Origin of the sequence: Roseomonas marmotae (assembly GCF_017654485.1) — a bacterium.
Taxonomy (GTDB): domain Bacteria; phylum Pseudomonadota; class Alphaproteobacteria; order Acetobacterales; family Acetobacteraceae; genus Pseudoroseomonas; species Pseudoroseomonas marmotae.
The window spans coordinates 2,727,625-3,565,232 of the sequence record NZ_CP061091.1 but is presented as its reverse complement, the minus strand read 5'-3'; the positions used below and the strand labels follow the sequence as shown (position 1 = coordinate 3,565,232).

At 69.1% G+C, this 837,608-nt stretch carries 793 protein-coding genes, 7 tRNA genes, 7 pseudogenes and 3 riboswitches (1 of these 810 running past the window's edge); of the genes and pseudogenes, 404 read left to right on the top strand and 403 right to left on the bottom strand.

From position 1 onward, the window contains the following. Nucleotides 1–180: 180 nt before the first annotated feature. The 10 genes from rpsT to IAI58_RS16850 form a co-directional block, all read right to left on the bottom strand. Complete coding sequence (rpsT, locus tag IAI58_RS16895; RefSeq protein ID WP_207444719.1) at nucleotides 181–459, bottom strand: 30S ribosomal protein S20; 279 nt, start codon at nucleotides 457–459, stop codon at nucleotides 181–183. Between the two features lie 127 nt (nucleotides 460–586). After that, entirely contained in the window at nucleotides 587–1,363 is a 777-nt protein-coding gene (locus tag IAI58_RS16890; RefSeq protein WP_207444720.1) for an enoyl-CoA hydratase, read from the bottom strand. An 80-nt stretch (nucleotides 1,364–1,443) separates the two neighbouring features. Further along, nucleotides 1,444–2,286 (bottom strand): bifunctional DNA-formamidopyrimidine glycosylase/DNA-(apurinic or apyrimidinic site) lyase, encoded by an 843-nt coding sequence (gene mutM / locus IAI58_RS16885; protein WP_207444721.1) that lies wholly within the window; start codon nucleotides 2,284–2,286, stop codon nucleotides 1,444–1,446. Nucleotides 2,287–2,328: 42 nt separating this feature from the next. Continuing rightward, nucleotides 2,329–2,724: a hypothetical protein gene (locus IAI58_RS16880; protein WP_207444722.1), complete on the bottom strand. Its 396-nt coding sequence runs from the start codon at nucleotides 2,722–2,724 to the stop codon at nucleotides 2,329–2,331. A 4-nt stretch (nucleotides 2,725–2,728) separates the two neighbouring features. Further along, nucleotides 2,729–3,028 carry an ElaB/YgaM/YqjD family protein gene (locus IAI58_RS16875; RefSeq protein WP_207444723.1) on the bottom strand — a complete coding sequence of 100 codons (300 nt, stop codon included), beginning with the start codon at nucleotides 3,026–3,028 and terminating at the stop codon, nucleotides 2,729–2,731. Nucleotides 3,029–3,069: 41 nt separating this feature from the next. Beyond that, the gene (locus IAI58_RS16870; protein WP_207444724.1) at nucleotides 3,070–3,267 is read right to left on the bottom strand and encodes a hypothetical protein; all 198 of its coding nucleotides are present in this window, start codon (nucleotides 3,265–3,267) and stop codon (nucleotides 3,070–3,072) included. A 74-nt stretch (nucleotides 3,268–3,341) separates the two neighbouring features. Beyond that, the gene (locus IAI58_RS16865; protein WP_207444725.1) at nucleotides 3,342–5,123 is read right to left on the bottom strand and encodes a sensor histidine kinase; all 1,782 of its coding nucleotides are present in this window, start codon (nucleotides 5,121–5,123) and stop codon (nucleotides 3,342–3,344) included. A gap of 65 nt (nucleotides 5,124–5,188) precedes the next feature. Further along, nucleotides 5,189–5,398 (bottom strand): NepR family anti-sigma factor, encoded by a 210-nt coding sequence (locus IAI58_RS16860; RefSeq protein WP_207444726.1) that lies wholly within the window; start codon nucleotides 5,396–5,398, stop codon nucleotides 5,189–5,191. After that, a complete protein-coding gene (locus IAI58_RS16855) occupies nucleotides 5,398–5,928 on the bottom strand; it encodes a sigma-70 family RNA polymerase sigma factor (RefSeq protein WP_237182127.1) in 531 nt (176 codons plus the stop codon). Before IAI58_RS16855 ends, IAI58_RS16860 begins: the two co-directional genes overlap by 1 nt. 315 nt (nucleotides 5,929–6,243) lie before the next feature. Further along, entirely contained in the window at nucleotides 6,244–6,744 is a 501-nt protein-coding gene (locus IAI58_RS16850; protein ID WP_207444727.1) for a sigma-70 family RNA polymerase sigma factor, read from the bottom strand. 80 nt (nucleotides 6,745–6,824) lie between these two features. Here IAI58_RS16850 and IAI58_RS16845 point away from each other — a divergent pair, with 80 nt between their 5' ends. Then, nucleotides 6,825–7,553, top strand: coding sequence for a PhyR family response regulator anti-anti-sigma factor (locus IAI58_RS16845; RefSeq protein ID WP_207444728.1), 729 nt, complete (start codon nucleotides 6,825–6,827; stop codon nucleotides 7,551–7,553). A 282-nt stretch (nucleotides 7,554–7,835) separates the two neighbouring features. Further along, complete coding sequence (locus tag IAI58_RS16840; protein ID WP_207444729.1) at nucleotides 7,836–8,003, top strand: DUF1328 domain-containing protein; 168 nt, start codon at nucleotides 7,836–7,838, stop codon at nucleotides 8,001–8,003. 74 nt (nucleotides 8,004–8,077) lie between these two features. Here the strand turns inward: IAI58_RS16840 and IAI58_RS16835 are convergent, their stop codons facing one another. From IAI58_RS16835 to IAI58_RS16820, 4 genes are read right to left on the bottom strand one after another with little or no spacing between them, the layout of a single operon-like run. After that, the gene (locus IAI58_RS16835) at nucleotides 8,078–8,887 is read right to left on the bottom strand and encodes a transporter substrate-binding domain-containing protein (protein ID WP_207444730.1); all 810 of its coding nucleotides are present in this window, start codon (nucleotides 8,885–8,887) and stop codon (nucleotides 8,078–8,080) included. A gap of 35 nt (nucleotides 8,888–8,922) precedes the next feature. Further along, complete coding sequence (locus IAI58_RS16830) at nucleotides 8,923–9,705, bottom strand: amino acid ABC transporter ATP-binding protein (protein WP_207444731.1); 783 nt, start codon at nucleotides 9,703–9,705, stop codon at nucleotides 8,923–8,925. Continuing rightward, nucleotides 9,689–10,342 (bottom strand): amino acid ABC transporter permease, encoded by a 654-nt coding sequence (locus tag IAI58_RS16825; protein WP_207444732.1) that lies wholly within the window; start codon nucleotides 10,340–10,342, stop codon nucleotides 9,689–9,691. The genes IAI58_RS16830 and IAI58_RS16825 overlap by 17 nt, the downstream gene beginning before the upstream one ends. Before the next feature lie 11 nt (nucleotides 10,343–10,353). Beyond that, nucleotides 10,354–11,037: an amino acid ABC transporter permease gene (locus tag IAI58_RS16820; protein WP_207444733.1), complete on the bottom strand. Its 684-nt coding sequence runs from the start codon at nucleotides 11,035–11,037 to the stop codon at nucleotides 10,354–10,356. Nucleotides 11,038–11,203: 166 nt separating this feature from the next. Here IAI58_RS16820 and IAI58_RS16815 point away from each other — a divergent pair, with 166 nt between their 5' ends. Further along, complete coding sequence (locus tag IAI58_RS16815; protein ID WP_207444734.1) at nucleotides 11,204–11,968, top strand: FadR/GntR family transcriptional regulator; 765 nt, start codon at nucleotides 11,204–11,206, stop codon at nucleotides 11,966–11,968. 77 nt (nucleotides 11,969–12,045) lie between these two features. Further along, nucleotides 12,046–12,969, top strand: coding sequence for a 5-dehydro-4-deoxyglucarate dehydratase (gene kdgD / locus IAI58_RS16810; RefSeq protein WP_207444735.1), 924 nt, complete (start codon nucleotides 12,046–12,048; stop codon nucleotides 12,967–12,969). A gap of 44 nt (nucleotides 12,970–13,013) precedes the next feature. Here kdgD and IAI58_RS16805 read toward each other — a convergent pair whose 3' ends face one another. From IAI58_RS16805 to IAI58_RS16785, 5 genes are all read right to left on the bottom strand, one after another. Next, nucleotides 13,014–14,990, bottom strand: coding sequence for an alpha/beta hydrolase domain-containing protein (locus tag IAI58_RS16805; RefSeq protein ID WP_207444736.1), 1,977 nt, complete (start codon nucleotides 14,988–14,990; stop codon nucleotides 13,014–13,016). Between the two features lie 95 nt (nucleotides 14,991–15,085). Beyond that, nucleotides 15,086–15,526, bottom strand: a complete 441-nt coding sequence (locus IAI58_RS16800; protein WP_207444737.1) for a GNAT family N-acetyltransferase — start codon at nucleotides 15,524–15,526, stop codon at nucleotides 15,086–15,088. Beyond that, nucleotides 15,526–16,953, bottom strand: coding sequence for a metalloprotease TldD (gene tldD / locus IAI58_RS16795; RefSeq protein WP_207444738.1), 1,428 nt, complete (start codon nucleotides 16,951–16,953; stop codon nucleotides 15,526–15,528). The genes IAI58_RS16800 and tldD overlap by 1 nt, the downstream gene beginning before the upstream one ends. Further along, complete coding sequence (locus tag IAI58_RS16790; protein WP_207444739.1) at nucleotides 16,950–19,217, bottom strand: sensor histidine kinase; 2,268 nt, start codon at nucleotides 19,215–19,217, stop codon at nucleotides 16,950–16,952. The genes tldD and IAI58_RS16790 overlap by 4 nt, the downstream gene beginning before the upstream one ends. An 8-nt stretch (nucleotides 19,218–19,225) precedes the next feature. After that, nucleotides 19,226–20,323, bottom strand: a complete 1,098-nt coding sequence (locus IAI58_RS16785; RefSeq protein WP_207444740.1) for a COX15/CtaA family protein — start codon at nucleotides 20,321–20,323, stop codon at nucleotides 19,226–19,228. Between the two features lie 159 nt (nucleotides 20,324–20,482). On the opposite strand from IAI58_RS16785, the gene IAI58_RS16780 reads away from it, so the two are divergent. Genes IAI58_RS16780 through IAI58_RS16765 form a run of 4 tightly spaced genes read left to right on the top strand, consistent with a single transcriptional unit; the run spans nucleotide 20,483 to nucleotide 22,902 of the window. Then, the gene (locus tag IAI58_RS16780; protein ID WP_207444741.1) at nucleotides 20,483–21,250 is read left to right on the top strand and encodes a glycosyltransferase family 2 protein; all 768 of its coding nucleotides are present in this window, start codon (nucleotides 20,483–20,485) and stop codon (nucleotides 21,248–21,250) included. Beyond that, on the top strand, nucleotides 21,247–21,951 hold the full coding sequence (locus tag IAI58_RS16775) for a TVP38/TMEM64 family protein (RefSeq protein ID WP_207444742.1): 705 nt from the start codon (nucleotides 21,247–21,249) through the stop codon (nucleotides 21,949–21,951). Before IAI58_RS16780 ends, IAI58_RS16775 begins: the two co-directional genes overlap by 4 nt. A gap of 46 nt (nucleotides 21,952–21,997) precedes the next feature. Beyond that, nucleotides 21,998–22,552, top strand: coding sequence for a Smr/MutS family protein (locus IAI58_RS16770; protein WP_207444743.1), 555 nt, complete (start codon nucleotides 21,998–22,000; stop codon nucleotides 22,550–22,552). Continuing rightward, a complete protein-coding gene (locus IAI58_RS16765; protein WP_207444744.1) occupies nucleotides 22,549–22,902 on the top strand; it encodes a helix-turn-helix domain-containing protein in 354 nt (117 codons plus the stop codon). The genes IAI58_RS16770 and IAI58_RS16765 overlap by 4 nt, the downstream gene beginning before the upstream one ends. An 85-nt stretch (nucleotides 22,903–22,987) precedes the next feature. On the opposite strand, the gene typA is transcribed toward IAI58_RS16765, so the two are convergent. Both typA and IAI58_RS16755 read right to left on the bottom strand, forming a co-directional pair. After that, on the bottom strand, nucleotides 22,988–24,817 hold the full coding sequence (typA, locus tag IAI58_RS16760; RefSeq protein WP_207444745.1) for a translational GTPase TypA: 1,830 nt from the start codon (nucleotides 24,815–24,817) through the stop codon (nucleotides 22,988–22,990). A 288-nt stretch (nucleotides 24,818–25,105) separates the two neighbouring features. Continuing rightward, entirely contained in the window at nucleotides 25,106–25,369 is a 264-nt protein-coding gene (locus IAI58_RS16755) for a hypothetical protein (RefSeq protein WP_207444746.1), read from the bottom strand. A 353-nt stretch (nucleotides 25,370–25,722) separates the two neighbouring features. Between IAI58_RS16755 and IAI58_RS16750 the strand changes: the two genes are divergently transcribed. Further along, nucleotides 25,723–26,127, top strand: a complete 405-nt coding sequence (locus IAI58_RS16750) for a DUF3775 domain-containing protein (protein WP_207444747.1) — start codon at nucleotides 25,723–25,725, stop codon at nucleotides 26,125–26,127. A 31-nt stretch (nucleotides 26,128–26,158) separates the two neighbouring features. Here IAI58_RS16750 and IAI58_RS16745 read toward each other — a convergent pair whose 3' ends face one another. Continuing rightward, a complete protein-coding gene (locus IAI58_RS16745; protein WP_207444748.1) occupies nucleotides 26,159–26,902 on the bottom strand; it encodes a DUF1194 domain-containing protein in 744 nt (247 codons plus the stop codon). Between the two features lie 302 nt (nucleotides 26,903–27,204). Here IAI58_RS16745 and IAI58_RS16740 point away from each other — a divergent pair, with 302 nt between their 5' ends. The 3 genes from IAI58_RS16740 to IAI58_RS16730 all read left to right on the top strand — a co-directional run bounded on the left by IAI58_RS16740 (nucleotide 27,205) and on the right by IAI58_RS16730 (nucleotide 29,440). Continuing rightward, nucleotides 27,205–28,035 carry a HesA/MoeB/ThiF family protein gene (locus tag IAI58_RS16740; protein WP_207444749.1) on the top strand — a complete coding sequence of 277 codons (831 nt, stop codon included), beginning with the start codon at nucleotides 27,205–27,207 and terminating at the stop codon, nucleotides 28,033–28,035. Nucleotides 28,036–28,070: 35 nt separating this feature from the next. Then, nucleotides 28,071–28,427, top strand: a complete 357-nt coding sequence (locus IAI58_RS16735) for a hypothetical protein (RefSeq protein ID WP_237182882.1) — start codon at nucleotides 28,071–28,073, stop codon at nucleotides 28,425–28,427. Nucleotides 28,428–28,852: 425 nt separating this feature from the next. Further along, nucleotides 28,853–29,440 (top strand): SH3 domain-containing protein, encoded by a 588-nt coding sequence (locus tag IAI58_RS16730; protein WP_237182881.1) that lies wholly within the window; start codon nucleotides 28,853–28,855, stop codon nucleotides 29,438–29,440. Between the two features lie 4 nt (nucleotides 29,441–29,444). Here IAI58_RS16730 and IAI58_RS16725 read toward each other — a convergent pair whose 3' ends face one another. From IAI58_RS16725 to hisF, 6 genes are all read right to left on the bottom strand, one after another. Beyond that, a complete protein-coding gene (locus tag IAI58_RS16725) occupies nucleotides 29,445–30,074 on the bottom strand; it encodes a LysE family translocator (protein ID WP_207444750.1) in 630 nt (209 codons plus the stop codon). Between the two features lie 17 nt (nucleotides 30,075–30,091). Next, nucleotides 30,092–31,468, bottom strand: coding sequence for a chromate efflux transporter (gene chrA, locus IAI58_RS16720; RefSeq protein WP_207444751.1), 1,377 nt, complete (start codon nucleotides 31,466–31,468; stop codon nucleotides 30,092–30,094). Between the two features lie 175 nt (nucleotides 31,469–31,643). Continuing rightward, nucleotides 31,644–32,495 (bottom strand): SirB1 family protein, encoded by an 852-nt coding sequence (locus tag IAI58_RS16715; protein ID WP_207444752.1) that lies wholly within the window; start codon nucleotides 32,493–32,495, stop codon nucleotides 31,644–31,646. 62 nt (nucleotides 32,496–32,557) lie between these two features. Continuing rightward, nucleotides 32,558–32,950: a histidine triad nucleotide-binding protein gene (locus tag IAI58_RS16710; protein ID WP_207444753.1), complete on the bottom strand. Its 393-nt coding sequence runs from the start codon at nucleotides 32,948–32,950 to the stop codon at nucleotides 32,558–32,560. An 18-nt stretch (nucleotides 32,951–32,968) separates the two neighbouring features. After that, entirely contained in the window at nucleotides 32,969–33,526 is a 558-nt protein-coding gene (locus IAI58_RS16705; RefSeq protein ID WP_207444754.1) for a phosphoribosyl-ATP diphosphatase, read from the bottom strand. Between the two features lie 3 nt (nucleotides 33,527–33,529). Beyond that, nucleotides 33,530–34,309 (bottom strand): imidazole glycerol phosphate synthase subunit HisF, encoded by a 780-nt coding sequence (gene hisF / locus IAI58_RS16700; RefSeq protein WP_207444755.1) that lies wholly within the window; start codon nucleotides 34,307–34,309, stop codon nucleotides 33,530–33,532. Between the two features lie 150 nt (nucleotides 34,310–34,459). Here hisF and IAI58_RS16695 point away from each other — a divergent pair, with 150 nt between their 5' ends. Then, nucleotides 34,460–35,536, top strand: coding sequence for an AGE family epimerase/isomerase (locus IAI58_RS16695; protein ID WP_207444756.1), 1,077 nt, complete (start codon nucleotides 34,460–34,462; stop codon nucleotides 35,534–35,536). A gap of 4 nt (nucleotides 35,537–35,540) precedes the next feature. On the opposite strand, the gene IAI58_RS16690 is transcribed toward IAI58_RS16695, so the two are convergent. Beyond that, nucleotides 35,541–35,741, bottom strand: a complete 201-nt coding sequence (locus IAI58_RS16690) for a hypothetical protein (protein ID WP_207444757.1) — start codon at nucleotides 35,739–35,741, stop codon at nucleotides 35,541–35,543. Nucleotides 35,742–35,851: 110 nt separating this feature from the next. Then, on the bottom strand, nucleotides 35,852–36,958 hold the full coding sequence (locus IAI58_RS16685) for a DSD1 family PLP-dependent enzyme (protein WP_207444758.1): 1,107 nt from the start codon (nucleotides 36,956–36,958) through the stop codon (nucleotides 35,852–35,854). Between the two features lie 171 nt (nucleotides 36,959–37,129). Here IAI58_RS16685 and IAI58_RS16680 point away from each other — a divergent pair, with 171 nt between their 5' ends. Further along, entirely contained in the window at nucleotides 37,130–37,990 is an 861-nt protein-coding gene (locus IAI58_RS16680) for a DMT family transporter (RefSeq protein ID WP_207444759.1), read from the top strand. A 192-nt stretch (nucleotides 37,991–38,182) separates the two neighbouring features. Continuing rightward, the gene (locus IAI58_RS16675; RefSeq protein ID WP_208775996.1) at nucleotides 38,183–38,782 is read left to right on the top strand and encodes a LysE family transporter; all 600 of its coding nucleotides are present in this window, start codon (nucleotides 38,183–38,185) and stop codon (nucleotides 38,780–38,782) included. On the opposite strand, the gene IAI58_RS16670 is transcribed toward IAI58_RS16675, so the two are convergent. The 8 genes from IAI58_RS16670 to IAI58_RS16635 form a co-directional block, all read right to left on the bottom strand. Further along, a complete protein-coding gene (locus IAI58_RS16670) occupies nucleotides 38,772–39,044 on the bottom strand; it encodes a hypothetical protein (protein ID WP_207444761.1) in 273 nt (90 codons plus the stop codon). The genes IAI58_RS16675 and IAI58_RS16670 overlap by 11 nt on opposite strands. Nucleotides 39,045–39,114: 70 nt before the next feature. Next, a complete protein-coding gene (gene pgmG, locus IAI58_RS16665; RefSeq protein ID WP_207444762.1) occupies nucleotides 39,115–40,527 on the bottom strand; it encodes a phosphoglucomutase/phosphomannomutase PgmG in 1,413 nt (470 codons plus the stop codon). A 23-nt stretch (nucleotides 40,528–40,550) separates the two neighbouring features. After that, a complete protein-coding gene (locus IAI58_RS16660) occupies nucleotides 40,551–41,855 on the bottom strand; it encodes a UDP-glucose dehydrogenase family protein (RefSeq protein ID WP_207444763.1) in 1,305 nt (434 codons plus the stop codon). Between the two features lie 10 nt (nucleotides 41,856–41,865). Next, nucleotides 41,866–42,735, bottom strand: a complete 870-nt coding sequence (gene galU / locus IAI58_RS16655; RefSeq protein WP_207444764.1) for a UTP--glucose-1-phosphate uridylyltransferase GalU — start codon at nucleotides 42,733–42,735, stop codon at nucleotides 41,866–41,868. 182 nt (nucleotides 42,736–42,917) lie between these two features. After that, nucleotides 42,918–43,607, bottom strand: coding sequence for a J domain-containing protein (locus IAI58_RS16650; RefSeq protein ID WP_207444765.1), 690 nt, complete (start codon nucleotides 43,605–43,607; stop codon nucleotides 42,918–42,920). Then, entirely contained in the window at nucleotides 43,604–44,305 is a 702-nt protein-coding gene (locus IAI58_RS16645; protein ID WP_207444766.1) for a vWA domain-containing protein, read from the bottom strand. Before IAI58_RS16645 ends, IAI58_RS16650 begins: the two co-directional genes overlap by 4 nt. A gap of 86 nt (nucleotides 44,306–44,391) precedes the next feature. After that, nucleotides 44,392–46,665: an NADP-dependent malic enzyme gene (locus IAI58_RS16640; protein ID WP_207444767.1), complete on the bottom strand. Its 2,274-nt coding sequence runs from the start codon at nucleotides 46,663–46,665 to the stop codon at nucleotides 44,392–44,394. Between the two features lie 85 nt (nucleotides 46,666–46,750). Then, a tRNA-Leu gene (locus tag IAI58_RS16635) sits at nucleotides 46,751–46,833 on the bottom strand. Between the two features lie 71 nt (nucleotides 46,834–46,904). On the opposite strand from IAI58_RS16635, the gene lipB reads away from it, so the two are divergent. Together lipB and IAI58_RS16625 are read left to right on the top strand one after the other, a co-directional pair. After that, nucleotides 46,905–47,594, top strand: a complete 690-nt coding sequence (lipB, locus tag IAI58_RS16630; RefSeq protein ID WP_207444768.1) for a lipoyl(octanoyl) transferase LipB — start codon at nucleotides 46,905–46,907, stop codon at nucleotides 47,592–47,594. A gap of 79 nt (nucleotides 47,595–47,673) precedes the next feature. Further along, on the top strand, nucleotides 47,674–48,732 hold the full coding sequence (locus tag IAI58_RS16625) for an Ldh family oxidoreductase (RefSeq protein ID WP_207444769.1): 1,059 nt from the start codon (nucleotides 47,674–47,676) through the stop codon (nucleotides 48,730–48,732). Nucleotides 48,733–48,752: 20 nt separating this feature from the next. Here the strand turns inward: IAI58_RS16625 and IAI58_RS16620 are convergent. Further along, nucleotides 48,753–48,827, bottom strand: a tRNA-Val gene (locus IAI58_RS16620). Between the two features lie 119 nt (nucleotides 48,828–48,946). Here IAI58_RS16620 and IAI58_RS16615 point away from each other — a divergent pair. Continuing rightward, entirely contained in the window at nucleotides 48,947–49,825 is an 879-nt protein-coding gene (locus tag IAI58_RS16615) for an N-formylglutamate amidohydrolase (RefSeq protein ID WP_207444770.1), read from the top strand. A gap of 51 nt (nucleotides 49,826–49,876) precedes the next feature. After that, nucleotides 49,877–50,440 carry a DinB family protein gene (locus IAI58_RS16610; protein ID WP_207444771.1) on the top strand — a complete coding sequence of 188 codons (564 nt, stop codon included), beginning with the start codon at nucleotides 49,877–49,879 and terminating at the stop codon, nucleotides 50,438–50,440. Nucleotides 50,441–50,742: 302 nt separating this feature from the next. On the opposite strand, the gene ahpD is transcribed toward IAI58_RS16610, so the two are convergent. Both ahpD and IAI58_RS16600 read right to left on the bottom strand, forming a co-directional pair. Next, nucleotides 50,743–51,276, bottom strand: a complete 534-nt coding sequence (gene ahpD / locus IAI58_RS16605; RefSeq protein ID WP_207444772.1) for an alkylhydroperoxidase, AhpD family — start codon at nucleotides 51,274–51,276, stop codon at nucleotides 50,743–50,745. Nucleotides 51,277–51,436: 160 nt separating this feature from the next. Further along, on the bottom strand, nucleotides 51,437–52,009 hold the full coding sequence (locus IAI58_RS16600; protein ID WP_207444773.1) for a peroxiredoxin: 573 nt from the start codon (nucleotides 52,007–52,009) through the stop codon (nucleotides 51,437–51,439). 128 nt (nucleotides 52,010–52,137) lie between these two features. Between IAI58_RS16600 and IAI58_RS16595 the strand changes: the two genes are divergently transcribed. The 6 genes from IAI58_RS16595 (at nucleotide 52,138) to IAI58_RS16570 (ending at nucleotide 57,984) form a co-directional block, all read left to right on the top strand. Continuing rightward, nucleotides 52,138–53,100: a hydrogen peroxide-inducible genes activator gene (locus IAI58_RS16595; RefSeq protein ID WP_207444774.1), complete on the top strand. Its 963-nt coding sequence runs from the start codon at nucleotides 52,138–52,140 to the stop codon at nucleotides 53,098–53,100. A 29-nt stretch (nucleotides 53,101–53,129) separates the two neighbouring features. Next, the gene (gene ykgO, locus IAI58_RS16590) at nucleotides 53,130–53,255 is read left to right on the top strand and encodes a type B 50S ribosomal protein L36 (protein ID WP_007003646.1); all 126 of its coding nucleotides are present in this window, start codon (nucleotides 53,130–53,132) and stop codon (nucleotides 53,253–53,255) included. A gap of 150 nt (nucleotides 53,256–53,405) precedes the next feature. Further along, entirely contained in the window at nucleotides 53,406–54,857 is a 1,452-nt protein-coding gene (locus IAI58_RS16585) for an FAD-linked oxidase C-terminal domain-containing protein (RefSeq protein ID WP_207444775.1), read from the top strand. After that, nucleotides 54,854–56,056 (top strand): FAD-binding protein, encoded by a 1,203-nt coding sequence (locus IAI58_RS16580; RefSeq protein ID WP_207444776.1) that lies wholly within the window; start codon nucleotides 54,854–54,856, stop codon nucleotides 56,054–56,056. Before IAI58_RS16585 ends, IAI58_RS16580 begins: the two co-directional genes overlap by 4 nt. A 318-nt stretch (nucleotides 56,057–56,374) precedes the next feature. Next, complete coding sequence (glcF, locus tag IAI58_RS16575) at nucleotides 56,375–57,688, top strand: glycolate oxidase subunit GlcF (RefSeq protein WP_207444777.1); 1,314 nt, start codon at nucleotides 56,375–56,377, stop codon at nucleotides 57,686–57,688. Nucleotides 57,689–57,825: 137 nt separating this feature from the next. After that, complete coding sequence (locus tag IAI58_RS16570; protein ID WP_207444778.1) at nucleotides 57,826–57,984, top strand: hypothetical protein; 159 nt, start codon at nucleotides 57,826–57,828, stop codon at nucleotides 57,982–57,984. A 115-nt stretch (nucleotides 57,985–58,099) separates the two neighbouring features. On the opposite strand, the gene IAI58_RS16565 is transcribed toward IAI58_RS16570, so the two are convergent. From IAI58_RS16565 to IAI58_RS16545, 5 genes are all read right to left on the bottom strand, one after another. Next, on the bottom strand, nucleotides 58,100–59,050 hold the full coding sequence (locus IAI58_RS16565; RefSeq protein WP_237182103.1) for a diacylglycerol/lipid kinase family protein: 951 nt from the start codon (nucleotides 59,048–59,050) through the stop codon (nucleotides 58,100–58,102). A gap of 5 nt (nucleotides 59,051–59,055) precedes the next feature. Next, entirely contained in the window at nucleotides 59,056–59,439 is a 384-nt protein-coding gene (locus IAI58_RS16560) for a hypothetical protein (protein WP_207444779.1), read from the bottom strand. A 139-nt stretch (nucleotides 59,440–59,578) separates the two neighbouring features. After that, complete coding sequence (locus IAI58_RS16555; RefSeq protein WP_237182104.1) at nucleotides 59,579–60,559, bottom strand: TIM44-like domain-containing protein; 981 nt, start codon at nucleotides 60,557–60,559, stop codon at nucleotides 59,579–59,581. 126 nt (nucleotides 60,560–60,685) lie between these two features. Next, nucleotides 60,686–63,262: an HWE histidine kinase domain-containing protein gene (locus IAI58_RS16550; RefSeq protein ID WP_207444781.1), complete on the bottom strand. Its 2,577-nt coding sequence runs from the start codon at nucleotides 63,260–63,262 to the stop codon at nucleotides 60,686–60,688. Further along, on the bottom strand, nucleotides 63,255–63,860 hold the full coding sequence (locus tag IAI58_RS16545; RefSeq protein ID WP_207444782.1) for a biliverdin-producing heme oxygenase: 606 nt from the start codon (nucleotides 63,858–63,860) through the stop codon (nucleotides 63,255–63,257). The genes IAI58_RS16550 and IAI58_RS16545 overlap by 8 nt, the downstream gene beginning before the upstream one ends. A gap of 209 nt (nucleotides 63,861–64,069) precedes the next feature. On the opposite strand from IAI58_RS16545, the gene IAI58_RS16540 reads away from it, so the two are divergent. From IAI58_RS16540 to IAI58_RS16485, 12 genes are all read left to right on the top strand, one after another. After that, nucleotides 64,070–65,251 (top strand): patatin-like phospholipase family protein, encoded by a 1,182-nt coding sequence (locus IAI58_RS16540; RefSeq protein ID WP_207444783.1) that lies wholly within the window; start codon nucleotides 64,070–64,072, stop codon nucleotides 65,249–65,251. Between the two features lie 86 nt (nucleotides 65,252–65,337). Next, entirely contained in the window at nucleotides 65,338–65,796 is a 459-nt protein-coding gene (locus tag IAI58_RS16535; RefSeq protein WP_207444784.1) for a YccF domain-containing protein, read from the top strand. Between the two features lie 2 nt (nucleotides 65,797–65,798). Next, nucleotides 65,799–67,115, top strand: a complete 1,317-nt coding sequence (locus IAI58_RS16530; protein ID WP_207444785.1) for a flavin monoamine oxidase family protein — start codon at nucleotides 65,799–65,801, stop codon at nucleotides 67,113–67,115. Beyond that, complete coding sequence (locus IAI58_RS16525; protein WP_207444786.1) at nucleotides 67,105–68,196, top strand: ABC transporter permease; 1,092 nt, start codon at nucleotides 67,105–67,107, stop codon at nucleotides 68,194–68,196. Before IAI58_RS16530 ends, IAI58_RS16525 begins: the two co-directional genes overlap by 11 nt. Next, a complete protein-coding gene (locus IAI58_RS16520) occupies nucleotides 68,196–69,125 on the top strand; it encodes an ABC transporter ATP-binding protein (RefSeq protein ID WP_408906179.1) in 930 nt (309 codons plus the stop codon). Before IAI58_RS16525 ends, IAI58_RS16520 begins: the two co-directional genes overlap by 1 nt. A gap of 3 nt (nucleotides 69,126–69,128) precedes the next feature. After that, a complete protein-coding gene (locus tag IAI58_RS16515) occupies nucleotides 69,129–70,148 on the top strand; it encodes an MlaD family protein (protein ID WP_207444787.1) in 1,020 nt (339 codons plus the stop codon). Between the two features lie 8 nt (nucleotides 70,149–70,156). Further along, nucleotides 70,157–70,780, top strand: coding sequence for an ABC-type transport auxiliary lipoprotein family protein (locus IAI58_RS16510; protein ID WP_207444788.1), 624 nt, complete (start codon nucleotides 70,157–70,159; stop codon nucleotides 70,778–70,780). A 126-nt stretch (nucleotides 70,781–70,906) separates the two neighbouring features. Continuing rightward, nucleotides 70,907–71,575, top strand: coding sequence for a hypothetical protein (locus IAI58_RS16505; RefSeq protein WP_207444789.1), 669 nt, complete (start codon nucleotides 70,907–70,909; stop codon nucleotides 71,573–71,575). Nucleotides 71,576–71,648: 73 nt separating this feature from the next. After that, nucleotides 71,649–73,319, top strand: a complete 1,671-nt coding sequence (locus tag IAI58_RS16500; protein ID WP_207444790.1) for a formate--tetrahydrofolate ligase — start codon at nucleotides 71,649–71,651, stop codon at nucleotides 73,317–73,319. Between the two features lie 4 nt (nucleotides 73,320–73,323). Next, nucleotides 73,324–74,523 (top strand): tetratricopeptide repeat protein, encoded by a 1,200-nt coding sequence (locus tag IAI58_RS16495; protein WP_207444791.1) that lies wholly within the window; start codon nucleotides 73,324–73,326, stop codon nucleotides 74,521–74,523. Nucleotides 74,524–74,691: 168 nt separating this feature from the next. Next, nucleotides 74,692–75,141 (top strand): flagellar biosynthesis repressor FlbT, encoded by a 450-nt coding sequence (locus IAI58_RS16490; protein WP_207444792.1) that lies wholly within the window; start codon nucleotides 74,692–74,694, stop codon nucleotides 75,139–75,141. Nucleotides 75,142–75,224: 83 nt separating this feature from the next. Next, complete coding sequence (locus IAI58_RS16485) at nucleotides 75,225–75,464, top strand: hypothetical protein (protein WP_207444793.1); 240 nt, start codon at nucleotides 75,225–75,227, stop codon at nucleotides 75,462–75,464. A 180-nt stretch (nucleotides 75,465–75,644) separates the two neighbouring features. Here IAI58_RS16485 and ggt read toward each other — a convergent pair whose 3' ends face one another. Further along, nucleotides 75,645–77,336, bottom strand: coding sequence for a gamma-glutamyltransferase (gene ggt, locus IAI58_RS16480; protein ID WP_207444794.1), 1,692 nt, complete (start codon nucleotides 77,334–77,336; stop codon nucleotides 75,645–75,647). A gap of 225 nt (nucleotides 77,337–77,561) precedes the next feature. Between ggt and IAI58_RS16475 the strand changes: the two genes are divergently transcribed. Both IAI58_RS16475 and IAI58_RS16470 read left to right on the top strand, forming a co-directional pair. After that, entirely contained in the window at nucleotides 77,562–78,986 is a 1,425-nt protein-coding gene (locus IAI58_RS16475; RefSeq protein ID WP_207444795.1) for an AMP-binding protein, read from the top strand. A 50-nt stretch (nucleotides 78,987–79,036) separates the two neighbouring features. Continuing rightward, entirely contained in the window at nucleotides 79,037–80,488 is a 1,452-nt protein-coding gene (locus IAI58_RS16470; RefSeq protein WP_237182880.1) for a DHA2 family efflux MFS transporter permease subunit, read from the top strand. A gap of 48 nt (nucleotides 80,489–80,536) precedes the next feature. On the opposite strand, the gene IAI58_RS16465 is transcribed toward IAI58_RS16470, so the two are convergent. The 3 genes from IAI58_RS16465 to rpsU form a co-directional block, all read right to left on the bottom strand. After that, nucleotides 80,537–83,626: an efflux RND transporter permease subunit gene (locus IAI58_RS16465; RefSeq protein WP_207444796.1), complete on the bottom strand. Its 3,090-nt coding sequence runs from the start codon at nucleotides 83,624–83,626 to the stop codon at nucleotides 80,537–80,539. 9 nt (nucleotides 83,627–83,635) lie between these two features. Beyond that, complete coding sequence (locus IAI58_RS16460; RefSeq protein ID WP_237182105.1) at nucleotides 83,636–84,763, bottom strand: efflux RND transporter periplasmic adaptor subunit; 1,128 nt, start codon at nucleotides 84,761–84,763, stop codon at nucleotides 83,636–83,638. A gap of 223 nt (nucleotides 84,764–84,986) precedes the next feature. Continuing rightward, nucleotides 84,987–85,190 (bottom strand): 30S ribosomal protein S21, encoded by a 204-nt coding sequence (gene rpsU / locus IAI58_RS16455; RefSeq protein WP_007006360.1) that lies wholly within the window; start codon nucleotides 85,188–85,190, stop codon nucleotides 84,987–84,989. Nucleotides 85,191–85,406: 216 nt separating this feature from the next. Between rpsU and def the strand changes: the two genes are divergently transcribed. The 3 genes from def (at nucleotide 85,407) to IAI58_RS16440 (ending at nucleotide 87,242) form a co-directional block, all read left to right on the top strand. Further along, nucleotides 85,407–85,964, top strand: a complete 558-nt coding sequence (def, locus tag IAI58_RS16450; protein ID WP_207444797.1) for a peptide deformylase — start codon at nucleotides 85,407–85,409, stop codon at nucleotides 85,962–85,964. Continuing rightward, entirely contained in the window at nucleotides 85,961–86,548 is a 588-nt protein-coding gene (locus IAI58_RS16445) for a COQ9 family protein (RefSeq protein ID WP_237182106.1), read from the top strand. Before def ends, IAI58_RS16445 begins: the two co-directional genes overlap by 4 nt. A 184-nt stretch (nucleotides 86,549–86,732) precedes the next feature. Next, nucleotides 86,733–87,242, top strand: coding sequence for a hypothetical protein (locus IAI58_RS16440; RefSeq protein WP_237182107.1), 510 nt, complete (start codon nucleotides 86,733–86,735; stop codon nucleotides 87,240–87,242). 164 nt (nucleotides 87,243–87,406) lie between these two features. On the opposite strand, the gene IAI58_RS16435 is transcribed toward IAI58_RS16440, so the two are convergent. From IAI58_RS16435 to IAI58_RS16420, 4 genes are all read right to left on the bottom strand, one after another. Further along, the gene (locus tag IAI58_RS16435; RefSeq protein WP_207444799.1) at nucleotides 87,407–88,522 is read right to left on the bottom strand and encodes an OmpA family protein; all 1,116 of its coding nucleotides are present in this window, start codon (nucleotides 88,520–88,522) and stop codon (nucleotides 87,407–87,409) included. Between the two features lie 169 nt (nucleotides 88,523–88,691). Beyond that, complete coding sequence (locus IAI58_RS16430) at nucleotides 88,692–89,822, bottom strand: 5-(carboxyamino)imidazole ribonucleotide synthase (RefSeq protein WP_207444800.1); 1,131 nt, start codon at nucleotides 89,820–89,822, stop codon at nucleotides 88,692–88,694. Beyond that, the gene (gene purE, locus IAI58_RS16425; protein ID WP_207444801.1) at nucleotides 89,819–90,322 is read right to left on the bottom strand and encodes a 5-(carboxyamino)imidazole ribonucleotide mutase; all 504 of its coding nucleotides are present in this window, start codon (nucleotides 90,320–90,322) and stop codon (nucleotides 89,819–89,821) included. Before purE ends, IAI58_RS16430 begins: the two co-directional genes overlap by 4 nt. Nucleotides 90,323–90,415: 93 nt before the next feature. Beyond that, entirely contained in the window at nucleotides 90,416–90,616 is a 201-nt protein-coding gene (locus IAI58_RS16420) for a YdcH family protein (protein ID WP_207444802.1), read from the bottom strand. Between the two features lie 237 nt (nucleotides 90,617–90,853). Between IAI58_RS16420 and IAI58_RS16415 the strand changes: the two genes are divergently transcribed. Then, nucleotides 90,854–91,024 carry a YdcH family protein gene (locus IAI58_RS16415; RefSeq protein WP_207444803.1) on the top strand — a complete coding sequence of 57 codons (171 nt, stop codon included), beginning with the start codon at nucleotides 90,854–90,856 and terminating at the stop codon, nucleotides 91,022–91,024. An 87-nt stretch (nucleotides 91,025–91,111) separates the two neighbouring features. On the opposite strand, the gene IAI58_RS16410 is transcribed toward IAI58_RS16415, so the two are convergent. After that, on the bottom strand, nucleotides 91,112–91,684 hold the full coding sequence (locus IAI58_RS16410; RefSeq protein ID WP_207444804.1) for a DUF1013 domain-containing protein: 573 nt from the start codon (nucleotides 91,682–91,684) through the stop codon (nucleotides 91,112–91,114). 181 nt (nucleotides 91,685–91,865) lie between these two features. On the opposite strand from IAI58_RS16410, the gene IAI58_RS16405 reads away from it, so the two are divergent. The 4 genes from IAI58_RS16405 (at nucleotide 91,866) to fzlA (ending at nucleotide 99,831) form a co-directional block, all read left to right on the top strand. Continuing rightward, a complete protein-coding gene (locus tag IAI58_RS16405; protein ID WP_207444805.1) occupies nucleotides 91,866–92,846 on the top strand; it encodes a complex I NDUFA9 subunit family protein in 981 nt (326 codons plus the stop codon). Between the two features lie 203 nt (nucleotides 92,847–93,049). Then, the gene (locus tag IAI58_RS16400) at nucleotides 93,050–94,492 is read left to right on the top strand and encodes an NAD(P)-dependent oxidoreductase (RefSeq protein WP_207444806.1); all 1,443 of its coding nucleotides are present in this window, start codon (nucleotides 93,050–93,052) and stop codon (nucleotides 94,490–94,492) included. A gap of 14 nt (nucleotides 94,493–94,506) precedes the next feature. Next, nucleotides 94,507–99,045: a glutamate synthase large subunit gene (gene gltB, locus IAI58_RS16395; RefSeq protein ID WP_207444807.1), complete on the top strand. Its 4,539-nt coding sequence runs from the start codon at nucleotides 94,507–94,509 to the stop codon at nucleotides 99,043–99,045. A 117-nt stretch (nucleotides 99,046–99,162) separates the two neighbouring features. After that, nucleotides 99,163–99,831: an FtsZ-binding protein FzlA gene (fzlA, locus tag IAI58_RS16390; protein WP_207444808.1), complete on the top strand. Its 669-nt coding sequence runs from the start codon at nucleotides 99,163–99,165 to the stop codon at nucleotides 99,829–99,831. Between the two features lie 4 nt (nucleotides 99,832–99,835). Here the strand turns inward: fzlA and IAI58_RS16385 are convergent, their stop codons facing one another. Continuing rightward, nucleotides 99,836–100,699: a tetratricopeptide repeat protein gene (locus IAI58_RS16385; RefSeq protein WP_237182108.1), complete on the bottom strand. Its 864-nt coding sequence runs from the start codon at nucleotides 100,697–100,699 to the stop codon at nucleotides 99,836–99,838. A 102-nt stretch (nucleotides 100,700–100,801) separates the two neighbouring features. Between IAI58_RS16385 and IAI58_RS16380 the strand changes: the two genes are divergently transcribed. Then, nucleotides 100,802–101,668, top strand: coding sequence for a Rossmann-fold NAD(P)-binding domain-containing protein (locus tag IAI58_RS16380; RefSeq protein ID WP_237182109.1), 867 nt, complete (start codon nucleotides 100,802–100,804; stop codon nucleotides 101,666–101,668). Here IAI58_RS16380 and IAI58_RS16375 read toward each other — a convergent pair. Both IAI58_RS16375 and IAI58_RS16370 read right to left on the bottom strand, forming a co-directional pair. Further along, nucleotides 101,588–102,391, bottom strand: coding sequence for an alpha/beta hydrolase (locus IAI58_RS16375; protein WP_207444811.1), 804 nt, complete (start codon nucleotides 102,389–102,391; stop codon nucleotides 101,588–101,590). The genes IAI58_RS16380 and IAI58_RS16375 overlap by 81 nt on opposite strands. Beyond that, complete coding sequence (locus tag IAI58_RS16370; protein ID WP_207444812.1) at nucleotides 102,388–103,521, bottom strand: fumarylacetoacetate hydrolase family protein; 1,134 nt, start codon at nucleotides 103,519–103,521, stop codon at nucleotides 102,388–102,390. Before IAI58_RS16370 ends, IAI58_RS16375 begins: the two co-directional genes overlap by 4 nt. A gap of 132 nt (nucleotides 103,522–103,653) precedes the next feature. Between IAI58_RS16370 and IAI58_RS16365 the strand changes: the two genes are divergently transcribed. The 5 genes from IAI58_RS16365 to IAI58_RS16345 all read left to right on the top strand — a co-directional run bounded on the left by IAI58_RS16365 (nucleotide 103,654) and on the right by IAI58_RS16345 (nucleotide 108,892). Next, entirely contained in the window at nucleotides 103,654–104,991 is a 1,338-nt protein-coding gene (locus IAI58_RS16365) for an ABC transporter substrate-binding protein (RefSeq protein WP_207444813.1), read from the top strand. A 91-nt stretch (nucleotides 104,992–105,082) separates the two neighbouring features. Then, nucleotides 105,083–105,997 (top strand): carbohydrate ABC transporter permease, encoded by a 915-nt coding sequence (locus IAI58_RS16360; protein ID WP_237182110.1) that lies wholly within the window; start codon nucleotides 105,083–105,085, stop codon nucleotides 105,995–105,997. Beyond that, nucleotides 105,994–106,812, top strand: a complete 819-nt coding sequence (locus IAI58_RS16355) for a carbohydrate ABC transporter permease (protein ID WP_207444814.1) — start codon at nucleotides 105,994–105,996, stop codon at nucleotides 106,810–106,812. Before IAI58_RS16360 ends, IAI58_RS16355 begins: the two co-directional genes overlap by 4 nt. A 50-nt stretch (nucleotides 106,813–106,862) precedes the next feature. Continuing rightward, nucleotides 106,863–107,993, top strand: coding sequence for a glycosyltransferase family 4 protein (locus IAI58_RS16350; RefSeq protein ID WP_207444815.1), 1,131 nt, complete (start codon nucleotides 106,863–106,865; stop codon nucleotides 107,991–107,993). Next, nucleotides 107,990–108,892, top strand: coding sequence for a glycosyltransferase family 9 protein (locus IAI58_RS16345; protein ID WP_207444816.1), 903 nt, complete (start codon nucleotides 107,990–107,992; stop codon nucleotides 108,890–108,892). Before IAI58_RS16350 ends, IAI58_RS16345 begins: the two co-directional genes overlap by 4 nt. A 25-nt stretch (nucleotides 108,893–108,917) precedes the next feature. Here the strand turns inward: IAI58_RS16345 and lpxK are convergent, their stop codons facing one another. From lpxK to IAI58_RS16330, 3 genes are read right to left on the bottom strand one after another with little or no spacing between them, the layout of a single operon-like run. After that, the gene (gene lpxK, locus IAI58_RS16340; protein ID WP_207444817.1) at nucleotides 108,918–109,907 is read right to left on the bottom strand and encodes a tetraacyldisaccharide 4'-kinase; all 990 of its coding nucleotides are present in this window, start codon (nucleotides 109,905–109,907) and stop codon (nucleotides 108,918–108,920) included. Continuing rightward, nucleotides 109,907–111,256 (bottom strand): 3-deoxy-D-manno-octulosonic acid transferase, encoded by a 1,350-nt coding sequence (locus IAI58_RS16335; protein WP_207444818.1) that lies wholly within the window; start codon nucleotides 111,254–111,256, stop codon nucleotides 109,907–109,909. The genes lpxK and IAI58_RS16335 overlap by 1 nt, the downstream gene beginning before the upstream one ends. Further along, nucleotides 111,253–111,942 (bottom strand): lysophospholipid acyltransferase family protein, encoded by a 690-nt coding sequence (locus IAI58_RS16330; RefSeq protein WP_207444819.1) that lies wholly within the window; start codon nucleotides 111,940–111,942, stop codon nucleotides 111,253–111,255. The genes IAI58_RS16335 and IAI58_RS16330 overlap by 4 nt, the downstream gene beginning before the upstream one ends. A 119-nt stretch (nucleotides 111,943–112,061) precedes the next feature. On the opposite strand from IAI58_RS16330, the gene IAI58_RS16325 reads away from it, so the two are divergent. Next, nucleotides 112,062–113,147 carry an AbrB family transcriptional regulator gene (locus IAI58_RS16325; protein WP_207444820.1) on the top strand — a complete coding sequence of 362 codons (1,086 nt, stop codon included), beginning with the start codon at nucleotides 112,062–112,064 and terminating at the stop codon, nucleotides 113,145–113,147. Nucleotides 113,148–113,189: 42 nt separating this feature from the next. On the opposite strand, the gene IAI58_RS16320 is transcribed toward IAI58_RS16325, so the two are convergent. After that, the gene (locus IAI58_RS16320; RefSeq protein WP_207444821.1) at nucleotides 113,190–114,062 is read right to left on the bottom strand and encodes a LysR family transcriptional regulator; all 873 of its coding nucleotides are present in this window, start codon (nucleotides 114,060–114,062) and stop codon (nucleotides 113,190–113,192) included. Between the two features lie 99 nt (nucleotides 114,063–114,161). On the opposite strand from IAI58_RS16320, the gene bla reads away from it, so the two are divergent. Continuing rightward, on the top strand, nucleotides 114,162–115,058 hold the full coding sequence (gene bla, locus IAI58_RS16315; protein WP_207444822.1) for a class A beta-lactamase: 897 nt from the start codon (nucleotides 114,162–114,164) through the stop codon (nucleotides 115,056–115,058). 10 nt (nucleotides 115,059–115,068) lie between these two features. On the opposite strand, the gene IAI58_RS16310 is transcribed toward bla, so the two are convergent. From IAI58_RS16310 to rplU, 8 genes are all read right to left on the bottom strand, one after another. Beyond that, nucleotides 115,069–115,521 (bottom strand): 23S rRNA (pseudouridine(1915)-N(3))-methyltransferase RlmH, encoded by a 453-nt coding sequence (locus IAI58_RS16310; RefSeq protein WP_207444993.1) that lies wholly within the window; start codon nucleotides 115,519–115,521, stop codon nucleotides 115,069–115,071. Between the two features lie 14 nt (nucleotides 115,522–115,535). Next, nucleotides 115,536–116,651, bottom strand: coding sequence for a ribosome silencing factor (rsfS, locus tag IAI58_RS23495; protein ID WP_408906180.1), 1,116 nt, complete (start codon nucleotides 116,649–116,651; stop codon nucleotides 115,536–115,538). 96 nt (nucleotides 116,652–116,747) lie between these two features. Then, a complete protein-coding gene (locus IAI58_RS16300; protein WP_207444823.1) occupies nucleotides 116,748–117,347 on the bottom strand; it encodes a nicotinate-nucleotide adenylyltransferase in 600 nt (199 codons plus the stop codon). A gap of 11 nt (nucleotides 117,348–117,358) precedes the next feature. Next, nucleotides 117,359–118,624, bottom strand: a complete 1,266-nt coding sequence (locus IAI58_RS16295) for a glutamate-5-semialdehyde dehydrogenase (RefSeq protein ID WP_408906181.1) — start codon at nucleotides 118,622–118,624, stop codon at nucleotides 117,359–117,361. Nucleotides 118,625–118,646: 22 nt separating this feature from the next. Next, entirely contained in the window at nucleotides 118,647–119,762 is a 1,116-nt protein-coding gene (proB, locus tag IAI58_RS16290; protein ID WP_207444824.1) for a glutamate 5-kinase, read from the bottom strand. After that, nucleotides 119,759–120,772, bottom strand: coding sequence for a GTPase ObgE (gene obgE, locus IAI58_RS16285; protein ID WP_207444825.1), 1,014 nt, complete (start codon nucleotides 120,770–120,772; stop codon nucleotides 119,759–119,761). Before obgE ends, proB begins: the two co-directional genes overlap by 4 nt. A gap of 95 nt (nucleotides 120,773–120,867) precedes the next feature. Further along, complete coding sequence (rpmA, locus tag IAI58_RS16280; RefSeq protein ID WP_207444826.1) at nucleotides 120,868–121,137, bottom strand: 50S ribosomal protein L27; 270 nt, start codon at nucleotides 121,135–121,137, stop codon at nucleotides 120,868–120,870. A gap of 26 nt (nucleotides 121,138–121,163) precedes the next feature. Beyond that, on the bottom strand, nucleotides 121,164–121,481 hold the full coding sequence (gene rplU / locus IAI58_RS16275) for a 50S ribosomal protein L21 (protein ID WP_207444827.1): 318 nt from the start codon (nucleotides 121,479–121,481) through the stop codon (nucleotides 121,164–121,166). Nucleotides 121,482–121,714: 233 nt separating this feature from the next. Between rplU and IAI58_RS16270 the strand changes: the two genes are divergently transcribed. Then, nucleotides 121,715–121,804, top strand: a tRNA-Ser gene (locus tag IAI58_RS16270). Between the two features lie 254 nt (nucleotides 121,805–122,058). Here the strand turns inward: IAI58_RS16270 and IAI58_RS16265 are convergent. Further along, nucleotides 122,059–122,592, bottom strand: a complete 534-nt coding sequence (locus tag IAI58_RS16265) for a MarR family winged helix-turn-helix transcriptional regulator (protein WP_207444828.1) — start codon at nucleotides 122,590–122,592, stop codon at nucleotides 122,059–122,061. Next, on the bottom strand, nucleotides 122,589–123,989 hold the full coding sequence (locus tag IAI58_RS16260) for a Rieske 2Fe-2S domain-containing protein (RefSeq protein ID WP_237182879.1): 1,401 nt from the start codon (nucleotides 123,987–123,989) through the stop codon (nucleotides 122,589–122,591). The genes IAI58_RS16265 and IAI58_RS16260 overlap by 4 nt, the downstream gene beginning before the upstream one ends. A gap of 201 nt (nucleotides 123,990–124,190) precedes the next feature. Between IAI58_RS16260 and IAI58_RS16255 the strand changes: the two genes are divergently transcribed. Genes IAI58_RS16255 through IAI58_RS16225 form a run of 7 tightly spaced genes read left to right on the top strand, consistent with a single transcriptional unit; the run spans nucleotide 124,191 to nucleotide 130,798 of the window. After that, nucleotides 124,191–125,171: a PDR/VanB family oxidoreductase gene (locus IAI58_RS16255; RefSeq protein WP_207444830.1), complete on the top strand. Its 981-nt coding sequence runs from the start codon at nucleotides 124,191–124,193 to the stop codon at nucleotides 125,169–125,171. Nucleotides 125,172–125,173: 2 nt separating this feature from the next. Beyond that, entirely contained in the window at nucleotides 125,174–126,421 is a 1,248-nt protein-coding gene (locus IAI58_RS16250) for a Gfo/Idh/MocA family oxidoreductase (RefSeq protein WP_237182878.1), read from the top strand. Continuing rightward, nucleotides 126,393–127,376 carry a Bug family tripartite tricarboxylate transporter substrate binding protein gene (locus tag IAI58_RS16245; protein WP_207444831.1) on the top strand — a complete coding sequence of 328 codons (984 nt, stop codon included), beginning with the start codon at nucleotides 126,393–126,395 and terminating at the stop codon, nucleotides 127,374–127,376. The genes IAI58_RS16250 and IAI58_RS16245 overlap by 29 nt, the downstream gene beginning before the upstream one ends. 12 nt (nucleotides 127,377–127,388) lie before the next feature. After that, nucleotides 127,389–127,577 carry a hypothetical protein gene (locus IAI58_RS16240; protein ID WP_207444832.1) on the top strand — a complete coding sequence of 63 codons (189 nt, stop codon included), beginning with the start codon at nucleotides 127,389–127,391 and terminating at the stop codon, nucleotides 127,575–127,577. 12 nt (nucleotides 127,578–127,589) lie between these two features. Beyond that, nucleotides 127,590–128,579 carry an ABC transporter substrate-binding protein gene (locus IAI58_RS16235; protein WP_207444833.1) on the top strand — a complete coding sequence of 330 codons (990 nt, stop codon included), beginning with the start codon at nucleotides 127,590–127,592 and terminating at the stop codon, nucleotides 128,577–128,579. Between the two features lie 23 nt (nucleotides 128,580–128,602). Further along, the gene (locus IAI58_RS16230; RefSeq protein ID WP_207444834.1) at nucleotides 128,603–129,790 is read left to right on the top strand and encodes a hypothetical protein; all 1,188 of its coding nucleotides are present in this window, start codon (nucleotides 128,603–128,605) and stop codon (nucleotides 129,788–129,790) included. A 24-nt stretch (nucleotides 129,791–129,814) separates the two neighbouring features. Continuing rightward, the gene (locus tag IAI58_RS16225; protein ID WP_207444835.1) at nucleotides 129,815–130,798 is read left to right on the top strand and encodes a Bug family tripartite tricarboxylate transporter substrate binding protein; all 984 of its coding nucleotides are present in this window, start codon (nucleotides 129,815–129,817) and stop codon (nucleotides 130,796–130,798) included. Nucleotides 130,799–130,851: 53 nt separating this feature from the next. Here the strand turns inward: IAI58_RS16225 and IAI58_RS16220 are convergent, their stop codons facing one another. From IAI58_RS16220 to aceA, 7 genes are all read right to left on the bottom strand, one after another. Continuing rightward, nucleotides 130,852–131,748, bottom strand: a complete 897-nt coding sequence (locus IAI58_RS16220) for an alpha/beta fold hydrolase (protein WP_207444836.1) — start codon at nucleotides 131,746–131,748, stop codon at nucleotides 130,852–130,854. A gap of 67 nt (nucleotides 131,749–131,815) precedes the next feature. Then, a complete protein-coding gene (locus IAI58_RS16215) occupies nucleotides 131,816–132,727 on the bottom strand; it encodes a hydroxymethylglutaryl-CoA lyase (protein WP_207444837.1) in 912 nt (303 codons plus the stop codon). Further along, the gene (locus IAI58_RS16210; RefSeq protein WP_419555842.1) at nucleotides 132,724–134,745 is read right to left on the bottom strand and encodes an acetyl/propionyl/methylcrotonyl-CoA carboxylase subunit alpha; all 2,022 of its coding nucleotides are present in this window, start codon (nucleotides 134,743–134,745) and stop codon (nucleotides 132,724–132,726) included. The genes IAI58_RS16215 and IAI58_RS16210 overlap by 4 nt, the downstream gene beginning before the upstream one ends. Nucleotides 134,746–134,753: 8 nt before the next feature. After that, on the bottom strand, nucleotides 134,754–135,545 hold the full coding sequence (locus tag IAI58_RS16205) for an enoyl-CoA hydratase/isomerase family protein (RefSeq protein ID WP_207444839.1): 792 nt from the start codon (nucleotides 135,543–135,545) through the stop codon (nucleotides 134,754–134,756). Nucleotides 135,546–135,555: 10 nt separating this feature from the next. Then, nucleotides 135,556–137,163: a carboxyl transferase domain-containing protein gene (locus IAI58_RS16200; RefSeq protein ID WP_207444840.1), complete on the bottom strand. Its 1,608-nt coding sequence runs from the start codon at nucleotides 137,161–137,163 to the stop codon at nucleotides 135,556–135,558. A gap of 671 nt (nucleotides 137,164–137,834) precedes the next feature. Further along, complete coding sequence (locus IAI58_RS16195; RefSeq protein WP_207444841.1) at nucleotides 137,835–137,993, bottom strand: hypothetical protein; 159 nt, start codon at nucleotides 137,991–137,993, stop codon at nucleotides 137,835–137,837. A gap of 11 nt (nucleotides 137,994–138,004) precedes the next feature. After that, nucleotides 138,005–139,330: an isocitrate lyase gene (gene aceA / locus IAI58_RS16190; protein ID WP_207444842.1), complete on the bottom strand. Its 1,326-nt coding sequence runs from the start codon at nucleotides 139,328–139,330 to the stop codon at nucleotides 138,005–138,007. Nucleotides 139,331–139,466: 136 nt separating this feature from the next. Here aceA and IAI58_RS16185 point away from each other — a divergent pair, with 136 nt between their 5' ends. Further along, entirely contained in the window at nucleotides 139,467–140,879 is a 1,413-nt protein-coding gene (locus IAI58_RS16185; protein WP_207444843.1) for a helix-turn-helix domain-containing protein, read from the top strand. A gap of 48 nt (nucleotides 140,880–140,927) precedes the next feature. On the opposite strand, the gene IAI58_RS16180 is transcribed toward IAI58_RS16185, so the two are convergent. Then, nucleotides 140,928–141,965 carry a zinc-dependent alcohol dehydrogenase family protein gene (locus IAI58_RS16180; RefSeq protein WP_207444844.1) on the bottom strand — a complete coding sequence of 346 codons (1,038 nt, stop codon included), beginning with the start codon at nucleotides 141,963–141,965 and terminating at the stop codon, nucleotides 140,928–140,930. A 726-nt stretch (nucleotides 141,966–142,691) separates the two neighbouring features. On the opposite strand from IAI58_RS16180, the gene IAI58_RS16175 reads away from it, so the two are divergent. Further along, a complete protein-coding gene (locus IAI58_RS16175) occupies nucleotides 142,692–143,681 on the top strand; it encodes a quinone oxidoreductase family protein (protein WP_207444845.1) in 990 nt (329 codons plus the stop codon). A 21-nt stretch (nucleotides 143,682–143,702) separates the two neighbouring features. Here IAI58_RS16175 and IAI58_RS16170 read toward each other — a convergent pair whose 3' ends face one another. The 10 genes from IAI58_RS16170 to IAI58_RS16125 all read right to left on the bottom strand — a co-directional run bounded on the left by IAI58_RS16170 (nucleotide 143,703) and on the right by IAI58_RS16125 (nucleotide 153,867). Further along, entirely contained in the window at nucleotides 143,703–144,923 is a 1,221-nt protein-coding gene (locus tag IAI58_RS16170) for an MFS transporter (protein ID WP_207444846.1), read from the bottom strand. A gap of 211 nt (nucleotides 144,924–145,134) precedes the next feature. Continuing rightward, nucleotides 145,135–146,313: a lactonase family protein gene (locus tag IAI58_RS16165; RefSeq protein WP_207444847.1), complete on the bottom strand. Its 1,179-nt coding sequence runs from the start codon at nucleotides 146,311–146,313 to the stop codon at nucleotides 145,135–145,137. A 184-nt stretch (nucleotides 146,314–146,497) separates the two neighbouring features. Beyond that, nucleotides 146,498–147,508, bottom strand: a complete 1,011-nt coding sequence (locus IAI58_RS16160) for a Bug family tripartite tricarboxylate transporter substrate binding protein (protein ID WP_237182877.1) — start codon at nucleotides 147,506–147,508, stop codon at nucleotides 146,498–146,500. Between the two features lie 52 nt (nucleotides 147,509–147,560). Then, the gene (locus IAI58_RS16155) at nucleotides 147,561–148,253 is read right to left on the bottom strand and encodes a 4-carboxy-4-hydroxy-2-oxoadipate aldolase/oxaloacetate decarboxylase (RefSeq protein WP_207444849.1); all 693 of its coding nucleotides are present in this window, start codon (nucleotides 148,251–148,253) and stop codon (nucleotides 147,561–147,563) included. Next, nucleotides 148,250–148,978 (bottom strand): PIG-L deacetylase family protein, encoded by a 729-nt coding sequence (locus IAI58_RS16150; protein ID WP_207444850.1) that lies wholly within the window; start codon nucleotides 148,976–148,978, stop codon nucleotides 148,250–148,252. Before IAI58_RS16150 ends, IAI58_RS16155 begins: the two co-directional genes overlap by 4 nt. Before the next feature lie 11 nt (nucleotides 148,979–148,989). Continuing rightward, the gene (locus IAI58_RS16145) at nucleotides 148,990–149,856 is read right to left on the bottom strand and encodes an amidohydrolase family protein (protein ID WP_208775995.1); all 867 of its coding nucleotides are present in this window, start codon (nucleotides 149,854–149,856) and stop codon (nucleotides 148,990–148,992) included. Between the two features lie 16 nt (nucleotides 149,857–149,872). Beyond that, entirely contained in the window at nucleotides 149,873–150,865 is a 993-nt protein-coding gene (locus tag IAI58_RS16140; protein ID WP_207444852.1) for a Bug family tripartite tricarboxylate transporter substrate binding protein, read from the bottom strand. Between the two features lie 58 nt (nucleotides 150,866–150,923). Continuing rightward, the gene (locus tag IAI58_RS16135) at nucleotides 150,924–151,805 is read right to left on the bottom strand and encodes an NAD(P)-dependent oxidoreductase (protein WP_208775994.1); all 882 of its coding nucleotides are present in this window, start codon (nucleotides 151,803–151,805) and stop codon (nucleotides 150,924–150,926) included. 15 nt (nucleotides 151,806–151,820) lie between these two features. Next, nucleotides 151,821–152,711 (bottom strand): ABC transporter substrate-binding protein, encoded by an 891-nt coding sequence (locus tag IAI58_RS16130; RefSeq protein WP_207444854.1) that lies wholly within the window; start codon nucleotides 152,709–152,711, stop codon nucleotides 151,821–151,823. 148 nt (nucleotides 152,712–152,859) lie between these two features. Continuing rightward, complete coding sequence (locus IAI58_RS16125; RefSeq protein WP_207444855.1) at nucleotides 152,860–153,867, bottom strand: LysR family transcriptional regulator; 1,008 nt, start codon at nucleotides 153,865–153,867, stop codon at nucleotides 152,860–152,862. A 542-nt stretch (nucleotides 153,868–154,409) separates the two neighbouring features. On the opposite strand from IAI58_RS16125, the gene IAI58_RS16120 reads away from it, so the two are divergent. After that, complete coding sequence (locus IAI58_RS16120) at nucleotides 154,410–154,676, top strand: hypothetical protein (protein ID WP_207444856.1); 267 nt, start codon at nucleotides 154,410–154,412, stop codon at nucleotides 154,674–154,676. Between the two features lie 95 nt (nucleotides 154,677–154,771). Then, nucleotides 154,772–155,134 carry a hypothetical protein gene (locus tag IAI58_RS16115; protein ID WP_207444857.1) on the top strand — a complete coding sequence of 121 codons (363 nt, stop codon included), beginning with the start codon at nucleotides 154,772–154,774 and terminating at the stop codon, nucleotides 155,132–155,134. A gap of 70 nt (nucleotides 155,135–155,204) precedes the next feature. Here IAI58_RS16115 and IAI58_RS16110 read toward each other — a convergent pair whose 3' ends face one another. Together IAI58_RS16110 and IAI58_RS16105 are read right to left on the bottom strand one after the other, a co-directional pair. After that, a complete protein-coding gene (locus IAI58_RS16110) occupies nucleotides 155,205–156,116 on the bottom strand; it encodes a polysaccharide deacetylase family protein (RefSeq protein ID WP_207444858.1) in 912 nt (303 codons plus the stop codon). A 22-nt stretch (nucleotides 156,117–156,138) separates the two neighbouring features. Beyond that, nucleotides 156,139–157,155 carry a ketopantoate reductase family protein gene (locus IAI58_RS16105; protein WP_207444859.1) on the bottom strand — a complete coding sequence of 339 codons (1,017 nt, stop codon included), beginning with the start codon at nucleotides 157,153–157,155 and terminating at the stop codon, nucleotides 156,139–156,141. Between the two features lie 113 nt (nucleotides 157,156–157,268). Between IAI58_RS16105 and IAI58_RS16100 the strand changes: the two genes are divergently transcribed. The 3 genes from IAI58_RS16100 to IAI58_RS16090 all read left to right on the top strand — a co-directional run bounded on the left by IAI58_RS16100 (nucleotide 157,269) and on the right by IAI58_RS16090 (nucleotide 159,804). Continuing rightward, nucleotides 157,269–157,955, top strand: a complete 687-nt coding sequence (locus IAI58_RS16100; protein WP_207444860.1) for a GntR family transcriptional regulator — start codon at nucleotides 157,269–157,271, stop codon at nucleotides 157,953–157,955. 4 nt (nucleotides 157,956–157,959) lie between these two features. Beyond that, a complete protein-coding gene (locus IAI58_RS16095) occupies nucleotides 157,960–158,718 on the top strand; it encodes an SDR family NAD(P)-dependent oxidoreductase (RefSeq protein WP_207444861.1) in 759 nt (252 codons plus the stop codon). Between the two features lie 69 nt (nucleotides 158,719–158,787). Then, nucleotides 158,788–159,804, top strand: a complete 1,017-nt coding sequence (locus IAI58_RS16090; protein WP_207444862.1) for a Bug family tripartite tricarboxylate transporter substrate binding protein — start codon at nucleotides 158,788–158,790, stop codon at nucleotides 159,802–159,804. A 52-nt stretch (nucleotides 159,805–159,856) separates the two neighbouring features. Here the strand turns inward: IAI58_RS16090 and IAI58_RS16085 are convergent, their stop codons facing one another. After that, entirely contained in the window at nucleotides 159,857–160,927 is a 1,071-nt protein-coding gene (locus tag IAI58_RS16085; RefSeq protein ID WP_207444863.1) for an NAD(P)H-dependent flavin oxidoreductase, read from the bottom strand. 109 nt (nucleotides 160,928–161,036) lie between these two features. Then, nucleotides 161,037–161,864 (bottom strand): ABC transporter substrate-binding protein, encoded by an 828-nt coding sequence (locus IAI58_RS16080; protein ID WP_207444864.1) that lies wholly within the window; start codon nucleotides 161,862–161,864, stop codon nucleotides 161,037–161,039. Between the two features lie 108 nt (nucleotides 161,865–161,972). On the opposite strand from IAI58_RS16080, the gene tsaB reads away from it, so the two are divergent. After that, a complete protein-coding gene (gene tsaB / locus IAI58_RS16075; RefSeq protein WP_207444865.1) occupies nucleotides 161,973–162,638 on the top strand; it encodes a tRNA (adenosine(37)-N6)-threonylcarbamoyltransferase complex dimerization subunit type 1 TsaB in 666 nt (221 codons plus the stop codon). Further along, nucleotides 162,635–163,084 carry a ribosomal protein S18-alanine N-acetyltransferase gene (gene rimI / locus IAI58_RS16070; RefSeq protein WP_207444866.1) on the top strand — a complete coding sequence of 150 codons (450 nt, stop codon included), beginning with the start codon at nucleotides 162,635–162,637 and terminating at the stop codon, nucleotides 163,082–163,084. The genes tsaB and rimI overlap by 4 nt, the downstream gene beginning before the upstream one ends. Here rimI and IAI58_RS16065 read toward each other — a convergent pair. After that, complete coding sequence (locus IAI58_RS16065) at nucleotides 163,059–163,301, bottom strand: sulfurtransferase TusA family protein (protein ID WP_208775993.1); 243 nt, start codon at nucleotides 163,299–163,301, stop codon at nucleotides 163,059–163,061. The genes rimI and IAI58_RS16065 overlap by 26 nt on opposite strands. 149 nt (nucleotides 163,302–163,450) lie before the next feature. Between IAI58_RS16065 and IAI58_RS16060 the strand changes: the two genes are divergently transcribed. From IAI58_RS16060 to hemW, 11 genes are all read left to right on the top strand, one after another. Further along, nucleotides 163,451–163,894: a Ros/MucR family transcriptional regulator gene (locus IAI58_RS16060; RefSeq protein ID WP_207444868.1), complete on the top strand. Its 444-nt coding sequence runs from the start codon at nucleotides 163,451–163,453 to the stop codon at nucleotides 163,892–163,894. A 228-nt stretch (nucleotides 163,895–164,122) separates the two neighbouring features. Then, entirely contained in the window at nucleotides 164,123–164,611 is a 489-nt protein-coding gene (locus tag IAI58_RS16055) for a Fur family transcriptional regulator (protein ID WP_237182138.1), read from the top strand. After that, nucleotides 164,608–165,408, top strand: coding sequence for a GNAT family N-acetyltransferase (locus IAI58_RS16050; RefSeq protein WP_207444870.1), 801 nt, complete (start codon nucleotides 164,608–164,610; stop codon nucleotides 165,406–165,408). Before IAI58_RS16055 ends, IAI58_RS16050 begins: the two co-directional genes overlap by 4 nt. A 95-nt stretch (nucleotides 165,409–165,503) precedes the next feature. Then, nucleotides 165,504–166,442, top strand: coding sequence for a lysophospholipid acyltransferase family protein (locus IAI58_RS16045; protein ID WP_207444871.1), 939 nt, complete (start codon nucleotides 165,504–165,506; stop codon nucleotides 166,440–166,442). Between the two features lie 224 nt (nucleotides 166,443–166,666). Next, nucleotides 166,667–168,043, top strand: a complete 1,377-nt coding sequence (gene miaB / locus IAI58_RS16040) for a tRNA (N6-isopentenyl adenosine(37)-C2)-methylthiotransferase MiaB (protein ID WP_207444872.1) — start codon at nucleotides 166,667–166,669, stop codon at nucleotides 168,041–168,043. Between the two features lie 47 nt (nucleotides 168,044–168,090). Next, complete coding sequence (locus IAI58_RS16035) at nucleotides 168,091–169,179, top strand: PhoH family protein (RefSeq protein WP_207444997.1); 1,089 nt, start codon at nucleotides 168,091–168,093, stop codon at nucleotides 169,177–169,179. Continuing rightward, entirely contained in the window at nucleotides 169,176–169,715 is a 540-nt protein-coding gene (gene ybeY, locus IAI58_RS16030) for an rRNA maturation RNase YbeY (protein WP_237182112.1), read from the top strand. The genes IAI58_RS16035 and ybeY overlap by 4 nt, the downstream gene beginning before the upstream one ends. Further along, a complete protein-coding gene (locus IAI58_RS16025; protein ID WP_207444873.1) occupies nucleotides 169,712–170,608 on the top strand; it encodes a hemolysin family protein in 897 nt (298 codons plus the stop codon). Before ybeY ends, IAI58_RS16025 begins: the two co-directional genes overlap by 4 nt. A gap of 97 nt (nucleotides 170,609–170,705) precedes the next feature. Beyond that, complete coding sequence (gene lnt, locus IAI58_RS16020) at nucleotides 170,706–172,226, top strand: apolipoprotein N-acyltransferase (protein ID WP_237182876.1); 1,521 nt, start codon at nucleotides 170,706–170,708, stop codon at nucleotides 172,224–172,226. A 149-nt stretch (nucleotides 172,227–172,375) separates the two neighbouring features. Beyond that, nucleotides 172,376–172,831, top strand: a complete 456-nt coding sequence (locus IAI58_RS16015; RefSeq protein ID WP_207444874.1) for a helix-turn-helix domain-containing protein — start codon at nucleotides 172,376–172,378, stop codon at nucleotides 172,829–172,831. A 47-nt stretch (nucleotides 172,832–172,878) separates the two neighbouring features. Further along, nucleotides 172,879–174,051 (top strand): radical SAM family heme chaperone HemW, encoded by a 1,173-nt coding sequence (gene hemW / locus IAI58_RS16010; protein ID WP_207444875.1) that lies wholly within the window; start codon nucleotides 172,879–172,881, stop codon nucleotides 174,049–174,051. 4 nt (nucleotides 174,052–174,055) lie between these two features. On the opposite strand, the gene IAI58_RS16005 is transcribed toward hemW, so the two are convergent. Both IAI58_RS16005 and IAI58_RS16000 read right to left on the bottom strand, forming a co-directional pair. Beyond that, the gene (locus tag IAI58_RS16005; RefSeq protein WP_207444876.1) at nucleotides 174,056–175,171 is read right to left on the bottom strand and encodes a hypothetical protein; all 1,116 of its coding nucleotides are present in this window, start codon (nucleotides 175,169–175,171) and stop codon (nucleotides 174,056–174,058) included. A gap of 74 nt (nucleotides 175,172–175,245) precedes the next feature. Further along, a complete protein-coding gene (locus tag IAI58_RS16000) occupies nucleotides 175,246–176,379 on the bottom strand; it encodes a DUF4336 domain-containing protein (protein WP_207444877.1) in 1,134 nt (377 codons plus the stop codon). A 149-nt stretch (nucleotides 176,380–176,528) separates the two neighbouring features. On the opposite strand from IAI58_RS16000, the gene IAI58_RS15995 reads away from it, so the two are divergent. Then, a complete protein-coding gene (locus tag IAI58_RS15995; RefSeq protein ID WP_207444878.1) occupies nucleotides 176,529–177,608 on the top strand; it encodes a glycosyltransferase family 2 protein in 1,080 nt (359 codons plus the stop codon). On the opposite strand, the gene IAI58_RS15990 is transcribed toward IAI58_RS15995, so the two are convergent. Genes IAI58_RS15990 through IAI58_RS15980 form a run of 3 tightly spaced genes read right to left on the bottom strand, consistent with a single transcriptional unit; the run spans nucleotide 177,605 to nucleotide 179,739 of the window. Continuing rightward, nucleotides 177,605–178,615 carry an alpha/beta fold hydrolase gene (locus tag IAI58_RS15990; RefSeq protein ID WP_207444879.1) on the bottom strand — a complete coding sequence of 337 codons (1,011 nt, stop codon included), beginning with the start codon at nucleotides 178,613–178,615 and terminating at the stop codon, nucleotides 177,605–177,607. The genes IAI58_RS15995 and IAI58_RS15990 overlap by 4 nt on opposite strands. A 27-nt stretch (nucleotides 178,616–178,642) precedes the next feature. Next, nucleotides 178,643–179,005 carry an Atu4866 domain-containing protein gene (locus tag IAI58_RS15985; RefSeq protein ID WP_207444880.1) on the bottom strand — a complete coding sequence of 121 codons (363 nt, stop codon included), beginning with the start codon at nucleotides 179,003–179,005 and terminating at the stop codon, nucleotides 178,643–178,645. After that, nucleotides 179,005–179,739 (bottom strand): SDR family oxidoreductase, encoded by a 735-nt coding sequence (locus IAI58_RS15980; RefSeq protein WP_207444881.1) that lies wholly within the window; start codon nucleotides 179,737–179,739, stop codon nucleotides 179,005–179,007. The genes IAI58_RS15985 and IAI58_RS15980 overlap by 1 nt, the downstream gene beginning before the upstream one ends. 171 nt (nucleotides 179,740–179,910) lie before the next feature. Here IAI58_RS15980 and IAI58_RS15975 point away from each other — a divergent pair, with 171 nt between their 5' ends. Both IAI58_RS15975 and IAI58_RS15970 read left to right on the top strand, forming a co-directional pair. Next, on the top strand, nucleotides 179,911–180,816 hold the full coding sequence (locus IAI58_RS15975) for an AraC family transcriptional regulator (RefSeq protein ID WP_207444882.1): 906 nt from the start codon (nucleotides 179,911–179,913) through the stop codon (nucleotides 180,814–180,816). Nucleotides 180,817–180,899: 83 nt separating this feature from the next. Continuing rightward, the gene (locus tag IAI58_RS15970) at nucleotides 180,900–181,757 is read left to right on the top strand and encodes an aspartate dehydrogenase (protein ID WP_237182875.1); all 858 of its coding nucleotides are present in this window, start codon (nucleotides 180,900–180,902) and stop codon (nucleotides 181,755–181,757) included. 21 nt (nucleotides 181,758–181,778) lie between these two features. On the opposite strand, the gene IAI58_RS15965 is transcribed toward IAI58_RS15970, so the two are convergent. After that, nucleotides 181,779–182,264, bottom strand: a complete 486-nt coding sequence (locus tag IAI58_RS15965) for a hypothetical protein (protein WP_207444883.1) — start codon at nucleotides 182,262–182,264, stop codon at nucleotides 181,779–181,781. Between the two features lie 278 nt (nucleotides 182,265–182,542). On the opposite strand from IAI58_RS15965, the gene IAI58_RS15960 reads away from it, so the two are divergent. Further along, a complete protein-coding gene (locus IAI58_RS15960; RefSeq protein ID WP_207444884.1) occupies nucleotides 182,543–183,034 on the top strand; it encodes a Mut7-C RNAse domain-containing protein in 492 nt (163 codons plus the stop codon). On the opposite strand, the gene IAI58_RS15955 is transcribed toward IAI58_RS15960, so the two are convergent. After that, the gene (locus IAI58_RS15955; protein WP_207444885.1) at nucleotides 183,031–184,611 is read right to left on the bottom strand and encodes an alpha-amylase family glycosyl hydrolase; all 1,581 of its coding nucleotides are present in this window, start codon (nucleotides 184,609–184,611) and stop codon (nucleotides 183,031–183,033) included. The genes IAI58_RS15960 and IAI58_RS15955 overlap by 4 nt on opposite strands. A 76-nt stretch (nucleotides 184,612–184,687) precedes the next feature. Here IAI58_RS15955 and IAI58_RS15950 point away from each other — a divergent pair, with 76 nt between their 5' ends. Continuing rightward, a complete protein-coding gene (locus tag IAI58_RS15950; RefSeq protein ID WP_207444886.1) occupies nucleotides 184,688–186,352 on the top strand; it encodes an alpha-amylase family protein in 1,665 nt (554 codons plus the stop codon). A 101-nt stretch (nucleotides 186,353–186,453) separates the two neighbouring features. Continuing rightward, nucleotides 186,454–187,035, top strand: coding sequence for a class I SAM-dependent DNA methyltransferase (locus tag IAI58_RS15945; RefSeq protein ID WP_237182874.1), 582 nt, complete (start codon nucleotides 186,454–186,456; stop codon nucleotides 187,033–187,035). Here IAI58_RS15945 and IAI58_RS15940 read toward each other — a convergent pair. The 6 genes from IAI58_RS15940 to IAI58_RS15915 all read right to left on the bottom strand — a co-directional run bounded on the left by IAI58_RS15940 (nucleotide 187,019) and on the right by IAI58_RS15915 (nucleotide 193,693). After that, nucleotides 187,019–187,972, bottom strand: coding sequence for an aliphatic sulfonate ABC transporter substrate-binding protein (locus tag IAI58_RS15940; RefSeq protein WP_207444888.1), 954 nt, complete (start codon nucleotides 187,970–187,972; stop codon nucleotides 187,019–187,021). The two genes, IAI58_RS15945 and IAI58_RS15940, sit on opposite strands and share 17 nt — an antisense overlap. Nucleotides 187,973–188,015: 43 nt before the next feature. Next, on the bottom strand, nucleotides 188,016–188,723 hold the full coding sequence (locus tag IAI58_RS15935; protein WP_207444889.1) for an ABC transporter ATP-binding protein: 708 nt from the start codon (nucleotides 188,721–188,723) through the stop codon (nucleotides 188,016–188,018). Continuing rightward, nucleotides 188,720–189,535 carry an ABC transporter permease gene (locus IAI58_RS15930; protein WP_237182873.1) on the bottom strand — a complete coding sequence of 272 codons (816 nt, stop codon included), beginning with the start codon at nucleotides 189,533–189,535 and terminating at the stop codon, nucleotides 188,720–188,722. Before IAI58_RS15930 ends, IAI58_RS15935 begins: the two co-directional genes overlap by 4 nt. Nucleotides 189,536–189,580: 45 nt before the next feature. Beyond that, a complete protein-coding gene (locus tag IAI58_RS15925; protein WP_237182113.1) occupies nucleotides 189,581–190,906 on the bottom strand; it encodes an LLM class flavin-dependent oxidoreductase in 1,326 nt (441 codons plus the stop codon). Nucleotides 190,907–191,005: 99 nt separating this feature from the next. Next, nucleotides 191,006–192,622, bottom strand: a complete 1,617-nt coding sequence (locus IAI58_RS15920) for an AMP-binding protein (RefSeq protein WP_207444890.1) — start codon at nucleotides 192,620–192,622, stop codon at nucleotides 191,006–191,008. A 174-nt stretch (nucleotides 192,623–192,796) separates the two neighbouring features. Then, complete coding sequence (locus IAI58_RS15915; RefSeq protein WP_272877190.1) at nucleotides 192,797–193,693, bottom strand: lipid kinase; 897 nt, start codon at nucleotides 193,691–193,693, stop codon at nucleotides 192,797–192,799. Nucleotides 193,694–193,849: 156 nt separating this feature from the next. On the opposite strand from IAI58_RS15915, the gene IAI58_RS15910 reads away from it, so the two are divergent. Continuing rightward, the gene (locus IAI58_RS15910) at nucleotides 193,850–194,623 is read left to right on the top strand and encodes a phosphatase PAP2 family protein (protein ID WP_237182115.1); all 774 of its coding nucleotides are present in this window, start codon (nucleotides 193,850–193,852) and stop codon (nucleotides 194,621–194,623) included. Nucleotides 194,624–194,640: 17 nt separating this feature from the next. Then, a complete protein-coding gene (locus tag IAI58_RS15905) occupies nucleotides 194,641–195,366 on the top strand; it encodes a DUF72 domain-containing protein (protein WP_207444892.1) in 726 nt (241 codons plus the stop codon). Here IAI58_RS15905 and IAI58_RS15900 read toward each other — a convergent pair. Beyond that, nucleotides 195,356–196,249 carry a LysR family transcriptional regulator gene (locus tag IAI58_RS15900; protein ID WP_207444893.1) on the bottom strand — a complete coding sequence of 298 codons (894 nt, stop codon included), beginning with the start codon at nucleotides 196,247–196,249 and terminating at the stop codon, nucleotides 195,356–195,358. The two genes, IAI58_RS15905 and IAI58_RS15900, sit on opposite strands and share 11 nt — an antisense overlap. Nucleotides 196,250–196,353: 104 nt before the next feature. On the opposite strand from IAI58_RS15900, the gene IAI58_RS15895 reads away from it, so the two are divergent. The 3 genes from IAI58_RS15895 (at nucleotide 196,354) to mntR (ending at nucleotide 199,065) form a co-directional block, all read left to right on the top strand. Further along, nucleotides 196,354–197,439 (top strand): 4-oxalomesaconate tautomerase, encoded by a 1,086-nt coding sequence (locus tag IAI58_RS15895; protein ID WP_207444894.1) that lies wholly within the window; start codon nucleotides 196,354–196,356, stop codon nucleotides 197,437–197,439. Nucleotides 197,440–197,472: 33 nt separating this feature from the next. Continuing rightward, nucleotides 197,473–198,450 (top strand): Bug family tripartite tricarboxylate transporter substrate binding protein, encoded by a 978-nt coding sequence (locus IAI58_RS15890; RefSeq protein WP_207444895.1) that lies wholly within the window; start codon nucleotides 197,473–197,475, stop codon nucleotides 198,448–198,450. A gap of 150 nt (nucleotides 198,451–198,600) precedes the next feature. Next, nucleotides 198,601–199,065 (top strand): manganese-binding transcriptional regulator MntR, encoded by a 465-nt coding sequence (mntR, locus tag IAI58_RS15885; protein ID WP_207444896.1) that lies wholly within the window; start codon nucleotides 198,601–198,603, stop codon nucleotides 199,063–199,065. Here mntR and IAI58_RS15880 read toward each other — a convergent pair. The 9 genes from IAI58_RS15880 to IAI58_RS15840 are packed head-to-tail and all read right to left on the bottom strand — an operon-like array spanning nucleotide 199,062 to nucleotide 208,792. Beyond that, entirely contained in the window at nucleotides 199,062–200,243 is a 1,182-nt protein-coding gene (locus tag IAI58_RS15880) for a PP2C family protein-serine/threonine phosphatase (protein ID WP_207444897.1), read from the bottom strand. The two genes, mntR and IAI58_RS15880, sit on opposite strands and share 4 nt — an antisense overlap. Before the next feature lie 10 nt (nucleotides 200,244–200,253). After that, nucleotides 200,254–202,809: a chemotaxis protein CheA gene (locus tag IAI58_RS15875; protein ID WP_207444898.1), complete on the bottom strand. Its 2,556-nt coding sequence runs from the start codon at nucleotides 202,807–202,809 to the stop codon at nucleotides 200,254–200,256. A gap of 3 nt (nucleotides 202,810–202,812) precedes the next feature. Beyond that, on the bottom strand, nucleotides 202,813–203,496 hold the full coding sequence (locus tag IAI58_RS15870; RefSeq protein ID WP_207444899.1) for a response regulator: 684 nt from the start codon (nucleotides 203,494–203,496) through the stop codon (nucleotides 202,813–202,815). A gap of 4 nt (nucleotides 203,497–203,500) precedes the next feature. Then, nucleotides 203,501–204,538: a chemotaxis protein CheB gene (locus IAI58_RS15865; protein ID WP_207444900.1), complete on the bottom strand. Its 1,038-nt coding sequence runs from the start codon at nucleotides 204,536–204,538 to the stop codon at nucleotides 203,501–203,503. Further along, nucleotides 204,535–205,650 carry a chemotaxis protein CheW gene (locus IAI58_RS15860; protein WP_207444901.1) on the bottom strand — a complete coding sequence of 372 codons (1,116 nt, stop codon included), beginning with the start codon at nucleotides 205,648–205,650 and terminating at the stop codon, nucleotides 204,535–204,537. The genes IAI58_RS15865 and IAI58_RS15860 overlap by 4 nt, the downstream gene beginning before the upstream one ends. Next, the gene (locus IAI58_RS15855; protein ID WP_207444902.1) at nucleotides 205,650–206,447 is read right to left on the bottom strand and encodes a CheR family methyltransferase; all 798 of its coding nucleotides are present in this window, start codon (nucleotides 206,445–206,447) and stop codon (nucleotides 205,650–205,652) included. Before IAI58_RS15855 ends, IAI58_RS15860 begins: the two co-directional genes overlap by 1 nt. Before the next feature lie 7 nt (nucleotides 206,448–206,454). Continuing rightward, nucleotides 206,455–206,784, bottom strand: coding sequence for an STAS domain-containing protein (locus IAI58_RS15850; protein ID WP_207444903.1), 330 nt, complete (start codon nucleotides 206,782–206,784; stop codon nucleotides 206,455–206,457). A 30-nt stretch (nucleotides 206,785–206,814) separates the two neighbouring features. After that, nucleotides 206,815–207,231, bottom strand: coding sequence for an ATP-binding protein (locus IAI58_RS15845; protein ID WP_207444904.1), 417 nt, complete (start codon nucleotides 207,229–207,231; stop codon nucleotides 206,815–206,817). Further along, a complete protein-coding gene (locus IAI58_RS15840) occupies nucleotides 207,215–208,792 on the bottom strand; it encodes a methyl-accepting chemotaxis protein (RefSeq protein ID WP_207444905.1) in 1,578 nt (525 codons plus the stop codon). The genes IAI58_RS15845 and IAI58_RS15840 overlap by 17 nt, the downstream gene beginning before the upstream one ends. A 266-nt stretch (nucleotides 208,793–209,058) precedes the next feature. On the opposite strand from IAI58_RS15840, the gene IAI58_RS15835 reads away from it, so the two are divergent. Genes IAI58_RS15835 through IAI58_RS23325 form a run of 3 tightly spaced genes read left to right on the top strand, consistent with a single transcriptional unit; the run spans nucleotide 209,059 to nucleotide 215,326 of the window. Beyond that, nucleotides 209,059–210,330, top strand: a complete 1,272-nt coding sequence (locus IAI58_RS15835; RefSeq protein ID WP_207444906.1) for an NHLP bacteriocin system secretion protein — start codon at nucleotides 209,059–209,061, stop codon at nucleotides 210,328–210,330. After that, the gene (locus IAI58_RS15830) at nucleotides 210,330–212,471 is read left to right on the top strand and encodes an NHLP family bacteriocin export ABC transporter peptidase/permease/ATPase subunit (RefSeq protein WP_207444907.1); all 2,142 of its coding nucleotides are present in this window, start codon (nucleotides 210,330–210,332) and stop codon (nucleotides 212,469–212,471) included. Before IAI58_RS15835 ends, IAI58_RS15830 begins: the two co-directional genes overlap by 1 nt. Then, nucleotides 212,468–215,326 carry an ATP-binding cassette domain-containing protein gene (locus IAI58_RS23325; protein ID WP_207444908.1) on the top strand — a complete coding sequence of 953 codons (2,859 nt, stop codon included), beginning with the start codon at nucleotides 212,468–212,470 and terminating at the stop codon, nucleotides 215,324–215,326. Before IAI58_RS15830 ends, IAI58_RS23325 begins: the two co-directional genes overlap by 4 nt. A gap of 4 nt (nucleotides 215,327–215,330) precedes the next feature. Here IAI58_RS23325 and IAI58_RS15820 read toward each other — a convergent pair whose 3' ends face one another. Both IAI58_RS15820 and IAI58_RS15815 read right to left on the bottom strand, forming a co-directional pair. Further along, a complete protein-coding gene (locus tag IAI58_RS15820) occupies nucleotides 215,331–215,522 on the bottom strand; it encodes a hypothetical protein (RefSeq protein ID WP_207444909.1) in 192 nt (63 codons plus the stop codon). A gap of 51 nt (nucleotides 215,523–215,573) precedes the next feature. Continuing rightward, complete coding sequence (locus IAI58_RS15815) at nucleotides 215,574–216,707, bottom strand: patatin-like phospholipase family protein (protein ID WP_207444910.1); 1,134 nt, start codon at nucleotides 216,705–216,707, stop codon at nucleotides 215,574–215,576. Nucleotides 216,708–216,996: 289 nt separating this feature from the next. Between IAI58_RS15815 and IAI58_RS15810 the strand changes: the two genes are divergently transcribed. The 6 genes from IAI58_RS15810 (at nucleotide 216,997) to IAI58_RS15785 (ending at nucleotide 224,639) form a co-directional block, all read left to right on the top strand. After that, nucleotides 216,997–217,203, top strand: coding sequence for a hypothetical protein (locus tag IAI58_RS15810; protein ID WP_207445005.1), 207 nt, complete (start codon nucleotides 216,997–216,999; stop codon nucleotides 217,201–217,203). Between the two features lie 80 nt (nucleotides 217,204–217,283). Continuing rightward, on the top strand, nucleotides 217,284–217,649 hold the full coding sequence (locus IAI58_RS15805) for an SPW repeat domain-containing protein (RefSeq protein ID WP_207444911.1): 366 nt from the start codon (nucleotides 217,284–217,286) through the stop codon (nucleotides 217,647–217,649). A 51-nt stretch (nucleotides 217,650–217,700) separates the two neighbouring features. Beyond that, nucleotides 217,701–219,170, top strand: a complete 1,470-nt coding sequence (locus IAI58_RS15800; RefSeq protein ID WP_207444912.1) for a protein adenylyltransferase SelO — start codon at nucleotides 217,701–217,703, stop codon at nucleotides 219,168–219,170. Nucleotides 219,171–219,221: 51 nt separating this feature from the next. Beyond that, nucleotides 219,222–219,983, top strand: a complete 762-nt coding sequence (locus IAI58_RS15795; RefSeq protein ID WP_207444913.1) for a histidine phosphatase family protein — start codon at nucleotides 219,222–219,224, stop codon at nucleotides 219,981–219,983. Beyond that, entirely contained in the window at nucleotides 219,980–220,864 is an 885-nt protein-coding gene (locus IAI58_RS15790) for an NAD(P)H-hydrate dehydratase (protein WP_207444914.1), read from the top strand. The genes IAI58_RS15795 and IAI58_RS15790 overlap by 4 nt, the downstream gene beginning before the upstream one ends. Nucleotides 220,865–221,414: 550 nt before the next feature. Then, nucleotides 221,415–224,639: a DEAD/DEAH box helicase gene (locus IAI58_RS15785; RefSeq protein WP_207444915.1), complete on the top strand. Its 3,225-nt coding sequence runs from the start codon at nucleotides 221,415–221,417 to the stop codon at nucleotides 224,637–224,639. Between the two features lie 3 nt (nucleotides 224,640–224,642). Here the strand turns inward: IAI58_RS15785 and IAI58_RS15780 are convergent, their stop codons facing one another. From IAI58_RS15780 to IAI58_RS15765, 4 genes are read right to left on the bottom strand one after another with little or no spacing between them, the layout of a single operon-like run. Further along, nucleotides 224,643–225,797, bottom strand: a complete 1,155-nt coding sequence (locus tag IAI58_RS15780; RefSeq protein ID WP_207444916.1) for an NAD(P)/FAD-dependent oxidoreductase — start codon at nucleotides 225,795–225,797, stop codon at nucleotides 224,643–224,645. Further along, nucleotides 225,797–226,519 (bottom strand): methyltransferase domain-containing protein, encoded by a 723-nt coding sequence (locus tag IAI58_RS15775; protein ID WP_207444917.1) that lies wholly within the window; start codon nucleotides 226,517–226,519, stop codon nucleotides 225,797–225,799. The genes IAI58_RS15780 and IAI58_RS15775 overlap by 1 nt, the downstream gene beginning before the upstream one ends. Continuing rightward, complete coding sequence (locus IAI58_RS15770) at nucleotides 226,516–227,592, bottom strand: type III polyketide synthase (protein ID WP_207444918.1); 1,077 nt, start codon at nucleotides 227,590–227,592, stop codon at nucleotides 226,516–226,518. Before IAI58_RS15770 ends, IAI58_RS15775 begins: the two co-directional genes overlap by 4 nt. Nucleotides 227,593–227,651: 59 nt before the next feature. Then, nucleotides 227,652–228,530 (bottom strand): MBL fold metallo-hydrolase, encoded by an 879-nt coding sequence (locus tag IAI58_RS15765; protein ID WP_237182871.1) that lies wholly within the window; start codon nucleotides 228,528–228,530, stop codon nucleotides 227,652–227,654. Between the two features lie 463 nt (nucleotides 228,531–228,993). On the opposite strand from IAI58_RS15765, the gene IAI58_RS15760 reads away from it, so the two are divergent. The 3 genes from IAI58_RS15760 to IAI58_RS15750 are packed head-to-tail and all read left to right on the top strand — an operon-like array spanning nucleotide 228,994 to nucleotide 231,232. Then, nucleotides 228,994–229,740 (top strand): hypothetical protein, encoded by a 747-nt coding sequence (locus IAI58_RS15760; protein ID WP_207444920.1) that lies wholly within the window; start codon nucleotides 228,994–228,996, stop codon nucleotides 229,738–229,740. Continuing rightward, a complete protein-coding gene (locus tag IAI58_RS15755; RefSeq protein WP_207444921.1) occupies nucleotides 229,740–230,132 on the top strand; it encodes a phage holin family protein in 393 nt (130 codons plus the stop codon). Before IAI58_RS15760 ends, IAI58_RS15755 begins: the two co-directional genes overlap by 1 nt. Next, a complete protein-coding gene (locus IAI58_RS15750; protein ID WP_207444922.1) occupies nucleotides 230,129–231,232 on the top strand; it encodes a DUF3618 domain-containing protein in 1,104 nt (367 codons plus the stop codon). The genes IAI58_RS15755 and IAI58_RS15750 overlap by 4 nt, the downstream gene beginning before the upstream one ends. Nucleotides 231,233–231,334: 102 nt before the next feature. On the opposite strand, the gene IAI58_RS15745 is transcribed toward IAI58_RS15750, so the two are convergent. Further along, complete coding sequence (locus IAI58_RS15745; protein WP_207444923.1) at nucleotides 231,335–231,844, bottom strand: ferritin-like domain-containing protein; 510 nt, start codon at nucleotides 231,842–231,844, stop codon at nucleotides 231,335–231,337. 136 nt (nucleotides 231,845–231,980) lie between these two features. On the opposite strand from IAI58_RS15745, the gene IAI58_RS23320 reads away from it, so the two are divergent. From IAI58_RS23320 to IAI58_RS15730, 3 genes are all read left to right on the top strand, one after another. Beyond that, nucleotides 231,981–232,400: a helix-turn-helix domain-containing protein gene (locus IAI58_RS23320; RefSeq protein WP_207444924.1), complete on the top strand. Its 420-nt coding sequence runs from the start codon at nucleotides 231,981–231,983 to the stop codon at nucleotides 232,398–232,400. A gap of 61 nt (nucleotides 232,401–232,461) precedes the next feature. Continuing rightward, nucleotides 232,462–232,629: a hypothetical protein gene (locus IAI58_RS15735; protein WP_208775991.1), complete on the top strand. Its 168-nt coding sequence runs from the start codon at nucleotides 232,462–232,464 to the stop codon at nucleotides 232,627–232,629. A gap of 153 nt (nucleotides 232,630–232,782) precedes the next feature. Then, nucleotides 232,783–233,190, top strand: coding sequence for a hypothetical protein (locus tag IAI58_RS15730; RefSeq protein ID WP_208775990.1), 408 nt, complete (start codon nucleotides 232,783–232,785; stop codon nucleotides 233,188–233,190). A gap of 22 nt (nucleotides 233,191–233,212) precedes the next feature. On the opposite strand, the gene IAI58_RS15725 is transcribed toward IAI58_RS15730, so the two are convergent. Both IAI58_RS15725 and IAI58_RS15720 read right to left on the bottom strand, forming a co-directional pair. Continuing rightward, on the bottom strand, nucleotides 233,213–234,229 hold the full coding sequence (locus IAI58_RS15725; RefSeq protein ID WP_272874733.1) for a LacI family DNA-binding transcriptional regulator: 1,017 nt from the start codon (nucleotides 234,227–234,229) through the stop codon (nucleotides 233,213–233,215). Nucleotides 234,230–234,358: 129 nt separating this feature from the next. Next, nucleotides 234,359–234,670 (bottom strand): hypothetical protein, encoded by a 312-nt coding sequence (locus IAI58_RS15720; RefSeq protein WP_207444927.1) that lies wholly within the window; start codon nucleotides 234,668–234,670, stop codon nucleotides 234,359–234,361. Between the two features lie 179 nt (nucleotides 234,671–234,849). On the opposite strand from IAI58_RS15720, the gene IAI58_RS15715 reads away from it, so the two are divergent. Next, entirely contained in the window at nucleotides 234,850–235,290 is a 441-nt protein-coding gene (locus tag IAI58_RS15715; RefSeq protein ID WP_207444928.1) for a MarR family winged helix-turn-helix transcriptional regulator, read from the top strand. An 83-nt stretch (nucleotides 235,291–235,373) separates the two neighbouring features. Next, nucleotides 235,374–236,234 (top strand): alpha/beta fold hydrolase, encoded by an 861-nt coding sequence (locus IAI58_RS15710; protein WP_207444929.1) that lies wholly within the window; start codon nucleotides 235,374–235,376, stop codon nucleotides 236,232–236,234. Between the two features lie 4 nt (nucleotides 236,235–236,238). Here the strand turns inward: IAI58_RS15710 and IAI58_RS15705 are convergent, their stop codons facing one another. After that, the gene (locus IAI58_RS15705) at nucleotides 236,239–237,273 is read right to left on the bottom strand and encodes a LacI family DNA-binding transcriptional regulator (protein ID WP_207444930.1); all 1,035 of its coding nucleotides are present in this window, start codon (nucleotides 237,271–237,273) and stop codon (nucleotides 236,239–236,241) included. Nucleotides 237,274–237,543: 270 nt separating this feature from the next. Here IAI58_RS15705 and IAI58_RS15700 point away from each other — a divergent pair, with 270 nt between their 5' ends. The 5 genes from IAI58_RS15700 to IAI58_RS15680 are packed head-to-tail and all read left to right on the top strand — an operon-like array spanning nucleotide 237,544 to nucleotide 241,892. Further along, on the top strand, nucleotides 237,544–238,521 hold the full coding sequence (locus tag IAI58_RS15700) for an ABC transporter substrate-binding protein (protein ID WP_207444931.1): 978 nt from the start codon (nucleotides 237,544–237,546) through the stop codon (nucleotides 238,519–238,521). A 2-nt stretch (nucleotides 238,522–238,523) separates the two neighbouring features. Next, nucleotides 238,524–239,288 (top strand): ABC transporter permease, encoded by a 765-nt coding sequence (locus IAI58_RS15695; RefSeq protein WP_207444932.1) that lies wholly within the window; start codon nucleotides 238,524–238,526, stop codon nucleotides 239,286–239,288. Then, the gene (locus IAI58_RS15690; protein WP_237182116.1) at nucleotides 239,285–240,100 is read left to right on the top strand and encodes an ABC transporter ATP-binding protein; all 816 of its coding nucleotides are present in this window, start codon (nucleotides 239,285–239,287) and stop codon (nucleotides 240,098–240,100) included. The genes IAI58_RS15695 and IAI58_RS15690 overlap by 4 nt, the downstream gene beginning before the upstream one ends. Then, nucleotides 240,097–240,906 (top strand): ABC transporter permease, encoded by an 810-nt coding sequence (locus IAI58_RS15685; protein ID WP_207444933.1) that lies wholly within the window; start codon nucleotides 240,097–240,099, stop codon nucleotides 240,904–240,906. The genes IAI58_RS15690 and IAI58_RS15685 overlap by 4 nt, the downstream gene beginning before the upstream one ends. Next, on the top strand, nucleotides 240,903–241,892 hold the full coding sequence (locus IAI58_RS15680; protein WP_207444934.1) for a DUF6282 family protein: 990 nt from the start codon (nucleotides 240,903–240,905) through the stop codon (nucleotides 241,890–241,892). The genes IAI58_RS15685 and IAI58_RS15680 overlap by 4 nt, the downstream gene beginning before the upstream one ends. A gap of 21 nt (nucleotides 241,893–241,913) precedes the next feature. Here the strand turns inward: IAI58_RS15680 and IAI58_RS15675 are convergent, their stop codons facing one another. The 5 genes from IAI58_RS15675 to IAI58_RS15655 all read right to left on the bottom strand — a co-directional run bounded on the left by IAI58_RS15675 (nucleotide 241,914) and on the right by IAI58_RS15655 (nucleotide 246,454). Then, nucleotides 241,914–243,221: an LLM class flavin-dependent oxidoreductase gene (locus IAI58_RS15675; RefSeq protein ID WP_207444935.1), complete on the bottom strand. Its 1,308-nt coding sequence runs from the start codon at nucleotides 243,219–243,221 to the stop codon at nucleotides 241,914–241,916. Beyond that, complete coding sequence (locus IAI58_RS15670; RefSeq protein ID WP_207444936.1) at nucleotides 243,218–243,784, bottom strand: cysteine hydrolase family protein; 567 nt, start codon at nucleotides 243,782–243,784, stop codon at nucleotides 243,218–243,220. The genes IAI58_RS15675 and IAI58_RS15670 overlap by 4 nt, the downstream gene beginning before the upstream one ends. A gap of 4 nt (nucleotides 243,785–243,788) precedes the next feature. Continuing rightward, a complete protein-coding gene (locus IAI58_RS15665) occupies nucleotides 243,789–244,580 on the bottom strand; it encodes an ATP-binding cassette domain-containing protein (RefSeq protein WP_207444937.1) in 792 nt (263 codons plus the stop codon). Nucleotides 244,581–244,613: 33 nt separating this feature from the next. Beyond that, on the bottom strand, nucleotides 244,614–245,501 hold the full coding sequence (locus IAI58_RS15660; protein ID WP_207444938.1) for an amino acid ABC transporter permease: 888 nt from the start codon (nucleotides 245,499–245,501) through the stop codon (nucleotides 244,614–244,616). Between the two features lie 71 nt (nucleotides 245,502–245,572). Further along, nucleotides 245,573–246,454 carry a transporter substrate-binding domain-containing protein gene (locus IAI58_RS15655; RefSeq protein WP_207444939.1) on the bottom strand — a complete coding sequence of 294 codons (882 nt, stop codon included), beginning with the start codon at nucleotides 246,452–246,454 and terminating at the stop codon, nucleotides 245,573–245,575. A gap of 922 nt (nucleotides 246,455–247,376) precedes the next feature. Here IAI58_RS15655 and IAI58_RS15650 point away from each other — a divergent pair. The 3 genes from IAI58_RS15650 to IAI58_RS15640 are packed head-to-tail and all read left to right on the top strand — an operon-like array spanning nucleotide 247,377 to nucleotide 252,126. Continuing rightward, nucleotides 247,377–249,257 carry a PrkA family serine protein kinase gene (locus IAI58_RS15650; protein ID WP_408906182.1) on the top strand — a complete coding sequence of 627 codons (1,881 nt, stop codon included), beginning with the start codon at nucleotides 247,377–247,379 and terminating at the stop codon, nucleotides 249,255–249,257. A 33-nt stretch (nucleotides 249,258–249,290) separates the two neighbouring features. Next, nucleotides 249,291–250,589 carry a YeaH/YhbH family protein gene (locus IAI58_RS15645; protein ID WP_207444941.1) on the top strand — a complete coding sequence of 433 codons (1,299 nt, stop codon included), beginning with the start codon at nucleotides 249,291–249,293 and terminating at the stop codon, nucleotides 250,587–250,589. Nucleotides 250,590–250,605: 16 nt separating this feature from the next. Then, on the top strand, nucleotides 250,606–252,126 hold the full coding sequence (locus IAI58_RS15640) for a SpoVR family protein (protein ID WP_207444942.1): 1,521 nt from the start codon (nucleotides 250,606–250,608) through the stop codon (nucleotides 252,124–252,126). Between the two features lie 32 nt (nucleotides 252,127–252,158). On the opposite strand, the gene IAI58_RS15635 is transcribed toward IAI58_RS15640, so the two are convergent. From IAI58_RS15635 to IAI58_RS15600, 8 genes are all read right to left on the bottom strand, one after another. Continuing rightward, nucleotides 252,159–252,920, bottom strand: coding sequence for a lytic transglycosylase domain-containing protein (locus tag IAI58_RS15635; protein ID WP_207444943.1), 762 nt, complete (start codon nucleotides 252,918–252,920; stop codon nucleotides 252,159–252,161). 121 nt (nucleotides 252,921–253,041) lie between these two features. Further along, nucleotides 253,042–253,350, bottom strand: a complete 309-nt coding sequence (locus IAI58_RS15630; protein ID WP_207444944.1) for a hypothetical protein — start codon at nucleotides 253,348–253,350, stop codon at nucleotides 253,042–253,044. Between the two features lie 174 nt (nucleotides 253,351–253,524). After that, a complete protein-coding gene (locus tag IAI58_RS15625; protein ID WP_207444945.1) occupies nucleotides 253,525–254,685 on the bottom strand; it encodes an acyl-CoA dehydrogenase family protein in 1,161 nt (386 codons plus the stop codon). Nucleotides 254,686–254,803: 118 nt separating this feature from the next. Further along, complete coding sequence (locus IAI58_RS15620; protein ID WP_207444946.1) at nucleotides 254,804–255,778, bottom strand: ABC transporter substrate-binding protein; 975 nt, start codon at nucleotides 255,776–255,778, stop codon at nucleotides 254,804–254,806. Between the two features lie 2 nt (nucleotides 255,779–255,780). After that, complete coding sequence (locus IAI58_RS15615) at nucleotides 255,781–256,947, bottom strand: LLM class flavin-dependent oxidoreductase (protein WP_207444947.1); 1,167 nt, start codon at nucleotides 256,945–256,947, stop codon at nucleotides 255,781–255,783. Next, nucleotides 256,947–257,678, bottom strand: a complete 732-nt coding sequence (locus tag IAI58_RS15610) for an ABC transporter ATP-binding protein (RefSeq protein WP_207444948.1) — start codon at nucleotides 257,676–257,678, stop codon at nucleotides 256,947–256,949. The genes IAI58_RS15615 and IAI58_RS15610 overlap by 1 nt, the downstream gene beginning before the upstream one ends. 5 nt (nucleotides 257,679–257,683) lie before the next feature. Next, nucleotides 257,684–258,523 carry an ABC transporter permease subunit gene (locus IAI58_RS15605; RefSeq protein WP_208775989.1) on the bottom strand — a complete coding sequence of 280 codons (840 nt, stop codon included), beginning with the start codon at nucleotides 258,521–258,523 and terminating at the stop codon, nucleotides 257,684–257,686. Nucleotides 258,524–258,791: 268 nt separating this feature from the next. Further along, nucleotides 258,792–259,292 (bottom strand): Lrp/AsnC family transcriptional regulator, encoded by a 501-nt coding sequence (locus tag IAI58_RS15600; RefSeq protein WP_207444950.1) that lies wholly within the window; start codon nucleotides 259,290–259,292, stop codon nucleotides 258,792–258,794. Nucleotides 259,293–259,513: 221 nt separating this feature from the next. Between IAI58_RS15600 and IAI58_RS15595 the strand changes: the two genes are divergently transcribed. Together IAI58_RS15595 and IAI58_RS15590 are read left to right on the top strand one after the other, a co-directional pair. Continuing rightward, entirely contained in the window at nucleotides 259,514–260,140 is a 627-nt protein-coding gene (locus tag IAI58_RS15595; RefSeq protein WP_207444951.1) for a TetR/AcrR family transcriptional regulator, read from the top strand. Between the two features lie 193 nt (nucleotides 260,141–260,333). Then, nucleotides 260,334–261,782, top strand: coding sequence for an ABC transporter substrate-binding protein (locus tag IAI58_RS15590; RefSeq protein ID WP_237182946.1), 1,449 nt, complete (start codon nucleotides 260,334–260,336; stop codon nucleotides 261,780–261,782). A 9-nt stretch (nucleotides 261,783–261,791) separates the two neighbouring features. Here the strand turns inward: IAI58_RS15590 and IAI58_RS15585 are convergent, their stop codons facing one another. Then, nucleotides 261,792–262,544, bottom strand: a complete 753-nt coding sequence (locus IAI58_RS15585; RefSeq protein ID WP_237182869.1) for a TetR/AcrR family transcriptional regulator — start codon at nucleotides 262,542–262,544, stop codon at nucleotides 261,792–261,794. Between IAI58_RS15585 and IAI58_RS15580 the strand changes: the two genes are divergently transcribed. The 4 genes from IAI58_RS15580 to IAI58_RS15565 all read left to right on the top strand — a co-directional run bounded on the left by IAI58_RS15580 (nucleotide 262,525) and on the right by IAI58_RS15565 (nucleotide 267,744). Beyond that, nucleotides 262,525–263,649, top strand: coding sequence for an efflux RND transporter periplasmic adaptor subunit (locus tag IAI58_RS15580; protein WP_207444954.1), 1,125 nt, complete (start codon nucleotides 262,525–262,527; stop codon nucleotides 263,647–263,649). The genes IAI58_RS15585 and IAI58_RS15580 overlap by 20 nt on opposite strands. A gap of 10 nt (nucleotides 263,650–263,659) precedes the next feature. Then, nucleotides 263,660–266,827, top strand: coding sequence for an efflux RND transporter permease subunit (locus tag IAI58_RS15575; RefSeq protein WP_207444955.1), 3,168 nt, complete (start codon nucleotides 263,660–263,662; stop codon nucleotides 266,825–266,827). A 156-nt stretch (nucleotides 266,828–266,983) separates the two neighbouring features. Further along, nucleotides 266,984–267,424, top strand: a complete 441-nt coding sequence (locus IAI58_RS15570; RefSeq protein WP_207444956.1) for a MarR family winged helix-turn-helix transcriptional regulator — start codon at nucleotides 266,984–266,986, stop codon at nucleotides 267,422–267,424. A gap of 158 nt (nucleotides 267,425–267,582) precedes the next feature. Beyond that, a complete protein-coding gene (locus IAI58_RS15565) occupies nucleotides 267,583–267,744 on the top strand; it encodes a hypothetical protein (RefSeq protein WP_207444957.1) in 162 nt (53 codons plus the stop codon). A 156-nt stretch (nucleotides 267,745–267,900) separates the two neighbouring features. On the opposite strand, the gene IAI58_RS15560 is transcribed toward IAI58_RS15565, so the two are convergent. Then, nucleotides 267,901–267,976: transfer RNA gene (locus IAI58_RS15560), tRNA-Ser, on the bottom strand. Nucleotides 267,977–268,115: 139 nt separating this feature from the next. Here IAI58_RS15560 and IAI58_RS15555 point away from each other — a divergent pair. The 3 genes from IAI58_RS15555 (at nucleotide 268,116) to IAI58_RS15545 (ending at nucleotide 270,774) form a co-directional block, all read left to right on the top strand. Then, nucleotides 268,116–269,378, top strand: coding sequence for a tyrosine-type recombinase/integrase (locus IAI58_RS15555; protein ID WP_208775987.1), 1,263 nt, complete (start codon nucleotides 268,116–268,118; stop codon nucleotides 269,376–269,378). A 155-nt stretch (nucleotides 269,379–269,533) separates the two neighbouring features. Beyond that, complete coding sequence (locus IAI58_RS15550; RefSeq protein ID WP_208775986.1) at nucleotides 269,534–270,481, top strand: ATP-binding protein; 948 nt, start codon at nucleotides 269,534–269,536, stop codon at nucleotides 270,479–270,481. Beyond that, nucleotides 270,475–270,774 carry an STAS-like domain-containing protein gene (locus IAI58_RS15545; protein WP_208775985.1) on the top strand — a complete coding sequence of 100 codons (300 nt, stop codon included), beginning with the start codon at nucleotides 270,475–270,477 and terminating at the stop codon, nucleotides 270,772–270,774. The genes IAI58_RS15550 and IAI58_RS15545 overlap by 7 nt, the downstream gene beginning before the upstream one ends. Nucleotides 270,775–270,821: 47 nt before the next feature. Here IAI58_RS15545 and IAI58_RS15540 read toward each other — a convergent pair whose 3' ends face one another. Both IAI58_RS15540 and IAI58_RS15535 read right to left on the bottom strand, forming a co-directional pair. Then, on the bottom strand, nucleotides 270,822–271,238 hold the full coding sequence (locus IAI58_RS15540) for a DUF2513 domain-containing protein (RefSeq protein ID WP_208775984.1): 417 nt from the start codon (nucleotides 271,236–271,238) through the stop codon (nucleotides 270,822–270,824). A gap of 237 nt (nucleotides 271,239–271,475) precedes the next feature. After that, entirely contained in the window at nucleotides 271,476–271,685 is a 210-nt protein-coding gene (locus tag IAI58_RS15535; protein WP_208775983.1) for a helix-turn-helix transcriptional regulator, read from the bottom strand. A gap of 501 nt (nucleotides 271,686–272,186) precedes the next feature. Between IAI58_RS15535 and IAI58_RS15530 the strand changes: the two genes are divergently transcribed. The 15 genes from IAI58_RS15530 to IAI58_RS15460 all read left to right on the top strand — a co-directional run bounded on the left by IAI58_RS15530 (nucleotide 272,187) and on the right by IAI58_RS15460 (nucleotide 284,022). Then, nucleotides 272,187–272,384, top strand: a complete 198-nt coding sequence (locus IAI58_RS15530) for a hypothetical protein (protein WP_208775982.1) — start codon at nucleotides 272,187–272,189, stop codon at nucleotides 272,382–272,384. Between the two features lie 150 nt (nucleotides 272,385–272,534). Then, nucleotides 272,535–272,807 (top strand): hypothetical protein, encoded by a 273-nt coding sequence (locus tag IAI58_RS15525; protein WP_208775981.1) that lies wholly within the window; start codon nucleotides 272,535–272,537, stop codon nucleotides 272,805–272,807. Continuing rightward, entirely contained in the window at nucleotides 272,804–273,004 is a 201-nt protein-coding gene (locus IAI58_RS15520) for a hypothetical protein (RefSeq protein ID WP_208775980.1), read from the top strand. Before IAI58_RS15525 ends, IAI58_RS15520 begins: the two co-directional genes overlap by 4 nt. A gap of 351 nt (nucleotides 273,005–273,355) precedes the next feature. After that, nucleotides 273,356–274,051 (top strand): MerR family transcriptional regulator, encoded by a 696-nt coding sequence (locus IAI58_RS15515; protein ID WP_208775979.1) that lies wholly within the window; start codon nucleotides 273,356–273,358, stop codon nucleotides 274,049–274,051. Between the two features lie 48 nt (nucleotides 274,052–274,099). After that, nucleotides 274,100–274,387 (top strand): hypothetical protein, encoded by a 288-nt coding sequence (locus IAI58_RS15510; RefSeq protein WP_208775978.1) that lies wholly within the window; start codon nucleotides 274,100–274,102, stop codon nucleotides 274,385–274,387. Next, nucleotides 274,387–274,539, top strand: a complete 153-nt coding sequence (locus IAI58_RS15505; protein ID WP_208775977.1) for a hypothetical protein — start codon at nucleotides 274,387–274,389, stop codon at nucleotides 274,537–274,539. Before IAI58_RS15510 ends, IAI58_RS15505 begins: the two co-directional genes overlap by 1 nt. Nucleotides 274,540–274,696: 157 nt before the next feature. After that, nucleotides 274,697–275,020 (top strand): hypothetical protein, encoded by a 324-nt coding sequence (locus IAI58_RS15500; RefSeq protein WP_208775976.1) that lies wholly within the window; start codon nucleotides 274,697–274,699, stop codon nucleotides 275,018–275,020. Between the two features lie 14 nt (nucleotides 275,021–275,034). After that, nucleotides 275,035–277,611, top strand: a complete 2,577-nt coding sequence (locus IAI58_RS15495) for a DUF927 domain-containing protein (RefSeq protein WP_208775975.1) — start codon at nucleotides 275,035–275,037, stop codon at nucleotides 277,609–277,611. A 568-nt stretch (nucleotides 277,612–278,179) separates the two neighbouring features. Continuing rightward, entirely contained in the window at nucleotides 278,180–279,448 is a 1,269-nt protein-coding gene (locus IAI58_RS15490; RefSeq protein WP_208775974.1) for a phage portal protein, read from the top strand. After that, nucleotides 279,441–279,974, top strand: a complete 534-nt coding sequence (locus IAI58_RS15485) for an HK97 family phage prohead protease (RefSeq protein ID WP_208775973.1) — start codon at nucleotides 279,441–279,443, stop codon at nucleotides 279,972–279,974. Before IAI58_RS15490 ends, IAI58_RS15485 begins: the two co-directional genes overlap by 8 nt. Next, a complete protein-coding gene (locus IAI58_RS15480) occupies nucleotides 279,974–281,158 on the top strand; it encodes a phage major capsid protein (protein WP_208775972.1) in 1,185 nt (394 codons plus the stop codon). The genes IAI58_RS15485 and IAI58_RS15480 overlap by 1 nt, the downstream gene beginning before the upstream one ends. Nucleotides 281,159–281,171: 13 nt before the next feature. Beyond that, complete coding sequence (locus tag IAI58_RS15475; protein ID WP_208775971.1) at nucleotides 281,172–281,564, top strand: hypothetical protein; 393 nt, start codon at nucleotides 281,172–281,174, stop codon at nucleotides 281,562–281,564. Between the two features lie 2 nt (nucleotides 281,565–281,566). Beyond that, nucleotides 281,567–281,998 carry an HNH endonuclease gene (locus IAI58_RS15470; protein WP_208775970.1) on the top strand — a complete coding sequence of 144 codons (432 nt, stop codon included), beginning with the start codon at nucleotides 281,567–281,569 and terminating at the stop codon, nucleotides 281,996–281,998. Nucleotides 281,999–282,007: 9 nt separating this feature from the next. Next, nucleotides 282,008–282,412 carry a phage terminase small subunit P27 family gene (locus IAI58_RS15465; RefSeq protein ID WP_208775969.1) on the top strand — a complete coding sequence of 135 codons (405 nt, stop codon included), beginning with the start codon at nucleotides 282,008–282,010 and terminating at the stop codon, nucleotides 282,410–282,412. Continuing rightward, on the top strand, nucleotides 282,409–284,022 hold the full coding sequence (locus tag IAI58_RS15460) for a terminase large subunit (protein WP_208775968.1): 1,614 nt from the start codon (nucleotides 282,409–282,411) through the stop codon (nucleotides 284,020–284,022). The genes IAI58_RS15465 and IAI58_RS15460 overlap by 4 nt, the downstream gene beginning before the upstream one ends. Here the strand turns inward: IAI58_RS15460 and IAI58_RS15455 are convergent. From IAI58_RS15455 to IAI58_RS15445, 3 genes are all read right to left on the bottom strand, one after another. Beyond that, entirely contained in the window at nucleotides 284,019–284,363 is a 345-nt protein-coding gene (locus IAI58_RS15455; protein ID WP_208775967.1) for a trypco2 family protein, read from the bottom strand. The genes IAI58_RS15460 and IAI58_RS15455 overlap by 4 nt on opposite strands. A gap of 92 nt (nucleotides 284,364–284,455) precedes the next feature. Next, nucleotides 284,456–284,532 (bottom strand) — tRNA-Arg (locus IAI58_RS15450). Nucleotides 284,533–284,601: 69 nt separating this feature from the next. Then, entirely contained in the window at nucleotides 284,602–285,960 is a 1,359-nt protein-coding gene (locus IAI58_RS15445) for an amidase (RefSeq protein ID WP_207445813.1), read from the bottom strand. Between the two features lie 206 nt (nucleotides 285,961–286,166). Between IAI58_RS15445 and IAI58_RS15440 the strand changes: the two genes are divergently transcribed. The 4 genes from IAI58_RS15440 to IAI58_RS15425 all read left to right on the top strand — a co-directional run bounded on the left by IAI58_RS15440 (nucleotide 286,167) and on the right by IAI58_RS15425 (nucleotide 290,081). Then, the gene (locus IAI58_RS15440; RefSeq protein ID WP_207445812.1) at nucleotides 286,167–287,012 is read left to right on the top strand and encodes an NAD-dependent epimerase/dehydratase family protein; all 846 of its coding nucleotides are present in this window, start codon (nucleotides 286,167–286,169) and stop codon (nucleotides 287,010–287,012) included. Beyond that, nucleotides 287,012–287,848 carry an aldose epimerase family protein gene (locus tag IAI58_RS15435; protein ID WP_207445811.1) on the top strand — a complete coding sequence of 279 codons (837 nt, stop codon included), beginning with the start codon at nucleotides 287,012–287,014 and terminating at the stop codon, nucleotides 287,846–287,848. The genes IAI58_RS15440 and IAI58_RS15435 overlap by 1 nt, the downstream gene beginning before the upstream one ends. Before the next feature lie 42 nt (nucleotides 287,849–287,890). Next, a complete protein-coding gene (locus tag IAI58_RS15430) occupies nucleotides 287,891–289,030 on the top strand; it encodes an FAD-dependent oxidoreductase (RefSeq protein ID WP_272874797.1) in 1,140 nt (379 codons plus the stop codon). A gap of 70 nt (nucleotides 289,031–289,100) precedes the next feature. Continuing rightward, complete coding sequence (locus tag IAI58_RS15425) at nucleotides 289,101–290,081, top strand: lysozyme inhibitor LprI family protein (protein ID WP_207445809.1); 981 nt, start codon at nucleotides 289,101–289,103, stop codon at nucleotides 290,079–290,081. Between the two features lie 58 nt (nucleotides 290,082–290,139). Here IAI58_RS15425 and IAI58_RS15420 read toward each other — a convergent pair whose 3' ends face one another. The 4 genes from IAI58_RS15420 to fabI form a co-directional block, all read right to left on the bottom strand. Continuing rightward, nucleotides 290,140–290,328, bottom strand: coding sequence for a hypothetical protein (locus IAI58_RS15420; RefSeq protein ID WP_207445808.1), 189 nt, complete (start codon nucleotides 290,326–290,328; stop codon nucleotides 290,140–290,142). An 11-nt stretch (nucleotides 290,329–290,339) separates the two neighbouring features. After that, the gene (locus IAI58_RS15415; RefSeq protein ID WP_207445807.1) at nucleotides 290,340–290,561 is read right to left on the bottom strand and encodes a hypothetical protein; all 222 of its coding nucleotides are present in this window, start codon (nucleotides 290,559–290,561) and stop codon (nucleotides 290,340–290,342) included. Between the two features lie 28 nt (nucleotides 290,562–290,589). After that, nucleotides 290,590–290,778, bottom strand: coding sequence for a hypothetical protein (locus tag IAI58_RS15410; RefSeq protein WP_207445806.1), 189 nt, complete (start codon nucleotides 290,776–290,778; stop codon nucleotides 290,590–290,592). A 99-nt stretch (nucleotides 290,779–290,877) separates the two neighbouring features. Further along, nucleotides 290,878–291,726 carry an enoyl-ACP reductase FabI gene (fabI, locus tag IAI58_RS15405; protein WP_207445805.1) on the bottom strand — a complete coding sequence of 283 codons (849 nt, stop codon included), beginning with the start codon at nucleotides 291,724–291,726 and terminating at the stop codon, nucleotides 290,878–290,880. 153 nt (nucleotides 291,727–291,879) lie between these two features. On the opposite strand from fabI, the gene pdxH reads away from it, so the two are divergent. The 8 genes from pdxH (at nucleotide 291,880) to IAI58_RS15365 (ending at nucleotide 299,665) form a co-directional block, all read left to right on the top strand. Beyond that, nucleotides 291,880–292,476 (top strand): pyridoxamine 5'-phosphate oxidase, encoded by a 597-nt coding sequence (gene pdxH / locus IAI58_RS15400; RefSeq protein WP_207445804.1) that lies wholly within the window; start codon nucleotides 291,880–291,882, stop codon nucleotides 292,474–292,476. Then, on the top strand, nucleotides 292,473–293,939 hold the full coding sequence (locus IAI58_RS15395) for a bifunctional aminoglycoside phosphotransferase/ATP-binding protein (protein ID WP_208775966.1): 1,467 nt from the start codon (nucleotides 292,473–292,475) through the stop codon (nucleotides 293,937–293,939). Before pdxH ends, IAI58_RS15395 begins: the two co-directional genes overlap by 4 nt. Before the next feature lie 82 nt (nucleotides 293,940–294,021). Next, the gene (locus tag IAI58_RS15390; protein WP_208775965.1) at nucleotides 294,022–295,623 is read left to right on the top strand and encodes an ABC transporter substrate-binding protein; all 1,602 of its coding nucleotides are present in this window, start codon (nucleotides 294,022–294,024) and stop codon (nucleotides 295,621–295,623) included. Nucleotides 295,624–295,634: 11 nt separating this feature from the next. Continuing rightward, a complete protein-coding gene (locus tag IAI58_RS15385; RefSeq protein WP_207445801.1) occupies nucleotides 295,635–296,741 on the top strand; it encodes an ABC transporter permease in 1,107 nt (368 codons plus the stop codon). Beyond that, nucleotides 296,742–297,650: an ABC transporter permease gene (locus IAI58_RS15380; RefSeq protein ID WP_207445800.1), complete on the top strand. Its 909-nt coding sequence runs from the start codon at nucleotides 296,742–296,744 to the stop codon at nucleotides 297,648–297,650. It begins immediately after the preceding gene. A gap of 8 nt (nucleotides 297,651–297,658) precedes the next feature. Then, on the top strand, nucleotides 297,659–298,507 hold the full coding sequence (locus IAI58_RS15375; RefSeq protein WP_207445799.1) for an ABC transporter ATP-binding protein: 849 nt from the start codon (nucleotides 297,659–297,661) through the stop codon (nucleotides 298,505–298,507). After that, nucleotides 298,504–299,250 (top strand): ABC transporter ATP-binding protein, encoded by a 747-nt coding sequence (locus IAI58_RS15370; protein WP_419555808.1) that lies wholly within the window; start codon nucleotides 298,504–298,506, stop codon nucleotides 299,248–299,250. The genes IAI58_RS15375 and IAI58_RS15370 overlap by 4 nt, the downstream gene beginning before the upstream one ends. 115 nt (nucleotides 299,251–299,365) lie before the next feature. After that, nucleotides 299,366–299,665: a hypothetical protein gene (locus IAI58_RS15365; RefSeq protein ID WP_208775964.1), complete on the top strand. Its 300-nt coding sequence runs from the start codon at nucleotides 299,366–299,368 to the stop codon at nucleotides 299,663–299,665. Between the two features lie 228 nt (nucleotides 299,666–299,893). On the opposite strand, the gene IAI58_RS15360 is transcribed toward IAI58_RS15365, so the two are convergent. Next, nucleotides 299,894–300,340 carry a MarR family winged helix-turn-helix transcriptional regulator gene (locus IAI58_RS15360; protein ID WP_207445797.1) on the bottom strand — a complete coding sequence of 149 codons (447 nt, stop codon included), beginning with the start codon at nucleotides 300,338–300,340 and terminating at the stop codon, nucleotides 299,894–299,896. A gap of 282 nt (nucleotides 300,341–300,622) precedes the next feature. Here IAI58_RS15360 and IAI58_RS15355 point away from each other — a divergent pair, with 282 nt between their 5' ends. The 4 genes from IAI58_RS15355 to IAI58_RS15340 all read left to right on the top strand — a co-directional run bounded on the left by IAI58_RS15355 (nucleotide 300,623) and on the right by IAI58_RS15340 (nucleotide 304,936). Continuing rightward, the gene (locus tag IAI58_RS15355) at nucleotides 300,623–301,648 is read left to right on the top strand and encodes an SDR family oxidoreductase (protein WP_207445796.1); all 1,026 of its coding nucleotides are present in this window, start codon (nucleotides 300,623–300,625) and stop codon (nucleotides 301,646–301,648) included. Nucleotides 301,649–301,825: 177 nt separating this feature from the next. Continuing rightward, the gene (locus IAI58_RS15350) at nucleotides 301,826–302,314 is read left to right on the top strand and encodes a tripartite tricarboxylate transporter TctB family protein (protein ID WP_207445795.1); all 489 of its coding nucleotides are present in this window, start codon (nucleotides 301,826–301,828) and stop codon (nucleotides 302,312–302,314) included. 4 nt (nucleotides 302,315–302,318) lie between these two features. Beyond that, nucleotides 302,319–303,830, top strand: coding sequence for a tripartite tricarboxylate transporter permease (locus IAI58_RS15345; RefSeq protein WP_207445794.1), 1,512 nt, complete (start codon nucleotides 302,319–302,321; stop codon nucleotides 303,828–303,830). Between the two features lie 110 nt (nucleotides 303,831–303,940). Continuing rightward, nucleotides 303,941–304,936, top strand: a complete 996-nt coding sequence (locus IAI58_RS15340; protein WP_207445793.1) for a tripartite tricarboxylate transporter substrate binding protein — start codon at nucleotides 303,941–303,943, stop codon at nucleotides 304,934–304,936. Between the two features lie 89 nt (nucleotides 304,937–305,025). Here the strand turns inward: IAI58_RS15340 and IAI58_RS15335 are convergent, their stop codons facing one another. After that, nucleotides 305,026–305,217 carry a hypothetical protein gene (locus IAI58_RS15335; RefSeq protein ID WP_207445792.1) on the bottom strand — a complete coding sequence of 64 codons (192 nt, stop codon included), beginning with the start codon at nucleotides 305,215–305,217 and terminating at the stop codon, nucleotides 305,026–305,028. A gap of 86 nt (nucleotides 305,218–305,303) precedes the next feature. Here IAI58_RS15335 and IAI58_RS15330 point away from each other — a divergent pair, with 86 nt between their 5' ends. Then, a complete protein-coding gene (locus IAI58_RS15330; RefSeq protein WP_207445791.1) occupies nucleotides 305,304–305,828 on the top strand; it encodes a metallophosphoesterase family protein in 525 nt (174 codons plus the stop codon). Nucleotides 305,829–305,845: 17 nt separating this feature from the next. Here the strand turns inward: IAI58_RS15330 and IAI58_RS15325 are convergent, their stop codons facing one another. The 7 genes from IAI58_RS15325 to IAI58_RS15295 form a co-directional block, all read right to left on the bottom strand. Further along, a complete protein-coding gene (locus IAI58_RS15325; RefSeq protein WP_207445790.1) occupies nucleotides 305,846–306,103 on the bottom strand; it encodes a hypothetical protein in 258 nt (85 codons plus the stop codon). A gap of 58 nt (nucleotides 306,104–306,161) precedes the next feature. Then, the gene (locus tag IAI58_RS15320; RefSeq protein ID WP_237182868.1) at nucleotides 306,162–307,637 is read right to left on the bottom strand and encodes a sensor histidine kinase; all 1,476 of its coding nucleotides are present in this window, start codon (nucleotides 307,635–307,637) and stop codon (nucleotides 306,162–306,164) included. Next, nucleotides 307,634–308,314 (bottom strand): winged helix-turn-helix domain-containing protein, encoded by a 681-nt coding sequence (locus tag IAI58_RS15315; RefSeq protein WP_207445789.1) that lies wholly within the window; start codon nucleotides 308,312–308,314, stop codon nucleotides 307,634–307,636. Before IAI58_RS15315 ends, IAI58_RS15320 begins: the two co-directional genes overlap by 4 nt. Nucleotides 308,315–308,605: 291 nt before the next feature. Further along, nucleotides 308,606–308,926 (bottom strand): hypothetical protein, encoded by a 321-nt coding sequence (locus tag IAI58_RS15310; protein WP_207445788.1) that lies wholly within the window; start codon nucleotides 308,924–308,926, stop codon nucleotides 308,606–308,608. Nucleotides 308,927–309,057: 131 nt separating this feature from the next. Next, nucleotides 309,058–311,310, bottom strand: a complete 2,253-nt coding sequence (uvrB, locus tag IAI58_RS15305) for an excinuclease ABC subunit UvrB (RefSeq protein WP_207445787.1) — start codon at nucleotides 311,308–311,310, stop codon at nucleotides 309,058–309,060. Between the two features lie 101 nt (nucleotides 311,311–311,411). Beyond that, nucleotides 311,412–312,302, bottom strand: a complete 891-nt coding sequence (locus IAI58_RS15300) for a DMT family transporter (RefSeq protein WP_207445786.1) — start codon at nucleotides 312,300–312,302, stop codon at nucleotides 311,412–311,414. A gap of 94 nt (nucleotides 312,303–312,396) precedes the next feature. Beyond that, entirely contained in the window at nucleotides 312,397–313,206 is an 810-nt protein-coding gene (locus IAI58_RS15295; RefSeq protein ID WP_207445785.1) for a ferredoxin--NADP reductase, read from the bottom strand. Nucleotides 313,207–313,300: 94 nt separating this feature from the next. Here IAI58_RS15295 and IAI58_RS15290 point away from each other — a divergent pair, with 94 nt between their 5' ends. Together IAI58_RS15290 and IAI58_RS15285 are read left to right on the top strand one after the other, a co-directional pair. Beyond that, nucleotides 313,301–314,005 carry a GNAT family N-acetyltransferase gene (locus IAI58_RS15290; protein WP_207445784.1) on the top strand — a complete coding sequence of 235 codons (705 nt, stop codon included), beginning with the start codon at nucleotides 313,301–313,303 and terminating at the stop codon, nucleotides 314,003–314,005. A gap of 47 nt (nucleotides 314,006–314,052) precedes the next feature. Continuing rightward, the gene (locus tag IAI58_RS15285) at nucleotides 314,053–314,670 is read left to right on the top strand and encodes a DUF2239 family protein (protein WP_207445783.1); all 618 of its coding nucleotides are present in this window, start codon (nucleotides 314,053–314,055) and stop codon (nucleotides 314,668–314,670) included. Here IAI58_RS15285 and thiS (IAI58_RS15280) read toward each other — a convergent pair. Further along, complete coding sequence (thiS, locus tag IAI58_RS15280; RefSeq protein WP_237182259.1) at nucleotides 314,654–314,866, bottom strand: sulfur carrier protein ThiS; 213 nt, start codon at nucleotides 314,864–314,866, stop codon at nucleotides 314,654–314,656. The two genes, IAI58_RS15285 and thiS (IAI58_RS15280), sit on opposite strands and share 17 nt — an antisense overlap. A gap of 65 nt (nucleotides 314,867–314,931) precedes the next feature. After that, complete coding sequence (locus IAI58_RS15275) at nucleotides 314,932–315,678, bottom strand: hypothetical protein (protein WP_237182258.1); 747 nt, start codon at nucleotides 315,676–315,678, stop codon at nucleotides 314,932–314,934. Between the two features lie 149 nt (nucleotides 315,679–315,827). Between IAI58_RS15275 and IAI58_RS15270 the strand changes: the two genes are divergently transcribed. From IAI58_RS15270 to aat, 7 genes are all read left to right on the top strand, one after another. Further along, nucleotides 315,828–316,160: a four-helix bundle copper-binding protein gene (locus IAI58_RS15270; RefSeq protein ID WP_207445781.1), complete on the top strand. Its 333-nt coding sequence runs from the start codon at nucleotides 315,828–315,830 to the stop codon at nucleotides 316,158–316,160. Between the two features lie 140 nt (nucleotides 316,161–316,300). Beyond that, on the top strand, nucleotides 316,301–316,756 hold the full coding sequence (gene aroQ / locus IAI58_RS15265; protein WP_207445839.1) for a type II 3-dehydroquinate dehydratase: 456 nt from the start codon (nucleotides 316,301–316,303) through the stop codon (nucleotides 316,754–316,756). A 45-nt stretch (nucleotides 316,757–316,801) separates the two neighbouring features. Then, nucleotides 316,802–317,278: an acetyl-CoA carboxylase biotin carboxyl carrier protein gene (accB, locus tag IAI58_RS15260; RefSeq protein WP_207445780.1), complete on the top strand. Its 477-nt coding sequence runs from the start codon at nucleotides 316,802–316,804 to the stop codon at nucleotides 317,276–317,278. A gap of 10 nt (nucleotides 317,279–317,288) precedes the next feature. Next, nucleotides 317,289–318,632, top strand: a complete 1,344-nt coding sequence (gene accC, locus IAI58_RS15255) for an acetyl-CoA carboxylase biotin carboxylase subunit (RefSeq protein ID WP_207445779.1) — start codon at nucleotides 317,289–317,291, stop codon at nucleotides 318,630–318,632. Nucleotides 318,633–318,770: 138 nt separating this feature from the next. After that, nucleotides 318,771–321,425 carry a bifunctional lysylphosphatidylglycerol flippase/synthetase MprF gene (gene mprF / locus IAI58_RS15250; RefSeq protein ID WP_207445778.1) on the top strand — a complete coding sequence of 885 codons (2,655 nt, stop codon included), beginning with the start codon at nucleotides 318,771–318,773 and terminating at the stop codon, nucleotides 321,423–321,425. Nucleotides 321,426–321,430: 5 nt separating this feature from the next. After that, a complete protein-coding gene (locus IAI58_RS15245) occupies nucleotides 321,431–322,147 on the top strand; it encodes an AcvB/VirJ family lysyl-phosphatidylglycerol hydrolase (protein ID WP_207445777.1) in 717 nt (238 codons plus the stop codon). 51 nt (nucleotides 322,148–322,198) lie between these two features. Continuing rightward, nucleotides 322,199–322,855, top strand: a complete 657-nt coding sequence (gene aat / locus IAI58_RS15240) for a leucyl/phenylalanyl-tRNA--protein transferase (protein ID WP_272877180.1) — start codon at nucleotides 322,199–322,201, stop codon at nucleotides 322,853–322,855. A 93-nt stretch (nucleotides 322,856–322,948) separates the two neighbouring features. Here the strand turns inward: aat and rpsD are convergent, their stop codons facing one another. Further along, nucleotides 322,949–323,566, bottom strand: coding sequence for a 30S ribosomal protein S4 (gene rpsD / locus IAI58_RS15235; protein ID WP_207445776.1), 618 nt, complete (start codon nucleotides 323,564–323,566; stop codon nucleotides 322,949–322,951). Between the two features lie 238 nt (nucleotides 323,567–323,804). Between rpsD and IAI58_RS15230 the strand changes: the two genes are divergently transcribed. After that, on the top strand, nucleotides 323,805–323,972 hold the full coding sequence (locus IAI58_RS15230; protein WP_237182866.1) for a hypothetical protein: 168 nt from the start codon (nucleotides 323,805–323,807) through the stop codon (nucleotides 323,970–323,972). Nucleotides 323,973–324,119: 147 nt separating this feature from the next. Here IAI58_RS15230 and IAI58_RS15225 read toward each other — a convergent pair whose 3' ends face one another. Further along, the gene (locus IAI58_RS15225; RefSeq protein ID WP_207445774.1) at nucleotides 324,120–325,979 is read right to left on the bottom strand and encodes an ABC transporter ATP-binding protein; all 1,860 of its coding nucleotides are present in this window, start codon (nucleotides 325,977–325,979) and stop codon (nucleotides 324,120–324,122) included. A gap of 188 nt (nucleotides 325,980–326,167) precedes the next feature. On the opposite strand from IAI58_RS15225, the gene IAI58_RS15220 reads away from it, so the two are divergent. Together IAI58_RS15220 and IAI58_RS15215 are read left to right on the top strand one after the other, a co-directional pair. Next, nucleotides 326,168–327,226, top strand: a complete 1,059-nt coding sequence (locus IAI58_RS15220) for a glycosyltransferase family 4 protein (RefSeq protein ID WP_207445773.1) — start codon at nucleotides 326,168–326,170, stop codon at nucleotides 327,224–327,226. 322 nt (nucleotides 327,227–327,548) lie between these two features. Then, nucleotides 327,549–328,094, top strand: a complete 546-nt coding sequence (locus IAI58_RS15215) for a GNAT family N-acetyltransferase (RefSeq protein WP_207445772.1) — start codon at nucleotides 327,549–327,551, stop codon at nucleotides 328,092–328,094. A 14-nt stretch (nucleotides 328,095–328,108) separates the two neighbouring features. Here IAI58_RS15215 and IAI58_RS15210 read toward each other — a convergent pair whose 3' ends face one another. The 8 genes from IAI58_RS15210 to IAI58_RS15175 are packed head-to-tail and all read right to left on the bottom strand — an operon-like array spanning nucleotide 328,109 to nucleotide 339,282. Then, nucleotides 328,109–330,010, bottom strand: a complete 1,902-nt coding sequence (locus IAI58_RS15210) for a response regulator (RefSeq protein WP_237182286.1) — start codon at nucleotides 330,008–330,010, stop codon at nucleotides 328,109–328,111. Between the two features lie 2 nt (nucleotides 330,011–330,012). After that, nucleotides 330,013–331,719 carry a response regulator gene (locus IAI58_RS15205; protein ID WP_207445771.1) on the bottom strand — a complete coding sequence of 569 codons (1,707 nt, stop codon included), beginning with the start codon at nucleotides 331,717–331,719 and terminating at the stop codon, nucleotides 330,013–330,015. Then, the gene (cheB, locus tag IAI58_RS15200) at nucleotides 331,716–332,795 is read right to left on the bottom strand and encodes a chemotaxis-specific protein-glutamate methyltransferase CheB (RefSeq protein ID WP_237182256.1); all 1,080 of its coding nucleotides are present in this window, start codon (nucleotides 332,793–332,795) and stop codon (nucleotides 331,716–331,718) included. The genes IAI58_RS15205 and cheB (IAI58_RS15200) overlap by 4 nt, the downstream gene beginning before the upstream one ends. A 2-nt stretch (nucleotides 332,796–332,797) precedes the next feature. Continuing rightward, complete coding sequence (locus IAI58_RS15195; RefSeq protein ID WP_237182255.1) at nucleotides 332,798–335,017, bottom strand: hybrid sensor histidine kinase/response regulator; 2,220 nt, start codon at nucleotides 335,015–335,017, stop codon at nucleotides 332,798–332,800. A gap of 24 nt (nucleotides 335,018–335,041) precedes the next feature. Further along, nucleotides 335,042–336,709: a methyl-accepting chemotaxis protein gene (locus IAI58_RS15190; protein ID WP_207445769.1), complete on the bottom strand. Its 1,668-nt coding sequence runs from the start codon at nucleotides 336,707–336,709 to the stop codon at nucleotides 335,042–335,044. A 4-nt stretch (nucleotides 336,710–336,713) separates the two neighbouring features. Next, nucleotides 336,714–337,286: a chemotaxis protein CheW gene (locus IAI58_RS15185; protein ID WP_207445768.1), complete on the bottom strand. Its 573-nt coding sequence runs from the start codon at nucleotides 337,284–337,286 to the stop codon at nucleotides 336,714–336,716. Between the two features lie 2 nt (nucleotides 337,287–337,288). Continuing rightward, complete coding sequence (locus IAI58_RS15180) at nucleotides 337,289–338,752, bottom strand: CheR family methyltransferase (RefSeq protein WP_237182254.1); 1,464 nt, start codon at nucleotides 338,750–338,752, stop codon at nucleotides 337,289–337,291. Next, nucleotides 338,752–339,282: a chemotaxis protein CheW gene (locus IAI58_RS15175; RefSeq protein ID WP_207445835.1), complete on the bottom strand. Its 531-nt coding sequence runs from the start codon at nucleotides 339,280–339,282 to the stop codon at nucleotides 338,752–338,754. The genes IAI58_RS15180 and IAI58_RS15175 overlap by 1 nt, the downstream gene beginning before the upstream one ends. Nucleotides 339,283–339,428: 146 nt before the next feature. On the opposite strand from IAI58_RS15175, the gene IAI58_RS15170 reads away from it, so the two are divergent. Both IAI58_RS15170 and IAI58_RS15165 read left to right on the top strand, forming a co-directional pair. Then, the gene (locus IAI58_RS15170) at nucleotides 339,429–339,974 is read left to right on the top strand and encodes a histidine phosphatase family protein (RefSeq protein ID WP_207445766.1); all 546 of its coding nucleotides are present in this window, start codon (nucleotides 339,429–339,431) and stop codon (nucleotides 339,972–339,974) included. Nucleotides 339,975–340,009: 35 nt separating this feature from the next. Further along, nucleotides 340,010–342,166, top strand: a complete 2,157-nt coding sequence (locus tag IAI58_RS15165) for a malate synthase G (protein WP_207445765.1) — start codon at nucleotides 340,010–340,012, stop codon at nucleotides 342,164–342,166. A gap of 84 nt (nucleotides 342,167–342,250) precedes the next feature. On the opposite strand, the gene IAI58_RS15160 is transcribed toward IAI58_RS15165, so the two are convergent. Genes IAI58_RS15160 through IAI58_RS15150 form a run of 3 tightly spaced genes read right to left on the bottom strand, consistent with a single transcriptional unit; the run spans nucleotide 342,251 to nucleotide 344,285 of the window. Beyond that, the gene (locus IAI58_RS15160) at nucleotides 342,251–342,586 is read right to left on the bottom strand and encodes a DMT family transporter (protein WP_207445764.1); all 336 of its coding nucleotides are present in this window, start codon (nucleotides 342,584–342,586) and stop codon (nucleotides 342,251–342,253) included. Beyond that, nucleotides 342,583–343,545, bottom strand: a complete 963-nt coding sequence (locus IAI58_RS15155) for a glycosyltransferase family 2 protein (protein WP_207445763.1) — start codon at nucleotides 343,543–343,545, stop codon at nucleotides 342,583–342,585. Before IAI58_RS15155 ends, IAI58_RS15160 begins: the two co-directional genes overlap by 4 nt. Before the next feature lie 23 nt (nucleotides 343,546–343,568). Further along, on the bottom strand, nucleotides 343,569–344,285 hold the full coding sequence (locus tag IAI58_RS15150) for a class I SAM-dependent DNA methyltransferase (RefSeq protein ID WP_237182252.1): 717 nt from the start codon (nucleotides 344,283–344,285) through the stop codon (nucleotides 343,569–343,571). A gap of 127 nt (nucleotides 344,286–344,412) precedes the next feature. Here IAI58_RS15150 and IAI58_RS15145 point away from each other — a divergent pair, with 127 nt between their 5' ends. Genes IAI58_RS15145 through IAI58_RS15135 form a run of 3 tightly spaced genes read left to right on the top strand, consistent with a single transcriptional unit; the run spans nucleotide 344,413 to nucleotide 348,023 of the window. After that, the gene (locus tag IAI58_RS15145; protein ID WP_207445761.1) at nucleotides 344,413–346,050 is read left to right on the top strand and encodes a hypothetical protein; all 1,638 of its coding nucleotides are present in this window, start codon (nucleotides 344,413–344,415) and stop codon (nucleotides 346,048–346,050) included. A 45-nt stretch (nucleotides 346,051–346,095) separates the two neighbouring features. Next, nucleotides 346,096–347,061, top strand: coding sequence for a DMT family transporter (locus IAI58_RS15140; RefSeq protein ID WP_237182865.1), 966 nt, complete (start codon nucleotides 346,096–346,098; stop codon nucleotides 347,059–347,061). Then, nucleotides 347,058–348,023, top strand: coding sequence for a DMT family transporter (locus IAI58_RS15135; RefSeq protein WP_207445760.1), 966 nt, complete (start codon nucleotides 347,058–347,060; stop codon nucleotides 348,021–348,023). The genes IAI58_RS15140 and IAI58_RS15135 overlap by 4 nt, the downstream gene beginning before the upstream one ends. 21 nt (nucleotides 348,024–348,044) lie before the next feature. Here the strand turns inward: IAI58_RS15135 and IAI58_RS15130 are convergent, their stop codons facing one another. Beyond that, the gene (locus IAI58_RS15130; RefSeq protein WP_207445759.1) at nucleotides 348,045–349,277 is read right to left on the bottom strand and encodes a hypothetical protein; all 1,233 of its coding nucleotides are present in this window, start codon (nucleotides 349,275–349,277) and stop codon (nucleotides 348,045–348,047) included. Between the two features lie 207 nt (nucleotides 349,278–349,484). Between IAI58_RS15130 and IAI58_RS15125 the strand changes: the two genes are divergently transcribed. The 3 genes from IAI58_RS15125 to folE all read left to right on the top strand — a co-directional run bounded on the left by IAI58_RS15125 (nucleotide 349,485) and on the right by folE (nucleotide 351,621). After that, on the top strand, nucleotides 349,485–350,378 hold the full coding sequence (locus tag IAI58_RS15125; protein ID WP_207445758.1) for an MBL fold metallo-hydrolase: 894 nt from the start codon (nucleotides 349,485–349,487) through the stop codon (nucleotides 350,376–350,378). Between the two features lie 100 nt (nucleotides 350,379–350,478). Continuing rightward, nucleotides 350,479–350,889: a Co2+/Mg2+ efflux protein ApaG gene (gene apaG, locus IAI58_RS15120; protein ID WP_207445757.1), complete on the top strand. Its 411-nt coding sequence runs from the start codon at nucleotides 350,479–350,481 to the stop codon at nucleotides 350,887–350,889. 90 nt (nucleotides 350,890–350,979) lie between these two features. Then, nucleotides 350,980–351,621 carry a GTP cyclohydrolase I FolE gene (folE, locus tag IAI58_RS15115; RefSeq protein ID WP_207445756.1) on the top strand — a complete coding sequence of 214 codons (642 nt, stop codon included), beginning with the start codon at nucleotides 350,980–350,982 and terminating at the stop codon, nucleotides 351,619–351,621. Nucleotides 351,622–351,637: 16 nt separating this feature from the next. On the opposite strand, the gene IAI58_RS15110 is transcribed toward folE, so the two are convergent. The 6 genes from IAI58_RS15110 to IAI58_RS15085 form a co-directional block, all read right to left on the bottom strand. After that, nucleotides 351,638–352,027 (bottom strand): RidA family protein, encoded by a 390-nt coding sequence (locus IAI58_RS15110; protein WP_207445755.1) that lies wholly within the window; start codon nucleotides 352,025–352,027, stop codon nucleotides 351,638–351,640. Next, nucleotides 352,024–352,746, bottom strand: coding sequence for a hypothetical protein (locus IAI58_RS15105; protein ID WP_207445754.1), 723 nt, complete (start codon nucleotides 352,744–352,746; stop codon nucleotides 352,024–352,026). Before IAI58_RS15105 ends, IAI58_RS15110 begins: the two co-directional genes overlap by 4 nt. Before the next feature lie 77 nt (nucleotides 352,747–352,823). Continuing rightward, nucleotides 352,824–353,786, bottom strand: a complete 963-nt coding sequence (gene hslO, locus IAI58_RS15100) for an Hsp33 family molecular chaperone HslO (protein WP_237182864.1) — start codon at nucleotides 353,784–353,786, stop codon at nucleotides 352,824–352,826. Nucleotides 353,787–353,988: 202 nt separating this feature from the next. Continuing rightward, complete coding sequence (gene ubiM, locus IAI58_RS15095; protein ID WP_207445753.1) at nucleotides 353,989–355,173, bottom strand: 5-demethoxyubiquinol-8 5-hydroxylase UbiM; 1,185 nt, start codon at nucleotides 355,171–355,173, stop codon at nucleotides 353,989–353,991. Between the two features lie 142 nt (nucleotides 355,174–355,315). Then, on the bottom strand, nucleotides 355,316–356,260 hold the full coding sequence (argF, locus tag IAI58_RS15090; protein ID WP_207445832.1) for an ornithine carbamoyltransferase: 945 nt from the start codon (nucleotides 356,258–356,260) through the stop codon (nucleotides 355,316–355,318). An 8-nt stretch (nucleotides 356,261–356,268) separates the two neighbouring features. After that, complete coding sequence (locus IAI58_RS15085) at nucleotides 356,269–357,474, bottom strand: aspartate aminotransferase family protein (protein WP_207445752.1); 1,206 nt, start codon at nucleotides 357,472–357,474, stop codon at nucleotides 356,269–356,271. A 168-nt stretch (nucleotides 357,475–357,642) separates the two neighbouring features. On the opposite strand from IAI58_RS15085, the gene IAI58_RS15080 reads away from it, so the two are divergent. The 5 genes from IAI58_RS15080 (at nucleotide 357,643) to IAI58_RS15060 (ending at nucleotide 363,519) form a co-directional block, all read left to right on the top strand. Then, nucleotides 357,643–358,254 (top strand): hypothetical protein, encoded by a 612-nt coding sequence (locus tag IAI58_RS15080; RefSeq protein ID WP_207445751.1) that lies wholly within the window; start codon nucleotides 357,643–357,645, stop codon nucleotides 358,252–358,254. A 206-nt stretch (nucleotides 358,255–358,460) separates the two neighbouring features. Beyond that, nucleotides 358,461–360,074: an ABC transporter substrate-binding protein gene (locus IAI58_RS15075; RefSeq protein ID WP_207445750.1), complete on the top strand. Its 1,614-nt coding sequence runs from the start codon at nucleotides 358,461–358,463 to the stop codon at nucleotides 360,072–360,074. Nucleotides 360,075–360,083: 9 nt separating this feature from the next. Further along, nucleotides 360,084–361,061: an ABC transporter permease gene (locus IAI58_RS15070; protein WP_207445749.1), complete on the top strand. Its 978-nt coding sequence runs from the start codon at nucleotides 360,084–360,086 to the stop codon at nucleotides 361,059–361,061. Further along, nucleotides 361,061–361,891: an ABC transporter permease gene (locus IAI58_RS15065; RefSeq protein WP_207445748.1), complete on the top strand. Its 831-nt coding sequence runs from the start codon at nucleotides 361,061–361,063 to the stop codon at nucleotides 361,889–361,891. Before IAI58_RS15070 ends, IAI58_RS15065 begins: the two co-directional genes overlap by 1 nt. Further along, entirely contained in the window at nucleotides 361,888–363,519 is a 1,632-nt protein-coding gene (locus IAI58_RS15060; RefSeq protein WP_207445747.1) for an ABC transporter ATP-binding protein, read from the top strand. The genes IAI58_RS15065 and IAI58_RS15060 overlap by 4 nt, the downstream gene beginning before the upstream one ends. 7 nt (nucleotides 363,520–363,526) lie before the next feature. Here IAI58_RS15060 and IAI58_RS15055 read toward each other — a convergent pair whose 3' ends face one another. Further along, nucleotides 363,527–364,273 carry a DUF6270 domain-containing protein gene (locus IAI58_RS15055; RefSeq protein ID WP_207445746.1) on the bottom strand — a complete coding sequence of 249 codons (747 nt, stop codon included), beginning with the start codon at nucleotides 364,271–364,273 and terminating at the stop codon, nucleotides 363,527–363,529. A gap of 286 nt (nucleotides 364,274–364,559) precedes the next feature. Between IAI58_RS15055 and IAI58_RS23080 the strand changes: the two genes are divergently transcribed. Then, entirely contained in the window at nucleotides 364,560–365,336 is a 777-nt protein-coding gene (locus tag IAI58_RS23080) for a PEP-CTERM sorting domain-containing protein (RefSeq protein ID WP_237182250.1), read from the top strand. Nucleotides 365,337–365,386: 50 nt separating this feature from the next. On the opposite strand, the gene IAI58_RS15045 is transcribed toward IAI58_RS23080, so the two are convergent. Further along, nucleotides 365,387–365,650 (bottom strand): DksA/TraR family C4-type zinc finger protein, encoded by a 264-nt coding sequence (locus IAI58_RS15045; RefSeq protein WP_207445745.1) that lies wholly within the window; start codon nucleotides 365,648–365,650, stop codon nucleotides 365,387–365,389. Between the two features lie 188 nt (nucleotides 365,651–365,838). Then, a complete protein-coding gene (locus IAI58_RS15040) occupies nucleotides 365,839–366,837 on the bottom strand; it encodes a Bug family tripartite tricarboxylate transporter substrate binding protein (RefSeq protein ID WP_207445744.1) in 999 nt (332 codons plus the stop codon). 268 nt (nucleotides 366,838–367,105) lie between these two features. On the opposite strand from IAI58_RS15040, the gene IAI58_RS15035 reads away from it, so the two are divergent. Continuing rightward, a complete protein-coding gene (locus tag IAI58_RS15035; protein ID WP_207445743.1) occupies nucleotides 367,106–367,516 on the top strand; it encodes a hypothetical protein in 411 nt (136 codons plus the stop codon). A gap of 34 nt (nucleotides 367,517–367,550) precedes the next feature. On the opposite strand, the gene rnhA is transcribed toward IAI58_RS15035, so the two are convergent. The 3 genes from rnhA to ispH are packed head-to-tail and all read right to left on the bottom strand — an operon-like array spanning nucleotide 367,551 to nucleotide 369,967. Further along, complete coding sequence (gene rnhA / locus IAI58_RS15030) at nucleotides 367,551–368,030, bottom strand: ribonuclease HI (RefSeq protein ID WP_207445742.1); 480 nt, start codon at nucleotides 368,028–368,030, stop codon at nucleotides 367,551–367,553. Continuing rightward, a complete protein-coding gene (locus tag IAI58_RS15025) occupies nucleotides 368,020–368,994 on the bottom strand; it encodes a homoserine kinase (RefSeq protein ID WP_207445741.1) in 975 nt (324 codons plus the stop codon). The genes rnhA and IAI58_RS15025 overlap by 11 nt, the downstream gene beginning before the upstream one ends. A 1-nt stretch (nucleotide 368,995) precedes the next feature. Then, nucleotides 368,996–369,967, bottom strand: coding sequence for a 4-hydroxy-3-methylbut-2-enyl diphosphate reductase (gene ispH, locus IAI58_RS15020; RefSeq protein WP_207445740.1), 972 nt, complete (start codon nucleotides 369,965–369,967; stop codon nucleotides 368,996–368,998). A gap of 112 nt (nucleotides 369,968–370,079) precedes the next feature. Between ispH and IAI58_RS15015 the strand changes: the two genes are divergently transcribed. The 5 genes from IAI58_RS15015 (at nucleotide 370,080) to IAI58_RS14995 (ending at nucleotide 376,096) form a co-directional block, all read left to right on the top strand. Next, nucleotides 370,080–370,637 (top strand): hypothetical protein, encoded by a 558-nt coding sequence (locus IAI58_RS15015; protein ID WP_207445739.1) that lies wholly within the window; start codon nucleotides 370,080–370,082, stop codon nucleotides 370,635–370,637. A gap of 191 nt (nucleotides 370,638–370,828) precedes the next feature. Continuing rightward, nucleotides 370,829–370,930: riboswitch (glycine riboswitch) on the top strand. A gap of 4 nt (nucleotides 370,931–370,934) precedes the next feature. Further along, nucleotides 370,935–371,016: riboswitch (glycine riboswitch) on the top strand. Nucleotides 371,017–371,074: 58 nt separating this feature from the next. After that, entirely contained in the window at nucleotides 371,075–372,172 is a 1,098-nt protein-coding gene (gcvT, locus tag IAI58_RS15010; protein ID WP_207445831.1) for a glycine cleavage system aminomethyltransferase GcvT, read from the top strand. Nucleotides 372,173–372,184: 12 nt separating this feature from the next. Continuing rightward, nucleotides 372,185–372,559 (top strand): glycine cleavage system protein GcvH, encoded by a 375-nt coding sequence (gene gcvH / locus IAI58_RS15005; RefSeq protein WP_207445738.1) that lies wholly within the window; start codon nucleotides 372,185–372,187, stop codon nucleotides 372,557–372,559. After that, nucleotides 372,559–375,447, top strand: a complete 2,889-nt coding sequence (gene gcvP, locus IAI58_RS15000; RefSeq protein WP_207445737.1) for an aminomethyl-transferring glycine dehydrogenase — start codon at nucleotides 372,559–372,561, stop codon at nucleotides 375,445–375,447. Before gcvH ends, gcvP begins: the two co-directional genes overlap by 1 nt. Nucleotides 375,448–375,523: 76 nt before the next feature. Then, a complete protein-coding gene (locus IAI58_RS14995) occupies nucleotides 375,524–376,096 on the top strand; it encodes an NUDIX hydrolase (protein WP_207445736.1) in 573 nt (190 codons plus the stop codon). Nucleotides 376,097–376,126: 30 nt separating this feature from the next. Here IAI58_RS14995 and IAI58_RS14990 read toward each other — a convergent pair whose 3' ends face one another. After that, entirely contained in the window at nucleotides 376,127–377,251 is a 1,125-nt protein-coding gene (locus tag IAI58_RS14990) for a DNA topoisomerase IB (protein ID WP_207445735.1), read from the bottom strand. 85 nt (nucleotides 377,252–377,336) lie between these two features. On the opposite strand from IAI58_RS14990, the gene IAI58_RS14985 reads away from it, so the two are divergent. The 4 genes from IAI58_RS14985 (at nucleotide 377,337) to IAI58_RS14970 (ending at nucleotide 380,571) form a co-directional block, all read left to right on the top strand. Then, nucleotides 377,337–377,789, top strand: coding sequence for a GNAT family N-acetyltransferase (locus tag IAI58_RS14985; protein WP_207445734.1), 453 nt, complete (start codon nucleotides 377,337–377,339; stop codon nucleotides 377,787–377,789). Nucleotides 377,790–377,860: 71 nt separating this feature from the next. Continuing rightward, nucleotides 377,861–378,796, top strand: coding sequence for an alpha/beta hydrolase family protein (locus IAI58_RS14980; protein ID WP_207445733.1), 936 nt, complete (start codon nucleotides 377,861–377,863; stop codon nucleotides 378,794–378,796). Then, a complete protein-coding gene (locus tag IAI58_RS14975) occupies nucleotides 378,796–379,422 on the top strand; it encodes a ribonuclease HII (RefSeq protein WP_207445732.1) in 627 nt (208 codons plus the stop codon). The genes IAI58_RS14980 and IAI58_RS14975 overlap by 1 nt, the downstream gene beginning before the upstream one ends. A 21-nt stretch (nucleotides 379,423–379,443) precedes the next feature. Further along, a complete protein-coding gene (locus tag IAI58_RS14970) occupies nucleotides 379,444–380,571 on the top strand; it encodes a site-specific DNA-methyltransferase (protein WP_408906191.1) in 1,128 nt (375 codons plus the stop codon). Nucleotides 380,572–380,581: 10 nt separating this feature from the next. Here the strand turns inward: IAI58_RS14970 and IAI58_RS14965 are convergent, their stop codons facing one another. Continuing rightward, the gene (locus IAI58_RS14965; protein WP_207445731.1) at nucleotides 380,582–380,833 is read right to left on the bottom strand and encodes a DUF3072 domain-containing protein; all 252 of its coding nucleotides are present in this window, start codon (nucleotides 380,831–380,833) and stop codon (nucleotides 380,582–380,584) included. 284 nt (nucleotides 380,834–381,117) lie between these two features. Here IAI58_RS14965 and IAI58_RS14960 point away from each other — a divergent pair, with 284 nt between their 5' ends. Both IAI58_RS14960 and IAI58_RS14955 read left to right on the top strand, forming a co-directional pair. Beyond that, on the top strand, nucleotides 381,118–382,293 hold the full coding sequence (locus IAI58_RS14960) for a zinc-dependent alcohol dehydrogenase (RefSeq protein WP_207445730.1): 1,176 nt from the start codon (nucleotides 381,118–381,120) through the stop codon (nucleotides 382,291–382,293). 15 nt (nucleotides 382,294–382,308) lie between these two features. Continuing rightward, on the top strand, nucleotides 382,309–382,827 hold the full coding sequence (locus IAI58_RS14955) for a hypothetical protein (RefSeq protein ID WP_237182248.1): 519 nt from the start codon (nucleotides 382,309–382,311) through the stop codon (nucleotides 382,825–382,827). 13 nt (nucleotides 382,828–382,840) lie between these two features. Here IAI58_RS14955 and IAI58_RS14950 read toward each other — a convergent pair whose 3' ends face one another. Beyond that, nucleotides 382,841–383,899, bottom strand: coding sequence for an A/G-specific adenine glycosylase (locus IAI58_RS14950; protein ID WP_207445729.1), 1,059 nt, complete (start codon nucleotides 383,897–383,899; stop codon nucleotides 382,841–382,843). Between the two features lie 92 nt (nucleotides 383,900–383,991). On the opposite strand from IAI58_RS14950, the gene IAI58_RS14945 reads away from it, so the two are divergent. The 9 genes from IAI58_RS14945 (at nucleotide 383,992) to IAI58_RS14905 (ending at nucleotide 394,593) form a co-directional block, all read left to right on the top strand. Continuing rightward, complete coding sequence (locus IAI58_RS14945; RefSeq protein WP_237182863.1) at nucleotides 383,992–384,438, top strand: DUF721 domain-containing protein; 447 nt, start codon at nucleotides 383,992–383,994, stop codon at nucleotides 384,436–384,438. A 93-nt stretch (nucleotides 384,439–384,531) separates the two neighbouring features. Further along, complete coding sequence (locus tag IAI58_RS14940) at nucleotides 384,532–385,164, top strand: DsbA family protein (RefSeq protein WP_207445727.1); 633 nt, start codon at nucleotides 384,532–384,534, stop codon at nucleotides 385,162–385,164. Between the two features lie 134 nt (nucleotides 385,165–385,298). Beyond that, nucleotides 385,299–389,303 carry a chromosome segregation SMC family protein gene (locus IAI58_RS14935; RefSeq protein ID WP_207445828.1) on the top strand — a complete coding sequence of 1,335 codons (4,005 nt, stop codon included), beginning with the start codon at nucleotides 385,299–385,301 and terminating at the stop codon, nucleotides 389,301–389,303. Between the two features lie 229 nt (nucleotides 389,304–389,532). Next, complete coding sequence (locus IAI58_RS14930) at nucleotides 389,533–391,881, top strand: putative bifunctional diguanylate cyclase/phosphodiesterase (protein ID WP_207445726.1); 2,349 nt, start codon at nucleotides 389,533–389,535, stop codon at nucleotides 391,879–391,881. Between the two features lie 103 nt (nucleotides 391,882–391,984). Continuing rightward, nucleotides 391,985–392,281: an AtpZ/AtpI family protein gene (locus IAI58_RS14925; RefSeq protein ID WP_207445725.1), complete on the top strand. Its 297-nt coding sequence runs from the start codon at nucleotides 391,985–391,987 to the stop codon at nucleotides 392,279–392,281. Nucleotides 392,282–392,320: 39 nt separating this feature from the next. Continuing rightward, nucleotides 392,321–393,076 (top strand): F0F1 ATP synthase subunit A, encoded by a 756-nt coding sequence (locus IAI58_RS14920; protein WP_207445724.1) that lies wholly within the window; start codon nucleotides 392,321–392,323, stop codon nucleotides 393,074–393,076. An 88-nt stretch (nucleotides 393,077–393,164) separates the two neighbouring features. Next, nucleotides 393,165–393,392, top strand: a complete 228-nt coding sequence (locus IAI58_RS14915; protein ID WP_076959667.1) for an ATP synthase subunit C family protein — start codon at nucleotides 393,165–393,167, stop codon at nucleotides 393,390–393,392. A 64-nt stretch (nucleotides 393,393–393,456) separates the two neighbouring features. Further along, on the top strand, nucleotides 393,457–394,062 hold the full coding sequence (locus IAI58_RS14910) for a F0F1 ATP synthase subunit B family protein (RefSeq protein WP_237182862.1): 606 nt from the start codon (nucleotides 393,457–393,459) through the stop codon (nucleotides 394,060–394,062). 24 nt (nucleotides 394,063–394,086) lie between these two features. Then, nucleotides 394,087–394,593, top strand: coding sequence for a F0F1 ATP synthase subunit B family protein (locus IAI58_RS14905; RefSeq protein ID WP_207445723.1), 507 nt, complete (start codon nucleotides 394,087–394,089; stop codon nucleotides 394,591–394,593). Nucleotides 394,594–394,681: 88 nt separating this feature from the next. Here the strand turns inward: IAI58_RS14905 and IAI58_RS14900 are convergent, their stop codons facing one another. From IAI58_RS14900 to IAI58_RS14885, 4 genes are all read right to left on the bottom strand, one after another. Then, nucleotides 394,682–395,458: an alpha/beta fold hydrolase gene (locus tag IAI58_RS14900; RefSeq protein WP_207445722.1), complete on the bottom strand. Its 777-nt coding sequence runs from the start codon at nucleotides 395,456–395,458 to the stop codon at nucleotides 394,682–394,684. 116 nt (nucleotides 395,459–395,574) lie between these two features. Continuing rightward, the gene (locus IAI58_RS14895; RefSeq protein WP_207445721.1) at nucleotides 395,575–396,462 is read right to left on the bottom strand and encodes a 2-dehydro-3-deoxygalactonokinase; all 888 of its coding nucleotides are present in this window, start codon (nucleotides 396,460–396,462) and stop codon (nucleotides 395,575–395,577) included. A 75-nt stretch (nucleotides 396,463–396,537) separates the two neighbouring features. Continuing rightward, nucleotides 396,538–397,413: an ABC transporter permease gene (locus IAI58_RS14890; RefSeq protein WP_207445720.1), complete on the bottom strand. Its 876-nt coding sequence runs from the start codon at nucleotides 397,411–397,413 to the stop codon at nucleotides 396,538–396,540. Next, the gene (locus tag IAI58_RS14885; RefSeq protein ID WP_207445719.1) at nucleotides 397,403–398,221 is read right to left on the bottom strand and encodes an ABC transporter ATP-binding protein; all 819 of its coding nucleotides are present in this window, start codon (nucleotides 398,219–398,221) and stop codon (nucleotides 397,403–397,405) included. Before IAI58_RS14885 ends, IAI58_RS14890 begins: the two co-directional genes overlap by 11 nt. 202 nt (nucleotides 398,222–398,423) lie before the next feature. Here IAI58_RS14885 and IAI58_RS14880 point away from each other — a divergent pair, with 202 nt between their 5' ends. Together IAI58_RS14880 and IAI58_RS14875 are read left to right on the top strand one after the other, a co-directional pair. Further along, nucleotides 398,424–399,878, top strand: coding sequence for an NAD(P)H-hydrate dehydratase (locus IAI58_RS14880; RefSeq protein WP_237182244.1), 1,455 nt, complete (start codon nucleotides 398,424–398,426; stop codon nucleotides 399,876–399,878). Nucleotides 399,879–400,301: 423 nt separating this feature from the next. Next, nucleotides 400,302–401,696, top strand: a complete 1,395-nt coding sequence (locus IAI58_RS14875; RefSeq protein ID WP_207445718.1) for a malonyl-CoA decarboxylase — start codon at nucleotides 400,302–400,304, stop codon at nucleotides 401,694–401,696. 28 nt (nucleotides 401,697–401,724) lie between these two features. On the opposite strand, the gene IAI58_RS14870 is transcribed toward IAI58_RS14875, so the two are convergent. From IAI58_RS14870 to IAI58_RS14825, 10 genes are all read right to left on the bottom strand, one after another. Continuing rightward, on the bottom strand, nucleotides 401,725–402,207 hold the full coding sequence (locus tag IAI58_RS14870) for an RNA pyrophosphohydrolase (RefSeq protein ID WP_207445717.1): 483 nt from the start codon (nucleotides 402,205–402,207) through the stop codon (nucleotides 401,725–401,727). Between the two features lie 5 nt (nucleotides 402,208–402,212). Next, complete coding sequence (locus IAI58_RS14865; protein WP_207445716.1) at nucleotides 402,213–403,223, bottom strand: divergent polysaccharide deacetylase family protein; 1,011 nt, start codon at nucleotides 403,221–403,223, stop codon at nucleotides 402,213–402,215. 13 nt (nucleotides 403,224–403,236) lie between these two features. Further along, nucleotides 403,237–404,619, bottom strand: coding sequence for a S41 family peptidase (locus IAI58_RS14860; protein ID WP_237182243.1), 1,383 nt, complete (start codon nucleotides 404,617–404,619; stop codon nucleotides 403,237–403,239). Between the two features lie 162 nt (nucleotides 404,620–404,781). Next, a complete protein-coding gene (locus IAI58_RS14855; protein ID WP_207445714.1) occupies nucleotides 404,782–406,140 on the bottom strand; it encodes a murein hydrolase activator EnvC family protein in 1,359 nt (452 codons plus the stop codon). Next, entirely contained in the window at nucleotides 406,140–407,684 is a 1,545-nt protein-coding gene (gene gpmI, locus IAI58_RS14850; protein ID WP_207445713.1) for a 2,3-bisphosphoglycerate-independent phosphoglycerate mutase, read from the bottom strand. The genes IAI58_RS14855 and gpmI overlap by 1 nt, the downstream gene beginning before the upstream one ends. A gap of 190 nt (nucleotides 407,685–407,874) precedes the next feature. Beyond that, nucleotides 407,875–408,240, bottom strand: a complete 366-nt coding sequence (locus IAI58_RS14845) for a hypothetical protein (protein WP_207445712.1) — start codon at nucleotides 408,238–408,240, stop codon at nucleotides 407,875–407,877. 49 nt (nucleotides 408,241–408,289) lie between these two features. After that, nucleotides 408,290–408,763, bottom strand: a complete 474-nt coding sequence (ybaK, locus tag IAI58_RS14840) for a Cys-tRNA(Pro) deacylase (protein WP_207445711.1) — start codon at nucleotides 408,761–408,763, stop codon at nucleotides 408,290–408,292. A gap of 45 nt (nucleotides 408,764–408,808) precedes the next feature. Continuing rightward, on the bottom strand, nucleotides 408,809–409,636 hold the full coding sequence (locus IAI58_RS14835; protein WP_207445710.1) for an ABC transporter permease: 828 nt from the start codon (nucleotides 409,634–409,636) through the stop codon (nucleotides 408,809–408,811). Further along, nucleotides 409,633–410,565, bottom strand: coding sequence for an ABC transporter permease (locus IAI58_RS14830; protein WP_207445709.1), 933 nt, complete (start codon nucleotides 410,563–410,565; stop codon nucleotides 409,633–409,635). Before IAI58_RS14830 ends, IAI58_RS14835 begins: the two co-directional genes overlap by 4 nt. Continuing rightward, nucleotides 410,562–412,220 (bottom strand): peptide ABC transporter substrate-binding protein, encoded by a 1,659-nt coding sequence (locus tag IAI58_RS14825; protein ID WP_207445708.1) that lies wholly within the window; start codon nucleotides 412,218–412,220, stop codon nucleotides 410,562–410,564. The genes IAI58_RS14830 and IAI58_RS14825 overlap by 4 nt, the downstream gene beginning before the upstream one ends. 834 nt (nucleotides 412,221–413,054) lie before the next feature. Here IAI58_RS14825 and IAI58_RS23315 point away from each other — a divergent pair. Continuing rightward, nucleotides 413,055–415,193: a DUF4214 domain-containing protein gene (locus IAI58_RS23315; RefSeq protein WP_272874785.1), complete on the top strand. Its 2,139-nt coding sequence runs from the start codon at nucleotides 413,055–413,057 to the stop codon at nucleotides 415,191–415,193. Nucleotides 415,194–415,410: 217 nt separating this feature from the next. Continuing rightward, a complete protein-coding gene (locus tag IAI58_RS14800) occupies nucleotides 415,411–415,668 on the top strand; it encodes a DUF2171 domain-containing protein (protein ID WP_207445825.1) in 258 nt (85 codons plus the stop codon). A gap of 51 nt (nucleotides 415,669–415,719) precedes the next feature. On the opposite strand, the gene IAI58_RS14795 is transcribed toward IAI58_RS14800, so the two are convergent. Further along, nucleotides 415,720–417,081: an Nramp family divalent metal transporter gene (locus IAI58_RS14795; protein ID WP_207445707.1), complete on the bottom strand. Its 1,362-nt coding sequence runs from the start codon at nucleotides 417,079–417,081 to the stop codon at nucleotides 415,720–415,722. A 137-nt stretch (nucleotides 417,082–417,218) separates the two neighbouring features. Next, the gene (locus tag IAI58_RS14790; protein WP_207445706.1) at nucleotides 417,219–417,944 is read right to left on the bottom strand and encodes an orotate phosphoribosyltransferase; all 726 of its coding nucleotides are present in this window, start codon (nucleotides 417,942–417,944) and stop codon (nucleotides 417,219–417,221) included. Nucleotides 417,945–417,998: 54 nt separating this feature from the next. Between IAI58_RS14790 and IAI58_RS14785 the strand changes: the two genes are divergently transcribed. Together IAI58_RS14785 and IAI58_RS14780 are read left to right on the top strand one after the other, a co-directional pair. Further along, nucleotides 417,999–418,943, top strand: a complete 945-nt coding sequence (locus IAI58_RS14785; RefSeq protein WP_207445705.1) for a mitochondrial fission ELM1 family protein — start codon at nucleotides 417,999–418,001, stop codon at nucleotides 418,941–418,943. 53 nt (nucleotides 418,944–418,996) lie between these two features. Next, entirely contained in the window at nucleotides 418,997–420,190 is a 1,194-nt protein-coding gene (locus tag IAI58_RS14780; RefSeq protein ID WP_207445704.1) for a hypothetical protein, read from the top strand. Nucleotides 420,191–420,201: 11 nt separating this feature from the next. On the opposite strand, the gene paaI is transcribed toward IAI58_RS14780, so the two are convergent. Beyond that, on the bottom strand, nucleotides 420,202–420,648 hold the full coding sequence (paaI, locus tag IAI58_RS14775; protein WP_207445703.1) for a hydroxyphenylacetyl-CoA thioesterase PaaI: 447 nt from the start codon (nucleotides 420,646–420,648) through the stop codon (nucleotides 420,202–420,204). A 99-nt stretch (nucleotides 420,649–420,747) separates the two neighbouring features. Here paaI and paaX point away from each other — a divergent pair, with 99 nt between their 5' ends. The 6 genes from paaX to paaE all read left to right on the top strand — a co-directional run bounded on the left by paaX (nucleotide 420,748) and on the right by paaE (nucleotide 425,417). Next, nucleotides 420,748–421,608, top strand: a complete 861-nt coding sequence (gene paaX, locus IAI58_RS14770) for a phenylacetic acid degradation operon negative regulatory protein PaaX (protein ID WP_207445702.1) — start codon at nucleotides 420,748–420,750, stop codon at nucleotides 421,606–421,608. An 88-nt stretch (nucleotides 421,609–421,696) separates the two neighbouring features. Continuing rightward, a complete protein-coding gene (paaA, locus tag IAI58_RS14765) occupies nucleotides 421,697–422,707 on the top strand; it encodes a 1,2-phenylacetyl-CoA epoxidase subunit PaaA (protein WP_207445701.1) in 1,011 nt (336 codons plus the stop codon). A 12-nt stretch (nucleotides 422,708–422,719) separates the two neighbouring features. After that, the gene (gene paaB, locus IAI58_RS14760) at nucleotides 422,720–423,007 is read left to right on the top strand and encodes a 1,2-phenylacetyl-CoA epoxidase subunit PaaB (RefSeq protein WP_207445700.1); all 288 of its coding nucleotides are present in this window, start codon (nucleotides 422,720–422,722) and stop codon (nucleotides 423,005–423,007) included. Between the two features lie 24 nt (nucleotides 423,008–423,031). After that, nucleotides 423,032–423,808 carry a 1,2-phenylacetyl-CoA epoxidase subunit PaaC gene (gene paaC / locus IAI58_RS14755; RefSeq protein WP_207445699.1) on the top strand — a complete coding sequence of 259 codons (777 nt, stop codon included), beginning with the start codon at nucleotides 423,032–423,034 and terminating at the stop codon, nucleotides 423,806–423,808. 5 nt (nucleotides 423,809–423,813) lie between these two features. Then, the gene (gene paaD / locus IAI58_RS14750) at nucleotides 423,814–424,311 is read left to right on the top strand and encodes a 1,2-phenylacetyl-CoA epoxidase subunit PaaD (protein WP_207445698.1); all 498 of its coding nucleotides are present in this window, start codon (nucleotides 423,814–423,816) and stop codon (nucleotides 424,309–424,311) included. A gap of 11 nt (nucleotides 424,312–424,322) precedes the next feature. Next, the gene (gene paaE / locus IAI58_RS14745; RefSeq protein ID WP_237182241.1) at nucleotides 424,323–425,417 is read left to right on the top strand and encodes a 1,2-phenylacetyl-CoA epoxidase subunit PaaE; all 1,095 of its coding nucleotides are present in this window, start codon (nucleotides 424,323–424,325) and stop codon (nucleotides 425,415–425,417) included. A gap of 3 nt (nucleotides 425,418–425,420) precedes the next feature. On the opposite strand, the gene IAI58_RS14740 is transcribed toward paaE, so the two are convergent. The 3 genes from IAI58_RS14740 to paaG form a co-directional block, all read right to left on the bottom strand. Further along, nucleotides 425,421–425,843, bottom strand: a complete 423-nt coding sequence (locus IAI58_RS14740) for a YciI family protein (RefSeq protein WP_207445696.1) — start codon at nucleotides 425,841–425,843, stop codon at nucleotides 425,421–425,423. A 161-nt stretch (nucleotides 425,844–426,004) separates the two neighbouring features. Continuing rightward, nucleotides 426,005–427,321 (bottom strand): phenylacetate--CoA ligase PaaK, encoded by a 1,317-nt coding sequence (gene paaK, locus IAI58_RS14735; RefSeq protein ID WP_207445695.1) that lies wholly within the window; start codon nucleotides 427,319–427,321, stop codon nucleotides 426,005–426,007. 25 nt (nucleotides 427,322–427,346) lie between these two features. Continuing rightward, nucleotides 427,347–428,138 carry a 2-(1,2-epoxy-1,2-dihydrophenyl)acetyl-CoA isomerase PaaG gene (paaG, locus tag IAI58_RS14730; protein WP_207445694.1) on the bottom strand — a complete coding sequence of 264 codons (792 nt, stop codon included), beginning with the start codon at nucleotides 428,136–428,138 and terminating at the stop codon, nucleotides 427,347–427,349. Between the two features lie 211 nt (nucleotides 428,139–428,349). Between paaG and IAI58_RS14725 the strand changes: the two genes are divergently transcribed. Next, on the top strand, nucleotides 428,350–430,443 hold the full coding sequence (locus tag IAI58_RS14725) for a 3-hydroxyacyl-CoA dehydrogenase NAD-binding domain-containing protein (protein ID WP_207445693.1): 2,094 nt from the start codon (nucleotides 428,350–428,352) through the stop codon (nucleotides 430,441–430,443). Nucleotides 430,444–430,465: 22 nt separating this feature from the next. Continuing rightward, on the top strand, nucleotides 430,466–432,505 hold the full coding sequence (gene paaZ / locus IAI58_RS14720) for a phenylacetic acid degradation bifunctional protein PaaZ (protein WP_207445692.1): 2,040 nt from the start codon (nucleotides 430,466–430,468) through the stop codon (nucleotides 432,503–432,505). Nucleotides 432,506–432,549: 44 nt separating this feature from the next. On the opposite strand, the gene IAI58_RS14715 is transcribed toward paaZ, so the two are convergent. Beyond that, nucleotides 432,550–433,326, bottom strand: coding sequence for a 2-keto-4-pentenoate hydratase (locus IAI58_RS14715; RefSeq protein WP_207445691.1), 777 nt, complete (start codon nucleotides 433,324–433,326; stop codon nucleotides 432,550–432,552). A 182-nt stretch (nucleotides 433,327–433,508) separates the two neighbouring features. Between IAI58_RS14715 and IAI58_RS14710 the strand changes: the two genes are divergently transcribed. Both IAI58_RS14710 and IAI58_RS14705 read left to right on the top strand, forming a co-directional pair. Then, nucleotides 433,509–434,456 carry an isoaspartyl peptidase/L-asparaginase family protein gene (locus tag IAI58_RS14710; RefSeq protein ID WP_207445690.1) on the top strand — a complete coding sequence of 316 codons (948 nt, stop codon included), beginning with the start codon at nucleotides 433,509–433,511 and terminating at the stop codon, nucleotides 434,454–434,456. A gap of 6 nt (nucleotides 434,457–434,462) precedes the next feature. Beyond that, the gene (locus IAI58_RS14705; protein WP_207445689.1) at nucleotides 434,463–435,710 is read left to right on the top strand and encodes an NAD(P)/FAD-dependent oxidoreductase; all 1,248 of its coding nucleotides are present in this window, start codon (nucleotides 434,463–434,465) and stop codon (nucleotides 435,708–435,710) included. 120 nt (nucleotides 435,711–435,830) lie between these two features. On the opposite strand, the gene IAI58_RS14700 is transcribed toward IAI58_RS14705, so the two are convergent. Next, entirely contained in the window at nucleotides 435,831–437,147 is a 1,317-nt protein-coding gene (locus IAI58_RS14700) for a ferredoxin reductase family protein (protein ID WP_237182861.1), read from the bottom strand. 378 nt (nucleotides 437,148–437,525) lie between these two features. Beyond that, nucleotides 437,526–437,996 (bottom strand): Lrp/AsnC family transcriptional regulator, encoded by a 471-nt coding sequence (locus IAI58_RS14695; RefSeq protein ID WP_207445687.1) that lies wholly within the window; start codon nucleotides 437,994–437,996, stop codon nucleotides 437,526–437,528. Nucleotides 437,997–438,183: 187 nt separating this feature from the next. On the opposite strand from IAI58_RS14695, the gene IAI58_RS14690 reads away from it, so the two are divergent. Both IAI58_RS14690 and IAI58_RS14685 read left to right on the top strand, forming a co-directional pair. After that, entirely contained in the window at nucleotides 438,184–440,280 is a 2,097-nt protein-coding gene (locus IAI58_RS14690) for a transketolase C-terminal domain-containing protein (protein ID WP_208775963.1), read from the top strand. Nucleotides 440,281–440,291: 11 nt separating this feature from the next. Then, on the top strand, nucleotides 440,292–441,485 hold the full coding sequence (locus tag IAI58_RS14685; protein ID WP_237182240.1) for a dihydrolipoamide acetyltransferase family protein: 1,194 nt from the start codon (nucleotides 440,292–440,294) through the stop codon (nucleotides 441,483–441,485). An 18-nt stretch (nucleotides 441,486–441,503) separates the two neighbouring features. Here IAI58_RS14685 and IAI58_RS14680 read toward each other — a convergent pair whose 3' ends face one another. The 5 genes and pseudogenes from IAI58_RS14680 to IAI58_RS14660 form a co-directional block, all read right to left on the bottom strand. Further along, a complete protein-coding gene (locus tag IAI58_RS14680; protein ID WP_207445684.1) occupies nucleotides 441,504–442,472 on the bottom strand; it encodes a tripartite tricarboxylate transporter substrate binding protein in 969 nt (322 codons plus the stop codon). A 382-nt stretch (nucleotides 442,473–442,854) separates the two neighbouring features. Continuing rightward, nucleotides 442,855–443,343 (bottom strand): annotated as a pseudogene (locus tag IAI58_RS14675) (ABC transporter ATP-binding protein); the annotation flags it as partial. Further along, nucleotides 443,340–445,130: a branched-chain amino acid ABC transporter ATP-binding protein/permease gene (locus tag IAI58_RS14670; RefSeq protein WP_207445682.1), complete on the bottom strand. Its 1,791-nt coding sequence runs from the start codon at nucleotides 445,128–445,130 to the stop codon at nucleotides 443,340–443,342. The gene IAI58_RS14670 and the pseudogene IAI58_RS14675, both read right to left, overlap by 4 nt. 3 nt (nucleotides 445,131–445,133) lie before the next feature. Further along, the gene (locus IAI58_RS14665) at nucleotides 445,134–446,174 is read right to left on the bottom strand and encodes a branched-chain amino acid ABC transporter permease (RefSeq protein WP_237182860.1); all 1,041 of its coding nucleotides are present in this window, start codon (nucleotides 446,172–446,174) and stop codon (nucleotides 445,134–445,136) included. A 41-nt stretch (nucleotides 446,175–446,215) separates the two neighbouring features. After that, entirely contained in the window at nucleotides 446,216–447,367 is a 1,152-nt protein-coding gene (locus IAI58_RS14660) for an ABC transporter substrate-binding protein (protein WP_207445680.1), read from the bottom strand. A gap of 231 nt (nucleotides 447,368–447,598) precedes the next feature. On the opposite strand from IAI58_RS14660, the gene IAI58_RS14655 reads away from it, so the two are divergent. The 4 genes from IAI58_RS14655 (at nucleotide 447,599) to mtgA (ending at nucleotide 450,716) form a co-directional block, all read left to right on the top strand. Further along, complete coding sequence (locus tag IAI58_RS14655) at nucleotides 447,599–448,228, top strand: TetR/AcrR family transcriptional regulator (protein ID WP_207445679.1); 630 nt, start codon at nucleotides 447,599–447,601, stop codon at nucleotides 448,226–448,228. Nucleotides 448,229–448,369: 141 nt separating this feature from the next. Continuing rightward, complete coding sequence (locus IAI58_RS14650) at nucleotides 448,370–449,314, top strand: YihY/virulence factor BrkB family protein (protein ID WP_207445678.1); 945 nt, start codon at nucleotides 448,370–448,372, stop codon at nucleotides 449,312–449,314. A gap of 86 nt (nucleotides 449,315–449,400) precedes the next feature. Beyond that, nucleotides 449,401–450,033 carry a thermonuclease family protein gene (locus IAI58_RS14645; RefSeq protein ID WP_207445677.1) on the top strand — a complete coding sequence of 211 codons (633 nt, stop codon included), beginning with the start codon at nucleotides 449,401–449,403 and terminating at the stop codon, nucleotides 450,031–450,033. Next, nucleotides 450,033–450,716, top strand: coding sequence for a monofunctional biosynthetic peptidoglycan transglycosylase (gene mtgA, locus IAI58_RS14640; protein ID WP_207445676.1), 684 nt, complete (start codon nucleotides 450,033–450,035; stop codon nucleotides 450,714–450,716). Before IAI58_RS14645 ends, mtgA begins: the two co-directional genes overlap by 1 nt. 51 nt (nucleotides 450,717–450,767) lie before the next feature. On the opposite strand, the gene IAI58_RS14635 is transcribed toward mtgA, so the two are convergent. The 6 genes from IAI58_RS14635 to IAI58_RS14610 form a co-directional block, all read right to left on the bottom strand. Further along, complete coding sequence (locus IAI58_RS14635) at nucleotides 450,768–451,376, bottom strand: hypothetical protein (protein WP_207445675.1); 609 nt, start codon at nucleotides 451,374–451,376, stop codon at nucleotides 450,768–450,770. 109 nt (nucleotides 451,377–451,485) lie between these two features. Further along, nucleotides 451,486–451,830 carry a hypothetical protein gene (locus IAI58_RS14630; protein ID WP_207445674.1) on the bottom strand — a complete coding sequence of 115 codons (345 nt, stop codon included), beginning with the start codon at nucleotides 451,828–451,830 and terminating at the stop codon, nucleotides 451,486–451,488. Nucleotides 451,831–451,893: 63 nt separating this feature from the next. Continuing rightward, nucleotides 451,894–453,993 carry a hypothetical protein gene (locus IAI58_RS14625; RefSeq protein ID WP_207445673.1) on the bottom strand — a complete coding sequence of 700 codons (2,100 nt, stop codon included), beginning with the start codon at nucleotides 453,991–453,993 and terminating at the stop codon, nucleotides 451,894–451,896. Then, nucleotides 453,993–456,734: a DUF4159 domain-containing protein gene (locus tag IAI58_RS14620; protein ID WP_207445672.1), complete on the bottom strand. Its 2,742-nt coding sequence runs from the start codon at nucleotides 456,732–456,734 to the stop codon at nucleotides 453,993–453,995. Before IAI58_RS14620 ends, IAI58_RS14625 begins: the two co-directional genes overlap by 1 nt. Nucleotides 456,735–456,741: 7 nt before the next feature. Further along, nucleotides 456,742–457,632, bottom strand: a complete 891-nt coding sequence (locus IAI58_RS14615; protein ID WP_237182239.1) for a DUF58 domain-containing protein — start codon at nucleotides 457,630–457,632, stop codon at nucleotides 456,742–456,744. After that, nucleotides 457,625–458,629: an AAA family ATPase gene (locus IAI58_RS14610; RefSeq protein WP_207445671.1), complete on the bottom strand. Its 1,005-nt coding sequence runs from the start codon at nucleotides 458,627–458,629 to the stop codon at nucleotides 457,625–457,627. Before IAI58_RS14610 ends, IAI58_RS14615 begins: the two co-directional genes overlap by 8 nt. Before the next feature lie 139 nt (nucleotides 458,630–458,768). Between IAI58_RS14610 and IAI58_RS14605 the strand changes: the two genes are divergently transcribed. Together IAI58_RS14605 and IAI58_RS14600 are read left to right on the top strand one after the other, a co-directional pair. Continuing rightward, on the top strand, nucleotides 458,769–459,440 hold the full coding sequence (locus IAI58_RS14605; RefSeq protein ID WP_419555856.1) for a DUF1285 domain-containing protein: 672 nt from the start codon (nucleotides 458,769–458,771) through the stop codon (nucleotides 459,438–459,440). Next, nucleotides 459,437–460,063, top strand: a complete 627-nt coding sequence (locus IAI58_RS14600) for a CoA pyrophosphatase (RefSeq protein ID WP_237182859.1) — start codon at nucleotides 459,437–459,439, stop codon at nucleotides 460,061–460,063. Before IAI58_RS14605 ends, IAI58_RS14600 begins: the two co-directional genes overlap by 4 nt. Before the next feature lie 91 nt (nucleotides 460,064–460,154). On the opposite strand, the gene IAI58_RS14595 is transcribed toward IAI58_RS14600, so the two are convergent. Next, entirely contained in the window at nucleotides 460,155–460,394 is a 240-nt protein-coding gene (locus IAI58_RS14595) for a CsbD family protein (protein WP_207445669.1), read from the bottom strand. A gap of 144 nt (nucleotides 460,395–460,538) precedes the next feature. Here IAI58_RS14595 and IAI58_RS14590 point away from each other — a divergent pair, with 144 nt between their 5' ends. The 6 genes from IAI58_RS14590 to IAI58_RS14565 all read left to right on the top strand — a co-directional run bounded on the left by IAI58_RS14590 (nucleotide 460,539) and on the right by IAI58_RS14565 (nucleotide 467,008). Further along, nucleotides 460,539–461,735 carry a CCA tRNA nucleotidyltransferase gene (locus IAI58_RS14590; RefSeq protein WP_207445668.1) on the top strand — a complete coding sequence of 399 codons (1,197 nt, stop codon included), beginning with the start codon at nucleotides 460,539–460,541 and terminating at the stop codon, nucleotides 461,733–461,735. An 87-nt stretch (nucleotides 461,736–461,822) separates the two neighbouring features. Then, nucleotides 461,823–462,695 (top strand): SDR family oxidoreductase, encoded by an 873-nt coding sequence (locus IAI58_RS14585; RefSeq protein ID WP_207445667.1) that lies wholly within the window; start codon nucleotides 461,823–461,825, stop codon nucleotides 462,693–462,695. Nucleotides 462,696–463,005: 310 nt separating this feature from the next. After that, on the top strand, nucleotides 463,006–464,328 hold the full coding sequence (locus IAI58_RS14580; protein WP_207445666.1) for an MFS transporter: 1,323 nt from the start codon (nucleotides 463,006–463,008) through the stop codon (nucleotides 464,326–464,328). A gap of 69 nt (nucleotides 464,329–464,397) precedes the next feature. Further along, entirely contained in the window at nucleotides 464,398–466,155 is a 1,758-nt protein-coding gene (locus IAI58_RS14575) for an ABC transporter ATP-binding protein (protein WP_207445665.1), read from the top strand. A gap of 4 nt (nucleotides 466,156–466,159) precedes the next feature. Beyond that, on the top strand, nucleotides 466,160–466,564 hold the full coding sequence (locus IAI58_RS14570; RefSeq protein ID WP_207445664.1) for a lysozyme inhibitor LprI family protein: 405 nt from the start codon (nucleotides 466,160–466,162) through the stop codon (nucleotides 466,562–466,564). Nucleotides 466,565–466,600: 36 nt separating this feature from the next. Further along, nucleotides 466,601–467,008 carry a GFA family protein gene (locus IAI58_RS14565; protein WP_207445663.1) on the top strand — a complete coding sequence of 136 codons (408 nt, stop codon included), beginning with the start codon at nucleotides 466,601–466,603 and terminating at the stop codon, nucleotides 467,006–467,008. Nucleotides 467,009–467,012: 4 nt separating this feature from the next. Here the strand turns inward: IAI58_RS14565 and IAI58_RS14560 are convergent, their stop codons facing one another. Both IAI58_RS14560 and hemF read right to left on the bottom strand, forming a co-directional pair. Beyond that, nucleotides 467,013–467,681, bottom strand: a complete 669-nt coding sequence (locus tag IAI58_RS14560) for a tyrosine-protein phosphatase (protein WP_207445662.1) — start codon at nucleotides 467,679–467,681, stop codon at nucleotides 467,013–467,015. Nucleotides 467,682–467,727: 46 nt separating this feature from the next. Further along, nucleotides 467,728–468,594 carry an oxygen-dependent coproporphyrinogen oxidase gene (hemF, locus tag IAI58_RS14555; protein WP_207445661.1) on the bottom strand — a complete coding sequence of 289 codons (867 nt, stop codon included), beginning with the start codon at nucleotides 468,592–468,594 and terminating at the stop codon, nucleotides 467,728–467,730. Nucleotides 468,595–468,854: 260 nt separating this feature from the next. Between hemF and petA the strand changes: the two genes are divergently transcribed. The 5 genes from petA (at nucleotide 468,855) to guaD (ending at nucleotide 473,797) form a co-directional block, all read left to right on the top strand. Beyond that, complete coding sequence (petA, locus tag IAI58_RS14550; protein ID WP_207445660.1) at nucleotides 468,855–469,430, top strand: ubiquinol-cytochrome c reductase iron-sulfur subunit; 576 nt, start codon at nucleotides 468,855–468,857, stop codon at nucleotides 469,428–469,430. A 13-nt stretch (nucleotides 469,431–469,443) separates the two neighbouring features. Then, entirely contained in the window at nucleotides 469,444–470,715 is a 1,272-nt protein-coding gene (locus IAI58_RS14545) for a cytochrome b (protein ID WP_207445659.1), read from the top strand. Nucleotide 470,716: 1 nt separating this feature from the next. Continuing rightward, the gene (locus IAI58_RS14540; RefSeq protein ID WP_207445658.1) at nucleotides 470,717–471,490 is read left to right on the top strand and encodes a cytochrome c1; all 774 of its coding nucleotides are present in this window, start codon (nucleotides 470,717–470,719) and stop codon (nucleotides 471,488–471,490) included. Between the two features lie 97 nt (nucleotides 471,491–471,587). Beyond that, nucleotides 471,588–472,478 (top strand): S-methyl-5'-thioadenosine phosphorylase, encoded by an 891-nt coding sequence (locus tag IAI58_RS14535; RefSeq protein ID WP_207445657.1) that lies wholly within the window; start codon nucleotides 471,588–471,590, stop codon nucleotides 472,476–472,478. Nucleotides 472,479–472,483: 5 nt separating this feature from the next. Then, nucleotides 472,484–473,797, top strand: a complete 1,314-nt coding sequence (guaD, locus tag IAI58_RS14530) for a guanine deaminase (RefSeq protein WP_207445656.1) — start codon at nucleotides 472,484–472,486, stop codon at nucleotides 473,795–473,797. A 10-nt stretch (nucleotides 473,798–473,807) separates the two neighbouring features. Here the strand turns inward: guaD and IAI58_RS14525 are convergent, their stop codons facing one another. Continuing rightward, nucleotides 473,808–473,969: a hypothetical protein gene (locus IAI58_RS14525; protein ID WP_207445655.1), complete on the bottom strand. Its 162-nt coding sequence runs from the start codon at nucleotides 473,967–473,969 to the stop codon at nucleotides 473,808–473,810. Between the two features lie 6 nt (nucleotides 473,970–473,975). Further along, complete coding sequence (locus IAI58_RS14520; protein ID WP_207445654.1) at nucleotides 473,976–474,638, bottom strand: dienelactone hydrolase family protein; 663 nt, start codon at nucleotides 474,636–474,638, stop codon at nucleotides 473,976–473,978. A gap of 81 nt (nucleotides 474,639–474,719) precedes the next feature. Between IAI58_RS14520 and IAI58_RS14515 the strand changes: the two genes are divergently transcribed. Further along, complete coding sequence (locus tag IAI58_RS14515) at nucleotides 474,720–474,920, top strand: DUF4169 family protein (RefSeq protein WP_207445653.1); 201 nt, start codon at nucleotides 474,720–474,722, stop codon at nucleotides 474,918–474,920. A 7-nt stretch (nucleotides 474,921–474,927) separates the two neighbouring features. Here the strand turns inward: IAI58_RS14515 and IAI58_RS14510 are convergent, their stop codons facing one another. The 5 genes from IAI58_RS14510 to IAI58_RS14490 form a co-directional block, all read right to left on the bottom strand. After that, nucleotides 474,928–476,763: a hybrid sensor histidine kinase/response regulator gene (locus tag IAI58_RS14510; protein WP_207445652.1), complete on the bottom strand. Its 1,836-nt coding sequence runs from the start codon at nucleotides 476,761–476,763 to the stop codon at nucleotides 474,928–474,930. Between the two features lie 123 nt (nucleotides 476,764–476,886). Next, the gene (gene ychF / locus IAI58_RS14505; RefSeq protein ID WP_207445651.1) at nucleotides 476,887–477,981 is read right to left on the bottom strand and encodes a redox-regulated ATPase YchF; all 1,095 of its coding nucleotides are present in this window, start codon (nucleotides 477,979–477,981) and stop codon (nucleotides 476,887–476,889) included. A gap of 52 nt (nucleotides 477,982–478,033) precedes the next feature. After that, nucleotides 478,034–478,441 (bottom strand): hypothetical protein, encoded by a 408-nt coding sequence (locus IAI58_RS14500; RefSeq protein ID WP_207445650.1) that lies wholly within the window; start codon nucleotides 478,439–478,441, stop codon nucleotides 478,034–478,036. A 3-nt stretch (nucleotides 478,442–478,444) separates the two neighbouring features. Then, complete coding sequence (pth, locus tag IAI58_RS14495) at nucleotides 478,445–479,017, bottom strand: aminoacyl-tRNA hydrolase (RefSeq protein ID WP_207445822.1); 573 nt, start codon at nucleotides 479,015–479,017, stop codon at nucleotides 478,445–478,447. Between the two features lie 18 nt (nucleotides 479,018–479,035). After that, nucleotides 479,036–479,683 carry a 50S ribosomal protein L25/general stress protein Ctc gene (locus IAI58_RS14490; RefSeq protein ID WP_207445649.1) on the bottom strand — a complete coding sequence of 216 codons (648 nt, stop codon included), beginning with the start codon at nucleotides 479,681–479,683 and terminating at the stop codon, nucleotides 479,036–479,038. 255 nt (nucleotides 479,684–479,938) lie between these two features. Here IAI58_RS14490 and IAI58_RS14485 point away from each other — a divergent pair, with 255 nt between their 5' ends. Beyond that, nucleotides 479,939–480,958, top strand: coding sequence for an extracellular solute-binding protein (locus IAI58_RS14485; RefSeq protein ID WP_207445648.1), 1,020 nt, complete (start codon nucleotides 479,939–479,941; stop codon nucleotides 480,956–480,958). Nucleotides 480,959–480,977: 19 nt separating this feature from the next. Then, on the top strand, nucleotides 480,978–482,687 hold the full coding sequence (locus IAI58_RS14480; protein ID WP_207445647.1) for an ABC transporter permease: 1,710 nt from the start codon (nucleotides 480,978–480,980) through the stop codon (nucleotides 482,685–482,687). Here the strand turns inward: IAI58_RS14480 and IAI58_RS14475 are convergent. From IAI58_RS14475 to rfaD, 10 genes are all read right to left on the bottom strand, one after another. After that, complete coding sequence (locus IAI58_RS14475; protein WP_207445646.1) at nucleotides 482,684–483,280, bottom strand: histidine phosphatase family protein; 597 nt, start codon at nucleotides 483,278–483,280, stop codon at nucleotides 482,684–482,686. The two genes, IAI58_RS14480 and IAI58_RS14475, sit on opposite strands and share 4 nt — an antisense overlap. Next, complete coding sequence (locus tag IAI58_RS14470) at nucleotides 483,277–483,900, bottom strand: glutathione S-transferase family protein (RefSeq protein ID WP_207445645.1); 624 nt, start codon at nucleotides 483,898–483,900, stop codon at nucleotides 483,277–483,279. The genes IAI58_RS14475 and IAI58_RS14470 overlap by 4 nt, the downstream gene beginning before the upstream one ends. A gap of 70 nt (nucleotides 483,901–483,970) precedes the next feature. After that, nucleotides 483,971–484,453 (bottom strand): GNAT family N-acetyltransferase, encoded by a 483-nt coding sequence (locus IAI58_RS14465; protein WP_207445644.1) that lies wholly within the window; start codon nucleotides 484,451–484,453, stop codon nucleotides 483,971–483,973. Then, complete coding sequence (locus IAI58_RS14460; protein WP_207445643.1) at nucleotides 484,453–485,385, bottom strand: ribose-phosphate pyrophosphokinase; 933 nt, start codon at nucleotides 485,383–485,385, stop codon at nucleotides 484,453–484,455. Before IAI58_RS14460 ends, IAI58_RS14465 begins: the two co-directional genes overlap by 1 nt. 159 nt (nucleotides 485,386–485,544) lie before the next feature. Continuing rightward, complete coding sequence (locus tag IAI58_RS14455; RefSeq protein ID WP_207445642.1) at nucleotides 485,545–486,375, bottom strand: shikimate 5-dehydrogenase; 831 nt, start codon at nucleotides 486,373–486,375, stop codon at nucleotides 485,545–485,547. A 38-nt stretch (nucleotides 486,376–486,413) separates the two neighbouring features. Further along, a complete protein-coding gene (locus IAI58_RS14450) occupies nucleotides 486,414–487,427 on the bottom strand; it encodes a hypothetical protein (protein ID WP_207445641.1) in 1,014 nt (337 codons plus the stop codon). A gap of 71 nt (nucleotides 487,428–487,498) precedes the next feature. Beyond that, the gene (gene pgeF, locus IAI58_RS14445; RefSeq protein ID WP_207445640.1) at nucleotides 487,499–488,269 is read right to left on the bottom strand and encodes a peptidoglycan editing factor PgeF; all 771 of its coding nucleotides are present in this window, start codon (nucleotides 488,267–488,269) and stop codon (nucleotides 487,499–487,501) included. Further along, nucleotides 488,266–489,276: a class I SAM-dependent methyltransferase gene (locus tag IAI58_RS14440; RefSeq protein ID WP_207445639.1), complete on the bottom strand. Its 1,011-nt coding sequence runs from the start codon at nucleotides 489,274–489,276 to the stop codon at nucleotides 488,266–488,268. The genes pgeF and IAI58_RS14440 overlap by 4 nt, the downstream gene beginning before the upstream one ends. Then, a complete protein-coding gene (lgt, locus tag IAI58_RS14435; RefSeq protein ID WP_207445638.1) occupies nucleotides 489,273–490,082 on the bottom strand; it encodes a prolipoprotein diacylglyceryl transferase in 810 nt (269 codons plus the stop codon). Before lgt ends, IAI58_RS14440 begins: the two co-directional genes overlap by 4 nt. 14 nt (nucleotides 490,083–490,096) lie before the next feature. Beyond that, nucleotides 490,097–491,089, bottom strand: coding sequence for an ADP-glyceromanno-heptose 6-epimerase (gene rfaD, locus IAI58_RS14430; RefSeq protein WP_207445637.1), 993 nt, complete (start codon nucleotides 491,087–491,089; stop codon nucleotides 490,097–490,099). 187 nt (nucleotides 491,090–491,276) lie between these two features. Between rfaD and IAI58_RS14425 the strand changes: the two genes are divergently transcribed. After that, entirely contained in the window at nucleotides 491,277–491,666 is a 390-nt protein-coding gene (locus IAI58_RS14425) for an accessory factor UbiK family protein (protein ID WP_207445636.1), read from the top strand. Between the two features lie 54 nt (nucleotides 491,667–491,720). On the opposite strand, the gene IAI58_RS14420 is transcribed toward IAI58_RS14425, so the two are convergent. Continuing rightward, nucleotides 491,721–492,056: a hypothetical protein gene (locus tag IAI58_RS14420; protein ID WP_207445635.1), complete on the bottom strand. Its 336-nt coding sequence runs from the start codon at nucleotides 492,054–492,056 to the stop codon at nucleotides 491,721–491,723. Nucleotides 492,057–492,178: 122 nt separating this feature from the next. Beyond that, nucleotides 492,179–493,510, bottom strand: coding sequence for an adenylosuccinate lyase (gene purB / locus IAI58_RS14415; protein ID WP_207445634.1), 1,332 nt, complete (start codon nucleotides 493,508–493,510; stop codon nucleotides 492,179–492,181). Between the two features lie 125 nt (nucleotides 493,511–493,635). Here purB and IAI58_RS14410 point away from each other — a divergent pair, with 125 nt between their 5' ends. The 3 genes from IAI58_RS14410 (at nucleotide 493,636) to IAI58_RS14400 (ending at nucleotide 495,724) form a co-directional block, all read left to right on the top strand. Next, nucleotides 493,636–494,280, top strand: a complete 645-nt coding sequence (locus IAI58_RS14410; RefSeq protein ID WP_207445633.1) for a TerC family protein — start codon at nucleotides 493,636–493,638, stop codon at nucleotides 494,278–494,280. A 191-nt stretch (nucleotides 494,281–494,471) separates the two neighbouring features. Further along, complete coding sequence (locus IAI58_RS14405) at nucleotides 494,472–495,101, top strand: YjbE family putative metal transport protein (RefSeq protein WP_207445632.1); 630 nt, start codon at nucleotides 494,472–494,474, stop codon at nucleotides 495,099–495,101. Between the two features lie 8 nt (nucleotides 495,102–495,109). Further along, the gene (locus IAI58_RS14400; protein WP_207445631.1) at nucleotides 495,110–495,724 is read left to right on the top strand and encodes a hypothetical protein; all 615 of its coding nucleotides are present in this window, start codon (nucleotides 495,110–495,112) and stop codon (nucleotides 495,722–495,724) included. 9 nt (nucleotides 495,725–495,733) lie between these two features. On the opposite strand, the gene IAI58_RS14395 is transcribed toward IAI58_RS14400, so the two are convergent. The 4 genes from IAI58_RS14395 to IAI58_RS14380 form a co-directional block, all read right to left on the bottom strand. Further along, nucleotides 495,734–496,138, bottom strand: coding sequence for a hypothetical protein (locus IAI58_RS14395; RefSeq protein WP_207445630.1), 405 nt, complete (start codon nucleotides 496,136–496,138; stop codon nucleotides 495,734–495,736). 21 nt (nucleotides 496,139–496,159) lie between these two features. Then, nucleotides 496,160–497,152, bottom strand: a complete 993-nt coding sequence (gene moaA / locus IAI58_RS14390; RefSeq protein ID WP_207445629.1) for a GTP 3',8-cyclase MoaA — start codon at nucleotides 497,150–497,152, stop codon at nucleotides 496,160–496,162. Nucleotides 497,153–497,231: 79 nt separating this feature from the next. Further along, nucleotides 497,232–497,990 (bottom strand): sulfite exporter TauE/SafE family protein, encoded by a 759-nt coding sequence (locus IAI58_RS14385; RefSeq protein WP_207445628.1) that lies wholly within the window; start codon nucleotides 497,988–497,990, stop codon nucleotides 497,232–497,234. A gap of 3 nt (nucleotides 497,991–497,993) precedes the next feature. After that, complete coding sequence (locus IAI58_RS14380) at nucleotides 497,994–498,161, bottom strand: DUF3553 domain-containing protein (RefSeq protein WP_237182237.1); 168 nt, start codon at nucleotides 498,159–498,161, stop codon at nucleotides 497,994–497,996. Between the two features lie 121 nt (nucleotides 498,162–498,282). On the opposite strand from IAI58_RS14380, the gene IAI58_RS14375 reads away from it, so the two are divergent. From IAI58_RS14375 to IAI58_RS14350, 6 genes are all read left to right on the top strand, one after another. Next, the gene (locus tag IAI58_RS14375) at nucleotides 498,283–498,855 is read left to right on the top strand and encodes a histidine phosphotransferase family protein (RefSeq protein ID WP_207445627.1); all 573 of its coding nucleotides are present in this window, start codon (nucleotides 498,283–498,285) and stop codon (nucleotides 498,853–498,855) included. Between the two features lie 79 nt (nucleotides 498,856–498,934). Next, nucleotides 498,935–501,511, top strand: a complete 2,577-nt coding sequence (locus IAI58_RS14370; protein ID WP_207445626.1) for a hybrid sensor histidine kinase/response regulator — start codon at nucleotides 498,935–498,937, stop codon at nucleotides 501,509–501,511. Between the two features lie 12 nt (nucleotides 501,512–501,523). Next, nucleotides 501,524–502,036 (top strand): chemotaxis protein CheW, encoded by a 513-nt coding sequence (locus IAI58_RS14365; RefSeq protein ID WP_207445625.1) that lies wholly within the window; start codon nucleotides 501,524–501,526, stop codon nucleotides 502,034–502,036. Between the two features lie 11 nt (nucleotides 502,037–502,047). Then, nucleotides 502,048–502,440, top strand: a complete 393-nt coding sequence (locus tag IAI58_RS14360) for a response regulator (protein WP_207445624.1) — start codon at nucleotides 502,048–502,050, stop codon at nucleotides 502,438–502,440. Next, nucleotides 502,437–503,534 (top strand): chemotaxis-specific protein-glutamate methyltransferase CheB, encoded by a 1,098-nt coding sequence (gene cheB, locus IAI58_RS14355; protein ID WP_207445623.1) that lies wholly within the window; start codon nucleotides 502,437–502,439, stop codon nucleotides 503,532–503,534. The genes IAI58_RS14360 and cheB (IAI58_RS14355) overlap by 4 nt, the downstream gene beginning before the upstream one ends. Next, nucleotides 503,531–504,352: a CheR family methyltransferase gene (locus IAI58_RS14350; RefSeq protein WP_207445622.1), complete on the top strand. Its 822-nt coding sequence runs from the start codon at nucleotides 503,531–503,533 to the stop codon at nucleotides 504,350–504,352. The genes cheB (IAI58_RS14355) and IAI58_RS14350 overlap by 4 nt, the downstream gene beginning before the upstream one ends. A gap of 111 nt (nucleotides 504,353–504,463) precedes the next feature. Here IAI58_RS14350 and ctrA read toward each other — a convergent pair whose 3' ends face one another. From ctrA to IAI58_RS14335, 3 genes are all read right to left on the bottom strand, one after another. Continuing rightward, a complete protein-coding gene (ctrA, locus tag IAI58_RS14345) occupies nucleotides 504,464–505,219 on the bottom strand; it encodes a response regulator transcription factor CtrA (RefSeq protein ID WP_207445621.1) in 756 nt (251 codons plus the stop codon). A gap of 386 nt (nucleotides 505,220–505,605) precedes the next feature. Continuing rightward, nucleotides 505,606–506,778, bottom strand: coding sequence for an acetyl-CoA C-acetyltransferase (locus IAI58_RS14340; protein WP_207445620.1), 1,173 nt, complete (start codon nucleotides 506,776–506,778; stop codon nucleotides 505,606–505,608). Nucleotides 506,779–506,835: 57 nt separating this feature from the next. After that, on the bottom strand, nucleotides 506,836–508,077 hold the full coding sequence (locus IAI58_RS14335; RefSeq protein WP_207445619.1) for an alpha/beta fold hydrolase: 1,242 nt from the start codon (nucleotides 508,075–508,077) through the stop codon (nucleotides 506,836–506,838). A gap of 461 nt (nucleotides 508,078–508,538) precedes the next feature. On the opposite strand from IAI58_RS14335, the gene phaR reads away from it, so the two are divergent. The 3 genes from phaR (at nucleotide 508,539) to dctP (ending at nucleotide 511,003) form a co-directional block, all read left to right on the top strand. After that, on the top strand, nucleotides 508,539–509,162 hold the full coding sequence (gene phaR, locus IAI58_RS14330) for a polyhydroxyalkanoate synthesis repressor PhaR (protein ID WP_207445618.1): 624 nt from the start codon (nucleotides 508,539–508,541) through the stop codon (nucleotides 509,160–509,162). 115 nt (nucleotides 509,163–509,277) lie between these two features. Beyond that, complete coding sequence (locus IAI58_RS14325; RefSeq protein ID WP_419555784.1) at nucleotides 509,278–509,739, top strand: helix-turn-helix domain-containing protein; 462 nt, start codon at nucleotides 509,278–509,280, stop codon at nucleotides 509,737–509,739. A 133-nt stretch (nucleotides 509,740–509,872) separates the two neighbouring features. Beyond that, nucleotides 509,873–511,003, top strand: coding sequence for a TRAP transporter substrate-binding protein DctP (gene dctP, locus IAI58_RS14320; protein ID WP_207445617.1), 1,131 nt, complete (start codon nucleotides 509,873–509,875; stop codon nucleotides 511,001–511,003). Here dctP and IAI58_RS14315 read toward each other — a convergent pair. Further along, complete coding sequence (locus IAI58_RS14315) at nucleotides 511,000–512,400, bottom strand: amidase family protein (protein ID WP_207445616.1); 1,401 nt, start codon at nucleotides 512,398–512,400, stop codon at nucleotides 511,000–511,002. The genes dctP and IAI58_RS14315 overlap by 4 nt on opposite strands. 172 nt (nucleotides 512,401–512,572) lie before the next feature. Here IAI58_RS14315 and IAI58_RS14310 point away from each other — a divergent pair, with 172 nt between their 5' ends. Beyond that, nucleotides 512,573–513,001, top strand: a complete 429-nt coding sequence (locus IAI58_RS14310) for a hypothetical protein (RefSeq protein WP_207445615.1) — start codon at nucleotides 512,573–512,575, stop codon at nucleotides 512,999–513,001. A gap of 2 nt (nucleotides 513,002–513,003) precedes the next feature. Here IAI58_RS14310 and IAI58_RS14305 read toward each other — a convergent pair whose 3' ends face one another. Beyond that, nucleotides 513,004–513,459 (bottom strand): TlpA family protein disulfide reductase, encoded by a 456-nt coding sequence (locus IAI58_RS14305; protein WP_207445614.1) that lies wholly within the window; start codon nucleotides 513,457–513,459, stop codon nucleotides 513,004–513,006. A 99-nt stretch (nucleotides 513,460–513,558) separates the two neighbouring features. On the opposite strand from IAI58_RS14305, the gene argH reads away from it, so the two are divergent. Both argH and lptM read left to right on the top strand, forming a co-directional pair. Next, nucleotides 513,559–514,959 carry an argininosuccinate lyase gene (argH, locus tag IAI58_RS14300; RefSeq protein WP_207445613.1) on the top strand — a complete coding sequence of 467 codons (1,401 nt, stop codon included), beginning with the start codon at nucleotides 513,559–513,561 and terminating at the stop codon, nucleotides 514,957–514,959. Beyond that, nucleotides 514,956–515,093 carry an LPS translocon maturation chaperone LptM gene (gene lptM / locus IAI58_RS14295; protein ID WP_207445612.1) on the top strand — a complete coding sequence of 46 codons (138 nt, stop codon included), beginning with the start codon at nucleotides 514,956–514,958 and terminating at the stop codon, nucleotides 515,091–515,093. The genes argH and lptM overlap by 4 nt, the downstream gene beginning before the upstream one ends. Here the strand turns inward: lptM and IAI58_RS14290 are convergent. Next, nucleotides 515,062–515,592 (bottom strand): 2'-5' RNA ligase family protein, encoded by a 531-nt coding sequence (locus IAI58_RS14290; protein WP_207445611.1) that lies wholly within the window; start codon nucleotides 515,590–515,592, stop codon nucleotides 515,062–515,064. The two genes, lptM and IAI58_RS14290, sit on opposite strands and share 32 nt — an antisense overlap. Before the next feature lie 98 nt (nucleotides 515,593–515,690). Between IAI58_RS14290 and lysA the strand changes: the two genes are divergently transcribed. Continuing rightward, a complete protein-coding gene (gene lysA / locus IAI58_RS14285; protein WP_207445610.1) occupies nucleotides 515,691–517,031 on the top strand; it encodes a diaminopimelate decarboxylase in 1,341 nt (446 codons plus the stop codon). Continuing rightward, nucleotides 517,031–519,619, top strand: coding sequence for a TIGR02302 family protein (locus IAI58_RS14280; RefSeq protein WP_207445609.1), 2,589 nt, complete (start codon nucleotides 517,031–517,033; stop codon nucleotides 519,617–519,619). The genes lysA and IAI58_RS14280 overlap by 1 nt, the downstream gene beginning before the upstream one ends. Here IAI58_RS14280 and mdoH read toward each other — a convergent pair. The 7 genes from mdoH to IAI58_RS14245 all read right to left on the bottom strand — a co-directional run bounded on the left by mdoH (nucleotide 519,578) and on the right by IAI58_RS14245 (nucleotide 527,508). After that, a complete protein-coding gene (gene mdoH / locus IAI58_RS14275; protein WP_237182858.1) occupies nucleotides 519,578–521,242 on the bottom strand; it encodes a glucans biosynthesis glucosyltransferase MdoH in 1,665 nt (554 codons plus the stop codon). The two genes, IAI58_RS14280 and mdoH, sit on opposite strands and share 42 nt — an antisense overlap. A 56-nt stretch (nucleotides 521,243–521,298) precedes the next feature. Beyond that, nucleotides 521,299–522,390, bottom strand: coding sequence for a malate/lactate/ureidoglycolate dehydrogenase (locus IAI58_RS14270; RefSeq protein ID WP_207445607.1), 1,092 nt, complete (start codon nucleotides 522,388–522,390; stop codon nucleotides 521,299–521,301). A 10-nt stretch (nucleotides 522,391–522,400) separates the two neighbouring features. Next, complete coding sequence (locus IAI58_RS14265) at nucleotides 522,401–523,147, bottom strand: SDR family oxidoreductase (RefSeq protein WP_207445606.1); 747 nt, start codon at nucleotides 523,145–523,147, stop codon at nucleotides 522,401–522,403. Next, complete coding sequence (locus IAI58_RS14260; RefSeq protein WP_207445605.1) at nucleotides 523,144–524,244, bottom strand: ABC transporter ATP-binding protein; 1,101 nt, start codon at nucleotides 524,242–524,244, stop codon at nucleotides 523,144–523,146. The genes IAI58_RS14265 and IAI58_RS14260 overlap by 4 nt, the downstream gene beginning before the upstream one ends. 10 nt (nucleotides 524,245–524,254) lie before the next feature. Continuing rightward, nucleotides 524,255–525,151, bottom strand: a complete 897-nt coding sequence (locus IAI58_RS14255) for a carbohydrate ABC transporter permease (RefSeq protein WP_207445604.1) — start codon at nucleotides 525,149–525,151, stop codon at nucleotides 524,255–524,257. Between the two features lies 1 nt (nucleotide 525,152). Then, complete coding sequence (locus IAI58_RS14250) at nucleotides 525,153–526,082, bottom strand: carbohydrate ABC transporter permease (protein ID WP_207445603.1); 930 nt, start codon at nucleotides 526,080–526,082, stop codon at nucleotides 525,153–525,155. A gap of 73 nt (nucleotides 526,083–526,155) precedes the next feature. Then, nucleotides 526,156–527,508 carry an ABC transporter substrate-binding protein gene (locus IAI58_RS14245; protein ID WP_207445602.1) on the bottom strand — a complete coding sequence of 451 codons (1,353 nt, stop codon included), beginning with the start codon at nucleotides 527,506–527,508 and terminating at the stop codon, nucleotides 526,156–526,158. A 200-nt stretch (nucleotides 527,509–527,708) separates the two neighbouring features. Between IAI58_RS14245 and IAI58_RS14240 the strand changes: the two genes are divergently transcribed. The 10 genes from IAI58_RS14240 to IAI58_RS14195 all read left to right on the top strand — a co-directional run bounded on the left by IAI58_RS14240 (nucleotide 527,709) and on the right by IAI58_RS14195 (nucleotide 534,810). Beyond that, nucleotides 527,709–528,686, top strand: coding sequence for a threonine ammonia-lyase (locus IAI58_RS14240; RefSeq protein ID WP_207445601.1), 978 nt, complete (start codon nucleotides 527,709–527,711; stop codon nucleotides 528,684–528,686). Beyond that, nucleotides 528,686–529,318: a DUF1345 domain-containing protein gene (locus IAI58_RS14235; protein WP_207445600.1), complete on the top strand. Its 633-nt coding sequence runs from the start codon at nucleotides 528,686–528,688 to the stop codon at nucleotides 529,316–529,318. The genes IAI58_RS14240 and IAI58_RS14235 overlap by 1 nt, the downstream gene beginning before the upstream one ends. Beyond that, a complete protein-coding gene (locus IAI58_RS14230) occupies nucleotides 529,315–530,217 on the top strand; it encodes a bestrophin family protein (protein WP_207445599.1) in 903 nt (300 codons plus the stop codon). The genes IAI58_RS14235 and IAI58_RS14230 overlap by 4 nt, the downstream gene beginning before the upstream one ends. A 220-nt stretch (nucleotides 530,218–530,437) precedes the next feature. Beyond that, complete coding sequence (locus IAI58_RS14225) at nucleotides 530,438–531,499, top strand: ABC transporter ATP-binding protein (RefSeq protein WP_207445598.1); 1,062 nt, start codon at nucleotides 530,438–530,440, stop codon at nucleotides 531,497–531,499. After that, nucleotides 531,496–532,413, top strand: coding sequence for an ABC transporter ATP-binding protein (locus IAI58_RS14220; protein WP_207445597.1), 918 nt, complete (start codon nucleotides 531,496–531,498; stop codon nucleotides 532,411–532,413). The genes IAI58_RS14225 and IAI58_RS14220 overlap by 4 nt, the downstream gene beginning before the upstream one ends. Nucleotides 532,414–532,451: 38 nt before the next feature. Continuing rightward, a complete protein-coding gene (locus tag IAI58_RS14215) occupies nucleotides 532,452–533,030 on the top strand; it encodes a DUF4893 domain-containing protein (RefSeq protein WP_208775962.1) in 579 nt (192 codons plus the stop codon). Between the two features lie 80 nt (nucleotides 533,031–533,110). Further along, entirely contained in the window at nucleotides 533,111–533,332 is a 222-nt protein-coding gene (locus tag IAI58_RS23615) for a GFA family protein (RefSeq protein WP_208775961.1), read from the top strand. 97 nt (nucleotides 533,333–533,429) lie between these two features. Continuing rightward, nucleotides 533,430–533,654 (top strand): hypothetical protein, encoded by a 225-nt coding sequence (locus IAI58_RS14205; protein WP_208775960.1) that lies wholly within the window; start codon nucleotides 533,430–533,432, stop codon nucleotides 533,652–533,654. A 121-nt stretch (nucleotides 533,655–533,775) separates the two neighbouring features. After that, the gene (locus IAI58_RS14200) at nucleotides 533,776–534,240 is read left to right on the top strand and encodes a PaaI family thioesterase (protein WP_207445594.1); all 465 of its coding nucleotides are present in this window, start codon (nucleotides 533,776–533,778) and stop codon (nucleotides 534,238–534,240) included. Between the two features lie 60 nt (nucleotides 534,241–534,300). Further along, nucleotides 534,301–534,810, top strand: a complete 510-nt coding sequence (locus IAI58_RS14195) for a pyridoxamine 5'-phosphate oxidase family protein (protein ID WP_207445593.1) — start codon at nucleotides 534,301–534,303, stop codon at nucleotides 534,808–534,810. Between the two features lie 61 nt (nucleotides 534,811–534,871). Here the strand turns inward: IAI58_RS14195 and IAI58_RS14190 are convergent, their stop codons facing one another. From IAI58_RS14190 to gloB, 4 genes are read right to left on the bottom strand one after another with little or no spacing between them, the layout of a single operon-like run. Beyond that, a complete protein-coding gene (locus tag IAI58_RS14190) occupies nucleotides 534,872–535,477 on the bottom strand; it encodes a class I SAM-dependent methyltransferase (RefSeq protein WP_207445592.1) in 606 nt (201 codons plus the stop codon). Continuing rightward, nucleotides 535,474–535,926, bottom strand: coding sequence for a cupin domain-containing protein (locus tag IAI58_RS14185; protein WP_207445591.1), 453 nt, complete (start codon nucleotides 535,924–535,926; stop codon nucleotides 535,474–535,476). Before IAI58_RS14185 ends, IAI58_RS14190 begins: the two co-directional genes overlap by 4 nt. Beyond that, entirely contained in the window at nucleotides 535,926–536,519 is a 594-nt protein-coding gene (locus IAI58_RS14180; protein WP_207445590.1) for a glutathione S-transferase family protein, read from the bottom strand. The genes IAI58_RS14185 and IAI58_RS14180 overlap by 1 nt, the downstream gene beginning before the upstream one ends. 13 nt (nucleotides 536,520–536,532) lie before the next feature. Further along, entirely contained in the window at nucleotides 536,533–537,264 is a 732-nt protein-coding gene (gene gloB / locus IAI58_RS14175; RefSeq protein ID WP_207445589.1) for a hydroxyacylglutathione hydrolase, read from the bottom strand. 83 nt (nucleotides 537,265–537,347) lie between these two features. Here gloB and IAI58_RS14170 point away from each other — a divergent pair, with 83 nt between their 5' ends. Further along, nucleotides 537,348–538,124 carry a class I SAM-dependent methyltransferase gene (locus IAI58_RS14170; RefSeq protein ID WP_207445588.1) on the top strand — a complete coding sequence of 259 codons (777 nt, stop codon included), beginning with the start codon at nucleotides 537,348–537,350 and terminating at the stop codon, nucleotides 538,122–538,124. A 9-nt stretch (nucleotides 538,125–538,133) separates the two neighbouring features. On the opposite strand, the gene dmeF is transcribed toward IAI58_RS14170, so the two are convergent. The 4 genes from dmeF to IAI58_RS14150 all read right to left on the bottom strand — a co-directional run bounded on the left by dmeF (nucleotide 538,134) and on the right by IAI58_RS14150 (nucleotide 543,512). Further along, complete coding sequence (gene dmeF / locus IAI58_RS14165; RefSeq protein WP_237182236.1) at nucleotides 538,134–539,102, bottom strand: CDF family Co(II)/Ni(II) efflux transporter DmeF; 969 nt, start codon at nucleotides 539,100–539,102, stop codon at nucleotides 538,134–538,136. A 4-nt stretch (nucleotides 539,103–539,106) separates the two neighbouring features. After that, complete coding sequence (locus IAI58_RS14160) at nucleotides 539,107–540,165, bottom strand: alpha/beta hydrolase (protein ID WP_207445587.1); 1,059 nt, start codon at nucleotides 540,163–540,165, stop codon at nucleotides 539,107–539,109. Between the two features lie 118 nt (nucleotides 540,166–540,283). Further along, the gene (locus IAI58_RS14155) at nucleotides 540,284–540,571 is read right to left on the bottom strand and encodes an RNA-binding S4 domain-containing protein (RefSeq protein WP_207445586.1); all 288 of its coding nucleotides are present in this window, start codon (nucleotides 540,569–540,571) and stop codon (nucleotides 540,284–540,286) included. 10 nt (nucleotides 540,572–540,581) lie between these two features. Next, complete coding sequence (locus IAI58_RS14150; RefSeq protein ID WP_207445818.1) at nucleotides 540,582–543,512, bottom strand: helicase-related protein; 2,931 nt, start codon at nucleotides 543,510–543,512, stop codon at nucleotides 540,582–540,584. A gap of 208 nt (nucleotides 543,513–543,720) precedes the next feature. Between IAI58_RS14150 and IAI58_RS14145 the strand changes: the two genes are divergently transcribed. Together IAI58_RS14145 and IAI58_RS14140 are read left to right on the top strand one after the other, a co-directional pair. Further along, nucleotides 543,721–544,890 (top strand): MFS transporter, encoded by a 1,170-nt coding sequence (locus tag IAI58_RS14145; RefSeq protein WP_207445585.1) that lies wholly within the window; start codon nucleotides 543,721–543,723, stop codon nucleotides 544,888–544,890. Nucleotides 544,891–544,998: 108 nt separating this feature from the next. Continuing rightward, nucleotides 544,999–546,762: a histidine kinase famiy protein gene (locus tag IAI58_RS14140; protein ID WP_207445584.1), complete on the top strand. Its 1,764-nt coding sequence runs from the start codon at nucleotides 544,999–545,001 to the stop codon at nucleotides 546,760–546,762. Nucleotides 546,763–546,798: 36 nt separating this feature from the next. Here the strand turns inward: IAI58_RS14140 and IAI58_RS14135 are convergent, their stop codons facing one another. Continuing rightward, entirely contained in the window at nucleotides 546,799–547,968 is a 1,170-nt protein-coding gene (locus IAI58_RS14135; RefSeq protein WP_207445583.1) for a M20/M25/M40 family metallo-hydrolase, read from the bottom strand. 75 nt (nucleotides 547,969–548,043) lie between these two features. Here IAI58_RS14135 and IAI58_RS14130 point away from each other — a divergent pair, with 75 nt between their 5' ends. Together IAI58_RS14130 and IAI58_RS14125 are read left to right on the top strand one after the other, a co-directional pair. Next, the gene (locus IAI58_RS14130; protein WP_207445582.1) at nucleotides 548,044–548,835 is read left to right on the top strand and encodes a hypothetical protein; all 792 of its coding nucleotides are present in this window, start codon (nucleotides 548,044–548,046) and stop codon (nucleotides 548,833–548,835) included. After that, entirely contained in the window at nucleotides 548,835–549,566 is a 732-nt protein-coding gene (locus IAI58_RS14125) for an aspartate/glutamate racemase family protein (protein ID WP_237182235.1), read from the top strand. The genes IAI58_RS14130 and IAI58_RS14125 overlap by 1 nt, the downstream gene beginning before the upstream one ends. Nucleotides 549,567–549,572: 6 nt before the next feature. Here the strand turns inward: IAI58_RS14125 and IAI58_RS14120 are convergent, their stop codons facing one another. The 10 genes from IAI58_RS14120 to hisI all read right to left on the bottom strand — a co-directional run bounded on the left by IAI58_RS14120 (nucleotide 549,573) and on the right by hisI (nucleotide 556,778). Beyond that, the gene (locus tag IAI58_RS14120) at nucleotides 549,573–549,917 is read right to left on the bottom strand and encodes a cupin domain-containing protein (protein WP_237182857.1); all 345 of its coding nucleotides are present in this window, start codon (nucleotides 549,915–549,917) and stop codon (nucleotides 549,573–549,575) included. Continuing rightward, nucleotides 549,914–551,059, bottom strand: coding sequence for a lipid-A-disaccharide synthase (gene lpxB / locus IAI58_RS14115; protein WP_207445581.1), 1,146 nt, complete (start codon nucleotides 551,057–551,059; stop codon nucleotides 549,914–549,916). The genes IAI58_RS14120 and lpxB overlap by 4 nt, the downstream gene beginning before the upstream one ends. Beyond that, on the bottom strand, nucleotides 551,056–551,946 hold the full coding sequence (locus IAI58_RS14110; protein WP_207445580.1) for a carbon-nitrogen hydrolase family protein: 891 nt from the start codon (nucleotides 551,944–551,946) through the stop codon (nucleotides 551,056–551,058). The genes lpxB and IAI58_RS14110 overlap by 4 nt, the downstream gene beginning before the upstream one ends. Then, complete coding sequence (locus IAI58_RS14105) at nucleotides 551,943–552,533, bottom strand: GNAT family N-acetyltransferase (RefSeq protein ID WP_207445579.1); 591 nt, start codon at nucleotides 552,531–552,533, stop codon at nucleotides 551,943–551,945. The genes IAI58_RS14110 and IAI58_RS14105 overlap by 4 nt, the downstream gene beginning before the upstream one ends. A 49-nt stretch (nucleotides 552,534–552,582) precedes the next feature. Continuing rightward, the gene (locus IAI58_RS14100; protein ID WP_207445578.1) at nucleotides 552,583–553,290 is read right to left on the bottom strand and encodes an SDR family oxidoreductase; all 708 of its coding nucleotides are present in this window, start codon (nucleotides 553,288–553,290) and stop codon (nucleotides 552,583–552,585) included. A 13-nt stretch (nucleotides 553,291–553,303) separates the two neighbouring features. After that, nucleotides 553,304–553,945 carry a single stranded DNA-binding domain-containing protein gene (locus tag IAI58_RS14095; protein ID WP_207445577.1) on the bottom strand — a complete coding sequence of 214 codons (642 nt, stop codon included), beginning with the start codon at nucleotides 553,943–553,945 and terminating at the stop codon, nucleotides 553,304–553,306. A gap of 100 nt (nucleotides 553,946–554,045) precedes the next feature. Then, the gene (locus IAI58_RS14090; protein ID WP_207445576.1) at nucleotides 554,046–554,696 is read right to left on the bottom strand and encodes a GOLPH3/VPS74 family protein; all 651 of its coding nucleotides are present in this window, start codon (nucleotides 554,694–554,696) and stop codon (nucleotides 554,046–554,048) included. Nucleotides 554,697–554,792: 96 nt separating this feature from the next. After that, on the bottom strand, nucleotides 554,793–555,278 hold the full coding sequence (locus IAI58_RS14085) for a GNAT family N-acetyltransferase (RefSeq protein WP_207445575.1): 486 nt from the start codon (nucleotides 555,276–555,278) through the stop codon (nucleotides 554,793–554,795). Nucleotides 555,279–555,292: 14 nt separating this feature from the next. After that, a complete protein-coding gene (locus tag IAI58_RS14080; RefSeq protein ID WP_207445574.1) occupies nucleotides 555,293–556,351 on the bottom strand; it encodes a CobW family GTP-binding protein in 1,059 nt (352 codons plus the stop codon). Further along, entirely contained in the window at nucleotides 556,329–556,778 is a 450-nt protein-coding gene (gene hisI, locus IAI58_RS14075) for a phosphoribosyl-AMP cyclohydrolase (RefSeq protein ID WP_207445573.1), read from the bottom strand. The genes IAI58_RS14080 and hisI overlap by 23 nt, the downstream gene beginning before the upstream one ends. A 35-nt stretch (nucleotides 556,779–556,813) precedes the next feature. Here hisI and IAI58_RS14070 point away from each other — a divergent pair, with 35 nt between their 5' ends. Further along, nucleotides 556,814–557,347, top strand: a complete 534-nt coding sequence (locus tag IAI58_RS14070) for a Fur family transcriptional regulator (RefSeq protein ID WP_207445572.1) — start codon at nucleotides 556,814–556,816, stop codon at nucleotides 557,345–557,347. 39 nt (nucleotides 557,348–557,386) lie between these two features. On the opposite strand, the gene glgX is transcribed toward IAI58_RS14070, so the two are convergent. The 5 genes from glgX to IAI58_RS14045 form a co-directional block, all read right to left on the bottom strand. Continuing rightward, nucleotides 557,387–559,537, bottom strand: a complete 2,151-nt coding sequence (gene glgX, locus IAI58_RS14065; RefSeq protein ID WP_207445571.1) for a glycogen debranching protein GlgX — start codon at nucleotides 559,535–559,537, stop codon at nucleotides 557,387–557,389. A gap of 150 nt (nucleotides 559,538–559,687) precedes the next feature. Further along, nucleotides 559,688–560,893: a cystathionine beta-lyase gene (gene metC, locus IAI58_RS14060; protein ID WP_207445570.1), complete on the bottom strand. Its 1,206-nt coding sequence runs from the start codon at nucleotides 560,891–560,893 to the stop codon at nucleotides 559,688–559,690. Then, nucleotides 560,893–561,735 carry a sulfurtransferase gene (locus tag IAI58_RS14055; protein WP_207445569.1) on the bottom strand — a complete coding sequence of 281 codons (843 nt, stop codon included), beginning with the start codon at nucleotides 561,733–561,735 and terminating at the stop codon, nucleotides 560,893–560,895. Before IAI58_RS14055 ends, metC begins: the two co-directional genes overlap by 1 nt. A 5-nt stretch (nucleotides 561,736–561,740) precedes the next feature. After that, on the bottom strand, nucleotides 561,741–562,469 hold the full coding sequence (locus tag IAI58_RS14050; RefSeq protein ID WP_237182234.1) for an alanyl-tRNA editing protein: 729 nt from the start codon (nucleotides 562,467–562,469) through the stop codon (nucleotides 561,741–561,743). Continuing rightward, complete coding sequence (locus IAI58_RS14045) at nucleotides 562,457–563,098, bottom strand: NUDIX domain-containing protein (protein WP_207445568.1); 642 nt, start codon at nucleotides 563,096–563,098, stop codon at nucleotides 562,457–562,459. The genes IAI58_RS14050 and IAI58_RS14045 overlap by 13 nt, the downstream gene beginning before the upstream one ends. A 39-nt stretch (nucleotides 563,099–563,137) precedes the next feature. Here IAI58_RS14045 and IAI58_RS14040 point away from each other — a divergent pair, with 39 nt between their 5' ends. Then, nucleotides 563,138–564,112: a DMT family transporter gene (locus tag IAI58_RS14040; protein WP_207445567.1), complete on the top strand. Its 975-nt coding sequence runs from the start codon at nucleotides 563,138–563,140 to the stop codon at nucleotides 564,110–564,112. Nucleotides 564,113–564,118: 6 nt separating this feature from the next. Here the strand turns inward: IAI58_RS14040 and IAI58_RS14035 are convergent, their stop codons facing one another. From IAI58_RS14035 to IAI58_RS14020, 4 genes and pseudogenes are all read right to left on the bottom strand, one after another. After that, a complete protein-coding gene (locus tag IAI58_RS14035) occupies nucleotides 564,119–565,390 on the bottom strand; it encodes an MFS transporter (protein ID WP_207445566.1) in 1,272 nt (423 codons plus the stop codon). A 94-nt stretch (nucleotides 565,391–565,484) separates the two neighbouring features. Next, nucleotides 565,485–565,928, bottom strand: a complete 444-nt coding sequence (locus IAI58_RS14030; RefSeq protein WP_207445565.1) for a GNAT family N-acetyltransferase — start codon at nucleotides 565,926–565,928, stop codon at nucleotides 565,485–565,487. 5 nt (nucleotides 565,929–565,933) lie between these two features. After that, a pseudogene (gene parA, locus IAI58_RS14025) lies at nucleotides 565,934–566,599 on the bottom strand (ParA family partition ATPase); the annotation flags it as partial. 4 nt (nucleotides 566,600–566,603) lie between these two features. Further along, nucleotides 566,604–567,746 carry an MFS transporter gene (locus IAI58_RS14020; protein ID WP_237182856.1) on the bottom strand — a complete coding sequence of 381 codons (1,143 nt, stop codon included), beginning with the start codon at nucleotides 567,744–567,746 and terminating at the stop codon, nucleotides 566,604–566,606. Between the two features lie 189 nt (nucleotides 567,747–567,935). Between IAI58_RS14020 and IAI58_RS14015 the strand changes: the two genes are divergently transcribed. After that, entirely contained in the window at nucleotides 567,936–568,349 is a 414-nt protein-coding gene (locus IAI58_RS14015; RefSeq protein WP_207445563.1) for a rhodanese-like domain-containing protein, read from the top strand. Between the two features lie 26 nt (nucleotides 568,350–568,375). On the opposite strand, the gene IAI58_RS14010 is transcribed toward IAI58_RS14015, so the two are convergent. The 3 genes from IAI58_RS14010 to IAI58_RS14000 all read right to left on the bottom strand — a co-directional run bounded on the left by IAI58_RS14010 (nucleotide 568,376) and on the right by IAI58_RS14000 (nucleotide 569,301). Next, complete coding sequence (locus tag IAI58_RS14010; protein WP_207445562.1) at nucleotides 568,376–568,735, bottom strand: hypothetical protein; 360 nt, start codon at nucleotides 568,733–568,735, stop codon at nucleotides 568,376–568,378. Next, entirely contained in the window at nucleotides 568,732–569,034 is a 303-nt protein-coding gene (locus IAI58_RS14005; protein WP_207445561.1) for a hypothetical protein, read from the bottom strand. Before IAI58_RS14005 ends, IAI58_RS14010 begins: the two co-directional genes overlap by 4 nt. Nucleotides 569,035–569,100: 66 nt before the next feature. Beyond that, nucleotides 569,101–569,301 carry a hypothetical protein gene (locus IAI58_RS14000; RefSeq protein WP_208775959.1) on the bottom strand — a complete coding sequence of 67 codons (201 nt, stop codon included), beginning with the start codon at nucleotides 569,299–569,301 and terminating at the stop codon, nucleotides 569,101–569,103. A gap of 151 nt (nucleotides 569,302–569,452) precedes the next feature. On the opposite strand from IAI58_RS14000, the gene IAI58_RS13995 reads away from it, so the two are divergent. After that, nucleotides 569,453–570,583, top strand: a complete 1,131-nt coding sequence (locus IAI58_RS13995; protein WP_207445559.1) for a mechanosensitive ion channel family protein — start codon at nucleotides 569,453–569,455, stop codon at nucleotides 570,581–570,583. A gap of 53 nt (nucleotides 570,584–570,636) precedes the next feature. Then, the gene (locus IAI58_RS13990; protein ID WP_207445558.1) at nucleotides 570,637–572,970 is read left to right on the top strand and encodes a mechanosensitive ion channel family protein; all 2,334 of its coding nucleotides are present in this window, start codon (nucleotides 570,637–570,639) and stop codon (nucleotides 572,968–572,970) included. Here IAI58_RS13990 and IAI58_RS13985 read toward each other — a convergent pair whose 3' ends face one another. Beyond that, nucleotides 572,971–574,176, bottom strand: coding sequence for a TIGR03862 family flavoprotein (locus IAI58_RS13985; protein WP_207445557.1), 1,206 nt, complete (start codon nucleotides 574,174–574,176; stop codon nucleotides 572,971–572,973). A gap of 100 nt (nucleotides 574,177–574,276) precedes the next feature. Between IAI58_RS13985 and purU the strand changes: the two genes are divergently transcribed. Then, nucleotides 574,277–575,140, top strand: a complete 864-nt coding sequence (gene purU, locus IAI58_RS13980; RefSeq protein WP_207445556.1) for a formyltetrahydrofolate deformylase — start codon at nucleotides 574,277–574,279, stop codon at nucleotides 575,138–575,140. Between the two features lie 3 nt (nucleotides 575,141–575,143). On the opposite strand, the gene IAI58_RS13975 is transcribed toward purU, so the two are convergent. From IAI58_RS13975 to IAI58_RS13945, 7 genes are all read right to left on the bottom strand, one after another. Then, nucleotides 575,144–575,986: a PhzF family phenazine biosynthesis protein gene (locus tag IAI58_RS13975; RefSeq protein ID WP_207445555.1), complete on the bottom strand. Its 843-nt coding sequence runs from the start codon at nucleotides 575,984–575,986 to the stop codon at nucleotides 575,144–575,146. 18 nt (nucleotides 575,987–576,004) lie between these two features. Continuing rightward, nucleotides 576,005–577,828, bottom strand: a complete 1,824-nt coding sequence (locus tag IAI58_RS13970) for a CocE/NonD family hydrolase (RefSeq protein ID WP_207445554.1) — start codon at nucleotides 577,826–577,828, stop codon at nucleotides 576,005–576,007. After that, nucleotides 577,825–578,349, bottom strand: a complete 525-nt coding sequence (locus tag IAI58_RS13965; protein WP_207445553.1) for a GNAT family N-acetyltransferase — start codon at nucleotides 578,347–578,349, stop codon at nucleotides 577,825–577,827. The genes IAI58_RS13970 and IAI58_RS13965 overlap by 4 nt, the downstream gene beginning before the upstream one ends. Then, nucleotides 578,346–579,923: an ABC transporter substrate-binding protein gene (locus IAI58_RS13960; protein WP_207445552.1), complete on the bottom strand. Its 1,578-nt coding sequence runs from the start codon at nucleotides 579,921–579,923 to the stop codon at nucleotides 578,346–578,348. The genes IAI58_RS13965 and IAI58_RS13960 overlap by 4 nt, the downstream gene beginning before the upstream one ends. 74 nt (nucleotides 579,924–579,997) lie before the next feature. After that, entirely contained in the window at nucleotides 579,998–581,302 is a 1,305-nt protein-coding gene (locus IAI58_RS13955; protein ID WP_207445551.1) for an NAD(P)/FAD-dependent oxidoreductase, read from the bottom strand. Between the two features lie 89 nt (nucleotides 581,303–581,391). Next, a complete protein-coding gene (locus IAI58_RS13950; RefSeq protein ID WP_207445550.1) occupies nucleotides 581,392–584,559 on the bottom strand; it encodes an efflux RND transporter permease subunit in 3,168 nt (1,055 codons plus the stop codon). A gap of 3 nt (nucleotides 584,560–584,562) precedes the next feature. After that, nucleotides 584,563–585,738, bottom strand: coding sequence for an efflux RND transporter periplasmic adaptor subunit (locus tag IAI58_RS13945; protein ID WP_237182855.1), 1,176 nt, complete (start codon nucleotides 585,736–585,738; stop codon nucleotides 584,563–584,565). 150 nt (nucleotides 585,739–585,888) lie between these two features. On the opposite strand from IAI58_RS13945, the gene IAI58_RS13940 reads away from it, so the two are divergent. The 5 genes from IAI58_RS13940 to IAI58_RS13920 all read left to right on the top strand — a co-directional run bounded on the left by IAI58_RS13940 (nucleotide 585,889) and on the right by IAI58_RS13920 (nucleotide 591,144). After that, nucleotides 585,889–586,545: a TetR family transcriptional regulator gene (locus tag IAI58_RS13940; protein ID WP_237182854.1), complete on the top strand. Its 657-nt coding sequence runs from the start codon at nucleotides 585,889–585,891 to the stop codon at nucleotides 586,543–586,545. Between the two features lie 305 nt (nucleotides 586,546–586,850). After that, on the top strand, nucleotides 586,851–588,185 hold the full coding sequence (locus IAI58_RS13935) for a TolC family outer membrane protein (protein WP_237182853.1): 1,335 nt from the start codon (nucleotides 586,851–586,853) through the stop codon (nucleotides 588,183–588,185). A 211-nt stretch (nucleotides 588,186–588,396) separates the two neighbouring features. After that, complete coding sequence (locus IAI58_RS13930; protein ID WP_207450185.1) at nucleotides 588,397–589,497, top strand: ABC transporter substrate-binding protein; 1,101 nt, start codon at nucleotides 588,397–588,399, stop codon at nucleotides 589,495–589,497. After that, on the top strand, nucleotides 589,497–590,342 hold the full coding sequence (locus IAI58_RS13925; RefSeq protein ID WP_207450187.1) for an ABC transporter permease: 846 nt from the start codon (nucleotides 589,497–589,499) through the stop codon (nucleotides 590,340–590,342). The genes IAI58_RS13930 and IAI58_RS13925 overlap by 1 nt, the downstream gene beginning before the upstream one ends. Before the next feature lie 13 nt (nucleotides 590,343–590,355). Beyond that, the gene (locus IAI58_RS13920) at nucleotides 590,356–591,144 is read left to right on the top strand and encodes an ABC transporter permease (protein ID WP_207450189.1); all 789 of its coding nucleotides are present in this window, start codon (nucleotides 590,356–590,358) and stop codon (nucleotides 591,142–591,144) included. A gap of 4 nt (nucleotides 591,145–591,148) precedes the next feature. On the opposite strand, the gene IAI58_RS13915 is transcribed toward IAI58_RS13920, so the two are convergent. The 3 genes from IAI58_RS13915 to IAI58_RS13905 form a co-directional block, all read right to left on the bottom strand. Continuing rightward, nucleotides 591,149–592,057, bottom strand: a complete 909-nt coding sequence (locus IAI58_RS13915; RefSeq protein WP_207450190.1) for a dienelactone hydrolase family protein — start codon at nucleotides 592,055–592,057, stop codon at nucleotides 591,149–591,151. Nucleotides 592,058–592,061: 4 nt separating this feature from the next. Continuing rightward, complete coding sequence (locus tag IAI58_RS13910; RefSeq protein ID WP_207450192.1) at nucleotides 592,062–593,051, bottom strand: Bug family tripartite tricarboxylate transporter substrate binding protein; 990 nt, start codon at nucleotides 593,049–593,051, stop codon at nucleotides 592,062–592,064. A gap of 199 nt (nucleotides 593,052–593,250) precedes the next feature. Continuing rightward, a complete protein-coding gene (locus IAI58_RS13905) occupies nucleotides 593,251–594,369 on the bottom strand; it encodes an NAD(P)/FAD-dependent oxidoreductase (RefSeq protein ID WP_207450194.1) in 1,119 nt (372 codons plus the stop codon). Nucleotides 594,370–594,457: 88 nt separating this feature from the next. Between IAI58_RS13905 and IAI58_RS13900 the strand changes: the two genes are divergently transcribed. Beyond that, on the top strand, nucleotides 594,458–596,269 hold the full coding sequence (locus tag IAI58_RS13900) for an ATP-binding cassette domain-containing protein (protein ID WP_207450202.1): 1,812 nt from the start codon (nucleotides 594,458–594,460) through the stop codon (nucleotides 596,267–596,269). Between the two features lie 22 nt (nucleotides 596,270–596,291). Beyond that, on the top strand, nucleotides 596,292–596,606 hold the full coding sequence (locus tag IAI58_RS13895) for a hypothetical protein (protein ID WP_207450205.1): 315 nt from the start codon (nucleotides 596,292–596,294) through the stop codon (nucleotides 596,604–596,606). 13 nt (nucleotides 596,607–596,619) lie between these two features. On the opposite strand, the gene IAI58_RS13890 is transcribed toward IAI58_RS13895, so the two are convergent. From IAI58_RS13890 to IAI58_RS13880, 3 genes are read right to left on the bottom strand one after another with little or no spacing between them, the layout of a single operon-like run. After that, the gene (locus IAI58_RS13890) at nucleotides 596,620–597,294 is read right to left on the bottom strand and encodes an RraA family protein (protein ID WP_207450207.1); all 675 of its coding nucleotides are present in this window, start codon (nucleotides 597,292–597,294) and stop codon (nucleotides 596,620–596,622) included. Between the two features lie 13 nt (nucleotides 597,295–597,307). Continuing rightward, complete coding sequence (locus IAI58_RS13885) at nucleotides 597,308–598,282, bottom strand: Bug family tripartite tricarboxylate transporter substrate binding protein (RefSeq protein WP_207450209.1); 975 nt, start codon at nucleotides 598,280–598,282, stop codon at nucleotides 597,308–597,310. Further along, entirely contained in the window at nucleotides 598,282–599,250 is a 969-nt protein-coding gene (locus IAI58_RS13880; RefSeq protein ID WP_207450211.1) for a tripartite tricarboxylate transporter substrate binding protein, read from the bottom strand. The genes IAI58_RS13885 and IAI58_RS13880 overlap by 1 nt, the downstream gene beginning before the upstream one ends. A 130-nt stretch (nucleotides 599,251–599,380) precedes the next feature. Between IAI58_RS13880 and IAI58_RS13875 the strand changes: the two genes are divergently transcribed. The 3 genes from IAI58_RS13875 (at nucleotide 599,381) to IAI58_RS13865 (ending at nucleotide 602,590) form a co-directional block, all read left to right on the top strand. Then, nucleotides 599,381–600,403 carry a LacI family DNA-binding transcriptional regulator gene (locus IAI58_RS13875; RefSeq protein WP_207450213.1) on the top strand — a complete coding sequence of 341 codons (1,023 nt, stop codon included), beginning with the start codon at nucleotides 599,381–599,383 and terminating at the stop codon, nucleotides 600,401–600,403. A 31-nt stretch (nucleotides 600,404–600,434) separates the two neighbouring features. Further along, nucleotides 600,435–601,244: an aspartate dehydrogenase gene (locus IAI58_RS13870; protein WP_207450215.1), complete on the top strand. Its 810-nt coding sequence runs from the start codon at nucleotides 600,435–600,437 to the stop codon at nucleotides 601,242–601,244. 65 nt (nucleotides 601,245–601,309) lie between these two features. After that, nucleotides 601,310–602,590: a M20/M25/M40 family metallo-hydrolase gene (locus IAI58_RS13865; RefSeq protein WP_207450217.1), complete on the top strand. Its 1,281-nt coding sequence runs from the start codon at nucleotides 601,310–601,312 to the stop codon at nucleotides 602,588–602,590. Here the strand turns inward: IAI58_RS13865 and greB are convergent. Then, nucleotides 602,579–603,124 (bottom strand): transcription elongation factor GreB, encoded by a 546-nt coding sequence (gene greB, locus IAI58_RS13860; RefSeq protein ID WP_207450219.1) that lies wholly within the window; start codon nucleotides 603,122–603,124, stop codon nucleotides 602,579–602,581. The genes IAI58_RS13865 and greB overlap by 12 nt on opposite strands. A gap of 293 nt (nucleotides 603,125–603,417) precedes the next feature. Here greB and IAI58_RS13855 point away from each other — a divergent pair, with 293 nt between their 5' ends. Beyond that, a complete protein-coding gene (locus IAI58_RS13855) occupies nucleotides 603,418–605,007 on the top strand; it encodes a sensor histidine kinase (RefSeq protein ID WP_207450222.1) in 1,590 nt (529 codons plus the stop codon). Between the two features lie 74 nt (nucleotides 605,008–605,081). On the opposite strand, the gene clpA is transcribed toward IAI58_RS13855, so the two are convergent. The 3 genes from clpA to IAI58_RS13840 all read right to left on the bottom strand — a co-directional run bounded on the left by clpA (nucleotide 605,082) and on the right by IAI58_RS13840 (nucleotide 608,893). Beyond that, a complete protein-coding gene (clpA, locus tag IAI58_RS13850) occupies nucleotides 605,082–607,430 on the bottom strand; it encodes an ATP-dependent Clp protease ATP-binding subunit ClpA (RefSeq protein ID WP_207450224.1) in 2,349 nt (782 codons plus the stop codon). A 181-nt stretch (nucleotides 607,431–607,611) separates the two neighbouring features. After that, nucleotides 607,612–608,058, bottom strand: a complete 447-nt coding sequence (clpS, locus tag IAI58_RS13845) for an ATP-dependent Clp protease adapter ClpS (protein WP_237182633.1) — start codon at nucleotides 608,056–608,058, stop codon at nucleotides 607,612–607,614. A 286-nt stretch (nucleotides 608,059–608,344) separates the two neighbouring features. Then, nucleotides 608,345–608,893 (bottom strand): phasin family protein, encoded by a 549-nt coding sequence (locus tag IAI58_RS13840; protein ID WP_207450226.1) that lies wholly within the window; start codon nucleotides 608,891–608,893, stop codon nucleotides 608,345–608,347. 338 nt (nucleotides 608,894–609,231) lie between these two features. On the opposite strand from IAI58_RS13840, the gene IAI58_RS13835 reads away from it, so the two are divergent. Continuing rightward, nucleotides 609,232–610,515 carry a D-alanyl-D-alanine carboxypeptidase family protein gene (locus tag IAI58_RS13835; RefSeq protein ID WP_237182634.1) on the top strand — a complete coding sequence of 428 codons (1,284 nt, stop codon included), beginning with the start codon at nucleotides 609,232–609,234 and terminating at the stop codon, nucleotides 610,513–610,515. A 143-nt stretch (nucleotides 610,516–610,658) separates the two neighbouring features. Continuing rightward, a complete protein-coding gene (locus tag IAI58_RS13830; protein ID WP_207450228.1) occupies nucleotides 610,659–611,144 on the top strand; it encodes a CREC-EF hand family protein in 486 nt (161 codons plus the stop codon). Between the two features lie 87 nt (nucleotides 611,145–611,231). On the opposite strand, the gene IAI58_RS13825 is transcribed toward IAI58_RS13830, so the two are convergent. Continuing rightward, nucleotides 611,232–611,306, bottom strand: a tRNA-Val gene (locus IAI58_RS13825). Between the two features lie 110 nt (nucleotides 611,307–611,416). Here IAI58_RS13825 and IAI58_RS13820 point away from each other — a divergent pair. Further along, nucleotides 611,417–612,262 carry a DUF3108 domain-containing protein gene (locus IAI58_RS13820; RefSeq protein ID WP_237182635.1) on the top strand — a complete coding sequence of 282 codons (846 nt, stop codon included), beginning with the start codon at nucleotides 611,417–611,419 and terminating at the stop codon, nucleotides 612,260–612,262. Here the strand turns inward: IAI58_RS13820 and gph are convergent. Next, nucleotides 612,148–612,822, bottom strand: coding sequence for a phosphoglycolate phosphatase (gene gph, locus IAI58_RS13815; protein WP_207450237.1), 675 nt, complete (start codon nucleotides 612,820–612,822; stop codon nucleotides 612,148–612,150). The two genes, IAI58_RS13820 and gph, sit on opposite strands and share 115 nt — an antisense overlap. Before the next feature lie 128 nt (nucleotides 612,823–612,950). Here gph and glmU point away from each other — a divergent pair, with 128 nt between their 5' ends. The 3 genes from glmU (at nucleotide 612,951) to IAI58_RS13800 (ending at nucleotide 616,772) form a co-directional block, all read left to right on the top strand. Continuing rightward, nucleotides 612,951–614,276, top strand: a complete 1,326-nt coding sequence (glmU, locus tag IAI58_RS13810) for a bifunctional UDP-N-acetylglucosamine diphosphorylase/glucosamine-1-phosphate N-acetyltransferase GlmU (protein ID WP_207450266.1) — start codon at nucleotides 612,951–612,953, stop codon at nucleotides 614,274–614,276. Next, a complete protein-coding gene (gene glmS / locus IAI58_RS13805; protein ID WP_207450239.1) occupies nucleotides 614,276–616,099 on the top strand; it encodes a glutamine--fructose-6-phosphate transaminase (isomerizing) in 1,824 nt (607 codons plus the stop codon). Before glmU ends, glmS begins: the two co-directional genes overlap by 1 nt. Before the next feature lie 244 nt (nucleotides 616,100–616,343). Further along, nucleotides 616,344–616,772, top strand: a complete 429-nt coding sequence (locus IAI58_RS13800; RefSeq protein WP_207450241.1) for a hypothetical protein — start codon at nucleotides 616,344–616,346, stop codon at nucleotides 616,770–616,772. A 19-nt stretch (nucleotides 616,773–616,791) separates the two neighbouring features. Here IAI58_RS13800 and IAI58_RS13795 read toward each other — a convergent pair whose 3' ends face one another. Then, nucleotides 616,792–616,944 carry a DUF3309 family protein gene (locus IAI58_RS13795; protein WP_207450243.1) on the bottom strand — a complete coding sequence of 51 codons (153 nt, stop codon included), beginning with the start codon at nucleotides 616,942–616,944 and terminating at the stop codon, nucleotides 616,792–616,794. A 226-nt stretch (nucleotides 616,945–617,170) separates the two neighbouring features. On the opposite strand from IAI58_RS13795, the gene IAI58_RS13790 reads away from it, so the two are divergent. Next, the gene (locus IAI58_RS13790) at nucleotides 617,171–618,649 is read left to right on the top strand and encodes an NAD-dependent succinate-semialdehyde dehydrogenase (RefSeq protein WP_272874879.1); all 1,479 of its coding nucleotides are present in this window, start codon (nucleotides 617,171–617,173) and stop codon (nucleotides 618,647–618,649) included. Nucleotides 618,650–618,670: 21 nt separating this feature from the next. Here the strand turns inward: IAI58_RS13790 and IAI58_RS13785 are convergent, their stop codons facing one another. Then, nucleotides 618,671–619,201, bottom strand: a complete 531-nt coding sequence (locus tag IAI58_RS13785) for a rhodanese family protein (protein WP_207450245.1) — start codon at nucleotides 619,199–619,201, stop codon at nucleotides 618,671–618,673. Beyond that, nucleotides 619,198–619,527, bottom strand: a complete 330-nt coding sequence (locus IAI58_RS13780) for an ArsR/SmtB family transcription factor (RefSeq protein WP_207450247.1) — start codon at nucleotides 619,525–619,527, stop codon at nucleotides 619,198–619,200. The genes IAI58_RS13785 and IAI58_RS13780 overlap by 4 nt, the downstream gene beginning before the upstream one ends. 126 nt (nucleotides 619,528–619,653) lie before the next feature. On the opposite strand from IAI58_RS13780, the gene gorA reads away from it, so the two are divergent. Beyond that, the gene (gorA, locus tag IAI58_RS13775) at nucleotides 619,654–621,015 is read left to right on the top strand and encodes a glutathione-disulfide reductase (RefSeq protein ID WP_207450249.1); all 1,362 of its coding nucleotides are present in this window, start codon (nucleotides 619,654–619,656) and stop codon (nucleotides 621,013–621,015) included. A 4-nt stretch (nucleotides 621,016–621,019) separates the two neighbouring features. Beyond that, the gene (locus IAI58_RS13770) at nucleotides 621,020–621,964 is read left to right on the top strand and encodes an alpha/beta hydrolase (RefSeq protein ID WP_207450251.1); all 945 of its coding nucleotides are present in this window, start codon (nucleotides 621,020–621,022) and stop codon (nucleotides 621,962–621,964) included. Here the strand turns inward: IAI58_RS13770 and IAI58_RS13765 are convergent. The 4 genes from IAI58_RS13765 to cysS all read right to left on the bottom strand — a co-directional run bounded on the left by IAI58_RS13765 (nucleotide 621,961) and on the right by cysS (nucleotide 626,531). Further along, nucleotides 621,961–623,547 (bottom strand): ABC transporter substrate-binding protein, encoded by a 1,587-nt coding sequence (locus IAI58_RS13765; RefSeq protein ID WP_207450253.1) that lies wholly within the window; start codon nucleotides 623,545–623,547, stop codon nucleotides 621,961–621,963. The genes IAI58_RS13770 and IAI58_RS13765 overlap by 4 nt on opposite strands. A 68-nt stretch (nucleotides 623,548–623,615) precedes the next feature. Next, nucleotides 623,616–624,452: an RNA methyltransferase gene (locus IAI58_RS13760; protein ID WP_207450255.1), complete on the bottom strand. Its 837-nt coding sequence runs from the start codon at nucleotides 624,450–624,452 to the stop codon at nucleotides 623,616–623,618. Between the two features lie 75 nt (nucleotides 624,453–624,527). Beyond that, the gene (copM, locus tag IAI58_RS13755; RefSeq protein ID WP_207450257.1) at nucleotides 624,528–624,884 is read right to left on the bottom strand and encodes a CopM family metallochaperone; all 357 of its coding nucleotides are present in this window, start codon (nucleotides 624,882–624,884) and stop codon (nucleotides 624,528–624,530) included. A 213-nt stretch (nucleotides 624,885–625,097) separates the two neighbouring features. After that, nucleotides 625,098–626,531, bottom strand: a complete 1,434-nt coding sequence (cysS, locus tag IAI58_RS13750) for a cysteine--tRNA ligase (RefSeq protein WP_207450259.1) — start codon at nucleotides 626,529–626,531, stop codon at nucleotides 625,098–625,100. Nucleotides 626,532–627,142: 611 nt separating this feature from the next. Here cysS and IAI58_RS13745 point away from each other — a divergent pair. Next, complete coding sequence (locus IAI58_RS13745) at nucleotides 627,143–630,211, top strand: carbohydrate-binding domain-containing protein (protein WP_208775957.1); 3,069 nt, start codon at nucleotides 627,143–627,145, stop codon at nucleotides 630,209–630,211. A gap of 76 nt (nucleotides 630,212–630,287) precedes the next feature. Here IAI58_RS13745 and IAI58_RS13740 read toward each other — a convergent pair whose 3' ends face one another. Further along, nucleotides 630,288–631,871, bottom strand: a complete 1,584-nt coding sequence (locus IAI58_RS13740; protein ID WP_207450104.1) for a hypothetical protein — start codon at nucleotides 631,869–631,871, stop codon at nucleotides 630,288–630,290. A 1,355-nt stretch (nucleotides 631,872–633,226) separates the two neighbouring features. Between IAI58_RS13740 and IAI58_RS13735 the strand changes: the two genes are divergently transcribed. Further along, a complete protein-coding gene (locus tag IAI58_RS13735) occupies nucleotides 633,227–633,646 on the top strand; it encodes a helix-turn-helix domain-containing protein (RefSeq protein ID WP_207450106.1) in 420 nt (139 codons plus the stop codon). A gap of 245 nt (nucleotides 633,647–633,891) precedes the next feature. Here IAI58_RS13735 and IAI58_RS13730 read toward each other — a convergent pair whose 3' ends face one another. Genes IAI58_RS13730 through IAI58_RS13710 form a run of 5 tightly spaced genes read right to left on the bottom strand, consistent with a single transcriptional unit; the run spans nucleotide 633,892 to nucleotide 640,189 of the window. Next, nucleotides 633,892–635,001: a glycosyltransferase family 4 protein gene (locus IAI58_RS13730; RefSeq protein ID WP_207450108.1), complete on the bottom strand. Its 1,110-nt coding sequence runs from the start codon at nucleotides 634,999–635,001 to the stop codon at nucleotides 633,892–633,894. Beyond that, on the bottom strand, nucleotides 634,998–636,167 hold the full coding sequence (locus IAI58_RS13725) for a glycosyltransferase family 4 protein (protein WP_207450110.1): 1,170 nt from the start codon (nucleotides 636,165–636,167) through the stop codon (nucleotides 634,998–635,000). Before IAI58_RS13725 ends, IAI58_RS13730 begins: the two co-directional genes overlap by 4 nt. Beyond that, nucleotides 636,164–637,252: a GNAT family N-acetyltransferase gene (locus IAI58_RS13720; protein ID WP_207450112.1), complete on the bottom strand. Its 1,089-nt coding sequence runs from the start codon at nucleotides 637,250–637,252 to the stop codon at nucleotides 636,164–636,166. The genes IAI58_RS13725 and IAI58_RS13720 overlap by 4 nt, the downstream gene beginning before the upstream one ends. Next, entirely contained in the window at nucleotides 637,236–637,979 is a 744-nt protein-coding gene (locus IAI58_RS13715; RefSeq protein ID WP_207450114.1) for a YdcF family protein, read from the bottom strand. The genes IAI58_RS13720 and IAI58_RS13715 overlap by 17 nt, the downstream gene beginning before the upstream one ends. A 2-nt stretch (nucleotides 637,980–637,981) precedes the next feature. Continuing rightward, on the bottom strand, nucleotides 637,982–640,189 hold the full coding sequence (locus IAI58_RS13710; RefSeq protein WP_207450116.1) for a glycosyltransferase: 2,208 nt from the start codon (nucleotides 640,187–640,189) through the stop codon (nucleotides 637,982–637,984). Between the two features lie 65 nt (nucleotides 640,190–640,254). Here IAI58_RS13710 and IAI58_RS13705 point away from each other — a divergent pair, with 65 nt between their 5' ends. Beyond that, nucleotides 640,255–641,304 (top strand): GNAT family N-acetyltransferase, encoded by a 1,050-nt coding sequence (locus IAI58_RS13705; RefSeq protein WP_207450118.1) that lies wholly within the window; start codon nucleotides 640,255–640,257, stop codon nucleotides 641,302–641,304. 140 nt (nucleotides 641,305–641,444) lie between these two features. On the opposite strand, the gene IAI58_RS13700 is transcribed toward IAI58_RS13705, so the two are convergent. The 3 genes from IAI58_RS13700 to IAI58_RS13690 all read right to left on the bottom strand — a co-directional run bounded on the left by IAI58_RS13700 (nucleotide 641,445) and on the right by IAI58_RS13690 (nucleotide 646,108). Further along, the gene (locus IAI58_RS13700; RefSeq protein ID WP_207450120.1) at nucleotides 641,445–643,004 is read right to left on the bottom strand and encodes an oligosaccharide flippase family protein; all 1,560 of its coding nucleotides are present in this window, start codon (nucleotides 643,002–643,004) and stop codon (nucleotides 641,445–641,447) included. Nucleotides 643,005–643,007: 3 nt separating this feature from the next. After that, nucleotides 643,008–644,930, bottom strand: coding sequence for an asparagine synthase (glutamine-hydrolyzing) (asnB, locus tag IAI58_RS13695; protein ID WP_207450122.1), 1,923 nt, complete (start codon nucleotides 644,928–644,930; stop codon nucleotides 643,008–643,010). A 206-nt stretch (nucleotides 644,931–645,136) separates the two neighbouring features. Further along, nucleotides 645,137–646,108 carry an NAD-dependent epimerase/dehydratase family protein gene (locus IAI58_RS13690; protein ID WP_207450124.1) on the bottom strand — a complete coding sequence of 324 codons (972 nt, stop codon included), beginning with the start codon at nucleotides 646,106–646,108 and terminating at the stop codon, nucleotides 645,137–645,139. A 269-nt stretch (nucleotides 646,109–646,377) separates the two neighbouring features. On the opposite strand from IAI58_RS13690, the gene IAI58_RS13685 reads away from it, so the two are divergent. Both IAI58_RS13685 and IAI58_RS13680 read left to right on the top strand, forming a co-directional pair. Further along, a complete protein-coding gene (locus IAI58_RS13685) occupies nucleotides 646,378–647,367 on the top strand; it encodes a glycosyltransferase family 2 protein (protein ID WP_207450126.1) in 990 nt (329 codons plus the stop codon). Between the two features lie 190 nt (nucleotides 647,368–647,557). After that, the gene (locus IAI58_RS13680; protein WP_207450128.1) at nucleotides 647,558–648,559 is read left to right on the top strand and encodes a glycosyltransferase family 2 protein; all 1,002 of its coding nucleotides are present in this window, start codon (nucleotides 647,558–647,560) and stop codon (nucleotides 648,557–648,559) included. 83 nt (nucleotides 648,560–648,642) lie between these two features. Here the strand turns inward: IAI58_RS13680 and IAI58_RS13675 are convergent, their stop codons facing one another. From IAI58_RS13675 to IAI58_RS13650, 6 genes are all read right to left on the bottom strand, one after another. After that, nucleotides 648,643–650,721, bottom strand: coding sequence for a hypothetical protein (locus IAI58_RS13675; RefSeq protein ID WP_207450135.1), 2,079 nt, complete (start codon nucleotides 650,719–650,721; stop codon nucleotides 648,643–648,645). Further along, the gene (locus IAI58_RS13670) at nucleotides 650,718–651,959 is read right to left on the bottom strand and encodes a glycosyltransferase family 4 protein (RefSeq protein ID WP_237182631.1); all 1,242 of its coding nucleotides are present in this window, start codon (nucleotides 651,957–651,959) and stop codon (nucleotides 650,718–650,720) included. The genes IAI58_RS13675 and IAI58_RS13670 overlap by 4 nt, the downstream gene beginning before the upstream one ends. Before the next feature lie 146 nt (nucleotides 651,960–652,105). Then, nucleotides 652,106–654,937, bottom strand: a complete 2,832-nt coding sequence (gene prsT / locus IAI58_RS13665; protein WP_207450137.1) for an XrtA/PEP-CTERM system TPR-repeat protein PrsT — start codon at nucleotides 654,935–654,937, stop codon at nucleotides 652,106–652,108. Nucleotides 654,938–654,950: 13 nt separating this feature from the next. Next, on the bottom strand, nucleotides 654,951–656,360 hold the full coding sequence (gene prsR / locus IAI58_RS13660; protein ID WP_207450139.1) for a PEP-CTERM-box response regulator transcription factor: 1,410 nt from the start codon (nucleotides 656,358–656,360) through the stop codon (nucleotides 654,951–654,953). After that, entirely contained in the window at nucleotides 656,357–658,408 is a 2,052-nt protein-coding gene (gene prsK / locus IAI58_RS13655) for an XrtA/PEP-CTERM system histidine kinase PrsK (RefSeq protein ID WP_207450141.1), read from the bottom strand. Before prsK ends, prsR begins: the two co-directional genes overlap by 4 nt. Further along, nucleotides 658,405–659,661, bottom strand: a complete 1,257-nt coding sequence (locus IAI58_RS13650) for an exopolysaccharide biosynthesis polyprenyl glycosylphosphotransferase (RefSeq protein ID WP_237182632.1) — start codon at nucleotides 659,659–659,661, stop codon at nucleotides 658,405–658,407. Before IAI58_RS13650 ends, prsK begins: the two co-directional genes overlap by 4 nt. A 489-nt stretch (nucleotides 659,662–660,150) precedes the next feature. On the opposite strand from IAI58_RS13650, the gene IAI58_RS13645 reads away from it, so the two are divergent. The 11 genes and pseudogenes from IAI58_RS13645 (at nucleotide 660,151) to IAI58_RS13595 (ending at nucleotide 673,067) form a co-directional block, all read left to right on the top strand. Next, nucleotides 660,151–660,720, top strand: a complete 570-nt coding sequence (locus IAI58_RS13645; protein ID WP_237182626.1) for an XrtA/PEP-CTERM system exopolysaccharide export protein — start codon at nucleotides 660,151–660,153, stop codon at nucleotides 660,718–660,720. A 3-nt stretch (nucleotides 660,721–660,723) separates the two neighbouring features. Next, entirely contained in the window at nucleotides 660,724–662,250 is a 1,527-nt protein-coding gene (locus tag IAI58_RS13640; protein WP_207450156.1) for an XrtA system polysaccharide chain length determinant, read from the top strand. After that, complete coding sequence (locus IAI58_RS13635; protein ID WP_207450158.1) at nucleotides 662,247–663,155, top strand: AAA family ATPase; 909 nt, start codon at nucleotides 662,247–662,249, stop codon at nucleotides 663,153–663,155. Before IAI58_RS13640 ends, IAI58_RS13635 begins: the two co-directional genes overlap by 4 nt. Nucleotides 663,156–663,201: 46 nt before the next feature. Further along, entirely contained in the window at nucleotides 663,202–664,866 is a 1,665-nt protein-coding gene (locus tag IAI58_RS13630; RefSeq protein WP_207450160.1) for a TIGR03016 family PEP-CTERM system-associated outer membrane protein, read from the top strand. 12 nt (nucleotides 664,867–664,878) lie between these two features. After that, nucleotides 664,879–665,847, top strand: coding sequence for an AAA family ATPase (locus tag IAI58_RS13625; protein ID WP_207450162.1), 969 nt, complete (start codon nucleotides 664,879–664,881; stop codon nucleotides 665,845–665,847). Further along, on the top strand, nucleotides 665,844–666,722 hold the full coding sequence (locus tag IAI58_RS13620) for an XrtA system polysaccharide deacetylase (protein WP_207450164.1): 879 nt from the start codon (nucleotides 665,844–665,846) through the stop codon (nucleotides 666,720–666,722). Before IAI58_RS13625 ends, IAI58_RS13620 begins: the two co-directional genes overlap by 4 nt. Beyond that, the gene (locus IAI58_RS13615) at nucleotides 666,719–667,753 is read left to right on the top strand and encodes a FemAB family XrtA/PEP-CTERM system-associated protein (RefSeq protein ID WP_207450166.1); all 1,035 of its coding nucleotides are present in this window, start codon (nucleotides 666,719–666,721) and stop codon (nucleotides 667,751–667,753) included. The genes IAI58_RS13620 and IAI58_RS13615 overlap by 4 nt, the downstream gene beginning before the upstream one ends. A gap of 14 nt (nucleotides 667,754–667,767) precedes the next feature. Continuing rightward, nucleotides 667,768–669,015: a TIGR03087 family PEP-CTERM/XrtA system glycosyltransferase gene (locus IAI58_RS13610; RefSeq protein WP_207450168.1), complete on the top strand. Its 1,248-nt coding sequence runs from the start codon at nucleotides 667,768–667,770 to the stop codon at nucleotides 669,013–669,015. Then, nucleotides 669,012–670,508, top strand: a complete 1,497-nt coding sequence (gene xrtA / locus IAI58_RS13605; RefSeq protein ID WP_207450179.1) for an exosortase A — start codon at nucleotides 669,012–669,014, stop codon at nucleotides 670,506–670,508. The genes IAI58_RS13610 and xrtA overlap by 4 nt, the downstream gene beginning before the upstream one ends. 256 nt (nucleotides 670,509–670,764) lie before the next feature. Then, nucleotides 670,765–671,517: a PEP-CTERM sorting domain-containing protein gene (locus IAI58_RS23070; RefSeq protein ID WP_237182627.1), complete on the top strand. Its 753-nt coding sequence runs from the start codon at nucleotides 670,765–670,767 to the stop codon at nucleotides 671,515–671,517. Between the two features lie 219 nt (nucleotides 671,518–671,736). Then, a pseudogene (locus IAI58_RS13595) lies at nucleotides 671,737–673,067 on the top strand (IS701 family transposase). Nucleotides 673,068–673,092: 25 nt separating this feature from the next. Here the strand turns inward: IAI58_RS13595 and IAI58_RS13590 are convergent. After that, nucleotides 673,093–673,899 carry an IS5 family transposase gene (locus tag IAI58_RS13590; protein WP_208775912.1) on the bottom strand — a complete coding sequence of 269 codons (807 nt, stop codon included), beginning with the start codon at nucleotides 673,897–673,899 and terminating at the stop codon, nucleotides 673,093–673,095. Nucleotides 673,900–674,182: 283 nt separating this feature from the next. On the opposite strand from IAI58_RS13590, the gene IAI58_RS13585 reads away from it, so the two are divergent. Beyond that, nucleotides 674,183–674,887 carry a PEP-CTERM sorting domain-containing protein gene (locus IAI58_RS13585; protein ID WP_237182192.1) on the top strand — a complete coding sequence of 235 codons (705 nt, stop codon included), beginning with the start codon at nucleotides 674,183–674,185 and terminating at the stop codon, nucleotides 674,885–674,887. 310 nt (nucleotides 674,888–675,197) lie between these two features. Next, nucleotides 675,198–677,051: a dihydroxy-acid dehydratase gene (ilvD, locus tag IAI58_RS13580; protein ID WP_207445273.1), complete on the top strand. Its 1,854-nt coding sequence runs from the start codon at nucleotides 675,198–675,200 to the stop codon at nucleotides 677,049–677,051. Nucleotides 677,052–677,119: 68 nt separating this feature from the next. On the opposite strand, the gene otnC is transcribed toward ilvD, so the two are convergent. From otnC to IAI58_RS13535, 9 genes are all read right to left on the bottom strand, one after another. Then, nucleotides 677,120–677,752, bottom strand: coding sequence for a 3-oxo-tetronate 4-phosphate decarboxylase (gene otnC / locus IAI58_RS13575; protein ID WP_207445274.1), 633 nt, complete (start codon nucleotides 677,750–677,752; stop codon nucleotides 677,120–677,122). A gap of 80 nt (nucleotides 677,753–677,832) precedes the next feature. After that, a complete protein-coding gene (locus IAI58_RS13570) occupies nucleotides 677,833–679,236 on the bottom strand; it encodes a GntP family permease (protein WP_207445275.1) in 1,404 nt (467 codons plus the stop codon). 58 nt (nucleotides 679,237–679,294) lie between these two features. Further along, nucleotides 679,295–680,254 carry a D-erythronate dehydrogenase gene (denD, locus tag IAI58_RS13565; RefSeq protein ID WP_207445276.1) on the bottom strand — a complete coding sequence of 320 codons (960 nt, stop codon included), beginning with the start codon at nucleotides 680,252–680,254 and terminating at the stop codon, nucleotides 679,295–679,297. 13 nt (nucleotides 680,255–680,267) lie between these two features. Then, nucleotides 680,268–681,044 carry a DeoR/GlpR family DNA-binding transcription regulator gene (locus IAI58_RS13560; RefSeq protein ID WP_207445277.1) on the bottom strand — a complete coding sequence of 259 codons (777 nt, stop codon included), beginning with the start codon at nucleotides 681,042–681,044 and terminating at the stop codon, nucleotides 680,268–680,270. Between the two features lie 8 nt (nucleotides 681,045–681,052). Next, nucleotides 681,053–681,832 (bottom strand): 2-oxo-tetronate isomerase, encoded by a 780-nt coding sequence (otnI, locus tag IAI58_RS13555; RefSeq protein WP_207445278.1) that lies wholly within the window; start codon nucleotides 681,830–681,832, stop codon nucleotides 681,053–681,055. A 14-nt stretch (nucleotides 681,833–681,846) separates the two neighbouring features. Beyond that, nucleotides 681,847–683,103, bottom strand: coding sequence for a 3-oxo-tetronate kinase (otnK, locus tag IAI58_RS13550; protein WP_207445279.1), 1,257 nt, complete (start codon nucleotides 683,101–683,103; stop codon nucleotides 681,847–681,849). A 2-nt stretch (nucleotides 683,104–683,105) separates the two neighbouring features. Further along, nucleotides 683,106–684,014 carry an L-threonate dehydrogenase gene (gene ltnD, locus IAI58_RS13545; protein ID WP_207445280.1) on the bottom strand — a complete coding sequence of 303 codons (909 nt, stop codon included), beginning with the start codon at nucleotides 684,012–684,014 and terminating at the stop codon, nucleotides 683,106–683,108. Nucleotides 684,015–684,370: 356 nt separating this feature from the next. Further along, nucleotides 684,371–685,873, bottom strand: coding sequence for an ABC transporter substrate-binding protein (locus IAI58_RS13540; RefSeq protein ID WP_207445281.1), 1,503 nt, complete (start codon nucleotides 685,871–685,873; stop codon nucleotides 684,371–684,373). A 26-nt stretch (nucleotides 685,874–685,899) separates the two neighbouring features. Further along, nucleotides 685,900–686,622 carry a DUF1028 domain-containing protein gene (locus IAI58_RS13535; RefSeq protein WP_207445282.1) on the bottom strand — a complete coding sequence of 241 codons (723 nt, stop codon included), beginning with the start codon at nucleotides 686,620–686,622 and terminating at the stop codon, nucleotides 685,900–685,902. Nucleotides 686,623–686,850: 228 nt separating this feature from the next. Here IAI58_RS13535 and IAI58_RS13530 point away from each other — a divergent pair, with 228 nt between their 5' ends. Then, nucleotides 686,851–687,861, top strand: coding sequence for an aldo/keto reductase (locus tag IAI58_RS13530; protein WP_207445283.1), 1,011 nt, complete (start codon nucleotides 686,851–686,853; stop codon nucleotides 687,859–687,861). A gap of 130 nt (nucleotides 687,862–687,991) precedes the next feature. On the opposite strand, the gene IAI58_RS13525 is transcribed toward IAI58_RS13530, so the two are convergent. The 4 genes from IAI58_RS13525 to IAI58_RS13510 form a co-directional block, all read right to left on the bottom strand. Then, nucleotides 687,992–688,765, bottom strand: coding sequence for a response regulator (locus IAI58_RS13525; protein WP_207445284.1), 774 nt, complete (start codon nucleotides 688,763–688,765; stop codon nucleotides 687,992–687,994). After that, nucleotides 688,762–691,245, bottom strand: a complete 2,484-nt coding sequence (locus tag IAI58_RS13520; protein WP_207445285.1) for a DAHL domain-containing protein — start codon at nucleotides 691,243–691,245, stop codon at nucleotides 688,762–688,764. The genes IAI58_RS13525 and IAI58_RS13520 overlap by 4 nt, the downstream gene beginning before the upstream one ends. 2 nt (nucleotides 691,246–691,247) lie before the next feature. Further along, entirely contained in the window at nucleotides 691,248–692,264 is a 1,017-nt protein-coding gene (locus tag IAI58_RS13515; protein WP_207445286.1) for a cytochrome-c peroxidase, read from the bottom strand. Nucleotides 692,265–692,526: 262 nt separating this feature from the next. Further along, the gene (locus IAI58_RS13510) at nucleotides 692,527–693,522 is read right to left on the bottom strand and encodes a LysR family transcriptional regulator (protein ID WP_207445287.1); all 996 of its coding nucleotides are present in this window, start codon (nucleotides 693,520–693,522) and stop codon (nucleotides 692,527–692,529) included. A 207-nt stretch (nucleotides 693,523–693,729) separates the two neighbouring features. Between IAI58_RS13510 and IAI58_RS13505 the strand changes: the two genes are divergently transcribed. After that, nucleotides 693,730–694,476 (top strand): PP2C family protein-serine/threonine phosphatase, encoded by a 747-nt coding sequence (locus IAI58_RS13505; RefSeq protein ID WP_237182852.1) that lies wholly within the window; start codon nucleotides 693,730–693,732, stop codon nucleotides 694,474–694,476. 34 nt (nucleotides 694,477–694,510) lie between these two features. Here the strand turns inward: IAI58_RS13505 and IAI58_RS13500 are convergent, their stop codons facing one another. The 8 genes from IAI58_RS13500 to tssK all read right to left on the bottom strand — a co-directional run bounded on the left by IAI58_RS13500 (nucleotide 694,511) and on the right by tssK (nucleotide 706,104). Further along, entirely contained in the window at nucleotides 694,511–695,842 is a 1,332-nt protein-coding gene (locus IAI58_RS13500) for a serine/threonine-protein kinase (RefSeq protein ID WP_207445289.1), read from the bottom strand. A 6-nt stretch (nucleotides 695,843–695,848) separates the two neighbouring features. Then, on the bottom strand, nucleotides 695,849–696,721 hold the full coding sequence (locus IAI58_RS13495; protein ID WP_207445290.1) for a Tll0287-like domain-containing protein: 873 nt from the start codon (nucleotides 696,719–696,721) through the stop codon (nucleotides 695,849–695,851). Beyond that, complete coding sequence (locus IAI58_RS13490; RefSeq protein ID WP_207445291.1) at nucleotides 696,721–697,791, bottom strand: peptidoglycan-binding protein; 1,071 nt, start codon at nucleotides 697,789–697,791, stop codon at nucleotides 696,721–696,723. The genes IAI58_RS13495 and IAI58_RS13490 overlap by 1 nt, the downstream gene beginning before the upstream one ends. A gap of 134 nt (nucleotides 697,792–697,925) precedes the next feature. Further along, on the bottom strand, nucleotides 697,926–698,678 hold the full coding sequence (gene tagF / locus IAI58_RS13485) for a type VI secretion system-associated protein TagF (protein WP_207445292.1): 753 nt from the start codon (nucleotides 698,676–698,678) through the stop codon (nucleotides 697,926–697,928). Beyond that, nucleotides 698,675–702,214, bottom strand: a complete 3,540-nt coding sequence (gene tssM / locus IAI58_RS13480) for a type VI secretion system membrane subunit TssM (protein ID WP_207445293.1) — start codon at nucleotides 702,212–702,214, stop codon at nucleotides 698,675–698,677. The genes tagF and tssM overlap by 4 nt, the downstream gene beginning before the upstream one ends. 14 nt (nucleotides 702,215–702,228) lie before the next feature. Beyond that, nucleotides 702,229–703,530 carry a type VI secretion system protein TssL, long form gene (gene icmH, locus IAI58_RS13475; protein WP_207445294.1) on the bottom strand — a complete coding sequence of 434 codons (1,302 nt, stop codon included), beginning with the start codon at nucleotides 703,528–703,530 and terminating at the stop codon, nucleotides 702,229–702,231. After that, nucleotides 703,520–704,788, bottom strand: a complete 1,269-nt coding sequence (gene tagH, locus IAI58_RS13470; protein WP_207445295.1) for a type VI secretion system-associated FHA domain protein TagH — start codon at nucleotides 704,786–704,788, stop codon at nucleotides 703,520–703,522. Before tagH ends, icmH begins: the two co-directional genes overlap by 11 nt. Beyond that, complete coding sequence (tssK, locus tag IAI58_RS13465; RefSeq protein WP_207445296.1) at nucleotides 704,767–706,104, bottom strand: type VI secretion system baseplate subunit TssK; 1,338 nt, start codon at nucleotides 706,102–706,104, stop codon at nucleotides 704,767–704,769. Before tssK ends, tagH begins: the two co-directional genes overlap by 22 nt. Nucleotides 706,105–706,349: 245 nt before the next feature. On the opposite strand from tssK, the gene tssA reads away from it, so the two are divergent. From tssA to IAI58_RS13415, 10 genes are all read left to right on the top strand, one after another. Further along, nucleotides 706,350–707,315, top strand: coding sequence for a type VI secretion system protein TssA (gene tssA, locus IAI58_RS13460; protein WP_207445297.1), 966 nt, complete (start codon nucleotides 706,350–706,352; stop codon nucleotides 707,313–707,315). A 64-nt stretch (nucleotides 707,316–707,379) separates the two neighbouring features. Then, entirely contained in the window at nucleotides 707,380–707,916 is a 537-nt protein-coding gene (gene tssB, locus IAI58_RS13455) for a type VI secretion system contractile sheath small subunit (RefSeq protein ID WP_207445298.1), read from the top strand. Further along, nucleotides 707,913–709,409 (top strand): type VI secretion system contractile sheath large subunit, encoded by a 1,497-nt coding sequence (gene tssC, locus IAI58_RS13450; RefSeq protein WP_207445299.1) that lies wholly within the window; start codon nucleotides 707,913–707,915, stop codon nucleotides 709,407–709,409. The genes tssB and tssC overlap by 4 nt, the downstream gene beginning before the upstream one ends. A gap of 43 nt (nucleotides 709,410–709,452) precedes the next feature. After that, nucleotides 709,453–709,983, top strand: a complete 531-nt coding sequence (locus IAI58_RS13445; RefSeq protein ID WP_207445300.1) for a type VI secretion system tube protein Hcp — start codon at nucleotides 709,453–709,455, stop codon at nucleotides 709,981–709,983. 60 nt (nucleotides 709,984–710,043) lie between these two features. Beyond that, nucleotides 710,044–710,550, top strand: coding sequence for a type VI secretion system baseplate subunit TssE (gene tssE / locus IAI58_RS13440; RefSeq protein WP_207445301.1), 507 nt, complete (start codon nucleotides 710,044–710,046; stop codon nucleotides 710,548–710,550). Next, on the top strand, nucleotides 710,550–712,433 hold the full coding sequence (tssF, locus tag IAI58_RS13435) for a type VI secretion system baseplate subunit TssF (protein WP_207445302.1): 1,884 nt from the start codon (nucleotides 710,550–710,552) through the stop codon (nucleotides 712,431–712,433). The genes tssE and tssF overlap by 1 nt, the downstream gene beginning before the upstream one ends. Then, on the top strand, nucleotides 712,433–713,488 hold the full coding sequence (gene tssG, locus IAI58_RS13430) for a type VI secretion system baseplate subunit TssG (protein ID WP_207445303.1): 1,056 nt from the start codon (nucleotides 712,433–712,435) through the stop codon (nucleotides 713,486–713,488). The genes tssF and tssG overlap by 1 nt, the downstream gene beginning before the upstream one ends. After that, nucleotides 713,485–716,100: a type VI secretion system ATPase TssH gene (gene tssH / locus IAI58_RS13425; RefSeq protein WP_207445304.1), complete on the top strand. Its 2,616-nt coding sequence runs from the start codon at nucleotides 713,485–713,487 to the stop codon at nucleotides 716,098–716,100. The genes tssG and tssH overlap by 4 nt, the downstream gene beginning before the upstream one ends. A 21-nt stretch (nucleotides 716,101–716,121) precedes the next feature. Then, nucleotides 716,122–718,188 carry a type VI secretion system Vgr family protein gene (locus IAI58_RS13420; protein WP_207445305.1) on the top strand — a complete coding sequence of 689 codons (2,067 nt, stop codon included), beginning with the start codon at nucleotides 716,122–716,124 and terminating at the stop codon, nucleotides 718,186–718,188. A gap of 247 nt (nucleotides 718,189–718,435) precedes the next feature. After that, nucleotides 718,436–719,227 carry an alpha/beta fold hydrolase gene (locus IAI58_RS13415; protein WP_207445306.1) on the top strand — a complete coding sequence of 264 codons (792 nt, stop codon included), beginning with the start codon at nucleotides 718,436–718,438 and terminating at the stop codon, nucleotides 719,225–719,227. Nucleotides 719,228–719,526: 299 nt separating this feature from the next. On the opposite strand, the gene IAI58_RS13410 is transcribed toward IAI58_RS13415, so the two are convergent. Further along, a complete protein-coding gene (locus tag IAI58_RS13410) occupies nucleotides 719,527–720,315 on the bottom strand; it encodes an SDR family oxidoreductase (protein WP_207445307.1) in 789 nt (262 codons plus the stop codon). A gap of 101 nt (nucleotides 720,316–720,416) precedes the next feature. Here IAI58_RS13410 and IAI58_RS13405 point away from each other — a divergent pair, with 101 nt between their 5' ends. Together IAI58_RS13405 and IAI58_RS13400 are read left to right on the top strand one after the other, a co-directional pair. Then, complete coding sequence (locus tag IAI58_RS13405; RefSeq protein WP_207445308.1) at nucleotides 720,417–720,593, top strand: hypothetical protein; 177 nt, start codon at nucleotides 720,417–720,419, stop codon at nucleotides 720,591–720,593. Nucleotides 720,594–720,659: 66 nt separating this feature from the next. After that, nucleotides 720,660–721,097, top strand: a complete 438-nt coding sequence (locus IAI58_RS13400) for a winged helix-turn-helix transcriptional regulator (protein ID WP_207445309.1) — start codon at nucleotides 720,660–720,662, stop codon at nucleotides 721,095–721,097. Here the strand turns inward: IAI58_RS13400 and IAI58_RS13395 are convergent. The 5 genes from IAI58_RS13395 to IAI58_RS13370 form a co-directional block, all read right to left on the bottom strand. Then, nucleotides 721,077–722,003, bottom strand: a complete 927-nt coding sequence (locus tag IAI58_RS13395) for a response regulator transcription factor (protein ID WP_207445310.1) — start codon at nucleotides 722,001–722,003, stop codon at nucleotides 721,077–721,079. The genes IAI58_RS13400 and IAI58_RS13395 overlap by 21 nt on opposite strands. A gap of 2 nt (nucleotides 722,004–722,005) precedes the next feature. After that, nucleotides 722,006–723,622: a GMC family oxidoreductase gene (locus IAI58_RS13390; protein WP_207445311.1), complete on the bottom strand. Its 1,617-nt coding sequence runs from the start codon at nucleotides 723,620–723,622 to the stop codon at nucleotides 722,006–722,008. Between the two features lie 903 nt (nucleotides 723,623–724,525). Continuing rightward, nucleotides 724,526–725,311 (bottom strand): alpha/beta fold hydrolase, encoded by a 786-nt coding sequence (locus IAI58_RS13380; protein WP_207445312.1) that lies wholly within the window; start codon nucleotides 725,309–725,311, stop codon nucleotides 724,526–724,528. Between the two features lie 43 nt (nucleotides 725,312–725,354). Further along, nucleotides 725,355–726,191 carry an alpha/beta fold hydrolase gene (locus IAI58_RS13375; RefSeq protein WP_207445313.1) on the bottom strand — a complete coding sequence of 279 codons (837 nt, stop codon included), beginning with the start codon at nucleotides 726,189–726,191 and terminating at the stop codon, nucleotides 725,355–725,357. A 266-nt stretch (nucleotides 726,192–726,457) separates the two neighbouring features. Then, nucleotides 726,458–726,886, bottom strand: coding sequence for an Ohr family peroxiredoxin (locus IAI58_RS13370; protein WP_207445314.1), 429 nt, complete (start codon nucleotides 726,884–726,886; stop codon nucleotides 726,458–726,460). A gap of 148 nt (nucleotides 726,887–727,034) precedes the next feature. On the opposite strand from IAI58_RS13370, the gene IAI58_RS13365 reads away from it, so the two are divergent. From IAI58_RS13365 to egtD, 5 genes are all read left to right on the top strand, one after another. Then, nucleotides 727,035–729,614, top strand: coding sequence for an ATP-binding protein (locus IAI58_RS13365; protein WP_207445315.1), 2,580 nt, complete (start codon nucleotides 727,035–727,037; stop codon nucleotides 729,612–729,614). 403 nt (nucleotides 729,615–730,017) lie between these two features. Beyond that, on the top strand, nucleotides 730,018–730,848 hold the full coding sequence (locus IAI58_RS23490; protein WP_207445316.1) for an LLM class flavin-dependent oxidoreductase: 831 nt from the start codon (nucleotides 730,018–730,020) through the stop codon (nucleotides 730,846–730,848). A gap of 76 nt (nucleotides 730,849–730,924) precedes the next feature. After that, entirely contained in the window at nucleotides 730,925–731,701 is a 777-nt protein-coding gene (locus IAI58_RS13355; protein WP_207445317.1) for a GntR family transcriptional regulator, read from the top strand. Nucleotides 731,702–732,133: 432 nt separating this feature from the next. Next, complete coding sequence (gene egtB, locus IAI58_RS13350) at nucleotides 732,134–733,342, top strand: ergothioneine biosynthesis protein EgtB (RefSeq protein WP_207445318.1); 1,209 nt, start codon at nucleotides 732,134–732,136, stop codon at nucleotides 733,340–733,342. Next, on the top strand, nucleotides 733,339–734,298 hold the full coding sequence (egtD, locus tag IAI58_RS13345; RefSeq protein WP_207445319.1) for an L-histidine N(alpha)-methyltransferase: 960 nt from the start codon (nucleotides 733,339–733,341) through the stop codon (nucleotides 734,296–734,298). Before egtB ends, egtD begins: the two co-directional genes overlap by 4 nt. A 297-nt stretch (nucleotides 734,299–734,595) precedes the next feature. On the opposite strand, the gene IAI58_RS13340 is transcribed toward egtD, so the two are convergent. From IAI58_RS13340 to IAI58_RS13315, 6 genes are all read right to left on the bottom strand, one after another. Next, nucleotides 734,596–738,492, bottom strand: coding sequence for a hypothetical protein (locus IAI58_RS13340; RefSeq protein ID WP_207445320.1), 3,897 nt, complete (start codon nucleotides 738,490–738,492; stop codon nucleotides 734,596–734,598). A 45-nt stretch (nucleotides 738,493–738,537) separates the two neighbouring features. Continuing rightward, a complete protein-coding gene (locus tag IAI58_RS13335) occupies nucleotides 738,538–739,254 on the bottom strand; it encodes a hypothetical protein (protein ID WP_207445321.1) in 717 nt (238 codons plus the stop codon). A 109-nt stretch (nucleotides 739,255–739,363) separates the two neighbouring features. Further along, a complete protein-coding gene (locus tag IAI58_RS23485) occupies nucleotides 739,364–740,179 on the bottom strand; it encodes an alpha/beta fold hydrolase (RefSeq protein ID WP_207445322.1) in 816 nt (271 codons plus the stop codon). Between the two features lie 97 nt (nucleotides 740,180–740,276). Continuing rightward, the gene (locus IAI58_RS13325; protein ID WP_207445323.1) at nucleotides 740,277–741,998 is read right to left on the bottom strand and encodes a hypothetical protein; all 1,722 of its coding nucleotides are present in this window, start codon (nucleotides 741,996–741,998) and stop codon (nucleotides 740,277–740,279) included. Nucleotides 741,999–742,536: 538 nt separating this feature from the next. After that, nucleotides 742,537–743,706: an MFS transporter gene (locus IAI58_RS13320; protein ID WP_207445324.1), complete on the bottom strand. Its 1,170-nt coding sequence runs from the start codon at nucleotides 743,704–743,706 to the stop codon at nucleotides 742,537–742,539. Beyond that, the gene (locus tag IAI58_RS13315; protein ID WP_207445325.1) at nucleotides 743,703–744,260 is read right to left on the bottom strand and encodes a TetR/AcrR family transcriptional regulator; all 558 of its coding nucleotides are present in this window, start codon (nucleotides 744,258–744,260) and stop codon (nucleotides 743,703–743,705) included. The genes IAI58_RS13320 and IAI58_RS13315 overlap by 4 nt, the downstream gene beginning before the upstream one ends. Nucleotides 744,261–745,161: 901 nt before the next feature. On the opposite strand from IAI58_RS13315, the gene IAI58_RS13310 reads away from it, so the two are divergent. From IAI58_RS13310 to IAI58_RS13300, 3 genes are all read left to right on the top strand, one after another. Then, nucleotides 745,162–746,742, top strand: coding sequence for an ABC transporter substrate-binding protein (locus IAI58_RS13310; protein WP_207445326.1), 1,581 nt, complete (start codon nucleotides 745,162–745,164; stop codon nucleotides 746,740–746,742). 90 nt (nucleotides 746,743–746,832) lie between these two features. Then, nucleotides 746,833–748,293, top strand: a complete 1,461-nt coding sequence (locus tag IAI58_RS13305) for a M81 family metallopeptidase (protein WP_207445327.1) — start codon at nucleotides 746,833–746,835, stop codon at nucleotides 748,291–748,293. A gap of 122 nt (nucleotides 748,294–748,415) precedes the next feature. After that, complete coding sequence (locus IAI58_RS13300; protein WP_207445328.1) at nucleotides 748,416–748,775, top strand: transposase; 360 nt, start codon at nucleotides 748,416–748,418, stop codon at nucleotides 748,773–748,775. Between the two features lie 24 nt (nucleotides 748,776–748,799). Here the strand turns inward: IAI58_RS13300 and IAI58_RS13295 are convergent, their stop codons facing one another. Then, on the bottom strand, nucleotides 748,800–749,759 hold the full coding sequence (locus tag IAI58_RS13295) for an FkbM family methyltransferase (RefSeq protein ID WP_207445329.1): 960 nt from the start codon (nucleotides 749,757–749,759) through the stop codon (nucleotides 748,800–748,802). A 232-nt stretch (nucleotides 749,760–749,991) separates the two neighbouring features. Between IAI58_RS13295 and IAI58_RS23480 the strand changes: the two are divergent. The 3 genes and pseudogenes from IAI58_RS23480 to sctB form a co-directional block, all read left to right on the top strand. Continuing rightward, a pseudogene (locus IAI58_RS23480) lies at nucleotides 749,992–750,123 on the top strand (hypothetical protein); the annotation flags it as partial. 143 nt (nucleotides 750,124–750,266) lie between these two features. After that, complete coding sequence (locus IAI58_RS23390) at nucleotides 750,267–750,476, top strand: SMR family transporter (RefSeq protein WP_336512699.1); 210 nt, start codon at nucleotides 750,267–750,269, stop codon at nucleotides 750,474–750,476. A 71-nt stretch (nucleotides 750,477–750,547) separates the two neighbouring features. Further along, nucleotides 750,548–751,120: a type III secretion system translocon subunit SctB gene (sctB, locus tag IAI58_RS13280; RefSeq protein ID WP_207445330.1), complete on the top strand. Its 573-nt coding sequence runs from the start codon at nucleotides 750,548–750,550 to the stop codon at nucleotides 751,118–751,120. Between the two features lie 238 nt (nucleotides 751,121–751,358). Here the strand turns inward: sctB and IAI58_RS13275 are convergent, their stop codons facing one another. Together IAI58_RS13275 and IAI58_RS13270 are read right to left on the bottom strand one after the other, a co-directional pair. Next, nucleotides 751,359–752,081, bottom strand: coding sequence for an alpha/beta hydrolase (locus IAI58_RS13275; protein ID WP_207445331.1), 723 nt, complete (start codon nucleotides 752,079–752,081; stop codon nucleotides 751,359–751,361). Between the two features lie 122 nt (nucleotides 752,082–752,203). Next, on the bottom strand, nucleotides 752,204–753,532 hold the full coding sequence (locus IAI58_RS13270) for a DUF445 domain-containing protein (protein WP_237182197.1): 1,329 nt from the start codon (nucleotides 753,530–753,532) through the stop codon (nucleotides 752,204–752,206). Between the two features lie 118 nt (nucleotides 753,533–753,650). Between IAI58_RS13270 and IAI58_RS23305 the strand changes: the two genes are divergently transcribed. The 6 genes from IAI58_RS23305 to uraH are packed head-to-tail and all read left to right on the top strand — an operon-like array spanning nucleotide 753,651 to nucleotide 758,201. Beyond that, complete coding sequence (locus IAI58_RS23305; RefSeq protein WP_272874751.1) at nucleotides 753,651–753,782, top strand: hypothetical protein; 132 nt, start codon at nucleotides 753,651–753,653, stop codon at nucleotides 753,780–753,782. Then, nucleotides 753,779–754,510: a metal ABC transporter ATP-binding protein gene (locus tag IAI58_RS13265; RefSeq protein ID WP_207445332.1), complete on the top strand. Its 732-nt coding sequence runs from the start codon at nucleotides 753,779–753,781 to the stop codon at nucleotides 754,508–754,510. The genes IAI58_RS23305 and IAI58_RS13265 overlap by 4 nt, the downstream gene beginning before the upstream one ends. Then, entirely contained in the window at nucleotides 754,510–755,382 is an 873-nt protein-coding gene (locus tag IAI58_RS13260) for a metal ABC transporter permease (RefSeq protein WP_207445333.1), read from the top strand. The genes IAI58_RS13265 and IAI58_RS13260 overlap by 1 nt, the downstream gene beginning before the upstream one ends. A 39-nt stretch (nucleotides 755,383–755,421) precedes the next feature. Further along, entirely contained in the window at nucleotides 755,422–756,369 is a 948-nt protein-coding gene (locus IAI58_RS13255) for an aldo/keto reductase (RefSeq protein ID WP_207445334.1), read from the top strand. A 60-nt stretch (nucleotides 756,370–756,429) separates the two neighbouring features. Then, nucleotides 756,430–757,854 (top strand): FAD-dependent oxidoreductase, encoded by a 1,425-nt coding sequence (locus tag IAI58_RS13250; RefSeq protein WP_207445335.1) that lies wholly within the window; start codon nucleotides 756,430–756,432, stop codon nucleotides 757,852–757,854. Then, complete coding sequence (uraH, locus tag IAI58_RS13245; protein ID WP_207445336.1) at nucleotides 757,851–758,201, top strand: hydroxyisourate hydrolase; 351 nt, start codon at nucleotides 757,851–757,853, stop codon at nucleotides 758,199–758,201. The genes IAI58_RS13250 and uraH overlap by 4 nt, the downstream gene beginning before the upstream one ends. On the opposite strand, the gene IAI58_RS13240 is transcribed toward uraH, so the two are convergent. The 3 genes from IAI58_RS13240 to IAI58_RS13230 are packed head-to-tail and all read right to left on the bottom strand — an operon-like array spanning nucleotide 758,186 to nucleotide 760,414. Beyond that, nucleotides 758,186–758,911: an SOS response-associated peptidase gene (locus tag IAI58_RS13240; protein WP_207445337.1), complete on the bottom strand. Its 726-nt coding sequence runs from the start codon at nucleotides 758,909–758,911 to the stop codon at nucleotides 758,186–758,188. The two genes, uraH and IAI58_RS13240, sit on opposite strands and share 16 nt — an antisense overlap. Nucleotides 758,912–758,915: 4 nt before the next feature. After that, the gene (locus IAI58_RS13235; RefSeq protein ID WP_207445338.1) at nucleotides 758,916–759,248 is read right to left on the bottom strand and encodes a DHCW motif cupin fold protein; all 333 of its coding nucleotides are present in this window, start codon (nucleotides 759,246–759,248) and stop codon (nucleotides 758,916–758,918) included. Continuing rightward, the gene (locus tag IAI58_RS13230) at nucleotides 759,245–760,414 is read right to left on the bottom strand and encodes a M20 aminoacylase family protein (protein ID WP_207445339.1); all 1,170 of its coding nucleotides are present in this window, start codon (nucleotides 760,412–760,414) and stop codon (nucleotides 759,245–759,247) included. Before IAI58_RS13230 ends, IAI58_RS13235 begins: the two co-directional genes overlap by 4 nt. Nucleotides 760,415–760,539: 125 nt before the next feature. Here IAI58_RS13230 and IAI58_RS13225 point away from each other — a divergent pair, with 125 nt between their 5' ends. Next, on the top strand, nucleotides 760,540–761,241 hold the full coding sequence (locus IAI58_RS13225) for an extensin-like domain-containing protein (protein ID WP_207445340.1): 702 nt from the start codon (nucleotides 760,540–760,542) through the stop codon (nucleotides 761,239–761,241). A 179-nt stretch (nucleotides 761,242–761,420) separates the two neighbouring features. Here IAI58_RS13225 and IAI58_RS13220 read toward each other — a convergent pair whose 3' ends face one another. From IAI58_RS13220 to IAI58_RS13205, 4 genes are all read right to left on the bottom strand, one after another. Further along, a complete protein-coding gene (locus tag IAI58_RS13220; protein WP_207445341.1) occupies nucleotides 761,421–762,734 on the bottom strand; it encodes a hypothetical protein in 1,314 nt (437 codons plus the stop codon). Next, a complete protein-coding gene (locus IAI58_RS13215; RefSeq protein WP_207445342.1) occupies nucleotides 762,712–763,212 on the bottom strand; it encodes a hypothetical protein in 501 nt (166 codons plus the stop codon). The genes IAI58_RS13220 and IAI58_RS13215 overlap by 23 nt, the downstream gene beginning before the upstream one ends. A 721-nt stretch (nucleotides 763,213–763,933) precedes the next feature. Further along, the gene (locus IAI58_RS13210) at nucleotides 763,934–764,242 is read right to left on the bottom strand and encodes a putative quinol monooxygenase (protein WP_207445343.1); all 309 of its coding nucleotides are present in this window, start codon (nucleotides 764,240–764,242) and stop codon (nucleotides 763,934–763,936) included. A 23-nt stretch (nucleotides 764,243–764,265) separates the two neighbouring features. Beyond that, a complete protein-coding gene (locus tag IAI58_RS13205) occupies nucleotides 764,266–765,888 on the bottom strand; it encodes a GMC family oxidoreductase (protein WP_207445344.1) in 1,623 nt (540 codons plus the stop codon). Nucleotides 765,889–766,706: 818 nt separating this feature from the next. Here IAI58_RS13205 and IAI58_RS13200 point away from each other — a divergent pair. Next, nucleotides 766,707–767,792 (top strand): alpha/beta fold hydrolase, encoded by a 1,086-nt coding sequence (locus IAI58_RS13200; RefSeq protein ID WP_207445345.1) that lies wholly within the window; start codon nucleotides 766,707–766,709, stop codon nucleotides 767,790–767,792. Nucleotides 767,793–767,878: 86 nt separating this feature from the next. Here the strand turns inward: IAI58_RS13200 and IAI58_RS13195 are convergent, their stop codons facing one another. From IAI58_RS13195 to IAI58_RS13180, 4 genes are all read right to left on the bottom strand, one after another. Further along, the gene (locus IAI58_RS13195) at nucleotides 767,879–768,286 is read right to left on the bottom strand and encodes a DUF6525 family protein (protein ID WP_207445346.1); all 408 of its coding nucleotides are present in this window, start codon (nucleotides 768,284–768,286) and stop codon (nucleotides 767,879–767,881) included. Nucleotides 768,287–768,745: 459 nt separating this feature from the next. Next, on the bottom strand, nucleotides 768,746–769,078 hold the full coding sequence (locus IAI58_RS13190) for a hypothetical protein (protein ID WP_207445347.1): 333 nt from the start codon (nucleotides 769,076–769,078) through the stop codon (nucleotides 768,746–768,748). An 811-nt stretch (nucleotides 769,079–769,889) separates the two neighbouring features. Next, complete coding sequence (locus IAI58_RS13185) at nucleotides 769,890–770,540, bottom strand: hydrolase (RefSeq protein ID WP_207445348.1); 651 nt, start codon at nucleotides 770,538–770,540, stop codon at nucleotides 769,890–769,892. Nucleotides 770,541–771,166: 626 nt separating this feature from the next. Beyond that, nucleotides 771,167–772,021: an SDR family oxidoreductase gene (locus tag IAI58_RS13180; protein WP_207445349.1), complete on the bottom strand. Its 855-nt coding sequence runs from the start codon at nucleotides 772,019–772,021 to the stop codon at nucleotides 771,167–771,169. Between the two features lie 188 nt (nucleotides 772,022–772,209). Between IAI58_RS13180 and rplM the strand changes: the two genes are divergently transcribed. The 11 genes from rplM to IAI58_RS13125 all read left to right on the top strand — a co-directional run bounded on the left by rplM (nucleotide 772,210) and on the right by IAI58_RS13125 (nucleotide 782,698). After that, on the top strand, nucleotides 772,210–772,680 hold the full coding sequence (gene rplM, locus IAI58_RS13175; protein ID WP_207445350.1) for a 50S ribosomal protein L13: 471 nt from the start codon (nucleotides 772,210–772,212) through the stop codon (nucleotides 772,678–772,680). Nucleotides 772,681–772,684: 4 nt separating this feature from the next. Further along, a complete protein-coding gene (gene rpsI / locus IAI58_RS13170) occupies nucleotides 772,685–773,179 on the top strand; it encodes a 30S ribosomal protein S9 (protein WP_207445351.1) in 495 nt (164 codons plus the stop codon). A gap of 130 nt (nucleotides 773,180–773,309) precedes the next feature. Continuing rightward, nucleotides 773,310–774,266 carry an N-acetyl-gamma-glutamyl-phosphate reductase gene (gene argC, locus IAI58_RS13165; RefSeq protein ID WP_207445352.1) on the top strand — a complete coding sequence of 319 codons (957 nt, stop codon included), beginning with the start codon at nucleotides 773,310–773,312 and terminating at the stop codon, nucleotides 774,264–774,266. 6 nt (nucleotides 774,267–774,272) lie between these two features. Next, nucleotides 774,273–774,812: a gamma carbonic anhydrase family protein gene (locus IAI58_RS13160; protein WP_207445353.1), complete on the top strand. Its 540-nt coding sequence runs from the start codon at nucleotides 774,273–774,275 to the stop codon at nucleotides 774,810–774,812. Nucleotides 774,813–774,832: 20 nt separating this feature from the next. Continuing rightward, entirely contained in the window at nucleotides 774,833–775,330 is a 498-nt protein-coding gene (locus tag IAI58_RS13155; RefSeq protein WP_207445354.1) for a hypothetical protein, read from the top strand. A gap of 62 nt (nucleotides 775,331–775,392) precedes the next feature. After that, nucleotides 775,393–775,980, top strand: a complete 588-nt coding sequence (locus IAI58_RS13150) for a hypothetical protein (protein ID WP_207445355.1) — start codon at nucleotides 775,393–775,395, stop codon at nucleotides 775,978–775,980. Nucleotides 775,981–776,049: 69 nt separating this feature from the next. Beyond that, complete coding sequence (locus tag IAI58_RS13145) at nucleotides 776,050–778,020, top strand: methyl-accepting chemotaxis protein (RefSeq protein ID WP_208775956.1); 1,971 nt, start codon at nucleotides 776,050–776,052, stop codon at nucleotides 778,018–778,020. Nucleotides 778,021–778,113: 93 nt separating this feature from the next. After that, complete coding sequence (locus IAI58_RS13140; RefSeq protein WP_207445357.1) at nucleotides 778,114–779,709, top strand: ABC transporter substrate-binding protein; 1,596 nt, start codon at nucleotides 778,114–778,116, stop codon at nucleotides 779,707–779,709. Nucleotides 779,710–779,823: 114 nt separating this feature from the next. After that, nucleotides 779,824–781,605, top strand: a complete 1,782-nt coding sequence (locus tag IAI58_RS13135; RefSeq protein WP_207445358.1) for an SLC13 family permease — start codon at nucleotides 779,824–779,826, stop codon at nucleotides 781,603–781,605. A gap of 244 nt (nucleotides 781,606–781,849) precedes the next feature. After that, complete coding sequence (locus IAI58_RS13130) at nucleotides 781,850–782,056, top strand: cold-shock protein (protein ID WP_207445359.1); 207 nt, start codon at nucleotides 781,850–781,852, stop codon at nucleotides 782,054–782,056. 438 nt (nucleotides 782,057–782,494) lie between these two features. After that, a complete protein-coding gene (locus tag IAI58_RS13125) occupies nucleotides 782,495–782,698 on the top strand; it encodes a hypothetical protein (RefSeq protein WP_207445360.1) in 204 nt (67 codons plus the stop codon). A 15-nt stretch (nucleotides 782,699–782,713) separates the two neighbouring features. Here IAI58_RS13125 and pdxY read toward each other — a convergent pair whose 3' ends face one another. Then, a complete protein-coding gene (gene pdxY, locus IAI58_RS13120) occupies nucleotides 782,714–783,574 on the bottom strand; it encodes a pyridoxal kinase PdxY (RefSeq protein WP_207445361.1) in 861 nt (286 codons plus the stop codon). A 175-nt stretch (nucleotides 783,575–783,749) separates the two neighbouring features. Between pdxY and rpmE the strand changes: the two genes are divergently transcribed. The 4 genes from rpmE to IAI58_RS13100 all read left to right on the top strand — a co-directional run bounded on the left by rpmE (nucleotide 783,750) and on the right by IAI58_RS13100 (nucleotide 787,558). Beyond that, nucleotides 783,750–783,980 (top strand): 50S ribosomal protein L31, encoded by a 231-nt coding sequence (gene rpmE / locus IAI58_RS13115; RefSeq protein ID WP_207445362.1) that lies wholly within the window; start codon nucleotides 783,750–783,752, stop codon nucleotides 783,978–783,980. A 206-nt stretch (nucleotides 783,981–784,186) separates the two neighbouring features. Beyond that, nucleotides 784,187–784,669, top strand: a complete 483-nt coding sequence (locus IAI58_RS13110) for an Hsp20 family protein (RefSeq protein ID WP_207445530.1) — start codon at nucleotides 784,187–784,189, stop codon at nucleotides 784,667–784,669. A gap of 110 nt (nucleotides 784,670–784,779) precedes the next feature. After that, a complete protein-coding gene (locus IAI58_RS13105) occupies nucleotides 784,780–785,940 on the top strand; it encodes an MFS transporter (RefSeq protein ID WP_207445363.1) in 1,161 nt (386 codons plus the stop codon). 250 nt (nucleotides 785,941–786,190) lie between these two features. Further along, nucleotides 786,191–787,558 carry a DEAD/DEAH box helicase gene (locus tag IAI58_RS13100; RefSeq protein ID WP_207445364.1) on the top strand — a complete coding sequence of 456 codons (1,368 nt, stop codon included), beginning with the start codon at nucleotides 786,191–786,193 and terminating at the stop codon, nucleotides 787,556–787,558. 49 nt (nucleotides 787,559–787,607) lie between these two features. Here the strand turns inward: IAI58_RS13100 and IAI58_RS13095 are convergent, their stop codons facing one another. Beyond that, the gene (locus IAI58_RS13095) at nucleotides 787,608–789,473 is read right to left on the bottom strand and encodes a PHA/PHB synthase family protein (protein ID WP_207445365.1); all 1,866 of its coding nucleotides are present in this window, start codon (nucleotides 789,471–789,473) and stop codon (nucleotides 787,608–787,610) included. Nucleotides 789,474–789,677: 204 nt separating this feature from the next. Between IAI58_RS13095 and IAI58_RS13090 the strand changes: the two genes are divergently transcribed. From IAI58_RS13090 to IAI58_RS13065, 6 genes are all read left to right on the top strand, one after another. Further along, on the top strand, nucleotides 789,678–790,247 hold the full coding sequence (locus IAI58_RS13090) for a hypothetical protein (RefSeq protein WP_207445366.1): 570 nt from the start codon (nucleotides 789,678–789,680) through the stop codon (nucleotides 790,245–790,247). Nucleotides 790,248–790,324: 77 nt separating this feature from the next. Continuing rightward, a complete protein-coding gene (locus IAI58_RS13085; RefSeq protein ID WP_207445367.1) occupies nucleotides 790,325–791,548 on the top strand; it encodes an LL-diaminopimelate aminotransferase in 1,224 nt (407 codons plus the stop codon). After that, nucleotides 791,545–792,837: a homoserine dehydrogenase gene (locus IAI58_RS13080; protein WP_207445368.1), complete on the top strand. Its 1,293-nt coding sequence runs from the start codon at nucleotides 791,545–791,547 to the stop codon at nucleotides 792,835–792,837. The genes IAI58_RS13085 and IAI58_RS13080 overlap by 4 nt, the downstream gene beginning before the upstream one ends. A 38-nt stretch (nucleotides 792,838–792,875) precedes the next feature. Beyond that, the gene (gene glpX / locus IAI58_RS13075) at nucleotides 792,876–793,856 is read left to right on the top strand and encodes a class II fructose-bisphosphatase (protein WP_207445369.1); all 981 of its coding nucleotides are present in this window, start codon (nucleotides 792,876–792,878) and stop codon (nucleotides 793,854–793,856) included. Beyond that, nucleotides 793,846–795,642 (top strand): single-stranded-DNA-specific exonuclease RecJ, encoded by a 1,797-nt coding sequence (gene recJ, locus IAI58_RS13070; protein WP_207445370.1) that lies wholly within the window; start codon nucleotides 793,846–793,848, stop codon nucleotides 795,640–795,642. The genes glpX and recJ overlap by 11 nt, the downstream gene beginning before the upstream one ends. Nucleotides 795,643–795,736: 94 nt before the next feature. Then, nucleotides 795,737–795,812: transfer RNA gene (locus IAI58_RS13065), tRNA-Glu, on the top strand. Between the two features lie 450 nt (nucleotides 795,813–796,262). On the opposite strand, the gene IAI58_RS13060 is transcribed toward IAI58_RS13065, so the two are convergent. Further along, the gene (locus IAI58_RS13060; protein WP_207445371.1) at nucleotides 796,263–796,481 is read right to left on the bottom strand and encodes a site-specific integrase; all 219 of its coding nucleotides are present in this window, start codon (nucleotides 796,479–796,481) and stop codon (nucleotides 796,263–796,265) included. A gap of 148 nt (nucleotides 796,482–796,629) precedes the next feature. Between IAI58_RS13060 and IAI58_RS13055 the strand changes: the two genes are divergently transcribed. Both IAI58_RS13055 and IAI58_RS13050 read left to right on the top strand, forming a co-directional pair. Further along, entirely contained in the window at nucleotides 796,630–796,866 is a 237-nt protein-coding gene (locus IAI58_RS13055) for a putative peptidoglycan-binding domain-containing protein (RefSeq protein ID WP_207445372.1), read from the top strand. A gap of 496 nt (nucleotides 796,867–797,362) precedes the next feature. Then, nucleotides 797,363–798,130, top strand: coding sequence for an acyltransferase (locus IAI58_RS13050; protein WP_237182198.1), 768 nt, complete (start codon nucleotides 797,363–797,365; stop codon nucleotides 798,128–798,130). A gap of 40 nt (nucleotides 798,131–798,170) precedes the next feature. Here the strand turns inward: IAI58_RS13050 and IAI58_RS13045 are convergent. The 3 genes and pseudogenes from IAI58_RS13045 to IAI58_RS13035 form a co-directional block, all read right to left on the bottom strand. After that, nucleotides 798,171–798,605 (bottom strand): annotated as a pseudogene (locus IAI58_RS13045) (IS5 family transposase); the annotation flags it as partial. Nucleotides 798,606–798,861: 256 nt separating this feature from the next. Continuing rightward, nucleotides 798,862–799,938, bottom strand: a complete 1,077-nt coding sequence (locus IAI58_RS13040) for an IS5 family transposase (protein ID WP_207445373.1) — start codon at nucleotides 799,936–799,938, stop codon at nucleotides 798,862–798,864. 60 nt (nucleotides 799,939–799,998) lie between these two features. Further along, a pseudogene (locus IAI58_RS13035) lies at nucleotides 799,999–800,211 on the bottom strand (transposase); the annotation flags it as partial. Nucleotides 800,212–800,313: 102 nt separating this feature from the next. Between IAI58_RS13035 and IAI58_RS13030 the strand changes: the two are divergent. Next, nucleotides 800,314–801,349 (top strand): annotated as a pseudogene (locus IAI58_RS13030) (IS110 family RNA-guided transposase). Between the two features lie 697 nt (nucleotides 801,350–802,046). After that, nucleotides 802,047–802,181, top strand: coding sequence for a hypothetical protein (locus IAI58_RS23300; protein WP_272877178.1), 135 nt, complete (start codon nucleotides 802,047–802,049; stop codon nucleotides 802,179–802,181). A gap of 171 nt (nucleotides 802,182–802,352) precedes the next feature. On the opposite strand, the gene IAI58_RS13025 is transcribed toward IAI58_RS23300, so the two are convergent. Continuing rightward, nucleotides 802,353–802,583, bottom strand: a complete 231-nt coding sequence (locus IAI58_RS13025) for a hypothetical protein (protein ID WP_207445374.1) — start codon at nucleotides 802,581–802,583, stop codon at nucleotides 802,353–802,355. Between the two features lie 247 nt (nucleotides 802,584–802,830). Between IAI58_RS13025 and IAI58_RS13020 the strand changes: the two genes are divergently transcribed. From IAI58_RS13020 to IAI58_RS13010, 3 genes are all read left to right on the top strand, one after another. Beyond that, the gene (locus IAI58_RS13020) at nucleotides 802,831–803,598 is read left to right on the top strand and encodes an N-acyl amino acid synthase FeeM domain-containing protein (RefSeq protein WP_208775955.1); all 768 of its coding nucleotides are present in this window, start codon (nucleotides 802,831–802,833) and stop codon (nucleotides 803,596–803,598) included. Nucleotides 803,599–803,723: 125 nt separating this feature from the next. Continuing rightward, nucleotides 803,724–804,176 (top strand): methyltransferase family protein, encoded by a 453-nt coding sequence (locus tag IAI58_RS13015; protein WP_207445376.1) that lies wholly within the window; start codon nucleotides 803,724–803,726, stop codon nucleotides 804,174–804,176. Beyond that, nucleotides 804,173–806,482 carry a putative bifunctional diguanylate cyclase/phosphodiesterase gene (locus IAI58_RS13010; protein WP_207445377.1) on the top strand — a complete coding sequence of 770 codons (2,310 nt, stop codon included), beginning with the start codon at nucleotides 804,173–804,175 and terminating at the stop codon, nucleotides 806,480–806,482. The genes IAI58_RS13015 and IAI58_RS13010 overlap by 4 nt, the downstream gene beginning before the upstream one ends. Nucleotides 806,483–806,503: 21 nt before the next feature. Here the strand turns inward: IAI58_RS13010 and IAI58_RS13005 are convergent, their stop codons facing one another. Continuing rightward, the gene (locus IAI58_RS13005) at nucleotides 806,504–807,205 is read right to left on the bottom strand and encodes an OmpW/AlkL family protein (protein ID WP_207445378.1); all 702 of its coding nucleotides are present in this window, start codon (nucleotides 807,203–807,205) and stop codon (nucleotides 806,504–806,506) included. Nucleotides 807,206–807,361: 156 nt separating this feature from the next. Next, nucleotides 807,362–807,601, bottom strand: coding sequence for a hypothetical protein (locus IAI58_RS13000; RefSeq protein WP_207445379.1), 240 nt, complete (start codon nucleotides 807,599–807,601; stop codon nucleotides 807,362–807,364). A gap of 318 nt (nucleotides 807,602–807,919) precedes the next feature. On the opposite strand from IAI58_RS13000, the gene IAI58_RS12995 reads away from it, so the two are divergent. Together IAI58_RS12995 and IAI58_RS12990 are read left to right on the top strand one after the other, a co-directional pair. Beyond that, on the top strand, nucleotides 807,920–808,087 hold the full coding sequence (locus tag IAI58_RS12995) for a hypothetical protein (protein ID WP_207445380.1): 168 nt from the start codon (nucleotides 807,920–807,922) through the stop codon (nucleotides 808,085–808,087). Between the two features lie 181 nt (nucleotides 808,088–808,268). Further along, entirely contained in the window at nucleotides 808,269–808,547 is a 279-nt protein-coding gene (locus IAI58_RS12990) for a hypothetical protein (RefSeq protein ID WP_207445381.1), read from the top strand. A 111-nt stretch (nucleotides 808,548–808,658) separates the two neighbouring features. On the opposite strand, the gene IAI58_RS12985 is transcribed toward IAI58_RS12990, so the two are convergent. The 3 genes from IAI58_RS12985 to IAI58_RS12975 are packed head-to-tail and all read right to left on the bottom strand — an operon-like array spanning nucleotide 808,659 to nucleotide 812,361. Next, nucleotides 808,659–810,134 carry a M81 family metallopeptidase gene (locus IAI58_RS12985; protein WP_207445382.1) on the bottom strand — a complete coding sequence of 492 codons (1,476 nt, stop codon included), beginning with the start codon at nucleotides 810,132–810,134 and terminating at the stop codon, nucleotides 808,659–808,661. Beyond that, on the bottom strand, nucleotides 810,131–811,480 hold the full coding sequence (locus IAI58_RS12980) for an aspartate aminotransferase family protein (RefSeq protein ID WP_207445383.1): 1,350 nt from the start codon (nucleotides 811,478–811,480) through the stop codon (nucleotides 810,131–810,133). Before IAI58_RS12980 ends, IAI58_RS12985 begins: the two co-directional genes overlap by 4 nt. Further along, nucleotides 811,477–812,361 (bottom strand): MurR/RpiR family transcriptional regulator, encoded by an 885-nt coding sequence (locus IAI58_RS12975; RefSeq protein WP_207445384.1) that lies wholly within the window; start codon nucleotides 812,359–812,361, stop codon nucleotides 811,477–811,479. Before IAI58_RS12975 ends, IAI58_RS12980 begins: the two co-directional genes overlap by 4 nt. Nucleotides 812,362–812,438: 77 nt before the next feature. Between IAI58_RS12975 and IAI58_RS12970 the strand changes: the two genes are divergently transcribed. The 3 genes from IAI58_RS12970 to IAI58_RS12960 all read left to right on the top strand — a co-directional run bounded on the left by IAI58_RS12970 (nucleotide 812,439) and on the right by IAI58_RS12960 (nucleotide 816,004). Beyond that, nucleotides 812,439–813,443 (top strand): Bug family tripartite tricarboxylate transporter substrate binding protein, encoded by a 1,005-nt coding sequence (locus IAI58_RS12970; RefSeq protein ID WP_207445385.1) that lies wholly within the window; start codon nucleotides 812,439–812,441, stop codon nucleotides 813,441–813,443. A 382-nt stretch (nucleotides 813,444–813,825) separates the two neighbouring features. After that, on the top strand, nucleotides 813,826–814,074 hold the full coding sequence (locus IAI58_RS12965; RefSeq protein WP_207445386.1) for a hypothetical protein: 249 nt from the start codon (nucleotides 813,826–813,828) through the stop codon (nucleotides 814,072–814,074). Between the two features lie 238 nt (nucleotides 814,075–814,312). Continuing rightward, nucleotides 814,313–816,004: a dihydroxyacetone kinase family protein gene (locus IAI58_RS12960; protein ID WP_208775954.1), complete on the top strand. Its 1,692-nt coding sequence runs from the start codon at nucleotides 814,313–814,315 to the stop codon at nucleotides 816,002–816,004. 318 nt (nucleotides 816,005–816,322) lie between these two features. Here the strand turns inward: IAI58_RS12960 and IAI58_RS12955 are convergent, their stop codons facing one another. Continuing rightward, nucleotides 816,323–816,511 carry a hypothetical protein gene (locus IAI58_RS12955; RefSeq protein WP_207445388.1) on the bottom strand — a complete coding sequence of 63 codons (189 nt, stop codon included), beginning with the start codon at nucleotides 816,509–816,511 and terminating at the stop codon, nucleotides 816,323–816,325. An 870-nt stretch (nucleotides 816,512–817,381) separates the two neighbouring features. Between IAI58_RS12955 and IAI58_RS12950 the strand changes: the two genes are divergently transcribed. The 4 genes from IAI58_RS12950 to IAI58_RS12935 all read left to right on the top strand — a co-directional run bounded on the left by IAI58_RS12950 (nucleotide 817,382) and on the right by IAI58_RS12935 (nucleotide 821,836). After that, nucleotides 817,382–818,152: an SDR family NAD(P)-dependent oxidoreductase gene (locus tag IAI58_RS12950; RefSeq protein WP_207445389.1), complete on the top strand. Its 771-nt coding sequence runs from the start codon at nucleotides 817,382–817,384 to the stop codon at nucleotides 818,150–818,152. 164 nt (nucleotides 818,153–818,316) lie between these two features. Further along, nucleotides 818,317–819,273: a sugar-binding protein gene (locus IAI58_RS12945; RefSeq protein WP_207445390.1), complete on the top strand. Its 957-nt coding sequence runs from the start codon at nucleotides 818,317–818,319 to the stop codon at nucleotides 819,271–819,273. 11 nt (nucleotides 819,274–819,284) lie between these two features. Beyond that, nucleotides 819,285–820,847 (top strand): sugar ABC transporter ATP-binding protein, encoded by a 1,563-nt coding sequence (locus tag IAI58_RS12940; RefSeq protein WP_207445391.1) that lies wholly within the window; start codon nucleotides 819,285–819,287, stop codon nucleotides 820,845–820,847. Further along, nucleotides 820,844–821,836: an ABC transporter permease gene (locus IAI58_RS12935; protein WP_207445392.1), complete on the top strand. Its 993-nt coding sequence runs from the start codon at nucleotides 820,844–820,846 to the stop codon at nucleotides 821,834–821,836. Before IAI58_RS12940 ends, IAI58_RS12935 begins: the two co-directional genes overlap by 4 nt. 40 nt (nucleotides 821,837–821,876) lie before the next feature. Here IAI58_RS12935 and IAI58_RS12930 read toward each other — a convergent pair whose 3' ends face one another. Continuing rightward, on the bottom strand, nucleotides 821,877–823,493 hold the full coding sequence (locus IAI58_RS12930) for an ABC transporter substrate-binding protein (protein WP_207445393.1): 1,617 nt from the start codon (nucleotides 823,491–823,493) through the stop codon (nucleotides 821,877–821,879). A 216-nt stretch (nucleotides 823,494–823,709) separates the two neighbouring features. On the opposite strand from IAI58_RS12930, the gene IAI58_RS12925 reads away from it, so the two are divergent. From IAI58_RS12925 to IAI58_RS12895, 7 genes are all read left to right on the top strand, one after another. Next, a complete protein-coding gene (locus IAI58_RS12925; RefSeq protein ID WP_207445394.1) occupies nucleotides 823,710–825,071 on the top strand; it encodes a cytochrome c in 1,362 nt (453 codons plus the stop codon). Between the two features lie 8 nt (nucleotides 825,072–825,079). Then, the gene (locus IAI58_RS12920; protein ID WP_207445395.1) at nucleotides 825,080–825,580 is read left to right on the top strand and encodes a (2Fe-2S)-binding protein; all 501 of its coding nucleotides are present in this window, start codon (nucleotides 825,080–825,082) and stop codon (nucleotides 825,578–825,580) included. Continuing rightward, nucleotides 825,577–827,805, top strand: a complete 2,229-nt coding sequence (locus IAI58_RS12915; RefSeq protein ID WP_207445396.1) for a xanthine dehydrogenase family protein molybdopterin-binding subunit — start codon at nucleotides 825,577–825,579, stop codon at nucleotides 827,803–827,805. Before IAI58_RS12920 ends, IAI58_RS12915 begins: the two co-directional genes overlap by 4 nt. Nucleotides 827,806–827,878: 73 nt before the next feature. Continuing rightward, nucleotides 827,879–828,691 carry an aminoglycoside 3-N-acetyltransferase gene (gene aac(3), locus IAI58_RS12910; RefSeq protein WP_207445397.1) on the top strand — a complete coding sequence of 271 codons (813 nt, stop codon included), beginning with the start codon at nucleotides 827,879–827,881 and terminating at the stop codon, nucleotides 828,689–828,691. Between the two features lie 134 nt (nucleotides 828,692–828,825). Further along, on the top strand, nucleotides 828,826–830,193 hold the full coding sequence (locus IAI58_RS12905) for an FAD-containing oxidoreductase (RefSeq protein WP_207445398.1): 1,368 nt from the start codon (nucleotides 828,826–828,828) through the stop codon (nucleotides 830,191–830,193). Nucleotides 830,194–830,329: 136 nt separating this feature from the next. Continuing rightward, nucleotides 830,330–831,607, top strand: a complete 1,278-nt coding sequence (locus IAI58_RS12900; protein ID WP_207445399.1) for an MFS transporter — start codon at nucleotides 830,330–830,332, stop codon at nucleotides 831,605–831,607. An 86-nt stretch (nucleotides 831,608–831,693) separates the two neighbouring features. Next, nucleotides 831,694–831,882: a hypothetical protein gene (locus IAI58_RS12895; RefSeq protein ID WP_207445400.1), complete on the top strand. Its 189-nt coding sequence runs from the start codon at nucleotides 831,694–831,696 to the stop codon at nucleotides 831,880–831,882. Nucleotides 831,883–831,888: 6 nt separating this feature from the next. Here the strand turns inward: IAI58_RS12895 and IAI58_RS12890 are convergent, their stop codons facing one another. Beyond that, nucleotides 831,889–832,689 (bottom strand): helix-turn-helix transcriptional regulator, encoded by an 801-nt coding sequence (locus IAI58_RS12890; RefSeq protein WP_207445401.1) that lies wholly within the window; start codon nucleotides 832,687–832,689, stop codon nucleotides 831,889–831,891. A gap of 114 nt (nucleotides 832,690–832,803) precedes the next feature. Here IAI58_RS12890 and IAI58_RS12885 point away from each other — a divergent pair, with 114 nt between their 5' ends. From IAI58_RS12885 to IAI58_RS12865, 5 genes are all read left to right on the top strand, one after another. After that, nucleotides 832,804–833,541, top strand: a complete 738-nt coding sequence (locus tag IAI58_RS12885) for an SDR family oxidoreductase (protein WP_207445402.1) — start codon at nucleotides 832,804–832,806, stop codon at nucleotides 833,539–833,541. Between the two features lie 62 nt (nucleotides 833,542–833,603). Then, a riboswitch (TPP riboswitch) is annotated at nucleotides 833,604–833,709 on the top strand. Between the two features lie 58 nt (nucleotides 833,710–833,767). Beyond that, nucleotides 833,768–834,778 carry a glycine oxidase ThiO gene (gene thiO / locus IAI58_RS12880; protein ID WP_237182200.1) on the top strand — a complete coding sequence of 337 codons (1,011 nt, stop codon included), beginning with the start codon at nucleotides 833,768–833,770 and terminating at the stop codon, nucleotides 834,776–834,778. Beyond that, nucleotides 834,775–834,972 carry a sulfur carrier protein ThiS gene (gene thiS, locus IAI58_RS12875; protein ID WP_207445403.1) on the top strand — a complete coding sequence of 66 codons (198 nt, stop codon included), beginning with the start codon at nucleotides 834,775–834,777 and terminating at the stop codon, nucleotides 834,970–834,972. The genes thiO and thiS (IAI58_RS12875) overlap by 4 nt, the downstream gene beginning before the upstream one ends. Nucleotides 834,973–834,976: 4 nt before the next feature. After that, a complete protein-coding gene (locus tag IAI58_RS12870; protein WP_207445404.1) occupies nucleotides 834,977–835,759 on the top strand; it encodes a thiazole synthase in 783 nt (260 codons plus the stop codon). Further along, nucleotides 835,759–836,367, top strand: a complete 609-nt coding sequence (locus tag IAI58_RS12865) for a thiamine phosphate synthase (RefSeq protein WP_207445405.1) — start codon at nucleotides 835,759–835,761, stop codon at nucleotides 836,365–836,367. Before IAI58_RS12870 ends, IAI58_RS12865 begins: the two co-directional genes overlap by 1 nt. A gap of 22 nt (nucleotides 836,368–836,389) precedes the next feature. On the opposite strand, the gene rutA is transcribed toward IAI58_RS12865, so the two are convergent. Further along, complete coding sequence (gene rutA, locus IAI58_RS12860; RefSeq protein WP_207445406.1) at nucleotides 836,390–837,481, bottom strand: pyrimidine utilization protein A; 1,092 nt, start codon at nucleotides 837,479–837,481, stop codon at nucleotides 836,390–836,392. A gap of 58 nt (nucleotides 837,482–837,539) precedes the next feature. Then, on the bottom strand, nucleotides 837,540–837,608 hold the 3' end of the coding sequence (locus IAI58_RS12855) for an error-prone DNA polymerase (protein ID WP_207445407.1). 3,075 nt of this gene lie beyond the right edge of the window; the window shows 69 of its 3,144 coding nt (coding positions 3,076–3,144); its start codon lies beyond the right edge, outside the window; the stop codon is at nucleotides 837,540–837,542.

Genomic DNA, 837,608 nt, shown 5'->3' with positions numbered 1-837,608 from the left:
GGTAAAAAAAGACCCAGCCGGAAGAACGGCTAATAAACCGAGATGAGTGGAACAATTTGATTTGGCGGGCGCCTGTTCTTGGAAGCTATTCCCGCCGGCCAGCCGGCGCAACGGGAATATACGTGAACAGAGGCCCGTCCGGTCAACCCTGCGGGAAGCCCACAGGGTTGAGCCACTGCTTCAGGCCTGCGCGGAGCCCGCCAGTGCCTTGATGCGCGCGGAGAGGCGCGACAGCTTGCGGGCAACGGTGTTGGCGTGCATCACGCCCTTCGTGCCGGCACGCTGCAGCTCAGGCTGCACATCCTTGAATGCCGCCTGGGCAGCGGTCTTGTCGCCGCCAGCGATCGCCTTCTCGACCTTCACGAGGAAGGTGGAGACGCGGGAGCGGCGGGCGCGGTTGCGCTCGTTGCGGGTGGCCGTCTGCCGGATGCGCTTGCGCGCGGAAGCCGTATTCGCCATGGCGTGTGTTCGGACCAGTATCTGTTTCTGAAATACGCGCGGGCCGTTCAGCCCGCCACGGGAAGGCGCCGCTTCTACCCGCCCCTGGGGATAAGAGTCAATGAGGAGGGCATCGCGGCGCCGTGAATCAGCCCTGCCGGAAGCTGGGCTTGCGCTTCTCCAGGAAGGCCGACATCCCCTCCTTCTGGTCCTCCGTCCCGAAGAGGGAGAGGAAAAGGCGCCGCTCCAGCCGCAGGCCCTCGCGCAGCGGCAGCTCGAAGGCGGCGTTCACCGCCTCCTTGGCCATGGCGACGGCGGGGGGCGACAGCTCGCCGATCTTCTGGGCCAGGGCCACGGCCTCCGGCAGCAGCTCCGCCAGCGGCACCACGCGGGCCACCAGCCCCGTCCGCTCGGCCTCCTGCGCGTCCATCATGCGGCCGGTCAGCACCATCTCCATCGCCTTGGACTTGCCGATGGCGCGGGTCAGCCGCTGGCTGCCGCCGGCACCCGGCAGGATGCCCAGCCGGATCTCGGGCTGGCCGAATTTGGCATTGTCGGCGGCGATCAGGATATCGCACATCATCGCGACCTCGCAGCCCCCGCCCAGGGCGAAGCCGGCGATGGCGGCGATGACGGGCTTATGGACGCCCAGCACGGCCTCCCAGGGGGCGATGAAGTCGTGGCGATAGGTGTCGGGCCAGGAGCGCGGCTGCATCTCCTTGATATCGGCGCCGGCGGCGAAGGCCTTGTCGCTGCCGGTCAGGACGATGGCGGCGATGGCGGGGTCGGCATCGAAGGCCCGCAGCGCCTGCGCCACCTCGTCCATCAACTGGTCGCACAGCGCGTTCAGGGCCTGCGGGCGGTTGAGCCGGATCACCCCGGCAGCGCCCTGCACCTCGGTCAGGATCATCTCGTAATCAGCCATTCCCGTCGCTCCCCTGGCGTTTGAAGGGTCTAGCTTGCACAGCTGCCGCGCCGGGGCCAGGGGGTGCCGCCCCCGCCGCCTCAGCGCTGCGTGCGCGCGCAGAAGAAGGTGCTGCGCCCGCCCTGGGTGATGCGGGAGACGCCCCGGCAGGCCGGTGCTCCCGGGCAGAGCGGGCAGGGCTGCCCCTCGCGGTCATAGACCTGGAACCGGTCCTGGAAGCGGCCGAGCTCGCCATCCGCCCGCACATAGTCCCGCAGCGAGGAGCCGCCGGCATCGATCGCCTCCTGCAGCACCTGCCGGATGGCGGGGACGAGGCGCTGGGCGCGGGCGCCGGGGATGGTGCCGGCCAGGCGGCGGGGGGAGATGCCGGCGCGGAAGAGGGCCTCCGCCACATAGATGTTGCCGAGCCCGGCGACGACGGACTGGTCCAGCAGCGCGGCCTTGACGGGGGTCTGCTTGCCGGCCAGGGCGGCGCCGAGGATGGCGGGGGTGAAGCCCTCCTCCAGCGGCTCCGGCCCCATGCCGGCCAGCAGGCGGTGGCTGTCCTCGGCGGCGGTTGGCACCAGGTCCACGCTGCCGAAGCGGCGGGGGTCCACGAAGCCGACATGGGTGCCCTCCGCCGTCTCCAGCATCAGGTGCTCATGGGCGGGGGGCGGGGTATTGGCGCCGCGCGGGCGCGCCACCATGCGGCCGGACATGCCCAGATGGATCAGCACGGATTGCGCGTTGGACAGGCGCATCAGCATGTATTTGCCGCGCCGGCGGAAGCCCTCGACCCGCGCGCCCGCCAGGGTCTCGGCCAGCCGGGCGGGGAAGGGCCAGCGCATTCCCTCGCGCCGGGTCTCGGCGCGCAGGATGGTCTGGCCCTGCAACACGGCGGCCAGGCCGCGCATCACGGTCTCGACTTCGGGGAGCTCGGGCATGGCACTGTTTACGCCGGCCCTGGACGGCTGGCGAGGGCGCTCTCAGTCCTCGTAGCGGCGCCTGCGGCGGCGGCGCAGCAGGCCGAAGGCCAGCGGCACCATGCTGACGCCGACGCCGTTGCGGGCCTCGATCAGGGCGGTGCGGCGGATGGAGGCCGCCTCCAGCTCGGCGGGGCTGGGCGGATTCCGCATGGCGATGAGCAGGATGATGGCCGCGAGTACCAGATCGAAGGCGAAGATGGCGATGGCGCGCCACAGCGGCGAGAGAGTGGCGCCAAGGGCGATCCAGGCGACCAGGTGCAGCATGGCGAAGGCCGCTCCCGCCATTACCCCCGCCACGGCGAAGAGAATGACGCGGCGGACCTCACGCTGGAGCCTGAGGCCCAGCCGGGTGCGCTCCGCCTCCCAGGCCAGATTCAAGAGGCGGAGCGAGCGCATCCCGTCAGCGCCCCAGAAGGCGGGCCAGGACGTAACCCAGGCCGGCGGCCAGGGCGATGGAGGTGAAGGGGCGTTCCCGCACCAGGCTGGCGACGGTATCGGCCTCCTTCCGCGCGGTGTCGGAGACCTGGTCGCCGAGGTCACGCGCCATGCCCTGGGCGCGGTCGGCGAAGTCCTGCGCCCGGCCGGCGGCGCGGCTGACGGCCGGGGTCACGCGCTCCTCCATCAGTGCTTCCACCTTGCGCCGGAGGTCGGCGATCTTTTCCTCGACGGGTTCGAGATTGATGTCGTGAGACGAAGCCATGTCGGTTCTCCTTCGGGGGGGGCGGCGGCCTGAGTTGAGGCTTAGCGGGTGGCGCGATCGATGTCGCGGCCGAGACGTTCGGCGGGGCCGCTGGGCGGGTCTACCGCGTCGCGGATGGAATCACCGATATTGTCGATACTGCGACCGGTACGTTCCGCAGGCCCTTCCTGGCACGCCATCAGAATCAGGGGCAGCAGCAGCAAGAGCGCCGTCAGAAACTGGGGGATCAACCTGCGCATGGAGATTCTCCTGACCCATATACGAGCTTAACGCCGCGCTGGAGGTCTGGTTGCGAGAAGCGTGAGCGCCGCCTTCAGCCCGGGCTTTCGGCTTCCTCCATGGCGCCGGCCATGTGGCGGCCGGAAATCTCGCCTTCCCGCCGCCGCAGCGGAAAGCGCAGGGTCAGCTCGGTACCGCCGGCGGGGCCGGGGTGGCGGTGGATCTGGCCGCCCAGATGCTGGGCGAAGCCCTGGATCAGGGTCATGCCGATGCCGCCGCTGCTCTCGTCATCTTCGCTCATGCCTTGGCCGTTGTCGCGGATGGAAAGCAGCACCTCCACGCCCTCGCCATCCTCGTCCGGCTCGCCCGAGGGCTCCGTCTGCACGGAAATGGTGATCGTGCCGGAGGCGTCGTCAGGGAAGGCGTGCTTGATGCTATTGGTCACGGCCTCCGTCACCAGCAGCGCCAGGGAGACAGCCTGGTCCGTCACGATCTCCAGCTCCCCGGCCTGCACCACCAGGCTGATGCGGCGTCCGGGCGTCTCGCCGAGCGCGCTGAAGAGCTGCTGGCACAGCTCCTCCAGGAAGGGGCGCAGCGCGATCGCCTCGAAGCTGCGGTTCGTATAGAGGTGGCGGTGCAGGGTCGCGAGGGCCTGCACGCGGTCCCGCGCCGTGCCGAATTCGGCCCGAGCGGCGGGGTCGCGCAGGCGCCCGGCCTGCAGGTTCAGCAGCGAGGCGACGATCTGCAGGTTGTTCTTCACGCGATGGTGGATCTCGGCCATCAGCAGGTCGCGCTGGCGCAGCGCGGCCCGCAGCTCCTCCTCCCGTGCCGAGATGGTGACGGCGGCATCGGTGAAGGCCTGCTCCAGCCGGCGGACCTCCTCCGGCTCCCCGCGAAGGGGGCGTCCGCCGAAGGGCGCGCCGGGGCGCCAGGCACGGACCCGCCAGGCCAGCTGCCGCAGCGGGCGGGCGATGGCGATATCGGCGCCGACGACAATGACGACGAGGCAGGCCAACAGGAAGGCCGCCAGCTCACCCACCCGCCGCAGCAGCAGATGGTTGGCGGCACGGCGGATATCCCCGGTGGGCAGGCCCACCACCAGCCGGACATCGGCATCGAGCGGGGAGATGGCATAGGCGAAGTCCTGCCCGTTGCGGGCATGGCCCTCGACCGCCCCGACAGCCGGGTCGTTCAGCAGGCGACGCAGCAGCGGTTCCCCGGGCAGTTCCTCGGCCCGGGCGGTGGTGAGGGGGACCAGGGTATTCTCGCGGTCCGCCAGCCAGACGCGCTGGCTTTCATGCAGGGGGGTGCGCGTGCCGCTGCGGATGAAGGCATCCATCAGCAGGCCGGCGGCGATGACGCGGCTCAGGCGGGTGCCTTCCATCACCGGGACCAGGCCCACCAGGATGGGGCGGTTGGTCAGCAGGCCGCTGCTGAAGCGGTCCAGCGCGAAGCCTTCGCCAGCGCCATCGGGCCTGCGGGAGAGCTGCGCGGCCATGTCGCGGGCCAGGGCGAAGGATGAGGCGGAGGAGAAATCCCCGCCCCGCGGGGCATCGGGCAGGGCGCTGCAGATCAGACGGCCATCGCCATCCAGAACCCATATATTGGAATACCGGTCCCGGTAGATGTTCAGCAGCATGCCCAGATCGGCACCGCAATGGTCGTTGGCCAGGGCGCTCAGGCTGGGGTTGCGGGCAATGCCGCGCAGCATCTCGCGCATGGTGGAGATGCGGGAGCCGTAGCGCTCGGCCGTGATCTCGCCGAGCATCGCTGCATTGCGCCGGCCGGAGGCCAGTTCGGCCTCATATCCCAGGATGGCATTGGCACCGGCGATGCCGATGACGGGGACGCTGGCCACCATCAGCAGTACCAGCATGCGCCCGCGTACAGTGTGGATCAGCCGCCACGGCGCCCACCGGGACGGTGGCGCCGCCGGTGGGGTCACTTCGTGCGGTCCTGCTCGATCAGCCTGAGCAATTCCTCGGGGATGGGTTCGCGGGCGATGTCATCATACATGGCGTGCAGACCGCGCTGCAGCCATAGATCGAAGGCGGCATCGGGAGTGCCCTTGCGATTGCTTCGCTCCCTCGGGCGGTCGGAGGGCTCTTCACCCTCCTCCGCCAACACACGCTTATCCGCCTGATCGTCCATCAGCTTCCCAGGTGCAGTGCCTGCCCGCTGGCCTTCGTGTTCGCCTTGCGGCTTGTAGCACCACGACGAGAGGTCTCGCCAGCTTGAGGTTGAGCCGTGCCACGCTTCGCCCGCGGCTCCTCGCCCAACAGCCAGGCCTCCAGCTGGCGGCGCGCGCGGAAGACACGGCACTTGGCGGTGCCGACCGCGCAGCCCATGACCTCGGCGGCTTCCTCATAGGACATGCCCTGCACCGTGACGAGCATCAGGGCGGTGCGGTGATCCTCCGGCAGATCGGCCAGCCGCATCCGCAGCTCGCGCAGTGCCAGGCTGTCTTCCTGCGCCGGCGGGCGGGCCAGCGCCTCCGCGGGCGCATTGTCCATGTCGCAGGTGTCACGCTTGCGGCGGATATCGGAGAGGAAGCGGTTCCGCAGGATGCGGAACATCCAGGCGCCGAAATTGGTGCCGGGGGTGAAGCTGGCCTGGGCCGCCAGAGCGTTGCTGACCGCAGCCTGGACGAGGTCATCGGCGTCGGCGCGATTGCGGGTCATGGACACAGCCTGGACGCGCAGCCGGGGCAGCAGGGCAATGAGCTGCTCGTGGAAGCTGGGGCCCTCGGTCACGGTCTCGGCGAGAGTGGTCGCGGTCTCGGACTGGGTCACCTGTCGGGTATCCTTCTCATGGCCTTGCATGTCCGACCAATGAGCCAGCACTGAAAGCAGTTGCATTCTGTCTATCTCTATAATGCATTCCTGCCATGCGGATTATGCATGGAACCGAAGCTCCGGCCTGGGCGTTTGCGGCGTGGATCCATGCGCGCTGCCAAGACCGACCATTCCCTTGCCTGCCGCTGCGCCACCCGCCTGCTATTCCACGGGTGCGCGATGCGGAAACCTGCGCGCCAGCGCCGCACGGGCACGCGAGACGCGCGCCTTCACCGTGCCGACCGGCACCGCGCAGACAGCCGCTGCCTCTTCATGCGACAGGCCGTGCGCACCGACCAGAATCAAGGCCTCCCGCTGGGGCATGGGCAGGGACTGCAAGGCACGGCCCAGATCTTCCAACTCTCCATGTTCCTCCTGCGGCACGCCGCTTTCATCATGTCCGGGCAGCCGCTCCAGCGCGCGGCGCTCAGTGCCGCGGCGGCGCAGTTGCTCCAGGAAGACATTACGCAGGATATGAAACATCCATGCCCGCAGGCTGGTTCCCGGGATCCATTGAGATTCGGCACGCAAGGCGCGCAAAACCGCTTCCTGCACCAGATCATCGGCCAGGGTCGTATCCCGCGCCAGGAAGCGCGCGAAGGCGCGCAGGTCCGGCAGCAGGGGCGGCAAGGAAAGGCGGACAGACTCTGGCTGATCGGTCATGATGCGATGACTGTCTTAGCGAGCGCCGCCCCGCGGCCCAAGAGCAAGCCGACACACAGCACTGATACGAGGGCCACGATATGAATGCCGTCACCCAAGCCGAGCTGCTGCGGAGCCTGCCACCTGCCCGCCGTTACGCGCGGGCGCTGACCGGCAGCCAGGCCGCAGGCGATGCGCTGGTGGCGCAGGCGCTGCGCGGCGGGCTGCCGGAGGGTCTCTCGGCGCGGCTGGCGCTCTATGCCGGCGTCACGCGGCTGGCGCCGCCGCCCGCGGTCCCGGCCTCCGGCGCCGTGCTGGGCGCGCGGCAGCGGCAGCTGCTGCTGCTGACAGCGCTGGAGGAACTTTCCGTCAGCGAGGCCGGCGCCGTCATCGGCATCCCGACCGACGTGGCGGAGACGGAGCTGGAGGAGGCGCGGGCGGCGCTGCGCAGCGCCGCCGCGACCGATGTGCTGGTGATCGAGGATGAGCCGATCATCGCCATGGATGTGCGGCAGCTGGTGGAATCCTGCGGCCACCGCGTCGTGGGCGTCGCCGCCAGCGAGTCCCAGGCCGTGCGGCTGGCGGCCAGCAAGCGGCCGGGGCTGATCCTGGCCGATGTGAACCTGGGCGCAGGGGGGGATGGCATCACCGCCGTCGGCCGCATCCAGCAACAGCTGAAGGTGCCGGTGATCTTCGTCACCGCCTATCCCGAGCGGCTGCTGACGGCCGAGCAGGTGGAGCCCGCCTTCGTGATCTCCAAGCCTTTCGAACCGCTGGCGCTGGCGATCGCCACCTATCAGGCGGTTTCCTCGACCGTGCCGATCGATTGACGGCCCCAAGCTGAAACCAGGGTGTCGTCCGCCACGTTCCACCGACACTGCGAAGCCTGGCTTTGCTGGGCGGGCGGAGGAGACGACGGATGATCCTGGACGATATGGCCGGATGCCCGCAGCGGCAGCCCGGCGCGGCAAGGGGGAGCGGAGGCCACGGACTCCGGCACATCCGGCGCCACCACGGGGCCATGCCCGGCACTCTCCGTCCCGCGCCTACCCGCCACGGCCGCCGCTGAGGCAGCCGCCCCACCCCCTGTCCCGTTCCGAGGAAATTCAGCCATGCTCTACTGGACGTTGATCTTTCTCGTCATCGCGCTCGTCGCCGGCGTGCTCGGCTTCACGGGCATCGCCTCCGCCGCCAGCGGCATCGCCAAGATCCTTTTCGTGGTCTTCCTGGTGCTCTTCCTCATCTCCCTGATCGCCGGCCGCGGCTGGGCCTTTGGCTGACATCTGAGCCACGCAAAAGAAAGGGCGGGCCCCCGAAAGGGAGCCCGCCCTTTTTCTATCCCGCGTCCGGCGGATCAGACCTCCCGGTTGATCAGATCCTTCGGCAGGTCGCGTCCATGGAACTGGCTGAAGACCTTGTTCAGCTCGCCATTGTTGAAGGCGGTGCGGATCCAGTCGTTCAGCCAGGATTTCAGCGCATCTTCCCCCTTCGGCAGGGCGATGCCGAGATTGAGCTCCTGCTGCACGAACTTCACCTCCAGCCGGTTGCCGGGGCGCTTCTGGTTCATGCTGTCCAGCACCGCCGTCTGGGTGGAGACGAGGTCGAGTTGGCCGGAGGCGACGGCGGTGATCAGCGTCGCGTCATCCTCGAAGCGGATGATCTCCGCGCCGCGGGCGTTCTGCGAGACCATCAGATCGTTCACCGTCGCGCGCGTCACGCCGATGCGCTTCCCGACGAGGTCCGGGTAATCCTTCACCGCGACGGAAGGGACGCCGGCGACGATGATGTCCAGCGTCGCATAGGGGATGCTGAAGTCGATGGCGCGCTTGCGCTCCGGCGTGATGGCCAGGCTGCCGATCAGGATATCCGCCTTGCGCGTCTGGATGGTCGGCACGCGGGCGGCATTGGTGATCTGGATCAGTTCCAGCTCGGCATCCAGCGCCTTGGCCACCAGCCGCGCCGTCTCGACATCCGAGCCGGTGGGAGTGAGGCCGGCATCCATGAAGGCGAAGAGCGGGATACCCATCGCGACGGCGATGCGGACCTTCTTGTTCTTGCGGATATCGCCCAGGCTGTCCGCGCGCGCGGGCAGGGGGAGCAGGCTGGCGGCGCCGAGGCCGGCGGCCCCGGCCAGCAGCGCGCGGCGATTGAAGGGCGTGATCATTCTTGGTGTCCTCCTCTGGTTTCTTTGATCGGGCGCTAGAGCTCGCTGCCCAGGAACTGCTGCAACTCGGGCGTCCGGGGCGCGGCGAACATCTCTGCCCCGCCCACCTCCCAGACCAGTCCGCTGCGCATGAAGATGGTGCGGTTGGCGACGCGGCGGGCGAAGCCCATTTCATGCGTGACGGTGATCATGGTCATGCCGGCGCGCGCCAGCTTCTCCATCACGCGCAGCACCTCGCCCGTCAGGTGGGGGTCAAGCGCGGAGGTCACCTCGTCGAACAGCATGACCTTCGGCCGCATGGCCAGGGAGCGCGCGATGGCGACGCGCTGCTGCTGGCCGCCGGAAAGCTGCTCAGGATAGGCATCGGCCTTCTCGGCCAGACCGACCTGGGCCAGGCATTCCCGCGCCAGTTCCCGCGCCGCGCTGGTGGCCATGCGTTTCACCCGGCGCGGCGCCAGGGTGATGTTCTGCTCGACCGTCAGGTGCGGGAAGAGATTGTAGCTCTGGAAGACGATGCCGACATCCTGCCGCAGCGCGCGCAGCCCGGCGTCCTTCAGATGCGGGCCGACATGGTGGCCGCAGACCTCGATACTGCCGCCCTGGATGCTCTCCAACCCGTTGATGCAGCGCAGCGCGGTGGATTTGCCGGAACCGCTGGCGCCGATGATGGCGACCACCTCGCCCGGCGCCACGTCGAAGGAGACGCCTTTCAGCACCTCCAGCGGGCCATAGCTCTTGTGCACATCCTTCAGGCTGACGGCGGGGCTGATGGCTGCGGTGGCGGGCGGACGGGCGGAGACGTTAGCGGCGGCCGACATTGAGCGTCCTTTCCAACGAGCGGCTCCAGGCCGTGAGCGGGTAGCAGAGGCAGAAATACAGCGCGCCCGCGATGCCGAAGACGAGGAAGGGCTGGATGGTGGAATTGTTGATGACCTGCGCCGCCCGCGTCAGTTCCACGAAGCCGACCACGGAGGCGAGGGAGGTGTTCTTCAGCAGCTGCACCATGAAGCCGACGGTGGGCGGTGTCGCGATGCGCGCCGCCTGCGGCAGGATGACATCGACGAAGGCCTGCCAGCGTGTCAGGGCCAGGCATTCGGCGGCCTCGGACTGGGTGCGCGGCACGGCATCGACGCAGCCCTTCCAGATCTCGCCCAGGAAGGCGCTGGCATTGATCATCAGGGAGACCGCCGCGGCCACCAGCGGCGGCACCTCGATGCCGAAGACGCCCAGGCCGAAATAGGCGATGAAGAGCAGCACCAGCAGCGGCGTGCCCTGGATGACCTCCACATAGACCAGCGCGACCCGGCGGATGAGGCGGGAGCGCGCGGTGCGCGCCAGCATCACCAGGAAGCCCGCCGCGCCGCCGAGGACGAAGGCCAGGGCGAAGAGGATGAGGGTCCAGATCGCGCCCTGGATCAGATAGCCGAAATAGCTCCAGTTGAAGACGATATCCATCGCGTGGCCCCCTACAGTGCCGTGCCGAGGCGCCGGCGGCGCGGGAAGGCGACCAGGCCGAGGAGCCAGAAGCAGAGCTTCAGCAGCCCCGCCAGAGCCAGATACATCGGCGCGATCGCGAGGAAAGTCTCCAGGCTGCGGAAGGTCATGGACTGGACGTTGTTGGCCACCGCCGTCAGTTCCTCCGTCGAGATCTGCGAGGCGACGGAGGAGGAGAGCATCATCAGCACGAACTGGCTGCTCAGCGCGGGATAGACGCGCTCGATGGCCGGGCGGAGGATGACGTCCCAGTAGATCTGCGGCGTGGACATGCCCAGCGACTGCGCGGCCTCGATCTGGCCGGGGTGCACCGTCTCCATGCCGGCGCGGATGATTTCCGAGCAATAGGCGGCGACGTTGAAGACCATGGCGACGACGGCGGCGGTGAAGACCGGCAGCCGGATGCCCGCGCTGGCGAGGCCGAAATAGAGGAAGAAGATCTGGATCAGGAAGGGCGTGTTGCGGACGATCTCGACATAGATACCGACGCCGCGGGAGAGCCAGCGGCGCCTGCTGCGGCTGCCGATGGCGCAGAGCGTGCCGATGGCCATGCCGAGGATGGTGGCGATGGCCGTCAGTTGCAGTGTCACAAGGGCACCGGAGAGGAAGTCCGGCCAGTAATCCGCCAGGACGGCGAAATCGAAATCGTATCTCACGGAAGGGCGCCGGGCGAGGTCAGCGCGCGTGGGACATCCATGGCCGGGCTCTCTCCTGCTTCTCGTTCCTCGGGTGGTGGTTGGCCCACCTTACAATTCGTCTGTTGTCAGACCAATTTTATCTTCGCTGATAGCCCTGCGCCGCCGGTTGTGCAAGTGTCCGCCCATGCTGCCTGACCCCGCCGAACTCACGCTCCGTCCCCTCCGTGCCCCACGCCGCCTCACCCTGGCCGAGCAGGTCACGCGCGACCTGACGGCGCGCATGGAAGGGGGGGAACTGCGGCCGGGCGACCAGTTGCCCACCGAGCGCGAGCTGATGGCCCGCTACGGCGTCAGCCGGACCGTGATCCGCGAGGCCATGTCCAGCCTGCGTGCCGCCGGCAGGCTGGCGACGCAGCAGGGACGGGGCGCCTTCGTGCTGGAGCCGGCGCCGCAACTCTCCGCCTATCGCCTCGATCCTTCCGAGGCCGGCGCGGCGGCGGATGTGCTGAAGCTGATGGAAATCCGCATCGCGCTGGAATCCGAGGCGGCCTCGCTCGCCGCCCAGCGGCGGGACGAGGCGGGGCTGGCGGAGCTGACCCGCATCGTCAGCGAGTTCGAGGCCAGCATTGAGGACCCCGAGCAGTCGGCGGTGCATGACCAGGCTTTTCATCTCTGTGTCGCCAGGCTCTCCGGCAATGCCTATTTCGGCTCGCTTCTGGGCGGACTTTCGTCCCGGCTGCTGCCGCGCGCGCGGATCGACCTGTTCAAGGAGGATGCGGCGGCGAAGCTGGCCTATCTGCGCCTGTTGCAGGTGGAGCATGCGAATATCCTGGACGCCATCCGCCGCGCCGATGCCGAGGGCGCGCGCGCCGCGATGCGGCTGCACCTGACCAACAGCCGGGAGCGGCTGCGGGCGGCGCTGGACCGCCTGGGCGGGGCGGCGCCGTGAGGCGGGCTTGCGGCACTGCTCCGTAATTTGTATGACGACTGACAAATACCGGCTTTGTCAGCCAGGAGAGCGCAAGCATGACCGGCCAGTTCAGCCCCGAGGACCTCAAAGCCGCCCTGCCGACGGGCCTGCTGTCCTTCCCCGTGACCGATTTCGACGCGGCGGGGGAGTTCAACGAGAGGAGCTACCGCGCCCGGCTGGAATGGCTTTCGCCCTATGGCACCGCCGCGCTCTTCGCCGCGGGTGGGACGGGCGAGTTCTTCTCCCTGACCCAGCGCGAATATTCGGCCGTGATCCGCAGCGCCATCGAGGGCTCGGGCGGGCAGGTGCCGATCGTCGCCGGTGCCGGCTACGGCACGCGCATGGCCATCGAATACGCGCGGGAGGCCGAGCGGCTGGGCGCGGCCGGCATCCTGCTGATGCCGCCCTATCTGACCGAGACCTCACAGGCCGGGCTGCGCACGCATATCGCGGCGGTCTGCAAATCCACGCGCCTCGGCGTCATCGTCTATAACCGCGCCAATTGCCGCGTCTCGGCCGAGACCTTGCAGGCGGTCGCCGATGAATGCCCCAACCTCATTGGCTTCAAGGACGGCGTGGGCGAGATCGAGGCCATGGTCTCGGTCTACAACGCGTTGGGCGAGCGGCTGACCTATCTGGGCGGCCTGCCCACGGCCGAGGTCTATGCCCAGGCCTATCTGGCCATGGGCGTGCCCACCTATTCCTCGGCCGTGTTCAATTTCATCCCGCGCACGGCACTGGAATTCTACAAGGCCGTGACGACGCGGGACGACGTCACCGTTACCCGCCTGCTGCGCGACTTCTTCTTTCCCTACCTCAAGATCCGCAACCGCCAGCCCGGCTATGCCGTCAGCATCGTCAAGGCCGGCGCCAGCATCGTCGGGCGCGGGGCGGGGCCGGTGCGCTCCCCGCTCTCCGACCTGACGGAAGCCGAGATGGCGCAGCTGCGGCCGCTGATCGAGGCGCTCGGCCCTCAGTAAGACGGGGGCCGGAGGGCCTGTCCCTCCGGCCCGTCATTCATGCCTTACTGGCCGAGGCGGGCGAGCGTGCCGGCACGCGCCGCCTGCACGGCCGCTTCCGCATCGGCGGGCAGCAGCAGCCGCTCCGCCACCAGCCGTTGCGCGGAGGCCCGCACGGCGGCTTCATAATCAGCGGGTGCCGGATACAGTTCCTCCAGCGAGGGGCGTGGGTCGCCCTTCGCCTGCCGTTCCGCCTTGGTGGCGGCGAAAGGCACTACGCCGCCGGACTGCGTGCAGATCTCCTGCGGCCCGCTGGCATTCTTCTGCGCGTTCCAGCCGACATAGCTGGCGCGTGGCGCGTCCACGAGCGGCAGGCGGATGCCGGCGATGGCATTCCCGTCCAGCCCCGCGCGCGGCAGCAGCAGTGGGTACTCGCCACGAATCTGCGGCAGCGGATCGCTATCCACCACCGGCTGCTGCACCCAGAAGGCGCGGACATATTGCTGGCCGTAGGGCAGGCCGGGGATGGACGGATAGACCATCCTGGCCGGCACCAGCGTGCCCTGCGCCAGGCTGGGATAGCGGCTGGCGGGCGGCTCGGTGCCCTCCCGCACCCAGCCGCCCATGGCCACCAGCAGGGAGCGCAGGGCGGGGCCACCACTGATCGGGTTCAGCGGCATGACACAGGCCGGGCTCTGGCGGGCCACCGCATTGGCCGGATTGCCGTGCGGCGCGCCGGAGAGCAGGTAGAGCCGCACTTCCGGCGGCAGGTCGATATGCTGGCCGCGCGTATCCGTGACATTGAGGCTGCCCAGCGAGCCCCAGAATTCGAATTCCGAATCCATCTGCATGATGCGCGGGCAGCTATTGGTGGTGCGGCAGCGCAGCAGCAGCCCGTCGCGCCGCCCGCTCAGCGCGTCCTCCGTGACATCATAGGCGAAGGGGAACTGGCCCACGGGGTAGAGGCGGTCGAATTCGGGGCCGGGATTGCGGCCGGGCTGCGCGAAGCGGGCATTGGTGAAGGAGCCGCGCGCGCCAGGGATGATCGGCATCATCCCCTCGAAGACCAGACGGCCGGCCTCGTCGCGGTTGAGGCCGAAATACAGGAAGTCCCGCAAGGCACGACCGGATTGGGAAATGCCGAGGCCGATGGCGCGGTCCACCGTGCTGCGCCCTTCCGCCGCCAGCGGGTTCTGCGCGCTGGTGTCGCGGCGGAGAAAGCTGGACACATCGCGGATGGCCGCCAGCCCCATGCCCATCACCCGCGGGTCGCGCGCGGTATAGGTCAGCTCGAAGATCGTGTCGGGCCGCGCATCCGCGGGGGGCGTGATCTCCACGGTGCTGTCGTCGATGAAGCGCAGCGTCAGGCCGTCCCCCGTGCGGCGCGGGTCGTCGGTGCGGGCGCGCATGGTCAGCCGCGCCGAGTTCCGGTCCGCCACGGGGTAGCTCAGCGTGGCGCGATGGGGGCCGGGCTTGTCGCCGAAGCTCCATTCCTCGCGCGAGGGGCCGGTAATGCCGGGGACGGTGGGCACGGCGATGCGCAGCAGGTTGGCGCCCTCTAGCGTATCCGCCTGCCAGCCGGTCCAGACCAGCGTGTAGCCCTGTTCCAGCAGGAAGCCGTTGCCCATGTCGCCGGCCTGTTCCAGCCGGCTGCCGGCGGCGGTCTCACCATCCTGCGCCCAGCTGTTCAGCAGCTTGCGGCCTCGGTTCACCACCTCGAAGATCATTGTGCCGTTGGGCCGCTGCGGGCGCAGGATCACCACATCGGTGGTGGCCTCCACCTTGCCCTCCGCGTTGCGCGGCGCGCGGTCGAGGTCGACGATAACCGCATTGGCAGGATCGGCAGGGTCCAGTGCGATGGTGGCGCGGGCGGTGATCTTTTCCGCCGTGCCGCGCGCGCCGAAGCTGCGGCCTTCCAGCGCCGCCTCCTGGCGGGCGGTGATCTCGAAGCGCGACACCTCGGCCCGTGCCGGTTGCGCCAGGGAATACAGAAGCAAAGTGGGCAGCAGGCACGCGCCCGCTCTTCGCGACAGCTTTGGCATGTTTGCCGTTTCCTCCGGATTGGCTGTTTCCAGCCGGCCCAGGCTATCGGCATTGCGGGGCGGCACAAGTCACCGCGCGGCGAGGCGCGGAGGCCCTATCCGACAGGCCGGCGCATCAGCACCGCGCGCCGTCCCAGCTTTTCCCGCCGCCCGTATTCCGTGAAGCCCAGGCGCCGGTAGATGCCGATGTTGCGCGCCATCTTCTCGTTGGTCGCCAGCCGCACCTCGGGCTTGCCGCGCCGGGCGGCCTCGCCCAGGACGAAACGCATGAGTTGCCGCCCGATGCCGGCGCCGTGCCGCGCGGGTTCCACGGCGATATTATCCAGCCAGAGGTGGTCCGGCGCCTCTTCCAGCACCAGCAGGCCGAGGATGCCGCCATCTTCCTCCAGCACCCAGGCCTGTCCGGCGGCGACGCGGGCGGGGTAGTCACCCTCCATCGGCAGGGGGCGGATGCCGATGACGGGCACGTAGGGCGCATAGGCGCGCTCCACCAACGCGGCCAGGGCGGAGGCTTCCTCCGGCCGCGCCAGCCGCATCAGACGGCGGTGCCGCCGACGGTCAGGCCGTTCAGCTTCAGCGTCGGCTGGCCCACGCCCACCGGCACGCCCTGGCCCTGCTTGCCGCAGGTGCCGATGCCCGGGTCCAGCTCCACGTCATGGCCGATCATGGAGACCTTGGTCAGCGCATCGGCACCGGAGCCGATCAGCGTCGCGCCCTTCACCGGCGCGCCGACCTTGCCGTTCTCCACGAGGTAAGCCTCGGAGGCCGAGAAGACGAACTTGCCGGAAGTGATATCCACCTGCCCACCACCGAAGTTCACGGCGTAGATGCCGCGCTTGACGGTGGAGAGGATCTCTTCCGGCGAATGCTGGCCGGCCATCATCACGGTATTGGTCATGCGCGGCATGGGCGCATAGGCATGGCTCTGCCGGCGGCCATTGCCGGTGGGGTTCACGCCCATCAGCCGCGCATTCTGACGGTCCTGAATAAAGCCCTTGAGGATGCCGTCCTCGATCATGACGGTGCGGCCGCTCGGCGTGCCCTCGTCATCCACGGTCAGGCTGCCGCGGCGGTCGGGCAGGGTGCCGTCATCCACCACTGTCACGCCCGGCGCCGCGATCCGCTGCCCCAGCAGGCCGGCGAAGGCGGAGGTCTTCTTGCGGTTGAAGTCGCCTTCCAGCCCATGGCCGATGGCTTCGTGCAGCAGGATACCGGGCCAGCCGGGGCCGAGCACCACTTCCATCTCGCCCGCCGGGGCGGGAACGGCATCGAGGTTGATCAGCGCCTGGCGCAGTGCCTTCTCCACCGCGTCCTTCCACTGCGCCTCGGAGGTGATCTGGTCATAGGTGAAGCGGCCGCCCATGCCGTGGCTGCCGGTCTCGCGGCGGCCATCGGCCTCGACCACCACGGCCACGTTCAGGCGCACCAGCGGGCGCAGGTCCGCCACCCGGGTGCCGTCGGCGCGCAGGATCTGCACGGCCTGCCATTCCCCGGTCAGGCTGGCCATCACCTGCGTCACGCGCGGGTCGCGGGCGCGGGCATGGGCGTCGATGGCGGCCAGCAGCGCGGTCTTGGCGGCGAAGTCCATGACCGGCAGCGGGTTCTCCGGCACGTAGAGCCGGGCATTGGTGGCGCGCGGGGCCACCGCCAGGCTGCCGGAGGCGCCGGAGGAGACGGCGCGCACCGTCTCGGCGGCGCGCTTCAGGGCGCTCTCGGAAATCTCGCCGCCATGGGCATAGCCGGCGGCCTCGCCCGCCACGGAACGCAGGCCGAAGCCGCGCGTGGTGTCGAAGCTGGCGGTGCGGATGCGGCCGTCATCGAGGCTGATGGCCTCGCTCTCCCGGTATTCCAGGAACAATTCGCCGTCATCGGCGCCCCGCAGCGCCCCGCCCAGGATGCGGGTGGCGGCGTCGGGCTCCAGGTCCCGGAAGAACAGGCGGTCGGTGGTGTCGAGCGCGGTCATGCCGTCTGCTCCTGCGTTTGCGGGTTGGGGGCGCCCTGCAGGCGCAGCCGGGCGGTGGTGCCCTGGCCACGCTCGCTCTCCAGCGTCAGCTCGCCCCCCATGGCGCGGGCGAAGGCGCGCGCCAGATAGAGGCCGAGGCCGGAGCCACCGTAGCGCCGGTCATGCGACGCCTCCAGTTGCACGAAGGGCTCGAAGGCACGGGGGAGCTGGTCCGGCGGAATGCCGATGCCGGTGTCGCGCACCGTCACATCCGCCCCGCCATCCGGCAGCGGCACGGCGCTGAGATGGATCCTTCCGCCCGCCGGGGTGAATTTCACGGCATTGGAGAGCAGGTTCAGCAGCACCTGCCGCAGCCGCCGCTCCTCCGCCAGAACGCGCGGCAGGGGGGGAACGGGGTCCATGACCAGCTCCACCTCCGCGACCTCGGCGGCGCCGCGCACCAGCCGCACCGCGCTCTCCAGCACGCTGGGCAGGAAGAGGGGACGGGTCTGCACCGGCAGTTCGCCGCTGCCGATCTGCGCCACCTGCAGGATGTCGTCGATCAGCGAGAGCAGGTGCCGCCCGGCCTCCAGAATGGCACCGGCGAATTCCAGCCCTTCCTCCGAGATCTGCCGCTCCGCCAGCAGCGCGTCGGAGAAGCCGATGACGGCGTTCAGCGGCGTCCGCAGCTCATGGCTCATGGTGGCCAGGAAGCGGGTCTTGGCGGAATTGGCCTCCTCGGCCACGCGGCGCGCCTGCTCGATCTCGGCGCGGATGCGTCGCTCCTCCGTCACGTCGGTATAGGTGCGGACGAAGCCGCCATCCGGCGTGGGGTCGGAATTGATCTCGATCACCCTGCCATCGGCGCGGGTGCGGGTATAGCGGTCCTGCCGCAGGATGGCGCCAGCTTTGCGGCCGAGATAGACGGCCTCGGCCTCCGGGCCGGCGCCGAACTCGCCGCGTTCATATTGCAGGGTACGCAGGGTATCGAGTTGCGCGCCGGGCACCATCTCCTCGGCCCGCAGCCCGCTCAGGGAAAGGGCCAGGTCATTGCGCGCCACCACGCGCAGGTCACGGTCGAAGAGGCATACACCGTGCCTCATGTTGTCCAGCATGGCCTGCAGCAGGCTGGCGCGTTCCTGCGCCTGGACCTCGGCCTGGTGCAGGGCCGTCACATCGGCCACCACGTTGATATGCCCGCCATCCGGCAGCGGCGCGGTGCGGATGGAGAGCACGGTGCCATTCGGCCGCACGCGCTTGCGCGGCGCGGCGCCGAAATCGAATTGCCGCCGGTAGACTTCCTCGGCGGTGACGCCGGGCGGGTATTCCCCGGCCGCCTCCCGCTCCCGGCACATATCCATCAGGTGGTCGCCCACCCGCAGCTCGGCACCGCTCAAGAGGGCCTGATAGGCCTGGTTCACCATGGTCAGGCGCTGGGAGGAGTCATACACGGCGATGCCATAGGGCAGGGCGGCCAGCACGCCGCGCAGGGTGGCGGCGCGGTGGCGGGCCTCATCCTCCGCCTGGCGCAGGGCCGTCACATCCTCCACCGTCACCAGGAAGCCGCCGGTGGGCAGGGGGCGGCTGATATCGCGCATGGCGCGGCCATCCGGCAAGGCGCGCACCTTTTCATGCGGCCGGGTGCGGTCAATCCGGCTCCACTGCCGGACCGATGCCTGCACCAGAGGGTGGTCGTCATGCTGCCGCAGCATGTGCTGGTGCATGTCGCCCAGGCTCATCCCCGCGCCCAGGGTGCCGGGCATCAGCCCCAGCGCCTGCTCATAGGCGTCGTTGTGGCGCAGCAGCCGGTGGGCGGCATCGAAGACGGCCACGCCCGTATGCTGGTGGCGCAGCGCCACTTCCAGCAGGCGCGCGCGCTCCATCATCTCCGCCTCCGCCCGCCGGTGCTGGGTGACCTCGGTGGCATAGGAGACGAAGCCGCCATCGGGCATGGGTTCGGAATGGAAGTCGAACCAGCGGCCATCGGTATGGCGCCTGGTGTGGCGCTGCTGCCGGCCGCGGTCCAGCGCCAGGACCTGCTCGGCCTGCTCCTCCGGGTCGCCGGAGCCGAAGAAGCCGCGGAAGGCGCAGAGACGGAGGATGTCCCGCAGGGCCCGGCCGGCCAGCCCGGTGCCCGCTGGCATGCCGAGCTGCCGCAGCGCCTCGGGATTGGCGAAGTGCAGCCGGTGCCCGGCATCGAAGATCATGACGCTCATCGGCGCCACCGCCAGCGCCGCCTCGGCGGGCGGTTCCTGGCTGGCGGGTGGGGCCGGGAAGGTCGACACGAGGGGCCTCAGCCGGGACCGGGCGGCAGGCGGGGGCGGCGCAGGGCATGCAGGCTGGCCAGCACCGCCGTCAGCACGGCGACGGCGACGGCCTGGTGCAGCGTGCCCAGCCAGGCCGGCACCACCAGCAGCAGCGTGGCCACGCCCAGCGCGTATTGCAGGACGGCGGTGCCGCCCAGTGCCAGCAGCGCCGCGCGGGCGCGTCCGGGCGGCAGCACGCGCAGGCCCCAGACCGCCAGCACCAGGGCGCCGGCCCCGGCCAGGGTCGCCAGCAGGCGGTGGTTGAACTGCACCGCCGCCACATTCATGGTGAGGTTCTGCCAGAAGGGCGAGAGCATGGCATAGCCGGTGGGCACCAGCCGCCCGTCCATCAGCGGGAAGGTGTTGTAGTCCAGGCCCGCGCGGAGGCCGGCGACGAAGCCGCCCGCCAGCATGGCCAGCACCATGAGGCCGGCCACCGGATGCGCCAGGCGGCGCAGCGGGGCAGCGGCAGGCGGGGCGTCGCGCTCCGGATGCAGCAGGCTCATCGCCGTCCAGATGAGCACGGCATAGAGCAGCAAAGCCAGCCCCAGATGTGCCACCAGGCGATAGGGGGAGACGGCGGTGCTGTCCGGCGCGAAGCCGGAGGCCACCATGAACCAGCCGACGGCGCCCTGCGCCCCGCCCAGCAGGAAGAGCAGCACCAGGCGCGGCTTCAGCCCCGCCGGAACCCGGCCCCGCACCCAGAACCAGACCAGCGGCAGCAGGAAGGCCAGGCCGATCAGCCGGCCCCAGAGCCGGTGCCCCCATTCCAGCCAGAAGATGCGCTGGAAGCCTTCCAGCCCGAAGCCGCGGTTGACCAGCTCGTATTGCGGGATGGTGCGGTAGAGGTCGTAGAGGCGCTGCCACTCGGCATGGGTGAGCGGCGGCAGCGTGCCGGAGAGCGGTGCCCATTCCATGATGGACAGGCCCGAGCCGGTCAGCCGCGTGGCGCCGCCGAGGGCCACCATGATCCAGACCATGGCGGCCACCAGCAGCAGCCAGCGGGCGATGGCCCTGCGGTCGGCGGCGTCGCGCGCCAGGGGGGAGGAGGCGGGAGGCGGGGAGGAGGGGGGATCGAAGGGCATGGCGGGGGCAGTCCATACCACATCGGCCTCCCGCTTGCCCGCCGCTTGCGCCGCATCCCTGATATGGTGGCCGTTGCGGGCCCCGCGCGCCGGCAGGAGGCAAGGCCCCCGCTCACGCCGCTTGTTCGGCCCGCCCCCGCCTGCTACGCCGCGCGCCCGATGTCCGATGTCACGCGGCCCGCCGCGCCCTCCGTCCCCCAGCTGGCCGTCGTGGTACCCGTGCGCAACGAGGCGGAGAATATCGCCCCGCTGATCGCCGAGATCTCCGCCGCCCTGGCGGGGGTGGCGCATGAGATCATCTATGTCGATGACGGCTCGGCCGACGGCACCGCCGCCGCCCTGGCCGAGGTGGCGCGGACGAATCCGGCGCTGCGGGTGCTGCGGCACGCGGCCTCCTGCGGACAGTCGGCGGCCATCGTCAGCGGCGTGCGCGCCGCCCGCGCCGCCTGGATCGCGACGCTGGACGGCGACGGGCAGAACGACCCCGCCGATATTCCCGCCCTCTGGGCCTTCGCCCAGACCGAGCCGGGGGCGGAGCGGCTTCTGGTGGCGGGCTGGCGGGTCAACCGGCGGGATACGCAGGTCAAGCGCCTCTCCAGCCGCTTCGCCAACCGCCTGCGCGCCCGGCTGCTGGGGGATGCGACGCCGGATACCGGCTGCGGGCTGAAGCTCTTCCCCCGCGCGCTGTTCCTGGAACTGCCGCCCTTCGACCATATGCACCGCTACCTGCCCGCGCTGGTGCTGCGCGCCGGCGGGCGGGTGGTCAGCCGCCCCGTGAACCATCGCCCCCGCCTGCGTGGCGTGTCCAACTACGGCACGCTGGACCGGGCGCTGGTGGGCATTTCCGACCTGATGGGCGTGATGTGGCTGCAACGCCGCTGGAAGCGGCCGCAATTACTGCCGTCCGAAGGGCCACCGGTGGCATGAGCCTGCCGTCACGCCTGGGACCGGTGGGCCGGGTGGTCCTGCTGGCCGCCGGGCTGGGCCTGGGCGGCTGGCTGCTGCGTGAGCTGGGCGGTGGCGCGCCGGAAGCCTGGGTGGAACGCTTCGGCCTGCACCGGACGCTGTGGGGGGAGAGTGTCTTCTTCCTGCTGGGCGCGCTGGCCTGCGCGGTCGGGGTGCCCCGGCAGGCCGTGGCCTTCCTGGGCGGCTATGCCTTCGGCGCCTGGACCGGCACCGGGCTGAGCCTGCTGGCGCAGCTGCTGGGCGCCGCCTTCTCCTTCGGCTGGGCCGCCGCCATCGGGCGCGACTGGGCGGAGCGGCGTCTGACCGGGCGCATGGGCCGCAGGCTGCGCGGGCTGCGGGACGTGCTGGCGGCCAGCCCCTTCAACGCCGCCCTGGCGCTGCGCCTGCTGCCGGTGGGCAACAACCTGGCGCTGAACCTGCTGGCCGGCCTCTCCGGCATCCCGGCCCTGGCCTTCCTGGCCGGCTCGGCGGTCGGATACCTGCCGCAGACCGTGATCTTCGCCCTGGTCGGCAGCGGGGTGGCGGTGGACCGGCAATGGCAGATCGGACTGGCGGCGGGGCTTTTCGTGGTCTCGGCGGTGCTGGGCTTCTGGATGCTGCGGCGCCACCGCGCGGGCCAGGCCATGCAGGACGAGACCAGGCAGGATGAGCCGGCGGCGTGATGCCGCGTGTTCACGGCGCCGCGCGCTGCCTGTAAGAGCGGGCATCATGGCCCGCCGCCGCGCCCGAATCCTGACCGACGAGGAACGCGCCCTGTGGCGCGCCTTTGCCAGCTCCGTGCAGCCGTTGCCGGGTCATGCCCTGCCGCCCGCGCCAGCCCCTGCCGTGCCGACGGAACCGGCGCCCGTCCCGCCACCCGCAGCCGCCTCGGCCATGCCCACCCGCGGAAAGGCGCCCTTGCCGGCCCGGCCGCCATCGGTGCAGGTGGGGCAGATGCCCTCGGGCCTGGACCGCAACCGCTGGCGGGACCTGCATCGCGGCCGCACCCGTCCGGAGCGCACCCTCGACCTGCATGGCCGCCGGGCGCAGGACGCCTATCACGCCGTGCGCTCCTTCCTGCTCTCCGCCCATGCCGATGGGCTGCGCTGCGTGGCGGTGGTGACGGGCAAGGGGCCGATGCCCGAGGGGGGCGTGCTACGGCGGGAATTCCCGCACTGGCTGAACGCGCCGGACCTGCGTGCCCTGGTGCTGGGCGCCGCCTATCCCCATGCCGCCAACCAGGGCGCGGTGCATCTGCTGCTGCGCCGGCGCCGGCAGCCATGACCCCCTTCGGCGCCCGGCTGCGCCAGCTGCGGGAGGAGCGGGGCGTCACCCTCTCCGGCCTGGCAGCGGCCCTGCAGGTCTCGGCCGCCTATCTCTCGGCGCTGGAGCATGGGCGGCGCGGCCGGCCCTCGGCCGGGCTGATCCACCAGGTGAACGAATATTTCGGGCTCTGGGACGATGAGATGACGCGGCTGGCTCGCATCTCCCACCCCCGCGTGGTGCTGGATACCGCCGGGCTCTCCCCAGCCGCGACGGCGCTGGCCAATGAGCTGGCCCTGCGTATCCGCGCGCTGACGCCGGCCCAGATCATGGCGATGCGGGCGCTGATGGAGGCGGAGCCGGACGGTTGAGCGCCGCCCGCTGCCGGCCGGCCGCTGAGGCGGTGCGCCGGACGCATGAAAAAAGGCGGCCCGGTGTCCCGGGCCGCCTCGTTCCTTATGCCGCTTCGCTTTCCGAACGGCGCGCGTGCTTCTTGCGCTCGTTGGGGTCGAGGTAGCGCTTGCGCAGGCGGATGGCGGAAGGCGTCACCTCCACCAGCTCGTCGTCCTCGATATAGGCGATGGCCTGCTCCAGGCTCATCCGGCGCGGGGGCGTCAGCAGCAGGGCCTCGTCCTTGCCGGCGGCGCGGACATTGGTCAGCTTCTTTTCCTTGATGGGATTCACGTCGAGGTCGTTCTCGCGCGAATGCTCACCCAGGATCAGGCCGGTATAGACCTTGGCGCCGGGATCCACGAACAGCGTGCCACGCTCCTGCAGCGAGAAGAGCGCGTACTGCACCGCCTCGCCGTCGGAGTTGGAGATCAGGCTGCCCTTGATGCGGCCCTCGATCGGCCCGGCCCAGGGCTGATAGCCCAGGAACAGGCGGTTCATCATGCCGGTGCCGCGCGTGTCCGTCATGAACTCGCCGTGGTAGCCGATCAGCCCGCGCGACGGGATGTGGAAGGTCAGGCGCACCTTGCCGCCGCCGGAGGGACGCATGTCCTGCATCATGCCCTTGCGGAGCGAGAGCTTCTCCACAACGACGCCCGAATATTCCTCATCGACGTCGATGACGGCTTCTTCGAAGGGCTCTTCCTTCTCGCCCGTCTCCGGGTTGATCTGCGTCAGCACGCGCGGGCGGCCGATGGTCAGCTCGAAGCCCTCGCGGCGCATCTGCTCGATCAGCACGCCCAGCTGAAGCTCGCCGCGGCCGGCCACCTCAAAGGCGTCCACTTCCTCGGAGACCTTCACGCGGATGGCGACATTGCCCTCGATCTCCTTGAACAGGCGATCGCGGATCTGGCGCGACGTGACCTTCTTGCCCTCACGGCCGCCCAACGGGCCGTCGTTGATGCGGAAGGTCATGGACAGCGTCGGCGGGTCGATCGGGATCGCGTGCAGCGGCTCCGTCACCTCAGGGGAGGCGATGGTGTCGGGGATGGTGGCGTCCGAGAGGCCGGCGATGGCGCAGATGTCGCCCGCCTGCACCTCGTCGACCGGCACGCGGTCCAGGCCCGAGAAGGTCATCAGCTTGGTCAGGCGGCCCGTCTCGACCACCGTGCCGTCCTGGCGCAGCACGCGCACGGGCATGTTGGTCTTGGCGACGCCCTGCTCGATACGGCCGGTCAGGATGCGGCCCAGGAACGGGTCGGCCTCCAGGATCGTCGCGTTCATGGCGAAGGGCGCGTCGTGCTTGACGGTCGGCGCCGGCACATGGCTCAGGATCAGGTCGAACATCGGCGACAGGTCCTTGCGGGGACCGTCCATCGTCAGATCGGCCCAGCCCTGGCGGCCAGAAGCGAACATGGTGTGGAAATCGAGCTGCTCGTCCGTGGCGCCGAGGGCGGCGAAGAGGTCGAAGACCTCGTTCAGCACTTCATCGGCGCGGGCGTCCTGGCGGTCGACCTTGTTGATGACGACGATCGGCTTCAGGCCACGGGCCAGCGCCTTGGTCAGCACGAACTTGGTCTGCGGCAGCGGACCTTCGGCGGCATCACAGAGCACGATGGCGCCATCGACCATCGAGAGGATACGCTCGACCTCACCGCCGAAATCGGCGTGGCCCGGCGTGTCGACGATGTTGATCTTGACGCCCTTCCACTCGACGGCGGTGGACTTGGCGAGAATGGTGATGCCGCGTTCACGCTCCAGGTCGTTGCGATCCATGGCGCGCTCGGCAACGGCCTGATTGGCGCGGAAGGCACCGGCCTGCTTCAGCAGGTTGTCGACCAGCGTTGTCTTGCCGTGGTCGACGTGAGCGATAATTGCGACGTTGCGCAGTTCCATTAGGCGGGCAGTCCCCGGGGCTGCGCCGCCTGCGCACGCGCCCCAAGGCCCTGGCCGTCTTCCGCCGGGCCGATTCCTGCCGCGAAAGGCGGGTTGGTCGGACCGAAGGGTTGGGCAGGACCGGGCGGGAGACGCCGGGCGGCTTGTTGTGCGGCGCACAGATAAGCGCTCGAAACGGAAAAAGCGAGCCTTAACGACATCACACCCCGGCGGGAGGCGCAGGGCAGCCCCGCCACGCCGCGAGCCGAAGAAGTGGCCGCTCCAGATCCGAGGGCCGCCGGGAGCCGTTCAGAGGTGATAGACGGCCTTGTGCACGCCGCCGTTATCGCGCGGGTCGAAACGGTTCACCACGCACATGTGCATGGCGGGGCGGAGGGTCTGCGGAGCCACCACCGGATTGTCCTTGCGCGGGCGGGCCTGCTGCTTGGCGCCGCCGTCACGGGGCAGCTGCTCGGCGACCAGACGGTGGGCCGGCAAGCGGCCGGAAAGGCCCATTTCCTCGCAGCCCGGCGTGTCGGGGGCCAGCCGGGTGCTGATGGTGGATGTGTCCACGAGGGAGAATCCGGTTTCGAGGCGCCCCTGGGCCGTGGGGGACGGCGCCGGGAGGGCGGGCGGGGGGGATGGGACGGAATGCGGCGCCACGACCAGGGCCATGGCAAAAACCGCAGCCGCCACCTGGGGGAAGGACGACGGGCGCATGTTTTCTCAACGCACCGTATGAAGAGTTGTTGCGAGGTATCTGATATCCTTGGCGTGAGCAGGAATCTTCCTCACCCCAGGATTCAAGTGGCGGTGCCGCGCGGGGGGCGCCACCGCTAGATTTGGTGCGAGGATGCAGCCGAATGCCTTCTGCCGAGTTGGGGGGGTGCCACGGCACAGGACCAGGGCCAGAGGAGGCAAGCCGCATGAGCGACACGACAGGCGATGATGACGATTTCGACCTTGGCATCAGCGTCGAGACGGTGGCGACGGTCGTCGACCACCTGCGCGCCCTGCAGGAGGAAGGCAGCGAGGAGGATGAGGCCGGCGACTCCGATGATGGGAACGAGGATCAGCAACTCGACGAGGATACGATCTACGCCTTCATCGAGGAGCTGAACGAGGATGAGCAGGCGGCGCTGGTGGCGCTGGCCTGGGTAGGCCGCGGCGATTACGAGCCGGAGCAGTGGGATGAGGCGGTGGCGATGGCCAAGGAGCGCGGCGCGGGCCTCAGCACCGCCGAATACCTGATCCAGATGGACCTTGCCGCCGACCTGCTGGCCGAGGGGCTCGGGGCCTTCGGCCTGTCCATCGACGATATCGAGCGCTGACGGAGAGTGGGGGGAGGGGCGCCCGCGCCCCTCAGCCCAGCCGCTCCACCCTCTCGCCGGGCAGGCCGGCGATCTCGCGGATCAGCTTGCGCCGCACAGCGACGCCGAAGCTCTGGAAATCCTCCGCCACCACCATGAAGGCCCCCGTGCCGCCGATAACGGAATCATTATAGTACTGGTCCAGCGCCAGCCGGGGGCCGCGACCGAAGGTGGGACGGTCGTTCACGATGGGCAGGCCGTTGATGATGATGCCCTCGGCCACCAGGCGGTCCCGGACCGGCTCGGGCGGCGGGCCGGAATTGTTCACTCCATCGCCGGAAACGTCGATGACGCGCCGGATGCCCTCGAAGGGCGCCTGGGCCAGCACCTGGGCGCTGAACTCCAGCGCGCCGGAGATCGAGGTCCAGGAGAGGGAGTTGCGCGGTGCCTCGGCCAGGGCCTCCGCCCAGGCGGCGGCGTCCCGCTGGCTGGCGATGCGGCGCCAGGGCAGCACCAGCCGCTGATACTCGATCCCCGCCCATTCGACATAGGCGAGGCCGATGCTGCCCAGCACGCCGCCCAGCATGGCCTCCACCACGCGGGGGTCGGAGACGCCGTTGCGGTAACCCTCCCGCTGCAGCTTCGCCTCGTCGTCATCGACGGAGCGGGAGATGTCGATGGCCAGCACCAGCAGCGTATCGACGGGCTCCTGGTCTTCCGCCCGCAGCGGCGCCGGGAGCGCGGCGAGGCTCGCTGCCGCCAGCAGGTCACGTCTCCGCAGGATCGCTGGAGGCATCGCCCTACTCCTGTTGCTTGGAAGGTAAGCAAACGAAAACAGGCGCTCGTGGCGCAAGGTTTCCGAAATGAGCCGGCGCACAAGCTCTCGTGTGCGGGTGGACATTCAGGGAAGTGCTCTGGGAGGGGGAGCGCCGTTCCCTTCCCACCGGCCAGGCCGGTTCCCTTCGGCGCGGGGACCAGAGCAACCCGAGCATGGGGGGCTGGCCAGCGGACCGCAACATCGAAGCCCGAACAGGCGCGCCCATGCGGGGCGTGCCCAGGCATTGCGCGGGCCCGCCGGGCCACCTCATATGCCAGAGCATGGATCTGGATTTCACCGACGCCGAGCTGCAACGCTATTCGCGCCACATCCTGCTGCAGGAGGTGGGCGCCATCGGCCAGGCCAGGCTGCGCGCGGCGCGGGTGCTGGTGGTGGGCGCCGGGGGCCTCGGCTCGCCGCTCGCGCTCTATCTGGCGGCGGCGGGGGTCGGCACCCTCGGGCTGGTGGATGACGACCGGCTGGAACTGTCCAACCTGCAGCGGCAGGTGGCGCATGACATGACCCGCCTCGGCCAGAACAAGGCCGCGAGCGTGGCGGAAGCTCTGGCGCGGCTGAACCCGGAGGTGCGGGTGGAGGTGCATGACCGGCACCTGGATGCCGCGGCCGCCGAGGCGCTGATCCCGCGCTACGACCTGGTTTGCGACGGCACCGACAATTTCGATACCCGCTACCTGGTGGGCGATGCCTGCCACCTGCTGGGGCGCACGCTGGTCACGGCCTCCGTGCTGCGCTTCGAAGGGCAGCTCTCGGTCTTCAAGTCGCATGCCGGTCACGCCTTCCCCTGCCATCGCTGCCTGCACCCGGCGCCGCCGCCGCCGGGGCTGGTGCCCAGCTGTTCCGAGGCCGGGGTGCTGGGCGCCGTGACGGGCGTGATGGGCACCCTGCAGGCCACGGAGGTGCTGAAGGAGATCCTGGGCATCGGCGAGAGCCTGGCCGGACGCCTGCTGCTCTGGGACGCGCTGGATGCGCGCTTCCGCACCATCCGGCTGAAGCGCGACCCGGCCTGCCCGCTCTGCGGCGAGCAGCCCCGCATCCGCGACCTCTCGGCGCATGACGGGGCCGCGCTGGCGCCGGCCTGTTCCGTGCCGTGACGCCGCCGGGCCTGCCATCAGGATCGCCGCTGGGAGTGCTGCTGCGCTCCGGCGGGCATGAGGCGGCGCATTACGCGCTGGTGGTGGCCACCGGCGCGGCGGCGGTGGGGCGGCCGGTGGTGCTCTTCGCCACCAATGCCGGCTGCCGGCTGCTGCTGCGCGACAACCCCCTGCTGACGGACCCGCGTGAGGCGCTGCTGGCCGGGCGCGGCGTGGCGGGCATCGGCATCCTGGCGGAAGCGGCGGTGGAGCTGGGCATCCGCCGCATCGCCTGCGAGGCCGGGCTGCGGGCCGAGGCCATCCCGGCCAAGGCCTTGGCCGGGGGGGTGGAGGTGGCGGGGATCGTCACCTTCCTCTCGGCGGTGGGGCAGGGGCAGATGCTGGCTCTCTGAAGCCGGGCCGCCGCCGGGCGCATTCTTCCGGCGCGGCGGCCTCCGGGGCTTGACCGGAGCGCCGCATTTTGCGCGTGATCCCCCCATGCCCCGGCTTCGCCTGACCTCATCCCTACTGCTTCCCGTCCTGCTTCTTTCAACCCTGCCGGCGGTGGGTCAGTCCTCGCTCGGCACCTCGCAGGGCAGCCTGCCGCCACCCCGCCCCGCCGCGCCACCACCACCCCCGCGCGTGGCGCCCGCCCCGGCGCAGGGGCAAATGCAGGCCCCGCCATCGCGGCCGCAGAACCCCTCCACCCCTGCCAGGCCCCAGGCGCAGAGCCCGGCGCAGCAGCGCCCGGCGCAGGCACCCGCCAGGCCACCGGCCCGGGCGCAGGAGCAGCGGCCCGCCCGCGACCGCCCGCGGCGGCGGCGGGGCGCCCCGCCCCGTGGTGCGCGCGCCGCAGCAGACCGGCCGCCCGGCCTCCCCCAATGCCCGCAACCGGGCCGGGGCGGCGGCGGGGGCCGCCGCCGGCGTCGCGGCCGGCGCCGCCATGGCACCGCCGCCCGCGCGGGCCGAGCCGCCGCCGGACCCCAATCCCGGCGTCGGCAGCGTCACCGGCCTGCCGGTGCCGCGCTTCGTGGCGCTGCGGTCGGATGAGGTGAATCTGCGTATCGGCCCGGATACGCGCTTCCCCATCGAATGGACCTACCAGCGGCGCGACCTGCCGGTGGAGGTGCTGCGCGAGTACAACCAGTGGCGCCGCATCCGCGACATGGACGGCACCGAGGGCTGGGTGCACCAGTCCACCCTGGCCGGCCGCCGCACGCTGGTGGTGGTGGGGCAGCCGCGCGAGCTGCGGCGTTCCGCTGCCGCCGAGAGCGGCATCGTCGCGCATCTGCAGCCCGGCGTGGTCGGCCGCATCCGCCGCTGCGCCGCCGGCAGCGCTTGGTGCGAGGTGCGGATCGGCGACCATTCCGGCTGGCTGCGCCGCAGCGACTTCTGGGGCGTGGCGCCGGACGAGGTGATCGACTGAGGCGTCAGCCGCGCTGCGCCAGCGCCAGCTTCAGCCCGAAGCCCAGGAAGACGCAGCCGGTCAGCCGGTCCAGCCACCGCACCACCCCCGGCTGCGAGAGGAAGCGGCCGAGCGGCACGGTCATGCCCACCAGCAGCGAGAACCAGGCGAGGGTGAGGGCCACATGCACCAGTGCCAGCAGCAGTGAGAAACCCGCGACGCCCGTCCCCTGCGGAATGAACTGCGGCAGGGAGGTCACGTAGAAGACGCCGACCTTCGGGTTCAGCAGGTTGGTGAGCAGCCCGTTGCGGAAGCCCTCCCGCGCGCCGGGGGCGGCGCGGTGCGGCCCCTCCGCCACGAGGACACGGGGCCGGGCCAGCAGCTTCAGGCCAAGCCAGACCAGATAGGCCGCGCCTGCCCATGTGACGATGGCGAAGCCCAGGGCGGAGGCTGCCAGCAGGGCTGTCAGACCGAAGGCGGCACCCACGCCCCAGACCAGCAGGCCGAGGCAGATGCCGCCGGCCGCCGCCAGCCCCGCGCGGGCGCCGGAAGCACCGGAGGTCCGCAGTACCAGGGCCGTGTCCATGCCCGGAGTGACGGTGAAGACGGAGGCCGCCGCCACGAAGGCGGTGAGGGAGAGGAGGGTCGGGCTCATTGCCTCGTCACCCGCCCTCAGCCGATGGCGAGCTTCGCCGCCAGCCCCAGCCCGGCGGTGACGCCGAGGGTGCCCAGCAGCCCCAGCCGCGATCCGAAGAGGCAAAGCGCCGCCACCGCCGCCAGGGCCAGGGCCAGCGGGTCCAGGCTGGCAGGCAGCGGCAGTTCCAGGGCCAGCGGGCCCAGCCGCGCCGGGCGCATCTCGGTGAAGAGCACCCGCAGGCCGAACCAGAGCGCCAGATTGGCGATGACGCCCACCACCGCCGCCGTCACGGCGGCCAGGGCTCCGGCCAGCTTCCGGTTGCTGTGCAGCCGTTCCACATAGGGCGCGCCGAGGAAGATGAAGGCGAAGCAGGGCGCGAAGGTGACCCAGACCGTCAGCAGTGCCGCCATGACGCCCCAGGCCAACCCGCCCTGGCCATAGCCCGCCATGAAGCCCACGAATTGCAGGACCAGGATCAGCGGGCCCGGCGTGGTCTCCGCCAGGCCGAGGCCGACGAGCATCTGGTGCGGGTTCAGCCAGCCGTAATCCTGCACCGCCTCCTGCGCCACATAGGCCAGCACGGCATAGGCGCCGCCCACCGTCACCACTGCCATCTTGGAGAAGAACCAGGCGATATCGGCGAAGAAACCCTGCTCCAGCAGCGCCAGCGCCGCCAGCGGCAGCAGCCAGAGCGCGAGGGCGGCCCAGCCTGCGCGCCAGGCGCGGGCGGTGAGGCGGTCCAGGCGGCCGGGATCGGCGGCCAGGGCGGCATCCAGCATGGCGGGCGGGCCGTCCCTGGCCGTGCCAGGGCCGGCGCCGCGGAAGGCCCCCGGCGCCGCATAGCCGAGCAGGGCCGCGGACAGCACCACGACCGGGAAGGGAAGACCGAAGGCGAAGAGCGCCAGGAAGGCGGCGGCGGCCAGCATCCACGCAGCATCGGTATGCAGGGCGCGCCGGGCGACGCGCAGCAGCGCCTCCAGCACCAGCACCAGCACCGCGCATTTCAGCCCGTAGAAGAGCGCGGCCACTGCCGGAACCTGGCCCAGCGTGGCGTAGAGGATGGAGAGGCCGAGCATGACCACCATGCCCGGCAGCACGAAGAGCAGCCCGGCCGCCAGGCCGCCGCGCACGCCATGCAGCAGCCAGCCGAGATAGGTGGCCAGCTGCTGCGCCTCCGGCCCCGGCAGCAGGGTGCAGAAGTTCAGCGCGTGCAGGAAGCGGGCATCCGAGACCCAGCGTCGCTCGTCCACCACCTCCCGGTGCAGCAGGGCGATCTGCCCGGCGGGGCCGCCGAAGGAGAGCAGCCCGACCTTCAGCCAGACCCGCAGCGCCTCGGCGAAGCCGGGCAGGGCGGCACCATCCCCGGCGGGTGGCTCGGGCCGGGTGGCCAGGCGCAGCGCGGTGTCACTCATATCAAGCCATACTCCGGCCGGCTGGCGTCTGGACTGGGCGGGACAGGTGCCCCGGCGGCGGGGTGCTGCCGGCGACAGAAGGCGTCATACAGCATCATCGCCGCGTCAAGCCGCCGGGATCGTCGAGATTTATGTGGAAGGGCCGGGCAGGGGCTTGGCCGCGCGGGGCCCGCCCTCAGTTCAGGCGCTGGCGCAGTTCGGTGGCCATGGCGCGGGCCCGGGCGGCGGCCTCGCCTTCCGGGACCAGTGCCAGGAAGCGGTCGAGGCAGGTCAGGGCCTTGCCGATGCGGTCCAGCCGCTGGTTCATCACGGCGGCTTCGCGCCAAAGCGCGGCGGCATCGGGCGCCAGGCGCAGCATGTCCTCGGTGCAGGCCAGGGCGCCGTCCAGCGCGCCGTCATGCAGGCGGCGCAGCTTGATGTTGTTCTGCAGCCGCAGCAGCACCGCGCGCTTGCCGACGGAGGCCAGCACGCCCGGGCGCAGCTCCGCCTGCTCGCCCTCGATGCGCTTCAGCAGCATGCGGAGGGCGGGAGCTTCCAGCACCAGCCCGCCATGGAAGGGATCCACGACCACGACGCCGCGCCTCCCCTCCACCCCCAGCAGGAAATGCCCAGGGAAATCCAGCCCATGGGCCGGCCAGCCGGCGGCTTCCGCGATATGCAGCCAGAGCAGCCCCAGTGCCACCGGCAGGCCGCGCCGCCGCTGCGTGACGCGGATCAGATTGGCATTGGCGGGGTCGTCGTAGCTCGTCTCGTCGCCCTCATAGCCGAAGCGGGCGAGGACGGAGGCCAGCAGCTCGGCCCGGCGCAGCGGGTCGCCGGCATCGGCCTGGCTGTCCGCGGCGGCGGCGGTGACGGTCTGGCGGGCGAGGTCGGAAAGATGGGCGGCGGCGGCCCGCCAATCGGCCTCCGGCGCGTCGATCCTGGCGAATTGCAGCGCGACGCCGGCGAGGTCGAGTTCGGCATCCGGCAATTGCCCGGCGGCGGTCAGGGCCGCGCGGGCTTCCGCGACGGAGGAGGCAGCATCCATCCTTAATGGATGGCGGCGCGGAGGGACGGGTTCAAGTCCCCGGCCGGTTCCGGCGGCCATGATCAGGCGCCGGGCCCGCGCCCGGCCAGCATCGGCCCCAGCGGCTGGCCGCCGAAGATATGCACATGGAAATGCGGCACTTCCTGCCCGGCGTCATGGCCCATATTGGTCAGCACACGAAAGCCGGCATCTTCCAGCCCCAGCTTGCGCGCCGTCTCCGCCACCGCGCGCCAGAAGCCGGCGATGGCCTCGGGCGGGGCCCCGACCGAGAAGTCGGCGACCGAGACATAGGGCCCCTTCGGGATTACCAGCACATGCACCGCCGCCTGCGGCGCGATGTCGTGGAAGGCGAGGGCGTATTCATCCTCATGCACCTTCCGCGACGGGATCTCGCCGCGCAGGATGCGGGCGAAGATATTGCCCTCGTCATAAGGGGGGCGGCCGGAGACAGGCATGGCGGACGTTCCTCTGGCTTAGGGGATTTTCGTCGTCTGGGCGGCGCGGACGATGCCCTTGGGGCGGGCCGCCTTCTCGGCAATACCGGAGATGCCCTCGCGCCGCACCAGCTCGGCCCAGACTTCCTCCGGCCGGATGCCGGCATCCACCCAGACCACCAGCAGGTGATAGAGCAGGTCGGCGCTTTCCAGCACCGTGGCGGAGCGGTTGCCCAGCGTCGCCTCGATCACGCATTCCACCGCTTCCTCGCCCAGCTTCTGCGCCACCTTGGCGGTGCCGCGCGACAGCAGCCGGGCGGAATGGGAGATGGTGGTATCGCCGGAAACGCGGCGGTTCTCGATTGTCTCCCACAGCCGGCGCAGCACCTCGATATCGCCGGTGGCCGGCAGGTCCAGCGGCAGCAGGTGGCGCGCCTCGACCTTCCGGACGGATTTGCGCGCCTTGGCGATGACCGGGGGCACGACCGGGGCCAGATCCGGCGGCAGCGGCAGGGCGGCCTTCTTCTTGGCCGGCTTCTTGGCCGCGGGCTTGGCGGCGAGTTTCCCCGTCGCCTTCTTCTTCAAGTCTTTAGCCATGCTTCAGGCGACTTTCCTGCGGTCTGTCAGTGGGCGCACCGGCAGGCCAGCGGCGGCGAGCGCCGCCTTGGCCTCGGCGATACGCATCTCGCCATAGTGGAACACGCTGGCGGCGAGCAGGCCGGTAGCCCCGGCGCGCGCGCCCTCGATGAAGTGCTCGACCTTGCCCACCCCGCCCGAGGCCACCAGCGGCAGCCGGACGGCGGCGCGCATGGCGCGCAGCAGGTCCAGGTCGAAGCCCGATTTGGTGCCGTCCCGGTCCATCGAGGTCACCAGCAGTTCCCCGGCCCCCAGGCTGGCGACCTGCCGGGCCCAGTCCAGCGCGTCGATGCCCGTGCCCTTGCGGCCGCCATGGGTGAAGACCTCCCATTTGCCGGGGGAGACCTGGCGGGCGTCGATGGCCACCGTGATGGCCTGGCTGCCGAAGGCCTGGGCGGCGCGGCGCACCAGGTCGGGGTCGGTGACGGCGGCGGAATTGATGCTGGCCTTGTCGGCGCCCGCCAGCAGCAGCTTGCGGACATCCTCGACGCTGCGGACGCCGCCGCCGACGGTCAGGGGGATGAAGACCTCGGCCGCCGTGCGGGCGATGACGTCATACATCGTGTCGCGGTTCTCATGCGTCGCGCCGATATCGAGGAAGGTGATCTCGTCCGCCCCCTCCCGGTCATAGGTGCGGGCCTGCTCCACCGGGTCGCCGGCATCGCGGAGGGAGACGAAATTCACGCCCTTCACGACGCGGCCGTCCTTCACGTCCAGGCAGGGGATGACGCGCAGTGCGAGCATGGGCTGGAGGTCCGGGCCTTCCTGGGGTTCAACGGGAAACAAGGGCGATGCGCCGCGCCGCGCGCGTGGTCAAGAGCGGATCGTGTGCTGGGCTTTGACAGGGTCGTGGGCCCGCCGTAACCGCGCGCCATGGATGGGGAGCGGGACGGCATGTCCGGTCTGAAGGGTTGGCTGGCAGGCGCGGCATGGCCGCTCTGGCTGGCGCATGGGGTGGATTGGCAGGCCGGCGCCTTCGAGGAAAGCCTGACGCTTGACCGGCTGGACTGCCCGCTGGATTACCGGCGCCTTCGCGTCGCGGCGCGGCAGGTCTATGTCTTCGCCCAGGCGCATCGCCATGGCCTGCCCCGCGCGGCGGGGGCGGTGGAGCTGGGCGTCGATTTCCTGCGCCGCCGCGCCGCGCTGCCCGGCGGCGGCTATGCCTGGCGCTTCGACCGTCAGGGGCGCGTGACGGATGCGCGAATCGACCTCTACGACCAGGCCTTCGTGCTGCTGGCCCTGTCCGCCGCCACGGCCATCCTGCCGGCGGCGGCGCTGCGCGGGCCGGCCATGGCGCTCGACGATTTCATCGAGTCCGCCATGGCCCATCCGGCCGGCGGTTATGTGGAGAGCCTGCCGCCCGGTCTGCCGCGCCGGCAGAACCCGCATATGCACCTTCTGGAGGCCCGGCTGGCCGCCGCCGAGGCTTTCGGCGAGACGTGCTTCCTGGAGCGCGCCACGCCGCTGGTGGCGCTGTTCCGCGAGCGCTTCCTGCGCGGTGGCGCGCTGCTGGAATTCTTCGGCGAGGACTGGCGGGCGGCGGAGCCGGCGGTGGTTGAACCCGGCCATCATTGCGAATGGATCTGGCTGCTGCACCGCCACGCCCGGCTGACGCGGGGGCCGGTACCGGCCGAGGCCGCCATTCTGCAGGATTTCGTGGACCGCCATGGCGAGGATGCCAGCAGCGGCGCCTTGCGGGACGCCCTGGCGCCGGATGGGCGGGTGCTGGAGGCGGGGGCGCGGCTCTGGCCGCAGACCGAGCGGCTGAAATCCGAGGCCCTGCGGCGGCCCTTCCGGCCGGAGCGGCTGGCAGCGGCCGAGGCGGCCCTGTCAGCCTATCTGCGGCCGGATGGGCTCTGGCACGAACGGCGGCTGCCCGGTGGTGCCTTCAGCACGGAAGCAGCGCCGGCCAGCAGCCTCTACCACCTGACCTGCGGCATCCTGGAAGCGGCGGCGCTGGCGCCGCGCTGAACGCCTAATCCTCCTCCCCATGATCGCGGGGGCCGGGTCCGGCCGGCGGGGCATGGGAGGCGAGTTCCGTCAGGCGCGTGCCATGGCCGAAGTCGTGGCCGGGCACCCGCAGCAGCGCGGCCTGGCGGGCGGCCTCCTTGATGCCGAGGCGGGCAGTGTCTGACAGATCCAATGTGGTCAGGCGCGTAAAGGGGGCGATGAACATCCGGTACTCCGGTTCCTGCGGTGCGCCTTGGAGACGCTTACCGGTTCAACGCCCCTGCAATGAGTTTGTTGCTTGACGCGAACTGGGAAATATTGTTCTTAACCGCCCCTCTACTGCATGGCTCCCCGTGCCGCCACGGGCCAGAGGCATTCCACCCGGCCCTTGCGGACCCCGACATACCAGTCGTAGCGGTCCACCGTCGGGTCGCAATGGCCAGGCACCAGCCGCAGGGTCTCGCCCAGCTTCGGCGCCGCGCCGCCTTCCACTAGGATATTGCCGTGCTCGTCCGAGGCGCCGGCATAGCGCAGGCCCGGCCGCTGCCAGGGCCTGGGGAAGCCGGAATCGGTCGGGATGGCCTTGTGGCCGGCATCGACCACCACCAGCCCGTCATGCGGCGTGCTCATCACCTGCGTCAGCACGAAGAGCGCGTGGCGGAAGGGCGGCGCATCCTCATTGGCGGCGTAATCGGCATCCATCAGGGCGTAGGAGCCTGCCTGGATCTCCGTATAGACGCCGCTGGTGGCCTCATGCCGGAAGGTGCCCGTGCCGGCGCCGCCGACGATCCCGCAATCCAGTCCCTGCTGGCGCAGCTGCTCCACCGTGCGGCGGGTCTGCTCCACCGCGCCGGCGATGGTGGCGGCGCGCTGCTCCGGGCTGCGCTGGTGCTGCGCGCTGCCGTGATAGGCCTGCAGCCCGCCGAAGATCAGGTGCGGGCTGGCGGCGATCCGCTGCGCCAGTGCCACCGCCGCGGGGCCGGGCTGCACGCCGCAGCGGGCGGCGCCGACATCAATTTCCACCAGCATCCGCAGGCGCTGCCCCGCCGCCTCGGCCGCCTGCTCGGCCAGCGCGATCCCGGCCTCATGATCCGTGCAGAGCGCGACGCGGGCGATGCGGGAGAGGGCCATCAGCCGCGCCAGCTTGCGCGGGGAGACGACCTCGTTGCTGACCAGGATATCCGGCACGCCGCCCCAGGCCAGGGCCTCGGCCTCCGCTACCTTCTGCACGCATTGGCCGACAGCGCCGCGCTTCATCTGCTCCAGCGCGATGATGGAGGACTTATGCGTCTTGGCATGGGCGCGCAGCTTCGTGCCGGTGGGCGCCAGGAAGCCGGCCATGGCATCCAGATTCGCCTCGAAGGCATCGAGATCGAGGATCAGGGCGGGGGTATCCACCTCTTCCTCGCGCATGCCGGGTTCGGCGGGCGGGCGTTGCAGCATGGCGTGCTCCTGTAGCGAATCGTCCGGCGGAGCATAGCAGCTTCGGCGCCGGGCTCAGCCCGTCATCGGCGCGCGAAGTCATGAAGGCGTGACGCGGAGTTTTTATGATTCCCGCACTGGCGAAGCGAGTCAGGCTGGGCGAGATCACGCCATCCCTAATTCTGGTGCCGCATGGACCGATCCGCGTCGCAGGGAATCCTGCTCGCCTTCCTGGCCTTCTCCGCCTATGCCATCAGCGATGCCTCCGTGAAGCTGCTGGGCGGCGCGCTCAGCGCCTATGAGGTGGTGTTCTTCGGCGCGCTCTCCGGCCTGCTGGCCCTGCCGCTGCTGCGCCGCCGGGGCGAGCGGCTGCGCGACGTCGTGCATGCCAACAACCGGGTCATGTGGTTCGTGCGCGCGGGGGCCGCGGTCAGCAACAGCATCGGCAGCGTCACGGCCTTCACGCATCTGCCGATGGCCGAGGCCTTCTGCCTGCTCTTCCTGATGCCGACCTTCGTCACCATCCTCTCCGTCCTCTTCCTGCGCGAGCGCGTGGGCTGGCGGCGCTGGCTGGCGGTGCTGATGGGCTTCCTGGGCGTGCTGGTGGTGCTGCGCCCCGGCTTCCGGGAACTGAATATCGGCCATCTCGGCGCGCTGGTCGCCGGGCTCTCTGGCGCGGTGACGGTGGTGGCCATGCGCGCCTTCGGGCACACGGAGAAGCGCATGTCGCTCTACGGCGCCGGGCTGCTGGGGCCGATCCTGGCCGGCGGGCTGCTGATGCTGCCCCATTTCGTCTGGCCGACGCCGATGCAGTGGGTCTGGCTGCTGGGCTACGGGCTGCTGGCGGCGGCCGGAAACCTGCTGGTGATGCTGGCCTCCGCCCGCATCCCCGCCAGCCTGGTGGCGCCGGCGCAATACAGCCAGATGATCTGGGCCATCGTGCTCGGCTACCTCGTCTTCGGCGACAGGCTGGACAACATGATGGCCCTGGGCGTCGCCATCATCATCCTCTCCGGCTTCTTCACCTTCCGGCGGGACCGGGCAGGCGCCTGAAGCCGCCCGGCCAGGCTCCGCGCGAAGGCGTGATGCCGCGCGGACTGCTGCGTTCTTGATTCGTTCTGATTGATAGGCCAAAGTTCCTAAAGACGGGCGAGGGCGAGACGACGCGGCTTCCGCGCCCGCCCCCGCCGGGGCCAGGGGCTCGTCCGCGGCGGACCGCCATGGCACTCAGACGGAGAGGTGATCATGATGAGCGACACGCCCCTGTTTGTTGGCCTCGCGCTGGGCTTCTCCATCCTCACGCCCGTCGGGCCCATGGGTCTGCTCTGTATCCAGCGGAGCTTCGCGGCGGGGATGCGGATCGGCTTCTGCACCGGGCTCGGCGCGACCACGGTGCAACTGGGTTATGGCGCCTTGATCCTGCTCGGGCTGGGGAGCCTGCCGGAATGGAGCGGCGCGGATGAGAAAGTCACTGATATCCTCAGCGGAGTCTTCCTGCTGCTCGCGGCCGCGCGCATTCTGATGCGCCGGAAGCAGGGGCGTGATGCCAGCCTCACGCCGCTGGCGGCCTATCTTTCCGCCGCGGCGCTGCATGCCACCGCGCCGATGCCGCTGGTGCTGACGGTCTCGCGCCTGTCCCCGCATCTGGGCGGCGACGCGCCGGGGCTGCTGGGGGGAATGCTGCTGGCGGCGCTGCTGTGGTGGGGCTGCCTCAGCGGCGGCGTGGCACTGCTGCGGCCCTGGCTGCGGCCGCAGCTGCTGCTCTGGCTGAACCAGGTCGTCGGCATGATGCTGACCGCCCATGGCACCCTGGCCCTGGCGCGGGTGAGAGGATTTATGTCCTAGGGTTCGTTCCCCCGCCATCCACCGGCAGGTAAGTGACATCGCCCTCGGACCCGCCCGTGAAGACGGGAATGCCGGGGGCGGGGCGGGCGAAGGCGGCATCCTCATGGTGGATGTGCAGGGATTCGCCATTGCCCTCGGTGCGGGTGGCGCCGCCACCGACGATATTGCCGGTATGGCCGGGCGGGTATTCGACCGCCACCTGCTCGCCCTGGTTCATCAGCACGCGCATCCGGGTGATGGCCGTGGTCAGTGCCTTGAACATCGCTCGGTTCCTGCCCGGGACGCCGGACCGGCACGCCGCCCCAAGGGACGGCATGCCGGGGAGAGCGGCCTCAGTGCCCGGCGTTCTCGCCGGAGAAATCCGGCGCCTGCAGGCCGGAAGCCTCCAGCTGCTCGGCCAGCAGGGCCTTCAGGCGCTCCAGCCCTTCCTCGGTCTTGGCCTCGGCCCGCGCCACCAGCACCGCCTGGGTATTGGAGGCACGCAGCAGCCACCAGCCATCCTCGGTCAGCACGCGCACGCCATCGACATCCTGCACATTGGCACCGGAGGTGGCGAGGCGGGACTTCACCTCCCGGATGACGCCGAACTTGCGCTCGTCCGGGCAGTTGAAGCGCAGCTCGGGCGTGTTGATCACCTTGGGCAGGGCGTCGCGCATCTGCGCCAGGCTCTCGTCTGCGCGGGCCACGATGCCCAGCAGGCGCACGGCGGAATAGAGCGCGTCATCGAAGCCGTACCACTTGTCGGCGAAGAAGATATGGCCGGACATCTCGCCGGCCAGCGGCGCCTTGGTCTCCGCCATCTTCGCCTTGATCAGGCTGTGGCCGGTCTTCCACATCAGCGGATTGCCGCCGGCCTTGGCCACCTCGTCGAAGAGCACCTGGGATGCCTTGACGTCGGCGATGATGGTGCCGCCCGGATGCTGCTTCAGCACGTCCCGCGCCAGCACCACCAGCAGCTGGTCGCCGAAGAGCATGTTGCCCTCGCCATCCACCGCGCCGATGCGGTCGGCGTCGCCGTCGAGGGCGATGCCGAGATCGGCGCCCTGCTTCTTCACCTCGGCGATGATCTGCTCGAGGTTCTTCAGCACCGTCGGGTCGGGATGGTGGTTGGGGAAGCGGCCGTCGATCTCGCCGTTGATGACGGTGTGGCTGCCCGGCAGCTTGTCCGCGAGGCGCCTGGTGATCTCGGCGCCCGAGCCGTTGCCGGGGTCCCAGACCACCTTCAGCGCGCGGTCGCCACCGTCATAGTCCTGCAGGATGCGGGCGACATAGGCGTCGGAGACATCGACCCGGGTAGAGGAGCCGGAGGCTTCCGCCACCACGTCGCCGCTGGCGGCCATCTGGCCGATCTGCTGGATCTGCGGCCCGAAGAAGGGCTTCTTGCCCAGCATCATCTTGAAGCCGTTGTAGTCCGGCGGATTGTGGCTGCCGGTCACCATCACGGCGCCATCGGCCTTCAGCTCGTAGCTGGCGAAATAGAGCATCGGCGTGGGGCCGCAGCCGATGCGCGCCACTTCCAGCCCGCAGGCGACGAGGCCGGCGACCAGCTGCTGCTCGAGATCGGGGGAGGAGAGGCGGCCGTCATAGCCGACCGCCACCTTCTTTCCGCCTTCGCGGGCCACGATGCTGCCGAAGCAGCGGCCGATGGCGAAGGCGTCCGCGCCCGAGAGGGTTTTTCCGACCACGCCGCGGATATCGTATTCGCGCAGCGAGGTCGGATGGAAATCATGGCGGAAGGTGGTCATGCCGGTTGTCCCCTGAGGAGCGGTCACGGGCGGCCGATGGAGGAGTAGGCGAAGCCGGCCTCCCGCATCTGGGCCGGGTCCCAAACGTTACGCAGATCGCAGACCACGTTGCCGCGCATCGTGGACTTCAGCTTGTCGGGGGAGATGGCGCGGAACTCGTTCCATTCGGTGATCAGCACCAGCGCATCGGCGTCGCGCGCCGCGTCCAGCGCGCTGGACGCGAAATGCACGCCATCCGGCATGGATTGCCGGGCATGGGCGGATTGCGGGTCATAGGCGCGCAGTTGCGCGCCGGCCTTCATCAGCGCGGGCACGATGACGAGCGAGGGCGCATCGCGCATGTCGTCCGTCTCGGGCTTAAAGGTCAGGCCGAAGACGGCGATGGTCTTGCCCTGCACGCTGCCGCCGCAGGCATCGATGACGCGCTGCGCCATCTGCTCCTTGCGGGCTTCGTTGGCGGCGATGGTCTGCTCGACGATGGTGGCGGGCGCGCCCAGTTCCTGAGCGGTGCGGGCGAGCGCCAGCGTGTCCTTGGGGAAGCAGGAGCCGCCATAGCCCGGCCCGGCATGCAGGAACTTGCGGCCGATGCGGCCATCGAGCCCCATGCCGCGGGCAACGTCATGGACGTTGGCGCCGGCCTTCTCGCAAAGATCGGCCATCTGGTTAATGAAGGTGATCTTCACCGCCAGGAAGGCGTTGGAGGCGTATTTGATCAGCTCGGCGGTCTCGATGCTGGTCTGCACCACCGGCGTCTCGATCAGGTAGAGCGGGCGGTAGAGGCGCTTCAGCACCTGCGAGGCCCGCTCCGAATCGATACCGATCACCACGCGGTCCGGCCGCATGAAATCGCCGATGGCGCTGCCCTCGCGCAGGAATTCGGGGTTGGAGGCGACCTCGATCTCCAGCTCCGGGCGGACGCGGCGGACGATCTCCTTCACCTTGGCGCCCGTGCCGACGGGGACGGTGGATTTCGTCACCAGCACCAGCGGGCCCTCGGCCGCACGTGCCACCTGCTCGGCCGCGGCGAAGACATAGGTCAGGTCCGCATGGCCGTCGCCACGCCGGGTCGGCGTGCCCACGGCCAGGAAGACGGCATCCGCGCCCTTGATGGCTTCCTTCAGGTCGGTGGTGAAATGCAGCCGGCCATCGCGCGCATTCTCCTCCACCAGCCGGTCCAGGCCGGGCTCATAGATGGGGATGCGGCCCCCGCGCAGCGCCTCGACCTTGGAGGGATCGGTATCGACGACACAGACATCGACGCCGAATTCAGCGAAACAGGCGGCGGAGACAAGGCCGACATAGCCAGCTCCGAGCATTGCGATGCGCATGGGTCAGGCCTCACATGTAACGTGGCAGGAAGGCACGTACAGCCTCGGCCAGGTCCGGCCGGGAGAGCGCGAAGGCAAGCTGGGCCTCCAGGTATCCGATCTTGTCGCCGCAGTCGAAGCGGCGGCCCTCGTAGCGCAGCCCATGGAAGGGCTGGGTCGCGATCAGCTTGGCCATGGCGTCGGTCAGCTGCACCTCGCCACCGGCGCCCTTCTCCATCAGGGAGAGGAAGGGGATCACCTCCGGCATCAGCACATAGCGGCCGATGACCGTGAGGTTGGAGGGCGCCTTGTCGATCGAAGGCTTCTCCACCAGCCCCTTCACGGAGACGAGCCGGCCCTTGTCCTCCTTGATATCCAGCACGCCATACTTGTTGACGCGCTCCATCGGCACTTCCTCGACGGCCACCACGTTGCCGCCGGTCTCCATATAGGCATCGGCCAGCTGCTTGGTGCAGGGGACATCGCACTGCATCAGGTCGTCGGGCAGCAGGATGGCGAAGGGGTCGTTGCCGATAAAGGTGCGGGCGCACCAGATGGCATGGCCCAGGCCCATCGGCACCTGCTGGCGCACGGTGGTGATATTGCCGGGCTCGACCGCCATGGCGCGCAGCTCGTCGAGCTCCTTCTGCTTGCCGCGCTCGGCCAGGGTGCGCTCCAGCTCGTAGGCGACGTCGAAATGCTCGACGATGGCGGTCTTGCCGCGGCCCGTCACGAAGCAGAACTGCTCGATCCCGGCGGCGCGGGCCTCGTCCACGGCATACTGGATCAGCGGCCTGTCGACGACCGGCAGCATTTCCTTCGCCAGCGCCTTGGTGGCGGGCAGGAAGCGGGTGCCCAGGCCGGCAACGGGCAGTACGGCCTTCTTCAGCGGTTTCGTCACCGGTGCTGGTTCCTCTTCAGTGGCTGGCGATCCTGCTATCCACAGCCTCATGGCGGCGAAATCGTGGCCGTGCGCAGCATTGCCATGGGGCAGGGATGGCGGCAATCGCCCCACATGCGCCCGTAACGCACGGATGCGCTGAAATTTTCGAGAAAAGGCGCAGCTTCTGGTTCGGTCGAATCTCAGGAATTGAGCAACAGGTCGCGTGCCCGGTTCAGGCGCGCGGCAAGGACAGGATCGCCGCCCCGGTCGGGATGTGCCTGCCGCATCAGCCGCCGGTGCGCGGCACGGATCTCCTGGGGGGAGGCACCTTCGGACAGGCCGAGCAGCGCCAGGGCGGCGGCACGGTCCATGTTGTCGGACGTGGCGCCGCCGGCCGCCTCCTGCCCCCGCCAGCCGGGGGCGGCACGGTCCAGCCAGGCTTCCAGCAGCGGCACGCTCTCGCTGTCCCCGGCGCGGCAATCGGCGAGCAGGGCCAGGCATTCCGCCAGGCTCATCTCCGCCAGTTCCCGCCCGGCGAAGCGGCCGCTCCGCACGCGGCCGGAGAGGGTGCCGCTGGACTGGTCCAGCCGCATGGCCAGGGTCGGGGTTTCCAGGGTGGAGACATCCGGCCCGGACGTGCCGGCGCCGAAGCTGCGCTGTGCCAGCCAGCGCCGCACGGCGGGCAGCAGCAGGGGCAGCAGCGGCAGCAGCAGGCCCATCGCCTGCGGCAGCCTGCGGGTGAAGATCAGCAGCGTAAGGAGGGCGAGCAGCATCCCCGCCAGGAACCAGACGGCGCCCCGGCGGATCTGTGCCACATTGGCCGTGGCGAAGGCGCTCAGCAGCCACCAGAGGAACAGGAGCGCGCCAAGCCCGCCGGCCAGCCAGATCACCGCGTGGGGGCGGGCAGCTGGGCCAGCAACGCCCGTGCGGCGGGGCTGGACAGCCGGGACAGGGCGTCATGCCCGCCGGCGGCATAGGCGCCGACGGCGCGCAGCAGGTCCCGCAGCGCCGAGGCACTCGCGGCATCGAAAGGCGCGTGGGCCCCGCCCGAGAGCTTCGCCAGTTGCCGCAGCACCGCCGTGGCCTTGGGGTCATGGCCTTCCTGGAAGATGAAGGCGGGCGTGCCGCGCAGGCCGAGCTGGCCGGCCTGATGGCAGAGCGGGTCCGGCTCCTCCTCCACCGCATCGCCGACGAAGACCAGGGCATGCAGGCGCTCCCGCGCCGCCTCGCGCAGCGCGTGGTCCAGCACCCGGCCGATCTGGGTGCGGCCGCCCAGGCACTGCACCCCCGCCATCCGCCGCGCCAGCGCCGGGCCATCGGACAGGAACGGGGTCGCCGCGAATTCACCGAAGCCCCGGTAATAGGCGAGGCTGACCTCCAACCCGCCATGCGCGGCGGCAGCCTGGAACATCTCGGTCTGAAGCTGGCAGGCCATGTCCCAGCCAGGCTGCCGGCTGGCGGTGGCATCGACGGCGAAGACCAGGCGGCCCGGCCGGTGCGCCACCGGCCGCAGCGCCGGCACGGCGGCGGCCTTGTCGAGGAAGGCGGCGACGGCGGCGGACGCGGGGCGGGTGGGAAGTTGAGCCATAGCAGGCACATGGCCCGGAAAGCGCCCGGCTTCCAGTCCCCCGTGCCGGACGGGCCGCGCCGGGGAACGCGGCGCGGCGGCCCGGTTCAGCCTTCGGCCGCCGCCTGGGTGACGGCCAGGGCGGTGAGGTTGGCGATGCCGCGCGCGGTGACGCTGGGTACCAGCACATGGATGGGCTTGCGCATGCCCAGCAGCACCGGGCCGATCTGCAGCCCGTCACCCGTCGCCTTCACCAGGTTGTAGGCGATATTGGCGGCGTCGAGATTCGGGAAGACCAGCAGGTTGGCGCCCTCGGTCAGCGGGCTGTCCTGCACCGCCTTCTCCCGCACCGCCTGCACCAGGGCGGCATCGGCATGCATCTCGCCATCGACCTCCAGCTCCGGCGCGCGGGCACGGATCAGGCGCAGCGCCTCCCGCATCTTGCGAGCGGAGGGCGCCTGGCTGGCACCGAAGCTGGAATGGGACAGCAGCGCCGCCTTGGGCGTCACGCCGAAGGCCCGCACCTGCTCGGCGGCCAGCGTCGTCATCTCCGCGATCTGCTCGGCCGTCGGATCCACCATAAGATGGGTATCGACGAAGAACAGCGTGCCGGCCGGCAGGATGACGCCGGTCATGGCATAGACACGGCGGGCACGCTCATGCTTGCCGATGACGTCGAAGGCCTGGTGCCACTGGCGCATCCATTCGCCCAGGCCGCCGACCAGCGCCGCATCCACATGCCCGGTCTCCAGCAGCAGGGCGGCGGCGGTGCCGGGGCGGGTGCGTACCCAGCGCTCGCAGCTATCCACCGGCACGCCGCGCCGGGCCACCTTGCGGCGGAAGACCTCGGTCAGCTGCTCCGTCAGCGCGGTGTCCTGGGAAGGATCGATCACCTTGACGGACTGGTCGAGGTCCATCCGCAGGCCCATGGCCTTGACCTTGGCCTCGATGACCTCGCGCCGGCCGACCAGGACGGGCTCGGCGATCTCGTCGTCCAGCACGGTCTGCACGGCGCGCAGCACGCGCTCATCCTCGCCCTCTGAATAGGCGACGCGGCGCGGCTGCTTTTTGGCGGCGAAGACCACCGGCCGCATCAGGTCGCCGGAGCGGTAGACGAATCGCTCCAGCACCTCGCGATAGGCGGCGAAATCCTCGATCGGCCGGGTGGCGACGCCCGAATCCATCGCGGCGCGGGCGACGGCGGGGGCGATCTCCAGGATCAGGCGCGGGTCGAAGGGCTTGGGGATGATGTAGTCCGGCCCGAAGGTCGGCGCATGGCCGCCATAGGCCGCCGCCACCACCTCGCTGGCCTCGATGCGGGCGAGGCGGGCGATGGCCTCGACGGCCGCCACCTTCATCTCCTCGTTGATCGTGGTGGCGCCGGCATCCAGCGCGCCGCGGAAGATGAAGGGGAAGCAGAGGACGTTGTTGACCTGGTTGGGATAATCCGACCGGCCGGTGGCGACGATGGCATCCGGCCGCACGGCGCGCACGGCCTCCGGCAGGATCTCCGGCTCGGGGTTGGCCAGGGCCAGCACCAGCGGGCGCTCGGCCAGCAGCGGCAGCCATTCCGGCTTCAGCACGCGGGGGGCGGAGAGGCCCAGGAAGACATCGGCGCCGGGCAGCACGTCCTGCAGGGTCCGCGCCTCGGTCTCCCGGGCATAGCGGTCCTTGTAGGGGTCCATCAGCTCGGTGCGGCCGGCATAGACCACGCCCTTGATGTCCGTGATGGTGATGTTCTCGCGCTTCGCGCCCATCGCCACCAGCAGGTCCAGGCAGGCCAGGGCGGCGGCGCCGCCGCCGGAGGTGACGATCTTCACCTCCTCCAGCTTCTTGCCCTGCACCAGCAACCCGTTACGGACCGCCGAGGCCACAATGATGGCGGTGCCGTGCTGGTCGTCATGGAAGACCGGGATGTTCATCCGCTCCCGCAGCGTGCGCTCGATCTCGAAGCACTCGGGGGCCTTGATGTCTTCCAGGTTGATGGCGCCGAAGCTGGGCTCCAGCACCGCCACGGCCTCGATGAACTTCTGCGGATCGCGCTCCTCGACCTCCAGGTCGATCGAGTCGATGCCGGCGAATTTCTTGAAGAGGACCGCCTTGCCCTCCATCACCGGCTTGGAGGCCAGCGCGCCGATGGCGCCGAGGCCCAGCACGGCGGTGCCATTGGTGATGACGGCGACCATGTTGCCGCGCGTCGTCATCTCATAGGCGGCGGCGGGGTCGGCGGAGATGGCCTCGCAGGCGGCGGCGACGCCAGGGGAATAGGCCAGCGCGAGGTCGCGCTGGGTGGCCATGCGCTTGGTTGGCTCGATGCTGAGCTTCCCGGGCCGCGGCAGGCGGTGATAATCGAGCGCGGCTTTGCGGAAATCTTCGTCCATCGGGTCCTCTGGGTGCCCCAGGGACGGGTGGCCGGAGCAGGCGGAGGGCCGGACCCGGGATGCCTGCGGGGCGAGATCAGGAAAATGCGGTCAAGAAGATTCGAACTTCCACGGGGTTTCCCCCACCAGCACCTCAAGCTGGCGCGTCTACCATTCCGCCATGACCGCACATGGGATAGTCAACGATAGGGCGCGGGCTATACCCCAGCTTTCTTCCCGCATCAACAACCCGACCGAGCATGACCGACGATATTCTGACATCTTCCGCTCCAAACCCGGTCCTGCCGTTGGAATGGCGCATCGAGGAGGGGCTGACCGACTATCCGGTGGCCCTCGCTGCCATGGAATCGCGCATCGCCGCCATCCGCGCCGGCGAGGCCGCCGAGCAGGTCTGGCTGGTCGAGCACCCGCCCACCTATACCGCCGGCACCTCCGCCACGCCGGAGGGGCTGACCGAGGCGCGGTTCCCGACCTATGCCGCCGGGCGGGGCGGGCAATGGACCTATCACGGCCCGGGGCAGCGCACGGGCTATGTCATGCTGGACCTGACGCGCCCGCACGGCACCGTCCCCGCCCGCGACATCCGCGCCTATGTGCATGGGCTGGAGGAATGGATGATCCGCACGCTGGAGCGCTTCAACGTGCGGGGCGAGCGGCGCGAGGGGCGCGTCGGCATCTGGGTGGCCGACCCGAAGCGCGGCGGCGAATCCAAGATCGGCGCCATCGGCGTGCGCGTCACGCGCTGGGTCAGCTGGCACGGCATCTCCCTGAACGTGGAGCCGGACCTCAGCCACTTTGGCGGCATCGTGCCCTGCGGCATCCGCGAGCATGGCGTCACCAGCCTCTGGGACCTCGGTGTCACCGCCACGATGGACGAGGTGGACGCGGCCCTGAAATCCTGCTGGACGGAGGTCTTCGGCGCCGCCTGACCGGCCCGCCCGGGTTGGCGCCCGGTCGCGGGGCGTGCATCCTGTCCGTCGGGAAACAAACAGGAAAGACCAGGGCAGGATGAGCCAGGATCCCCGTTACGATGCCGCCGCGCTGCGCGGCTTCGCCAGCGACCTCTTCGCCCGCGAAGGCGTGGCGCCGGACAAGGCGGCCGTGATGGCGGAGGTGCTGGTGGAGGCCGACCTGCTGGGCCATGTCACCCATGGCCTGGCGCTGGCGCCCAAATATATCGAGGACATCCCCACCGGAATCCTGCGGACGGATGGGGAGCCGGAGGTGCTCTCCGATCGCGGCGCCTGCCTCGCCTGGAACGGGCGCGGCCTGCCCGGCGCCTGGCTGGTGATGAAGGCGCTGGAGACGGCCTTCGACCGCGTCGGCCAATACGGCACCGTCAGCATCGCTATCGGGGAGAGCCACCATATCGGCTGCCTGGCCGTCTATCCGCTGCGCGCGGCGGAGCGCGGGCTGATGGCCATCCTGCACAGCAGCGCGCCCGGCAATTCCGGCGTCGCGCCCTTCGGTGGAAGGCAGGGCGTGCTGGCGCCGGACCCCGTCTCGGCCGCCTGGCCGACAGGGGAGGAGCCGGTGGTGCTGGATATCAGCGCCTCCATCACCACCATGAACCTCAGCCAGCGCATGGCCAGGGAAGGGGCGAAGTTCGAACATGACTGGCTGCTGGACGCCGAGGGCAATCCCTCCCGCGATCCGGCGGTGCTGAACCGGGGTGGCACCATCCTGCCGACCGGCGGGCTGGACCACGGCCAGAAGGGCTATGCCCAGGCGCTGATGACGGAGGCGCTGACCCAGGGCCTGTCCGGCCGTGGCCGGGTGGAAGGCACGGCGGGGATGCGCGCGGCGCTCTTCCTGCAGGTGATCGACCCCGGCGCCTTCGCGGGGCTGGATGCCTTCACGCGCCAGACCGGCCATACCGCCGCCGCCTGCCGCGCCGCGGCGCCCCGTCCGGGCATGCCGCCGGTGCGCGTGCCCGGCCAGAAGGGGCTGGCGCTGAAGCGTCAGGCGCTGGCGGAGGGTGTGCCGCTGGCCGAGCGCATCAGCGGCCCGCTGGCGGAACTGGGCGCGCGCCATGGCTTGGCTTTGCCGCAGCCGGTCGGGCGATGAATTTTGTGGGGAGAACCGGATGGTGGGCGCGACAGGGATTGAACCTGTGACCTTCCCCGTGTCAGGGGGACGCTCTCCCGCTGAGCTACGCGCCCATCCGGTAGGGCGCCGTCTCTAGCCCGGCTGTGGCCGGGAGGCAAGAGGGGTTGCGGCAGGAAAGAATGAATGGGGCGGGTGACAGCGGCCCATGGGTATGGCTTGATCAGTCGGAATCATGGACCTGCCGCTTCCGGTTATCGCTGGGGACAACCGCCCCGAGCCCGTGCTCCTCCTCCGCCCGTCCCGCCAGACGGTGCCGCTGGTTTTCGCCTCGCCGCATTCCGGCCGCTGCTACCCGCCGGAATTCCTGGCGGAGAGCCGGCTGGACGCGCTTTCCGTCCGCCGGTCGGAGGACAGCTTCGTCGATGAGCTTTTCGCGGCCGCGCCCGACCACGGCGCGCCGCTGGTCGCCGCGACCTTCCCGCGCGTCTACTGCGATGCCAATCGCGAGGCCTGGGAGCTGGACCCCGCCATGTTCGACGGGCCGCTGCCGCCCTGGGTGAATACCGCCAGCCCGCGCGTGGGGGCGGGGCTGGGCACGGTGGCCAGGATCGTCGCCAGCGGGGAGCCGGTCTATCGCAGCCGCCTTTCCTTCAGCGCGGTGGAGGCACGCATCCAGCGCTGCTGGCATCCCTATCACGCCGCGCTGGGGCGGCTGATCGCCGAGACCAAAGCGCAGTTCGGTGCCTGCCTGCTGATCGACTGCCATTCCATGCCGACCCACCCCGTGCATGGCGCGGCGGCGCCCGATATCGTTCTGGGTGACGCGCATGGCACGGCCTGCGCTCCCCGTGCTGTGCGGCTCATCGAGGAGGTGCTGGGCGGCTTCGGCTACCGGGTGAGGCGCAACGATCCCTATGCCGGGGGTTATGTCACGCGCCATTATGGCCGCCCGCGCGAGCAGGTGCATGTGCTGCAGATCGAGCTGGCACGCGGTCTCTACATGAACGAGGCCGCCATCGAGCGTTCGCCTGGCATGGTGCGGCTGCGGGCTGACCTGACCCGGTTGATCGCCCGGCTGGCGAGGACCGACTGGAGCCTGCTGCGGAACTGACTCCGCGCCAGCATTCTCAGGGGCGGGGCATTTTCAGGGAGTATGCGCCCGATGCCTGCCTCGCTGCTGCTGGCCCTGCGGGCCATGGCCTATAACAATGCCTGGGCGAACCACCGGCTGCTGAGCGCCTGCGCGCGATTGAGCCAGGAGGAATTCGCGGCGGAGCGGGCAGGCTTCTTCCCCTCCATCCAGGCGACGCTCAACCACATCCTCATCGTCGACCGCTTCTATATCGATGCGCTGGAAGGCGGCAGCCTCGGCCCCGTCGCCTGGGCGGAACGGATTCCCTGCCCGAATATGGCGGATCTACGGCCAGCGCAGGCGGAGATGGACCGGAGGCTCATCGCCTGGTGCGAGGCCCTGGACGATTCGAGGGTGGAGCGGATCATCACCGTCCATCGCGGCAGCCACCAGCAGCGGGAGCGGGCGGACCGGCTGCTGCTGCATCTCTTCCAGCACCAGATCCATCATCGCGGGCAGGCGCATGCCATGCTCAGCGATACCTCAGTGCAGCCGCCGCAGCTGGATGAATTCTTTTCGGAAGGGGAGGCGCCGCTCAGGGCCGCGGAGTTCACGGAGCTCGGCTGGACGGAGGCGCAGATCTGGGAGCGCTGACGCGCGGCCCGCGCAGATCAAAAAAAAGGCGGTGCCGAAGCACCGCCGAGTTTAGGGAGGAAACGTCCAAGAAAGACAACAACGCAGTGCGTTGCTGCGAGAGGGAACTTACGCATGAACTCATTCGTGTGCAAGTGGTTTTTCGCGGTGCAGCACAAAATCCCAATGCACTCAGTTCAAGGGCCGATGCGGAATCTGCATACCGTATCGGCATTCCCAACCCCTTAATGCAAACAAGGCCTGCGAGTTGCAGGCCTTGTGTATCTCCAGCCAAGCCGCCGCTTATGCGGCGCGAGGGGGGCTCAGGCGGCGGAAAGGGCGTCCTCGGCCTCCAGCACACCGGCGACGGCGTGCACGACGGAGGCGATGCGCACCGCGGCCTGCACCTGCTCGCTGGTCAGGCCGCCATGCTTCACAACCTTTTCATGGCTCTCCATGCACATGCCGCAGCCGTTGATGGCGGAGACGGCGAGCGACCAGAGCTCGAAATCCACCTTCTCCACGCCCGGGCGGCCGATGATGTTCATGCGAAGCTTGGCCGGCATGGTGCCGTAGTCGCCGCCCACCAGGTGCACGAAGCGGTAGTAGATGTTGTTCATGCCCATGATGGCGGCGGAGGCCTTGGCCGCCGTCAGCGCCTCGGGCGAGAGCTTGGGACCGAATTCGGCGACCATGGCCTTGATCACCTCGGCATTGCGGCTCGCGATGGCGCTGGCCACGAAGGTGCCCGCCAGCTTCTGCTGGTCCAGCGCCGGCTCGGCCGCGAGGCTGCCGAGGTTCAGCTTCAGGTCCTTGGCGTATTCGGGCAGGCGGTTACGCAGGGCTTCCAGCGACATGCGAAGGGATACTCCGGTCTCGATCGGTGATGCGGATGTGGCGGTGGGCCGGGCCGGCCGCAAGAAGCGGCCGGCTTGGCGCATTGCGTCCCCTGGAAAAGGAGGGGCGCGATGGCCGGCGGGGCAGAAGATGGACCCCGCCGGCGCAGCCGGACCTGGATCAGGCGGCCTGGAACAGCTCTTCCGGCTTCAGGGTCTCAGTGCCCTTGTTCCAGTTGCAGGGGCAGAGCTCGTCCGTCTGCAGCGCGTCCAGCACGCGCAGCACTTCCTGCGGGTTGCGGCCGACGTTCAGGCCGTTCACCGAGGCCCACTGGATCGTGCCCTCGGGGTCGACGATGAAGGTGGCGCGCAGGGCCACGCCCTCGTTCTTGTCGAGGATGCCGAGCGCGGTGGACAGCTCGCGCTTGGTGTCCGCCAGCATGGCGATCGGCAGGTCGTTGATGTCCTTGTTGTAGACGCGCCAGTTCAGGTGCACGAACTCGCTGTCCGTGGAGGCGCCGTAGACCACCGCGTCACGGTCCTCGAACTCGCCCTTCAGCTTGCCGAAGGCCGCGATCTCGGTCGGGCAGATGAAGGTGAAATCCTTCGGCCAGAAGAAGACGATCTTCCACTTGCCGGCATCGGACTCGTTGGAGATCTCGGTGAAGGACTTGCCCGGGCCTTCCAGGCCCTCCGGGCCACCCTTGACGGCGGTCAGCTTGAAGGACGGAAACTTGTCACCCACGGTCAGCATGCAGAGATCCCCGAGTTGTTGAGCCAGGCGGCAGCCAAGTCGAAGCTTTTCTACCGGCCTTGCTGTTATGGTGTGCGCTGCACACATGTGCCAATGAATAGTTTTCGACAAAACCATTGGCTTGATCGATGACGCCGCTCCCCAGCCCACAGCAGCTCCGCTACCTCGTGGCATTGGCCGATCTCGGCCATTTCGGCCGCGCGGCGACTGCCTGCGCCGTCACGCAATCCACCCTTTCCGCCGGCATCATCGCCCTGGAGCGTCAGCTCGATGCGGCGATCCTGGAGCGGGGGCCGGCCAAGCGCCCGGTCTTCACGCCGCTGGGGCTGGAACTGGTGGGCCGGGCGCGGGCGGCGCTCTCCGCACTCTCGGCGGTGGCGGAGACGGCGGGGGCGGCGCGGGACCCGCTGACCGGGCCGCTGCGGCTCGGCATCATCCCGACCATCGGTCCCTTCCTGCTGCCCCGGCTGATGCCGGCGCTGCGCCGTGCCTTCCCGCGGCTGCGGCTCTGGCTGCGGGAGGACCTGACCGACCGGCTGGCCGAGGACCTCCAGGGTGGCCGGCTGGACCTGCTCCTGCTGGCGCTGCCGGCCGCCCTGCCGGAGCTGGAGACGCTGCGAATCGCCGAGGACCCCTTCATGGCGGCCCTGCCGCAGGAGCACCGGCTGCTGGAACATGCCCAGGTCCCCCTCTCCGCCCTGGGCGGCGAGCGGCTGCTGCTGCTGGAGGACGGGCATTGCCTGCGGGATCAGGCACTCTCCGCCTGCGGTCTGCCGGGGGCGGGAGGCGATGCCTTCGCGGCCACCAGCCTGCATACGCTGGTGCAGATGGTGGCGGGGGGCCTGGGCGTGACGCTGCTGCCGCGCCTCGCCGTGACGGGAGGTGTGCTGGCTGGAACTTCCGTGGTACTGCGGCCCGTGGAGGCGCCGGCGGGGCAGGTGACGGGCCGCAGCCTGGGCCTCGCCTGGCGCGCGCGCTCCCCCCGCGCCGCCGAGTTCCGCAGCCTGGCGCCGGTGATCGGTGAGGCGATCGCGGCGGGCGGGGCAGGAACCGGGTCGCGAATGGTTGACTCCCGTCCCGCCAGCCCGTAAAGGCGGCCCCCTCGCGACCGAGGTTGGCCATGAAGATCCGTAACAGCTTGAAGTCCGCCAAGACGCGCGACAAGAACTGCGTGGTGGTCCGCCGCCGCGGCCGCTTGTACGTGCTGAACAAGAAGAACCCCCGGATGAAGGCCCGCCAGGGCTGAACCAGGGTTCCACCCGCCCTGTGCGGGTGGAAATCTTCGGCAAAAAAGGCGCCTCGGGGCTTCCCCGCGGCGCCCTTTTTGCGTGCGCGCTTGCCTGGCCCCTGGCCTGGCGCCATCTTCCCGCCAGGGAGAACGGAAGATGGACGTCCGATGATCGAATTGCCCGCGCCCGACCGGGCGGTGCTGGCGCGCCGCGCTGAGATCCTGGACGCCCTGCGGGCCATCGTCCCCCCCGGCCCGCGCGGCGAAGGCGTGATTGGCGACCCCATCCGCCTGAAACCCTATGAGACCGACGGCCTCTCCGCCTACCGGCAGCCGCCCCTGGCCGTGGTGCTGCCCGAGACGACGGAGCAGGTGGCGGCGGTGATGCGCTACTGCCACGCCAACAACATCCGCATCGTCCCGCGAGGCGCCGGCACCAGCCTCTCCGGCGGCGCGCTGCCGCTGGAGGATGGCGTGGTCATCGGGCTGATGCGGATGAACTGCATCCTGGAGATCGACTACGAGGACCGTTTCGCGGTGGTGCAGGCGGGGGTGACGAATATCGGCATCACCCAGGCGGTGGCGGGGGAAGGGTTCTTCTACGCGCCCGATCCCTCCTCGCAGCTCGCCTGCATGATCGGCGGCAATGTCATGATGAATTCGGGCGGGGCGCATTGCCTGAAATACGGTGTCACCGCCAACAACCTCCTCGGCGTGAAGCTCGTCACCATCGAGGGCGAGGTGCTGGAGATTGGCGGGGCCTATCTCGATTCCGCAGGCTATGACTGGCTGGGACTGATCACCGGCAGCGAGGGGCAGCTTGGCATCGTCACGGAGGTGACGGTACGCATTCTGCGCGCGGCCGAGGGCGCGCGCGCCATGCTGGCGGCCTTCCGCAGCAACGAGGTGGCGGGGCAGGTGGTGGATGCCATCATCTCCAGCGGCATCATCCCCGTCGCGTTGGAATTCATGGACAGGCCCGCCATCCATGCCTGCGAGGCCTTCGCCCATGCCGGCTATCCGCTGGATGCCGAGGCCATGCTGATCATCGAGGTGGAGGGCAATACCGCCGAGCAGGATTTCCTGCTGGCGAAGCTGAAGGAGATCTGCGCGCGCTTCGACCCGATTTCCATGCGGGTGGCGGAGACGGCGGAGGAATCCCTGGCCATCTGGAAGGGCCGCAAGGGGGCTTTCGGCGCCGTCGGCCGCATCAGCCCGGACTATATGTGCATGGACGGCACCATCCCCACCGGGGAGCTGCCGAATGTGCTGCGGCGGATGCAGGAGATGTCGGATTCCTACGGGCTGAAAGTGGCCAATATCTTCCATGCCGGGGACGGCAATCTGCACCCGCTGATCATGTTCGACGCCAACGACCCCGAGAGCTTCCGCAAGGCCGAGGCTTTCGGCGCGGATATCCTGAGGCTCTGCGTCGAGGTCGGCGGCTGCCTGACCGGCGAGCATGGCGTGGGTGTCGAGAAGCGCGACCTGATGGATGTGCAGTTCCAGCCACATGAGCTGGCGCAGCAGCGCCGCATCAAATCCGCCTTCGACCCGGCCTGGCTGCTCAATCCCGCCAAGGTCTTCCCGCTCGCCGGCAACCCGGCTCTGGCACGATGAGCGGCTTCTATGTCCCGCCCGACGAGGCGGGCGTGGTCGAGGCGGTGCGCGCGGCCGTGGCGGAGCGCGCGCCCCTGGCGGTGGAGGGCCATGGCACCAAGCGCGCCAGCCTGCGCCCGGTGCAGGCGGCACGTGGCCTCTCCACCCGCGGGCTGACGGGCATCACCCTCTACAGGCCGGCGGAGATGGTGCTCTCCGCCCGCGCGGGCACGCCGATCCCGGAGATCGAGGCCGCGCTGGCCGAGCACGGGCAGATGCTGATCGGCGAGCCGCCCGATGTCTCCCGGCTGATGGGCGGCACGGCGCCGGCGACGCTCGGCGGTATCGTCGCCACCAACCTGACCGGCCCGCGCCGCATCTTCGCGAGCGGCGCCACGCGGGACCATGTGCTGGGGGTGCGCGCCGTCACCGGCCATGCGGAGGTCATCCGCTCCGGCGGGCGGGTGCACAAGGATGTCACGGGTCTGGACCTGCGCAAGCTGCTGGCGGGCAGCCATGGCACGCTGGGCATCCTGACCGAGATCACCCTGAAGGTGCTGCCGCGCGCCGAGGCGGCGGTGACCTTGGCCATATCGGTCGAGTCGCTGGGGCGCGGCGTGGCGGTGCTGGCGGCCGGGCTGGGCAGCCCCTTCGGTGTCACCGGGGCGGCGCTCCTGCCGGAGGGTGACGCGGCGCGGGGCCTCTCCGGCCCCACGGCCCTGCTGCGGCTGGAGGATTTCTCCGAGTTCCTGCCCCATCGCGGCAGCGCCCTGCGCGGGCTGCTCGGCGGTTTCGGGCCGCTGCGCCTGCTGGAGGGAGAGGCTTCGGCCACGCTCTGGCAGGAGGTGCGCGACGCAGGCCCGCTGGGGCCGGTGGCGGAGCATGAGGCGGTCTGGCGCCTCTCGGTCCGGCCCAGGGCGGGGGCGGCGGTGGCGGAGGCGCTTCGTGCCGCTTTCGGCGCCCGGTTGCTGCTGGACTGGGGCGGCGGGCTGATCTGGGCCGCCGGGCCCGCCACCGAGGCCGCCCATGCAGCGGTGATGCGCGCCGCCGCCGGGGCGGGCGGCACCTTCATGCTCTTCCGCGCGCCGGATGCGCTGCGGGCCAGCGTGGCGGTGCTGCCGGAGGAGCCGGCGCCGCTGGCCGCCATCGCCGCGCGGGTGAAGGCGGCCATGGACCCGGCCGGTGTGCTGAACCCTGGCCGGATGCGCGCGGGCGGCTGAGGCTTCAGCCGGTGGCGGCGGGCTGGGCGGACATGGCGGGGATCTTTCCTGCGGCCCGCCCATTCTGCGGCCAGAGGCTCTGCGGAAAGGTTAAGCGCGGAAATGGCCCCGCAGGGTCGCCAGCCACCGTACCTCTGGGGGAAGGACGGGGGCGGTGGCCGGCCCGGCGGGGCGCCTGCCGTGGCTGCGGCGAGGGCGGAGGTTGCGGGCCTCCCGCGGCCCTGGTGGGGCGGGATCGTGGCGGCGCCGGGGCATGTGCCCGGACTTGCGCGGCGCCACGCGGGCCCTCAGGCTATCGGGCAGAGGAGACGCCAGAGGATGCAGACCAGCTTCAGCCCCGAGCAGCTCAGGGACCCGGATACGCGGGAGTCCAATGCCATCCTGCGGAGCTGCGTCCATTGCGGCTTCTGCACCGCCACCTGCCCGACCTTCGTGCTGCTGGGCGATGAGCTGGACAGCCCGCGCGGCCGCATCTACCTGATCAAGGACATGCTGGAAGGCGGCAAGCCCGCCACCCCCGAGGTGGTGAAGCATGTGGACCGCTGCCTCTCCTGCCTTTCCTGCATGACGACCTGCCCCTCGGGCGTGCACTACATGCACCTGGTCGACCATGCCCGGACCTATATCGAGCAGACCTATACCCGCCCCTGGCCGGAGCGGATGCTGCGCCGGGCGCTGGGCATGCTGCTGCCCTATCCCGGCCGCTTCCGGCTGGCGCTCCGGGGCGCCTCGCTGGCGCGGCCGCTGCGCGGGCTGATCCCCGGCGCCTCCATGACGGCGCAGCGCCTGCGGGCCATGCTCGCCCTGGCCCCCACCAGCCTGCCACCGGCCGCCGGGACCCCGCGCCCGCAGATCCACCCCGCCGAAGGGACCCGGCGCGGCCGCGTGGCGCTGCTGACGGGCTGTGCGCAGAAGGTCCTGGCGCCTTCCATCAATGCCGCCACCATCCGCCTGCTGACCCGCATGGGAATCGAGGTGGTGGTGACGGCGGAGCAGGGCTGCTGCGGCGCGCTGAACCACCACATGGGCCAGCACGACCCCGCCATGGCGCTGGCCCGCGCCAATATCGAGGCCTGGACGCGGGAGATCGAGGGCGAGGGGCTGGATGCCATCGTCATCAACGCCTCGGGCTGCGGCACCACCGTCAAGGACTACGGCTTCATGTTCCGTACGGAGGCGCCGGAACTGGCGGAAAAGGCGGCCGTCGTCTCCGCCAGGGCCAGGGATATCTCCGAGGTCCTGCTGGAATTCGGCTACCAGCCCAGCCGCCCGGCGCCGGGGCTGGAGGTGGCCTATCACGCCGCCTGCAGCCTGCAGCATGGCCAGAAGATCACCGCCGCGCCGAAGCAGCTGCTGGCCCGCGCCGGCTTCACGCTGCGGGAGCCGGCGGAGGCGCATCTCTGCTGCGGCAGCGCCGGCACTTACAACCTGATGCAGCCCGCCATCGCCGGCCAGCTGCGGGAGCGCAAGCTGGAGAATCTGCGCCGCACCGGCGCGTCGATGGTGGCCAGCGGCAATATCGGCTGCCTGACCCAGCTGGGCGGCGAGGATGGGATGCCGGCGGTGCATACGGTGGAACTGCTGGACTGGATGGCCGGCGGGCCGCGCCCGGCGGGCATGCCGGCAGCCTGAGGCCATGGAGGTCCTTCAGCGGATCGACTTTCTTCGGGGTAAGTTATTCTTTTTACGTGAATTTTTGCTGCCGGCCCGGCATCCTGGGGGGGCGGGATGCGTTTTGACCGGGTGCGTGGAATGAAGCGGGTGGAATCATGACGGAACTGAAGATCGAGCTTCCTGACGAGATCGCCGAGAGCCTGGAGGAAAAGGCGACGGCGATGGGCACCACGGCGGACCAGCTTGTCTCCATCGTGCTGACCGATGTGGTGGCTGAGATGCCGGAGACGGATAACGACTGGCAGTATCGCTGACGGCCGGCGTCCTTCCGGCCAGCGCCGGTCCTCCATCCGGAGGCCTCCGCTGGCTGGAACGCCCCCGGGGGTCCGTCGCCGGAAGGCCTGCTCTCTGCTGCCATGGCCGGGCGGATCAGATGCTTTTGATGTCCTCTCCCACCCGCTCCCGCAGCGGCGCGAAGACGCGCAGGGCGCCGGGGCGGATGCGATAGAGCAGGGGCGGGCGCATCGGCGCCACCTCCCCATCCACCGAGACCCGCATCCAGGCGGAGCGCGAAGTGATCTCGGCCTCCGTCACCATGTGGCTCTCGAAATCCCGCTCCAGCCTGAGCTGACCCGTTATGGCCCTTAGCGCGAGCCTCGCCAGCCCCCAGGGGCGGCGGCTGCGCAGGATGAAGAGGCTGAGTTGCCCGCCATTCAGCAGGGCGCGCCGGCCCGGATGGGGCAGGCTGATCTCATAGGCATTGTTGCCGATGAAGATCAGCGGCGTGCGGAAGCGCCGGTTCCAGCCATTGGCCCGCACCCGCACCCGCCGCAGCGGATAGCGCAGCACAACCTTGCAGAAGGCCAGGGCCATGGCCGGCCATTTGCCCCAGCCGGCGCGGCGGCGCTGGCGGTCGCGTTCGACCACCATGGTGGGGTAGAGGCCGATGGAGGAGTTGTTGACGAAGACCCGCCCGTTCACCTCCGCCACATCCACAGATTGAAGCTGCCGCGCCGCGATGACCTGCACCGCGCCGTCGATATCCGTCGGCAGGCCGAGATCCCTGGCGAAATGGTTCAGTGTGCCCAGGGGCAGCACGCCGAAGGCGCGGCCCGTGCCGGCCATGATCCCCGCCACCAGCCCGATGGTGCCGTCCCCGCCACCGGCCACCACGGCATCGTAGCGGCGGCCGGGGCCGGTTTCTTCCAGGGCGGCGCGGGCCGCCTGCTCCAGCTCGGAGCCGGGCAGCATCTGGATATGGGCCTCCAGCCCGTGCCGCGCGAAGCTCTCGCGCAGCGCCGGCTGCGGGTCCTGGGCCAGCACCGAACCGCCCCCCGCATTGATCAGCACGCAGAGCCGCAAGGGCGTCAGCCGGTCCAAGGAGCTCAGGTCTGCTTGGCGATGATCCCGTTCAGGGTCCGGCAGGCGGCAACCACCGCCAGCAGCCACAGCCCCTGCACGATCAGCCCCGTCGGCGTCAGCACATGCCCGGCGGCGACCAGCTGGGTGGGGAAGGATCGCAGCATCGGCTGGATCTCCGGGGGCACGGGCAGGGCGGTGATGATCTGCGTCAGCGCCCACCAGAGACCTCCCAGCATCAGCAGCAGCGGCGCCACCACCTCGGCCACCAGCTCGGCAAAGGTCAGGGCGAAGGTAACGAGGCCCCAGAAGACGATGGCCAGGGCCCGCAGCGCCATCGCCGCCCAGCGACGGCCGGCGGAGTGGCCATCTCCAAACTCGTATTCGTCATGGGCCGAAAAGCCGGACATTGGCAGTCTCTCAGGGCGCAGGAAGTAGCCTTCTGCATAGACGATGCCGCCGGGCCGTCCCATCCCGGAATCACCCGCGCACGAAAAAGGGACATGGGCGGCGGCCCATGTCCCTTTTTCTTTAGCTCTGTGCCTGGCTTCAGCCGGGCTGCTGGATGGCCGAGAGCCGCCAGGCGCCGCCGTTCTGGCGCACGAAGGTCCAGAGCTCGGACACCGTCTTGCGGCTTTCGGGGTCGCCCTCCACCACCGCGCCGTTGCTCATGTCGCGCGTCACATCCACCAGGCTGAAGCGCATGGCGACAGTGGCGTATTCGGCATTGCCCTCGCGCCAGGCCTCGGACAGGTCACCCTGCTCCAGCTTCACGTCGCGGGTCTCGTTCTGCCAGTTGCGGGCGGCCAGATCGCGCAGGTCGCTGCGGAAGTAGCTGGCCATCTCGGCCGTCGCGAGGCTGGCCAGGGCGGGCTCGTCACGCCGCGTCCAGGCGATGTTGATGTCGCGCAGCAGCCGCTCGAAGGCCTGGAAATCGGCCGGCCCGACCTGCACCGGCACTCCGGCGGGGGCACCGCCGGCGCCCATGCCACCCATGGGGCGGCCGTCCTGCATCTGCCGGGCGTAGGAGCCGGCCGGGGCAGGACCACCAGCGGCGGCCTGCGGGCGCGGGCCGCCGGCCATGGCGGGCTGCTGGCGGTTGCGGATCAGCTTCATCACGAAGCGAACCGCGAAGACGATCAGCGCCACCTGCAGCAGCAGGCCCAGGATGCCAGCGAAGCCGCTGATGCCACCGAACAGCCCATTGCCGAACAGCAGCCCGCCGAGGCCGACGCCGATCAGGCCGCCCATCATGCCGGCCATGAAGCCGCCACCGAACATGCCTCCACGGGCCGGCGCGGCGGCGCCTGGCGTCGCCGGGGCGGCGGGGCGCGTCGGCGGGGTGGCGCTGCGGTCGAAGGGCCGCGGGGTGGTATTGGGGATGGTGCGTGTGGCGGGGGGCGGGCTGAAGCTCCGCGAGCCGCGGCTACCCGAACTGAAGCCGCCACCCGGCCGCGCCTCTGCCAGGGCGGGTCCAAACACAAGCGCGAGCATGGCCAGTGCGGCCAGGAACCTGGCGGAACGTCGCATCGATTCTCTCCGGCGTGTCATCATTTGTCCACCATATAGGAAGGTAGGGCCGCGCCGCCAACGCGGACCGTGACTTCGCGGGCGGAATGTTCCGAGGGATGGTTTCGTTAGCCTCCCCGGCCCGCCTCAGGCCAGCCGCCGCAGCAGCGCCGCCCGGATGTCGTTCTGGGTATAGGGTTTCTTGATGACCGCCGCGTCGCGGAATCGTTCGGGGAAGGCGCTGGCCTCGCCATAGCCGGTGGCGAAGACGAAGGGGATGCCGCGCGCTGTCAGCGCATCCGCGACGGGGAAGCTGTTCTCCCGCCCGAGGTTCATGTCCAGCAGCGCGATATCCGGCGGCGAGCGGGAGATGATCTGCAGGGCCGCCTGCACGTTGGAGGCCACCTCCACCGAGGCCGCGCCGAGGCGGCGGAGCTGATCCTCCGCATCCATGGCGATCAGCAGGTTGTCCTCGACCAGCATGATGTTCAGCGCCAGCGAGACATTCTCCTCCTCCACCTCGCGGAGAGGCTGGGGGCTCTCCTCGGCCGGGCGGGGGACGGCGTCATGCACATAGGCGGCAGGCAGCACGAAGCGGCCCTGCATGCCGCCCAGCGTATAGCGCAGCTCGGCCTCGCCCTTCAGGTCGTGCGGCACCGCGCGCTCGATGATGGTGGTGCCGAAGCCCTTGCGGCTCGGTGGCTGCACCGGGGGGCCGCCCTCTTCCGTCCAGAGGATCTCCAGCGCACCCTCGGGCAGCCGCTGCCAAGTGATGCGGACAAGGCCGTGGCGGTCGCAGAGCGCGCCGTATTTGGCGGCATTGGTCATCATCTCATGGATGACGAGGGCCATGGTCGTATGCGCCTGCGGGTCCAGCAGCACCGGCGGGCCGGAGAGGAGGACGCGGTCGGCCTTGTGTTCCAGATAGGCGGCGGCCTCGGCCATCACGAGGTCGGCCAGCGGCGCCGGCTGCCACTTATCGGCGGTGATCTGGTCATGCGCCCGGGCCAGGGCCTGGATGCGGCCGCCGACCAGCTTGGCGAATTCCTCGACCGTGGCGGCATTGCCCTGGCTCTGCTTCACCAGCCCGCGGATCAGGCTGAGGATGTTCCGCACACGGTGGTTCAGCTCGGCGATCAGGATCTCCTGCCGCTCCTGCGCCACGCGCCTCTCCTGCTCCGCCATGTCGGAGAGCTGCAGCACCACCTCGAGCAGCGAGATCCGCAGCCGCTCGGCCATCTGCAAGTCGCTCTCGGTCCAGGCCTCGCTGCGGCCCTCCACCGTCTCCCGCCAGGCGGCGAAGCTCTTGCGCGGGGTCAGGCGGATGCCGTTGGGGCCGAGGCTGACGGGCTTGTTAGGGTTGCCCGCCCAGGTCACCGCATGCGCCACCTGCCGGCGGAAGAAGACGAGATAGTCGCGCGGGGCACGGGAGAGGGGGAGGGCCAGCAGCCCCGCGGCGCGGTCGGCATAGTCGCGCGCGGGCTCATGCAGCTTGCCCAGATGGTGGGTGGAGAAGATGGTGCCCGAGGCCGAACGGTTGAGGAAGCCGATCAGGGCGGCGAATTCCTCGGCCGTGGGCGTATGGCCATGCAGCGCCGTGCCGCTGGCGCTCCACAGGCCGATGCCGTCGCAGGGCAGCACCTCGGACAGGATGTCCAGGAAATCGGTCAGGCTCCGGCTGCCCGGGCGCATGGCGCCCAGAGAGGCCATGAGCCGGTTGTGCACCTTGTTGGCCGCCGCCTCCCGCGCCAGCTCGATCTCCCGCTCCCGGCTCTCCAGCTGCAGGGAGAAGATCTGGGAGAAAAGCTCGGCGGCGGTGCGGCGCTCGAAGGGGATACGCAGCGGCTCGGGGTTGTGGCAGGCGATCAGCCCCCAGAGCTTGCCCTTGCGGAGCACCGAGATCGACATGGAGGCGGCGACCCCCATGTTCTTCAGGTACTCGATATGGATGGGGGAGACGCTGCGGAGCACGCTCAGCGAGAGGTCCAGCACCTGCCCATCGGCGTCCCGCGCCGGCAGGATGGGCACGGGGGCGGCATCGGCGTCGCTGATCAGCCGCAGCCAGTTGCGCTCGTAGAGCTGGCGCGCCTGCTTCGGGATGTCCGAGGCCGGGAAGCGCAGGCCCATGAAGGCCTCCAGGAAGCTGGCGGCGGATTCCGCGACCACCTCGCCGCCGCCATCGTGATGGAAGCGGTAGAGCATGACGCGGGCGAAGCCGGTCAGGCCGCGGATCTGGCGCACCGCCTCCCGGCAGAGGCCCTCCATCCCGTCGGCCTGCTGCAGGCGGGCGATCATGCTGCGGACGGTGGTGCTGGCCTCCAGCCCGTCCTCGAGATCCGAGGGCTCGGCCTCGATGACGATCTGCTCGTCCACCATGTGCACGGCGAGGTCATAGGGCGCCCCGCCATCGCGCAGCGCCACGCCGAAAAGCCGCTCCAGCGCATCCGGGCCGCGCAGCATGTGCAGCCGCCCGCCGATCTCGTGCAGCGCCTCCCAGCTAAAGACCTCGGAGAGCGGCCGTCCCAGCAGCGCCTCGGGCGGCTCCTCCAGGAACTCCTCCACATTGGCCGAGACCCGGCGGATCTGCCATTCCGAGGAGGTGGCGATCAGGAAGCCATTGGGCTGGATGGCGCCCAGCAGATGGATCGGCTCACGATCGCAATTGGTCAGGTCGATCTCGACCGGGGGGGCCTGTATCGGCGGTGGCGGAGCAGGGTCACGCATGAAGCGGGGTGTCCTCCGCCTGTTCGGCGGCCAGGGCGGCGTGGAAGCACCGGAAGGCGTCGCGGGCGCCCTCGGTGGCCTGGGGCCACAGTGCCGGATCGGCGAGCCGGTCCTCCAGCCGCACCAGGAAGGCGAGCCAGGCATTGCCCTCTCCCGCCACCTGATGTCCGAGATAGGCTGTGGCGGCCGGTTTTGAAGGGCCGGCCGCCTTGTTGACCTGCCGCAGCAGCATGCCATTGCCGAAGCGCGACCCCTCCAGCACATAGGCGGCGCCCAGGGCGGCGGCGGCGCTGGCCGGCGGCCCGAAGGGCAGGGGGGGCGGCGGCTCGACGCCCAGCGCGGCCAGGTCGGCCGCCAGGGCGGCACGGCGGGAACGCCGGGGCCAGTCGGGCAGCAGCCCGGCGATCCCGGCCTCCTCCAGCGCCTGTTCCAGCGCGGGCAGGGCGCGGGCATGGGCGCGGAGGAAGCGCCGGTAGCCCGCCGGCGTCTCCAGCGGGAAGCGGCTGCCCAGCATGTCCACGCCCGCGTGCTGTTCCTCGGTCGACTGCCGCAAATGCCAGCGGATGCCCTGCTGAAGCTGCCCCGAAACGTCCCGCATTCACCTGTCCTGCAGTCCTGCCACGGGTGCCGCCTGTGGCAACCGTCCTGTTCCTGAAGGCAGCCTAGCGGTAAAGCCGGCCCGGTGCACACCCGAACCATTCCGGAGAGGGGTAGGCATGCCCCGGCGGCCCTGGCAATCAGGCGCCCGGCACCCAATCTCTGGCCTTGCCATTTCGCCTTGCCCTTCGTCGCCGCAGGACCGATGCCATGGACCATCCTCACCCCCAGGACCCGCACGCCACCGGCCCGGCCGGGAAGTCGTGGTGCCCGGGCGGCTCCCGCCGGGTGGCGCTGGTGCTGCAGGGTGGCGGCGCGCTGGGGGCGTTCCAGGCGGGGGTCTATGAGGCGCTGGAGGAGGCCGGGATCGGGCTGGACTGGCTCGCCGGGGTGTCCATCGGCGCCGTCAACGGCGCGCTGATCGCCGGCAATCCGCCGGAGCGGCGGCTCGCGGCGCTGCGCGAGTTCTGGGATACCGTGACCACGGAGCGGCTCTGGCCCTTCGGGCTGGACCTGCCGGAGGTGCTGGATAGCGGCGACTGGCTGCGGCAATGGCAGCACGAGGCCTCGGCGGCGCTGACGATGCTGCAGGGCCAGCCCGGCTTCTTCACGCCGAATGTGCCCAGCCCCTGGCTCTCCGTCTCCGGCATGAGGACGGCGACCGCCTTCTACGACAGCGCGCCGCTGCGGCAGACGCTGCGCCGGCTGGTGGATTTCGGGCGGCTGAACGATGGCGGCATCCGCCTCTCGGTCGGCGCCGTGAATGTCGGCAGCGGCAACTTCGCCTATTTCGACAATGCCCGGATGCGGCTGACGGAGGACCACATCATGGCCTCCGGCGCCCTGCCGCCGGCACTGCCGATGATCCGGGTGGATGGGGAGAGCTACTGGGACGGGGGCCTCGTCTCCAATACGCCGCTGGCGCATCTGCTGGAGAACCTGGAGGACCGGAACACCCTGGCTTTCCAGGTGGACCTCTTCAGCGCCCGCGGCCCGGTGCCGCGCAGCATGCCGGCGGTGCTGGCGCGGCAGAAGGACATCCAGTACAGCAGCCGCACGCGCATGGTGACCAATGCCTATCGCCGCCTGCGCGCGCTGGAACTGGAATTGCGGCGTGCCCTGGCCCTGGTGCCGGAGGACCGGCTGGATGACGGGCAGCGTGCCCTGAAACGCCGGCTGGAACGGCTGCCGGAGGTGGTGATCCTGCACCTGATCTATCGCCAGCAGGCCCATGAGGGGCAGGCCAAGGACTATGAATTCTCCTCCGGCGCGATGCGGGAGCACTGGCATGCCGGGCTGGAGGATACCCGTGCCACCTTGCGCCGCGGCCACTGGCTGGCCATGCCCCCACCAGGCAGCGGCATCCAGGTGTACGACATCCACCGGCCCTGAGCCGGAACCCCCCAGCAACCGCCCGCGCCGGCCGCGCATTCTTCTTCCTGGCCCACCTTTCCGGCCCTGACCCCTACGGAGCCCCGATGGCCCTCCTGCTGAACATCCTCTGGAACATTCCCGGCCTGGGATTCATCCCGGCGCTGATGTGGCTGGTGGCGGCTGTCCTGATGGCACTGACGATCATCGGCCTGCCCTGGGCCCGGGCCTGCCTGATGATGGCCCGCTACAGCTTCACGCCCTTCGGCTATACCCTCGTGACCACCGAGGAACTGACCGGCCGCGGCACGCTGGGCACCGGCCCGCTGGGCTGGCTGGCCAATATCCTCTGGTTCCTGCTGGCCGGCATCTGGCTCTGCATCGCGCATCTGACCCTGGCGGCGAGCACGGCCATCACCATCATCGGCCTGCCCTTCGCCTGGGCGCATCTGAAGCTGGCGGCGGCCTCGCTCTTCCCGGTGGGCAAGCGGGTGGTGCCGAACGCGGTGGGCGATGCCATCGCCCTGGGGCGTGGCCAGGCGGGGCTGGACCGGGCACGGCGCTGAGCATGGCTGCTGTGGATGTGCTGGTGGTCGGCGCCGGCGCGGCCGGCATCGCTGCCGCCCGCGCGCTGCGACAGGCCGGGCTGACCTGCCAGGTGCTGGAGGCGCGGGAGCGGGCGGGCGGGCGCGCGGCCACCGACAGCGTGACGCTCGGCGCGCCCTTCGACCTCGGCGCCACCTGGCTTCATGCCGCCGGCCGGAACCCGCTGCGCGGCCTGGCCGAACAAATGGGCATGGCGCCTTTCGACCATGGCAGCGCACGGCAATCCGTCTGTTTCGAAAATGGCCAGCTGGTGGATGCGGCGGCCATGGCCGAATACGACGCCGCCTGGGAAGGCTTCCACGCGAAGCTGGCGGCCATGCCCCGCCGTCCCGGGGAGAGCGCCGCCGCGCTGGCCGTCCGCGCCGGCTTCGGCGCCGGCCACTGGGACGCCACCATCCTGCACTGGGAAGGCCCGGTGATCTGCGCTGCCCCCATGTCGGCCATGGATGCGGCGGACTGGCTCGACACGCTGCTGGAGCCGCCCGACCTGCTTCTGCCTGAGGGTGCGGGCAGCCTGATGAGGCGCCTCGCAGAGGGCCTGCCCATCGCCTATGGCGCGGTGGTGAGGCGGCTGGACTGGTCCGGCCCCCGCGTGATCGCGGAAGGGGATTTCGGCCGGCTGGAAGCCACCGCCGCCATCGTGACGGTGCCAACCTCCGTGCTCGCCGCCGGGGCCATCCAGTTCAACCCGGACCTGCCCGACCGGACGGCGCAGGCCATCCACGACCTGCCGCTGGGCCTGCTGACCAAGATCGGGCTGCGCGCAGCGGGGCAGGACCGGCTGGGCCTGGCGCCCTTCACTGGCATCGAGCGCCGGGTGGCGCGGCAGGATGAGGCAGCGCTGACCGCCATTGCCTGGCCCTTTGGCCATGACCACCTGATGGGCTTCGTCGGCGGACCGCATGCCTGGGCACTGGCGGACGCCGGGCCCGAGGCCACCATCGACTTCGCCTTCGAGGAACTGCGCCGCAATTTCGGCGCCCGCGCCACCCAGGCGCTGCGGCGGGACGGAGGACTGGTCAGCGACTGGGGGCGTGACCCCTTTTCGCGCGGCGCCTATAGCCACGCCTTGCCGGGGCGCGCCGCCGCCCGCGCCATCCTGGCGGAACCCCTGGCGGGCGGGCGGCTCTGCTTCGCGGGGGAGGCCTGTCATACCGGGCTGGCCGCCACGCTGGGCGGTGCCTGGGAAACGGGAGAGGCCGCCGCCGCCCATGCGGCCCGCGCGATGCGGGGGCGGGGCGGGGCGGCCGGAGTGAGTGGAACCGATCATGCGGGATGAGGCCCAGGAACCGGGTTTCGCGCGGGAGGGCGACAGGCTCGCCCTGCGCGGCGCGCTGACCACCGAGCGGATCGGCCGGCTCTGGGATCCGGTGCTCCGCGCCGGGCGTGGCGCGGCGGTGGTGGACCTTTCCGGGGTTTCTGCCCTGGATACCAGCGGCGCCGCCCTGGTGCTGGCGGCCGGTGGCCGCGAAGCGCGGCTGGAAGGCGCGGGTTCCGGCATCGCCGCCGTGCTGGAGCGCGCCCGCGTGGCGCTGGAGGCGCCGCGCCCGCAGCCGCCGGGCAGGGGCCTGCCCTTCGTCGCCGCCCTCGGTGCCTGGGGCGTGGGCCGGGTAAAGGCGGCGGCCGAGGGCATCGGCTTCATGGGAGAGGCGGTGGTGCTCGGCCTCTCCGTGCTGCGCCACCCGGGCCAGCTGCGGCTGGCCGACCTGTTGCGGCATCTGGACGAGGCGGGGCTGCGCGCCTTTCCGCTGGCCATCCTGCTGGGCATGCTGATCGGCGTCATCCTGGCCTTCCAGTCCTCCATCCCCATGCGGATGTTCGGCGCGGAGATCTTCATCCCCGCCCTGGTCGGCATCTCCATGATCCGCGAACTGGGCCCGCTGATCGCCGCCATCATCCTCTCCGGCCGCACCGGCTCCGCCTATGCCGCCGAACTCGGCACCATGACGGTGAACGAGGAGGTGGACGCGCTGCGCATCATGGGTGTGGAGCCGGTGGCCATGCTGGTGCTGCCGCGCCTGCTGGCGGCCATGCTGGTGATGCCCGTGCTGGCGCTGCTGATGAACCTCTCCGGCCTCATCGGCATGGGGATCGTGATGGGCACGCTGGGCTTCCCGGCGACGCTGGTGATCAACCAGCTGCAGCAATGGCTGACGCTGGGCGGGCTGGCGGGCGGGCTGTTCAAGGCCATGGTCTTCGGCGTGGTCATCGCCGGCATCGGCTGCCGTGCCGGCCTCTCCGCCGGACGCGGGCCGCGCGCGGTGGGCGACGCCGCCACGGCCGCGGTGGTGGGCGGCATCGTCGCCACCGTGGTGCTGGATGGCTTCTTCGCCGTGATGTTCTATCGGTTGGGCTGGTGATGACGGCTTCCCGCATGGTTCCCTCCAGGCCCGGCGAGCCGGATGCCGGCAACCGCACCGCCGGCCCGCGCCCCGGCAGCCCGGAACGCCCCGATGCCGCAACCCGTCCCACGGGAGCCGAGACGCCCGGCGTCGCCCCGCCGGCGGGGCGGGATGCGCCCGACGTGCACCCGCGCGAGGTAACGGACCCGGTGGTGGAGGCGCGTGGCGTCGCCATGGCCTTCGGCGCCAATACCCTCTTCCGCGACGTCAGCTTCCAGGTGGAGCGGGGCGAGGTCTTCGTGATCCTCGGCGGCTCGGGCTGCGGCAAGTCCACCCTGCTGAAGATGCTGATCGGCCTCTACAACCCGACGGCGGGGGAGAGCCGCATCCTCGGCCAGGACCTGCATCACGCCAGCGGCGACGAACGCCGCGAGCTGCTGGCGAAGCTGGGCGTCATGTGGCAGTCAGGCGCGCTCTTCGGCAGCATGACGCTGCTGGAGAATGTCATGCTGCCGCTGGAGGAGCATACGCGCCTGCCCCCGCGCGGGCGGGAGGAGGTGGCGCGGGTGAAGCTCGGCCTCGTCGGCCTCTCCGACGCCGCCGACCGGCTGCCGGCCGAGATCTCCGGCGGCATGGCGAAGCGCGCCGGCATCGCGCGCGCCATGGCGCTGGACCCGCCGGTGCTCTTCCTGGACGAACCGAGCGCGGGCCTCGACCCCATCACCTCGGCGGGGCTGGACCAGCTCATCAAGGATCTGGCCCGCGACCTCGGCACCACCTTCGTGGTGGTGACGCATGAGCTGCAGAGCATCCTGGCCATCGGCGACCGTTGCATCATGCTGGACAAGCAGGCCAAAGGCATCATCGCCGAAGGCGACCCGCGCGAATTGCGCGACCACGCGGCGCACCCGACCGTGCGCGCTTTCTTCCGCCGGGAGGCGATCTAGGCCATGGCGAAATCCCGCAAGCTCTATGTCCGTGTCGGCATGCTGCTGCTGGCCGGCATCGTGCTGGGAGTGGGCTTCCTCCTGTTCCTGACGGCCGGGCGCGTCGGCAAATCCGCCGAGATCTTCGAGACCTACCTGGGCGAGAGCGTCACCGGGCTGGAGGTCGGCGCGCCCGTGCGCTACCGCGGCGTGCAGATCGGCCAAGTGACGGAGGTCGGGCTGGTCAATGCCGCATACCGGCCGGACAGCCGCCAGCAGGCGGCAGCCGCCTTCCAGCTGGTGCTGGTCCGCATGGCGATCGACCCCAAGCGCGCCACCATGCCGAATGTGGAAGCGACGGAGCGCGCGGTGCAGAACGGGCTGCGGGCCCGCCTGGCCAGCCAGGGACTGACCGGCGTGGCCTATATGGAGCTGGATTTCGTCGACCCCGCCCGCTACCCGCCGCGCGATGTGCCCTGGAGGCCGGAATATCCCGTGATCCCCTCAGTGCCCTCCACCGTGGTCCAGGTGCAGAACGCGGCGGAAGCGGTGCTCGCGCGGATCCAGGATGCGCCGCTGGAGGAGATCATGAACAACATCGCCGGGCTCACCGGGGCGCTGAACGGGCAGGTCACGGGCGACGGCGACCTGACCCGCACCCTGCGCGAGGCGGCCGAGACCATGGCGGTGCTGCGCCAGGCGGTGGCGGGTTCCGACATCGGCGGCACGCTGACGGAGCTGCACAGCGTCGCCACGAACCTGAACAACCTGACCAGCGGCCCGGAGACCAGGCGGACCCTGGCCAGCATCGCCTCTGCCGCCGAGGGGATGCGTGTGGCGGTCTCCAGGCTGCCCGCCGCCATCGAGAGCCTGGAGCGCACTGCCCGCGCCGCGCGGAGCGTGACGCAGGACACCAATGCCGATCTGGCGCCCATCCTGCGCGACCTGCGGGCGGTGGCCAGCAACCTGCGCGATGCGACCGAGTTGCTGCGCCGGGCGCCCGGCCAGGCCATTTTCGGCGCACCGCCGCCGCCTAACCGATAAGGCCCAGGATGATGAAACGACGCGCCTTGCTGCTGGCACTCCCGATGACCGTCGCACTGGCCGCCTGCGGCAGCGTCCTCGAACGCCCCTATGTGGAGGTGCAGCGCTTCCCGCTGGACGCGCGGCGGCCGGGCGCGCGCCGCGGGCCCGGCCGGCGGGTGCTGCTGTTGCGGCTGATGCGCGCGGGGCCGGGGATGGAGACGCGCGGGCTGCGCAGTGTCCGCCCCGATGGCACCGAGAACGTGGACTTCTACGCCGAATGGGTCGCGCCCCCGGCCGAGCTGGCGGAGGAGGCCCTGCGTCGCTGGCTCTCGGCATCCGGCCTGTTCAGCGCCGTGGTGGCGCCGGGCAGCCGCGCGCGCGCCGACTACATCCTGGAATGCGAGCTGACCACGCTGGTGGCGGACATCCCCAAGCGGCAGGCGCGGGCCGGGCTTTCCGCCGTGCTGATCCGCGACCGGGACGGCGATACCCAGGTGCTGCGGCAGTTCGCCGTCACCGGAACGGCGCCGCTGCCTGCGCCATCCGCCGATGGCACCCTGCCGGCCGAGGTCCAGGCCGCCGGCATGAACGAAGCTCTGGCCGCCGCGCTGGGCTCGCTGGAGAACCGGATCGCGCAGTTCGCAGGCTGAGGCGGGCGGATTCTTCCGCGGCCGTTAACCATGTGCTCACGCTTCCGCGCTTAGTCTCAAAACAGAGACTACAACCTGGTTCCAATCATATTATGAGATTGGGGCCGGGCGGCGGAGGTGATGCATATGACAGGCGGCAGCGACCCCTGGGACGATGTCTGGGACGCCTATGAGGCGCGGCAGGCTCCGCCTGCTCCGGCGGTCATGGCTTCCGCCAGTGGCGGGGCGCCCAATCGGCGTGGCTGGCTCCGGGCGATAGCAATGACAGCCGTATTTGGCCTGGGCTGCGCCGCCGGCTCTGCATGGCCGCTGATGAGCCTCTATGCCCTGGTGCTGCGACAGGACGCGCCCGCGCTGCTGCGGCAGCTGGATCTGGCACCGGCGCGGGAGGGGCTTCGGCTGGCGCTGCGGGACCACGCGGGCCTGTCCGCCCGGGCTCCGGCCGGCGGGATGGAGCGGCTCCTGGCAGGAATGGCGGACGAGATGGCCGATGCTCTGGCCCGCCCAGGCGCATTGCGGCAGGTGATGCTGGCCCGGCAGGAGACTTCCTGGCCGCGGCGCGACCCGGCCGCGCCGCCCCTGCAGCGGCTGCGCCCGGCGGGCTGGGGCGGCACCTCGCTGGAATGGGGGCCGGCGGAGGGGCAGGGTGGCTTCGGGCTGGATCTGGTCCGGGGGCCCGAAGGCTGGCGCGTGGCGGCGGTACGGCTGTTGGACGCCCCCGTTACCGGGGATGCGCCGCATCCGCCACTGTCCCATCGGCGGGTCGCCCTGGGCTCGCCGCCCCGTCCCGGCTGAAACGCGGCCGTGCCGCTTGCCGCCGCCGCCTGCGGGCTATAATCCGGCAGGGCAGCAGGAATGGGATGAGGGCATGGCGACCGACCTGGAGATCGCACGCGCGGCGCGGTTGCGCCCGATCCGCGAGATCGCCGAGAAGGCCGGAATCCCCGAGGACTCGCTGGAGCCCTATGGCCGCTACAAGGCCAAGGTCAGCCTGGACTTCGTGCGGGCGCAGCAGTCCCGCCCCGATGGCGCGCTGGTGCTGGTGACGGGCATCAACCCCACCGCCGCCGGCGAGGGCAAGACCACCACCACCGTCGGCCTGGGCGATGCGCTGAACAGCCTGGGCACGAAGGCGATGATCGCGCTGCGCGAGCCCTCGCTCGGCCCCTGCTTCGGCGTGAAGGGCGGCGCGACGGGTGGCGGCTATGCCCAGGTGCTGCCGATGGAGGAGATCAACCTCCATTTCACCGGCGATTTCCACGCCATCACCTCGGCCAACAACCTGCTCTCGGCCATGGTGGACAACCACCTCTACTGGGGCAACGAGCTGGGGCTGGATGCCCGCCGCATCGTCTGGCGCCGTGCCATCGATATGAACGACCGCGCGCTGCGCTCCGTCACCGCGGGCCTGGGCGGCGTGCCCAACGGCTTCCCGCGCGAGGATGGCTTCGACATCACGGTGGCCTCCGAGGTCATGGCGGTCTTCTGCCTGGCGAAGGATCTGGCGGACCTGCAGGCGCGGCTGGGGCGCATCATCGTCGGCCATACGCGGGACGGTAAGGCCATCACCGCGCATGACCTGAAGGCGGATGGCGCCATGGCGGCGCTGCTGCGGGACGCGCTGGCGCCCAACCTCGTGCAGACGCTGGAGGGCTCGCCCGCCCTGGTGCATGGCGGGCCTTTCGCCAATATCGCCCATGGCTGCAACAGCGTGATCGCGACGAAGCTGGCGCTGAAGCTGGCGGATGTGGTGGTGACGGAAGCGGGCTTCGGCGCCGACCTGGGCGCCGAGAAGTTCCTGGACATCAAGTGCCGCGCCGCCGGGCTGCGCCCTGCCGCCTGCGTGGTGGTGGCCACCGTGCGCGCGCTGAAGCTGCATGGCGGCGTGGCCAAGTCGGCACTGGGCACCGAGGATGTCGCGGCCGTGACGCGCGGCATCGCCAATCTGAAGCGCCATGTGCAGAACATGCAGAAATTCGGCTTGCCCGTGGTGGTGGCGCTGAACAAATTCACCAGCGACACCCAGGCCGAGGTCGAGGCGGTGCAGGCCGCCATGCGCGCGCTGGGCACCGAGGCCATCCTCTGCACCCACTGGGCCGATGGCGCGGCAGGCGCGGCCGATCTGGCGCGGGCGGTGCAGGGGCTGATCGCCGGCGGCACCGCCGAGTTCGAGCCGATCTACCCCAGCCATGTCTCGCTGGCCGGCAAGATCGAGACGGTGGCGCGGGAGATCTATCACGCCGCCTCCGTCTCCATCCCGCCGCCGGTGGCCGCCAAGCTGAAGAGATTCGAGGATGCGGGCTTCGCCCATGTCCCCGTCTGCATCGCCAAGACGCAGTATTCCTTCTCCGCCGACCCGACGCTGCTGGGCGCGCCGGAGGGGCATGTGCTGCCGCTGCGCGACGTGCGGCTCTCGGCCGGCGCGGGCTTCGTCGTGGCCATCGCGGGTGAGATCATGACCATGCCCGGGCTGCCCCGGCACCCGGCCGCCGAAGGCATCGGCCTGGATGCCGAGGGGCGGATCGAGGGGCTGTTCTGAGCCGATGACCACCGGGCCGGACCCTGACGCGCTGCTGCGGCAAGGGCTGGCCCGGCATCAGGCCGGGGATCTGGCGGGCGCCAGACAATTCTACCGTCAGGCGCTGGCGCTGCGCCCGCGTGACGGCAATGCGCTGAACCTGCTGGGGCAGATCGCCCGCGCGCGGGGGGACCTGCCCGAGGCGCTGCGGCTGATCGGCCAGGCGGTGGCGCTGCATCCCGGCGCGCCTGTCTTCCTGGCCGCCCAGGGCGCCACCCTGGCCGAGGCCGGGCGCCTGCCCGAAGCCGAGGCCGCGCTGCGCGCCGCCCTGGCCGCCCGGCCGCAGGATGCCACCAGCCTGCGGAACCTGGGCCAGGTGCTGAGCACCGCCGGGCGGGTGGGCGAGGCCCTGGCGCCGCTGCGGCAGGCCGTGGCGCTGCTGCCCGGGTCGGGGGAGGCGCATCTGGCCCTGGCCCATGCCTGCCGCGAGGCCGGGCTGCCGGAGGAGGCCGCCACCCATGCCGCCCGGGCCGCCGCCCATCCCCGGCTGGCGGAGCAGGCGCGCTTCCTGCTGGCCGCGCTGGGGGCCGCGTCGCCGCCGGCCCGCGCCCCGGCCAGCTATGTGCGCGACCTCTTCGACCAGTACGCGCCGCGCTTCGATGCCGACCTGACCGGGCGGCTCGGCTACCGCACCCCCGCCATGCTGGCGGAGTTGCTGCTGGAGGCGGGCGTGGCGGCGGATGGCAGTCGCGCCGTGCTGGACCTGGGTTGCGGCACCGGGCTCTCAGGCCAGGCCGTGGCGCCCTTCGCCCGACGGCTGGAAGGGCTGGACCTTTCCCCCCGCATGCTGGCGGAGGCGCGGGCGCGCGGCATCTACCATGCGCTGCACGAAGCCGACCTGCTGGATTTCCTGCCCCGGCAGCCTGGCGCCTGGGATCTGGTGGTGGCGGCGGATGTGCTGAACTACCTGGGCGACCTCTCGCCCGTGCTGGCGGCCATCGGCCACGCCCTGGTGCCCGGGGGAATTGCCGCCTTCAGCCTGGAGAAGGGGGAGAAGGCGCCTTGCAGCCTCGGCCCCGACCTGCGCTACCGCCATCACCCCGCGGCACTGCGCGCCCTGGCCGGATCCGCCGGCCTGACCGTGCTGGCGGAGCGGGAGGCGGCGCTGCGGCGGGAGAAGGGCGCGCCGGTGGATGGTCTGCTCTGGGTGCTGCGCCGCGCCTGAGGCGCCCCAGCCTGTCATCTTCCATTAATGACCGCCTGTGCAGATTGAGGGGCCGCATCCCGCGGCAGCGCATGGGCCGCCCCGCCCGCCAGGCAGCTTCCGGACCCCTCCTTGAACCGCTCGTCACGGAGACCCCGCCGCCCCCGCAGCCGGAAAGCCCGAATCCGCATGACCACCCTCGTCCTTGAGCTGCGCCCTGGCGATCTGCTGATCGTCAATGGCGCCCCCATCCGCTTCCGCAGCCGTACCCGGGTCGAACTGGCGGGCCGCGCCCGCTTCCTGTTCGGCAAGCAGGTCATGGTGCCGGAAGCGGCGACGACGCTGTCCCGCCGGTTCTACCTGGCCCTGCAAACCGCCTATGTGGGGCCGGAGGATGAGCGCGGGGAAGCTCTGCTCCGGGCGCGGGCACTGCAGGCGGAATATCAGGCCTCCGTGGCATCCCAGGGGGCGAAGGACCTGATGCTCAGGGCCCTGGCGCTATCCGAGGAATGCGAGTGCTATCAGGCTCTGAAGCTTGTCCGCCGGGTGATTCAGCAGGAGGAGGCGGCCTCAGCCAGGCCTGTTCCGGACCGTCTGTCTCCGGGCGCATGGCCGGGTCATGTACCAATCGAAACTTGAACGGTCATTCAGATGAGCCTATAAACCCGGTGGGATGAGTTGCGAAAGATTCTCATTTCTATCGCAACGCAGGAGATGAGTGGATGGGCAACGACTTCAGCCACATCACGCGCCGGTGCGAACGGGCAGTGGTGACGGCCTATCGTGAGTTGCGTGAGACCGGGAATGACGACCTCTCGTCCTTCCGGGCCTGCACGGCGCTATATCGCATCCACCACCCGGAAGCCTCGGTGAACGAGGCACGGCGGCTCGTCTCGGAATGGATTGACCACCATCTCGTGCGGGGTGCGACCGGCCCGACTGACGGTTGCGACTGCCCCTGAGGCTTTTGTCAGCCTGCTGACATGAGCAAGGCCGCCTGGAAGGGCGGCCTTTTCTGTTTCCGGCGGGAGGGGGCGCCCCAGGGCAGGTCCCGATCAGGTGGAATGGCCTGATCGGGTGGCGATTCTCGCCAGAATAAAGTCTGGAGCGATTGAGGTGAGCCGGGGTGGACGGAAGCCGCTCTAGCGGCGGCGCCCGACCTCCGGGTTGAAGCGGATGCCCGGACGCGCCAGCCCACCGGCGATGCCGACCGGCGTGCCGTCCGCCCGCCAGCAGGCAGCCCCCTCCAGCATCCCGCCGGGCAGGAAGCGGACGGCGCCCATGCCGCCGCCGATATGTTTCGGCCGCACGGCCACATGGCCACGCGCGGCGAGCCCCGCCTCGGCCTCGGCGGAGATCGCCGGTTCCAGCTCCAGCGTATGGCCCTGGGTCCAGATGCGTGGCGCCTCCACCGCTTCCTGTAGCGACATGCCATGGTCGATCAGGTTGATGATAGCCTGCATGGCCGAGCCGAAGATCCGCAGGCCCCCCGGCAAGCCCAGCGCGAAGGCGGGCTTGTCATCCTTCAGCACGATGGAAGGCGCCATGGAGGTGAAGACCCGCTTGCCCGGCGCGACGGAAAGCGCCCGGTCCGGGTGCGGGTCGAAGTTGAACATATAGTTGTTCGCGATCAGCCCGGTGCCGGGGATGCTGAAGCGTGCGCCGAAGAGGCTGTTGATGGTCTGGGTGGTGGCGACGATGTTGCCCAGCGCGTCCGCCACCGTGACATGGGTGGTATTGGCCGATTCGGCCGGCGGGATGCCCGGCGTCCAGTCCTGCGCCAGATCCATCCGCAGCAGGGCGCGCCGCTCCTCGGCATAGTCCTTGGAGGTCAGCCTCTCCACCGGCACCTTCACGAAGGCGGGGTCGGCGGTGGCGACGGCGCGGTCGGCGAAGGCCAGCTTCAGCGCCTCGGCCAGCAGGTGGACGGTCTCGGCGCTGCCGAAGCCCATGCGGGCGAGGTCGAAGCCCTCCAGCACATTCAGCATCTGCGTCATATGCACGCCGGAGGAGGAGGGCGGCGGCGGGGCCAGTACCTCGAAGCCGCGATAGGTGCCGCGCACCGGCTGCCGCTCGATCACCTCGAAGGCCTCCAGATCGGCCATGGTGATCAGCCCGCCGCTGGCCGCCATATGCGCCGCCAGCGCCCGGCCGATCTGGCCGCCATAGAGCGCCCTGGGGCCTTCCGCCGCGATCAGCGCCAGGGATTCCGCCAGCGCCGGCTGCCGCAGCCGGCTGCCGACGGCGGGGATGTCGCCGCCCGGCAGGAAGGTGGCGGCAAGGCCGGGGTCGCGCGCCAGATCCGCCGCGCCGTCACCGATGGCGCCGGCGAGGTAGTCGGTGACGCGGAAGCCCTCGGCGGCGGCGTGGATGGCCGGGCGCAGCACATCGGCCAGGGGCATCGTGCCGTGCTCGGCCAGGGCCTTGCACCACCCGGCCAGCGCGCCGGGTACGGCCATGGCCAGCGGGCCGAGGTTGTTCTCGCGCCCCACCGTCTCCTGGTAATCGGGCAGGGTGTCGCTGACGGTGCGGTACATGTCCCCCCGCGCGGCGGCGGGGGCAGTGGAAAGCCCGTCCAGCACGAGGTGCCGACCATCGGCCAACCGGATATGGGCGACGCCGCCGCCCAGCGGCCCCACCATCATCGGCTCCACCACCGTCAGGGTGAAAAGGGCGGCGATGGCGGCGTCGATGGCATTGCCGCCGGCCAGCAGCATCTCGGCCCCGGCGGCGGAGGCGACGGGGTGGTTGGTCACCACCATGCCCTTGCTGCCCTGGGCCGGCTGCTTCTCACAGGTGAAGAGGCTGCCCGCGCGGTCGGTCCAGCTGGTCATGATGCGTAACCCCTCAATCATGTCGCTCGCGGTGAAGTTCCCGCCCCCCGCCGGGATTGTCCAGCCGCTACGGAGGCGGAAAAGCGGCTGCGCCCGGCTGGCGCTCGGCGCGCAACTGCGGCAGAGACAGGGCGGCAACGGATTCCATCGGGGGCGACGACAGGTGCGGCAGGGCAGCGGCAAGATCCATTGGCGGATGACACGGGCGCCCATGGGTGGCGGGCGATGAGCGCCGACACCCTGCCCGGCCTGCTGGAGCGCCTGGCGGCGGAGCGGCCCGAGGCCGCCGCGCTGGTCTCGCTCAGCCGGCCGCCCCTGAGCCGCGCCGCCTTCGCCGCCCAGGCGCGGCGGGTGGCGGAAGGCCTGGCGCGGCAGGGCATCGGGCCCGGGGACCGGGTGGCGCTGCTGCTGCCGAACCGACCCGAATTCATGGTGCTGCTGCTGGCCCTGGCGCGGCTGGGCGCCACCGCCGTGCCGCTCGACCCCCGCTGCGGCGTGGAGGATCTGGCGACGCTGCTCTCCCGCGCCCGCGCCGCCGCCGTGGCGGTCAGCTGGGATGGCGGGGGGCAGTTGCCGAAGCGCCTGTCCGCGGGCCTGGAGCTGGCGCGGGCGCCGTTGCGCTGCGTGATCGGGCTGGATGCCGGCGGCACCGCGACCCTGGCCGGCCTGCCGGTGCTGCCCTGGAAGAGCCTGGACGCCATGCCTGAGCGCGAGGCGGTGGAGGCCACCCCCGAGGCCGTCTGCTTGGCGCTGCCGGCGGGAGAGGCGCGGCTGGCACTGCACCGCCAGGGCAGCGTGACCGGCCATGGCCGGGCGGTGGCCACGGCGCTGGGGCTGGATGAGGCTTCCGCCGTACTGCCCGCCCTTTCCCTCGCCAGCCCCGATGCGCTGGCCGCCGCCCTGGCCGCCCTTTCCGCCGGCGCCCGCCTGCTCTGCCAGGAAGAGGCCGGTGCCACGGCCACCGATTCCCTGGCACGGGCACATGGCGCCACGCATCTGCTGGCCGGGCCGGCTGATCTGGCGGCCCTGGGCGGGATGGTGGCGCGGCGGCCCTATGCGGCCCTGACCTTCGCCGGCGCCGCCGGCCCGGTGGAGGCGCCCGGCCTGCCGCTGCGCGAGATCTGGGGCAGTGCCGAGACCCAGGGCCTTTTCGCCCTGCGCGAGGAGGCGGGCTTCCGCCCTGTCCATCCCGCCAGCCTGCGGCTGGAGGGAGAGGCGCTGGCCATCCGGGCGCCCAGCCTGCTGGCCGGCTATTGCGGGGGGGGAGAGGCACTGACGGCCGATGGCTTCCTGGATACCGGCCTGCCTGCCGCCCTGGCTGGCGAGTCCTTCCAACTGACCGGGCCACGCGCGGATGGCGCCTTCCGCCGGGACGGCATGGTGGTCTCGCCCGCTGCGGTGGCGCGCTTCCTGGCCCGTCAGCCGGGGGTCGAGGAGGCGCTGGCGGTCGGCACTCCGGCCGGGCTGCTGGTGGCCTTCATCCGCCCGGTGGCGGATGCGCCGGCCGAGGAAGGCATATTGCTGGCGGCCTGCCGCGAGGCCCTGGCCGCGCCCTGCTGCCCGGACCGGATCGTGATGGTGGAGCAACTGCCGGAAGCGCCGGCCGAGGCCGCCGCCGCGCTGGCCCTGATGCCCGCCGCCGAGGCATGAGACGGGCAGGGATACCCCCCGTGGCCCCCGGCCAGACGGAGGCGTAACCCGTGTCCCAGGAAACCGAGCCTCCCCCGCCCGCGATTTCCGCGCCCCCCGCCGCGCGGAACCCTGATGCCCGCGTGGTGGCGGCCATCGTCGCCAGCGCGCTGTTCATGCAGAACCTGGACAGCACGGTGGTGGCCACCGCCTTGCCGGCCATGGCGCGGGACCTGGGGGAGGACCCGCTGGTGATGGGCGTCGCCATCACCTCCTACCTGGTGGCGCTGACCGTCTTCATCCCCCTCAGCGGCTGGATGGCCGACCGCTTCGGCGCGAAGCAGGTCTTCATGGCGGCGATCACCACCTTCACCATCGCCTCCGCGCTCTGCGGATTATCGCAGGGGCTGGCGGAGATGGTGGCGGCGCGGGTGCTGCAGGGGCTGGGCGGCGCCATGATGGTGCCGGTGGGCCGGCTGCTGCTGCTGCGGCGGGTGAGGAAGGACGAGCTGCTGACCGCCACCACCTGGCTGTCCATGCCCGCGCTGCTGGGGCCGGTGATGGGCCCGCCGCTGGGGGGCTTCCTGACGGACCTGGTGTCCTGGCGCGCGGTCTTCTGGATCAACCTGCCTGTGGGGTTGCTGGGACTGGTGCTGGTCTGGCGCATCATCCCGCGGCTGCCGAGCATCCGGCCGCCACCGCCGGACGTGCCGGGGCTGGCGCTGGTGGGCACCGCCCTGGCCTGCCTGATGTTCGCCTTCGAGACGCTGGGGCGCGGGCTGGTGCCGCCGGGCATCCCCGTCGGCATGCTGACGCTGGGTGCGGTGCTGACGGTGATGGCGGTGCGGCATTGCCTGCGGGTGCGCAACCCGGCGCTGGACTTCTCGCTGTTCTCCATCCCCGGTTTCCATGTCACGACCGTGGCGGGCACATTCTTCCGCATCGGCGCGGGCATGGTGCCCTTCCTGGTGCCGCTTTCGCTGCAGCTTGGCTTCGGCGCCTCTGCCTCGCAGAGCGGCATGGTCAGCTTCGGCACGGCGCTGGGCGCCTTCGTCATGAAGCCGATGGCGCAGACCGCGCTGCGCTGGTTCGGCTTCCGCAATGTGCTGATCTGGAACGCGCTGCTGGCCGCGTCGGCCGTGGCGCTCTGCGCCGCCTTCCGGCCGGGCTGGCCGATGGCGGCGATCTTCGTGGTGCTGCTGGTGGGCGGGCTGTTCCGCAGCCTCCATTTCACCACCACCAATACCCTGGCCTATGCCGATGTGCCGCAGCCCAAGCTTTCGGCGGCCACCAGCTTCTATGGCACGGCCCAGCAGCTCTCCAGCGCGCTGGGCGTGGCGGTGGCGGCGGCGGTGGTGCAGGTCAGCGTATCCGTGGCGGGGCGGGAGTCGCCGGCGATGCCCGATTTCAGCGCCGGCTTCCTGATGGGCGCGCTGCTGATGGCACTCTCCGCCCCCCTGTGCTGGCGCCTGCCGCCGGAGGCTGGCGAGGGTATTGTGACCGGGCGGCGGCGCGGAATCTGAGGCACCCCGCCCGGCAGGGCGCCCCGGGCCGCGGCCGTCCGGCCGGCGCTACTCGGCCGGCGCCACCGCCTCATCCGCCGGGGCCCGGCGGGTGAGGCGGCGGGAGAGACCCTCGAAGGCCAGGAAGAGCACCGGCGTCACGAAGAGCGTCAGTGCCTGGGAAACGGCGAGGCCACCCAGCACCGCCAGGCCCAGCGGCTGCCGCAGCTCGGCCGCCGTGCCCCAGCCGGCGGCGATCGGCACGATGCCGGCGGCGGCCGCCAGGGTGGTCATCATGATCGGGCGGAAGCGGATGATGCTGGCCATGCGCACGGCCGTCAGCGGGTCGTCGCCCGCGCGCTGCCGCTCCAGCGCCACATCCACGACCATGATGGCGTTCTTCTTCACCAGCCCGATCAGCAGCAGCACGCCAATCACGGCGATGACGGAGAGGTCGAGGTCGAAGAGCCAGAGCGTCGCCAGGGCGCCCACCGTCGCCGCCGGCAGGCCGGAGAGGATGGTGAGCGGGTGCACCAGGGATTCGTACAGCACCCCCAGCACGACATAGACGATCAGCACCGCCGCCAGCAGCAGCATGCCCTGGCCGGCCAGCGCCTGCTGGAAGATCTGCGCCGTGCCGGCATAGCCGGAGACGATGGTCGGCGGCAGGCCCAGCTCACGTTCCATCCGCGCGATGGCATTGGTGGCACCGCCCAGCGCCACGCCGGGGGCGGTGTTGAAGCCGATGGTCACGGAGGGCAGCTGGCCCTGGTGGTTCACCGTCAGCGGGCCGACCGTGCGGCTGATGGTGGCGATGCCGGCCAGCGGCACCAGCCGGCCCGAGCTGCTGCGGAGATAGATCTTGGAGAGCCCGCTCTCATCCTGCTGGTCGCGCGGCAGGGCTTCCAGGATGACGGAATAGCTGTCCGAGGCGCCGAAGATGGTGCTGATCTGCCGCGCGCCGAAGGCGGAATAGAGCGCCTGCCGCACCTGATCCACCGACACGCCCAGGGAGGCCGCGCGGTCGCGGTCCACATTGACGGAGAGGATGGGCGCGTTGAGTTGCAGGTCGGTATTCACGTCCTGCAGCTCCGGCAGGCCCCGCAGGGAGGCGGACATGCGCTCCGCCCAGGCATAGAGCTCGTCGGCCCGCAGGCCCTGCAGGGTGTACTGGTAGAGGGTGCGGGACTGGCGGGCGCCGAAGTTCAGGTTCTGGATCGGGTTGATGAAGACCCGCATGCCCGGGATGCCGGCGGTCTGCCGGCGCATCTGCTGCAACACCTCCGTCACCGGCGGGCGCTCGGCCCGGGGCTTCAGCTGCACGAACATGCGGCCCTGGTTGATGGCCTGGGTGCCGCCGCCGACGCCGAGCGAGGAATTCACCATCTCCACCGCCGGGTGCCGGCGCAGGATCTCCGCCACATGGGCCTGCCGGACGCTCATGTCGTCGAAGGAGGAATCCTGCGGCCCCTCGGTGGAGACGCTGACGAGGCCGGTATCCTCGATCGGGAAGAAGCCCTTGGGGATGGTGATGGCCAGCCAGACGGACAGCCCGATGGAGGCGAGGAAGGCCAGCCAGACCACGGCGCGGAAGCGCAGCGACAGGTCGAGCAGCCAAGTATAGCCCCGTTCCACCGCGCGGAAGCCGCGCTCCAGCGCCGCGTCGAAGCGGCCGGGCTTGCTATGGGCGGGCAGGCGGCTGGCCATCAGCGGCGTCAGGGTCAGGGAGACGATGCAGGAGCAGATGACGGCCAGGCTGACGGTGGCGGCGAAGGCGTTGAAGACACGGCCCACCACGCCGCCCATCATCAGGATGGGCAGGAAGACCGCGATCAGCGAGAGGGTGATGGAGATGATGGTGAAGCCGACTTCCCTGGCGCCGCGGATGGCGGCGGCCATGGGCTTCATCCCTTCCTCCATATGCCGGACAATGGCCTCCAGCATCACGATGGCATCGTCCACCACCAGGCCGACGGCGAGCGTCAGGCCGAGCATGGTGATGTTATCGATGCCGTAGCCCATGGCGTGCATGACGCCGAAGGTGCCGGCCAGCGAGATGGGCACGGCGACGCCCGGGATGATGGTGGCCGAGAGCTTCCGCAGGAACAGGAAGATGACCAGCACCACCAGCCCGATGGCGATCATCAGGTGGTGCTGCACGTCATGCACCGCATCCCGGATGGAGACGGAGCGGTCCAGCATGACCGTCAGCTCTGCGCCCGGGGGGAGGGCCGCGGCAAGGCCGGGGAGCGCGGCCTTCACGGCATCCACCACCTCGACCGTATTGGCATCGGGCTGGCGCTGCACGGCGAGCGTCAGCCCGCGGGTGCCATTCATCCAGGCGGCGCGGCGGTTGTCCTCCACCCCGTCCTCCACCCGCGCCACGTCCTGCACGCGGATGGGCGCATTGGGGCGGCCGCCGATGACGAGGCGGCCGAATTCGGCGGCGTCCTGCAACTGGTCGTTGGCGCGCAGCGTCAGCTGCTGGCGCGGACCGTCCAGCGTGCCCACGGGGGTATTGCCGTTGGCGGCGGCGATGGCGCGCTGCGCCTCATCGAAGCCGAAGCCCATGGCGGCCACCCGCTCGGGGTCCAGCTGCACGCGCACGGCGTATTTCTGCTCGCCGAAGGTCAGGACCTGCGCCACGCCGGGAATGCGGGAGAGGGCAGGGGCGACGATGACCGAGGCGACCTCGTTCAGCCGGTAGAGCGGCACGTCGCCGCCGCGCAGGTTCAGCAGCACCACCGGCGCGTCGGCCGGGTTGGATTTGCGGAAGCTGGGCGGGTTCGTCATCTCCGAGGGCAGGCGCCGCTGCGCGCGGCTGAGGGCCGACTGCACATCCAGCGCCGCCGCGTCGATATTGCGGCCCAGCACGAATTGCAGCGTGAGCTGCAAGGTGCCCTGGCCGCTGATCGAGCTCATCTGGTCGATGCCGGCGATGGTCGAGAATTCCCGCTCCAGCGGCAGTGCCACCGAATTCGCCATGGTCTCCGGGCTGGCGCCGGGGAAGGTGGCGGAGACGGAGATGACGGGGAAATCGACGCGCGGGATGGCTGCGACCGGCATCTGGAAATAGGCAACGATTCCGCCCAGCACGGCCGCCACGGCCAGCAGCCCGGTCATGACCGGGCGGCGGATGCAGAATTCCGAGAGGTGCATGGACGGGGCTCAGCTCTGCGGCCGGTTGGCGGGGGGCGTCCGCTCATTAACGCGGGCGCCATCGGTCAGAAGCTGGGCGCCCTCGATCACGACCTTGTCGCCGGCGTTGATCTCGGCTTCCAGCACGGCGCGGCCGCTGACGACGCGCCTCAGCTCCACCGATTTGCGGCGCGCGCGGCCTTCATGGTCCACCACATAGACATAGCGGCCCTGGCTGCCGGTCTGCACGGCCTGCACGGGCACGCTGAGCGCCTGCGGCTCGACCCGCGGCACCAGCACCACATTCACATACTGGCCGGGCCAGAGCTGGTTCTCGGCATTGGCGAAGCGCGCCTTGAGCTGCACCGTGCCGGAGGTGGTATCCACCTGGCTGTCCACGAAGGTCAGGTTGCCCTCGGCCGGCCCGTGGTGGTCGCCGGGCGCGCGGGCGGTGACGGTGGGGGTGCCGGAGGCCATGGCATCCCTGATCTCGGGCAGCCATCGCTCGGGCACCGAGAACTGCACCTGGATCGGGTCCATCTGGGTGATGGTGGCCAGCACCGTGCCCTCGCTGCTGCGCACGAGGTTGCCGGCATCCACCGGCAGGGCACCCAGGCGGCCATCGGCCTCGGCGCGGATGGTGGCGTAGTCGATGGTCAGGCGGGTCTGGGCGATCAGCGCCTCGGTCGCCTTCACATTGGCATCGGCGGAGGCGGCATCGGCCTGGGCCTGCTCGTAGCGTTGAGTGGCGGCGAAGCCCTCCCCGCGCAGGGAGGCATAGCGGGTGGCGTCGGCGCGGGCGCGGGCGGCCAGGGCGCGGTCCCGCGCCAGCTGGGCTTCCTGCTGTGCCAGCTGCGCCTCGGCCATGCGGGTATCGAGGGTGAAGAGCGGCTGGCCGCGCTTCACGCGCTGGCCTTCCTGGGCATGCACTTCCCGGATCTGGCCATCGACACGGCTTCGCACGTTGACGACGGACTCAGCGACCACATTGCCATTGGCGGCGATCTCCAGCGGCATGGGGCCGCGGGAGGCGGGGCTGGTCACCACCGGGAGGCCCTGCTGCCCCCCATTCTGAGCCAGCAGACGGCCGGGGGGCAGGAACAGGCTGGCGCCGATCAGGCCAGCCAGCATGGAGATCGACGCGCGCGATGCCTTCATGCACCACGGCATTAAGGCCCACCTGCGCAACGGCATAGGCGGTGTTACATTCCGTAACAATTTCGCGAGAATCTGGCCCGGACCCGGCGGAAGCCGCCCGTCAGGGAGCGGCTGGGCCGGGTGAGGTGCAAACATGACGAAACCGCGGTGAGCGGGCCATGAAGGCCCGCCCCGCGGTCATCGGCAGTTCAGTCCGCCGGAGGCAAAGCCCGGCGGAGAGGGATCAGAAGCCCTCGCGCTCCAGGCGCTTGCGCTCAACCTTGCGGGCGCGGCGGACCGCTTCGGCGGCCTCACGGGCACGACGCTCAGACGGCTTCTCATAGTGCCGGCGCAGCTTCATCTCACGGAAGACGCCTTCACGCTGCAGCTTCTTCTTGAGGGCCTTCAGGGCCTGATCGATATTGTTATCCCGAACGACGACCTGCACGCTGTGCGGTATCCTCTTTGCCTGGGTCCGGCAGCCGATGAATGCCGGGTGAAGTGAAAAGCGAACAGCACGGGCATCCGGCTCCTGCCGGGTCCGTGCAAGCGCGCCGTGTTAGCACGGGCACCCCAGGAAGGAAAAGCCCTTCCCCGCATGGCTGGCGCAACCATTTCTTTGGGGACAGACTCTCTTTCCCATCACCAGCCAGATCGGTGCCCCATGGCCATCCTGAAAATCGCCCGCATGGGCCACCCGGTCCTGCTTCGCCGCGCCGAACCCGTACAGAACCCCACGAGTCCGGAGATCCGCCGGCTGATCCTCGACATGGCCGAGACCATGCTGGACGCCGGAGGCCTGGGCCTTGCAGCGCCGCAGGTGCATGTGCCGCTGCGCCTCTTTGTCTGGCGCAACGGCGACGATGTGGCGGCGCTGATCAACCCCGAGATCGTCCTCCTGGACCCGCCCGATTCGCTGGGTTGGGAAGGCTGCCTCTCCATCCCCGGGCTGCGCGCCAGCGTGCCGCGGGCGGAGCGCGTCGCCTTCCGCGGCCTGGACCTGGATGGCGAGCCGGTGGAAGGCGAGGCCGAGGGCCTGCTGGCCCGCGTGATGCAGCATGAGAACGACCATCTGGACGGCGTGCTCTATACGATGCGCGTGCGGGATTTCAGCCTCTTCGGCTTCACCGATGAACTGGCCCGCGCCGCCGGCGGCGAGGCCGCCATCCGCACCGGCCAAGCCACCAGGGGCCAGCCCGACGCGGGCCAGCAGGGCACATGATGACCGCCGTGCCGGAGCGGAGCCCCGCGCGTGACGCCGCCCTGCGCGCCATGCTGCCGCATGTGCCGGCGCGGGGATGGACCGTCTCCGCCCTGCGCGCCGGGCTGGCCGACCTGGGCGAGCCGCCTGAGGCCGCCGAATGGCTCTTCCCGCGCGGCCCTGTCGGGATGGTCGAGGCCTGGAGCGACCTGGCCGACCGCGAGATGGTGGTGACGGCCGGGCCGCTGGAGGCACTGCGGACGCCCGCGCGCATCCGTGCCCTGATCGCCGCCCGGCTTCTCTGGATGACGCCTTGGCGTGAGGCCGAGCGGCGCGCCGTGGCGCTGCTGGCCCTCCCCTGGAATGCCGCCGCCGCCGGGCGTTGCGCCGCCCGCACTGCCGATGCCATGTGGCAGGCAGCGGGCGATACCTCTTCCGGCTTCTCCCGCCATAGCCGCCGGCTCACCCTGGCGGCTATCCACACGACGACCCTGGCCTATTGGCTACGCGAGCCGGCGCCGGGGTTGGAGGAGAGTCTGTCTTTCCTGGACCGGCGGCTGGAGGATCTGGCGCGCTGGCAGGGGCGGCCGGCGAAGCGAAGTTGAAGCCTGATCTTGGCAAGTGCCTGCAAGCCACTCCACTCATGGAATTTTCCGGCTGCGCGTGACCCCTTCGCAAGCCCTGCGCAAGTAGTGTAGAAGCGAGCACGGGAGAGTGAGTTCCGCTTTCGCCCGCAACCTCAGAGGGATTTCGGCCGCGATGAAGTTTGTTCGCGTTCTGGCTGCGGGCTTGACCGCCGCGATGGTTGCCACGCCCGTGCTGGCCGACAGCTGCCTGCAGCCGGCCGAGCGCACCGCCATGGAGGTCCGCGCCCTGCAGAGCCAGTTGATGGTCGCCGCGCTGGCCTGCAACAAGAGCGACCAGTACAACGCCTTCGTCAGGCGCTACCAGCGTGACCTGGGCGAGGTCTACAAATCCGTGACGGCGCATTTCAAGCGCGTGCATGGCAATGCCCAGGGGCAGAAGCAGCTGGATGTCTTCATGACCCATCTGGCCAATGCCCAGTCCCAGGACGGCATCGACCAGGGTTCCTTCTTCTGCCAGAACGTGGCGCCGCTGTTCACGCAGGCGATGTCACCGCAGCAGGCCGGAGTGGCGACGCTGGCCTCGGTATCGAGCCAGAACAACGTGGTGATCCCCTATACGCTGGATACCTGCACCACGGTCGTGGCTTCTGCGCCCGCCAGCAAGGCGGCGCCGGCCCGGCAGGCCAGCCGGGCCCGGACGGTCACCCGCTAAGCCAGCCGGCCACCAAGCAAGATCAAAGGGCGCCGCGAGGCGCCCTTTTTCATGCCCGCATCTTTGGCCGGGCCTGCGTGGCGAACGGAAAAGGGGCGCCTCGCGGCGCCCCTTCCCAAAGTCTCTCGACCTGTTGCCGGGCGGCGAACCGCCCGGCTGCCAGATTAGCGCAGGACGATCTCGACGCGGCGGTTCTGCGGCTCGCGCACACCGTCGGCCGTGGCGACCAGCGGCTGGCTCTCGCCATAGGCGCGGATCGTGATCTCCGAACGCTGCACGCCCAGGCGGACCAGCTCGGCGGCGACGGCGTCGGCGCGGCGCTGGGACAGGCGCTGGTTGTACTGCGGCGAGCCGGAGCTGTCGGTGTGGCCGGACACTTCGATCCGGGTGGCCTGCACGCGGCTGGCGGCCTGGGCGGCCTCGGCGATGATCTGGCGGGCACGGGCCGTCAGATCAGCGCGATCCCAGTCGAAGAACACCAGGTAGGTGCGGGCCGGGGCCGGAGCGACGGCCGGAGCGACCGGCGCCACCGGGGCCGGAGCGACCGGACGCGGCGTGTTGAAGGCGTAGCGCACGCCGATGAAGGCGGAGTGGTTGAAGTTCTCGGTCTCGAACTTCACGCGACGCACGGGGCCGTTGCCCGAGCGGGTCACGAGATCCATTTCGGGGTCGAGGGTCGCGAAGAAGCGATACTCGGCCGTGATCGAGAGGCCGGGAACCGCGGCGATCGGGAAGGCCAGGCCGGCGATGCCCTGGTAGGCGAAGTTGCCGTCCGTGTCGTTCGTGCTGACCGCGCGACCCAGGCCCGTGGGGGTGAAGAAGCGGCTGCCGACCGAGTCATACTTGGTCCAGGCGTAACCGACACCGGCGCCGAGGTACGGCGTCACGGGCCAGTTCATGTTGAAGTCATACAGGGCGTTGACCATGACGCCGTAGTTGCGGACGCGGCCGCTGATGCCCGGCAGGTCGACGCCGTTGTTGGTCAGCTTGCGCGTGTCGTTCTCACGGTAGTTGCCTTCGATCTCGGCGCGCAGGCCGTTGCCGAAGCCATAACCGATGGACAGAACGCCGCCCCAGCCATCATCGAACTTGCCGTTCATGTTGCTGAGGGTGTCGGACGGACCGGCGGAGAACACACCGCCCTTGGCCGTGATGTCCGCATTCTGCATGTAGTTGTAGCCGGCGCCGGCGCCCAGATAGACGCCGTTGATCGGCTGGGCCTGCGCGGCGAGAGGCAGAGCCATGACCGTGGCTGCCAGAAGCGCCTTCTTGAAGTTCATCTATTCTCTCCTCGATCCACACAGAGGCGTTCGCAGCGCGCAAGCGATCCGAATGGATTCCGCGCGGCGTGGAGAAGAGGTAGCATTCATTCCGGGGCAGTGCAGTATACCCTGTGGTGTTTTCCGCTCACTGTGGCCGAGGTGCCACAGGTGGAGTGGGGCATTTAGATCACAGTTCCGAGAGCGCTTCCGCCACAGCTTCTTTCCCTAGTGTACCCAAGGGGAAAAGCCGGTTCGCATGGCCCATTTTGCGACCCGGCCGGGCAGAGGCCTTGCCGTATAGATGCACGGAAACATCACTCTGGGCCTGGAGCGCGGACACCCGCGCCATGCCCTCGGGGCCCACGAGATTCCGCATCACGGCGTCCGAATGCCGCGCCGTTCCGCCCAGCGGCAGGCCGGCCACGGCGCGCATATGCTGGTGGAACTGGCTGGACTGGCAGGCATCCTGCGTCCAGTGCCCGGAATTATGCGGGCGAGGGGCGATCTCATTGCCCAGCAGCCGGCCATCCGGCAGCAGGAAGAACTCCACCGCCAGCACGCCCACCAGCTCCAGCGCCTCCGCCACGCGGGCGGCATGGGCGCGGGCCTGGGCCGCGACCTCCTCCGGCACGCGGGCCGGGGCGAAGGAGAGGTCGAGGATATGATGACGGTGCTGGTTCTCCACCGCGTCATAGACCGCCGTGGCACCATCGGCGCCGCGCGCGGCGATGGCGGAAATCTCCTGGGTGAAGGGCACGAAGGCTTCCAGGATCAGCGGCTTGGGTGACAGCCGCTCCCAGGCCGGGGCCAGATCCTCCTGGGTCCGCAGCACGGCCTGGCCGCGGCCATCATAGCCCAGGCGGGTGGTCTTCAGCACCGCCGGCAGGCCGATGCGCGCCACGGCCTCCCGCAATTCCGGTTCGCTGGTCACGACGGCCCAGGGGGCGACCGGCACCCCCGCCGATTCGAGGAAGGCTTTCTCCTGCAGCCGGTCCTGGCAGACGGACAGGGCCCTGGGCCCGGGGCGGCAGGGCACCAGCGGGGCCAGGATCTCCAGCGTGCGGACCGGGACGTTCTCGAATTCCAGCGTCACCACATCGACGGCGGCGGCGAAGGCGGCCAGCGCTGCCTCGTCCTCGTAGCCCGCCACCGTGCGGGCGGCGGAGACAAGCATGGCCGGCTCGTCATCCTGCGGCGCGTAGATATGGCAGCGGTAGCCCAGTTCTGCGGCCGCCAGGGCGGACATGCGGCCGAGCTGGCCGCCGCCGAGGATGCCGATGGTGGCATTGGGCGGCAGCGGAAAGCGGGTCTCGCTCATTCCGGCGTCTCCGCCACGGCCTCGCTCTGCTGTTCACGGAAGCGCTCCAGCCGAAGGGCCAGGGCGGCATCGGTGGTGGCCAGCATGGCGGCGGCGAGCAGCGCCGCGTTCACCGCACCGGCCCGGCCGATGGCCAGGGTGCCGACCGGAATGCCGGCCGGCATCTGGGCGATGGAGAGCAGGCTGTCCATGCCCTTCAGCGCGTGGCTCTCGACCGGAACGCCCAGCACCGGCAGGCGCGTGAGGGAAGCTGTCATGCCCGGCAGATGCGCGGCCCCGCCGGCACCGGCGATGATGACGCGCAGCCCGCGCGGCGCCGCGCCCTGGGCATAATCATACATGCGCTGCGGCGTGCGATGGGCCGAGACCACCTTGCACTCATGCGGGATGCCGAGCTTCTCCAGCGTCTCCGACGCGTGGCGCATCGTTTCCCAGTCCGAGCGGCTGCCCATGATGATGCCGACCAGCGGCGCGGGGATGTTGTCGGTCACGCGCGACATCCTGCGGACAAGGGGTTGTTCGAGGCGGCGGCTGTGCCGCGCCCGGCCCGGAATGTCCAGCGGGAATGTCCCGGCGCGTGGCCGGAACCGGTCTCAGGCGATGATATCGGGGACGAGGCGGCTTTCCAGCCAGGTGATCTCGTCCTTCAATTTCAGTTTACGCTTCTTCAGCCGCTGCAGCTGGAGCTGGTCCGTCGGACCGTCCCCGATGCGCGCAATGACAGTGTCCAGGTCGCGATGCTCGCTGCGAAGCTCATGCAGACGGCGAAGAAGGCTGTCTCGGTCGGCCAGCATCAGGCGTCATTACTCGGCGGTTAGGAGTCGCATCGGAGGAGAATGACGCCATATCATGCGGGCGCGCGGCCGCACAGCGGCCTGTCGCCGCCGCCGCACATGTTGCGACGCGGGGCAGGGTTGCGGCGCCGCTGCGCCCCCCGGGAGCGTCGGCTCCCCAAGCCACCGCCGAAAAGGCGGCCGGGATGCGGCGCCCACCGGGGGCCCGATCACAAGCGTGGAGGACACAGCGTAGTCATGACGCACCAGCCCCGCCTCAATAGCCTGCAGGACCGCCATGCGAGTCTGGACCGGCAGATTGCCGCCGAAGGCGCTCGTCCGGCACCCGATCCCAGCACGCTGACGCGCCTCAAACGCGAGAAGCTGCGCCTGAAGGAAGAGATGGAGCGGCTGCGCGCCGCACGCTGAGGGGCTGACCGCCTTCCTCACGCCCCGCGACGCTCTCGGCGTCGCGGGGTTTCTTATGCCCGGCAAACGGGGGTGCCGGCTCCGGTCTCAGGGGGAGGGGGCGTCCTCGCCTTCCTCAAGCTGGGCCGGGGTGACGGCTGGGTTGCCGCCCGCGGCGATGACGGCCGCGTTCAGGTCGCCCTGGCTGCAAAGGCCCAGGATCACGGGGTCGCGCGGCTTGATGTTGGCGCTGTTCCAGTGGGTGCGGTCGCGCACCTTGGCGATGGTGTCCTTGGTGGTGCCCAGCAGCTTGCTGATCTGCGCCTCGGTCAGTTGCGGGAAGTTCCGCAGCAGGAAGGCGATGGCGTCCGGGCGGTCGTTGCGCTTGGAGACCGGAGTGTAGCGGGCGCCCTTGCCGCGCCCCTTCACCGGCGGCAGGGCGGTGGGCAGCAGGCGCAGGCGGGCGCTCTTATCGGCCTCGCAGCGCTGGATTTCCTCCCGCGTCAGCTGGCCGTTCTGCACGGGGTCGTAGCCCACGATACCCTGCGCCACCTCGCCATCGGCGATCGCCTGGACCTCGAGCGGATGCATGCCGACGAAGTCGGCGATCTGCTCGAAGGAGAGGGACGTCTTCTCGATGAGCCACACGGCGGTGGCCTTCGGCATCAGCGGCAGGGTCATCGGAAACCTTATCGGGTCGGAGTGGGCGGGTGCGCGAACCGCCCCCGAAGCACGTTACGTTGTGACCCTGCATATAGAGAGGGGGAGGGAGAGGGTCAAAGGTTGCAAGGGCGGTGGGAGCGCTGGCGCGTTATGCGGGAGGCCCATATCGTCCCACAACACCCATCGGGAGGTTCGGATCATGGTCACGCGCAAACTCGCCACCGTGTTCGGCGGGGCCGGCTTCATCGGCCGGCAGGTGGTGCAGCGGCTGGCACGGCTGGACTATGTGGTGCGCGTGGTCGGCCGGAACCCGGATGCGATGCGCGTGCTGATGACGGCGGGCAAGGTGGGGCAGGTGGTGCCGCTGGCCGCCGACCTGCACCAGGATGCCGCCCTGGCCCGCGCGGTGGCCGAGGCCGATGTGGTGGTCAACCTGGTCGGCATCCTGGCCGAGCGGAAGCGAGGCGATTTCCGCCGGCTGCAGGGAGAGCTGCCAGGGCGGATCGGCCAGGCCGCCGCCGCCGCCGGGGTCTGGCGCATGGTGCATGTCTCCGCCATTGGCGCCGACCCGGACAGCCCCAGCGAATATGCCCGCAGCAAGGCGGCGGGTGAGGCTGCGCTGCGGGCGGCCTTCCCGCGCGCGACCATCCTGCGGCCTTCCATCGTCTTCGGGCCGGACGACCAGTTCTTCAATCGCTTCGCCGCCATGGCGCAGTTGCTGCCCTTCATGCCGGTGATCCGCGGCAGGACTCGCTTCCAGCCCGTCTATGTCGGCGATGTGGCGGATGCCGTGCTGGCGGCCCTGGCCAGCGATGCCGCTGAGGGCCGCACCTATGAACTGGGCGGGCCGCGGGTGGCCAGCTTCCACGAATTGATGGCGCTGGTGCTGGATGCGACGGGCCGTCGCAAGCGGCTGGTGGACATGCCGGACTGGCTGGTGCGGCTGATGGCGCATCTGCCCGGCGGGCCGCTGACCACCGACCAGCTGGCGCAGTTGGGGCGGGACAACGTGGTCTCGGCCGGCGCGCCGGGGCTGCAGGACCTGGGGATCACGCCCAAGGCGATGGAGGCCGTGGTGCCTTCGTATCTCGCCACTTTCCGCAAGGGCGGTGGGCGGCGGAACCCGGCCCTGGATACTAAGTCCGGTTCGGACGTATATCCAGGCGTTCAGCAGAAATGACTTTTCGCGGCCGCAGCAAATTGCGTTTTTTAGGTAAGCTTGCCTGACGTAACGGCGAGAAAATGCTGGAACCACCTGTTTAGCCGTGCTTATCCTGCGGCCGGGCCGTGAAAGCCCGCCCGCTGGACTGGCTCGCCCTGCCGCCCGCCCTGCCGGACCCTGAACAGAACTGATTTTTCTGCCTGCCCCCGGGAGCCTTCGCCATGGCCGAACGCATGCTGCAATTCGTGCGCCTGTCCCAACAGACGCCGGACAAGCGCGGCGCGGCCGAGCGACGCACTGATTTCGGCGAGATCTATCACCGCTTCACGACTGAGCGGGCCAGCGCCCAGGCCAGCCGCTGCAGCCAGTGCGGCGTGCCCTTCTGCTCCGTGCATTGCCCGCTGAACAATAACATCCCGGACTGGCTGAAGCTGACCGCCGAGGGGCGGCTGGAAGAAGCCTACGAGGTCGCGGCCGCCACCAACACCTTCCCGGAGATCTGCGGCCGCGTCTGCCCGCAGGACCGTCTCTGCGAAGGCAACTGCGTCATCGAGAAGGGCTTCGAGAGCGTCACCATCGGCGCGGTGGAGCGCTACATCACCGACACCGCCTGGGACATGGGCTGGGTGAAGCCGCCGACGCCGGCGCGGGAGGTCGATCATTCCGTCGGCATCATCGGCGCCGGCCCGGCGGGGCTGGCGGCGGCCGAGCGGCTGCGGCTGCGCGGCTGGAAGGTCACGGTCTATGACCGGTATGACCGCGTCGGCGGGCTGATGATCTACGGCATCCCCAACTTCAAGCTGGAGAAGGAGGTGGTGCTGCGCCGGCAGGCCCAGTACGAGCAGGGCGGCATCCGCTTCGTGTTGAACTGCCGTGTCGGCCAGGACATCACGCTGGAGCAGTTGCGGGCGAAGCATGACGCCGTGCTGATCGCCACCGGCGTCTACAAGGCCCGTGACATCGGCGTCGCGGGTGCCGATCTCGGCGGCGTCGTGCCGGCGCTGGACTACCTGACCGCCTCCAACCGCGAGGGGCTGGGCGACGATGTGCCGGAATTCGCCAGCGGCGCGCTGAACGCGGCGGGCAAGAAGGTGGTGGTGATCGGCGGCGGCGATACCGCCATGGACTGCGTCCGCACCGCCATCCGCCAGGGCGCCACCGACGTCACCTGCCTCTACCGCCGCGACAAGGCCAATATGCCGGGCTCGATGCGCGAGGTGGCCAATGCCGAGGAGGAGGGCGTGCGCTTCGCCTGGCTCTCGGCGCCCGAGGGCTTCCTTGGCGAGGCCGGCCAGGTGACGGGCGTGCGCGCCGTGAAGATGCATCTGGGCCTGCCGGATGCCACCGGCCGCCAGCAGGTGGAGCGCATCCCCGGCAGCGAGTTCACCGAGCCCGCCGATCTCGTCATCAAGGCCCTGGGCTTCGACCCCGAAGACCTGCCGGCGATGTTCGACGAGCCGGCGCTGGCCGTCTCCCGCTGGGGCACGGTGCGGGTGGACCGCCGCACCATGATGACGAACCTGCCGGGTGTCTTCGCCGCCGGCGATATCGTGCGCGGCGCTTCCCTGGTGGTCTGGGGCATCCGCGATGGGCGCGATGTGGCGGACCAGATCGAGAAATACGTGACGGGGCGTCCCGTGACCCACGCCCTGGCGGCCGAGTAAGAGGGGAAAGCGCCATGACCGAAGTGAATGAATCCGGCGCGGCCTTCGCCGAGCGCTTCACCCGCAACGCCGCGCTGCTGAGCGGCGCCGCGCATATCGATGTGACCGAGCATGATGCCTGCGGCGTCGGGCTGGTCGCGGCACTGGATGGCAGGCCGCGCCGCGACGTGGTGCAGGCCGGCATCGACGCGCTGAAGGCGGTCTGGCACCGCGGCGCCGTGGATGCCGACGGCAAGACGGGCGACGGCGCCGGCATCCATATCGAGATCCCGCAGGACTTCTTCGCGGAGGTGGTGGAGCGCGGCGGTGACCGGTTGCGCCCGGGGCGCATCGCCGTCGGCATGATCTTCATGCCCAAGACCGACCTGGGCGCGCAGGAGCGCTGCCGCCAGATCGTCGAGACCGAGATCCTGAATGCCGGCTACAATATCTATGGCTGGCGGCAGGTGCCGATCGATGTCTCCTGCATCGGTGAGAAGGCCAATGCGACCCGGCCCGAGATCGAGCAGATCCTGATCTGGGACCCCGAGCAGCGCGATGCCGCGACCTGCGAGCGGGACATGTACGTCATCCGCCGCCGGATCGAGAAGCAGGCCATCATGGCCCAGGTGCCGGAACTGTATCTGTGCAGCCTCTCCGGCCGCTCGGTCATCTACAAGGGCATGTTCCTGGCGGAGAACCTGACGGACTTCTACCCGGACCTGAAGGACGAGCGCTTCGTCAGCCGCTTCGCCATCTATCACCAACGCTATTCCACCAATACCTTCCCGACCTGGCGCCTGGCCCAGCCCTTCCGGATGCTGGCCCATAATGGCGAGATCAACACCGTCCACGGCAACATCAACTGGATGAAGAGCCACGAGACGCGGCTCTCCCATCCGCTGCTCGACCCCTTCATGGAGGATATCAAGCCGGTGGTGCAGGCGGGCGGCTCCGATACCGCCACGCTGGACAACGTCTTCGAGCTGCTGGTGCGTGGCGGCCGCGACGCACCGATGGCCAAGGCGATGCTGATCCCCGAGAGCATCGGCAGCAATGCCACCATGCCACGGGAGCACCAGGACCTCTTCCTCTACTGCAATGCGGTGATGGAGCCCTGGGACGGGCCGGCGGCGATCGCGGCCACCGATGGCCGCTGGGCGGTGGCGGGGCTGGACCGCAACGGGTTGCGCCCGATGCGCTACACCATCACCTCCGACAAGTTGCTGATCGTCGGCTCCGAGACGGGCATGGTGAAGCTGCGCGAGGATGAGATCCTGGCCAAGGGGCGCCTTGGCCCGGGGCAGAGCATCGCCGTGGACCTGGACAACCAGCGCTTCCTGGATGCCGAGCAGGTCAAGGACATGCTTGCCGCGCGCAAGCCCTTCGGCGACTGGGTGCGCCGCACCACCAAGATCGACGGCATCGTCCGCAACGACGTGGACGAGACGCCGCTGCTGGACAGCGAGGCGCTGCGGCGCCGCCAGCGCGCCATGGGCTATACCATGGAGGATCTGGAGACCATCCTGCACCCGATGGTGGAAGAGGCGCAGGAGCCGGTGGGCTCGATGGGCGACGATACGCCCGTGGCCGTGCTCTCCCAGCACTACCGGGGCCTGCACCACTTCTTCCGCCAGATGTTCGCGCAGGTGACCAACCCGCCGATCGACAGCCTGCGCGAGACGCGGGTGATGACGATCAAGACGCGCCTCGGCAATCTCGGCAATATCCTCGACGAGGATCCGAGCCAGTGCGACATGCTGCAGCTGGAAAGCCCGGTCCTGTCGAATGCCGAATTCGCGGCGATGCGCGACTACATGGGCACGACCGCCTGCACGGTGGACTGCACCTTCCCCGTGGAGGAGGGCGAGGCCGGGCTGCGCCGCGCCATCGAGCGCATCCGGCATGAGGCGGAGGAGGGCGTGCGCTCCGGCTGCGCCCATGTGATCCTGACCGACGAGGCGACCAGCGCCGAGCGGGCGGTGATCCCGATGATCCTGGCCGTCGGCGCGGTGCATACGCATCTCGTCAAGAATTCGCTCCGCACCTTCACCAGCCTGAATGTGCGCGTCGCCGAATGCGTCGACGTCCATTACTTCGCCGTGCTGATCGGCGCGGGCGCCACCACCGTGAATGCCTATCTGGCGCAGGAGAGCATCGCCGACCGGCATCGCCGCGGCCTCTTCGGCCAGATGTCGCTGCGGGATTGCGTCGCGCGCTATCGCAAGGCGGTCGATAAGGGCCTGCTGAAGACGATGTCCAAGATGGGCATCTCCGTCCTGTCCTCCTATCGCGGCGGCATGAATTTCGAGGCCATCGGGCTCTCGCGCGCGCTGGTGGCGGAGTTCTTCCCGGGCACGCAGTCCCGCATCTCCGGCATCGGCCTCTCCGGCATCGCCCGCCGCGTGCTGGCGATGCATAGCAAGGGCTGGGGCGCGGATTCCACCGTGCTGCCGGTGGGCGGCCTCTACAAGCTGCGCCGGCGTGGCGAGGCGCATGCCTTCGATGCCAGCCTGATCCATCTGCTGCAACATGCGGTGGAGACGGACAGCTACCAGACCTTCAAGCGCTATTCCGACGCGGTGCGCCGCCTGCCGCCGGTGGCGCTGCGCGACCTGCTGGACTTCCGCATGGAAGGACGCGCGCCCATCGCGATCGAGGAGGTCGAGAGCATCACCGAGATCCGCAAGCGCCTGATCGCGCCCGGCATCTCGCTCGGTGCCCTGAGCCCCGAGGCGCATGAGACGCTGTCGATCGCCATGAACCGCATCGGAGCACGCTCCGACAGCGGCGAGGGCGGTGAGGACCCGGAGCGCGCGCGCCCGCGCGCCAATGGCGACAACGCCAATTCCGCCATCAAGCAGATCGCCTCGGGCCGCTTCGGCGTCACCGCCGAATACCTGAACAACTGCCGTGAGATCGAGATCAAGGTCGCCCAGGGCGCCAAGCCGGGCGAGGGCGGGCAGCTTCCCGGCTTCAAGGTCACCGGCCTGATCGCCAAGCTGCGGCACGCGACGCCGGGGGTGATGCTGATCTCGCCGCCGCCGCATCACGACATCTATTCGATCGAGGATCTGGCGCAGCTCATCTATGACCTGAAGCAGATCAATCCGGATGCCACCGTCTGCGTGAAGCTGGTCTCGCGCTCCGGCATCGGCACCATCGCGGCGGGTGTCGCGAAGGCCAAGGCGGATGCCATCCTGGTCTCCGGCCATAATGGCGGCACGGGCGCCTCGCCGGTCTCTTCCATCAAGTATGCGGGCCTGCCCTGGGAGATGGGGCTCTCCGAATCCCACCAGGTGCTGCTGCTGAACCGGCTGCGCCACCGCATCAAGCTCCGCACCGATGGCGGCCTCAAGACCGGCCGGGACGTGGTGATGGCGGCCATGCTGGGCGCCGAGGAATTCGGCATCGGCACGGCGTCGCTGGTAGCCATGGGCTGCATCATGGTACGGCAGTGCCACAGCAATACCTGCCCCGTCGGCGTCTGCTCGCAGGACGAGGATCTGCGCAAGAAGTTCACCGGCACGCCGGAGAAGGTCATCAACCTCTTCTCCTTCGTCGCCGAGGAGGTGCGCGAGATCCTTGCCGAACTCGGCTTCCGCAAACTGGAGGATATCATCGGCCGCACCGACCTGCTGAAGCAGGTCTCTCGCGGCGCGGAGGATCTGGACGACCTCGACCTCAACCCGCTGCTGGTTCAGGCGGATGCCGGTCCCTTCGCGCGCCACTGCACGCTGGAGGGCCGCAACGAGGTGCCGGAGACGCTGGATGCCGACATGATCCGCGATGCCTCCTCGCTCTTCGAGCGGGGCGAGAAGATGCAGCTCGCCTACAACATCCGGAACACGCACCGCGCCATCGGCACCAAGATCAGCAGCAAGATCACCCGCAAGTTCGGCATGAGCGGGCTGCAGCCCGGCCACCTGACGGTGCGGCTGCGCGGCTCCGCCGGCCAGTCGCTCGGTGCCTTCGCGGTGCGCGGGCTGAAGCTGGAAGTGCTGGGCGACGCCAACGATTATGTGGGCAAGGGCCTCTCCGGCGGCACCATCGTGGTGCGGCCGGCGCCTTCCTCGCCGCTGGTCTGGAACGAGAACGCCATCATCGGCAATACCTGCCTCTATGGCGCGACGGCGGGCGAGCTCTTCGCGGCGGGCCAGGCGGGCGAGCGCTTCGCCGTCCGCAACTCCGGCGCCACCACGGTGGTGGAGGGCTGCGGTTCCAACGGCTGCGAGTACATGACGGGCGGCATCGCCGTCATTCTGGGCAGCGTGGGCGACAACTTCGGTGCCGGCTTCACCGGTGGCCAGGCCTTCGTCTACGACGCCGAGGGCACCTTCGAGCGCCGCGTCAACCCGGACACGCTGCTGTGGCGCCGCCTCTCCTCCGCGCATTGGGAAGGCGTGCTGCGGGAGCTGGTGGCGCGGCACGCGGCCGAGACGGGCTCCCGCCTCGCGGCGCGGCTGCTGAACGACTGGCATGTGGCGCGCGACCACTTCTGGCATGTGGTGCCGAAGGAATATGCGCGCTACCTGCCGCAGCCCATGGAAGAGCTGGCTCTGGCGGCTGAATAAGTCCGAGCGGGATCGTAACAATCCCCGCGAATACTCACGATGACGTGAGGATCAACTAGGCGAGGGGCGGCGCTCATGCGATAAGCGCCGCCCTTCCTGTCTCTTCCGGCACACCGCATGCGCATCCTCTACCATCTGCCCCTGTCCCCTTATGCCCGGAAGGTCCGTCTGGCGCTGAATGAGAAGCGCATTCCTTTCGAGCTGCGGCTGGAGCGGGTGTGGGAGCGGCGCGAGGAGTTCCTGGAGATGAACCCCGCCGGCACCGTGCCCGTGCTGGCGGAGGAGAACGGGCTGGTCCTGGCCGACAGCTATGCTGTCTGCGAGTATCTGGACGAAGCCTATCCCGAGATACCGCTGCTGGGCCGCACGCTGGGCGAGCGCGCCGAGGTGCGCCGGCTGGTCGCCTGGTTCGACGGGAAATTCGCCCGTGAGGTGACCGTCAACCTCTACTACGAGAAGCAGATGAAGCGCCTGCTGGGCCGCGGCAACCCGGATGCGGCGGCGCTGCGCGCGGGCTATGCCAACCTCAAGCCGCACCTGGATTACCTGGGCTGGCTGGCCGAGACCCGGCTCTGGCTGGCGGGCAACTTCCTCTCCCTGGCCGATCTGACGGCGGCGGCGCATCTCTCGGTGCTGGACTATATCGGCGATGTTGACTGGGGGATGAACGACGCGGCGAAGGACTGGTACGCCCGCATCAAGTCGCGCCCGGGCTTCCGGCCGCTGCTGGCGGACCGTGTCAGCGGCGTGAACCCGCCGCCGCACTACGCCGACCTGGATTTCTGAAGGATCAGCGCCGGCGAGGGCCGGCCTCGTTCAGCGCCAGGTTCTGCCGCGCCAGATCAGCCGCCGCGCTGTCGGGCGCCGAATCCAGCACGCGCCGCCAGTCGGCGCGGGCACCCGCGGTATCGCCCTGCAACTGCTTCAGGATGCCGCGCTCAAGCAGGGCTTCCGGGTGTTCGGGGTCGCGGGACAGGGCGGCCTCCACGTCGCTCATCGCCTCGCCTACCCGGTCCAGGTGCCGCAGGGCGGCGGCGCGGAAGACCAGGGTATCCGTCCGCCCGGGTTCCAGCTTCAGCGCGTGGTTCAGGTCCAGCAGCGCCTCGCCGTAGCGGTTGAGGCTGGCGGCGGCCAGGGCCCGGTCCACCAGCAGCGCCGGGTCTTCCGGCGAGAGGGTCAGGGCCAGGGTGCTGGCGGCATAGGCGCGGCCCGGCTGGCCGGCCATGGTCCAGGCCTGCACGGCCTGGGCATAAACCGCTGCCCGCGCCACCCGCCCCGCCTTGGATTCGGAGGCGAGCCGCTCCAGCCGCCCGGCGGCGCGTTCCGGCTCCCCCAGCGCCAGCATGGCCAGGGCGGTGCAATGGCGCGCGCCCTCGCCGCCACCATGCTGCTCCCAGGCCTCGGCCATGGAGAGGGCATCCTCCGGCTCGCTCCGCAGCAGGGCCAGGCAGGTGTCGTATTCCGGGCTGTCAGTCAGGCGCGGTGGCTCGGGCGGCAGGGGCAGGCCGGCATCCTCTGGGACGGTGGGCTGTGGCGCGGCGGCGGCTTCGGGCGGCGCGGCCGGCGGGATTTCTGCGGCTTCCGTCGGGGTGGTGGAGTGAAGCCAGAACAGCGTACCGGCCGTGGTCATGCTGAGCAGGGCGGCGAAGGACATGCCCAGGGCCATTCGGCGCCAGGGTGACTGCGTGTTGGCTCGCATCCGGCCAGTCTAGCGAGGTGCCGCGATCCGCGCCACATGGACCCGATGACAGCCAGAATGCTCATCCTCGGCCTGGGTTATGCCGGCCAGCACATCGCCATGGAGGCGCTGCGGGCCGGATTCACGGTGGCGGCCACGGTCCGCGAGCCCGCAGGGCGCGCCGTGCCGCCGGGCGTGGCGCTGCTGCGCTTCAGCGAGGCAGGGCCCGCGATCGCCGAGGCCACGCATCTCGTGGCGACGGCCGCGCCGGAGGAGGCGGGGGACCCGGTGCTGGCCACCCATGCCGCCGCCATCGCCGGGGCTCCGGCACTGCGCTGGGCCGGCTATTTCTCCACCACCGGGGTCTATGGCGACCGGGGCGGCGGCTGGGTGGACGAAGCCACGCCCCCGGCCCCGGGGCAGGAACGCTCCCGCCGCCGGCTGGTGGCCGAGCAGGCCTGGGCGGCGGCCTTGGGCGGGCGGGTGGCGCTGGATCTCTTCCGCACCGCCGGCATCTACGGCCCCGGCCGCAGCGCGCTGGATGAGGTGCGGAGCGGCCGGGCGCGGCGCGTCATCAAACCCGGCCACAGCTTCAGCCGCATCCATGTGGAGGATATCGCCCGCGCGGTGGTGGCCGCCGCCACTGGGAGGCATGACGCCGGCGCCCCCCGCGTGCTGCACCTGGCCGATGATGAGCCGGCGGAAAGTGCGGCGGTGATCGGGGAAGCCGCGCGCCTGCTGGGCCTGCCACCGCCGCCGGCCGTGCCCTTCGAGCAGGCCTGGGCGGCGATGTCCCCCATGGGGCGCGGCTTCTGGGCGGAGAACCGCAGGGTCTCCTCCGCCGCGACCCGGGCGGCGCTGGGGCTAGGCTGGCGCTATCCCGGCTACCGCGCCGGCCTCGCCGCCATTCACCGTGCCGAGCAGCTCCAGCAGGGTCGCCTCTAGCAGCGCGAGGTCCTGCGGGCGGGAGAGGCGGTGGTCGCCGTCCTTCACCAGGACGATCCGCAGGTCCTCTGCGCCCAGATGAGTGGCGAGGTCCGTGGCGGTCTGCCAGGGGACCTCGACATCGCGCATGCCCTGCAGCAGCCGCACCGGGCCGGCGAAGGGCAGGGGCTCGCCGAAGATGGACTGCGACCGCCCATCCCGCAGCAGTTTGGCGGTGATGGGCACGGGCGGGCCATAGGGGCTGGGCTGGTAGATGACGCCAACCCGCGCCAGTTCGGCGCGCTGGGCCTCGTCCAGGCCCGGCTCCATCAGCCGGCTGGTGAAATCCGGGGCGGCGGCGATGCCCAGCAGCGCCCGCACCCGTGCCCCCCAGCGCCGCGCCAGCAGCAGCGCGATCCAGCCACCCATGGAGGAGCCCACCAGCACCAGCGGCCCCGGCGCGCGGGCCTCGATGACGCGGGCAGCATCCTCGGCCCAGATGCCGATGCTGCCCTCCTCGAACACGCCGCCGCTGGCGCCATGGCCGGAATAGTCGAGCCGCAGGAAAGGCAGACCCCGTGCCGCGCAGGCATCGCGCAGCGCCAGGGCCTTGCTGCCCTCCATGTCAGAGCGGAAGCCGCCGAGGAAGACCACGGTCGGGCCGCCACTGCCGCCGGGCAGCGCGGCCCAGGCCAGTTCCACGCCATCGCCCCGGTCCAGCCGGCCCTTCTGCTCGGTGCTCATGCGCGCGGCAGCCCCCGCTGGCGCAGATTGGCCATCAGCGCGCCGATGCCGAAGCGCCAGGGCGGGCAGAGGTCGGTGCGCTCCACCGTGTTGCAGAGCGCGCCCAGCCGCTCGCTGGCGATATGCACGACATCGCCATACCTGTGGGTAAAGCCCATGCCGGCCTCGCCCCGGTCCTGCGCAGGCGAGAAGGGCGTGCCGAGGAAGAGCGCCGCGCCGTCGGGATACTGGTGGTGCGGGCCGATCATCTGCGCCACCAGCTCCGTCGGGTCGCGGCTGATGGCGCCGACCTTGCCGGATTCGGAGAGGCGGAAACCGTCCGTGCCCTCGATGGTCAGGGTGGTCTCGGCCTGGCGGATATCCTCCAGCGTGAAGCCCTCGTCGAAGAGGCGGATGGCCGGGCCGATGGCGCAGGCGGCGTTATTGTCCTTGGCGCGGCCCAGCAGCAGGGCGGAGCGGCCCTCCACGTCGCGCAGGTTCACGTCATTGCCCAGCGCGGCGCCGAGGATGCGACCCTGTGCATCCACCGCCAGCACCACCTCGGGCTCCGGGTTGTTCCAGGCGCTGTCCGGATGCACGCCGATTCTGGCGCCGGAGCCGACGGAGGAGAGCGGCTGGCCCTTGGTAAAAACCTCGGCATCCGGGCCGATGCCGACTTCCAGATACTGGCTCCACCAGCCGCGCGCGACGAGGTTCTGCTTCAGCGCCATGGCCTCGGGGCTGCCGGGGCGGAGATTCGCCAGATCATCGCCGATGATGCCGCGCACCTCCGCCCTTATGGCCTCGGCCTGGCTGGCATCGCCCCGGCAACGCTCCTCGATCACCCGCTCCAGCATACTGCGGACATAGGTGACGCCGCAGGCCTTCAGTGCCTGCAGGTCGAAGGGGGAGAGGAGGCTGCCGTCGGAGAGCAGCGCGGGCACGTCCAGCGCCAGCCTCTCGCCCCGCGCGGTGATGGTGGCGACGGGGTCGGAATCGTTCAGCCAGGCGCTGACGGTGCCGAAGGCGGGCGTCATGTCGAAGGCCGTGCCGCGCGCCAGGGCGATGGCCATGGGCCCATCCTGTCCCTGGATACGGAGGGCGAAATGGCCCTCCCGCCAGTCCTGCGGCAATGCGGTGTCGAGCGGCATCGGCGGCGTTCCCCGTTCAAGGTTTGCCTCTGTGGTAGCGCGATCCGATGACGCTTGCCATCCGGGGGTTTCGGATGAAAGCATGGCTGCCTGCAAGACCCGCGGAAGTCGGGCGCAGGGAGGACGGTAAGCATGTTCAAGATCACGCGCCGCGGCGCGTTGCAGGGGGCTGCCGGCCTCCTGGCGATGCCTGCCCTGGTGGAGCGGGCCAATGCCCAATCCGCTTTCGACTGGAAGCAGGCGAAGGGGGAGCGGCTTGAGGTCAGCCTGACCTCCAGCCCGCGTTCCGCCATCCTGATCCAGAACCAGAAGGAATTCGAGGAGCTGACCGGTATCCGCGTCGGTGCCGAGCATATTCCCGAGCAGCAGCATCGCCAGAAATTCGCCATCGAATTTTCCACTGGCAAGCCGTCCTTCGATGTGGTCGGCATCAGCCTGCATGTGAACAAGCGGCAGGTCGGCCGGGCGAAATGGTGCGCCGACCTCCGGCCCTATCTGAACGATGCCAGCCTGACGGCGCCCGATTTCGACTTCGCCGATTTCAGCCAGGGCGCGGTGGCCTATTCCACCCAGGCCGATGGGCGCATGGATACGCTGCCCGAGTTCGGCGATCCCTGGATCATGTACTACAACAAGGACCTGCTGGCGGCGAAGAACATCGCCGTGCCCAAGACCTTCGACGAATTGTACACGGCGGCCAAGGCGCTGAACGACCCGTCGAAGCAGGTCTATGGCTTTGTCGGGCGCGGGCTTCGCAATGCCAATGTGGTGCTCTGGACCTCCTTCCTGCTGGGCACCCAGCAGCGGGATACCATCGACGCCAATATGAAGCTGATCACCGACACGCCCGACGCGGTCTGGGCGGCGGAGATGTATCAGAAGATGATGCGCGAATGCGCGCCGCCGGGCTCGATCGGCTTCAACTGGAACGAGTGCCAGACCAGCTTCATGCAGGGGCGCGCCGCCTTCTGGATCGACGGCCCCGGCTTCGCCGCGCCGCTGGAGGACCCGAAGCGCTCCCGCGTCGCGGGCAAGACCGGCTATGCCGTGGCGCCGGCCGGCCCGGCGAATCACCATGGCGCGCTCTTCGGCAATGGCTTCGGCATCAGCGAGGCCAGCGCGCCCGCGCGCAAGAAGGCCGCCTGGCTCTACCTGCAATGGGCATCGGGCAAGGCCAACCAGTTGCGCTATCTCTCCAGCGGTGCCGGCGCCCCGGCGCGGCAGAGCGCCTTCCGCAATGAGGAAGCGATCCGCAACAGCACCTTCCCCGCGCAGTATTTCTCCACGCTGGGGGAGGCGCTGCGTATCGCCCGCCCCGGCCTGCCGGAGATCGTGCCGGTGACGGAATTCCGCGACACCATCGGCGCGGGGCTGACCAACATGATCGGCGGCGCCGATCCCGCCACTGAGTTGCGCAAGGCGACCGAAGCCTTCCGCCCGGTGCTGGAACAGTCCGAGAAGGCGAGCTGAGACGGCTTTGGCGGGGCGGACCATTCGCCCCGCCGGGAGATTTCCGCATGTCCAAGACCTTGCGCCGCGCGACCGCGCGGAAGGGGGGCTGATGTCAGGCAAGGCCGCGACCCTGGCGCCGGCGGGCGCCGTCACCGCGCCACGCCGACGCAACTATGCCCGCCGCTACTGGATGTTCATCGTTCCGGCGGGCGTGGTGGTGCTGGGCGTAATCCTGTTCCCCTGGATCTTCACGCTGTTCATGTCGGCGCATGAATGGAAGATCGGCGGCGGCCATAGCTATGTGGGGCTGGACAACTACCGCAAGCTCTTCACCGACGAGCGTTTCCTCTGGTCCATCCTGCGCACGCTCTACTTCACCGCGCTGGCGGTGGTGCTTCCCATGGTCCTGGGCGTTATCGCGGCGCTGGTCTTCAACCGCCGCTTCCCGCTGCGCGGGCTGGCGCGCACCATCTTCATCCTGCCGATGATGGCCACGCCCGTCGCCGTCGCGCTGGTCTGGACCATGATGTTCCACCCGCAGCTCGGCGTGCTGAACTGGCTTCTCTCGCAGTTCGGCATCCCGCCGAGCATGTGGGTCTATGACGCCCGCACCGTCATACCGACGCTGGTGATGGTGGAGGTCTGGCACTGGACGCCGCTGGTGATGCTGATCGTGCTGGGCGGATTGGCTTCCCTGCCGCTCGACCCCTATGAGGCCGCGCGGATCGACGGGGCCAGCCCCTGGCAGTCCTTCCGCCACATCACCCTGCCGCTGCTGGCGCCCTTCATCGTGGTCGCGCTGATCATCCGCACCATCGACGCGCTGAAGGCCTTCGACACCATCTACGTCATCACCCAGGGCGGGCCGGGCACCAGCAGCGAGACGATCAACATCTTTCTCTATCTGCAGGGCTTCGCGTACTACAACATGGGCTATGCCAGCGCGGTGGTGGTGGTCTTCTTCTCGATGATCGTCGGCCTCGCCTCCCTGCTGCTCTGGACGCGCGGGAGGGTGAAGGCATGAGGCGCTTCCTCGACAGGCTGGGGCTGGCTTTCGCGGTAGTGGTGCTGGTCTCGCCGGCCATCCTGGTCTTCCTCTGGATGATCTCGCTCTCCCTGAAGACCGAGCTGGACAATACGGCCTATCCCCCGGTCTTCATCCCCAACCCGCCGGTCTGGGACAATTTCATCAGCGTCTTCGAGAACAACAACTTCCTGCTCTACACCTGGAATTCCATCCTCGTCTCCTTCAGCGCCACGGGGCTGGCGCTGCTGATCGGCGTGCCGGCGGGCTATGGCATCGCCAAGATGCAGGCGACGCGCGCGGCCATGCTGATCCTGATCGCGCGCATCACGCCGGGCCTCTCCTACCTCATCCCGCTGTTCCTGCTGTTCCAGTGGCTGGGGCTGACGGGCACGCTGCTGCCCATCGTCGTCACCCATCTCGTCATCACCGTGCCCATCGTGGTCTGGGTGATGATCGGCTTCTTCGAGGGGCTGCCGGGGGAGCTTGAGGAAGCGGCGCTGGTGGATGGCGCGACCATCTGGCAGGCCTTCCGCCATGTCGCCCTCCCGCTGGCCCTGCCGGGCATCACGGTGGCGACCATCCTCTCCTTCATCTTCTCCTGGAACAATTTCATCTTCGCCATGGTGCTGGCGGGGCGGGAGACGCGGACGCTGCCGGTCGCCGTCAACAACATGCTGACCTTCGAGCAGATCTCCTGGGGTCCGCTGGCGGCGGCGGCGCTGATGGTGACGCTGCCGGTGCTGCTGCTGACGCTGCTGGCGCAGAAGCAGATCATCGCCGGGCTGACGGCGGGCGGCGTGAAGGGCGGCTGAACGGGCCTGCCGGGCTGACTTTTCGGGGCGGGGAGGGTAAGCGGGCGCGCATGTCCGATCTTCGCCCCGCCGTGCTTCAGGTGCTGCCCGCGCTCAATGCCGGTGGCGTGGAGCGTGGCACGCTGGAAATCGCCGAGGCTCTGGCCCAGGCCGGCTTCCGCCCCTTCGTCGCCTCGGCCGGCGGCCGCATGGTGGCGGAACTGGAGGCGCGGGGCGGCCGCCACGTCACCCTGCCCCTGGACCGCAAGTCGCCCGGCGCCCTGCTGGGGCAGGCCGGCGCGCTGGCGCAGCTGATCCGGGCGGAGGGCATCGGCATCGTCCATGCCCGCAGCCGCTTTCCTGCCTGGGCGACGCTGATGGCGGCACGGCGCGCGGGGGCGCATTTCGTCACCACCTATCACGGCGCCTATAACGAGGGCTTCCCGGGCAAACGGCTCTACAATTCCGTCATGGCGCGGGGCGAGCGCGTCATCGCCATCAGCCAGTTCATCGCCGGGCTGATTCGCGAGCGCCATGGCACCGATGCCCGGCGCATCCGCGTCATCCCGCGCGGGGTGGATGTGGCGCGTTTCGACCCGGATGCCGTGCCGGAGGCGCGTGTGCATGCGCTGCGGGCCGCCTGGGGCGTGCCGGAGGGGCGGCCGGTGCTGCTGCTGCCGGGGCGCATCACGCGCTGGAAGGGGCAGGGGGTGCTGTTGCAGGCGCTGGCCAGCCTGCCGGCGCCACGGCCCTTCGCGCTGCTGGTGGGGGATGAGGGACGCGGAGGCTATGCGGCCGAGCTGCGGCAGCAGATCGCGGCGCTGGGGCTGGAAGGCGATGCCGCCATGCCCGGCCATTGCGACGACCTGCCCGCCGCCTTCCTGCTGGCCGATCTGGCGCTGCATTGCTCCACCGATGCCGAGGCCTTCGGCCGCACCATCGTCGAGGCCCAGGCCATGTGCCGCCCCGTCATCGCCTCCGACCTCGGCGCGCCGCGGGAGACGGTGCTGGAAGGCGAGACCGGCTGGCGCACCCCGCCCGGGGATGCCGCGGCCCTGGCCGGCGCCATCGCCCGCGCCCTGGCCATGCCGGCGGAGGAGCGCGCGCGCATTGGCGCACAGGGGCGCGCGATGGTGCTGGAGCACTACACGACCGCCGCCATGCAGCGCGCCACCCTCTCCGTCTATCGGGAATTGCTGTGAACGAGCGCATCCTCGTCATCAAGCTGGCCGCGCTGGGCGATGTGGTGCAGGCCTTCGGGCCTTTCGCCGCCATCCGGGCGCATCATCCCGGCGCGCGCATCACCCTGCTGACCACGAAGCCCTTCGCGCCGCTGCTGCGCCGCGCGCCCTGGTTCGACGAGGTCTGGGATGACGGGCGGCCCGACTGGTCCGACCTGCGCGCGGTGGCGCGGCTGGCCTGGCGGCTGCGGCGGGCCGGCTTCACGCGGGTCTATGACCTCCAGACCTCCAGCCGCTCCTCCCGCTATCGCTGGTTCACCGGCGGTGCGGAATGGTCGGGGGCGGAGAGCCACCGGCGGCTGAACCCGGACCGCGACCGGATGCATACGGTGGAGCGGCAGCGGGAGCAGCTGACCATCGCCGGCATCCGCGACTTCCCGCTACCGGCGCTGGACTGGCTGGACGACCCGCTGGAAGGCTTTGATCTTCCGCCGCGCTTCGTGCTGCTGATCCCCGGCGCCTCGCCCACGCGGCCGGGCAAGCGCTGGCCGGCGGCGCGTTTCGCGGAACTGGCAGCGCGGCTGGACGCGCCGCCGGTCGTGCTGGGCGGACCGGCCGAGACGCCGCTGGCGGCCGAGATCCTCCATGTCCGCCCGGATGGGCTGGACCTGACCGGCCGCACCAGCCTGGCGCAGATCGGCGCCCTGGCGCGGCGGGCGGAGGCCGCCATCGGCAACGACACCGGCCCCACGCATCTGGTGGCCGCTGCCGGCTGCCCGACCCTGGCCGTCTTCGGGGAGGAGAGCGACCCCGCCCTCTGCGCCCCGCGCGGGCCGGCGGCGGCCTGGGTAAGGCAGGCGCCGCTGGAGGAGCTGGGCGTGGAGCAGGTGCTGGCCGGCCTGGCGGCGCTGCGGCGGTAAGCCTCTCAGGCCGCCGGCATGGTCCTCAGGCCGGCACCGGCACGCGCTGCGCCAGGGGGTCCAGCAGCCGCTCGATCCCCAGCGGCTCATCCCATTTCAGGCGGATGGTCAGCACCTTCACCCGGCTGCGGAAGGCGGGGGGGATGCGGACGAAATCCTTGGCGGTGGTGATGGGGACGGCGCGCAGCCGCTCGGCCTCGGCCAGCAATTCGCGCAGGTCGCCGGCATCGAAGGGGTAATGGTCGGCATAGGGCATGCGCCCCGCCACCACCGCGCCGACTTCCTGCAGGCTGTTGAAGAACTTGCGGGGATTGGCGATGCCGCAGAAGGCGAAGACCGGTTGCCCGGCCAGCAGCTCGGCCTCCGGCCCCGGCACCAACCGGGCCCGCAGCACCGGCAGGTGGGGTGGCAGCTGCTCCGCCACGCCGCTCTCATCCTCACCGATCAGCACGGCGGCCTGGCAGCGCGCGGCGGCGGCGGCCACGGGCTCGCGCAGCGGGCCGGCGGGGATGATGCGGCCGTTGCCGAAGCCGAAATTGCCGTCCACCACCAGCAGGGACAGGTCCTTGACCAGCCCCGGATTCTGCAGCCCGTCATCCATGACGATGGCCTGGGCGCCACCGGCCACGGCGGCGCGTCCGCCGGCCTCGCGGTTGCCGGCGACCCAGGTGGGGCGGCTGCTGGCCAGCAGCAGGGCCTCGTCCCCCACCGCCTTGCTGTTGTGCTTGTCGAGGTCCACCAGCACGGGGCCCTTGAGCGTGCCGCCATAGCCGCGCGTCAGGAAATGCGTGGACACGCCACGGTTGGAGAGGCGCTGACCGATATCGAGCGAGACAGTGGTCTTGCCGGCACCACCCGCCGTGGCATTGCCGCAGCAGATGACCGGCACCGGTGCCTGCCAGCCGGGCCGCGCCACGCGGCGGGCCGTCGCGGCGGCATAGAGGGCGGCGAATGGCGAGAGCAGCAAGGGCGCGATTCCCCCGCTGCCCCCGCTCCAGAAGTCGGGGGCACGCATCAGCCCTGAACCCGTCCTTTCTCGTCTAGACCACTGCCCGAACCCTTGGCGGAAATGCCAGGGCCGGAAGGCAGCAAAGCCAGGATCGCCTCTGCCAGGGCACCCGGCAGATGGGCGGCATTATCGGCGATCTTCGCCGCGGCGCGTGTCATCGTGGAGGCACGCTCCGGATTCGTTAGCACGTCCTGAATGTTTTCTGCCAGCGTTCTGGCATTCTCCACCCGGAGCGCCCCACCGGCGGCCAGCAGCGCATCCGCCACCTCGCGGAAATGCTCGGTATGCGGGCCGAAGAGCACGGGGCAGCCGAGGCGGGCCGGCTCCAGCGGATTATGCCCGCCTTTCGGCACCAGGGAACCGCCGACCAGCGCCACCCCGGCCAGGCGGAAGAACAGCCCCAGCTCGCCCAGGGTATCGGCCACATAGACCTCCACGCCCGGCTCCGGCCGGCCGCCCTCTGCGCGGCGGGAGACGGAGAGCGGCGGCGTTCCCTGCGCGGCCAGAGCCGCCACCTCGGCGCCCCGGTCGGGATGGCGGGGGGCGATGACGGTCAGCAGGCCCGGCAGGCGCGGGGCCAGGGCACGATGGGCGGCCAGCGCCGGCTCATCCTCGCCGGGATGGGTGCTGGCGGCCAGAAAGACCGGGCGCTGGCCGATCAGCGCCCGCAGCCGTTCCAGCTCCGCCGCATCCGCCGGCAGCGGCGCGGCGGCGGCCTTCAGGTTGCCCCAGCAGGCCGCGCCTTCCGCGCCCAGGTCGCGCAGCCGCGCGGCGTCGTCCTCGCTCTGCGCCACCACCAGGGCGAAGCGGGCCAGCAGGTCCCGCGCCAGCCCCGGCGCCCAGCGCCGCCATAGCGCGGCCGAGCGGGGGGAGATACGGGCATTGATCATGGCCGCCGGGATGCCGCGCTTGGAGAGGGCATAGGTGCGGTTGGGCCAGAGTTCGCTCTCGGCGATGGCGACCGCATCGGGGCGCCAGCCATCCAGGAAGCGCGCGATCCAGCCCGGCACGTCCAGCGGCGCGAAGCGGTGGATGACGCGCGCCGCCACGGCGGGCGGCAGCCGCTGCTCCAGCAGCCCGGCGGCGGTGACGGTGCCGGTGGTCACCAGCAGGTGCAATCCGGGACGCTGCTCCAGCAGCGTCTCCATCAACGGCAGCAGGGAGAGGCTTTCCCCCACGCTGGCGGCATGCAGCCAGATCAGCGGACCATCCGGCCGCTCGGCGCCGAAGCCCTGCCGCTCCCGCAGGCGCTCGGGCGATTCCTTGCCGCGCGCGGCGCGGTAGCGCAGCAGCGGCGGCAGCAGAGGTGCGGTGGCGCCGCCGGCCAGCCGGGTCAGCCGGCAGCGCCAGCTCATGCGCCCGACCGCCCGGCGGTCCAGGCATCGGCGCGGTCGCAGGCCTCGGTCAGCGCCTGGCCGATGCGGGCGACGGCGGCGCTATCGGCTTCGGCGACGGCGATGGCGGGGCCGCAGACCAGCACGCCCCGGGTGAAGGGCAGGGGCAGCATCATGCGGTCCCAGCTGGGCAGCAGGCGGTGGCACCGGGTGGCGGCGGCGGTGGGCAGCACCGGCACGCGCGCCAGCGCGGCCAGCTGCGCCACGCCCTCGGCCGCCTGCCGGCGCGGGCCGCGCGGTCCGTCGGGGGTGATGGCCACCGGGCTGCCGGAGCGCAGCACCCGCAGCAGCGCACGCAGCGCCGAGGCCCCCCCGCGCGAGGTGGAGCCGTGGATCATCACCAGCCGGAAGCGGGAGACGATATCGCCGATGAAGCGCCCGTCGCGGTGGCGGGAGACCAGCACATGCGGCTGCCATTTGGCGGTGCCGGGGTAGCGCGCATGCACCATGGTCCAGAGCATGGGCATCATCGGCAGGCGTTCATGCCAGAAGGCGACGATATAGGGGGCGCCCTGCCGCGAATCCGGAAGATTCTCCTCGCCCAGCAGGGTCCAGCGGGTGGTGCGGTAGCAGAACGCCAGATAACTCCCGATGAGCCCCGCCAGCAGGGACTGCGTCCTGGGATGCCGGATCAGTGAACGGAACATGGGGCTTGCGTCATGGCGAGCGCGCCCTAGCACGGCTCGCCCCTCAGCGAAACCAAGTGCTCGCCCAGGCTTGATCGGGGCTGGCGCGCGGTGCCCTGGCGTCTAGTGTGCGTCGCGACATGAAAAGCCGCATACCTCCCCACTCCGCCACACCGCCGGACCTGCTGCGGAAAGGGCGTGACTACCTGTTCTGCTATCTGCTGGGGGGGCTGGGCGGCGGATTGTTCTTCTGGCTGCATAGCCCGCTGCCCTGGCTGCTGGGCGCCCTGGTCTTCGTCGCCACCGCGCGGCTGGCGGGGGCGCCGGTGATGGCCAGCCGGCCGCTCCGCAACGGCGCCATGCTGCTGCTGGGCTGTGCGCTGGGCCTGTTCTTCACGCCGCATGCCTCGGAACACATCGCCCGGCACGGACTGCTGGTGCTGGGGGCGGCGCTGGTGACTCTGGCCATCGGCATAGCGCTGGCGCCCCTGCTGGCGCGGCTGGCGCGGCTGGACCGGGCCAGCGCCCTCTTCGGCTCCATCCCCGGTGGCGTGGCGGAGATGAGCCTGCTGGGCGAATCCTATGGCGCGCGTCCCAGCGCGGTGGCGGTGGTGCAGCTGCTGCGGGTGGTGGGCGTGGTGGTGATGGTGCCCACCAGCTTCATGCTGCTGGGCGTGCAGGGGCAGTTCGCCGGGGCGCTGGCGGCGGTGACACAGGGCTTCTCGCCCGGCGGCTTCGTGCTGCTGATGGGCGCCGGGGCGCTGGCGGCCCTGGTGCTGGGACGGATCGGGGTGCGGAACTTCTGGCTGCTGGGCGGGCTGCTGGTCAGCGCCGGGCTGACCATGACGGGCTATAATTTATCCGGCGTCCCGATGGCCCTGACGGCGGCGGGGCAGATCGCGCTGGGCGCGCATCTGGGCGTGCAGTTCGAGCGAGCGACCTTCCTGGGTGGCGGGCGGATGCTGTCAGGCGCCCTGGTGCATGTGGCGCTGCTGACGGGAATCTGTGCCGTGCTGGGGGTGGCGCTGGGCCTCGGCTTCGGGCTGGACCCCGCAACCATGGTGCTGGCCACCGCCCCCGGCGGCGTGGCGGAGATGTCCCTCACGGCCAAGATCCTGCTGCTGGAGGTGCCGGTGGTCGTGGCCTTCCACCTCGTGCGGATCTTCATGGTGGCGGTGCTGGTGCAGCCGGTCAGCATCGTGCTGCGCCGCCGGGGGATGCTCTGACCCCGACCGCCGCGCCCAGGCAACGGGAAGCCGGCCGCGGGGTCACGCATCCCGGGCCTGGGCCAGCAGCCAGTCTCTGAAGGCCGCCATGGCGGCACTCTCCCGTCGGGATTTCAGCCGGGTCAGCCAGTAGTCCCCGAGTGTGACCCCGGCCGGAAAGGGCTGCGCCAGCCGCCCCAGGCGCAGGTCGCGCCCGAACATCCGCACCGGCAGCAGTGCGACACCCACGCCCTGCACCGCCGCCTCGGCCATGGTCAGCGAGGAATCGAAGACGAAGCCGCGCACCGCCGGGGCGGGCAGTTCCACCGTGGCGAACCAGCGGTCCCATTCATCGACACGGTAGGAGCGCAGCAGCACCTCCCGCAGCAGATCGGCGGGCTGGCGCAGGCGCGCGGCCAGTTCCGGCGCGCAGAGCGGAGAGAGGGGCGCGGAGAAAAGCCGCGTGGCCTCCGTGCCATGCCAGGCGCCATCGCCGAAGCGCAGGGCGAAATCCAGCCCCTCGCCGGCCAGGTCGACGCGGTTGTTGTTGGTCATCAGGCGCAGGTCCACGAAGGGATGCGCGGCACGGAAATCCGGCAGGCGCGGCAGCAGCCAGCCGGTGACGAAGGTGCCGACGGCGCCAATGGTCAGCACCTCCCGCAGGCGCCCGCCCTCGAAGCGGTCCAGCGTGCCGGCGATGCGGCGGAAGGCATCGGTCAGGACCGGCAGCAGGGCCTCTCCCTCCTCGGTCAGGGCAAGGCCGCGCGGCAGGCGGCGGAAGAGAGGCACGCCCAAGATTTCCTCAAGCGCCTTCACCTGATGGCTCACCGCCGCCTGGGTGACGCGCAGCTCCAGCCCCGCGCGGGTGAAGCTCAGATGGCGGGCCGCGGCCTCGAAGGCACGCAGGGCATTGAGGGGCAGGTGGGAGAGGGACATGCCTACGCATTAGTTTTTCTAGGCCGACTTGCGAAGGATGATCGTTTGTCCCCATGCCCTGGGCCGCGCAGTTTCCCCCTGTTGAGAGGGAGACCAGGCATGATCGGCAGGCGGCAATGGATGGGCGGCGCGGCGCTGGCGCTGGGCGGCTGGGGGATGGGCGCGGGGCTGGCGCGGGCCGGCGCGCGGGAGGATTTCGGCGCCCTGCCGGAAGCCTTCGCCCGGATCGAGGCGGCACATGGCGGGCGGCTGGGCGTGGCGGTGCTGGACACCGGCAGCGGTCGCCGGGCAGGACACCGGCAGGATGAGCGCTTCCCCATGACCAGCACCTTCAAGATGCTGGCGGCGGGCGCCGTGCTGGCGCGGGTGGATGCGGGGCAGGAGAGGCTGGAGCGGCGCATCCGCTTCGCGCGCGAGGATCTCGTGACCTATTCCCCCGCCACGGAGAAGCATGCGGGGCGGGACGGCATGACCCTGGCGGAGATCGCCGGGGCGGCGGTGACGCTGAGCGACAATACCGCGGGGAATCTGCTGCTGGATGTCCTCGGCGGCCCGGCGGGGCTGACGGCCTGGGCGCGCGGGCAGGGCGATGAGGTGACCCGGCTGGACCGGATGGAGACCGCGCTGAACGAAGGCCGCCCCGGCGATGCGCGCGACACCACCAGCCCCGCCGCCATGCTGGGGCACCTCCAGGGCCTGACGCTGGGACAGGGGCTTTCCGATTCCTCCCGCGCGCTGCTGCGGGGCTGGATGCGGGCCAGCCGTACTGGCGACGCATGCCTGAAGGCGCGGTTGCCGCAGGGCTGGCTTGTGGAGGACAAGACCGGCTCTGGCGGGCATGGCACCCGCAACGATGTCGGGCTGCTCTGGCCGCCCGGCGGTGGCGCGCCGGTACTGGTGGCGGCCTACCTGACCAGCAGCCCGGCCGATGCCGCCACGCGCGACGCCACCCTGGCCGATGTCGGCGCGGTGGTGGTGGCGGCCTGGAAGGGCTGAGGCCGGAGCCTCAGCCCGGCCGCCAGGCCCGGTGATAGGGATGGCCGGTGCGGATGGCCTGGGCGCGGTAGAGCTGTTCCGCCAGCAGCCCGCGCACCAGGAAATGCGGCCAGGTCAGCCGGCCCAGTGAGAGCCGGTATTCCGCCCGCGCCAGCACCGAGGGGTCCAGCCCCTCGGCGCCGCCGATCAGGAAGGCGAGCTGACGCCCGCTTTCCTCCCATTTCGCGCTGAGCGCCGCCAGTTCCTCGCTGTCCGGGGTGGCGCCGCCCAGGTCCATGGCGACGGCCAGCGCGCCCTCAGGCAGCGCCGCCAGCAGGGCGGCGCCCTCCCGGCGGCGGATCTCGGCGGCCGAGCCACGGGCCTCCGGGATCTCCTTCACCGCCAGGGGCGGGCGGAGGCGGGCGTTATGCTGCGCGAAGAGCGCCGCCTCCGGCCCCGGCTTCAGCCGGCCGACGGCCAGCAGCAGCGGCGCGCGGCTCAGCCCTGCTCCTCCTCATCGTCCAGATAAGGGTCGGCGGCGGCCTCCTCGATAACGTCCTCTTCCTCATAGGCCTCGTCCTCCTCATCGAAGTCGGAGGGGGTGGGCCGGGTGCTCTCGGCCGCCGCGGGGCTTTCGGCATCCAGCGGGCTGTCGGGCCCCCACATCTTCTCCAGCCGGTAGTTGGCGCGGGCCTCCGGCTTGAAGAGGTGCACGACAAGGTCCCCGGCATCCAGCAGCACCCAGTCGGGCGAGCTTTCGCTGCGCAGGCGCTTCATGCCGAGTTCCGCCAGCGCCTTCTCGATATGTCCGGCCATCGCCTGGATCTGCCGCTCCACCAGGCCGGTGGCGATCACCATACGGTCCGCGAAGGTGGCGCGGGTGGCCACGTCCAGCACGACGATATCCTCGGCCTTGTCAGCCTCCAGGCTCTCGACCGTGACCTGCACCAGCCGATCGATCTGCGGCGGAGTGAGCTTCACCCGCTTCGGACGCGGAGCGGCGGGCTTCGCGGCGGTGCGGCTGGTGGCCTTCGGCGCCGGGGTGGCGGCGGGCTTCCGGGTGGCGGTAGCCTTGGGGGCGGCCGCCTTGGCCGGGGCGGGGCGGCTGCTGCGGACCGGGGCGGACTTGGCCGTCCCTGTCCTGGAGGTGCTGCTGGCCTTGGCGGTGGTGGCCTTGGCCGGTGCCCTGGTGGCAGCAGCGGGCCTGGCGGCGCGGGCCGGCTTGCTGGCGGCGGCCTTGCTGGCCGTGCCGCGCATGCTGGTCCCGGCAGCCGGCTTGGCGGTGGCGCGGGACGCCGTCCTGGGCGCGGCGGCCTTCGGCGCGGCGGCGCGCGCCGGCTTCCTCGCGGGGGCGGCCTTGGCGGCGGTGGAGCGCGCGGCGGGCTTCGCGGCCGCCTTGCCGGCGCTCACCTTGCTGGCGGCGGCGGCACGGGCGGCCCTGGGCACCGCGGCTTCTTCACGCGCGGGGCGGGCGGCGGGCTTGGCGCGCGCGGGGGCCTTGGCGGCTGCTGCCGGCTTGGCGGTACGCAGCGTGGCGGCCTTGCCGGGAACGCGGGTGGTGGCCGGCTTGCGGCGGGGCGGGCTGTCTGCGGGGGCTTTGGGGGTACGGGCCATGCTGCGTCCTCTGAATCCTGCTCTACGGCATTATCTGGCCGTAATGTGTATGGCGCGGGAAGCCGGTGCGTCGCCAGCACCGATTCCCCGCTTGGTTTAAGCGCGCGTGCCCGCGCGGATGGCGGTGGCGCTGGCGGGGTGCTCGCGCGCCGGCACCAGTGTCCAGCCTGGGGCACAGCCGCCGAGATGGCCGGGCCGCCGCCGCTTCTGCCGCAGCCGCCGCGCCGCCGTACCCGCAAGCGCCTTGCGGGTCCATCCCGGCCGCGGCAGCACCGCCATGGGCGTGCGGGCCACCAGTTCCTGCCAGCGGCGCCAGCGCGGAAGCTGCCAGAGATTGTCGGCGCCGATGATCCAGACAAAGCAGGCGCGCGGGAAACGTTTCGCGAGCTTCGCCAGGGTCAGGGCGCTGTAACGCTCGCCCAGCGCGGCTTCGATCTCCGTGGCCAGGATGCGCGGTGGCCGGGCGATGCGCCGGGCCGAGGCCAGGCGCTCCTCGAACGGCGCCATGCCCCTGACCGGCTTCAGCGGATTGCCCGGGGAGACCATCAGCCAGACCTGGTTCAGCCGCAGCGCGCGCAGTGCCATGAGGGCCACATGCAGATGGCCCTCATGCGCGGGGTTGAAGCTGCCGCCCAGCAGGCCGATGCGGAGGCGGCGCCGGTCGCCGAAGCGGGCCGGCTCGAAAGGCGGGCGCAAGGGATCGGGGCTCAGGGGCGTGTCTGGCCGGTGCCGATGACGTGGTAGCGGTAGGTGCAGAGCTGCTCCAGCCCCACCGGCCCGCGCGCATGCATCCGCCCGGTGGCGATGCCGATCTCGGCCCCGAAACCGAATTCGCCGCCATCGCAGAACTGGGTGGAGGCATTCCAGATGCCCACCGCGGAATCGAGCCCGTTCAGGAAGGCGGCGGCGGCCTCGGCATCCTCGGTGATGATGGCTTCCGTATGCTCGCTGCCGTAGCGGCGGATATGCGCGAGCGCGCTCTCCACCCCATCCACCACCTTGATGGAGAGGACGGCATCCAGCCATTCGGTCGCGAAGTCCTGCTCCGTCGCGACGGGCAGGGCGGGCAGGATGGAGCGCGCGCGCTCATCCGCCTTGAAGGCGCAGCCCAGCGCCGCGAGATCTTCCACCAGCAGCGGCAGCAGTTCCGGCGCGATGGCGGCGTCGATCAGCAGCGTCTCGGTGGCGCCGCAGACTCCGGTGCGGCGCATCTTGGCATTGGCCAGCACCGCGCGCGCCATGGAGCGGTCGGCGGCGGCATGGATATAGGTGTGGCAGAGCCCCTCGGCATGGGCGAGGACGGGCACGCGCGCCTCCTCCATCACCCGCGTCACCAGGCCCTTGCCGCCGCGCGGGATGATCAGGTCGATCAGCCCCGCCGCGCGCAGCATGGCGCCGACGAAGGCGCGGTCCTGGGTGGGGGCGATCTGCACGGCGGCTTCCGGCAACCGGGCGGCGCGCAGCCCTTCCACCATGCAGGCATGGATGGCGGCGCTGCTGCGAGCACCCTCGCTGCCGCCGCGCAGCAGCACGGCCGAGCCCGCCTTGAGGCAGAGCGCGGCGGCATCGGCCGTCACATTGGGGCGGCTCTCATAGATCATGCCGATCACGCCCAGCGGCTGCGCCACGCGCTTCAGCACCAGCCCGTTGGGGCGCGTCCATTCCGCCAGCACACGGCCCACGGGGTCGGGCAGGGCGGCCACTTCCTCCAGCCCCTTCGCCATGCCCTCGATGCGGGCGGGGTTCAGCACGAGACGGTCGCGGAAGGAGGGGCTGAGGTCGGGCGCCGCCTCCAGGTCGGCGGCATTGGCGGCCAGGATGGCCTCCTGCCGCGCGCGAATGGCGGCGGCGGCGGCCAGCAGCGCCTGGTCCTTCGCCGGTCGCCCGGCGCGCGCGAGCTGGCCGGCGGCCGCGCGGGCGGCGCGGGCTGCGGCGTCGAGCTGACGGGCGATGGGGTCGGCGATGGCGTTCACGGCCGGGCTTCCTTTTGCCGGGTTACAGCAGCACGAGGTCGTCGCGGTGGACGATCTCGTCCCGTCCGCGCCAACCCAATATGGTCTCGATCTCCTCCGACCGCCGGCCGGCGATCTGCCGCGCGGCCTCGGAATCATAGGCGGAGAGGCCACGGGCCAGTTCGTGCCCGTTCTCGTCCTGCACGGCAACCGGGTCGCCACGCTGGAAGGTGCCCTGCACCCCGCGCACGCCCGCCGGCAGCAGGGAACTGCCGCCGCGCAGCGCGCCGGCCGCGCCCGCATCCACCCGCAGCACGCCCAGCGGCGCCAGGCTGCCCGCGATCCAGCGCTTGCGGGCCGAGCGGCCCTCGGGCGTGGGCAGGAACCAGGTGCAGCGGGCACCGTCCTTCAGCGCCGCCAGCGGATGATCCCGCTGCCCCAGCGCGATGGCCATGGCCGTGCCGGCGCCGGTGGCGATGCGGGCCGCGATCAGCTTGGTGCGCATGCCGCCGGAGGAGTAACCCGGCGGCGGCTCGCCCCCCATGGCCATGATCTCGTCCGTCAGGCGCTCGATCACCGGCAGGTGCCGGGCCTGGGGATCGCGGCGGGGATCGGCGGTATAGAGGCCGTCGATATCCGAGAGCAGCACCAGCACATCCGCATGGATCATCTCCGCCACGCGGGCGGCGAGACGGTCATTGTCCCCGAAGCGGATCTCCGCCGTGGCGACGGTGTCGTTCTCGTTGATGACGGGCACGCAGCCGAGGTCCAGCAGCGTGCCGAGCGTGGCGCGGGCATTGAGGTAGCGGCGGCGGTCCTCGCTATCCTCCAGCGTCAGCAGCAGCTGCGCGGCGTTGATGCCATGGGCGGAGAGCGCCGCCTGCCAGGCGCCGGCCAGCCGGATCTGCCCCACCGCCGCCGCCGCCTGTTTTTCTTCGAGACGCAGCTTGCGCTTGGTCAGGCCGAGGGCCTGGCGGGCGAGGGAGATGGCGCCGGAGGAGACCACGACCACCTCCGCCCCGGTGGCCCGCAGCGCCGCGATATCGGTGGCGACGGAAGCCAGCCAGGCCTCGCGCGGCGCCGCCGTCTCCGGGTCCACCACCAGGGCGGAGCCGATCTTGACGACGATCCGGCGCGCCGTGGCGAGGGAAGGGATCATGCCCCGGCCGCCTCCTCGCGGGCACGATAGATGGTGTCGGCCAGCAGGCGCAGGGTCTCCGGTACGCCTTCCCCGGTGACGCCGCTGATCAGCCGCACCGGGCGGCCGGTGGCGCGCTCCAGCGCCTTCACGCGGCTGGCGCGGGCCTGGGGAGTCATGGCGTCGGTCTTGTTCAGCGCCAGGATCTCCGGCTTGTCGGCCAGGCCGCCGCCATATTCCTCCAGCTCCGCCCGCACGGTCTCATAGGCCCGAACGGGGTCGGCCTGGCTGCCGTCGATCAGGTGCAGCAGCACCGCGCAACGCTCCACATGGCCGAGGAAGCGGGTGCCGAGCCCGGCGCCTTCCGCCGCGCCCTCGATCAGGCCGGGGATGTCGGCCAGGACGAATTCCTCCGTCGCATTCAGCCGCACGACGCCAAGCTGCGGGTTGAGCGTGGTGAAGGGGTAGTCCGCGATCTTGGGCCTGGCGGCGCTGGCGGCGGCCAGGAAGGTGGACTTCCCGGCATTGGGCAGCCCCACCAGCCCGGCATCGGCGATCAGCTTCAGCCGCAGCCAGATCCAGCACTCCTCGCCCGGCCAGCCCTTGTCGGCACGGCGGGGGGCGCGGTTGGTGCTGGTCTTGAAATGGGCATTGCCATGGCCGCCATCGCCGCCCCGGCAGATGGTGGCGCGCTGGCCCACCTTCGTCAGGTCGGCCAGCACCGTCTCCTTGTCCTCGGCCAGGATCACTGTGCCGACCGGGACCTTGAGCGTCACATCGTCCGAACCGGCGCCGGTGCGGTCGGAGCCCGCGCCATTGCCGCCCTTGCGGGCCTTGAAATGCTGGGCATAGCGGAAGTCGATCAGCGTGTTCAGGCCTTCCACGGCCTCCACGATGATGTCGCCGCCCTTGCCGCCATTGCCGCCGTCCGGGCCGCCATACTCGATGAAGCGCTCCCGCCGGAAGGCGACGACGCCGTCACCGCCGTCGCCGGCCTTTACCCAGATCTTGGCTTCGTCGAGGAACTTCATGGTCTGAGCTGGTCCGGAAGAAAGTGCTGAACGCAAAAACGGGGGCCTCGCGGCCCCCGTTTCGTCAGTCGTGTCGGGTCGTCGCGGGCGCGAGGTTACTCGGCGGCCTGCGGCAGCGGCTCGACGGAAACATAGACGCGGCCTTCGGCGCGGCGGGTGAACTTCACCTTGCCCTCGATGGCGGCGTGGATGGAGTGGGTGCGGCCACAGAGCACGTTGTCGCCCGGGACCATCTTCGTGCCGCGCTGCGTCACGATGATGTTGCCGGCCAGCACATGCTCGCCGCCGAACTTCTTGACGCCGAGGCGCTTGCCAGCGGAGTCGCGACCGTTGCGGGAAGAACCGCCAGCCTTTTTATGAGCCATGAGAGGTGTCTCCTACGGAAGCCGGATCAGGCCGCGTTGATGGCGGAGATGCGCAGCACAGTCTGGTGCTGGCGGTGGCCGTTCTTGCGGCGGCTGTTCTGCCGGCGGCGCTTCTTGAAGATGATGACCTTGTCGCCACGGGTCTGCTCGACCACCGTCGCGGTGACGGTGGCGCCGGCGATCGTCGGGGCGCCAAGGGTCAGGCCGGCCTCGCCACCGATGGCCAGGACATCCTGGAAGGTCACGGTCGCGCCGGCTTCGGCATCGAGCTTCTCAACGGTCAGGACCGCGTCCTGCGTGACACGATACTGCTTGCCGCCGGTGCGGATCACTGCGTAGGTCATGGTTCGCCCTGAAGCTCTAGCCTGTCCTGGCCTGGAAAGAAAAAAGTTCTGAACGGCCGGACAACGGCCGCCGGCGAAACAGGGTCCCGCCGGAGAGGTGGGGGCTATAACGCTGCCGGGGAGCCGGAGTCAACGCCGGCTTGCGGATTCCTGACCCGATCCGGTCTGAGGACTGTTGCGCACCGCGCCGCCGCCGCTTATACCGCCGGCCACCTGACGACCCAGGCACCCGCGGAGAGGTGGCAGAGTGGTCGATCGCGTCGGTCTCGAAAACCGAAGTACTCGCAAGGGTACCGTGGGTTCGAATCCCACCCTCTCCGCCATTTCCCATGCAGTTCGAGTTCCGCCTCTGCATGGAGGGTCTCCACAAGCTGCTCGTGTCCTGACCGGGTTAAAAAGGTTCAGGGGCCGAGATGGCGCGGCTGTTCCGGTTGCCGGATGAGGCTCGGGCTGCCAACGGGCTGCGCCCGCCGCAGGCGCGATGTGCCCGCTGTCCCTGGCCGGCCGGCCCGGGCGCCAGCCTGAGCGGCCAGGTTGAAGGTATCCGGCCCCTCCAGCCAGCGTGGGCGGCAACCGTTTAAGGCGGAAAATTCGCCCTCGTCCGTCGGAGCAGCGCGCGGAACATCCGCGCCTCGTCATCGGACAGGTTCCCGGCGGCCGTGGCATTGACGGCATGCGCCTCGGGCATCAGCTGTTCGCGCAGGTCGCGGCCGGCCTGGGTGAGAAACAGGAAGACCTTGCGTTTGTCAGTCTCCGACCGGACCCGCCGGATCCAGCCCTTCGTTTCCATGCCCCGCAGGGCGGCCACGGCGGTCGGCTCCATCATGCCGACCCGGCGCGCGAGGTCGCGCTGGGTCAGGCCGTCCTCCTCCCAGAGTACGCGCAGAAAATACCAGGCGCCGAGCGCCACGTCATAGTTCTGCAGCCGGGCCTGCAGGTGGCGCTGGATGGCGCGGTTCAGGTCCCGCACCAGGAAGCCGAGACTCTGGTCGAAGGGGAGGGGGGTGGTCAGGGCTGTATCCTGCGTGGTGGAGATGGTGCAGGCTACACCGGAAACGGCCCGGCCGGTATCCGGCCGGGCAGGGAAGGGCGCAGCCGGCCCTGTGCTCATGAAGCCGCCTGGGCCATGGCCTTTTCGTCTTCCTCCTCCTCCATGCCGCCCAGGTAAGCCACCTCTTCGTCGGAGGCGCCCAGGGTGCGCCAGTTCGCCGTCTTGGGCACCACCCCCTGGTAGGAGCGCAGCTTGGCCTGCGGCAGGTGTGGCGCCTCCAGCCCGATCGGCGCGGCGCCGGCGGTGAAGCGCGCCACGGCATCCAGCATGATGCGGCGGAACTGGATCACCGCGATGTCGCTGGCGCCCAGCCGCTCGGAGGTCCGGTCCGCGATCGCGCCCATCGACTCCCACATCGCGATATCCTGATTGGGGATGCCGGGAATGCCGGTGAAGGAATCGCCTGTTTTCATGAGGGCGCGGTCCTGGAGGTAGTCGTTCCAGGCATGGCGCTTCATGGGCCGGAATTCCTCGTCGACATCGACGCCGACCTCCGCCACGCAGAACCTGCGCCAGGCGGCCGTGGTGATGGCCTCCCGGCTCTCATGCCAGGCGATGAAGTGGAAGTAGCTGCTGGTGTCGTCGCGCGGCACGATGACACTGGCGACGTTGTAGGTGGAATTGGGCGGGATCAGCGCCGTGAAGGGCGCGACAAAGGTGGTGATCCGCACATAATCCTGCGTCGCCGCGTTCATGATGGGGCGGCGGATGGCGGCATAGCGCATGCCGTAATTCGTCACCTGCACCTGGATGCGCGGGTTCTTGTCCGTGGAAGGCCGGACCCAGTGCGTGTCCAGCGCCGTCGCCTCCCCGCGCGCCGGCCGCATGTCGGTGGAATGCAGGGATGAGGAATGGGCGCTGTCGATCTGCCCTTCCATGATCTGCGCCCAGTTGCAGGGCAACTGGATCCGCACGATCGCGGCATGGGCTTCCGGGGTGGGCGCCCAGGGCGGGGGCTCGAATTCCGGCATGACGTCGGCGGGGCCCATATACACCCAGACGAAGCCGCCGGCTTCCCGCGCGGGATAGGATGTGTGCTTCACCCGCTCGGCGAAGCCGCTTTCCCTGGGCTCGGAGGGCATGTCCACGACATTGCCGTCCACGTCGAACTTCCAGCCGTGGTAGAGGCAGCGCAGCCCGCAATTCTCGTTGCGCCCGAAGGCCAGGGAGGCTTTGCGGTGCGGGCACATCTCGCCCAGCACGCCCACCCGCCCGTCGCTGTCGCGGAAGGCGACCAGCTTTTCGCCGAACAGGGTCAGGCGCACGGGCTTGCCATCCGGTTCCGCCAATTGCTCGGACAGCAGGGCAGGCACCCAGTGGCGGCGCATCAATCGGCCCATGGGGGCGTCGCCCTCCACGCGGCACAGGGTTTCGTTCTCCTCGGCGGTCAGCATGGTTGACGCGTCCTCCCGGTGATCGGTGCTGGTGGGCGACAGCCCCGGAAAAAGGTTAGGCATCTAATCTTCTCGCCGGCGGGCTCCGCGTCAAGGCATTTGTATTTTAGTAAGATGACTGGGTTATAGAGAGGGCAATACCTCTGACTTCCGCGTGGCGTGCCTGAAATCTGGCGGCGTGGCACAAAGCTCTTGCGCTGATAAACTTAGGTATCTAACTATAATGAGAGGCGGCAATCGAAAGACCGCCCGAGGAATCTGTTCATGCTCCAAGCACCGGAAGCGGATGCGGAGCTGATGACCCTTCGTGTGGCGCGCGCCGAGCCCGCCGCCGATGGCATTCAGCTCTTTGAACTGCGCCACCCCCAGGGGGCGGACCTGCCGCCCTTCACGCCGGGCGCGCATCTCTCCGTCCGCGTGCCCTCGGGGGCGATGCGCAACTACTCCCTTTGCAACGACCCGCATGAGCGGGACCGCTACGTCATCGCCGTGAAGCGGGAGGAGAAGGGCAGGGGCGGCTCCGTCGGCCTGATCGACGGCACGCAGCCGGGCGCCAGCCTCGATGTTTCGGCACCACGCAACCTGTTCGAGCTGGATCTGCGCGCGCCGGAATACATCTTTGTTGCCGGCGGTATCGGGATCACGCCCATCCTGGCCATGATCCGCTACCTGAAGGCCGAAGGCGGCAAGCCCTTCAGGCTGTTCTACCTGACCCGCGCCGCCACGAGCACTGCCTTCCACGGCGAGATCCTCGACCCCGCTTTTGCCGCGGAGAATGCCGTCGTGATCCATCACGACGAGGGTGATCCCGAAAAAGCCTATGATCTCTGGCCGGTTTTCGAGGAGCCGACCAAGGCCCATATCTATTGCTGCGGCCCGCGCCCGCTGATGGATGCCGTGCGTGACATGACCGGGCATTGGCCGGAAAATGCCGTGCATTTCGAGGATTTCGGCTCCGATCTGGTCCGCCCGCGCGCCGATGACACGCCATTCTCGGTCAGGCTCGGCCACGATGGCGATGCGCTGGACGTGCCGGTGGGCAGCACCATCCTGGAGGTGCTGCGCGCCCATGGCCGCAAGCTGCCCTCGTCCTGCGAGAGCGGCACCTGCGGCACCTGCCGCACCCGCTACCTCTCCGGCGAGGTGGACCACCGCGACATGGTGCTGACCCCGGCGGAACGGAAATCCGCGCTGATGATCTGTGTCTCCCGCGCGAAGTCCGACACGCTCGTGCTGGATCTCTGAACGTGGTGGAGGCGCCGATCCGGCTGGGCGTGGCGGGTCTCGGACGGGCCTTCATGCTGATGCTGCCCACCCTGGCGCGGGACCCGCGCATCCGGATGGTCGCCGCCGCCGACCCCAGGCCAGAGGCCCGGGCGCGGTTCGAGGCGGATTTCGACGCCCGCGGCTACGAGACGGTGGAGGCGCTCTGCGCCCATCCCGGCCTGGACGCCGTCTATATTGCCTCGCCCCACCAGTTCCATGTCGAGCATGTGCGCCTCGCCACCGCTGCCGGAAAGCATGTGCTGGTGGAAAAGCCGATGGCGCTGGCGGTTGGGGATTGCCTGGCCATGGTGGATGCCGCGCGGCAGGCCGGCGTGCACCTGCTTGTCGGCCACAGCCATTCCTTCGACGCGCCTTATCTCCGCACGCGTGCCATGATCCGCTCCGGCGCATTCGGCGCGGTGCGGATGGTAACGGCGCTGAACTTCACCGATTACCTCTACCGCCCGCGGCGGCCGGAAGAGCTGGACACCGCGCAGGGCGGCGGCGCCATTTTTTCCCAGGCGCCGCATCAGGTGGAGGTGGTGCGCCTGCTGGCGGGCCGCCCGGCCCGTTCCATCCGTGCGGCGGCCTCGGTCTGGGATCCCGCGCGGGGTACGGAAGGCGCCTATAACGCGCTGCTGGATTTCGGCGAGGGCCTTTCCGCCACGCTGACCTATAACGGTCACGGCCATTTCGACACGGATGAGTTCCAGGACTGGACAGGGGAGATGGGAACCCCCCGCGATCCTGCAGTCCATGGCGCCGCGCGCGCGGCCCTGCGCCGCGTTGCTTCCCCGGCGGAGGAAGCGGCGCTGAAGGAACAGCGGGCCTATGGCCGCGGCAGCGGTGCCGCCGAGGCGCGCCGGGGGCCGCCGCCGCCCGCCTATAATCATTTCGGCCTGGTCATCGCCTCCTGCGAGAAGGCCGATCTGCGGCCCACCGCGCGGGGCGTGCTGGTCTATGGCGACGACGAGCGCCGCTTCGAGCCACTGCCCCCGCCCGACATCCCGCGCGCCGAGGTCATCGATGAATTGCACGCCGCCGTGGTGCATGGCCTGCCCCCGCTGCACAGCGGGGAATGGGGCCTCGCCACGGCAGAGGTCTGCCTCGCACTGCTCGAATCCGCCCGAAACGGGCGGGACGTGACGCTGAAGCACCAAGGGCCGGCACAAACGGCCATGACATACTGGGAGGAACGCTATGGCCATCGGAACCTGGGGGCGCCGTGATACGCTCCGTCTTGCCGCCGCGACAGCACTGGGGCTGCCCGCCGCGGCCCACGCCCAGGGCGGGCGGAATACGGCACGGCTGATCGTGCCCTACGCGCCGGGTGGAACCACGGATGTCACCGCGCGCCTCCTGACCAACCGCATCGCGGAAGAGTTGGGCCAGACCTGGGTGATCGAGAACCGCTCCGGCGCCAATGGCGCGATCGGGGCGCAGGAAGTCGCGCGCTCGGCGCCGGACGGGCTGAACCTGCTCTATTCGAACGAGGTGCATCTCGTGCTGAAATTCGTGCAGCGCGGCGTGCCCTTCGACGCCGTGACCGATTTCACGCCGATCCTGCGGACGGTCCGCATCCCCTATGTGCTGGTGGGCGGGGCGAACCATATCCACCAGCCGGACGCCCGGGCATTGCTGGCGGCGGTCAGGCAGGAGCCCAACCGCTTCACCTTCGCGGGCTCGACCCTCGGCTCTGTCGGGCAGCTGGGGGCCGCGGCGCTGGGCCAGAAGCTGGGCGCGGAATTCACCATCGTCGCCTATCGCGGCTCCGGTCCCGCGGTGAACGACCTGGTCTCCGGCGCCGTCAGCCTGATGTTCGCGCCGCTGGGCGCGGTGCAGCCGCTGATCGAGGGAGGCCAGCTCAAGGCCTTCGCCGTCACCGCGAAGGAGCGGGTGCCGCTGCTGCCGGAGGTCCCGACCATGGTGGAACTGGGTTACCCCGAGATGGTCTTCGAGGGATGGACCGGCATCTGGGGACCGCGCCACCTGCCGGCGGAGAAGGTGGCGGCCGTGCATGGCGCGACGACCAGCGCGCTGCGCGATGCTGAGATCGTGCGGCGCCTCGCCGCCCTGGGCTGCGCGCCGATCCTGGAAAGCAGTGACGATTTCACTCGCCTTGTCGAAGAGGAGCAGGCGCGGAATGGCGAGATCACCCAGGCCGCTGGCATCCGTCCTGACTAAGGAAGTTCCAACATGCCCCTGATCCGTATTGAACCCGTGCGGGATGAGCGCTCCGGCCGCTTCTACCTGGAGATCTACAACCCCCATGACGCACCGGCGCCCTATGTGACGACGGAGCCGCGATACCAGTCCGCCGCGGCGGCCGAGAACGACATCGTGGCGATTCTGGCCGCCGCCGCCAGCACAGCGCGCAACAGCTAGGAGCCGCGAGCCTTGTCTCTTCTGCCCCTGTCCCTCGCCATCGGCGACTATGACCGCATCCGTCCGCTGGTGGACGGCAGCGTCCGCATCGACGGCGTCGATCCGGTCTTCTCGATCCTGGACCCGGAGGAAATCTTCTTCCGCGCCTTCAAATACGCCGATTTCGATATCTGCGAGCTGTCGCTCTCCTCCTTCACCGTGAAGACGGCGAATGGCGACTGCCCTTACGTCGGCATCCCCGTCTTCCCCTCCCGCGCCTTCCGCCACACCTCCGTCTATATCCGCACCGATCGCGGCATCGGGCGGCCGGAGGATCTGAAAGGGCGGCGGATCGGCCTGCCGGAATACCAGCTCACCGCCAATGTCTGGGTGCGGATGATCCTGGAGGAATACGGCGTCCGCCCCTCGGACGTGACCTGGGTGCGCGGCGGCTATGAAGATCCGTCGCGGGAGGAGAAGATCACGCTGAAGCTGCCGCCCGATGTGCGGCTGGAAAGCCTGCCGCCCGGCGCCACGCTGTCTTCCGCCCTGGCCGATGGGACGATCGACGCCGTGGTCGGCCCGCGCGCACCGTCCTGCTTCGACCGGGGGCACCCGCAGGTGGGGCGGCTCTGGCCCGATCCGGTGGCCGCCGCCTCCGAATGGTATGGGCGGCACCGCATGTTCCCGATCATGCACCTGCTCGGCGTGCGGAAGGACGTGGCGGAGAAGCACCGCTACCTCCCGGCCGCCCTTGCGAAAGCTTTCGAGGAAGCCAAGGAGGTCGCGATGCGGAAGCTGTCCAATACCGCCGCCACCAAGGTGACGCTGCCCTTCGTCGAGGAGCGGTTGCAGCATGCGCGGCAGCTCATGGGCGAGGATTTCTGGTCCTACGGGCTGGAGGCGAACCGGCATGTGCTGGAGGCCTTCCTGACGGCGCATCACGAGCAGGGCCTGTCCTCGCGGCGGCTGGCGCCGGAGGAACTGTTTCACCCGGCCTCGCTGGAAACCTTCAAGCTTTGACGCATCGTGAAGAGGAAACGATCATGAAGGGCTTTCTGAACCAGGTGCCGGACATCATGGCCTCCTCCACCCGCCGCGGCCTGCCGCGGAAGGTGGAGCACAAGCCGGCCAGCATCGCCGACTACATGAAGGGCGTGGATAATTTCTGCCGCGTCATGGCGATCCGCCCCGGCGATCATGTGGTGATGCTGACCGACCCGCTGATCGACCCGCGTGTCGTGCAGGCGGTGCAGGGGCTGGCGCGCGGGCGCGGCGCCACCTTCATCTCCTACATGGGCGATTCCACACGCTACGTCACCGTGCCTGAGGAGGCGAAGGCGCTGCTGGAGCGCGCGACCTTCGTGGTCTCGACCTGGTTTGCTTCGGTGCTCGACCCCTATTGCATCGGCCTGCGCCGCAACAAGGGCCAGCGCTGGGTCAAGATCACCTTCTTCCGCGACCTCGACCTGCTGCACACGCCGCAGGCGCAGTTCCCGGTGGAGCTGCTGGGCGAGATCATCCGCGCGACCGGGCGCATGTTCCCCGAGGCCGGGGACTTCACGCTGCGGATCACCGATCCGCGCGGCACCGATTTCCGCGTGCCCTTCAGCGAAAAGATGTTGCAGCACCTGCGCCGCCACAACCGCTGGCGCGGCCACAACGTGGCGGATGAGGATGGCTGCTACGTCCATTACCTGCCGACGCATGGCCCCAACCTCTTCGAGCCGAGCATGGTCGGCCTGCAGCCCGAGGAGAAGATCGGCGTCACCGGCACGATCTGGCCGCAATGGGCGGTGGGTTTCGACGAGCCCTTCAAGGAGCCCGTCGGCGTCGAGTTTGAGCAGGACGTGGTGAAGGCCGTGCATGGCGAGAGCTGGGAAGCGCAGGTGATGCGCGACTACCTGATCGGCGGCACGCTGGAGGAAGTAGGCTGCGGTCATAACCCCAAGGCGCCGCGCTTCGACATCTATCCCGCCGGCCCGAATTCCCCGGGCGCGCTGCATTTCGGCATCAACGCGCTGCAACCTTCCGAATACCTGCGCCGGGTGATGCCGAATTGGGAAGAGCCGCATATCCACATGGACCTCGTCACCTTCGACAGCACCGTGGTGGCCGGCAACCGCACGCTGGTGGAGGACGGCTACCTGATGTCCCTGCGCGACCCCAAGGTCCGCGCCCTGGCGGAAACCTACGGCGATCCGGTGGAACTGCTCGAAGCCTATCCGGCCTGACCGGGCAGATACGGGGAAACGTCCATGAAGAACATAAGATTGAAGCGGCGGGACTTTCTGGGGGCGGCGGCTGTGCTGGCCGCCACTTCCGGCGCCGCGCGGGCGCAGAACTGGCCGGAGCGGCCGATCCGGCTGGTCGTGCCCTTCGCCCCCGGGGGCGGGGGCGACACGCTGGGCCGCCTCTCCGCCCAGGCGGCGCAGGCGCAACTCAGCCAGCCGCTGGTGGTGGAGAACCGGGCGGGCGCGGGCGGCAATATCGGCGCCGAGGCCGTCGCGCGCGCGGCGGCGGATGGCTATACCCTGCTCTACGGCACCAACGGCACCCATGCGATCAACGAGGCGCTCTACCCGAAGCTGCCGTTCCGCCCGGATGCCGACTTCATCCCCGTCGCCGCCCTTTCCCGCATCGCCCTGGTGGTGGTGGTCCGCAAGGACCTGCCGGTGGAGACGGTGCCGGAGCTGATCACGCTGCTGAAGGCGCAGCCGGGCAAGCTCACCTATGCCTCCGCCGGCAATGGCACGACGGGGCATATCGCCTCGGAGATGTTCCGGGGCGCGGCCGGGGTGGATCTGGTCCATGTGCCCTATCGCGGCAATGCGGCGGCGATGACGGATCTCGCGGCCGGGCGCGTGGACATGGCGATCGACCTGATCCCCGCCGCGGCGCCGCTGCTGCAGGGCGGCGCGGTGCGGGCCCTGGCGGTGACGAGCCTGGAGCGGCTGCCGACCCACCCGGACCTTCCCACCGTCGCCTCCTTCCTGCCGGGCTTCGAGGTCGCGGCCTGGGACGGCATCTTTGCCCCGGCCGGCACGCCCGCGCCCGTGGTCACGGCGCTCAACGCCGCCTTCCGCATGGGCATGCGGAATCAGGAGACGGTGGAGCGGCTGCGCCAGCGCGGCGCGGAGGTCGTGCCCCTGGAATCCCCCCGCGACTTCGCGGAATTCGTGGTGGCGGAGCGGGAGAAATGGTCGGCCGCCGTGCGGGCCAGCGGCGCCCGGATGGACTGACGTGGGGCGGCACGGCGGGGCGGCAGGCCCGCGCCGTGCCGGCTTGGCGTGCCTCAGGCCGCCAGCCGGCCCCGCAGCTCCAGGATCGCCGCCGCGAAGGCCTCCGGCATTTCCTGCGGCAGATTATGCCCGCCATCCCGCAGCACCCGGTGCTCATGCGGCCCTGTGAAGCGCGGCGCATGCTTCGCGGTACCCCCCAGGGCGAGCACGCCGTCTGCGTCGCCATCGAGCGTGATGGCGGGCACGGTGATCGGCGGCTGCGTGGCCAGCCGGTGCTCGACCGGCAGCAGCGCCGGATCGCCCGCCACCAGCCCGAAGCGGTGCCGGTAGGAGTGGATCACGACCTCCACGAAAGCGGGGTTGTCGAAGCTCTCGGCCGTCCGTTCGAAGGTGGCGTCGTCGAAGCGCCATTTCGGCGACCAGAGGCGCCAGAGCAGGCGGCAGAACTCCCGCCGGTTCTCCGCCAGCCCCCTGCGGCCGCGCTCGGAATGGAAGTAATACTGGTACCACAGGCGCATCTCGTTCTCCGGCGCCTGCGGCTCGCCGGACTGGGCGATGTTCTGGATATTGTAGCCGTTCTGCGAGACCAGCCCCTGCACGCGCTCCGGCCACAAGGCGGAGACGATGCAGGCCGCGCGCCCGCCCCAGTCATATCCGGCCAGCATGGCGGAGCGGATCCGCAACGCGTCCAGCAGATCGAGCAGGTCCTTGCCCAGCGCCGCCTGCTCGCCCGAGCGCGGCGTCGCTGGTGACAGGAAGCGGGTCGGACCATAGCCGCGCAGCCAGGGCACGATGACCCTGGCGCCCGCCGCGGCCAGGATCGGCGCCACCGCGTCATAGGCATGCGCGTCATAGGGGAAGCCGTGCATCAGCAGCACGGGCCAGCCATCCGGGCTCCCGTGCTCCTCGAACACGACATTCAGCACGCCGGCATCGATGGATCTGAGCATCACGGCCCTCTGTCGCTTGGTTCCGGCACTATAGCCACGGCCAGGTGCCCGCTGGGCCGCAAAGCGGTCACCTGCCTCCCGTGGCCCCGCGCGCCCGGGCGACCCGGGAAGCTGTCTCCCGCCCCAGGGCCGAGGAGATCATGGCCCCGGCCTCGCAGAGCCGGCCGAGGTCCAGCTCTGTCCCGATGCCCATGCCATGGAGCATATAGACCACGTCCTCAGTCGCCACATTGCCCGTGGCGCCCGGAGCATAGGGGCAGCCCCCCAGCCCGGCCACCGCGCTGTCCACCACGGAAACGCCGAGTTCGAGGCAGGCCAGGATATTGGCCAGGGCCTGCCCATAGGTGTCGTGGAAATGCAGCGCCAGCCGGCCGGCCGGCACTTTGGCGGCCACGGCTTCCAGCATCCGGCGGGCCTTCAGCGGCGTGCCCGTGCCGATGGTATCGCCCAGGGAAATCTCGTAGCAGCCCATCTCCGCCAGGGCCGCGGCCACCCGCGTCACCGCGCCGGCATCGACCTCGCCCTCATAAGGGCATCCCAGCACGCAGGAGACGTAGCCGCGCACCCGCAGGCCGTGTTCAAGCGCCTGCGCCACCACTGGCTCGAAGCGCCGCAGGCTCTCGTCGATCGAGCAGTTGATGTTCCGCTGGGAAAAGGCCTCCGAGGCCGCGCCGAAGACCGCGATCTCCTCCACCCGGCCCGTGGCCAGGGCCTGTTCCAGCCCCCGCAGGTTCGGCACCAGCACGGGATAGCTGACACCCTGCCGGGCGGGCAGCATGGCCAGCAGTTCCGCCGTATCCGCCATCTGCGGCACCCATCTGGGCGAGACGAAGCTGCCGGCCTCGATGGTGGTCAGCCCGGCCGCCGCCAGTTGCCCGATCAGTGCTGCCTTGGTGGCGACGGGAATGGTGGCCTTCTCGTTCTGCAACCCGTCGCGTGGCCCGACCTCGACCACGCGCACCCGCGCGGGGTAGCTCATGGCGCGGCGGCCTCCGTCTCGAAGGTGACGAGTTCCGTGCCTTCCTCCACCATCTCCTCCACCTGGTGGGGCACGCTCTCGACGCGCCCATCCATGGGCGCGCGCAGCGTCAGTTCCATCTTCATGGCCTCGATCACCACCAGCGGCGCGTTCTTCGCCACCATCTCCCCAGGCCGCACCAGCACGCGGCTGACCCGGCCGGGCACCGGCGCCCGGACGCGGTCATTGCCGGCCGTCTCCGTCCGGGGCGGCGCCAGCGGGTCGATGCGCCGCAGCAGGTGGTTCCGCCCGCCCAGCACCACCGTCAGCTCATCCCCCCGCCGCACCAGCCGCAGGCGGCGGGAGACGCCGTCCAGCAGCAGGATCGGGCCCGCCTCGTCCTCCGCCAGTTCCGCCTCGGCAGAGCCGCCGGGCAGGCCAAGCCGGTAGCGCCCTTTGCCCAGTGGATGCGCGCGGATGGTGACCGGCTCTTCCTCCCCCCGGCGGAAATGCAGGTCCTGGTAGCCTTCGCCATTCATGCGCCAGGCATCGGCCTGGGCCCAGGGGGACCAGCGGTCGCCCGTCTCCCGCGCCTGTGCCGTCACGGCCTCCCGCTGTTCCCGCAGCGTCGACAAGGCCGCCGCCGCCCAGGTCAGTGCCGCATCGGCTTCCGCCGGCCTGCCGCACATGAGGCTCTCTGCATGGCGGGCGATGAAGCCAGTATCCAGTTCCGCCGCCGCGAAGGCCGGGTGGCCGGCGATGGCGCGCAGCAGGTCCAGATTGGTCTGCGGCCCGACGACCTCGTATTCCGCCAGGGCCGCCGCGAGGCGCCGCACGGCGGCCGGGCGGTCCTCGCCCCAGACGACCAGCTTCGCGATCATGGGGTCGTAGTTTGGCGTGATGGTGTCGCCCTGGCGGACGCCCGTATCCACCCGCACATGGCCCGGCACCTCGCGCGGCTGGCGCAGATGGATCAGGGTGCCCACGGCGGGCATGAAGTCGCGCGCCGGGTCCTCGGCATAGATCCGCGCCTCGATGGCATGGCCGTGGAGGGTGAGCTTCTCCTCCGGCAGCGGCAGGGGCTCGCCTGCGGCGACGCGGAGCTGCCATTCCACCAGATCCAGCCCCGTGACCATCTCCGTCACGGGATGCTCCACCTGCAGGCGCGTGTTCATCTCCATGAAGTAGAAGGCGTCGCCTTCCGCGATGAATTCCACCGTGCCGGCGCCGGCATAGCCCACGGCCCGCGCGGCGGCGACGGCGGCCTCGCCCATGGCGCGGCGCCGCGCCGGGTCCATGCCCGGGGCCGGCGCTTCCTCGATCACCTTCTGGTGCCGCCGCTGGATGGAGCAGTCGCGCTCGAACAGCGAGACAGTTTTGCCGAAGCTGTCGGCAAAGACCTGGATCTCGATATGCCTTGGCTGGCTCAGGTATTTCTCGATCAGCACGCGGTCGTCGCCGAAGGAGGCCAGCGCCTCGCGCTTGGCACCCTCGATTGCAACCTCGATCTCCGTTGGCTCGGTAACGACGCGCATCCCCTTGCCGCCGCCCCCGGCCGAGGCCTTGACCAGCACGGGATAGCCGATCCGCGCCGCCTCCGCCCTCAGCAGCGGCAGGTCCTGCGCCTCGCCATGGTAGCCCGGCACCAGCGGTACGCCGGAGCGTTCCATCAGCGCCTTGGATTCCGCCTTGGACCCCATGGCGCGGATGGCCGAAGCCGGCGGGCCGATGAACACGATGCCCGCCTCGGCGCAGGCCGCCGCAAAATCGGCATTCTCCGAGAGGAAGCCATAGCCGGGATGGATCGCTTCGGCGCCGGAGCGGCGGGCGACCTCCAGGATGCGCTCGCCCACCAGATAGCTCTGGCGCGCGGGGGCGGGGCCGATGGGCCAGGCCTCGTCGGCCAGCCGGGTGTGGCGCGCACCGGCATCGGCTTCGGAATAGACGGCCACCGTGGCGATGCCGAGCCGCTTGGCCGTGGCGATCACCCGGCAGGCGATCTCACCGCGATTGGCCACCAGGATCTTGCGGAACATCATGGTCTCCCTCAGCCCTGGTGCCGCCACGGGGGCGCGCGCTTGTCGAGAAAGGCGCCAATGCCCTCCTGCCCCTCGGCGGAGGCACGCCGCTGCGCGATGCGCCGCCCGGTCTCGGCGGAGAGGGCGGCGTCCACCGGCCGCCCCTCGCACAGAAAGACCAGATCCTTGGCATCGGCCTGTGCGCCCGGCGCGCCTTGCAGCAGGGCCTGTATGACGTCCTCGCCCCGCGCCGCGAGCCCCTCCGCCGGCAGCACCTCATGCACCAGCCCGATCTCCCGCGCGCGCGCGGCATCGAAAACCTCGGCGGTCTGGAAGAGGCGGCGGGCCCAGCGCGGCCCGATGGCATTGACCACATAGGGGCTGATGGTGGCGGGGGTGAGCCCGAGCTTCACCTCGCTGAGGCAGAAGCTGGCGCCCTCGGCGGCCAGGGCGATATCGCAGCAGGCGACCAGCCCCACGCCGCCGCCATAGGCGGCTCCCTGCACCAGGGCGATGGTCGGCTTCCGCAGCCGGTCCAGGGTATGCAGCAGCCCGGCCAGGCCCGCTGCATCGGCGAGGTTGTCCTCGAAGGAATGGGCGGCCATCCGCCGCATCCAGCCCAGGTCCGCACCAGCCGAGAAGGAGCGGCCGCTGCTGGCCAGCACCACGGCCCGCACCGCGCCATCCTCACCAAGCCGCCGCAGGGCAGTGGTCAGTTCAGCGATCAGGCTGTCGTCGAAGGCGTTGTGGCGGTCGGGGCGGTTCAGGGTGAGCGTGGCGATGCCGCGCGCGTCCACCGCTTCCAGAAAGGTGCTGCTCATCGGCCTGCCCTCACATCCGGAACACGCCGAAGCGTGTCTCCTCGATCGGTGCGTTCAGGCTGGCGGAAAGGCCGAGCGCCAATACGCGCCGCGTATCCGCCGGGTCGATCACCCCGTCATCCCAGAGCCGGGCACTGGAATAGTAGGGATGGCCCTGGCGCTCATACTGCTCCCGGAGCGGCGCCTTGAAGGCTTCCTCCTCCTCCGCCGGCCACGTGCCGCCGCGGCCTTCGATGCCGTCGCGCCGCACCGTGGCCAATACGGAAGCCGCCTGCTCGCCGCCCATCACGCCGATGCGGGCATTGGGCCACATCCAGAGGAAGCGCGGGGAATAGGCGCGGCCGCACATGCCGTAATTGCCAGCGCCGAAACTGCCGCCGATGATGACGGTGAATTTCGGCACGGCTGCCGTGGCGACGGCGGTGACCATCTTAGCGCCATCCTTGGCGATGCCGCCGGCCTCGTATTTCCTGCCCACCATGAAGCCGGTGATATTCTGCAAAAAGACCAGCGGAATGCCGCGCTGCGCGCAAAGCTCGATGAAATGCGCGCCCTTCTGTGCCGATTCCGAAAACAGGATGCCGTTATTGGCGACGATGCCGACCGGGTAGCCCCAGATATGCGCGAAGCCGCAGACCAATGTGGGGCCATAGAGGCGCTTGAATTCGTCGAACTCGCTGCCATCCACAAGGCGCGCGATGACTTCCCGCACGTCATAAGGCGTGCGGCGGTCGGCCGGCACCACCGCGTAAAGCTCCTCCGCGTCGTAGAGCAGCGGCGCGGGCTGCCGCAGCGCCAGGGTCGGGGCCTTGGTGCCGTTCAGGCTGGCCACCACCCGGCGGGCGATGCCAAGGGCATGGGCATCATTCTCCGCGAAATGGTCGGTGACGCCGGAGATGCGGCTATGCACATCGGCGCCGCCCAGTTCCTCGGCGGAGACGATCTCGCCCGTCGCGGCCTTCACCAGCGGCGGGCCGGCGAGGAAGATGGTGCCCTGGTTGCGGACGATGATGCTTTCGTCGCACATCGCCGGCACATAGGCGCCGCCAGCGGTGCAACTGCCCATCACCACCGCGACCTGCGGGATGCCCCTGGCCGACATATTCGCCTGGTTGAAGAAGATGCGGCCGAAATGGTCCCGGTCGGGAAAGACCTCATCTTGGTTCGGCAGATTGGCGCCGCCGGAATCCACGAGGTAGATGCAGGGCAGGCGGTTCTGCCCGGCGATCTCCTGCGCGCGCAGGTGCTTCTTCACCGTCAGCGGGAAATAGGTGCCGCCCTTCACCGTGGCATCATTCGCCACGATCATGCATTCGCGGCCGGAAACGCGGCCGATGCCGGTGACGATGCCGGCCGAGGGAACCTCGCCGCCATACATCTCATGCGCGGCCATCTGCCCCACTTCCAGGAAAGGGGAGAGAGGGTCGATCAGCGCCCGGATGCGGTCGCGCGGCAACAGCTTGCCGCGCCCGAGATGCCGGTCCCGTGCGGCCTGGCCGCCGCCGAGGCGTATCAGTCCCGCCTGGGCGCGCAAGTCATCGACCAACGCGCGCATCTCGGCCGCATTCCGCGCGGCATCCGGGGAGCGGGCATCCAGGGCCGTTTGCAGCACCGCCATCAGTTCTTCTCCGCCATGACCGGCCGGGCGGGATCATGCGGGATCATCGCCGGATATGTCTGTCGATGACGCCCTGTCCCCAAGGCTTCGGGATTGCCCCGTCGGAATTCCGAACAGTGAAGCTCACGCCAAGGGCCAGCGGCCATGCGCCGGCCTGGCAGTCGGATCATGCCTCGGCGCTCGCGCCGCTTCTCGGGCCTGCCCACCGAAGAGCTCTTCCAGACGGTGTCTCCCGGCATCGTGGTGGCGGATTTCTGCATCACTTGACCCATTGCGGCTTCCTCCCGGCCTCAGGCTACTGCGCGGCGCGCCCCAGGTCTTGCAGGATCGTCTTCCAGGCCGCGCCCCATCTGCGGGCGAGCCGCTATCGGCCATCGGCGCCTTCCTGGCGCTGGTCGGCAGCATGCGGGGCGGCCACCTTCAGCGGCGCGTCCGCGGCCGTAAGCGCGTGAAGCGCGGCACCGCGACGGCGCCTTATGATGCAAGAGGAGAAAGGCAGTGGAGGCTCCGGCATCACCGCAGCCCGACCCCGGCCGGAAGCCGCGCAACGGCGGATGCGGGCACAGCCGATCCGTCGCGGCGGCTCCAGGGCCTGTAGGAAAGCCGTCGTCAACAGGACGACGCCGCGGGCCTGGAAGGCGCCGCGGCATCAGGCTCTGGCGGGCGTTTGCTCAGCCCTGCTGTTCGATACGGTCGTCATGCAGCACGGTGCTGGGGGTAGGCACGCTGGCCGCCTGGGCCACGGGCCGGCATCCGGCCGGCATGACCGCAGGTTCCTGCGCCCAGGCATGATTGTGCACCAGGCCGTCGTCGAAATTCTCTTCGGACATGACTGTTCTCCTCACTTCGCCGGCGCCATCTCGGGCACGGCAGGGGTGTCCTGGAACTGCGCGGTCTCGGTGCTGTGCGCCATGGCGGTGGTGCTGGAGCGGCCGCCGGAGGCAATGGTGGCCACCGCGTCGAAATAGCTGACGCCGACCTCGCGTTGGTGCCGCGTGGCGGTGTAGCCTTCGGCCTCCGCGGCGAACTCGGCTTGCTGCAACTCGGAGTAAGCCGCCATGCCGCGTTCCCTGTAGCCGCGTGCGAGCTGGAACATCGAATGGTTCAGGCTGTGGAAGCCGGCCAAGGTGATGAACTGGAACTTGTAGCCCATGGCGCCGATCTCGCGTTGGAACTTCGCCGCCGCCTCCTCGCCCATCTTCCGCTTCCAGTTGAAGGAAGGCGAGCAGTTATAGGCCAGCATCTTGCCCGGGAATTCCCGGTGGATGGCCTCCGCGAAGGCGCGGGCGTCATCCAGGTCGGGATCGGAGGTTTCCCACCACAGCAGGTCGGCATAGGGCGCATAGGCCAGCCCGCGTGCGATGGCATACTGCTTGCCGATACCAGGCTTGATGCGGAAGAAGCCCTCGGGCGTGCGCTCACCGCTGATGAAGGGATGGTCGCGCTCGTCCACGTCACTGGTCAGCAGCTGCGCGCTTTCCGCATCGGTGCGGCACAGCAGCACAGTGGGCACGCCTTCCACATCCGCGGCCAGCCGCGCGGCGTTCAGCGTGCGGATATGCTGCGAGATCGGCACCAGCACCTTGCCGCCGAGATGGCCGCACTTCTTCTCGCTGGCCAGCTGGTCCTCGAAATGCACGCCGGCGGCGCCGGCCTCGATCATGGCGCGCATCAGCTCATACGCATTCAGCGGGCCACCGAAGCCTGCCTCGGCATCGGCGATGATGGGCGCCATCCAGTGCGTGGTGTCGCCGGTATTTTCCAGATGTGCGATCTGGTCGGCGCGGCGCAGCGCGGCATTGATGCGGGTAATCACCCTGGGCACGGAGTCGACCGGGTAGAGCGACTGGTCCGGATACATCTGCCCGGCTGAATTGGCGTCGGCCGCGACCTGCCAGCCGGAGAGGTAAATGGCCTTCAGCCCCGCCTTCACCTGCTGTAGCGCCTGGTTGCCGGTCAATGCGCCCAGCGTGTTCACGAAAGGCTCCGTTTGCAGCAGATGCCACAGGCGGCGGGCGCCCATCTCGGCCAGCGTGTGCTTCACCCGGAACGACCCGGCCAGACGCTCCACCTCTTCAGGCGCATAGTCGCGCCGGATGCCGGCGAAACGCCCGGGCCCCGGCCCGGCGGCGATCCCATCAGGCAGCATGGTTGGGGTAGGGCGCATGGGCGTTCTCCTGTGGTTGTTTTCACGAGTCAAATATTCACATTGCACCCGCGTCCTGCACGGATCATTCTCTCTAAGTCATTGCAAAGTTGTGCGGTCTTTGACTGCGGAGACCTTCAATGTGTAAAGCCTGTAAATGTCCCGCCCACTGATCGGCCGCACGATCCGCCGGCTGCGGCAGGACAAAGGGCTGACCCAGCAGGCGCTGGCGCAGCGCCTTGGGATTTCCGGCAGCTACCTGAACCTGATCGAGGCCGACCAACGCGGCGTTACTGCCTCCCTTCTACTGAAGCTGGCGGCGATCCTGCAGGTCGAGCTCGCGACTCTTTCCGGCCAGTCCGAACGGCAACTCGAAGCCGGCCTGCGGGAAGTGATGACCGATCCGATGCTGGGGCTTGAAGCGGTGCCGGAGGCCGAGTTGCAGGCCATGGCCGGCAGCGCGCCCAATGCGTCCCGGGCGGTTCTGGCGCTCTACCGTGCCTGGCGTGTGGCGCGCGAGGATGCCAGCGGTCTGGCCCTGCCGAGCGGCCGCCGCCTGCAATTGCCGGCCGAGGAAGCGCGCGACTTCTTCCAGGACCGCGCCAATCATTTCCCGGCACTGGAAACCGTGGCAGAGCAGATCGGCGCCGAAATGGCCGCCACGCCGGCGGAACTGAACCACGCCATCGCGCAACGGCTGCGGCAGCGGCATGGCCTGGTGGTACGTGTCGGCGCACTGGAGGGCAGCCTGCGGCGCTTCGACCCTGCGGCGCGCCTGCTCGAACTGTCCGAATCCCTGCCGCGAGGCAGCCGAGGCTTTCAGATGGCCTTCCAGCTCATGCTGCTGGAAGCGCGCGGCGTCGTGGAGGAGGTGTTGGCCCCCGCCGCCCCGTCATCGGCTGAGGCGGCCGCATTGATCCGCATCGGCTTGCTGAACTATGGCGCCGCGGCGCTGCTGATGCCCTATGCGCCCTTCCTGGCCGCCGCGCGGGAACTCCGCCATGACCTCGACCGCCTCTGCGCCCGCTTCGGCCAGGGCTTCGAGCAGGTGACCCACCGCCTTTGCACGATGCAACGGGACGGCGAACGCGGCGTGCCCTTCTTTTTCCTCCGCACGGACACGGCGGGGAATGTGGACAAGCGCTTCTCAGCCGCCGGCTTTCCCTTCGCGCGATTCGGTGGTTCCTGCCCGCGCTGGCTGCCGCATATCACCTTCGCGAGCCCGGAAAGATTGCAGGTGCAGATCGCGGAACTCCCCGATGGCGCCAGCTTCCTCTGCTTCGCCCGCATGATCGCCGGTCCCGTGACCCGCTGGGGGGAGCCGGTGCCTACGCATGTGGTCACGCTCGGCTGCGACATCTCGCATGCGGGGGAAGTGGTCTACGCGGATGGAATGGACCTGGGGACATGCCGCGTCGGTATCGGCCTGTCCTGCCGCCTCTGCGAGCGCGCCGATTGCCGCAGCCGTGCCTTCCCGCCTCTCGAGCACCGGCTGAGCCTGGACCCGCATGAAGAGCGCATGGCGCCCTGGGCCTTCTCCGGTCGCCGGAAGGACGAACTCCAGCCCTGAGTCGCCGCCGGACTTCCCGAGGGGCCCGGCGGTCCGGTCCCGGAGCGGTCAGGGCTTCACCATCACCTTGATCGACCTGCGCTCGTTCATCGCCCTGTAGCCGTTGGGCACTTCCTCCAGCCCCATGATCTGATCAAAGACCTGGCCAGGCTCGATACGTCCGTCGAGCACATCCGGCAGCAGGTCGGCGATATAGGCTCGGACCGGAGCGGGGCCGCCGCCCACGCTGACGTTCTTGAAGAAGGCAGGGAGCGAGGAAGGGATCGCCTCGTAATGCGGCACGCCCACGCGGCCGATGGAGCCGCCCGGGCGCGCGATACCGACGGATGTGGTCATGGCCTGCTCGGTGCCCACGCATTCGAGGACTGAATGCGCCCCGAAGCCTCCGCTCAGCTCCATCACGCGCGCCACGGCCTCGTCGCCGCGCTCGCTCACCACATCGGTCGCGCCGAACTTCTTCGCGAGCGCGATCCGGTCCGCGTGATGGCCGAGGATGATGATACGCTCGGCCCCGAGCCGCTTTGCCGCGATGACGCCGCAAAGGCCCACGGCACCATCCCCGATGACCGCCGCGATCCGGCCCGGGCCGGCCTTGGCTACCACCGCCGCATGGTGGCCCGTCGCCATCACGTCCGAGAGCGTGAGCAGCGAGGGCATCAGCGCCTCGTCAGCGCCGACGCGCAGGGGGAACAATGTCCCGTCGGCCTGAGGCACGCGCAGCGCCTCCGCCTGCGCTCCTTCCATGTCGCCGCCATTGCCGAAGAAGCGGACATGGACGCAGGCGGTGTTCAGGCCCTCATGGCAGAACACGCAGGTTCCGTCGGAAGAAGTGAAGGGCATCACGACCACGTCACCGGCCTTCAGGGTGGCGACGTCGGAGCCCACAGCCTCGACGATGCCGATGGCCTCATGCCCCATGCGTTGCGGCGGGCCGCCAGGTTCCTTCAGATTGTAAGGCCACAGGTCGCTGCCGCAGATGCAGGCGCGCATGACGCGGACGAGTGCGTCGGTCGGGTCCCTGAGGCTGGCATCGGGGAGGTTCTCGATGCGGACGTCGCCCGCCGCATGCATGACGGTGGCACGCATGGTGGTCTACTCCTTCAGGTGAGGATCGATCCTCGGGGCCGCCGGAGACCGTATTCCCGAACGCCGATGCTCACGACTAGCGCTCTTCCCAAGGGATGCGCGATAAACGAAGTCGCGAGACCTGCGCGAGGTTCCGTCAATGCCGATCCCAGTCTGAAGGCGGGAGGCTGAATGGTGATGAACAAGGTTCCGGGATTTTACTGGATATGACTGGAGTTGATCGGCTTGATTGTTTCCCGGGAGTGCGGGATGACTTGTCTGCGCGATACCGTCAGGCTTGATGATATCCTCTGGTTGGCGTGGGTCACGGCGTTACATGGATTGCGTGGCGCATTCTGCTGACAGGATTACCGTCAGGCTCAAGATTCAAAACTCCCTTGGAGAAAGAAGAGGATCTCTGGAAGCGCTGGTCCGGCTGTCTTGTGAGTTATGGTGGGAGGACCGGTCAGGCTGTCCCGAACCAGATGATGATCGGTAGTGCCTGCCTGCGTCAGGCGAACTCCAGCTGGCTCCAGGCCGTGTCTCGGCGGAAAGCCGGTTGAGGCATCGTGCCGGGTATGGGCGGGGAAGGTCTGCTTCACGCCGGTGGCAGGTGGCCAGCCGCCGCGTGGATGATGCTTGCCTCGCGGTGTGAAGCCAAATCATGGCTCGCTCCGATATTTGCCCTAACACGATCAGCAAGGCCTTCGGCTGGCCGTCAATGCCGGGATGACAGGGAAGTCGGACATGGAAAAGGCGGCGATGCGGCGCTCGATGGTCAGGGCGTTCGGCGGGCCGGAGCAACTGACGGTCGAGCCGGCCGACGAGGCTCTGGAACCGGGGACGGGAGAGCTGCTGGTCGATGTAGAGGCCGCGGGAGTGAACTACCTCGACGTCATGCACCGCCAGGGTCTCGGCAAGCTCCCGCTGCCCTTTACGCCGGGCATGGAGGGCGTCGGGCGGGTGCGCGGGATCGGCAAAGGGACCGGTAACGCCAGTGCCGTATCGGTCGGGCAGCGGGTGGCGTGGATCAATCTGCGCGGATCCTACGCGAGCCAGCTGCTGATCCCGGTCGAGCAGGCCATCCCGGTGCCCGATGCCTTCACAGTCTCTCAGGCGCTGCTCTTCCAGGCCATGACGGCCCAGTATCTGGTCAGCGAGTATCGGGACGTGCGGCCCGGCGACCGCGTCCTGGTTCATGCGGCGGCAGGCGGGGTCGGGCAACTCCTGGTGCAATGGCTGAAGCACCTGGGGGCCTGGGTGGTCGGCACCACCTCCAGCAAAGCCAAGGCGGCGGTGGCGCGCGCCGCCGGAGCCGACGCCGTCATCAACTACGGCCGTGACTATGACTTTCTCGACGAGTTGCGGGTGCTGACGGATGGCCGGGGGGTGGACCTGGCATTCGATTCGATCGGCGCGGCGACGCTGGCCGCGACGTTGAAAGGGCTGGCAAAGGGTGGGACGGCCGTGTCATTCGGCTCGGCATCGGGTCCGCCCTCCATCGTCAACCCGTTGGAGCTGATCAATCCTTGCATCCGTGTCGCGGGTGGGTCGGTGTTCAGCTACGTGGCGGACCCCGCCGAGCTCCAGCGGCGCGCGGCGGTTGTCGTGGAGGCCATCCGCGCGGGCTGGCTCCGTATCCCCGAAGGCACGGCCTATGATCTCGGCCAGGCCAGCGATGCCCATCGCGACATCGAAGGGCGCGGCGTGAAGGGCAAGCTGTACCTGACGCCTTAGCGGGCCCCATCAGCGGGATCGTCAGGAAGTGCGTCTCCATGACCTGCGGTGCAGGAAGGCCATGCTCGCCAGCCCGACACACGCCAGCTGGGCCGCCATGAGGAGGAAGGCCAGGTCGTAGCTGCCACTCCAGCTTACCAGCAGGGTGAAGGCCAGTGGCCCGGAGACCGATCCGACGAAGCCGAAGAGGCTGGCGGCGGAGGTCACGTCGCTGACCAGGTGCAGCGGCGCGACACGCGCCAGTTCCGCGATATGCACGCCGTTCCAGCCGATGGCGGTGAAGCCCACCAGCGCCGCGCAGCCATAAAGCGCCCATCGGCCATGGTCGCCGGTCATGACCAGCAGCGTCACCGCCATGGCCGAGGCGACGGCCTGCAAGGCCAGATGCGGCAGGGCGCGGCCCATGCGGTCGGCGACCCAGCCCAGGAAGATGCGCCCGAACATGCTGGCACCCTGCATCAGCGCCACGATCCGCCCGGCCTCGGCCAGGGAGGCGCCATGGCGGGTGACCGCATAGGTGGCGGTAAAGGCCATCAGGCAGGCCTGCATGATCGAGAAGGAGATGCCGAGGGCGGTCAGCAGGGGCAGGGAGGGATGCGCACGCAGGGTGCTGACCGAGCGCGCCAGCGCCGCCGGGGACAGCAGCGCGCCTGCCCAGCCGGGCTGGCCCCCCTTCCTCTCGCCATCCAGCCGGCGGCGGAAGGGCTGCACCACCAGGATGCTGAGCACCGTCAGCGCAATGACGACCCCGAGCGCGACAGACAGGCCCTTCGCCAGCACCAGCGGCGCCAGCACCAGCCCCGCCAGGGCGCCACCCAGGGGAACGCCCGCCTGCTTGATCGAAAAGATCAGCGTGCGGTGGCGGGGAGGGGCCGCACGGATCAGGATCTGGCTGCCCGCCGGCGTATTGGGGCCTGACCCGAAGCCGATCGCCAGGGCGCCGAGCAGGCCTATCAGCCCCAGCGGCTGTGACAGCAGGAGGAGGCCGAGCGCCATCAAGGCCAGGCCGATCTGCAATGTGCGGATCGGCCCATGATGGGCGAGCATCGGGCCGCCGCAGGCCAGGCACCAGCAGATACCGGCCGATGCCATGGCGGAGACGAGGCCGATGCCCTCGGGCGGCAGGCCGGCGCGGTCCATCAGCGGCGGACCTAGCAGTGGGATGGCAAGGCTGGCGAAGGAGCTGACGGTCTGGACAATCAGGGTCGCGACCAGGGCGCTGACCCACAAAGGCAATCTCAACTTCGGTTTCCGCCCTTTCGCCGCCCGGTTCCGTATGCGCCCGGGCCTTCGCGGTAATTGTGCCGCATGCGTGGCGAATTGCCCAGGTGGCGCCGCCCCGTTTCCCGGGCCATGGATATCCGCCCGGGGAGAACGGTGCCCTGCGCGGCAGGGGGCAAGCGGGCGGCAGGGGCGGGGCCCGCGAAGGCTTCCCGCCCCGCCCGCTCCTGGTCTAGCGCTGTTGGGGCGCGGCCGTGATGGGCGCGGTGCCGAGCGCGGCGGGGCCGCCATTCACCGGCAGGCTCCGGCCGATGGGCTGGAGCGTGTCGCCATCGACGCGGTAGATGCCGATCTGCCGGTCCGCCATATTGCCGATCAGCAGCGTGCGGCCATCCCGGGAGAAGGCCATGCCCTGCACCCAGTCGCCCGCGGGCGCCTCGGCCACCACGCGCAGGCGGCCGCCCTCCACCTTCAGTAGCTTCACCATGGCTGGGGCACGCAGCGGGTCCGACGGCGCCCGGCTGGAGCCGTTGTGGATCACCGTCACGGCATGGACCCCGTCGGGGCTGGCCATCACCCCTTCCGGCGTCGGGCCGACCGCGATGGTGTCGGTGGTGCGGAAGGGCTCGCGCGACACGTCCACCAGGCTGACCGTGTCCATGTCGGCGGTGTTGTTGGCGCTGCGCCCGACATTGCCGACCACCGCCCAGCCGGCTGGGGAGACGGAGACCGAGTAGGGCCGGACGCCGGCCGTGATGTCACGGTCCAGCTTGGTCACCGTGTCGCCCTCGACCCGAAGCACGGAGACGATGCTGTCATTGTCGCGTGTCACCAGGGCATGCCGGCCATCAGGCGTGAAGGCGATGCCGGAAACCCCGGTCGTGGCCGCGCCGATCGGCACGGTGCCGGCGGGCGTGACCCGGTTGCCGGCAAGGCGCAGGACCGAGACGGTGCCGCCATTGCGGTTGGCCACCAGCGCCATGGTGCCGGCCGGGTTGAGGGCGATGCCGGACGGGCCCGCGCCGACCTCCAGCGTGTCCAGCACGCGCGGCGGCGATGCCTTCAGGTCGATCACGGAAACCCGGTTGTCCGGCACCGTCTTGCTGGGGTCCGAGGGGTCGATCTTCTCGGCCGAGGTCGCCAGCGCCAGGCTCTCATCGGGTGTCACGGCGATCGAATTCGGCGGGCCGACCACGGAATGCGGCGCCTGGACCTCTCCCACCAGCCGGGGCTCGCCATTGGCGAAGTCGATCACCGCCAGGGTATCGGGCTTCGGGTCGCGGACCACGGTGTTCACGCCATTGACCAGCGCCCGCTTGTTGTCGTTGCCGGAGACGGCGATCTCGGCCGAGGCCTGCGCGGCAAGGGCCAGCGCCAGCGCCGTCCCGGCCAGGAAGGCTGCTTTCTGCATCACGTTCGTCCCTGATGAGCTTCGAGAGGGATCTCCGTCCCCATCGCAGTCTCGTCCTGGCTCGTGCCTGGCAGCAAGCGTTCTGACTTCACAATGAACGGCCCTTGCCGGAGGGCGCCATCCGGCCAGGGCACTGGGCTTCGCCGGATGGGGGGCGCACGCGCCCATCACATGGCGGGGCGGGTCAGTCCGCCTGGACGTTGGCCTTGCGGATCAGGTCACCCCATCGGGTCCGCTCGCTGGCGATGAGCCTGGCGAAGTCCTCGGGCGTGCCGGGGGAGAAGAGGGCGCCTTCCGCTTCCAGCCTGGCCTTGAGGGCGGGCTCCTGAAGGATGCGGATGCTGGTGGTGTTGAGCTGCTCCACGATGTCGCGCGGCATGCCCGCCGGGCCGACCACACCATACCACTGCACCGCGTCAAAGCCGGGCAGGCCGGCCTCGGCGATGGTCGGGATCTCCGGCGCGCTGGTCAGCCGCTGCAGGCTGGAGACGCCGAGCGCGCGTACCTGCCCGGCCCGGACCGGCGGCAGGATCGGCGGGCCGCCGGTCATGGTCAGGTTGATCTGCCCGGAGATCAGGTCGTTCATCATGGGGCCGGTGCCCTTGTAGGGCACATGGGTCATCTCGATGCCGGCGGCGGTGTTGAAGGCGACCATGGCGATATGCGCGGCACTGCCATTGCCGCCGGAGCCATAGGTCAGGCTTCCCGGCTTCTCCTTGGCCAGCCGGATCAGCGAGGCCACGTCCTTGACCTCGGCGACCTTCGGATTGACCACCAGGATATTCGGTACCGTGGCCACCAGCACGATGGGCTGGAAGGAGGTGACGGTATCGAAGGTCAGATTGGAATAGAGCGAGGGATTCACGGCCAGGGTGCCGATATGCCCCATCATCAGCGTATAGCCGTCGGCCGGGGCGCGGGCGACCAGCTCGCTGCCCACCGTGCCGCCGGCGCCGCCGCGGTTCTCCACGACAAAGGTCTGGCCCAGTTCCTCCGTCAGGCGCTGGGAGATGGCACGGGCCAGGATGTCCGTGGAGCCGCCGGGCGTGAAGGGCACAATGACCCGCACCGGCCGGTCCTTCGGCCAGGCTGAGGCGGCGCGCGCGGTCCGGCCCAGGAACGGCGCCGGCAACAGCGCGGCGGCGGCAGCCTGTAACAGGCTCCGGCGCCGGGATAACGGGATCTGGCTTTTCACCTTGGTGTTTCCTTCCCTTGGCGGGGGCCGCGGCGCGGTCCCCCGGTGGCAGTCAGCTCTCCAGCCGCTCGACGTAGCGCAGCCCCGCCTTCTCCAGCGCCGGCCGCATGTCATAGAGGTCAAGCCCCAGCACGCCGGCCGCCAGCTTGGCACGCTTCCCGGCCTCATTGGCCTGGCGTTTCTCGGCGGCGGCGAGGGTGGTGGCGATATCGGCGGCGGGCACCACCACCACGCCATCGTCATCCGCCACCACCACATCGCCAGGACGGACCGAGACGCCCGCGCAGACGACGGGGATGTTCACCGAGCCCAGGGTGGCCTTGACCGTGCCACGGGCCGAGATGGCGCGCGACCAGACCGGGAAGCCCATCTCCCGCAGGGAGGCGACATCGCGCACGCCGGCATCGATCACCAGCCCGCGCACGCCGCGCGCCTGCAGCGACGTGGCCAGCAGGTCGCCGAACATGCCGTCCGTATTGTCGGTGGTGCAGGCGACCACGAGGATATCGCCTTCCCGGCACTGTTCGACGGCGACATGGATCATCCAGTTGTCGCCCGGCTGCGCCAGCACGGTCACGACGCTGCCGGCCACCGAGGTGCCCGGCCAGGCCGGGCGCATATAAGGCTTCATGAGGTTGGGCGCGCGGCCCGAGGCCTCATGCGTGGTGGAGACGCCAAGACCCGCGAAACGGTCGATCAGCGCCAGATCGGCGCGCGGGTTGTGGGTGACGACGACGGGATTCACGCCAGCACCTCCACCGCATCCGGGAAGATGGTCTGATAGGCTTCGCCATAGGTCATCGGCTTGCCGGAATTGCGGCCGCCCTGCATGCCCCGGTTCAGCGCCACGCGCTCATAATAGTGCCAGAGGTGCTTCTGGGCGGGGAGCTGCTCGAAGGCCTTCCACTTCGTCTCCCAGACCTCGGTGATGTTGAGGATGCGGTTGGGCTTGAAGTTGCACTGCTCGGGCTGGTGTGGCTCGAACTGGAAGACCTGCGGGGCGGAATAGGTGACGCCGCCGGGGCCGGGCTTGTGGCCGGCGGCCTGGGCGACGATCCGCGCTTCCTGCGCGATGCGCGAGGCTTCCGGGTGGTCCACGTTATAGGGATCGGCCACCGCATGGGTCAGCACGAAGGAGGGCCTCACCTCGCGATAGATGTCGATCAGCCGGTCCATCATCGCGTCGGTGATGCGCAGCGGATAGTCGCCGGCATCGAAGAACTCGATCTCTGCGCCCAGCACCTCGGCGGCGGCCTCGGCCTCGGCGCGGCGGCCGGCCTTGCAGGCTTCCAGCGTCATGCCCGGCTGCTTCCAGGCGCCCTGGCTCTCGCCCCGCTCGCCATAGGACATGCAGACGATCTTCATGCGGTAGCCGAGCTTCGCGTGCAGCGCGATGGCGCCGCCGGCGCGCCAGACGAAGTCACCGGGATGGGCCGTGACGACAAGGCCGGATTTCTGCGTGCCGGACATGGCAACCTCTCTCAGCGCGCCCAGTACAGGCGGTCGGGGTTATCGATCAGGATCTTGCGGCGGGCGGCCTCGTCCTCGACGGCCAGCGCCAGGAGGTCCACGAGGTCGCCGTCATTCGGCATGTCGCCGCTGATGTTCGGATGCGGGAAGTCGGTGCCCCAGAGCGTGCGGTCCGGCGCCACCTCGGCCAGCCTGCGGGCGAAGGGGATGGCGTCGTGGAAGGGCGCGCCGGCAGAGGAGACGCGCTCCGGCCCGCAGATCTTCACCCAGGCAAGCTCGTTCCGCATCAACTCCAGCAGCCGGCGGAAGGGCTCCTGCTCCAGCCCGTACTTCGCCTGAACACGGCCCATATGGTCGATGACGAAGGGCACCTTGATGCGCGAGATGCGCCCGGCATGTTCCAGGATATCGCTGGCATCGAGATGCAGCACGACATGCCAGCCCAGCGGCTGGATCCGGTCGAGGACGCGGTCGAACACCTCCAGATCCGGCGTGCCGCCGAGATGCCTGACGAAGTTGAAGCGCACGCCGCGCACGCCGCCGCGGTCCAGCTCCTGCAGCTGAGCCTCGGTGATGCTGCCATCGACGATGGCGACGCCGCGATAGGCGCCTTCGCTGCGGGCGATGGCGTCGATCATGGCGGCATTGTCGGTGCCGTGGCAGCTGGCCTGCACGATCACCGCGCGCTCCACGCCGATGGCGGCATGCACGCGGCGCAGATCCTCCACCGGCGCATCCGGCGGGGTGTAGCTGCGATTCGGCGCGTAGGGGAATTTGTCAGCCGGGCCGAAGACATGGCAATGCGCGTCACAGGCGCCCGCGGGCAGCTTATAGGCCGGCGTCTTCGGGTTCGGGTCGGGGGCCTTGCAGGTCTTCATCGTCGCTGCCCTTTGCTTACTGCTTCTCGATTCCGGCGCGCTCGATCACGGCGCGCCACTTCTCCGCCTCGCTGGTCAGCAGCCGGCCCAGCGCGGCGGAGTCGTCGGCCTTGGCCTCCACGCCCGCTTCCAGCAGCTTGCCGCGGATGGCCGGGTCGGCCAGCACGGCGTTCATCTCCCGGTTGATCAGCGCGATCACCGGTGCCGGCGTGCGGGCGGGCGCCACCACGGCGTTCCAGGAGCTGACGTCGAAATCCGCGAGGCCCGCTTCCCGCAGCGCCGGCACATCCGGCAGATTGGCGGCGCGGCTGGCGGAGGTGACGGCGACGGCGCGCAGCGAGCCGTCGCGGATCTGACCGGTGATGGGCGCCACGATCTCGAAAGCCGCTGTCACGTCGCCGCGCAGCAGCGCTGTCAACAGGGCCGGGGTGCCGTTGAACGGCACCGTCACGGCCTCGACCCCCGCCGTGGTCTTGAACAGCTCGGCCGCCAGGTTCTGCGTGCTGCCGACGCTGATGGTGCCGATATTGGTGCTGGTCGGATCCTTCTTCAGCTGGGCGATCAGGTCCTGCGCCGTGCGGATCGGCGAATTGGGCGCCACCAGGATGGCGATGGCGAAGGTGCCCATCAGCCCGACCGGCGCGAAGTCGCGGATCGGGTCGAAGGGCAGGGAGCGGAAGAGCGAGGCGCTGATGGCATGCGCGTTGGTCGCTACCATCAGGGTGGAGCCATCGGCCGGGGAGGAGATCAGCGCCTGCCCGGCGACGATGCCGCCGGCGCCCGGGCGGTTCTCGATCACCACCGGCTGCTTCAGCCGTTCGGAAAGGCCCTGGCCCACCGTGCGCGCCGTCAGGTCCGCCACGCCCCCGGCGGCATTGGGGACGATCAGGCGGATGGGCTTGTCGGGCAGGGTGGCCTGCCCCTGCGCCCTGGCGGCATTCCAGGGCGCCGTGAGAGCCATGGCGGCAAGCCCACCCAGGCGCAGGGTTTCGCGGCGTCCAAGGGACATGATGGAACCTCCTGTGGCGGCCACCTCGTTGCGTCGGGTGGCCTTGGCTGCGTGACGTTTACTCGGCGGCGGCGCGGGGCGGGGTGGCGGCGGCGATGCCGTCCAGCAGCTCGTCCAGATCGGTCGTGGCCAGCTGCGCCTTGGACATCGCCCGCCCGCGTGCGGCGGCCCAGTCCTGCCGTTCGGCGATGGGGGCGCTCAGCAGCGGGTCGATGCCTGCCTCCTGCACGGTGCGCGCGACCTCGCGCATTTCTTCCGCGCGGCGCTTGCCATGGATCAGCGCGCGGCTGATGACGTAGCGCGCCAGCCCGCGCCAATCCTGATGCGGCAGGGTGTCGGAGAGGGAGCGCAGCACCTCCTGCTCCACGCCGTAATGGCGCGCGGCCAGCATGCATTCGGTGGTCAGCGCCTCCAGCCCCTTCACCATGACGCTGCGGCACATCTTCACCGAGGAAGCCTTGCCGATGGGGCCGGGGAAGATGGTCAGGTCCATCCCGAACGGTGCCATCAGCGCCTTGAAGGCCTCGGCATCCGGGCCGCCCAGCAGGATGGGGGAGCGCAGGCCCTTGGGCGGCACGCTGGCCATCACGGCCGCCTCCACATAGCGGCCGCCGGCGGCCTGCACGGCCTGCGCGGCCGCCTGCTTGGTGGCGGGGGAGACGGAATTCACATCCACCACGAAGGGCGCGTGGCCCAGGCCGCCGGCCAGCGACTGCGCCGCCGCCAGGGCCGAGCCGGCGGTGACGGGGACGAAGACCACATCGGCCGCCGCCGCCGCCGCAGGCGCGCTGTCATGCACGGTGGCGCCGGCCTCGGCCGCTCGGCCGCGCGCCGCCTCGGCGATATCATAGGCATGGATCTCCCCGGCGCCGCGCGCGCGCAGGTCCCGGGCGAAGATGCCGCCCACCTCGCCGAAGCCGATGATGGCGAAGCGTGTCATGGCCTGTCTCCTTCCTTATTCCACGCTCGCCGGCAGGCCGTCCCAGGCCTCGTCGGGCGTCAGGGGGCGCGGCAGCATGTCCTGCTGATCCATGTATCGAAGGGCGAGTTCCAGCACAGGCCGCATCTCCGCGCGGCTGGCGGGCAGGGGGCCGTATGCACCCGGCGGCAGGGTGGAGGCCGCCTGCCGCATCATCCGCAGCAGCTCCGCCACCAGTTCCGGCCGCTGCTCCGCGAGGTCGCGGGAGACGGTGAGGACGTGGTTGGCCGGCACGATCCGGTGCCGCTGCCAGAAGGCGGCGGAGGCGGCATCGGGGTCCGCGTAGACGGTGCGGAGGCCCGGGTCGTCCGGCAGGTCATTGCCGACGATCACCGCATCCAGCGCGCCTTCGCGCAGCATGGCCATCATGTCCTGGCCGGGGGCCGCGCGTTCCGCCCAGGGCGGATCGGCGATGCCGGAGACATGCGCGTCCTCGAAAGTGATCCAGCGGCATTCGGCAGGGGCGGGGCCGCCATTCTCGGCGATGATGCCGCGCAGCCACATGCCGGTGGTCTGGCTATAGGCGCGGACGCCGATGCGCCGCCCGGCGAGGTCCGCCGGGCCGCGGATGTCGCTGCCGGCGCGGCAGAGCAGCGCGGACTGCTGGAAGCGCGCGGCCAGCACCACCGGCAGCAGCACCAGCGGCCGTTCCATGGCGCGGGCCTGCAGGAAGGTGGCGATGGCCATCTCGGAAACGTCGAAGCGCCCCTCCCGTACCATGGGCGCGAAGGCGCGGCTGATGACGGGGATGTCGGCGAAATCCAGCCGCAGCAGGGGCGAGGTGACCTGCCCCTCCTTCAGCGCGCGGGTGCGTGGATAGGTGCCCATGGCCGTCCGCAGGACGGCAGGCTGGCCTTGTTCCGCCATGCCTCAGGCCCGTCCCGGCTGGCCTGGCGCCCATGCGGAGATGCCGCGACGATCGAAGAAAGCTGCCATCCTGCCTGCTCCCCGCTCCGGAGTTCAGCACGGAAGCGCAACGCGGGTCTCGCGGTGGCGTCCTGCCGTCAGGCGCAGACTAGACTCCTCGTGGCCTCCGGGTCTTATTGCTTTCCCCGGCTGACTTATAACCATTGGTTATAGAAGCAAGGCCACGTTCCCCGATTTCGGCGATATGTGCGCGAAGGGCGGTGACGAAGGCATGGCCGGCCGGCGGCAGCGGGCGGTTGGGTGGCAGGATGATGCCGGCGGGGCGGCGCGCCGCCTTCGCGGCCAGCGGCACCACCCGCAGGGTACCGCGCAGCAGGTCGCCCGCCATCATCAGCCTGGGCATGGCCGAGATCATGTCCGTGCCGTGCAGCATCTCCCGGATGAAGCCGTATGAGCTGGAGCGGAGGGAGCTGGCCGGCGTCAGCGCCAGCAGGGCCAGGAAGGCGTCGATCTCCTGCCCCACGCGCTGGCTGACGGTGGGCAGCACCAGGTCATAATGCCTCAGCGCGTCGACGGGAATGCGGGGAAGACGGAAGATCGGGTGGTCGATCCGCGCCAGGACGGAGATCGGCTCCTCCCAGAGCGGCTCGCGCAGGAAGCCATCCGGCAGGGCGGGCTCGTAGAGGCGGCCGACGATCATGTCGATCTCCCCCGAGGCGAGCTTGGGCAGCAGGTCCTCCGTCCGTCCCTGCTCCAGCCGCACCCGCAGATGCGGATGCTGCGCCTTCAGCAGGGTCAGTGCCCCCGGCAGCACGCCCGTGGCCGCCACCGGCAGCGTGCCGAGCGCGACGGTGCCGCCGTCGGGCCCGGCAAGGCGGTCCAGCTCCTCGTCCAGCCGGCGGATTTCCGCGAGGATGCGGCGGCTGGACTGGACGAAAAGCTCGCCGGCCTCCGTCGGGCGCATGCCGCGTGGCAGGCGGTCGAAGAGGCGCTGCTGCAGGATGTCTTCCAGTTCCTGCAGCGTCTTGCTCAGCGCGGGCTGGGTGATGCCGAGGGCGGCGGAGGCCTTCAGCAGGCTGTGCTGCGCGACGATCGCCTCCACCGCCCGGAGGTGGTGCAGCTTCAGCCGCTGGTCGAGATAGCGTCGGGTCGCCATGTCCGGCCTTCGCGTCATCCGGGCAGCCGGGCCTTCCGCCGGAAGCCCGGTGCCTTGAGCAAGGCTGCCGGGCTTCTGGCCCTCATGCGGAGCTTGCTCAACGTCATGCGTGTCTTTGGCCCGGTGGGGATCGCCGAAGGCTGGCGGGGAGGCGAGGGCCGACAATCTGGCACCCGCCTTTCCCGCCATCAAGCCACCCGCTGCCTTGCCTGATGGCGCGAGGCGATGCGCGCCGTATCCAGCCCGCGACGGGGCGCTTTTCCGCCCGCGGAACGGCCATCCGTCTTCCCGGGTTTGTCAGGAGTGGCGGCGCCCCGCGGCCCTGGCGCGGAACCCGCCATCCCGTCTATCCCTCCCGCACTGGCCCGGGCCGGGCATGTCGCGCTCCCCCGGACAGGGCCGCGCCGGGAGGTGGCGGCGTCTTGCCGTGATGACGGACCGAATTTCGATGTGGCAGCGATCAAGAGCCTGATGCCGACGCCCAGCCCACGCTTCCTTCCTGACCTCGCGAGCCCTCCCATCCCGCTGGCGGACCGGCGGGCATGAGCGGGAAGGCCCCGAAGGCCGCCAGCCCGAAGCCCAGCCCCAGGACCGCGCGCCAGCCCAAGCCTCCAGCCAAGCCGCGCAAGGCCGCTGCCGCCAGGCGCCCGAGGAAGGCGCCGAAACTGACCGCCAGGCAGGCCCGGGAAGCGGAGGCCCGTCGCGCCGCGCGGCGCCGGTTCTGGCTGGGCATTGGCGACTACGCCCTGGGCCTGGCGATGCTGGCCGGGGCCTTGTGGTGGCTGGCGAATTTCCTGGGGCGGACCTGAGCAGCGCGCAATTCATGGAATGTACATTGCTGGGTAGAAAGCTGGAGCAGAGGCTCCGGGCGTGCCTGCCCGTCCCAGATTGCCGAGGCCAACCGATGACTGCCGTGATTCTGCCCTTCATCCGCCCCGCTGCCCGCGCCCTGAGCAACCGGCCGAAACCCGCCATCACGCCCGCTGAGCAGCAGGAGGCCCGGAACTGGGCGCAGGGGCTTGGGCCGCAGTGGCAGGTGGATCTGGCCACGGGCGGCCCCGATGTGGCGCTGAGCATCCGCACGCCCCGCTGCGATGCGCCGGCCCCTGCGGAGGATGAACCCTGCCAGCCCTGGATCCTCGCCCGGAACGACAATGGCTTCGTCATCCTGGAGGATGGCTGGCTGGAGCGTGGAACCTTCGCCACCCTGACCGCCGCGCTGGCGCGGATCCTGGTGCTGGAAACCCGCCTGGCGGCGGCGGGATAAGCCGGCCGTCCGCCGCCCCGTTTGGGAAAATGGGCCCGGCTCCGCGCGGCGGCGGGCCGGGCGCGCGGCGTCAGGCTTCCGCGTTCTCCAGGCACCAGGCGGCGACCTCGGCATGGGTCGCGAACCAGCAGTCGCCCTTCGCCCTGGCGGCGGCGATCACTTGCTCCAGCACGGGCATGCGGCTGCGGTGGCCGATATGGTGCGGGTGCATCGTCAGCAGAAAGAGGCCACCCTCGGCATAGGCGCCCTCGAACTCCGCCAGGAAGATCTCGGCGACGCTCGACGGCGGCGTATAGGGCCGCAGCCCGCCAAAGCGGTTCATGTTGAAATAGACGGCGTCGTCGCGCACCCATTCCGGCGGCAGCTCGACGATGCCGGTGGGCTCGCCATTGGCGTTCAGCTCATAAGGCTCGTCATCGGCCATCAGGCTGCTGTCATAGAGCAGCCCCATCTCCCGGATGATGTCCAGCGTGCGCAGGGAGAAATCCCAGCTCGCCGTGCGCATGCCCACCGGGCGCTGGCCGGAGACCTTCTCCAGCATATCGGCGGCGCGGAAGGCGAGGTCGCGCTCGACCTCGTAGGGCAGCAGCGTGTTGCGCTCATGGATCCAGGAATGGATGCCGATCTCATGTCCTTCCTCGGCCACGCCGCGCACCTCCTCCGGATGCAGCAGGGCGGAGACGGCGGGATAGAAGAAGGTGGCGCGCACATTCTCCCGCGCCAGCAGCCTGCGGATGCGCGGCATCGCCGCCCGCGAGCCGTACTGGCCCTGGCTGATGCGCATCGGGCTCTCGTCGGCATCCCGCAGCGGGATGGTCTCGTGGTCCGCGTCGAAGGAGAGCGCCACGGCGCAGCGTGCTCCACCCGGCCAGCTGCGGGGATGCAGGCTGCGGCCGGCGCGCGCGCGCTCGACGATGTCGCGCCAGGTCGGCTCCTGCCATGTCCAGGGTTCGCCGGCGGGGTGCTTGGTCGTCTCGTTCATCGGCTGTGTTCCTGGAGTGTCGTTACGATTGGGCGGCGAGGCTGAGCGCGTCGGCGGCCTCCGGGCCAATCTCGCGGCGGCCCTGCTCGATCTCGCTGATCAGTTCGGCCAGCTTGTCGGCGATGGGCGTGGCCAGCCCGTGGCCGCGCGCGGCGGCCCGCACCGGGGCGAGCTGCGCCACGACATCGGTCTGCCGCTTGCGAATGGCCAGGTCGCGCCAGACGCCGCTGCGCGGCTTGGCGGAGCCGCGGTTGAAGGCGATCATCCGCTGCATGGACGCCTCGATGGCCGCTTCGTCCCGCTGCATGAAGGCGATGGGGTCGAAGCCGTCGAAGCCCAGCGGCGTGACCCCCTCGGCCGCCGCCACCGCCAGGATTTCCTGCACCAGCCGCAGGATCAGCACGCGGCGCTCGGGCGCCGCAATGAAATCGGCGATGGTGTCATTGGTCAGGGCCGAGGCCTTCAGGATGGCGCCATAGCCCCCCTTGCCCCAGAGGTAGCCGAAGACATTGTCGCTGAGCACGGCGTCTTCGTCGAAGTCCCGCAGCATGCGGTGCAGGGCTTCCAGCCGGGGCGTGCGGCTGCCATCCATCTCCCCCACCACCACCGCGCCGCGCTTGGCGTAGCTGATATGGCCGGGGGCCATGTAGTCGGCATAGAAATTGACGAAGGCGCCGATGGTGCGCTGGCGGCCGACGATCTCGGCGATCGTCAGCTCGTTCAATCCGTTCTGGCAGGAGACCACCGCGCCATCCTCGGCCAGGTGCGGCAGCAGGGCGCGGGTCGCGGCCTCCGTGTGATGCGCCTTGACGGCGAGGATGATCAGCTTGTGCCGGCCCTTCACCTGTTCCGGCAACGCGGCCGGACCGCCGATGGTGAAATCCACCACCGGCCCCTCGATCCGCAGCTTTCCGGCGGAAATGGCCTCCACATGCTCGGGCACCACATCCACGAACAGCACGTCATGCCCGGCGCGGCGGAGGCAGGCGCCGATCGTGCCGCCGATCGCTCCCGAACCCCAGATGACCACTGACTCCATCGTCCATCCTTCCGCGTCTGAAATTTCCGCGCCCTCTTCGGCCAAGCCACCCTCATCGTCAACCTGATTGACCGATTGGCAGACAATCTATACACAACTGGGTGATGAAAATCGTGAGTCTCAAGGTGGCCAAACAGGTGGTGACCCTCCGGTCCGCCCTCGGTGAAACGCTGCGCACCGCCATTCTGTCCGGGCGCTTCGTGCCGGGGCAGCGCCTGGTGGAGCGTGAGCTCTGTGAGCTGACCGGCGCCAGCCGCGCCTCCGTGCGGGAAGCGATGCGGCAGCTGGAGGCCGAGGGGCTGGTGGTGAACCGGCCGCATCGCGGACCTTCCGTCGCCGCCATCAGCGCCGAGGATGCGCGCCAGCTTTTCGGCGTGCGCGGCGTGCTGCAGGGCTATGCCGCGCGGCTCTGCGCCGAAACGCGCCCGCCCGAGACCATGACAGCGATCATCGATGCCACGGGAGCACTGAAGAGGGCGGCCGAGCTGGCGGATACGCGGCGCATCGTGGCCGCGGGCGATGCCTTCCACCACGCCATCGCCGAGGGCTGCGGCAATGCCGTGCTGCGGCAGATGCTGGTCTCCGTCCACAACCGGCTGGCGCTCCTGCGCAACCTCTCCATGTCGCGCCCGTCCCGGGTGCGGGACGGGCTGGCGGCCTATGAGGAAATTCGCGACGCCATTCTCTACGGGGATGCCGCGCGGGCCGAGGCGCTCTGCCTCCGCCACAACGACGCCGGCCTGAAGGCGGTGCTTCGCATCCTGGCCGAACAGGCCCCGGCAACCGATACGAAGGAGTGAGGGAATGACGCTGGACTTCGAGGGGCGCGTCGTCGCCGTTACCGGCGCCGCCATGGGTTTCGGCCGCGCCATCGCGCAGAGCTTCGCCGCGCGTGGCGCCGAGGTCCATGCCACGGACATCAGTGCTTCCGCCCTGGCCGAGACCGCCCGCGACACGGCCATCCGCACCGCCGTCGTGGACCTGACCGACCGTGCGGCGGCCGGTGCCTGGGTGGCGGATGTGGAGCGGCAGGCCGGCCGCGCCATCGACATCCTCGTGAACAACGCGGGCGGCATGATGGGCCAGCACCACCGGCCGGTCGAGGACGTGTCCGACGAGGACTGGGACGCGATCATGGCGCTGAACGTCAACGCCACCTTCGCCACCGTGCGTGCCGCGGCCCCGGGCATGAAGCACGCCCGCGCGGGCCGTATCATCAACATCAGTTCCGGCGCGGCCTTCCGGCCCTCCCGCACCCGCATCCAGGCCTATTGCACGTCGAAGCATGCGGTGCTGGGGCTGACGCGGCAGCTGGCCATGGAACTCGGCCCCTGGGGCATCACCGTGAATACTGTGGCGCCCGGACTGGTGCTGACGGATGCTGACAAGCAGGGCGGCTGGGACAGCATGAGCGAGGAGCGCCGCAGCGCGACCCTCTCCGGCATCGCCCTCGGCCGCCTTGGGGAGGCGCAGGACATCGCCGATGCGACGATGTTCTTCGCCTCCGACCTCGCCAAGTTCATCAGCGGACAGATCCTGCCGGTGAATGGCGGCTCCTTCTGAATGTCACGGCCGGCCGCCAGAGCCGGCGGAAACGCCTGACGCACCGCGACTGAGTTGGAACGGAAGCACATGACCAAGATCTTCGCCGACCGCCGCCTGGCGGCCACCTCGCGCCGGGGGCTGATGGGCCTGACCGCCGCCACGCTGATGATGCCGACCGTGCTGCGCGCGCAGACCGGCAACTGGCCGAACCGGCCGATCCGCATCATCGTGCCCTTCGGCCCCGGCGGCGGCACCGATGTCACGATGCGCCTGCTGACGCCGAAGCTGTCGGAGATCCTGGGCCAGACCATCGTGGTGGAGAACCGCCCGGGCGCCGGCAGCACGCTGGGCACCGACTTCGTCGCGAAGTCCGCGCCGGATGGCTACAACTTCGTGCTGGCGACGCTGTCCTCCACGGGTATCGCGGCGGGGCTCTACAGCAAGCTGCCCTATGATCCCGTGAAGGATCTGACGGCCGTCGCGCCGACGAACTTCATCCCGATCTGCCATAGCGTCACCACCAATGGCCTGAAGGTGCGCGACACGGCGGACTGGATCGCGCAGCTGAAGGCGAACCCCAACAAGTTCTCCTATGGCAGCAGCGGCGTCGGCTCCAGCGGCCATCTCGCTTCCGCCAGCTTCCTGCAGCGCATCGGCGCCCAGGCCGTGCATGTCCCCTATCGTGGCGGCGGGCAGGTCTTCACGGCCATGCTGGCGGGCGAGGTGCAGTTCAACAGCGACATTCCCAGCCTGATGCTGCCCTACCACAAGGAAGGCCAGGTCAAGACGCTGTTCGTCGCGACGGATGAGCGTTCCAACCTGATGCCGGATGTGCCGACGGCGGCGGAAGTGGGCCTGCCCGGCTTCAAGGCCTATTCCTGGTACGGCATCTTCGGCCCCGCCGGCCTGCCGCGCGACATCGTCGAGCGCATGAACGCCGCCATCAACGAGGCGCTGGGCGACGCGACCGTGCAGCAGCGCCTGAGCGAGATGGGCACCCCCGCCATGCGCGACTACACGCCCGAGCGCTTCGCCGAATATGTGAAGAACGAAGTCGATGTCTGGGTGCCGATCGTGAAGGCCTCCGGCGCCACGGCCGACTGATCCGGCCTGCCTGATCGCCGCCCGCGTGAAGCGGGCGGCGATCGCCATCCAGCTACCCGCCCCGCATCTCCGCGATCAGGGCGGCCATGAGTTCCGCGGCCGGCAGGGCCCGCGCCAGCGGGGCGCCCTGGCCTGCCCATTGCGCGCCGAAGCCTGCCTCGCCCGCTGCCCTGGCCGCCTGGTTCAGCGCCTTCCCGGCATCATAGGCGATGGGGTAGGCCGGAATCTCCCTGTCCGGCACATCCGCCAGCATGGCGGTGAAGCGGTTGTCCAGGCAGCGCGCCGGGCGGCCGGATATGCCAGGGGTGACGGTGGTATGATGCGCCGCCTCGCTGGCCAGGGCGGCGCGATAGGCGTCATCGGCGAGGGATTCCGGGCAGGCGATGAAGGCGGTGCCGAGTTGCGCCGCGCCGGCGCCGAGACGCAGCACCGCCGCGATGCCCGCGCCATCCATGATCCCGCCCGCGGCGATCACCGGCAGGTCGAGGCCACGCGCCAGGATGCGCGTCAGGGCCAGCGTTCCCAGCCGCTCATCGCCAGCCTCCGGATCGAAGATGCCGCGATGCCCGCCAGCCTCGTAGCCCTGGGCGACGATGGCATGCATGCCGGCCGCCGCCGCCATCCGCGCCTCGGCCAGGCTGGTGGCGGAGGCCAGCAGGATGATGCCGGCCTCCCGCAGCGCCCGCACGCGCGCCTCCGGCGGCAGGCCGAAATGGAAGCTGACGACGGCCGGCTTTTCCTCCAGCAGCATCGCCAGCATGGCGTCGTCCTCGACGAAGCTCTTGTAGACCTCGCGCAGCCGTGGCGGCGGGCTGGCGCCGAACTGCGCGAATTGCGGCCGCAGCCGCTCGATCCAGGCCGCCTCCCGCGCCGCGTCGGCCTGCGCGGGGCGGTGGCAGAAGAGATTCACGTTGAAGGGGTGTCGCGTGCGCTGGCGCACCGCGCCGATCATCGCCCGCGTGCCAGCCGCGTCGCTGGCCCCGGCCCCGAGCGAGCCAAGCCCGCCGGCCTCGGATACCGCCGCCGCCAGGGCGGGGGAGGAAACCCCGGCCATCGGCGCCTGGATGATGGGCCATTCGATGCCGAGGAGGCCGGGCAGGTCATGGGGCCGGGCGGATGTCATGGATGTCTCTCCTGGGGGCGCTGCCGGCGGATCGGCACCGGCGCTCCCTCCCTCCGCCGCCGGCGCCGCGGAGGGAGGCGCGCGTCAGGGCCGCGCGCCCTCTGGAGGCTCAGCTGTTCGGGTCATCGGCATTGGGGAAGAAGAGCTGCTCGCCATCGATCTGATAGGCGGCGATGCTGTCCTGCCCTTCCTTCGAGACCAGCCAGTCGATGAAGGCCTGTCCCTCGGCGGATTTCACATGCGGGAAGCGGGCGGGGTTCACCAGCATCACGCCATACTGGTTGAAGAGGCGCCGGTCGCCCTCGGTCAGGACGCGCAGGTCCTGGCGGTTCTGGAAGCTGAGCCAGGTGCCGCGGTCGCTGAGCAGGTAGGCATCGGAGGCGGCGGCGGTGTTCAGCGCCGGGCCCATGCCCTGGCCGATCTCGCGATACCAACTGCCCTGGCCGGTGGAGGGGTCGATGCCCGCCTCCTTCCATAGCCGCAGCTCCGCCGCATGGGTGCCGGAACGATCTCCGCGCGAGACGAAGGGCGCCTTCTTCCCGGCGATGGCCTTCAGCGCGGCGGCGATGTCGCTGCCCCTGGTCCCGGCGGGGTCGGCCGAGGGGCCGACCAGGATGAAGTCGTTGTACATGACGGGGTAGCGGCGCGTGGCGAAGCCCTCGGAGATGAACTTCTCCTCCGCCGCGCGGTCATGGACGAAGACGACATCCGCATCGCCGCGCCGCCCGACATCCAGCGCCTGGCCGGTGCCCAGCGCCACCACCCGCACCTGGATGCCCGTGGCCTTGGTGAAGGCCGGCAGGATGTGGCTGAAGAGGCCGGACTGCTCGGTGGAGGTGGTGGAGGCGACGGTGATGCTGCGCTGCTGCGCCTGTGCCAGCGGCGGGACGAGCAGCAGGGCGGCGGCGAGGGCCGGGAGCAGGAGGCGGCGTAGCATGGCGGAAGTCCTCAATCGTCTGACCATCGCCACCGCCGCGTGAGGCCGGCTGTGACCGGCCTCACGCGGCGGTGGACTTGTGGGGCATGGCGGCTTATGGCCGGCGCCATGCGGATTCTGGTGGTTGATGGCGCCCTTGCAAGGGCTTCGGCAGCGGTATGGGCGGATGGGTGCATCCTGGCACGCGCCGGGGTCGATGTCGCACGCGGCCAGCCCACCTTGCTGCCCGGGCTGGCGCAGCAGGTATTGCGGCAGGCGGGGATGAAGGCGGAGGCGCTGGACGCGGTGGCGGCGGTGGTGGGGCCGGGCGGCTTCACCGGGCTGCGCGCCGCGCTGGCGCTGGCGCAGGGGCTGGCCCTGGCGATCGGCCGCCCCGCCATCGGCGTGACCAGCGGGGAGGCCCTGGCGGCTGGCCTGTCGCCCGCGCAGCGCCAGGGGCGCGAGGTCTGGACCTGCGTCGATACCCGGCGCGGGAGATTGTTGCTGGAGCGATTCGCGCCGGGCGCCGAGACCGCCATGGGGCCGCCCCAGTCCCTGGCGCCCGAGGAATTGCCGGAGGGTGTCGTGCCGCTGCTGGCGGGCGACGCGGTGGAGATGGCGCTGGCGGCGCTGGCCGCGCGCGGCGTAGCGGCCGAGGATAGCGGGCACCGCCTGCCCGATGCGGCGGATGCGGCAGCCGTGGCGGCGCTGCGCCTGGCCGGCCGCCTGCCGCCGCTGCCGGCCCTGCCGCTCTATGTGGAGCCGCCGGCCGTGCGGGTGCCGCCACAGGCATGACCTCCGCGGCGCCGCTACCGGAACCGCTGGGGGAGGCGGATGCGCCGGCCCTGGCGGCGCTGCATGCCAGTGCCTTTCCGCCCGCCGAGGCCTGGGGAGCGGATGCCATCGCGTTGATGCTGGGCCTGGAAGGCGCCTTCGGCTTCGGCCTGGCGGGGCAGGGCTTCATCCTGGCCCGGGCGGTGGCGGGGGAGGCGGAGGTGCTGACGCTGGCCGTGGCGCCCGCCGCCCGACGGCGGGGCCTGGCTGCCGCGCTGCTGCTGGCGGCGATAGACGAAGCCAGACTGCGCGACGCGGAGGTCATGTTTCTGGAAGTCTCTGACAGTAATACCGCGGCACGGGCGCTGTACGAGCGGGCCGGCTTCGCGCAGGTCGGGTTGCGGCGGCGTTACTATGCGGATGGCAGCGACGCGCTGGTGCTCAGCCGCTGCCTTTCCGCAGCCTGAGGCGCGTCAGCCCTCCCCGTTCCTCAGAGAGCGAAAGTATCTCGTGGCCCTGCTCGCGGGCGGTGCGGGGCACGTTCAGGCAGGGCTCTTCGCCTTTCATCAATACTTCAAGCACTTGCCCAGGGGCCATGCGGTCCAGCGCCAGCCGGGTGCGGACGAAGGTCATGGGACAAGTCTCGGTTGTGATATCGATCTGACGGTCGGGCGATTCATCCATGCGTTGTTCTTGCTTTGGTTTGTAATAAGGCAGGAATTATTCGAGAAGGCAGTTGCGGAAACTGCGTCAAAGCAGATAAGCTGCATAAGGCCAGCGTTGCAAGTCGCTGGCGATGTCCAAACATCCAGAGATAATGAAAAGGCGGTGCGATGGCCGAAGAACAGGCTGGGCGTGATCTGCTGGAACTGACGGCGCAGATCGTTGCCGCGCATGTCTCGAACAATGCTGTGGCGCTGCCGGAAGTGCCTTCGCTGATCGAGCAGGTGCATCGCACCCTGGCCAGCCTCGGCGGGGCTGCGCCCGTGGCCGCCCCGGTGGCCGAGCGGCCGCAGCCGGCTGTGCCCGTGAAGAAGTCGGTGACGGACGAGTATCTCGTCTGTCTTGAGGACGGCAAGAAGCTGAAGATGCTGAAGCGCCACCTCAAGACCGCCTATGACATGACGCCCGAACAGTATCGGGAGCGTTGGGGCCTGGCGCCGGACTATCCGATGGTGGCGCCGAACTACGCCAAGCATCGCTCCTCCCTGGCCAAGAAGATCGGCCTGGGCACCAAGCCGCGTTCGGGCCGCCAGCGGCGCGCGGCTGCCGCCTGACCGTCGTGGCCGCGCCGCGCGCCGGCCGCCGGGCAGCAGCCCGGTGGCGGGTGCGGGTGGCGCGGCTTGCCTCGGTAGGGTTATGATGGCACTCAACCCGCCGGCTACGCGGGGGCCAGGCGGCCCCGGCGCAGGAGCTACCGAACCACGCGCATGGACACCCGCCCCGCACCCTCCCGAACCGCTCCGGCCCACGCCGTCGCTCAAGACCAGCCCGTGCCCGACCCGATGCGGATCGAACGTCTCTGTGTCGAGCGTGGGCTGAAGATGACCGGCCAGCGCCGGCTGATCGCGCGCGTGCTCTCCGAGGCGGTGGACCATCCGGATGTCGAGGAGCTGTACCGGCGCGCCCTGGCGCTCGATTCCCGTGTCTCCATCGCCACCGTCTACCGGACGGTGCGGCTGCTGGAGGAAAAGGGGATCCTGGAGCGGCATGACTTCGGCGGCGGCCGCGCCCGCTACGAGGCCACCGATCATGGCCACCACTACCACCTGATCGACGTGGATTCCGGCAGGGTGATCGAATTCTCGGACGAGCAGCATGAGGCCCTGGCGGCGGCCATCGCCTCCCGCCTCGGCTTCCGGCTGATCGGCCACCGGCTGGAGCTTTTCGGCCGCCGGGAGGATGCCGCCCCCGCCGCGCGCGGCCGCCCCCGCAGGCCGGCCGGCTCCGCCGGGGACGGTGGCGAAGGCCCTGAAGGCGGAGGGGCGGCATGATCGATCCGGAGGCCGGCTTCGGCGAGCTCCGGGCTGGTCATCTGGGGGTCCGCATCGCCATTTCGGACGAGGAGGTGGAGGCAGCGCAGGCTTTGCGGTACCGCATCTTCTACGAGGAGATGGGGGCCCATGCCGATGCGGAGACCGCCGCCGCCCGGCGCGACAGCGACAGCTTCGACCCCGTGGCCGACCATCTGCTGGTGCTCGACCACAACCTGGGTGAGGGCGCCTCCGCCGTCGTCGGGACCTACCGGCTGATCCGGCGGGAGGCGGCGGCGAAGGTCGGCGGCTTCTACTCGGCCAGCGAATACGACGTGACGCCGCTGACCTCGCGCCCCGGCCCGGTGCTGGAGCTCGGGCGCTCCTGCGTCGATGCGGCCTATCGCGGGCGGCCGAGCATGCAGCTCCTCTGGGCCGGCATCGCCGCCTATATCGCCAAGCACAATATCGAGGTGATGTTCGGCTGCGCCAGCCTGCCGGGCACCGACCCCGATACCCTGGCCATGCCGCTGACCTATCTGCATACCGAGCATCTGGCGCCGCGAGAACTGCGCCCGCGCGCGGTGCCTGAGCGCTTCGTGCGGATGGACCGGATGGACCCCGCGCAGATCGACCGCCGCGCCGCCCTGGCGGACCTGCCGCCGCTGGTGAAGGGCTATCTGCGCCTCGGCGGCTTCGTCGGCGATGGCGCGGTGATCGACCCGCAGTTCAACACCACCGATGTCTGCGTGGTGGTGATGACGGAACTCGTCACCGACAAGTATTTCCGGCACTTCGAGCGCAGCAAGGTATCCTGAGCGCCTGGCGCGGCCAAGGACCGGCGCATGGCTGAGGCGCAGACGGTCTGTCTGCCTCATTGTGGCGTCGTCGCGGCTCCGGTATCGCTGATGGCATGACGGCCGCAACCTGCTCCCAGAATGGCTCGCCGACCCTTTCCGCCGCGGAGGGCGCCGCCGCCCGCCGCCCGCTGCTGGTAGGGATGCCGGATGATTCGCCGCTCTCGCGCGGCAGCAGGCTGCGGGCCAGCGTGAGGCTGGTGCTGGGGATCTGCTGGACCCTGCTCTGCATCCCTGTGCAGGCGGTGCTGGTCATGATCCCCGGGCTCACCGGGGCAGGCCGGGGCAAGATCCTGTTCGGCGGGTTCTATCACCGCGTCCTCTGCCGCATCCTCGGGCTGCGGGTGCGGGTGATCGGACAGCGGGTGGACCAGGGGGCGGGCGCCAGGGGCTCGGTGCTGTTCCTCTCCAACCATTCCTCATGGCTCGATATCCCGGTGCTCGGCGCCGTTCTGCAGGCGCCCTTCGTCTCCAAGGCCGAGGTCGGCAGCTGGCCCGGCATCAATATCGTCGCGAGGCTCGGCCGCACCGTCTATGTCAGCCGCACCCGGGGCCGGACGGGGGAGGAAGCCTCGGAAATGCAGGCGCGCCTCGCCGCCGGCGACAATCTGCTGCTCTTCCCCGAAGGCACGAGCAGCGACGGCAGCCGGGTGCTGCCCTTCCGCTCCTCCTTCCTGGCAGTGGCGGGGGCCGCGACACTCGTGCAGCCGGTCTCCGTCGTCTATGACCAGCTGGGCGGGCTGCCGGCGGTTCGGCGCGACAGGGCGGTCTTCGCCTGGTATGGGGACATGGATATCGGCACGCATTTCTGGCGGTTGGCGCGACGCTCCGGCGGCCGGGTGACGGTGCTGCTGCATGAGCCGATGGATCCCCGGGACTTCCCCAACCGAAAGGCGCTGACGGCGGCGGTGGAGAAGGTGGTGGCGGAGGGCGCGGCGGCACTGCGTCAGGGCCGCCCGGCGCGGCCTTTGCCGCCCCCGGTGAAGAATGCATGACAGGGTCCGGGAACGCCGGTTTGGCTTGACCCCACGACCCTCCATCCACAACTGTAACGAGATGGACCGGCTCGATTCCCCTTACGGGCGGCGGTCTTCCAGGACAGGCTTCGCTTGACCTGGACCACCGCGCGTCGCACATCGCCCTTCGCCGCCGCCCTGCTGATGGGTGGCCCCGGTGCAGGGACGGTGCCGGGCTTTGCCGCGCCAGGGTTTTTCATACCATGACCGATACCGCCGTGCCGCCTCGGAAGCGGCTTTTCATCCGTACCTGGGGTTGCCAGATGAACGTCTATGACAGCGGCCGCATGGCCGATGTCCTGGCGCCCCTGGGCTATGGCCCCGCCGAGACGCCGGAGGAGGCCGATATGGTCATCCTCAACACCTGCCACATCCGCGAGAAGGCCTCGGAGAAGGTCTTCTCCGACCTGGGCCGGCTGCGGGTGATGAAGGAAGCGAAGGCCGAGGCCGGGCAGAAGATGGTCCTGGCCGTGGCCGGCTGCGTGGCGCAGGCGGAGGGCAAGGAGATCACGACGCGCGCCCCCTGGGTGGATATCGTGCTGGGGCCGCAGACCTATCACCGCCTGCCGGAGATGGTGGCCCGCGCCGCCCGTGCCGCCGGCGCGCAGATCGACACCGATTTCCCGGTCGAGCAGAAATTCGACCACCTGCCGGACAGCACGGCCCCCTCCGGCCCGACGGCCTTCCTGACCATTCAGGAAGGCTGCGACAAGTTCTGCTCCTTCTGCGTCGTCCCCTATACGCGGGGCGCGGAGTTCAGCCGGCCTGTCGCCGCCATCATGGCGGAGGCCAGGCGGCTGGTGGCCGGCGGGGCGCGGGAGATCGCGCTGCTGGGCCAGAACGTGAATGCCTGGCATGGCGAGGCGCCGGACGGGTCGACCTGGGACCTCACGCGGCTGCTCTATGCCCTGGCGGAGCTGCCGGACCTGCCGCGCATCCGCTATACCACCAGCCATCCGCGCGACATGGATGCCGGGCTGATCCGCGCCCATGGTGAGATCCCGCAGCTCATGCCCTTCCTGCACCTGCCGGTGCAGAGCGGCTCGGACCGCGTGCTGGCGGCCATGAACCGCGGCCACAAGGCCGACCTCTTCTACCGCATCGCCGATGAGCTGCGGGCGGCGCGGCCGGACATGGCGCTCTCCTCCGACTTCATCGTCGGCCATCCCGGCGAGACGGCGGAGGATCATGCCGCCACCATGGCGCTGGTGGAGAAGGTGGGCTTCGCCCTGGCTTATTCCTTCAAGTATTCCCAGCGCCCCGGCACCCCCGCCGCCGGCCAGCCCTTCCAGGTGGCCGAGGATGTGAAGGATGCGCGGCTGCAGGAATTGCAGGCCCTGCTGCGGCAGCAGCAGGATGCCTTCAACGAGGACTGCGTCGGCCGCGAATGCGAGGTGCTCTTCACCAATCCCGGCCGCCATGCCGGCCAAGTGATGGGCCGCACCCCCTGGCTGCAACCCCTCCACGCCATCGGGCCCTCGTCCCTCATCGGGACGACGGCGCGGGTGCGGATCGTCGAGCGCTTCCCCAATTCCCTCTCCGCCATCCTGCTGGATCAGAAGGAGCTTGCCCTCGCTTGAGCCTCTCCCGCACCGCCCCGACCACGCTCCCCGCCAACCCTCGCAGCATGGACCGGCCCTTGATGGGTGATACCGTTTCCGCCGCTCGCACCGTCACGCTGCAATTCGATGACAATGCGCTCCTGCCATTGCTCTACGGAGAGCATGACCGGCACCTGGCGCAGATCGAGCAGCGCATCGGCGTCCGATTGGCCAGCCGTGGCAACCGGCTGACCATCACCGGGGCGCCGGAGGCCTCCGGGGTCGCGGAGGTGGCGCTGAGGAGCCTCTGGAAGCGGCTGGAGCGGGGCGACCCGATTGGTATCGCCGAGGTGGAAGCGGCGCTGCGGCTCTCCGAGAGCGCGGCGAAGGCGGCCCAGGCCGATGCCTCGGAGCCGCGGCTGCCGCTGCCGGACCTGCCGGCCATCCGCACCCGCAAGGGTGCCATCGGGCCACGCAGCGCCGCCCAGGCCGGCTATATGGACCAGTTACAGCGGCATGAGATGGTCTTCGGCATCGGCCCCGCCGGCACCGGCAAGACTTATCTCGCCGTGGCGCAGGGCGTGGCGCTGCTGATGGCCGGCCGCGTGGACCGCATCGTCCTCTCGCGCCCGGCGGTGGAGGCGGGCGAGCGCCTGGGCTTCCTGCCCGGCGACATGAAGGAGAAGGTGGATCCCTATCTCCGCCCCCTCTACGACGCGCTGCACGACATGATGCCGGCCGACCAGGTGGCCCGGCGCATCGCCAGCGGCGAGATCGAGATAGCGCCCCTGGCCTTCATGCGTGGCCGGACGCTGGCCCATTGCTTCGCCATCCTGGATGAGGCGCAGAACACCACCCCTGCTCAGATCAAGATGTTCCTGACCCGGATGGGTGAGGGGACGCGGATGGTGGTGACTGGCGACCCCTCCCAGGTGGATCTGCCGTCCGGGCAGAAATCGGGGCTGGTCGAGGCCCTGGCGGTGCTGAACGGGGTGCAGGGCATCGGCATCACCCGCTTCGCCGAGCAGGATGTGGTACGGCATCCGCTGGTGGCGCGCATCGTCGCCGCGTATAACCGGGCGGATGAGCAGGGGGCGGCGGGCCAGAGAGGTGGCCCAGCCCTCCGCGCCGGGCGCCGTGGCGGGGATGTTCCGCCGCGGCAGGAAGGAGAATGATGGAACCGGGAAGTAGACCGCCCGGCCGCACTGTCGCGGTCGGGCTTTCGGATGAAGGTGCCCTCGGGGAAGACGCCCAGGGGCCGGAGATCGAGGTGATCGTCGCCGCCCCAGGGTGGCGCGCGGCTGTGCCACGGGTCGAGGAAGTGGCGCGCCGCGCCGCGCTGGCCGCCTGGGCCGAGGCGGGGCTGGAGGCCGAGGGCGGCTTTACCGTCCTGCTGGCCGACGATGCCGCCGTGAAGCGGCTGAACACCGACCACCGGGGCAAGGTAAAACCCACCAACGTGCTGTCCTTCCCGGGCGAGATGCCCGGGCATCTGGGCGATATCGCGCTAGCGCTGGGCGTCGTGCGGCGGGAGGCGCGTGCGAACAAACGCCGTGTCGCCGCGCATCTCGCGCATCTGGTGGCGCATGGCACGCTGCATCTGGCGGGGCATGACCACCTCCAGGCCGGCGAGGCCCGGCGCATGGAACAGGCCGAAGCGCGGATCATGCGCCGCCTGAACCTGCCCAACCCCTGGCGAGGGGCGACATGAGCGGCACGGAACCCCGGGACGGCCTGCTGTGGCGGCTGCAAAGCCTGCTGCGCAAGAAGAGCAACGACACCGTGCGCGGCCAGGTGGAAGCCCTGGTGGAGGGGCGTGAATACCATGCCAGCGAGGGCGGGGCGGTGCCCATCCCCGAGCTGGACGCGCAGGAACGCGCCCTGCTGACCAATGTGCTGAAGCTGCGCGGCAAGACCGCCGTGGATGTCATGATCCCCCGCGCCGATATCGTCGCCATGCCCGAGGATCTGACGCTGGAGCAGGCCATCCGCCTGATCCAGCGGGAGGGCCACAGCCGCTTCCCCGTCTATCGGGAGCAGCTGGACGATGTGGTCGGCATGGTCCACATCAAGGACGTCTTCGCGAGCGTCGGCCGGGAAGCGCCCTTCAGCATGGCGGCGGTGCTGCGGCGGCCCCTCTTCGTGGTGCCCTCCGTCCCCGTGCTGGACCTGCTGCTGCAGATGCGGCAGGCGCGCATGCATCTGGCGCTGGTGGTGGATGAATACGGCGGCATCGACGGCCTCGTGACCATCGAGGACCTGGTGGAGACCATTGTCGGCGATATCTCGGACGAGCATGACGAGGACCGCCCGCCGCAGATCGTCGAGCGCCCGGACGGGCTGATCGACCTGGATGCCCGCACGCCGATCGAATTGTTCGAGGAGCGGCTGGGCACCGTGCTGACGGATGACGAGCGGGACCAGGATATCGATACCGTGGGCGGGCTGGTCTTCACCCTGGCCGGCCGCGTGCCGGCGAAGGGGGAGCTGGTCTCCCATTCCTCCGGCCTGGAGTTCCGGGTGCTAGAGGCCGATCCGCGCCGTATCCGCCGGCTGCGGGTGCGCCGTCCCGGCATCACGGCCGCGAAGACGGCGGCGGAATGAGGGAGCGGGCGCAACGCCGGGCTTAGGCTTGCCGTTGCGCTTCGCAGACCACATCAAGTCTTCCGATACCCTGCTTGCTGGAACGGCGCCCTATTCCGTGAGATTTTCCTTCCTGCCGGCGCTGCGGCGCCTGAGCGGCCGCAAGGCCGTGTTCGCGGCCTTCGGCCTGGGCCTGCTGGCGGCGCTGGCCTTGCCGCCGCTGTATCTGGTGCCACTGCTGCTGATCTCGGTGCCCGGGCTGCTGGCCCTGCTGGATGGCGCAGGCAGCTGGAAGCGGGCGGGCGTGCTGGGCTTCGCCTGGGGCATGGGGCACCACATCGCCGGCCTCTACTGGATCAGCCATGCCCTGTTGACCGACCCCTGGCGCTGGGGCTGGCTGATCCCCGTCGCCGTGCCCGGGCTGGCCTTGCCGCTGGCCATCTATATCGCCCTGGCCTGCATCCTGGCCTGGTTCGCGGCGCCGGGCTGGCGGCGCTGGCTGGCCCTGTCCGGTGCCTGGGCACTGATGGAAATGCTGCGCGGTCTGCTCTTCACCGGCTTCCCCTGGAACCTGCTGGGGACTGTCTGGGCCTTCGATGCGCTGCCGCTGCAGGGCGCGGCGCTGGTGGGGGCGCATGGGCTCTCATTGGCCACGATGCTGCTGGCCGGGCTGCCCGCGCTGGGGCGGCGGGCCATGGCCGGCGGAGCGGTGGCGCTCCTGGCGCTGGGCGGCTTCGGCGCCTGGCGGATGGCGCAGCCGCAGCCTCCCGCGCCCGGCGTGAACCTGCTGCTGGTGCAGGGCAATGTACAGCAGGAGGCCAAGTGGCGGGAGGAGATGCGGATGCCCATCTTCCGCCGCTATCTGGAACTGACGCGGGAGGGGGTGGCCAAGGCCCCCACCGGTGCCCCGCTCGCCGTGATCTGGCCGGAGACGGCCAGCCCTTTCCTGCTGCCCAACGACTCCGATGCGCGACGCTACGTCGCCGATATCCTGCCGCCCGGCGGGGTGCTGCTGGCCGGCTCCGTGCGGGCGGAATGGGGGCAGGAGGGCCAGCTGCGGCAGGTCTTCAACAGCCTCTCTGCCGTCGGGCCGGATGCGGCGCTGCTGGGCGTCTACGACAAGGCGCATCTGGTGCCCTTCGGCGAATACATGCCGCTGCGCGGGCTGGTCCCGATTCGCATCGTGCAGGGCGGTGTCGATTTCTCCGCCGGGCCCGGGCCGGTGGGCATGACGGTGCCGGGCCTGCCGGCCTTCAGCCCGCTGATCTGCTACGAGGTCATCTTCCCCGGGGCGGTGGTGCCGGAGGCACGGCCGGGATGGATGCTGAACGTCACCAATGATGCCTGGTTCGGCTATTCCGCAGGCCCCTACCAGCATCTGGCCGCGGCCCGGCTGCGAGCGGTGGAGGAGGGGCTGCCCATGGCGCGCGCCGCCCAGACCGGCATATCGGCCGTCATGGATGCACACGGCAGGGTTGCGGCTCGCCTGGGTCTTGGGGAAATGGGCAGCATTCTAGCACCTTTGCCGCCGGCGCTGCCTCCCACTCCCTATGCTTGGCTTGGTGCCTGGATTCCGGCCTTTCTGGCTGCTTTCGCACTCCTGCTGGGTCTGATGAAGGGGAGAGGCCGGCAGGTTTGAATGGTGGGACGAGAGGGGTTGTCTCAATCTTTGGAAATTCTCGAAAGAGTTGACCTCTTCCTTATGCAACCCTAAGATTCAAGGATACGTGAGGTCCGGAGCGCCAGTCCAACTCCTTCAAGACGACCTTACCGGAGGTTGAACGAGTCATGGCCAGTTCAGAGGTTGCCGAGCGGACCGAGAAGGAACATCGACCGAGCCCGATCGACACGCATGTCGGCAGCCGCGTACGGTTGCGCCGCACCTTGCTTGGGATGAGCCAGGAGAAGCTGGGCGAGGCCCTGGGCCTGACATTCCAGCAGGTGCAGAAATACGAGCGTGGCGTGAACCGCATCGGTGCCAGCCGGCTCTTCGACCTCTCCCGCATCCTGGATGTGCCGATCGGCTTCTTCTTCGACGACATGCCCGGCGCCATGGGCGGCGGCAGCAGCATGATGCGGCAGCGTCTGGCCGGCGGCTTCGCCGAAAAGCAGGACAGTTTCGAAGACGACAACATGAACCGGCGTGAGACGCTGGAGCTGGTGCGGGCCTATTACCGCATCAGCGAGCCGGCGGTACGCAAGCGCGTCTTCGACCTGATCAAGAGCCTGGCGCCCACAGAATAACAGCCCCGCTCGACTTGGTGGCCGCGCGGCCACATATGGCCGCCGCCATGACCGAACCTCTCGCCCTCTACGTGCACTGGCCCTTCTGCGCGGCCAAATGCCCGTATTGCGACTTCAACAGCCATGTGCGGGAGCAGGTGGACACCGCCCGCTTCGGCGCGGCCCTGCGCCGGGAACTGGCGCGAGAGGCCGAACGGCTGGCCATGGACGCGCCGGGGCAGCGCCGGCGGTTGGCCTCCATCTTCTTTGGGGGCGGCACGCCCAGCCTGATGCCGCCGCAGGTGGTGGCGGATATCATCGCCGACGCCACCCGGCTTTTCGGCCCCACCCCGGATATCGAGATCACGCTGGAAGCCAACCCGACCAGCGTGGAGGCGGCGAGGCTGGCGGAATTCCGCGCCGCCGGCGTCAACCGCGCCAGCCTGGGCGTGCAGGCGCTGGATGACCGGCAACTCGCCTTCCTCGGCCGCAGGCACGATGCCGCCCAGGCCATCGCGGCGCTGGAGGCGGCGCGCGGCCTGTTCCCGCGCCTGTCCTTCGACCTGATCTATGCCCGGCCGGGGCAGCAGGAGGCCGAATGGCGGGCCGAGCTGCGGCGTGCCCTGGCGCTGGCCGCCGATCACCTCTCGCTCTACCAGCTGACCATCGAGCCCGGCACGCGCTTCGCCACCGAGCATGCGCGCGGCGCCTTCGTTCTGCCTGAGGGCGACGAGGCGGCGGCGCTCTATTTCGCCACCGGCGATGAAGCCGCGCGCTTCGGGCTGGAGGCCTATGAGGTCTCCAACTACGCCCGGCCGGGGGCGGAGAGCCGGCACAACCTCGCCTACTGGCGCTATGGCGACTACATCGGCATCGGTGCCGGCGCGCATCAGCGGCTGATGCTGGGCGGGGAACTGCATGCCGCCCGCCGCCACCGTGGCCCCGAGGCCTGGCTGGCGCGGGTGGAAGCCGATGGCCATGCCGTGACGCATGAGGAAACCCTCTCGGCCGAGGACCGGGGGCGGGAGGCGCTGCTGATGGGCCTGCGCCTGTCCGAGGGCATCGACCCCGCGCGGCTGCATCGCCGCACCGGCCGGACGCTGGATCAGGCGGTGGACGCGGCCATGCTGACCGCCTGCCTGGATGAGGGCTACCTGGAGTGGCGCCCCGACGGCCGGCTGGCCGCCACCTGGGAAGGCCGGCTGCGGCTGGACCTGATGCTGCCGGCGCTGCTGCGCTGAGGCTTCAGCCGGGGTTGCGGCCGCGGTATTCCTGGCTCTTCAGAATGGCGCCGCGCAGCGTGCGGAAGGTGTTGCGGCCGATATTCTGCTCATAGACCGCTTCGCTCTCCGGCAGGCGGTCCAGCAGCAGGCGATAGAGATCGTCCACATCCTCGCGGCTCAGCAGCCGGTCGGCCTCCCAGTGCCGGGTGGCATAGGCGGCCAGGAAGGCATCGAATTCGCGCGCGCGGAACCTGCGGTAATGCTCCTGCTGCGCCTGCAGCAGGGACTGGGCGCGTTCCTCCGTCAGTTCCGGCAGGGCGATGTCGGTGCGGGTGATCAGCGGGATGCGGTCATAGCCCAGTTCCCGGTACCGCTCCGGATTGAAGGAGGCGCCCTTCTCGCCGATGTAACGGCCGAAGCAGAGGTCGGTCATCACGCGCACCAGGCCCAGTTGCGCCGCCGCGACCGATTTCAATGCATCCTGCGAGGAGCGGTCGATCGCCATCTCCTGCCGTTGCAGGAAGCGGAAGACGGCATAGTGGTCGCGGTGCTGGTAGTCGCTGCGGGCGAGGATATCGAAATAAGGTTCCAGCCACCGGCTGATCCGCTGCCATGCATCCCGCCGCAGGGCGAAGCCCCAGTGGTGGTCCAGCCAGACCAGCTTCGGCGCGGCGGGGTCGGAGGGGCGGCGATGCTCGCCATAGACGGCGAAGTATCCGACCTCCGGGCGGCCGGCGACCGCATCCTTCAGCCGCTCCATCATCAGCAGATAGGCCGGGCCAAGCTCCAGGTCGTCCTCGAAGAAATAGCCGAGGTCGGATTCCAGGGTCTCGAAGACCAGCGCCTCACCCCGGCGGATATTGAAGGCGATGCCATGGTTCTCGCGGCTGGCCAGTACCTGCCCGCGCGGGAAGATGTCGCGGAAGATGGCGGTGCATTCCTCCAGCACCGCATCGCTGGCGTAGCGCAGGCCGGAGCGGGGGGAGACGGCGCCGTCCTGCACCATGTAGATGCGCCGCTCGTTCAGCTCGACGCCCTGCTGGGCCCGCAGGGATTCACAGAAGCGGCGCAGGTAGTGCGGGCGGTCGAAGGAGAAGATGACGATCGGCGTCGTGACCTTGCGCGGCGTCGCGTCCATGCCGGCTCCTCGCTGTGCCCGGCCGGTTGCCTAAAGCCTGGGCGGCGCCATGGCAAGGCGCTGGCGCGGCGGCCTCAGCGCAGCAGCCAGCGCAGGGAGTGGCGCAGCGCGCTGCCGCCGTCATGTTCGAACCACCGGCCATGGGCAAAGATCACGCGTTCCGGCTGCAGGGCCAGCATCCGCTCGGCGGCATGTGCGGCGGCCTCCTGCCGCATGCGAATGACGGCGCGCAGGTAAGGCGGCGGCATGCCATCCGGCGCCAGGATGCCGAAGAGCCGCGCCAGGGGCCGCACCAGCGGCGGCAGCTTCCGCTCCTCCAGGTTCAGCACCAGGTCGGTCAGGACCAGGCTGCGGCTGGGGCGGTGGAACAGCGCCGTCTCGTGGAAGTCCATACCGCCGGGCAGGGTGACGAGGGTGATGGCGTCCTCCCAGGCATCCGGGGTTCCGCTGGTCAGGTCGTAATCCAGCCGCAGGCCCGATCGGCGCACCTGCCGCCGCTTCCGCAGCCCCGGCGCGGCCCAGGTGATGGCCTCCGGGCAGGCCTGCTGCCATTCCTTTAGGAAGATCCAGTGGGCGATGTTCGGCGCCACCAGATGCCGGATGCGGCCCAGCTTTTCCAACTCGCGCTTCAAGGCATGGCTGAAGCGGGTGGGGGAATGCAGCAGCAGGTCGCCATCCGGCAGGCGGATGACCGTCATGCGGGCGGCCACCATCATGCCCGCCGTGCCGGGCAGCCGGCTGTCGACGATGAAGAGATCCTCTGCCACCGGCTTCGGCGTATTCAGCGGCGGGTAGCTGGCGCGCTCGGCCCAGGCCGAATGGGGGTCGAAGAGGCGACCCAGTAGGCCATGGCCCTGGCCGGGCCCGCTGCGTGGATGCGTGCTGCTGGCGGAGACCACCGCCAGTTCCAGCAGCCCGGTGCCGATCAGCAGGGCTCGCGCAGCCGGCGGCTGGCGGCGCATCAACAGGCCCGCGCCAAGCAGTGCCGCGCCGCCGAGCGCATCCAGCGCCAGATGCCCGCGCATGCTCAGCAGCGGCTTCGTGCCCCCTTCGTAGTCCGTGACGGTCGAATAGGCCGCATGATAAGCGCCGGCGCCGCCGAGCAGCCTCCGCACCGAGCGTGGCACGGCAGGGCACGCGGCCAGCCCGCCCAGCAGTGCGGCCACGGTATAGTCGATCACGCCATGCAGGCGGGTGGAGATCAGCATCAGGCGCTCCCGGCCGGTATGGGAGATTCTGCAACGTGCCAGGGGCGGGATGGATGCCTCGGTGCCGGTTTCCTGTCCGGGACCATCGCCCTATCCTGCCGGATGAGGAGAGCCGGGAGAGGCGCCATCCGCATCACAGGATATCCGGCATGACCGCAGCAGGGGCACCGCGCGTCAGCGTGCTGATGGCCGTGCATAACGGCGCGCGGCATATCCGCGAGAGCATCGAGAGCCTGCTCGCCCAGAGCTTCACCGATTTCGAGCTGGTCGTGGTGGACGATGCCTCCACCGACGGGACGCGGCAGATCCTCGCGGGGATCGGGGATCCGCGGCTGCGCGTCATCCATGCGGAGCGGAACCTGGGCGCGGCCGGGGCGCGCAATCTCGGCTTCTCCCTCTGCCGGGGCGAGTATCTCGCCATCCTCGACCATGACGATCTCTGCCGGCCGGAGCGGCTGGCGGTGCAGGTGGCGTTTCTCGACCGCCATCCCGGTATCGTGCTGGTCGGCAGCGAGATCCGGATCCTGGAAAACGGCAGGCTCAGGCAGACGGATCATGCGCCCGGCAGCACACCATTGCTGCTACGCTGGATGCTGCATGTCGATAATCCCCTGACCTTTTCTTCCGTGATGCTGCGCGCGGACGCCATCCGCACGCTGGGCGTCTTTCTGCGGCCGGGGCTGTCGGAGGATTTCGACCTCTATCACCGGCTGCTGCCGCTGGGCGGGGTCGCAAGGCTGGACGAAGTGCTCACCATCTACCGCGCGCATGCGGGCAGCGTCTCGCTGACGGAGCCGGAGGGGATGCTGCGAGGCGCGGCGCAGGTGCTGGCACCGGCCATCGCGCCCTGGCTGGGCGAGGACGCGGAAGCCGCCGCGCGGCTGATCATCCGCCACCTGTCCGAGCGCCGGCCCGTGACCGAGGCCGCGGATCTGGACCGGCTCGGCGCTGTGCTGGAGCGGATGCTGGAGGGCTTCTGCGCTGCCCATGCGCCGGATCCCGCAGACCGTCTGCAAATCGAGGCGCATGCCAGCCGCGTCTGGTGGCGCGTGATACGGGCCGGCCTGCGCTCCGGCCATCCTGCCTTCCTGCGCCGGCTTGGATCGCGGCCGGCGTTGCGGCAGGGGTTCCGCCCGTCGCCGGGCGATATCCTGGCTTCCCTCGCCATCGGGCTTGCCCGCAGGGGGAGGGTGGCGGTCGCGCGGGGCGCGTTCCGGCGGCGTGACTAATCCAGCCAGGCCCGCACTTCCCGTTTCAGGAAAGCGGCATCCTCCGGATTGGCGGTGGGGTTGCCGGCGCGGTGGCCCCAGATGCTGGGGATGGGGCGCAGCACGGCATAGCGGAGATGCGGCAGCTCCGCCTCGTTGTCCGCCACGCGGAAATAGAGGTCCATGGAGCCGGGCATCAGCAGCACGCGGGCCTCGATACCTGCCAGTGCCCTGGCCAGATCGCCGCCATAGCGTGGGTCGCGGCTGATATCGCCGGCATCCCAGGTCCGTAACTGCCAGTAGAGGTCGGCGGCCGGGCGGTTGGCATAGCGCTCCTCCCACTCCGTCCGCAGATAGGTATCGAGGTCCGGCGCGCCGCCGGCCAGATGCAGCCCGGCGCGATACCAGTCCTGGCTCATGGCCCAGCCGGCATAGACGCGGCCGAAGGCCCGCAGCGCGGCGCCGGGCTGGGCGCTGAAGCGGCCATCGCCCAGATGCTCGGGCGCGGCCTCCAGCACCGCCATCTGGCTCCGCAGGAAGACCTGGTTATGGGTGGCGGTGCGGGCGCTGCCGCAATTCACCACGATGCGGGAGACGGCCTCGGGGAAGGTCGCTGCCCAGTGATAGGCCTGTTGCGCGCCCATGGACCAGCCATAGACGGCATGCAGGCGCTGGATGCCCCAGAGCTCGCGCAGCAGGCGGCGCTGGGCATGCACATTGTCCCATGCCGTCACCAGCCCCGGCCAGTCCGGCGTGTTGGAGGGGCTGGAGGAGAGCCCGTTGGTGAACATGTCGATCTGCACGACGAACCGGCGGGTCGGGTCCAGCACGCTATCGGGCCCGATCAGCCATTCCAGGTCCGGATGCCGTGCGCCGTAGCTGGTGGGATAGAGCACCACATTGTCCCGCGCGGGGGAGAGGGTGCCATGCGTCTTCCAGCTCAGCACCGCATCCCGCAGCACGGCGCCGGATTGCAGCGTGACGTCGCCCAGGCTGAAGCGCCCGCTTTCTGTCGGCCAGTCCCTCATGCGCTCTCTCCCGTTCCCTGCGGCGGCTCAGCGAGGTTCCTGGCCGTCGCGGTAGAAGATCATGCCACCGTGGTAGAGGATGTCATCGCGGAATTCGCCATCCGCCGTGAAGCCGGTATCGTCCCAGTAGAGGACACGGCTGCCCCGCACCTCGTATCGGCCCTGGTAGGCGCTTTGCCGCTGGCCTCGCGCCTCGTCGTAGCGGCCATTGGGCAGCAGTTCCTGGCGGACATGCCGGTCCGACGTGACCCACATGCCAGTATAGGGATGGTCGGCCATGATGCCTGCCTCCTGTCGGGTGCCGCTCTGTGCGGAAGCCACGTGATGGGGAAGGGCGGCGGTGGCGGCCAGCAGGGCCAGCACCGCGCCGCCGAGAAGGACCTCGCGCATCACAGCGGACTGGCCGAGGGGCGGACCACCAGCTCGCTGACATCGACATCCTGCGGCTGCTCGATCGCGAAGCGCACGGCGCGCGCGATGGCCTCCGGCTCGATGGCGACCTGGCGGAACGCCCGCATGGCATCGCGCGCGGCCTCGTCGCTGATGCTGTCCGCCAGTTCGGAGGTGACCACCCCGGGCGAGACCAGCGTCACGCGCAGCTTCGTGCTTTCCTGCCGCAGCCCCTCGGTGATGGCGCGCACCGCGTATTTGGTGGCGCAATAGATGGCGGCGGTGGGGGAGACGCTGTACGCGCCGGTCGAGGCGATATTGATGACCTGCCCATGGCCCTGCCGGTCCATCACCGGCAGCACGGCGGCGATGCCATGCAGAACGCCGCGGATATTCACGTCGATCATGCGGTCCCATTCCTCGGTCTTCAGCGACCGCAGGGGGGAGAGGGGCATGACGCCCGCATTGTTCACGAGCACGTCGATGCGGCCGAATTCCTCCAGCGCGGCAGCGGCGAAATCCGCGACATCCTGGCGCGAGGTCACATCCAGCAGGCGCGCGCGCGCCGTGCCGCCGGCGGCCTCGATCCGCCCGGCGAGATCCCGCAGCCGGTCCAGCCGGCGCGCGCCCATCACCACCGTGGCGCCGGCACGGCCGAGTTCGGCCGCGATCGCCGCGCCGATGCCGCTGCTGGCGCCGGTGACCAGAACCACCTTGTTCATACTGTCCGTCATCGCTCTCTCCATTCGTTCGTTGAACAGGCGGCAGTCTGGCGTGGCTCGGGGATCGGGCAGTAGACCGATGCTGCGGAATGCTTGCCTGATCCTGCACATCAGGCGGAGGGGCGGCGGTGGCGCTTGCACAGCCGGCGCCACCGTGGGAGGCAGAGGATGGAAGGAGACCCCATGTCCGATCTGCCTTCTCTCACGGCATTGATGCTGCGCCACACGGCGGATGACGGGGTGCATGCCACGCCGATCCCGTCTCTCTGGCTGATCCGCATGGCGCATCCGACCGAGCCGCTGCACACGCTGCATGAGCCCGCCGTTTGCGTGATCGTGCAAGGCGCCAAGCAGGTGGCGCTGGGCGAACACATCTACGCCTATGACTCCGCCAAGTATCTGATGGTCTCCACCGACCTGCCGGTGGTGGGCACGGTGGTGGAGGCCTCGGCCGCCACCCCCTATCTCTGCCTCCGCATCGACCTGGACCCGGCGATCCTGGTCTCGCTGATGGAGGAGGCCGGCATCCGCCAGCCACCCGCGGGCGCCCCGGGGCCCGGCCTCTTCCTCAGCCCCACCACACCGGAGATCCTGGAAGCGGTCTTCCGGCTGGCACGGCTGCTGGACCAGCCGCGCGACATTCCCGTGCTGGCGCCGCTGGCGCTGCGGGAACTTCACTACCGGCTGCTGACCGGGGCGCAGGGGGAGGCCGCGCGGCATCTGACCGCGACCGGCGGCGCGCTGCGGCAGGTCAACCGGGCCATCGCCTGGCTGAAGCGGCACTACAGGGCCCCCATCCGCATCGCCCGCCTGGCGGATGAGGTGGGGATGAGCCCTTCCGCCCTCCATCACGCTTTCAAGGCCATCACGGCCATGAGCCCGCTGCAGTATCAGAAGCAATTGCGGCTGCAGGAGGCGCGGCGGCTGATGGTGGCGCGGGCGCTGGATGCCGCCAGCGCCAGCTACGAGGTCGGCTATGAAAGCCCTTCGCAGTTCACGCGGGAATACAAGCGGCTGTTCGGTGCGCCCCCGGCGCGTGACGTGGCCAGGCTGCGCGGCATGGATGCGAGCCTGACCGGGCCGGTCTGAGGCGCCGGCGCCGCAGGCGGTTGCGCCGGGCTGCGCGGGGCGGGAGAGTCCCTGAGTGGCCAGTGGAATGCGGGAGGGATCGCGTGAGCAACAGCTTATCCGGTGCGGGCAGGCTGCGCCGCCTGGGCATCATCGGCGCCGGCGGCATGACGGAGACGCTGCTGGACGCCGTCACGCGGGGGCTGCCCGCGCCGCTGGAGGCTGTGACCATCCTGGCCACGCGACGTTCGGCGGGGAAGGCCGAGGCGCTGCTGGCGCGCCATGGCGATGCCCTGGCTGCCGCCCGGCTGGTACGGACGGAACGCGCGGCCTTCCTGGCCGATGCTCCGCAATTCGTGGCCGAATGCGCCGGCCAAGGTGCCGTGCGGGAGCATGGCGTGGCGGTGCTGGAAACCGGTGCTGAGCTTGCGGTGATTTCCATCGGTGCCCTGGCCGATGAGGCGCTGCGCCTTGGGCTGGAACAGGCCGCCGCGCGGGCCGGGGCGCGGCTGGTGCTGCCGCCGGGGGCGGTGGGCGGCATCGACGCCCTGGTGGCGGCCAGGCTCTCGAGGCTGGAGGAAGTGACCTATACCGGCCGCAAGCCGCCCCTGGCCTGGAAGGGCACCCCGGCCGAGGCGCTGCTCGACCTCGCCACCCTGGCGGAGCCTGCCATCTTCTTCGACGGCACGGCGCGGGAGGCGGCAATCCGTTATCCACAGAATGCCAATGTCGCCGCCACGGTGGCGCTGGCCGGCGCCGGCTTCGAGGCGACGCGGGTGCGGCTGGTGGCCGACCCCACCATCAACCGCAACCTGCATGAGGTAGCGGTGCGCTCGGCGGCGGCCGACTTCACCATCCGGCTGGAGGGGCGGCCATCCCCCACCAACCCCAAGACCTCGCTGACGGCAGGGCTGAGCATGGCGCGGGAAGTGCTGAACCGCGTGCTGCCGCTGGTGGTGTGAGCCGGACCCGGCCGGCGGGCCTCAGTGCCCGACGGCCTTGGCGTAGCTGGCGCGGGCTGCCAGCGCGTTTTTCGTCGGGCGGCGCGGCTGGCGCTTCACCGGGCGGCCATTGGTGCCCATCCTGACCTCCGGTCCCTCCCGCAGGAAGCGCAACAGGTTGTCGGAAGCCTCAGCCACGGCATTCCGCCCTGCTTCGGTCAGCACCGCGCGGCCCGGCTCGAATTCCACCCGGATCTCGCGGAAGGCTGGCTTGCCCGGGCCGAAGCCGGTCACACGCATCTCACGCTCCAGCACCAGCAGGGTATCGGCGCTGCTGTAGGGCACGCCAGTGGTGGTATCGACCGCCCAGCGGCCGAGCTGAGACCAGAGCTGCCAGCCATTGCCTTCACGGCTTTCCAGCCCTTCGGCCCGCAGCGGTGCCGTTGCTTCCCGCAGCTTGCCGAGCACCAGCGCACGCCGGTCGTACCAGAGCGTGCGTACGTCTTCTGTAGGAAAATATTCTGACATCTGACACCTTGCCGGACGCGGGGGAAAAACAGCATCCGCGACCGCGCTGGCTTGGCCAGAGCTGCTGATCGTATTTGCTGTTTTATACAAAGCCTGAGCCTGGCGAGGATTCGGGAGCTAAGTGACTGTTCCCGTTTTGTCCTCATCCCGGACGTGTGGTGTATGTGGGAATAATTGCCTTGAATTCAAGGCGACAACGAGAGAATCGGCACCCTGCGGCAGGGCAGCGGAAGACCCTTTCCGGACGTTACCGAACGGCCCCGAGGACGCTGCGATTCATGACCGAGCCCGGAACCGCGAGGTTGCTCTGCGACGAAATGCTGGCTGGGTTCGCCCGCATGCTGCGCGCCGCCGGCCACGATACTGCCCTGGCCCCGCCCGGGACGGCCGATGCCGTGCTGATCGAATTAAGCAGGCGGGAGGGGCGCGTGCTGCTCTCACGCGACCGACGGCTGGTACGGGCGGCCGGGGCGGTGGCGCGCGCAGTGCTGCTGACAGGCGACCAGCCGGACCGGGATGCCCGGCAACTGGCGCGGGAGCTCGGGCTGGACTGGACCTTCGCGCCTTTCACCCGCTGTATGCTGGACAATACGGCGCTGCGTCCGGCGACGGCGGAGGAGATCGCACGCATGCCGGCGCGGGCGCGCGACCTACCGGGGCCTTTCCGCGCCTGCCCGCATTGCGGCCGCTTCTACTGGCCCGGCAGCCATGCCCGCCGCATCACCGAGCGGCTGCTGAGCTGGCGCGGGCTGGCGGCGGAGGCGGGTTAGCCCGGCGCTTCCTCCAGCACCACGCCCTCATTCGCCGCCAGCCGCAGCATGCCGCCGCTGGGGCCTGCATGCGGCGCGAGGCTGGTGGAGAGCAGCACCCTGCCATGTGGCGCCGGAACCTCCCGCGGCATGTCGCCCATGTTCAGCAGGATGCGCAGGCGCTGCCCGTTCAGGAAGCGGCTGAAGCTCAGCACATTGTCCCATGCCGCCACATTGCCGATCCCGCCCGCCTCCAGGGCCGGGCTGGAGCGGCGCAGCCCGATCAGCCGGCGGTACAGCGCCAGGATGGAATCCGGTTGTGCCCGCAGGGCCGCCACGTTCACCTCCGGCTGGCCAGTCGGCAGCCAGGGCCGCCCGGTGGTGAAGCCGCCATGGGGCGAGGCATCCCAGGGCATCGGCGTCCGCTCGGGGTCGCGGCCGACGCCGATGCCCGGCTGGTTCTTCTCGGCGGGGTCCTGCACCAGCTCTGGCGGGATCGGCAGGTCGGTCATGCCGATCTCCTCGCCATAGTAAATCGTGGGCGTGCCGCGCAGCGTCAGCAGTAGCATGGCCGCCACCCTGGCCTGCGCCTGGCCGACCCGCGTGGCAATGCGGGACTGGTCGTGATTGCCCAGCACCCAGTTGGGCCAGGCGCCCGCCGGCAGCGCGGCCTCGTAGTCACTGATGATGCGGGCCACGTCCCCGGCACTCCAGGGCGCGCGGATCAGCTGGAAGTTGAAGGGCAGATGCGCCCCGCGTAGCTCATGCCCGTAATATGCGACGAGCCTCTCGACCGGCAGATAGACCTCGCCAACCAACAGGCGCTCCTCGTAGTCTTCCAGAACCTGCCGCATTTCCGCGACGATCTGGTGCACCTCCGGCTGGTCGGCCGTGTAGAGGTCCAGTAGACGGTCGTGGGAGGACTGGCCCGGCGCCCAGCCGGGATTGGGCGGGTTGTCACGGAACTGGTCGTCCTTGATCAACAGCCAGATGACATCGACGCGGAAGCCATCGACGCCACGGTTCAGCCAGAAGCGCAGCACGTCATACATCGCCTCCCGCACAGCGGGGTTGCGCCAGTTGAGGTCCGGCTGCTCCTTCAGGAAGGAATGCAGATAGTACTGGCCGGTCGCCCCGTCCCATTCCCAGGCGCTTCCGCCGAAATGGCTGAGCCAGTTGTTGGGTGGGCCGCCATCGGGCGCCGGGTCATGCCAGATATACCAGTCACGCTTCCCGCTGTGGCGGCTGGCGCGGCTGTCGAGGAACCAGGGATGCTGGTCCGAGCTGTGGTTCGGCACGAAGTCCAGGATGAGGCGCAGGCCGCGCGCATGCGCCTCGGCCAGCAGGTGATCAAAATCCTCCAGGCTGCCGAAGATCGGGTCCACGCCGCAGTAATCCGCCACGTCATAGCCGAAATCCGCCATGGGCGAGGGCTGGATGGGCGAGAGCCAGAGCGCATCCACCCACAGTTCCACCAGATGGTCCAGGCGCCGCGCGATGCCGCGCAGGTCGCCCACGCCGTCTCCGTCGCTGTCCTGGAAGGAGCGGGGATAGACCTGGTAGACGATGCCCCGCTGCCACCATGCCAGCTCATCCATGCCTAAAACCTTTTCTGCCGTGCGGACTTATTGAACGCGGCCGTGCCGGGCGGGTTCCGGCTCAGGGAGAGGCGGGATGATCAAGGATCTCTGGTACAAGAACGCCGTCGTCTACTGCCTCTCCGTCGGGACCTACATGGATTCCAACGGCGACGGCGTCGGCGATTTCGAGGGGCTGGCGCGGCGGCTGGACTACATCCAGGGCCTCGGCGTCACCACCATCTGGCTGATGCCCTTCCAGCCCTCGCCGGGGCGCGACAACGGCTATGACATCGCAGACTATTACAATGTCGATCCGCGCTACGGCACGCTGGGCGATTTCGTGGAGTTCACCCATGGCTGCCATCAACGCGGCATCCGCGTCATCATCGACCTGGTGGTGAACCATACTTCGGACCAGCATCCCTGGTTCCAGGAAGCGCGGCGGGACCCGGACTCGAAATACCGGGACTGGTATATCTGGGCCGACAGGAAACCCGCCAATGCGGGGGATGGCATCGTCTTTCCCGGCGTGCAGGATTCCACCTGGAAACGCGACCCGGTGGCGAAGAAATACTTCTTCCACCGCTTCTACGAATTCCAGCCCGACCTCAATACCGCCAACCCGCATGTGCAGGCCGAGATCCTGAAGATCATGGGATTTTGGCTGCAACTCGGTGTCTCCGGCTTCCGCATGGATGCGGTGCCCTTCGTCATCGCCCGCAAGGGCGCGGAGGTGACCAGGCCGGACGAGCAGTTCGGCATGCTCCGCATGTTCCGCGAATTCCTGCAATGGCGGAAGGGCGACGCCATCATCCTCGCGGAGGCGAATATCCTGCCGAAGGACGACATGAAGTATTTCGGCGACGACGGCGACCGGATGCACATGATGTTCAACTTCCAGGTGAACCAGTCGCTGTTCTACGCCCTGGCGGTGGCCGATACGGCGCCGCTGACCAAGGCCCTGATGGCCACCAAGCCGCGCCCGGCCACCGGCCAGTGGGGCCAGTTCCTGCGCAACCATGACGAGCTGGACCTGGGGCGGCTGAGCGAGGCACAGCGGCAGGCCGTCTTCGCGGCCTTTGGGCCGGAGAAGTCGATGCAACTCTATGACCGCGGCATCCGCCGCCGCCTCGCGCCCATGCTGCAGGGCGACCGGCGGCGGCTGGAACTGGCCTATAGCCTGATGATGACGCTGCCCGGCACACCGGTGCTGCGCTATGGCGACGAGATCGGCATGGGCGACGACCTCTCGCTGCCCGAGCGCGAATGCGCCCGCACGCCCATGCAGTGGTCCGACGAGCCACAGGCCGGCTTCACCAAGAGCGATGCGCCGCACAAGCCCGTCATCGCCAGCGGTCCCTATGGCTTCGAGCATGTCAATGTCGCCCGCCAGCGCCGCGACCCCGCATCGATGCTGAACTGGATGGAGCGCATCATCCGCATGCGGAAGGAGGTGCCCGAGATCGGCTGGGGGGATTTCGAGGTGCTGGACACCGGACGTCCAGACGTGCTGGCCATGCGCTACGACTGGAGGGAGAATTCCGTGCTGGTGGTACATAACCTCGGCGCCGAGGCCTGCGAGGTGCCGATCGATCCCGGCGCCTCCGGCGAGCATGACGGACTGCTGGTCAACCTGCTGTCCGACGACCACAGCAGGCCGGGACCGGATGGCAGGCACAGCATCCTGCTGGAGCCGTATGGTTATCGCTGGTTCCGCGTCGGCGGCCTGGACTACCTGCTACGCCGCAGCGAGATCTAGAGACCGGCCTGGCCGCTGCGATTCCGGCAGGGGAATGGTGCCCTCCGCCGCCGGGGAGGCACTGTCGGTACAGCCTTTCTGGAGATGTCATGAGCCGCGCGATGCAATCTCTGCCGGCCAGCTATTTCGATGCGCTCTATGCCGCCGACCCTGACCCCTGGCGGTTCCGCAGCAGCCCCTATGAGGCCGCCAAATACCAGGCGACGCTGGATTCCCTGCCGCGTGCGCGCTACGGCCGCGTGCTGGAGATCGGCTGCTCGATCGGCGTGCTGACGCAGATGCTGGCGCCGCGCTGCGACCACCTGCTGGCGCTGGATGGGTCCGCCAGGGCCCTGGCGGCCGCGCGTCGCACCTGCGCCGGCCTGCCGCAGGTATCGCTGGAACAACGCGAGGTACCACGGCAATGGCCGCGTGGCCGCTACGACCTGATCCTGTTTTCCGAGCTGCTCTACTACCTGGATGAGGAGGACCTGGCGCGGGTGGCGGCGCAGACGCTGCGCGCCCTGTCGCGGGAGGGTGAGGTGCTGCTGGTGCATTGGACCGGCACCACGGAATATCCCCTCTCCGGCGATGCTGCGGTGGAAGGCTTCATGGCCGCGGCAGGACCGACATTGCGGGCGCTGCGGCAGGAGCGGACAGACCGTTACCGGCTGGACCTGCTGCGGCTCAGGCCGTCAGCTTGACCACGCCCGCGCCGATATCCGGCCGGCGCGGCACGATCCTGCTGGAGACGTACCAGTCCGCGATCTGTTCGATCTGCGCGATATCGGCATCGGTCACGCCCCGCGTCGGCACCGCGTTGTTCTCGCCGATCGTGGGCGCCAGCCCGGCGGGGATGCTCATGGCCTCCGTCCAGATCCTGCCGGCCTCGGCCTTGTTCTGCCGGGCCCAGGCATTCTCGGCCAGGCAGGTCTGGAAGACGGCCTGCAGCAGCGGCTGCTTCTGTTCCACGAAGTCGCGGCTGGCCATCAGCGTGACGGCATTGCCGGAGCCGATGGCGGCGCCATCCGCCAGCACCCGCGCGCCATAGCTCTTCAGGCCGATGGCGATGAAAGGGTCCCAGGTGGCCCAGGCATCCACATGGCCCTGCCTGAAGGCGGCGCCGCTGTCGCTGGGGCTGAGATAGACCCGCTTCACGCCGGAGGCATCGATGCCGTTCTTCTCCAGCGCGCGCATCAGCAGGTATTCGCCCGTGCCGCCGCGATTGACGGCAACGCTGCGCCCGCGCAGGTCGGCCAGCCCCTGGATGGGGGAATCCTGCTTCACCAGGATGCCCTCCGCCCCCGCCGACATCTTCTGGTAGGCGAAGATCACCATGGGGATGCGTGCCGCCAGGGCGGCGATGCAGGCGGTCGAACTGCCGGCGGTGATATCGATGCTGCCGGCATTCAGCGCCTCCAGCGCCGGGGCGGCGGCGGGGAAGGGACCGGCCCATTCCACTTTGGCCCCCAGCGCCGCCAGCGCCTGTTCCAGCGTGCCGCGCGCGCGGCCGGTGGTGATGTCGTTGGGCGCGCGCAGCCAGCCGATGCGGACCGTCCCGCCTCCGGCGGCGCGTGCGGAGAGGAAGGGCTTGGGGAACAGCAGGGCGGCGCTGAGCTTGCCCAGGGTGCGGCGGTGCATGGATCGGCTCTCTCGGCTTTCGGGCATGGGGAGTGGAACGGCTTCAGTCCCCGGCTGGCTGCGCGACGCCGATCTGTGCCAGCAGGGCGGCTTCCAGCGCGGCCAGCACGGGGTCGCCGCGGCGGCGGGGATGTGGGGCGCCGACCTCGGCCTGGTGGATGATATGGCCCTCATCCAGCACCAGCACGCGGTCGGCCAGCAGCACGGCCTCCCAGACATCATGCGTCACCAGCAGGATGGCGGGGCGGTGGCGGCGCCAGAGATCGGCTACCAGGGCATGCATGCGGATGCGGGTCAGCGCGTCGAGCGCCGCGAAAGGCTCGTCCAGCAGCAGCAGCTCCGGCCGCCGCACCAGGGCGCGGGCCAGGGCCGCGCGCTGCGCCTCGCCCCCCGAGAGGGTGAGGGGCCAGGCATCGGCGTGGCGCGCCAGCCCTACCTCCGCCAGCGCCGCGCGCACGGCCCCCTCGGCCCCCGCGTCGCGCAGGCCCAGGGCGACATTCCCGGCCACCGTCTTCCAGGGTAGCAGGCGGGGCTCCTGGAAGACCACGGCGCGGCGCGCCGGCAGCCTCGCCACTCCGGCCGGCACGGCATCCAGCCCCGCCAGCACCCGCAGCAGCGTCGATTTGCCGGAGCCGCTGCGGCCCAGCAGCGCCACGAATTCGCCCGGCCGGATGGAGAGGTCCAGCCTGTCCAGCACCACGCGCGGCCCGAAGGCGCGAGTAAGGCCACGGACCTCCACCACCGCGCTCATGCCACCGCCGCCGGGCGCCAGCGCAGGCTGCGCGCCTCGATCAGCCGCACCAGCCCGTCGGTCGCCAGACCCATGGCGGCATAGACCAGGAGGCAGACGACGATCACATCGGTTTGCAGGAAATCCCGTGCATTGGTGATCAGCGCGCCCAGCCCGCTGCTGGCGTTGATCTGCTCCCCCACCACCAGGGAGAGCCAGGCGATGCTGAGCCCGTAGCGCACCCCCACCAGCAGCGAGGGCAGCGCGCCCGGAAGGATGATGTGCCGCACCCGCTCCAGCCGCGTCAGGCCCAGGGTGCGGCCGGCCTCCACCAGCTTCGGGTCCACGCCGCGGATGCCACCATGCAGGGTCAGGTAGATCGGGAAGATGGCGCCGATGGCGACCAGCCCGAGCTTCGGCGCCTCGCCGATGCCGAACCAGAGGATGAAGAGCGGCAGCAGGCCCAGGAAGGGCATGGCCTTCAGCATCTGCAAGGGCGGGTCCAGCATCAGCTCGCCGATGCGGGACAGGCCCGCCACCACCGCCAGCACCACCCCCAGCACCAGCGCGATGGAGAACCCGGCCGCCACGCGCAGGAAGGAGACGAGCAGGCCGCGCAGCAACTCGCCCGAACGCACCAGTTCCCACCCCGTCGCGGCGATCTGCGCGGGGGAGGCCAGGATGTGCTCCGGCAGCACGCCGCTGGCGCTGGCCACCTGCCAGAGCAGCAGCAGCGCCAGGGGCGAGGCCAGCCGCGCCCAGCCGCCCCAGCGGCGGCGCGTGGCGATCCCGGGGGTTCCGGCCGCTATGTCGCTCTCGGGGCGAGGGGTCACGGCCGGACAGGTAGACCAGATGCCCGTCTTTGTCTGCGCCAGGGGTCAGGATGGGAAGAAGCGGTTGGCCGGGCGCGGCAGGCCCAGATTCTCGCGCAGCGTCCGCCCCTCGTATTCGCGGCGGAAGATGCCGCGCCGCTGCAATTCCGGCACCACCAGATCCACGAAGTCGTCCAATCCGGCAGGGACATGGGAGAACATGATGTTGAAGCCGTCGCAGGCCTCGGCTTCCAGCCATTCCTGCATCTGGTCGGCGACCATCGCGGGCGTGCCCACCATCGCCAGCCCGGAATAGCCACCGACGCGCTGCGCCAGCTGCCGCACCGTCAGCCCCTCCCGCCGCGCCAGGGCGATCACTCGCTCCCGGCTGCTCTTGCTGGCATTGCTGGGCGGGATCTCCGGCAGTGGCGCATCAGGGTCGAAGCCCGAGGCATCATGACCCAGCGCGATGGAGAGGGAGCCGAGGCCGCTCTCGTAATAGACCAGGCTGTCCAGCCGGGCGCGCTTCGCTTCGGCTTCCTCCAGCGTCTCGCCGGTCACGACGAAGCAGCCGGGCAGGATCTTCAGGTGCCCGGGGTCGCGCCCCAGCGCCGGCATGCGGGACTTCACGTCGCGGTAGAAGCCCCTGCCGTCCTCCAGGGTGGGCGTGGCGGCGAAGATCACCTCGGCCGTCTCGGCCGCCAGTTGCCGCCCGGCCTCCGAGGCGCCGGCCTGCACGATCACCGGCCAGCCCTGGATGGGCCGCGCCACGTTCAGCGGGCCGCGTACCCGGAAATGCTCGCCCCTGTGGTCGAGCACATGCAGCTTCTCCGGGTCGAAGAAGAGGCCGCTCTCCTGGTCCCGGAGGAAGGCATCGTCGGCCCAGCTGTCCCAGAGGCCGGTGACGACCTCGTAGAACTCGCGCCCGCGCCGGTAGCGCTCGCCATGCTCCATATGCTCCTCCTGCCCGAAATTCAGCGCGGCATCGGGGTTGGAGGTGGTGACGATGTTCCAGCCGGCCCGGCCGCCGCTGAGGTGGTCCAGCGAGGCGAATTTGCGGGCGACGTGATAGGGGTCGTTGAAGGTGGTGGAGGCGGTGGCGATCAGCCCCAGATGCTCCGTCACCGCCGCAAGCGCCGGCAGCAGCGTCAGCGGGTCGAAGGAGGTGACGGTATGGCTGCGCTTCAGCGCCTCCATCGGCATGTTCAGAAGGGCCAGGTGGTCGGCCATGAAGAAGGCGTCGCAGCGCCCACGCTCCAGCGTCTGCGCGAAGCGCTTCAGATGGGCGAAGTTGAAATTGGCATCCGGGAAGGCGCCAGGATAGCGCCAGGCGCCGGTATGGATGGTGGTGGGGCGCATGAAGGCGCCCAGATGCATCTGCCTCGCGGCCATCGACTCGCATCCTTTCGCGGTTGCGAGAGATCTTTGGCCGAAACGGCGCCGGCGCAAGGCTCCGGGCCAGGCCGGGGGCGTCGGCCCCCGGCCTCAGGGTCAGGCCGTCTCCCGCAGCCCGGCGCGCAGCCGCGCCTTCTGCAGCTTGCCGGTGGAGGTCTTGGGCACCTCGCCGAAGACGATCCGCTTCGGCACCTTGTAGCTGGCCAGCCGGGTGCGGGCGAAGGCGATCAGCTCCTCCTCCGTTGCTGCCGCATCCGGGCGCAGCTCGACGAAGGCGCAGGGCACCTCGCCCCATTTGTCGTCCGGCATGGCGATGACGGCGGCCACCGCCACGGCGGGGTGGCGGTACAGCGCCTCCTCCACCTCGATGCTGCTGATGTTCTCGCCGCCGGAGATGATGATGTCCTTGGCGCGGTCCTTCACCTGGACATAGCCATCCGGGTGCTTCACGCCGAGGTCGCCGGTGCGGAACCAGCCGCCGGCCAGCGCCTTCTCCGTCGCCGCGGGGTCCTTCAGGTAGCCTTTCGCGACCATGTTGCCGCGCATCGCCACCTCGCCCATCGTGATGCCGTCGGCGGGGACGGGGGTATCGTCGGGGCCAAAGACCTCCAGCGCCTCCAGCGTCACGTAGCGAAGGCCCTGGCGGGCCATCAGCGCGGCGCGGGCGGAGCCGTCCTTCGCGTCGTCCTCGGGCTTCCACTCGTTGATCACGGCGGGGCCGTAGCATTCCGTCAGCCCGTAGATATGCACCACGGTGATGCCGGCATCGGCCGCCTTGGCCAGCACCGCCTCGGGCGGCGGGGCGCCGGCCACCATGAAGCGCAGCGGGCCGGGCAGGGCGGGGCGGTCCGGGGTATCCAGCAGGGTGGAGAGCACGATGGGCGCGCCGCACATATGCGTCACGCCATGCGTGGTGATGGCCTCCCACATCGCCGGCCCGCGCACGGCCCGCAGGCAGACATTGGTGCCGGACAATGCCGCCACGACCCAGGGGAAGCACCAGCCGTTGCAATGGAACATCGGCAGGGTCCAGAGGTAGGTCGGCGGTCCCGACATCTGGCAGGCCAGGATATCCCCGAGCGCCGAGAGATGCGCGCCGCGGTGATGATAGACCACGCCCTTCGGCCGGCCGGTGGTGCCGGAGGTGTAGTTCAGGGCGATGGCATCCCATTCATCCGGCGGCAGCGGCCACTGGTAGTCCGGGTCACCGCTGGCCAGCAGCGCCTCGTAATCCTCGCCGCCCAGGGTATGGGGGAAGGGGGCCTCGGGGTCGTTCACCTCCACCACCGGCGGCTTGCTGTTGCTGAGCGCCAGGGCGCGCTCCAGCAGCGGCAGCAGCTCGCGGTCCGCGATCACCAGCTTCGCTTCCCCGTGGTCGAGGATATAGGCGATCGTCTCGGCATCCAGGCGGGTGTTGATGGCGCCCAGCACGGCGCCCGACATGGGCACGCCGGTATGGCATTCCACCATGGCCGGAATATTGGGCAGCAGCACCGCCACGGTATCGCCGCGGCCGATGCCACGCCTGTTCAGCGCCGAGGCCAGCCGCACGCAACGGTCGCGGTGCTGCTTCCAGGTCCATCGCAGCCGGCCATGGACCACCGCCACCCTGTCCGGGAAGGCCTGGGCGCTGCGCTCGGTGAAGAGCGTGGGCGTCAGCGGGACGTAATTGGCCGGAGTGCGGGGCAGGGCGCCGTCGTCATGCGTGCCCATCAGCCTTCTCCCCCCAGGAGGCGGGCGGGCAGCGGGGCGTGGCGGGGCCGGGCACGGCCCGGCATGTGAAGCGGCATTCCTGTTGTCCTCCCTTGGGGCACGCCGGGACGTGCCTGATGGAAATTCTGTCATGCCGGGGGTGGAGGGCGCCAGCCCCCCCTCCAGGCGACCCGCTCAGGCCGCGGGCGCCGGGGCAAAGACGCTGACGCATTTCGGCAGCAGCCGGAACATGGCGGGGGTGGTGACGGTCAGTTCGCCATCCGTATTGACCGGCATCGGCCGGCGCGTCGTCACGGCGCAGGAGAGGGTGGAGAAGGCGCGCACATCCTTCCAGTGCCCGTGGGTGCCGCGCCGCAGGTCCGGCAGCAGCGCCAGAAGCTGCCACCAGTGGTCCACCTCCAGGCTGTAGACATCCAGCTTGCCGTCATCCGGCGCCGCCCCGCTTTCCACCGTCAGGCCGCCGCCATAGTGCCGGCCATTGCCCACGGAGATCTGGATGGTGCGCACCTTCCGTACCCGGCCGCCCTGCGTGATCCAGGCGGTGAAGGGCCGCACCCTCCGCAACAGGCGGAAGGCGGCGATGGCATAGCCCAGCTTGCCCCAGCGCTTCTTCGCCTCCGCCCGCAGCTCCTGCGCCAGGGTGGCGCTGAAGCCGATGCTGGCGACGTTGAAGAAGAGCCTGCCATTCACCTCGCCCAGGTCAAGCCGGCGCAGGTTTCCCTGCGCGATGACCTGTGCCGCGGAGGCGAGGTCCGGCCCGATGCCCAGGCTGCGCGCCAGGTCGTTGGCCGTGCCCAGCGGCAGGATGCCGAAGGGCAGCCCGGTTTCCAGCAGGGCGGGGGCCGCGGCGTTCAGCGTGCCATCGCCGCCCCCCAGCACCGCGGCGGAGAACCCCTCCGCCGCCCGGGCGCGAATCACCTCGGCGGCGCGCTCCCCGGGGGCGCAGGGGTGCTCGACCACCTCGATCCCATGGCCGCGCAGGATGCTCAGCGCGTCGTTCAGCGCCGTGCCGCCATTGCGGGCCTGCTGGTTGACAAGCAGCAGCATCCGGCGCGGCTGCGCCTCCGGCAGCAGGGGCGCGTCGGGAAGCGGGGCGAGGGTCAGGGTCGGGCTCTCCAGGCTGGCCGGGGCTGGCCACGGAACCGAAACGCCTGGAGGGCCTGCGGGATGCGGCAACCCCATGCGGGGCTGTTGCGTCTTGGGCAGGACGATGGGAGATCGGGTCGGATGGAAAGCTTCGGTTCGCGCCTGCGGCACTGGGCGCCACGCCGCTGGCTCCTTGACCCCCAGGGTGGCGGGATGCGGAAGTTCCGCTGGCGGCATTTCAACTGGGCGCAGTTCGTGCTGCTGGCGGCGGTCTGCGTCTGCGCCGGCGGGCTTTTCGCCTTCGCGCAGATCTCGGACCAGGTGTGGGAGGGCGATACCCAGGGCTTCGACCAGGCGGTGCTGCTGGCGCTGCGCAACCCCGCCGATCTGGCGGACCCGATCGGGCCGCAATGGCTCGAGATCATGTTCCGCGACTTCACCTCGCTGGGCAGCCACGCGGTACTCGGGCTGATCGGCCTGCTGGCCTTCGGCTACCTGATGCTGGAGCGGAAGAGGCTCTCGGCGGGACTGCTGGCCTTCTCCTTCGCCGGAGGCATGGTGTTGAACAGCCTGCTGAAGCTCGGCTTCTCCCGCCCGCGCCCGGATCTCGTCGCGCATCTGGTGGAGGTGCATACGGCCAGCTTCCCCAGCGGCCATGCCATGCTCTCGGCCGTCTGCTACCTGACGCTGGGCACGCTGCTGGCGGGGGCGGCGGAGGGACGCCGCCTCAAGGCCTATATCCTCGGCACCGCCATCGGGCTGATGGTGCTGGTGGGGGTCAGCCGCGTCTATCTGGGCGTGCACTGGCCGACGGATGTGCTGGCGGGATGGTGCCTGGGCGCCGCCTGGGCCATGGGATGCTGGCTGGCGCTGCGCGCCCTCCTGCTCCGGCGCAACCGACGGATGCGGCATTAGGGCCGACGGCCAGCGCCATGCCATGCCATTCCATCCGCATCGGCACCGCCGGCTGGAGCATACCGGCCGCGCAGGCCGCCGATTTCCCGGCCGAGGGCAGCCATCTCCTGCGCTATGCTGGCCAGCTTCCGGCGGTGGAGATCAATTCCTCCTTCTACCGCCCGCATCGTCCCGCGACCTATGCGCGCTGGGCCGGGACGGTGCCGGATGATTTCCGTTTCGCCGTGAAGGTGCCGAAGGAGATCACCCACGTGCTGCGCCTCGTGGGTGCCGGGGAAGTGCTGGCGCGCTTCCTGGAGGAGACCGGGAATCTCGGCCCGAAGCTCGGCCCGCTGCTGCTGCAACTGCCGCCCAGCCTTGCATTCCAGCCCGATATCGCCAGCTCCTTCCTGGAGAATTTCCGCGCGCTCTTCGATGGACAAATGGTCTGCGAGCCGCGCCACCCCAGCTGGTTCACGGTGGAGGCCGAGGCGCTGCTGGTGGCGCATCGCATTCCCCGCGTCGCCGCCGATCCACAGCCCGCGCGCGGCGCCGGCCGGCCGGGTGGCTGGCCGGGGCTGCGCTACTGGCGCCTGCACGGCTCGCCCCGCATGTATTACTCGGCCTATCCGCCGGAACGGCTGGAGCGGCTGGCGGCGCTGCTGCGCGAAGCCGATGCCGAGAGCTGGGTGATCTTCGACAACACGGCGGAAGGCGCGGCCTGGGCCGACGCGCTCTCCCTGCTGGGATCCGTCACACGCTGACCATGCGGCGTTCCAGTAGGTCCAGCAGCGCGCGCGCCGCCGGCCCTGGTTCCGCGCCGCGCCGCAGCACGACGCCGGTCGCGCGCTCGATCCTGGGTTCGCTCAGCGGACGCGCCACCAGGATGGGGTGCGGGCCGCGCGGCAGCGCCAGGCGCGGCACGACGGCGACGCCGAGGCCGGCTTCCACCAGGCCCAGGCTGGTGGAAAGGTGCTCCGCCTCATAGCGCCAGTTCGGCTGGATGCCGCGCGGCAGCAGCGCGCGGTCCAGGATCAGCCGGTTGCCGGAGCGGCGGGAGACGCCCACCAGCGTCTCGTTCTGCAGATCCTCCCAGCGTAGGCCGCGCTTCCTGGCCAGCGGGTGGTCCCGGCGGCAGGCCAGCACGAAGGGATCGCGCCGCAGCGGGCGGAATTCCACCTCCGGATGCACGGCGCCTTCCATGCCGATGCCGAATTCCACGCCGCCCGTGGCCACCGCATCCGTCACCCCATCGGCCGAGAGATCCATGACGCGCACGCGCACATTGGGAAAGCGGCGGGCGAAATCAGCCAGCGTGGCAGGCAGGAAATAATAAGCGGCGGTCGGGATGCAGGCGATGGTCACCAGCCCGCGCCGCCGTGCCGCCGTCTCCCGGATGCCCAGCAGGCTTTCCTCCAGTTCGTCCAGCAGCCGCCGCGCGCGGGGGAGGAACTCCCGCCCCGTCTGCGTCAGCGCCACGCGGCGGGTGGAGCGTGCCAGCAGCGCCACGCCCAGTTCCTCCTCCAGCGCCGAGAGGCGGCGGGAGACGGCGGGCAGGGAAAGATGCAGCGTCTCCGTCGCGCGCGTGAGGCTCTGCGCCTCGGCCACGGCGACGAAAGTGCGGAGCTGGTCGAGGTCGATGGCCATGGCATTCTTTCAGCTAACGCAAGAATTCTACCGATCTTTGCACTTCAGTAAGGTGGTGATCCAGCGCAGAAGAGGCCCAACAGGCAAGAACCTTGGAAACGACCATGCAGATCCGCATCCCCTGCGTCCTGATGCGCGGTGGCACCAGCCGCGGTCCCTATTTCCTGGCCGCCCATCTGCCAGCCGAGCCCGAGGCGCGCGATGCCATGCTGCTGGCGGCACTCGGCTCGCCGCACCCACTGCAGATCGACGGCATCGGCGGCGGCAACAGCCTCACCAGCAAGGTCGCCATCATCGGCCCGTCTTCCGAGCCGGATGTCGATGTCGAGTATCTTTTCGCCCAGGTGTCGGTCGAGCGCGGGCTGGTGGATACCCGCCCCAATTGCGGGAACATGCTGGCGGGCGTTGGCCCCTTCGCCATCGAATCCGGCCTGGTGACGCCTTCCCACCCCGAGACGCTGGTGCGGATCCGCAACCGCAACACCGGCGCGCTGGTCGATGCCGTCGTGCAGACGCCGGGCCGGCAGGTCACCTATGACGGCACGGCGGCCATTCCCGGCGTGCCCGGCACCGCCGCCCCGATTTCCCTGCGTTTCCGCCGGGTCGCCGGCAGCAAGACCGGGGCGCTTTTCCCCACGGGCCAGCGGAGCGAGGAGATCGGTGGCATCCGCGTCACGCTGATCGACGGCGCCATGCCGATGATGCTGGTGGCGGCGGCCGATCTCGGCACGGATGCCACCCTGCCGCCGGAGGCCATCGAGGCCGATGCCGGCCTGCTGGAGCGGATTGAGGCGCTGCGGCTGGAGGCCGGGCGGCGCATGGGCCTGGGCGATGTCTCCGGCAGCGTCATCCCGAAGCCGGCGCTGCTGGCGCCGGGCAGCGGCGGCGCGACGCTGACGGCACGCTACCTGACGCCGCATGCCGTGCATCGCGCCATGGCCGTGACGGGCGGCATCACCCTGGCCATCGCGGCGCGGCTGCCCGGTACCGTCGCGGCACCGCTGGCCGCCGGCGAGGGCGAGGAGGTGCGGATCGCGCATCCCGCCGGGCAGCTTGCCATCGGCCTCTCCCTGGAGGGGGAGGTGGTGCACTGGGCCAGCGTGCTGCGCACGGCCCGCCGGATCTTCGAAGGCCATCTGCTGGTGCCGCAGACCGCCGCCCAGGCCGCCGCGCCGCTGGCCGCCGAATAGACTCACATCAAGAAACCAAAGGAAACGCCTCCAATGAACCGTCGTCACCTGCTGCAGATCCTGGCCGCAGCACCGCTCGCCACCCTGCCTTCCGCCCTGCGGGCCGAGGAAGCCTGGCCCAGCCGGCCGGTCCGCCTGCTGATCGCCTATGCGCCGGGCGGCGGCACCGACAACGTCGCCCGCGTGCTGGCAGCGCGGCTGCAGGCGGTGCTGGGCCAGCCTGTGGTGGTGGAGAACAAGCCGGGCGCAGGCGGCAACCTGGCCACTGACCAGGTCGCGGCCGCCAAGCCGGATGGCTATACGCTGCTGATGGGCAACCAGGGCCCGATGACGGTCAACCAGTCGCTCTTCCCCAATATGCGGTTCGATCCACTGAAGACGTTGGACCCCGTGGCGCTGGTGGCGGATGCGCCGCTGGTGGCGGTGGCCGGCCCCGGCAGCAAGGCGAAGACCCTGAAGGATCTGCTGGAGGAAGCCCGCCAGCAGAAGGGCCAGCTCAGCTATGCCTCGGCCTCCAACGGCTCGGCCAGCCATCTGGCGGCGGCGCTGCTGTTCCAGATGGCCGGGATCGAGGCGCAGCACCTGCCCTTCCGCGGTGCCGGCCCGGCGCTGAACGACGTGGTGGCCGGGCATATCCCCTTCATGGTGACCACGCTGCCTTCCGTCGTCTCGCTGATCCAGAGCGAGCTGGTGCGGCCGCTGGCGGTGACGGGCGCGAGCCGCATCGCCGCCCTGCCGGACGTGCCCACGGTGGCCGAGGCCGGGGTGCCCGGATACCACGCTTCCGCCTGGTACGGCATCCTGACGCCGAAGGGTACGCCGGAGGCCATCCGCCGCCGCCTGGAAGCCGCCATCGCCGACAGCCTGACCACGCCGGATGTGGAGAAGCGGCTGCAGGAGGAAGGCGCCGTGCCCTCCCGCATGGGCGGCGAGGCCTTCGGCCAGTTCATGGCGCAGGAGCGCACGCGCTGGGCCAAGCTGGTGGCCGATGCCGGGATCGCCGTGGACTGAGAGAGCGGGATATGCCGGGGAGGGGCATGACCTCGCCCCGGTGGCCAGCGGGATATCGGCCGCGCCAGACCCGCCTTTCAGCCAGAGCGGGGCTGGAGCGCGGGGGTGGCGGTTGCACCACCTGCCGCCCTGCGGCATCTTGCCGCCCCCATGACCAGCCGGCCCCTCAATCAGGATAGCGATCCCTGCCAGCCCCCGGCAGAGGATACACAGGCCGCGCGCCATGCCATGGCGCGCGCTGGCCGTGCTTCCGCCGTGCTGGAGGATTATGTCGAGCTGATCGACGACCTGCTGCGCGAGCATGGGGAGGCGCGGCCGACCGACCTCGCGCGCCGGCTCGGCGTCTCCCATGCCACGGCCATCAAGAGCATCTCCCGCCTGAAGGCGCTGGGGCTGGCGCATTCGCGGCCTTACCGCGGCGTCTTCCTGACCGCCGAGGGCCATGCGCTGGCCGATAAGGTCCGGGCGCGCCACCGGCTGGTGGTGGACCTGCTGCTGGCTGTCGGCGTGCCGCCCGAGGTGGCGGAGAGTGATGCCGAGGGGCTGGAGCACCATGTCAGCGACACCACGCTGGAGGCCTTCGCGGCCTTCCTGCGCGGCGCCAGGGCAACCTAGCCGAAGCGCAGCCCCAGAGCGGTGATGTCATCCGCCTGCGGCGCATCCCCGGCGAAGCGGGCGACGGCATCGAACACGCCTTCCACCACCGCGCGCGGCCGCGCCTCCCGTGCCGTCAGCGCCTCCAGCTCCGCCAGCAGGCGCGCGCGGCCGAAGAAGTCCTCGGCCGGGTCCTCGGCCTCCGTCACGCCGTCCGAATAGAGCAGCAGCCCCTGGCCGGGGGAGAGCGAGAAGGGCTGGCTGCGGTAGGAGATGCCCTCCATCGCCCCCAGCGGCGGCTGGCGCGGCAGGTCGGGCATGGGACGCGGCGGCTGGCCGGCAGCGTAGATCAGCGGGGCCTCGTGCGCCGCCACGGCGATGCGCCCGGTGCCCTCCCGCATATCCAGCACGCCCAGGGCGATGGTCACGAAGGTCGCCTCCTCATTCTCGTGCGACAGGTCGTCATTGGCGAGGCAGAGGATCTCGGCCGGGTCGGGCACGCCGTCCCGCGCCGTCAGCAGCCGGGCGGCGGCGCGGATCAGCCCGAGGGTGCGGGCCATGGTCAGCCCTGCCGGCGCGCCCTTGCCGGCCACATCGGCAACGGTGAAGAGCAGGGTGGAATCATCCAGCCGCATGGCGTCGTAGAGATCGCCGCCGACCTGCCGCGCCGGCACCATGGCGGCATGCAGGGCCAGCCGGTGGCCCTCCAGCGCCGCGAAATCGCGCGGCACCAGCGCCAGCTGCGCCAGCCGCGCGCTTTCCAGCTCCGCCTCCAGCAGTTGCAGGCGCTGGGCCGCCAAGTCGCGCAGCCGCTTCTTCTCCAGCACCGCCGAAAGGCGCGCGCGCAGCAGCGGCGGGTCGAAGGATTTCGGCAGGTAGTCCTCGGCGCCCAGCTCGATGCAGCGGACGATCGCGCTCATCTCCGTCAGGGCGGAGATGACGATGACCGGCGGCTCCCGCCGGCCGGAGGCATGCAGCCGCTCCAGCACGCCGATGCCGTCCAGCTCCGGCATCTCGATATCCAGCAGCACCACGTCGAAGGCCCCGGCCTCGATGGCGGCCAGGCCTTCCAGCCCGTTGGTCGCGGTGGTGATCCGGGTATAGCCCAGCTCGGCCAGCCGCTTGCCCAGCAGCAGGCGGTTGAAGGGGCTGTCATCCACCACCAGGATGGCGACGCCGCTCTCGGCCGTGCCGCTCATGCTTCTCTCCTCATTCTTCCGGCACGGCGATGCCGTCCGGCTCCAGAATCACCACCGGCTCGCCATTGCCGAGGACACCGACGCCACCGACCGCCGGCAGCGCGGCCAGGGCAGGCGGCAGGGGGCGCAGCAGCAGCTCGGTGCGCTGCCGCACCCGGTCCACGCCCAGCGCCAGCCGCCCGCCCGTGGCCTGCCGCAGCAGCACCGTCACGCCCGGGGCGCCGGGCGGCAGGCCCAGCAGGCCGGCCAGCGGCAGCGCATCCTCCGTGGCATCCGTCACCGCCTCCACCCGCGCGACGGGCAAGGCATAGGTATGGCCCGCCACCTCCACCAGCAGCACCGCCGCCATGGAGGCGGAGAGCGGCAGGTTCAGCGTGAAGCAGGTGCCCTGGCCGGGCGTGCTGGTCAGGTCCAGCGTGCCGCCGGCGCGGCGCACCGCCTCCTGCACCACATCCAGGCCGACGCCGCGCCCCGAGGTCTCGCTCACCCGCTCCCGCGTCGAGAAGCCCGGGCGGAAGAGCAGGCGGCGTGCGGCGGCATCGTCCATCTCCGCCGCTTTCCCGGCGCCGACCAGCCCGCGCGCGAGCGCCGCGCGCAGCACCGCCTCGCGATCGATGCCACGCCCATCGTCGGAAATCTCCACCCGCACCTGCCCGGTGCGGCGCTCGGCGCGCACGCGCAAAGTGGCGCGGGCGGGCTTGCCGGCGGCCAGCCGCGCCTCGGGCGGCTCGACGCCATGATCCACGGCGTTCCGCAGCAGATGCAGCAGCGGGTCCGCCAGCAACTCCACCAGCGCGCGGTCGATGCGGACCTCCTGGCCCTCCATCTCCAGCGCCACATCCTTGCCGGAGGATTGCGCCACGCTGCGGACGATGCGCGGCAGGCGCGCGAAGAGGGTGCCGATCGGCACCACGCGCAGTTCCATCACCGCTTCATCCAGCCGCCGCAGCGCCAGGGAGAGGCGGGAACGCGCGCGGGCTCGCGGCGGCATGGCATGGCCGAGCCTGGCCGAGAGCGCCGCCAGTTCCCGCGCCACGTCACCCCCGGCGCGGCGGGACAGGCTGGCCAGCAACTCGGGCAGGTCGTCGCCTTCCTCCTGCTCCAGCAACCCGTCCAGTGCCAGGACGGCGGCGTGCAGATCGGCCTCCAGGGTGATGATGGTATCGACCGCCTCCTGCCGCACGCGCAGGCTGGCGGGGGTGGCGGTCTCGCCCTCCCCGGCCGGTGCGGCGGTGGCGGTGCGGAGCGGCGACATGGCCAGCAGCAGCCGCCCGGCGGGATCGAAGGCGGCGCGGGCAGCGGCCAGGGCATCGGGCTCGGCCGGCGCCAGGAAGAGCATGTCCAGCGTCGGCGGCACGGTGTCCAGCAGGGTGCGGCTGGTCAGGGTCTCGGCCTGCTGCTGCTCCAGCCAGCCCTGCACCGCCGCTTCCTCCCCGGCATGGGAGGGCACGCCGAGCCGGGCACGGTAGAGGTTGAGGCCGGCGGCCAGCGCGGCTTCCACGCGACGGTGACCCTCGGTGCTCAACAGATGCGCCAGCTCCTCCGGCACCGCGTCGGCGGCGGGCGCCGGGCCGGCCGGCGGGGGCACGGCATGCCACGCGGTCCCGCCCTCCCGCAGGCCATGCTCGAGATGGGCCGCCAGCGCCGGGGCCAGGCCGGCCAGCCGGTCGGCGGCCTCGGGGTCGGTGGGCGCGCGGTCGGCCAGATCCTCGGCCAGCAGCATCCAGACTTCCAGCGCCTCATGGCCCAGGGCCGCCGCGGCCTCGCCGGCGGCACGGGCCGCCGGGGCTATCGCGCCACCCTCCGCCAGCAGGCCCGCCAGGGCGGAGAGGCGGGGCGGCAGCATGGCCTCGCCGCTCCCCCGCGCGGCGGCGGAGAGCGCTGCGCCACCCGCATCCTCCCCCGCGATCCCGGCCAGCGCATCCAACTGCCGCCGCAGCCGGCCCAGCAGCGGCAGCGCGTCCTCCGTGCCGATGCCCTTCAGGGTGGCGGCCAGGCGCTGCAGGCCCAGGCGCACCGCTTCCCCGGCCAGCGCCGATGCCTCGGCCGAGGGGCCGGCCATGGCCAGGGCGGCGCCGGCCAGCCCGGCGGCCTCCAGCCGCAGCATCATCGCCAGAGGCGCGAGTTCCGGCAGCCTTTCCGGCGCGGCGGAGGCCGGTGGGGCGGGCGGCGGGGCGGCGGGCGGGCCGCCTTCCAGCCCTTCCAGCCGTTGCAGCAGGCCGGGTGGCGGCGGCGCGTCGCCCCGGCCGCGCAGCACCGTGGCGCGCTGGCCGCGCAGCGCGTCCAGCGCCGCCAGCAGCCCGTCCATCAACGGCCGCGTCATGGCGAGCCTGCCCTGGCGCGCCAGCCCCAGCAGATCCTCGCAACGATGCGCCACGCGCGCCATGCCGGCGGCACCCAGCGCCGAGCTCATGCCCTTCAACGAATGGAAGGCACGGAACAGCGAGGCCACACCGGCCGCATCCGGCGGTGTGGCCAGCAGGCGTTCGACGGTGTCGAGATGCTCCTCGCTCTCCGCGCCGAATTCCTGCCAGAGCTCGTCCTCGAGATCACCGCCCAGCGACATGCGTCAGGCCGCCAGCCCGGCGGCGCGGCGGGCGGCCGCCAGCACGGCGGCCCCCCGCTTGTCCGCAAGGTCGAAGGAGAGGGCGCCGGTCGGCTTGCCCACCACGGCGGCCACGCCCAGCCGCCGCAGCGCAAGCGCCTGCTGCGACCCCGGCGGGACGGCGGAGGATACCACGACCACCGGGCCACGCCCCGACAGCGCCCAGTGGCGCAGGAAGCCGAAGCCATCCAGCACCGGCATTTCCAGGTCCAGCAGGATCAGCGCCGGGTCGTGCTCGCGCAGGGCGGCCAGGGCCTCCACGCCATCGGCGGCCTCGGCCACCACGGCGAAATCCGCATCGCCGGCCAGGATGCCGCGGATGATGCGGCGCATGGTGGGGGAATCATCCACCACCAGCACCGTGACCGGGGCGGGCGCGGCGGGTTCGGCCAGTTGGTTCAGCGCCTGCCGCAGCCGGCCGGCTGCGGCCCGCAGCGCCGGGGCATCGAAGGGATCGGCGGCGGCGGCGGCGGCCTCCAGCCCTGGTTCCAGCGGTGTCAGCCCCATGGCCGAGGCCATGGCGCGCAACCCGTCCAGCACGCGCCCCGCGGCCGGGGCGCCGTCGGCGGCCGTCAGCCGCGCCAGCCCCTCGGTGAATTCCGGGATGAAGGCGTCCAGCAGCTCGCGGTCGATCGGCGCGGGGGTCATGGCTTCAGCGTGGCATGGAAGACAGCAGGCCCGCCACCCCGGCACCCAGCGCCCGGGGCGGGGCGACCTGGCTGGCCAGCCCGGCCTGAATCACCGCGCCGGGCATGCCGCCCACCACGCAACTGGCCGGCGACTGGGCGAGGATGGGCATGCCGCGCGCAGCCATGGCGGCGGCGCCGGCCACGCCGTCCCGCCCCATGCCCGTCAGCACCACCCCCAGCGCGCCCTGCGCCACGGCGGCCGCCGAGCGGAACAGCACATCCACCGAGGGATGTGCCGGCGAGGCGGAGGCCAGCAGCCGCAGCGCCAGCCCGGTGGGGCGGCGGACCAGCGCGCCGTCATGGCCGCCGGGCAGGAGCGCCACCATGCCCGGCGCCAGCGCCAGCCCGTCGGCGGCCACTACCACCGCACGCCCCAGGCGCCGCCCGAGGGAGGCCGCCAGTTCCGGCGCCAGGCCCGCCGGCATGTGCTGCGCCACCACGCAGGGCAGCGGCAGCGGGCCGCAGCCTTCCAGGAAGCCGGCCAGCGCTTCCGGCCCGCCGGTGGAGGCGCCGACCACCACCACTTCGGGTGGTTTCGAGATGGTAATCGGGCCGCTGGGGGCGGGTGGGGACGCCGCCATGGGCAGGCTGCCGCGCTGGATGGCCCAGTGGCGCAGCAGCGGGCGCAATTCGCTGTCCAGGCGCGCGAGGTCGGGGCCGCCGAGGTCGGAATCCTTCCAGAGATAGTCCACCGCGCCTTCTTCCAGCGCCCGCAGCGCCTCGGCCGAGCCTTGCCGGGTATGGGCGCTGACCATCACCACGGCGGGCGGCGCGGGCAGGGCCATGATACGCCGCGTTGCCTCGATCCCGTCCATGCCGGGCATGGCGAGGTCCATCACCACCAGGTCGGGCCGCAGGCTGGCGGCGGCGCCGATGGCGGCCAGCCCGTCGGCGGCTTCCCCCACGACGCGCAGATCGGCATCCCGTTCGATGATCCGGCGCAGCGCCAGCCGCATGAAGGCGCTGTCATCCACCACCAGGATGCGGGCGGGGACGGTCATGCGATGAAGCCGGCGGCGCGGCAGAGGGGGACCGGCTGGCCCTCGATGGATGCCAAGCCGGCCACCAGCGGATCTCCGGTGACAGGGAAGATCCCGGCTTCCGGCACCTGGCGCAGGCCCAGCACCTCGGCCACGGCCAGGGCCCAGGGAGTATCACCAGCCAGGTGCAGCAGCGGCGGCGCCGGGGGCAGCCGGCCGTGGCCCAGCCGCCATCCCGCATCCAGCACCGGCAGCACCGCGCCGCGATGCGCGCAGGCACCCACCATGCCGGGGGTGGTGCCGGGCGGCAGCGGCAGCAGGCGCTGCGGTGGAATGACGGCCACGATCTCCTCCATCGGCAGGCAGAAGGGTGTGCTGCCAGCCTTGCAGAGCAGCAGGGGGCGGCGCGGTTGCCGTATGGGGGGCGGGGCCTCGGCGGGGCAGGGCGCCAGGGCGAGGATGCGGGCGCCTTCGGGCGTGCCGTCCAGCCGGGGCAGCAGCGGCGCGGCCTGGCCCGGAGCGGCGCCCTGGCAGGGCAGGCCGAGTTGCCGCCCCTGGTGCCGCAGCAGGGCCAGATGGCTGGGCGGCCCGGGATTCGCCACGCCGTAGCACCAGCCGGCTTCCAGCAGCAGGGCCGGGCCATCGGGCGTGGTGGCGTAGCCCAGCAGGCCGGGCGGGCTGCCGGGCACGGGCAGGATCTGCTCCGGCCAGGCGCGGATGCATCGCAGGGCGGCCATGGGCAGGCCCATCGTGGCGCCGCTGAGCCGCAGCACCACGATCGATGGGGGTGGCGGAAGGGAGGGGGGCGGCGGTGGCGCGGCGGCCGCGGCTGGCGCGGGGGGCGGAAGGGGTGGCGCCTCCGGCAGGCGCAGCAGCGGCGCCCCTGGCGGGGCGGGATGGAAGCCGCTGCCGCCGATCAGCCCGTCTTTCAGCAGCACCCAGGCCATGGGCGCGGCCTCGCCCGCCCAGGCCGGCAGCAGCCGTCCTTCCAGCAGCGCCACGCCCAGCATTTCAGGGGGCGCGCCGGGCAGCGGGCGCGGGGTAGGGGGCGGAACCGCGCGGGCACCGGGTGGCAGGCGGAAGACCTGCCCCGCCACCATCAGCCCATCCAGCGGTTCAGTGCCCGCGCTCATCAAGATTTTCTGCGCCAGATGGCGGTGGAACCGGGCTGCCAGGGCTCCAGCCCCAGGCCGGGTGGCGGTGAGTCAGTGGCACCCAGCACCAGCGCGCCGCCGGGCCGCAACGCCGCCACCAGCCCGGCCACCACCGCCGTGCGGGCTTCCGGCAGCATGTAGATCAGCACGTTGCGGCAGAGGATCAGGTCCGCATCCCGCAATGGCAGCGGGTCGAGCAGATTGGCGCGCCGGAAGCGCAGCGCCTGCCGCAAGGCGGGGCAGGGGCGCAGGGCGCCGCCCGACCGCTCCAGCAACGGGCGGTAGCGCGGCGGCACGTCCCGCGCCGGGTCCGGTGGGCCGGGCGGCCAACAGGGGGCCTCGGCGGCGGCCAGGCCGGGGCGGGCAATATCCAGCCCCAGCACCCGCGCCGGCAGTCCTGCGCCCAGCGTCAGCATGCCCAGGCTATAGGCTTCCTCGCCCGTGGCGCAGCCGGCGGAGACCAGTTGCAGCGGCCGGCTGGCCGCCTGCGCGCCCAGTACCGGCAGCACGGTCTCCGCCAAGCTTTCCAGCAGCGCCGGGTGACGGAAGAGGCGCGTCTCCGGCACGGTCACGGCATCGATCAACCTGGCCCAGGCAGGGTCGTCGATCGCGGGCGGGCGGTGCCGCAGCGCCGGCAGCAGCGCCGCCGACCGCGCCAGGCGTCCCCGCAGCACGGCGGAGGGCGCGAGGCCCAGCAGCTGGCCAAGCGCCGCCATCACCCCCGCTATGTCCGGCGGCGTCTCCGGCGGCGGGCCGGCGGGGGCGACGGCAGGCATGGCTAGGTCAGCCGAGGGCCGAGATGGCCTCGCCGCGGCTGGGGAAGATTGGGATGATCTGCAGGAAGCCGCCGATCTCGAAGACCTCCTGCACCGTCGGCTGCAACCCGCAGACGGCGAAGCCGCGCTTGCCCGACTTAGCGGCCTTGGCCAGCTTCAGCAGCACGCGCAGCCCGGCGCTACTGACGAAGCGCACGGCCGACATGTCCAGCACCAGGCCCTTGCCATCCATCAGCGGCAGCACCGCCTGTTCAATCTGCGGCGCCGTGGCGGTGTCCAGCCGTCCTTCCAGCGCCGCCAGCCTCAGTCCCTCGACGCCGGAATCCATCACCTGCATGCCTGTCCCCCTTCTCGAATTCGATACGCGTCAGCCCGGCGCGCCCAGCGTCAGGCTGACGCGGTTACGGCCATCCGCCCGCGCATAGCAAACCGTGCTCGCCAGGCGGCGCACCAGATGCAGGCCAAGCCCGCCGGGCTCGCGGTCATCCATCGGCGCCGCGGTGTCGGGCACGGGCGCGGAGAGCGGGTCGAATTCCGGCCCGTCATCCTCGATCACCACCCGCAGCCCCTCGCCATCCTGCCGCAGCGAGAAGGCCATGAAGCCCGCGCCGGCGGCGGCACCATGCCCGGCGATATTCGCCGCCAGTTCCTCGCAGACCAGCATCAGGTGGCTGGTCAGGCGGGGCGGCAGCTCCGCCTCCTCTGCCCAGGCTTCCAGCCGGTCCATCAGCTCTCCCACCGCCTCGGGCGTCGGGGGCAGGCGCAGCTCAAGCGCTTCCGGCATGTCCGTCTTCCCGCTGCTCCGCCGTCACATGCTCCACCGCCGCGCGCGTCTCGGCGGCGAGGCGGGAGAGATCGATCATGGTCACGGTGATTTCCTCGGCGGCGGTGGCGTTGGACTGGCCGATGCGCGTCAGCACCTCCACCCGCTCGGCGATGGAGGCGATGGTGGACTGCTGCTGTTCCATGGCGATGGCGGTGGCGCCGGAGAGGCGCGCGCTTTCCGCCACCAGCCGCTCCAGCTCATCCATCGCGCCGCCGACGGCGCTGGCGCTCTGCCCGCCCTCGCGCGCGCGCGCGCCGGCCTGCAGCACCACATCGCCGATTTCCTGTGCCAGCGCCTCGGTATTCACCGCCAGCGCCCGCACTTCCTCCGCCACCACCGCCAGCCCGCGCCCATGCTCGCCCGCGCGCGCGGCCTCGATGGCGGCATTGATGGCCAGGATATTCGTCTGCGTCGCCACCTTGCCGATGGTGGCGGCGATGCGCGTGACGCGCGCGGTATCCTCGCCCACCGCCTCCACCACCTCCAGGAGCGCCGCCAGCTTGCGAAGGCTCTCGGCCAGCAGCCGCTGCGCCGCCCCGGTCTGGTCGCGTGAACCCTGGGTGATGTGGCTGACGGCGCGGATCGCCTCGCTGGTCTGGCCCAGCGCATCGGCCACCTGCCGCAGTTCCGAAAGCTGCGTCATGGCACCTTCGGAAATCTGGCCGATGGCGTCCGAGGCCTGGTGCGTGGCGACGGCCGTGCGGCGCGCGCCGTCCAGCGCCTGCTCGCCCAGGCGGCGGCTGTTCACCAGGTTCTCGCGGAAGACCAGCACGGCCCGCGCCATGTCCCCCACCTGGTCGCCACGCGTGGCGCCGGGCACTGCGACATCGGCCTGCCCGCGTGAGAGGCCCTCCATCGCCCGCGCCAGGGCGGAGAGCGGGCGGGCGGTCAGCCGCACCAGCACCAGCCAGGTCAGCAGCAGCCCGACCAGCCCGAGCGCGAGGCCGCCCAGCGTCATCCACTGGCTCTGATCCGCCAGCCGGCGCGCCTCCGCCAGCTTGCGGTCGGCTTCCTCCTGCACCGCGCGGCGCGCCTCCCGCACCAGGCTGTTGAAGGTGACGGCATTGGTGCGCCAGCTTTCGCTCAGCACCTTCAGGCGCGCGCGGTCATCCTCCGCGAAGGCCTGCTGCATCTGCTGCCCCAGCACCGGCATGCGGCTCATCATGTCCCGTGTCGTGCTCAGCAGGATCGGGTCCAGCAGCGCGCCGGTGCGTTCCACGAGCTGGTCGTGGAACTGCGTCATCAGCTCGACCTGGCGCGGCACGCGGCGGGCGGCGACATTGGGCCGCAGCTCCCCCAGCACCACGCTGGTCAACAGCCCGGTATAGGAGAAGAGGCTGGTGGCGAAGTCGTCCACCGCCTCCGTCTGGCCACGCTGGCGGATGGCGAGGTCGTCGATGATCTGCGCCTGCCGCCGGTCGATCATGGCGGAGCCGCCGCCCAGCACCCCCAGCACCAGCAGCATCAGCAGCAGGATGCCGGCGGCACGGGTGGCGATGCGGCCGCTCCACCGGCGCATGCGCTCCCGTCTGTGGCCGCTTCGGGCTGTTGCGGCGGCCTCCGCCGACCCGGCCGCCTGGGCGGCATGATGAGACATGTCTTCGGGCACGCAGCCTGGTCGCCTTGCAGAATGAAAGGAGCCTAGCCTGCGCTGTACAGCAGCCGCAAGCGGCCCGGACGTGGCCCTGACACCACGCCCCGGCCGCATCCGCCACGGTGAGGATCATCACCCCTGGGCATTCCGGGCCGGATGAGGAATGATCCGCCCGCTGACCGGAGTAGCCTTTGACGTCGCCTCTCTTCCGCCCCCAGGCGATCGCCAGTGCCTCCGGCACCCAGGAAACCGACGAACCGCTGACCGTGCTGCGGCCGCGCCACCTGCTGGCGGGCGGGCTGCTGCTGCTGGGGCTGCTGGGCGGGATCGGCTGGGCCACGCAGGTGGATGTGCCGGTGAAGGTGCATGGCCGCGGTATCCTGCTGGCCCCCGCCGGCGTCACCGATCTCTTCGCGGATGGAGAGGGGCGGGTGGAGCGGCTGCTGGTGCAGCCGGGAGACCGCGTCTGGCCCGGGCACCCGGTGGCGGTGATCGACCAGAGCGACCTGCGCCTGCAACTGCGCGCCGCCGAGGGCGAGTTGGCCGATGCCGAGACGGCGCGGCAGGAACTGGCCCGCTTCCATGAGCGCGATGCCGCCGTCGCCGAGGCCTGGCGCGCCGCGCGCGATGCCGCGCTGGGCCAGAGCCTGGAGGCCGCCGGGGAACGCATCCGCCTGACCGCCGAGCGGGAGGCGGTGATGCGCCAGCTGGCCGGGCAGAACCTCGTCTCGCGCGACCGCGCCCTCTCCGCCCGCGTCGATCTCTTCACGGCGCGCGAGCAGGTCGAGCAGATGCGCAACGAGCGCCGTTCCCTGACGCTGGACGCCGCCATCAAGCGCACGCAGCGGGAGCGGGAACAACTGGCCGCCGAGCAGAAGGCGGCCGAGGCCCGCCGCGCCGTCCTCTCGCTGCGGGAGCGGCTGGAGCGGGTGGGCACCGTGCTCTCCCCCTATGCCGGGCGGGTGGTGGAGATGAAGGCGGCGGTGGGGCAGGCGGTGACGCGCGGCGCGCCCCTGCTCACCCTCTCGCGCGGCGAGGAGGGGCAGCCGGAAGTGCCGCTGGCACTGGTCTATGTCAGCGCCGAGGATGGCAAGAAACTGCGCCCGGGCATGGCGGCCGAGGTCTCCCCCTCCACCACGCGGCGGGAGGAGCACGGCTTCATCCGGGGCGAGGTGGAATGGGTGGCGGATACCGCCGCCAGCAGCGCGGGCATGCTGCGCACCCTGCAGAACGACCAGCTGGCGCGCGGCTTCACCCAGGCGCTGGGCACGCCCTTCGAGGTACGCATCCGCCTGCAGCCCGACCCGGCGGGGCCGCAGGGCCTCGCCTGGTCCTCCGGCCGGGGGCCGGGCTTCGGCATCGACAGCGGCACGCTGGCGGAGACGGCGGTGACGGTGCGGCGGATGCGGCTGGTGGCCCTGGCCGTCCCGGCCCTGCAGCGCTGGCTCTCCGACGAGCCCTGATGCCGCGCCGCCTCCGCACGCCCACCATCCTGCAGATGGAGGCCACCGAATGCGGCGCCGCGGCGCTGGGCATCGTGCTGGCGCATCACGGGCTCTGGCTGCCGCTGGAGGATCTGCGCATCCGCTGCGGCGTCTCCCGCGACGGCAGCCGGGCCAGCCATATCACCCGCGCCGCGCGGCAGCTGGGGATGGAGGTGCAGGCCTTCCGGGCGGAACCGGAGGCGCTGGGCGGCATGGCGCTGCCGGCCATCCTGCACTGGGGCATGGACCATTTCGTCGTGCTGGAAGGCGGTGGCGGCGACCAGTGGTTCATCAACGACCCTGCGCGCGGGCCGCGCCGTGTGGACGGCGCCGAATTCGCCCGGCAGTTCACGGGCATCGTGCTCAGCCTGAAGCCGGGGCCTGACTTCCGCCCCGCCGGCAGCGCGCCCAGCCTGCGGCGCGCGCTGGCGGCGCGGCTGGACGGCGCCTGGCCGGGCTTCTGGTTCCTGCTGGGCGTCAGCCTGCTGCTGCTGGTGCCGGGGCTGCTGCTGCCGGCGGCCTCCCAGGTCTTCATCGACCAGGTGCTGGTGGCGCAGTTGCAGTCCTGGCTGCCGGGGCTGCTGATGGCCATGGCAGGGCTGGCCGCGCTGATGGCCGGCCTGACCTGGCTGCAACTGCGCGTGCTGCTGCGGCTGGAGACCTATCTGGCCGTGGGTGGCGCCAACCGCTTCCTGCGGCATGTGCTGCGGCTGCCCGTCACCTTCTTCGCGCAGCGCCACTCCGGCGACATCGCGAGCCGCGTGCTACTGAACGACCGGCTGGCGGCACTGCTGGCGGGCGATATCGGCCGCGTCCTGCTGGCGATGATCGGCGCCGCCGTCTATCTCGCGGCCATGGCGGCCTATGACGGGCTGCTGGCCCTGGTGGTGCTGGGGCTATCCGCCATCAACCTGCTGGCGCTGCGTGTCCTCAGCCGCCGGCTGGCGGATGACAACCACCGCCTGCTGGTGGAGACCGGCCTTTCCAATGGCGAGGCCCGGCAGGGCCTGCAGATGCTGGACGCCTACAAGGCCTCCGGCAGCGAGGTGCTGTTGCTGCGGCGCATGATGGGCCGGCAGGCCCGCATCCTGAACCTGCGGCAGGGGCTGGCGATGCGCCGGGCGCTGACGGATTCCCTGCCCGCCGCCATCGGCGTCCTCAGCGCCGCCGCCGTGCTGGTGCTGGGCGGTCTGCGCGTCACGGCCGGCGAGATGACGGTGGGCGCGCTGGTGGCCTTCCAGGGACTGATGCTGGGCTTCGCCGTGCCGGTGCAGCAACTGACCGCGCTGGGCGCGCAGATCCAGGATGCCCGCGCCTATCTGGGCCTGCTGGACGATACGCTGCGCCACCCGCAGGCGCCTGAATTCGCCGCCGCCGGCGGCAGCGGCCCCATCCGCCGCCTGGAAGGGCGGATCGGACTGGAGGACATCCGCTTCGGCCATTCGCCACTGGCGCCGCCGCTGCTGGACGGGATCTCCCTGACGGTGCCGGTGGGCGGGCGCCTCGGCATCGTCGGCGCCTCCGGCTGCGGCAAATCCACCCTGGCCGGGCTGATCGCCGGGCTGCACCGCCCCTGGAGCGGCACGGTGCGGATCGACGGGCGCCCGCTGGACGAGATCCCGCGCGCGGCGCTGCGCGGCTCGGTGGCGGTGGTGGACCAGAACCTCGTGCTTTTCGACGGCACGATGCGGGACAATCTGGGCCTCTGGGATGCCACGCTCCCGGATGAGCGTTTGCAGGCGGCGGCACGCGACGCCGCCATCCATTCCGATATCATGGCGCGCGGCGGCTATGGAGCGCGCGTGGCGGAGGAGGGACGCAATCTCTCGGGCGGTCAGCGCGCGCGGCTGGAAATGGCCCGCGCCCTGGCGCAGGACCCGCGCATCCTGCTGCTGGACGAGGCGACGGCGGCGCTGGACCCGGTGACGGAGGCCGAGGTGCTGGCCAATCTGCGGCGCCGGGGCTGCACCATGGTGGTGGTGGCGCACCGGCCCTCGGCCGTGCGGGATTGCGACGAGATCATCGTGCTGGAGGGCGGTCGCATCGTGCAGCAGGGGGCGCCCGCCGCACTGGCGGCGCAGCCCGGACCCTACCGCCGGTTGTTGCAGGCGGCGGCATGAACGCCGATCCCCGCCGCACCCGCCCCCTGCCACCGGGGCAGCCGCTGGCGCTGCATGCCGGGGATGGTGCCTGGATGGTGCTGCGGGGTGAGGCGCAGGTCTTCGCCACCACCGCCAGCGGGCTGCGCTGGAGCCTGGGTGCCGTCGGCCCCGGCGGGTTGCTGCTGGGTGCCGGACTGCCGGAGGATGAGGAACCCATCGAGGCGCTGATCGCCACGGGCATGGCGGGGACGGAGCTGATGCCGCTGGACCCCGCCGCCCTGGCGGGGCTGGGGGCCGATGGGCTGGCGCTGATGGCCGAGGGCTGGGCGGCGCTGCTGGCTTCCGGGCTCGGCCGCGCGCTGGGGCCGCGCCCGGCGCTGGATGTGACGTTGCGCCCGGGGTCGGAGGCTCCGGTGCCGGAGGGTGCCAGGGCCGGCGGCATGGCCGGCGGGCTCTGGGCTGCGGTCGAGGAGGGAGAGGCGGCGCTGTTCGGCATGGTGCCGGTGCCGGCGCTGCTGCCGTTGCCGCCTCATGCCTGGCTGGTGGCGGAAACCCCGGTGCGGCTGCGCGGGCTGGACGCCACGGCCGCCATGGCGCGGCCGGGCTGGCTGGAGGCCCTGCGCGCGCTGACCGCCGCCTGCCTGGAAGCGATGCCGCTGATCCGCGGCCTGGCCGAGGCCGATGAGGCCAACCGCCTGCGCGCCCGTGCCGAGCTGGAGGAGGCCGCCGAGGCCGAGACCCGCGCCCGCATGGCGAAGATCCTGGGCGACCCGCCGCCGCCGGAGCGTGAGGCTGCGGGCACCACGGCGGATGACGGGCTGTTCCAGGCCATGTCGCTGGTCGCGCGCGCCGCCGGGCTGACCCTGCGCCGCCCGCCCCGGCTGCGGGAGGCCGATATGGACCGGCTGCCCGGCACGGATGAGATCGCCCGCGCCTCGGGCATCCGGCTGCGCCCCGTGCGGCTGGAAGGTGCCTGGTGGGGGCGGGAGATGGGGCCGTTGCTGGGTCGGCGCGGCGGCCGCGTGGTGGCGCTGCTGCCGGGACCCGGCGGCTACCGGCTGCTGGACCCGCTGGAGGGCGGCCAGCCCGTGACTCCGGCGGTGGCGGCGATGCTGGAGCCCATGGCCGAACTGCTGGTGGCGCCGCTGCCGGATGGCCCGGTGACACTGGGCAGGCTGCTGGGCTTCGGCCTGCGCGGCGCGGCGGCGGACCAGCTGACCATCGTGGCCGCGCTGCTGGCCGGCGCGCTGCTGGGGCAGCTCGTGCCGCTGGCCACGGGACTGGCCTTTTCCCTGCTGATCCCGGCGGGCCTGTCCGGCGCGCTGGTGCAACTGGGCGTCGCGCTGGGGCTGGTGGCGGGGGTGGGCTATGCGGTGCGGCTGGCCATGGAGGTGGCGCGGCAGCGTGTGGAAGCCCGCGCTGCCGGCGCCATGCAGGCCGCGATATGGGACCGGTTGCTGCGCCTGCCGCTGCGGCTGGTGCACCGCTTCACGGTGGCGGATCTCGCGCTGCGCGCCGATGCGCTGGCGGCGGTGCCGGCGGCGGCGCGGGGCTTCGCGGTGATGCTGGCAGGCGGGGGGGCCATGCTGCTCTCCTCCGCCGCCGTCATGCTGCTGCGCCATCCGGCGGCGGCCGGCGCCGCGCTGGGCATGGCGCTGCTGGTGCTGCTGGTGGCGCTTTTCGCCGCATGGCGGCAGGCGCGTGCCTTCGCGGATGGCGAGGCGCTGGAAGGCATGGCGGACAGCCTGGTGTTCCAGTTCATCACCGGCATCGCCAAGTTGCGGCTGGCGGGGGCCGAGGGCCGGGCGCTGCGCCGCTGGGCCGACCGCTTCGCCGCCATGCGTGCCCGCAGCGTGCGGGCGCGGGGGGTGGGCTATCTGCATGAAAGCTGGCTGGCGCTGTGGCAGGTGCTGGGGGTGGCGGCGATCTCTGCCATCCTGGCCCTGCTGGATGGCGCGGGCGAGGATGGCCTGCCGCGCACCAGCCTGGCCGATATGGTGGCCTTTCTCTCGGCCTACGGGCTGCATGCCAGCGCGGCAGGCGCGCTGGCGCGGGCGGTGCTGGCGGCGGGCATGCAGCTGCCGTCCTGGAAGTTCGCCAGGCCCCTGCTGCAACTGACGCCCGAGCCCGCCGCCGGCCGCACCGATCCGGGCCGGCTTTCCGGCGCCATCGAGGTGACGGGGCTGCGCTTCGGCTACGAGGGCGGGGAGGGGGATATCCTCACCGGCCTCTCGCTGAAGGTGGCGCCGGGTGAGTTCGTCGCCATCACCGGTCGCTCCGGCAGCGGCAAGACCACGCTGCTGCGGCTGCTGCTGGGGCTGGAAGTGCCGCTGGCCGGCAGTGTCTTCTATGACGGGCACGACCTGCGGAGCCTGGACCCCTCGGTGCTGCGGCAGCAGGTGGGCACGGTCCTGCAGCATGGCCGGGTGGCGCCCGGCAGCATCCTGGACGCGGTGCGCGGCCTGTCCGGCGCCAGCGAGCAGGAGGTCCGGCAGGCGCTGGAGGAAGCGGCCCTGGCCAGGGATGTCATGGCCATGCCCATGGGCCTGCACACGCTGTTGACGGATGCCAGCCGTACGCTCTCCGGCGGGCAGGTGCAGCGCCTGCTGATCGCCCGCGCGCTGGCGCAGCGTCCGGCCATCCTGCTGCTGGATGAGGCCACCAGCGCGCTGGACACGGCGACCGAGGCTGCGGTGACGGCTGCGCTGGCCCGCCTGCCGGCCACGCGCATCGTCATCGCGCACCGCCTTTCCACCATCCGCGATGCCGATCGCATCCTGTATCTCGAGAACGGGCGGGTCGTGGAGAGCGGCCCCTACGACGCGCTGGTGGCGAAGGGCGGCGCCTTCGCCAGGATGGTCGCCGCCGGCTGAGGCGTCAGGCGTCGCCCAGCGTGACGGTCTCGGTGCCACGGCCGCCGCAGGCGGGGCAGGTCTCGTTCTCCACCTTCCCGGTGCCGCCGCACTGGCGGCAGAGATGCTGGGCCGTCTGCGTCGCGCCAGGGGGCGTTTCGTCGTCGGGCGTGGTGCCGTCGGTCTCGGGCGTGCTGATCGGGGTCTGTCGGGTCATGGTCGCCTCCTCCGTCTCAACACGCGCGTGCCTGCACCGTTGCCGGCGGCCTCAACCCTTCATGGCGGGGCCGGCCTCCACCTCGTGCAGCGTAAGCCCGGGTGCCGTGTCTCCGGCTTCGGCCAGCCGGCGCAACGCTTCCCGCAAGGCGCGCCCGCCGCCCTCCCAGCGTTCGGCGATGCTGGCGCGGGAGAAGTCGAAGAGCTTGCCCGGCCCGGCCTCGTCCGGCGCGGCGCGATAGCCGATCCGAGCCACGGTCGCACGCTCCGGCCCGTCGGCTTCGGCCATCAGGGCGGCGGTTTCAGGATCGGCGCGACGATCCTCCGGCAGTTGCGCGGCGAGCCGCCGGACCGCGCCGCGCAGCCGCAATATGCGCGCATGACCATCAAGAATGCGCTGCGTCTGGTTGCCGAAGCCCAGATCCCCGGCGCGTGCGACGGCGGTGGACAGCGAATGGGGCGGCCCGCCGGGCGCGGCGAAGAGTTCCGCCACCAGGCAAAGCACCTCCTGCCCGCCGGGCTCGTCCAGGACCAGGTCCAGCGGCGTGTTGGACGCGAAGCCACCATCGCCCAGCAGCCGGCCCCCGATCTCGACCGGCTTGAAAAGTGGCAGCAGGGCGCAGGAGGCGGCGACATGTTCCGGCTCGATCCGCGCACCCCGGGCTGTGTCGAAGACCATGCGCTCGCCGCTGACGATATCGGTGGCGGCGAGGGTGACGCGAAGGTCGCCGCCGTTCAGGCGATCGAAATCCACCACGTCCGGCAGGCGCCGGCACAGCGGCGAGAGGTCGTAGAGCGCGGGCGCCTTGCCGACCAGCGCGCCCGGCGTCAGGCGGGGTGTGAAAAGGCCCGGGCGGCCCAGCAGCAGGGTCTGCAAGGCGGCGCTGCGGTTATAGGCGCGCCGCCAGGCCCCCGCGGCGGGCGGGCCGAAGAAGAGGGAAAGGCCGGGCAGCGGGTCGTCCGAGAGGGAATCCCAGAATTTCCGCAGGCGCGCGGCGCGCCGCTCCGGCGGATTGCCGGCGAAGATGACGGTATTGATGGCCCCGGCCGAGACGCCCACCACCCAGTCCGGGCGCGGCTGCCCGGCTTCCTCCAGCGCGGCGCAGAGCCCGGCCTCAAAGGCGCCCAGCGCGATGCCGCCCGAGAGCACCAGCGCGGTCCGGCGTAGCGGGGTTTCCGTCTCCATGGGCTAGCGCGACGCCCGGCCGGGCTTCCAGCCCGCCCGCATGCTTCTCGGCAGGTGAAAACCATCGGCGACGACGACAACTGGGCCTTGGCATTGCGGTATCATTCAGGATTCCGGCAGGTATGGACGGCATGACTGCGACCGCCCGTAGCGGCACCGCTTTTCAACCGCCGCAGATGCCGGCAGTTGCCCGCGTCCTCTATCCCGGTGGCGTCGCAATATCGTCATAGTTCCTGCAACAGAGAATGCGTTCTGGCGTTGACCGCAGGACCGGCCAAGTGGAGCGATCATGACAGGACCGTCATCCTCATCCCCCCATGGCATTGAGCCCCTGACCTCCGGCGCCGAGAAGCCCGGCGACGACGCTCCCGCCGGCACCCCCGGCACCGGTGACGACATCTGTCCGGATTGTCAGGGCAGCGGCCGTATCAGCGGCCGCACCTGCGAGACCTGCTCGGGCACCGGCGTCGTCACCAAGGGTGTTGGCGGCGCCTGACCCTTTAGGGGCCTGGGTTTCCTGATGGGCACGCCGTTGCCACGCCGCGGGCAATGGCAGGGCGGATGGAGGAACAGCTCGTGATACCCCGCAGCATACATGCGCTGATCGACTATGTCTTCGCCATCATCCTGATCGGCACGCCCTATGCCCTGGGCTTCTCCAATTTCGGTTATGAGCATCTGGTCTTCTGGGCCGTCGGCTTCTCCATCATCATCTACAGCCTGCTGACCAATTACCGGCTCGGCCTGGTGAAGGTGATCCCGTTCCGCATGCATCTGCTGCTGGATGTGGCCGGAGGCATGGTGCTGTTGATCTCGCCCTGGCTTTTCGGCTTTTCGGACCGTGCCTGGGTGGCGCCTTTCATCTTCGGCCTGCTGGAACTCGGTGTCGTGTCGATGACCAGCCGCAGCGACGACAGGCTACCCCAGGCGTTGCAGCATTGACGCCAGCGCTCCACCGCCGCATCGGCGGTGGACGCCTCAAGGACTGACCGCATGCCCGGCTTCGCCTTCGACAACAGCTATGCGCGCCTGCCCGAGCGTTTCTACGCCCGGACCCGCCCGACCCCGGTGCGGGCGCCGGCGCTGGTGCGGGTGAATGCCGCACTGGCCGAGACCCTGGGGTTGGACCCCGCCGCGCTCTCCAGCCCGGAGGGCGTCGAGATCCTGGCCGGCAACCGCATCCCCGATGGCGCGGAGCCCATCGCGCTCGCCTATGCCGGGCACCAGTTCGGGCAGTTCGTACCGCAGTTGGGGGATGGGCGCGCCATCCTGCTGGGCGAGGTGGTCGGGCGGGACGGACAGCGGCGCGACATCCAGCTCAAGGGCTCCGGCCCCACGCCCTTCTCACGCCGCGGCGACGGGCGCGCGGCGCTGGGGCCGGTGCTGCGCGAATATATCCTCAGCGAGGCCATGGCAGCCCTGGGCATCCCCACCACCCGCGCCCTGGCGGCGGTGACGACCGGGGAGACCGTGCAGCGCGAGACGGCCTTGCCTGGCGCCGTGCTGACGCGGGTCGCGGCAAGCCATCTCCGCGTCGGCACCTTCCAGTATTTCGCGGTGCGCGGCGACGTGGATGGCCTGCGGGTGCTGGCCGACTATGCCATCGCCCGCCACTACCCCGGTCTGGCGGGGCATGAGCGGCCCTATCGCGCGCTGCTGGAAGGCGTGGTGGCGCGGCAGGCGGAGCTGGTCGCCGGCTGGCTGATGGTGGGCTTCATCCATGGCGTGATGAACACCGACAATACTTCCATCTCCGGCGAGACGATCGACTACGGCCCCTGCGCCTTCATGGACCAGTACGACCCGGCCACGGTCTATAGCTCCATCGATTATTACGGCCGCTACGCATACGGCAACCAGCCGCCCATCGCGCAGTGGAACCTGGCGCGGCTGGCGGAGGCGATGCTGCCATTGCTGGCCGAGGACGAGGATGCGGCGGTGGCCGAGGCGAAGCAGGTGCTGGCGGGCTTCGTGCCGCGTTTCGAGGATGCCTGGATCGGTGGCATGCGCCGCAAGCTCGGCCTTTCCATGGAGCGGGAGGAGGATGCGGTGCTGGCGCAGGACCTGCTGGCGGTGATGTCCGCGCAGAAGGCCGATTACACGCTCACCTTCCGCGCGCTCTGCGACGCGGCGGCCGGAAAGGATGATGCCGTCCGGACGCTCTTCGCCGAGCCTGCCGCCTTCGATGAATGGTCCGCCCGCTGGCGGCAGCGGCTGGAGCGGGAGGAGATGGCGCCCGAGGCGCGCGCCGAAGCCATGCGCGCGGCGAACCCGCTCTACATCCCCCGCAACCATCAGGTGGAGGCGGCGCTGAACGCCGCCGTCTCCTATGGCGACTTCGCGCCGTTTGAGGCGCTGCTGGATGTCCTTTCCCGTCCCTTTGAGGAGCGCGAGGGGCTGGAGCGCTATACCCTGCCGCCCCAGCCGGAAGAGCGCGTGCAGCAGACCTTCTGCGGCACCTGACACCCGGCGCCGCATCGCGCGTTCTCCGCCAGAGCAACGGAAGGAACGGCGATGCCCCAGGGATGGCCCGAGCGGCTCTGGATCGTCCGGCACGGGCAGAGTGCCGGAAATGTCGCGCGCGCCGCCGCGCAGGCGGCGCGGCAGGCGCGGATCGACATCGCGGAACGCGATGTGGATGTGCCGCTCAGCCCGCTGGGGGAGGAGCAGTCCCGCGCGCTGGGGCGCTGGTTCGGCGCGATGCCGGACGGGGAGCAGCCGGAGATCGTCTTCAGCTCCCCCTATCGCCGCGCGCGCCACACGGCGGCGCTGATCCGCGAGGAAGCGGGCTTCCGGCACGGCTCCGGCACGATGGTGCTGGATGAGCGGCTGCGCGAGAAGGAATTCGGCGTGCTGGACCGCCTGACCAGCCAGGGCATTGCCGAGCATTACCCGGAGCAGGCCGAGTTCCGCCGTTCCCTCGGCAAGTTCTACCACCGGCCGCCGGGGGGCGAGAGCTGGTGCGACGTGATCCTGCGGCTGCGGAGCGCGCTGGACAGCATCTGCCTGCGCCATGGCGGGCGGCGCGTGCTCATCGTCGGGCATCAGGTGGTGGTGCTCTGCCTGCGCTACCTGCTGGAAGGGCTGACGGAGGAGGAAATCCTGGCCATCGACCGTGAGGGCGACGTCGCCAATTGCGGCGTGACGGAATATGCCTTCGATCCCGGCCTGGGGCTGGAGGGTGGGATGGTGCTGCGGCACTACAACCTGACCACACCGGTGGAGCGGGAGGGCACGCGCTCCACCACCCAGCCGCATGGCGGTGCGCCGCGATGAGCGGCGAGACCCCGGTCACCGAGGCGCTGCTGCGCGGCATGCCGCTGCCGCAGCATCATGACGGCGACGACAAGAACGCGCGCGGCGGCGTGCTGGTGGTGGGCGGCTGCCTGGAAGTGCCGGGCGCGGTCCTCCTGGCCGGGATCGCCGCGCTGCGGACGGGCGCGGGGCGGCTGCAGATGGCCAGCTGCGCCAGCCTGGCGCCCTCCATGGGCATCGCCCTGCCGGAGGCCCGCGTCTTCGGCCTGCCGGAGACGGAGGACGGGCAGATCGCCCCTGCCGCGGCTTCGCTGCTGGGGCGGCGCGGCGGGCGCGCCAGGGCGCTGGCGCTGGGCCCCGGCATGATGGAGGGGCCGGAAAGCGACGCGCTGACCGTTGGCCTGCTCCGCAGCCTCTCCGGCCCCGCGCTGGTGCTGGATGCCGCCGCCCTGGCCGCCTTGCCGCGGGAGCGGGAGGCGCTGCGCCGCCATGCCGGCCGCGTCGTCATCACGCCGCATGACGGGGAGATGGCGGGGCTGCTGGGCATCACGCGGGAGGAGGTGATGGCCGATCCGCTCTCCGCCGCGCGGCATGCCGCCGCCATGCTGCAGGTGGTGGTGGTGATGAAGGGCGGCTGCACCCGCATCGTCACGCCCCAGGGCGATGCATGGTCCTGCGACCAGGGCAATGTCGGGCTGGCGACCTCGGGCTCGGGCGATGTGCTCTCGGGCATCGTCGCCGGGCTGCTGGCGCAGGGCGCCACGCCGCTGCAGGCCGCGCTCTGGGGCGTCTATACCCATGGGGAGGCCGGGCGACGCCTGGCGGAGGCACAGGGGCTGGTCGGCTACCTGGCGCGGGAGCTGCCTGGCGAGGTGCCGAGCATCCTGGCGGACCTGGCCTGAGCGGGCGGCGCCCCGGCCTCGGGCCCGGGGGCTGCACCGTCAGGCCGGAGGCTTGCTGTCCATGCCGCCGTCACCGGCTGCGGTCGGTCCGGCCGTCTTGCCGGAGGAGGACTTATCGGCTCCGTTCATCGGCCGCCCTTCTTCACTGCGCCTGTCGGCGATCCGCCCGTGGGCGCACCCCCTGTGCCGATGCTGCCCAGCCCCGCGCCAGGACCGCCGCCTGGTGCCGTTCCGCCGGGGTTATGGCCGGATGCTATGCCTTGCGCGCCCGAGGTGCCTGTCGGGGCCGAGGGCTGCACTCCGGCAGTATCCTCGATCAGCCGGTCAGCGCCGGATGTGTCCTTCCTGTCTTCGGCTTCGGCCATCATAGCTGCTCCTTGCAGGTGAAAAGAGGAACTGCCCGCCGTGGCGGACACCTTTCCCCTGTTCCCATAACTCCGGTTCCGGAAGGGGGTTCCGCCTCGCCGGCACGGGCCGACTTTCTGCCGGTCCCGGCGTTATGCGGCTGCGGCCCCCAAGCCGGAGGGGCGCATGATGACCAGGAGCAAAGATGGATTCCGAGCCCGAGAGCCTGCTGGCCGCGCAACTGCTGGAACAGGCCACGGAGGCGGGGGAGGGAGGGCTGATCCATCTGGCACGCTCGGAAGCCCGCGCCGCCCGTCTGCACCGCGCCGCCCGCGCGCTGGCGGGGCCGGAGGTGGAGGTGCTTCTGCTGCCGGGCTGGGACTGCCTGCCCTATGACCGTGCCTCGCCCAGCCGTGCCGTGATGGGCAGCCGCATGGCGGTGCTGTCGTCCCTGGCGCGGGCGGCCACCGGCCCGCGGCTGGTGATCGCCGGCATCGCCGCCGCCACGCAGCGCCTGCCCCCGCCCGCCGCCTTCCGGAGCCTGGTACTGCGCCAAGGCGATGCGCTGGACCCCGGGAAGCTGGAGCAGGACCTGCTGCGCCTGGGCTACCGCCTGGATGCGCGGGTGGATGAGCCGGGCGAGGCCGCCCTGCACGGTGCCGTGCTGGACCTCTACCCCGCCGCCGAGGATGGGCAGCCCTGCCGCGTCGAGCACGCGGAAGGCCGCATCACCTGCATCCGCCGCTACGACCCCCTGACCCAGCGCAGCGTGGCGGAGGCCGAGGCGGTGATGCTGGGCCCGGCCTCGGAGATCATCGACCCCGGCGCAGAAGTGGAACTGCCGCTGCCCCCTGGCGCCGAGCATGGGCTGGCGGATTTCTATCCCGCGCTGGTGAGCCTTTTCGAATTGCTGCCGAAGGCCCGGCTGGTGCAGGAGGTCGAGGTGGAGGAACTGCGCGCGGCGCGGGAGCGCGAGGTGGCCGAGGCCTTCCGCACCCGTCTCGCCGTGCTGGCGGCGGAGGAGGAAGCGCCGCCGCTGAGCGAGCCGGCGGCGCTCTATCTCGATGCCGCTGCCTGGAAGGACGCGGTGGCCGGGCGTGCCGTGACCCTGCTGCCGGAAGCGCCGGAGGAACCGCCCGGGCGGCTTCCCAGCTTCTCGGAGGAGGGCGACCCCGAGGAAGCCTTCCTGGAATTCCTGGAGGATGAGCTGGAAGCCGGGCGCCGTGTCGCCCTGGCCGGTCCGCCGCGTGCCGCCCGCGCCCTGCTGCGGCTGGCCGAGGAACGGCTGGGCGAGGCCGCCACGCCGCTGCCGGGCTGGCTGGCGCTGCGCGCCGCCGCCGCCCGCTGCTTCGCCCGGCTCGATGGTGCCCTGGTGGCCGGCTTCCGCACGGCGGGCGCGGCGGTGGTGGCGCTGGCGGATGTGCGGCCCGCCTATGCGCGGGAAGGCGGGCAGCCCTCGGCCGGGCTGGCTTTCGGCGCGGGGCAGCTCCAGCCGGGGGATGCGGTGGTGCATCTGGACCACGGGCTGGGCGCGCTGCGGGGCGTGGAGGCCGTCACGATCGACGGCATCAGCGAGGACAGGCTGCGGCTGGAATACGCCGATGGCGCCACGAAGCTGGTGCCGGCGGATGAGACCGACCGCCTCTGGCGCTATGGCGCGGAGGCGGAGAGCGTGACCCTGGACCGGCTGGGCGGCGAGGCCTGGCCAAGGCGCCGCGCCGAGGTGGAGGCCGAGCTGGCCGAGACCGCCCAGGCCCTGCTGCGCCTGGCGCGGGAGCGGGAGGCGCGCACGGCCCCCGTGCTGCGTCCGCCGCGCCGGGCCATGGAACGCTTTGCCCAGGGCTTTCCCTATTCCCTGACCATCGACCAGGAGGTGGCGATATCCGCGACGCTGCGCGACCTCGCCGCCGGGCGGCCGATGGACCGGCTGATCTGCGGCGATGTCGGCTTCGGCAAGACCGAGGTGGCCATGCGGGCCGCCGCCGCCGCCGTGCTCGCGGGGTATCAGGTGGCGCTGCTGGCGCCGACCACCGTGCTGGTGCGCCAGCACCTGGAGAGTTTCCGCCGCCGCTTCGCCGCCCTGGGCACGCGGATCGAGCCGCTCTCCCGCCTCAGCCCGGCGGGCGAGGCGCGCGCCACCCGTGCGGGACTGGCCAGCGGCGAGATCGGCATCGCCATCGGCACGCAGGCGCTGGCCGCGAAGGGCGTGCGCTTCAAGAAGCTTGGCCTCGTCATCATCGATGAGGAGCAGCGCTTCGGCGCGCGGCAGAAGGCCATGCTGCGCCGGCTGGGCGAGGGCGTGCATAGCTTGGCGCTGACGGCGACACCCATCCCGCGCACGCTGCAATCGGCGCTGATCGGCCTGCAGGCGTTGAGCGTCATCGCCACCCCGCCCGCGCGCCGCCAGCCCATCCGCACCTTGCAGATCCCCGCCAGCGACGCGCTGCTGAAGGAGGCGCTGCAACGCGAGCGACAGCGCGGCGGGCAGAGCTTCATCGTCTGCCCGCGCATCGCCGACATCGCGCCGATGCGCGCGCGCCTCCGCCGCCTGATGCCGCGCCTGAAGCTGATCGAGGCGCATGGCGACATGCCGCCGGAGGAGATCGACGCCGCCATGGTGCGCTTCGCCGAGGGCGGGGCGGATGCGCTGCTCTCCACCAATATCGTCGAGACGGGGCTGGATGTGCCGCGCGCCAATACCATGCTGGTCTGGCACCCCGACCGCTTCGGGCTGGCGCAGCTGCACCAGCTGCGCGGCCGCGTCGGGCGCGGGCGGGTGCGCGGGCATATCCTGCTGCTGACCGACCCGGAAGACCCGCCCAGCGCCGCCGCCGCCCGCCGCCTGAAGACGCTGGAGGCCTTCGACCGCGTCGGCGCAGGCTTCGCCATCAGCGCGCGGGACATGGACCTGCGCGGCGCCGGTGACCTGCTGGGCGAGACCCAGGCGGGGCATGTGAAGCTGATCGGCATCGGGCTCTACCAGCACCTGCTGGACCGCGCCCTGCGCCAGGCGCGGGGGGAGCCGCTGCCAGAGGAGTGGTCCCCGAGCCTGGCCGTCGGCATCAGCGCCGGCATTCCCGAGGACTACATCGCCGATGACGCGCTGCGGGTGGAGACCCATGCCCGGCTGGGCGAGATCCTGCGGCAGGGCGATGCTGGCGCGCTGGCGGAACTGGCGGAGGAGATCGAGGACCGCTTCGGCCCGCCGCCCGAACCGGTGCGGCACTGGCTGGCCCTGGCGCGGCTGCGGCTGCACTGCCGCCGCCTGGGCGTGCGGCGGCTGGAGGCGGGGCCGCAGGGCGTGGCGGCGCAGCTGGAAGGCGAGCGGCTGATCCTGCGCCGCCCCAGCCGGACGCCGGCGGAGCGGCTGGCCCTGCTGACGCGCCTGCTGGACAATACGCGGCGGCACCTGAGGAAGCGCGCCGCCTGAGGCTCAGGCGGTGTGCGCCAGAGCCTCGGCGGGGTCCAGGCCGCAGCGCCGCAGGGCGGGCGCGGGCAGGCGGGTCAGGAGGGCCGCGACGGCCAGCAGCCGAGGTAGCGCGCGAGATGCCCCCATGATGAGCGCCTGCCCCCGCTCCGAGACCATCAGGCGGGAGAGCAGCGTGGCCCGGCCCACCAGCGCCGAGACATCGCGCGCCAGCAGGCGCTGATAAGCCGCCGCATCCTGCCCGCCGAGATGGCAGGCAGCCGCCAGCCGCGCGCTGTGCAGCGCGATGGACATGCCTTCCCCCGCGAAGGAAGGGATGACGGCGGCCTGATCCCCCAGCCGCCAGCAGCCGTCGCCCTGCCGCTGCACGAAGCCATAGGGAATGGCGGCGATGGCCAGGGGGCGCTGCCGCTCCGCGCCACAGCCTTCCAGCCGGTGCGCCAGATGTGGGCAATGCGCGGCGATATGGGCCAGCAGCGCCGGCCACTGCCGTCCCAGCCCCGCGAAAGTCTGTTGCCGCACCAGCAGGCAGAGATTGACGCGCCCGTTCTCCACCGGCTGCAACCCGGCATAGCCGCCGGGGAAGAGGCCGATCTCCACCGAGCGGCCCAGCGCCGCCGCCTGCCCGGGCCGGAGGCGGAGATGCAGCTTGAAGCCCAGCAGGTCCGGCTGCCGGCCGGGCGGGCGGCGCCAGCCGCGCAGGTCGTGCTTGCCGGTCGCGAGGAAGACCTCGCGTCCCTCCACCACGCCGCCATCCTCCAGCCGTGCCTGCCAGAGCGCGCCCTGCCGCCGAAGCTCCCGCGCGCCGGCGCCACGGCGCAGTGCCGCCCCGGCGCTGGCGGCATGGGTCAGCATGGCCTCGTCCAGCCGGCGGCGGGAGAGGCTGAGGGCTGGAAAGGGCAGGGAGTGATGCAGCGCCTCCCCATGCCGCGCCAGCGCCACCCCTTCCACCCGCAGGGCGCCGAGGGCCAGCGGGTCAAGGCCGAGCTGCCGGAGGTAGAAGGCCGCTTCTCCGCTGAGGAATTCACCGCAGACCTTGTCATGCTCCTGCTCCTGGCGCTCCACCAGCAGGACGTCCCGCCCGGCCGCCGCCAGCTGCCGCGCCAGGGCCGCCCCGGCGATGCCGCCGCCGATGACCAGCGCGTCATGCGGCCCCGGCATCAGCGCAGCCGGGCGACGCAGAGGCGGAAGGGAACCCACCAGCGGATGCTCGCCGCATCCTCCGGCACGCCCGCCGCTGCCAGAAGCCTCCGCCAGTCTGAAGCGACGAAGCCGCGGGCGATGGAGACCGGCCCGTCATGCTGCACGAAGCGGTGCATCCGCATCAGGCGGGAGGCATGGGTGAACGCACGGTGGGGCAGGGGATGGCGATGCAGGTCGTTGATGAACCAGCCCAGCCGCGCGGTGTCTTCCATCCAGCGCAGGAAGCGCAGGAGGGCCGCATCCTCCAGGTGATGGGCGAAGAGCGAGCTGATGACCACGTCCACCTCCTGCGCCGGGCGATGCGCCAGCACGTCGCCAGTTTCCCAGGCGATGGGCAGATGCGGCGGCGTCGCCGCGCGGGCGGCACGGGCGGACCAGGGATTGAGGTCGATGCCCGTCAGCCGCACGGGAATGCGGCGCCGCGCGGCCCAGTGCGCGATCCGTCGCAGCGTGTCGCCATGGCCGCTGCCGGCGTCCAGGATATGCAGGGGGCGCTGCCGCGGCAGGCGGCCCTCGCGCGCCAGCCCGTCCAGGAAGGCCAGGGTGGGGCGATAGGCCAGGGTCAGCCGGTTAACGCGGGCCAGATCCGTCAGGCAGCCCTGGAAGGTCTCGAAATCCCAGGCAGCGTCATCCATCAGCTCAGGCGTGGTGGCGCGGCGTGAGAAATCGGGGCGGCTCATGCCGCGCCGGCCCGGTGGAAGAGCATCGTCTCCGCCACCATGCCCGGCCCGAAGGCCATGGCGCAGCCACGCTGCCCCGGGCTGGAATTCCGCAGCATCTCCCGCAGCACGAAGAGCACGGTAGCCGAGGACATGTTGCCGTAGTCCCGCAGCACGGCACGGGATTCCCGCAGCGCCTCGGGCGGCAGCTCCAGCGCATTCTCGACCGCGTCGAGCACGGAGCGGCCACCGGGATGGATGGCCCAGAGGCCGATCTCCTCCTGCGCCGCGCCGCGCAGCACGGCCGCCGTACCCGTCCGCAGCCCCTGCGCCACGCCGGCTGGCACGCGGCCGGAGAGCACCATGTCGAAGCCCTGGTCGCCGATGCGCCAGCTGATATGCGGCTCCGTCTCCGGCACCAGCAGGGCCTGGAAGCTCTCGATGCCGATGCCCTCCGGCTCCGCCGTCACCAGGGCGGCGGCGCAGCCGTCGGCGAAGATGAGGAAGCTGAGCACCTGCTCCAGGTCATCGGATTCCTGGAGGTGCAGCGTGCAGAGTTCCAGGCTGACCAGCAGCACCCGCGCGCCGGGTTCCGAACGCACGATATGCCGCGCCAGCTTCAGGCCGTTGATGGCGGCGTGGCAGCCCATGAAGCCGACCATGCTGCGCTCGATGCCCGGATCCAGGCCAAAATGACGGATCAGCGCGAAGTCCACACCCGGCGCGGCGAAGCCGGTGCAGGAGATCGTGATCAGATGCGTCAGCCCCGCCGCCGTATCGCCCAGTTCCAGCGCTTCCACCGCGCGGATCGCCAGAGGCGCCGCCTCCCGCTCGAAGCGCTGCATCCGGGCGGCGGTGGAGGGGAACTGGCCCAGGCGGTAGAAGCCCTCGGTGTCGATAGCGGGGCCATCCCCGGCATTGCAGGCGAGGAAGGACCAGCGATGCGCGATATGGCTGCGCTCGGCCATGCGGTGGAACAAGGCCAGCCGGCGCGGCTCCCGCAGCAGCCTGCCGGCCTGGGCGATGAAGCCGTCATGCACGTCATGGGGCGGAACGGCGGTGGCGATCCTGTTGATATAGGCGGTGGCGGGCAAAAGGATCGCTCCGGTCTATGCTGTTCCTCGCCCTCAACGCGTGTGAAAGTTCCGGGTTTTCAGTGATCGGCATAGGCCGTGCCGTCCTCGGCGCGGCGGGGCGCATCCACGAAGCGGCCGCCATCCGGCACGGCCAGCGCGCCGAATTCGCGCGAGAGCCGGTGCAGCGCCTGCCGCATCTCCGCGCCTTTCATGGCATGGCCATGGCCTGCGATCACCAGCTCCGGCTCCAGCGGCGCCAGTCTGGCCACCGAGGCTTCCGCGGCCTGCCAGTCATGCGTGTAGTATTTCGGCGGGCCATGCATCTCCGGCTCCTGCACCGCGGTGGCATAGGCGGATTCGCTGGCGGTGGTGACGAAGGCATCCCCGGCGATCAACGTGCGGTCCGCTTCGCGCCAGAGCGAGATATGGCCCACCGAATGCCCGGGCGTATGCAGCCAGCGCCAGCCCGGCATCTCCGGCACGCTGCCGTCCTCGGGCAGCATGCGGAGGCGCGGGCCGACATCCACCGGGCCGCGCGGGTAGAGCGGTGAGAGCAGGGCCATGGCGCCGCCGCCGACCGTCGGGTCCGGGGGCGGATAGGCGCTGCTGCCGTCCAGGTAGGGTTTCTCCAGCGGATGCGCGTAGACCGGCACATCCCACTCCCGGGCGAGTTCCTCCAGCGCGCCGACATGGTCGAAATGGCCATGGGTCATGACAATGGCGGCCGGCGGCACACCCTCTCCGAAACGCTCGGCGGCGGCGCGGCGGATGCGTCCGGCCGTGCCGGGGATGCCGGCATCCACCAGCACCCAGCCCGGCTCGCCGGGCCGGCCATGGAAGACGATGTTGACGAAGACAAGCTGCTTGTAGGCCAGGTCGCCGGCGATCTGGATGGTGCCGTCATCCCGGGTCTCGCCGGCGATGTCCGACCGGCTCAGGGGAACCTGCTGGGCCACGCTTCCATACTCCGCTGCCATGGGAAGGCGCCGCGATGGTCACACGGCGGCTCTGCGCCATAACGCGGCACGCAGTGCCGGGTTCATCTCCCCCTCGGGCCATGCCGCCTGCAAGTCGCTCCTGACCTGGGCGTGAGCCAGCCTGCGGGCGGGCAATCAGCAGCGCGCGCTATCCCGTCAAGCTCAAGCTGCTTGCGACGGAATATTACGTGAAGGATCAAAAGGAAGATGGCGGGACCTTGTCATTTTCCGACGCTCTCTTCCTCCTTCGTCGTGCAGCGGCAACTATTGTTGCTTTTGCCCATTCTTTCTTGGCCAAGGCCATTGAGCACATCTGCCAGGGCCGTGCCGGCGCAAGCCGTGGCGCGACGTGGTGCCGCCCGTATGTAAGAAAAGAGGAACGGCCATGAGTTCAAGCTATCCACCCCCGGGAGGGCAGCCGCCGGCAGGACAGGCTGGCGGCATGTCCGGCAAGCCCGGTGAAGAATCGACCATCGACAAGACCCGCGCGACCCTGCAGGAGCAGGGTGCGGCCGTGAAGCAGGAGGCCCGGCGCGTTGCCGATGAGGTGAGCGCGGAGGGCAGCAAGGCGGTCGAGGATATCAAGGCCGTCGGCCAGGACCTGTCCTCCGCGGCCATGGAAAAGGCGGAGGATCTGGCCGAGCGCGGCAAGGAGATGGGCGCCGAGCGCGGCGCCGGCCTGGCGGAGGCGACGCGCCGGGTGGCCGATGACCTGGAGAGCTCCTCGCCGGAAATCGCGCGCCACGTGCGCTCCGCGGCCGATTCCATCGAAAGCGTGTCGGCATCCCTGCGGGAGCGCAGCGTGGGCGACCTGATGCGGGAGGCCAGCGGCTTCGCGCGGCGCCAGCCCACGGCCTTCTTCGGCGCCGCCGTGGTGGCGGGCTTCGCCCTCGCGCGCTTCGCCAAGAGTTCCTCGGATGGCCAGGCCGGCACGACCGGCACCCGGGGGCTGACGGGCCGGACCGGGATGCCAGGCGGCACGGGGATTGCGGGTGGCGCGGCGACGACGGACCGCGCGCCGGGTTGGGTGCCGGGTGGCACCGGAAGCGCCGCAGGCACTGCGCCGCTGCAGCCAGCGACCATGCCGGCCGCCACGCTGGGCGGCGCCGTCGCGCATAAGCCCGGCACGGCCGCGCCGGGCAGCATGCCGACGATCGACGAAACCGGGTCCGGCGGGAGGACGTCCTGATGTCGTCCGACACCAACAGGACCGTTCCCGACCTGCTGGGTGATCTGTTGCAGCAGACATCCTCGCTGGTCCGGAAGGAAGTTCAGCTGGCACGCGCCGAGCTGAACGAGAAGATCGGCCAGGTCGGCACCGCCGCGACATCCATCGGCATCGCCGCGGCACTGCTGATGGCGGCGGTGGTGATCCTGTTGCAGGCCGTGGTGGCCCTGCTGGTCACCTTCGGCCTCACCACCTGGCTTGCCGGCTTCATCGTCGGCATCGTCGTCGCCGGCATCGCCTATGTGCTTCTGCGTTCCGGCATGAACAAGATGAAGGCGGCCAACCTGACGCCGGAACGGACCGCGCATCAGGTTTCCCGCGACGCAACCCTGGCCAAGGAGGCCGTGCGATGAGCGACAGCAGCCATTCCGATACCCGTTCCGCCGCGGATATCGAGGCGGATGTCGAACAGACCCGCGCCCGGGTGACACAGACCATCGATGCGCTGCGTGATAGCATGTCGCCCGGCCAGATCATGGACCAGGTCGTCGATTACGCGCGCGGCTCGGGCGGCGCCGAATTCGTGCGGAACCTCGGGACTTCCGTGCGGGACAACCCGTTGCCGGTCCTGCTGATCGGCGCCGGTATCGGCTGGATGCTGCTCGGCAGCCAGAACCGCACTGCCCCGCATCAGCAGGCCGTGCCCCTGCAGCCGCAGCGGGCCCTGCCGCCGCCCTCGCCCTCGACCCGCATGCATGTCGTCCACCAGGCCTCCGGCCCGGGCATCACCGACCGGGTCTCGGATGCCACGGCTTCCCTGCGCGATGGTGCGGAAGGGGTGGCAAGCAGCGTCGGCAGCGCCATCGGCTCCGCGGCCAGCAGCGCACGCGACGCGCTCGGCGCGGCGGCTTCGGCGGCCAGCGACGCCGCCTCCTCGATGGCCGGCGCGGCTTCCGGCATGGCCGGCAGTGTCGGTGACGCGCTGGGCTCCGCCAACGACACGGCCCGTGCCTACCGGCATGACGCCACGCATATGGCCGGCCAGGGCTGGAATTCCGCGATGGGCAGTGCCAGCCAGTATGGCGGCCAGATGAGTCATGGCTTGAACCGTATGGCCAGTGAGCAGCCGCTGCTGCTGGGCGCGCTGGGCCTGGCCGTCGGCGCCGCGCTGGGTGCGCTGCTGCCGCGTACGCAGACCGAGGACCGCCTGATGGGCGATGCCAGCGATGCGATGACCAGCCAGCTCGGCGGCATGGCGCAGGAGCAGTATGAGCAGGCGAAGGAGGTTGTGACCGACCGGGTGCAGGAGGTGCGGAGCAAGCTGAGCGGCTCCGCGCCTTCGGCATCCTCCCTGGGGGATACGGTCGCGGATGTCGCGCGCGGCGTGCGGGAGACGGTGACGGACGCCGCCCGTGACCTGGGCGACACCGCCAAATCCGGTATCGACAAGGGTGCTGCCCAGGCGGGGCTGGAGAAGCAGGACAAGACCGACGACAAGGCGGCGCGTATCTGAACGCCACCTCTTAATCCCGGCGGCGGAGCAGCCCCGCCGCCGGGACCATGAAAAAGCCCGCGAAGGCCAGTGCCTTCGCGGGCTTTTCTGTGGGTGTGCCGGTCAGATGCCGGCCTTCTCGCCCTGCGCGCGCAGCGAGGCATATTTGCGCGTGATGGCGTCGAGGTTGTCTTCACACCACTGCGCCATCCGCTCCTCCTCGCTCAAGGAGAGCTTCAGCACGGACGGGGCCTGGGTATCGCCGGCCAGGTCGGCCAGGGTCAGCAGGGATTTATAGGAGGCGATCTCGAAATGCTCGAAAGCATAGTTGGCGAGAGAGTTCTTGATGATCTCATCCTGCATCGGCACATGGCCCATGGCGGCCATATTGCCCATCACCCCCGTGACGAAATCCTTGAAGCTGGAATGCGACGTGCCCTGCGCCTGCAGCAGCTGGTCCAGGCGGTCGCGCTGCTGCTCGGTCTCCGCAACATGTTTCCGCAACACGGATTCCACTTCCGGGTAGCTTTGCAGGCGATCAAGCTGGCGTGACATGAGTTCGATGGCCTGAACTTCCAGCGCGCGCGCGTTGACCAGACCGGTGATGTAGGTATCGCGGTAGCTTTCCTGCATGGATCAGGTCTCCTCAATGGGTTGGCGGACCTCGACTCAACGCATGTGGTGGCTGACCGATGCATGATGTGCTGCCATATCCGCCGCCATCGGCGTTCAGGACGTGCAGACCGTCACGACGCGAAGGGAGTGCCGCATGGAGATCGACATCCCGCCCATGGCCGAGCGGATCGTCAGCCGGCTGGACCGGCTCGGCATCGACCCGGCCGAGGCCTTCCGGCAGGCCGGGCTGCCGGAGGATTTCCTGGAGCGGCTGCGGGCGGGCAAGGCGCCGGTGCCGCGCGGGCAGCGCCTGGTACGGCTGGCGGAGGCGCTGGGCACCTCGGTCTCCTATCTCGTCGGGCTCGACCCGGATGTGCAGCCACCACAGGAGCTGCTGGAGGAGGAACAGGCCTCGCTGGGGCTGCTGGCGGGGGATGAGGAGGCGCTGCTCCGGGCCTACCGGCGGCTCGATGTGCCGGGACGGGCAGCGTTGTTGCAGGTGGTGACGCGGATGGCGGGACCGGAGCCCGACCAGCCTGCCCGTGCCCCGGCGCGCGGGCGGCGCATCGGCTGACCTCGGCGGCGCCGCTGCCACCATCCGGCGGCCCGGGCGTTCTGGCGGCATGGAGGACAGGATGATGGACACCCCGACCAAGAAGCCCGAGCCCCTCAGCGAGGAGACGCCGGAGGAACGCCTGCAACGCCTGGAGCGCCAGCGCGTCCGTCCGGAGGATGAGGAACGGAGATCCCCCGGCGGTCCAGCCTCGCAGATCAGCCCGGATGTGGAACCGGCTGGCAGCTGACCCGTGATCATCTTTCTCGACTTCGAGGCCAGCAGCCTGGGCAAGCACGGATTTCCCGTGGAAGTGGGCTAGGCTGCCGAGGATGGCACGGAGGAGAGCCACCTGATCCGCCCCGCGCCGGACTGGGAGGAATGGAGCGAGGAGGCGGAGCGGGTGCATGGCATTCCGCTGGAGCGGCTGCGGCGGGAGGGGGAGCCGCATGACCGCGTGGCCCGGCGCATGCTGGAGGCGCTGACGGGCCACGAGCTTTATGCCTCCGCGCCGTCCTGGGATGGGCAATGGAACAGCCGCCTGCTGCGTGCCGCCGGTTTGCCGCGCCACGCGCTGCGGCTGCGCGACACTGAGGAAGCGCAGCGTGACGCCATCCTGGCCGTGCTGCGGCGGGCCGGGCTGCCCGAGGCCGGGTGGCAGGCGGCTGTCGACAGGATCCGTTCCGCGGCGATGCGGGCAGAAGAGGCGGAAGGTCCGCCGGCGCATCGCGCGCTGGAGGATGCGCGCCGCGAACTGCGCCTGTGGCGCGACATGCACCGGTGGGCCGAGAAGGAGATCGCGGCGGGTTAGCGTCGCATCCCGCCGGCTGCGCTCAGGTGGATTCGCCCTCGATCAACTCGAAACCGAGATCGGAAATTGCCGGCATGGATTGGCCGCGTATGCGGGCGACGATGGCATCCGCTGCGGTGGCGCCCATCCGGTAACGCGGGATGGACAAGCTGGTCAGGCGGGGCGAGATGGCGCCGGCCACCGCATGGTCGTCGAAGCCCGCCACCGCCAGTTGCCGCGGTACGGAAATGCCGCGCCGCTGCGCCGCCAGAAGCATCCCCACGGCCAGTACGTCGCTGGCGCCGAAGATCGCATCTGGCCGGGGCGTGATGCGCCAGAGGCTGTCCAGCGCCACCTCCGCTTCCGGATAGCCCCCGGGCGTCTCGATGACCCGGTCTTCGTCGAAGGGCAGGCCGGCCGCCCGCAATGCGTCGCGATAGCCGGCCATGCGGAGCCGGCTGGAGGTGGAGGAGCGGAAGGGGATGCTGACGAAGGCGATGCGGCGGTAACCCCGCCCGATCAGATGCGTGGTGACGGCGCGCGCGGCGGCGCGGTTGGAAAAGCTGACGGCCATGTCGATCGGGTTGCGCGGCAGGTCGCCCAGTTCGACGATGGGAATGCCGGCATCCTGCAGCCGGGCGCGCGTTTCCGGCAGATGCTGGGTGTCGTGCAGCACGATGCCGCAGGGGCGCATGGCCAGGAACTCGCCCACCAGCCGCCGTTCCTCGGCGCGGGAGCGGCGGCTGATGCCCACGGACAGCGCCAGGGCATGGCTGTTGAGGCCATCGCCCAGGCCCTGCAGCATCTCCGCGAACAGAATGTTATGGATGTTCGGCATGATGGCGCCGACAAGATTGCCTGTCCCCGCCTTCAGCGCGCCTGCCGCCCGGTCCGGTACATAACCGATGGAGCGCGCGGCATCCTGCACCCTGCGCCTGGTTTCGGGCGTGACGGATTCAGAACCGCGCATGGTGCGGGAGACCGTCATGAGGGACACGCCCGCGAGGCGGGCGACATCATGGATGCGGGGCTTGTTTCCGCGAGGTCGGCTCGGGCTCATCCCGGGCAGCCTAACGCTGCCTGCGCCGTTCGTCAGCCGTTTAGATGAATATGTGGAATAATATTTGACGCCCAAGGCGAGGGGGCGGAGGCGCGGCGCGCGGTGCCGCGCGCCGCGCCTGGGGGAAGATTACCGGTGAACGAGGTTCATGCTGGCGGGGAGGGGGAGATAGGCTATGGAGCCTTCGGAGCCGCCGGAGAAGGTGGGGATGCCGCTGGGCTGGCGGGCAAAGGCGTTGTTCAGGTGGATGATGCGGAGGCTGTTGCCGTTGCCTTCGGTGCGGACGGCGCCGCCGCCAAGGATGTTGCCGGTGTGGTCAGCGGCGTATTGGACGGCGAAGGTCTCGCCCTGGCTCTGGACCGTGAGGGGGTTGGCGGAGGCGGCGGCGGCGGAGGTGGCGAGGAGGGCGGTGGCGGCGAGGAGGGTGCGGAAGGCGGTCATGATGTGTGATCCTGGGATGGCTGCGTGGGAAGATGTGTTGGGGCGTTTATAGTCCGCTACCTTATCGCGCGCGACTGTTCTTCCCGCATGGCAGTCATGCCTTACTGGCGCGCACGCCTCAATCGTGTGCGACCTATATGGGGAATATAATCCTTCTAGCCCTGAGGATGCCCCGTACCATGTCTTCTGCATGCCCTGACCTCGACGATCTGCTCTGCTTCGCCATCCATTCCACGGCCCACGCCATCCAGCGCGCCCAGAAGCCGATCCTGGACAAGCTTGGACTGACCTATCCGCAGTATCTCGTGATGCTGCTGCTCTGGGCCAGGGACGGCCGGACGGTCGGAGCGCTGGGCGAGAAGCTCTTCCTGGAATCCAGCACGCTGACCCCGTTGCTGAAGCGGCTGGAGACGGCCGGGCTGGTCCAGCGCGCGCGCGATGCCGCCGATGAGCGGCAGGTGCGGGTGACGCTGACGGAGGAGGGGCGGCAACTTTACGCCAAGGCCCGCAGCCTGCCCGGCTGGTGGGAGCGCACCCCGATCACTCGCCCGGAGGAAGTGGAGGCCCTGCGCGAGGGCGTCCTCCGCCTGCGGGACAGCCTGGCGCCGAAGCGGGACTAAGCCTGCCTCCGGGGGGTATGGGTTCCGCCTTGGCCGCGGCCGTGCGAGCATCCTGTCGGATACTGCTAGAGGAGGCCCGGGCGATGCGCGCCAGGATTCGCGGAACCGAGATCTATTTCGACGTGGAGGGCATGGGGCTGGTGCCCGACGGCCCGCGGATGCGGGAGCGCCCGGTGGCCTTCGTCCTGCATGGCGGCCCGGGCGGCGACCATTCCGGCTTCAAGCCGGGCTTCTCGCCGCTCGCTGAAGAGATGCAGCTTGTCTATATCGACCATCGCGGCCAGGGGCGCTCCGCGAAGGGCGACCCGGAGAGCTATACGCTCGACGAGAATGTCGAGGACCTGGAGGCGTTGCGCCAGTATCTCGGCCTCGGTCCCATCGTCTCAATCGGCACGAGCTATGGCGGCATGGTGGCCCTGGCCCATGCGGCACGCTATCCGGCTTCCGTCTCGCATCTCGTCGCCGTCGTCACCGCCGCGCATTCCGGCTTCGTTGCGCGCGCGCAGGAGATCGTGCGGGAACGCGGCACGCCGGAACAGCAGCGCGTCTCCCAGAAACTCTGGGATGGTGAGCTGCTGACCGTGGAGGATCTGCGGGAATACTACGCCGTCATGGGGCCGCTCTATTCCACCACCCATGACCCCAAGGCCAGCCAGAACGGGCGCAGCCGCACGCTCTATGAGCCACTGGCCCTCGACCGCGCGTTCCGTCCAGGCGGTTTCCTGCGGAATTTCGACCTGCGGCCGGAACTCTCGCGCATCACCGCCAGGACACTGGTCCTGGCTGGCCGGCACGACTGGATCTGCGCACCGGAATTCTCCGAGGAGATCCACCGCCTGATCCCCGGTTCCGCGCTGCGGATCTTCGAGAACAGCAGCCACTCCATCCGCGCCGATGAGCCGGAGGCGATGATGGGCGCGATCAAGGGCTTCGTCGCCGGGTAACGCCTCAGGCCCTGCTGCGCGTGGAGCCCCGCACCGTCAGGGTACCGCGCAGCAGGGTGATCTCATCCGGCATGGACGGGTCCCGCATGCGGGCCAGCAGCAGCTCCAGCCCGCGCCGCACCATCGGGACCAGGGGCTGGGACATGGTGGTCAACATATAGGTCGGGCGCGCGCCTTCCTCGATGTCGTCGAAGCCGGTGACGGAAATATCCTCCGGCACCCGCAACCCGGCACGGCGCAGCGCGTCGATGACGCCAAGCGCCATCACATCACTGACGGCGAAGATGGCATCCGGGCGCTGTTCCGCCGGCAGGCCGGCGATCCGCTCCCCCGCGATGAAGCCGCCCGTCCAGCTGGATGTGCCGCCGCTGACGCGTACCGCTTCAAGCCCCGCAGCGGCCAACCCGCGTTGGAAGCCATCCTCGCGTTCCAGCGCCGTGGAACTGGCGCTGTCGGTGGCCACCAGGGCGAAGCGCCGATGCCCTTCGGCCAGCAGGAAGCCCGCCATGTCGGCGGCGCCGCTGAGATTGTCGCAGGAGACGGAGGACGCGCGCAGCCGCGTCACGCGGTTCAGCATGACGACGGGCACGCCGCGCTGCCCGCAGATGCTGGCGATGTGGGAGGAAAGCTGCGCCGATGTCACGAGGCAGCCATCCACGCGGTATTGCAGCAGGGCGCGGGCGGTCTCCTCCTCCAGCGCACCGGCGCCGAGATGCAGGATCAGCAGCCGCACCCCCAGCGTGGCGGCCTGCGCCACCACCTCCTGCAGCAGCGCCACGTAGAAGGGGTTTTCCACCGGCCCCAGCACCAGTCCGATCAGGCCGCTGCGCCCGCCGGAAAGGGTGCGCGCCAGCGGGTCCGGCATATAGCCCAGGTCCAGGGCAATGCCGGCGATCCGTTCCCGCGTGGCGGCGGAGATGCGCGTATCGCCATTCAGCGCGCGGGATACGGTGGAACTCGCAACGCCCGCGCGCTGGGCGATGGTGATGACGGTGACACGTTGGTCAAGGCGCGGCGCGCCGTTGCCGGATGGGGGCATGGACGGATCCTACGGCCGCGGTCACTGGTGCGAAAGGCCGCGCACACGGATGCGCATACTCGGGCGTATGGGCGTGATGGCCTTCTGATCCACTGGTTGGCAACGGGGAAAACGGGAGCAACAGACGAGCAAATCGAGCTTTCCTGACTGCTGGTCATGCGCGGCAATGTGCACACGTATGCACAATTCGGTGGACAGAGGCTGTGCCGGCCTTTAGCTTCCGCCGGGAAAGGCCGGCAGGGATGACTGGCCATATTGGAGAAACGTCTCATGCGCGCTCCCCTGACGCGCCGCAGCGCCCTCGTGGCTGCCGGCGCCGGCCTCTTCGCATCTGCGGCGCTGAAGCGCCCCGCCCTGGCCCAGACCACGCTGCTGCGCGTCGGCGGCACGCCGAATTACGGCCCGGTGCTGCCTGTTCATGCCGCCAACAAGCTCGGCTTGTTCGAGAAGCTGGGCCTGAAGGTCGAGTTCACCGGCTTCGCCGGCGGCTCCGCTGCCATGGAGGCCGTGGCGGCGGGCGAGGCCGATATGATCAACTACTTCCCGCCCGGGGTGGCGCTGGCGAAGCAGCGTGGTGTCGCCGCCACCATCATCGGCGCGGGCACGCTGACGCCGCGCGGCTGGAAGATCATGGCGAAGAAGGACAGCCCGCTCTCTGGCGTGAAGGACCTGGCGCGCAAGAAGATCGGCGTCAGCGCCAATGGCTCGACCACGGATTTCTTCGCCCTCTGGGCGGCGCAGCAATCGGGCAGCATGGTCTCCCGCATTCCGCTGGGCGGCGGCGGCCTGATCCCGGGGCTGCTGGCTGGCAATGTCGATGCCATCGTTGCCTATCCGCCGCTTTCGTATCAGCTGGAATCCTCGGGCGACGCGAAGGTGGTGGTCGATCTCGGCACCGCCATGCAGCCCAACCTGCCGGATGTCTGGGTCGCCGCCGACAAGGTGCTGACGCAGAAGAAGGACGCCATCCAGAAGGCGCTGGTCGGCATCTATTCCGCCACGCGCTACATGAAGAAGAACCCGGACTGGACGGTGAACTTCATCCAGGAGCAGAGCAAGTTCTCCCCCGCCGTGGCGAAGCTGGAATTCGAGAATACCATCATGGGCCTCTCGGATGACGGCACGATCAAGGAGGAATGGGTCGAGAACTCGCTCGCCCTCGGCCGGCTGGCCGGGCTGCAGGAACTGCCCTCGGCGAAGTCGATGTTCTCGACGGAATTCTTCCCCGTCACCGCGATCGACGCCTGACCATGGCGGCGCGTGGACGTGGCGCCGTCCTGCTCGCGCAGGCGGCGGTGATCCTGGCGCTGTTCCTGGCCTGGGAAGTGGCGAGTCAGTCGGGCCTGGCCGATGCCCGGCTGCTGCCGCCGCCCAGCCTGGTGGTTCCACGCGCCTTTTCCCTGATGGCGGATGAAAGCTTCCGCCGCCATCTCTGGGTCACGATCCAGGAAGTGTCGCTGGCGGTGGTCATCGCCGCGCCGCTGGGCGTCGGCATCGGGCTGGTGCTGGCCGAGAGTCCCTATCTCGGCCGCGCCTTCAAGCCATTCTTCCATTTTATCGCGGCGGTGCCGAAATCGGTCTTCCTGCCGGTCTTCATCCTGCTCTTCGGCATCGGCTTCGGGCAGAAGGTCGCCTTCGGGGTCTTCCAGGCGCTCTTCGTCCTGGTCATCGCGACATCGGCGGCGGTCGCCGCTGTGCCGCGTGACCTGCTGCGCCTCGCTCATGCGAATGGCGCCACGCGACGGCAGATATGGACCGAGATCTATTGGAACGCGATGCTGCCGCTGATCCTGGAAGGCCTGCGGCTCGGCATGATCTTCAACATCGCCGGCGTGATCTTCGCGGAGATGTATGTCTCCCGCGCCGGGCTGGGCCAGCGTTTCACCACCTGGGGAGAGACTTTCCAGATGCCCGAGCTTTTCGCGGGCGTCCTGATTGCCGCCGCCCTCAGCATCATCGTCAACGAGACGCTGCGCGCGCTGGAGCGCCGCGCCGGCGCCTGGAGAACCGCATGAGCCTGCATCTGGCCGAGCGTCCCGACCACCTGCATGGCGCCGGGGCGCAGCAATCCGAAATCCTGGTCGAGGGGCTCACGCATCGCTACGAGACCGGCCGCGGTTCGGTTCTGGCGCTGCGTGACATCGGGCTTTCCATCGCGCCCGGCCGCTTCGTCGGGCTGGTGGGACCTTCCGGCTGCGGCAAATCCTCGCTGCTGATGATGATGGCGGGGCTGGTGAAGCCCAGCGAGGGGCGCATCACCGTGCGCGGCGCGCCCGTCACCGGCCCCGCGCCGGACCGCATCGGCGTCGTCTTCCAGGAAGCGAGCCTTCTGCCCTGGCGCACGGCGCTGGAGAATGTGGCCTTCCCGCTGAAGCTGCGCGGCGTGCCGCGTGCCGAACGGGAGGCCAAAGCCGAGCAACTGCTGCATCTGGTGGGCCTGAAGGGCTTCGAGAACCGCCACCCGCACGAGCTTTCGGGCGGCATGAAGCAGCGTGTGGCCATCGCGCGCGGCTTCTGCCAGGACCCGCCGGTCCTGCTGATGGACGAGCCCTTCGCGGCGCTGGACGAGCAGACCCGCATGACGCTGGGCGATGAGCTGCTGCGCATCTGGGACCAGCACCGCAAGACCGTGGTCTTCGTCACCCATGGCCTGACCGAGGCCGTCTATCTCTGCGACGAGGTCGTGGTCCTCAGCGGCCGCCCGGGCGAGGTGCTGGCGCGCATCGAGATCGACCTGCCGCGCCCCCGCACCTGGGAGATGATGGCGACCGAGCATTTCGGCAAGCTGCGCGAGCAGATCTGGAGCCTGATCCGGAGGCAGTCGTGAGCACCACGACCCTGCCGGCCCCCACGGGCGCGAAGGCGGGCGGCTGGCGCCTCTCCCCGGTGGCGTTGCGCTGGCTGTGCCTGGCGGTCCTGCTGGCACTGTGGGAAATTGCCCCGCGCGCCGGCTGGGTACCGCCGGTCATCCTGGCGACGCCCAGCGCCACGCTGATAGAGGGCTTCGCGGAGTGGGATTTCTTCGCCAGCGCCCTGGCCTTCACCTTCGGCGAGATCCTGGTCTCACTGATCTTCGCCTATGGGCTGGGCAGCCTGATCGGGCTGGCGGTGGGCCTTTCCCCCTTCGGCCGCGCTGTGGCGCTGCCGCTGGTCTCATCGTTCTACGCGCTGCCGCTGATCGTGATCTATCCCGTCATGACGGCATGGTTCGGCATCGGACCCGCCAGCAAGGTCTGGTTCGCCAGCCTCTACGGCGTCTTCCCGGTGATCCTGTCCACGGCCGCCGGCGTGCAGCTGGTGGACCGCAATCTCATCACCATGGCCCGCGCCCAGGGCGCGCGCTTCTGGCCGATGATGGTCGAGGTCGTGATCCCCGCCGCGCTGCCGGCCATCGTCTCCGGCCTGCGTGTCGGCGGCGCGTTAGTCACGGTGGGCGTGGTGGTGGCGGAGATGCTGGCCTCCACCGATGGCATCGGATTCCTCATCACCCAGAACCGGACCATGTTCCGCACCCCGCAGGTCTATTTCGGCATCCTGCTGGTGCTGGTGCTGGCCGGCGGCCTGGACATGCTCATCAGCCGCCTGGAGCGCCGCGCGTCGCGCTGGCGGCCGGAAACAGGACAGCAGTCATGACTGACCGTATCGACCATCTGTCGCCGCGCGAGGGCGCCATGCCGGCCATGCCCGCGCTGGACGCCCTGCTGCACGGGGCGGTCGACCTGCACCACCACGGCTTCCCCGAATTCACCTTCGCTCATCCGACCCGCCAGAGCGATGCGGAGGAGCTGCGCCAGGCCGCCGCCGCCGGCATGGCCGGCATCGTCATGAAGTCGCATTTCTTCCCGACCACCACCATCTCCTGGCATCTGAACCAGATGGGGCTGGGGGCGGAGGCCTTCCCCTCCATCACGATGAATCCCTGCGCCGGCGGCTTCCTGCCCGTGGCGGTGGAAGCGGCGGCGCGGCAGGGCGCGCGTGTCCTTTTCATGCCGACCTGGGGCGCCGAGGCCGACCAGCGTCGTGGCGGCATGAGCCGCTATCTCGGTGGCTACCTGGAGAGCGCGAAGAAGTTCTTACCCGAGGATGGGCTGACGGTCCTGGATTCCGCCGGCCGTATCCGTCCGGAGGTGACGGACTGCCTGGCCATCGCGGCCGCGTTCGGCATGATGGTGGCCACCGGCCATATTTCTCCGCGTGAGAGCGTGGCGGTCGTGACGGAAGCCAGGCGCCTGGGCGTGCGGGAGGTGATGTTCCAGCACCCCGACAGCCATTCCATCGGCGCGACGCGGGAGGATATCCGCGCCATCGTCGCCGCCGGCGGCACGGTGGAGTTCTGCGCCATCGGCTTCACGCCCGCCTTCCAGCGCCTGCCCATGGCGGAATGCCTGGAGATCATCCGTGAGGTCGGGGCGGAGAATGTGGTGCTGACGACGGATTGCTTCTTTGGCTGGATGCCGCCGGCGCCGGAGCTGCTGCGGATGACGCTGGGCAGCATGCTGCATCACGGCCTCTCCCACACCGATGCCGCGCTGCTGGTGCGGGACAATCCGCGCCGCCTGCTGGGCCTCCCCGCCTGGGCGGAAGCCGCCCGCGCGCCGGAGCTGGCGGCCGCGCAGTAAGGCGGCCGGGACGCGACCGGGTCAGCCGCGCGCCGGATGCTCCGGCCGCGGCAGGCCCAGGTGCTCGCGCAGGGTCCGGCCCTCGTATTCGCTGCGGAACAGCCCGCGCCGCACCAGGATCGGCACCACCTGGTCCACGAATTCCTCGAAGGGGCCGGGATAATGGGTGGTCTTGATCATGAAGCCATCTGCGGCACCGCTGCGGAACCAGGCTTCAAGGTCGTCGGCGATCATCTCCGGCGTGCCGAGGACCAGGCGGTGGCCTGAGCTGGCCGACGTGAAATCGCGCAGTTCCCGGATGGTCATCTGGTGCTTGCGGGCGATGGCGGTGAGGGTGACGGCATGGCCCTGCATCATGCCGGAGGGCGGCAGTTCCGGCAGCGGTCCGTCCAGCGGATAGCCGGAGAGGTCGTGGCCCAGCCGGTCGGACAGCACGCGCATCGCCGCCTGCGGATCGGCCAGCGCCGCCAGTTCGGTAATCTTCGCCTTCGCCTCGGCCTCGCTGCGGCCGATGATGGGGCAGACGCCCGGCAGGATGCGGATGGCATCGCGCGGCCGCCCGGCCCGCTCGCAGCGGTCGCGCAGGTCCTGCGCGAAGGCCAGCGCGCCCTCCATCTCCTGCTGCACGGTGAAGACCACCTCGGCGGTGGCGGCGGCAAGGTTTCGCCCGGCCTCCGAGGCGCCGGCCTGCAGGATCACCGGATAGCCCTGCGGCGGGCGGGTGATGTTGAGCGGACCCTTGACCCGGTAGTACTGCCCTTCGTGGTTCAGCACATGCAGCTTGGCGGGATCGGCGAAGATGCCGCGCTGCTTGTCGCCGACGATCGCATCCTCCTCCCAGCTGTCCCACAGCCCCTTGACCACCTGCAGGTATTCGGCGGCCATGGCATAGCGCTCGGCATGCGGCGGGTGCTGGTCGCGGCTGAAATTGGCCGCCGCATCGGGGCTGGAGCCGGTGACGACGTTCCAGCCGATGCGCCCGCCGCTGAGATGGTCGAGCGAGGCCAGGGCACGGGCGAGGTTGTAGGGCTCGGAATAGGTGGTGGAGACAGTGGCGCCCAGGCCGATGCGCTCGGTGCCCATGGCGAGTGCCGCGAGCAGGGTCAGCGGCTCGAAGCGCACCATCATGCCGGGATGGGCGTCGATGCCGGTGTTCACCGCATCGGCGAAGAACAGCATGTCGAACCTGCCACGCTCGGCGATCCGCGCGATCCGCTGTAGCAGCGGCAGGTTCTGCGAACCGAATTCCGCATCCGGCATCCGCCAGCCCGCGACGTGGTTGCCGGCGCCCAGGACAAGAAGGCCGAGATGTATCATCCTGCGGCTCATGCCGGGGCTCCTTCTCCGGTGGCGCGGGCGCATTCCTCGTCCGTCGTTACCACCGTCAGCTGCGGGGCGCGGGCGGCCATGATGGCCAGCGCATTGTCATGGACGTCCGGCGACTTTGCCGCGCAGGCATCCTCCACCAGCCGCACCTGCGCGCCGCCATCCACTGCCGCCAGCGCCGTCGCCAGCACGCAGCAATCGGTGGAGACGCCGCAGAGCACGACGCCGGGCTCGGGTCCGAAGCGCTCATAGGCTTCCGGCAGCCATTTGGAGAAAGTATGGCTGGCGAAGCTGGCGCGGTCCTGCCAGGGCGCGTCCACGGCCCAGAGCCAGTCGGAGGAAGGCTGCCGGGCGAAGGGCCATTTCTCGTAGTAGCGCGACCAGCTGCCGCTCAGTCGCGTGGGGGGGACGAAACGGGTGAAAAGCACGCGCTCCCCGAATAGTGGCACCAGCCGCGCGATACGGCCGGAGATCTCGGGGAAGGAAGGGGTGAACCAGGGGCTATCGGGATGGGAGAAGGCGGGCTGGTGGTCGATGACCATCAGCCAGTCACGGGTATGGGCCATGGCTTCAGGCGAGCTCCCGCAGCGAACGGGCCAGGAAGGACTGCACGCGCGGGTCGCGCGGATGCGCCAGCACCTGCGAGGGCGGGCCGGCTTCGGCGATCACGCCATCCACCATGATGGCCACCGTATCCGCCACCTCGCGGGCGAACTGCACCTCATGCGTCACGATGATCATGGTCATGCCCGTGGCGGCCAAGTCCTTGATGACCTCCAGCACCTCGCCCACCAGATGCGGGTCCAGCGCCGAGGTCGGCTCGTCAAAGAGCATCAGCTTGGGCGTCATGGCAAGCGCGCGGGCGATGGCAATGCGCTGCTGCTGCCCGCCGGAGAGCTGGCGGGGATAGGCATGGACCTTCTCCGAAAGCCCGACCCGCGCCAGCAGGTCATGCGCGCGTTCCGTCGCCGCGCTGCGCTTCTCCCCTCTCACGCGGATGGGCGCGTCGATGATGTTGTCGAGCACGGACATATGCGGGAAGAGATTGAAGTTCTGGAACACCATGCCGATCTCGGCGCGCTGGCGGCTCAATCTGCGCTCCGGCATCCGGTAAAAGGCGCCGTTGCGCTCCTCGCAGCCGATGGCCACGCCATCAATATAGACGATGCCGCGGTCGCAGGCCTCCAGGGCATTGATGCAGCGGAGCAAGGTGCTCTTGCCAGCACCGGAGGGCCCCAGCAGGCAGACCACCTGCCCGCGCATGGCCTGCATATGGACGCCCTTCAGCACCATGTTGCGGCCGCGCTGCTTCCAGACATCGACGATGCGGACCAGCGGCGCCCCTTCTTCGATGACAGCCATGTCCATCATCCTCTCTCCGGACCGGCGGCGGTGTCAGTGCGCATGGTCGAAATCTGAGGCGCCGCGCGCGTAGTGGCGCTCGATGAAATACTGGAAGACGGAGAGGATGCTGACCATGATGAGATACCAGAGCGCCGCGACGATCAGCAGCGGAATGGTCTCGAAGGTGCGGGAATAGATATTCTCCACGGAATGCATCAGCTCCCCCAGCGCCACGACGCTGGCGATGGAGGTGTATTTCAGCATGCCGATCACCTGGTTGCCGGTGGGCGGCACGATGGCCTTCATGGCCTGCGGCAGCACGACGACACGGAAGGTCTGCCAGGGGCGGTGGCCCAGCGCCTTGGAGGCCTCCTTCTGGCCAGGATCGACCGAGAGCATGCCGGCGCGCACGATCTCCGCCATATAGGCGGCCTCGTTCAGCCCCAGGCCGAGCATGGCAGCGGTGAAGGAGGAGATGGCGACCGTGGCGGAGATCTCGAAGAATTTCGGCCCGCCGAAAGGAATGCCGAGGGACAGTTCGGGGAAGAGGGAGGCGAGGTTGTACCAGAAGACCAGCTGCACCAGAACCGGCGTGCCACGGAAGAACCAGACGAAGGCATGGGCGCAGAAACCCAGCACCGGGTCGCCGGAGAGGCGCATCAGCGCGATGGCGATGCCGATGATGGTGCCCATCACCATCACCAGCGCTGTCAGCTGCAGCGTCATGGCCACGCCGGCCAGCACATCCGCATGGAGCATGTAGCGGCCGACGATCTGCCACTGGAAGCCAGGGTTGACCATGACCTGATAGGCGATCCAGGTGGCGACCAGCAGGATCAGCGCCACGCCGAACCATCGCCCGGTGCGCGGTGCGGGCAGGATCTGCGGCGCCGCTGAGAGAGGCCCGGCCGCCGCCTGCGGGTTGAAAGCTGTCGCCATCCGTCTTCCCTGTCGTCCTTGCATCCTGTCCGGGGCGGGGCCTGGCGGTCCCGCGCACCGGGTTTCCGGGCTCAGGCCGGTGGTGGGTTGCGGATCTGCTCGACCGTCACCGCGCCATCCGGCACGCCGAATTCCTCCAGCAGCCTGACGTAGCTGCCGTCCTGTACGGCGCTTTCCAGCGCCATCTGGATGGCCTTCTCCAGCGCCGCGTTGTTCTTGGCAATGACGATGCCGGAGAGGGTGGAGCGGTCGGGCAGGGTGCTCTCGGTCATCTGCAGCTTCGGGTTGCCCTTGGCGATATAGATGCCGACGGCCTTCGCCGTCAGGAAGCCATCGCCGCGCCCGTTGGAGAGCGCCAGATAGGTATCGGCGCTATTGGGAAAGAACAGGAAGGCGATCTTTTCCTTGCCGGCCGCCACGCAATCGGCCGAAAGCTGCTCCGCCACCTGGATCTGCGCGCTGCCCTGGGTCAGCACCAGCGTGCGGCCGCAGAGATTGTTCACATCGACATCCGTCGTGCCCTGGCGCACCAGCAGGCCATAGCCGGAATTGAAGTAGGGCAGCAGGTTGACGACCCGCAGCCGCTCGGCCGTGCGGCCGATCTGGTTGATGCCAACATTGTAGCGGCCATTCACCACGCCCGGGATGATGGTCGGGAACTTGATGTCCTCGAATTCGGCCTTCAGTCCCAGCTTCCCGGCCAGCAGCTGCATCAGGCGGATATCGATGCCGTCAGGGCCGCCGGCCTCCGCCTTGAAGGCGAAGGGCGGCCATTGCAGCGAGGTGGCGACCTTCAGCACGCCGGCATTGCGGGTCGCTTCCGGCAGGGCGGCGCGCGCCTCGGCATTCAGTTCGGCGGCGCGGGGTGCCAGAGGATGCGCCAGCAGCAGGCCGAGCCCCAGCAACGCGGCGCCAAGACGCGCCCGGAATGCCCTGTGAGGGGAAGCTGTCATGATGACTTTCCGATTCAAGTGCGTGGCATGGCCGGCTCACCGCCGCCATGGGAGAGTGGAGACCTTCATGGAGCGCTGCCTTGGCCTGCCGCGGGGCGAGCTCGGCCTTGGCTTGCGTCGCCGCTATCTTGCAGGTTTTCGCGCGGCGTTCGACCCGGATACCGGCTCCTCGCCTCATTCCCGGCGCTTGAGCCCTGGCAGGCGTCTCGCCTGTGCCTGTGAGTTGGTCGTCCTCGATCCCTGTCTGCACTCTAATCCGGCAGTTATGAGCGGCCAGGTCCGATGACAATGCCGACCTTCGGATGGGGCCACGGCTTTGGCCCCGCTGTTGCAGGGACACCAGGAAATCCGGGGGAGAGGATTGGGCGTCATGTACGAATCGGCGGGGGCCGCCGCCGCATCGGGCGCCGTAATGCGTGGGTTGCGTCCCGCTTTCCTTCCGCCGACGCCGCAGGAGTGTCGCGGGCCACAAATGCCGCTCCGGCACAACTGCGGTTTTCCGCATCAATAAGCGGTGTTCTTGGGCTGTGTTCTCTCGAAAACCGCAACTATTACGCCGTGAGGGCGGAATGAGGCAAGGCCGTGTCAAAATGCCTGAAAGCGGCTTCGACAGGGGCGTTGACGATTTCGTGACTCTCTCGTGGTGCCTCAACTATTTGTTTTTGAAGGGGCCGTTTCTGCCACAACATATACGGGGGTGCGGAGTCCGTGAATTCCGAACGGGAATTTCACGGAAATTTGCTTCAATTCTATGACATGGCTGAACTGTTGATGATGCATAGCTAGGTGCCCGGCCAGGAAGGGCGAAGCTCCGCAGAGCCGGCGAAGGTTGGCATTCAGGAGGTTAGGTCGAATGAGCAGCGAGACGTTGTCCCTGCGGTCCAGAATCTCGGGCGCGTATGAGAACAGGCGCGAGGTCGAGATGACCCTCGATGAATATCTGGATCTCTGCCGTAGGGACCGGGGGGCCTATGCCAGTGCCGCCGAGCGCATGCTGAAAGCGATCGGCGAGCCGGAAATGGTCGATACCGCGAAGGACCCCCGCCTGGGCCGGATCTTCCTGAACCGGACGATCCGCCGTTATCCCGCCTTCTCGGAATTTCATGGAATGGAAGAGGCGATCGAGCGGATCGTCGCCTTTTTCCGGCATTCGGCCCAGGGGCTGGAGGAGAGCAAGCAGATCCTCTACCTGCTGGGCCCCGTGGGCGGTGGCAAGTCTTCCCTGGCCGAGCGCCTCAAGGCGCTGATGGAGCAGGAGCCGATCTACGCGCTCAAGGCGGGTAGGGAGATAAGCCCTGTCTTCGAAAGCCCCCTCGCGCTGTTCGACCGGGATACGGTGGGGGAGCAGGTGGAGGCGGAATACGGCATCTCCAGGCGCCTGGTCGGCGGCGTGATGAGCCCCTGGGCGCAGAAGCGGCTGGAGGAATTCGGCGGCGACGTCTTCAAGTTCAGCGTTGTGCGCCTGATGCCTTCCCGCGCCCGGCAGGTCGCCATCGCCAAGGTTGAGCCGGGGGACGAGAACAACCAGGATATCTCCACCCTCGTGGGCAAGGTGGATATCCGGCTGCTGGAGGCTTTCAGCCAGAAGGACGCAGATGCCTATGGCTTCTCAGGCGGCCTGAACCGGGCCAATCAGGGGCTCCTTGAATTCGTCGAGATGTTCAAGGCGCCGATCAAGATGCTGCATCCGCTGCTGACGGCGACGCAGGAGCGGAACTACGTCGGCACCGAGCCCATTGGCGCCATTCCATTCAACGGCATCATCCTGGCCCATTCCAACGAGTCGGAATGGGCGACCTTCCGGAACAACAAGAACAACGAGGCCTTTCTGGACCGCGTCTGCACCATACAGGTGCCATATTGCCTGCGCGTGACGGAAGAAGCGAAGATCTACGGGAAGCTGATCGGCAATTCCGAGTTGGCGACCGCGCCATGCGCGCCCGGCACGCTGGAGATGCTGGCCCGCTTCTCCGTCATGACGCGGTTGCGGGCGCATGAGAACAGCAACCTCTTCAGCAAGATGCGGGTCTATGACGGCGAGAGCCTGAAGGACACCGACCCCCGCGCCCGCTCTACCCAGGAATATCGGGACGGAGCCGGGCAGAACGAGGGTATGGACGGCATGTCCACACGCTTCGCCTTCAAGGTGCTCTCCGCCACCTTTAACCACGACCCCACCGAGGTCGCGGCCGACCCGGTCCATCTCATGTATGTGCTGGAGAATGCCGTCCGCCGGGAGCAGCTGCCGGCGGAGACGGAGGAACGCTACCTGGGCCTTGTCAAAAAGGAGATCGCGCCCCGCTATGCCGAGTTCGTCGGCAAGGAGATCCAGAAAGCCTATCTGGAAAGCTATGGTGATTATGGCCAGAACCTGTTCGAGCGTTACGTGGACTGGGCCGATGCCTGGATCGAGGACATTGATTTCAAAGATCCCGACACCGGCGCGATGATGAGCCGCGAGGCGCTGAACGCAGAGCTGACCAAAATCGAGAAGCCGGCCGGCATCGCCAACCCTAAGGATTTCCGCAACGAGATCGTCAAATTTGCGTTGCGGGCAAAGGGTAATAATGGCGGCCGCATGCCGCGCTGGACCAGCTACGAGAAGATCCGCGAGGTTATCGAGAAGCGTATGTTCTCGCAGGTCGAGGACCTGCTGCCCGTGATCTCCTTCGGCGCCAAGAAGGATGGGGAAACTGAGCGTAAGCACCACGACTTCGTGGAGCGGATGGTCGAGCGCGGCTACACTGCCCGGCAGGTCCGCCGCCTGGTGGAATGGTACATGCGGGTGAAGCAGGCGGGGTGAACCGGGGCGAGTGGGACGAGGAGTAGGCGACTCGTGAACATTGTGGACCGCAGGCCCAACCCCAAGGGCAAGATCCTCTCGGACCGGCAGCGGTTCCTGCAGCGGGCACGTGAGCAGGTGAGGAAGGCGGTAGCGGACAGTATTGCCAGCCGCCGGGTGGCTGATATCGGGTCGAGCGACTCCAAGGACCAGGTGAAGGTCAGGAGTTCCGGCACGGCCGAGCCTTTCCTGCGGCACGGCCCGGGGGGGCGGCGTGATATCGTGGTGCCGGGCAATGAGCGCTTCGTGCCCGGCGACCGCATCCCCTCCAGCGGCGGCGCGGGTGGCCGTGGCAACCGCGCCTCCGATTCCGGGGAGGGGCAGGATGCTTTCGAATTCGCGCTCACCAGGGCAGAGTTCCTGGATATCTTCTTCGGAGACCTGGAACTGCCGGAACTGGTGAGGCGCGAGATCGGCGACATGAGCGAGCCTCGCCCCCGGCGGGCGGGTATCTCGGTCTCGGGCGCGCCGACCTCGCTGAATCTGACACGGACCATGCGTAACAGCATGGGACGGCGAGTGGCGCTTCACCGCCCCGGCCCAAGCGCCATGAACGCGCTGCAGGAAGCCGTGGACCGGGCCGTGGAGAGCGGCGACCCCGAGGAGATCAGCAAGGCGCGGGAGGCGCTGCAGGCGGCCGCGCGCCGTGCCGCGGCAGTGCCGTTCATCGACCCCGTGGATCTCCGTTACAATCGCTTCGAACCATCGCCCCATCCGCGTACCCAGGCCGTGATGTTCTGCCTGATGGATGTCTCTGGCTCCATGACCGAGCACATGAAGGATCTCGCGAAGCGCTTCTTCATGCTGCTGCATCTCTTCCTGGAGCGGAAATACGAGAAAGTGGCAGTCGTTTTCATCCGCCATACGGAGAAGGCGCAGGAGGTGGATGAGGAGACCTTCTTCCGGGGTCGCGAGACAGGCGGTACCGTCGTCTCCTCTGCCCTAGATGAGATGCTGCGGATCGCGACGGCACGCTATCCGGCCTCGGCCTGGAATATCTATGCGGCCCAGGCCTCGGACGGCGATAATTACGGCTCGGACAACGCCCGCACCGTGGCGCTGATGCGGGATTCCGTGCTGCCGATGGTGCAGTATTTTGCCTACATCGAAACCCGGGACGGGCTCGGCATCGGGCGGGAGAGCGACCTCTGGAGTGCCTATCATGAGATTGGCACCGATGGGGCCGGCAGACGTCTGGCGAGGCGGCAGGTGACCGCGCCCGGCGAGATCTGGGGTGTTTTCGCCGACCTGTTCCGGCGCGGCAGCACGCAGGCTTCGGAGGCCGCGCGATAGGCGGGAGGGCTGAGCAATGTCCCTGCTCTACAAGGGCGCTGACTGGGATTTCGGCACGCTGAAGACCGTCCACGACGCGATCGAGGACATCGCGCTGAACGAGCTTGGGCTTGACGTTTATCCAAACCAGATCGAGGTGATCACCTCAGAGCAGATGCTGGAGCGCTACAGCTCCACCGGCCTGCCGCTGATGTACAGCCACTGGTCATTCGGCAAGCACTTCGCGCGCGACCACGCGCTTTACCGTGCCGGTGCCCAGGGCCTCGCCTATGAGATCGTTATCAATTCGAGTCCGTGCATCTCCTACATCATGGAGGAGAACACGATGACCATGCAGGCCCTGGTCGTGGCGCACGCCGCCTTCGGTCACAATCATTTCTTCAAGAACAACCACATGTTCCAGCAATGGACGGATGCGGAGGGGATTCTTGAGTATCTCGAATTCGCGACCGCCTATGTGGCGAAATGCGAGGCGCGTTATGGCCTGCCGGCGGTCGAGCGCATCCTGGATGCCGCCCACGCACTGCAATCCCAGGGCGTGAACCGCTACCGCCGCCGGGTCAAGCAGTTGCGGGAGGAGCAACGGCGGGCCGAAGCTCGGCGCGAGTATGAGGAAACCACCTACAACCCGCTCTGGAGCACCGTGCCGGGGGTTGATGTGCTGGACTCCATGAACATGGACGAGCGTGCCCGGGCGGCGGCCGAGATGCGCGCGCGGCTGAACCTGCCGGAGGAGAACCTCCTCTATTTCATCGAGAAGAACGCGCCGGCGCTGCGGGGCTGGGAGCGGGAGCTGATCCGCATCGTCCGGACGATCGGCCAGTATTTCTACCCGCAGAAGCAGACCAAGGTAATGAATGAAGGCTGCGCCACCTTCACGCATTACGAGATCATGCAGCGGATGCATGACCGCGGCCAGATTTCCGACGGTAACTTCCAGGAGTTCTTGCATTCACATACCGCGGTGATCTTCCAGCCGGGTTGGGACGACCCACGTTTTTCCGGCTGGAATCCCTATGCGCTTGGCTTCGCCATGATGAACGATATCAAGCGCATCTGCACCGAACCGACATCAGAGGACCGGTACTGGTTCCCGGAGATCGCGGGCAATGGCGACCCCTACGGGACGCTGCGCTCCATCTGGGCCACGCATCGGGATGAGAGCTTCGTGTTGCAATATCTCTCGCCCAAGGTCATCCGGGATTTCCGCATGTTCCATGTCTCCGCCACGGCGGGGGAGGGACATGCGGAGGTGCGCAGCATCCACAACGAGGATGGCTACCGCGCCGTGCGGCGGGAGCTGTCGCGGAGCTATGACCTTTCGGTCCATGAGCCCGATATCAACGTGGTGGATGTCGAGCTGCTGGGCGACCGGCGGCTGATCCTCTCCCACGCCGTCTATGACGGGCGGCTGCTGGAGTCGGGCTCTGCCTCGGCCTGCCTGTCCTATATCCGCGACCTCTGGGGCTATCCCGTGCGGTTACAGGAACATGACGCCAGTACCGACCGCCTGCTGAACACGGTCGAGCTGAAGTAGCTGCCCTCCGGCAGTGCGGAATGCCGCCTGCCTCAGCGCCGGGCGGTAGTCCGCAGGCAGACCAGCCTTGGGCGGTTGCTGGCAGGGGGCACCGGTACCGCCCTGCTGGCGCGGCGTGCTTCGGGTGTCATGAAGCGCCTTGCCTCCCTGGCGCCGCCGAGAAGCAGCATGGGCGTCAGGCCAGGGGCGCAGATGTTCTGGACCACGCGTGGCGGCAGCGGCACGCCGCCGCCACGGCCCCAGGCCGCGCCCATCCGCGCCAGCGCCACGCGGCTGCTGTAGGCGGCGCCGCGCGCCTCCTCGCCAGAGTGGTAGCGGGCAATGGCCTGGCCCCAATCCCCGGTTCGTGCCCGTAGCTCCCTCAGGAAGCGCGCGGCGTAGCGCAGATTGGCCTGGGGATCGAAGGCCTCCTCCAGATTGGCGAAGGCAGTGGGATGATGCATCAGGTTCACCTGCATGCAGCCCACGTCGATGGACCGCACGCCCCGCGCCAGCAGGGCCGAGACCTCGGCGATGGCAGTGGCCTTGGTGGAGGCGGTATGGCTCTCTCCGGCGGCGTTATAGGACCAGGGCCAGGGAGTGGGCGCGCCGGTCAGGGGATTGCGCTGGCCGCTCTCCACCAGCGCGATGGCGCCCAGCAGGCCCGGCGGCACGCCGGAACCGGGCTCAGTCGCGGCGATGGCACGACGGCAGCGGCTCCAATCCTCCGCGCTGCCGCGCTGAGCGGCGGCGGGAAGTGACAGGAGGCAGAGGGTGGCCAGGAGGAGAAGGGCGGGCAGGGCAACGCGCGGCATGGGCCCTACTTGGTTCTGAAGCCGCCACGATCCAGCCCCGGCGGGTGGATCGTCGAGCCCAGGCGAGAGAGCCTTGGGAGCGGCGCCTGGTGTTGCGCGCGCCGCGCCCGGGGTGGTGTGTTCAGCGGCTGGCGAGGGCGGGGTTGGGGGGGAGGAGATAGGCGATGGAGCCTTCGGAGCCGCCGGAGAAGGTGGGGATGCCGCTGGGCTGGCGGGCGAAGGCGTTGTTCAGGTGGATGATGCGGAGGCTGTTGCCGTTGCCTTCGGTGCGGACGGCGCCGCCGCCAAGGATGTTGCCGGTGTGGTCAGCGGCGTATTGGACGGCGAAGGTCTCGCCCTGGCTCTGAACGGTGAGGGGGTTGGCGGAAACGGTGGCGGCGGAGGTGGCGAGGAGGGCGGTGGCGGCGAGGAGGGTGCGGAAGGCGGTCATGGTGTTTTGCTCCGGGGTTGGGGTGTCGCTGGTTTCTGCGTTGGGCTTGTTATGCCGCGCGATAATATCGCACGCGACCATTATTTCCGCATGGCAGCCATGCCCTTCCTACGTACGCGCCTAAATCGTTCGCGACCTTTTTGGGAGTAAGCCGCCCCCACGGGGGCGGGCCGCCTAGCTCCGTGCTTCGCGGATCATGTTGCGGGCGATCACCAACTGCTGGATCTGCGTCGTCCCCTCATAGATGCGGAACAGGCGCACATCACGGTAGAAGCGTTCGACGCCGTAATCGGCCACATAGCCGGCGCCGCCGTGGATCTGCACGGCCTTGTCGGCCACGCGGCCCACCATCTCGCTGGCGAACATCTTGCAGCAGGCTGCCTCGGTCGAGACGTTGGCGCCGGCATCCTTGCGGCGCGCCGTCTCCTCCACCATGCAACGGGCAGCGAAGGCCTCGGCCTTCATATCCGCCAGCATCGCCTGGACCAGCTGGAACTCGGCAATGGGCTGGCCGAACTGCCTGCGATCCATGGCATAACGCAGGCTATCGGCGATCAGCCGTTCCGCCACGCCGACGCAGACGGCGCTGATATGCAGGCGGCCGCGGTCCAGCACCTTCATGGCCGTCTTGAAGCCCCGGCCCAGCCGCGCCTCGCCACCAATGATGTTCAACGCCGGCACGCGCACCTCGTCGAAATTCACGTCGCAGGTATGGGTGCCCCTCTGGCCCATCTTGCGATCCCGCGCGCCGAGCGAGACGCCGGGCCGGTCGGCCTCCACCAGGAAGGCAGAGACGCCGCGCGCATCGCGGCTTTCGGGATCGGTGCGGGCGAAGACGGTGAAAAGCCCGGCCTCCGGCGCGTTGGTGATGAAGCGCTTGGTGCCGTTGATGACGAAGTCGTCGCCATCCCGCCGCGCGCTGGTGCGGAGCGAGCCGGCATCGGAACCCGCCTCGGGCTCGGTCAGGCAGAAGGAGGCCAGGATCTCGCCGGAGGCGAGGCGCGGCAGCCAGGCCTGGCGCTGCTCCTCCGTGCCGTCGATGATGATACCCTGGGAGCCGATGCCGTTATTCGTGCCGATCAGGGAGCGGAAAGCGGGTGAAGTGCCGCCGAGCCGGAAGGCGACCTGTGCCTCCTCTGACATGCTGAGGCCGAGGCCACCATATTCCTCGGGGATGGAGAGGCCGAAGAGGCCGAGATCGCGCATCTCCGCCACGACATCTGCGGGAATCTCGTCATCTTCCGCGATCTTGTCTTCCAGTGGCCGCAGGCGCTCCCCGACGAAACGCTCGACGGTGCCGAGAAGCTGCTGCAACGTTTCCTGATCGAGTGCCATCGTATATCCGCGTGCCAGGCTGTTATTCTGCTCGTGCTGTCACGGGCTCTGGCATGCGGGTCTGGTGGCGTCAAGAAAGGCGGAAGCCCCTCTCCTCGGGCAGGTCGCCGGCCTCCGCTCAGGTTGCGGAAAGGCCGGCCTTGATGGCATCCGCGAAGGAGCGGTCGAGTACATCCTCGGCCTTGATGGCGGAGCGCACCAGACGGGCGCGGGTATAGAGATCGATGTTCTTCTGCTCGTCCGCCACCACGCTGTCGTCGATCGGCACGACGCGGGTGCGGGCGCGGCGGAACCAGAGCTCGGCCACCGGCTCCGGGATATTCATCAGTTGCGACCAGCTCCTGGCATAGCCTGGGATATTCTCATTGGCCCAGGCCCGCGCCACCGCCAGGCGGCGGACGAAATCCGCCAGCTCCGGCCGGCGGGAGGCGATGGCGCTTTCCCGCGCCACCAGGAAGCTGAGGCCGGGGGTGATGCCGTTGCCGTCCACCACGCGCCGCGCGCCCGAGAGCACCTCCTCCTGCGCCACATAAGGTTCCCAGGTGGACCAGGCATCCACGGAACCCCGGCTGAAGGCGGCCTTGGCATCAGCGGGCAGCAGGAAGGTGAGCTGCACGCTCTCCGCCGGCAGGCCGGCATTCTCCAGTGCCGCCAGCACCAGCTGATGCCCGATGGAGCCCCGGCCGGTGGCGATGCGCTTGCCCTTCAGATCCGCGAGGCTCTGGATGGGGCTGTCCTTGGGCACCAGGATGGCCAGGCCGTCCTGGTTCTGCCGCGTGGCGGCAATGGCCTTGATCGGCACGCCCGCGGCGACGCCGAAGGTGAAGGGCGCATCACCCACCAGTCCGGCGTCGATGGCATCGGCGTTCAGCGCCTCCACCAGCGGCGCGGCGGCGGGGAATTCGCTCCAGGCAATCTTACCTTCCAGGCCCTTCAGCACGCCGGCGGCATCCATCACCGCGCGGGCATTGCCGCGCTGGTCGCCGACGCGCAGCGGCGCACCGCTCCACGCGCCCTGGGCGCGCAGCAGCAGAGGCGCGGAGAGGGAGGCGACGAGAGCCGCCCCACCCAGGAGGATATGACGACGTTGCATGTTCACTCCGCGGCCACCGGCACGTTCCGGCCCTGGCGCTCGGCCAGCAGGCGCTTGGTCAGGGGAAGCAGCTCACGCCCGTATTCCACCGCATCCTCCAGCGGATCGAAGCCGCGGATCAGGAAGGTGGTGACGCCGAGCGCATAATATTCGAGGAAGGCCTCCGCCACCTGCCGGGGCGTGCCGACCAGGGCGGTGGTATTGCCCCGCGCGCCCGTCTCCCGCGCGATGGCCGTATAGAGGCGCCCTTCCGGACGGTCCCCCAGGGCCGCGGCGTCCAGCAGGCGTTGGGAGCCGGCATTCCGCGGCGCGGCATTGTTGGGGCCCAGGATGGCCTGGCCACGTATCTCGCGCAGCCGCGCCAGAATCCGCTCGGCCTTGGCCCAGGCTGCTTCCTCCGTCTCTGCCAGGATGGGGCGGAAGCTCAGGGAGAAGCGGACATCCTTCTCCCGCCCGTGCTTGGCGGCTTCCTCCCGCACGCGGGCGACGATCTCCCGCACCTGCGCCTGGGTCTCGCCCCAGAGGGCATAGACATCGGCATGGCGGCCGGCCACGCGCAGCGCGGCATCGGAGGCACCGCCGAAATAGATGGGGATGCGCGGCTTCTGCACGCTCCGCACCTCGGGCGAGGCGCCCTTGATGCGGTAGTAGGTGCCCTCGTGGTCCACCGGCTTATCGGCCGCCCAGATGGACTTCAGGATGGAGACGTATTCGTCCGTGCGCGCGTAGCGCGCGTCCTTGTCCAGCCAGTCCCCGTCGCGCGCCTGGTCGGTATCGTCGCCGCCGGAGATGACATGGATGGCAGCGCGGCCGCTCGTCAGCTGGTCCAGCGTGTTGAAGCTGCGCGCGGCCGTGGTCGGTGCCTGGAAGCCCGGGCGGTGCGCCACCAGCATGCCGACGCGCTTCGTATGCGCGCCCACATGCGCCGCGATCTGCAACCCGTCCGGCCCGTTGCTGTACCAGCCGATCAGCATGCGGTCGAAGCCGCCCTCGTCATGCGCCTGCGCCGAGGCGCGCAGGTAATCGAGGTCGATGGCCTCGCCACTGGCCGGATGGATCTCCGACTGCTGGCGCGGCTGGATCATGCCGATGAATTCGATGTCCTGCTTCTGGGGCACGGTGTCCTCCTCTTCTCCCCTGACGGGATGCGTTTTGTCGGTGGCCGTCATCAGGCGGCCCTGCTTGGCACGGCCTCGTCCACCCCCAGTTCCGCGAGCAGGCGGCGGCGCAGCGCGGCGAAGCCGGCCTCGCCATGGGCGCGGGGGCGCGGCATCTCCACCCGGATATCGGCGGCAATGCGCCCGGCATCGAGCACCAGCACGCGGTCCGCCAGCAGGATCGCCTCATCCACGTCATGCGTGACGAGCAGCGTGGTGGGGCCATGGGCGCGCCAGAGGTCCAGCACCAGCGCATGCATGCGGATGCGGGTCAGCGCGTCCAGCGCGGCGAAAGGCTCATCCAGCAGCAGTAGCTGCGGCTCCCGTACCAGGGCACGGGCGAGGGCCACGCGCTGCGCCTCCCCACCCGAGAGGGTGGCGGGCCAGGCATCGGCATGCCGCGTCAGCCCTACCTCGGCCAGGGCAGCCAGTGCGCGGTCCCGGGCGCCGGCGCCAGGCAGGCCCAGCGCCACATTCTGCCAGACGGCCTTCCAGGGCAGCAGGCGCGGCTCCTGGAAGGCGGCGGCGACGGCGGCGGGCAGGGTCAGCCGCGCATCGGCCGGCGCCGGGTCCAGCCCCGCCAGAGTACGCAGCAGCGTGGTCTTGCCGGAGCCGCTGCGGCCCAGCAGGGCGGTGAAGGAGCCGGGCTCCAGCCGCAGGTCCAGGTTGTGCAGCACCGTGGCCTGGCCGAAGCGCCGCGTCAGGCCCTGGACGATGACATCGCGGGAGGAATTCTCGGTCATGACGGTCAGGCCTTCAGCAGGCTGGGGCGCCAGGCCAGCAGGCGGCGCTCCAGGGCGCGCATCACCCCGTCGGCGCTCAGGCCCAGCAGCGCATAGACCAGCAGCCCCACCACGATGATGTCGGTACGCAGGAAGTCGCGGGCGTCGTTGATCAAGAAGCCGATGCCTGAGGTGGCGTTGATCTGCTCGGCGATCACCAGGCTCAGCCAGGCCGTGCCCAGGGCATAGCGCAGCCCCACCAGACCGGAGGGCAGCGCGCCCGGCAGGATGACGTGCCGCACCAGCCCGCGGCGATCCAGGCCGAAGATGCGCCCGGCTTCCGCCAGCTTGGGGTCCACGCCCCGGATGCCGGCGAAGAGGGTCAGATAGACCGGGAAGCTGGTGCCGAGCGCCACCAGGGCGATCTTCGGCGTCTCGCCGATGCCGAACCACAGGATGAACAGCGGCACCAGCGCCAGGAAGGGCAGGGTCCGCAGCATCTGCAGCGGCGCGTCCACAATCTCCTCCCCAAGGCGGGAGAGGCCGGCGACAAGCGCGAAGCCCGTGCCGAGCGTGACGCCGATGGACAGCCCCAGCGCCACCCGGCCCAGCGAGACCAGCAGGTGGTGCTGCAACTCGCCGGAGAGCAGCAGCTCCCAGGCAGCGCCGATGACGGTGACGGGAGAGGCGAGGGTGCGGGGCGAAATCAGCCCAAGGCTGGAGGCCGCCTGCCAGAGCAGCACCAGCACGATGGGGGAGATGAAGCGGCGCAGCTTGCGGAAATCGGGGCGCACCGGAAGGGCGAGGGTGCCGCCTGACAGGGCATGGAGGCGGTTGGAGCTGCTGATGGCTCGCGTGTCGGACATGCGGGCTCCTTCGCGGCCTGGGCCACGGTGGGAACGGATGAAAGGCGGAGGAGGAGCGGTTGGGCCGGGGACTAGCGGCGACAGCGGCCAGCCGGGGGGCCACACCGGTCCCGCCACATTCGGATGGTCCTGACCATGGGGTTCCCGTTGCGGTAATGCTTCGGGTCTGAAATTAAGCTGTATCCGGCACTAAATAAATGGATGCTTCTCCTGAAGTTCGGAGGCACCGGAGCAAAGCCATGCTGCGCGGAATGGCAGGAGGAGAAAATTATTCTTCCCCACCCTCATCCGGCTGGCTGCGGTCCCGGAAGGCGGAGCGGTGCAGGGGGTAGGAGGTGGTGTGCTTGATCCGCTCCATGGCGAAGCGCGAGGTGACGTTGCGAATCGGCACTGCCGCGATCAGGCGCTTATAGAACAGGTCGAAATCCGCCATATCGGCCACGGCCACGCGCAGCATGTAGTCGACCTCTCCTGCCATGCGGTAAACCTCCATCACCTCGGGCATGGCGGTCACGGCCTGGGCGAAGCGTTCCAGCCATTCCGGCGTATGGTCCCCGGCCTCGATCGCCACGAAGACGCTGAGGCCCACGCCGACCTTCTCAGGTGCCAGGAGCGCCACGCGCCGCGTGATGACGCCGCTGGCTTCCAGTTTCTGGATGCGCTTCCAGCAGGGCGTGGCCGAGAGGCCAACGCGGTCGGCGATCTGCGCGATGGAGAGGGTCACGCTCTCCTGCAGAATGGCGAGCAACTTCCGGTCGATTTCATCCATGCTGTTCTGCTGTCCCGGTTCAGCCGGCTGGCCGGCGCGGGCGCGCCGGGAGCGGGTCGGTCGAGGTTGCACGCGGCGCCCGCGGCAGGGAAGCCATCCTGGCCGCACTGTCTGGAGCTTCCCCCCGCCGCTGGCAGCCCTGTCATGCGGTCCAGGCCTCGAAACCCGCGGCTTTCCTTGCTATTGTTCTCTCACCGAAGGGTTGATGAGCGAGAGCGATCATGGCACGGCCGCGCGAGTTCGATCCGGACCAGGCACTGCATGCGGCGCTGCTGCAGTTCTGGCAGAAAGGCTATGAGGGCACGAGCATCGCCGACCTGACGGAGGCGATGGGCATCAACAAACCCAGCCTCTATGCCTGCTTCGGCAACAAGGAGGAGCTGTTCCGCAAGGCGCTGGACAGCTACCAGGCACGCTACCTCACCTTCTTCACCGAAGCGCTGGCTGAGCCTTCCGCCCGGAGCGCGGTCGAAGGGCTGCTCCGCAGCTATGCCGAGTTGCTGACCTCCCAGGATCTGCCGCATGGCTGCCTGGCGCTGAACGGAGCCATGGCCTGTTCGGCGGAGGGCGAGGCCGTGCGGCAGGAGTTGATCCGCCGGCGCTGCGCCGCCGAGGCGGCACTGGCCCGGCGGCTGGAGCAGGCGCGGGATGAGGACGACCTGCCGGCCGGTGCCGACCCCGCCGCTCTGGCGCGCTACCTGATGACCGTGGCACAGGGGCTGGCGGTGCAGGCCACGGCTGGCGCCACCCGTGCCATGCTGGATGAGGTGATCGACATGGCGCTGGCCTGCTGGCCCGGCGGCAGCCGTGGGAAGGCCGGACAGATGACGGCGGAACCCGCCGCGTAGATCCTCGATCCAAGGCGCAGGCGTTGCCGTGGCTCCGCAACCATAGCAATCTGCGCGGCAGGGAGGATTCGTCATGCCGCATATGCTGCCCGGGTTTACACGTAGAGCCGCTCTCGCCATGGGGGGCGGCCTGCTGGCATCCGGTCTCGGGCGGCCGGCTGTGGCACAGGGGAGCGCGCGCACCTTGCGCTTCGTGCCGCATGCCAACCTCACCTCGCTGGACCCGCTATGGTCCACGGCGCTGATCTCCTATTGCGCGGCCACGATGATCTGGGACCGGCTCTACGGGCTGGATAACAGCCTGACGCCGCGCCCGCAGATGGTCGCGGGGCATGAGCTTTCGGACGACCGCCTGCACTGGATCTTCACGCTGCGGGAGGGCCTGCTCTGGCATGACGGGGAGAAGGTGACGGCCAGGGACTGCGTCGCCTCCATCCTGCGCTGGGCGCAGAGGGATGGCTTCGGCGTGCGGATGAAGGCGCAGGCCGAGGATATCCGCGCCCTCGACGACCGCCGGTTCGAGATCCGGCTGAAGCGTCCTTTCCCGCAGATGCAATTCGCCCTGGGTGCCACGGCCTGTTTTATGATGCCGGAGCGGGTGGCGAGCAGCACGCCCGCCTCGGTGAGCGTGAGCGACTATACCGGCAGCGGCCCCTTCATCTTCCGCAAGGATGAATGGGTGGCCGGCGCCCGCGCCGTGTTCGAGCGCAACCCCCGCTACGTCTCGCGGGAAGAGAAGCCGGAATTCTGGGCCGGCGGGCGCCCCGTGCATTTCGACCGCATCGAATGGCATGTCATGCCTGATCCCGGCACGGCTGCTTCCGCCCTGCAGGCGGGGGAGGTGGACTGGGTCGAGCGCCCGCTGACCGATCTGGTGCCGATGCTTCAACGCAACCGGAACCTGAAGGTGGATGTGCTGGACCCGCTGGGCTCCTGGGGTCAGCTGCGCTTCAACACGGAAGTGCCGCCCTTCAACAATCCGAAGGTGGCCCGCGCGCTGCTGCCGGCCTTGCAGCAGGAGGACTTCATGCAGTCCCTGCTGGGGGATCAGCCGGAGCTGATGAACACCGAATGCGGCGTCTTCCTGCCCGGCACGCCGATGGCGAATGACGCGGGGATGGAGGCCCTGACCGGCCCGCGCGATCTCGAACTCGCGCGCAAGATGCTGCGGGAATCCGGTTACGCCGGTGAGCCGGTCATCATGATGGAAGCCTCGGACCTCGCGACCTCGGCCGCCTTCTCACCGGTCGCGCGGCAGCTTCTGACGGATGTTGGATTCAAGCTGGACTACCAGACCATGGACTGGGGCAGCCTGCTTGGCCGCGTCAATACCAGGGGCGGTGTCGGCGCGTGGCATTGTTATGCGAGCTCCTGGGCGGGCCTCTGGATCACCAATCCCGCGATGCATGCGCATCTCTACAGATCGACGCCCACGCGCTTTGACGAATTGCGCGACAGCTGGTTCGATGCACCCGACCTGCCGGCGCAGCGCGCGGTGGCCGAGCAGATCCAGCGTCAGGCTTTCGCGGAACCGCCCTTCCTGCCCTGTGGCCAGTTCTTCAACCGGCAGGCCTTCAGCACGAAGCTCTCGGGATTCGTGAAATCCCCTGTGGCCGTCTTCTGGAACGTGCAGAAGGCCTGAATCTGAAGGCTAGGCCGGCACCGCGATGCCGGCCCGCTTCACAGCCGGCAGAGCCAGATGCAGTATGGCTGTGCCCGCGCGTTCCAGCATCCGCGCGGCTTCGTCATTGCCCAGATAGGGCGCGGCGGAAAAAGCTCCCTCGATCAGCAGCAGGATGCTGTCTCCCAGCCCTCGCGGATCGGCCGCGCCGGCCTCCGTGCAGATCTGGCACAGGCGTTCACGCGTCTTCTGCTTGTAGGCATCCGCGACCTTGCGGGCAGGGTGCTCGGGGTCCGGAAATTCGACGATAGCCATGCCGACGGGGCAGCCACGGAAGCCGGATTGGCGCAGGCTGGCTGCCGCCCTTGCCAGGACCGCGGCGGGCCGCGCCTGCGCCGGCACGGCATCGCTCATCACCTCTTCCAGCAGGCCGTTCTTTTCCTCGCAATCCTCGCGCAGGATGGCAGCGACCAATTCGTCCTTGGAGGGAAAAGCCCGGTAGAGGCTGATCTTGGTGGTGCCGGCCACGCGGCATAGCTCTTCCACCCCCGTCGCCCGGATGCCTTGCCGGTAGAACAGATCCTTGGCCACCTCGCACAGGCGCTGGGCTGCCGGGCTGCGCGCCTTGGTCCTCGGGGCCTTGATCACGGTGCTCTCCCTCGCATGTGATTGCGCAACTGAAAAGGCACGGCTTGATTCTGTACCGTTCGGTATGTATTCCTGATACGAACCGGTCGGTATCACCCGGCCACGGAGATAGGCAATGCCGATCCCATTCCGCAAGAGCATTCTTCCCCTGGCGGTTCTTTTCGCCTTTCCCGCTGCGCCGCTGCTGGCGCAGCCCGCCCCGCCATCCGTGACCGTGGCTGAGCCTCTGCGCCGTGACGTGACGGAGTGGGAGGAGCATATCGCCCGCCTCGAACCCTCGGCCCGTGTGGAGCTGCGCCCGCGTGTCTCCGGACTGGTGGAGCAGGTGCATTTCCGCGACGGCCAGGTCGTCAAGGCAGGCGACCTGCTCTTCAGCATCGACCGGCGGCCCTTCGAGATCGCGGTGCTCAGCACTCAGGCCGAACTGGACCGCGCCCAGGCCAGGCTGGATCTGGCGCGGCAGGACACGCGCCGCACGGCGCCGCTGGTACAGGGCAGCTACGCCCCTCAGGCGCAGTTGGACTCCCGCCGCGCCGCGGAGCGGGAGGCGGAGGCCCAGGTGGCCGACGCCCGTGCCCGGCTGGAGCAGGCGCGGCTGGACCTGAGCTGGACGGAGGTTCGCGCGCCGCAATCGGGCCGCGCCTCCGACCGCCGCGTGGACCCCGGCAACCTCGTGCAGGCCGGGCAGACGCTGCTGACCACCATCCTGGCCCTGGACCCCATCTATGCCAGCTTCGACATGAGCGAGGCGGATTACCTGCGCCTGGCCCGTGACGGTGGCGCGAAGGCGGGGGCCGAAGCGCTGGCGGTGCAGCTGCGGCTGGCCGATGAGATGCAGTGGAAGCGTGAGGGCAAGCTCGACTTCCTCGACAGCGAGCTGCGGGCCCGCTCCGGTACGCTGCGGGCCCGCGCGCTGCTGCCGAACCCCGACATGTTCCTGACCCCTGGCGTCTTCGCGCGGCTGCGCCTGCCTGTCGGCAGCGGTGATGCCCTGCTGGTGCCGGATGCCGCCATCGCGGCCGATCAGGCCTCCCGCGTGGTGCTGACCGTCGCCGCGGATGGCACGGTGGTCGCCAAGCCTGTGACGCTGGGTCCGGTTGTGGACGGGCTTCGCGTCGTCCGCAGCGGCCTTGGCCCCACGGATCAGGTGATTGTCGCCGGGCTGCACCTGGCGCGGCCGGGCACGCGCGTCACGGCCCAGGCCAAGCCGCTTGACGGCCGCCTGGCCGAGGCGCGGTGAGGGGGGCGACATGCGCTTTGCACAGTTCTTCGTCGGGAGACCGGTCTTCGCGGCCGTCATCTCCATCGCGATCGTGCTGATCGGCGCGATCGCCGCCACCCGGCTGCCGATCAGCGAATATCCGGAGATCGCGCCGCCCACCGTCACGATCACCGCGAATTACCCCGGTGCCTCCGCCTCGGTGATCGCCGAGACCGTCGCCACGCCCATCGAGCAGGAGATCAATGGCGTGGAGGGGATGCTCTACGTCACCTCCCAGGCCACGGGCGACGGGCGGCTGACGGTCAATGTCGTCTTCCGTCAGGGCATCGATGTCGATGAGGCGCAGGTTCTCGTGCAGAACCGCGTCTCGGTCGCCGAGGCGCGGCTGCCGGAAGAGGTGCGCCGCCTCGGCCTCGTCGTCCGCAAGGCCTCGCCCGACATCATGATGGTGATCCATCTGGTCTCGCCCGATGGCTCGCGCGACGACCAGTATCTCTCCAACTACGCCACGCTGAATATCCGCGACCGCCTGGCGCGGCTGGATGGCGTCGGCGACATCCAGGTCTTCGGCGGGCGCGACTATGCCATGCGGATCTGGCTCGACCCCGCCCGCATCGCCGCGCGCGGCCTGACGGCCGGCGAGGTGGTGGAGGCGCTGCGCCGCGCCAATGTTCAGGTGGCCGCCGGCGGGCTGAACCAGCCCCCGAGCAATGCCGTGACGGGCGAGGCCTTCCAGCTCAACATCCAGGCCCTGGGCCGACTGCGGAGTGTCGAGGAATTCTCGGAGATCGTCGTGGCGGTGGGCGAGGGCGGCGCGCCGCTGCGCCTGCGCGACGTGGCGCGGGTGGAACTCGGCAGCCAGGACTACACCGTCAATGCCTACCTGGGCATGGACAAGGCCGTGGCCATCCCGGTCTTCCAGCGCCCGGGCTCCAATGCCCTGGCGACGGCGGCGGCCCTGCGCGCGACGCTGGAGGATGCGAAGCGCAGCTTCCCGCCCGGCGTCGATTACCGCGTCGTCTATGACACCACGCAGTTCATCGAGCAGTCGATGGAGGCGGTGGTGCATACCTTCATCGAGGCCATCCTGCTGGTGGTCCTGGTGGTCATCCTCTTCCTGCAATCCTGGCGCGCCTCCATCATTCCGCTGGTGGCCATCCCGGTCTCTATCATCGGCACGCTGGCCTTCATGGGCGCGCTGGGGATCTCGCTGAACAGCCTGTCGATGTTCGGCCTGATCCTGGCCATCGGCATCGTGGTCGACGACGCCATCGTGGTGGTGGAGAATGTGGAGCGGCATCTGGCCAATGGCCTGGACCCCGTTGCCGCGACGCGCCGCACCATGGACGAGGTGGGCTTCGCGCTGATCGCCATCGCGCTGGTGCTCTGCGCCGTCTTCGTGCCGACCGCCTTCATCCAGGGCCTGGCCGGCGCCTTCTACCAGCAGTTCGCCGTGACCATCGCCGTCGCGACCCTGCTTTCGGCGCTGGTCTCGCTCACTCTCTCTCCGGCGCTGGCGGCGCTGCTGCTGCGCCCGCATACGCATGAGAAGCTGACCGGCTGGCGGGCCGTGCTGGCCGCGCCCTTCGGGCTGTTCTTCCGCGGCTTCAACCGGCTCTTCGATGCGCTGTCCGTCGGCTATGGCGCGCTGACGCGGCGGCTGGTGCGGATGACGGCGGTGGTGATGATCATCTTCGCCGGACTGCTGGTGATGACGGGGCAGATGGTGCGGAGCACGCCCACCGGGCTGATCCCGCCGCTGGACCGTGGCTACCTGATCGCCGCCTTCCAGCTGCCGCCGGGCGCGTCCCTGGCGCGCACGGACGCGGTGATGCGGCAAGCCTCGGCCGATCTGCTGAAGGTGCCCGGCGTGGCCAATACCGTGGTCTTCACGGGCTTTGACGGCGCGACCTTCACAAATGCGCCGAACAGCGGCGTGATCTTCGTGACCCTGGATTCCTTCGAGAAGCGGGGGGCCGAGCAGCATTCCTACCCCGCCATCATCGGCGCGGTGCAGGCCGCTGTCTCGACCCAGCAGGAGGCGCTGGCGCTGGTCATCCCGCCGCCTTCCGTCTCCGGCATCGGCACGGGCGGCGGCTTCAAGCTATTTGTTCAGGACAAGGGTGACCACGGGTCGCGGGAGCTGGAGGCGGTGACCAACCGAATCGTCGCCGCCGCCAACCAGCGGCCCGAGATCGCCATGGCCTTCACCCTGTTCAATACCGCCACCCCCAGCCTGCGGGCGGAGGTGGACCGCAGCAAGGCGGAGATGCTGGGCGTGCCGCTCTCCCGCGTGTCGGAGACGCTGTCGGTCTATCTGGGCTCGGCCTTCGTCAACGACTTCAACATCCTCGGCCGCACCTACCGCGTCACGGCCCAGGCGGATGAGGAGCAGCGCCGCACGCCGCGCGACGTGGCCCTGCTGCGCACGCGCAACGATGCCGGGGACATGGTGCCCATCGGTTCCCTGGCGCAGCTGGTGCCGGATACCGGCCCCTACCGCGTGCCGCGCTACAACCTCTTCCCGGCGGCCGAGGTGCAGGGTGCCGCGGCACCGGGCGTCTCCACCGGCCAGGCCATCGCGGCCATGGAGCAGTTGCTGGCGAAAGAACTGCCGCCCGGCTACGGCTTCGAATGGACGGAGATCGCGCTGCAGGAAACCACGCAGGGCAATACGGCGCCCATCGCCTTCGGGCTGGCGGTGATCTTCGTCTTCCTGCTGCTGGCGGCGCTGTATGAAAGCTGGCTGCTGCCGATGGCGGTGGTGCTGATCGCGCCGATGTCGGTGCTGGCGGCGCTGGCCGGCGTGGCGGGGCGCGGGCTGGAAAATAACGTGCTGGTGCAGATCGGGCTGGTGGTGCTGATCGGCCTGGCCGCCAAGAACGCCATCCTGATCGTCGAATTCGCCCGCGCGGCGGAGGCTGAGGGGATGAGCCGCTGGCAGGCGGCGGAGGCTGCCGCGCGTACGCGGTTGCGGCCGATCCTGATGACCTCCCTGGCCTTCATCCTGGGCGTGCTGCCGCTGGCGGTGGCGACAGGGGCGGGGGCGGAGATGCGGCAAAGCCTGGGCACGGCGGTCTTCGCCGGAATGCTGGGGGTGACCGTCTTCGGGCTGGTCTTCACCCCGGTCTTCTATGCCGTCGCCCGCGCGATGGCGCGGCGGGAACGACGGGAGGCCTCACCGGTTCCAGGTTAAGCGGAACTTTCCCGGCGCGGGGCCTCAACCTCCGGTGGGGTTGTGGCTCCGCCGCCTGGCGGGATGCGATATATAGGGCTGTCGCCGGGTGGTCGCGTGCAATATGGATCGCCGGGCTGTTCCCGCTCCAGCCCGCAACCCTGCCAGGACCGCGCCATGTCCCAGAACTACCTGGACCTCGACAACTTCCTCTGCTTCGCCATCCATTCCACGGCCCATGCCATCCAGCGGGCCAATAAGCCGCTGATGGATGAACTCGGCCTGACCTATCCGCAGTATCTCGTCATGGTCGTGCTCTGGGCCGAGGACAACCAGACCGTCAGCGGCATCGGTGAGCGGCTCTTCCTGGAATCCAGCACCCTGACGCCGCTGCTCAAGCGGCTGGAGGCCGCCGGCCTGGTCCATCGCACCCGTGATACGGCCGATGAGCGCCAGGTACGCGTGCGGCTGACGGAGCAGGGCCGGGCGCTCTATGAGAAGGCCAACCGCATTCCCGGCTGGTTCGAGAAGACCTTCGGTGAGAAGTCCGATGAGGCCAAGGCATTGCGGGACAGCGTGACGAAGCTGCGCGACTGCCTGATGCGGGACCGGCGCTGACCGGCGCCTCCAGGCGCGGCCTCCGGCCGGGCGAAGAGGGGTGGCAGGGCGCGACAGCCCGCTGCGGGCCATTGCTGCTGCGCCATGTCCAGAAAAAATGTTAAGGAATTATGCGCACGTTGCTTCGCGCCCCGTCATCGCAGGACAGAGTGAGACATATGGGCCTGATCGTCCGCCTGATCCTGATCCTGGGAGGCAGCCTCGCCTCCCTGCTGGTGGCCCGGGAATCAGCGAATTTCCCCATAGTTCAGGCGATGTTCGGCATCCTCGCGGTTGTCATCCTGGTCCTCGGCGTCGTGCTGTTGCGCTGGCGCCGCTGACGGCTGTTTCGTGGGAAAGCAGGGAACGATGGGGATGAGGATATGCGAAGGCCGGGCCTGTCGGGTTGCTGCCGTCGGGTTTCGCCCAGGCTGGGGTACCGGCCCCATTTCCGGCGGTCCAGCCTGAACGGCTGCTGACGCGGCTGGAAAGGGGAATGGCGGACCCGATACGATTCGAACGTACGACCTTTGCCTTCGGAGGGCCGAAGATAATGGTTTTCCCGAGCTTTCCCGGAGCGGCGCGGAGCGGATAAGCTGCTGGAAATATACAAAAAATTCCGCTTCGCTAAACCCGAGCCATTTCGCGGAAACGCCCGGATTTGCTTCCGGCTGCTTCCGTGGTGCTTCCGGGAACCAGCGGAGAGCCTAGCTTGCCGAAGATCACTAAGCGCCTCGTTGACGCCGCAGAGCCAAGGGCGGCCGAGTATTTCCTGTGGTGCGATGAACTGCCAGGCTTTGGTCTTAGGGTCTATCCGTCAGGTAGAAAAGGTTACCTAGTCCAGTACCGCAGCGCTGGGCGGAGCCGCCGGGCCAACATCGGCCTGCATGGGCGCGTAACCCCAGATGAAGCCCGCAAGGAAGCCATGTCGCTTCTGGGGCAGGTGGCCAGAGGCGGAGATCCGGCGGAGGAGCGCGCAACCCGCCGCAAGACCATGACCATCGAGCAGTTGTGCGAGCGCTACCTGGAGGCGGCCGACAAAGGCCTGATCCTGGGTAAGCGGGGCGAGGCGAAGAAGGCCAGCACCTTGGTGGCCGATCGGAGCCGGATCGGAGCCCATATCCTGCCGCTTCTGGGTAACAAAAAAGTGGCGGAACTGACCCGGGCGGACGTGACCCGCTTCATGCGGGATGTGGCTGCCGGGAAGGCGGCAAGGACAGCAAAGACCGACAAGCTCCGGGGCAAGTCCATCGTAGAAGGAGGGAAGGGGGCCGCCACTCGGACCATGGGCCTGCTGGGCGGTATCCTCTCCTTCGCGCTGTCGGAGGGGGTAATCGAGGCCAACCCGGTGCACGGGGTAAAGCGCCCGGCTGATAGCCGGCGGAAGACCAGGCTAACCCCGGAGACCTACGCCCAGCTCGGCCAGACTTTGCGGAAGTGGGAGACAGAGGGCGGCAGCTCTGCCGCCATCCTGGCTATTCGGCTGCTGGCTCTGACTGGCTGCCGCAGGGGTGAGGTGGAAAACCTGAAGTGGTCGGAGGTGGACGCCGCCGGCAACGCTCTGCGGCTGGAGGACAGCAAGGAGGGTGCGTCTGTGCGGCCGATCGGCAGGGCCGTTCTGGCTCTGCTGGAGACGGCAGCGCCGATCGAAGAAGGGCAAGTGTATGTCGTGACTGGTCGCGACCCGATGAAGCCCTATGGCGGCCTACCAGGCGCATGGGACCGGCTGGCCAAAGATGCCGGGCTGGTGGGGATTACCCTTCACACCCTGCGGCACAGCTTCGCCTCCACAGCCGCGGATCTCGGCTACAGCGAGCCGACTATTGCCGCGATGATCGGACACTCCTCCGGGACCATTACTGGGCGGTACGTCCACCACCTCGATGCGGTGCTGATCGCCGCAGCGGATCGGGTGGCCGCTGAGATCCGTAGGCAAATGGCTGGGGAGGCAGGGGCCTCGGAGCCGCAGGCCTGAAATCTCTCACGCGACTTACTGTTTTGGCGTGGCACAGGTGGCACAGGTGGCACAGCAACAGAGAAGATTAATAAAATCAGCGCTCTGCAGGCTGTGCCATGCTGTGCCACCTGGGTGGCACAGAGGTGGCACAGGTGGCACAGGGGAGGGCGTGCTTGCCTGCAGCTGGTAGAGGAGGCATCACCTACCGGCTCGGCTACAAGGCTGTGGAAATGGGTGAGAGAACAGTTCTGCTGCCGCGGAATATGGACGCCACTGGGATGTATGCGCTTCTGAGGCAGATGTTCACAGAAGCCGGACAGCCACTTGCGACGGCCTATCGGCTTGATTTCTCTAGCCTGCGCTTCATTGAGCCGGTCGGCGTTACGAGCCTTTCCAATGCCTTGGAGCTTGCGTTGGCAAACGGCTGCCAACTTGCGCTGGAAGGTGCGCACACTGAGAGTGCGCCCATCCGCTACCTTGATGATTCGGGGTTTTTCGAACTCTACGGTGGTCAGCCCCTTTCACCCTTTGCTCAGGTTCGAGAGACTACGGTTCCCCTTCAACGGGTGATCCACCTGGAAAGCCATGGCTGGCTGGACTGTAACTTCCTGCCGTGGCTGGCCTCTCGTCTGAATATGCCGATGCCTGCATTGGCCAGCATGAAAATGTGCATGCAGGAAATATTCAATAATATTCAAGATCATTCTGGGAGGGATATAGGCTGTATTTATATGCAGCACTATCCGAATAAGAACGAGATCATCATCTCTATTTCTGATTTCGGTGTGGGTATTCCTGGCTCAATGAAAAAGGTTCAAGCGGCAGGCCGAGACGCCGAAATCATCAGGCGTGCCTGTGAGGAGGGAGTTACCTCCCGAAGCACGCAAGGCAACCGCGGCATCGGGCTGGACCTTCTGATTCGCCGGGTGGTAAGAACAAACCAGGGGCGGGTTTATATCAGGTCCGGCCGAGGGTGTGTGTCGTGCTTTCCTCGAGGAGAGGAAATTGGGATGGCCGATTTCGAAGCGATCGGGCACTATCCCGGGACGTTGATCGAAGTGAAACTAAGGACGGATACACTGGTTCCCGACGAGATGGAACGGGAGGATCTCGAATGGTGATCACCGTCATCGATCATGCGCCAAACTGCCAAACCTATGCTGACGGGCTTATCATTGCCCAGCTGATCAGCGACTCCCTTCGACGCGGAGAGATGGTCACGCTGAGCTTCCGAGGCGTCTATGCCGTGCCGTCCTCTTTCGTAAACGCGGCCTTTGTCAGCCTGTTGAACTCCTATCCGGCGGACGTAATCCGTAGGCTGGTCAAAATCACGGACTCAACGCGGCAGATTAATGCCTTGATCAAGGAACGCGTGGCGAAGGAAGCTGAACTTCTCCGCCCACTCTGCGCTTGACGGAGAAGCAGTTACCAGCCCGCCCGGCCCTGCCGCGGCGGGCTTTGTTATGAGCTTCCCAGGCCCAGAAGCCGCTCCATCTTCTGCTTTGCGTACCCTTCGGCCAATTGCTTCGCCACGCTCGCAAGTGTGCTGATGCTGGCATCCCTGAAACTGGTCTTGATAGTGGTCCAAACCTCCTTGTTGCGGAGGTTTTCGGCGAACTCGTGGCCCGCAGCTGTGAGGCGGAGAGGTAAGACCGACCATTGAATCGACCCGTCCGCTCCGCGCTGTAGTCCGATACCGGCCTTCCTGTCGTCTCGGGTGAGGAAGCCTTGATCAGCTAAAATCTCAGCATGGAAGATAAAGGCGTCGGTTCGATAGTCGAGGCCAGACGCCTGGAGCTGCTGAATGTCTGTGACCGGTCCAGGGGCGCTCTCGAAGGCATCCAGTAGATGTTTCAGGTAATCCTGGTCGATCTTCACTTTGGCTGTTTCCCTTACCCTGGCAGAACAACCGCCTTGTTGTCCGTCACCCAACGGTGCCACGCAGTCAATGTGCACGAGCGAACATCCGTCTCCTCCCCGCGGCGGAACAACACAAGGGGCGTGTTGGAGCTGTTGAAGCCCAGCCGCACCACCACGCGCTGTGGAGATCCACCAACGGCCGGCGCCCATATCGACCCGATGGCAGGCGGCTGCCTTTCCGACCTGGGAGGCATGTCAGTGCTCGCTCTCGCTGGCCTTCCTCAACCTTACCCCCGCGCCCCCGCCATTCTCCGGAATGAACTCCACACCGGCGGCTTCGAGGGCCGCGCGGATGGCGGTGAGATTGTTCGGATAGGGGGTTCGGGCTCCTCGCTCGAAGTCCACCACCGTCTGGCGAGCTACCTGGGCAGCCTCAGCCAACTGAGCCTGATTCCAGCCGAGCATAGCCCGAGCACCGCGACATTGAGCGGCAGATATCGTGAGTGAGGCCAAGTTCAATCTTTCTGATTGACGTTACGGATTATGCCAATCATAATAATTGAGGTTGGACACCACTCCAACTGAAAACGGCCGAGCAAGGAGCACCACCTCCAAGCCCGGCCTGACCACAACCGTTCGGTGGAGAACTGCCGTGGCTACCTGCGCCTATAGCTCAACTGCGCCCACTTTTAGAAGAAGACCGGCTGCCTCTGTTCAGCCGACGCAGCTTCAGGTTTGCCTGGCCTATGTGGCCACCGGCTCGCTGCCTCCGCTCTCTGCCTTCGCACCGCCGAAGCCGCTCGCCTGGCGCGGCGGCCCTTGCCCTGGCGCCCCTGCGCTGCCGGGCGGGTTCCCGAAGCCTGACAGCATCCCCGCCCCCACCTGCGGCGAGCGGGCCGCTTTCAGCTTCCTCTTCGCTCTCGGGTTCTTCTCCGGCGGCGTCTGGGTCGCGGGGGTGTTGCTGTGATGGAGAGGCTCCGCACCCAGGAGGAGACGGCCGCCCTGGTGGCCACTATCCCGCTCGAAGAACGGCTTCCTTCCATCAACATGGTCGCGCGCGCGCTCTGTGACGAGCGGACCGGGCTTACCGAAATCGGCCTGCACAATGGCGTGCTGATGATCGCGTGCCTGGCCACGTCCATCCTGGAGGCGATCAGGGCATGACTCGTCTGTCGAGAAGATCCGCCATGTCCATCGTCCTGCCCGTCGTGGCTGCGCCTGCCCTGTCCGCCAGCGCCGCGGCCATCTCTCCGATGCCGACTGATCGCCCTCTGCCGGCGCTTTCTCGCCATCGAGAGCGAGACCAACGCCCTGATGGAAGAGATGTTCGAGGCCGCGGATGCCGGGGACAAGGACGAGGAAGAACGCCTCTTCCAGGCCCAGCGAGCGCGCGTGCCGGACCTTCATGCCGTCCTGGCCAAGTTGCTGGAACTGCCGGCGCGTACGGCCGAGGGCATGCGCCTCAAGGCGCAGGTGGCTCTCGCGCGCGTTCAGGAGAATCTGAAAGGCCAGCCGTTGAGCGACCAGGACCACGTCATGCGGTCGCTTGCCCGCGACATCCTGGCACATGCCGGAGGTGCGGCATGACCCGGCGCCCCCGCCTCCTCTGGCTCCGCCTGAAGTACGTCTGGAAGCGCTGGCAATGCGCCTGCCTAGTGGCCGAGCTGGAGCGGCTGGAGAACCTGCCAGCCGGCACCCTGCGCACGCTGGAGGGCCTGGATCGCTACCTCGCCTGGCAGGCCACCCGCCGGCGCTGGCAGGCTGCTCAGAGCGCCGCGGCATGAGCGAGTACCCGCTTCTCCTAGCGCTAGACGAGATCCCAGGTAGCCAGAGGAGCGGCACCATACACTACCTGCTGAATGCGCAGAAGAGGCTTCACCAAGACGCCAACGTCGCCATGCAGAAGGTATGGGCAGCAGCGCGCGAGGTTCACGCATGACCCGCCTCCGCTTGGAGTTAAAGGGCTGGTGGCTTCAGGCCCGGCTCCGGCTGGCCCGGTGGCTGCTGGAGGGGGTGAGGCGGGATCTAGGCCAAGCTTAACCTGAGCAAAGCCGAGCGAACTCGGGCGAACCAATGAGCCGCGAGGGAAAACGTGGCGCTTGCCACGGTTTCCTAAATCGTGGCATATACCACGCATGAATGCTGTTCTGACCCTTACGAGCTTCACTCCTGGTGAGGCTGAACGCATCACCGGCGTCAGTACCGCTCAGCAGCGGGATTGGCGCCGTCGTGGTTTCCTCCCGAGCAATGAGGGACATGCACGCTTCGATTTATTCTCGATGGCTGAGATGTGGGTTCTCAAGCTGATGGCGGACCGAGGCATTGGCCCACAGGCAGTTAAGGAAGTCGCGGGCACTTGCGCCACCGGTATTGCGTGGCATGCCCTTGCCTGGGGTGATGCCTACGAGGGTGATCATGAACGCACCTTGGAATGGCAGCCCAGCGTCTTCAAGGTCATCGTTGAGAACCTGCGGCGCGGGAAGGAAGCCATGGCGCAGTACGAGGCTGACCCTAAGCCGGAAAATCTGATCGCCGCACTGGACGCCAGCAACGGTCCAAGCTGGGGCGAACAGGCGAACTGGCTTCGCAGGAAGGTTCTCAAGGATCGCGGAATTCCGCTGGCTATCCCCGGTAAGTATTTCATCTGGTGGGCTGATGGCCGGGAGTACTGGCACGAAAGCCTAGACGAGGCCTTCAAGTCCATGTCTTCCACAGATGATCGGGTTGCCGGGCCGGTTGTGGTCCTGGATCTAAGTGGGCTTGCCTCAGCCATGATCCATCGCGCTGAGCGAGCGCTGGTCCACGTTGAGATCGAGGCCGACACGTCCTGATGGACGTTCTTCCTCCACCCATCCTGACCTGATCAAAGGACAATCGAGATGACCACCGAAACGCGCCCAGAGGCGCGCACGCCCGAGCTTTGCCTGCCACCTGCTCTGCGCAAGCCGCGCCTGCGGCGCTGGGAAGCGGCCGAATACCTGAAGCTCATTCACGGCATCGAGGTGGCGCCGGCCACGCTGTCGAAGTGGGCGACCATCGGCGGCGGCCCCGTGTTCCAGAAGATCAACCGCACGCCCGTCTATCCGAAGGACGGCGAGAACGGCCTGGATGATTGGGCGATCCGCAAGTTGGGCGTTCCCCGTAGCAGCACCAGCGAGGTGGCATAATGGACGCTGCCCGATACGCCATGCAGTCGGACCCTGAGTGCAACCGCCAGTTCCGCCGGCGCTGGTCCGATGAAGAGATCCCGGCCTGGCATATGCCTGCCGAGCCACCGACGACGCTGGAGGATATCTCGATGCAGACCCTCATCGCCTAGCGCCGGGAAGCGCCGAGGCGGAACACCTGACAGAAGGATAGGCAGGGGAGGGAAGGCGGCAGCACTAGGCTGCGAAGGCGGACTGGACATTCGCCGTGTAGCCAATGTTGTTGCTGCTGCCAAGCCCTTTGCTGCCATCGCGAGATGGGAGATTGGCATGGGTAAGATCACCTTCGCGGTCTCATCACCGCAGCGCCTCGACTTCGCCGCCATTAACGCCGCGGCGCGTTCCTCGCTGCCGGCTCTGCTGGGGCGCTGGCTGCCGGATGGGCATCGCCGCGGCCATGAGTGGGTGGCGCGCAATCCGCGCCGGGCTGACCGCAATGCTGGCAGCTTCTCCGTCAACATGCGCACCGGCGCATGGGGTGACTTCGCAACAGGCGACAAGGGCGGCGACCCGATCTCGCTGGCCGCTTTTCTGGCCAGCACCAACCAAGCCGATGCCGCGCGTGGTCTCGCGCGCATGCTGGGGATTGAATGACAGTGGCAGATGGAATGTTCGAACCCCTGACGCCGCAGGAAGTGGCGGCTGCCGGAGCGACGCCGAGAAGAGACAAGACGCCGATCATCCCGGTGCCGGCCGATGCGCCGCCAATGACGTTCCAGCATCCGCGCTATGGCAGCCCCAGCAAGGTCTGGCCCTACCATTCGGCTGATGGTGCGCTAGTCGGTTTCGCCGCGCGCTTCGACTTTACGGCTGAGGACGGCACGCCCGATAAGGACGTGCTGCCCATCACGTTCTGCGATCTCGGCAATGGCAAGCGCGGCTGGCGCTCTAAGGGCATTCCCAATCCTCGCCCGCTCTACCGCCTGCCGGAGATCCTGCAGAAGCCTGCGGCCTGGGTGATCGTGGCCGAGGGCGAGAAGTCGGCGGATGCCGCCGCGCTGCTGTTCCCGGAGATGGTGGCCACCACGCCGATGCACGGCGCCAAGTCGCCCCACAAGACAGACTGGAGCGTGCTGGCCAGGCGCACGGTGGTGATTGCCACCGACCACGACCAAGCCGGGCAGGACTTTGGCGACAAGGTGCATGACCTGCTGGTGGAGGCCGGCATGGGTGAGCCGGAAGGCGCGCCCCGCATCCTGCACCTGCACCCCGATCGGCTGGCCGCCTGGACCTGGCAGGACGGACAGAAGGTGCTGCGTGAGGGTGAGATCCCGCAGGGCTGGGACATTGCCGACGCGCAGGCCGAAGGCTGGACCGCCGAGCGCGTGGCCGAGCTGCGGAGTGATCCGGCATTCCTGCCGCCCTACCTGAACGCTGAGGCCCGCGAGGAGATCGAGGAAGCGGTGAAAGGCGCAGCCGGCGCCAAACTGGCGGCGGCTGAGAAGCGCCGGGAATGGCCCTTCCGCCTGGTGGCCAATGGCGTCGAGAAGAAGGTGGAGCGCACCGACAAGGAGACAGGCGAGACCACCACGGAATGGAAGTGGTTCTGTTCGCACCTAGAGGTGTCCGCCGAGACCCGTGACAGCCAGGGCGGCGAGTGGGGCCGCCTGCTGGTGGTGGTGGATCGCGACAAGACGCCGAAGGAATGGGCCATGCCCATGGCGATGCTGGCTGGCGATGGCACGGCATACCGCGAGCGGCTGCTGTCCATGGGGCTGGAGATCGCCCCTGGCCGTTTCGCCCGGGAAGCCCTGCACGAATACATCAGCACCGCCCGCCCGAAGCATAAGGCGCGCTGCGTCAGCCGCATCGGGTGGCACGGCAAGTCCTTCGTGCTGCCGGATGGTGCGATCGGCGCCAAGGACGGGGAGACTGTGATCCTGCAGACTGCGGGCGCGCTGGACCACGCCTTCCGGGTGGGCGGCACGCTGGAGGGCTGGCAGCAGGAGGTGGCACGCTATGCCGCCGGCAATTCCCGCCTGGGCCTAGCGATCTCGGCCGCCTTTGCCGCGCCCCTGCTGCAACTGACGGGCGCCGAGAGCGGCGGCTTCCATCTGCGTGGTGCGTCCAGCACCGGCAAGTCCACTGCGCTGGTGGTGGCTGGATCCGCCTGGGGCGGCGGCGGGCTGAAGGGCTACGTGAAGCAGTGGCGGGCCACCGATAACGGCCTGGAGGCTGTGGCTGCCGGGCATTCCGATGCGCTGCTGTGCCTCGACGAGTTGTCGCAGATTGCGCCGGCGGCGGCCGGTGCGGCGGCCTACATGATCGCCAACGGTTCGGGGAAGGTCCGTGCTGGGCGGAGCGGCGAGGGCAGGGCGGCGGCTGAGTGGCGGTCGCTGTTCCTGTCCAGCGGCGAGATCAGCATTGCCGACAAGCTGGCAGAGGACGGCAAGGGGCGGCGGGCTGCGGCTGGTCAGCAGGTGCGCGTTGTAGATATCCCGGCCGACGCTGGCGCCCGCCTGGGCTTGTTTGAGAACCTGCACGGCTTCGTCAGCGCCGAGGCCTTCGCCCGTCACCTTAAGGCGGCGGCAACCGAGCACTACGGCCATGCGGCCCGCAGCTTCCTGGAAGCCTTGGCTGCTGCCCCTGAGGCGGCGGCGCAGGCGGTGGCACAGTTCCGCGGCGAGTTCCTTGCGGAGCACTGCCCAAAGGGTGCTGACGGCCAGATTGAGCGTGTGGCTGGCCGGTTCGCGCTGGCTGCTGCTGCCGGCGAGATGGCTACCGCCTTCGGTGTGCTGCCGTGGCAGCCGGGCGAGGCGACTAAGGCGGCGGCGAAGTGCCTGGCCGCCTGGCTGGACGTGCGCGGCGGCATCGAGAGCAGCGAAGCGCGGGATGCTATTGCCGCAGTGCGCCGGTTCATTGAACTCCATGGCGCGTCTCGCTTCGAGCGCATGTGGGAAGAAGAGGGCAAGCTGGTCAGCGCGCAGGATGAGCGGATCATCAACCGGGCCGGCTACCGGCGGAAGGATGCTCAGGGCGGCGTGGAGTACCTGATCCTGCCTGAGACCTGGAAGGCTGAAGTTTGCGCCGGCATGGACGCTACTTCTGTGGCGCAGACGCTGAAGGCCAAGGGGCTGCTGATCCCGGCCAGCGATGGCAAGTTGCAGGATCGGGCCCGGCTGCCGGGCTCCACCCATCCGGTGCGGCACTATCACCTGACCTCCGGAATCCTGGGCGATGCCTGATTTCAGCCGGTTTGCCAGCCTTGCCGTGTCGATCGGGCGTGCTGTGCCACCTGTGCCACCTGCCCTGATGGGAGGTGGCACAGCCCCCATCGAGCCGAAACCCGCAGAAAATCGCCACTTTTCGGAGGGTGTGCCACCTGTGCCACCTGTGCCACCTGAAAACAGCGTGTCTGTGCAAGAAGAGGAAGCGGCGGAGCGCGAGGCCATCCAGGCCGAGCCCTCTGCCCGCCTGCCGGTTCAGGAGCACCGCCGGCTAGTCAGCGGCTACCTGGCAGCCGGGCTTCAGCGCCCAACGTCCTGGGCCAATGCCTCTGCGGTGCCGACCCGCGGATCATGGTGCGGCTGTTGCGGCCGGCATGAGCAGGCCGGCGGACGGTGGTGGCGAGAGGCAGTAAACCCATCCGGCTGGAGTTGCTGGACTTGCCATCCGCCCCATCATCTGCCGCCCGATGCTGTGGTGGAGCGGAGAACTTAGCGATGGACCGCGCAGGCGCGCGGTTCCGCGCTTTTCCAAGCTATATTCAATAACTTAGAGCAATCCAATCCGCTCGTCGGAGTGGCGCTGTAAGTGGTAGCGCTGCCAGACATGGCGCGCACCATTCCCCTGCTGGGTAGCATCAAAGCCCTGTTCTCCGCCCCCGAAAGTCGGGCGGCTTCCGGCACTCTGAAGGACGCATGGACCGCGCTGCTGCTGGGCAGCGGCGGCCCTACGGCAGCGGGTGTCTCTGTCTCCCCCGAAACCGCGATGCGCAGCACGGCCGTGTTTGGTGCCGTCAAGGTGCTTGCCGAGACCGTCTCTCAGCTTCCCATCCATGTGTACCGCCAGAACGCCGATGGTGGCCGCGAGCGCGCAAGCGACCATCCGGTGGAAGCGCTGCTGTCCGACGCGGCCAATCCCTGGACGCCGGCCAGCGAGTTTCGGCTGATCATGGAGACCCAGCTTGCTCTGCATGGGAACGCCTATGCCTGGATCGGGCGGGGCGCTGCAGGCGTGGAGGAACTGATCCCGCTGGAAAGCCAGCGCGTGGCTGTGGAAGCCGACGCTGTGACCATGGAGCCCAGCTACACGGTCACTGATGCCAATGGCCATCAGCGCACCTATGGCCGCACTGAGATCCTGCATATCCGCGGCGTTGGCGCTGGGCTTTACAAGGGCGACAGCCCAGTTGTGCTGGCGCGTGAGGCTATCGCGCTGTCGATGGTGCTGGAGAAGCACGGCGCCGGCCTGTTCGGTCGTGGCGCACGTCCTGCTGGCATCCTGGAGACGCCCAACTTCCTGACGGCTGAGCAGCGCGCCGCCCTCAGCGCCAGTTGGAACGGCCAGCACCAGGGCGGATCGAACGCCGGCAAGACGGCCATCCTGGAGAGCGGCCTGAAGTTCGTCCCGCTGCAGCTTTCCTCTGTGGATGCGCAGTTCCTGGAGATGCGGAAGTTCCAGTTGCAGGAGATCGCCCGCGTCTGGCGCGTGCCCCTGCACCTGCTGGCAGACCTGGACCGCGTGACGCACAGCAATGCCGAAGAGCTGGGCCGCCAGTTCCTGACCTTCACGCTGCTGCCGATCCTGCGTGCCTGGCAGGATGCCCTGCGGCTGACGCTGCTGACGCCGGAGGAGCGCCGCGCCGGTCTCTACATCGAATTTCTGGTGGACGACTTGGCCCGCGCCGACCTGTCCGCCCGCTTCACGTCCTACAGCCAGGCGGTGGCCGCCGGCATCTACAACCCGAACGAGATCCGCGCCATGGAGAACCGTAGCCCATACGCTGGCGGCGAGGTCTACACCCGCCCCGTGAATACGGCCGCTGTTGATAAGCCGGCGGGGGGCGACACCGATGCTTGAGAAAACCGCTGGCGTCGAGACGCGCTTTGCGCCGGAAGAGACCGGCACCATCAGCGGCTATGCGGCCGTGTGGGGCAAGCGGGATCTCTATGGCGATGTTGTACAGCGCGGGGCCTTTGCGAAGTCGCTAGCTGCGCATCAGGCTTCCGGCACTCGTCCGCTGATGCTGTGGGCGCACGATCCTTCGCGCCCTGTCGGCGTGTGGAGCGATATCCGCGAGGACGCCACGGGCCTGCATGTCACCGGCACGCTGGTGATGGACAGCACCGCCGGCCGCGATGTGCACGCCATGCTGAAGGCGCAGGCCATCGACGGTCTGTCCATTGGTTTCAAGACGGTTCGGGCTGCCCCCACTGCGGGCGGCCGGATCGTCCATGAGATGGAGCTTATCGAAATCAGCTTGGTCTCTCGCCCGGCACAGTCCGCGGCGCGTGTGGCTAGCGTTCGCTCTGCTCCCTTCCAGCCCGAGGCGGCCGGGCTTGCCGCTTTCATCCGCCAGTGCGCTGGCAAGCTGAGGAACAAGTGATGCACGACTTTGCATCTCCGGGCGTCAATCCGCGCACCGGCTGGGAAACTCGCGATGCGCCCGAGGGTGACGAGCACGGCTCTGCCAATGAACTGGCCGAGATCCGTTCTGCCGTTGAGGGCCTGACTGCCAGCGCCGACGAGCGCCTGGGCAGCCTCGACACCGCCCTGACTGAACTGCGTTCCCGTCTGGACCGCACCGAGACGGTGCTGCGCCGTCCGGGTGGTGGGCAGGATCAGCGGCAGGGTGCTGAAGTGGAAACCCGCGCCTTCGCCACCTTCCTGCGCCGCGGCCGGGAAGCCCTTGGTGCGCCTGAAGTGCGCGTCCTGCGCGTCTCCGATGACACTGCCGGCGGCTACCTGGCTCCGGACCAGTTCATTGCCGACATTCAGCGCAACCTGGTGCCGTTCTCGCCGGTCCGCTCGGTGGCCCGCGTGACCAACGTTTCCGTGGGTGCCGTGACGCTGCCGAAGCGTACCGGCGGCATGACGGCGCAGTGGGTGGGTGAGATCCAGCCGCGGCCTGAGACCACGGTAACGTTCGGGCAGAACCGCTTCGAGGTGCGCGAGATCGCGTGCTGGGTGGACGTGTCCAACGTGCTGCTGGAAGACGCCGCCGTGGATATCGCTGCTGAACTGGCTTTCGAGTTCGCGGAAGAGTTCGGCCGGGCCGAAGGCGCCGCCTTCGTCAATGGCGACGGCGCGCTGCGTCCGATGGGCTTCATGGCTGATCAGACCATCCCTGTCAGCGTGTCGGGTAGCGCCTCCGCTTTCACGGCCGACAACCTGATGGACCTGTATGGCTCCGTCCCGGCTGCCTACCGCGCTAATGCGGTGTGGGCGATGAACAGCAACACGCTGGCCACCGCTCGCAAGATGAAGGACACGGCCGGGACCTACCTGCTACAGCCGGCTGGCTTGGCTGGTGCGCCCGCCACCACCCTGCTGGGCCGCCCCGTGGTGGAGATGCCGGACATGCCGGATCCTGTCGCTGGTGCCACGCCGATCGTCTTCGGTGACTTCAACCAGGGCTATCGCATCTTCGACCGCATTGCGCTGTCCATCCTGCGTGACCCGTACAGCCAGGCGACCAACGGCATGACGCGCTTCCATGGCCGCCGCCGCGTGGCTGGTGGCGTGGCCAAGTCCGAAGCCCTGCGCAAGCTCAAGATCGCAGCGTCCTGAGAGGAGAACGACCATGCGGGACCTTGCTCGTAACCTCAGCCCGGTGCTTCCCCTGCCGCCGGCTGCCCGTATCGCCAACACCAATGGCAATGCCGTGGATCTGCTGGGCTTCGGCACTGCTGCGGTGTTCGTGACCTTCGGCGCCTGGACCGATGGCACTCACACGCCCAAGCTACAGGAGAGCGACAACGGCAGCACGGGCTGGACCGATGTGGCCGCCATCGACATGGCGGGCAGCTTCTCGGCTGTGTCCTCTGCTGCCGGGCAGAACGCTGTGCAGCGCGCCAGCTACATCGGCAACAAGCGGTTCATCCGCCCTGTGCTGACTGTGGCCAGCGCCACCACTGGCGCGATCGTCGGCGTGCATGTGGTGCGTGGTAACCCCACCGCCGCGCCGGTGCTCTAACCATGCCTTGGGCAGCGCCGCGCTATTGTTCGAAGCCGGGCCATCCCGCCTTCACCGGGCGGCGCTGCCCTGAGTGCGAGAAGATCTGGGACAAGGCTGCGGGGAGCGCTTCTTCCCGTGGCTACGACCGGGACTGGCGCAAGCTGCGGGAGCATGTGCTGGCAGAGGAACCCCTGTGCCGCATCTGCACCAAGGAAGGCCGCGTCACCCCCGCCACTGAGGTGGACCACATCCAGCCACTGCGGTTCCGGCCTGAACTGCGCTTGGTCCGTTCCAACGTCCGCCCGCTGTGCTCCCCCTGCCACCGTGCGGTCACGGCCCGGTTCAACCGCTCCAAGGGGATAAGGGGGGCAAAGTCTAAGGCCTCAGCCTCGGAGACCGCGCCCCCAGCACCGCGCGCGACGCCGCCGAAATTGGGATTTCCCGGGAAATGAGGTTCTGAGATGAAGGGCAGGAAGCCGAAACTGGCTGTCGTCACTGGCGATGTAGCCCCCTCCGGATGTCCCGGAGCCCCGTCCTGGCTGGCCACGCACGCCCGTGCAGAGTGGAGCCGTGCCGCCCCCGAGCTTCACCAGCGCGGCCTGCTGTCTCGCGACGTGCAGGCATCCCTGGAAAGCTACTGCGTGGCTGTCGGGACCGTCCGCGAGTGCGAGGAAGCCATGCAGCAGGACGGCCGCTTCATCCAGACGGAGAAGGGGCCGACCATGCACCCTGCCTTTCGCATCCAGTCTGCCGCCATGCGGGAAGCCCGCCTGCTGGCCAGTGAGCTAGGGCTGACCCCGCATCGCCATGGCGGCAAGCAGCCGGAAGCCCAGGCCGCTGATCCCTGGGAAGGAATGCTGGGTTGATCCCCGCCGGCTGCCTCGCTGGGTCTCGCTTCCTGGAAAGCGAGATCCCCGACCCGCTGGGCCATGGTGAGCGCGCTGTGCGCTTCGTGGAGAAGCTGCGTCACACTGAGGGACCGCTCGCCGGCCAGCCCTTCACCTTGCACCCGTGGCAGGCCCGCATCATCCGCAAGGTGTTCGGTGACGTGCATCCGGAGACCGGCCTGCGGAAGGTGCGCACCGTCTTCATGTTGCTGCCGCGAGGCTCCGGCAAAACAACCCTGACTAGCGCTCTGGCGCTTCTGGGCCTGATGGGGCCGGAGCGTGACGCTGCCGGCCAGGTGATCAGTGCCGCGGCCGATCGGGAACAGGCCAGCATCGCCTACAACGGCGCCGCCCGCATGATCCGTGCCGATCCGCACCTGACAGCCGCCACGCGCATTGTGGACAGCCGCAAGCTGATCAGCCACCCGCGGTCTGAGAGCACCTATCGGGCCATCAGCCATGAGGCCTACAGCAAGCACGGCCTAAGCGTGTCCATGCTGCTGGCCGACGAGGTGCATGCCTGGCCGACGCGCGAGCTGTGGGAGGTTCTGATCTCCTCCATGGGCAAGCGGCTGTGCCCGCTATCTGTCGTCACCACCACGGCCGGCCATGGCCGCGGCGATCTGGCCTGGGAACTGTACGAGTACGCCCTGAAGGTCGAGCGCGGAGAGGTGGAGGACGAGACCTTCCTCCCGGTGCTCTATCAGGCGCCGCACAACTGCGACTGGCAGGATGAGGCCGTCTGGCAGGCGGTGAACCCCGCCCTGGCCGCTGGCTTCCGCAGCCTGGACGAGATGCGCATGACGGCCCGCCGGGCGGCTGAGATCCCCAGCCAACGGGAGATGTTCAAGCGGCTCTATCTGAACATCTGGGGCGATAGTGCCGCCGTCACCTGGGTGGACATGGCCGTCTATGACCAGGGCGACAGCAAGCCGGTGGAGCTGTCCGACTTGGCAGGGAAGCCGGTCTATATCGGCGTGGACCTGGCCAGCGTGTCGGATCTGGCGGCCATCTACGCTGTGGCTTCGGATGGGGAAGGGGGCTGGCTGGTCTGGGGGCGGCAGTATTGCCCATCTGAGCAGTTCCGCCGGCGCGTGGCCGATAACCAGCCCTATGCCGAGTTCCAGGCTTCAGGCCGGCTAGTGGTCACCGAGGGCAACAGCATCGATCAGGATCAGATCCTGCGGGATCTGGTGGACCTGTGCGGCGAGCTATCGGTGCAGGAGATCGCGGTGGACCGCTGGGGCGCCCTGAACTTCCTTCAGCGCCTCCAGGAGCATCAGCTTCCGGTGGCGCAGTTCGGCCAGGGCTTCGCCTCCATGTCGGCGCCCTGCAAGGAGATCGAGCGGGCCATCCTGGGGCGCCAGTTCCATGCCGGGCGTGACCCGGTGCTGCGGTGGAACTTCGCCAACGTCCGGGTGGAGCAGGATGCGGCCGGGAACATCAAGTTCAGCAAAGCCAAGGCCATGGGGAAGATCGACGGGGCCGCCGCGGTCGCGATGGCGATCGGCCGGGCTCTGGCCAACCAGTCGGGGCCGATGATCTATCAGGTGGAAGGGGCGCGACCGGAAGGGCTGCTGTTCGTCTAGCGCCTATGAATTTCCTGAACCGGGGGGATTACAGGAATACTGAATTTGATTCTGCTGACGGTACTTTGCTCAGCACTTTTGCTAGCACCCCCGCCAATTTCGAGGCTCCAGACCTTAAGCCCTGCCTTTCCCTCGCCGCTCGTCCTGTCCGAAACGGTTATAGCCACATCGAACTCGACCATCTGGCGGAGCTTGTCGCCGTAAGCGTAGGTGTCCGGCGTAAGAAACACAGGGTTAATTGCGCCCGCCGCATCTGCAACACCCGAACGGCGTGCGATTGCGTCCTGAACACCCTCCTGGATCTGCACGATAGTCTCTGTGATGAACTCTTTCAGATCCATGGCTTCCGACCTCTAGGGGAGCAGCTGCTTCCGCAGCGCTTCCGGGAAGTCATTAGCGGGCAGCCAATGGGCTACTAAACATCTGAAAAGATTGGCGGACCCGATACGATTCGAACGTACGACCTTTGCCTTCGGAGGGCAACGCTCTATCCAGCTGAGCTACGGGTCCTCGCCAGGCCCCTCCTTTAGCGGGTCATGCGGCGGGGGGGAAGCCCCCCGGCCGCATCTCCCGTGAAAACTATACGGCCAGCGCCTTTTCCACCGCCGCCGCGGCGGCAACGAGGGCGGCATCCCCGTCATGTTCGCCCGTCAGCATCAGGCCCACCGGGGCCTCGCCAGGGGCATGGCAGGGCAGGCTGATGCTGCAGCGGTCCAGGAAGTTGAAGGCGGCCGTGTTCCGCAGCAGCATCAGGTTGATGCGGTTGTAATCGGCTTCATCCTCGACCTCCGCCACGGCGGGCGGCGTCAGCGCTGCGGTGGGGCAGAGCACGGCGTCGAAGGGCGCGGTGCGCGGCGCCGTGGCGGCGATGATGCGCGCGCGCTCCTTCTGCAGGGCGATGTAATCCGCCGCGCCCATGCTGGCGCCGCGCCGGATGCGCGCCAGGATGCGCGGGTCGTATTGATCCGCCGCCCGCTCCAGCAGGGGGCGGTGCCAGGCATAGGATTCCGCCGCCGCGAAGCCGCCGGTGGCATTGGCCACGGGGATATCCGCCAGCTCCGGCAGCGAGAAGCGCTCGATCCGCGCCCCGGCGGCGGAGAGGCGGTCCAGGGCACGCTGGAAGGCGGCGGCCACGGCGGGCTCCAGGCCCTCGAACAGGAAGGTGCCCTCCGGCACGCCGAAGCGCATCCCGGCCACCGGGCGCGGCGCGGGCGGGGTGGCGCTCTCGGCGCCCGCCATCAGCTCATGCAGCACGGCGCAGCAGCCCACGGTATTCGCCAGCGGCCCGATGCTGTCGAGGCTGAAGGAGAGCGGCAGCACCCCATCCAGCGGCACCCGCTTCGCGGTGGGCTTGTAGCCGACGATGCCGCACATCGCCGCCGGCACGCGGCAGGACCCGCCGGTATCCGAGCCCAGCCCGGCGAAGCCCATGCCATCGGCCACCGCCACGGCGGCGCCGGAGGAGGAGCCGCCCGGCAGCCGCCCGGTGGCGCGGTCATAGGGGGAGAGGGGGGTGCCGTAATGCGGGTTCACGCCCAGCCCGCTGAAGGCGAATTCCACCATATTGGTGCGCCCCAGCACGACGAAGCCCGCGCGCTGCAGCCGTGCCACCACGGGTGCGGTGGCCTTGGCCGGGGGGGCGCCGCGCAGGGCGATGGAGCCCGCGAGCGTCGGCACGCCCTCCTGGTCGAACAGGTCCTTGATGGAGATGGGGATGCCGGCCCAGGGGCTTGGCGCCCGGCCGGCCGCGCGCATCGCATCCATGGCGCGGGCGCTGGCCAGGGCCTGCTCCGCCTGCACCGCCACGAAAGCGCGCGCGCCTTCGCCGGCCGGGTCGGCTATCCGCGCCAGGGCAGCCTCGGTCAGCGCCACTGCCGTGGTGCGGCCGGCCGCCAGATCCGCGGCGGCGGAGGCGAGGGAGGGGAGGGCATCAGGCATGGGGCAGCAATCCTGGATGGCTGGCGGAAGGGGGTGATGCTGCGGTCAGCGCGGGCACACCGCAACCCCGGGTGCTCTTGTTCCGCATCCTCGCCCTGGGCAAGCTAGGGGTTCGGCGGGCTGCCGGCGCGACTCCGCGCCTCCCACAGCCATGGCCCTGTCTTGAACGCGCGCCCCTGTTTTGAACGCCAAGGAATGCGAGAGTGATGCCCAAGCAATCGAAGCCCGTCCTGCTCACCGGTGCCTCCGGCAATCTCGGGCGCGTGCTGGCGCGGGAACTGGCGGCACAGGGCCATGTGCTGCGCCTGACCGACATCACCCCCTTCCCGGACCCGTTGCCGGAAGGCGCCAGCTTCACCAGGGCCGACCTGAACGACGGCGTCACCATCCTGCAACTGGCCGAAGGCTGCCAGGCCATCCTGCATTTCGGCGGCGCCTCCACGGACCTCTCGTTCGAGACGGTCATAGGCCCGAATATCCGTGGCCTCTACCACATCTACGAGGCCGCGCGCCGGGAAGGGGCGCGGGTGCTCTTCGCCAGTTCCAACCACAGCATCGGCTTCCATGAGCGGCCGCAGGGCAATGCCGCGAAGCTGGAAGCCGATTGCGAGTTCCGCCCGGACAGCTTCTACGGCCTCTCCAAGGCCTATGGCGAACTGATGGGCCGCCTCTACTGGGACAAGCACGGGATCGAGAACCTGAATGTCCGCATCGGCAGCAGCTTCCCCGAGCCGGTGGATGCGCGGATGCTCTCCACCTGGCTGTCCTATGCCGACCTGGCGCGGCTCTGCGCGGCCTTCCTGACGGCGCCCAAGGTCGGGCATGCCGTGGTCTGGGGTGCCAGCAAGAATACCGCCAGCTTCTGGGGCGGCGACCATCGCGACCGCATCGGCTGGGAGCCGCAGGACAGCGCCGATGCCTTCCGGGACAAGGTGGGCGGCATCACCTCCGGCAACCCGGTGACCGAGCGCTACCAGGGCGGCGGCTATTGCGCGGCCGGCTACAGCCGCCAGGGCTTCAGCCCGCGCGACGCCTTCACGCTGGAGGATTGATGCTGGAGCTGCAGGGCGGCGACTGGCGCGCGGCGCTGTTGCCCGGGCAGGGCGCCGCTTTCGCCACGCTGGAACATGCCGGGCGGCCGGTGCTGCGCCCGCTGGACGGGCAGCCGCCGATCGGCACCAAGGGTGGCGCCTTCTGGATGCTGCCCTGGACCAACCGGATCGACGGCGGCCGCTTCCCGGTGGGGGAGCGGGTGTATCGGCTGCCGGTCAACGAGACGGAGGCCGGCAATGCGCTGCACGGCCTTTCCCGCAATGCGCCCTGGGTGGTGGAGCGCGCCGGTGGCGGCCATGCCCTGCTGACCCAGCGCCTGCGGCACGAGCCCTTCGACTATGCCGTGCGGCTGGAACTGGCGCTGGCGGAGGAAGGTTTCTCCCTGGCGCTGCAACTGGAGAATACCGGGGTGGAGGCCTGCCCGATGGGCATTGGCTGGCATCCCTGGTTCGCCCGGCTGCCCGGTAGCGCGCCGCGCTTTTCCGCTACCCACCGGATGGTGACGGATGACCGCAGCCTGCCACTGCGGGCCGAGCCCAGCGCGGGCCTGGATGGCGGGTCCGAATGGCTTGGCACCGATGGCCATTACGCCGGCTGGAACGGGCGGGCGGAACTGCGCCGGGACGACCTGACCGTCGTGATGGAGGCCGGGGGTGACTGGGCCGGCAACCTGCAATTCTATGCACCGGCGGAATATCCGGTGGTCTGCCTGGAGCCGGTGAGCCATGTGCCGGATGTCATCAACCGCCCGGCCCTGGCGCCCTTCGGCGCCATGCGGGTGCTGGCGCCGGGGGAAAGGCTGGAAGGGCGTCTCCGCCTCACCATCATCGGCTGAGACGGCTTCCCTGCCGCCGCCGGCCGGTCCATCTTGCGCGCCATGCCAAACGCGCTTGTCCTCGGGGCCGGGATTATGGGCCTCTGCACCGCCTGGGGCCTCTCCCGGGCGGGTTGGTCCGTCACTGTCATCGACCAGGATGCGGTGCCGAATCCCCGTGGCTCCAGTGTCGATGAGCACCGGCTGATCCGCCATGCCTACGGCGCCCAGGCCGGCTATATGCGGATGGTCGATGCCGCCTATGGCGCCTGGGACATGCTCTGGGATGAGCTGGGCGAGCGGCTGGAGGTGAGGACCGGCGTGCTGGCCCTGGCCGGTGGCGCCACGGAGCCGCAGGGCGGCTGGCTCGGCCAGAGCCGCGCCGCCCTGGCCACCGATGGCCATGCCTTCGAGGACCTGGACCCTGCCGCCATCGCCGCGCGCTACCCCATGCTGCGGGCGGATGGCATCACCGATGCCCTGGCCATGCAGCCCGGCGGCGTGCTGCTGGCCGGGCGCATCGTGGCCGCCCTGGCCCGGCATCTGGCGGTGCGCGGCGTGCGGATCGAGCGTGGCAGGGCGGTGGCGGTGGACCCTGCGCGCGCCAGCCTGCGGCTGGAGTGTGGCGAGGCACGGCAGGCCGATCTGCTGGTGCTGGCTGCCGGCCCCTGGGCACCGCGCCTGCTGCCGGAACTGGCGCCGCGGGTGGCGCCCTCACGCCAGATCGTCGTCTATCTGGAGCCGCCGCCGGAGCACCGGGCCGCCTGGACGCAGGGGCCGATGCTGCTGGACCTGTCGGAAGCCGGCGGCTTCTACGCGGTGCCGCCCGTGGCCGGGACGGCGCTGAAGATCGGCGACCACCGCTTCAGCCGCCAGGGCGATGCCGAGGACCCGCGCGAGGCCAGCGCCGCCGAGGCCGATGCCATCCTCGCACTGGCTCGCCCGCGCCTGGCCGATGCTGGTGCCTACCGGGTGCTGGGCGCCCGCGCCTGCTACTACGATGTCGAGCCCGCCGAGCGCTTCCTGCTGGAGCCGCTGGGGCCACGCGCCTGGGTCATGAGCGGATTTTCCGGCCATGGCTTCAAATTCGGCCCGGTGCTCGGGCTGGCCCTGGCCGCCGCGGCCGGCGATCCTGCCCTGGCCGGTGCCCTGCCAGCCTGGGCCGCCGGGGAGGCGCCGCCGCCACCGGGCCTGCTGCCCTAGGGTGCGGGCGAGTTCTCTGCCTCTGGGTCTGCTGCTGGGGCTGGCGGCCACCGGGGGGGGCGGCGCGGCCGTGCCTGAGGGCGCCGCGGCGGATTGCGCCCGCCCTTCCTCACGGGTGGAGGCCGTCATCTGCGCCGATCCGGGCCTGCGCGCGGCCGATCAGGCCCTGGCCGGGCTGGTGGCGCAATGGCGGCACGTTCTGCCGGATGGTGCCGCCCTGACAGCCCAGCAGGATTGGCTGCGGCGGCGAGACCTCATGTGCGCCCCGGCCATGGCGGTGGACTGCCTCCGCATCGCCTATGCGGAGCGGGAGGCCTATCTGCGCGCCCGGCTCACGGCGGGGCCTACCCCGGCCCCCCGTCCACAACCGCCGCCAATACCTGTCACGCCACCGCCGGGGGATGTGGGCGCACCCCTCGCGCTGAGGGTGGCCAGGATGGCCTGCCATCTCGTCAGTAGCGATGCCCTGCGGGTGATGGGCTGGGGCAGGAGGGACGCGCCTTTCGGCCTGCCGCTGGAGCAATGGACCCGGCCCGACTTCAGCGCGCTGATCCGCCGCTCGGAGGAATGCCAGGCGGCGAATACCGACAACCCGCGCAATGTCCAGGCCATGGCGGCGGTCCTGAACCGTCTGAGGGCCATGGCGCCGGAACGAGGGGCCGTGCCGGCGGTTATTTCGCCCCCCCCGCCCGCCGCCGCTCCGTCAGCGCCTGCACGGCCAAAGGTTCCGGCCGCGCCGCAAGGGCCGCTGGACTGCGGGGATGCGGCGCTGTTGCAGGATGTCTCCTATACCTTCCAGGCCACGCCAGAGCTTTCGGCAGGCACCCGCATCCACCGGATGCACGACCCCCGTCCCTATACCGATGTCATCCTGGAAGCCTATGGCGCGACCCCGGCGCTACGGGCGGAGTATGAGCGGTTGAAGCCCTACATGGCCCCGGTGCCGCAATGTCTGGTCAACGCTGAAACCGGCGCAGGAGAGGTCGTGCTTTCCTACCGCCTCTATGCCGAGGACGGCCGCACCTTGGTGGAGGTGCAGCGCGTGCCATGAGCAGGCGTGGCCGGAGCGCTACACGCCGCCCCGGCCTGCCTTGCCTGTTTCCGCCTCGTCAGTCCTGCTGTTGCAGCGGCTTGCGCGGCCGGCCAGGGAAGACGTCGATCGGCCCGCCGAGAGTGCCGGCCAACTCGTTGATATCGCCCGGCTGCGGCTCCCCAGGGGGGATTGGATGCTCTACCGTGCCGCTGGCGGTGTCATCCGCGTCGCGTTCGGCCTCCTCGGGCTGCTTGGTCTTGTCCATGGGCTTTTCCCTCAGGACTTGGTCGCAGGGTCATGCGTGTGGTGGCGGTCCCGCTCCCCGCCGCCGCCGGAGATGCGGCTGTCGCGCGTATTGGTGGGCGAGCCAGGGGTAGGACCGCTGTTATCGCCGCCGCCCTTATGGCCGGTGGCCGAGGACTTGTCCGGGTCCTGGCGGTTCTGGTGGCTGCTACCCGGTCCGCCATGACGCTCGGTGTCGGGGTGATGTTCGGGCATGAAGCCGGCTTCCTCTCCCGATGCGGGCTCAGCGGTCCTGCTGATAGCCCTGGTGCGTGGTGTTCTGCTGGATATCGGCGCTGCGGCCATGGTTCTGCGGGATGTTGTTCTGCGGCCGGGCCTGCTGCTGCGCCTTGTCCTTAGGCGACTCCCGGTCTCCGCCCGGGCCTTTCGGCCGGTTCGCGGGCGGGACGGGCGGCATATGCGCGTGCGTCATCGGTCATCCTCTCTCCGGCGCGGCCTGGGGCCGCGACTGGGGATTCAACCGCTTGAGAGGGAAGGGGTTGCCCGGAAAAGCCGCCGGGCCGGTTCTGGCTCAGTCCCGGCCGACGACGATGTCGGGCGCATCCTCGGCCTTCATGCCGACGACGTGATAGCCGCTATCCACGTGATGCACCTCGCCGGTGACGCCGGCGGCGAGGTCGGAGAGCAGGTAGAGGGCCGAGCCGCCCACATCCTCGATGGTGGTGTTGCGCTTCAGCGGCGCGTTGTACTGGTTCCACTTCAGGATGTAGCGGAAGTCGCCGATGCCGCTGGCCGCCAGGGTCTTGATCGGGCCGGCGGAGATGGCGTTCACGCGAATGCCGCGCGCGCCCACATCCACCGCCATGTAGCGCACGCTGGCCTCCAGCGCCGCCTTGGCCACGCCCATGACGTTATAGTGCGGCGTCACGCGCTCGGCGCCCAGGTAGCTCAGGGTCAGCAGGCTGCCGCCCTCGCTCATCAGGGCGGAAGCGCGCCTGGAGACGGCGACGAAGGAGAAGCAGGAGATGTCCAGCGCCTGCAGGAAGGCCGCGCGCGGTGTATCCATGTAGCGGCCGCGCAGATACTGCTTATCGGCGAAGCCGATGGCATGGACCAGGAAGTCCAGCTTGCCCCAGCGCTTCTCCAGCGTCTCGAAGACGGCGTCGATGCTGGCTTCGTCGGTCACGTCGCAGGGCAGCACGAGATCGCTGCCGACGCTCTCGGCCAGCGGGCGCACGCGCTTCTCCAGGGCCTCGCCCTGGTAGGTGAAGGCGAGTTCCGCGCCCTGGGCGGCGACGGCGCGGGCGATGCCCCAGGCGATGGAGCGGTCATTCGCCACGCCCATGATCAGACCCCGCTTGCCGGCCATCAGCGTGCCCTTCGGGGGAGCGGGGGGATTGGGTTGGGCGGCAGCTTCCATGTTCGGGCAGGACCGGTTCTGTTGAATGGTTATAACTGGGGGGACGGCCAAGGGTGTTCCCCGATGGCCGGCAGGTCGGGACATTGCACGGGTCAGGGCGTGGTGGCACACCCCTGTCGCCCCGGCAAGAGGAAGCAGGGCGAGGGAGAGATCATGACCGAGCCGACACCGGATTCCGACCCCTATGCGCTCTTCAACGCCTGGCTGGCGGAAGCCGAGGCCGCGGAACCCAATGATCCCAACGCCATGTGCCTCGCCACGACCACGCCAGATGCCATGCCCAGCGCGCGTATGGTGCTGCTGAAGGGGCTCGACGCCCGGGGTTTCGTCTTCTTCACCAATCATGACAGCCGCAAGGGGGAGCAGCTTCTGGCCAATCCCCAGGCCGCGCTGAACTTCCACTGGAAGAGCCTGCGCCGCGTCGTGCGGGTGGAGGGGCGGGTCGAGCAGGTGAGTGCCGCGGAATCCGACGAATACTACGCGACCCGCCCGCGGCTCTCCCGTATCGGCGCCTGGGCCTCGCGGCAGTCCCGCCCGCTGGGCAGCCGTGCGGAGCTGGAGGCAGCGGTGGCGGAGGTGGAGGCGCGCTTCCCCGGCGCCGAGGTGCCCCGCCCGCCGAACTGGGGCGGCTTCCGCGTGCTGCCGGCGCGGATCGAGTTCTGGCGGGACATGCCCTTCCGCCTGCATGACCGCCGTGTCTTCCACGCCCAGCCCGATGGCGGCTGGCGGTCGGAGACGCTCTACCCGTGAGCATCCCGCCGGGCCAGTCGGAAGCCGCAGCCCTGCTGGCCCGCCTGACCGGCGACGACAGCCCGGTCGAGACCCATATCTCCGCCGTCTTCGTCGGCCGGGGTCGTGCCCTGAAGCTGAAGAAGGCAGTGAATCTCGGTTTCCTGGACTTCACCGCCCTGCCGGAGCGGGAGCGTTTCTGCCGGCGGGAACTGGCCCTGAATGCCCCTGCCGCCCCGGGCCTCTACCGTGCCGTGCATCCGCTGACGCGGGACGCGGACGGCGCGCTGGCCCTGGGCGGGGCGGGCAGTCCAGAGGAATGGGTGCTGGAGATGGCGGAGCTGCCGCCGGATGGCTTCCTCGATGGCCTGGCCGCACGGGGCGGGTTGGACGCGCCCTTGCAGGACGCGCTGGCGGACCGGCTCCATGCGCTGCATGCGGCGCTGCCGCCGGTCAGCGGCTGGGATGCGGCCGGGGAAATGCGCCGGGTGGTAGAGGGCAACCGCGATGCCGCCCATGCCGTGGGCCTGCCCGCCGCAGCGGTGGACGCCTGGGCCGGGGCCGCCCTGGCCGAACTGGACCGGCTGGCCCCCGCTCTGGCGGCCCGTGCCGCCGCCGGGCAGGTGCGCCGCTGCCATGGAGACCTGCATCTCGGCAATTGGGTGATGTGGCGGGGCGAGCCGGTGCCCTTCGACGCGCTGGAATTCGACGAGGTCCTGGCCACCATCGATATCGGCTATGACCTGGCCTTCCTGCTGACGGACCTGGACCAGCGGGTGGGGCGGGGGGCAGCCAACCGTGTGCTGAACCGTTATCTGGCGCGCGGCGCCGATATCGGGCTGCTGGCCGGCCTGCCGTTCTGGATGTCCGTCCGGGCGCTGATCCGCGCGCATTGCCTGCAGCGCATGAATGGTTCCGGCCAGCCCTGGCTGGAGGCGGCCCGTTCCTATCTGCACCGCCCGCCGGCACGGATGCTGGCGGTGGGCGGCCTGCCCGGCAGCGGCAAGTCCCGCCTGGCCCGCGCCCTGGCGCCAGGGCTGGGCGCGGCCCCCGGCGCGCTGGTCCTGCGGAGCGACGAGATCCGCAAGCGGCAGCATGGCGCGGCGCCGGAGCAGCGCCTGCCGCCCGATGCCTATGGCGCCGCCGCGAGCGCGGCCGTGCATGACGAATTATTCGCCATGGCCGAGGCGGCGGCGCGGGCCGGCCACAGCGTCATCGCCGATGCCGCTTTCCTGGACCCGGCCATGCGGGCGGGCATCGAGGAGGCAGCCCGGCGCGCCGGCGTGCCCTTCGCCGGCTTCTGGCTGGAAGCGCCGCTGGAGGTGCTGGAGGCCCGTGTGGCCGCCCGCATCGGCGATGCCTCCGATGCCGATGTGGCGGTGCTGAAGCGCGCGGCCGCAGCCGGAGCTGGTGCGGTGGTGTGGATGCCGCTCGATGCTACCCAGGATTGTCTCGCCGCCGCGCGGAAGGCGCTTGGCCACTAAGCCCTGGTTAACGCTTGGCTTATGCTGGCGCAGGCACCCATATTCGGTATATCCTGCGTAATCCGCAGGAGGTTTTCTGTTCATGCTGACACGCCGTTCGCTGCTGCTGGCCACTGGCGCCGCCGTTGCCCTGCCTGGGGCCATGGTTGCATCTCAGGCCCGTGGGCAGACTCCGCCGGGTGTGCTGGTCTTCGCCAAGCAGATCGACGACATCATCTCGCTCGATCCGCATGAGGCCTTCGAATACACGGCCTCCGAGATCGCGGGGAATGTCTACCAGAAGCTGGTGACGACGCCGAACTCCAAGCCCTCCGAGATCAGCGGCGAACTGGCCGAGAAGTGGGAGGTCTCCGACGACAACAAGACCTTCACCTTCACCCTGAAGGAAGGCCCGAAATTCGCCTCCGGCAAGCCGGTCACGGCAGAGGACGCGGCCTTCTCGCTCTCCCGCGCTGTCATCCTGAACAAGTCCCCGGCCTTCATCATCAACCAGTTCGGCTTCACCAAGGACAATGTGGCCGAGCGCATCCGCGCCACCGATGCCCGGACCCTGGTGCTGGAGACGGCCGAGCCGACCTCGGCCTCCTTCCTGCTCTACTGCCTCTCCGCCGCGGTGGGCAGCGTGGTGGAGAAGGCGGTGGTGATGGCCAATGCCAAGGGCGATGACCTCGGCAATGCCTGGCTGAAGCAGAACTCCGCCGGCTCCGGCTCCTTCATGGTCCGCCAGTGGCGGGCCAGCGACAACGTCATGCTGGACGCTAACCCGCATGCGATCGAGCCACCGAAGATGAAGCGCATCATCATGCGCCATGTGGCCGACCCCTCGGCGCAGCTGCTGGGCCTGCAGAAGGGCGACTTCGACATCGCCCGCAACCTGGTGGCCGACCAGATCGCCTCCGTGGAGAAGGACAAGAACTTCACGGCGCAATACGCCCGCAAGGCGAGCCTGATGTATCTCAGCCTGAACCAGAAGAACCCGAACCTGGCGAAGCCCGAGGTTCGGCAGGCGATCAAGATGGCGATCGACTATGCCGCCATCCAGAAGAACATCGTCCCCACCACCTATGCGGTGCATCAGGCCTTCCTGCCCGCCGGCCTGCCCGGCGCGCTGACCGATACGCCCTTCCAGAAGAATGTCGCGGAAGCCAAGGCGCTGCTGGCCAAGGCCGGCCTGGCCGACGGCTTCGAACTGTCCTTTGACTATTTCTCGGGCGCACCGACCTCCGACATCGCCCAGGCGGTGCAGGCCAACCTCGCCGAGATCGGCATCCGCCTGAAGATGTCGCCGGGCGAACAGCGTGCGGTCATCACCAAGACCCGTGCCCGCACGCATGACATCGCCATGGTGCGCTGGGGGTCGGACTACTTCGATCCCAACAGCAACGCCGAAGCCTTCAGCATCAATACCGAGAATGGCGACGAGGCCCGCAACAAGACCCTCGCCTGGCGCGCCAGCTGGCTGATTCCGGAGCTCTCGGCCAAGACGCTGGAAGCCCAGAAGCAGACGGACGCGGAGACGCGCGCGCAGATGTATCTGGACATCCAGAAGGAGCACCAGAAGACCTCGCCCTTCGTCATCATGCTGCAGGAGATCGAGGTCGCCGTATCCCGTGCCAACGTGAAGGGCTTCGACATGGGGCCGATGAACGACCGGCATTCCTACGTGAACATCACCAAGGCCTGAGTATTCTTTAAATGCGATCCGATGGGGAACTTCAGGCGGAACTGCTTCCGCCTGAGGCCGAGCCGCCCGCCGCGCCGGTTGCGCGTCGGGCACGTCCTTCCGCCGCGTGGCTCCGGCTGCGTGGCGCCCTGTCCACCCTGGCCAGCGTGCCGATCACGCTGTTCGGGCTGGCAGTGGTGACCTTCTTCATCGGGCGCGTGGTGCCGATCGACCCGGTGCTGGCCATTGTCGGCGACCGGGCGCCGGCCGATGTGGTGGAGCGCGCGCGGCTCGACCTCGGGCTGGACCAGCCGCTGTACATCCAGTTCTGGCGGTATCTCGGGCAGATCTTCTCGGGCGACCTCGGCCGCTCAGTGATGACGTCCAACCCCGTCACGCAGGATATCGCCCGCTTCTTCCCGGCGACCTTCGAGCTAGCGACGGTGGCCATCATCATCGCTGTGCTGATTGGCGTGCCGCTGGGCGTCTGGGCGGCAACCCGCCAGGGCAAGTTCGTCGACCAGGCCGTGCGGCTCTTCTGCCTCGCCGGACATTCACTGCCGGTCTTCGTGCTGGGCCTCATCTCCCTGCTGCTCTTCTACGCCAGGCTGGGCTGGGTGCCCGGCCCCGGCCGCCAGAGCATCTATTTCGAGGGGATGGTGGAGGAGCGCACGGGTATCCTGACGGTGGACAGCCTGCTGGCCGGCGACTGGGCCGCCTTCAACGACGCGCTGTTCCACCTGATCCAGCCGGCGGGCGTGCTGGCCTTTTTCAGCCTCGCCTATATCGCCCGCATGACGCGGGCCTTCATGCTGGTGGAGCTGCGGAGCGAGTATGTCACCACCGCGCGTGCCAAGGGGCTCTCCTCCGGCCGCATCGTCTGGCGGCATGCCTTCGGCAATATCATGGTGCCGCTCGTCACCGTGCTGGCCATGACCTATGCCGGGCTGCTGGAAGGCGCGGTGCTGACCGAGACGATCTTCTCCTGGCCCGGCCTCGGCCAGTATCTGACCGTGTCGCTGCTCAATGCCGACATGAACGCGGTGCTGGGCGCCACCCTGGTGGTGGGGCTGATCTACGTGATGCTGAACCTGCTGGCAGACGTGCTCTACCGGCTGCTCGACCCGCGGGTGAAATAAATGAGTGACGTGACCATGAGCCGCCGCGAGTGGCTGCTCTCCGATACGCCGAGCTCCCGCGCCCAGGCCAAGTGGGGCCGGCGCTACCAGACCTGGCTGGCCTTCCGCCGCAACGGGCTGGCGGTGGCCGGGCTGTTCATCGTGCTGGCGATGCTGGTGCTGGCCATCCTGGCACCGGTGCTGGCCACGCATGACCCTGGCGTGCAGGTGCTGGCCGACCGCCTGCAGCCACCCTCGGCCGAGCACTGGCTGGGCACGGATGAGCTGGGGCGTGACACCTATTCCCGCCTGCTCTACGGCGGCCGCGTGACCCTGGGCATGGTGGTGGCCGTCGTCATCCTGGTGGCACCGCTGGGGCTGATCATCGGCTGCATCGCGGGCTATGCCGGCGGCATCATCGACAAGGTCCTGATGCGCGTCACCGATGTCTTCCTGGCCTTCCCGCGCCTGATCCTGGCCCTGGCCTTCGTGGCCGCCATGAAGCCGGGCGTGGAAAGCGCCGTCATCGCCATCGCCCTGACCGCCTGGCCGCCTTATGCGAGGCTGGCGCGGGCGGAGACGCTGACCATCCGCAATGCTGATTTCATCGCCGCCGTACGCATGACCGGCGCCAGCCCCTGGCGCATCGTCCTGCGGCATGTGACGCCGATGTGCATCCCCTCCCTGACCGTGCGCGTCACGCTCGACATGTCCTCCATCATCCTGACGGCGGCGGGGCTTGGCTTCCTCGGCCTCGGCGCGCAGCCGCCGATCCCGGAATGGGGCACCATGATCGCCACCGCCCGCCGCTTCATCCTGGAGCAGTGGTGGGTGCCGGTCATTCCCGGCATCGCCATCTTCCTCGCCAGCCTCGCCTTCAACCTGCTGGGTGACGGCCTGCGCGACGTGCTGGACCCGAAGCAGCGGTGAGCAGCACGATGAACAGGCCACTGGTCGAGATCCAGAACCTTCGTGTCGATTTCCCGACGGCTTCTGGCGGCTTCAACCCGGCGGTACGCGGCGTCTCGCTCACCCTGGGGCGGGAAAAGCTGGGCATCGTGGGGGAGAGCGGCTCCGGTAAGTCCGTCACCGGGCGGGCGCTGATGCGCCTGCTGCCGGAGGCCGCGAGGGTGCGGGCGGATAAGCTGGTCTTCGACGGCATCGACGTGCTGAGCGCCCGGGAACGGCAGATGCGGAAGCTGCGCGGCGGCCGCATGGGCCTGATCCTGCAGGACCCGAAATACAGCCTCAACCCCGTGATGACGATCGGCCATCAGATCGCCGAGGCCTGGGGCGCCCACAACAAGGGCGGAAGGCGGGAGGCGCGGGAGGCCGCGCTGACCCTGCTGGAGCAGGTGCGTATCCGCGACCCGCGGCGCGTGCTGGATTCCTATCCGCACGAGGTCTCCGGCGGCATGGGCCAGCGTGTCATGATCGCGATGATGCTGGCGCCCAACCCGGACATGCTGATCGCGGATGAGCCGACCAGCGCGCTCGATGCCAGCGTCCAGGCCGAGATCCTGAAGCTGATCGAGGATCTGGTCTCCGAACGTGGCATGGGGCTGATGCTGATCAGCCACGACCTGCCGCTGGTGGCGCGCTTCTGCGACCGCGTGGTGGTGATGTATGCCGGCCAGGTGATGGAGCAGCTGCCGGCGCGCGACCTGCACCGCGCCGAGCATCCCTATACCCGGGGGCTGCTGGATTGCATGCCGTCCCTGTCCCATAAGCGCAAGCGCCTGCCGGTGCTGACGCGCGACCCACACTGGCTGGAGCCGCGCGGGTGACTCAACCGATGATCGAGGCGCGCGACCTCAACGTCCATTTCGGCAGCAACCATGTCGTGCATGACGTCTCCTTCAGCGTGGCGCCCGGAGAGACCTTCGGGCTGGTGGGCGAAAGCGGTTCCGGCAAATCCACTGTGCTGCGCTGCTTCGCGGGGCTGGTGGACAGCTGGGACGGCACGCTCCGCATCAATGGCGAGCAGCTCGGCCGCAGGCGGGACCGCGCCTTCTTCAAGCGCGTGCAGATGGTCTTTCAGGACCCGTACGGCTCGCTGCATCCGCGCCAGACGGTGGACCGCATCCTCTCCGAGCCGTTGGCGGTGCATGGCATCCCGGATGCCGAGACCCGCATCACCCGGGCACTGGACGAGGTGGCGCTGCCGCGCACGGCGCGCTTCCGCTATCCGCACCAGCTCTCGGGCGGGCAGCGGCAGCGCGTCGCCATCGCCCGCGCGCTGATCGCCGATCCTTCCGTGCTGCTGCTGGATGAACCGACCAGCGCGCTTGATGTCTCGGTGCAGGCCGAGGTGCTGAACCTGCTGGCCGATCTGCGGGAGGCGCGGCAGCTGACCTGCATCCTCGTCTCCCACAACCTTGCGGTGGTGGGCCATCTCTGCGGCCGGCTGGCGGTGATGCAGGGTGGGCGGATCGTGGAGATCCTGACCGAGGAACAGCTACGCGCCGGCGAGGCCCGCCACTCCCACACGCGGGACCTGATCGCGCTCTCGCACGAGCTGGAAGGCTGAATCCGGCAGGGGCGGGCGGGTGCCCGTTCCTGCCCTGCGACCGCTGGCGCGCCGGCAACAAGCTGCCGCCCTCCGCGTTTATGCGGAACATCCCTCAGGGACAGCGGAGGTTCAGGTGCATCAGAAAGGTTACGCCAGGCTGGGCCTGGTGGCGCTGCTGCTCGCCGCGCCGGTGGCGCAGGCTCAGCAGATCGAGATCCGGCAAGGTACCCCCGGGCCGCAAGGCCATGCCGTGGATATGGGCCGGGTGGAGGATTCGCGCCGGCAGGAGCAGCAGCAGGAGTATGACCGGCTGCGCGAGATGGAGAAGGCGCAGTGGCAGCGGGAGCGTGAGCAGGCGATCCGCGACGGCCACGGCGTGCCGCGCGGCCCGGAACGTAACCGGGAGGCCCAGCGCCAGCGATCCGCGGACTAGAGCAGATCCCGATCAGGTGGAATCACCTGATCGGGTGAAGATGCTCACAAAAACAAAAGCCTAGAGCAGTTGAAGTGAGCCAGGGCGAACGGAAATTGCTCTAGAGGGAGCGCGAGGGAAGGGGCCGGAACGGGCCGCCCGGCGCCGCCATCATGGGCGGAAGGAGAGGCGCCATGATGGCCATGGCACCGTTATGGAAATGGCCGCGCTGCCGCCGGGGCGCTGCCTTCAGACAGCCACGTCGTAGAGCTTTTCGAGCAATGCGCGCAGCCGCTTCATCTCGGCCTGGCCGATGGCGCGGGCCAGATCGGCCTCCACCTCGTCGCTGAGCGCGACCAGCGTCGCCCGCATCTCCAGGCCGCGTTCCGTCAGGGTCACCAGCTTGGCGCGGCGGTCATGCGGATGCGGGGCGATGTTGACATAGCCGGAGGCCGCGAGGTCCTCGACCAGATAGGACATGCTCTGCTTTGCCATCCGTGCCCGCTCCGCCAGCTCGGAAACGCGGCTGCCCTCGAAAGGCAGGTTCCGGAGCACGCTGCTATGCGCCACGCGAATTTCGGGAAAGCCGCGCTCGCCGATGCGGCCGTAAACCCGGTGTTGCAGCACGTCATAGGGCCTCCGCAGCAGGGCGCCCAGAGGGCGGCGCTGGCCAGGTCTGACGACTTCGCTGATCATAATAGCCACTCTCCTTGCCCGAGGACCTGTTCTGCCCTGGCCATCGGCTCCGCCGCGCCTGGCCCTGCTTCATGGCAGGGAAGGCGCCGCCGGAAGCGGCCATCGGCAAAGCGGCAGGAGGGAGGCCCTGGTTGTCGTTATCATAGCACAATCCGCCCAGGCCATCCCTTACCGCACGCTCTGTCCCGGGATCAGCGGCATCCTCTCCGGCCTGTGACCGACCGGCGGACAACGGCCTGTGAATCCGCTCCCTTATACCCTGATGACAGGAGGGACGGGCGCATGAACGGCACAGGCGTGGCGGTAGTGACCGGCGGCACCATGGGCATCGGCCGCGCGACGGCACAGGCCTTCGCGCGGGAGGGATGGCGGGTTGCCCTGCTGGCGCGGGGGAAGGAAAGGCTGCGCTCCACCCAGGACGAGCTTGAGGCCATGGGCGCGCGGGTGCTGGCCATCCCCACCGATGTCGCGGATGCGGAGGCGGTCCATGCGGCGGCCGAGCGGATCGAGCGCGAGCTGGGGCCGATTGAGGTCTGGGTGAACAATGCCATGGCCACCGTCGTCTCGCCGGCCACCGGGATCTCCCCGGAGGAATTCCGGCGCGTGACGGATGTCACCTACCACGGGCAGGTCTTCGGCACCCTGGCGGCGCTGCGCTTCATGAAGCCCCGCGACCGCGGCAGCATCATCCAGGTCTCCTCCGGCCTTGGCTTCCGCGGGGCGCCGCTGCAATCGGCCTATTGCGCCGCGAAGGCGGCGGTGCACGGCTTTACCGACAGCCTACGGACGGAGCTGCTGCATGACTATTCCGCCGTCACGCTGAGCGTCATCTACCTGCCGGCGGTGAATACCCCGCAGTTCCGCCGGACCCGGAACCACACCGGCCAGGCGCAGCGGGCGCCCGACCCGGTTTTCGACCCGCGCCTCTGCGCCAATGCCATCCTGGCGGCGGCGCGGGAGCGGCCGCGCGAGGTCTGGGTCGGCCGTTCCACCTGGCAGATGGCGGCGGCCCAGGCGGTGGCGCCCGGCTTTGCCGACCGCGAAGCGGCGAAGATGTGGGAGCCGCAGCTGATGGAGCACGAGGCGCCGCCTGACCCGGAAGGCAATCTCTTCAAGCCCGGCACGGATGACCCGGGCGTGGACGGCCCCTTTACCGACCGGATGAAGCCGGCGCGGCAGGAATTCGTCACCAGCCGCGCCCGGAATGCGCTGACCCTGGGCATGGGGGCATTGGGCCTGGTGGGGCTGGCATCGCTCCTGCTGGCCGGCGCCGCCCGCGCGGTGCCGGGACTGCCCCGCCGCCGCTGATCCTTCGTAATCCTGCGCTCTCCCTTCCGCAAAGGCTTGACCGGATCTTTCCACGGTCAGCACACTTACGCTGCTGCAAGAAAGAAGCCCTGACGCGAGCGGGGCCAGCTACGGCGGCTGCGCGGGGTGCCCAAGTCCGCGCAGGCGCCGGGAATGGGTAGGGAAGGAAAGAGGACATTGCAGTTTTCCGATAGGATAACCGGCTCTTGTCTGGTCGCGCTGGGGGCGGTGACAGTTTACGGCGCCTCCTTGCAGCCAGGCGTGCCGGGCCAGGATGTCGGGCCAAGCGTTTTTCCGACCATCATCGGGTGCGGGCTGATGCTCTGCGGCGCCCTGGTGGTGCTGGGAATCGGCCATAGCTTCGAGGCACCGGAGGAAACCGTACCAGCGGAGACTGCTGCGGAGCCCGTGCCGCCGCGGCCCGCCTTCGCGGAGTGGCGGGCGTTTCTGCCGCCGCTGCTGCTGGTCTTCTATGTCCTGGCTTCCGAGACGCTGGGCTTCCTGCTGACGGCAATGGCCATCACCGTGGTCACGGCCCTCGCCCTGGGGGCGCGGCTGCGGCTGGCGCTGTTCATGGCCGTGCTGACGCCTGTGCTGATCCATCTGGCCTTCGTCAAGCTGCTTCGGGTGCCATTGCCCGAAGGCCTCCTGGCGATGCCGTGGTGACGCCATGAACGACCTGTACGAAGGCTTCCGCCTCGTCGCGCAGACGGATGTGCTGATCGCCATCCTGGCCTCGGCGGTCTATGGGTTGGTGGTGGGCTCGCTGCCCGGCCTCTCGGCCACCATGGCCACCGCGCTGCTGGTCCCCGTCACCTTCTACCTCTCGCCGATCGCCGCCGTGGCGGTCATCATCACCGCCTCGGCCATGGCGATCTTCTCGGGCGATATCCCGGGCTGCCTGCTGCGTATCCCCGGCACGCCGGCCTCGGCCGCCTATACCGATGAAGCCTATGCCATGACCCGCAAGGGCCAGCCGGAACTGGCGCTGGGCATCGGCCTCTGGTTCAGCGCCATCGGCGGAATCGCCGGCACGCTCTCGCTGCTGATCATGGCGCCGGCGCTGGCGGAAGTGGCGCTGAACTTCTCGTCCTACGAGTATTTCTGGCTCGCCGTGCTGGGCCTGATGTGCGCCACGCTGGTCGCGCGCTCCTCGCCCATCAAGGCGATCGCCTCGATGCTGCTCGGGCTGCTCTTCGCCTGCGTGGGCATGGAGAATCCAGCCGGCGCGCCGCGCTTCACCTTCGGCATGACCGACCTGCTGGGAGGTATCGAGCCGCTGCCGGCGCTGGTCGGCGTCTTCGCGCTGTCCGAGGTGATGCGCGCCCTCTCCAGCGCCGAGCCGCCGCCGCTGCCGCGCCGGAAGTTCGGCAGCATCCTGGCGGGGCAGTGGACGCTGACCCGCAAATATCCGAAGCCGATGATACGCGGGAATATCGTCGGCATCATCATCGGCGTGCTGCCGGGGGCGGGCGCCGACATGGCGGCCTGGGTCAGCTATGCCATGGCCAAGCGCTTCTCCAAGGAGCCGCAGAAATTCGGCACCGGGCACCCGGAGGGCCTCATCGAGGCGGGTTCCAGCAACAATGCCAGCCTGGCCAGCGGCTGGGTGCCGGCGCTGCTCTTCGGCATCCCAGGGGATACCATCACGGCCATCGCCATCGGCGTGCTCTACATGAAGGGCCTGAACCCCGGCCCAACCCTGTTCACCGAGCGCGCATCCAGCATGTACGCGCTCTACATCATCTTCATCCTGGCCAATATCATCATGATCCCGCTGGGCATCATCATGATCCGCATCGCATCGCATGTGCTGCGCGCGCCACGCGCCGCCATCATGCCGGTCATCCTGATGCTCTGCGCCGTCGGCGCCTTCGCCACCGGCAACAACCTCTTCGCCGTGCTGCTGGTGGGATTCTTCGGGGTGCTGGGCTACGTGATGGAGCGTAACGGCTATCCGGTCGCGGCGATGGTACTGGGTATCGTCATGGGCACCATGGTCGAGCAGAGCTTCGTCACCTCGCTCATCAAGTCCGACAACAGCCTGATGCCCTTCATCGACCGGCCCATTTCCGCCGTGCTCGCGGCGGTGACGGCGGGCGCGCTGCTCTGGCCCGTCGCGGCCTGGCTGCTGCGGCGCTTGGCGAAGCGGCAGCAGCGCGCGGCCGTGCCGGGGCAATGAGGCGATGCCCGGCCGCCGGGCCGGGCAAGAGAGATCCGGGACGGCATCCACTGATGCCGCAACGGCCCGGCCACCAGGCCGGCCCAAAATAAGAAATGGAGAAACAGTTCATGAAGCAGTTCTCACGGCGCCAGATGATGGGGGCCATGGCCCTCTCCCCCCTCGTGGCCTCGCCTCTGGCGCGGCCGGCGCTGGGCCAGGCGCGCTATCCCTCCCGTCCGCTGCAGATGATCTGCCCCTGGGGGGCTGGCGGCGGCACGGATGCCACGGCGCGCATCGTCGCTGCGCTGCTGGAGAAGGAGCTTGGCCAGCCCGTCAATGTGGTCAACCGCACCGGCGGCTCCGGCGTGGTAGGCCATGCCGCCATCGCCAATGCCCAGCCGGATGGCTACACCATCGGCATCATCACCGTGGAGATCACGATGATGCACTGGCAGGGCCTGACCGAGCTGACCTATGCCAACTATACGCCGCTGGGGCTGATGAACCGCGATGCCCCGGGCGTCCAGGTCAGCGCCTCCTCTCCGTACAAGGACATCAAGTCGCTGGCCGATGCGATCAAGGCCAGCCCTCCCGGCAAGCTGAAGGCCTCCGGCACGGGGCAGGGGGGGATCTGGCACCTGGCGCTGGTTGGCTGGCTGCAGGCCATGGGGCTGGCGCCGGACCATGTGCGCTGGGTGCCCTCCAACGGCGCCGCGCCGGGCATGCAGGATCTCGTGGCCGGGGGCATCGACATCGTCCCCTGCTCGGTGCCCGAGGCCAAGGCCATGCTCGATGCCGGGCGCGCGCGCAGCCTGGCCATCATGGCGCCGGAGCGGGACCCGCAGTTCCCGGATATCCCGACGCTGAAGGAGACGCTGGGCGTCGACTACAATACCGGCGTCTGGCGCGGCATCGGCGCGCCGCTGAAGCTGCCCGCCGAACAGGCGGCCAAGCTGACCGAGGCGCTGGAGCGTGTGTACAAGTCGGCCGAATATTCCGACTTCATGAAGGCCCGCGGCTTCGGCATGGACTGGGGCGACGGCCAGGGCTTCGGCAAGGTGATGGCCGATACCGACCGCGCCATGGGCGAGGCGATGCGTGCCGCCGGCCTGGTGAAGAGCTGAGGCCAGACTGTTCCGGGAGGTCCTTGCCGGCCTCCCGGCCCCCTGGCCGGCCATCTCGGTCCGCTCCTGCCAGCGGGCGCCCTTTTCTGTCATGCGCGGCTGGTGCCGGTGGTGCCGGCAGAGCCTGCATCCGCCGGGCCGCCCTGCAATTCGGGCTCTCCGGGGCGCCGCGCCGGCTGTGCCACATGTGGGTCGGGTTCCTGCCCCGGGCGCGCGGCGGGGTGGTTTCCCGGCTTCTGCCGGTCCTGGCTCTTCATCGCGTCATCCGGCCGTTCCGGCATGGCACTGCTCCGTCCCTGTTCGTGCGCTCAGGGAACGCCCCGGCCGCCCGAGGGCTGCAAGGGCGAGAGGCACGGGAAGGCCGCGCATGACCGTCTTCTTCACCGCCGATACGCATTTCGGCCATGCCGGCGCCCGCGCGCTCTACCGCCGCCCTTTCCCTGATGTGCGGGCGATGGACGCGGCCCTGCTGGAGCGCTGGAATGCCGTCGTGGGTCCGGAGGATGAGGTCTGGCACCTCGGCGACTTCGCCCTGGGCCCGACGGAGGCGCGGATGCAGGAGCTGCTGGCGCGGCTGAACGGGCGGAAGCACCTGATCACCGGCAATAACGATGGGCCGCGCACCACCAGCCTCACGGGCTGGGCCAGCGTGGCGGCCTACCGGGAACTGGAGCTGGAAGGCGTGGGGCTGGTGCTCTGCCACTATGCATTCCGCAGCTGGCGCAGTATGGCGAAGGGCTGGTGGAACCTGCATGGCCATAGCCATGGCCGGCTGAAGCCCTTGCCCCGGCAGGCGGATCTGGGTGTCGATATCTGGGATTTCCGCCCCGTTCCCCTGGCCGACATCCTGGCCGCCCGCGGCAGCCGCCGCGCTGGCCGGGGCGAGGGCTAGCCTAGCCACCTGCCGCCTCAGCGCCCCTGCGCGGCCCTCAGGGCACGGCGCAGCTTGGCCACGCCGGTCCGCACATAGCCACGGTGGCAGAGGCGCGTGCCCTCCTCGGCCAGCCCACGGGCCGGCTGACGGGTGGCGCCGGGCAGCGGCGCCAGGCGCGCGGCCAGTTCCTCGCAATAGGCGAGGTCCGGTGGCAGGGCGCGCAGCTCTGTCGCCCCGGCCGGGCCGGACAGCCAGGTCAGCAAGGGCAGCGACAGGAACAGGCGGGATGGCATGGGCGATATCCTGCCTGCGCCTGTCCTGCCTGGGCGTGAGCGATGTATGAAGAGCCGGTCATCCGACCGGAAGTTGCAGGAACACCGTCAGCCCGGGGAAGCCGGGAATCTTGCCCTGGCCATCCTCGAACCACACGGTGCCGCCATGCAGCTGCACCACAGCCCGCACCAGCGAGAGGCCCAGCCCCGAACCCGGCGTGGCGCGCGCGCTATCGGTGCGGAAGAAGCGCTCGCCCACCCGGTCCCGGTCCTCGGCCGAAAGTCCGGGGCCTTCGTCGGTGATCCGCAGCAGCACCATGTCCTCCCGCAGACTGGCCGAGAGGCTGATGGTGCCGCCGGGCCTGGTGAACTTCACCGCATTGTCCAGCAGATTGGCCACAGCCTGCAGCAGCAGGTCGCGGTCGCCGGTCAGCGGCAGGCGGTCGGGCCAGGAGGTCCGCAGCGTCTGGCCCTTCTCCTCGGCATTGGCGCCATAAAGCTCGGCCGCGTCGGCCAGCAGCGGCACCAGGTCCAGCGGCGCGAAGGCGGCGCGGCGGGCACCCGCCTCCACCTCGGCGATCCGCAGCACGGCCTGGAAGACGCGGGTGACATTGTCGAGGTCAGCGATGCCACGCTCCAGCGCCGCCTTCAGCGTCGCGGGGTCGTCGGAGGTCTCCAGCGCCTCCTCGAGTCGGGAGCGGGCACGGGCGATCGGGGTGCGCAGGTCATGCGCGATGGCATCCGAAACGCCGCGCACGCCCTCCATCAGATGGGCGATCCGGTCCAGCATGGTGTTCATGCTGCGGCCCAGGGCCTCGAACTCGTCCTCCCGCCCGGCCAGCGGCACGCGGGGCGAGAGGTCGCCGCCGGCGATCATCGCGGCGGTGGCGGTGGCGGGGGCCAGCCGCTCCTCCAGCGAACGCCGCAGCAGCCAGGCGCCGGCGAAGGCGAAGAGGATGGCGACGCCCGCCGACCATGCCAGCCCCTCCGTCAGCAGGGCCCGCAGGCGCAGCTTTTCCGCCACGTCCCGCCCGACGGCCAAGTAGGAATTATCCGGCAGCCGCAGCACGATGAGCCGCGCCTCTCCCGGAACGTCGTCGCGCATCAGCGTGATGACATACCACTGCTGGTCGGGGGTGAAATCCTCGGGCAGGGCTTCCAGGTTGCCGGCCAGGTGGCTGCCGTCGGGGCCACTCAACAGGTAGATGGTCTGGTCCTCGGCATCCAGCGCCAGACGCTCACGGATGGCATCGGCGACCGCATCGTCACCGGCCTCCCGCCAGCGCTCCGCCAGGGCGACGGCATCGGCGCGGATGGCGGCGTCGATCTGTCGTTCCAGCGCCCCCGCGGTGCCCCACCAGAGCACGCCGGTGAAGGCCAGCCCCGCCAGCAGGAAGAGCGTGGCGAAGAGCAGGGCGATGCGGAAGCTGGCGGAGGAGAGCAGCCGCCACAGCGGCCCCGGGTGCTGCTGTGCCCGCCGCCGCATCAGATGCGGCGGCAGGGTGGCGCCGGGACGCCCGGCGGATTCGGGCCGCGGATGCGGCGGCGGCGTCACGGCTCGGCGCGGATCATATAGCCGGCGTTGCGGATGGTATGGATCAGCGGCTGGTCAAAGCCCTTGTCCAGCTTCTGCCGGAGCCGGGAGACATGCACGTCGATCACGTTGGTCTGAGGGTCGAAGTGGTAGTCCCAGACCTTCTCGAGCAGCATGGTGCGGGTGACGACCTGCCCGGCATGGCGCATCAGATGCTCCAGCAGCCGGAACTCGCGCGGCTGCACATCGATCCGCTTGCCACCGCGCGTAACGGTGCGGGAGAGCAGGTCCAGTTCAAGATCGGCGATCCGCAGCCGTGTGGTCGGCGCATCGACGGCGGGGCGGCGGCCCAGGGCCTCCACCCGCGCCAGCAACTCGGCGAAGGCGAAGGGCTTGACCAGATAGTCGTCACCGCCGGCCTTCAGGCCCTTCACCCGGTCATCGACCCCACCCAGGGCGGAGAGGAAGAGGACCGGGGTGTGGTTGCCCTGGCCACGCAGCGTTTCCACCAGCCGGACACCGTCGATGCCGCCGGGCAGCATGCGGTCGAGCACCAGCAGGTCGAAATTCTCCCCGGCTGCCATGAAGAGGCCCTCGCGCCCATTGGACACGTGCTCGACCGTGTGGCCGGCTTCCTGCAGGCCCTTCTTCACGAAGCGGCCAACTTCGGCATCGTCCTCCACCAGCAGGATGCGCATGGGTGCTGAACTCCTTCGGACTCGCAGCACGGCGCGCCAGGGCGCGTCGGGAATGGGTGCGCGCAGGATGTCCTGTCGGGCGCGGTCGCGCCAGCCCATAGCCGCAAGGCCAGCGGAGTGCCAGCCATGAGCGAAACGAGAAAAGTCGGGGCGGCGGCTTCCCGGAGGAAGGCCGCCGCCCCAGGAGGATCAGGCCGCATATGGGGGAGGATGCGTTTAACCGCGGGGGGAGCGGTGCCTGTCCCGGGAGATTAGCCGTTGCGGGCGGCCGCAGCATTGATCCATGTCATCTCAAAAGAAGGAAAACCTCCGCCGTGAGGCGTCACGTTCGGCACGTACCACCTTGCGCGCGCCATCGGCGGCGAATTGCCGGCGCTCCCGCACGCCGGGCATGCGGACGCCCCGGCTGTGGCACCAGGCGAAGAATTCGGCGGGGCGGATGGTGATGCGGATGACGCGGTATCCCTGGCGCTCATGGTGCTGCACGTCACGCCCGGCGCCCTCCCGCCAGTCATCATAACTGTCGCTCATATCCGGCATGCGCTCGCGCAGTTGATCGAAGCTGGAAGCCTCGTACCACGCGAAGCCCATGACTGGTTGCTCGTCCTTCATGGCCAGCCCTCTCACCACCCTTGCCGGCGGGGCCGGCATCATGGTGGGAGATTGCCATGGAGAGCGATCCCGCAGAACAGAATAATGTCTCTTTTTTGTGCCTCAAGACCAGAAAATGAGTAAAAGCTTTCTTAACGGCTCGACCGGCGGCCCCCCCGCTTCTTCTCCGGCTCATAGCCGCCGCCGCCAGGGCCCAGCGGCTTGGGGCGCCACTCCTTCTTCTCCTTGCCCTTGCCGTCGGCGCCACGGCCACGCCCGGCGGGGCGGCTCTCGGCGGCCCGCCGGGGCATGGCGTCCTGCATCGACCGGCCGGCGAGGTTGGGCTCCAGCCCCAGCTCCAGGTTCTCCAGCCTCTTGATCTCGTCGCGCAGCCGCGCGGCGGTCTCGAATTCCAGGTCGGCGGCGGCGGCGCGCATCTGGCGCTCCAGCTCCGCGATGCTGGCGCGCAGGTCCTTGCCGACGAAATGGCTCGGCCCGTCCTCCTCCGCGTCCGTGGGGGCGACGGTGACGTAATCCTGCTCATAGACCGATTGCAGCACGTCGCTGATCTGACGCTGGATGGTCTGCGGCGTGATGCCATGCGCCTCGTTCCAGGCCTGCTGCTTGGCGCGGCGGCGGTCGGTTTCCTCCAGCGCGTTGCGCATGCTGTTGGTCATGCGGTCGGCATAGAGGATCACCCGCCCCTCGGCATTGCGCGCGGCGCGGCCGATGGTCTGGATCAGCGAGGTGGTGGAGCGCAGGAAGCCTTCCTTATCCGCGTCCAGGATCGCGACCAGCCGGCATTCCGGGATGTCGAGGCCCTCGCGCAGCAGGTTGATGCCGATCAGCACATCGAACACACCCTTGCGAAGGTCCCGGATGATCTCGATCCGCTCCAGCGTGTCCACGTCCGAATGCAGGTAGCGGACCTTGATGCCCGCTTCCGTCATGTATTCGGTCAGGTCCTCGGCCATGCGCTTGGTCAGCGTCGTGACCAGCACGCGGCCGCCCTGGTCCATGACATCGCGGCACTGCGCCAGCAGGTCGTCCACCTGGCCCTCGACCGGGCGGATCTCCACCGGCGGATCGATCAGGCCGGTGGGACGGATCACCTGCTCGGCGAAGGTGCCGCCGGTGCGCTCCATCTCCCAGGCGCCGGGGGTGGCGCTGACGAAGATCGAATTCGGGCGGAAGCTGTCCCACTCCTCGAATTTCAGCGGCCGGTTGTCCATGCAGGAGGGCAGGCGGAAGCCGAATTCATTGAGGATGGATTTGCGCGCGAAGTCGCCGCGATACATGCCGCCGATCTGCGGCACGGTGACGTGGCTCTCATCGACGATCAGCAGGGCATTCTCGGGCAGGTATTCAAACAGCGTCGGCGGCGGATTGCCGGGACCGCGGCCGGAGAGATAGCGGGAATAATTCTCGATCCCTTTGCAGGAACCGGTGGTCTCCATCATCTCCAGGTCAAAGGTGGTGCGCTGTTCCAGCCGCTGCGCCTCCAGCAGCTTTCCCTCGGCGTTCAATTCCTCCAGCCGCTGCTTCAGTTCCACACGGATGTCGCGGATGGCCTGCAACAGCGTCGGGCGCGGGGTGACGTAGTGGCTGTTGGCGTAGATGGAGACGGCTTCCATCTCGCCGGCGATCTCGCCTGTCAGCGGGTCGAATTCCCGCAATCCGTCGATCTCGTCGCCGAAGAGGCTGATCCGCCAGGCGCGGTCCTCCAGGTGGGAGGGCCAGATATCCACGCTCTCCCCCCGCACGCGGAAGGTGCCGCGCTGGAAGCCGGCGTCGTTGCGCCGATACTGCTGCTCCACCAGCGCCTTGATCAGGTGGTCGCGGGAGATGCGGCCGCCGACCTGCAGCTTGACCACCATGTTCGAATACAGCTCGACCGAGCCGATGCCGTAGATGCAGGAGACCGAGGCGACGATGATGACGTCGTTCCGCTCCAGCAGCGCCTGGGTGGCGGAGTGGCGCATCCGGTCGATCTGCTCGTTGATCTGCGCGTCCTTCTCGATATAGGTGTCGGAGCGCGGCACATAGGCTTCCGGCTGGTAGTAGTCGTAGTAGCTGACGAAATACTCGACGGCATTGTCGGGGAAGAAGGACTTCATCTCCCCATAGAGCTGCGCCGCCAGCGTCTTGTTGGGCGCCAGGATCAGCGTGGGCCGCTGCACCTGCTCGATGACCTTGGCCATGGTGAAGGTCTTGCCGGAGCCGGTGACGCCCAGCAGCACCTGATCCCGCTCCCCCTGCCGCAGCCCTTCCACCAGTTGCCCGATGGCCGTGGGCTGGTCGCCCGCCGGCTCATACGGCGAGACCACCTTCATGACGCGGTTGCCCGAGGGAGCCGGGCGCTTGGGCGGGATGAAGGGGGAGGCGGCGGGAATGGTCAGGCTCATGATCGCGGCAGGCTCCCGGCAAGGACGTGGGCTGCAATGTGGGGGTGGCGGCCGCGGAACGCCACATTAAAGAACGCTTCGTGAACGAAGACCTGGGATGCTCAGGAAGCCCGGCGCGGCCAGGCGGCGATGATGGCGCCGCCCAGGATCATCCCCGTGCCCAGCAGCAGGTCCGGGCCCAGCGCCTCCCCCAGCCAGAAGGTGGCGAGGACCAGCCCCGCCGCCGGGCTGAGCAACAGCCCGATGGAGGAGACCACCGCCGGCATCCGCATCTGCACCTGCGCCGAGCACCAGAGCGCGACCGGCCCCACGACCACCCCGAGGAATGCCAGGGCGGAAAGGGCGCCGGTATTCCAGGTGCCCAGCGGCTGGGTCAGGGCCAGCGGCAGCGTCAGCAGTGTCGCCAGGCCGAAGCACCAGGGCAGCAGGTCCAGCACCGGGCGGCTGGGAGGATAGCGGCGCAGGACCACGATGGCGGCGGCCCAGCAAAGCGCGGCCGCCAGCAGCAGCGCATGGCCGAGCAGCACGGCGGGGGAAGACCAGTCGATGCTCCAGGGGCTGCTCATCACCATGACGCCACCCAGCGCCAGCAGGGCCGCCAGCCAGCGGCGCGGCGGGATCGCTTCCCGCAGCAGCAGGACGGAGAGCGGCACCACCCAGAGCGTGGTGGCGCAGGAGAGGATGGCGGTGCGCCCCGCCGGGATCCAGGTGACCGCGATATAGCCGAGGGTGAAGAAGCCGGTGATCTGCAGCAGGCCGAGCGTCAGCACCGCGGGCCAGTCCGCCGGTGCCGGCCAGCGCAGCCGCCCCAGCATCAGCATCACCGCCGCGCTGACGAGGCAGGAGAGGCCGATGCGCCCCACCAGCAGCCAGAGGGTCGGCGCCCCTTCCATGACGGCGAAGCGGGTGAGGGGCCAGCCCGCCCCCATCAGCAGCACCGCGATGACGAGGTTCAGCCAGTCGACCTGCCGGGTGGCCAGGCGTGCCGGCATGGCCAGGGTGGATGCGGGGGATCGGGCAGGCGTCGCGCTCATCCGCGCGACGGTGGACCCTGCGGCCGATTCGGTCCAGGCGGGAAGGTGGCAGTTACTTCTCGACGAAGGCCTTTTCGATCACATACTGGCCCGGGCGGCTGTTGGCACCTTCCTCGAAGCCCATGCCTTCCAGCAGGCCCTTGGTCTCGGCCAGCATCTCCGGGCTGCCGCAGAGCATGATGCGGTCATGCTCCGGCGTGAAAGCGGGCAGGCCGAGATCGCTGAACAGCTTGCCGCTGCGGATCAGGTCCGTCACGCGACCCTGGTTGCGGAAGGGCTCCCGCGTCACGGTGGGGTAGTAGAGCAGCCTGGGGGCGATCATCTCGCCCAGCAGTTCGTCCTTCGGCAGCTCGTTCTCGATGAAGTCGCGATAGGCCAGCTCCTTCACCTCGCGCACGCCATGCAGCAGCACCACGCGCTCGAACCGGTCATAGACCTCCGGCTCACGGATCAGGGACATGAAGGGGGCGAGGCCGGTGCCCGTGCCATAGAGCCAGAGCGTCCTGCCCGGCAGCAGCGCATCCGTCACCAGCGTGCCGACCGATTTCTTGCCCACCAGGATCTCGTCGCCCGGGCGGATATGCTGGAGCCGGCTGGTCAGCGGCCCGTTCGGCACCTTGATGGAGAGGAACTCCAGATGTTCCTCATAATGTGCCGAGGCGACGGAATAGGCGCGCACCAGCGGCTTGCCGTCCACCACCAGCCCGATCATCACGAACTGCCCGGCCTGGAAGCGCAGGCTGGGGCTGCGCGTGCAGCGGAAGCTGAACAGGCGGTCTGTCCAGTGATGCACCTGCTCCACGGTTTCCGTGAAATAGGCGGCATGGGCGGATTTCAGCGGCGGGCGGGTCTCGGCATTCATAGGAGAGAAATGGCCTTTTCCGAATGCCGGGCAAGGCTGAGCCTGGCATTAATGGCTTGCAAGCGGGCGTGGTTACGGTGAGCCTTCGCCTATCATGAGCACGCCCGCCAATACCACACCCGAAGATCCGCCGCTGGGCCCGGAAGTGGACCCCACGCCGCGCCCCCTGCCAGCCCGCGTGCCGCATCGCGGCGCCAGCGTGACGCTGGAACCGCTGGGCATCCGCCATGCGGAGGAGCTGTGGCAGGCCATGCAAGGGCAGGGCACGGAGCAGAGCTGGGCCTATATGGGCTACGGCCCCTTCGCCAGTTTCGCGGATTTCCGCCGTTTCCTCGGCGGCTTCGCCACCACGCACGACCCCATCGCCTGGGCGGTGCGCCCGCATATCTCCGGCGCCGCCTCCGGCTGGCTGACGCTGATGGAAATTCAGCCCGCCAATGCCGCCATCGAACTGGGGAATATCTGGTTTGCGCCGCGCATGCAGCGGAGCCGCGCGGCGACCGAGGCGATGTTCCTGCTGATGCGCCATGCCATGGACGACCTCGGCTACCGTCGCCTCGTCTGGAAGTGCAACGCGCTGAACGCGCCCTCCCGCCGCGCCGCCGCGCGGCTGGGCTTCGTCTATGAGGGTGAGCACCGCGCGCATCTGGTGGTGAAGGGGCGGCGGCGGGACACCGCCTGGTTCTCCATCCTGGCGGAGGAATGGCCGGAGCGCCGCGACGCCATCGCCGCCTGGCTGGAGGATGCCAATTTCGACCATCGCGGCGTGGCGCGGCGCAGCCTCTCCGCCGGTATATGACCCGGGTTTAATTTGCCTCCTTGTATCCGGCGGGCATGATCCGCCGGATGCAGGATGTCGCTGTTACGCTGGGAGAGGCCCCGGCGCCCTACACCGCCTTCGCCGGGAGCCGGCGGCTGGCCAGCGGTGCGCTGGCCGAGGTCGCGCTCCATGCCAAGGAGGCCCTGGACCGTGGCGTCGCGGCGCCGGTCCTGATCTTCGATAACCGCACCAGCCAGGTGGTCGAGGTGGATTTCCGCGGCCAGCCCAGTGATGTCCTGCGCCGCCTGGAGACGCCGCGCCGCCGCCCCGGCCGCCCCAGGCTGGGCGTGGTGGCGCGGGAAGTGACGCTGCTGCCGCACCACTGGGAATGGCTGAGGCAGCAGCCCGGCGGCGCCTCCGTGGCGCTGCGGAAGCTCGTGGAGGAAGCCAGCGGCGGCCAGGCCGCCCCTGACCGGCGACGGCTGGCGCTGGAAGCCTGCTACCGCTTCCTGCGCATCATGGCCGGCGACCTGCCAGGCTTCGAGGAGGCCTCACGCGCGCTTTATGCCGGGAAGCGTGCGCGCTTCGAGGCGCTGGCGGGTGCCTGGCCGGAGGATCTCGGCCCCCATGCCTGCCGGCTGGCGGCAGCAGCTTTCGAGTCCAGGCCCGAGGACGAGCCGCCCGGCATCAGATGCCGCGGATGAAGAAGACGATCTCCAGCATGTCCCCATGCGCCAGCTCGGTCGCGCCATAGGCGGCGGGGGAGAGGATCTCCTGGTTCCGCTGGACCGCCACGCTGCGGCTGCCCAGCCCCAGCGTGTCCAGCAGTACCTCCACCGTGGCTTCCCCGGCGATGGTCCGGGTCTCCCCATTCACAATGATCCTGATCACCTCGCCCATGCCGCGAAGCATGGAACGCCGGGGAGCGGGAAGGCAAGGCGGAGCATGGCCCCCGCCGCACCGCGTCAGGGAATGGCGGCCGTGGTGGAGGGGGGTTGGGCCGCTGCGGGCGAGGGCTCGGGGGTGCTGGACGGCTGGGCGGCAGCGGCCGGCGGGGACGCCGGATTGGCCTCGGGTGCCGGCTGCGGCTCGGGCGCCGCGGGGGTTTCCGGTGGCGGCAGCGCCACGGCCTCCGGAGCGGGCAGGGGGCCGGCGCCCTGCACGGTGCCGCCGGCTGGCAGTGCCTCGGTGGGCTCCGGCGCCCTGGCGCGCGACTCGGCGGCCTCGACCGGCGGCTCGGGCGGCACGGTATAATCCGGCACGATCCGGGCCTGGGCGCCGGCGATCACCAGCACCTTCTGCCCCAGCGTCAGCGGCGTCTGGTCCTTCTGCGCGACCGAGACCAGTTCCCCATCGCCCTTCCGGACGATGTATTCGAAGCCGTTGGTATTGCCGATGGCCTGCTCGCTGGCGGTGCCGAGCAGCCCGCCCAGCAGCCCGCCGCCGATGCCGCCGAAGGCCGAGGTAATGTCCCCCCCGCCGACGCGTGTGCCTACCACGCCACCGGCGGCGGCGCCGGAGGCGGCGCCCGCCGTACCATCCGCCGCGATCTGCACGGCGCGCACGCCGACGACAGTGCCCTGCTCCACCTTATTGGCCTGCTGCACCGCGCGGCCGGCATAGACATCCGGCGAGTATTCGGGTCCGCAGGCTGCGAGCCCCGCCAGCAACAGGGGGGCGAGAAGAATTCGGGCGCGGGAGAGGGAGTGCAAGGCCGATGCGTCCGCTGTGGTGGAAACCGGGCCGGAAGGTAGGGACTGGGGCGATGGCTGTCACCCCGGCACGCCAGGCCATTTCCGAGGCAACGATCCGTCATGCTCCTGGTTGACCTGGCATCGCCAACCCGGCGGAGGAACCTGAAATGTCCCATCTCTCCCCCCAGATGCGTGCCTGCGTCGATGCCTGCCTCAATTGCTATACGGTCTGCCTTTCCAGCTTCTCCGGCCATTGCCTGGAGATGGGCGGCGAGCACACCAGGCCCGATCATGCCCGGCTGATGCTGGCCTGCGCCGAGATCTGCCGCACCTCCGCCCATTTCATGCTGCTGGGCACCCCGCACCACAGGCACACCTGCGCCGAATGCGCGGAAATCTGCACCCAGTGCGCGGAGGACTGCGAGCGCCTGGGCGGCATGCAGGACTGTGTGGAAGCCTGCCGCCGCTGCGCCGAAAGCTGCCGCGCCATGGCGGCCTGAGCTTTACCCTGGGCGGCCTGAGGCCGCCCAAGGCCCGCCATTCTCCTTATAGGGACGGGCTCACGGTGCTGGCGCCGCTTGCGGTGCGGAATTGCACCGTGCTAGGCGCCGCAGCGGAAAAGTCCGTGGACGCGCGCATCGTGAACCCGCCCCTCATCCTGGTGCTGAACGGCCCCAACCTGAACATGCTCGGGACCCGGGAGCCTGAGCTCTACGGTTCGGAGACGCTCGACGATATTGAGCAGCTCTGCGCCGAGACGGCGGATGCGCTGGACCTCGCGATCGATTTCCGCCAGTCCAACCTGGAAGGGGAGCTGATCTCCTGGGTCCAGGAGGCTCGCAACACCGCCTCCGGCATTGTCATCAATCCGGCGGGCTATTCCCACACCTCCATCGCGCTGATGGACGCCCTTCTGGCATCCGACCTGCCGGTGGTGGAGGTGCATCTGACCAACATCCATCGCCGGGAATCCTTCCGGCATCTGTCCTATGTCTCGCGCGCCGCGCAGGGCGTCATCTGCGGCCTGGGCCCGCACGGCTACGCGCTGGCTCTGCGCGGCATCGCCGGTATCCTGGCCCAGGCCGAGGAGGCCTGAGCCAGCGATGCGGGAGGCAGTGGCGGCGAGACGAAACGAGGTAGCATGAGCGGCATTTCCTTCGACCCGGAGGCCATCCGCGCCCTGGCGCAGATCCTGCGGGACACCGACCTGAGCGAGATCGAGCTGGCGGATGGGGAGAGCCGCCTGCGCGTCTCCCGCACCATCGCCGCCGCGCCGGTGGTGCAGTATGCCGCCGCCCCGATGGCTGCCCCGGCCGCCCTTGCCGCGCCGGCGCCCGCCGCGCCGGTCGCTGCCGCTGTCTCCACGGATGTCACGGCCGCCACGCCGGGCGCCATCACCTCGCCGATGGTGGGCGTGGTCTACCTCGCGCCGGAGCCGGGGGCGCAGCCCTTCGTGACCGTCGGCGCCAAGGTGGCCGCCGGCCAGACGGTGATGCTGATCGAGGCCATGAAGACCTTCAACCAGATCAAGGCCCCCAAGGCCGGCACGGTCACCCGTATCCTGGTGGAGAGTGGCGCGCCCGTCGAATACGGCGAGCCGCTGCTGGTGGTCGAGTAAGGCGATCGCCATGTTCAAGAAGGTGCTGATCGCCAATCGCGGCGAGATCGCGCTGCGGGTCCACCGCGCCTGCCGGGAGATGGGCATCCGCACCGTCGCCGTGCATTCCACGGCCGACGCCACCGCCATGCATGTGCGGCTGGCGGATGAAAGCGTCTGCATCGGCCCGCCCCTGGCGCGCGACAGCTACCTGAACATGGCGGCCATCCTTTCGGCCGCGCATATCACGGGCGCCGAGGCCATCCATCCCGGCTACGGCTTCCTGTCCGAGAATGCCGACTTCGCCGAGATGGTGGAAGCGCATGGCCTGGCCTTCATAGGCCCGACGGCCGAGCATATCCGCATGATGGGAGACAAGATTGCCGCCAAGGACGCCATGCGCTCCCTCGGCGTGCCCCTGGTCCCCGGCAGCGCCGGCGCGCTCGGCAGCCTGGAAGAGGCGCGGGAGGTGGCGGAGCAGGTAAAATACCCCGTGCTGATCAAGGCCGCCGCCGGCGGTGGCGGGCGCGGCATGAAGGTGGCGCACAGCGCAGACGAGCTGGAGGAAGCCTGGCGCGTCGCCCGCACCGAGGCCAAGGCCGCCTTCGGCAACGACGCCGTCTACATGGAGAAGTACCTCGACCGCCCCCGGCATATCGAGTTGCAGGTGCTGGCCGACATGTACGGCAATGTCGTGCATTTCGGGGAGCGCGACTGCTCGCTCCAGCGCCGCCACCAGAAGCTGGTCGAGGAAGCGGGCTCTCCCGCCCTGACGCCCGATGAGCGCGAGGAGATCGGCGCCCAGGTGACGCGGGGCCTCTCCAAGCTCGGCTACCGCAATGCCGGCACGCTGGAATTCCTGTGGCAGGACGGCCAGTTCTCCTTCATCGAGATGAATACCCGCCTGCAGGTGGAGCATCCGGTGACCGAGATGGTCACGGGCGTCGATCTGGTGAAGGAACAGATCCGCATCGCCGCAGGCGAAAGGCTCGGTTACACCCAGGCAGATATCCGCTTCAGCGGCCATGCCATCGAATGCCGCATCACCGCCGAGGACCCGGAGACCTTCGTGCCTTCCCCGGGCCGGGTGACGACCTTCCACGCCCCGGGCGGGCTGGGGGTGCGGGTCGATAGCGCGCTCTATTCCGGTTATTCGGTGCCGCCCAACTACGACAGCCTGGTGGCTAAGCTGATCGTGCACGGCACCACCCGCGCCGAGGCCATCGCGCGGATGCGCCGCGCGCTGGAGGAGATGGTGGTGGACGGCATCCGCACCACCCTGCCGCTGCACCAGCGCATCATGGACGACGCGCAGTTCCAGAGTGGCGACTACACCATCCACTGGCTGGAACGCTTCGTCGGCCTGAAGGACTAAGGCAGCGGCGGGGGTTCCCGCCGCGCCACTTCAACTTCACGCTCCAGCCATCTGAATCGGGCATCCCCCGCGCGGCCTTCCCGTTGTGCGGTAACGGCCGGCCGTACCGTCGCGTCGTCTGGCCATGCGGGAGTCCTGATGAACGGAATCACCACGACCGAGCCGAGCGAGACCCTGCGCGGCGACCCGAAGGATGCGGCGCCGCCGCTGACCGAGGCGGGCGTGCAGGGGCTGGCGCGGCTGAAGCCCTTCCTGCTGCTGGCGGCCGGGCTGGTGATGGCGGCCATAGCCTTCTTCGCCCTGGATCAGCTGTCGCAGGAGCTGAATTACGGGGCGGTCGCCGCGGCGCTGGCGTCCAAGAGCACGGGGTTGCTGGCCACGGCGGTAGCGGTGGCGGCGCTCAGCTACACGGCCATGATCGGCTACGACCTCTCGGCCCTGCGGCATGTGGGGCCGCAGCCGCCGGTGCCGCCGCGCATCGGGGCGCTGGCCGCCTTCTGCGGATTCGCGCTCAGCAATACCATGGGGGTGGGGGCCTTCACCGGGGGCGCGGTGCGCTGGCGGATCTATGCCGCCGCCGGGGTGCAGCCCAGCCAGATCGCCCGGATCCTGGTCTTTGTCACCGCCAGCCTGAGCATCGGCATCTTCTTCGTGGCCGCCCTGGGCGTGCTGCTGGAAGCCGGCCAGATGGAGGACTGGTTCGGCCTGCCAGCGCCGTTGCTGCGCGTGTTGGCGGGGCTGTGCCTGCTGGCCATGGCCGGCATCGCCGTGGCGGGGCGGCGGCGGCGCGTGGCGCTGCGGCTGGGGCCCATCACCCTCCGCGTCCCCAGCCTGAAGCTGCTGCTGGCGCAGGCGGTGATTTCCATCACCGACCTCGGCCTCGCGGCAGTGGTGCTCTGGCTGCTGCTGCCGGAGGGCACCGTGGGGCTGTCCTCCTTCGCCGCGCTCTATGTCGTGGCCATCGCCATGGGTGCCCTCAGTCACCTGCCCGGCGGGATCGGCGTGTTCGAGGCCGTTGTGCTGCTCGCCTTCAAGGATGGGCCGGTGCCGCTGGACCAGGTGGCGGCGGCCCTGCTGCTCTACCGCGCCATCTACTTTCTTCTTCCGCTGATCATGGCCGTGGTGCTGCTGACGGGCTTCGAGCTGCGGCACCGCATCCCCGCCCTGAAGGGCGGCGCCAGGGCGCTGCGCGCCTCCACCCGGCTGATGCCCCGCTTCCTGGGCGTGCTGGCCTTCGGCGCGGGCGCCGCGCTGGTGATGGGCGGCATCGCGCCGCCCGTCGATGTCTTCGAGCCCGGCTTCAACCTGCCGGTGCCGCAGCCGCTCTTCGAGGCTTCCCACCTCCTCTCCTCGGTGGGCGGGCTGGCGCTGCTCTTCGTGGCCTATGGGCTGGCGCACCGGCTGGACGGCGCCTGGTGGCTGGCACTGCTGCTGGCGCTAGGCGGGTTGGTGCTCTCCACCCTGCGCGGCAGCGGCTTCCTGGAACTGTCGCTGCTGGCCCTGCTGGCCGTGGCGCTGCTGACCTCCCGCCGCCGCTTCGACCGCCGGGCACGGATGCTGACACCCAGCCTCACCCCTGGCTGGTGGCTGGCCGTCGCCTGCGTGCTGGCCGCCGCGGTCTGGCTGCTGTTCTTCGCGCACCGGGATATCGAGTATTCCCGCCAGCTCTGGTGGCGTTTCGAGCTGGACGAGAATGCGCCGCGCGCCATGCGCGTCACCCTCGCCACGGTACTGCTGGCCGGCGCCGCAGGGCTCTGGACCCTGCTGCGCCCCGCGCAGGCCCGCATTGCCCGCCCCACGCCGGAAGAGCTGGCCCATGCCGTGGCCATCGTGGAGGCGCAGGACCGCGCCGATGCCAACCTGGTCCGCATGGGCGACAAGGCGCTGCTGATGGCGCAGGAAGGCGATGCCTTCATCATGTATGGCCGGCGTGGCCGCTCCTGGATCGCGCTCTACGATCCCGTGGGCCCGGCCGAGCGGCGCATGGAGCTGGTCTGGCGCTTCGTCGAGCTGGCCGATGCCCAGGGCGGGCGCGCCGCCTTCTATCAGGTCCGGCCGGATACACTGCCGCTCTATATCGATGCCGGTTTGCAGCCGCTGAAGCTGGGGGAGGCTGCGCGGGTCCGCCTCGCGAGCTTCGAGTTGAAGGGCAAGGCCCGCCAGCCGCTCCGGACCGCCATAAACCGCGCCGAGCGGGAGGGTGTCACCTTTGAGCTGCTGCGCCCCGAGGACGTGCCACCGATCCTGCCGGAGCTGGAGGAAGTCTCCCGTCTCTGGCTGGAGCAGCACAAGGCGCGGGAGAAGGCCTTCTCGCTGGGTGCCTTCGAGCCTGACTACGTGGCCAGCCAGCCCCTGGCCGTGGTGCGCGGGGCGGACCGGCGTGTCATCGCCTTCGCCACGCTGCTGGATACACCGCGCACCCGCAGCGACATGTCGGTGGACCTGATGCGGCACCGCCCGGACATGCCGCCGGGCACCATGGACTTCCTCTTCACCCGCCTGCTGCTGATGGCGAAGGAGCAGGGCTATGCCTTCTTCGACCTGGGCATGGCGCCACTGTCCGGCCTGGCCGCCCACCGGCTGGCGCCGATCTGGTATCGCCTGGGCGGGCTGGTCTTCCATCGTGGGGAGCGCTTCTACAACTTCCGGGGGCTGAGGGCCTTCAAGGAGAAGTTCGATCCCGTCTGGGAGCCACGCTACCTCTGCGCGGCGGGGGGGCTGGACCCCTGGGTGGTGCTGGCGGATGTGGCGGCGCTGCAATCGGGCGGGCTGCGAGGGGTGATCGGGAAATGATCAGGATGATGCGGCGGCGCCTTCTGCTGGCCGGTGCCGGCGCCGGGCTGGCCACGGGCCTGCTGGCCCGCCCGGCCCTGGCGCAGCGCGATACCTCCCGCTGGCTGATCGAGCTGCCCGCTACCCGGAACCCGCGCCGCGATGTCTTCGCCATCATCCTCTCCGGCGATGGCGGCTGGCGGGATATCGACCGCACCCTCGGCCGCAACTTCCGCGACCGCGGCATGTCGGTGGTGGGGTTCGACTGCCTGAACTGGTTCTGGACCCGCCGCCGGCCGGAGGAGGTGGCGGCCGAGCTGGACCGTGTCGTCGCGCTCTACGTGGAGAAGTGGGGGATCCCGAAGGTGGCCATCATCGGCTATTCCTTCGGCGCCGACATCATACCCGGCACCTGGCCCCGCCTGAGGCAGGAGACACGGGACCGCGTGGTGCTGATCTCCCTGCTGGCCTTCGCCAGGGAAGCGGCCTTCGAGATCAGGATCGGCGATTTCATCGGCTTCGCGCGCCCCACGGCGGTGCCGACCCTGCCGGATGTGCCGAACCTGCCGCCGGAGCTGGTACAATGCATCTATGGCACGGATGAGAAGGCGGAAACCGGCTGCCTGGCCTTTCCCTCCCCACCCGCGCAGGTGATCGGCATCAAGGGGGGACATCATTTCGACGAGAACTACACGGCCCTGGCCGAACGCATCTATGCCCGCCTGCCGCCCCGCCCGGCGTGACCGGCGTTGGGTGCTGGCGCGGGGGCGGAGTTCAGGCCCATCATAGGCGCCGTGTCCAGGCATACCGTGCATATCACGCCTGAGCTGCTTGTCCGGGCCTATCGCGCCGGCCTCTTCCCCATGGCCGAGTCCCGCTCGGCCGCGCAGCTCTACTGGCTGGACCCGGAAATGCGCGGCGTGCTGCCGCTGGGCGGGTTCCACCTGCCGCGCCGCCTGGCGCGCACCGTGCTCTCCGGCGCCTTCACCGTCACGGCCGATACCGCCTTCGCCCGGACCATCGCCCTTTGCGCCGCCCCGGCACCGGGACGGGAGGACAGCTGGATCAACCCGGAGATCGAGCAGCTTTTCAACGCCCTGCACCAGAGCGGCCAGGGCCATTCCATCGAGGTCTGGCAGCAGGGGCGGATGGTGGGCGGGCTCTATGGCGTGGCGCTTGGCGGCGCCTTCTTCGGGGAGAGCATGTTCAGCCGGGTGCGCGATGCCTCGAAGGTCGCGCTCGTGCATCTGGTGGCACGGCTGCGGCTGGGCGGTTTCACCCTGCTGGATACCCAGTTCCTCACCGGGCATCTGAGCCAGTTCGGCGCGATGGAGATTCCCCGGACCGCCTATCGCCAGCGGCTGGCGCTGGCGCTGGAAGTGCCGGCCCGCTGGCTGCCGGCGCCCGAGGGACTGGAGGACGAGATCCGCGCCATGCGCGCCGCCCCTTGAGGCCAGCCTGAAAACAACGAAAGGCGCCGAAGCGCCTTTCGATCCGCCGGAGCGGCAATCCCGTGGGGGAGGGGGCGGACCCCCTCCACCGGATCAGCGGGAGTAGAACTCGACCACCAGGTTCGGTTCCATCTGCACCGGATAGGGCACGTCCGACAGCTTCGGGGCGCGCAGGTAGCGGCCCTTCATCTGGCGGTGGTCCACTTCCAGATACTCCGGCACGTCGCGCTCGCCGGACTGGGCGGCGTCGAGCACGGCGACCAGCTGCTTCGACTTCTCCTTCACCTCGATCACGTCATTGTCGCGGACGAGGTAGGAGGGGATGTTCACACGCTTGCCGTTGACCGTGATGTGGCCATGGTTGATGAACTGGCGCGCGGCGAAGGGCGTCATCGCCAGCTTCATGCGGTAGATCACCGCATCCAGGCGGCGCTCCAGCAGCTCGATCAGGTTCTCGGAGGTGTCGCCCTTACGGCGCACGGCCTCTTCGTAGTACTTGCGGAACTGCTTCTCGCCGATGTTGCCGTAGTAGCCCTTGAGCTTCTGCTTGGCCATCAGCTGGATGCCGAAGTCGGTCGGCTTCTGCTTGCGGCGCTGGCCGTGCTGGCCGGGGCCATACTCGCGCTTGCTGATGGGGGACTTGGCGCGGCCCCACAGGTTGACGCCGAGGCGGCGATTGATCTTGTACTTGCTTTCCGCGCGCTTCGTCATGCGGCGGGCTCCTTGTTCTGATGCGCCCCCGCCTTGATGGCCGGGTGTCGCTGATTGTCCCGGTAGTCCCAGGGCGGGCATGCCAAGGGCGGGGCGCAGGACTGGCCTGCACCCGCTTTCCCGGAAGGGAGCCGGCGTTTAGCCGCCGGCCGCGCGGCTTGTCAAACCTGCCGCCGCCGCCTACTGCCGATTCATGGTGACACGCGCACAATTATTGATCCTGGGCCTGACAGCCGGAGTGACGGGCAGCCTGGTCGGTGGGCTGATGCTGGGGATCGGGCTGGGGCTGGTGGTCAACAACGTCCATGCCGGCTGGCTGCTGGTGCTGCCCGCGGCGCCGATTTCCGGCCTGCTGGGTTACTGGCTGGCCAGGCGGCTGGCGCGTCAGGCCGGGTTGAACGGCTGAGGCGCCACGGCCTGGCTGCGGCGGGCCCGGAGCCTTGACCCGGGCCAAGCGCCGCCGACGCGGCGCCGGCGGCGCTTGGCATGACGCTGCGGGCATGAAAAAGGGGAAGGCACGGGCCTTCCCCTGGTTCCGGCCGGCCGGGGCGGCTCAGGCCGCCATCAGTGCCTCGGACTGGCGGCGCACCATGTCCTGATAGGGACCGGGGCGGCGCATCAGCATCTCCGGCGAGCCATCCTGCACCACCTGGCCGGCATCCATCACCACGATGCGGTCGAAGTTGGACAGGGTAGCGAGACGGTGCGCTACGGCGATGACGGTGCGGCCTTCCATCAGCCGGTCCAGCGCCGCCTGCACCTCGGCCTCGCTCTCCGAGTCGAGCGCGGAGGTCGCTTCGTCCAGCAGCAGGATCGGCGCGTTCTTCAGCAGGGCGCGGGCGATCGCCAGCCGCTGCCGCTGTCCGCCCGAGAGCTTGGCGCCGCGGTCGCCCACGATGGTGTCGAAGCCTTCCGGCAGCGCCTCGATGAATTCGCGGCAGCGGGCGGCCTCAGCGGCGGCCAGCACTTCCTCGTCCGTCGCATCGGGGCGGGCGTAGCGGATATTCTCCAGCACCGAGCGGTGGAAGAGCGAGACATCCTGCGGCACGACCGCGATCATCTCCGCCAGGCTCTCCCGCGTCGCCAGGGCGATGTCCTGGCCATCGATCGCCACCTTGCCTTCCTGCGGCGCGGCATGGCGCTGCAGCAGGGTCAGCAGGGTGGACTTGCCGGCGCCGGAGCGGCCGACGATGCCGACCTTCTGCCCGGCCGGGATCGCGAGCTGCATATGCCGCAGGATGGGCTCGCTGCCGGCGGGGGCGGCGGGGTAGCGGAAGGTGATGTCATCGAAGATCACCTCGCCCACCGGGCGGTCCGCCGGGGATTCCAGGTTGGTGGCGTTCTCCACATCCGGCATGTCATGCGCCACCAGAAGGGCGGCCAGCGCCTCCCGCATCCGCGCCACATACTGCGTCAGGTCCACCAGGGCCATCGCCAGGTCGCGGCTGGCATGCAGAATGGTGAAGCCGAGGGTGCAGACCAGCACGATGTCGCCCGTGGTGGCGCGGCCGATCTGCCAGAGATGCACGGCCCAGCCCAGCAGGCAGGCGGTCAGGACCGCCGTGGCGGCGCCATGCACCAGCCGCAGCTTCTCCAGGTAGCGCAGGCTGGCGCGGCGGGCGCCGGTCTCGGCGGCCAGGGCCTGGTCCAGCCGCGTCCCCTCCCGCCCGAAGGCGCCGAAGGCGCGGACGAGGGCAAAGTTCTGCACCACATCCACCAGCTGGCCATCCACGGCGGCAGCGCGGCCGGCGAAGCTGTCATGCAGCTTCTCGCCCCGGCGGCCGAGGGTGGCGACGCCGGCTGCCAGCGTGCCGGCGGCCACGACCAGGCAGCCCGCCATGATCGGGTCCACGCTGGCCAGGAAGCCGATGGCCAGCACCACCGCGACGGCGGGCGGCACGGTATGCCAGGTGAAGTTCTGCAGCAGGGTGAAGGCGGCGGTGCCGGTGGCGCTGATGCGGCTGGCCAGCGTGCCGGCCGAGCGGTTCGCGAAATAGCCGGGGGCATGGCCGGAGAGGTGGCGGAACAGCTCCGCCCGCATGGAGGCCGTGGCCCTCGGAAAGCGGTCCGCCGCGATCCAGCCGCCGACGCGCCAGAGCATGTTATCCGCCGTGATGATGCCGGCCAGGATGGCGAAGGCGGTCCAGACCGCCGTGGCGGCGATCTGGGACGGATTGCCCGAGAGGGTGTCGATCAGGTGCTTGACCGCGTAATTCGCGCCCACGGAGCAGCCGACCGCGCCCAGTACCGCCAGCATGATGACCAGATGCGACCCCGCATGCGGCCGCAGGTGCCGGAACAGGAAGGCGACGGGGCGGCGCGCATAGCGCAGCACCTCGGGCTCGCCCTGGTGGCGGACAGCCCCGGTGGAGCTGGGATGATGTTTGGCGGGCTTGGTACCGGTGGGCTGCATGGGAGAAGTCAGCGCCTCCTGAGAGTGGGCTCCGCGGCACACAAGCGCATGATCTCCGCGCCGCTTCCACGTTGCGAGCGACGTAACAACCCCATCGCGTCGAAATCATGGCGATGTCTGCCGAATCCAAACCGCATTCGTCCTTCAAGTTGCGCATCAGGCTCAACAAGGACGGAGACCGGAACCCGATGCGCATCGCTCAGATCGCTCCCCTGACGGAAGCCGTGCCGCCGAAGCTCTACGGTGGCACCGAGCGGATCGTCTCCTACCTGACCGAGAGCCTGGTGGAACTCGGCCATGAGGTCACGCTCTTCGCCAGCGGGGATTCGGTGACCGCGGCCACCCTGGCGCCGATGAGCGCCAAGGCCCTGCGCCTCGACCCCTCGGTGCGCGATACCAATGCGCCGCTGACCATGATGCTGGAGACGGTGTACCGCCGCCGGCACGAATTCGACGTGCTGCACTTCCACCTGGACTATCTGCCCTTCTCGCTGTTCTCGCGGCAGAGCACGCCCTTCCTGACGACCATGCATGGACGGCTGGACCTGCCGGAGCTGCAGCCGGTCTTCGATGCCTTCCGGGACATACCGGTGGTGTCGATCTCCAACGACCAGCGCAAGCCGCTGCCGCAGGCGAATTTCGCCCGGACCATCTACCATGGCCTGCCGGAGAAGCTGCTGACCCCGCGCACGGACACGGCGCCGGGCTATCTGGCCTTCCTCGGCCGCATCGCGCCCGAGAAGCGCTGCGACCGCGCCATCGAGATCGCCATCGCCACCAATACCCCGATCAAGATCGCGGCAAAGGTGGACCGGGTGGACGTGAACTACTACGAGCAGAAGATACGCCCGATGATGGACCACCCGCTGGTCGAGTTCATCGGCGAGATCAACGAGCAGCAGAAGCCCGCCTTCCTTTCCGGCGCCAAGGCCCTGCTGACGCCGATCGACTGGCCGGAGCCCTTCGGCCTCGTGATGATCGAGGCGATGGCCTGCGGCACCCCCGTCATCGCCTTCCGCCACGGTTCGGTGCCGGAGGTGGTGGATGAGGGCGTGACCGGCTTCGCGGTCCAGAGCATGGAGGATGCCATCGGGGCGGTGGGCCGCTTGGACAGCCTCCCCCGTGCCGCCGTGCGCGCGCGGTTCGAGCAGCGCTTCACCGCCCGCCGGATGGCGGAAGACTACGTCGCTCTGTATGAGGAACTGGCGCAGAGCCGCGTGGCGGAGATGATGGTGGCGGCCGAGTAACCCGCTCCCTTCATTCGGCGCGGATCAATAAGGGCGGGCGGGGATTTCACTCAGGCCCGCCTTTTGCGTTGCCGTATTCGTGAAGACTTTCGTAAGGATAGGTCTTCGCGAAAAATGTTACTCCGCTGGCGTGAAATGCCGTGCTAAGCCTTGTCGTTAACGGAAACGTGATTCCGGTTGGCCCTTCATCAGCACGGCTACAGGTAGGCATGTATAACCAAGCCCCGGTTCCCAACCGCCTGTCCGGAAGGTCGGGACCGGATGGCCTGGCTCTGGCCAGGCTGCTGATCACGGCCCCGCACCTTATGCCGGGAGGCATTCCATGACCCTGCTGCCGCATACCAGCGACGGCTGGATCCTGCGCCTCGCCGAGGAAGCCGACCTGCCGGGCATCCTCGTCATCCAGAACGACGTCATCGCCAATACCACCGCCATCTATACCGATGCGCCGGAGACGCTGGAGCAGCGGGCGGCCTGGATGGAGCAGCGGCGTGCCCGCGGCTTCCCCATCCTGGTGGCGGCCTGCCCGCGCACCGGCGCGGTGCTGGGCTTCGCCAGCTTTGGGGATTTCCGTCCGGGGTGGTTCGGCTATCGCCACACGGTCGAGCATTCCGTGCATGTGCATGCCGACGCGCGCGGGCGAGGCATCGGCCAGACCCTGGTCGCAGCGCTGCTGGAGGAGGCACGCAGCCTCGGCAAGCATGTGATGGTGGCCGCGGTGGACGCGGCGAACGAGCCGTCGCTGCGGATGCACGAGAAACTGGGCTTCAGCCGCGTCGCGCTGATGCCGCAGGTCGGCTGCAAATTCGGCCGCTGGCTGGACCTGGTGCTGCTGCAGCTGGTGCTGCAGGAGGGGCCGCCGCTCTGAAAGCCGGCGGCGCCTCAGGCGCCGCGCAGCACCGCCGCCACCTGCCGCGCCAGTTCCGTCTGCCGGAAGGGCTTCCGCAGCACGGGATAGGGGGAGGAACGGTTGGCCGGGTCGGCGTAGCCGGTCAGCAGCAGCACCGGCAGTCCCGGCCGGCGGACCCGTGCCCTGGCGGCCAGGTCATCCCCGGACATGCCGGGCATGGCGAAATCCGTCACCAGCAGGTCCACCGCCTCATCACCCTCCAGCAGCGCCAGGGCGCTGGCGCCGTCCGCGGCCTCCAGCGTCTGGTGGCCCAGCTCGTTCAGGAAGGTGGTGGTGATGCCGCGCACGCTGGCGTCGTCATCCACCACCAGCACCCTACAGGACTGGCAGGCCGGCGCCTGCCCCTCCTGCTGCTGCCGGCTGGCGGCCGGCCATTCGGAGCGTGGCAGATAGACCTCGACCACTGTGCCATGGCCCGGCTGGCTCGCCAGGGTGACGGTTCCGCCGGATTGCCGTGCCAGCCCATAGACCATGGAGAGGCCGAGCCCGGTGCCCTTGCCCACCTCCTTGGTGGTGAAGAAGGGCTCGAAGGCTTTCACCATGATGTCGGGGGACATGCCCTGGCCGGTATCGGCCACCGCCAGCACCGCATAGTCGCCGGCATGCAGGTCCGGCACCTCATCCTCGCCGACCGAGGCGTTGCGGGTGGAGAGGGTGACGACGCCGCCTTCGGGCATGGCGTCACGGCTGTTGATGCAGAGGTTCAGCAGCCCCAGGGCGAATTGTTCCTGGTCCACCAGCGCGGGCCAGAGATCGGGCGCCAGCAGGCGGACCACCTCCACCTGCTCGCCCAGGCTGCGGCTGAGCAGCCCGTCCATCTCCTGCACCAGCCGGTTCACATCGGTCGGGCGCAGTTGCAGCTCCCGCTTGCGGCTGAAGCTCAGCAACCGGCGGGTGAGGGCGGAGCCACGCTCGGCCGCGGTGATGGCGGTCTTCAGCAGCATCTCCTGCCGGCCCTGATTGGTGCCGGATTGCAGCACCAGGTCCAGGCTGCCGAGGATGGCGGTCAGCAGATTGTTGAAGTCATGCGCCACGCCGCCGGCCATGGTGCCGAGGGCCTGCATCTTCTCCGCCTGGCGCAGCCGCTCCTCCAACATACGCTGCTCGGTCAGGTCGTGTTCGATGGTGGCGAGATGGGTCGGTCGGCCATCGCGGTCCAGGATCGGCAGGCGCTGCACGCGCATCCAGCGCGTCCCGCCATCCCCGCTCAGCTGGCCGACGCGGTCGGTGCCCCGGCCGCTTCGCATCACCTCCCGCTCGGCGCCGGCGAGGGCCGCAGCCTGCTCGGAGGGCAGGAGATCGGTCTCCCGCCGGCCCAGCAGATCCTCGACACGGCCGCCAAGCGACTGTGCCTTGGCGGCATTCAGCCGGATGAAGCGCCCCTCCGTGTCCTTGAAGGAGAGCGGATCGGCCGAGGCATCCAGCAGCCCGCGCAACAGGGCGCGCTCGGTCTCCAGCGCGCGGGTCAGGCGGCGGCGCTCCAGCGCGCTCAACACCATGCTGCGGAGCGAGCCGGGGTCCCAGGGCTTCGGGGCATAGAAGGCGATGCGGCCGCGATTGACGGCGCTGATCACCGCGTCCAGCTCGGCATAGCCGGTCAGCAGCAGCGCCTCGGCCTGGCTCATCTCCCGCGCCCGGGCGAGGAAGACATCGCCGGTCATGCCGGGCATGCGCTGGTCGGAGATGATGACCTCCACCTCCGGCGTCCGGCGCAGGATCTCAAGCCCTTCCGCGCCGGAATGCGCGGCATGGACGTGGAAATCCTCCTCGAACAAGTCCTGGAGCGCGGTCAGGATTTCCGGCTCGTCATCGACGACGAGCAGGGTGCCCCGCCTCTCCTCGCTCCCGGTCGGTGGCGTCATGATCTTCAGCATACTCACGCTTCGGTTCGCATCGGCACGCTCACCGTGAAGCAGGCACCGCCTTCGGGCGCCTGCCCCACAGTAATGGCGCCTTCATGCGCGGCGACCACATTGTAGGCGATGGCGAGGCCGAGGCCAGTCCCCAGGCCGATCGGCTTCGTGGTGAAGAAGGGCTCGAAGACCTTCTCCCGCAAACCCTCCGGCACGCCGGGGCCGCTGTCGCGGATCTCGATGGTGTATTGCTTCCAGTCGCTGCGGGTCGCGATGGTGATGCGGCCCTCGCCCGGAATGGCATCGGCGGCATTGCCGATGAGGTTCATCACCACCTGGTTCAGCAGCGCCGGCAGGCAGACCAGCTCCGCCGCGCCCTGCAGGTCGCGCTCCACCACCAGCCGGTCGCCGAGCTTGGGGCCGAGCAGGGTCAGCACCGTCTCCACCGCCTCCGGCACGTTGATGCGCTGGAAGGCGCCGTCATCGCGGCGGGAGAATTTCCGCAGATTGGCCACGAGATCCTGGATGCGGGCCAGCCCCAGGGTCATGGAGCCGATGCGGTCGCGGCAGCGGGCGATGATCGGGGTCGCCTCGGCCTCGGGCGGAATCAGCGTCTCCATCTGCCGCAGCAGCCGGTCCACCGTGCCCTGATGCGCCAGGATGAAGGCGAGAGGGTTGTTGATCTCATGCGCGATGCCCGCCACCAGCTCGCCCAGAGAGGCCATCTTGGCGGCCTGCACCAGCCGGGTCTGGGTCTCGCGCAGCTGCTGGTTAGCGGCCTCCAGCTCCTCATTGGCGCGGGAGAGGGCCTCGGCCATCGCGGCCTTGGCCTGCGCGCGCTCGATCATCAGCGCGCGCTCGCGCGATTCCGCCGCCGCGCGCCGCTCCTCATCCAGCAGCAGCTTGCGACGCAGCGCGGCGCGCAGGCGCATGTTCAGCGTCTCCGGCGGCGCCGGGCTCGGGATCAGCTCATCGGCGCCGGCGGCGAAGAGGCGGGCGGGCAGGGCCTGCGCCGCGCCGTCCACCCCCGTCTCCCGCACCAGGGCCACGACCTGGAAGCTGGCGCCGGTCTCGCCGCGGAAGGCATGCAGGCGCTCCACCAGCGCCACGCCGTCGAACTGGGCGGTGGCGGCATTCAGCAGCACGCCGTCCCAGCCGTCGGGGTCGGCGCCCAGCCTGGCCAGGGCGGCTTCCGAGTCGCCCACGGCCTCTACCGCATGGCCCTCCCGCGTCAGCTGGGCGGCCAGGGCCAGGCGCTGGGTCGGGCTGCCCTCAGCCAGCAGGAGGCGGCTGGGGCGGAAGGCGCTGTCCCCCGCGGCGGCCGGCGGCGCCTCGGCCGGGACATCCCCGGCGCGGCGGCGCAGCAGGGCCTTGATGCGCAGCAGCAGCAGGTCCTGCCCGGCCGATTTCGGCACATAGGCATCGGCGCCGCTCTCCAGCCCCTGACGCTCCAGCTCCCGCTCCCGCGCCTCCGTCAGCATCAGCACGGCGATGGCGCGGGTGCGGTGGTTCAGCCGCACGCGCCGCACCAGCTCATCGCCATTCATGGCGGGCAGGTGGTAGTCGGCGATCAGCAGGTCGGGCAGGGGGCCGTTCAGCGCCTCCAGCGCCGCCTCGGCCGTCGCGGCGCGCTGCACGGCGAAGCCCTCGCCCTCCAGCAGCCGGCGCATCTGCAGGGCCTGGGTCTCGGAATCCTCGACCAGCAGGATGGCGTCGCGGCCGCCGCTCATTCCCGTGCCTCCCGCCGCGTCAGTTGCAGCAGCTTCGGTCCGATGGCCGGCAGCGGCAGGCTGAGGCTGGAGCCGCCCTGCCGCACGGCCGCCGCCGGCATGCCATAGACGACCGCCGTGCTCTCATGCTCGGTGATGGTATAGCCGCCGGCCCGCCGCATCTCCGCCAGCCCCACCGCGCCATCCTCCCCCATACCCGTCAGCAGCACGCCCAGGCCACGGTCGCCCACCGCCTCGGCCACGCTGCGGAAGAGCAGGGTGGCGGAAGGCCGCTGACTGGCCAGCGGCCTCTCATGGCTCAGCCGCAACAGGCCCTGGGGCGTCAGCAGCAGATGCCGGTCTCCCGGCGCCACATGCACATGGCCGGGGCGCGGCGCCTCGCCCTCCTGCGCCAGCGCCACCTTCAGGGGCACCAGCCCGTCCAGCCAGCTGGCGAAGCCTTCCATGAAGGCGGCGCCCATATGCTGCACCAGCAGCACCGGCAGCGGGTAACCGGCCGGCAGCGCGCCCAGCACCTGCGCCAGTGCCGGCGGCCCGCCGGTGGAGGCGGCGATGGCCAGGACGGAGGGTTGCTGTGGCGGGCGCGGCGCCAGCTCCGCCCGCAGCGGGCGGGGGGGCATGAGCGTGCGCTGACGGATCACCGGCACCTGGCTCATGATGTAAAGCTGCGTGCGGATGGTCTCGGCGATCTGCTCATGCCCGCCGGTCTCGATCCCCACGGGCTTTTCCACGACGGAGAGCGCGCCGGCCCGCAGCGCGTTCATGGAGATGCCGAAGGTGGAATCCTGCACGCTGCCGGCGATGACGACGATGGGCGTGGGCTGCTCCGCCATGATCCGGCGCGTCGCCTCCAGCCCGTCCATGCCGGGCAGGCGGATATCCATCGAGATGACATCCGGCCGCACGCGCGGCAGCTCCCGCAGCGCCTCCTCGGCCGAGCCGACGGCGGCGGCCAGCATCAGGCGCGGGTCACCGGAGATGATATGGGCGAGCAGCCGCCTCACCACCGGCGAATCCTCGACGATCATCACGCGGACGGGCGGGTGCCCCAGGGGCGTCAGGACAGGCTCGGCCATGCTCACAGCATCTGGCCGATTGTGGCCAGAAGTTCCCGCTGATCGAATTTCTGCTTGGCGATATAGGCGCCGGCACCGAGATCGAGGCCCCGCCGTACATCCTCGGGCGAGGCGCGGGAGGTCATCAGGATCACCGGCAGCGGCGCCAGGCGCGGGTCGGTCTTGATGGCCTGCAGCAGCGCATAGCCATCCATGCGCGGCATCTCGACATCCGCCACCACCAGGTCCACCAGCGCATCGCCGCTGCGCAGCAGGTTCAGGGCCTCCAGCCCGTCCACGCTCAGTAGCACGCGGTAGCCCTGCGCCTCCAGGATGCTCTTCTCCAGCGTCCGGGTGGTGATGGAGTCATCGACCACCAGGATGGTGGCGGAAGCGCGTTCCTCCGCCGGGGCCAGGCCCAGAGTGCCGGAGGCCAGGTGCCCCTCGTCCCGCAGCCACCGGCCGACCAGCCCTTCCGGGCTCAGCACCAGGGCAGGGGCTTCGCCCTCCCGCGGGGCGATGCCGCTCAGCAGTTCGGTATCGAGGCCCGGAGCATCCAGGCTGTCCACCAGTAAGGTGCGGACATCGCGCATGGCATCCACGGCCAGCGCGCAGTGGCGCTCGCCACGGCGTAGCAGCACGGCGTTCACATGGCCGGCCTCGACCGGAATCGTGGCCTGGGATGAACCAAGCAGGGCAGAGAGAGCGATCACGGGGGCGATAACGTCTCGCCCCCCCGCCGCGATGCGCGTGACCGGCCGGCCCTCGACACTTTCCACCGCCGCCAGCGGCAGGCGCAGAAGCCGCTCCACGCCATGGCTGGGCAGGCCATAGGTCAGGCCCCCGGCCTCCACCAACAGCACCTTCTGCCGCGCGGCGGAGAAGGGGACGGCGATCTCCACCACCGTTCCGCCCCGGCGGCGCGGCCGCATCAGCACCCCGCCACGCAGCCGCCGCGCCGCCTCGGCCACCACCGAAAGCCCCATGCCGCGGCCGGAAAGCCGGTCCACCTCGGCCGCGGTGGAGAAGCCGGGCTCGAAGACCAGGGAGAGCAGCCGGTCGGATGGCGGCGGCGGCGCATCGGGCGCGCGGTCCGGCAGCAGGCCCTGGCGGATGCCGGTGGCCTCGATGCGCGGCAGATCGGGCCCGCGCCCGTCATCGATCACGCTCAGCACCAGCAAACCGCCCCGGCCGGAGAGCCGCAGCACCACCTCGGCGCGCTCCGGCTTGCCACGGGCGCGGCGTTCCTCCGGCCGTTCCACCCCGTGGCCGATGGCATTCCGCAGCAGATGCAGCACCGGGTCCTTCAGGGTCTGCAGCACGCGGCGGTCGGCCTGGATCTCCATGCCTTCCAGCCGCACCGCCACATCCTGGCCCAGCTCTCGCGCCAGCTCGCGCGCCATGCGGCCGAGTGGCCCCAGCACCGTCTCGGCCGGCACCAGGGCGATCGCCTCCACCTGTTCCCGCACCCGCTGGGCGGCGGCCTCGGCGGAGAAGGTGGCGGCGTGCTGTTGACGCGCCAGCCGCGAAACGCGGCGGGAGAGCCCGTCCAGGCCCCGCACCACCTCGCTCAGGGCCGGCGCCTGATTCTGTCCAGGGCGCAGCATCGCCTCGCAATTGCGGCGCAGGGTGGAGAGCGAGGCATCCAGGTCCCGCAGCTCCGCCTCCAGTCCCCCTTGATGCGCCACTTCCTCGGAGAGCGTATGCACCGCGCCGGCCAGGGCCTCGATCTGCTCGGCATTCACCCGCAGGTATTCGACGGGGCCGGCGGGCGCCGGGGCGGCGGGTTCGGCGGCCGGTCCAGGTGCCGGCGACAACGCCGAGGGCGGCTGCGGCTGGCCTGAAGGCGCGGACCCGGCCGGCGCCCCCTGGCCCAGCAGCGCATCCAGCGCGGCGATCGCGGCGGCAGGCACCGGCGGCGCGGCCCCGCCAGAGAGGGCGGCGACATAGCCCTCGATCCCGTCCAGCCCCACCTGGACGCCCGCCGCCACCCGCGCGTCCAGCGCCATGGCGCCTTCCGCCACGCGGGCCAGCACGGCCTCCAGCCGGTGCGCCACCTCCTCCACCACCGGCAGGTCCACCGCCCGCGCGGCGCCCTTCAGGCTATGGGCGCGGCGGAAGATGTCGCGCAGGTCGGCCTGCTCGCCACGCTCGGCCGCATCCAGCGCGGCGCGGATGGCGCCCAGATGCTCCTTGTGTTCGGCATCGAAGGCCGCCAGCAGCTCCCGGCGCAGGTCCGACATCGGCAAGGGATTCCGCTCCCCGCCTCAGATGCGGTAGCGGTCGGCGAGGGTGACGAGCTGCGCCGAGAGCTGGGAGAGATTGGCCGCCGCCATATCCAGCTGCCGCGTGCCCGCCGCCGTCTGCTGGCTGGCCTGGCGGATGTTCTGCAGCGCGCTCATCACCTGCTCGATGCCCAGTTGCTGCTGGTTGGTGCTGGCGACGATCTGCTGGAAGGTCTGCACGCTTTCCTGGATGCGGGCCGTGATCTCGCTGATGGTGGTGTGGGTGGTGTCCGTGCGCTCCCGCCCGGCGGCTACGCGCTTCACCGCCTCTTCCGTCAGCATGACTGAGGAATTGATGCCGCGCTGGATGTCGCCGAGGATCGAGCGCACCTGGCTGGTGGCCTCCTTCGCCTGGTCGGCCAGCGTCTTCATCTCCGCCGCCACCACCGAGAAGCTGCGGCCCTGCTCGCCGGCCGCCGCCGCCTCGATCGCGGCGTTCAGCGCCAGCAGGTGGGAGCGTTCGGAGATGTCGTTGACGGTGGTGATGATCTCGCCGATGGCCTGCGTCTTCTCGCTCAGCGCCACGATATTGGTGGCCACGGCCTCGGCCTGGTCGCGGATGGCGTCCATCGCCCGCACCGTCTCGTCCACCGCCCTGAGGCCGGCGCCGGAGGTCTGCGCGGTGGCCTGGGCGGAGGCGATCACCTCCTGCGCGCGCTTGCCGATCTGCGTGCCGGAATGGGTGATCTCGTCCACCGTGGCGGCCGTCTCCTGCACGGCGGCCAGCTGCTCCTCAACGCTCGCGGCCTGTTCCTGCGTGCTGGCGCGGATCTCGGCGGCGGCGGCGTTCAGGTCACTGGTGGCATCGCGGCTCTGGCGCGCCAGCTGGCGCAGGCCGTCCACCATCTCGTTCAGCGTGGCGCCCAGCTGGCCCAGCTCGTCCCGCCCTGTGGCGGCGGGGGGGCCGGAGAGGTCGCCGCGCCCCACGCGCTCGACGAATTCCATGAAGGCCGAGAGCGGGTTGACGATGGAGCGGCGGATCAGCAGGGCGATGACGAGGCCCAGCACGACCGAGCCGATCAGGGCCAGCACCACCGAGAAGCGGCTCTCCTCATAGATCTGCGCGCTGCGCTGCTGCCCGGCGGTGATGACGCTGTTCAGCACCTCCTGCGTCCGGTCGATCATCTGGCCGAGATCGGCGCGCTGGGCGGCGATGGCGCTGGCGGCGGACACGACCGCGGCCTGGTCCCCGGCCCGGATGGCCTGGAACTGTGCCTGGGTCTGCTCCCGCAGCTGCCGCAGCGGCAGCGCCGCCTGGTTCAGCAGCTGCGCCACCTGCTGCCAGCCGCCCACACGCTGGGCGGAGACGCCGGTGGCCGCGTAGCGGTTGGCGGTGGAGAGGATCTCGGCCAGCAGGGCATCGGCGCGCGCGGCATCGCTCTGCCAGGCCTGCGCCAGGTCGGCCTCCGGCGCCGTGCCATCCAACCGCTGCAGCAGAAAGCCGGTGACGGCACGGCTGCGCTTCTCCTGCATGGCGCCCTCGGCATCCCGGAACTGCGTCAGCTGCCGCAGCAGCGCCAGGTCGCGTGAGACGATGGTGTCGGTGCCGGAGGTGACGACGCCGATCTGGTTCAGCCCGTAGACGCCCAGCAGCACCAGCATGAGCACGAGGATAGAGAAGCCAAGAAGGATGCGGTTGGCGATGCTCAAGACGTCATGCTCCGGGAGAGGGGGCGGGGCTGGCCAGGAAGGGCCGCAGCAGGCGTTCCGGGTCGATCACGCCGGTCAGGACAGGGGCGGGGCCAGCCAGCCCGGCGGGCGCCATGACATGGCTGGTCACCGGGCCGGGCGCGGCGCGATGGCCGCTCTCCGCCTCGACGACCGGCAGGGCCCCGGCGGTGGCCAGGGCACGGTCCACCCGCAGGGCGAAGCGGCGCCCGCCCTGGCGCAGCAGCAGCAGATGCCCGCCGGGCGGGGGCGCGGCCATGCCGAGCGCCAGGGCGAGATCCAGCACCAGGAAGATCTGCCCGGCACGGCCATGGAAGCCCAGCATGGCGGCAGGCTGGCCCGGGGCGGGGGTGCAGGGGGCGAAGGGCACCACCTGCGCCACGCCGCTCAGCGGCAGGCCATAGGTCTCGACGCCGAGGGCGCAGAGCAGCAGTGGCGCGCTGACCGGGCCGCTGGCCCGCCGCGCGCCGCGCGAGGCCAGCTGACGGGTACGGGCATCCAGGATGCGGGTGGCGCGGTCAGGTCCGGTCTCATGCGGCGGCAGGATGCGGAGGGGCATGATCAGGCGGTCCCGGAGCCATGGAGGTGCAGCCGGGCGGCGGCGCGCAGCATGCCGGCGGTCATGCCGTCTGCTTCCTGCAGGGGCGCATCCTCTGGCTGCCCCTGGGCGATGCGGGCGGCGGCGGCGATGGATTTGCGGCCGGGCACGCCGCGCCCCTCGGCCAGCAGCAGCAGGCCCAGCTGGTAATGCGCCATGGCGAAATCGTCGCGCAGCGCGATGGCACGGCGGAAGGCACGCTCGGCCTCGGCTGTCCTGCCGGCGGCCCAGGCGACCAGCGCGTCGTAGAAATGCAGCGCGGCATTCCCCGGCTCGGCCTCCAGCCCCTGGCGGCAGGCCAGGCCCGCGCCTTCCAGGTCGCCCAGGTCGGCCCGCGCCCGCGCCCGGACCAGCGCGTCATCGGCCGAATTGGCAGCGGGCGGCAGGGCGGCCATCGGGGCGGCCATCGGGGCGGCGGGCATGGCCGCCCGGCCGGGCGGTTGCGGGGGCGGCACCAGCGGCGCCCAGGCGACGGGGGCAGGAGCAGGAGGAGGAAGTGCTTCCGGGGCGGGGGGCGGTGCCGGCGGCGGCTTGGGCAGAGGCGGCAGCCCCTCGGCGCCCCGCCGCCAGGCGGCCGTGCCGGGCAGGGGCACCGGATGCAGGAACCGCTCATAGGCCGGCGACGGCTCGGCATGGCCCAGCAGCAGCCAGCCGCCCGGCACCAGCCGCTCCGCCAGGCTGTGCACCAGGGACAGCACCGTGTCCGGGTGGAAATAGATCAGCACATTGCGGCAGAGCACGAGGTCGAACTCGGTCATCTGCAACGAGCCGCCAGGGGTCAGCAGGTCCAGCAGGTTGTGCCGCTGGAAGCGCACCATGCTGCGGTGCTGCGGCCGCAGCTGCCAGCCACGCCCCGCCAGATCCGGCGTGAAATCCCGCGCGCGGTCCTCGGCCGACACGGAGCGCAACGCCCAGGGGGAGAAGACGGCGCCCCGCGCCGTCTCCAGCGCCGCCTCGTTCAGGTCGGTGCCGAGCAGGGTGATGCGCCATTCCCCGATGGCTTCCCCCAGCATCTGCCGCAGCAGGATGGCCAGGGAATAAGGTTCGGAGCCATTGGCACAACCGGCGCTCCAGATGCGCAACCGGCGGCTTTCCGCGTTCCGGGCCAGGATGTCCGGCAGGATGATGTCCCTGAGGGCCGCGAACTGCTCGGCATAGCGGAAGAAGAAGGTCTCGCCGATGGTGATCTCGGCTTCCAGCGCGGCCCATTCGGCCTCGCCCAGCGCCGGGTCCTCCAGCCGTTCCAGATAGGGCGCGATGCCCATCAGGTTCAGGGCGTGCAGCCGCTGGCGCACGCGGTCCCAGAGCAGGTCGTCCTTGTCCTCGTAATAGAAATGCCCGGTGCGGCCGATCAGCATCGCCTTCAGCCGCAGGAAATCGGCATCCGGCAGGAAGGCCGGCCTGACGCGCGCAGGGGACGGCGCCATCAGGCCGTCCATTCCCTCAGCCGGCCGGAGGCCCGGCGGGTCAGCTCCTCCAGGCTGGCCTGCTCCTGCGCCAGCAGGATGCGCGCGGGGTCCAGCACGGGGACGAAGCCATCCGGCATGGCAAGCCCGGCGGCGACGCAGCCATTCAGGCTCTGCTCCGGCGGAGCCGGGCGAAGCCAGCCCGGCGGCACGGCCTGCAGATCCTGCACCCGGTCCACCAGCAGGCCGGCATCGGCGCCCGGCAGCATGTCCCGCACCACGACGATATGCCGGTAGAGCCCGTCTTCCTCGGCCGCGCCATCCCGCAAGCCCAGCAGATGCGCCAGCGCCAGCACCGGCAGCGGCTCCCCGCCCAGGTTCACGAAGCCAGCCAGGGCGGCCGGCAGGGATGGTGGGCGGGAGAGGCGGGGCAGCGGAAGTAATTCCCGCACCGCCTCGCGCGGCAGGGCACAGCGCTGCCCGGCCAGGGCAAAGAGCAGGAACTGCGCCTCACCACCGGCGGGCAGGGGGTCCTGGCCGCTCAGCGTCATGCCAGACTGGGCCACTTCATGCGGGCGGATCGGAGTTCCATTGGCCAAGCTGCTGTTTCCGGGGAGTTCTAACACCGGTCCCGCGGGCGAGGCCACACCGCGCGGCATGGACGCAGGGGGCACATTGGCGCGAGAACGCCTGGACGATGACTTATGCCCTGCTGCGCCATCTGCCGACAGACATCGCCCCTGGCCTCTGCTACGGCCGGCTGGACCTGCCGCCGGGCGCGGGGGGAGACACCGCCGCGGCCATGGCGGGGCTGGCCGGCTTCCCCGCCACGGCGCTGTTCAGTAGCCCGGCTCGGCGCTGCATGGCCCTGGCCGGGGCCGTCTCTGCCGCCACGGGCCTTCCCGTTATCCAGGACGCCCGGCTCCTGGAGCTGGATTTCGGCGCCTGGGAGGGCCAGCCCTGGGATGCCGTGCCGCGCGCTGCGCTCGATGCCTGGGCCGCCGACCCCTGGGGTTTCGCGCCGCCGGGAGGGGAGAGCGGCGCGGCGCTGGTGGCGCGGCTGCGGGACTTCCAGGCGGAACTGCGGCCGGGGGCCATCATCGTCTCCCATGGCGGGCCGCTGAAGGTGCTGGCGGCGCTGATCGAAGGCCGCCCGGTGGACCTGCTGGCGCCGGCCCCGCCCATGGGCATCTGCCGCATTCACCGCCGCCCGCCGCTTTGCCAGGGCGCCGAAGAAGGTTAATCCTGCGATCCGGCTTAGAAATGGAGGGCGGGGCCATGGCGGAGATGAAGCGGATCGGCGGGCTGGAGGTGGCGCCCGCGCTGGCGGCCTTCCTGGAGCAGGATGCCCTTCCCGGTACCGGCGTGACGCCGGATGCCTTCTGGGCGGGCTACGAGGCCATCCTGAAAGACCTCGCCCCCCGCAACGCCGCCCTGCTGGCCGAGCGCGATGCCCTGCAGGCCCGGATCGACGCCTGGCACCGCGCGCATCCGGCGCGGCCGGTCGACCGCGCCGCCTATCGCGCTTTCCTGGAGGAGATCGGCTACCTGCTGCCGGAACCGGCGCAGGTCGCCGCCGCCACCACCAATGTCGATGAGGAAATCGCCTCCATCGCCGGGCCGCAGCTGGTGGTGCCGGTCAACAATGCCCGCTACGCGCTGAATGCCGGCAATGCCCGCTGGGGCAGCCTCTACGACGCGCTCTACGGCACCGACGCCATCCCGGACGAGGGCGACCTGGCACGCGGCAAGGGCTTCAACAAGATGCGCGGCGCCGCGGTGATCGCCCGCGCGCGCGAGGTGCTGGACGCCGCCGTGCCGCTGAAGAGCGGCAGCTGGGCCGCTGTCACCTCCCTGGCCGTGCGCAATGGCGTGCTGGAGCTGGAGAGCGCCGATGGCGAGTGCCGGCTGGCCGATGCCGCGCAATTCGCCGGCTATGCCGGCGAGCCGCTGAGCCCCACCGCCATCCTGCTGCGCCATAATGGGCTGCATCTGGAGATCGTGATCGACAAGGATCACCCGATCGGCTGCGACGACCCGGCCGGCATCGCCGACCTGGTGATGGAGGCCGCCGTCTCCACCATCATGGACTGCGAGGATTCCGTCACGGCGGTGGATGCGGAGGACAAGGTCCTCGTCTATCGCAACTGGCTGGGGCTGATGAAGGGCGACCTTGCCGCCACCTTCGGCAAGGAGGGGCGCGAGGTGACGCGCCGCCTGAACCCCGACCGCCAGTACACCGCGCCCGATGGCTCGACGCTGACGCTGCATGGCCGCAGTCTGATGCTGGTCCGCAATGTCGGCCACCATATGATGACCGACGTGGTGCTGAGTGATGGGCAGGAGACGCCCGAGACGATCCTGGACGCGATGTGCACCGTCGCCATCGCCATGCACGACATCCGCGGCAGGCGCATGAACTCCCGCAAGGGCAGCGTCTATATCGTGAAGCCGAAGATGCACGGGCCCAGGGAAGTGGCGTGGGCCAATGAGCTCTTCGGCCGCGTCGAGGATGTGCTGGGCCTGCCGCGCAACACCGTGAAGCTCGGCATCATGGATGAGGAGCGGCGCACCACCGTCAACCTGCGCGCCTGCATCGCGGAGGCGAAGGACCGTGTGGCCTTCATCAACACCGGCTTCCTCGACCGCACGGGCGACGAGATCCATACCGACATGGAAGCCGGCCCGGTGCTGCGGAAGAACGACATGAAGGGCGCCGCCTGGATCAAGGCCTATGAGGACTGGAACGTCGATTCCGGCCTCGCCTGCGGGCTGCGCGGCCGCGCGCAGATCGGCAAGGGCATGTGGGCGGCGCCGGACAAGATGGCCGATATGCTGGCGCAGAAGTCGGGCCACCCGAAGGCCGGCGCCAATACCGCCTGGGTGCCTTCGCCCACCGCCGCCACGCTGCACGCGCTGCACTACCACGAGGTGGATGTCGCGGCCCGGCAGCAGGAGATCGCGGCCGGCGGCCGCCGCGCCAGGCTGGACGACCTGCTGACCCTCCCGCTCTCCGACAGCAACTGGTCGCCGGAGGATGTGCAGGCGGAGCTGGACAACAATGCCCAGGGCATCCTGGGCTATGTGGTGCGCTGGGTGGACCAGGGCGTCGGCTGCTCCAAGGTGCCGGACATCAACAATGTCGGGCTGATGGAGGACCGCGCGACGCTGCGGATCTCCGCCCAGCACATCGCGAACTGGCTGCGACATGGCGTGGTGAGCCGGGAGCAGGTGGAGGAGACCCTGCGCCGCATGGCCGCCGTGGTGGACCGGCAGAATGCCGGCGACCCCGCCTATACGCCGATGGCGCCGGGCTTCGACGGGCCAGCCTTCAACGCGGCGCGGGACCTGGTCTTCGAGGGTGCGACGCAGCCCAATGGCTATACCGAGTTCATCCTGACGAAGCGCCGGAAGGAGGCCAAGGCGGCGCGCTGAGGGCCGCCGCGTGGCGGGGGCCATGACGGACCCCCGCCGCGGCAATGCCGCGCGTCCCCGTGGCACCTGGGGCGCGCGCGCTTCTCAGGCCGTCGCTAGCAGCACGACGCCGGCGGAGATCAGCGCGATGGCCGCCAGCTTCTGCGGCCCCATCGCCTCGCCGAAGCCGAAATGCCCGACCAGCATGATGATGACGTAGGAAGCGGCCGTGCAGGGCAGCGCCACGCTCATCGGCAGCTTCCGCAGCGCGATGATGTAGAGCAGCGCCGCGCCGCCATAGAAGCCGAGGCCGAGGAGCGTCTGCCAGCGGAAGAGCTGGTGGATGAAACCGGCCGAGCCGAGCGTGCCGATCTTCAGCAGCACCTGCCCGAGCATGGAGGTGCAGATCGCCCCCGCCAGCACCAGCCAGGAGGTGATCATGCCCGCGGCTCCGTGACGCGTGGCGTGACGATATCCCGCACCACGCCCTGCGGCTTGCCATTGGCGGAGAGGAAGGCGCGGCCGAGATATTCGCCCATCACGCCCAGGATCAGGAACTGCACGCCCGCCACCAGCAGCGTGATCGTCATGACCGAGGCCCAGCCGGATGGCGTTTCCTTCGTCATGGCCTCGACAATGGTGAAGACGGCCCCGGCCACGCCCATCATGCCCATGACGACACCGGCGAACATCGCCATCCGCATCGGCATCAGGGAGAAGTTGGTGGCGAGGTTCAGCCAGAGGCGCACGAGGCGGCGCAGCGTGTAGTTGCTGCGGCCCTCCACGCGCGCCAGGTGCAGCACCTCGATACTGTCGATGCACTGCGTCACCTGCATGATCAGCCCGTCGATATAGGGGTAGGGGCCGGCGTATTTCGTCACCTCACGCACCACCAGCGCGGACATGCAGCGGAAGGAGGAGAGGTAGAGCCCGGGCGGCTTGTCCAGCAGCTCGTCCGCCACCTTGTTGGCGAAGCGCGAGCCCAGGTTGCGCCAGCCTTCGTGCTGCTTCTCGGCATAGTAGGTATAGACCACGTCCCACCGGCCCAGCCGCGCATGGTCATAGAGCTTCAGCACTTCCTCCGGCGGGTTCTGCAGGTCGTCATCCATGGTGATGACGTAGCGGCCACGGGCATGGCGCAGCCCGGTCATGACGGCGTTGTGCTCACCGAAGTTGCGGGCGTGCTCGATATAGGTGAGCGGCACGGTGGCCGTGGCGGCCAGCGCGCGGCAGACCTCGCCGCTGTTGTCGGGGCTGCCGTCATTGACCAGCACGATCTCGATCCCGCCTTCCGGCTGGAGGGCGGAGAGTGCCTCGACAAGCCGCCCCACCGTGCCGGCGCCACGATAGACCGGCACGACGATGGAAAGGCCGAGGACGGGTGGCGGGATTTCGCGCATGGGAGACGGTTCCGGGGTGGGTCTCAGGCAGACCGCGTGGCGGTGAGCAGCACCGACCCGCCGGCCGGATAACGGAGGCCGAGCCGGGCCAGCGCCGCCTCTGTCCGCGTGGCAGCATGCAGCGTGGCATCCAACCATGGCGGGAAGGGGGCGACATCGCTGGCGGCGTCCGGCGCGCGGGACCTGAGCTTGCGCTGCGCCACCATCAGCGGCAGCAGCAGGCTGTTCCAGTAGCGCGCCTCGATCGCTTCGAAGCCGGCGGCGCGCAGCAGGGCGGTGGCGCCGGCGGCGGTATAACGGCGGGCATTGTGGACGCGCGTGTCATGGGCGCTCCGCAGCCATTCGAAGGCGGGCAGGTTCAGCACCAGCGTGCCGCCGGGCGCCAGCACCCGGTGGAACTCCGCCAATGCCCGCGCCTCCTGCACGCCGCGGTGGCAGAGCACATCCACGCTGACCAGCGCACCGAATCGGGCATCCGGGTAGGGCAGGGCGTTGGCATCCCCCGCCGCCACGGCGGCGCCGGATTTCCGCGCCGCGCGCGCGGCGGCCTCCGGGCTGTATTCCAGGCCTGCCAGGGCGCGGCCGGGCAGGGCAATGGACAGGCGGCGCAGCATGCCGCCGGTGCCGCAGCCGGCATCCAGCAGGGGCAGCGCAGTGCGGCCGGGGCGGGCGCGCAGAGCCGCCACCACGCGGGCATGGGCGGCGCGGTACCACCACATCCGGTCCTCCGCCGCGTCCATCAATGCATATTCAGTTCGTTCCACAGCGTGCTTGTGGCAGTGCCCGAACTCCGCCGCAATGGCGGTTCATGACCCAGGGGCATGGCTGCCGCCGCCGCGCCGCCATGCCAGGATGCGATACCCCGAGATGACCGAGACCCCGTCGCTTTCTACCGCCCGTGGTTCCGGCCTGCTCTCGGCGCTGCCGGCCCTTCTGCCGGCGCTGCTCTTCCTGGCGCTGATCATCTCCCCGCCCATGAACCAGGATGTCGCGGCGGTGCTCAGCTTCTCGCAGCGGATGCTGGCGGGGGAGGTGCTCTATACCGACCTCATCGACGTCAATCCGCCGCTGATCTTCCTGTTGAACCTGCCGGCGGCGGCGCTGGCGGCCTGGACGCCGCTGGATGGCGTGCAGGCGCTGCTGGTGCTGCTGCTGGCCTTCTGCGTGCTGGTGGGCTGGCTCTGCCTGCGCCTCAACCCGCCACGCGGCACGGCCGAGGCGGCCATGATGCTGGCATTGCTGCCGCTGGTGTTGCTGCTCGCCGGCTATGATTTCGGGCAGCGGGAGCAGATCATGGCCGCCGCCGCGCTGCCCTATCTCTTCCTGGCGGAGCGGCGAATCGAGGGCGCGCGGCCCGGCATCCGCGGCGTCGGGCCGGTGGTCGCGCCGCCGGGGCTGCGCTGGCGCCCCTCCAGCGTGGTGCCGGGGCCGCTGATGGTGGCCGGCTGCACCGTGCTGGCCGCCACGGGCTTCGCGCTGAAGCCGCATTTCCTGATCGTGCCGGCGATGGTGGAGGCGCTGGTGCTGCTGGCCTCCGGGCGCAGGCGGGGCTGGGCGGCGGCCTTCCTGGACCCCGTGCCCTGGGGCATGGCGGCCCTCTGGCTCGGCTACCTGGCGCTGATCCTGCTCGGCTTCCCGGCCTATTTCGGCCAGGTGGTGCCGCTGGTTCGGGATTATTACCTCGGCCTCGGGGGTGCGAGCTGGTGGCAGGTGCTGCTGACCGTGCATCTCTTCACGGCCACCCTGATGACCGTCACGCTGGGGCTGTTGGTGCTGCGGCTCAGCACGAAGCTGGTGGGCTGGATGCCGCGCGTCCTGGCGGTGGCCATGCTGGGCGGGCTGGCCGCCGCGCTGGTGCAGCACAAGGGCTGGAGCTACCACGTCGTGCCGGTCTGGATGTGGGGCGGGCTGCTCTGCGGCCTGACGATGGCGCGGGCGGCGGATGCGCTGCTGCCCGCCCGCACCGCCCGCCGCGCGGCGCCGCTGCTGGCCACCGGCACCGCCGTGGCGCTGAGCCTGCTGGTGATGCGGGGCGGGGAGGCACCCTGGCGTGAATTCGCCTATCACACCGCCCCGGTCGGCCGCCTGACGGAGTGGCTGGAACAGAAAGCGCCCGGGGGGAGGCTGATGGTGCTCTCCCCGGACATCTACCCGGCCTATCCCGCGCTGAACTATGCCGGGAACCAGCCGGTGCTGCGGTTCATGAGCACCTGGCTGTTGCAGGCCATCTATGCCAGCTGCCCGGCCGATGGTGCCCGCTTCCACGCGCCGGCGCAGATGTCCCCGGCCGAGCGCTATCTCTTCGAGGGCGTGGCGCAGGATATCTCGGAGACCCGGCCGAAGGTCGTTCTGGTGGCGCGCGACCCGCTTATGCCCTGGTGCGCCGGGCAGCCCTTCGACATGATCGCCTACTTCAACCGTCATCCGCGCTTCGCCGCCGAATGGCGCCACTACCGCCAGGCCGGAGAGATCGACGGCTATATGCTGTTCGAACGGGAGGAATGATGCTGCCCCAGTCCCACCACCGCCGCGCCACAGGGGCGCCGCGCGGTGTCTGAGATCCGCCTGACCTCTTCGCGGGTCTCTTCCCCTGGGGCTTCCCCCCTCCCGGCCCGGCTGGATGACGCGGTGCGGGGCATCCTGCTGGTCGCGATAGGCTATGCCATCATCAGCTGCGCCGATGCGGCGGTGAAATGGGCGCTGCCGCAGATCGGCATCGCCGGGGCCATGCTCTGGCGCGGGGTCTTCGGCGCGGTGACGGTGGCGGTGATCGCCCGCGCCGGCGGCACCCCCTTCGCGGCGCTCTGGCCGGTGAATCTGCGGCTCGTCAGCACGCGCAGCCTGCTGCACTGCGTCGTCTCCTGTGCCTTCTACGCCGCCTGGTTCCTGGGCATGCCCCTGGCCGACAGCTACGCGGTGGCCGCGGTCTCACCGCTGATCATGACGCTGCTGGCCATCCCGCTGCTGGGCGAGACGGTAGGCTGGCGGCGCTGGACCAGCACCCTGATCGGCTTTTCCGGCGTGCTGGTGATGCTGCAGCCGGGCGGCTCACTCTGGCGGTGGGAAACCGGGGTGCTGCTGGGCGCCATGGTGCTGCTGGCGCTGACCCGCCTCTGGACCCGCGTGCTGGCGCGCACCGATACGCCGGCCACCATCACCTTCTGGCTGATGGTCGCGCATATCCCGGCCGGGCTGGTGCTGATGCCCGCCTTTCCGCCGCCGGAGACGCTCTTCCCCTCCGGCGGCATCATGCTGGCGCTGGCGGCGCTGGGCTGCGGCAACGCCATGGCGCATATGCTCTTCGCCCGTGCCTTCGCCATGGCGCCGGTCTCGGTGCTGGCACCCTTCGAATATAGCCCGTTGATCTGGGGCCTGCCGCTGGGCCTGCTGATCTGGGGCGACTGGCCCAGCAACACCACCTTCGCCGGTGCCGCCATCGTCATCGCCGCCGGGCTCTACAACCTGTACCGGGAACGGCTGCGGGCCCGGCTGGCAAGGCAGGCGGCCGCGTTATGACGGCGATGCGGCATGATATCCGCCGTGGTGCGGTGCTGATCCTGGCTTCCACGCTGCTCTTCTCCCTGATGGCGGTGGCGGTGAAGCTGCTGGGCAGCCGGCTGCCCTTCATGGAGATCGTCTTCTTCCGCAGCTTCTTCGCCCTGCCCGTGGTGGTCGTGCTGGCCATGCGCGGCAGCGCGACGCTGCGGACCCGGCGCCTTCCCGGCCATCTGGGCCGTGCCTGCACGGGCCTGATGGCCAGTTGCTGCATGTTCTTCTCCGCCACGGTGCTGCCGCTGGGCGAACAGCAGGCCCTGACCTACAGCACGCCCATCTTCGTCACGCTTCTGGCTATCCCCGTGCTGGGGGAACGGCCGGGGCCGCACCGCTGGGCGGCGGTGGTGCTGGGCTTCCTCGGCATCCTCGTGATCGCTCTGGGGCCGGGGTTGATGGGCCAGCCGCATGCGCCGCCGCCGGGGGTGGCGGAGTGGGTGCTGCTGGCGGGCTATGCCGCCGCTTCCCTGCATGGCTTCTTCGCCGCCGGCACCACGCTGCTGGTGCGCCAGCTTTCCTCGACCGAGACCAGCGCCAGTATCGTGCTGTGGCAATCCCTGCTGATGACGGTGCTGAGCGCGTTGGCGCTGCCCTTCGTCTGGGTCACGCCCACGCCGGGGGAATGGCTGCTGCTGCTGGTGATGGGGCTGGTGGGCGGCATTGCCCAGCTTCTCTCGACCGAGGCCTTCGCCAGCGCGCAGGTGTCCTCGCTCGGGCCCTATACCTATACCGCGCTGCTCTGGGCGGCCTTGTTCGGGTGGATCTTCTGGGGCGATGTGCCGGGGCCGACGATGGTGCTGGGCGCGGCGATGATCGTCGCCGCCGGCCTCTATATCCTCCAGCGGGAGATGCGGCGGCGGCCTGGACGGGGCGCCGCGGCCGTGGCGCCGCAGGGCGCCGCCGCCGCGTCCGGGCAGGGCGACTGAGCCGCCCCGCCTCGCAGCGCCTCAGAAGGACGCGGTCACGCCCAGGCGGAAGCCATGGTAGCCACGCTCGCCATCCAGGTAGCTGGCGCTGAACCGCAGCGGCATGGTGCTGCCGAAGCTGGCGGAGATGCCGTATTCCTGCCAGCTGTCCACCGCCAGGGCATCGCCCGTCATGCGCGTGTCGATGAAGGAGACGCCCAGGCTGACAGGCTGGCCGCCGAGTTCCCCGACCGGCGCGGTCAGCGAGACACCGTTGCGGTAGGACCAGTTCTGCAGGTCATACTTGATGTTGTATTCGCCGACCTTCAGCGGTGAGGTCTGGTAGCGGGCGATGCTGTTGCCGATGCCCAGCGTCATGTTGCCGAGCGCGATGCGGAGGTCGCTGGTCAGCGAGCCGCCATAGGTGGCGCCGACCGCGCCCACCTCATCCGACCCCGCGGCGCCCCAGCGGATGGAGGGCGTCAGCGCCCAGCGCAGCTGCGGGGTTCTGACGATCGGCACGCGCACGCCGACGGCGCCGGTGCCCATATAGGAGGTGGCGCCCGCGGTATCGGTGATGAAGAGCGGGATGTGCAGGAAGACCTCCGGCCCATCCACCCCGAAGGTATAGGACGCGCCGATCGGCAGGCTGTAGGTGTCGATGTCGAAGCTGCTGGCGCTCTGCTGCTGCATCGCCGCGCCGATGCTGAAGTGCCAGCCGGCGGCACGCGGCGCCATGCCTCCGTCATCGCCGGGCAGCAGGGTGCCGATGGTGTAATCGGCGATCACCGACTGGCCCAGCAAGGAGGAGGGGTTGCCCGCCACCGGGTCCGCCGTGCTGTTGGCGACGACGGCCTTCACCAGCTGCTTCAGTTCTTCGCCGTTCTCGTTGCCCTTGGCAAATTCCTGCAACTGCCGCTGGGTGGCGCTCAGGCTGCCGGCGTCGAAGACACGCTCGTAATCGGCGTCGGGGGAGGTGAGGCGCAGCGCGGTCGGATCGCCGTCCACGGTGCTGACCGTCATGGGCACGCCCCGGACGTTCACCTCGGCATTCACCTGAGACCCGCTGGTATAGTTGGGCGCGATCCGCTGGAGGGCGCCACGGTTCAGCAGGCTCAGCAAGTCCGATAGGTCATTGTAGTTTCGCGTATAGGTCTGCCCATCCACGTTCAGGTTCAGCTCGAATGGACTGGCGGCAGCGGCCGGTCGGGGCAGAGCCAGGAGGGCGGCGATGGTCGGCGTGGCGGCGAGGCACGCGAGGCGGATCTTCTGCATGCGCCCATATTGATGAGTCAATCTGCAACTTAAACGGGAAAATCGACCCTGAAAACTGAATGCATAGGGGTGTTGCATCTTCACAACTTATAGTTGTTAAGTTCAAGATTGATGGGCCGGTGCCGGTTGTGTTCCCGCGTCCCGGATCTGGACAGGCGCGGCCGGATGGTGCCCTCTGGCGCCGGTATCCCTGCGGATCGGCGGCGCATGAGCATTCCCTTCCTGAAGCAAGACTCCCTGCCTGCCGGCGTGGTTGAGGAGCTCGGCGTGGCCGGCGGGCCGCGTATCCGCCGCATCCGCTGCGACAATCCCGGCGCCTTCACCTTCCTAGGCACCAACAGCTACCTGCTGGGCGAGGGAGAGGTGGCGCTGATCGATCCGGGGCCGGAGGATGCGGCCCACCACGCCGCGCTGCAGGCGGCCCTGCCCGGGGAGCGGATCACGCGCATCCTGGTGACGCATACCCATCGTGACCATACCGGCGGCGTGCCGGGCCTGCGCGCGGCCACCGGGGCCTCCACCTTCGCCTTCGGCGCCCACCTCACTCCGCCCGCGGAAGGCGGGGAGGGCGCTGACCACGACTTCCAGCCCGACCATCGCCTGGGCGACGACGCGGTGCTGGAGGGGGAGGGCTGGCGGCTGCGGGCGCTGCATACTCCAGGCCACTGCGCCAACCACCTTTGCCTGGCGCTGGAGGATACCGGCATCCTGTTCAGCGGCGACCATGCCATGAGCTGCTCGACCAGCGTGGTGATGCCGCCGGATGGCGATATGGCCGCCTATATGGCGGCGCTGGCGCGCATCGCGGCGATGGACTGGTCGCTGATGCTGGCCGGCCATGGCGCGCCGCTGGCCGAGCCCGGCCCGCTGCTGCGGGCCTTGCTGGCGCATCGGGGAGAGCGGGAGGCGCTGGTGATGGCGGCGCTGCGCCGGCACGGCCCCGCGACGGCCGAGGCGCTGGTGCCCCCGGTCTATGGCCCGCTGGACCCGCGCCTGGTGCGCGCCGCCGGCCAGAGCCTGCGCGCCCACCTGCTGAAGCTGCGTGCCGAGGGCCAGGCGGCGCAGGACGAGGCCGGGGTCTGGCGCCCTGTGCCGGGATGACGCAGCGCGGCCATGACGAAGCAGGGCTGGATCACCGGCGCCACGGAGTTTATCCGTTCACTCCCGCCACGGCCGCGCGGGGCCGGAAAAGGGGCCTGGCATGATTGAATCGCCGCTGTTCACCGCCGTGACGCGGAATGTGCGAGTCTCCGTCCGGGCCTTCTACCTGGAGGACCAGTCGCGGCCGGAGGAATCGCACTTCGTCTGGGCATACCGCGTCAGCATCGAGAACCAGGGCCAGGTGACGGTCCAGTTGCTGAAGCGCAGCTGGCAGATCACCGACGCCATGGGACGGATGCAGCAGGTGCACGGGCCGGGGGTGGTGGGGGAGCAGCCGGTCCTGGAGCCGGGCGAGAGCTTCGAATATACCTCCGGCACACCGCTGGCGACGCCCTCGGGCTTCATGCGCGGCACCTACCACATGGTGGAGCATGACAGCGGCGAGGCCTTCGACGTTGCCATTCCCGCTTTCAGCCTGGATTGCCCCCACCAGGGCGGCGCCCTGCACTGACCGCATGGCGGCTTGCACCGCGCCCGATCCTGCCCATCTGGAACCACGGCCCGGATTTTCTTCCCGGGCGTTGCACGGACATCATCTGCAGTGAACATCCAAGCCCCGCGCCCCGCGGCCGAAGCCGACAACGCCACCCAGGCCCGCCCGACGCGGGAGGAGGCCGAGGCGGCTGTCCGCACCCTGCTGCGCTGGGCCGGAGACAATCCGGAGCGCGAGGGGCTGGTCGATACCCCCGCCCGGGTGGTGCGGTCCTATGAGGAGTTCTTCTCCGGCTACGGCGAGGACCCCGTCGAGTTGCTGGCCCGCTCCTTTGAGGAGACGGATGGCTATGACGAGATGGTGGTGCTGCGCGATATCCGGCTGGAGAGCCATTGCGAGCACCACATGGTGCCCATCATCGGCCGCGCCCATATCGCCTATCTTCCGAAGGGCCGCGTGGTCGGCATCTCCAAGCTGGCGCGCGTGATGGATATCTATGCCAAGCGCCTGCAGATCCAGGAGAAGCTGACGGCGCAGATCGCGAACACCATCAACGACGTGCTTCAGCCGCTCGGCGTCGCGGTGGTGATCGAGGCTTCCCACCAGTGCATGAGCACGCGCGGCGTGCACAAGCCCGGGGTCACGATGGTCACCAGCCGCATGTTGGGAGCCTTCCGGCGGAACCCCTCCACGCGGCGGGAATTCATGGCCATCATCGGCGCCCCCCGCGCCGGCGGCTTCGAGGGCTGAGGCCCGGGCCGGGCGGTCAATCGACCGCCTCGGCCTCCACCTCCACCAGGAAGCGCTCATCGGCCAGCCCGGCCGGCACCATCAGGGTGCTGGTGGGCGCGTGGTCGCCGAAGAACGCGTTGCGTGCCTGCCGCCATTCGCCCAGCAGGCCGCGGTCGGTCAGCAGCACCAGCACCCGCACCACATTCTTCGGGCCCATGCCATGGGCGGCCAGCACGGCGCCGAGATTGGCCAGGGCCTGCCGGATCTGCGCCGGCCCGCCCTCGGCCACCGTGCCATCCGCCGCCACGCCGATCTGCCCGGCGATGACGAGGCGCCGTCCCGGCCCCTCGACCAGCGCCGCCTGGGAGTAGAAGCCGGCGGGTGCCGGCACGCCCGCCGGGTTGCTGAAGGTGACGCGGCTCATGGGCGGGGCGGGGCCAGGTTCGGGGTGAGGTTCGGCGCGAAGCGCGGCGTGGGCGGTGGCAGCGAAGGCGCTGGATCGGCCACGCTGGCCGGCACCGCCGGGGCCGGGGCCGCCGGGGCACCGCCGTCCAGGCTCTCCTGCTGGATCCCGGCAGGGGGCAGCACGCCCGGATCGCCGTTCATCAGCCAGTCCCGCAGGTTGCGGCGCAGCTGGAACTCGAATTCGACGTTCAGGTCGTCCATCGCCTGCCGGACGATCTGGTCGGCGGCGCGGGCGCGGCTCGCCGGACCCTCGTCGATCACAGTGGCGCTGCGGCGCACCTCCGCCTCGGTGAAGCCGACCCGGCGTCCATCCCCGCCCAGGATCTCCACCCGCACACGGATGACGCAGGTCAGCCGCTCCGTCTGCTGCGCGAAGATGCCGCCGGCGCTCGCGACTTCCCGGATCAGTGTCGCGCTATCGATGAGGAAACGCGCGCGGCCGGTGGTGCCGACCGCCACCAGCCGGTCCCGCCCCATCTGTGCTGCCAGCGCGGAAGGGGAGAGGGGCGCGGGCGGGTCGGTGCGGAAGGCAGGGCCGGGGCCAGGCTCCACCACCTCGATATCCAGCACGTTCAGCCGCAGCGGCGTCAGATAGGCGTAGCCGGGGGGCGGTTGCAGCGTCGGCGTGGTGTCGCCGCTGGCGCAGGCGGCGGCCAGCAGCGGCAACAGCAGAATCACGCTTCGCCGCCCAGGCACATAAGCGCCCTGGCGCGCGTTCCTCGGCATCATTCCGTCGTCTCCCCCCGTGGAAGCGTTCAGCTCGGACGCGAGGCCCCCCGCACCTCATCCCGCGCGAAGCGGAAGGTGGTGTTGCAGAACTCGCAGGTCATGGAGATTTCGCCCGATTGGGCCATTTCGTCCAGATCCTCGTTGCCAAAGCCCTCCAGTACCGAGGCCAGCCGCGCGCGAGAGCAACGGCAGCCATAGGAAAGCGGGCGCGGCCGGTCGAGCACCAGCCCCTCGGCATGGAAGAGGCGATAGAGCAGCTGTTCCGGCGCCAGGGCGTCGTCCAGCAACTCCTCGTCCTTCACCGTGGCGGCCAGGGTGACTGCGGTCTCCCAGGCATCGTCCTGGCTGAGGCTGTCCATATCCGGGCCGATGCCGCCCTGGCCGGCCACCCGCTCCAGCACCAGCGCGGTGCCACGCCAGCCCTGCGGCCCCTTGCCGGCGGCCAGCCATACGCGGCTGGCCAGCTGCTCGGAACTGGCGAAGTAATGGCCGGTCATCTCCGCGAGCGTCTCGCCCTGCAGGGCCACGATGCCCTGGTAGCGGTCCATGCCGGGACCCTGATCCACCGTGAAGGCCAGGTAGCCGCTGCCCAGCAGGGCGCCGGCCTCGGCATCGGCGCCGTTCAGCAGGGCCAGGCGCTCCATATCGGCGCGGGCATAACCGCGCAGCATGCCGTCATCCGTGCAATCGGCCAGCAGCATCGGCACGGCGCCGTCGCCCTTGACCTGCAGGCTGAAGCTGCCCTGGAACTTGAGGGCCGTGGCCAGCGCGGCCGTCAGCGCCAGCGCCTGTCCGGTCAGCTTCTTCACCACATCGGGGTTATCGTGGCGGGAGAGCAAGGCATCGGCCAGCAGGCCGAGACGGATCAGGCGGCCCCGCACTGGCTTGTTCTGGAGATGGAATGGCTGCACCCCCTGCGGCACGATCACCTCAGGCACGGGGGGGCGGTCATTGTCACGCGGGGCGTGGGGAAGGGTCGGATTGTTCACGCGCAGGCTTGTCCATGCTCAGGCCAGAGATCGGGCCACGCGGGGCCGGCGGATGGCCCCGGGGGTGATTCGGGCGGTTCAGTCGGGCAGCAGGGCGCGGCGCCACGCGCCTGCCATGCCGGAATACGGCGGAAAGAAGCCCCGCCTTCGGTCAAACCGATAAATAGGGATGATGCCGGCCGGATGCGACAGGCAGGCGCGATCAGGCGCCCGCCGTCGCCTGGCCTTCCTCCATGAGATGGGACACGATGGCCCCCCGCACAGGGCGCAGGTTATTGCCGAATCGCAACGCTGCGTTGCGTATCAAGCGGGCCGGCAGGTGGTCACTGGTATAAAGCAGGGCCGTCGCATTGGTGGCGAGATAGAGGCCCCGCGTGGCCTGCCGGTGCTCGGCCTCATATCCGCGCAACACGGGGCCGGCGGCGAAATCCCGCCCCTCCGCCACGGCGGCGCGGATGCGGCGGGCCAGGATGTCCTGGCCCTGCAGGCCGAAATTGAAGCCATGGGCGGTGACGGGATGCATGCCCACCGCCGCATCCCCCAGCAGCGCCAGCCGCCGACCGGCGAAGCGCCGGGCATAGACGGAGACCAGCGGATAGGTGTGGCGGCTGCTGATCAGCTCCATCGGCCCCAGTCTCCCGCGGTAGCGGCGGGTGATCTCGGCGCTGAAGACGGCGCCATCGGCTTCCTTCAGCCGGGCGATCTCCTGCGGTGGCAGGGTCAGCACCAGGGACGAAACCTCGCCGTTCAGCGGCAGCATGGCCATGGTCTGGCCGTAGTCGAACCATTCGGTGGCGATGTGGTCATGCGGCAGGGTGTGGCGCAGCCGTGCCACCAGCATGGCCTTGCCGAAATCCAGAGTCTCCGCCTCGATCCCCGCCAGCCGGCGGATGGAGGAGAAGCGGCTGTCGGCCGCCGCCACCAGCCCGGCGGAGAGCCGCCGCCCGTCGGAGAGCGTGACCACCGCTCCCTCCGCATCCGTGTGCAGCCCCGTCACGCGGAGCCCCGCCAGCAGCGTCGTATTCTCCGGCAGGGCCTCGTGCAGCGCGCGGCGGATGATGTGGTTCGGCACCAGCCTGCCCAGCTCGGCCGCCTGGCGCCCCGTGGTGTCGAAGCGCAGCGCATAGGGTGAGCCGCCATTCAGGACCCGCGCCTCCCGCAGGGGGGAAGGGATCTCGGCGGGGATGCGGTCCCAGGCGCCCAGGCGGTGCAGGATGTCCTGGGAGCGGTGGGTCAGCGCGATTTCCCGCCCGTCGAAACCAGGGGCGGCGAGGGCGGCCTGCTGCTGCGGCTCCACCACCGCCACGGAAAGGCCGGTCCCGGAGAGCGAGCCGGCGAAAGCCAGGCCCACCGGGCCGCCCCCCACGATCACGACGTCGAACTGCATGGTGCCGGCCCCCGGAACTGGAACTGGCATCCACATAGGCGGCCGGGCAGCCCCTGTCACCCACTAGCCCCTCAGGGCGCGGCGGCGCCACGGGGTAGCCGGCGCCCGGTATCTCGGAGGGGAGGCTACACCCCGCCCTTGGTCAGCCGCCGCCCAACGCCCAGAGCAGCACGCCCTTCTGCGCGTGCAGGCGGTTCTCTGCCTCGTCGAAGACCACGCTCTGCGGGCCGTCGATCACCTCAGCGGTGATTTCCTCCCCGCGATGGGCGGGCAGGCAATGCATGACGATGGCATCCGGCGCCGCCTGCTTCAGCAGCGTCTGGTTCAGCTGATAGGGGGCGAGCTGGTTGTGGCGCGCCGTGGGGCCGCCATCCTTCTCGTCCGACATGCTGACCCAGGTATCCGTCACCACGCAGCGGGCGCCGCGCACGGCAGCCACGGGGTCGGCCGTCAGCTCGATCGCGGCACCCTCCTGCCGCGCCCAGTCCACCAGCTGGGCCGGCGGCGCCAGCTCCGGCGGGGTGGCGAGGCGCAGCGTGAAGCCGAAGCGCGCGGCGGCCTGGATGAAGCTGCGGGCGACGTTGTTGCCATCCCCCAGCCAGGCCACCACCTGACCGGCGATCGGGCCACGATGCTCCTCGAAGGTCAGGATATCGGCCATCAGCTGGCAGGGATGGGAGACATCCGTCAGGCCGTTGATCACCGGCACCGTGGCGTGCTCCGCCAGCTCCCGCAGCTTGGTCACGCTGTCGGTGCGAAGCATGATGGCATCGACATAGCGGGACAGCACCTTGGCCGTATCCGCCGCCGTCTCACCCCGCCCGAGTTGCATGTCCTTGGAGGAGAGCACGACGGCATGGCCGCCGAGCTGATGGATGCCGACCTCGAAGGAGACGCGGGTGCGGGTGGAGGGCTTCTCGAAGATCAGCGCGATCGTCTTGCCCGCCAGGGGCTTGTCGGCCCGGTTGCCGTGCTTGGTCTCGGCGGCGAGGTCCAGCATCCGGCGCAGGGTCGGGGCGTCGAAATCCGACAGTTCCAGAAAATGGCGAGGGGGCGTCACCGCCCCCCCCTTGTTCCCCGGTGCCATCGCGGTGCTCACTTGGCCGGCGCCTTGGCCTGCAGCGTGGCAGCGGCCTTGGTGAAGGCACGGTCCAGCGCCGCCACGGCCTCGTCCACATGCTCGCGCGTGATGATCAGCGGCGGCGCCACGCGCAGCACGTTCTGGCCAGCGGCGACGGTCAGCAGGCCCTCCGCCACGGCGGCGGCCTGCATATCGCCGTTGGTGACGGCATCCGAACATTGCAGGCCCAGCAGCAGGCCGGCGCCGCGCAGCCCGGTCAGCACCGCCGGGTGGCGCTCCACCAGGGCCGAGAGGCTCTGCCAGAGGTAGCGCGCCGTGCCATCCACCTGGTCCAGGAAGCCATCGGCCAGGACGACATCCAGCACGGCATTGCCGGCCGCGCAGGCCAGCGGGTTGCCGCCATAGGTGGTGCCGTGGGTGCCGGGCTTCAGGTGCTTGGCCACATGCTCCTTGGCCAGGACGGCGCCCAGCGGGAAGCCGCCGCCGATGCCCTTGGCCGAAGACATGACATCAGGCTCGATCCCGGCCCACTGGTGGGCCCAGAGCTTGCCGGAACGGCCCATGCCGGTCTGCACCTCGTCCAGCGCCAGCAGCAGGCCGAACTCGTCGCAGACCGCGCGCAGCTCCCGCAGGAAGCGCAGGTCGGCGGGGCGGACGCCGCCTTCGCCCTGGATCGGCTCGATCATGATCGCGGCGGTCTGCGGGCCGATGGCATCCCGCACCGCGTTCATGTTGCCGAAGGGCACATGGTCGAAGCCCTGCACCGGCGGGCCGAAGCCGGCGAGGTACTTCTCGTTGCCGGTGGCGGAGAGGGTGGCCAGGGTGCGGCCGTGGAAGGCGCCCTCGAAGCAGATGGTGTGGAAGCGCTCGGGGTGGCCGTTCTCGGCATGGTACTTCCGCACCGCCTTGATCATGCCCTCATTCGCTTCGGCACCCGAATTGGCGAAGAAGACACTGTCGGCGAAGCAGGTATCGACCAGCCGCTGCGCCAGGCGCTCGGCCTGCGGCACGCGGTAGAGATTCGAGGTATGCATCACCTTGGCCGCCTGCTCGGCGATGGTCCGCACGAGGTGCGGATGCGCATGGCCGATGGAGGTGGTGGCGATGCCGGAGCCGAAATCCAGGAATCGTCGCCCGTCCGTCGTCCACAGCCAGGCACCCTCGCCCCGCTCGAAAGCGAGGTCGGCGCGGTTGTAGGTCGGCATCAGGGCGGGGATCACGGTGTCTCAGGCTCCGCATTCCCATGGGGTCGGGCGACGATCGTCCGGCTTCCTGCCACGGGAATTCTACATGGTGCCGCAAACCGCCCCGCGCGGCAACCGCCCCGCGACCGGAGGCGTTCTCCGGTCATCGCCGTGCACACGGCTGACATGAATGGAGGACGACCCATGCGCAATTCCATGATCGCCCTGGCCTCGGTTGCCATGTTCGGGCTGGGCACCGCCGCCCAGGCGCAGACAGCCGGGGACCCCACGCGCAATTCGCCGGCCGTCACCACCCCGACGCCAGGCATCCAGCCGGCACCGCAGGCGGGCGGGACGAGCAACCCGCCGGGCACGGAGGCCACCCGGTCCCTGGACCGCGCGGCGGGCACCAATACCTCGGGCGCCTATCCGCAGAATTCGGACGGCACGGCCAATAACCCGCCGGGCACGGCGGCCGGCCGGGCGGCGGAGCGCGCGACGCCGAATTCGCCCGATGGGACCGGGAACAACCCACCGGGGACGGCGGCCACCCGTGCGCTGGACCGCGCGGCCGGCACCAATACCTCGGGCGCCTATCCGCAGAATTCGGACGGCACCCCCAACAATCCGCCCGGCACCGCCCTGGGGCGCGCGATGGACCGGATGACGAACGGGGATGCCGCCGACGGCAGCCGCGTGCCGGGCGCCAACCGTCAGGCGCCGGACACCGCCCCCTCCGCCCCGACCGGCTCCGCCATGGGGCGCGCCGCCGAAGGTCAGACCAGCGCCGGCACGACCCCGACCCCGTCCCGCTAAGACGTCACGGTTCCTCGGCAGGGAAGGGCGGCTTCGGCCGCCCTTTCCATGTCCGGACCTCAACCCCTGGCATGGCGATGGACGGGGTGGAGGAAACACGGCACCATCCCCTGTAACAAAGCGCGTATAATTCACGATGGTCACGAGGGATTGACACAATTCCACTTTGGCCGTTTGTGGCCGGGAATAGCGAAGGGGACTGGTCGATGAGGATCACACGCCGCGAGGCCCTGCTTTCCGGGGCTGGTCTGATGCTGGCAGGCGCATGGCCTGCCTCCCATGCCGCCGCGCAGGCCGCGGCCACGCCGCGCAAGGGCGGCGTCCTCACGGTGCATCTGGGTTCCGAGCAGCGCATCCTGAACCCGGCGCTGCGGGCCTCGACCGGCGTCTACGTCATCACCAGCAAGATCATCGAGCCGCTGGTGGACCTCGGCACCTCCGGCAGGCCGGAAGGCGTGCTGGCGACCTCCTGGGACGCCTCGGAGGATGGCAAGACCATCACCTTCAAGCTGCGCGAGGGGGTAAAGTGGCACGACGGCAAGCCCTTCACCTCGGCCGATGTGCAGTATTCCGCGATGGAACAGTGGAAGGTGCACCTGAACTACGGCACCACGCTGCAACTCTACCTCGACGCCGTGGACACGCCGGACGAGCACACGGCGGTCTTCCGCTACTCCCGCCCCATGCCGCTGGACCTGCTGCTGCGCGCGCTCTGCGACCTCGGCTACATCGTGCCGAAGCATGTCTTCGCCGGCAGCAATGTGCTGGAGAATCCGGCCAATACCGCGCCGATCGGCACCGGCCCCTACAAGTTCGTGGAATACCAGCGCGGGCAGTACGTCATCGCGGAACGCAACCCGGATTACTGGCGCCAGGGCTTCCCCTATCTGGACCGCATCGTCTGGCGCTTCATCACCGACCGCTCCGCCGCCACCGCGGCGCTGGAGACCGGATCGGTGCAGATCTCGGCCTATAACGGCCTGCCGCTGGCGGATCTGGACCGGCTGAAGAGCGATGAGCGCTTTGAGGTCTCGACCCGCGGCGTGGAAGCCAATGTCTTCAACAACACGCTGGAGTTCAACACGCGCCGGAAGGAACTCTCCGACGTACGCGTGCGCCGCGCCATCGTGCACGCCATCGACGTGCCCTTCTTCCTGGAGAACTTCCTCTACGGCCTGGGCAAGCCGGCCACCGGGCCGATCCCCTCGCTCTCCACCGATTTCTATCCCGCCGACTCCGCCGTGCCCTATCCCTATGACAAGGCGAAGGCCGAGGCCCTGCTGGACGAGGCCGGCTACAAGCGCGGCGCCGGCGGCATCCGCTTCACGCTGAGGATCGTGCCGATCCAGAACGGCGAGGACGTGCCGCTGCTGGCCACCTTCATCCAGCAGTCGCTGCAGCAGGTGGGCATCCGGGTCGAGATCGTGCAGCTCGACATCGCCGGGGCGCTGACGGCGGTCTATCGCGACTGGAACTTCGACCTCGCCACCGGCTGGCACCAGTATCGCGGCGATCCCGCGGTCTCGACCACTGTCTGGTATCGCTCTGGCAGCCCGAAGGGCGCGCCCTGGACCAACCAATATGGCTGGCAGTCCGAGAAGGTGGACGCGCTGATCGACCAGGCCGCCAGCGAGCTGGACCCGGCGAAGCGCCGCGCGCTCTACGCCGAATGGGTCAAGGCGGTGAACGAGGAGATTCCGGTGGCCATGCTGACGGAGCGGCCCTTCTACGCCGTCACCAGTCGGAAGGTGCAGAACCACCATACCTCGCCGCGCTGGGACTCCGGCGACTGGCACGACACCTGGCTGCAGCCGGGCTGAGGCGGAGAGATGCGCATCCTGGCCCTTGCGCTGCGCCGGCTGGCCGCGAGCCTGCCGACGCTGCTGCTGATCCTGATCGGCCTCTTCCTGCTGTTGCAGCTGGCGCCCGGCGATACCGTCGATGCGCTGATGGCGCAGATGGGCGGCGGCGACCCGGCGATGATGGAGCAGCTCCGCAGCTTCTATGGCCTGGATGCGCCGGTGCTGGTGCAGCTGGCGCGCTATCTGCTGCGGCTGGTGCAACTGGATCTCGGCTTCTCCGCCATCTACGGCAAGCCCGTCTCCACCGTGATCCTGGAGCGGCTGCCGGTGACGCTGCTGCTGATGGGCACCTCGCTCTGCTTCGCCTTCGCGGGCGGCATGGCGCTGGGCGTGCTGGCGGCGCGGCGGGTCAACAAGTGGCCGGATGCGCTGATCTCGACGCTCGGCCTGATCTTCTACGCCACGCCGTCCTTCTGGTTCGGCATGATGGGGATCGTGGTCTTCGCCATCAAGCTCGCCTGGCTGCCGGCCGGCGGCTTCGAGGAGATCGGCGCCGGCCATACCGGCCTCGCGCGGGTGCTGGACATCGCGCATCACCTGGTGCTGCCGGTGACCACGCTGGCGCTGATCTTCCTGGCGACCTACCTGCGGATCATGCGCGCCTCCATGCTGGAGGTGCTGAGCCTGGACTTCGTCCGCACCGCCCGCGCCAAGGGGCTGAGCCAGACGGGGGTGCTGCTGCGCCATGTGCTGCGCAACGCGCTGCTGCCGGGGCTGACGCTGATCGGCCTGCAGGCCGGCACCATGCTGGGTGGCTCGGTGGTGGTGGAAAGCGTCTTCAACCTGCCCGGGCTTGGGCGGCTGGCCTATGAATCCGTGGTGCAGCGGGATCTGAACACCCTGCTCGGCATCGTCTTCGTCTCCGCCCTGCTGGTGATCCTCGTGAACTTCGTTATCGACCTGCTCTACGCCAAGCTCGACCCACGCATCACGGCGGGGCGGTGATGGGATTCCTGCGTCGCTACCTCCGCAGCCCTGCCGCGGTGATCGGGCTGCTGCTGCTCCTGACGGTGGTGGCCATGGCCATCAGCGCGCCCTGGGTCTTCCCGCGCGACCCGCTCTCCCTCGCCGGGCGGCCGCTGCAATGGCCGGGGGCGAATCCCCGCTTCTGGCTGGGGACGGACAATACCGGCCGTGACATCGCCGCCCAGATCTTCCATGGCGCGCGCGTCTCCCTGCTGATCGCGCTGGTGGCGACCGTCATCTCCATCGGCATCGGCATCGTGGTGGGCGCCATCGCCGGCTTCTATGGCGGCTGGGTGGATGACGCGCTGATGCGCGTGACCGAAGCCTTCCAGACCCTGCCGAACTTCATCCTGCTGCTGGTGCTGGTGGCGGTCTTCGGCTCCGACATTCGCACGGTGACGATCGCCATCGGCATCGTATCCTGGCCGCCATCGGCGCGGCTGACGCGAGCCGAATTCCTTTCCCTGCGCTCGCGTGAGTTCGTGCAGGCCTGCCGCGTACTGGGGATGCGCGACGCGCGCATCATCTTCCGCGAGATCCTGCCCAATGCCCTGCCGCCGGTCATCGTCTATGCCAGCGTCATCATGGCGGTGGCGATCCTGCTGGAAAGCTCCCTGGCCTTCCTCAATCTTTCCGATCCCAATGTCCCGTCCTGGGGCAATCTGATCGGCGCCGGCCGGGGCGTGCTGCGCGTGCAGTGGTATGTCTCCGCCATCCCCGGCGTGGCGATCCTGCTGACGGTGCTGGCGGTCTCGCTGGTCGGGCAGGGATTGAACGACGCGCTGAACCCGAGGCTGAAATCCCGATGAGCCTTCTCTCCATCGAGGGGCTGACCGTGGCCCTGCCCAAAGGTGGCGATCGCCCGCACGCGCTGCGCGATGTCTCGCTGGTGCTGGAGCCCAACGAAATCCTCTGCGTGGTGGGGGAGAGCGGCTCCGGCAAGTCCATGACCGCCGGTGCCGTGATGGGCCTGCTGCCGGAGGGCGTGCAGGCCGAGGCCGGGCGCATCCTCTTCGAGGGGCGCGACCTGCTGACCATCCCGGAGCCGGAGATGCGGAAGCTGCGCGGCGCCCGCATCGGCATGGTCTTTCAGGAGCCGATGACGGCGCTGAACCCGCTGAGGACCATCGGCAGCCAGATCGGCGAGATGTTCCGCGTCCATACGCGGCTCTCCAACGCCGAGCGGAACACGCGGGTGCTGGCGCTGCTGGAGCAGGTGCGCATCCCCGACCCCGCCGCCGCGGCGCGGGCCTTCCCGCATGAACTTTCCGGCGGGCAGCGGCAGCGGGCGATGATCGCCATGGCCCTGGCGCTGGAGCCGAAGCTGCTGATCTGCGACGAGCCGACCACGGCGCTGGATGTGACGACGCAGGCGCAGATCCTGGAGCTGATCCGCGATCTGCAGCGGCGCACCGGCACGGCGGTGCTGTTCATCACCCATGACTTCGGCGTGGTGGCCGATATCGCCGACCGCGTGGCCGTGATGCGCCATGGCGAGGTGGTGGAGCAGGGGCCGGCCGGGGATATCCTGAACCACCCGCGCCACCCCTATACCCGTGCCCTGGTGGCCGCCGTCCCGCCGCTGGCGCCGCCGCCCGCCAGCATCCTGGCGGAAGGGGAGCCGGTGCTGGAGATCCGGCATCTTTCCAAGACCTACCGGAAATCGGGCTTCCTCAGCCGCAACCGCCGCGTGACCCATGCGGTGCGCGACGTCACCCTCAGCCTGCCGCGTGGCGGCACGCTAGGCATCGTGGGGGAGAGCGGTTCCGGCAAGTCCACCCTGGCCCGCTGCCTGGTGCGGCTGCTGGACCCGGAGGAGGGGAGCATCCGCATCGACGGGCAGGACCGGCTGGCGCTCTCGCGCGCCGATCTCCGGCGGGATGCGCGGCGGATCCAGATGGTGTTCCAGGACCCCTATGCGAGCCTGAACCCGCGCCGCAAGGTGGGGGAACTGGTGGCCCAGGGCCCGATGATCCACGGTACCCCACGCGCCGAGGCCATGGCACGGGCGCGCGAGCTGTTCGAGTTGGTGGGGCTGGACCCGGCCGGACTGGACCGCTTCCCGCATGAATTCTCCGGCGGGCAGCGGCAGCGCATCGGCCTGGCGCGGGCGCTGGCCATGCGGCCGGAGGTGCTGGTCGCGGATGAGCCTGTTTCGGCGCTGGATGTCTCGGTGCAGGCGCAGGTCCTGAAGCTGCTGGCCGGGCTTCGCCAGCGCCTGGGGCTGTCGATGGTCTTCATCACCCATGACCTGCGCGTGGCGGCGCAGCTCTGCGACCACATCGCCGTGATGCGCCAGGGCGAGGTGGTGGAGGAAGGCGTCACCGCCGAGATTTTTGCGAACCCGCGCCACGAATATACCCGCGCACTCTTTGCGGCGGTGCCGGGCAAAGGCTGGACGCCGCCTGTGGCCTTCGGGGCGGAAGAGCTGGTCTGACGCCCTGTCAGCAGCGGTTCTTCTCCACCGCCTGGTTCAGAAGGTCCAGGAAGGCGCTGTAATAGGCGGGGATGTAGTGGAAGGGCTCCTTGCTCCAGCGATGCTGCGGGTCGGCGAAGAGGAATTCATCCGGCACCCGCAGCGTCAGGCATGAGGGCAGCAGGGCCCGGAAGTTCTCGTGATAATGCTTCAGCAATTCGTTGCTGGGCGCGACGCGGGCCCGGACCTTCTCATCGAAGGGCAGCAGCTCGCCCTCGACCGTGCGGAAATGGCTGGACCAGCGGGCTTCGTGAAGGATGATCCGTTCGGGCGCGAAGCGGCGGGTGGCGCGCTCCATGAAATACTCGGCGCCGCGCCGCCAGTCATCCAGGATGGGCGGATGCAGCCGCCGGCGGCGTTGCAGACGATCCTGGTGAAAGGCCAGGAAGGGTTCCTTGAGCACGTGCCGCGTGGCCGCGACATGGCTGGAGCCGACTTGCATCAGGTCGAAGCGCTCGTCGATGAAATCGACGATCAGGTAGTCGGCATCGGCTGAGAAGCGGAAATATTCCTCGCTTTTCTCGAGATCCATGAAGACGCAGCGCCGCTCGAAGGGCGGCAGGTCGGCATACCAGGCCGGGTCGTATCGGACAGGCTCGTCCCGCAAGCCTACGAAGGATTGCCGTGCCGCGTAGAACAATACGTCATGTCCGGTCGGGGCAAGGAAGTCGAAAGGATCGCGGGAGACGCAACTGCCGAAGATATCAAAGCGCATCACCTGTCCTCTGTCCGGCGCCGCGTCAGGGCATGTCCCCGTGGCGGATGCTATGTCGTGTCGCCGCTAATTTGAAGCGCCTGTTCCGCCGGCTTTCCATCTGCCGGGCATGCCGGACAGCCAGGAGTTGCAGCCCTGGAGGCGGCAATTGAAGGTTGTGTTGGCGCTTTTGACGCAGGCTCCGGCGCGGAAGGAATTGAGTGAATAAACCATTGCCAGGAAACGACATTTTTCCTGGCACGGGGCATGCATCGTTGCGGTCCTGGAAAAAGTTCAGGGGAAGACGATGACGTTCCTGCGTAAGACCTGTCTGGCGACCGCCGTCACCCTCGCTCTTGCCCTGGCCGCGCCACGCGCCGAGGCAGCCTATCTCGACCCCGCATCCTGGACGACCGCCCTGTCCGGTGTCGTGGCGCAATATGGTGCGGTCACGCTGACGGGGATGCCGGGCTACTCCGTCACTTTCGAGGACGCTTTCGGCACCTGGACCCCGGAAACCCAGAGCGATCCGGTCTATGTTGGTCCTAACGCGAATCCCTCTGCCGGTAGCTACTCCAGCCGGGGCTTCTTAAGCCTCTCGCCGCTATCAGCCGGAAGTCTGGGCGCGGCCTACACCTGCCACTCCTTCTACAACCCCTGCCTCGGCATCTTCCGCGCGACCTTCACGCTGCCCTATGACATCATCGGGCTCACCGGCAGCCTGCGGGTCGGAGCCGGCTACTGGCCTTCGCTCGGCAACGGACTTTTTCCCGAATTGGAAATCGCCGAGATCATCGACGGGATCGAGTGGAGGTATCCAGGTAATTCCTACTTCTACGGGCAGCTTTTCGATGCGCCGACCAACACCTTCACTGTGACATGGCGCGACGGCACGAGAAGCGCGGATGCTTTTGCCAGCTTTGTGCTGTCCAATGCGATGGTGGTGATCGCCCCGGTGCCGGAGCCCGCCTCGATGGCGCTGTTCGGCATGGGGCTGCTCGGGCTGGGGCTGGCCCGGCGGCGGCGGGCTGAACGGCCGGCGCGGGTCCGGGCAGTCTCAAACCTGCCGCCCGGGGATTGCTAAGTCTCTGGTCATCACCAGTGCCGAAGCAGGACGGGGACAGGAGCTCCGCCCTATCTGAGCTGGCTGTCCTTGCTGCCCCTGCGGTTGAAGCCGATATTCACCGGGCGGCGGTCAAGGGCCGACTGGCACGGGACGCAGGTTCTCACTCCCGGAAGCGCGCGGCGGCGTGCCGCCGGAATCTCATCGCCACATTCCAGGCAATGGGTTGCCCCATCCCCGGTGGGCAGGTGAGAACGCGCTCTCAGGACTCCATCCGTGACTGTATCGTCGATCTGATCCTGCACTGCGCTGTCAGGAGCCCATCCGCTGGCCATTGTCACCACCCGACCTGATTGGTGTCGGGGATATAACTGGTCTCCGGCAGCGGCGCTTTCAATGAGTGGTGCCGCGGAGGGACCGCAGCGGTTATGCGGCGCTGCCCACCGGGAAGCGCCGCCTGTCGGCGTCATGAGCCGCGGTGCGGATGCTGCGCCGGATCCGCGGCAGCGGGCCGCCCTCTTCCCTAATCCAGCTTCAGCCCGATGCGCTGGACGATGTTCTGGTACAACGCGAATTCGCGGTCCAGAAAAGCGCGGGTGGAGGCGGGGGTGCTGTCCGGCACGGGGGTGGTGCCGGTGCTTTCCAGCCGCTCGCGCACGCGGGGCTCGGCAAGAGCCGCGTTGGCGGCCTTGCTCAGCGCCTCCGCGATATCGTCCGGCATATCCTTGGGGCCTACCATCGCCGTCCAGGTGGTCAGCTCGTAATCCGGCAGCACGGCCTCCGCGACGGTCGGCACGTCCGGGAAGTTCGGGTCGCGCTGGCGGGTCGTGACGGCCAGCAGCCGTAGCGCGCCGTCGCGCACCTGGCCGACGACGGAGCCCAGCTGATCGACCGCGTAGAGCGTCTCTCCCTTGATGAGGGATTCCGCGGTCTGAGAGCCACCACGATAAGGGATGTGCTGCGCGCTGGTGCCGGCGAGATTCGCCAGGTAGTCAGCGCCGAGATGGGCCACGCCGCCGACGCCGGAACTGGCATAGGCGATCTGCCCGGGCTCGGCGCGCAGCCGGTCGACCAGCTGTTGCAGCGAGGTGACGCCGGAATTCGCCGGCACCACCACGCCGAGCGGGCTGGTGCCGACGACGGTGATCGGCGTGAAGTCCCTGGTGGGATGGTAGCGCGCGGCGGCGGCGCCGGAGGCGGGCGCGACGGCCAGGGTGGAAGCGGAGCCCACCAGCAGCGTGTAGCCGTCTGGGCGGGCGCGGCGGACGTAATCCGCCCCGATCGCGCTGCCCCCGCCTGGGCGGTTCTCCACCAGCGCGCGCCCCTCGGCGGTGAGAAGCGGGCCGATGCGGTCCGCGAGAAGGCGGCCGGCCAAGTCGTTCGCGCCGCCGGGGGCGAAGGGGACGATGATGGTGATCGGCCGGTCCGGAAAGGCGGCCAGGGCAGGGCGCGCGAGGGTGAGCCCCGCGGCGGTAAGGGCAAGAGTGGCGGTTCGGCTGCCAAGGCAGCGTCGGGTCAGCATGGATACGTCTCCTCGCCGGCTTCTTTTTGGGGCCGGTCAGAGAGGTAGTCTGCCCAAACTTCCGAAGCCCGGTAAGTCCTGCCATGCAACCGTGTTGGTGATGGCATCCGGCATGCTTGTTGGCGCGGCGCTGCCGACCCGTCGCGCCGGCCGCCATTTTCGCCATGACCTTGCACGCCGAAAGGCAATCGTCACCGGACATGCCCAAAGGCCTGTGCCGGTTGCTGGCCGCTGACACGCACTGGCGATAAGACCGGAGGATACCCTGTTGAAAGCATCTGAGCAGGTGGAACGCTGGGAGGGCATCTGGGATCTGGGTGCGAGGTCATCGATGCGCGGGATGACGAAGTCGGCGGTACGTGTCGCGCGTGAAGCGCTCTCTGTTGGGCGGCGAAGCTTTCCGACCTATGGCAGCCGGACCTCCCGGCATGACTTCCCTCAGGCGCAGCTCTTCGCACTGCTGGTGCTGCGCCAGTTCCTGCGGACCGACTACCGTGGGCTGGTGACCATGGTGGCCGACTGGCAGAACCTGCGAAAGCCCCCTGGGCTGCGGAAGGTGCCGCACTATTCCACCTTGGCCTGTGCGGCACGACGTCTCCTGCCTGAGGCTGAAAAGGGGGGCCTTCCACCACACTCAGCTGGTCATCGTGGAGCGGACCCGGCCTGTCGGCTTGATTGACGCCTCACCTGCGGTAGCCATGGATGCGACAAATTCAGGCTTTCCCGGAGTCCCGCGCGATTGTCGCCAGCCTGTCGGCACGCTCGTTCATCGGGTCGCCCGCATGGCCACGCACCCAGCGCCATTCCACCTTGTGCGGCTTGGCGGCGGCCAGCAGGCGCTGCCACAACTCGTAATTCGCCACCGGGTCCTTGGCGGCGTTGCGCCAGTTGTTGCGGACCCAGCCATGAATCCAGCGGCTGATGCCGTTGCGGACATATTCGCTGTCGGTGTGCAGGATGACGGTGCAGGGGCGCTTCAGCGCCTCCAGCGCACTCGCGGCCGCCGTCAGCTCCATGCGGTTGTTGGTGGTGGCGGGATCATGGCCGGAGAGTTCCTTCTCCACATCACCGAACTTCAGGATCGCGGCCCAGCCGCCGGGGCCGGGATTGGGCTTGCAGCCGCCATCGGTCCAGATTTCCACCACGCGCTCAGCGGCCTCGGGCGCGGCGGATTCGAAAACGTCAGAGGCCATAGGCGTGGATGTCCCGGGCGGCGGCATGGAAGCGCAGGCGCTTGAGGTATTCCAGCGGGTCCTTGCGCGTGACCATCGCGCCCGCCGGCGTATGGGTCCAGTCGAAGAGCCGCGTCAGCAGGAAGCGCATGGCCGCGCCACGGCACAGCAGCGGCAGCGCCGCCAGTTCCGCCTCCGTCAGCGGGCGCAGGGACTGGTAGGCGTGGATCATCGCCCGCGCCTTGGTGACGTTGAAGGAAAAATCCTGCTCGAAGCACCAGGCATTCAGGCAGACGGCCAGGTCATAGGCCAGGAAATCGGTGCAGGCGAAATAGAAGTCGATCAGCCCGGAGACACGTGGCGCGCCCTCGGCATCGTCCAGGAAGAAGACATTGTCGGGGAAGAGGTCGGCATGGATATGTCCGCGCGGCAGGCCGCGCGGCCAGTCGCGCAGGATGCCCTCCAGATGGCCGTCCAGCTCGGCGATCAGGCCGGGCTGCACCGCGTCGCCGCCCTTGCGGCAGCGGTCCAGCAGCGGCGCCCAGGCATGCGGGCCCAGGCTGTTCGCGCGCTCCTGCGCGAAGCCGGCGCCGGCGGCATGCAGTTCCGCCAGCGCGGCGCCCAGCGGCGCGCAATGGCCCTGCCGCACCCGGCGCGGCCAGACGCCCGGCAGGAAGGTGCAGATGGCGGCGGGGCGGCCGCACAGCTCCCGCAGCGCCTCCCCATCCCGCGCCGCGACCGGCTGGGGGCAGGAGAGGCCGCGCGCCGCCAGATGCCGCATCAGGCCCAGGAACCAGGGCAGTTCGGCCGGGTTCACCCGCTTCTCATAGAGCGTCAGGATATAGTCGGCGGTCGTGGTCTTGAGGGCGTAGTTGCTGTTCTCCACCCCCTCTGCGATGCCACGGAAGGCGACCAGTTCGCCCAGGTCGTACTCGGTCAGGAAGGCGCGCAGCGCCTCGTCCGAGATCTCGGTATAGACAGCCATCTTATCGTCCGGGGCGTTGCATCGGGGGAACGCGGAAGGTGATGTCCTCGACCGCCACCACCACTTCCTCGGTGGTCACGGTGAAGCGCTCCCGCAGTCGGACCAGCACTTCCTCCACCAGCACTTCGGGGGCGCTGGCGCCTGCGGTCAGGCCCAGGGTGGCCACGCCATCCACCTGGGCCGGGTCGAGGTCGGCGCCGCGCTGCACCATGACCGCGCGCTGGCAGCCGGCGCGGATGGCGACTTCCCGCAGCCGCACGCTGTTGGAGGAATTGGGGGCGCCGACCACCACCACCATCTCCGACCGCGCGGCGATGGCCTTGACCGCCGCCTGCCGGTTGGTGGTGGCATAGCAGATATCCTCCTTCCCCGGCCCGACGAGGCGGGGGAAGCGGCGCTGGAGGGTCGCGACGATCTCGGCGGTGTCGTCGACCGAGAGGGTGGTCTGGGTGGTGAAGGCCAGGGGGCCCTCGGGCGGCTGCACCGCCTCGGCATCCTCCACCGTCTCGATGATGGTGGCGCTGCCCTCGGGCAACTGGCCCATGGTGCCGACGACCTCCGGATGCCCCTCATGGCCGATCAGCAGGATGTGGCGGCCGGCGGCCTGATGGCGCTCGGCCTCCCGGTGCACCTTGCTGACCAAGGGGCAGGTGGCGTCTAGATACATCATGTTCCGCCGCCGCGCCTCGGCGGGCACGGATTTCGGCACGCCATGGGCGCTGAAGACCACCGGGGCATCCGGCGGAACCTCGTCCAGTTCCTCGACGAAGATGGCGCCCTGGGCCTCCAGGCTCTGCACCACGAATTTATTGTGCACGATCTCGTGCCGCACATAGACGGGGGAGCCGAATTTCTGGATGGCCTGCTCGACGATCTTGATGGCGCGGTCCACGCCGGCGCAGAAGCCGCGCGGGCCGGCCATCAGCACATGCAGGGGCGGCTTGGGGGCAGCCTGGGATCTGGGCAGGGTCATGCTTGCGTCGGGGCCGGAGGCGTGGTGGTTGCGGGTTCTATCGGTTGCGGCGTGGCGGGGGGCGAGAGTGCCCCCCCGTCCGGTCCGCGGCACTAAGGGGAAGAGTGGCAGCATGGTCAAGGCGCGGAACCTTCTGAACGGATGCATCGCAGGCGGTGTGGCGCTGTTGCTGGCCGGCTGCGGAGAGCGTGCGCCCGTCAGCCTGCTGGATGGCATCCAGGCGCCCTGTCCGCCGATCGGCGTGATCGGCGACGCGGCGGACCTGACCCGCTTCCGCCCGGGGGCGGGCTCCGACCTGACGGCCATGGTGGTCAATGCGCAGGTCTCCGGCTTCCAGGCCAAATGCGACTATGCTCCCCGCCGCTCCGGGCTGGTGGTGACCCTGACGCCGGAATTCTCGGCCGAGCGGGGGCCGGCGGCACAGGGACGCTCGCTCGACATCCCCTATATGGTGGCGGTGGTGGGCGATGGCGACCAGGTTCTCTCCCGCTCCGAATTCGTCATGCGCGTCAGCTTCCCGCCCAATGTTGCGAAGGTGAAGAGCGCGGGGGAGGAGCTGAGCATCACCCTGACCGGCGGCGTGGCCGAGGCCTCTCAGCGCCGCGTGCTGATCGGCTTCGTGCTGAGCCCGGAGGAACTGGCGTCCAACCGCCGCCGCGGCCCGCGCTGAGCCTGCCGCCGGGGGAGGGCCGGGCGCCGATGCCAGCCCATCCGGACGGGCGCGGCCCTGGCCCGGGCAGTCTGCCATTCCGCTGTGCAACCGGGGCGGCCGCCATGCGCCCCCGCCGCCACTTCCTGGCGCCGGAGCCACGATGGCGTGTTGCACAGGGGCGCCGGCTCGGGCAGAGAGTGAAGACCCGCTGATCCCACGCGGGAGAGAATGGCGCCCCGGGTCCGGGGTGCTGTCGCCGAAGGCGCAACCGGCCCCCGGAAACGCTCAGGCAGAAGGGCCGCGTGGGGAAGGGGACTCTGGAAAGCCCGGCCTTAAAACCGGCACCGACGGAGTAAGGCGCGATACCGCGCTGAATCTCTCAGGTCATCGGACAGAGGGGGGCCACGAACCCTGACCCGCCGCGCCCGCGCGGCGATGGAGGCTGCGTGGCCGACGTGACCGAGACGCTTCTCGAAACCCCCCTGGCATCCCTGCACCGGGAGCTGGGCGCGCGCATGGTGCCCTTCGCGGGCTATTCCATGCCCGTGCAGTATCCCGCCGGCATCATGGCGGAGCACCTGGCCACCCGGCAGGCCGCCGCGCTCTTCGATGTCTCCCATATGGGGCAGGCGGAGCTGGTGGGTGAGGGCGCGGCCGAGGCGCTGGAGCGCCTGACGCCGGCCGATGTGAAGATCCTGAAGCCCGGCCGGCAGAAATACGGCCTGCTGACCACCGAATCCGGCGGCATCCTGGACGACTTCATGGTCACCAATCTCGGGGACCGGCTCTTCCTGGTGCTGAATGCCAGCCGCAAGGACGTGGACTGCGCCGCCATCGAGGCCGTGCTGCCTGCCGGTGTCTCCCTGAAGCGCCTGCCGGACCGCGCGCTGCTGGCCTTCCAGGGTCCGGGTGCCGTGGCCGCGCTGGCCACCCTGGCCCCGGCCGTCTCCGCCATGCGCTTCATGGACGTGCAGGCGGTCGAGATCGCCGGTATCCAGACCCTCGTCAGCCGCAGCGGCTATACCGGCGAGGACGGGGTCGAGATCAGCGTCCCGGCGGAGCAGGCCGAGGCGCTGGCCCGCGCCCTGCTGGCCCTGCCCGGCGCCGTGCCGGCGGGCCTCGGCGCCCGCGACTCGCTGCGGCTGGAGGCGGGGCTCTGCCTCTACGGCAACGACATCGACGAGAGCACCAGCCCGGTGGAGGCCAACCTCGTCTGGACCATCGGCAAGCGCCGCCGCACCGAGTGGAATTTCCCGGGCGCCGGGCGGGTTCGTGACGAACTGGACAATGGCCCGAAGCGCCTGCGCGTCGGCATCCTGCCCGAAGGCCGCCAGCCCGCCCGTGGCCATACCCCGATCCAGGCCGGCGGCGCGGTGGTCGGCGAGATCACCAGCGGCGGCTTCGGCCCCTCGCTGAACGGCCCCTGCGCCATGGGCTACGTGGCGCGCGAACACGCCGCCGACGGCACGGCGCTCGACCTCATGGTGCGCGGCAAGGCCTCCCCGGCCCGCGTCGCGCCGACCCCCTTCGTTCCCCACCGTTACGCCCGATAAGGACCTGCCCCGATGGCCGAGTTGAAGTTCACCAAGGATCATGAATGGGTGCGGCTGGAGGGTGGCGTCGCCACCATCGGCATCACCGAGCATGCGCAGAATGCCCTGGGCGACGTGGTCTTCGTCGAGCTGCCGGAGGCCGGCCGTGAGGTCGCGGCCGAGGAGGCTGTGGCGGTTGTGGAGAGCGTGAAGGCGGCGTCCGACGTCTATGCGCCCATCGCCGGCAAGGTGGTGGAGGCCAATCAGGCCCTGGTCGATGATCCCGCCCTGGCCAATTCCGCGCCGACCACGGATGGCTGGTTCTTCAAGATGGAGCCCGCCGACCCCGCCTCCATCGACGCGCTGATGAGCGAGGCCGACTACGCGGCATTCGTGAGCAGCCTCTGATGTCCAGCGCCCTCGCCGAACTCCAGGCGCTGGAGGACCATGGCGCCTTCGCGGAGCGGCATATCGGCCCTTCGCCGGCCGAGATCGACGCCATGCTGAAGGTGGTCGGCGTCGACAGCCTGGATGCGCTGGCCGACCGCACGGTGCCCGCCGATATCCGCGGGCAGGACCTCTCCGTCCTGCCGCCCGCGATCACTGAGGCCGAGGTGATCGCCGAGCTGCGCGCGCTGTCGGAGAAGAATGTCCGCCGCAAGTCGCTGATCGGCATGGGCTACCATGGCACGCATGTGCCGCCCGTGATCCTGCGCAACGTGCTGGAGAACCCCGGCTGGTACACGGCCTATACGCCCTATCAGGCCGAGATCGCCCAGGGCCGGCTGGAAGCCCTGGTGAACTTCCAGACCATGGTGACGGACCTGACCGGCCTGCCCGTCGCCAATGCCTCGCTGCTGGACGAGGCGACCGCCGCCGCCGAGGCGATGGCGCTGGCCCTCGCCGCCACCAGGGCGAAATCCTCCACCCTGCTGGTGGCGGCGGATGTGCATCCGCAGACCATCGCCGTGGTGCGCACCCGCGCCGAGCCGCTGAAGCTGGCGGTGGAGATCGTGACCCCGGCTGAGATCGCCGCCGCCTGCGCCGCGAAGAAGCCCTTTGCCCTGCTGCTGCAATATCCCGGCACCACGGGCGAGGTGCGGGACATCGCGCCGGAGATCGCCGCCGCGCAGGCGGCCGGTGGCCTGGCCATCGTCGCGGCCGATCCGCTGTCGATGGTGCTGCTGAAGGCGCCGGGCGAGATGGGTGCGGATGTCGTCATCGGCTCCTCCCAGCGCTTCGGCGTGCCGATGGGCTATGGCGGTCCGCATGCTGCCTTCATGGCGGTGAAGGATGCCTATAAGCGCCTGATGCCCGGCCGCCTGGTCGGCGTCTCCGTCGATGTGGCCGGCAAGCCCGCCATGCGTCTGGCCCTTCAGACGCGCGAGCAGCATATCCGGCGGGAGAAGGCGACCTCCAACATCTGCACCGCGCAGGTGCTGCTGGCCGTCATGGCCGGCATGTATGCGGTGTGGCACGGGCCGGAAGGGCTGCGCCGCATCGCGAAGCGCGTGGCCTTGCAGGCCCGCCTGCTGGCCGGCGCCGCCGAGGCCGCCGGGCTGAAGCTGCGCCATGTCGGGTTCTTCGACACCATCACCATCGAAGCCGGCGACAAGGCCGACGCCCTCTACCACGCGGCCTATGAGCGCGGCTTCAACCTCCGCAAGCTGGACGATGGCGCCCTCTCCATCGCGTTGGACGAGACCGTCACGCGCGAGGAGCTGGCGGTGCTGGCCGAGGTGCTGGGCGGCGCGCTCGGCACCCCCGCCGGCGGCATCCCGCAGGCGCTGGAGCGGCAGTCGGCGATCCTGACGGCGGCGGTGTTCCATACGCACCATGCCGAGCACGCCATGCTCCGCTACCTCAAGAGCCTGGAGGACAAGGACGTCGCGCTGAACCGCAGCATGATCCCGCTCGGTTCCTGCACGATGAAGCTGAATGCGACGGCGGAGATGATCCCCGTCACCTTCCCCGGCTTCTCGGACATCCATCCCTTCGCGCCAGCCGATCAGGCGCAGGGCTATATCGAGATGATCCGGCGGCTGGAGAGCTGGCTGGCCGCCATCACCGGCTTCGCCGGCGTCTCCCTGCAGCCGAATGCCGGCAGCCAGGGCGAGTATGCGGGCCTGCTGGCGATCCGCGCCTTCCATCATGCCAATGGCCATGGCGAGCGCGACATCTGCCTGATCCCGTCCTCCGCCCATGGCACCAACCCCGCCTCGGCCGCGATGGCCGGCATGCGGGTGGTGGTGGTCGGCTGCGACCGCGACGGCAACGTGGATCTTCCCGATCTTGAGGCCAAGATCGCGCAGCATGCCGATAAGCTCTCGGCGCTGATGATCACCTATCCCTCGACGCATGGCGTCTTCGAGGAACAGATCATCCGCATCTGCGACCTGGTCCATCAGGCCGGCGGGCAGGTCTATATGGACGGCGCCAATATGAACGCGCAGGTGGGCCTGACCGCCCCCGGCCGGATCGGCGCCGATGTCTGCCACCTGAACCTGCACAAGACCTTCTGCATCCCGCATGGCGGCGGCGGCCCGGGCGTGGGGCCGATCGGCGTGGCGGCGCATCTGGTGCCGCATCTGCCGAACCATCCGCTGCTGGCGGAAGCGGGCCCCGCCACCGGCTATGGCCCGGTCTCGGCGGCGCCCTTCGGCAGCGCCTCCATCCTGCCCATCAGCTACGCCTATATCCGCATGATGGGTGCGGAGGCGCTGACGCGAGCCACCCAGGTCGCCATCCTCAACGCCAACTACATCGCCCGCCGGCTCGATGGGCACTTCCCCGTGCTCTACAAGGGCGCACGCGGCATGGTGGCGCATGAGTGCATCCTGGACTGCCGCGGCTTCCAGCAGGGCGGCGGCGTGCTGGTGGAAGACATCGCCAAGCGCCTTCAGGACTACGGCTTCCATGCGCCGACCATGTCCTGGCCGGTGGCGGGCACGCTGATGGTGGAGCCCACGGAGAGCGAGACCAAGGCCGAGCTGGACCGCTTCTGCGATGCCATGATCGCCATCCGCGCCGAGATCCGCGCGGTGGAGCAGGGCCGCATGGACAAAGCCGACAACCCGCTGAAGAACGCGCCCCATACCGCCGAGGAAGTCATGGCGGTGGAATGGACGCATCCCTACAGCCGCCAGGAAGCAGCCTTCCCGCTGCCCTATGTCGCCGCCCGCAAATACTGGCCGCCGGTCAAGCGGGTGGACAATGTCTATGGCGACCGCAACCTGATCTGCACCTGCGCGCCGTTGGAAGACTACGCCAACGCGCATCAGATCGCGGCCGAGTAACCTGCGACGGGCCAGGGGTTTCGCAACTCCTGGCCTTTTTGTCACGTTTCCCTGGCTCAAGCCGAGGAAAGGTCGCGTGACGGATCATGCCCCCTGGGAGGTCCTGACCTCCCGCAGCGTCCTGCGGGACCGCTGGATCGACGTCACGGCCGATGCCTGCCGGGACGCCAGAGGCCATCTCCTCGACCCCTTCTACACGTTTTCCTATCCGGACTGGGTGCAGGTTGTCGCGCTGACGCCGGAGGACGGGATCGTGCTGGTCCGGCAATACCGCCACGGCGCCCAGGCCCAGACGCTGGAACTGCCTGCCGGCGCCATGGAAACCAGCGATGCCGGGCCAGTCGAGACAGCGGCGCGGGAATTGCGGGAGGAGACGGGATTTGTCGCCGGCAGCCTGCGACATGTCTGTTCCCTGCACCCGAATACCGCCACCCACCGCAATCTCTGCCATACGGTCCTCGCGCTGGATGTGCTGCCCACCGCCACCACGCAGCATGAGCCGGGCGAGGATATCGCGGTGGAGATCCTGCCGCTGACCGCCGTGCTGGCCGGGCTGAATGCCGGGCTGCTGCCCCAGGCCATGCACGTCTCGGCGCTGCTGCTGGCCTTGTCGGATGCCGGAAAGCTGGATTTCTCCCTGCGGCTCTGAGAAGTGGACCGGGCGCGGAGGTCCGTGGCGTCAGCCGCCGTTCATCGCCCGGGCCAGCCGTGCCCGCAGGAAGGCCAGGACGGCGGCTTCCTCCGGTTTCAGGTCCGGCAGCTCCTGGCGCAGCTCGGCCTCGATCTCCTGTTTCACCTGCACCAGCAGGCCGCCCTGCATGTAGCTGTCCAGCACTTCCGGATGGACATAGCATTTGCGGCAGATCGCCGGCGTATTGCCCAGCCGCGACGCCGTATGCTCGATCGCCGCCTTCATGTTGCGCTTCGCGGCTGTCGCGCTGTCGAACGTCTCGAACTCGCTGAGCGCCATGGCGGCCAGCACTGTGCCGGCCCAGGTGCGGAAATCCTTGGCGGTGATGTCGTGCCCGCTGATCTCCCGCAGATAGGCGTTCACATCGGCCGAGGTGACGCTCTGCCGCTCGCCATCCTCGCCGAGATACTGGAACAGTTCCTGGCCCGGCAGGTCCTGGCAGGCGCGCACCACCTTCGCCACGCGCCGGTCGCGCAGGCGCAGCTTCCACATCTTGCCGCTCTTGCCTTTGAACTCGAAGCGCAGCTCGGCGCCCTCCACCGCCACATGGCGGGTGCGGAGCGTCGTCAGGCCATAGCTCTTGTTGGCCTGGGCGTAATCCTCATTGCCGACGCGGATCAGCGTGGTGTCCAGCAGATGCACGACGGTGGCCAGCACCTTCTCCCGCCCCAGCCCGCGCAGGGCCATGTCCTCGTCCACTCGCCTGCGGATGCCAGGCAGGGCATGGGCGAATTCCATGACATGCTCGTACTTCGTCGCATCCCGCGCCGCCCGCCATTCCGGGTGGTAGCGATACTGCTTGCGTCCCTTGGCGTCGCGGCCTGTGGCCTGGATATGCCCGTTGGCACGCAGGCAGATCCAGACATCGGTCCAGGCCGGTGGAATGGCCAGCTTGCGGATGCGCTGCAGCGTGGCCTTTTCCCTGATCGCCGCGCCCTTGTCGTCGCGATAGGCGAAGCCGCCGCCGCTGCGCCGGCGGCGGATGCCCGGCCCGTCGTCGGAGACATAGCGCAGCCCTGCGGCGGCGGCGGCTTCCGCCTCCTCCGCGCGGCTGGGCGGGATACCGGCTGGTGGCCGTGGTGGCTCGACCTTGGCGGCGGCTTCAGTCAGCATGGCTCGGGCATCCGCGATTGGCGGGGCCTGTGAAACGCATGGCAGGCGGCCTGGGTTCCGCCGCGCCCGCTGAAGGAAACCGGACATGCCCGACGAAGCGCCTCAAATCCTGCCGATCGAAGAAGGCCACCGCGAGGCCTGGGAAGCCCTCTATGCCGGCTATGCCGCCTTCTACCGTGTGGAGCAGACGCCGGAGATGCGCGCCCGCGTCTGGGGCTGGCTGATGGACCCCGCGCATGACGTGAAAGGCTTCCTGGCGCTGCGGGATGGCCGGCCCATCGGCCTCGCGCATTACCGGCCCTACTGGCGCCCGCTTTATGCCGGCATCGGCGGATTCCTGGACGATCTGTTCGTGGACCCGGCGGCGCGTGGCGGGCGGGTGGCCGATGCGCTGATCGCCGCCGTGGCCGATGAGGGGCGCCGGCGCGGCTGGGGGCTGATCCGCTGGATCACGGCCGACAACAATTATCGCGGCCGCGCCGTCTATGACCGCGTGGCGACGCTGACGCCCTGGCGCACCTACGACATCAAGCTCTGACGCTCGGGCGGCTGAGAAATCCGCCGGGCGCGCGCCGTTGCCGTGCCGCCCGGCATGCCCATCTGAGGCCGATGATGTCCCGCCGCGCCGCCCTGAGCCTGCCCGCTTTCCTGGCCGCCACGCCGGCCATGGCCTTCACCGAGGTACGCCAGTCCTGGCGTGACCCAGCCCGCAACCGCAGCCTGCCCATGCTGCTGCGCCTGCCCGAGGGCGGGGGGAGGGCGCCGGTCGTGCTGGTCTCCCACGGCCTGGGCGGATCGCGGGAGGGGCTGGGCTATCTCGGCCGGGGGCTGTCCCAGGCGGGCTTCGCTGTGCTGCACCTGCAACACCCCGGCACGGACGACAGCCTCTGGCGCAATGGCGGCGATACGCGCCTGGCGCTGGCCGCCGCCGTGACCGATGCCGGGCGGGCGCTGGATCGCATTCTCGATACCGTCTTCGTGCTGGATGAGCTGCCGCGCCGGGCGGATCTGGCCAGGCGGCTCGATCTCTCCCGCATCGCCATAGCCGGGCACTCCTACGGCGCCTGGCTGGTGCAGACCATGCTGGGCCAGCGCGTGCCCGGCGGCGACCGCGGCCTGACCCTGCCGGAGCCTCGCCTGGGCGCCGGCATCGCCCTCTCCCCCATTCCGCCTCAGGGCCTGCCGCCGCGTCTGGCCATCGACCGCGTGCGCGCGCCCATGCTGCATGTCACGGGTACCGAGGACCGGGACTTCATGGGCGGCAACAGCCCGCTCAGCCGCCGCATCCCCTATGACGCCATCACCGCGCCGGGGCAGGTGCTGGCCGTCTTCGCCGGCGCGGCCCATGGCAGTTTCGCGGATGAGCCCGGCACCGGCGCGCGATGGGAGGATAGCTCCTACCACCCCCGCACCGCGGCGCTTGCGGTGGCCTTCCTGCGCGGCGTATGGCTGGGCGATGACGAAGCCCGCCGCCTGCTGTCACAGGGCGCGCCCGGGCTGCTGGAGCGGGGCGACATGATCGAGAGCAAGGGGCTGGCGCCCTGATGCCGGACTATCTGCTGGAGATCGCCGCCGGCGGCCGCGTGGCGGGGGTGGACGAGGCTGGGCGCGGCCCGCTGGCGGGGCCTGTAATGGCCGCCGCCGTGCTCTTCCACAGGCCTCCGCCGGCCGGGCTGGCCGCCCTGCTGGATGACTCGAAAAAGCTGGATGCGGCGAAGCGGCAGGCCGCCTTCGAGGCGCTGCGGGCCGCCAGGGTGGAGGGCGTGCTGGATGGCGCCGTGGCCGCCGCCAGCGCCGCCGAGATCGGCCGGCTGAACATCCTGCGCGCCACGCACCTCGCCATGACGCGCGCGGTGGCGAAGCTCCGGCTGATGCCAGACCTCGTGCTGGTGGATGGCAACCAGCCGCCGCGCGGCCTGGCCTGCGCCGTGCGCTGCGTGGTGAAGGGTGACAGCATCAGCCTCTCCATCGCCGCCGCCTCCATCCTGGCCAAGGTGACGCGTGACCGGGCCATGGCGCGGCTGGACCCGCGCTGGCCCGGCTACGGCTTCGCCCGCCATGCCGGCTACCCCACCGCCGCGCATCGGGAGGCCCTGGCGCGACTGGGGCCGACTCCGCACCACCGCCGCGGCTTCGCGCCGGTCGATCAGATGCTTCTCGAGCTCTCTTGACGCATTGACTCACCCCGACGCATGCTCGGCCCCCGAGTCGCAGGAGGGTTTGACGGCGTGGGTACGGGGCTAGATCTGCCGTTGGACTGTATCCTGGAAGGGGATTGCATCGAGATGCTGCGGGCGCTGCCCCCGGCTTCCGTGCATACCATCTTCGCGGATCCGCCCTACAATCTGCAGCTGAAGGGCGAGCTGCGCCGTCCGGACGAGAGCGTCGTGGACGGCGTCGATGACGACTGGGACCGTTTCTCCAATCTCGCGGCCTATGACGCCTTCACCCGTGCCTGGCTGACCGAGGCGCGGCGCGTGCTGCGCAAGGACGGCACCATCTGGGTGATCGGCAGCTACCACAACGTCTTCCGCCTGGGCGCGGCCTTGCAGGACCTGGACTTCTGGATCCTGAACGACGTCATCTGGCGCAAGGCCAACCCGATGCCGAACTTCCGGGGCCGGCGCTTCACCAACGCGCATGAGACGATGATCTGGGCCTCGCGCGGACAGGACAGCCGCTACAAGTTCAACTACACCGCCATGAAGTCGCTGAACGACGACACGCAGATGCGCAGCGACTGGTTCATCCCGCTCTGCACGGGGGGTGAGCGGCTGCGGGACGAGAAGGGGCAGAAGGTCCATCCGACCCAGAAGCCCGAGGCGCTGCTGCACCGGGTCATTCTCTCCTGCACCTCGCCGGGGGATGTGGTGCTGGACCCCTTTCTCGGCTCCGGCACCACGGCCGCCGTCGCGAAGCGCCTGGGCCGCCGCTACATCGGCATCGAGCGCGACCCGACCTATGCCGCCGCCGCCCGCACGCGCATTAACGCCATCGAGCCGCTGTCGGAATCCGCCATGCTGGTGACGCCGACGCGGCGGGAGCAGCCGCGCATCCCCTTCGGCGCGCTGGTGGAACGCGGCATGGTGCCGCCCGGCGCCCGGCTGGTGGACCGTCACCGCCGCTTCGTGGCGGAGGTGGGGGCCGATGGCTCGCTCCGCTGCGGCACCGCGCAGGGCTCCATCCATCAGGTGGGCGCGGCGGTGCAGGAAGCGCCCTCCTGCAACGGCTGGCTCTTCTGGCACCTGGAGCGGCGCGACGGCTCGCTGCGCCTGCTGGACGAGTTGCGCGCCGAGATCGTGGGCAGCATGGGGGCCTGAGCCAACCGGCTCAGTGGTCCCGCCCGCGCCCCGTGCGGGCCTGTAGTTCATCGATCCTCTTGCTGGCCTCCGCCTTGGTCAGCCCGGGGTCGAATTCCTCTCCTGCCTCCTCGCAGAGCGTCTTGAGATAGCTGGCCTGGGCGCCGGTCATCGTCTCGTCGCCCGTGGTCCAGTTATCCGGGTCCTTGACGGTGTTGCCGGGCGTATCGCCCTGCGGCGCCTTCGGGGCGGTGCTGTGGTCGTCCTTGCCTTGACGGGCCATGGGAAGATCCTTGTTCGTGTTCTGTTCGTATAACGGGGTCGGGGCCATGCGGTTGCCCCGGAGGCCGGCGGCCTCTCTCCCTCTGACAAGGCTGTGATGACGAGAGGATGCCGTGGAAACCCGGGCGGGCGGTCCATGTTGCATCCAGCATCCGGATGGCCCTGGCGGCAGCGCTAGATTCAGAACGTCTCTGCCGGGCACCGCGTTCTCACGACGCAGGCTTCCTCTCCGTGGTGTCGTGCGGAGCGATCGTATCGTCTGCACCTTTCGATGGAGAGCCTGCGATGAAAGCGCTGGTCTGGCACGGTAAGCAGGATATCCGCTGCGACAACGTCACCGACCCCGAGATCGAGGATTCCCGCGACGCCATCATCAAGGTCACGAGCTGCGCCATCTGCGGCTCGGACCTGCACCTCTTCCACAACTTCATCCCGGCCATGATGCCCGGCGACATCATGGGCCATGAGATGATGGGCGAGGTCGTCGAGGTCGGCGCGGATGCGAGGCACAAGCTGAAAAAGGGCGACCGGATCGTCGTGCCCTTCACCATCATCTGCGGCGAGTGCGAGCAGTGCAGGCGCGGCAACTTCTCCGTCTGTGAAAGGACCAACCGCAAGAAGGAGCTGGCCGACAAGGTCTTCGGCCACACCACCGCCGGGCTCTTCGGTTATACGCATCTGACCGGCGGCTATCCGGGCGGGCAGGCGGAATATCTCCGCGTCCCCTTCGCCGATGCGACGCATATCAAGGTGCCGGACGGCATGACGGATGAGCAGGCGCTGTTCCTCGGCGATATCCTGCCCACTGGCTGGCAGGCGGCGGTGCATTGCGACATCGAGCCCGAGGATACCGTGGCGATCTGGGGCTGTGGCCCGGTGGGTCAGATGGCGATCCGCAGTGCCGTGCTGCTCGGCGCCAGGCAGGTGGTGGCGATCGACGATATCCCCGAGCGGCTTTCCATGGCCGCCGCGGGCGGTGCCATCACCATCAACTTCGAGACGGACAGCGTCGTCGAGCGGCTGAACGAGCTGACGGGCGGCAAGGGCCCGCAGAAATGCATCGATGCTGTCGGCCTGGAAGCGCATGTGACGCCCAGCCAGCCCGATACGCTGATGGACCGCGCCAAGCAGGTCATGATGCTGGAAAGCGACCGGCCCCATGTGTTGCGCGAAATGATGTATGTCTGTCGCCCCGGCGGCATCATCTCCATCTGCGGCGTCTATGCCGGGCTGGTGGACAAGATCCCGATGGGCATGGCCATGAACAAGGGCCTGAGCTTCCGCATGGGCCAGACGCATGTGAACCGTTGGACCGACGACCTGCTCCGCCGGATCGAGGAAGGGCAGATCGACCCTTCCTTCGTCATCACGCATACCGCCCGGCTCGAAGACGGGCCGGAGATGTACAAGGTTTTCCGCGACAAGCAGGACAGCTGCATCAAGGTCGTCCTCAAGCCCTGAGGTGCTGACATGAACATGTTGACCAGAGCCGCCGAGATCACCCGCTTCCCCGGCGATCCCAAGGTGCTCTGCACCGGGCCAAGCTCCCTCGGGGCGCCGGACCAGCTGGCACGCGGGCTGGGCTGGTTCAGCATCGGCCTCGGCGTGCTGGAGATCTTCGCTGCCAGGAGCCTGGCGCGTTCCCTGGGCATGCAGGGCGCCGAGGGGCTGATCCGCGGCTATGGGGTGCGGGAGATCGCCTCCGGCATGGCCTGCCTTTCGGTGAACCCGGTGCCGGGCGTCGCCAGCCGCATCGCCGGCGACGCGCTGGATATCGCGACGCTGGCGGCAGCACTGCCTGACAATCCCAAGCGGGAGAATGTGCAGCTGGCGCTGCTGGCGGTGCTCGGCGTCACCGCGCTGGATATCCTCTGCACCACGCAGCTGCGGGCGCGGCACGGCCGCCCCGCCGGCCCGGGACGGGACTACGGCGACCGTTCCGGCTTCCCCTATGGGGTCGCTTCGGCGCGTGGCGCGGCGCGGGAGGCCCCCTGAGGGCCCTGGTGCTTCAGGCGCCGACCGGCAGCGCCCCTTCCGCCCGCGCCAGGTCCAGCAGCTTCTGCATGGTGCCGGGAAGGGCGGCGCGGGCGGCCTCCGTCGTCATCCAGTCGCCATCCGGTTCGGCGCCGGGCGGGGCGATGGCAGCGCGCAGCGCCATGTGCAGCTCGAAATGCGTGAAGCCATGTTTCGCCTCGCCTTCCAGAACGCGCCAGGACAGGCCGGGCAGGGGGGCGAATGGGGTGATCTCCGGCTCCGTCCAGGGCACTTCCCGCCAGGGGGTGCCAGGCAGTTCCAGCATGCCGCCCAGCAGCCCCCTCGGCGGGCGGCGGCGCAGCAGCAGCCGGCCCCTGCCGTCCAGCAGCAGGAAATGCACGCCGCGCTTCAGCGGCCGCGCCTTTTTCGCCACCTTGCGCGGCAGGCTGGGTGCCAGGCCGGTCTGGAAACCCTCGCAGCCCTGGCGCCAGGGGCACAGGGCACAGGCCGGGTTGCGCGGGGTGCAGATGGTGGCGCCGAGGTCGAAGATCGCCTGCACGAAGTCGCCGGGTCGGTCCCGCGCCGCCGGCTGTTCCATCCATTGCTGCGCCAGGGCGGCCAGCGCCGGGCGGGCGCCGGGCAGCGGCTCCTCCACGGCGGAAAGGCGGGCGGTCACGCGCTCCACATTGCCATCCAGCGGCACCACCTCACGCCCGAAGGCGATGGCCCCCACGGCGGCGGCGGTATAGGCGCCGATGCCGGGCAGGGCGCGCAGCCCCTCCACCGTGTCGGGAAAGCCGCCGCGCGCCACCACGGCCTGGGCACAGGCATGCAGGTTGCGGGCGCGGGCGTAATAGCCAAGCCCGGCCCATTCCTCCGCCACATCGGCCCAAGGGGCGGCGGCCAGGGCTTCCACATCGGGAAAGCGCGCGAGAAAACGTCGCCAGCGCGGCCCCACGGCCGCCACCGTGGTCTGCTGCAACATGACCTCGGATAACCATATGCGGTAAGGATCGCCCGATCCTTCGCGCCAGGGCAGGGCGCGGCGATGGCGGTCATACCATTCGAGCAACAGAGAAGCGGCGGGCAACACGGATGCAGGAAAAGGGCCAAGGCGGTCGCGGATCAAGCCCCGGCGCCAGGAAATCGACAACCGCCCAGCCGGAGGCTCTGCCGGGCTGGCGGGTGGACCGGGGCCCGCGCCTGCTGGGCGCGGTGATCCCGCAGGTCACGCGCCCCGTCTTCAAGAAGCGCAGCCCGGCGGCGGCGCAGCTGATCGCCGATTGGCCGGCGGTGGTGGGGCCGGTGCTCGCGGCGCAGACCGTCCCCCGCTCGCTCACTTCCGGCACCCTGACCCTGGCCTGCTCCGGCCCGGTGGCGATGGAGCTTCAGCACCTGGCGCCGCAGCTGATCGGCAAGGTCAATGCGGCGCTGGGGCACCCGCTGGTGCAGCGGCTGCGATTCGTGCAGGCGCTGGTGCCGCCGCCGCCCCGCCGCGCGCCGCCGCCCGCGCCGGTGGCCCTGCCGGAGAAAGTCACCTCTGCGCTGGAGGGGGTGGCGGACCCGCAGTTGCGCGAGGCTCTGGCAAGATTGGCCCAGGGGGTCTATCGGGGGCGGCGAAGCCCCGGTTGAGGCGCTGGCGGCGGGCCACATCCGTCCCCATCTGCCGCGCATGCGGGCCTTGCGCGCCCGCCCAACCCCTCAGCCCCGACAGGAGGCCCCTGGATGACCATCTCCCGCCGCTCGCTGCTGCTTGCGCCCGTCGTGCTGGCGCCGGCTTTCACCCCTTTGGCAGCCCTTGCCCAGGGCGCGGATGCGGTGAATGCAGATCCGCGTCTCGCTGAACGCGGCACTGGCCAGCCGGATGCCAAGGTCACGGTCGTGGAGTACTTTTCCCTGACCTGCTCGCACTGTGCGACCTTCCACCTGCAGACCTGGCCGCAGGTGAAGGAGAAGCTGGTGAGCAACGGCACGGTCCGCATGGTCTGGCGCGACTTCCCGCTGGACCAGCTTGCCCTGGCCGCCTCCCAGGTGGCGCGCAGCCTGCCGGCCGACCGCTATGAAGGCTTCATCAGCGCCCTCTTCGCCAGCCAGGACCGCTGGGCCTTCGCGCGCGGTGGCGACCCGATCGCCGAGATCGCCAAGATCGCGGCCGTGGCGGGCATGACGCGGGAGCAGGTGGACAAGGCGGTGGCGGACCAGAACCTGGCCCGGGGCATCATGGAGATGCGTGCCAAGGGGCAGCAGGAGTTCAACATCAACTCCACCCCCACCTTCGTCTTCGGCAAGAAGGTGCAGCCTGGTGCGGTGACCTATGAGCGCTTCGCCCAGTTGGCCGGCGAAGCCTCCGGCGCTTGAGCGAGGCTGACCCGGCGGCCCCGGCCGCCCCGCAGGACGATACCTGGGACGCGCCGCAGGCCGCCGCCGGCGCGCAGGCGGAGGAAGGCCCCACCCGCGATGCCGCCGCCGAGGCGGTGGCGCGGGCGGCCGCCATGCGCGCCACGCTGGTCCGGCTTCGCATCGCCGGCTTCAAGAGCTTCGCCGAGCCCACCACGGTCGAGGTGTTGCCCGGCCTGACCGGCGTGGTCGGGCCGAATGGCTGCGGCAAGTCGAATGTCGTGGAAGCCCTGCGCTGGGCCATGGGCGAGACCAATGCCCGCGCCATGCGCGGCGGCGAGATGGACGATGTCATCTTCGCCGGCACCGCCACCCGCGCCGGCCGCAACCAGGCCGAGGTGAGCCTGCTGCTGGAGGATGCGGCCGGACTCGCCCCGCCGCCCAACCAGCAGTCGCCGGAGCTGGAGATCACCCGCCGCATCGTGCGCGGGGAGGGCACGGGCTTCCGCATCAACGGGCGCGAGGCGCGCGGGCGCGATGTGCAGACGCTTTTCGCCGATATCGGCAGCGGCGCGCGGTCCTCCGCCATGGTCAGCCAGGGGCGCGTCGCCTCGCTGATCGCCGCCAAGCCCGAGGAACGGCGGCAGGTGCTGGAGGAGGCCGCCGGCATCGCCGGCCTCCGCGCCCGCAAGCATGAGGCCGAGCTGAAGCTGCGGCAGGCCGAGCAGAACCTGACCCGTGCCGAGGACCTGAAGGGCCAGCTGGAGGTGCAGCGCCAGTCGCTGCAGCGCCAGGCCCGGCAGGCGGCGCGCTACCGCAACCTCTCCGGCCTGACACGGCAGGCGGAGGCCGAATGGTTCTCCCTGCTGCTGGCGCGCGCCGAGGCCGCGCTGCTCAAGGCGCGGCAGGATTTCGCCGCCGCCCAGGCCGCGACCCGTGCCGCCGAGCAGGCGGCGACCGAGGGCGCCACCCGCGCCTTCACCGCCGAGCGCGCCCTGCCGGCCCCGCGTGAGGCCGAGGCCCAGGCCCGGACCGCGCTGGAGCGCCGGCGCGTCGAGGCCGAGAATCTGCAGGCCGAGGAAAGCCGCGCCCGCGCCGCCCTTGCGGATGCCGAGGCCCGCCTGGCCCAGTTGCGCGGCGACCTCGACCACGCCGCCCGCCAGGAGCGGGATGCCAGCGAGGCCGAAGGCCGGCTCGCCAGCGAGGCCGCGGCGCTGGAGGCCGTGCGCGCCGCCTTGCCGGGCCGCCTGGAAGCCGCGCGCGCCGAACTCGCTGAGGCCGAGGAGGCCGCCGCCGGGGCCGAGCGCGCCGCCGACCGCGCCGCCGAGGCCGCCGCCGCCGCCGCCGCCGAGGCTGCGCGCATCGGCACGGAGGTCGCTGCCGCCACCCAGCGCGCCGAGCGCCTGCGGAAGCAGCACGAGGCCCTGGCCGCCGAGCATGCCCATGCCGAGGCGCAGCGGCTGCCGCCCGAGGCCATCCCCGCCGCGCAGCGGAAGCGGGAGGAGACGGAGGCTGCCCTGGCCACCGCCCGCACGGCGCTGGATGAGGCCGAGGCCCACCGCGCCCGCGCGCAGGAGGCCCATGCCACCGCCCGCCGCGCCGCGACGGAGGCGGAGACCGCGCGTGCCCGTGCCGTCCAGGACCGCGACCAGACCGAGCAGCGCGCCCGCGCCATCTCCGCCCAGCTGTCCCGGCTGACCGGCGAGCGCGACGCCGCCGCCGCCGAGCGCCCGGCGCCGGAGAAGCTGGATGCAGCGCGTGAGGCCGTCGCGGCCGCCGAGGCCCGGCTGGCCGAGGCGCGGGAGGCGCTGGCCGCCGCCGAAGCCGCCCGTGCCGCCGCCGCCTCGGCCCATTCGGATGCCCGCGCCGCCGCCGGTGCCCGCGATGCCGAGCGCGCCCGCGCCAGCGCCGAGCGCCAGGGCCTGATGGACCTGCTGCGCTCCCGCGAGCCGGCCGCCAGCGCACCGATCCTGGATGCCGTCACCGTGCCGCCGGGCCTGGAGGCCGCCCTGGGCGCCGCCCTGGGAGAGGCTCTGGAGAGCCCCGCCGACCCGAAGGCGCCGCGCCACTGGCGTGTCCTGCCGCCGCTGGACGTGCCGGCCGCCGCGCCCGCCGGCGCCACGCCGCTGGCGGAGTTGATCGAGGCGCCGCCGGAACTGGCCCGGGCGCTGGCACATATCTTCCTGTTGCCGGAAGGCGCGGATGGCGCGGCCCTGCAGGCCGGGCTTTCCGCGGGGCAGTCGCTGGTTTCGCGCGATGGCGCGCTCTGGCGCTGGGACGGGCACGGTATCCAGGCCGGCGCCCCCAGCCCCGGCGCGGTGCGCCTGACCCAGCGCAACCGCCTGCGTGCCGCCGAGAAGGCCCTGGCCGCCGCCGAGGCCGCCACGGCCGAGGCACGCGCGGCGGCGGAACAGGCTCGCCGTGCCGAAGCCGAGGCCGCCGCCGCCGAAGCCAGCGCCCGCGCCGCCCGTGGGGCCGCCGAGACGGCGCTGAGCCGCGCGCGGGAGGAAGCGCAGCGCCTGAACGCCCGCGCCGCGCAGGCGGATAGCCGCATCGCCGCCCTGGGGCCGCAGCTGGAGCGGCTGGCCCAGGATCTTGCCTCTGCCCAGTCCGCGGGGGAGGCCGCCGGTGCCACCCTGGCCGGTCTCGCGGACCCTGCCGCCAGCCGCGCCGCCCGTGACGCCGCCGCCAGGCAGGAATCCGAGGCGCAATCCGCCGAGGCCGCCGCCCGCAACGCCCGCCGCCAGGCCGAGGCGGCGCTGGAAGCGGCGCGGGCCGAGGAAGCCAGGCTGGCCCAGCGTGCCACCCAGGTGGAAAGCCGCCTGGCTGCCCTGGCACCACAGCTCGCCCGGCTGGCGGAGGAATCCGCCGAAGCGGCGCGCCTGCTGGCCGAGGCGCGCAAGGCCGAGGCCGCGCAACCTGATCTCGAGAAGCTGCGCGCGGCGGTGGAGCAGGCCCGCGCTGAACTGGCCACCCAGCGCGGCCGCGCCACTGCCGCGCGGGATGTCGCCGCCGCCCTGACCTCCGAGGCGGAGCGGGCCGAGGCGCGCCTTGCCGCCATCGGCGAGGAACGCGGCCTCTGGTCCCAGCGCGCGGCCGAGGCGACGGCGCAGCGCGAGCGCATTTCCGCCCGCGCGGCGGAGGCCGAGGCCGCACGCGAGGCCGCCCTGGCCGCGCCCGAGGAAGCCGCCGCCCGCCGCGCCGCCGCCGGCCGGCTGCTGGCGGAGGCCGAGGCCACCCACGCGGAACTGGCGAAGGCGCTGCGCGAGGCCGAGGCCGAGGACCGCGCCGCCGCCGAGAACCGCCGGCAGGCCGATGCCGCCTTCGCCAAGGCGCGCGAGGCACAGTTGCGCGCCGAGGCCGGGACGCGTCAGGCCGAGGCCGCCGCGGAGGCCCTGGGCGCCCGCATGGCGGAGCGGTTGGGCGAAGCCACCGAACTGCCCCCGCCGCCCGCCGATCTCTCCGAGGCCGCCGAGGAACGCGCCCGCCGCAAGGCCGAGCGCCTGGCGAAGGAGCGGGAGGAGATGGGCCCCGTGAACCTGCGCGCCGAGCAGGAGATGGCGGAGGTCGAGGATCGTATCAACGGCATCGACCGGGAGCGGGACGAGATCGGCCATGCCATCGCCAAGCTGCGTGGCTCGGTCGGCCATCTGAACCGCGAAGGGCGGGACCGGCTGCGCGCCGTTTTCGACCGGGTCGATGCGGAGTTCCGGGCGCTGTTCACGAAGCTCTTCGGCGGCGGCCGGGCACATCTGGCGCTGGTGGGCAGCGATGATCCCCTGGAGGCGGGCCTCGAGATCTACGCCGAGCCGCCGGGCAAGAAGCTCTCCGCGCTCTCCCTGCTCTCGGGCGGGGAGCAGGCGCTGACCGCGCTCTCCCTGATCTTCGCCGTCTTCCGTTGCCAGCCCGCGCCCGTCTGCGTGCTGGACGAGGTGGATGCCCCGCTGGACGACGCCAATGTCGAGCGGCTCTGCGGATTGCTGGAGATCATGGCGGAGGAGGCGGGCACCCGCTTCCTGGTGGTGACCCACCATCCCCTGACCATGGCGCGGATGCACCGGCTCTATGGTGTGACCATGCAGGAGCGCGGGGTGAGCCGGCTGCTCTCGGTCGATCTGGGCGCGGCGGTGGAGATGGTGGAGGCGCAGGCGGCCGGCTGAGCCACCGCGCTTCACCTTCGCTTCACCGGGAACGGGCAGGCTGACCCGGCCCCGCCCGCCCGGCGCGGGATTGCCAGGATGCCCGCCGATGCACTGCCTTGACCGCCCTGTTCCCGTCCCGCCACCGGCGCGGCGCTGGCCACCAGCAGCCGGCTGCCGTGCCTGAGGCCGGGGTCAGGCCATGTCCGGCACATCGCTGCCCCAGCGCCGCCGTCCCTGGGAGCCGGCAATGCCTCCGTGGCTGGCCGAACTGCTGGATCGGCGGCGGACCTTCCGGCTGGGGCTTGGCCTTGCTGCCCTGCTCTTCGTGCTCTCCCTCGGCATCTCGCTGATCCGCATTCTCGACCAGTACGGCGCTGAGACGCGGACGCAACGCAACGGGCTCTGGATTGCCAGCCAGGCCCGGGTGGAGATCGCGCGGCTCATCTCACTGCTGGAGCGCGGTGCCGCGGCTGGCGAGGCCGCGCAGGCGGGGCTGCAGTTCGAGATCCTGCTGAGCCGGATTGAGATGCTGGGCAGCCCCCGGATGCAGGAGGCGCAGCCTGACATGGCGCCACTGCATCAGCATCTGCCCGGGATCACCGCCGCCCTGCTGTCGGCGCGCGCGCTGCTGGGCCAGGCGCTGGAGGAGGAGGACGCGCCGGCGCTCGCGGCGGTGCTCGGCGCGCTGGAACGGGCGGAAGGGCTGCTGCGCTGGGCCAGCCCGCGCTTCTACCGGGAGGAGCAGGGGGCTGCCCTGGATGCGGCCAACAGCCTGCGCAGCCTGCACCGGACGCTGCTGGCATGCCTTGCGGGACTGGTCGGCTCGGTCGCGTTGCTGATCGTGCTGCTGCTGCTGGAGTCAAGGCGGGGCCGGCAGTTGCTGCGAGGCGCTGAGGCCGCCAGCCGGCAGAGGGAGGCCGAGCGGGCCCTGCGCGTGCTGATCGACGCGCTGCCGGTCATGGTCAGCGCCTATGACGACCGCGGCCGCTACCTCTATGTCAACGACGCATATCGCCGCTTCCACGGCTTTGGCGAGGAGGGGGCGGTGATCGGCTGCTCCCCGGCCGATCTGGGCGTGACCCTGGATGCCGGGATGCGCCGCAGGCTGCGCGGCCAAGCGGCCGAGCCCTTCGCCGAATATCAGGCGGCCGGCTCCGACGGGCGGCAGCGCATCCTGCTGGCCACCGCCGCGACGGTGGCGGATGGACCGGGCGGGCCGGACCGGGTGGTGCATGTCGCGCTGGACATCGCCGGGCGCAGCGCGGCGGGGGAGCAGGCGCGCCGGCTGGCGGAGCACGACCTGCTGACCGGCCTGCCGAATCGCCTGCTCTTCGGCAAGCGGCTGCGGCAGGCGCTGGCCACGGCCAGGCAGATAGGCGCGGAGGGTGGCTTCGCTTTGCACGCCATCGACCTCGACCGCTTCAAGGAGGTCAATGACAGCCTGGGCCACCAGGCCGGGGACCGGCTCCTGATGGCGGCCGCCGAGCGGATGCGTGCCTGCCTGGAGGAGGGCGATACCCTGGCGCGGCTGGGCGGGGACGAATTTGCTGTCATCCAGCGCGCCGTCTCCGGACCATGGGACGGGGCGCGGCTCTCGGCCCGGCTGGTGGCGGCACTGGCCCGGCCTTTCGAGCTCAATGGCCGAACGCTGCATTCCGGCGGCAGCATCGGCAGCGCGCTGATGCCCGCGCATGGCGACACGGCAGAGGAACTGCTGCAGCGCGCCGATATCGCCCTCTGCCGCGCCAAGGCCGAGGGGCGGGGCAGGGCGGTGATCTTCTCGCCGGAGATGGAGGTGGCGCTGGTCGAGCGTCGGGCCCTGGAGGCCGATCTGCGCCAGGCCCTGGCGGAGGAGGCGCTGAGCCTCGTCTACCAGCCCAAATTCCGCCTGGGAGGGGAAGTGGCGCCGATCGGATGTGAGGCGCTGCTGCGCTGGCGGCATCCCGGGCGCGGCATGGTCTCCCCCGCGCTCTTCGTGCCGGTGGCGGAGGAGTCCGGGCTCGCCACCACCCTTTCCCGATTCGTGCTGCGCCGGGCCTGCGAGCAGATCCGCGCCTGGCAGCGGCAGGGGCTGGCCATCCCGGTGGCGGTCAATCTCTCCGCCCTGCATTTCGCCAGCGACCAGGCCGTGGCCCTAGTGGATGAGGCGCTGGCCGCGACGGGCGTGCCGGCCCGGCTGCTGGAGGTGGAGGTGACGGAGGGCGTCTTCATCCGCGATGCCCAGGCCGCCCGCATCGCGCTCGAGGAGCTGCGGGCCAGGGGAGTGCGGGTGGCGCTGGATGACTTCGGCACTGGCTACTCGTCGCTGAGCTACCTGCAGCATCTGCCCTTCGACGTCGTGAAGGTGGACCGTGCCTTCGTGCAGGACCTGCTGCCCGGCGGCAGTGGCGTCCGGATCGTCGACGCCATCGTGCGGCTGGTGCACGGCCTGGGCGCCGAGGTGGTGGCCGAGGGCGTGGAGCGGCAGGATCAGCTGGACCTGCTGGCGCATCTCGGCTGTGATGCCGCACAGGGCTACCTGCTCGGCCGGCCAATGCCGCCGGAGCATCTGGCCGCGCTTTTCCGGGTGCCCCCGATGCCACAGTTGGACACCTGAAAAGCGCGCGGCGGGCGTGTGGCAGCCACGCAGACTTGACATGAATTTAACCCGCCCTTACGAGCCGCCGTGCCTGCCGGCGGGGGATTCCGCAGGAGCAAGGGTGAGCGAGAAAAACGATTTCGAGCGGCGGTTGCGCCAGGCCCGGCAGAAGCAGGGGCTGGAAAAAGCGCCGGACACAGCAGCCGGTGGCGCCCTTCCGGGTGGACCATGGCGGATCGGGCTTCGGGCCGGGGTCGAGGTTGTCTCGGCCCTGATCGCCGGTGCCGGTCTTGGCTGGTTGCTCGATACGTGGCTCGGCAGCTTTCCCTGGCTCTTCCTGGTCTTCTTCGTGGTGGGCGGTGCCGCCGGGGTGATGAACGTCTATCGGCTGTTCAATCCCCGAAGCGGCGCCCGCTGACACTCCGCCCGCAGATACCGGAATAACGGGAGAGCCGCCGTGGCCGCCGAAGGCAAGACGATCGACGCGCTGAGCCAGTTCGAGCTCCACCAGGCCTTCGGGCCAATTGGTGCTGCGGTGAATTTCACCCAGTCGAACGCCTATATGTTAGCGGCGGCGGTGATGATCATCGGCCTGATGGCCTGGGGTATCGCGCCGCGCGCGCTGGTGCCCGGCCGCCTGCAGTCGATGGCCGAGATGTTCTACGAGTTCCTGGAGAACCTCGTGACGGGGCAGGTGGGGCATGAAGGAAAGCGGTATTTCCCCTTCGTCTTCACGCTGTTCATGTTCGTGCTGTTCGGCAACGTGATCGGCCTGCTGCCCTACGCCTTCACCTATACCAGCCATATCGCTGTGACCTTCACGCTGGCCGCGATCGTCTTCGTGGTCACGACCGTCGTGGCCCTGGTGCTGCACGGCAAGAAGTTCTTCGGCTATTTCTTCCCGGAAGGCGCGCCGCTCTGGCTGGCGCCGATCATTGTGCCCGTTGAGGTGGTCTCCTACCTCTCCCGCCCGATCAGCCTCTCCGTCCGTCTTTTCGCCAACATGGTCGCCGGCCACGTGCTGCTGAAGGTCTTCGCCACCTTCGTCGTGCTGCTGGGTGGCCTGGGCGTCGTCGGCCCCCTGGTCGCGGTGCTGCCCCTTGGCGTGAACGTCCTCCTGATCGGGTTCGAACTGCTCGTGGCCTTCCTGCAGGCCTACGTCTTCGCGATCCTGACCAGCATCTACCTGCACGACGCGGTGCACCTGCACTGACCGGGGTCAGTCCTCACAAAGGGACCACGGCTTTACAGACCCGCGCGACGCGGAAACCGACCACTCGGTCTTACGAAGGGATACTCTGATGGAAATCGTTCTCGCTGCTAAGGCGATCGGCGCCGGCATCGCCGTTCTGGCCCTGTTCGGCGTCGGCCTCGCGCTCGGCAACATCTTCTCCACGCTGATCGCGTCCGTCGCCCGCAACCCGGCCTCGCGCGACACCGTGTTCCCCATCGGTATCCTGGGCTTCGCCCTGACCGAGGCGGTCGCGCTCTTCGCCCTGCTGATCGCCTTCCTCATCCTGTTCACCTGAGCCTGGCGGGCGCGGCGGCGACGCCGCGCCCATCGGTTTCGGGTTGTCGATCATGGGGATGCAGATGATGAAGCGGGTTACCCTCGGGGGCATGATGACCCTGCTGGCGACCACCGCGATGGCGGTCGAGACGCCGGGCGGCGGCATGGAGGAACAGGCCTCGGGCGGCATGCCGCAGCTGGATTTCGCTAATCCGCTGATGCTGTCGCAGGTGGTCTGGCTGCTGATCATCTTTGGCATCCTCTACTATGTGCTGGCCCATGTGGTCCTGCCGCGCTTCGACAGCGTGCTGGAGGACCGTCGCGCCCGCATCCAGGGTGACCTGGAAGCCGCCCGCCTCGCGAAGGCGGAGGCCGATGCCGCGATGGAGGCCCACCGTGCCGCCAGCGCCAAGTCCCGCGCCGATGCGCAGGCCGCGATCACCGAGGCCCTGGCTTCCGCGCAGGCCGATGCCGGTGCCAAGAGCGCCGTGCTGAACGCGAAGCTGAACGAGCAGATTGCCGCCGCCGAGGCGCGCATCGCCGCCGCCCGCGACGCCGCCATGGGCGCGCTGCGTGAAGTGGCGACCGATACCACCGGCGCGCTGGTGCAGCGCCTCGCCGGCCTCAACGAGCCGGCTGCCGTCCAGGCCGCCGTGCAGCGTGAGCTGGCCGCCCAGGGCCGGGCCTAAGGGTCAGGGGAAGGAACGCGCTCGATGCATCATTATGAACATTTCTGGCTGAACCCGGTCTTCTGGGTCGCCGTTTCCTTCGTCATCTTTGTGGCTCTGCTGGGCCGCAAGATGTGGAAGATGCTGGCCGAGATGCTGGACGCCCGTGGCTCCAGGATCCGTGCCGACCTGGATGAGGCCGCCCGCCTGCGCGCCGAGGCCGAGACGATGCTGCGCGAGGCCGAGGCCGAGCGCGCCGCCGCCCTGGTCGAGGCCGAGCAGACTCTCGCCCGGGCCAAGGTCGAAGCCGAGCGTGTGGCTGCCGCCACGGCCGCCGAGGCGGAGGCCGCAGCCAAGCGCCGTGAACGGATGGCGATGGACCGCATCCAGGCTGCCGAGGCCGGCGCCCTGGCCGAGGTGCGCAACGCCGCCGCCGATATCGCCACCGCCGCCGCGCGCGTAGTGATCGCGGAGAAGCTGGATGCCGCGGCGGATGCGTCGCTGATCGACAAGGCCGTGGCCGACCTGCCTCGCGCCCTGCGCGCCGCCTGAGGCGGATTGCGGCGCGGGCCACAGGCCCGGAGTGCATAAAAAGGGGGCCTTCCGGCCCCCTTTTTTATTGAAGTGCCGGCCGGCTGCCTCAGCCCAGGCGCTCGAAATGCGCCAGCATCGCCACCGTCACGGCATCGGCGAACTCATATGTCGTGATGTGGCCGGCGCCGGGGATGGTGGTCAGGCTGGCGCCGGGAATGGCGGCCCGCAACCGCGCCACGGCCTCGGCCGGGACGGCGGGGTCCAACTCACCGGCAATGATGCCGCAGGGCGTATCGATGCGGCCAGCCAGCTCGGCGGCGCCCGCATCCCTCAGCGCGGCGCAGGCGCCGGCAAAGCCGTGGCGGTCCGTCCGCAGCAGCATCTGGCGCAGGCCGCGGGATGAGGGCAGCGCGGTATCGATCACCCAGCGCGGCATGACCGTATCCGCCAGGCAGCACGTGCCCTCGCGCAGCACCTCCTCGATCCGGGCGTCCCAGGCGGCCGGCGTGGGGAATTCCAGCGCGGTGTTCAGCAGGCAGAGGGAGCGCACCCGTTCCGGCGCATCGGCCGCCATCTGCTGGGCGATCCGCCCGCCGATGGAAATGCCGGCCACATGCGCCGCGCTGATGCCCAGCGCGTCCAGCATCGCCACGGCATCCCGTGCCAGCCCGGACATGGTGTAGCCGCCCGTGGTGACGCCGCTCATGCCATGGCCGCGCATATCCGGGCGGATGACCCGGAAGCGCCGGGCGAGGAGGGCCTGGGCCTGGGCTTCCCAGATGTCGTGCGTGGTGCCGATGGAATGCAGCAGCAGCACGGGTGGCGCCTCCGCCGGGCCCTCCACGACGCAGTGGATCAGGGTATCGGCGAGGTCGACAAACATCCGGGTTTCCATTTTGCCGCGCTATGAGGCCGGGCATGTAATATGACCGGATTCGTTTCTTTTAGCTGGAACGGGGCATTACCGCCACCTGGCAGAGATGGCGGCCATGGTTTTACTCAAAGGGCCGGCAGGCTCTGGCCGATGCGCCAGAGGCCGGCCGCGGCGGCCTCCTCCGGCACTTCCGTGGTGGCGACGCCGAGGCTCGCCAGGGCCCGCGCATAGCGCGCCATCATGGCCCCGTCGCCGACCAGGAAGACCCGGGTCATGCCCTCCGGCAGCGCCGATGCCACCTCATGCCCCAGCAGCAGGCCGGAGAGATAGGAGCCGGCGGCAGCCTCCGTCAGCTCACCGAAGAGGTTGCGGGTCCGCAGGCCGAAGAGGTGGTGCAGCAGCCCGCCGGGCTGCCGCGCCCGTGCGAGTCCGTCATCGAAGGCCGCCCAGTCCTGCGGCGCCGTAGCATCGAGGGTGCGGGCCAGGATGGTGTGGGTGGAGAGCACCGCATAGGCCTCGCCCGTGAACTGCGTCAGGAAGGAGAGGACGGTGCCATCCTGCACCAGGGCCCATTTGCTGTGGCTGCCGGGGCTGAGCACCAAGCTGCGGCCGGGGGGCAGGCGATCCAGCAGGCCGAGGATCTTGGTCTCCTCGCCCCGCATCACCTCCGGCACGCCCTGCGGATCGCGGGCGGAGAGGCCGGGGACCAGGAAGCAGCGGCGGCCCTCGAACTCCACGGGCAGCAGCGCGCCGGCCAGGGCGGCGGCATCGGCGGGGCAGGGCAGGTAGGGGGCCTCCTGCCAGCCCTGGCGGCTGCCGGCCATGCCGCAGATCAGGATGATATTCTCGCCGTCATCCAGCCAGGGCCCGATCAGCGACCGCAGCACGGCGGGAAAGCCGCCCGCCTCCACCGTCAGGATGCCGCGCGGCGCCGCCACGCGGTCCTTGATCCCGCCCTGGTTGTCCATGCGCCAGGCCCGGAAGCTGCTGGTGCCCCAATCCACGCCGATCATACCGTTCCTCCCCGTATGTTTCCGGGGAGGGTGGAGGCGGCGTGGCCCGCGCGCAAGCCGCTTCGGCCCAGCGGTTCAGGCGCCTGCGAGTGGCGTCACGTTCTGGTCGGCCTGCCCGCGCATGGCCCAGCCGGTGGTGCGTTCCTCCACCATCACCGCCAGGGCATACATCAGCACGCCCATGACCCCCGTGATGAAGAGCCCGGCGAAGACCAGCGGCACGTCGAAGCGGGAGGAGGCCAGGATCATCAGGTAGCCGATGCCCTTATTGGCCGCGACCGTCTCCGCCATGATCGAGCCGACGAAGGCCACCGTGATGGCGATCTTCAGCGAGGCGAAGAAATAGGGCATGGCGCGCGGCAGCCCGACCTTGCGGATGATGTCGATGGGCCGCGCGCCCAGCGCGCGCAGCACGTCCCGCAGTTCCGGCTCCACGGTCGCGATGCCCGTCGCGACATTCACGACGATGGGGAAGAAGCTGATCAGGAAGGCCGTGATGACGGCGGGCACGGTGCCGATGCCGAACCAGATCACGAGGATCGGCACCACCGCCACCTTGGGGACGGAGTTGAAGCCGATCAGCAGCGGGTAGAGCCCGTGATAGAGCAGGGTGGAGCTACCGATCGCCACCCCCAGCAGCAGACCGAAGACGATGGCCAGCGCGAAGCCGATCAGTGTGGTCATCAGCGTCTGCCAGGCATTGTCCAGCAGCGGCCACCACCACTTCACCATGCTCTCCGCCACGGCGCTGGGGGCCGGCAGCACGAAGGCCGGCACCTCCAGGGCACGCACGGCCACTTCCCAGGCCAGGAAGCTGACGAGGATGATCAGCCAGGGCAGCAGGCGTTGCAGCCGGCGCCGCCGGCGCGCGGCGGCCAGCAGCGCCTCCACCCGGCGCGCATTGGCCTCGCCGCGGCGCGGCTGGCCGGCGGGCGGCAGGTCATGCGGCATGGGCGATCTCCTCACCGCGGCGGGCGGCGCTGATATGCTCGCGCAGCTCATGCACCAGCGCCTGGAACTCCGGCCTGTAAGTGTCGTCCAGCAGGCGCGGGCGCGGGAAGGGGACGCGCCGCTCCGCCAGGATGCGCCCGGGGCGGGAGGACATGACCAGCACGCGGTCCGCCAGATAGACCGCCTCCTTCAGGTCATGCGTGACCAGGATGACCGTGGGCTTCAGCGTCAGGCAGACCTGCTGCAACTGTTCCCAAAGATCCTCGCGCGTGAAGATGTCCAGCGCGCCGAAGGGTTCGTCCAGCATCAGCAGCTGCGGGTCGTGGATCAGCGCGCGGCAGAGGCTGGCCCGCTGCTGCATGCCGCCGGAAAGCTGGTAGGCGAATTTCTTCTCGAAGCCCGCCAGCCCCACCATGGCCAGCAGCCTGCGCGCTTTGTCCTCATACATTGCGCGTTCGCGGCGCAGCCGGCGGCGGTGCGGCTCCACGACCTCCAGCGGCAGCATCACGTTGTCGAGGATAGTGCGCCAGGGCAGCAGGGTCGGGTTCTGGAAGGCCATGCCGGCGATGGAGAGCGGCTTGTCCACCTCCCGCCCCGCCACGATCACGCTGCCGGCGGAAGATGGCCACAGCCCCGTCACCAGCCGCATCAGGGTCGATTTGCCGCAGCCGGATGGCCCGACCACGGCGACGAACTCACCCTTGCCGACGGAGAGGCTGGCATCCTTCAGCGCCAGTGTTCCCTCCGCCCCGCCATATCGCATCGAGACCCCGTCAATCTCGACGAAAGGCCGTTCCAGCATTGCCATGCCAACCCCCCATGCCGGCCTGCCGGCCTCGGGGAAAACTGGCGGGAGGTGCGGGCGGCAGGCAAGCGGCAAGACGCTGTCCGGAACTGGGGAAATGGCGCCGTCGCACCAGATGAACCATAATCCTGCCCAAGCCCTGGGCAGTCCGCCCGTCCCGGCAGCATCCCCTGGCCAAACCACGTCAGTAGGCTAGCCTTTCGGAATGATTCCGTCCCGCTTCCCGCTGCCCCTGCTGACCCCCGATGAAATGGCGGCGGTGGATCGCGCCGCCATCGCCGCCGGCACGCCGGGCCTCACGCTGATGCAGGCGGCCGGGGCAGCGGTGGCGCGGGCCATCCGGCGGCGTTTCCGCCCGCGCCGCCTGCTGGTGCTGGCTGGGCCCGGAAATAATGGCGGGGACGGCTATATGGCAGCCCGGCTGCTGGAGCGGGAGGGCTGGCCGGTGGCGGTGGCCGCCCTGGCCCCGCCGCGTCCGGGCAGCGACGCCGCTCTCGCCGCGGCAGCATGGCGTGGGCCCATGCTGCCCTTCGCCCCGGAGGCCCTGGGCCGGGCCGGGCTGGTGCTGGATGCGCTGTTCGGCGCCGGACTGTCGCGCGACCTGGACGGGCCGGCGGCGGCGGTGCTGCGGGCAGCGCGCGCGTCGGTGGTGGCGGTGGATGTGCCCTCTGGCCTGGATGGCGCCACCGGTGAGGTGCGCGGCTTTGCCCCCCGTGCGGCCGTGACGGTGAGTTTTGGCCGGCTGAAGCCGGGGCATCTGCTGCTGCCCGGGCGCGATCTCTGCGGGGAACTGGTGCTGGCCGATATCGGCCTGCCGGAAGCCGCGCTGCGGGCGGTGCCGGCGCGGGCCTTCCACAATGCCCCTGGCCTCTGGCACCTGCCGGCGCGAGGGGCGGAGCAGCACAAGTTCAGCCATGGGCATGTCACCATCCCCGGCGGCGCGGCCATGCCCGGCGCGGCCCGGCTGGCGGCCATGGCCGCGCGCCGCGTGGGGGCCGGCCTCGTCACCCTGGCCGCCGAGGATGCCGCCACGGCCAGCCTGTTCCGTCAGGGCGAGCCGGGCCTGCTGGTGGCCGGGCCGCCGCCGGAGGATCTCCTGGCCGATGCGCGCCGCAATGCCTGGGTGCTCGGCCCCGGCCTGCCGCCTGGGCCGGACACCCTGGCGCTGCTGCGCCGGGTGGTGGAGGCCGGGCGGCAGGCGGTGGTGGATGGCGGCGCGCTGACCGCCGCCGCCGGCCAGCCCCAGCTGCTGCGGGGCGCCGCCATCCTCACCCCGCATGCCGGGGAATTCGGGAAGGTCTTCGGCTCCCCGCCGGGCGACCGCCTTTCCGCCGCCCGGATGGCAGCGGCGCTGACGGGCGCCGTGGTGGTGCTGAAAGGCTCGGACAGCATCATCGCCGCGCCGGACGGGCGGGTGGCCATCAATGCCAATGCGCCACCCGCCCTGGCCACCGCCGGCAGTGGCGACGTGCTCGCGGGCCTGGCGGGGGGGCTGCTGGCCCAGAACATGCCGCCATTCCAGGCGGCCTGCGCCGCCGTCTGGCTGCATGGAAAGGCGGCCGGGCTGGCGCTGGGCGATGCGCGGCCCGGCGCGCCCCTGGTGGCCGAGGATCTGCTCCACCAGATCCGCGCCGCCTGGATGGCGGCGGTAGAGAAGTAAGGGGCCGCAGGCAACGTCGTCCCCGCCGCTTCGTTTCCTTGTTATCGCAGACGGCAAGGAGGAGAAGATGCTGCGGCACCGTACACGCCCGATCTTCAGGCAACCGCGCCGAAGTCCCGCCCGGCTGCGACCGATGGTTCTGGCGACCATGCTGGCCCTGACCCTGCCGGCCCAGGCACAGGCCCCCAGCCCGCATGATGCCGGCCCGGTGGGGACGGCGGTAACCGAACAGCCATTTCCGCCTGCTACCCTGCTCGCGCAGTAAACCTCGCCGCGTCAGGGATGTTCCTGGAGCCGGAAGGGGCTTGCTGCACTGCATGGCAAGCCCCTTCCGGAACCGTCTGGCTTCCGGCAGGATGCTCACCAGATGTTTCTCCAGGTTTCAGTGCCAGGGGCCTGTCGCCCTGCCGCAGAGGGGGTTTCATGTCAGACGTCGCCGTTGCCGAAGTAGGGTTGCTTGATCGGGCCTGGAAGCGGGTTTCCCTGCTCTGGAGGGATATGGCGGCCTCGGTCGGCGCAACTTCGGCCGATGCGTCCTGGGAGGCGCGGATGCGCGCCTGCCTGGAAGCGCCGGGCGGGGAGGTCTCGGCCCGCGCCCGCGCGGCGGGGCTGGCCCAGTCCTATCAGACGGCGCCGGAGGCAGCGGATCGGCTGGCCTTCTTCCAGGCCCTGGCTGGGTTCGATTCGGATTTCAAAGCCGTCGAGGCCGCGATGGCCGAGGTCAGCGCGGCGAAGGACCCCGCCTCCCGCGCCGCCGCCAAGGCCCGGCTGCGGCAGGCGCTGGAGCCGCCGCGCCTGAAGCTGCTGACGCAGTTCACCGCCATCCCCGACGGCATGAAGTTCCTGGTGGATATGCGGGCCGACCTGATGCGGCTCATGGGCCAGGACCCCATGCTGAAGGCGCTGGAGCGCGACCTCTGCGGTCTGCTGGCCAGCTGGTTCGACCTGGGCTTCCTGGAGCTGCGGCGGATCGACTGGGATTCCCCGGCCTCGCTGCTGGAGAAGCTGGTGGGCTATGAGGCCGTGCATCGCATCCGCACCTGGCGGGACCTGAAGAACCGGCTGGATTCCGACCGCCGCTGCTACGCCTTCTTCCACCCGCGCATGCCGGAGGAGCCGCTGATCTTCGTCGAGGTGGCGCTGGTGAAGGGCCTCTCCGGTTCCGTGCAGAAGCTGCTGGACGAGAAGGCGCCGGTGCTCGACCCCCGGCTGGCGGATACCGCCATCTTCTATTCCATCAACAACTGCCAGCGCGGGCTGGATGGCATCTCCTTCGGCAATTCACTGATCAAGCGCGTGGTCGCCCTGTTGCAGGAGGAACTGCGGGGGCTGAAGACCTTCGCCACCCTCTCGCCCATCCCCGGCTTCCGCCGTTGGCTGGAGGAGGTGAAGGAGGAACCCGGCCTGCTGACGGAGGAGGAGTCGAAGGCCCTGGCCGAGGCCGCCGGCACGCCGGACGGCATCTCCGCCCTGCTGCTGGTTCTGGCCGCCCGCCGCCCGCTCTCTCTTGCCTGGATCGGCAAGGCGGAGCCGGTACTGACGCGCCTCTGCGCCCGCTACCTGGTGCTGGAGACCGGACGGGATGGCCGCCGGGCCCGCGACCCGGTCGGGCATTTCCACCTCTCCAACGGCGCGAGGGTGGAGCGGATCAACTGGCGTGGCGACATCTCGGAGAAGGGGCTGAAGGAGAGCCTCAGCTTCATGGTGAACTACCTCTACGATCCCGCGAAGATCGAGGACTACCACGAGGCTTATGTGGGCGAGGGTAGCCGCGCCGCCCCTGCGGCGCTTCGCAAGCTGGCGCGCGGCGGGCGCTAGCCGGCCAAGGCGCCGCCGCGGCGGCGCCTCAGGCCTTCGGCGTGGCGAAGCGCGCGAATTCCCGCACCAGGCGGCTGTAGACCGGCTTGCGGAAGGCCACGGCCAGGGCAGGCAGTTCCGTGAGATCCGCCCAGCGCCAGGCATCGAATTCCGGATGGGGGTCCAGGTCCAGGCGGATCTCGCGATCCTCACCCGTGAAGCGGAGGGCGAACCATTTCTGCATCTGGCCGCGATAGCGCCCGCCCAGCGCCTTGCCGATCAGCTCGTCCGGCAGGTCGTAATGCAGCCAGTCCTGCATCTCGCCGATGATCTCGACCCTGGCGATGCCGATCTCCTCGAACAATTCGCGCAGCACGGCGGCGCGGGGGTCCTCGCCCTCCTCCAGCCCGCCCTGCGGCAACTGCCAGGCGGCGGCGCCGGAGGGCAAATCGGCGCGGCGGGCGATCAGCACCTGGCCGTCGCGGTTGAACAGCGCGGCACCCACATTGCGGCGATAGGGCAGGTCGGACATGGCAGTTACCTTTCGGCGCTGGGACGCCGGATCATGGCCGTCACGGGCGCGAGCACAAGTCCTCTCTCGGGCAATCCTGCTGCCCAGGCGGCCACACGTTCCACCATCAGCGGCTGGGGACCCGGCAGGATGCCCAGCGCCGAGCCGCGCTCCCGCGCCAGCCGCTCCAGTTCCGCCAGTTGCCGGTCGATCTCGCCACGCGTCGGCGCCGCTTCCAGTAACAGGTCGGCGGCGCGGCCCCAGGCCTGGGCAGGCGTCGCCCCGCCGGGGCGTGCATCCACCAGCAGGAGGCCGCGTTCCCTGAGCGCCTGCTGCATCCAGCCCGGCACCTCCCCCGCCCCCAGCGCGCCGACATAGCCGGTGAAGCGCGCCAGGACGGGGTCCGGCGCGTCGATCTCGGCCGGCAGCAGCAGCAGGGTCTCCATGCCCCGCGCCCGCGCGGCCTCCAGCAGCCCCGCCGGGCCCTCGGCCAGGGCCAGGCCAACGGGACCGGGCAGGCGGCGCAACGCCGGCTCGCTGGCGCCCATCACCGCCAGCGCCACGCGCGGGCGCGTATCGGCCCGGTCGAAGGCGCGTGCATAGGCCTGGCGCGGCTCCCGCCCATCGGCGCCGATGCGCGGCAGGGGACCGGCCTCGCCCTGCTCCAGCAGCGCCGGGTCGGGCGGCGGTATCGGATGCTCGGTCCTGGTCATGCCGGCGCTGGGCAGCGGCGGCGGTTCCGGTGCCTCGGGCAGGGCCAGGGGCGCGGCCGGTTCCGGCGCGGAGGGCAGCGTCTCGGGAACCGGGGCGGGCGCGCGGGCTTCCATCGCTGGCCTGGCAGGCATGGGCTCCGAGGCGGCGGGTTCATCCTCCGGCGCCGCCTGGGGTGGCGGCACCAGGGCGCGGGGCGCCAGGGCGGGCGGGGCGCCGAGCCAGGCCAGCACGCCCAGCGTGCCGCCCGCACCCAGCGTCACCACCACCCAGAACAGCACGAGCGCCCGCCAGAGGCTCCGGCCCGGAGGAGGGGCCGGGCTCATCGATGCCGCCTCGTCAGCGCGAAGCGCGACGCTGCGGTTCGGCCGCCGTCCAGGCCCGCAGGAAGCCAATGGCCTGCTGCAGCTGGAAGTCGGTCTCCGGCTTGGTCGCGTCGAAGGACGGCGCGCCTTCCGGCGGCATCCGCTGCACGCGCTCCTTCACCCCGGCCGGCAGGTTGAGCGGCGGCAGGGGCGGCACTTCATGCGTGTCGTTGTCGTTGCGGAGCGCGCGGCGCAGATCAGCCTCACGGTCGCGCAGCGGCGCATTCCCTTCCTCCCGCGTCGCCAGCACCTCGATATCCGGCGTGATGCCCAGGCCCTGGATGGAGCGGCCGGAGGGCGTGTAGTAGCGGGCGGTGGTCAGGCGGATGGCGCCGTTGCCGGGGATCGGCATGACGGTCTGCACGCTGCCCTTGCCGAAGGACTTGGTGCCCAGCACCACCGCGCGGCGATGGTCCTGCAGGGCGCCGGCCACGATCTCGCTGGCCGAGGCGCTGCCGCCATTGACCAGCACGACCACATGCAGGTCGCCGGTGATGTCGCCGGCCTTGGCGTTCCAGCGCTGCGAATCCTCGGTGCGGCGGGCGCGGGTGGAGACGATCTCGCCCTGGGTCAGGAAGTCGTCGGCGACCTGCACCGCCTGGTCCAGCAATCCGCCGGGATTGTTGCGGAGGTCGAGGACGATCCCCTTCAGCTTGTCCCCGGACTGCTTCCGCATGGTGCTGATGGCATTGCGCAGCGCCGCATCCGTCTGCTCGTTGAAGGAGGAGAGGCGGACATAGCCGACGTCATTGCCCTCCAGCCGGAAGCGCGCCACCTGCGGGCGGATCACCTCGCGCGTCAGGCTCATCTCGATCGGGCTCTCGGCGCCCGGGCGGCGGATGGTCAGCTGGATGCGGCTGCCACGCTCGCCGCGCATCTTCTCCACGGCCTCCTGCAGGCTCAGGCCCTGCACCGACTCGCCGTTGAGATGCGTGATCAGGTCGCCCGGCTTGACGCCCGCCTTGGCCGCGGGGGTCTCGTCGATCGGGCTGATGACCTTGACGTAGCCGCCTTCCTGGCTGACCTCGATGCCCAGGCCGCCGAACTCGCCCCGCGTCTGCACCTGCATGTCGCGGAAGGAGCGGGTGTTCATGTAGCTGCTATGTGGGTCCAGGCCCTGCAGCATGCCGTTGATGGCGGCCTCGATGACCTCGCGGTCATTGACGGGCTCGACATATTCGGCCCTGACGCGCTCGAACACGTCGCCGAACAGTTCCAGCATCCGGTAGGTCTCGGCGCGGCTGTTGCTCTCCTGGGCGACAGCGGAGACGATCGGCGGCGCCACCACTGGCCCCAGCGCGGCCCCTGCGGCGAAAGCCGCCGCCACCACGCCCACCATGCGCAAACCAGGCTTCATGCTGTGACCCTTCATTCGGTCCGCGATCCTTATCGTCACCACCGGGAAGTCCCCGGGCCTTCCCCAAGGCCATCCACCATGGGGCGCCCGGAAACCCTAAAGCAACATCCGTTCCGCGGCCCGGGGTTTTACATTCCGAGACGTTGCCGCCGCCGGAACCGGTTATCCCCTGACCCGGAACCATCCTTTCGGATCGACCGGCTGGCCGTTACGCCGCAACTCGACATAGAGCGTTGCCCTGCCACCATCGCCTGAATCGCCGCTGCCGAGAACCCCCACTGGCTCTCCCGCCAGAAGGCGTGACCCGGCCTCGGCATCCAGCCGGTCCAGCCCGGCCAGGACGAAGTGATGGCCGTTGCCGCAATCGACGATCAGCAGCAGCCCGTAGCTGCGGAAGGGGCCGGAGAAGACGGCGCGGCCGCCGCAGGGGCTGACCACGCGCGCGCCGGGCGGGGCGGCATAGGTCAGGCCACGCGCCGGACCACCGGCGCCGGAAGCGCCGAAATCCCGCGTCAGCCGCCCCGCCACCGGCACGGCACGGCCACCGGGGGCGGGTTCCGGGGCCCGGGGGCGGGCGGCGGCCTCGCGCCGTGCGGTCTCGCGCGCCTCCAGCGCCTCGCGCTCCCGCTGGATGCCGGCACGGGCCTCGGCGTCGCGGGCGGCGCGCTGGCGGGCGGCCAGGGCGGCGGCCTGCTGCCGGGCGGCGCGCTCGGCAGCGGCACGCTCGCGCGCCTCGCTGGCGCGGGCCTCGGCCTCGGCGCGCTTCCGCTCCTCCTCCAGCCGCTCCAGCATGCCACGGATATCCTCGGCCCGGGCGGCGGCGGTGGCGGCCTCCCTGGCGGCCTCGGCCGCCGCGGACTGCGCCGCGGTGCGGTGGGTGCGGGCGACGGCCAGGGCGGCCTCCACCTCGGCCGCGGCAGCGCGGGCCTCGTCCCGGGCCTCGGCCAGGGCAAGGCCCTCCTGCTCCGCCTTGCCGCTGGCGGCGGTGGCCTTCTGCTGGGCGGCCCTCAAGGCGGCGGCCTCGGTGGCCACCTGCCGCGCCAGACTGCGCAGCACCAGCGTACCGCGCAGGGCCGTTTCAGGGTCGGTGGGCACGGCCAGCAGCGTCTCGGCCGGCCAGAGGCCCAGGCGGGCCATCAGCGGCAGCAAGGGAGCCAGGGCCGCGGCCTGGCGGTTCAGCTCCTCGATGGCGGCGTCGCGGTCGGCGGCGGCGGCGCGGGCGCGGCCGCTGGCCGCATCCAGCGCCGCATCGGCCGCCACGGCGCGGCGGCCGGCGGCGGCGCGCTGCTCGGCCAGCTGGCGCTCGGCGGCCTCGGCGGCGCGCGCGGCCGCCTGCGCCGCCTCGGCGGCGGCGCCGGCTTCACGGGCGATGCGCTCGGCATCGCGCAGGCTGCGCGGGCTGGGCTGCTGGGCGGCGGCGGGGATGGAAAGGCCGGCGGCCAGCGGAGGCAGGGCGGCGGATGCCAGGCCGCCCAGCAGCGCGGCCAGTAGCCGGCCCGGGGGGGACCCCCGCGCCGGCACTATCCGCCCGTCCCGGCCGCTTCCGTGCCGATCAGGCTCCGGCCGGTCATGGCCGCCGGCTGGGGCAGGCCCATCAGCGCCAGCAGGGTCGGCGCCACATCGGCCAGCCGGCCCTCATGCAACACCGCGCCCGGCGGGCCGCCGACCAGCACCACCGGCACCTTGTTGGTGGTATGGGCGGTGTGCGGGCCACCTGTCCTCGGGTCGCGCATCAATTCGGCATTGCCGTGGTCGGCGGTCACCAGCAGGGCGCCGCCCTGGGCACGCACGGCGTCCACAATGCGGGCCAGCCCGGCATCCACCACCTCGCAGGCCTTCGTCGCGGCTTCCAGGCTGCCGGTATGGCCGACCATGTCGGCATTGGCGAAGTTCAGCACGATCAGGTCGTACTGGGCGGAGTTGATGGCCTCTACCGCCTTCTGCGCCAGCTCGGGCGCCGACATCTCCGGCTGCAGGTCATAGGTCGCGACCTTGGGGGAGGGGACCATCACGCGTTCCTCGCCGGCGAAGGGCACTTCCCCGCCGCCGTTGAAGAAGTAGGTGACATGCGGATACTTCTCCGTCTCCGCCATGCGCATCTGCCGCTTGCCGGCGGCCGAGACCACGGCGCCCAGGATATCCTGCATCGACTGCGGCGGGAAAAGCGTGGTGAGATACACATCCAGCGCGGTCGAGTACTGGGTCATGCCGGCGGCACCCACCAGCTTCGGCATGGCCGGGCGCTCGAAGCCCTTGAACTGCGGGTCCACCAGCGCGGTCATGATCTGCCGCACGCGGTCGGCACGGAAGTTGAAGCAGAGCAGCGCGTCGCCGTCGCGCATCCCGGCATAATCGCCGATGACGGCGGCGGGGATGAATTCATCGGTCTTGCCCGTGGCATGGGCGGTCTCGATGGCGGCGGCGGCGCTGGACGCCTTCGGCGCCTGGCCCAGGGCCATGGCGTCCCAGGCCTGCTTCACCCGCTCCCAGCGGTTGTCGCGGTCCATGGCGTAGTAGCGGCCGCAGAGGGTGACGATGCGGGCGCCGGCAGGCAGCTTCGGCTCGAAGGCGGCCAGGTATTCCGGGCTGGCATTGGGGGGCGTGTCGCGCCCATCCGTCCAGGCATGGATGGCGACGGGGATGCCGGCGCCGGCGAAGATCCTGGCCAGGGCCAGCGCGTGATCCTGGTGGCTGTGCACGCCGCCCGGCGAGAGCAGGCCCATCAGGTGCAGCGTGCCGCCGCTGGCGCGGAGCCTGGCGATCAGGTCCTGCACCTGCGGGATCTTCGCCAGGGAGCCATCGGCCACGGCGGCGTCGATGCGCGGCAGGTCCTGCATCACCACGCGCCCGGCGCCGAGATTCAGGTGGCCGACCTCGGAATTGCCCATCTGCCCCGCGGGCAGGCCGACATCGGGGCCGCTGGTGCGCAGGAAGGCGTGCGGGCCGGTGGCCCAGAGCGTGTCGAAGCACGGCGTTCGGGCCTGCCGCACGGCGTTGTCCGCCGCTTCCTCCCGCCAGCCCCAGCCATCGAGGATGACGAGCATGACGGGCCTGGGATGCGGCATGACGGTCTTCTCCTGGTCTGAATCCGGCCAGGGATTAAACCGTGAGGGGACCGTTTGCCAGGGGCGCACGGCAAGTTGCCGCGCTGCGCGTCCAGCCTCCATGCCCGGGGCGGCCTGGGCATGGGCATGATGACGCTGGGCTGCCGGCGCTAACGCGGCCGCGGTACGGCCTGGCTGGCCGGCGCCGGGGTCAGGATTGGGTCCGCTCCTCCGTCAGCCGCAGGGAATTCCAGGTGGCCCAGAGGCCCAGCCCCAGCATGGCCGTCAGGATGACGCTGTAGAAGACGCGGCCGGGCTTGGCGATATCCTGGACGACGAAGTTCAGGTTGATCGTCAGCAGCATCAGCATCAGCCCGCTGAAGAGACCCCAGCTGGCCACCAGCGCCGCCGGGCCGTGGTCGCGCGCGCGCCAGGCGCCCCAGAACAGCATGGCGGCCACAGCCAGATCATCCAGCGCCAGCGGCACGAACTGGGGATCCCCCCAGCGCCGGGCGAGTTCGCCGCTGGCGACCAGGAAGCCGATGATCACGGCCAGGACTTGCAGCAGGACCTTCATATGGGACTGTCTCGGAGGCGGGTTTATGGCGAATCGGGAATAGCACCGGTCATGCTATCAGGGGTCCGGTGCGTGCGCGTAAAATATCCTTGGCATCCGCCGGAGTGAGCGCGACCAGCAATCCGCGTTGTCCGGCATTGATGAAGACCCTCTCCTCCGTCATCGCGGCTTCCTCGATGGCGGTGGGCACGGCGCGCTTCTGGCCGAAGGGGCTGATTCCGCCGACATGGTAGCCGGTGAGCCGCTCGGCGGCCTCGGGCTTCATCATATGTGCCGACTTGGCGCCGAAGAGCGCGGCCAGCCGCTTCATGCTGACCTCCCGGTCGGATGGGGCGACGACGCAGACGGGCTTGCCGTCCGCCTCCGCCATCAGCGTCTTCAGCATCTGCCGGGGCTCGATGCCCAGCGCTGCCGCGGCGGCCATGCCGATGCGCTCGGCCGCGGGGTCGTAGTCATAGGGATGCAGGGTGAAGGCGATGCCGGCCTTCTGCAGCGCCTGGGTGGCGCGGGTGGTGCGGGACATGTCCTGGCTCCGTCGCTGCCACCAGACTGCGGCTTCGCGACGGCGTCAATCCTTGCCACGCGCCACCCCGTCCGCCACCAGCCCGCAGGCAGCCACAGCCAGCAGGATGGCGAGGCCCGGCCAGATGGCCGCCCAGGGCGCGGCGAAGACCGCCTCCTGCGCATTGGCCAGCATGTTCCCCCAGGACGGTGCCGGCGGCTGGATGCCGAGGCCGAGGAAGCTCAGCACGCTCTCCGCCAGGATGGCGCCCGCCACGGCGAGGGAGGCGGCGACCGCCACCGGCGCCGCGATGGCCGGCAGCACGTGCCGGCGCAGCAGCCGCGCCTCGGTCACGCCCAGGGCACGGGCGGCACGGACATAATCGGTGGCGAGGACGGAGAGCGTCGCCGCCCGCGCCAGCCGCGCCACCCCCACCCAGCCGAAGATCACGAGGATGCCGATGATGCGCAGCATATCCGTCCAGGCCTCGCCACGCGGCAGGCCGAGGCGCGCCGGGTCCACCGCCGCCAGCAGCACCAGCAGAGGTAAGGCGGGCAGGGCCAGCAGCCCGTCGGCCAGCCGCATCAGCACTGCGTCCAGCCAGCCGCCGCGCCAGGCCGCCAGCATGCCCAGCGCCGTGCCCAGCGCGCTGGCCGCCAGCGCCGCCGCCAGACCGACCAGCAGCGAGACGCGGGCGCCGTAGAAGAGCCGCAGCAGGATGTCCCGCCCCAGCTCGTCCGCCCCCAGGGGATGGGCGGCGGAGGCGGGCTCGTAGCGGGCGAAGAGGTCGGGCTGGTGCGGGTCGGCGCCGATCCAGCCTTGCAGCAGCGGTGCCGAGAGGGCGGCCAGGAACAGCAGCGCCAGGATGAGCAGGCCGAGGCGCAGGCGCGTCATGCGGCCTCCAGCCGCGGGTCCAGCCAGCGCTGGGCGAGATCGGCCGCCAGGGTGGCGAGCATGGTCACCAGCGCCACCAGCAGCAGCGCCAGCAGGGCGAGGTTGTAGTCATTGCCCATGACGGCGTCGTAGAGCAGCTTGCCCATGCCGGGGCGGGCGAAGACCGTCTCTGTCACCAGCGCGCCGGAGACGAGGCTGCCGATATCCAGCGCCAGCAGGGTCAGCAGCGGCACCCCCGCATTGGGCAGGGCGTGGCGCCAGAGCACACGGTGGTCGGAGGCCCCGCGTGCCCGCGCGCTGCGCGCCCAGGGCTGGCGCAGCGCCTGGGTCAGGGCGGCGGCGGCGTGGCGGGCATAGGCGGCCATCTGCCCGAAGGCGATGGTGGCGACGGGCAGCACCAGGAATTGCCAGGCCGGCTGGCCCTCGCCCGGCAGGCCGCCCGCCGGCAGCCAGCCCAGCGTGACCGCGAAAAGAATGATCAGCAGGATGCCCAGCCAGAAGGAGGGCACGGCCTGCGCCAGCAGCGCCAGCGCATCCACCAGCGCCCCGGCGCGGGGGCGGAGCGCCGCCAGCGCCCCCAGCGCCACGCCCGAGAGCGCCGCCAGCAGCAGGGCCAACCCCACCAGCACCAGCGTCGAGCGCAGCGCCGGCCAGAGCACGGCGGCCACGGGCTGGGCGAAGAGGCGGGAATAGCCGAATTCGCCCCGCAGCACGCCGCCGGCCCAGACCAGGTATCGCGTCATCAGGGGCTGATCCAACCCGTGCAGCGCGCGGAGGCGGGCGATATCCCCGGCCGTCAGGCGCGGGTCGGACATCATGGCCAGAGAGGCCGGGTCGCCCGGCATCAGCCCGATGGCCATCCAGGCCACCAGAGAGAGCAACAGCAGCGTGACGGCGATCTGCGGCAGCCGGGCGAGGAGCAGCCTCAAGGCTTCACCCGCCACTCCGTGACCCAGAGCGAGGAATAGTTCTGGTGCCCGGTCGGGCGCACGCCTTCCAGCCAGCGCGGCCAGATATGCGGGTCGGAGCGGTGCCAGAGCGGCAGGGCGGGCAGTTCGGTCGCCACCAGCCGCTGCAATTCGGACCAGAGCGGGCGGCGCTTCTCCGGGTCCAGCTCCACCGGCAGGGCCTCGATCAGCCTATCGGCTTCGGGGCTGGTGAAGCCGGTGTAGTTCTGGCCGGACCAGTTGCGCGCCGCGGTCGGGACCTCGTCGCTGTGGAAGAGGGTGCGGGGGACGTTCTCCGGGCTGCTGATCCAGGCGAACATGGCCATGCCCGTGAACTTCCGCTGGCTCACCGTCTCCCCGAAAAAGATGCGGGGCGGCTCGTTGCGGATGCGCGCCTCGGCGCCGATGGCGCGCCACATGCCCGCCAGGATCTGCTGCACCTGCTCCCGCGCCCGGTTGCCGGCGGTGGTCATGAGGTCGAAGGCCAGCCGCTCGCCCGCCGTATTGCGGCGGATGCCGTCGGGGCCGGGGCGCCAGCCGGCTTCCTCCAGCAGCGCCCAGGCGCGCGTGGGGTCATAGGGCCAGACGGGCACCTCCGGGTCGTACATCCGGTCCTCCGGATGCACATTGCCCAGCGCCACCGGCTGCCGCCCCTCATAGAGCCGCGCGACGATCTGCCCACGGTCGGCCGCCATCAGCAGCGCCTGCCGCACCCGGCTGTCCGCCAGCACGGGGTTCTGCAGGTTGATGTCGATATGCTCGTAGGAGAGGCCGGGGCGATAGCTGAACTGGAAGCGGTCGCCGGTGCGCTTCTGCAGCGCCGCCGCCTGCTCCAGCGGCAGGCCCAGCTCGCCCGCGATCATGTCCACCTGCCCGGCCAGCAGCTGCGCCTCCATGGCCGTCGTATTCTCCACCGCGCGGATGTTGATGCGGCGAAAGGCGGGGACGGGGCCGGACCAGTGCTCGTTGCGCTCCAGCGTCACGCCCGCGCCGGGCTGGGTGGCGGCGATGCGGTAGGGACCATTGTAGAGCGCCGGGTTGGTGGTGGCGGTCTCATAGGCGCTGCGGGTGCGGTAGCCTGCCTTGTCGGCTTCCCAGATCGGGCGCTCGATGCGGGCGGGCAGGGGCTGGAACTGGCCAAGCCCCGCGAAGTCGAAGGTCACCTTGTCGAAGCGCACCGTGAAGCTGCGGGCATCCTCGACGATGAATTCATAGGCCGAGCGGTAGAGCTCCGCCGGGCCGAAGCCGGTCTCGAAGGCGCGGCCTGCCTCCCAGGCGAAGCGCATATCCTCCGCCGTGACGGGGGTGCCGTCGCCCCATGTCTCACCTTCCCGGAGGCGCCAGGTAATGCGGATGCCGGGCTTGCCATCCGGCGTCTGCTCCAGCCGCGCCTGCCCGTTCTCCAGGCTGGGGAGGGTGTCGCAGGCCAGGCAGGTGAGCTTCCAGTCCTGGTCGTAGGCCGTGACCGGGCGCAGCGCGAAGCCGAGGATATAGGCCTTGGCGGCCATGTTCTCGATATTCGGGTGGAAATTGGCGGGGTATTGCGTGATGCCGATGGTCAGGCTGTCGCGCGCCGGCTGGGCGGCGGCGGGCATGGCGAGGCCGAGGGCCAGGAAGGCAGCGAGGGCGTGGCGCATGGGCCGATGATGGGGCCTGATGCGGCGGTGTGGTAGGGCCAAGGCGTGGAGGGACGCGCATTCACCGCCGCCTCCCTCCTCCGGCGCCGCCACCAAGCTGCGGGAGCGCAGGTCGGTATTGGGAGCGGGGGGGGCGATCTCGTCCTCTGTCGATGCAGTGAGGTTGGTGATCTGCGGCGTCAGCGCCAGCGGGGAGGACTGTGCCTCGACCCCGGGAATGAGGTGGCTAGCGAGCTGGCCTGCGGCGAGGCCGGTGCAGACAAGCGGGGCGCGCAGGGGAGCCTTGCTGGGGTTCTCTGCCGGCCGGTCTTCACCCCTGCCGGCCGGCCCAGCCTAGGCTCAGGCCTTATCGATCCAGAAGAAGAGAGTGGTGGCAGGGCAGATCGCGGAGATGAAGGTGGGGGCGCATCGTGCCAGCGCCGTTGCGGATGACGTGGATGAGGTTGCGACCACATGCCGGTCGTCGACCTGCGGCGCCCCGTGAGAGAGCGGGAAGGGCGTGAGAACCGCTCCGTCTGTGTCGTGGTGAGTCAGAATGGGTCGGCTGTGACAGCACCTGCGGCCGTCATGGAACCACTACAGAAGCAAAATGCAGGAGACCCGTTGATAAATCCGGAGCCCAGGCTTCAGACAGGAGCGCAGTATTAAGTTGCGGTAGATGTATAATTTTGGCTGCTCAACGTAGTAACCATGAATTCTTGTTCTAAACCTCCGGCTGCCATTTTTGTCTCTGCACTGATCCTTTGCGTGACTAACGGAGGGTGGCCGGCCATATTGTCACGACACCAGAACATGAATAAACTGTAGCGATAAAAACAGTTCGGGCTTTTCGCGATGGCTTTGGTAGTCGGCACTCCGGGAAATGATGTTCTGGTCGGCACGGCTGAGGCGGATGAGATCCGCGGCCTGGGCGGCAACGACCGCCTGGAGGGCGGGGAAGGGAATGATCAGCTCTTCGGCGGCGCTGGTAACGACGAGCTTCTGGGTGGTGCCGGCGATGACTGGCTGGATGGCGAGGACGGCACCGACATCCTGGATGGCGGCAGTGGCAACGACACCCTGGTGCTGCGGGCCATCAACGGCAGCAGCTTCCAGGGTGGCGACGGTTGGGATGTCCTGCGCCTGGGCGCCGGTATCGGCACCCTCTATGCCACCATCGACCTCAGCACCGGGTTCATCACCTCTGGCGCCCCCGGCAGCGTCACCAGCACCGTAGGTGGTATCGAGGAAGTCCATGGCTTCCGGACGGTGATCGGCTCGGACGCGGATGAGCGGCTTGTGGGCGGCCAAGTGATGCAGGGCGGCGGCGGCAATGACGTGCTGGAAACCACCGCGGATTCCTATATTGGGCTGGAAGCACCGCCTGCGCCGGTGACGGTGCTGGAGGGCGGCAGCGGCGATGACACCATCATCTTCAGCAAGCGGCAGCTGTATGGCCGTTTCGTCTATGACGTGGGCGCCCGCCTCGACGGCGGTGAAGGCCAGGACACCCTGGTGTTCAAGAACTTCACCTCGCAGATCGACGAGGTTTCTCACGGCAGGACCATCTATTACGGGATCATCGCGGACCTGACGGCCGGAACGGCCCAGATCAACCGCAACTATCACTTCGGCATCGACAGCATCTCCGGCTTCGAGAACCTCACCGGCACCGACCAGAACGACATCCTGCTGGGGGATGCGGCGGACAATATCCTGCGGAGTGGTGCCGGCGACGACAGCCTGCGTGGTGGCGCCGGGAATGACCTGCTGGACGGCGGCGTCGGCTTCGATTGGCTGCTGCTGGAGGGAGCCACCGCGCCGACCCTGGTGGATCTCGCCCTCGGCACGGCACAGGATGGGCAGGGCGGCACGGATACGCTGATCAGCATCGAGGCGGTCCAGGGCTCGGCGCAGGCCGATACCCTGCTCGGCACGGAGGCTGCGGACATGTTCTTCGGTGGCGGGGGCGACGACCATCTGGTCGGCCGCGGCGGCAACGACGACCTGCGGGGCGATGACGGCAACGACTGGCTGGAAGGCGGCGAAGGCAACGACACGCTGCGGGGCGGTGCCGGGGATGACCGGATCGACGGCGGCGCCGGCTTCGACATCGTGATCATGGATGGCCTGACCTTCCATGGCAGCGGCCGTGCCCTCTCGGTCGAAGGGCTGCTGCAGCTGACCACGGCCGAGGGCACCGATACCCTCTCCGGCGTGGAGGAGGTCCGCTTCCTCGACGGCCGCCTGGTGCTGGACGCGGATGCGCCGGAAGCCATGGTAGCCAGGCTTTACGCCATGGCGCTGGAGCGAACACCGGAAGCCCATGGCCTAAGCTTCTGGAGCGCGCAGCTTGAGGCCGGCGCCAGCCTGTCCAGCGTGGCCGACGGCATCCTGGGCAGCGACGAGTTCACCAGTCGCCACGGTTCCCCGGCGGACAATGCGGGCTTCGTGGCCATGCTCTACCACGACCTACTGGGGCGGGCGCCGGATGCTGCCGGCGCGATATTCTGGGACGAACTGCTGGCTGGCGGCATGAGCCGCGGCGCGGTACTGGCTGGCTTCAGTGAAAGCCTGGAGAACCGGGCCTTGACCACCGAAGTGACCGCGCAGGGCTTCTGGCGCCTCGATACCGGCGCCGCCGAGGTGGCGCGGCTCTACGACACGCTGCTGGGCCGGGGGCCGGATGCGGCCGGCCTGGTCACCTTCACCGCTCTCCTTCAGGCAGGAAGCAACGGGGTGGAGGTCGCTCGCGGCATGCTGACGTCGGTGGAGTACCAGCAGAACGTCGGCAATGTGGCGGATGATGCCTTTGTCGCCTCGCTCTACCGCACGGCGCTGGATCGCACGCCGGACGAGGCTGGACTGGCCTTCTGGACCGACATGCTCGCGCAGGGCCTGTCGCGGGCGGAAGTGGCGCTGGCCATCTCCGAGAGCGACGAGCATCTGGCGCTGACCAGCCCCTGGATCGAGAACGGCATCCTGATCGCCTGATCCAGAACGCGGGAAGCCGGAGGCAGCAAGGACCATCCTCTGCTGCCTCGGCATTCCTGCTCAGGCTGCTCCTGCGGCTTGTTCCACATCAGGGTTTGGGGCTCTGTTGAGGCCCATGGTGCAACCAGGGCTGCTGATCCGTGAATGGGCGGCTGTCCTGCCTGTGAACGCCGCGTCACCCCGCGGGGAACCCTGGCCCGAGGGCGCCGAGCCCGAGATGGCCGATGCATCCCAGATCAGCGAGCACATAGAGGTCGTCGGTTTCGATGGCGGCCATGTTGGCACGGTGGAGGATCTGGAGGGCCGGCGCCTGAAGCCGGCGAAGAATGACCTTGCTGCCGGTGGCGAGCACCACTACCTGCATCTCGACCTCGTCGAGGCGGTGCAGGAAGGCAAGATCGTGCTGAACCGCGCGAAGGCCGAGGCGAAGGACGAGTGGGGGCGTGAAACGCGTCGGTTGAGCGATCAGCAGTGAGCTCGGCAGGCGCCAGCCCCGGGAAGTGTGCCTCGAGGCTTCTTTTTGCACTCAGCCGAAGAAGAAATCCCGCATCAGGATTACGTTCAGCACCACGATCAGCGCCGCCGAGGACCATCCCAGCGCCAGTTGCCAGTGCGGCGCCGCCAGCCGGCCGAGCCGCCCGCGGTCCCCCGCGAAGAGCATCAGCGGAATGACGGCGAAGGGCAGTTGCAGCGAGAGGACGACCTGGGACAGCACCAGCAGTTCCGCCGTGCCCCGCTCCCCATAGAGCCAGGTGACGACCACGGCTGGGATGACGGCGATGAGCCGCGTCACCAGCCGCCGCAGCGCCGGGGGCAGGCGTATCCGCAGGAAGCCCTCCATCACCACCTGGCCGGCAATGGTGGCGGTGACGGTGGAATTCAGTCCGCAGGCCAGCAGCGCGATGGCGAAGAGCACCGGCGCCGCAGCACCCAGCAGGGGCGCCAGCAGGGTATGGGCGTCGCCGATCTCCGCCACCTCGGTATGGCCATGCACATGGAAGGCTGCGGCGGCGAGGATCAGGATGGCGGAATTGATCAGCAGCGCGATGACCAGCGCCACCGTGCTGTCGATACTGGCGAAGCGGATGGCCTCCCGCTTGCCGGCCTCGTCCTGCGCGGTGTCACGGGACTGCACGAGGGCGGTGTGCAGATAGAGGTTATGCGGCATCACCGTCGCGCCCAGGATGCCCAGCGCGAGATAAAGCTGCGCCTTGTCCGTGACGATGGAGGCGGAGGGCAGATAGCCGCGCAGCACCTCGCCCCAGGCCGGATCGGCCATGGCGAGCTGGACGATGAAGCAGAAGGCGATGAGCGCGATCAGCCCGATGACGAAGGCTTCCAGCCAGCGCATGCCCTTGTGCTGCAGCCAGAGGATCAGCAGCGTGTCGAGCACCGTCAGCAGCACGCCCTCCAGCAGCGGCAGTCCGAACAGCAGTTGCAGGGCGATGGCGGTGCCGATGACCTCGGCCAGATCGGTGGCGCAGATCGCGCCTTCGGCCAGCAGCCACAGGGGAAAGGCGACCCAGCGCGGGAATCGTTCCCGGCAGAGCTGTGCCAGGTCCCGGCCGGAGGCGATGCCGATTCGGGCGCAGATGGCCTGCAACAGCATGGCCATGAGGGAGGAGAGCAGCGCGACGCTGAGCAGCGTGTAGCCGAAGGCGGAGCCGCCGGCGATGGCCGTGGCCCAGTTGCCGGGGTCCATATAGCCCACGGCCACCATGTAGCCGGGGCCGATGAAGGCCAGCAGCCGCCGCAGCCAGCTGGCGGCCCTGGGCACCGCCACGCTGCGATGGATCTCGCTGAGGCTGCTGGGGTGATGGGATGATCCCGGCACGGCGTCCTTCCCCTGGGCGGGCAGGGCGGTCGCCGTCGGCGGGCTGTCATCCATCAGGCATTCTCCATGCCGGCGGTATCGTTCTCGTGTCGCATATTGGGCCTGTAGCCAAGGCTACAATCAAGGCCCGAAAAAAGGCGGCGTGCCAGCCGGCACGCCGCCTTCCTGCCGCGCGGGAGGCAGGCGGTGGCTCAGCCGGCCTTGGCCTTGTACTGCTCGGCCTCTTCCATGCTGGCCACGCCGCCACGGTCGCGGCTCCAGGTCACGGGGTCTTCCAGGAACTTGCGGACTTCCTTCAGGGCAGGCTCGGAGAAGTAGGGGCGCTCGCGGCACACCTCCAGCACGTCCCACCAGGTGGCCAGGTGCAGCAGGTTCAGGTTGATGTTCGCCAGCTTCTCCTGCACGCCAGGGAAGACGCCGTAGAAGAAGACCACGAAGGTATGGTCCACCACCACGCCGGCATCGCGCATCGCCTGGGCGAAGCGGATCTTGCTGCCGCCGTCGGTGGTCAGGTCCTCCACCAGCAGGGTCTTCTTGCCCACCGGCACGTCGCCCTCGATCTGCGCGTTCTTGCCGAAGCCCTTGGGCTTCTTCCGCACATAGGACATCGGCGCATTCATGCGGTCGGCGATCCAGGCGGCATAGGGGATGCCGGCGGTCTCACCGCCCGTCACGGCCTCGATGCTCTCGAAACCGATGTGGCGGTTGATCTTCTCCACCGCCAGGTCGCAGATGCGGGTGCGGGCGCGCGGGAAGGAAATGATCTTGCGGCAGTCGATATAAACCGGGCTCTTCCAACCGCTGGTATAGGTATAGGGCTCGTCCGGCTGGAAGTTGACCGCCTTGATCTCCAGTAGGATACGGGCGGTGGTCAGCGCGGCGTCGCGGTCCCAATCGGAAAGATGCATGGCGGTCATGGCGGCAAGAACTCCTTCTGGCGCGGTTCGTAACGCCCGTCGCGCGGCACGTCCATGACGCATCCGGCGGCCGAGGCATCGGTCTGGGTTCTGGCCGATCCGCGTGCGGGCACTGCCGCCCAGGCCCTCGGCATCGCCGAGCGGCTGGAGCGTCCCTTCCGCACCGTGCCGCTGGCCTGGGGCAGGCTGGCGCGGCTGCCCTGGCCCTGGCCCAGCCTGGCCGGGCTGACCCCTGGGGCACGGGCGGGCATCGCGCCACCCTGGCCGAAACTGGTGATTTCCGCCGGCCGGCGTGCGGCGCCGGTGGCGCTCTGGCTGGGGCGGCGCGGCGCCCGCACCGTGCATTGCATGCGCCCGGGCTTCGGCGCCGCGCGCTTCGACCTGCTGGTGGTAGGGCGGCATGACGCGCCCGCACCGGCGCCGAACCTGATGCCCATCCTGGGCGCCACCCACCGGATGTCCCCGGCGCGGCTGGCGGCGGCGCGGAGCGAATGGGCGGAGCTCGGCCGCCTGCCGGGGCCGCGCGTGGCGCTGCTGGTGGGTGGTCGGGTGCGGGGGGAAGGGCTGGACCTGGAAACCGCCGCCAGTCTGGTCCCGGCGGCGCGCCGCCACTTTCCCGGCGCCACCTTCCTGGCCACCACCAGCCGCCGCACCGGGTCCGAGGCCACCGCCCGCATCGCCGCCGATCTGCGGGACCTGCCGCACCGGCTTTTCCGCTGGGGCGATGCCGGCCCGAACCCGATCGCAGGCTTCCTGGCCTGGGCGGATGCGGTGATCGTCACCGCCGACAGCGTCTCGATGCTGTCGGAAGCCTGCGCCACCGGCAGGCCGGTGCTGGTGGCGGGGGAGGCGCCCGGCCGCCATGCGGCCCTGGCGCGCAGCCTCTACGAAGCCGGCTATGCCAGCCCGATCTCGGCGCCCGGCCTGCCGCACCCACCGGCGCCGCTGGATGAAAGCGGCCGCGTCGCCGCACGTCTGCGCGAAGCCGGCTTCGCCTGAACCTTCCGCCCGATATGTTGCCGTATCGCTTCAATCTTTGGGGGAGGATACGCGTGCCCGATTCCCAGTCCCTGCTGCCGGGGCGTCTGGCCATGGCCTTCTGCGTCGCCCTGCTGCCGGGAATGGCGCTGGGGCAGGAGGCATTTCGGTTCGAGGATGTGGAGTTCGAGGCGGAGCTGAACCTGGATCATGTCGGCCGCGCCGGCAGCCGCTCCGCCTTCACCGAGCTTTATGTCGACAAGCTCGAACTGACCGGGCGCTTCGTGCTGCCGGCCGGATTCTCCATCCAGGGCGTCTTCGACTTCGGCAGGGTGGACCGGCCGGAGGATGGCAGCGACCGCATCTTCCACGCCCATGCCGCCTGGGTCGACCAGCTCTTCCTGCGGTGGGACGCCGGGCCGCTGCGGCTCTTCGCCGGCAAGATCCACCCGCGCTTCGGCTTCGCCTGGGACCGGGCGCCCGATATCTACGGCGACGATATCGCCGATACCTATGAGCTGACCGAGAAGATCGGCGCGGGCGCGCGGCTCTCCCTCTCCGACCTCACGGGCACCACGGAGCGGATCGGCGATCACAGCCTGCAGATCGAGGTCTTCCATGCCGATACCTCGGCGCTCTCCTCCTCACTCCTCGCGCGGCGCTGGCCGGTGGAGACGGCGCTGCTGGACCCGCTGAGCGGGGAGACCGTCACCGACACCCGCTTCGCCGCCCGCAATCGCCGGGCCTTCGGCGGTGCCGACAACAGGCGCGGCTACCGCAGCCTCGTGCTTTCCCTGGAAGGCGAGCAGGTGCCGCTGCCCTGGGGCAGGCTGACCTACAACCTCGGCTGGTCGCTGCGCCGTGCCGGGCTGGACAGCCTGGAGGCCGGCACCGCCGCGGCCGAGCGCGGCTATGTCGCCGGCCTGGCCATGGAGATCGAGCTGCCGCGCGAGGTGGTGTTGCAGCCGCTGGCGGAATGGGTGCGGCAGGAGAATGCCGACGGCATCCGCGGCATCCGGCGGGATGTGGTGACGCTGGGGGCGGAGGTGACGCGCGGGCCTGTCAGCCTCTCCTATGTCCATGCCTGGCTGAAGGACCGGGGTGGCGAGCCGGAGAGCGCGCGCCTCAATACCGTCTCCATCGCCTATGAGCTGGAGTCGCTGGTCCCCTGGCTGAAGGGCGTCGATGCCCTCATCGGCTGGCGCCACCTGCTGGAAGAGGGCGAGACCAGCGATACCATCGGCGCGCAGATCGCCTGGAGATTCTGACCGGATTCCCCTCAGGCACCGGTCACGCTGCCGCCGATCTCGCGCGACTGACCCTGGAAGAGGGCGATCATCTCGCCCTCGGGGTCGGTGATGCGGACCTCGTAGATGCCGCTGCGCCCGGACTGCGCCACCATGCGCGCCCGCGCCGTCACGGTCGTGCCCACCTTGCCCGGCCGCAGATAGGTGATGTTGCAGGCCTGCGCGACGGTGCGGCGGTCGAAGCTGTTGCAGGCGAAGGCGAAGGTGCTGTCCGCCAGCGCGAAGAGGAAGCCGCCGTGGCAGGAGCCGTGGCCATTGGCCATGCGTGGCTCGATCTCCATCGCGATCTCGGCCTCGCCCGGCGCCACCCGCAGCAGCCGCATCCCCAGGCCCTGGGAGGCCGCGTCATTGCGCCACATGGCCTGCGCGCTGGCTTCCGCCACGGCCTGAGAGTCGAGGGTCTGGGTGTCAGCGGTCATGCGGCGGTTCCTCCTGCCTGGCAGGGTGTCATTCACCGACCGCCCGGTCAAATAGTTGCGCCCGCTGTTCAAGCGGTGGCGCTTCGCTAGAAGGAGTGCATGACCGCTGCGCCCCTGCTGGAGATTCTGCACCACCTCAACAGCGCGCCCTCGCGCACCTGGTCGGTGGTGATCACGGTGTTCGGCGACGCCATCGTGCCGCGCGGGGGTGCCGTCAGCTTGGCGACGCTGACGGAGATCTTCCAGGCCATGGGCGTGGCGGAGGGTGCGGTGCGCACGGCCATGTCGCGCCTTTCCGCCGACGGATGGCTGGAGCGCAGCCGCCAGGGCCGCAACAGCTTCTATGCCCTGGCCGGGAAGGGTCAGGCGACTTTCGCCGAGGCCGCCGGGCGCATCTACGCCCCCCATGCCCCCGCCGCGCCCGGGCGTTTCCGGCTGGTGCTGGCGGAAGGCGCGGAGATGCGCGCCGCGTTGCAACAGGCCGGTTTCGGAATGGCCCAGCCGGGGCTCTGGGTGGCGCCAGAAGGGGTGGAGGTACCGCCGGAAGCCGCCGCTGCCATTACGCTGCTGGCCGAGGCGGACACCCAGGATGCCCGCCGGCTGGCCGGGCAATGCTGGCCGCTGGAAGCCCTGGCCGAAGCTTACCGCCGTTTCGTCGCCGCCTTCGAGCCGCTGGCCCTCTGGATGGAGCAGGGCCATGCGCTGGAGGGGGTGGATGCGCTGGTGGCGCGGGTGCTGCTGATCCACGAATACCGCCGCGCCGTGCTGCGCCACCCGCCGCTGCCCCGCGCGCTGCTGCCGGCGGACTGGGCGGGGGATACGGCGCGCGCGCTGTGCGGGCAGCTCTACCGGGCGCTGCTGCCGGCTTCCGAGGCCTGGCTGGAGGAACATGCCACCCGCGCCGAAGGGCCGCTGCCGCCGCCCGGCCCGGATCTGGCCGCACGCTTCCGGGAGCGGTGAAAAGCGTTACAAATTTTTCTTGGTTTGGACAAAAACGGTTATATATTCCTCCTAAGGGATCGAACCCCGGCGATCCAGGAGGACGGCCATGTACACCCAGGCGCTGAACGCCCGCGACGAAGCCCCCGCCATCCGCGCCGCGGAGGAGATCGAGCTGGAAGCGCGCTTCCAGGCGCGCGTGGATGCCGAGGAGCGGATCGAGCCCAACGACTGGATGCCGGCCGCCTATCGCAAGACCCTGGTGCGGCAGATCTCCCAGCACGCGCATTCCGAGATCATCGGCATGCTGCCGGAAGGCAACTGGATCACCCGCGCCCCCAGCCTGCGCCGCAAGGCCGCGCTGCTGGCCAAGGTGCAGGATGAATGCGGCCACGGCCTGTATCTCTACGCCGCCGCCGAGACCCTGGGTGTCTCGCGCGAGGAGCTGACCGACCAGCTTCTGAGCGGCAAGGCCAAGTATTCCTCGATCTTCAACTATCCGACCCTGACCTGGGCGGATATCGGCGCCATCGGCTGGCTGGTGGATGGCGCGGCCATCATGAACCAGATCCCGCTCTGCCGCTGCTCCTACGGCCCCTATGCGCGCGCCATGATCCGCGTCTGCAAGGAGGAGAGCTTCCACCAGCGCCAGGGCTACGAGATCATGCTGACGCTCTGCCGTGGCACGGAGGAGCAGAAGGCCATGGCGCAGGATGCGCTGAACCGCTGGTGGTGGCCCTGCCTGATGATGTTCGGCCCGCCGGATGCCGTCAGCCAGCATTCCGACCAGTCCACCCGCTGGAAGATCAAGCGCTTCTCCAACGACGAGCTGCGCCAGAAATTCGTCGATGCCACGGTGCCGCAGGCGCATTACCTCGGCCTGACGCTGCCCGACCCCGACCTGCGCTTCGAGCCGGATGCGGAGGGCGACGGCACCACCGGCCATTGGCGCTGTGGCCAGATCGACTGGGAAGAATTCAAGCAGATCCTGGCCGGCAACGGTCCCTGCAACCGCGACCGGCTGGCCGCCCGCAACAAGGCGCATGAGGAAGGCGCCTGGGTGCGCGAGGCCGCGCTGGCCTTCGCCGAGAAGCGCCGCGCCCGCCAGCAGGCTGCCTGAGGAACGCCGATCATGACGAAAACCATCACCCCGCTCTGGGAAGTCTTCATCCGCAGCCGCAACGGGCTTTCGCATAAGCATGTCGGTTCGCTGCATGCGGCGGATGCGACCATGGCGCTGCAGGCCGCGCGCGACGTCTATACGCGGCGGGGGGAGGGGCTCTCGATCTGGGTCGTGCCCTCCAACGCCATCACCGCCTCCGACCCCTCCGAGAAGGGCATGATGTTCGAGCCCGCGGAGAGCAAGATCTATCGCCACCCGACCTTCTACGAGGTGCCCGACGAAGTCGGGCATATGTGAGCAGGCGCGGGAGGAAACGAAACCATGGCGACGACCTCGATCCGGGTCTCCGAGACCCCGCTGGTGCTCTATTGCCTGCGCCGCGCCGATGATGCGCTGGTGATGGGCCACCGCCTCTCCGAATGGACCGGCCGGGGGCCGGCGCTGGAGGAGGAGATGGCGCTGGCCAATATCGGGCTGGACCTGCTGGGCCAGGCGCGCTCCCTCTACAGCTATGCGGCCGAGGTCGAGGGCGCCGGCCATGACGAGGACGGCTACGCCTACCTCCGTGATTCCCGCCAGTACCGGAACCTGCTGCTGGCCGAGCAGCCGAATGGCGACTTCGCCCGCACGATGCTGCGCCAGTTCTTCTACGCCGCCTTCGCCGACCCGTATTGGCGGGCGATGATGAACTCCTCCGACGCCACGCTGGCGGCCATCGCCGCGAAGTCGGAGAAGGAAAGCGCCTATCACCTCCGCCACACCGCCGAATGGGTGATCCGCCTGGGCGACGGCACGGAGGAAAGCCACCGCCGCGCCGCCGAGGCCGTGGCGCATCTCTGGCCCTATACCGGCGAGATGTTCGAGGCCGATGCCGCCGAGCAGGAGCTGATCCAGGCCGGCATCGTGCTGGACCCCGCCAGCTTCCGCGCGCAGTGGGAGAAGACGGTCTCCGAGGTGCTGGCCGAGGCGACGCTGGAGAAGCCGGCCGGCACCTGGATGCAGAAGGGCGGCCGCAGCGGCATCCATAGCGAGCATCTCGGCCATATGTTGGCGGAGATGCAGGTGCTGGCCCGGACCTACCCCGGCGCCACCTGGTGAAGGCCATGGCGCAGCAGAGTGACAGCACGCTGCGGCAGAAAGCGATCGAGGCCGCGAGCACGGTGGTGGACCCGGAGATCCCGGTGCTGACCATCGCCGATCTGGGCGTGCTGCGGGATGTGGTGGTGGAGGATGGGCATGTCCGCGTGGACATCACCCCCACCTATTCCGGCTGCCCGGCGATGAACATGATCGCCTTCGAGATCGACCTCGCGCTCTCCAGGGCCGGGATCGAGGACCGGGAAGTCCGCACCGTGCTGGCCCCGGCCTGGACCACGGACTGGATGAGCGAGGATGGCCGCCGCAAGCTGCGCGAATACGGCATCGCGCCGCCGCAGCCCGGTAGCGGGCGCCGCGCGCTGTTCGGCCGCGATGTCGTGACCTGCCCGCGCTGCGGCTCCGACGACACCAGCCTGCTCGCCGAATTCGGCTCGACCTCCTGCAAGGCGCTGTGGCGCTGCGAGAGTTGCCGCGAGCCCTTCGACTATTTCAAATGCCATTGACGGAAGCAGCCATGTCCGCCACCGCCACGACACCCCGCTTCCACCGCCTGCGCATCGCCGACCTGAAGCGGGAGACGCGCGACGCCGTCTCCATCGCCTTCGAGGTGCCGGAGGAGATGCGCCCCCTCTATGCCTTCGAGCCCGGCCAGTATCTGACGCTGCGCACCCGGATGGATGATGAGGAAGTGCGCCGCTCCTATTCCATCTGCTCGGGCCCCGAGGATGGCGAGCTGCGGATCGCGGTGAAGCAGGTGGATGGCGGCGCCTTCTCCACCTGGGCCAATACCGCGTTGCGGGCGGGTGACGAGCTGGATGTGATGACCCCCACCGGCCGCTTCGGCGTGGCGCCGGCACCGGGCGAGGCGCGCATCCATGCGGGCTTCGCCGCTGGCTCCGGCATCACGCCCATCCTCTCCATTATCCGCGGCGTGCTGGCGCGGGAGCCGCAGAGCCGCTTCTTCCTTTTCTACGGCAACCGCTCGGGCGGCGAGATGCTGTTCCGCGAGCAGTTGGAGGAGCTGAAGGACCGCTTTCTCGGCCGCCTCTCGGTCTTCCATGTGCTGTCGCAGGAAGAACAGGACATCGCCATCCTGAACGGCCGCCTGGATGGCGAGAAGGTGCGCGTGCTGCTGCGCCATATCGTTCCAGCCGGACAGGTGAACCATGTCTTCGTCTGCGGCCCCACGGGCATGAGCGAGGAGATCGAGGCCACGCTGCGCGAGATGGGCGTGCCGGAGGAACGGGTGCATATCGAGCGCTTCGTCTCCGCCCTCGGCGGCAGGCCGCGCCCGAAGGTGGTGCCCAGCGCCGCCGAGGCCGAGGCGGCGCACCGCACCGCCGCGCTGATCGTCGATGGCAACCGCCGCGAGGTGAAGGTGGCGGAGGGCGAGGCCATCCTGGACGCCGCCCTGCGGGCCGGCCTCGACCTGCCCTATGCCTGCAAGGGCGGCATGTGCAGCACCTGCCGCGCCAAGGTGGTCGAGGGCACGGTGGAGATGGAAGTGAACTACTCGCTGGAGCCCTGGGAGACCAAGGCGGGCTTCGTCCTGACCTGCCAGTCGCGGCCGACCAGCGAGCGTGTCGTCATCGACTACGACCAGGTGTGAGGCTCAGCCACCGCCGATCTGGTCGCGCAGCCGCTGTTCCTGCGCGGCCAGTTCCGGCGACATGGCCTCGCCGAAATCCTCGGCCTCATAGACCGGGCGGATCTCGATCTCGCTGGGGCCGGGCATGGGGTTGGGGCAGTGCTTCACCCATTCCACGGCCTCGTCGATATCCTTGACCTTCCAGAGCCAGAAGCCCGCCACCAACTCCCCGGTGGCCGGGAAGGGGCCGTCGGTGACGCCGCGGTCCGGGCCATCGAAGGCCACCCTCTTTCCCTTGGACGAGGGCTTCAACCCCTCGCCGGCCAGCAGGATGCCGGCATCGGCGAGTTGCTGGTTGAACTTGCCCATGGCCTCCAGCAACCCGGCGGGCGGCATGGTGCCTGCCTCGCTGTCCTTCGTTGCCTTGACCAGAACCATAACGCGCATGTCCGGCCTCCTCCGTTCGAGAGGCGTGACAGCCTGCCGGAATCATGTCCGGTGAAAAGAGGTTTGGTAGCGGCTCAAGGCATTGTGGCCGGGCGCTTCCCCCCCCCGCCGGTTTGGCAAGGCCGCCGCCGCGGCCCTGCCTCCTTCCGGTTAGCCGGGCCTCAGCCCTGGTTCCGGCGGTCGATCACGCGCCGCATCTTGCCGATGGAGCGCTCGACCGAGCCGGGCTGCTCGATCACCACCCTGGTGGTGATGCCGATGGTGTTCTTGATCTGCTCGATCAGCGCTCCGGCCTCCTGCTTCAGGCCCTCGCCATCCCAGTCTCCGGCGCGGCATTCGGCATGGATGGTCATGCAGTCCATCCGCCCCTCCCGCGTCAGGCGGATCTGGAAATGGCCGCTGCACCAGTTCTGCGCCAGCAGCACTTCCTCGATCTGCGAAGGGAAGACATTGACGCCCCGCAGGATGATCATGTCGTCCGAGCGGCCTGTGACCTTCTCCATCCGCCGCATGCCCGGGCGGGCGGTGCCGGGCAGCAGCCGCGTCAGGTCGCGCGTGCGGTAGCGGATGACCGGCTGGCCCTCCTTGGTCAGCGTGGTGAAGACCAGCTCGCCCAACTCGCCATCCGGCAGGACCTCACCCGTCTCGGGGTTGATCACCTCGGGGTAGAAGTGGTCCTCCCAGATATGCAGGCCGTCCTTGGTCTCCACGCATTCCTGCGCCACGCCGGGACCCATCACCTCGGACAGGCCGTAGATGTCCACGGCCTGCATGTCGAAGGCCTGCTCGATCTCCTGCCGCATGGCATTGGTCCAGGGCTCGGCGCCGAAGATGCCGATCTTCAGCGAGGACTGGCGGGGGTCCAGGCCCTGGCGGCGGAACTCATCCATCAGCGCCAGCATGTAGCTGGGCGTGACCATGATGATCTCCGGCCTGAAGTCGTTGATGAGCTGCACCTGCCGCTCGGTCATGCCGCCGGACATCGGGATGACGGTGCAGCCCAGCCGCTCCGCCCCGTAATGGGCGCCGAGGCCGCCGGTGAAGAGGCCATAGCCATAGGCCACATGCACCTTCATGCCGGGGCGGCCGCCGGCGGCGTGGATAGAGCGGGCCATCAACTCCGCCCAGTTGTCGATGTCGCCCTTGGTATAGCCGACGACGATGGGCTTGCCGGTGGTGCCGGAGGAGCCGTGGATGCGCGCGATCTTCTCCTGCGGCACCGCCAGCAGGCCGAAGGGGTAGTTGTCCCGGAGGTCCGTCTTCACCGTGAAGGGAAACTTCGCGATGTCCGAAAGCTCCTTGAAGTCGTCGGGATGCACCCCGGCGGCGTCGAAGCTGCGGCGGTAATGCGGCACGTTGTCGTAGGCGTGCCGCAGGATCTTCGCCATGCGCTCCTTCTGCAGGGCGCGGATCTCCTCGCGGGAGGCCCGCTCCACCGCCGCCAGGACAGGGGAATTTTCCAGGACCGTTGCGCTCATCGTGGTGCTTCCTCCGGTTATTCTTTCAGTCCGTGCGTTTGCCGAAGCTGGGCGGGCGCTTCTCCAGGAAGGCAAGCACGCCTTCCGCGTAGTCGGGCGAGCGGCCGGCCTGGCGCTGCAGGTCGCGCTCCAGGTCCAGTTGCTGGTCCAGGCTGTTGGTGGCCGAAGCCTCCAGCGCCTGCTTGATCCGCCCCAGCCCCTCGGTGGACTGGGCGGCCAGGCGCTGGGTCAGGGCCTCGGCCTCGGTCTGGAGCTGGTCGTCGGCCACCGCCTTCCAGATCATGCCCCATTCGGCGGCGATCGGGGCGGGCAGGGGCTCCGCCGTGAACATCAGGGCCTTGGCACGCGCCTCCCCGATCAATCGCGGCAGCAGGAAAGTGCCTCCTGAATCCGGCACAAGTGCGATCTTTGAGAAGGACTGGATGAAGCGGGCCGACTGCGCCGCCAGCACGATATCGCAGGCGATGGCGATATTGGCGCCGGCCCCGGCCGCCACGCCGTTCACCGCGCAGACCACCGGCTTGGGCAGGCTGCGGATGCGGCTGATCAGCGGGTTGTAGAAACGCTCCAGCGTCTGGCCCAGGTCGGGCGGGCCACCCTGGCCGGGGCGGCGGTCACCCAGGTCCTGGCCCGCGCAGAAGCCGCGCCCTTCGCCAGTCAGCAGCACGGCGCGGCAAACTTCCGCATCCGCTGCCTCGCCCAGCGCGGCGTAGAGCGCGGTGTGAAGGGCCTCGTTGAAGGCGTTCAGCTTGTCGGGCCGGTTCAATACCAGCTTCCACCAGCCGTCACGCTTCTCGACCCGCAGGACCTGATCCATCCCGTTTCTCCTTCCGGTGCTCGCGGACCATGGATGGTCTCTCGTCTTGGCCGCAAGCCGGCGTCGCTTTATTCCTTGCATTGACCGTCCGGTTGGTCAAATAATTTCCGGTGTCCGGAAGCCGGAAATTCGGTCAGGCGTGTGGATGCAGGTGGTTGCCATTCGAACGGCCAGCCATACCCTGCGCCGCGCCTGATGGAGGAAGCATGTAATGGACAGTCAGAACCCCGCCGTATCGGTCAGCCGCGAAGGCTCCGTCGCGCTGGTGCGGATCGACTATGCCCCGGTGAACGCGTTGTCGCGCCCGGTGCGGCAGGGGCTGCTGGACGCGGCCCGTGCATTGGCGGCTGACGACAGCGTGACGGCGGTGGTGCTGCATGGCGGCTCCGGCCGCTTCATCGCCGGCGCCGACATCAAGGAAATGGACCTGCCGCCGGATGAGCCGATCCTGCCCGACGTGATCCGGGCGATCGAGGCCATCCCGCAGCCCGTGGTCGCCGCCATCGATGGCGTGGCACTGGGAGGCGGGCTGGAAATCGCCATGGCCTGCGACCTGCGCCTCGCGACGCCCAAGGCCAGCGTCGGGCTGGTGGAGACCCGCCTGGGCATCCTGCCGGGCTCCGGCGGCACGCAGCGGCTGCCGCGCCTGGTGGGCACCGCCAAGGCCATCGAGCTGATCGGCGAGGCCAAGATCCTGCGCGCGCCGGAAGCCGCGAAGCTCGGCATCATCGACGGCATCTTGGAAGGGGAACTGCTGGCCGAGGCCGTGCGGCTGGCGCCCGGTGCCGCGAAGCGCCATGTCTCCGCGCTGCCCATCCCGCCCGCCGACCCCGCCGCCGTGGAAGCCGCCGCCCAGTCCGCCCTGAAGAAGGCCAAGGGCGTGCCGGCCATTCCCGTCGTGGTGGAGCTGCTGCGCGAGACCGCCGGCATGGATTTCGAAGCCGGCCTGAAGCGCGAGCGCGAGGTCTTCCTGCCGCTGCGCGCCAGTGCCGAGGCCGCCGCGCTGCGGCATCTCTTCCTCGCCGAGCGTGAGGCGTCGCGCGTGCCCGGCCTGAAGGGCGTCACGCCCCGCGCAGTCGGGCATGTGGCCGTGATCGGCGGCGGCACCATGGGCAGCGGCATCGCCATGGCCGTGGCCGATGCTGGCCTGCCGGTGACGGTGATCGAGCGCGATGCCAGATCCGCCGCCGCCTGCGCGGCCCGGCTGCGCGATGCCTATGGCAAGCAGGCCAAGAGCGGCCGGCTGACCGATGCCGCGGCGGCCGAGCACGTGGTGCGCATCACGCCCACCGAGGACTGGAACAGCCTGGCCCTGGCGGACCTGATCATCGAGGCCGCTTTCGAGGATCTGACGGTGAAGGAGGATATCTTCCGCCGCCTGGATGCGGTGGCGAAGCCGGGCGCGGTGCTGGCGACGAATACCTCCTATCTCGACCCCGACGAGATCGCCGCCTTCACCAACCGGCCGCAGGATGTGCTGGGGCTGCACTTCTTCGCCCCCGCCAACATCATGAAGCTGCTGGAGGTGGTGCGCGGCGCGAAGACGGCGCCGGGCGTGCTGGCCACCGGACTCGCCTTCGGCAAGAAGCTCGGCAAGCTGCCCATCGTCTCCGGCGTCTGCGAAGGCTTCATCGGCAACCGCATCTATGCCGTCTATCGCCGCCACGCCGAATATCTGGTGGAGGATGGCGCCAGCCCGCGCGAGGTGGACGCGGCAATGGAATCCTATGGCTTCGCCATGGGAATCTTCGCGGTAGGCGACATGTCCGGGCTGGATATCGCCTGGGCCATGCGCAAGCGCCGCGCCGCCACGCGCGACCCGGGGGAGCGTTACGTCGCCATTCCCGACCGGCTCTGCGAGGCCGGGCGCCTGGGCCGCAAGACCGGCGCCGGCTGGTACAGCTATGCCAGCGGCAAGGCCGAGCCGGACCCGGCGGTGGATGCGATCATCGCCGCCGAGCGCGAGGCCGCCGGAATCACGCCGCGCCGCTTCACGGCCGAGGAGATCCAGAACCGGCTTCTGGCCGTGATGGCGAATGAGGGCGCGAAGATCGTGGCCGAGGGCATCAGCCTGCGGCCCTCCGACATCGATCTCGTCTTCACCAATGGCTACGGCTTCCCGCGCATCAAGGGCGGGCCGCTGTTCGCCGCCGACCAACGCGGCCTGCGCGCCGTGCTGGCGGAGGTGGAGGCCGCCGCCGAGGCCGGTGGCGTGGGCTCCGAGCCCGCGCCCCTGCTGCGCGAACTAGCCGAGGCCGGCAGCACTTTCAAGGAATGGCAGCGCGGGCGCGCCGCGCCCGGCTGACCCAACACAGGATGGAAGCACCATGGTCCTGACACTGCAAAGCTACGCCGAGAACCGCTGGGTCGCCCCCGGCGCCGGTGCGGTGGAGATCCCAAGCGCGGTCGATGGCCGCGTGATCGCCACGGCCTCCTCGGCCGGGGTGGATTTCGGGGCCATGGTGCGCCATGCACGGCAGGTGGGCGGCCCGGCGCTGCGCGCGCTGACCTTCCACCAGCGCGCGGAGATGCTGAAGCGCCTTGCGGTGCATCTGACCGAGCGGAAGGAGGCTCTCTACGAGCTTTCCTACGATACCGGCGCCACCCGGCGGGATAGCTGGATCGATATCGACGGCGGCATCGGCACGCTCTTCGCCTATGCCTCGCGCGGCCGGAAGGAACTGCCGAGCGAGCGCTTCGTGCTGGACGGTGCGTTCGAGCCGCTCTCGAAGAACGGCAGCTTCGTCGGCGCGCATATCATGACGCCGCTGCACGGCGTGGCCGTGCATGTGAATGCCTTCAACTTCCCCTGCTGGGGCATGCTGGAGAAGCTGGCGCCGACCATCCTGGCCGGCGTCCCCGTCATCACCAAGCCGGCGACGGCCACGGCCTATCTGGCCCATGCCATGTTCGCCATGATCGTCGAATCCGGCATCCTGCCACCGGGCGCGGTACAGTTCGTCGCCGGCTCCACCGGCGACCTGCTGGAGCATCTGAACGGGCAGGATGTCGTCTCCTTCACCGGCTCCGCCATCACCTCCGGCAAGCTGCGTGACCACCCGACCGTCTCGCGCAATGCCGTGCGCTTCATCGCGGAGCGGGATTCGCTGAACGCGGCCATCCTCGGCACGGACGTGACGCCGGAGAGCCCGGAATTCGACCTCTTCATCAAGGAAGTGGCGCGGGAGATGACGGCCAAGGCCGGGCAGAAATGCACGGCCATCCGCCGCGTGATCGTGCCGCGCGAGCGTGTGGAGGCGGTTCGCGATGCGCTGGCGGCGCGGCTGGGTAAGCTCGCCATCGGCAATCCGCGTGACGAGAAGGTGGCCGTGGGCCCGTTGGCCAGCCAGCAGCAGCGCCGCGACGTGCGAGAGAACATCGCGAAGCTGGCCGGGGAATCCGAGATCGTCTTCGGTGATCCGCTGCATTGCACGGTGGTGGATGCCGATGCCGATGCCGGCGCCTTCCTCTCCCCGGTGCTGCTGCATTGCGCCGAGCCGATTCGCGCGGAACGGGTGAACCATGTCGAGGCCTTCGGCCCCGTCTCCACCCTGCTGCCCTATGACGGGCTGGACCAGGCCATCGACCTGGCGCAGCGCGGGGAGGGCAGCCTCGTCGCCTCCGCCTTCTCCTACGACGCCGATGTGACGGAACAGCTGGTGATGGGCCTCGCGCCCTTCCATGGCCGCCTCTATCTGGTCGACCGCGACAGCGCCAAGGAAGCGACGGGCCATGGCTCGCCCCTGCCGGCCCTGGTGCATGGCGGCCCCGGCCGCGCCGGCGGCGGCGAGGAGATGGGCGGGCTGCGCGGCGTGTATCACTACATGCAGCGCACGGCCTTGCAGGGTTCGCCCGCCAAGCTGACCGCCCTGACGAAGACCTGGGGACAGGGCGCGCCGACGAAGGTGGAAGGGCCGCATCCCTTCCGCAAGAACTTCGACGAGATCGCCATCGGCGACACGGTGGTGACCCCCGCGCGCACCATCTCGCTCGAGGATATCGAGCATTTCGCCAATTTCACCGGCGACAGGTTCTACGCGCATATGGATGAGGAAGCCGCCAAGGCGAACCCCTTCTTCCCGGGGCGCGTGGCGCATGGCTACCTGATCCTGAGCTTCGCGGCCGGTTTGTTCGTGGACCCGGCACCAGGGCCGCTGCTGGCGAATTACGGGCTGGAGCGGCTGCGTTTCCTGAAGCCGGTCTCGCCCGGCGATTCGATCCGCGTGCGGCTGACGGTGAAGTCGAAGCGTTCCGCCCGCCTGCCGGATTATGGCGAGGTGCGCTGGGATGCCGAGGTCTTCAACCAGAATGACGAGACGGTCGCGCAGTACGACGTGCTGACCATGAGCGCGCGCCCGGCGCCGTGACGCCGGGGGACGGGGGGCGGATGCGCGGCCCCCGCCTGTCCTTGTCAGGTGAAGGTGATGGCGACGGTGCCGAGTCCAGCGACATCTGCCTCCACCTCCGTCGCATCGCCGCGCGACCAGGGGCCGATCCGCGCGCCCGTGATGACCACCTCGCCTTTCCTCAGCCCGCCTGTCCGGGCTGCGGCATGGTTGGCCAGCCAAGCCAGGGCGGCGAGTACATCCTCGATCCCTGCGCCGCCATTCACGGCCGCCACCTGCTCTCGATCCAGCCGCAGGTGCATCGCGACCTCGCGGAGGTCCAGCCCCTCCCATTCCGCCAGCCCGGCGCCCAGCACCACGGCGGCGTTGCTCTGGCTGTCGGCCAGCAGGCTCAGCGGCGCGGCGGCCCTGCGGTCCCGGAAACGGGAACTGAGCAGCTCCACCGCTGGATGCAGCGCGGCGATGGCGGCGCGCAGATCCTCCGGCGTATAGGGGGTGGCGCGTGGCGGCAGGTCGTGGCCCAGCGTCACGGCGATCTCGATCTCGATCTCGATCTCAACCTCGATCTCGGCGCCCGGCACCGCTGACTGCGCGAGGGAAGCGGGCGAAGCCTGGATCAGCGCCGCGCTGATGGGCGAGCAGCCGGGCTCGGCATGGCCGCTCTTCGGGCTCACCTTCCAGCCGCCAATGGGGCCGAGCAGCCGGATGACGCCATCCTGGATGGCATAGGCCTGCTCGGTGCTGCGGGGGCGCAGATCCTCCGGCAGGTCCTTCAGCCGTTCCTGCCCCTGACGGACCGCCACCAGCAACTGCGCCGCGCGTTCCGGACTGTTCTGCACCATGGTCTTTCCCTCGTCCTGTCTCAGCAGCAGCCGAGGATGCCGGGTTCCTCCGGCCGCTGCCATGGCCCGGGGCCAGAACCCGTATTCCCTCATGCGGGCCACTCCCAATATCATCATGCGCCCGATACCCTGGACCGTTGCGGGACAGGCCCCGCCGCGCCTCAACCGGAAAGTTGCCCTTGATGCCCGATACCTTCGCGCTGGCCGTCCATGGTGGTGCCGGCACCATCCGCCGCGAGTCCATGACGCCCGAGGCCGAGGCGCAGTACCACGCCGGCCTGCGCGACAGCCTGAACGCCGGCCATGCCGTGCTGGCCGGGGGCGGCAGCGCGCTGGATGCCGTGACGGCGGCGGTGATGGCGCTGGAGGACAACCCGCTGTTCAACGCCGGGCGCGGCGCCGTCTTCACCCGCGCGGGCCTGCAGGAGATGGACGCCGCAGTGATGCGGGGCGAGGACCGTGGGGCCGGCGCCGTGGCCGGCATCATGGGGCCGCGCAACCCCGTGCAGGCCGCGCGCGCGGTGCTGGAAAACTCCGAGCACGTGCTGCTGGTGGGTGAGGGCGCGATGGAATTCTGCCGAGCCCAGGGCATCACCTTCGCGCCCGCCGGGTATTTCTACACCGAGCGGCGCTGGCAGGCCTTGCAGGACGAACTGGCGCGCCAGGCCTCTGCCGCCCCCGACACGCGCAGCGACGAGGCCAAGCACGGCACGGTCGGCGCCGTCGCGCGCGACCGACACGGCAACCTGGCGGCGGCTACCTCCACGGGTGGCATGACGGCGAAGCTGCCGGGGCGCGTGGGGGACAGTCCGGTCTTCGGCGCCGGCACCTGGGCCGACAACGAGACCTGCGCCATCTCCGCGACCGGCCATGGCGAGTATTTCATCCGCTGGGCCGCCGCGCATGACATCGCAGCGCGCATGCGTTACCGCGGCGATGCGCTGGATGTCGCGGCGGAGGCGGTGGTGGAGGAACTGGGCCGGATCGGCGGCTCGGGCGGGCTGATCGCCATCGACGCGGCCGGGCGGGTCTCGCTGCCCTTCAACAGCCAGGGCATGTATCGCGGCATGATCGCCGCCGATGGCGTGGCCTGGACCGGCATCTACCGCCAGCCGCTGCAGCAGGGCTGAGACGGGATGACCGCTTCTCCGCATATTCTGGTGGTCGGCGCCGGGATCGTCGGCCTCGCCCTGGCCTGGAAGCTGCAACGCGGTGGCGCCACGGTGACGGTGCTGGACCCGCAGCCGCCGGGGCAGGGGGCCAGCTTCGGCAATGCCGGCGCCATCAGCGCCAGCTCCGTGGTGCCGCTTGCCATGCCGGGCGTGCTGCGCGACGTGCCGAAGATGCTGCTGGACCCCGACGCGGCGCTGCATGTCCCGGCCAATTACTGGCTGCGCGCCATGCCGTGGTTCGCCCGCTTCGTCGCCTCCGCCCGCCCCGCGCGGGTGGCGGAAGTGGCCCGCGCGCTGGGCACGCTGCATCATCTGGCTGTGGAGCAGCATCAGGCGCTGGCACGGGAGATCGGCGCGCCGGAACTCGTGGTCTGTGCCGGACATCTCTACCTCTATCGTTCCCGGGAGCAGTTGGCGAAGGATACGGCCAGCTGGGCTTTGCGCCGCGAGCATGGGGCGCGCATCGAGACGCTGGACCGCGACGGCATCATGGCGCTGGAGCCGGCGGTGGGGCCGGACTACACGGTCGGCCAGTTCCTGCCGGACCACGCGCATTGCGCCAACCCGCACCGCTACTGCCTGGCCCTGGCGGAAGCCCTGACGCGCAACGGCGCCCGCTTCGTGCGGGACCGCGCGCTGGAGATCACGGTCGCGGAGGGCCGCGCCAGCGGCATCCGTGGGGAGGCCGGGCACCATGCGGCGGATAGCGTCGCCATCGCCGCCGGCGCCTGGTCCGCCCGCCTGCTGGCGCCGCTCGGCTACCGCATCCCGCTGGAGAGCCAGCGCGGCTACCACGTCATGCTGCCGCGCGCCGGGCTGCAACTGGGGCGCTGCATCGTCCCCGCCGACCGCAAGGTTTTCATCACGCCCATGGAAGGCGGCATCCGCGTCGGCGGCACCGTGGAATTCGGCGGCACCGAGAAGCCGCCGACGCCGCGCCGGGCCGAGCTGCTCTACCGCGACCTGAAGGCGGTGCTGCCTGATGCCAGCACCGAGGAATCAGAGGGCTTCTGGATGGGGCACCGGCCCTGCCTGCCGGATTCCCTGCCGGTCATCGGCCCCTCCAGGAAGCTGCCGAACCTGGCCTTCGCCTTCGGCCACGGGCATCTGGGCCTGACCGGCGCGGCGAGCACGGCGGAACTGCTGGCGCCGGCCATCCTGGGGCGGCCGGGCAATGCCTCGCTGGAGGCCTATGCCGCCGAGCGGTTCTGATCTCCGGGGGAGGTGGCAGCGCAGGACGACTCTGCGGCAGAGGCCGCCGGGCAGCCGCCATCCGCACCCGATGGACCACGGAAGTCCGGGCAGAAAGCGTCACCTCCTCCCGTGCGCTGCTCATCTCAACTCGAACAGCTCTTGATGAAAGCGCCTGGCGACCTGAAACCCATGACGACCGAAGTCCTGTCTGAGAGCCTCGCCAAGGCCGGACGGGCCGCAGAACCAGATGCTGGCGCCCCGCCAGTCGGGCACGGCTTCCCGGATGCGGTCGCCGGTCAGCCGGCCCTCGCGCCGGGTATGAAGCACATGCAGGCGCACACCCGCGGCTGCCGCATCGGCTTGCAGCCTGGCAATGGCTTCGTCGCTGTATTCGGCGGTGGGATGGAACAGATCGATGTCATGCCGCAGGGACGTGCCAGGTATGGCTGAGCCTTCCTGCGCGAGATACTTCATCCGGGCGATGAAAGGCGTGATGCCGACTCCCCCGCCCACCCAGATCTGACGCGGCGAACCGTCATCGAAGGTAAAGAAGCCATACGGCCCCTCGACCTGCACCAGATCACCGACATGAAGAGTCTCGTGCAGACGCCGTGTATAGTCCCCGAGCTCCTTCACGACGAAGGAGAGATGATGCCTGGCCGGGTCCCAGGTGGAAGCGATCGTGAAGGGGTGCGCGCCCTCCGACATGTCCGAGGTGACGAAGGCGAACTGTCCAGCCTTGTGTCCAGGCCAGCCCTTGGGAACGTCTATCTCGCACTCGAGCACATGAAGCGCGGGGTAGTAATGCAGCCTCGTAATCCTGCCTTCCACCTTCCGGCTCATGCCGATCCGGCGCAGTATCGACACAACGGCAGCCACTGTCCCGGCGGCCATCAGCAACGCCATGACCGCGCCGACGGGCGTGGACCAGTAGCTGAACTTGGTCAGCACGACACTGTGAAATACCAGGATCAGGTACAGGACAGCGAGGAGGCGGTGCGACTTGTGGAACAGGTGATAGGGGACAGGCCGGGCCAGGGCGACGGCGATCAGGATGACGCTTGCGTAGAAAGTCCACTCGCCAAGACTCTCGGCGGTATGCCGCTGCGACAGTAGGAATGGTTCCACCCAGCCTTCAGCAGGCACCCGCGGACTGCGTTGCGGGCGCGCCACCCAGCCAAGGGACACGGCCCATCTCGGTCCTTGCGCCCAGAGCCAGTGGGTGACGGCCAGTGCGAGCCCGCCGATGCCCAGCCATTTGTGCAGGCGATACATCTTGTCGAGTCCGCCCGTCCACCTTTCAGGCCAACGCGGCCGCATGGCGAGAAGCATGGCAAGGCTCATGCAGCCCATCGCCAGAATGCCGCTGTACTGCATCGCAGAAGCGCGAAGCGTAAAAAGGTGGTCCGGCGCCAGCGACCCTGGATCAGCAAGAAGCCAGAGGATGCTGAGCACGGCCAGCCCTCCCCAGAATACGGACCGTGCGCGCCTCATGGCAGGTGCTCCCCTGTGATAACGGCTCTGGCCGTGCCAGGAAGGATGCTGAACTTTGCTGCATGAACGGCAGCTTGGCAGGACACCTGCCGTCACCGGGTATGGTCGACCGGAATCCTTCAATCAGCTCGAAACGATCTGCAGCTTGTCATGCGTCGTGCGGTCGTGGGCCCTTGCCAAGGAAAAGTGATGCTGGGCGCCGAGCCAGCCTGGAAGCGGCTACCGGTGGAGGTAGAGGTGACATTGGGATGTGCCGCTACGCACGACCCGTTGGTGGCGCGGCTGCCATCGACAGGGGATGGAAGCCGCGCCGCAGGATGCGATGGATAGGTCGAGCCTCTAAATCGGCAGGGCCGAGGTGTTCTTGATCTCCCGCAGCGCGAAATGCGAGGAAATATGCTGCACCGCGGGATTGATGAAGACGACCTCTTGAAGGAACCGCTCGTAATGGGCGGCGTCCTTGACCACTGCGCGGATGATGTAATCCGCGCTGCCGGTCATGGAGAAGCATTGCAGCACCTCCGGCCGCTCCACGATCGCCTTCTCGAAATCCAGCAACGCGTCGCGGTTGTGCTTGGCCAGCGTCACATTGGCGAAGACCGTCTGCCCGTAGCCCAACTTCGCCGCATCCAGACGCGCCACATACTCCAGGATGACCCCGGCATCCTGCATCGCCTTCAGCCGCCGCCAGGTGGGGGAGGTGGAGAGGCCGATCTTCTCCGCCAGCTCCTGCACGCTCTGCCGTGCATTCTTCTGCAGGGCGGCCAGGATCGCGCGCTCGAATTGGTCCAGTTCCTCCGTCTGAGGCATGGCTGCTCCCCCTGATTCGCAGATCGGGCATGGATATGCCGGCTTGTCGCCCAAGGCGAGGGCATCATGCCTGCCTTCCGCCGTATCCCGCAAAAAGAGGAACGGTTTTGCCCGGGAATGAAGCCTAGCCTTCAGGAAATGCATCATCGGCCGGCCCTTGAAGCCAGGCCGGAACAGGGGAACGGACATGGGATCGATCGCCCTCTCCAAGCCATCGTCTTCCGCGCGCAGCGCCACCCCCGACCCCGCCGTCGACTGGCGCCGCGTCGCCTATCTGCTGCATGTCTCCCGCGCCCTGGACGCGCTGGAGGAGAAGACCCTCGTGCCGGAGAAGAAGGTCCTCTACCAGTTCTCGGCGCGCGGGCATGACCTGGCGCAGATCATCCTCGGCCTGGGCCTGACCGAGCGGCACGACGCCGCCTGCGGCTATTACCGCTCCCGCCCCATGCTGCTGGCGCTGGGGGTGGAGATCGAGGAGGCGCTGGGCTCCTCCATGGCCCGGGCCGGCGGCTATTCGGACGGGCGGGATATCGGGGTCGTCTTCAACTATCCCAATCCCCGGGGCGCCTCGGCCCTGCCGATGTGCGGCGGCGTCGGTGCGCAATACACGCCGACGGTGGGCTGGGCGCAGGCCGTCGAATACCATCGCACCGTGCTGGGGGATGAGAGTTATGCCCGCGCCATCGGCGTGGTGCTGGGCGGCGATGGCTCCGTCGCCACCAACGGCTTCTGGTCGGCCCTGACCATCGCGACGACGCAGAAGCTGCCTGTCCTCTTCTATATCGAGGATAACGGCTATGGCATTTCCGTCCCCTCCGTCTTCCAGACGCCGGGCGCCAATATCGCCGCCAATCTCGCCAGCTTCGGCAATCTGCATATCCTCTCCGGCGACGGCACGGACCCGGCGGTGGCGGCGTCCCTGATCCGGCAGGCGCAGGACCATGTGCGGGGCCGCCAGGGTCCCTGTTTGCTGCGCCTGACCGTGCCGCGCCTGCAGGGCCACAGCTTCCAGGATACCCAGACCTACAAATCCTCCACCGCGGTGGAGGCCGAATGGGCACGCGACCCGCTGCCCCGGCTGCGCGACTTCCTGGTGCCTGCGGTGCTGGGCGACGCGGAATGGAACGAACTGGCCGCCGAGGCCGCGCAGGCGGTGGAAGCGGCCCGCGCCAGGGCCGAGCAGCGCCCGGTGGCGCGGCCGGAGACAGTGATGCGCCATGTCTTCTCGGAAGCCGGGCAGCAGGTGATGGGCGGGCTACGCGCCGCCGGCATCACGCCGCCTGCCGGCAGCGACGTGCCGAGGCCGGAAGGCGCGCGCATCAACATGGTCACCGCCATCCGACGCACGCTGGACCATGAACTGGCCATCAATCCGCGCGTGCTCCTGTTCGGTGAGGATATCGGCCCCAAGGGCGGCGTCCATGCCGTGACGCTGGGCCTGCAGGAGAAGTTCGGCGAGAAGCGCGTCTTCGACACCAGCCTTTCCGAAGAGGGCATCGTTGGTAGGGCCGTCGGCATGGCCATGGCGGGGCTGATGCCGGTGCCGGAGATCCAGTTCCGCAAATATGCCGACCCGGCGGTGGAGCAGATCAACGACTGCGGCACCATGCGCTGGCGCACCAACAACCGCTTCGCCGCGCCCATGGTGCTGCGCATGCCCGTCGGCTTCTTCAAATGCGGCGACCCCTGGCACAGCCAGACCAATGAGGTGCAGTTCGTCCATTCCCCCGGCTGGAAGGTTGCCGTCCCTTCCAATGCCGAGGACGCGGTGGGCCTGCTGCGCGGCGCGCTGCGGGGCGACGACCCCGTGATGTTCCTGGAGCACCGCGCCATGCTGGACGCCGCCTGGGCGCGGCGCCCCTATCCCGGCGACGACTACGTCATTCCCTTCGGCTGCGCCCGCACCACCATGGCCGGCGAGAAGCTGACCATCGTCACCTGGGGCGCCATGGTCGAGCGCTGCGAGGATGCGGCGCGCGGCAGCGGGCAATCCGTCGAGGTCATCGACCTCCGCACGCTGATGCCCTGGGACAAGGAGGCGGTGCTGGCCTCGGTCACGCGCACGCATCGCTGCCTGATCGTGCATGAGGACCTCCGCACCGCCGGCTTCGGCGCCGAGATCGCCGCCGTGGTGGCCGATGAGGCCTTCATGGAGCTGGATGCCCCTGTTTCCCGCCTGACCATGCCGGATGTGCCCAGCCCGCATAACCCGGTGCTGCTGAACCATGTGGTGCCCTCGGTCGAGCGCATCCGCGACAAAATCCTGGAACTGGTGGGTTTCTGACGATGGAAACGATGACGGTCACTGAGATCCGCTCCCCCATCGCGCAGGAGGGCACCACCGCCGCCATCCGCACCTGGTTCCGGCAGGTGGGCGAGGTGGTGCGAGAAGGCGAGCCGCTGGTGGAACTGGAGACCGACAAGGTCGCCATGGAGGTCGCGTCCCCCGCCTCCGGCCGCCTCGCCGCCATCCTGATCGCCACGGGGGATGTGGAGCCGGGCGCGCTGCTCGGCCATATCGAGCCGGGGGAAGGGGCCACGGCCGCCGCCGCGCCCGCTGAGCGCCCCAGGCCGCCGCAGGTGCATGCGGAACCCGAGCTGCGCCTTTCGCCGGCCGTGCGCAAGCTGGTCAGCGAAAGCGGCATCGACCCCGGCAGCGTGGCCGGCACCGGCAAGGGCGGGCGCCTGACGCGGGAGGATGTGGTCCAGGCGCTGGAGCAGCGCGCGCGGCCCCCGGCCCCACCGCCGCCGCCACAGCCTGCGCCGGCCGCGCAGGCGCCTTCCGGGCTTCGGTCCAGCATCGTCCCGCATAGCCCGATGCGCCGGCGCATCGCCGAGCATATGGCGCAGTCCGTGGCCACGGCCCCGCATGTGACGGCGGTCTTCGAGGCCGACCTGTCCGCCGTCATCGCCCATCGCGCGGTGACGAAGGCGGAATTCGCCACCCAGGGCGTGAACCTGACCTTCACCGCCTATTTCGTGCAGGCCTGCGTGGAGGCCATGAAGGTCGCGCCGACGGTGAACAGCCGCTGGCATGAGGAGCATCTGGAGGTCTTCTCCAGCATGAATATCGGCATCGGCACCGCGCTGGGGGACCAGGGGCTGATCGTGCCGGTGATCCATGAGGCGCAGTCGCTCTCGCTGCTCGGCATCGCGCAGCGGCTTCAGGAGGTGACGCAGCGCGCCCGCGCCAACAGGCTGGCGCCGGAAGACGTGCGCGGCGGCACTTTCACCATCTCCAACCATGGTGTCTCGGGCTCGCTGGTGGCGACGCCGATCATCATCAACCAGCCGCAATCCGCCATCCTCGGCATCGGCAAGCTGGAGAAGCGGGTGGTGGTGCGGGAGGTCGGCGGCAGCGACGCCATGCTGATCCGGCCCATGAGCTACGTCTCGCTCACCATCGACCACCGCGTCATCGATGGCGCGCAGACCAATGCCTGGCTGACGCGCTTCGTCGAGGTGCTGGAGAGCTGGCCGGCGCCCTGAGGCGCCGGCGCAACCCGCTTACTGCTTCTGGATGCCGGCCTGGGTGACGACGGCCTGCCACTTCGCCACCTCGGCCCGCACGAAGTCCTGTGCCTGCTCCGGCGTGCTGCCGACGGGGGTGGCGCCGAGGGTGGTCATCCTCTCCTTCACGGATTCCTCCTTCAGCTGCGCGGCGGCATCGGTGGCGATCTTCTGTGCCACCGGCCCCGGCAGCCCGGCAGGGGCGATGATGGCGCCCCAGGTCGAGGCCTCGAAACCCGGGAAGCCGCTTTCCGCAACGGTGGGCAGGTCTGGAAGCATGGGCAGGCGCTGCGCCGCGGTGGTGGCCAGCGCCTTCAGCTTGCCGCCCTGCACATGGCCCAGCACCGCCGGCAGCGTGTCGAACATCACGTCCACCCGGCGGCCGATCAGGTCCGGATGCGCGGCGGTGGAGCCGCGATAGGGCACGTTGGTCATGGCCGCGCCGACCTGATGGGCGAACATCTCGGCGGCCAGATGCACGGCGCCGCCGGTATTGGCGAAGGTGATCTCGCCCGGCTTCGCCTTCACCATCTTCGCGAGGTCCTGTACCGAATTCGCGGGGAAGTCCGGCGCCGCCACCAGCACCAGTGGCACGGAGTAGATGATGCTGAGGACAGTGAAATCCTTCAGCGTGTCGAAGGGCGTGGTGTAGAGCGCCGCGTTCACCGCGTGGTTCACGGAGACGAAGCCCAGCGTGGTGCCATCCGGCGCCGCCTTGGCCACGGTATCGCTGCCGACGATGCCATTGGCGCCCGTGCGGTTCTCCACCACCACCGACTGCTTCCACAGCGGCGTCAGCTTCTCCGCGATCAGGCGCGCCGCGATATCGGAGGCTCCGCCCGGGCTATAGGGCACGATGATGCGGACGGTCTGGCTGGGAAAGCCGCCCTGGGCCCTGGCCAGTGGAACGCGGAGGGCGGCCAGCGCGGCGGGGGCGAGGAGTGCCGAGCGGCGGGTGATTTTCATGGCCTGTGACCTTTGTTGCCTGGACGTCCCGGCCGGCGGCGGAACTGGTGCCGCCGGGTATGGCCGGAGCTTCAGCCCGCCGGGCCGCCATCTGCAATAGCAGACCGGCTCAGGCGCCAGACAACAGGGTGTGAGAGGCCGGCTCTCAGACGGAGACGGCCGAACGCACCCCCAGATACGATTCGATGATGCGTTGGTCCGCCTGCAACATCGCCGGCTCGCCTTCCAGCATCACGCGGCCATTCTCCAGCACGTAGCCGTAATCGGCGATACGCAGCGCGGCCCTGGCATTCTGCTCCACCAGCAGGATTGACGTGCCGTTGTCGCGCAGATTGGCGACGGTCTGCAGGATCTCCCGCACGATCAACGGGGCAAGGCCGAGGCTGGGCTCGTCCAGCATCAGCAGGCGCGGCTCGCCCATCAGGGCGCGGGCCATGGCCAGCATCTGCCTCTCCCCGCCCGAGAGGGTGCCCGCCAGCTGCCGGCGCCTTTCCTTCAGGCGCGGGAACAGGGCGAACATCTCGTTCAGCAGGGGCTCCGCGCTGCCCTTGTGGCGCAGGCGGAAACGGCCGAGGCGGAGATTGTCCTCCACCGTCATGCTGGAGAACAGCTCGCGCTTCTCTGGCACCAGGCTGAGGCCGTCGGCCACACGGGCCTCCACGCTCTCGCCTCTCAGGTCCCGCCCGGCGAAGCTGATGCCGCCGCTGGCCGGCACCACGCCCATGATGGCGTTCAGCAGCGAGGATTTCCCGGCGCCATTCGGCCCGAGGATGGTGATCACGGTCCCCTTCGGCACGCTGAGGGAGACGTCGGAGACGGCCAGGATGGCGTCGTAGCTGACGGTGGCGCCCTGCACGCTGAGGATCGTCATGCGGCGGTTCCCAGATAGGCGTCGATCACGGCGGGGTTGCCCTGGATCTCCTTCGGCCGGCCCTGCGCCAGCTCCGTGCCAAAATTCATCACCACAAGCCGGTCCGTCAGGTTCATGACGAAATCCATGTCGTGCTCGACCAGCAGGATGGTCATGCCTTCCGCCCGCAGCCTGTCCAGCAGCTTCGCCAATGCCGCCTTTTCCAGATGGCGCAGGCCCGCGGCGGGCTCGTCCAGCAGCAGCAGCACGGGGTCGAGGCAGAGCGCGCGGGCGATCTCGACCAGCCGCTGCTGGCCAAGCGACAGCTCATCCGCCACCAGATAGGCGCAATGCGCCAGTCCGACGCGGTGCAACTGCTGCCAGGCAAGGGCGAAGAGCCTGGCTTCCTCCGCCCGGTCCAGCTTCAACGCGGCGCGGAGCGGGCCGGAGGAGGCGCGGAGATGCGCACCCAGCGCCACATTGTCCAGCACCGTCATGCCATGCACCAGCTTCACATGCTGGAAGGTGCGGGCCACGCCGCGCGTGGCGATGTGGCGCGCGCTGCGGCCGCAGATTTCCTCGCCCAGGAAGGCCACGCTGCCCTTGGTGGCGGAAAGCACGCCGGTCAGCAGGTTGAAGGTGGTGCTCTTGCCCGCGCCATTCGGGCCGATCAGCCCGACCACCTCGCCGGCATCCAGACGGAAGCCGACATCATTGACCGCCACCAGCCCGCCGAACTGCTTGCGCAGCGCGGTGGCGCGCAGGATCTCCTGCCCGCGTTCCGGTTGCGGGCGCGGGGGCAGGATCTGCGCCTCGGTGGCTGCGGGGATCGGGGGCTGGGCCGGCTTCGGCAGCAGGCGGCCGGCCAGCTTCGCCAGATGCGGCCAGATGCCGCGCGGCGAGAATTGCAGCAACAGGATCAGCAGGGCGCCGAAGACGATGGTCTCGAAATTGCCCTGCGCGTTCAGCAGCCAGGGCAGAAGAGTCTGCAACTGGTCCCGCAGCAGCGTGACGATGGCCGCGCCCAGCAGCGCGCCGCCGATGTTGTGCACGCCGCCCGCCACGGCCATCAGGAGGTAGTCGATGCTCATGTTGATGCCGAAGGGGGAGGGGTTCACCGCGCGCTGCAGATGCGCGTAGAGCCAGCCCGCGAGCCCCGCCAGCACGCCCGCATAGACGAAAGCCAGGATGCGGGCCTGGAAGGTGTTCACCCCGAAGGATTCGGCCGCCAGGGCACCGCCGCGCAGCGCGCGCATCGCGCGGCCCGGGCGGGAGTCGAGCAGGTTGCGCGTCAGCAGTATGGCCAGAACCACGCAGGCCAGCACCAGGAAATAGAAGTTGCGGGTATCGCCGAAGTCGATGCCGCCCAGCCGGATGGCGGGAATGCCGCTGATGCCGTCATTGCGGTGGAAGAAGTCCAGGTTGCCGACCAGATAGAAGAAGCTGACATTCCAGGCGATGGTGGCGATGGCGAGGTAATGGCCCTTCAGCCGCAGCGTGACGGCGCCGATGGCCCAGGCCAGCCCGCCCGTGACCAGCAGCGAGATCGGCAGCGTCACCCAGGGGGAAAGCCCGTAGCGGGTGGTCAGGATCGCGGTGGTATAGGCGCCGAAGCCCGTGAACATGGCCTGGCCGAAGGAGGTCAGCCCCGCCACGCCTGTCAGCACCACCAGCCCCAGCACGACGAGGCCGGAGAGGCCGATATAGCTGAGCAGCGTGACCCAGAAGGGCGGGAAGCCCGGCACCAGCGGTGCGACGATGGCGATGGCGAGCGCGGCGCCGGCAGCGACGCGGTGCATCGGGGCCATGGCTTACTCCTCCTCGTCCAACGCCACGGGCGTGGTGAAGGAACGCCATAGCAGCACGGGGATGATGATCATGAAGACCAGCACTTCCTTGAAGGCGCTGGCGTGGAAGGAGGCGAAGCTCTCCACCAGCCCGATCAGGATCGCGCCCGCCGCGGCCAGCGGGTAGCTGACCAGCCCGCCGATGACGGCGGCGACGAAACCCTTCAGCGCGATCAGGAAGCCGGTGTCGTAATAGATCGTGGTGATGGCGGAGATCATGATGCCGCCCAGCGCGCCGATGCTGGCCGCGAGCGTGAAGGCGACATGCCCGCAGAGCGCGGGCGAGATGGCCACAAGGCGCGCGCCCAGCCGGTTGACGGCGGTGGCACGCAGGGACTTGCCGAGCAGCGTGCGCTCGAAGAACAGGAAGAGCGCGACGATCAGCGCGATGGTCATCAGCACGATCACCAGCGACTGTCCGGTGATGAAGAGTGGCCCGATCTCGAGCGTGGCATCGGAGAGGCTGGAGGTGCGGGAGCCTTCGGCGCCGAAGAAGACCAGCCCCAGCCCCTGCATTGCCAGATGCAGCGCGACGGAGACGATCAGCAGCACCAGCACGCTGGCATCGGCCATGGGCCGGTAGACGATGTCGTAGAGATAGGGGCCCATCGGCGCCACGATGGCCAGGGCGATGATGATCTTGGCGATGAGCGGCGCTTCCCAGGCCACGGCCGCCCAGGCCAGAGCCGCCACCACCAGCGGCAGCAGCAGCGACGTCGCCACCTGCATCGTCATGCTTCTCGCCGTGGCATGGCGGCGGGAGGCCCAGAGCCGGCAGGCCGCCGAGGCGGCGCCGAGGATCAGCAGCAACCAGACCGTGCCCGGCAGCGTGCCGGTTTCCAGCGCCGCCAGGGTCAGCGCCCCGAAGGCGACGAATTCACCGATCGGCACCAGGATGACGCGGGTGACCGTGAAGACAATCACCAGCGCCAGCGCCAGCAGGCCATAGATGGCACCGTTGACGATGCCATCCTGCACGAGCACGAGAAATATCGAGAGATCCACGGCCAATCCCCGGCGGAGGTCAGGTCGTTGAAGTCAGGCTCTTACTGCGGCAGGGCCTGCCACTTGCCATCCTTGATGACGGCCATCACCCGCGCGTTCTCGTCCTGGCCGACATGGTCGGCGGGCGACATGGTCGCGGTGCCGTTCACGTAGACGACGCCTTTCAGCCCCTCCAGCGCATCGCGCAGCGCCGCGCGGAATTCCGGCGTGCCGGGCTGGGCGGTCTTCAGCGCCACGGGAATGGCGTGCTGCAGCAGAATGCCGGCGTCATAGGCATAGGAGCCGAAGGCGGAGACGCTGCCGGCGCCATGCGCGGCCTCATAGGCGTCGCGATACTGGCGGGCGACATCGCGGGAGGGGTGGGTCTCCGGCAGCTGGTCCGCCACCACCACGGGGCCGACGGGGAGGATGGTGCCTTCGACATCCTTGCCGCCGATGCGGAGGAAATCGGCATTCGCCACGCCATGAGTCTGGTACATCGCGCCGCGGAAGCCGCGCTCGCGCAGCGTCTTGGCCGGCAGCGCGGCCGGAGTGCCGGCGGAGATGATGAAGACCGCGTCGGGGCGGCCGGCGATGACCTTCAGGCTCTGGCCGGTGACGCTGGTATCCGTGCGGGCATAGCGCTCATCGGCCGCCACGGCGATGTTCCGCTGCTCCAGCAGCGGCTTGAAGATGCCCAGCCAGCCATCGCCATAGGAATCGCTGACGCTGACCAGCGCCAGCCGCTTCACGCCGGCCTTGGCCATGTGGTCGGCGACGGCGGTGGCCATCAGCGCGTCGTTCTGCGCGGTCTTGAAGACCCAGCGGCGCTTCTCATCCACCGGGGAGACGATGGTGGCGGAACCGGCCAGCGAGATGGTCGGCACCTTCTGCTCCGCCGCGACCTCGACCATGGCGATGGAGGCGGGCGTGACGGTGGAGCCGACCACCGCGTCCACGCGGTTGTCGGTGATCAGCTTTCGCATGTTCGTCACGGCGCGGGTGGTGTCGGAACCGTCGTCCAGCACGATCCACTCGACCGGCTGCCCGCTGAATTCCTTCGGCAGCAGCCGGATGGAGCGGCCTTCGGGGATGCCCAGCGAGGCACCGGGCCCGGTCTCGGAAATGACGACGCCGACCCGGACGGGTTCGGCGGCCGTGGCTGCCGTGGTCAGGCCGAGCGCCAGCGTCAGGCCGGCGGCGAGATTCCGCATCGACTTCTCTCTCCTTGGACTCCGGGAACTTCAACGTTCCCTTGAATGTCATTGGCCCGGCGCTCCGGCCTCCTGATGGAGGGGCCGATGCGCCCTGGGCGGGCAATGCCGAAAGAATTGACCGGCCGGTCGATCAAAGCAAGTGCTTTCCCGGGGGCCGACGGGTTGCATTCGCCGACCGATCGCTCGCTTAATCGCCCGGCGAAGGACAACGCGCCGGAAGAGGTCAGCATGGCTCGGACACGGGCAGAAGATTACGACGAGAAGCGCCGCCAGATCCTGAAGACCTCGGCCGGCCTCTTCGCGCGCCACGGCTTCACCGGCACCTCGATCACCATGGTGGCGCAGGCCTGCGGCGCCTCCAAGGCACTGCTGTACCATTACTACGCCTCAAAGGAGGAGGTGCTCTTCGATATTCTGCATCTGCACCTGGAGACGCTGGTGGAGACGGTGGAGCGCGCCTTCGCCTCCACCGCCGAGCCGGAGGCCCGGCTGCATGCCCTCTCCGCCGCGCTGCTGGAGACCTACCGGGACGCGGATGCCGAGCACCAGATCCAGATCGCCAACCTGCAGCTGCTGCCGCCGGAGCGGCAGGAGGTGCTGCGGGAGCTGGAACGCCGGATCGTCGCCGTCTTCGCCGAAGCCATCGCGGCGGCCGTGCCCTCGGCCGCGCCGCAGCGGCACCTGCTGAAGCCGCTGACCATGTCGCTCTTCGGCATGCTGAACTGGAGCTACCTCTGGTTCCGGGACGGGCGCGGGCTGTCGCGGGAGGATTACGCCCGGCTGGCCACCGACCTCATCCTGCGCGGCGCCGCGCCGGCCATGGCGGGGCTGGAGGCGGAGACAGCCTCCAACTCCTGAAGGACACCAGGGCCGCCTCGCATCCCGCCTGTCCCGGCTCCGCCTGTGGCCGCGCCGACACAGCGGCGTGCTTCTGCCACGGCAGCGCAACCAGCCCTGTTACGCTTCCGTTTTTGAGTCGGCATCGAGAAGGGCCGTCCCATGTTGAAGCGGCTAGCCTATAAGATCTGGTGGTTGGCCCGGCAGACTGTCCTCGGCTTCATCGATGATGAGGCGCTCAGCCGCGGCGCCGCCATCGCATTCTATACCGTCACCTCCCTGGCTCCGGTGCTGATCATCGCCGTCGCTATCGCCGGCCTTGCCTTCGGGGAGGATGCGGCGCGCGGCGCGGTGGTGGAGCAGCTCGGCGGGCTGATGGGGCAGGCGGGGGCCGAGGTGGTGCAGGACATCATCCGCAGCGCCTCCAACCCCACCAGCGGCATGGTGGCCAGCGTGATCGGCATCGTCACCCTGCTCATCACCGCATCCGGCGTCTTCGGGGAGATCCAGGCCAGCCTCAACAAGATCTGGAGGGCGGAGGTGCCGGACATCACCGTCTCCTCCCTTCTCCGGGCAAGGGCGCTCAGCCTGGGGCTGGTGGCGACGCTGGGCTTCCTGCTGCTGGTCTCGCTGGTGATCAGCGCGCTGCTGGCCGCGCTGCGGGCGTCGCTGAATACCAGCTTGCCCGGCATCGCCATGGTGGTGCGCGTTACCGATATCTTTGTCTCGCTCGGGCTGGTCTCGGCCCTGATCGCCGCCATCTACAAGATCCTGCCAGACCGCCGGCTGGAGTGGCGGGACGTGGTGGTGGGCGCCATCGTCACCGCCGGGCTGTTCGATCTCGGCAAGATGCTGATCGGCCTCTATCTCGGCCGCAGCGCGATCGGCTCCACCTATGGCGCGGCGGGATCGGTCATCGTCGTGCTGCTCTGGATCTACTACTCGGCGCAGATCTTCCTGCTGGGGGCGGAGTTCACCAAGGCCCATGCCATGTGGCGGGATGCCCAGGCCTGGCACCTGGACCACGACCCGCGTGCCCCGAAGGTGGTGGAGCCTGAGGAGGTGCCGCCGGAACGCCCGCCGCTGAACCTGCCGCATCTGATGTGATGGCGTAAGGATGCCCGGCGGGGTGATGCGGCGCCGCGCCGGGCATGGCAGAGAGGCCCGGCCATGACCATGCTGATTCCCCACCCATGAGCCGCAAGCGCCCCGCTGCCCCCTGGATCGCCCTGATTGCTGCCGTGCTGGGGCTGTTCAGCGCCAACCAGATGACCGATGCCGGGCTGGAGCGTGTCTTTCGCGCCGCCGTACGCGCCTTCTCCAGCCTCGACAATAGCCAGCGGGAGACGACCCACCGCGTGCCACGGGGCAGCATCGAGCCGGTGAGCGGCCTCGCCCGCATCATCGACGGAGATACGCTGGACCTCGGCCGGACCCGCATCCGCATGCGCGGCATCGACGCGCTGGAGAGTGACCAGACCTGCACCCGCAGCGGCACCGGCCGCTATGACTGCGGCAAGCAGGCGCGGGACGCGCTGGTGGCGCTGATCGGCGGCGCGGAGGTGACCTGCACCCCCGATGGCTCGGAAACCTATGGCCGCATGGTCGCCACCTGCACCGTGCCTCGCCGGGACGGGAACGGGGTGGTGGACCTGAATGCCGCCATGGTCCGCACCGGCTTCGCCTTCGACTGCAAGCGCTACTCCGATGGCGCCTATGCGGATGAGGAGCGCGCCGCCAAGGCGGCCCGGAGCGGTGCCTGGGGCGGGCGCTTCGAATTTCCCTGGGACCATCGCGGCCGCGCCAACGCCTGCGGGCGCGGCTGATGCGCCTGGCCCCGGGCCGCGCCCCGCGCTGGCTGAAGCGCCTGGCGCTGGTGCTGCTGCTGGGGCCGCCGCTGCTGATCCTGCTCTTCCGCTTCGTGCCGGTGCCGGTGACGCCGCTGATGCTGCTGCGGGCGGCGCAGGGCTATGGGCTTTCCAGGGAATGGGTAGCCTATGACCAGATCGCCCAGTCCCTGCCGCAAAGCGTCATCGCGGCGGAGGATAATCTCTTCTGCGAGCAGAGCCTGGGCTTCGACTTCCAGCAGCTGCGCGGGCAGGTGGAGGCGGCGCTGAACGGGGAGCGGCCCCGTGGGGCCAGCACCATCACCATGCAGGTGGCCAAGAACCTCTTCCTCTGGCCTGGGCGCGACCCGCTGCGAAAGGTGCTGGAAGCCTGGCTGACGCCGCAGATCGCGTTGCTCTGGCCGCGCCAGCGGGTGCTGGAGGTCTATCTGAACATCGTCGAGTTCGGCCCCGGCATCTATGGGGCGGAGGCCGCCTCCCGCGCCTTCTTCGACCGCTCCGCCGCCCAGTTGACGGCGGGACAGGCGGCGCGGCTGGCCGTGGTCTTGCCGAACCCGCTGGAACGGTCGGCGGCCTCACCCGGTCCCTATGTGCAGAGCCGGGCGGAGGTCATCCGCCGGCGGGTCGGGCAACTGGGCAGCCTGTTGGACTGCGCCCGCTGAGCCGGCGGGCGGCGCAATGGCCTAACTGAAGCCCACCTGGCCGGAGGTACGTTACCCGCCACGCCCGGCGTCGAAGCCCAGGAAGCCCACATCCGGCCGCGCGGCGCCACCGTCGACGGGATGGGGCGCGGCCCTGCCGGCGGACGGCGCCGCCGTGGGGGCGCTGCGCTGCGGCGCGCGGACCGGCGGGCGCGGCGCCGGCTCAGGCCGGGCGACATTGCGGCTCAGCCCTGGCAGGGAGGGCGGCGGCGGGGCGGAGGAGGCTACGGCGCCACGGACGGAGAGCAGGTAGAAGACAATGTCGTTCCGCCCCTGGTCCACCGCTGATTCCAACGGTGTCAGCCCCAACACGTTGCGCCCGTTGAGGTCGGCACCGCGCGACACCGCGTCCCGCGCCGAGGTCAGGTCACCCCGGTTGATGGAATCGAACAGCGCCTCGGTCGGGCCGAGGAGGTTGAAATTGGCATCGGGCGGGATGACCGTCGCCGGGTTGCGGTTTGCCAGGCCGGGCAGGGCCGGCGGCGGCGCCGCCGAGGGGCCGGTGGGGCCAGAAGGTGTCAGCGGCCCACGCGGCGCCTGCGCCAGGGCAGGCAGGGCCGGCAACAGCAGCGCCAGGGCTGCGAGGGGCAAAAGACGGGGGGAAGAGATGGAGCGGCGCATGGCGGCACCTTCTACCGGTAAAGCGGCGTTCAAGGGAACCGCAACAACAGAATCAGGGAGCATAATGCTGTATGCTGGCCTCGCGTTGCCCTGAAATGCCCAGCCTCGGCTAGCAGCCCTGCCCGTTCAGCGTGAAGCTTTCCACCCGGCGGTCACGCAGGGCGAAGGTGATGTCGCAGCGCACCTCGACATAGGAGGTGTAGTTCAGCCAGGGACCGTAGCGGTAGGGGCCGTAGAAGAAGGGCTGGGGCTGCTCGACGGGCACCGCGCTCTGACGCACGAATTGCAGGAAGAGAAGGCCCCCCGTCTCATAGCTGCGGACCGGCACGCCGAGCCCGGCCACCAGCTCCGTCTCGCTGCGGCCCACATAGGTGGCCAGCTGCTGTTCCAGCGTGGGCCCCATCGCGCAGGCACCGAGCATCAGGGGGCAGATCAAGGCCATTGCCATACGCATAACGAAATCCTCCAACTCTTGGATAAGAAGTCAGGATCATGGCTGCGAAAGGGCAGAAGGGCCTCAGCGTCCCTCCCGCCGCCAGGCAATGACGGCCACGCCCAGCACCAGCGGCAGGGCCAGCCAGGGGGGCAGCAGCGGCAGGGCCGCGATGCCCGTGACGATATGGTCCTGGTTGCGCCGCAGGCCCAGCCAGCCCCTGTTGGCGCCGCCGGACATGTCGCGCCCGGCCGCCACGCGCCGCAGTTCCGGCACCGCCGGCGCCTCGCCCGTGCCCAGCCAGCGGGTGCCGCCGCCGGTCGCATGCGCGATGGGGGCCAGCTTGGCCGGATCGGCGCGCAGATCGGCGATTTCCATCGGATTGGCGGCGGCGGCGGCGGCGAAGGCCGTGCGGCGGCCGTCGCTGGCCTGCCAGACGCCCGGCTGCTCCGCCGGCAAGGTCAGCACCGCGCGCCCGCCGCCTTCCGCTTCCGGCCGGCGGCGGGCGATGGTGCCATCGGGCGCGGTGACGGCGATCTCCGGCGGCGGGCCGCCCTCCAGGCTGCGGCGGGTGACGGTCAGGGTGCCGCCTTCGACCTGGGCGACCAGATCCTCCTCCTCCAGCTCCGGCTCCTTCATCAGCCAATGCGCGGCGCGGCGCAGCAACTCCGCCTGCGGGCCGCCGCCGTCATGGCCGCGTGACCAGAGCCAGATCTGGTCGGAGAGCAGCAGCGCCACCCGGCCTTCCCCCACCCGGTCCAGCTGCAGCAGGGGCGAGTTGTCGCCGCTGTCCATCACCGTGGTGCCGCTCTCGGTATTGGCGCGCAGGTAGCGGTACCAGCGGCCCCATTGCGGCTGCGTATTGCCCTGGTTGGCGCCGCTGAGGCCCTGGGTCACGGGGTGGCGGGCGCCGGCCTCCGTCACGCGCGGGCGGAAGGCGCCTTCCGCCATGGCCTCGGGGCCGGAGAAGGGGCGCGCCGGCAGCACCTGCCCCAGCGGGGTTGCGGCCAGACTGGTCGGCCCCAGGAATTCCGGACCGACCGAGAGCAGCAGCGCCCCGCCGCCGCGCACGTATTCGGCGATGTTGCGGAGGTAGGTGGGTGGCAGGATGCCCCGGTTGGCGAAGCGGTCGAAGACGATCAGGTCGAATTCCCGCAGCTTCACCTGGAACAGCTCACGCACCGGGAAGGCGATCAGCGCCAGCTCGTTCAGCGGCGTCAGATCATCCTTTTCCGGCGGGCGCAGGATGGTGAAATGCACGAGGTCCACGCCGGGATCAGCCTTCAGCAGCCGCCTCCAGGTGCGCTCGCCCGAATGCGGCTCGCCGGAGACCAGCAGCACCCGCAGCCGGTCCCGCACCCCGTTGATGGTCACCACGGCGCGGTTGTTCAGGGCCGAGACCTCGCCCGGCCGCTCATCCGCCGCGACCTCCACCACTGTCGGCCCGCCGCGCTCGATCGGCACGGTGATCCGGTGCTCCCGACCCAGCGGCACGCTTTCCACGCGGGGCGCGTTGCCATCACGGCGGATGGTCAGGCGCACGGCACCCTGCGCCTCGTTCACCGGCACGCCCAGGTCCTCCACCGCCACCCGCAGCTCTACGCTGCGGCCGACGATGCCGAAGCCCGGCGCCTCGATCACGCGGATGCGGCGGTCCACCTCGCCAGGGCCGCCGGGCAGGATGGTGTGGAAGGGGGCGTCGAAGCCCGCCGCCTCCGGCACGTCATGCGCCTGTCCATCGGTCAGGGCCAGCACGCCGGCCAGACGGGCGCGGGGGATGTCGGCCAGGGCGCGCTCGACGGCCGTCATCAGCCGCGTGCCCTGGTTGCCGCCTTCCGGCAGGTCCAGCACGCGCAGTTCCAGGTCCGGGAAGCGGGCGGCCTCCCGCTCCAGCGCGGCGCGGGCGGCATCGAGCTGCGCGCCCCGGTCGCCGATGCGGGCGCTGTCGCTGCGGTCCTGCACCAGCAGGGCGATATCGGGCCGGCCCTCCCGCGTCTCCTCCACCAGCCGCGGATTGGCCAGGGCCAGCAGCAGCAGGGCGAAGGAAAGGGCGCGCCACCAGACGCCGCGCGCGCGGCGCCACAGCGCCATGGAAAGGGCCAGCAGCGCCACCACGCCCAGGGCGATGAGCAGCCAGAGTGGCAGGATGGGGGCGAAATCGAGCCCGGCGATGGCGCTTTGCATCAGTTGCCCAGCCTTTCCAGGATGGCCGGCACATGCACCTGATCGCCTTTGTAGTTGCCGGTCAGCGCATACATCACGAGGTTGACGCCGAAGCGATAGGCCAGCGTCCGCTGCCGCGCCCCGCCGGGGATGGCGGCATAGGGGTTGCCGCCCCGCGCATCCACGGCCCAGGCGCCGGCCCAGTCATGCCCGCCGATGATGACGGGGCTGACGCTGTCATTGGCCCGGTCCTCCTCCCGCGACACCCAGACCTGCCCGCCGGTGAAGCGGCCGGGCAGGTCCTGAAGCAGGTAGAAGGCGCGGGTCAGAACATGCTCGGGCGTCACCGATGTCAGCGGCGGGATCTCCAGGCTGCGCGTGACGCGCTGCAGGGCCTCCCGCGCGCCAGGGGCGAAGCCTTCGCCCGAGCCTTCGTCCCGTGTGTCGAAGAGGATGATGCCGCCGTGGCGCATATAGTCGTTCAGCGCGGCCACGGCGGCGCTGCCGGGTGGCTGCGCGTCCGGCAGCACGGCCCAGTACAGCAGCGGCAGCACGGAAAGGTCGTCCTGCCCCGGCCGCACGGCGACAGGCTCGCCCAGCGCGGCGGCGGTCCGGCGGTTGACGTAGTCGGACAGGCCGGCCAGCCCCTGGCGCACCATCTCATCGGCCGAGGGGTCGTCGGTCGCGACATAGCCGATGCGCGTCACCAGCGGCATGGAGTCATCCTGGGCCCGGGCGCCGGAGAGCGGCGCGGCGCCAAGCCCCAGGGCCAGCAGCCCCAGCATAGCCAGCCGCGCCGGCCGGCCGACCAGCCCGCGCTGCGCCAGGGACAGCACGAGGTCCACCGCCAGCAGCAGAAGCGCCAGCCCCAGCAGCCATGGGCCCAGGTCGCGTTCCGCCGGCACGCCGCCGATGGTTTGCAGGCGGGTGCCGTCCGGCGGCGGCGCCATCACGCGCGGGGCGGGCAGGCTGGCGGAGAGGTTCAAGGCGCGGCGCTCGGCCCCCTCGCCAGGCTGGCCATACCAGCCGGGCGGATGGCGCGGGCCGGGCAGGGCCTCCGCGAAGGCGCTGGCGGGGATGGCGGCCGTGCCACCAGGGGCAGGGCCGAGCCGGCCGAAGCCGTCCATCGTCTCGACCGGCGCCAGCGGCGCGCTGCCTTCCGCCCCCACCACGCCGGAGGAGAGCGCCACCACCCGCCGCAGCATGTCCACGAACAGGCCGGAGAGCGGCAGGTTGGACCATTCGGCATTGGCGGTCACATGAAAGAGCACAATGCGCCCGGCGCCGCGTGTCTCCGCCGTCACCAGCGGCGTGCCATCAGCCAGCCGCGCCCAGCTCCGCTCGCTCAGGCGCGGGTCCGGCTCGGCCAGCACCTGGGTGGAGATCGTTACCTCGGCGGGCGGGGTCAGGCCGAAGAAGGGGGAGTTCTCGGGGAAGGGCGCCAGCCGCTGCGGCCGCTCCCAGGAGAGCGAGCCGCCCAGCTGCCGCTCACCCGCCCGTAGTCGCACGGGCAGCAGGCTGTCCGGGTGCTCGGCCAGGCGCGGCCCGGCGAAGCGCAGCAGCGTGCCGCCCTTCTGCACCCATTGCTCCAGCAGCTCCTCCTCGTGCCTCTCGGCCACCGGGCGGTCGGCCAGCACCATCACGGAAAGCTGCCGGCCCAGAAGCTGCCCGATATCGCCCGAGCGCAGCTCGGCGGTGGGGGAGAGGGCACGTTCAAGATAGTAGAGCGTGCCGATCAGGGGGGTCTCGTTGCCTGCCTGGCTCGGCCCGACCATCCCGACCGGGCGGCGGCGGAAGCGCTCGTCCAGCAGCACGGCGGTGGCGGCGCTGTCCTCGCCCTCCACCTCCAGCCGCACGACCTGATTGCGGATTTCCAACGGCAGCTCCATCGCGGCCTCGCCGCCGGTGGCGCCGGCGGGCAGGTCGATGCTGGTGCTGGCCAGGGCGCGGCCGTCGCCGGTGCGGGCCAGGATGGTGGCCTGCCCGCCCAGCGCCGTGGGCGTCTGGCGCAGGGAGAGCAGCAGCCGGTCCGGCTCGGCCCGTGGGGGCGCCAGGACCCGGGTGGCACGGCCCTCGCTGCGCGCCAGCGTCAGCGGGCCGGCCTCGGCCAGGGCGCGGGCCAGTGGCGCGCTGTCCTCACCTTCCGGCCGGTGCTCCAGCCCATCGGCCAGCCAGAGGCTGGAGAGCGGGCCGGAATGGGCCTGCCGCCAGGACTGGAACCCCGCCAGCGCCGCCGCGCGGTCCGGCGCCCAGGGCTTGGGGCGCAGGGCGGCCAACCGGGCGCGCAGTTCCTCCGCCGGCATCAGCCCGCTGGGCTGGATGGCGCCGCCGTCATTCCCGGCGGTTTCGGTGGGGGCGGTGGTCAGCAGGGCGGTGCGGCGCCCCTCGCGCGATGCGGCATCCAGCGCGGCCTGGGCGGCGGCCATGCGGGCCGGCCAGTCGGCGGCGGCGGCCCAGCCGTCATCCACCACCAGCAGCAGCGGGCCTTCCCCATCCGTAGCGGCGCCAGGGCCCCAGACCGGACGGGCCAGCCCCAGCACGATCAGCGCCGCCGCCGTCAGCCGCAGCAGCAGCAGCCACCAGGGCGTGCGGCTGGGCGTCTGTTCCGGCGCCGGCAGGTCCCGTAGCAACCGCAGGGCCGGGAAGGTCTGGCGGCGCGGCGCCGGGGGCGTGACGCGCAGCAGCCACCAGATCAGCGGCAGCAGCGGCAGGGCCAGCAGCAGCCAGGGCAGCACGAAACCGATCGGGCCGAGTTGCAGCATGAGGCTCCTATCCCGGCGAGAGCGCCTGCCACAGCGCCAGCAGCGCGGCCTCGGGCGGCGCGTCGGTGCGGTGGGTGGTGAAGCGCCAGCCGGCGGCGGCGGCAATGGTGGTCAGTCCCTGGCGATGCGCTGCCAGCCGCTCGGCATAGAGCGCGCGGATGCCTTCCACGCGCGGCAGCAGCAGCGGGGCTTCCCCGGCGATCAGGGCTTCGAAGCGGATGCGGCCGGTATAGGGCAGCGTCTCCTCCGCCGGGTCCAGCACCTGCACCAGATGGCCGGTGACGCCGCGGGCGGAGAGGGAGGCGACGGCGGCGCGGGTGTCTTCCAGCGGCGCCAGGAAATCCCCGAAGAGAACCGCGCGGGCGTGGCGGGGCAGGCTCTCATCGGCGGCCGGGCCGGTATGGCGCCCCAGCGCCTCGGCGAGGGAAGGCAGCAGCCCGCGCCCGGCATAGGCGCGGCGGTCGCCCAGCAGCCGCACCCGCTCCCCGCCGCGCAGCAGCAGCGAGGCAAGCGCCAGCAGCAGCAGCTCCGCCCGTTCCGATTTGCGCGGCAGGTTGGTGGTGGAAGACCAGTGCATGGTCTGCCCCGCATCACGCCAGAGGGCGATGCTCTGGGCGGCTTCCCACTCCGTCTCCCGCACGAAGAGCCGGTCGGATTTGGCGCTCTGCCGCCAGTCCAGCCGGTTCAGCGCATCGCCGGGCGTATAGGGGCGGAACTGCCAGAAAGCGTCGCCCTGGCCGGCACGGCGGCGGCCATGGACGCCCTGCATCACCGTCGCGGCGACGCGTTCGGCCGCCACCACCAGCGGCGGCAGCCTCGCCCCCAGGACCTCGGCGCGCAGGGCCGTGGCACGGGGGGGCGTGGCGCGGGGCGCGGTGGCCGTGCCGGGGTCAGCCAAGGCTGGCCTTCAGCGCACCAATCACGTCGGAAAGCTGCACGCCATCGGCGCGGGCCGAGAAATTCAGCGCCATTCGATGCCGCAGCACGGGGTCGGCCAGGGCCACGACATCCTCGACGCTGGGCGCCAGGCGGCCATCCAGAACCGCGCGGGCGCGGGTGGCCAGCATCAGCGCCTGGGCGGCACGGGGGCCAGGCCCCCAGGCCAGGTGCTTACGGACCGCCTCCAGCGATCCCGTCTCCGGCCGCGCGTCGCGCACCAGCTTCAGGATGGCTTCCAGCACCTGCTCGCCCACGGGAATGCGGCGGATCATCGCTTGTGCCGCCATCAGCTCGGCGGCGGTGATCGCCGGGCGGGCCTTGGTGTCATGCGCGCCGGTGGTGGCCAGCAGCATGGCGCGTTCCGCCGCCTCGTCGGGGTAGCCGACATTCACTTCCAGCAGGAAGCGGTCCAGCTGCGCTTCCGGCAGGGGATAGGTGCCTTCCTGCTCGATCGGGTTCTGCGTCGCCAGAACATGGAAGGGGGCGGGCAGGGGATGGGACTGGCCGGCCACCGCCACCTTACGTTCCTGCATCGCCTGCAGCAGCGCCGACTGGGTGCGGGGGGAGGCGCGGTTGATCTCGTCCGCCATCAGCAGCTGGCAGAAGACCGGGCCCTTGATGAAGCGGAAGGCCCGGCGGCCGTCGCCGCTTTCCTCCAGCACCTCGCTGCCCAGGATATCGGCGGGCATCAGGTCCGGCGTGAACTGCACCCGGCTTTCATTCAGCCCCAGCACGGTGCCCAGAGTCTCCACCAGCCGGGTCTTGCCCAGGCCGGGCACGCCCACCAGCAGCACGTGGCCGCCCGAGAGAATGGTGATCAGGACCTGTTCAACCACCTCCGGCTGGCCGAAGATCACCTCGCCAACCGCGGCCTTGACGCGGGCCAGTCGGGTGCCGAGCGCCTCGACTTCCGCGACGAGAGTGGTGGGATCGATGGGGTCCGCCACTTCAACCATGTCGATCGGGTTCCTTAATATAGTCTGCATATGGGAGGCCGGCCGTTTTCCGCCAGCCACCGATCCAGGAGCGAGACTTGGAAAGCGTATGACCAGTGGGCGCACGGACAAAGCATTGAATGCAGTGCAACAGCAGGATGTGAGCGGCGCTGCCCGCCACTCGGCTGCCGCACGCCAGGGGGGCGATCCCTGTGATCTGCCGCTGGCCGGGCTGAGACCCGGGGGCGGGCGGCTGGAGGGCCGGCCGCCCAGACCGAAGGTGGATTGCGGCGCGCTGGACATGCGCATCGCCCGGGATGGAAGCTGGCACTACAAGGGCGGGCCGATCGGGCGGAAGGAGCTGGTCTGCCTCTTCGCCTCCGTGCTGAAGCGGGAGGAGGATGGCAGCTTCTGGCTGGAAACCCCCGTTGAGCGGGGCCGGATCGAGGTGGAGGACGCGCCTTTCATCGCCGTCGAGGTCTTCTGGCGGCAATGCGACGGGCGGCAATGCCTGACCTTCCGCACGAACCTCGACGAGATGGTCACCGCCGACCACGACCACCCCATCCGCGTCGAAATCGACCCCCGCACGCGGGAGCCGCGCCCCTACATCTCCGTGCGCCCGGGGCTGGAGGCCCGCATCAACCGCGCGACCTTCTACGAGCTTGTCGCCCTGGCGGAGCCGGAGAAAGTGGACGGCCGGGAGGTGCTGGGCGTCTGGAGCGAGGGCGTCTTCTTCCCCATCGACGATGTGCCGGCCGAGACCCCGCGCGCGCCGCGCCGGGCCGGGCGCATCCCGGAAGGCCGTTCCCCGCGTGCCGGCGCGAAGTGAGTACCCGTTCCGCCCTGGAGGCGGTTCCGGACCGGCATGATGTCCTTCCGGCGGAGGAGATCGTCCGGCGCCTGCGCGACCCGGATCGCCTCGCCCGCGCCGAGCCTACTTCCAGCATCGATATGCAGCCCGGCCAGCCGCTGGTCGCCGCCGCGGTGCTGGTGCCGCTGGTGCTGCATCCCGCTCCCACCGTGCTGCTGACGCTGCGAACGAAGAAGCTGTCCTCCCATAGCGGGCAGGTGGCTTTTCCCGGCGGCCGGATGGAGCCGGGGGAGAGTGCCGAACAGGCCGCGCTGCGTGAGAGCTGGGAGGAGATCGGCCTCGGCCCCACCCTGCCACGCGTGATGGGACGCCTGCCGGACCATCTGACCGGCACGGGCTATCGCGTCACGCCCGTGGTGGCGCTGCTGCAGCCGCCGCTGAAGCTGGTACCGGAGCCGGGCGAGGTGGAGCTGATCTTCGAATATGACCTGCAGCGGCTGCTGGACCCCGCCCAGCCAAGGCGCGAGCAGCTGGAGGTGCGCGGCGAGCAGCGCAGCTACTGGGTCTGGCCGCATGAGCGGCATTTCGTCTGGGGTGCCACCGCCGCCATCCTGCGGAATCTGGCGCTGGTGCTGCGCTGAAAGCGGCCTGGGGCGGTACCTGCGGGCTTCGCCCGCCCGGCCAGACGCCGAAGCCGCCCCGGGGGTTAAACCCCGAGGCGGCGGAGAGTGGTCAGAGGATCTTCATCCGCCCCAGCACATAGCCGATGCCGGCGCCGATCAGCACCGAGGTCAGAGGCTGTTCGCGGATACAGTCGCTCAACTGGCCCAGCGCGTTCTCGGCCTGGCCATGTGCCTGGTTGTACATCCCGCGTGCCTGGGTGCGGCTGTCGCCGGTCAGGTTGCCGGCGGCCTCCTGAACACGCCCGAAGGCATCGCGGGCTGCGCCCGTCACGCGGCTTTCGTCGACCATAATCGGTATCTCCTGTCTTTGCGCCGGCACCGCCGGCCTGCGTGGTTCCAACGCCATGCCCGCGATTTGGATGCGCAGCTCGTGCAGTGCCGCGGCGGTGGCGGCATTGCACGGGAACTCTCCTCGTGCTGCCTTGCCCCCGCCATGACCGCTGACCCTCCGCACCACCGTATCGACCCGCCCGAATGGCTTTCCCGCGGGGCACCCGCCGGCGTGCTGGCGGCGCTGCCGGGCGCGCGCGTGGTGGGCGGCGCGGTGCGCGACCTGCTGGCGGGGCGGGAGGTGCATGACGTGGATGTGGCCGTGGCCCTGCCGCCCGAGGAAGCGTCCCGCCTGCTGCGCGATGCCGGCATCAAGGTCTTCGAGACCGGGCTGGCGCATGGCACCGTCACCGCCGTGCTGGAGCACCAGCCGGTGGAGGTGACCAGCCTGCGCCGTGACGTGCTGACCGACGGCCGCCATGCCCAGGTGGCCTGGAGCACGGACTGGCGGGAGGACGCGGCGCGGCGCGACTTCACCATCAATGCCATGTCGATGGATGCCGCCGGCCGGCTCTGGGACTATTTCGGCGGGCGCGAGGATCTGGCGGCCGGGCGGGTGCGCTTCGTCGGCGACCCGGCGACCCGCATGGCGGAGGATTATCTGCGCCTGCTGCGCTTCTTCCGCTTCCAGGCCCGCTATGGACGCGGCGCGCCGGACGCGGCGGCGCTGGCCGCCATCCACGAGGCCGTGCCGGGGCTGGCGCGGCTTTCGGCCGAACGGGTCTGGATGGAGCTGAAGCGGCTGCTGGAGGCGCCTGACCCCTCTGGCGCTCTGGCATTGATGCGAGAGGCTGGCGTGCTGCGGGCCATCCTGCCGGAGGTGGGGGAGGCCGGCCCGCTATGCCGCCTCCTGGCGGCTGGCGCCCCGGCTGACCCTCTGCTGCGGCTGGCTGCCCTGCTGGCGCCGGGCAGCGGGGCTGAGGGATTGGCACGGCGGCTGCGCTTCTCCACCGCCGAGGCGGAGCGGCTGCGGCGGCTGCTGGACCCTGCCCTGCGCCCTGGACCGGAACTGGACGGTCCCGCGCTGCGCCGCTGGCTGGCCGAGGTGCCGGCAGGGCTGCCCGCGGACCTCGCCTGGCTGGCCGAGGCGCTGGATGGCACGGAACGCGCGGGCCTGCGGGCGCGGATCGCCGCTACACCGCGCCCGGTCTTTCCCTTGCAGGGGCGGGATGCGCTGGCGGCCGGCATTCCCGCCGGCCCGGGGGTGGGGCAGGCCCTGGCGCGGGTGCGGCGCTGGTGGCTGGACGGCGGCTGCGATGCTGATGCCGATGCCTGCCGCGCAGTGCTGCGGCGGCACTGAAAGCCGCTCCCGCACCGCGTTTCCGGTGTGACCATCGGCACCTTGCGACGTTTCCCTGCCGATCCACCACGGCAGAGGGAGCCGCCCATGACGCAGGACCCGACCACCGCCTACCCGCAGCCGCCGCAGCCGGAGCAGCAGCAGCAGCCTCCCGGTTATACCAACCCGATGCATCCTAAGCCCGATCATGGCGAGCAGAGCTACAAGGGCAGCGGCCGGCTGGCGGGCAAGGTGGCGCTGATCACCGGCGCCGATTCCGGTATCGGCCGCGCCGTCGCCATCGCCTTCGCGCGGGAGGGCGCGGATGTCGTCATCTCCTACCTCAATGAGCACGAGGACGCGGAGGAGACGGCGAAATGGGTGCGGCAGGCCGGCCGCAAGGCGGTGATGGCGCCGGGTGACATCGGCGACCCCGCGCATTGCCGGGCCCTGGTGCAGCGCACGGTGGAGGAACTGGGCGGCATTTCCGTGCTGGTGAACAACGCCGCCATGCAGCGGACCCATGAATCCATCGACGACATCAGCGACGATGAATGGGACGAGACCTTCAGGACCAACATCCATTCGCAGTTCTATCTCTGCAAGGCGGCCCTGAAGCAGATGAAGCCGGGCGCTGCGATCGTGAACACCACATCCATCAATGCCAAGAGCCCGTCGCCCTCGCTGCTGGCCTATGCCACCACGAAGGGCGCCATCGCCAATTTCACCGCCGGCCTGGCGCAGCTGGTGGCGGAGAAGGGCATCCGCGTGAACTGCGTGGCGCCGGGACCGATCTGGACGCCGCTGATCCCTTCCACCATGCCGGAGGAAGCGGTGAAGAGCTTCGGCGAGAACACGCCGCTCGGCCGCGCCGGGCAGCCGGCGGAACTGGCGCCAGCCTATGTCATGCTGGCCTCGGATGAGAGCAGCTACATCACCGGCGCGCTGATCCCCGTCACTGGCGGACGGCCGATGCTCTGAGGCACCACATCGGCCGTCCGGCGGCAGCGCCGTTAGCGGCTCGTCCGTGGGGAGGATATCGGCGCCGGGGCTGGCGGATCGTCCTGCCCCTTTGCCGCCCAGACGCCGATGTCGGTTTCCGGAAGGGGCGCCGCAGCATGGTCATGCCCTTCAGGCCGGGGCATCCGGCGTTGCGCCTTGAGGCCACAGACCTGCGGTTGCTGCATTGCAGCGTTCGAATAGCCTTAATGTCGTGGCGTGCACAAATTAGCTAAAATTTCGTCAGAACTGCGATCGGCGCAGAAAAATATCGACTGACGAAGGCTCCACGATGAAGGCCGAAGAGGGTGGCGCTGACCACCGCCCGCTGAACAAGCACGATATACGCACTCTTACCCTGGCCTCCCTCGGCGGGGCGCTCGAATTCTATGACTTCATCATCTACGTCTTCTTCGCCACCGTCATCGGCCACCTTTTCTTCCCGGTGGACATGCCGGACTGGCTGCAGCAGATGCAGACCTTCGGCATCTTCGCCGCCGGCTATCTGGCGCGGCCGCTGGGCGGCATCGTCATGGCGCATTTCGGCGACCTCGTCGGCCGCAAGCGCATGTTCACGCTCTCCGTCTTCCTGATGGCGGTGCCGACGCTGCTGATCGGCCTGATGCCGACCTATGAGACCATCGGCTATGCCGCGCCGGTGCTGCTGCTGGTCTTCCGCATGATGCAGGGCGCGGCCATCGGCGGCGAGGGGCCGGGCGCCTGGGTCTTCGTGGCGGAGCATGTGCCGGCCCGCCATGTGGGCCTGGCCTGCGGCATGCTGACCGGCGGCCTGACCGGCGGCATCATGCTGGGCTCCCTGATGGCCACCGGCATCAATGCCGCCTTCACCCCGGCCGAGGTGAGCGGCTGGGCCTGGCGCATCCCCTTCCTGGCGGGCGGCGTTTCCGGCCTTGTGGCCATGTATCTGCGTCGCTTCCTGCAGGAGACGCCGGTCTTCGAGGAGATGCGAGCCCAGGCGACACTGAGCAAGGAACTGCCGGTGAAGCAGATGCTGCGCGACCACCGCGGCGCCGTCATCCTCTCCATGCTCGTGACCTGGATGCTGACCGCCGCCGTGGTGGTGGTGATCCTGATGACCCCGGCGCTGATGCAGAAGCTGCATGGCTTCACGCCCGTGATGACGCTGAAGGCCAACCTGGCCGCCACCTTCCTGCTGACCGTCTGCGCCATGTTCTCCGGCGTGCTGCTGGACCGTTTTGGGGCGGTGAAGGTGGGCCTGATCGGCGGCATGCTGCTGATCGTCAGCACCTATGCCCTCTATATCGGCGCCGATATGGCGCCGGAGATGCTGCTGCCGCTCTATGCCTTCGCCGGCGCCACGGTGGGCGTGATCAACGTCGTGCCCTTCGTGATGGTGAATGCCTTCCCGCCCAGCGTGCGCTTCACCGGCGTCTCCTTCAGCTACAACCTCGCCTATGCCATTTTCGGTGGCGTGACGCCGCTGCTGGTCACCGCCCTGGTCAATGCCGACCCGCTGGGCCCGGCACATTACGTCGCCGCCGTCACGGTGGTCTTCCTGGTCTGCATGGCCCTCCAGGGCCGTGCCCGGCTCAGCCTGGCCGCGCCGGAAGCCGCCGAGGCCCCGGCCCGCTGACCTGCCCTGCGGGGGGCGTGATGCGCCGCGCCTCCCGCCCGACCGCCCAGCCATGCTAAGCGCCCCCGCATGGCTGCTGCCCTTCCGCCCCCCGAGACCACCCGCGCCCTGACGCTCCGCCTCTGGCGGAACTATATGCGGCACCACCGCGCCGGCATTGCCCTGGCGCTGTTCTGCTCCCTGGCGCTGGCGGGCTTCACCGCGCTCTATCCGCTGGTCATCCAGCAGGCCTTCGACCTCTTTACCTCCGAGGACGAGCGGATCGTCTGGCTGGTACCCCCCGTCATCATCGCGCTGACGGCCTGCAAGGCGGCCGCGCAATACGGGCAGGCGGTCTCGGTGCAGGCGGTGGTGCTGCGGGTCATTGAAGCCATCCAGAACGACCTGTTCCGCGCGCTGACCCGCGCAGACCTTGCCGTGCTGGCGCGCGAGGCCCCCGCCCGCCACGCCGCCCGCTTCACCGCCGATGCCCAGGCGATCCGGGAGGCGCTGACCAAGGCCATCAACGGCCTGGCCAACGGTCTGACGGTCATCGGCCTCGTCGCATCCATGATCTATCTCGACTGGCAGATGAGCCTGATCCTGGTGGTGCTGTACCCCGTGGCCATCGTGCCGGTGCTGCGGCTGGGCAAGCGCATCCGCCGCGCCTCCGGCGGCATGCAGGAGCGGGTGGGCGAGGCGGCGGCCATGCTGACCGAGAGTTTTTCCAGTGCCCGCGTGGTCCGTGCCTACGGGCTCGAGGCGCAGGAGGAGAATCGCGCCCGCCGTGCCTTCGCCCGGCTGCGGGAGGCGCTGATGCATATCGCCCGGACCCGCAGCAAGCTGGACCCGATCCTGGAGGCCCTGGGCGGCGTGGCGGTGGCGGGCGTGCTCTGCTTCGTCGGCTGGAAGGTCTCCACCGGCCGCGGCACGGTGGGCGAGTTCACCGGCTTCGTCGCCGCCCTGCTGGTGGCCACGCAGCCCATGCGTGCCCTGGGTTCGCTGAACGCGGCCTTGCAGGAAGGCTTCGGTGGGCTGGTGCGCGTCTTCAATGAGATGGACCGCAGGCCGCATATCACCGCCCCCGCAGGCTCCCCGGCGCTGCCGGATGGCCCTGGCGCGGTGGAGTTCCGCAAGGTCGGATTCCGCTACGGGGACGGGGAGGCGGTGCTCGCCGGCCTCTCCTTCCAGGCCGAGCCGGGGCAGACGGTGGCGCTGGTCGGCCCCTCCGGCGCCGGCAAGTCCACCGCCCTGGCGCTGCTGCCCCGCCTCTATGACGCGACCGAGGGGCAGATCCTGCTGGATGGCGTGCCCGTGACGGCGGTGACGCTGGAGAGCCTGCGGGCCGCCATTGCCTATGTCGGCCAGGATGCCGTGATCTTCGACGATACCGCCCTGGCCAATATCGCCTGCGGTCACCCCGGCGCGAGCCGGGCGCAGGTGGAGGCGGCGGCGCGCGCGGCCGCGGCGCATGATTTCGTCGCGGCGCTGCCGGCGGGCTACGACACGGTGCTGGGCTCCGGCGGCTCACGCCTCTCGGGCGGGCAGCGGCAGCGCGTGGCCCTGGCCCGCGCCCTGCTGCGGAACCCCCGCGTGCTGCTGCTGGACGAGGCCACCAGTGCCCTGGACGCGGAGAACGAGGCCGCCGTCGGCCGCGCGCTGGAGCGGCTGCGGCAGGGGCGGACCACCCTGGTCATCGCCCATCGCCTGGCCACGGTGCAGGCGGCGGACCGGATCGTGGTGATGCAGGATGGCCGTGCCGTGGAGCAGGGAAGGCACGCGGAATTGGTGGCGCAGGACGGTCTCTATGCCCGTATGGTCCGCACCCAGGCTTTCGCTGTGGAGTAGGCCCATGCGATTCCCCGTCCTGCTGGCAGCCCTGCTGGCCCTGGCTCCGCTGCCCGCCCTGGCGCAGGATTGCAGCCGGCAGGCGACGCAGGCTGACATGAATGAATGCGCCGGGGACGGGCTGCGGAAGGCGGATGCGGCGTTGAACGAGGCCTATCAGCAGATCATGGCCCGGCTGCGGCCGGATGCCCCGGCGCGGCAGGCGCTGCGGGACGCGCAGCGGGCCTGGATCCGCTTCCGGGACGGGGAATGCGATTTCGCGACCATCGGGGTGGAGGGCGGCAGCATCCGCCCCATGCTGGCGGCCCAGTGCCGGCAAAGGCTGACCGAGGAGCGGCTGGCGCAGCTGCGCCGCTATCTCTCCTGCCGGGAGGGCGATCTGGATTGCCCGGTGCCGGGGGCGGGATAAGCTGCTTCTCCCGGCAGGGCGCGAAGGGGAAGGGCCATGACGCTCAAGGGCGGCTGCTACTGCGGCGAGATCCGCTACGAGGGGGAAGGGGCACCCTTCCACAGCACCATCTGCCACTGCCAGGACTGTCGGCGCGTAGCCGGCGCGCCCTTCGTGGCCTGGTTCAGCCTGCCCGTGACGGGGCTGCGCTTCACGGCCGGGGAGCCGGCGCGCTTCGCCTCCAGCGACAAGGGGCGGCGCAGCTTCTGCCCGCGCTGCGGCACGCCGCTGACCTTCCAGAGCACCGACCTGCCGGATGAGGTCGATATCGCCACGGCCACGCTGGACGACCCGGCGCAGGTTCCGCCGGCGGACCATGTGCGGGCGCGGGGCCAGCTCCCCTGGGTGAAGCTGGCGGATGGGCTGCCGCGCTACCCCGGCGGGCGCGCCGAGGGGATGGAGTAGCGGTTCACTCCCGCCGCAGCACCCCGTCCACCAGGCGGTCGGCCCAGGCGCGGCTGCGGAAGGCGGCGCGCAGGGCGTCCTCGTCGTAATCCTCCGCCACCCAGTCCAGGAAGGGCTTGGGCCCATGCTCGCGCGTGAAGCGGGCATATTCGCGGAAGAAGGCATCCAGGATGCCGGTCTTGCTGGCGGAAACGTGACCATGGCGCCAGGAGAGCTGGCGCATCGCCTCCTCCACCGGGCGCCCTTGCAGCATCAGCCACAGCCCGGCCGCCAGGCCGGTGCGGTCGGCGCCGGATTTGCAGTGCAGCAGCACCGGCTCCGGCATCTCCCGGAACAGTCCGGCGAGGCGCAGGATGCGGTCCTTGTGCGGCGCCCCCCGGCTTTCCAGCGGTGCGTCGACATGGGTCAGGCCCAGTTCCGCCGCCGCCTGTCGCCCCAGCGCATCGGAGCCGCAATCCTCCCGGTGGCCGCGCAGGTTGACGATGGTGCGGATGCCGAACTGGCGGGCCACCGCCCTGAGCTGGCGCGGGCCGAGGTGGTTGGAGCGATAGACGCGCCCCGCCTCCACCACGCCCCAGTTGCGCCAGAGCAGGCGCAGCACGGCATGGTCCACGAACAGGCTGTTGAGCCAGGCGGCGCGCCGCCCGGCCGCAGATGTCAGATCTTGCGCCACGGCCGGGGTATGGCGAGCCCGGCCGCGCAGGACAAGGGGCGCGCCCTCAGGGCCACTTCACCTCGGGCGGCATGGACATCAGGATCGCCTCGGTATGGCCCCCGGTACGCAGGCCGAACAGCGTCCCGCGGTCATAGAGCAGGTTGAACTCCACATAGCGGCCGCGGCGGCGCAACTGGTGCTCGCGCTCCTCCGGCGTGAAGGGCTCAGCCATGCGGCGGCGGACGATGCGCGGATAGGCGTCCAGGAAGGCCTCGCCGACATCGCGCGTGAAGGCGAAATGCTCGGGCAGGCGCGCCTGGTCCGGCTCGTCCCGGCCCAGCCAGTCATAGAAGATGCCGCCCAGGCCGCGCGGTTCGTTACGGTGGGGCAGGAAGAAATACTCGTCGCACCACTGCTTGAAGCGCGGATAATAGTCGGGAGAATGCCTGTCGCAGGCCGCCCTGAAGGCGGCGTGGAAGGCTTCGGCATCCTCCAGCGACTCGGGGGCATCGAGCACCATGGGCGTGATATCGCCGCCGCCGCCGAACCAGGCGCGGGTGGTGGCGATGAAACGCGTGTTCATGTGCACCGCTGGCACGCGCGGGGAGCACATATGCGCCACCAGAGACACGCCGGTGGCGATGAAGCGCGGGTCCTCCTCCGCGCCCGGGATCTGCTTGCGGAACTCCGGGCTGAATTCCCCATGCACGGTGGAGACATTGACCCCCACCTTCTCGAAGACCTGCCCGCGCATGACGCTCATCACCCCGCCGCCGCCGCCGGGACGGCTCCAGCTGCTGCGCTCGAAGCGCGCCGGGCTGCCGGCCTCGGCCTCGATCGCCTCGAATTCGGCGCAGATCCGGTCCCGCAGCGACTCGAACCAGCTGCTGGCCTCGGGGGCGAGGGGATGAGTGAAAGGGGTTTCCGGCATGGCGGGGGTATCCCTGGACTGGGGGAGGCGGAGGGCTGCGCGGCGCTAGCCCAGCACGCCACCCCGGCGCAACAGCGTCACAAGCTGTCACAAGGCAGTGCCGGCGGCGATTGCCACCCCATGGGGGCTGGCTTTATATGGCGCTGCGCAAATCCGGCAGCGTGCGTCACGCTGCCGTGCGTCTCCGCATCTACGGCGGAAAGGATCAGCGGCCGGCCTGCCTGCAGGACCGGGGCGGCCGCCAACAGGGACGATGAGGCATGGCCGATACGCTTGCGCCGAGCAGCAGCCCCCCCGCCAAGGGTGGCCAACACGCCCCCGCCGAGGGGACGAAACGGGACTTCCTGAAACTGGTTGCGGGCTCCTTCGCGGCGATCGGTGTGGGTGCCATCGTCTGGCCGTTCATCCATTCGATGAACCCCGCCAAGGACGTACTGGCGCTGGCCAGCACCGATGTGGACATCAGCCACATCGCCGAAGGGCAGGCCGTGACCGTGATGTGGCGCGGCAAGCCGGTCTTCGTGCGCCACCGCACCGCGCAGGAAATCCAGGAAGCCCAGGCGGTTCCGCTGAACCAGCTGCCTGACCCCGCGACCGACCAGTCCCGCGTGCAGCGTGAGCCCTGGCTGGTCGTGCTGGGCGTCTGCACCCATCTGGGCTGCGTGCCGCTGGGGCAGAAGTCCACCGACCCGCGTGGCGACTTCGGCGGGTGGTTCTGCCCCTGCCATGGCAGCCACTACGACACCGCCGGGCGCATCCGCCGCGGCCCCGCGCCCCTGAACCTGGCCGTCCCGGAATATGCCTTCCGGTCCGACACCCAGATCCGTATCGGCTGAGGACCGCACCCCGATGGCATCCGGCCTTCACGACAGTTCCTTCACCAACCCGGTTGTGCGCTGGATCGACCAGCGCATGCCGGTGTTCACCATGATGCAGAAGGAGTACGGGACCTTCCCGACTCCCCGGAATTTCAATTACTTCTGGAATTTCGGCGCCCTGGCCATGATCAACCTGCTGATCATGATCGCCACCGGCATCTTCCTGGCGATGAACTACACCGCCCATACCAGCCTGGCCTTCGACAGCGTCGAGCGCATCATGCGCGACGTGAACTACGGCTGGCTGATCCGTTACGTGCACATGAACGGCGCCTCGATGTTCTTCATCGTCGTGCTGGTCCATGTGTGGCGCGGCATGTACTACGGCTCCTACAAGGCGCCGCGTGAGCTGCTGTGGATCCTGGGCGTCATCATCTTCCTGCTGATGATGGCCACGGCCTTCATGGGCTACGTGCTGCCCTGGGGCCAGATGTCCTTCTGGGGCGCCACCGTCATCACCAACCTCTTCTCGGCCATCCCTCTGGTCGGCGACAGCATCGTGACGCTGCTCTGGGGCGGCTTCTCCGTCGACAACCCGACGCTGAACCGCTTCTTCAGCCTGCACTACCTGCTGCCCTTCGTGATCGCGGGCGTGGTCTTCCTGCACATCGCGGCGCTGCACATCACGGGTTCCAACAACCCGCTGGGCATCGAGCCGAAGGGCCCGCAGGATACGCTTCCCTTCCACCCGTACTACACGATGAAGGACAGCGTCGGCATCGTCGTCTACTTCATCGTCTTCGCGGTGCTGGTCTTCTACATGCCCAACTATCTGGGCCATCCGGACAACTACATCCCGGCCAACCCGCTCTCGACGCCCGCGCATATCGTGCCGGAATGGTATTTCCTGCCGTTCTACGCCATCCTGCGCGCGGTGCCGAACAAGCTGGCCGGCGTCCTGGCGATGTTCGGCTCCATCCTGGTGCTGTTCGTGCTGCCCTGGCTGGACGGCTCCAAGGTGCGCTCTATGCGCTTCCGCCCGATCGCCAAGTGGCTGTTCCTGCTCTGGACGGTGAACTTCTTCGTGCTGATGTGGGCGGGCGGCAAGCCGGCCGAAGGGATCTACGTGCTGATCTCCCGCATCGCGACCGCCTATTACTTCGCGTATTTCCTGGTGCTGCTGCCCCTGCTGAGTAAGCTAGAGCGGCCGCTGCCGCTGCCCGACAGCATCAGCCGTCCTGTGCTGCGTGGGGGCGGACCGCTGCCCAGCGCCGCCACTGCCCAGCCGATGGAGAAGGCGTGACATGGCGCTGCGTTTCGTGAAGTCGGCGGCCCTGGCGGCCGCCGTCACCCTCGGCCTCGCTGCGGGCGCTGCCCAGGCGGCCGAGGGCGTGGTCGAAGTGCCGGACGTGAAGTTCTCCTTCGACGGCCCCTTCGGCACCTATGACCGGGCCGAGCTGCAGCGCGGCTTCCAGGTCTATAAGGAAGTCTGTGCCGCCTGCCATTCGATGCACCTGCTGTCCTACCGCAACCTGCAGGACATCGGGCTGAGCCCGGAAGAGGTGGCGGCTGTCGCCGCCTCCGTCCAGGTCCCGGACGGCCCGAATGATGACGGCGAGATGTTCGAGCGCCCGGGCCGTGCCTCCGACCGCTTCCGCAGCCCGTTCCCGAACGGGGCCGCGGCGCGTGCGGCCAATAACGGCGCCATGCCGCCGGACCTCTCGGTCATCACCAAGGCGCGGGTCGGCGGCGCGGACTATATCCACGCCCTGCTGACCGGCTATACCGAGCCGCCCGCCGGCACGACGGTGATGGAGGGGATGCACTACAACCAGTATTTCCCCGGCCATCAGATCGCCATGGCACCGCCGCTCAACGAGGGGCAGTTGACCTTCGCGGACGGCACCGAGGCCAGTGTCGAGCGTATGGCCCATGACGTTTCCGCCTTCCTCACCTGGGCGGCGGAGCCGGAACTGGAGACCCGCCGCACCATGGGCGTGCGCGTCATCCTGTTCCTGACGATCCTGGGCTGCCTGACCTATGCGGTGAAGCGCAAGATCTGGGCAGACGTTCACTGACGCCGGGGCGGCCGCCCGCACTACGACACGGCCAGGGCCGCCCTTCCGGGGCGGCCCTTTTCATTTCCGCCACCCTGATGATTGGGGAGAAACCTGCATGAGCGACACCATCGAGCCTGTCATCGGCCTGCTCGGCGGCTCCGGCCTCTATGATATCGACGGGCTGGAGGACCGTGAGTGGCGGGAGGTCCAGACCCCCTGGGGTAAGCCCTCCGACGCGCTGCTCTTCGGGCGGCTGCACGGCGTGCGCTGCGTCTTCCTGCCCCGGCACGGCCGCGGCCATCCGCTGACGCCCTCCGACCTCAACTACCGCGCCAATATCGACGCGCTGAAGCGTTCGGGGGTGACGGATATCCTCTCCCTCTCCGCCGTCGGCTCGCTGAACGGCGACCTGCCGCCGGGCACCTTCGTCATCGTCGACCAGTTCATCGACCGCACCTTCGCGCGCCAGAAGACCTTTTTCGAATCCGGCTGCGTGGCGCATGTCTCCGTGGCGCACCCGGTCTGCCCCCGCATCGGCGATACGGTGGAGCAGGCGGCGCGCGACATCGGCCTCCGCTACAAGCGCGGCGGCACCTACCTGACGATGGAAGGTCCGCAATTCTCCACCAAGGCGGAGAGCGAGTTGTATCGCGCCTGGGGCTGCGACGTGATCGGCATGACCAACATGCCGGAGGCCAAGCTCGCCCGTGAGGCCGAGATCTGTTACGCCACCGTGGCGATGGTGACGGATTTCGACTGCTGGCATCCGGACCACGATGCCGTCACCGTCGATGCGGTGGTGAAGGTGATGCTGGCCAATGCCGACCGCGCCAAGGCGCTCGTGAAGACGGTGGTGCCGATGCTGGGCCAGCGCCGCGGGCCTTGCCCCGCCGGCTGCGACCGCGCGCTGGAATACGCGCTGGTCACGGCACCCGAGAAGCGCGACCCCGCCCTGCTGGCCAAGCTCGACGCGGTGGCCGGCCGGGTGCTGAACCGGGCGGCCTGAGCCGGATGCGGCGGGGTCTGCGGGGGGCGGTGCTCGGTTTCACGGGCGATCCTTTCCTCTCCGACGACCCCGCCTCCACCCTCCGGATCACCGAGGATGCCCTGGTGGTGCTGGATGACGGGCGCATCGCCGAGGTGCGGCCCTGGAGCGCCGCGCGGGCCCGGGGGCTGGAGGTGGTGCATTATCCCGACGCCATCCTCTGCCCCGGCTTCATCGACTGCCACGTCCACTACCCGCAGACGCAGATGATCGGCGCCTATGGCGCGCAGCTGCTGGACTGGCTCGACCTCCATACCTTCCCGGCCGAGCAGGCCTATGCGGACCCGGCCCATGCCGCCGAGGCGGCGCGGGTTTTCCTGGCGGAACTGCTGCGGAACGGCACCACCACGGCCGCTGTCTACTGCACCGTGCATCCGCAGAGCGTGGAGGCCTTCTTCACCGAATCCCACCGCCTCAACACGCGCATGATCGCCGGCAAGGTCCTGATGGACCGCAACGCGCCGCCGGCGCTGCTGGATACGGCGGAGCGCGGCTATGAGGAATCCCGCGCGCTGATCGAGCGCTGGCACGGCGTCGGGCGGCAGCTCTACGCCATCACGCCGCGCTTCGCGCCCACCTCGACGCCAGCGCAGCTGGAAGCCGCCGGACAGCTCTGGCGGGAGTATCCGGGCACCTACCTGCAGACCCATCTCAGCGAGAACGAGGCCGAGATCGCCTGGGTGCGGGAGCTTTTCCCAGAGCGGGACGGCTATCTGGATGTCTATCACCAGGCCGGGCTGACTGGGCGGCGGGCGGTCTTCGGCCATGCCGTGCACCTGTCGGAGGAAGAATTCGCCTGCTGCCACCGCACCGGCTCCTCCCTGGCGCATTGTCCCAGCTCCAACCTCTTCCTCGGCAGCGGCTTGTTCCCGGCTTTCCAGGCCAGGCGGCGGGACAGGCCGGTCTGCCTGGGGCTGGGCACCGATCTCGGCGCCGGCACCAGCTTCTCGCAGCTTCGCACGCTGGGGGATGCCTATAAGGTGGCGATGGGGCGGGGCAGGGGGCTGACGGCGGCCCATGGCTTCTGGCTGGCCACGGCAGGCGGGGCGGAGGCGTTGGACCTCACGGATACCATCGGCCACATCGCCCCGGGGCACGAGGCCGATCTGGTGGTGCTCGATCTGAAGGCGACGCCGCTGCTGGAATACCGCATGCGTTTTGCCCGGGACTGGGCCGAGCGGCTCTTCGTGCTGATGACGCTGGGCGACGACCGCGTGGTACGCGCCACCTGGGTTGCCGGCGAGTTGCGGCACGACCGGGATAAGCCGGGCGCGGGCTGAGCGCGCGGGCTCACTCCTTCGGCGTGCGGCCCCAGATGGCGGAGAGCAGCACGCCGATCACCAGCACGCCGATGGTGGCGAAGGGCATCTGGTCGAATTCCGTCCCCATCCAGACGGGGATGGCCACCAGAAGCCCGAGGAGCACCAGCGCCGTGATGAGGAACAGGAACATGGGCCTTCAGCCGAGATGCCTGGCCAGGAAGTCCAGGCTGCGCTGTTCCGCCAGCATGGCGTCCGTGGGGCTGTAGGAGGGGCGCTCCTCGCAGGAGAAGCCGTGCTGGGCGCCGGGATAGACATGGATCTCGATCCCAGGCTGCGCGGCGCGGATGGCCTCCACATCGCTCAGCGGAATGCCCTTGTCCTTGCCGCCGAAATGCAGCTGCACCGGGCAATGGGGGGTCTCAGCCTTCGTCGCGGCGATGCCGCCGCCGTAATAGCCGATGGCTGCCTGGAAGCTGCGGCTGCGCGTGGCGCCCCACCAGGCGATGGTGCCGCCCCAGCAATAACCGATGATGCCCTTCGCTGCGCCGGCGGGCAGGGCGGCGGCGGCGGCCTCGATATCCAGCATCGCCTGCTTCTCGGTCACCCTGGACCGCAGCGCCATGCCGCGCTGCATGTCCTCCTGCGCGTAGCCCAGCTCGATACCGGGCTCGGCGCGGTCGAAAAGCGCGGGGCAGATCACGGCGAAACCCTGGTTGGCGAAGCCTTCGCAGACATGGCGCATGTGGCGGTTGACGCCGAAGATCTCCTGCACCACCACCAGCGCCTTGGAGGCACCGGCCGGTCCGGCCTGCCAAGCCGAGAAACGGTGGCCATCGCTGGCGGTCAGTTCGATCTGCATGCGCAGCTGCTCCTGTTCTGCTCCATGCCGCGGGGCAAGAGGTCCTGGCGGCGCGGGCATCAGCGACGCTATCCTGGCCGCATGGCCGAGATCGTCAACCTCAACCGCCATCGCAAACGCGTGGCCCGGCAGCAGGCCGGGCAGCAGGCCGAAGCCAACCGGATGAAATTCGGCCGCGACAAGGCGACCAAGCAGCGTGAGGCACAGGAGGAAGCGCGCTTGCGCGCCCTGCTGGACGGTGCCGAGCTGCCTTCCGGCGCGCCGGGGAAGGATAAAACCTAGGGGAAGCTCAGGCCGCCCCGCTGAGGGGCGGCTTTCCAGTGTCATTGGCCTGCTGCGTCACGCGGTGGACCAGGGCCAGCAGTCCGGCCCGGTCGGCCGGTTTGGTCAGGTGGCCATCCATGCCGGCCGCGAAGCAGGCCTGAATTTCATCGGCCATTTCCTCACCGGTCAGGGCGACGATGGGCGTGCGATGGGCGCCGGGCTGCGCGGCCTCGGCGGCGCGGATATGGCGGGTGGCTTCCAGCCCGCTCATCTCTGGCATCTGCACATCCATCAGCACGAGGTCGAACTGGCTCTCGGCCAGGGCGGCGATCGCCTCCCGCCCGCTCTCGGCCATCACCACCTCGTATTCGGCGGATTCCAGCAGCGCCTGCACCACCAGCCGGTTCAGCGCCACATCATCCACCACCAGGATGCGGTTGGTGCGCCTGGCCGGGCCGGATGATGCAAGGGTGATGGCGGCCGGCAGCGGCAGGTCGGCCCAGAAGCAACTGCCCCGGCCGCCGGGCCCCGGCGCCATGCCGATCCGGCCTTCCATGGCCTCGACCAGCCTCGCGGAAATGGCCAGGCCAAGCCCATGGCCCTCCTGCGCCGGCACGGTTCCGGAGGGCAACTGGCTGAAGTCGCGGAACAGCAAATCCCGCTGCTCCGGTGGGATTCCAGGGCCCGTATCCGTCACCTCGATACGGATGCCCTGGCCCTCCAGCGGCCGAAGCTCCAACCGCACCGCGCCCTTTTCGGGCGTGTATTTGACGGCGTTGCCCAGCAGGTTCAGCAGCACCTGCCGCAGCCGCAACTGGTCACCCATGACGACCTGTGGGCAGCCCGGGGCCATAATGGCCTGGAGGTGGATCTGCTTGGCGCCGGCGGCGGGGCGCACCAGCACCACGGCACTGTCCATCAGCCGGCCCAGCGGCACCGGCTGGATATCGAAACTGACGTGCCCAGACTCAACTTGGGAGAGGTCCAGCACGTCATTCACCAGGCCCAGCAGATGGCGGCCGGCGCGCTCTATCATGGTGCCGTGGCTGCGTGCCTCGGCCGGAAGGCTGCGGTCGGCGGAGAGCACCTGCGCCAATCCCAGCACCCCGTTCAGCGGCGTGCGCAGTTCATGGCTCATCCGCGCCAGGAAAAGCGATTTGGCGGCATTGGCGCGGTCGGCCGCGTCGCGTGAGGCGGCGATCTCGGCGACCGCGTGGCGCAACTCGCGCTCCCGGATCATGGCGAGCAGGGAGAAGCTGGTGACCACCGTGTGCACCATCGCCTCCAGCAGGGGGATGGCATACCAGCCGTCGGGCAGAGCGGTCGTCACGCTCCATTCCGGCTGCAGCAGCACGAAGACGACGCGGGAGAGGACGATCAGGCCATGCAGGATGAAGCAGACGCTGACGATGCTGCGGAAGGTCTGCATGTCCCGCCAGCGCAGCGCGAATGTGCAGCCGGCCGCGATGATGTATGCGCCGGCCATGCTGTTGGCGAAGATGATGCGCACTTCCAGCAGGTCCGTCAGCCCGGGAATGCTCCGTACCGAGATCCAGGCCACCGCGCCCAGCACGCCGACGCCGAGGAGCGGCGAGCGGTCATCGAAACGCCTGGCCGCGCAGAAGCAGAAGCCGCAGGCGAGCAGGATCAGGGCATTGGCGATGTCGATCGAGAGAAAGTCGGGGATCGCGCCCCGCAACGCGCCAAGCACGCTGCCGCCCGAGAAGAGCAGGGTGGCCGTGCCCCAATAGCCGACGCCATGAACGCGCGAGCCCTTCCAGGCGAGGACGAGCCACATCAACCCCAGGACACTGGTCATCAGGGTGATGGCGATGAGCAGTGTAGGGATATGGAGTTGCAAGGACGCCGTCCCGCGGTGCACAAAAGAGTTACGAACCCGGAAATATTACCTTCAGGGACGGACTATTCCTACTGCAAACTCTCGAATTTGTGAAGTGATATCGGCCTTGCGGTGAAGTCCGTCTCAGACGTTGAAACGGAACAGCATGATATCGCCGTCCTTGACGACATACTCCTTGCCTTCGATGCGGGTCTTGCCCGCTTCCTTCGCCGCCTGTTCCCCGCCCAGGGCAACATAGTCGTCGTAAGCCGTGGTCTCGGCCGCGATGAAGCCGCGTTCGAAATCACCATGGATCACGCCGGCGGCCTGGGGCGCCTTCGTGCCCTTCACGATGGTCCAGGCACGGGCTTCCTTCGGCCCCACGGTGAAATAGGTGATCAGGCCCAGCAGGCTGTAGCCAGCGGCGATGACGCGATCCAGGCCGGAATCCTTCAGGCCCAGGCCTTCCAGGAACTCACCCCGGTCGGCCTCATCCATCTGGCTGATCTCGGCCTCGATGGCGGCGGAGACCACGACGGCCCTGGCGCCCTCCGCCTTCGCGCGCTCAAAGACCTTGGCGGAGAAGGCATTGCCCTCGGCGGCGCTGCCTTCCTCGACGTTGCAGACATAGAGCACGGGCTTGCTGGTCAGCAGTTGCAGGCGGCGCACCGCCTCCTCCTGCCCCGCCGGGATCGCGGTGCGGGCGGGCTTGCCATCCTGCAGCGCGGCCAGGATGGGCTCCATCAGCGCCACCTGGGAGGCGGATTCACGGTCGCCACCACGGGCGCGCTTCTGCAATCCGAACAGACGCTTCTCGATGCTGTCCATATCGGCCAGCATCAGCTCGGTCTCGATGATGTCGGCATCGCGCAGCGGGTCCACGCTGCCCTCGACATGCGTGACGTCGCTGTCCTCGAAGCAGCGCAGGACGTGCACGATGGCGTCCGTCTCGCGGATGTTGGCCAGGAACTGGTTGCCCAGGCCCTCGCCCTTGCTCGCGCCCCGCACCAGCCCGGCGATATCGACGAATTCCAGGCTGGTGGGCACGATCTTCTGGCTCTTGCCGATCCGGGCGATCGTCTGGAGCCGCGCATCCGGCACCGCGACGCGGCCGACATTCGGCTCGATGGTGCAGAAGGGGTAGTTCGCCGCCTGGGCGGCCGCGGTCTGCGTCAGCGCGTTGAACAGGGTGGACTTGCCCACATTCGGCAGGCCGACGATGCCGCAGTTGAAACCCATGATACCGGATACCTCAGGCGAGAAGTCTGAAAGGGAAGGGGGGGCGACGGCCTCAGCTGAGGCCGTGCGCGATCTCCTGCGCGATTTGCGCGGCGGCGATGCGGGCAGAGGCATCGTCGGTGGGCAGCGCCAGCGCGGCGGCGCGGATCTGCGTGATGGCGCCGTTGACCGAGACGTCCAGCGCATCGGCGGCAGCGCGGATCAGCCCGGGACGAGCCGGCGGCGCGGCCTCGGACAGGGTCTGGGCCATGGCCAGCGCGAGGGAGGCACGGGCGGCGGCGGCCTCTATGGCGCCCTCATGATCCGTGTCGCTCTCGCGCAGCGCGGCGGCGGTGGTGGCGAGCGTCTGGGCCTGCGCCAGCAGGGCGGCGGCCAGCGCGGCCACGCCATTGGCGATATCCTCGGGGCCAGGGCCGCCGAATTCGGCGGCCAGATCGGCCGCGGCATCCTCGATCGCCATCTCTCAGCTCTCCTGTGTCAGCAGGGCAACGCGGGTCATGAAGGCTTCCCGCTCTCCCTTGGCCAGCAATGGCGCAGCATCGGCCACCGCGTCCAGCAGGGGTTCCAGCCAGGTATCGACCTTGGCGAAATTCCCCAGCACATGACCGGTGACCTTCTCCTTCATCCCGGGATGCCCGATCCCCAGGCGCACCCGCCAGTATTCCGGCGTGCCGAGCTTGCGGTCCATGTCCCGCAGCCCGTTATGCCCGGCGGCACCCCCGCCACGCTTGATGCGGATCTTGCCGGGGGCGAGGTCCAGCTCATCATGGAAGGCGGTGATCTGCTCGGGCGCGATCTTGTGGAACGCTGCCGCGGGCTGCACGGACTCGCCGGAGAGATTCATATAAGTCTGCGGCTTCAGGGCCAGGACCTTGACGCCGCCCACCATCCCCTCGGCCACCAGGCCTTTGAAACGGCTCCGCCACGGCGAGAAGCCGTGGCGGCGCGCGATGGCGTCGAGCGCCATGAAGCCGATATTATGCCGGTGCCGCGCCTGGCCCGGCTCCGGATTGCCGAGACCGACCCAGAGCAGCACCGCCATAAACCCTGCTTCTTACTTCTTGCCCTTGGCGGCCTTGCCCTTGGCGGGCGCGGCAGGCGCGGCCACGGGGGCGACGATCACCTCTTCCTCGACCACCTTCGGCGGGGCGATGGAGGCCAGGACGAAGTTGCCGGCCTGCACCGCCTTGGCGCCGGCCTTGTCCTTCACGTCATCCCAGTGGAAGGAGTGACCGATGCCGTGCTCGCCCAGCTCGACCACGAAGTTCTCGGGCACCTGGTCGGGATCGCAGAGCACTTCCAGCTCACGGTGCACGGCATTGACCACGCCGCCTTCCTTGATGCCGGGGTTGGTCTCTTCGCCCGTGAACACCACCGGCACCTTCACGCGGATCAGCTGACCCGGGGCCAGGCGCTGGAAGTCCACGTGCATCGGCGTGTCCTTCAGCGGGTGGAACTGCACGTCGCGCATCAGGGTGCGGACCGTCGGGCCGTTCTTCACCGCCACCTCATAGAGGTGCGACGCCCAGCCGCCCTTGTGCATTTCCTTCATCACGTCCCGCGGGTCGAGGGCGATCAGCACCGCCTCTTCCTTCGCGCCGTAGATGACCGCAGGGACCAGGCCCTGCTTCCGTGTCGCGCGCGCCGCCCCCTTACCGGCCAACTCGCGCGGCTCGGCCTCGATCCGGATGGTTTGGACCATAATTCCGTGCTCCGCTCATCAGAGGCGCCACACCGGGCCAGCCGGGGCGCCATGCCTAACGCCCAGGGGCGGGATGCCCAAAGACGATCGCGCCGGCCTCCAGGGGTGCCAGCGCGCGGGCGGGCCTTAGCAAGAATGGTGGGCCTGTTCAATCCCGCGCTTGTCCGGCCCTGGCGTAATTGACACGCATTCGCAATTATGGGAATATTGCTGGAGGTTCATCTTCGTCCGCGCAAACCCTGGCGGGAGGTCTCCATGCTGCATCGGCTCGGTGCCACGATCGGGGCCTTGTCCCTGCTACTGGGCGCGCAACTCGCGCAGGCGGCGGAAGTCAATCTCTATACCACACGGGAGCCCGGGCTGATCCGGCCGCTGCTGGATCGCTTCACCCAGAAGACCGGCACGACCGTCAACACGGTTTTTGTGCAGGGCGGGCTTGCCGAGCGCTTGGCCGCGGAGGGCACGCGCTCCCCGGCCGATGTCGCCATGGTCGTCGATATCGGCAACCTGATGGACCTGGTGGACCGCAACCTCTCCCAGCCCGTGAAGTCAGAGGTGTTGGAAGCCGCCATCCCCGCCGGCCTGCGCGGCGAGGATGGGCGCTGGTTCGCGCTCTCCACCCGCGCCCGTGCCATCTATGTCTCGCGTGAGCGCGTGCCGGAGGCCGAGGGCGCGAAGCTGGCCTATGAGGATCTGGCCGATCCGCGCTTCAAGGGGAAGGTCTGCATCCGCTCCGGCCAGCATCCCTACAATACCGCGCTCTTCTCGGCCTTGCTGGTCGAGCATGACGAGGCCTGGCTGCGCGACTACCTGACGAAGCTGAAGGGCAACCTGGCCCGCCGCCCCGGTGGCGGCGACCGCGAGGTGGCGCGCGACATCCGCGCGGGCATCTGCGATGTCGGCCTGGCGAATACCTACTACCAGGGCCTCATGCTTTCCGGCAAAGGTGGGGAGGAGCAGCGCAGCTGGGGGCAGGCCATCCGCGTCGTGCTGCCGAATGACGGTGCCATGGTGAATGTCTCCGGCGCTGTCGTGGCCCGCCACGCGCCGAACCGCGAGGAAGCGGTGAAGCTGCTGGAGTTCCTCGCCTCGCCCGAGGCCCAGGCACTCTATGCCGAGGCGAACTTCGAATATCCCGTGCGCGCCGATGCCCCGCTGCACCCGATCGTCGCCGGCTTCGGCACGCTGAAGGTCGGTGCCATCTCGCTGCCGGAGATCGCCGCCCGGCGCGCCCGCGCCAGCCAGATCCTCGACGAGGTCGGCTTCGACCGCTGACGCGCCCGGCTGAACTTCCATGAAGGCTATCCGGCTGGCGGCCGCCCTGGCGGCGGCCCCGGTGGCCCTGCCTGTCCTGGCCCTGGCGGCGGCGGCCTGGGCGGGCTCTGGCGACCTCTGGCCGCACCTCATGCGCTTCGTGCTGCCGCAGGCGCTGGCCGAGACACTGCTGCTGTTGGCGGGGGTGGGGGCGCTGGTGGTGCTGGTCGGCACGGGCACCGCCTGGCTGACGGCCTGCTACCGCTTTCCCGGGCGCCGGCTGCTCTCGGCCGCGCTGGTGCTGCCGCTGGCGCTGCCAGGTTATGTCGCCGCCTATGCTTGGCTGGATGTGCTGCACCCCGCCGGCCCCGTGCAGATCCGGCTGCGGCACCTGCTGGGCCTGACCGACCCCCGCGCCATCCCGTTGCCGGAGATCCGCTCCCTCGGCGGCTGCATCCTGGTGATGGGGATGGTGCTCTATCCCTATGTCTATCTGGCGGCCCGTGCCGCCTTCCGCACCCAGGGCAGCGAGGTGCTGCGGGCAGGGCGCGCCTCGGGCGCGGGCGGGATGCTGCTCTTCCGCCGTATCGGCCTGCCCATGGCGCGGCCCGCGGTGGCCGCCGGTGCCGCGCTGGCGCTGATGGAGGCGCTGAACGATGTCGGCGCCGCCGAATTCCTGGGCGTACGCACCCTGACCGTCTCGGTCTATGTCACCTGGATCACCCGCTCCTCCCTCGAAGGCGCGGCGCAGATCGCATTGGTGCTGCTGGCCCTGGTGGCCGGGGTGGTGGCGCTGGAGCGTTGGGGCCGGGCGCGGGAGGGGCACGCGACCACCCGCCCCGAGCCGCCGGAACGCCAGGCGCTGCCGTTGCTGCCGGGCCTCGCCGCCACGCTGGCCTGCGCGCTGCCGGTGCTGCTGGGCTTCGTGGTGCCGGCCGGCTACCTGCTCTGGGCGGCCTGGACGCGCGTGGCGGAATTCGGCCTGCCGCCGGAACTGCCGCGCTGGATCGGCAACAGCGCGATGCTGGCCGCCATGGCCACCCTGCTGGCCCTGGCCGCCGCGCTGCCGCTGGCCTTCGGCGCACGGCGGGACAGCCCCTCCCGCCGCCGCCTCGGGCCGGGGGCGATGCTGCTGAAGCTGGGCATGCTGGGCTATGCCCTGCCGGGTGGCGTGGCGGCGGTGGGGCTGATCATCGCTTTCGGTTGGATGGACGAGGTTCTGGGCCTGCTGGGCCCCTGGGCGCCGATGGCGCTCTCGGGCAGCGTGGCCGCGGTGGTGGCGGCTTATGTCATCCGTTTCCTGGCCATTCCGGCCGGCGGGCTGGATGCCGCCTATGCCCGCATCCGGCGGGAGGTGGACTGGTCCGCCGAATCCATGGGCGCCGCGTCCGGCCGGTTGCTCTGGCGCGTGCATCTGCCGCTGCTGCTGCCGGCGCTGTCCGCCGCCGCGCTGCTGACATTCCTGGATGCCATGAAGGAGCTGCCGGCCACGCTTCTGCTGCGGCCGCTGAACACCGAGACCCTGGCCACCGCGCTCTATGCCGAGGCCTCGCGCGGCACCTATGAGGAAGGCGCCGTGGCGGCCCTGGCCCTGGTGGTGGTGGGGCTGGCGCCCATCGTGCTGCTGGGCGCCGGCGGCCTGCGCAGATTGCTGCCACCGGCGGGCAAGTCCCGGATCCAGGAAAGCCCCTTGTTCCGACGGGCATCGTCACCCGGCCGGGTGATGGCACCCGACCGGGAACTGATCTAGAGCGGCGGAAGTTCCGCGGGCTCGAACTGCCAGGCGGTCTCACCGGGCGCGGGAGGCGTGACCCAGAGCGGCAGGGCGTTGGGCGTGCGGACATTGGCCGGCAGCCCGGCCACGGAGCGGAAGGCGCGCCACAGCGCGCCATGCGCCACCACCAGCACCGGCCCGGGCCGGGCCAGGGCACGGTTCAGGGCGGCGACGGTGCGGACGCGCAACTGCGCGAAGCTCTCGCCGCCCTCGGGGGTCAGGCTGCCTTCGACCCATTCATCGAACCAGCCGCCCATCTCCTGGCCTTCCTGCACGCCGAAGGAGACTTCACGCAGGCCCTCGTCGATCTCCACCGGCAGCCCCAGCCGGGCCGCGACGACATCGGCCGTGTCGCGGGCGCGGGAGAGCGGGGAGGCGACGATGGTGGCGATGGAACGCGGACCTGTCGCGGCCTCCAGCAGGGCATCGGCGGCGCGTTCCGCCTGTGCCCATCCCACCGTGTTCAGCGGGATGTCCACATTGCCCTGGCTGAGGCCGCGCGCGTTCCAGTCCGTCTCGCCGTGGCGCAGGAACCAGAAGGGAACCGGGCGCGGTGCCTCCAGGTTCATGCCGCCATGCCGGAGGCCGTCAGGGCGCGCTGCACCGCCGGGCGCTCCAGCATCGCCTTCAGATGCGCCTCGATCCGCGCCGGCACTGGCATGCCCACGCGCTTCACGGCCCAGTATTCCACGAAGAACAGCGAGGCATCGGCAATGCTGTAGCCCTGCGGCATCACCCAGGTCTCGCCCTTCCAGTTCTGGTCGATCAGGCCGAGATACTCGGCGGCCAGGGCCTTGCCCTGCTCGACCACCTTGGGCTCATCGGCGGGGTTGGGGGTGAAGCGGCTGGCGCGGAACTGGCGGGTGAAGGCCTGCGGATGCACGGTGCCGGCGATATAGTCGACGAAGGACAGGGTATCCGCCTGCGCCTCCAGCTCCGCCGGCAGCAGCTTGGCCTCGGGGAACCTGGCGCCGAGATAGAAGGCGATGGCGGTGAACTCGGTCAGCGGCGCGCCAGTGTCGCGCACCAGCACCGGCACCTTGCCCTTGGGATTCACGGCGCGGAATTCCGGCGTGTTCTGCGCCTGGTCCTTCAGCGAGACCAGCTCCAGCTCGTAGGGCTTGCCGGTCTCCTCCAGAATGACATGGATGCCGACCGAACAGGCGCCGGGCGAGTAGTAGAGCTTCATGGGAATCCCCTCAGGAGTGACCGGTGACTGCCGCCGAGCATCGGCGGGGCCGGGCCGGGCCGCAAGGGGGTCAGTCCAGCCGCTTCAGCATCTCCAGCGCATAGGGCGCGAAGCCGGCCTGGCGGTAGGTGCGCTCAGCCCGCTCATTGCCCGCCAGCACGCCGAGCATCAGCCGGTTCAGGCCGCGGGCGCGGGTCAGGCGCTCCGCCTCCGCCAGCAGGGTGCGGCCGATGCCGGTGCCGCGCGCTTCCGGTCGCACCACCAGTTCCGTGACGAAGCCATGCGGGCGCAGGGCTTCCCGCACATAGGGCGGCTGGCGGGGGAAGGCGAGGAAGAGGAGGCCGAGCACGGCGCCGTCATGCAGCGCCACCAGCCGGTGGCCGTCCGATTCGGTGACGCGGCGGTCGGAATGGTCCAGCGAGGCCTCGGCGGCACCGCGCCCCAGGGCGCGGTCGCCGGCGATGGCCCCCTCGAAGCCGTTGAGGAGGCCGAAGAGGTCGATCAGCGCCTCACGGTCCGAGGGCGCCGCCTCGCGGATCGTGAGGCCCTGCATCAGTTGAACAGGGTGGAGACCGAGCTTTCCTCGGAGATGCGGCGCATCGCCTCGGCCAGCAGCGGCGCGATGGTCAGCTGGCGGATGTTGGAGGAGACGCGCACGGCCTCGGTGGCCTGGATGCTGTCCGTGACCACCATCTGCTCGATCGGCGCGGCGCCGATGCGGGCCACGGCGCCGCCGGAGAAGACGCCATGCGTGACATAGACGGAAGCGGAGCGGGCGCCGTTTTTGAGCAGCGCCTCGGCCGCGTTGCAGAGCGTGCCGCCGGAATCGACGATGTCGTCCACCAGGATGCAGTCGCGGCCTTCCACGTCACCGATGACGTTCATCACCTCGGAGACGCCGGCGCGGGGGCGGCGCTTGTCGATGATGGCGAGGTCGGTATGCAGGCGCGCCGCGATGGCACGGGCGCGCACCACGCCGCCTACGTCCGGGGAGACGACCATCAGGTCGCGGCCCTTGTAACGCTCGAGGATGTCCCGGGCGAAGAGAGGGGCCGCGAAGAGGTTGTCGACGGGGATGTCGAAGAAGCCCTGGATCTGCCCGGCATGCAGGTCCAGCGTCAGCACGCGGTCGGCGCCGGCCTCGGTGATGAGGTTGGCCACCAGCTTGGCGCTGATGGGCGTGCGGGGGCCGGACTTACGGTCCTGCCGCGCATAGCCGAAATAGGGGATCACGGCCGTGATGCGGCGCGCGGAACCCCGGCGCAGCGCATCCAGCATGATCAGCAGTTCCATCAGGTTGTCATTCGCCGGATAGCTCGTCGACTGGATGACGAACACATCCTCGCCGCGGACATTCTCGTGGATCTCCACGAAGATCTCCATGTCGGCGAAGCGGCGGACAGAAGCCTGGGTTAGAGGCAGGTTCAATGCGGCAGCGACCGCCTCGGCAAGAGGGCGATTGCTATTGCAGGCGATGATCTTCATCCGGGAAGCTTCTCCGGCCAGCAGGTCCGGCCGGCGGGAAGCCGACCCGGCGAGGGACGGGGCGCGTGGTAGCAACGTGACGTTCTGATGTCCATCGTGCAACGGCGCCCCGCATATACGATATGCAAATCACGCTATCCGGAGCGGGGCCCGGCGCCCTCAGCCACGGGCGAAGCGCGCCGCCGCCTCCACCTGCTCCGTGCCCGGCGTGACGCCGGTATAGAGGATGAACTGCTCCAGCGCCTGCAACACCGCGACCTCCGCCCCGGTGATCACGGTCTTGCCGAGCGCACGGGCGTGGCGGATCAGCGGCGTCTCGGCCGGCAGGGCCACCACGTCGAAGACGAAGCGGGCCCCGGCGATCACCTCCTCCGGGAAGGCCAGCTCCCCGGCCTCCGGCCCGCCCGCCATGCCGATGGGGGTGATGTTCAACAGCAGCGGCGCGCCTGTCACCTCCGCCTGCCAGCGATAGCCGCAGGATTCCGCCAGCCGCCGTCCGGCGGCCTCGTTGCGGGCGATGACGGTGCCCTGGCGGAAGCCGGCATCCCGCAGCGCCGAGACCACGGCCTTGGCCATGCCCCCGCTGCCGCGCGCGGCGAAGGGCGTCTCCGGCGGCACGCCGTGGCGGGCCAGCAGCGGCGCGATGGCCGCGTAGTCGGTGTTGTGGCCGCGCAGGTGCCCACCATCATTGACGATGGTGTTGACCGAGGCGATGGCCTCGGCTGAAGGCGCGAGGCTGTCGAGCAGCGGGATGCAGGCTTCCTTGAAGGGCATGGAAATGCCGCAGCCCCGGATGCCAAGCGCCCGGATGCCGCCAATGGCCGCCCGCAGGTCCTGCGTGGTGAAGGCCTTGTAGACGAAGTCCAGTTCCAGCGACTCATAGAGATGGTTGTGGAAGCGCGAGCCGAAATTCCCCGGCCGCCCCGCCAGCGACATGCAGAGCTGGGTGTCGCGGCCGATCAGGCAGCGGGACGAGGGGGTATCGGGCATCACGGATTCCTCAGCCATGGAGTCTCGGAGGTGGCGCCTCAGCGCCGCGCCGGCCGCGCCGGGGCCGCCGGCATGGGCGTCGGCGCGGGCGCTGCGGAGGCCGGGGTGGCCGGGGGCCGGCCGCTGCCGCGCGGCGGCGGCTCGGCCGCCAGCTGCGGTCCCGGCGGTGCCCCGGCATTGGAGAGCACGTCGCGGATGCCGGCCGAGGCTTCCTCAGCCACCACATAGGCCACATCGGCCCAGAAGCGGTTGAGGCTGCCCTTCGGCACCTCGTTCATCTGCAGCACCCGGCCCAGCTCGTACCCGTCCCGTCGCGTCACGGTCCAGAGGACTTCCACGCGCTGCAGGTTGCCGGGCACGTCCACCATGTTCACGTGACCCTCGACGGCGAAGTCGGCGCCATCGGCATTGTTCTGCGAGACCAGGCCACGCTTGGCCAGGAACTCCTGCATGCGGGCGGTCAGGGCCGTGTTGCCGTCGCCCGGTGCGCCGGTCACGGGCACCAGCCGCAGCCGGGGCACGCCCTTGCCCGCCAGGGCCTCCGAATGGGTTTCCTTGCGCGCCGCCTCGATCCCCGCCAGCAGCGAGGCGATGCCGGGGGCATCCCGCTCGCCCAGCTGCTTGAAGACGGCGGGGGCGGCGGTGCTCCAGGCCCGCAGCGGCACCGGCGCGCCGGTATTGCTGGCCAGGGATTCCCCGTCGGCATTGTAGAGGGTGTAGCGCGGCACCACCGCATTGCGGTTGTTGTCCGCCCGCTGCACCACGATGCTCAGCTTCAGATCCAGCGGCTGCGGGGTGGTGACGCTGGCCGGCACCTCGGCCTCGCGCAGCGCCATGGCCATGGCTTCCGCCAGATCCTTGGTCGCCTCGTCCGGCAGCATCACCTCGGTCGGCGGCGGCACGGCGATGCGATAGGCCGGGGGCAGCGCTAGCCGCGCGGCATCGCCGCCGGGGTTGCCGCGATAGGGCTGCGGCAGGTCGCCGCAGGCGGCAGCCACCAGCAGCAGCGCCAGCGACAGGTGCCGCCACGCGAAACGATCAGACCAGGGCAATACAGGATACCATCATGGTGATGAGGATGAAGAAGCAGAACATCATCAGGTAAGGCATGGTTGCCGCACCTTCAGCCCGGCAGTGCGATGGCGGAAAGCTGGTGGCCGATGGGGCCGCCGCCCGCCAGCGTGTTGCGGCGGTAGCTGAAGAAGCGATCCTCCTCCACCAGCGTATCGGCCGGCACGACGGAGACGCTGCCCGCGCCCGCGGCCCGCAGCCGCGCGGCGCAATAGCCGGCCAGATCGAACTGCCAGCGCTCCTCGCGCCGCCCGGGGGCGAAGAAATGCGCGGCATCGGCGCTCTGCGCCATGGCGGCGTCGCGCATGTCGGGGCCGACCTCGTAGGAAGGCTGGCGGATGCAGGGGCCGACCACGGCCACGATGTCGCGGCGGTGCGCGCCCAGTTCCTCCATCGCCTCCAGCGTGGCTTCCAGCACGCCGTCCACGGCGCCGCGCCAGCCGGCATGGGCCGCCCCCACCACGCCCGCCTTCCGGTCGGCGAAGAGGATCGGGCCGCAATCGGCGGTGACGATGCCCAACGTCAGGCCCGGGCGGTCGGTCACCATGGCATCGGCCCGCGGGCGGGTATCGGGCTGGATGGGCGCCGTCACGCGCGCCACCGCCGCCCCATGCACCTGGAAGAGGCCGCAGAGCCCGGCGGGCGCCTGGCCGATGGCCTCCATGGCCAGGGCGCGGTTGCGGGCCACGGCACCGGCGTCGTCACGGCCGGAGAGGGAGCAGTTCAGCGAAGCGAAGGCACCGCCGGAGACGCCGCCATTGCGGGTGAAGAAGCCGTGCGGCAGGCCATCCAGCGCCGCGTCGGTCAGGAATTCGGCACTCATGCGGTCGGCACCTCGAAGCCGGGCGGGGAAGGAAGGGCAGGGTGCGTCAGGGCCAGCGCCTTGAACAGCCGCCCCATGCCCTCGGGCGCGATCAGCCGCTGGGCGGCGGAAAGCTGCATTCCCGCGCTCTGCGGCGCGGCGCGCGCCAGCATGGCGGCGCGCGTCACCAGGCCCAGGGATTGCAGGAAAATGCCCTGGGGCACCGGCCCATGGGCCGCCGCGCCCGCCGCACGCGCCGCACGCGCCAGGGCGGCGAAATCGACATGGGCGGTGATATCCACGCTGCCTGGCTCGGCCAGCGGATCGGCGGCGCGGTGCCCCGCCAGGGCCTGGAGGCTGTCGCCGGGCCCGCTCTCAGCGGGGCCATAATCCAGGAAGAGCGCGGCGCCGCCCTGCGCGGCCAGCCGCCGGGACAAGGCGGTGACGAAGCCCTGGGCGGCCTCGCCCCATTCCTGCACGGTGCCTTCCAGCGCTTCGGTGGGCAGGGGTGGCGGGTTTTCGGCGGGCTGTTCGACGAAGGCGCCGTCCAGGACGAAACGCTCCATCCAGCCGCCGCCCCGGCGGATGAACTGTCGGATCGGCAGCGCATCCAGGAACTCGTTGCCGAGGAAGATGGCGGGTCCTGGGGGCAGGCTATCGGCGTTGTCGTGCCATTCGGCCACGCCTTCGCCCAGTGCCTGCGCCTGGAGCGCGCGCAGGGACGGGCTGGTCTCCACCAGATGCACCCGCAGGGCCGCGCGGAAGGGGGGCAGGGCGGTGGCGATGCCGCGCAGCGCATCGGCCATCAGCGTGCCGCGCCCCGGGCCGAATTCCACCAGATGCACGGGGGAAGGCGCGCCCATCTGCTGCCAGACGACGGCGGCCCAGAGGCCGAGGCATTCGCCGAAGGCCTGCGACATCTCGGGCGCGGTGGTGAAGTCGCCCCGCGCGCCGAAGGGCTCGCGCCCCGCGTAGTATGAGGCGGCGGCCCGGGCCATGAAGTGGTCGAGGCGTTCGGCCTCGCTCAAGCCGGCACCTTGGCCGTCACGGGCTGGGCGCGGAGCATCAGCCAGAGGCCGACCAGCACCATGGGCAGGGAAAGCAGCTGGCCCATGGTGAGGCCGCCCACCAGGAAGCCGATCTGCGCATCCGGCTGGCGGAACAGCTCGCCCACCATGCGGGCGACGCCATAGCCGGCCAGGAAGGCGCCGGAGACGAAGCCCAGCCGCGCCCGGATGGCCGGGATATGCACGAGCACCTGCACGATCAGCAGCAGGATCAGCCCCTCCATCGCCGCCTGGTAGAGCTGGCTGGGGTGGCGTGGCAGCGGTCCGCCCGTCGGGAAGACCATGGCCCAGGGCACGTCCGAGACCCGGCCCCACAGCTCGCCATTGATGAAATTGGCGAGGCGGCCGAAGAGGAGGCCGACCGGTACGATGGCGCAGAGGCGGTCCCCGAAGCCCAGGATGCTGATCTTCTGCGCGCGGCAATAGAGCAGCAGCGCCAGGATCACGCCCGCCGCGCCGCCATGGAAGGACATGCCGCCCTGCCAGACATAAAAGGCTTCCCAGGGCGCGCTCAGATACCGCTCGAAGCCGTAGAAGAGCACATAGCCAAGCCGGCCGCCGAGAATGACGCCCAGCACCGCCCAGGTGACGAAGTCATCCACCTGCTCACGCGTCGCCACGGCGGGGCCCAGCCGCACCAGGCGCTTCATCCACTGCCAGCCGACGATGATGCCGGCGATATAGGCCAGGGCATACCAGCGGATGGCCAGCGGCCCGATCTGCACGAGAACGGGATCGATGGCGGGGAAGGGGATGGCGAAGAGCATGGTGGGCCGCTGCCTCAGACGTAGGGGTCGGGCTGGGTCAGGAAGTTCTGCACATAGCGCGCGACCCCCTCCTCCAGCCCCGTCGCGGCGCCGGTGAAGCCGGCGGCACGCAACCGGTCCATGCGGGCCTGGGTGTAATACTGGTACTTCCCCTGCAGATCGACGGGCATGTCGACGAAGGTGATCTCGGGCGTCTTGTCCAGCGCGGTGTAGATGGCGCGCGTCAGGTCCAGGAAGCTGCGGGCGGTGCCGGTGCCGACATTGAACAGGCCGGAGACCCGCGGATTGTCCAGCAGCCAGAGCATCACCTCCACGCAGTCATCCACATGGACGAAGTCGCGCAGCTGCTCGCCATCGGCGATGCCCTCGCGGTCGCTGCGGAAGAGCGTGGCCGGGGCGCCGGAGATGATCTGGCGGAACTTGTGCAGCACCACGCTGGCCATGCGGCCCTTGTGGAATTCATTGGGGCCATAGACGTTGAAGAACTTCAGCCCCGCCCATTGCGGTGGCGCCTTGCGGCCACGTGCCAGCAGGTCGGCGATGCGCCGGTCCGTCGCGTGCTTCGACCAGCCATAGAGGTTGAGCGGCCGCAGCTTCGCCAGGGTCTCGGGCGAGGCATCGTCGTCGAAGCCTTGCTCGCCGCCGCCATAGGTCGCGGCGGAGGAGGCATAGATCAGCGGCACCCCGCGTTCGGCGCACCAGGAGAAGAGGCGCAGCGTCAGGGAGAGGTTGTTCTCCGCCACCAGGTCGCCGTCGCGCACGGTGGTATCGCTGATGGCGCCCAGATGCAGGATGGCCCGCGGAGGCGGGCTATCCTCCAGCCACTGCCACAGCAGCTCCGGGGGCAGGATGCCGGCGATGTTGTGATGCGCCAGGTTGCGCCACTTCTCGCGCCCCGGATCCCCGGCACGCAGGCGGTCGACGACCAGGACTTCCTCGCCGCGCGCGCAGAGGGCGGCGACGAGATTGGAGCCGATGAAACCGGCACCGCCAGTCACTAGATACATGAAGCAGGTTCCATCAGGGCGCGCAGAGCCTTTCGCGATGCGACGGCCCGGGGCTACCTAGCTCGCAAGGTCGCCCCGGGCGCGCCGGGTATAGGCGCCGTGCCATGAAAGCGGCAAGCGCCGATGCCGGGCGGGCCCGGAACCAGAATTGTTTCACCAGCCCACCGGGCGCGATTTGGAGGTTGAAATGACGGATACCAAGGGCGAGAGCGGTGGCTATGGGTCCGGGCCCGGGCGGCGCGGCCGTTTCTTCGACGACCTGGCCGGAGTGGCGGGCGGCGCCTTCTCGGTCATGGCCGGTGCCCGCGCCGAAATCGAGGCGGCTGTGAAGTCGCAGGTGGAGATGCTGACCCAGCGGCTGGAGCTGGTGCGGCGTGAGGATCTTGACGCGGCGCTGGAAGTGGCGCGCCGGGCACGTGAGGAAGCCAGCGCCCTGGCGGTGCGCGTCGCGGCGCTGGAAGCCAAGCTGAACATCGGCACCCCCGGCACGGCGCCGGAAGCCGCCGCGGAGGCGGAGGAAGCCCCCGTCGTGCCGAAGCCGAAGGAAGACCCGAAAGACCCCGCCAGCCTCGCCTGAGGCCGGATGAGGAAAGGGCCAGGGAGTGATTCCCCGGCCCTTTTTGCTGCCCGTTCAGTAGCGCCAGTGGCGCGGCGGGGGGCGGTGCCAGTGCGGCGGCGGCGGGGGTGGCCGGCGGTAGCGCGGCGGAGAATAGTGGGCGCGCGGCGGGCCCCAGTGGCGGGGCGGCGGGCCACGCCGCCAATGGCGTGGCGGTGGGCGCCGGTAACGCCAGTCCTGCACCGGTACCAGATCGGCCTGCGCCGCGGTGGGGGCGGAGATGGCGGGCATGGCCGGCGCGGCCTGCACCCCGCCGGAAGCACCCATGGCGCCGAAGCCCAGCCCGGTCGCCAGAAGCGCCGCCGCAGCAATCCGGCGCAGCAGTCCTGGCCGTGTCGGGAGACGTGGCATGTGGCAATTCCTCCTCGTCATAAGCCTGAATTTCCTGGCTGTCTGAGGCGGAACGGTGGCACCTCCGAGGCGGTGCCATGGCCGCCCGTCACGAAGCCGTGACAGGCGGCTGGCAGGTGGCCCTAGCCGAAGACCCGGGCGAAGACGGTCTCCACATGGCGGAAATCGCGCTGCTGATCGATGGCGGCATCGAGCGACGCGGCGTCCATCTTGCCCGCGACCTCCGGGTCGGCCAGCAGGTTGTCGCGGAAGGACTTGCCGTCCGGGTCGGCCAGCTTGGTCCAGGTCGCCATGGCGGCGCGCTGCACGGCGGCATAGGCCCCCTCACGCGACAGCCCGGCCTGGGTCAGGGCCAGCAGCACCTTCTGACTGTGCACCACGCCGCCCAGGCTCTCCAGGTTGGCTTCCATCTGCGCGGGATAGATGGTCAGCTTCTCCATCATACCGGCCAGACGATTCAGGGCGAAGTCCAGGGTGATGGTAGCATCGGGGCCGATGAAGCGCTCGACGCTGCTGTGGCTGATATCGCGCTCATGCCACAGCGCCACATTCTCCAGCGCCGGGATGGCATAGCCGCGCACCACGCGGGCCAGGCCGGTCAGGTTCTCGCTCAACACGGGGTTCCGCTTGTGCGGCATGGCCGAGGAACCCTTCTGGCCGGGGTGGAAATATTCTTCCGCCTCCCGCACCTCGGAGCGCTGCAGGTGCCGCACCTCTGTCGCCAGCCGCTCGATGGCCGAGGCCACCACGGCCAGCGCGCAGAAGAAAGCGGCGTGGCGGTCGCGCGGGATGACCTGGGTGGAGACCGGCTCCACCGCCAGCCCCAGCTTAGCGGCCACGAATTCCTCGACGCGCGGGTCCACGCTGGCGAAGGTGCCGACAGGGCCGGAGATGGCGCAGGTGGCGACCTCGGCGCGGGCGGCGACCATGCGGGCGCGGCAGCGGGCGAATTCCGCGTAATGCCCGGCCAGCTTCAGGCCGAAGGTCGTGGGCTCGGCATGGATGCCGTGGCTGCGGCCGATGGTGGGGGTGAACTTGTGCTCGATGGCCCGCGCCTTCAGCGCCGCCAGCACGCGGTCGAGGTCGGCGATCAGCAGGTCGGCCGCGCGGGTCAGCTGCACCGACAGGCAGGTGTCCAGCACGTCGGAGCTGGTCATGCCCTGGTGCATGAAGCGGGCATCCTCGCCAATACCCTCGGCCATGTAGGTCAGGAAGGCGATGACGTCGTGACGCGTGACGCTCTCGATCTCGTCGATCCGGGCGATGGCAGCGGCATCGATGGCCGCGGCGCGGGGCCCGCCCTTCTCGCGGATCACCTTTGCGGATTCGGCGGGGATGGTGCCAAACTCGCCCATCGCCTCGGCGGCCAGGGCCTCGATCTCGAACCAGATGCGGTAGCGGGCCTCTGGCGACCAGATCGCGGCCATCTCGGGACGGGTGTAACGCGGAACCATGCGGCGATCCTTACGTTTTGGCGGGGGGAGGTCCTGGCGGGCGGGGTGTGGCGCTTCCTTCCCCGGTTGACAAGCCCAGGCCTGGCGCGCGATGGCCAAAACATTAACGCCGGGAAACTCACCCAATGGACTTATCTGCCTGGATGCCTGAGCTGATCGCGCTCGGTCAGGTTCTGCTCATCGACCTCGTATTGGCGGGCGACAATGCCATCGTCGTCGGCATGGCCGCCGCCGGCCTGCCCGCGGAACAGCGCCGCAAGGCGATCTTCTGGGGTATCGTGGCCGCGACCGTGATGCGGATCGGCTTCGCCGCCATCACCACGCAGCTTCTGGCCATTGTGGGCATCACCCTGGCGGGCGGCATCCTGCTGCTCTGGGTCTGCTACAAGATGTTCCGCGAGCTGCAGCGCGGCCATCAGCCGGAAGTGGTGGAGGCCGAGACCGAGCAGGCGAATGCCGCTCCGACCGAGCGCAAGACGCTGCGGGGCGCCATCATCCAGATCCTGGTGGCGGATGTCTCCATGAGCCTGGACAACGTGCTGGCCGTGGCCGGCGCGGCCAAGGAGCACCTCTGGGTCCTGGTGGTCGGGCTCGGCATCTCCGTCGTGCTGATGGGCGTCGCGGCGACCTTCATCGCCCGGCTGCTGGAGCGTTTCCGCTGGATCGCCTGGGTGGGCCTGCTGGTCATCCTCTATGTCGCCATTGACATGATCTGGACGGGCGGCGGCGAGGTTCTGCCGTATTTCACCGGCGCGTCATCCACGCAGTAAGGGCAGGGGCCTCGGCCCCTCTCCGCGCAGGATCTGATCGGACGGGCCGCTTCCCTCGGGAAGCGGCCCGTCACGTTTTTGGCCCGGTTACTTCACCTGCCCGCCGTCAGACTGTAGCGTCCGGCCCCGTGTGGGGCGTCGTGCCGGGCGATGCCGCGCAGGTCATTGAACAAATTCCATGAGGATCTGGAATGGAAGCCTTCAGCGGCATGCTGTCCGGCCTGGCAGAAATCATCTGGCTCAATGTTATTCTCTCCGGTGACAACGCGGTCGTCATCGGCCTGGCGGCGGCGGGGCTCCCGGCCCATCAGCGCGCGCGCGCCGTGCTGTTCGGCGTCATCGCCGCTGCCATCCTGCGTATCGTCTTTTCCATCTTCGCGACGCTGCTGCTGGCGCTCTGGTGGATCGACATCGTCGGAGGCCTGGCGCTCCTCTACATCGCCTGGACCTTCTTCAGGGAGTTGCGCAGCGGCGACGGCCATGCGGTGGCGGTTGGCACCCCAGTGGCCGAGAAGTCGCTGGGCCAGGCGTTGTGGCAGATCGTGCTGGCCGATGTCTCGATGAGCCTGGACAATGTCCTGGCCGTCGCGGCCGTGGCGCGCGCCAACCTCAACCTGCTGATCATCGGCCTCGCCATTTCCATCGTCATGATGGGTCTGTTGGGCGGACTGCTCGCCAAGCTGCTGGAAAGGTTCAAGATCATCGCCTACATCGGCGTGGCGCTGATTGTCTGGATCGGCGCGCAGCTGCTTTGGGAAGGATTGATCATGGCCAATGCCACCCTTCAACTGGGCCTGCCCCTGCCGGGGATGACGCATTGAGGCGGGGTGTGGCCGCCCTTCTCGGGGCTGTCCTGCTGACCGCCTGCGCCGCGCAAGGCCCGGAGGAGGTTGCCCAGGCAACCGCCTCCCGGGCGCGGCCGCCGATGGCGGAGGTGCTGGGGCGGCTGCCGGTGGAGGTGGCGGGCTTCGAGCGCGGCGCCACCACCAACCTGGAGCAGCAGCGCCCCGGCTATGGCAGCGCGGTGGAATACACGACCCCCGCGCGCAACGGCCTGCCAGCCCGCGCGGCCGTGGCCTCGGTGCTGATCTATGACCTCGGGCAGCCGCCCTTGCCCGACCGGGCGGCCGCCGTGCTGGTGACGCCCCGGCTGGATGAGGCGGTACGGGAGGCGACGGAACTGCCCCCCGGCCGCACCCTGGCCGAGACCAGCCGGCGCAGCCTGCTGTTGCCCGACGGTGGCAGCCTGACCTGCGCCGACCTCTCCGGCAGCTTCGGCCGCACGGCGGTGGAACAGCAGGTCTGCCTCGGCACCGCCGCCGGGCGCTTCCTGCGCGTGCATGTCACGATGCCCAGCCGCAACAGCAGCGTGGCCGATGCCGATGACTTCACCCGCGCCATCGCCACGGCGGCACGGGCGCTTCCGGTGACGCGGGCCTTCTGAGGGCCAGCGTCAGCTCCGGTTGCGGGGCCAGTCCAGGCGCGGTTCCGCGCGGGACGGCGGGGCCGCGGCGGCGCCCCGCACGGGCCGCCGCTCCGGCCAGGCGGGCGGGGGCGGCACGGGCGGGGTGATGCGGGGGGGCGCATGCTCGCGGGTGGCGTAGCTCGCGGGCGGCTCCACCCACTCCTCGCTGATCGGCGGGCGCGGCGGCAGCTCCGGCTCCGTCAGCCGCAGCGCCAGGCTGCGGATCTCGGCCTGGATCTCATCCAGCTGCACCTCCAGCGCATCCAGCCGTGCCTTCAGGCCGAAGACGCTGAAGGGCATCAGCAGGAAGGCGGCGGCGAAGAGCAGGATCAGCACCAGCATCAGCAGGCCGGTCCATTCGGGCATGCCGGGTATCGTCAGGCTGTTCGTCATTCCACGCATGCTGTCCATGGTTCAGCCGCCCGTCACGCTCATGTGGCGGCCCACCGCGGGGGCCTTGCGGCGCCGGTCGATGATGAAGTCATGCCCCTTGGGCTTGCGGGCGATGGCATCCAGGATCGCCTGCCGCAGCCCTTCCTCATCCACGGAGGGGTCGCGCAGCACGGCGCGCAGATCGGCCGAATCCTCCTGCCCCAGGCACATGTAGAGGGTGCCGGTGCAGGTCAGGCGCACCCGGTTGCAGCTTTCGCAGAAGTTGTGGGTCATCGGCGTGATGAAGCCCAGGCGCCGCCCGGTCTCCGCCACCGTGAAGTAACGCGCGGGGCCGCCGGTGGTGTAGTCCGTCTCCTCCAGCGTCCAGTGCTGCCGCAGCCGGGCGCGGACCATGGAGAGCGGCAGATACTGGTCGGTGCGGTCGCCGGTGATATCGCCCAGCGGCATCGTCTCGATCAGGGTCAGGTCGAAGCCGTGCTCGCCGCACCAGGCGATCAGCCGGTCGAATTCATCCTCGTTCACGCCCTTCATGGCGACGGCGTTGATCTTGACCTGGAGCCCGGCGGCCTTGGCGGCGAAGATGCCGTCCAGCGTCTTCTCGATCTGGCCCCAGCGGGTCAGCGCCTTGAAGGTGCCGGGGTCCAGCGAGTCGAGGCTGACATTGATGCGCCGGACGCCCGCCGCGTAAAGGTCGCCGGCATGTTTCGAGAGCTGGGTGCCGTTCGTGGTGACCGTCAGCTCCTTCAGCCCGCCTTCGCCGATACGGGCGCCCAGGCTGTGGAAGAGCCTCATGACGTCCTTGCGGACCAGCGGCTCCCCGCCGGTCAGGCGGATGCGCTGCACCCCCATGCCGATGAAGGCGCCGCAGAGGCGGTCCAGCTCCTCCAGCGTCAGGATCTCGGCCTTGGGGAGAAAGGTCATATCCTCCGCCATGCAATAGACGCAACGGAGGTCGCAGCGGTCGGTGACGGAGACTCGGAGGTAGTTAATAGCCCGGCCAAACGGGTCGATCATGGCAGGCGGGTCCCATGCCGGAAGGGGGGGATGGCTCATCATTTGGGCCGCGATCCCCCTTGGCTGCAAGTCCCGCGCCTCAACCCAGCAGGGCGAAGGCGCCGGTGGCCAGCAGCAGGATCAGCGCGAAACGACTATACCAGCGCAGGGGGATGACATGGAACAGCCGTGCCCCCTGTGGTACGCAGATCAGCATGATCGGCAGCAGGACCGCCGCCATCAGGACCGTCCGCAGGTCGATGATCCCGCCCCAGAGCGGCGGAATGATCGAGGCCACGCCGATCACCCCGAAATAGAGGATCAGGTTGGCGCGGTGCTGCCGTGCGCCTTCCTGCCCCGCCAGCAGGTAGAGGATGATCGGCGGCCCCGACATGCCGCTGGCGCCCTTCAGCAGGCCGGAGACAACACCGACGGCGAGGTTCAGCGGCAGCGGCCGCGTGCCGTGGTAGCGCCAGCCGGACGTCATCAGCAGCCCGAAGACCAGCACCAGGATCCCGATTCCCTTCCGCAACAGGTCGGCATCGGCATAGAGCAGCACCACCGAGCCCAGCGGCATCACCACGACCGCGGCGGCGCAGATCGGCAGGATCAGCTTCTTGTTGGCCTCGGACAGCGCGCGGGGCAGCAGCTGGGCGGAGACGAAAAGCTCCATCAGCAGCACCACCGGCACGCCGACGCGGGGGCCCCAGAGGGTGGAATAGGTCGGCGCCAGCAGGATGGCGGTGCCGAAGCCGGAATAGCCGCGCATCAGCCCCGCGACGACGGTGGCGCAAGCGGCGACGGCAAATTGCCAGGACAGCAGAAGTTCCAGGACTTCCCGCAGCAGCGAATCGGCCATGGATCAGTCCAGGATTTCCAGGTCCACGTGCCGCGCATTGATCAGCACCTTGCCCATATGCTCGAAATTCACCGTCACGCGCTCCCGCACCACCGATTGGACCTGCCCTTCGCCCCATTCGGGATGGCTTGGGTGGCGGACGCGCATTCCAGGCTCGAGCGGTAGGATCATGACGGCAAACTGACGCTGTGCCGACGGCGCGAATAGGGAAGATTGTGATCACGCTGGCGTGATATTAACCCTTCCAGCTTAAACGGGACTCTTTTCCGGGCAGGAGGAGCAGGAGATGGGCATGGAAGCGGACCTCACGCTGGCGCAGGACCTCTGCGCCCGTCTCTGCCACGACCTGGTAGGACCCCTCGGCACCATGGCCGGGGCCGTGGAGATGGCGGGGGACGACCCCGAGGCCGGTGATCTGGCGCGGGAGGCAGCCTCCAGCCTGCGGGCCCGGCTGCAACTCTGGCGTGCCGCCTGCGGCGCCGGCACGGGGCCCATGAGCCCGCCTGAGTTGGCCGCGCTGCTGGAGGGCAATCTCGCCGGCGGGCGCGCGACCCTGGCGCTGGAGGTGCCGCCGGAACGGATCTTTCCCTCCGCCCTGGCGCAACTGCTGCTGGTGGCCGCCATGCTGGGCGGGGAGGCGCTGCCGCGCGGCGGCGTGGTACGGCTGCGGCCCCATGGCACCGGACTGGAATTGCGGCCGGAAGGGCGGGTTCTGGCTTGGCCGCCCTCCCTGGCCGCGGCCCTGGCGGGGGAGGCGGCGGAGGGCCCGCGCGCCGTGCTGGCGCCGATTTTGCTGCGTCTGGCCGGGGCCGCCGGCTGGCAGGCGCGGCTGGAGCCGGAAGCCCTGACCCTCCGCCCCCGGTGACCCCTGCGGCACCGCTCTTCATCCTTTCTTCGCATCCCCGGCAGAGATTGCATGTCGAACGCAGCCGTCGGGGACCGGAATGGACGATCTTCTCGCAGACTTCCTGACAGAGACCAATGAAGGCCTCGCCGCCCTCGACGTGGCGCTGCTGAAGCTGGAGAAGGCGCCGGACGACCGTCCGACCCTCTCGGAGATCTTCCGCAGCGTGCACACCATCAAGGGCACCTGCGGCTTCCTCGGCCTCTCGCGGCTGGAGAAGGTGGCGCATGCGGCCGAAAACGTGCTTGGCAGATACCGGGAAGGCGCGCTTCAGGTCACGCCGGCCGGCATCACGCTGATCCTCTCGGCCATCGACTGCCTGAAGGGCATCGTCGCGGGGCTGGAGGCGACGGGCAACGAGCCGCAGGGCGATGACGGCGGGCTGATCGCAGCACTGGACGCCGCCTGGCGCGGCGAGGCCGCCGCGATCCCGGAACCGCTGGCCATCGACCCTTTCGACGCCCTGGAATTGCCCGCTCCCTCCGGAGCCGCGCCTGAGGCCGTGGCCCCGGAGGCAGCCAGCGCCCCGCCCGCCGTCCCCGCCGGCGCGGCTCCGGCGGGCGGTGCCGGCGTCGTGCCGCCGCAGACCATCCGCGTCTCCGTGGATGTGCTGGAAGACCTGATGACCCTGGTCAGCGAACTCGTGCTGACCCGCAACCAGCTGTTGCAGCTGGTGCGCGCGCGGGGCGACTCCGCGCTGACGGTGCCCTTGCAGCGCCTTTCCCACATCACCTCCGAGTTGCAGGAAGGGGTGATGAAGACGCGCATGCAGCCGATCGGCAATGCCTGGCAGAAGCTGCCGCGCATCGTACGCGACCTGGCTAATGAACTCGGCAAGAAGATCGAGCTGGTGATGAAGGGCGCCGAGACGGAACTGGACCGTCAGGTGCTGGAGCTGATCAAGGACCCGCTGACGCATATGGTGCGTAACAGCGGCGATCATGGGCTGGAGGGGCCGGAGCAGCGCCGCGCCGCCGGCAAGCCGGAGACCGGCCGCATCACGCTGAACGCTTATCATGAAGGTGGCCACATCATCATCGAGATCGGCGATGACGGGCGCGGCTTGCCGGCGGAAAGGATCAAGCAGAAGGCGCTGGCCCAGGGCCTGGCGACGGAGGCCGAGATCGCCGGCATGAGCGAGCGGGAGATCCAGCACTTCATCTTCCGCGCCGGCTTCTCCACCGCTGCCGCCATCACCAGCGTCTCCGGCCGTGGCGTCGGCATGGATGTGGTGAAGACGAATGTGGAGAAGATCGGCGGCACCATCGAGCTGCGCTCGGTGGAAGGTCGCGGTACCACATTCTTCATCAAGATCCCGCTGACACTGGCGATCGTTTCCGCGCTGATCGTGGAAGCCGGCAGGGAACGTTTCGCCATCCCGCAGATCGGCGTGGTGGAACTGGTGGGCGCGGGCGGTGGTGGCAGCACCATCGAGCGGATCGACCAGACACCGGTGATGCGCCTGCGCGACCGGCTGCTGCCGCTCGTCTCGCTGTCGAGGCTGCTGAAGCTGGAAGATGCCGAAGCGGTGCGGGAGGAGGATGCCGGCTTTGTCGTGGTGACGCAGGTCGGGCCCAATGTCTTCGGCATCATCGTCGACAAGGTCTTCGATACCGAGGAGATCGTCGTGAAGCCGGTGGCGCCGATCCTGCGCCATGTGACGATGTTCAGCGGCAATACCATCCTGGGCGATGGCAGCGTCATCATGATCCTGGACCCCAACGGCATCGCCCGCGCGACCGGCGTGGGTGCCGACGGCCCGGCGGAGGATGCGCCACGCGCCGCCGGGCCGGGTGGTGCCCGGTTCTCCGAGCGCACGGCGCTGCTGCTCTTCCGCGCAGGGGACGAGACGCCGAAGGCGGTACCGCTGGGCCTTGTGGCGCGGCTTGAGGATCTGCCTGCGGAGAGCATCGAACTCTCGGGCAGCCAGCCACTGGTGCAGTATCGTGGTAAGCTGATGCCGCTGGTGCCGATGTCCGGTCACTGGACGCCGCCGGAGCCGGGCCGCCGCCAGGCGGTGCTGGTCTTCAGCGACCAGCTGCGCGCCATGGGCCTGATGGTCGATGCCATCCTGGACGTGGTCGAGGAACATCTGAACATCGAAGGCAGCCACGATCGGCCGGGCTTCCTGGGCAGCGCGGTGATCTGCGGCAAGGTAACGGATGTGATGGATTGCGCCTGGTGGCTGCGCCAGGCTGGCGACGACTGGTTCAAGCCACAGCCGCAGGGCGAGCAGGCAGGCAAGCGCGTGCTGCTGGTCGAGGACAGCGCCTTCTTCCGCCACCTGCTGGTGCCCGGCCTCAGCGCCGCCGGATATGAGGTGACGACGGTGGACAATGGCGCCCAGGCGCTGCGCCTGCGGGAACAGGGCGCGATGTTCGACGTCATCATCTCCGATATCGAGATGCCGGAACTGGACGGGCTGGGTCTCGCCCGCGCGGTGCGGGAGGCCGGACCCTGGCAGCGCCTGCCGATGATCGCCATGAGCGCGCATGCCGCGCCGGGCCATTCCGCCCGCTGCCGTAACGCCGGATTCACCGGCGATGTTGGAAAATCGGATCGGGAGGCGCTGCTGAACCTGTTGCGGGACAGTCTTTCCATGCCTGCCTTCCCCTGAGGAGCGAGAGCGATGCAGACCGAAGCGCGTGCGTCCGGAGGCCTGCCTAATGCAAGCCTGCCGGGAATCCTGCCCGGCGCGCCGCCGGTGGTGGATGCGGCGGCCGAGATGGTGCTGACCCTGACGGTCGGGGGCCAACTCTGCGGCGTGCCCGTTCTGGCAGTGCGGGACATCCTGGCCTCCCAGGCCATCACCCGTGTCCCGCTGGCCCCGCGAGAGGTCGCGGGCAGCCTGAACCTGCGTGGCCGCATCGTCACCGCCATCGACCTGCGCCGCCGGCTGTGCCTGCCGGACCGGGCCGCCGGCGGCCCGCCGCCCATGAGTGTGGTGGTGGAGCAGGGGGGCGAACTCTACAGCCTGCTGTCCGATGCGGTGGGGGAGGTGGTGCCGCTGCCTGCGGAAGGGCTGGCCGGCAATCCACCGACGCTGGACGCGATCTGGCGCGACGTCTCGCGCGGGGTGCACCGGCAGGGTGACCGGCTGCTGATCATGCTGGATGTCGACCGCATCCTGGCCATCGGCTGAAGGAGGGGACGATGGAAACCTCGATGGATTGCCTGGTGGTGGATGACAGCCGCGTGGTGCGCCACGCCGCGCGCCGCATCCTGGAACGCCATGGCTTCGCAGTGCGGGAGGCCGCCGATGGTGCCCAGGCCATGGCCGCCTGCCGGGAGGCGCTGCCCCGGCTGGTGCTGCTGGACTGGAACATGCCGGTGATGGACGGGCTGGAATTCCTGAAGGCGGCGCGGGCCGAGTTCGGTGCCGAGGAACCGCTGATCATGCTCTGCACGACGGAGAGCGAGTTCGACCGCATTGTCACCGCGCTCTCGGCCGGGGCGCAGGAATACATCATGAAGCCCTTCGACGATGCCATCCTGACCGGCAAGCTGGCGCAACTGGGACTGGTACCTGAAGACTTCGAGGCATGACCATCCCGCGGCCGCAATCCGGTGAAGCTCGGGTGGTGCGGGTCATGCTCTGCGACGATAGCCCGACGGCGCGCAGTGCCATGGCCCGTGTGCTGGAGGCTGATGCACGGTTGCAGGTGGTCGGCCGCGCCGGCGATGGGCGGCAGATGCTGGACATGCTGGCCGCGCTACCGCCGGAGCAGCGGCCAGAGGTGGTCTTGCTGGACCTGGAAATGCCGGTGATGGATGGCATGACGGTGCTGCCCCTGTTGCTCAAGACGCAGCCGAGGCCCGCGGTCATCGTCGCCAGCGCCCTGACCCAGCGAGGCGCGGAAGCCGCCATGGCGGCGATGCGCGCGGGCGCCGTCGACTACATACCGAAGCCATCGGCCGCCGGCGGCGGGCTGCGCGATCCTGCCTTCCAGGCGGAGCTGCTGGCCAAGGTCAAAGGCTGGGCGCGGATGCAGGGGCGGCCGGTGGCGGCCCGCCCCGCGCCACCGATGTTGCGACGGGCGGGTATCAAGCTGCGCCCCAAGGCTGTGTTGATTGGCTGCTCCACCGGCGGGCCGCAGGCGCTGGCGGGCTTTGTCCGTGCGCTGAGAGTGCCGCTGCCGGTGCCGCTGGTTGTGGTGCAGCACATGCCCGCAGGCTTCACCACCATGCTGGCCGACCATCTCGCGCGGCTGGGCGGCCCCGCCGCCGCCGAGGCGCGGGAGGGTGAGGTACTGCAACCCGGCCGCATCTATCTGGCGCCGGGCGACCGGCACTTGCTGGTGGAGAACGTGGGCGGAAGCCTGGTGGCGAAGCTGGATTCCGGCCCGCCGGAGAATTTCTGCCGCCCGGCGGTGGACCCGACGCTGCGGAGCCTGGTGGCGGCCTGCGAGGGGCGCGTGACGGCGGTGATTCTGACCGGGATGGGCTCGGACGGGATGCTCGGCTGCAAGGCGGTGGCGGCGGCAGGTGGTACGGTGCTGGCGCAGGACGAGGCTTCCAGCGTCGTCTGGGGGATGCCGGGCGCGGTGGCGCGGGCCGGGCTGGCGCAGGCCCTGCTGCCGCCTGAGCAACTGGCCGAGCGTGTGACAGGACAATTCGACCCGCTTGGGGGGACGATATGAACGCCGAGGGCTTCACCGCCATTGCCACGCTGGTCAAGGCGCGGTCGGGCATCGTGTTGACGCCGGACAAGGAATACATGCTGGAGACCCGGCTGGCGCCGCTGCTGAAGCAGGAGGCCATCTCCAGCCTGGATATCCTGGCGCTGCGGCTGCGTGACCCGCGTGCCGAGAAGCTTGCGCGTGCCGTGACGGAAGCGTTGACGACGAATGAGAGCAGCTTCTTCCGCGACGGCAAGCCCTTCGACCACTTGAGGCGCCTGCTGCCGGGGTTGATGGCGGCGCGGCCGGCCGGGCACCGGCTGCGTATCTGGTCCGCGGCCTGTTCCACGGGGCAGGAAGCCTATTCCGTCGCCATGATCCTGCAGGAACTTGGCATCCGTGGCGCCGAGATCCTGGGCACGGACCTTTCGCGCGAGGTGGTGGAGCGGGCGCGGGAAGGGGTCTTCACGCAGTTCGAGGTGCAGCGCGGCCTGCCCGTGCAGATGCTGGTGAAGTACTTCCGGCAGGAGGCGGGCCGGTGGCGCGTACAGCCGGCGCTGCGGGAAATGGTGCGCTTCGAGGAACGGAACCTGTTGGCCGATCATCGCGCAGTGGGCCGGTTTGACGTCATCTTCTGCCGCAATGTGCTGATCTATTTCGACCCGCAGACCAAGGGGCGGGTGCTGAATGCCCTGGCGGCCCAACTGGCGCCGGATGGCGTGCTCTATCTGGGCGGGGCGGAGACGGTGCTTGGCCTGACCGACAGGCTGACGGCAGTGGCCGGCGAGCGTGGAGCCTACGCCCTGCCGTTGGCGGCAGCCCTCCGGGCGGCGGGCTGATCCCACCGCGCCGCGATGATGCAGGGAGGGGAAGCGGGAATGCAGGAATCGCGGCGCGATGCGCGTTGGCCCGTCAGGGACAACGCGCATCAGGCAGTCATGAAAGAGCCGTCAGGCTACGGCGTGCAGACTGCCGGGGCTAACCAGGGCCGGAGGAGCCGGCACTTCAGGCAGGACGAAGCGATTGGCGAGGGTGCTGGGGTCGCGCAACACATATCCCCGGCCCCAGACGGTACCGATCAACTCGCCCGCGCCGGCCAGCGCCAGCTTCTTGCGAAGTTTGCAGATGAAGACGTCGATGATCTTCGCCTCCGGCTCATCGATGCCGCCGTAGAGGTGGTTCAGGAACACTTCCTTGGTCAGCACCAGGCCCTTGCGCAGGGTCAGCAATTCCAGGATCGCGTATTCCTTGCCGGTCAGATGCACATCGCGCCCCCCCACCCGGACTTCGCGTGAACCGAGATTGAGTGTCAGCGGTCCGACGGACAGGGTCGGCTGGCTGTAGCCCTTGGCGCGGCGGACAATGGCCTGGATACGCGCCAGCAACTCCTGCTGATCGAAGGGCTTCGTGATGAAGTCGTCGGCGCCCATGCCGAAGCCCTTGACCTTCGCCTGCGGGCGGGAGAGGCCGGAGAGAATGAGCACCGGTGTCTCCACTCGGTTGCCACGCAGCCGGCGGACCACCTCATAGCCCTCCATATCCGGCAGCATCAGATCCAGGATGACGATGTCGTAGTCGTAGAGGGCGGCCAGTTCCAGCGCGTCCTCTCCGGTGCTGGCGACATCGACCATCATGGAGGCCGCCTTTAGCATCATGGAGACTCCCCGGGCGGTGGTCAGGTCATCTTCAACCAGAAGTATCCTCATTTCCGTCCTGCCCTCAATCTGTGATTGAATTGATACCACTTATACGCGAGTGAAAAAGAGGTTTTTCATCTTTGAGACGTATCAAGAAAGAGATGAATCCCGACTGAAGAATTTACCGAAAATATTTTCTTAAAATTCAGTGGATTAACCGATGCCATAACGGCTGATCTTCGGCGTCGGCGGGCTTGAAGGGCAGTCGCCTTAAGGTTGTGACGGTGCCGCTTCACCAGCATCAGAATAATTTATGAGAAATTTACCTAAAATGAGATTAACGGCGATTGCCTGACCTCGCTACGCTGGAAATAGGCCCCTCCCGACACACAGGGCGGGGACGAAAAAGGCCGGGCAGCTTGCGCTGCCCGGCCTTGTGCCAGAACCGAAAGGGTTCAGCGCTCGACGCAGAGCGCCACGCCCATGCCGCCGCCGATGCAGAGCGTCGCCAGGCCCTTACGGGCATCGCGACGCTGCATCTCATAAAGCAGGGTGGTCAGCACCCGCGCGCCGGAGGCGCCGATCGGGTGACCCAGGGCGATGGCGCCGCCGTTGACGTTCACGCGGGAGGTATCCCAGCCCATTTCCTTGTTCACGGCGCAGGCCTGCGCGGCGAAGGCCTCGTTGGCTTCGATCAGGTCGAGATCACCGATGCTCCAGCCCGCCTTCTGCAGTGCCTTGCGGCTGGCCGGGATCGGGCCGGTGCCCATCACCGAAGGGTCCACGCCCGCCGTCGCCCAGCTGACGATGCGCGCCAGGGGCATAACGCCGCGCCGGGCGGCCTCTGCCGCGCTCATCACCACCATGGCGGCGGCACCATCATTGATGCCGCTGGCATTGCCCGCCGTCACCGTGCCGCTCTTGTCGAAGGCCGGGCGCAGCTTGGCCAGGATTTCGCGGGAGGTTTCGGGCTTCGGATATTCGTCGGTGCCGACGACGTTCTCACCCTTGCGGGTCTTCACCGTCACGGGCGCGATCTCATCGGCGAAGCGGCCGGCGGACATCGCCTCACCCGCCTTGCGCTGGGAGTTGTAGGCGAACTCGTCCTGGTCATCGCGGGTGATCTGGAACTTCTCCGCCACATTCTCGGCGGTATTGCCCATGTGATAGCCGTTGAAGGCATCCCAGAGCCCATCGCGGATCATGGTGTCGATGAAGGCCAGGTCGCCCATCTTCTGTCCCGCGCGCAGATTGGCGACGTGCGGGGCCTGGGTCATGCTCTCCTGGCCGCCGGCGACGACGATGCTGGCATCCCCGGTCGCGATCTGCTGCGCCGCCAGGGCCACCGCCCGCAGGCCGGAGCCGCAGAGCTGGTTGATCCCGAAGGCGGTGCGCTCCACCGGGATGCCGGCGGCGATCGCGGCCTGCCGCGCTGGATTCTGGCCCGCGCCCGCGGTCAGGATCTGGCCAAGGATGACCTCGTCGACCTGCCCGGCCTCGATGCCGGCGCGGCTCAGTGCCGCCTGGATGGCGACGGCGCCCAGCGCATGCGCGGGCAGGCTGGCGAAGACGCCATTGAAGGCGCCGACGGGTGTGCGAGCCGCCGACGCGATGACGATCTCGGTCATTATTCCATTCTCCCTCAGGACCGTGCTGCCCGGCAGTGTGCGCCGCGGCAGGTGGGGCTACAAGTCCATCAGCCAGCGCAGCAGTGGCGCCCAGAGCGCCGCCTCGGCGCGCCCGCCGGCCGCCATGCCGATATGCCCGGCCGGGGTCATGTGGATCTGGGCGCGCGGCAGACGCTCCGCCAGGGCCAGGGCGGAGGCCGGCGGCACGATGCGATCCGATTGTGGAATGGCCGCGAAGGCAGGCAGATCCAGCGCCGCTGGCTCCACCACCGCACCGGCCACGCGCCACTGGCCGAGGCCGGGCTCGTTGCGGCCGTACCAGCCGCCCAGGCATTCCCGCGCCACCGGCGCGGCCAGAGGGACGCCATCGTTCAACCAATCCTCCAGCGCCACGAATAGGATGGCGCGCGGGCTCTGCGGGTCCAGCCGGGCGAAGGCGCGGAACTTACGGGCGATGGACCAGGGATCGAGGCTGGCGAACAGCCACTGGACGACATCGACCGGCAAGGTGCCGGTACTCTCCATGAGCGGCTGAAGCCCCGGCAGCAGCTTCGCCAGCCCAAGGGCACGCCCGGCCGCCTCTTCGCCGCCGGCCGAGAAGTCCCAGGGCGTGGCCAGCAGCGCCAGCCCCCGCACCCGGTCCGGCCGCCGCAGCGCCGAGGCCAGCGCCAGCAGCCCGCCCATGCAATAGCCGACCAGCGCCACCGACCCCAGTGCCGTGGCGGCGGGCGAGGCCAGCGCGCGTTCGAGGCGCCCGGCGATATAATCCGTCAGGCCGAAGCCGCGCTCCACCTCTCCAGGCCATCCCCAGTCCAGCAACAGCACGCGCGTCCCGTGTTCCGCGAGGTGCCGCAGCATCGAATGGCCGGGGGCGAGGTCCAGCACATGGGCGCGGTTGACGAGGGAAGGGACCACCAGCACCGGGACGCCGTCCCCGCCGTAATCCAGCAGGCGGGAGCCACCTTCCTGCCAGACCACCGCCGCCTCCGGCATCTGCCGAAGCCAGGGGTGGCGGCGATAGGCGGCGATGCCGGCGATGAAGGCGGCATCCTCCCGCGCCAGTCGCTGCCGCACGGCGGCGTGGAAAGCCTCAGGCGGATGGTGCCCGGCGGCGAGGGCGGCGCCGATCCGGCTGGCTTCCGCCTGTCCTGCTTTCGAGATCGGCCAGCCGTTGTTCCAGTTGCTCGACCTGGCGCCGGAGGGCGGCAGTGTCGTCAGCGCCGCCATCGCGCGCGTCATGGCGAGGCTCAGATGCAGGGGCAGGGGGCGCGGGCCCCGCCGCAGCATTGGCCCCGTCATGCGCGCCGCCCGGCACGCCGGCGGGCCAGGGCGAGGCATCCGTGGCGCGGAACAATCCCTGCGGGATCCCCGCGCCGGGCCATCCGCCAGCCATCCAGGGCGGGACGGGCCAGGCGGACATGGCGGAGGGACGCGTGGCCGTCATCGCCGAACGCAGCCAGGCGGCGGTGGCCGAGGCCCAGCCCGCCCAGGCCTCCGCCATTTCCCGGTCCGCCGCAAGCGCCGCGACCTCGCTCTGCCACAGCGTGATCCAATCCTCTGCCAGCCTTTCCAATTCCCCGGGCTCTCCGCCCGGACCGTGCTTCGGGCCTTCCATGCGCGTCCTTCTCGACCGTGCCGCGCGGCTTGTCCAGCCGGTCGGGGAACCCTGCCTGCCCTTCCACTGTTTGTTCGCACCCCATCTTGCAGCGTGCTAGCCTACCGCAGCGCAAGAAGGCGCCGAACGAAGGGTGGGGAAGCCGATGGTGGAACAGGTGAAGCAGCGCGATGGCAGTGATCAGGCGCAACCCCCGGTCGTCATTAAGAAATACGCCAACCGGCGTCTCTATAACACCGAAGCCTCCTCCTACGTCACATTGGAGGATCTGGCAGGCATGGTCAGGGCCGGGCGTGACTTCGCTGTCTATGACGCCAAGACCGGTGACGACATCACCCGCGGCGTGCTGACGCAGATCATCGTGGAAGAAGAGGCCAAGGGGCAGAACCTGCTGCCAATCCCTTTCCTGCGGCAGTTGATCGGGCTTTACGGCGACAGCGTGCAGTCGCTGGTGCCGCGTTACCTGGAATTCGCCATGGGCAGCTTCGCCCGGCAGCAGGAGCAGATGCGCCAATCCGTCGAACAGGCGATGGGCGGCTTCAACCCCTTCCAGGCGCCCTTCAGCGGCTTCGAGGAAGTGGGCAAGCAGAACATGGCGATGATGGAACGCGCGATGAGCCTGTTCAGCCCTTTCCCGCCACGTAAGGAAGGCACCCCAGGCGCTGGCAGGCCGGATGAGGATGAGGTAGAGCATCTCCGGGCCGAACTGGCGGCGGCTCAGACCCAGCTGGCGCAGCTACGTCGCGAAATGATGAAGAGGCAAGGCTGAGAAAGTCACTTACAGTGGCGTAACTGACTTTCTGATCAGTCGGTCTCACGCATTGTTCACGCCCACGCCGCAGCGAGCCAGCACACGCCGCGGCGCGATGGCCTATTTAACGTGCATGCAGAACATCGAATGCAATCGGAGCTTGGGCGACGATATGGCCCCATCCCCATCCACGGCCGCTGAGGAGCAGGAGAAGCCTACGGCACGCGCGCGCAACGCGGACCGTCATGTCGGCGCGCGCATCCGGGAAAGGCGCCTCATGCTGGGCCTGTCGCAGCAGCAACTGGCCACGATGATCGGCGTCACCTACCAGCAGGCCCATAAATATGAGAGGGGCCTGAACCGTATCTCGGCTGGCCGGCTTTTCGAGATCGGCATCGTCCTCGGCGTTCCCGTCGCCTGGTTCTTCGAAGGGTTGGAGCAGGACGGGCAGCCGCAGCCCCTGGGCCACAGGCAGCGCATGTGCCTGGAGCTCGCACGGAATTTCGTGCTCATTGATAATGAGAAGCATCAGGAAGCACTGAGCCAGATGGCCCGTGCCTTGGCCGCTCAGGCGCAGAGCCGGCCGCTCGACTGATAACCGACGCCCGGCCATCGCCTCTGTCATGAAACCGTTTCCGTGGCGGCCGGTCTCGCTTATGCTGTCCCGGGTGAAAGCCGTTCTCCCCCCGCCGCGGCCCGGCAGGCACTATCGTGTTGCATGGCTTGCCATGGCGCTGCTGCTGATGACCACGGCGGCCCAGGCCCAGGCCCAGGCCCAGGCCCAGGCTGAAGGAAGCCCCGCGCCGACGCGCCTGCAGGTGGTCGGCGGATTGGCAGATGTCAGGCTCTACCAGGATTACGAGCGCAGCTTCTGGCGGGAGGAACTGCCCCGCATCAGCGAAGGCCGGCTGCAAGCGGATATCGTGCCTTTCGACAGCAGCGGCATCCGCGGTCAGGACATGCTCCATCTGCTGCGGCTTGGCGTCGTGTCGTTCGGCACGGTGCTGCTGAGCCTGGCAGCCAATACCGACCCCGAGCTGGCGGCGCCGAACCTGGCCCTGCTGGCCCCGGATATCAGCATGCTGCGGCGGGTGGTGCAGGCCTACCGGCCTTATCTGACCGCGCTGCTGAAGCGGGAATACGGGGTGGAGATGCTGGCGGTCTACGCCTATCCCGCCCAGGTGCTGTTCTGCACCGATCCGTTGCCGAATCTGGAATCCGTCCGGCGCCGGCGGGTGCGCGTTTCCAATTACAGCCAGGCCGATGTCATCGAGGCGCTGGGTGGACATCCCGTCGTGACCACCTTTGCCTCCCAGGCGGAGGAGCTGCAGACAGGGCGGGTCGACTGCGTCATCACCGGCTCGCTCAGCGGCAATCAGATCGGGTTGCACCGGGTGGCGCGGCAGGTGCATCCCATGGCCCTCTCATGGGGCCTGTCGATCTTTGCCGCCAACCGGCAAGCCTGGGATGAGTTGCCGCAGGATCTGCAACTGACCCTGCGGCGGGGGCTGGGCCGGCTGGAGTTGAACGTCTGGGCGGCCGCCGGGCAGGACACAGAGGACGGCTTCCTCTGCAATGCCGGGCGCCCCGGCTGCCAGTCCGGCACGCCCGGCACGATGGCCTGGAACGCGGTGACGCCGGAGGATGAGACGGCGCGCCGCCGCCTGCTGTCCACCGCCGTGATCCCCGGCTGGATTGCCCGTTGCGGCGAAAGCTGCCGGCAGGGCTGGAACACCTATCTGGCGCCGCTAACCCGCATCTTCCTGCCCGGCCCGGGCGAGAAGCCCGACACGCAGTTGCCCTCGGTAGGCATCGCGCGCCCGCATGGTGGCGGCGCGCGGCTGACGGCCTCCCCCTAGCCGGCGACGGGGTCGGCAATGCCGACCGGCGCATAGCCGGCCTCGATCACCGCGCCAGCGTCCAGCAGCACATCCTCCCGGTAGCGGCCGCCGATCAGCTGCACGCCCACCGGCACGCCATCGACCGCGCCGGTGGCGACGGTCAGGCCCGGCAGGCCCATCAGCGGCAGGCCGACCTGCACCAGCTGCGCCGCCATCACCCGGCGGAAGGCTTCGGGCGACTGCACATCCAGCAGGTCAGGAAAAGGCAGCTCGGCCGAGACCGGCACCAGCAGCACCGGGTAGTTCTTCAGGAAAAGCTGCCATTGCCGGGTGAAGGCGGCGCGGGCCTGCAGGGCGTCCTGGAAGGTATTCAGGTCGGGCTGAGGGCAGAGCGCCTCCATCTGTGCGAAGACGAATCTGGCGTCCGGGTCTCCCTCCCTCTCCAGCGCCGCGTTCAGCCCGCGCCGGCTTTCGGCCAGCCAGAGCATGGCCTGCAGGGCGGCGGGCTCGCGCAGGGGCGGGCAGGCGGTCTCGACGATGCTCCAGCCCGCGTTCTGCAGGCGCAGCGCGGCATCGCGCAGGGCCTGCTCCACTTCCGGCTTCGTATCCATCCCTTCCGGGCGCAGGCAGAGGGCGGCGCGCCTGGGATAGGGGCTGCCGGAGAGTGGGGCCGGCACCCACCAGGGGTCGCGCAGATCCTCCGCCGCCATGGCCTGCAGTCCCAGGCGCAGGTCGGCGATGCTGCGGGCCATGGGACCCGAGACCGCCATCAGCTGCGCGCCCACCGCGCGCTCCGGCCCCGAGGGATTCCAGGCGGGGACGCGGCCCAGTGTCGGACGCAGCCCATGGATGCCGCAGGCATAGGCGGGATAGCGGATGGAGCCGCCGATATCCGTGCCATGCCCGATGGCGCCGATGCCCGCGGCCACCGCCGCCGCCGCGCCGCCCGAGGAGCCGCCAGGGGTCAGCGCGGGGTCGCGCGGGTTCCGGGTATGGCCGTGCAGGCTGTTGCGGGTGAACCAGCGCAACGAGAAGGCGGGGGTATTGGTGCGGCCGATGATGACGGCGCCCGCCCGCTTCAGGTTGGCGACCACCGGGTTATCCTCGGTGGCCACCAGGTCCTTCTGGATCCGCAGCCCGTTGGTGGTGGCGAAGCCCTTCTGGTCCACATTCACCTTGACGGTGACGGGCACCCCGGCCAGCGGCCCCGGCGCCTCTCCACGCGCGATGGCGGCGTCCACCGCGTCGGCGGCGGCCAGGGCCTGTTCCGGCATCTCCTGCACCACGGCATTGATGGCCGGGTTCACCGCCGCCAGCCGGTCCAGCGCCGCCTGCGTCGCCTCGCGCGCTGAAATGTCGCGGGCGGCGATGCGGGCCACGGTTTCCGTTGCAGTCAGGCGCCAGAGTGCGGTCATGCCATGTGATCCTCGTCAGCGTGGCGGACAGTCTTGGCCAAGACAGGAATGGCGTCGAGAGGAGTGAGCCCGAAACCGGACGGAACATGGAGAGTTTGTCATGTTCTGTCCTGCGGGCAGGTGCCGGCGCGAGGCCGGGCCAGCGACCGCCGCAACAGTAAAGGAGCACACCATGAGCGAACCCATTGTCGTCCAGCGCCGTATCCTGACGGCCGATGAGTTCGAGGTGGTGTCCCGGTCCTATTACCCCGCCATCTGCAGCATGGAGCGGCCGGAGCTGATCGCGCTGGCGAAGTCGCTCCGTCAGTTCCATGACAAGGCGCGGGACATGGCGCGTGACCGGCGGCGCGCGCTGCGCGGCAAGGCGGAGCCGCGCGGCCTGGATCCGGTGGGCGAGAACGGCGTGACCCGCAAGAAGGAGATCTTCGCTTCCGCGCTGAAGCGGTTGAACCGGGAGATCGCCCGGCAGGAGGATATGGCCCGCTCCCGCAGCCAGGGCGGGGGCGGGCCAGAGGGGCTGCTCATGAAGCGGGCCGATATGTTGCGTCGCCATCCTGCCGTCAGACGCGCCGCCGGCACGCAGACACGCCAGGACGGCTGAATTCAGCCGCCCAGCTTGCGCAGGGCTTCCAGCATGGAAGACGAATCCCATTCGGCCTCGCCTTCCAGCCGCGCCACTTCCCGCTGCTGGCGGTCCACCACGATGGTCGTCGGCAGCCCCCGCGCGCCCAGGGCCCGCGCGACCGTGTTCTGCGGGTCAAGCCAGATGCCCAGGCTCTTCAGCCCGATGCGCTTGTAGAAAGGCTCTACCTTCTCCCGGCCGCCACGGTCGGAGGAGAGGGGGAGCACCGTCCAGCCCTCGTCCTTCAGGGCGTCCTGCGCCCGCTCCAGGGATGGCATTTCCTTCACGCAGGGCGGGCACCAGGTGGCCCAGAGATTGATCAGCAGCATCTGCCCGGGGAAGGCGCCGAGGTCGTAGGGCTTGCCCTCCGCATCGGTGAAACGCAGTGGCGGCAGCGGCTTAGGCTCGACCGGTTCCAGCGTTCTGGCAGCAGCCATCCCTTGCCGTGCTGGAACCAGCGTGGTTAGGGTCGCCCCAGCAGCCAGCGACGAAAGAAGCGGGCGGCGTCCGATCGGCAACACGAGGCATATCCTTCCTTGTCCACTCAGCAGCGCAGCCAGGGCAACCAGCAGTGGGGCGGCCGTTATAGCGGCGGACCCTCGGCCATCATGGAGGCGATCAATGCCTCCATCGGCTTCGACCGCAAAATGTGGCGGCAGGATATCCGCGGCAGCCTGGCTCACGCAGCCATGCTGCGCCATGTGGGCATCATTTCCGCCGATGACGAGGCCGCGATCAAGGAAGGCCTGAACGCGATCGGCCAGGAGATCGAGAACGGCACCTTCCCCTTCAGCGAGGCGCTGGAGGATATCCACATGAATATCGAGGCGCGCCTGACCGAGCGGATCGGCGAGGCCGGCAAGCGCCTGCACACGGCGCGCAGCCGGAACGACCAGGTGGCGCTGGATGTGCGCCTCTGGGTGCGGGACGCGATCGACGGGCTGGACGGCCAGATCGCCGACCTGATGCAGGCGCTGGTGGAGCGGGCGGATGAGCACGCCGCCACGGTGATGCCCGGCTTCACCCACCTGCAGCCGGCGCAGCCCACCACGCTGGGCCACCACCTGCTGGCCTATGTGGAGATGCTGGGCCGCGACCGCTCCCGCCTCGGCGACTGCCGGGCGCGCATGAACCAGTCGCCGCTCGGCGCCGCCGCGCTCTGCGGCTCCGGCTTCCCCATCGACCGGCATATGACGGCCGCCGCGCTGGGCTTCGACGGGCCGATGCGCAACAGCCTGGACGCGGTCGCCAGCCGTGACTTCGCCATGGAGTTCCTGGCGGCCCTGGCCATCTGCGCCACCCATCTCTCCCGCTTCGCGGAAGAGATCGTGCTCTGGACCAACCCCTATTTCGGCTTCGTGAAGCTGTCCGACGCCTATACGACCGGCAGCTCCATCATGCCGCAGAAGCGCAACCCGGACGCGGCGGAGCTGGTGCGGGCCAAGACCGGCCGCGTGGCCGGCGCGCTGGTCGGCCTGCTGACGGTGATGAAGGGCCTGCCCCTGACCTATGGCAAGGACATGCAGGAGGACAAGGAAGGCATCTTCGACGCCGCCGAGACCATGGCCCTGGCCCTGGCCGCGACCGCCGGCATGGTGCGGGACATGAAGCCCGACGTGGCCCGGCTGCGGGAAGCGGCGGGCGCCGGCTTCTCCACCGCCACCGACCTCGCGGACTGGCTGGTGCGGGAGCTGCGGATGCCCTTCCGCGACGCCCATCACGTCACGGGCCGCCTCGTTGCCAAGGCGGAGGCGCGTGGGGTGGACCTGGCGGAATTGACGCTGGAGGAGATGCAGCTGGAGGAGCCGCGCATCCACAGCGGCGTCTTCCAGGTGCTGACGGTCGAGGCCTCTGTGGCCTCCCGCACCTCCTATGGCGGCACGGCGCCGGTCAATGTGCGCCGCATGGCGGCCGAATGGCGGGAGCGTCTGGCATGAGGAAGACTTCACGCGGCATCCTGGTGCTGCTGGCGGCTGCCGCCCTGCTGGCCGCCTGCGGCCGGCCGGGCCCTGTGCATCCGCCGGGGCCGCCGGAAGAGATCACCTATCCCCGGGTCTATCCGAGCCGCTGAGGGGAAAGCTGCCGGCGGGCTCCCAGGGCCCGCCGCGGTAATGCCAGAGCAGCAGCGCCACCCCCTGGCCATCCCAGGGGGTGAAGCCGGCTTCCAGCTCCGCCAGCAGGGCGCGGGCGGCAGCGGGCTCCACCTTGTTCTGCACCGTGACATGCGGGCGGAAGCCCTGGCGGTCCTGCGGTCCCAGCATGTCGTGCCAGGCCGAGGCCAGCAGCCCGCGCAGCCCCGCCAGCGCTGGGCTTTCCACGCTGAAGGCGACACCGCGCCCCAGGCTGCGTAGCCCGGCGAACCGCAGCGGCAGTGGCGGCGCGCCCGCCGCGACCGTCGCCAGATTGGCGCCGATTTCCGCCAGCATGGCCCCCGGGAGGGCGTGGAACAGCGTCAGATGAGCGGGCAGGTGGTTCCGCTCCGGCGGGATATGCGCTCGCCGGAGCGCGTCCAGCCGCGTGAAGCTGGCGACGTCGAACTGGAGTGTCAGGATCAGTGGAGCTTCGGCCATGCCCGAGATTAGGGGCTTTTCCCTGATTCCGCTGCCCACACCGCTGGCTTGCGGGCGTGAAGCTTCCATCCCGCCCATGCAGCGCCTTAATAAGCGCCATGGCCACCGCCCTTTCCCTGGCGCCCACCAGCGCCGACCCGACCTTCGCCGATCTGCTCGCCCAGCGCACGGCCCTTTCCCTCCATGCCTATGACGGGCTGATGATGGAGGAGGTGCCGCTCGCGCGCATCGCCGCCGAGCATGGCACCCCCACCTGGGTCTATTCCGCCAATACGCTGCGCCGCCGCTACCGCGCGCTGAAGGCGGCGCTGGAGGCGGCGGGGCTGAATGCCGGCATCCACTACGCCGCCAAGGCCAATGACAACCAGGCCGTGCTGCGGGTGCTGCGGGCCGAGGGCGCGGGCGCCGATATCGTCAGCGCGGGCGAGCTGCGCGCCACCATGGTCGCCGGCATTCCCGCAGGGGCCACGGTCTTCTCCGGCGTGGGCAAGGCCCCGGCCGAGATCCGCTTCGCTCTGGAAGCCGGCATCTACCAGTTGAACGCCGAGAGCGCCGAGGAGATCGCCATGATCTCCGGGATCGCCGCCGGCATGGGTATCGAGGCCCCGGTCTCCCTGCGCGTGAACCCGGATGTGGATGCCCGTACCCACGCCAAGATCACCACCGGCAAGGCCGAGAACAAGTTCGGCATCGCCTTCGAGGACGCGCCCGCGCTCTATGCGCGCATGGCCGCGCTGCCGGGTATCCGCCCGATCGGCATCGCCACGCATATCGGCAGCCAGATCACCGACGGCATGTCCGCCTATCGCGCCGCCTATGCCCGGCTGGCCGAGATGATCCATGCGCTGCGCGCCCAGGGCCTGCCGGTGGAGCGGGTGGATTGTGGCGGCGGCCTCGGCATCCCCTATCGTGACGAGCCGGCGCCGACGCCGGAGGCCCTGGCCGGCGCCATCAGCTCGACCCTCGGCGCGCTTGGCCTGCCGGTGATGCTGGAGCCCGGCCGCTGGCTGGTCGGCCCCGCCGGCGTGCTGCTGGCCTCGGTGGTGTTGCAGAAACAGGGCACGGCCCGGCGCTTCCTGGTGCTGGACGCCGCCATGAACGACCTGGCCCGCCCGGCGATGTATGACGCCTGGCACGGCATCATGCCCGTCTCCCCGCTGGCGCAGAAGGCGCCGCTCTCGCCGGCCGATATCGTCGGCCCGGTCTGCGAGAGCGGGGACACATTCGCGAAAGCGCGGCTGATGCCGGCCATGGCGCCCAAGGATCTGGTCGCAATCCTGGATGCCGGTGCCTATGGTGCTGTCATGAGCAGCACCTACAACGCCCGCCCCCTGGCGGCCGAGGTCCTGGTGGACGGTGCCCGCGCCGCCCTGGTGCGCCGCCGCCAGACCCATGAGGAACTGCTGGCTCATCAGCGCATCCCGGAGTGGCTCGACTGATGCAGGCACCGCGCGACCCGCTCTCCCGCCGTCTCTCGCGCGGGCGGCGGCTCGCGTGGCTCGCGCTGGCCTGGGAGGAGCTCTGGCCCCGCCTCTGGCCCGTGCTGGGGGTGGCCGGGCTCTTTGCGGTACTCGCGCTTTCCGGTGTCTTCCTGGTTTTGCCGGGCTGGCTGCATCTGGTGCTGCTGGCCCTCTTCATCGCTGCCCTGGGCTGGACGGCCTGGAAGGCCATACGGGGCTTCGCCCTGCCGCAGCTTCCCACCGCCGACCGCCGGCTGGAGCGGGAATCCGGCCTGCCGCATCGTCCGCTCTCGACCCTGACAGACCGCCCCGCCACCCAGGACCCGGTGGCCCTCGCGCTGTGGCAGGTGCATCAGGCCCGCGCGGTGGCGGCCCTTTCCCGCCTGCGGGTGGGTGCGCCACGCCCCGGCCTTGCGGCGCGGGATCGGCGCGGCCTGCGTCTGGGCCTGCTGGTGGCGCTGGCCGCCGCCGTAGTGGTGGCCGGGGAGGAAACGCCCGAGCGTCTGCGCCGCGCCTTCCAGCCCGCCCTTGGCGCGCCCGTGCCCGTCCCGGCGCTGCGGCTGGAGGCGTGGATCTCGCCACCCGCCTATACCGGTGCCGCGCCGGTCTTCCTGCCGCCGGAAGGCGGCGCCCTGACGGTGCCCGCCGGCAGCCGCCTGCAGGTCTCGCTCTCCGGCGGCAGGGGCGGCGTGCCGGAACTGCGGCTGGGCGAGGAGGCCACGCCGTTCCGGGCGCTCGATGCCGCCAGCTTCGCCGCCGAGGCACCGCTGGAGAGTGCCAGACGGATCGTCATCCTGCGGGATGGCCAGGAGCTGGCGCAGTGGAGCATCTCCACCCAGATCGACCTGCCCCCGCGCATCGCCTTCGTGGAGCCGCCGGCAGCCGCCGCGCGGGGCCTGGCCATCCGCCTGCCCTGGCGGGCTGAGGACGACTGGGGCGTGGCCAGCGCCCGCGCCGAGATCACCCTGGCCGCACGCCCGGACGCGCCGCCGCTGGTCCTGAGCCTGCCGATCCCCGGCGATGCGAGGCAGCCGCGAGGCGTGGCCCAGCCCGATCTTTCCGCCCATCCCTGGGCCGGCCTGCCGGTGCGGGTGCGCCTGCTGGCGCGTGACAACGCCGGGCAGGAGGGGCAGTCGGAATTCGCCGGGCTGGACCTGCCGGAACGCCGCTTCAGCCACCCGGTGGCGCAGCGGCTGGCGGCGTTGCGGAAGGCGCTGTCCCTGGACCCGCTGGCCCGGCGGCCCGCGGCGCGCGGGCTGGATGAGCTTTCCAGCCGCCCCGATGCCTTCGAGAATGACGTGACCACCTTCCTGGCCCTGCGGAGCGCCCGGCATCGCCTGACGCGCGACCGGCGGCCGGAGGCGGTGGACGAGGTGCAGGGCCTGATGTGGCAGACCGCCATAGCTCTGGAGGAAGGCCGCGCCAACCGCACCGCCCGCGCCCTGGCCGAGGCCCGGCAGGCGCTGCGCGAGGCCCTGGCCGAGGCCGAGCGCATGCCCCCGGATGCCGAGCGCCGTGCGGAACTGGAGCAGCGGGTGCAGGAGCTGCGGGAAGCCATCCGCCAGCATCTGGAAGCCCTGGCCGAGCAGCTGCAGCGTGAGAATGGCGAGGCCATGCCGCAGGACCCGCAGGCCCGGATGATGGACCCGCGGGAGCTGGACCGCCGCACGCAGGAGATGCAGGAGGCGGCGCGGGAAGGCCGCACCGACGACCTGCAGCAGGAGCTGGCGGAGCTGGAGCAGATGCTGGATGCCCTGCAGAATGGGCAGATGGCGCGGCAGGGCCATGGCCCCACCGACCGCCAGCGGGCGCAGCAGCGCCAGCGGGGCGAGCAGCAGATGAGCGCCATCCAGGACATGGTGCAGCGGGAAGGCGAAATGCTGGACCGCTCCAACCAGCGGGAGCAGGCTGAGGGCGGGCAGCAGCAGCAGCAACGGAATTCGCCTTTCCGGCAGCAGCAGCGCGGCCAGGACCAGCAGCCCCAGGGAAGCGAGAGCGCCGATGGGCAGCAGCGCGCCGCCGAGGCACAGAGCGATGCCCGCCAGCAGCGCGCCCTGCGCCGTGCCCTGGGCGAGTTGATGCAGCAATTCGGCGACCTGACCGGCGAGGTGCCGGAAGCCCTGGGCCGCGCCGACCAGGCGATGCGGCAGGCGCAGGAGGCGCTGGGCGGGGGCGGCGACGCCACGCCGCACCAGCAGCAGGCGATCCGCGAGCTGCAGGAAGGCGCCCAGCAGATGGCGCAGACCATGGAGCGCCAGTTCGGCCAGGGCCAGCAGGGGCAGGAAGGCGGCGAGGGCCAGGGCGAGGCCGGGCGCGGCCAGGGGATGGACCCTGGCGGCCAGCGCGGGGAGCGGCGGCTGGGGCAGCGGGACGGGCGCGACCCGCTCGGCCGCCCCACCCGCACCGAGCCGAATGCCAATGACACCGGCAGCGATACGGTGGTGCCCGGGGAGGCCGAGGCGCTGCGGACGCGCGAGATCCAGGAAGAGCTGCGCCGCCGTGGCGCGGACCGGGAGCGCCCGCCGTCAGAGCTGGACTATATCGACCGGCTGCTGAAGACCTTCTAGCTCCTCGGGCGTGGCGCAGAGGCGCCGTGCCCGCATCCAGGCGGAGAGCCCGGCCGAGGCGGTGGCGACGCAGAAGGGGATGGCCAGCAGCAGCGGCAGCAGGAAGGGCGCTCCCCAAAGCGGCGCCGTGCCGCCCCTGGCCAGCAGCATGGCCATGCCGGCCGCGCCCAGCACTGTCTGCGGCCAGAGCAGCCGCGCCGCGTCACGCCAGGCCACGCCACGCGCCGCCCGGTTCTGCGGTGCCCAGCCCGCGCCGGCGCCGAAGGGCAGTGCCAGCAGGAACAACCCTTTGCTGGCGAGGCTGACGGGCTCGAAGAACGTGGTGAAGGCGATCTCCGCCAGGGCGCCCCGCAGCACCGCCGCGCGCCCGCCGAAGCTGGCGGCCACAGGCGTGCTGATCATTGCCTCCGCATAGCCGGTCAGCTTGGGGGCATAATAGGCCATCCAGGTGGCGCCCAGCAGCAGGGCCAGCATGCCGGGCGGCGTGCCGGCGCCGCCGCCCGTCACCGCATTGCCGACCGATGCCGCCAGAAGCACCAGCCAGAGCGGCGCCGTCAGGAAGAGCAGGATGGCCTGGGCCAGTTGCCAGCGCCCCAGGGGCCTCAGCCAGGGCAGCGGCAACAGGCGCCAGTACTGCATGTTGCCGGCACCCCAGCGCCGGTCCCGCACCAGGAATTCCGGCATGGCGGGCGGACTGGCTTCCAGGCTGCCGGTATCGTCGGGCAGGCACCGCACCTTCCAGCCGGCGGCATGCAGGCGCACGGCCTCGATCTGGTCATGGCTCAGCAGGGTCTCGCCACCGGGCAGGTCGTCCAGCCGGGCATGGGCGCGGAAGGCGGCGATCCGCAGCAGGGCGTTATGGCCCCAGTAGGGGCCTTCATCCCCTTGCCACCAGTCCTGGCCCGCGGCCCATGTCCTCATGCCCGCGCGCATGCCGAACTGAAAGAGGCGGGGGAAGGTGCTCCCGGCCGGGCGGCCGGCGATGAGCTGTTGCAGGATGGCCAGCTTCGGGTCCGCCTCCATCATCGCCACCAGCCGCAGCACGGCGGGGGCGGACATGGCGGAATCGGCGTCCAGGCTCAGCAGCAGGTCCAGCCCGGCGGCATGCCGGTCCATGAACTCCATGACATTGCCGGCCTTGTAGCCGGTATTGTGCTGGCGGCGGCGGTAGCGGATCGAGATCGGGCGCCCCGCCCGCCGGGCGATGAAGCCGGCGATGGCCTCCTGCTCCCGCAGCGCCTTCACGGGGTCCTGGGTATCGGAGAGGAACCAGAGCACGAAACGATGGCCCTGGCCCGCTGCCTCCAGCCCGTCGAGCAGGGCGGGCAGAGGGGCCAGGACAGGTGCCATCTCCTCGTTGCGGATGCAGATGGCGATGGCGGTGCGGAGCTGGCCGGTGCCCTCCGGTGCCGGCGGCACATGCCGCCCACGCAGCCGCAGGACGAAGCCGATCAGTGCATTCGCCGCCGAGATGGCCGACCAGGGGATGGTGCCAAGGTAGGCCAGCAGGATGGCGACTTCCCACCCCGACCAGCCACCCGGTGCCAGCACGTGCCACAGCAACCCCGTCAGCCCCGCCGCGATGCCGAGGCAGAGCAGGACGAAAATCGGCCGCCGGGCCACAGCCGGATCACGAGGGATGCGCACCCCCGGAGCTTAGGCCCGCGCGGCGGTCCGCACTACAGCGCCGGCACGGGCACGCCGAGGCCGGCGGCGGTGCGGCGCAGATCCTCCCAGATATCGGCGGGCAGGGGCAGGCCCTCGCGCAGGCGCTTCTCACGGCTGCGGGCCTCCGGCTCGCCGGGCAGCAGGACGGGGGAGGCCGGGTCGATCGGCCGGCTGGACGCGACCCATTCCACATAGTCACGCCCCATCTGCTGGAACTCCGCCTCCGTGCCGAAATGCGCAGGGGAGAGGTAGATGGAGAGCAGGCCATTGGTGATGCAGCCCCGCGCATCGCGCGGCCCGGAACAGCCGCCCGCCGTGAAGGCGCCCGCCAGAAGCTCGCACATCAGCGCAAGGCCCGAGCCCTTGTGGTCGCCAAAGGCGCGGATGGCGCCAGGGCCATTGCCGGGAATGCGCGGCCCGACCTGCGGATAGTCGCCATAGAGGGTGCGCGGCTGGCCGGAGAGGGTGCCATCCGGCTCGATCAGCGCATCGGGCGGCAGCGGCTTGCCGCCATTGCTGGCCACCAGGATCTTTCCTTCCGCCACCAGGGAGGTCGCGAAATCCAGCACCACCGGGCGGCCTTCCAGCGGCACGCCGATGGCGATGGGGGCGGTGGAGAAGCGCCGGTCCACGCCGCCATGGGGCGCGACGAGGAAGGAGCCGGCCACATTGACGAAATGGACGGAGATCAGGCCATGTGCCAGCGCCTGCTCGGCATAGGTGCCGATGCGGCCGCAATGGCCGGAATTGCGGAGCGCCACCACGGCGGCGCCATGCTGCTTCGCCCGGGCGATGCCCAGATCCACCGCCTGCCTCGTCACGGCCTGCCCGAAGCCGAGCTGCGCGTCCAGCAGCAGGAAGGCGCCGCCATCCGTGACGATCTCGGGCTTGCGGCCGGCGTGGAGATAGCCGGCCCTGTGCCAGTCCACGTAGCGGGGCACCCGCACCACGCCGTGGCTGTCATGGCCCGCGAGGTTGGAGGCGACGAGGTGGCTGGCGATGGCCTGCGCCTCGTCGGCTTCGCAGCCGATGGCGATGAAAATGCCGTGGATCATCTCCTCCAGCGCCGGGGCCTGGAGGGTGACGTAGCTTCCGGTATCCATGGATGATCCTTCAGGCAAGACTGGCGACGGCCTTCGCCCCCGCCGCGTTGTCGCGGTTGTAGGTGGGGGTGATGACGATCTCATTCAGGCAGACATGGTCCGGCAGGCTGGTGGCGAAGAGCACGGCGGCCGCCACATCCTCCGGCTGCAACATGCGCGCGCGCTCCTCGGCCGAGGGCGGTTGCGGGCGCAGGTCCAGGATGGGGGTCGCGACCTCGCCCGGGCAGATGCAGGTGCTGCGGATGTTGTGGATGCCGTTCTCGGCGTTCAGCGAGGCGGAGAGGGCGACGAAGCCCGTCTTGGCGGCGATATAGGCGGGGCCGGAAACCGGCGAGAAGCCTTTGCCGGCCACGGAGGCGATCTGCACGATCAGCCCGCCGCCGCGTGCCTTCATGCCCGGCAGCACTGCCAGGCTGGTCATGAAGGGCGCGGTGAGGTTCACGTCCACCAGTTCCTGCGCGTCGGGCAGCGCGAGCTGGTGCCAGTAGCGGCGCGGCTTGTTGGCGCCCGCATTGTTCACCAGCAGCGCCGGGGCTTCCGGCAGCCGCTCCACCACCGCCTGGATGGCGGCGGCGTCGGTGACATCGGCGGGCAGGATCAACGCTTCCTGTCCGCCTTCCAGCAGGGCCGCGGTTTCCCGCAGCGCCGCTTCGCGCCGTCCCGTCAGGGCCAGCCGCCAGCCGGCGCGCGAGAGGGCGACGGCGACGGCGCGCCCGATGCCGGAACCGGCGCCGGTGATCCAGGCCAGCCCGCTCACAGCACGCGCCCGGTCTGCGGGTCGAGGAGATGCATGTTGTTGAGGTCGGCGGCCATGGGCAGGGGCAGGCCGGGCGCCGCGGGGGCGGTGGGGTCCACGCGCCCGCAGACCTCGGCGCCGTCCATGCGGAAATGCACCAGCGTCTCCATTCCCATCGGCTCCGTCACCTCCGGCACGGCCGGGAAGGGGGCGACATTCGGCCGGTCGAGGTTCTTGGCTTCGGTCAGATGCTCCGGCCGGATACCAAAGACCACCTCGCGCCCCGCCAGCGGCGCGTAGCGGCTGGTCCGTTCGGCGGGCACGGGCAGGATGATGTCGCCGGGCAGGTGCAGCCGCAGCGCGCCCGAGGCCTGCTCCAGCCGCGCGGCGATGAAGTTCATCGCCGGGCTGCCGATGAAGCCGGCCACGAAGCGCGTCCTGGGATTGTGGTAGAGTTCCTGCGGCGGGCCGACCTGTTCGATGACGCCGTTGTTCATCACCACCACCCGGTCGGCCAGGGTCATGGCCTCGACCTGGTCATGGGTAACGTAGACGGTGGTGGTGCGGACCGTCTGGTGCACCTTCTTGATCTCGGTACGCATCTGCACGCGCAGCTTGGCGTCGAGGTTGGACAGCGGCTCGTCGAAGAGGAAGACCTTCGGGTCGCGCACGATGGCGCGGCCCATGGCGACGCGCTGGCGCTGGCCGCCGGACAGCGCCTTGGGCTTGCGGGCCAGCAGGGGCGTGATGTCGAGGATACTCGCCGCGTGGTCCACCCGGCGCTTGATCTCCTCCTTCGGAAATTTCCGCAGCATCAGGCCGAAGGCCATGTTCTCCGCCACGGTCATGTGCGGGTAGAGCGCGTAGTTCTGGAAGACCATGGCGATGTCGCGGTCGCGCGGGGGAACGTCGTTCACCACCCGGCCGCCGATGGCGATCTCGCCATCCGAGATTTCCTCGAGGCCCGCGATCATCCGCAAGGTGGTCGACTTGCCGCAGCCGGAGGGGCCCACCAGCACCACGAATTCATGGTCCGCGATGTCCAGGTCGATGCCCTTCACGGCCTGGACGCCACCCTCATAAGCTTTGACAACCTTCCGGAGCGTCACCTGCGCCATTGCGGTCTCCTCAGCCCTTTGTTGCGCCGGCGGTCAGCCCGGCGATGTAGTAGTCCATGAGGAAAGCATAGACGAGCAGCGGCGGCAAAGCCGCCATCAGCGCGCCCGCCATGATCTTGCCCCACTGGAAGGTATCCGCCCTGATCAGGTCGGAGACGATGCCCACCGTCAGCACCATCTGGTCGGAGGAGACCAGGAAGGCCATCGGGTAGATGAAGGCGGCCCAGGAGACGGTGAAGGCGAAGATCATCGCCGCCAGGATGCCTGGCAGCGCGACGGGAATGAAGATCTTCCAGAGCATCTGCAAATGCCCGGCGCCGTCGATCAGCGCGGCCTCGTCCAGTTCCTTGGGGATGGAGGCGAAGTAGCCGATCATGATCCAGGTGCAGAAGGGCACTGTCAGCGTCGGGAAGATCAGCACCATGGCCAGCAGGTTGTTGTAGAGGCCCATGGAGCCGATGATCTGGAACATCGGGATGAAGAGCAGCGTCTCCGGCACCAGGTAGGTCAGGAAGACCCCGGTGGCGAGGGTGGCGCTGCCCCAGAATTTCATCCGCGCCAGGGCGAAGGCCGCCAGGGTGGAGATCACCATGCTGATGACCACCGTGCTGAGCGTGACGATCACCGAGTTGCGGAAATGGATCATGTAATTGCCCTGGGTCAGCAGCTCCCAGTAGTTCGACAGCGTGGGGCTGCGGACGATCCAGGGATTGCCGGACAGATCGGCGATCTCCGCGCTGCTCTTCAGGCTGGTCATCAGCATGTGGAAGGGCGGCGTCATGAAGAAGATCACGAAGACCGCCAGCGCCACATAGGCGCCGATCATCGCCCAGCGGCGTTCGGAGGCGATGCTGCCGAACTTGCGTTCCGCCGGCACGAAGGGGGTGGATGCGGTGGTGGTGCCCATGTCACGCCATTTCCTTCGAACGCTTGTTGACGCCGCGCAACGTGAAGATCGCGAAGACGGCCAGCAGCGGGAACATGAAGAGGCTGACAGAGGCGCCGAGCGGAATGTCGCCCGACTGGATGCCGACCTGGAAGGCATAGGTGGCGAAGACATGCGTGCTGTCCTGCGGACCGCCATTGGTCAGGATTCGCACGATGTCGAAGTTGGCGAAGGTGACGATCAGGCTGAACAGCACGGTGATGCTGATGATGTTGCGCATCATCGGGAAGGTCACGAAGCGCAGCTTCTGCCATGCGCTTGCGCCGTCGATCGAGGCTGCCTCGTAGAGCTGGTCGGGCACCGATTTCAGGGCCGCCAGATACATGATCATGAAGAAGGGCGCGCCATACCAGACATTCACCAGGATGACCGAGAAACGCGCCCAGCCCGTGGCCCCCAGCCAGGGCACGGGATCGACGCCGATGCCCGCCAGCGCCCAGTTGAAGGCGGAATAGGAGGGGTCGAACAGCCACCACCAAGCCAGGGTGGAAATGGCGGGCGGGATGACCCAGGGCACCAGCAGCATACCGCGCCATTTCCGCTGCCCCTTGGAGGGCAGCGCGTGCAGCACATGCGCCAGCACGAAGCCGATCAGCGCCTTCAGCAGCACGGCCGAGACCGCGAAGAGCATCGACTGGAACACGACATTCCAGAAGGTCTCACGCGAGAAGAGGAACGTGAAGTTCTCGATGCCGATGAAGCGCGTCTGCCGCCGGTTCAGCGTCGAGAGGTAGAGCGCGTAGATGAAGGGATAGACCACCAGGCCAAGGATCAGCAGGATCAGCGGCAGGGTCAGCAGGAAGGCGGTGGTGGAATTCCGCCGGGCCAGCCGCCGCATGGTGCTCCTCTGCGGTGGCGCTGCGGGGGCGGAGGATATCACGGCCTGGGACATGCCAGAGTTCCCTCGGGAAAAGGGGAAGCGCCCCGGCGGCCAGACACCGCCGGGGATATTTCACGCGGTCGGTTCAGCCGCGCTGGAAGCCCTCCAGCTCGCTGCTCGCCCAGGCGATGGTGCGCTCGACCGGCTCCTTGTTCTGCACGACGCGGGCGATCATCTTCGCCTGGATGCCCTGGTTGTACATCTGCACCGCGATATTCGGCGGCGCTGGGTAGTCGGCGATGAACTGCTCCGACTTGTGGTGCGGGCGGACGGGGTAGTTGTAGACCACGCCGGTCGGCGGGCCTTCCTTCTGCCAGGTCTCGAAATCGGTCATGCTGGTGAAGGGCGGGATGTCGTAGCCGTTGCTGACGGCCACCATGGCCTGCGCCTGCTCCCGCTCGCTGAGATGCTCCACAAGAGCCTTCGCCGCGCCCTTGTTGCGGCTGAAGGACCAGATGCCCCAGAAATAGGGCAGGTAGGGGGTGAAGCGGCCCGCCTTGCCGGCGGGGGGCGGGAAGGTCCAGCACTGTTCCGCCACCTGCGGCGCGTCGCGCTTGGCCACGGCCCAGGCGCTGGGCGGGTTCAGCACCAGCGCCGACTTACCGGAGATCAACGCCCGGTTGTTCGAGGCATCGTCCCAGGAAAAGACATCCGCCGGCAGGAATTCGCAGAGCCTGCGGGCATATTCCAGCACGGCGCGGACATCGTCGGACTTGGCGGTGATGTCGCCCTTCGAATTCACCAGCTCCGCACCGAAGCTGCGGAAGAGGCTGCCGGTCCAGTCGGTGGCATCGGGGAAGGTGCCCAGCGGCAGGCCGAAGGGGAAGCCGGCCTTGTGGCAGCCCTCAGCCGCTTTCAGGAAGGCGTCCCAGGTCCAGGCATCCACATTGGCGCCGGAATCGTTGGCCGGGAACATGGCCTGCACATCGATGCCGCCATGCTGCTTCAGCAGGTCCATGCGACCCAGCGGCGGCTTGTTCTGGCTGCCGGAAATCGCGGGCACGGCGCGCCACTTGCCATCCACCTTCGCCAGGTATTCGACGATGGAATTGACCTTGCCGTATTTCTGGCCGAGCCGGTTCATCACGTCATCGACCGGCTCCAGCAGCTCGGACTGCGCATGCACCTCCCATGTGGGGAAGGAGAGCATGTCATGCCCCTGCTTGGCCTGCGCTTCTGCCGCCAGGGTGAGAAGATTCTTGTTGCCGACGCTGGTGATGAAATCCAGCTGGACATCGACCCGGTTCTTCTGGGCCCAGTCCATGACGATCTTGCGCATGCCGTCATTGCCGGCCGGAACCCAGTGATCCCAGAGCCCGAGGGCGAGGCGGCCCCCGGAAGTCTGTCCGTGTACATTGACCAGGGGCAGCGTGCTGGCTGCCGCCCCGGCGGCACCTGCGCGCAGCACAGAACGCCGGGTGAACCCGTTGCCTTCCATTCCGTTACTCCTCCTGCGGACGGGCGGTGCTTTGCCGCCTTGGGGCATATTTGCCCTCCTCGCCGGCACCGAGGTTACGCAGCCGTTGAGCCACCTTGCAACGGTTCTCACGAGTCAGGTCGTATCACCTTACCTCCAGCGTGAGCTGGGCTGCGGGCGCCGTCTTGCCCCTTTGGCTCGCCGGGCACAGGATAGTTGGCATGACCACCCTTCCGACCCATGACGACGTGCAGGCCGCCGCCCGGCGCCTGCAAGGCCGCGTGCTCCGCACGCCCATGCTGCGCCACCCCCTGCTGGACGAGATCGCCGGCGGCACCGTGCTGATCAAGCCGGAATGCCTCCAGCGCACCGGCAGCTTCAAGTTCCGCGGCGCCACCAATGCCGTGCTGAAGCTGGACGCGGCGCAGCGCGCCGCGGGCGTGGTGACGCATTCCTCTGGCAACCATGGCCAGGCCATCGCCTGCGCGGCGATGACGGAGGGCGTGCGCGCCCTGATCGCCATGCCCGCCGATGCCCCCTCCATCAAGGTGGAGAGCACGCGCCGCTGGGGCGCCGAGATCACCTTCTTCGACCGCGCCACCACCGACCGCGAGACCCTGGCGCAGCGGCTGGCGGAAGAACGTGGCGGCACCGTGCTCCCGCCCTTCGACCACCCCGACGTCATCGCCGGGCAGGGGACCCTGGCGCTGGAGCTGGCCGAGGATGCGGCGGCCGCCGGCCTCTCGCTGGACATGCTGGCGGTCTGCACCGGCGGCGGCGGGCTGGTGGCCGGCTGCGCCCTGGCCATGGAAGGCGCTTCCCCCGCCACCGGGGTCTGGGCCGTGGAGCCGCAGGGCTGGGACGATACCGCGCGCTCCCTGGCGGCGGGCGAGCGCATCGCCAATGACGGCCGGGGCGAGACGCTCTGCGACGCGCTGCTCTCCATGCGCCCGGGCGCGCTGACCTTCGCCGTCAACCAGCCGCGCCTGAAGGGTGCCGCCGTGGTGACGCCGGAGGAGGTCTTCCGTGCCATGAGGCTGGCCTTCGAGACCTTGAAGGTCGTGGTGGAGCCGGGCGGCGCCGTGGCGCTGGCGGCGGTGCTGGCGGGCAAGCTGCCGGCGCGCGGCCGCACGGTGGGCGTGGTGCTCAGCGGCGGCAATGTGGACCCCGCGGTCTTCACGCGCGCCCTGGCTGCGTGATGCTGGGGATCCCGCCGCAATACCGGCCCCGGGCGCTGGTGGCGCTGGTGGCCGGTGTCCTGGTGGCGGTGGTGTCACGGGGGCTCGGCGCCGGGGGGCTGCACGCGGTCATGTTCGGCTGGTGCAGCTTCGTGGTAGTGCATGCGGCGCTGCTGCTGGAACACCTCTGGGCGGCCAGCGCCGAGCATATGCGCGCGCGTGCCCGCGCGCTGGATGAGGGCCGCGCTGCGGTCCTGGGGCTGTCGCTGCTGGCGGCGGCGGCCTCCCTGGTGGCGGTGGCGCTGGACCTGGTCGATTCCCCGCCTGGCTACACGGCGCTGGGCGCGGCGACGGTCATGCTCTCCTGGATCTATGTCCACCTGCTCTTCGCGCAGGATTACGCGCGGGAATACTGGCTCAGCGGCGGCGGCATCGAGTTCCCCGGCGGCACCAAGGACCCGGTCTTCTCCGAGTTCCTCTACCTCGCCTTCAGCATCGGCGCGACCAGCGGCGTGACAGATATCGTGACGCATTCCCCCGCCGTGCGCCGCGTCGTGCTGCTGCACGGGCTGATCGCCTTCGCCTTCAATGCCGTGATCGTGGCCGGTGCCGTCGGCATCGTCACGGGACTTGTGAATGTGGTGCCTTCATGATCCTGCGACCCCGCCCCGGCGCCTGGGCGCTGCTCTTCGTACTGCGCGGCTCCATCGTGCCGGTGATGGCGCCGCGCCTGCTGAGCGTGGCCCTGCTCGGCGTCCTGGTGGTGGTGGCGGCGCGGCAATGGCCGGGCTGGGTGCCGCAGCTGCCGCTCCCGGCCTTCGCGCTCTTCGGCCTGGCGTTTTCCATCTTCCTCGGCTTCCGCAACAACGTCTGCTACGACCGCTGGTGGGAAGCGCGCAGCCAGTGGGGGCGGCTGATCGTCGAGACGCGCGGGCTGGCGCGGGAGTCGACGGCGCTGCTGGGGCCGCGCCCGGAGCTGGTGCGACGGGGCATCGGCTTCACCCACGCCCTCTGCGCCCGGCTGCGGAAGCGGGACGAGCTGGCTGCGGCCCGGCCCTGGCTACCGGCGGAGGAGGTTGCCGCCATCGCCGCTTCGCCCAACATCCCGGATGCCATCCTGCTCCTCATGAATGCCGAGCTGGCCCGGCTGTGGCGGGAGGGGGCACTGAGCGACATGCTCTACCGCGGGCTGGTGGCGCGGCTGCAAGGCCTGGCGGAGATGCAGTCGGCCTGCGAGCGCATCCTCACCACCCCCTTGCCCTTCGCCTATACACTGCTGCTGCACCGCGCGGCCTTCCTCTTCTGCCTGCTGGTGCCCTTCGGGCTGGTGGGTGTCATCGGCCTCGCCACGCCGATCGCCTCCGCCATGCTGGCCTATGCCTTCTTCGGCCTGGACGTGCTGGGCGACCAGCTGGAGGACCCCTTCGGAGAGGACCCGAACGACCTGCCGCTGAATGCCATCACCCGGATGGTCGAGATCGAGCTGCTGGCCACGCTGGGGGAGACCGACCTGCCGCCGCCCCTGGAGCCCGTGGACTACTTCCTGAGCTGACGCTCCATGGGTGCCATGGCGTGCCGGGGCGGCTCTTGCTAGAGCATGAGGGGCCCCGGCAGAATCGCCGGGCAAGTAACGATGCGCGCCGAACAGCGGTCCGGCGGTCATGGAGCAGGCCGGCGAGCGGCTCCGGGACCGCCAGGGCCAGGAAGAACGGGATCGTCAAGAATCCCGGCCAGACCACATGCCTCGCAGCTCGAACCGGGAGATGTCTCCGATGCCTTTGCTGGAGGTGAAAGACCTCACCGTCCGCTTCGATACCGCGGGCGGCGCCGTGCATGCCGTCAGCGGCGTGACCTACAACCTCGAAGCCGGCGAGACGCTGGGCGTGGTGGGGGAGAGTGGCAGCGGCAAGAGCGTGCATGTACTGGCCATGCTCGGGCTGATCCCGAAGCCGCCGGGCCGCATCGCCGGCGGGCAGGTGATCTTCGAGGGGCGCGACCTGCTGAGCATGCCGGAGCGGGAGCTGCGCGACCTGCGCGGCAAGCGCATCGGCATGATCTTCCAGGACCCCATGACATCGCTCAACCCGGTGCTGACGGTGGAGCGGCAGATCGCCGAGGCCATCACCAGCCATGGGCTGATGTCCAGGCGCGCCGCGGAGGCGCGGGCGGTGGAACTGCTGGACCTCGTCGGCATCCCCGACCCCGGGAAGCGGGTGAAGCAGTATCCCCACCAGTTCTCGGGCGGCATGCGCCAGCGCGTCATGATCGCCATCGGCGTGGCCTGCGAGCCGAAGCTGCTGATCGCGGATGAGGCGACCACGGCGCTGGACGTGACGGTGCAGGCGCAGATCCTCGACCTGATGAAGGACCTGAAGAAGAAGCTCGGCATGGCGATGATCTGGATCACCCATGACATGGGCGTGGTGGCCGGCCTGGCCGACAATGTGCAGGTCATGTATGGCGGGCGCATCATGGAGCGTGGCCCCGCGCGCGCCGTCTTCAACGACACGCGCAGCGCCTATACCTGGGGCCTGCTGCGCTCCCTGCCGGACCATAGCGAGGGCCGGGTCTATGAGACGCATACGCCCGGGCAGGTGAAGCGCCGCCCCCGGCTGCAGCAGATCGCCGGCGCGCCGCCGGACATGACCAACCCGCCGCCGGGCGATCCCTTCGCGCCGCGCAACCCCTTCGCCACCGAGCGCTGCTTCCGTGAGGTCCCGCCGCTGGTGCAGGCGCGGGATGCCGCGCCGGGGCATCTGGTGGCCGCCTGGTACGACCTGCCGAGGGCCCTGGCCCAGCGACCGGACCTGGCCGAGAAGGGAGCCGCGGCATGAGCGCGGGCAAGGGGCAGGCGCCGCTGCTGCGGGTGGAAGGGCTGACCAAGCATTTCCACACCACCAAGGACATCTTCGGCCGCCCCACCCATACCGTGCGGGCGGTGGACGGCGTCTCCTTCGAGATCGGCTATGGCGAGACGCTGGGGCTGGTTGGCGAATCCGGCTCGGGGAAGTCCACCACGGGGCGGCTGGTCCTGCGGCTGGAGGAGCCGACGGCCGGCGAGGTCTATTTCGAGGGGGAGGAGATCAGCCGCCTCGGCCACAGCCGCCTTGCACCCATCCGCAAGCGGTTGCAGGTGGTCTTCCAGGACCCCTTCTCCTCGCTCAACCCCCGCCTGAGGGTCGGGGAGAGCGTGGGCGAGCCGCTGCGGACCCATGGCATCGTCCATAACGCCGCCGAGCGGCGGGACCGGGTGGCCGCGCTGTTCCGGCAGGTCGGGCTGGACCCGAAATTCATGGACCGCTTCCCGCACCAGTTCTCGGGCGGCCAGCGGCAGCGCATCGGCATCGCCCGCGCCATCGCCCTGGGGCCGAAGCTGATCGTGGCGGATGAGCCGATCACGGCGCTCGACGTCTCCATCCAGGCGCAGATCGTCAATCTCTTCCTCGACCTGCAGGAGGAGATGGGGATGGCCTATCTGTTCATCGCCCATGACCTCGGCATGGTGCGGCATCTCTGCCACCGCGTGGCGGTGATGCTGCGCGGGCGGATCGTGGAAATGGGCAGCACGGAGCAGGTCTTCGCCAATCCGCAGCATCCCTATACCCGAGCCCTGATCTCCGCCGCGCCGATCCCGGACCCGGACCGGGAGGCCGCGCGCCGCCGCATCCCCTACGACCCCGTGCCGCCACCACCCGGCGCGGTGCTGCAACAGGTGGAACCCGGCCACTGGGCGCTCGCCAGCAGTTGAAAGCTGATATTCACGTCATGCTGTCCTAGTCTGGCGGTATGACGCACCGACCCTTCTGGCTGGCCCTGGCGGCCATGCTGGTCGCCGCCCCGGCCCTGGCGGATGGCCGCTTCCCGAACGACCTGACGGAATTCGACCAGCAGAGGCTCGAACGCTTCGACAGCGCGCGGAGGGAAGCCATCGCCGCCGCACGCGCCGGCGGCACGCCGGCCGATGTGGCGGAACTGGCGGAAGTGCTGAAGGGCCAGGCGGTGGAGATGGCCCCGGCCAGGATGGCGGGCGAATGGCGCTGCCGGGCGCTGAAGCTAGGTGGCCGGCCGCCGCTGGTGATCTACCGCGACTTCAAGTGCCGCATCACCGATGACGAGGAGGGGCTGCGGCTGGAGAAGCTGACGGGCTCCCAGCGCACCTCCGGCATCTTCTACGACATCGGAGGCGCGCGCCTGGGCTATGCGGGGGCCGAGGCCTGGGGCGAGGAGAAGCCGCTGCGCTACAACATGGACCTGAGCCGGGATCAGGTCGGCTACCTCATCCCGCTGGCCGAAGACCGGATGCGGCTGGAACTGCCGCTGCCGCTCTATGAATCGCGCTTCGATATCCTGGAGCTGCGGCGCTAGCCTCAGGCTGCGTATTGTCTTGCTCTGGAGCAGGATCGGACGACACTCGGCGGTACAGCGATGAGAGGGCGGGGAACATCATGAGCGCTTCCTACTCGGGCGCCTGCTTCTGCGGTGCCGTCGGGCTTCGCGTGAGCGGCCAGCCGAATGTCATGGGCTACTGCCACTGCCGTTCCTGCCGTTCCTGGTCCGGGGGGCCGGTGAATGCCTTCAGCCTCTGGTCCCCTGAGGCCGTGGAAGTCACTAGAGGCTGTTATGAACCACTCATAACATGCTGGATCTGCTCGGCCTTCCGCAGGTAGGTCCGCTGGGGAAGGCCAGCAAAATCAGTTCTCTAGCACCAGGTTCATAACAGCCTCTAGGGGCGCCGAGCACATTGGCACCTATGCCAAGACGCCGATGAGCGAGCGCCAGTATTGCAGGCTGTGCGGCGGCCACCTGATGGCGCGCCACCCGCCGATGCAGATGGTCGATGTCTTCGCCGCGACCATCCCCGACCTGCCCTTCGTGCCGGCCGTGCATGTGCACTACGCCGAAACCGTGTTGCCGATGCGCGACGGCCTGCCGAAGTTCCGTGACCTCCCGGCCGAGGGCGGCGGTTCGGGCGACCTCATGCCGGAATAGGGCGGTGCATCGCGGGGGACATCCGGCCGCGCCAGGGCATGGCTAGCCGATGGTGCCCGGGCCTGGCTTGGCGCCTCGAAGCCCCTTGACGGCCCCGCCCGTGACGGGCACCCCCGCAGCCATGTCCGAGAACGAGAATCCCGACTTCGCCGCCGCCTCCGCGCCCTATCACGACCTGCTGGGCATGCGCCTGGAGGAATGGCGGGATGGCTACGCCCGCGTGGCGATGGAAGCCGGCGAGCAGCATATGAACCGCAGCAACATCGTGCATGGCGGCGTCATCCTCTCCATGATCGATCAGGCGGCGGGCTTCTCCGGCCTCTGGTGCAGCGTGCCCGGCAATGCCCGCCGCGCCGTGACCATCGACCTGGACTGCCGCTTCACCGGCCAGACCCTGGCCGGGCGCGTGGTGGCGGAGGCGCGGATGGTATCGCGCGGCCGCAACATCTATTTCGTCCGCACGGAGGTCTTCAACGCGGCCGGGCAGATGGTCGCCTTCGGCAGCTCCACCCACCGCTGGCGCAAGGGCAGCGAGACGGTGGAAGGCGTGCCGGAGCAGCCCCCGCAGCCCCCGCAGCCCCGCTGACCGCAACCGGACCGCGCCTGGGTGGTTTTCCTCCCTGAAACCGTCAGGGAAGAATACGTGATGAGCACTCCTCGGAACGACGACGAGATGCGCGTGAAGGTGCGCGAGATGATCCAGGACATCCAGGTCGCCATCATGGTGACCACGGACCCTGAGGGCCATCTGCGCGGGCGCCCGATGCGCGCCCAGAAGCCCGATGCGGATGGCAAGACGCTGTGGTTCTTCACCCGCGACGACAGCCCGAAGGTGGATGAGATCGAGGGTAACCCGCGCGTGCTGCTGGGCTATTCCGATACCCGCAGCCAGGATTTCGTCTCCATCTCCGGCCAGGCGCGTGTCGTGCGGGACAAGGAGATGAACAAGAAGCTCTGGACCGAGGACCTCCGCACCTGGCTGCCGGAGGGACCGGAGGGAGAGGGCGTCGCGCTGATCGCCGTGGAGATCCAGGGCGCCGAATACTGGGACGCCGTCTCCTCCAACATCACCTTCGCCTTCGGCTATGCCAAGGCGGCGGCCACCGGCAAGCCGGCCCATACGGCCGAGAATGCCAAGGTCTCCTTCCACGACTGATCCGGGACGCTGACAGCACCCGTTCCGCACCGCCCGCCGCGAGGCCGGGCGGTGCTTCCGTTCACGGCCTGCGCCAGACGCCCCGCACGACCTCGGCCAGACCCTGGTGCTTGGGACCCTCCTCCAGGCGCACCGTGCCTTCCAGGCATTCCAGCACCTCCAGCGGGGCGAATGCTGCTTCGGCCAGCCCGCGTGTCCAGAGCAGGGCAGCGTCCTTGGGGCCGCCGCTGGGGCGTCCCTGCTGCGCCGGGCTGAAGCATTCCAGCACCAGCAGCCCGCCCGGTGCCAGCGCGCGCAGCGCCCCCGCGACCACCGCCGCCCGGTCCTCGGGCGGCAGATGCAGGAAGATCCAGGCGATCAGGTCGTAGCGCGCCTCCGGCCAGGGCCAGCGCGTCAGGTCCGCGGCCTCCGTCGCCAGGGTCACGCCCCGCGCGGCGGCCAGCTCACCGGCGCGGGCCAGCCCGGCGGCGGACCAGTCCACCGCCGTCACGCGCAGCCCGCGCTGGGCCAGCCAGACGCCGTTGCGGCCCTCGCCATCCCCCAGCGCCAGGGCCTCGCCCTGCCGGGGCAGGCGGGGGGCGAGGCTTTCCAGGTAGCGGTTGGGCGCCTGCCCGAACATCCAGGGCTGGGCGGCGTAGCGGGCATCCCAGGCCAGGCTGTCGCTCACGGGGCCGGACTCCAGCCGGCCGGGGCGAGTTCGAAGCCGGCGAAATCGAAGGCCGGGCTGACGGTACAGCCTACCAGCACCCAGCCCGACAGGGGCCGCGCCGCCTGCCACCAGCCCTTCGGCACCAGTCCGAACGGCTCCTCTCCGCCAATGAGGTCGGGCCCCAGCCTCCTCTCCTCCACCTTCCTGCCATCGGCCGAGAGGGAAAGGGTGAGCGGGCCGCCGGCATACCAGTGCCAGGCCTCGGCCGCGTCCACCCGGTGCCAGTGGCTCCTCTCGCCAGCGGCGAGCAGGAAATAGATGGCCGTGCCGGCACCCCGGCCACCCCCGGCGGGCGCATCGCGCCAGATCTCCCGGTAGTGACCGCCTTCCGGATGCGGCTTCAGTCCCAGGGCCTCGATCACCGCCACGGCCGGCAGGCTGGCGTCGCGCAGGTCCGGTGCCCGCATCAGGCGGGCGCCGTCGCGCGCATCGCCTCATGCGCCGAAACCTCGGCGAACCAGGCAGCCAGCTTCGGCCGCCCCTCCCGCCAGGGATCCTGGCCGAAGCGGAAGTCTAGGTAGCCCAGCGCGCAGGCCGTAGAGACGGCGCCGATATCGTGCAGGCCGCGCGGCGGGGCGGCCTCCAGCTGATCCAGCGCACGGCCGATCGCCGCTCTGGCGCGGCCATCCGCCGCCTGGCGCCCCTCATCCTGGGGCCAGGGCTGCTGCAGCCGGCGGCCGACGGCGGCATCCATGATGCCGTCGGCCAGCGCCTGCATCACCAGCGCCGGAATGCGCTCCGGCAGTTCCGCCGGGAACATGCCGCGCGCCGTTCCGAAGCCGTCCAGATACTCGCAGATCACCGGGCTGTCGTAGATCGCCATGCCCTCCACCGTCAGCAGGCAGGGGACCTTGGAGAGCGGGTTGCTCGCCAGCAGTTCCGGCGGGCTGACATGCGGATTGGTCTCGATCCGCTCGATCCGGTCATCCAGCCCGCGCAGCATGGCGCAGAGCACGACCTTCCGCACATAGGGGCTGGTGGCGGAGTAGAAGAGCTTCATGGACGGTGCCCCATCAGCCGCGGAAATTGTCCTTCGCGGCGCGGATCTCTCCGAGCCGCTTGGCCGAGCTGGCGCGCAGGAAGGGATTGGTCTTCATCTCCTCACCCAGCGTCACCGGCACGGTCGGGCGCCCCTGGGCGCGGGCCGCGGCCACGGCGGCGGCCCGGTCCTTCAGATCCTGGTTGTCCGGCTCCACGGTCAGCGCGAAGCGGGCATTGCTTTCGGTGTATTCATGCCCGCAGCAGACCAGCGTCTGCGGCGGCAGCGGCTTCAGCAGGGAGAGCGCCCTGAACATATCCTCCGCCGTGCCTTCCAGAAGGCGGCCGCAGCCCAGCGAGAAGAGCGTATCGCCGCAGAGCAGCACGTCGCCGTCGGGGAAGTAGAAGGCGATATGGCCGATGGTATGGCCGGGGCTGTCGATGACGCGGCCCTCGGTCTCGCCGATCGACACGGTGTCGCCGGGGATCACGCCGATATCCAGCTTCGGCAGGCGATGCGCGTCGGCCTGCGCGCCGATGACCTTGGCGCCGTATTTCGCCCGCACCTCGTCGACGCCGTTCACATGATCGCCATGGTGGTGCGTCAGCAGGATCAGGTCGCAGCGGCCGCCGGCGGCATCCAGCGCGGCGATGACCGGCGCGGCCTCGCCGGGGTCGCAGATGGCGACCGTTCCGGTCGCCTGGTCCCGCAGCAGCCACGCGTAGTTGTCCGAGGAATAAGGCACGGCCTGGACTGTCACGGTCATTCGTCTTGTCCTTCTCTCGTGTTCGAAAGGGGGCAGTGCAGGAAGGGCGTGTCAGCCCCGGTATCCCCCCTTATATCGGATGCATGAGCGCGGAGGTCCACTCATCCCCCGAATCGGCCTCGGAGTCCCCGCACCGGGACTTCTACCACTCGCCCACCGGCTGCGTGGCGGCGCGGCTGTTGCGGGAGCGGATGCTGGAGCTGTGGCCGGACCTGACGGGCCGGTGCGTGCTGGGGTTGGGCCATGCCACCCCTTACCTGTGCCTGTGGCGGGACAGGGCGGAACGCGCGCTGGCCGCCAGCCCGGCCGAGGCTGGGCAGCAGCCCTGGCCGCCTGGCCATGCCAATCTGAGCACCCTGGTCGAGGAGACCGGGCTACCGTTCCCCGACTTCTCCTTCGACAATGTGCTGTTGGTGCATGGGCTGGAGACGGCCGAGAACGGCCGCCGCCTGTTGCGTGAGGTCTGGCGCGTGCTGAAGGAGGATGGCCGGCTGCTGGTGGTGGTGCCCAACCGGCGTGGCATCTGGGCGCATTCCGACACCACGCCCTTTGGCCAGGGGCGCCCCTATTCCCCCGGCCAGATCTCCCGCCTGCTGGGCCGGACGATGTTCACGGTGGAGCGGCGGCGGAGCGCGCTGTTCATCCCACCCTTCCAGAGCCACATGCTGCTGCGCGGCGCCGGGATATGGGAACGCGCGGGCCGTGCCCTGGCGCCGCGCTTCGCCGGCGTGACCATGGTGGAGGCACGGAAGGAAATGTTCGGCGCCGTTCCGGCGGGCGCCGTCTCCGTGCAGGGGCGGCGCGTGCTGATACCGGCGGGGATGCGCTTCGCTTCCGGAGAGAAGCGGCCGGCGGCCTGACCCCAGCACTCAGCCGCCGGTGTTCAGCAGGTCAGGGGCCGGCCGGCATTCCACGGTGAGATGCGCCAGTTCATGCACCGGCGCCAGCCTTGCGCGAATGGCCTCGGCGCCCGCCGGGCCGCTGGCGCTGACGATGGCGGCATGCGCCTCCGGCCCCACGCGCCAGACATGCAGGTCGGTGATACGGGCATCTCCGGGGCCTTCCACATGCCGGCGGATCTCGGCCTCCAGTTCCGGGTCGGTGATGTCCAGCAGTACGGCGGCGCTGTCCCGCATCAGCCCCCAGGACCAGCGGGCGATGATCAGGGCGCCCAGGATGCCGATGGCCGGGTCCAGCCAGACCCAGCCGAGATAGCGGCCCGCGAGCAGCGCGGCGATGGCCAGCACCGAGGTCAGCGCATCCGCCAGCACATGCAGATAGGCGGCGCGCAGGTTGCTGTCCCCACCATGCGCGTGCCGGTGGCGATGGCCATGATCGTGACCGTGATCGTGGTCATGATGCTGCCCGCCGCCCAGCAGCAGGGCGCTGGCGACATTCACCACCAGTCCCAGCACCGCCACCAGCGTTGCCTGACCGAAGGCGACGGCACGCGGCTCCAGCAGCCGCGTGCCGGATTCGATGGCGATGCTCAGCGCCACCAGGCCCAGCACCAGCGCCGAGGCGAAGCCCGCGAGGTCGCCCACCTTGCCGGTGCCGAAACTGAAGCGGCGGTCATGGGCATGGCGGCGCGCGAAGGCATAGGCCCCCGCCGCCACCGCCAGGGCGCCGGCATGGGTGGCCATGTGGAAGCCGTCCGCCAGCAGCGCCATGGAACCGAAGATGCTGCCGGCCAGGATCTCCGCCACCATGGTGGCGGCGGTGAGGGCGACCACCCAGAGGGTGCGGCGCGCATTCTCGTCATGCCGCTCGCCCAGGAAGACATGCGCGTGGTCCGACGGTCCCCTGCCCATGTCCCGCCACTGCCGCGACCGCGCCATGGGGTTAGCGCCCGAGATGCCTGTCGAAGAAGACGGCGATTTCCTCGAAGGCTTCCCGGGTCTCGGGCGCGGTGTCGTCGCGGTAGAACTGGGCATGCGACTGGCCCTCATAGACCTGCAAGGAGGCCTCCACCCCGGCGCGCCGCAGCGCGCGATGCATGCGCGCGGTGTTGCTCAGCAGCAGGTCGCGCGTACCGGTGGTGAGGATGGTGGGCGGGAAGCCACGCAGGTCGCCGTAGATGGGCGAGAGCAGGGGGTCCCTGAGGTCGTGCCCCCTGGCATAGAACCTGGTGGCGGCATCGCAGAATCCGTCCGGCGAGACGAGGACGTTGTCCACCTTCGCATTGGTCTGGAAGGAATCGCCCGCCCCTGTCACATCCGACATCGGCGTGCCCGGCGCGATGGCGGCGGGCAGCGGCAGCCCCTCCTGCTTGGCCCGCAGCACCATCTCCAGCGTCAGGGCGCCACCGGCGGAACTGCCGAAGATCGCCATGTTCCTGGGGTCCGTGGTCTGCGTCGCGGCCTTCCAGACGGCCATGGCATCGTCCAGCGCTGCCGGGAAATAGGCCTCGGGCGGCATGCGGTAGTCCACCGCGATGACCCTGAAACGGCCGAACCCCGCCATGAACACCGCCTCGGGCAGCGCGGCTTCCCGTGGGTTCAGCACGTAGCAGCCGCCATGCACATGCACGAGCAGGCGGTTCTGGTTTTCCGGCGGAATGACTTCGGGGGTGAGGAGATAGACCTTCACGCCTCCAATGGTCTGCGGCTCGACCTTCACGCGCAGCCGTTGCAGCAATGCCGGAAGGGTCTGGCTGGCCGATGCCGCGCCCGCATCGGCCAGGGCTTTCCAGCCTTCAGGCGTGGTGGGGGGTGTGTCCCAGCCCGGCCGCAGCGGCGCGCCGATCAGCTTCTGGATCTGCGGGCTGACAGTGCCGGGCACCGGCAGGTCGCGCGCCGGCACCTCCCGTGGCGGGAATTCCGGGGTCTGCGCCAGTGCGGCCGGCGCGCAGGCCAGCAGTGCCGCCGCAGCCGCGAGGCACGGGATGGAAGGGATGGACACGGAGGTTCCTCCAGATTCTGGCTGGAGAACCACTCAATGCCGGGTTCGATCCCCCAACAAGCTGCGCCGCCGGGGATGCCTGTCACATCCCGGTGCGCCGCGCCAGCCGGGGGCGCCGCTAAACGATTTCCTCGTAGAGCAGCCGTGCCTCGGGCGCCGGGCCGCGTCGCGCGGCCAGGGCCAGCACGCGCCAGACCTGCACCACGCCGCGCTCCGGCCCGCCGAGGGCCAGTGTCAGCACATCGCCCGGGCGCAGCTTGGCATGGGGCTTATCGACGGGCTGGCGGTTCAGGCGGATCGTGCCGCGTTCGACGAAGCGGCTGCATTCCGCGCGGGTCTTGGCCACCCGCGCGCACCACAGCCACTTGTCCAGCCGCTGCCAGTCCCGGTCCTCGGTCTCCGCCACGCCCGGCCTTTCAGCCCTTGTTCAGCTTCAGCTTGGCCAGCACGGCAAAGGGGCTGTCGGGATCGGCCGACTGCGCCGGCTTGGGCGTATCGAAGCTGTAGGTGCGGCCCTCATTGCCACGGTTGTCGCGGCCCTCGCGCTTGTCGAAGGGGCGGTTGCCGCGAGGACGGTCGTCGCGCGGGCCGCGCGGGCGGTCGCCCTGGCGGAATTCCGGCCGCCCCTCGCGCGGCGGACGGTTGCCCTCGCGCGCCTCGGCGGGCTGGCCCTCCTGCGGGCGGGGGGCACGGCCCCCCTCGCGCGGGCCACGGCTCGGCTTGCCCTGGTGGCGCTGGCCATCCCGGCGTGGCGGGCGCTGGTCGGGGCGCGCGGGCGTGGCCTCTGCCCCGGTCTCGCCCGTGGCTCCTGCCTCGCCCGCGGCGCCGGACTCGGCGGGCGTGCCGTCCTGCGGCGCGGCGGTGGGCTGCTGCGGGCGACCAGCGCCACGCTGTGGGCGCTGCTGATGGCGTGGGCGGGCACCACGATGATGCTCCTCCCGCCGCGTGCCCACCATAGCGGGGGCAGGGGGCCCGAAGGCATCCTCCGCCAGCGGCTCGGCCGGCAGCAGGCGGAAGCCCAGGGCGTTCAGCACGGCCGGCAGGGCATCGGCCTTCACCCCCAGGCGGCTGGCGACATCGAGCGGCAGCATGGCGGGCGCGCGGCGCGTCAGGTGGCCCAGTTCACCGGCCACGCGCTCCGCCACATCCAGGCGGAGCAGCACCGGCCCGGCCTGCACCCAGCCCATGGTGGCGGCGAAGCCACGCGGCCAGCCTTCCGGCTGCTGGATGGAGACCAGCCCGCCACCCGGCAGGGTCGGCACGATGCATTCGGCTTTCAGCGCCCAGAGCTGCGCGCGCAGCGCCATGGGGCGGGGCTTCAGCACCTCCGGCAGGTAGAGCGCGAAGCGGCCGGCGCGGATGCCGATGGCCTTCAGCTTCTGCCGGAGCTCCGGGTTCACCTCGGCCTCGGTGCCGCCGGGCACCAGGCCCAGATACTCGCGCAGGCGGAAGGCGGGGCCGCGCAGGGTATTGTCCTCGGCCGCCTTTTCCTCGACCACCGTCAGCGGCGCGAATTCGCGGGCGATCAGTGCCTCCAGCCAGGCGGCCAGCTTGGCGCGCACCCGCTCCCGCTGCGCTCCGTCCAGGAACTCGGATTGCAGCACGTCCACCTGTGGCTTATCCGGCGTCGGTCCCGGCTTCAGCCGGGCGATCTCGGCGCCCTCCCAGGTGATGCGATGGGTCGGCGTCAGGGCGAATTCCTCGTCCTTCGCCGCTTCCAGCGCCGTCACGCGGCGGGGCATCTCGCCCACCAGAGCACGGCGGGCGGCGCGCAGCACCAGCTTGCGCTCGTCCTCATTGGCGGCAGACGCATCCGGCTCGAAGACGAAGCCGCTGACATGACCGACGGGATGGCCTTCCACCACCACCTCCCCCTTACGATTGACGGCGGAGAGCAGTTCCTCCTCCGTCTCATCCAGCCGGCGGATCAGATGCGCCGCGCGGCGGTCGACAAAACGAGCCGTCAGACGCTCATGCAGCGCGTCCGATACGGCATCCTCGGCAGCGCGCGCTTCCGACTGGAAGCGCGTCGCGTCCCGCACCCAGTCGGCCCGGGCGGCCACATAGGTCCAGACCCGGATGGCCGAGAGGCGGGACATCAGCGTATCGAGATCGCCCTCGATATTGCCGAGCTGGGCGATCTGGCTGGCCACCCAGTCACTGGGCAGCGCCCCATCCTGAACCAGATGAGTGAAAATCTTGGCCGCGAACTTGGTGTGGCTGTCATCCGCCAGCTTGCGGAAATCCGGGATCTGGCAGGCTTCCCAGAGCAGCCGCACCCTGGCGCGGGAGGTGGCGAGCTTCCGCACATCCTGATCGCGGGAGAGGGCTTCGAGCGTGATGTGGTCCGTCGCGTCGTTGCCGCGCGCCAGGCCGGGCTGGTTGGGGGCGAGGGCCAGGCTGTCCAGCAGCGCATCGATGCTGGTCGTATCCAGGTCGGAATTGCGCCAGGCGAGCGTCTGCAGCGGCTCGAAATGATGGGTCTCGATCTTTTCCACCATCTCGTCCGGCAGGGGCGGGCAATCCGCCGTCACGCCGAAGGAGCCATCCCGCATGCCGCGACCGGCACGGCCTGCGATCTGCGCGGCCTCCTGCGGCGTCAGCATGCGCGGGCGGTGGCCGTCGAATTTCTGAAGGGAGGCGAAGGCGACATGGTCCACATCCATGTTCAGCCCCATCCCGATGGCGTCGGTCGCCACCAGGAAATCCACCTCGCGGTTCTGATACAGGGCCACCTGCGCATTGCGGGTGCGGGGGGAGAGGCGCCCCATCACCACCGCGCAGCCGCCGCGGCGGCGGCGGATAGCCTCGGCGATGGCATAGACCTCGCTGGCGGAGAAGGCGACGACGGCGCTGCGCGGCGGCAGGCGGGTCAGCTTGGCAGGGCCGGCATAGGAGAGCTGCGAGAGGCGCGGCCGCGTCTCGATCTCGGCCTGCGGCACCAGGCGCTGCAGCAGGGGGCGGATGGTCTCGGCGCCCAGGAACATGGTCTCGACCAGTCCGCGCGCGTTCAGCAGCCGGTCGGTGAAGATATGGCCCCGGTCAGGGTCTGCGCAGAGCTGGATCTCGTCCACCGCGACGAATTCGGCCTGCCGGTCCAGAGGCATGGCCTCCACCGTGCAGGCGAACCACTTCGCCTCGGGCGGGACGATCTTCTCCTCGCCGGTGATGAGGGCGACGTATCGCTCCCCTTTGGCGGCCACCATGCGGTCGTAGTTCTCGCGCGCCAGCAGGCGCAGCGGGAAACCGATGATGCCGGAGGCATGCGCCAGCAGCCGCGTGATGGCCAAGTGGGTCTTACCAGTGTTGGTTGGACCCAGAATGGCCTTGACGCGGGCCGGGAACATGGTGGCGGACGAGCTTTGGGGGACGAAGGCTGACATCGCTTCCGGTGTGTGGAGCCATTGGGGGGTGCTTGGCAACGGGGCGTATGCTCCGGCCGCGGTGGCTGAGGCAGTTAAAGGCCTTTTGTGCGCGGCCGGATACCCCGCGCCGCGTCAAAGGGCCGCACCCTCCTGGCGGTGGCCGGGCGGCTGGGGCAGGGTAGCGGCCTCCATGCAGCCATTCCCCGACCGAATCCCGGCCGATGCCGCGCGCCACGCCGCGCTGCTGGGCACCGCCTATGCGGCGCTGGGCATTTCCCAGCCCTTCCTGCCGGCCTTCCTGACCCAGCGCGGGCTGGATGCCGGGCAGGTGGCCATGGTGCTGGCGCTGGGCTCGGCCGTGCGGCTGGTGGCGGGGCCGCTGGCCGGGCGGCTGGCGGACCGGCTGGGCGATCCGCGCCTGCTGCTGGGCATCATGGCGGCCGCGGCGGCCCTGGCGGCCTGCGGCTTGCTGGCGGCGGCCGGCATCGTCGGGCTGCTGCTGGCCCAGGCGGTCTTCAGTGCCGCCCTGGCGCCGGTCACGCCCTTGTCCGAGGCGGTGACGCTCTCAGCCGCGCGGCGCGGGCGGCTGGACTACCCGCGCGTGCGGGCGGCGGGCTCGGCCACCTTCATCCTGGCATCGGCCCTGGCGGGCTGGGCGGCGGGTCGCTGGAGCTACGACGTCGTGCCGCTGCTGATGGCGGCGATGCTGGCCCTGACGGCCGCCGCCACCCTGCTGCTGCGCCGCACCTCGGATGGAGAGGGGCTGGCCCGGCCACGGGGCGGCTTCCGCGCCGTGCTGGCCGTGCCGGGGTTCCGCCGCCTGCTGCTGCTGACCGGCCTGATCCAGGGCAGCCATGCCGCGCTCTATGGCTTTGGCGCCATCTACTGGAGCTCGGCGGGGTATCCGCCCGTCACCATCGGCCTGCTCTGGGCGCTGGGCGTGGTGGCGGAAATCATCCTCTTCGCCTGGGGCGGGCGGCTGGTGGAGCGGCTGGGCGCGCGGGGGCTGACGCTGCTCGCGGCGGCGGGCGGGGTGCTGCGCTGGGGGCTGCTGGGCAGCACCACCTGGCTGCCCGCGCTGGTCCTGGGCCAGCTGCTGCATGCCCTGACCTTCGGCGCGCAGTATCTGGCGGCGATGCGCCTGCTGGTTTCCATGGTGCCCCCCGCCCAGGCGGGCACGGCGCAGACGCTCCATGCCAGCCTGGGCAGCGGCCTGAGCATGGGACTGCTGACCCTGGCCTGCGGCCCGCTCTATGCCACCTTCGGCGGCGGTGTCTTCTGGGTCATGGCGGCGCTCTGCCTCCTGGCCGTGCCGGTTGGCTGGCGGCTGGCGGGCGAGAGGTTCCCGCGCCAGGACTGAAGCACCGCACCGGGTCAAATCTTCTCAAGCCGTCCTCCGTTGGCCGGTCTCATTGGTTCTCATCCCGGATCGGCGCCGCCAGAAGGGCGAGCAGCGGAAGAATCGGGGATGAATGTGGACAAGGATGATGCTGGCGGCGCTGCCTGGGATGCCGATCTGCCGGAACAGGATGGGCAGGGCGGCAGGAAGCCAGTGGCGGGCCCGCATGAAGCGATGTCCTTTTCCGCGACAGGTGGTCCTGGCCTCCTCCAATGGCACGAAGCACGTGTCACGGAGCCCGGGCTGAAGCACCGCGACGACGTCTTCTTCGCCGCGGTGGAGATGACGCGGATGCCGATGATCCTGACGGATCCGAATCTGCCGGATAATCCGGTCGTCTTCGCCAACCGCGCCTTCGAGGACCTGACCGGCTACCGGCAGGAGGAGATCGTCGGACGCAACAGCCGTTTCCTCCAGGGTGTGCAGACGGACCGGGAGAAGGTGGCCGAACTGCGCGAGGCCATCGCCGAGAAGCGCCCGATCTCGGCGGAGCTGCTGAACTACAGGAAGGACGGCACGCCCTTCTGGAATGGCCTCTTCATCGCACCCGTCTATGACAAGGCCGGGCGGCTGCTCTATTTCTTCGCCTCCCAGTTGGATGTCACGCGCCGGCGCACGGCCGAGCAGGCCTTCCGCCAGGCGCAGAAGATGGAATCCATCGGCCAGCTGACCGCCGGCCTGGCACATGACTTCAACAATCTGCTGCAGGTCATCGCCGGCAGCCTGGAGTTGCTGCGCATCCGCCTCGGGCCGCATGCCGATGAGAGGATGGCGCACTATATCGAGCGCGCCGGCGAGGCCACGGAGCGCGGCAGCAAGCTGACGCGGCAGTTGCTGGCCTTCGCCCGCAAGACGCGCCTGGAGCCCCGGCTGGCGGATATCAACAGCCTGATCCATGAATTCAGCGAGATGCTGGAGAGTTCGGCGGGTAACCAGGTGGACCTGCAGATCAACCTGCGCCGGCGCCTGCCCTCGATCCTGGTCGATGCCGCGCATCTGGAAATGGCGTTGCTGAACGTGCTGATCAATGCGCGGGATGCCATGCCCTGCGGCGGCACCATCACGATCTCCACCGGCACCACCCTGCTGGAAGACAGCGAGCTGCCGGGTGGCTCCTATGTGGTGCTCTCGGTCACGGATGAGGGCGAGGGCATGGAGCCCTATGTGCGGGAGCGTGCCACCGAGCCCTTCTTCACCACCAAGGGCACGGGCAGGGGCACGGGTCTCGGCCTGGCCATGGTGCAGGGCTTCGTGCAGCAGTCACTGGGGCAGTTGGAGATCGAGAGCCAGCCGGGACGGGGCACGACCGTGCGGATGCTCTTCCCCGCCGTGCAGGAGGCGGCCGGGATTGCCGCGCCGGCCCGGCCTGCCGCGCCCGAGAGGCGGGAGGAGCCGCGGGGAGGGCAGGAATGCATCCTGCTGGTCGAGGACAGCGAGGATGTGCTGGCCCTGGCCTGCGAGCATCTGGAGGGGCTGGGCTACCGCGTGCTGACCGCGGCCAGCGCGGATGAGGCCTTGCAGGTGCTGGAGAAGCGCGGCTGGAAAGGGATCGACCTGCTGTTCAGCGATATCCTGATGCCCGGCAGCATGAACGGGCTGGGGTTGGCCGAGAAGGTGCGGCAACGCCTGCCCGGGATGCCGGTGCTGCTGACCACCGGCTATAACGATGAACTGGTCGCGCAGGGACCAAGCGTCTCGTCCTGGGACGTGGTGGGCAAGCCCTACCGCCGTGCCGCGCTGGCCGAGCGGGTCCGCGCCGCGCTGGACCGCAGGCCGCGGGAGGGCGTCCAGGCCCCGCGCTACGAGGTGCAGGGCCCCCGGCACGAGGGCTGACCACCCGGCCCGCGCGGGCCGGGTGGCGGGAGAACATCAGACGCTCGCCAGCAGCGCCGCCAGCAGCCGGGCACGGGGTACCAGTTCTTCCAGCAGGATGTGTTCGTTCAGCGTATGGGCATTGCCGCCGAGCACCCCCAGCCCGTCCAGCGTCGGGATGCCCATGGCACCCGTGAAATTGCCGTCCGAGCCGCCGCCGGCGCTCTCATGCCCGATGGTCAGGCCCAGCTCCGCGCCCAGGCGCCGCGCCAGCCCGTAGAGTTCCATCACCGCCGCGTCCGGCTCCCAGACCGGCCGCGTGACGCCGCGTTCTACCTCGAAGCGCACCTCGCCGCTGGCATCGTTCAGGGCCAGCATCTTCTCCACCGCCGCGTCCAGGTCCGCCTGCCGCTTGGCCATGGTGAGCGCCTGGGCGTCGCAGAAGGTGGGCACGCAGTTCACCCACTGCCCGCCATGGATGACGCCGACGGAATAGGTGCAGGCCTCCGTCGTCATCTCCTCGATGGCGATCAGCCGCTTCGCCATCTCCCGCACCGCGCTGCGCCCGGCGGAAAGCTGTGCGCCAGCATGGCTGGGCCGCCCGGTGGCGCGCAGCTTGAAGCGGGCGATGGCATAGCGGCCGGTCACCACGCCGTGGTTCCCACGCCCGGGCTCCGGCACCAGCACCACCTGGTGGCGCGCGGCCTCGGCCTCGATCAGGTCGCGGGTGGAGGGGCTGCCGATCTCCTCGTCGCTGGTCAGCAGCACCGTCACCGGGCGGCTGGTGGGGATGCCGGCCTGGGCCAGCGCCTCCAGCGCCCGCAGCGCCAGCACCGTGCCGCCCTTCATGTCGTAGATACCGGGGCCGAAGGCGCGGGGGCCCTCCACGCGGAAGGGCAAGCCATTGGTTAGCGTGCCGACGGGATGCACGGTGTCCAGATGCGCCAGGATCAGGATGCCGCCTTCCGCCGCGCCAGGCGGTGCGAAGCGGGCACGGATGCAGTCGCCCAAGCCCATCCGGCCGGGGATGCGCTCCACCTGCGCGCCCAGCAGGGCCATGTCCCGCATCGCCAGCGATATCATGGCATTCACGGCACCGGCATCGTAGGTCGGGCTCTCCTGCTCCACCCATGGGCGCAGGCTGGCCAGCAGCGCCTCCGCCGTGAAGGGCAGCGCCAGGGCCCTGGCGGCATTGGGAGAGAGGTCCGAAGGCGTCGCGAGATCCATGGGGCGGTGCTCCTGCAGGCGGTTCGGCTTCGCAGCCTGCGTCGTGTTTCCAGATGCGGCAAGAGTGAAGGGCAGATGGCTGACGCGGCGCATGGCGCGCTGCTATCGTTAGACGCAATGACCGAAGTCCCGATCCCCCGTCGTATCGCCCCTGAAAGCGGCCCGCATCACTGGTCCGCCGAGGCACTTTCCCCCGCCGACTGGATGCTGCCCATGGGGGCCGAGGCGGCGGCCGAAGCCATGGCCGCGCCCGAGGCCCCACGGCCCCGGCTGGACCCGCTGCTCTCCCGCGTGGCGGAGCGGCTGTCGCATGGCCAGGGCTTCGCGCTGCTGCGCGGCCTGCCGGCGCCGGAGAACCCGGCGGCCCTGCTGGCCCAGTTGGGCCGCGGCATGGGCGAGCCGGCGCCCCCTGCGGCGGCGGGGGGAGGAGCCTTCCTGACCGAGCCCTGCGACATGCTGCTGCTGCTGAGTCCGCACCCCGTCACCATGGTCCTGCGCTCCGCCGCCGCCGTGCATAACGCGTTGCTGAAGGCTGACCGCGGTGCGCTGGAGGTGCTCTACCGCCCGCTGCCGCATGGCGAGGATCTGGACCTGCCGGTCTTCGCCGTCAGCCGGGGGGTCTTCTCCGCGCGCCTGGACCGCGCGGCCATCGCCCGCGGCACCCCGCCCGAGGCTCTGGCGGCCCTTGACCGGGTGCTGGAGATGCCGGGCCTGGCGCTGACCCTGTCGCTCCGTCCGGGGGATGTGCTCTGCGTCAATCCCTTCCTGGTCTGGGCGAGCCAGGTGCCGGGGCTGGTGATGCAGCCGCTGCGGGCGCGCGAGGACTCGCGGCTGGTGGAAGGTGCCTTCGCAGGATTGCGGAGCTGATGCGGATTCTCGTCGCCAATGCCAATACCACGGAGGCCATCACCCGGCTCTGCGCCGAGGCCGCCCGTGCCGCCGCCGCGCCGGGCACGGACATCCTGCCGGCAACGCCGCGCTTCGGCCCGGCGGTCATTTCCTCCCGCGCCGAGAACGTGATCGCCGGGCATGCGCTGCTGGAACTGCTCGCGGACCATGCGGGTCAGGTGCAGGCGGTGGTGCTGGCCGTCAGCCACGATACGGCGCTGGAAGCCGCGCGGCAGCTGATGCCCTGCCCGGTGGTGGGCATGACCGAGGCCGCCTGCCTGACCGCCTGCATGGTGGGCGGCCGCTTCGGCCTGCTGACGCTGGGCGGGGTAGAGACCTACCGGGAGCTGATCGCCCGCCACGGGCTCTCCGCCCGCCTCTCCGGGCTGGAGGGGCTGGCCGCCACGCCGCAGGATGCGGTGGCCGAGCCCGCGCGGGTGGAGGCCATGGTGCTGGAGGGCATCGCCCGGCTGGTGGAAGGCGGCGCCGATGCGGTGGTGCTGGGTGGCGCGGCGCTGGCGGGGATGGCGGCGCGGCTTGGCCCCCGCGCGCCGGTGCCGCTTCTGGATGGCATCGCCTGCGCCGTGAAGCTGGCCGAGGCGCTGGTCGGGCTGGGCCTGCCCCGGCCGCGCGGCGGCAGCCTGGCGCCGCTTTCGGGGCGGCAGAGCACCGGGCTTTCGCCCGCCCTGGCGGCGCTGCTGCGGGGCTGAACCCGGTCAGCCGCCGCCGGAAGCAGCCTCCGGCAGATGCACCGCCAGCCAGAGCGTCTCCGCCTCCGTCCAGGCGACGCGGTGGCGGCAATGGGCGGGGAGGATGGCGTAGTCGCCGGGGGAGAGGCACGTCACCGTGCCATCCGGGAATTCCAGCGCCGCGCCGCCCGAGACCAGCAGCACGAATTCATCCCGTGGCTGGTCATACCAGAAGCCCGGCGGGCTGGCGGCGGCGCGGGAGAGGATGCGCTCCACCACCGCGCCGCCCGTGGAGAGCAGTCCGGTGAAGCTCTCCCCGCCCGGCTCGGGGCGGGGGCCGTCGTCCAGCCGCCCGAAGCGGGGCGCCGTCACGCCGGCTCCAGCGCGCGCAGCACGGCGGCGGCGGCAGCCTCGCTGGGCAGGCCGCTGGCGGGGCGCAGCATGTCGAAGACGCCGGCGAAACCCGCGCGCTGCGCGGCGGCGGCGGCGGGGTCGGTCAGCAGTTCCACCAGCGTGGCACTCAGCTTTTCCGGCGAGCAGTCCTCCTGCAGCAGTTCGGGGATGATGCGGCGTTTCGCCAGCAGGTTGACGATGCTGACATGCTCCACCTTGATCAGCCGCCGCACGATGGCGGCAGTGACGGGGTTCACGCGATAGCCCACCACCATCGGCACGCCCGCCAGCGCCACTTCCAGGGAGGAGGTGCCGGATTTGATCAGCCCCGCCTCGGCGGCGGCGTAGGCGTCGTATTTCTCGCCGATGTCGCGCAGCAGGATCGGCGCTGGGTGCCAGCCGGCGGCAGCGGCGCTTACGGTTTCCTCCACCGGCCCGGCCAGCGGCACCACGGGGCGCAGATGCGGCACCTTTAGCGAGGCGAGCCGCAGCGCTTCCCCGAAGACGGGCAGCAGGCGCCCGACCTCGCTGCGGCGGCTGCCGGGCATCACCAGCACCACGCGCTCCTCCGGCCGTAGCTCGTGCAGCCTGCGGAAACGCGCGGCATCCCCCCGGTCGGCGCCGGATTCCAGGATGGAATGACCGACGAAATCGACGGGAATTCCGGCCTTCTCGAAGAAGGGCGCCTCGAAGGGCAGCAGGGCCAGGATGCGGTCCACTTCCCTCGCGATGCGCTTCACCCGCCCCGGGCGCCAGGCCCAGACCTGCGGCGCCACGTAGTGCAGCACGCGGAAGCCGCGCGGCTTCACCCGCGCCGCCACGCGCAGCCCGAAGCCGGGACTGTCGATGGTGACGACCACCGCCGGTCGGCGGGCCAGGATATCCGCCGCCGTCTCATCCAGCCGGCGGGAGAGGCGGCGGATATTCGGCAGCACCTCGGCCAGCCCCATCACCGCCAGTTCCCGCATCGGGAAGAGGCTGGTGAAGCCCTGTTCCGCCATCCGCTCACCGCCCACGCCGGCGAAGGTGATATCGGGCCGCGCCTTCCGCAGCGCCGCGATCAGCCGCGCGCCCAGCAGGTCGCCCGAGGCCTCCCCGGCGATGAGATAGACCAGCGTCATGCCGGACGCGTCACCTGTGGCTTGTTGAAGGAACGCTTGGGCCAGTCACGATGATTGAAGACGGCGCCCTCCTTCCGCACCGTCTCGATCCGCGCGGGGTCGAGGTCGGCGAAGACCCATTGCGGCATGTCCAGCGCGCCCCGCGCCAGCACGCCATCCTCGGGGAAGCCGCGGTCGATCGGGCCGAAGACGGCGGCGAAGCCCCGGTTCACGTCCAGCGCCGCCGACCAGGGGGCGGTGCCAACCGTGGGCGTGATGGCGACGAAGCACTGGTTCTCCACCGCCCGCGCGGCGGCGGAGACGCGCACGCGGTTGAAGCCATGCATCGTATCCGTGCAGGAAGGCGCCAGGACCAGCCAGGCCCCGGCCTCCACCTGGGCGCGGACATGCTTCGGGAATTCCACATCGTAGCAGATGGAAACGCCGATCAGCCCCCAGGGCGTCTCGAAGACAGCGGGGCTCGTGCCGGCCGAGATGCCCCAGCGCTCGCGCTCGAAGCGCGTCATGGCGTGCTTGTCCTGGCTGGCCAGCCGGCCTTCCGGGTCGATCAGCGGCGCGCGGTTGCGGATCATGCCATCGGCATCGCGCATCGGCAGGGTGCCGGGCAGCAGCCAGAGGCCGGCGCGACGGGCGGCGGCGCGCATGGCCTCCAGGATCTGCGGCGCGGCTTCCACCATGGCGGCGAGTTCCGTGGCCTCATCGGCCACATCCAGGCCGGTGAGGGCAGCGCCGAGTTCCACGCAGGCATATTCGGGCAGCACCGCCAGCCCGGCGCCGCCGGCCCTGGCCTCGTCCAGCCACCGGTCCAGCTTGGCGCCGAAGGCGGCGACGCTATCGGGCCGCTCCACCGGATATTGCAGCAGTGCCAGGCGCAGGGGCGTCGTCATGGCAGGATGCGCTCCCAGAAGTCGAGAATATGCGGCGTCTCCTCCGCCGCGCCGATTTCCTGCCAGGTGAGGGTGCAGGAAAGGCCGGGGCAGGGGGTGTAGCCGCGCTTGCGCCAGAAGCCGTCCAGCGGTGTGTAGCTGGCGGGCCGGCGCGGATCATCCGCCGCGCGGCGGACGCCGCAGAAGGTGGTGCGCGGCAGGCCGAGCGCGCGGGCATGGCCTTCCCGCAGGTCGAAGAACCTGACGCCCGCGCCCTGGCCACGATATTGCGGCAGCAGGATGCTCTCGCCGAAATAGCAGTATTTGGCCGGGTCGCGGCCGGCGGCGAGGAAGGCTTCGCGCACCTCGGCATGGGTCTCGCCCATCGGCTCGCAGGTGGCGGCGCCGACCGGGGTTTCGCCGTCCAGGGCGACGAAGACGGCGGCGCCCGCCGCCTCGGCATAGGCGCGGAGGTAGCGGGCCTCGTAGGCCTCGTCGCCCTCGTAGAGATAGGGCCAGTCGCGGAAGACCGTGATGCGCAGCCGGGCCAGGGCCGGCAGCCAGGAATGCAGCGCGTCGCCGCGCAGGGTTTCGAAACGGAGGGCCATGGCGTGGTGATAGGACGGATGCCCCGGCCATGCCACCGCCAGCGGGGCGCTATTCGGCGTAGGTCATCTTCCGCGTCATGCCGCCATCGCTGATGAACTCCGCCCCGGTGACGAAGCCGGCCTCCGGCCCCAGCAGCCAGCCCACCATGGCCGCGATATCCTCCACCCGGCCGACGCGGCCGGCCGGGTGCTGGCGGTGGTCGACGGGGCGCAGCTCCTCCCCTGCCACGTCGATCCAGCCGGGGCTGACGCAATTGACCCGGATGGCCGGGCCCAGGCTGAGCGCCAGCGCATGGGTCAGCGCCAGCAGCCCGCCCTTGCTGGCGGAATAGGATTCCGTATCCGGCTCCGACATATGCGCGCGGGTGGAGGCGATGGTGACGATGGCCCCGCGCCCGGAGGCACGCAGCAGCTTCGCCCCCGCCCGCGCCAGCAGGAAGGTGCTGGTGAGGTTGGTGCCCAGCACTCGCTGCCATTCCGCCAGGGAAAGCTCCTCCAACGGCTTGCGGATCATGATCCCGGCATTGCAGACCAGCCCGTCCAGCTGCCCCTCCCGCGCGGCGATGCCCTCCACCAGCGCATGGACGGCGGCTTCCTCCGCCACATCCGCGACCACATGGCGGCCGGGAGAGTCCGGCGCGGACTTCAGGTCCGCCGTCACCACGCGCCAGCCCTGGCCCACCAGATGGGCGGCGATGCCGGCACCGATGCCATGGGCGCCGCCGGTGACCAGCGCGACGGGGGTTGATTGGCTCATGGGCCTGCTTCCCTCAGTTTGGCGGGATCAGCCCGTCCTTGCCGATGATGATGCTGCTCGCGGTCACCGTGTCACCCGTGCCGCGCGTGCCGACGACGATGACCTGCCCGCCCGGCGCCAGCAGCTCCCGGCTGCCGGGGGCGAAGGTGACGACGGGCGCCTCCGGGGGCACCAGGACCTTCTGCTCGCCGCCCTTGTAGCGCACCGTCAGCACCACATCCTTGCCGGAGGAGACCTGACCCACCGTGCCGCGGGTGACGCTGCCGACGGTGCCGTTGGTCATGGTGCTGCCCTCGCCCTGGTCCCAGGGATAGTGGCCCTCCCCGGTGCCACGCGCCGCGGGCGGGAAGACGGTCACCTGCATCGCGCGCAGCGTACCGTCCGGCTGGGGCATGGCGGCGGTGCCGATATAGCTGTCCTCCCGCACCTCGCTCAGCTTGGTCGCCGTCATCTCGTTCACGCGCAGATCGGGCGGCAGAAGCACGGTGGCCCTGACGCCGTCCCGTGTCGTCATCTCCAGCCGGTCGCCGGAGACGCTGTCGATGCGGCCGCGCAGCCGCAGGCGCTGGCCATTGGTGGATGGCTGCTGCGCGTGGCCGAGGCTGGCCGGGAGGCACAGCCCGCCGGCCAGGGCGAGCATCATGCGTCGGTTCATGGCGGTATTCCTTCCGCGAAGGGCCATGCTTGGCCCGGGGAGGAACGTCGCGATGCCACGGCCGCCTGCAAGGGCCGCGCGCATGACAAAGGCGTAGGCTTCACACGACGGGCGAGTAGCGGGCGATTTCCTTGAAGATATCCCGCACGGCATCCGAGATGGTCTCGTTCAGCGCCTCGTGGCGGGAGACGGCCTCGATCCGCGCCTGCGCGTGCTGCAACTCGCCCGGCGCCAGCAGCAGCGGGAAGAGGCCGGCGGCACGGGTCAGGCCGATCAGCAGGGAATCGCGCGGGGAGGGCGGGCCATCCTCGAAGATCACGCTCATCAGCCGCGCCTTCACCTCGCGCTCCTCCTTGTCGGAGATGACGGGATAGCGGCGCTCGGCGAAGATCCAGAGGAAACGGCCTTCCTCGGCGCGCAGCACGCCCTTGCGGACCAGGCGGTCGAAATAGGCGTTGCGGTAGCGCTCGATGTCGCGCACCAGCAGGTCCAGCCACCAGCGGCTGTCGCGTGGCTTGGGCTCCGCCTGGATGCGGGCCAGCACATCGTCCAGCACATCATCCCCGGTGGGGGAGGCATCGCGCAGGCGCAGGCGAGGCGGGTCAGTGTCGATCCGCTGCTCCAGCGCCAGTTCCGCCAGGATGGCACCGGCCAGGGCATAGTCGCCCGCCGGGGCGGCACTGTCGTGCAGCCGCCCGGTGTCGTCATCCAGCATCAGCAGCAGGATTTCCTCGGGCATGGTCAGGGACATGGTGGCTGCCCTCCTTGTCGTGGCGTTTCGAGGGCGCAACGCGAGGGAAAGGGAAGCGGTTGCCCGAAGCCGGAGCTGGGCACTAGGCCGGCCGCGCTAGAGGTCCAGTGACATATAGCGGGTGCCGGGCAGGGGATTGTCGTAATAGGCTTCCGTCGGCCGGAAGCCGAGCCTGGCATAGAGCGCCTGCGCCGCCCGCATCGGCTCCAGCGTGTCCAGCCGGATGCGGCGATAGCCGGCGGCCCGTGCCCATGCGATGACCGCCTCCGCCAGCCGGCGGCCGAGATCCTGGCCCCGTGCCCCGGCACGGACATAGAGGCGCTTCATCTCGGCCGTGGCGGGTTCAGCCAGGGGGCGCAGCGCGGCACAGCCCAGGGCGCGGCCATCGGGGGACCAGGCCAGCAGGATGACGCCGCCGGGCGGGGCGTATTTGCCCGGCAGCTGCCCCAGCTCCGCGGCGATGTCCTGGAAGGCCAGATCCACGCCGAGGCTGGCGACATATTCGCGGAAGAGGCCGCGCGCCTCCTCCAGTTCCTCCCGCCCCGATGCCGGCGCGATCCGCGCTTCCTGCCCGCCAGCCATTCCCTGCCCGTCCTTTAGCGGCCTGCCTCCGTCCTCGCGGCGCCGATGAAGGCCGCCAGCCCATCCTCCACCACGCCACGCGGCAGGTCACGCAGGATGAAGACGATGCGGGAGCGGCGCGGCTCGCCTTCCGGCCAGCCGGAAAGCGGGACCGGGTCGTGCCAGACATGCTGCACGCCATGGATGGCGACCGGCTTCTCCTGCCCTTCCAGGTCCAGGATGCCCTTCACCCGCAGTACCGAGGCGCCACGGGTGGCCGTCAGCATCTCCAGCCAGGTGGCCAGCCCCTGCCAGGGCAGGGGGCGGTCGAAGCTGAGGCAGAAGGCATGGATGCCGGCATCATGCCGGTTGGGATCGTGGTGATGGTGGTGGTGGCCGTGCTCATGGTGGCTCCAGGCGGAGTCCTCCAGCCAGCCGCGCACCGCCTCGCCCCGTGCGGCGGGGTCGAAGCGCGCGGTGCCCAGCAGGGCGGCGGCGGGGGCGGCGCCGCGCTCGGCCAGGGCGATGGGCGCGCCAGGATTGATCCGCCGCAGCCGCGCCGTCAGCGCCTCCAGCCCGGCGGCATCCGTCAGGTCGGGCTTGCTGACCAGCAGCCGGTCGGCCACCGCCACCTGCCGCACTGCCTCGGGCTGGCGATCCAGGGTTTCCAGCCCGTTGACCGCGTCCACCAGCGTCACCACCCCGGCGAGGGTGAAGTGCCGGCGGATGGCGGGGTCGGCCAGCAGGGTCTGCAGGATGGGCACGGGGTCCGCGAGGCCGGTGGTTTCCAGCACCACCCGCGCCACCTTCTGCCCCGCCTCCACCCGTGCCGCGAGCCGGGCCAGGGCGGCCGAGAGGTCGCCGCGGATGGTGCAGCAGAGGCACCCGGCCTGGAGCAGGATGGCATCCTCCTCCAGCGTCTCCACCAGCAGGTGGTCCAGGCCGATCTCGCCGAATTCGTTGATCATCACCGCCGTGCCGGCCATCTCGGGCTGGCGCAGCAGGTAGTTCAGCAGCGTGGTCTTGCCGGCGCCGAGGAAGCCCGTCAGCACCGTGACGGGAATAGGGGCCTCAATGACCATGCTTGTGGCCATAAAGCGCCTCGGGGTCGGCTTCCGGCGCGCTGATGGGGGTCAGCGCCTCATCGCGCAGCGCCCGGAAGAAGCAGCTGCGCCGGCCGGTATGACAGGCCACGCCTTCCTGGCGCACCAGGGCCAGCACGGTGTCCCCATCGCAATCCAGCCGCAGGTCCACCAGATATTGCACCTGGCCGGAGGTCTCGCCCTTCCGCCACAGCGCATTGCGGCTGCGGCTGAAATAGACGACACGTCCGGTGGCGAGGGTCTCTTCCAGGGCCTCGGCATTGGCCCAGGCCATCATCAGCACCTCGCCCGTGCCATCCGCCTGGGCGATGACGGGAACCAGCCCGCGGCTGTCGAAGCGGACGGCTTCCAGGAAGCGGGACCGGGTGGCGGGGTCGGTGATGGCATGGCCGGATACGGCTGTGTCGGTGCTGGACATGATGTTACTCTATAACAGTTGGGTGGATGGAGAGAATGGGCATGGCGGCAGGGCAGGGCGGCGCGGTTGACACGGCGGAGGCGGGGCTGCCCGCCCCGGTGCGCCGCGCGCTGGAAGTGGCGGATGCCCGCTGCGCCCGCACCGGTGCCCAGTTGACCGCGTTGCGCCGCCAGGTGCTGGCCCTGGTGCTGGAGGCCGAGCAGCCGCTGGGCGCCTATGCGCTGCTGGACAAGCTGAAGGCGAGCCGTCCCGGCGCCGCGCCGCCCACGGTCTACCGCGCGCTGGACTTCCTGCTGGAACAGGGGCTGATCCACAAGGTGGAGCGGCTGAACGCCTTCGTCGGCTGCGTCGAGGCCGGGCACGACCATGACCACCACGGCCATGCGCACCCGCACCAGTTCCTGATCTGCCGCGACTGCGGGCTGACAGTGGAGATCAGCGACCCTGCCGTGGCCCATGCGGTGGCCGAGGCCGCTGCCCGGGCGGGCTTCACCGTCCCGCAGGCCACGGTGGAAATCGAGGGACGCTGCGCTGCCTGCTCGGCCGCGGCGAAGGTGCCTGCGCCCTGATGTGGCGCGAGGCCCCGGCCGGTCAGGCCGGGGCTTGGTTCACTCGGCGGGGCGACCGGGGTGGTGCGGGCGCGCGGTCCTGCGCGTCTGCAGCCGGAACAGCAGCAGCGAACGGCCGGTGACGGTATAGGTCTCCCCGATGGAGAAGACGGGTTCCTCGTCCTCCTCGTCACCGACGATATTGGTGTCCAGCAACCGCACCCAGGCCTCGCCGTCCGGCGCCTCGGGAAGGATGAATTCCACCGCCTCGTGATGGGCGTTGAGGATGGTCAGGATCGTCTCGTCATGCGCGGCGACCCTGATGCCGCCGCTCTCCTGCGCCCGGCCATCCAGCATCCGGGCGAAGCACTTGGTGTTCGGATCGTCCCAGTCCGCCGGCTCCATCTCCTCGCCCGAGGGCTTCCACCAGGACAGCGCCTTGCTGCCGCTGGCCTCGTGGAAATCGCCGCTGAGGAAGCGTCCGCGCCGCAGGATGGGGAAACGCTGCCGCAGCTTCGCCAGGCGCTGCGTGAAGGCGATCAGGCGCTCGCCCTTCTCCCCATACTCCCAGTCCAGCCAGGAAATCTCGTTGTCCTGGCAATAGGCGTTGTTGTTGCCCTGCTGCGTGCGGCCGAACTCGTCGCCCGCCAGCAGCATCGGCGTGCCCTGGCTGAGATAGAGCGTGCCGAGCATGTTGCGGATCTGCCGCTCGCGCGTCTCGTTGATCTCGGGGTCGTCGGTGGGGCCTTCGGCGCCGTAATTGTAGGAATAGTTGTGGGAATGGCCGTCGCGGTTCTCCTCGCCATTCGCCTCGTTGTGCTTCTCGTTGTAGCTGACGAGGTCGTTGAGCGTGAAGCCGTCATGCGCGGCCAGGAAATTGACGCTGCCCCAGGGCTTGCGGCCATTATGATCGAAGAGGTCGGCCGAGCCGGCCAGGCGCTTGCTCAGATCGGCCACCTTGCCTTCCTCGCCCACCCAGAAGGCCCGCACGGTATCGCGGTACTTGTCGTTCCACTCTGCCCAGCCCGGCGCGAAATTGCCGACCTGATACCCGCCCGGCCCGATGTCCCAGGGCTCGGCGATCAGCTTCACATCGGCCAGCACGGGGTCCTGCATGCAGGCCTTCAGGAAGGCGGACTGGTCGTCGAAGCCGTGCGGCTCCCGCGCCAGGATGGTGCCGAGGTCAAAGCGGAAGCCATCGACATGCATCTCGTTCACCCAGTAGCGCAGGCTGTCCGTCACCATCTGCAGCACGCGCGCATGGGAGAGGTTCACCGTGTTCCCGGTGCCGGTGTCGTTGATGTAGTAGCGCTTCTGGTCCGGCAGCAGGCGGTAGTAGCTGGCATTGTCGATGCCCTTGAAGGAGAGCGTCGGCCCCTTCTCATTGCCCTCGGCCGTGTGGTTGTAGACCACGTCCATGATGACTTCGAGCCCGGCATCATGCAGGCGGGCCACCATTTCCTTGAACTCGGCGAAGGCGAAGTCCGGCGTGCGGGCATAGCGCCGCGACGGGGCGAAGAAGCCCAGGGTGTTGTAGCCCCAGTAGTTCAGCAGGTTCTTCTGCAGCAGGTAGTCGTCGTTCAGGAAGAAGTGGATGGGCAGCAGCTCGACCGACGTGACGCCCAGCGACTTGATGTGCTGGATCACCTCCCGGCTGCCGAGGCCGGCATAGGTGCCGCGCAGCTCCTCCGGCACCAGCGGGTGGCGCTTGGTGATGCCCTTCACATGCGTCTCATAGATCAGGGTGCGCTCCCAGGGGATGCGCAGCCGGCGGTCGTTGCCCCAGGTGAAGGCAGGATCCACCACGCGGCATTTCGGCATGAAGGGCGCGCTGTCGCGTTCGTCGAAGGAGAGATCCTCCGCCTCGTCGCCGATCGTATAGCCGAAGAGCGCAGGGTTCCATTTCAGATCGCCCACATGGCTGAGGGCATAGGGGTCCAGCAGCAGCTTGTTGGGGTTGAAGCGGTGCCCTTCCTCCGGCGCATAGGGGCCGTAGACGCGGTAGGCGTAGATCGTGCCGGGGCGGGCATCCGGCAGGAAGCCGTGGAATACCTCGTTGGTGTATTCCGGCAGCTCGATCCGCTCCAGCTCCGTCTTGCCCGAGGCGTCGAACAGGCAGAGTTCGACCTTCGTGGCATGGGCGGAGAAGAGCGCGAAATTGACGCCAAGGCCGGTCCAGGTCGCGCCCAGCGGGTGGGGCCGGCCTTGCATGACGCGAGACTTATTAATGGATGGGGGCACGGCGGATCCCTGGGAAAGAGGCACCCGTAGAAAGCCCGAAGGGGTAGGCCGAGTTGCGAAGCTCGTGGCGGAAATCCAACGAATGGCGGCGCCGGCGGCCCTTGCCGGCGCCGCCGGGCCTTAGCGGCCCAGGCTGGCCAGCCCGGCCTCCAGGTCGGCGATCAGGTCCGCCGTATCCTCCAGGCCGATATGGAAGCGCACGGTCGGGCCGCCCAGCAGCTCGGTGCTGGTGGCGGTGCGGGTGATATAGCCGGTGGTCGGCAGCGCCAGGCTCTCGAACCCACCCCAGGAGGCGCCGATGCCGAAGAGCTTCAGCCCGTCTACCATGGCATCCAGTTGCCGCTGCGTGTAGCGCGGCTGGAAGACCACACCGAAGAGGCTGCATGCGCCGGTGAAGTCGCGCCTGAAGAGGGCATGCTGCGGGTGGCTGGGCAGGGCGGGGTGCAGGACGCGCAGCACCTCGGGCCGGCCCTCGAACCAGCGGGCCACTTCCAGCCCGGCGGCTTCCTGGTGCTTCAGCCGCACGGCCATGGTGCGAAGCCCGCGCAGCGCCAGCCAGCAGTCATCGGGGCTGGCGTAATGGCCCATGAAGCGCCCGGCGCGGGCGACGGTGTGCCAGTCCTCCTCGTTGTTCACGGTCACGCTGCCCAGCAGCACGTCGGAATGGCCGCCGACATATTTGGTCAGCGCCTGGATCGAGACATCGACGCCGTGCCGGAAGGGCTGGAAGTGGTGGATGCCCCAGGTGTTGTCCATCAGCACCTTGGCGCCCGCGGCATGCGCCACCTCGGCCAGGGCCGGGATGTCCTGCAACTCGAAGGTGTGGCTGCCCGGGCTCTCGGTGTACAGCACCTTCGTGTTCGGCCGCATCAGGGCGCGCAGGCCCTCGGCATCGATGGTGGGGTCGTAGTAGGTGGTCTCGATGCCCCAGCCGGCCATCAGCCCATCGGCCAGGCGGCGCGTCGGGCCATAGGCCGCATCCGGGATCAGGCAGTGGTCGCCCGCCTTGAGATAAGCCAGCAGCGGCACCGCGCAGGCGGCAAGGCCCGTGCCCACGATCAGCGTGCGCGTGCCGCCCTCGACCTCGGCGATCGCGTCCTCCAGCGCGAAATGCGTCGGGCCGCCGGAGGTGCCGTAGGTCAGCGCGTGCTTCTCGAACCCCGCCGCATTGATGCTGCCGCGCGCCTCGCAGGAGGGATAGAGCACGGTGGAGCCGCGATAGACCGGGCCGTTGACGAAGCCATGGCTGCGGGTGCCCGGGCGGCTGACATGGGTGACGCGGGTGCCGAAGCCTTTGCTGGACTTGGCGTGCAGGTCGTCGGGCATCAGGCGGATTTCTCTTTCGGGGTTTCGGGCCGGGCGGCCCATTCGGTCCAGGAGCCGTCATAGACGGCGGGCTCGGGCAGGCCGGCGCGCACCAGTCCCAGCGCCACCACGCAGGCGGTGATGCCGGTGCCGCAGGAGGTGATGGTGGGCTTCGATCCGTCGACGCCGGCGCGGGCGAAGAGCTCCCGCAGCACCTCCGGCGGCAGCATGGTCTGGTCGGGGGCCAGCAGGGCGGTGGCGGGCACGTTGCAGGCGCCGGGCATATGGCCCGACGGTAGGCCAGGCCGCGGCTCCGGCGCCGTGCCGTCGAAGCGGCCGGGGCTGCGGGCGTCGATGATCTGGGCCGAGCGGCTGGCCACGGCGCGCTTCACGTCGCCGATGCCGGCGAGGCGCGCGGCGATGAAATCGGCCCAGAAGGTCTGCGCCCGCGGCGCGGAAGCGGCGCCATGCGCCAGTTCGCCACCCTCGGTGCGCCATTTCGGCAACCCGCCATCCAGCACCGCCACCCGCTCATGCCCGAAGAGCCGCAGCAGCCACCAGCCGCGCGCGGCCGAGAACAGCCCCTTCTGGTCGTAGAAGACAACGCGCGAGCTATTGGCGATGCCGAGTTGCCCCAGCAGCCGTGCGGCGCGGCCGGCGGTGGGGGCCATATGCGGCAGGTTCGTCTCGGGGTCCGCGACCTCGTTGACGTCGAAGAAGCGCGCGCCGGGGATATGTGCCTCCAGGAACAGAGCCTGCGCGTCCTGCGGCTCGTTGGGCAGGTAGTAGGTGGCGTCGAAAACCACCAGGTCGGGCTTGCCCAGCTCGCCCTTCAGCCACTCGGCGGAAACCAGTTCCTGCATGACGTTCAATCCTCCAGCACCAGATAGACGCGCCTGTTCTGCTTGCCCTTGTTCTCGAGCTTGCTGACGGTGACCGTGCCGATCTCTCCGGTGGCACGGACATGGGTGCCGCCGCAGGGTTGCAGGTCCACCGGCACCTCACCCTCGCCGATCTGTACGAGGCGCACCACCCCCGCGCCGCGCGGCGGCTTGACCGAGAGGGTGCGCACCAGCCCGGGATTGGTGTCCAGCTCGGCCTCGTCCACCCAGCTCTCGCTGACCGGATGATCGGCGGCGACCAGGGCGCGCAGGCCCTCGGTCAGGCTTTCCTTGGTGGGCGGCTCCGGCAGGTCGAAGTCGAGGCGCGACCGGTCGGTGCCGATCTGCCCGCCCGTGACGCCTGCGCCGGGGATCAGGCTGCACAGCAGGTGCATGGCGGTGTGCATCCGCATCAGGCGATGGCGGCGCGGCCAGTCCAGCACCATGCGCACCTTCGTGCCTGGCGGGGGCAGGGGGGCTCCCTCGGCGGGCTTGTGCAGCACCGCGCCGGCCTCGCCCTTCACGGCAGTGGCCACCGACATCTCCCCGCCCTCCCAGGAGAGGGTGCCGGAATCGCCGGGCTGGCCGCCGGCCTGGGCGTAGAAGAGGCTCCGGTCCAGTACCACGCCCTCCGGCGTGGCGGAGAGGACGGTGGCCTCGGCCTCCCGCGCATAGGCGTCGTCGCGGAACAGCAGTTCGGTGCTCATGCGGTCCATTCCTGCCGCAGCCGCGGACTGTTCAACTGCAGCCAGAGCATGCAGATGGCGCCGCAGGCGTTGCGGATCTCGTTGCGCGCCATCATCGCGAAGGCCTCATCGGCATCCAGGATGACCACGCGGGTTTCCTCGTGCTCCGTCTCCAGCCCCATGGTGCGGCCCTCGCCGGGCTCGGGCAGGTGGACACGGGCGGCGTAGAAATGCACGCGCTCGTCACAGGCGCCATGCATCAGCAGGTAGTTGCCCATGCCCTCCACCCTGTCCGGCGTCAGCCCGGCTTCTTCCTGAAGCTCGCGGATGCCGCAGGCGGCGGGGTCCTCATGCGGCTCCAGCAGGCCGGCCGGCACCTCGCGGGAAATCGGGTCCTCGCCCGCCGCCAGCACGGGCAGACGGAACTGCTCCACCAGGGCGATCCGGTGGGTCCAGGGATCGTAGGGCAGGATCACCACCGCCTGGCCGCGCCGCCACATCTCCCAGGTCAGGGTGCCGGAGAGGCTGCCGTCGAAGCGGCGGTAGCGGAAGCGCACCTTCTGCAACGGGAAGCGGCCATCCCAGACGACTTCGTCGCTTTCCGGCACATAAAGCGGATGGGCGGGCACGACAGGGGCCTTGGCAGGTCTGGCCTTCATGCGAGCGGGACCATAACCTTGCGGCGGAAATTCCAGAACATGCAGCCAGCCATCCTTTCCAAGCCAGAACCCGCCGAAGCCGCCCCCGAAGACGAGGACAGACGCGCCGCGGCCCGGCGCGTGCAGGCCGCGCGCCGGGCTGCCATTCTCTGCGTTCTGGGCGCCGCCGCAACCTTCGCCTTGGCCTCCGCAGCGGTAAAGGCGCTTCAGGGCACCGTTCCCGTGATGCAGGTGATCTTCTTCCGCAACCTGCTGGCCATCCCGGTGCTGCTGGTCCTGGCACTCGCCAGCGCACGGCAGGCAGGCGGGCTGGCGGCGCTGCTCTCCACCAGCCGGCCCTTCTCGCATGTGCAGCGGATCACCTACGGGCTGATCGGCATGTTCGGCAGCTTCTACGGCTATGTGCACCTGCCGCTGGCCACCGTGACCGCGCTGGGCTTCACGATGCCCTTCTTCCTGGCCGCGCTTTCCGTGCCCATGCTGGGGGAGAAGGTGAAGGCCTGGCGGCTGCTGGCCATGGCGGTGGGCTTCGGCGGCGTGCTGGTGATGCTGCGCCCCTGGTCGGGCATCGGTGCATCGGGCCTGCCGCTGGTGCCGGTGCTGGTGGTGCTGGCGGGCGCGGTGGGCTGGGCGCTGTCCATGATCACCATCCGCCGGATGGGGGATGGCGGCGAATCCGGCACCACCATCGTGCTCTGGTTTGCCTTCGGCGGCGCGGCGGTCGGCGGGCTGGCGGCGGTGCCGGGCTGGGTCTGGCCGGAGCCCTGGCAATGGGCGCTGCTGCTGGCGGTGGGCGTGGTCTCCGCCTTCGCGCAGCTGCTGATGACGGCCGCCTACCGGCGGGGCGAGACGACGCTGATCGCGCCCTTCGAATATTCCGGCATCCTCTGGACCACCGCGCTCGGCGTGATGTTCTGGAATGAATGGCCGGATGGCTGGAGCTTCCTTGGCATCCTGGTGCTGGTGGCGGCGGGCCTGGGCATGTGGTGGCGCGACACGCGCCAGTCCGCCTGACCGGACTCAGCCCGGCTGCGGCTGCGGCTGCGGCTGCGGCTGCGGCTGCGGCTGCGGCTGCGGCTGCGGCAGCGCCCGCAGCCTGGGCACCGGGGATGCGGTGATCAGCAGGAACTGCACCGCGAAGCCCAGTGCCGCCGCGAGGAGGCTGGCCTCCACCCCCAGACTCCCGGCCAGAAGGGCACCGATGGCCGCCCCCACTGGCCGCGCGCCGAAGGTAGCGGTCATGATGACGGCGGAGACGCGCCCCAGCATGGCCTGTGGCGTCACCGCCTGCCGCAGCGTGGTGGTGGCGATGGTCCAGAGCACCGGCCCGGCGCCGAACAGGAAGAAACCGGCCGCCGCCAGCAGGCCGGAGGGCAGCCATATGGTCAGCAGCACCAGCAGGGCCGCCAGCAGCGCGCAGCCAGGCCCGATGGCGATCAGGCGGCCGAAGGGCAGGCGGGCCAGCAGGCGCGGGGCCAGCACCGCGCCCGCCACCATGCCCGCGCCGTAGACGCCGAGCGTCAGCCCCACCGCCGTGGCGGTCATGCCCAGGGCCTCCAGCGCATAGGCGACGAAGACGGCCTGCAGGATGAACCAGGCGGTATTGAAGAAGACCGCCGTCAGCAGGATCGGCCGCAGCAGCGGATGGGTGGCGACGAAGCGCGCACCTTCCGCCAGCTCCCGCAGCGGGTGTCGGCGCTGGACCACGGGTGGGGGCTCTTCGGGCAGCCACAGCAGGGCCCAGGCGGCGAAAAGCGACAGCAGCAGGGCCAGCACATAGGCCATCGGCGCGCCGGTCCAGCCCACCAATACGCCGCCCAGCGCCGGGCCGGCGGCGAAAGCGGCGCTGCGCGCGAGTTCCAGCCAGCGGTTCGCCTGCGCCAGATGCGCGCGGGGCACCAGGGAGGGCACCAGCGCCGGGGCCGCCACGCCATAGGCCATGGTGCCCATGGCCCCCAGCGCGCCGAGCAGGGCCAGCGCCGGCAGGCTCAGCCTGCCTGCCAGCAGCAGCGCCAGGATCGCCAGCAGGGAGAGGGCCCGCAGCATCTCCGCGACCGCCATCAGCCGCGCGCGCCGGGCCCGGTCGGCCAGCACCCCGGCGGGCAGGGAGAGCAGAAGGAAGGGCAGGGTCTGGGCCGTCTGCAGCCAACCGGCCTCGGCCGGGCCGGCCCCCAGCATCAGCACGGCCACCAGCGGCGCGGCGGCCAGGGCGATCTGTTCGGAGAATTGCGCGGCGAGGTTGGAATGGCCGAGGCGGCGGAAGGCCGGCGGCAGCGGGGTGGCAGGCGTCACGGTGGCGAATCCTCAGGAAGCGGACCCGCCCAGGCTGGCCGGCGGCGGAGGCATCCGCACTCCGCTGCCTGCTTTCGAACTCTCGCGTCCCGTTTCAGCCAGGAGGGCGCGGGTCCGTGCCGTCGAAGCGTTTGGCGAACCAGTAGCGCCGGTGTCCTGCGGGCCTGCCTTCCAGGCAGCCCAGCTCGGTATAGCCCTGGCGGCGATAGAAACCGGGGGCCTGGAAGCTGCTGGTATTCAGGTGCACGCCTGCCGCGCCGCGCGCCCGCGCCACGGCCTCCGCCTGCGCCAGCATCCGGCCGCCGATGCCCTGGCCGCGCAGGCTGTCATCCACCCAGAACCTCTCGACGAAAAGCCAGTCCAGCACCAGTTCCGCCACCAGGCCGGCCAGCAGCCGGCCATCGGGTCCGCGATGCACCAGGCAGACGGGCTGGCTGACGACCCCGCGGCCCAGCGCGGCCTCGCGATGGGCGCTGAGGTTCCGTCCCACGGCCTCCGCCTCCGGGCTGGCGCGGTCCTCGATCAACTCGAATGCCACGCGCCCTATCCTTGCAGCGCCAGCACGGCGGCGGTGACGGCACGGGCCTCCTCGGCCGCCGTGCTGCGCGGGGCGCCTTCCACCACGCCCAGCCCCAGGGCGAAGGCGCTGGCGAAGGCGGTGCGGTTGCCCAGGCCGGGTTCCAGCAAGGGCAGATCCCGCCGCTGCAGCTCCTTCGCGATCTGCTCCCGCAGCCGGCCATTGCTCGGCACGCGGTTCAGCACCAGCACGGCGGGGCGCCGCTCTTCCTTCGCCAGGGCCAGGGTGCCTTCCATGGCCCAGAGATCGGCCGGGGAGGGCTGCAGGGGCACCAGCACGACATCCGCCGCGCGGATGGCGATGCGGGCATCGGTATCGGCATGGGGTGGCGTATCCAGCACCACCACGTCATGCGCGCGTCCCATGCGCTCGATGGTGCTGGTGAGGCGCCAGCCGGAAGGGTCCTCGAAGCTCATCGGGCGGGCGCGGGGGCCGGCCGAGGCGCGTTCCGACCACCAGCGGGCGAGGGTCTTCTGCGGGTCGGTATCCAGCAGCGCCACGCGCCGCCCCTCGGCTGCCAGGGTGGTGGCGAGGGTCGCCGCCAGGGTCGATTTACCGGCGCCGCCCTTGCGCTGCGCCACCGCCACCACGAATGCCATGCCGTCCGTCCCCCTGGCCATGCGTCCGGCCCGGAGCTCAGTCTGCCCTACGCGCGACCTGCACGGCCAGCACCAGCGCGCAGCCGGCCATCAGCGCGCCGGCGATGCTCATCCCCGGCAGCCCGGCCAGGGCGATGGCGAGGCCACCCAGCGCCGCGCCGCTGGCCTGGCCGAGATAGATGCCGGAAGCATTGGCCGCCATCACCACGCTGCGCGCATCCGGCGCCAGCGCCACCAGCCGCGTCTGCACCATCGGCATGATGGCGAAGATCCCGGCGGAGGAGACCAGCAGCGCCAGCGCCTGGACGGGAATGACGAGGATGCTGTCCCGCAGGAAGCCATAGAGCAGCGCTGCCTGCAGAAGCTGCGCGGCGACGATGATGGCGGGCATCAGACGCGCCGCACGGATGCCATGCTTCTCGTAGAGCCGCGTGCCGATCGGCAGCCCGATGATGGAGGCGACGCCCGAAAGCGCCTGCATCAGCCCCACCGCGCCGCCGGAGAGGCCGCTGACCGCATTCACCGCCGGTCCGATATAGGCGGAGGTGCTGAAGGAGCCGGTGAAGCAGAGATAGGCGAGCCCCATCATCGGCAGCACGCCGCGCCGGCGCAGCACCGCCAGGCTGCCGCCGCCGCTGCCCTCGCCCGGCACCTCCGGCAATGCGAAGCGGATGGTGACGGCGCTGATGGCGCAGAGCAGGCAGGCCAGGCCGAAGGCGCCATGCCAGCCGAAGACCGCCCCGGCGACCGAGCCCATGGGGATGCCCAGCAGGAAGGCCGCGGTAGTGCCGCCGATCACCAGCGCAAGGGCGCGTGCCCGCTGCTCCGGCGGCACCAGCCGGGTTGCCGCGGCAGCGGCCGAGGGTACCACCACCGCCGCCGCCACGCCGCAGAGCAGCCGCAGGCCCAGAAGGACGGGGAAGCTGGGCGCCAGCACCATCCCGAGGTTGAGCAGCGCCATGGCGGCCAGCGCCATGACGATCAGCCGCCGGCGGGGCACCCGGGCGCAGAGCGCCGCCATGGGAATGGCGGAAAGCCCGAAGGCCAGGGCGAAGCCGGTGCCGAGCTGCCCGGCCTGGGAGAGGGGGATCTGGAGGTCCTGTGCCAGTTCGTTCAGCAGGCCGGCATAGACGAAGGACTGGGTGGAGGTCGCGAAGGAGGCGGCGGCCAGCACCGGCACCCGGCCGATGCCCGGCCTGCAAGAGGAAGAGGAGATCGGAGCACTCCCGGCAATGCTGAGAAGCCCAGGCTTGCACCCGTCTTTGCTGCGGCGCAAGAGAGGCTGCCGCATGGCGGCTGGCCGATGGCTGGACGGCACGGCGCAACATGCCCAAACTCCGGCGCCCCGGAACTTACCAGGAGAAACGCCATGAGCGTCGAAGACGTCACCCCCCGAGACGCCTGGGAGGCGCTGCGTACCGACCCCGATGCCGTTCTGGTCGATGTGCGGACGGACGCGGAATGGAATTTCGTCGGCATCCCCGACCTGGGCGAAGCCGGCAAGCAGCCCGTGCTGATCCCCTGGCAGGTCTATCCGACCATGCAAGTGAACGGCGCCTTCGCCGAGCATCTGGCCAAGGCCGGCGCCACACCGGAGAGCAAGCTCTACTTTCTCTGCCGCTCCGGGGTCCGCAGCATGGCGGCGGGGCAGGCGGCGCAGGCGGCCGGATTCCCGAATTCCTACAACGTCATGAATGGCTTCGAGGGACCGCCGGATGCCGAGGGGCATCGCGGCAGCGTGGCGGGCTGGAAGGCCGAGGGGCTGCCCTGGCGCCAGCGCTGAGCGACGCCATCAGATTTCCTTAGGCGTCAGATCACCTCATAGGCGCTGCTCATGGTGTCGCGCGCCGCGATCATCGCGGCCAGGGAGCGCGCGCCATGCCGCAGGGCGGCGCTGTCGCTGACATCGACCGCCCCGACTCGCCCGCGGGCGGCGTGCACGCCGGCGCCGAGGTGGTCGCAGCAGGCCGCCAGACGCTCCCGCACCTCATCGGGCTGGCGGATCGCCTCCATCCGCCAGACGGTGATGATGGTCTCGACCTCACGCGCCACGCGCTCGGGGGAGCCACCGGTCTCGATCAGCTTCTCGATACGCTCCAGGGCGATCCTGCCCGCATCGACGATGATGGGCCGCCCGGGGACGGGCCGGAGAGAGATGCTCGTGCTCATGACATATCCTGGGGGAGGGAGGGTCGGGTGAGCAGCCGCCGGGAGACGGTGCCCCCCGGCAGCTTCCGTTGCAGCGCCATCCCCACCGCCGCGCCGCCGCAGGCGGAACAGCGCAGCCGGGGAAAGCTGTGCGCCAGTGTCACATCACCCTGGGCGACCAGGATCTCCTGCACCGGGATGGGCCGGTTGGGAGGGCAGCACGGATCAAGGCACCGCGCGGCGAGATCCCAGCCCAGCAGGCGGGACAGGCTGGTTTCCAGCAGGCTCTCACGGGCAGAGGTGAGGACGGCGGACAACATGGCCCACCGGTTCTACAACCATGAACAAACTAAGAACAAGAAAAGAATGCACCTGTCTGCGTCAGGCTACATCCGCATCGGCCGATCCGCCGGAGGCTCGCCAACCGGGGGCGTATCCGTCTCGTCGGGGTTGGGCTCCAGCGGGCCGGGCGGGTCGTCCACCGGAATATCCGGCAGGTCCGGGCCCGGCGGGGGCGGAGGCACCGGCGGCATCGGCTCGGGCGGCATATCAGGTGAGATCGGCACCTGGAGATGGGCGGAGGACATGGTGAACACCTCAAGATTTCCCCCTCTGAATGCCCTCTGACGGCCCTGGTTGCCGGATGGACGGCATCCACCGGGAAGCAACGCCCCCGGAGATGAGGCATTAACCTCCACGTAAGGGAGGTCACGCCGCAGAATTGGAGGGGGAAAGTCCTTGGAGAATGCAGCCATCACCGGCCGCCGTATCGTCGCGTCCATGGCGTGGATGCCGGACTGGGCCGTGAATATCCTTGTCCTGGCGGCGGCCATCGGCGTCGCGCTGGCGGCGCACCGGTTCCTGTTCCGCCTGGCTACGCGCCTGGTCAGCGAGCGGCAGCTGTTCTGGCGCTCGCTGGTGCAGCGGACGCGCGGGCTGATCCGGCTGGCGCTGATCATCGTCTGCCTGGGCTTCGGCGCGGCCGTCGCGCCCCTGAACCCGGGCGAGGCGGCCCTGCTCCGCCATGTGCTGCAGGTCTGCTTCATCGCCCTTGTGGGATGGGTGGCGATGACAGTGCTGCACATCTGGACCACCATCTACCTGCGCCGGTTCAAGCTGGATTCGGAGGACAACCTCCTCGCCCGCAAGCACACCACGCAGTCCCGCATCCTGCAGCGGGTGGCGGGCATCCTGATCGTCCTGATCACCGTCTCCGCCGCGCTGATGACCTTCGAGGGGGTGCGGCAATACGGCGTCAGCCTGCTCGCCTCGGCCGGTGCCGCCGGTATCGTCGTCGGCCTGGCGTTGCAGCCTGTCCTGAAGAACCTGTTCGCCGGCATCCAGTTGGCGGTCACGCAGCCGATCCGGCTGGAGGACGCGGTGATCGTCGAGGGTGAATGGGGCAATGTGGAGGAGATCACCGCCACCTATGTCGTCGTGCGGCTCTGGGACTGGCGGCGGATGGTGCTGCCCTTGAGCTATTTCATCGAGAACCCCTTCCAGAACTGGACACGCGAGAGCGCCAGCCTGATCGGCACCGCCTATATCTATGTGGACTACACCGCCCCCGTGGTGGTGATGCGCCGGAAGCTGGAGGAGATCGCCGGCGCCTCCCCGCTCTGGGACAAGCGCGTGGTGAACATGCAGGTCACCGACCTGAAATCCGACACCATGGAGATCCGCATGCTGGTCAGCGCCAGCAATGCCGGCCGCACCTTCGACATCCGCTGCGAGGTGCGGGAGAAGATGATCGCCTTCCTGCAGGCCGAATATCCCTCGGCTCTGCCGCGTGGCCGTGCCGAGATCGAAGGGCGGCGGGAGGAGCGCTTCGGCCTGGAGCATGCCGGGGCGGCGGAGCGCGTGGTGTAAGCCACCGCCCCCGGCGTGTTAAAAGCCGCCGCCCCCGAATTGAAGGATGCTCCGTGCCCGGCCTTTTCCGAACCCTGAGCGTGCCACTGCTCCTGGTCTTCTCGCTGCTGGCAGGCGGGCTGGTTCCGCCGGCGCTGGCGCAACCGGACCCGGCCCCCGCAGCGCCGGCCGTCCCGGCACCGGCGCCGGCACACACCACGCCGGATACGCTGGCGGCGCTGGATGCCCTTCTGGCCACGCTGCGGAACGACAGCAGCCGCGCCGCCTTCGTGGCGGAGCTGGAGCAGCTGCGTGCCGGCCTCGCCGCGCGCGGCCCCGCGGCGACCCCGGCCGATGCCCCGGCGCCGGCTGGCACCGCCGCTGACGGCGCGGTTCCGGCCGGCGGCACGGCTCCGGCGGCGCCTGCCACGGATGAGGCCAAGCCCGAGGTGCCGCCTGAGGGAGGCCTGCTCGGCGCCGTGGCGGTGGGCCTGACCGATGTCGGCCAGACCGTGCGGGAGCAGGTGACGAGCGGTTCCATCCCCGCCCGGATGCAGGCCGCCGTCACCCAGGCCCGGTCGAGGCTGGATACCGCCTTCAGCAGCGGCGCGGTGGGCGGGTTCCTGGTCTGGGCCGCCACCGGCTGGGGGCTGGCGCTGCTGCTGCTCTACGGGCTGCGCATGCTGCCCTGGCTGCGGCCGCTGCCGCGAGGCTTCCGCTTCCATCCCAGCCGCCGCGCGCATCTCTGGCGGAATGCGGGGCTGGACGCGATCCGCCGATTGGTGCCCTGGCTGCCGGCGGCGGCGGTGATCCTGGCCTGGCCTGCCCTGATGCCGCGCTCGGGCGACAGTGCCCGGCTGCTGCTGGCCGTGGCCATCCCCTTCCTGGTCGGCAGCCTGGTAATGCGCCTGGGCGGGCCGCTGCTCTTCCTGCTGGGCCCGGTGCGTGGCTGGCATATCGTCTCCTACGCCGAGCGGCGGGTGCTGCCGTGGCTGGGTGCGCTGGCCACGCTCTCCACCGCCAGCACCATGCTGCGGGCGCCGGAACTGCGCTGGACGCTGGGCTGGGACGTCGCGGCGATTCTGACCTTTCTGATCGACCTGACGCTGGGCATCGTCGCCATCCTCTTCATCATCCGCCACCGGCGGGGCGTGCAGCACCTGCTGAGCCACACGCGCCAGGCGCAGGCGCCGGATGCCAAGCTGCACAAGGTCGTCGGCCACCATCTGGCGACCAAGTGGTACCTGCTGGGGCTGCTGATCGTGGTGGGCCACCTGATCTCCCGCCTGCTGGGGGTGGGCGGCGGCTCCTTTATCGGGCGGACCATGATCACGCTGGCGGCCATCGCCGTGATCATGGCCGTGACCTATGCCATGTCCGGCGGCCTGGCCCGGCTGGCGGCGGCCATGCAGGGCGGAAGGAGCAGCCTGGCCCGGCGGCTGACCTGGCGGTACCTGGGCCTGGCGCGGCAGTCGCTGCGCTTCGTCGCCACGGTCGTCATCCTGGTGGTGGCGCTCCGTATCTGGGGCTTCGACCTGCTGCTCTGGTTCGGCAGCGGCATCGGCCTGGCCATCATCCGGCCGATCTTCTCCATCGCCATGGTGCTGATGGTGGGCTGGCTGATCTGGATCACGCTGGACAGCGTGGTGGATTATGCCCTGCTGCCGAAGGAGAATACCGGCCGCGCCCGCGACCACAGCACCCGCGCGCGCACGCTGCTGCCGCTGCTGCGGAACTTCGCCTTCGTGCTGCTCATCGTGCTCACCATCATCGCGGTGCTCAGCAATCTCGGCCTGAACGTCACGCCGCTGCTGGCCGGTGTCTCGGTCTTCGGCCTGGCGCTGTCCTTCGGCTCGCAGCAGCTGGTGCAGGACGTCATCACCGGCCTCTTCATGCTCTTCGAGGACACCATCGCCGTCGGTGACACCATCGATACCGGCGACCGCAACGGCACGGTGGAGAGCGTGACCATCCGCACCGTGCGGATCCGCGATGGCGACGGCGCGCTGCACACGATCCCCTTCAGCCAGATCAAGGCGCTGAAGAACCGCTCGCGCGGCCTCGGCGTCTACACGGTCAAGGTCGTGGTGGGCTACGACGCCAATCTTGACCGGGTGATGGAGGTGATGAGGGAAGTCGGCCAGAGCCTGCGCGACGATCCCGCCTTCAGCGCGGATATGCTGACGGGGCTGGAGATCTGGGGCGTGGACCAGTTCACGCCGGAGGGCATCACCATCATGGGCGGGCTGAAGACGCGGGCCCTGAAGCAGTGGGGCGTGGGCCGCGCCTTCAACCTGCGGCTGAAGCAGCGCTTCGACAAGGAAGGCATCGCGCTGACGCCGCCGCGCCCGTCGCTGGTCCTGCCGCCGCAGACACTGAAGGAGATGGAGGCCGATATCGGCGCCTGATCAGCGCCCCGCGAGCCACCGCGTCACGCCCTGCCCGGCGGCGCGGCCGGTGGCGAAGCAGGCCTGCAACAGATAGCCGCCGGTGGGGGCTTCCCAGTCCAGCATCTCCCCGGCGGCGAAAATTCCGGGATGGGCGCGCAGCATGAACTGCGCGTCCAGCTCCTCCAGCCCCAGCCCGCCGGCGGAGGAAATGGCGCGGTCCAGCCCTTGCGGCGCCTCCAGCCGCAGGGGCAGCGCCTTCACCAGTGCCGACAGCGGGGCCGTGGCGCCGGCATGCAGCGCCTCCTGCACCAGCCCGATGGCCACGGGCGGCAGCCCCGCCACCTTCCGCAGGAAGGTGGAGAGCGACTGGCCCCGGCGCGGCGCATCAAGCCGGGCCGCGAGGGCAGCGGCATCCAGGTCCGGCCGCAGGTCCAGCAGCAGCGTGGCGGAACCCTGCGCGGCGATGGCATCCCGCAGCGGGGCGGAGAGGGCATAGACCGCGCCCCCCTCGATCCCCTGCGCCGTCACCATGGCCTCGCCGCGCACGGTGCGGCCGGCGAAGCTGAGGGCGATGCGCTTCAGCGGCGTGCCCTCGTACCGGTCCCGGAAGACCGGCGACCAGTTGATGCGGAAGCCCATATTGGCGGGGCGGAAGGGTGCGATGCGCGGGCCCGGCAGACGCGCCACCCATCTGCCATCCGCCCCCAGCCTTGGCCAGGAAGCACCGCCCAGCGCCAGCACCGTGGCCAGCGGCCGGAACTGCTGCTCGCCCGCCGGCGCCCCGATCCGCAGCGCGCCGTCACCGGTAAAACCCAGCCATTCATGCCGGGTCAGCACCTGCACGCCCTGGCTTTGCAGCCGCGCCAGCCAGGCGCGCAGCAGGGGCGAGGCCTTCAGGGCGCGGGGAAAGACGCGGCCGGAGCTGCCAGTGAAGACCTCCTGCCCCAGCCCCTCGGTCCAGGCGATCAGCGCGGCGGGGGGAAAGGCACGGATGGCGGGGGCGAGATGCGGCGCCGCCTCGGCATAGCGGGCCAGGAAGGCTTCCAGCGGCTCGGAATGGGTCAGGTTCAGCCCGCCGCGCCCGGCCATCAGGAATTTGCGGGCCGGGGAGGGCATGCGCTCGAAGACGCGCACGGGGTGGCCGGCGGCGGCGATGGTCTCGGCCGCCATCAGCCCGGCGGGGCCGGCGCCGAGCACGGCGACGAAAGGAGGTTCGGTCTGCACCGGGCCCTTATGACCGGGAATACCGGATTATGGAATTTCACGCCTTGGCATGGCTGCCGCCAGGGCCTACCCCCTGCGGCCATACAACCCGAGACGCGAGATGACCGAAGCCCCGCACGCCTCCTATGTCCTGACCCTGAACTGCGCCAACCGCCCCGGCATCGTCGCCGCCGTGGCCGGCGCGCTGTTCGAGGCCGGCGGCGACATCCGCGAGGCGCAGCAGTTCGACGACATCACCACTGGCCGCTTCTTCATGCGCGTGGTCTTCGATGTGGCGCCCGCCACCACCGAGGCCATGCTGCGGGAAGCGATCGGCGCCGTCGGCACCCGCTTCGGCATGGGCTGGACGCTGCGCGACCGCTCGGTGAAGCGGCGTGTCATGCTGCTGGTTTCCAAGTTCGACCATTGTCTGGCCGACCTGCTCTACCGCTGGCGCACGGGCGAGATGCCGATGGAGATCGCCGGCATCATCGCCAACCACCCGCGCGAGACCTACGCCCACCTGGATTTCGCGGAGATCCCCTTCCACCACCTCCCGGTGACGCGCGCCACCAAGATGGAGCAGGAAGCGGAGATGTGGCGCCTGTTCCAGGAGAGCCGCGCGGACCTGATGGTGCTGGCGCGCTACATGCAGGTGCTCTCGGACGGGCTGGCGGCGAAGCTGCCGGGCCGCTGCATCAATATCCACCATTCCTTCCTGCCGGGCTTCAAGGGCGCGCGTCCCTATCACCAGGCCCATGCGCGCGGCGTGAAGCTGATCGGCGCCACGGCGCATTTCGTGACCGCCGACCTGGATGAAGGCCCGATCATCGAGCAGGACGTGGAGCGCATCACCCATGCCGACACGCCCGACAACCTGATCCGCAAGGGCCGCGACATCGAGCGGCGCGTGCTGGCACGGGCCATCGGGCTGTTCCTGGATGACCGCATCATCCTGAACGGCAACAAGACCGTCGTGTTCTGAACCTCAGAGGGTGACGTGGCCGGAGATGCAGGTCACGGCGTCGCCGCCGACCCAGATCTCGTCGCCGGCCTGCTGCACGAAGACGCGGCCTTCCCGGCCCAGCGCGGTGCCCTGGCTGGCCACGTAGGCGGCGGGCGCCAGGCCGGCGCCGATCAGCCACTGCGCCAGGCCGGCATTCAGGCTGCCCGTCACCGGGTCCTCCGCTATGCCGAGGCCGGAGACGAAGGCGCGCACCTCGAACTGCGCGTCCGTGCCATCCTTCGCCGGGTCCCAGGGCGCCACCACGCCCAGCGGCACGCCTGGCATGGCGGCGGGTTCCGGCCGCAGCGCCAGCACCTCGGCGCGGGAGCGCAGCAGCACGGCGGCCCAGCCCGGCCCGTTATCGACCCACTGCCCTGCCACGATCGCCTCGGGCGCGATCCCCAGCCCGCGCGCGATGCCGGCCTGCACATCCGCTTCCAACGGGCCGGAGCGCCGCAGCGGCGGGGCGAGAAAGGAAAGGCGACCGCCGTCGCGCCGGACGCGTACCAGGCCGACGCCGCATTCCTGCACCACCTCGGCACCAGCCGGGACGCCGCCGGCGGCGAGCCAGGCGTGGCAGCTGCCCAGCGTCGGGTGCCCGGCGAAGGGCAGCTCCCGGCGCGGCGTGAAGATGCGCAGGCGGTAGTCCGCGCCTGGTACCGTCGGCTTCAGCAGGAAGGTGGTCTCGCTGAGGTTGGTCCAGTTGGCGAAGGCGGCCATCTGCGCGTCGGACAGCCCGTCCGCGCCCAGCACCACCGCGACGGGGTTGCCCTTGAGTGCGGTGGCGGAGAACACGTCCACCTGCTGGAAGGAATAGGTTGCCATGCCGTGTTTGTTCCCTGTTCAGCCAAGCACCGGCAGCACCGGCAGCACCAGCCGCGACGGCCGCGCGGCATCCACGAAAACCGTGTTGCGCGCCACGCGCATCGTCTGCCACGCGCCTTCCGGCTCCCCGGTCTGCGGGTTGATATCGTAGTGCGGGAACTCGCTTGAGGCGATGTCCAGCCGGATGCAGTGCCCGGCCTTGAAGAGATTGGCGGTGGGGAAAAGCTCCACCGTGATCCGCACCGGCACCCCAGGTTCCAGCATCTTCGGCTCCGACGGGTTATCACGGTAGCGCAGGCGCAGGACGCCTTCCGTCAGGTTCATGGCGAAGCCCTGCGGGTAATCGGCACTGGGCGGATAGACATCGACCAGCTTGGCTGTGATGTCCGTATCGGGTGCATCGCTGGACATCCAGAGATGCGCCACGACCGGGCCGATCACCTCCAGATCCCCGGCCAGCGGTTCGGTCTGGAAGACCACCACATCCGGGCGGGAGGCCAGCGGCAGATAGGGCGCGGAATGGGCATACATGCCTTCGCGCTCCCGCTGGTCGTATGGACCGCCGGGGATCAGCGGCTCCATCGAGGTGATGGCGCCGCCCACCGTCGGCACGGGCTTCGCGGGATCGGAGGTCCAGGAGATGGGCGCGGCACCGGACTCCGGCGCGGCTTGCCGCAGCCCGCCATCAGCATGCAGGTGGAAGGCGGAGAACCGCGTGCCCGGCAGCGGCCAGTCGGCGGCGCTACGCCAGTAGCCGCCATGTTCCAGCAGGCCCGCGGCATTCCTGCGGCCGGAGCCGCCGCCCATGACGAAGACGCGCACGCGCGGGTCGTCCTCGGCGCCGTTGCCGATGCCCTTCAGCCAGCGGTCGAAGAAGCGGAGCCGGAAGGCGCGCCAGTCGCCGGCCCAGGAATCCACCGTGGCATCGGGGCCGAACTCCACCTCGCCGAAGGCGGTCTGGCTGCGGTTGCCATGTGTCCAGGGGCCGAGGATCAGATAGGGGTGGCCGCGCCCGGCATCGCGCAGCCCGGTGTAATTCTCCACCGCCGTGCGAGGATAAGGGTCGTACCAGGAGGACATGTGCACCATCGGCACATCGGCATAGCGATCGTGCCAGCCCTTCGCGTAGATGCCCAGCTTCTGCCAGAAGGGACCGAAGGCGCCCTCGGTCCATTGCTCGAAGAGGTAACTCTCGTAGTCCGGCGCGTGGCGCACGGGGGAATGGCCGGGCTTCCAGGGCCAGCGGGCGAACCAGGCATGCAGGTCCTCGCCCTCGAAGGCGGCGGCGCGCACGGGGTCGGCGCGGGTTTCCGGCGCCAGCCTGCCCTGGTTGAAGGCCCAGGTCGCCTGCTTCAGCTCGAAGGCGCCGCCCCGGCGGATGCCGCCATTCCAGGCATCGGAGAAGCCGCCGGAATCCAGCACCTGCGCCGCCAGCCCCGGCGGGTTCAGGCAGCCCAGGCTGGCCTGGGTATGCGCGGCATAGCTCAGCCCCATGGTGCCGATACGGCCATTGCACCAGGGCTGCTGCACGATCCAGGCACAGCAGTCGTAGCCGTCCTCGCCATCCGCGAGGTATTTCACGAATTCGCCTTCGCTGCCGTAGCGGCCCCGGCAGTCCTGATAGACCACGGCATAGCCATGCGCGGCGAAATACTGGGCGATGGCCTCGCGCTTCGCGGGCCTCGGGTCGGCGGCGGTGCGCTCGGATCGGGAGACCTCGCGCTTGCCATAGGGCGTGCGCTCCAGGATGGCGGGGTAGGGGCCTTCGCCTTCCGGCAGATAGACATCGGTGGCCAGCCGCACGCCATCACGGCAGGGGACCATGTATTCGGTGCGGTTCATGGATGGCCTTTCGCGATGTCGCCGTCGTCGAACATGATGTCCAGGAGGTCCTCGTCCAGGAAGCGGCCATCGACGCAGAGCGCGCGGCGCTCCGTGCCATAGCGGGTGAAGCCGAGACGCAGATAGAGATCCCTCGCGGCGCTGTTCTCGACCGATACGGCGCATTGCAGCACGCGCACCTGGTGCCGGGCATGGTCGATCACCGCCTGGACCAGACGCCCGCCCAGATGCCGCCCGCGATGGCCCTGATCGACATAGACGGCCCACATGACCGCCTTGTGCCGCGATTTCTCTCCCGGCAGGCGGGAGAAGGCGGCGGTGCCGACCAGCCTTCCATCCTCCTCCGCCGCGAAGACGGTGCTGTCCGCCAGCATGGCGGCGAACCAAGCCTCGTCGCGCGGCAGATTCTCGGCATAGCTGGCACCGAAGGCCTCAGGATGCAGCTCCAGAGCTTCAAGGCGGATCCTGCGGAATCCGCCGGCATCACCGGCGGAGAGGATGCGGATGGTGGCTGCGGTCACGGCGCTCTGTGGAGGTTCTGTGTCAGGGTGTTCTCGTCCAGTCCTGCTTCGTAGGAGAGGCCCGCGCGATGCGCCCAGGTGTTGTTCGGCACATGCAGCGGAATGATCGCGGCCTCCTCCTGGAAGGCGACAGCCTGTGCCTGCCGTAGCAGCGCGCCGCGCTGTTCGGGGTCGGTCACGGTGCGGGCCTGGCCGATCAGCGCATCGAAGCGCGGGCTGCTGAAGCGGCCGCGATTCAGGCCGCCCAGCCCGCGTGCCTGGTCGAAGCTGTGCAGCACCTGGGAAAGCCCGAGCCAGGAATCACCCGTGGTATGGCCGAAGCCGATCAGGAAGGCCGAGAATTCCCGCCGCCCCGCGCGGGTGAAGAAGACGTTGGAGGGCATGACCTCCACCCGCGTCTCGATGCCGATGCGCGTCCAGAACTGCGCCACGGCCTGGGCGGTCTTGTCGTCCTCGATATAGCGGTTGTTCGGAGAATGCAGGGTGATGCGGAAGCCGTTGGGGAAGCCCGCCTCTGCCAGCAGTCGCTTCGCGAGATCGGCGTCATGGGCGGGGGAGGCGAGGTCCGGCGCGTAGCCGATCTGTCCTTCCACCGCCAGTTGCCCGGAGGGGCGGGACGCGCCGGAGAGCACGCGCTCAACGATCGCCTGCCGGTTGATGCCGATGGAAAGCGCCTGCCGCACCCGCGCGTCGCGCAGCGGGTTCCGCGGCAGTGGCTGGCCGTCCTTGCCGGCGACAAAGTTTGTGGTATCGCCCGACTGGTCCAGCGCCAGATAGATCATGCGGGAGGAGGGGGCGGAGGAGACGCCCAGCGCCTTGTTGCCGCGCAGGCGCGCGACCTCGGAAGGCGGCACGGCATCGATCAGGTCCAGGTCGCCCGCCAGCAGCGCCGCCAGCCGCGCCGCGTCATTGGCGACGGAGCGCAGCGTGGCGCGGGCGAAGGCGGGCTTCTCCCCCCAGTAGTCGTCGTTCCGCTCCAGCATGATGCCGGTGCCGGGCTGCCATTGCCGGAAGCGCCAGGGGCCGGAACCGATGGCGGCCTTACCGCTGTTGAAATCCGCGGTGGTCGCGTCCTTCGCCACATGCCGCGGCACCACATAGGCCGTCATGGCATTCAGGATGACGGAAGGGTCCGGGCCGCGGGAGCGCAGGCGGATGGTGCGCCCGTCCACCACCTGCGTCTCCACCACCGCCGACTGCATGCGGATGAAGGGTGCGGGGCTGTTCGGCACCTTCGGCATCCGCTCCAGCGAGAAGAGGATATCCTCGGCGGTGACGGGCGTGCCGTCCTGGAAGCGCGCGCCCTCACGGATCCTGAATTCCCAGATGTCGGGCTCCGGATTCGTCACGCTGGTCAGGCCGGGGACGGGGCGCAGGTTGCGGTCGGATTGCAGCAGCGGGTCAAAGATATGCTGCGCCACTGTCTGGTTGGCGCCCACCAGCGCGAAATGCGGATCGATCGAGGAACTCTCGGTCTGCAGGCCGACACGAGCCTCGTCCCCTGGCTGGGCCAGGGCGGGGGCCAGGGCGGTGGCGGTCAGCAGGCCGGCGGTCAGCAGGGCGTTCAGGCGCATGGGGCGGGGCCTCGGAGCGGCAGCGGAACGTCACGCTAGACCTGATTGGCGCCGTAATGAAAGCCATGCCCCGGTTATTCCAGCCGGACGCCGGGGCGGCTGAGATGGCGCAGGAAATCCGAGGCCCAATAGAGCAGCACCCGCCAGAAGCCGAAGAGCCGCAGCTGGTGGCGCCGATAGAGCGAACTGTAGCTGAGATGGGCGAACCAGCCCTGGATGAAGAGCCCGCCTTTCCGCAGCAGCCCGGTACGGCCCAGGCTGCCAAAGGCGTTGTAGCGGCCGAGCGCCACCAGGGCGCCCTGCTCGCGATAGGTGAAGGGCGTGGGGGCACGCCCTCGCAGCGTACCGGCGAGGCTGTCCGCCAGATGCGCGGCCTGCTGATGCGCCACCTGCGCGGTGGCGGGCAGCGGCCGCTGCGCCCCCGGCGGAGTCAAGGCGGCGCAGTCGCCCAGCACATAGATGGAGTCGTCCTGGCTGGCCTGTAGCGTCGGGCGGACGACCAGCTGGTTGTTCCGCGCTGCCTCCAGCCCGTCCAACTCCCGCAGGAAGGTGGGCGCCTTGATGCCGGCGGCCCAGACCTTCAGCTTCGCGGGGATGCGGCGGCCGTCCTTCAGCACCAGCGCATCCTCTTCCACCGCCGAGACCTGGGCATTGGTCAGCACCGTCACGCCCACCCGCTCCAGCACGCTCTGAGATGCCGCGGCGACGCGTTCCGGCAGGGCGCCGAGGATGCGTGGCGCGGTCTCCACCAGGGTCAGGCGCAGCCGCTTGCGCAGATTGGGCAGACCGTAGCCGGCGGCGAGGTCGAACGCGGTGTTCAACTCGGCTGAGAGTTCCACCCCCGTCGCGCCGGCGCCGACGATGGCGATGTCCAGTGTCATCTCCTCCGGCCCCGCCAGGCAGCGCATCACCTCCGCTCGCAGCGCGGTGTTGAAGGCTTCGGCCTGGGAACGGCTGTCGATGAAGAGGGCATGTTCCAGCACTCCGGGGATGCCGAAATCATTGGCGCTGCTGCCGACCGCGAGCACCAGGATGTCGTAGGGAACCTCCCGCTCCGGCAGGATGATATCTCCCTGGAGATCTAGCTGCGGGGCGAGGCGGACGCGGCGCGCCCCACGGTCCAATCCCGTCATCTCGCCCGGCCAGTAGCGGAAGCCGCTGCGGCTGGCCTGCGGGATGAAGCCCACCTGCTCCACCCCCGTGTCCAGCGTGCCGGCCGCGACCTCATGCAGAAGGGGTTTCCAGATATGGCTGTAATCGCGGTCGATCAACGTGATGGTGGCTTCGCCGGGCCGGCGTTTCAGCTGGCGCCCCAGACGTGTGGCCAGATGCAGTCCGGCAGCCCCGCCGCCGACGATGACAATGTGCTTCGGCTCCATGCCCGGTCTCCCTTTCCGGGAGGTCAACAGAAAAGGGGGCGCTCCGTTGCCGGAGCGCCCCCTTTCCGTTGGCCGGCGGATACCCGCGGCTAGTGGTGCGCGCCGGGCGCTGCCTTGTCATCCGGATTGGCATGCTGGCCACGGCCGAAGCGGCGATGCGTCGCCTCGCGCATCCTCTGGAACACCACATAGAGCATGGGGATCAGGAAGATGCCGATGGTGGAGGCCGCGATCATGCCCGCGAAGACGGGCGTGGCGACCGCGCGCCGCGCCAGCATGGCCGCGCCGCTCGCCCAGACCAGCGGCACGAGGCCGAGGATGAAGGCGATGGAGGTCATCATCACCGCGCGGAACCGCAGTCGGGCGCCGCGTTCCGCCGCCTCGATGATGGAACGCCCGGCCTCACGCTCGTCCTTGGCGAATTCGACGATCAGGATGCCGTTCTTGGCCGCCAGCGCGATGAGCACCACGAGGCCGATCTGGGCATAGAGATCCATCGAGAGGCCAGCGATCGAGACGCCCAGGACCGCCGCCAGCACGCCGACGATGACGGAGAGCAGCACGGGGATCGGGATCACCCAGCTCTCATAAAGCGCCACCAGGAAGAGGAAGGCGAAGAGCACGGCCAGCGCCAGGATATAGCCGGTCTGACCGGAGGCCTGCTGCTCCTGGTAGGAGGTGCCCGTCCATTCGAAGGCATAGCCGGGCGGCAGGGTCCGCCGCGAGACTTCCTCCATCGCCAGCATCGCCTCGCCGGAGGAGACGCCGGGTGCCGGGCTGCCGTTGATGGTGATGGAGCGGTAGTTGTTGTAGCGCGTGATGGTCTGCGGGCCGACCACCGTTTCGACGGTGGCGATGGAACGCAGAGGCACCATCGCGCCCCGGCTGTTGCGGACCTGGATCTTCCAGATGTCCTCGGCGTCGCGACGGTCATCCGCCACGCCCTGCATGATGACCTGCCAGGTGCGGCCGTAGAGATTGAAGTTGTTGATGAAGCTGCCGCCCAGCGTGACCTGGAGCGCCGAGAAGACATCGGTCATGGACAGGCCCAGCGCCTGCGCCTTGTCACGGTCGATATTCAGGTAGAGCGATGGCGCGCTGGCCGAGAAGGTCGAGAAGACCTGCGTCAGGCTCGGGTCCTGATTGGCCGCGCTGAGCAGCGCCGACAGGACCTGGCTCATCTGCTCCGGGCTCGCGCCCTGCAGGCTCTCCAGCTGGTATTCGAAGCCACCGCCGGTGGAGAGGCCGATGATCGGTGGGAGGTTGATCGGGATGATCTGCGCCCCGAGGATCTGCTGGCTTTCCACATAGATGCGGCCGATCAGCGCCTGCACGGAATCACCGGCGGCCGTGCGGTCGGCGAAGGGCTTCAGCTGCACGAACATGGTGGCGGCCGAGGAACTGGCGCCGCCATCCAGCAGGGAGAAGCCGATGATGGCCACGGAGTCCTCCACCACCGGGATCTCCTTCAGCCGTCTCTCCATATCCGCCACCACCGCGCTGGTTCGGGACTGGGAGGCCCCGTCCGGTAGCTGGAAGGCGATGATGAAGGCACCCTGGTCCTCGGAGGGGAGGAAGCCGCTGGGCAGCCGGCTGGCGACGGTGAAGGCGCCAAAGCCGATGGCGGCGACCAGCACCAGCGAGAGGATGGAGACACGCAACAGGCGCCGCACGATGTTGGAATAGCCGTCGCGCACATTGTCGATGCGCCGGCTGATCCAGGCCATGACGCCCTTCTTCTCGCCTGTGTGGCGCAGGAAGACGCCGCAGAGCGCGGGAGACAGGGTCAGGGCGTTGATGGCCGAGACCAGCATGGCGACCGAGATGGTCACCGCGAACTGCCGGAACAGCTCGCCCGAGAGTCCGGGGATGAAGCCGATCGGCACGAAGACCGAGAGCAGCACCAGGGTAATGGCGACGATCGGGGCCGTGATCTGCGTCATGGCCTTCTTGGTGGCATCGCCGGGCGAAAGCTCCGGCTCCTCCTCCATGACGCGCTCGACATTCTCCACCACCACGATGGCATCATCGACCACGATGCCGATGGCGAGGACCATGGCCAGAAGCGAGACGGTATTGGCGGAATAGCCCATGACCAGCAGCACCGCGAAGGTGGTGATCAGGCTGACCGGCACCGCGATGATCGGGATGACGGTGGCGCGGAGATTGCCGAGGAACAGGAAGACCACCACGGCTACCAGCACGAAGGCTTCCAGCAGGGTCTTGATGACCTCTCGGATGGTGTCCGTGACGAAGATGGTGGTGTCGAAGACCGGGCGCACCGTCATACCCTCGGGCATGCGGCTCCGCACGCGGTCCAGCGTGGCGTCGACGGCAGCGGCAGTGTTCACGGCATTGGCGCCGGGGGCGAGGTAGATGGCGAGACCGACGCCGTTCTCGCCATTCAGCCGGGTGGCGACATCCTCGTTCTGCGCGCCCATCTCGACCCGCGCGACATCCCGCACCCGCAGCACGGAGCCGTCGGGATTGGCGCGGATCACGATATTGCCGAATTCCTCCGGCGTGGAGAGGCGGCCCTGCGTGCGGACGTTCATCTGCATCTGCTGGGTCGGCGGCACCGGCATCGCGCCGATGCGTCCGGCCGGCGCCTGCACGTTCTGCGAGCGGACGGCGTTCACGACGTCGGAGGGCGAGAGGTTCAGGCTGGACAGGCGCTGCGTGTCGAACCAGATCCGCATCGCATAGTTCTGGCGCGAGAACAGCGTGGCCGAGCCGACGCCGGCGGTGCGGGAGAGCTCGTCCAGCAGGTTCAGCGTGGCGTAGTTGGTCAGGAACAGTGTGTCATACTGCCCTGCCTTGTCCGCGTAGAGGAACAGCACCTGCAGGATCGAGGAGGACTGCTTGCGGACCTGGATGCCCTGCTGCTGCACCGCATCCGGCATCAGGGCCATGGCAGCCTGCACACGGTTGTTGACGTTAACCGTGTTGATGTCGGCGTTGGAGCCCAGCGTGAAGGAGACGTTCAGCTGATAGCTGCCGTCGCTGCCGCTGTTGGAGCGCATGTAGATCGAGTTCTCGACGCCCACGATCTGGGCTTCGAGCGGCTCTGCCACGGCCTGTTCCACCACCTCGGCGGAGGCGCCGGGATAGGTGGCGGTGACCTGCACCTGCGGCGGCACGATGTCCGGGAACTGCGACACCGGGATACGCGTCAATGACAGCGCGCCGGCGATCGTCATGACGATCGCGATGACGATCGCCAGCCGTGGCCGGTCTACGAAGATGGAGGAGATCACGCTTCAGCCCCCGCGCTGCGGCGAGGCGCCGCCCTGCTGCTGACCCGCGCCCGCCGGGGCGCCGCCGCCACCGACCGGGGTGGGGGAGACGGGCGTGCCCGGACGGACGCGCTGCAGCCCTTCCACCACCACCTGCTCACCCTGCCGCAGCCCCTCGGTCACCACGGCCAGTTCGGCGTTGGACTGGGGGCCGACGCGGATGCTGCGGCGCTCGGCCCTGTTCCCCTCGCCGATGACATAGACGAAGTCGCCCTGCTGGTCGGTCAATACCGCGTCCCGGGGAACTGTCAGCATCGGCACCGGCTGCAACGCTTCCAGGATCGCGGACACCAGCTGGTTGACCACCAGCTCACGCCCGCCGCCTTGCTGTTGCGGCAGGCGCGGATTCGGGATGCTGCCGCGCATCGCGATGCTGTCGGTGTCGCGGCTGACATCGATATTGACGAAGTCCACTGTGCCGCTGTGGCTGTAGATGCGGCCATCCGGCAGCCGCAGCTTCAGCGCCACGGCGTTCAGGCCGCCGCGCTGTGCATAACGTTCCCTTAGCTCCAGCAGCGTGCGCGTCGGCACGGTGAAGGAGACATACATCGGGTCCTGGCTGACGATGGTGGCGAGCGCGCCGGAGGAAGGCGTGACCACGTTCCCCGGCGTCACCGAGGCGAGGCCGATGCGGCCGTCGATGGGCGCGCGGATCTCGGTGTAGTTCAGCTCGATCTGCGCCTGCCGTTCCTGCGCCTGGGCGGAAAGCAGCTGCGCCTGCGCGGTGCGCGCGGCGGCGACGGCAGCATCCACGGTGGAGCGCTGGCCAGCTGGCGTGCGGAGCAGTGCTTCGGCGCGGCCCAGGGTCAGGTTGGCATTCTGCAGCTGGGCCTGGCTCTGGGCCACGGCGGCCTTTGCGACCTGCAAGGAAGCCTCGAAGGGAGGGCGTTCGAGCCGGAAGAGCAGGTCGCCCTTCTTCACCTCGGAGCCTTCCTCGAAGAGGCGTTCCTGCAGGAAGGCGGTCACGCGGGATTGCAGGTCCACGCGATCGACCGCGTCGATCTGGCCGATGAATTCATTGGCCTCTGTGATGGGCCGGCTGGTCACCGGGGCTACGCCGACTGCGGGCGGAGGGCCGCCCGGCTGCTGCGCGTAGGAAGGAGCCAGGGGCAGCAGCAGCGGCAGGGCAAGCAATGCCAAGCGCCCAAGGCGCACGACATCGTGGGCCGTCCCACGACGAGTTGGGAAGGTCATGTAGCCTCCAGGAAAAGCGGTGCCTGCATCCTGGCAGGCTTGATATATACGTTCTGGTATGTATGTATAAATGGCATTGCACCAGACGCAAGTGGGATGATGGCGCGCCGCACGAAACAGGAAGCCGATGAGACGCGTGAAGCGCTGCTGAACGCGGCGGAGCAGGTGTTCCTGGAGCGTGGAGTCGCGCGTGCTTCCCTGGACGAGGTGGCACGGGTCGCCGGCTGTTCCCGCGGAGCTGTGCACTGGCACTTCGGTGACAAGCTGGGCCTGTTCCTGGCCTTGGATGAGCGTCTGCTGCTTTTTCAGGACGAAGCCTGCCAGGCGATGTTTGGCGGAAGCGGGTGCCAGACGCTTGCCGACCTGGCGAATGCTCTGGTCACTTCCCTGAAGCGCCTGGAGCAGGACGCTTCGCGCTGCCGCCTGCTCACGGTGATGTTGCAGCGCTGCGAATACGTGGATGAAATGGCGCCGGCGCTGGAGCGGCGGAAACAGGCCGATCTTCGCTGGCGCAAGGCGTTGTGCGAGTGCTTCAAACAGGCCGGGGCGCGGGGCGAACTCTCCGGTGAATGGCCGCCCGAGCAGTTGGCTTTGTTCCTGCACGCGCTTTTGACCGGCCTCGTCACCGAATGGCTGAGAGGGGAAGCCGGATTCTCCCTCTCGGACGAGGCCGCCAATACATTGCGCCTGTTCTTCGCCTGTATCGGCAAGGCCAAGCCGGCCGCCGTGACTGCCAACGTGACGAATGCATGAGGAGCGGCCCATGACGATACACCCATTCCTTGCCTGCGCGCTTATTCTCCCCGTGCTGGCGGCCTGCGCTGGCGGCCGGGGTAGTGACGAGGTACTGGGCGCCCGCGGGCCTGTTGTAGACCATGTGCGCGGCAAACGGCCCGTGGGGGGCGATTCCGTCTTGCGTCCGGAGCCTGGCAATATCTGGTCGGAGGGCCTTCAGCCCTCTCAGCCACTTCCGAACCGTTAGCCAGCCGCCCACACGCGGTCGAGGGGGATAAGTGTCGATGAGGCATCTGTTATCGGCGTCGGTGATGCTGTGCGTGATGTTTGGGGGTGTGGCGCGGGGCCAGACGCTGGAGGAGGCGCTGAGCCGGGCCTATGCGAACAACCCGACCTTGCAGTCGGCGCGGGCGCAGCTGCGGGTGGTGGATGAGAATGTGCCGCTGGCGCTGTCGGGATGGCGCCCGAGCGTGACGGTTGCCGGCAGTGCCGGCTACAACCAGGGCACGGCGCGCTCGCGCGGCATCTATGCGGACACGGACCGGCCGATCGGCTCGGTGCAGGCGACGGTGTCGCAGCCCTTGTATAGCGGCGGGCGGACGGCGGCGGGGACGCGGCGGGCGGAGCAGCAGGTGCTGGCGCAGCGGGCGCGGCTGCTGGCGACGGAGCAGCAGGTGCTGTCGGACGTGGTCTCGGCCTATGTGGCGGTGATCCGCGACCAGGAGACGCTGCGGCTGAACGTCAACAACGTGCAGGTGCTGCAGCGTCAGCTGGACGCGACGAACGAGCGCTTCCGGGTGGGCGAGATCACCCGCACGGATGTGGCGCAGGCGGAGAGCCGGCTGGCGGGGGCGCGGGCGTCGCGGGCGAATGCGGAGGGGACGCTGCAGACCAGCCGGGCGACCTTCGCGCGGCTGGTGGGAGTGGCGCCGGAGCGGCTGGTGGCGCCGCAGCCGCTGCGCGCGCCGGTGACGACGGCGCAGCAGGCGGTGGAGATGGCCTCGGTGAACGCGCCGGGGGTGGTGGCGGCGCTGTTCGACGAGGCGGCGGCGCGGGAGGCGATCGACGTGCAGGCGGCGGCGCTGCTGCCGCAGGTGTCGCTGCAGGCGCAGACCTTCCGCTCGGACAATGCGCAGCAGCCGCATACGCGGGCGACGGGCGAGCAGATCACGGCGACGCTGTCGGTGCCGCTGTATCAGGGCGGCGCCGAGTATGCGGCGGTGCGGCAGGCGCGGCAGCAGGCGCAGCAGGCGCGGCAGGTGGTCGATGACCAGCGGCGCGCCGCGATGCAGCAGGCGGCGCAGGCCTGGGAGACGCTGACGGCGGCGCGGGCGCAGGTGGAGAGCGTGCGCGCGCAGATCCGCGCCGCCGAGATCGCGCTGGACGGGGTGCAGCGCGAGGCAGTGGTGGGCAGCCGCACCACGCTCGACGTGCTGAACGCCGAGCAGGAGCTGCTGAACGCGCGGGTGAGCCTGGTGCAGGCGCTGGCGAATGTGGTGAACAACAGCTACAGCCTGGCCGGCGCCGTCGGCCGCCTCACCGCCCGCGACCTCGCCCTCCCCGTGCCCCTCTACGACATGGAAGCCTACTACCGCACCGTCCGATCCAAGTGGTTCGGCACCGGAGACTACACGGCCACCAGCACCGCCGCGCGCTGAGGGCGGCGGCCGGCCAGACCAGCCCCGGGGCGCGGATCGCGCCCCGGGGTTTTTTCATGCGGTGACGCCAGGCTGGGCGATCTGCCCAAGACTTGGGCTTCACTGCCACCGCCCTGGGCTCGAAAGGGGCTTTTCCCCTGCATGGCAGGCTTGCGGTCCGCGCGCGGGCGTGGCGACATGACCACCCGAAGCTGAGCGAAAGGCCGCCCCCATGGATCGCATCCAGAGTTTCGCCGAGGACAGCGCCGCCATTCTGACCCAGGAACATCGCGCTGGCCGCGTCTCCCGCCGCGAGTTGCTGGCGGGGATGGCCGCAATGGGCCTCGCGGCCACGGCGCCGGGTTTCGCCCGTGCCCAGGCGCGGCCGGAAGTGGTGGTCGCGAATTTCGGCGGCGAGGCGGTGCCCGCCTTCCGCGAGGCCTTCGAGGTTCCCTACAAGGCCGCCGGTGGCCGCATGGTGATCGACGGCAGCGGCCCGTCCAATGGCAAGATCAAGACCATGGTGCAGGCCCGCAACGTCGCCTGGGACGTGGCGGATTCCGGTGTGGCGGGCACCGGGGAGCTGGGCCCGCTGGGGCTGCTGGAGGAGATCGACTACAGCATTGTCGACCGGAACAAGGTCGATCCCGAATTTGCCTATAAATACGGCGTGGCGAACTACATGTTCTCTATCGTCATGGCCTGGGACAGCAAGAAGATCCCGGGCAAGCCGACGCTGGCCGATTTCTTCGACATTAAGAAATATCCTGGCCGCCGGATGCTCCGCCGCAACAACCAGGCCATGCTGGAACTGGCGCTGCTGGCCGACGGCGTGCCAGCGGACAAGCTCTACCCGCTCGACCTCGACCGTGCCTTCAAGAAGCTGGCGACCATCAAGGAGCACTGCCTCTACTGGAACAGCGGCGCCGAGAGCCAGAGCCTGCTGCGCGATGGCGAATGCGTCATGGGCCTGCTGTGGAATACCCGCGCCAATCTGCTGAAGCGCGAGACCAATGGGCAGATCGACTACACCTTCAACCAGGCCCTGTTGCAGCCCGGCCTCTGGGTGGTCCCGAAGGGCAACCCGGCGGGTAAGGAGGCCATGCGCGCCATCGCCGCCATGCAGGCCCCGGAGGGCCAGGTGAAGCTGCTGGCCTCCATGGGCAATGGACCCGCCAATCCGGCCGCCTCCGCCCTGGTGCCGGATGCGCTGAAGCCGATCAATCCTTCCGACCCCGCCAACGTGGCGGTGCAGGCCAAGATCGACGCCGGCTGGTATGAGAAGCACGGCGCCGCGGCGATGCAGCGCTTCCTCGACAGCATCAGCGCCTGATGCGGCGGGGCTGGCTGGGCGAGACCGGCATCTACTGGATGCTGGTCCTGCCCGCGCTGCTGATGCTGCTGGGCTTCTACCTGTTGCCGCTGGTCCGCGTGTTGCTGATCAGCGTGACGGAGCCGCAGCCCGGCCTTGGGAACTACGCGCTGCTCTTCACCAGCGCCTCCATCCACCGGGTATTGCTGACGACGCTGCGCATCTGCCTTCTGACCACCGCCATCACCCTGCTGCTGGGCTATGTGGTGGCCTATGTCATGGCCCAGGCGAGCCCCCGCGCGCAGCGCTGGATGATGCTGGGCATCCTGCTGCCGCTCTGGATCTCGGTGCTGGTACGCGCCTTTGCCTGGGTGACTCTGCTGCGCCGGCAAGGACTGATCAACAACGGGCTGACCGAGCTCGGCCTGATTGCCGAGCCGCTGCCGCTCATCTGGAACGAGTTCGGCATCACCCTCGGCATGGTGCACTACATGCTGCCCTTCGCGGTGCTGCCCTTGCTGACGGGCATGCGCGGCATCGACCGCCGCTGCCTCGCCGCCGCGCAGGGGCTGGGTGCCAGCCGCATGCAAAGCTTCCTGCGCGTCTTCCTGCCGCTCAGCATGCCGGGCGTGGTGGGCGCGAGCATCCTGGTCTTCATCTTCTCCCTGGGCTTCCTGGTGACGCCGGCGATCCTGGGCGGGGGACGGACGCTGATGATCGCGGAGTATATCAGCGTGCAGATCCTTGACGTCGTGCAGTGGGGCATTGGCACCATGCTGGCCACGACGCTGATCGTCTTCATCTTTGCGCTGCTGGCACTGCTGGCGCGCGTGGTGAATATGCGCCGCCTCTTCGGGGCCGCCTGAGGGGAACGCCGCAATGGACCACGCCGCCACCGTCTCCCGCCCCGTCAAGGGGCTGGCCTGGACGATCATCTGCTTCCTGCTGCTGCCCATCGCCGTCGTCTTTCCGGTGGCGCTGACCGACCGGCGCTATCTCTCCCTGCCGGAGGAGCAGCTTTCGCTGCAGCATTTCGCGAATCTCTTCAGCAGCGCGGAATGGCTTTCCTCCATCGGACAGAGTTTCGCCATCGCCTGCGCCGCCACGGTGATCACGGTGGTGACGGGCACGCTCTGCGCCATTGGCTGCTGGCGCATCGGCAACCGGCTGGCGGATTTCGTGCGGATGCTGATGATCATCCCGATCATCGTCCCCACCATCGTCTATGCGCTGGGCCTCTACCGGCTCTGGGCCGACCTGCGGCTGCTCGACAGCTATGCCGGGCTGATCATCGCCCATGCCGTGACGGGCATTCCCTATGTGGTGATCATCGTCTCCACCGCGCTGGCGCATTTCGACGCGCGGCTGGAGCAGGCGGCGCGCAACCTCGGCGCCAATCTCTGGCAGCGGCTCTGGCTGGTGATCCTGCCGGGTATCCTGCCCGCCGTCGCCTCCAGCGCCATCTTCGCCTTCATCCATTCCTGGGATGAGCTGGTGCTGGCGCTCTTCCTGGCCAGCCGCCGGGTCTTCACCCTGCCGCGCCGTATCTGGGACGGGATCAACGAGCATCTTGACCCCACCATGGCGGCGGTCGCGGTGCTGCTGGTCTTCGTCACGGCGCTGCTGCTGGCGGCGGAGATGTGGCTGCGGGCGCGGCGGGCGGTCTGATTTCTCAGACCGGCCGGAACAGCCCGCTCAGGAACGCCGCCACGTCCCGCCGGGCGGCCGCGGCGGCGGCGGGGTTGCCGCCCACATGCGGGTCCCGCTCCACGCAGGGATCGTCATAGTTGAAGGGGCGGCCGGTCGCGGTGTTGCGCAGCAGGCCGGGCTCCGTCTCGGCGATGGTGCAGCGACGCAGGGTCTGGGACCCGGCGGCAATGGCCGGGCCGGCGCTCAGCGGATTGTCGAAGCCATGATGCGCGCCGGCATATTCGGTCATGACGACATCCGCCCCCGCGGCGCGCAGGCGGGCGACATAGGCCCGGGCGCGCCCGGCGGTGTTGTAGTCATCGGCCAGCCCATGGAACACGCGTATCGGCACGGCGGACAGGCGCGTATCCTCCAGATAGGACGTGGCGCAATCGGGATAGAAGGCCAGATGCGCGGCGGGCACGATGCCGCTGTGGTTCCAGTGTCTCTGGAAACGCGTCATGGCCGCGTAGAGTGCCGCCTGTCCACCACGCGAGAAGCCCATCAGGGCAACGCGCGCAGGGTCGATGGCCGGGTGCCCGGCCAGCAGGCCCAGCGCGCGGTACAGGTCCAGGATGAAGGCCAGCCTGCCCAAGCGCGCCTGGTCGGTCGCGGTACTGGTCAGCCCCCGTCCGGTGAAGCCATCCACCACGAAGCTGGCGATGCCCAGGGCGGTTAGTTGCCGCACCCAGCATGGCATGGCGGCGCCGATGCCGCCGGAACCATGGATCAGTACCACCGCCGGATGCGGCCCGGCGCCCGGCGGCAGGCTCAGGCAACCGGCGAGAGTGACCGGCTGCCCCGCCGCATCGCCGAGCAGGAACTGGCGGTCGGACAGCGTCAGGCTGGCGAAGGCATGCAGTTCCGTGCGCTGGGCGATGTCGGCGGCCATGCGTTTATTCGAGCGTGATGCCGCGGGAGCGGATGACCTCGCCCCAGCGCTGCGTTTCGCTGGCCAGATAGGCGGGGAAATCCTCCGGGCGGCCGACCGTGGGGATATAGGCGGCGGCGTTCAGCCGCTTCACGATCTCCGGGTCCCGCATCGACGCATCCATGGCTTTCCACAGCTTGCCGATGATGGCCGGGGGCGTCCCGGCCGGCGCCAGCAGCGAGAACTGGGAGGAGCATTCATACCCGGCCAGCCCGTTCCCGGATTCGGACAGGGTGGGAATCTCCGGCGTCAGCGGGAAGCGCTCCGCGCTGCCGACTGCCAGGCCCTTCAGCTGCCCGTCGCGCATCAGCGGCAGGGCGGTGACGCCATCGACGAAGGCCAGCTGCACATCGCCGGAGATCAGTGCCTGCACGGCCGGCGCGCCGCCGCGATAGGTGACGTTCTCCACCTGGATGTCGGCCATCTTCAGGAACAGCTCGGTCGCCAGATGCGCGGATGAGCCCGCACCGGAGGAGCCGTAATTCATGCCGCCCGGCTTCTGCTTCGCCCGCTCGATCAGCGCCTGCACGCTGTCCACGCCCAGCTTGGGAGAGACGCAGAGATAGATCGGCGTCTCGCACAACTTGCCGATGCCGGTGAAGTCCCGCGCGTCGTCATAGCCGCGATTGGGGAACAGGTGGCTGGCCATGGCGAAGGTGCCGCGGCCGGACATCAGGATCGTGTAGCCATCCGGCCGTGCCCGGGCCACCGAGGCCTGGCCGATGGTGCCGGAAGCGCCGGGGCGATTATCGACCACCACCGGCTGCCCGAGTTCCTTGCCCATCCGCTCCGTCAGGATACGGGCGACGAGGTCGCTGGAACCCCCCGGCGCCCAGGCCACGACAAGCGTGACGGGACGGTCCGGATAGCCATCCTGCGCCAGGGCGCGAGGGGCGGCGGCATGCAGGGCAACGAGGCCGAGGGCGCTGCCCATCAGATTGCGGCGGGTGGTCATGCGATAGGTTTCCTCCGGCATTTCTTGGGCACGCGTTCTTGGTGCCACACGTACTGGTTAGTTCATAAATCCATCGGGAAGTGCAATCGTCAAGGTCCGGCTATCCGCCCAGTGCGCCCTGGCGCTGCGTCTCTGATCCCGCCTGTCATCCGAGCCCGGAAGGGGGGGAGGCCCGGAGCTGTCCGCTACCGGGCCTCTGCTATCCGCGTGCCGTCAGCCCAAGGGCCTCCAGCACCACTTCGCCGAGCGCCAGAGAGGCGGTCAGCCCCGGGCTCTCGATCCCGAAGAGGTTCACCAGCCCGGCCTGCCCATGGTCGCGCGGCCCCTGCACCACGAAGTCCTGCGCGGCCTGGGCGGGGCCGACGATCTTCGGCCGGATGCCGGAATAGCCGGGCTGCAGGGCGCCATCCGGCAGGCCGGGCCAGTAGCGGCGGATGGCGGCGTAGAAGCTCGCGCCCCGCTCCGGATTCACCTCGTAATCCAACTGGTCCACCCATTCGACATCCGGGCCGAATTTCGCCTGCCCGCCGAGGTCGATGGTCAGATGCGTGCCCAGGCCCCCCGGCACCGGCACCGGGTAGATCAGCCGGGTGAAGGGCGAGCGTCCCGCGAGGGTGAAGTAATTGCCCTTGGCATAGAAGGTGGGCGGCACCAGCGCGGCGGGCATGCCCTCCAGCCTGCCGGCCAGGGCGGGGGCGTGCAGCCCGGCGGCGTTCACCAGCAGGGCGCAGCGCAGCTCCATCGGCTCCGCCCCGCCCACCGAGATCTCGGCGCCCCCTTCCGGCAGCAGTCGGCCGGAGAGGACGGGGGCATGGAAGGCGAAGGCGGTGCCGGCATCCTCTGCATCGCCCTGCAGGGCCAGCATATAGCTGTGGCTGTCGATGATGCCTGTGGAGGGCGAGACCAGCGCGGCGGTGCAGGCCACCACCGGCTCCATCTCCCGCGCTTCCCCGGCACTGATCATCCGCAGGTCGTCCACCCCATTGGCCGCGGCGCGGGCCTGGATGGAGGCCAGCTGCCCGGCCTCTGCCTCATTGGTGGCGACGATCAGCTTGCCGCAGTTGCGGTAGGGGACGCCGTGCTCCTCGCAATAGGCATAGAGCATCTTCTTCCCGGCCACGCAGGTGCGGGCCATCAGACTGCCCCTGGGGTAGTAGATGCCGGCATGGATGACCTCGCTGTTGCGGGAGGAGGTTCCGGTGCCGATCCCCTCGGCCGCCTCCAGCACCAGCACCTCGCGCCCGGAAAGGGCCAGGGCGCGGGCGACCGCCAGTCCCACCACTCCGGCACCCACCACCACGACATCGACCTGTTCCATCCGGATCCTCCTCACGCTGGATGGTGCGGCGTGCCCGGCGGCGCATCAACCCTTGACGGGGCGCCTTCGCCGCTTCACGCAGCCGCCCATGGCACCGCCCCCTCTGCTTCTGCTCCAGGACATCACCCTGATGTTCGGCACCACGCCACTGCTGGCCGGCGCGACGCTCTCCGTCTCGCCGGGCGAGCGGCTGGCGCTGATCGGCCGCAACGGTTCCGGCAAGTCCACCCTGCTGAAGATCGCGGCGGGGGAGGTGCAGCCCGATGGCGGCACCCGCTTCCTCCAGCCCGGCGCTACGGTGCGCTACCTGCCGCAGGAGCCGGACCTTTCCACCTATCCGAATGTGCTGGCCTATGTGGAGGACGGGCTGACGGCGGGGGATGATTCCTACCGGGCACAGTATCTGCTGGAGCAGCTCGGCCTGACGGGGGAGGAGAAGCCGGCCAACCTCTCGGGTGGCGAGGCCCGCCGCGCGGCGCTGGCCCGTGCCCTGGCGCCATCCCCCGATATCCTGCTGCTGGATGAGCCGACCAACCACCTTGACCTGCCCGCCATCGAGTGGCTGGAGCAGGAAATCGCCTCCATGCGCAGCGCCCTGGTGCTGATCAGCCATGACCGCCGCTTCCTGGAGAAGCTGACGCGGGAGATGGTCTGGCTGGACCGCGGCACCACCCGCCGCCTGGCCCGAGGCTTCGCGCATTTCGAGACCTGGCGCGACGAGGTGCTGGAGCAGGAGGAGCAGGAGGCCCATAAGCTCGACCGCCAGATCGTGCGGGAGGAGCACTGGATGCGCTACGGCGTGACGGCGCGCCGCAAGCGCAACGTCCGCCGCGTGGCCGAGCTGGCCGGGCTGCGCCAGCAGCGCAAGGAGCGCCGCGCCGCCCAGGGCGGGGTGAGGATGGCCGCCGCGGAGTCCGAAGCCTCCGGCACCATGGTCATCGCTGCCGACGGCATCTCGAAATCCTTCGGGGACCGGGCGGTGGTGCGGGATTTCTCCACGCGCATCATCCGGGGCGACCGCGTCGGCATCGTCGGACCGAATGGCGCGGGCAAGACCACGCTGCTGTCGATGCTGACCGGCGTGCTGCCGCCCGATACCGGTGAGGTGAAGCTCGGCACCAATCTGGAGATGGTGACGCTGGACCAGCGGCGCGCCGCCCTCGACCCCAATACCACGGTGGCCGAGAGCCTGACGGGCAAGCGGGGCGACCAGGTCTGGGTGAATGGCCAGCCGCGCCATGTCATCGGCTACATGAAGGACTTCCTCTTCGGGCCGGAGCAGGCGCGCACCCCGGTCTCGGCGCTCTCGGGCGGGGAGCGGGGGCGGCTGCTGCTGGCCCGCGCCTTCGCCACGCCCTCCAACCTGCTGGTGCTGGACGAGCCGACCAACGACCTGGACCTGGAGACCCTCGACCTGCTGCAGGAGCAGATCGCGGAATATTCTGGCACGGTCATCGTCGTCAGCCATGACCGTGACTTCCTGGACCGCGTGGCCACCAATGTGATCGCCTGGGAAGGGGAGGGGCGCTGGCAGGACTATGCCGGCGGCTATTCCGACATGGTGGCGCAGCGCGGCCATGGCGTGCGGGCGCGGGAGGATGCCGCGCGCAAGCAGGCCCCGGCGCCTGCCGCGAAATCCGCGCCCGCCGCGGCACCCTCGCGCAAGAAGCTCAGCTTCAAGGACCAGCACGAACTGGACACGCTGCCCGCCCGGATGCGTAAGCTGGAGGCCGAGGCGGCGAAGCTGAAGGAGATCCTGGCCGATCCCGGCCTCTATGCCCGGGACCGCGCCCGCTTCGACAAGGCGACCGAACTGCTGGCGCGTACCGAGACAGCCCTGGCCGAGGCCGAGGAACGCTGGCTGGAGCTTGAGATGCTGCGCGAGGAAGCGGAAAGCTGAACACTTCAACAGGAGACGCCGCATGACCAAGGAAGAACTGACCGCCTGGGCCCTGGCCAATGGCTGGCAGATGATCGGCGGCCATCCCAGCCTGACCAAGCCCTCCGCGCCCAAGGAGGCCATCGTCCGCCTGGTGCTGAAGGCGACGGTGGCCAATCTGGAGGTGAAGAAGCCCGCTGGGAAATGGGAGAAGGTCGGCGGCGAGGCCTATGCGAAGATCACGCCCGACGAGCAGGACGGCCCTCCGCATGGCCTCGGCTTCCAGCAGGTGCCCAGCATTTCCATGCTGATGCAGGAGAACCGGGACCGGCAGGTCTTCGCGAAGTTCGGGGGCTGAGCGCCCCCGGCCTTCAGACGCGGGCCACGCCCTTGTTGCTCAGGGCCTGGCCTACCCAGGCGCGGTCGAAGCGGCGGGCATCGATATCCGCCATCATGCCGTGCTCCTTGCTGGAATGCGCCTCGGCCGCCGCGATGACGGAGGGCGCGTCCTCGCGCGGCACCACCACCACGCCGTCCTGGTCGCAGGCGATCAGGTCGCCCGGCATCACCACCAGCCCGCCGCAGCTGACGGGGTAGCCGATCTCGCCCGGCCCGTCCTTGTAGGGGCCCGCCGGCGTCGCGCCCCGCGCCCAGACGCCCAGTGGCAGTTGCGCCAGCCCTTCCACGTCGCGGATGGCGCCATCGACGATGATGGCGGCGATGCCCCGGCTGGCGGCGTAGCGGGCCATGATGTCGCCCATGATGGCGATGCCGAGATCGCCGCCGGCATCGCAGACCACCACGTCGCCGGGCCGCGCCATGTCCAGCGCCTGATGCAGCATGAGGTTGTCCCCGGCCCGCGCGCGCACGGTGAAGGCGGGGCCCGCCACGGCCTTGCGGCCGCCATAGGCGAGGAAGCCGCCGCGCATGGACTGCATGCGGTTGACGACATCGCCGATATTCGCCGCCGGAAGGGCGGCGGCGCGCTCGGCCAGGCCGGCATCCACGCGCTGGAAATCGGCCTTGATACGGAAGCCTACGGTCATTGAATCGTTTTCCTCAGTCCATGGTGATGCGTGCGTCGCGGACCACCTGGGTCCAGCGACGGATTTCCGCCTGTAGGAAGCTGGCGAATTCCTCAGGCTCCGCCGGGAAGACCTCGGTGCCGAGCGTGGCGTAGCGGGCGATCAGCTCCGGCTCGCGCAGCGCCGCATGGGCGGCATCGGCGATCTTCCGCAGGATGGCGGGCGGCGTGCCCGGTGGTGCATAAAGCCCGTTCCAGGTGCCCATCTCGAAGCCCGGCACCGTCTCCGCCACTGCCGGCACATCGGGCATGGAGGAGAGCCGCTTCGGCGAGGTCACCGCCAGCACCCGCGTCCGTCCCTCCCGCGCCATGGGAAGGGCGGAGACGCTGGTGTCGAACATCAACTGGATCTCGCCCGCCGCCAATGCGGTGGCCGCCGGGGCGGTGCTGCGGAAGGGTACATGCAGCAGGTCCACCCCGGCCATGGTCTTGAACATCTCGGCCGCCAGATGGGTCGAGGTGCCATTGCCGCCGGAGCCATAGGCCAGTGCGCCGGGCTTCTGCTTCGCCAGCGCGATCAGTTCCGCGACATTGCCGGCAGGAACAGCGGGATTGACCACCAGCAGGTTGTATCCGGTGGAGGTGCGGAGGATCGGCGCGAAGTCCTTCAGCGGGTCGTAGCTGAGCTTGGCGCCATAGAGCGGCACGTTCATCGCGTGGGTGCTGATAGTGCCCAGCAGCAGCGTGTATCCATCCGGCGCCGCGCGGGCGACGGCCTCTGTGCCGATGATGCCGGCGGCGCCGGCGCGGTTGTCCACCACCACCGCCTGGCTGAGATGGACGGAGAGCTTTTCCGCGAGGATGCGCGCCAGCACGTCGGTGGCGCCGCCGGGGGCGAAGGCCACGATCAGGCGGATCGACCGGTCCGGCCAGCTCTGTTGCGCCAGGGCGGGGCTGGCCAGCGCCGAGGCGAGCAGGGCGAGAGAGGAGCGGCGGGTGAGGGGCTGCATCAATCCCTCCAGGGCTGGCGCTGCCAGAGGGCGCGCAGCTTCACGTCATCGGCCAGGAAGACCTTCTGCTGCTCCTCCCCGCTCATCACCCGCAGGGGGAGGGAAAGGCGCGCGGCTTCCTTCACCCAGGCGGGATCGGCCAGGGCCTCGGCGAAGGCCATGCGGAAGCGGTCACGCAGTTCGGGGGACATGCCGGGCGGGCCGATGACGCCGCGCACGGAGCCCGCGACCATGTCGATGCCCTGTTCGCGGAAGGTCGGGATATCGGCCGCCTCCGACCAGCGTTCCGCATTGGCCTGCCCGAGCAGCCGCAGCGCGCCCTGGCGCACCAGCCCAATGCCCTCGCTGACATTCAGCGAGCCGGCGGCGGTATCCCCGGCCAGCACGCCCTGGATGATCGGCGGCGTGCCGGAATAGGGTACATGGGAGAAGCGGGTGCCTGTGGCCTCCTGGAAAGCCAGGATCAGCAGGTGGTCGTCGGTGCCGATGCCGGCGCTGCCGATGGCGAGCCGATCGGGCCTCTGCTTCGCCGCCTCCACCAGATCCTTGAGGCTGCGATATGGGGAATCGGCGCGTACGAAGAGCCCGCCGGGATCCTCCACCACATTGGCGATATAGGTCAGATCCTGCACGCGGTAGCGCACCTGCCGCTCGATGGGCAGGGTGATCAGGTTGGGCGTCTGCGCCACGCCGATGGTGTAGCCATCCGGTTCAGCCAGCGCGACGCTCTCGAAGGCCAGTTGGCCGGAGGCATTGGGGCGGTTGATCACCACCATATTGGCATTGCCGAGGAGCGGCGCGACGAAGGGGATAATGGCGCGCGCATAGGCATCCATGCCGCCGCCGGCCGGGCCGGGACAGACGACCTGGATGGGCCGCTCGGGCCAGGCCGCAAGGGCCAGGCGTGGCGCCGCCAGAGGCGCGCCTAGGGCCGCAGCCCCCCACAGGATGAGGCTTCGCCGCAACATCTTCTGTTTCCTCCTGATCTTCCCCTCTGCGGGGGCTGAGAGGATGCTATTTAGATCGATCTAAAAGGTAAAGCCTGGAAATGACCCCCTCTCCATGGCATCTGCGCGTTCGTTTTTGGAGCGTTCCGGCATGTTGAAGCGCACCGTCCGAGTCACCCTGCTGGATGTCGCCCGGCAGGCCGGCGTCTCCCGCGCCACCGCCTCCCTGGTGCTGCGGAACAGTCCGCTGGTGGCGGCGGAAACGCGGGCACGGGTGCAGGCGGCGGCCCAGGCGGTGGGTTATCTCTACAATCGCGGCGCTGCCACGCTACGGGGGCAGCGCACCAGCACCGTGGGCCTGCTGGTGACGGAGATCGACAACCCCTTCTTCGGCGAGCTGATCGCCGGGGCAGAGGCGGCGCTGGATGCGGCCGGCTACATCGCCTTCCTCGCCACCACGGCGGAATCGGTGGAGCGGCAGGAGCGCACGTTGCAGCGCCTGCGCGAACATGGCGTGGACGGGCTGATCCTCTGCGCCGCGCATGGCACGCCCGCGCAGCGGATCGCGCAACTGGCCGGGCAGGGGCCGCCCTGCGTGCAGGTGATGCGCCAGGTGCGCGGCAGCGGGGGGGATTTCGCTGGGCCGGATAACCGCCTGGGGCTCGATCTGCTGACCGAGCATCTGATCGCCCGGGGGCACCGCCGCATCGCCTTCGCCGGCGCCGCGGTGATGCATTCTGGCATCCGGCAGCGGCTGGATGGCGTCGCCGCCGCGCTGCGCCGCCATGGGCTGCCGCCGCCCGTCGTGCTGCGCACCCCCGCCACCCGCGCGGGCGGGGCCGAGGCCGCGCATCTGCTGCACGGGATGGAGCCGCCGCCGACCGCCATGGTCTGCTGCAACGATGTCGTGGCCTTCGGCGCCATCCCGGTGCTGGAACGGCTGGGGCTGCGGGTCGGCCGCGATATCGCCGTGACGGGGGTGGGCGACGTGCCGGAAGCCGCCATCGGAGATCCGCCGCTGACGACGCTCGCCACCGAGCCCCGCCGCATCGGGCAGGAGGCGGTGCGGCTGCTGTTGCGCCGGATCAATGACCCGGCGGTGGCCGCCGAGCAGGTGGTGATACCCTCCCGCCTCGTCATCCGCGCTTCCTCCGCCGCCGGCCCGGCCCCTTGATATGGAGGCGGCTCTGGCCTTTTCTGTCCGGATGGAAACGCCTCTGAGAATCGCCATCGCCGGGCTCGGCGCTGTCGGGCTGAAACTGGCCCGGGCACTGGATGCCGGCATCCCCGGCTGTGAACTGGCCGCTGTCTCCGCCCGCGACCATGCCGCCGCCACGGCGCGGCTGGCCGGTCTCTCCCGCCCCGTGCCGGTGGTGGAGATCGGCGCGCTGGAGCCGCTGGCGGATCTGGTGGTGGAATGCGCCCCCTCCGCGCTGCTGCCGCAGATCGCCGAGCCCTTCCTGCGCGCCGGCAAGACGGTGCTGGTGCTCAGCGCCGGTGCGCTGCTGGGGCGGGAGCATCTGGTGGAACTGGCGCGTGCCCATGGCGGCCGCATCATCGTGCCGACCGGTGCGCTGCTGGGCCTGGATGCCGTGCTGGCCGCAGCTGAGGGCGAGATCCACAGCGTGCGGATGATCACGCGCAAGCCCGTGCGCGGGCTGGTCGGCGCGCCCTACCTGGCCGAGAACAACATCGCCATCGAGGATATCCGCGAGCCGCTGCGCATCTTCCAGGGCACGGCGCGGGAGGCGGCGGCGGGCTTCCCGGCGAATCTGAACGTGGCGGTGGCGCTCTCCCTCGCCGGCATCGGGCCGGACCGTACGCAGCTGGAGATCTGGGCCGACCCGGCGCTGGAGCGGAATACCCACCGGATTGAGGTGGAGGCGGATTCCGCCCGCTTCTCCATGACCATTGAGAACGTGCCCAGCGAGAACCCGAAGACCGGGCGGATCACCGCGCTCTCCGTCATCGCCTGCCTCCGCAAGCTGGGCGCGCCGTTGCGGGTCGGCACCTGACTTGACCTCGGGGTGGCTGCGGGTCGAAAGCTGCGCGCAGCTTTCCCGATCAGAGGTTGCCACCGATGCCCGATAACGCCGCCCCCAGCCTGCGCGCCGCGCTTTCCGCCCTCGACAACGGTGGCGCGGCCGATGAGGCCAAGGCGCTGCTGGCCAGCCCCGCCTTCCAGCGGGCGGCGGATTTCGTGGCCGAGGACCATGGGCGCATCGTCGCCGACATCATCCGCCTGACCGAAATCCCGTCGCCGCCTTTCGGAGAAGCCGTCCGCGCCGCCGCCTTCGCCGAGGCGCTGCGCGAGCAGGGGTTGCGGGACGTGGCGACGGATACCGAGGGCAATGTCACCGCGCTGCGCCCGGGCACGGACCCGGAAGCCGGGCTGGTGGTCATCTGCTCCCATCTCGACACCGTCTTTCCCGCCGGCACCGATGTGACGGTGAAGCGGCAGGGCACCATCCTGCGCGCCCCCGGCGTCGGCGACGACACGCGCGGGCTGGCGGTGATGCTGGGCCTGCTGCGCGCGCTGGATGCGGCGGGCATCAAGACCCGCGCCGGTATCCTGGCGATGGGTTCGGTGGGCGAGGAAGGGGCAGGGGACCTGCGCGGCGTGAAGGCTTTCTTCAAGGACGATCCGCGCCGGGAGCAGATCGCCGCCTTCATGGCGCTGGATGGGCTCGACCCCTCCCGCCTGGTGACGGCGGCGGTGGGCAGCAAGCGCTACCGCATCACCTTCCGCGGGCCGGGCGGGCATTCCTTCGGCGCCTTCGGGCTGGTGAACCCCGCCTTCGCCCTGGCGCGGGCGGCGGACGCGCTCTCCCGCATCCGCGTGCCGGCGGAGCCCAAGACCACCTTCTCCATCGGCCGGATCGGCGGCGGCAGCTCCATCAATGCCATCCCTGAGGAGATGTGGATGGAGGTCGATCTCCGCTCCGCCTCGCCCGCCGCGCTGGCGGCGCTGGAGCAGCGTTTCCTCGACATCCTGCCCCAGGCCGCCGCTGACGAGAACGCGGCGCGCGACACCACCGCCGGCAAGATTCAGGTGGAGGTGAAGGTGATCGGTGACCGCCCGGCCGGCGCGACCGAGGCGAACAGCCGCATCGTGAAGCTGGCCGAGGCGGTGATCGGAGCCCAGGGCTACAGCTTCCACCCCGAGGCCTCCTCCACCGACAGCAACATCGCCATGAATCTGGGGCTGCCGGCGATCACGGTGGGCTCCGGCTGCGCCGGCGGCCGAGCCCATTCGCTGGAGGAATGGATCGACGTGGAGCCCAAGGCCAGCGCGCATGGCATCGCCACGGCGATGGGCACGCTGCTGGCCCTGGCAGGGGTGGAAGCCTCAGCCGGCTGAAGCAGGACGGGGATAGGAGATCGAGAGGATTTCGATCTCCTCCACCCCGCCGGGCAGGCGCAGCTTCACGGCATCGCCCACGCGGCCCCGCAGCAGCGCCCGCGCCACCGGGGAGAGCCAGGAGATGCGGCCCTGCTCGGCATCCGCCTCATCGGCCCCGACGATGGTGACCGTCACCTCGGAATCATCTTCCCGCACATAGGTGACGGTGGCGCCGAAGAAGACCTGGTCCCGCCTTGTCTGCGCCGCCGGGTCCACGACAGAAGAATTCTCCAGACGCTTGCGAAGGAATCGCACGCGACGGTCAATCTCCCGCAGTCGGCGCTTGCCATACTGGTAATCAGCATTCTCGCTGCGGTCGCCAAGACTTGCCGCCCATGAAACAATCTCTACCACCTTGGGCCTTTCGACACTCCAGAGCTGCCGTAATTCATCCTGCAAGGCAGCATGGCCCGATGGCGTCATGTAGAAAGGGGTCCCCGCAGGTAAGCCTGGGGGCGAATCGTCCTCGTCATCCTGGTCAATGGCGGCCATTCACGATGCGCTTTTTTTCACAATTGTAAAATCCACTTCCTTGTAAGTAACTTTTGCTCGCGCGGGACGTGTCACCATGGTTAGCTTTCTCGCCAGGAGAGAACTCCGTGACAGATTCCGTGCCTCCCGCCGCTGCCTGCATCATACCTCTGGAACGCGCTTTCGTCCCGGACCGGCCACGCCGACCGGCGCGGCACAGGGGTTCCACCCCCGCCACCTTCCATGATGTGGCGTAGAGCGAGGCCACACCCAGCATCGACGCAGACTGACGGCGTCTGGATCGGTTGACCCGCATGAACGGTGGCCTGCTTACCCCTTCTCCCTGGCGGCGGATCGCCCAGTATCTGCCGATGGTGCTTCTGCTCCTCGCGCTGCTGCTGATGCTCCGGCAGATCGTGGAGAACGAGGCCAGCGAAGCCCGGCTGCAGCGCCTAGAAGGCGGGTTGCAGACGCAGGAAGAATTGGTCGGCACCCTGCGGCGCCTGCCGCCGCTGGGGCAGGCTCGCCAGGACGAGGCGCCGGGCCTGGCGGTGCTGCAGCAAGGCCTGACCGAATTGCGGAAGCTGGCGGAGCTGGAGCCAGCCATCCGGCCGCAGCACCGCATCCTGCTGGCGGCGCTGGGGTTGCGGAACGGCCCGGCCGGACCGCCGGACCGCCTGCCCACCACGCGTCCGCCCGCTCGGACCGTCGAGGCGGCGAGCCTGAGCCTGCAGGATATGGGCCTGAGCCTGCAGCGGGAGATCACGGCGCAGAGGCGTCGGCTGCATGACCGCTGGCGCTATACCGCCATGGGCGCGCTGACCTGCGGCATGTTAGGCGTCGGTCTCCTGGTCGCGCGGCTGCGGAGCGCGCGGCGGCGGGATCACGGCCACGCCTGGCGCGCGGCCCTGGCCTCGGCGCAGGTTTCCGCTTTCTACAAGGCGGCCCCGGTCGGCATGGTCCTGCTGGACGATCAGTTCCAGATCATCGAAGCCAATCCCAGCTTCGCCGCCCTGGTCAAGGAGCCGGCCGAGCTGCTGGCGGGGCGCCCCTTCGCCGAGGTCATGCCGGATCTGTCGCAGCCGCTGATGCCGCTGCTGAAGCTGGCACAAAGCAGGGCCGAGCCCGTTCCCGGCCAGGATATCCCCGTCGATCCCCGCAGCGGCGGCCTTCCGCTCCAGTATGCCGTGGCGGCCGAGCCGGTCCAGGTGCCGGGCGGCCCCATTTTCCTGTCCCTGGTGATCATGGATGTCACCGACCGCGCCGCAGCCGAGGCCTGGCGGGGCGAGGTGATGGCCGAGCTGAACCACCGGGTGAAGAATACGCTGGCCACGGTGCAGTCCCTGGCCGCGCAGACGCTGCGTGGCGCGGCGCATGATCCCAGCCGCTTCGCCGCCGATTTCAGTGCGAGACTCGGTGCGCTCTCCCGCTCCCATGAGGTCATCGCCGCCAGTGGCTGGAGCGGCATCACGGTCGAGCAGACGGTGCATGCCGCGCTCTCGCCCTGGCTGCCCTCGGGTGGGTTGACGGTCGTGGGGCCGGCGGGATTGCCGCTGCGGGCCGCGCAGGCCCAGGCCATCGTGCTCGGCCTTTCCGAACTGGCGGCCAATGCCCAGCGCCATGGCGCCCTCGGCTCCGGTGGCCGGGTGACTTTGTCCTGGGATACGCTGCCGGATGGCATGGTGCGCCTGATCTGGCAGGAGCGGGGTGGGGCCGCTCCGCCCGTGGCGCCGCCGCAGCGGGGCTTTGGCCTGCGCTTCCTGGAGCGGGGCCTGCCGCATGACCTGGGACCGGATGCCTTCGCCAGCACGCGCTTCGATGGCGCGGGCTTCTGCTACGAAGTCTCCTTTCTGCCGCACGGCGCTTCCCGCTCCGGCGACACCAAGAGCACCGCGGCGGCCTGAACCGGCGCAACGGAACGAGAAACGGGGGCGGTTTCCCGCCCCCGTCAGGGTGTTCCGTCCTGGAGAGGAAGAGGTCAGTCGGCCACTTCCGGTTCCTTCTCGCTCTCCCCATCCCCATCGGGCTTGGGCAGAGCACCGGCCACGGCCTCCTGGAACTCGAAGGTCAGTTCGCCATCCTTGATGCCGACCTTGACCGAACCGCCCTTCGACAGCTTGCCGAAGAGCAATTCCTCGGCCAGCGGCTTCTTGACGTATTCCTGGATGACCCGGGCCAGCGGCCGCGCGCCATACAGGGGGTCGTAGCCCTTCTCGGCCAGCCATTCCTTGGCGCCCGAGGACAGCTCGATCGTCACATTGCGGTCCGCGAGCTGGGCTTCCAGCTGCATCACGAACTTCTCGACCACGCTGCCCACGATTTCCGCCGACAGCGCCGCGAAGGGCACCACGGCGTCCAGGCGGTTGCGGAACTCCGGCGTGAACAGCCGCTTCACCGCTTCTTCATCCTCGCCCTTGCGGACCTGGTTGCCGAAGCCGATGCCGGGCTTGGCCATGTCGGAGGCCCCGGCATTGGTGGTCATGATCAGGATCACGTTGCGGAAGTCGACGGTCTTGCCGTTGTGGTCCGTCAGCTTCCCGTGGTCCATCACCTGCAGCAGGATATTGTAGAGTTCCTGATGCGCCTTCTCGATCTCATCGAGCAGCAGCACGGCATGCGGATGCTGGTCGATGCTGTCGGTCAGCAGACCGCCCTGGTCGAAGCCCACATAGCCCGGGGGGGCGCCGATCAGGCGGGAGATGCTGTGCCGCTCCATGTATTCGGACATGTCGAAGCGGATCAGCTCGATCCCCAGCGTCTTGGCGAGCTGGCGGGCCACCTCCGTCTTGCCGACGCCGGTGGGGCCGGAGAAGAGGTAGTTGCCGATCGGCTTTTCCGGATCGCGCAGGCCGGCGCGGGCCAGCTTGATCGCGGCGGAGAGCGCCTCGATCGCCTTGTCCTGCCCGAAGACCATGGACTTCAGGTCGCGCTCCAGCGTGCGGAGCGTCTCCTTGTCGTCGGACGAGACGGACTTGGGTGGGATGCGGGCGATCTTCGCCACGATCTCCTCCACATCCTTCAGCGTCACGGTCTTACGGCGCTTGTTCTCCGGCAGCAGCATCCGGGAAGCACCGACCTCGTCGATCACATCGATCGCCTTGTCCGGCAGCTTCCGGTCATGGATGTATTTGGAGGAGAGCTCCACCGCCGCCCGGATGGCCTCGGGCGTGTACTTGACCTTGTGGTGCTTCTCGTAATTGGTCTTGAGGCCGGTCAGGATCTTCACCGCATCCTCGACCGACGGCTCGTTGACGTCGATCTTCTGGAAGCGGCGGACCAGGGCGCGGTCCTTCTCGAAGTGCTGCCGATACTCCTTATAGGTGGTGGAGCCGACGCAGCGCAGCGTGCCCTGGGCGAGCGCGGGCTTCAGCAGGTTCGAGGCATCCATCGCGCCGCCCGACGTCGCGCCCGCACCGATCACGGTGTGGATCTCGTCGATGAACAGGATGGAGCCGGGCTGCTGCTCCAGCTCGTTGACCACGGCCTTCAGCCGCTCCTCGAAGTCGCCACGGTAGCGGGTGCCGGCCAGCAGTGCGCCCATGTCCAGCGCGTAGATGGTGGACTTCAGCAGCACCTCGGGCACGTCGCCCTCGATGATCCGCTTGGCCAGCCCTTCGGCGATGGCGGTCTTGCCCACGCCAGGATCACCCACATAGAGCGGGTTGTTCTTGGTGCGGCGGCACAGGATCTGGATCGTCCGCTCGATCTCGCTGTCGCGGCCGATGAGCGGATCGATCTTGCCCTGCTGGGCCTTCTTGTTCAGGTTCACGCAGTAGTTGGACAACGCGTCCTGACCACGGCGGCCCTGAGGCTTTTCCTCCTTCTCCACGCCCGGCTCCTCTGGAGGGGTATTGGGCGCCGAGCCGGTGACGGGGCGATTGGCGGAACGCCCCGGCGCCTTTGCGATGCCATGGCTGATGAAGTTGACGGCATCCAGCCGCGTCATGTCCTGCAACTGCAGGAAATAGACGGCGTGGCTCTCACGCTCGCTGAACAGGGCGACGAGGACATTGGCCCCCGATACCTCGTCCCGGCCCGAGGATTGGACATGGATGGCAGCCCGCTGAACGACGCGCTGGAAGCCGGCGGTCGGCTTCGGGTCGCCCGTGCGTTCGGTGACGAGGCCGGCCAGGTCCTTGTCCAGGAACTCGGCCAGGTCGCGCTTCAGCTTGTCCTGATCGACGCCGCAGGCGCGCAGCACGGTGGCGGCGTCGGTGTCATCGACAAGGGCGAGAAGAAGGTGTTCGAGCGTGGCGTATTCGTGGCGGCGATCGTTAGCGAGCGCCAGCGCGCGATGGAGCGTCTGCTCAAGGTTGCGGGACAGCATGTTGACGCTCCCCTTCTTAGGATACGGCGCCGGCGACCTCGCCGCCGGGACCGCATGTCAGGAACTAGATACCCCGATGATAAACCTGATGTGGTTCCGCGCTCTTACTTTCACGACCCCAAACTCAGATTTCCGAGGATAAATTTCGATCAGTTACTAGCCGGAAACATTGCGCCCCGGATCATTCTTTCTCAATAGTGCATTGTAGTGGGTGCTGGTTCTGGCGGGCCAGATCCATCACCTGAGTCACCTTGGTTTCGGCGACCTCATACGTAAAGACCCCGCAGACGCCGACGCCGCGCCGGTGGACATGCAGCATGATGCGGGTGGCCTCTTCCCGGTTCTTCTGGAAGAAGCGTTCCAACACATGCACGACGAACTCCATCGGCGTGTAATCGTCGTTCAACATCAATACCTTATACATCGCGGGCTTGCGCGTCTTGGGACGCGCGCGCACCGCCACGCCGGTATTGGTGCCATCTCCGCCGCCGGGCGGCGGCGCATCCACGCCATCGCCCTGCCCAGGCTCGTTCGGGCCGGGGCCGCCATGGGTGCCCCCGACGGGAAAGGGTTCATGTTCGCCCGGTCCGCTCCGATACCGGACTTGGCGCTTGTCCTGATCGGTCATCCTGTTACCGCCAGCCTGCCGGTTACGCGCTTCGCCAAAATCAGCCGTCTTTCCATCGCGAGGTTGAACGCCGCACGCGGCCCTCGGTCACACGATAACGAAGGCAGCCGGGCAAGGTGAAGGGCAGAGCGCCCTTCATGACCAAGAAATGCGCTTTATTTCCCCGGTGCTACCGGCAAATTGCAAATGGGAAGGGGCCGGACATAAAAAAAGCCCGGCCGCGCGGGGGCGCGGCCGGGCTCTTTGCATGGCTGGCAGGCCGGCGGTGCCGGGCTGCGCCCTGGCTTCAGACGCGGAAGGACGGCTTGGCGAACTTCTCCAGCGCCATCGTCCAGCGGGCGGCCAGCGGGGCGGTGGTCTGCTCGGCCAGCTTGAAAGCGGCCTCGTTCAGCTTGGTGGTCTCGCTCACGGACTTCTCCATGGCGGAGCGCATGAAGGTGCCGTTCAGCTCAGTGGCTTCCTTCAGGCTCTTGACCGTGGCCAGCGCCTTGGCGTTCTCGACCGCTTGCTCCCCCATACCCTGCGCGAGGGCGAAGGCCTGGCGGCTGAGATCCTGCAGGCCCGTCATGTAGGTCTGGGTGGCCTTGGTAAAGGCCTCCAAATTGCCGCGGTTGAACTCCACCGCGTCTTCAGCGCTCTTGTAGAGGTTGTCGGTAGTCTGGGTGATCTGGTCCATAGGGGGAATCTGCTCCAAAGCCGTGTCGGTTTTCGCCGGGCTGGTCTTGAGTGTCTTCTCAACCTGCGCCGCGTTCTGGTCGGCCACCTTGCGAACCGTCCGCGCGGTGAGTTTTGCGGCTTCACCCGTCAGCTTGGTCACATTGGTCGTGCCTGACATCGGGTTCGTCCTCACCTGGCTTCATGGTTGCCACCGACGGGAGGCCGTATCCCCGCTGGAGGCTTGGTCTTTACGCCCGGAGCATATTGCGCCGCAGCAAAACGTTTATGCCTATCGGCCTGCGGCAAGTCTATAAAATTTTGCGGTGCAGCATAGATAATCCGAGTAACGTTCCTGTGACGTAAGAAACTATTCTAAATTTTCTTAAGCTTGACCTGTAAGCCGTTGTCGCCACTGGATGTTCCCTTTCGGTTCAGGGTGACAGATTCCTCGACACATCAGTATGGTTGTTGCGACACCCGCTGGGGGGCGGGCCGTTGTTGGGGGAATCGGAGTCGATGAATCTGCTTTGGGCCATGGGGAGGGCCGTCCGCGGCGTGTCGCGGCAACGGCTTGCGGGGATGGCCGGTGTCGCGCTGCTGCTGGGGATGCTTCCGGGGGCGGCCTCGGCGCAGGTAGGCAGCGCGCGCTACTCGGCTGTGGTGATGGAGCCGCGGAGCGGCAACCTGCTGATCGCCAACAGTCCGGACGAGCTGCGCCATCCGGCTTCGCTGACCAAGATGATGACGCTGTACATGCTGTTCGACGCGATGCGCGCCGGATACATCAGCCTGGACACGCCCTTGGTCATGACGCCGACGGCGGCCAGCCGGCCGCCATCCAAGCTGGGCCTGCCGGTCGGGCGTAGCATCACGGTCGAGCAGGGGATCTATGCCCTGGTCACCAAGTCGGCCAATGATGTCGCCTCGCTGATCGGCGAGACGCTGGGGGGAGGGGACGAGTATCGCTTTGCCCAGATGATGACGCTGCGAGCGCGTGCCATCGGCATGACCCGCACGACTTTCCGCAATGCCTCGGGCCTGCCGGATATCGAGCAGGTGACGACGGCCCGCGACATGGCGACGCTGGGGCGCCGGCTGCAGCACGACTTCCCCGACCGCTATCATTATTTCGGCACGAGGCAGGTCCGCCTCGGCTCCATCAGCCTTCGCAACCATAACCGGATGCTGGAGAGCTATGAGGGCACCGATGGCATCAAGACCGGCTATATCGACGCCTCGGGCTTCAATATCGTTACCAGCGCGAAGCGGGAGAATGTCCGGCTGATCGCCGCCGTCTTCGGTGGCAGTTCCTGGACCGAGCGTGACCGCCAGACCGCCCTGCTGCTGGACCAGGGCTTTGTCCAGATGGGCGTGAACGGCAGCGGCCGAGCGCCGCTGGTGGCGAGCCAGACGGGCCGGGCCGCCGTGGTCGCCGCCGCGGCCGGCACGACCGCCGCCATCGCACGCCGCCGGGGCCGGGCGCCGGTCATGGTGTCTCAGGCCGCGGCGGCGCCGGTGCCGCAGCGTGCCGGCCGGGTCCGCCTGGTCTCGACCGGCATGGCCGCGCCCGTACGCCCGGTGGCGGTGCCAACGGCGCGGGTCAGCCGGCCGGCGGCGCGGCCGCAGCCCAGCCGCCAGCGTGTCGCCGTGCAGGCCCGCGCCACCACCCGGCGGGTGGTGGAGCAGGGGGATGGCGGACCCGCCCGCGCCACGGCCCGCGCGCAGCGTACGCCGGTGCGGGTCGCGGCCCGCGCGCCCGCGCGTGCCTCGGCGCCCGTCCGCAGGCCGGCGCCCCGCTGAACTCTGGCGGAACAGGCTTCCGTCGGTTCCGTCACACTTCCTCACCCCCGGTTTCGGGCCGGGGCATGCGCCAGTTACATCGGCGCACCAGCTTTCCCGGCAGCGGCTTCATGGTCGCTGCCATATGACGGGAAAGACGCGAAATGAAATCCATCCTGGCCCTTGGCCTCTTCGGTGCCGCCCTTGCGGCCACGAGTCTGCCCGCCCTGGCACAGCCGCAGCGCGGGCCGGACCGGATGCAGACACAGCTCTTTCAACAGGCGGATGCCGACCGGGACGGCAAGGTCACGCAGCAGGAGGCCATGGACTTCCTCGCCGCCCGCTTCGCCGATGCCGATACCGAGCGGGACGGCCGCCTGACGCCGCAGGAGCTGGAGGCATATATGAACGCCCAGCGGGCTGCGATGCGGCCCGACGGCGCCCGGCGGGAGCCGCCGCAGCGGGCCCGGCAGGGCATGGCGGAGCGGCATGCCCGCATCTTCCGGATGATCGATGCCAATCGTGATGGCGCGGTAACGCTGGAGGAACTGCGGCCGGTAGCCGGCGCGTTCTTCCGCGCGGCCGATGCCAATGGTGACGGTGCCCTGCAGCCCGACGAACTGCGCGGCCCGCGCCCCCGCCAGCGTTAAGCCGGGAGCGCGCCCGGGGAGCGACAGCCTCCCGGGCGCGGGTGCGCCTTGGCGGGAACTGCATACCGGTGCGGGGAGGAAGCCTGATGGTGGGCGCGACAGGGATTGAACCTGTGACCCCCGCCGTGTGAAGGCGATGCTCTACCGCTGAGCTACGCGCCCCATCAGGACGGGGCGGGAAATACGGTCTGGCTGGATTCCTGTCAAGCGGCCCTGTTTGCGATCCTTTCATTTCGGCCGGCGCGGGCCATATCGCCGAGATGCACCGCCGCATGGCTGCCTCACTGGCTCTCTTCTCGGCCCTGTCCGCGCCGGCCATGGCCGAGCCGATCAGGGCTGTCTACAGCGTGCGTGGCGGCGGCATGCAGGTGCTGCGGGTGGAGGCGATCTTCGACCTCGACAGCCCCGGCCGCTACAGCATCCGTGCCGCCTGGCGCTCCACCGGCCTGGTCCGCCTCTTCGGCAGTGCCGCGTTCCAGGGCCTGGCGGAAGGCCGGTGGGCGGGGCTGGAACCACGGCCAGTCCGCTATGCCGTCGAAGGTCAGTGGCGCGGGGAGCCGCGGCACACCGTGCTCGATTATCCGGGCGGTCAGCCGGTCCTGCGCGCGCGCCTGCCGCAGCAGGAGCCGGAGCGCGAGCCGGTGCCGCCGGAGATGACGCGCGATACCATCGACCAGTTCGCCGCCGTCGCGCAGCTGGTGCGGACGGTGGCGCAGACCGGCCGCTGCGACGGCGAGGCATCCATCTATGACGGTGTGCGGCGGGTGGAGATGCGGGCGCGGACGGCCGGGCGGGACCGTCTCTTCCCCTGGAGCACCGCCTGGCATGGAGAGGCGGCGCGCTGCGCCTTCGTCGGCCAGCAGATCGCCGGCTTCAGGCGGAGTGACACGCGGGCGCGGGAACCGCAGGAGGGTATCGCCTGGCTGGCGCCGCCCCGCCCGGGCGATGTGCCGATCCCCGTGCGGATGGAAATACCCAGCCGCCTTCTGGGCTCGCTCACCGTCTATCTGATGGAGGTCGGGCCGGCCGCGGCGGGCAGCAGCCCCGCCAGCAGTGCCGGCAGCTCCGCGGGCCGCTCGGCGACCGGCGCGCCATCGGCGGAGGCGCGCGGACCATAGCCCCAGGATACGAAAATCGCCGGCACGCCGGCACCGCGCGCGGCGGCGATGTCATTATGATGGTCGCCGATCATCACGGCACGGGCAGGGTCTCCGCCGGCGGCCTTCAGCGTCGCCAGCAGATGCGCCGGGTCGGGTTTGCGGGTGGGGAAGCTGTCGCCGCCCCCGACGGCCGCGAAGAGTCCGGAAAGGCCGAGCGCATCGAGCAGGATATGCGCGGCCGCCGCCGGCTTGTTGGTGCAGACCGCCATGAGCCAGCCCTGCTGCCGCAGCGTCTCCAGCACCGTCGGGATGCCGTCGAAGGGGCGGGTATGCACGGCGGCGCTGGCCTCGTAATCCGCCAGGAAGTCCGGCAGCGCCGCCGCGTCCGGCTCGCGGTCCCGGGCGGTGAAGGCGCGGGCCAGCAGGGTCGGCACACCATCGCCGATGAAGCCCACCACCTCCTGCAAGGTGAAGGGCGGCAGGCCGCGCGCCGCCATCAGGCGGTTCAGGGCGGCGTGGATATCGGGGACGCTGTCCACCAGCGTGCCGTCAAGGTCGAAGATGGCGGTCGGTTGCATGTCCTGGACATGCCATGCCCGCCCGGGATGCGCCATGCTCGCGCTCGACGTGACATGTTTCGGCTGGCAACGCGATTTGAGCGGGCCGGCCCTTGCCGTGTAACATAAGGCTTTGGCAGATGGACAACATGCAAGCTGCCGCCATCCTCCTCGCCGCCGGTCTCGGCACCCGTATGCGCTCCAGCCTTCCCAAGGCCATGCACGGGCTGGCGGGGCGCCCCATGCTCAACCACCTCATCGCCGCCTGCGAAGGCGTCTTCGACCGTGTGGTGGTCGTGGTCGGGCCTGATATGCCGATGCTGGAGCGCGCCGCCGCCCCGCACCCCACGGTGGTGCAGGCCGAGCGCCTGGGCACCGGCCATGCCGCCCTCCAGGCCGCGCCGCTGCTGGAAGGCTTCGAGGGCGATGTGGCGGTGCTCTATGCCGATAATCCGCTGATCACGACGGAGACGCTGTCCCGCCTGCGCGCCGCGCGGGCCGAGGCCGGGCTGGCCCTGCTGGCGATGCGCCCGGCCGACCCCGGCCGTTATGGCCGGGTGGTGCAGGACGCGGCCGGCAATGTGCTGCGTATCGTCGAATATGCCGATGCCTCGGAATCGGAGCGGGACATCGGCCTCTGCAATGCTGGCGTGCTCTGCGCGCCCGCGCAGGATCTGTTCCGCTGGCTGCGGAATGTACGGAATGACAACCGGGCCAGCGAATACTACCTGACGGATATCGTCCCGCTGGCGGTGAATGATGGTGCCCGCGTGCGCGCGGTTGAGGCGCCGGAGGCCGAGTTGCGCGGCATCAACAGCCGCGCCGAGCTGGCTGCGGCGGAGGCCGAGGTGCAGGCCCGGCTGCGGCAGGCCGCCATGGCCGGCGGCGCCACCCTGGTGCAGCCGGAGAGCGTGGTCTTCAGCCATGACACCGTGCTGGGTCAGGATGTGACGGTGGAGCCGAACGTGGTTTTTGCCCCTGGCGTGCGGGTGGAGGATGGCGCGACCATCCGCGCCTTCAGCCATCTGGAGGGTTGCGTGGTGCGTGGCGGTGCTGTCGTCGGCCCCTATGCGCGGCTGCGGCCAGGCACTGATGTCGGACCCCAGGCTCATGTCGGCAATTTCGTCGAGTTGAAGAATACCGTGCTGGGGGCGGGGGCGAAGGCCAACCACCTGACCTATCTGGGCGATGCCGATATCGGGCCGAAGTCGAATATCGGAGCTGGCACAATTACCTGTAATTACGACGGATTCCAGAAGTCCCGGACCAGCATCGGCGCGGGGGTCTTCGTGGGATCGGACAGTGTGCTGGTGGCGCCGGTGCGGATCGGGGACGGAGCCTTTACCGCCGCTGGCTCGGTGATCACCAGGGATGTGACGGCCGATGCCATGGCCTTCGGGCGGGCGCGGCAGACGGAAAAACCGGGCGCGGCCGCGGCATTCCGCGCCATGCGGCAGGACAGGAAGAAAAGCTGATGTGCGGCATTGTCGGTGTGGTGGGGCGCGAGGATGCCGCCCCGCGTCTTTTGGAAGGTTTGAGGCGGCTGGAATACCGCGGCTATGACAGTGCCGGCGTCGCCACGCTGGTGAATGGCCATATCGAGCGCCGCCGTGCCGAGGGCAAGCTGATCAACCTGATCCATGTGCTGGAGAAGGACCCGCTGCCCGGCACCACCGGCATCGGCCATACCCGCTGGGCCACCCATGGCGCGCCGACGGAGCGCAACGCCCATCCTCACGGCACCGCCCGCGTCTCGGTCGTGCATAACGGCATCATCGAGAACCACGCCGAACTGCGTGCCGAGCTGGAAGGCCACGGCGTGGTGTTCGAGACGGAGACGGATACCGAGACCGTCGCCAAGCTGATGGACCACTACCTCGCCGGTGGCGCCACGCCGGAGGGCGCGACGAGCGCGACGCTGAAGCGGCTGCACGGCGCCTTCAGCCTGGCGATGATCTTCGCCGGGCATGAGAGCAAGATGATTGCCGCCCGGCGGGGGAGCCCCCTGGCCGTCGGCTATGGCGAGAAGGAGATGTTCGTCGGCTCCGACGCCCTGGCGCTGTCCCCGATGACCCGCCGCATCGCCTATCTGGAAGAGGGGGACTGGGCGGTCGTCACCGAGACGGCGGCGGAGTTCTTCGATGCCGAGGACCAGAGGGTCGAGCGGCAGGTGAAGGTGACCGCCTTCTCCGGCGCCGCCGTGGGCAAGGGCAACTACCGCCACTTCATGGAGAAGGAGCTGCACGAGCATCCGGTCGTGCTTGGCGATACGCTGCGCCAGTATGTCGATCCGGCCAACCGGGCCATTGCCCTGCCGGCGCTGCCCTTCGACCCCGTGACGGTGCCGCGCCTGACCATGTCGGCCTGCGGCTCCGCCTATCTGGCGGCGATGGTCGGCCGCTACTGGATCGAGCAGATCGCGCGTATCCCGGTGGATGCCGATATCGCCAGCGAGCTCCGCTACCGTAACCCCGTGCTCCCGCAGGGAGGCGCCGCCGTGCTGGTCAGCCAGTCCGGCGAGACGGCCGACACCCTGGCGGCGCTGCGCCTGCTGCGGCAGAACGGGCAGTCCGTGCTCTCCATCGTCAATGTCGATGAGAGCAGCATGGCGCGGGAGAGCGACGGCGCGCTGCTGACGGTGGCGGGTCCCGAGATCGGCGTGGCCTCCACCAAGGCCTTCACCGCGCAGCTCGCGGTGCTGGCCTGCCTGGCGCTGGGCTTTGGCCGCGCGCGGGGCGTGCTCTCGGCCGGGGAGGAGGCGCGCCTGACCGCCGCCCTGCTGGAAGTGCCGGCCCATGCCGCCGCTCTGCTGGAGCATGGTGACGAGGTGCTGGATCTGGCGAAGGAGATCGTGGCGGCGCGGGACGTGCTGTTCCTCGGCCGTGGCAGCCTCTTCCCCATCGCGCTGGAAGGCGCGCTGAAGCTGAAGGAGCTGAGCTATATCCATGCCGAAGGCTATGCCGCCGGCGAGATGAAGCACGGGCCTATCGCGCTGATCGACCCGGCGGTGCCGGTCATCGCCCTCTGCCCCAGCGGGCCGCTGTTCGAGAAGACGGCCTCCAACCTGCAGGAGGCGGCGGCACGCGGCGGGCGCATCATCGCCTTCACGGACGCGGTCGGCGCTCCGGCGCTGCGTCGCTTCGCGGAGCGGGCGGTGGTGCTGCCGACGGTGGACCCCTTCGTCGCGCCCATCCTGCACGCCATCCCGGTGCAGCTGCTGGCTTATCACGTGGCGGTGCTGAAGGGCACGGATGTCGATCAGCCCCGGAATCTGGCGAAAGCCGTGACGGTGGAATGATCGTGACGCCGTAACCGAAAGGGTAGGGAGGCGGTTAGAGCAGGCATCGGGCGGGTATCGCGCTCATGCTCCGCCGTTTCCCCGGCCCGATCATGCAGTTGCCCACCTGACCCGCCGGAGAAGCTTGGCCCGGCCGGATATCGTCCTCCGCCCATGGCTTGAGCGGAGCCGTGCTGCTGCTGAAAGTTGGAACCACCCCATTTGCGTTGCGTTGCAACATGATTGTGCATTGTGGAGCCGCGTCATGCACTGGAGCCGTCCCGCCCGGACCGAATTCCTGGCTCGCCGCTACCTCGCCAGCCGGGGCAGTGCGCCCATGGTGCGGGACCCGCTGAAGGCGGCCCTGCCACGTCTGCGGCAAGAGGCGAGCGTGGCGGTGCGGCTGGCACGGATGGACCTGCTGCTGGCCCTGGGGCTGACCCTGGCTGGCATGCTGGCGGCCCTGGCCGTGTTTCTGGTGCCGTTGCATGGCGGCATGCTGATGGTGCTGGCGCAGTTGCACCTGGCTCCGGCTGCTGGCGTCGCGATCGCCATCTGGGCGGCGGTGGTTCTGGAGAAGGCGGGGCCGAGGTTCCGTGCCTCACGACGGATCATGCGGGCCTTGCAGGCTGGCGCGATGCTGGAGGCATTGGAGCTGGCTCTTCAGGCCCTGCCGGCGCCCGCGGCGGCCTGAAGCCGCCGCGGCTGCTGGCTTAGATTCTGCCCATCAAGACCAGGATCAACAGGATGATCAGGATCAGGCCCAGGCCACCCGAAGGTCCGTAGCCCCAACCTGTGCTGTAGCCCCAGCGCGGCAGGGCGCCGATCAGCAGCAGGATGACGATGATCAGGAGTATGAGCCCCATGACGTGCCGCTCCCATGAAATGGCCGCCTGGCGGAGTGCGTCAGCGGCTTGAACCCGGCTGTACCGGGAGTGCGGGCTGAACGCGCTATGCACCTCGAACGTTGCAGGCGGATGCCGTGAATTCCTGAGGCCTGGGCTAGCCGGGACCCACAGGCAGGCTTACCTTCCCGAGCAAGACACCGCGACCGCGCAGAAGCCAGGCCGCGACAGAGGAAAGGACGACACGATGCTCGACGCCATTTCCAGGCTGCCGCTGAAGGATCCGGACCTGTTGCGGCAGGCCAACTACATCGGCGGGCAGTGGGTGAAGGCCGATAATGGCAAGGTGCTGGAGGTGCGTAACCCCGCCACCGGGGAGATGGTGGGCACCGTGCCGGCCATGGGCCAGGCCGAGACCCGCCGCGCCATCGAGGCCGCCAACACCGCCTGGCCTGCCTGGCGCGCCATGCTGGCCAGCGAGCGCGCGGCGATCCTGAAGAAGATCGCGGCCGCCATGCTGGCCAATGCCGATGACCTCGCCATCATCATGACGGCGGAGCAGGGCAAGCCGCTGGCGGAATCGAAGGGCGAGGTGGCCTATGCCGCCAGCTTCATCGAATGGTTCGCCGAGGAAGCCCGCCGCATCGACGGGGAGATCATCCCGCAGAACGCCAAGGGCCGCCGCATCCTGGTGACGAAGGAGCCGGTCGGCGTCTTCGCCGCCATCACGCCCTGGAACTTCCCGGCGGCCATGATCACCCGCAAGGCCGGTCCCGGCTGGGCCGCCGGCTGCACCGGCGTCATCCGCCCGGCCAGCCAGACGCCCTTCTCGGCCCTGGCCATCGCCGTGCTGGCGGAACGCGCGGGGATGCCCAAGGGCGTCTGCAACGTCATCACCGGCCCGTCCTCCGCCACCGGCAAGGAGCTGACGGGCAACCCGCTGGTGCGGAAGCTCTCCTTCACCGGCTCCACCGAGGTGGGCCGCGTGTTGCTGGCGCAGTGCGCCGAAACCATCAAGAAGACCTCGATGGAGCTGGGCGGCAACGCGCCCTTCATCGTCTTCGACGATGCAGACCTCGACGAAGCAGTGAAGGGCGCCATCGCCTCCAAGTACCGCAACACCGGGCAGACCTGCGTCTGCGCCAACCGCCTGCTGGTGCAGGAAGGGGTCTATGACGCCTTCGCCGCCAAGCTGAAGACGGCGGTCGAGGCGCTGAAGGTGGGCAATGGCATGGAGGAGGGGGTCACCCAGGGCCCGCTGATCAATGCCGATGCGGTGAAGAAGGTGCAGGAGCATATCGACGATGCCCTGGCCAAGGGCGCCAAGGTGGTCACCGGCGGCAAGCCGGACAAGAAGGGTGGCAATTTCTTCCAGCCCACCGTGCTGGCCGAGGTGCCGCATGACGCGCTGATCTTCCGCGAGGAGACCTTCGGCCCCGTCGCCCCCCTGTTCCGCTTCAAGACGGAGGAGGAGGCGATCAAGCTGGCCAATGACACCGAATTCGGCCTCGCCGCCTATTTCTACGCGCGCGATGTCGGGCGGATCTTCCGGGTGGCCGAGGCGCTGGAATACGGCATCATCGGCATCAACGAGGGCATCATCTCCACCGCCGAGGCGCCGTTCGGCGGCTTCAAGCAGTCCGGCCTTGGCCGCGAGGGCAGCAGCCACGGCATCGAGGAATACCTGGAGACCAAGTACATGGCGCTGGGCGGCATCGGCGGCTGAGCGGCGGGATGGCGGCCGGGCTCAGGCCGGCCGCCGTCCGTTCCAGGGCATCTTGCCCAGCAGCGCGCCCATCCCGCAGGTGCCCGTCACCCCCGAGAATACCAGCCCGGCGCCGATGAAGGCGGAGACCGCGTGCAGCGCAGGGTGCCACAGGGCGCCGCCCAACGCGCCCAGCACCACCAGCCCACCCGCGACGATCTGCACCTGCCGCATGATCGGCATGGGCGCGCGCGCGTCGCTTTCCACCGGCAGCCCCGCCGCCTGCCACGCGCGCAGGCCGCCTTCCAGGATGAGGGCGGGCCGCCCAGCCGCGGTGCCAGCCAGCGCCGCCGCGTTCTGCGCGGTGCGGGCGCCGGACAGGCAATGGAAGATCACCGCCTGATCCGCCCGCCCGGGTGCCGCCGCGCCTGCCAGCCGGGAGAGTGGAAGCGCGGCGGAGCCGGCAATGCGTGCGCGGGCGCGCTCATCCGCCTCCCGGATATCGGCCAGGACGGCGGTGCCGTCCCGCAGGCGCCGGGCAGCCTCCTGCGGAGAGAGGGTGGGGAGGGTCATGGCGTGTCCTCGTGCCGGGGTTCGGAGGGGCAGAACAGGTCCCGCAAGGTGCCGATCAGCGTGGCGATGCGGGGGTCGGCCAGCCGATAGTGGATGGTGGTGCCTTCCCGCCGCGTCGCCACCAGCCCGTCCCGCCGTAGCTGCGCCAGATGCTGGGAGAGGGCGGATTGCGACAGGCGCACCGCGCCAGCCAGCCGCTTCACCGGCATCTCGCCTTCCATCACCAGGTGGCAGAGCAGCAGCAGGCGGCCTTCATGGGAGAGCTGCCGCAGCAGGGCGGCGGCCTCGGCGGCGCGGGCTTCGAGATCGGCGAGGTCGGGTGGCATCGGCTTTCCTTTAGAGAAATCTAATTTAGTATTTTCTAATTTAAAGTCCAGGGCTGACCCGCGATGCCTTGACGGCTGCCCCCACCACACCTTTCTTGCGGGTGGCAGCTGAGAGGACCTCCCGAGATGAGCGCCTATGACTTCGACCTTTTCGTCATCGGCGGCGGCTCGGCCGGCGTGCGCTGCGCCCGCATCTCCGCCACCCATGGCGCCAGGGTGGCGGTGGCGGAGGAGCGGTTCTGGGGCGGCACCTGCGTCAATGTCGGCTGCGTGCCCAAGAAGATCATGGTGAATGCCGGCGAATACGGCCTCTGGGCCGAGGAGGCCGCGGCCTTCGGCTGGCAGGAGATGGTCAAGGGCCAGCATCGCTGGTCCGTGCTGAAGGAGGCACGGGATGCCGAGGTGGAGCGCCTTTCCGCCATCTACGGCCGGCTGCTGGCCAATGCCGGCGTCACCCCCTTCGAGTGCCGCGCCACCTTCATCGACCCACATACCCTGGACGTCGGCGGCCGGCGCGTGACGGCGGAGCGGATCGTCATCGCCACCGGCGGGCATCCGGTGAAGCCGGATATCCCGGGCGCTGAGCTGGGCATGATCTCCGACGACCTCTTCACGCTGGAGGAGATGCCGCGGCGCGTGGCCGTGGTGGGCGGCGGGTATATCGCGCTGGAATTCGCCTCCCTGCTGCGGGCCCTGGGGGCGGAGGTGGATCTGGTCTATCGCCAGTCTCTGCCGCTGCGCGGCTTCGACCACGATATCCGCGAGGCGATGCGCGACGCGCTGGATGCGCTGGGCATCCGCCAGCATGTCGGCCACGAGATCGCCAGCCTGGAGAAGACGGCGGATGGCATCCGGGTGGCCACGGCTGGCGGGCAGGCGGCGACGGTGGATGCCGTGATGTTCGCCACCGGCCGCGTCGCCAATACCGGCGGGCTGAACCTTGAGGCGGCGGAGATCGTCACCGGCCGCTTCGGTGCCATTCCCGTGGATGCCCGGCAGACCACGCGCCAGCCGCATATCTTTGCCCTGGGCGATGTGACGGACCAGCTGAACCTGACCCCGGTGGCGACGGCGCAGGGCCATGCCCTGGCGGATACTCTCTTCGGCAACAAGCCGCGCACCGCCAACCTGCAGAATGTGCCCACAGCCGTCTTCACCATCCCGCCCGCCGCCACGGTGGGGCTGACGGAGGAACTGGCCGCGGCGCAGGGGCCGGTCGATATCTACCTGACCCGCTTTACGCCCATGCGCCACACCATTAGCAAGCGGGCGCGCAAGACGGTGATGAAGCTGGTGGTGGACCGGGCCAGCCAGAAGGTGGTCGGCGCGCATATGCTGGGCGACGACGCGGCGGAAATGATGCAGGGCATCGCCATCGCGATTGTCGCTGGCGCCACCAAGCAGGATTTCGACGCGACCATCGGCATCCATCCCACGGCGGCCGAGGAATTCGTCACCCTGCGCACCATCACCCGGCAGGTGGGGTGATCCCATGCACCGTATCGACCCGGAGATGGCCGCCTTCAACGCGATGATGGAGGAGCGGGCCAAGGCCTTCCCGCCCATCCGGCTGATGCGGCCCTTCGACGAGGCGCGCGCCATCAATGACGCGCTGAACCTGACCCTCGGCGGCGGGCCGGAGATGGCGGAGACCCGCGAGTTCTGGCTGCCCGTGCGGGGGCGGCGCATTCAGTGCCGGCTGCACAAGCCGGTGGCGGGGCAGGGGCCTTTGCCCGTGCTGGTCTATCTGCATGGCGGCGGCTGGGTCTGGAACAGCATCGACACGCATGACCGCACCATGCGCGAATATGCCGCGGCCTCGGGCTGCGCCGTGCTGGGGCCGGACTACGCGCTCAGCCCCGAGGCCGTCTTCCCCCAGGCGCTGGAGGAATGCGCGGGCATCGCGCGGGCGGTGGCGGCGCAGGGCGGCGAATGGGGGCTCGACCCCGCGCGCATGGTGCTGGGCGGAGATTCGGCGGGCGCCAATCTGGCGCTGGGTTCCGCGCTGATGCTGCGGGAGGTGGCGCCGGCGTTGCGCCTGCGAGGGTTGCTGCTGGGCTATGGCGTCTATGACAGCCGCCTCGACACGGAATCCTACGAGGAATTCGCGGAAGGCTTTGGCCTGACGCGCGAGCGGATGCGCTTCTACTGGGACTGCTACGCGCCGCAGGCGGCGGACCGGGTGAATCCCTTCGCCGCACCGCTGCGCGCCGACCTGCGTGGCCTTCCGCCCGTGCATATGACGCTGACGGAACTCGATGTGCTGGCCAGCGAGAATTTCGCCATGGCCGCGAAGCTGCGCGAGGCCGGCGTTGATGTGGACGAGGAATTCTTCGCCGGCACCGTGCATGGCTTCCTGCGGTCGGCGGGGCATGTCGGCGCCGCCGACCGCGCCTTCGCAGCCAGCGGGCGCTGGCTGCGAAAGGTCATGGGCTAGGCCGGCCGCACGCCCCAGGGATAGGGCATGCTGCCCTTCACGAAGCCGGTCAGGTTGTTGCGATAGGCCGTGCGGATGAAGAACTGGCCCAGCGGGATGGTGGCGACATCATCCTGCGCCAGCCTGTTGATCTGGTCAGCCACCTTCTTCTGCGCGTCCTGGTCCGGCGCATCCAGCCAGGCCTGGATCATCTCCTCCATCTTCGGGCTTTCATACCAGCCGAACCAGCCGCTGGCCCCGGTGCCCTTCACCAGCGAGGAGACCGCCGGGCTGATGTAGGACATGGAGGAGCCATAGGTGTGGAAGATGCTCCAGCCGCCCTTCTCCACGGGCTCACGCGACACGCGGCGCTGCACCACCGTGCCCCAGTCGCTTTCCATCAGGTCCACATTCATGCCGATGCGCGTCAGCAGATCCGCCGTGAGTTGGCCATGCGGGCCGATCAGCGGGAAATCAGTGGGGTTGATGATCACCACCTTCTCCCCCGCATAGCCGGATTCCGCGAGCGCCGCCTTGGCGCGGTCAAGGCTGCGCGGATGGCTGGCGAGTTCGGAGAGATCCTCTGTGGCCCAGGGCGTGCCACAGGGGAAGAGGCTGCGGCATTCGCGCCAGACGGACTGGTCCTGGCCCAGCGTGACGCCCATGTAGTCGGCTTGGTTGACGGCCAGCGCCACCGCGCGGCGGACCTTCGGATTGTTGAAGGGGGGCTGCAGGTGGTTCAGCCGCATCAGGCTCATGAAGCCCGATGTCGCCAGCGTATCGATCTTGACGTTGCGGTTGCGCTGCAAGCTCGGGATCAGGTCGGCCAGCGGCTGGTCCACCCAGTCCACCTCGCCATTGCTTAGGGCCGCGACGGCGGTGGAGGGGTCGGGCAGCACATGCCATTCGACCCGGTTGAAATGCGCCACCTTGCCGCCGCTGGTCCAGTCCGGCGTGCCCTCCCGCGGCACATAGCCGTCGAACTTCCCATAGGCCGAGCGGCTGCCGGCGACGAATTCATCCTTCAGGAAGCGGTAGGGGCCGGAGCCGATGACCTCCCCCACCTGCGCATTGGCATCGGTGCGTGCAAGGCGCTCCGGCATGATGACGGCGATATTCGCGTCGGGCTTCGCGATGGCGTCCAGCAGCATCGGGAAGGGGCGGGTCAGCTTGATCTCGATGGTGCGGTCATCGGCGGTGCCCCAGCTTTCCACCACCTTGGCCAGGGTCTGGCCGAAGGGGTCGCGCTTCGACCAGCGTTCCAAGCTGGCGGCGGCGTCGCGGGCCAGCACCGGCTCCCCGTCATGGAAGCGCAGGCCCTCCCGCAGGCGGATGCGCCAGGTGCGGCGGTCGTCCGAGACGGTATGGCCTTCCGCCATCTGCGGCAGCGCCCGCTGGTTGCCATCCACGCCATAGAGCGTGTCGAAGACATGGTAGCCATGGATCTGCGTGACGATCGCCGATGTCCAGATCGGGTCCAGCGCCGTCAGATTGGCCTGCGGCACGAAGCGGAGCGTGGAGCCACGGGTCGGCTGGGCGAGGGCCGGGCGGGCCAGGGCCAGGCCTCCCAGCGCGGCCCCCTGCAGCAGGGTACGGCGGTGCATCATATCTTCCTCCCTGTCCCCCTCTTGGCGGGACTTTGGGGAAGACTAGGCAGCCGCCTCGCGCAGCGTCAACGCGGCAAACTGTCTTCCAGCCAGGGCAGCGGCGGATCTTCCTCCGCCGGCCGGCCGCGCAGCATGCGACCCTTGGAAAGTTCGCTGACGACACCGTGCAAGGTGCGCAGCTCCTGCGTCGTCACCTCGCCCCGGTTGAACCAGTGGCGGAGGTTGCGCACCATGCCCGCGCGCTTCGGGTGGTTGTCGAGGAAGCCGCTGGCATCCAGCTCCCGCACCAGCCGTTCCAGGAAATTGTCCAACTCGCCCTTGGTGGCGACCTGGGTCTCGTTGGTCATGAGCTGGCGCGGCGGCGTGCTGTCCTCGGCCGCGTTCCACCATTCATAGGCCATGATCATCACGGCCTGCGCCAGGTTCAGCGACATATGCCTGGGGTTGAGCGGATAGCGCACCAGCGTATCGGCCCGGGCCATGTCCTCGGTATCCAGCCCCGCGCGCTCGGGGCCGAAGAGGATGGCGACGCGGTGCCCGTCGGTGCGGCAGATCTTCACCAGCTCGTCCGCCGCGCCGCGCGCGGTCATGACTGGCACGATGACGTGGCGAGGGCGGGGGCAGGTGGCCAGCACCCGGTGGCAATCGGCCACGGCGTCGGCCACCGTCTCATGCACCGTGGCGGCATCCAGGATGCGATCGGCGCCGGAGGAGGCATACCAGGCCCGCTCCTGCGGCCAGCCGTCGCGCGGGGCGACGAGACGCAGGTGGAACAGTCCGCCATTGGCCATGGCGCGCGCCACCATGCCGATATTTTCGGCCAGCTGCGGGCGCACGAGGACGACGATCGGGCTCTCGCCCGGCAGGGGCGCCAGATCGGCGCCGCCGTCGCGGCCGGTCATGGGGCAGGCATCCTTACGGGCGTGGCAGTGAACATGGCCGCCCCGATAGCCCCGCCGCGCCCGCACGGAAAGGGGTTAGCGCGCCCGGGCCAAGAAGGCGCGGAGCTGCGCGATCTCCTTCTCCTGGGCCACGATGATCTCCTGCGCCAGCTTCCGCATCTCCGGGTCCTTGCCGTGCTCGAGCTCGATCCGGGCCATGTCGATGGCGCCCTGGTGGTGCGGGATCATCCCGGCGGCGAAGTCGCGGTCAGCGTCGCCGGTATAGGGGATGTCCATGTTCTTGTGCATTCGCATCATCGAATCCCGGAAAGCGCGGGTCGAGGCGCTTTCCGACCCGGCCGCGGGCTTGGCTGCGCCGTGATCCGCATGCTGCGCCAGGGTGACGCCAGTGAAGGAGAGAAACAGGGTCGCGGCGATAACCAGAGGCTTCATGGTGGACATTCCCGGTTGGATCTCATCCTCCCGCAGATGGGCCCTTACCCCTGTGGGAAGGCAAGAGGTACTCCGCCTGTTGAGATCCGCACATGCCTATGCGCTGGCCTCGCATGGCTGCCCTGCGATGCTGGCGGGCATGGACGCCACCGCCGCGGCCGCCGCCTGTCTCGCCGCCGCATGGGCGACGGGCGGCGGCGGCCGAGGGCTGGCTCAGGCCCGGCGCCAGGTGGTGCCGGAGGCGGAATCCTCCAGCACGATGCCCTGGGCCGTCAGATCGGCGCGGATGCGGTCGGCCTCCGCCCAGTTCTTCGCGGCACGGGCGGCGAGGCGGGCGGCGATGGCGGCCTCGATTGCCGCATTCTCATCCTCCGCGCCACCCTGGCGCCATGCCTGTGGGGCGGAGCCAAGCAGGCCGAGCACGCCCGCCGCCTGCCGCAGCGCCGCCGCCGCCTGGCCGGATTTCGGTTCCCAATGGCGGCCGATGCGGCTGAGCACGGCGGTGGCGGAGCCACCCACCGTCGCCACATTCTCCAGCGTGCGGAGGTCACGCAGCCGGGCGATGGCGAGGGGGGTGTTCAGGTCATCCCCCAACGGCTCCAGCGCCCATTCCGCCATTTCCGCCACGAGCGCGTCATCGGCTTCCGGCAGCGGCAGGTCGCGGGCCAGCAGGGCATAGAAGTCGTCCAGTTCACCCCGCGCTTCCTCCAGCCGCTCGACCGTATAGTCCAGCGCGGCGCGGTAATGGGTCTTCAGCAGCAGCAGGCGGAAGGCTTCCCCGGCCCAGGGGCCACGCTCCAGGATGTCGCGCACGGTCAGGAAATTGCCGAGCGACTTCGACATCTTCTCCCCATTCACCAGCAGCATGCCGTTGTGCAGCCACATCCGGGCGAAACGGCTGCCGGGGAAGGCGCAGACGGACTGCGCCAGCTCATTCTCATGATGCGGGAAGAGAAGGTCATGCCCGCCGCCGTGGATGTCGAAATCCGGCCCCAGATAACGCCAGGACATGGCCGAGCATTCGATATGCCAGCCCGGGCGGCCACGGCCCCAGGGGCTGTCCCAACCCGGCAGGCCGGGCTCGCTGGGCTTCCAGAGCACGAAGTCGCCGGGGTCACGCTTGTAGGGCGCGACCTCCACGCGGGCACCCGCCAGCATCTCCTCCGGCGAACGGCCGGAGAGCTGGCCATAGGCGGGATAGCTGGGCACGGAGAAGAGCACATGCCCCTCAGCCTCATAGGCATGGCCGCCCGCGACCAGCTTTTCGATCAGGCTGATCATCTGCGCGATGTTATCGGTCGCGCGCGGCTCCTCATCCGGCGGCAGGCAGCCCAGCGCGGCCATGTCGCGGTGGAAGTCGGTGATGGTGCGGGCGGTGATGGCGCCGATCGGCTCGCCGCTCTCGGTGGAGCGGGCGTTGATCTTGTCATCCACGTCCGTAATGTTCCGGACATAGGTGACGCGCGGATAGATCCGCCGCAGCAGCCGCGTCAGCACGTCGAAGACGACCACCGGCCGCGCATTACCGAGATGCGCGAGGTCGTAGACCGTGGGCCCGCACACATAGAGGCGCACATGCTCCGCATCGATTGGCGCGAAGGCCTCGCGGCGGCGAGTGGCGCTGTTGTGGAAGGCGAGTTCGGTCATCCAGTCGGGCCTGTCAGGGTCGGGGCGTTCGGGAAAGGGGGCGGATACTAGCCCGCCTGTGCCTCAATAGAAACCGCGCCGGAGCGGCATTGGCCGTCCGTCGCGTCACTGCTGCCATGTCCCCGCCTGGCGGATTCCGGCGCTTCCGCGGCCCTGCGCCCGCAGCCTGCCTGTCCTCGCCATTACTTCCAGGTTGAGAATTCAACTTAGCAATAATCTCGATGTCCCACGGAGATGCAAAGCTCTAGCTTTTCCGGCAACAGCTGTTATGAACGGCCAAGGCAATGCTTGATCTTGGCTTTCACTGGCGTTTCGCGCTCAGGAATATTACAAAACGGTAATATAGGCAAAATTTTGTTGAAAATTTCGTGTTAACCAGCCATTTGGCTGATCACGAAATCGAGAGGTCGCGGTGATGTGAATTCGGCGGAGGGAAAACCTCACCGTCGGACCCACCGGAAGCACGGCCCCACAAGACGCAGCCTGAACCTCTTTTACTTGGTCCTGAACCTAGTTTTACTGGCGCGAGAAAAATGGCAATCAATCTGACCTTGGAAAACGCGGGTTCTCACACTCTTGTCGGTGGCGTGACAACCTTCGGCCAAGTCTTCGTGCGCGGAGAACTTCCGGCATCTTCCGGCCTCACCGCCCGGATCGGCGGCCGCGAGGTCCCCGTGCAGATGGACATCAAGTCCACCTATGAGGATGGCTCGGTGAAGATGGCCGTGCTCTCCCTCGAGCGCCCCGATCTCGCCGCCGGCCAGAGCCTCGCCCTCAGCCTCGCCCCCGCCGCCACGGCCGCCACCGGCGCCGCCGTCGACCTCGCCGCCGTGGCCCGGCAGCACAGCTTCAACGTGACGCTCGACACCGCCGCCGGCACCACCCAGGTCGACGTCCTCGCCGCCCTGCAGCAGGCCATCGCCAATGGCACCGCCAGCGTCTGGCAGGACGGCCCGCTGGCCAGCCAGGCCCGCGTCGAGATGACCCTCGAGGGGTCGCAGCGCCTGATCTTCGACGTCACCGCCTTCAAGGACGGCACCCTCTCCGTCGACGCCCAGTTCAACAACGACCGCGCCATGGAGGCCACCGGCGGCCGCGCCAACTACGGCGTCACCGTCACCATGGACGGCCAGGTGCTGGCGAAGGAAACCGTCAGCCAGGGCCAGTATGAGAACTGGCACCGCAGCTTCCAGCTCGACGAGCAGAATGGCGGCCAGGGCCTGGGCGACGCCCAGAGCGGCTGGCTGAACATCCGCCACGACATCGCCCACCTGCAGCAGACCGGCGCCGTCGCCAACTACGACCTCGGCCTCAAGGTCTCCGAAGCTGTCCTGAGCGATCTTGGCAACACCATCGGCGCGCCCGGCTGGGACGCGCCGCTCGCCGCCAACGGCGTGACCCAGTACATGCCCGGCACCGGTGGCCGTGGCGATATCGGCTTCACCACCTTCGGCAACACCACCTGGCTGCTGTCGCAGGATGCGCGCGCCGCCGAATACGCCCTGGGCCAGGCCGAGGCCGCCAGCGCCATCCCCTGGCACCACTGGGACGCCCGGAACGACAGCTGGCTCAGCACCGACGACTACCCCCGCCTCTGGACCGATGGCCGCGGCGGCCAGGGCCGCCCGGGCGACGCCAGTTCCGGCTCGCTGGTGCAGTTCAACGACGGCCAGTCCGGCTGGGTGCTCGACAGCTCCCACCAGCCCGACCTCTCCTTCGTGCCCTACCTGCTGACCGGCGAGCGCTGGATCCTCGACAACCTGAATGCCCAGGCCAGCTGGAACATCCTCGCGCACTGGCCGGAAGAGCGCAGCATGGCCGAGGACCTGGTGGTCAACGGCAACCAGGTGCGCGGCGCCGCCTGGTCGCTGCGGCAGATCGACAATGCCGCCTTCGCGGCGCCGGATGGCAGCGCGGAGAAGGCCTATTTCACCGCGGCTTCCGAGAGCAACTGGAAGTGGCTGGTCTCGCAGATCCCCACCTGGACCGAGCAGCAGGGCGAGGCGCATGGCTGGGTGCCGGGCGTCTATGGCACGGCCGGCGCGCTGCCGCCGTGGCAGCAGGACTACTTCGCCTCCACCGCGATCGCCGCCGCCGAGCGCGGCAATGCCGACGCGCTGACGCTGCTGGACTGGATGTCGAACTTCCTGATCGGCCGCTTCCAGCATGAGGCCGATGGCCTGCCGCAGCATGACGGCGCGGCCTATCTGATCGCCAACAGCGACCCGGTGACGGGCGAGATCTACAAGACCTGGGCCGAGATCGGCGCGCAGACCCAGGCGCGGGGCTGGTCGAACGGCGAGGGCTGGGCTCATACCGACGGCAACTATGCGCAGCTGGCGCTGGCGACGCTCTCCGGCCTGGCGCAGCTGACCGGCAATGCCGAGGCCGCCGCGCTCTATCACGAGTTGCTGGCCGAAAACCCGCCGATGACCGGCGGCGACATCTACGCCAACGACCCCACCTTCGCTCTGGCCCCGCCGGACGCCTCGAACATGCCGACCGAGCGGCCGGTGCCGAGCGCCCCGTCGCATGAGGCGCCGGCACCGGAGCTTCCCCAGACAGATGCCCCGGCCTTGGAAACTCCGGCGCATGACGCCCCGGCCATGGCCCCGCTGTCGATCGTGCTGAGCGGTGACTCCTGGCAGGGCGACGCCATCGCGGTGGTGAAGGTGGATGGCGTGGAAGCCTGGCGCGGCGCGGTCTCGGCACAGCATGGCTCCAGCGGCATGGAAGTGGCGCTGGGCGATGTTTCCACCGACCGGGCGCATGACGTGACCGTCTCCTTCATCAACGATGGCTGGGGCGGCCATGAGGGTGCGGACCGCAACCTCTATGTGGACGACATCCTCGTGGGCGGCGCCTCCACCGGCAGCAAGGCCGAGATGTTCGGGAATGGTGACGAGGTCTTCACCGTCGCGCATGGCTCCACCGCTCCCTCGGCCCCGGAAGCCTCGACCCCCGCGGCCCCGGCCGTGGCCCCGCTGTCGATCGTGCTGAGCGGTGACTCCTGGCAGGGCGATGCCATTGCGGTGGTGTCGGTGAACGGCGTGGAGGCTTGGCGCGGCGGGGTTTCGGCGCAGCGTGGCTCCAGCGGCATGGAGGTGGCGCTGGGCGATGTCTCCACCGACCGGGCGCATGACGTGACCGTCTCCTTCATCAACGACGCCTGGGGCGGCCATGAGGGTGCGGACCGCAACCTCTATGTGGACGACATCCTCCTGGGCGGCGCTTCCACCGGCAGCTCGGCCGAGCTGTTCGGGAATGGTGACGAGGTCTTCACCGTTGCCCAGTCTCACTCCACCCCCCCCTCGGCCCCTGTCATGGCCCCGCTGTCGATCGTGCTGAGCGGCGACTCCTGGCAGGGCGATGCCATCGCGGTGGTGACGATGAATGGTGAGGAAGCCTGGCGTGGCGCGGTCTCGGCGCAGCATGGCTTCAGCGGCATGGAAGTGGCGCTGGGCGATGTCATGGTGGGCCAGGACCATGCGGTGACGGTCTCTTTCATCAACGACGCCTGGGGCGGCCATGAGGCTGCCGACCGCAACCTCTATGTGGACGACATCCTCCTGGGTGGCGTCTCCACCGGCGACAGCGCGGCACTGCTGACCAATGGTGACGCGTATTTCTCCATCGACCAGCACCCCGTGGTGCATACGGATGCTGTCTTCGCGGTGTGAAGACCAAGGCCAGAAAAAGCGCGGGGCGGCCTTTCACCGCCCCGTGCTTTTTTGTGCCTGCCTGACATGGCCTGCCTTAGCGAACCTCGCCGCGCTGCTCCGCCAGCCGTTGCCGGTCCCGCGCCGATGCCGGATGCAGCTTGTAGCGCCGCCAGCCTGCCAGCAGGGCTGAAAGTTGCTCGGCCTGGGAAGCCTTCTCCCGCCGCAGCCGCTGCAGGTTGTTGCGCAGCACCAGGATGGGGTGCCCCGCCGCCAGATCGGCGCCGGTGACGAGCGCGTTCAGGAAGATGCTGCCAAGCTGCGGGTCCTCCCGCTCGATCACATAGGCGCCGTAACCCATGACGGAGGAGCGGCCGAACTGCACCATCTTCCGCGCAAAGCCGCGTAGCGCCACGAGCCGCGGATGCTGCGTCAGGATCTCCCGGATCTCGGTGGCGCTGGCTCGTTTGTACTGGACGCCTTCGGTGCGCCGCTCATACCGCCAGAGCAGATTGGCCATGGCGGTGGCCAATGCCTGATCGCCAAAGCCGCTTTCCGGGTCATCCGCGGCCGCGCTGCGCCTCTGGTGCCCGTCATAGGTGGTATAGGCGTCTTCCGGCAGGCCATGCACCACCGGGGCCTCGATCGTGGTTCCGGCCGCCACCACGGCCAGCAGACGATGCTGACCATCGAGCAGCCGCCCGGCGGCCGAGAAGCAGATCGGCTGTGCATTCGTGATCCAGCGCCCACGCGACATATCGGCCGCCAGCGCCTGAACATGGGCATCGCTGGTCTGCCGGGGGAGCGGACCCATGGAGAGGTAGCGTGACGCCGCCTCCGCATCGATCGTCTCTATCTGGCAGGACAGGCTCGTCCCAGAGACCGGCAATTCGGGCGAGGGCGCTGCCTCGGGTAGTCCGGGATAATTCTCCATCAGCGGGAAGGGCTCCGCAGGGCGACGCCCTGACGGATGCTCGGACCAGGACAGCCGCCGCAACCGCTCACCCCTGCGCGTGGCATTCAGCGCCTTGATGCCGAGCGCCATCAGCCAGACCGTCCTTATCTCAGCGTTGCCCTGGTCCCGCTCGGCCAGGTCGTGCAGCAGCACGCCCGGCTCGTCCCAGGTATAGCGCTCCGGATGCAGCATGGCGTCGAGCATCCGTTCCGTCGCGGCGGTATCGGCGCGATGGCCCATGAAGAGGAGCATGGCGCGGACGAGTTCGGGAAGCGGCAGGCCCGGATGCGCGAGGCTGGCGGCCACGGCCTCGACGGGCGCGGGGCTCACGCGCAGGATGCGGTCCAGCTTCGTCCAGCAGGCAGGGGGCTGGCGCTCCTCCGTCATGCGGCGCTCGTCGTAGCGCTCCAGCCAGATCAGCAGGCTGGCCAGCAACTGATGATGTGCATAGCCGCGGTATTTAAGCGCTCCGGCGAGGCTGCGCCGGCGGTGCTGATCGATGCTGTGGAAAGCCTCGTCGCTGATGTTCTCGGCCAAGTACGTGAGCAGCGGGATGCCGGTTGCCACGCAGGCCGAAAGCCGTTGAACGCCATCAAGCAGGCGCCCGCTGCGGGACAGGATGATGGACGAGCCATTCACCACCCAGCACCCCTCGCGCATGGCCCGCGCATAGGCGCCGATGACGTCTTCCTGTGGCCTCGCCCGAGGATCGGCGCGGCTCAACATGGCGCTGGCGATACTGGGGGATAGCGTCGTCAGCGTCACATTTACCGGTAGGTCGGTATGGCCCTGCGGCGCGGAGGCCGGCCGTGTCCTGGTCTTACGTGCTGGGGACAGGCTGGTGTGATGACGATCTGCGGGCAGGCCAGCTCGCGGGGACCGTGCCCCCATCATCTGCACATCACTTCATGGCCTGATGGAATTTGGAAATACCGGCTCATGGCAAGCCACTTAATATCGACTAAGTAAGTTTTGTAACAAACAAGGGAATGTCTTTGTTTGACCGCAATCATACTCGAATTCCCCTGAATTGAATGGGTAGCCAAGCGGTATCAACTGAAGGTCAAGCGTAACATATGAATACATGCTCTGCTATTTGATCAGAGCGAAACTTAGTTTACCTAGGCGTGTTCAGAAACTTCAATTATCTTAGCATTATTTTCACGGGAAGTTGACCGCTATTTATTTCCGGCTAAGTAAGAAAATCTTGTTGTGATGCTGCGGATTAAGCAAAAAAAGTTAACGGAGTTAAAAATTCGGTGAAGGTAATCGGCGCCGCCGTTCATGGAGGCCGAAATGTCAGGGTGAAGCTTCAACCCCGCCCTCTCTGGCCGCGCATCCCTAACGCCCTTGCAACCTTGAGGCAGGATCAAAATTCCCGTCGGCTAGACGCCAGAGAAACATCCCGCGCGGAATGATAAGCTTAAGCTTCTTACAGGCGATTGCTGTTTGATTCGCGCCTGCTGGGACATGGCGCCTTGTGCAAGAGTGGAATTTCTCGCAATGCCTTATCACGATCACTTGTGCAAAACGTAATGCCTAAGCCAAAGTAAAAACCGCTAACATCCACAAGGATGTTGAGTTAAGCTTGGCGAAATGGACGAACTCATACGAGTTTGTGCTTCTAGATGTAAAAGGATCGCGTTGATTTCGCCTCGTGGGTTGCGTTGAACGTCGTCTGGTGTGGATATCAATTTCCCCATATCGTAAATTTATATGCTGTGCGCAGACATCTATTTTCCTGCAGGCACCACAAATCGCCATACAATGTATGCAAATGTGAGACGATCTGACGGCAAACCGGCTAATTCGCAAACGCCGCCCTTACTTTCTATTCCACATTTCCTAATTAGGCGGTTCACAGGGCCTAGACGTCGTTCAGCCTCGGCTTCGCGGACTAGGCTGCTGCATGAACAGGGAGATGAATTAGTGATGCCAGACAGCGGTGGAAGAGCGCGGCTTTTCAGCCCCCGCATGAATTCCACGCTTTACGTGAGCCACTGTGACGTCAGGCGTGCTGCGCACGCCAAGCAGCATGGTGGATACCCGATGACCCAAAGCCAGATGATGAGGATTTTCAAGTGAGGAAGCGCGGACCGACCACTTCTGATTCCGCTGTTGGGCGGGAGATCCGCCAGTATCGCCGTTCCGCCGGGCTGACGCAGAAGCAGGTGGCCAGCATGATCGGCGTGACGGGCGCGCAGTTGCACCGTTACGAGACGGGTTCGACCCGCATTACGGCCAGCCGGCTGATTGCCATCGCCAATGCACTGGGTGTCCGGCCGGATACGCTGCTGGCCGCGGCCTCATCGCCGCAGGAAACGACGGTGGAGCAGAACAACAACCTCGCGCTTCCGAGCAGCCCGAGCCAGGAGATTGTGGAACTGATCCAGATGTTCGGCAGCATCGCCGACCCGCGGCACCGCAGTGCCCTGGTCGCCGTTGCGCGCATGATGACCTCTCCGCAGGTGCAGCGCAGTGTGCCGGAAGAAGGTATCTGACACAGCCAGGGATGCTGGTGTGGCTGCCGGCATCCCTGCCTGTAGCGAAATGCGGCATCCGTGATGGCGGGAGCACGATGCCGCGCCGCGGCCTGCGGGCCTGATGTCACGCGGAACCTCGCCGCTGGCCATGCGAAGCCCGGCAATGACTTGAATGCCTCCCAGAAAGTCGCCGGGGGTCCTCAGGTTTTATGCGGCAGCAAGATGATTTGGCCGGCGGCTGAACCAGCCGCTGGCTCTCGGCGCTATGTTCTTGCCGCGCGGGTCCGGTCGATCAGATCGGCATGGGCCTGGAACATCGCTTCCTGGTCATAGTCACGCTCGGCCTTGGCCCGATTGGCCTGACCGGCCTGCCGGCGCAGCGCGGGATCGCGCAGCAGGGGGCGCATGACATCGGCCAGCGCCTGGTCGTCCTTTCCGGCAATGTAAGGCTGATTCTCGGCCGGCAGCATGGCGCGGATGTCGCCGGCATCGGTCGTGGCGACCGGTAGCCCCGTTGCCATAGCCTCCAGCACCGAAAAAGGCATCTGCTCGGTATCCGAGGAGAGCACGAAGAGATCGAGGGCACGATAGGCGGCGGCCGGGTCGGGCACATGGCCGATGAAGCGCACCACCTCGCACAGGCCAAGTTCCCGGACCAGGGCCTCCAGCTTTCCACGCTCCGGCCCATCGCCCAGGATCGCCAGCCGGAATTCCTGGCCTTCCTGCTTCAGCAGGGCCGAGGCGCGTAGCATGCGGCCCAGGTTCTTCTCCGGCCGCAGGGCGGCGACGGTGCCGATCAACGGAGTGCTGCCTGGAAAGATCGGATCGGTCGGCCCATCCGGCTGGAAGCGGCCCAGGTCCAGCCCGTTGGGGATGTGGTGCACGCGGCTTGCCGGCAGCTTCCAGGTTTCCAGAGCAGCGCGCAGCAGAATCGTGGAAGGCAGCACCACCGTGCTGCGGCGGAGCGCGATGCGGCGCGTTAGTATCCGCCGCCGCAGCTGACCATTGCTTTCCTCGGGGCCGAAGCCATCCTCGGTATGCAGATGCGGCAAGCCGGGCATGGCTAGGCGCGCGAGCGCGAATTCGATGCTGCCCCAATTGCTGGTCACCAGCAGGTCCGGCCGCAGCCGCCTCAGCATCGTGCCGATCTTCAGCATGGCACGCGGCAGGGCCTCGCCCCGCCGGATGGGGGAGGGCAGCATCTCCAACCTGACGCCGGGTGCGATCCGCTCCAGGCATTCGTCGTTGCCGTCCAGCGCGATCACCGCGTGGCGCCAGCGGTCACCGAAGCGGTTGGCCAGCCCGGCGAAGCGTACCTGCGCCCCGCCCACACCGAAGCTCGGGAAGACATGCAACAGCAGCGGCGCGTTCATTCGGCAGGCGCTGCCAGCTTGCCGCCATGGCGGCGGCCCAGTTCCTCGGCCGCCAGGGCCAGGACATGGCGGGCATTGCCGGCCCAGGTCAGGTCGCGCCGCCGGATCTCCTCCCGCGCCGCGTCGCCCAGGCGCTGCCGCAGCGCCGGGTCCTCGGCCAGGGTCACGATGGCCTGCCACAGGGAATCAGGATTGGCGGGGTCGAAGAGCAGCGCGGTTTCACCATGCCGCAGCACCTCCCGCAGGTTCGGCTGGTCCGGGGCGACGATGGCGCGGCCCGCCGCCATGTACTCGAATACCTTCAGGGGCGAGGCATAAGCCACCGAAGCCGGCTGCAAGGCGATGTCGAAGCCGCTGACCATGCGCGGCACATCCTCACGCGCGGCGAGGCCGGTGAAGCGCACGCGGTCGGATATGCCCAGCTCCGCGGCCAGCTTTTCCAGACCCGCGCGCGCCGGGCCGTCCCCGACAACCTGTAGAGCCAGCGTGGGCTGGCCCTTCCAGGTGGCCAGCGCACGCACCACGCGGTCCATCCCGTGCCATTCCCGCACGAAGCCCACGAAGCCCAGAACCAGTTGCCCCGGCACCCTGGCGGGCGCGGCGGCCTCGGCGAAATCCTCGGGATGGATGCCGTTGGGCACGACGGTGATCCGTGAGGCCGGCACGCCGGCGGCCTTGATATGGTCGGCCAGCACTTCCGTCACCGGCAGCACCCGGCTGGCGCGGCGCCAGGTCAGGCGTTCCAGCGCCGCCGCAATGCCGCGCAGCCCAAGCTTGCCGAAGCGCGCGCGCTCTTCCGCCAGGGGGGCGTTCACCTCCAGCAGCAGCGGAATGCCACGGCTCGCCGCCACCAGCGTGCCTGCCAGATGGAAGAGATTGGCGCGTTCATAGATGACGTCGGGCTTGAACTCGGCGGCGGCCCGGCGCAGGCGTAAGGTCGCCGGCACAATGTAAGCCAGCTCCGCCAACTCCCCCACGAATGCGGGCAGCCGCTGGCGCAGCAGGCTCACCATCCGGCTTTCGCCGCCCAGGCCAGCATTCTCGAAACCCGCCGGGCCGACCACACGCACCTCATGCCCGGCCGCCCGCAGCGCGGCGACCATGGCTTCGAGATGCACGCTCTGTCCGTCGCGTGAGCGAATGCGGTGGCTATAGAGAATTCTCATCCCTGCCGTCTCCGTGCCTGTCCGATCCATTGCATGGCCTGCCTGCGGCCGCGGCCAACGGTTTGTCGCGCCAGCGCCAGCAGGCCGGCGGTGCTGAACGGGTTGGCCAGCAGCAACCCGATGCGCTGCCGGCGCTGGCCGACCCAAAGTGGTTTATAGGCGTCATCGCCCCGCCCGAAATCCAGGAAGTCCACCCCGTCCTGCTCGATCAGTTGCCGGATCATCAGGGCGGTCAGCACCGTTCCAGGGGAGGCGGCGCGGGCATCCTCGGCATGGGCGAGCTTCAGCAGGCAGGCGCCACCGGCCGAGAGCACCCAGTATTGCGCCGCCAGCGGGCGTCCGTCGAGGTCGCGCAGCACGCCCAGGCGCAGCAGCCCGGCGGCGGCGGCGGCGCGCATCAGCGCGGCGTCGAACCGCGGAAAAGGCTCCCATGGCTTCCAGCTTTGCGCGCGCACCGCCTCATAGGCCGCGATGCCGGCCTCCAGTGCCGGCCCCGGGGCGGCGATGGCTTCGTAACGTGCCTGCCGTGCCGCGCGGGCCAGCTTGCGCTGGATGGTGGTGCGGAGCGCGGGGGGACGTTCCGCCAGATAGGCTTCCCAGCCACCGGGCGCCAGCGGTTGCCACCAGTTGCCGAAATGGTCGAAGGGGAGGGGCACCAGCCTGGCGCTTTTCAGCCCGGCGAGGATCTCCTGCATCTGCGGCGCCGTGCCATCCAGCGTATCCAGCCGCACCGGGCGCTCGCGGCGCAGCAGGCGGCCCAGCCTCGCACCGGCATCCGTCAGTGCGGCACCAGGGGCGGAAAGCGGCTGCCAGGTCAGGCTATAGGGTGTGGAGAGGCTTTGCAGCACGCCGGAAGGGTCGCGCAGCAGCGGCAGCACCAGTTCACGCCTCTCGCCACAGACAGCCAGGACGGGAGTGGTGCCGGCGGGCAGGGCCTCGGCCAGAACGGTGTCATACCAGAGGCGGGTATTGAAGAATTCACCCCGGCCCGGCGGCGCCAGCACGGCATCGCACCAGCCCGGCAGGCCGGAGCCGGGCTTCGGCAGCGGCAGCAGCTCCGCGGCGTGGTTAGTCGCGAAGCGCATAGACGATCCTTCCCGCCCATTCCCGCAGAGCGAACCAGCTATCGGCCAGATGGTCTGGGCGGGGAAGCCAGCTGGCCCATCCCCACTCCACATGCCGCGCAGGCCGAACCGGTGCCGCTACCGGTTGCAGGCCGGCGCGGCGGAAGGCGGCCAGGGCGCGCGGCAGGTGCCAGGCATGGGTGACGACATAGGCCGTGCCGATACCGTCCTGCCGCAGCATGTCGGCGCTGTGGACGGCATTGCCGCGGGTATCCGGCGCCTGCTCCTCCACCCAGCGGGGCTGGATGCCGAAATCCTCCCGCAGGCTCCGCGCCATCATGGCGGCGATCGGCGGCGTATCGGGGACGAGGACGCCGCCCGTGACCAGGACCGGCAGGCCGGTGCGCCGCCCGAGCGCGGCGCCGGCACGCAGGCGCTCCAGCGTCATGGGCCCGACATCCGCGTTCCGCGGGCCACCGGCCAGCTCGGCACCGAGGATGACGATGGCCTGCGGTGTCGCGCCATCCACCGCGCTGGCCGGGGGAAACACCGCCACCTCGCGCTCCAGCGAGGCCAGCAGCAAGCCGGCGACGACGGGGGTGGAGAGCAGGGTGATTCCCAGCGCCGCCAGCACGGTGGCCAGCCCGCCCCGGCGCCAGCCGCGATGGGCGAGCCATCCGCCCGCCAGGCAGGCCAGCACCAGCCCCAGCGGCGGCAGCACCAGCGCCGTCAGCAGTTGCTGCAGCACCGTCACGCCGGCCCGGACGCGTTACCGAAGCGGACATCCCGCCAGGTGGCGGTGCGGCCGCCCACTTCCTCACGGAAGAAGGTGTAGAACTCGTCCAGCCAGTCCAGGAACCTGTCCCGCTGCGCGAGGCTGCGGACATAGGGCGTGTTGCCCGGCTCCAGGGAGGGCGAGTGATAGGTCAGGGTGAAGACCCGGTGCCCCTGCGAGAGCATGTGGCGCACCAGCCGCTTCGCCTCATCGATGGTCATGCCTTCCGGCGTCAGGCGGATACGTTCCAGCAGGCCCAGGCGCGACATGACACCGGCCAGCCGGAGGCCGCCGGGCAGCGGCCGGAAGACCAGCGGCGCCAGCTTACCCTCATACCGTCCCGCCAGACGGCCGACGAGGGCGGCGGAGACCGGGATCTCCATCAGCGTGCGCTCGGCATCCGTCCAGTAAGGCCCCGGAGCACTGCCCCAGGCCTCAGGGAAGCCGTGGTGGGAGGGCGCGGGCCAGCAGGGTGCGAGGCTGCTGTCGGCCACATATCCCAGCGACTTCAGCACATCCGCCGTGCGTGGCCCGACACCGTAGCGGCCCGTGCGGTAGATCTGCGGCCTGATGCCGAAAGCCTCGCCCAGCGCATCGGTCAGGCGGCGGGCCTTCTCCAGTTCCAGCGCCACCGGCAGATTGCCGGCATAGCTGTTGTGCTCCCCGACTTCCTCAGTGAAGGGCGGCGTCACCCAGGGATGCATCTGCGCGCCGACATCGCAGAGCCCGTCCTTCATCAACTCCCGCAGAGGCGCCCGGCCGGCATCCTGCGAGGCGACGGGGAAGTCCGCGAGATAGAGCGGCACCACCCCGTGGCGCTCGAAGACGCGGTGCGCCAGATGCTGACTGGCCATGGAGGAGACGTCATAGGCCGTGCGGCTGAAGGGGCGGGACCAGTCGAAGGCCTCTTCCGCATCCACCGTCGTCAGCAGCAGCGGCTTCTCCTGGTGCGCCATGGAAACCGGGGTATGGAAGCGCTGATCGATGATGGAGGCGCTGCAGCGCAACTGCGTTTCCGGCTCCGCCACCGCCTGGGGCTCCGGTCCCATGCCGTAGATGCTGAGATAGCTCGCCGCCGCCTGCCGCATGCTGAAGCGCGCGGTGGAGAGCGCCTTGGCGGCGCGGCCGATACGCTGCCGCAGTGCCTTGTCCGCGGCCAGCCGGTTGACGGCGTCCAGATAGCCCTCGGCATCGTTGAAGAGAAAGCCGGTCTCGCCATGCCGCACGAAGTCGTCGTTCACGCCGGGCAGGTGCCGCACCACCACGGGCAGGCCGTGCGCCATGGCCTCCGGCACCACGGTGCCGAAGCCCTCCAGGTGGGAGGGGAAGGTCAGCATATCGGCGGCGGCGAAGTAGGGGTGGGGGTTCAGCTGCTCGCCCAGGAAGAAGACCGCGTGGCCCAACCCCGCATTGGCGGCGGCCTGCCGCATCGCCGCCACATAGTCCTTCTCCAGCTCCGGCCCGACCACCAGAAGCTTCGCCTTGGGGTGGCGGGCCAGGATGGCGGGCATGGCATCGATCAGGAAGCGCGGGTCCTTGCGCGCGCAGAGCCCGCCGACGAAGAGCATGACCGGGTCATCCTCGCCAATACCGAGCGAGGCGCGCAGCGCCGCCCGGCTGCCGGGCGGGGTGGGCGGAAGCGTGATGCCGCAGGAGACGAGGTGGCAGCGCGCCGGGTCCACGCCCACGCTGCTGGTCTCCTGGAACAGCTTGGGGCTGATGCTGACATAGGCGTCGAACATGCGGAAAGCACGCAGCGCGAGCGGCCGCAGCGACGGGCGGTAATGGCCGACCAGGACGGGCAGGCTGTCATCCAGCGTGGCGGAGAGGACGAGCCGCCGCCGCGCCAGGGCCGACAGCAGATAGGTCAGGAAATACCAGTCCGCATGCGTGCGGAAATGGATGGTGTCGTAGCGGTGCAGGTTCCGCAGGAACCACCAGGCCATCGCCGCGTGCTGCGCCAATGTGCCCAGCCGCCTGCCGGTGATGTAGCTGACGCGCCGCAGGGTGGAGCAGGCAGCGACGGGCTGCGGCGGGCGCGGCGTATGCGTCACCACCAGCTCGTGCTCCACATCCGGCGCGAGTTCCTGCATCACCGCGCTGGAGCGTTCGAGGAAAACGCCCTCACCAGTGAAAGTGGGACGGTAATACTTCAAGACATGCAGGACGCGGCGCTTGCTCATCCTGTGAACTCCATCCCCAAAATTGGGCATTTTCTTTTGTCCCGCTTCGCGACACCTTCCCCAAGGTGCAGATTCGTGTCGCGCCGCTTCACCGTTTCACCGACCTCGAGGGGGAGTGGCGCGCCCTTGAGGCGGAACTGCCCTCGTTGTCCTTCTTCCAGTCCTGGAGCTGGGTGGGTTGCCTGGCGGAGGAACGCTACACCGACCCCGTGCTGCTGCGCGCCGAAGCCGGCGGCAATCTGGTGGGGCTGGCGCTGTTCAACCGCCGTGGCGGCCGGTTGCATCTGGCCGAAAGCGGCGATGCCACGCTTGACGCACCCTTCATCGAGCACAACGCACCGCTGCTCGCCCCGGCTGCCGGGCCGGACGCCCTGCAGGCCATGCTGCAGGCGGCCTGGGGCGCCGGCGCCCGCAGGCTGGTGCTGAACGGCGTGCCGCCCGCGCTGGTGCAGGCGGCCGGTGGCGTGCCGCTGCGGATGCAGCAGAGGCTGGCGCCGCGCCTGTCGCTGGATGCCGTCCGCGCCGCCGGGGGCGACTATCTCGCGACCCGCAGCAGCAATACCCGCCACCAGCTCCGCCGTTCCGCCCGCGCATTCGCCGAGGACGGCGCGGTGGTGCTGCGGCGGGCGGAAACCGTCCCGCAGGCGCTGGAATGGCTGGAAGGGCTGATCCGTCTGCACGAGACGAGCTGGCAGGCACGCGGCAGGCCGGGTGCCTTCGCCTCGCCCTACCTGCTGCGCTTCCATCGCCAGCTCATCGCCCAGGCGCTGCCGCGAGGGGAGGTGGACCTTCTGCGCGTCACGGCGGGGGAGGCGGTGGTCGGCTACCTCTACAACTTCCGCCTGCGTGGTCAGGTGCTGGCCTATCAGAGCGGGCTGGACCATGCCACGGCCGGCCTGCACCGCAAGCCCGGCATGACCTGCCACGCTCTGGCCATTGAGCAGGCGCTGGCCCGTGGCGATACTGTCTATGACTTCCTCGCCGGTGCCGACCGCTACAAGCGCAGCCTCGCCAATGACGAGGTGCCGCTGCTCTGGGCGGAGATGGTGCCGCGCTGGTCGCCGCTGGGCCTCGGCGCGCGTCTGTTGCGGCGCTGGCGGCAGCGGATGGAATAGCAAGGCCGGCACGTCGTGGCCGGCCAGGGCGTGATGGCGCCCGACCGGCGAGGGGGCCGTGCCGCGGAAGACTACGGCGGCCGGCTCGGGGCGGCTCATCGCCGCCATCGGCGCCACGCCTTGCATCAGGGCCTGCATCCTCAGCCTCCGCGCAGGACGCTCAGACGGCGGCTGACGGCCAACCCGCTGAGGGCGCGGCGGATCAGCCGGAGCATGTCGCTCTCGGCGCCCTCGGGACAGCCAGCCAGCGTCCAGAGCGCGCCCAGCGCCGCCAGAAAGCTGACCACGCCCAGGCCGACCCCGGCGAGCAGCTGCATGACAGCCGCGCCGGCATCGCCCGGCGGCGGCGCCCAGCCAAGTCCGACCGACCACAGCACCAGCGCCATCACCGCCGTCGCCAGGACGGGGCGGACGACACGTGCCAGCAGGCGGGTGGCGCGCAGCCGCAGCAGCCGCAGCGCCAGGCCGACCAGCAGCGTGTGCTCGGCCAGCATGACGACGGCGGTGGCGGCGGCCGCGCCGGTCAGCCCGTAATACGGGATGACCGCCAGCATCAGCGGGATGCGGATCAGCGCGGAGGTCGCGGTGGTGCCCAGCAGCGTCCGCAGCATGGCGCGCGCCGTGAGCAGCGCCCCGCTGACATTGCCGAACAGCGTGATCGTCCAGGCGAGGCCCAGGATCGCCACCACTGGCACGGCCTGCAGCCATTCCTGCCCGAAGGCCAGTGCCACCACGGCGCCGGAGACCAGGGAGATGCCCATGCCTGCCGGCAGGGTCAGCAGCGCAATGACCGCGACGATACGTAGATAGGCATCGGCCACTTCCTCCATGTCCCCGTTGCGGAGAGAGGCCGCGAAGCTGGGCATGCAGGCGCGGCAGATGGGGTCCACCACCTCGGTCGTCGGCAGGATCGCCACTTCCATGCCCACCGCGAAGATACCGACATCGACCGGCGCCAGGGTGCGGCCGATCACCAGGTTGTCCATGCGGTCCCGGAAGACGGTGGTGACGCTGATCGCCCAGCTCCAGGCCGAGACGCCCGCCAGCTCCCGCCAGGCGGAGAGGGCGAGGCGGGGGCGGAAGGGGTGCAGCACATAGCTCATCACCACCAGCCCGGCGCGGTTCACCACGATCCCCAGCACCAGCGCCCAGTGACTATGCAGCACCAGCGCGCTGCCGATGGTCACGGCGATGCCGAGGAGGCGCGGCATCAGCTGCAGCTGGAATTCCTTCTCGAAGGCCAGGTGCCGGCGGAACTCCACCGCGCCGACATTCGTCAGGCCCGCGGCGCCGGCGGAAAAGGCGATGGCCAGCAGCACCGGCTCCAGCCGCGCGTCGGAGAAGAAGCGTGAGGCCGGCTCGGCCGCCACGGCCACCACCAACGCCACCAGCAGGGAGCGGATCAGGTTGAGCGTGAAGGCGGTATTATAGAGTTCCGGGCGCGGGTTGGGGGTGCGGACGAGCTGATCCTCCACCCCGATGGAGAGGCAGATGTCCAGCGCGATCGCGAAGGTGGTGGCCAGCGCCACCAGGCCGAAATCCTCGGGCGCCAGAAGCCGCACCAGCACCAGCGTGCTGGCCAGCCCCAGGATGCGCGTTACCATCCGCCAAGCCACGACCCAGCCCGCACCGCGCATGGTGCGGCCCAGCAAACTGCCCGGCGTCGCGTTCTGCGGCGCCGCTCCGTCCGAAATCGACATCTGTTAAGTCCCGATAGCCCCGTGCAGAAGCGGCGATGCCGCCGCACCGTCCCCTGCCGCCAGGAAACCCTCCAGCACCAGGAGGTTCCAGAGCGCCTGGCCGTGCTCATGCCGGCCAGAGGCATGACGATCCACCATGGCCGCCAGCGCGGTCGGATCGAACAGGCCGGAGTCCAGCATCGGTGCACCCAGCAGCCGGGCGCGCACCGCGTCGGCCTGGTCCCGAAGATGGGTGCCGATGGAGGTGGCGAAGCCCTGCTTCGGCCCCCGCAGGATGCTGTCCGGCAGGTGGGAAGCCATGGCCTGCCGCAGCACCTGCTTGCCCTGTCCGCGGTGCAGCTTCAGCGACGGCGGCAGGGCCATGCCCCATTCCACCAGCGTATGGTCCAGCAGCGGCGGACGCACCTCCAGCGAGACGGCCATGCTGGTGCGGTCCACCTTGGTCAGGATGTCGCCGGGCAGATAGGTGTGCAGGTCGGCATATTGCGCCTGCAGCAGCGTCTCATCCGGGTCGCATTCCGCCATGTACTCCGCGAAACGGGTGCCGGGGTCATGCCCCTCCACTTGCGCCCGCAGGGCGGGGGAGAGCAGGGCGCGGCGCTGTTCCTGATGGATGCGGCAGACGGTGCGGTAATAGCCTGTCGCGCTGTCGAGGCTGATTTCCGTCAGGGTGTGCTTGGCGCGCAGCCAGCGCGGCGCCGTGTCCAGCTTCGGGTAGATCCGCGCCAGCCCGCCCAGCACCTGCCGCCGCGCGCGTGCCGGCACATAGGCACGCACCGCCTCCGCCAGCTGGTGCCAGCGATAGCGGCGGTAGCCGGCGAAGACCTCGTCGCCGCCGTCGCCGGAGAGCGCCACGGTCACATGCCGCCGCGCGAGCTTGCAGACGGCCAGGGTGGGGACGGAGGAATGGTCGCCGAAAGGCTCGCCGAAGATCAGCGCCTGTTCCCGCGCGGCGGCGAGATAATCGGGGGTCGAGGCTTCGGCCAGATGGGTGGTGCCCAGCCGCGCCGCCAGCGCGGCGGCGGCGGGGCGTTCGTCGCCCGCGCCAGGGAAGCCGATGGTGAAGGTCTGCAGCGGGTGCGCCAGCCGTGCCGCAAGGGCGGTGATGGCGCTGGAATCGACACCGCCGGAGAGGAAGCTGCCCAGCGGCACATCCGACATCAGCCGCAGCCGGACTGAGGTCTCCAGCCGCGCCGTCAGTTCCGCAGCCGCATCGCGCGGGCGGTCCTGCGTGGTGGTGGGGGGCTGCCAGTAGCGGCGCGGCTGCGGCAGCAGCGGCAGGCCCTGCCGGCGCAGCAGCAGCGCATGCCCGGCGGGCAGGCGGCGGATGCCGGCGTAAATGGTGTCGGGGTCCGGCACATAGCCCAGCGCCAGGAAGTCATCGACCGCCACCGGGTCCAGCCGGCGGGACAGCGCGGGCAGTGCGAGCATGCCGGACAATTCGGAGGCGAAGGCGACGCTGCCATCGGGGAGCTGCGCGTAATGCAGCGGCTTCTCGCCCAGGCGATCGCGCGCCAGCAGCAGCTCGCCGCTGCGGCGGTCCCAGAGCGCGAAGGCGAACATGCCGTTCAGGCGCTCCAGGCAGCCCATGCCCCAGGCCTGCCAGGCATGCAGAATGGCCTCGGTGTCCGAGCGGGTGCGGAAGCGGTGGCCGGCGGCCTCGAGTTCCTGCCGAAGTTCCTCGTGGTTGTAGATCTCGCCATTGAAGGAAATGACGACCTCGCCATCGGCGCTGGCCATGGGCTGGGCACCGCCGGCGAGATCCACGATCGCCAGCCGGCGGTGGCCGAGCGCAAGTCCGGGCTCGATATGGAAGCCCTCGCCATCCGGCCCGCGGTGCCGCATGGCGTCAGTCATCCGGCGCAGCAATGCCGCGTCGGGGTTTGTTTCACGATTAAATGAGAAAAGCCCTGCCAGGCCGCACATGTCGGGATTATCCTGCTGAGCTGATTCGCGCCGGGCGCGCGGCGCAAATCAGTTCCGGGGGAAGGAACGACGGATGGAGCCTCATGAGCCTGCCAAACCGGCTGCGAAGCGGCCGCCGGAGCGGCGATGGCCGTGGCCGGCCGCCGCTCTGCTGATCGTCATCTGTTCGGTTGTGGCATGGCTCGTTATCATCTTCCTGCTCCGGGCTATGCTGCTCTGATGGCCCGGAAGGGACCGGCCTGCTCCGACAGGCCGGGGCGCCCTGCGGAAAGCCAGGCCAGTGTCTCCGCCAGCCCATCCCGGAGAGAGACGGAAGCGGTGGTCATCAGCTTCTCCCGCGCCAGGGCAGGTTGGCCAAGGGAATGCCGGATCTCGCTGGAGCGGGACGGACGGTGCTGCACGTCCAGCGGGACGCCGCAGAGCTCCGCCACCAGCGACGCCAGGTCCAGCACCGAGGTCGGCTGGCCGCTGCAGACATTGAAGACCGGCGCCGAGACCGAGGCGGCCGGCAGCGCCGCGAGCAGCATCCGCACGACATCGCCGACATAGACGAAATCGCGGGTCTGCAGCCCGTCCCCGAAGACCTGTACCGACTGGCCCTGGGAAATGCGGTCGCAGAAGATCGAGATCACGCCGGAATAGGGTGAGTTCGGGTCCTGCCGGGGCCCGTACACGTTGAAGAAGCGCAGCCCCGCGGTCGGCACGCCGTGGGTGTGGCCGGCGACGCGCGCATGCTGCTCGCAGCCCAGCTTGTCCGCGCCATAGGCGGAAAGCGGACGTGGCTGCGTGCCCTCATGCAGCGGCAGCGCATCCGCATCCCCGTACACGGCGGCGGAGGAGGCATAGACGACAGGAATGCCGCTGTGCCGCGCCGCATCCAGCACAGCGATGGTGCCGGAGAGATTGATGCGATGCGTGCCGTACCAGTCCTGCACGCCGCGCTCGACCGAGGCGACGGCCGCCAGATGAAAAACGGCGTCCACACCAGCCACCGCCTGCCGCACGGTCTCAGCATTCGAGACGTCGCCAATCAGCAGCGAGGCGCCGGGGACAAGATTTGCTTCATGACCGGTGGAGAGATCATCCAGCACCCGAACGCGATCCCCGCGCGCGCGAAGCGCGGCGCAGAGGTGGGAACCGATGAACCCGCAACCTCCGGTAACCAGGATGGTCGCCATGTTCGTAAGACCTTCCGACACTGTTGCCGTGCTTGAATGGTAGCCAAATACTGGCTAGCCATGAAGTGTAAAAATTTGAGAACCCATATTTTACATTTTCAGTTCAGATGTTGAATTCCACGTAAATCTTTTACATCATAATGAAAAAAACGATGCTGTCGGAAAATTTTACTTCTACTCTTGTGATGCCGGAATAGGATGCCGCGGGGATGATCAGTTGGATTCATACCTGCCATGCGTCAGGACATGCGCCTGGAGAGGGATACTGAATGGACGTCAGTGTTGTCTGTCCCGTGTTCAACACCCCGCCCGAGCTGCTCCGCCGCGCCGCGCGCTCGGTGCTGGAGAATGCGCCGGCGGTGCGGGAACTGATCCTGGTCGATGACGCATCGCATGACAGCGCCACCATTGCCGCCTGTCAGGAGTTGCGTGAATCAGACCCGCGCGTGGTGCTGGAGCGGCTGCCGGAGAATGGCGGCCCGGCTTCCGCGCGCAACCACGGCATCGCGCTCGCACGCGGGGAATGGATCGGGTTCCTGGATGCCGACGACCTCTGGGCACCGGACCGCATGGCTGAAGCCGAGGCCGTATTGGCGGAATATCCCGATGCCGCATGGATCGGCGGTGCACATGGCTTCATGACCGGGGACGGCCCCTGGCAGGCCGCGCCGGTCCTGAGCACGCGCCTCGGCAAGACGGCGCACGGTCGTGCCGTCCGCCTGGATGGGCCGGCGCTGACACGGGCCTTCATCGCGGATTTCTGCATGCACCTGGGCGCCATGCTGGTGCGGCGCAGCCTGCTGCTGCGGGCAGGCGGCTTCGCCGAGGGGCTGACCTATTACGAGGATTTCCTGGCAATGGCGAAGCTGTCGGTGCTTGCGCCTCTGCATTACCAGCCGCGCATGGTCTATGGCTGGCGGCGGGGGGAAGGGGGGCTGACCGGCTCCACCGCCCGGCTGGCGGGGCATTCGGTACGCATGCATCGTCTTGCCGCCGCAGACCCGCTGCTGCGCGGCTTCCGGCGCGAATTACGTTGGGCGGCCTATAGCGCCCGGAAGGGGCTGGCGCTGAACAACCTTCTGGCCGGCCGGCGCCTTCATGCCCTGGGTTTCGCGCTGGCGGCCTATGCCACCGACCCGCGCGAGCTGCGTGACCTGGCTGTCTTTCTCCGCATCTGGGCGCAAGGTCCTGGCCGCGCCGTGGCGGATGGCGCGCGCTACAGCGGCTCCGAACAGTTCCAGGTGGGGACCGGCCCATGATGACGGCCGGCCTCGCCAGGCTGCGGCGGCGCCTGCATGCGATCGGTGCATCGCCTGGCATCTGCCGGCGGCCGGGAAGCTACGCCCCAGTCGCCACCGAGGCGCGGACGGCGCCGTTGCAGCAGCGTGATTTCAGGATGGCGGACCTGCGGATCCGCCGCGTCAAATCTCCGATGGAGTGATGGCTCCCATGAATTCCAGCATCAGCGTGGTGGTGCCCACCTACAACCGTGCCGAACTGCTGCCAGCCACGCTGGACGCCATTCTGGCTCAGACGCTGCGTCCGGCGGAAGTGATCGTGGTGGATGACGGTTCCACCGACGATACCCCGGCGGTACTGGCGCGCTACGAACCGCGGGTCCGGGTGCTGCGTATCGCCAATTCCGGCGATCTTGTCGCCCGGAATGAAGGGCTGGCGGTCGCGAAGGGCGACTTGGTCGCCTTCTGTGACAGTGACGACCTCTGGCGGCCGGGATTCCTGGCGACCATGGCCGGCATGTGGCGGGAGGAGCCGCATCTGCGCGTGGCTTTCAGCGACTTCGTCATCATCCGTGACGGGGTCTGGGAGCAGACGCGCAAATTCGCCCAGGCGCCGGCGGGATTCTGGGACGGGCTTCGCAGCCTCGGGCCACCGATGTCGGTCTTCGATATGCCGATCGTGCGGCGGCTGCTGGATTTCCAACCCTTCTTTCCGTCCGCCATGATGGCGGACCGGCGCTTCCTGCTGGGGATCGGCGGCTGGGATACATCGGTCAGCCGTCTGGTCGGCTGCGACTTCGCCACGGCCTTGCGGCTGGCTGAACATGCGCCTTTCGGCATTCTGCAGCAGCCGCTGGTGGGCATCCGCAAACATGCCGGCAATCACTCGGCCGATGTGCAGGCGATGAACCTGGGCGACGCGAAGATCCTGGAGCGGGTGCTGGCCACGCGCCCCTCGCTGCGCCCCTATGAATCAGCGGTCCGGGCCAGCATCGCCAAGCGGCGGATGCAGGCGCTGGATACGGCTTTCGTTCGCCAGGATTTCTCGGCGGTGCGGGAGATCGCGGCCATGCTGCCGCGCAGCGGCCGGCCTTTGCCGCTGCGCGTCAAGGCCGGCCTGGCCGCATGGCCGGCATCCCTGCGGGGACCGGCCGGCGCCACGCTGCTTTCGCTCGGTTCGCTGGCAGCGGCCACGCGGCGGCTGGTCCGCTAAGAACAACACCCGATCAGGTGACAATCACCTGATCGGGTGGCGATGCTCGTCAAAGTAAAAGCCAGGGGCGGACGAAAACCGCCCTAGGCGCCGCAGGTGGGGGTGCGGTTCGGCACGATGCTGAAGAGAGGGTCCCTGCGGAAATCCTGCGGGCGCGTGAACGGCGCGCCCGAGGCGGAAAGCCAGGCATAGGCCCGCTGCGCCTCCGCCGTGCCGGTCAGTTCCACCAGCGCCGCCAGGGATTGCAGCGCGAGCTGCCCATAGACGCCCTCGGACTTGCTCCAGCCGTTTTCATTGGAAAGGCCTTTCGCGCGCATGGCGTTGCCGGTTTCCGCCCAACTCCGCAGCGGCCGCGCCTCGCCCGCGCCGGGGTCGGCGGCGATCAGGTAGGCGACGCCGTCACGCGGGTTGAAGCCCTTCTCGGCGGATAGGAAGCGGCCGACAAGGAAGTTGCTCATCCAGCGCAGCACGGCCATCGCATCGGCGTCGCCACGCCGGGCGGCGGCGGCGGCGGTCGAGGCGAAGTAATCCTGCTGCCAGGGCGGCAGGGTGCCGGGCGCGCCATAGGCACCAGGGATGCAGCCATGCAACTCGCCCTGCTCGGCGGTCCAGCCGGGGATGCGGCTCCTCACCCAGGCCCAGTTGCCGTCGGCGCAGGTACGCAGATAGGGGCTGTTGGGATCGTCCTGCCCCGTGATCCAGGCGGCATTGCTGAGTTGCCGCAGCGACCATGCGGCGCCGCGCACCTGGTTGGAGCGGACGATGTTGAAGCCCTCGCCCGGGCCTGGGCGGTCCGGCGTGCCGCGCACCCCTGTCCATTGCGACACCACGCACCAGCTGGCCTGCGCCTGCAACCCGTCCAGAAAGGCGCGGCGGCCGGTCAGCACATAGGGGACGAAGCAGAGATCGGGCTGATGCGCGGCGTCCGGGATCCAGCCGCTTTCCTCGGAAACAGGCTGCGCCAGCCCCCCTGGCGGCGGGCCTCCACGCCCGTCCGTCCAGAGCCGGGGCCAGCGCTTGGCATCCAGCCAGCCACCGCGCCCGTCTCCTCCCTGGGGATCCCACAAGTGCCAGGGAACGGCGCCCGCGGCCTCGGCCTGGCCGATGGCATAGGCGGCGGCGCGGCGGTCGGAGGTGATCAGCCAGGCTGCCTGGGACATGGTGGCGGGGCCGATATCGGCACGGCCGCCGGTCTGCCGCATGTCCTGCGTGATCTGGCGCGCGCTCAGCGGCGCCTGCCAGCCGGGGCTGGCCATGGCGGCGGCTAGCCCGGCGATGACGGAATCATCGACGCCCGTCCGGAGGTTGTAGCGCGCCACAGCGCCGGCATCGGTCAGGTAGCCGGCATCATGCCGCACCCAGGGCGGGGGGCCACCGGGGCGGGAGACAAAAAGCCGTCCCCAGCCGGTATATTGCCACTGGCGAGGGATATCGAAGCGCGCGGCCTCCTTCCCATCCAGCACCAGGCGCGCGGTATACCGCGCCGTGCCGCCGCCCGGCTGCATGGCCGTGTCATTGCGGAACCAGGCATCCAGCCGCAGCGCACCATCGGCATGGAGCGCCAGGTCCGCCACCAGTCGCAGCGAGGTGACACCGCCGGCGGCGCCGGGCGGCACCGGTGCCTCGACGCGTCCCTGCACCGCCAGCGGCCCCGCCTGCCAGAGGCGGCCGGTAAAGGCGCGGGGCAGCAGCTCCATGCGCCATGTCTCTCCACCCGGGCCGATGATCTCCACCGCCGCCTGGCGGCCATTGGCCTGCGGCATGCCGCCTGCCGCCGGGGTCGGGCCAGCGGAGAGCACCACCTTTGCCGACTGGCCTGCGGCCAGGGCCGGCGCCGCCAGGCTGACCAGCGCGAAGCGCACCGAGCCGTCGGGGTGCTGGCTGCGGATATCAAGCTGCACCGGCAGGGGCTGGCCATTCGCCAGCCGGGCCCGCAGGCCGCTTCCCGCCGGCAGGTGCCCGGGGCGGAAGACCTGGCCGAAGACGGCCACGGCGCCTGCGGGGTTACCGGTGCCTTCCAGCGTCAGTCCCGTGATGTCGCCTGGCGCGGTGGGGCAGGGCGGCGACAGCCGGGCCGCGGAAGCGTATCCCGGCATGATGCTCATCCCGACGAGGCCCATGATCGCCTCGCGACGGCCAATGACGAACGGGGCGCGCATCATGCCGCCACCTGGCCAAGGACGCGCCGGAACAGCGACAGTTGCCCGGCCGTCGTCTCGTCCCAGCCAAAGGCCTCGGCATAGGCGCGCGTGGCCTCCCTGGCCGGCGGCTTCGCCAGCAGGCGGCGGACACCATCGGCGATGGCCTCGGGCGTCCGCTCATCGATCACCAGCCCGGCTTCGGGCGCGCGCACGGCCTCGCGGCTGCCCCAGGCGGGGCTGGCCACGACCGGCGTGCCGCAGGCCATGGCTTCCAGCAGCACATTGGCCCAGCCCTCGCGGCTGGAGGCCAGCACCATCGCGTCCACGGCGCCGTAATAGGAGGGCAGCCGGGCATGGGGCTGGGCACCGGCGAAGCGCACGCGGTCCGCCACGCCCAGGCGCTCTGCCTCGGCCTGCAGGAAGCCGCGCTCCGGCCCTTCGCCGACGATCACCAGCTGGTGGCCCGGCAGTTCCCGCAGGGCGGCGATGATGAGGTGGTGGCCCTTGCGCTCGATCAGGTGTCCTACCGAGAGCAGCACCGGGCCCTCCGCCATCCCCAGCGCCGCCCGCGCCGCGGCATGGGAAGCCGGCGGCCGGAAGGTCTCGAGGTCCACGCCGTTTCGCAGCACCGTCACCTTGCCCGGCGGCGCGCCCAGTTCCACCAGCCCTTCCTTCAGACCCTCGCTGACGGCGATCAGCGCATCCGCCTGGGCGATGGCCTGCTGGATGGCGCGGCGCGGCAGGCGGTACTGTGGCAGCTGGCTGGTGTCGGAACCACGGGCCGTCACCACCACGGGCTTGCCGAATTCCCGCCCCAGCCGCACGGCGGCCACGCCATCGGGATAGAGGTAATGGGCATCGATGGCATCGAAGGTCACGCCCTGGTCCAGCAGGCGCCGGATGGCGAGGCGGGCGCTGTGGTAGAGGCTGGTCGGCCCCGTCAGCATCCCCAGGCGCGGCGGCACCAGGAAGCGTGGATGATGCACCATCAGGCCGTGGCGCTGCTCCTTCCGGGGGATGCGGGCGTAGCGTGCCCAGGCGCCGAACTGCGGTGCCGAGGAGGGGAACCAGGGCACCGGCGCCAGGACGACGCTCTCGACCTCGCCGCTGGCGACGAGATGGCGCAGCCGGTTCTCCACGAAGACGCCATGGTTGGGCTGAGCGGCATTGGGATAGAGCGTGCTGAAGGTCAGCAGCCGCAGCGGCCGCTGCGCGGGCATGCTGCCACCGGCCCGCATGGGCCGGAGCTCTGTGATCATCTGCGTCACGTCCGTTCTCCGTGTCGAACGTCTCGAAGGGCGAGCAGCGCCAGGGCCATGCCTGGCCGGCCCGCGCACTGCCGCCGCATGGCGCACAGGCCGGGACGGCTCGGGATGAAGGCGGCGTCGCGCATCCGCATTCCTCCTCAACGCGCGGCGCGCAGCTCGGCCAGCAGGCGCGTCGCCTCCGCCCGCTCGGGGAAGGTGGCGTTGCCCGCCAGGGCCGGGCTCAGCACATCCAGCGCCTCCTGCTTCGCGCCGGTGGCGTTCAGGGCATAGGCCAGGCGGTAGGCCGCGCTGGGGTCCTTCGCCCGGCCGGGCGTATTGAAGGACATGCGCAGCAGCGGCACCGCACGGGCCGCATTGCCGTTGCGCGCCAGGATCCAGCCCAGCGTATCCGCCGTCTCCGCATTGGGGGCGACGAAATAGGCGCGTTCCGCGACTTCCTGCGCCTTGGCCGCACCGGCCGGCGTGGTGTTGCGGCCCATCACCCAGGCCAGGTTGTTCAGGATCACGCCATCCTGGGGCCGCTTCTCCGCCGCCTTCAAAAGGCCACGCTCGGCATCGTCCAGCCGCCCGGCCTCAATATCCAGCTGCGAGAGCATCAGCAGCGCCTCGACATCCTCCGGCTGCTGCTTGAGCCAGGCGCGCAGCACATTGGCCGCCTCAGCCGGCTTGTTCGCGGCCCGCCAGCTGGAAGCCTCACGCAGCGCCAGCTGGGCGGAAGGCGCCGTCTTCGCCGCGGCGGCATAGGCCTTCGCCGCGTCCTCCATCCGCTTGGAGGCGACCAGAAGGTCCCCCGGCAGGCTCAGGGAGGCGGGCTGGGCGCTCGGCTGCTTCGCCATCCGCTCGGCTTCCGCCATGGCGGCTTCCAGGCCCTGGGACTGCATCATCATGCCGAGCAGAGTCTGCTGCAGGGCGGCATCGCCGGGCTTCTCCCGCAGCCCCTGCTGGATCAGCGATTCAGCGGCCCGCTGGTCGCCGGCGCGTATCAGCAGGCCGGCCAGCTGGCGGCGGGCGGCGGAGGAATCCGGCGCGGCGGCCAGGGCCTGGCGGCTCGCCTCCTCGGCTTCCTTCCACTGGCCGGCGGCGGCATGCGCCTCGGAGCGGGCCAGGAGGAGCTGCAGGCTGTTCGAGGCGCGCAGCGGCTCGGCCTCCAGCACCGCCACCGCCTTGGCCGGTTCACCGGAGCGCAGCAGCAGGCTGCTCAGGGCGAGAGCCAGGCGCTGCTCACCCGGGGCGGCGGCCTGCACGGCTTCCAGGGTGGCGCGGGCCTCGGCGGCGCGCGGGGCACCCTGCAGCGCCGCGGCGGACAACTGCGCCAGAGCCTCGGCATTGGCGGGATCCTGCCGCAGGATCTCACCCAGCAGCCGTATGGCCTCGTCGGGCTTGTTCTCCAGGCGCGCGACGCGGGCGAGGCCCATGCGCGCGGGGGTGGAATTCGGCTGCTGCTTCAGCGCGGCCTCGAAGGCAGCGCGCGCCGCGGGCAGGTCCATGCGGATCGTGTCCAGCGTCCCTTCCAGCACGCGGCCGGCCTCGCTCTGCCGCGCCTCGGCCGGCAGCTTGTCCAGCTGCGCCTCGGCGCCGCTGAGATCACCCTGGAAGATGGAGGAATAGGCCAGCATCTGCCGCGTGGCCGCATTATCGGCCCCCAGCTCCAGCGCTCGGGAGGCCGCATCGGCCGTGCCGGCGGTATCGCCGACCGCCAGCCGTGCCGCGGCAAGGCGGCTCTGGATCCCGGCGTCATCGGGTGCCAGGGCGGCGGCCTTCTGCATTGCCGCCAGAGCGTCGCGCGGGCGCTTCAGCTGGGCCTGCACCCGGCCCAGCAGGTCCAGTGACGCGGCATCGGCGGTGCCCCGCTCCGCGAGGCGGGAGAGCACATCCGCCGCTTCCTGCGGGCGGTTGTCCTCCAGCATCAGCGCCGCCAGCATCTTGGCGCCGCGCGGATCGCCGGGCTGCCGGGCGACATAGCGGCCGGCGGCATCCTCGGCCTGCGACTTCTGGCCCACGCCGCGCTTGGCGGCCGCCTGCAACAGATACCCCTCGGGGAAATTGGCCAGGGCCGGGCCCAGGCGCTGCAACTCGGCATCCGCGGCGGCCCAGTTCTCCGCGCGGACCAGCAGCATGGCGCGCAGATAAACGGCCGGCATGCTGCCCGGCAGCACGGCCAGGGCGGCGTCGACATCAGCGCGGGCGCGCGCGTCCTCGCGCATCTGCATCAACGCCTCGGCCCGCCGCAGCAGCGCCATGACGTTGCCGGGCTGCTGTTCGAGCAGCTTGCTGAAGGTGGCCACCGCCGCCTGGGCGTCGCGCCGCTCGAACTGCAGGCGGCCCTTGCGGAGCAGCGCCTCCGGGTCGTTCGGGTTCCGCGCCAGCACGGCATCCACGGCAGCCTCCGCCGCTGCGCGGTCACCGCGCACCAGAGCCATGTCGGCCGTTGCAGTGCCGACCTGGGGCATGTCCGGCGCCAGGCGGCGCGCCAGTTCCAGGGATGCTTCCGCCTCACTGGTCTGGCGCAGCGCCAACTGGGCCCGGGCGCGCGTGGCGGCGATCAGGGCACCGAGCGCCGGGGGGGTCTCCTGCTGCGGGAAGTCACGCAGCAGCTGCTCGAAACGGCCGGAGATCAGGTAGGCGCGCATCAGCAGCTCTGTGCCGGCCACCTGGTCATATCCATTGGCCAGGGCGGCGCGGGCCTCCCGCTCCGCCATCTCGGCATCGCCCAGCTCCAGGCTGACGGCGGCCAGCCCGGCGCGCGTGGCGGCCGAGTTCGGCTCGTCACGCGCCGCGTTGCGCCATTCCAGATGCGCCGCCCGCAGGTCGCCCTTTGCCTGCGCGGCCTCCGCCCGATCCTGGGCGCCGGCCGCCAGCACAGGCATGGGGGTCAGCGCACCGAGGGAGAGGGACAGAAGGACGGGCAGCATGAACGGCAGGGCGCCGAAGCGGCGCGAAGTAACAGGACGGGGGGACGATCGGCGCATGGCGGTGATCCTGCTAAGGGCTTTCGCCGTCGGAACCGGCGTTCGAGTTATCGGGTTCAGAGGTCGCATGGCTGGGGGAAAGCCGATGCGTCTCCAGCAGGCCATAGATTGTCGGGCGGCTGACACCCAGTAGCCGCGCCGCCGCGGCGAGGCTGCCATTGCTGCGGGCCAGCGCGCGCTCGATCGTCGCGCGCTCCGCCCGCAACCGTGCCGCGCGGAGGTCCAGGTCGGTATCGGACTGCGTGGCCGGGGGCGAGAGCTCCAGGTCTGCCGCGGTGACGGTCTGGCCTTCCGCCATCAGCGCCGCGCGGCGGACGCGGTTGCCCAACTCCCGCACATTGCCCGGCCAGCGATGGGCGGCGACGGCCTCCGCGGCCGAGGCATCCAGCCCGCGCAGGCGCCGGCCGAATTCCCGCGTGTAACGCGCCAGGAACCAGCGGGCGAGCAGGAGCGAATCCTCGCCACGCTCGCGCAGCGGCGGGATGCGGATGGTCAGCGAATTCAGCCGGTAGAGCAGGTCGGCGCGGAAGCGGCCATTCTCCGCCTGCTCCTCCAGCGGCTGGTTGGTGGCGGAGACGACGCGCACATCGACGCGGATGGGCGTGCGGCCGCCGACACGCTCGATCACCTGGTCCTGCAGGAAGCGCAGCAGCTTGGCCTGCAGGGCAGGGGGCAGGTCGCCCACCTCGTCCAGGAAGAGCGTGCCGCCATTGGCGGCTTCGATGCGCCCGGCCACCGACTTCACCGCCCCGGTGAAGGCGCCGCGCTCATGCCCGAAGAGTTCGCTCTCCAGCAGCGGCTCGGGGATGGCGGCGCAGTTGATGGCGACGAAGGGCTTGCGCGCGCGCGGGCCCATGTCGTGCAGCGCGCGCGCCAGCGCCTCCTTGCCCGTGCCGCTCTCGCCAAGCAGCAGGACAGGCACGGAGACCTGGCTCAGCCGCTCGATGGTGTGGCAGATCCGCAGCATCCCCTCATCGGCCGTGACGATGTCACGGATCGGGCTGGGGCGAGGCATGGAGGCGAGGCGAAGATTTTCCTCCTCCAGGGCCCTCAGGCGCAGGGCGCGGTCGACGATGGTCCGCAGCACGGCCAGATCCACCGGCTTCTCGCAGAAATCATAGGCGCCGAGCGCGATGGCGCGCAGCGTATGCTCCCGCTGCCCCTGGCCACTGGCGACGATGATGGGCATGCCCGGGCACAGCCGGCTGAGCATGGCCAGCGTAGCGAATCCTTCACTGACACCTTCAGCATCCGGCGGAAGGCCGAGATCCAGCAGCGCAGCGGTCGGCTGCTCGGCACGCGCAGTCACTTCGGCCTGGCGGCGGTCGCCGGCCAACAATACACGGCAGTTCGGGAAGGCCCAGCGATACTGGGCGCTCAGGGCCGTGTCGTCCTCGATAATCAACAGCTTCGGACGACTCATGGTAGTGCCGCCTCCATTTCAGTTTTGCCAGTCGCGGCAGAGTTATCCAGAACGGGCAGTGTCAGGCGCATGGTGGTGCCGAGGCCCGGACAACTCGACACCGACAGATCTCCGCCGGCCCGCCGCAGCAACTCCCGCGCCTGCCAGGCGCCGATGCCGCTGCCGCCGGGCTTCATGGTCGCCAGCGGGCGGAACAGCCCGTCGCGAATGAATTCCGGCGTCATGCCGCTGCCGCGGTCGATGATTTCCACCGCCACCCGCCTCTCCCCATTCCAGACGCGCACGCGCACGGGCTCGGTAGGGGCGGAAGCTTCGGCGGCATTGTTCAGCAGATGCGTCACCGCCGCATCGAAGGATTCCGGCGGGATGGCCACACGCTGCGGCTGCCGGCCATCATCCTCGATTTGAAGGGGATGCGCCTGTTGCGCCGCCAGGACACGCAGACGGGTCAGCGGCTCGACCCCCTCCACGGTGCCGGAGGCCGAGACCTCCGGCTGCCGCAGACGGGCGATGAGAGTATTGATCCGTGCCGCAGAGGCACGAACAGTAAGAAGCATGTCGCGCTGGAACTCCGGATCCTGGATGTTTTCATCGGCATTGGCCAGAAGCAGGGTGAGCTGGCTGGCCACGTTCTTCACGTCATGGGCCATGAAGGCGAAGCGCTGTGCATGGTCCTGCAGGTGCTGCTGTTCGCTCAGCCGCTCGGCATTGCGCCGCTCGGCCAGGAACATGGCAACCTCCCGCCCCAGGCTACGCAACAGGTCGAAGACCTCGCCGTCCAGTGGCAGGGCCGCGCGGGGCGGGGCCAGCAGCACGACGCCCATCAGGCCTTCGCGGTGATGCGCCAGCGGCACCGCCAGCCAGAGCGGGCCGCAGAACGCCCGCAGCTCCGGCACATCCTCCGGCGTCAGCGGAACGATCCAGTTGCCCTCGCGCATCTGTGCAATCAGCGGATGGTCCTCGGCGAGGCCGCAGGTCTCGGCGGGAAGATTCCAGGAACCGGCCCAGTTCAGGCCGGGCTCGCCCGGCTCACGCAGCAACAGCATGCCGGCGGGGCTGTCGGCGGGGTCGGCGATGGCACGGATGGCGCGCAGGGGGGCGGCCATACCGGGCGCCGAGAGGGTGTTCACGCAGCGCAGCCATTCCTGCCGATAGTCGTAGCGGGCAGGGAAGAAGTGATCGACCACATAGCGGCGCAGACGGGAGCGCACGGACCGCGCGGTGCTGCCGACGGCCAGCGCCATGGCGGTGGCGGCCCAGATCCCCAGCTCCATCGCCTGCGCCCAATCGGCGTCCAGGTGGCGCAGTGCCTCGCCCACCGCACCGACGGCCAGCAGGAAGCTGCCGGCGACCAGCAGCGTCGCGCCGTGGAAGACGACATCGCGTGACACCGGCGGGTTGCGGCGCCAGCGCCGGTCCCGCATCGCGCCCAGTGCCAGCAGCGGCGCCGCCAAGGCGGTGAGCACCGCGCGCCCATCCGCCAGCGTGGGGGAGAGGCTGCGCGACAGCGCGGCCTGGGCATAGAGCAGCACGTCGAAGGCCGCGAGGCCACCCAGCGCGATGCAGGGCAGGACCACATGCCAGCGCGTGGAATCGTCGGCATTACGGTAGAGATTCTCGGCCAGAAGCACGACCAGCAACACCAGCGCCAGCCGCGTGAGCACTACGGGCGAGCCAAGAGCCGGCCAGGTCAGGGCTTCCGCCACTTCCGGCACCAGCGTGGCCCAGGCGAGCAGCGCCGTGACGGCGCCTGCCAGGGCGAAGCGGCGCAGCAGCGGCCGCGCCCGCAGGCCGCCGATGAAGCGCCCGGCGGAGAGCAGCATCGCGAACCAGAGAGCGGCGCGCAGGATCTCCAGCGCCCCGGCCAGGCCGGCGAAAGGTGTGGCCGGGGCCAGCGCCACCGCAGCGGCCCAGGCAGCGGCGCCCAGGCAGGTTATCGCCGGCAGCAGGGCGTGGCGGCCACGCCCGCTGCCAAGAACCAGCAGCCCCCAGGCCAAGCAGGCCGCAGCGCAGCCAGCATAGAGAACGGAGGATGCGGCGGCTGTCATCGCGCGCCTTCCTGGAGAAGGACGACGCGCACCGTGGCGACCAGGATCAGCAGATCCAGGAGAAGGCTGCGGCGGCGGACATAATAAAGGTCGTAGGCCAGCTTCATCCGCGCATCTTCGACCGAGGCGCCGTAGGGGTAGTTCACCTGTGCCCAGCCCGTGATGCCAGGCTTGACGCAGGCGCGGTCATGATAATGCGGGATGATGCGGCCCAGCTCCTCCACGAAGGAGGGGCGCTCCGGGCGCGGGCCCACGATGGCCATGTCGCCGCGCAGCACGTTGAGGATCTGCGGCAGCTCGTCGATGCGCGTCAGGCGGATCAGCCGGCCGACCCGCGTCACCCGCGAATCCTGCCGCTGGGCCCAGCGGGCAACGCCACCGGCTTCGGCATCCACGATCATGCTGCGGAACTTGGTGAGGGTGAAGACACGCCCGTTCAGGCCGACGCGCTCCTGCCGGTAGAAGATCGGGCCGGGGCTGTCGAGCTTGATGGCAAGCGCTGTGACCGCCATCACCGGCAGCGTCAGCACAAGAAGGGTCAGGCTGACGGCGATGTCGAAGGCACGCCGCAGCGCGGCCTGCACGCGCCCCTCATGCAGCCCACGCACCGTGCTCAGCCAGTCGGGCGCCAGGCGCTCGCAGACGACGCGGTTGTGGCGGCATTCGTGGAACTCGGATTCGTTCAGCACGCGCACCCCTGCGGCCTCGCAGGCCCGGCGGGCGGCGGCGTCCAGGGTGTCGCTGGGGGCGACGACGGCCCAGACACGCTGTGCCCGCAGGCTCTCCGGCCGCCGCAGCATCGACAGCACATCCGCGCCGGCGGGAAGGTTGGAAACCTCGAAGACATCCTCCCAGCTACCGGAGGAAGAGGATGTGTCAGAGATATCCTTGCTGGCGGAGGGCAGCACGAGCACCCGCCGGCGCATGAATCCGCCGCGCAGCAGAAGTACAAAGGCAACACGCGTCAGCAGCACGGCGCCGATACATCCCAGCAGCACCTCCAGCAGGATGCCGGGAGACGAGGCGCGGAGACCCTCCGGCGCCAGCAGCAGCAGGCAGAGCCAGATGGTAAGCAGAAGGAGCATGCCAGCCAGAGCAGCGCCGACGAAGAGCCGGCGGCCGCGTGACAAAGACTGAGGCTGGTAAAGGCCGCTGGCGCCGCAGACCAGGCCTGAACACACGGCCAGCATTGCAGCAATGAGCGTGACGCGGCCATGGTCCACCGGGTAACCCGGTGGAATACCGGCCGCCATCAATACATAGACAGCGAAGAAAACAGCTAGGCCCTCAAATAGATAGAGGAGGACCAGCTCAGAGCGGATGTTATGGCCGAACATGCTCGTCATCGGGGACCTCGCGGAGGGGGAGCCCATAGGCTTCGATGGCGCCTCGTTAGCATCTTTTTAACAAGTTCGGATAGAGACCAGAAAATACAAAGAATTTTCATAGAAGGTAAATTATCGATAACGGGAAGAAAAAAATTTCTGCTTACTCAAGTTCCTTACGAAAATTCATAGTAACCTTGCATATCGAGCGTCAATTTTCTGAACAGATTCTTTTAGCCGAGGTGTAAATTCTGGATTGCGGCCGGCGTCTGTTCTGTTAACGTATGCCGCGACGACGGACGGGGCCGGCCGCGGGTCGCGGCGGCCATCTATGACCGCATTAAAGGGCGAAGCAGGGCCATGCGAACGACCTCTCGTTTCATAACTGCATCATTTTGGCTGGTTTGTGCCGCCGGAATGGCTGGCTGCGCGGCTCCGGCGCAGCAGCCCGAACTGGCGGCAGGCACCACCGTTGAGGCTTCCGAGTACGTGCTCGGGCCCGGGGACGTGCTGAATGTCTTCGTGTATCGCGCTCCTGAACTGAGCGCCGAGCTGCCCATCCGGCCCGATGGCCGTATTTCCCTGCCGTTGGTGCCGGACATCACCGCCGCCGGCCAGACCCCTTCCGGCCTTGCCCGACAGATCGAAGGGCGGCTGAAGGAATATGTGCAGGACCCGAACGTGACCGTCATGGTCCGGTCCTTCGAGGGTGCGCCCAACCAGCAGATCCGCGTGATCGGCGAGGCGACGCAGCCCATGGGCATGCCCTATAAGGAAGGGCAGACGGTGCTGGACGTTATGATCAGCGCCAAGGGCCTGACCCGTTATGCCGCCGGCAACCGTGCCGAGATCATCCGCCGGGGCCCGGACGGCCGCGCCCAGAGCATTCCCGTGCGGCTCTCTGATCTGCTTCGGGACGGCGACATCAGCCAGGATCTGCCGATGCGTCCTGGCGACACACTGGTGATCCCGCAAGGTTGGTTCTGAATCATGCATATTCTTGCGACCGTTAAGCGCCAGGCGACGGTTGCCTGGCGATATCGCTGGAGGGCACTCCTGGTAGGATGGTTGGTGTGCCTCGTTGGCTGGGCAGGGGTGTACGCCATCCCCAATCAGTTCCAGTCCAGCGCCCGCATCTACGCGGATGCGGATGCCATCCTGGGTTCGCTGCTGCGCGGCATTGCCGTTGACAGCTCTCCGGCCGCGCAGGTGGAGATCCTGCAAAGGACCCTGCTCAGCCGGCCGAACCTTGAAAAAGTCATTCTTCGTACCGAACTGGACAAGCGGGTGAAGTCCCCTGCGGACCGGGATGCGATCGTGCAGCAGCTGACGCGCGACATCCGCATCGTCCCGCAGACCCGCAACCTTTTCACCATCGAGTACCGCGACCGCGATCCGCGGGTGGCGCGTGAGGTGGTGCAGACCGCGCTGAATCTCTTCATGGAAGCCGCGACCAGCACGGATCGGCAGCAGATGGAAGGCGCCCGCGCCTTCGTGCAGCAGCAGCTCTCCTCCTACGAGGTGCAGTTGCGGCAGGCCGAGCGCCGTCGTGCCGAGTTCCAGGCCCGCTACATCGACATCCTGCCGAACGATGCGCTGGGTGGCGTGTCCCGGCTGGAGGCCGCCCGTAGCCAGCTGAAGCAGGTGCAGGGCGAGTTGACGGACGCGATCGCCCGGAAAGGGCTGATTGAGAAGCAGCTGGCATCCGTGCCGCAGCGCCTGGCCTCGGAATCCCGTGGTGGTGGTGGCGGCGGTGGCGGTGGCAACAGCCGCCTGGCCGATGCGGAGCGCGAGCTGCGCGAGCTGCGGCTGCGCTTTACCGAGCAGCATCCCGACGTCATCGCTGCCCGCCGTGCCGTCGAGGCAGCGCGGGCCGAGGGCAGCAGGGGCAGCACGACCACACGCTCCGCCGGGTCCTCCTCCGAGCCCCGCTCGAATCCGCTTTATGAGGAGCTGAAAGTCCGGCTCGTGGAGGCGGAGGCGCAGATCTCCTCCCTGCAGCGGCAGGAGGTGGATGGCCGCGCCGAGGTGGAGCGCCTGGATGAAATCGCCCGTGGCGCGCCTGAGGTGCACGCGCAGTTCCTGAACCTCGACCGCGACTATAACGTGCTGCGGAAGAACTACGAGGAACTGCTGGCCCGCCGTGAGTCCATCCAGATCGCCGGCGCGGCCCGTACGAACTCGGACCGGGTGCGGCTGGAGGTCGTGGACCCGCCGACCCTGCCGGTGCTGCCAACCTCCCCTAACCGCATGCTGCTGCTCTGTGGCGTGCTGGTGGCCGGGCTGGGTACCGCGGTCCTGACGGCACTGGCCTTCGTGCAACTCGACCAGGGCTTCTACACCGTGCACGACCTCCGCAAGCTCGGGCTGCCGGTCCTGGGCGGCGTCTCCGCGACCGCACCGCGGCGCCATACTGGCGCAGCCGTGGGCTTCGCCTTTGGCGTCGTCGCACTGCTGGCCGTCTTTGGAGCTGTTCTGGCCGGGGTGCCCGGTATGATCGTGAGGATGCTGGCATGAACATGCCCTTCAGAGGGCGCGCGCATCTCGTCGAGCGCGCTGTCGAGGCGATGGGCGATTCCCAGAGCCATGTCCTTTCCGCGCCGCCGGCCGGCCAGGCCGAGGCTGCCTCCGCTACGGGGCTGCCTCCGGCGGGCCCGGCACCTGCACCGGCCGCGACGCCGGGGCTCGTCAAGCCCGTCATCTCGCTCGATCTCATGATCGCAGCGGGGCTGGTGCCGGCGCCGCCGGGCCGCCAGCGCAACCGGGTGGTGGAGGAAGTCTCCGTCGTGCAGCAGCAGGTGCTGCGCGCGGCCGAGGATGGCAGCGCGCGCAACCGCATCGTGCTGGTGACCAGTGCGCGTCCGGGCGAGGGCAAGACCTTCATGGCCCTGAACCTCGCCGCATGCATGGCCGCCAACGGTACGCGCAAGGTCGTGCTGATCGATACCGACGGCAAGCGCGGCTCCATCACCGAGGCCTTGAAGGTCGGGGATGCCGACGGCCTGCGGGGGCTGGTGGCGGGCCCTCAGGGGCAGGTGGGCCTGCCGCTGGTGCAGACCGCCATCCGCAACCTGATGTTCCTTCCCTTCGGCCGTGCCGTCGTGGCGGCGCAGCAGGTGCCGCCGGCCAATCTGATGGCCGATGCCATCGCCCGCATCGCGCGCCTGCTGCCCGATCATGTGCTGGTGCTGGACACACCGCCCAGCCTTTCCAGCAGCGATGCCAATGCGCTTTCCTCGGTCGCCGGGCAGGTGCTGATGGTGGTTGATGCCGAGCGCACCCAGCGCAATGAGGTGGAGGCCGCCCTGGACATGATCGATGCCTGCCCGCTGCTGCAGCTCGTGCTCAACCGCGTCTCCATGAGCGCCAATGACAGGTTTGGCGCCTATGGCGATTATGGGGCACCGCCCGATGCGAACTGAGGCGGCAACAGGCGGAGCGTCCGTTTCTCCGATAACGGGCGCGGGCATGCGGGTTGCCGGGGCCTGGCTCGCGGCTTCCACGGTGGTGGCGGCCGCGCTGCCGGCCGGGGCGCAGACACCGCCCTTTCCCGGCACCACGGCCCCCAGCTTCTCCATCTCGCCCGGAGAGGTGACGGAAGGCGGCTATACCGCGCCCTGGCCGGAGGCCGACCCCGTGCGCCTGAACACCTCGGGCGACCCCTTCAGCCTGCTGCTGCCGCCACCGACGCAGCAGGGGCCGGGCTGGAGCATCACACCCAGCCTGGGCGTGCAGCTGTCGGCCACTGACAATCTCTACCAGACCCGCAGAGACCGGAAGAAGGAGTTGATCACCACCATCTCCCCGGGCGTGCTGGTGACGGTGGACACGATGCGGCTGCAGGGCGTGGTCAGCTACGATCCGCAGCTGCAGTTCTACGCCTCCCAGAGCGACCAGAACGGCATCAACCATAACTTCAATGGCCAGATGCTGTTGACGCTGGTGCCGGACACATTCTTCCTGGACCTGCGCGGCAGCGCGGCCGTTCAGGCGGCGAATGGCGGCTTCAGCCCGAGCGGTAATGACGTTCTGTCCCGCGGGCAGGAGGTGCAGACCAGCAGCTTCCAGATCTCGCCTTACGCGATTCATCGCTTCGGCGGGCTGGCGACGGTGCAGGTCGGATATGCCCTGCAGCATGTCTCGCAGGATTCCATCGGCAGCCAGGTGAATGTGCCGTTGCTGCCGGGCGTGCCGCGCAACTTCTCCGATCAGCGGTTCACCGCGAACGAGATCTATGGCGTCGTCCGCACCGGAGAGGATTTCGGCAGGGTAGCGCTGGAAGGTCGGGGACAGGCCACCGAATACGATGGCACGGGCGTGCTGGACAACGCCTACCGCCGCCTCATCGCCGTCGAAGGGCGTTATGCCATCAACCGGTATATCTCCCTGCTCGGCGAGATCGGCTACGAGGCACAGCGCTATTCCGGCTTCCCGCCCTTCGAGATCTCGGAAGCCCTCTGGTCCGTCGGCACCAAGCTGACCTTGTCCGAGGACAGCTCGGTCACGGTCCGCTACGGCCACCATGGCGGCTTCAACTCGGCGCGGGTCGATGCGGCCCTGGCGTTGGGCGGGCGCACCCGCCTCTACGCCAACTATGCGGAGGAGCTGACGACGGGCAGCCAGCGCGTGGCGGACCTGCTTTCCACCACCTCGCTGGACGCGCTGGGCAATCCGGTCGATACCGCGACCGGGGCCCCGGTTCTTCTGCCCTTCGCCAATGCGCTTCTGGGCGTGCAGACGAATCTGATGCGCGTTCGCTCGGCTTCCGCCTCGGTCAGCCAGGACTGGGGGCGTGATATCTTCACCCTCACGGCATTCCGGGAGGAGCGGGAGCCTGTTTCGGTCGAGATCGGCGGCTTCGCGGAGCGCTCGCGCGGCTCCTCTGCAAGCTTCTCCTGGTCGCATGAGCTGACACGGGAGACCTCGGCCTCCGCCTATGTGCAGTATGGCAAGTTCGACAACGTGAGCTTCGGCAGCGGCGATGTCTATTCGCTTGGGCTGACGCTCATCACGCGATTTACGCCGAACCTGGCCGGCACCCTGCAGTTCGTGACCAGCAGTCGTGGCGACGACGTCACGTCTGGCCGGGCCATCCAGAACACCATCATCGCCGGCCTGCGGCAGACCTTCTGAAGGGAGGCGCAGATGCAGCTCGATTACTACGGCTTCCGCGAGCCGCCATTCCAGATGACGCCGGATGCGCGGCTCTTCTTCGCGAGTAGCGTACACCGCCGCGCCTATGCCCATCTGATGTATGGGCTGGCGCAACGCGAGGGCTTCGTCATCGTCACGGGCGAGGTGGGGGCTGGCAAGACCACGCTGGTTGAACGCCTGTGTGGCGAACTGGACCCCAATGGCTTCGTCATCGCCCGGATCAGCACGACCCAGGTGTCCAGCGACGACGTGCTCCGTCTCGTGGCCGATGCCTTCGGCGTGCCGTCCGATGGCACCAAGGCGGCGCTGCTGCTGGGCATCACCCGTGCGCTGCGCGAAGGCAGCCGGCGGCACCTGCTGATCGTGGACGAGGCCCAGGCGCTGACGCTGCCGGCGCTGGAAGAGCTTCGCATGATCTCCAATGTCACGGGCCCCGGCCATGCGCCCCTGCAGACGATCCTGCTGGGCCAGCCGCAGTTGCGGCGCATCATGGCCAGCCCCGACCTGACGCAGCTGCGGCAGCGCGTGCTGGCCTCCTTCCATCTCGGCGCGCTCTCCAGCGAGGAGACGCGGGCCTATGTCGAGCACCGCATGCGCGCGGTGGGCTGGGACGGCCGCCCGAGCTGGGAGCCGGAGGCGCTGGAGATGGTGCATCGCCACAGCGGCGGCATCCCGCGCCAGATCAACCGCCTCTGCTCCCGTGTGCTGCTGGGCGGCGCGCTGGAGAGCAGCGACCTTCTGACCGCCGACCTTGTCGAGGCGACGGCGCTGGAACTGGAGGAGGACCTGGCGGGGCTGCCGGATGACGAGCTCACCGCTCCCCGCAGCGCCGTCAGCAATGATGCGCTGGAAGACCTGACGCAGCGCGTGGAGGCGCTGGAGCGCCTGATCGCGCGGCGGGAGCGGGTGTTCAACCGCATGTCCGAGCTCTTCGCCGCTGGTGAGAGGATGCGGGGATGACTCCGGTGCTACGCAATGCCATGAGCGTGGATGTGGAGGATTGGTTCCAGGTACAGGCCTTCGCGGGCATCATTAGCCGCGATGACTGGGACAATCTGGAATTGCGCGTGGTGGAGAATACCAGCCGCGTGCTCGACCAGATGGCGGCGGCCGGCGTCCATGCGACCTTCTTCACCCTGGGCTGGGTCGCGGAGCGGCACCCCGCGCTGATCCGCCGCATCGCCGCCGCCGGGCATGAAATCGCCAGCCATGGCTATGGGCATCAGCAGGTGCATCGCATCGGCGAGGTCGCTTTCCGCGCCGATATCCGCCGCGCCAAGCAGGTGCTGGAGGATGCCGCGGGCGTCCCGGTCGCCGGCTACCGCGCGCCCACTTTCTCGATCGGTGCGCGGTCCACGCCCTGGGCGCACCGGGTGCTGGCCGAGGAAGGGCATCTCTACAGCTCCTCCGTCTTCCCGATCCGCCACGATCTTTATGGCTCCCCCGATGCGCCGCGCGGCCCCTACCGTCCGTATCGGGATGGGGTGTTGGAAATTCCGATGACCACATTGCGCGCCTTCGGCCGCAACCTGCCCTGCGCGGGTGGTGGCTGGTTCCGCCTGATTCCCTATCCCATCTTCCGCACCGCTCTACGCCGGGTGAACCGGGTCGAGCAGCGGCCGGGCATCTTCTACTTCCATCCCTGGGAAGTCGATCCGGGTCAGCCGCGCATGAACCATGCCGGCCGTCTCTCGCGCTTTCGCCACTATACGGGCCTGGACACCATGTCCGCGCGGGTAGACCAGTTGCTGCGGGACTTCAGCTGGGGCCGGATGGACGAGGTCTTCGCCGCGGCCATCGGCGGCCCGGTGGTTGAGGAGAGGGCGGCGGCATGAGTCTGCGTCTCCGTCCGTTGGAAGCCGGCCAGGAAGGCGCCTGGGACGCATTCGTGCGCGCCCGGCCGGAGGCCACCTTCTTCCATCTCAGCCCCTGGCGCCATGTTATCGAGGATGCCTTCGGCCATAGCACCCATTACACGCTGGCGGAGCAGGACGGCGCCATTGTCGGCGTGCTGCCGCTGGCGCGGATGCGTACGCGGCTGTTCGGCGATGCGCTGATCTCGACACCGTTCTGCGTCTACGGTGGCCCTGTCGCCGTGACGCCGGAGGCCGAGGCGGCGCTGGAAGCGCATGCCATGGACCTGCTGCGCAAGACCGGGGCGGAGCATCTGGAATTCCGCCAGCTGCACGCGCCCTACCGGGACTGGGATGTGCGTCCGCCGCTGCATTACACCTTCCGGAAGCCGATCACCGGTGATGCCGAGAAGGACATGAAGGCCATCCCGCGCAAGCAGCGGGCGATGGTGCGGAAGGGCATCCAGAACGGCTTGCGTTCGGTCAGCAACAGCGACACCGGCGTACTCCACCGCGTCTATGCCGAGAGCGTGCACAACCTCGGCACCCCGGTCTTCCCGCGCAAGTATTTCGACCGGCTGGCGGCTGCTTTCCCGAACGAGCACGACGTCGTCACGGTTCTGCAGGAGGACCGCCCCGTTGCCTCGGTGCTCAACTTCTATTTCCGTGAGGAAGTGCTGCCTTACTATGGTGGCGGCACCACCCTGGCGCGAAAGGTTGCCGGCAACGACTTCATGTACTGGGAAGTGATGCGCCGCGCGGGATCGGAGCGTGGCTCCCGCCTCTATGACTTCGGCCGCAGCAAATCCGGCACCGGTGCTTTCGATTTCAAGAAGAACTGGGGCTTCGAGGCGCAGCCGCTGCATTACAGCTACCGTCTTCGCCCGGGCGCCAAGCTCTCCGAGCACAATCCATCCAATCCGAAATACAAGATGATGATAGCCGCCTGGAAGCGCCTGCCGCTGCCGGTGGCCAATATCCTGGGCCCGCCGATTGTGCGTGGGCTGGGGTAAGAGGAGATATCGCCATGCGCAGGCTTCTCTTCCTTTGCCACCGGATTCCCTATCCACCCGTGAAGGGCGACAAGATTCGTGCCTGGCATATGCTGGAGCAACTGTCGCGAAGCTGGGAAGTCGATCTGGGTTGCCTGGTGGATGATCCCGCCGATATGGAGCATCTGCCCGCGCTGCGGAGCCATTGTGCCGAAGTGCGCGGAGAGCCCACCGGCCCGCGCTGGCAGGCAGCCGCGCGCGCGCTGCTCCATTGCCGGCCGGGCGCACCGCTGACGCTCGGCTGGTTCCACAGCCCGGGGCTGAAGGCCTGGGTGGACCAGGGCCTTTCCGCCAACCGCTACGATGCCATCTTCGCCTATTCCGCGGCGATGGCGCCTTATGTCTCCGGCCCCGCCGCCCGGCGTCCGGGCATGCGCCGGGTGCTGGACATGGTGGATGTCGATTCCGAGAAATGGCGCGCCTATGCCAATGACGCCCATGCGCCGATGCGCCAGGTCTGGTCCCGTGAGGCGCGCACCCTCCTGAGCTTCGAGCGCCGGGCGGCAGTGAGCTTCGACCGCTGCCTGTTCGTCTCCCGCCAGGAGGCCGCGCGCTTCGCCGAGCTGGCGCCGGAGACGGCGCCTCATCTCGACTGGGTCGAGAATGGCGTGGACATGACGGTGTTCGACGCCGGCCGCAGCTATCCCAATCCCTATACCTCCGATGCGCCCGTGGCGGTCTTCACCGGAACCATGGACTACCGGCCGAATGTGGAAGCCGTCAGCTGGTTCGCGCGGGAGGTGATGCCGCGCCTTCGGGCCATGCCGGGCCGGGCGCCGGAGTTCTTCATCGTCGGCGCCAGTCCGGCCCCTGCCGTGCGTGCCCTGGCCGAGTTGCCGGGGGTGCATGTCACGGGATCTGTGCCGGATGTGCGGCCCTATCTGGCGCATGCCTCGGTGGCGGTCGCGCCGCTGCGCATCGCCCGAGGCATCCAGAACAAGGTGCTGGAAGCCATGGCCCTGGCCAAGCCGGTGGTGGCTTCGCCCGATGCCTTCGAAGGCATCCATGCCCAGCCCGGCCGCGACCTGCTGGTGGGGGACGGCGCGGCCGAGACCGCCCGGCTGGTGGCGGAAGTGCTGGCCGGCGCGCATCCAGGCCTGGGCGCCGCGGCGCTGCGGGCGGTGCGGGCCGGGCATGACTGGGCGGCCACGCTGCGGAAGCTGGATACCATCATGGACCCCGGCGCGAAGCCGGCGCCCTTTGGCCTGAGCGCGGTGGCATGAGCATAGCCCAGTCGACGGAGAGCGTGGCGTCCTGGCGTGGCACCACCTGGCCGATGGCCGTGGCGGTGCTGGGGGCGGGGCTGGCTGTGCTGGGCCTGGCCTTCTCGACGGAAGTGGCGGCGGCCGTCGATATCTGGGACCGCTCCACCGCCTATAACCACTGCTGGCTGGTGCTGCCCCTGGCGCTGTGGCTGGCCTGGGCGCGCCGCCACCGCCTGGCCGTGCTGCGGCCCGAGCCGACGCTGCTGGCCGCCGTGCCGGCGCTGGGCGCAGGGCTGGCTTGGCTGGCGGCAGAGCGGCTGGGTATCATGGAAGGCCGGCAACTGGCGGCCCTCTCCCTGACCATCTGCTTCATCCTGGCCGTGGTGGGCTGGCGTGTCGGCCGCGCCATGGCGGCGCCGCTGCTCTACCTGTTTTTCCTCGTGCCATTCGGCGCCTTCCTGACGCCTGTGCTGCAGAAGGTGACGGCCTGGTTCATCGTCGCAGGGCTGCAGCTGCTGCAAATCCCTCATTATGCGGACGACCTGATCATCGAGATCCCGGCCGGCACCTTCCTGGTGGCCGAAGCCTGCGCGGGGCTGCGCTTTATCATCGCGGCGCTCGCCTTCGGGGCGCTCTATGGCTTCGTGATGTTCCGGAGCCTGTCCCGGCGGCTGGCGGTGATGCTGCTGGCCATCGTTGTGCCGGTGGTGGCCAATGGCCTGCGCGCCCTCGGTATCGTGCTGCTCGGCCATCATCTCGGCAGCGCGCAGGCGGCGGCGGCCGACCATCTGGTCTATGGCTGGATTTTCTTCTCCATCGTCATCCTGCTGCTGGTCGCGGCCGGGTTGCCCTTCCGCGAGGACGGGCGCCCTGCGGATGTCGCGCCAGCCGACGCGGCGGTGGTTCGCCGGCTTCCGGCTGTGCGCGGCGCGGCGCTGGTGACGGCGGCGCTGATCTGTGGACTGGTGGCCTTGGCAGGACCTTCCCTGGCGATGGCCCTGAACCGCGCCAGCGTTACAGCGGAAGCCCGGCCGGCGCCGCTTTTCGCCCCGGCGGATTGCCAGGCTGTCGGGGCTGGCACGCTGCGTTGTGGCGATGGCACCCTGCAAGTCAACATCTCCGCCTTCTCCCCGCGCAGCACCTGGTCGCAGGTCGCCTCTGCCCGCTATGAGCTGGCCGGTGACGATGACGAGGCCCTGCTGCTGACTGTAAAAAATTCCGACGCTCTCTGGCAGCTACGCCAGGATCGTGACGCTGCGCGTATCGTCGCCAGCGCCGCCTGGCTGAATGGCGAGCCCGTTGGCGACGGTTTGCGTAGCCGCTTGGCGCAGGGCTGGAACAGCCTGCGTGGCGACAACGGACGGCCAGTGCTGGTCACGCTGCTCTGGCGTCCCGACAGTGCGCGGGATGGCACCGGCGCGGTACGTGACCGCAATTGGCTGCGAAAGGTGCTGGAAGAGAAGTCCATGGACCTCGGGCAGCAGGCGGCGGAACTTTCTCGCCCAGGCTGAACACCGCGTCGGCTCCCTTTATCCCGCTGAAACGCCCGCCGCATGCATCGCATGGGCGGGTTTTTTCAGACCATCTGTCCAATAATCTGACGCACGCCGCAGCCACTTGTCGGAAAACTTTACGGTCCGCGCGGCAGCGAACGCACCTCTCCTTTATGTTGTTGATTATGAAGGGAAAAAATCTTTGGCATGGAACATGCAATACATATGGCGACGAGCCGGACGGCGCGTCTAGGATAACGATGGGATATTCGTCATGCGTAATCTTCTGTTGGCGGGCATCGCGCTGATGGGCGTGGCCGGGATCCAGGTTTCCGCGGAAGCAGCGCCGCTTCTGGCAGCCCGCATCTATCAGGATGGCAACCTGATCACGAATTATAACTACCTCGGCGGCGATACGATCTCCGGCGGCGTCATCAGCGACACCAATGGTGACGGTGTGCTGTCCTTCTCGGGCAATACCTCGCTGTTCCAGTTCGTCTCTGTCTTCGCCTCCGGCGCGCCGGCCAACCCGGAGCCGACGATGGCCGGGCAGATGAACCAGATTTCGTCCAGCACCAATTTCTCCGGCACCCATACCCTGCGGCTGGAAATCACCCAGACTGATGTCTCCAGCGCCACTGCCGGTGGCCTGGCGGCGCAGCTGGCCAGCACGCTGACGGCGAACTTGCTGGCAGGCGTGAACCAGGTGGAGAGCGTGGTGCTGTCCAACTACGCCAGCGCCGGCAACATTGCCTTCGATATCACGGACGTGCTGCTGGCGACGACGACCGTCACCCCGTCCACCACGCCAGCCGACGCTCTGGGCACGGTCATCACCAACCTGTCCCTGCCGAACGAATTGTTCTCGCAGACCATGATCATCGAAGCCACCTTCACGGGCGGCGGGGCGACGATCAGCGCCAGCTCGCAGATCGTGGCGGTGCCGGAGCCGGCCTCCATCGCGCTGTTCAGCACGGGCCTGCTGGGCCTGGGCATGCTGGCGCGCACACGCCGCCGGAATTCCTGAGCATACCAGGCAGAGCGGCCGCGGCCGCTCCGCCACACTTCTCGTGGCGCCTGACACTGGGCGGTTATGACAGCGGCACCGGGCGATAGCCTGGTGCCGTGTCTGTTTCTGCCCTGCTCCCCAGCAGGTGTGACCTGCCGAAGTGTTCTAGCACTACCTGGGCATTTTGTTTGCGTATGATCTGATGGTGTGCGACGCCTCCTGCTGGAGGCGACGATGATGACGAGCATCCTTGGTGGTGGAGCAGATCTGGATCGCTGGCTAGCGCCGTTCCTGGAGGTTCTGGGGCGCAAGACCCGCCGCACCTGGGCACCGCTCTACCTGCGGGGTCTGCTCGGACCCGGCGAGCGCAAGAGCCTGCAGCCGATGGCCGCCCGGCTTGGCTTGGGCGGCCACGACCAGCTGCAGCACTTCATCGCCAGCCCCGCCTGGGATGATGCGCCGCTGTGGTCGGTGCTGGCGCAGCAGGCCGACAAGCTGGTCGGCGGTCCGCAGGCTTGGCTGGTGATCGATGACACGGCGCTGCCTAAGAAAGGCACGATGTCAGTCGGCGTGCTGCCGCAGTACTGCGGCCAACTCGGCAAGAAGGCCAATTGCCAATCGCTGGTGTCGCTCACCCTGGCACAGGGCGAGGTGCCTGTTCCGGTCGGTCTACGGCTGTTCCTGCCGGAGAAGTGGACCGATGACCCTGCACGCTGTGCCCAGGCAGGCGTGCCGGAGGCGGCGATGGCGCCGCGAACCAAGGCCGAAATCGCACTGGACGAACTCGACCGGCTGAGGGCGGCGGCGTGCGGTTCGGCACTGTGCTGGCCGATGCGGGCTATGGCGCAAGTGCGGCGTTCCGGCAGGGCCTGGATGCTCGGGATCTGCGCTGGGCGGTGGGCATCCCGCGCAACCAGAAGGTCTACAGCGCCGCCGTGCAGCTGGTGCCGCCGCAGGGACGGGCTCGTAAGCCAGTGCCGAACGAAGAGCCAGCAGAGGCGGAGAGGGTGTTGGCCTCGCAAACCTGGCGCCGCATCGCCTGGCGGCAGGGTACCAAGGGCGCATTGGCGGCCCGGTTCGCCGCGGCGCGCATCCGGGTGGGCGACGGCGCGGTTTGGGGCAACAACCGGCATCTGCCGGGTGATGAAGCCTGGCTGGTCGGCGAATGGCGCTCTAGCGGCGAGCGGAAGTACTATCTGAGCAACCTGTCCGCCGACACACCGCTGCGGGCGCTGGCGGCCACCATCAAAGGACGCTGGATCTGCGAACAGGCGCACCAGCAGCTGAAGCAGGAACTCGGGCTCGGCCACTTCGAGGGACGGTCCTGGACAGGCCTGCACCGACACGCGTTGATGAGCTGCATCGCCTGTGCCTACCTGCAGCACCTCCGCCTCGCCGCGCACCGCCGGACGAGGCGGGGGGAAAATGCGGCCCCCAATGCCGGGCCCGCCACCCTCACCAAGCCTGCCCGCCGTGCGACGCGCCATTCTCGACCGCCTGTTCAGCCATCTCGTCACGCCGATCCGATGTCCGCACTGCCGACGCAGGTTCCTGTCACCTCATCATAAAATGCCCAGGTAGTGATAGAGGTTGTTATGGACCTGCGGCCAGTTGAGCAGCCTGCTTGAGCATGATGCACGTGAAGGCGACGAGGTGCAGGTCGGCAAGGGTGCTGGCATAGCGCTCATAGTCCTTCACCAAACGGCGGAAGCGAGTAGCCCAAGCAAAGGAGCGTTCCACCACCCAGCGTCGCGGCAGCAGCACAAAGCCGCGCTTGGCCTCCGGCAGCTTGATCACCTCCAACTCGATGCCATGCGCCTTGGCAGCGTCGGCCGCCTTCTGGCCGGTATAGCCCTGGTCGACATAGGCCAGATCGACGCTCTGGCCCGTCGAGGCCTGCACGGCTTGGGCAAGCCGCCCAACCTCAGCGCGGTCGTCGGCACTGGCAGGCGTAACGTGCAGCGCCAGCAGATGCCCCAGCGTGTCCACCGCCAGGTGCAGCTTGGAACCCTTCTTGCGCTTGGCGCCATCGTAGCCCGCCCGCTCGCCGCTCTCTGGCGTGGAGCGCAAGGTCCGGCTGTCCAGGATGGCAGCGGTGGGCTGCGCCTTCCGTCCGGCAGCTAGCCGCAGCACGGTGCGGAGGTCCTCGGCCAGTGCCTCGAAGCAGCCTGCCGTCAGCCAGCGCTGCGTCTGCTGGTACACCGCCGCCCAGGGTGGCAGGTCATTCGGCATCCAGCGCCAGGGCGCGCCGGTCTTCACCACGTAGCGCAAGCCGTTGAACACTTCGCGCAGGGGATGCTCCCGCTGCCCAGCCTGCTCCGGCAAGAGCGTCAGATAGGGCGCGACCAGCGCCCATTCTTCATCAGATACATCGGATGGATACGGCTTGCGGGAACTCATGCCCCGCAACCTGGTCGTTACCAGCCCAGAGGTCCATAACAACCTCTAGTCCGAAAAAACGACGGATAGACCCGTGTAGCCAAGGCTACGGTTGGCAATTATGGCTGAATCCGTAACGAGTTTTGTAGAAAACTGTCGGCGTTCCTTACACATAAAAGAACCGTGAGGCGTAAAACCGTATAACTGACTGGAAAATAACAACGTTTTCAGTGGCACGGTACATGCTTTCCAAGAAGGCAGGCACGCCATCCAGGCCAGCCTGTCGATAGGAAGGAAATAGCGGATGCGTAAGATTCTGTTCGCGGCGGTCGCGCTGATGGGTATGACTGGCTTCCAGATCCAGGCAGAAGCCGCGCCGACCCTGTCGCTGCGCGTTTTTGAGGACGGTGTCGCGGTGCCGAGCCTTACGGCCACCTCTGATACTGGCGTTCTCAGCCTCGCGGGCGGCACGACTTACTTCTCGTTCGTCTCGGGTTTCGCCTCGGGCTCGCCGGCTAATCCCGTGCCGACCATGACGGGCCAGACGAACCAGATCTCCTCCAACACCAACTTCAGCGGCACGCATACGCTGCGGCTGGAATTCACCCAGACCGACCTGCCCAGCATCAGCGCCGGTGGCCTGACGGCGCAGCTGGCCAATACCCTGACGGCCAATCTGCTGGCCGCCCAGGGCATGGTTTCGGAGGTCACCATCTCCAACTACGCCAGCGCCAGCAACATCGCCTTCGACATCAGCGATATCCTGCTGGCCACGGCGACCTTCACCAGCCCGGCCGATGCCACCAGCGTCATCAACAGCGACCTGTCGCTGCCGAATGAGCTTTTCGCCATGACCATGGTGATCGAGGCCACCTTCACGGGCGGCGGCGCGACGCTCAGCGCCAGCTCGCAGATCGTGGCGGTGCCGGAGCCGGCCTCCATCGCGCTGTTCAGCACGGGCCTGCTGGGCCTGGGCATGCTGGCGCGCACCCGCCGCCGCAACTCCTGAATATCGGGCGGGATGGTGTGAGCCATCCCGCCACGCACGCGTCTCCGCCTCCCGCCAGGTTCCGGCCCAGGCAGGGCGGAGACAGGAAGGTTACGGGCCGGGCGCCATCGCCCGGCCCGTGCCATATGGGGCATCCGGATGGCGCGGGTGCCGCCGTGCCCGTCCACCTCCGCAGAGCCGCCATGAGCGGAGGTCTGGGGGGGTGGCCGAGAGGCGGGGGAGGGGGTAAACCGATCTCCCACCCCGACCAGGTATTCTGTGGGAATAGCGGCCGGGACCAGCCCCAACGTCACAAGAGGGACACCCGGAGATGCCTGCCTACCGCTCGCGTACGACTACCCACGGCCGCAACATGGCCGGTGCCCGTGGCCTCTGGCGTGCCACCGGCATGAAGGATTCCGATTTCGGCAAGCCGATCATCGCCATCGCCAATTCCTTCACCCAGTTCGTCCCGGGCCATGTCCACCTCAAGGACCTCGGCCAGATGGTGGCGCGGGAGATCGAGGCCGCGGGCGGTGTGGCCAAGGAATTCAACACCATCGCGGTGGATGACGGCATCGCCATGGGCCATGGCGGCATGCTCTATAGCCTGCCCTCGCGCGAGCTGATCGCCGACAGCGTCGAATACATGGTGAACGCGCATTGCGCCGATGCGCTGGTCTGCATCTCCAACTGCGACAAGATCACGCCGGGCATGCTGATGGCGGCGATGCGCCTCAACATCCCCACCGTCTTCGTCTCCGGCGGCCCGATGGAGGCCGGCAAGGTCGTGCATCGCGGCGTCAAGCGTGCGGTCGACCTGATCGACGCCATGGTCGCCGCGGCCGACAGCAGCGTGACGGATGAGGAGGTGAAGGTCATCGAGCGGTCGGCCTGCCCGACCTGCGGCTCCTGCTCCGGCATGTTCACGGCCAATTCCATGAACTGCCTGACCGAGGCGCTGGGCTTGGCGCTGCCGGGCAATGGCACGGTGCTCGCCACCCATGCCGACCGCAAGGGCCTGTTCCTGGAGGCCGGGCGGGTGATCGTGGACCTGGCGCGTCGCTACTATGAGCAGGATGATGCCACCGCCCTGCCGCGTTCCATCGCCAGCCTCGCGGCCTTCGAGAATGCGATGACGCTGGATATCGCCATGGGCGGCTCCACCAACACCGTGCTGCACCTGCTGGCCGCGGCGCAGGAGGGCGGGGTGGACTTCACCATGCGCGACATCGACCGCCTCTCCCGGCGCGTGCCGGTGCTCTGCAAGGTGGCGCCGGCCGTGGCGGATGTGCATGTCGAGGATGTGCACCGTGCCGGCGGCATCATGGGTATCCTGGGCGAGCTGGACCGCGCCGGGCTGATCAACACCGATTGCGCCACCGTGCATGCCGCGACGCTCAGCGAGGCCCTGGCCCGCTGGGATGTGCGGCGTACCGAGAGCCGCACGGCGCATGACTTCTTCCGCGCCGCGCCCGGCGGCATCCCGACCACCGAGGCCTTCAGCCAGTCCGCCCGCTGGGAGGAACTGGACCTGGATCGCGAGAAGGGCGTGATCCGCGACCTCGACCATGCCTTCTCCCGCGACGGCGGGCTGGCCGTGCTCTACGGCAACCTGGCCGAGGACGGCTGCATCGTGAAGACGGCGGGCGTGGATGCCAGCATCCTGACCTTCAGCGGCCCGGCCCGGCTCTTCGAGAGCCAGGACGCCGCCGTGGAGGGCATCCTGGGTGGCCGCGTGGTGGCGGGCGATATCGTGCTGATCCGCTACGAGGGGCCGAAGGGCGGCCCGGGCATGCAGGAGATGCTCTATCCGACCAGCTACCTGAAGTCGAAGGGCCTGGGGAAGGCCTGCGCCCTGGTGACGGATGGCCGCTTCTCCGGCGGCTCCTCCGGCCTTTCCATCGGCCATGTCTCGCCGGAGGCAGCCGAAGGCGGGACGATCGGGCTGGTGGAGGAAGGCGACCGGATCGAGATCGACATCCCCAACCGGGTGATCCGCCTCGCCGTGCCGGACGAGGAGTTGCAGCGCCGCCGCGCCGCCATGGAGCAGAAGGGCGAGACGGCCTGGCAGCCGGAGAACCGCGAGCGGCAGGTCTCGGCCGCGCTCCGGGCCTATGCGGCCCTGACCACCAGCGCCGCGCGCGGCGCGGTGCGCGACGTGGACCAACGCCGCCGGCGCTAACCAGCACCGCCGGCGCTGATACCGGCAAACAAAAGCCCGCCGCGCGGCCTGCGCGGCGGGCTGGCTTTTCAGCCGAAGGTCTGGAGCAGGTCGTCCACCTGCTCCGGCGTCAGTTCCCGCGGGCCCTGGCCGCGCAGCATCAGCGCCAGCTTGGCGGATTCCTCCAGTTCCTCCGCCGCATAGACCGCATCCACGAGGGTCTTGCCCGAGACGACGGGGCCATGATTGGCCAGCAGAATGGCGCGTGCCTCGCGGGCGGCGTCATGAATGTCCTGCTCCATGGCGGCATCGCCGGGGCGGTAGTAGCGGATCACCGGCAGCTTCCGCCCGACGCGCATGACGAAATAAGGCGTCAGCGGCGGGATGGGCGCCGTGTCCTCCGGCCCCGCCAGGCAGCCGATGGCGGTGGCATAGGTGGAGTGCAGATGCACCACGGCACCCGCCTCCGGCCGCGCGGTCAACACGGCGCGGTGCATGAAGACCTCCTTCGAGGGCTTGTCACCGCTGATGTGGTTCCAGCCCAGGTCGAGCTTGCTGATGCGCTCGGGTTTGAGCCGGCCCAGGGAGGAATTGGTCGGCGTCATCAGATAGCCGTCCGGCAGGCGCACGCTGATATTGCCGGCGCTGCCGACGGAATAGCCCCGCGCGAAGAGGCTGGCGCCGAGTTCGACGAGAAGGTCGCGCAGTTCGGACTCGGTCATGTTTCCATTCCATGCAGTGAGAACAGCGGCCGGGAGGCAGTAAGGGTGGGGCGCCGGAACACCGGCGCCCCGCCGGAGCGTCATCCGAAGATGGCGTTGAGCACCAGCAGCGTGACCAGGCTGGTGGCCCAGCCGATGGTGCTGGGGATCGACCAGGTCAGCATCTGATGCTTGGCGCTCTTCACGCCGAGGATGCGATTGATGACCCAGAAGTAGCTGTCGTTGAAGTAGCCGAAGACCATCGAGCCGATGCAGGCCGCCTGGGCCGCGAAGACCAGGTTCACATCCGGGATCTGCGCCAGGATGGGGGCCGAGATGGAGGCGCCGGTGATCATGGCCACCGTGCCGCTGCCCTGGATCAGGCGCACCAGCGTGGCGATGACGAAGGGGATCAGCACGGCCGGCAGCGGCAGGGTCGCCACCCACTGGCCGATATAGGTGCCCGTGCCGCTGTCGCGCAGCACCGCGCCCAGCGCGCCGCCGGCGCCCGTCACCAGCATGATGATGCCGGCGGCCTCGATGCCCTTCTCCAGCTCCGCCATCGTCTCGTGCTGGGTCAGATTCCGCGCCAGGCCATAGACGGCGATGATGACGCCCAGGCCCACCGCGATCACGGGATTGCCGATGAAGGCGCAGGCCTGCACCAACGGGCTGCTGGCTGAGGCACCGCCGGCGGTGACGATGCCGGAGACGACGGTGTTGACGAAGATCAGCAGGATCGGCACGGCGATCGGCAGCATGGACAGCCAGAGCGGCGGCAGCACCTTCTCGCGCGCCGTGGCATCCTGCTTGAACTGCTCGAAGGCGGCGGAGGTGGTCAGGGTATCGCCGGTCTCCCGCTGGATCATCGCCTCGATCCTCGGGCCCATGGCGCGGGCATAGAGGATGATGGTGAAGGTGGCGGGCAGCGTCAGCACCACGCCCCAGAAGATCATCAGCCCGATATCGACGCCGAAGATGCCGGCCGCGCCCAGCGGGCCCGGGGTCGGCGGCACGGCATGGTGCGTCAGCATCAGCCCGCCCGCCAGGGCGATGCCCAGCGTCAGGACGGAACGGCCGGTATTGCGTGCCAGCGCGCGCACCAGCGGGTTGAGGATGACGAAGGCGCTGTCGCAGAAGATGGGGATGGAGACGATGTAGCCGGTGGCCATCATTGCCCATTCCTCCTTCTTCTCACCGAGCCAGCGGACCAGGGTGATGGCCAGCTTCTCGGCGGCGCCGGAGATCTCCAGGATACGGCCCATCATCACGCCGAAGCCGATGACGAGGCCGATGGTCGAGAGGGTGGCGCCGAAGCCGGTGGTGATGGACTTCACCACGGCATCCGGGGCCATGCCGGCGGAGAGGCCGGCGATGGAGGCGGCGATCACCAGCGCCACGATGGCGTGGACCTTGGTACGCAGGACCAGGAAGATCAGCAGTATGATGCCAAAAACCAGGCCGACAATGGCCTGCGGCCCGACCGCTTGAGCGGCAGCGTTCATTGAAGTCTCCAGGCATTCTCAGAAGTGCCGCCAGACCGGGCGCCCGGCGGTATTGGACTCAGCGGACGAATTCGTCCTTGTACTGGCGCACTACGCTGTCGAAGTCGCTGTCGCGGGTGAAGCCCAGCGCCAGCGGGCGGGCGACATCGAACGCACCGGGCCAGGAGCAGACGATATCCATCACCCGCTGCTCCAGCTCATGGCTGACCAGGGCACGGGAGGCGGCGCCGCCGACCCGCTCCAGGCTCGCCAGCATCTCCGCCACCGTCACGCAGAGGCCCGGCAGGTTCAGCGTGCGCCACTGGCCGATCTTCGCGCTATCCACCGCGATGGCATGGACGAGGTTGGCTACCGCCGCGTCGGGGGAGGAGAGCCACATCCGCGTCTCCAGCGGCACCGGGCAATTGGCGGGGATGCCGGCCAGGGGCTCACGGATGATGCCGCTGGCGAAGGAGGAGGCGGCGGAATTCGGCTTGCCCGGCCGCACGACGATGGTCGGCAGGCGGCAGACCCGGCCATCGACGAAGCCCTTGCGGGAATAGTCGTTGACCAGGAATTCGCCGATCGCCTTCTGCGCGCCATAGGTGGAGGCCGGCATCAGCGCCATGCTCTCCGGTACCACCTCCGGCATCTCGCCGCCGAAGACGGCGAGCGAGCTGGTGAAGACGAAGCGCGGCGCGCGGCCGGTGGCGCGGGCGGCTTCCAGCAACGCACGGGTGCCGTCCACGTTCACCCGCATCGCCAGGTCGAAATCCTGCTCCGACCCGCCGCTCAGCACGGCCGCCAGGTGGTAGACGCCGACCGTATCGGGGGTGATGACGCTGCGCGCGAAAGCCGGGTCGGCGATATCGCCGGTCACGGAGGAGACGCGCGGGTCCTGCACGGGGCAGGGGACGAGATCGACGGAGACGATGCCGTCGAATGCCGGCACGCCGTCCTTGCCGCCGCCCTGCGCCAGCAGCGCGCGGATGACGCGGCTGCCCAGGAAGCCGGCGCCGCCGGTGACGATGATCTTCATGCGGATCTGCTCCTTATGAATCGCTGTCCGGCGTCGCGATGTGCAGGGCGATGCCCCGTTGCGCGATGGCGGCGCGGACATTCTCCGGCAGGCCGGAATCGGTGACGATGGCCGACAGCGCCTCCAGCGGCACGGCATTGAAGGTGCCGATGCGCCCATATTTACTGCTGTCGGTGACGAGGATGCTGCGCGCCGCGCTTTGCGCGATGGCGCGCTTCACGGCCACCTTGTTCTCCGAGGGCGTGGAGACGCCGCGCAGCCCGAAGGAGGAGGTGGAGATGAAGGCGATGTCGAAATTGAAGCGGCGGATGGCCTCGGCGGCCGGGTCACCGACACAGGACTGGTTCTCCCGCTCCACCGCGCCGCCGGTGTGATAGAGGGGGCAGCGCGCCTCCCGCGTCAGGAAGGCGGCAATGACGAAGTCATTGGTGACGACCGCGATATCCTCCCGGCCTGCCAGGCCACGCGCAATCTCCAGCGTCGTGGTGCCGGCATCGAGATAGATGACGGCGCCCGGCGGGATCAGCCCGAGCGCCAGCCCGCCGATCGCCACCTTCTCCGCATGCGCCATCGTTGCCTTGGTGACATGCGGTGGCTCGATGGAGATGCGCTGCGGCAGGCTGATGCCGCCGGCGACGGACATGACGCGCCCCTCGCGTTCCAGCTGCTGGATGTCCCGCCGCACGGTCATATGCGAGACGCCCAGCAGTTCCGTCAGCTCGGCGATGCCCAGCGCGCCACGCCCGGAGAGGCGGGCGACGATCAGGTTCTGCCGCTCGGCGGGGATCATGCCGCCCCTCAGCGCGCCTTGTAGGGGGCGAACCAGCCGAGGCCGGCCGTGGTCTCGCCGCGCGGATTGTATTCGCAGCCGATCCAGCCCTGGTAGCCGACGCGGTCCAGCACGCCGTAGAGATGCGGGTAGTTCAGCTCGCCCTCATCCGGCTCGTGCCGGTCCGGCACGGAGGCGATCTGCACATGGGCGAACTTGCCGGCCATCTTCTCGATCAGCTTCGTCAGGTCGCCGTCCATGATCTGGGCGTGATAGAGGTCGAGCTGAACGGCGACATTCGGCCGGCCGACCTTTTCCACCAGCGCCACGGCTTCCAGCTGATGCGCGATGAAATAGCCGGGCATGTTGCGGCTGTTGATCGGCTCCACCAGCAGGGTGATGCCTTCCGGCGTCAGGGCATCCGCGGCGAAGCGGAAATTCTCGATGAAGGCGGCCTCACAGGCGGCGCGGTCCATCCCCTCGGTGATGCCGGACATGGCATGCAGGGTCTTGCAGCCCAGCGCCTTGGCATAGGTCAGGGCGGTCGCGACATTGTCGCGGAATTCCTGCTCCCGGCCGGGAATGGCGGCCATGCCACGCTCGCCCGCCGCCCAGTCGCCGGGCGGCATGTTGAACAGCGCCTGGGTCAGCCCCGCTTCCTTCAGCCGGGCCGCCACCACTTCCGGCGGATGCTCGTAGGGAAAGAGGAACTCGACGGCCTGGAAGCCCGCCTTCGCCGCCGCGCCGAAGCGGTCGAGGAAGGGCAGCTCGGTGAACATCATCGAGAGATTGGCGGCGAAACGCGGCATCTGTTCGATCTCCTTCAGGCCGCCAGGTCCTGCGCTTCGAAGAAGAAGCGCTCCTGGCCGAAATTGCCGGACTTCAGGGCCAGCGAGAGCGGCTTGCCCACGGCGCGCACCCAGGGCACGCCCGGGGCGATCTGCGGGCCGATATGGAAGCCACCGATGCCCAGGGACTGGGTGACGATGCCCGAGGTCTCGCCACCGGCGACGATGAACTGGTCGAAGCCAGCCGCCTCCAGCTGCTTCGCCAGGGCGCCGAAGAGGCGCTCCACGGCCTCGCTGGCCTCGGCGGCGCCGAAGCGCTCCTGCAGTTCCTTCAGCTTCGCTGGCTCGGTGGTGGCATAGACCAGGGGGGCGAGGCCGTCCTTCGGCTGCGCCAGCACCCAGGCCGCCAGTTCCTCCGCATAGCCTTCGGCATCGGAGAGGCAGCGCTCCACCGAGACCGCCAGGGCAGGGGCGGATTGCCGGTACGCGGCCACCTGGGCATTGGTCATCTGCGAGCAGGAGCCGGAGAGCACGACGGCGCGGCCCCTGGCGGGACGGCCCTCGGCGGCGGCGGCGGCGGCATCGCCGGTGCCCGCCCAGGCGCGGGCCATGCCATCGGCGAGGCCGGAACCACCGGTGACCAGCTTCATATCGGCCACGGCCTGGCCCATCACCACCAGATGCGCGTCGTTCAGCGCATCCAGCACGGCATAGCGGAAGCCCTTGGCCTTCAGAGCCGCCAGGGCGGCGCGCACGGCGTCCGGCCCCTGGTCCATGACGGTGCTCGGCACATTGCCGGTCTTGCCCTGGGACTGCGCGTCCATCAGCCGCATCAGATTGGCATCCGTCATGGGCGTGACGGGGTGGTGGCGCATGCCGGATTCATCCAGCGGCACGCCGTTCACGAAGAGATAGCCGTTGTAGATGGTGCGGCCATTCACGGGCAGCACAGGGCAGATGACGGTGAAGTCCTCGCCCAGCGCCTCCAGCAGCGCATCCGTCACGGGCCCGATATTGCCCTTCGGGGTGCTGTCGAAGGTGGAGCAATACTTGAAGAAGAACTGCGGGCAGCCGCGCGCGCGCAGCCAGTCGAGCGAGGCCAGGCTCTGGGAGACTGCCTCCTCCACCGGGCAGGAACGGGTCTTCAGGCTGATGACGACGGCATCCACATCCACCTGCAGATCGGCCGGCGGCACGCCGTTCAACTGCACCGTGCGAAGCCCATTGGCCACCAGGAAGCCGGCGATGTCGGTGGCGCCGGTGAAGTCGTCGGCGATCACACCCAGGCGCATGCTCACTTCTCCTTCACGCCGGGCAGGCTGATGCCGGCGAATGTCTTGATCACGGCCGCATCATCCTCGCGTCCGAAGCCGGCATTGCTGGCATTGGCGAACATGGTGTAGGCGGTGCTGGCCAGCGGCAGCGGGAAATTGAGGGAGAGCGCCGTCTCCGTCACCAGCCGCAGGTCCTTCACGAAGATGTCCACCGCCGAATGGGGCGTGTAGTCGCCATCGACGACATGCTTCATGCGGTTCTCGAACATCCAGCTATTGCCGGCGGCGTTGGTCACCACCTCATACATGGTATCCAGCGGGATACCGGCGCGGGCGGCCAGCGCCATGGCCTCGGCCCCGGCGGCGATATGCACGCCGGCCAGGAGCTGATGGATGATCTTGACGGTGGCGCCGAGGCCGATCTCCTCGCCGATCTCATAGACCTTGCCGGCCACGGCATCGAGCACGGGCCGCAGCTGGTCGAAGGCGGCGCGCGGGCCGGCTGCCATGACAGTCATTTCCCCCGCGGCGGCCTTGGCGGCGCCGCCGGAGACCGGGGCGTCCAGCATCAGCAGGCCCATGGGCGCCAGCTCGGCGGCGATGGCGCGGGAGTCCTCGGCGGAGATGGTGGCGGAGACCATGATCCCCGTGCCCGGCCGCAGCTTTGCCGCCAGCCCCTCGGGGCCGAAGAGGACGGCCCGGCACTGCGCGGCATTCACCACCAGCAGCAGCACGGCATCCAATTCGCTGGCGAAGGCGCGGGCATCGGCGCCGGCGGCCTCGGCCCCGGCTTCCTTGAGCGCCTGACAGGCGGCGGGGTTCAGGTCGGCCCCGTAGGTGGCCAGGCCGGCTTTGACGCAGGATCGCGCCGCGCCCATCCCCATGGAGCCAAGGCCGACGACGCATACCCGATACTTGTTATCGCTCATGGGGCCAACCTCGATGTGAATTTTTGATCGCCGACTGGTGTGAAGGGCGGTTACGCCTATTTCCCCGCCAAGGAAAGACCATAATTGCACAAATTTTAACATAACGTATCGGAAGGACCGCGCGTGCGGTTGTTCCGGTTCCGGCTTGTTGCCGCCGAGACAGGATTGGAAGTGGGGCGTAATTTCCATGAAGGAACGATATCGGCGTCCACAAGGGCGCGGCCGGCAGGGAGAGTGCCGGCTGACAACGCCGCGTTCCGAGCGGGTCGTCAGTATTGAGCCATCCCTGGCCGGGCAGGGGATGGAAGCCGGGGGCAAGCCGCCGCCATGGCCGGGCGGCGGCTTCAGTCAGGCGTTCAGCGGGCCATCTTCACGCCGCGCAGGCGGATCAGTCCGTCCGGTATCTGTTCAAACCCCTCGATGCTGCGCTTCAGGCCGACGACGTTCTTGCTGCTCCAGAGATACATCAGGGGCAGGTCCTGGCGCTCGATCTCCCAGAACCTGGCGTAGAGGGCTCGGCGCTCCGCCGGGTCGGTCGGCAGGCGCGCCTGGTCCAGCAGCGCATCGGCCTCGGGGTTGCTCCAGCGGCCATAGTTGAAGGTGCCGCGGCTGTGCAGCAGCTGCCACATGTTGCCATCGGCATCGGCGCGGCCGGACCAGCCGATCATATAGGCCTGGAAGTCGCCCGCATAACCCGCCTGCAGGGAGGAGGCGAATTCCATCACCCGCAGCTTCACGTCGAAGCCGGCCTCGGCCGCCATGGCCTGGATGACCTCCGCGGCCTGCTGGATATCCGGGCTGTTGCTGGTGGTGATAGTCACCGGCACCGGCAGCTTCACGCCCGCCTGTTGCAGCAGCGCCTTGGCCCTCGCCAGGTCACGGGGGGGCGGCTGCAGTTCCTGGAAATACATGGGCGAGGAAGGCGGGTTGGCCTGGATGGTGGGCGTGTGCAGCCCGTCATAGACCACCTGGATCAGCGCCGTGCGGTCGATGGAGGCCTCGAAGGCCTGCCGCACCAGCCGGTTCTGGCCGATATCGGTCCTGGAATTCGGCCCGTTGTTGATGTTGAAGTTGATGCCGGTATAGGCCAGCCCGTCGCCGATCATGATCCGCAGCTTCGGGTCGTTGCGGATTTCCGGCACGTCGTTCGGGGTGATCTGCTCCACCAGGTCCAGGCTGCCGGCACGCAGATTGGCCGTGCGGACATTGGTGCTCGGCATGGGGCGGTAGACGACCTGGTCGAAATAGTAGTTCGCTGCATCCCAGTGGCCGGGATAGCGGCGCAGCGTGATGCGGTCCTGCGCCACGCGGCTGTCGAAGGCATAGGGGCCGGCGCAGACGGGCCGGGTGCCGAACTGGTTGCCCGCCGCCTCGGCCGCCTTGGGAGAGATCATGATTCCCGCGCGGTCCGTCAGCAGGGTCAGCAGGGGTGCATTGGGTGCCTTCAGCACGAGGCGGATCGTCAGCGGGTCGATGACCTCCACCGCCTGGATCGAGTTCACCTCGCCCACGCGCATGGAGCCGTTCAGCGTCAGGTCGCGGTTGATCTTGTATCTGACGGCCTCGGCATTGAAGGGCTCGCCGTCCTGGAAGGTGACATTCGGCCGCAGCCGGATGACCAGGCGGGTCGGGCTCTCATATTCCCAGCCCATGGCCAGCTGGGGCACCACATTCAGCTTGGCGTCGAGGTCGAAGAGCTTGTCGCACATCGCCGCGTAGACGATGCGACCGACATAGCTGGAGCCCAGCGTGGGATCGAGCAGGTCGGGGTCCTCGCGCATGCCGATATTGAGCGTGCCCTGCGCGTAAGCGGGAGCGGCGGCCAGCAGGGCGCAGGCGGCAAGGAGAAGGCGTCGCATCGGATGGTCTCCCCGGGGCTGAGGGTTCAGGCGGTAGAGGAGGATGACAGCGGCCGGCCGTCACGCGCGATGGCGGCCTCGATCACCGCGCGGTCCGTCTCGCCCCAGGGATCGGTGCTGCCGGCCAGATGGCGGCGGAACACGGCATAACGCTCCAGGCTGACGCGGTAGAGGCGGCGCAGCTCACCCAGAGGGTCGGGATGGTCGTCGGCGCGGATATCGAGATCGGGGTAGGGGTCGGCGGTGCAGATCTTCAGCCCGGCGCCCTGCCGGCCCCGCTTGTCGCCACCCGCGGCCTCGCCAGCTTCCATGGCCGTCAGCAGCCGCTCGGCCAGGCTCCCGCTGGCGCCGAGGAAACCATCCAGCGTGGCCTGCACCACGGCGGGGCCGGCCAGCATGTTGCCGGCCACCGAGACATCGACGCCCCGTACATGCCCGGCCCAGGTGATGCAATCCGGCCCGCTGTGCTGGGCGATCCGTCCCCGCGCGTCGATGACATGGAACTGCCGCTGGCTCCTGCCCGGGTCGCCTTCCATCAGCGCGTCGAGCACCTCCTGCGGTGCCTCGCCGGCGCGCAGCCGGGGCATGGCCTTCACGGCATACATGGGGTTGACCAGTGCCTGGGTCGCCAGGGCAGCGACGCCGCCCTCGACATGGATGCACAATCCGCCCACGGCGAAGAAACGGGAAGCCACGGCCGCGCCAAGCGCGCCGGTGGCAGGGTCCCTCACAAGAATCGACCAGGTCATGAATTCAAGCATCGCCCAGCGTGGCAGATGCCGCAAGGCAAACCCCTGCCGGCCCGGGACATGCCCGCCGATGACAACAATCAACGCGCCTGCCTTCCCTTCGGCTGCCAAACCGGATGCCACCCGGCGGCGAGGCCTCGGGTGGGCCCGCCAGAACGGGACGACGCCCATCGACAGGCGCGTGCCGGCAGTGTCTCCTGGCCAAACGCCATCAAGGGAGGGAAGATCATGGAATATCGTCATCTCGGCCGCACCGGCCTGTCCGTTTCGCCCCTCTGCCTGGGCACCATGATGTTCGGCGGCCAGACCGATGAGGCGACAGCGGCCCGCATCATCGACCGGGCGCGGGAACAGGGCGTCAACTTCATCGACACCGCCGACGTCTACAATGCCGGCCTGTCCGAGGAGATCACGGGACGCGCCATCCGCGCGCAGCGCGGCCACTGGGTGGTGGCGACGAAGCTGGCCAATCCGGTGGGAGCAGGGCCGAATGACCGCGGCCTCTCGCGCCGGCACTGCCAGATGGCGGCCGAAGCCAGCCTGCGCCGCCTGGGCCTGGACGCCATCGACATCCTGTATCTGCACAAGGAAGACCATGGCACGCCGCTGGCGGAGACCGTGCATGCCGTGGCGGACCTGATCCGTGCGGGCAAGATCCGCTACTTCGGCGTCTCCAACTACCGTGCCTGGCGGGTGACGGAGATCTGCCGCCTCTGCGACGAAGCCGGGATCGACCGGCCGGTGGTCAGCCAGCCCTACTACAACGCCCTCAACCGCATGCCGGAGGTCGAGCACCTGCCGGCCTGTGGTTATCTCGGCCTGGGCGTCGTGCCCTATAGCCCGCTGGCGCGCGGGGTACTGACGGGCAAATACGTCGTCGACGCCCCACCACCCGCCGATACGCGTGCGGGCCGCGCCGACAGGAGGATGCTGGAAACCGAGTGGCGCCCGGAAAGCCTGACCATCGCGCAGAAACTGCGCGCGCATGCTGAGGGACGAGGCATTACAGCCGGGCAGTTTGCGGTTTCCTGGGTGCTGAACAACAGGTTGGTGACGGCCTGCATCAGCGGCCCGCGTACCGAGGCGCAGTGGGAGGACTACGTTGGCGCCCTGTCCTATCACTTCACGGCCGAGGACGAGGCATTGGTCGACGGCCTGGTGCCGGCAGGACATCCCTCCACACCCGGCTACAACGATCCCGCCTATCCTCTGGAAGGCCGGCTCCCGCACAGCGATTGACAGCCCGGCCAGGATGCGGGCGCCCCCACTCCGGCCGATCCGTGGATGGACGCCATTCCGGGGTCTGGATGGCCTTATCCCTCGTGCCAGACGCTTCCGCCTTCCGGCCCCCAGTACCCCGTCCGGTTGCTCAGAGCAGCGCTTTGCGTCCGCTGGCGGCGGGCTCGCGGGGGTAACCTTCCCGCAGCACATCCACAGTCGCGGTAAAGACATATCCCAGGCCACGTTCCGTGCGGATCAGCGAGGGTTGAGATGGGTCCTTCTCCAACTTCCTCCGTAGCCTCAGGATGACAACATCGATGCTGCGGTCATAGATATCCTGGTCATTGCCGCGGCTGCCGGCCAAAAGCTGGTCCCGGCTGAGGATCTGCTGCGGCGTCCGCAGAAAGACGTGGAGGAGATTGAACTCCCCCCGTGTCAGCCGCATCGTTTCTCCGTCCGGGGCGATCAGGTGGCGGCGCTTCAGGTCCAGTTCCCAGCCCTGGAAGCGGTAGCGGAGATTGGCCTGGCGAGTGGCGATCCGGCGATCTGCGGCCTCTCCACGGCGCAGAATGACCCGCACCCGTGCCAGCAATTCACGTAGCCCGAAAGGCTTCGGAAGATAGTCATCCGCGCCGAGTTCCAGCCCGACGACCTTGTCGATTTCATCTGTACGGTGACCGGTGATGATGATCACCGGAGCACCCGTCAGAGGGCCGATACGGCGGAGCAGTTCCAGCCCATCCTCCTCGGCCAGCTGCAGATCAAGGATGATGAGATCGACTGGGTGCGCGCGGATGATGCGGACCATCTCGGCGCCGTTCGCGACTGCTGTTACCGTGAAGGCATGGCCTGTGAGGTAGTCCCGGATCATCTGCCGCATGGAGGCGTCGTCGTCGACGACGAGGATATGCGCGGGGATCATGGCCTATCTCCGGCCTGCGGCGCTGGGCTGCGGGCGATATACCGGTTCAGTAACTCACCGAGTGGGCGGAACTGGAGCGGCCTCGATACAATGCCGGCTATGCCGGCCCGTTTCCGCCGCCACGGTCCTGGATCGCCTTCTTCGGCCATGAGGACGATGGGGAGTTCAGGACGCAGATCACGGACCTGTCGCGTGAATGCCACGACGTCATCGGGCGAGGCGCCGCTCGCCGCCATGACCAGGTTGAAATCGTCTGGCGCAGCGCGCAGCCTTTCCCAGGCCGCAGCCGCACTTCCGGCTCCGACCGGCTCGTAGCCCAGCGCCGCAACCATCTCCTCGGCCAGAAGCAATTGTTGCTGGTCGGGCTCGACCAACAGAATCGCCTCACCCGCGCCCTTCGGCACGGCGCAATGGACGCTGCGGCGCGGGGCCACCGGCTCGGCCTCGGTCAGCGGCAGGTAGACGGAGAAGGTAGTGCCCTCGCCAAGGCGGCTCTGCACGTCGAGCGCGCCGCCGTGTCCCATGACGATGCCGTGGACGACGGCAAGCCCCAGCCCCGTGCCCTGGCCTGGACCCTTGGTGGTGAAGAAGGGTTCAAAGATGCGGGCCAGCAGCGTGGGTGGAATCCCGCTTCCGGTATCTGCCACCGCCAGGCGGAAATATGTGCCGGCGGCGAGCTCCCCGTGCGACAGCGTCGTTGCGTATGGGAGCAAGGCAGTGCTGCAAGACACCTTGACCACCCCCTCTTCGCCCATGGCCTGGGCGGCATTGTGCCCGAGATTCACGACGATCTGCCGCAGTCCCACCGCATCGCCGCTGATCACGGCTTCGGGCGCATCCATGGCCAGGGAAAGTGTGACATCGCGGGGAAGGGAAACCCGGATCATCTCCAAAGCCTCCTGCACTACCGGCTGCGGGCGCAGCGGTTCGCGCCGCCATGCGGGAGCACGGCTGAACGTCAGGATCTGGTCGACCACGGCCTTGGCATGGCCTCCGCTGCTCAGGATCTGCGACACGTAGCGATGCGCGGCGCCGCTCCGTCTCAGGGCGCCGAGCGCCAGCTCGGCATGGCCCAGCATTGAGCCAAGGGTGTTGTTGAACTCATGCGCGATGCCGCCTGCGAGCGTCCCGAGGGCTTCAAGGCGCTCCGCATGCGCGAGGCGCGTCCGGAGGGCCTCCTGTTCGGCTGCGGCTTCTTCCCGCGCGAAGGCTCCGCCGAAAAGATTGGCCAGTGTGTACAGGGCTGCGGCATGCCGGTTGCTGGAGGTCATGGCCGCGGCCGTATCCTCCAGGGAGAGCATGCCGCGGCTGCGCTGGGAGGGGCCAATCGTCACCGCCATCCAGGACTGCAGGCCAAGTCGCCGGAGAAGCGTTCTGGCTGGCCCTGGCTGCAGCCGGCCGACATCAGCGACGATGGCGACTCCGTGTTCATCCAGCGGCCAGTTGTCGAGAAGTTGCATGAGCTCCATCCCTGCTTCGCCAGGGGCGGCATTCTGACGAGCCCATTCATGATGGCCATTCACGCCCTCCGGCGCGTCCTTGAGGATAATGCGGACCCGGTCAATGCCGAAATGCTCGCCGATCTTGGCGAGAGCTGGGATGATGCATTCGCCGATCTTCCCCTGGGGTTGGTTCAGCAGGGCAGAGGATGTCTTCGCGACCAGTGTTTCGACAGCCAGCTGCTGACGAAGGTGCCGCGCTTGCCGTTCCAGGCGCAGGACAAGAAAGAGAGTGTATGCAGCCAGTGCGATGGCGGCACTGTACAGCGCCAGCCGGAACATCCTGGCACGTGCCGAGATCCGGCCGTAAGCCTGGAGATATGCCTCGTGGAACTGTTGTGCCGGTTGCACGACAGGCCCCTCCTGCAAGGCCTTGAGGCTGGCATTGACGGCTGGCAGGGCCGTGGCGATGACCCGCGCATGCGCGATCAGCGTCGCGTAGCGCTCAGCCTCCGGCAGGGTGGCGAGGTGACGGGCCGCCGTCATCACCTCTGCCGGCAGCGCACTCGGCGGGTCGCTGGTCAGGCGCAGCACACTGGTAGCCAGGCGGATGACCTCGGCGGCACCATCGGCCATTCCACCGCCGGGGCCAATGATCTCGCGCACCGCGCGTTCGAACACCCGTCGGGAATTCTGCACCAGCGCATTCTGGGTCTTGAATCGTTCCAGCCGGTCATTCTGCTCTTCAAGGGCGGAACGCAGCGCGGCGGTCTGGGTTCTTAGCTCCGGGACCTCGGAAGCGAGGAGTTCGGCCTGCCGGTCCAGCGTGCTGCTCATTGCCGAGAGCGGGTCATAATCGGACAGCAGGCCAGCACGTGCGCGCAGGACATCGCGCTGCAGCGACGCATTCATCAGGTCGATGGTGCGCAGGGCACCGAGTACCCGTTCATGCCGGATCTCGTCCGGCGTTCCGGCCCGCTGCAATAGAAAGGTCAATAACACCAGAACCGCGATGAATGATGACAGAAGCATGCGTCGCATGGTCAGCGGTCCTGACGGGCCGGCAAGGACCTCAGCGCCTCTCCGGCATAAGTGCCGGTCAGCGTCTGAAGAAAGGCCACGATCCGCGTGACCTCCTCCGGCAATAGTTCACGACCGAGCTGCCGCTGGCCCATCAACCGCACGGCCTCTCCGAGCAGCGGCTGCCGGCCGTCATGGAAGTAGGGCGCCGTCTCCGCGACATTTCGGAGGCTGGGCACCCGGAACAGGTAGCGGTCCTCCTCACGCCCCGTCAGCAGGAACCGGCCAAGATCGGCGGGTTGGCTGTCCTCGGTGGCTGGTTCGGCGGGCGGAAACACACCGAAGCGCTGGAACAGGTTTCCACCGATATTGCGTCCCTGATGACAGGCGATGCATCCGTAGTCGCGGAACAGGAGGAAGCCTTTCTTCGCGGCTTCGCCGATGGCGCCTTCATCCCCCCGCAGGTAACGGTCGAATGGTGCATCGGGCGTGACGAGGGAACGCTGGAACTGCACAAGCGCGTCCAGGATCGCCTCGCGCCGCGGCTCCTGTCCATAGGCGGCCCGGAAGCGGCGCTGGTAGTCGGCATCGACCTGAAGGCGTGGCAGGATCACTGACCAGCTGCCATCCATCAGGTCTGGATGCAACAGGACAGCTTCGCTCTGGCGCTGAAGATCGCGCTGGTTTCCGCGCCAGTTCATATAGGGATTGAGGGCCGCGTTGAAGATCGACGGGGTGTTGAAATCATGGCGCCGGCCGCTGGCGCCGACGGGCCGTTCAATGCCATCCGCGCCACCGTGGTCGAGCATGTGACAGGAGCTGCAGGACAGGGTGTGAGTCCCTGACAGGCGGGCATCTCTGAACAACATACTGCCAAGTTCTACTTTGCGTCCGTCGAGTTCCGGAAGCTGGATGGGCCTGATGGCCTGCTGCTCCGGATGGTCAGCCGGCACCGCCGGCGTCGCAAGAAGGAGACCGAGCATCAATACGCTATGACGCAAAGCGACCCAGCCAGGCCGGGCGGTCCATCGCTCGGTCATCCCATTTTCCCTCTCCAACCCGAAGCCCGCTCCGTGGGTCAGCGGCTGGCCTGGCCGGTGAAATTTCCTCCCGCTCCTGAGGATGGCGGGGGGGCGCGGCGTATCCTGCCGCCTATCCTATCGACGGGCGGCGGATGCCGCTATGCCGCACCTCAGCGGAAGGCCATGATGGATCCGAAAGTGGCAACAAATTACCTTGAAACTTCGCGGCGGGAGCACACGGCTGACGGCGCAGACGGCTCGGAACGGGTCCTGCCCGCTTTCAGATGGCGGTGAGCGTCGCCGCCGCGATCTCGGCGCGCATCCAGCGGTTCTCGGCGTCACGATGGCGCCTTTCGTGCCAGATCAGGCAGACCTCATATGGCGGCAGCTCCACCGGAACTTCCATGACCCGGAGCGGCAGCATCGCGGCCAGGCGTGTGGCGACGCGATGCGGCACCGTCAGCACCAGGTCCGTTTCAGCGATCATCATCGGCGCCGTCATCGCATTCGGCACCAGGACAGGGTCGCGGCCGGACAGCTGCAGGCGTGCCAGGCTGTCATAGATCTTGCCGAAGCCGTCCTCGGAACCGGGGGCGATGACGGCGTGGCGCAGCGCCGCGAAACTGTCCGGCGTCCAGGGCTGCGACAGCGCCGGATGGTCCTGTCGCAGCAGGCAGGCGAAGCGGTCTGAATACAGCTTGCGCCGATAGGTCCCGGACGGGGTGTCGTGGATCTGGCCGATGGCGAAATCGATCTCCCCCTGCTCCAGCCGCTTCAATGCCCCGGCTAAAGACGAGTCCACCACCACATCCAGATCCGGCGCGCGCTCCCGCGCCCGCGGCAGCAGGCGGGGCAGCAGCACCAGGGCCTGGTGGTCGGACATGGCCAGGGTGATCGTGGACCGGCATTCCCCAGGCAGGAAGCTGCGGCTGCCCAGCAGCTCACGGATCTGCGCCAGGATCGGCGGCAAGGCCTCGGCCAACCGTTCGGCCCGTGGTGTCGGCACCAGGCCGGCGGAACTGCGGACCAGGAGGTCGTCTTTGAGCATGCCGCGCAGCCGCGCCAGGGATCGGCTCATGGCTGGCTGGCTGAGGCCCACGCGCTGTCCGGCATGGGTGACGTTGCGGCACTCCAGCAGGGCATCCAGCGCCACGAGCAGGTTCAGGTCGAAAGCCGCCAGGTTGATATCGGCGCCGCCACGCGCGGCGCTGGTCGGGGCCGGACGGGACGTCGCAAGGCGGTTGGCCGGGTCGATCCGGCTCGCGGTATTAGACATCGATCCCCCATTTGGAAGCAGCGCCCCGAGAGGCACGGCCGGGTCTTTGCCGCCTGATTGTTAAGGCGTGATGTCATCTGACGGCTGCTTGGTTACGGCTGAAACAGACGCATGCCAGCATGCCGACATATTGAGTTTGCATGTGCCCCGGGGGTGCCGCCCGTCATAGCTGACGGCATCAGGGACCATTATCCGGATGGGTGCCGCGTGATCTCACTTTCCTCCGCCTATCATGCCTTGGCTGCCTCCAGCGCCGGCGCGGTGCGCCGGCACAATGAGGATGCCTTCCTCCTCCGCTCCGCCGATGGCCTCTGGGTGCTCTCGGATGGCATGGGCGGACATGCGCGCGGGGACCTCGCCAGCCGGCGCATCGTCGATGCCCTCTCTGCGGCCTGTCTGCCGGTGCCGATCACAGCGGTGGCCGTGCAGAGGCAGCTTGCCGCCGCCCATGTCGATCTGGTGGCCACTGCGGCGGCACTGGGCGGCGGGGCGGTGGTAGGCGGCACGGTGGTGGTGGCGCTGATCCATATGGGGCTGATCACCTGTCTCTGGGCCGGCGACAGCCGCCTGTACCGGCTGCGCGGCGATCGCCTGCTGCAACTCACCCGCGACCATTCCCGGGTGCAGGCATTCATCGATGCCGGGCTAGTGACGGCGCGGGAGGCCCGGCATCACCCGGCGGCGCATGTCATCACCCGCGCTGTCGGTGCGCCGCAGGGGCTTGAACTGGAGAGTATCCGGGAGCCTGTACAACCAGGGGACCTCTTCCTGCTCTGCAGCGATGGGTTGACCGGAGTGGTGGCGGAGGACGAAATCGCCGCCATCCTGGCGAGGCCGCCCGGTCCCGACCCTGTGGTGGCGCTGCTGGACCTGGCGCTGCGCCGTGGCGCCCCCGACAATGTGACGGCTGTCCTGTTGCGCGAGGCAGAGCCGGCGCGGCCTGGCGGTACCTGAAAAGCTGTTCGGATCGTTACTGCCGGCCAGCAGTTCAGGCTGAGGCTCCGGGCTGCCGGCGGAGGAAGGCCTTACGTTCCGCCGGCGCCTCGATATGCCGGGCCATTGCCTCCCACAGCGCCGCCAGGGTGGGCGCCTGCTGCGCGCCGCGCCGCACCAGCAGCCCGGCCACCGGGCCCAGATGCTGTGCCAATGCCTGCCGCAGCTGGTCCAGATCGGCCAGGGTCCAGGCGGCGGCCGGTGCCGGTTCGGCCGCAGCCAGTAGGTCGCCTGCCTCGCGGCTGAACCGGTCGCGGGCGTCGCCGCCCTCGATGGCGCGCGCCAGGCTGGCGCAGATGGCATCGCCGTCTTTTTCCCGCAGCGAGGCCTCCCGTATCAGATAGCCGGCGATCGGGCCGACATAGCGGGTCAGGACCTGCTGCAATTCGCGCAGCGTGCCCTGCGGCAGCGGTGTCGGCCCTGGCCGGCCACCGGCCGCCGGGACGGGTGCCAGACGTGTCTCCTCGGTATCCGAGCCGCCGGCCGGCAATGGCGCCGGCGGCGGCAGGCCAGGGCATTCGCGCAGCGCCGCCGCCATCTCGGCGGCGGATGCGAAGCGTGCTTCCCGGCTCTTGCTGAGCACCCGCGCGATGATGGCACGCAGGGCCTCCGGCAGGTCGGGGCCAGCCGGTGGAAGGGCGCGCGGTTTCGCGTGCAGCAGCGCCTGCATGATGCCGGATGGGGTTCCGGAACCGAAAGGCCGTTCCCCGGACAGCATCTCCTGCAACAGTACGCCGACCGAGAAAAGGTCGCTGCGCGCATCCGGCGCCTCTCCCCGGCACTGCTCGGGAGACATGTAGCTCGGCGTGCCTGCCGTGCCTGGGCCGTCGGTAGCCGAGGCCAGGTGGGCGATACCGAAATCCGACAGCCGCGCCCGCCCGTCGCGGCCCAGGAGAACGTTGGAGGGCTTGATGTCGCGATGGATCACGCCCTGCCCATGCGCCGCCTGCAACGCGTCCAGCAGTTGCACCGCGACGGCCACGGCGGTGCCGGTGGCAAGCCGCCCGCCTGCCCGCCGAAGCGCGCCCGCCAGGTCCTCCCCCTCCACATATTCCATGACCAGGAAGGGCTGGCCTTCATGTTGCGCGGCGTCGAAGAGGCCGACGATATGGGGATGCATGCAGCGCCCCGCCGCCCGCGCCTCGTCCCGGAAGAGCGCCAGGGCGGCGTCGCCATCCTGGCCGCCCAGAAGCGCCGGGTGGATCAGCTTGATGGCGACGGCGCGGTCGATGACCGGATCATGCGCCCGGTAGACCAGGCCCATGCCGCCGCGCCCGAGCAGGGCGCGGACCTGATAGCGGCCGATGCAGGCGGGCATCTCGCCCATGGCTGCTTACCCTTCCAGCAGCCTCATCGCGTTGGCGAAGCTGCGGCGCATGCGGTTGAAGGATTCGGTGAGGGAGGCGATCTCGTCCTGTCCGGAGACCGGCAGTTCCGGCGCGGCGATGTTGCCCAGGCTGACCTCGTTGGCCGCCGCCGAGATGCGGCGGACGCGGCGGATGATCATCCAGTGCAGCAGCAGGTTCAGCAGTGCCGTCATCATCAGGAACACGAGGCAGAGGCCCAGCATCACGGTCTGGAACGTGCGCGCCGCGCGCTCCAGCGCCACGCGCATGGGAACGGAGACGATCTGCGCGCCCACCGTCTCCCCAAGCTTCCAGCCGAAGCCATTCTCGGGGCCATAGAGGTCGACCATGGCCGCCGGCGCTGCTTGCGGCGTCGAATGGCACTCCAGGCAGGCGCGGTCCTCAATCCGGATGGGGCGGGAGACGGAGAGGATCGGCCCGACAGGCGAGGGACGCTGGCTGATGTGCTCAGGCAGCGTCGGATTGGCGCGGAACAGGGTGATGATCTCGGCCTGCCAGTCGGTGGGCCGGCTGGCCGGGTTGGTCGGGTTGAGCGCCGGCATGCGTACGCTGTAGTCCGGGAACAGCTTCTGCAAGGCGCTGAAATTGGTATGCGCGGCCCAGAAGGGAACGGATTGCGGCAGGAACTGCCGGCGGGACTGATCCGCCAGCAGCGGCGCGATCTCACGCGCCGTGTAGTCGCTGAGGACGCTGGCCTGTCCGGCCATGACGCTGGCCTGCTGCAGCACCTCGCGCAGCGCGTCCCGCTGCGCCAGGCGGTAGGAGAGCAGGCCGGCGATCACCAGCCCGGCCAGGAAAGTGACCCCCATCGCCAGATTGAACTTCATCCGAAGCCCCATCAGGTCGCTTCCGCTGGCTGGGTGGCCAGCAGGCGGCGCGCCTGCTCCGGCGTCAGTACGCCTGTGGGCGCGGCGCCCGCCTCGCGCTGGTAGCGGCGGATGGCCACACGTGCGCGATGCCCGAAAATCCCGTCCAGCGGGCCGTCGTAGTAGCCGAGGCGCTGCAACACGCCCTGTACGAAGCGGCGCTGCGCGGGGCTGATCGGCAGCTCGCGCTGTGGCTTGCCGACGTCCGGGGACGGCGGTTCCGGGGGCGGCGGCGGCGGCGGCACGGCTTCCTCAGCCGGTGCCGGCTCGGGTGCCGGCTCTTGGGGCGGAGCGGCGGCCAGGGCCCGTGCCGGGCCGGCAGCGGTCCGGGCCGGCTGGTCATCGGTTGGCGGATGCAGGGCCAGTGTCAGGCCAGACAGTGGACCGAGATGCTGGCGCAAGGCCACTGACAGGCTGGCCAGGGGCATCTCCGCATCCGGTGCCAGGGTGGCGTCGAGGCTGCCGGCCAGAGGCGCGGGACCGGCTTCGGGTGCCGCGGCCGGCAGGGCCACAGCGGCGGTCGTCCGGCCACCGGCCCGGCCAAGCCCCTGCAGCCAGACGGCCGTGTCCCCAGCCGGCCCGGGCATGGCATCGAGCAGCATCAGCGCCTCCCCCCCGTTCGGTTGATCCAGGGCGTCGGTCAGGTGGCCCAGGAGGATGCCCTGGCTGATCGCGTCGGATGGCCGTTGCACCCGGGCCGAGACCGGCAACAGGAAGGGCCGGCCTTCGAAGGCCACTGCCCGGGCGCAGACATAGGCCACCGCCTCCGCGCCCGGCGCCTGGGCCAGCGCCTGCGAGAAGGCGCGGAAGGTGGCGGCCATCTGGCCATGGCTGAGGTCCTGGCGCAGGAACACCGTGTAGCCCCGCGCCTCCATCGCCTGCGCCACCAGCCGGGCGGAGGTGGCGCAGGCGGGCAGGGGCGGGGCGTCGGTATAGGCGCTATTGCCGATCACCAGCGCCAGGCGCGGCGGCGGGGCGGCGTGGGCAATGGGAGGCAACCAACCCAGCACCATGGCGGCGGCCATCAGGCGGCATCTTGTCACGACGTCAAGCTCCTGCGCGCGATGCGGAATCTGTTGCCGCCCATTAATCTCCCGCGCCCCGGCCGATGCATGCGGATCTGCCATGCCGGGATACCGGCGCGGGATGCATCCCCCTTTCGCCGAGGAACAGGGGTTCAGGCGTCGCGGTCCCACTCGGCTGCTTCGGGCGCTGCCGGCGCGGCCACGGACCAGCCATGGCGCTGCCAGGCGCCGTCAAGCAGCGCGGCGAAGGCGGCGGGGGGAACCAGGCCATGGGTCAATGCGACCCCCGGCGCCAGATGCGGCGCGCCTGCGGTGCACCAGAGGCCGCGCGCGCCAGCAGGGCGCGTGACCGGGCCAGCGGGTTCGCCCAGCGCCGCCGGCGCGGCCGAAAGGGCGGGCAAGGGAAGCCAATGTCCCGCGCCGCCTGCTTCCCAGGGCGGCAGCATGCAGGGGGCGGCGGCGGGGGAAGGCAGGCGCTCGCCCAGCCGCAGCGGATCGAAGCCGCCATCCAGTGCGCGCAGCGCCCGCGCCTCGGCAGCGGCGAACCAGGCGCCGCTGCCTGCCAGCAGGGCCAGCGGATCGGCCTCGGCAGGGATCTGCCGGCCCAGCATCAGGGGAAAGCAGCGGCCCACCGCGTCCATGCTCGGCATCAGCACCCCGATCAGCGGCAGCGGGCCGCAGACGCCTTCGGTCAGGGCGAAACGCCAGAGCGGCGCGGCGCGGTAGCGGTCCTCCCATGCAGCCCCCAGCCGCGCCTGGCTGGCCGCAAGCGCCTGCTGCAGCCAGTCATCCCAGCGAGCGATGACGGCTGGCGGCAGGCCCGCGCCGACGAAGTCAGACCGCGCCGGCACCTTGCCGTGATAGCCGGCCGGCGCCGCCGGCCAGGAGATGGCCGGGGTGCTCACAGGGCCTGCGGGCAGCGGAAGCCGGCCAGCAGGCCGCGCACGAAGGGGTTCATCGCGCCATCCGTCGTCAGCGTGAACGCCGCCTGGTGGGGCCCCGCCGTGACCCGCAGTTCCAGCGAGTCCGGGCCCTGGGAGCGAAGCACGGCGCGGTCGAGCAGGCGGAAGAGCGCCCAGCCGCCGCGCTCGCTGGCGACCGCGACCGCCCCCTGCGGCCCCAGAACGGTGATGGCGGCAGCGCCGCTTCCCTCCGCGCCAGGCCAGCGGATCCGCCGGGCCTCGGCATCGCCGGGTCGGTATTCAAGCCGGCGGCCGTCCAGTTCCACGACGACCGCCTGGATCGCCGGGTCGGCCTGGATCAGCGCCAGCGAGAAGCCGAAGGAAGGTCGGCTGCCGCCGTCCTGGAACAGGCTGTCGCGGATGGCGGCGGCACGTTCGAACTGCGCGAGGGCAGGGCGCGACAGGCGCAGTTCACCTGGGCCGCCGGACCGCGGCGCCCAGGGGCTGCGGCCGGTCTCGACCAGCCCTTTCAGGTTGTCGCTGAAGAAACTGTCGATCGACCCGTCACGGCCGAACAGCCGCCCGAAGTCGCCCAGTGGAATCTCGGCCGCCGTGCCGGGAATGAAGGGATAGCGCCCCTGGGTCAGCCGCTGGCAGGCCTGGCCCGGGCCAGCGCGCCACAACTCGCCAAGCTGCTGCCGGGCATCGCTGGCGGAGAAGTCGGCGCCGGTGCGGCCGATGCCCAGAATCCACTGGTCGATCGGCGGGGGCAGGCCGGCAGCACGGCGCTCGATCTGGGAGAGGGCGGCAGCAGCCTGGGCGCTTTGCCGGGCGGGATCGCTGGTGCCGCCCTGCAGATCGCTGAGGGAGCGGTAGAGGCGGTCCAGGTCGCGGATGGCGTCGTCGATCGGCGCCTGCGCACCGGCCTGGCTATCGGGCGGCACCTCGACCAGTTGCCGCAGCGACCGGAAGCGTTCGGCGGTGTAGCGGGCAGCGAGACCCTCCGGCGTGTCAGCGGCGGGCAGCATGGCGGGCTGCGCCGGCGTGGTGCCGGGCTCGGCGGGCGGCAGGCCCAGCGTCGTCTCCCGCGCCACGCTCGCCAGCAGCAGGCGGATGGGGGAGGTCGGCGCGGCCAGGATGTTCAGCACCCGCAGCACTTCCCCGATATCCCGGACCGGCACCACGGCGATATCGCCGAGCAGCCGGTCCCAGTGCAGGCTGAATTCCTGCAGGTAGATCGCTGTGGCATCCTGCCGGAGCTGGCGAACCGTCGCCGCCCGCGCCGCGGGGCCCGTGTCGGCATCCGCCTGGGGCGGGATGACCACCCAGCGGTCCTCGGCCTGGGCCTGGGCCATGGCGGGCAGCAGGCGCAGGAAGGTCTCGCGGAAGCCGGCCTGGGTGAAGAGACCTGGGATGCCGGCAACCAGCGGCTGGCCGGAGCGCCTCCGCAGCGCCGCCTCGGCGCCGGGGCCAGCGAAATCCGCCAGACGCCACGCGGGCAGCCGCGCCGCCTCGGGGCTGGCGAGAATACCGTTGAATACCAGCCGGGGCAACGAGGCCTTCTGCAACGTGGCCCGCACCTGCTCGATCAGCGGTCCATTGAGGCCGATGCTGGTCAGCGGGCCTTCAAGCAGCGTATCCAGGTGCTGCTGCAACGCCTGGAGGGTATCGGCCTGGTCCTCGCCCGGGAAGGCCGCCTGCCAATCCGCCAGCATCCAGCCGCGCACCACCTGCGGCCGCAGCGGCCCCTGCTGCCCCAGCATCAGATAAACCTTGAAGGGCTCATGGAGCGCCACCGGGTCATCCTGCTGGCGCGTCAGCACGGCCTCCAGCCGCAGCAGCAGCCGTGGCAACAGGATGGCGTTGAGGGCGCGGCGATAGGCCACCCCGGCCTCGGCGGCCAGCTTGGCATGCTGGTCGAGGCCCAGCAGCAGCCCGCCCCCGGCCCCCGCATCCCGGGCCAGCCCCACCGAAAGGCCGCGCAGCCGCGCCAGCAGCGGCAGCACCGGACGCGGATCGTCGCTGTCCACCCGTTCCAGCGTCAGGGCCTGCGCCTGGGTGGTGAAGCCGGCCGCCTCGGTCCGCACGGCCTCCACCAGGCGGGCGTTGCGGAAGAAGCCCATCGCCTCGAGGGCGCCGCCGGCGATCAGCAGCAGGCCTGCCGCGCCCATCAGCGCCAGCCGCAGCCGGGCCTGGCGGCGCGCGGCGGCCGGGTTGTGCATGACCAGCCCGGCTTCGGGGAAGATCACGTCTCGCAGCAACTGGCGCAGGAAGTAGCTGCGCCGTTGCCCGGCGAAGGCGGCCGGCGGGCGGCTCGTGAGGGCGAAGCTGCGGGCCAGGGCCTCCGTCACGCGGTCGAGTGGTGTGCCGGCCTGGGTGCCGCTGACGAAGTAGACGCCACGCAGCAGCAACGGATCCTCAAAGGAATTGGGGGCGAAGGTTTCCGACAGGAACTGCTGCACCAGCCCCCGGAGGCTCGCGACCTGCTGCGGAAAGCCAAACATCATGGCCCGGCGCTGCATGTCGCCCTCGCGTTGCAGGCGCTCTGGCAGCCGCTCGTCCAGCCGCCGCACCAGCGCGTCGAACTCGCTGCCGAAATCGGCGACGCGACCGTCCTCAGGCTCCGGCTCCTCATGCGGGAAGGTGATGCCCCAGACGGCGCCGCGACCTTCCTGACCAAGGTCGTCAAAGAATTCCACGAAACCGGCGACGAGGTCGAACTTGGTCAGCAGTACATAGATCGGCAGCCGCAGCCCCAGTTCGCCGTAGACCTCGCTGATACGCTGCCGGACGCGGCGTGCATGCTCCTGCCGCAGTGCCTCCGGCGCGGCGGTCAGGGCGTCGATGCCGATGGCGACGATGATGCCGTTGAGGGGCTGGCGGCGGCGGTGGCGGCGCAGCAGGCGCAGGAAGCCCAGCCACGCCGCCTTGTCCTGATCGGCGGCGCTGTCCTGCGTCATGTAGCGGCCGGCGGTGTCGATCAGCACGGCATCGTCGGTGAACCACCAGTCGCAGTTGCGCGTACCGCCGATGCCATTCAGCGCCGCCTTGCCGAAATGCCCCGCCAGCGGGAAGGTCAGGCCGGATTCGGTGATGGCGGTGGTCTTGCCTGAGCCGGGCGGGCCGATCACCACGTACCAGGGCAGCTGGTAGAGCCAGCGCCGCCCCCCGGCGCCGGCGAAACGCCGCTTGCGCAGGACCTGCAGCGCCGCCCGGAAACGCTGGGTGACGAGCTGCATCTCCTGCCGCACGGCGGCATCCTCCGCCGGTACGGCCTTGCCGGCCTGACCCAGCCCACCCAGTGCGTCGGTGATGCGGTTCTGAACGGCGAAATTGATCTGCTGCCGTACCATCAGGATGGCGCTCAGGCCCACCGGCAGCAGCGATACCGCCACGACCCGGCCTGCCACGCTCTCAAGCGGGGCCGTGCCCCAGATGCTCACTGCCGGACCCCAGACCAGGATCAACGCGGCCAGAACCGCCATGCCGAGCAGGATAAAGGACAGCTTCGGTAGCAGGGTGGTTTTCAGGTTCTGCATCTGCGCCCCGGAACTCAGACTGGCTTGTTGATCAGGAATTCAATCCGCCGGTTCTGCCGCCGCCCTTCCTCAGTCTCGTTCGGGGCGACTGGCTCGGCGGCTCCACGGCCTTCGACACGCAGGCGGTCAGGCCGCTGCATGTGGCTGCCGGTGATCCGGGCGGCTGCCTGGGCCCGCGCCAGGGAGAGCTGGAAGTTAGAGGGAAAGGCGACGGAGCGGATCGGCGCCGAGTCCGTATGGCCGGTGATCAGGACATCGCCGGGCTGGTCGTTCAGAGCCTCGCCGATGCGCTCGAACAGCGGGACGAAATCCGCCTCCACCGTGGCCCTGGCGGAGGCGAAGATGCCGGCGCCACGGATGGTCACGGCGATGTTCTGCGCCGTCTCCGTGACGGTGACGAGGCCTTCGCGGATCTCCGGCTCCAGGAAGCTGCGGATCGCGGCGCTGTCACGTGGCGGCGGGGGCGGTGGCGGCGGGGCGACGCGGGAAAGGCCGATGGCGCCACGCGGCGGCAGGTTGCCCAGTTCGGCAAAGGCGATGTCGGATCGCGCGTTCAGCGCCAGCAGCAGGCCGCCGTGCAGCAGTGCCAGGCCGCCCAGCGTGACCACGACCACCAGCCAGCCCGGCACCGCCGCGCCCAGCCGGCGCTCGGCCGCCACGCCGCGCCAGCGTGGGGAGAGGTCGCGCTCGAAGCTACCGCGCGCGGCGCGGATCAGCCCGTGGAGATCCTCCCGCAGCGCCGCCAGTTCCGTGGCACCCCGCGGGCTCAGCCGCAGCCGGCCCTCGAAGCCGAGGCTGAGGCAGCAGTAGAGCAGCTCCAGCAGGTCGACATGCAGGGCGGGCTCGCGCTTCAGCTGCGCCAACAGATCGAAGAAGCGGTCGCCGCCCCAGGTCTCGCTGAACAGGGTGCTGACGATGCCGCGGCGGGTCCAGAGGCTGCGGCTGCCCCAGGGAGTGTTCAGCACGACATCATCGATGGTGGCGGAGAGCGCGTAGCGGGCGGCGCGGACAGAGCGTGGCGCCAGGCCCAGCGGCACGATACGGCGCTCGAAGGCCTCGATCTCCGCCAGCACCCGGTCGCGCAGGCCGTCGACGTCGGCATGGCCCAGACTCTGCCGCAACTGCACGCAGAGCGTCAGGAGTGGCGCCGCAGCGACCACCAGCGGGCAGAGCCGGCCGGGCGAGATGTCGTTCCAGAATGGATCGGCCCTGGCCGGGACCGGCCGCAGGCGACCGCCGGGGTTCAGCAGCGTGGCCGCAGCCGTGGCGGGCTCAGGCATGATGCCGGGCGTGATGATGGTCTCATCATCCGGCATGGCCACTTCCCTCCCGCGACGGGCTGTTTCCGGCCGCAGCGTCGCCAGGGGCCCGCACCGGATCGGTGCCGAGGAGGGCGAGCATATCCCCGTCCAGGCCGGAGACGACCTGTTGATAAACCTGCTGGTAGGCGGCCCAGCGGGCGGCATCTCGCGCGAAGGGCAGGGGTCTGGCCCAGAGAGGCGGGGACGCCACGATCGCCTCCGGCGCCAGCCGGTCGCAGAGACTGCCCAGCGCGGTCTGCATGCTGGAAAGCAGTGCGAGTTGATGCGACCGGATGCCCTCGAAACCCTGCCGCACGGCGTCCTCCCCATCCAGGAAACCGGGCGCATCCGGAGCCAGCAGCAATGGCAGCGCCTCGCGTGGTTCGGCAGCGAATTTGAGCGGATTGTTGTCGGAGCGGCCGATCATCGTGCGCTCCAGCCCGAATTCCTGCTTCGCTAGGCTGCGGATCGCCATCAGCGCGTGCATCTCCGCCACCATGCAGGCCAGCAGACGGCCGGCCCGCGCCATCAAAGCCGCAGGATCAGTGACCTGGCGCGGCTCAAGGCCGCAGGCCGCCAGGAAGGCAGCCACGGCGGCCTGTTCCTGGCCGGGCTCCCGGGCCGGCTGCGGTGCTGGAACGGGTGCCGGATCGGGCGGCGCGGGTGCCTCCGCCTCCTCCGGTGCTGGCGGGGGCGACCAGGCGCGCAGCTCTCCGACGAGATCCCAGTCATCTGGGATGGCCTCGCCCATGACGCGGGGCTGCACGAAAAGGCCGACCTCGGCCGGCACGTGATCAGCGAAGGCCGCGGGCTCCACCGGTGGCAGCGTGGCGGGGCGGGCGGGGGGGAAGAGTGCGGAAGGCTCCTCGGGCTCCGCCAGCGCGAGGGGCTCGGGCGCCTCATCCCATCCGTCCGGGGGAGCGGGTGGCGGCGCCAGCTCTGCCCCGGTGGCAACCACGGTGATTGTGACCTGCCCCAGCCGGATGACATCTCCAGGCCCTACCGGCACCGGGGCAGCAGGTCCGACCGGCTCTGCCGCGCCATTGAGGAAGGTGCCGTTCCGGCTGTGGTCGATCAGCCGGAAGGAGCCGTCCAGCAGCGCCAGCTCACAATGGCACTTAGAGATCGTCCGACTCTCATCCGGCAGCACCAGGTCGTTCTCGACGCCCCGGCCGATGGTCACGCCGCCCCCCGCCTCGAACAGTCCCGGCGGCTCGCCTGTGCCTTCCACGCGCAGCACCAGGCCCATGGTCACTGCCCCCGGATGGCCCATAGCGCCATCTCCAGATTGGGGAACTCGCCGGCCACATGCAGCGCCAGCGCGCTCGCGGTTCGCATCTCCCGCCATAGCGGGCTTTGCTGGTCTATCTCGAAATAGGTGACGCCCACGTGGAAGGGAATCTGGCGCGGCGCCACAGGAAGCGCCGTGATGCCGATGCCCGGCAGCGCCACATTGACCAGCTCCTTCAGCTTCTCCGCCGGGCCGATCTTGATCTGTGACGGCAGCTCCCGCCGCAGCCGCTCTGCCCGCACATCCGCCCGCACCGCCAGCACGAAGGCGGCGCTTGCATAAAGGGTGCGGTCGGCCACTTCCGCGACATGCACGCCGTATTTGTGCTGCCGGAGCGGGATCGGCACCGCCGACTGCTCCAGCACCATGCTGAGCGACGCCCGGATGGACCGCAGCAGCGGCTGGAAGCTGCGCGCCAGGTCATCATGGCGGTAGGGCTCGAAGGGCGGCGGCCTCTTCTCTGCCCGCGCGAAGGTCGCCAGTTCGCCGGCCAGTTCGGCCGAGAGGGCGAACAACGTCTCCGGATGCACCAGGGCCGAGGCGCCGAGATGCGTGAAGCGCGGTTCTTGACGGTTGATGGCCTGCAGGAGCAGGAAATCGGCGATTTCCGCCACGCCGCGCGTGCCGGATTGCGCCACGCGCGCGGCCAGTGCCTCCGCCCGGTGTCGCAGCAGGCCGGTGACCTCAGTGATAATGTTGGACAGGACGCAGGAAGCGGCGCAATCCAGCATCGGCGGGATATACGCCTCGTCCAGTACCGCCTGCCGGTCTCCCCGCAACTCCACCAGCCGCGTCACAGGGAGGCAGGTGAAGCCGGCGCGGTCGGCCTCCTGCGGCAGCAGCCGGAAGTTGTGGCGGGCAACCTCAATGGCGGCGCCTTCACGCTCGCCGGCATTGATGTCAGTCAGCATCCGCTCGGCGACACCATGACGCACCGGCACATCGGCATGGCTGCGAGCATCGGTATCGATCGCGCCGGCCTGCGAGAGCGGCAGCGCCAGATAGACCACGCTGTCCCGCAGCTGTTCCGGTACCGCGAAGGGGGCGGGCGGGTCCGCGTCCTCGGGAATGCTGAAGGGCGTGCCATCCTCCAGAACGCCGCTGGCGCTTTCGACGGCGATCCGGCCGAGCGACAGCATCTCCCGGTTCAACCGTAACTCGGTGAAGCCCCAGCCATAGCCACGCAACGCGGCGGTGCGGCTTCGTACCAGCTTTTCAACGTAACGGTCGTTCTGCTGGAAATGCTGGGGGCGGAGAAAGAGCCCCTCCGACCAGACCACCCTATTGTCCCACGACATTCTGCGCCGCTCCGTCTGCGCCCATTGCCCGCCGCTGGCTGAACTGGACAGCAGCTGGCCTGGAGCAGTGTGGCGGCAAAGAGACGGGTGGCATCATGCGCTGTTGGCATCACGGCATGCGCCGGCGGAACCGCGCCGCCTGGAATGGTCGCATACCAACCGTGCATTGGGCGGATCGAGGCAGCGGGGACACTCTGCCTCGCGTCGAAACCAGCGGACCGACAGTGAACCAGGGGCCTGGCGTCATGAACGTGTTGGACACGGAGCAGTTGCTGATGCCTGTGGCCGGGGAAGATCCCTGCGGTGAGGCGCTTGATTACGACCTGCAGTTCATGGCGCTGGAAATTGCCGCACAGGGCGGGGGTACCGTCGATGCACCCGAGGCGCCGGACTGGGACGAGGTGGCGAGGACCGGACAGGAACTGGCTGCGCGCAGCAAGGACCTGCGGATCGGGGTGATGCTGGCGCGCGCGGCGCTGAACCGTTCCGGATTCGCAGGTCTTCATGAAGGCCTGACGCTGCTGCTGGGTTACGTCACGCAATTCTGGGACGCCGTCCACCCGCGCCCCGATGCTGAGGACAGTGACGACCAGACGGTCCGGGTGAATACGCTGGCGAATCTGTGCGACAGCGACGGCTTTCTGGCGGATATCCGGCGGGTGCCGCTGGCGCGGTCGCGCCTGTTTGGCACCGTGACATTCCGTGACTGGGTTGAGGCGCAGCGCGCCAGAACAGGATCGGACGACCTGTCGCGTGCCTTCCAGGATACGGACCCACAGGCGCTGCGCGACATCAGAAACCATCTGCGGTCCTGCCACTTGGTGACTACCGCGCTGGGCAAGGCTGTCCGCGCCAGGGTGGAGGCAAGCGAGGCAACCCGGATGGACCCGCTGCTCAACTTGCTGGAGCAGATGCAGGAGCTGCTGGACGCGCAACAGCAGGACCTGCCCGAAGCCACGGAAGCCGCGCCTGTCACGCTGCCCGAGGCCGCCCTGCCAGGCGGCGAGATCCGTAGCCGGCAGGATGTCATCCGCAGTATCGACCGGATCTGCCAGTGGTATGCCGCGCATGAGCCCGGCAGTCCGGTGCCGCTGTTGCTGGAGCGGGCGCGGCGGCTGGTATCGAAGGATTTCATGAGCCTGCTGCTGGATCTGGCCCCTCAGGGTGCCGCGCAGTTCCGCAGTATCGCCGGCATGGCGGAAACGCCGTGATGACGCCAGGCACTACCCCCAACATGCGCCGCACCGGCGCGATCATACCAGAAGGATGGCCGCAATGAGCAGTTCCAGCAGCCAGAAATTCATCGCGCGCAACCGCGCCCCGCGCGTGCAGATCGAATATGATGTCGAGCTGTACGGCTCCGAGAAGAAGGTGCAACTACCCTTCGTGGTGGGGGTGATGGCGGATCTGGCAGGCGATCCGGTGGAACCGCCGCCTCCGGTGTCCGATCGCAAGATGCTCGAGATCGATGTCGATAACTTCGACGCGCGTATGCAGTCGATGAAGCCGCGCGTTGCCATGCGCGTGCCTAATACCCTGACCGGCGAGGGTGAGCTTCCGGTCGACCTGACCTTCGAGAGCATGGAGGACTTCTCACCAGCGGCGGTGGCCGGCAAGGTGGATAGTCTGGCGCAACTGCTGGAGGTCAGGACGCAGCTGGCCAACCTGCTGACCTACATGGACGGCAAGAGTGGCGCCGAGGAGCTGCTGGGCCGGCTGCTGGCCAATCCTGCGCTGCTTGAAGTCCTGGGGAAGGCGCCGCGGAAGGAAGATCCGGTGGGCGGCTCGCCGGGCGCGGAGGAAGGAGCATGAGCCTGACCTCGGCCAGCAGCAAATCCACGGCGCGCGACAACATGATCGCGGCTGACGATTTCTCGGTCCTGCTGCAACGGGAGTTCCGCCCACACTCGGAGCAGGCGCGGAATGCCGTGGAACGCGCCGTGCGCACCCTGGCGCAGCAGGCGTTGCATGAGACGTCGCTGATCGGCGAGGATGTGATTGATACCATCCAGTCGATGATCGCCGCCATCGACCAGAAGCTCACCAGGCAGATCAACCAGATCATTCATCATGAGAAGTTTCAGTCGCTGGAATCTGCTTGGCGCGGTCTGCACCACCTCGTTTTCAATACGGAGACGGACGAGACATTGAAGATCCGGGTCATGCCGATCTCCAAGAGGGAACTGTCGCGGACGCTGCGTAAATACAAGGGGGTTGCCTGGGATCAGAGCCCCTTGTTCAAGAAGATCTATGAGGAGGAGTATGGCCAGATCGGCGGTGAGCCTTATGGCTGCCTGATCGGGGACTATTCCTTCGACCATACGCCTCCGGATGTTGAACTTCTGGCCGCCATCGGGCAGATCGCCGCCGCCAGCCACGCGCCTTTCATATCGGCGGCCTCACCGCATCTGCTGCGGATGGACAGCTGGCAGGAACTGGCGAATCCCCGTGACATCACCAAGATCTTCACCACCCCGGAGCATGCGGCGTGGCGTTCCTTCCGCGAGAGCGAGAATGCCCGCTACGTTGCCCTTGCCCTGCCGCGGACACTAGGGCGTCTGCCATACGGCGCGGCCACCAATCCCGTCGACGCCTTCGCCTTCGAGGAGGATGCGGACGGCACCGACAGCAGTAAGTACCTCTGGACCAATGCCGCGTATGCCATGGGCGCAAACATCACACGCTCCTTCAAGCACTATGGCTGGTTCTCGCGCATCCGTGGCATGGAATCCGGCGGAATGGTCGAGGGACTGCCGGTGCATACCTTCCCGAGCGACGACGGCGGTGTCGACCTGAAGTGCCCGACCGAGATCGCCATTAGTGACCGTCGAGAGGCTGAACTGTCGAAGAACGGTCTTCTGCCACTGCTGCATCGCAAGAACACTGATGCCGCGGTGTTCATTGGCGCGCAGACCGTCAGTAAACCGGCCCGATACACCGACCCCGATGCCACGGCGAATGCCGAGTTGAGTGCGCGTCTTCCCTATATCTTCGCCGTATGCCGTTTTGCGCATTACCTAAAATGCATGGTTCGGGACAAGATTGGCAGCTTCAAGGAGCGTGCCGAGGTGGAGCAGTGGCTCAACCTGTGGATCAAGAACTACATCCTTGCTTCACCGGAACTTGCCAGCGAGGACAGCAAAGCGCAGAAGCCGCTCGTCTCGGCCGAGGTGAAGGTCGAAGAAGTGGAAGATAATCCCGGCTACTACAATGCCAGCTTCTTCCTTCGGCCTCACTACCAACTGGAGGGGCTTTCCGTCTCGCTGCGGCTTGTTTCGCGCCTGCCGTCCGCGCCACAGATCTGAGCGGGAATTCCTGCTTTAACTTTATTCATTCTAGAGGATTACCATGGCATTTGATGCTGTTCTCCACTTCACCAGGCCATCTAAGGATAGCGTTCATCCTCAAGGTGAATCCCTCATCATTCCTAACGGCATTACACTTGCCGATGAATGGAGCTTCTCGTTGGAGAATAAGCTTCATATCGGCCCGCATACGAGTGGCGCTGGTGCCGGGAAGGCGGAGTTTGAAGTCTTTACTATCAAGAAGAAGGTAGATACTTCCTCGCCACACCTTTATGTGGCCTGTGGACGCGGCTGTCATTTCAATGCAGTCGAACTGAAGCTCTTCCGTGCCAGTGGCGCCGACACGAATACAGCGACTTCAAACCTGTTTCTGCAATGGACGTTCAACATGATGGCAGTCGAGAAGGTTGAGTGGTCCTACAGCGATCCGGTTCCGGAGGAGACAGTGACCTTCCGGTTCGGCGCCTGCAAAGTCAGTTATAGCAAGCAGGACCAGACGGGCACGATGGGGACTCCGAAAGAGGGAGTCTGGAACCAGATTGCCAACTCATCTAGCTTTGACCAGCTGACGTAAATCCCGTCTGCAGTACGAATACTCTGGAAGAGCTCTGGCATTCTCCGCAGGAAGATGGTGATGATTCAGTCCTTCAACCAGGATCTGGTGCAACCGTCTTTGCTCGATCGTCTTACCGACCTGCATCCGCAACATGCAACGGATAGCGGTAGCGAACGTGTTCTTTCCGTGCGCCGCCTGAGGGAAGCCATTCTGCGGGACGTGACATGGTTGCTCAACACGAGCCACTTGGATTCAGTGGTGGATCTGCGGGCCTTCCCGCAGATCGCCGCCAGCACGTTGAACTATGGGGTTGCGACGTTGCATGGCCATAGCATGGAAGGCGTGGATCTCAATTTGCTTCGGCAGATGATCGTGACCAGCCTGCGGCGTTTCGAGCCGAGACTTCTGCCCGGCAGCCTGCATGTCGAAGCTCTGGATCAAGGGCGACGTCCCGGCTCGCTGCATTTCCGCATCGAGGCGGACCTTTGGGCAGAGCCCGTGCCGCTGCGGATGATCATGCGTACTGAGCTTGACCAGGAGCTGGATGCGATCCGCGTTGTGGAAGCGCGGGCTGAGAGCCTCTGATGGACCGGCAGTTCCTGCGGCTTTACAATGACGAGCTGGCTTACATGCGGGACATGGGTGCGGAGTTCGCCCGGGCCTTTCCCAAGATCGCCGGCAGACTTGGAATGGAGGGCGACGAGGTCGCGGACCCCTATGTGGAGCGGCTGATCGAGTCCTTCGCCTTCATGGCGGCGCGGGTTCAGCACAAGCTGCAGGCACGCTTTCCGGCCTTCACGCAGCATCTCCTGGAACAGGTCTATCCGCACTTCCTGGCCCCGGTGCCATCCATGGCCATGCTGCGTTTCATGCCGGACCCGCAGGCGGGGCGGCTGGACAAGGGTTTCCTCATCCCGCGTGGAACACGGTTGTTCAGCCAGCTGGCTCCAGGCACGATGACGCATTGCGAGTTCCGCACCGCGCAGGATGTGCGGATCTGGCCACTCACGATCAGCCATGTGGATTACTACGCCGTGCCTAGCCAGGTATCCGCTCTGGCCCTGCCAGACGGTGCGGCGCGCGCGGCGCTTCGTGTCCGTCTGAAGACGACCAACGGCGTCAGCTTCGATCGTCTGGCTTTGCGTGTGCTGACGCTGCATTGCCTGGGGGCTGGCGGCATCGGCGCGGCCACGGCCGAGCATTTGCTGACGGACTGCATTGACATCGTGGCGCGCCCGACGGAGCGGCCCTTCCCCTGGCAGGAGAGGATCGCGCCGGCCGCGCTGCGCCAGGTTGGCCTGGAGCCTGAGGCGGCACTCCTGCCACAGGTGCCGCGCTCCTTCGACGGCTATCGCCTGCTGCAGGAGTATTTTTCACTGCCGCAGCGCGGTCTCTTTGTCGAACTGAGCGGGCTCGCCGACTCGGTTGCGCGTTCCTCCGGCGATGAGATGGAGATCATCTTCGTGTTCCGCCGGGCGGAGCCGCGGCTGGAGCGGCAACTAGGGCCGCAGAATTTCGCTCTCTTCGCCACGCCAGCGATCAATCTGTTCGAAAGGCAAGCGGACCGCATCCAGCTGAGCGACCGCCACTATGAGCATCATGTGGTGCTGGACCGGCTGCGCGGGCTTGACCTGGAGCTGCACTCGATCCTGGACATGGAGGGAGTCGGTGAAGGTGAAGCAACGGAGCCGGTGGAGTTCCGCCCCTTCTACAATCTCCGGGAGCACGGCCGGCGCGGGACCCATCAGAGTTACTACACGCTGCGCCGGGAGCAGCGGATGCTCTCGGAGCAGCAGCGCCTCAACGGCTCGCGGAGCGGCTATATCGGCAGCGAGGCTTTCGTCTCCTTGGTGGACAGCTCGGCGGCCCCTTATCCTGATACGATCCGGCATCTCGCCATCCGCTGCCTCTGCTCCAACCGCGACCTGCCGCTGCTCCTGCAGCCAGGCCGGGACGAGACGGACTTCACGCTGGAGATCGGGGCCCCGGTTACCGCCGTCCGCTGCATCGGCGTGCCGAGCCGGCCGCTTCCCTCGCCCGCCCAGGGGGATGTCGGCTGGAAGCTCGTCAGCCATCTCTCCCTGAACTATCTCTCGATCACCGGCTCGGACGAGGAAGAGGCCCAGGGTGCCGAGGCCCTGAGGGAGCTGCTGCGCCTGTATGTGGATGCGGAGGATGTCGCGGCGCTGCGGCAGATCGACGGCATCCGCTCCATCCGCTCCCGTCCGGTGGTCCGGCGGCTGCCGGGACGTGGGCAGAGCGCGGTGGCGCGTGGTGTGGAAATCACGGTGACGCTGGATGAGGCGGCTTTCGAGGGTCTTGGCATCTTTCCGCTCGGTTCCGTTCTCAGCCACTTCTTCGCCAAATACGTCTCCGTCAATTCCTTCACCGAGACGGTTCTGGCCAGCCTGCAGCGCGGCGAGATCCGCCGCTGGCCGATGATGCTCGGCCTGCGGGCCATCGTCTGATGGCAGATAGCCTTCGCGCCGTGCTGGAGGCGCTGGCGGCGGAGCCGGAAGGCTCCGACCTGTTCCAGGCGCTGCGCCGCATCGACGCGCAATGCCCGGACCGGCCGCGGCTCGGCGAGTCGGCGCGCCCGGCACGGGACGTCATCCGAATTGGCCAGCAGCCGACCCTGGCCTTCGCCCCACGTGCCATCGCCGCGCTTGAACTGGCCGAGCCGGATGGGCCTGCGCGGCTGCTCACCTATGGCTTCGGCATGTTCGGGCCGAATGGCCCTCTGCCGACGCACCTCACCGAATATGTCTTCTCGCGGATGCACCATGCCGGCGATCATACGCTGGCGCGCTTCGCCGATATCTTCCACCACCGCATGGCCTCGTTGTTCTTCCGCGCCTGGGCGGAGAGCGAGCCGACGGTCAGCCATGACCGTCCGGGGGAGGACCGCTTCGCCACCCAGCTCGGCGCGCTGGCGGGCTTCGGCATGCCCTCGCTGCGCGGGCGGGACGCGATGCCCGACCTCGTCAAGTTGCACTTCACCGGCCGCCTTGCCAGCCACGCCCGCAATGCCGAGGGACTGGAAGCGATCCTGGGCGACTTCTTCTCCGCTCCCGTGCGCCTTCGTGAATTCGCGCCGCAATGGGTCCAGCTGCCGAGGGAGGCGCTCTGCCAGCTTGGCCGCAACCCGCAGAATGGGCGGCTCGGCAGCACGGCCATGGTCGGCGCGCGGCTGAAGGTCCATCACCACCGCTTCCGCGTCATCGCCGGGCCACTGAGCCTCAGTGCCTATGAGCGCCTGCTCCCGGGTGCGCCGGGCCTCTCGCTGCTGGGGCGGATCATCCGCAACTATCTCGGTGACGAGCTGGCCTGGGAGGTCAACCTGGTCCTGCACCGGGATGAGGTGCCGCAGCTGCGGCTGGGCCAGGCCGGGCGCCTCGGCTGGACCGGCTGGCTGGGGCGGCGGCGTTCACCCGGCCATGCCGATGACCTCACGACCATGCCGGCGGACGCGCCCTCTCGCGCAGCGAATGCGCAGGCCGCCACATCCTGGAGCTCCCCATGACAGGCATCAGCCGTCAGAGCCTTTTCGGCAGGCTCAACCCCACCTGCTTCCGCAGCCTGGAGGCAGCGACCGCCCATTGCAAGCTTCTGGGACACAGCTATGTGGAACTGGTCCACTGGCTGCAGCAGCTCATGGAACTGCCGGATTCGGATATCCGGCGCATCCTGGCGGCATACGAAGTGGATGCGGGGCGCCTTGGCCATGACGTGACACGGGCGCTGGACCGGCTGCCGCGCGGCGCCACCTTCGTCTCCGACCTTTCCGAGCATGTCGAGGTCGCGGCCCAGGAGGCGTGGCTCGTCGCCAGCCTGGCGCATGGGGCCGGGCAAATCCGGTCGGGCCATCTGCTGGAAGCCTGCCTTTCCAGCCGCGCGCTGTCGCATGTCCTGCTCGGTATCTCCGCCGAATTCAGCAAGCTGCGGCCGGAGCGGCTGCGCGATGAATTCGACCGCATCCTCCAGGGCTCGCCAGAGGTAGACGCGGCAGGTCCGGTCGCCGTGCCACAAGCCAGCGGCGCCCAGGCGGAAGTGCTGGCGCGCTACACCGTGGATCTGACGGAGAGTGCGCGGGCCGGCAAGCTTGACCCGGTGATCGGGCGGGACGCGGAGATGCGCCGGCTGATCGACGTGCTGATGCGGCGGCGGCAGAACAACCCGGTGCTGACCGGCGAGGCCGGCGTGGGCAAGACCGCGGTTGTCGAAGGGCTGGCGTTGAAGATCGCGGCCGGGGAGGTGCCACCGTCGCTACGGGACGTGTCGCTGCTGGCGCTCGATATCAGCCTGCTCCAGGCCGGCGCTGGCGTGAAAGGTGAATTCGAACAGCGGTTGAGCAAGCTGGTGGAGGCGGTGCAGGCAGCGCCGCGCCCGGTGATCCTTTTCATGGACGAACTCCACATGCTTGTGGGCGCCGGCGGGCAGGAAGGCACGGGCGATGCCGCCAACCTGCTGAAGCCTGCCCTGGCGCGGGGTGCGCTGCGGACCATCGGCGCCACCACCTGGGCCGAGTACCGGCGTCATATCGAGCAGGATGCGGCGCTGAGCCGGCGCTTCCAGCCGATTCCGGTCGCCGAGCCCGACAACGCACTGGCCATGACCATGATGCGGCGGATGGTGGCGTCCCTGGAGCGCCACCATGAGGTGGAGATCCTGGACGAGGCGGTGGAGGCCGCTGTCATCCTGTCCCGCCGCTATATTCCCGCCAGGCAGTTGCCGGACAAGGCGCTCAGCCTGCTCGACACCGCCTGCGCCCGCGTCGCCAACAGTCAGCACGCGCGGCCTGACCCGGTGGCGCACCAGCAGCGGCAACTGGATGCGCTCGGGCTGGAGCAGGAGATCCTGGCGCGGGAGGAGGCGGAAGGCACCGGCAGGCGCCAGCGCCGCGACGAGGTGGAGGCGGCGATCACCACGGCTCGCGCCGAACTGGCGCGCCTGGAAGCATGCTGGCAGCGGGACCTGGAGCGGGTGGGGTGCCTGCGTCGGGCCCGCGCCGCCCGGCGCGCGGGCGAGGCGTCCGACGCGCCACCTCCGCCCGGCAGCGCGGATGCGCCGCCCCTGGTCCTGGACCGGGTGGACCGGCAGGCCGTCGCAGCCATCGTGCAGGACTGGACCGGCATTCCCACGGGCCGGCTCCTGAAGGATGAAGCAGCGACCCTGCTGTCTCTCCCGGCGATGCTCTCCGCCCGGGTGATCGGACAGGATCAGGCGCTGGAGGCCATCGCGCGGCGGGTGCAGACCAGCCGGGCGGGGCTGGAGGACCCGGCCAAGCCGATCGGCGTCTTCCTGCTCTGCGGCCCCTCCGGAGTTGGCAAGACCGAGACCGCGCTGGCATTGGCCGAAGCGCTGGTGGGCGGCGAGAGTAACCTCATCACCATCAACATGAGCGAGTTCCAGGAGGCGCATACCGTCTCCTCGTTGAAGGGGGCGCCGCCGGGCTATGTCGGGCACGGCCAGGGCGGCGTGCTGACCGAGGCGGTGCGCCGCCGTCCCCATGCCGTCATCCTGCTCGACGAGGTCGAGAAGGCGCATCCCGACGTCCACAAGCTGTTCTTCCAGGTCTTCGACAAGGGCGTGATGGAGGATGGCGAGGGACGGCGTATCGACTTCCGCAACACGCTCATCCTGCTGACCTCCAATATAGGCAGCGAAGAGATCACCCGCCTCTGCCGGCCGCAGGGGGAGGGCGCCAGCCCGGCGCAGCCCGAGGCCGCGGCGCTGGAAGCGGCGCTGCACCGGCCGCTGCGTCAGGTCTTCCCCCCGGCGCTGCTGGGACGGATGGTGGTGCTGCCATACTACCCTCTGAGCGACGCCGTACTGGAGCGGGTCGTCCGCCTGCAGCTTGGCCGTATCGCCGAGCGGATGATGCAGGCGCATGATTTGCCCTTCACCTATAGCGACGGGGTGGTGGCGCTGATCGCCGCGCGCGCACGGCAGGTGGACAGCGGCGGGCGGATGATCGACGCCATCCTGACTGGCACGGTACTGCCCACGATCAGCCGGCACATCCTGACGCATCAGGGCACGAGCCATGCACCGGGCGCCGTGCGGCTCGATGTGCGGCACGGCGAGGTCGCCTATGACTTCGGCGAGGCCGCGTCCCAGGCCGCGGTGGCCTGAAGCAGCGCGGGGAGCGGGCCTATGTCTTTCGCCGATGCGCCGCAGGCGCCCCCCATCGCCTCGTTGCTGCGCGACAACCGCTTCGCCGCCATCACCTCAGCCGCCTTCGCGCTCCATGACGTCAGGCTTCGTTGGCTGAAGGGCAGCGAGCGCCTGGGCGAGCCTTTCCGTTACGAGGCGAAGATCGCCAGCCGTGACCCGATCCGCAACTTCGCTCGCGTGCCCGGACAGGAGATCACGGTCGGCTTCAAACTACAGGACGACGGCACCCGTTTCCTGCACGGGATCGTCACACGGCTGGAATATCTCGGGCTGGACGAAACGCGGCAGCCACATTACGCGGTCGAGATCCGCCCCTGGCTGGCGGGGCTGGCCCATCGCCGCAACAGCCGGATCTTCCAGAACAAGACCAGCCTGCAGATCGTCACCACCATCTTTCGCGAACATCGTGGCGGTTTCAAAGACCGCACCAACGGGCGCCTGCCGCGACGCGAGTATTGCGTGCAGTATGACGAGACGGATCTGGATTTCGTCACCCGGCTGATGCAGCAGGACGGGATCTACTACTACTTCGAGCATGCCGAGGGCCGGCATGACCTCGTGCTTGTCGATACCGTGGCGAGCCATCCGGCCGCCAGTCCCGATACGGTGGAGACCCATCTGAACCTGAAGGATTTCCGTTATCTGGACGACATCATCTGGCACTGGCGGGAGGCCGTGGATCTCGTTCCCTTCAAGGTGGTGCTGGATGATTACGACGAAGGGAAGCCGGCGGCGCAGCTGATGGCCCTGGCACCCGTCGCGCCAGTGGCCACCGGCGGCATCCCGACGCTCAGCAGCACTTCGGCCACGCCTTCGCGGCGGGGTGGCGGCGGCAGGATCGGCACCACCGAGGCCCATACCATGCCAGGCAGCGGCATGCTCCTCAGCGAGGTCTATACCTATCCCGGCGGTTACCAGGAACGGCGCGACGGTGATTTCTACGCCACCATTCGCGCTGAGGAGATCGCCTGCCGCGCCTATCGCGTGCAACTGGAGGGAAGTGCGCGCCAGGTCACCACCGGTTCCGTCTTCAAGGCCGCCAATCCCTTCGACATCGCCGACAAGGCCATGGCGCCGGCGCCCACGGAGCGATTCCTGGCCATCGCCACCGAAATCGAGGTGATCGGCGACCTCGGCGAAGGGTCCGGGCATGATGACAGCGCACCGCAACTCTACCGCAGCACCATCGAGGCCATGCCGGCGATCACGCAGTTCCGCCCGCCACGGAGCATGCCGAGCCCGATGGCCGGTGGGCCGCAAACGGCGATTGTGGTCGGCCGCCCAGGGGAGAGCATCACGACCGATGTTCTTGGCCGCATCAAGGTGCAGTTCTTCTGGGACCGCGAGGGCAGGCGGGACGACAATAGCTCCTGCTGGATCAGGGTGGCGCAGAGCTGGGCCGGCAGCGGCTTCGGCGGGCTGGTCACGCCGCGCGTGGGGCAGGAGGTGGTGGTGAACTTTCTCCATGGCGACTACGACCAGCCGCTGGTGGTCGGCGCCGTCTACAACGGCAACAATCCTCCCCCCGAGAACCTGCCGGACCATGCCACGCGCTCCAGCTTCCACACACGAACCGACGATGGCGGCACCCGTGGTTATAACCAGCTCCGTTTCGAGGACCGGGCGGGAGCCGAGCATGTGTTCCTGCGTGCCCAACGCAACCACAGCGTCGATGTCGAGCGCCTGCTTTCCCTCCAGTCCGGGGTGAGCGCCATCGTCTCGGCGAGGGAGGCCGTGATGCTCGAAAGTGCGTCCGTGCCTGGCACGTCGTATGGCAGCCATATCGAGGTGACGCCGCAGGGGATCGCGTTGCGCGTGACCGCCCCCGGACGTGAGCAGTGCATCCTGATCGGGGCAGAGGGAATCACCGTACAGGGCCACGACATCAGGCTTATCTCGTTCGGCAAGCTCCTCGTCTCTCCCATTCCCATCCCTCATCCCCCTCAACTGCTCCCGGCGGTGCTGGCGGCGATCAAGCGGATGTCACTCCTGGTTCAGCGGCGCCGTACCTCGGAGATTCAGGAACAGCTTCGCGACCAGCAGTAAGGCCGCGGACCCTCTTCACCCACAGGAGCTTTCTGCCTTCCTTCGGAGGGCGTGAGGACCATAGCCGTTCTTGATACCGGAATGACAAATGCGGATTCGAGAAGCGGTGCGCCTCGAGCCATGCTGCCAACCAGATACACGGCGTTGCCGCGGTGTATGGCTGGTCATGTCCAGCCGCAGTGGCTCAGGGGACGTAATGATACTGACAACCTACGAGACGGAATCCTTTGTCGAGATCGACGGTTCCATGATGCGGGTGCTGCAGGCTGGCAGGGGAGAGCCAATTCTGCTCGGGCACAGCTATCTCTGGGATGCCGAGATGTGGCGCCCCCAGATGGAGGCTTTGTCTAGCCAGTACCGCGTCATCGTCCCGGAGCTTTGGGGGCATGGCGGGTCCGGCGTGCTTCCCTCATCGACCGTCGACCTGGTCGGCCTCGCGCGGCAGCACCTGCTCCTGATGGATCATCTGGGGATCGAACGCTTTGCCATCGCAGGCTTGTCCGCCGGCGGGATGTGGGGCGTGGAGCTCGCCCTTCTGGCGCCGGAGCGCGTGAGCGCCATCGCGCTCCTCGACACCTTTATCGGGCCGGAGCCTGAGGTGACGCGCGGACGCTATTTCAAGATGTTCGAGGCGATCGAGGCTTGCTCGGCTTTTCCAGCCGCCGTGCTGGACGCCGTCGTGCCGATATTCTTCGCGCCTGACGTCACGGAGCGCCGGCCGGATCTTCCATCCGCCTTTCGACAGAAGTGCGCCGACTGGGAACGCTCACGCCTGCTGAGCAGCGTGGTACCACTCGGGCGGATGATCTTCAGCCGCAGGAGCCTGCTGGGTGAGCTGCATGCGCTGCACTGCCCGCGGCTGGTGATGGTGGGCAGCCATGACCAGCCGCGCCCCCCGCAGGAAGCGGCTGTCATGGCTGCGGCGATGGGCTGCGAAGTCGTGGAAGTGCCAGGCGCCGGCCATATCTCGTCCCTGGAGGCGCCGGAGGTGGTGACGGCACAGCTTCTCAGCTTCCTGAACGGCGCGACGGTGGCTTAGGCGGTAATGGGGACACAAGACAATGCCATTGACCTGAAGCCGCTCCAGACCCCGGCGCGCACTGGCGCAACCACCCGCAAGACCGAAGCAGCCAGTTTGTGTTCTTGACCCACCCCCAAGCGGGCCGCCGAGGCGATCGGGCGTGCTGTCCAGGGCACCAGCCGTTCCATGCGCCGAGATTCCCCTCGCCGCTTCACAGACCATGCCAATCGCACCGTCACCCAGGACGCGCGTCCCATGCACAACAAGTCGAAGCGCCGCCGGGAGTGCATACTGAACGCCGTCGGATCCGGAGTTCCTTAGATCGTCGGCATAGTGCCGCCATCAATCGTGAACTCGGCACCATGAATGGCGGCCGCCCGTTCAGAGGCGATGAAGGCGATCAGCTCAGCAACTTCATCAGGCTGTGCCGGACGCCCGATCGGAATGCCGCCAAGGGCATCAAGGATGCTCTGACGTGCCGCTTCCTCATCCCCGTCCATGCCGACGGCAATCCGCTTCACCAAGGCGTCCGCCGCGGAAGTGTAGATCCAGCCGGGAGAAACCACGTTTACACGGATGCCCTTTGGTCCGACTTCCTTTGAAAGAGCCTTGCTATAGGCGACCAGGGCGGCCTTCGCCGCAGCATAGGCGGTTGTGGAATCGTGTAGAGGAAGCCTGCGCTGGATCGAGGCGGTGTGAACGATCGAACCCGAAGCAGATTCGATCATGCCGGGAATAAGCGCCCGATCGAGCCGCACCGCACTCAGCAGATTCAGGTTCAGTTCATCCGCCCAGTGGTGATCTCCGAGTACGGCGAAACCTCCGGCGGGCGCTGTCGATCCACCCAGAACATGGGCGATGATGTCGATACGACCCAAGCGTTCCTTCGCTGCCTGGGCAAAGAGTGAAATTCCTTCCGCCGTGCTGAGATCGGCTTGCACGAAGGATCCAGCTGGAATGGAATCCGGGCGGGAAGATCGTGCCGCGGTAATAACTTTTGCTCCTCCAGCCAGGAACCGCCGGAAGGTTGCCGCACCCGCACCTTTGGTGCCAGCAGTCACGACAACAGCCTTTCCACTAAACTCGGTAGAGTCGATGTGTGCCATTATGCAGCCCTCATTCGAGTGATGCTGCGCTCATTCAACTTGGTGGAGATTGGGAGTGTGTCTTGATCCGACATGAAGGCGATAGGCGCCTGTGCTGTCACATGACTGAAGTCGCGATTACAGCAGATGGGATGGATGCTGCCACACTTGTGCTGATCATCAGGCCCGGCGGTATCGGTGGCGAGGAAAGGCAGCACAGTGCCGCGATATCCTCCGGCTGGTTCGGCCTGGGGGAAGTTCATGAAATCTCCATCGGTTTGTATACTCAAAGGCGTTGATTCAGGTAGACTTGGCCTTAAGTTCTCCACGTGACAAGTACGCACAAAATGGTAAGGTGCTCACCGATGGGTAAGCGTCCCGACTACACTCCAGCCACGGCGGCGCGAGGCGTGCAGAACGCGCTGCGCATCCTCGAAGGGCGCTGGAAGCTTGTTATCCTGTTCCAGCTGTTCGGTGGAAAGACCCTTCGTTTTTCCGAGTTGGAACGGTCGATACCTGGCATTTCGCAGAAGATGCTGGTCCAACAACTGCGCCAGCTGGAGAAGGACGGCGTGGTCAGCCGCATGGTCTACCCTGAGGTTCCGCCACGGGTCGAGTACCGGCTGACCAACTGGGGGCAGGCCATCTGCCCCGCGCTGGACTCGCTCTTGATCTGGGCAGAGGCGGCGCCAGAAGAAGCACGGCTACGCCTGCTGGAAGAGGAGGCGGCGCCTCCCTTTGATGCCGGTCATGTGTGTGATTCATTGGAGGCGGCAACCAGCTCAGAACAGGATCTCCACTGAAGCATCCAGGATGTAGCCGACGCCACGCTCGGTCTTGATCAAGATACTGTCGGAAGAATTGGCGCTGATCTTGCGCCTCAGACGCAATATGTGAACGTCTACGCTGCGGTCAAAGATATCTTCATTGGCTCTCATCCCCCGCATCAGATGCGCGCGAGAGAGCGGCCGACCCGGCGCTTCGAGCAGTGCTACCAGCAGCGCGTATTCTGTCTTGGTCAGATCAATGGTCTTGCCGGATGGGCTCTTCAGGATTCTGGTGCAATGATGCAGCTCCCACCCATCGAACCGATAGCCGCCGTTTTGCCGAACCGCGGTTGACTGCCGCCGACCCATCTCCTGGCGCCGCAGAATGGCGCGTGCGCGTGCCAGCATTTCGCGAAGGTCGAGCGGTTCTCTCAGGATATCATCCGCGCCAAGCTCCAGCGCGATGATGCGATCCGCATCGTTCTGGCCCTCTCCTGTAATCAGGATCACGGGAACGTCCGAGCGCGATCGAATCTGGCGCAGCATGCCGAAGGTGTCGAATTGCTCCAGCCGGGAATCCAGGATAACCAGACTGAACTGATTGCGTTGCAGATAACGCAACACATCGCCGGCCGTGGAGCGGAAGGCGATGCATTGATGTGTGAGGTAAGTCAGAACTGTGCTGCGCGCACCGGGGTTACCATCGACCACAAGCACGCGCCCAAGGCGGCAGGGCCATTCGGGTGGCGCCGGCGCCACTTCTGATTGTGCTACATTCGTCAATGGGTACATGGGACAGACGTTCTGGTCCAAGCGGCGGGCAGGACGATGCCGTGTCACTGCGTCCAGTCGGATGGACTGCGCAATCTCCGGATCTTCCTTGCGGATTTCGTTGTTCGCCGAGATCCCGGAGTAGACCGAGGGCCCCGTCTGGTTGACCATGACTATAGGCCGTGCACTTTACGGAGCATGTGCGCTGCCTGTTCTCCAATGATGGCGCAGGGCGCCTGCGTATTTCCTGTCGTTACCCGTGGCATGATGGAGCCGTCCGCCACGCGCAGAGCGTCGATCCCGTAGACCTTGAGTGAGGCGTCAACCACAGACATCTCATCGTGCCCCATTTTGGCTGTGCAGGTCTGGTGCCAATAGGTGACGGCAGAGTCGCGGATATAGGTCTCGAGCGCCTCGCCCTTGAGGTTCCCGGGCATGGTTTCGCCACGAACGAAGGGACGGAACGCCTGCGCATTGCCCAGTTCGCGGCATAGCTCAACGCAGGCGAGGGCCGTCTTCATGTCTGCCGGATCAGACATCATGTCTGCGTCGATGGTGATGGGCGCTGTCGGATCGGCGCTCTGCAAGCGCAGGCGGCCGCAGCTCGTCGGCTGCGCAAGTCCGGCGAACATCGTCCAGCCATGCTCCGGAACGCCAAGGGCCGCTGTCCGCTCACTCGGGACCGGGAACTCGACCTGGCAGAAGAGCAGGTCGGGGGCGTCAAGTTCGGGGCGGCTCTTCCAGTAGAGCGTCGCCTCGCTGCCGTTGTTCCGCGGAGCGATAGGTTCCGCATACTCCCAGAGGCAGCCGAAGGATACATGGTCCTGGAGATTCTGCCCTACGCCGGGAAGGTGCTGCACCACAGGGATGCCAAATCGATTCAACTCCGTACGGTCGCCGATACCCGAGTGCATCAGCACTTTGGGCGTATGTATGGCGCCCAGCGATAGCACGACCTCTGCGCGCGCTGAGATCGTCAGGATCTGACCATCATGAAGCACCTCGACGCCGGTGGCCCGCCGGCCATCAAGCACCACGCGGCGCACAAGAGTGTCGGTCAGGACCGTCAGGTTGGGGCGGTCCAGCCAAGGATGGACATAGGCACGGTAGAGCGAGTTGCGCCGGCCGTCGCGGATCAGCAAATCGGTAATGGCCGCGCCTCCGGGCTCCTCCATCATCCGGCCGTTTGGATGCTCGAAGGTAGGAATGCCAAGCTCGCGCGCGGCGTCGAGCATCGCAAATGCGATAGGACTCGGATCGGGTGCAGGCTGAACCCAGACCGGTCCTGAGTTTCCACGGAAGTCGGGATCTGGCGCGCCCTGCCAGTTCTCGATTCGGCGGTAGATGTCGAGTACGTTACTGTAGCTCCAGGCAGCGTCGTCTGCCTCCGAAGCAAAGAAGTCCCAGTCGGCTCGATGCCCACGAGCCCAAAGCATGACGTTGACGCTCGATCCGCCGCCCAGAACCTTGCCCATCGACATCGCCAGAGTACGACCGTTGAGATGCGGGTTGGGTTGCGCTTGGAATCCCCAATCCGACTGACTGCCCAGATTGCCGACCCACTGGGCCGGGTTCAGCACAGTCTCCACCTCGTCGCTGCCGCCTGCCTCGATCAGCAGAACCTGGGTATCCGGGTTCTCGGCCAAGCGCCGGGCGACGACCGAGCCGGACGCACCAGCCCCACAGACAATGAAGTCATAGCGAGACTTTAGCCGGGTTCTCAGCCGCGCCTGATTCTCATGTGCCCGGATGGAAAGATCCTTGTCCTCGGGCTGAGTGGTCTGGCTCATTGTCTTGGTCTCTCTGGTGTAAAGAAAGGGAGTTTCTAGAACGCGAGAATCAGTTGACGCCGTGGACTTCTATAGAACCAAGATCAGAAGGTGGAATCAAAAACATGCTATGATGAACTACACCGCGTTGGTTTCGGCTTTGAGCTTCATCTTCCGTCCGCTGCGTGGAAGCTGGATTTCGAGGCTCCTGATCGGCGAGATCAACAGCGCCTCAGGGAATCTTTGTAGGCCGAGACGTCAATTTTATCATTTTGTCAGGTGTCCATTGTTGAGCGCTTTGGGACAGAGAGGGTGCTGGTTTAGCGGAGGCTCTGGCGCATCTGAAAGATGACGAGACTGCGCGCAGCGCCATCGCCTTCTTGCGCGAGGCAGCCAAGGCCTTTCCCTTCCGCCTCACCCACGAGCTGACCGACAACGGCAGTTGCTTCACACCCGTTTTTGCCAAGGTGTGCGCTGAGCCCGGCGCGGCGTATCGCCACACCCGGCGGTTGGACGCATACGTCCAACCGCCGCAGACAAATGGCATGGTGGAGAGATTCAACGGAGCATGGTGGAGAGTTCAACGGACGGGTGGGCAGCGAGGTGCTGGGCATCGCCATCTGGTCCCATGCCCAGCTCGAGCAGCTGCTCCGAGGCTTCAACGCCGCCTACAACGCCCGCCGCCAGCGCGTCCTCGACGGCAGGACGCCCGGCCAGGTTGTCAAGGAACGCCTCCGGGCGCGACGAAAGCTCGCCCGCCGCAAACCCGAAACACCTGAAGGTCGAGCCGGACCAGAGGACATCGCCCGCGCACGCCTCATTGCTGAGGACGCCAAGGAGGTCTCACAACCGGGCAGAGGCGAGCGGATACTGAGAGATCCGCCCGCCTGCTTTTGGCATGGCCCGGGTCGGGTGCCGCCAGGATCAGCCTGCTTTGCGCGATGCCGATTTCGCGGCCTGGTCGATCACGTCTGCTACGGCCTTCGGCTGGGTCATGAAGACCGCGTGGCTGGCCTGGACCTCGGTGACTTTCGCGCCGATACGGCTTGCCATGTGGCGCAGCATGCGAAGGTCGAATGCCTTATCGTCGGTCGCAATCACCGCCCAGCTTGGCTTGCTTCTCCAGGCTGCCTGGGAAAGTTTGGTGCCGAAGGCGGACATGGCGATCGGAACCTGCGAATCGCGCATGAAGGCCGCGTCCGCGTCGCTCGCATCGGCTGCGAAGCCAGCCTTGAAGTTTTCTGCTTTGATGAAGCCGAACCCGTCATCACGCGTGTCGATAACAAATTCGGGCGGGGCTACGAAGCCCTCATATTGCTGGGCGGTGTTTTCATCCTGGTCGGGTGAGAGAGCTGAAACATAGACAAGGGCTACGACCTTCGGGTCGGCGCCTGCTTCCGTGATGACAGTGCCCCCCCAGCTGTGGCCAACGAGGACAACCGGACCGTCCTGCCGTTCGAGTACCCGCTTGGTTGAGGCGACGTCGTCGGCGAGGGAGGTGAGCGGGTTCTGCACGATGCTGACGCGGTAGCCACGGGCGATCAGATCGTTATACACGCCGCGCCAACCTGAGCCGTCGGCGAAGGCGCCGTGCACCAGCACCACGTTCCGGACCGGCTGCGACGAGGAGGTCTGGCTGGTTGGTTGTGCCTGTGCGGCGCTGGCGATGCCTGCCGCGGCGCTGGCGGCGATAAGTTCGCGTCGTGTCATGGCAAATCCTTTCTTGGGGAATAGAGGGTGCAGGCAGCGGCGCTCAGGCCTGGATGAAGGCAAGGAGGTCTGGGTTCACGACATCAGCCTGCGTCGTGCACATGCCATGTGAGAAATTTTCGTAGACCTTGAGAGTCGATTTTTTCAGAAGCTTCGCCGAAAGCCTCGCGGAGGCGGCGATTGGCACGATCTGATCGTCACCGCCGTGCATCACCAGTGCCGGCACGTCAATGGCCTTCAGATCCTCGGTGAAATCGGTTTCCGAGAAGGCCTTGATTCCCTCGTAATGCGCCTTGGCGCCACCCATCATGCCCTGGCGCCACCAGTTTTGGACCGCGCCTTGCGCGACCTGCACGCCCGGCCGGTTGAAGCCGTAGAAGGGGCCGCTGGCGACGTCGAGGTAGAACTGCGCGCGGTTGGCGGCGAGCTGCTGGCGAAAGTTGTCGAAGACCTCGATCGGAAGGCCGCCGGGATAGGCTTCGGTTCGCGCCATGATGGGCGGTACCGCGCCGATCAGGACGAGCTTCGACACGCGCCCTTGCACATGGCCATGTCGGGCTACATAGCGTGCCGCCTCGCCGCCGCCAGTGGAGTGGCCGATATGGACAGCGTTCCTGAGGTCGAGATGCGCTACGACCGCGGCGACATCAGCGGCGTAATGGTCCATGTCATGCCCCTCGCCAACCTGCGCGGAGCGGCCATGGCCGCGCCGGTCATGGGCGACGACGCGATAGCCTTTGTTCAGGAAGTAGAGCAGCTGGGCATCCCAGTCATCTGCGCTGAGTGGCCAGCCGTGGTGGAAGACAAGGGGCTGGGCGTCCTTGGGGCCCCAATCCTTGTAGAATATCTGCGTGCCGTCTGGCGTTGTGACCGTGTTCATCATCCTGCTCCCTTCGGACTGGTTGACTGGCGGAGTGTGGGGTCGGCTTGGGCCGCCATCTCGCTCGGCGAGCGTGCCGCGTCAGTGACGGCAGCCGGACCCGCTCCACGGAGGAGGCATCGCCGGTCGGAACAGTTGTGCAAGGCCGGCTCTCCCTTGCCCGGATCCGCCGCTGCCGACGTCGTTCGCCGTGAAAATCATGCAGGAATGCCGCGGCGTCATGGTGGTGCCGACAAAAACATCCAAATTTTTCCAGCCTGCGCGGTTCAGACCTCGTCCACGCTGGCGAGCAGAACGGTGATCTCGACATCCCCACGTATCATCCTGCAGTAAGGGCATGCATCACGGGCGGCGCGCAGCAGGCGCTCGGCGATCCCGCGGGGCAGGGAGGGGAGGTGGCAGCGTAGCTCGACCGAAATGGCGTGGTAGTCGGAATCGCCATGCCCTAGGCTGACGGATGCCGTCACGCGGAGCGGTTCGATCACGCAGCCGATCTGCCGCGCCTCGAGATCGAGAGCACTCCCGAAGCTCGCGCCCAGAGCGACCGCCAGGAGCTGCTCGGGGTTGGTGCCGGTTCCGCTGCCACCGAGTTCCCGGGGATCGGCGAGTGTGAGGCACGACACCCCGCCGATCCCCGTCGCCTGGCCGCCTCGGCCGCCTTCGACGTCGACTGCGGCCGTGTAAAAAGTTTTCAAGTCGCACCTTTCCGTTGTGCCCGTGCTTGGGGTGGGTCGGCCGGGCCCTCCGAGTGTAATCTCCCTCGCCGCCGGATGATGGCTGCCGCCGCATGGCGGGGCCGAGCAAAGAAATGCAAAATTCCCCAAAGGAGTGAGGAGCTCAGCTATGTTCGACGTCGCGAAAGCCTTCGCCTTTGGACCTTATCGCCTTGTCCCGGAGCGACGCATCCTTGCTGCTGAAGGGAGGGAGGTGCCGATCCGTGGGCGCGCCTTCGACCTGCTCCTCGCCCTGGTGGAGCGGCGGGACCGCGTCGTTTCCAAGGATGAGCTGCTGGACCTGGTCTGGCCCGGCCGCGTCGTGGAGGAGGGCAATCTCACTGTTCATATCGCCGCCCTGCGCAAGCTTCTCGGCAGCGGCATCATCGCGACCCTGTCAGGCCGGGGGTACCGGTTCGTCGCCTCTGTTGCCGAAGTGCCGGCCGAGAGCCCGCGGCATCCCGGGCCCACTCCGCCCCCCGCACCGGCCGATACGGGGGAGGCGGGCGAGGCCGGGTCCTGGCGAGGAGATCTGCCGCGCCCGCTGACGAAGTTGATCGGCCGGGACGCCGATCTCGAACAGGTGGAAGCGCGGCTCCGCGAAACGCGCCTCGTCACGGTGGTGGGCGCCGGAGGAGTAGGCAAGACGAGGCTCGCGCTGGCCGTCGCCGACCGCGCCTGCCAAGGCTACCTGGATGGCGTCTGGCTTGCCGATCTCGGCCCGGTGGAGGACTCGCGCCTCGTCATGGCGACGATCGGCTCGGCCCTCGGCATCGACATCGGCGGCGGGGAGGTGCTGCGCGTGGTGGTCTCCTGGCTGGCCTGCAGGCGCGGACTGCTCGTGCTTGACGGATGCGAGCACCTGCTGCATGCGGCGGCCGATGCTGCCGAGGCGGTCCTGCGAAGCTGCCCCGGCATCACCATCCTGTCAACCAGCCGGGAGCCCCTCCGGGCTGAGGGCGAGGGGTTGCACCGGTTGCAGCCGCTGGACGCGGCGGCGCCCGAAGTTGCCATCACGGCCGACAGGCTTGGCGACTACCCGGCCAGCGAACTCTTCATCGAACGCGCCCGCGCGGTGCTCGGCAGGTTCGTGCCGGGCGATGCCGACGCGCGGGAGATCATGGAGATCTGTCGGCGGCTGGACGGCATCCCGCTCGCCATCGAACTCGCGGCCCCCGCGCTGCAGGCGCTGACCCTGACGGAACTCCGTGAAAGGTTGGAGCGGCGCTTCGGCCTGCTCACGGCGGGACGGCGAACGGCACTCGCGCGGCAACAGACGCTGAGGGCCACCATCGGCTGGAGCCTCGACCTGCTTGAGCCGACGGAGCGTATGCTTCTCCTGCGCCTATCGGCATTCGCGGGCAACTGGACTTCGGAATCAGCCTCCTTCGTGGTGGGGGGCGCGTTGGGGGAGGATGAGGTCTGCGGCTTGATCGCCACGCTGGTGGACAAGTCGCTGGTGCAGGCGGATCTGGCAGGGGTTCAGGCACGTTACCGCCTGCTGGACTCTACGCGCTATTACGCCGCGGAGCGCCTGTCTGCGTCCGACCTGGTGGAGGTGAGGGGCCGTCTGGTGCGGTGGCTGGCAAAGGCATATGAACGGGCCGAGGCGGACTGGCCGTTCATGGCGGATGACGACTGGTTCGCGCTCTATGCGCCCGAGATCGAAAATCTCCGGACAAGCCTGGCCTGGGCTTTCGGGCCGAATGGCGATGAGCGCCTCGGGGTGGAGCTGGCGAGCCTGACCGAGCATGTCTGGGGCGAGCTCTCACTGACAAGCGAGTTGCACGACTGGTTTGATCTGGCGATCTCCAGGATCAACGAGGGGACCCCGCCCGACGTCGCTGGCCGGCTGTGGCTCGGCCGCTGCGGGTGGCTGGCGCCCGGGGGCGTTCAGGCGCTCGACGCGTCGCGCCGGGCCGTCGCGCTGCTCCGCGCCGCCGGCAGCCGGATCGACCTCGGGCGGGCGCTATGGCGGCAGGCCTGGCAGCACATCGTCACAGGGGCTCTTGCCGCCGCCGCGCCACTCCTCGAAGAGGCAGGTGGGCTGTTGCGCGAAGGGAGGGAGAGCAAGGCTCTCGTGTCCTGGCTGAGGGTGCGGGCCGTGGCCCGCTCCCGCGGCGGCGAGCCCGATGCCGCCCGCGCTGACCTGGAGGAGGCACTCTCCATGGCCCGTCGCCTCCGAAGCCCACGTGACATCGCCCTGACCTTGGGAGGTATCGCTGAGGTCCAGTTCGCGGCGGGCCGGGTCAGCGAAGCTGTCGCGGTCGCACAGGAGGCACTGGCCTCGCTCGGGCCGGTTCGGGTCCGCTCCGCCTGGGTACAGCATATTGGCGGGGCCATAGCGTCCTACCTTCTGGCGGAGGGCGACATTGCCCGCGCGCGCCCGATCGTCGCGGAGCGGTTGGCCGCTGCCCGGATCATGGGTTTGCAGCATGAGGTGACCGTCAACCTGGAAAGCCTGGGGCTGATCGCGGCGGCCGAGGGCAACCTCGCTACGGCAGGGCGTCTCTTCGGCTATGTCCGCTCCTGCCATGCACAGAGGGGAACCGTGCGGAGTGCTGGCTCGCAGGCTGTCCACGAGCGGTTCCTCGCGCTGCTATGCCAGCGCCTGGCGCCCGGTGAGCTGGACCTTCTCGCGGCGCAGGGGGCCAGTCTTCTGGAGGAGGAGATCGTGGCCGAGGCCTTCGCTGTCGCGCTGCACTTGTAATTCGGCACCGGCGATGTTTCGCTGCGCTGGCCAACACGGGACGGCCAAGGGAAAGACCAAGACGCCTGGCGGGCCTTCCTTAGGACGTGCTGAGGTATCCTTTTTTCGACCACACTTGGCGGCGCATAGGGGTCGGTCAGCATCTCTGCTCACCGGTAATCATTGCCACTCGCATCGTCATGAACGCCAACTGTAATGGCGGCTCGAAGCCCCCCGTCCGAAGGCGAGGCAGCACAGCCTCGGCACTTGGGAAGAAGGGCGTCCGGGCTGTTTGCGCTGCACGGGTGGGCGCAGCCGTCCCGGATGCAGCAGAAATACCGGGAATGGTTACAGCCGTAGCTTCAGTGTGTGACGGTCAGCGTCCTGTCATCGACCTGGGCGATACAGGAACCGCTAACTTAGAGTGTGCTGGTGCATTCGGTTCAATCTTCCCGGGCATCATTCGGTATCTTCGCCCACATGGACGATTCGGGGATCATCGGTCGCGCAGCAGTTCGAAGATCGTCTACGGCTCATTGAGGCCTATGAGGAAGCCGGCTTCCGTGGATATCACCCGGCCGAGCATCACGGCACGCGCCATGGGCTGGCTGCCTCGCCCAATCTCTTTCTCGCGGCAGCTGCCCAGCGCAAGAGCCGGATCCGGCTTGGCCCCATGGTCATGTTGCTGAACCTCTGTCATCCGCTGCGGGCCTTCGAGGAATTCTGCAAGCTCGATCATCTCAGCCTTGGGCGGCTGGATCTCGGGATCGGGCGCGGCGGCGTGCCGATGGAGTCGGAATTCTTCGGCGTTACGCGCGATCTGGCTGAGGACCGGTATGAGGCTGCGGCCCTCCTGATGCGCATGATCCTCATCGCCCGTGACGATGCCGAGGCACGACGCATCGCGGCACCCGCCTTCGCCCGCTGGCACGACACGTTCGTCGAACTCTGGCGGCGCTTCGACATGCCTGCTCCCTATCGCCTGTCCTGCGATATCGATGATACGATGGCAGGAGGCTCTTGCATCATCGGTTCGGCTGCCCGGCGGCAAGCGGCCTTACGTCGGCCACGCCTGGGGCGGGAGCCCCTGTCAGCCCAGATGCCTTCATCCCAAAGCATCCGACGGGCAGTCCGCGGACGGCCGGACGTGGTTTGCAGTGCCGGCAGGCCGAGGCCGCCGGCGAGAAGCGGGCGGCGTGACAGGCGTCGTATCTTGTGCGTTTTTCCCGTCTCGATGATAAAGTCAGATAATTGACCTTTACGGGTCGTCTTATGGGCGGCCGGACGGAGGGGGCTTGGCGCGCCCTCTCCGGTGCCGCAAACAGGGGTGCATGATGAAGACCTCACCCGCCGCGAGCCTTCGGGGTGTTGTGGACCTGAACCGCAGTGCGGTTCCGCGTTACCTGCAGCTGGCCACCCTGTTCCGCAGCCGCATCGCCTCCGGCGCGTGGCGCAGCGGGCAGCAGATTCCGACGGTGGAGGAACTGGCGGCCGAGTGCGGCGTGGCGCGCGCCACCATCCGGCAGGCGCTGGGGCAGCTGGAGGGGGAGGGGCTGATCGAGCGCTTCCGCGCCAAGGGCACCTTCGTGCGCAGCCAGGGGCAGAACCGCCTGTGGTGCGAGGTGCAGACCGACTGGTCCGGCCTGCTGCGCTCCCGGGAAGGGGCGGAGATCGAGATCCTGGGCAGCGAGGGCGGCGCCATGCCGCCGGTGATGCCCACCGACCTCGGCAGCGCGGCGGCCAGCTACCGCCATGTCCGGCGGCGCCATTGGCGCGACGGCCAGCCCTTCCTGCTGGCCGATGTCTACCTGGATGAGCAACTCTGGCCGAAGGTCAAGGCGGAGGACCTGCACAGCCGCACGGCGCTGAACCTGGTGGCCAGCCTGCCGGGCGTGACGATCGCCGATGCCCGCCAGACCCTGACCATCAGCACGGCGGATGTGGAAGTGGCGGAGCGGCTGAAGATGCCGCTGAACGCGCCGGTGGCCCATGTGCGGCGCGTCGCCATCGAACAGGACGGACGCGTCATCCTGGTGGCGGACGGCATCTACCGCGGCGACATGGTCCGCATCGACATCAAGCTGGCGACCGGCAGAGCCGAGGGCTGAAGCATTCTGCCGCAGATGCCGGGTCAGGATCAGCAGGGCGCCTGCCCCAGGTAGAAGCGGGCCGTGGAGCTTTGGCTTCCATAAGCCGCGAAGGTTCCTGGTCCCCTGGCATGGTCCCTGGCGCTGGCAGCGCCAGGGGCCATGACGGGTGCTGCCCAGCGGCAGCCAGGCCGTGTGCCGCACGGCACAGCCGGGGGCGCAGGCAAGGGCCTTTCAATCCTGCATCCGGCCCGCCGAGCCCAGGGCGCGGCATACCGGTTGCCATGTCGCGGACAGCCCGCCGGCCCATCGCAGTCGTAACCCGGAACAGATCTCTCTTCCCGCAACCGAGCGGCTCCAGTGACGTTGCCGGTTCGGGAGGCCATCGGCCATCAGGATACGGCTTGCCGGCCAGCCGACAGATCTGCAGTGCTACCGGGGGAGAGCGGCGCCATGAATGTTTTTCACCGCCAGGTGGTGGGAGCCGGTAAGGATGCGCTGGCGGCCCGCTACCGCGACACGCGTACCTGGACAGATAGGTTGACGGCGCCGCTGTCGCCCGAGGATCAGGTCGTGCAGTCCATGCCCGATGCCAGTCCTGCCAAGTGGCACCGTGCGCATACCACTTGGTTCTTCGAAACCTTTCTGCTGCTGCCCTTCCTGCCCGGCTATCGCCGCGTGCGGGAAGAATACGCTTTCCTGTTCAACTCTTACTACGAGGCTGCCGGGCCGCGATATGCCCGCCCGAAGCGGGGGATGCTGACACGGCCCTCCTGCGAGGAGGTGGGGGAGTACCGCACGGCCGTGGACGAGGCCATGGCGGGTTTGCTGCGCGATCCGCCGGCCGAGGTTCCGGCGCTGCTCGAACTCGGATTGCAGCATGAGAAGCAGCATCAGGAACTGCTGCTGACCGACATCCTCCATGCCCTCAGCGCCAATCCGCTGCGGCCGGCTTATGACGCCGCATGGCAGCCGCCACCCGCCACGGCCGGCCCGGCCCGGATGCTCGACGGCCCGGCCGGCGTCGTAGATATCGGCCATGACGGGGACAGCTTCGCGTTCGATAACGAGACGCCACGGCACCCGACCTATCTCTCGCCCTATCGCATCGCCGATCGCCTGGTGACCAACGGGGAATGGCTGGCCTTCATGCAGGACGGCGGCTACCGACAGCCGCTGCTCTGGATGAGCGAGGGCTGGGCCATGTGCCAGGCCGAAGGCTGGGAGGCGCCGCTCTACTGGGAGGAGCGCGACGGCCAGTGGATGCAGTTCGGCCTCGGCGGGCTTCGTGCCCTGGAGCCGGAGCAGCCGGTCTGCCATATCTCGTGGTACGAGGCCGACGCCTTCTCCCGCTGGGCCGGCAAGCGCCTGCCCACGGAACAGGAATGGGAGGCGGCGGCCACCGCCCTGCCGGACTTTGCCGATGCGGACAGCATCTGCTGGCAATGGACCGGCAGCGCCTATCGCCCCTATCCCGGCTTCCGGCCCTGGGCTGGGGCGGTCGGCGAATACAACGGCAAGTTCATGATCAACCAGATGGTGCTGCGCGGCGGCTCGCTGGCGACGCCCCCGGAGCATACGCGCCCGAGCTACCGGAACTTCTTCGCGCCCGGGGCGCGCTGGCAGTTCAGCGGCTTGCGGCTGGCGGAAGACGTAGCATGAATGGCGCCTTGTCCCGCGACCCGGCCGAGGCGCAGCGCGCCGCCCTGGTGGCCGATGCCCTGGCCGGCCTTTCCGCCGCCCGCAAGACGCTGCCCTGCAAGTGGCTCTACGACGCCGAAGGCACGCGGCTCTTCGAGGCGATCACCGGCCTGCCGGAATACTACCCGACGCGGACCGAGGTTGGGATTCTGGAGGAATGTGGGCCGGAGATCGCCCGCGCGGTCGGGCCCGGTGCGGCGGTGGTGGAGTTCGGCCCGGGTGACGGTGCCAAGGCCGTGCAGTTGCTCCGGCAGTTGAACGCCCCGGCGGTCTACCTGCCTGTGGACATCGCGCCGGAATGGCTCGCCGCCGCGGCCTCCCGCGTCGCGGAGGCCTTCCCCACGCTGCGCGTGCGCCCGGTGGTAGCCGATTTCACCTGCCCTTTCGACCTCGCCGGGCGGGCCGAGGGCAGCACCACGCATCTCGGCTTCTTTCCTGGCTCAACCATCGGGAATTTTGAGCCGGCGGAAGCCATCGCCTTCCTGCGCCGCGCCCGCACCAGCCTGAGGGCCGGGGCGCGCATGCTGCTGGGTGCCGATCTGGTGAAGGAAATCCCGGTGCTGCGGGCAGCCTATGACGATGCCGCCGGGGTAACGGCGGCTTTCAACCTGAACCTGCTGACTCGCCTCAACTGCGAGGCAGGCGCGGATTTCGACGTTCACGCCTTCCGGCATGAGGCGCGCTGGAACGCCGTGGCCAGCAGGATCGAGATGCATCTGGTGGCGCGGCATGCCCAGTCCGTGCGGTTGGCCGGCCGCGTCTTTCGCTTCGAAGCCGGAGAAAGCATCCACACCGAGAGCAGCCATAAATATCGCCTTGACCAGCTCCGCGCCCTGGCGGATGCCGCCGAATGGCGGATAGCCGCCACCTGGACTGACTCTGGCGACATGTTCTCCGTCTCGCTGCTGGAGAGCTGACGGTACGCACCGGAATGGACGCGAAGGGCTACTTACAGTGGGCAGCGCATATCGTCTCCCCAGTAGCGGCAGGTGGCGACAGCGGGGCCGTAGCGCACCGGACCGGGCAGGATGCCGGTATCCCGCCACCCCGGCCGGTGAGCAACCCTCCACTCGTCCAGCCGAAGTCAACAGCGGCGCTGCGGGCAGGTCCGCCGTGATGTATCGACGTCCGCTCCTATCGCCGCGTGAAGGCCGGGGCGGGTTGACGCGGGCGCGGACCGCAAGCTGCTGCTGCTCGAACCAAGCCACGCTCGCTCACGGCGAGAGCGCGGCTATGCGGGCTTTTGCCATGTCGAATGATGCCCTGATCGCCTCCAACTCCTCTTTCGTCATGGCTGCCGGACCGCCCGTGTCGCCCGTCACTCTTCCCAGCCTGGTGGCGGCAAGCGGACCCGCCGAGGCCAGGGTCGGCTCCTTCCCCGCGGCCTCCAGCGCGGCTTCCAGCGCGTCCTTGAGCGCCCGGACGAGGATAGTGGGGGGCGCGCGCAGCGAGGTTATGGCGTCCTGCTCCGCCTTCAGTGCCTCGATGCGGCTCTCTTTTTCTTTGATGCGGCCGTCCGCTTGTTCGATGACATCTATGATCGCTCTATAATTTTCTTCCGCTTTCATGTGAGCCATCAAAGTCTTAAGGTCTTCCACTATCTTATTCGCTTCGGCAATTTTCGCTCTGTGCCTTTCCGAGCCTTCGGCGTCGCTCGGCTTTGCCTCCTTCATCAATAGTTTCAGCTCCTTACGCGCATTACCGTACTCTTCGGATACCCGGATTTTCTCGCCGTTATCATCGACCGTGTATTCGTCTTTTGCCTTCTTGTATTCCTTCTTTATTTTCGTGGATTCCTTGATGGACACTTCGCACTTCTCGATGTCTATTTGCAGTTCAGGAAGCTTCTTCTGCGCCTCCACCGAGTCAAGAAGCGTCATCAGCAGGTCCACTCGGGCCTGAAGGTCGAGGCGGGCGGCGATCGCCTCCATGATCCGGTTCAGTGCGAGGGTGTCGCTTTCCTTTGGTGAGTCACCCCAGCCATTCACCACCTCCGCGATCGCCGGGCCCTTCAGTATGGCGGCGGCACCCTCGCGATAAGGCAGCTTGCCGACGCTGCGCTTGATCGTCGCCACTGCGGCGTCAATGGCGTCGGTGTCCGTTGTGTTTTGGCAGTCTAGCTGCAACGCGGCCTCGGCACGTTGGCGCAGGATTCCTTGCTGCGCTTCCGGGCTCAGCTGGTCGAGGCCGTTCTCGATCAAGAGATCAGCAAGCGTGGCAAAGGACTTCATCCCTTCGTCATGCTTGAACAACCTTGCGCTCGTCAGCGCACAGCTTGCGACGATGTTCGGAAGCTTAGACGCCTCCATGCCCTGCGGTGCGACGCCGATCGCGCGCTCCGTCCGCCAGCCGCGCTGGATGTTGGCATGCAGCAGGTTGCTGTCGGTCTCCGCGACCAGCGGCGTTCCGGCCTCCGCCGCCTTCCGCCGTGCCGCCACATCGTCCAGACGCAGCCCGTCATCGACCAGCGCCCCCGTGTAACGGGTCACCAGGGCGAGTTGCACGCCGAGCCGCTTATCCGCCGGCAGATCGAAACCGGGCGGCAGCGAACCATTACCGAGGCTGTCAAGCAGCGACAACAACAGGTCGTTGATGGCGTTCGGATTGTCCTCCGTAAGCACGCGCCTGACGTCGCCAGCGACCGGGGCGCCTTCGTCCAGGCCGATCTTGGCCTTGTCATCGAACATGCCCGGTTCGTATTCCACCTGATCGCGGCTGATTGCACCCGCTGCCAGCAGCTTCGCCACGATGTCGATCCGCCACCGCGCTTCCGCCTTGGGGTCGGTTCTGTCCACGGCGCGCAGGCGGTCTGCAAGTTCGCGGCAGGCCATGGTGGCGGCATCCCCGGCGATCTCCGCGAGACGTTCCGGCGTCACGAGGGTGGGGGACCTGGCATGCTCTCCGATCAGGCGCAACGGGGCGAAGAACTTCTCCGTCAGCTCGGCCTCGCTCTCCTGGCCGACGGCGATGCGCACACCTTTAGGGAAGGGCAGGCAGCTCGAATTCTGGAAGCCGAAGCTGAAGCGGTTCTCCAAGCCCATGTCTTGCAGCAGCGTTCCCGGCTCGATCTTGCCGGCCGGACTGCCGAACTGAATCTGATCGTCGGGGATCGCCAAGAAAGGAAGACCCTCGGCATACAGGAATCTCTCGCCGCCCAGATCGCCCAGAATCTTGCGCACGAAATCAGCGTTCTTGGCCGCGCGGGCCAGCATCGGGCGTTCCATCTCATCCTCATGGGTGACGAAATGGACAACCAGTTGCGCCTCATCGCCGTCCATCACCTTTTCCGCGTCCTGCGTTTCTTTCAGGCTGGTGGCGAGCCCGTCCCGTGTCGGCCCGGCCTTGCCGATGAGGCTGACACCGCCGGCCATCGCCTTGCCGCTGCCGAGGCTCGGAAACTTCTGATAGCTCTTGCACAGCACGATCTGGAGCGATCCCTCGGCAAGTTTCTCGTCGAAGGCCTTGATGATCTGCTCCAGCTCGGCTTCCTGCTCCGCGCCCTTCTCGACGGTGATGTCGATGATGGCTATGGACGGGTTTTCGGGCGTGGCAGGCAAAGGAGGCGCATCGAGACGGGCGTTGATGCCGTCTATCAGGGCCTGAACATCCCATTCCTGCTTGGCACCAGGCGTCATCTGCTGCGTCGGCGTGGACGGATTGAGCGTGCCCATGATCAGGGGGCCCACGCTGTCGATCGCGTCCTCGCCGAACATGTTGGTCTGGACCTCGAAGTAGTTCGCGCCGCGTTTCTTGCGGTTCGCCTTCGTCATGGACTCCATGAGGTTCACCTTACCGCCGCGATCTCCAAGCGCCGCCTTGGCCGCAAGGGTGGCAGACGCCATCGTGTCCATGCCGCTGGAGAGCAGGAAGGTATCGACGGTGACGCCCTCCTCCTCCAGCGTATTCAGCGTCGGTGCGCGCCGCGCGAGGGCACCGGCCGCGGCTGCCTGGTAGCTCGCCAGCGTGTACGGCTTGGCCACGGCGAGCGCCAGGTAGACCTCATCGACCAGAAGGTCGAACAGGCGCGAGAAGCGCGGGATGTCGTCCATGTAGGACGGCATGGTCGCCATGAGCTGCTCGATCTGCTTGAGCGCCGCCGCGATCAGCCTGTTGTGCCTGCATTTCTCGGCGCGCTCCGGGGAAACCGAGTCTAGCGCCCTCTCAAGCCCCCTCACCATCTTCGCCGCGGCGCCAGCGATGGTCTCCATCGGGTGATCACGAGGCAGCGCCTCCAGGCGCGTGAGGTTCTCGGACGCGGCGAGCGCTTTGGATTGGGCGTCCGTATCGGCATCCTCATCCCGCAGCCTGGTATCCTCGAGTGGATCGGATCCCTCTGGGAAGAGCAAGCGGACGATCTTGTAGGTCGAGGGCGTGGCGCCTGTGCCGGGCAGCAGGTTGCCCGACAAGGCTTTGCGCCGATTCTCCTCCTTTCTCCCGAACGGCGGATCAATGATCAGGGCGTGGAACCCCTCCCGAACGAAGTGGCAGCTCGCTTTGTGGTCGTCGCCGAGCACCTTCGTGCCATCGGGCGCCGTCCAGTCCGCACCGCCGACGGCCGTGAGCTTGTCCAAGACCCTGCCCGAATTGACGAAGAACACGCGGTTCTCGTCGTACTCTGGCAACTCGGGACCTTTGTATTTCTCATAGACCTTCCGGAACGCTGTTTCGACCGGCTTGTCCTTCTTATCGTGCAAGTCAAGCTCGTCGCGGCTGTAAGGCGAGCTGAAATCGCTGTCGATGCGAATTCCGGCGCGGTCTGCCGCCGGCGTGAGGTCGGTGATCGTGCGCAGGCCGTAGGTGATGACCAGGGGGTGCTTGTCGCCGGCGATGCTGGCGAGTTCTTTCTGGCGAGCGCGCGAGGTGGCGACGCCGGAGATCTGGTCGAACGTGGCGGTGCGGTCGATGGCCCACCGATTCCGCATGCGGTCGGCGATCGACCGCGCCAGCGGCTTGGCGAGCGTGGCATCAGCGTGCTGGGGGGTATCAACGCCTTGCAGGTCCCCGGCCGCGCTGCGCACGCTGCGCACGCTGCGCGGCACCGGAGAGTGCTCGGGCAGCGGGTTGTAGCCCCACCTCACTATCCATTCCTTGATATCCACGTCACTGGGCATGCCAGCTTCCTCCAGCGAGACGGCAGCACGGGGCGTGCGCCTGGATCAAATGGCCCGCAGCGCGTCCTGGACGTCGGCGATAGCATCCGCGAGCGGCACACGCAGCGCGACGGCGATGCCCCAGGGGTTGGCTTCGCACGCCGCGAGTGCGGTCGCATCGTCGTGCAGCAAAGCGGACGCCGTGCTCAGCAGCGCCTCGACACGGCGCCGCAACGGCGCCGGATCGCTCCCCGCCGCCGCCATCGTTGCGGCGAGTGCGGCAAGGGCATTGTCCAGCGCGTCCGGTAGACGTGTGACGATGCCATCAATGCGGTCGGCGATGTCGTGCAGGTCGGGGTCCTCTTGTTGGCGCAACACTCCTGTTAGTGCGTTGAGACCGTCGATGGAGCGCAGGCGCGCCGTCGCCCAGCGTCGCCGGGCTGCCTCCAATCCGTCGACGGCGCGGCCGACCGTGCCTTCGGGCATCGCCGCCGCCACGTCCCTGGCGCGGGCCTGTGCGGCGGAGTTGGCGATGGCCTTGCTGGCTCCATCCAGGAGCCGCAGCGCGCGGTCGGCGGCACCCCCTCCGAGCTCGGCACGGGCCGTCGCGAGAACCGTCTCGATCCGTGCCGCCAGATCGGCGTCGCGCTGCCGCAGCGCAGGGAGGTCCGCCATGACGCTGTCCATCAGGTCCATGACGGCCGCGGCGGCCGGATCCCCGGCAGCCGGTCGCGGGAATCTGACGCCGAGCACCTCGCTCAGCCAACGTTTCTTCTCCAGCATGTTACTCACTGCAGCCGGCATAGTTTCGTTCCCGGGATCAGATGGGGGGTGATCATGCTATTGAGTCCGACGACAGGCCTGTTGCATCCTTCGACTTCCCTCTGCGCGACTACACGGCCTTGGATTCAACGTTCCGTGCAAAGCGAAAGAGCATGGAGTTGAACTCATCCGCCGCGTGCCAGAAGGCGGCATGACCAACGCCACTCAGGCGGTGGCACCTCCCTTGCCAAAGCCTCGCATGGGCAGCGCCATCGATATAATCCAGCTTGATCAAGGGATCGCCATCGCCATTGATGACGGCAACGGGCACCGAAGTGTTCTCAAGCGCGAGGCGCTGGTCAACTCCATATCCCGCTCGTGCGGCCTCAAAGAGGCGTTGCCGGCAATGTCCATCAGCGCGGCGTATGGCATCGCGCAGAAATGGCTCAACCGGCTCTCCGAACATCATGCGTGCAAAATCATCGATCTCTGCTTCGGACAGATCCCTGCGGCCTGCCAGGCCTGTTTGGGGCAGGGCAACAAATCCCTCTGCCATGCCACCGTGCCGGTCTGGCGGCGTGCCGGTGATGATGAGTCCTTTCACTCCATTGAAGCGAGAGAGCATCTCGATGCCGATGTGCCCACCCAGCGACCACCCCATGCGGATGACTTCGCCGATATCAAGCACCGTCAGGAGTTCAATGATGCTATCTGCGAGTCCCGGCCGCGTGTAACCGTTAACGGGGTCAGGCGCGTCATCTGACTGACCGTGCCCTGGCAGGTCGATGGCAATGAGACGGTGGCTTTCGGCAAGCGTGCTTTGGGTCTGCCGGAGGAAGACGCCGCGGCAGGAGGAGTTACCGTGAATCAGCAGAATCGGCGTTCCATTTCCACGATGATCCTCAACAGCTATCGAGCCATACGGCGTGACAACTTTGAATAGCAACTGGATCTGGTCACCGATTGTTCCTCTGCCCTCCCGGTCATATCTAAAGAACCGTCAGGATGTGGCTGGGTACGGTCACGGCGCACCTGCAGCATGGCTACGCGGCTTGGAGCGAAGCGGCGCTGCGCAGGTTTGCCAGCATGGCAGAAATCTGCCCGAGCGTCGCAATTGCTGTATCGCGCAGGCCGGCACCGTCGGCGAAGGGCGCCTCGTCCAGCAGGCGAAGCATGGGGTCGCTTTCCACCAGGGCTGTGCGGTCGGCGACCATCTTCTCGGCCGATGCGACGGCGGCTTCGCGGCCTTCTCTGATGCCTGAGGCAATATCGGCGATGAGGTGGTCGAGATCGCCGGTAACCAGCCTGGATACGGCGGCATCGGGATCATTCCAGGTGCCGCCGAGGGCCCCGACGCTGTAGTCTTGGTCCACCTCCTTCAGCTCCGCATCGGCTTTCAGCTTAAGGGACTCCAGAGAGGCCGTGGCTTCGTTCTGCATGATGGACCAGCGTGTCGCGATGCGCGCAGCGAGGGCCGCCAGAGCCTGTTCCTGCGTTTGCCGGGCTGATGGCTGCAACCCGAGCGCCACCGCGATCCCCTTATCCGTGCGGAAAAGGCCCTGCATGTTCTTGCGCACCTTCTCCGCCTGCTGAAGCAGCGCCGTTCCGGTCAGCCCCTCCTGCCACATGCTGCCGACATGCTCACGCAGCTTCGCCTTGCTGTATCCAGCCAGGTCGAAGGGGAAAGGCTTCAATTCGGCAAGAGTGAGGGCCTCGTGATAGAGCAGGTCGGTCAGTTCTTCGGCGGTCATCGGCCCATCCGCGATGTCCTCCAGCCGGATCAGCCGCTTGGTTCCGGCATCTCTGGCCCGGGATGGGCGGCCCGCACCGCGTTTCGCCTTCTTTTCCGGCGCCTCATTAGTGATCAGCGTCCGCAGATTGTCCGTATAGGACAGCATCAGCAGCAGCCGGACGCTGAGATTCTCCAGCGTTCTTTCCTGCTCGCCGGGAGGGGCTGCTGCGACCGCGCTTTCCAGCCAGTTCGAGATCTTGTCTGCGATATCTTGCCCTTCAGCCTCAACTGCGAGACCGATTTTCGGCGCCAGCTGTTGGACGTGATCGGAGATGCGGGCGGCTTGGCTTGCGACGCCCGCCGCCAGACCGGGCGTCAACCCTGGGCCGTCCGGCTCAGCACCCACCGCTTCTGTTGACGCCTCCTCCGCCGCTTCTGTGGTGCTGGCCGTAGCTGGTTCCTCGGCCGGTGCGGTGGCCGCCTGATCAGGAGCCGCAGCCTCCAGCTCTGCGGGCGGCGTGTCCTGCAGGACGACTTCCTCGCTGTCCTCCCCCCCATCCGCCTGGTCCTGGGCCCGGCGTAGCGCCTCCTCGGAGACGGCGCGCAAGGCTTCCTCTTCGGCTGGCATGGTCGAAGCCAGGGCGGCGTCTGCATCGGTCTGCTCGCGGACCGAAACGCTGCTCCAGGCTGGCTTCAACTTGAAGCCCCGTACGAAGTAGTCGCGCAGCAGGCGAGGCGCTTGGCCGGCATTGCCCCGGCAGCGGATGATCAGCGTCTCACCTTCGAGCTGCAGAAATCCGGTGGCAGCGATCTTGGGCGCAGGCTTGCCGTTCGGCTTGATGTCGCCCTTCCATTCGCTGCTCTTGAGCTCGTTGCCCAATCCTCCCGGGCTCGCCGTGCGCTTGACGTGCAGCAGCGGGACATTCGACGTGAGCCATCCGCAGCCGAAGCCGATTGCCGCCTCTTTTCCCTTCGTGGCAAGGATTAGCTTGAGATACCGGGTCGCATTCGCACGGTTGTGGATCAAGGGCATTGCAGAAATCCTCGGAGCATGCGGAGGCCATATCCAGCTGGTGCCAATGGTCGCGTCCCGCGTGGTGACGGGGCTGCTCCCCGCCGGGCATCCTGGCAGGAGGTGTGGCGCGCCTGGCCCCGAATCTGAGAAACTATTGTGACCGAAGAAGCCAACTCTGGCCCCAGTCTGCGGCTTCACGGCATGCGGTCATTCCATAACATCCTGCTGATATGCTCCAGCGGGCACTGTCATTCTGCACGCCCCTCTGAGGCACCGCGAATGCACAGTTGATATGGCACGATCCGTGTCCCGTGCCGGTCAGCCTCGCTCGATTGGTGGTGCCTCGGTGCCAGGGCGGGATGCGCGGCCCCGGCTAGGCAGCCTGGACAAGTGGTGGCGAGGTCGGGCGGCCAGGTGAGCAGTGGGCGCCATTCGCGGGAGCCCAAGTGACAAACGGAGCAGCACGACCGCGTCTGGCCGAAAGAAGGATCGTTGTCTTCAGCATATGCCTGTCACCCCTACCCCAATTCGGACGTGAAGGCCGCACCATGCTTGGCTACGGGGCTGAACCATTTGGCTCCTCACATTCCTGCGGAGAAGCGACGTCTTCCAAACCCCAGATCATCGCCCAGAAAGCCATCGCAGCAAACATAGATAGCGCCGTTCCGGCGCCTGCACTGTCCAGTACGGCCCCGAAGACCGGCGCGCCTATGGCCTGTCCGACTGCGATTGCCAGAAACGGGATACCAAGCCCAAGGCCAGGCCGGTCCGGCAGGAGAAAGGTCCCCCGGATCAACAAAACGCCGCTGGACACGATGTAGGCGGCTCCAAACAGAGACATCGCCGCCAATGCGAGCAGTGGCGCCGATGCCGCGACCACGAGCATGCCGTAGCAAAGAGCCATTCCAAGAAGTGCCAGACGATGGACCGGACCGATCCCGAAGCGCTTCACCAGGATGCCGGTCGAAGAGCCAACAAGTCCGCCGAAGCCGAGCATGATCCAGGCGAACGCGACATGCCATTCCGACAAGCTGAGTTCGGCACGCAGCAGGTCGGCACCGAACGTCCAGACCGCGGTGCTCGATGCACCCATCAGGGAGGCGGCCGCGCATAAGCTCACAAGCCCAGGCCTTGCCAGGTGCTGCGAGGCTCCCTCATCCACCTTCTGCCCAGACGAAATGGCTGGCAGGGCGAATCGCAGCCAGGTCGTCACTGCGGCGCCGATCAGGGCGAACAGCACATACAGCTCGCGCCAGGCTGCCGTGAAAGCTGTTGCCGCGATGCCGGAAAGCACGATTCCTGCCGCCGTTCCTGCATTGATCATCCCATTCGCCTTCGCGCGGTTGTGCTCGTCAAATCGGCGCGCAACAGCCAAGGCAAGCGGTGGCGAGGTTAGCCCCGTGCTGAGCCCGGCGAGCGCCATGGCGGCTGCCAGCACCGGCACAGACGAAGCCAGGGCGACAAGTCCCATGCCAAGTGTCGCGGCAAGCCCTGCGAGCATGGCCATGTTCCGCTCCCCGAGTCTCGATCCGGCCGCGGAGGCAAGGACGATGCCGATGCAATACGTCGCGAAGGCGCCGCCGCCGATCCATCCGGCAGCCGTCGAACTGAGTGCCAGGTCCTCCCGGATCTGCGGCAGAAGAAGACCGTAAGCGAACCGGCCCAGCCCGTAGGACAAGGCCGTCAGCGCGAAGGCCGCGGCGACGAGGTTGCGGCCGCCTTTCATGCTGCATCCCGCCGTGCGGCGTTGATCAGCGAGGCCGCCGCAGCCGCGGCCTCGTCGACGACCGCCAGGTCAGCGACACTGGCTGCCGCTGTCGCGCCCTCGAACAGGAGCCAGATCTGCGTCGCGAGCCTGTTGTCGTTCCGCCCCATGACTGCCGCAACGCGAGCGTCGATGATACGGCAAAACTCGTCCTTCTGGCGGCGCACGAGAGCAACGATCTCTTCATTGGCCCCCGAATACTCGGCACGGGCGCGCAGAAGCATGCACCCCCGCGCGCCATGCTGCTCCAGCCAATGCCGCAGCGTGTCAAACAGGGTGGTAACCGCGTCGGCACTGCCAGATGCGGCTTCGAGACGCTCCTTGAAGCAACGGTGCCGGTCCTCAAGAACGGCCAGGACCAAATCGTCCTTGGAGCCGAAATGCTTGTAGAGCGTGCGGGTGGAAGCGCCCGATGGCGCCAGTACCTTGTCAACGCTGGTGCCTCGGAAGCCTTCGGCCTCAAAAGCATCCGCAGCGCCAGAAACAATCTCTGCCCGCTTGTCTATCGCTGTCATGTAAAGGAGACGTTTTACATCAGAGGTGGTTTCCGGAGAATCAGAGGGGGTTCAGGTCGCTCCGGAACGCGGATAGTGAGTTCCTCGCGACGATTGGCTGGATCTTGACCACTCCAGATACTCGGCACTCCACACAAGCTTCCTGAGGCCGTAGCCGGGCAGAAGGCCGACGGGATAAGCGGCGACATCTTTGATCATCAGGATTCGGGTCATCCGGAGCCGGGGTTCCCGCCCATGGCCACCGACGGGACCGGCACAGGTTGACGTGCCGCAACTTCAGTCTGGCCTTCGGCGCCGGGTTGTAGGCGAGGCCGATATCCAGCAGCCCCTCTGGCGACCCGAAGGCATCGGCCGAGAAGCCCCGACTTGAACCCGGATGCCGGATGTGCCGCCAGGAAGGCGTGGACTGGCTGGGAGACGAAGTGGCTGAGGCAGCCTCTGCCTATTCCTGTCCCTGACTGCGCGTCCCGCACCGCGTCAAGCTTGCCACTCATGGACGCGGCGCCCTCCTGGCGCTTCCTCGAAGGAGTCCCTGATGGTTGGACCAGATGTCTGTCCGTGACGGCAGGGGGCGGAACCAGGGAACGCCCCGGCGCCTGAACAGGGGCAGCCCGATTTCGACCGCAGCTTCGCCAGGTAGCGGCTGATGGCAGCGGGATCGACTTTCATGACCCCGCCGCTGTCCGGATGCTGCCGTTCCTGACCACGCAGCACATCGCCCCGGCATGTCGCTCATCCAGCACGTCAGGCCACCATCCATCGACTTTGCGGCAAGAGGCCAGGCTCGACGCGCTGTTGATTCCGTCGGGGCGGTTCCTTAGCATGCTCGTAATCATCGCGATTGCAGAACGCAGCGCCACGTCAGTTATCGGGCTTCACCCCTCTGATGAGCAGGTAGAGAATGCAACGTCGGTCCTTCCTCGCGGTCACTGCGGGTTCGCTTGCCAGCCTGTCCCGCCCCGCCCTGGCGCAGGCACAACGGAATACGCTCCGCTTCGTGCCGCAGAGCGACCTGACGGTCATCGACCCGGTTTTCACCACTGCCTATGTCACGCGTAATCATGCCCTGCTGATCTGGGACCAGCTTTACGGCCTCGACAGCAACCTGCGTCCGCAGCCGCAGATGGTGGAGGGCCATACGGTCGAGGATGATGGCAGGCTCTGGACCTTCACTCTCAGGCCGGGCCTGAAGTTCCATGACGGCGAACCCGTGCGGGGCCGGGACTGCGTGGCCTCCATCCGCCGCTGGGCCGAACGCAACGCGGAGGGCGGAACCTTGATGTCCCGCGTCGCGGAGATCACCGCGCCCGCCGACGACCGCTTCGTGATCCGCCTCCAGAAGCCCTATCCGGGCATCCTGAGCGCCCTGGCGCGCCTCGGCCCCCCGGCGCTGATGATCATGCCGGAGCGGCTGGCACAGACCCCCTCCAGCGAGCAGATCAAGGAACTGATCGGCTCCGGCCCCTTCCGCTGGAAGGCGGATGAGAGGATCGTGGGCGCCAAGGTGGTCTACGAGAAGAACCGGGACTACGTGCCTCGCCCCGGTGGCACCACGAGCTGGGCGGCAGGCCCGAAGGTCACGCATGTGGACCGCGTCGAATGGATGGTGATGCCCGACCCCGGCACGGCCATGAGCGCGCTTCAGAACGGCGAGGTCGACTGGTGGGAAAACCCGCCCAACGACCTGCTGCCGCTGCTGGAGGGATCGCGCAGCCTGAAGGCGCGGCGCAGCAGCCCTCTCGGCATCGTCGGCACCGGCATCTTCAATCACCTGCACCCGCCCTTCAACAACCCGGAAATCCGCCGGATCGTGATGGAGGCCTTCTCGCAGGAGGACTGCATGGCGGCTGTCGCCGGGGAGCCCAGCATGTGGCGCGCCGGTGTCGGCGTGTTCCCGCCGGACACCCCGATGGCCAACGACGCCGGGATGGCCGCAATCACGGGCCCGCGCGACCTGGAGGCCTCGAAGAAGGCGCTCCTGGCCGCCGGATACAAGGGTGAGCGGGTCGTGCTGATGGCGGCCACCGACAACCCAGCGCTGGCTGCGCTGGGCGAAGTGGCCAATGACGTGCTGCGGCGCATCGGAATGAACGTGGATTACGTGGTCTCGGACTGGGGCACGCTGGTTCAGCGCCGCTCCAGCAAGGCCGCGCCCGAGGCGGGCGGCTGGAACATGTTCCACACCACCTGGTACGGGCTGGATCTGATCAATCCCGGGGTCAGCCAGATGCTGCGCGCCGCCGGTGGCCAGACCTATTTTGGCTGGCCCGATATTCCCGAACTCGAAGCGCTGCGAAACGCCTGGATCGATTCGTCCGAGCCTGAGGATCAGCTGCGGCTGGCGCGGGAGATCCAGGCTGTCGCATTGAAGCAGGCCGTCTACATCCCCACTGGTCAGTACTTCAACATGACCGCATATTCGGCGAAGCTGGCGGACGTGCCTGAAGGCCTCCACGCCTTCTGGGGCGCCCGCTTCGCCTGACCGGGCGGGCGCCGCCGATCCGGCGCCCTTTCCCTTCCTTTACGCTAGCCAGAGGCGGCCTCGCTGCAGCGAGGCCGCAAAGGATTGCCCATGCGCATTGCCATCGTCCAGGTCTCGCACGAGACCAACACCTTCTCCAGCGAACTGACCGACCAGGCCGCCTTCAGCATCCGGTCCTGGATCGAGGGGGCGGAGATCCTCCGCCGCCATCGTGGGGTGCGGGACTACATTGGTGGCATGATCGACGAGGCGGAGGCCCTTGGCGGCATCGAGCTGTTGCCGACCTTCGCGGCCATCACCAGCCCCTCCGGCTATATCCGTGCCGAGACCTGGTCCGAGATCAAGCGCAGGGTGCTGGCAGGACTGAAGGCGGTCGCGCCCGTCGATGCCATCTGCCTCGAACTCCATGGCGCGGGGATCGCTGAGAGCACCGGCGATATCGAAGGCGACCTGCTGCGGACACTGCGGCTGGAATTCGGCGCCGCCCTGCCAATCGCCGCGACACTGGACCTGCACGGCAACATCACCGAACGGATGATCGACAACGCGGACATGCTGTTCGGCGTCAAGGAATATCCGCACATCGATATGTATGACCGGGGTCGGGACGCCATCCGCAACCTGGATCTGATGGTACGTGGCGTGTTGAAGCCCAGCATGGCCCTGACGCGGCTGCCGATGGTCATCCCGACCACCACCACCTTCCATGGCCCACTGAAGGCGGTGAATGCCCGCTGCGCGGAATGGGAGGCAAAGCCCGGCATCGTCCACTGCGCGGCCTATCACGGCTTCCCTTATGGAGATTCACCCGCCACCTGCGTCTCCGTCATTGCCATCGCTGACAATGATGAGGCCCTGGCGCAGCAGGCCACGCGGGACGTCGCCGATTTCATCTGGAACCAGCGCGATGCCTTCGCAGTGTCCCTGCCTGGCGCCGCCGAAGGCTTGGAGACGGCCCTGGCCTGCCCGGAGTCACCGGTCATCGTCAACGAGACCTCCGACAATCCTGGCGCGGGCGCCCCGGGCGACGGCACCTGGCTGCTGGCCGAGATGTTGCGCCGGAACGTCGCGGGCACCTGCTTCGCCCATCTGGCGGATGCCGAGGTGGTGGCCGCCGCTCACCAGGCCGGTGAGGGTGCCCGCATCCGGGTCCGGCTCGGTGGCAAGGTGGACGCGCTGCACGGCGCGCCACTGGATGTCGAGGCTGAAGTCGTGATGAACACCCGCTGCCGCTTCATCGCCAGCACTCCGATGGGCAAGGGTGGCGAGCGGGACTATGGCCTGTCCACGCGGCTCCGCATCGGCAATGTCGACGTCATCGTGACGGAGCTGAAGTCGCAGTTGCTGGATGATGAAATGCTCAAGCTGCACGGCATGCCGATGGATCGCTACAAGGTCATCGCCATCAAGTCGAGCCAGCACTTCCGCGCCTTCTTCGAGACGGCCGCAGCGCGTATCGTGACGGTGGATACGCCGGGCATCTCCACCTTCAACTTCGACAACTTCACCTTCAGGACGTCCGTGAAGTATCTCTATCCACTGGCGCACTGAAGCGCCTTCGAGCCGTTCTACCACCTCCCCGGCCGGGCAAGACGGGAAGCGCGTCAAGCTCAGTGGGAGCTGCGGTGCTGGCATCGCGGGGAGGGCCGTCCAGGCCTCCCCGAGTAGTTTGGATGCGGGAATTGGATCGGCGTGGCAGCGGATGCTGCCGTGGCCCGATATTCCCGCATCTGATCATCGGCGCGGTCACTGGCGTCGGTCCTAGCCAGGACTCCCCGGACTTCACGCCCGCCCTGCGGCAAGCCGCGGCCATCATAGCTTTGGACACGGTGCTGGCTGATGCAGGGCATGACGCCGAGCACAACCATCGCCTCTGCCGGGACGAACTCGACATCAAACGCAGCATCATCGCCCTGAACCGCCGCAACTTCGGGCGGCGCTGGCCAAAGACGCTCCAGAGGGGAACCCTCCACAAGCACTTTTCCCGCGCTCATTATCACCAGCGTTGGCACATCGAGAGCGGGTTCAGCTAACATAAACGCCGCCCCGCCGCCGGCTCACCGCGCTTTCATTAAGGTCCGCAAGGCGCGGAGCGGGCGCGTGACACGCCAGGAGGTTGAAGCCCGCAGGGCCGCCACTTCGGCCTCTGCTGCCTCTGCGCGTAACCGTTGCCGCGCCTCTTTCGGCGTCTCCGTCATCGCCTCAAGGCTGGGTGCGTTCATGCCTGGCTTGAGGCGCAAGAGGAGGTCCGAGACGGATCTATGCACAAGCACGTTGTCGTGGACGAAGGCAACGGAATCCGTCACTGGAACCGTCGTTCCGTCACGCTCGATGCTCATCGCATCGAAGTTGACGCGGAGGGCTTCGGCGAAGGCGAGGGGGCTGAAGCTATGAGCGACCCGCAGCAGCCAGGAATTAAACTCCATCAGGACCGGCGGGCGGAACCGCTCCAGGAATCGAGGGCCGCCAGCCAGGGCACGGGGCTCGAAACCCTCGATATCCATTTTCACGAAGTCGACGCGCTCGACCTTCGCAGTGTCGAAGAGGTAATCATCAAGGGTAACCACTGGCACTATCAGCGTGGTGTCAGGTGGTGCGAGGTGCTCGTCCGTAATGGCGTGAGAGCCGACCCCGGAGTCGAAAAACCGTACCTCCCCCGGGGCGTCTCCCACGGCCAAATTAACGACCGTGCAATTCGTGATGCCGTTCTCTACGAGTGTCGCGCGGATCAGCGCCGCCATTCTTGGCACCGCCTCGAAGGCATAAACGTGCCCATCCGGGCAAAGCAGCGAGAGCAGGACGGCCGTGAGACCGATATTGGCCCCGATATCGAGGCAAACGCCGTCTCTCGGCACGTTGGCGCGGACATATGGCTCGAGCCCCGGAAGGTCGAGATAAAACTCCTGCAGGCGCCGGAAATAATCCTCTTCCGGATCTCCATGAAAACGGATGGTTCTTCCTGCCATCTGCACTTCGGCGATACCGCCACTCATCAAGCCGGGCAGTTCATCAGGCATGGCGAGGCTTCTCTCACTTGTGCACATTCATTACGATAGGCGAGCAACAGCGCCAGCGGTAGTCTGATAAGCTGTGACTGGCGTGTTCAACCGGCCGACGGCCGGTAGTTGCCGCAATCAGCCGCCAGCGCCGCTGTCGACCGTCACCCATTGCCTTGAACAACCGGATCAAGCTGTGCATCTGTGACGGTCGTGCGGGCGCATGTCGATTTAACGGCGGCCTTGGACGCCGCTGGCTACGCGAGAGCGGCTGGGGCTCACAGCCGCCCTCATTGAGGTCTCGCACCCTCGCGCCGAATGCAGGGCTTGGCACACGAAGCGGTTCAGCGGCCTCGATCTGCAATCCCAGGAGGGGCGTTTAGCCAAGCTGGCGCTGCTGGCCATTGAAGGCGCGCTCCTCCTAAGCGCTTTCGGTTTGATGGTTTCAATGACGAGGAGTGGAGCGGCGTTCAGGAAGGCCTGCACGCGCTCCTCGACGGCACGCTCTGAGCGAGGCGGGTTGATGGGATGGGGTTATCTTGTGCCGGCGGGCCTGTTGGCCTCAAGCTGGCCCAACTGCTTGCAACCCGCTGGCCTGGCATTGCGATCGCTGCCGCCGTCATGGCGCAGCTCCAGATCCCGATTGGGACAGCTTACGCGGTCTGGACCGGCATTGGAGCGGCCGGCACCCACTCCGCTGCCATTGAAGCACCCCAGGAGAGATCAGGCCGGTCGTAAAACGACTGGTGGTTGTGGAAGAGCAAGACTAACCTCTGTGTCACCAAGAATGGCTCAGGAGCAAGCCGCCGATGGCGCAGGATAAGACGGCCAATCTGACGCCGCTGCTGCTGAATGATGAGATGCTGGACCTGGTGACCGGCGGGCTGAGCAGGGCCGGGGCCAGTATCGAATCCATTGAAGCCGCCGGGCCGTCTCCGCCTTTGGCCATTGACGCCGCTTCCGATAGCGATGCCACTGCTGCCGCGGACGCTCTGGGGACGCCGCAGTCCGGCGGTGCCTCCACGCTGTATGATATCCAAGACTTCATGGCGCAGTTCCAGACGCTTGCGCAGGAGTGCCGGAACGCGGCCAGGGAGGCTCGGGAGGCAGAGCTGCGGACGCAGGTGGACGCCTTGCGGGCTGCTGCCGATGAGATAAAGAATGCCGCGCAGCAGCGGTTCGAAGCAGCCTTGGTGAGCGGCGCGATGCAGATAGCCGGTGGCGCCATGGTCTCGGGAAGCGGGTTGCAGGCGAGGGGGGAACATCCTCCGTCCGAGGGACTTCTGGCCGGGGCAGACCGCTTGGCCGACGGGCCCGCCATGGGCCTGCCCGCAAGCATAAGCGGTAGCGTCATACGGACGGCAGGGCGCAAGGATAGCTGAGTATGATGCGCCGGGGTCTGTGGCCAATGCCGGGGCCACTGATACCGCCGTCCCGAACACCGACGACATCATGCAGCGGATGACGGACGTGATCCGCGAAACCCCCGCTAAGCTTGATGCAGTTGAGCAGTCGCGCGCCGTCCAGTGCGTGACGGACTGATCGCGAGTGCCGCGCACAGGCCATCCCCGGCTTGCGCCGGCCTCATCGCCGCTGCTTCGCCGGAAGGCCGGCCCGCGCTCAGTTCCTGCCAGAGCTCAGCCAGGACAGCGCCTTCGCAGCGGCGCCCTCAGGTAGATAATGCCCGCCCTCGAACTCCTCGTAGCGCAGCGGATAGCCACCCTGGCGCAGACGCGCCACCAGCGGCCTGCTGCAACGGTCAATCGGTAAAACGTTATCATTCAGGCCATGCGAGACGAAGATGCGCGGGCGGCCATGGAAGGCAGGCGCCGCGATGAAGCCGGGCGAAAAGGCCAGTACCCAGCGGAACAATGCCCCGTTCACCAGGCCGAGGGAGAGGGCATAGGAGGCGCCGTCCGAAAAGCCGCCGATGGCCAGCCGCCCTGGGTCCACCGCGATGGTGGCGAAGGTCCTGCGGAGCGCGGCATCCAGAAAGGCCACATCCGGCCCCAGCCCGCCCAGCACGACATCCCAAGTCGGCCCGCGAGACTCCGGCAGCAGAAGCGCCACGCCCGCCTGCCGCGCCTGCGGCTCCAGCAGCCGCAGCATGCCCGCCGCATTGCCCCCGGCGCCGTGCAGCAGGACCAGCAGCGGCATCGGGGCCTCGGTGCCCGCCGGAATCATCAGCAGCCCGTCGCGCTCGCGCCCCTGGCCGCTTCCCATGCCCAGGGGGTGCAGGCCCGGCCCCGGCGTTTTGGACGGCGGCATTCCGGGCCGCGCCCAGATCAATCCCTGCCGCGCCGCAAGCGACAGTTCTCCCACCCCGCCCCCGGTTTCTTCCATGACGGCACCTTTCCCCAACCGCCATATAACGCCTGCCACAGGCACGAATTCTTCAGTTTGTCACAGGGTTGTCGGAAAGGTGGTCATCCTGACCGCTGAGGAAGGGGCCAGCCCCGGGCCGCCTAGCTGGCGACCCGGCCGAAGATCGCGCGCATCAGGGCATAGAGCGTGCCACCGGCCAGGAAGCCGACGATGGTGCCGTTGATCCGCACGAATTGCAGGTCCCGGCCGACACGCAGCTCGATCTTGTCCACCACCGTGGCCGTGTCCCAGTTTCCCACCACCTGGGCGATGAAGCCGGAGATCCGGTCCTGCGCCCGGGGCAGCATGCCGCGCAGCATCCGCTCCACCAACCCGTTCACGCGTGCCCGGGCGCTTTCATCCTGCTCCAGCAGCCTGCCCAGATTGCTCAGCAGGCCGGAAAGCAGCGTCACGGTCCGCCCGTCAGCCCGCGCGGCGTCGGCGGCCAGGGAGTTCTTCAGCCGGTCCCAGACATCCATCAGCCAGGCATTCACGGTCGGATGCGCCATGGCCTCCCGCATCGCCCGGCCGATGGTGGCGGCGCGCTCCGGGTCGTTCTCCAGCTTGTCGATCTCGGTCAGCAGCCAGGCCTCGAAGGCGGCGCGGATCTCGCTGTCGTCGGGCTCGATCTTTTCCAGCTCCTGGTTCAGCGAACCCAGCACGCGACGCGCCACGGCGGCACCGGCGAGCCAGCCCACCAGCGCGCCGCCTTCCGTCCGCACGCGGGCCTGGATGGCCTCGCGCAGGCTCTCCTCCTTGCTGGCCAGAAGCAGGCGCACCTGTTGCAGTGCCAGCCCGAAGACCTCCTGGTGCTGCCCGCCGGCCATCAGCGTCCGCAGCAGCCGCGCCAGCATCCGCGCCGCCGCGGGGCCGGAGACGATGCGGGGCAGGATTCGCACCAGCAGCCGCCGTGCCCGCCCATCCTCCAGGGAGAGCAGCAGGCGCGGCAGGCTGGAGGCCAGGGCCTCGGCCGCCGGGCGGGTGGTGGCCGGGTCCTCCAGCAGGCGGCGCAGGATGGCGGCCACGTCGATTCGGGCGAGCACCCGGCTGACCTCGGCCTCGGTAAAGACGTGGTTCGCCACGAAACGGCCCAGGCCGCGCCCCAGCCGCTCCTTCTGCTGCGGGATGATGGCGGTATGGGGGATGGGCAGGCCCAGCGGGTGGCGGAACAACGCCGTAACCGCGAACCAGTCCGCCAGCCCGCCTACCAGCCCGGCCTTGGAGGCCGCCTGCAACAGGTCGGTGGCATAGCCCGGCGGCAGCCAATAGGCGCCCAGCATCAGCGCGGCCATCAGCACCAGCAATCCGCCGGCAAAGGCGCGGTAGCGGCGGAGGTTGCGCCGCAGCGCGACCTCCGGGTCCTGTGGGTGGGCGGGGGGAGGGGGCGGGGGGGTGGCATCCATCGCCTGGGAGGCTAGCGGCAAATTCATACCCCAGAAACCGCGCGGGCCCGTCCCCCGTTGCCCTGTTACTCATCGCCGCACGGAGAGCAGGGATGTGGCGGATCATGCTTGCACCGGGCCGATGTGATGTTATGACATAACAGAGATGAGCCCGACCCGACCCTTCCTGCCGCAAGACCCGCTGGCGCTGGCCGCCGGCACCGGCGCGCGCCTGGTGCTGGCCATGCTGCTGCTGGCGCTGCTCTGGGGCGGCGTGTTCTGGGCGCTCGGCGCATGATGGACATCCGGCTGGACAACCTGACGCTGAGCCACGGGCGCCGCCCGGCGGTGCATCACGTCTCCGGCCATTTCGCGCCAGGCAGCCTGACGGCCATCGTCGGCCCCAATGGCGCCGGCAAATCCACCCTGCTGCGCGCCATTGCCGGGCTGCACCGCCCGGATGGGGGGCGGCTGCTGGCGCCGCGTGACTCCATGGCCCTGCTGCCACAGGCGGCGGCGGTCGACCGCAGCTTTCCGATCTCCTGTCTCGATGTGGTGCAGCTGGGTCATTGGTCCCGTGCCGGCGCCTTCCGCGCCATCCGCCCGGCCGAGCGCGCCCGTGCGCTGGAGGCCCTGGCCGCGGTCGGGCTGGAAGGTTTTGCGGGCCGCCCGATCGGCAGCCTCTCTGTCGGGCAGTTCCAGCGCGTGCTCTTCGCCCGGCTGCTGGTGCAGGACGCGCCGGTCATCCTGCTGGATGAGCCGTTCAACGCCCTCGATGCCCGCACCATCACCGACCTGCTGGGCCTGGTGCGCCGCTGGCACGGGGAAGGCCGCACCGTCATCGCCGTGCTGCACGACCTGGACATGGTGCAGCGGGAATTCCCGCAGACGCTGCTCCTGGCCCGCGAGGCCATCGCCTGGGGACCGACGCCTGAGGCGCTCTCCCCCGGCAACCGCCTGCGCGCGCGCATGATGGCCGAGGCCTGGATGGACGAAGCCGGAACCTGCACGCGCGACGCAGCGTGATGTGGCTGGCTGATCTGCTCTGGGGCCCCTTCGTCGAGTTCGGCTTCCTGCGCCGGGCGATGGTGGGCTGCCTCGCGCTCTCCCTCGCCGCGCCGCCGCTGGGCGTCTTCCTGATGCTGCGGCGCATGAGCCTGACGGCCGACGTGCTGGCCCACGGCATCCTGCCCGGCATCGCCGCCGGCTTCCTGGTGGCGGGGCTCTCCGTCACGGCCATGTCCATCGGTGGCCTGGTTGCCGGGCTGGTGGTGGCGCTGGGTGCCGGCGCCATCTCCCGCGCCACGGGGGGGCGGGAGGATGCGGCCCTGGCCGCGCTCTATCTGGTGGCGCTGGCGCTCGGCGTGACCCTGATCTCGACCCGCGCCGGCTCGGTGGAACTGTCACACCTGCTGTTCGGCAGCGTGCTGGGGGTGGATGACCCCGCACTCTTCATGATGGCGGGCGTCTCCAGCGTGACGCTGCTGGCGTTGGCCTTCGCCTGGCGGCCGCTGGTAGTGGAATGCTTCGACCCCTCCTTCGCCGCCGCGGCGGGGGTTCGGGGCGGGGTCTGGCACATGCTCTTCCTCGGCCTGGTGGTCCTGAACGTGCTGGCCGCCTTCCAGGCGCTGGGCACGCTGATGGCAGTGGGGCTGATGATGCTGCCGGCCGTGGCCGCCAGGCACTGGGGCCGCAGCGTCGGCGGCATGGCCTATGCGGCGGTGGGGATCGCGCTGCTCTCCAGCGTGGCGGGGCTGCTGCTCTCCTATCATCTGGACCTGCCCAGCGGCCCGGCCATCGTGCTGGTGGCGGGTGCTGCCTGGGTCTTCTCGCTGCTGGCGGGGCCGGTGGACGGGCTGCTTGCGCGCTGGCGGAGACGGGCGCATCTGGCTGGATGAAGGGCGACGTCCCGCCGCCCGCACACCAGGGATTCCCGCATGGAACAGCGCGCATTAGGCAAGACCGGCTTCTCGGTCGCGCCACTCTGCTTTGGTGGCAATGTCTTCGGCTGGACGGTGGATGAGGCACAGTCCTTCAAGCTGCTGGACGCCTTCGTGGCGGGCGGCGGCAACTTCATCGATACCGCCGATGTCTATTCGCAGTGGAAGCCCGGCAACCAGGGCGGCGAATCGGAGACCATCATCGGCAACTGGCTCGCCGCGCGCGGTGGCCGCGACAAGGTGGTGATCGCCACCAAGACCGGCGCCGAGCTGACGAATGGCGGCAAGGGCCTGAATCGCCAACGCGTGCTGCGGCAGGTCGAGGCCTCGCTGAAGCGCCTGCGTACCGACCATATCGACCTCTACTACTCCCACCGGGACGATACCGAGACCCCGATGGAAGAGGTGCTGGAGACCTACGACTCGCTGATCAGGGCGGGCAAGGTGCGGGCCATCGGCGCCTCCAACTTCACGGCCGCGCGGCTGGAGGAGGCGCTCACCACCGCCGATACCACGGGCATGCCGCGCTACTCGGTGCTGCAGCCGCTCTACAACCTCTATGACCGGGAGTTCGAGGGCGCGCTGCAGGATCTCTGCGTGACGGAGGGCGTGGCCGTCGCGCCCTACTACACGCTGGCCGCCGGCTTCCTCACCGGCAAATACCGCAGCGAGGCCGACCTCTCGAAGAGCCCGCGCGGCGCCAAGATCGGCGCTACCTACCTGAACCCCCGCGGGCTGAAGCTGCTGGCGGCGATGGACCAGGTGGCGGCGCGGCTCAACGTGAAGCCCTCCCAGGTGGCGGTGGCCTGGCTGGCGGCGCGGCCCGCCGTGGTGGCGCCGATCGCCAGCGCCACCTCGCTGGCGCAGCTGGAGGAGCTGCTCGCCGCCGTGCGGCTGAAGCTGGACGCCGATGCCATGGCCACGCTGGACGCCGCCGGCGCCTGAGGCATTGCGCGGGGCAGGGGCGTGGCGTCATGTTGCGCCGCACCCTGCCCCGAGGCCCCCATGCCCGCTGCCCTGCACGCCCTGGAAGACAGCCTCCGCCGGCAGCTGGAGTATCTGGACTATCCCGCGCATGACTGGGTGCCTCCCGCCGCCGATGGCGTGCTGGATGTCGCCATCATCGGTGGCGGGCAGACCGGACTGGCCACGGCCTTCGCCCTGCGGCGGCAGAAAGTGGCCAATACCGCTGTCTTCGACCGCGCCCCGCCCGGTGGCACCGGGGTCTGGACCACCTTCGCGCGCATGCGGACCCTGCGGACGCCCAAGCATGTCACGGGGCCCGATCTCGGCATCCCCGCCCTGACGCCGCGCGCCTTTTTCGAGGCGCGGGATGGCGAGGAGGCCTGGGCCCGCCTGCACAAGATTGGCCGGCAGGATTGGCAGCATTACCTGGACTGGTATGCGAGCGTGCTGGATTTGCCGCTGCGCCACCAGCATGAACTGACGCGCATCGAGGGCGAGGGCGCGCTGCTGCGCCTGCATTTCGCCACGCCGGAAGGCGAGGTGGTGCTGCGCGCCCGCCGCCTCGTGCTGGCCACGGGCATGGACGGTTCCGGCGCCTGGGTCACGCCCCCGCCCTTCGACGCCCTGCCGGCGGAAAAGGTGCTGCATACGGCGCAGGAGATCGATTTCGCGGCGCTGGCCGGCAAGCGGCTGCTGGTGGTGGGCGCGGGCGCCTCGGCCTTCGACAATCTGGCCACGGCCCTGGAAGCCGGCGCCGCGGGGGCGAGGATGCTGGTGCGGCGCGCCCGCATGCCGCGCATCAACCCCTTCCGCTGGATGGAGCAGGCGGGTTTCCTGGGGCAGCACCATGGCCTGCCGGATCTGCTGAAGTGGCGCTTCATCCGCCACATCTTCGAGTTGAACCAGCCGCCGCCACAGGAAAGCTGGGACCGCGTGGCGCAGGACCCGCGCTTCTCCATCACCATGGGCGCGCCAGTGCAGGGCGCGCGCTTGGCGGGGGATGAGGTGGAACTGGATACCCCGCGCGGCAGCTTCCGCGCCGATGCGGTGATCCTCGGCACCGGCAGCACCTTCGACCTGGGGCTGCGGCCGGAACTGGCACCCTTCGCTTCCAGTATCCGCCTCTGGGGCGATGCCTTCACGCCGCCACCGGGGGAGGAGAGCGCGCTTTGCGCCGCCTCGCCCTATCTGTCCGATGATTTCTCCTTCCAGGAGAAGGAGCCAGGCAGGATGCCCTGGCTCTCCCGCATCCACTGCATCACCTATGCGGCGACGCTTTCCATGGGCCTCTCGGGCGCCAGCATCAGCGGCATGAAATACGGCGTGCCACGCCTCGCCGACGGCATCTGCCGTGCGCTGTGGCGGGAGGATGCGGAGAAGCATCTGGCGGCCCTGCGCGCCTATGACGTGCGGGAACTGACCTCCCTGATCCCCGGGGAGCTGGCGGAGGAATCCATCCGGTGAGCAAGCCTTCCGCCCTGACCACCCATGTGCTGGACACCGCCGCCGGCGTCCCCGCCGCCGGGGTGGCGGTGGAACTCTGGCGCATGCTGCCTGAGCCGGTGCGGGTGACGCGCGCCATCACCAATGCCGATGGCCGCACCGACGCGCCGCTGCTCTCGCCAGCGGATTTCGTCCCCGGGCGCTACGAGCTGCGCTTCGCCATCGGCGCCTATTTCCGCGCGCGCGGGCAGGCCACTGGTTTCCTGGACGTGGTGGCGCTGAATGTCGGGCTGGAGGAAGGGCAGGGGCACTACCACGTGCCGCTGCTCTGCTCCCCCTGGTCCTATTCGACCTATCGCGGCTCGTAGGGCGAGGGGTCGTTCAGTTCCGGCGGCGGGTCCGCCGTCGGGTCACGGGCGATCAGCCCGGCATCATTCTCGCTGAACTTGCCAACACGGGCGGGAACGGGCCAGCAGGCCAGTTCCTCCGGTGGGCTGGGCTGCAGGAAATCCTGCAATTCCTCGGGCGAGGCCTCCTCCTCCCCCAGCCAGGCGGGCCAGAGCTCGGGCGGCAGGATCACGGGCATGCGGTGATGCACCAGCGCCTGCTTCGCATTGGCCTCGGTGGTGATGATGGAGAAGGTGCGCAGCCATTGCCCGTCCGGCTGCTGCCAGCCTTCCCAGATGCCTGCCAGCGCCATGGGCTCGCCCGAGGCCAGGGCCACGGCATAGGGCTGCTTCCGCGCCCCTTCCTGCCGCCACTCATAGAAGCCATCCGCCGGCACCAGGCATCGCCGCTTGGCGAAGGCATCGCGGAAGGAGGGCTTCTCGGCGATGCCTTCCGCCCGCGCATTCATCAGTTTGGCGGCGCCGGACGTATCCTTGGCCCAGCGCGGCACCAGCCCCCAGCGCAGCACGCCCAGATGCCTGGCGCCGTCCAGCGGATTGCGCCGGACCACCAGGGAATCCTGCGTCGGCGCGACATTGTAGGACGCCGGATGGTTGGGCAGCGCGCCCTGCGTCTCGAAGTAGGTCGCCAACCCCGCCGGGTCGCGTTGCAGGAAGAAGCGACCGCACATCGGCTCAGTCCACGATGAAAAGGGTGCAGCCGGTCTCGGTAACGGAGCGATGCGCCGCGTCGCCAAAATCCGAGACCATGTAGCTCATCCCCGCCGTCAGCTCATGCCGGCGCCCGTCCTTCAACTCGCTGACCAGCGCGCCGGAGACGACGTGGATGATATGCCCCCGGTCACACCAGTGGTCCGCCACATAGCCCGGCGAGTATTCCACCAGCCGCACGCGGATGTCGCCGATCATGCGGGTCCGCCACAGCGCGAAGCCGGATTCGCCCGGGTGGCGCGTGGGCTCCACCGCCGTCCAGTCGACGGCGGTGAAGGGAAGGGCCGGGATCTTCACCGCGGCAGCAGCCGCTCGGCCAGCGTCGCGAAGTAGCTGGCGCCGATGGGAAGGATCTCGTCGTTGAAGTCGTATCTGGGGTGGTGCACCTGCGGGTCGGTCCCGCTCCGGCCGCCGCCCAGCATCAGATAGGAGCCGGGCTTCTCGTTCAGCATGAAGCTGAAATCCTCTCCGCCCATGGTCGGCTTTTCCATGAAGACGACACGGGATTCGCCCACCACGGCCGCCGCCGCCTGCTTGGCCAGCTCGGTCGAGGCCTCCTCATTCACCGTCGCCGGATAGAGGCGGGTGAAGGTGACATCGGCCCCGGCGCCGAAAGCGGTGGCGATGCCGGTGGCGAGGTCGCGCACCTTCTGCTCCAGCAGGTCGCCGATCTCGGGCTTGAACCAGCGCGCGGTGCCCTGCATCAGCACCGTCTCCGGGATGACGTTGTGGGTATGGCCGCCCTTGATATGGCCGATGGTGACGACGCCGGATTCCAGCGGCTCCACATTCCGGGCCACGATGCTCTGGAAGGCTGAGACGATCTGCGAGGCGATGACGATGGGGTCGTTGCCATTATTCGGCATGGCGCCATGCGCGCCCTTGCCGGTGATGGTGATGTCGATATTGCCAACCGCCGCCATCACGGGCCCGACGCGCCAGAGGAACTCGCCCGCCTTGTGGCCGGGCCAGTTGTGGATGCCGAAGACGCGGTCCATCGGGAAGCGCTGGAAGATGCCTTCCTCCACCATCACCCGGCCGCCGCCGAAATTCTCCTCGGCCGGCTGGAACAGCAGATAGACCGTGCCGGCGAAGTTGCGCGTCTCGGCCAGGTAGCGGGCGGCGCCCAGCAGCATGGTGGTATGGCCGTCATGGCCGCAGGCATGCATCTTGCCCGGCGTCAGGGAGGCATAGGGGACGCCGGATTCCTCCAGGATCGGCAGCGCGTCCATGTCCGCGCGAAGGCCGATGGCGCCGCCGGGGGCGCTGCCGCGGATGACGCCGACCACGCCGGTCTTGGCGATGCCGGTGATGACCTCATCCACCCCGAATTCCCGCAGCTTGTCGGCCACGATGCCACTGGTCCGCACTTCCTCGAAGGCCAGCTCGGGGTGCTGGTGGAAGTCGCGGCGCCAGCCGGTCATCTCGTCATGGAAGTCGGCGATACGGTTCAATACGGGCATGAAGGCCATCCTGCGGAACGGTTGGTCACATGGTTGGAGCGGCGCCGGCAGACTGGCAAGGGGTGGCGGTGACAAACTGTCGCAATGGCTTCCAGCACGGCCAGGCCCGGGCCATCTGTTGACCGATGATCCGCCGCCTCCTGCTGACCCTGCTGCTTCTGGCGCCCCTGGCCCTGGTAGGGGGCTATCTGGGCGGCGTGCTGCGCCTGCCGCCTGAATGGGACCCTCGCGCGCCGCTGGATTTCCGCGCCGAGCCCAACCTGATGACCCGGTGGAAGCTGGCGCGGATCAAGATACAGCCGGAAGCCTGCTTCGCCGCCTTCGCGGCTTCCGGCCTCAGCCCGCAGCGGCTGCCGGACCGGGAGGCGGCGGAGGGCTGCCCGCTGGTGGATACCATGCGGCTGGAAGGGGAGAGCGCGGTGCTCAGCCCCGCCCGCCCGGTGGTGACCTGCCCGGTGGCGGCCGCCTGGCTGATGTTCGAGCGCCATGCCCTTCAGCCGGCGGCGCGGGCGCATTTCGACAGCCACGTCACGGGCGTGCGGCACCTCGGCAGCTTCGCCTGCCGCAATGTCTATGGCCGCGCCGCCGGGCGCCGCAGCCAGCATGCCAGCGCCAATGCCATCGACATCGCCGGCTTCACCCTGGCCAATGGACGGGAGGTGCGATTGCCCCGGGACTGGGGTGGGGAGGACGCCCCCGCCGCCTTCCTGCGGGATGTGCGGGATGGCGCCTGCCGCTTCTTCGGCGCCGTGCTGGGGCCGGAGTACAACGCCGCGCACCGGGACCATTTCCACATGGAGCAGGGGCGGTGGCGGCGGTGCAGTTAAGTGGCGCCGGCTTCGGCGTCCAGATTGCCGGCATCCCGCTGGCTGCCCGGATGTCAGCAGGATGCGCCGGCGCTGAGAGCGCCCTTCCCGATGGATGAACCTGCCCATTGGAGGTCCAGGCTACGGGGGCAGGTTGATGTCCTGCGGCCAACGTCAGGTAATGGTGACGTTGTCACGTTTCAGGTTTGGGCAGGCTTTGGAATCTGGGTGAATAGACCCGTCTTGACGTGTTTCTCCATGTCCGGCGGATATGTGAGGAAAAATTTCATGACTCGTCGGACCTCATCTCCGGAGGGTTTTGGTCCTCCCAGAACGGTTGCCCTCGTAACGATGGAACCGATCTCCCATATCTCATTTGCCCGAGCTCTCAGTGCTTCAGGATCCTCCTTTTGCGTTGGACACATGACCGGATTTTTGTAGGCGCCCAGAATATCCATCTCGAAGCCGGATATCACGGTTTCAAGAATATTTTTCTTTAAATCGTCTATTGACTGCACATCCGCTCCATTTAGCGGGGTATTTTTATTGTCTTCCAAATATATATTTATGATAGAGGCAGCTAAATCATGAGCTTCCTTATTGATGCGCGAAGGATCTTTAATTTCGATATTGCCAAAATTTCTCAAATCTTCAAGATTTTTAATCTTTTCAATCCGCTTTATAACTGATTCGCTTGAAGCATTGATGGTGCTGTTTTCCCAGCTGCTTCCAGCCCAAAGATTGTTTGGATTGCTGTTCATGGCATACGCGGCCATGAGCAGAGCGCGTTCCGGGTCCCTTTTTTGTATTCGGATTGGTTCGTCAAGTATATTCCTTTTTTCGCCGGTCGTAGGATCGAATGATTTCCTTATATGGTCCGGTAAACCTTCCAGATCTTTTTTTAATTCGTCTATTGTGTATTTATTTTCAAGGCCGTCATTTGGATCCATCAAATTACTGTTTATAAAAGAACGGATGTTATGCCATGCAATAACATGACGGCGAGCCTGGCTTGGTTTTATCTCGACGTATCTCTGCGTCTCTTCGGCGAAATCAGGCCGTCCAGACAGGGCATTGTTTCTTATCTGTAAGTCGCCCATGCCACTGGGGCCATTAGGGCGTTTTCCCTTGCAGCCCTTATCAATCCATTGAATTGTATCAAATAACGCTTTAAATGCGCCAGATTTTAGTATTTTGGTGTCGTTTATAAGACCTTGCAGCTGAATTTTTATTTCCGGAGTCTCGTCAGATCGGACCATTATGTCAGTATGCTCTCCGGGGATTTCATCCAGAGCTTTTTTTGCGCCTTCGAAGAGAATTTTGAAATCGTCATCCCAACGTCCATCCCAACCTTCGGACGCTTCCGCTTTTGCTTTATAGATGTGCAAACTACTCTCGATACTTTCGAAAATCGTCTCATTTGAATAATAAATGTTATTGCCCTTGTTGCGCTTCGAGGCACGCAGGACGGTGTCAACCTTTTCTGATTCCTTATGCTTGCGCTTTGCTGGCATTTTGTACCTCGTCGAGTAACTGCTTCAGCGTTGTGCTCAGCAGGCTGTGGCTGGAAAATTCAATATCGATTTCGTTCATGACCTCTTCCGCCTCGCTCAGGCCACTGGCATCCAAGACTTCCTGATAGCCGCTGATGATTTGAGCGACCGCCTGCAACCGCATGGCGTCAGGCTGATTCCCGGCGGCGCCGATGGCGTCATGCAGGGCGCGGCCGAATTGAGGAATGCGATCAGCATAGCCGTGCACCACTTTCTCGACCTGCGTGAAGCGAGGGTCCTGCTGCACTTCGTCAAGCCCGAGGAAGGCCTGGATGCCCGCGGCAACATTCTCCTCCGCCTCCGTCAGCGCCTTGTCCCAGCGGGGGATGAACGTGTGGAGTGGCACCGCTTTGTCGGAGGCAGCGGTACCGCGGCCAGGTATTCGGATCCCGGCCACCTGCTGTAGCCACTCAAGAGCCGCTACCCTGTCTTCTGTCATGCGGCTTGCCCCATTGGCAGATTTTGCGGTCTGTCTCCCGCCATTTTTGTGAGTTCCTTATGGCGTCGGGCATTCTTGCTGACTGGTGGCATCCGATGCGCGTTCGGTGCCGCCCCTCCCGCGGGGCTGGAGGAGGAGCTATCCCGGGGTCTTGCCATCGGACTGCGGTGCATCTTAGGGATCACAGGGCGACACATGAGGCGAGGCTTTCCCACCCGAAGCACGGCCCCCTGCAAGTCGATGCTGAGGCAACCGGCCCGCTGCGGGTTCCTTGTGGCGATCCCCTGCGGGAGCGGGTCCGGTATGGGTGCTGCCGGGCAGGCTCCCGCGGCCCCGGGTGCGGTGGGCGGCACCCGAGCGATTTCTCACCTCGCCGGGAACCCTGACTGGGCCTGCCTTTCCGGATAACCGGATCTGGCAGCAGGCACCCTTCCGGTGCCCGCCAGTTGGCCTCAAACATACCGCTGTATCTCCACACCATGATCAGGCTGGCTCACCTCGCTGCCGATGCCTTCTTGAATGCAGAGGAGTTTGCCGTTTCAGCCGGCGATGCGGTTATGCGGTTTTGGTATAGTGAAGCGAGTGCCAGGAGGATGGCTGATCCGCCGCCGCCCCCTGCTGCCCGGTCACTCGCGCCTTCCCCGCCAGACAGGGCCTCACCCGCCGTTCACCTTTCGGGGCAGCGGCAGCGCCGCCACCCGCGCGGCGGCTTCCCGGCTGCTCATGCCTCTGTCAGAATATGGATCGCGCGGTTGGCGGTCAGGTCGCGCGAGGCCTCCCCATAGGCCACCATATGCGGCGCGACGGCATGGGCCTTCAGCGCCTCCGGGCTGGCCCATTTCTCGACGACCACGAAGGTATCCGACCCCAGCGGCGCCTGCGCCCCGCCGAAGCCCGGGGCGTCGATGACGGGGGCGTATTCGATGCAGCCATCCTCGGCCCGCACGGCCGGGACATTGGCGCGGAAGAGCTTCAGCAGCGCCTCCCGCTGGCCGGGCTTCGCGGTGATGACGGCGATGACATGGATCACGGTCTGTCCTTTCCGGGGAGGGTTCAGGCGGCCTGACGCGCCTGGGCGGCGCCGCGCACCAGGTCTGCCGCCTTCTCGCCGATCATGATGCAGGCGGCATTGGTATTGCCGGAGACGACGGTCGGCATGATGGAGGCATCCGCCACCCGCAGCCCCTCGATACCCCGCACGCGCAGTTCGGGGTCCACCACCGCGCCGGCATCGCCGCCCATGCGGCAGGTGCTGGTGGGGTGGAAGATGGTGGTGCCGGCGCGGCGGGCATGGGCCAGCAGCCCTTCGTCACCCTGGCATTCCGGCCCGGGGAAGTATTCGGCCGAGATCCATTCGCGCAGCGCCCTGGTCTCCGCCACGCGGCGGATCAGCTTCAGCCCCTCCACCATGCAGCGGCGGTCCAGCTCGGTGCTCATGTAGTTGGCGCGGATCACAGCCGGCAGCGCGGGATCGGGCCCCGAAAGGGTGATGGTGCCGCGGCTTTCCGGCCGAAGCTGGCAGGTGCTGATGGTGAAGCCGGAGAAGGCATGCAGCCCGCCGCCAGGTTTGTCGGCCGAGAAGGGGATGAAGTGGAACTGCGTGTCCGGGGAGGCGCTCTCCGGCAGCACGCGGGCAAACAGGCCCGCCACCCCGGCGCTGATGGTCAGCGGCCCCGTGCGCCGGAAGGCGAATTGCGCGCCGATGCCGAGGCGGCCGATCAGGCTGGCCATATGGTCGTTCAGCGTGACCTTCCGGCTGCAACGGAAGACCATGCGCGCCTGGAAATGGTCCTGCAGGTTGCGCCCGACCTGCGGCAGGTCGTGCTGGGACGTGATGCCCTGGTCCCGCAACTCCTCTGCCGGCCCGATGCCGGAGAGCATCAGCAGGCGCGGGGAGGCGATGGCGCCGCCGCAAAGGATCACCTCCCGCGCCGCGCGGATGCTGCGTGGCACGCCAGCGTGGCGGAAGGCGACGCCGGTGGCGCGGCGGCCCTCCAGCAGGACGCGCTCGGCCGCCGCATCCGTCACCACCACCAGGTTCCGCCGCCTGCGCGCCGGGCGCAGATAGGCGGTGGCGGCGCTGCACCGCCAGCCGCCGCGTGCCGTTACCTGGAAGGGGCCGACGCCTTCCTGGCTGGCGCCGTTGAAGTCGTCGTTCCGCGGCAGGCCGATCTCCTGCCCGGCGGCGATGAAGGCATCGGTCAGCGGGCTCCGCAGCCCGAGGTCGCTGACCGCCAGCGGCCCGCCGGTGCCGTGGTATGCGTCGCCGCCGCGCTGCTGGTCCTCCCCCCGCCGGAAATAGGGCAGCACGTCGGCGAAGGACCAGCCGGTACAGCCAAGCTGCCGCCAATGGTCGAAATCCTCCTGCTGGCCGCGCACATAAAGCAGCCCGTTGATGGCGGAGGACCCGCCCAGCACCCGCCCGCGTGGCCAGGCGATCCGGCGCCCTTCCAGTTCAGGCTCCGGTTCTGTCATCAGATTCCAGGAGAGGGTGGGGTGGTACATGGTCTTGGCATAGCCGATCGGCACATGCAGCCACGGGTTCATGGCCTTGCCACCGGCCTCCAGCAGTACCACGCGCACCGAGGGATCCTCGGACAGCCGTGCCGCCAGGGCGCAGCCGGCCGAGCCGGCGCCAACGACCACGTAATCCGCGCTCTCGGGAAGGTTGCCCATATCCCTGCTTCCTCCACCTTGTATCGTTGATGGAAGCCTAAGCCCATCCGCCGCGCCGCGCCTAGCCGGCCTTCGAGCGGTATGTGCCTGTCCCTGGCCCATCACCCAGGAAAAGCGCCTGACCCCATGGAGGACGCTTCGACGGGAATCCGGCCCAGGTGCCCTGATCGACGCTGGCGGGGCCAGAAGCGTGGTCAGGCGGTGGACGGCCATACAGAGTCCAACGCCTGTGCGGTCGAATTTCGATTTCCCGGCGAGGTGCGCGCATGTCTGGATGACGTGTCTGCGCAAGAGGCTCCATATCCACACTCAATGTCGCTGTGCCGCTGTTCTACTGGTTATACATGGGCCTTGAGCTGAAGGCCGCGGCTAGCCGCCTCTATCTGCTCGATGCCTGTCTGCAGGAGTTGGCGCTGCGCTGACGGCCCGCCGCGAGTCCGCATCAGCCCCGAACTTGTCCTGCGATTGCGGGGACAGATCTGTGGATCACCAAATGGACAGGATGTGCGGGCAGCGGATGCTGCAGGACCAGGGCAGCCGAGCCGTGCCTATGCCGGAAGCACGCCAACCCGTAGCACCGTCGGGCGGGTTGGCGCGGTTCATGAAGGTTCCAAATAGCGGAATGGCCCTGCGACGGGGCGGTTGCCGGACGCCCGCACGAGGCATTGCCCGATCCCTGTCGCATCCATCATCCAGAGAAGTCCGGCGGCCTGTCCAGCTTGGATCTGTGCGGCATGCTTGCCTCGATTTCCGGCGAGGTAGATAGTTTTGCCATCAAAACGCCGGGCAGAACCGGCATCCGATGGAGGGAGGACCGAATGGCTGAGATCCGCCGCAGGCTCGCCGTCAGAGCCGGGCTGTTGTTCGGGTTGTTGCTGGTGCTTGGTACACCGCAAGCCCGTGCCGCCAGCTACCCGGAGCCGAAGCAAGGCGAGTGGATCGCCAGGGACTTCCGCTTCCACACCGGGGAGGTGATGCCGGAACTGCGCCTCGCCTATACCACGATCGGCGAGCCAACCGGCCAGCCGGTACTGGTGCTGCACGGCACCGCCGGCTCTGCTGCCAGCGTGTTAACGGCTCCCTTCGCTGAGCCGCTGTTCGGGCCGGGTGGCGCGCTGGATGCGCAAAAGTACTTCATCATTATTCCCGATTCGATTGGCGCCGGCCGCTCCTCCAAACCATCCGACGGGCTGCGCGCCCGCTTTCCGGAGTACAACTATGAAGACATGGTGCTGGCACAATATCGGTTGGTGACCGAGGGCCTGCGGATTCCGCACCTCAGGCTGGTACTGGGTAATTCGATGGGAGGGATGCACGCCTGGCTCTGGGGCACGACCTATCCGCAGATGGCCGATGCGCTGGTCCCGATGGCGTCGCAGCCAACCGAGATGTCCAGCCGGAACTGGATGCTGCGCCGGATGATCATCGACGCCGTGCGCAAGGATCCGGAGTGGAAGGGCGGCGACTACACAACCCAGCCGCGCGCCGTGCAGGTGGCCAATGCCTTCTTCGGCATCGCCACCAGCGGCGGCACCCTGGCCTTTCAGGCGCAGGCACCGACGCGGGAGGCTGCTGACAAGTTGCTGGATGCCCGCCTGGCCACGCCCCTGTCGGGCGATGCCAACGACGTGATGTATCAATGGAACGCCTCGCGCGACTACAACCCGCAAGGCCTGGAACGCATCCAGGTGCCGGTGCTCGCGATCAACTCCGCCGATGATGAGCGTAACCCGCCCGAGACCGGATTGATGGAGCAGGCACTGGCAAAGATGCCGAGGGCGCGCCTGTACCTGATCCCGGCCAGTACCGAAACGCGGGGGCATGGCACCACCGGCTTCGCCCGCTTCTGGGCTGCCGAGTTGCAGCGGTTTCTGGCTGATCTTCCTGAACCGGGCGCCCGGTAGCCTGGCCGGAGATGCTGATCGCGCCGGGCACCTCCGCTTTTCGGTGCACGGCGCGATGCCAGCCGGGCCAATGACCCGCGCCGCCCTCAGCGCCGGCGGCGGCGGCCTGCCTGACGCTTGGCCTGAGCCTTAGGCTTTGCTTTCGCCGGAGTGATGAGAATTGGCTCGGCTGTAGGGATGCCCTCTATCCCGGCATAACGCTGGAGCGTCGCGCCGGCGGCGAGGTGCGGATAGGTCTGAGCGCCTGTCGGCCAGGTCCTCGCGAAGGCGGCTACCTCGGCATGATCCTGTCCGCGGATGGTCTGGACGAGGAAGGACGCCGCCTGCGCCGGCCGCAGCCGCTGCTGACGCAGCAGGTGAAGATGCCATTCGCGGGCGCGCAGGGGGCACCAATCCACCAGGGCTTCCTGCAAGGCGAGGCGTACCTCAGCCGGCAGTTCCTCGTACGCCCGGTAGGGGTCGCCTTTGAGCTTGCTGTAGGGCTTGGTCGCCATGCTGTTATCCATGGCCGTGTTCTACTGAAGGGGCGCCTGTGACGGTAGGCCCTCGGCGTCGCCGGCTGATGCTTATCGTGCCGATGAGCCTCTATGTTCGATTCCGGCTGCCCACCGCGCCTTGGCAGCGCACGCCGGGGTATCAATCCCCAGCGAAGGCATGGGCGGAAGCGGTCGCCGGTGTGACTTCGGCGCAGCTGGACCGATAAGACCTGAAGAACCAGCGGCCTGCGGCGCCGGACGCGAAAGCGATGTTCTGGGCTGAATGTCCGAGCGGCCGGAACAGGCTTCGGGAGCTGGTGGCATGGATGAGATGCTCCCATCCGGGCCTGTCCGCCGCGAGCAGGGCTGGTCAAGGAGCCGCCTCATCGGCGTTCGCCTGATTCAGCCTGTCCAACGCGGCAGGCTGCGAGGCTTGCTGCCCCGCCGCTTTCCTGATCGTTCTTGAAGAAGGGCTGGTTAGTTGACCCGCACTGGGGAGGGGGCACTGACCGCCTCGGCTGAAGCGGAGCCGCTGCCGCGGCCCTGCTCATACCGGATCACCGGCTGGCCGTCCTGGTTGTCCACGATGACAGCGATCCCGCTGCCCCAGCCTTGGCCGGTCTCACCACGATACGCGATGACGGGCTGGCCATTCTGGTTGTCGACGATCACCGGCGTGCCGTTGGAGATGCCGGCGACATGCGGCTGCGATGCCATGAACTGTTCAATATTGGTATCGCCGCCCTCGGCGAGTGCCACACCGGAGAAGGAGGCCAGCAGGGCGGCGGAAAGGAGGAGCTTGCGGAACATGATGGCGGGTCTTTCGGATCTGGTTAAGCGGCCTGTGCCGCTCTGTTGGAAAGCAATATGGATCTATCGTGCGCGACTGACCAATCGGTACAACGAATACCCAACATCAGGCAAAGTGATCGTGCGCGATGGAATCCCGCCATTTTGCCTGACGAGGGGACCAAAGGTGTCAGTTCTTCCTCAGCGCTGGACGGCACTACCTGCCTCGACGGTCAGGCTCTGCCTTCCTCTGACGGTCATCTCGCGGCGGGGTGGTCCAGGCAGTCCCGGGAGGGGCCGCGCTTGCGCCATCTGCGGATAGTATCGCTGCTCATCCCGAAGTGGCGGCCAGTCTTGGTCTGAGCGACAGAGGCGTGTGGGCGATAGCAGCCACGGGGCTGCGGCTCTGGGTGTCGGAGAACTGGGCGGATATCAACCTGCTGAAGATCCTGGCAGGAGACAACTCCCCCGATCGCACTTTCGGGCGGGTGTTCCTGGGTGCCTGGAAACTCCGACCGCCCATCGCCGCACGGCCTTTATGAGCTGCATCATCGCCTCAGGCCCTGACATGTCCTTGCTGACACAGCCGGTTCACCGGCTTTGGACGGTGCATGCCGCTCTTTGTGGGGCTTCGGGGTGATGCAGGCGCTGAACGGGTTCTGAGCCAGGCAGGCCCGTTCCTGCCACCGCCTCCGCTGACCAAGAACAGTGAATCAGCTTAGCGCCTCAGCCACGAAGGCTCTCCAAGTGTCCATAGGTCGTCGATGCCTGCGGCGCTTGCCGCAGAGTTGCGTCTTGGTTCGATCGTCTGCAGCCGATCGCGACGGGTGCATCAGCCGGCGGCGGGCACAGGAGTATTCAGAAGTTGCTGCTCCCACAGGAAGGCGATGCCACTTGCGCCGCCATGATCGGCCAGCACGGAAGCCATGCCGTCCAGGGTTTCCGTCCGGGCCCAGTCCCGTTGCCATTCGGCGGAGATGGCCATCCAGGTCATGGGATTAGCGCCGGCATTGACCATGCGCAGCACGGCCATATCGTGGGCTTCCTTGGAAACGCCGCCTGAGGCATCGGTGGCGATGGTCACCTCGAAGCCTTCTGCGAGCGCCTGGATCACGGGCATGGCCAGGCAGATCTCGGTCCAGAGCCCGGCGATGATCAGCTGTTTGCGGCCTGCGGCGCGGACGGCGTCGACAACACGCTGGTCCTCCCAGGTGTTGATCGTCGTGCGATCTATAGGTTCCTGCTCGGGGAACAGGTTTTGGAGCTGAGGGATGAGCTTCCCGCCGCGTTCAGCCAGGACGGTGGTCAGCAGGGTTGGCACCCCGAAGACGGTAGCCATCTTCGCCAGACCGACGGTGTTGTTGATGACCATCGTCGGCTCGTGGCTGTGCAGATTCGCGATCTGGAACGCCTGATGATCGATCAACAGGACAATCGAATCTTTCGGGCGAAGCAAAGCGCCGAGGCCAGTGCGGGCGTTCATGAAGAATGTCCTCATCCAGGCTGTAAGAAGAAGGTGACGCGTTGCTGTGCCGTGGTCCATTTGGCTTTGCGTATTGCCGGATTATACGTCGGTATGGGTTCGCTCGCCGCGGCGGTGAGCGCACCGACTTCTCCCTCCGAGGCCCCCGTGAACCCTGCCGCCTGGCGTGACATTACGGTTACGCTTTTCGACTGCCTCTGAAGCGGTGGTTGATCTTGCTGCGGAGATCTGTCGATGGCGGGCACTGCGACCGAAAGGGCGCTGGAGTCCTGAGCGTTGTCGCTTCGCGAGGCCGAAGCGCGCATCTCCCGGGAAGTGGCTTCACGACCGAGGCTACCATGGCGTCTGACGTGATCAAGCGGGCCACCGCCGCGGGCGCGTCCATTGGTTGGGCGGCCGTGGCCGATAGCGTTAAGGCATCGGCGACATCGGGATGGCGCTCCGCCGCACAGCCATCCGCCTTGCGCGACTGCGGACCTGGCCTGTCTCCATCATCGCCTGGTTACTCTGGCGAAGAGCGCACCGAGCCGCCGCGCAAGGCACTCACGTCAGAAGAAAACGCAGCTGCAATAACAATAATAAGCGCCTGGACCAAAAACCGGGGGCACCGAGCGGCGCAGGGCCGGTCAGCCCTTGCCGAAGGTGCGCGCCAGCCCAGCAGCCAGCGATAGTGGCTCCACGCCCAGTTCGGCCCGCATGGGGGCGATGTCGAAGGCCTTGTCCTCCGTCAGGCGGCGCAGCTCGGCGGCGCGCACCGTGGGCAGGCCCGGCAGCAGCCGGGTGAGGGGGGAGAGCGCCAGCAGCGGCGCCAGCGGCACCGGCACCACCGGCGGGACCCGTACCCCCGCCGCCGCGCAGACAGCAGCGATGAAGTCGGCATAACGCAGCGGCTCCGGCCCGGCGATGACCAGGGCATGCGGCCCGTCCCAGTCCCGCGCGAGGGCGGCCAGCAGGCAGGCGGTGACGTCATCCTGGTGGATGGGCTGCACCAGCGCGCGGCCGCCGCCGGGCAGGGGGGCCAGGGGCAGGCGCCGCATCAGGGCGGCCAGGCGCTGCACGTTGTCCTCGCCTTGGGCACCATAGATCATGGTGGGGTGCAGGATGACGCCATGCCGCCCGCTGGCCAGCAGCGCGGCCTCCCCCGCGCGGACGCCGTCGCCATGCCCGTCCGCCCAGCGGGAGAAGCGGCGCGTGCTGCCCATCAGCACGATGCGCGCATCCTCCGGCGCGGCGGCCAGGATGGCGGGAGCATGGCGGGCATGGGCACAGCTGGCGATGGAGCCCGCGCCTGCCAGCGCCCGGCGCAGGGCGGGTTCATCATGCAGGTCGGCCAGCATGGGGGTGCCGGGCAGGCCCGTGGCGGCCCAGCGCGCGGCATCCCGCACCACGGGGGTGAAGGCGATTCCCTCCCGCGCCAGGGCCCGGCAGAACGCGGCGCCTGAACGGCCGGAGGCGCCGATCACGGCCACGGGAAGACGCATATCCTGGGCTCTCCGCATGCTGCTGTTCCTCCGCCGGCCTCAAGCGGGTGCCTATGCCAGCGCCGCCCGGCCCCGGCAATTCCGGGCCTTCAGACCATGTGGTAACTCGATACCACAAGCTTTTTCTTGACTCCCGGGGCGAGGGAGGCGATACCCCGGCCACTCGAAGTAACGACATCTGGATTAACATGCTCTCCACGCAGACCCGCTCGCTGAAGCCGGCGGAGGTCAAGAAGGACTGGGTGCTGATCGATGCGGAGGGCCTTGTGCTCGGCCGTCTCGCGGCACTCGTGGCCACTCGCCTCCGCGGCAAGCACAAGCCGCAGTTCACGCCGCATGTCGATTGTGGCGACCACGTCGTCATCGTCAACGCCGACAAGGTGAAGGTCACCGGTAACAAGGCCGAGCAGTCGGTCTTCTACTGGCACACCGGCTACCCCGGCGGCATCAAGGAGCGCACGGTGCGTGAGCGGCTGGAAGGCCGTTTCCCCGAGCGCGTCGTCGAGAAGGCCGTGGAGCGTATGATCACGCGCGGCCCGCTTGGCCGGAAGCAGATGAAGAACCTGCACGTCTATGCTGGTGCCGAGCACCCGCATGCCGGCGCGCAGCCGACCGCGCTGGACGTCGCCGCCCTCAACCGCAAGAACAAGGTGGGCTGAGGCCATGAGCGAGCAGACGACCGCCACCTCTCTCTCCGAGCTGAAGAACCTGGTTGCCGGTACCCCGGCCGCCGGCGCCGAGGAAGCGCCGCGCGAGCCGAAGAAGGACCAGTTCGGCCGCTCCTATGCCACCGGCCGCCGCAAGAACGCGATTGCCCGCGTCTGGGTGAAGCCCGGCAAGGGCAACATCGAGATCAACGGCCGCGCCGCGGGCAAGTATTTTGCCCGCCCGGTGCTGCGCATGCTGATCACGCAGCCTTTCCTGGTTGCCGACCGCTACCAGCAGTTCGACGTGTATTGCACGGTGACCGGCGGCGGCCTTTCCGGCCAGGCCGGCGCAGTGCGCCACGGCATCAGCCGCGCTCTGACCAACTTCGAGCCGGGCCTGCGCAGCATCCTGAAGAAGGCCGGCTTCCTGACGCGTGACCCCCGCGTGGTCGAGCGCAAGAAGTACGGCAAGGCGAAGGCGCGACGTTCCTTCCAGTTCAGCAAGCGCTGACGCTGGGCGGGCCGGCGTCCACGCCGGCCTGCTGCCAACAGGCTGTTTCATCGGGAAGGGCGGGTCCGCAAGGGCCCGCCCTTTCTGTTTTCGGATTTCTGCTAAACTCACCCCTAACAGGAGAGACCAGATGGCCAAGGGCGCGATTCCCACGATCTTCATCGACGGCGAGGCCGGCACTACGGGCCTCGGCATCCGTGAGCGGCTGGCGGCCATTCCCGGCGTCGCGGTGCGCTCGATCGACCCCGGGCGCCGCAAGGACCCGGAAGCTAAGCGCGCCCTGATGGCCGAGGTCGATCTGGTGGTCCTCTGCCTGCCCGATGCGGCCTCGAAGGAAAGCGCCGCCATGGCGGCCTCGCTCGGTGCCGATGCGCCGAAGCTGCTGGACGCCTCCACCGCCTTCCGCGTGAACCCGGACTGGGTCTATGGCGTGCCGGAACTGGCGCCGGGGCAGGCGGAGAAGATCGCGGCCGCCGCGCGCGTCTCCAACCCCGGCTGTTACCCCACCGGCGGCATCCTGCTCCTGCGCCCGCTGGTCGAGGCCGGGCTGCTGCCCGCCGACTATCCCGTCACCGTCAATGCTGTCTCCGGCTATTCGGGCGGCGGCAAGGCGATGATCGAGCAGTTCGAGGAAGGCGAGCACCCGGCCTTCGAGCTATATGGCCTGGGTCTGGAGCACAAGCATGTGCCGGAGTTGCAGACTTATTCGAAGCTGACACGCCGGCCGATCTTCGTGCCCAGTGTCGGTGACTACCGGCAGGGCATGCTGGTCTCCATCCCGCTGCACCTGGACCTGCTGAACGGCAAGCCCACACCCCAGGCGCTGCATGATGCGCTGGAGGCTTATTACGCCGGCTCCGCATGGGTGAAGGTGCTGCCCCCGACGGCCGACAGCAAGCTGGAGCCCGAGGCGCTGAACGACACCAATACGCTGGAACTCCGCGTTTACGGCAATGCCGCGCGTGGGCAGGCGGTGCTGGTGGCGCGGCTGGACAATCTGGGGAAGGGGGCCTCGGGCGCCGCCGTGCAGAATATCGGGCTGATGCTGGGCGTGGATGTCACGGCCCGCCAGACCGAGGCGGCGTGAGGGCAGATGTCGCCGATCTTTCCCTTTGAGGGCCGCCTGCCGAGCATCGACCCCACCGCCTTCGTGGCCCCCACGGCGGCGGTGATCGGCGATGTGGAGCTGGGGCCGGATTCCAGCGTCTGGTATCATTGCGTGCTGCGGGGCGATACGCATCCCATCCGCGTCGGCGCGCGCAGCAATATCCAGGACGGCACCATCGTCCATGTCGCGGCCGGCACCCTGCCGGCCCTGATCGGGGATGACGTGACCATCGGCCACGCCTGCATCATCCATGCCTGCACCCTGAAGAACCATGCCTTCGTCGGCATGGGCGCCACGGTGCTGGATGGGGCGGTGATCGAGGAAGGTGGCATGCTCGGCGCCGGCGGGCTCCTGTCGCCCGGCAAGCGGATCGGGCCGAACGAGTTGTGGCTGGGCGCCCCCGCCCGCTTCGTCAGGGTCATGAGCGCAGAGGAGCGAGCCAAATGGGACCGGAACGCCGTCCACTACGCGGAACTGGGCAAGCGGCACCGCACCTCCCTGGCCGGCCGCGCGCTGCCCGGCTGAGGCGGGGGGCGGGGTTACTGGTGCTGCTGGCCCTGGCCGGCTGCACCACCTCGCCGCCGCCGCTGGTGCTGCCGCCGGCTGCCGCCAGCCTGGATCCCGACCCCGTGCGCGCCGCCATTCGCGGCGCGCAGGCGGCCTTCGCCGATCCCGCCGCCCTGGCCGGCCGGCCTCGCGAGGCAGCCGTCGCCGTGGCGCAGCTGGAGTTCCTGTCCGTGGAGATCATGGCCGGGCGCACCAGCATCGATCTCTCCGGCATCATCGGCCCGGCACTGGAGGCCGCGCGGCATGAGGTGCGCGGCCAGCTCGGCATTCCGGATTCCGCGCCACCCCAGGCCGTGATCGACGCCCTTCTGGCCGAGCCGCCCGCGCTGGCGCAGCCCGCCATCTTCACCCTGGGGCCGGAGGAGACGCTGCGGCGCCTTTCCAGCCTGCCGCGCCTGCCGCAGGCCAATGCCGCGACCCTGGCCGCGCGGACCGATATGGAATTCGGCCCCATGGACATCGACACGGCGCGGTGACGCGGCTCGCGCGTCGGGCCATGCTGCGGCCGTCTCAACCGCCCAGCCTGCCCGGAGTCCTCATGCGCCAGAAGTCCTTCCTTTCCGCCCTGGCCCTGTCCGCCCTGCTGTTCGGGGGCTGCGCGGAGCTGCGTACTCCGCGTGCCAGCCAGCCGCTGCCCACCGCGCTGCTGCCCCCCCGTGTGGAACCGCTGCGTGCTGCCACCCGCATGGCCGCCGCCGATTTCGCCGACCAGGGCAGCCGCTTGCAGGGCCATCCGGCCGAGACAGCGCGGGCCATCGGCCGGCTGGAATGGCTGACGGCGACGCTTTCCACCGACCCGCGCTACGCCGCGCTGCCACAGGGGGTGGCCATGTCCCTGCGCGGCGCGGCGGCCGAGACCCGCGCGGCCCTGGGCATCGTGCCGGATGCGCCCCCGGCGCGGGTGACGGCGGTGCTGACCGAGACCGCCAGCGCGCTGGACCGTGGAGCCGATCCTTCCTTCCCGGCTGATCTCTTCCCCGCCGGGCCGGAGCGCAGCATGCAGCGGCTGCGCGCGCCGGGGCCCTTCCCGCAGGCTGGCATCGCGACCGGGCAGGCCGCCGAGGCCATCGCTGCCCTGGACCGTGACGGCGGCTGGAACAGAGGCGCCGGCCAGACCGGCTTCTGAGTCCCGGTCACGGCCCGTTAAGGTAATCAGGCGCATCCTCCTCCACGTGTCGAGACGGAGGAGGGGACAATGGGTCTGCGGTACAACTCAATCAGAACCAGGATCGCCCTGGCTATCCTTGCGGCGAGCCTGGGCGCGTCGGCCCTGCTCTTCGGTTTGAACGCCATGCAGCGGGCCGAATCCGCCCGGCATGAGGTGGAGCAGGCGGTCCTCCAGGGCCGGGCCGCCGTCCGCAGCGCCATGGAGGAAGAGAGGCGCCTGGCCGCCGGGCTGGCCGGCGCGCTGGCGCAGAATCCGCAGATCATCGCCGCCGCCCTCTCCGGTGACCGCGCGGTGCTGGAGACGCAGATGAAGCCGGTGCAGGCGATGCTGTCACGGCAGTTCGGCCGAATGATCCTGGTGGTGTCCCGGCAGCCCGGCGTCGTTCTCTATCGCGCGCATGATCCCGCCGCCTTCGGCGACGAATACGCCAGCCGCCGCAGCACGGTGCGGGAAACCTACCGCACCGGCCAGTCCGTGCAGGGGATGGAACCCGGCCGGGACAATGTCAGCACCTTCGCGGGCGCGCCGATCCTGGGCCCGGATGGCAAGGTGGCCGCCGTGCTCGACCTGGGCCTGGCGATCAGCGATACCCTGGCCGCGCGGGTGAAATCGGCCAGCCTGGCGGATGTCACCTTCTTCCAGAAGCAGGGAGAAAGGCTGGTCTCCATCGGTTCCACCCTGGGCGGGCGTCCGATCATCGAGATGGCGCGGCTCAACGCCGCGCTGGAGTCGCCCACGCAGGCCGAGGCCGAACTGAACGGCGAGCGCCACATCGCCGTCGCCGAGCCGCTGCTGAGCATGGATGGCACGGTGATGGGCGTGATGGAGTTGGGGATCAACCTCGAGTCCCGACTGAGCCGGGCTGAAGCCGCGGACCGCCAGGCCCTGCTGGCCACCCTCCTGGCCGCGGTGCTGGCGCTGCTGGCCGGGTGGCTGATGGCATCCCGCCTCGCCCTCCCGCTGCAGGCCCTGGCCGAGGCCGCGCGCGCCCTGGCCGGCGGCAGCACCGGCACCGCCGTGCCGGGGCAGACGCGGAAGGACGAGATTGGCGAGGTGGCCCAGGCCGTGGAGGTGCTGCGCCTGGGTTCGCAGGAGGCCGAGGCCCTGCGCGCCGCCCAGGCCGAGAGCCGTGCCGCCGCCGAGCGCGAGCGGCGCGAGGCCACCCTGGCCCTCGCGGGAGAGCTGGAGCGCTCCGTCGGCGCGGTCGGAGAGGATCTGGCGCGCAGCGCGGCCCGCTTGCAGCAGCAGGCCCAGGGGCTGGCCGGCAATATCGGCCTGGCCGGGGAGCGGGGGGAAGGTGCCGCGCGTGGCGCCGATGCGGCTTCCGGCAATGTGCAGACAGTGGCCGCGGCGGCCGAGGAGCTTTCCGCCTCCATTGCCGAGATCACCCGGCAGGTGGCCGATTCCGCCGGCGTCGCCCGCCGTGCGCTGGAGCGCAGCCAGGCCGCCAATGCCACGGTGCAGGGGCTTTCCGACAGCTCCCAGCGCATCGGCGACGTGGTGCGGCTGATCGGCGATATCGCCGGGCAGACCAACCTGCTGGCGCTGAACGCCACCATCGAGGCCGCACGGGCCGGGGAGGCCGGCAAGGGTTTCGCCGTGGTGGCCAGCGAGGTGAAGTCCCTGGCGGCGCAGACGGCCCGGGCCACCGAGGAGATCGGCAGCCAGATCGCCACCATGCAGGAAGTGGCGCATGGCGCGGCGGAGGCGATCGGCGCCATCGCCGGCGTCATCGCGGAGATGGACCATATCGCCGGCAGCATCGCCGCCGCGGTGGAGGAGCAGGGCGCCGCGACGCGCGAGATCGCCCGCAACGTGCAGGAAGCCGCCATGGGTACAGGACGGGTGACGGAGGCGGTGCGGGCCGTCAGCCATGCGACCGGGGAGGCAGCCGCGGCCGCCAATGGCCTGCATGAACTGGGCGATGAGCTGGCACGGCATGGCACCGCCCTGCGTGGGGAGTTGCAGGGCCTGCTTTCCAGCCTGCGGGCAGGCTGAGCCGGCTTCACGATTTCGCTTCCCGGCCCTCTGGTGTTCCGGCCCCTTTGTCGGCAGGTTGGGCGGACCTGAAGACCGATGGAGCCGGGACCAATGAAAAGACGCCATTTCCTGTCCGGTGCCGCCGCCCTGCCTTTCGCGGGCGGCGTCTCCCTCGCGCGCCCCGCCCTGGCGCAAGGTGCCGCGGCGCATACCCTGCGCTTCATCCCGCAGGCGGATGTGACGGTCCTGGACCCCTTGGGCACCACCGCCTATCCCACGCGCAACCACGGCCATATGTGCTGGGATACGCTTTACGGCATCGACGAGAATTTCGTGCCGCATCCGCAGCTGGCCGAAGGCCATGTGGTGGAGGATGACGGCAAGCGCTGGGTCTTCACGCTGCGCGAGGGCCCGACCTTCCATGATGGCGAGAAGATCCGCGCGCAGGATGCCGTGGCCTCGATCAAGCGCTGGATGGCGCGCGACACCATGGGCCAGACCCTGGCCGCGCGGATGGACGAGATCCGCGTCCTGGACGACCGCCGCTTCGAGATCCGCCTGAAGCGTCCCTTCGGCCTGATGCTGGACGCGCTGGGCAAGGCTTCCTCCTATCCCTGCTTCATCTACCCTGAGCGCTTCGCCAACCAGGACCCGACCAAGCCCTTCACCGAGGTCGTCGGCTCCGGCCCCTATCGCTTCGTGGCGGATGAGCGGGTCTCGGGCGCGCAGATCGTCTATCGCCGCTTCGACAAGTATGTGCCGACGCCCGTGGGCAAGCCCAGCATGGTCGCCGGCCCTAAGATCGCCGAATTCGAGCGGATGGAATGGAAGGTCATCCCCGACCCCGCCACCTCCGCCGGCGCCATCCAGGCTGGCGAGGCCGATTTCTGGGAGGTTGTGCCGCCCGACCTGAACGCCTTGCTGGGGCGTTCGCGCAACGTGGTTCTGGAGCGGATCGACACCGCCGGCACCTGCGCCAATCTGCGCCTTAACCACCTGCATCCGCCCTTCAATGACCCGGTGGTGCGCCGGGCGCTGCTGAAGGCGGTGGAGCAATCCGACTTCATGGCTTCCGTCGCTGGTGACGAGAAGAACTGGCGCACGGGCGTCGGCTGCTTCCCGGTCGCCAGCCCTCTCGCCTCGGATGAGGGGCTTGCCGTGCTGACCTCCCCGCGCGACATCGCCGGGGCGAAGGCCGAGATCGCGGCGGCGGGCAAGGGCGGCGCCAAGGTGGTCGCGCTGCATGCGACGGACGTGGCCAACCAGAACGCGCTGATGGCCGTGGGTGTCGACATGTTCCAGAAGGTCGGCTTCGATACCGAGGACGCGACATCCGACTGGGGCACGCTGCTGCAGCGCCGCCAGAACAGGAACCCGCCGAGCCAGGGTGGCTGGAGCGCGCTGATCGCACTGTTCAGCGGCATGGAGTTCAACAACCCCGCGGGCCATGTGCTGCTGCGTACGAATGGCGACAATGCCTGGTTCGGCTGGCCGAATTCGGAGAAGATCGAGGCGCTGCGGGAATCCTGGTTCGATGCGCCGGACATGGCCGCGCAGAAGGAGATCGGCCGGCAGATCCAGGCACAGTTCTTCCAGGACGTGCCTTACATTCCGCTTGGCCAGTATTTCGTGAACAGCGCCTATCGCAAGGGGCTGACGAATATCCGTGCGGGCATTCCGCTGCCGATCAACGTGAAGCGGGGCTGAGGCCCATCTGGATGGCGGGCGGGCAAGCCCGGCCCGCCATCTCCTTCCTTTCCTGCCTGCAACGGCCGATCTCAGGCCGCGTTTGAACTCCGCGCTTCTCGCTGCCGGAGTGGTATGCCAAGTCCTGACCAAGCCATCGTCTTCGCCATTCTGGCCGCGATGGTTGTGTTATTCATCTGGAACCGGTTCCGCTACGATCTCGTGGCCTTGCTGGGTCTGCTGGTCGCCCTGGCCTGCGGTGTCGTCCCGGCCGACAAGGCGTTTATCGGCTTCAGCGACCAGATCGTCGTCATCATCGCTTCCGCCCTGGTCCTCAGTGCTGCGGTCGGCAAGTCCAGCCTGACGGGGCGTATGGTCCGGCGGGTCGAGCCGCGGCTGCGGAGCACCAGCGCGCGCGTCGGCGCGCTGGCCACGGCGGTGACGCTCCTCTCCACCCTCATGAAGAATATCGGCGCGCTCGCCATCCTGCTGCCGGTCGCGATCCAGGTGGGGCGGCGCAGCGGCACCCCGGCCTCGGCGCTGCTGATGCCCATGGCCTTCGGCTCCCTGGCCGGCGGGCTCGTCACCATGATCGGCACCTCGCCCAATATCATCGTCGCCCGCATCCGCGGCGAGATCACGGGCGAGCCCTTCGGCATGTTCGACTTCACGCCCGTGGGCGTTGGTATTGTCGTCGCCACGCTCGTCTACCTTCCCATCGCCTGGCGGCTGCTGCCGCGCGGGCGGCGGGACCAGGCCTCGGCGCCCGAGGTCTTCGAGGTCGCGCCCTATCTGTCCGAGGCCGTGCTGCCGGCCGAAAGCCCGATGGCCAACAAGACGGTGGCGGAGCTGGAGGCGCTGGGGGAGGGCGATGTCGCCGTCACGGCCATCACGCGGGAGGGCGGTCGCCGCTACATCCCGGCCGGGCACTGGACACTTTTCCCCGACGACCTGCTGACCTTGCGAAGCGAGCCGCGCGCGCTGAAGGATTTCATCGCCGAGGCCGGCCTCCAGCTGAGTGGCGCCACCAAGCCGCCGGTCAAGGATCTCTCCACCGCCGATGTGACGCTGATGGAGGTGGTGGTCATGCCGGAATCCCTGTTGGTCGGGCAGTCCCCCCAGCGGTTGCGGCTGCGGGAGGCGCATGGCGTCAACCTCCTGGCCATTTCCCGGCGGGGAGAGCCGGTTGCGGCTCGCCTGAGCCGCGTGCGGTTCCGCGCCGGCGATGTGCTGGCGCTGCAAGGCGATGCGGGGCAGATGCCGGAGACGCTGCGGGAGCTGGGGTGCCTGCCGCTGATGGACCGCTCGGTCGGACTCGGCGCGCCGCGCAAGGATATCCTGCCTTTCGTGCTGCTGGCCCTGGCCATGGGGGCGGTGGCCTTCAACCTGCTGCCGGTAACAGTCGCCTTCTTCGCTGCTGCCGTGTTGGCGGTGCTACTGCGGATCCTTACCTTGCAGGAGGCGTATCAGGCGATCGATGTACCCATCCTGGTGCTGCTCGCCTGCCTCATTCCCATTAGCGATGCCGTCAATACCACTGGCGGAGCGGAGTTGATCGCGGGCTGGCTGGCCAAGGTCGCCGTCACCCTGCCGCCGACCGGCGCGATGGCGCTGGTGCTGCTGGCGGCGATGCTGCTGACGCCCTTCCTGAACAACGCGGCGACGGCGCTGATCATGGCGCCCATCGCGGCCAGCATGGCCAGCCAGCTGGGCCTGAGGCCGGACCCTTTCCTGATGGCGGTGGCCATCGGCTGCGCCAGCGACTTCCTGACCCCCATCGGGCACCAGTGCAACACGCTGGTCCTCGGCCCGGGCGGCTACCGCTTCGGCGATTACTGGCGGTTGGGCCTGCCGCTTTCGCTCCTCATCGTCGTCATCTCGACTCTGTTGATTCCAGTCTTCTGGCCACTCAGATAATGCTGATCGTTAACTCGGAAAGAAACTATGCAAAATCCCAAACAAATCTCGAGGAGTGACAGGATGCTAAAAGAAAAATCTTGTGCCGATTGACGATGAGGTCCATGTTGATCGCGTCAGTCTCGTTTGTTACGGCCTTTCTCCTCGCTCATGATGAGCTTCGAGCCTTAGGATCCCGCCACGCTCGAAGTTGATCCGGTTTGCAGCGTGCAATCCGGTTTTTTGTCATGAATGGAAAATTATCATGCCCATCGGCACTGTTAAGTGGTTCAACGCGACCAAGGGCTTCGGCTTCATCCAGCCCGAAGACGGCAGCAAGGACGTCTTCCTGCATATTTCCGATGTCCAGCGCGCCGGCATGGATGCTCCTCGTGAGGGCGACCGCCTCTCCTACGAGTTGCAGCAAGGCCAGCAGGGCAAGACCTCGGCCACTGCGCTGAAGGCGGTCTGAACGGCTGCGGGCGGCGTCTTTCGCCGCCCATCCGCGGGCGGGCGTGGGGATGCCAAGGCACCCCCTGCCTCCATTGCCCGAACCCGCTGGGCGCGGTCAAACTCCGCGCCCTGTTTCGCCCTGGCGCCTTGCGCCGGGCCAGTATCGCGCCAGGCACGCCCAGGCCAAATATCGCCGGGCAGGCGCCAAATACGAAAGAAAGAAAAAAATGATGAACTTCAATGTAAATCATGATCCAGGCCGGTCCCAGCCGGCGACCGCAGCCGTCCTGATGCCGTCCCGGCGCGAGGCCGAGCCTGCGGGCCTGACGCGGGAAGAAATTCGCCGGATCGTGCTCGACGTCCTGGGATAAGCTTCCCTGGTGTGGCCGGGTCCTGCGGGCCGCCTGGCCGCCTGCCCCTGGGCCTGGGGCGCCGCAACAGCCCGTGAGGACATGCCATGCCGCAGCACAGCTTCAACATCGGTCAGAGGCTTGAGTTCGTCTCGGACCGGATGAGCCCGAGCGCCCCCCGCGGGACCTATACCATCACCCGGCTGCTGCCAAATGATGGCATGGACCGTGAATACCGCATCAAGCACGACCATGACGGTCATGAGCGTGTGGTGCGGGAGAGCCAGCTGCGGCTTCCCCCTGGCCTCTGAGCCGGGGAAGGCCTGCTAGCAGGACTCTGGCAGGAAGGTCCGGCTGGGCGCCACGAATTCATCCTGCGCCGCCACCGTCAGGATTTCGCGCGACCCGGCTTCCGAGGTGCGGCGCAGCAGCCCGTAGATCGAGGATGCCGCCGCCGCCGCCGCCGCCGCCACTGAACCCGTCCTGATCCGGTGGAACAGGAAGAGCGCGGCGATGGCATCGCCCGCGCCATTGACGGACAGCGGCAGCATGGGTGTGCGCACCCGGTGGAAGGCCCCGCCCTCCGCCGCCAGCAGTTCGATCTGATCCTCCGGCGTCTCCGCCACCTTCAGGGATGTCACCAGCACGGCGCGCGGCCCGGTACCGGCCATGCGCTGCTGAAGCGCCGTGACCGCCGTTTTGGCCTCGGCCAGGGTGGTCACGGGCATTCCGGACATGTGCTCCAGCTCGAACTGATTGGGCGTGATCAGGTCGGCGGCGGCCAGGGCGCGGTCCCGCATGAACTCGGGGATGCCGGGGCGCACGAAGACCCCGCGCCCGACATCGCCGATCACGGGGTCGCAGCAATAGAGCGCATGAGGATTGAACGCCTTCACCCGTGCCGCCGCATCCAGGATGGCCTCACCGATAGCAGCATCGCCCATGTAACCGGAGAGGACGGCATCGCAGCGGGGCAGGGCGCCCCGGTCCTCGATCCCTTGCACGAGGTCGCGCACCAACTCAGCCCCGAAGACCTGGCCGCGCCAGGAGCCGTAGCCGGTGTGGTTGGAGAACTGGACCGTGTTCACCGCCCAGACCTCCGCCCCCAGTCGCTGTAGCGGAAAGACGGCGGAGGCATTTCCCACATGCCCATAGGCGACCCATGACTGGATGGAGAGGATGTTCATGCCTGGCGCTTTCCTCGTCTACGGGCGTGGAAGGTCTAGGATCGCCGGGGGCAAGGGTCAATCCGGGCGAAACCGGGCCACTGCGCTTGCGCCGGTGGGCGGGGGCAGGCTAGAAGCGGCGCTTCGCGCGGCCGGTCGGCATCGGCTGCTCCATTGTCATGGAAAGTTCACCGGCATGAAGTCCGATATCCATCCCGACTACCACGAGATCAACGTCATCATGACGGATGGCACGACGTACAAGACGCGCTCCTGCATGGGCAAGGCGGGCGATACGTTGCGCCTGGATATCGACCCGAAGTCGCACCCCGCCTGGACCGGTCAGCAGCGCATCATGGATACCGGTGGGCAGATCGCCAAGTTCAACAAGAAGTTCGCTGGCATCGGTGCGCGCAAGAAGGCCTGAGCCTTCGCCGCCCTCACGGCAGCAGAAAATCGGAACGCCGCCTCCCTTGAATGGGGGGCGGCGTTTTCCATATGTGGTCCCGCCAGCGGTGCCCGATGTGGGGCCGCCGGCGCGGTCGGATGGACCAGGGGTTGCCCGAATGGGGACCCGATGGAAGCCCGGCCGCCCCAGCAACGGACCCTTGCTTGTCTGAGGAGGTTCTGATGATGACGACTTTTGACCCGGCCCCCCTGTTCCGTTCCGCCATCGGCTTCGACCGCCTGTCCCGTCTGGTGGACAGCGCCCGCGCCGCGTCGGAGGGGCCTGCCTATCCCCCTTACAACATCGAGAAGACGGGTGACGACGACTACGTGCTGACCATGGCCGTCGCCGGCTTTGGCCCCGAGAACCTGGAGATCACGGCGCATGAAAATGTCCTGACCATCTCCGGCAAGGCGGACCAGACGGCGTCGGACCAGGAGCGCCGCTTCCTGCACCGCGGCATCGCCGGCCGCGCCTTCGAGCGCCGCTTCGTGCTCGCCGACCACATCCAGGTGCAGGGCGCCGATATGGCGAACGGTCTGCTGCATGTGTCGCTGAAGCGCGAGGTGCCGGAGGCGCTGAAGCCCCGCCGCATCACCATCGGCGACAGCCAGCCGGCTGCACGCCAGGTGATCGAGGGCAATGGCCAGCAGGCGCTCGCCGCCTAACACTTCAGGCCTTGCCTGAGAAACGGATGGCCGGGGTGACGACACCCCGGCCATTTTCTGCACGCCCCCCGCTTGTGCCGCCGCCGCCGCATGGCGAAGCTGGCTGCACCATGACCATTTCGCCGACCACCCGTGTGGTGCTGGCCCTGGGTGGGGCACAGACCCTGGCCTGGGCTTCCTCCTATTACCTGCCAGCGATCCTGGCACGCCCGATGGCGGCCTCGCTGGGGCTGTCCACCGCCACGGTCTTTGGCTTCTTCTCCGCATCGTTGCTGCTGGCGGCGCTGCTTGGCCCCTGGGCCGGGCGGGTCGTGGACCGGCGCGGCGGCCGGGTGGTGCTGCTGGCCTCCAACCTGCTCTTCGCAGCCGGGCTGGCGATGCTGGCGGCGGCGCAGGGGCCGGTGACGTTGGGCCTGGGCTGGGCCTTGATGGGCTGCGGCATGGCGACCGGCCTCTATGAGGCTGCCTTCGCCACCCTCGCCGGGCTTTTCGGCGCCGCGGCGAAGACTCCGATCACTGGCATCACCCTCATCGCCGGCTTCGCCTCCACTCTGGGCTGGCCGCTCTCGACGGTCATGGAGGCGGAGTTCGGCTGGCGCGGCGCCTGCCTCGGCTGGGCGCTGCTGCATCTGCTGGTGGGGCTGCCCCTGCAACTCTGGCTCGTGCCGGCCGCGCCGCCGCCCAGTGTCTCCGCCCCGCCGGCTGTCGGGACGCCGCAGCCACCGGCGCCTTCCCATGCCATGGCCGTGCTGATTCTCTTCTCCGCCGCCGTCACTCTGGTTGCGGGGGCCATCGGCGCGCATCTGCCGGCGCTGCTGCAACTCTCCGGCACGACTCCGGAGCAGGCCCTGCTGGCGGCGTCGCTGGTCGGGCCGGCGCAGGTGGGGGCGCGGCTGCTGCAGTTCGGCGCGCTGGGCGGGCTGCACCCGCTGGTCCTGGCGCGCGCCGCCTGTCTCGCGCAGGTTGTGGGCGGGCTTGCGCTGCTGCTGCTGGGTGCCCCGGCGGCGATTGCCTTCGTGCTGCTTTTCGGCGCCGGGAACGGGATTCATACCATCGCCCGGGGCACGTTGCCCCTGGCCATCTTCGGCCCGGCTGGCTACGGCGCGCGGCAGGGCCTCATCGCTGCGCCCGGGCGGGTCATGCAGGCCGGCGCGCCGGTGGGCTTCGGCTTGCTGCTCACGGCCTTCGGGGCCGGGGCGGTCTGGGCACTGGTGGGGCTCAGCCTCTCCGCGCTGCTGGCGCTGTTCCTGCTGCGCGCGGGGCCGCGATGACGGATGCTGCTCTCTTCGCACTTGCGTAAAGGGGAAGAGACGCCCATATGAGCCCTGCCGGAGCAATCCGGCCGCGTCCTGGTCGCGTGAGCGGCCCGCCCCATACAAGCAGGGCGGCCATGGCCAGGACCTCCGGGTAGCCCAGAAGCGCCGGACCCTATCTTTTCCTTGGTACGACCCATCCACGCGGGGCGTCCTGACCCGCAACCCACCGGTGCGGCCGTCATGGCGCGCCGGAACTGGATGACGTATGACCGATTTTGCTTCGCTTGGCCTTGCCGAGCCCATCCTCCGCGCTCTGACGCAGGAGGGCTATACGACCCCGACCCCGATCCAGGCCCAGGCGATTCCGCATGTGCTGGCCGGCCGCGACCTGCTGGGCATCGCCCAGACGGGCACCGGCAAGACCGCCGCCTTCGCCCTGCCGATCCTGCACCACCTGGCCGACCGCAAGTCGCCGGCGCCGCGTGGTGGCTGCCGCGCGCTGATCCTCTCGCCCACGCGGGAACTGGCCTCGCAGATCCATGACAATATCCGCGCCTATGGCCGCTTCCTGGGCCTGACCACCGCCGTCATCTTCGGCGGCGTGGGTGCGCGTCCGCAGGTGGACGCGCTGCGCCGTGGCGTCGATATCCTGGTGGCCACCCCGGGCCGTCTGCAGGACCATGTGCAGACCGGCGCCGCGAAGCTGCAGGGCACCGAGATCCTGGTGCTGGACGAGGCCGACCAGATGCTGGACCGCGGCTTCTGGCCGGCGGTGAAGCGTCTTTCCTCGGTGATGTCGAAGAACCGGCAGACGCTGTTCTTCAGCGCCACCATGCCGACTGAGATCGCCAAGATCGCCGGCGAGATGCTGAAGGACCCGGCCAAGGTCTCCGTGACGCCGGTGGCCTCCACCGCCGAGCGGATCGAGCAGCGGCTGATCCATATCGACGCCAGCCAGAAGCGCGTGCTGCTCTCCGAGATGCTGCGCGGGCCCGGCATCGGCCGCGCCCTGATCTTCGCGCGCACCAAGCATGGCGCCGACCGCGTGGCGAAGCACCTGAATGCCGACGGCATCAATGCCCATGCCATCCATGGCGACCGCAGCCAGGGGCAGCGTGAGCGGGCGCTGGCCGATTTCCGCAGCGGCCGCGCCGCGATCCTGGTGGCGACCGATATCGCCAGCCGTGGCATCGACGTCGATGGCGTGACGCATGTCTTCCAGTTCGACCTGCCGGATACGCCCGAGGCCTATGTCCACCGCATCGGCCGCACCGCCCGCGCGGGTGCCAGCGGCGAGGCCATTACCTTCTGCGCGCCGGATGAGGTGGCGAAGCTGAAGGCGGTGGAGAAGCTGATCGCCATGAAGATCCCCGCCGAGGACCGCCGCAGCGATGCCGGCAGGGCCGAGGCCGCCGCCACCATGCCGAAGCCGGCGCAGCGCGGCCGGGGCGGGCGGCCGGGCGGTGGGGCCGGTGGCCCGCCGCGCCAGGGTCAGGGTGCGCCCCGCCAGGGCGCGCCGCGTGGTGGCAATGGCCCGGGCCGCGGTGGCCCGCCGCGCGGGGCTCCGCGCGGCGCCGAGGGCCAGCGCAAGGACCGCGCCTGGCGCGAAGGCGACTTCCGCGAACAGCGGTAAGGAATGACGGAAAACCCGGGGGCATCGCTGCCCCCGGGTTTTTTTGTGTTCAGGCGGTCGCCATGACCTTCACGTAGCTGCCGGGCGCATCCTCCAGCGCCGGCAGCTTGCCATCCCCGGGCACCCGTGCCGGCACGCGGGCCTTGTCCAGCCCGGAAACCCAGCGATTCCAGTCCGGCCACCAGGAGCCCGCCAGTTCCGTGGCATTGCCGAACCACTCGTCGGGGGAGGAGGGCAGGCCGCTCGAGATCCAGTGGCTGTATTTGCCGGATTCCGGCGGGTTCGCCACGCCGGCGATGTGGCCCGAGGCCGCCAGCACGAAGCGCACCGGCCCGCCATAGATCTGCGTGGCGCGGTAGGTGCTCTTCCAGGGCGCGATGTGATCCTCCCTCGTCGAGAGGATGTAGGTCGGCAGCTTGATCTTCCGCAGGTCCAGCGCGGTGCCGCCCAGCTCGATGGCGCCCGGCTTCACCAGGTCATTCTGCTGATACATGCGGCGCAGGTAGAAACTGTGCATGGCCGCCGGCATGCGCGTGCTGTCGGCATTCCAGTACAGCAGGTCGAAGGGGAAGGGTTCCTGGCCCAGTAGGTAGTTCTGCACCACGAAGGACCAGATCAGGTCATTGGCCCGCAGCATGTTGAAGGTGGTGGCCATCTCCTGCCCCTCCAGGTAGCCGCGCTTCTGCATGCGGTCCTCGATGGACTTCAGCTGCTCCTCGTCGATGAAGACGGCCAGCTCGCCTGCCTCCTCGAAATCCACCATGGTCGTGAAGAAGGTGGCGGATTTGATGCGCGTCTCTCGCTTCGCCGCCATCCGCGCCAGCGTGGCCGAGAGCAGCGTGCCGCCCAGGCAATAGCCGATGGCGTTGACGGATTTCTCGCCGGTCGCCTGCTCGATCGCCTCCAGGGCGGCATAGGGCCCCTGGAACATGTAGTCCTCGAAGCTCTTCTGGGCGAGTTGCTCGTCCGGGTTGACCCAGGAGATGACGAAGACGGTATGGCCCTGCGACACCGCCCAGCGCACGAAGCTGTTCTTGGGGCGCAGGTCCAGGATGTAGAACTTGTTGATCCAGGGCGGGATGATCAGCAGCGGCCGCTTCAGCACCGTCTCCGTGACCGGGCTGTACTGGATCAGCTGCATCAGCTCGTTCTGATAGACCACCTTGCCCGGGGAGACGGCGATATTCTCCCCGATGGTGAACTTGCTGTCATCCGTCATGCGGATCTTCAGCTTGCCCTTACCGCGCTCCAGGTCGGACAACAGGTTCTGCAGGCCGCGCAGCAGGTTCTCGCCGCCCGTCTCGGCGGTGCGGCGCAGTACCTCCGGGTTGGTCATCAGGAAGTTGGACGGGCTCATCGCGTCGACGAACTGGCGCATATAGAAATCCAGCTTCTGCGCCGTCTTCGGCTCCAGGTCGTCCGCCGCATGGACCACATTGGTGACATAGCGGGCGGAGAGCAGATAGGACTGCTTGATGAAGTCGAAGACCTCGTTATCTCGCCAGGCCTCGTCCTTGAAGCGCCGGTCCTTGCTGTCCTCGGCGATGACGGGCTGCACTTCCTCGCCCCACATCCGGCGGGCCGTGTTCTGCCAGAGCGTCAGGTAGTCCTGCCAGAAGCCCAGCTGAGCCTGCACCAGCCGGGCGGGGTTCGTCATCAGCCGCGTCGTCATCTCCAGGAAGGCGGAGCCGAGATGCAGCGGGTCGGGGCCGGGCACGCCATTCTCCCCGGCATTGAGGGTCTGACGGTTCAGGAAGTCGGTGACGATACGGTGTCCGCGCTCCGCCACATCCGCCATGGTGCGGGTGACCACATCCGGGTCGGGGAGCCGGAAGCCGACCGGATTGCCGTCGGCCTGATCCCCCTGGGGCGGGTTCGTGCCGGGCTTCTGCGGCGTATTCGCGTCCTTGGCCATGGCCTCTCCTGCCTTCCGCGCGTGCCGCGCTGTCATTCTGGCCGCCGATCCGGGCGCCGGCGGATCAGTAAGTTAACTCCGTTCCCCTGCGGGCGGATGCCCCGTGACTCTGCCGGACTTTCACCGGGACCGGATTTCGGGGTAACCCTCTGCCGCAGGTCGTGGAGGTGGTCCATGGGCCGGTGCGCGGAACGGGACGTCAGCATGCGGTACGGTAGAGGCCAGGGCAGGGGCTATCAAGCGGTGCTGCGCCATCTGCTGGCGCTTCCCCTGTTGCTACCCCTGACGGCATGCGTGGGGGAGGGGCCGGTGGCGTTCTTCCGCTCCATCACCGGCGACCCGCTGGGCGGGCGCGCACCGCCCCCGGGCCTCGATTCCGAGGGATATCCCAATCTGGCCTCGGTGCCGCCGCCCCCGGCGCGCGGCGCAGCCTCGGCGCGGGAGGAACTGACCCGTGCCCTGGCCGATGCCCGCGCGCAGTCCCAGCAGCCCTTGACCCCCGGTGCTCCGGTGCCGCCCCCGCCGCCAGGCCTGGACAGCGATGTGCCGGTCCAGCCGCCGCCGCCGCCGCGCCTGGCCGCGGCGCCACGCATCGCCCCCGGCACCGAGCTGCCGGTGCCCACCCTCGGCGCCGTGCCGGCCGTCCCATCGATTCCCGGTGTCGGGGAGCCGTCCGTCCCGGCGCCCGATGCCCTACCCGCCGACCCCGGCGAGGCCCCGGCGCCGCCCCCGGCCGAGATGCTGGCTCCGCCGCCCCCGGCACCGCGCCTCTGACCTGCTCTGGCCCCTGGTTTTCATGGGCCGTGATCTGCTCTACGCCCACCTGCAACGACATCTCTGGACCGCGTGCCATGACTGAGGAATTCCACCGCATCCGCCGCCTGCCACCCTACGTCTTCGCGGAGGTGAACCAGGCGAAGGCCAAGGCCAGGGCGGTTGCAGAGGACATCGTGGACCTCGGCATGGGCAATCCCGACAGCCCGACGCCGCCGCATATCGTGGCCAAGCTGATCGAAGCGGTGCAGAACCCGAATACCCATGGCTATTCGGCCAGCAAGGGAATCCCCGGCCTGCGCCGGGCCCTGGCGGGCTATTACGCCCGGCGCTTCAACGTGGAGCTGGACCCGGAGACGGAAGTGGTCGCCACCCTCGGCTCGAAGGAAGGGCTGGCCAATCTGGCGGCGGCCATCTCCTCGCCCGGCGACACCATCCTGGTGCCGAACCCCTCCTACCCGATCCACCAGTTCGGCTTCATCATCGCCGGCGCTTCCGTCCGCTCCATCCCGCATACGCCGGATGAGGCGATGCTGGTGGCGCTGGACCGCGCCGTTCGCCATTCCGTGCCGAAGCCGACCGCGCTGATCGTGAACTTCCCGTCCAACCCGACGGGGCTGATGGCCGACCTCGACTTCTATCGGGAGCTGGTCGCCTTCGCGAGGAAGCACGAGATCTACATCCTCTCCGACCTCGCCTATGCCGAACTTTATTATGGCGACCGCGTGCCGCCCTCGATCCTGCAGGTGCCGGGGGCCAAGGATGTGGCGGTGGAATTCACCTCCATGTCCAAGACCTACAACATGGCCGGCTGGCGCATGGGCTTCGCGGCCGGGAACCCCAAGCTGATCGCGGCGCTGACGCGGGTGAAGTCCTACCTCGACTACGGCGCCTTCACGCCGATCCAGGTGGCCTCCGTCGCCGCGCTGAACGGGCCGCAGGACTGCATCGAGGATATGCGCAGGCTCTACCGCGAAAGGCGGGACGTGCTGGTGAAGGGGCTGAAGCAGGCCGGCTGGGACGTGCCCGTGCCGGAGGCCGGCATGTTCGTCTGGGCGCAGATCCCGGAGAAGTTCCGCGACCTCGGCAGCGTCGAGTTCAGCAAGCTGCTGCTGGCCCGCGCCAAGGTGGCGGTGGCGCCGGGCCTGGGCTTCGGCGAGCACGGCGATACCCATGTGCGGATCGCCATGGTCGAGAATACGCAGCGCATCCGGCAGGCGCTGCGTGGTATCCGTGGCTTCCTGCAGGGGGATAACGCCGGTCCTGCCCTGGAAGCCGCCGCTGAAGGAATGAAGGCATGACCCGTCCCCTCGCCATTGGTGTCGCCGGCCTGGGGACCGTCGGCGCCGGCGTCCTGAAGCTGCTGCGCGACAACGCCGAGCTGATCGCCGCCCGCGCCGGGCGCCCCATCGTCGTTACCGCCGTGGCCGCGCGCGACCGCAACCGCGACCGCGGCGTGCCGCTGGACGGGATGCGCTGGTACGAGGACCCCGTGCGCCTCGCCGCCGACGAGAAGGTCGATGTGGTGGTGGAGCTGATCGGCGGCTCCAGCGGCCCGGCGCGGGAGCTGGTGGAGGCCGCGCTGGCCGCCCGCAAGCCCGTGGTTACCGCCAACAAAGCGCTGCTGGCCCTGCACGGTGCCGCCCTGGCCGAGAAGGCTGAGGCGGCCGACGTTCCCCTGGCCTTCGAGGCCGCGGTGGCCGGTGGCATCCCCGCCATCAAGGGGCTGCGCGAGGGGCTGGCCGCCAACAACATCGCCCGCGTCACCGGCATCCTGAACGGCACCTGCAACTACATCCTGACCTGCATGCGGGACCAGGGCCGCGAATTCGCCGATGTGCTGGCCGAGGCTCAGAAGCTCGGCTATGCCGAGGCCGATCCCTCCTTCGACATCGACGGCATCGACGCCGCGCATAAGCTGGCCATCCTGGCGGCGCTGGCCTTCGGCCGGCCGGTCGATTTCGGCAGCGTGCATGTCGAGGGCATCCGCAACGTCACCGCGCTCGACATCAAGCTGGCCGAGGAACTGGGCTATCGCATCAAGCTGCTGGGCATCGCCCAGGCGGTGGAAGGCGGCGTCTCCACCCGCGTCCATCCCTGCATGGTGCCGGTGAGCCACCCCATCGCGGTAGTGGACGGCGTCTATAATGCCGTGGTCGCCGAGGGCGACTTCGTCGGCCGCGTGGTGCTGGAAGGGCGCGGCGCGGGCGCCGGCCCCACGGCCAGCGCCGTGGTCGCCGACCTGATCGACATCGCGCGGGAGCGTTCCACCCCAGTCTGGGGCGCGGCCACCACGGCCCTGTCGCAGAAATCCGCCGTTCCGATGGACCGGCATGTCGGCGCCTATTACCTTCGCCTGATGGTGCTGGACCGGCCCGGCGTGGTGGCCGAGATTACCGGCGTGCTGAGGGACCACCGCATCAGCCTGGAGAGCATGATCCAGCGCGGCCGGGCCCCGGGAGAGGCAGTGCCCATCGTGCTGACCACGCATGATTGCCAGGAGGCTTCCATGCGCGGTGCCCTGGAGCGCATCGCGGGTCTGGATTCGGTGCTGGAGCCCCCGGCGCTGATCCGCATCGAAACGCTCTGACCGACGTTAGCCAAGCTTAAGCCTGAACAGGAGCCACCATGCGCGATCCCGTCCCTGCCGACCGCAACCTCGCCCTTGAACTGGTGCGCGTGACCGAGGCGGCCGCCCTGGCCGCCAGCCGCTGGATCGGGCGCGGGGACAAGAACGCCGCCGACGGCGCGGCGGTGGATGCCATGCGCAAGGCCTTCGATACCGTGGATATCGAGGGCACCGTCGTCATCGGCGAGGGTGAGATGGACGAGGCGCCGATGCTCTATATCGGCGAGAAGATCGGCCATGGCGGCCCCAAGGTCGATATCGCCGTCGATCCCCTGGAAGGCACCAATATCTGCGCCACCGGCGGGCCGAACAGCATCGCCACCCTGGCGGTGGCCGAGCATGGGGGCTTCCTGCACGCGCCCGATATCTACATGGACAAGATTGCGGTCGGCCCCGGCCTGCCGGCTGGCGTGGTGCATCTGGAGGCCAGCGCGGCCGAGAACCTGCGCGAACTGGCGCGGGCCAAGAAGTGCGAGATCAACGACCTCGTCGTCTGCACGCTGGGCCGTGACCGCCACAAGCACATCATCGACGCCTGCCGTGCGGCGGGAGCCCGCATCATGCTGATCCCGGACGGCGATGTCGCCGGCGTCATCGCCGTGTCGCAGCCGGAAGCGGGGGTGGATCTCTATCTCGGCTCCGGTGGCGCGCCGGAGGGCGTGCTGGCGGCCGCGGCGCTGCGCTGCATCGGCGGTCAGATGCAGGGGCGGCTGCTCTATGAGGATGAAAGCCAGATCGCCCGCGCCAGGGAGATGGGCATCACCGACCCCAACAAGATCTTCTCGGTCGAGGAGATGGCGAAGGGCAATGTGATGTTCGCCGCCACCGGCGTCACCTCCGGACCGATGCTGAAGGGCGTGCGCCGCACCGCCAATGCGGCCTTCACCCATTCCATCATCATGCGCAGCAAGACCGGGACGGTGCGCTACATCGAGGCGCATCACAACTTTGCCCTGAAGCCGAGCGCCTTTGTCGGCTGATCTTCTCACGACGGACGCGGCGGCACCGGTTCTCGGTGTCAGCCGCAGCGCCACGGGGCGGCGTTGGGTGTGGCGGCAGGCCGATCAGCGGATCGGCCTGGCCATCGCGCAGCGCCTGGCCCTGCCCGAGCTGCTCGGCCAGCTGCTCTCCGCCCGCGGCATCGGCATCGACCAGGCAAAGGACTTCCTGGAGCCGACGCTGCGGGCGCTGATGCCCGACCCTTCCACCCTGATCGACATGGACGCCGCCGCCGACAGGCTGGCCCATGCCATCCGCACGGGGGAGCAGGTGGCGGTCTTCGGCGACTACGACGTGGATGGCGCCTGTTCCGCGGCCCTGATGCTGCGCTTCCTGCGCGGGCTGGGCTGCAAGGTGCGCGCCTATGTGCCGGACCGGCTGAAGGAGGGCTACGGCCCGAACCCCACCGCCATCGCCGCGCTCTGCGACGAAGGCGCGACGCTGATCGTCTGCGTCGACTGCGGCATCGCGGCTCATGCGGCGCTGGATGCCGCGCGGGGCCGTGCCGATGTGGTGGTGCTGGACCACCATAAATCCGAAGGCCCGGTGCCCACCGTGGCCGCTGCCGTGAACCCGAACCGGCTCGATTGCGGCTCGGGCCTGCGTCATCTCTGCGCCGCCGCCGTGGCCTTCATGGCCGCTGTGGCGACGCTGCGCACCCTGCGCAAATCCGGCTATTTTGCCGCCGGGCGCGAGCCGGACCTGCGGGAGCTGCTGGATCTCGTGGCCCTGGCCACGGTCTGCGACGTGATGCCACTGACCGGCCTGAACCGTGCCTTCGTGGCGCAGGGGCTGAAGATCATGGCGCGTGGTGACCGACCCGGCCTGGCCGCGCTGCTGGAAGTGGCCCAGGCCAAGGACGCCCCTTCGGCCTATACGCTGGGCTATCTGCTGGGGCCGCGCATCAATGCCTCCGGCCGCATCGGCGAGCCCGACCTGGGCGTGCGGCTGCTGACCTGCGACGACCCCATCGCCGCGCGCGAGATGGCCGAGCGCCTGGACGCCGTGAACCGCCGCCGCCAGGAGGTGGAGAGCGAGGTCCTCTCCGCCGCCTTCGCCGAGGCCGAGCGGCAGCATGCCGAGGGCCTGCCGGTGCTGCTGATCGCGGGGGAGGGCTGGCATCCCGGCGTCGTCGGCATCGTCGCCGGCCGGGTGAAGGAGCGCTTCAACCGCCCGGCCTGCGTGGCTGGCGTGGCGGAGGGCCTGGCCAAGGGTTCCGGGCGCTCGGTGCCCGGGGTGGACCTGGGGAGCGCCGTCATCGCCGCCCGCCAGATGGGGCTGCTGGAGACCGGCGGTGGCCATGCCATGGCCGCCGGCTTCTCCTTCCGCATGGAGCGGCGGGCGGAGGTGCATGCCTTCCTGGCCGAGCGCCTGGCCCATGCCTCCGACCTTCCCGGCGCCGCCGACCTGATGCTGGATGCCGCGCTGATGGTGCCCGCCGCCACGCCCTCCCTCGCGGAGGAAGTGGGACGCCTGGGCCCCTTCGGCCCGGGCAATGAGGAGCCTTCCTTCGTCTTCCCACGCGTCCGGATCGGGCGGGCCGACCGGGTGGGGCGGGAGGGCGGCACGGTGCGCGCCTTCATCCAGGGCGAGGGCGGGGGCCGCATGAAGGCCATCTGCTTCCGCGCCAAGGACGGCCCGCTGGCGGAGCTCTTGCTGGGCAGCGGTGGCGCGCCGGTGCATCTCTGCGGGGCCTTGCGGGCCGAAAGCTGGAACGGCGAAGTCTCGGCCAGCCTGCATGTGCAGGATGCGGCACCGGCGGCGTAAAAAACCGACCGATTCTGTGTCGGCGGGGGGCTAGACGCACTCCGCCTGATACAGTAGTAACCGGCCCGCCGCGCATGACGCGGACAGAGACTGTGTCCCCATCGTCTAGAGGCCTAGGACACCAGCCTTTCACGTTGGTAACACGGGTTCGAATCCCGTTGGGGATGCCATTCAACAAGACCAAAGGGTTAGCGCCCTTTGGTCTTATTTTTTTGCGGCTTCTGTTGGACTGTTGGATGCCTGTTGGATAACGGCGCTCCCGCGCTTTGGCTGCTGCGCGCCCGGTCGATCCTGCGAAGCGGTTGGGGCTGGCTCCTCCCTCAATCAGCTCGAGCATCGCGGCAAACTGTCCCTCCAACGCCTCCTGTGCCTGCCGCGCCAGCGGATAGTGGTCCACGCAACGCAGCTAGACGTCCAGGTCGGCATCGCTGGTGTGGCCGGTCAGGGCGCGGATCGCGCGGTTTTCAAAGCCCGGCAGCTTCAGAGCGGCCGGCACGGTGGCGCGAAGGCCCTGGAGGGTGGACCTTGGCAGCTTGAGGATGCCCAGCAGCCGGGCTCAGCGTCTCCTGAGCGTTGGCGGTAGTCCACGGCTCGCCGCGCGGGGTCGGAAAAAGGCGCGCTTAGTTCTTCCTCTTCATTGCCGCCAGCGCTCGGGCTAAGCTCGGCGTGACGTGAAGCAGCAGATCCTCGCTGGTCTTCGCCTGCTTGAGCCGCAGCATCTGGCGCTCCTCATCATATTGATCCGGGGCGAAGCTGGTCACATCGCCACCCCGCTGGGCGGTCAGGAGATAGCCGGTCAGTAAGGACCGGCGGTAGTCGGCTTGGCTACCCCTGGCCAACTGCTTGTAATCCGCGCTCCCAAGATATGAGGTAATTGCGTCGTCTACCGTGTGACGGCCGCTGCCAGGCCGCTCTCTTGCTTCTAAAGCTGTCCCGGGTCCGGTCGTAGGCTGCCAGAAAGGCCGCGCTACCTTCGGGCTGGGGGACATGAGCGGGCGAGGAACGCTCTATGCAGACATCACCGTGGATGGTACCTGCGGCGCCATGACCCGGGCGGCGCTCAACAGCTTCCTCCAGCGGCGAGGCACCGAGGGCCGGGCCGTGCTGCGGGAGGTGGTGAAGTCCTTCCAGGCCGGCCACTACCTGTCCCTGGCTGAGGGCGGCCCGAGCCAAGAGGCCTTCGTCTATGGCTGGATGCGGAGCCGCATACTTGGGCTGGGTTAGCGTCGTGTCTTAGCCGGTGACAGTCTTGAGCTGTACATCCTCCGCAGTTCTTGCGCCAGCCACCAGGAGCGCCATCGTCTTCGTCAGAACCGCCAATGTTGCTCGAACGTCAACATCCTCTCCTCGCTCTATGCGGGAACAGATGTCGGCCAGCACCCGTTCTGCAGACGCCAAGTCCTCAACAGAGCTAACGTTTTTGAGGGGGGCGGCTTCTGGAAGGAAAGGCTGCATCGCTTTCCTGATAGTAAGTGCCCTATTTCGTGTCAACTCCGAACTGTTTTTTCTCCTTCCTTGAAATTGATTTGATGAGAGACCTCAACTACACCGCTCAGTAGCGGAGGTGATATCCGGCCCAAACGGGTGTATGAGAGTCGCGACGTTACTCGATCTGTTCCCTCCAGAAAATGGTGGCCCTGTGGAATCAAATAATTTATCAATCCAGGACCAATTTCCTCTCTTGGGAAGTGAAGGATTTTCTCTCCCTGAATTGGTTGGCATGGATATTCTGAAGATTACTGATGCGGATAGTGCTAGAAATCTTAAGAATTATGGGATCAATATTGAATTGATTGATCCGTCACCGCGAGCGCGAGGCAAAACCAGAGTTACGTTCTACGTAAGCAAAAATTCGAAGCGGAACCTCAGCGTAAAGATCGCTGAGCACGCGCATGAAAATCATGTATTTATTGACGGCACTCATGGATTTACTGGTCGTTTGCTTCTCGCTGGACAAGGAAATCGCTTGTACGACATGGGAAGCGATAGAGATAATCTGGCATTGATTTCCTTCCACGGAAGCTCAGCGGTTTTGTACTGGGGGCGCGGCTCAACGACGAACGGCCTTTACACCGAATTGCGGCGGCAGGGTGACGGGGTGCTGGTTGGCGAGGACTGCATGTTCGCCACCGAAATCGTGCTTCGCCCAACCGATATGCATGCGGTGTTCGATCTGAATACTGGGCGGGTGATCAACAATCCCACAGAGCCGAACCCGCCCATCATCCTGTACCCCCATGTCTGGCTGGGGCAGCGAGTGACCGTGCTGAAAGGCGTTACCATCGGTCCCGGCGCCATCGTTGGCGCGTCGGCCCTTGTCACTAAGGATGTGCCGCCCAGTACCGCAGTCGGTGGCAACCCGGCCAGGATGATCACAGAGGATGTGACCTGGACGCGCGCCTCCGAACCGAAGCCGGAGGAAATTGCGCGGGTCACCGAGTACGTGAAGAGGCTCACGTACCTCTACTCTCAGGCCAAAGAGGCCTGACAACGCGGGCCTTTGTTGTGATGCTAGGTAGGGGCCTCATTTAGATCCACTCGCTGACGGCGGCGATCAGCGCGAGTGCGGCCAGGTAATTCTGGGCGAGGCGGTCGTAGCGGGTGGCGACGCGCCGCCAGTTCTTGAGACGGCAGAACAGGCGCTCGATCTGGTTGCGGCGCCGATAGGCGCGCCGGTCGAGTGGATAGGGCTTGGTGCGGGTTGCGGTGGAAGGGATGACGGCCTTGATGCGGCGCTCCTTGAGCCAGCGCCGCAGGCTTTCGGCGTCATAAGCCTTGTCTGCGATGAGGCACTTCGGTGCGGCCACGGCCCCGAGCAGTGGCAGCGCCATGCTGATGTCGGCGATATTGCCCGGCGTCAGCGCGAAAGCGACCGGTCGGCCATGATCATCGGCCAGGCAATGGATTTTCGAGGTGCGGCCGCCGCGCGAGCGTCCAACCGCTTGCGTCCACTCCCCCCTTGTCCGCCCGCCGCCGAGCGGTGCGCCTTCACGTGGGAGGCGTCCAGGCTGAGTTCCTGAGGCACCTCACCCGAGGCGGCCATCTTCGCGAACAGGCGCTGCCACAGGCCGCGTCCGGACCATCTGGACCCCTCGAATTACCGGCCGCTGCGCGGGCGGGCGAGCAGGATCGTTGCCTCAGGCTGTGACATACCCTTGCTGACGCCGCCAGGTCACCGGCTTTGGACGGCGAGTGCCGCCCTTGGTGGGGGCTACGAGGTTATGCGGGCGCAGTTCGGGTGCTGAGCCACGCCAAGCGGGTGAAGTTATAGGCGAGATTGGCCATGCCGATCTTCACCTGTGCCCGAGCGATGCCGATGGTGCGGACGAACAGCCTCATACGGTGCTTCTGGGCGGCGAAGACGTGCTCGATGCCCGAGCGGATCCGGGCGCGTGTGGCATTGGCCTTCGCCTGTTGTTCGGAGAGCTGGCGCCGCGGCGGACGGCGGAACTGGATCCTCTCGGACAGGCCGCGCTGCTCCAGCACTTTCAGATTGCGCTTGGTGCGGTAGGCCGTGTCCGCCCAAACGCGGCTGGCCGTGTTCTCGGGATCCAGCAGGACGGGAAAGCTGCGACTGTCGTGCTGAGCGGCATCGGTGACCGTCCAGCGGCGGATCAATCCATGCCGCCGGTCGATGCCGATATGGCTCTTGTAACCGAAGATGGGCACCGCGATCTGGATGACCTGGCGCTGATTGCCTTCTGGCTTGGGCTTGGCTTTACCGCGCTTGAGCGTCCACCGGGCATCCCGATCCTTCTGCGCCCTCTTGGCACGGGACCAGCCCTCTGGCGTGCCGCCCTCCCGGATGGTGGCCTTCTCCTCGATGGTGAGTTTCTGGCGCGGCGCGGCGATGATCGTGGCATCGATGATCTGCCCGCCCATGGCGAGAAAACCTTTGGCCGCCAGCACCTCGTCAAAGCGGCGGAACAGCCCCTCCATGGCACCCGCCTGCTTGAGCTGCTCGCGATACAGCCAGATCGTCTTGGCATCGGGCACCACCTGGTGCAGGGCAAGCCCCACGAAGCGCATGAAGGACAGCCGGTCGCGCAGTTGGAACTCGGCCTGCTCGTCGGAGAGGCTGTAGAGCGCCTGCAACACCAGGATGCGGAACATCAGCACCGCATCATAGGGCGGGCGTCCGCCGCGGCTGCGGTCCGAGCGCGCCAGCGCCGCATCCAGCACGGGACGGAAAATCTCGAAGTCGACCACCTTCGAAAGGCGCTCCAGTGGGTCGCCCGCCGCAGAAAGCGCGGCATACCGCTCATCCACATCGAAGAAGCCCGGCTGATCCGCCATCGCCACTGCCTCCGCTGATGACCTCAGTGAATCAGCTCAGCGCGTCAACAGCGAGGTTTTTCGAAGTGTCCATCTGTTGAAGCGGTTGTAGATGGTAGTCGGCGGACCATAAGCCGCAGGCACATCGCGCCAACGGCAACCGGTCTTGAGCACGTGCGGGATGCCGCTGATCACCCGCCGGTCATCCACGCGGGGCTTGCCTGGCCTGCCGCGCGGCAGGTGTGGCTCAATGGCAGCCCAAGCCTCATCCGACAGCCAGAACAACCGCGCCATCTCAGCCTCCTGAGCCGTTCAAACCCGTTCAGGAGATAAAACACCAGCAGCGCCAATAAGTTGTATGGGTTTTCTACCTAGGGTCAGGACCCATAAACAGGGTTGAGCCACAGAGCGCTGCGTGATTCTCTCTTGGCCAAGACAGCGGTCTGCGCGCTCAATGAGCACGGCAAGATCGTGAGGGAGGCGCAGGTTGCCAGCGATCCGGCGGTGATCGCGCAGTTCACGGGCAGCTTGGACGGCGAAGTGACCATGATGGGTCTTGAGGCCGGGCCTTTGTCGCAGTGGCTGCATCGCGGCCTCAGCGAGGCTGGCGCAGATGTCGTTCTTATGGAGACCCGTCAGGTCAAAGGGGCCTTGCAGGCGATGCCGATCAAGACCGATCGGCGCGATGCCGAGGGCATCGCGCGGCTGCTCCACCTGGGCTGGTTCAGGCCGGTGCACTGCAAATCCGTCTCGGCCCAGGAAGTCCGTGCCTTACTTGGCGCGCGCAAAGCCATCCAGCAGAGCATGATCGCGATCGAGTTGTCGCTGCGCGGCTTGTTGAGGAACTTCGGACTCCAGGTAGGGCAGATCTCGCGCGGTCGCTTTGAGGTCCGGGTTCGCGAGCTGGTTGAGGGCAATGCCATGCTGGAAGCTGCCTCGGCTCCGATGCTCCGGGCGCGCGACGGCCTACGCCAGGAACTGGCCGGGCTCGAGCGTGTGGTTCGGGTGCTGGCCAAGGATGATCCCATCTGCTGCCGCATGATGACCATGCCGGGCGTCGGCGCCGTGGTCGCCTTGACCTTTCGTTCGGCCGTCGATGATCCGTCCCGGTTCCACCTCGTCCAAGAAGGTTGATCCATGGGTTGGCCTGACGCCATCGCGCCATCAATCCGGCGAACGCGATGTCACAGGCGGCATCACGCGGGCCGGGGATGCCAATCTCCGACGAGCCTTGTGCCAGGCGGCCACCGTGTTGATGCATCGGGGCCCCGCATCCTGGCTCAGAAGCTGGGCTGTCCAAGTGCGGCAGCGGCGAGGCATCAAACGGGCGATGGTGGCCTTGGCACGGCGGATCGGGACGATCCTTCACCGGATGTGGGGCGATGGCACAGATTTCCGTCTGGATGCCGCGCCAGGGCACGTTGGCGTATGATCGCCAAGGTGAAGGCCGCAAGCTGCCACTGATGTCTGCCTGAACGTAGACTTTCGAGGTCCCCACCGGGACGGGGTTCCGATGACGCCGTGGTCAGGACTGTCGCCGACCCAAAGTCGAGCACGCCTATGAGATGGGCGCATCGGACCCTCAATTGGACCAGCATCATGTTGGCAGCCATCGCGCTGACCACGGACCGAAGCATAAACCCGAGGTGATCTCAGGTGAGGGAATTCGCTGAGCAGCAGCAGTGATCAGGACCTAGCGTCATCAGGAAGCCGCGGCACAGCTTGCACACGCGGACCCCACCACGCGCCATTCTCGGCTTGACGAAGGATGCCCCGTTACTGAAGCGGCCCTTATTCGGTCAGGGCACAGGACCGGCTCCGCAGAGCTTGGCACGATGGACGCCAGACACGCAAATATGCCTAGCTTATGGTTCCTCTAACGACCTGTATTTTGAAGGTTATGCATCCCAGGGTTGAGGTAAAAAAATGTTGCGCTTCCATAGTGGATCCATACCTGCTACTTAATAAACAACCCTGGGTGGCATATAATTTCCCATAGGTAATTGGGGGTCCATGGAATGAGTACCTCGTTGTACGCCGTGCCTGTCAGATTTCTTGACGATGCAGTCGAGCAGATTGGGGCTGTGTTCGATGAGGGGACACGCCACACGCGAGTTCTGGCGCTGTGCATGATGGCCCGCACCGTTAAGGCCTATCCTGCCGGGGAGCTACAGGACTGGGCCGAGGACCGCCTCGCGGCGCTGATCGGCCAGCTGGACCTGACGGCGGATGAGTTGGAACTGGTGCGCTACTTCAGGACGTAGCGAACGCGCCGGGCTCATATGCGTGTCCCTTTCGCCGCATCAGCCCTTTGTTCCGGTACCGCGCCAAGCGCTCCGCGGCTACGGTCCTCCACGCCACTCCTTCGCCAGACCGCTGGTGTTTCATGCCATCGGCGACAAGCTCAGATGCCGGGTGATCCAGCCTATAGGCGATTACCGCGAATGAAAGTTCAGGAACGCGGCTTCGAGCTTCTGATGCGCTTCATCCGGTTCGATGAAGCCGCCATCCACCACGCCATTGCGCCAGCCGTGCCAGTAGGATCGTGAGACCTGCTGGACGTCGCATGGCAGGCCCTGGATGCCGTCCATATACCCGCAAAGGACGTCTCCCTCATCGAGGGAATAGAAGTCCGACAGGGTTTCAACAGGTTGGAAGAACTGCACGGCTGAACTCTGTTCTCATGGGGTTCATGGCCTGGGGGAGCAACCTGCGCCTGCGCGCGCCCGATGCTGCGGGCAAGGGTATGTCGTGGCATTTCGCTGACGGAAGAGATCCGCGCTGCCGCGCCATCAGGCGAGCGGTTCCCGTCAGCATCCTTCGCCACAGCCATAGTAAACACTGTGAACCACGCCCGGAGCGTCGGGTTGAACTCGCCTGTCCTGCGGCGTGGAGCCATTTCGCAGGAGATCTATGGTGCCGTCTTCTTCTTCCACGACCCCGCTTGTTCACACTACCGCAGCAGCACAACACGCCCATCTGGGCGTCAGGCCCGCATTGGCCAGGCAGCCGCTCAGCAAGCCCACACAGTACTACGCGCGACTCGCCCTTGCGGATGAGGTGAGGCGAGATGCTTACAAGCTTCGATACCTCTGCTACCTAAACGCGGGGCATATACAACCGAATAGCTCGGGGCTGTTCAAGGACAAGTACGACGAGTTGCCGAACGCTAGCACCATTGTCATCTATGACCATGAAACCCCGCTTGCTTCGGTCCGGACCTGCCTCCTCGCCCGCGGCTCCGACCTTATTTCGCCAGCACTGGACACTTACCCGGAGGAGGTGGAGGCGCTGCTGAATGCGGACCCTGCCAACCCCTTCGCCGGGCGTGGCATCGAGGTCACGCGGTTGGTCCGCAGCCCGGAGGCCGAGAACAACCAGGGTCTCGTTTTCCTCCTCTACCGTATGGCCGGTTATATCGCGCTCTGCGCGCACAGCCAGATCCATCTGGCCTGCGTCCGCACCAACCACGCACCATTCTATCGCCGGCTTGGTTATCAAGCGGTGTCTGAGCCGCGTGCCTATCCCGGACTGACGTGTAAGATGCAGCTCATGGCCAGCGACCGGCAACGCTACGACAAACTGCGGCAGAAGGTTCCCGTGATGGACCCGCTGGGCGGCACGACCGGCAACCTGAATGGCTTTTTCGGGGGGGAGCCTGTCGCGCTCTCTCTGGCCTGACCATGAACAACATCGGGGATTCCATGTTGCCCGTCCTTATCATCGCGGCCGCGGCGGCGGCGCTTGGCTCCTTCGCCTGGGGCCTGCGGCGCCATTTCCGCGCGGAAGGCGGGATGCCGCCAGGAATGCGCGCGCTGACCCTCGCCAGCAGCGCCGCCACCCTGTTGTTCCTGTTCCTCGTCCTCAGCCATGGCGTCGGCATGCGCGGGGGAATGGTGTCCATCGCCGCCTCGGCCGGCGCGACGGCGCTCTTCTGGTGGGCCGTCCAGGCCACGAAGCATAGCCCGCCCCATCTCGCCCATACCGGCGATACGCCGCAGATGCTGCATGAAGCCGGGCCCTTTGCCTATGTCCGGCACCCTTTCTACCTGTCGTACTGCATCTTCTGGCTTGGTGCGGCGGTCGCCGCCGGCGGCCTTCAATGGATCGCCGCAGTCGGGCTCATCGGCTGGTACTATGCGACGGCGCGCGCCGAGGAGGCACGCTTCTCTCAATCTCCGATGGCCGCGTCCTATGCCGGGTATCAGCGCCGGACCGGCATGCTCCTGCCACGCATCGCGCAGGTATGGCGGCGTTGAAAAACCGGCCCTCCTTCTCCACCCTGGCCAACCGGGCCAGGGCGGCCCTGCGTACGCTCTCCCAACCCGGGCGGCTGTCCCCGGAGCAGGGGGTGGCGCTGCGGCGCGAGCAGGCGGGCCTGTTGTTCTTCCTGTCGCTGCTCTTTCCCGTCGCCGGCATCATCAACTGCGTCTTCATCTCTGCGCATTTCCGGCCGCTGGAACGCCCGCTGATACTCATCAGCGCCGCGCTGGTCGTCCTGTTCTACGGCGCGATCTTCCGCTCCGCGCTGCGTTGGAAGAAGGACGCCGATGACTTCGGCTTCCTGCGGCGGGCGAGGGGACTTTTTATCGGCCTGGGCTTCAGCTGGGGCAGCGTCATCAACCTCCTCGCCTTCTACGGCGAGCCGAACCAGATGGCGCTGATCCTGGCCCTGGCCTGCGGCGTCGTCTCCACGCCCATCATCAGCGTTCCGCTGTCGGTGGCATTCGGCTTCTTCATACCGGATGCCATCCTCTCGGTGATCGCCGTGACCTTCACGATGACGCAGCCCGACCCGGTGGCGACCATCGCCTTCATGTCCTTCACGCTCTACGCCGCGGGCGGCATCCTCTGCACGAACTGGACTTTCAACGGGCGAGCAGAGGCGCGGGCGGCGTTGCAGCGGGAGATCACGACGGTGAAGGTCTTCCTGCGCGAATACCGGGAAGGCTCGCCCGACTGGCTGTGGGAAACCGACGCGAAGGGCTACCTCCGCTTCGTTCCCGCCAATCTGGCGAGTTCCACCGGCCTGGAGGAACGGAGCCTCCTCGGCAAGCGGCTGCCGGACCTGCTGCGGCCTGAGTCCGGTGGCGGGAGAGCGGAGGAGCACCGCCTGCCCGACCTGGCAGACTGCTTCCGCCGGCAACTCGCCTTCCGGGACATGGTCACGACGCTGGCCGGGGGCGGGCAGACGCGCTGGTTCGCGCTCACGGGCCATCCTGTCTTCGACACCAAGGGCAGGCTGACAGGCTTCCGCGGCATCGGCCGCGACATCACGGAGCGCTATGAGGCGGACAGGAAGCTGGCCTTCATGGCGAACCATGACGGGCTGACGGGCCTGCTGAACCGCAAGGCCTTTGTCAGCCTCGTGGAGCAGGCCTGCCTGGAGGGGCGTCCCTTCGCCCTCGCCAGCATCGACCTCGATGACTTCAAGGGCAAGAACGACAGCTATGGCCACCATATCGGCGACGCCCTGCTGATCTCGGTCGCGGAGCGCATCCAGGCTGTGATCCGTTCTGGCGACGCGGCTGGGCGGCTTGGTGGCGATGAGTTCGCTGTGCTGCTTTATGACCTGGACGCGGAGCAGGGGCATGATGTGGCGACGCGGCTGGCCAAGGCCATCTCCCAGCCCACCAGGATCAATGACCTGACGATCGTGCCGGGGGCGAGCCTCGGCGTCAGCGCCTCCGAGGGCGTCGGTGACGATGCGCCGCGTATGCTGATGCTCACCGACCTGGCCCTCTACAAGGCCAAGGAGCAGGGCAAGGGGACTGCCTGCCTGTTCGAGCCATGGATGGAGCAGGAGTACCGCAAGAGACTGCTTCAGGAGGTCGAGCTCAGCCAGGCTATCAAGCAGGGCCAGATCACGGTGGCCTACCAGCCGATCGTCGACATCATGACCGGCCAGGTCATCTGCGCCGAGGCGCTCGCCCGCTGGCGGCACCCGATTCGCGGGACCATCCCGCCCAACATCTTCGTCGAGACGGCGGAGAGATGCGGCCTGATCGACCAGCTTGGCGAGTTGATCCTGCGGGCGGCCTGCCAGGACGCGGTGGAATGGGAGGCGCCGATCCAGGTCAACGTCAACCTGTCTCCCGGCCAGCTCGACAGCGGCCAGCTGCCGGCCATCGTCTCCCGCATCCTCGGCGAGACCGGGCTGGAACCCGGGCGGCTGGCGCTCGAGATTACGGAGACGCTGCTGCTGAACTTTTCACCATCCTCCCTGCAGCAGCTCCAGACGCTACGCGCCAACGGGATCAAGCTGGTGCTCGATGATTTCGGCACCGGCTATTCATCCCTGAGCTATCTTCTCAGCATCGAGGTGGATGGAATCAAGATCGACCGCAGCTTCACGAAGCGGCTGCCGGACCCGAAGGTCGCCGCCATCTACCGCACGATCACGCGGCTGGCGGCGGACCTGAACGCCTATGTCGTCGCCGAAGGTATCGAGGAGCCGGAGCAGCTCGAATGGCTCCGGCGGAATGGTATCCATTTCGGGCAGGGATACCTGCTGGGCCGCCCGCAGGAATCCATGCCGGTCCGGCGCGCGGCGTATCTCACCTGACCCGCCGGCCTCCGGCCAGACTCAGAACCGGTAGGTCAGCCCGACGCTCAGGACGACCGGGTTTGGCGTGACGGAGACCTGCACGGGGTAAGGCGCCACCGGATGCGGCACCATGCCCTTGGCGCGGAATTTCAGCCACACCTTCCGCGCATCCGCGTACAGCGCGAGGTTGCGTGTCAGCCCGTATTCGAAGCCGGCCTGCAGGACGGGCCCGTAGGCGTTCCGGACATGCAGGCCCGGCAGGGAACCGCCGCTGGTGTTGAAGATGGCGGTATAGTCGATGCCGGCCCCCACATAGGGATCGAAGCGGCTGAACTGCAGCGGGTGGTATTGCATGCCCAGCATGACAGAGCCGTAGGTGACCTTGCTTACCGTGCCGAAGCTCTCGAAGGCGTTGCGCCCCTCCAGCGCCACCGTTGGCGGCAGGCCGCTCAGGACGGATACGCTCCAGGACGGCGCGAACCGCCACCCGGCTTCCAGCAGGACGGCGGACTGTCCGCCGAACGCGATCTTCGCGTCATCGATGCGGGCGCCGTGCACCGATGCGCGGCCGCTGGTTTCATACTGCAGCAGGCCATAGCCCAGCCGCAGGAAGAAATGTTCCCCTTCGGCGGCTTCAGCCGGAACTTCCTGCGCCAGGGCCTGCCAGGAAAAGCCGCAGATCGCCAAGGCAACGGACAGGACACGCGGGATTTCCCGCACCACTCTAACTTCTGGTGTCATCGCCTGTCCTGCCGAGCCTAAGCTTTGTTCAATACAGGCGCCCTTCTAGCCGATTCATGCGGCGACACGAGTCCCTTTCCGGCATCGGCATGCAAACTGGCCTGGATCGGCCGCCCACCGCCAAGGGCGTTTCAACGTCGTCCGGCCTTCTTCATGTCATATCCTGTCCCGCGGCTCGTCCGGCACGGCCGACATCACCAGGTCGCGGATCGCTGTCATCGTCTCCGCCCCCAGGTCGCGGGCGCTGTCCGGCAGCATCTGGTCGGCGGTCTCGAAGATCGCCAGCAGCTCTGTTCTCGAAAGCACGCCCTTCATCGCGAGCGTCCCCATCAGCGCGCCCAGCACGGCCGTGAAAGTATGACCTTGCTGCAGTTCGGCGGGCAGTTCGTCGGACATCTCTTCCTCCAAGGGGCCATTTCCCTGCTTCCATGTGGCTGGGCAGGAGGAGTTCGGCAACGCCCCGCCGCCACCCCGTCGAAACTCAGCCGTGCCGGAATCTCCGTCCCGCGACCTGCGGGCGGCATCTTGCGCGCCGGTCTTTTCCCGAACTTCTGCGAGGCGCAAGTTTTCCGACGAAAACTTCGTCTAACGGCAAAGATTTAGCTATTAATGAGACAAAATGACAAGTTATAGATGATTCGTTTCTAATGCGTGCGGGCCGCCGTGTTGCGCTGGTCGGTGGCGCATTCACCGGTTCGGAAGATCGGGGTGGGCATGGACAAGGTTGCTGAGAAGCTGCTGCAGGCCGCGCGGAACGACATGGAGTATCTGGAGAGGCTCATCGCGGCCTTGCCGGAGGGTGGACCATCCTGTTCCGTGACGGCGCTGATCAGACAGGCCCGTGCGCTGATCAGCTTGCTGGAATTCGGCGCCGCGGACTGAGCCCCGCCCGGCTCCACCGGATGCCGGCGCGTCGGTGGAGGGCAAGGGGGCGGCGCGGCCGATGCCGGGCGGCGTGACGGCATGTCATCCCCATGTTCCCCCGTAATCCCCGCTTTTCCGCCCTGGCGGGCCGGGGCGCCCGCCGCCAGACTTCGGGCAACAGTGTTTCGGAGGGCTTGCGATGGATCAGCGGCAGACCGGCATTCGCGTGATGCTTCAGGGGGCGGATGACGTGGCGGTGGAAGCCGCCGCCGATGAGCTGAAGCAGCGCCTGGGCGCCCGCTTCTCCGTGGTGACGCGCAAGCGGCGGCGGGAAGGCGGCGATCTCGTCATCACCGCCACCATGCTGGCCAGCGCCACCGCGAATGTGGACGCGGCGGCGACCGACCTGATCGACCTCATCTACGCCAGCCAGGCACGCGAGGGCCGCGAGCCCGGCCAGGCAGCAGCGCGGAGCTGAGCGGGAAGGGGCCGCGAACCGGCGGAAAACCGCCGTTAAGTCCATCCATCAACATGCCATCCACGCGGTGATCCACAGGCCTGTCCCCGAGATCTGGGGATATCTCCAGCCTCAGGCCGCGTCCGACAGCGGGTAGATCCCGGCCGGCGCGTGGCGGAAGCGGAAGGAGCGGATCTCCAGCGCCGCGGGGCCGGGCGCGTCCACGTCGATCATGCGTGGCAGGAGGGAGGAGAAGGCCGCGCGGAAGTGGTTCTTCGCCTTCACGCAGAGCAGGCCCGGCTGCGTCACATCCACCCGGTGCAGGTCGAAGAAGCCGGGGTCGCTGGGCGAGACGCAGCGCGAGGTGACGATCACCCGCACCTGGCCGATGCGGATCACGGCCGTCGGGCCCAGTTCCACCATCATGCCGCCGAGCACCGGGCCACGGTTGCGGAAGCGGCCGTTGGTCAGCAGGTCCACGGTGCCGGAGAAAGGCACGGGCGCCCCATAGTCGCGCGTCAGCCGCGCACCGAAATGGCCGGAGAGCGGAGCCCCGGAACCCGCCGTTTGAGCCCGCTGCACCAGCCCGGGGTCACAATAGAAGGCGACCACGGTGGGCAACTGCGGCTGGCAGTCCAGCACGGCACGGATCAGCTCCGGCGTGTCGCCGATGCCGCCGGAATAGGGGTTGTCCCCCGCATCGACGATGGCGGTGGGCAGGGGGCCGCCGGAGAGAGCCTGCCGCAACCCTTCCGCCGCGCTGGGCAGGCTGATGAAGAAGGCATCGCGCCGCGCTTCGTATTCCCGCAGCAGCGAGGCCGCCGTGCTTTCCGCCAGCGCCGCATCGGCATCCGCGAAGACCATGACGCTGCCCCCGGCCGATGGCGTGTCGCCATAGCTGAAACCACCGAAGATGCTGCAATCCAGCACGCCCGGCAGGGCCTCTGCCGCGCGGGCGGCGGCCTCCATCTCCGCCATCGGGCCGGTGGCGGTCCGCATGTTGATGCTGGGCAGGATGGCGTTGAGCTTGGCGATGCGGCCCACCGGGCGGATGCGGCCCTCCACCGCCTCCCGCAGCAGGTCCACCGCGCGGCGGCCGGTGGAGCGCATATCCACATGGGGATGCGTCCGGTAGGCCGTGCCGATATCGATCAGCGAGGCGATCTCCGGGTGCATATTGGCATGCAGGTCGAAGCTGGCCGCCAGCTTCGCCTCCGGCCCGATGGCCTGGCGCACGCGCCGGATCAGTTCCAGATCGGCCAGCGGCAGTTCCTCCACCACAAGTGCGCCGTGCAGCGAGAGGTAGACGGCATCGAAGCCGCCATCCTTCAGTCCGCCGGTGATTTCCGCGCAGACCTGCTCGAAGACCTCGCGCCGCATCAGGCCGCTGGGCATCGCCGCGGCCTGGCGCAGGAAGACCGCCTCCCAGCCCGGATGCGCGCTGAGGAAATCCAGCGCGCCGCCGATCTCGGTCTCGGTATCGCCGTAGACTTCCCGCGCGGCCTTGCCGGCCACCCATTCGGAGGCGAGGAAATCCTCCATCTCCGTCGGCACCGGGCTGAAGGAATTGCCCTCGTGCCAGAGGCGGGCGATGGCCAGCCGGGTCATGCCCGCGCCTCCCGCCGCAGGGTGGAGGTGACGCGGTCGACCGCCTGGCCCATGGCATCGACGATGATGTCGATCTCCTCCTCGGTGGCGGTATAGGGCGGGGCCAGCAGGGCATGGTCGCCATGCAGCCCATCGGCCGTGCCGCCGCCGGGGTAGCAGAGCACGCCGGCGGCCAGCGCCGCGTCACGGATCAGCAGGTTCACCTGCAAACCCGGGTCGAAGCAGGTCTTGCCGTCGCGGTTGGCCACCAGCTCGATGGCCTGGAACAGCCCGCGCCCGCGGATGTCGCCGACATGCGGGTGCTGGCCCAGCCGTGCCTCCAGCCCCTGCCGCAGACGCTCGCCCAGTGCCTGCACCCGTGGCAGCAGCCCTTCCTCCCGGATCACATGCTGTACTTCCAGCGCGGCGGCGCAGGCGATGGGATGCGCGACATAGGTATGGCCGTGCTTGAAACTGCCGGAACCGTCGCGGATGGCATCCAGGATCGGGCTGGCGATCAACAGTCCGCCGATGGGCTGGAAGCCGCCGCCCAGCCCCTTGGCGATGGTCTGGATATCCGGGGCGATCCCTTCCTGCTCCCAGGCATGCAGCGTGCCGGTACGGCCCATGCCGCACATCACCTCGTCCAGGATCAGCAGCGCGCCATGACGGTCGCAGACGTCCCGCACCGCGCGGAAATAGCCGGCGGGGGCAGGGGCACAGCCCAGCGTGGCACCCACCACCGGCTCGGCGATGAAGGCCGCGACAGTATCCGGGCCGAGACGCTGGAACTCGGCTTCCAGTTCTGCGGCGAGGCGGGCGGCATAGGCCGCCTCGCTCTCTCCGGCCTGCTGGCCGCGATAGGCATAGGCGGGCGAGACATGGCTGAAGGCCTCGGCCAGCAGCGGCGCATAGGGTGCCCGGCGCTGCGCGTTGCCGCCCACCGCCAGCGCGCCCAGCGTATTGCCGTGATAGCTCTGCCGCCGCGCGATGAAGTGCTGCCGCTGGTCCTGCCCACGCTCCAGGAAATACTGCCGCGCCAGCTTCAGCGCCGCCTCCATGGCCTCCGAGCCGCTGGAGACGAAATAGGCGCCGGCCAGCCCGCCGGGCTCATGCCCCACCAGCACCTCCGCCAGTTCCTCGGCGGCGGCGTTGGAGAAGGCGCCGGAATGCACGTAGTCCAGCTGCCCGGCCTGGCGGCGGATGGCCTCCACCACGCGCGGATGCCCGTGGCCGAGGCAGGAAACCGCCGCTCCGCCGCAGGCATCCAGTAGTCGGCGGCCCCCGGCCTCGGTGATCCAGGAGCCCTGGGCCGAGGCCGCGACGGGCGGCGCGCTGCGCGAGCTGCGGTGCAGGATGCGTGTCATGCCTGGGAATCCTCGTTGGGAAGATATTGGGAGAGGGCGGCCAGCCGGTCCTCGGCCTCGTGCAGCCGCGCCAGCGCGGCATCGCCGCCCAGCAGGAAGGAGGCGGCGACCAGCGCCTGGGCCGTGGCCAGGGCGCCGGTCAGGCTGGGGAAGAAGCCGGGCGCGGCGGCGGCCTCGAAGGGCAGGAAATGATCGGCACCCTCGCAGGTCGGCGCGTCGCCACAGTCGGCGATCGCGACGATGACGCAGCCGGCCTCGCGCGCCGCCCGCGCCGCCTGCAAGCTGGTGCGGGAATAGGGGGCGAAGGTGACGAGCAGCACCACATCCTTCGGCTGGAAGGCGCCGAGGTCGAGATCCTCCGGCCGGTCGCCGCCCACCAGCCGCACCGCGTGAGGGCGGAACAGGCTGAGCTGATAATGCAGCAGATTCGCGACGGCGCGGCAGGAGCGGAAGCCCACGACCCAGATGCTCGGCGCGAGGTGCAGCGCCTCGGCCGCATGGCCGATGCGCTCGCCATCCAGGCGGGTGAGGCCGGCGGCATCGGCGGCCAGCATGTCCCCCGCCATGGCGGCGGCCGGGTCGGGCGTGGCGGGCCGTCCCTGGCGGATGCGCTTGCTGAAGGGGCCACCGGTCGCAAGCCTGGCCTGGCGGTGCGCCTCGATCAACGCGTCCCGCAGCGCGTCCCAGCCGGCATAGCCCAGTGCCTGCGCCAGCCGCGTGAAGCTGGCGGGCTGCGCCCCGGCGGCCGCCGCCAGTTCGCGCATCGAGCGGGTGGCGGCGTCGAAATCATGCCGGGCGATGTAGCGGGCGACTTCCTGCAATCTGGGCGGCAGGTCAGGCAGGGCGCGCCGCAACAGATCCAGGGGGGATGGAGGGGTCATGAAATAAATGTTGCACGCAACATGTGTTGCTGCAACGGATGTATCATATCGATATGACCGCATTCAGGGAAAACAGTATGACCAGTCGCCGCGCCCTTCTGGCCACACCCTTCGTCGCCGGCCTGGCCTCCCTGGCCGGGGCTTCGCCATCTCAGGCGCAGGAAAGCTTCCCCGCTCATCCCGTCCGTCTGGTGGTGCCCTTCACCCCCGGCGGCGCCGTCGATCTGACAGGGCGCCTGCTGGCGGAGATGCTGCCGCCGATCCTGGGCCAGAGCCTGATCGTTGAGAACCGTGGCGGCGCCGGCGGCAATCTTGGCGGAGACAACGTCGCTAAATCCCCGAAGGACGGCTACTCGCTGCTGCTGGGCACCGCGACCATCCTGGCGGCGAACAAGTTCCTCTTTCGCCGGTCGATGTCCTTCGACCCCGTGACCGATCTGGCGCCCATCTGCCGCGTCGCCACTGGCACGGTGCTGCTGGTGGTGAAGGCTGACCGGCCCTGGAAGGACTTCGCGGAACTGATCGCCGCGGCCAAGGAGAAGCCGGGGCGGATCACCATGGCCTCCTCGGGCACCGGCGCCGTCAGCCATCTGTCGCTGGCGGCGCTGAACCGCGCGGCGGGGGTGGAGATCACGCATGTGCCTTATCGCGGTGGCGCGCCCGCGATCCAGGATCTGCTGGCCGGCAATGTCGACATGATGTTCGACGTCATCCCGGCGCTGATGCCGCATGTGCGGGAGGGGCGGCTGCGGGCCCTGGCGGTCGGCAGCGCCGGGCGCGTGACCTATGTGCCGGAACTGCGCGAGGTTCCCGGCATGCAGGAGCTGCTGCCGAATTCCGGGATCGACTCCCAGTCCTGGTATGCTGTCATGGCGCCTGCGGGCACGCCCCAGGATCGTATTGCCGTCCTGCACCGTGCCATCCGGCAGGTGGCGGAGTCCGATGCCTTCCGCGCCAAGATGGAGCCCCTGGGCTTCGCCCCGGTCTGGGACGAGTCTCCGGCAGCCTTCGGCGAGTATCTGCGCGCGCAGGAGCAGGTCTGGAAAGGTCTGGTCGAAGTCTCCGGCGCCACGCTGGACTGACGTGAACCGAGCCGGGCGGCGTGAAATCCGCCCGGCTTCCCTGAAGTCTCTTCAGGAGGCTGACCTGTCATCGGTGATGTTCGCGCCCTCCTCGCAGGCAAATCGGAGGTGCGGCGGAAGGGGGGAAAGCCGTCGCGCTTCCTCCGCATTCCTGTTGAGGCCTGAGGCCGCAGCGCCTTCAAGGCCGCGCCACGAAACGAAGCCTCTCCTTTGGCTTTCTACAACCGGGTGCAACGTCATGTGGCCTGGCGATCAGCCTCCCGCAGTCACTCCCAGCGCGAGGAAATAGGAAAATATGCAGTCACGGCCAGGATAGCTTGTAATCCTTTATTTACGTTCCACGTTCTGTCTACACTCCAGGAATGTAAAGAAAGGCGACGCCATGAGCGGTTCGTCAACCGACCTATCCGTTGAGATACTCGACGACGCCGTCGAACACATCGTTGAGGTCTTCAGGGAGGGGGATAAAACAACCAAGCTCCTCTCCCTCTGCATGATGGCTCATGCCGTGTCCCATTATCCGGAAGGAGAAATCCAGGATTGGGCTGAGGATCGCTTGTCTTCGCTGATGGCGGAACTCGAACTCTCCGCCGATGATCTCGAACTGATCCGATACTTCCGGGCGGCCTGACACAGTCCGCCAAGGCCTGCCTGGGTCGTCCTCCTGACTTGGCATGAGGCGGCGGGGAGATCAACGCCATGTCCCGGCGCGGCTTCAACCCCGGCCTGGGAAAGCCATGTCCTCTCGCGCATAGTCGGACCCTTGGCCATAACGGCAGGGCGGCAGAGCGGCGAACGGGTGTCCCTTCATCCACGCGGCACGCGCCTCGCCCGGCTCTGCCCTCGGACCCGAATGCGAGTGACGCCTCATGAAGAAACTGGTCAATGATCCTCGGCGGGTCGTCCGGCAGATGCTGGAAGGCTTCGTCGATCTCAGCCCGCAACAGGCGCTGCTGGAGGGGGAGGATGTGGTCCTCCGCGCCGGCCTCCAGTCCCCGGCGGAACGGCCCGTGGCCGTCATCTCCGGCGGCGGCAGCGGGCATGAGCCTGCCCATGCCGGCTATGTCGGTGCGGGCATGCTGACGGCCGCCGTGGCCGGGGATGTCTTCACTTCCCCCAGCGTCGACGCCGTGCTGGCGGCAATTCGCGCCGCGGCCGGCCCGCGTGGCGCGGTGCTGGTGGCCAAGAACTATACCGGAGACCGGCTGAATTTCGGCCTTGCGGCGGAACTGGCGACGGCCGAGGGCATACCGACCCGCATGGTGATCGTGGCCGATGACGTGGCGCTGCGGGAAACGGTGGAACATGGGCGGCGCCGCGGCATCGCCGGCACCGTGCTGGTGCATAAGGTCGCCGGCGCGGCGGCGGCGGCGGGACTGCCGCTGGATGCCGTGGCGGCGGAGGCGCGGGCGACCAGCCAGGCGCTTGGCAGCATGGGCGTGGCGCTCGGTGCCTGCACCGTGCCCGCCGCCGGCAAGCCCGGCTTCGCGCTGGGCGGCGATGAGATCGAGCTGGGCCTGGGCATCCATGGCGAGCAGGGCGTGCGCCGCGCCTCCATCCAGGCCGCCGACGCCATCGTGGATACGATCCTGCAGGCCATCATCGACGATGCCGGGCTGACGGGGGGCGAGCGGGTCGCGCTGCTCGTCAACGGGCTGGGTGGCACGCCGCCGATGGAACTGGCTATCGTCGCGCGCCGGGCGCTGGAAGTGCTGCGCGGACAGGGCATCCTGGTGGAGCGCGCCTGGGCCGGCAATTTCATGACAGCCCTGGAAATGCCAGGATGTTCGTTGACCCTGTTGCGTGTCGATGACGCCCGCCTGGCGCGGCTCGACGCGCCGGCCGATGCGCCGGCCTGGCCCGGCCCCGGCAGGATCGTCCCTCGCCGGCTGGTGCGGGTGCCGGCAGTGGCGCCGCCTTGGCGGGAGGCAGCGGCGCCCGGCCCGCTCTCCGCCGCGCTGCGCGCCGCCGCCCTTGCGGCGGCCGATGCGCTCCAGGCGGCGGAGGCGGAACTGACGGAGCTGGACAGCCACGCCGGGGATGGCGATCTCGGCATCAGCATGGCGCGCGGTGCCGCGGCCATCCGCGCATTGCCCGACGGCGCCTGGGCCACGCCGGCCGCCGCGCTCACCGCCATGGGCGAAAGCCTGCGCCGCGCCATCGGTGGCAGCTCCGGCCCATTCTATGCCACGGCGCTGTTGCGGGCCGCGCGGCGGCTGGAGGGGACATCGCCGGATGCTGTGGCCTGGGCCGAGGCCTTTACCGATGCCGTCGCGTCCATCGGTGAGTTGGGTGGCGCCAGGCCGGGCGACCGCACCATGCTGGATGCGCTGCACCCGGCGGCCGAGGCCTTCACCGACGCCATCCGGCAGGGCCGTCCCACCGCTGAATCCTGGCGTGCCGCACTGCGTGCGGCGGAAGAGGGCGCGGCGGCGACCGCCTCCATGCGCCCGCGCCTGGGACGCGCCGCTTACCTCGGCGACCGCGCGCTGGGCGAGCCGGATGCCGGCGCAAGCGCTGTGCTGGTCTGGATGCGCGCCATCGCCACCCACCTCGGCTGAGCCGCCATGCACCGCCAGGCATGCCTGGCGGTGCATGCCCTCAGGCGCATAAGCCGGGCGCCGCCCGCCGTCTTCCGGTAAGCATTCATCTTCCAGCGGTGCGTGACATTGGCGGCAGTGATTGTTCCAAGGCCTCCGTGTCTCCTTGGGCCTCGTTGCTTGCCGCGCCGGGATATGTGGGCCGGAAGGGTAGCGGCATGGGATGGGGACGGGGCGAAACGCAAGAAACCCCGGCCATGAATGGCCGGGGTCCCGGAAGTCTCCTTGATTTCCTCGGTGCCCGCCCGTAACGGCGGGTGCCGAGGAGATCCGGTCGTCTCAGGCCGGGACGGCTTCAGCCATCCAGGGCAGCGGTGCCATGGCCCGGTAAGGGGGGAGGGAGGCCCAGGCGGACTTCTCCATCGTCATCTCTTCACCGGCCAGATAAACAATGGCCACATCGCCCTCGTAATGCATCAGGCACGCCGCCTGACCCGCATAGACGCGAACCCAGCATTCCTCAATCATCGCACCGCCTCCGCTAACCGCGGTGCAACTTGGCTTCCAAGCGCCTCATTTGCAACATATTTGCGTTCCGTGAAATTCGTTGCAACACTCCTTCGAAACGTGGCTGAAAATGCTGCTTTCGAATTTGTGATGAGCCGCTTGGTCATCCAGATGAAACTATTGCGGGTAATCGGTTGGGTTGTAAAAAAGCTTGGACAGACTAGACGCACCCGGCTCAGCTGCCGCTTTCTGTCCAAATTGTCAGTCTTGCCGAGCCCCGTGACAGCCACTGCCGCTGTCGCGCATCGCACAGGCATCCCCGTCGCCCCGACCGGAGAATCGGCTGTCCGAGAGGCGCCGATACTGAATGGCAAGCAAATACCTGGGCGTCTTGGCGTTCACGATAAGAATGTCGCCAAATAAAGGTTAGTCACCCAACAGGAATGGCAGCTTCTTCATCGCCACCGCAGTATAGGCGCAGGGAATGCCCGATTCCGGGCCTGTATCGCACTTGGTTGGTCCGTTCGCGACATCGGATCTGGCCAGAAAGCTGAGCAGCCGGATCCCTCCTCATTGCGGAGGCCTGCTGGGCTTGCATGGATAACCAGGCTTGCCTGGAAGGTCGCCCTCTCCCCTGCCAGCCATGCCGCAGCATTGCCCTTGAGTGGTTCATGCCCAGGGCCGCGCCAGGGCTGGCGGTGCCGGGGTTCCGGTAGAATTGGTCATGCGTCAGACCGGCCGATGGCCCAGGAGGCGCCCGCCCGAAGCGGCTGGCGAGCCCGCCAAGTTCACAGCCTGGCGAGCCTGATTGACGGCTGGAGCGAGAGGGGCAGACTGACCGTGCCAGCGGCGCTGTCCGAATGCGCCGCCGAGCATGAGAGGGACGTCCATATGCCGCAGACAGCGGTCTATCCTGATCTTTCCGGGCGCAGTGTCTTTATCACCGGTGGCGGCAGCGGCATCGGCGCCGCCCTGACGCGTGCCTTCGCGCAGCAGGGCAGCAGGGTCGCATTCGTGGATATCGCGGAGGAGGAAAGCACGGCTCTGGTCCGGCAGGTCGCCGATGAAGGTGTGGAGCACACCCCCCTCTTCATCCGTTGCGACCTGCGCGACATCGCGGCTCTGCGGGCCTCGGTGGAGCAGGCGCGGGAGGCGCATGGCGATATCACCGTGCTGCTCAACAACGCCGCCAACGACCAGCGCCACAAGCCGGAGGAGGTGACGCCGGAATACTGGGATGAACGGATGGCCATCAACCAGCGCCCGATGTTCTTCACCGCGCAGGCCATCATCCCGATGATGCAACGCTCCGGTGGCGGGGCGATCGTAAACTTCGGTTCCGTCAGCTGGAAGCTTCGCCAGGGCGGCATGCCGGCCTACACCATGGCCAAGGCTTCCGTGCACGGCCTCACCCGTGGCCTCGCGCGCGACTATGGCAAGCAGAACATCCGGGTAAATACGCTCGTGCCGGGCTGGGTCATGACCAGACGGCAGCTGACACTCTGGGTGACGCCGGAAGCGGAGAAGGAGATCGATGCCGGCCAGTGCCTCGCCGGGCGGGTCATGCCGGAGAATATCGCTGATATGGCGCTCTTCCTCTCCTCCAGGGCCTCGGCGATGTGCTCGGCCCAGGAGTTCGTGGTCGATGGTGGCTGGACCTGAAACGGGACGATGGTCAGAAGTTAATCTTTAACATGACTGAATCGTGAGCGCCTGAGCCTCTGCTTCCATGTCCGCGAGAAGCTCTGCTAGCCTTCCGGCGGCAGCCGTGAAGGCTGGCAGAAGGCCCGAAGATAACCAGGGCCAAGAGGAAATCAGGAGAAAGCATGAAACGGCGCACCCTGCTTGCCGCCCCGGCAGCGCTTGCCTTTGCCGCCGCACCCGGCGCCCTGCGCGCACAGGATAAGAAGACGCTGGCTTTCGTCGTCAACGTCTCTGCCGATTTCTGGACCATCGCCCGCCGCGGGATCGAGAAGGCGAACCGCGAGCATCCCGAATTCAACATGGAAATGATCGTGCCCGGCCAGGCCAGCGCCGCCGAGCAGCGCCGCATCGTCGATGAGCTGCTGGCCCGTCGCGTCGCGGGAATCGCCATCTCCGCCATCAACCCCGGCAATTCCACGGATATGCTGAACCGCGCCGCCGCTCAGGCGGTGCTCTTCACGACGGATAGCGACGCACCGGCCAGCAACCGCGTCGTCTATATCGGCACCGACAACGTGGCCGCCGGACGCGAGGCCGGTGCGCAGATGAAGAAGGCCCTGCCGCAGGGCGGCAAGGCCATGCTCTTCGTCGGCACCATGGATGCCGACAATGCGCGCGAGCGCGTGCAGGGCATCCGTGAGGCCCTTCAGGGCGGAAATATCGAGATCGTCGATATTCGCACGGATGAATCCGACATCGCCCGCGCGAAGCGCAACGTCGAGGACACACTGGCCCGCTACGCTGATATCGACCTTCTGGTGGGTCTCTGGGCCTATAATACGCCGCAGATCTATCAGGCGGTGAAGGGCGCCGAGAAGGAAGGGCGCGTGAAAATCGTCGGCTTCGACGAGGATGCGCTGACGCTGCGCGGCGTCTCCGACGGCACGGTCTATTCCACCGTGGTGCAGCAGCCTTACGAATTCGGCTACCAGAGCATGATCGGCATGATCAAATACATGAACAATGATCGTGGCTTCATCCCCGCCGACAAGCGCATCATCATCCCGACCCGCATCATCGACAAATCCAATGTCGAGGAATTCTCCAAGCAGATGCGGGAACTGCTGCGCGGCCGGTAATGAATATGGCCATGACGGCGACGCCGAACCCTCCGCTGCTGGAGCTGGAGGGGATCGGCAAGAGCTATCCGGGTGTTCGCGCGCTGGATGAGGTTGGCCTGCGGCTGCATGCCGGGGAGGTTCTGGGACTGGTCGGCGAGAATGGCGCCGGCAAGTCCACCTTGATGAAGGTGCTGGGCGGCGTGGTGGCGCCCAGCGAGGGGCGCATCCGCATCGATGGCCGGGACCATGCCGGACTGACGGTGGCGGAGGCCACGGCCGCCGGCATCGCCTTCGTGCATCAGGAGTTGAACCTCTTCGACAACCTCGATGTCGCCGCCAATGTCCTGTTCGGGCGGGAGCCGCTGCGGGGCGGTCTGCTGCGGCTGCTGGACCGGGCGGCGGCGCGGCGGCAGGTGGCCCCGCTGCTGGAGCAGCTGGGCGCCGATTTCGGCCCCGACGCCCCCGTGGCCGAACTTTCCATCGCCCAGCGGCAGCTGGTCGAGATCGCCCGCGCCCTGGCGGCCAGGGCGCGCATCATCATCCTGGACGAGCCCACCTCCTCGCTCACCCTGTCGGAGACGGCGCGGCTGCTCTCCCTGGTGCATGAGCTGCGCGCCAAGGGCACGGGCATCATCTACATCACCCATCGCCTGGGCGAGATCGTGGACTGCGCCGACCGCGTGGTCTGCCTGCGGGACGGCCGCATGGTGGGCGAGCTGGCGCGTCACGAGATCAACCATGGCGCCATGATCCGGCTGATGATCGGGCGCGACCTGCGCTCGCTCTACATCCCGCCCGCCAGCGCGCCGGGGGAGGGTGGACTAGAGCTGCGCGGGGTGCGCAGCGCAGCCTTCCCGGCCAGCGCCGTGGACCTGCGGATCCGCCCCGGAGAGATCCTGGGGCTGGCAGGGCTGGTCGGCTCCGGCCGCACATCGCTCGCGCGCACGGTCTTCGGCATCGACCCCATGCAGGGCGGCGAGATCTGGCTGGACGGCAGGACCGTCGCCATCCGCTCGCCCTCGGATGCCGTGGCCGCCGGCATCTACCTGGTGCCGGAGGATCGCAAGCTGGCCGGGCTGGTGCTGGACCTCTCGATCGAGCAGAATATCACTCTCGCCAGCCTGGCTTCCTTCGCGCGTTTCGGGCTGGTGAACCGGACGAAAGAGCAGGTGACGTCCGAGCGGCAGCGCCAGTCCTTGCGGATCAAGACGCCTTCCGTGGCGGTCAAGGCCGGCACGCTGTCCGGCGGCAACCAGCAGAAGGTGGTGCTGGGCAAATGGCTCAGCATGTCCCCGCGCGTGATTCTGTTCGATGAGCCGACGCGCGGCATCGATGTCGGCGCCAAGGGCGAGATCTATGCGCTGATGCGCCAGCTCTCCGATTCCGGCGTCGCCATCCTGATGATCTCCTCGGACATGGAGGAGGTGATCGGCGTCAGCGACCGGATCGCGGTGATGCATGAGGGCCGTGTCAGCGGGGTGCTGGAGCGGCAGGGATTCAGCGAGCAGGCGGTGCTGCGGCTGGCCATCGGCCACAACGAGGAACATGACGCCGAGGGCAGGCATGCCGGCGCGGAGACGACGCATCCATGAGCAAGAAGGAACTGGGCCTCGGCATCCTGCTGATCGTCATCGGCGGGATCACGGCGGCGCTCAACCCGCTCTTCCTGTCCGGCGTGAACCTGCTGAACATGGCCAATCTGATCGGCCTCTTCGGCGTCTTCAGCATCGGCCAGGGCATCATCATCATCACCGGGGGCATCGACCTCTCCGTCGGCTCCATGTTCGCGCTGCTGGGCGTGATCTTCGTGGACCTGCTGGTGAACTACGAGCTCCCCTGGCCGCTGGCGGTGCTGATCGTGCTGTGCGCCGGGCTGGGGCTGGGCCTGCTGCACGGGTTGCTGGTGACGAAGCTGCGGCTGCAGCCCTTCGTGGTGACGCTCTGCGGGCTGCTGATCTATCGCGGCATCGCCCGCTACTACTCGCAGGACGGCACCATGGGCTTCGGCTATGCCGGGGACCTGGACACCCTCACCTGGCTGGCCTCGGGCCGCAGCTTCGGGGTGCCCAACCCCTTCATCATCCTGCTGGTGGTAGCGGCCTGCATGGCGGTGGTGCTGCACCGCTCGGTCTTCGGCCGCTACCTCTACGCCGTCGGGCGGAACGAGGAAGCGGCGCGCCATTCCGGAATCCGCACCAATGCCGTCATCGCCGGTGCCTATCTGATCGGTGGCGGGCTGGCGGGCCTCTCGACGGTGCTGCTGGTCTTCTATACCAGCTCCGTCTCCCCCTCCTCCTTCGGCAATTTCTACGAGCTTTACGCCATCGCGGCGGCGGTGCTCGGCGGATGCTCGCTGCGGGGCGGGGAGGGCAGCATCCTCGGCATCGTGCTGGGCACGGTGCTGCTGCAGATCCTTCAGAACCTCGTGAATATCCTGGGCATCCCATCCTCGCTGAACTTCGCGGTGATGGGCAGCGTCATCCTGCTGGGCGTCATCGCCGACCAGCAGCTCAGCCGGCGCAAGCAGATGGCGGCGCTCAGCCGCAGTAGCCCGGCGGTGGCACCCGCCCCGGCGGAGTGAGGCAAAGGGGGGCAGGGCGGAACCTGCCCCCCCTCCTGTTTCAGTTCCCCGTCTTCTCGATACCCCAGAAGACCGGCACCGTCGTCGCCCGCACGCCCTGCACATTGCTGCGGAAGGCGGCGCGGCTGCGGAACTGCCCGGCCGGAATATAGGGCAGGCTCTGATAGGCCTGGCGCTGGATGTCATCCACCAGCGCGCGGCGCTTCGCCGGGTCCTGCTCCTGCCACCAGGTGCGGCGCAGCTCCTCCAGCTTCTCGTCGCAGGGCCAGCCCGCCAGCCCGCCCGTGCAGGGTGAGGCGAGATAGAGGCTGGAGAGCGGATCGCCGCCATCCAGCACGTTGCCCACGGTGATGAAGAGGTTCCAGCCGCCCTGCGCCACCGGATCCCGCTTGTTGCGGCGGGCGGTCAGGGTGGCGAAGTCGGTGGTCACGGTATCCATCTTCAGCCCGATCTTGCTGAAGGCCTCGGCCATCACCAGCGTGGCCGCGTGGTTGGTGGTCAGGTCCGCCGCATCCAGGAAGACGATGGGGCGGCCGTCATAGCCGGCCTCCTTCAGCAGCGCGCGCGCGGCCTCAGGGTCCGGGCGGTCGAGACCCTCTGTGCCGGCGGCGCTTTCCAGCGGCGTGCCGCAGTAGAAGAAGGCGTTGCAGCGCTCCACCCGATCCTCCGGCGGCAGGCCGGCGGCATCCAGCACGTCACGCTGATTGATGACGCGCAGCAGCGCCTGGCGCGCGCGCGGGTCGTTGAAAGGCGGTTGCTGGGCATTCATCCGCAGCCAGACCTGGGAGCCGATGGGATCGATCGCCGCGAGGCTGACGTTCCGCATCTTCTCCAGCGCCGGGATCATGTCCGGCGGCGGCAGCTCCCAGAAATCGATCTCGCCCGTGCTCAGCGCACCCAGGGCGGTGGAGGGATCGGGCATGGAGAGCCATTCGATCCGGTCCACCTTCGGGGTCTTGGCGCCGGCCAGCCCGTCTGGCGCCTCGCTGCGCGCGCGATACTCCGGATTGCGCTCATAGATGGCGCGGTTGCCGACCTGCCACTGGTCACGGCGGAAGATGAAGGGGCCGGAGCCGACGGCGCTGGTGATCTGCTCGGTCGCCGGGGTCTGCGCCACGGCCTCCGGCATGATGAAGAGCGCGCTGGCCGTCGGCCGCGCCAGCGCCTGCTTCACCAGCGCGAAGGGGCGGGAGAGGGTGATGGTGAAGGTCTTGTCGTCCACCACCTCCATCGATCCCGTGGCGGCGGCGAGCGCCCGGCCCACCACGTCGCGCTGCGCCCAGCGGCGGATGGAGGCCACGGCATCGGCGGCGCGCACGGGGTTGCCGTCATGGAAGCGCAGGCCGTCGCGCAGCGTGAAGCGCCACTGGCGGCCGTCGGCCGAGACCTCCTCGCTCTCCAGCATCTGCCGCTGCGGCTCGCCCTTGGTGTCGAGGGCGTAGAGCTGGTCATAGACCATGAAGCCGTGGTTGCGGGCGAAGGTGGCGGTCGAGGCCACCGGGTCGATGGAGGCGAGGTCGTTGCGCAGCACGACGCGCAACGTGCTCTGTGCCTGCGCCGGCACCGCCGATGCCAGCAGGGACACCGCGAGACAGGAGGCGGTGAGGGCTGCCCGGAGCGTGAAGCGGGTCGCCCGGCCGGAAGGCTGTCTGGACATGATCGGCAAGTTCTCCCCAGTTTCTTCGACCCAAGCTTTCTTGAAGCGGTCGATTTGCATTCAAATCCATTAGCGCGGGCCGTCAGACAAGTCATCGCCGATCCATGGACTGGCCCCGTCCGCATGGTGCCGGCGCCATGGTGTGGTCCCGTGCCCTTCTTCGCGGGGGGGTTGCGGTAGGACGGGTGGCGCAACATGCTGTGCGCGGAGGTAACTGTGCCAAGACTCAAGACACTACTGCTGGGCGCCGCCGGGGCGATCGTCCTGGCTGGCGCCGGCTTCGCCGCGCTGGCCTGGAAGCCCGCCCTGGACCCCGTGACGCCACCGACGCGCGAGAGCTTCCCGCCCGAACTGATCCGGCGCGGCGCGGAACTGGCGGCGATCGGCGATTGCAACACCTGCCACACCGCGCCGGGCGGCAAGGTCTTCGCCGGTGGGCTGGCCCTGCCGACGCCCTTTGGCACCGTCTATTCCACCAATATCACTCCGGACCTGGAGACAGGGATCGGCCGCTGGTCGGAAGCCGCCTTCCAGCGCGCGATGCGCGAGGGCGTGGACCGCGAGGGCAGCCACCTCTACCCGGCTTTCCCCTACGACCACTTCACCCTCGTCACCGAGGCCGACAACCGCGCCATCTATGCCTATCTGATGACGCGCGAGCCGGTGCGGGCCGAGACGCCGGCCAATGAACTGGTCTTCCCGCTGGGCTTCCGGCCGCTGCTGGCGGGGTGGAAGCTGCTCTTCCTGAAGGAGGGTCCGAGGCCGGAGCTCGAGGCCGACCACGGCGCCTATCTGGCGGAGGGCCTCGGCCATTGCGGCGCCTGCCACTCGCCGCGCAATGCCCTGGGCGCCGTGCAGCATGACCGCGCCCTCTCGGGCGGGGAGGCGGAGGGCTGGTACGCCTATGCCGTCGACCAATCCTCCCCGGCGCCGCAGCCCTGGACGGAGGAAAGCCTCTTTCACTACCTCCGCCACGGCTGGGAGGCCTCGCATGGCATCGCCCGTGGCCCGATGGCGCCCGTGGTGGCTAATCTGGCCTGGGTGCCGGAGGAGGACGTGCGCGCCATCGCCGGCTATGTGGCGCGGCGGATGGGACATGGCGTGACGCCGGCCACTGTGACGGCCCCCACCACCCCCACGCCCGGCCCCGGCACCAGCCCCATCATGGCCGACAGCCAGTCAGTGCCCCCGGTGCCCGGGCAGGATGCCGGGCGCGCCGTCTATGCCAGCGCCTGCGCCAGCTGCCACGAGGCCGGCCGGCCACTGCCCTTCGGCGGCATGCACCTGAAGGGCAGCACCGCCCCGCACGGCCCCAATCCACGCAACCTCATCAATGTCGTGCTGGACGGCCTGCCCGCCGCCGAGGGTGAGCGCGCGCCGATCATGCCGGGTTTCCGCGCAGTCTTGACCGATCAGCAGATCGTCGAGCTGCTAGGCTATATCCGCGCCGCCTTCACGGACCAGCAGCCCTGGACGGGGGTGGAAGCTTTGGTGCGCGAGGTGCGGCGGGGCCATACGACCTCGGCGGCCCGGCCCACCGATGCCGTGCAGTCCGCCCCCGCCGACCCGACCCAGTGAGGCCTGCCATGGTGAATCTCAAGGTAAACGGCCAGCAGCATTCGCTGGATATCGACCCGGAAACGCCGCTGCTCTACGCGCTGCGGGATGAGCTGGGGCTGCACGCGGCCAAATACGGCTGCGGCCTCGGCCAATGCGGCTCCTGCACGGTGATGGTGGATGGGGAGGCGGTCTTCTCCTGCGTCTCCCCTGTGCTGCTGCTCGAGGGGCGGGAGATCACGACCCTGGAGGGCCTCGGCACCGCCGAGGCGCCCGGCGCCCTGCAACGCGCCTTCATCGAGGAGCAGGCGGCCCAGTGCGGCTACTGCATCCCCGGCATGATGATGCGTGCCCAGGCCCTGCTGCGCGCCAACCCGAACCCGACGGATGACGAGATCCGCGCGAACCTGCAGACCAACCTCTGCCGCTGCGGCACGCATGTGCGGATCCTGAAGGCCGTCCGCCGGGCCGCCGGGCTGATGCAGCGGGCCGATGCCAGTCCCACCTCCGCCACGGGAGCGGTGCGATGAGTGCCGAACTCTCCCGCCGCGGGCTTCTCGGCGTCGGCGGGGCGCTGGTGCTGGGCTTCACCCTGCCGCTGCGCGCGCAGGAAGCCGCGCAGCCCGGCACGCCGCCCGCCAAGGCCCCGCCGCTGCCGGGAAGCCTGAAGACCACGCCTGAGCTGGATGCCTGGCTGCGGATCGATGCCCAGGGCGACGTCACGCTCTTCACCGGCAAGGTGGAGCTGGGGCAGGGCGTCAAGACAGCGGTGATGCAGATCGCGGCGGAGGAGCTGGAGGTGCCGATGGAGCGCATCCAGCTCGTCAGCGGCGATACCGGTCGTACGCCCAATGAGGGCTATACCGCCGGCAGCCAGTCCATGCAGGAAAGCGGCACCGCCATCCGCCACGCGGCCGCGCAGGTGCGGGAGCTGCTGATCGGCCGCGCCGCCGAGCAGCTGGGCCTGGAGGCCGGAAGCCTGCGCGCCGAACAGGGCGCCGTCATCGCCGCCGATGGCCGCCGCGTCAGCTTCGGGGAGCTGGTGACAGGGCTGGACCTGCATGTGAAGGCCCAGCCGGAATCCAAGCTGAAGGCGCCCGCACAGTTCCGGGTGATGGGGCAGCCCGTGCCGCGCGTGGATATCCCCGCCAAGGTCACGGGTGGCGCCGCTTATGTGCAGGACATGCGGCCCGAGGGCATGCTCCATGCCCGCGTGGTGCGCCCGCCCGCGCCGGGCGCGCGGCTCGCCCTGCTGGACAGCACCGCCGCCGAGGCCCTGCCGGGCGTGCTGGGCGTGGTGCGGGACGGCAGCTTCCTGGCCGTGGTGGCGGAGCGCGAATGGCAGGCCATCAAGGCCATGCGTGCCCTGGCCGCCGGCGCGCGCTGGGAAGGCGGGCCTAACCTGCCCGAGCAGAGCGACCTCTTCGCCGCCATGCGTGCCCTGCCGACCCAGAGCTATTCCATCCTGGACAAGAACGCGCCTGTCCCCGGCACGGTGAAGGAGCTGCGCGCCACCTATACGCGCCAGTACCAGGCGCATGGCTCCATCGGCCCCTCATGCGCCCTGGCGCAGTTCCAGGACGGGGTGATGACGGTCTGGACGCATAGCCAGGGCGTCTATCCCTTGCGCGGCGCCCTTTCCGAGATGCTGCGGATGCCGGCGGAGCAGGTGCGCTGCATCCATGTCGAGGGCTCCGGCTGCTACGGCCATAACGGCGCCGACGACGTGGCGGCGGATGCCGTGCTGATCGCGCGCGCCATGCCCGGCCGCCCCATCCGCCTGCAATGGATGCGGGAGCAGGAACAGGGCTGGGAGCCGCTCTCCCCCGCCATGATCACCGAGGCCGCCGGAAAGCTGGACGCTGACGGGCGGATCATCAACTGGGACTACGGCGTCTGGAGCAATACGCATAACACCCGCCCCGGCCCGGCGGGCAACCTGCTGGCCGGGCAGCTTTTGGCCGAGCCCTTCAAGCCCGCGGCGCCCAGGCCCGCGCCGCAGCCGGCGGGGGCTGGCGACCGCAATGCCATCCCGCTCTACACCTTCCCCAACGCCCAGGTGATGCACCACTTCATCCCGCAGATGCCGCTGCGCGTCTCGGCCCTGCGGGGACTTGGTGCCTTCATGAACGTCTTCAGCATCGAGAGTTTCATGGACGAGCTGGCGGATGCCGCCGGCGCCGACCCCGTGGAGTTCCGCCTGCGGCACCTGGAGGATGAGCGGGGCCGCGCCGTCATCCAGCTGGCGGCGGAGAAGTTCGGCTGGGGCAAGGGCAAGCCGGCGCCGGGCATCGGCCATGGCTTCGGCTTCGCGCGCTACAAGAACTACGCCGCCTATTGCGCCGTGGCGGCCGAGGTGACGGTGGAGCGCGAGACCGGACGCGTGCGGCCGCTGCGCATCGTGGCGGCGGTGGATGCCGGGGAGGTCGTCAACCCTGACGGGCTTCGCAACCAGGTGGAAGGCGCCATCATCCAATCCACCAGCTGGACGCTCTATGAGTCCGTGGGCTTCACGCCGAACGGCCTGACCAGCGTGGACTGGTCCACCTACCCGATGATGCGCTTCAACGCCGTGCCCCGGCAGATGGATGTGCATGTGATCGACCGGCCCGGCACGCCGTTCCTGGGCGCGGGGGAGACGGGGCAGGGGCCCGCGGCGGCGGCCATCGGCAATGCCGTGGCGCGTGCCGCCGGCCAACGCCTGCGCGACTTGCCGATGACGCGGGAGAAGATCAAGGCCGCCATCGGCATCTGATCTCACGGGTGGTCCGGGCATATGGCCCGGGCCACCGGTTGACGCCGGCCCGGCGGCTGGCGACCTTCCCCGGATGACCGCACCACCTTTCCGCACACGCGCTGACCTGCGGGAGGATCTGGCGCGCCTCGGCCTCGAGGCGGGCGGGATGGTGATGGTGCATGCCGCCATGCGCCAGGTGGGGCGGCTGCTAAACGGACCGGATGCCCTGATCGGCGCGCTCCGGGACGCGGTGGGCCCCGGTGGCACCATCCTCGCCTATACCGACTGGGATGCGGCCTATGACGAACTTCTGGACGGGCAGGGGCGCGTCCCGCCGGCATGGCGCCCGCATATCCCGCCTTTCGACCCCGCATCCTCCCGCGCCAGCCGGGAGAACGGCGTGCTGGCGGAATTCATCCGCACCACGCCTGGCGCCCGCCGCAGCGGCAATCCCGGTGCATCCGTCGCCGCCATCGGCACGCGCGCCGGCTGGGTGACGGAGGCGCATCCGCTGGACTACGGCTATGGCGAAGCTTCGCCCTTCGCGAAGCTGGTGGAGGCGGGCGGCAAGATCCTGATGGTCGCTGCGCCGCCCGATACCATCACGCTGCTGCATCTGGCCGAGCACCGGGCGCGCATCCCCGGCAAGCGCATCCGCCGGTATGAGGTGCCCTTCGCCATCCCTGGCGGAGTGTGCTGGCGCATGCTGGAGGAATTCGAGACATCCCTGCCGGTCGTGCCGGGCCTGGATGATGATTATTTCGCCACCATCCTGCGGGATTTCCTGGCCGGCGGGCAGGGCGCGCGGGGGCTGGTCGGCGCGGCGCCGTCAATGCTGCTGGATGCCGCGGCCATCTGCGCCTTCGCGGTATCCTGGCTGGAGCGCCACGCCAGCGGGGCGTGAGCCAGCACGTCATCCATGGCGCGGACCGAACGGTAATCCTGGCCAAAGCTGCTCCAGCTGGCGCATGCTGCCCGCTGGCCAGAACCACCGACGGCGCGACAGCGGTTCCATGCCGCCTGTCCAGCGGAGGGCGCATGAAAGAGTTCGACGCCATCATCATCGGGGCCGGGCAGGCGGGGCCCTCGCTCGCCGGGCGGCTGACCGCCGCCGGCATGAACGTCGCCCTGGTGGAACGCAAGTTCCTCGGCGGCACCTGCGTCAATACCGGCTGCATGCCGACCAAGGCGCTGGTGGCCAGTGCCCGCGCCGCGCATGTGGCGCGCAACGCCGCCCGCTGGGGCGTCTCGGCCGGGCCGGTCGCCATCGACATGCCGGCGGTCCAGGCGCGGGCCGAGACCGTCACCCTCAATGCCCGCGGCAACCTGGAGACATGGCTGGGCGGGATGGAGCGGCTGACCCTGTTGCGCGGCCATGCCTGCTTCGAGGCCCCGCAGGTGATCCGCGTGGGGGAGGAGCGGCTGACCGCCCCGCGCCTCTTCCTGAATGTCGGTGCCCGCCCCACCATGCCGGAGATGCCGGGCCTGGACCGGATCACGCCGCTGGACAGTTCAGGCATCCTGCGGCTGGAGGTGGTGCCGGAGCATCTGGTGGTGATCGGCGGCAGCTATATCGGGCTGGAATACGCGCAGATGCACCGCCGCTTCGGCGCCGAGGTGACGGTGATCGAGCGTGGCACCGCCCTGGTCCCCCGCGAGGACCCTGATATCTCCGCGATGATCCGCGAGATCCTGGAGGCGGACGGCATCACCATCCATACCGGTGCCGAGGATGTCAGCTTCACCCCGCGCGGCTCCGGCGCGCTGGTGCGGGTGGGCGGGGCGGAGATCGCGGCCTCCCATGTGCTGGTGGCCACGGGGCGGCGGCCGAATACCGATGATCTCGGGCTGGAGGCCGCCGGGGTCGCGCTGGATGCGCGCGGCTTTGTGGTGGTGGATGACGGGCTGGCCAGCAGCGTGCCGGGCATCTGGGCGCTGGGCGACTGCAACGGGCGCGGCGCCTTCACCCACACCGCCTACAACGACTTCGAGATCGTCGCCGCCAATCTGCTGGATGGCGAGGCGCGGCGCGTCAGCGACCGCATCCCCGCCTATGCGCTTTATATCGACCCGCCTCTGGGCCGGGTGGGCATGACCGAGGCGCAGGCCCGCGCCACCGGCCGGCCCCTGCTGGTCTCCAGCCGGCCGATGGCGCGCGTCGGCCGCGCGGTGGAGCGTGGCGAGACGCAGGGCGTCATGAAGGTGGTGGCCGATGCCGAGACACTGCACATCCTCGGCGCCGCCATCCTGGGGGTGGAGGGGGACGAGGCGATCCACGGCATCCTGGATGCCATGCATGCCGGCACGCCCTATCCGGTGCTGCGCTGGGCGGTGCCGATCCATCCCACCGTATCGGAACTGATCCCGACCGTGCTGGGCGACCTGCGGCCGGCGCCGCATCCATGAAGGCGCGTGTGGTCGACGGATGCGGCGGGGCGTCGTAAGCATCCTGCTCGCCTAGCCGTTCCGGAGCCATGCTGGCCGCGCATCCGCCGTGGCCCCACGCCAAGGGGCGGCGCCTTCGCAGAGGATGCCAGCAGGAATGCCCCAGCCCGCCGGAGAGCAGACGCGCGCCACGCCCGGAGCAGATGGTGCCAAGGGAGGGGTTCCGCTCTGGATCATCGCCCTCGGCACCACGCTGGGGATGCAGACAGTGGCCTCCTTCCTCAGCCAGAGCCTGCCGGTCATCGCGCCGCTGCTGACGGCGGGTGCCGGGCTGGCGCCGGAGCGGATCGGCAACCTCTCCTCCCTCAATTCGCTGGGCACGGTGCTCTTCCTGCTCTTCGGCGGGCCGCTGCTGGCGCGGCTGGGACCGGTGCGGATGCTCCAGATCGGTGCGCTGACGGCGGTGGCGGGGCTGGTTGTCGCGGCCTCCGGCTGGTGGCCGCTGCTGCTGCTGGGCGCGCTGCTGATGGGCGTGGGATACGGACCCTCGCCCCCGGCCGGCAGCCGCATCCTGGCCGCCAGCGCCCCGCCGGGGCACCGCACGCTGATCTTCTCTATCAAGCAGGCGGGCGCCCCGGCGGGCGGCGCGCTGGCCGGACTGCTAGTGGCGCCCGTCGCCGCGCAATGGGGCTGGGCGGCGGGGCTGCTGGTGCCGGTCGCGGTCGGGCTGGCCGCTACTGCCATCATCGCCCCCGCCCGCGCCCGGCTGGATACGGAGCGCGAGCCCGGCCGCGACATCAGCCTCGCCGCCCTGTTCAACTGGCGGACGGTCATCCAGCCCTATGTGATGCTGAAGGCCAACCCGGTGCTGCTGACCGTCACGGTGCTGGCCTTTTCCTTCGCCATCGTGCAGGGCTCGCTCTTCTCCTTCTCCGTCACCTATCTCGTGACGGAGCGGCAGATGCCGCTGCACCTGGCGGGGCTGGTCTATGCCGGCATGCAACTCGCGGGTGTCTTCGCCCGCATCTTCCTGGGCTGGCTGGCGGACCGCACGGGCAGGCCCACGCATAACCTGACGGCCCAGGCCTTCATCGCCGCCGGCATGGTGCTGGCCTTCAGCGCCCTGCCGGTGCAGCCGCCGATCCTGCTAGCGGTGGCGGTGGCGGTGGCCACCGGCTTCTTCGCCGCCAGTTGGAACGGCATCTACCTGGCCGAGGTCGCGCGCCTCTCGCCCCCCGGCCGGATCAGCGAGGTCACCTCCAGCAGCACCGTCGTCACCTTCCTCGGCTATATCTCCGGCCCCTCCATCTTCTCCGTGCTGGTCACCTGGACCGGCGGCTACCAGGTGCCCTTCCTCTTCATCGCCGGGCAATTGGCGGTGATGGCGGTGATCCAGGTCATCGTGCTGCTGCGCAGGGGGCGGGCAGGGGCCTGAAGCGGCGGAACCTGAGGCTTCCCGGCGCGTTCCTGGCATGGACAACGGGGTCGCCGAAAGGCCCTACCATCAGAGGAGGCCAGGAAATGCCGGAAAATACGCGGAACAAGTCCCAAGGCGCGGATCACAAGGCGCATGCGCGCCAGGAGGGGACGGGCAAGCCGGGAGAGGTCGATGCGGAGCGCGGCTCCCGCGAAGGCATCCGGCGCTCGGCCGAGGTGAAGTCGGGCGAGCTGCCGGAGCAGGCGGACAAGCCGGCGCACAAGGCGCCCTGACCTCCGTCAGGCATCCCCGGCCGCGGTATAGACGACCATCCTGAGTTCAGAGCCACCTTCGACCGAGAAGGTGGCATGCTGGAACTCAAGCACGCCGTGCCGGGGATGGCGCAGGCGCTTCATGCCATCGCCGACCGGCCGGACCTCCTGGCGCGGCCACCATTTCGCGAAATCGGCGCTGCGGGCAGCCAGTTCCGCCACCAGCGCAGCGAAGCCGGGGTCGCCGTCGGCGCGGGCGAAGTCCAGGCGGAATTTCTCCAGTGTCCCCCGTGCGTCCTCCTCCCAGCTCGCCATGCGCTGCTGAAATCCGGACGAGGTGAAGATGAGGTGGAGGATATTCCGCTCATCCTCCGGCAGGGCTGCGAAATCACCCAGGATCTCAATGGCCGGCGCATTCCAGGCGACCACGTCCCAGCGCCGGGTCATGACACAGGCTGGCATGTGCAGGCTGGCGAGGATGCGCCGCACGGCATCGGGCAGGCGGGTCTCCTGCGGTGGCCGGTGCGGTGGTGGCCGCTGCTGCGCCAGGGTGAAGAGATGGCTGCGCTCGGTGGCGTTGAGGCGGAAGGCCCGGCTCAGGCGCTCCAGGAAATCGGCCGAGACCTGGATGTCGCGCCCCTGCTCGAACCAGGTGTACCAGGTGATCCCGACCCCGGCGAGCTGCGCCACCTCGTCGCGCCGCAGGCCCGGCGTGCGGCGCCGGGCCCCGCGCTGCAGGCCGACATCCTCCGGTGCCAGGCAGGCGCGGCGATCGCGGATGAAGTCCGCCACGGCCCGGCGGGCCTCGATGCGGGCAAGCTTGTTCATGACCTCAGCCTGTTACCGCTGGTAATGGGATAAGAACTCTTCTGGAAATAGGATGAGTTCTCCCGATCCTGCCGCAAGCGGCTCCGGCCGGCAATCGATCACAGGAGGCAGGACATGACGGGTATCACGGGCAAGGTCATCGCCATCACTGGCGCCAGCAGCGGCATCGGCGCCGCCACGGCCATGCTTCTGGCGGAACGTGGCGCGAAGCTGGTCCTGGGCGCGCGGCGGGCCGGGCCGCTGGAGGCGCTGGAGGCCAGCATCCGGCAGGCGGGCGGCGTAGCCATCAGCCTGCCCACCGATGTCCGGCGGCGGGATGATCTGGCCGCGCTGGTCGCGGCCGCGCGGCAGCAGTTCGGCCGGCCGGATGTGATGATCAGCAATGCCGGGGCCGGGCCGATCTCGCCGGTGGACGACCTGCGTGTCGAGGATTGGGAGGAGATGATCGCGGTGAACTTCCGTGGCGTGCTTCATGGCGTGGCGGCCGCGCTGCCGCTCTTCCGCGCGCAGCAGAGCGGGCATTTCGTCCATGTCCTCTCCACCGCCGGGCTGAAGATCGTGCCGATGCAATCGGTCTATGCCGCCACCAAGAACGCTGCCCGCACCTTCAGCGAAGGACTGCGCCAGGAGGCCGGCGAGACGCTGCGCGTCACCATGATCTCGCCGGGTATGGTGCGGACGCGCTTCACGGATTCCATGACGGACCCGCGCATCAGGGCCCGGATGGACGAGGCGATGGAGCAGATGGGGCTGCCGCCCGAGGCGGTCGCGCGCAGCATTGCCTTCGCTATCGAGCAGCCGGATGATGTCGATGTCAGCGAGATCGTCATCCGACCGACGGCGCAGGCCTAGTACCCTGGCTGGTTCCCGCCACTGAAGCCTTGGCACCTCCGCCACCTCTGGCTAACCTGTCCCTGTTGTTCCTGGGGTGCCCGCCTGACGCGGGCTGAGACGGCTCTGCCGAACCCATTGAACCTGATCCGGGTCATGCCGGCGGAGGGATGGAAAACAGCAGCCTCCCCAGGCTGCCGCCCCAGGTCATCCTGCCGCCGCATGCCCCCACCGGGAGGGCTTCGTCTTGGGTGCGGAAAGCAGGGCCGGCAGGCCGCCGGAGGTTCTCGTGGTCGGTGCCGGCGTGGCGGGGCTGGTGACGGCGACCGTTCTGGCCGGGCGCGGCGCGGCGGTCACGCTCATCGACCGCGCGGACCCCGCCACGCGGGCGTCCCACTTCGCCGGCGGCATGCTGGCCCCCTGGTGCGAGGCCGCCGATGCGTCACCGGCATTGATCGCGCCAGGCATCGCTGCCATCGACTGGTGGGCGGCCCATGCCCCTGGCACCAGCCGGCAGGGCAGCCTGGTGCTGGCCGCCCCGCGCGACCTGGGCGAGCTGAACCGCTTCTCCCGGCGCACCACCGGCCACCGGCCCTGCGACGCCGGACAGATCGCGGCGCTGGAGCCCGATCTGGCGGGGCGCTTCGGCCAGGGCCTCTTCTTCCCGGAAGAAGCGCATCTGGACCCCCGCGCCGCGCTGGCCACGCTGGCAGACAAGCTGCGGCAGCGCGGCGTCGCCTTCCGCGTGGCCGAGGCAACGGAGCGGGATCACGAGGGCTTCGACCATGTCATCGACTGCCGCGGCCATGCGGCGGCGCCCGTGCTGCCGGACCTGCGCGGCGTGCGGGGAGAGATGCTGGTGCTGCGCTGCCCTGGCGTGACGCTGCATCGCCCCGTGCGACTGCTGCATCCGCGCATCCCCCTCTACATCGTGCCGCGCGGTGACGGGCGCTTCATGGTCGGCGCCACCATGATCGAAAGCGCGGACCGGCGTGCCGTCACAGCCCGCTCGGCCATGGAGCTGCTGAACGCCGCCTATGCCCTGCATCCCGGTTTCGCGGAGGCCGAGATTCTGGAAATGGGCAGCAATATCCGCCCGGCCTTCCCCGACAACATGCCCGCGCTCCGGCGGCAAGGCCGCGTGCTGCATATCAACGGCATGTATCGCCACGGCTTCCTGCTCTCGCCCAGCCTCGCGCAACGCGCGGCTGCCACCATCCTTGGCGAGAACACCCCCAGCACCGAAGAGGCAGCATGACCATCATCGTCAATGGCAAGGCCAGGACCGTGACCTCCACCGATCTGGCCGGGATTCTGGAGGAACTGGGCTATTCCGGCGCCCGCGTCGCCACGGCCCATGGCGGTGAATTCGTCCCCGCCTCCCACCGCGCCGCCTGCCGGTTGCGGGATGGCGACAGGGTCGAGATCCTCGCGCCGATGCAGGGGGGCTGAGCCGATGCGCGTCTATGGGGTCGAACTCTCCTCCCGCCTGCTGCTGGGCACGGCGCTCTATCCGTCCCCCGCCATCATGGCCGAGGCGATCCGCGCTTCCGAAGCCGCCGTCGTCACCGTCTCCCTGCGGCGGGAGGGCGGGCAGGACGAGGCAGGCGGCGGGGCCGGGCAGCGCTTCTGGGACCTGGTGCGCGGCCTCGGGCTGCGGGTGCTGCCGAATACGGCGGGCTGCCATTCCGTGAAGGAGGCTGTGCTGACGGCGCAGATGGCGCGCGAGGTCTTCGGCACTTCCTGGATCAAGCTGGAGGTGATCGGCAATGCCGATACGTTGCAACCCGATGTCTTCGGGCTGGTGGAGGCGGCGCGCATCCTCTCCGCCGACGGCTTCCAGGTCTTTCCCTACACGACCGAGGATCTGGTCGTCGCCGGCCGGCTGCTGGACGCGGGCTGCGAGGTGCTGATGCCCTGGGGCGCGCCCATCGGTTCCGGGCGGGGGCTCAACAATCCCTATGCCCTGCGCTCCATGCGCGCGCATTTCCCGGATGTGCCGCTGATCGTCGATGCGGGCATCGGGCTGCCCTCCCACGCGGCGGCTGCCATGGAACTGGGCTATGACGGCGTGCTGCTGAACACGGCGGTCGCCAGGGCGGGCGACCCCATCGCCATGGCCCGTGCTATGGCCCGCGCGGTGGAGGCCGGGCGGCTGGCCCATGAGGCCGACCCGATGGAGGCGCGCGACATGGCGGCACCCTCCACGCCCGTTATGGGCATGGCGGTCTTCTCGTGATGCCGCTGCCCTCCCGCTTCTACCCGGTGGTGCCCGACCTGGGCTGGGTGCGGCGCCTCGTGCCGGGCGCGAAGCTCATCCAGCTGCGCCTGAAGGACCTGCCGGAAGCCGAGATCCGCCGGCAGGCGGCGGAGGCGGCGGCGATCTGCCGGGCCCATGGCGCGCTGCTGGTGCTGAACGACTACTGGCGCATCGCCATCGATCTGCGCCTCGACGCCCTGCATCTCGGGCAGGAGGATCTGGCGGAGGCCGACCTGCCGGCCATCCGCGCCGCCGGGCTGCGCCTGGGCATCAGCACCCATTCCCATGAGGAACTGGAGACCGCGCTGGCCGCCGGGCCCGATTACGTGGCGCTCGGCCCCGTCTATCCCACGACGCTGAAGATCATGCCCTGGGCGCCCCAGGGGCTGGAGCGGATCGCCGAGTGGAAGCGGCGCATCGGCGCCCTTCCGCTGGTGGCCATCGGCGGCATCACGCTGGACCGCGCGCTGGGCTGCATCCAGGCCGGCGCGGATAGCGTGGCCGTCGTCTCCGACGTCACCGGCCATGCCGCGCCGGAGCAGCGGGCGCGGGACTGGATCGCCGCCCTCGACACCGCCGCCCGCTGAGGGCGGCGGGGCCGCTCCGGCCTCAGGCTATGGCTTCCGCCGGCTGGCGCAGATGCTGGCGGGAGCGCATCAGCGGCTGGATGCGCTCGCCGAAGGCATCGATGCCCGCGCGGAAGTCATCGAAGGTCAGCATCACGCCACCCAGCCCCGGCACCTCCGCCAATTCGTCCAGCATGCGCGCGACGGCGGCATAGGAGCCGATCAGCCGGCCGATATTCAGGTTGATGGCGCCTTCCGGCAGGGCATATTGCCGCACATTGGTATCATTGCCCGAGCGCGTGTCGGCGGAGGTCTGCTGCGCCATCCAGGCGATGGCCTCGTGGTCGGCTCCGGCCTTGTAGTGCTCCCACTTCGCCATCGCGGCCTCGTCCGTTTCATCGGCGATGATCATGAAGAGGGCGAGGGAGGCGACATCGCGCCCGGTCTTCGCCGCCGCCTGGAGCACCCGCTCCGTCATGGCGGTCACGGCCTTGGGCGTGTTCATCCCCTGGCCGATGCAGAAATTGTAGTCGGCGTATTTCGCCATGAATTCCAGCCCGGCCTGGCTCTGCCCGGCGCAGACCATCCGGATGCCCTGCCGCGGCAGCGGGCTGAGGCGGCAGTCGTCCATCTGGAAGAACTCGCCCTTGAAGTCGGACTGCCCCGTGGACCAGAGCTGCCGCAGGATCTCCGCATATTCGGAAAGATGCTCGTAGCGGCGCCTGAAATGCTCATCGCCGGGCCAGAGGCCCATCTGGGAATATTCCGGCCGCTGCCATCCCGTGATCAGGTTCACGCCGAAGCGTCCGGGGGCGATGGAATCGATGGTCACGGCCATGCGGGCCATGATGGCCGGCGGCAGCACGAGCGAAGGCGCGGTGGCGAAGAGCTTGATGCGCTCCGTCACGGCCGCCAGCCCTGCCATCAGGGTGAAGGATTCCAGGTTATGGTCCCAGAACTCCGTCTTGCCGCCGAAGCCCCGCAGCTTGATCATGGAGAGCAGGAGATCGAGCCCGTAATGCTCGGCCTTCTGCGCCACATACTTGTTCAGCTCGAAGCTCGGCTTGTATTGCGGGGCGTTGGTGGAGATCAGCCAGCCGTTATTGCCGATTGGGATGAAAACGCCGATTTCCATGCCACGGTGCTCCTGTCGGACGTGAAGGCCGATGATGGCTCCTGCAAGGATCGTTCCATCAGCGCCAGTCGCGGCTGCCCTGCCGCTGCACCGGGCGTTCCAGGCGGTGCAGCCCGTCCAGCAGGTC

Bases quoted from the DNA above. Each gene is read 5' to 3' on its own strand.
- IAI58_RS13260 (WP_207445333.1), top strand. From the start codon at position 754,510: ATGTGGCTGGCTGATCTGCTCTGGGGCCCCTTCGTCGAGTTCGGCTTC.
- IAI58_RS16690 (WP_207444757.1), bottom strand. From the start codon at position 35,741: ATGTTCATCGCCCCCTTTACGCGCCTGACCACATTGGATCTGTCAGAC.
- cheB (WP_207445623.1), top strand. From the start codon at position 502,437: ATGACCATCCCGCGGCCGCAATCCGGTGAAGCTCGGGTGGTGCGGGTC.
- IAI58_RS16065 (WP_208775993.1), bottom strand. From the start codon at position 163,301: ATGGATGAATCGCCCGACCGTCAGATCGATATCACAACCGAGACTTGT.
- IAI58_RS15925 (WP_237182113.1), bottom strand. From the start codon at position 190,906: ATGGCCGCGAGGCAGATGCATCTGGGCGCCTTCATGCGCCCCACCACC.
- IAI58_RS16115 (WP_207444857.1), top strand. From the start codon at position 154,772: ATGACTGCCGTGATTCTGCCCTTCATCCGCCCCGCTGCCCGCGCCCTG.
- gcvH (WP_207445738.1), top strand. From the start codon at position 372,185: ATGGCCGAGTTGAAGTTCACCAAGGATCATGAATGGGTGCGGCTGGAG.
- IAI58_RS13515 (WP_207445286.1), bottom strand. From the start codon at position 692,264: ATGACCGAGCGATGGACCGCCCGGCCTGGCTGGGTCGCTTTGCGTCAT.
- rpsT (WP_207444719.1), bottom strand. From the start codon at position 459: ATGGCGAATACGGCTTCCGCGCGCAAGCGCATCCGGCAGACGGCCACC.
- IAI58_RS15600 (WP_207444950.1), bottom strand. From the start codon at position 259,292: ATGGATGAAATCGACCGGAAGTTGCTCGCCATTCTGCAGGAGAGCGTG.
- pgmG (WP_207444762.1), bottom strand. From the start codon at position 40,527: ATGACCACCTTCCGCCATGATTTCCATCCGACCTCGCTGCGCGAATAC.
- IAI58_RS15785 (WP_207444915.1), top strand. From the start codon at position 221,415: ATGGATTCCGAGCCCGAGAGCCTGCTGGCCGCGCAACTGCTGGAACAG.
- IAI58_RS15480 (WP_208775972.1), top strand. From the start codon at position 279,974: ATGCACGACTTTGCATCTCCGGGCGTCAATCCGCGCACCGGCTGGGAA.
- IAI58_RS15210 (WP_237182286.1), bottom strand. From the start codon at position 330,010: ATGCTGAAGATCATGACGCCACCGACCGGGAGCGAGGAGAGGCGGGGC.
- IAI58_RS15135 (WP_207445760.1), top strand. From the start codon at position 347,058: ATGACGGCGATGCGGCATGATATCCGCCGTGGTGCGGTGCTGATCCTG.
- tssE (WP_207445301.1), top strand. From the start codon at position 710,044: ATGATTCAGTCCTTCAACCAGGATCTGGTGCAACCGTCTTTGCTCGAT.
- IAI58_RS14875 (WP_207445718.1), top strand. From the start codon at position 400,302: ATGTCAGACGTCGCCGTTGCCGAAGTAGGGTTGCTTGATCGGGCCTGG.
- IAI58_RS13305 (WP_207445327.1), top strand. From the start codon at position 746,833: ATGCGCATTGCCATCGTCCAGGTCTCGCACGAGACCAACACCTTCTCC.
- paaZ (WP_207445692.1), top strand. From the start codon at position 430,466: ATGGTCCTGACACTGCAAAGCTACGCCGAGAACCGCTGGGTCGCCCCC.
- otnC (WP_207445274.1), bottom strand. From the start codon at position 677,752: ATGACCGAGTCCGAACTGCGCGACCTTCTCGTCGAACTCGGCGCCAGC.
- IAI58_RS16740 (WP_207444749.1), top strand. From the start codon at position 27,205: ATGGATCTGGATTTCACCGACGCCGAGCTGCAACGCTATTCGCGCCAC.
- paaK (WP_207445695.1), bottom strand. From the start codon at position 427,321: ATGAGCGCAACGGTCCTGGAAAATTCCCCTGTCCTGGCGGCGGTGGAG.
- IAI58_RS16445 (WP_237182106.1), top strand. From the start codon at position 85,961: ATGATGACCGCCGTGCCGGAGCGGAGCCCCGCGCGTGACGCCGCCCTG.
- argF (WP_207445832.1), bottom strand. From the start codon at position 356,260: ATGGCACCGGGGAACAAGGGGGGGGCGGTGACGCCCCCTCGCCATTTT.
- IAI58_RS16715 (WP_207444752.1), bottom strand. From the start codon at position 32,495: ATGGATGCTGCCTCCTCCGTCGCGGAAGCCCGCGCGGCCCTGACCGCC.
- lipB (WP_207444768.1), top strand. From the start codon at position 46,905: ATGACCGACGATATTCTGACATCTTCCGCTCCAAACCCGGTCCTGCCG.
- IAI58_RS14540 (WP_207445658.1), top strand. From the start codon at position 470,717: ATGGCGCTGCGTTTCGTGAAGTCGGCGGCCCTGGCGGCCGCCGTCACC.
- IAI58_RS15950 (WP_207444886.1), top strand. From the start codon at position 184,688: ATGATCAAGGATCTCTGGTACAAGAACGCCGTCGTCTACTGCCTCTCC.
- IAI58_RS13720 (WP_207450112.1), bottom strand. From the start codon at position 637,252: ATGCGCTTCGCGACTAACCACGCCGCGGAGCTGCTGCCGCTGCCGAAG.
- IAI58_RS16875 (WP_207444723.1), bottom strand. From the start codon at position 3,028: ATGGCTTCGTCTCACGACATCAATCTCGAACCCGTCGAGGAAAAGATC.
- IAI58_RS15315 (WP_207445789.1), bottom strand. From the start codon at position 308,314: ATGCGCATCCTGCTGGTGGAGGACGATGCCGAAGTTGGCCGCTTCGTG.
- IAI58_RS15530 (WP_208775982.1), top strand. From the start codon at position 272,187: ATGGAGAGGCTCCGCACCCAGGAGGAGACGGCCGCCCTGGTGGCCACT.
- tssF (WP_207445302.1), top strand. From the start codon at position 710,550: ATGGACCGGCAGTTCCTGCGGCTTTACAATGACGAGCTGGCTTACATG.
- IAI58_RS13880 (WP_207450211.1), bottom strand. From the start codon at position 599,250: ATGTTGCGGCGAAGCCTCATCCTGTGGGGGGCTGCGGCCCTAGGCGCG.
- IAI58_RS14980 (WP_207445733.1), top strand. From the start codon at position 377,861: ATGATGTCCCGCCGCGCCGCCCTGAGCCTGCCCGCTTTCCTGGCCGCC.
- IAI58_RS13340 (WP_207445320.1), bottom strand. From the start codon at position 738,492: ATGCCCAGTGACGTGGATATCAAGGAATGGATAGTGAGGTGGGGCTAC.
- rfaD (WP_207445637.1), bottom strand. From the start codon at position 491,089: ATGTATCTAGTGACTGGCGGTGCCGGTTTCATCGGCTCCAATCTCGTC.
- IAI58_RS13675 (WP_207450135.1), bottom strand. From the start codon at position 650,721: ATGATGCGCGCCCCGTTCGTCATTGGCCGTCGCGAGGCGATCATGGGC.
- IAI58_RS15815 (WP_207444910.1), bottom strand. From the start codon at position 216,707: ATGGAGACGGAAACCCCGCTACGCCGGACCGCGCTGGTGCTCTCGGGC.
- IAI58_RS16195 (WP_207444841.1), bottom strand. From the start codon at position 137,993: ATGTCCGAAGAGAATTTCGACGACGGCCTGGTGCACAATCATGCCTGG.
- tagH (WP_207445295.1), bottom strand. From the start codon at position 704,788: ATGGGCCATCCGGGGGCAGTGACCATGGGCCTGGTGCTGCGCGTGGAA.
- IAI58_RS12895 (WP_207445400.1), top strand. From the start codon at position 831,694: ATGCCGGAAAATACGCGGAACAAGTCCCAAGGCGCGGATCACAAGGCG.
- IAI58_RS13700 (WP_207450120.1), bottom strand. From the start codon at position 643,004: ATGTCGATTTCGGACGGAGCGGCGCCGCAGAACGCGACGCCGGGCAGT.
- IAI58_RS15795 (WP_207444913.1), top strand. From the start codon at position 219,222: ATGCCCCAGGGATGGCCCGAGCGGCTCTGGATCGTCCGGCACGGGCAG.
- IAI58_RS16370 (WP_207444812.1), bottom strand. From the start codon at position 103,521: ATGCCGCTCGACACCGCATTGCCGCAGGACTGGCGGGAGGGCCATTTC.
- IAI58_RS16225 (WP_207444835.1), top strand. From the start codon at position 129,815: ATGAAGAACATAAGATTGAAGCGGCGGGACTTTCTGGGGGCGGCGGCT.
- IAI58_RS13900 (WP_207450202.1), top strand. From the start codon at position 594,458: ATGGCACCGCCCCCTCTGCTTCTGCTCCAGGACATCACCCTGATGTTC.
- moaA (WP_207445629.1), bottom strand. From the start codon at position 497,152: ATGATCGACCCGTTTGGCCGGGCTATTAACTACCTCCGAGTCTCCGTC.
- IAI58_RS16595 (WP_207444774.1), top strand. From the start codon at position 52,138: ATGACGCCGCTCCCCAGCCCACAGCAGCTCCGCTACCTCGTGGCATTG.
- IAI58_RS15640 (WP_207444942.1), top strand. From the start codon at position 250,606: ATGTCCCTGCTCTACAAGGGCGCTGACTGGGATTTCGGCACGCTGAAG.
- IAI58_RS14095 (WP_207445577.1), bottom strand. From the start codon at position 553,945: ATGAACCGACGCATGATGCTCGCCCTGGCCGGCGGGCTGTGCCTCCCG.
- tssC (WP_207445299.1), top strand. From the start codon at position 707,913: ATGAGCCTGACCTCGGCCAGCAGCAAATCCACGGCGCGCGACAACATG.
- IAI58_RS16265 (WP_207444828.1), bottom strand. From the start codon at position 122,592: ATGAGCACAGGGCCGGCTGCGCCCTTCCCTGCCCGGCCGGATACCGGC.
- IAI58_RS16465 (WP_207444796.1), bottom strand. From the start codon at position 83,626: ATGCACCTCTCGGAATTCTGCATCCGCCGCCCGGTCATGACCGGGCTG.
- IAI58_RS14340 (WP_207445620.1), bottom strand. From the start codon at position 506,778: ATGACCGAGATCGTCATCGCGTCGGCGGCTCGCACACCCGTCGGCGCC.
- IAI58_RS14705 (WP_207445689.1), top strand. From the start codon at position 434,463: ATGACCGCTTCTCCGCATATTCTGGTGGTCGGCGCCGGGATCGTCGGC.
- IAI58_RS14565 (WP_207445663.1), top strand. From the start codon at position 466,601: ATGACGCTCAAGGGCGGCTGCTACTGCGGCGAGATCCGCTACGAGGGG.
- IAI58_RS13050 (WP_237182198.1), top strand. From the start codon at position 797,363: ATGGATATTCTGAAGATTACTGATGCGGATAGTGCTAGAAATCTTAAG.
- IAI58_RS14195 (WP_207445593.1), top strand. From the start codon at position 534,301: ATGAGCACTCCTCGGAACGACGACGAGATGCGCGTGAAGGTGCGCGAG.
- IAI58_RS13540 (WP_207445281.1), bottom strand. From the start codon at position 685,873: ATGCGACGCCTTCTCCTTGCCGCCTGCGCCCTGCTGGCCGCCGCTCCC.
- IAI58_RS16640 (WP_207444767.1), bottom strand. From the start codon at position 46,665: ATGGACGAAGATTTCCGCAAAGCCGCGCTCGATTATCACCGCCTGCCG.
- IAI58_RS16660 (WP_207444763.1), bottom strand. From the start codon at position 41,855: ATGCGCATCGCAATGCTCGGAGCTGGCTATGTCGGCCTTGTCTCCGCC.
- petA (WP_207445660.1), top strand. From the start codon at position 468,855: ATGGCCGATACGCTTGCGCCGAGCAGCAGCCCCCCCGCCAAGGGTGGC.
- IAI58_RS13095 (WP_207445365.1), bottom strand. From the start codon at position 789,473: ATGGCCAAGGACGCGAATACGCCGCAGAAGCCCGGCACGAACCCGCCC.
- IAI58_RS15580 (WP_207444954.1), top strand. From the start codon at position 262,525: ATGCCGATCCCATTCCGCAAGAGCATTCTTCCCCTGGCGGTTCTTTTC.
- IAI58_RS14845 (WP_207445712.1), bottom strand. From the start codon at position 408,240: ATGAAGGTCCTGCTGCAAGTCCTGGCCGTGATCATCGGCTTCCTGGTC.
- IAI58_RS13570 (WP_207445275.1), bottom strand. From the start codon at position 679,236: ATGAACGCTGCCGCTCAAGCGGTCGGGCCGCAGGCCATTGTCGGCCTG.
- IAI58_RS13680 (WP_207450128.1), top strand. From the start codon at position 647,558: ATGAATTCCAGCATCAGCGTGGTGGTGCCCACCTACAACCGTGCCGAA.
- IAI58_RS15385 (WP_207445801.1), top strand. From the start codon at position 295,635: ATGCGATCCGATGGGGAACTTCAGGCGGAACTGCTTCCGCCTGAGGCC.
- IAI58_RS14940 (WP_207445727.1), top strand. From the start codon at position 384,532: ATGACCATCTCCCGCCGCTCGCTGCTGCTTGCGCCCGTCGTGCTGGCG.
- phaR (WP_207445618.1), top strand. From the start codon at position 508,539: ATGGTGGAACAGGTGAAGCAGCGCGATGGCAGTGATCAGGCGCAACCC.
- IAI58_RS13310 (WP_207445326.1), top strand. From the start codon at position 745,162: ATGCAACGTCGGTCCTTCCTCGCGGTCACTGCGGGTTCGCTTGCCAGC.
- IAI58_RS15775 (WP_207444917.1), bottom strand. From the start codon at position 226,519: ATGAGCCGCCCCGATTTCTCACGCCGCGCCACCACGCCTGAGCTGATG.
- IAI58_RS12930 (WP_207445393.1), bottom strand. From the start codon at position 823,493: ATGTCCAGACAGCCTTCCGGCCGGGCGACCCGCTTCACGCTCCGGGCA.
- IAI58_RS14500 (WP_207445650.1), bottom strand. From the start codon at position 478,441: ATGGCGATCGAGGATGCCGCGGCCGATCTGGCCGCCGAATTCGGCGGC.
- IAI58_RS15960 (WP_207444884.1), top strand. From the start codon at position 182,543: ATGACCGAGCCCGGAACCGCGAGGTTGCTCTGCGACGAAATGCTGGCT.
- IAI58_RS16230 (WP_207444834.1), top strand. From the start codon at position 128,603: ATGAAGGGCTTTCTGAACCAGGTGCCGGACATCATGGCCTCCTCCACC.
- IAI58_RS13000 (WP_207445379.1), bottom strand. From the start codon at position 807,601: ATGTCCGACGAACTGCCCGCCGAACTGCAGCAAGGTCATACTTTCACG.
- IAI58_RS16845 (WP_207444728.1), top strand. From the start codon at position 6,825: ATGAATGCCGTCACCCAAGCCGAGCTGCTGCGGAGCCTGCCACCTGCC.
- IAI58_RS13110 (WP_207445530.1), top strand. From the start codon at position 784,187: ATGACGACTTTTGACCCGGCCCCCCTGTTCCGTTCCGCCATCGGCTTC.
- IAI58_RS13625 (WP_207450162.1), top strand. From the start codon at position 664,879: ATGCAGCTCGATTACTACGGCTTCCGCGAGCCGCCATTCCAGATGACG.
- IAI58_RS15680 (WP_207444934.1), top strand. From the start codon at position 240,903: ATGACTGACCGTATCGACCATCTGTCGCCGCGCGAGGGCGCCATGCCG.
- IAI58_RS16765 (WP_207444744.1), top strand. From the start codon at position 22,549: ATGACCCCCTTCGGCGCCCGGCTGCGCCAGCTGCGGGAGGAGCGGGGC.
- greB (WP_207450219.1), bottom strand. From the start codon at position 603,124: ATGGCCGCCATTGACCAGGATGACGAGGACGATTCGCCCCCAGGCTTA.
- IAI58_RS16775 (WP_207444742.1), top strand. From the start codon at position 21,247: ATGAGCCTGCCGTCACGCCTGGGACCGGTGGGCCGGGTGGTCCTGCTG.
- clpA (WP_207450224.1), bottom strand. From the start codon at position 607,430: ATGCTGTCCCGCAACCTTGAGCAGACGCTCCATCGCGCGCTGGCGCTC.
- IAI58_RS16865 (WP_207444725.1), bottom strand. From the start codon at position 5,123: ATGCTGGTACTGCTGATGGTGGCCAGCGTCCCCGTCATCGGCATCGCC.
- IAI58_RS16150 (WP_207444850.1), bottom strand. From the start codon at position 148,978: ATGTCCGGCACGCAGAAATCCGGCCTTGTCGTCACGGCCCATCCCGGT.
- IAI58_RS16645 (WP_207444766.1), bottom strand. From the start codon at position 44,305: ATGGCTCAACTTCCCACCCGCCCCGCGTCCGCCGCCGTCGCCGCCTTC.
- tssK (WP_207445296.1), bottom strand. From the start codon at position 706,104: ATGTCGTGGGACAATAGGGTGGTCTGGTCGGAGGGGCTCTTTCTCCGC.
- IAI58_RS12990 (WP_207445381.1), top strand. From the start codon at position 808,269: ATGGATCAGCGGCAGACCGGCATTCGCGTGATGCTTCAGGGGGCGGAT.
- IAI58_RS14620 (WP_207445672.1), bottom strand. From the start codon at position 456,734: ATGCTGCAACTCGGCCCGATCGGTTTCGTGCTGCCCTGGCTGCTGCTG.
- IAI58_RS14385 (WP_207445628.1), bottom strand. From the start codon at position 497,990: ATGGCCGATTCGCTGCTGCGGGAAGTCCTGGAACTTCTGCTGTCCTGG.
- IAI58_RS16360 (WP_237182110.1), top strand. From the start codon at position 105,083: ATGTCAGGCAAGGCCGCGACCCTGGCGCCGGCGGGCGCCGTCACCGCG.
- IAI58_RS15675 (WP_207444935.1), bottom strand. From the start codon at position 243,221: ATGAGCCGCAGGATGATACATCTCGGCCTTCTTGTCCTGGGCGCCGGC.
- IAI58_RS14970 (WP_408906191.1), top strand. From the start codon at position 379,444: ATGCTCGGCCCCCGAGTCGCAGGAGGGTTTGACGGCGTGGGTACGGGG.
- IAI58_RS14985 (WP_207445734.1), top strand. From the start codon at position 377,337: ATGCCCGACGAAGCGCCTCAAATCCTGCCGATCGAAGAAGGCCACCGC.
- apaG (WP_207445757.1), top strand. From the start codon at position 350,479: ATGATTGAATCGCCGCTGTTCACCGCCGTGACGCGGAATGTGCGAGTC.
- IAI58_RS14000 (WP_208775959.1), bottom strand. From the start codon at position 569,301: ATGTCCTCCGCCCATCTCCAGGTGCCGATCTCACCTGATATGCCGCCC.
- IAI58_RS14670 (WP_207445682.1), bottom strand. From the start codon at position 445,130: ATGGCCCCGATGCACCGCGTCGCTGCCGGCGCCGCGCTCGCCATCGCC.
- asnB (WP_207450122.1), bottom strand. From the start codon at position 644,930: ATGTGCGGCCTGGCAGGGCTTTTCTCATTTAATCGTGAAACAAACCCC.
- kdgD (WP_207444735.1), top strand. From the start codon at position 12,046: ATGACCGGCCAGTTCAGCCCCGAGGACCTCAAAGCCGCCCTGCCGACG.
- obgE (WP_207444825.1), bottom strand. From the start codon at position 120,772: ATGAAGTTCCTCGACGAAGCCAAGATCTGGGTAAAGGCCGGCGACGGC.
- IAI58_RS13710 (WP_207450116.1), bottom strand. From the start codon at position 640,189: ATGAGCAAGCGCCGCGTCCTGCATGTCTTGAAGTATTACCGTCCCACT.
- IAI58_RS15860 (WP_207444901.1), bottom strand. From the start codon at position 205,650: ATGAGCGCGGGCACTGAACCGCTGGATGGGCTGATGGTGGCGGGGCAG.
- IAI58_RS13190 (WP_207445347.1), bottom strand. From the start codon at position 769,078: ATGTTCCGCAAGCTCCTCCTTTCCGCCGCCCTGCTGGCCTCCTTCTCC.
- paaX (WP_207445702.1), top strand. From the start codon at position 420,748: ATGACCGCTGCGCCCCTGCTGGAGATTCTGCACCACCTCAACAGCGCG.
- IAI58_RS16545 (WP_207444782.1), bottom strand. From the start codon at position 63,860: ATGCGGGACGTTTCGGGGCAGCTTCAGCAGGGCATCCGCTGGCATTTG.
- IAI58_RS13800 (WP_207450241.1), top strand. From the start codon at position 616,344: ATGCACTGGAGCCGTCCCGCCCGGACCGAATTCCTGGCTCGCCGCTAC.
- IAI58_RS13615 (WP_207450166.1), top strand. From the start codon at position 666,719: ATGAGTCTGCGTCTCCGTCCGTTGGAAGCCGGCCAGGAAGGCGCCTGG.
- IAI58_RS16685 (WP_207444758.1), bottom strand. From the start codon at position 36,958: ATGCTGCAACGCCCGCCCGCCGAACCCGGCATGCGCGAGGAAGAGGTG.
- IAI58_RS14470 (WP_207445645.1), bottom strand. From the start codon at position 483,900: ATGAAGCTCTACTACTCGCCCGGCGCCTGTTCGGTCGGCATCCATGTC.
- IAI58_RS15340 (WP_207445793.1), top strand. From the start codon at position 303,941: ATGAAGCAGTTCTCACGGCGCCAGATGATGGGGGCCATGGCCCTCTCC.
- IAI58_RS13885 (WP_207450209.1), bottom strand. From the start codon at position 598,282: ATGCAGCCCCTCACCCGCCGCTCCTCTCTCGCCCTGCTCGCCTCGGCG.
- IAI58_RS16000 (WP_207444877.1), bottom strand. From the start codon at position 176,379: ATGCTGATCTCCACCCGCCTGCATGGCGTGATCGACTATACCGTGGCC.
- IAI58_RS13410 (WP_207445307.1), bottom strand. From the start codon at position 720,315: ATGGCACACATCGACTCTACCGAGTTTAGTGGAAAGGCTGTTGTCGTG.
- IAI58_RS13225 (WP_207445340.1), top strand. From the start codon at position 760,540: ATGATCCGCCGCCTCCTGCTGACCCTGCTGCTTCTGGCGCCCCTGGCC.
- IAI58_RS16870 (WP_207444724.1), bottom strand. From the start codon at position 3,267: ATGCGCAGGTTGATCCCCCAGTTTCTGACGGCGCTCTTGCTGCTGCTG.
- IAI58_RS16890 (WP_207444720.1), bottom strand. From the start codon at position 1,363: ATGGCTGATTACGAGATGATCCTGACCGAGGTGCAGGGCGCTGCCGGG.
- IAI58_RS13790 (WP_272874879.1), top strand. From the start codon at position 617,171: ATGCTCGACGCCATTTCCAGGCTGCCGCTGAAGGATCCGGACCTGTTG.
- IAI58_RS14625 (WP_207445673.1), bottom strand. From the start codon at position 453,993: ATGCAAAGCGCCATCGCCGGGCTCGATTTCGCCCCCATCCTGCCACTC.
- IAI58_RS16185 (WP_207444843.1), top strand. From the start codon at position 139,467: ATGTCCCGCCCACTGATCGGCCGCACGATCCGCCGGCTGCGGCAGGAC.
- IAI58_RS13975 (WP_207445555.1), bottom strand. From the start codon at position 575,986: ATGGCAACCTATTCCTTCCAGCAGGTGGACGTGTTCTCCGCCACCGCA.
- IAI58_RS13640 (WP_207450156.1), top strand. From the start codon at position 660,724: ATGCATATTCTTGCGACCGTTAAGCGCCAGGCGACGGTTGCCTGGCGA.
- gloB (WP_207445589.1), bottom strand. From the start codon at position 537,264: ATGACCGTGACAGTCCAGGCCGTGCCTTATTCCTCGGACAACTACGCG.
- IAI58_RS14710 (WP_207445690.1), top strand. From the start codon at position 433,509: ATGCCCGATACCTTCGCGCTGGCCGTCCATGGTGGTGCCGGCACCATC.
- IAI58_RS15435 (WP_207445811.1), top strand. From the start codon at position 287,012: ATGCTGGAGCTGCAGGGCGGCGACTGGCGCGCGGCGCTGTTGCCCGGG.
- IAI58_RS16830 (WP_207444731.1), bottom strand. From the start codon at position 9,705: ATGTCGGCCGCCGCTAACGTCTCCGCCCGTCCGCCCGCCACCGCAGCC.
- IAI58_RS13970 (WP_207445554.1), bottom strand. From the start codon at position 577,828: ATGAACCGCACCGAATACATGGTCCCCTGCCGTGATGGCGTGCGGCTG.
- IAI58_RS15635 (WP_207444943.1), bottom strand. From the start codon at position 252,920: ATGCCGCGCGTTGCCCTGCCCGCCCTTCTCCTCCTGGCCACCCTCTGC.
- IAI58_RS15475 (WP_208775971.1), top strand. From the start codon at position 281,172: ATGCGGGACCTTGCTCGTAACCTCAGCCCGGTGCTTCCCCTGCCGCCG.
- IAI58_RS14315 (WP_207445616.1), bottom strand. From the start codon at position 512,400: ATGACCGCACTCTGGCGCCTGACTGCAACGGAAACCGTGGCCCGCATC.
- IAI58_RS13535 (WP_207445282.1), bottom strand. From the start codon at position 686,622: ATGACCTGGTCGATTCTTGTGAGGGACCCTGCCACCGGCGCGCTTGGC.
- IAI58_RS13500 (WP_207445289.1), bottom strand. From the start codon at position 695,842: ATGGGCGAGATGCCCGCCTGCATCGGCCGCTATCAGGTCCGCGCCCTG.
- IAI58_RS13300 (WP_207445328.1), top strand. From the start codon at position 748,416: ATGCGGGAATTGGATCGGCGTGGCAGCGGATGCTGCCGTGGCCCGATA.
- IAI58_RS16260 (WP_237182879.1), bottom strand. From the start codon at position 123,989: ATGCCTAACCTTTTTCCGGGGCTGTCGCCCACCAGCACCGATCACCGG.
- IAI58_RS15245 (WP_207445777.1), top strand. From the start codon at position 321,431: ATGATGCGGCGGCGCCTTCTGCTGGCCGGTGCCGGCGCCGGGCTGGCC.
- IAI58_RS12915 (WP_207445396.1), top strand. From the start codon at position 825,577: ATGAGTGCCGAACTCTCCCGCCGCGGGCTTCTCGGCGTCGGCGGGGCG.
- IAI58_RS16335 (WP_207444818.1), bottom strand. From the start codon at position 111,256: ATGAGCTGGCGCTGCCGGCTGACCCGGCTGGCCGGCGGCGCCACCGCA.
- IAI58_RS15725 (WP_272874733.1), bottom strand. From the start codon at position 234,229: ATGAGCCCGAGCCGACCTCGCGGAAACAAGCCCCGCATCCATGATGTC.
- icmH (WP_207445294.1), bottom strand. From the start codon at position 703,530: ATGCCGGATGATGAGACCATCATCACGCCCGGCATCATGCCTGAGCCC.
- IAI58_RS14740 (WP_207445696.1), bottom strand. From the start codon at position 425,843: ATGCGCGTTATGGTTCTGGTCAAGGCAACGAAGGACAGCGAGGCAGGC.
- paaB (WP_207445700.1), top strand. From the start codon at position 422,720: ATGACGAAAACCATCACCCCGCTCTGGGAAGTCTTCATCCGCAGCCGC.
- IAI58_RS13135 (WP_207445358.1), top strand. From the start codon at position 779,824: ATGCCAAGTCCTGACCAAGCCATCGTCTTCGCCATTCTGGCCGCGATG.
- IAI58_RS14685 (WP_237182240.1), top strand. From the start codon at position 440,292: ATGACGGTCACTGAGATCCGCTCCCCCATCGCGCAGGAGGGCACCACC.
- IAI58_RS14305 (WP_207445614.1), bottom strand. From the start codon at position 513,459: ATGGCTGCTGCCAGAACGCTGGAACCGGTCGAGCCTAAGCCGCTGCCG.
- IAI58_RS15855 (WP_207444902.1), bottom strand. From the start codon at position 206,447: ATGCCTGCCGTCGCCCCCGCCGGCCCGCCGCCGGAGACGCCGCCGGAC.
- IAI58_RS16745 (WP_207444748.1), bottom strand. From the start codon at position 26,902: ATGCCTCCAGCGATCCTGCGGAGACGTGACCTGCTGGCGGCAGCGAGC.
- IAI58_RS12970 (WP_207445385.1), top strand. From the start codon at position 812,439: ATGACCAGTCGCCGCGCCCTTCTGGCCACACCCTTCGTCGCCGGCCTG.
- hemW (WP_207444875.1), top strand. From the start codon at position 172,879: ATGACCGAACCTCTCGCCCTCTACGTGCACTGGCCCTTCTGCGCGGCC.
- IAI58_RS14690 (WP_208775963.1), top strand. From the start codon at position 438,184: ATGGGATCGATCGCCCTCTCCAAGCCATCGTCTTCCGCGCGCAGCGCC.
- IAI58_RS14010 (WP_207445562.1), bottom strand. From the start codon at position 568,735: ATGAGCACGAGCATCTCTCTCCGGCCCGTCCCCGGGCGGCCCATCATC.
- IAI58_RS15300 (WP_207445786.1), bottom strand. From the start codon at position 312,302: ATGCCGGCACGCCTGGCCACCCGGCAGGTCGACTGGCTGAACCTCGTC.
- typA (WP_207444745.1), bottom strand. From the start codon at position 24,817: ATGGAACTGCGCAACGTCGCAATTATCGCTCACGTCGACCACGGCAAG.
- IAI58_RS13785 (WP_207450245.1), bottom strand. From the start codon at position 619,201: ATGACCCTCCCCACCCTCTCTCCGCAGGAGGCTGCCCGGCGCCTGCGG.
- IAI58_RS14150 (WP_207445818.1), bottom strand. From the start codon at position 543,512: ATGTTCCCGGCCCGCGTCAAGGCCATTCTGGGTCCAACCAACACTGGT.
- IAI58_RS13685 (WP_207450126.1), top strand. From the start codon at position 646,378: ATGGACGTCAGTGTTGTCTGTCCCGTGTTCAACACCCCGCCCGAGCTG.
- IAI58_RS16140 (WP_207444852.1), bottom strand. From the start codon at position 150,865: ATGTCCCTTGGACGCCGCGAAACCCTGCGCCTGGGTGGGCTTGCCGCC.
- IAI58_RS13650 (WP_237182632.1), bottom strand. From the start codon at position 659,661: ATGGCGGCCGGTATTCCACCGGGTTACCCGGTGGACCATGGCCGCGTC.
- IAI58_RS16400 (WP_207444806.1), top strand. From the start codon at position 93,050: ATGGCCGAACGCATGCTGCAATTCGTGCGCCTGTCCCAACAGACGCCG.
- IAI58_RS16330 (WP_207444819.1), bottom strand. From the start codon at position 111,942: ATGTTCCGTTCACTGATCCGGCATCCCAGGACGCAGTCCCTGCTGGCG.
- IAI58_RS23325 (WP_207444908.1), top strand. From the start codon at position 212,468: ATGAACGCCGATCCCCGCCGCACCCGCCCCCTGCCACCGGGGCAGCCG.
- IAI58_RS14595 (WP_207445669.1), bottom strand. From the start codon at position 460,394: ATGGTCGACGAAAGCCGCGTGACGGGCGCAGCCCGCGATGCCTTCGGG.
- IAI58_RS15820 (WP_207444909.1), bottom strand. From the start codon at position 215,522: ATGACCCGACAGACCCCGATCAGCACGCCCGAGACCGACGGCACCACG.
- IAI58_RS15575 (WP_207444955.1), top strand. From the start codon at position 263,660: ATGCGCTTTGCACAGTTCTTCGTCGGGAGACCGGTCTTCGCGGCCGTC.
- IAI58_RS14080 (WP_207445574.1), bottom strand. From the start codon at position 556,351: ATGGCCACAAGCATGGTCATTGAGGCCCCTATTCCCGTCACGGTGCTG.
- IAI58_RS23080 (WP_237182250.1), top strand. From the start codon at position 364,560: ATGACGTTCCTGCGTAAGACCTGTCTGGCGACCGCCGTCACCCTCGCT.
- IAI58_RS14890 (WP_207445720.1), bottom strand. From the start codon at position 397,413: ATGCCGCATGACCTGCCGCCCGCCGGCCAGCCGCGCCGCGGCGAGGCC.
- purU (WP_207445556.1), top strand. From the start codon at position 574,277: ATGACCGAAGCCCCGCACGCCTCCTATGTCCTGACCCTGAACTGCGCC.
- IAI58_RS13915 (WP_207450190.1), bottom strand. From the start codon at position 592,057: ATGGCCGCCGACATCGCCCAGCGCACGGAACTGCATGCCTTCGCCAGC.
- IAI58_RS13865 (WP_207450217.1), top strand. From the start codon at position 601,310: ATGCCCGATAACGCCGCCCCCAGCCTGCGCGCCGCGCTTTCCGCCCTC.
- ychF (WP_207445651.1), bottom strand. From the start codon at position 477,981: ATGGGTTTCAACTGCGGCATCGTCGGCCTGCCGAATGTGGGCAAGTCC.
- IAI58_RS15565 (WP_207444957.1), top strand. From the start codon at position 267,583: ATGGGCCTGATCGTCCGCCTGATCCTGATCCTGGGAGGCAGCCTCGCC.
- IAI58_RS13690 (WP_207450124.1), bottom strand. From the start codon at position 646,108: ATGGCGACCATCCTGGTTACCGGAGGTTGCGGGTTCATCGGTTCCCAC.
- IAI58_RS13795 (WP_207450243.1), bottom strand. From the start codon at position 616,944: ATGGGGCTCATACTCCTGATCATCGTCATCCTGCTGCTGATCGGCGCC.
- ilvD (WP_207445273.1), top strand. From the start codon at position 675,198: ATGCCTGCCTACCGCTCGCGTACGACTACCCACGGCCGCAACATGGCC.
- glgX (WP_207445571.1), bottom strand. From the start codon at position 559,537: ATGCAAGGCCGGCCCCACCCGCTGGGCGCGACCTGGACCGGCCTTGGC.
- IAI58_RS16135 (WP_208775994.1), bottom strand. From the start codon at position 151,805: ATGACACGCTTCGCCATCATCGGCTTCGGCGAGGTGGGCGGCATCTTC.
- lptM (WP_207445612.1), top strand. From the start codon at position 514,956: ATGAGGAAGACTTCACGCGGCATCCTGGTGCTGCTGGCGGCTGCCGCC.
- IAI58_RS16405 (WP_207444805.1), top strand. From the start codon at position 91,866: ATGGTCACGCGCAAACTCGCCACCGTGTTCGGCGGGGCCGGCTTCATC.
- IAI58_RS13780 (WP_207450247.1), bottom strand. From the start codon at position 619,527: ATGCCACCCGACCTCGCCGATCTCGAAGCCCGCGCCGCCGAGGCCGCC.
- IAI58_RS16385 (WP_237182108.1), bottom strand. From the start codon at position 100,699: ATGTCCTTCGCCGCCCTGCTCAGCATGACCACGGCCGGTACGCTGTTC.
- IAI58_RS14465 (WP_207445644.1), bottom strand. From the start codon at position 484,453: ATGCAGGGCCTCACGATCCGCGAGGCGGCGCCCTCGGACCGTGAGGCG.
- IAI58_RS14245 (WP_207445602.1), bottom strand. From the start codon at position 527,508: ATGGAAGGCAACGGGTTCACCCGGCGTTCTGTGCTGCGCGCAGGTGCC.
- IAI58_RS15735 (WP_208775991.1), top strand. From the start codon at position 232,462: ATGATGGACACCCCGACCAAGAAGCCCGAGCCCCTCAGCGAGGAGACG.
- IAI58_RS15165 (WP_207445765.1), top strand. From the start codon at position 340,010: ATGGCGGAGATGAAGCGGATCGGCGGGCTGGAGGTGGCGCCCGCGCTG.
- IAI58_RS16570 (WP_207444778.1), top strand. From the start codon at position 57,826: ATGACGGAACTGAAGATCGAGCTTCCTGACGAGATCGCCGAGAGCCTG.
- metC (WP_207445570.1), bottom strand. From the start codon at position 560,893: ATGCCCGACGACCTGCACGCCAAGTCCAGCAAAGGCTTCGGCACCCGC.
- IAI58_RS23615 (WP_208775961.1), top strand. From the start codon at position 533,111: ATGAGCGCTTCCTACTCGGGCGCCTGCTTCTGCGGTGCCGTCGGGCTT.
- IAI58_RS14910 (WP_237182862.1), top strand. From the start codon at position 393,457: ATGATGAAGCGGGTTACCCTCGGGGGCATGATGACCCTGCTGGCGACC.
- IAI58_RS15595 (WP_207444951.1), top strand. From the start codon at position 259,514: ATGGCACGGCCGCGCGAGTTCGATCCGGACCAGGCACTGCATGCGGCG.
- IAI58_RS14180 (WP_207445590.1), bottom strand. From the start codon at position 536,519: ATGAAGCTCTTCTACTCCGCCACCAGCCCCTATGTGCGGAAGGTCGTG.
- IAI58_RS15625 (WP_207444945.1), bottom strand. From the start codon at position 254,685: ATGGCACTCGATCAGGAAACGTTGCAGCAGCTTCTCGGCACCGTCGAG.
- IAI58_RS15990 (WP_207444879.1), bottom strand. From the start codon at position 178,615: ATGAGGGACTGGCCGACAGAAAGCGGGCGCTTCAGCCTGGGCGACGTC.
- IAI58_RS14015 (WP_207445563.1), top strand. From the start codon at position 567,936: ATGAGCGTCGAAGACGTCACCCCCCGAGACGCCTGGGAGGCGCTGCGT.
- gltB (WP_207444807.1), top strand. From the start codon at position 94,507: ATGACCGAAGTGAATGAATCCGGCGCGGCCTTCGCCGAGCGCTTCACC.
- prsR (WP_207450139.1), bottom strand. From the start codon at position 656,360: ATGAGTCGTCCGAAGCTGTTGATTATCGAGGACGACACGGCCCTGAGC.
- IAI58_RS13420 (WP_207445305.1), top strand. From the start codon at position 716,122: ATGTCTTTCGCCGATGCGCCGCAGGCGCCCCCCATCGCCTCGTTGCTG.
- IAI58_RS15895 (WP_207444894.1), top strand. From the start codon at position 196,354: ATGCAGATCCGCATCCCCTGCGTCCTGATGCGCGGTGGCACCAGCCGC.
- IAI58_RS13390 (WP_207445311.1), bottom strand. From the start codon at position 723,622: ATGAGCCAGACCACTCAGCCCGAGGACAAGGATCTTTCCATCCGGGCA.
- IAI58_RS15325 (WP_207445790.1), bottom strand. From the start codon at position 306,103: ATGCCATCCCGCCTGTTCCTGTCGCTGCCCTTGCTGACCTGGCTGTCC.
- ykgO (WP_007003646.1), top strand. From the start codon at position 53,130: ATGAAGATCCGTAACAGCTTGAAGTCCGCCAAGACGCGCGACAAGAAC.
- IAI58_RS14930 (WP_207445726.1), top strand. From the start codon at position 389,533: ATGCCTCCGTGGCTGGCCGAACTGCTGGATCGGCGGCGGACCTTCCGG.
- IAI58_RS15630 (WP_207444944.1), bottom strand. From the start codon at position 253,350: ATGACCGCCTTCCGCACCCTCCTCGCCGCCACCGCCCTCCTCGCCACC.
- paaG (WP_207445694.1), bottom strand. From the start codon at position 428,138: ATGGATCAGGTCCTGCGGGTCGAGAAGCGTGACGGCTGGTGGAAGCTG.
- IAI58_RS15415 (WP_207445807.1), bottom strand. From the start codon at position 290,561: ATGCCCGAACATCACCCCGACACCGAGCGTCATGGCGGACCGGGTAGC.
- IAI58_RS15670 (WP_207444936.1), bottom strand. From the start codon at position 243,784: ATGGCCCATACCCGTGACTGGCTGATGGTCATCGACCACCAGCCCGCC.
- IAI58_RS16145 (WP_208775995.1), bottom strand. From the start codon at position 149,856: ATGAAGACCTGCAAGGCCCCCGACCCGAACCCGAAGACGCCGGCCTAT.
- mutM (WP_207444721.1), bottom strand. From the start codon at position 2,286: ATGCCCGAGCTCCCCGAAGTCGAGACCGTGATGCGCGGCCTGGCCGCC.
- lysA (WP_207445610.1), top strand. From the start codon at position 515,691: ATGGCCACCGCCCTTTCCCTGGCGCCCACCAGCGCCGACCCGACCTTC.
- IAI58_RS13620 (WP_207450164.1), top strand. From the start codon at position 665,844: ATGACTCCGGTGCTACGCAATGCCATGAGCGTGGATGTGGAGGATTGG.
- IAI58_RS15515 (WP_208775979.1), top strand. From the start codon at position 273,356: ATGAATGCTGTTCTGACCCTTACGAGCTTCACTCCTGGTGAGGCTGAA.
- IAI58_RS14425 (WP_207445636.1), top strand. From the start codon at position 491,277: ATGACGGATACCAAGGGCGAGAGCGGTGGCTATGGGTCCGGGCCCGGG.
- IAI58_RS13145 (WP_208775956.1), top strand. From the start codon at position 776,050: ATGGGTCTGCGGTACAACTCAATCAGAACCAGGATCGCCCTGGCTATC.
- IAI58_RS14350 (WP_207445622.1), top strand. From the start codon at position 503,531: ATGAACGCCGAGGGCTTCACCGCCATTGCCACGCTGGTCAAGGCGCGG.
- IAI58_RS14800 (WP_207445825.1), top strand. From the start codon at position 415,411: ATGGCCGATGCATCCCAGATCAGCGAGCACATAGAGGTCGTCGGTTTC.
- IAI58_RS15025 (WP_207445741.1), bottom strand. From the start codon at position 368,994: ATGGCTGTCTATACCGAGATCTCGGACGAGGCGCTGCGCGCCTTCCTG.
- IAI58_RS15965 (WP_207444883.1), bottom strand. From the start codon at position 182,264: ATGTCAGAATATTTTCCTACAGAAGACGTACGCACGCTCTGGTACGAC.
- IAI58_RS16680 (WP_207444759.1), top strand. From the start codon at position 37,130: ATGGACCGATCCGCGTCGCAGGGAATCCTGCTCGCCTTCCTGGCCTTC.
- pdxH (WP_207445804.1), top strand. From the start codon at position 291,880: ATGACCGAGCCGACACCGGATTCCGACCCCTATGCGCTCTTCAACGCC.
- IAI58_RS12950 (WP_207445389.1), top strand. From the start codon at position 817,382: ATGCCGCAGACAGCGGTCTATCCTGATCTTTCCGGGCGCAGTGTCTTT.
- IAI58_RS16125 (WP_207444855.1), bottom strand. From the start codon at position 153,867: ATGGCGACCCGACGCTATCTCGACCAGCGGCTGAAGCTGCACCACCTC.
- IAI58_RS13295 (WP_207445329.1), bottom strand. From the start codon at position 749,759: ATGCCTGATGAACTGCCCGGCTTGATGAGTGGCGGTATCGCCGAAGTG.
- cheB (WP_237182256.1), bottom strand. From the start codon at position 332,795: ATGGCCGAGCCTGTCCTGACGCCCCTGGGGCACCCGCCCGTCCGCGTG.
- IAI58_RS14090 (WP_207445576.1), bottom strand. From the start codon at position 554,696: ATGTCCCTGACCATGCCCGAGGAAATCCTGCTGCTGATGCTGGATGAC.
- rpmE (WP_207445362.1), top strand. From the start codon at position 783,750: ATGAAGTCCGATATCCATCCCGACTACCACGAGATCAACGTCATCATG.
- IAI58_RS13090 (WP_207445366.1), top strand. From the start codon at position 789,678: ATGCGGTACGGTAGAGGCCAGGGCAGGGGCTATCAAGCGGTGCTGCGC.
- IAI58_RS14290 (WP_207445611.1), bottom strand. From the start codon at position 515,592: ATGGCCGAAGCTCCACTGATCCTGACACTCCAGTTCGACGTCGCCAGC.
- IAI58_RS15170 (WP_207445766.1), top strand. From the start codon at position 339,429: ATGACTTATGCCCTGCTGCGCCATCTGCCGACAGACATCGCCCCTGGC.
- IAI58_RS13230 (WP_207445339.1), bottom strand. From the start codon at position 760,414: ATGCCCGTATTGAACCGTATCGCCGACTTCCATGACGAGATGACCGGC.
- IAI58_RS16320 (WP_207444821.1), bottom strand. From the start codon at position 114,062: ATGTCCCTCTCCCACCTGCCCCTCAATGCCCTGCGTGCCTTCGAGGCC.
- IAI58_RS14905 (WP_207445723.1), top strand. From the start codon at position 394,087: ATGCATCATTATGAACATTTCTGGCTGAACCCGGTCTTCTGGGTCGCC.
- IAI58_RS15570 (WP_207444956.1), top strand. From the start codon at position 266,984: ATGTCCCAGAACTACCTGGACCTCGACAACTTCCTCTGCTTCGCCATC.
- IAI58_RS13315 (WP_207445325.1), bottom strand. From the start codon at position 744,260: ATGACAGCGATAGACAAGCGGGCAGAGATTGTTTCTGGCGCTGCGGAT.
- IAI58_RS14325 (WP_419555784.1), top strand. From the start codon at position 509,278: ATGCAGAACATCGAATGCAATCGGAGCTTGGGCGACGATATGGCCCCA.
- IAI58_RS14480 (WP_207445647.1), top strand. From the start codon at position 480,978: ATGAAGGCTATCCGGCTGGCGGCCGCCCTGGCGGCGGCCCCGGTGGCC.
- IAI58_RS14200 (WP_207445594.1), top strand. From the start codon at position 533,776: ATGTCCGAGAACGAGAATCCCGACTTCGCCGCCGCCTCCGCGCCCTAT.
- IAI58_RS15080 (WP_207445751.1), top strand. From the start codon at position 357,643: ATGCGCAATTCCATGATCGCCCTGGCCTCGGTTGCCATGTTCGGGCTG.
- IAI58_RS13255 (WP_207445334.1), top strand. From the start codon at position 755,422: ATGGAACAGCGCGCATTAGGCAAGACCGGCTTCTCGGTCGCGCCACTC.
- IAI58_RS14545 (WP_207445659.1), top strand. From the start codon at position 469,444: ATGGCATCCGGCCTTCACGACAGTTCCTTCACCAACCCGGTTGTGCGC.
- IAI58_RS13140 (WP_207445357.1), top strand. From the start codon at position 778,114: ATGAAAAGACGCCATTTCCTGTCCGGTGCCGCCGCCCTGCCTTTCGCG.
- IAI58_RS15920 (WP_207444890.1), bottom strand. From the start codon at position 192,622: ATGGGCACGCATGACGACGGCGCCCTGCCCCGCACTCCGGCCAATTAC.
- tldD (WP_207444738.1), bottom strand. From the start codon at position 16,953: ATGACCGCGCTCGACACCACCGACCGCCTGTTCTTCCGGGACCTGGAG.
- IAI58_RS13085 (WP_207445367.1), top strand. From the start codon at position 790,325: ATGACTGAGGAATTCCACCGCATCCGCCGCCTGCCACCCTACGTCTTC.
- IAI58_RS15620 (WP_207444946.1), bottom strand. From the start codon at position 255,778: ATGCAACGTCGTCATATCCTCCTGGGTGGGGCGGCTCTCGTCGCCTCC.
- tssM (WP_207445293.1), bottom strand. From the start codon at position 702,214: ATGCAGAACCTGAAAACCACCCTGCTACCGAAGCTGTCCTTTATCCTG.
- IAI58_RS14535 (WP_207445657.1), top strand. From the start codon at position 471,588: ATGAGCGACACCATCGAGCCTGTCATCGGCCTGCTCGGCGGCTCCGGC.
- IAI58_RS13895 (WP_207450205.1), top strand. From the start codon at position 596,292: ATGACCAAGGAAGAACTGACCGCCTGGGCCCTGGCCAATGGCTGGCAG.
- rplM (WP_207445350.1), top strand. From the start codon at position 772,210: ATGCTCTCCACGCAGACCCGCTCGCTGAAGCCGGCGGAGGTCAAGAAG.
- IAI58_RS13590 (WP_208775912.1), bottom strand. From the start codon at position 673,899: ATGAGTTCCCGCAAGCCGTATCCATCCGATGTATCTGATGAAGAATGG.
- ltnD (WP_207445280.1), bottom strand. From the start codon at position 684,014: ATGAGCGATAACAAGTATCGGGTATGCGTCGTCGGCCTTGGCTCCATG.
- IAI58_RS15195 (WP_237182255.1), bottom strand. From the start codon at position 335,017: ATGTCGGACCTGCGCCGGGAGCTGCTGGCGGCCTTCGATGCCGAACAC.
- IAI58_RS16375 (WP_207444811.1), bottom strand. From the start codon at position 102,391: ATGAGCACCGAGCAGAAGGGCCGGCTGGACCGGGGCGATGGCGTGGAA.
- gorA (WP_207450249.1), top strand. From the start codon at position 619,654: ATGAGCGCCTATGACTTCGACCTTTTCGTCATCGGCGGCGGCTCGGCC.
- IAI58_RS15225 (WP_207445774.1), bottom strand. From the start codon at position 325,979: ATGCAGCCCACCGGTACCAAGCCCGCCAAACATCATCCCAGCTCCACC.
- IAI58_RS14870 (WP_207445717.1), bottom strand. From the start codon at position 402,207: ATGTCCGACCTGCCCTATCGCCGCAATGTGGGTGCCGCGCTGTTCAAC.
- IAI58_RS15985 (WP_207444880.1), bottom strand. From the start codon at position 179,005: ATGCGCGAGGTCCTTCTCGGCGGCGCGGTGCTGGCCCTGCTGGCCGCC.
- IAI58_RS16240 (WP_207444832.1), top strand. From the start codon at position 127,389: ATGCCCCTGATCCGTATTGAACCCGTGCGGGATGAGCGCTCCGGCCGC.
- IAI58_RS14725 (WP_207445693.1), top strand. From the start codon at position 428,350: ATGGACAGTCAGAACCCCGCCGTATCGGTCAGCCGCGAAGGCTCCGTC.
- IAI58_RS13740 (WP_207450104.1), bottom strand. From the start codon at position 631,871: ATGTTGAGCCGCGCCGATCCTCGGGCGAGGCCACAGGAAGACGTCATC.
- paaI (WP_207445703.1), bottom strand. From the start codon at position 420,648: ATGACCGCTGACACCCAGACCCTCGACTCTCAGGCCGTGGCGGAAGCC.
- IAI58_RS16560 (WP_207444779.1), bottom strand. From the start codon at position 59,439: ATGTCCGGCTTTTCGGCCCATGACGAATACGAGTTTGGAGATGGCCAC.
- IAI58_RS13770 (WP_207450251.1), top strand. From the start codon at position 621,020: ATGCACCGTATCGACCCGGAGATGGCCGCCTTCAACGCGATGATGGAG.
- IAI58_RS15850 (WP_207444903.1), bottom strand. From the start codon at position 206,784: ATGCAGGTGATGGATTCCGGCGTCGAGGGACTGAGGCTGGCGGCGCTG.
- IAI58_RS13630 (WP_207450160.1), top strand. From the start codon at position 663,202: ATGCGGGTTGCCGGGGCCTGGCTCGCGGCTTCCACGGTGGTGGCGGCC.
- IAI58_RS15700 (WP_207444931.1), top strand. From the start codon at position 237,544: ATGCGCGCTCCCCTGACGCGCCGCAGCGCCCTCGTGGCTGCCGGCGCC.
- IAI58_RS13870 (WP_207450215.1), top strand. From the start codon at position 600,435: ATGGAAACGCCTCTGAGAATCGCCATCGCCGGGCTCGGCGCTGTCGGG.
- ybeY (WP_237182112.1), top strand. From the start codon at position 169,176: ATGATGGAACCGGGAAGTAGACCGCCCGGCCGCACTGTCGCGGTCGGG.
- IAI58_RS14335 (WP_207445619.1), bottom strand. From the start codon at position 508,077: ATGACGGGGCCAATGCTGCGGCGGGGCCCGCGCCCCCTGCCCCTGCAT.
- IAI58_RS14110 (WP_207445580.1), bottom strand. From the start codon at position 551,946: ATGACGACGCCCCTGCGCCTGGCACTGCTGCAATATCCGGTGGAGCGG.
- IAI58_RS16365 (WP_207444813.1), top strand. From the start codon at position 103,654: ATGTTCAAGATCACGCGCCGCGGCGCGTTGCAGGGGGCTGCCGGCCTC.
- IAI58_RS16580 (WP_207444776.1), top strand. From the start codon at position 54,854: ATGAGCGGCTTCTATGTCCCGCCCGACGAGGCGGGCGTGGTCGAGGCG.
- IAI58_RS23305 (WP_272874751.1), top strand. From the start codon at position 753,651: ATGAGCCCGACCCGACCCTTCCTGCCGCAAGACCCGCTGGCGCTGGCC.
- IAI58_RS16710 (WP_207444753.1), bottom strand. From the start codon at position 32,950: ATGCCTGTCTCCGGCCGCCCCCCTTATGACGAGGGCAATATCTTCGCC.
- IAI58_RS15205 (WP_207445771.1), bottom strand. From the start codon at position 331,719: ATGAGCGGCGGCCGCGACGCCATCCTGCTGGTCGAGGATTCCGAGACC.
- IAI58_RS14405 (WP_207445632.1), top strand. From the start codon at position 494,472: ATGGAAGCCTTCAGCGGCATGCTGTCCGGCCTGGCAGAAATCATCTGG.
- clpS (WP_237182633.1), bottom strand. From the start codon at position 608,058: ATGACCGATCAGGACAAGCGCCAAGTCCGGTATCGGAGCGGACCGGGC.
- IAI58_RS16210 (WP_419555842.1), bottom strand. From the start codon at position 134,745: ATGATGTTCCGCAAGATCCTGGTGGCCAATCGCGGTGAGATCGCCTGC.
- IAI58_RS13195 (WP_207445346.1), bottom strand. From the start codon at position 768,286: ATGGCGACCAAGCCCTACAGCAAGCTCAAAGGCGACCCCTACCGGGCG.
- IAI58_RS15485 (WP_208775973.1), top strand. From the start codon at position 279,441: ATGCTTGAGAAAACCGCTGGCGTCGAGACGCGCTTTGCGCCGGAAGAG.
- IAI58_RS14715 (WP_207445691.1), bottom strand. From the start codon at position 433,326: ATGGTGCAGAACAGTCCGGAACGCGCGGCGCAGTTGCTGGTGGCGGTC.
- IAI58_RS14250 (WP_207445603.1), bottom strand. From the start codon at position 526,082: ATGTCCCAGGCCGTGATATCCTCCGCCCCCGCAGCGCCACCGCAGAGG.
- IAI58_RS13635 (WP_207450158.1), top strand. From the start codon at position 662,247: ATGAACATGCCCTTCAGAGGGCGCGCGCATCTCGTCGAGCGCGCTGTC.
- IAI58_RS14630 (WP_207445674.1), bottom strand. From the start codon at position 451,830: ATGCGTATGGCAATGGCCTTGATCTGCCCCCTGATGCTCGGTGCCTGC.
- IAI58_RS23070 (WP_237182627.1), top strand. From the start codon at position 670,765: ATGCGTAATCTTCTGTTGGCGGGCATCGCGCTGATGGGCGTGGCCGGG.
- IAI58_RS16550 (WP_207444781.1), bottom strand. From the start codon at position 63,262: ATGCGTGACCCTGCTCCGCCACCGCCGATACAGGCCCCCCCGGTCGAG.
- IAI58_RS13830 (WP_207450228.1), top strand. From the start codon at position 610,659: ATGAAATCCATCCTGGCCCTTGGCCTCTTCGGTGCCGCCCTTGCGGCC.
- IAI58_RS16750 (WP_207444747.1), top strand. From the start codon at position 25,723: ATGAGCGACACGACAGGCGATGATGACGATTTCGACCTTGGCATCAGC.
- IAI58_RS15830 (WP_207444907.1), top strand. From the start codon at position 210,330: ATGCCGCGCCGCCTCCGCACGCCCACCATCCTGCAGATGGAGGCCACC.
- IAI58_RS16880 (WP_207444722.1), bottom strand. From the start codon at position 2,724: ATGCGCTCGCTCCGCCTCTTGAATCTGGCCTGGGAGGCGGAGCGCACC.
- IAI58_RS16350 (WP_207444815.1), top strand. From the start codon at position 106,863: ATGTCCGATCTTCGCCCCGCCGTGCTTCAGGTGCTGCCCGCGCTCAAT.
- IAI58_RS14880 (WP_237182244.1), top strand. From the start codon at position 398,424: ATGATTCCGTCCCGCTTCCCGCTGCCCCTGCTGACCCCCGATGAAATG.
- IAI58_RS14695 (WP_207445687.1), bottom strand. From the start codon at position 437,996: ATGCCTCAGACGGAGGAACTGGACCAATTCGAGCGCGCGATCCTGGCC.
- IAI58_RS13040 (WP_207445373.1), bottom strand. From the start codon at position 799,938: ATGGCGGATCAGCCGGGCTTCTTCGATGTGGATGAGCGGTATGCCGCG.
- IAI58_RS15220 (WP_207445773.1), top strand. From the start codon at position 326,168: ATGCGCATCGCTCAGATCGCTCCCCTGACGGAAGCCGTGCCGCCGAAG.
- IAI58_RS15505 (WP_208775977.1), top strand. From the start codon at position 274,387: ATGGACGCTGCCCGATACGCCATGCAGTCGGACCCTGAGTGCAACCGC.
- IAI58_RS23320 (WP_207444924.1), top strand. From the start codon at position 231,981: ATGGAGATCGACATCCCGCCCATGGCCGAGCGGATCGTCAGCCGGCTG.
- IAI58_RS13960 (WP_207445552.1), bottom strand. From the start codon at position 579,923: ATGCGCCTGAACGCCCTGCTGACCGCCGGCCTGCTGACCGCCACCGCC.
- IAI58_RS13925 (WP_207450187.1), top strand. From the start codon at position 589,497: ATGCGGCGGGGCTGGCTGGGCGAGACCGGCATCTACTGGATGCTGGTC.
- proB (WP_207444824.1), bottom strand. From the start codon at position 119,762: ATGATCCCTTCCCTCGCCACGGCGCGCCGGATCGTCGTCAAGATCGGC.
- IAI58_RS12870 (WP_207445404.1), top strand. From the start codon at position 834,977: ATGCGCGTCTATGGGGTCGAACTCTCCTCCCGCCTGCTGCTGGGCACG.
- IAI58_RS16510 (WP_207444788.1), top strand. From the start codon at position 70,157: ATGATGAAACGACGCGCCTTGCTGCTGGCACTCCCGATGACCGTCGCA.
- IAI58_RS15215 (WP_207445772.1), top strand. From the start codon at position 327,549: ATGACCCTGCTGCCGCATACCAGCGACGGCTGGATCCTGCGCCTCGCC.
- IAI58_RS15150 (WP_237182252.1), bottom strand. From the start codon at position 344,285: ATGGACGCGGCGGAGGACCGGATGTGGTGGTACCGCGCCGCCCATGCC.
- IAI58_RS16860 (WP_207444726.1), bottom strand. From the start codon at position 5,398: ATGGACGATCAGGCGGATAAGCGTGTGTTGGCGGAGGAGGGTGAAGAG.
- IAI58_RS16355 (WP_207444814.1), top strand. From the start codon at position 105,994: ATGAGGCGCTTCCTCGACAGGCTGGGGCTGGCTTTCGCGGTAGTGGTG.
- IAI58_RS14130 (WP_207445582.1), top strand. From the start codon at position 548,044: ATGGCTGACGCGGCGCATGGCGCGCTGCTATCGTTAGACGCAATGACC.
- IAI58_RS16515 (WP_207444787.1), top strand. From the start codon at position 69,129: ATGGCGAAATCCCGCAAGCTCTATGTCCGTGTCGGCATGCTGCTGCTG.
- IAI58_RS14140 (WP_207445584.1), top strand. From the start codon at position 544,999: ATGAATGTGGACAAGGATGATGCTGGCGGCGCTGCCTGGGATGCCGAT.
- IAI58_RS13100 (WP_207445364.1), top strand. From the start codon at position 786,191: ATGACCGATTTTGCTTCGCTTGGCCTTGCCGAGCCCATCCTCCGCGCT.
- aceA (WP_207444842.1), bottom strand. From the start codon at position 139,330: ATGCGCCCTACCCCAACCATGCTGCCTGATGGGATCGCCGCCGGGCCG.
- IAI58_RS16540 (WP_207444783.1), top strand. From the start codon at position 64,070: ATGGACCATCCTCACCCCCAGGACCCGCACGCCACCGGCCCGGCCGGG.
- IAI58_RS15375 (WP_207445799.1), top strand. From the start codon at position 297,659: ATGAACAGGCCACTGGTCGAGATCCAGAACCTTCGTGTCGATTTCCCG.
- IAI58_RS16085 (WP_207444863.1), bottom strand. From the start codon at position 160,927: ATGACATCCGCCCGGCCCCATGACCTGCCCGGCCTCCTCGGCATCGAA.
- IAI58_RS14955 (WP_237182248.1), top strand. From the start codon at position 382,309: ATGTTGACCAGAGCCGCCGAGATCACCCGCTTCCCCGGCGATCCCAAG.
- IAI58_RS16090 (WP_207444862.1), top strand. From the start codon at position 158,788: ATGACCAAGATCTTCGCCGACCGCCGCCTGGCGGCCACCTCGCGCCGG.
- fzlA (WP_207444808.1), top strand. From the start codon at position 99,163: ATGCGCATCCTCTACCATCTGCCCCTGTCCCCTTATGCCCGGAAGGTC.
- lpxK (WP_207444817.1), bottom strand. From the start codon at position 109,907: ATGCGTGCCCCCGACTTCTGGAGCGGGGGCAGCGGGGGAATCGCGCCC.
- ctrA (WP_207445621.1), bottom strand. From the start codon at position 505,219: ATGAGGATACTTCTGGTTGAAGATGACCTGACCACCGCCCGGGGAGTC.
- IAI58_RS15065 (WP_207445748.1), top strand. From the start codon at position 361,061: ATGGGATTCCTGCGTCGCTACCTCCGCAGCCCTGCCGCGGTGATCGGG.
- IAI58_RS13055 (WP_207445372.1), top strand. From the start codon at position 796,630: ATGAGCGGGCGAGGAACGCTCTATGCAGACATCACCGTGGATGGTACC.
- IAI58_RS12965 (WP_207445386.1), top strand. From the start codon at position 813,826: ATGAGCGGTTCGTCAACCGACCTATCCGTTGAGATACTCGACGACGCC.
- IAI58_RS14975 (WP_207445732.1), top strand. From the start codon at position 378,796: ATGCCGGACTATCTGCTGGAGATCGCCGCCGGCGGCCGCGTGGCGGGG.
- xrtA (WP_207450179.1), top strand. From the start codon at position 669,012: ATGAGCATAGCCCAGTCGACGGAGAGCGTGGCGTCCTGGCGTGGCACC.
- IAI58_RS12940 (WP_207445391.1), top strand. From the start codon at position 819,285: ATGACGGCGACGCCGAACCCTCCGCTGCTGGAGCTGGAGGGGATCGGC.
- IAI58_RS13560 (WP_207445277.1), bottom strand. From the start codon at position 681,044: ATGATCCCCGCCGAGCGGCAGAACCTGATCGTCGCCCGCCTCTCCGGG.
- purB (WP_207445634.1), bottom strand. From the start codon at position 493,510: ATGGTTCCGCGTTACACCCGTCCCGAGATGGCCGCGATCTGGTCGCCA.
- IAI58_RS13930 (WP_207450185.1), top strand. From the start codon at position 588,397: ATGGATCGCATCCAGAGTTTCGCCGAGGACAGCGCCGCCATTCTGACC.
- IAI58_RS15615 (WP_207444947.1), bottom strand. From the start codon at position 256,947: ATGACGGCCACCGACAAAACGCATCCCGTCAGGGGAGAAGAGGAGGAC.
- IAI58_RS15290 (WP_207445784.1), top strand. From the start codon at position 313,301: ATGAGCACGCCCGCCAATACCACACCCGAAGATCCGCCGCTGGGCCCG.
- tsaB (WP_207444865.1), top strand. From the start codon at position 161,973: ATGCGGATTCTGGTGGTTGATGGCGCCCTTGCAAGGGCTTCGGCAGCG.
- IAI58_RS16165 (WP_207444847.1), bottom strand. From the start codon at position 146,313: ATGCAGAAAGCAGCCTTCCTGGCCGGGACGGCGCTGGCGCTGGCCCTT.
- IAI58_RS14270 (WP_207445607.1), bottom strand. From the start codon at position 522,390: ATGGATACCGGAAGCTACGTCACCCTCCAGGCCCCGGCGCTGGAGGAG.
- IAI58_RS13220 (WP_207445341.1), bottom strand. From the start codon at position 762,734: ATGCCAGCAAAGCGCAAGCATAAGGAATCAGAAAAGGTTGACACCGTC.
- glmU (WP_207450266.1), top strand. From the start codon at position 612,951: ATGCAAGCTGCCGCCATCCTCCTCGCCGCCGGTCTCGGCACCCGTATG.
- otnK (WP_207445279.1), bottom strand. From the start codon at position 683,103: ATGCGCCTGGGTGTGATCGCCGACGACTTCACCGGCGCCACCGACATC.
- IAI58_RS15910 (WP_237182115.1), top strand. From the start codon at position 193,850: ATGGAAAGCTTCGGTTCGCGCCTGCGGCACTGGGCGCCACGCCGCTGG.
- IAI58_RS16485 (WP_207444793.1), top strand. From the start codon at position 75,225: ATGGGCAACGACTTCAGCCACATCACGCGCCGGTGCGAACGGGCAGTG.
- rsfS (WP_408906180.1), bottom strand. From the start codon at position 116,651: ATGGCCCGTACCCCCAAAGCCCCCGCAGACAGCCCGCCCCGCCGCAAG.
- IAI58_RS16600 (WP_207444773.1), bottom strand. From the start codon at position 52,009: ATGCTGACCGTGGGTGACAAGTTTCCGTCCTTCAAGCTGACCGCCGTC.
- IAI58_RS14860 (WP_237182243.1), bottom strand. From the start codon at position 404,619: ATGAAGCCTGGTTTGCGCATGGTGGGCGTGGTGGCGGCGGCTTTCGCC.
- bla (WP_207444822.1), top strand. From the start codon at position 114,162: ATGATCGGCAGGCGGCAATGGATGGGCGGCGCGGCGCTGGCGCTGGGC.
- IAI58_RS15335 (WP_207445792.1), bottom strand. From the start codon at position 305,217: ATGCCGGAACGGCCGGATGACGCGATGAAGAGCCAGGACCGGCAGAAG.
- IAI58_RS16850 (WP_207444727.1), bottom strand. From the start codon at position 6,744: ATGACCGATCAGCCAGAGTCTGTCCGCCTTTCCTTGCCGCCCCTGCTG.
- accC (WP_207445779.1), top strand. From the start codon at position 317,289: ATGTTCAAGAAGGTGCTGATCGCCAATCGCGGCGAGATCGCGCTGCGG.
- IAI58_RS12900 (WP_207445399.1), top strand. From the start codon at position 830,330: ATGCCCCAGCCCGCCGGAGAGCAGACGCGCGCCACGCCCGGAGCAGAT.
- IAI58_RS12955 (WP_207445388.1), bottom strand. From the start codon at position 816,511: ATGATTGAGGAATGCTGGGTTCGCGTCTATGCGGGTCAGGCGGCGTGC.
- IAI58_RS14570 (WP_207445664.1), top strand. From the start codon at position 466,160: ATGCGATTCCCCGTCCTGCTGGCAGCCCTGCTGGCCCTGGCTCCGCTG.
- IAI58_RS15285 (WP_207445783.1), top strand. From the start codon at position 314,053: ATGCAGGATGTCGCTGTTACGCTGGGAGAGGCCCCGGCGCCCTACACC.
- IAI58_RS14895 (WP_207445721.1), bottom strand. From the start codon at position 396,462: ATGATCGGCGTGGATTGGGGCACCAGCAGCTTCCGGGCCTGGCGCATG.
- IAI58_RS15470 (WP_208775970.1), top strand. From the start codon at position 281,567: ATGCCTTGGGCAGCGCCGCGCTATTGTTCGAAGCCGGGCCATCCCGCC.
- IAI58_RS15780 (WP_207444916.1), bottom strand. From the start codon at position 225,797: ATGCCGGGGCCGCATGACGCGCTGGTCATCGGCGGCGGCATCGCCGGG.
- IAI58_RS13130 (WP_207445359.1), top strand. From the start codon at position 781,850: ATGCCCATCGGCACTGTTAAGTGGTTCAACGCGACCAAGGGCTTCGGC.
- IAI58_RS14515 (WP_207445653.1), top strand. From the start codon at position 474,720: ATGGCCGAGATCGTCAACCTCAACCGCCATCGCAAACGCGTGGCCCGG.
- IAI58_RS15880 (WP_207444897.1), bottom strand. From the start codon at position 200,243: ATGAGCGGCACGGCCGAGAGCGGCGTCGCCATCCTGGTGGTGGATGAC.
- IAI58_RS13840 (WP_207450226.1), bottom strand. From the start codon at position 608,893: ATGTCAGGCACGACCAATGTGACCAAGCTGACGGGTGAAGCCGCAAAA.
- IAI58_RS16435 (WP_207444799.1), bottom strand. From the start codon at position 88,522: ATGAACTTCAAGAAGGCGCTTCTGGCAGCCACGGTCATGGCTCTGCCT.
- IAI58_RS14045 (WP_207445568.1), bottom strand. From the start codon at position 563,098: ATGAAGGCCAGACCTGCCAAGGCCCCTGTCGTGCCCGCCCATCCGCTT.
- IAI58_RS15655 (WP_207444939.1), bottom strand. From the start codon at position 246,454: ATGACAGCTTCCCCTCACAGGGCATTCCGGGCGCGTCTTGGCGCCGCG.
- IAI58_RS16045 (WP_207444871.1), top strand. From the start codon at position 165,504: ATGACGGCCGCAACCTGCTCCCAGAATGGCTCGCCGACCCTTTCCGCC.
- ubiM (WP_207445753.1), bottom strand. From the start codon at position 355,173: ATGCAGTTCGACGTCGTGATCGTGGGGGGCGGCCCGGTGGGCCTGGCT.
- IAI58_RS14230 (WP_207445599.1), top strand. From the start codon at position 529,315: ATGATCCTGCGACCCCGCCCCGGCGCCTGGGCGCTGCTCTTCGTACTG.
- IAI58_RS13875 (WP_207450213.1), top strand. From the start codon at position 599,381: ATGTTGAAGCGCACCGTCCGAGTCACCCTGCTGGATGTCGCCCGGCAG.
- IAI58_RS15445 (WP_207445813.1), bottom strand. From the start codon at position 285,960: ATGCCTGATGCCCTCCCCTCCCTCGCCTCCGCCGCCGCGGATCTGGCG.
- IAI58_RS14790 (WP_207445706.1), bottom strand. From the start codon at position 417,944: ATGACCGCCATGCATCTTTCCGATTGGGACCGCGACGCCGCGCTGACC.
- IAI58_RS14085 (WP_207445575.1), bottom strand. From the start codon at position 555,278: ATGGCTGGCGGGCAGGAAGCGCGGATCGCGCCGGCATCGGGGCGGGAG.
- IAI58_RS16675 (WP_208775996.1), top strand. From the start codon at position 38,183: ATGATGAGCGACACGCCCCTGTTTGTTGGCCTCGCGCTGGGCTTCTCC.
- IAI58_RS13380 (WP_207445312.1), bottom strand. From the start codon at position 725,311: ATGACACGACGCGAACTTATCGCCGCCAGCGCCGCGGCAGGCATCGCC.
- IAI58_RS14455 (WP_207445642.1), bottom strand. From the start codon at position 486,375: ATGCCCGATACCCCCTCGTCCCGCTGCCTGATCGGCCGCGACACCCAG.
- IAI58_RS16530 (WP_207444785.1), top strand. From the start codon at position 65,799: ATGGCTGCTGTGGATGTGCTGGTGGTCGGCGCCGGCGCGGCCGGCATC.
- IAI58_RS14395 (WP_207445630.1), bottom strand. From the start codon at position 496,138: ATGACGAACAGCCTGACGATACCCGGCATGCCCGAATGGACCGGCCTG.
- IAI58_RS16430 (WP_207444800.1), bottom strand. From the start codon at position 89,822: ATGAGCGAGACCCGCTTTCCGCTGCCGCCCAATGCCACCATCGGCATC.
- IAI58_RS16055 (WP_237182138.1), top strand. From the start codon at position 164,123: ATGCGGATCGAACGTCTCTGTGTCGAGCGTGGGCTGAAGATGACCGGC.
- IAI58_RS15045 (WP_207445745.1), bottom strand. From the start codon at position 365,650: ATGGCCAGCGGATGGGCTCCTGACAGCGCAGTGCAGGATCAGATCGAC.
- rplU (WP_207444827.1), bottom strand. From the start codon at position 121,481: ATGACCTACGCAGTGATCCGCACCGGCGGCAAGCAGTATCGTGTCACG.
- IAI58_RS16495 (WP_207444791.1), top strand. From the start codon at position 73,324: ATGACCACCGGGCCGGACCCTGACGCGCTGCTGCGGCAAGGGCTGGCC.
- IAI58_RS13510 (WP_207445287.1), bottom strand. From the start codon at position 693,522: ATGTCTAATACCGCGAGCCGGATCGACCCGGCCAACCGCCTTGCGACG.
- egtD (WP_207445319.1), top strand. From the start codon at position 733,339: ATGAATGGCGCCTTGTCCCGCGACCCGGCCGAGGCGCAGCGCGCCGCC.
- rpsI (WP_207445351.1), top strand. From the start codon at position 772,685: ATGAGCGAGCAGACGACCGCCACCTCTCTCTCCGAGCTGAAGAACCTG.
- pgeF (WP_207445640.1), bottom strand. From the start codon at position 488,269: ATGAGTGCCGAATTCCTGACCGACGCGGCGCTGGATGGCCTGCCGCAC.
- IAI58_RS13275 (WP_207445331.1), bottom strand. From the start codon at position 752,081: ATGGAAGAAACCGGGGGCGGGGTGGGAGAACTGTCGCTTGCGGCGCGG.
- glcF (WP_207444777.1), top strand. From the start codon at position 56,375: ATGCAGACCAGCTTCAGCCCCGAGCAGCTCAGGGACCCGGATACGCGG.
- IAI58_RS16130 (WP_207444854.1), bottom strand. From the start codon at position 152,711: ATGGCGGAACAAGGCCAGCCTGCCGTCCTGCGGACGGCCATGGGCACC.
- IAI58_RS15650 (WP_408906182.1), top strand. From the start codon at position 247,377: ATGACCCTCGATGAATATCTGGATCTCTGCCGTAGGGACCGGGGGGCC.
- IAI58_RS16670 (WP_207444761.1), bottom strand. From the start codon at position 39,044: ATGTTCAAGGCACTGACCACGGCCATCACCCGGATGCGCGTGCTGATG.
- IAI58_RS13585 (WP_237182192.1), top strand. From the start codon at position 674,183: ATGCGTAAGATTCTGTTCGCGGCGGTCGCGCTGATGGGTATGACTGGC.
- IAI58_RS14125 (WP_237182235.1), top strand. From the start codon at position 548,835: ATGCGGATTCTCGTCGCCAATGCCAATACCACGGAGGCCATCACCCGG.
- IAI58_RS16245 (WP_207444831.1), top strand. From the start codon at position 126,393: ATGGCCATCGGAACCTGGGGGCGCCGTGATACGCTCCGTCTTGCCGCC.
- IAI58_RS16110 (WP_207444858.1), bottom strand. From the start codon at position 156,116: ATGAACGAGACGACCAAGCACCCCGCCGGCGAACCCTGGACATGGCAG.
- IAI58_RS14240 (WP_207445601.1), top strand. From the start codon at position 527,709: ATGACCACCCTTCCGACCCATGACGACGTGCAGGCCGCCGCCCGGCGC.
- IAI58_RS15705 (WP_207444930.1), bottom strand. From the start codon at position 237,273: ATGCCCCCATCCGGCAACGGCGCGCCGCGCCTTGACCAACGTGTCACC.
- IAI58_RS23390 (WP_336512699.1), top strand. From the start codon at position 750,267: ATGGGGTTATCTTGTGCCGGCGGGCCTGTTGGCCTCAAGCTGGCCCAA.
- ggt (WP_207444794.1), bottom strand. From the start codon at position 77,336: ATGACCAGCTGGACCGACCGCGCGGGCAGCCTCTTCACCTGTGAGAAG.
- IAI58_RS12865 (WP_207445405.1), top strand. From the start codon at position 835,759: ATGCCGCTGCCCTCCCGCTTCTACCCGGTGGTGCCCGACCTGGGCTGG.
- gpmI (WP_207445713.1), bottom strand. From the start codon at position 407,684: ATGCCGCATCCCAGGCCCGTCATGCTCGTCATCCTCGATGGCTGGGGC.
- IAI58_RS14135 (WP_207445583.1), bottom strand. From the start codon at position 547,968: ATGGATCTCGCGACGCCTTCGGACCTCTCTCCCAATGCCGCCAGGGCC.
- IAI58_RS16835 (WP_207444730.1), bottom strand. From the start codon at position 8,887: ATGATCACGCCCTTCAATCGCCGCGCGCTGCTGGCCGGGGCCGCCGGC.
- IAI58_RS16325 (WP_207444820.1), top strand. From the start codon at position 112,062: ATGAAAAGCCGCATACCTCCCCACTCCGCCACACCGCCGGACCTGCTG.
- IAI58_RS15845 (WP_207444904.1), bottom strand. From the start codon at position 207,231: ATGCCGGAAGCGCTTGAGCTGCGCCTGCCCCCGACGCCCGAGGCGGTG.
- prsK (WP_207450141.1), bottom strand. From the start codon at position 658,408: ATGACAGCCGCCGCATCCTCCGTTCTCTATGCTGGCTGCGCTGCGGCC.
- IAI58_RS13320 (WP_207445324.1), bottom strand. From the start codon at position 743,706: ATGAAAGGCGGCCGCAACCTCGTCGCCGCGGCCTTCGCGCTGACGGCC.
- IAI58_RS13855 (WP_207450222.1), top strand. From the start codon at position 603,418: ATGAACGGTGGCCTGCTTACCCCTTCTCCCTGGCGGCGGATCGCCCAG.
- IAI58_RS14185 (WP_207445591.1), bottom strand. From the start codon at position 535,926: ATGCGGGCACCGGACCTGCGCGACGCCAGCCTGCCGGCCGTGGCGGTG.
- IAI58_RS15935 (WP_207444889.1), bottom strand. From the start codon at position 188,723: ATGAGCGCGGTGGTGGAGGTCCGTGGCCTTACTCGCGCCTTCGGGCCG.
- IAI58_RS14655 (WP_207445679.1), top strand. From the start codon at position 447,599: ATGGCTCGGACACGGGCAGAAGATTACGACGAGAAGCGCCGCCAGATC.
- IAI58_RS16205 (WP_207444839.1), bottom strand. From the start codon at position 135,545: ATGAGCAGCACCTTTCTGGAAGCGGTGGACGCGCGCGGCATCGCCACG.
- IAI58_RS16035 (WP_207444997.1), top strand. From the start codon at position 168,091: ATGGACCGGCCCTTGATGGGTGATACCGTTTCCGCCGCTCGCACCGTC.
- IAI58_RS13080 (WP_207445368.1), top strand. From the start codon at position 791,545: ATGACCCGTCCCCTCGCCATTGGTGTCGCCGGCCTGGGGACCGTCGGC.
- IAI58_RS16585 (WP_207444775.1), top strand. From the start codon at position 53,406: ATGATCGAATTGCCCGCGCCCGACCGGGCGGTGCTGGCGCGCCGCGCT.
- IAI58_RS16615 (WP_207444770.1), top strand. From the start codon at position 48,947: ATGGACCTGCCGCTTCCGGTTATCGCTGGGGACAACCGCCCCGAGCCC.
- def (WP_207444797.1), top strand. From the start codon at position 85,407: ATGGCCATCCTGAAAATCGCCCGCATGGGCCACCCGGTCCTGCTTCGC.
- IAI58_RS15270 (WP_207445781.1), top strand. From the start codon at position 315,828: ATGTCCCATCTCTCCCCCCAGATGCGTGCCTGCGTCGATGCCTGCCTC.
- IAI58_RS16555 (WP_237182104.1), bottom strand. From the start codon at position 60,559: ATGCGACGTTCCGCCAGGTTCCTGGCCGCACTGGCCATGCTCGCGCTT.
- IAI58_RS13955 (WP_207445551.1), bottom strand. From the start codon at position 581,302: ATGGAGCCGAAGCACATTGTCATCGTCGGCGGCGGGGCTGCCGGACTG.
- otnI (WP_207445278.1), bottom strand. From the start codon at position 681,832: ATGCCGCGTTTCGCCGCCAATCTCTCGATGATGTTCACCGAGCTGCCC.
- IAI58_RS15535 (WP_208775983.1), bottom strand. From the start codon at position 271,685: ATGCTCGGCTGGAATCAGGCTCAGTTGGCTGAGGCTGCCCAGGTAGCT.
- IAI58_RS16025 (WP_207444873.1), top strand. From the start codon at position 169,712: ATGAGCGGCACGGAACCCCGGGACGGCCTGCTGTGGCGGCTGCAAAGC.
- IAI58_RS16200 (WP_207444840.1), bottom strand. From the start codon at position 137,163: ATGGCGGTGCTGCAAACGGCCCTGGATGCCCGCTCCCCGGATGCCGCG.
- IAI58_RS13240 (WP_207445337.1), bottom strand. From the start codon at position 758,911: ATGTGCGGTCGCTTCTTCCTGCAACGCGACCCGGCGGGGTTGGCGACC.
- IAI58_RS16770 (WP_207444743.1), top strand. From the start codon at position 21,998: ATGGCCCGCCGCCGCGCCCGAATCCTGACCGACGAGGAACGCGCCCTG.
- IAI58_RS14215 (WP_208775962.1), top strand. From the start codon at position 532,452: ATGACGCACCGACCCTTCTGGCTGGCCCTGGCGGCCATGCTGGTCGCC.
- IAI58_RS12995 (WP_207445380.1), top strand. From the start codon at position 807,920: ATGGACAAGGTTGCTGAGAAGCTGCTGCAGGCCGCGCGGAACGACATG.
- rpmA (WP_207444826.1), bottom strand. From the start codon at position 121,137: ATGGCTCATAAAAAGGCTGGCGGTTCTTCCCGCAACGGTCGCGACTCC.
- IAI58_RS13395 (WP_207445310.1), bottom strand. From the start codon at position 722,003: ATGGTCAACCAGACGGGGCCCTCGGTCTACTCCGGGATCTCGGCGAAC.
- IAI58_RS16705 (WP_207444754.1), bottom strand. From the start codon at position 33,526: ATGGCTAAAGACTTGAAGAAGAAGGCGACGGGGAAACTCGCCGCCAAG.
- IAI58_RS13015 (WP_207445376.1), top strand. From the start codon at position 803,724: ATGCGCGCGCTGACCCTCGCCAGCAGCGCCGCCACCCTGTTGTTCCTG.
- IAI58_RS14900 (WP_207445722.1), bottom strand. From the start codon at position 395,458: ATGTTTGTCGACCTCGCCGATACCCTGATCCACTGCGTCGTGGAGGGC.
- pdxY (WP_207445361.1), bottom strand. From the start codon at position 783,574: ATGAACATCCTCTCCATCCAGTCATGGGTCGCCTATGGGCATGTGGGA.
- mtgA (WP_207445676.1), top strand. From the start codon at position 450,033: ATGCGCCTGGCCCCGGGCCGCGCCCCGCGCTGGCTGAAGCGCCTGGCG.
- IAI58_RS14375 (WP_207445627.1), top strand. From the start codon at position 498,283: ATGGAAGCGGACCTCACGCTGGCGCAGGACCTCTGCGCCCGTCTCTGC.
- paaC (WP_207445699.1), top strand. From the start codon at position 423,032: ATGGCGACGACCTCGATCCGGGTCTCCGAGACCCCGCTGGTGCTCTAT.
- IAI58_RS15800 (WP_207444912.1), top strand. From the start codon at position 217,701: ATGCCCGGCTTCGCCTTCGACAACAGCTATGCGCGCCTGCCCGAGCGT.
- IAI58_RS16610 (WP_207444771.1), top strand. From the start codon at position 49,877: ATGCCTGCCTCGCTGCTGCTGGCCCTGCGGGCCATGGCCTATAACAAT.
- IAI58_RS14420 (WP_207445635.1), bottom strand. From the start codon at position 492,056: ATGCCACGTCTCCCGACACGGCCAGGACTGCTGCGCCGGATTGCTGCG.
- IAI58_RS15875 (WP_207444898.1), bottom strand. From the start codon at position 202,809: ATGTCGCTGGGCGGTGATCTCGAGGACGAGCTCTGGCAGGAATTCGGC.
- IAI58_RS12975 (WP_207445384.1), bottom strand. From the start codon at position 812,361: ATGACCCCTCCATCCCCCCTGGATCTGTTGCGGCGCGCCCTGCCTGAC.
- ybaK (WP_207445711.1), bottom strand. From the start codon at position 408,763: ATGTCCCGCACCACCCGCGCCACCCAGGCGCTGCAGAAGGCCGGCATC.
- glmS (WP_207450239.1), top strand. From the start codon at position 614,276: ATGTGCGGCATTGTCGGTGTGGTGGGGCGCGAGGATGCCGCCCCGCGT.
- IAI58_RS15695 (WP_207444932.1), top strand. From the start codon at position 238,524: ATGGCGGCGCGTGGACGTGGCGCCGTCCTGCTCGCGCAGGCGGCGGTG.
- IAI58_RS16460 (WP_237182105.1), bottom strand. From the start codon at position 84,763: ATGAAGGCATCGCGCGCGTCGATCTCCATGCTGGCTGGCCTGATCGGC.
- tssB (WP_207445298.1), top strand. From the start codon at position 707,380: ATGAGCAGTTCCAGCAGCCAGAAATTCATCGCGCGCAACCGCGCCCCG.
- IAI58_RS13890 (WP_207450207.1), bottom strand. From the start codon at position 597,294: ATGACCGTAGGCTTCCGTATCAAGGCCGATTTCCAGCGCGTGGATGCC.
- IAI58_RS16420 (WP_207444802.1), bottom strand. From the start codon at position 90,616: ATGCTGGCCGACCGAGACAGCCTTCTTCGCCGTCTGCATGAGCTTCGC.
- accB (WP_207445780.1), top strand. From the start codon at position 316,802: ATGAGCGGCATTTCCTTCGACCCGGAGGCCATCCGCGCCCTGGCGCAG.
- IAI58_RS14635 (WP_207445675.1), bottom strand. From the start codon at position 451,376: ATGCGCCGCTCCATCTCTTCCCCCCGTCTTTTGCCCCTCGCAGCCCTG.
- IAI58_RS14520 (WP_207445654.1), bottom strand. From the start codon at position 474,638: ATGCAGATCGAACTGACCGCCAGCGATGGCCACCGTTTCTCGGCTTGG.
- IAI58_RS16625 (WP_207444769.1), top strand. From the start codon at position 47,674: ATGAGCCAGGATCCCCGTTACGATGCCGCCGCGCTGCGCGGCTTCGCC.
- IAI58_RS13730 (WP_207450108.1), bottom strand. From the start codon at position 635,001: ATGAACGCGCCGCTGCTGTTGCATGTCTTCCCGAGCTTCGGTGTGGGC.
- IAI58_RS14235 (WP_207445600.1), top strand. From the start codon at position 528,686: ATGCTGGGGATCCCGCCGCAATACCGGCCCCGGGCGCTGGTGGCGCTG.
- rutA (WP_207445406.1), bottom strand. From the start codon at position 837,481: ATGGAAATCGGCGTTTTCATCCCAATCGGCAATAACGGCTGGCTGATC.
- IAI58_RS13365 (WP_207445315.1), top strand. From the start codon at position 727,035: ATGTTCGACGTCGCGAAAGCCTTCGCCTTTGGACCTTATCGCCTTGTC.
- IAI58_RS16525 (WP_207444786.1), top strand. From the start codon at position 67,105: ATGCGGGATGAGGCCCAGGAACCGGGTTTCGCGCGGGAGGGCGACAGG.
- IAI58_RS23300 (WP_272877178.1), top strand. From the start codon at position 802,047: ATGATGGCCCGCACCGTTAAGGCCTATCCTGCCGGGGAGCTACAGGAC.
- IAI58_RS15175 (WP_207445835.1), bottom strand. From the start codon at position 339,282: ATGACGCTGAGCGGCCAGGACCCCCTGCCCGCCGGTGGTGAGGCGCAG.
- IAI58_RS16500 (WP_207444790.1), top strand. From the start codon at position 71,649: ATGGCGACCGACCTGGAGATCGCACGCGCGGCGCGGTTGCGCCCGATC.
- rimI (WP_207444866.1), top strand. From the start codon at position 162,635: ATGACCTCCGCGGCGCCGCTACCGGAACCGCTGGGGGAGGCGGATGCG.
- IAI58_RS13375 (WP_207445313.1), bottom strand. From the start codon at position 726,191: ATGAACACGGTCACAACGCCAGACGGCACGCAGATATTCTACAAGGAT.
- IAI58_RS16535 (WP_207444784.1), top strand. From the start codon at position 65,338: ATGGCCCTCCTGCTGAACATCCTCTGGAACATTCCCGGCCTGGGATTC.
- IAI58_RS15745 (WP_207444923.1), bottom strand. From the start codon at position 231,844: ATGCAGGAAAGCTACCGCGATACCTACATCACCGGTCTGGTCAACGCG.
- IAI58_RS15160 (WP_207445764.1), bottom strand. From the start codon at position 342,586: ATGATCACCTCCTGGCTGGTGCTGGCGGGGGCGATCTGCACCTCCATG.
- IAI58_RS15185 (WP_207445768.1), bottom strand. From the start codon at position 337,286: ATGCCCCTCCGCATCCTGCCGCCGCATGAGACCGGACCTGACCGCGCC.
- IAI58_RS16725 (WP_207444750.1), bottom strand. From the start codon at position 30,074: ATGAGCCCGACCCTCCTCTCCCTCACCGCCTTCGTGGCGGCGGCCTCC.
- IAI58_RS16015 (WP_207444874.1), top strand. From the start codon at position 172,376: ATGGCCAGTTCAGAGGTTGCCGAGCGGACCGAGAAGGAACATCGACCG.
- prsT (WP_207450137.1), bottom strand. From the start codon at position 654,937: ATGCGCCGATCGTCCCCCCGTCCTGTTACTTCGCGCCGCTTCGGCGCC.
- hisF (WP_207444755.1), bottom strand. From the start codon at position 34,309: ATGCTCGCACTGCGCGTCATCCCCTGCCTGGACGTGAAGGACGGCCGC.
- IAI58_RS16175 (WP_207444845.1), top strand. From the start codon at position 142,692: ATGGAAAAGGCGGCGATGCGGCGCTCGATGGTCAGGGCGTTCGGCGGG.
- IAI58_RS16785 (WP_207444740.1), bottom strand. From the start codon at position 20,323: ATGCCCTTCGATCCCCCCTCCTCCCCGCCTCCCGCCTCCTCCCCCCTG.
- IAI58_RS13725 (WP_207450110.1), bottom strand. From the start codon at position 636,167: ATGAGAATTCTCTATAGCCACCGCATTCGCTCACGCGACGGACAGAGC.
- IAI58_RS15310 (WP_207445788.1), bottom strand. From the start codon at position 308,926: ATGAAGGACGAGCAACCAGTCATGGGCTTCGCGTGGTACGAGGCTTCC.
- IAI58_RS14915 (WP_076959667.1), top strand. From the start codon at position 393,165: ATGGAAATCGTTCTCGCTGCTAAGGCGATCGGCGCCGGCATCGCCGTT.
- IAI58_RS15420 (WP_207445808.1), bottom strand. From the start codon at position 290,328: ATGGACAAGACCAAGCAGCCCGAGGAGGCCGAACGCGACGCGGATGAC.
- IAI58_RS13905 (WP_207450194.1), bottom strand. From the start codon at position 594,369: ATGGAACAGGTCGATGTCGTGGTGGTGGGTGCCGGAGTGGTGGGACTG.
- IAI58_RS14935 (WP_207445828.1), top strand. From the start codon at position 385,299: ATGCGCGCCACGCTGGTCCGGCTTCGCATCGCCGGCTTCAAGAGCTTC.
- IAI58_RS16800 (WP_207444737.1), bottom strand. From the start codon at position 15,526: ATGCGGCTGGCGCGGCCGGAGGAAGCCTCCGCCCTGGCCGCGTTGGTG.
- guaD (WP_207445656.1), top strand. From the start codon at position 472,484: ATGCGGCGGGGTCTGCGGGGGGCGGTGCTCGGTTTCACGGGCGATCCT.
- IAI58_RS16475 (WP_207444795.1), top strand. From the start codon at position 77,562: ATGAGCGCCGACACCCTGCCCGGCCTGCTGGAGCGCCTGGCGGCGGAG.
- IAI58_RS15410 (WP_207445806.1), bottom strand. From the start codon at position 290,778: ATGACGCACGCGCATATGCCGCCCGTCCCGCCCGCGAACCGGCCGAAA.
- IAI58_RS16120 (WP_207444856.1), top strand. From the start codon at position 154,410: ATGAGCGGGAAGGCCCCGAAGGCCGCCAGCCCGAAGCCCAGCCCCAGG.
- gcvP (WP_207445737.1), top strand. From the start codon at position 372,559: ATGTCCAGCGCCCTCGCCGAACTCCAGGCGCTGGAGGACCATGGCGCC.
- IAI58_RS14825 (WP_207445708.1), bottom strand. From the start codon at position 412,220: ATGCGCCACGCCCTCGCTGCCTTCCTGGCCCTCGGCCTCGCCATGCCC.
- IAI58_RS13760 (WP_207450255.1), bottom strand. From the start codon at position 624,452: ATGACCGGCCGCGACGGCGGCGCCGATCTGGCGCCCCTGCCGGGCGAG.
- IAI58_RS14170 (WP_207445588.1), top strand. From the start codon at position 537,348: ATGAGCGCGGAGGTCCACTCATCCCCCGAATCGGCCTCGGAGTCCCCG.
- IAI58_RS12985 (WP_207445382.1), bottom strand. From the start codon at position 810,134: ATGACCCGGCTGGCCATCGCCCGCCTCTGGCACGAGGGCAATTCCTTC.
- IAI58_RS15750 (WP_207444922.1), top strand. From the start codon at position 230,129: ATGAGCGACAGCAGCCATTCCGATACCCGTTCCGCCGCGGATATCGAG.
- IAI58_RS14280 (WP_207445609.1), top strand. From the start codon at position 517,031: ATGCAGGCACCGCGCGACCCGCTCTCCCGCCGTCTCTCGCGCGGGCGG.
- IAI58_RS14795 (WP_207445707.1), bottom strand. From the start codon at position 417,081: ATGGATGACAGCCCGCCGACGGCGACCGCCCTGCCCGCCCAGGGGAAG.
- purE (WP_207444801.1), bottom strand. From the start codon at position 90,322: ATGTCGCGCGTGACCGACAACATCCCCGCGCCGCTGGTCGGCATCATC.
- IAI58_RS15870 (WP_207444899.1), bottom strand. From the start codon at position 203,496: ATGACCCCCGCGCCGATCGACCGCGAGCTGCTGGACGCCTTCATCCCG.
- IAI58_RS16415 (WP_207444803.1), top strand. From the start codon at position 90,854: ATGACGCACCAGCCCCGCCTCAATAGCCTGCAGGACCGCCATGCGAGT.
- IAI58_RS15865 (WP_207444900.1), bottom strand. From the start codon at position 204,538: ATGACCGTCCCCGCCCGCATCCTGGTGGTGGATGACAGCGCCTTCATG.
- IAI58_RS15660 (WP_207444938.1), bottom strand. From the start codon at position 245,501: ATGGCGACAGCTTTCAACCCGCAGGCGGCGGCCGGGCCTCTCTCAGCG.
- IAI58_RS13125 (WP_207445360.1), top strand. From the start codon at position 782,495: ATGCCGCAGCACAGCTTCAACATCGGTCAGAGGCTTGAGTTCGTCTCG.
- IAI58_RS14680 (WP_207445684.1), bottom strand. From the start codon at position 442,472: ATGAAAATCACCCGCCGCTCGGCACTCCTCGCCCCCGCCGCGCTGGCC.
- IAI58_RS13445 (WP_207445300.1), top strand. From the start codon at position 709,453: ATGGCATTTGATGCTGTTCTCCACTTCACCAGGCCATCTAAGGATAGC.
- sctB (WP_207445330.1), top strand. From the start codon at position 750,548: ATGGCGCAGGATAAGACGGCCAATCTGACGCCGCTGCTGCTGAATGAT.
- IAI58_RS13270 (WP_237182197.1), bottom strand. From the start codon at position 753,532: ATGAATTTGCCGCTAGCCTCCCAGGCGATGGATGCCACCCCCCCGCCC.
- chrA (WP_207444751.1), bottom strand. From the start codon at position 31,468: ATGAGTGACACCGCGCTGCGCCTGGCCACCCGGCCCGAGCCACCCGCC.
- IAI58_RS15180 (WP_237182254.1), bottom strand. From the start codon at position 338,752: ATGGCGCCGTCCCCTGCGCGCGTCAGGCCGGCCTTCCTGCCGGATGCC.
- IAI58_RS15145 (WP_207445761.1), top strand. From the start codon at position 344,413: ATGACCGAGACCCCGTCGCTTTCTACCGCCCGTGGTTCCGGCCTGCTC.
- IAI58_RS16255 (WP_207444830.1), top strand. From the start codon at position 124,191: ATGCTCCAAGCACCGGAAGCGGATGCGGAGCTGATGACCCTTCGTGTG.
- IAI58_RS13205 (WP_207445344.1), bottom strand. From the start codon at position 765,888: ATGGGCAACCTTCCCGAGAGCGCGGATTACGTGGTCGTTGGCGCCGGC.
- IAI58_RS12920 (WP_207445395.1), top strand. From the start codon at position 825,080: ATGGTGAATCTCAAGGTAAACGGCCAGCAGCATTCGCTGGATATCGAC.
- dctP (WP_207445617.1), top strand. From the start codon at position 509,873: ATGGCGCTGCTGCTGATGACCACGGCGGCCCAGGCCCAGGCCCAGGCC.
- IAI58_RS13150 (WP_207445355.1), top strand. From the start codon at position 775,393: ATGCGCCAGAAGTCCTTCCTTTCCGCCCTGGCCCTGTCCGCCCTGCTG.
- IAI58_RS15510 (WP_208775978.1), top strand. From the start codon at position 274,100: ATGACCACCGAAACGCGCCCAGAGGCGCGCACGCCCGAGCTTTGCCTG.
- IAI58_RS15975 (WP_207444882.1), top strand. From the start codon at position 179,911: ATGTCCGATCTGCCTTCTCTCACGGCATTGATGCTGCGCCACACGGCG.
- IAI58_RS15060 (WP_207445747.1), top strand. From the start codon at position 361,888: ATGAGCCTTCTCTCCATCGAGGGGCTGACCGTGGCCCTGCCCAAAGGT.
- IAI58_RS14360 (WP_207445624.1), top strand. From the start codon at position 502,048: ATGGAAACCTCGATGGATTGCCTGGTGGTGGATGACAGCCGCGTGGTG.
- IAI58_RS13520 (WP_207445285.1), bottom strand. From the start codon at position 691,245: ATGCGACGCATGCTTCTGTCATCATTCATCGCGGTTCTGGTGTTATTG.
- IAI58_RS13250 (WP_207445335.1), top strand. From the start codon at position 756,430: ATGCCCGCTGCCCTGCACGCCCTGGAAGACAGCCTCCGCCGGCAGCTG.
- IAI58_RS13005 (WP_207445378.1), bottom strand. From the start codon at position 807,205: ATGACACCAGAAGTTAGAGTGGTGCGGGAAATCCCGCGTGTCCTGTCC.
- IAI58_RS14490 (WP_207445649.1), bottom strand. From the start codon at position 479,683: ATGGTCCAAACCATCCGGATCGAGGCCGAGCCGCGCGAGTTGGCCGGT.
- IAI58_RS16505 (WP_207444789.1), top strand. From the start codon at position 70,907: ATGACAGGCGGCAGCGACCCCTGGGACGATGTCTGGGACGCCTATGAG.
- IAI58_RS14650 (WP_207445678.1), top strand. From the start codon at position 448,370: ATGTTGAAGCGGCTAGCCTATAAGATCTGGTGGTTGGCCCGGCAGACT.
- paaD (WP_207445698.1), top strand. From the start codon at position 423,814: ATGGCGCAGCAGAGTGACAGCACGCTGCGGCAGAAAGCGATCGAGGCC.
- IAI58_RS13920 (WP_207450189.1), top strand. From the start codon at position 590,356: ATGGACCACGCCGCCACCGTCTCCCGCCCCGTCAAGGGGCTGGCCTGG.
- IAI58_RS14055 (WP_207445569.1), bottom strand. From the start codon at position 561,735: ATGCAGGAACTGGTTTCCGCCGAGTGGCTGAAGGGCGAGCTGGGCAAG.
- IAI58_RS14255 (WP_207445604.1), bottom strand. From the start codon at position 525,151: ATGGGCACCACCACCGCATCCACCCCCTTCGTGCCGGCGGAACGCAAG.
- IAI58_RS13020 (WP_208775955.1), top strand. From the start codon at position 802,831: ATGGTGCCGTCTTCTTCTTCCACGACCCCGCTTGTTCACACTACCGCA.
- IAI58_RS15330 (WP_207445791.1), top strand. From the start codon at position 305,304: ATGACCGTCTTCTTCACCGCCGATACGCATTTCGGCCATGCCGGCGCC.
- mprF (WP_207445778.1), top strand. From the start codon at position 318,771: ATGAACGGAATCACCACGACCGAGCCGAGCGAGACCCTGCGCGGCGAC.
- IAI58_RS15760 (WP_207444920.1), top strand. From the start codon at position 228,994: ATGTCCGGCAAGCCCGGTGAAGAATCGACCATCGACAAGACCCGCGCG.
- IAI58_RS12885 (WP_207445402.1), top strand. From the start codon at position 832,804: ATGACGGGTATCACGGGCAAGGTCATCGCCATCACTGGCGCCAGCAGC.
- IAI58_RS15440 (WP_207445812.1), top strand. From the start codon at position 286,167: ATGCCCAAGCAATCGAAGCCCGTCCTGCTCACCGGTGCCTCCGGCAAT.
- IAI58_RS15945 (WP_237182874.1), top strand. From the start codon at position 186,454: ATGCAATCTCTGCCGGCCAGCTATTTCGATGCGCTCTATGCCGCCGAC.
- IAI58_RS13765 (WP_207450253.1), bottom strand. From the start codon at position 623,547: ATGCACCGCCGTACCCTGCTGCAGGGGGCCGCGCTGGGAGGCCTGGCC.
- lgt (WP_207445638.1), bottom strand. From the start codon at position 490,082: ATGCTCTTCGCCATCCCCTTCCCCGCCATCGATCCCGTTCTCGTGCAG.
- IAI58_RS23315 (WP_272874785.1), top strand. From the start codon at position 413,055: ATGGCTTTGGTAGTCGGCACTCCGGGAAATGATGTTCTGGTCGGCACG.
- hemF (WP_207445661.1), bottom strand. From the start codon at position 468,594: ATGCCGGAAACCCCTTTCACTCATCCCCTCGCCCCCGAGGCCAGCAGC.
- IAI58_RS14410 (WP_207445633.1), top strand. From the start codon at position 493,636: ATGGACTTATCTGCCTGGATGCCTGAGCTGATCGCGCTCGGTCAGGTT.
- mntR (WP_207444896.1), top strand. From the start codon at position 198,601: ATGACCAGCCGGCCCCTCAATCAGGATAGCGATCCCTGCCAGCCCCCG.
- IAI58_RS16105 (WP_207444859.1), bottom strand. From the start codon at position 157,155: ATGGAGTCAGTGGTCATCTGGGGTTCGGGAGCGATCGGCGGCACGATC.
- IAI58_RS14885 (WP_207445719.1), bottom strand. From the start codon at position 398,221: ATGGCAATGCTGGAACGGCCTTTCGTCGAGATTGACGGGGTCTCGATG.
- IAI58_RS16220 (WP_207444836.1), bottom strand. From the start codon at position 131,748: ATGCTCAGATCCATCGATGCCGGCGTGCTGAATGTCGTGTTCGAGGAG.
- IAI58_RS14610 (WP_207445671.1), bottom strand. From the start codon at position 458,629: ATGGTTGAAGTGGCGGACCCCATCGATCCCACCACTCTCGTCGCGGAA.
- IAI58_RS14965 (WP_207445731.1), bottom strand. From the start codon at position 380,833: ATGGCCCGTCAAGGCAAGGACGACCACAGCACCGCCCCGAAGGCGCCG.
- copM (WP_207450257.1), bottom strand. From the start codon at position 624,884: ATGAAGCCTCTGGTTATCGCCGCGACCCTGTTTCTCTCCTTCACTGGC.
- IAI58_RS16520 (WP_408906179.1), top strand. From the start codon at position 68,196: ATGACGGCTTCCCGCATGGTTCCCTCCAGGCCCGGCGAGCCGGATGCC.
- IAI58_RS15720 (WP_207444927.1), bottom strand. From the start codon at position 234,670: ATGACCGCCTTCCGCACCCTCCTCGCCGCCACCGCCCTCCTCGCCACC.
- lpxB (WP_207445581.1), bottom strand. From the start codon at position 551,059: ATGACGCTGGTCTATCTCATCGCCGGGGAGGCCTCGGGCGACCTGCTG.
- IAI58_RS15610 (WP_207444948.1), bottom strand. From the start codon at position 257,678: ATGACCGAGAATTCCTCCCGCGATGTCATCGTCCAGGGCCTGACGCGG.
- IAI58_RS13415 (WP_207445306.1), top strand. From the start codon at position 718,436: ATGATGCGGGTGCTGCAGGCTGGCAGGGGAGAGCCAATTCTGCTCGGG.
- IAI58_RS13265 (WP_207445332.1), top strand. From the start codon at position 753,779: ATGATGGACATCCGGCTGGACAACCTGACGCTGAGCCACGGGCGCCGC.
- IAI58_RS15070 (WP_207445749.1), top strand. From the start codon at position 360,084: ATGCGCATCCTGGCCCTTGCGCTGCGCCGGCTGGCCGCGAGCCTGCCG.
- IAI58_RS14105 (WP_207445579.1), bottom strand. From the start codon at position 552,533: ATGGCCCTCCGTTTCGAAACCCTGCGCGGCGACGCGCTGCATTCCTGG.
- IAI58_RS15455 (WP_208775967.1), bottom strand. From the start codon at position 284,363: ATGGATCTGAAAGAGTTCATCACAGAGACTATCGTGCAGATCCAGGAG.
- IAI58_RS15055 (WP_207445746.1), bottom strand. From the start codon at position 364,273: ATGCGCTTTGATATCTTCGGCAGTTGCGTCTCCCGCGATCCTTTCGAC.
- rpsD (WP_207445776.1), bottom strand. From the start codon at position 323,566: ATGACGAAGCGCGCGGAAAGCAAGTACAAGATCAATCGCCGCCTCGGC.
- IAI58_RS14220 (WP_207445597.1), top strand. From the start codon at position 531,496: ATGAGCGCGGGCAAGGGGCAGGCGCCGCTGCTGCGGGTGGAAGGGCTG.
- IAI58_RS15520 (WP_208775980.1), top strand. From the start codon at position 272,804: ATGACCCGGCGCCCCCGCCTCCTCTGGCTCCGCCTGAAGTACGTCTGG.
- IAI58_RS13530 (WP_207445283.1), top strand. From the start codon at position 686,851: ATGGAATATCGTCATCTCGGCCGCACCGGCCTGTCCGTTTCGCCCCTC.
- ahpD (WP_207444772.1), bottom strand. From the start codon at position 51,276: ATGTCGCTGGAAGCCCTGCGTAACCGCCTGCCCGAATACGCCAAGGAC.
- IAI58_RS15015 (WP_207445739.1), top strand. From the start codon at position 370,080: ATGGTCAAGGCGCGGAACCTTCTGAACGGATGCATCGCAGGCGGTGTG.
- IAI58_RS15040 (WP_207445744.1), bottom strand. From the start codon at position 366,837: ATGCTGACCCGACGCTGCCTTGGCAGCCGAACCGCCACTCTTGCCCTT.
- IAI58_RS15155 (WP_207445763.1), bottom strand. From the start codon at position 343,545: ATGCGCGAAATCCCGCCACCCGTCCTCGGCCTTTCCATCGTCGTGCCG.
- IAI58_RS12935 (WP_207445392.1), top strand. From the start codon at position 820,844: ATGAGCAAGAAGGAACTGGGCCTCGGCATCCTGCTGATCGTCATCGGC.
- IAI58_RS16095 (WP_207444861.1), top strand. From the start codon at position 157,960: ATGACGCTGGACTTCGAGGGGCGCGTCGTCGCCGTTACCGGCGCCGCC.
- IAI58_RS13405 (WP_207445308.1), top strand. From the start codon at position 720,417: ATGACTGAAGTCGCGATTACAGCAGATGGGATGGATGCTGCCACACTT.
- IAI58_RS13200 (WP_207445345.1), top strand. From the start codon at position 766,707: ATGGCTGAGATCCGCCGCAGGCTCGCCGTCAGAGCCGGGCTGTTGTTC.
- IAI58_RS14990 (WP_207445735.1), bottom strand. From the start codon at position 377,251: ATGCTGACTGAAGCCGCCGCCAAGGTCGAGCCACCACGGCCACCAGCC.
- ispH (WP_207445740.1), bottom strand. From the start codon at position 369,967: ATGACCCTGCCCAGATCCCAGGCTGCCCCCAAGCCGCCCCTGCATGTG.
- IAI58_RS15940 (WP_207444888.1), bottom strand. From the start codon at position 187,972: ATGCACCGCCGCACCCTGGGCAAGCTCAGCGCCGCCCTGCTGTTCCCC.
- IAI58_RS13495 (WP_207445290.1), bottom strand. From the start codon at position 696,721: ATGGGGCTTCGGATGAAGTTCAATCTGGCGATGGGGGTCACTTTCCTG.
- IAI58_RS15665 (WP_207444937.1), bottom strand. From the start codon at position 244,580: ATGGCTGTCATCGAAGAAGGGGCGCCGCTGGTCCGCATCGTCGATGTC.
- IAI58_RS16825 (WP_207444732.1), bottom strand. From the start codon at position 10,342: ATGGATATCGTCTTCAACTGGAGCTATTTCGGCTATCTGATCCAGGGC.
- IAI58_RS14525 (WP_207445655.1), bottom strand. From the start codon at position 473,969: ATGTTCCTGTTCCTCATCACGGCGCTGGTGCTCCTCGGGCTTCTGGTG.
- IAI58_RS16695 (WP_207444756.1), top strand. From the start codon at position 34,460: ATGTCCGGTCTGAAGGGTTGGCTGGCAGGCGCGGCATGGCCGCTCTGG.
- dmeF (WP_237182236.1), bottom strand. From the start codon at position 539,102: ATGGCGCGGTCGCGGCAGTGGCGGGACATGGGCAGGGGACCGTCGGAC.
- IAI58_RS15075 (WP_207445750.1), top strand. From the start codon at position 358,461: ATGAGGATCACACGCCGCGAGGCCCTGCTTTCCGGGGCTGGTCTGATG.
- IAI58_RS15900 (WP_207444893.1), bottom strand. From the start codon at position 196,249: ATGGCCATCGACCTCGACCAGCTCCGCACTTTCGTCGCCGTGGCCGAG.
- IAI58_RS12905 (WP_207445398.1), top strand. From the start codon at position 828,826: ATGAAAGAGTTCGACGCCATCATCATCGGGGCCGGGCAGGCGGGGCCC.
- hisI (WP_207445573.1), bottom strand. From the start codon at position 556,778: ATGTCCAGCACCGACACAGCCGTATCCGGCCATGCCATCACCGACCCC.
- IAI58_RS15840 (WP_207444905.1), bottom strand. From the start codon at position 208,792: ATGCGCCGGTGGAGCGGCCGCATCGCCACCCGTGCCGCCGGCATCCTG.
- IAI58_RS14205 (WP_208775960.1), top strand. From the start codon at position 533,430: ATGAGCGAGCGCCAGTATTGCAGGCTGTGCGGCGGCCACCTGATGGCG.
- IAI58_RS14070 (WP_207445572.1), top strand. From the start codon at position 556,814: ATGGGCATGGCGGCAGGGCAGGGCGGCGCGGTTGACACGGCGGAGGCG.
- IAI58_RS12945 (WP_207445390.1), top strand. From the start codon at position 818,317: ATGAAACGGCGCACCCTGCTTGCCGCCCCGGCAGCGCTTGCCTTTGCC.
- IAI58_RS15905 (WP_207444892.1), top strand. From the start codon at position 194,641: ATGCCATGCCATTCCATCCGCATCGGCACCGCCGGCTGGAGCATACCG.
- thiS (WP_237182259.1), bottom strand. From the start codon at position 314,866: ATGGGCGAGGTGATCAGGATCATTGTGAATGGGGAGACCCGGACCATC.
- IAI58_RS15500 (WP_208775976.1), top strand. From the start codon at position 274,697: ATGGGTAAGATCACCTTCGCGGTCTCATCACCGCAGCGCCTCGACTTC.
- IAI58_RS13670 (WP_237182631.1), bottom strand. From the start codon at position 651,959: ATGATCACAGAGCTCCGGCCCATGCGGGCCGGTGGCAGCATGCCCGCG.
- IAI58_RS12890 (WP_207445401.1), bottom strand. From the start codon at position 832,689: ATGAACAAGCTTGCCCGCATCGAGGCCCGCCGGGCCGTGGCGGACTTC.
- IAI58_RS13525 (WP_207445284.1), bottom strand. From the start codon at position 688,765: ATGATCCCCGCGCATATCCTCGTCGTCGACGACGACGCCTCCATGCGG.
- IAI58_RS14645 (WP_207445677.1), top strand. From the start codon at position 449,401: ATGAGCCGCAAGCGCCCCGCTGCCCCCTGGATCGCCCTGATTGCTGCC.
- IAI58_RS14590 (WP_207445668.1), top strand. From the start codon at position 460,539: ATGACCGCTGACCCTCCGCACCACCGTATCGACCCGCCCGAATGGCTT.
- IAI58_RS16490 (WP_207444792.1), top strand. From the start codon at position 74,692: ATGACCACCCTCGTCCTTGAGCTGCGCCCTGGCGATCTGCTGATCGTC.
- IAI58_RS15110 (WP_207445755.1), bottom strand. From the start codon at position 352,027: ATGAGCCGCGTCACCTTCAGCAACCCGGCGGGCGTGCCGGCACCCGCC.
- IAI58_RS14310 (WP_207445615.1), top strand. From the start codon at position 512,573: ATGAGCGAACCCATTGTCGTCCAGCGCCGTATCCTGACGGCCGATGAG.
- IAI58_RS15955 (WP_207444885.1), bottom strand. From the start codon at position 184,611: ATGGATGAGCTGGCATGGTGGCAGCGGGGCATCGTCTACCAGGTCTAT.
- IAI58_RS14475 (WP_207445646.1), bottom strand. From the start codon at position 483,280: ATGAACCTGGAGGCACCGCGCCCGGTTCCCTTCTGGTTCCTGCGCCAC.
- IAI58_RS15810 (WP_207445005.1), top strand. From the start codon at position 216,997: ATGACAGGACCGTCATCCTCATCCCCCCATGGCATTGAGCCCCTGACC.
- IAI58_RS14145 (WP_207445585.1), top strand. From the start codon at position 543,721: ATGCAGCCATTCCCCGACCGAATCCCGGCCGATGCCGCGCGCCACGCC.
- fabI (WP_207445805.1), bottom strand. From the start codon at position 291,726: ATGGAAGCTGCCGCCCAACCCAATCCCCCCGCTCCCCCGAAGGGCACG.
- IAI58_RS15710 (WP_207444929.1), top strand. From the start codon at position 235,374: ATGCGCGCCAGGATTCGCGGAACCGAGATCTATTTCGACGTGGAGGGC.
- IAI58_RS14575 (WP_207445665.1), top strand. From the start codon at position 464,398: ATGGCTGCTGCCCTTCCGCCCCCCGAGACCACCCGCGCCCTGACGCTC.
- IAI58_RS15125 (WP_207445758.1), top strand. From the start codon at position 349,485: ATGAGCATTCCCTTCCTGAAGCAAGACTCCCTGCCTGCCGGCGTGGTT.
- IAI58_RS15790 (WP_207444914.1), top strand. From the start codon at position 219,980: ATGAGCGGCGAGACCCCGGTCACCGAGGCGCTGCTGCGCGGCATGCCG.
- tssH (WP_207445304.1), top strand. From the start codon at position 713,485: ATGACAGGCATCAGCCGTCAGAGCCTTTTCGGCAGGCTCAACCCCACC.
- IAI58_RS14485 (WP_207445648.1), top strand. From the start codon at position 479,939: ATGCTGCATCGGCTCGGTGCCACGATCGGGGCCTTGTCCCTGCTACTG.
- tssA (WP_207445297.1), top strand. From the start codon at position 706,350: ATGAACGTGTTGGACACGGAGCAGTTGCTGATGCCTGTGGCCGGGGAA.
- IAI58_RS14365 (WP_207445625.1), top strand. From the start codon at position 501,524: ATGCAGACCGAAGCGCGTGCGTCCGGAGGCCTGCCTAATGCAAGCCTG.
- IAI58_RS13610 (WP_207450168.1), top strand. From the start codon at position 667,768: ATGCGCAGGCTTCTCTTCCTTTGCCACCGGATTCCCTATCCACCCGTG.
- argC (WP_207445352.1), top strand. From the start codon at position 773,310: ATGGCCAAGGGCGCGATTCCCACGATCTTCATCGACGGCGAGGCCGGC.
- IAI58_RS16215 (WP_207444837.1), bottom strand. From the start codon at position 132,727: ATGAGCTACCCCGCGCGGGTGCGCGTGGTCGAGGTCGGGCCACGCGAC.
- IAI58_RS14005 (WP_207445561.1), bottom strand. From the start codon at position 569,034: ATGTTGTCCGCCGTCCTCACCTCTGCCCGTGAGAGCCTGCTGGAAACC.
- IAI58_RS14370 (WP_207445626.1), top strand. From the start codon at position 498,935: ATGGACGATCTTCTCGCAGACTTCCTGACAGAGACCAATGAAGGCCTC.
- IAI58_RS15495 (WP_208775975.1), top strand. From the start codon at position 275,035: ATGTTCGAACCCCTGACGCCGCAGGAAGTGGCGGCTGCCGGAGCGACG.
- IAI58_RS15995 (WP_207444878.1), top strand. From the start codon at position 176,529: ATGACCGCAGCAGGGGCACCGCGCGTCAGCGTGCTGATGGCCGTGCAT.
- IAI58_RS15355 (WP_207445796.1), top strand. From the start codon at position 300,623: ATGAACGGCACAGGCGTGGCGGTAGTGACCGGCGGCACCATGGGCATC.
- glpX (WP_207445369.1), top strand. From the start codon at position 792,876: ATGCGCGATCCCGTCCCTGCCGACCGCAACCTCGCCCTTGAACTGGTG.
- IAI58_RS15715 (WP_207444928.1), top strand. From the start codon at position 234,850: ATGTCTTCTGCATGCCCTGACCTCGACGATCTGCTCTGCTTCGCCATC.
- IAI58_RS13935 (WP_237182853.1), top strand. From the start codon at position 586,851: ATGTTTGGGGGTGTGGCGCGGGGCCAGACGCTGGAGGAGGCGCTGAGC.
- IAI58_RS16180 (WP_207444844.1), bottom strand. From the start codon at position 141,965: ATGCGTGCCACCGTCATGCATGCGGCGGGCGACGTCCGCATCGAGAAC.
- IAI58_RS13160 (WP_207445353.1), top strand. From the start codon at position 774,273: ATGTCGCCGATCTTTCCCTTTGAGGGCCGCCTGCCGAGCATCGACCCC.
- IAI58_RS14585 (WP_207445667.1), top strand. From the start codon at position 461,823: ATGACGCAGGACCCGACCACCGCCTACCCGCAGCCGCCGCAGCCGGAG.
- IAI58_RS16005 (WP_207444876.1), bottom strand. From the start codon at position 175,171: ATGGACGCGACGCCGCGCAAGGTCACGACGCCGATCGTCATCTTCTCC.
- IAI58_RS13820 (WP_237182635.1), top strand. From the start codon at position 611,417: ATGGCTGCCTCACTGGCTCTCTTCTCGGCCCTGTCCGCGCCGGCCATG.
- IAI58_RS15755 (WP_207444921.1), top strand. From the start codon at position 229,740: ATGTCGTCCGACACCAACAGGACCGTTCCCGACCTGCTGGGTGATCTG.
- IAI58_RS15525 (WP_208775981.1), top strand. From the start codon at position 272,535: ATGGAAGAGATGTTCGAGGCCGCGGATGCCGGGGACAAGGACGAGGAA.
- IAI58_RS15380 (WP_207445800.1), top strand. From the start codon at position 296,742: ATGAGTGACGTGACCATGAGCCGCCGCGAGTGGCTGCTCTCCGATACG.
- rnhA (WP_207445742.1), bottom strand. From the start codon at position 368,030: ATGGCCTCTGACGTTTTCGAATCCGCCGCGCCCGAGGCCGCTGAGCGC.
- IAI58_RS13645 (WP_237182626.1), top strand. From the start codon at position 660,151: ATGGCTGGCTGCGCGGCTCCGGCGCAGCAGCCCGAACTGGCGGCAGGC.
- IAI58_RS15295 (WP_207445785.1), bottom strand. From the start codon at position 313,206: ATGAATGCCGAGACCCGCCCGCCGCTGAAATCCGCCCATGCCGCCTAT.
- IAI58_RS13325 (WP_207445323.1), bottom strand. From the start codon at position 741,998: ATGCCCTTGATCCACAACCGTGCGAATGCGACCCGGTATCTCAAGCTA.
- IAI58_RS14380 (WP_237182237.1), bottom strand. From the start codon at position 498,161: ATGATCCTACCGCTCGAGCCTGGAATGCGCGTCCGCCACCCAAGCCAT.
- uvrB (WP_207445787.1), bottom strand. From the start codon at position 311,310: ATGAGCCTGACCATTCCCGCCGCCTCCCCCTTCATCCCGCCCAAGCGC.
- IAI58_RS16080 (WP_207444864.1), bottom strand. From the start codon at position 161,864: ATGCTACGCCGCCTCCTGCTCCCGGCCCTCGCCGCCGCCCTGCTGCTC.
- IAI58_RS15130 (WP_207445759.1), bottom strand. From the start codon at position 349,277: ATGCAGAAGATCCGCCTCGCGTGCCTCGCCGCCACGCCGACCATCGCC.
- IAI58_RS15545 (WP_208775985.1), top strand. From the start codon at position 270,475: ATGGTGATCACCGTCATCGATCATGCGCCAAACTGCCAAACCTATGCT.
- egtB (WP_207445318.1), top strand. From the start codon at position 732,134: ATGAATGTTTTTCACCGCCAGGTGGTGGGAGCCGGTAAGGATGCGCTG.
- IAI58_RS12980 (WP_207445383.1), bottom strand. From the start codon at position 811,480: ATGACACGCATCCTGCACCGCAGCTCGCGCAGCGCGCCGCCCGTCGCG.
- IAI58_RS15430 (WP_272874797.1), top strand. From the start codon at position 287,891: ATGCCAAACGCGCTTGTCCTCGGGGCCGGGATTATGGGCCTCTGCACC.
- IAI58_RS14225 (WP_207445598.1), top strand. From the start codon at position 530,438: ATGCCTTTGCTGGAGGTGAAAGACCTCACCGTCCGCTTCGATACCGCG.
- cysS (WP_207450259.1), bottom strand. From the start codon at position 626,531: ATGACCGAACTCGCCTTCCACAACAGCGCCACTCGCCGCCGCGAGGCC.
- IAI58_RS16410 (WP_207444804.1), bottom strand. From the start codon at position 91,684: ATGACCCTGCCGCTGATGCCGAAGGCCACCGCCGTGTGGCTCATCGAG.
- miaB (WP_207444872.1), top strand. From the start codon at position 166,667: ATGACCGATACCGCCGTGCCGCCTCGGAAGCGGCTTTTCATCCGTACC.
- IAI58_RS13215 (WP_207445342.1), bottom strand. From the start codon at position 763,212: ATGACAGAAGACAGGGTAGCGGCTCTTGAGTGGCTACAGCAGGTGGCC.
- IAI58_RS15690 (WP_237182116.1), top strand. From the start codon at position 239,285: ATGAGCCTGCATCTGGCCGAGCGTCCCGACCACCTGCATGGCGCCGGG.
- IAI58_RS14960 (WP_207445730.1), top strand. From the start codon at position 381,118: ATGAAAGCGCTGGTCTGGCACGGTAAGCAGGATATCCGCTGCGACAAC.
- IAI58_RS15465 (WP_208775969.1), top strand. From the start codon at position 282,008: ATGAAGGGCAGGAAGCCGAAACTGGCTGTCGTCACTGGCGATGTAGCC.
- IAI58_RS13355 (WP_207445317.1), top strand. From the start codon at position 730,925: ATGATGAAGACCTCACCCGCCGCGAGCCTTCGGGGTGTTGTGGACCTG.
- IAI58_RS14100 (WP_207445578.1), bottom strand. From the start codon at position 553,290: ATGAGCCAATCAACCCCCGTCGCGCTGGTCACCGGCGGCGCCCATGGC.
- IAI58_RS16840 (WP_207444729.1), top strand. From the start codon at position 7,836: ATGCTCTACTGGACGTTGATCTTTCTCGTCATCGCGCTCGTCGCCGGC.
- IAI58_RS13400 (WP_207445309.1), top strand. From the start codon at position 720,660: ATGGGTAAGCGTCCCGACTACACTCCAGCCACGGCGGCGCGAGGCGTG.
- IAI58_RS13940 (WP_237182854.1), top strand. From the start codon at position 585,889: ATGATGGCGCGCCGCACGAAACAGGAAGCCGATGAGACGCGTGAAGCG.
- IAI58_RS15390 (WP_208775965.1), top strand. From the start codon at position 294,022: ATGCTGACACGCCGTTCGCTGCTGCTGGCCACTGGCGCCGCCGTTGCC.
- tssG (WP_207445303.1), top strand. From the start codon at position 712,433: ATGGCAGATAGCCTTCGCGCCGTGCTGGAGGCGCTGGCGGCGGAGCCG.
- IAI58_RS13185 (WP_207445348.1), bottom strand. From the start codon at position 770,540: ATGAACGCCCGCACTGGCCTCGGCGCTTTGCTTCGCCCGAAAGATTCG.
- IAI58_RS13180 (WP_207445349.1), bottom strand. From the start codon at position 772,021: ATGCGTCTTCCCGTGGCCGTGATCGGCGCCTCCGGCCGTTCAGGCGCC.
- IAI58_RS14040 (WP_207445567.1), top strand. From the start codon at position 563,138: ATGCAGCCAGCCATCCTTTCCAAGCCAGAACCCGCCGAAGCCGCCCCC.
- IAI58_RS13335 (WP_207445321.1), bottom strand. From the start codon at position 739,254: ATGCTGGAGAAGAAACGTTGGCTGAGCGAGGTGCTCGGCGTCAGATTC.
- IAI58_RS15360 (WP_207445797.1), bottom strand. From the start codon at position 300,340: ATGATCAGCGAAGTCGTCAGACCTGGCCAGCGCCGCCCTCTGGGCGCC.
- IAI58_RS13835 (WP_237182634.1), top strand. From the start codon at position 609,232: ATGAATCTGCTTTGGGCCATGGGGAGGGCCGTCCGCGGCGTGTCGCGG.
- gph (WP_207450237.1), bottom strand. From the start codon at position 612,822: ATGCAACCGACCGCCATCTTCGACCTTGACGGCACGCTGGTGGACAGC.
- paaA (WP_207445701.1), top strand. From the start codon at position 421,697: ATGTACACCCAGGCGCTGAACGCCCGCGACGAAGCCCCCGCCATCCGC.
- IAI58_RS14835 (WP_207445710.1), bottom strand. From the start codon at position 409,636: ATGACGCGCCTGCGCCTCGGCCTGCTCATCCTGGCGCTGCTGTTCCTG.
- paaE (WP_237182241.1), top strand. From the start codon at position 424,323: ATGTCCGCCACCGCCACGACACCCCGCTTCCACCGCCTGCGCATCGCC.
- IAI58_RS15605 (WP_208775989.1), bottom strand. From the start codon at position 258,523: ATGTCCGACACGCGAGCCATCAGCAGCTCCAACCGCCTCCATGCCCTG.
- IAI58_RS16855 (WP_237182127.1), bottom strand. From the start codon at position 5,928: ATGACCCGCAATCGCGCCGACGCCGATGACCTCGTCCAGGCTGCGGTC.
- IAI58_RS15345 (WP_207445794.1), top strand. From the start codon at position 302,319: ATGAACGACCTGTACGAAGGCTTCCGCCTCGTCGCGCAGACGGATGTG.
- IAI58_RS13105 (WP_207445363.1), top strand. From the start codon at position 784,780: ATGACCATTTCGCCGACCACCCGTGTGGTGCTGGCCCTGGGTGGGGCA.
- IAI58_RS16815 (WP_207444734.1), top strand. From the start codon at position 11,204: ATGCTGCCTGACCCCGCCGAACTCACGCTCCGTCCCCTCCGTGCCCCA.
- IAI58_RS14460 (WP_207445643.1), bottom strand. From the start codon at position 485,385: ATGAAGATCATCGCCTGCAATAGCAATCGCCCTCTTGCCGAGGCGGTC.
- IAI58_RS16805 (WP_207444736.1), bottom strand. From the start codon at position 14,990: ATGCCAAAGCTGTCGCGAAGAGCGGGCGCGTGCCTGCTGCCCACTTTG.
- denD (WP_207445276.1), bottom strand. From the start codon at position 680,254: ATGAAGATCATCGTCACCGGCGGCGCCGGCTTCCTGGGCAGCCGCGTC.
- IAI58_RS13910 (WP_207450192.1), bottom strand. From the start codon at position 593,051: ATGACCACCCGCCGCAATCTGATGGGCAGCGCCCTCGGCCTCGTTGCC.
- IAI58_RS16060 (WP_207444868.1), top strand. From the start codon at position 163,451: ATGGCCGAAGAACAGGCTGGGCGTGATCTGCTGGAACTGACGGCGCAG.
- IAI58_RS16380 (WP_237182109.1), top strand. From the start codon at position 100,802: ATGCTCATCCTCGGCCTGGGTTATGCCGGCCAGCACATCGCCATGGAG.
- IAI58_RS16050 (WP_207444870.1), top strand. From the start codon at position 164,608: ATGATCGATCCGGAGGCCGGCTTCGGCGAGCTCCGGGCTGGTCATCTG.
- IAI58_RS14785 (WP_207445705.1), top strand. From the start codon at position 417,999: ATGACGCATCCGGCGGCCGAGGCATCGGTCTGGGTTCTGGCCGATCCG.
- IAI58_RS14865 (WP_207445716.1), bottom strand. From the start codon at position 403,223: ATGAGCCCGGCCCCTCCTCCGGGCCGGAGCCTCTGGCGGGCGCTCGTG.
- thiS (WP_207445403.1), top strand. From the start codon at position 834,775: ATGACCATCATCGTCAATGGCAAGGCCAGGACCGTGACCTCCACCGAT.
- IAI58_RS16780 (WP_207444741.1), top strand. From the start codon at position 20,483: ATGTCCGATGTCACGCGGCCCGCCGCGCCCTCCGTCCCCCAGCTGGCC.
- IAI58_RS14580 (WP_207445666.1), top strand. From the start codon at position 463,006: ATGAAGGCCGAAGAGGGTGGCGCTGACCACCGCCCGCTGAACAAGCAC.
- IAI58_RS14260 (WP_207445605.1), bottom strand. From the start codon at position 524,244: ATGGCGCAGGTGACGCTCCGGAAGGTTGTCAAAGCTTATGAGGGTGGC.
- IAI58_RS15890 (WP_207444895.1), top strand. From the start codon at position 197,473: ATGAACCGTCGTCACCTGCTGCAGATCCTGGCCGCAGCACCGCTCGCC.
- IAI58_RS14660 (WP_207445680.1), bottom strand. From the start codon at position 447,367: ATGCGGAATCTCGCCGCCGGCCTGACGCTGGCGCTCGGCCTGACCACG.
- IAI58_RS14050 (WP_237182234.1), bottom strand. From the start codon at position 562,469: ATGGACCGCATGAGCACCGAACTGCTGTTCCGCGACGACGCCTATGCG.
- IAI58_RS15980 (WP_207444881.1), bottom strand. From the start codon at position 179,739: ATGACGGACAGTATGAACAAGGTGGTTCTGGTCACCGGCGCCAGCAGC.
- IAI58_RS12960 (WP_208775954.1), top strand. From the start codon at position 814,313: ATGAAGAAACTGGTCAATGATCCTCGGCGGGTCGTCCGGCAGATGCTG.